Origin of the sequence: Sneathiella sp. HT1-7 (genome assembly GCF_020731145.1) — a bacterium.
Taxonomy (GTDB): domain Bacteria; phylum Pseudomonadota; class Alphaproteobacteria; order Sneathiellales; family Sneathiellaceae; genus Sneathiella.
The window spans coordinates 173015-914801 of sequence record NZ_JAJFZN010000002.1 but is presented as its reverse complement, the minus strand read 5'-3'; the positions used below and the strand labels follow the sequence as shown (position 1 = coordinate 914801).

Genomic DNA, 741787 nt, shown 5'->3' with positions numbered 1-741787 from the left:
CAACCCCGGACGAAGTGCGGTGACGACACGTGCCCCTTCCGGTAGACCATCGGTAATTTCAAGTCGGGAATCGAGAGTTCTCTGGCCGAAGACGACATCACGGCGGTGCAGCTCACCATCCTCGACAGTCCAGACCGTACCTTTGGTTCCGTCGAAATGTTCGACTGCGGCTTCCGGCACCAAAAGTGCCTTGTCGAGGGTGCCGGTTGTAATGAAGATCTCGGCCTGCTCGCCGAGATGAAAGCTTTCCGGGCAGAGATCACAAGCGATATAGACGCGGCGCTCTTCACTTACACGATCGCTTTCAATGTCAATGCGGGTTATATGGCCTTCGAACATCTGCCGGGGCAAGGAACGAAGGCGAACCTCGGCGGACTGGTTAATCCGCACATCTCCCGCACGCGCTTCATCAACATAAGCAAGCACCCAGACTGTTTCCGGAGCCACCAGCGTGAAAAGTGCGTCACCGGAGCTCAAGACCGAGCCGAGTTCTTTATGGCGTTCAACGACAATCGCATCATAGGGCGCCCTGAGCACATGATGATCCAAAAGAACTTTTTCCACATTGAATTGCGCTCGGGCGTCTTCAAGAGCAGCTCGTGCGACATCAACGTCGCTGATCGCCACTGCCAGTTCGGCGGCGGCCACGTCTTGCTCCATTTGAGCTTCCTCGGCGCTTTCGGCAGAGACCGTCTGCCGGGCAACTAACGCTTGTTTACGTTTGTTCGTTTGTTGCTTCTGAGCGAGAACGGCACGTGCTTTACCGACGGCGGCTTCCGCCATCTTTACCACCGCTTCCACGTTGACGATGCCAGCTTTCGCCTTGGCAACGCGGGCTTCCTGTTCGGCGCTGTGCAACCGCGCCAGGATATCGCCTTCTTTCACCCAGTCGCCTTGATCGGCATTCAACTCGACAAGCGCGGCACCGACTTCAAAACCGACTTTCGACAGGATGCGGGCCTCCACGGTGCCAAGTCCAAAGACCTGTATCGGCACATTTTCGGCAGGGTGCGCAATCTCCACCGGCAACGGACGCATGAAGATGAAAAGGAAAACAGCCGCAGCAACGGCGCCAATTGCCAGCAGGAGCAAAAGATACCGGAAAAGACGTGTTCTCATGATGCGTTCCTTTCTTCGCCAGTCCCCGCATTTCCATAAGCGAGGCCCTTTAGTTGAAGTTCAAGAAGGCGGTTTCCTTCGTCCGTCAGATCAAAGTTCCGGCCACTGATGGACCATCTCACAGCAAGCCCCTGCACTAATCCGATAATAAGATAGGCAGCATCGTCGGGATCGATATCTTCGTTCAGCTCACCCGCTGCACAGGCTTGTGCCACTAAATCAGCGATCACCTTGTGAAAGCGGCTCATAAGTCCAAAAAAGGCGGTGCGGAGCCCCTTGTTCTTGGTATGTAGTTCCCGCGAAAAAAGAATGGCGGGGATTGCAGGAGTGGATTGGATCAGCCGCAGTTGTGCGCCGATGAGCGCGCGTATCCTGTCTGTTGCAGGAGTATCGCCGCTCTCGGCTTTTTTCCAGCGCGTTTCCATCATTGCCCCAACGCGTGCGGCCACCGCCTCCCATAAATCCTGTTTCTTCGGGAAATGCCGGAATATTCCCGGCTGGGTGAGTCCCACGGCCTCCGCAATTGTCTCTGTTGTCAGCCGGTCAGGCCCAAGCTTGTCAGCCAGACGAAGGGTGGCGTCAATGATTTCAGACTTGCGGGTTTCGGCAGGTTTACGAACGCGCATTATACAGAATCCCATTTAGTTAGTTATTAATCACTAATTAATATGCCATCGGATATTTGTCAACTCTCTATCTGACAGAGCGACATTAAACTCGTTAGAAATAGGCCGATGATACAGGTATTCTGGTATTGTCGTCTATGTGGGGCAGCTTAATTGAAGCCTAATTGCTGTTCCGAGTTTGCGAATACCACGACGAGCAGTTCGCAGCAGGATCGCAATCAATGGCGTATCGGTACTTCGAAATCCACCTCGAAACCGTCTGCCCTCCCTGGCGCGGGAGAATATAGTATAAGCGTCGCCTGCGTTCCGTCAGCGATCGCCTGTACAATGGACAGACCCAGTCCGCCACCATCAGACAAGGAGTGCCCGCGCTCAAACCGCGCTGTGAGTTTCGCCAATGTCTCTGGTGGCACTACCGGACCGTCGTTTATCACACGCAGTAAACCATTCGCAGTCATTATCACCTGTATAGGAGTATCGCCAGTTCCGTGACGCAGCCCATTTTCAATCAAATTGCGCACGAGGATGGCAAAGGCGTCCGGATCGATATCAGACAGTACTGCCGTATCCGGCAAGTCAACCTCGATGCGCTCCGTCCCCGCGATCCGCTCGAATTCCGAAACTATCATGCGTAGCACAGGACGGATATCTGATGCAGTGTTACGACGGAGCTGTCCACCTTCCGCGCGGGCTAATTGCAATAATTTTTCCGAAAGCCGGTTCAGGCGTTTGAGCGAAGCTTCAATCTCCACCCCCCTTTGACTCACGACAGCATCAGAGGTTTCAGTCATCAACCGCTGGATTTGAGCCAGTGCGGCTGCCACAGGAGTGCGAAGCTCATGCGCCGCATTAGCAGTAAAACTACGCTCCGCTTCCATCGCGCGGCGTAGCCTATCAAGAAGCTGATTGACGGCCTCGGCCACCGGTGTGATTTCACTCGGAAGGTTGCCATTATCTACTGGCGACAGATCGTACTCATCGCGACTAGCCAGCTCGGCACTAAAACGTCGAACAGGGTCAAGGCTGCGCCAAACAATAACAACAACCCCAATCAAACTAAGTGGAATGACCATAATTAACGGGAAGGCGAGCCCCACCAAAGCTTCGCGCGCAACCTCGATGCGGTAGTTCAACGGTTCGGCGACCGCGATAGTAATCGTGCCTTGCAGGGCGGCATCGTAATAGAGCCTGTGTGTTGGCGTCTGGCGAAACCCCAAGCCTTCGAAGGGCGGAAAGACCGCGTCTTCGGCCCCGTGCGAACGCAACAGCACGCGTCCCTGATCGTCGCGCACGATATAGGTAAAGAATTCCTCGTGCTGGCGTAGAGTAGCGATGCGCTGACTGATACCGAGTTCTTCGCGATCAAGAATATCCAAAACCGCGAGCGGCAGGATACGTTGTGCCGTTTCTTCGAGCGTTGAATCGAAGACTTCGTTCATTTCCCCTTGCAACAGGGTGGCCGTGATCCATGCGGTGACGAGCCAAACGATGGCCAGCCCCAGACCCAATCCGAGCGCCAGGCGAGCTTGCAATGAACCTGGCCACCTCATGCAGCACCCAACCGGTAGCCCAGGCCGCGTACCGTCTCAATCCGCTCACGTCCCAGCTTCTTGCGTAACCGGCTGACATGAACCTCAATCGTATTGCTCTCGATTTCGGTGTCAAAAGAATAGAGTCGTTCTTCAAGCTGCGCCTTCGAAAAAAGCTGCCCCGGACGTTGCACGAACGCCTCAAACAATACCCATTCGCGTGCGGTCAGGACTATTGGACGCCCGCTGCGACGGACCGATTTAGCAGCCAGATCTATCTCCAGGTCGCCAAGTGTGACCAATGGGTTGGGGTTTCCGGAATAGCGTCGTGCAACGGCACCTACCCGCGCCGATAGTTCGGACAGGTCGAAAGGCTTGACCATGTAATCGTCAGCGCCTGCATTTAGTCCCTCGATCCGGTCGCTAATCTGATCAAGCGCGGTCAGGATGATTACCGGTGTTGCGTTGCCCCGCGCCCGAAGCGCGCGCAGAAACGGCTGGCCACGCCCATCAGGAAGCATCAGATCCAGCAGGATCAGGTCGTAGATAGCCACGTCTAAATATTCCCCCGCCGCATCAAGCCGCGTGGCCCAGTCGATGGAATGGCCGTCAGCGGTGATCTGGTCGCGCACCGCAGCACCCAGCACCCTATCATCCTCGATCAGCAAAACACGCATGTCTTCTCCGTCCCGTTCCGTTTGCTTCCCCTCTATCTCCCATGAAGCTGACACGTACCTGAAGCGGAAAGCCGGCACGCTTCAGGTCAACGTCAGGAAAGCGAGCAACAATAGTATATCACCAGAAATTTCAGGAGATAAGAAGATGAAGAAATATCTGATTGCCGCAACATTTGTAACTGGCCTAGCTGGTCTCGGTACGATGGGTATGGCCCTTGCCGATGATGATGACTGCCGTGTACCCATGGCCGATTGGCAACCACGCGAAGCCGTCCAGAATATGGCCGAAGCACAAGGCTGGACCGTACGCCGGATCAAGACCGACGACGGTTGCTATGAAATCAAGGGGCGCGATGCCCAGGGCCGCGAAATCGAGGTCAAGGTCGATCCCGGCACGCTGGCTATTGTGGAAATGGAATATGATGACGATGACGATGACGACGATGATCGTGGTGGCCGCGACATGAACCAGAAGCCGACTGGAACGAGCCAACCACCCGCCAACGGTCTGTTTGTCCCTGGCAGCAAGCCCGGCGCGGTGGTTCAATAATGACCTCTGTGACTAACGTCAAAGCTCCGACGTTACCACCAGCGCGGCGGAGCTATTCACGCCCGATAAAATCTTACAATAGGCTGAAGCGAATTCCTGTTTTTCGTCAGGAAGATGTCAGCCGAAACCATTAAACAGACCTCGGAACAATGTAATCCGGAGATATTCCATGAAAACCCTGTTATATGCCCTCGCCTTGTCCACTGCCCTGACTGTTCCGGCAATGGCTCGCCCCGTTACACTGACGACCAACATGAACTCTTATGGCGGTGACGGCGCCTATCTTGCGCTTTACGTCACCGACGCGCAAGGCGCCTATCAAGGGAGCCTGTGGATGGCCGGTGGCAAGTCGAAATATTACACCCATCTCAGCGACTGGTATCGCGCCACGCAAGGCAATCCGGCTGAAATCAATGGTATCACGGGCGCCAGCGTTGGCGCCGGTCGACAGTTAAAAATCACGCTCGATCTGGCCGATGCCCTGTTTGACGCGGGATATGAACTGCATATCGACGTCTCGGCCGAGGATATGCGCGACAGTCCGTCAGAAGTGGTCGTGTCGCTGACCACCCAAGGGGCGGGCCAGCCGGTTCCGGGCCGCCGCTACATCCGTGATTTCACCTACGATATGTAACTTGCAAAAAAGGAATTCGCTATGCTGCGTACGCTGCATAAGATCCCCGGCCTCATCGCGGCGTTGCTGATCGTCGTCATTGCGCTCAGTGGCACGTTTCTGTCCGTCTTTCCAGCGCTGGAAGTGGCGCAGGCTCCGGCACAGTCCGAAACAGATTTGACGGTGGCCACGCTGGCTGATCGTGTGGTCTTAGCCTATCCCGGCGTCGAACAAATCCGCCGCGCGCCGTCGGGGCAGATCACCGCGTTTTATTTTGACGGCGGGCGGCCCGGCGCGATGGTGATCGACCCCGCAACGGGACAGGGCGTGGAGAATTATGAACCTTCCGCTATCCAACGCTGGATGACTAACTTGCATCGCTCACTATTCCTGGACGATGCTGGCCGGTTGACGGCGGCGGCTGGGGCGGCCTCGCTTCTGGTGCTGTCGCTGTCGGGGCTGATGCTGACCGCGCGGCGGGTCGGCGGCTGGCGGCGTATCTTCTCGCGTCTGCGGGGCCCGCTTTTGGGGCGGTTGCATGTCGAGTTGGCTCGGCTGACAGTGGTCGGCTTACTACTGTCTTCTACCACCGCGTTGTTCATGACCGCCAGCACCTTTGGTCTCGTTCCCGAGGACGGCGACCCACCTGCATTTCCAACCGAGGTGAGCGGACAGACGGGGGCAGTACCCGGTGCCATTTCCTTACTGCGTGACACGCCGGTGGCGGCGTTGCGTGAGCTGACCTTTCCCTACCCCGTTGACTCGACGGATGTCTTCACGCTCAAGACCGCCAGTGGCGCAGGCTATCTCGATCAGGGAACCGGTGTCACTCTGGTCTGGATGAATCATGGTCTCTGGCAGCGCGTTACTGAGACGATCTACATGCTGCACACCGGACACGGAGCCGCCTGGCTGGGCATCCTCCTCGGATTGATGGCGCTTGGCGCACCGGTTATGGCGGGTACGGGCGTGATCCTCTGGGTACAGGCTCGCCGTACGCGACCACGGATCAAAAGCAATACGGCAGCCGGACAGGCCGACACGATCCTGCTGGTTGGCAGCGAAGGCGGCAGCACCTGGGGCTTCGCCGCGACGCTGCACTTGGCGTTGACACAGGCGGGCCAGAAGGTTCATACCGGCGCGATGTCACAGTTCACGCCCAGCCGCTATAAGCGTGCCCAACGGGTGATCGTCTTGGCCGCCACCTATGGCGAAGGTTCTGCGCCGGCTTCGGCCAACGGGTTCCTGGACCGACTGGCAGCCCTACCGCAAGCACCGGAGATACCGCTGGCTGTTTTGGGCTTTGGCGACCGGCAATTCCCGGAATTTTGCGGCTATGTCGCCGATGTTAAGCGCGTCGCAGATGAAAAGGGCTGGTCGCAACTGTTGCCGATGGCGACCGTTGACCGCCAGTCGCCGCAGGAATTTGCCCGTTGGGGACGCGACCTGGGTCAGGCGCTCAACCATCCGCTGGAGCTGTCACACAGCCCCGCGACCCCGCACAGCCATGTGCTGACCCTGATCTCTCGCCGCGATTACGGTGCGAAGGTGCAGGCCCCTGCAGCGATCCTGCGCTTTGCCATTCCGAATGCCGGACTTCTCGCGCGGTTAACAGGGCACGAGTTTTCGCGGTTCTCGGCAGGCGACTTGCTGGGCATCATCCCGGAAGGCTCGACCGTGCCACGCTTCTATTCTTTAGCTTCGGGGTATAGTGATGGCTTCGTGGAAATCTGCGTCAGCCGTCATCCCAGCGGTCTCTGTTCCGGTCAGCTTCTGGATCTAACCCCCGGCCAAAGCGTCCAGGGCTTCGTCCGCCGCAATTTCGATTTTCGAATCGCAAGTAACACCAAACCGGTGATCCTGATCGGCGCAGGGACCGGGATCGGGCCATTGGCAGGGTTTGCGCGCGGTAACCATCCCGGACGACCTATGCATCTCTATTTCGGGGCAAGGCATCCCAACAGTGACTTATTCTATGGCGAGGAATTGCAGAACTGGCAGGCCGACGGTCGGCTCACCTCGGTCACCACGGCCTTTTCCCGTACCAGTGCGCGCGCCTATGTACAGGATGCCTTGCGTGCCGATTCCGCGCGGGTTGTTCGCCTGATCGGTGAGGGCGCACAGGTGTTGGTCTGCGGCGGGCGTGATATGGCGGCGGGCGTCGTCGATACGCTGGCCGATATTCTGGCGCCCGCCGGACTCACACCCGACTTGTTGAAAACAGAAGGACGTTATGTTGAAGATACCTACTGATCTCACATGCCACAAACTGAATGGCCCAACGATGGGCACCCGCTGGTCGGCGCAATTTTATGCACCCGCCGTGACCGACCCCGATCCGATCCATGCGGCGCTGGTCGAAAGCGTGGATGTAGTGGACCGTCAAATGTCCACATGGAAAGCCGACAGCGATCTAATGCGGATTAACCGTGCCACTGTCGGCACATTGGTGCCGGTACCTGCAGAACTGATGGAGGTTCTGACACGCGCACTGGAGATAGGGCGACTCTCCAGCGGCGCGTTCGACATTGGAGTAGGCGATGTCGTCGCCGCATGGGGTTTCGGACCACATGAGGCGAATGAGAGTGCGATGCGGGCGGCCCTTGGCCATGCCCGCCCCATGGCGCATGAAATACTGGACCTTGACCGCGAGTCCCTCCATGTTCGCAAACAAACCCCGATTACGCTGGACTTGTCCGGTATCGCCAAAGGTTATGCTGTAGATCGGATGATGGCGGCGCTAAGCCATTTCGGGATTACAGATGCCCTGGTGGGCCTCGACGGAGAGATACGCGCACGAGGGCAGCGTCCCGACGGCAAACCCTGGACTATAGCGCTGGAGCGGCCGGATTTTGAGGCGCGCGCCGCGCTTTCCATTCTCGAATTGAAAGATTGCGCGGTCGCAACCTCGGGTGACTATCGACACTGGGTCGATGTTGGCGGCAAACGCCTCTCCCATACTATGGACCCGGCGCGGGGCGGACCGGTAATGGGATCACCAGCCTCCGTGACAGTTCTGGCAGAAAATTGCATGGACGCGGATGCCTGGGCGACAGCATTCATGATCCTCGGATCCCGGAATGGGAAAAATCTTGCGCAAAGACTTGGGTTAAGTGCGATTTTCATTGATCGTGACGGGGAAACCCTGCGCGAGAGTCGCGTTGGTTGGGTGGATAGACAAAAGCCTTCAGCAGAATCGTCATCTATTGATACCACGGGTATTCTCGGTCGCGCCTTAGACAATGAGACGCAAACAAGCTAATTTGAGCTGGATAGGGCTCTATGACGCGTCTTCATTCTGACACGCCGTCAGAGCCTGTCGATAACCTGTTTGAGCTTGTCACCAACAGTCTCAGCAATGTGTGCCAGTTCAGGGTTATCAACCGCCTGCATCGAGGCCGCCGGATCGACGGCAGCCACTTCGATGTCACCATTTTCAGTGGCTTGGACGATAACATTACATGGAAGCATCGTACCGATTTTATCCTCGGCCAGCAGCGCTTGATGCGCCAGCTGCGGGTTGCAGGCTCCAAGAATGCAATAATCCCGAAAATCCTCTCCGATCTTTTTCTTCATCGTCGCCCGCACATCGACCTCGGTCAGGATACCGAAGCCCGCGTCCTTCAAAGCGTCGGTCACCTGAACGATCACATCGTCGAAGTTCTTGCCGGAGACCGTTTTGGCAAAATAATAGGTCATAAGTTTATCCTCCTTCTGAGGTCCTTTAGAAAGTTGCTCATGCCTTCGTCCTTGCTTTCGGCGTCAGTCAGCGGCCCCGGCAGTGAAGGCACCGATAACACTGGGCAGCGCGCACATGGATTATCTAACGCTTGCGAGCGACAAGATCAATGAGGGCAGACATACCGGCATGTCCTGTTCCTTCGGCGATTTCGCGGTCATAGGATGCGAGACGAAGAATCTCCATGTCATCGAACGCCTCGCGCAAGTAGGCTTCGGTGTACATGTTTTCCCGGTGGGGCGGCCCTCCGGTACCATAATCGACTTGCGCAGGCCGGTAACCATGAAGCAGGAGGACGCCACCCGGCTTCAGCGCTCTCTTCATTCCAGCAAAAACCGCCTTGCGATCATCCGGAGATAAAAACTGGATGAAAATACCAACCACAAAATCATAGGTAGTAGCAGACCAGTCCCAGTCAAAAATGTCAGCTTTATGAAAATCAACAGAGACACCATGCGCGTCTGCGAGGGCACGTGCCTTCTCGACGGCCACCTCAGAGGCATCCATGGCAGTTACCTTAAGACCGCATTCAGCGAGAAAAACGGAGTTCCTCCCCTCACCATCAGCAACCGCCAGAGCCGTTGTATCCGGGACAAGATAATTCTTCTGTTCTACGAGAAATGCACTTGGCGCGGTTCCAAACAAGAAGCCGGGCGCGGCGTAGCGCTCATCCCATGTAGTCCGGCGCTCAGAAGATGTTCCGACAGCGCCACCAGTTTCCGTCCCGTCAATGCCATCGCTCATTTGTCCCGCCTCTCCTTTATCGCTAAAAAATGTCGCCCCCCGGTGCGGAGAGAATACAGACCGCTCCCTACAGATGTATACTATTAACGGCATATTGGTATCTTCTCATATTTGCAAGTAAGAGCTCCTAAAAAATGCGCAATGCCGACAGTGCCTTTGTCATTTTAGTACAATCCACAAAAACCGGATGTGTCAGAAGAGCGGCAAGGAAAAATGATTAGGTGGCTGAAATGTCTTTCTTGCAGCAAGCTAAGGAAAATGCGGCTTTGATGTTCAAAAGCGATGTAGCACCCATTCGAGTAAATGATTGATCTGAGTCAATGCCGTTTAAACCAAGGGGCGTAAAATATGGTTAATTTATCCTGAACTAGCACGAGAGCGGAATTAGTCATGCCCAAAAAACCACAAGACGCTGGCATTTCCTCGCAACCTTCCGGGTTTGATCCGGCTGCGATGTTGAATGCTTTTATGCCGAAAATGAACGAAGTCTCGGCGTCCGGCGGTAATCCCGTTGCGGTTTGGCTGGAGATGAACCAGCAATGGACGGCCTTTCTGACGAAGCGGTTCAAGAAAGACGCCGCATTACTGCAGCAACTCACGACTTGCACCAATCCGGCGGAATTGAATGCCGCCTACTCAGATTTCTTCAAGAAAACGGTTGAAGATTATCAGCGCGAGATTACTGAGATGGCTGAGCTCAGCCAAAAGGCTCTGGGTCAACAAGGGACTCCAGGCGAAGCGGAAGACGGTCAGAAGCAAGACCGGAAAGACTGAGGTTGCTGAAGTAATTCCCATACGCTGCATGAGCATCACAATCGTCAGCAAGTTACGGCTTCTGGCATTTCGAAGATTGTATATGAAAGTACTTGCGTGGATGCGAAAAGATCACTCGGGTACAGCCCGAAATCACGTAACGACAAGTCTTTACGAGAAGTATAATGGATTTAGATGGCAAGACGGATGTCATAGCGGGTTCTGCACGAGGACTGGGGCGGAAAATGGCGGAAGAAATAACGCGGCGTGGAGCCAATCTTGCCCTCGTCGACTTGGATAAAGACGTATTCAAGGTGACAGATGCCTGACAGTGGTGCTGTCAGACGAATGCGACCGCGTCTCCGCATGACGTAGAATGGCACTAAAGTGGCTCTTATTATGCCGCGCAGAGTTGCTGCCACTCGGCCAGTGCGGCATTTCTTTGAAGCTTGAATGTTTCTCTGTTGTTTAGGTGGCGCTCATGGTTGAAGTGATTATGAATTGAAGAATGGATTGAGACGAATTTCTGCAAACTTCGCAGGCGCCTGAATTGTAGCATCGCCTGCTCTCTTCGTCGAAATGGCAGGTGGGAGTTTTCACAACGATTGTTCTTCCAACGCCCAGTTTCCTGGATCTCTTTGTTCCCAATCAAAGTCATAGCGGCACGATAAGAACGTAATCTATCTGTGACAATGACACGAGGTTTTCCGCACCGTTTCATGATTTTCTTGAGGAATTTCAAAGCGGCTTTGCGATCGCGGCGTTTAGAAACAAAGGCCTCCAGCACTTCTCCCTCGTGGTCGACTGCACGCCATAGATAATGGGTTTCGCCATTGATCTTCACAAAGACCTCATCGAGATGCCATTTCCAGTTTGAATAATTTTGAGGTCGATTGATCCGTTTCTTACGTATTTCTCTAGCGAACAGTGGGCCAAATTTGTTCCACCAATAGCGAACTGTTTCATGACAGATATCGATGCCGCGTTCATGAAGAAGGTCTTCGACATTTCGTAAAGAAAGTGGAAACCGAATATACATCATCACCGCCAGCCGGATGATCTCAGGCGATGTCTTGAAATAGCGAAATGGATTCTGTTTTGTCATGCTCGGAAGCTAGTCGACGAGCAAAACCCCATCAAGCAGTTTTCTTCTGACAGTACCCTGACAAAGCCTGCTCGAAAGCTAATTGACGAACAAATTCCCATCAAGATAATTTCTTCTGACAGTACCCCTTTGGATCATGTTATAGATCGTCATATTCAAATATCGGATTGCTTTCGATTTCTCCTTCAATGGCGTCAATCGAAGCGCCAGATGCTGCGGCCTTAGTCAAAAAGGCGATATGAAACAAAGCATCCCCCTGGTTTACCAAAGGTATTGTCGCGGTGCCGATGATCAATCCATCTTTGGTCGCAAGCACCTTGGTTTCCCGATCGCCGAAAGGATCAGAAATCAAACCAAGTACATCACCTTCTTGGACAAAGTCACCGATATCGTGTCGCGTGCGCAAAAGGCCACCGTCCGCCGCCCGCAACCACCCACTCTTCGTCGCAATTGGTGTTTTTCTGGCTTTCTTTTTTTCGCTCCGAACAGCGCTTTTCGCGATCATATCCATTTGCCGTAAGACTTTCATAGTACCGGCAACGCCTACACGAACGGCGAACTCGCTATACCTCAGCGCCTCGCCTGCCTCAAAGAGCACAACGGGGACGCCAAGCTGACTAGCTGCGGCTCGCATGGATCCCTCTCTCAAGGATGAGTTTAGAATGAAAGGCGGTTCAAATGCTTCAGCCAAATTACGTGCCTTCTTGTCTTTTAGGTCGACACGAACTTGAGGCAGGTTGTTGCGATGTAACGCGGCCGTGTGCAAATCAATGCCGCAATCACTCCGTTGAACCACTTCGTTAAGAAATAGATGAGCAAGACGTGATGCCAACGACCCATTGATATTTCCGGGAAACGATCGGTTAAGATCACGACGATCAGGCAAATATCGGCTATGGCCAATAAAGCCGAAAGAGTTTACGATTGGCACCAGCAACAAGGTGCCTGAAATACGGCGCAGAGCCGCAAGTCGGCCTAGGCGGCGAATAATTTCGACACCAAGGACTTCGTCGCCATGAATTGCCGCACTAACAAAAATTGTCGGCCCATTGCGCTTTCCGTGAATAACCTGGACGGATAATGTTGCCGGGGTGTGGTCCGACATCATGCTGAGTGGGATATCAACAATCCGCCGCTGACCCGCGGGAATCGTTTCGCCGGCTATTTCGAAAGGTTCACGCAATCTTTGGGCTCCTTCGGATTTTTCTGCCTTTTGTCTGAGTTCGGCCGGCTTTGGCATTTTTTTCAATAAATTCGACAATCTTCGTTGCAACATCAATACCAGTGGCTTTCTCAACGCCCTCCAACCCAGGGGAAGAATTTACTTCCATCACGACTGGTCCATTGTTTGATCGCAACATATCAACGCCACATACGTTTAGTCCCATCGCCTTGGCCGATTTAAGGGCGGTTGATCTTTCAGCGGCTGTAATTTTGATCGCCTCTGCCGTACCACCACGATGCAAATTTGACCGGAAGTCGCCCTCCACACCACGCCGGATCATGGACGCCACAACCTTATCACCAACCACGATGCAGCGTATATCTTCACCATTAGCCTCTTTGACAAATTGCTGCACGAGGATATTAGTGTTCGTACCGCCAAATGCCTGGACAATACTTTCTGCGGCTTTCGGGGTTTCACCCAAAACAACGCCGATACCCTGAGTTCCTTCCAAAAGTTTGATAATGACCGGAGCCCCTCCCGCAAGCTTGAGCAACTCCGAGGCATCCGAGGTGCGGTGGGCAAAAACGGTTACCGGCAAACCGATATTCTCACGAGATAACAACTGCATACTGCGCAATTTGTCGCGCGATCGTGAAATGCCTACTGACTCGTTAACCGGATAGACGTCCATCATTTCGAACTGCCTTAGAACAGCAGTCCCAAAAAAAGTAACTGAGGCGCCAATACGGGGAATAACCGCATCATAGCCTTTAAGTGATTCCCCCTTGTAATGAATTTCAGGATCACCAGACGCAATGTCGATATAGCAACGCAGATGATTAATGACATCAACTTGATGGCCTCGCGCTTCAGCTGCTTCGATCAAGCGTTTATGTGAATACAGCTCAGCATTTCGACAAAGTAGAGCGATTTTCATAGATCTCACCTTTCGTTAGTGTATCTGGCTGCAATTCCAGAAGAATTACGGGTTGCGATGAACGAGCGGCTCGGATCGATCCAGAAACCACCCTTTAAAGCCTGGCGCCCAAGCAGCAATCGAAAGCCCATAAGCGCACGGTCGGCTAGCGTCACTTCAATTGGCCAGGTCGTGCCCCCCAAGCAAACGTCGATTTCAATGACATAACGTGGGTGGCGATGGCCGGTTGAACTCATTATTTCACGCTCGTCACGGACTTCCGCAATACATTTGACGGCTGGCTCCCGACGTCTCTGCACTGGATAAAGAACAAAGGAAACATGGGGCGCACCGCGTTCCGTGAAGGTTTGAATATCAACGGCATGAACCGCAGATGTCCTGGCCCCGCTATCTATCTTGGCTTTCACAGCTTCTTCCAGTAGGCCGGGGAAAGTGACCCACTCGCGCCACCCGATAACCATTTTATCATTGTGTGGTTTCAAGCTAGTCACCCGAAGCGTCCTGAGCAGAATTCTCAGATTCGTCTGACGTTTCATCCTCAAGCTCGCCGGATATCTCGCCTGCAAGCGCATCCTCGAGGGTCGCTATGCTGGCTTCGTTCAATCGCCGATAGCTGGAAAAAGTTCGCTGGTTAACGACAACAAAATAAGTTCCAAGATCGATCAAAATATGCCCGGTTTCATACAAACCGCGCCTTATCGCCTCGATTTGCTCCGGCCATAATCGCCGCTGGTTCACAATTCGGCACATCAATTTCATGGAAATGCGATAGCGGCCCCGCGGTTTTCCGCCAAATGAATGATCATAAAGTGAGACCAATCGATCAACAACATCCGCATTTGAATAATCCAAACTACCCGACACTAAACCCTCTCCCAGTCATATCAACTTGCTGTTCAAACTCTCTAGTCAGCATAAGCATAAAATAACAAATTGCAAAATTTTCTTTCCTTATAGGTAAAAAATATTTAGTTATATGGTATATTTTTATATAACAGGGGATTTTCAATTGAGCTCCATTGCCTATCAAGCCGCCGCCATTGTTGCGTTACTTGCTGCCAATGCCTTTTTCGTTGCGGCTGAGTTTGCGCTGGTCTCGGCGCGAAATTTTCGAATTGAGCCGAAAGCGCGCGCAGGCAACAAAACGGCCCGACTGACGCTTTTCATCAAAAGTGATATTGATGCGTATTTATCAGCCTGCCAACTCGGGATCACGATGGCCTCGCTCGGTTTGGGTTGGCTGGGAGAACCGGCCGTTGCCGCTCTTTTAACGCCTGTCCTTAATCCGTTGGATTTGTCCGCGGAAACTCTGCATACAATCTCCTTTGTGGTCGGATTTATAGTCTTTTCGTCACTACATATCGTTGTCGGTGAGCAGGTGCCAAAAACATATGCAATTCGAAAAGCCGAATCCATCGCTATGCTGCTGGCGTATCCGCTGCATTGGTTTTACCGAGTAATTTTCCCCTTGAGCTGGCTACTAAACTGGTCGTCACGCGCAATACTGCGATCAATGAATGTCCGTGAAGCAAGCCATGCGGATGTTCTGACAAGCGATGAATTGCGAGGATTAATCCATGTCTCCGCCGAGCATGGCGAAGTGGCAGCCGAACGCGCAGCAATGTTACATAATTTGTTCCAGTTTGATGAGCGCACCGTCGAGCGTGTGATGATTCCGCGTCTTGAAACCCAGGTGTTGCGACTGGACGCATCGGATGAACGCAACCTCAATGTAATTCGAAAGAGTCAATACTCCCGGTTTCCCGTCTTGAAAGGTGAGTTGGATGATCTTATCGGCGTTGTCTTGGTGCGCGATTTGATAAATGCCGTTATTGACGGAACACAAGCGCCTTGGCAGAATTTAGAGGCTTATTGTCGCGATCCGCTCGCCGTTCCGGAATCCCTCAAGGTTACAGAAATGTTTGACATGATGCGTGAGGAACGCTCGCACATGGCGTGCGTGATTGATGAATATGGCGCCTTTTCCGGCGTGGTAACACTGGAGGACTTGCTCGAAGAGATCGTTGGTGAGATTTCGGATGAGACTGACAAGGTTGAACCGGTATACCCCATTGTCTGGAAAAAAACGCATTGGGAAGCTCACGGTCTGGCACCTCTTGCAGATCTTGAACGGGAAACTAGTTTTCAAGTCGATGAGCTGATGACCATGAATACGATCTCCGGCCTGATTATGAGCGAGCTTTCCCGCCTGCCCGTCAACGGAGACACCGTCAATATTGGAGAGTTTAAGTTTACTGTATTGGCGATGAAAGACCGTCATGTCGAAAAAATCCGAATTGAGACGATGACGGAGGCGTTGGATTCTAGCGATCTGAATTCGGAAGCGAAATTACTGGAAATCGCTGACGCGAGTACAGGTGATCTCAAATCTAGCCCCCCGCCCCTTAAAGGAGGATAAACATATGGAAGACGCATCAAATTGGTTTGCGAATGTCAAGACCGCGAGTATGGAGTTGCTAAGTGATCTCATCACTGCGTTGCCCGGGCTTTTGGGGGCCATTATTTTGCTGGTGGCGGGATGGGCGGTCGCACGGGTCCTGCGTGCAACGTCAATAAAGATGAGTGACGGAATGAATCGGTTGTTCGAAACTATAATGCCCACCGGCCGCCTCGCTAGTTTTCGTTTATCTCCAAGGTCAGCCCAGATGATCGGAAATGTGGTTTATTGGCTGACCATCGTCTTTACGATCACACTTGCCGCCGATGTTGCTAACTTCGACACTTTTTCTTCGTGGCTGGCCGTCATCTTTGGGTATCTACCGCGTGTTCTTGGCGGTGTGTTGATTGTCATTGTTGGCTATCTGCTCGGTGCCGCCGTTCGTGATCTTGTCGCAACGACATTATCTTCCATGGCCGTTCATCAGGGGGAATTGATCGGTGCTTTTGCGCAATGGGCCATCCTCCTGACAGCCGGCATTATTGCCATAGAACAGGTTGGCATCGACGTCACCTTCTTGATTGTCATTATTGCCATATTCATGGCTGCGGTCATGGGCGGAATAGCACTTGCATTTGGTTTAGGTGCGCGCCCACTGGCAGCCAACCTGATAGGAGCTCGCTACCTGCAACAACAATATTCACCCGGCCAGGTTCTCGCAATCGGGGGTGATGAAGGTGAAGTTCTGGAATTCACGTCGACGGGAGTTGTCCTGGAAACGTCCGGGGGCCGATCGACTGTACCAGGCGAAGCGTATTTCCATAAAAAAATTACACTTAAAGCGGAGGATTTTGTTGATGTCTAACGCCCCTCCCTTAAGTGTTGCGTTCATCGAACGCAACCCCAGCGCTGCCGCCCGAGTCCTCGAAAATCTGTCGACAGATGATGCAAGTGCCCTGATTAACGTCCTGCCCGGCTATGCAAGCGCTCTGGCCTTGGGTCGCATGACGCCTTTTGCTGCCGCACAATGTGTCATCCAACTCGAAACGGATCGGGTTGTTCTTATCTTGCGCACCATGTCGTTTTTGGACGCAGCAAGTGTTCTGCGGATAATGAACGATGAAAATCGCAGCGCCGTTTTGGATGCCTTACCAGAAGATCTTGCGAGAGATTTCAAAAAATCGCTCAGACATCCCAGGGATTCCGTGGGGGCCTGGATGAACCAGCGTATATCACCTTTGCCGCAATCGCGCACGGTTGCGGATGCTTTAAAATATGCGAAACGGAAAACGCGTCCTGAAGGAGATGAATTATTCATTGTTGATGATGCACATCGTTTCGTTGGGGTAATTCGGATATCGCGGCTCATCCAGAATGATAGCAAAGCAGTATTGAAGGACCTGATTAAAACCGGTGCGCCGACGATATCCAACCGGGCCACTTTGGCCTCGATTATTGATTCTCCCTTTTGGGATGACCATGCAGGTCTCGCAGTTGTGGGCCGAAAAGGTAATTTTCTTGGAACATTGTCGCATAGCCTGGCCCGTCAGGGCATTGTCGCCGCGCAACGGAACTCTCCGGGCGTTAAGTCAGATTCAATTCTGACGCATCTCATCGGTGGATGTTTTGTTGCTTTTGTAGGACTGCTTGGTTTGATTTTAAACTCTGCCAAAATTCAAGAACCTATAACAGATTTGGAGACCAGTCATGACAGGTAATATAGATGCCGCCATCGAGCCACTGGAGCGTCGCTTCCTGCTTGATCATCCTTGGGATGCCGCACGTCTTCTTGAATCTTTGCCAGTTGAAGAGGCCGCGATTGCTCTAACACGACAGCGCGTCGAAGTCTTGGTTCCGGTTTGGCGCCGGTTAATAACACCAGTTGCTACCCGATTACTCAGCAAGCTTCCTGACAAACGTGCGACGGAACTGTTGTCTGAACTTTTACCCAATGAGGCCGCATTGTTGCTCGCGTCCCTGCCTGAATCCGATCGCGATCGGTATTTGTCGCAATTGGATGTCAGGGTTTCTGAAGATCTTAAAAAACTAATAAGCTATCCCGAGGGTAGCGCCGGTCGGTTGATGAACCCCCTCGATGCGACTTTTCGAATGACGACAACGGCATCAGAGGCCATTAATCAATTGCGAGAGCGTAGAACAAAGAACTCCCGAAGCCTGTTCTTGGTCGACGAAGAAAACCGTCTCACCGAAAAGGTTTCTATTCAAGACATAGCTATTGCCAACGCGGATGAGCGCCTGCAAGACTTGGCCCATCCGGTGACCGCCTATGTCAATCCTCTGTCATCGCAGGATGAGGTTGTCGAATTGCTTGAGCGGGATCGTCTTGCTGATCTGCCTGTCGTCGATCTGAACGGCGTTTTGATAGGTATTGTACAACACACAGCTTTGGTTGACACCATTCAAGAGGACGCTACGGCAGACATCCAGACAATGGTTGGCGCAAGTAAGGATGAGCGAGCGCTATCGAAACCGCTTTTTGCTGTACGTCGACGGTTACCGTGGTTGCAGATCAATCTGCTGACGGCTTTTATGGCCGCCGCTGTCGTTGGATTGTTTGAAAATACTATCGCCCAATTCACGGCTCTGGCGGTTCTCCTTCCTGTCGTCGCAGGTCAATCAGGTAACGCTGGCGCTCAAGCTCTGGCAGTGACCATGCGCGGCTTGGCGTTACGTGAGATTTCCACAAGCCAAGGATTGCGGGTTATGTTTAAGGAATTAAATGTAGGTTTAGTAAATGGATTGGCAGTGGCCGTTACATGCGGAATTGGGGTGTTTTTCTGGAGTGGTTCATTGGGGCTTGTTTTGGTCATAATGCTGTCTATGGTCTTGGCAATGGTCGCCGCAGGTTTTGCCGGGGCCGTTGTCCCGATTGTCTTGACCAAGTTGGGTCAGGACCCGGCAGTTGCTTCATCAATTGTATTGACAACCGTCACTGACATAGCAGGGTTCTTTTCCTTCCTTGGAATTGCGACCCTGTTATCATCGATGCTTTGACGATAAAATCAGTCAGCCGCTCCAATCATGCCGCACTAAGTTGCTGCCACTCGACCAATGCGGCATCTCTCTGAAGCTTGAATTCTTCTCGACTTGTTAGGTCGTGGTCCTGGTGGGGGCCTGTCAAAATCGCGACTAAGCTATTGATTTAGTTGGTTGCGGGGGTAGGATTTGAACCTACGACCTTCAGGTTATGAGCCTGACCGCCCTACGGCCTCTCCTCCCACCAGTCAGGCCAGTTGACCTTCCAGGGCGTCCGTGTTGCTTTCATAACGGTGCGCTGCTCCTCCCGGGTAAGACGCCGTTCGCCGAGGCGTTCGAGGGCGGCCTCGACAATCCAGGGCTCCAACGCCATGCGCGCTGTCTTTCGGTATTTGTCGAGTTTTTTCGCCACGCGCAATGGTTGCAAGGCGGTGTTGACACTTCCGGGAGAGACGAGTTCCACGACAATCCCGGTTAAATCATTGACGTCAACCAGCTGCGCATCCTTCCCCGCATCGATTGCTGCCATGGTGTAGCGCGCAGCTGATATATCCCCCTCCAGCCCGCGCTTGGCAAGCTGCAGCATGAATGCTTCCGCTGCTGTGACTTTCCGCTCAACGCCTTCCTCCCGGATCGTCACCAGCTGGCCCAGTACCGCCTGATAGGGCGCTTCCCTGTGACGGCCCCTCGGACGACCCTTTGGATTTCCGCTCTGGCCCTTCTTAAATCGCGTCGCGACAGGTGGCTTCTTATACCCCGCCTTACTATCATCGCAATCTCCATCACCGATCATTCTTCTATCCCTTTTGGCCAACGAAGACTATCCGGATCCCGTGTACAGCGACGGATATCGGCGACATCCTTTTCGGTTAGTTTCATACCTCCCCGGCGCCGGCTCAACGCTGCCTGCACCGACCAGGGCTCCAGCAGCATCTGAGGGCGATCACTCTTATAGTCCTGACGCCTCGGATCAAGGGCTGTAATTTCAAGGAGCAACAGGGCCTCATCCGCATTGGCGGGATCTGTTGTTATCCTTTGCGTCACCACTTGCGGAGATTTCCGCTGGTTCTCTGCTGCAAAGTATTTGTCTCGTTTTGCAATCCACTTCAGCACCTCGCGCTGCGCCGAGCGGTTCCCGTCAAGAGCCTGCTGGAGGGTCTGTTGCTGCAATGCCTCTTCCATGGTGATCTCTCGCGGCATTCCGTTTCGAGTGACTATCAGCGTCTTGTCCAGGATCACTTCCAGGGCGGACGTTTTGGGAGTCTCAGCTGTCGATTTCGGGCGGCCCTTGAGGTTCCCGCTCTGGCCCTTCTTGAACCGCCCCGAGACGGGCGGATTGCCTCTCGTTGGTTTGTCCGTCATTGCCCCTCTCTCACTTCAAGGCGTGGCTCCTTGCCTGTCAGGGCAGACCAACGCTCAAGGGCGACATCGACATAGGCCGGATCAATCTCGACACCGCGGAAGCGGCGCCCTGCCCGCTCGGCGGCCATCAGGGTCGTGCCCGATCCCAGAAATATATCAAGGACAAGATCGCCGTGCTTGGTCACATCCTTGATGGCGTCTGCCACCATCCCCGTCGGCTTGACGGTGGGATGCAGCGCCAGATCCTCCCGCCGGCTGCCCCGGAAGGAATTGACCGAGGCATAATCCCAGACATTGGTCCGGTTACGGCCATGTTTGCCAAGCTCCACCATATTGAGATGCGTCGCCTCCCCGACCCGATAGACAAAGACCAGTTCATGTTTGGAGCGGTACAGCGAGCCCATGCCGGCATTGGATTTGTTCCAGATGCAGAGATTAAGGAGGGCGCCATAAATATCATGAGCAACAGCGGTTACATCCTCCATATGCCGCCAGTCCATGCAGACAAAGTGAACGGCCCCATCCCGGGAGACAGTTTTGCAGGCACCCAGTGTCTCTTTAAGGAAAGTCCGGAATTCCGTCTCACTCATCTCGCCGGACGCCATGGCGAACTCCCGATGTCGATCGCTGGTGTTGGCATGTCCGCTAATCCGGACATTATAGGGCGGATCCAGGAAGGCTGCGTCAACTTGTGCATCTGTACCAACCACTCTTTTCAAGAAAGCGAGATCCCGGCCGTCCCCGCAGCCAATGCGGTGATCCCCCAATATCCAGATATCCCCTGCTTTGGTGCGCGGGGTTTCCGGAACGGCTGGAATAACCTCATCGTCGGGATCATCCTGCCCCTCCAGGATCACATCGATCTCGCCCGTTGAGAACCCGGTCAGGGTTGCATCTATATCGACATCTATTGTGGTGAGCTCAGTAAGTTCCTGTTTCAGGATCTCGAGATCCCAGCCGGCATTGAGGGCGATCTTGTTATCGGCCAGCCGGAGGGCGCGTATCTGGGTTTCGGTAAGACCCGTGAGGGTAATCACCGGCACTTCATTCAGGCCCATCGCCTTAACTGCAAGCAATCGTCCGTGCCCCGCAATCAGTTGACCTTCCGGATCGGCGAGGATCGGGTTGGTAAAGCCGAACGCCTCAATCGAGGCTCTGATCTGCTCGATCTGCTTTTTTGAATGGGTGCGCGCATTCCGGGGATCCGGCACCAGGTCACCGACCGGGCGATAGATCACGCTCAACGGGTTTTCAAGGGCTGACTCTTTGCTCATCTCGTATATCCAACGACGTAATTACACCATATGTAGTATTTTAGAGAAGAATCCAACTGCTGCCAACCTTTATAGCCCTCAACCGGGGAGAAAGTCTGGACTTCGCTGGTGAAAGGAGCGTCACTGTCGCTATGCCCGTTTGCCGGGCTGTTGTCGGTAGGAACGGAATATATCCGACCGACACCAGGAGGACAAACTATGACATCCCAAACGCCCAATTCATCCAACCGCAAACAGGGCAAAGCAAACAATCCAGCGGCTTGCAAAGCCAGAACAACCACACCGTCCAAACTTGACCGGATGATCTCTCATCTCCGACAGAAGGAGGGCGCCACTCTGGATGAGCTGTGCACCGCTACTGGCTGGCAGGCGCATTCAGTACGCGGTGCAATCGCGGGTACGCTGAAGAAGAAGGGACATGCGATAACGTCAGAGAAGATCGACGGCGTCCGCCGATACCGGATCGGAGATCCGCAATGAAAAGCGTTTCCGAACTTGATGCAGAGATCAGGTCATTGGAGGTGCTCGGATTACGTGATCTGCGTAAATTGTGGGCCGCGCGCGTCGGGCCACCGCCAAAGCTGCGTTCCGAGGAGCTACTCCGCCTGATGCTGGCCTGGCGCCTGCAGGCGGAAGCTCTGGGCGGCCTCTCGCCCGAGACACGCCGTTTGCTGCGCCGGCGCGGGGCCGTTGCGCCCGAAGGCCACGCGCTTGGTGACGGGGCCATCCTGCGGCGGGACTGGCAGGGCCGGCAGATCGAGGTTGTGGTCAAGGCGGATGGCTTTTGCTGGGACGGCATGACCTATCCAAGCCTCTCCGCCATTGCCCGCGCCGCGACCGGGACCCGCTGGAACGGGCCGCGCTTCTTCGGACTGCGGGAGAACGGACAATGAAGCCGCCCGTAAAACGCTGCGCCATTTATACCCGCAAGAGCTCCGAGGAAGGGCTCGAGCAAAGCTTCAACAGTCTCGATGCCCAGCATGAAGCCTGTGAGGCTTATATCAAGAGCCAGAACAGTGAAGGCTGGCGGCCCCTCCCCGGTCGCTATGACGATGGCGGCTATTCCGGTGGTACTATGGAACGTCCCGGGCTTCAAAAACTGCTCAGCGATATCTCAATAGGAAAGATCGACATTGTCGTCGTCTACAAGATAGACCGGTTGACCCGTTCACTTGCGGACTTTGCCCGCATGGTGGAGCTCTTCGAGCAACATGACGTCAGTTTTGTCAGTGTCACCCAATCCTTCAACACCACCTCCAGCATGGGACGGCTGACCCTCAATGTGCTGCTCTCTTTTGCCCAGTTTGAACGGGAAGTCACCGGGGAGCGGATCCGCGACAAGATTGCCGCCTCCAAGAAGAAGGGCATGTGGATGGGCGGCAGTCCGCCGCTCGGCTATGATCTGCCGGAAGCCGGCTCCCATAGCTTGCGGGTTAATGACGCAGAAGCCGACACTGTACACATGATCTTTGAGAGATATCTGCAGCTCAAATCCGTCCACGCCTTGGTAAGAGAGCTGGATGCCAAAGACATTCGATCAAAGACCCGGGTGACGCTGAAAGGAAGAACCATCGGAGGCCAGCCCTTCAGCCGTGGGGCGCTGTATCATCTGCTCCGCAGCCGTGTCTATCTAGGAGAGGTTCCTCATAAGGATCAATCTCATCCCGGGCTGCATGAGGCCATCATCGATACAGTGCTGTTCGAGGCGGTGCAGGCACAGCTGGATGAGAACGGCCGACGTCGCAAGGTAACTGGAAAGAGCGTTGCCAAGTCACCGCTTGCTGGCCGTATTTTTGATACGGACGGACAACCAATGTCCCCGACCTTCGCCTATGGGCGCAGCGGTAAGCTTTATCGCTATTATGTGTCCGCCTCTTTGCAGCGTGGGGCAAAGAAAGACCCGGGAGATGCTGCGCCGCGGCGTGTCTCGGCGGCAACGCTTGAACGTCGGTTGATCAAAACACTGACCCGTCTTCTTCCCGATCTGCAGGTGGAACCGTTTGAGCTTATAAGTTCCATCGAGATTCATATCAGATGCGTCGAACTTCTGATCCCGCTCAAATATCTTAACAAGATCAACGGCAACCTTGCGACTGGCGAGCGGGTGCGTCCGGATCCGGCAGAATCGAAATGCCTGCGGTTGACCCTGCCCTGGCGGATGCAGACGCGCGGGGGACGAACAGACATCCTCGCCGGCGACAGAAATACGCTACAGCCGGATCCCTCTTTGATCAGAGCGCTCCGAAACGCGCATGCAATACTGGATCGGGATTCAGGGAAAAGCCCCGTCCTGCAGACAGCCCCCACCTCCCCCTGGAAACGCAATCTGGTGCGTCTTGCGTTTCTCGCACCCGATATCCAGCAAATCATCCTCACCGGACGTCAGCCCGACCACCTTACACTGGCTCTATTGATGAAGAACGAGATCCCGCTCCTCTGGTCCGATCAGCGGCGCAAGTTCGGGGTTGTAAGCACGCTATAAAATCAGTTCCAGGTCCTAAAGGAAATTCCTTAAATCACCTGTTAACAGGCTTAAAACGCCCTGTTAATCGCAATAACAGGGCCTGTTATGGCCTAAAATCACCCTGTTATGGCGAATAACAGGAAAGTGGCGAAACTGACCTGTATGTCGCTGATTTTACGTCATAAAATATTTTCTTTTGCGCGAAGGAACTCTGATTTTACCCTGTTAGCCGCCGTTTTTATAAAAAATTCCCTGTTAACGGCATGTTCTTATAAAACTCACCCTACCATCAAACCGGCAGAGACGGGATGGCAATTGGCCACCGAATAACCGATATCTGACGGTCCGGAGACGATGCCAGGAAAGGGATTGGTGGCGAAATATCGCCCTGTTACAGGCGGTTACGCCGCCAGGCAAGAACAGAGACGAATTATCAGGGGTGGGTGGCGGTGAGCGAGGGATTCGAACCCTCGATGGAGCTATAAACCCCATACTCCCTTAGCAGGGGAGCGCCTTCAGCCACTCGGCCAGCTCACCGGAGGCGGCAATATGGCAGATTTTGGCTGTCTGTCAAAGAGTTTAGTTGCAATTTTTTACAGGTTTTTATGGATTGCCCGGCTATCGGCCCATGATCCATTCGCGCGCCATTTTCTGTGCCTTGGAAATTTCCTGTGCCGACATGTCGAGGGAAATCTCCGCGCGGATTTCACGGGCTTCTTCAATGCCATTCATCGCGGCCAGATTAAACCATTTATGTGCCGTCACCAGATCCTGTGGCACGCCATTTCCGGTCGAGAAAAGCAAGCCGGCTCGAAACTGTTCGTCAGGTATGCCCTCATCGGCACTTTTCAGGTTCTTCTCTATAAAATTTACATCACGCTTAGCCATCTTCATATCCCCATATTCAATTGATTAGCTAGATAAGTAATTACACTCACGAGAAGAATTAGCTTCTTCTCAAGTCGCATGATGTAGGGGATTTAGTTAATATTTTGTTTCCACCGGAAATTTTTTAACCATGTTCATTAAAGCTTCACAAATAGCGACGCGGCGTGAAGCTATCCGGTGGCGGCTAAAACGGTGGAAAACTGCCACAAACAGGTGTCAAAGCGCAGCGCTTCAATCAATCCTTGGGAAAATCAAGGCCCATCTCACGGTAACGTTCCGGATCGTCGAGCCATTTCTCACGAACCTTAATGAAGAGAAATAAATGAACCCGCCGTTCGAGCATTTCTTCCAGATCTTCACGGGCGAGCGCCCCAACTTTCTTAATCGTCTGCCCGCCCTTACCCAGCACAATCGGCTTGTGGTTGGCACGCGACACATAGACCACCTGCTGGATCTTGACGGAGCCGTCTTTTCTCTCCTCCCAACTTTCGGTTTCTACGGTCAGTGAATAGGGAAGCTCCTGATTGAGACGCATGAATAGCTTTTCGCGGGTAACCTCCGCTGCAAGCTGGCGCATCGGCGCGATGGCAAGCTGATCCTCCGGGTAGAGCCACGGACCTTCCGGCATTTCGGTTGCGAGAGCGGCCCGCAAATCGGCGACCCCGTCACCGGTCAGCGCGGAGAGCATATATATCTCATCGAAGATGCCCCGCTCGGACAGAGATTGCGCGAGCGCAAGCAGACTATCCCGTTTCAGGATATCAATTTTGTTGAGGATGACGTGTGCGCGGCGTCCGCTTTTCTCAAGGCCCGCGATAATGCGCTCCACATCCGCAGAAATTCCTTTCACGGCATCTATGATCAGGACGACCCGGTCTGCATCCTCCGCTCCGCTCCAGGCGGCATCAACCATTGCCTTTTCCAACCGGCGGGATGGTTTGAAGATACCGGGTGTATCAACAAAGATAATCTGGCTGTTCCCTTCCAGGGCGATTGCCGTGACACGGGAGCGAGTTGTCTGCACCTTTGGCGTGACGATAGCGATTTTAGCGCCTACCAACTGATTGAGCAGGGTCGATTTACCGGCATTCGGTGCACCGACAAGAGCGACATAGCCGCACCGTGTTGGTTCCTTGCCCGTCTGTTGTTCACTCACCTTTTAGTTCCTTTAGCATTTTCGCGGCGGCCTTTTGTTCGGCCGCCCGTTTTGATGAAGCCGATCCCATCGCTGGCGGGAAATTGGGAACCTCGACCTTCACCTTGAAGTGACGGTCATGATCTGGTCCCATTTCCTCGACAATCGAATAACACGGCAATGGCTTTCCGGTCTTGGCCAGCCATTCCTGAAGGGCTGATTTCGCATCTTTCTTTGACGCATCCTTATGATCGAAGCGCGGCCACCATTTAGATTTTATGAATTTCCGCGCTGCCTGAAACCCTCCGTCAAGATATAGCGCGGCAATCACAGCCTCCATCACATCTTCCAGAATGGACGGATTTTCCCGCCCACCTGAAGCGGCAAGATCCCCGGCCATATGGATATAGTCCTGAAGGCACATATCCAAGGCAATTTCCGCCAATGTCTCGCGGCGAACTTGCGCATTGTAACGGCGGGAAAGCTGCCCGGCCTCCGCCGTTTCAAAGCGACGGAAAAGCTCCTCACTGATGACCAGACCAAGAACACGATCACCGAGAAATTCAAGACGGTCGTAATCCTCGCCCTCGGCTTTCCTTCCTTTTCCCTTAATCAAGGATGAATGCGTCACTGCCGCCTTTAGAAGGCCTAAATCCTTAAACTCATGCCCCAGCAGGACCGACAGTTCCTCAGGGTTTTTTGCCGGGCAAGACATCAGCTTAGGGAATTGAAAATCCGGTTCCAGCGGATGGCAGAAGGATACTTCCATATCTCGTACCATTCGGCAGAACCATCAAGCGACATAAAGATGATCTCGGCCCGTCCAACCAGATTTTCTACCGGCACATAACCGACATGGGTCAAAAACCGGCTATCTGTGGAATTATCGCGGTTGTCACCCATGGCAAACAGATGGTTTTCCGGCACTGTATAGATGTCCGTATTATCCATAATGCCCTGCACCGTCTCATCCAGCGTGAAGTAAGTCCGTCCACTCGGCAAAGTTTCGCGATATTGGGCAATGCGCCGGACGTTGCCGAAACGATCCCGATCAACAAAATCCTCCACCCGCTCGCGCTTGACGGCCGTGCCATTGATATGAAGGACTCCGTTGATCATCTGCAATTGATCCCCCGGCAACCCCATAATCCGTTTGATATAATCAACCTGTTCACCAATTGGTTTCTTGAACACCGCAACATCGCCGCGTTTGGGCAATTCTTCAAAAATGCGACCGGAAATCGGCGCAAGACTGAACGGGAAGGAATGTCGACTATAACCATATGAGTATTTGGAGACGAACAGGTAATCGCCGATCATCAGAGTCGGCAACATTGATTCAGAAGGAATCTTGAACGGCTCATAAGCGAAGGTTCGGATTACGACTGCAATCAGGACCGCATAGATAACCGTGCGGATAGTCTCTCCGATTCCGCCTTTGGCCTTTACCGCTTCTTCCTTCATCAAAACTCTTCCAAACAAATTGCCAATAAAAAACATTCAATTGCACGATCAAGGCGCGCAGGCAACCGATTTCCCGCGCTATTCCCGTGTTTATCCCTATTCCTCTTCCGGTATCGCCGTAATCAGGACAATGGCCTGCGCCTGCGGCGGCTCATCGGTGATCGTCAAATGAATTTCCGTTCGCATCCCCGCCGGTGTAATCCGCATGAGCTGCGCAAGCGCACCGCCGGTGAGCGCAATTGTCGGCTTCCCAGAGGGCAGGTTCACGACCCCCATGTCTTTCCAGAACACACCACGACGAAATCCCGTACCAAGCGCCTTTGAGCAGGCCTCCTTCGCGGCGTATCTTTTCGCATATGATTCCGCTCGATTAAGCCGCCGTTCAGACTTTTTGATCTCCACCTCGGTATAGATGCGATTGATAAAGCGCTCCCCGAACCGGTCCAGCGTTTTTTCTATGCGCCGAATATCGATGATATCATTGCCAATGCCGATAATCCGGGACATATCCCCTACTCCGCCCTAGGCTACGGCCTGACGGGCATCGTCCATCAGTTTGCGCATCTTTAACATGGCTGGTTCCAGACCGGAAAAAATCGCCTCGCCAATAAGGAAATGTCCGATATTCAACTCGACAATTGTCGGGATCGCGGCGATGGGGCTAACAGTGCCATAGGTCAGGCCGTGACCGGCATGGCATTCCAGCCCATACTCCTCCGCAAGAGCTGCCGCCTTCTGAATGCGTTCAAACTCGGCCTGCCGCTGCGCCGGGTCTTCTGCGTCGCAATATGCCCCTGTATGAATTTCAACAATGTCCGCGCCGATCTTTTTCGCGGCTCCAATCTGTCGTGGGTCCGCTTCAATAAAGAGGGAAACGCGTATATCCGATCCCTTGAGGCTCTCGACATAATATTGAAGCGTATTATGCCCACCCGCAACATCCAGGCCGCCTTCAGTTGTTCGTTCTTCGCGCTTTTCCGGCACCAAACAGCTTGCATGTGGCTTATGACTGAGTGCGATTTTCAGCATCTCTTCAGTCGCGGCCATTTCAAAATTGAGCGGGATCGTCAGTTCTTTTGCAAGGCGGGTTATATCACCATCGCTGATATGGCGACGATCTTCGCGCAAATGCGCGGTAATTCCGTCCGCACCTGCGGCCTCCGCAATACGGGCTGCCCGCAACGGGTCGGGATGAACCCCGCCACGCGCATTGCGGATGGTTGCCACATGATCGATATTTACGCCTAATCTTAATTTTTTCATTTCTCTGTTACTCCCAGCTTCTTCCCGCGCGCAATCTGTTTGTTCGCCTTTCGGGCGCGTGCCTTCAAAATTAGTTGCGCCCGTTTTTCCTGAAATCTACGGATCAATGCCTGCAATGGATAGAAAAATATTATCCAGACTAATATGGATATTGGAAGGAAAGAAACCAGCATCGGGTGAATAACTTCATAGAAGACATGCGAAACATGGGCCCAATGACCCGCAAGAACGCCATCAAAAAATGCTTTGAAGCTGGCATCGGAAAGCTCCGCATTCCCCGGCGCGTCCCCTAAAACCCAGCGCCCCGTCTGATACAGCATTGTCCAAATAAATGGGAAGGTCCATGGATTGCCAACTGCTGTTCCGAGAGCGGAGGCCAAAATGCTGGCCCGGAATATCCACGCAAGAAGCGCACTCAGCACAAAATGCAATCCTACAAAGGGAGTAAAGGAAACTGCCGCCCCGAAGGCAAAGCCCGCCGCCAAGCTATAGGGAGAGCCATTGAGACGAACAAGTCGGTAGCCTACATATTTTGACGAGCGTCGAAATCCGATCGCCGGCCAAACAAAATCAGTCAGTTTTTTTAGTATTGTTGGCTTTTGGCGACGGAGAAACATTCAAACGGCACTCACTCTCGACTTACTTGAGGTTGCGGCTACCCGGTTTTACGGCTGGTGTCGCGGCAAGCTCCGGCGGCAATTCATCAGCCTCATAGGTTTTTACGTCCATTTTCACCAATGAAATCAGCGGAACGCCCACATCGGCACTTCCGTTGGAACGATCTATCAGGCAAGTCGCGCCAACCACTTCCCCGCCCGCCACGCGAATTGCCTCAATACATTCGCGGCTGGATTTACCTGTAGTGACAATATCCTCCGACATGATGACCCGTGCACCCGGCTCAAGATGAAATCCGCGGCGCAACGTAAAAACTCCATTTTCCCGTTCAGTGAAAATGCCGGGAACGCCGAGTTGCCGTGCCAGTTCATATCCGACGATTATGCCGCCCATGGCAGGCGCCACAACGATATCGGCGGCCTTCTCGCCAAGGGCCTCATCGACCTTATCCGCCAGCGCCCGGCAGAGCGCCTCAGCGCGATCCGGATACATCAACACCTTAGCGCATTGCAGGTAACGATCAGAATGCAAGCCCGAGCTCAACAGGAAATGTCCTTCCAGCAAGGCATTCGTTTCCCTGAAATGGGACAGGATTTCTTCCTCTTTCATACTTCCCTCTTCTTTTTAGGCCTGGTTATACTAACCAGCTGATCTTTCCACGGAGCTGATCACCGGATCAGCCCGCAGTGCCGCGATTATATTGGTCAGATGACGAACATCCTTGACCTGAATATCGATCAGCATTTCAAAAAAATCCTGACTACGATTGACGATAGATAAATTGTTTATGTTGCCGTTATTAGACGCAATCGTCGATGTAACCCCGGAAAGTGCACCGGGCTCGTTCGCCATAATAATCGAAATGCGCCCAACGGGAAGTGCGGCTTGTTGATTTTCTTCATCCCAACTGACGTCGAGCCAGCGCTCCGGCACCTCGACGAACTGTTCGAGCGTATCGCAATCGATGGTATGGATCGTCACCCCGCGCCCCGTACTCACGATCCCAACGATGCGGTCACCGGGGAGCGGATGGCAACACCCCGCAAGATGCATGGCCATGCCGGGGATCAGACCGCGAATGGGAATCGAATGTGACTTATTCTTCGTGGCTGATTTGGATTTCCTCTGTGTGAGCGGAACGACATTGTCTTCCTCGGGCTTACGGACCTCCCCGGGAAAGATGACATCAATTAACTGCCTGCCGGTGCGAGATCCGTCGCCCAGCATGGAATAGACATCGGCTGTACTTTCCTGATTCCATACTTTAACAGCGGTCTGCAATGCCTTCTCCGCAAACCGTTTTCCTTCAACGCGAAAAGCCTTTTCCGCAATAGCCTTACCAAGCTCGATATACTGGCCGCGCTGCTTCATCCGGGTGAACCGACGAATGGCTGATCGTGCCTTACCACTGACAACAAAGCTTTCCCATGTTGGCGACGGCGTCTGGTTTTTGGATCGCAGTATTTCGACCTGGTCGCCGTTTCTGAGTGGCGTCCTGAGCGGCACCTGACGGCTGTTGATCTTGGCACCGACGCAAGTGTTGCCAACATCTGTATGAACCGCATAGGCAAAATCGACGGGGCTGCTGCCTGAAGGCAAGGAAATCAGGTCGCCCTTAGGGGTGAAGCAGAACACCTGATCCTGAAACATGCTGAGTTTGGTATGCTCCAGAAACTCGTCCGGATCGACCGTATTTTCCAGAATTTCCAGCAATTCGCGAAGCCAGCGATACTGCTTGCCTTCCTTCACATTCTGGAGGTTTTCCTTGTATTGCCAATGCGCTGCAACGCCATACTCGTTCGTCTCATGCATTTCTCTTGTACGGATCTGTATCTCGATACGCTGTTTTTCCGGCCCAATAACTGTCGTATGGAGGGAACGGTAGTTATTGCGCTTCGGGATGGAGATGTAGTCCTTGAAGCGACCCGGGACCATGGAATATTTAGCATGCAAGATGCCAAGCACATGATAACAATCTTCTACCGTTTCCACGACGACGCGAAAGGCGATGATATCGGCCAACTGCTCGAAGGAGACATTGTTTTTCTCCATCTTGCGCCAGATCGAGTAAAACCGTTTTTCCCGGCCGTAGATTTCAGCTTCGACCCCCTCCGACTTGACGTCCTGTTCCAGAGTATCGACGATCCGCTCGACCAGATCTTCACCTTCCGCGCGCAGATATTCGAGCCGTCGCTTAATCGAATTCCGCGCCTCGCTATTGAGTTCAATAAAGGCGAGATCTTCCAGATCATCCCGAAAGCCTTGCATACCAATCCGCTCTGCGAGTGGGGCATAAATCTCCATCGTCTCGGTGGCAATACGCTTGCGCTTCTCCGGATTTTTAATGAAATGCAGGGTCCGCATGTTATGCAGCCGGTCCGCCAGCTTAACCAAAAGCACGCGGATATCGTTAGACATCGCCAGAAGTAGCTTACGGAAATTCTCTCCCTGCTTGGTCTGATCCGACTGCAGTTCGATTTGGGAGAGCTTGGTCACTCCGTCGACGAGACCGGCAATCTCGCTGCCAAACATCTCCTCGATCTGCTCTTTCGTAGCAACTGTATCCTCAATCGTGTCATGCAAAAGGGCTGTCACGATGGTGGCGGTATCAAGCTTCAACTCGGTCAGAATACCGGCAACTTCAATGGGATGGGAAAAGTAGGGATCGCCCGAGGCTCGCACCTGGCTCCCATGGGTTTTGATAGTGAAAATATATGCCCGATTGAGAAGATCCTCATCGGCTTGCGGATCATAACTTAAAACGCGATCAACAAGTTCAACCTGACGAAGCATCAGCGATTACAGGATCGGCAACTGCCGCTCCCCTCCTGCTGACAAATAATACTGAAAAATCCAGTGCAATCTGCTTTGATACTCAAACTCGCCGATCCCGGCATTTCCGTCTCATATGCGAGTTGTAAATGCCGGGTTTTACCTGTGTTGTAATCAGTTCTCAGCTTGGGGTTCATCGGCATTCGTTTCTGCTGCCGGCGCGTCCCCGTCCGTTGCCCCAACTTCATCGGCTGAAAATGTATCAACGGCAGTGTTTTCCTGAATAACACCGGCCCATTCGTTACTGGCGCTCATCAAAGCGGCCATGTTGTCTTCTTCGGGCTCATCAACCTCAACGCGGCGTTGCAGCGAATGCACAAGATTTTCTTTCAATTCGTCCAGATCAATCGTGCCATCCCCGATTTCACGAAGGGAAACGACAGGGTTCTTGTCATTGTCCCGATCAACGGTCAGCATCGAGCCCGCAGCGATTTCCCGTGCCCGACGGGCCGCCAGCAGAACGATCTCAAAACGGTTCGGAACTCTTTCAACGCAATCTTCAACAGTGACGCGTGCCATTTACAGTAACTCCAATTGTCTGTGATTTGTTTATTACATATGCGTTTGCGTCGCGGATAGCAAGTTAAACTGACATAAAAAGTCGCCAGAATATGCCACTTTCAGGCCATTTAGTCGCTTTTTCGCATCAGCGAGATTTATCCTCCACGCCAATGACGTCAAACGCCTGCCCAGAGGGGAGCCTTTCAAGCAATTCCGAAGCCAGAAAACCACTCACCGGATGCCGCCATTTAGGGGCAATTTCATCGATCGGCGCAAGAACAAATGCCCGCTCCTGCATATAGGGATGCGGCAGAACGGGACCGACCTTCTGAACCTGATTTTCTGTCACTCTGTCATGATAGGCAAGGAGATCGAGGTCGAGCACCCTCGCCTCCCACCGGTCGCGGCGAATGCGGCCAAAATCACGCTCTGTTTTGTGCAGAGTTTGTAACAGCTCATTTTCGGACATTTCTGTCTCAATGGCGAGCACGGCATTCACAAACCACGGTTGATCAGACATCGGAACGGGGGCAGAGCGATACCAGCTGGACTGATGCGTAACACAAAGGATTTTGCGAAGTCGGCACACCACCTCGGTCAGCGTATTTAGCGGATCGCCATAGTCCGGATGTGGCATATTTGCCCCTAAACCAATCAATATCACTGAAAATTTTCCTCAAAAACCATGAAAACACCTTGGTTTTCGCATTATTTCATCACAATCACCACGAAGACATGAAATTCTTATCTAGAGAATTTCAAATAATTTTGCTATTGATGAAAGATTAGGGAGCGAAAGCGAACACCCAAAGAATAATTTATAATACTAAATGCGGATCTGGTAATGCCTTTTTATTCTGAAGAGCGAATAGCTCTTTTCATCGATGGTTCCAACTTGTATGCGGCAGCCCGTGCACTCGGTTTTGACATCGATTATAAAAGATTACTCGGCGAATTCGCCACTCAAGGTCGTCTGGTCCGTGCTTTGTACTATACCGCGCTGATTGAAGATCAGGAATATTCTCCCATTCGTCCCCTCGTCGATTGGCTCGACTATAACGGTTATACCATGGTCACCAAACCGACGAAGGAGTTCACGGATTCGACAGGTCGACGCAAATACAAAGGCAATATGGATATCGAGCTGGCCATCGACATGATGGAACTGGCGAAGCATATCGACCATGCGGTGCTCTTCTCTGGTGATGGCGATTTCCGGCGTCTGGTTGAATCAATCCAGCGTCAAGGCGTTCGTGTTACCGTCGTCAGCACGGTCAAGTCACAGCCGCCAATGATCGCCGATGAACTCCGTCGGCAGGCGGATTTCTTTATTGAGTTGAAAGACTTGGAGAAAAAAGTCGGCCGCGCCGCCGGGCAGAAACCCGACCGCGACTATGAAGAGTATCCGGGCGATTTTGAACCCTATGAAGACGCCGAGGAAATCGCCTGACCGGCGACTCCCTCAATGCAATCAATCCACTACTGAGATTTTTTTCAACTCTTCAGCGACTTTTACAGAAATTTCCCTCACACCTGTTACGGCACTTTCCTGCCAGTCATCATCGCAAATAACGCATTTTTTCGTGGAACGAAGCACCAGAATACGTTTACAATATAGTCGGCACTTTGGGCAGGGAGTGCCGCTATCTAACCAGTAAATGTATGATTTTGTTATGAGCAATAGCTATCAAGCCGCCCGTGACACTCGTTATACTATAATTGTCTGCCAATAAAAGGTAAGCGTATGGCTCGAAAACTTGTGGTCTTGAGTGACGGCAGCTGGATTGCCCCGCAATTCAGGAGCAAGAACCGACGCGTTCCCGGCAACGCCACCCTTGCTTTCCACTCAATCGCAGAGACCCATGAGAGTGGAGATGAGCAAATACGCTATCTCCATGACCTGGAGGCAAAGCCCGGCGCATTCAAAAGACTGATGCAGCGCACGTTTGGCCTTGGCATGAAGGCGGAAATATTCAATAGCTACACCTTCCTCTCACATAATTATCGCGGTGAGGAGGACGAGATTTATCTTTTCGGTGCCGGTCTTGGTGCCTGCAACATCCGACGGCTGACAGACCTGCTGGAAAAAGTTGGCATATTGCCACCCGAGAAACTCGACCTCCTGCCGGAGGCGTATGAGTACAGCCAAATCCCGGTGGAGGCCCTTGCGTCCCCGGGGGCCAAATCTCTTGCCGAGCATCTCCCTTCTCAGCCGGCACGGATCCGCTTTCTTGGCTGTTGGGATACAGTTGGCAGCCACGGTCTACCCTTGCCCGGTCTGCACGGTATATCGCAAAGCTGGATGACCTTTCACGATCACAAGATCAACGCCAATGTGGATAGCGCATTCCAGGCCCTCGCGCTTGATGAACGGCGTAGCCGGTTCAAGCCAGGCCTCTGGACCGGGATCCATTCGCGGGCAACAACCGCCGTTGAGCAAGTCTGGTTCCCCGGCTCTCATGAAAATATTGTTGGTGGCCGCCGTGACAGCCGCCTGTCGGATATCGCACTGCGCTGGATGCTGGACCGGGCTGCCGAACAGGGCCTTCATATTGATCTTGAAAAGCTGGAAGAGATGAGTGCGCCTGATATTTTGGGAAATATTGCCATGTACCGACGGAAGGTCTTTGGTGTTCGCGTCCCCTTCAAGAAGATGTTCAATCGACCTATCGGGTTGTCTGGAAAAGATTTCCCGCCTGGATACGAACCGGAAAAACTCCATGAATCCGTGCTAAAACGGCGGGAGCTCGACAAGAAATACAGCCCCCGACAACTGGCAAGCCTGTCCGACAGCGATATGCCGGTTTATCGGGAACAAATGGGCCCCACAGCCAACAAGCGGCGGCACGCACGCACAAAAATAGACTGGCCGGGGCATATAATAACCAACGAGACAAAGATGAACGTCAGCCTCGTGGATTATAGTCGTTCCGGCGCGAAAGTCTGGTATCAGGGGAATGTGCCCAAAGGCACAGAGCTGGTCCTGCAATCTTCCCGCGCCTTTTCCGACGGGTTAAAAAGCCGGGTAGTCTGGGTGCAAGACAATTTTCTTGGGCTTGAATTCGTGAGCCCGCTCCCGGCGGAGGCAACAGCCTAAAAGAGTCAAACGCTGCTTTTCAGCAACCGCTGTTTTTCGCGTCCCCAGTCGCGATCACGCTCCGTCGCACGCTTGTCATGCTGCTTCTTGCCCGACGCAAGACCGACTTTCACCTTTGCAATGCCGCGATCATTGAAATACATCGACAACGGCACAAGCGTCTTACCCGCCTTTTGAATCTGGCCCGAAATCTTCCTTATTTCTTTTTTATGCATCAAAAGCTGGCGCGGCCGAAGCGGATCGTGATTATTACGGTTGCCATGGCCATATTCAGAAATATGCGCATTAATCAGATACAGGCCATCATTTTCAAAAGATGCATAGGCATCCTGAATGTTTGCCCGCCCGGCGCGGAGGCTCTTCACCTCCGTCCCGAGCAGGATCATGCCCGCCTCGAACTCTTCATGAATGAAGTAGTTGTAGCGGGCCTTCCGGTTTTCCGCGATCGTGCGGCCCATAGCTATATCTGCCTTTGTTAGTTCAGGATGCCCGCATGGCGCATCGCTGCCTCAATTTCCCGCTTGGTTTCATCTTTCACCACCGGGATGATCGGCATACGAACATCCGGTTTGCACTTCCCAAGCAGTGACAACGCATATTTGGTGGGTGCCGGGCTTGATTCAAGGAACAGGGCCCGATGCAAAGGCATCAAGCGATCCTGCAGCTCTATCGCTTTCGCATTATCACCTGCAAGACTCGCTTCCTGCATCTGGGACGCCAACTCCGGCGCAACATTCGCAGACACCGAGATACAACCATTCCCGCCGTGGGCGTTAAACCCGATGGCCGAGCCGTCTTCACCAGAGAGCTGATTAAACTCCGTCCCGCAGTGCAACCGTTGCAAAGAGACACGCGAAACGTCACCGGTTGCATCCTTGACCCCGACGATATTTTTAAGTTTTGCCAGGCGCCCCATGGTCTCCGGCGTCATGTCAACGATCGACCGTCCTGGAATATTGTAAATGTAAATCGGGATATCGACTGCATCATTGATGGCCTTGTAATGGGCATACATGCCTTCCTGCGTCGGCTTATTGTAATAGGGCATGGCGATCAACGCGGCATCGGCGCCGGCGGCTTTGGCATGCTTCGTCAGGCGGATCGCTTCCAGCGTATTGTTGGAGCCTGCCCCAGCCATCACCGGCACACGGCCTTTCGCGACCTCAACACAAAGTTCCACCACGCGATCATGCTCAGGGTGGCTCAACGTCGGGGATTCCCCTGTGGTGCCGACAGGCACAAGCGCCTTGGTTCCGGATTTTATTTGCCAGTCACAGAGGTCTTGAAACGATTTTTCGTCCAGACGCTCTCCATCAAAGGGAGTGACAAGCGCTGTAATCGATCCTCTAAACATGACAATAATCCTTAAGTAAGTTTCAGTAGTTGTATTCGCCTCGCATATCATTGCGCCCGTACCATTCGGGCATTCCTTTCATTATCGCGGCGAACCGCCTGATTTATAGGCATGATGCCCCCTAAGGCAAGCAGTAACTGCACTTCCGGTACGCTCGTATTCGCATTTTGACGATTTATCGCAACATTGCTTCATCATCGGCTCTTGATCAAAGTGATAAGGGGGTTATCTTAAATTCATTGTCTTTATTTCTGTAGAAGGTGTTCCCCTTGTCCAAACCTGCCTCTAAGCCCGCCACAATCTATCTTAAAGATTACAAGGAGCCGGACTTCCTGATCAAGACCGTCGATTTGACCGTCGAGCTAGGGGAGGATGATACTGTCATAACCTCGCGACTGGCGCTTCAGCGCAATGACAAGGACGCCACGAAACTCAGTCTGAATGGGGAGCATCTGGTCCTGCAATCCGTCAAAATGGACGGGCATATGCTGACGCCAGACGAATACAGCGTAACCGAGGAATGGCTTCACCTCCCGATTGCACCAGTAACTACCGATTTCACACTTGAAATCGTCAACCGGATCAAGCCGCAGGAAAATACCGCGTTGGAGGGGCTTTACAAATCCAGCGGAAATTTCTGCACCCAGTGCGAGGCAGAAGGTTTCCGCCGGATTACTTATTTCCTTGACCGGCCGGATGTTATGGCTGTCTTTTCCACCACCATCATCGGGGATGGGGACAAATACCCCGTCATGCTCTCCAACGGTAATCTGACAAACGAGAAAACGCTGTCCGACGGACGCAAGAGCGTCACCTGGGACGATCCGCATCCGAAACCCGCCTATCTCTTCGCGCTGGTTGCGGGCGATCTTGCGGTTGTGGAGGATAATTTCACAACCCTTTCGGGCCGTGACGTCAAACTGCAGATATTCGTCGAAAAGGGCAATGAGGATAAATGCGGCCACGCCATGACCTCATTAAAAAAATCCATGAAGTGGGATGAGGAGAAATACGGCCGCGAGTATGATCTCGATATCTTCATGATTGTTGCCGTCAGCGATTTCAACATGGGCGCGATGGAGAACAAGGGCCTCAACGTCTTCAACTCAAAATATGTACTGGCCTCGCCCGAGACGGCAACAGACGCTGATTTCGACGGTATTGAGAGCGTCATAGCCCATGAGTATTTCCACAACTGGACCGGCAATCGCATTACCTGCCGGGATTGGTTCCAGCTCACTCTGAAGGAAGGGCTCACCGTCTTCCGCGATCAACAGTTCTCCGCCGATATGAATTCCGCGTCGGTTCAGCGTATCAGCGATGTCCAGCGCCTGCGCGCAGCACAGTTCCCAGAGGATGGTGGCCCCCTCGCCCATCCCATACAGCCGCAAAGCTATGTGGAGATCAATAACTTCTATACCGCCACAGTCTATGAAAAGGGCGCGGAAGTCATCCGCATGATCCACACAATCCTGGGCGAAGAAAAATTCCGCAAAGGTATGGATCTATATTTCGAACGACATGACGGACAGGCGGTGACGACCGAGGAATTCGTCTCCGCACTTGAAGACGGTTCTGGCGTTGACCTCACACAGTTCCGCCGCTGGTACGTTACGCCAGGCACGCCGGAAATCAGCGTGGACGAACAATTCGATGCAAATACTGGTCAATACAAGCTGACGCTTGAACAGAAAAACGCTATAGCCGGGGAAGATTTTGAACCCCTGCATATCCCCCTTGAATTGGGCCTTCTAGATGAAGATGGCAAGCCAATTCCCTTTACCGATGGCCCCAGCAAGGGCAAGACGGAAGGTGTTTTTGACTTCACCAAGACACGCCAGAGCTTTGTTTTTCCTGGACTCACGAGCAAGCCGCAAGCGTCCCTGTTCAGGGGATTTTCCGCACCCGTTATAATCCGTCAGGATATGAGCGACGACGCCCTCGCCTTCTTCTTTGCAAAAGATGAAGACCTGTTTAATCGCTGGGACGCCGGGCAGCGACTCGCCAGCAATATTATCCTCAAAGAGATCGATGCTGATGGTGACGGCGGAACGCTGCCCGCGGCATACGTAAATGCCTATGCGGAAATTCTAGCTGACAAGAGCCTCGATCGCGCCTTTACCGCCTCAGCCCTCACCTTGCCGGGGGAGCAGGACATCGCACAGAAAATGCCGATCGTCGATGTGGATGCTATTCATAAGATCCGCGAGGCCGCAAGACAGCAAATCGGCCTTACCTTCGAGGATGATTGGCGCAAACTGTACAATGAGTGCGCAACTGCCCCGATACCTGCCAACCAACCTGAAAGCAGCTGCAGGAAACTCAAAAATACGGCGCTCAGCTACTTGATTGCTACAGGAAAGGAAGAATATATCACCCTCGCCGACACCCAGTACCGCAACAGCGCCAATATGACCGACAGCGTTGCGGCACTTGCTGGTCTTAAGGACATTACCAATCCGGTTCGTGATGCAATGTTTGCGGATTATTACCAGAAATGGCAAAAAGATGCCCTTATCGTCGATAAATGGTTCACATTGCAGGCGATGGCCGTGCGGGATAGCACAATTGACGATATCAAGGCTTTGATGGAGCATCCGGCCTTTACCTTGCGCAATCCGAACCGTCTACGCTCCCTGATCGGAGCGTTTGCATCGGGTAATCCTGTTTATTTCCATGAGAGATCTGGCGAAGGGTACCGGATTCTCTCCGGTGTCATTACGGCACTGAATAAAACAAATCCGCAAATTGCAGCGCGACTTGTCGCGCCATTGGGCCAATGGCGGCGTTACGATAAGGATCGGCAAAGCCTGATGATGGCAGAACTTGAGAAAATCCTGAAATTACCGGATTTATCTGATCATGTTTACGAAATGGCAAACAAAAGCCTGCATAATTAGTCAAATTATTCGAAAATCTGCTAATATGTCTTTATTGCCGTTACAGATTGAGGAGTTGCTTTTACATCGTCGTTTAAATGATCGGTTTGGGTAATGCGAAAAAAGTTCGCCCTTGTGGCGCTGATGACCAGTACAATGCTTATCCCGCTGCCTGTGATTGCCGCAGGCAAGGCGACGCTGGGCGGCATCCCCTCTACTCCTCACGTAACGACGAACGGCTCTCTCCCTGTTGGTACTTTGCCAGAGGGCGAATTCGTTCCCCTGCCCCGATCCAAGCCTGAAATCGGGCCTGTGGCGCTTCTCATGACCGACTTGCCACCGATCCCGTTCAAACGCCCGATTGGTATTGAGCTGCCCCCACACCCACTCACGACCGGACTGTTGAGCGCGCGAGATCTAAAAATTTACAAGGAAGCCTTTGCCGCCGCCGATAACAGACAATGGAACAGCGCGCTCGAAATCTCCCGGCGCGCAACATACAAATTACCTGCAGAAGTCATCGAATGGCGCTATTTCAGGGCCTACCGCAACCACGCCAGTTTTGATCAGATCTCCCGCTTTATTGACGATCATCCAGACTGGCCCGGCCAGCGCACCCTGCGCCGTCGCGCAGAACAGGCTCTGGATGAGACGGTAAGTCGGGCACGTATCCTGAAATGGTTCGCACATTATGAACCGGTGACTGGTATTGGCATGTACCGCTACGGCGATGCCCTGATAAGCATTGGCAAGCAAGCTGACGGAACAAACTGGGTCCGTAAAGCCTGGCTCCTTGGTGAATTTTCCAAGCAAACTGAAAGTGAAATTCTTAAAAAATATAACGGTCTCCTCACAACCTCGGATCATGAAAAACGCCTTGATCATCTCTTGTGGGAGCGGGAGACGGACGCCGCCGTTCGCCTCTTTCCTCTCCTCAGCGAGGATGCGAAAAAACTGGCAACTGCCCGCATACGCCTGATCCGGAACTCATGGAATGTGGACCAGGCCATCCGTGCCGTTCCTGCCGACCTCCAGAATGATCCGGGCCTGATTTTTGAGCGCGCGAAATGGCGGCGGCGCAAAGCCCTTGATGATGAATCCCGCGAGTTGCTACTTGAGATCGACGATACCGCCCCCCGTGCAGATATCTGGTGGCCCGAACGCCATCTCCATGCGCGCAAGCTGCTCTCCAAGGGTCATATTACAGAGGCCTACAATCTTGCGAGTCAGCATGGCCTCACCGACGGCGCAGACTTTGCTGCGGCAGAGTGGCTATCCGGCTGGATTATGCTTCGTTTTCTCAATGACGGGGAACAGGCGCTGCTACATTTCACCCGGCTTTACGAGAATGTGAGCTATCCCATCAGCCGGTCCCGTGGTGCCTATTGGATCGGCCGAGCGAAGGAAAATCTCGGCGAAAAAGTCATGGCCGAATATTGGTACAAAGTCGCCGCGCAATATTACACGACCTATTACGGTCAGATGGCCCTGCATGAATTGGGACAAAAAAAACTACCGGCCATTCCGCAGATCGCTTCCGCCAGAAAACTGATCAGCAATGAGGGCAGCAAAGACGAGCAAATCCTGATCGTCCGTCATCTCGCTGAAATCGGCGCGGCAAAATGGACAAAGCCGTTCCTGCTGGCGATGACAGAGAAAGCGCAAAACGAATCAGAATATATCGCCGTGGCCGACCTCGCGACCGCCATCGGCCGCCCGGATTATGCCATTGCGATTGCCAAGCGCGCCTCTCAATTAGGCACAGAGCTTACGGAAATCAACTGGCCGACCCCGTCGCTCGCCATTCAAAATCCGCCGATTGAGCCTGCGCTGATGCTGGCCATTACGCGGCAGGAAAGTGCCTTTGCCAGCGACGCCGTTTCATGGGCGGGTGCGCGCGGGTTAATGCAACTAATGCCCGGCACCGCCAAGCAGGTTTCGCGCAAGCTGAATGTCAACTATTCAAAGCCCCTTCTCACGGCAGACCCTTCTTATAATGCGATGCTCGGCAGCGCCTATCTCGCTAGCCTGATCGAGAAATTTAATGGCTCCTACGTGCTGGCGATTGCCTCCTATAACGCCGGGCCGGCAAATGTCAGCCGATGGTTGAAACAATGGGGCGATCCACGTTCCGGCGATATCGACATGGTTGACTGGATTGAACTTATTCCCTTTTCCGAGACCCGGAACTATGTCCAGCGAGTGATAGAAAATCTTCAGGTCTATCGTGAGCGATTAGCCGAGGAGGACGGCAGCGTCCTAAAAATTAGCTATGACATCAACCGGGGCATGGCGACTCACTAGCACCACAGAAATTCTTTACTTGCATTGACGCCCTACATCGCCAACATTGGCCGAGGCGCGCAATTGAGGAAGAATGACCCATGGCATCCCTTCACCTTAAAAATATCAGGGCTTGCGTTTTCGATGCTTACGGCACGCTATTTGATGTCAATGCAGCCGCCCGCGCGGAACAGGCCACTCTTGGTGATAAATGGCTGGAGATTGCCGATATCTGGCGATTGAAGCAGCTTCAATATACCTGGCTGCGCAGTTTACAGAAGCGTCATGCGGATTTCTGGCAGGTTACGGGAGAGGCTCTCGATTTCGCGTTGGCCAGCGTCGGCATGGAAGACCCGGAACTGCGGGAGCGGCTGATGAACCTCTATCTAACCCTCTCCGCTTATCCAGAGGTGAAACCGACATTGGAGCAATTGAAATCCGCCGGAATCAAATGTGCGATCCTGTCGAATGGCACACCAAAGATGCTTGCCGCTGCCGCAGATAATGCGGGCATTACCCCACTTCTTGACGGAATTTACTCGATCGAGGATGTCGGGATATACAAACCCGATCCGGCCACCTATCAAATGGCGGTTGATCGGCTTGACTTGACTTCCGCAGAAATTTCCTTCCAGTCGTCCAACGGCTGGGACGCTTATGGCGCAAAAGCCTTCGGATTTAATGTTGTCTGGTGTAACCGGTTCGGTCAGGCGGCTGAGCGGCTTCCCGGAACGCCGGATGGCCAGATAAAAACACTTGATGAACTCCCGGCCATTGTCGGTGCCAATTGATAGACAGGATATCTTTTACCTATGGCATTCAGTGAAAACTACTACCCGTCACAGGACGGCCTGAAATTACATTACAGGGAATACGGATCAGACGAGAGCGCTTGCCCGCTTATTTGCCTGTCCGGCCTGACCCGGTCATCCCTCGATTTTCACGACTTCGCAGAGCGGTATTCCAAGACGCGGAAAGTCTATACCCTCGACTATCGCGGGCGTGGCAAGTCCGCCTATGACACGGACTATAAAAACTATAATCCGCAAATATATCTTGGCGATATCTTTGCCTTCCTGACAGCAAAAGGCATTGAGAAGGCACTGTTTGTCGGAACATCCCTCGGCGGTTTGCTGACCATCGCCATGGCAGGCCTCGCCAAAAATTTCATCGCGGGCGCCATCCTGAACGACGTCGGACCGGAAGTCGATAAAGCTGGCAGCCGCCGTATCCTTGATTATGTTGGAAAAGATGTGCGATTTGCTTCCCTAGAAGAGGCCGCGGCCGAACAGAAAAGAATCTATGGCGGCGCTCTTCCGGACATCTCGGACAGTGATTGGTTGGGCCAGTCGAAGACGACCTTCATCTATGATGAGACGGCAAAGAACTATCGCTTCAACTATGACCTGAGCCTAGCCAAAGCGCTGGCTGAACAACTCAACTCCGATGAACAGGTCGATCTCTGGCCGTTCTTCAAGGAACTTGGTGATTTGCCTGTCCTCGCAATCCGCGGGGCGCTTTCGGATGTGTTAAGCGCAGAAGTTTTTGCGCGCATGAAGGCAGAAGATCCTGACATGGAAGCGGTGACCCTTGAAAACCGGGGACATGTGCCGCTCCTGAACGAACCGGAAGCCCTCGCAAAACTGGATGAGTTCATTGCTCGAATTCGATAAAACCCCGTCCTATCAGTCCGTCCGGGATGCAGCCGAGCATCTGCGCGGAATCGTCGTGCGAACACCACTTCTTGAATCAAAGGCGCTTAACGAGCGACTGGGCGCACGGTTGTTTCTCAAATGCGAAACATTGCAGCATACAGGCTCCTTCAAGTTCCGGGGGGCCTACAACACATTGAGCCGCCTCTCCTCGGCGCAGAAGTTAGCCGGAGTTATCGCCTATTCAAGCGGCAATCATGCGCAAGGCGTTGCCTTGTCGGCAAAAATGCTGAATATCCCCGCAACCATCCTGATGCCTGAAGACTCGCCCACCATCAAGCTAAACAATACCCGCAGCTATGGCGCGAAGGTTATCACCTATGACCGGTATCATCAGTCACGCGAGGAAATTGGCGAAAAAATTGCTAAAGACAACAACCTAACTCTCATCAAACCCTATGATAATTACTTTGTCATTTCCGGGCAAGGCACCACGGGAGTTGAAATTGCCGAGCAATTGAAAGAGCAGAATACTCAGGCTGATATCTGCGCGGCACCGGCGGGCGGCGGCGGGTTAATTGCGGGCACTTCCCTCGCCCTTCGGGAACTCAGCCCCAGAACCAACATCTACGCAGCAGAACCGGAAAACTTCGACGATACCAGCCGCTCTCTTTCTGCGGGGAAGCGCGTTCAGAATGACGCGGGCAACCATAGTATTTGCGATGCCATCGTGACACCTATGCCCGGCGACATCACCTTCGGGATTAACAAACGTACTCTCTCGGGCGGCTTGGTAGTGACGGACGATGAGACCCGCGCGGCCATGCGCACGGCCTTTCATTATTTCAAATGCGTTATTGAACCGGGGGGCGCAGTTGCCCTCGCTGCGTTTCTTGAAGGGAAAATCGATATTCAGGGCAAGACGGTTGTGGCAATCGCTTCCGGCGGCAATGTCGACCCGGCACTCTACTGTGATATCCTGAAGGAAACTGGCTAAAACGCGGCCCAGAATTCACCATTTTCAAGCTTTTCGCGATAGCCCGCCATAAAAGATTCCAACTGGCCAACTCTGGCGATAACTGTTGCCCGCTCCCGAAATTCTGTTTCTGACGGATCATTCTGCTCCGTGATAAGATCAAAGGCGGCCTGATCGGGCGTCCCTTCCATCAAGCTGGCGTATTTCTGCCGCAAATTTCGGATGCCGTTCTTATCGTTGGAAAGATTATGGGCAACGGCCATCTGCATGACCCGCTGCCGATCAAGCCGAGTGGAGTCTTCACCCTTGCTGTCGCCATTGCCGATCAGCTTTTCAATTGCCGGGATAGCCCGGGCCCATTTACGCGATTTCCAGTGAATTTCGGCGCGAAGTTCGTCAGCCTCAATGCTGCCGTCACTCGCGATCAACTGCAGTGCCTCATCATAATTCTGTAGTCCCGCCTGTGCCCGTGCTTCAATATGGATACGCTCTTTCTTCTCCTCGGGCGACAGCTGGCGCCAACGCGTATCATAGAGAACTCGCATGGCCTCTTGCGGTTTGCCGTTCCATAGATGAACAATCGCCAGCTTCGTGCCTGCCTGAGCCTTGGCTAGCCCTTTGAGCCGGAAATTGACCTGATGCTCGAGTAACTGCGCGGCCTGCTCCAGAAGGTCTACCCGTGTCAGACGATCCGCCAGTATCTGGATCATTTTATCTCCGCGATCTCCGACGGGCGTCAGTTCACGATACTGATAATAGATCGCAAGCGCCTTGATCGGCGGAAGCTCATCGGCGGCACCATCCAGGAACAGCTCCGCAAACAGGTTATTCATCTTGCGGCCCAGATCGCGCGAATAGGGCGACTTCGGGAAATGCTGGACAATCCGCTTATACGTTTCAAGCCCGTTGCCAATTTGGCCCGTTGCCACATAGAGATCCCCAAGACGTTTCTGCACCTCAACCTCTTGTGCATCCCCACGCCATGAAAAATCGAGTTTTTCAAATTCAGCAATGGCCTGCTCTGGCGTGATCAGCTTGGCCACCAGATCGACATTGATCTTGTTAAAGCGCGCCTTCTCCGACACGGGCCGGTAATTGAGTTTCACTGCCTCGGTAAATTTCGCCGACGCCGTAGGAAAATCGCTAAGTTGCAATGCAAGGACACCTTCCAGATAGGCCTTTTCAGCTTTTTGTTTTTTCTCCTCGGGCGACTTCACCAGATCAAGCGCCTGTTTCGCCTTATTTACATCCACATTCTCGAGTGCCGCGCGCGCCTGAAGCAAGCGAAAATGATCGCGCTGCTCTTTCTCATACACATCAAAAGCTGGCGCGGAATAGTTGAGTTCCTGCGCCGCCCGTTTCCAATTCCCGAGGCTTGCCGAAACCACTCCGCGCCAGGGAGCCACCTCTACATCACCTTCAAAATCTTCATGATATAAGTTACGCGCCGCCGCCTCATAGCGATGCATCCCAAGATCCGCCAGTCCGGTCAGAAGCCGGTACTCACGGTCTTTCTCAATTTTTGGATAACTCCGGAGCAGCTCCGCCAGCACACCAGACGCTTCGGCAAATTGGTTATGCGCGATGAAAAATTTTGCAAGCGTCATTTTAGCAGCACGCTTGTCCTTTTTCTCCGCCGCGGCCGCTGCGTTCTGCAGTTCCTGCTTCCTGATCGTGAAAAGAAGCGGGTTTACCTGCTGCCACTCCTTCAGGCGAACAAACTGCGCTTTCCCGATTTCCGGTGTCGGATAGATTTCTTCGCCCGGCTTTTTGGGAACTTCCTTCGGTACGAGAGGGGCCGCGAATTCATTGGAGACAGCCGTGACCGCCAGTCCGTTCTGTTCATGACCAATCCGGATCTCGGCGGCCGTAGAATTAAGCGCGATCCCCTGCACCGTAGACAGGACGGTAATACTGTTAAAAATTTGCTCCGCTGCGATCCCCCAGCCCGAACCCCGCAGCGGCATCACCACAAGCTCCTCTTTACTGTCAGGAATATTGAAACGGACTTCTTTGCCATTATTCACGGCTGGAATAAAGGCCCGAAATTCAGAAGCAGAGATCCCTTGCGTCTGGACACCGAGCGGATGGGTTATCACCGGCGGCGCATCAAGCTGGAAATCCACATACCATTCTTCGTTTACCTTATGAACCTTGGGTGCATATCCAGCACGGAAATTGAAACGGAGCACTGTCGCGCCGTCATGATCTATCTGGCGAGCACTGGGAACAAGGAATTTGTATGGTCCAGAAAGATTCTCAAAATTCGCCTTGGATTTTTTGTCAAAAACGACCCAATGCGCACCACCGGCTTCAAACATAGCCATTGCAGATGGCTTATCCCACGGAAAAATAAGGCGAAAGCCGTCCTTCAAATTAGCAATTTTAACTTTTAGGCCGCGCCCTTCAGGCTCAGCAAGTGGCTCCGAGACAACCAGCTTCGCTTCTACCTTCTTAACAGGTTCTTCTTTGACATCCTTGATGACAAGAGGCGCCGCTTTTGGCACGTCAGCTTTCGCGACGTCCACTTCCTTAACGACCGGATCTAGAATAATTGTCGGGCTGATGGCAACAATTGCTGAACCAGATCCCTTGCCAGAGGACGGAGAGACATTGTTTAGCGCCTCATCGCTCTCCAGTGTTTTTAGCTGAACCACATTAGAGCCGGCAATCGGTTTCGGCGCAGGCAGTTCTTGCGCCGTATCTTCTTTAAGCGCGACTTTTTCCAAAGCCTTTTTCGTCGGTGTCATCGTGGACACAGGAGCCGTTTTTACTTTTTTCGGTTCCAGATTGACTACTGGCAATTCTATGACCGGCGCTTTTTGGGCGGATTTTTCTTCTTGTGCAAGGTTTGTGGGTTTTACTGCCACCGTTGCGGCCTTGACAGGTTGCTCTTTCTTTACCGGGTCACTGACTTTCGCAGCTTGAACTTTCTCAGGCGCAGGCTTCGCCGTCACCTTCCCCTTTTTAATATCAAAAACGATGCTGTTCTCATTGCGGAAATTGGACGTGACGCTATCGGGAGACATCTGGACGGAAACTTCCGTCTTGCCATCCACATACGAAAGGGAGATAGATTTTGCAAAATCGAGCGGATCCTGGTTAAACGCTTTTACGTCCATCTTCGCCGGTGCATCGAAGGTAATGATCAAGCTATCTCCGATTGTGCGGCTGCTATAGCCGATTTTTGCTGTCGGCCAGTCAAACACGAGGCGGCTGAAATCTGCATGATCGCCGCTTCTCAGGCGAACAGCTGTGGTACCACTCTCGGTTTTCTTCTTTGCCGTCTCGGTGGTTTTCTTAAGTTCGACAATAATGGCGTTGGTTTCCTGCCGCGTGACAATGCTCAGAGCACCTTTGAGCGGAAAACGAAGCGACTGCTTTCCTTCCAGTATCTCCCCTTTGCCAACATACTGCGCAAGCGCAGCAGAGGCTGCAGAAAGATCCGTATCAAAAGGCTTCGTGAAGCGGATATAAAGATATCCCTCTTCCTGTTCTGTCGTGAATTCCGGCGCGGCCTCCCAGTTGAAAACAAGCCGACCGACATTTTCCTTATCTGCCGCCGTCACTGTCACCGGGGCGGCGGCCATGGCATCGCTCATCAGAAACGCGATAACCAGCGTAGCCAGTAACAATGATTGTCCCAGACGATGCTTAAATCCATGATTGATAACGCGGTTCATAATCTTACTTCCCTCGACCCTCAGCTTCACGCACAACGATGTCCACACGTCGCGCCAAAGCATATTTTTTAACCTTGTCGTCCACAAAAATTAGTTCACTAAAGCGGGAATCCGCCATGCCGTAAACCCGGATCGGATAATCATATCCGGAGCGTTCCAACTCATTTGCCACCGACAGCGCACGGGCCAGCGACAGCGCCCAGTTATTCGAATATTTTGCCGTCGGAGAAGTGATCGGGTCCGGATCCGTATGCCCATAAACCTCGACCTGATTATTAACGTGATGGAGCGTACTGCCGATCATGTCGATCACTTCAACAACCTCGCCGCCTTCCTTTTCGGTTCCCGGCTTGAAGAAATCCCAGCCGGCAAGAGAAATGACCAGACGATCGTCGGCACGAAAAATATCAACATTCGCGAGAAGCTCGCTCTGCTGCTTTTTACCGTTCAAAATATGCTCAAGATAGGCAAGATCAATAGCCTTGGGCTCATTGATCATCGACATGTTTTTTTCAGCTTCGCCTGTCTTGGTGACCAGATCAGTAACGTCGCTCATCTTGTTACCGAAAGTTTCGGTCAAGGTCTGCCAACGGTCGACCTTGATTTCACTCATCGAAAACATCAGCACGAAAAATGCGAGCAGCAGCGCCAACAAATCGGCGAGCGACGTCATCCAGGCCGTGCTGGTGGTCGGTGATTTTTCATAACTCAGGCCGATAATAGTCATGGTGCACCTTCCTCCGGCCGGAACTGAAAGGTAAGCGACGGCCGCAGAAAAAAGCTGAAATGAATTAGCCCTGCATCTCCTGCGGCCACACCAATCGATATATTGCGAGAGGGCACCCCCGCCTCCATCAAAACCTGAGAAAGATGGCTGACCCGCTGCGCGGCGATGTCATCGGAAACATTCGCAAGCTTCGGCAGATCAACGCCGGAGCCGATAAGAATTTCAAGATCAGTCGAAACGTTATTGTTACGTGCAATCAATGTCGCGGCAACATCATCGAGAAAAGAGCCAAGTGTGTCGCGCAACTCCAGACTGCGATAGCCAAACAGTTGACGAACGGGAACAGAGAATTGAAGCCGCGTGCCGCCCTTTGTAAAACGGGATTCAACAAGTGGGACCGCCGTTTCAAATACATTTTTGAGTTTTGCGTGAAAGTCTTGCGTGCCCTGTTCTTCGCCGGAAAGTTTCTTCTGCCGATCCGCCGGGGTATCACGGGACAAGCCTGCAAAGGCGATATTCACACTGCCAAGAACTGTCCGGACACGTTCTTCTTGCAGAACAGAGACGGAGTGCAGGAAAATGAAGAAGGCGAGCAACAGCAGATAGAGCGACACAAAGACGACGGCATTGGCGTTTTTCTCAATCGCCGGGCCTGTCATCGGCTCACCCATGTCGATTTCCACCGATATTTTATTGTCCGTTCCAGTCACCCGGTTTCCTGCCTATTCTTACGGCTGCGCATCATTAGCGCTTCAAGATAGGCAAATTTTACCCGGCAATGGTTAATCAGCGGTAAAGAGGAGAACTAATTCTCACGAATTTCAATAATGATAAAAAGTACTTAGCCGACGGATTAGCTCTTACCTTCTTCCTCCCCGGGAAGCTGGCGGCGGGTGGCCAGTTCAACGGTCAGCATATTCGCCCGTTTACTGTTCATCGCCGCAAGAATTGGCGCCATTTTTGATTCCTTGATGCTACTCGCAACATCGATGAGGATATCCATTTCAAGCTCGTTGAAAATGCGCGCTGCGTCTTTGGGCTTCATTTTCTCATAGATCTTGACCAGGCTCTCCATTTGGGCCTTTTCCTGCTCGTCATGCATTTGAAGAAGAGATTTAAGAGTTGTCTCCATCTCTTTCAATTCACTGATTTTTTCGTCAATGCGAGATTCTGTCGCCTTGAGCAGATTATCACGCATATCCAGTTCTTCACCGCGACGGTCCAACTCCGCCCGGCGGTCAACCAGACGCTCTAGAACCTCAATTTCACTCTTTGAAAACTGCTGTGAGCCGTTCGGGTCGGCTGAGGCAACCGTCGCCTCTTTCACAGGCTCGACGGTCGGTGCACTTTCTTCAGCCGCGTCCATTTTCTCATCTTCCACTGCGGCTGCTTCTTCTGGTTCAGCCTCCTCGGTCTTGTCACTGGCTTGAGCCGTTGCCACATCAACGTCGAAGAGAACGCCCTGCGCGCCCGTCCAGACAGCGCTCAGCTTGAGACCGAATATCAGAACCAGTGCAACGACTGTTATCGGCAATATGCGAATATGTTTCATCATGAAAAAACCCTGTCTCACTTCGACTTAGTCAGCATGTCAAAAAGCTCTTTTTCCGCCTCAGTGCGGAACTTCGCCGGTTCTTCTGCCGGACGCGCAGGCACGACATCTTCATCGTCGAAAAGACCGGCGGGATCATCGTCATAAATGCCGGTTATTTCCCGCTTGGACGAGGATTCCACGCCCTTCTGAAGACGGTCCGCAATACGCGTGCTGGACGCATTGATAAGTTGTAATTCTTCTATGAGTTCCTTGGCCTGCTTGATTTCGGCATTAAACTGTTTCCCGGTTGTCGCCGCCTGCAGTTTCAGCTCATCCACGCCGCTTTTCGATCGAACAAGCGCTTTGTCAAACTCTTCCGTCAATTGACGCAATTCCGAATGGGCATCACGCATATTGGACAATCGCTTGTTCAACATGGCGCAGTAAGCGATTGTCGCCAGCAGCAAGCCGACTAGAAACAAGTTAAGCAGAAAATCGAGGGGCATATTATCCATCATTATTCTAACCCATAGGTCTGAGTGACTTATCAACCTTAACGGCGATATTTTGGCCGGATCGACCCATCTTGCCTGAGACCATCGAAATGCCACCGCATCGTAGGGTCGTCGGGCTGTCTGGCGACGCATTAAACATGACCGTATCGCCAATACCGAGATTCAAAACCTCACTGAGAGACATCTTTTTCTCATCAAGAACAGCCTGGATATCTACCTCGGTTGACCAAAGCTCGGTGGCCAGATGGTTTTCCCAAATGCTGTCACGGCCGAATTTCTCCCCCATAAACATCTGCAGAAGCAACTCACGAACCGGTTCAAGTGTGGCATAGGGCAAAAGCATTTCAATGCGTCCGCCGCGATCTTCCATATCAATACGGAGCTTGATCAGGATCGCTGCATTCGCCGGGCGCGCAATCGTCGCGAAGCGTGGGTTGGTCTCAATCCGCTCATGACGGAAGGTTACTGGGCTTAGAGGTTCAAACGCGCCGGTCATGTCGTTAAGAACAACAGATATCATCCGCTCGACCAGGTTGCGCTCAATCGTCGTATAGGGGCGACCTTCAATCCGCATTGCCGCCGTACCGCGACGCCCGCCGAGCAGTACGTCAACGATTGAGTAAATCAGGGAGCTTTCGACCATGATCAGGCCAAAGTTATCCCACTCTTCGGCGCGGAAAACGCTCAAAATTGCGGGAAGCGGAATAGAGTTGAGATAATCACCAAACCGGATGGAGGTGATGTTATCAAGACTGACTTCCACGTTATCAGATGTAAAGTTGCGCAGCGACGTCGTCATCATCCGGACTAGACGATCAAACACAACCTCCAGCATGGGGAGACGTTCATAATTGACCAGCGCAGAGTTGATGATGGCCTTGATGCCAGAGTTTTCACCCCCCTCGCCGCCGTCCATGTCAAAGCCAAGCAGGCTGTCGATTTCGTCCTGGTTAAGAACACGTGTGCTGTGGCCACTCATTTCGGCAGCGGAGGACGCGTCGTCGCCTCCCTCCATCGCAGCGGCCATATCGTCATCACCGCCCATTGCCGCGGCCATATCCATTTCGCCGTCATCATCGGCGGCCATCGCGGCGGCCATGTCCATCTCACCGTCGTCTTCAGCGGCCATCGCAGCGGCCATATCCATTTCGTCGTCTTGATCAGACATAAATTTTCCTACTGCACCAGCATTTCTTTAAACAACACGTCGTTCACTTTGACTGGCGCGACCGAACTATTGATCCGCATCAGCAATTCTTCCTTCAGGCGGAATACGCCCTGAGAGCCGTTCAGGTCTTCTTTCCGGAGTTCACGCAGGTAAACCTGAAAATTATCCATGATCCGCGGAATCAAAAGTTCCAGATCCGGAATCGTGGTTTCATCTTCCAGTTCCAGCGAAACACCAAGCTTCAAAAAGCTGCTTGATGAATTAGCGGAGTTAAGATTGACAAGCATTTCTGGCAGATCGTAGAAAACCACTTTCTTGTTGACCTCAACGGCCTCTGCGGCGATTTCCTCTTCCGTTGGTTCCGGCGTATCGAATACACCTGCGAAATAGGCACCACCCGCGCCGCCACCGACGACCAGCAAGGGAAGCAGAACAAACAGAACCAGAACCTTACCGCTAAATTTCTTCTTTTTCTTCGGCTCGCCGTCTTCTTCCTGATCGGCGTCCAGCGCCTCTTCTTCTGTCTCGTCAACCATTGTTCGTTTTTACCCTCAACGAATTAGACCTTTAATAACAGGTCACAGAGTAGGCCGCTTTGGTTAACAAGAGGTTGAGATTAGCCAAATCTTTTACGGAAAATCGCAATTTATATGGGAAAATGCCAATCCGGTGTGCCTCAACCTTATTTAGGGGGAAAAAATTGCCGATGGTGGTCGTATTTACACCCCAGACTGCCTGCCAATACCGCCAAACTCAAACTCAACATATTGTTTTTATTAGTATTTTTTTCTGGCATGGGGTCTGCATATAACTGGGCAGATCAATTTGTGCCAGAAAGGCAGAGATATGGAAAACGCAGTTTTTATTGGATTGTCACAGCAGATGGCGCTGAAACGGCGCCTCGACATGACCGCAAACAACCTTGCAAACGTCAATACGACGGCCTTCAAGAGTGAACATCCCCTTTTTGAGGAGTTCCTTGTAGAGCGCGCGAACCAGGACGACGTCTCTTATGTTCAGGATTACGGCAGCTATCGTGATTTGCGCGAAGGCGAGTTCACACATACTGGACGGCCGCTTGATCTTGCCATCAGCGGCGAGGGATATTTCTCCATCGAAACAGCTGAAGGCATTCGCTATACACGCAATGGCAGCTTCCGCCTTGATCCCGACGGAAATGTTGTCACCATCAATAATGAGGCCCTGCTGGATGAGAACAATCGTAAAATCACCATAGACCTCCAATTCCAGGAAGTTTCCATCGCACCGGATGGTACGGTCACGACAGCCCCAGGACAGACAGCAAAGATCGGTCTGGTCAATTTCGAAAATCCGCAAATTCTGAAACAGGTCGGTAACGGCCTTTATGATGCGGAAGATTTCCGGCCTGAGGCCGCGGTTGATGTCAACATCATGCAGCGCACATTGGAAAAGTCGAACGTCCAGCCCATTCTGGAAATGACCGCGATGATCGACATCATGCGTGCCTATCAGTCGGCCCAACAACTGCTGGATTCTGAACATGACCTGCAGATGAAAACCATCGAAGAAATGCCAACACTACAGTAAAGAAGGAAGACGATAATGCGAGCACTCGGTATTGCCGCCACAGGTATGTTGGCCCAGCAGCTTAACGTGGATGTTATCTCCAATAACATCGCAAACATGACGACAACCGCCTTTAAGCGCCAACGCGCGGAATTTCAGGACCTACTCTATCAGGACATGGAACGTGCCGGCGCGGCATCCTCCGACGCAGGAACGATTGTTCCCGCCGGTATCCAGATCGGTGTTGGCGTGAAAACTGCGTCGGTCTACCGCATCACCGAACAGGGCGGCCTGGAATCAACGGGCAATACTTATGATCTTGCGGTTCAGGGCGAAGGTTACTTTCGTGTCCTACTCCCGAGCGGAGATGAAGCCTATAGTCGTGCGGGTTCCTTTCAGCTGAGCCCCACAGGTGAAATCGTGACGCAGGATGGCTTTTCCGTCATTCCCAGTGTCACTATCCCGCAAGACGCCACCAGCGTGACCATTAACCCAAGCGGTGAAGTGGAAGTGCAGATCGACGGTCAGGTAAACCTGCAGACCGTAGGGCAGCTTGATCTCGCCATCTTCTTCAACGAAGGCGGTCTGCAACCTCTTGGTGATAGCCTTTATCAGGAAAGCACGGCCTCCGGCGCGCCGACAATTGGTGTTCCTGGCTCCACCGGTTTTGGCACCCTGCGTCAGGGATATCTTGAAATGTCCAACGTAAACGCGGTGCAGGAAATCACCCAGCTCATCAGTGCGCAGCGTGCCTATGAGATGAACTCGAAAACCATTACTGCCGCCGATGAAATGATGTCGGTTACCAACCAGCTTGGTCGATAGAAACTTTCTAGAATGAAAGAAATCGCTATGAAATACATTGCACTCATACTTACCTTGACGATCGCACTCACTGCTCCGGCCGTTTCAGTTGCCGGAGAGACGATCACCCTCCGCCGCGACATCGCGGTTGAAGGGGAACAGATTACCCTTGGCGATCTTTTCCTCGGCACCGGCGAAAAGGCCGACCAAGTTATCGCGCCCGCACCTGCGCCCGGAAAATCAACGGTGTTCAAGGCTATCTCGGTTGCACGTTATGTTCATGCAGAAGGACTTGAATGGCGCCCGGCAAATCCGATCCGTCGAATAACTGTCCGCCGCGTCGGCTCCAGCATTCCGCAACAGGTCATTTCCGATCAAATTCGTGCTGCACTTGAGTATGAACTGGATCTGGATCTTTTCGAAATGAACCTGGCAACACAAAATCTGAATATCCAGATTGCGGCGGATGAACAGCAGACGGTCTCAGTTGAGAATCTTTTCATCAATCGCGATAGCGGTCAGTTCGTAGTCGAAATCCTCGCGCCCGCCCATTCCGAGAACGGTCAGCGTATCCGGTTGAGCGGACAGGTGCATGCACAGATGATGGTACCGGTCCTCAAGCGTTTCAAATCCGCAGGTGAAGAAATCCGCGAAAGCGACATCGACTATAAAGCAGAGCGCAGCAGCAAAATAGGCCGACAAATTGTTACCGATGCCGCGCTGCTGATCGGTAAGAGTCCTCGGCGCTCCGTTCGCTCTGGCCTGCCCATTAGCATGAGCAACCTAGGTGATCCGGTGCTCGTGGAAAAAGGCAAGTTGGTTGCCGTCATCCTGCAACAGGGAGGCATGTATCTCACCGTTACAGGTCGCACCCTGGAATCCGGCGGGGAAGAGGACGTGATCCGAGTTGAAAACATTAACAGCCGCAAGGTTATTCAGGCCCAGGTGATAAGCGCACAGGAAGTACGTATCATCACCCGCCAGCCGCAGTTGGCCTCCGCCAGCAGCATCAAGAACTAGAGGAACGTTCCATGACGAACTATATGACAACGATTATTCGCCTCCTTATAGTGGTTGGTCTTGGGGTCGCTCTTTCGGGCTGTAACTTCTTTACTCGCCTCGCAAATATCGGCAGCGAGCCGCCGCTTTCCCAAATCGAGAACCCAGTCACCCAGAAAGGCTATCAGCCGGTCTCTATGCCGATGCCTCGCCCAGAACCCGTGTTGCAACAGGCCAACTCCCTCTGGCGGCCCGGCTCAAAGGCCTTCTTCAAGGACCAGCGGGCAAACCAGGTCGGCGATATCGTGACCGTGCTTGTTGAGATTGAGGACAAGGCCACGCTAAATAATTCCACTGATACGACGCGGGCAAGCTCTGAGGAAGCTGGTTTTGCCGGATTTCTCGGGTTAGAATCACAGGTGACCAAAATTCTTCCTGAAGGAACCGACGCCAGCGCCCTGATCGATCTTGGCAGTGATCATAGCGTTAGTGGATCCGGCGCTGTCAACCGGAACGAAACCATCAATATGGAGATTGCCGCCATCGTCACCCAAATTCTCCCCAACGGGAATATGGTCATTGTTGGCCGTCAGGAAGTTCGTGTGAACTTCGAAAGCCGTGATCTATCTGTGACAGGCGTTGTCCGGCCGGAGGATATTACATCTTCCAACACGATTGAGTCGGCGAAGATTGCTGAAGCCCGTATTGCCTACGGTGGCCGTGGTCATCTGACCGATGTCCAGCAGGGACGTTATGGTCAGCAACTCTTTGACATCATCTTCCCCTTCTAAGGAAGACCCTGAAACAGAAAAAGCCGGTTCATATCGAACCGGCTTTTTTGTTGTCTTATCCTGGCTGAAGGAGGCTTAGTCGTCGCGATAACTTTTCTCACGGCGTTCATGCCGCTCCTGTGCTTCCAGGCTGAGTGTTGCAACCGGACGGGCTTCCAGCCGTTTGAGGGAGATCGGCTCACCCGTCTCCACGCAATAGCCATACTGACCTTCGTCAATCCGCCTCAGCGCTGAATCAATCTTGCCGATAAGTTTTCGCTGCCGGTCACGAGTGCGTAGTTCCAGCGTCCGTTCCGACTCCGTAGAGGCGCGATCTGCGATATCTGGCTCTTTCACAGTTTCTTCCTGCAAACTCAGGATTGTCTGGTTCGCATCAGCAAGTATTTCATTCCGCCATTTCAATAATTTGGCGCGAAAATACTCTTGCTGGCGAGAATTCATGAAGGGCTCGTCCTCGGACGGGCGATAGTCATCAGGAATTTGAACGTTCATTAAGCGACTCCAGTTCCCATATATCAAATGTCTCAACACGGACATCTAAAAAATTAACGGCAATAAATATAAGATCGCGGCTTTATTAGCAACAACCTATTCGATAGTGATAAAATATTTATGAAGGGCTTATGAAAATCAATGGGTTATCAAATAAAAATACATCATCCGACTTGAAAAAAACCTCAATAGCCGAATTTGGCGAGTTCAACCGCGGCCCGCACCTCGATATCCTTGACAATCTGCTGCAATGCCGGATCGGCATCGGAGACATTATAACCGGACAGGGTTTCCTGCAGCTGCTTGAGTTTGTCCGCAGATAAAGTCCCCATCAGCAGTCCATCGCGAATGGATTCCAGTTTTTCAAGAAGATCATGCCCCTTGTCCAGCGCTCTCTTGTTCCCTTTCGGCAATCTGTCATCAACCCCTTGCAGGGCGACCAATGCGTCAATTGAGCCAATAGGAGAAGATGAAGAGACACCACCGCCAACCGCAGCTTCCACCGCGTCACTTTCAACCGAAAATTTTTCGCCGGATTTTTGCGACGCCTTGCCGCCTTTGCTGCCGGATGCCGCAGTTGCCCGACCTGATCCGCCCACTTTCATATTAGAACCGTTACCCCGTCACTTCTGAAATGACAAATATTGCCGAATTCCATTCTCAAGGGACATTCTTTCCCGGTCAAGGGGAAGATATTGCCCCGTTTTCCCGACTTTGCAAGAGTATTGTAATTTTATCCATATAAATCAACATATTAATCAACAAAGAAACTGGCACGTTTTTCGCTTTACTAATCCTGAAATTAGAAAATTTTGGATATCGAAGAACGGAATTTATTGATGGCCTTGAAATTAGTCCAACATATCTCAGCTCAGTTGAAGGTAAAATCACGGCATTTGACGGCCGTTTTTGTCGCACTTAGCTGCCTATTCTGGTCGTTTGACGCGGCCAATGCCGCTTCGCGCGTAAAAGATATCGCCGAATTCGAAGGTATTCGAGACAACATCCTGGTTGGTTACGGTCTAGTTGTCGGGCTGAACGGAACAGGAGACTCTCTGTCCAACTCACCGTTTACCGAGCAAAGCCTAACCGCCATGCTGGAGCGCCTCGGCGTAAACACAAGTGGTGAAACGCTAAAGACGAAGAACGTTGCGGCGGTGGTTGTAACGGCCACCCTGCCCCCGTTTCAGCGTCAGGGTACGAAAATCGATATCGTTGTCAGCTCCTTGGGCGACGCCACAAACCTGATGGGCGGAACGCTGGTCGTAACACCTCTGATGGCAGCTGATGGTGAAGTTTATGCGGTCGCGCAAGGCACGCTGACCGTTGCCGGATTTGCCGCCGGTGGCGCAGCGGAAAGCATTACCCGTGGTGTCCCGACGACAGCCCGCGTTGTAAACGGGGCGATCGTTGAACGCGAACTCGGCTTTGATCTCGCGTCTCTGACAAGCCTGCGTATTTCTCTTCGTAATCCGGATCTGACCACCTCCCGCCGGATCGCCGGCGCGATTAATAAATATATTGGCAAGCCGGTCGCGGAACCAACTGATCCGTCAACGGTTGTCCTTAATCTTGCGGGCAGTGAGCGCGATAATATGGTCGATTTGCTGGCGGATATTGAACAATTGCAGGTCAACCCCGACCAGACCGCCCGTGTCGTCATTGACGAACAATCCGGCATTATCGTGATCGGCAGCGAGGTCAAGGTAGATACAGTCGCTATCGCCCAGGGGAACCTGACGGTGCGTATTACCGAGACACCGCAAGTCTCGCAACCGGCCCCCTTCTCTGAAACAGGCGAAACTGTTGTTGTCCCGCGGACCAATATCGAGGTGGATGATGACAGTGACAAAAAGCTAACCATCCTGAAAGAAGGTGTCCGCCTTCAGGATCTTGTTGACGGACTGAACGCACTCGGCATTGGTCCGCGAGATATGATCTCCATCCTTCAGGCAATCAAGGCCGCAGGTGCTCTGCAGGCTGATATCGAGTTAATGTAATGACCAATATTCAAGCTACGAATCCGAACTTTATCGTCGATACCGGCGCGAACGGCAAAAATGGCGGCGCAGGAGAAAACGAGAAGATAAGGCAAACCGCCATCGAGTTTGAGGCCTTCTTTCTTAGTCAGGTTCTGAACTCCATGTCCTCAGGACTGGAGGTAGACAAGACCTTTGGTGGCGGCGAATCCGAAAAGATGTTCCGTTCCATGCTCAACGATGAACATGCCAAGTCCATGAGCCGCAATAGCAGCGTCGGCATTGCCGATGCTGTTTATCGCGAAATGCTGGCACTGCAGGAGGTATAAAAGATGACCGTAGACACCCAAACCAGCGGCCCAATTCTGATGAGCCCCGAAGCATTGGCCCGCCTAATCGCGCGGCTGAGTGACATTCTTGAGCAAGAGAACAAGCTCCTCCATGAGAATAATCCGGATGGCTTCAAGGCAACACTGAATGAAAAAACCCGCCTAATCGCGATCTATAACCAGCAGATGTCTCTCGTGAAAAAGAACCCGGATGCCTTCAAGGCGTTTCCCAAGGCAGACATCGACCACCTCAAGCAGACGAGCGAAATCTTCTATGGCATTCTTGATCGCCATTTCAGGAAACTCTCTACCGCCAGAACAGTCACGGAAGGTCTGGTTAAGTCAGTCGCGGATGAGGTGGCAAAGAAAAAAGCGCCGCCAAGCGCCTATACGTCCCGCGCAAGCGTTGCCAATCCTTTATCGAACAGGAACGCGCGCACAATAAACGGCGCGATTGCCATCAATCAGGTTATTTGAGAGGGAAATGGGGCGGCTTTCAGACTTCGCTGTTAACGGCGAGACCCTGCAATTCGCGATAATAGGCAACGCGTCGCAGCACGTAATCACCGGGGAACTGCTTCAACACTTCGTCCGTATTGCGATCGATAAGACGATAAACATATCTGCCGCTTTCTTTGTCCTGATCAATCGAAAAGCGACCGGAAGGGTAATTCGAATCAGCGAAGAAACCGCCAATGGCCTCTTCCGCACGCTTTACGGGGTCCGTAACGTTAGCATCTGACGCCAGCGACAGAGACCTATCATCGCGCGTAGACTTGGCCAAAGTATTATGGTTCGCAGCGGAAGCACCGGTCTGCGGCGTGGAAAGTATCGCGTTTTGTTTTCCGAATGGGGTTACGTCCATAACGCAACTCCTCTCCTTCAGGGCTTAAATAAACTCAAATATTCTATTCACGGCGAACCGCAAGTCACAAAGCTAGCTGAAATTTCTTAACAAAAAGTTAACGCCCACCACCCATCCCACCTTAGGTAGTTCTAATAGGAGAAAAATCGGGCGTTAATCGGTATTAAAATGGGAAGAGATGAGGCTGCTACTGGGCGCCATACTGTATATAATCCGTCCAGATTCGCTCAATCTGCCGCAAATGCTTGCGGGTTTCGGCAATGTCGGGCGCCGGATTGGAACGCGCGAGAAGGTCCGACTGCTTCTGTTCCACCAAAGTTAGTTTTTCGACCATATCAAGCCCCTTTTCAGAGAGCTTAATCATTGTAGCGCGCCGGTCACGTTCCGATTTTTCCTGAAGAAGATAGCCCATTTCAACAAGCTTTTTCAGATTGTAGGACGCATTAGATCCCTGGTAATATCCGCGGGACATAAGCTCGCGGACATTGATTTCCTCATCGCCAATATTGGCAAGAAGCAGGGCCTGAACGGCGTTGATGTCCGTAATCTCCATAAGTGTCAGCTCTGTCCGTAAAACATCGAGAAAGCGGCGGTGGAGCCGCTCAATCAACCTGGTGAGCTCATGATATTCTTCAGTCACATTATTTCCTTAAATCAACGGGTATACGCATTATTGAAAAATTATGCTCTCGGAAATCTGGCTTATTCTGCCCTGACAATCTTAACGAATTGTAAAATGTTAAAAATTCTTGACGAACTAGAGGAGATATCGACATAAATCCTCCGAAAATCATCGTTTTTATGGTGATTTCAATCATTGCACAGCTTTCATCAATGCCAAAGTGAGATAGAATAATACTTCTGTTCACGGCAAAATTATGGAAACGTCACCACTTTTTGGCGGAATGGGTCGCGCAATTAACGGGAATTTAATGTCAATGCCGCATGTTGACACGTTAATATCGACTTGTACGGGCAAAAAAATCGTCCTGCCGGGTATGTCGGGCCTGCCTGAATTAACCCGTCTTGGACAAAACCGGTGATCACGATGGGCCGGTATCAAAAGATGGAAACGGAATTAACATGACTGAAGGTCACGATGATGAGCTCGCCAGATTGGTTGCTCTGTCGAAAGACAGTAGCAAGCGCGGCCGCCATCAGCTCTTCAATAACATCAGCGATCTGTTCATGCAGGACGAAGAGCGTTTGAGCGAGCAAGAACATGCGCTCATTGTCAGCATTCTGACAAAGCTTCTCACTGAGATTGAAACAACGCTGCGCCAGAATTTGGCAGAGGAACTGGCAGATCATGAGAATGTGCCCCATGGGTTGATTACGCTGCTAGCTAATGACGAAATTGAAGTTGCCCGCCCTATTCTGTTCAAGAGTCATCTCCTGGCGGAACCCGACCTGATCGAAATTATCCAGAACCGCGGGAAGGAGCATATGCTCGCCATTGCCGAGCGGGACGACCTGAACACGACGCTAAGCGATATGCTCATCAGCCACGGCGACGAGGATGTGATTTCTCATCTGATCGAAAATGGTGACGCCAAGATCTCCCGCGACAGCATGGAATATCTGGTCGAGGAATCCCGCCGTATTGACCGCTTTCAGGAACCGTTGATCGCGCGGCACGACATCCCCTCGGATCTTGCCCATAAGATGTTCTGGTGGGTATCGGCGGCGCTGCGCCGACATATCCTGGAGAATTTCGAGATTGACGAGTTGGAGCTCAATGAGAAGATCGTCGCGGCGGCGAAAACTGAATATCGCTATGATATCGATGAGAAAAGTTCCAACGCGGACAAACTGATTGCTGAACTATCGAAACGCAAAGAGCTGAACGAGAAATTTCTGGTGCAATCCTTGCGCGGTCGTCAGATACGGCTGTTTGTGATCGGCCTTGCAGAACTTTCCGGGCTGGATTACCGGAAAATCAGCCGATTTATCTATGATCCCAATGCCGAGGCTTTGATCGTCGTCCTCAAGGCGCTGGAGTTCAGCCGAAACTCTTTTTCCACTATTTACCTTCTAACCCGCAATATTTCCCACAATAAAACAATAAAAAAGTCAACACGACCGGAAGAAGTAGAGATTATTATGAAATTTTATGATAAAATTTCTACAAAGAACGCGAAAATGACGTTACGCTTCTGGCAGTTGGAGCGTGACTATACGGAAATTGTTGAACAACTCGATGCCGATCTTGATGACGACCGGGTTTACTTATGATTTTCGCGTGTGGTGTAAATGCGTACAAGGGAACATGTCGGATTGCATGTATTGAGTAAATGACGGAACGGGGGCAAGGAAGCGTTGTATCGCTTCATACCGATGCCAAAAACAACAACGGCTCAGATAACTCGTCGATGCAGGGTATTATCAGCCGGGAGTTTTTTGACGCTGTTTTCGAACAAGCCCCCCCGATGTATATGGCACGCCCGGATGGGACTGTTATATACGCCAACAGCGGATATCGTACACATTTTCGCCCCGGTGCCGCGCAGCGAGTAGAGGATAAAATCCTCCCGACCCTGCCGCAGGATCATCTCGACATCGTCATCCGTATCGCCGAGACGCATGAAACCGAAACCCGGCAGCTCGCGCTCATGACCGGGAAAGAACCTGAATATTTTCTTTCCCGTCATTTCCCGATTTTTGATGACGATGATCAATTGATCGCCATTTGCGGCAGCTTCATCAATTCCACCCGCCAGGTTAATGCGGAAGCCAAATTGAGAGAAGAAAAGCGACGGTTTCTTGACATTACCCGCGCGGCCTCTGACTGGATCTGGGAAACAAATGCGGATGGACAATTAACATTTGTTTCTGACCGGGCCGTACAGGCCGTGGGCCTGCCGCCGATGTTGCTGAAAGGCAAGAGCCTTGCCGATCTAGGCGTGTTCAAACCGGAGGCAGATGGTAGTAATCGGGCCGAGAGCGCCATGAAACAGCATGTGCCATTCCGCTCGATCCCGCTTGAAATTCAGGACACCAGCGGCGCTTACAAGATTTTCAATATGTCCGGTGTTCCCGTTTTCGATGACAAAGGTCGATTTGTCGGCTATCGCGGGACGAGCGACGATATCACTGCGCGCCTTCTCGCGGAGGACGAGGCTATGTCCTCGAAAGCCGACCTGGAACAGGCGATTAACGAAATTACCAAGAAAAACATGCAGTTGGAAGTAACTGCTAAGAAAGCACTAGAATCTGCAAAAGCCAAGGATACATTCCTTGCCAATATGAGTCATGAACTGCGCACGCCGCTCAACGCCATTATCGGTTTTGCCGAAGTCATTGGCCTTGAAACCTTTGGTCCGATCAGTGATAAATACCGGGAGTATGTCGGTGACATCCTGAATTCCGGTAAGCATCTGTTGAGCCTAATCGAAGACATTCTGGATATCGCCCGCATCGAGAGCGATAAAATCCCGATCGAGATTGTGCCTACCCCCCTCGCCGGCATGGTGGCCGACGCCTATGTTCTGATACAAAATCATGCGCAAGAGAAGAATCTCGAGATGATCGGCACTCGAATCACGGAGGACATCAAACTCGCGGTTGATCCGACCCGCTGCCTGCAAATTCTTGTCAATATTATCGGCAATGCGGTGAAATTTACGCCGCGCGGCGGTACAATTGGTATCGAATATGACATTATTGATGATGCCTTTGTGGACATAACAGTTTGGGATACTGGGCCGGGCATTGCCGAGGAAGATCAGGAAAAAATCTTCGAAGCCTTTAAGCAGGCTCATGAAGGCGTTTACAGCCGAGGCACAGACGGTGTCGGCCTCGGCCTGACGCTTTCGCTAAAACTCGCGCGGCTCATGGGCGGGAACATTTCAGTGAAGAGCAGCTTGTCAGACGGCAGCCGCTTCAAGGTTCGCCTGCCCCTCGCCCATTAAGCCCCTCTTTATCTGATTCATATGTCATCTTAGCTCTCTAATTAACAGAGTTTTAACAATAACTACTTATCCTAAGGTTGTAATATCCTAATCTTTGGACAAGTTTTTATGGCCGCTTCTGCTCAGGAAAAAATCGAAACGTTAAATATGCTTGTCGACCTAGCAGAGACAAGCTCACGGCAGAAGCGCGAATTCCTGTACAATCGGATCAGTGAATTCCTCATTGAAGATCATCTGAAATTTTCCGACTCTGAAAAAGACATCATGGCCGATATCATCTGTCGGATAACCAGTGATGTCGAAAAATCGATCCGCGCAAAATTTGCGAAAACATTGGCCCCTAGGGAGGACATCCCGAAAAGCCTTCTGGTGTTTCTGGCCAATGACGAGATAGAGGTTGCGCTCCCGATCCTTCAGGGGTGCGGCCTGCTGGCAGAGCGTGATCTTCTGGATATTGTCAAACATCGTTCCAATCAGCATCAGCTCGCCGTTGCTGCGCGGGACAATATTGGAGAAGATCTCTGCACAGCGCTTTGCGAGATAAATGATCCGGACATAACCGTCACCCTGCTCAAGAATCACAGCGCGCAGATGCCGCTCCTTACGCTCAGCTATCTGGGAGAACAGTCAGAATTTATACCAGAATATCAGCGTCCACTTCTGGAGCGACCTTTCTTGCCCAAACCAATCGCTGAGAAAATGTACCGTTGGGTCTCTATGTCCTTACGAGAGTATATTGCCGAGAATTTTGACGTGGATGTCCGTGCCCTTGAGATTAATATCGATGACCGCAACGATACCATCGACGCCATCTCCAAGGATAGCGATCCCTCCTATCGCCTCGTCGAAAAACTCCACAGGTCCGGCGATCTCTCTCCTCGCTTTATGATCAAGTCACTACATCAGGGGGAAATAGATCTATTTGAATTTTCCTTTGCAAAACTGCTTGGTTTGGAAGGTGAAAGCGATGATATCCGTAATATTATCTATGCAGACAATCCGGAGATCCTCGCCGTTGCCAGCCGCAGCCTGGACATTGACCGGGTCATTTTCAAATCAATTTACGACCTTACCGCCTCCATTCGCGAACAAAATGCCTCCATTCTTTCGCCTGCTAAATCGGTGTCGATGGATTTCTACGATCTGCTGACACAAGAGTCCGCCAAAGCCGCCCTTAAAAATGCAGACTTCATGTCTGGAAAAATCAGATACGCCGAGATATCCTAGTCGACATCGCTTCTTTTCCATGATTGCTTGCAAAACATATTTAAAAATATATTTTTAGATGAGAAGCTTCGCGTCTCTTCTTGACTGGAATATGAATGTGATTGATCCCTTTGGCAGAAAAATCGACTATCTCCGCGTATCGGTGACGGATCGGTGCGATTTCCGCTGCAAATACTGCATGTCGGAAAATATGACCTTCCTGCCAAAAAAGGACGTTCTCAGCCTGGAAGAACTGGAGATGGTCTCCGCCGCCTTTATCCGCAAAGGCGTGCGCAAAATCCGTATTACCGGCGGGGAGCCACTGGTCCGCAAGGGAATTATGGAGCTGTTCCGAAATTTGGGCCTCTATATTAAAAGTGGCGAATTGGATGAACTGACCCTCACCACCAACGGCAGCCAGCTTGGGAAGTATGCCGCGGAATTATATGATGCTGGCGTGCGGCGGCTGAATGTCTCACTCGACACCCTTAATCCCTATCAATTTCAGGATATCACCCGCTGGGGCAACTTTGAAAAGGTGATGGAAAGTATCCGCATCGCCAAGAATGCCGGGCTTAAAATCAAGATCAACACGGTCGCGCTCAAGGGATTTAATGACAATGAATTCAATGATATGATCCAATGGGTTGGCGATGAGGGCATGGATATCACCTTTATCGAGACCATGCCCATGGGGACTATCGACGGACAACGCTCAGATCAGTATCTCCCCCTCTCGCAAGTGAAAAAACAGCTCGCAGAGCGTTGGACCCTGACGCCATCCACCTACCGCACCGGCGGCCCGTCTGACTATGTCGATGTGGCGGAGACCGGTGGCCGGATCGGCTTTATCACGCCGCTCACCCATAACTTCTGCGAAAGCTGCAACCGGGTCCGTCTGACCTGCACTGGCATGCTCTATATGTGTCTCGGGCAGGAGGATAGCGCGAACCTGAAAACTGTCCTGCGCGGCGAAAACGGCCTTAAAGCTCTGGACGCCGCAATTGATGAAGCCATTGGTCGCAAGCCCAAGGGCCATGATTTCGTTATCGACCGGCAATCCGATGATCGCCCGGCGGTTCCCCGCCATATGAGCGTGACGGGCGGCTAACGGCAGATGAAAATACATTTTACTGCGAGCGAATCGGAAGATGCGCAAAGTGCCTGCGAAAGCCTGATAGCCCGCTATGGCGATATTCCTGCCAAAGATGCTGAAATTATTGTCGCTCTTGGCGGGGACGGGTTCATGTTGGAAACCATGCATGCGTTTATGGACTCCAATCTTGCCATCTACGGCATGAACAAGGGAACTGTCGGATTTCTACTCAATACCTACCGCGAAGAAGGCCTGATCGAACGGTTAAAGGCGGGTGAAATCACCAAGCTTCATCCCCTCCAAATGGTCGCTGTTGATATGCATGGGAAAGAGACACAAGCCCTTGCCATCAATGAAGTATCCCTGCTGCGAGAGAGCCGCCAGACTGCTAAGATACGCATATCAATCGATGGGCATGTCAAGGTCGCGGAGCTCACCTGTGACGGAGTGTTGGTGGCAACGCCAGCGGGCAGCACCGCCTATAACTATTCCGCCCATGGCCCGATCCTGCCGGTAAATGCCGGTGTTCTCGCCCTCACACCGATCAGCGCCTTTCGCCCCAGAAGGTGGCGCGGCGCCATTCTCCCGCGGGAAGCGCGGATTGAGTTGGAAGTTCTCGAAGCCGCAAAAAGACCGGTCAGTGCCGTTGCGGACGCCGTGGAGGTACGGGATGTTTCAACAGTTACCGTTGAGGAAAAGCGCGATATCACCATGCGTCTCCTGTTCGATCCGGAGCATAATCTGGAAAAGCGGATCCTCGACGAACAGTTCATTCTGTAACGGATAAGACGTGCGCCTTAACGCTTTATAAAATTTTACTAATTTTTGACTAAGATTTGGCGTAGTTCGTAAATCTTCCTTAATTTTTAATCGGTAATTTTTCTCCATGAGACAACAGCTGGAGCGAAAAACCGATTGTAAAAACCGGTTTCTTCCTCTCCAGTTTTAAAGAACCGTGCAGGAGAGTTCTGATGAAGGTTATTGCAGTTGCATCACAAAAGGGTGGTTCAGGTAAGACTACACTTGCCGGACATCTAGCTGTTCAGGCCGAAATGGCCGGCGGCGGCCCAGTGGCGCTTGTTGATACAGACCCCCAGGGTAGCCTGTCGGAATGGTGGAACGAACGCGAGGCGGAAACCCCGCTGTTCGCACGGACGACCGTAGAACGCCTTGAGGCGGATATTGGCCGGATGAAAAAGATGGGCATCAAATTGCTGTTTGTTGATACGCCGCCCGCCATCACCTCAACAATTGCCAATGTGATTGGGCTATCGGACTTGCTTATCATTCCAACCCGGCCCAGTCCGCATGACCTTCGGGCTGTCGGGGCGACAGTGGAACTGGCCGAAGGGCTGAATACCCCGTTGATTTTCGTCGTCAATGGCGCAACCCCACGCGCCCGGATCACCAGCGAGGCCGCAATTGCGCTTTCCCAGCATGGGACGCTTGCTCCGGCAATCATTCATCAGCGCGTCGATTTCGCCTCCAGCATGATCGATGGCCGAACGACCATGGAACTGAATCCCGGTTCGCGCTCAAGTGACGAGATCACCAAGCTCTGGGCCTATATCGATGAGCGTTTATCGCGCATGGAAACCAACCACGCGATGCCGACTGCACATCATATTTCCGCCTCTCCCGCTAGCAATCGTGCGGCATACAACTAATATCTGACGGCCATCTACAAGAAGAAGATTTGTCATGAAAGCTGCTTTTCTATCCAGTTCATTGATTGCCTCCAAGGGTAAGGCCGCCCCGGCTTCGCCGCGTCTGACGCCGAAAAACCTTCTCGACGACGACAAAAAAGACGGCAACAGCCATGTATCTCGCATCTATGACAGGGTGCGCGAGTATGCCGAACCGCATAATACAGAGCCAGAGCAGGAAGCATCGGATACACCGGAGCAGGACATCTCCGATACCATCACTGAGACACCCGAATTCGATTCTGACGATAGTGTCCCGGCCTTCATGACACGGGAAACCGCGACGCCGAAAAAGGCCGTGACAGACAGCAATGGCACGCCATCCTATCAACAGGCAAATATCTCCCGCCCCTCCACAAACGGAGTGTCTAGCCGTCGGGAAATCACGCCGATTGGGGATGAAAAGGTGCAGGAAATTGCTGCAGAAGTCTCAAAATTAAAGAAAGATGGCCTGGGCCGCATCCGGATTTCTGTTCGCATGACGCCCAAGGATCATTTGCAGCTCAAACTTATCGCGGCGCATACACAGATGTCTGCGCAGTCGATCTTTGAAACCGCTCTGGAAGAGTATGTCGCCAATCATGGAACGGCGATCCTCCCGCAATCCTGTAATTGTGTTTTGGACAAGTCGTCCCTCTGAGTGGAAGTATTCAGTCATGCGTGAAAATATTGATGAAAACAAGGAGCTGGAAATCGGCCTTAACGCAGCTTCACTGTCACGGATCAAGGTACGACGGTCTACAGATAAAGCTGCATCGCCACGCAAGGTGAAATCCGGCGATATTACTGACCGTTTGCAGGCACTTTCAGAGGAATTGGAGGCCAGCAAGCCCTCCCCATCCGCATCCGCATCCGAGGCTGTTTTCACGCAGAAAGTGGAAGAGGCCACCCCGCCGCCGTCTCGCAAAAAAGCAAAACCCCGCGCGACCTCCCCGAAAAAACAAGTAAAGGCGAAAAAGCCATCTCCTCCTGTAGCCGAGGAAGTCGTCGTTGAGCCCAAACCCGTTTCCGCCGTCCCGCCTCGTCGGGCGCATTGGGCCCGTCCCGCCGCCACCTCCGGATGGCAGAAGAAAAAGCCGGCCGCCCCGGATATTCTCTCTTATTGGATGGAGATACGCGACGGCAATCGATACCCAACCTGGCGGAAGCTGGACACAGCCAAGATCGGAAAATACTGGCCAAACTGTACCTTAGTTCATTGCGATCGGGTCGCCGGTCGTCTACAGCTGGAAAATGGTTTCGCAAGTGAAGTTCGGCAGGCTACGCAGGCAGAGAACCCACATCAGAAATACACCTCGGATATTGAGTTTACACCGATGGTGGTTGATTGGGTCCTAGGCCTTGCAAGGGATGTCGCCAATTCAGGCAAGCCAACCCACGGGACCGAACACTTCCCGTCCACCTTCGATGAAATTCCGCTCCGCGTGATCGCCCTGCCACTCAGTGAGAACCAGGTCGATGTCGATCATGTTCTTTGCTATGTACAAAAGTTGGATTAATCCACCCAGCTTTTCAGCGTTTCTTTCTCTGGCTCCTTGAAGCCGACCAGATATCGGCCGTTATCTGAAAAAATTGGTCGTTTCAGTAAGGTCGGTTGAGCGAGGATCGCCGTTGATGGATCATCACCTTCCAGTGCCGCTTTCGCCGCATCGTCAAGTTGACGATATGTCGTTCCGCGCTTGTTAATCAGGACATTGCGATCAATTGCGGCAAGCCACTGCGCCAGCTCATCCGGCGGCAGCCCATCAGCTCGCAAATCGTGAAACTTGCTGGCTATCCCCTCTTCCTGTAGCCATTTGAGCGCTTTTCTGCAGGTATCGCAGTTTTTAATCCCATACATAATCACGGTGCGCGTCTCCCTCAAAATCGATCTGGTCTCTTTGTAGCGTGCCACGGCAAAGCGGGGCAACCCTCCGGCGTGAATTCTTTTTCTTCGCCTAAAAAGCCACAAAAACAGGGATTTTCAGTCACAGGCCGCCATTCACTGTCGTCACAGCTAGGAAGGAGCGTTAAATGGGTCATTTCTCAAAAAATTCAGCAGCGGATGAGTCGCAGGATGGCGAAACGCCGGGGCAGACCCTCGCCTCAACCATCCTGCAGAAATCCCTCGTCGATTCCCAACTCTTGATGATGACGGCGGCTGAGCGTGGCATAGAGATTGATGAGGACGTGACCCGAACCATTCTGGAGACGAGCGACGCCTTCGACAAAGCCATTCTCACATCTGATGTTATCAATAGCTTCTGGCACGCCTACGAGACCCTCTCGCGCACGCTAAGTCCGATTACCATCGATAGTGTCCGCGCAACCCATGACATGCGCGGTTTGCGCTCAGGCATCTGGGGATATTTGCAAGGGCGTACATATGTGTCCTTTTCCAGAAAATCGGCCTTTCGCTACAAAATGCTATCGCTGACCACCTTGCTAAGCCTTATCGCGCTGCAGGTTTTCTGGGCCATCGGGAATACACTTGTCTTTGATATCAAATATCAGTCTGACCGGATCAATGAACTGGAATATCAACTATTCAATGAAAATGGCACTAATCGGTCGAGCAATCTCAACAGTCTTTCAAATAAGAACGAAATAGAGGCAGGAGGAAAGCCCCTGTCTGATAGTGATGCGGCAACTGGATCGACTGTAGGTATCACTGCGAAAACTTCGCCAAATCCCGTCGATATACAAACTCTCAATCGCCAGATCGACGAATATATCGCATGGCGCAGCGCAGAGATAATTGAGCTTAAGAACTGGAATCGTTTCTGGGGACGGATCATCTTTTTCAGCGCGCAAACATGGGAAAAGCCGGGCTATAGTGAATTGTCACCGGAATCAAAAATTCATGTTCATTATGTGTCCGCCCAATATGTGCTGCATGCCATTTCAGTTTACTTTTTGCCGATACTCTACGGCCTGCTGGGGGCGTCTTTCTATGTTCTGCGACAGTTGCCAAAGGATATCGAAAACCTGACTTTTTCGATGAATAGCCATATCGACTACAGCCTTCGGATTACGCAAGGCCCACTTGCCGGAATCATGGCCAGCTTCTTTTTTACCGAAGCACCCAGCAAGCTCTATTCCCTCACCTCTAACACCTCCGCCTTCGCGACGATCAAGCTCGGCTCGTCCAGCCTCGCAAATTTCAGTCCTCTCGCCATCGCTTTTCTTGCGGGCTATAGCGTAGAGCTTATTTTCTATGTGATTGATAAGATCATTTCCACAGTGACGACCTCCCGCTCGACCGCAACGGCCATCAAGCCACATCAGCCGATGAAGATGTCTTCTTCTTCGAAACCCGCCAAACCCACAGGCACTTAACGGTAGATTCCCGTAACAAGAATCGCCTCGTATATGTAGAAACTTCTTACCGATCACGCCGTTTCAGGGTGGCTTTCATCCTAAAAACGTCAAAAAAACAGCTAAATTGCATAAAAAATTGACGAAAATCGTCATCTTTGCGTCCATTTGTCCGGCTCGGTTACTTGTTAACGCAATGTTAAGAGTTCGAGGCGGATGATAAAGCTGTCCAAGGTTGATCGAAGCTATTTTTGCCGATTCCACCCCCTCCCCTCAAAGGCAGAGATGGCTTCGATTACCATCCTTCCCCGACGTATCAAAACTAGATCGGCTCGATATCGCCGGCCGCCTGCATGGCAAAGAAATCAAGCGCAAAATCCGCGAGAGCGCCTTCTTCAATTGCACCACGCATTCCGGCCATAACTTCTTGATAGTAATGCAGGTTATGCCAGGTGAGCAGCATAGATCCCAGCATCTCCTTCGCCTTGAACAAGTGATGGAGATATCCGCGGCTGTAATTCCGGCAAGCCGGGCAGCCGCAACGTTCATCCAGCGGGCGTGGATCATCCGCATGGCGGGCATTACGGATATTCACTGTGCCATAGCGCGTGAATCCTTGTGCGTTGCGCCCTGAGCGTGTTGGCAACACACAGTCAAACATATCAATCCCACGCATCACTGCCCCGACAAGATCATCAGGCTTGCCAACCCCCATAAGATATCGGGGCTTGTCCTGCGGCAGTGCTGGCGTCGTAAACTCCAGCGTGCGAAACATTTCCGCCTGCCCCTCGCCCACAGCCAAGCCGCCGACCGCGTATCCCTCAAACCCGATGCCGGTCAGCGCCGCAATGGATTCAAGGCGTAAGTCTTCATATGTCGAACCCTGCACAATGCCGAACAGGCCATAGCCGGACCGTTGCTCATAAGCCTCGCGGGAGCGTTCAGCCCAACGCATGGATCGGCGCATGGAACTTGCCGCCACATCCTCTGTCGCCGGATAAGGCGTGCATTCGTCGAAGGCCATGGTGATCGTAGCGTCGAGATCATTCTGGATCTGCATGGAACGTTCCGGCGTCAACTCGAACCGCTGCCCATCGATATGCGACTTGAAGGTTACGCCATTCTCGTCGATCTTGCGGAGTTCATTCAGAGACATCACCTGAAAGCCGCCGCTATCGGTCAGGATCGGCCGTTCCCAGTTCATGAATTTATGTAGGCCGCCGAGGCGCTTTACCCGTTCCGACCCCGGGCGCAGCATCAGGTGATAGGTGTTACCGAGCAGGATATCCGCCCCGGTCTCGCGCACCGCTTCGGGTGTCATCCCCTTCACCGTCGCCGCCGTCCCAACCGGCATGAAGGCCGGTGTGCGGATTTCCCCATGGGCGGTTTTCAGGGTCCCGCGCCGGGCTGCGCCATCGGTGGCGGAAATATTGAAGTCAAATGCGTTTGTCATGATTTCGGATATAGCAGCGAACAGTCGCCATAGGAATAAAAACGGTATTTTTCTGCGATCGCATGAGCATAGGCCCCCTGCATGGTCTCAAGGCCGGAAAAAGCCGAGACGAGCATAAACAACGTCGATTTCGGAAGATGGAAATTGGTGATCAGCAGATCAATCGCCTTGAAGCGATAGCCGGGCGTGATAAAGATATCCGTCTCCCCTTCAAAGGGATGTAGGACGCCTGCGTCATCTGCCGCGCTCTCAAGCAGGCGAAGGCTGGTTGTTCCGACCGCGACGATGCGGCCACCACGTCTACGTGTTTCATTTATTTTTTGAACTGTTTCCTCGTCCAGAAATCCGCGCTCTGCATGCATTTTATGATCATCGGTATCATCGACCTTAACGGGCAGAAAGGTTCCCGCTCCGACATGCAGGGTCGTTGTCACCATATCGATCTTTTTTGTGGCAAATTTCTTCAGAAGTGCTTCGGTGAAGTGAAGCCCCGCCGTTGGTGCCGCCACCGCGCCCTCGTCTTTCGCAAAGATTGTCTGGTAATCGCTCTTGTCCTGCTCATCAACAGCGCGCAGGCTGCTGATATAGGGCGGGAGTGGAATTTCCCCATGCTCCATAAGCTTTTCCATCAGCTGAGGACCAGAGGTAGAGAAGGCAAGTGCCACCTCCCCGCCATCAAATTTATCTGTCACCAGCGCCGTAAAACCATCGGCGAACTCTATGATATCGCTTGTCTTTAGCTTCTTCGCCGGTTTTGCAAAAGCATGCCAGCTATCGGCGGAAACATTCTTGTGCAGCGTCACCTCAATCTTTGCCGTGCGCCGCGTGCCCCGCAGACGCGCCGGGATCACCTTGGTGTCATTAAAGACAAGCAGATCCCCTTCGCGTAAGAGATCCGGCAGATCGGCGACAGTGAAATCGCTGAGCGTTTCCCCAACCACTAACAGCTTTGCCGCCTCACGCGGAACCGCCGGGCGATCGGCGATCAGCTCCGTCGGCAAGATAAAGTCAAATGCGTCAACTTTCATGATCTAAAACGCAAACGAACGACTTGGATACCCAAGCCGTTCGTGCCCAGAAATATTAAAATGTTACTCGACGTCAACCGCGACTTTAAGGCTGATGATCTTGTCCGGATCAGAAACAGAGCCATTGTCCATGCTGCTGCCCTTTTTTATCTTATGGACGGCATCCATGCCTTCGACTACCTGACCCCAGATAGAATATTGGCCATCCAGATGCGGCGCACGGTCGAACATAATGAAAAACTGGCTATCTGCACTATCGGGATGACCGGCGCGAGCCATTGAACATGTGCCTTCGATATGGTCTTCGTCGGAAAATTCGGATGAGAGATTCTGTCCCGATCCGCCCGTGCCAGTGCCTTGCGGACAGCCCGTCTGTGCCATGAAGCCATCAATCACCCGATGAAAGACAATGCCGTCATAAAAGCCTTCACGCGCCAGTTCCTTGATCCGTGCGACGTGGTTCGGCGCAAGATCGGGGCGCATCTCAATGATGACACGACCATCCTTTGTTTCAAGATAGAGGGTGTTTTCAAGGTCTCGTGCCATTATTTTCTCCTGTCTTCCGCGCACGAAGACGCACGCGGTTTAAAATTTCAACTATTTCGAATTTCTTTGAATAAGTTCGACCCGATCGACAATTTTCTGCGCCGTCGTCGCCGAAACAAATTTTGTGATATCACCATTCAGCAGGGCAATTTCCTTGACCAGGCTGGAGGCAATGAACTGATGCTGGTCAGAGGCCATCAGGAAAACCGTCTCAATCTCTGAATTCAGGCGCCGGTTCATACCAACCATCTGAAATTCATACTCAAAGTCGGATACCGCGCGCAGGCCACGGATAATGATGGCTGCGCCAACCTGCTCGGCGAAATGCATCAACAGGTTGTTGAAGGGTTTCACTACGAAATTGGTGCCTGGAAATTCCTCTGTCATTTTTTCAACCATCTCGACCCGTTCATCCACGGTAAAGAGAGGGTTTTTCCCGGGATTCATTGCCACACCGATCACCAATGTATCAACCAGCTTCGATGCGCGGCGGATAATGTCATAGTGACCCACCGTTATCGGATCAAAGGTCCCCGGATACAATCCTACGCGATTTTTGGACATGAATTTCCCTTTCTTTTCTTCGCTACTTCTATTTGTTAGCTTGATATTTTATGCGCACCGTTTTAGCCGTTCGCATCTTCATCTGTGGGCCCGGCATCATCCGCATTGTCATCAACTTCCCCATTCTCACCCTCGGACTTGTCATCGGCAAGCGCAGTCACAGAAACAACCTGCTCCCCTTTTGAGGTCTTGAAAAGGGTCACGCCCTGCGTATTCCGCCCGGCAATTCGGATATCTGTGACCGGTGTCCGGATGACCTTACCGCCATTGGTCACCAGCATGATCTGCTCATCTTCGGTGATTGGGAAAGTGGCAACCACATTGCCATTCCGATCGGAGGTTTCAATATTGATGATCCCTTGCCCACCACGATTGGTGACACGATATTCAAAGGCGTTCGTCCGCTTGCCATAGCCATTTTCGGTAATGGCAAGCAATACCTCCTCATCCTGCAGGAGAGCCTCATACTGTTCCGGCGAGAGAATGCCATATTCCGTGACGTTCCCGGCCTCATCGATGGATTTGCGCGCCCTGAGATACGCATCCCGGGTTTCCGTATCCGCCTCAACGGATTTGAGGATCGACATCCCAATAACACTGTCACCTTTGCCGAGCTTCATGCCACGGACACCGCTGGAATCCCGCCCCTTGAAGAGCCGCACATCGGTCGCGCGGAAGCGGATGCATTTACCGCCCTTGGCGGCCAGGAATACGTCAGAATCCGGCGTACAAATCCGGACATCGACAAGCTGATCATCCTCATCAAGCTTCATGGCGATCTTACCATTGGCCTTCACGTTAGAGAAATCACTGAGCAGGTTGCGGCGCACATTGCCCTTGGCTGTCGCGAACATTACTTCCAGTTCGGACCAGCTTTCCTCTTCCTCCGGCAGTGGCATCAGGGTGTAAATCACTTCCCCTTCTTCCAGTGGCAGAAGATTGATAATCGCCTTGCCGAGGCTTTGTGGTGACCCGAGCGGCAGACGATAGACCTTCATCTTATAAACCCGCCCAAAGGTCGAGAAGAACAGCACCGGTGTATGTGTATTCACGACAAATAGCTGCGTGACAAAATCCTCATCGCGGGTCTGCATGCCAGCACGTCCCTTACCGCCCCGGCGCTGTGGCTTGTAGGTCGAGAGCGGTACGCGCTTGATATAGCCCTTGTGACTGACCGTCAGCACCATATCCTCACGCTGGATCAAGTCCTCGATATCATGCTCGAACTCGCTTTCTTCGATCTGAGTCCGGCGCGGAACCGCATATTTTTCCTTCATCTCGAGAAGTTCGTCGCGGATGATGCTAATCAGGCGCGGACGGCTTGAAAGAATATCGAGATAATCGAGAATTTTCTCACCGAGATCTTTGAGTTCATCGCCGATTTCATTCTGGCCAAGCGCTGTCAGGCGTTGCAGACGAAGATCGAGGATCGCCCGGGCCTGTGCCTCCGAAAGGCGATAAGTGCCCTTCTCCGTAATTGCATATTCCGGATCATCCACCAGCCGGATCAGCGGTTCCACCGAGGAAGCATTCCAGTCACGCTCCATCAACTGGGCGCGCGCTGTCGCCGGATCTGGCGCGGCGCGGATCAGCTTGATCACTTCATCGATATTGGCGACCGCAATCGCTAGACCGATCAACACATGGGCCCGTTCGCGCGCCTTACTGAGCAGGAACTTGGTCCGCCGGGAGATCACTTCTTCGCGGAAATCCAGAAAGGCTTCCAGCAATTCCTTGACATTCAGAAGTTCTGGCTTGCCGCGATTAAGCGCCAGCATATTCACACCAAAGGACGTCTGAAGAGACGTGAAACGGAAAAGCTGGTTCAACACCACCTCCGCCATCGCATCACGCTTGATCTCGATAACGACACGCACCCCATGGCGATCAGATTCATCGCGAAGATCACCGATCCCCTCAATTTTCTTGGCGCGCACCAGATCGGCAATCTGCTCCACAAGGCGGGCCTTGTTAATCTGGTAGGGAATTTCGGTCACGATCAGCGCCTGCCGATCTTTGCGAATTTCCTCGATATCGACCTTGGCGCGCATAATGACCGAACCGCGCCCGGTGGTAAGGCCGCTGATCGAGCCGCTCCGACCGAGGATCGTGCCGCCTGTCGGGAAATCCGGTCCGGGAATAAAGTCGACCAGCTCTTCAACTGCCATTTCCGGCTTCTCAAGAAGCGCAAGCGCGCCATCAACTACTTCGCCGAGGTTATGCGGCGGGATATTAGTCGCCATGCCGACAGCAATACCACCGGCACCATTAACCAGAAGATTGGGATAACGCGCCGGCAAAACCGAAGGTTCGCGCTCGCTGTCATCATAGTTGTTAACAAAGTCGACGGTGTCCTTGTCGATATCATCGATCAGGCTCTCAGCGGCCTTTTGCAGACGCGCCTCGGTATAGCGCATGGCGGCAGCTTTATCGCCGTCCATGGACCCAAAGTTACCCTGCCCTTCCACCAGCTTGAGGCTCATAGAGAAATCCTGTGCGAGACGCACCATGGCGTCATAAATCGCGCTATCGCCATGGGGGTGATAACGACCCATCACATCACCGACGACGCGGGCAGATTTCCGGAAAGCCTTGTCCGAAGTATAGCCATTTTCATACATGGCATAAATGATACGCCGGTGTACCGGCTTGAGCCCATCACGGGCATCGGGAAGTGCGCGAGAGACAATCACGCTCATGGCATAGTCGAGATACGACCGCCGCATTTCCTCTTCGATAGTGACCGGTACGATATGGTTATCGGAAGGAGGTATTGTTACATCATTCAAGGCAGGGGTTCCTGAATAAACTTGAGTATGCCAGACATTGGTCGGGCACAGAAAAAACCATTAAACTCCCCTGCCGATATCAGCGACCGTCAAGGTTGGCCTGTTCTACAAGATATCCGCCTCATAAGCAACCTTTAGCGGGCCAAAAACCGCGCCTTTTTAGCCAAGAAGCGCCCCTAAAGCGCCGCACTGTCAAGGGCCTGGTGAGCTAGAGACGCGGACACCGGCTTCGTCACCCGCCCCGCCACCATCCGCCGATGCAACCTTGTTATGATCCGGCTTCCCGTTTTCTCGAACAAGAAAGGGAGAACAGCGTGAACCGTCGCACAGAATCCGGCAACGAAAAGCCAGAAGGCAAAGGAGCCGGACATTTCCATATGCTCGACATAACTTTCATTCACGGACGCGGGATGATCAGTAAACAGTTTCTGAATAGTCATGGTCTTTTTCCGTCATCTATCTAAACCCATAGCTTTAATATGGGATAATCATAACGGCAATTCCCGGAATATTTGCCTTTTATTAACCCATAATTCTCATATAATGAAACATATATTTCGATATTATCGTAAAATATGGGAAAAAATTCTATGGACGCCGTAGATCGAAAAATACTCGCCCATCTGCAGGAAGATAGTTCTATCGCCGTGGCGGAACTGGCTGAGAAAGTCGGCTGCTCCCGCACGGTCTGCTGGCGGCGCATCAAATCGCTAGAGGAGATAGGTGTCATCAGGGCACAGGTCACCCTGCTTGATCGGACCAAGCTCAACCTGCCGGTCACTGTTTTTGTCGCCATCAAGACCAGCCGCCATGATGCGGAATGGCTCCGCAAGTTTGCCGAGACAGTGGATAAATTCCCCGAGATCATGGAATTCTACCGGATGAGCGGTGATATCGATTATCTGCTGAAAGTGGTGGTCCCGGACGTCGCGGCCTATGACAAGTTCTATCATCGCCTGATCCGGGAGATTGACCTCTCCGATGTAAGTTCAAACTTCGCAATGGAGGAGATTAAATTCACCACCGCGCTGCCGCTGCAAATGCTTTAGCGGGTGATACGCGGTCGGCCGAAAGCGGTGGCCTCCAGAACGCTCTCAATAAACATCTCTCGCCCGCCGATATGAGCGACATTGTCCTGTCGGACGAATTTCGTGTGTACCTCCGCCGCGCCCGACTCCGTCGCGAGGGTCCGGGTCTCGCTTTTCAACAACTTTTCCGCTGCCGCCACCGCCGCGTCGATGCTCTCAAAATCCATCGGCTCCCCGCTGTGATAGAGGCGAAAGCCGTCATTATCTGTCGGCAGTATATTACCATGGGCACTCGTGCGAACCTGCCCCACCACCGCGCCCACCGCATTGGCGACGGCGGCATGATCGGGAATTATGGCAATGGTGCCGAGCTGCGTCGCGACATCCGGATAATAAATATGGGCGGAGGCACCAAGCCCGATCACCGGCAATTGAAGACCGATATCCAGCTTGATCAGCGGATGGGTGGCTTCTTGATGGGAAGCCCGAAGCATCGTCACCGCCTCCGCCGGGGTTAGAAGCGAGTCGTCCCCCAGCACCGCCGCGAGCAAGGTCTCACTGGAGATGTTAACCAGAGCGCTAAAAATCATCCGGCTCACCTCTTCTGCCGTATTGGACAGCGGCACACCGCGCGTATCCTTCTGCCGCCCAAAGAGAAGCGCCGCCTTTTCCGCCGCCTCTCTGTCCCAGCCCTCCTGTAACCCCAGAATATGTGCCGAGTCAGAGGGGGTCAGCCCGGCGATCATCACAAGACCGGTTGAGACCAATCTTTCGAGCGCCGAGAGTTGCCGCCGCCGCGTGATCAGTTTCTCCAACGGCTTTGGGCCGCTCTCCAACTCTGCGAAAAGTGCCGCCTCCAATTCGGACAGGGCCGCGAGATGCGCACTCTCCCGCCCAACGGCGAAAGCGAAGCGGCCAAAATTCTCCTGCCACCTGTCGCGCAACAACTGTGCATCCAGCGCGTCATGCACAAGGCCGGGATGCTCCGTGGCAAGCAGACTAACCGGCACCAGTCGTCGCGGCCCGAGCGTAAGTGCAAGACCGAAGCCGGATTTCACCGCCGCCACCTCGCTATCGCCGCCAAGGCCGACGGTATGGATTGCCACGGCCTCCACCATGGTGCGCCAACCGCCGACGGTTGCGCCATCCGCATCGAGACGCGGGCTGCCGTTTTCAAGTATCGCAATATCCGTTGTCGTGCCGCCAATATCCGAGACGATGGCATCTTCCTCACCACTTAGATACGCCGCGCCGACAAGACTTGCTGCCGGACCGGAGAGAATTGTCTCAATCGGTTTGAGTTTCGCAACCTCTGCCGAGATCAGCGCGCCATCTCCCTGCACGACCATGAGCGGCGCATCGATCTTCATATCCGCGAACAGCGCTTCACTGGAGGCAATCAGATGATGAATCAGGTTAATCAGCCGCGCATTGAGAACGGAGGTCAGCGCCCGGCGCGGCCCATCGAGCTTACTCGATAGTTCATGGCTGCAGGTCACACTGTTGTTTTCAGAGCGCGCGAGGATGATTTCCCGCGCGCGAAGTTCATGCTCCGGGTTGCGAATGGCGAAAAGGCCCGCGACGGCAAAGGCGGTGATAGTGCCTGCTGCATCTAACCCGGAATTGAGCGCCGCTTCATCGAGCGGAGCTTCCGCCTCCCCCTGCCCATTATGACCACCGGAGAGGAATATGACCGGATCACCCTTCAAGGCATCGCGCAGGCCATTGCGCTCCAGCGCTGTCTCGTCGAAGCCAATCAGGATCAGGCAGATACGCCCGCCCTGCCCTTCCACCAGCGCGTTGGTCGCAAGCGTCGTTGAAAGGGAGACAAGACCGATATCGGAAGTGGAAACTTCAGCCGAGCCGATCACGGAAGCAACCGACTTACCGATGCCAATGGCATAATCACGCCGTGTCGTGAGGGATTTGGCGCTCGCGATCACGCCCTTTTCTTCATCGAACAACACTGCGTCCGTGTAGGTCCCGCCGGTATCAATCCCCAACAGTAACGACATTAATTTCCCACGCCCACTGGTTATTCTGTTTTGGGAAAGGTCACGATTTCGACCTTGTTGCCATCCGGATCCTTGAAAAAGGCACCGAAGTATGTCGTGAGTGCCGCCTGCCGCGCCCCCGGCAAACCTGCATCTGTACCGCCATTCGCAAGCGCAGCCTGATAACATTCAAGAACCGTATCTTCACTTATGGCTCGGAGCGCGATATGAACGCCGGTATCGGCGGGCACCGGCGCCATGTCAGGACGCGCATTAATCCAGAATTCGGGAAATTTCTTGCCATACCCGACAGTTCCCGGGCGATCAGCAATCCGCGTCATACCCAAAAGCCCAAAGACAGCATCATAAAACTGCCCTGCTTTTTCAAGATCCTGTACAGCTATGGAAATGTGGTCTAGCGCCATTTTTCTTTCCTCCTCCGCCTTCAACCTCACTCCAATAAAAAAGGCCGCCCGCGACGGACAGCCTTTTTCTCATTTCACCGAGATGTTCACGCCCTTAGAAGGGAATGTCATCATCGAAATCGCCGCCCATGCCGCTTCCAGCCGGACCGCCATAACTGCGATCCCCACTCGGGGCACCGCCGCCGCCATAGTCATTGCCGCCCTTCTGTGTGCCACCGCCATAGCCACCGGCACCCTGTCCCTGACCACCGCCAGCACTATCAAGCATGGTGAGGGCAGAGTTAAAGCCCTGCAGCACGATTTCTGTTGAATATTTGGTGATGCCGTCCTGCTCATACTGGCGGGTCTGCAATTGACCCTCCAAATAAACCTTCGAGCCTTTCTTGAGAAACTGCTCGGCTATCTTGCAAAGTCCTTCATTGAAAATCACAACCCGGTGCCACTCCGTGCGCTCACGCCGCTCTCCGCTGTCCCGGTCCTTCCAGGATTCGCTCGTCGCTATACGCAGGTTGCAGACGGGCTTGCCATTATTCATATAGCGAACCTCAGGATCCGCGCCCAGATTTCCAACAAGAATGACTTTATTAACGCTGCCCGCCATGGTGTGTTCCGCTTTCGATTCTGTATTCTCTTAAAAAATTCTGGCCAGACAATAACGTGCAATAGCGCCTCTGGCCAGTGCTTTTCGACCATAATGTCGACCGTGAACAAAATGAAAACACTTTTTGCCGATAAGTCTGGCCTTTTCCCATATTAACCTATAAATTCCGGCACAGTTTTAAGCACATGTCAGGTATAATATCCGAATGCAGAAAATTCTCAGCATCCGCGGCGCCCGCGAACACAACTTGCAGAATGTTAATATCGATATCCCCCGCGATCAATTGGTGGTGATCACCGGTCTTTCCGGGTCCGGCAAGTCCTCGCTCGCCTTCGACACCATCTATGCGGAGGGGCAGCGTCGTTACGTCGAAAGCCTGTCGGCCTACGCGCGCCAATTCCTGGAAATGATGCAGAAGCCGGATGTGGACCATATCGACGGACTCAGCCCCGCCATCTCGATTGAACAGAAGACAACGTCGAAAAACCCGCGCTCCACAGTCGGTACGGTGACAGAAATCTATGACTATCTGCGTCTGCTCTATGCGCGTATCGGTGTGCCTTATTCTCCGGCAACAGGACTACCCATCGCCAGTCAGACTGTCAGCCAGATGGTCGATCAGGTGATGGCTAAGGGTGAAGGCAAGCGCCTTTATCTGCTCGCCCCCATTGTACGCGGCCGCAAGGGCGAATATCGCAAGGAATTTCTGGATCTGCGCAAGCGCGGCTTTCAACGGGTCAAGGTCGATGGCGAGATTTACGACATTGAGGACACCCCCGAACTCGACATGCAGATCAAGCATCATATCGACGTCGTCGTGGACCGCGTTGTATTGAATGAGGATATCCAGGGCCGCCTCGCTGATTCCATCGAGACCGCGCTCGACCTCGCCGACGGTTTGTTCGCTGTGGAAGATGCCGACACGCAGGAACGAACGATGTTTTCCTCCAAATTTGCCTGCCCTGTGTCGGGCTTCACGATTGAGGAAATCGAGCCGCGCATATTCTCCTTCAATAACCCTTACGGCGCCTGTACATCCTGCGGCGGATTGGGGACGGAAATGTTCTTTGATCCTGACCAGATTGTGCCCGATGTCACGCTATCCATGCGCGATGGCGCGATTGCCCCATGGTCCCGCTCCCAAACGCCAGCGCCATACTATATGCAGACGCTGGAAGCCCTCGCCAAGCATTACGGCTTTATGACGACGGAGCCTTGGGAGGAAATCGATGAGGAGGCGCAAAAGGCTGTCCTGTTCGGCACAGGAGAAACCAAAATCCAGATCACCTTCGATGATGGCTTGCGCACCTATAAGACCAACAAGCCGTTCGAAGGGGTTATTCCGAATATCGAGCGGCGCTGGCGCGAAACTGATAGCAGTTGGGTCCGCGAAGATCTGGAAAAATATCAGGATAAAACCGCCTGCAGTAAATGCGGGGGTCACCGGCTCAAGGAAGAAAGCCTCGCCATCCGCATCAATGGCCATCATATCGGCGAGGTCTGCGCAAAATCCATCCTCGATGCCCGCAAATGGTTCGAAGAACTTTCCGGAGCCCTGTCGAAAAAAGACAATTCCATCGCCGAGCGGGTTCTCAAGGAAATCAATGAACGGCTTGGCTTCCTTGTCGATGTCGGGCTTGAATATCTGACATTATCACGTGGCTCCGGCACGCTCTCCGGCGGGGAAAGCCAGCGTATCCGCCTCGCCTCCCAGATCGGCTCGGGCCTGACCGGTGTACTCTATGTGCTGGACGAGCCCTCCATCGGATTGCATCAACGGGACAACGCAAGGCTTCTTAAAACTCTCGTTAATCTGCGTGATCAGGGCAATTCCGTGATCGTGGTCGAGCATGACGAAGAAGCGATTATGACAGCCGATCATGTGGTCGATATGGGCCCGCGCGCCGGTCGCCATGGTGGTCGCCTGATCGCGCAAGGCTCTCCGGACGATATTATGAAGGAGCCGGAAAGCATCACCGGCAAGTATCTTTCCGGCGAAATGGAGGTTCCGCTTCCCAAGCAGCGCCGCCGTATCCAGGAATCGCGCCAGATTCATATCATCGGTGCGCGCCATAACAATCTGAAGCGTGTGAATGTCAACATCCCGCTTGGTACCTTTACCTGCGTGACCGGTGTTTCAGGTGGCGGCAAGTCGTCGTTAATTATCGAGACGCTGTACAAGGCCATCGCGAAGAAGCTCAACAACAACCGCAACCACCCGGGGCCGCATGACCGGATCGAGGGGATTGAGTGGCTCGACAAGATCGTCGATATCGACCAGTCTCCCATCGGGCGGACACCGCGGTCCAACCCCGCGACCTATACCGGCGCTTTCACGCCAATCCGCGAATGGTTTGCGGGCCTGCCTGAAGCGAAAGCCCGCGGCTATAAATCCGGGCGATTCTCCTTCAACGTCAAGGGCGGCCGTTGCGAGGCCTGCAAGGGCGACGGCGTCATTAAAATCGAGATGCATTTCCTGCCCGACGTCTATGTGCAATGCGACGTCTGCAAGGGGGAGCGTTATAACCGCGAGACGCTGGAGATTAAGTTCAAGGACAAATCCATCTCCGACGTGCTGAACATGACCGTCGATGATGCGGCGGTCTTCTTCAAGGCCGTGCCAAACGTCCGCGAGAAATTCGAAACCCTGCAACAGGTCGGTCTCGGCTATATCCATGTGGGACAGCAGGCGACGACCCTGTCGGGCGGTGAGGCGCAGCGCGTCAAGCTGGCGAAGGAACTCTCCCGCCGGGCGACGGGTCGCACGCTCTATATCCTCGACGAACCGACAACCGGCCTGCATTTCGAGGATGTGCGCAAATTGATGGAAGTGCTGCAGGCCCTTGTCGATGCGGGCAACAGCGTCCTCGTGATCGAGCATAACCTTGAGGTTATCAAGACGGCCGACTGGGTTGTCGATATGGGCCCAGATGGCGGCGATGCAGGCGGCTATCTGGTGGCCGAAGGGACACCGGAAGAGGTTGCCAAGGTACCGGAAAGCTATACCGGACGGTATCTGAAAGACATTCTCGCCAAACGACCCGCGGTCAAGCCGGCCGAAGGCACGGCGAAAAAGACCAAGAAAACGAAGGCTGCGTAATATCCATGAGTGCAGATCAAAAACCCGTACATATTATCGGCGGCGGTCTTGCCGGAAGCGAAGCCACCTGGCAGCTCGTTACGGCGGGTGTACCCGTCATCCTCCATGAAATGCGCCCCGTTCGCGGGACCGATGCGCATTTGACCGATGGTCTCGCGGAACTTGTCTGCTCCAACTCCTTCCGCTCTGATGATGCGGAAAATAATGCTGTTGGACTCCTTCATCGGGAAATGCGAGATATGGGCTCGCTGATCATGGAGAGTGCCGATATCAACCGGGTTCCGGCGGGTGGCGCACTTGCGGTCGACCGGGATGGTTTCTCCGCCTATGTACAGGATAAAATCGAGACTCATCCCCTGGTCACGCTGGAACGGGAAGAAGTCACGGACCTGCCCCCCGCCGACTGGGAACAGGTAATAATCGCCACGGGCCCCCTCACCTCCGGTGCGCTCGCCGAAAAAATCCATGCGGCAACTGGCGCCGATGCCCTCGCCTTTTTTGATGCGATTGCCCCGATTGTCTATAAAGACAGTATTAATTTTGATATCGCCTGGTTCCAGTCCCGCTATGACAAGGGCGACGGGTCGGATTATATCAACTGCCCGATGACCGAGACGCAGTACCGGGAGTTCATTCAAGCGCTGAATGAGGGCGGCAAGACGGAGTTCAAGGAATGGGAAAAGAACACTCCCTATTTCGATGGATGCCTGCCGATCGAAGTAATGGCGGAACGCGGACCGGAAACCCTGCGATTCGGGCCAATGAAACCCGTTGGCCTGACCAACCCGAATTCCGACGAGAAGCCCTACGCCGTTGTCCAGCTCCGGCAAGATAACAAGCTCGGCACGCTTTACAATATGGTCGGCTTCCAGACCAAGCTCACCTATGGCGAGCAGAAGCGGATTTTCCAGACCATCCCCGGGCTGGAGAAGGCTGAATTCGCCCGCCTTGGCGGTCTGCACCGAAATACCTTTATCAACAGCCCGGAAGTCCTGGACGAACAACTCCGCCTCAAGAATCATCCTCATATCCGCTTTGCGGGTCAGATAACCGGGGTCGAGGGATATGTGGAAAGCACCGCGATCGGGCTGATCGCCGGACGGTTCGCCGCCGCTGATGTCGCGGGGAGCGCTTTCGCCCTGCCGCCGGTCACCACGGCCATGGGTGCGATCCTGAGCCATATCACAGGCGGGGCCGACGCCAAGTCATTCCAGCCGATGAATGTCAACTTCGGCCTGTTCCCGCCCCCGGAAGGCCGGATCAAGAAAAAGGAGCGCAAACAGGCCTATACATCCCGCGCAGCGCAGGACTTCTCCGGCTGGCTTCAAAAGTCGCTACCTTAAAGAGCCGGAAAACTGCGTGATCTGGTAACCATTTGTATACGATGTTTATTTATTATCTGACGCAGGCATTTATTTTGACTGCCCCGATCTGCAACGATGACGGAAAATCGGGGGAACGGACAGGGTATATGCGGTTGGATCAGAATAACTTAATGCATAAGGTACAGCGGACATTTCTATGGAAGAAAAGCAGGATCCAAGCGTCTTTTTCGCATTTGACCATAAAATCTTCACCGTCGAGGGGGCTTATTTCAGCCTGACTCACGACACGAAAGAACCCTGTTTTTTTGTCAAAATTGGTGATGTTAAGGGTGCAATCCCAACGAAATCCCTTTGCCGGGAATTCGGTATCGATGACGAAAGCTCGGATTCTGATCTACTGTCCACCATTGGGCGTGCACTTAAATATGTCGAAGAAATCCGGCCTAATGATTCGATCCCGAAAGAACTGCTTGATGGTTCCGCTTCCTGGTCGATAGACGACTCGCACAAAGAAATCGCGCGCGGTCGTATTACGGCACAAATCATATCGTGGCTGCAAGGGGACGAGGAAATTGTCCTGAATATCAGCGAACTCGAAGCGATTGCCAATGACCCGGATACCAAGGAAAAAGTTCAGGAGGCTTTCCGCGAAATTGCTGAAAAGCTTGGTGTGCAGCGCGATGATGTGGTGGCAAAGATCGATGAAATTATTCGCGAACTCGCTTATATTGAAGCCTTGCGCGACCATTATTCAAAGATCAAGAAAATTAGCACTAATCTCGGTCGGATTGCCAATATTTACAAGCGTGATCGGGCGACATCCGAAGAAATAAACCGGATGCAGATTCTCATCGATCCTGTCATTCGAAGATTCGACAGGGAATTTATCGATATCGATGCCCAGACATGCGAAGTTATGGTCATCCTCAAAAATTTCCAGCCGACTGTCGATATTATCCGCAAAACACGGGACGAGTTGCATCAGCATTTCATGGTTTGGCGAAATATGGTGGAAAAATGGGATGGGATGATTATCGACGAAAGCTCCGAGATTGAACGGCTTTTACGGGATACATACCAGTTTCTTGCCCGCAATTATATGCAGTCACAAAGCTGGCGGTTGGGCGGCGTTTAGCCAACCCTCTTCAGCGCCCGAAGAAAAGCGCAGAAATTTTACGCAATCCCCCGATATCCATTTTCTCATGCGCCGGATCAAACCCCGACTTACGGAGCCGACTGAGGTAAAGCGTGCTAAGCGCGGAAAGGCGATAGACATTTTTTTCCGATTTAGGCCGACCTGTTATCAATTTTCGCGCGGCACTCTGTTCGCTCTCGGCAAGGTCCGTCAACTCTTGCATAAGTCCGAAAAATACTTCCCGGTTTTTTGACGTAAAGAGCGTATCAGCGTTAAGGCCATGCGCGTCAATCATCTCGGACGGAATACGCAACACATCTTGCGCAACGTGATAGGGCACGGCTCGAAGAATACCTACGAGCGCGTAGGCCTTGCCGACCTGACGTGCGGCGGCAAGACCGCCCGCATCTGTCACGCCCATTATTCGCATGAAAAGGCTGTTCAATATGCCTCCCGTCTGATCCGCATAGGAGAGCAGTTCTGATATGCGTTGAAACGGCTGTGGATCAAGATCATAAGCCCGGGCATCGATAATATTCTGAAAATCACCGACATCAAGACCATGAGCCGGGATAGTGTGCGCCAGCGCTTCCGCCACAGGATGGGCAGGCACTTTTCCGGCGGCAATCGAATTCAGCGCATCGCGCCACCATTGAAGGCGGATGTCACCGAGCATTGGCTCGCTCACCGTTTCGCGTATCCGCGCAATTTCCGCATGAAAGGCCAACAGGGCGAACACCCCGTCCCGAGCGGTGGGCGGCGCGAACAGAACCGTCAGCCAGCGATCATAGTCATACCGCTTCACTTCATCGGATAGATAGCTATTCTGGCCTTCTTCACTCACCAACTGTCTCAACTTTTATGTAGAATCATTATAAAAAACTGGAAGCGCACATAATTTGGTATATATCTGTATGCGTAGAGATATGCGAGTTCTTTCCCCGATCAGGGGCTTGAATTTTCACGGAATTAAGAACTGAAAAATTGACCACAAAAATGGCAAGAGGATAATTATGGCTTTTGAACTTCCCCCCCTTCCTTACGCAAAAGATGCTTTGGCCCCCCATATTTCGGAAAATACTCTCGATTTTCACTATGGAAAGCATCACAACGCCTATGTGACGAATTTGAATGGTCTCCTGGATGACGCCGACAGCCGCTCACTGGAAGAGATTATGAAAGATACTGCTGGCGACGCGAGCAAAGCCGGTGTTTTCAACAATGCCGCGCAGGTCTGGAACCACACTTTCTACTGGCACTCCATGAAGCCGAACGGCGGCGGCAAGCCAACAGGTGCCATTGCGGCAAAGATTGATGAAGACTTTGGCTCCTATGAGAAATTCGCCGAAGAATTCAAGACTGCCGGCGCAACCCAATTTGGCAGCGGCTGGGCCTGGCTGGTTCTCGACGGCGGCAAGCTGAAGGTCACAAAGACCCCTAACGCGGCCTGCCCGCTCACTGACGGCGCAAAGCCGATCCTGACCATGGATGTCTGGGAACACGCTTACTATCTCGACTATCAGAATGCGCGTCCAAAATATATGGAGACATTTCTGGCAAGCCTTGTGAACTGGGATTTCGCGAACGAAAATCTCGGCTAACGGCTACCATATACATCAAAAAAGGCGCTTCTTTCGGGAAGCGCCTTTTTTGTATCTAGAATAAATTCTGCGCCGAAACCATTGCGTAAAGCATTGGGAACGATAGCATCGTATTCGTCCGGGAAAAGAGCATTGCCGTCCGGGCCGACGCCGCCTTGGCTTCCGCATTCGCATCGACAATGCCGAGTGCTTTCTTCTGGTTGGGCCAGATCACGAACCATACATTGAACCACATAATGATGCCGAGCCACATGCCAATCCCGATGGCAAAGCTCTTGTCAACAGCGAAGCCCTCTTTCGCACCTAGGGTTAAGGCATCCACGATATAGCCGTTCATCCATGCCAACAGCAGGCCGGTAACGATGGTCGCCATTGCGGCCCAGCGGAACCACCAAAGCGCAGCGGGTGCAATCACCTTACCGATCGCAGGCTTCTGCTCATCCGGGATATTGGGCATGTTCGGAATTTGCACAAAGTTGAAATAATACAAAAGACCCACCCACATCACTCCGCTCAACACATGAAACCAGCGCATGACAAAACTGCTATAGGCATGACCGCCCATGTCGAAGCCGCCCCCGGTAACCGCGGTGACAATCACAACCATAATGATGGTCAGGACAATCCCGGCGATAACAGTATTTCTGAGATTTGATAAGATACTGGACATGACTTTCCCTCCCCTTGAGGATAATCCTGCCCGGCTCCGTTATGAGTTTTCTACGCCGGGAGGATATGTGCGCGAATCATAAAGCCGGAAAGCCATTCATGTAAAGTCTGTAATATATAAGGGTAGTTCAAATAGCGATCAGCGCCGCGGCGACCCGACGCCGCTCCAGCAGCAGGACATTATAGGTCCGGACCGCTGCGCCTGTGCCCATGGCGTCGATGACAATGCCTTTTTCTCTGAGAGCGTTACGGATATCATCCTCGATATAGGCCATCCCGTCGCCACATCCGATCAGCAGGATTTCAATCTCATCGCTCTTCTCAATCAGACTGGCGAGACTGTCGAGGCTGATCCCGTCGATATCCGCAAGAGACCAGTTCTCCGTCTTTTCAGGCAAGATCAGGACAGATCCTTCATACCACACACCGCTCACCCGGAAGCCGCCATCGCCGTAGCCATTGATGAGCTGCTGTCCTTCCTGGGGTAGGCCGGATATGTCCTGCATGACGTCTCCTGTTGTTGGATCGCGAAGCGTTAGCTTTTTTCTTCTGCATCCCCATCGGCACGTTCCGCGCCAGCGAAACCGTCTTCTTCCTCTTTCTGATGCGTCAGGCCGATATGAAGTAGAACCGGTGCGGCAACAAAGATCGACGAATAAGTACCGACAATGACACCAAAAATCATGGCCGTCGCGAAGCCGCGGATCACTTCGCCCCCGAAAATATAAAGGGCAACTAGGGCCAGTAACGTCGTGACCGAGGTCATGACCGTCCGGGTCAGGGTTTCGTTGATGGAAAGATTGATCAGCTCCGCGACCGACAGCTTCTTGTAACGGCGGAAGTTCTCGCGAATCCGGTCATAGACCACCACGGTATCGTTGATTGAATAGCCGACAATCGTCAGGATAGCCGCAACGGAGGCGAGATTAAACTCGATCCGTGTGATGGCGAACATGCCGATGGTCAGAATAACGTCATGGACCAGCGCGATAACTGCACCGACAGAATAATGCCACTCAAACCGCAGCCAGATATAAACCAGCATGGCCAGCACGGCGACGACGACCGCCTCCGTCGCGGCGATAACCAATTCTTCCGAGACCGTCGGCCCGACGAATTCCACGCGACGGTAGGAAATTTCATCACCGAAATCTGATGCCAACTGCTGTTTGATCACGGTCACCGCTTCCTGCTGGGCGGAGGCATCACCTTCCTGTCGCTGTACGCGGATCAGGATATCTGTATCGCTGCCGAAAGTCTGAAGCGCCACCTGGCCCAAGCCCAGCCCGCCGAGAGAGCCACGCATATCACCGAGATCCGGCGCGGTTTCCGTCCCGACCTCAATCAGGATACCACCTTCGAAATCGATACCCTTGTTAAACCCGATTGTCAGGAAGGCCCCGATTGATCCAAGGATCAACACCGCCGACAGAATAAAGGCGATCATCCGGTATTTCAGGAAGGGGATGGCGGTATTATCCGGCACAAGCTTGATTTTATACATGTTTCCGGTCCCCTAAATCTCGAGTGTCTTCGGGCGCTTGCGCTGCATCCAGAAGGAAATAAGCATGCGCGAGAGCATAATCGCCGTGAACATGGAACTGATAATCCCGATCAGCAGCGTCACCGCAAAGCCCTTGACCGGCCCGGAGCCCATCACGAACAGGATAACGGCGGCAATACCGGTGGTGACGTTGGCGTCGATAATCGTTGTAAAAGCCCGCGCAAATCCGGAATTAACCGCATTCAACGGCGTCTTACCCACTCTAATTTCTTCGCGGATACGCTCAAAAATCAGGACGTTAGCATCCACCGCCATACCGATGGTAAGAACGATACCCGCAATACCAGGCAGCGTCAGCGTTGCTCCCAGAACAGAAAGAACCGCCATGATCAGGAATATATTCATTGCCAGCGCCACATTGGCAAAAATGCCGAACAGGCCATAGCTTGCGATCATGAAGACCGCGACAGCGATAATACCGATAATACCGGCGATCTCACCGGCGGCAATACTGTCCGCGCCCAAGTCAGGCCCAACGGAACGTTCTTCCAGAATATCAAGCGGCGCCGGAAGCGCGCCCGCCCGGAGGAGCAACGCAAGGTCCTGCGCCCCCGCTACATTGAAACCACCGCTGATGACAGCGGAGCCACCCAAAATCGGCTCATTAATGCGCGGTGCACTGACGACCTTGTTATCGAGAACAATTGCGAAAGGCTTGCCGACATTGTCGGTCGTTGCCCGGCCAAACTGCTTCGCCCCCAGCCCGTCAAAACGGATAGAGACGACCGGCTGACCCTGCTGAAAAGTGGCCTGCGCATCTTCCAGATTCTCACCAGAGACCATGGTCCGGCTCTTGATAATGTATGTCCGACCATCTTCTTGAATCGACGGAAGCCGTTTGGAGCCCGGCGGCACCCGACCAGCCGCGCCAACATCGGAAGTCAGGTCAACTAGGTGAAAGGTAAGCTGCGCCGTTTCGCCCAGAAGGCGCTTAATCCGGTCCGGATCATCGATCCCCGGCAATTGCACCAGAATACGATCGGTTCCTTGTCGCTGGATTGCGGGCTCATTCACGCCCGTCTCATCGACACGGCGGCGGACAATCTCAATAGACTGATCAACAGCAGCACTGAGCCGCGCGGTAATCGCCGATTCACTTGGCGTCAGGGTAACGCGGCCTTCATCGGAGGCGATCACGACATCGCGCTGTCCGTTCGCCATGATATTCGATAAATCCGAAAGCCGTTCTCGCGCTTTTTCCTCATCCGCCGGATCCCGAAGGGTGAAGGACACCACTTCGCCGTCATGCCCAAGATCGCGATACCCGACATTATCGCCCTGTTGTCGCAAGCTGTCGCGCACGCCATCGACAAGGCTATCCATCATCTTGGTTTTTACGGTGTCGGCATCAATCTGCAACAGAAGGTGGGACCCCCCTTGCAGATCAAGCCCGAGATTAACCTGTTTCGTCGGCATCCAGTCCGGCAATCCACTGAGTGCCGATTTACCAACGAAATTAGGAAGCGTGTAGAGTATCCCGAAGGCGCAAACGATCGCCACAACGATAATCTTCCACGTGGGGAAGCGGTTCATGAGGGTTGGCCGTTATTTCTTGAAAAACTTGCTAACCGGATTGCCGCCCGCGGGCTTATCCCCTTCGGCCTTATCGTCACCACCATCTTTCGGCGCGGCAGGCGCAGGCTCACCCTTGGTCTTGACTTCCGTCAGGGTCGATTTCACAACATCGATGCGAACTTCCGGTGCAACTTCAATCTGGACGACATTATCGTCACGCACTTTGGTCACTTTACCCATGATGCCACCGGCGGTGACAACATTGTCGCCGCGGCGAACCGCCTCAATCATGGCGCGGTGTTCCTTTGCCCGTTTCTGCTGCGGACGAATAAGAAGAAAGTAAAACACGACACCGATCAGTACGAGCGGCAAAAGTTGGGTTAGTCCTTGGTCCATCGTAATAGGTCCTTTGGTACAATTCGTGACGAAGGGATGACAGCGCTCTGCCCTCCCCGTGGAAATACTGAACGACTTTTATATTGTTCCTGCCGCGCAATGCAAGCCGCAATCGGAAATCTCCGTTAATTGGAGGATCCTTGGGGCTGCCTGACGAACGGGCGCTTGAACATTCCGCCGTATGGTGGCATTTATGTTGCCTGTCCCGTAAATTGGGGTCTGCCCCTTCTGATTTCAATTGGTGAATATGAGTAACGATAAAATCCTCGCGCAGCTGACGCGCATCGCCGACAGCCTTGACCGTCTGGCGCCACCCGCAACGACTCCTGTTGATCTCGACAACGGCGACGCTTTTGTCTGGGAAGCCGAAAGCAATCACTTGCGTGTTATTCCAAAGGTCAACCATGTGGATATGTCGATCCTGCATGGGATCGACCGGGTCCGCGACATTCTCTATGACAACACCCTACGCTTCGCCAAGGGCCTGCCCGCCAATAACGCGCTGCTCTGGGGCGCGCGCGGCATGGGGAAAAGCTCCCTCGTCAAGGCATCCCACGCGCAAGTGAATGAGGAAATGGAGAACACGCTCGCATTGATCGAGATTCATCGGGAGGATATCCCTTCCCTCCCCACCCTGATGCAACAGCTTCAGAAAACAGATCGGCGCTCTGTCATCTTCTGCGATGATCTGTCATTCGACAGCGACGATTCCACTTATAAATCCCTCAAAACCGTGCTCGATGGTGGGCTGGAGGGTCGGCCCGCGAATGTGATCTTCTACGCCACATCAAACCGCCGCCATATGATGCGCAGGGACATGATCGAAAATGAGCGTTCCACCGCCATCATGCCGTCGGAAGCGATTGAGGAAAAAGTTTCGCTCTCTGATCGGTTCGGCCTCTGGCTCGGCTTCCATAGCTGTTCGCAGGATGAATATCTCGAGATGATTCGCAGATACCTCAAACATTACAACATCCCGATCAGCGAGGAAGAGTTCACGCGAGAGGCGATCGAATGGACCCGCACCCGCGGCAGCCGATCGGGCCGTGTCGCCTGGCAATATATTCAGGACGTCGCCGGACGAACCGGCACCGTCATCGAGTGATCGATAAAGTAATATAAAAAACGAAAGACGGCGATATGGAAGCAAGTTTCTGGCACGACAGATGGAACGCCAACGAAATCGGGTTTCACCAACCCAAACCCAATGCCCTGCTTGAAAGAAATTTCGCGGTGCTGGCTCTCCCAAAAGGAAGCCGTATTTTTCTGCCGCTCTGTGGCAAAACGCTTGATATCGGTTGGCTTCTTGCGAACGGATATCGGGTTGCCGGCGCAGAACTCAGCGAAAATGCCGTTAAACAGCTATTTGAAGAATTGGGCGTCACCCCTGACATTACGCCGACGGGCAAGCTCACCCGCTATAGCGCGCCGGATATCGATATCTTTGTTGGTGATATCTTTGAATTGTCTGCCGATCTGCTGGGTACGGTTGATGCAATTTATGACCGGGCTGCCCTGATCGCCCTGCCCGACGAGATGCGCAGACGATACGCGGGACATCTGCGGGAAATCACCGGCGCGGTCTCACAACTGCTAATCACAATCGAGTATGATCAGAGCAAAATGCCGGGTCCGCCCTTCTCTGTTGACGGCGAAACAGTGAAAAGCCTCTATAACGGCAGCTACCGCATTACCTCGCTTGAAGAGAAAGAAATACGCGGCGGGTTTAAAGGGCAGATCCCCGCGAGTGAGGTCGTTTGGCATCTCGACAAGGCCTGACCTTGTTCAGGCTGCTTTACCTCAGGCGTAATTGATTATCCTACGGGAGTGAGTCAGGATGGGGTTTCCTTTAATTTACAAGAAGCGCTCCGATGACGAAAACTGATCTTACCGCCTATATTCGTGACAGAATGCCCCTCTGTGCGACCCTCGGGATGAAAGCCGAGAAAATAGCCGCCGATGAAGTAATCCTGACCCTCGATTGGACGACGGGTCTTTGTACCAGTGCGGGCATCCTCCACGGTGGGGCCATAATGGCGCTCGCCGATAGTGCCGGTGGTGCGGCGGCCTTTGCCAACCTGCCCGAAGGCGCGAGCGGAACATCCACCATTGAATCGAAGACCAACTTTCTCGGTGCCGTGCGGGAGGGGCGCGTCACAGCGACAGCCAAACCACTCCATGTCGGTGGCTCGACAATTGTCATCGAGACGGAAGTCAGGAATTCGGATGGGAAGCTGATCGGCAAGGTCACCCAGACACAGACTGTGCTGCGCCCGAGAGGCTGATCAAATTATTGCAGCATCGCTACAGGATTGATCGCGCGGCCCTTTTTGCGAATTTCGAAATGCAACTGGCTGCGCGTCACGCTCCCCGAAGATCCGGCATAGGCGATGACCTCGCCCTTTTTAACCGCATCGCCCTTGGCAACCTCAGCCCGCTCCGTATGGCCATAGGCGGTGACATAGCCGTCCGCATGGGACACCAGGATGAGGTTCCCGAAGGAGCGCATTTCATTTCCAACATAGGAAACCACTCCATTTTCCGCCGCGCGGATGGGCGTCCCCTCCTTCACGGCGATATTGAGACCGTCATTGTGAAAACCGGTCTTCTTTTTGCCAAAGCCGGAAATAATCTGACCCTTCACTGGCCAGCTGAAGGATTTACCGCTCCGTTTGGGCGGCGCTTTCGTTGTATATTGGCGCGTCGGTACGGGCGGAATATCCAGCTTCGCCATCTGATAGCTGGGTTCAGACTTGGCCGGTGCCGGAGTTGCCTTCGGAACTGATTTAGGCGCTGCGGCCTTAGTCGTCATGACCGCCGGGGTCGCCTTTGGCGACGCTTGCGGGGCGGAAACGACCTGCGGCAGGGAATTGATCACGACCCGTTTCACGGGTTGCGTCGACGTATTTATAGCAGCAGGTTTTGGTGCGGGCCAAGCGGACATATCGGCGGAGGCAACCCGAACCTCCCCCTTTGTCTTCAGTGGAATTTTCAATTTCGTTCCCGGCATCAGCGTATAAGGCGCATCGAGAAAGTTAAAATGCGCCACTTCCGACATTTCCACATCATACACACGAGAGATTGCGTAAAGGGTTTCCCCCGGCCGCACAGAATGAGTATGGAACGCGGGCACTTTCAATTGCTGACCGGGGTAAATCAAGTATGGATCACGCATATTATTCATGGCGATCACCGATTTGACCGGCACATTGCTGCGCGCCGCCAGCTTAGAGAGCGTATCCCCGCCGCGCACGGTCACATACTGGTAGGAAAGATCCTGATAATAGGGCGAGAAATCAGCAGGCATAACGACTTTGGCGGTCACCAGCTGCGGTTTCGGCGCACGCACGATCTTGGCGCTTTTGTAGCGCGGAAGATAGTCGTCATAAAGGCAGCCCGCCAACATCGGGAGCAGCAGGCTTACGCAGGCAACGCGACTGAAAAAAGATACATACCTCGCCATAATGCTCCAATATTAAGCATATTTGGCTCCGAATCACAACAAATTTAACCACATACAAGATGTAGTGTTAATTTAAGATTATTCAGCAACCCCTTGAACCATGGGAACGAATCGAACAGGCAACATGACCTCTTCCGAGACATTGCCCTGCTGGTCCTTAATTAACCGCAAGATATGCTGGTTTGCGGAATCCCGTCCCACCGGGAGCACCATAACCCCATCTGGCCCGAGTTGATCAAGCAAGGCCTCGGGCACTTCTTCCGCTGCGGCGGTTACGATAATCCGATCAAAAGGCGCCTGCTCCGGCCAGCCCTTATATCCATCACCGAGCCGCGTGGTAATATTGGTGATTTTGAGTTCCTCGAATACAGCCTCCGCCTGCTCCAGCAGGTTTCGGTACCGTTCGATTGAATAGACACGACGGCACAGGCGGGCAAGGATCGCCGTCTGGTATCCGGATCCGGTCCCGATTTCCAGTACCTTGCGCCGTTTGTCGAGGTTAAGCAACTGGGTCATATAGGCAACCACATAGGGTTGACTGATAGTTTGGCCACTGGCGATGGGAAGGGCAATATTCTCATACGCCCGGTCCCGGAAGGTCTTCGGCACGAAAGCATCGCGCGATACCCGCTCAATCGCCGAGAGGACCTCCGTATTGCTGATCCCCTGCCGACGAAGTTCCATAATCAGGCGGATTTTCTGGGCAGGATTGTCAATCACGCAAATGCCTTCTTGATCTTGTCGGCAAGTGCAACTTTCGTCAGGTTCAGCTTGAGCGGTGTGACGGAAACTTTTTTGTTGATAACGGCCCATAGATCTGTGCCCTTCGGCGGGTCGCCGAGTGATGGCCGATAGCCAAGCCAAAAATATTCACGGCCGCGCGCATCGACCCGGTCATCAATGGAAAGATTGGATAAATCGCGTTTTCCTTGCCGCGTTACATCAATGCCCTCAACCTCTTCGGTTGTGATAGCGGGAAAGTTGATGTTGATCAGGACGTCCGGACCCCATTCCAACTTGATCAGCTTGCGAATAATATCAGGCGCAAGTTCGGCTGCCGTATCCCAATGGAAGATATCACTCCCGAGAATGCACTGGCTGATCGCGATAGAAGGAACACCCAGAAGGCACCCTTCACTTGCCGCCGCGACCGTGCCCGAATAGAGGACATCTTCGCCAAGATTGCCGCCCCGGTTGACGCCGGAAAGGATCAAGTCAGGGCGTTTATCCTTGAACAGATAATTCATCGCCATCATAACGCAGTCCGTCGGTGTCCCCTCTACCGAGTATTCCCGGTCACTGTATTTATTAATACGGATGGGGTCATGCAGGGTAAGAGACCGCGAGGCGCCGCTCTGTTCTTTTTCGGGGGCGACTACATAGATATCATCAGACAGTTCAGCCGCAATTCGCCGAAGGGTTTCCATTCCGGGTGCGTTATACCCGTCATCATTACTCAGTAAAATTCGCAAAATCTTTAATCCTTGTTCTTCTTGGTTTTAGGCCCGGATTTCCGTCACTCCGCCCATATAAGGCACGAGTACTTCCGGTATCTTGATTGATCCATCCGCCTGTTGATAGTTTTCCATCACCGCGATCAACGTCCGCCCAACAGCAAGGCCGGAGCCATTTAGCGTATGTACGAATTGCGTTCCCTTCTCTCCTTCGGGACGATAGCGTGCCTTCATACGGCGAGCCTGGAAATCGCCGCAGGTTGAGCAGCTTGAAATCTCCCGGTAGCTATCCTGCCCCGGCAGCCAGACTTCAATGTCATATGTCTTGCGCGCGCCGAAACCGGTATCGCCGCTACAGAGCATGACAACCCGGTACGGCAGGTCGAGGCGCTTGAGGATATCTTCTGCGCAAGCCGTCATACGCTCATGCTCGTCGTCAGACTGCTCCGGCGTGGTGATTGAGACCATTTCGACCTTCGCGAACTGATGCTGGCGCAGCATGCCGGCGGTATCCTTGCCCGCAGATCCCGCCTCGGACCGGAAGCAGAGTGTATGGGCGGTAAAACGCTTCGGCAGTTCATCTTCACTCAGGATGCTCTCGCGCACGAGGTTGGTCAACGGCACTTCCGAAGTCGGGATCATATATTGATCCTCCCCCGTCCTGTACGCATCTTCTGCAAACTTCGGGAGCTGCCCGGTGCCAAACATGGCATCTGCTCGCACCATCACCGGCGGGGAGACTTCAAGATAGCCTTTTTCCAGCGTATGCACATCAACCATAAAGGCCGCCAACGCCCGTTCCAGCCGGGCAATCTGGCCGCTGGTGACAACGAAGCGCGAGCCGGAGAGTTTCGCCGCCGTCTCGAAATCCATCATGCCAAGGGCTTCGCCAAGCTCGTAATGCTCTTTCGGCTCAAAATCAAAAGCCGAAATATCGCCGACACGGCGAAGCTCGACATTGTCGTCCTCACTCGCGCCATCCGGCACTTCGTCTTTCATGATATTGGGCAGACCAGCAAGCGCCGCATCAAGCTCCGCCTGCAGGTCGCGTTCCTGCGTCTCCAGATCCTGCGCAGCCCCCTTAAGATCGGCTACTTCACGGATCAGCGGTTCTGCATCTGCGCCGGACGCTTTCGCTTTGCCGATTTCCTTCGCGGCGGCATTGCGCCGGGCCTGAACTTCCTGAACTTCCGTTTGAATTTTCCGCTTGTCCGCGTCCAATTTTAGCAATTCACCGGACTGCGGTGGCAGGCCGCGCCGCTTCATAGCCGCGTCAAAAGCTTCCGGATTTTCCCTGATCCATTTTAAATCGAGCATTGATACGTCATTTCAGTTTCTGAAGGATGGATGTTCTGTGTATAAGGGCGTGGTCGCCCGACGTCCAGAGGGCTTTGCGCCGTCTTTCAAATTTATCTCAAAAATGTGGTGACCAGCCCACAGGCGACGATGAAAGATCAGTCTTCGTCTTCCAATGCTTCCCGTGCTTCGCGTTTTTTCTCGACCATACGGACGCTGACGATTGAAATTGCGTAGAGGACGATGATCGGGATGGCGAGGGTGATCTGGCTCAAGGGATCGGGCGGTGTCAGGATTGCCGCCGCGATAAAGGCAAAAACGATAGAATATTTGAATTTCGCCTTCAGCCCCGCAGAAGAGACAATGCCAACACGCCCAAGCAGCGTCAGCAAAACCGGAAGCTGGAAGCAAAGACCAAAGGCGAAGATCAGCTTCATGGAGAGGCTGAGATACTCGCTGACCCGCGTCTCCGACTGGATCGGCAGGGCCATCGGCTCGGACGGCGTGGGCAGGTAATTCACCATTGTCGGGTAATGCTCGACAATTGCGGCAACAGCCCGCGCATAGAGGCTGGCCTGGCCGTTACTTTCAAAGCTGAGCAGGAATTTCCACGCCAGTGGCATAACAATTTCATAGGCTAATGCGCCACCTAAGAAAAACAGGATCGGCGTCACCACAAGAAAGGGCAGAAACGCGCTCTTTTCATTCTTGTAAAGGCCTGGTGCCACAAAAATCCAGATCTGAGTTGCAATAATCGGGAAAGAGACAAACATCGCCGTGAAGAAGGCAATCTTGATATAAGTGAAGAAGGCCTCGTGCAGGCCGGTGAAAATCATCCGGCGGCCTTCGATATCATCGCCCATCGCCTCCACTAACGGTCGGACGAGAAAGGCAAACAGATCCTCCGCCACGACGTAGCAAAGGATAAACGCGACGAGAAGCGCAATGACCGAGTAAACCAGCCGATTGCGGAACTCGATCAGATGCTCCATCAGGGGAGCCTTGCTCTCGTCAATCTCCGTTTCGTTCACGACGCTTTGGTTTCCGATTTAGGCACTGGCGGAGCATCCGCTGTCTTGACAGGGGCAGGCTCAGCGGGTTTGGCGGGGGCGGGCTTCTCTGCGACCGATGGTGCGTCGGCCTTGGCGGGGCTTTGCGTCCCCTCCCCGCTTTTTACTGGAGGGGCAGAATAGTTATTGGCGCTGTCGCGCGGATCACGGATCTGCGGCTTGATATCGTTGAACATATTCTCTTTGGAACCGGTTGGGTCGACTGCATCCTCGATCTGCTTCTTGATATTGAAATCCGTCCCCTTCTGAATATCCTTCTTGATTTCATCCAGTTCCGTCTCCCGGGCAAGATCATCGATGCCGGACTGAAAGTCCCGCGCCATGGAGCGGGCCTTACGAACATATTTTCCGATGGTCGAGATTGCCTTTGGCAGGTCTTTTGGTCCGATGACCAGCACAGCGATCACCAGCACAAAGGCCATTTCTGTCCAGCCAATATCAAACATGGCTATTCACTTCGTCCAGGTTGAAGGGTTTCACGAATGAGGCCGCGTAAGGCTTAGCCTTGCGCCGCCTTGTCCTTGCTATCGGCCTTGTCATTATTGCTGGCGGATTCAAGCACTTCAGGCTTGCTCTCCTCAGCCTTCTCCGGCTTGTCGTCTTCGTTCATCCCGCTTTTGAAATTCTTGATGCCCTTTGCCAGATCACCGGCAACGCGCGGCAGCTTGCCGGCACCAAAAATAATGAGCACGATGACAAGAATTAGAATAATTTGCCACGGACCAATACTCATGTTCTATGCTCCTGTTCTCATCTCGAGAATATCTTAAATCTATATGACGACCGCAAACACCGAAAAGTTTCCAACCCTGGACTTTTTCAAGGAACTCTGCGGCTCTCCCTTCGTTTTATATAAAGGTCTATAGGCGTTTATACGACATTTAATTTGCGTTTGATATGTGTTTATCGACGTATGTGCCATTTCCAGGCTCCGGAAAAATGAAAACGCCGCCTAAATTTAGCGAGAAAGAGCAGCTTTCCCCCACCTTCGGCTGATACATCGACGCGACGCGCGCAGTCGCCCGAAAACCGCTCTCAAACTGGATGTCGATCAGACTATAGGCCCCAAGATTACGCGATAGCACCACTTTCCCCGTCGGCGCGTTAACGTCGACCACGGGCAGGAATCGGATCGCCTCCGGGCGGATCAGGATCTCGGCCGCCTTGTCACCTGTCGCAGCAGCAGTAATGGGTATCGGCCCGAGGTCAGTTTCGAAAAAATCACCATTCCGGCGCGCCGGAACCCGGTTCACATCGCCGAGGAAGGACGCTACAAACGCATCAACCGGACGATTATAAAGCTCACCGCCGGGACCTTGCTGCACGATTTTACCAGCGCGCATCAACACAATTTCGTCAGCCATGCGCAAAGCTTCTTCTGGATCATGGGTGACCATCAACACGGTCGTGCCCATTTCCTTCAAGAGGGCCAGCGTCTCATCCCGCACCCGATTACGCAAAACTGCGTCGAGGCCGGAGAATGGCTCATCCATCAGCATGATACGAGGGCTTGGGGCGAGTGCCCGGGCAAGCGCCACGCGCTGCTGCTCCCCACCGGAGAGCATATGCGGGTATTTCTGTGCCGAGGACGCCATGCCGACGGTCTTCAACATCGCATGCGCCCGCGCGCGCCTTTCCTCCCCGCTGAGGTACGAGAGGCCGAATGCAACATTATCCGCCACAGTCAGATGCGGAAACAGGGCGTAATCCTGAAACATCAGCCCGACGCGGCGATCCTCGGGCCCGACAAAGACGCGGTCATCGGCCATCACCTCGCCTTCAATGCTGATTTCACCGCTCATCGGGCTTTCAAGCCCCGCGGCAAGGCGTAACGTCGTCGATTTACCGCAGCCTGACGGCCCGAGCAGGCAGACAAGCTTGCCCGCCCCCACTTCCAGATGCTCGATATCGACGGAATTTACCCCGTCATACTGATGACGGACATTCCTGAAAACCAGATTACTCATCAAAAATCGTTTCTCGAAGCTGTATGCTGTCCCGGCCGGGATTTAGCGATTGCCCGGCTGAGGATAATAACCGGCAGGATACCGACAATAACTATGGCCAACGATGGTCCCGCCGCATCGGCAAGCCGCTCGTCACTCGCCATTTCATAAGCACGGATCGCCAATGTGTCAAAGCCAAAGGGCCGCAAAACGAGGGTCGCCGGTAACTCCTTCATCACATCAACAAAGACAAGCAGGACCGCCGTCATCAGGCTGCCCGAAATTATCGGGACATGCACCCGGATCATCTTTTTCAGTCCCGTAACACCGAGGGTTCGTGCGGCACGATCCATATTGGGCGTAACTGTATCCACCCCGGCCTCCACCGTATTGAGGGAAATTGCAAGGAACCGCACAATATAGGCAAACAAGAGCGCAACCATGGTGCCACTTAAAATCAACCCGGTCGAGATACCAAACGCGTCACGCATCCAGCTATCGACCGCGTTATCGACAAATCCGAAGGGGAGCATGATCCCGACGGCGAGCACAGGGCCTGGCACCGCGTAGCCCATTGAGGCAACGCGCAGCGCCCCCTGCTCCAGCCGGGACGGCGCACGGCTTTCCCGCCGCAGACCGTAGATCAAGAACAATGCGAGCAATAGCGACAGCCCCGCCGCGATCAGGGCCACGGTCACGCTGTTCAGCACCAACTGCGGAAAATGGGCGTTAAAGGCGCTGCTGGAATGCGATATACTGTCTTTCAGGAGCCATCCGGTCGGCAGTAGAAAGCCGAGAATAATCGGAAGCGCGCAGGCCAGCATGGCAAACCCTTGCCGCCCCTTGGGGAGAGAATAGCGGGTGATTTTCTGATATCGCCCGGTCGTGTGATGGAATTTCCGTTTTCCCCGATTAAATCGCTCGATCAGGATCAGGGTAAAGACAAAGAGCATCAGGATCGCCGCGAGTTGCGCCGCTGCCGCCGGCTCCCCCAGGCCAAACCAGGTCCGGTAGATGCCGGTGGTAAAGGTATCAACGGCGAAATACTCAACAGTGCCGAAATCACTCAACGTCTCCATCAGCGCCAACGCAAGGCCTGTGACAATGGCCGGACGGGCGAGCGGAAGCGCAATCGAGAAGAAACCGCGCCACGGCCCGCGCCCCAATGTCCGCCCCACTTCCAGCGCACAGATCGATTGCTCCAGAAAGGCTGCGCGGCTGACCAGATAGACATATGGATAGAGCACAAGACCGAGCATGGTGATGGCACCACCAAGGCTCCGGATCGACGGGAACCAGTAATCTGCCCGGCTCCAGCCAAACGTCTCACGGAGTGCTGTCTGGATAGGCCCCGCAAAATCGAACATGCCGGTATAAGTATAGGCAATGATATAGGCGGGCATGGCAAGCGGCAGGAACAGTGCCCATGAGAATATCCTTCGCCCTGGAAATTCACACATGGTGACCAGCCAAGCTGTCCCCACTCCGATCACTAACACCATGGCCGCAACGCCGAGCGTCAACAGGAGCGTGTTATAGAGATAGGTCGGCAGAACCGTACTGGCGAGATGAGCCCATATGTCCTGCGCGGGCACAAAGACATAGCCGAGGACAGCTAGTACCGGGATCGACAGGATGAGCGCAATCAGCAACACAAAGCCCGTCGCAAGGGACGCGCCCTTGCGCCGCCGCCCCTGCCGCGCAAGCGGTTGCTGATTTTCAAACTCCAGTACTGCCAATGATATCCCTCATTCCAGTTCACGCGAAGGGGCTTATCTAAGCCACCCGGCGCAATCGGTAAATAATAATCATTTGCAAGGGATAAGAAAAGGCGGATGTTAGCGGCAAATCGCCGCGTTTTGCCGTATCAGCCGACCGAAACGGGTCTGAACCTCAAATGTTCAACAGAATCTCGCCAAGTTCATCCGGCATTGAGGCAAAAGGCGAGTGACTGCTTTCGAGGGTATGGACGGTTGTTTTCGACCGCACGTTGGCATCAACGGCCTGGATCATAAACCGCTGCCGATAAATGGGAATCGCGTTATCTTCCAAACATTCAATGTAATGTCTCGGAACAGTTCCGAAATTCCCAGCCGTAATGGGTGACGGCTCTATCCGCACCCCTGCCGGTTCGTCGCAATGCAGGCTTTTACTCACTCTATCAAACGTCTCCTGATCGACATCGCCATAGAAACATTCCTTCATCCGCGCGCGATAGCCTTCGTCCTCACTTCTGGTATTCAGGCGCATCGCCCCAACAACAGACGGATTTGCACATATCAGGGACGGGAGCATTTCATCCGGTTTCGCGTCGCGTTTCGATACTTCCAGTGCGGACATTCCGTTCGGAAGCATCATGGCCGTTAAATAAACTACCGCTCCGATTTCCTCTGGAATTTCTTCTGCCACATGCGACACCGTCAAGCCGCCAAGCGAATGCCCAACCAGAATGGTCTTGCCGCCGGTTTGGCTATTGATGTCGCGAACCACCTTGATAACGGCATCTGTTCGTTCCCGTTGCGTGACATCTGCATTTGGAGAAGGTTCCGTTGCAAAAGCGTCGGCGTCGAAAGGTCGCCGTGTCAGCGAGGCCGGTTCGGACGCATTTGGCCCGGCCCCCGGTAAATCAACTGCCTGCACGAGATGCCCTTGCCTTTCAAGGCGAGGCTTTATTTCGGCCCATGTCTCACTGTTATGCCAAGCCCCATGAATAAAGACATATCCCTTGCGTGTTGACATCCCCACTCCCTCGTTTTGTCGCCTTGTGATGGCTTGTTCTTGTTATTCGTGATGGCGACGATGCCCGCCTAGAGTTCCTCTTCCTCCGGATCCTCAACTTCATCCAGTTCTTCGCCTGGGTGGGCAAGATCGTTGAAAATACCAGTGGGCTCCGTACTCAAAAGCCCCGCAGCTTTCATCTCGTCAAAGCCCGGAAGGTCCTTGATATCGTCAAGTCCGAAATGAATAAGAAAATCTTCTGTCACGCCGTAGGTGACCGGCCGCCCCGGCGTACGGCGGCGGCCACGCGGGCGTATCCAGCCCGCATCGAACAACACATCCATGGTGCCACGACTGAGGCCAACTCCGCGAATTTCCTCAATCTCGGCGCGGGTCGCTGGTTGATGATAGGCGATAATCGCCAATGTCTCCAACGCGGCGCGGCTGAGACGGCGGGTTGTCTCTCGTTCCTCCTCCAGCAACCAGGAAAGATCCGGTGCCGTCAAGAAAGTCCATTTCCCGGCGAGACGAGTGAGGTTAACGCCTTTATGGCGGTATTGCTCCTCAATTGTCGAAAGGATAGCCGGAATATCCGCGCCGTCGGGCAGACGTTCAGCCAGCGCTGCCTCGTCCAGCGGTTCTTTCGAAGCGAACAATAACGCCTCCGCCATTCTGACATGCTCGGGATCGAGACTCATTTCTCGCTCTTCCTCTTTTTCACCTGAATAGGGCCGAACGTTGCGCCCTGTCGCAACTCCAATTGCCCCTCTTTCGCCATCTGCAGACTTGCCAGCAAGGTCGAGGCCTGAGCCGAACGGCGACTGAAAGGATCTGAGATATTTTCTGGCAGATAGGCCATCAAATCCGTCCATTCCGGCAGCGTGCCGAGCATCTTTTCAAGCCGATCCAGCGCTTCCTCCACCGAGAAGACGGCGTCCCGCATCAGCCGGAGTGGGTTGATAATGCCCTTGCGTTCCTTCTGTGCAGCATAGGCCTGCAACAACTCACGCAGCGTACATTCATATTTCGAATGGCGGGTGATCCGGATGGCTTCCGGACGGCCCCGCTGCAACTGATCCCGCCCAACAACCGTGCCGTTCATCAGCTTTTCCGCCGCCTCTCGCATCGCCTCCAGCTTTTTCAATAGAAAGGCGAGCCGGTCGGCCAGTTCCTCCCCGCTTGGGCCATCATCCTCTTCCGCCGGGAGAAGCAGACGCGATTTCAGATAGGCTAGCCAGGCCGCCATGACCAGATAATCTGCCGCCACCTCAAGCCGTAGCGCGCGGGCCTGCTCGATAAAGGCGAGATATTGCTCGGCCAGTTGCAAAATGGAAATTTTAAGGAGATCGACCTTCTGGTCCCGCGCCAGCACAAGCAACACATCCAGCGGACCTTCGTAGCCGTCGAGATCGACTAGCAGCGCATGAGTGGGAAGCGGGATAACATCGGGGTTTTTCTGTCCCGCATCGTCGAAGGATCCCTTATCCACGGCGCGCCGCCTCTATTGCAAATTGTGAGCCTGTCAGCATTGCAAAAGCCTATCCCAGACCGGCCAGATTGGCAATCAGATTGACCACATAGCTGATGGGCCCGGTGAACAGCCAGTTCAGCAAATCGACCTCCATGCCGAGCTGACGCGTGATCATGGGAAGAAGAAAAATCACGCCGATCAGGATGAAGAAGCCATAGCGTTCCAGCCGGGCGAGTGGCAGGGCAAGACTATCCGGCAGGATTCCAACCGCGACCCGCCCGCCATCGAGCGGCGGCAGCGGAAGTAGGTTAAAAACGCCCAATACAACATTGAGAATAATACCATTTTTACAGTTATGTGCGAGCCATTGAGCGACTTCTCCCGGAAAAAGCGGCAGAAGATGAATCCCAAGTGCAAAGAGGAAGGCGAGCAGAAAATTCATCCCCGGCCCGGCCAGCGCCACCCAGATCATATCACGGCGTGGATTACCCAAGCGGCCGAAGTTCACCGGCACCGGCTTCGCATAACCAAACAGGAACGGAGCCTTGATCAACAACAGGAATCCCGGAATGATGATCGTTCCCATAAGATCGATATGTTTGAATGGATTGAAAGTCACCCGTCCCTGCCGCTTCGCCGTATCATCGCCGAGTTTCCAGGCAACAAAGCCATGCGCAGCCTCATGCAGAGTGATGGCGGTAAGCGCCGGGATAATCCAGACAGAAATCTGGTAGAGAATATTGCCAAAATCCATCAGGCGGCGTCCGTTTCAAAAAGTTTGTTTAGCTGTGCTAGGTCCGCCATTGCATCTAACTTGTCAGGTGCGTGATCGAACACACGGTTGCCAAGGGCAATGCGAGTTTGCGTTTCCTCCGTCAAAGGCGGGCAAACGGCCGCGACGTCCTGCATTTCCGCGAGTACGCCCGAACAATGCAGCACGATATCCACTCCGGCCTCCAGCGCGGCAGTAGCCCGTTCTGGCAGACTGCCCGACAGAGCCTCCATATTGAGGTCATCGGTTAGCAACAGGCCATTGAAACCTATCTCGCCCCGGATAATATCCTTGATAATCTTCGCTGACTGGGTCGCAGGATGGTCCGCGTCAATGGCCTCAAACACGATATGGCTGGTCATTCCCCACGGTAACACAGAGAGCGCCTTGAAAGGGAGGAAATCGGTTTCCTGCAAAGTCTCCGGTGCTGTCTCGACATGGGGTAGCGTGTGGTGACTATCCACCGTTGCGCGGCCATGGCCCGGCATATGCTTGATCACCGGAATGATCCCGGCGGTCAGCATTTCTTCCGCGACTACCGCACCGAGGCGGGCAACAACTTGCGGATCCTCCGCAAAAGCGCGGTTCCCGATAGCATCCACCGTTTCCGGCAGGGAAAGATCTAGACAAGGCGTGCAATCAACAGTGATCCCCGCATCTTGCAAGTCCGCCGCGATCAACCGCGTCGTAAGGCGCAGGGTCTCAATCGCCTTCTCCGGGTTGTTCTGATAGAGTTCGCCGAAATACCCAAAGGGCTTCGCCTCGAACCAGTGGGGGCCGCGCAAGCGCTGCACCCGCCCCCCTTCTTGATCGATCAGGACCGGCGCATCGGGTCGGCCAACCGCCGTACGCAGGGCTTTCACCAGTTTCCTGAGCTGTTTCGGCGTTTCCACATTGCGGGCAAAAAGGATAAATCCGAAAGGCTGCTCCGCCTTGAAAAATTTCTTCTCCGCCGCGGAAAGTTTAGTCCCCTCGCAGCCAAAAATGACAGAGCGGCATTTTGATAGATCAGCCGCTGACAACGAGACAATCCTGCTTTTGCGCCTTTAAATCATTACAGAGCTTGTTCGCACTATCCCGGCTGCCATAAGCCCCGAGTTGCAGACGGTAATATGTGCCTTTGTCCTTCACATCGACATCCTGCACCCGATAGCTAAGGCCGGAGAGAAGTGATTTATGCTTGGAAGAAAGCATTGACCATTGTTTCTCCGCCGCGTCGGCAGAGCGAAAAGAGCCAACCTGCACCCGATAGCGAGGGCCGCTTGCTTTAGGCTCCTCAACCTTTTTAGGAACCGGAGCGGCCACCACTTCGACCTTTTTCTCTTCCACTTCAGGGGCAACTTTCTCGACAACAACTTCCGGCTTTTTGACCGCAACTGTCGCGCTCTCGCTTGCTCCTGACGTGTTCGCCGCCTTCGATGCTGCCTCCGCTGCCGACGGAGCGTCTTTCGTCGCCTTCTCGATCAGGGTTTCAAGCTTACTGTCGTCGGCGGCCTTTTCCGCCGTACTCACCGCGGCATCGGCCGCTTGTTCGGCCACGTCATCCTTGATCGCGTCTTCCGGCGGCGGCATCAGCTTCTCCACCTTTTCCGGCGCATCGCCAGACTGGAGAACGCTGAAAACCTCTTTATCCTGATTGGGAATGTCCATCCCGCCCGGATCGTCGGGCTTGACCTTGACGGGCGATGTGTCGGCGCTAATGATAGGCGGGGCAAGTTGAACGCCTTTTTTTACGCCCTGATCATAGGCGTACCAAATACCGACACCGAAACCGCCGACAATCAGAATGGCTAGAATACCGCCGATCCATTTCTTGCGGCTGAAGCGGGGTTCGTCATCACCATCGTAGAAGTCGTCGTCCAGGTAGTCATCTTCGCCAGTCACTTAACCATACTCCCTTACTGTATCAACGCCGAGAAGCCCCACGCCGCCGCTTAAAATTCTGTCGAGCGCGCCCAACAAGCAATGCCGCGCCGATCCCTCCGCCTCCGCCATCAGATAGTTTGACGATATGGGATGCACTCGCTCTACAAGACGGAAAAATAGCAAGGAAAGCTCCTGGAGGAAAGAGGCGAGATAAAAAGCATCTCGCTTACCTAAAGCCTGTTCGAGCGCGAGTGGCCAGTCATTCAGCTGCCGCGCCAGCATCACTTCCTCCGGCAATACTAAAACTGACATATCCACCCCATCACTCACCCCGGTTTCCGCTGCCTCCGCCGTCGCGCCGAGCCGTTGCAGCATCAGGCGGGCGTAAGGTATCGCGAAAACAGGATTATCATAACGCCGGTCTATGGCCAAAATAGGGCTGAACGCGTCGATAAACCCGGGCGGATTGGCCAGAACGGCAAAGCGCGCCTTTGCCTCGGTGCATTTTGCTATTGCCGTGGTATGGGGAAATCCCTCAGCTTCCCGCGCAGGCCTGGTTTCTCGTTCAACATATGCGCCCACCGTTGTTGCGATCCGCGACAAGGCCTCGAAATTCACCTGCTGACGGTAACTCGCAAGATCGACAACTTCTTCCGGCGCTGGAAAAGTGTATTTTTTCGACGCCATCCCCCTAATACCAAATTCCGGCCCTTCTTCAAAAACCGGTATTATATTATTTAACCAGTAAATAATATTGTATTTAAGATTGAGATAGCCATTATCCTCCAGTCGGACATCGGCAATACCGTCCAATTTCTCAAAGGCGTCACGGAGTTTTTGTGAGAGTAAATTAAAGTCAATATTTTCTATTGATTTCAATAATATAAATGAATTTGATGATAAATCACCATAGGACTTTTCTTTCGGTGGTCGTAAGGTTATCTGCCGCCTCAACGCCGCATCGGGAAACTCAACCGTATCAAGGACGGCATTCAGCGCCGCGCGGGCCTGGGTTATATAACTCATGGACATAATACAGATTACTTTTCCGGACCGTCGATTGACAAACAAGCTTAGGATTAATACATCATTTGCTATATAGTCTCTATAACGAAGGCCAGTTGCCTTTGTAAGTTGGGAATTTAAGTACAATGTCTGTCATGGATAATATGGAGCCTCCCGTCAAGTTGTCGGAATCGGCGGCGGAGCGGATCAATGCCATTGTCGAGGAAATGAACTCCGACAAGAAAATGCTGCGTGTCGCAGTTAATGGCGGCGGCTGCTCCGGCTTTCAATACAGCTTCGATCTGGAGGATACGCAAAATCCGGACGATGTGGCGGTCATCAACAAGGGCGCGACCCTGTTGGTGGACCAAATGTCGCTGTTGTATCTCGCTGGATCAGAAATCGATTTCGTCGAGGATATGATCGGTGCGTCATTCCAGATCAAGAACCCCAACGCGACGGCGTCCTGCTCCTGCGGATCGTCATTTGCCATTTGATTGACTCCCTAAAAATGTTAGAAAAAGGGCCCGGCGGAATACCGGGCTTTTTTGTGGGGTAAGAGATGAAGATAGCCAGCTGGAATGTCAATTCGGTGAAAGCCCGCCTGCCGCGGCTTGTCGATTATCTCAAAAACTATGCCCCGGATGTACTCTGCCTGCAGGAATTGAAGGTCATTGACGATGCCTTCCCCCGGCTTGAGGTGGAGGACCTTGGCTATAATGTCGAGACCCATGGCCAGAAGACCTATAATGGAGTGGCGATCCTTTCCAAATCCCCGATCGAGGATGTGATGCGCGGCCTTCCGGGCGATGACGCGGACGAGCAGGCCCGCTATATCGAGGCAACTATCGAGAATGTCCGCATTGCCTCTATCTATCTGCCGAACGGAAATCCAACGGATACGGAGAAATTTCCCTATAAGCTTGGCTGGATGGACCGATTGATAACCCGTGCGAATTACCTCCTCACGCTGGAGGAACCCACTGTGCTTGGCGGTGACTATAACGTCATCCCACAGGATGAGGATTGCTACGATCCTAAAGCCTGGGAAGGCGACGCCCTCACCCGTCCGGAGAGCCGTAACCGCTTCCGCCAGATCCTCAATCTCGGCTACACCGACGCCTATCGCGCCTTTACGAGTGAGGTGAACTACACCTATTGGGACTATCAGCGCGGCGCGTGGCAGAAGGATAACGGCATCCGCATTGATCATCTCCTCCTCTCCCCACAGGCTGCCGACCGAATGACGGAGGTTGGCATCGACAAGGGCCCGCGCGGGCAGGAAAAACCTTCCGACCATACGCCGATCTGGGTCAATCTTGCGGACTAGATCAGAAAAATATTAAGGATTTCCGACTATGCTGCGCCTTTCGATGCCTGAAGAGGTGGGATTATGGGCCGGTATGCAAATATTGAACTGATCACCGAGGCAGAAGCGCGGCAAAACCCAGCGCTCTTGGCCGCAAAAATGTCCTGGAAAAGGCATTTCATCGTCGCGCTGTTCCTCTTGGGCTGGAGCATCGGATTTCCTGCATTCCTTGGGATCAACAGCCTCTTCAACATCGGGGGCTCGCTTTTCAGCCTCCTTTTCGGTGTCTTTATCTGGATCTTTTGCGGCCTCATTGTCCTGACCTGCGCCCTGGTCGGCCTTATCTTTCTTTTTTCCGCCTTCGCCGCCATGCGGCACAGCAACTGGACGCTCCGTGCCACGCCGGAGGGGCTCTATCTCAAGCTTCGCAATTACGGCGATTACCGCTTGAATGCCACCGATCCCATCGTCGCCTTTATTCCGAAGCGGGAGATCCGAGCGCTTCACTTCATGGGGCAGAAAACCCGCATGGTAACCGATCCAGACATCCCGGAGGATAAGCATCTTCACAAGGAAGAATGGCTTGAAATTGCGCTCTATGGGACCGATCTTACCCTGATCGACGACGCCCTTGGAAAAGAACGTACCCGCAAGGGTCCGACATGGATCAAGGGGGTGACCGCGAACGCCAAGGGCGCGGACATCAAGCTAATGGCGGAGACCGGCATCATCCGCGTCGACTGGAATACCCGCAAAACCCGCCTCACCCCTCCCTTGAAGGAGGCCGAAACTATTCTGGACGGGATTTACCTAACGGAAAAGGAGGAAGCCGCGGAGGAAGCCCCGCTCCTTACCCTCTCAAAGGAGCACCAGGAAGATCGCCTGCGCGAGATGGTCCGCCGCGGCGACGCCATCGGTGCCGCCGCGCTCGTGCGTGAAATCCATGGCTTTTCGCTCACCGAAGCGCATCAATATCTGAAGAGTTTGTGAGGGGTGGAAATCCCATCACTGGTTCAATGCCTTATGAAAGTTAGAAAATCTCTCAACCATTTTTTGCATTTCTAGGCAGTTTGCTATCTTGACCACAGCACCTGGCCTCTCGGGTTCACCCAGAAGGCCGTACGCGATCGCAAAGTCAGCATCCTCCCGATAGATGTCCTTATATAGCTTAAGTGCGGTTTCGCTTATGCCTGTATGATGATATTCATTGCATATCTCGCTATAGCGGACAGTCACACCATACATCCAAGCATCCGATTTCTCGTGTAACTTATTGGGCTGCAAGAGAAAAGGACGATTGCCCCTCGAGGGATCATAGAGGCTATCCAGAACCGCCCAGAAAACCTGATCTCCCTCTTCATTTTCAAGGACCAGATTTTCTTCAACCCATAGCGCTCCATAGCATCCGGATATCTCTTGGCTCTGACGATAAAGCTTCAGGCTACCACATATCCTGTCCGGCACCTCGGTCCACCATAACCCCTCACTCTTGCGCATCGTCATCCAGCTTTCGTCATAAAAGGTGGCTATTAGTTTCTTCCTTTCTCCCCCCTCTTCCGTCAGGGAAAAGACAACCCTCTGCCCGTCCCTCGTAACCCCGATAATATTGGCACCCTGGACGAATAGCTTTATTTGTTCCGCATGAAGGAACCGCCCCTCGAATTTGTTTTCCCGCAGGGAGGTCGCGATTTCCTTCAATTTTGCCGTGCTGACCTTATCTGAAATGCCATTCCTGTCCGTATGCTCCTCCCAGCAGGAAGCCAAAAGCGAGATCATCAGAAACACTAGGAAAAACTTCCAGCTGAAGAAATTGACTCTCAAGATATTCGGGCCTTTATCAATACAGCGGACGTATATCGCCCCTAACCAGCCGTGGCTTTTATTGCGCTATAAATTTTCTCAACACCTGCTTTCACTTCTTCGCAATTGTTCAAACCTGTCACAAAATCAAATCCCGTGAAATTGTCGAACTCGGCATAGCCGCGCTTGAAATCTGGATTAGTGGCAAACAGCTGCTTGATAGTGTTAATCATTTGTGGGTCAGCCCCGGACCCGCGAAATTCGCCGCAAATCTGAGTATAGCCGATCAGGCGGCCAATATGATATTCGCCAGGCTCCTTTTCATTGTCGTTCGAATTCTTGCTGGCGCTGTGCTGAGAGCTTGCTGACGGATCATAATCGCCAACCACGCGAAACCGGTAAACCTGCTCGCTCCTGCCATTGATCAAAGCAAATTCCTCATCTTGTTTCGTTACTGTAAAGCAATGGGACTTCGCATTATCAAAATTCTGCAAACGACCGCAAAGCTTGATCAAGCCGGCAATCCACCAGCTTCCCTTGTCGCGCCCGGTTTCCCGTCCGTGTTCGTCATAATAATACGAGAATAAATCGTGCGTATGTTTCCAGTTTGAAAGAGAGAATCCAATTCTTTCTCCTTCTCGAGTAACACCCCGAACGTTCTTCTTAGCTAACAAGGTATTTATTTGGTGCTTGTCTAGAATTTCGCCTCGGTCCATGTCCTGCTCCATCTGTGCAACCATCTTCTTGACCTCTGCATCACTAAAAACAGGGTCACTTTTCTGGGGCGTCTGGCAGGCTAACAAGGGAAAACTGCAAGAAGAATAAAAGAAAACCGCATGACAAATTCCATCACTAAAGCTCGTCAATATAGGAGGCGAATGGCACGCCCTCTTAACGACATTCTTCCTTTTAAGAGATCTGTCTGATATGTCTTAACCGTTACTACACAATTGGATTTTGCACCTTCAAGACGTTCCTGAGGACGTAGGAATTTGCTGGAAACAATTTCCTCTCCATCAATGGTAACTTTCGCATATTTCAGCCATTCTGAAGTCAGATCCTCGCTAATGCCGCTGCTCATGATGTAAAAGCCACAAATTTCAAGTTTTCCGCCATTTTGCAGCCTGCGCATATAGATATCTGTCTTTTCGTCCGCGAAAGTACCATTCGAAGTCAAGGTTATTCTTTGAAAGCCGGGATCATAAGGACGATAACTGATATCGCCGATGGTATCTTTGGTCTCGCATCCGGTCACAATGGCAGAGATAAATAGTATCAATAGACAACGCAGAATCATAATGCTCCCTGTCGAATTGCATAAAACGCGCAAAATTTGCGTCGTTTTACAACCATTAAAGGTGTCACCCCGCGTGAAGTCAAGGTAATTTGACACCAGCCTATGATAGAATATGATATTAACCATAAAAAATCCCGCCGGGTGAAGGGCGGGCTTTTTTATGGTTGAAGCTGGCTTAGCGCTTGAGCTGATCCACGTCGCGGACGGCGCCGCGCGCGGCGCTGGTGGTGAGCGCAGCATAGGCCCGTAGCGCGGTGGTAATCTTGCGGGCACGCGGTGCGGTCGGTGCCCATCCGGCATCGCCTTTCGCATCCATCTTGATCCGCCGGTCCGCCATTTCCTCATCGGAAATTCGCAGGTTTATGGTCCGGTTCGGGATGTCGATATCGATGATATCCCCTTCCTCCACCAAGCCGATCGCCCCGCCTTCCGCCGCTTCCGGAGAGACATGGCCGATAGAGAGGCCGGACGTGCCGCCGGAAAAACGTCCGTCGGTCAGCAACGCGCATTGCTTGCCGAGGCCCTTCGATTTGAGGTAGGAGGTCGGGTACAGCATTTCCTGCATACCTGGGCCGCCCTTCGGCCCTTCATAGACGATAACCACAACATCGCCCGCCTTGATCTCATCACCAAGGATGCCCTCAACCGCCGCGTCCTGACTTTCGAAAACACGGACCGGACCGGAGAAAACAAGACTGCCCTCATCAACACCCGCTGTCTTGACTATACAACCATCCAGCGCAATATTCCCGTAAAGAACGGCAAGCCCGCCATCCTGTGAATAGGCATGCTCCTTCGCACGGATACAACCATTTTCCCGGTCTACATCAAGGCTGGGATAGCGCTTAGACTGGCTGAACGCCTCCGTCGTGCGGACCCCGCCGGGGCCGGCGCGGTAAAACTCCTGCACTGTGTTACTGCGGGTTTTGACAACATCCCAAAGCTCAATCGCCTCCGCCATTGTCGGCGAATGCACCGTCGGCACATCGGTATGCAAAAGCTCTGCCCGGGACAGCTCCCCCAACAGGCCCATGATCCCGCCAGCGCGATGCACATCCTCCATATGATAGGTTTGGATACTTGGCGCGACTTTACATAGATGCGGCACACCACGGCTTAGGCGGTCAATATCCTCCATCTTGAAATCGACCTCCCCTTCCTGCGCGGCAGCAAGAAGATGAAGGACGGTATTGGTCGAACCGCCCATGGCGATATCCAGCGTCATTGCATTTTCGAACGCCTCGAAACTGGCGATTTCGCGCGGCAGCAAGCCCGGTTCATCCATTTCATAGTGGCGGCGCGTAATATCAACAATGGTCCGCGCCGCATCAAGAAAGAGCTGCTTGCGGTCCGCATGGGTCGCGAGCATGCTACCGTTCCCGGGAAGCGCAAGGCCAAGTGCTTCTGTCAGGCAGTTCATGGAGTTGGCAGTGAACATGCCCGAGCAGGACCCGCAGGTCGGACAGGCAGAGCGTTCTACTTCCGCAACTTCCGCATCGCTCACATTCGGATCCGCCGCCTGGATCATCGCATCAATGAGATCAAGGCCGATTTCCTTGCCGTCGGCCATTCCCTTCCCGGCCTCCATCGGGCCGCCGGAAACGAACACCACCGGGATATTCAGCCGCATCGCCGCCATTAACATACCGGGTGTGATCTTGTCACAGTTGGAAATGCAGACTAACGCATCGGCGCAATGGCCATTGACCATATATTCCACGGCATCGGCGATCACCTCCCGCGACGGCAGGCTGTAAAGCATTCCGTCATGGCCCATTGCGATCCCGTCATCGACAGCGATGGTGTTGAATTCCTTGGCAACACCACCGCATTTTTCGATTTCCCGCGCAACCATCTGGCCGAGGTCCTTCAGATGCACATGACCGGGCACAAACTGGGTGAAGCTGTTGGCAATCGCGATAATCGGCTTGTCGAAATCGCCGTCCGTCATGCCGGTGGCGCGCCAGAGCGCGCGGGCACCTGCCATGTTACGTCCCTGCGTGGTGGTCTTCGATCGATACTGGGGCATATTCTTCTCTTTCTTGAAATCTATTCCCTCTAGTTAATACGATCGGCGAGCAAGGACAAGCGCAAGCCCGGATTTACAAGGGTCACAAGGATATTTTTCACGCAAATACTCCTTATACTTGTTTATAATATTTTATTTACTATTTTTAAGATTATTTACTTCTTAAACCAAGAGGCGTTGAAACAATGCAATGCGAAGGAATAACGCGCGCCGGGCAGCGCTGTCGAAATAACGCCCTGGATGATGAAATCTTCTGCGAGATACATATGCGGGTCAACCGCACCTATAACCTCGCCCTGCTGGTCCCGTTTCTGACCACGCTGTTGCTCTGCTATTTCTTTGTCTTCGGGTTATTTTTTGAAACGCTGCACTACGGCGTGTTCGACATCCAGTATCTGAAGTTTGCAGGGCTTGATGATTTTTTCATCAGCGCACTCAGGAACGGCGGTGTGTTGACGGTTATTATCCTGAAATCCTGGATTTTTTATACGATTATTCTTGCCGTTATTTTCGGTATCTGGCTTTTGATCAAGGTCACTTTGTCCACCTCGCACAAGCATCTGAAACCCGTCCGGCGACTCAAAATCATCGGCCTCAGCCTCGGAATTTTCATCCTAAACGTCCTGCATATGTTCGTGTTCCTCCTGCCCAAGCGCAACCGCAAGAACCCGTCCCAAATTCTAATCGGGAGGGAGCATCTGGCACTTTCCCTTCATCGCCATAAGAAAGCGCTCCACCCGGCCGCCGGTCCCGAAGCGGTCAATACTGCGCGCACCGTCTATCGCCGGTTTCTGGCAGTGTGTACTTTCAACAATCACCGTTTCTTCGTGACCATCCTGCTTCTCGTACTGGCCTCCACCGGCTCAATCCTCTATGCTGGTCATCAGGCGCAGGATTTACGCGAATGTATCATCATGGTGGCCGACAAGAAGATCGTCCCTGCCGCAACAGAGACTGAAACTCTCTATCCGGCACTTAATATTTCAAACCTTTGTCATAGCGATTTGGCCGACTTACCCGAAGAGGTCGACGTGTCGAAAAAATTCCAACGCAGCCTGACCAATTTTTTCAGCTTCCCTGTCGTGCAGTTGAACCAGAAAGATAGCGCGGAGCCGGTTCTCTACCTTGGTTCGACCTCCCGGTTTGAGCTGTTCTTTAACGGCAGCACCCGCCTGCCCTTCGCCGTGCCGGTGCAAAATCTCGGGCCCCTCTATGAGCAGGACCGGGGCGAGAAAGAAATCAATTTTGCCGAAATTGAGAGCAAGATCGATACAGTCGAAAAGCTGGCGCGGGCAAACTCCGAAGATATCGCAACCCTCACCAAGTCAACACAGCAACGCGAACAGACTGACACTGCGAACCTCAAATTGAAACTCGACTCACTGGAACGGAGCGCCGCAAAATCCGAGATGGCGCTCAACACGCTTGAAAAAAGCCTCGGCCGGATCTCTTACGCGCTTAACGAAGTGGAACTCGATCACACTAAACGCATTGTGGCCACCATACCAGACTACTGCTGGAATCAATCTCCGCATATGGTGGTCACCTTCAAAATCGGCTCCACAGCCGTTTCCGGCGCGAAAACAAAAAAGCTGATCCGCGAACTCGCGGGTCGCTATCTTGACAGCGGTGCCCATTTCATTGTCATTTCGGGTCATTCAGACCCCAGCGGTTCAAGCTTTGATAATTATCGCCTGTCCCGCCAGCGCGCGGCAGCGGTAACCGACCTGATGACGGATGTCGGCCTCAACAAGACCGCGCTCTATATGATAGGCCGGGGCGAGGATACCAGTAATAACCTGCCCCAACGACGGGTGGAAATCAGGGATTGCTCACGTCGAGGGTAAAACCCTCGGCGGTCAACTCACCTGTTTTTCCTTGTCCGACCAATAGGGCTTGCGCAGCTCGGTTTTTAGGATTTTCCCAGCCCCGGAAAGAGGCAGCGGGTCTTCCACAAAACCGATGCTGCGCGGGCATTTAAAACCGGCGATCAGGGTATGACTGAACTCGATGATCTCGGCATCCGTCGCCTCCTGCCCCTCATGCAGGCGGACGATGGCATGGACCTGCTCACCCCAGGTTTCATGCGGGATGCCGATCACCGCGCATTCAGCGACCGCCGGATGCTGATAGACCGCATTTTCCACCTCAGCAGAATAGACATTCTCCCCGCCGGAGATGATCATGTCCTTCACCCGGTCAACAATATAGACAAAACCCTGCTCATCCATATAGCCACCGTCGCCGGAATGCATCCAGCCACCGCGAAGCGCTTCCGCTGTTTGTTCGGGCTTGTTCCAATATCCAAGCATGACATTGGCGCCGCGCACGCAAACCTGCCCGACGGTGCCATAGGGCACCTCTTCATCGTTGGCATCCAGGATCCGTACCTCGCTGGAATAGACCGCCCGGCCCGCCGATTTGAAGCGCCCCGCATTCGGCCCCTCCAGCACATGGAATTCAGGCCCGGTAAAAGTGACCAGCGGTGCACATTCGGTCTGGCCATAGGCATGGGTAAAGCCCGCGTCAGGCAAAACTTCCAGCGCCTTCTTGATGACCGCTTCCGGCATGGGCGACGCGCCATAAATAATATCTTTCAGGCTCGACATGTCATAGTTAGGAAGCGCCGGGTCATTGACCACCATATTGACCATTGTCGGTACCAGCAGCGTGTTGGTGATTTTGTATTTCTCCACTGCCTCCATTGTGCCCTGCGGCGTAAACCCCGGAATAAAGACATGCGTGCCCAGGCCCATGGTCGTCCCGAAGACCGCAGCGCCATCGGCGATATGAAACATCGGCGCCACATGCAGCCATCGGGCGTTTTCCTCGAAACTGAAGCAAGGCATTGCGTTCAACGTATTGACAACAAAGTTCGTGTGGCTCAGCATCACCCCCTTGGAGACGCCTGTCGTCCCGCCGGTATAGAAAAGCCCGGCAATGTCGTCGTAGCCTCGCCCCGCGTCCGCTACCGGTTCATGGCGCTCAATCAGGGCTTCGTAGTTAAGCATCCCTTCCGGCGTATCCCCATCACCGATATAGATAATTTCCCGCAGGCTCGCGACCCGCTTTTTCAGCTCTGGCACAGCCGGTGCAAAAGCATCATCGACGAGCAGCACTTCCGAGCCGGAATCATCCAGCCAGTAGGCAAATTCCGGCACCGCGAGGCGCGTATTGACCGGAACGAACACCCCCCCCGCCCATGGTGTCGCATAATAGAACTCCAGATATCGGTCGGAGTTATGGGCAAGAATGGCCACCCGCTCCCCCTTTGTAATCCCTAGTTCGCGTAGCGCACCTGCAAATTTCTGCACCCGCCCCCCAAATTCACTATAGGTCCTCTCCCGACCGGCGCAAATTGTGGCTAGGCAATCACCCTTGGTCTGGACGGCCCGTGACAATAACTGTGATATAAACATTCCCTGCTCCCTTTTTATTTTTCGAAGTATTAGAGAATTCGGGAGGAAGGTAAAGAGAAAGGATGCCATCGCAGGAAATGGGCGAATACATTGCATATTGCCCACCGCCGAAACTTGCGCCATTGTGGTTTTGGCAGAAATCTAACAATAAAGGGCCGCATGTCTGAAATCACCCTGACAGAAGCACGAGACTTCTTCGACAACAGCTTCGCCGACTGGATCAAGGATCTGGACATCACCATCACCGACATTACGAAGGACAGCGCAACGATGCGCATTCCGGCAACTGACAGGATCAATCGCCTCGGCGGAATGATCTGCGGTCAGGCGATCATGGCGCTTGCCGATACGGCAATGGTCTTTGCTGTCGCCGCCAATGCGGGATCATTTGTCTCCATGACCTCGGTCAATATGCAGACGACCTTCCTGCGTCCGGCGGAAGGGGAAGAACTTTACGCCGTGGCGCAAATCGTGAAATCTGGAAAGCGGCTCGTTTATGGGGATGTGAATTTACATATGGGAGATGCGGCAAAACCGGTCGCCCATGTGACGACCAGCGTCATGCTGCTATAACGCGTCGGTTATTTCTTCAGGAATGATCCCTGCCGATGATCATCGATCAATCGGTCGGATAGTTTCGGCGACGCCAGTCGGATCCGCTGTCTCTGCGGGGCTTCCCCGGTGTCATAAATATCTTCATTATCCTGAAAGCTTGGTGGAACGCGAACGAATTCTTCCGTATCCGCGCCGTAACTCTCCCGCGCCGGACGATAGCCCCGCGACAACAGAGAGTGATAATGCCAGGCGTTATAGACGAAAATAAAGACCGGCATGGAAAAGCCAAGCGTCGCCAAATTGACCAGCGACATGCCGACAAAGCCGAGAATATGGCCCCGGTACAGTGCCGGGAACGGCCCGAAAAACAAGCACGTCCAAGAGATCCCCGTATAGGCAATCGCCCGCTTACGGGTCTGCGACTCGATCATCGGAATGGCGTAGGCCATTTTTTGCCTCCAAAGCAGAAGTTCTGCCGTCACCCCGATCCATAATTGTCGCCCTGATCGGTGTGTTTCGGCGCTTTTCTCCTGCGACAAGAGGTAGCAAGAATTTCTTTACAAAGTCTTGCTATCTGTCTGCATTTTTACGAAAACTTTATCGTCCGGTCGCCCGGAAAATCATTTCTCGTTTAAATACAACATCTTATAAAAGCCCGTCGAAATTATGACATTTTCGGGGAGTTTTCGAGGATATGGCAGCCCCTGCCTATTCATAGCCGGGAGGTGGCGTAAAGCCGCCAAACGCCTCCTCAATCAGCTGACACAGCTTGAGGGAGGTTTTATCCTCACCATAGGCCGCGACAGCCTGCAACCCGACGGGAAGACCGGCTGGCGTAATTCCGGCCGGCACAACGGTGGAGGGCAGGTCGACCATATTCGGGTAGCCCGCCCAAAACATCTGATCCGTGCTCGGCTGCAGATTGCCATTGATATCAATCATCCGATCCTGCCGCTCTCCCTTCTGGTTTTGTGGGAAGGCGGGCCCGGCGGCGGCGGGGCAGATAAGGATATCCCATTCCTCAAAGAACGACGCCCATTTCCGCGCCATCAAATGCCGCTCGTTATTGATGCGTAACCATTCCTTATGCGGCAGTGTCCCCGCCCGCGCCATCAGGGTGAGATAGCTTTTATCGTCAGGATCGGCTTCGGCAACGATTTTACGGAACCGTTCCTGTTGCTCATCGGAAAGCGCGCCGGAGGTTGCCGCCCGCAGCAGCAGGATATAGGTCTCATAGGCCGCAGCAATCGGGATATCCGGCCGCGCGGTGCGGCTCACGCGGGCACCCGCCGCCTCCAGCTTGTCGGCAATGCCATTTAACGCCGCCTGATAGTCATTGTCCACATCGAAGCCCTCCGCACTTGTCATCACGGCAACGCGGAAGTCTTTAAGGTGCCGATGACGCGCGGGCTTCAGATCAAGGGCCCATGCCGAATTCTGCGGGCTTCCCGCCCCCGCCATCACATCAAGCGCGATCTCCAGGTCGAACGCGGAGCGAGCAAGTGGCCCTAGCACGGCTATATCGCTGTCGGCGACAATCCCCGGTGGCTTCTGGCCGTGCCCCGGAATAACGCCGTAGGTCGGCTTATGGCCACACACACCACAATAATGGGCGGGATTACGGATGGACGCACCAATGTCAGAGCCGGTCTCGATCCCGGAAAGCCCCGCTGCCAGCGCCGCCGCCGAGCCGCCCGAGGACCCCCCCGGTGTCAGGCTCATATCCCAAGGGTTGTTCGTTGTACCGTAGATATCGTTAAAGCTCTGCCAGTCGGCGAGCATGAAGGGCACATTGGTCTTGCCAAAGATATTCGCGCCCGAATCGAGGAGCCTCTGCACACTTAAGGCATTCTTCTCCGGGAAATGATCCTTCCACGCCGGATTGCCCCATGTGGATGGACTGCCGACAAGGTTATAGCTTTCCTTGATCGTCATCGGCACCCCATGCAGCGGGCCGAGCCGGTCGCCTCTGCTGCGCGCCGCGTCTGCGTCCCGCGCCCGTTTCCGCGCGCCCACCTCATCCATCCAGATCACGGCATTGAGATCGCCGTTATATTTTCCGATCCGCGCAAGATAGTGATCGAGCAACTCCTCCGCCCCGATTTCCCCTTGAGCGATTTTCGCCGCCTGTTCATGGGCGGACGCAAAATGAATATCTGTCATGGATATGTTCCCTCTTTGCTGACGCCGGGTATTCCCGGTTTTTCATTTCCTGAAATTATAAGTTGAAGTGTAAGTCCATTTTCCCTCCTGTCTCAACGACAAAGTGAAAAGCCTGCATTGACATGCGCATTTCCCTCGCTACAAAAAGCAGATAGTATGACGTTTTTGTTGCAATGCCAGAGTAAGATTGATCGCCATGTCCCCTTCTCCTTCTCCCGCGAAGACACCGCTGCGCAACCGCGTTGTCCTGATGATCGTCTGTACGCTGTTGGCCGTGCTCCTACTCGCGTCCAACTTGACTGAATTTTATAATGGCATCTGGAAAAGCCTTGATACGCGGGTATTCCGCAGCCTGAACAGCACGGTGACGCCAGATGGGTACCTCACCCAGTTCTGGGCCTGGACGAACAGCAAGACCTTCGATCAGGGAACCTTTGTCGCCATGCTGCTTATCTGTGTTTACATAGTGCTATCAACGGAGCGGAAAGACCGGATAGAGGTGATGGCCAAGATCGGATCGATCACCTTTCTGATACTGATTGCCTTGCTAGTGTCAAAAAAGGGGGTTGGCGAGTTTATTCACCCAAGCCCCGGTCTCGCCCTCACCCCGTTTAACAACATAAATGACTATATCACCGGCTATACGGTCAAAACTTCGACCGACAACTCCTTCCCCGGCGATCATGCCATGACCAGCGCATTGTTTGCGGGCGGGGTTATTATGCTGTTTCGGAATCGTCCCTATATCGCCACATTAAGCATTCTGCTGATGGTATTCGTCAGCGTCCCACGCCTCGCGGGTGGCGGACACTGGTTTACCGACGTGATCGTCGGTGGCGGTGCGGCCTGCCTGATCCTGCTGCCGTGGCTGAAAATCTGCCCGCTTGTCCGCTGGATAGACAGCCTTCTTAACTGGGGATGGAGAAAAGTCCCTGCCTTTATGCAGAGTTGGGCCGGACGCCCGTAAGCGTCCGATAAGCCCTAAAGTTCCGCGAGGCGGGCCGCCGCGTCATTCAACTTGGCGAGTTGGGTTTCAGCATCCGCAAGCTTCGCCTTCTCCCCCTCGACGACATCAGCCGGGGCATTGGCGACGAACTTCTCATTGCCGAGCTTCTTATTGAGGCCCGTCATATAGCCAGAAAGCTTGCCGATCTCTTTTTGAAGCCGTGCTTTTTCCGCATCCAGATCCATCGCGCCCGCGAGCGGGAGGATAACCGTCGCGCCCTTATGCACGAACTGGAGTGCGCCTTTCGGCACCTCGGCATCGGTCTCATAAGACTCCAGCCGCGCCATGCGAGCGATGATGTTCCAATGCTTTTCAAGCCGCGCCTTGTCGTCCGCGCTGCCGTCATTGAAGATGAGCGGGATTTTCGCGCCCGCCGGGACGTTCATTTCGCTGCGCACACCGCGGATGCCGGTGATCAGCTCCTGCACCCAGTCCATTTCCTCACTGGCTGACGCATTGACGGCGTCCGCCGGATAGACGGGCCAGTCGGCGACAATCAGGTCGCTGCTCCGCTCTGCGGCCACACTGCCCCAAAGTTCCTCGGTGACGAAGGGCATGAAGGGATGCAGGATTTTCAGGATCTGGTCGAACGCCCAGGCGGCCGTTGCCTGTGTCTCCGCCTTGTCATCCCCCTGGAAGGGCAGCTTCGCGAATTCGAGATACCAGTCGCAGAAGACATTCCAGGTGAAGGCATAGATGGCGTTGGACGCATCGTTAAAACGATAGCTTTCAAGCGCGGCACGCACTGCCGCCTCACATTTGACCGTCTCGCCGACAATCCATTGATTGATGGTTTCCTTGACCGTAAAGGGATCGAAGCCGTCCGGCACCTTGCACTCATTCATCTCGCAGAAGCGTGCCGCATTCCATAGCTTGGTCGCAAAATTGCGGTACCCCTCGACCCGCTGTTCGGAGAGGCGGACATCGCGGCCCTGCGCCGCACTGGTGGAGAGGAAGAACCGCAGCGCATCGGCGCCGTATTTATCCATCAGCTCCAGCGGATCGACCACATTGCCCTTGGATTTCGACATCTTCGCACCATGTTCGTCACGGACCAGCGCATGAATATAGACCGTGTGGAACGGCACCTCGTCCATGAAATGCAGGCCCATCATCATCATCCGGGCGACCCAGAAGAAGATGATATCGAAGCCGGTGACCAGCACATCCGTCGGATAGTATCGCGCAAGTTCCGGCGTCTTGTCGGGCCAGCCGAGAGTCGAGAACGGCCAGAGCGCGGAGGAGAACCAGGTGTCCAACACGTCCGTATCGCGGGTGATTTCCTCTTTCTTGCCGTAATGCGCTTCGGCGGCGGCAAAGGCCGCCTCTTCCGTTTCCTCAACGAAGATCATCCCGTCCGGGCCAAACCAGGCGGGAATACGATGGCCCCACCAGAGCTGACGCGAGATGCACCAGGGCTGGATATTGCGCATCCAGTCGTAATAGGTGTTCGTCCATTTCTCGGGCACAAATTTCGTCTTGCCGCTTTCCACCGCGCGAATGGCGGGCTGGGCCAGCGTTGCTGCATCGGCGAACCACTGATCGGTGAGCAAGGGCTCAATGATCACACCGGAGCGGTCGCCATAAGGCACCGTATGCGGATGATCATCGATCTTTTCGAGAAGCCCGAGGTTTTCCATCTCGGCGACGACTTTCTTGCGCGCCTCGAACCGTTCCATGCCCCGATAGGCTTCGGGCACCGTGTCGTTCAGATGCGCGTTCTCGTCCATGATATTGATGACATCGAGACCGGCTCGCTTGCCAACCTCAAAGTCGTTGAAATCATGGGCAGGCGTGATTTTCACCGCGCCGGACCCCTGTTCCGGGTCCGCATAGTCATCGGCGACAATCGGGATACGCCGCCCAACGATTGGCAGGATGGCAAACTTGCCGACAAGATCCTTGTAACGCTCATCCTCCGGGTGAACCGCAATGCCCGTATCGCCAAGCATGGTTTCGGGGCGTGTGGTCGCAACGGTGATAAAGCGCCCCTCTTCCCCCTCGACCGGATAGCGGAAGTGCCACATATGGCCGTTGACTTCCTTCTGCTCAACCTCAAGGTCGGAAATCGCCGTATGGAATTTCGGGTCCCAGTTGACCAGCCGCTTGTCGCGATAGATCAGGCCTTCCTTATAGAGCTGGACGAACACCTTGCGCACGGCCTTGGAGAGGCCTTCATCCATGGTGAAGCGTTCGCGATCCCAGTCACAGGTCGCGCCAAGGCGCTGAAGCTGTTCGAAAATCTGGCCCCCGGACTGGTCTTTCCATTCCCAGACCTTGTCGATGAATTTCTCGCGGCCGAGATCATGGCGGGTCATCCCCTGTTCGCCAAGCTGGCGCTCCACGACCATCTGGGTGGCGATACCGGCGTGGTCCATGCCCGGCTGCCAGAGCGTATCCTTGCCCCGCATCCGCTCGAACCGGATCAGCACATCCTGCAACGTGTTATTGAGCGCATGGCCCATATGCAGGCTGCCCGTCACGTTCGGCGGCGGGATCACAATCGTGTAGCTATCGTCGGATTTGGCGCGGCCGCAAGCAAACGCCCCTTGCTCCATCCATTTTGAATAGAGCTTTCCTTCGACCTCATCGGGTCGATAAGACTTGTCCAGCATTGCTGAACCTTTCTTTATTTATTCTTCGGCAAAAAATTCGGGAGTAATATAGTCGGCTCACATCCCGGGAGGAAGGACTTTATTCGTCGTCATCCGCCCGGTCCGCGAGCTTGCTCACTTCGCGCTCGACAATGCGCTGCACGATCTGAGGGAGGTTGTGATCGAGCCAGTCCTTCAATATCGGACGAAGCATATCTTTGACCATGTCTTCCAAAGTTGCATTTTTACCCATTTGCAATCCTCGTGATGAAGCAACAGCACCGGCCAGGCTGGCGAAGGCGGTCGTCGTTGCGGCGATGGTGGGGTCAGCCAACAGGCTGTTTGTTGTGATGGTGGGCGCTTCTTCCGCCACATCGTTTTCAGGTTCAGCTTCTTCCTCAGCCTCAAATGCGACTTCGGGTTCCGCCTCTTCTTCCACCTCAGCCTCTTCTTCGGCTTCAGCTTCCGGCTCATCAAAAGCCTCAACATCAAGTTCGACTTCTTCCTCGACTTCCTCGTCAAGGGTGAGAATGTCTTCTTCCTCGACCTCGTCCGTCAATTCCAAAAAATCATCCTCAGCGTCAGCTTCGGCTTCCGGCTCAGGTTCTGGTTCCGGTTCGGGCTCTGGATCAGCTTCGGCCATTGCTTCCGGTTCGGCTTCTGTCTCTGCGTCCGCAGCAGTATCAAGCTCGATGGCCTCTTCCCCTTCGTCAGCGCCAGCCTCGGCTGCGGCGGCGCCCTCCTCCTGGCCTTCTTCGTCTCCATCTTCGGAGATGATACGGCGGATGGAGGCAAGAATCTCTTCCATCGTCGGTTCTTGTTCTGTCGTTGGATCGCTCATAGTCAATTCACCATTGAATCCGGGGGCCTAGTTCACGACGAGCATGCACCTCATCGATATTCATCGCTCATTCAGTCAACTATGGCCGGTTTAATTTAATTATTTCTTAATCCAATCCACCATCTGTCCCGAACCACTTATTCCGAACCCTGTCGTAGTTCGTTGTCGGATCATAGTAGTCAACATCAAGATTTAGATCCCGCGCATTCAGCTTACCGATCGCGGAAAGGACCGTATAAATAGCCACATACTGGTCACGTCGCGCCGTTACAAGATCGACCTTGCTCTGGAGGAGCTCCTGCTCCGCGTTCAACACGTCCAGCGTGGTGCGGGATCCAACCTGGGCTTCCTGTTCAACACCTTCCAGCGCAATGGTGTTGGCACGAACCGCCTCTTCATTCGCGCCGATCCGTGACCGGGACGTTTCCAACAGCTCCCACGACTGAATAACAGATTCACGAACGAAACGAACTGTTTCTTCGATCTCCTGCATCCGCTGACTGTTTACCTGCCGGGCCTGACGGACCTGGCTGTAAACAGAGCCGGACTGATAAAGCGGCACGGTCAGAACGGCACCAACCCGGGCAGTATCCCCATTGGACCCTGAAAAAGATGTGTCCTTGCCCGACGTCAGGCTACCATTCACCTCAACAGACGGGAGCAGCTGTCCGGACGTTGCCCGGATGTCATAGCGGGAACTTTCCTCAAAAAATCTTGCGGCCTGGATATCCGGATGGTTATCAAGGGCGATCGCCAGTGCTGCCTCCTCCGACTCCGGGAAGTCGGCGGGTACCAAAGGGTCTTCAAGGCTCTCTGGCGGGCGACCGACAATCCTTTCAAAATTGGCCCGGGTGGACCGAAGGTTACCTTCGGCCTGAATCAGGTTTGAAATAGAGTCTGCCAGACGGGCTTCGGATTGCGCCACGTCCGTCCGGGTGATTTCACCAACCTGGAAGCGGTCATTCGCCGCCTCGAGCTGACGGCGCAGCACCACATTATTGTTGCGATTCAACTCGACCAGCGCCTCATCACGCAGGACGTTCATATAAGCCTCGACCGCGGACTGGAAGACGTTCTGCTCCGTCGAGAGCAATCCCGCCCGTGCGGCCAGCACACCGGCTTCCGCAGATTGCGTGGACGCAACAGTCTGCCCGCCCGTATATATGGGCTGAGATACGATTAAGGAAGCCTCGCGCGGATTGGAGTCCTTGTCGAGAGTTGAACTCATGGAATTTGACGACGTATGCTGTGCGGCGACTTCGCCGGTTGCATAGACTTCGGGGCGCCAGCCGGACAAAGCCTGCGGCACATTTTCATCAACCCCGCGCACATTGGCCCGCTCCGCCAGCAGGCTCGGATTATTCTGATAAGTTGATGCCAGTGCATCGCGCAGCGTTTCAGCATTCACCAGAGTGGCTGGCATCGTAACGGCTAATACGGATGCAACGGTCAAAGCTACTTTTTTCATCAAACTTGCCTCTCGAACCCAAAATCAGGCCGCTTATAAATTAACCATAGCCGAATTTAGTCCCGATACCGGTTTCAATCAACAATTTTAAGTAAATCGTTTAAATGAAACCTGATATATGGACCGATCAGCGTTGCGTCTATGCCACCGTTATTCCCGGTAAGCATGACAAAATTGTGGCCATGCCCTCTCGATCAAAACTCGAAGGAGGTGGCACTCATCAGATCCGGCAGGGCCGGAACCGACGCATCAAACGCCGCCCGCGGAAAAAACCTGTCTCCCTGACGACGGTATATAGTTGCAACACCCGGGTTTGAGCCGAGCACACAGACCAGCCTGCCACCTTCGGCGAGTTGGTCCAGCAAGCTTTGTGGCGCACTCGAAATCGCGCCATTGATATGAATGACGTTATAGGGCCCCTGCTTGGCGTTCCCATCGACCAGCGCCCCTTCAACAACAGCGACATTGTCACATTCCAGCCGACTCAGGGTTTCGCTAGCGGTTTCCACCAGTGCCGGATCACTCTCGATTGCGACCACAGCTTGCGCTAGAAACCCGAGAACGGCAGAAGAATATCCCGTGCCACACCCGATATCGAGCACGACATCCGTGGACTGAATATCGGCTTCCTGCAGGAGACGTCCGAAAACCCTCGGCTCAACAATAAATCGGCCCGGAGCAACTTCCAGATCTTCATCCAGATAGGCCACACCGCGCAGTTCTTTTGGCACGAACTCCTCGCGTGGGACCGTATCCATAGCCTCAGCCACCCGATCGTTTGTTACCCGGTTCGGCCGTAATTGACTGAGCACCATATGATGGCGCGCTTCCGCGAATTTTTCAGAGATCATGTTTTCCGATCACCCCCTAATGGAACTTTCCGTGGTTATACTGAATTACCGCCCTCTTGCGCAAGCCATAAGGTAACCACGGCAAGCTTCCTCATATTATTCGGCGCGCCTTAAAATTTTATTGATCCGGTCCGGAAAATTCAAAATTGGGCAAGGAACGGAACGCTTCCCGCAAGGCATCGCCCCACCCGGTGGAAATCTGGTTGAAATAGGGATCATCCAGCGGGATACGCCGTTCCTTCCCAATCTTGAAGCTATCATTCTCATAGACCTGAAGGTCGAGCGGCAGGCCAACCGAAAGATTGGCCTTTATGGTCGAATCAAAGGACACCAGCATCAGCTTGACCGCCTCTTCAAAACTCATGTCCGGATCATAGGCCCGGACGAGGATCGGTCGACCGTATTTGGTTTCGCCAATCTGGAAGAATGGAGTCTCGGCAGAGGCCTCGATAAAGTTACCTTCCGGGTAGATGAGAAACAGGCGTGGCTCGCTCCCCTTGATCTGCCCACCGAGGATCAGGGTTGCATTGAAAGCGGAATCCGCTTCCTGCCCTTCTATGGTAGCCCCGTGAATTTCCCCGCGAATGGTTTCACCGACCAGACGGGCGACCTGAAACATGGACGGCGCCTCCAATATTGACGGATTACGATCCTCCGGCGCCTTTGAGCGTTCGTCAAGCGTGCTGATGATGGCCTGTGTCGTCGCAAGATTGCCCGCGGTCATCATGGTAATAACGCGCTCTCCGGGGATGACCCAGCTATGCATTTTCTTGAAGACAGAAACATTATCGACACCCGCATTCGTGCGAGTGTCCGACATAAAAACGAGGCCCTTATTGAGCCTCAATCCAATACAATATGTCATTCTGGTTCTCTATTCCCTAACCCTGGAATCCCTTACTGTTGCACCTGTAAGGTTACGTCCATATGTTCACCGCCCGCGCCCATCCGCAAGCCTGAAATCGGCGCCGCGTCCTTGTAATCCAGCCCGGTCGCAACCCGAATATAGCGATCATCCGGCGAAATCCCGTTGGAGACATCAAACCCCACCCAGCCGAGATCGGGCAGATAGGCTTCAGCCCAGGCGTGGGTTGCGTCCTGCTCAATGCGATCATCCATCATCAGATAGCCGCTAACGTACCGGGCGGGAAATCCCATCTGCCGAACCGCCGTGACAAAGATATGTGCATGATCCTGGCACACGCCACTGGCGGAGGTCAGCGCTTCCTCGGCAGTGGTTTCAGAGTGGGTTTCGCCTGTCTGATAGGGCACCACCTCACCAATAAGGCGCGAGAGCGTATGCATCATGGTCACTTCTGTTTCATGATCCTTACCTAGCCGCTTGATCAAATTCTGTATCTGGCTTCCCGGCTGTGTCAGAGGTGTTGATCGGAGGAAAAACCACAGCGGCGCAAAGCCATTATTCTGCCCGATGACACCATGCAGATTGGTCGTATCGACCTCCCCTTCACAGAGGATGGAAACCTCTTTTTCACCAGGGTTGATATTGACGAGCATGACATTGTTATTGAACTGATCATCAAATTCCAGTTCCTTCACGCCACCATTCACCGTCACATCCCAATAGACCACATTCTGACCAACACCGGATTTCGGCAAAAGCCGGAGCTGCTGCAACGCATAATGCACAGGCTCCTCGAAATAGTATTTGGTAGAATGCGAAATTTTCAGAATCATATAGTCATCCGATAAAGCGATAATCCTGTTCAATCTGACTGCCCAGCGCCATGTTGTCCTGGATGAAAGCCGTGATAAATTCGTGCAATCCCTCATCAACGATGGAATTGATTGTGCTGCTTTTTAATCTGTCAAGTATAGGGGTCGCCATCTCGTGGCTTTGAAGCCGGAGGCCGTAATCATCGGCGAGATAGCCAAGATTATCAACTATTTTCGCATAGCAGAAGGTTAATGACCGAGGCAGCCGCCGGTCGAGAATGATAAATTCGGCAATGCTTATCGGGTTGATTTCCCCGGGGTTGAGCCAACGGAAGGCCCGCTGCGCGGAGACAGAACGCAGGATCGATTCCCACTGCACATTATCAAGTGAGGAACCGATGAAGGAGGCAGAGGGCAGCAAGACGTAATATTTCACGTCAAGGATTCGCGCCGTATTGTCCGCCCGCTCCAGAAAGGTGCCGAGACGGGCAAAGTTGAAAATATCATTACGCAGCATCGTCCCATGCAGCGCGCCGCGCACGAGCGCACTTTGCTGACGGATCGTGGCCAGCACTTCCGGCAAGTCTCGCTGTGACACTGGTTGGGCGAGAAGGTCCTTCAGCGTGATCCAGCATTCATTCGTCGCTTCCCACACCTCGCGGGTGAGCGCCGTGCGGACCATCCGGGCATTGTTGCGGGCGCCTTCAATAACAGACCAGACGCTGGATGAATTACTTTTGTCACGGAGCAGAAAATCGATCACATTGCTGGCGGTAAACTGGTCATACTTGGCCCTGTAAGCGTCTGTCACCCCTGTGGCGGCAACCACGGATGACCATTCATTTTCCGCCGCCGTGGATCGCGTCAGGGCAATATGAAACCCCGCGTCAAGCATCCGGGCCGTGTTCTCGCTGCGTTCGAGAAAGCGGAACATCCAGAACAGCCCCCCTGCGGTTTTGCCTAGCATTGCCCGATCACTCCTCCAACACCCATGTGTCTTTTGTACCGCCGCCCTGGCTTGAATTCACGACAAGCGACCCGGCCTTCAACGCCACACGCGTCAGGCCTCCGGGCGTGATATTCACGCTGCGCGGGGACACAAGAACGAAGGGGCGCAAATCCACATGCCTCGGCGCGAGACCTTTTTTGGTCAGGATCGGCACCGTGGAAAGGGCAAGAGTTGGCTGCGCAATATAATTTCCGGGCTTAGCTTTCAGTTTTCGGCGGAAAGCGGAAATTTCCCGCTTGCTCGCCGCCGGGCCGACCAGCATACCATAGCCACCGGAACCATGTACTTCCTTCACCACCAGCTCTTCCAGATTATCAAGGACGTAAGAGAGTGCCTCCGGCTCTGCGCAGCGCCATGTCGGCACATTCTTCAATATCGCGCTTTCGCCGGTGTAGAATTCAACAATCTCCGGAATATAGGAATAAATCGCCTTATCATCGGCAATGCCGGTGCCCGGCGCATTCGCAATCGTAATCCCGCCCGCCCGATAGACATCCATAATCCCGGCAACGCCTAGCTGTGATCCGGGATTGAAGTTCAATGGATCAAGATATTCGTCATCAACCCGGCGATATAGCACATCGATCGGGTCAAAGCCCTGCGTCGTTCGCATGGCAACACGCCCGTCAATTACGCGCAGATCATGACCTTCCACCAGCTCTGCGCCCATCTGATCGGCCAGAAACGAATGTTCGAAATAGGCGGAGTTATGAATGCCGGGAGTCAGCACAGCAATAACCGGTTTGCCGTCACAGGCCGGCGGCGCGCAGTCGCCAAGGGAGCGGCGCAGGTTTTTCGGGTAATTGCTAACCGACCGGACTCGCACCTGCGAGAACAGCTCGGGAAACATATGCAGCATCGTTTCGCGGTTTTCCAGCATATAGGACACGCCGGAGGGGGTGCGCGCGTTGTCCTCAAGGACGTAGAACTCATCCTCTCCCGTCCTGACAAGGTCGGTGCCGACGATATGCGTATAAACATTTCCTGGTGGCGAGACGCCAATCATTTGCGGAAGAAAAGCGTCATTATTGGCGATCAGCTCTTTCGGAATACGCCCTGCCCGGAGGATTTCCTGCCGGTGGTAGATATCATGGAGAAAGGCATTGATCGCCCGCACCCGCTGTTCTATGCCCCGCTCCAGCCGAGCCCATTCCCGCGCCGATATGACCCGGGGAATAACATCAAACGGGATCAGCCGTTCTGCGGCCTCTTCGCGTCCATAAACATTGAAGGTGATGCCGGTGCGGCGGAAGAATGTTTCTGCGTCGGTTGACTTTCGGCGGAGCCGTGCCGGGTCTTCACTCGACAGCCATTTCTGGTATTCTTCATAGGGATAGCGAACGTCGCCCGCCTCCCCATTCATTTCATCGAAAACAGTCTGGGTCTTCTCCATAAGAATAGAGTAGAGAATTTATGCTGCGGTGCAACTACAAAATGAAGGGACCTATGCTAATCTTCACAGAGAGGCAAAAGCTGTCCTAGTCATTCTCCTGATCAGATGGCCCCTCCGGCCCGCCGGTTGAAATTTGAGTCAGAACCTTTTGAAGCAGCGCCTCCGTCTTACGCCGCACTGTCGGGGTCATATTCTTCAAATCGATATCCAAACGAATATTTTGCAGTTCTTCAAGAGTGGTTACCCCCTCTCCTGACGCTGTATCACTTTCTGCCATCGCGACATAGGTGTTGATCGGAAGATGGAACCCCTTGACCGTGATTTCCTTCCGCTTGCCGCAAACGACATCATCCTTCACATTGGCATAGGTTTCATGGGAAATGCGGATTTCCCCCGTCGCCGCGGTCGATTCCAGGCGGGAGGCAAGATTGACGCCGTTGCCTATGGCCGTGTAATCCATCCGTTCGCTGCTGCCGAAATTGCCGACCGTGCAATAGCCGGTGTTGATCCCCACCCGGCATTGTAATGGTTTCTCGATGCCCATTTCAGACCAAAGCTCGTTCAACTCCTCCAACCTCTTTTTCATCGCCAGCGCCATCTTCACACAAGCGATGGCATCTTCCTTCACGCCCTTGCTTTCCGGATCGCCGAAAAAGATAACGATGGCGTCGCCGACGAATTTATCGATGGTCGCCCCGTATTCGAGTGCAATCTCCGACATCTCGGTCAGATACTGATTGAGGATGCGGGTCAGGTCCTCCGCCTCCATCTGCTCTGTTATTTCTGTAAAGCCGACAATATCGGAGAAAAATACCGTCAGCTTCTTACGCCGACTAGCAATGTCGCCGCTGTTGCGGCCCTCAAAAATAGAGGCATAAACCTGAGGCGAAAGATATTTCGCAAGCTGGTTGGAAAGCCGCTCCAGCGCCTGCGACTGCTCCGAGATTGCCTGCTCCTGCTGCTTGATCTGGGTGATATCGGAATAAACGGCAACGGTGCTGCCGTCCTCCGTCTTGCGTTCATTGATCAGGATCCAGCGATCATCGGCCCGCCGCTGCATATCTGTGTTGAGCCGCTTACGGTGATTTTGAAGGCGTTCACGCAGCCAGACCTCTTCCTGGTCCCACGCATCCTTGATCAGCCCCTGCTTCGTCGCCTGCCTCATAATTTCCTCGAAACCCTTGCCGATTTCGCTCTCGATAATCTTTTTCGGGAAGAACAGATCGCGATAAACGCTGTTGCAAACGACCAACTTGTCATTGGCATCATATAGTGAAAAACCTTCGGAGATATTCTCGATTGCGCTGATCAGGCGGCGACGACCCTCCTCTATCTCACGGTGATTAGACTCCTGTATCTCGATGGCCGTATCACGGAACACGGCGAGGGCATTGGCCATGTCCCCCACCTCGTCGTTCCGGCCACGATAGGGAATATCAACGCCAGTATCCCCTTCCGCCAGACTGGTCATCGCATCGGTTATATTTTCAAGCGGACGAATAATGCGCGGGCGGATATAAAACAGCATGACAAGGAGTGCGGTTGCGAGACTGGCTACCGCCACAAGCACCAAAAGATAGCGACCGAGCTCAATCACTTCGGCGGAATGCCCTTCAGCCGTGACACCGCGATCGCGCGCGGCGGCGACCAGTTTTGCGACCTCCGCCTGCAGACTTTCTGCATGTTCACGGCTGGCGGCCAGGGCCGACACGGCCCGCGCGCTGCTTTCCAGCTCCGCCTGATGTATTTCAAACAGGTTATTCTCCCCTGTCCCGATACTCAGCAAGCTCAGGGTAATATTCCGAAGTTCCGTCTTTTCCCGTGCGGTCCCGAGATCGGCCAGCATATCCTTGATCCGCGCCTCCGACGCCTCGAACCGCTCGGCAAAGGGGCCGATATTAGCAACATCCGGCACATTCGACATTTCTCCAAGAATGCTCGCCACCAGATTTCCCTCCGCCCGGAGCGACAACAGGAGATGCAGTGTGTTTGCGCCATCAAGAATAAGATCGCCAAGCTCGCTGCCCGACTGTCGGGTTTCACTCTGTGATCTTGTTTCAAGATTCTTCACCACATCGACCAGAGCATTTGAATAGACCGTGTGAAAGCTCTCATGGGCGAGCCTGAGGAGGTTTCCCTTCTGAACAAGCCTCGGTGAAAGCGTCGGACTTTGTCCCGGTGGCGTCTGCCAGAGTTCCTTCTCTTTCAGGATGAAAACATTATCGAGGCCCCGCCCAAAATCGAGGATATTCTGCGCAAGATCAACAAAGGCGGGCTCCCCCGTTTCCGCTGCCCATAGCGCGACATTTTCCTCAATCTCTGCCTCAAGCGCGCTGTAGCGTATCTGAAGAGGTCCGAAGCTGTCGAGATCGGGCGCCAGAATGACCGCCGATAGTACCCCTTCCAGTTCGTCTAGTGTCTCCCCGAACTTCAGAAACTCGCCAACCTTCTGGGTCGATTTTTCAATCAAATCCGCGATATAGACATTGCTCTTGGCAGAGAGCCATTCCCCTTGCATGACAAAATCAAACACCGCATCATCGATTAAAGGTTCCATCCGAAGCAGGAAAGTCTGGTGCAGGCGGGTGAGTTGCTCGGCACCCTCCTGCCGCTCCTCCCGCTCCGTCAGCCGGGTTTCCACTTCGTTTTTAAGGGTGCCAAGACTGAGCACAAGTTCATGCTCGATTTCCTTAAGCTTCCGCCAATTCTCCGACTCTCCAAAAACATCGCGCGATCGGTCGGTCAGTTCGGAGAGCCGAAAGGCCCGCTGGTTGAGCGCCTCGACGGTCTTTTTGTGATCATCCAGCGCTGTATTTGCCATCAAGTCCGGGGCAGAGGCGGCAATCTCTGCGCTGATCTGCGCGAGTTGCAACGCTACCTCAATCTCGGGGATGCTGCCGCGCGTAATTTTCTCGGTCGATTGCGACACATGATCGAAGGAATACCAGGCGATGACCCCGGCAACAACGCTCATCGCCGCGAGAAAGCCGAGCGCGAGGACTAGCTTGCCATTGATCTTAAGGCCGCGCACCTGATTGCTGTCTATACGTTGATCCGTCATTTTGTCATCCGATCAATGGCGCGGAAACTGCCATCACCGAGAATTTCGGTAAGAAACACTTTATCCAGTCCCTGATTATCGCCGGGACCGAAGATCAGTTCGAACCCATCGATATCGAAACGGCGGATTGATTTGACGGCGGCGAGAAATTTCTCCCGCGTCGGCTCCGGCCCGAGTTCCTCCAATACTGCCATCACAAACCGCCCGACCAGATATCCTTCCAACGAGACAAAACCGGGATCGAGTGCCGGATTATAGGCCGTCAGCGCCTTGCGATAGGCATCGACGACGGGAATAGTCCTGTCGTCAGGAAAAGGCACAACCTGTGTGACAAAAACGCCCCGGCCATCGCCATCAAGTTCCGCTGAGAGCGCTTTCGATCCAACAAAAGAGATATTCATGAAAATCACATTGAGGCCGAGATCACGCGCCAACCGGATAAAGGCCGCACTCGCCTTATAGGCGCCGATCATGGCAATGGCCTCCGGCTCACTGTCGCGGATCGAGAGTAGCGCCCGTTTCACCGCCGTGGTGTTGCGCATATAGCGCCCCTCCCCAACGATATCGAGACCCCGGCGCGCCAGCGCGTCCCGCACACCGGCGAGGCCCGCGCGGCCAAAGCTGTCATCCTGATAGAAGACCGCCACGCGTTTGATACCCAGATCCTCTGTCAGATGCTGGATCCATGCTTCCGTCTCCTGCTCGTAGGAAGCACGGAGATTGACCACATTAGACTGATCGGAATCCCGCAGGAATTTCGCGCCTGTGAACGGACCAATCAAGGGAACGTTCGCCGCCGCCGTAATCGGGGCAATGGCCTTGCTGGTGGGTGTTCCGACGCAGCCGACCAGCGCGAAAACCTTGTCATGACTGATCAGCCGATTGACATTCTCGATAGCCAAGGCGGGCTTGTATCCATCGTCATAGGAAAGCAGGCGGATCTTACGACCATGAATGCCCCCGTCACGATTTGCCTCCTCAAATGCGGCGAGGATGCCATCGCGCATCCCCTCTCCCAGTGCCGCTGATTGGCCCTCAAACGCAGCGCTCTGGCCAAACAGGATTTCGCCATTATGGATCCCCTCCGCAGCGCTAGCGGGCAGCAACGGTTGCAGTAATAAAAGAAGAACCAGGGAAAGGCGAAGGGTTGGAACTATACGAAGGAAGTTTGTCACCGGCACCAGATTTCCCCAGCGGGGTGCGCCCCCGACAGCACAAATTGAGTTTACAGGGCAAGGCCCCAACTTTGGCGGGCTATGCTACTCAATTCATGCGTCGAATAGAAGAAATTTCTGATTTATGTCTCTGCGAGCGCGGCAATATCCCCGATCACCCTCACCCGTGCGCGGATGGCATGGCCGGGAAGATAGGCGATGGGCAGGTCTTCCATCTCGATGGTTTTCAGCGTATCCGCTGCCGCGCCGGAGCTGATCGCCTTCTCCTCGGCGATCTTCAGGGCTTCCGCCAACGCCTCATCGCGGCTGAGCCCCTGAAACACTTGGTCCGCCTCGCCGCTGATCTGGGCGATGGCCGCCCCGACCGCATTGGCAACGGAGTAATTCTCGACATGATGCACCCGCGAAATACCCGGGATTTCGGTCGGGATCAGCGGTGCACCACCCCCTACCGCAATCAGCGGCACTTCCGTCGCCTCGGTCTTTATCCGGTCCACATTGCTGGCGATCCGCTCATGCACGATGGCGAGGATATCATCCACATAGCCGGCCTCGAGATCGGCAATTCTGGACGCGTCCCCGGCCTCCATCAACCCTTTGGAGACCGCCGCATCAGTGAGCGTCATCTGCGCGCCGCCAAAGACCCGCGCATCCTTCGTCAGGCGGAAGCCGACGCTATCCGGGCCGACATCCAGCGGATCGTCATGCACCCGCGTGCCGCCGCCGATGCCGATGGAAATAAGGTCCGGCATGCGAAACAGGGTACGGACCCCGCCGACGGTAACCGTGCTGTTGGCCTCCCGCGGGAAGCCGTTGACGAGGGAGCCGATATCCGTCGTTGTGCCGCCGACATCGCAGACGATGGCATTCTCGATTTTTGAGAGGAACGCTGCGCCGCGCATGCTGTTGGTCGCGCCCGACGCAAAGCAGTAGACCGGGAATTTCCGCGTCATTTCCGCGTTCGTCACCGTCCCGTCATTGAGCGCAATATAAAGCGGCGCAGTGATGCCAAGCTGCTCAAGCGCGTCCTGAAAGGCGCTGGTCGCCTCCTCCGCAAGATCCAGCAGTGCGGCATTGAGAAGCGTTGCATTTTCCCGTTCCAGCAGGCCAAGCCGACCAAGGCTGTGCGAGCAGGTCACCCGCACGCTGGGGCATTCAGCCTCAATAATTTCTCTTGCCCGTTCCTCGAACTCGGCATTGAGCGGCGAGAAAACCGCGCTGATCGCCACAGAAGTGATCCCCGCCTCCCGGATTTCACGGCCAACGCGCGCGAGTTCCTCCTCATCCAGCGGGACAATCTCCCGCCCGTCATATTCATGCCCGCCGCGCACCATGTAATAGCCACCGTTGGCGATCGCCGCCACATCCTCTGGCCAGTCGACAAAGGGCGGCAGGCTCGCCGACGCCGGCAAGGAAATCCGCACCGCGGCCACCTTGTTCAGTCGGCGCCGCTCGACCACGGCGTTCAGGAAATGCGTGGTCCCGACCGTCACCGAGCTCGCGTTCTTCGCCTCCGGCCCGACCAGCGAGATCAGGTCTTCCAGCGCCGTGGCGACACCCCCGGTCACGTCGCGTGTGGTCGGGGTCTTGACCGCGCCAACCACCTTGTCCTGATCGACCAGAACCGCGTCCGTATTGGTCCCACCAACATCAATGCCAATGCGTTGCATGAATTTAATTCCTTAAAATACTGATTTATAATCGAAATCGAACCCAAAGGCGCGCGGCCCAACAAGCTCAAGCCCACGCGGGGTCAGGAAGATATCCGGCGCGGGCAGCGCCAGAACCGTTACCCGCTGACCATAGCGAATGGTCTCTGTCGCGATCCCGTCCCCATTGACGCTGTCGACCACACAGATCAGGTCTGGCGTCATCACCACGGGCTCACCATTCTGCGATCCGACGGAAAATTCATTCTGGAAATCGAGGGTGAACTGCATGCCCTGATCCTCATCCATGCCTTCCAGCTCGGCCCGACCGCGCAGGAAGCCTTCCGTCGCGCGTCGCTCGATATCCGTAATCTTGCCCTTGAACAGCTTGAGCCCGGCGCAATTCTCGACGATCGCCGCCACTGGATCCGTATGATTTTTACGCGCCTCGAACACGGCGCGGCCGAGACTGATTGCCTTTGTTGTCGTGTGCAGCACGCCGAATTTCTTGACCTCGGCGCCGGAGCGCGGAGCCTTGCAGGTAGAGGCGGTAGATCCCATCTCGGTGCAGATCTTGCGACTGATCCGTTCCATCCATTTCCAGCTATCGGCCTTCTTGATCAGGATTTCATTGTCGCGCACATCCGCCATCGCCAGCGGGAAGCATTGCAACCCGGCTGCGGAGAAGCTGGTCATCTGGGCCTCCGGATAGGCCCGCCCCATGCTGTCTGCATCGATGGTCGGCAGGCCGGAAATGGCCGAGACCATGAGCGGCATCACGCCATTACCGCCGCCGATCTCCACCGGCATCACAGCGTCGAACTTGCGTCCGAGATAGTCTTCGAGAATGCGCAACGGCTTCAGGGAGTTTTCCGGATCGGCCAAGCGTTCCATGCCGACAACCGGCGCACCCTGTGTGGAAAGAACGGCGACCAGCGCGTCATCGGGCAAGGTCATCGGGTCTTTCAGGACAACTTTATGCCCCTGCTTGTACAGTTCCCGCACGTTCAGGAGGTTGAGGTAGGGCGAACCACCGCCGCCGGTCCCGAGGATCCAAGCGCCCAGCGCAAGCGCCTCGACTTCCTCGGCGGTGATATAGCGTTCTCCCGGCCCGAGCGGGCGTTCTTCGTCTTGCGCCCTGACGGCGGCACCTAACTGTTCAGCCATTTTCTTCTCACATGTTTCTTTCTGCATTGAGTGTTCAGCCTATCGCGAAGAAAACGTCGCTAAAATACGTACCGATACCTAGACTTGCCCACTCTCTTTAGGCTGGCGCAGGTCGATCAGCGCGATATAGTATGGCGGAAACGGTTGCGCCGCGCGAAAGAGGAAACCTGTTTGCAACGACTGACTTTTATTACGGCTGGGCAATCACCCCGGCAGGACATGATCGACGAAATCCTCGCCCATCTGCCCGAAGATGTCGAGATTGTCGAGCGGGGCGCGCTTGACGATCTTAGTCCCCCAGAAATCATGGAGTTGGAACCACGACCCGACGAAGCTGGAATTGCCACCACGCTCAGGGACGGGTCCATCGTCGCCATCTCCGAAAGCTGGCTGCGGCAGAAAATACTAGAGATGTGTGAAGGGCGCGGCAAGACGGTCAATGATCTCACCGTGATTGCCTCCACCGGAGTATTCGATCTTGGCACCACCAATCCGTATGTTATCCATGCACAGAACGCCCTCGATAAATTCACGGAATCGATCCTGATCGCAGGGCAGAAGGTCGGCCAGATACGCCCATTGAAAGGTCAACTCACCCGGGGCAAGGAAATCCGGGATTCCCGCGTCAAATCGGTCTACGCCCCCGCCTATAATCAGGACGCCCTGCTCCACGCGGCGAAGGAACTTCAGGATCAGGACATGATTGTCCTCAACTCCATGGGGTATGACCAGCAAGTGATTGATCTCGTCCGGGACGCCTCTGGCCGGCCCGTGGTGCAAATGAGGCGGATCATTGCTGGCACCGTCGCCAAGATGATCAAGCAAAGCCGCAATACCTCAAGCGGGGCAGACCTTCTGGAGGGAAGCGCGCTCAGCCTGCGCCTTGAAAAACTGACCAAGCGGGAGCATGAAGTGTTCGAGTTACTGATCAAGGGTTTCGCCAACAAGGAGATTGCGGCAGAACTCGGCATCAGCCCCCGCACGGTCGAAATCCATCGCGCCCGCATGCTCGCAAAAATGGGGGTATCCACGGGCGGCGAGTTGATGCGACTGATCGTCCGAAATATCTCGAACGCGCGGATTTAGGGAAGCTCAGGCCGTCTGGCGTTGTAAGTCCGGATCATACAGAACGCAGCGCACTTCTCGCCCGTTCTCCACGGTGAAATTCGGGACCGGTGCGACATCGCAGACCCCGGCTATCGCCTTTTCGCAGCGGTTGTTGAAAAAGCACCCTTTCGGCAGGTCGAGCGGGCTCGGGATATCGCCCACCAACGGCTTGCCCCGCCGGGGCTGGCCCGGTTCGGGCAGCGGCACCGCCTCCAGCAGGGCCTTTGTATAGGGATGCTTGGGGTTGTTGAAGATTTCCTCCGTCTCCCCCTGCTCCACGATCTGGCCCAAATACATCACCGCGATACGGTTGCAGACATAACGGATCACCGCGAGGTTATGGGAGATGAACAGATATGTGAGATCGAGTTCCTTCTGGATCGACTTCAGGAATTCGAGGATTTGCGCCTGCACCGACACGTCAAGCGCCGACGTCGGCTCGTCCAGCACCAGAAGCTCCGGGTTGAGCGCAATAGCGCGGGCGATGCAGACGCGCTGTTTCTGACCGCCGGAAAGCTCATGCGGATAGCGATAAAGGAACTGCTTTTGCAGGCCGACAATCTCCAAGAGCGAGCCGACTTTCTCCCGCAGAGGCGCACCGCGAAGTTTAGTATGCAGGATCAAGGGCTCCGCGACCGAGCGCATGATCGTCATGCGCGGGTTGAGCGCCGAATGAGGATCCTGAAACACCATCTGCGCCCGTCGGCGGAGGATTTTCTCATCCGCTGCTTTCAGATGCGTGATATCCTGTCCGTCGAGGATGACATTGCCGCCAGACGATTTGTTGAGATGCAGGATCGTCCGCCCCACAGTGGACTTGCCAGACCCGGATTCGCCCACCAAGCCCAGCGCATCGCCTTTCTCAATATGAAGATTAACGTGGTTTACCGCCGTCAAAAGGGCCTTCTTGCCACCGGATTTAACCGGAAAATTTACCGTAAGATCGCGGGTTTCAAGCATCCTCAAATCCTTCCTCATAGAGGTGGCAGAGCACAGTCCTGTCATGCGCCGCGTTGTTCCGGTCCGGGGGTGGCGTACCGCAGATATCCATCGCCTTCGTGCAGCGTTCCTGAAACCGGCAGCCCGCCGGCGGGGTCAGAAGGTTGGGCAGGAAACCCGGAATGCCGTAGAGTTCCTCCGGCGGTTTTCCCGGATGCGGAATGGATTTCAAAAGACCTTCCGTATAGGGATGCTTGGGCCGCCCGAACACCTCCTCGATCGTGCCATATTCGACCACCTGCCCCGCATACATCACCGCGACATTATCGCAGACTTTCGCGACCACACCGAGATCATGAGTAATGATGATGACGGAAAGGCCCATATCTTCCACCAGCTCGGCGATGAGATCGAGGATTTGCGCCTGGATCGTCACATCGAGCGCGGTCGTCGGCTCATCCGCGATCAGCAATTTTGGCGAGCCCGAGAGCGCCATGGCGATCAGCACGCGCTGCCGCATCCCGCCCGACAGCTCATGCGGATAACGGTCGATCTGACTTTCCGGGTTTGGCAGATGCACCTTGCGGAGCATCTCGATGGCATGGGCCCGGGCTTCCTTTTTGTTCTTGCGGGCGTGCCTGCCCAGCGCCTTCTGATGGGCAAGGATCACATCAATCATCTGTGTGCCAATGGTGAACACCGGGTTGAGATAGGTCATCGGATCCTGAAAGATCATCGCAATCTCGATCCCTCGGATTTTCCGCATCTCGGCCGGCGTGACCTTCAGCATATCCAAGCCGTTATAGAGGATCTCGCCAGAGATCACTTCGGCGGGCGGCGATGGCAACAGGCCGAGCACATTGCGCACCGTCACCGATTTGCCGCAGCCCGTCTCCCCCACGATGCCGAGGGACTGGCCCTTCCCGACCGCGAGATTAACCCCGTCGAGCGCATGATAAACGCCGTCAAACGTATTGAAATTCAAGCGATAATCGCGAATCTCCAAAACCGGAAGTTCCGTCATTATTCTCTCCCCTTTGGATCAAGGATATCGCGCAGGCCATCGCCCAGCAGGTTAAAGCCAAGCACCGTCAGAAAAATCGCAAGGCCCGGGAAGAAAGAATACCACCACCAATCTGGCAGATAGTTCCGCCCGACGCTGATCATCGCCCCCCATTCGGGAAATGGTGGCTGTGCGCCAAGGCCAAGGAAACCAAGGCTGGCCGCATAAAGAATGGCCATACCCATATCCATGCTGACCTTCACGATAATCGGCGACAGGCAGTTGGGCAGGATATGCACAAAAACAATCCGCATCTTGCTCGCCCCCATGGAGCGGGCAGCATCCACATAGATCGCGCTTTTTAACGAGAGTGTTTTCGCCTGCACCAACCGGACATAGCCTGGCCACCAGACCAGCGAGATGGCGAGCATGGCATTTCCGATCCCCGGCCCCAGCACGCCGACGATCGCAATGGCGAGGATCAGCCCGGGGATAGAGAGGAAAATATCGGTGATGCGCATGATACTTTCTTCGACCCAACCACCAACATAGCCCGCAATAATCCCGAGTGGCACGCCGATCAGCATCGAAATGCCGGTGATGATCAGACCGATTTGGAGCGAGACACGAGCGCCGACGACGACGCGGGTGAAGACGTCATTGCCGACCTCATCAGTACCGAACCAGTGTTTTTCGCTCGGCGGCTGTAGCTTTTGTTCGATATGCGTCGCGCCGAGGGCGTCTTCGGGATAGGGCACAATGGAGGGACCAAAAATCACCAGGAACATAAACCCGACAATAATGAACAGGCCGATCATTGCCGCGCCGTTATTGCGAAACGTCCGGGCATAGAGCCGCATTGTGCGAATGGAACTGGCGTGCCGTTCGCGGAACGTCGGCTCGGCGGGGTTTTCTAGAATATCTGTCATCTGCCCTGCCCCTATGCCCGGCCGCGTACGCGAGGGTCGAGTACACCGTAAATAATATCAATAAGAAAATTGGTCAGCATGAACCAGGCCCCAAGGATCAGCGTTACTGCCATCACCGGCTCAAAATCCGAGGCGGTGACCGCCTGCAGCGCATAAAGCCCGACGCCGGGCCAGTCAAAAACGCTTTCGATCAGGACCGTGCCGCCCAGCATCCAACCGAAACGCAGGCCGATAATCGCCAACGTCGGCAGCATCGCGTTTTTAAGCGCATAGACCGCGATCATGCGAAACTTCGAGATTCCTTGCGCGCGGGCGTTGGTCACATAATCGAGACTAAGTGTCTCTATCATCTCCGCGCGGTTGACCCGGACGATGGAGGCCAGCGCCGGAAAGCTCAAGGCAACCGCAGGCAACACAAGATAGTTCAGCGCCTCGAAGAAAACACCGAAGCGAAGCGTCAGCAGCGCGTCGATCGTATACATGCCGGTGATCGTCGTCGGCGGATCGGTCATCAGGTCCAGACGTCCCCCTAGAGGAAACCATCCGAGCTTAAGGCCGAAATATAATTGCAGCATCAGACCAAGCCAGAACATCGGCAACCCGACACCGGAGGAGGAAATAATACGAACAAGATTATCCACCCAGCCGTTCTGCTTGACAGCGGAGATGACACCCATGGGAATGCCAAGAACGATCGCGAACAGGATCGAATAGATCACCAGTTCCAGCGTCGCCGGGAAGTAAACCATCAAGTCCTGTGCCACCGGCCGCGTGGTATAGACGGAGCGGCCGAGGTTCCCCTCGAAAATGCCCCCAACATAGATAAAGAACTGTTCCACCAGCGGCTTGTCGAAGCCGTATTCTTCCCGGACCTGGTCGATCATCTCCTGCGTGGCATCCGGTCCAGCCGCAAGGGCAGCGGGATCACCGGGCGCTATATGGGAGATGGAGAAGGTGATCACCAGCAATCCCAACAGCATGCCCAGCATCAGGATACTGCGCTTGCCAATCATCTGCAGCATAACATCTCCTATGGATTGAAGGGTTCTGCCGGATCAGTATAGACCCGGCAGAACAGTTTCGACGTTATTTTCCGATACCGAGGCCGTAATAATCAACCTCAGACGTCATCCGGACCGGAGTATAGGAGAAACCCGTCACATAATCGCGGTAGGCGATGAGACGCTTACGCATCATGCCGAAGATTTCCGGCTGATCCTCAACGATCATTTTCTGGATTTCCGCATACATCGGGGCGCGTTCTTCCCAATCAGTGGTGTAGCGGGCCTTCTCGATCAGTTCCGTAACCTTCGGATTGTCGTAGAAATGCGAGCCATAGTATTTACCCCAGGATTCGGGGTGATACTGATAGGCCACTGCATCCGGGTCGGTAGAAACCGGCGTTGCAAAAATCGCCATCATGTCTGCCGATGTTTCCGGCTTCGATCCACGGGCAACCAGGTTCGGCCAGGTCAGCGGCACCATTTTCACGGTGATATTGAGCGGCTTCAGATTATCGATCAGCACGAGACCCATCAAACGCTCAATCTCGAGACCCTGAACATAGACGTATTCAAGTTCAATTCCGCCTTCAGGCCACTGGGATTTCGCCAGATATTCCTTGGCTTTTTCCATGTCATGGCGCGCAATGCCCGGCACCTCGATCTTGCCCTTGATATCATCGGTAAAGGGGCTCGTCTGCAGAACCGCCTTGCCGTTGAAGATAGCAATCAACGCATCATAATCGAAGGCATAGGCCACCGCTTTGCGCAGGTTTTTGTCGGACATATATTTGCCCTTGGTGTTGAACTTCAGGCCAAACGCAGTCAGGGCTGGCTCGGTCGAGGTTTTGATGCCCTTGGCTTTGGCCACCTGATCGAATTCATCAGGAGAAAGATCAAGCACGATATCCGCTTTGCCGGTCATCAGGGCCGCGCGCTGGGCGGAAGTTTCCCGCATCAGCTTGTAAACGATCCCCTCGATATTGGAACCGCCATCGCCTTTCCAGTAATCCTTGACCCGTTCCACCTCATAGAGCGTGCCCTGATCGAAGCGTTTCAGCTTGTAGGGGCCGCTTCCGGCTTCATTTTCGGTCATCCATTTCTGGCCATAGTCATCATCCTCAACATGAGCATTCACAACCGCCGGGTCCATGATGTACCACCAAGGCAGGAAGGACAGAAACGCCGCATAAGGCTTTTCAAGATTGAATTTTACAGTGTAGTCGTCAACCACCTCAATCCCTTCGGGCTTCAGGAAGTCGGACAGCATCCAGGCAGGACCCTTGTTAAGTTCCAGCGTCCGGGTGAAGCTGTATTTGATCGCTTCCGCGTTAACCGGATTACCGCTATGGAACTTGGCATCTTTGACCAGATTGAAGGTCCATGTCTTGCCATCTTCACTGGATTCCCAGCTCTCGGCGAGCCAGGGCTTCACCGTCGGCGGGGTGTCTTCATATTTTACCAGCGCATCATAAAGTGCCTGTTGCAGGCTGCGAATGGACGCGTTGTATTTAATGCTCGGGTCCAAGGTGGACACCGGCTGCCGACCGGCAATAACGAGAATCTTGCCCCCGTCCACGCGCTCAAAGGCAGTCGCCGGTTCCATCGCCGCGCCCAGGCTGGCAACGGCCAGTCCCGCAACGGCGCAGGCTTTCACCAGCCGGCCAAAACTACGTCTGCTTAAGTCTTTCATTCTTTCTTCCTCCAGGTTGAATTCTTGCACAGTATTCCCGTTATTATTATGGATCACGCGGGCGACGGCGTTCAGGCCGCAGCATCCTTCGATAGCGCCCGTTCGATATGCTTCATGAAAATCTGCCGAACGGTCAGCGTTGGCACGGCGGCGGCCTTTTCAACCTTCGCGGCCATCTCGCTGTCAAAGCCCATGCAGTTCATGATAATGACGTCGGTGTCGTTAAGCGCCTCGCCCACCGTCTCGAATTCACCGCCGCCATAGGGCGATACATGGGCGAAACGCGCCTCTTCAGGCTTGTCGAACAGGGACTCATTTTTCTCCATCTGCTCAGCCAGTGGGGAGATCATGCCTATCACGTCACCGCGCGCGCGGCTTTCGGCAATTTCGGTATTCAGTGTATCATAAGGTGAAAAGACGGGTAGCTTATGGCTCGCCTCAGTCAGCTTGCCCGAACACAGCATCAGGATTGCATCGAACTCATCCGCATCAATACGAGCGAACAGATCGGCAAGCCGAGCCTCAATCGCAGCGTGGGAGCAGACAACCTCCTCCCCATCGACCATACGACTTACCAGCCGTTCCTCCCCGTCCTTCGGGGCGAGCGCGGCCACTTCTTCCCGGGTCATGCCGTCAAGGGCGCCAAACTCGGTAATATCGTAAGTATCTTCGAAGCCGCGCATCATGTCCGGGGTAATATCAACCCGGGGCGCCTGTCCGATGGTTACCAGTGCCAGCCTTTTGCCTCGTATCTGTTCCATGCGTATTGACTCGCCCCCTGATTTTTCTGAAAATCGCTTTATCCAGTGTGAGAAGTTTGAACCTTGTGACAGTTTCGTTAAATACGTAAAAGCCCTTACACATGTTGGACGCCATGAATTCCGCGCGCCGGGGCGTATATAACAATGTTTTCCATGAAGGGTTAAAGATGGCACGGCTGCCGAGAATTGCTTTTGTCACCATCGGTCAGGCGCCGCGTCCGGACATCGTGCCACAGCTCATTCGGCAACTCGACACCCAGATCATTGTCGAGGAGTTCGGCGCCCTTGACGGGATCGACCCGGCCGAGTTTGACGGCCTTCCTCAGGCGCCCAACCAGATAACGCTGCATACGCGCTTCGCCAATGGGGAATACAAGATCGTCTCTGCGGATATTGTGGAGCGGCGGATTGCGGCACTCTGCGAGCGGCTGGACAAGGAAAATTACGATTTCATCGTTGTCGTCAGTACGGGCCTGCGCAATGAAATCACGACCAAGACCCCCTTGCTCAACGCGCAAACCATTGTAGAATCCTGGGTTCAATCCCTCACCATGGTGGGCTGCCGCGTCGGTATCATCTATTCCGTCGATCTGCAGGGAACCGAGAATATCTTCACCCATGGTTCAGCGATCCGCCAGTCGGTCAGCTATACCCTGCCCGGCCCGAGCGGGAATATCGACGACATAACGCGCAACCTCAAGAACTGCGACTTCATCGTCATGTACAGTATGGCCTATTCAGGGGAGATGGCCCGGAAAGTCAGCGCCCAGAGCGGAAAACCCGTTGCCACCGCACGCAATATCCTCAGTAGTTCCCTGCGGATGCAGCTCAACTCCATGACCGATACCCGTCCGCGCGAGAAGAAGAATCTCGCCGTGCGGATGGCGCAAGCCTATCCGCAGCTGACCCGCCGTGAACTTGAAGTTGCGGAGAATGTGGTCGCTGGCCTCTCCAACAAGGAAATCGCCCGTACCCTCGATATCAGCCATCGGACCGTGGAAATCCACCGCAGCCGGGTGATGAAAAAGCTCGGCGTTACCACAGTCTCAGGCCTCATCCGTCAGGTGCTGATGCTCTAGTCCACATTTCGCAGGTACGTAGTCACCCTCATATTCAACCTTCGCGCACGCGGTCTAAATTTCAGACTGGGATTTAGTAACAAAAAGAATATGAGACATGCTGAAACAAATCATTGATATTTTTGAACTTCTGGATGCACCATCGGCCAGTGGCGCTGTGGTGCGGGACTATCTCATAGAAACCGGGAAGGTCGAGTGCGAGATCAAGCGCGCCACTTCCGACAAGGGGGCGACGGACTTCATCCGCATTACTATCCCCGGCACAAACGGGCGCGCAGGCGGCGGAGATGCCCCGACATTCGGCATTATCGGTCGACTCGGCGGCATCGGCGCCCGCCCGGAACGGATCGGCTTTGTCTCTGACGGCGATGGTGCCCTCGCGGTGCTGGCAGCGGCAGCGAAACTTGGCAAGATGGCGGCGCAGGGCGATCGGGTGGCGGGCGATGTTATTATCACCACCCATATCTGCCCCAACGCCCCAACCCGACCGCACAAGCCGGTGCCATTTATGGATTCGCCCATCCCGATGGAAATCAAGAACGAGTGGGAAGTCTCCAAGGAGATGGACGCGATCCTCTCCGTTGATACGACCAAGGGCAACAAGATCCTCAATCACCGCGGCTTTGCAATCTCCCCGACCGTGAAGTCGGGCTATATCCTGAAGACCAGCGACGACCTGCTTGATCTCATGGCGCAGGTGACGGGCAAGATGCCGCATGTATTTGCACTCACCCAGCAGGACATCACCCCCTATGGGAACGGCCTCTATCACCTGAACAGCATTCTGCAGCCCTCCACCGCGACGGAAGCCCCGGTTGTTGGTGTCGCCATCACGACGGAAGTGCCGGTAGCAGGCTGTGCAACGGGTGCGACCCATCTCACCGATGTCGAGGCTGCGGCGCGCTTCACGCTGGAGGTTGCGAAAAGCTTCACCGAGGGCACGTGCGCCTTCTTCGACCAGGATGAATTCGCCGAAATCACAAAGCTTTATGGCCCGATGGATCATTTCCAAGGGAATGGAAAAGGTACCTCCTGAACCCCTGTTCCGCTGCAGCCAGCCGCGCCGATTGTTGCGCTTGACACTCCCTGCCGAAAGCCTTACAACGCCAAGGCTTTCGAGCAACACACCACATATTTAGAGGCCTGGTGGCGGAGTGGTGACGCAGCGGATTGCAAATCCGTGTACACCGGTTCGATTCCGGTCCAGGCCTCCAATTTTTCCCGAATTTTACGCTGAATATCTCACAGATGCGCGGCTTTCCGCGTCCTGATTGTGGTGCCGCCAGATGCGCTGCACCGCCGCAAGCCGAAGGCCGCCAAGCCCGGAAAATTACTACTTTCCCCGCCGCCTTCATTTGCCAAGCAGCACGATGTTGGGTAAGCTGCGCTGCAGTATTATTATTCAAGGGAGTTGTCATGAGACTGATTATCGCGCTTATCTTGCCGTTTCTGGTTTTCTTCACCATTGGCAAGCCGTTTCAGGGGATTATCTGTCTGATCCTGCAAATCACATTGATCGGCTGGATTCCCGCTGCGATCTGGGCTGTCTATGCGCTGAGCCAGTATAATACGGACAAGAAAATCTCCGCCGCGCACGGACAGGATTAACGCTGGCCTACTCTCAGACCGGATATAGGCAAATTTTTTGCCGATTTGGTAAATCAAGGCTTGGCAGGGGTAATCGCAATTGCTATAAGCCGCCAACCCGATATAATTCGGGCCCTGATCCCCGATAGCTCAGTTGGTAGAGCAGCTGACTGTTAATCAGCCTGTCGCAGGTTCGAGTCCTGCTCGGGGAGCCAATTCAAAAGCCTTCGGAAGAAATTCCGGAGGCTTTTTTTGTGTTGAGGCTGGCCGCCACCATCTCCAGCATAACCTCAGCGGCGGGAGTTAGCTGCCAGTTGCGGCGGGTGATAATTCCGACGGGACGCGGGATATTTGGTTTTGTAAGCGGGATCGCAACAAGGCCGTCCATCTGCACCGCAGTCAGGTAAGAGGAGAGAATAACGCCAAGCCCCGCCCCCGCCACGACCAGCGCCGCCGCCGTCTGCACGAGCGCCGGCTCCATAATCGGATTAAGCGTTATCCCGGTGCCCATAAGGGCGGCATCGATGCTCTGGCGAACACCCGTGTCCGCCGAGAGGACGACGATCTCTTCCCCGTCAATCTCCTGCCAGTGAAGGCTTTTCCTGCCTGCGAGCGGATGGTCCTTCTTGGCAAGCAGCATAATCTCGTCATCATAGATTTTCTGAAATGAGAGATTCTCCATCTCCGGTGGCTCGGACCCGACACCGAAATCGGCAATGCCGGCGCGCACTGTATCGACAACCGTTCCCCATATCCCATCGACAACCTGCACCTTCACCTTCGGATATTGCCGGTGGTATGCCACCAGGATCGGTGGAAGCTGGTTCGCCGCGACTGAGGGGAAGGCCGCGACGGTCACCTTACCCGCCTGAAGATCGGAGAGGTCCTTCATATGTCGGACGGCAGACTCAAGGTCACTCACCGCATTTTCGGCAAGCGGCAGAAAGGTCTTGCCCATCTCGGTCAGGGCGACCTGCCGTGTGCTGCGCGTGATCAACTTGACGTTCAGCCTTTCTTCCAACTGCCGGATCAGCAGCGAGAGCGACGGCTGGGTGATATGAATTTCCTCTGCCGCGCGGGTGAAATGCAGATGCCGCGCCACCGCGACAAAGGCCTGAAAATGCCGATACATCCCACCTCCTATATTTATACAGAATTCATATCAATAAGCATGAAATTATTATTTATCATATTAATAGAAGCGATGTAGTCTTTTTGTTGCAAGCGATATGAGGGAACTATGACAATAATAAAAAAAACAATGCTGCTTGCCGGGAAAGAGATGCAGGGAGCGGGAGGAATACTCGCTGTAACGAACCCGGCGGACGGTTCCCTCATTACCGAGATCAGGATGGCATCGACCGAACAGGTTGACCTTGCCGTCACTCAGGCGATGGCGGCACTTTCAAAAAATAACTGGTTTGCCCGCCCGCCCCATGAACGGGCCAGCGTCCTGTTCAAGGCCGCCGAGTTAATGCTGGAACGCAAAGAGACACTCGCCGGATTGCAGACATCCGAGAATGGCAAAACACTGAAAGAATCTCTAGGGCAGGTAAGCGCGGCGGCGGGGATTGTCCGTTATTTCGCCTCCGTCTGCGAAACGGTGGAGGCAGAGGCCCCGCCCCCCCGCGGCCCGTATCTCTCCGTTACGACCCATGAACCCTTGGGCGTCGTCGCGGCGATTACGCCGTGGAATTCCCCCCTCACTATGGCGGCGCAAAAAATTGCCCCGGCGCTGGCGGCCGGCAATGCCGTCATTCTGAAACCGTCGGAACTCACAACATTGGTTTCTATCGAGCTTGCCCGCGCCTTTATCGATGCAGGTCTGCCAGAGGGGCTTTTAAGCGTGCTCCCCGGTGATCACACGATTGGCGAAGCGATTATCAATCACCCCGATCTCGCCATGGTCTCCTTCACCGGTGGCACCAATGCGGGCCGCGCGATTGCCGAAGCAGTAGCGGGCCGCTTTATCCCGACCATATTGGAGCTTGGTGGCAAATCGCCGACCATTGTCTTCGCCGATGCCGATCTCGACAAGGCCGCTGCCGATGTTTCTTCGGCCATATTCGGCTCCGGCGGGCAGTCCTGCGTTGCCGGGTCCCGCCTCTTCGTCGAGCAAAGCATCTATGATGAGTTTATGGACCGTCTCGTCGCGGTCTCGAAAAAACTGAAAGTCGGGCCGCCGCTCGATGAGGAGAGCAATATCGGCCCCATGGCGTCAGACACGCAGCGATCGCGGATCGAAAGATATGTGGAGATAGCAAAAAAAGACGGCGGACGAGTTGTCCTGGGCGGCACGCGCCCTGATGGACCAGAATATAGCGACGGTGCCTATTACCTGCCAACAATCATTGATGGGTTGGATCATAGCTCCCCCGTTTGTCAGGAGGAAATCTTCGGCAGCGTCCTCGTCGTCCTGCCCTTCACGTCAGAAGAGAATCTCATTGAACAGGCGAACGATACAGTCTTCGGTCTCGCCTGCGGGATCTGGAGCCAGGATCTCACGAAAGCCTGGCGGGTGGCGGGTGAGATCAAGGCGGGAACTATCTGGATCAATACCTATAAGCAGCTCAGCATCGCTTCGCCCTTCGGTGGCTATAAAGAAAGTGGTCTTGGGCGAGAGAAAGGCATTCAAGGCCTCCGCGCCTATCAGCAGACCAAGAGCATCTATCTTGGTGGCCTCGGAACTTAAGACAAACACCCGACGATAAGGAAACAAGATGACGGACAACAACGCACTCGGATTTGTCGGCCTTGGGGTCATGGGCGAGCCCATGTGCCGCAATATGACGAAAGCAGACCTCGGCACCATGACCGTGTTCGATATCTCCGAGGGGCCTGTCGCGCGGCTGGAAGCAGATGGCGCAACCCGAGCGCCATCCTTGGCGGAGCTTGCGAAATCTGCCGATATCATTTTCCTCTCCCTCCCCGGCGGAACGGAGGTGGAAAAAATCATTCTGGGGCCAGACGGCCTTCTTGAGAATGGGAGCAAAGGCCAGATCATCGTCGATATGAGCACCTGCCCTGTTGCCATCGCGCGAAAGGTGGCGGCCGCCCTCGAAGAAAAGGGTATGATTTTTGCCGATGCACCGGTCGCCCGTACCCGGCAGGCCGCCATCGACGGCACCTTGAGCATTATGGTCGGCAGCGATGAGGATACCTTCGAGACAATCCAACCCTATCTCGCCACCGCCGCAACCGATATCACCCATTGCGGCGGTGTGGGGACGGGTCAGGTGGTCAAGCTCCTGAACAATATGCTGCTGATCCAGTCCGTCGTCGCGCTCGGCGAGGCGCTGACCATCGGGGAGCGCGCAGGAGTGGACCGCGAACTGCTGGTCGAGACGCTCTCGAAAGGATCTGCGGACAGCTTCGCGCTCCGCAACCATGTAAAGAAGGCGATGCTGCCGCGCACCTTCCCGGTTGGCGCGTTTGGCACGGATTATGCCACCAAGGATATTACCTATGCGCTTGAACTGGCGGCAGATGCAGGCATCAAATCACCCGCCGGAGAGCTTGCGAAAGAAATGCTGGAAAAAACAAGCGCGGCCGGATACGGCGCGGAATATTTCCCGGTGCTGCTGAAAATGATTGAAGGGGAAAGATAATGGCGGACAGCCAATATGATGTCGTGGTTGTGGGCGCGGGAAACGCCGCCCTTTGCGCCGCGCTAAGCGCCGAAGAAAACGGTGCACGCGTGCTCGTCCTGGAATGCGCTCCAGAGGACGTGAGCGGCGGCAACTCGCGCTTTACCGCCGGCGCAATCCGCTTCGCCTATAACGGCCTTGAGGATTTACAGGCCGTGATGCCAGACCTCACGGAAAACGAGATCGCCACCACCGATTTCGGCACCTATACCGAAGATCAGTTCTTCGATGATATGTTCCGCGTGACGCAGCACCGCACCGACCCGGACCTTTGCGAAACCCTTGTACGGCAAAGCTTTTCCACCATCCGCTGGATGCGCGAGAAGGGCGTGCGCTTCGTACCGATCTACGGGCGGCAGGCGTTCAAGGTGGACGGGAAGTTCAAATTCTGGGGCGGGCTTACCGTGGAGGCCTGGGGCGGCGGTCCTGGCCTGGTGGAGGCACTGATAAGCTCTGCAAAAAAACGCGGCATCGATGTCTGGTATGAGGCGCGCGCACTGGAACTGCTCACCGATGGCGCGGGCGTCACCGGCGTGAAAATACGCCGCAACGGCAAGATCGAGGAGGTTTCCGCAAAATCCGTTATCCTTGCCGCTGGTGGTTTTCAGGCGAATACCGAAATGCGCACGCGGTATCTCGGGCCGAACTGGGATCTCGCAAAAGTTCGCGGCACCCCCTATAACACCGGCGACGGCATTCGCATGGCAATGGACATCGGCGCCAGCAGCGCCGGCAACTGGTCCGGTTGTCATGCTGTCGGATGGGAACGGAACGCGCCGGAGTTTGGCGACCTTGCCGTCGGTGACGGATTCCAGAAACATTCCTACCCTTTTGGTATTATCGTGAATGCAAAGGGGGAGCGGTTCGTTGATGAGGGGGCGGATTTCCGCAACTACACTTACGCAAAATATGGCCGCGAAGTGCTGGCTCAGCCCGGTCATTTTGCCTGGCAGATTTTCGATCAGAAAACGCTCCATCTCCTGCGCGATGAATACCGCATTCGGGAGGTGACCAAAGTCACCGCCGACACAATTGAGGACCTTGCCCAAAAACTGGAAGGCGTTGACCCGGAAGGTTTTATTGCAACGGTGAAGGCCTATAACGACGCCGTCCAGACCGATATTCCCTTTAATCCAAATGTGAAAGATGGTCGCGCAACGAAAGGCCTCGCGCTGCCCAAAAGCAATTGGGCCAACCAGCTGACCGAGGGGCCATTCGAAGCCTATGCCATCACCTGCGGGATTACGTTCACCTTCGGCGGCCTCCGCATCGATACGGCGGCAAAGGTCCAGAGCACGGACTATCACCCCATTCCCGGCCTGTTCGCGGCAGGGGAACTTGTTGGCGGGATATTCTATAACAACTATCCCGGCGGCACCGGCCTGATGAACGGCGCCGTTTTCGGCAAGATCGCGGGCAAATCCGCAGCGGAATATGTGAGCGGGAAAGCGTGAGTTGACGGCGTCAAACGCCTGTGGTTGAGTGGCATAAACCATCGCATATGGAGAATGGAATGAAAGTCACTGTCGCTCTGCTCGGCCTCACCCTCCTCGCTGCCTGCACGATCAATGAGCCGCCGATAGATTATTCGAACCTGCGCGAGAGTGACAAAACAGCGAGCTGTCAGGATTTGAACGTTGAGTATACGGCGAATACGGACCGTGCGACGGAGCTTGCGGGAAAGACGGCCACCTCCGGTCAGGCCAACGATCTGATCGACCGGAATATCTCGGTGAAGGAGCTGGCGGAGCGTAAAGGCTGCAACACCGTGCTCTGGCCGGAGCAGCCGGAAAAGGCGTTTTAGGCGGGAAAATCTGATGGAATAATAAAGGGAGGCCGGTGAGAGCCTCCCTTTTCGTTTGGATCAGCCGTTCTTTTCAAGCGCGGCGTCGATAACACGGCGGAGGTCGCTCGCCTCCTCCCCCACATGGTTGAGGATGGCGTCAATTTCAGCTTGGCTAAGCTCGCCCTTTTGAGCGCGGAGGGCGGTGTTCACGAGGAACGCGCCGCCCTCGATCAGGGCAATGATGGAGGCGGATGTGATTTCCATGGGCTAACTCCTCTCCTCGATTTCAGTCTCGGCGGCAAGCCGCGCTTCCAGCAAAATCACCGATTGCGCCGCAAGACGGTTCAAGGCCGACATATAGTCAGTGTCGCGGGTGCAGCTTTGCTCGACAATCACCGAAGCCCCGCGAATATCTCGGAGCGTCCTCGGGTCATCAATCGTGCCATCAAGGATAAAATTCTTCACGATCCCCATGGTGGTGGCGAGGCCGTCACAGGTGACGAGCAGCTGATCGCGCGCTGAGAGCTGGCCCAGCGGAGCGGCGCAGGCCGCCAGCCCCAGCAGGAGCGCTGCAATGATTATCCGTCTCATTTGGTGGCCTCCGTTTTGATGGCGGCGCGGATGGTCATCGCAGTCAGCGCCGCGAAAATCGCCTCGATCATATCCTGCGTCGGAATTTCATCGAGCAGATAACTGCCCACCGCCGCGATAATGGCGAGGGCCGCCGTGACATAGGTTTTCTTACCCTGCAAATAGGTCTTCATGAGGTTATTCCTTCTGTTAAGGGATGGGCGCTTTCCAGGTATTTTTCCACCGTGCCACGCCCGAGCGCGGTGTTGTAATGGCACTTCCAATAGGCCGCCTGCCCCTCCAGATTATCGGGGATCGCGCCGGGTTTGCGCCAGTAATGGATGCGGCAGATCGCGGTCGCGAATTTGAGGTTCCAGACAAGCTGGGTAACTTTCGGCACCCCTTCCCCCGCCATGAGAAGCCGGAGCCGCCGAAGCAGCGCGGGGCGGCGCCCGAGATAGTGAAGGATATCGTCATAGGTCGCGGGTTCGCATTGATAGAAGCCGAGTGCGGGCCCGCGTATTTGCCGGAGATGCCTGAAGCCGCTCTCTACCAATCCGGTACCGAGGATGAGATTTTCGGCATTCACACCGCCCATATGAAGTGCGTTCAATGTCGGACGGACAATAAGCTCGCGTAAGTCCTGAATAATCATTACCTTGCTCCTTAGGGGCCGCAAACTGGCCTTGGGTATCAGAAAACCGATAAGGGTCCCGATGCGCACACCAACCCACCCAAAAGGCCCGTTCGCCCGCTTTATCCACGGCACGACGACGCCGCTCGCCTCCATCTTCGGAAGCGGGTTTTTGGTGATCATTTCACTTCTGGCGGATACGACAGGACCCTTTTCCCTGTTCGCGATGGCGGCGATCTGCGCGATCGCCTATGCGGTTGGCATGGTCATTCGCCACAATATCGCCAAGGCGGAACCGGCGTTGAAATCCGGGCGCGGCCCCCGGCTTCTCACCCTGTTCGAACGGGTGTCCGATATCGCCCTGATCCCGGCCTATATCATCTCGGTGACGCTTTATCTGCGGATACTCGCGTCCTACGGCCTTGGCTTTTTCGGGGTCAATACAGAGTATAACGAACGGATGATGACCACCGCGATCATCGCCTTTATCCTGTTTATCGGGTTCGCCAAGGGCCTCAAGATGCTGGAGGGGCTGGAGCGCTGGTCACTGATCACGACCATTGCCATCATCTTCCTGGTGATCGGCAGCTTCGCTTGGTATGACGCAGGCGTTATCTCCGCCGGACCGGTCACCCTGCCGCCCCTTCCCGATCATTCGGCCTGGGAGATTGTGACGGTCCTCGCGGGCACCCTGATCGTCGTCCAGGGGTTTGAGACAACCCGCTATCTCGGCGATGAGTTCGACGCTGAAACCCGCATTAAGGCCAGCCGGAATTCGCAACTTATCTCCACCGCGGTTTATATTCTGTTTGTCGCAGTCTCTCTGCCGCTAATGCATATTCTGGGCGGTGATGTCTCCGGCAATGCGCTGATCGAGCTCGCTCAGGAGGTCGCCTTCTGGCTTGCCCCGCCACTCGTACTCGCGGCCGTGTTCAGCCAGTTCAGCGCCGCCACCGCCGACGCCATCAGTGCGTCGGGCAATCTGCTGGAAATGACTGGGCACCGGCTCTCGGTCCGGCTTACCTATGTAATTATCTGCGGCTTCGCCATTCTGCTCACCTGGACGGCAGATACCTTCCAGATCCTCGCCCTTGCCTCGCGCGCCTTCGCCTTCTATTACTTCCTGCAATGCCTTGTCGGGCTGGAGGTCGCGGAAAAGACAGGCCACAGGGTCGCGCTCGCCCTGCTGGCGGCACTGCTTCTCTTTATCACGATTTTCGCGGTGCCCGTGGGTTAGGGATGGCCATCCTTATGCGCGAGCAGAAGTGCATAGGCCATGTCATGGATCGGGCTTTCAAGGCCGAGTTTCTTGCTCTCCCGGCAGACCCAGCCGACAATGCTTTCCAGCTCCAGCGGCTTGCCCCGCTCCAGATCCTCCAGCATCGACGCCTTGGTTTTCGGGTTGGCGGTGGTCTTAACGAAATGCACCTGTTTCTCGGCGATGGTATCGGGCACATCGGCGCCCTTGGCCCGGCCAAGCGCACAAATTTCCTTCATCGCGCGCAGGAAAAGATCCTGCATTTCCTCCGTCCCGATCCAGCCGCCAACCGGCAACCGGGTCAGGCATCCAATCAGATGAAAGGGCGCCAGAACGACATATTTCGTCCAGATTTCCTTCATCGGCTCTTTGAGAGCAATGGCATCGGTTCCGTGTTTTTGAAGTGCCGCGGCCAGTTCATCATGGATCTCCATGTCACGCGGATGGAGAGGACCGAAAACTGTCCGCGTCAGGCTGCCCGTTCGCAACACCTGCCCCGGTGCCTCAACCACCGCCGGAATATACGTAATGCCCGGCGAGAGCTGACCCTCATCATATTTAGCGGCCAGCCGCTCAATCCCGTAAAGGCCGTTTTGCAGGCTGATAATCTCGGTTTTGGGGCCGATCATGGGCCGCATATCCTCCGCCGCCTGATCTGTTGACTGCCCCTTTACCGTGAACAGTACCACATCGCAAACACCAAGCTCCGCCGGACTGTCAGAGACGGCCGCGAATTTCACAGTGAGAACGCCTTTTTCCGACGTAAGGGTAAGCCCGTCGCGCTCAAGCACCTCGCGGTTCTTTCCGCGCGCCAGCACCACAACCTCATATCCCGCCTCAACCAGCTGGGCCGCAAAATATCCGCCAATGGCACCTGCGCCGACAATTCCGATTTTCACTGTTTTTTTCCTTATTTTTTAATTGCGTGACGCCGGGCGAGCCTGTCCGCCGGCCAGACTTCCTTCATATCATAATAGACCCGGAACGCCGGTACATCTTCCGGCAGGGTGACCCAGGGAAGTTTGGAGCGTGTAAAAATATGAACATCCGGCGGAAGCTTCGCAGGATCATCCAGCGTACCGACGCGCAAAAATCGCATCCCGGCACGCCGTCCATAGTCACTCCAGAGGGCTGTCTGGCAGCGCACGCAATGATATATGTCATGCGGGCCCCCGCTGTTGGTGGGCACGGAAATAGCAACAAGCTCGCCGCTGAAATGATCAATCCGGTCCGTCTCAACCAAGGCATTGATGACAAAAGCGCTGCCCGAATGGGTCTGGCATTCGCGACAATGGCAGCAATGCACAAATAACGGCGGTATCTGCAGCTTGTAGCGAACATCGCCGCAAGCACATCCCCCCTCAATAATCTCGCTCATGATCATTTTCCTCTGCGTTACAGGAACGTTAGGAAAATTATCTTCCCTCGGCAAGCCTCAATAAGGAGCGCCGTAATTAATTGGCCGAATGCCGATAGTTTCCCGAAAGAGGATCGAAAGGAATGAGATAAATACAGCCATGATAAAGGGCATGATCAGGAAGCTGGACAGCACAAAGAATACAATTCCCGCCAGATCCGGCTTGTTCATCAGGATCAGCAGCAGCATCGGCATATATATCAGGACATAAAGCCCGATCACCGCCACCAGTCCCAGCAGTAACGTGCCGAGGAGCGGCAGGAACATATCGATTATCGTTCTGGCAAATTCTTTGAGCGCCAACGGCTGATCGAGAGCGATGGCCGGAAAGACGAACATCAGCGGCATAAAACAAAGACAGAGCAGCGCCACAAACAGCACGATCGACGCGCTGGAGGCATCCCCCCCGCTCACCACATAGAGGCGCGCCAGCAGGTAAGTAATGACCACATAGACCAGCATCGATCCGGCGAACTTAATTTCCCGAAGGCCGAAATGCAGCCCGAAGGACGGGTTGCGTCGCTCAAACTTGAATACTGTAAAGCGATGCCAATAGACAGCAAAGATCGCGTAGAAAATTTCATTTACAACCAGGCGAAAATATTCCGCAGCCGCCAGAATATTGGTTTCCAACCAGGCAATCAGCCCCGTCATCATCACCACCGGCACCGCCCGGAACAGGCAGGACCAGCGGTGCCCGATCACAAAACGGAACGCCTCAAGAAGACAAGTTGTTGGCTTAACTGTATGCGTCATTTCCATGCACGACAAACTAGCGGGGAGACCCTAATCAAAGCTTAAATTTCGCGTATTTCGTTGAAAAAGCCGGCAATTATTCAAGCCCATCGCCTAACCGCCTCACTCGGTCGAGGCTAGTTTCTGCGAAACCGCATCTTTCTTCGGCGGCCAAGAAAAGCGATGCCCGCAAGGGCGGCCATAAAAAGGATGAATGCTTCACCTGGCAAGCCGCTAGTGGAAACTCCGCTTTCCTCCGTGCCACTCACGCTTACAGATTTGATGCCATCGTTCGCCACTTTCGATTGCTGGGGCGGCAGGAGCCAAGCTGTTGAGGCCGCTTTCACAAATGTGGCGCCGGCCACTCCGTCCTCACATGATTGCACCTGTCCGGACAACACCTTGCCGCAGTCCACCGACGTGGTGGCCGCGCTCGCTTGCTCATTAGCACCAAGAAGTGATGATGTTGCCAAAACAACGATAAGACCCAGCGCAATAACGCTGAGCTTTATATTCAAATATTTGAATGTCATGGGCGGTCTCCATTCAAAATGAATTTTGTCCAATCAACTGACCGTCGGAAAAGCGACTGTTGAAAATACAACAAACTACAAATTTTTCGATGATTAATAGGCAAATTCTACCAATTTTTTGACTAAAATCCAGAAAATTCTCAAATATAGTTAATTATTCCAACATAAAACCAAAATTTCCCTCGTTATCCCCTTTTCCTTCCCTGATTACGGAATCGGTTGGGGACTATTTAACCCCGAAGCCATACTGAAACCCTGTGACAGCTTTATGAAAATGCGATTGTCCGCACCCTGATTTATGGTATTTTATGCAAATGGATTCGCTTTTAGCTCTCGTCCTGATCACCTTCGGCCTCGTCGCCATACCAGGACCGAATGTCGCGCTGACGGTCGCAAACTCCTTGCGGTATGGGGCATTATATGGCCTTTGCACGGTAGTCGGGACAACGGCTGGCGTCGGCATACAGTTATTGCTTGTCGTGTTTGGAATCGGCACTCTGCTGCAAATTGCCGCCGATATCCTGTTTTGGCTGAAATGGGTGGGTGTCGCCTATCTCCTCTGGCTTGGCATCAAAAGCTGGGTGACCCCGGTGGAGGATCTCTCCGCCGTTCGCGCCGTCCCGGCCCCAGTCTGGACGCTCTTCTGGCGCGGACTGTTGGTGGCGATACTGAACCCCAAAACCCTGGTCTTCAACGCGGCGCTGCTGCCGCAGTTTGTCGCACCGGAGGGAAACTATATAGCGCAACTCTCACTGGTCGCTTTCGTCTTTTTGTCGGTTGTCACCCTCGGTGATGCGCTCTGGGCGTTATTCGCGGGCGCGCTTCGGCCCTTGATGCTCCGCTATCAGAATATCCGCAACCGGATCACCGGCGGCTTCCTGTTTGCCGCCGGGATCGGCCTTGCACTCGCGGACCGGAAATAGCGCCCATGCGCTTCAGTTCTTAAATAGATGCGCTTCAATCGTCCGCCGCAACCTCGTCATCCAGAAAGCCACGCACGCGCCGCCGGTCATCAGAAAAATCAAGCTCCCGTCCACTGATCATTTCCTCTGCGTGGTCAGCAATACCCCCCTCTTCCTGCAGGCCGATACGCTGCTGTGAACTTTCCGTATCCCGCCAGATACAGCCCTGCAAAATCTCATGGTCAGGGAAGTTGTCGTTCGCTTCCTCTTCCTCGCCGGAATAATGAAGATAAGGGTCTTCGGCGTTCCGCTCGATCAGCAACTCTTCCTCTGTCTCCATTTGATCCATTTTATACTCCCTGCTCATTGAAATCATTCTTCGCTCCCTTCCTGTTATTGCTGGTTGAACACATATTTTCCGTGGCGCCGCATCCGGATGCCGGTGAGATAGGCATTGATCGAATGGCCGAGCCCCGGCAGGCGGACGGTCCGACCGACATGCCAGTATGACTCTCGCGTCAGTGGATCACTCCCTTGCACGTCACCGGAAAGCGGCAACCGGGCCAGCACATCGCAACGATTGACGAAGCGCGTCACCCGAATATCTCGCGAAAAGCCATCGGCGAAGGCGCGATTCCCGAGACGCGGGCAGGCAAAGGCATAAACCCGGTCAGCCTCCAGCAGCATCGCCGCCAGCGTCGCCAGTGCCGCACCCATCGAATGGCCAGTGAGAATGATCTCCCTATCACCCTTCAGTTCACGCCGGATCGCCGCGAGCAACTGCCAAAGCGCCTGATAATATCCTTCATGGACCAGACCGGCGCCCGCCCAGGGGATCATGTCGGTGGAAAGGTTACTGCGATAGCTTCGTTTCTCCCTCCCGAACAGAGCCGTCCCGCGAAAACCGACAATGGTGATCCCTCTCTTGCGGCCGATCCACGCAAAATGATCCCGTCCTGCGATCGGATGGAATGTATAGCCGAGCCGTGCGGCCCACTCCGGCCCTTTCGGGTCATAGGCAATCTTCGCGCATATGGCGGCTTCAAACGGGCTCATCTGTCGTCCGCATTTCGGTTATGACCGACATTGCCGGCGATCAGGTTGAGGATCTGAAACAACCGGTCGAGAGGTTTCGCGCGCCAGCGCGTCGGAGTCATTACGGTAACGACAGTCGTTAGAGTAACCAGAGAGGCCAATCCCAAAAATGCTAGCCAGAGGATCTGCAGCACGTCGCCGATTGTGACGAAAGCTCCCAATTCGCTCTCCTTCTTGATTTACAGATTAAACGGCCGGAAGGCCTGCCCGATCCAGGCGGCAAAGGTGGTTAACGCCGCGACGGCCGTCCCTGTGATGCCGATAACTTTTAGCGCGCCGCGCCCCATGCTGACCTGAAGCGTCAGGCTTTTGACGTCGTCGCGTAGTTCCACCATATCGAGATGGAGATTTTCGATGCGGACGCGCATGGCGCCCATTTCCTGTTCAAGGTTATTCATGGCGATGCTCTCTCAGCTGTCTTTGGAGGTAAATCGAACGCTGCCGGTTGTCGCGCCGCAGTGGGGCGCAGACCCAGCGAATTCCAGTATTCTCCCGCTGCAATCAGGCAGGCGCGACCGCTCGCGTCGGTTTCCGAGAGGGTCCAGCGGTCCCGCGATTTCGTGGTGAACACCTCGATCAATGCGCCGCGATTATTGAGCCCTTGCGCGATCAGCACTTCGCCGTAATTCTCCGCAAGATGCACGGCGAGCTCACTGCGTGGCAGACAGATTGGCGCGGCCCTTGCGACCATATTGGTCATAAAAAAAGCGGCCCCAAGGACCGCGGTAATTATCAGCTTTTTCATAGTACCTCCCTATTCAATGGCCTGAATGCTGAACCAGGTGGCGACATGACTTTCGATGTCCCGGCTGGCGCCGCTGTCCTGCCAGGCGACCATCTCGAAATAGTCCCCCGGCGTCACGGCCAGCACCGGCGAGACGAAGCTCTGCATGGTGCGGTCCGTCTGCGCCTCGATATGCTCGAACGGACGGCCATCGAAGCTATTCGACCCGTTCTTCTCTAATAAGATTTCGCGCGTGCCGGTCCCATTATTGTCCCACCGGACCTGCCCGCTCACGATCACCTTGGAGACCCCACTTGGCACGGTCAGGCGGCTGTTGTTGGTGGAGTTGTCGTGATAGCTGTCGGTATCGTAGCTTTCGCTCGCCCAGTTGAGCGTGATGTTGGTGTTATTGGCAATGCTCTGGTTGGCACTCATCTTGACCAGCGTCCCCGCGTGGGTTCCACCGCCCCCACCGCCCGAGGTGCTGTCCGTCAGGCCGATGACATCCGTCCCGTCGCAATAGAAGAGCCGGGTTTCCCCGTCCAGCACCTGCCCCGCCGAACCGGAGGCGGTCTTGACCGTTGCCGTCTCCCCGCTTCCGTTGGTGACCATGAAAGGGCGCTTGATCTCCGGTACGATAAAATTAAATCCCGCTGCCGGGGTACCCCCGATAACATGATGCCAGGTCTCGCGAAACTCGGCGTCGGTTAGCGTCACGTCGCCGGCTGTCGGATCATGGCTGGCAATTTCATCGCAGAGTGCGGATTCCAACTTTGCGTCCGCGTCGTTGGAGGTGACATAGGCGAGCGCCTGGCTCTCTGCGATCTGCGGTAAATCAAGTTCTGACATGCTAGATAATCTCCGTTGCCGGAAAGCCCCGGCCTATGGTTTCTGAGAGTTGATAGAGGGTGAACGAAAGTTCCGGTACGTCCGTTTCCGATAGACCGAAATCCGCATTAAAGTCGGCGATCGTATAAGTATATTCCGTGGCATCAGATACATATTTGGAGACGCTCTCCCCGCCATGGGTAAAGATCAGCTCATACCGCTCCGACGCTTCGGAGAGCGGGACGCCGCCGCTCAAACTGCCGCCGCCGATCCGCGTTCTCCGCTGCCAGCTGAGAGAGAGATCCCCGCCATCGCGCGTGCCCGTAATCTGGACCGGGGCATAGGGCCGCAGGTCATTGCCGGTCAGGGCCTTGATGGTGGGCGAAACCTCCTCAATCAGGCGGCCCGCCCCCACCGCTTTCCAGCGGCGCGGCACGTCGAGGGTGTTGAGGGCACTAAAGCCCCCCCCGATATCGCCGGAGCGAAGCAGGATCGCCCGCTCCCCAACCCTGTGCGAGCCGGTCGCCCCTTCTGTCCCGCGACGTCCCCGGAGCAGGGTCGAGAGACGGTAGCTGCCATCCGCATTCTCCGACACATCGGCGAACTGGATAATCTCTGCGCCCACCAGCAGGGCATTACCGCCGTTCAACAATGCGGATGTGTTAATGCTTTCGAGTTCGTCCCCGCCGCTCACAAAACGGATATCGAGGGTCGAGCTTTCATCCGTCTGGAACGGCGTTTCCGTATCGGCGAGCGCGGTTAATGTCACGCCCCAGACAGCCTCGTTGCTGATTGCCCCCTCCTCCTGATAGCTGTCCTCATCGAAGGCGGAATAGAGGGTGCCGCCCGTCCAGCCGGACTGGTAGCCATCCATGGCGAAATAGAAACGGCTGCCGTTCCCCGCCGTCGCATCCTGATCCCTGAGCAGCGGCAGATCGAGCAGGAACAGCTCCGCATAGGTCCCACGGCGGATCAGCACCTGCTCATAGCCCGAGCCCGCATCCCCGGTTTCGCCCGCGTCATAGCTCAAGGGCGAAAGGGTCACGGCCTCGGTCTCGATCGTCATATCCGCGCCGAAATGGGACTGCATCAGCCGGGCGCTGCTGGTTGCACCATTTATCTCAAGGCTCAGCACATCCGCCGGATCGAGGGCGAGATATTTGAGCGGCAAAGCCGCGCTCACCGTCTGTCGCTCGGCCCAGGCGGAATAGAGCGTTTTCGCCGCCGCCTGCCGCGCCAGGTCGGCGGTCAGGGCCATCGGCAGATCCCGCGCAATCTGGTTGCGCCCGAACATGGTGGCTATCGGACGGAATGCCCGCTTCTCCATCTGCGTACCGATCTGGTAGCCCGCATCGGACGCAAGATAGGAGAGCGATATCCTCTCCGGCAGCTCGCTTTCCTGCAACCGGCGCAAGGCGGGCGGCGCGATCATCTCCTCATCCGTGATAGTCACGCCGCTGTCGGCCTGGTTGCGCGGGAGGAACTTCAGCACATCGCCGCTTTCCACCGCATCAAAGAAGGCATAATCGCTGAGCGGGGTCAGCGCGTCGGCAATCGACATCGGACGGCTCACCAGATAGCCCGGTATGCTGCCCGAAAGGGCGGAGACATCGACATCCTCATCCGTCAGACGCCCACGCGCACAGAGGTCACTGACGATATCGGCAAGCTCGGCCCCCGCCCCGCTCGCGCGGCGCAAGAAAAGCCGTTTCACCCCGAAGGAACTGTTGAAAACGAACAGGCTGTCCGTCGCCACGTCATAGACGCCATTGACGGACGCCTCCACCCCGTCGAACTGATAAAGATCGACCCGCTCCAGCTCTTCGAGCGTCTCGGCGCTCAAATAAACCGCATAACGCCCGGCGCTGATAAAGACGATCTCGCTACCGTTATGCGTATGGACGAGGGAGAGGCTGCCGCTCAAATCGCTCACATCGCGACTGGCGGTGATGGCCTGCGTGACCGTCGACCATTTGAAAATACGGTAATCATTCTGGAACAGTAGCTCATCGCTCGCGGGCAGATAGGCGACCAGACGGGTGATATTGTTGGTTTCGCTCCCCGTCCCGCCAAGTGGCGTGAGATCGGCGGTGGCGATGGTAAAAATCTCACTCTCGACGGAATAGTCCGTGCCCGAAACACCCGGACTGCCAAAAACCGACACGCGGACGATCTCAAGGTCGCTGAACACCGGGCCGGTTGCCCAGCCGGACAGGACGACCCAGGCGACTTCCTCTGCGTCTGTCACCGCACCCGTGCAAACGCGTGCGGATGTTGTTATGGTATCGACCACCTCCAGCGCCTCATCGAAGATCACCACCTGATAGCTCTGCTGCGATCCGGCGACCTGGAACTGCGCCCCGGTAAGCGGGTTGATGATATCGGTCGAATGGGTCACCGCGCCGACGCCACTCGGCAGATCGGCGCTGTCGTTGAGTTGCATTGTCTCGCCGTTCACATGGTGGATTTGCCGCCCGGCGAGCAGGGCTGCGCCCGTGCCGATCCAGAAATTGCCCTTGCGATCCCGCGAAAACCCGATCGCCGCATCGGGCAGGCGCGGAAATTCCGTCTCCACCTCGGCTGTCGCGAGTTCCTCCAGCGTCAGGGCATCGATCTTGCGAACCGTATCGACACCGCCCACCACCTCATAGCTGTAGACAAGGCCCCGCTCCGCATCATAGGCAAAGCTGCCCGCATCGACGGAGGCAATTTCACTATCCGTGACCGGATAGGCGCCGATCCCGTCGGTGGTAACCAGCACCTCGATATTCGGGATGCGGTTGCCAAAGGCGCGCAGCGGCAGGTCGTCGAACACGAGATAGGAGAGCCCGCGATAGGCGGGCGTATTGTCCTCCCCTTCCGCCGCCTCGATAATGCTGTCGGGGAGCTGTTCCTCATCTCCGGGGTAGAAGCGGAACCGCACATCGGAGGCGATCACGTCCCCCTCCGCGCCCGCATCATAGATGACCTCCCCATCGGCCCAGATTTTAAGGAGGTTCGATACCTCTCCCTCGCAGATAGCGACAGCGAAACTGGTGTAATAATTGTAACCGGTTACCTGTGAGGAACCGCCCGCGCCGCCCTTGCCGCCGCCGCTGCTGCTGGTCACAGCCTCACTTCTAAGCTCGCCCGCCCAGATGATATTCCCGGCAAGGCGCATGGTGCCATACAAACGCGGGATCGCCGCGCCATAGCTCGCCCCGGTGACATTAAGGTCGGTGAGCCGCGTCGCAGAGGACGCGCCGCCCTTCTCGGGGAACATAACACGGCCCAGCGTGGTGCCGAGAAGCCAACCGGCCCCGGCGCCGACACCGGTTACCGCACCGATACCGGCGCCCGCGAGCCCAAGTGCTAAAGTCGCCATTAGAGAACCTCCGGAAATGAGAAAACGGCAAACGGAGTACCGTAAGGATCAAGCGCCTCCTCGATCACCTGCCTTCTCCGGGCATGGGCATGGATGACCGTCGACACTCCATCGCGTTCGCTTAAAAACCCGACATGGATGGGAAAAGCGCTTTCCTTGAAAACACCGATATTTCCTATTTTCCAGTCAGTTGATGGTTGCAACTCAAGTTGTTTGTGAAGATGACGTAGAAGCGCCCGGCCATCCTGCCGCCGCGCATATCCGGTCACATCCTCGGGCTTGAGACCGAGAGTGTGCGCCACCAGAACGACCAGCCCGACGCAATCGACGCCCGCCCGGCTTCGTCCCTGATGCCGCCAGGGCGTGCCGACCCAGCGCCGCGCCTCGGTGATGATATCCTCGCGCTCAAGCATCGCCGGTCTCCAGCAGGGCATCAGTGCCCGGAATATGCGGAAAACCCCGGAAATTGTGATGGTTCGAGAAGCTATCGCGGCAGGTCGCATAGCGCTTGTCGCAACCGGGAAAGAAGGAAACCTCATCCCCCGCCTGAACCTCGTACGGCATTTCCAGATAGAGGGTCAGCGTCTTACCCGTTTGCATCCAGTCACGGATTTCGCAAGAGAGCCCGGCGTTCGCACCGCTGGTAAAGGTCAGCACCCCGCCATTCAGTACATCATCCGCGCCGCTATAGTCGGTGAGCGTGAACTGATCGCGGGAAGTGACACTCGCCACCACGTCAGTTTCAGTCAGTACGTCCACATCGACGCCACAGCGACTATCTCCGAGGTCCGCGCCGCAGAGGGGGGAATAGACCTCCCCAACCTCATAAAGGAGCGCCTGGGCGAGGCCGCGCAGCTCCGCTGTGAAGGCGCCATCATGCGCCGAGACTTCCCCGATCCAGCCACGCCGCAACGGAATGGTGCCCTGGGAGAGATCCTGCCAGTTGACCATGAAAATCCGCACCTCGGCAAAGTCATAAAGGCCCGCGAAGAGATCCTCCTCCCGGATGACATCGCTGGTGAGATTGCCGATGATATCGAGGTTATCGACGCTGAAGCTGCTGGAATTCGCAATAGCCGAGCGGGAATAACCGCTGGCCGCCAGATAGATGTCGCCATCGATTTCCAGATCCTCATCGAAATCGGTGAAGAACATTTCCGTCCCGTCCTGCCGGGTCAGCGCCCAGCAGGTGGCGAGTGTGGTCACCTCCCCGGCGATATGGCTGTTCAGGGCCGCACTGAGAGACTTCATATCCGTATCTCCACCAGTTTAACGCTCTGCCAGTGATGGATGTCCGGCCCCGGAATGGCGGCCTGCATCAGGTCCGTATCGAAGCGGACCGGCACATCGAACTCGCAAGCCACCGCGATATCCGCGTCCGTCGCGGGCGCGCTATCAAAGCTGAGGATGCCGGTCGTTTCATCCACGCTCCAACCGCTCACCATGGGTGCGCCGCCGACGGAGACCTCGACCGTGCCGGAGACGATCTTCTTCAGCTCCCGGTCATAGGGCGGGGCCAGTTCATCATCGTCGATGTAGCGCTTGACAATCTGAAATTCTGTGGTGCTGTTATCGCCGGTGCCGATAGATTGTTCAGCCATTTCAAAATCTGAAAAATCCTTCAGGCGAAAGCCATAGGCCCGGCCGCGCCGCGCGTGAAAGAAATCAAGCACGGCGGTCCATTCCGCGCCCCGGCTCGGGCTGATATCGACGGTGTATTCACGCCGTGCCTGCGCCCAGTTGATATTGCGCTGCTCATACCCGGAGTTCAAAATCTGCACCGTGGTCGAGAAGCGGGGCCCGCCCACCGCGCCATAAGAGACACGGGTCGGGAATCTGACGTCATGAAAGCTCATGGTTTATCCGTTCCTTCTAAGACTGCGTTGCGCCTGACGGAGTGCTTCGCCCTGGATCTGCGTCTGGCTGAGGCGAAAGCTTGCTGCGTCGGGCGTCGAGATGTTGAACGCCATATTGATAACCGGCGTCGGACTGGCAGCGGCGTTATTTCCCCGCTGCTGCGCCGGGGTCTCGATCGTCACCCGTTCGCCCCGCGTCAGACGAAGGGGGACAAGATTCTGGTCCACCCCGGACGCGCCGCCGACGGTGAACTGCCCGCCGGTGGAGAAACCGGGGATCAGGCTGGCGAGCGACGAACCGCCACCGCCGAAAAACGCGCCCGCAAGTTCACCAAACAGTTCGCCGGAACCGCCAAGGCTCTGCCCCGCTGCCGAGGTGAATGTCTTTGTGCCGAGACGAATGAGATCGGCCTCCAGCCCTTTCAGAACCGACTTGAAATCCTTCCCCGAGATCAGCAGCTTCTCGAACGCGTTTTCAAAGGCATTTCCGATGCTTGCCGCCACCTTGCCGGAAATCTCCGCAAAGCCGTTCATTTCCTCCATCGCGGTGGCAAGCCCGGTATTCAAGTCATCGACGAAGCCGTTTCTGCCGGAGCCTGCAAGATCGCTTTTCAGCCCGTCGAATTGGCGGGTGAGAAGCTGTGCTTCCCTTTCTGCCTTACGGGTCTTGTCGCTGAGCGCATCGAGACCTTTGAGCGCCGTATCGATACCGCCAAAGGCGGATAAATCTGTATTTTTTACCATTATTCTTATCCTTGTTCTGCGTCTCTGGGCCGTAGCCGTCGCCAGAGAGTGAAGAGATCGAGGAGAAGCCCGACCTCAAACCCTGCGGGGCGGAGGCCGAAGCGCGCCTCGATATCCGCCGCAATCAGTGCCGGGCGCGACAGAGGCCCCTCTGCATAGAGCGGCAGAAGCACCAAAAACCAGCCCCAGACATGGGCGATGCAGGACGGTGGCGGCGCAGCCATTGCTATATCGGCGATTTCCCGGCCTGTTGTTTTTGCAAGCTGACGGTTGGCGGCGGCACGGGTGATACCCGGGCCCACCTCCTCCGACAGATGGAATTGATGCGCCGCCCAGTCTTTCAATCGGGCGGCGGTCAGGGCAAAAAATTGGCCCGGTCCTCCACGAAGGCGGCGACCTGCTCGCGGATCCAGAGATGCTCCCGATAGAGCCTCAAGATATTCTCCGGCGTGGTGTCGTAACTCACACCGTCGAATTCGATATTCTCGAACCGCAGCGTAATCGCGGTAAGCCGTTCGATCAGCCGTTCCTCCAGTTCTGCGGCGGTCAGTTCCAGCTTGCGTTCCATGATCTGCCGGTCGATCTGCGACCGGAGGCACTTGCGGTAATTCTCCGCATCCTCCCCCTGCAGCCAGATAACGGCGGGGAGGTCTTCGCCCGTCTTGGGATGACGGAGGGTGAGCGGCGCCCCCGCCTCCGACCGGGCCTTCAGGTCAAACGCTGCCACATCAAATACATTCTTAGGCATTTAACCCCTCCTATGCTGCGGTCCGGGTGATTTTCAGGTTGGTGGCTTCCGTCTCGTCATAGAGTGCGCTAAAGGGCAACGAGAGGGTGATCGGCCCTGCGCCCAGCGTCGGGTTCTCCGCCCCGGTGTAGACAATCCGCGGGAGATCGAACTCAAGACTGCCGCCGGCCCCGCTGCAGGTAAGCGTAAGGCTGCTTTCGGTGCGGGCGGCGAATTTGTTGAGCAGCGCCGCATCCTCGAAATAGGTGGTGATTTCCCCGGTAATACGCGATTGCCCGGCGAACAGGCTCGTCGCCTCGTCCTCCCCGATCACGAAGGCCTGCTCCAGGCCGTTATCGATATTCAGTTCCAGACCGACCACGATACCGATGCTGCTGCCCCCCTCTTCCAGTGATCCGGAGAAGCTGTCCATCGGGTCATTGGCGGCGGCAGCCGTCGGGCTCGCATCAAGGGAAGAGGAATTGATCGCGGAGGATTTGCCGACAAGACCAAATGTTCCCGCGATCAACCGATCCGGCCGGACATTGAGACGCAGTCGGTCGATCACGCAGCCGGTCAGCACCTGATACTGGCCAATGTCAGCGAAGCCCCGCTCAAAAGTGAAGCTCGGCTGGCTCGCGCCCGCTTTCAACACATTGGACGACCAACTTGATTGCATCACCGCCGCAAGCATGTCATCAAACGCGCCGTAAGAAAGCTCCATATCTATATTGCCCGAGACGGTCTTCTGCCCGTGCAGGAGATGGGCGATCTGGCGGTCGCTGCGGATTTCCGCCGTCTCCAGCGTCGTCTTGGAAAGACCGAGGCTGCAGGCCGTATGACGACATGACGTCATCTCCGGCGAGGCCGGCGTCGTGCCGAAGACACTTTCGGCGATATAGGTCAGCCCATGCTGGGCTCCGGTGGCAAAGGTCATTGATTGGCTCCTTAAAAATAGCTGCGCCAGGAAACGAGAAGCGGGATGGCGATTTTCTTGAGGTCGCCCTCTTTGGCGCCCACAGTCGCACCGTCGAGATGAACATCAACGCTCTCGAACGTCAGCACGCGACCCTTGTTGAAATGCGACCGCAGGGCATCGATGCGGCTCTGCGCGGAGGCCATATCCGCGTCATGGACGGTGATGCGATAGTCGCCCGTATGCAGCTCCACCGCGCCGGAGCCGAGGAATATCCCCTCCGCCGGGGCTGGCAGGAACTGAACCTCCAGATATGAGGTGCCATGGGCGGGATAATAAGGCGTTCCCGGGAAGGCCACATCGTCAGACTCATAAGCCTGAAGCCGCGCATCCAGCACCGCCTGTATTTTGCGATAGCTCATTGGTAGCTCACCTCATAAAGAATGCCCGCACCGGTATCGACCGCGACCACCTGCAACAGGGTGAAAGTCGAAGAGCCGATAATCAGGTCGTCATCGGCCTTCGGCGTCACGTCCTCGCACTCGATCAGCGCATGATGAAGCGGAGGATCAATCGGCGTGCCGTCCGCATTCGCCGTATCAACGAGCCTTTTCTCCGTCCGCACCAAGCGGATCGCGGTATCGCTTGTGGTCTCCACCGTGCCGGTGCCGGGATCGTAATCCCCTTGTGCTTTCTGGCGGAGCGTTGCGCTCACCGCCACCTCTCCGATGGTATCGAAGAGATCGCGCACCATTCGCCGGATAGTTTCGTTCCGCATGGTTCACCCCCTCACCATCTGGCTGTCCTGGGCGCGCGCGCCGATCTGCTGCAGCAGGCGAAAGACGAAGCTCATGCGCTTCCTTCCCTCCTCATACGTCACCTCGATGGGGCCGATCTTCTGTCGCGTCACCTGCCGCTCATCGAGGCCCTCGGAATCACGCAGAAAGATATCCGCAAGCTCCAGCGTCGCGGTGCGCAATGCATGGGGGATGCCCGTCATGGCCCGACCGTCCCTATCATAGGCGCCACTCCTCGGCCATTTCAGGCCCTGATCCCAGTCAAGAACCGTGCCGGGATAAAGATAGCTGTCGATATGCAGGGCCGACCGGATCAGCGCCTGTTCACGCTGCCCGTCCGTGGCGCTGGTCCAGTCGTCATTAGCGAGCGCAGTGAAATGGCTGTCCGCCTCGGCAAGCGACACGTAACTCGTCGCCCCGGTCACGCCGCTGCCGGTTTCGGTTATCAAGGTCATGGATTTTTTCCTGCTCAATCACATAAGAAAAAGGGGAGCGGTGATGTTTCGTACCGCTCCCCACTCCGGTCAGCCAGCGAGGCGGACCGCCAGCTCGGGCCGGACCAGCGCAACACCCCAAAGGATGTCAAACTCCCAGACGACCTGCTTATACTGGCGCGCCACCTCAAGGCGGAGCGAGATGCCGGTCATCGGATCGGTCATCGAAAGGATCTGGCTGCCGAGTCCCATGTCCTGGGTGCTGTGGGCCAGCGGACGGTTGGCGAAGGCAAAGGCATCACGATTGAACACCAGATTGACCACATGATCCGCGACAAAGGTCATCGCCGCGTTATCCGACGGCGCAGAACTAATCGCCGGGGCGATGGTCAGGGTCGAGTCCGTGCCCGACAGGTCCGTTGCGGCCTGCACGACATATTGCTGCGTGTCGCCATCAATGGTGAAGATATCGCCGACGGAGGGTTTGGTCGTAAAGCCATCGGCGATCAGGCTGGTGCCGGTCTGGGATCCGCCTTTCACCAGCGGCGTTCCCTCCGCGCCGGTCACATGGGTAGCGACATGGTCATCGCTATACCAGTCGATCCCGTATTTGCGGCCGATCTCGCCTTCGATCTTGGCGGAGCTGCTGCCCGCGCGGTCCGCATCAGCGAAGGCCGCGAGGTCTAGCGCGTTGGATTCCGCATCGAAATCGAGCACGCCATAGCGGAATTCTTTCGGGGCCTTTTGCTCCAGCAGCAGCTTTCTGGCTGCCGTCGCATCGCTGGCATCCGACGCAAAGGGCGTCGTGCCTGCCGTGCCGACCAGACCATAGATGCCGGTATATTTCGCATGGATCGACTGGTTGACGGCATTGGCAAGCGCACGGATGGCCGCGCTCGCCTGTACGGGCATGAAATTCTCCCGCGCCTCGACCTCCATCATCTCCTTGTCGGTGAGGTAGAAATCCGCCTTCTTCCAGTTGTTCAGCTCAATCTGCACCTTCTCCAATGTCGAGCTGGTCGGAGTCGGCGGCGTTGTGCCGGGCGTCACGTCATCCGCCGTCAGGTCGGACGGCAGGATCACATCGATGGTGTCGCCCTTCTCAGCCGCATCGGCACTGAAATCGCCATTCACGAGGCGGGGCATCACGGTCTGTTCGCGCAGGGCCATCAGGCCGCGCGCAAGGATCTTCGGCATGGCGGCCGAGATATCATTTGCCATTTTCTTTATCTCCAGAATAAGGGATTAAGGGGTTATTGCAGACCCGTCCCGGGCCCTGCCGCATCCCGCGGACTTGGTTCTCTACATCGAGACCGACACCTTCCCGGCGGCGATATCCTCGATCCGGGCGTTGAGCGCCCATTGGTTCTGTCCATTGATGGTGGCGCGATTGACGGGCACCCCGCTCGGGTCCATGCCGCTGCCCTTGCTGCCGGTCGGGTTGAAGGCGCGGGCAAAGACGGGGGAGCTCCGCATTTCCGCCACCAGATCCTCGACGGTCAGGGGCACCCCTTCCGCCTTCTCGCGGAAGGAGCCGTCGGTATCGATAACACGAAGGGAGGGAGCGCCCTCTTCCTCCACCAACGTGATCGCGGCGCGAATATGCGGCATCAACAGCTCGACGCTACCGCCGGCTTTCAAAAGCGCCTCCGTCGCGCGGGTGGTGATCAGGAACTCGGCGTTCAGCTCCTTCAGGCGGGTAATCTCCACGTCCTTCGCCTCGATAATCGCATCGAACTGTTCCGTGAATTCCGCGCTGAGCGCCTTTTGTTTATCGGCCCAGGCGGTTTCCGGATCGGGGCCGAGTGCCTGCCAAGCCTTCAGCTCCTTCTCGAAGCCCTGTGCATTGCCCCGCTCCTTTTCAAGCGCCGAGAGCAGACCGGACACATCCAGCTTTTCGGCGAGCAGGGGATCGAGGGTGAACCCCTCCTCCTCCGGCTGGTAGAGCCCGTGGTACTGCTCCGGCACCTCGCTTAAGTCGGTCACGTCAATGGGAAATTCAAACATGGAAAACCTCAATAAAAAAGCCCCGAAACGGGGCTCTGTGGGTAAATAATTAAATGTTGGATGGGTTAGTCAGCAGCAGCGTTCACCTTGAGACTGTCACTTAGAAGTCCGCGCGTCTTCGCTTCGCGGATCAGTTCCTCCCCGCTCACGTCACCGAGGCGTCGCGCTTCCAATAGGAAATCGAGATCGCGCTCATTATTTTGCGCCGCGCCCGATTTGGTGCTGACGCCGATACTGCCGATAAGCGGCATTTCCAGCCAGTCCGCGAACAGCGACAGCATGGCATTCAGGCTGTCTTCCAGGTTCATCGCCATGGCGGAAAGCGGCGAGAGAGCATCGGCGGCGTCCAGCGCCCGGCCCGTAGCCGTCTCCATCTGCTTTGGCGTCTCGAACTGCAGACCGAACATCAGCATGGCTTTTTCCAGCGCCTCCAACTCTCGCGCCCCCGCCTCCAGCGCCGCACCGGAACTCTCCACATAGTAATATTTGCCCTCGCTCTCGCTGGTGGTCAGCACCTTGTTGGGGCCCACCTCGATCGGGCCATCAATCTCCGGGTTGTAGCCGGAGGCCGCGAGGATCGGGAAGGACGCGACATTAAGCGCGTTCCGCTGATCGGAGCGGATCTGGTAATGCTCCAGATTGAGGAACGCGAGGTCTTCCAGCGGCGGCTCGGCCTGCAAAAATCCTGTCCGCGCGGTGTAAAGGGTGACAAGCGGGATACGGCCCAGGGTATTCTCCCCGGCGTCCGCCTCCTGCCAGATGCCCTTCTTGTCCTGCCGGTAGACACGCCAGCGATCCGGCTCGATCACGCGGATCTGTTCCTCCTCCCGCTCATCGAACCCGTGATAGCGCAACGCCTTCTCGCGAATGCGGATTTGCGTCAGCACCTTGTCACCGCTCCGGCTGTCCCATTGTGCGGCAATCAGCTGATCGGCGCGGACATGGACCGCATAGGGCCGCGCGCCCTGCTCCCGCTCCTCGGCAAGGGACTGCCCACCCGCCGACGCTGGGAAATCCACCAGCACATGAGAAAGACCGGAGACCAGCGCATCCTCGAACCAGTCGCGAGCGAAGACATTAAGGCCCCTCCCAACGAGATCGATATTGCGCAAAATCGCGACCAGTTCATCTGGCATATCCTCCGAGATGATGAGTGGTTCGGCAAAGATGCGACCAACGAGTTTGGTCACGGTGCGGCGGAAATGATTGCGCAACACTGATCGGCTCGCCCGCTCCGTATAGATGGCGCTATTCTCCGCCGGATGGCGCGGCAGATATCGTGTGCCCGCGGCCCGCATGGCCAGCGTGCCGCCCATCAGCGCCTTCGGCAGTGCCCAGCGCGTCGCCATTAAATCATATAGCTGGGAGGATGTGGAAGGATCGTTCATGAGTACATATCCTGTTGTGATTTCTGTGAAACTTGGGTGAGAGCGTGAAACGCCTCGCAGACCGCGTCGACCTGATCATCATGACGACCGGTCGGAAAATTCTCGAGTTCATTGAGGAAATCCGCGTTCCACGGTCCCGCCACAAGACGGACATTGCCCGCCTCGGCCTGCGACGAGAATGGCATGGCACGGACGACCTTGCTGCCGGTGACAGGCTGGCTTTTTATCCGGAAGCCCGCGAGCAGCCGGACGAGCGCCTGGACTTGCGCCTTTCCCGCCTGCCCCGGATCCTGCGGCAGGGCGATTTGCGTCTCCCGCCCGTCACTCATGGCAAGATTGCGGATGGCGCGCTCGACCTCATTCGGCGTGCCCCGCAGCCGCTCTATATGTTCTACATAGAACACCCCACTGGCGTCCCGGGCGAGTCGCGCCCCAACGGTCCAGTCGGGAGAGGTCCCCGGTTCCATATGGCTGGCCGCCAAGTCCCAGCCGCGCACCCGTCGCGCCTCAACTGGTGCCATCGGCACCACCGAAAACCAGCTTCGGCGAAAATAGGCGCCCGCAGCAGGGCGGATTTTCCAGTTTCCCTTTAACAGCCGCTCCCGATCGATTGAGGAGAGCGCGGCAAGATTGGCGCGATAGCCCGGATCCCGTTCCATCAGGATCCGGTTATCGTCAATGGAGGCAGCGATAAAGGTGACAGACTTGGCCACCTGTCCCGGATGCGCCAGCTCCAATGCGCGTTTATCATCGCCCCAGATAAGACTATCTTCATCACGAACAAACCAACGGAGTTGGCCCGACCGTCCCGGAACCGGGTAGCCCGTTTCCGGATCAATCCACCAGCGGATAAAATCGGCAACCCAACTATCCGCGTCCGGATTGCAGGTTCCCCGCACATAGGGCCGCGCTCGACCGGTGGAGCGATTGCGGCTCAACAGGTAAAAAAACTGGGTCTCGGTGAAATGGGTCAGTTCGTCAAAACCGATGAAGGCAAGTTCCGATCCCTGCCAGTCGTACTTGTTCTTCTCATGCTCCAGATGACCGAAGCTGATCGACGCTCCACTCGGAAACTTCCAAGACAGCTCGCTTTCCTTCGCCCGACCGCCAATGGTCCCGTAGAGCGCGGCGGACGCATCCCAAAGCCCGCCCTCATTCTTTACCTGTTTCGAGGTGCGGCGGAAAATAACGGCCTTGAACTCCCCTTGCGCCATGTGCCGGAGTGGCTCCATCAGCAGGGCAAAGCTCTTGCCGCCACCCGCCGCGCCGCCATAGATGGCGATGTCGGCGGGAGTGCCAAGGAACATCTCCTGCGGTCCCGGCTGCGGTTTAATCACGGCCATTTTCCGGCAGGTACAGGCGGGGTACGGGGAAGCTGCGCTTGCCCTTGTCATTCGCCGCGCCCTCGCCATATTGCGTCGGTGCGAAATGTGCCATCAGCCATTTCCGCGTATCGATCCGGAGCTTCGAGCGGGCAATATCCTCCCGTGCCTCTTTGTCTTCTCCGTTATCATTGACGCCGTCAGCGATTTCCAGAATTTCCCCGGCAAACACATCCGCGACAAAGCGGCGGACGGTCTCTTCCTCCTTCTTCAGAAAGACGGACCCCAATAGGGCAACGATATCATTGATCCTTCCTGCCTGCTTGATATCCTCTAGCAGTGGAAGGGCGACATTACGCCGCCATATCTTGTTATTCAGGGCAGATTTAATCAGCTCGATGGTCGACATTCCAGAAGCCTCAATTTATAGACAATAAGTATATTTACTACTATTTAGTGTTCACTCAAACCGTAATTATTCCGCCATGCGGCGTTCTCTGAGGAGGATAGATTTCCTCAGAGGGGCTATATTTTTAATTTGCTGGGTTTTTTATCGTTGTTTTTATTGATTTAATCTTCAATAAGAAAGGCCCACGGAAATTCTTCGATTTCCATGGGCCCAATTTCCGACTATGACAATCAGTATAAAGAAACGTTCCCCGATTGTCAATATTTTTCTATCATTAAGTGTTTTTATATGTTTTCATAAAGCGCCAAGGCATCATTCAACTGCGCCCGCGCATAGCCATTTCGCTTCTTTCGCGCTCGATCAACAGCCCGGCAACTCTTCCCAAATATAATGACATCAAGCACAGCAGAAAGCGACAAACCTGCTTCCTGTACCCGGACAGCCCAGAGCATAAATCGACGCATCAACTCAACCTGCCAATCCTCCGTATTCCCCGTTGATGAGGGTAATCGACTATAATTTTGCGTCCGCATACCGAGCCCCGCTGTACGCAAATGAAATCCGCGGGCAATTTTCTCCGCAATCCTTACCTGATCGTCCGTCAGCATGGAAAAGAGACGTGGCTCTCGCGCTTTCATATCTGTCTTTCTAAGTCTTCCCGAAGGATTAGCGCCGGGCCGGGATCGCAATTTTATGTTCCGGCCGCAGGCGGGTGATCTGACGCTGCGATCTGTCGTACGTGGCGCCAAAAGTGCTTCCCGCGCTGTGCGAGCGCCCGTCTGTTTGGATGTCATAGTTCCTCTCAATCATAGAATGTGATTTATTGCTTTGCTCATAATCCAGCTACGGAGGGCATTCTGCCGTTTCTGTAGGCCTTGGGAGTAGTCGGAAATATAAATGCGCACATTTTTTCGCATCGGAGGCCGACGCGTGCGCTTAAAAAAGAAGGGTAAAGTCGGTTGAGAAAAATGTTTAAAGTACAAACTCACACAACATTAAAATTATAAATGCAATTTTTTTGTAATATTAATAATATTTATATTATAACAACTTTCGACTTATTACGTCAAATGTTAGATTTCAAACATTATTTGCGTTGCACAAATAGACCCTGAAAATCAGTCGAAAATTTTATTCCTCCACAACGCTTGACGCTTCCGGGGTAAATCGCCAAATTAACATAAATACAATGGTAATAAGAAAGAACCACAGAGAATCCCATGGAAATTCGCAAAGACTTTATCGACAGCATCGGCAACACGCCGCTTATCCGCCTGACTGCCGCCTCGGAAGCTACGGGCTGCGATATATACGGCAAGGCCGAATTTCTCAATCCTGGTGGATCGGTGAAGGACCGCGCCGCCCTTGCCATCGTCAAGGATGCGGAGGCGAAGGGTCTGCTCAAGCCCGGCGGTCTGATCGTTGAAGGGACCGCGGGCAATACCGGCATCGGCCTCGCCCTTGTAGCGAACGCCAAGGGATACAAGACCGTCATCGTCATGCCTGAAACGCAGACGGATGAGAAGAAAGCGCTTCTAAGATATTGCGGTGCGGATCTCCGCCTTGTTCCGGCGAAACCCTATAAGGACGAGAATAATTACATCAAATATTCCGGCCGGCTGGCGGAGGAACTGGCGAAAACCCATCCGGGTGGCGCTATCTGGGCCAACCAGTTTGATAATGTCGCCAATCGTCAGGGACATATCGACACCACGGGCCCGGAAATCTGGAACCAGACCGACGGCAAGATCAACGGCTTTATCTGCGCGGTCGGTAGTGGTGGTACCCTCGCTGGCGTGGCGACGGCACTTCGGGCAAAAAACCCGAGCATCAAGATCGGCCTCGCCGATCCAATGGGCGCAGCGCTCTTTAATTACTACAAGAACGGCGAAATGAAGTCCGAAGGCAGTTCCATCACCGAAGGGATCGGCCAGGGCCGCATTACCGCCAACCTGGAGGGTCTCGATATCGACCTGCCGTTCCAGATCGACGATGTCGAGGCGCTCAACGTGCTTTATGACCTCAACATCCATGAGGGATTACAGATGGGCCTTTCCAGTGGCATCAATGTCGCCGGCGCCATCCGCATGGCGAAGGAAATGGGTCCCGGCCATACGATTGTCACGGTTCTTTGCGATACCGCGCAAAAATACTTTAGCAAATTGATGGACATTGATATGCTGAAAGAAAAGAACCTGCCGGTTGCTCCTTGGCTCTCCGGCGATAGCTGACCAACCGGAGAATATCATGACACTGTCCCTCTTTCGCGACGATGCCTATCTAACTCAAACGTCGGCGGTGGTGACAGGCGTGAATGAGCAGGGCGGCATCATTCTGGACCAGACAGTTTTCTATCCCACCGGCGGCGGCCAGCCGGGCGATAAGGGCAAGCTGATATTGGCCGACGGCACAAATATTGAAATCGCGACGGCTGTCAAAGGGAACACCCCCGACGAAATCGTCCATGTCCCGGCGGAGGGAAGCCCCCTCCCCGACATTGGCGCCACGATAACGGCCGAGATCGACTGGGATACGCGTCATCGCCTGATGCGCATGCATAGTTGCCTGCATCTTCTTTCCGCCGTGCTGCCCTACCCGGTGACCGGCGGACAGGTTTCCGACGGCAAGGGGCGGCTCGATTTCGATCTCCCTGAAGCAACCCTTGATAAGGAAGAAATCACAGTTGAGCTCAACCGGATTATCAATGAAAATCACGCGCTGACGAGTGACTGGATCAGCGAAGAAGAGCTCGACGCAAAGCCCGAACTGGTAAAAACCATGTCTGTCCAGCCGCCACGCGGTGCTGGTCGCATCCGCCTGATCAAGGTGGAAGGCGTGGATTTGCAGCCCTGCGGCGGCACCCATGTGCGTAATACTTCGGAGATCGGGGAAGTCAGGGTGAGAAAAATTGAAAAGAAGGGTCGGCAAAACCGGCGAGTATCGCTAGAATTTGTTGCGTGAAATCAAAGCCGGTACGACCGAATAAGGTGTAAGTAAAAATATGTCCTATGTAAATTCATCCTCGCTTGTTTCAACCGAATGGCTGACGGAGCATGCCGCCGCCCCTGATGTACGGATCGTCGATGCGTCTTGGCATATGCCCGCGACCGGGCGCAACCCACGCGCAGAATATGACGCGGAACATATTCCCGGCGCCGTCTTCTTCGATATTGACGAGATTGCCGACACTGATAACCCGCTCCCTCATATGGTGCCGAGCCCGGAAAAATTCTCAAGCCGGATGCGGAAACTTGGCCTCGGCGATGGGAACCGGATTGTTGTCTATGATACCATTGGGAATGTCAGCGCCGCACGTGCCTGGTGGCTGCTCCGCCTTTTCGGTCATCAGGATGTGGCCATTCTCGATGGCGGCCTGCCCAAATGGAAAGCAGAGGGACGCCCCGTCGATGATATGCCGGTAAAACCCGCCGAGCGGCATTTCACATCCCGCATCAACAGCTTCCTCCTGCGCGAAAAAGATCAGGTCGCGCGCAATATAAATCAGGGCCGCGAACAGGTGCTTGATGCCCGCTCCGCCGGTCGGTTTGAAGGGACGGAACCGGAACCCCGCGAAGGCTTGCGCAGCGGCCATATTCCCGGCGCAAAAAACCTGCCCTTCACAAATCTTCTAAAAGACGGTGATGGAACTTTCCGTCCTGCCGCTGAACTTTCTGCATCTTTTGAGAGTGCAGGAGTTGATTTAAAGAAACCGGTGATTACATCTTGTGGATCGGGAATAACCGCTTGCGTCCTGGCGTTCGGCCTGCATCTTCTGGGTCATCAACGTGTTGCCGTTTTTGACGGATCATGGACCGAATGGGCTCTCGATGAGGAATTGCCAGTCGAAACCGGAAAGTAAGAATGCCGATTAAACGCCCCCCGACACCGACCCACACGGGCAAATGGCCCGTTACCATCACTTTCCTTGAAATGACGGAACGGCAGAACGCCGCACCACCCCCGCCCCCGGCTATCCCCCACGCGATTATCCGCGCGGAGACGCCGACGGTATCCTTTTATCGTTATCTTTACAACACGGTCGGGCGAGACTGGGGATGGATTGATCGTCGTCTTGTCCCTGATGCGGAACTTGAAGAAATTCTTCAGGCGGAAACAACCGAAGTCTATGTGCTTTATATCAAAGGCGTGCCCGCGGGCTTTGTCGAACTGAACGCAGCCGAAATGCCCGATGCCGTCGATGTCGCCTATTTCGGGATCATGCCCGAATTTATCGGAATGCGGCTTGGCCCCTATTTTCTCAACTGGGCACTGGAAGAAGCCTGGGAAAAGGGACCGGAACGGGTAACCGTCAATACCTGCACGTTGGACCATCCGAAGGCGCTGCCGATGTATCAGCGCGCCGGGTTCGAACCGATCCGCCGCCGCGAGATCGAGATTGACCCCATAGAAGATATCTGATCGCCTGGAAGTGATCATCTCCGCGTTGACCGGTTAGGAATATAAGTTTATTCTGATGTATATGCCGGTTTCGTTACGCGCGGAGGTTTTCACATGGCGCCCCTGAACAAGAAACATCAGCCCTCCCTCTTTATTGCGGCTTCGCTGACCGCGGCCATAGCCGCCCTGCCAGCCCTTGCCGCACCACAGATCTTGGCCGTTGCGGCAACGGACCTGAAACTCCCCGTCACCTGCGAGGCCGGAGAATGCACGGTGGAGCTGACCACCATCTGCCTCCAGGAACATCGCGCCTCCCCTAATATTGGCGCGGGATACTATGTGCATGGAGAGACCTTCTTCGATCTTATGGGCCGGAACGCAGCGGGGCAAGAAATCTCCCTCGCCCATCTCCCGCTTGAGATTACCGCCGCGCGCGGCCATAACGCGGTGCGCCTCGCCTTTCAGGAAAGCCAGCTGACGAAATACGGCCCACTGGAGGTGAGCATTTCCGTGCCGAAAAATCTCTCCCTTGTCCCGCTGCCAATTGCCAATGACGTGAAGCCTCAGACGGAGGAGGATATCTTGCTCGCCACCGGACCGCTCCGGGCGGCGGCGACGCAGCTCGTCGATCTGGATGAGAACAAGCGCGACGCAGCAGAGCTTATCAATCAGGCGATCAACCGCCTGCCCTGGCGCGGCCGGGCCAGCGATGAAGATCGCGCCACCGTCCGCGCGAGCTATCAGGAAATCACCAAAAGCTCCGGCTTTGCGAGCGGTGCGAAGGACAATGCAAACGCTGTTGTTAAGGAATGCTATGACCGCACCATCGCCGGTAGCCTCAGCTTCCGTGGCTGCTTGGGCAGTTGGCACGACCGAATGATCGGCAAGCTCAATACCAAATACTGGAAATCCCTCGGCGCGGGGAGTTAAGTCCCTTTTCCCACAAAAAAGCCCGACAATTTATCGCCGGGCTTTTTCTTTCGATAGAATAGTTTATCAGCCGTTGTGCAGGATCTGGCTTAGGAAAAGCTGGGTCCGTTCGCTTTGCGGATTCTCGAAGAATTCCGTTGGTGGCGCCTGCTCGATAATCTCGCCGGCGTCCATGAAGATCACCCGATCGGCGACCGTCTTGGCGAAGCCCATTTCATGGGTCACACAGATCATGGTCATACCCTCTTCGGCGAGACTGATCATGGTGTCCAACACCTCTGAAATCATTTCCGGGTCAAGCGCCGATGTCGGCTCATCAAACAGCATGATGCGCGGGTTCATGCAGAGCGAGCGGGCAATCGCCACACGCTGCTGCTGTCCGCCCGAGAGTTGCCCCGGATATTTCAGCGCCTGTTCGGGGATTTTCACCCGTTCAAGGAACTTCATCGCCGTTTCCTCGGCCTCCGCCTTCGGGGTCTTGCGGACCCAAATCGGCGCGAGCGTGCAGTTTTCCAAAACCGTCAGATGCGGAAACAGATTAAAATGCTGGAAGACCATCCCCACCTCACGGCGGATTTCATCGATCTTCTTCACATCGTTTGTGAGTTCAATCCCGTCCACAATGATCTGGCCCTGCTGATGCTCCTCCAGTCGGTTAATGCAGCGGATCATCGTTGACTTGCCCGAGCCAGACGGCCCGCAGACAACGATTTTCTCTCCCCGCTCCACTGTGAGGTTGATGTCTTTCAGGACATGGAACTCACCATACCATTTATGCATCCCGATCAGTTGAATCGCGACATCCATATCAGTTTGTGTCATGGCAGCTTCACTCATATTTCCGCCCTCCTATCTTTTGTGACCGGTGTGGAGTTTGTTCTCCAACCAGATGCTATAACGCGACATACCGAAACAGAAGACCCAGAAGACGGCCGCAACGAAGACATAGCCTTCGGTCGCCATCCCGACCCATTCCTTATCGGTGGTTCCAGCTTTAACAATGCTGAGCAAGTCCAGCAACCCGATGATCAGCACCAGCGTCGTGTCCTTAAACAGACCGATGAAGGTGTTGACGATTGAGGGAATTGCAATCTTAAGCGCCTGAGGCAGTATTATAAGCCCCATTGCCTGCCAATATCCAAGGCCGAGGCTTTTCGCGGCCTCCATCTGGCCTTTGGGGATCGCCTGCAATCCACCGCGCACCACCTCGGCCATATAGGCCGCGGAGAAAAGCGACATGCCGACGAGCGCCCGGATAAGCTTGTCGAAGTTCATACCTTCTGGCAGGAACAACGGCAACATGACCGAGGCCATGAACAGGACTGTGATCAACGGCACCCCGCGAACAAACTCAATAAAGCCAACGCAGAGCATCCGCACAATCGGCATGCTTGATCGCCGTCCAAGCGCAAGGACAATACCGAGCGGCAGCGCGACAAAGATCGACACCGATGCCAGCACCAAGGTCAGGAACAACCCGCCCCACTGGGAAGTCTCTACGACTTCCAGACCGAAAGACCCTCCATAAAACAGGAAGTAACAAACGACCGGTACGAAGACGAACATATAGACCGCCGGCCATTTCTTGTTCTTGACCACGTCAGAGAGAACAAGGAACAGCCCGATTGCTGCAAGAACATACCCGATATCAACGCGCCAGCGTTCTTCAACCGGGTAAAAGCCGTACATGATCTGTCCGAACCGGGCCTTGATAAAGACCCAGCAGGCCCCTGTCCCGGTGCAATCTTCCCGGGTTTCCCCGACAAAATTAGCGTTGATGAAGGCGTAGGAGACTATTCCGCTCACTGCCCACCAGATCACATAGAGCGACACCACCGTTAGGAGTGCGTTCAACGGGCTGGAGAATAAATTCTCCCGCATCCATCCAATCACGCCGGTCTGGCTGGCGGGAGGTGGCAGATCTTCGTGGCGTTCTGTTTTAACTATTGCCATCTTATCTCTCCACCAATGCAATGCGTTTATTGTACCAGTTCATAAACATCGAAATCAGGAGGCTTATGGACAGGTAGAATATCATTGTGATCATAATGCACTCAATCGCCTGACCGGTCTGGTTAAGTGACGTTCCGGCAAAGAGGGCCGTAATGTCCGCATACCCAATGGCGGTGGCGAGCGACGAGTTCTTGACAAGGTTCAGATATTGACTCGTCAAGGGTGGAACGATGACACGGAGCGCCTGCGGCAAAACCACAAGTCGGGTCGTCTTGCCCGGGCTCAGGCCCAGGGAATGCGCTGCCTCTGTCTGGCCATGGCTCACCGCGTTGATGCCCGAGCGGACAATCTCGGCGATAAAGGCACCGGTATAGATCGATAATCCCAGCAACAGTGCGAGAAATTCCGGTTCTAGTGACCAGCCGCCAGTTATGCTGAACCGGCCATATTCAGGATAATTGATTTCGAACGGATTGCCCATAATCAGGGACGCGATCACCGGCAAAACGATAATCAGCCCGACGCTCGTCCAGAACACAGGGAAAATCTGTCCGGTCAGGTCCTGGCGTTTATGCGCCCAATTTTTGACGACAAAGCAAAGGACGATGGCCACGAGCAGCGCCACTGTAATAAGCCAGAATCCGCTTGCGGGGATAATAGCCGGGAAACTGACACCCCGGTTGTTGATCAGGAAATTATCGCCGATATGGATACTGTCTTTCACCAGCGGCAACACCGACAGAACCGCGAAATACCAGAACATCAGCTGCACCAGCAGCGGAATATTTCGGATCACCTCTATATAAACGGCGGCGATCTTGTTGACGACCCAGTTCTTGGAGAGCCGCAGGACACCGAAGATAAAACCGATGAGGGTTGCCAGGAAAATGCCTGAGATCGATACGGCGAGGGTATTGATAATACCGATGATCAGAACATCAAGATGAGTTGATGTCTGGCTGCTATAGTCCATCAAGAGGACAATACCGATGCCAAAGCCCGCAGGCTGGCTTAAGAAACCAAATCCGGACGCGATGCCGCGTTTTTCCAGATTTACAGCTGTATTATGTCCAACATACCAGACAAACAGAGCGATAAGCACGACAACGACAATCTGATAAAAAATCGCTCGGTATCGCGGGTCGCGAAACTTGTTGATCTTGGCAACTTCAAGATCTGCTGCTTCTGCCGTCATAAACTACACCTCCCCAGGGATTGTTAAGATTACGGCTGCCAAAAGGCAAAAGGAGCGCATGTCCGATCGAAACAGGCCACACGCTCCCTCTAATTACATAATCTAGACCCTTAGCGCAGTGGCGGAGCGTAGAGAATGCCTCCCTTGTTCCACTGAGCGTTTAGTCCGCGCGCAATGTTAAGGGCGGTTCCTTCACCAAGGTTGCGGGCAAAGCTTTCGCCGTAGTTGCCGACATTCTTGATAATGTTGTAAGCCCATTCGTTGGTGAGGCCGAGCTGCTGTCCGAGGTCACCTGAGGTGCCGAGGATACGCTGGATGCTCGGGTTCTTGGTGTCCGCTTTCAATGTATCAACATTGGCAGAGGAGATATTCAGCTCTTCTGCTTCGACCATGGCGTTCAATGTCCAGCGGGCAATATCACCCCACTGGTTGTCGCCGTGACGGACGAGCGGGCCGAGCGGCTCTTTCGAGATCACTTCCGGCAAAACGATATGTGCTTCAGGGTCGGCAATAACCGAACGCTGTGCATACAGGCCGGACTGGTCCGTCGTGTAAACGTCGCAGGTATCTTTCAGATACGCTTCACGAACTTCGTCTGCTGTGTCGAAAACGACTGAGTCGTATTTCATGCCATTGGCTGTGAAGTAGTCGGCAAGGTTCAGTTCGGTGGTTGTACCGGACTGCACGCAGATCCGGGCGCCATCAAGCTCAAGCGCGGATTTCACGCCGAGTGCCTTTTTGACCATGAAGCCCTGACCGTCATAATAGTTAACACCGACAAATTCGAATCCGAGGTTAACGTCGCGACTGAAGGTCCAGGTCGTGTTCCGGGCCAGCACGTCAATTTCGCCGGACTGCAGGGCGGTGAACCGCTCTTTTGCTGTCGTCGGCGTGTATTTGACTTTATCCGGAGTCCCGAAGACGGCGGCAGACATCGCGCGGCAGAAGTCCACGTCGAAGCCTTCCCATTTACCATCATTGTTAGGTGCGGCAAAACCTGCCAGACCCGTTGTTACGCCACATTGAATAAAGCCCTTTGCCTTGACATCATCCAGCGTCGCTGCGGTTGCCGCTGTCGCCATAAAAGTTGCTGCAGTAGCGACAGCAATAAAACTCGCTTTTCTCATGAAAATAACCTTCCTGTCCATTGATAAGTCTCAATATTCTCTCCGGTAAATCACATACTTCCATTAAGTACCGTACCCTTATCATGAGTACTTGAGTGAAATACGCGTGAAGATCATAATATATGTTATCATGACCCTCTAAGTCCTTGACGATAATATTTTTATAACATGCGTCAATGGAAAAATATGCTGCAAGTGCGAAATAATTTACTTTCCGTAGCGTCATTCCCGAAAAATTTTGCACTTTTAACTTAAGCGCCCATCCTATATGCAAATAGCAATTGCAAAAACAAATCAAAGGGCTGCTCCTTCCCATGAAAGATGAAACAAAAATTGTTACCGCCGGGCGCGATCCAGAATCCAATTTCGGCATCGTAAACGTACCAGTCTATCACGCTTCGACCGTTCTCTTTCCGTCATTGAAGGCGCGACAGGAAGCCCATGCCGCCCGTGCCGCAGGCGAACGGGTTGTCTCATACGGCCGTATTGGCACTCCAACAACCTGGTCGCTGGAAGATGCGGTTGCGGAACTGGAAGGCGGCTATCGCGCACAGGTTTTCCCCTCCGGCATGGCGGCTTGCGCCAACGCGATCCTTGCTTTCGTAGAGGCCGGGGACCACATCCTCATGCTCGACACTGTCTACAGCCCTGTCCGGTCTTTCTGCGACGGATATCTGAAGCGTTTTGGGGTAGAAACAACCTATTATGATCCGCATGTCGGCGCGGGTATTGCAGACCTCATACGCCCCAATACCCGGCTTGTTTATGTCGAGTCACCCGGCTCCCTCACCTTCGAGATGCAGGATATCCCGGCCATCGCGGACGTAGCGCATTCAAGGGATGCACTGGTCGTGATGGATAACACCTGGGCCTCTCCGCTCTTCTATAAACCGTTCGATCATGGTGTAGATGTCTCGGTTCAGGCCGGCACGAAATATATCGTCGGCCATAGCGATGTGATGATCGGTCTTGTCACAACAACGAAGGACTGCTGGCCAACCCTCCAGAAAGGCGCAAACTTGCTCGGCCAAACGACGGGGCCGGACGATGTCTACTTGGCGCAGCGTGGTATCCGCACTCTATCTGTGCGTCTGAAACAGCATATGGAAAACGGTATAGCAATTGCCGAATGGCTGAAGGGTCGCAAGGAAGTGGCAGAGGTTTTTCACCCTGCCCTGTCGGATGATCCAGGCCACGCCCTGTGGAAGCGTGATTTTCTTGGCGCTTCCGGACTGTTCTCTTTCCGACTTCATGAAATTTCGAACGATGCGCTCGCCGCTTTTCTCGATCATCTGGAACTTTTCGGCATGGGATCGTCCTGGGGCGGGTATGAAAGTCTGATCCTTCCCGCTGACCCGACGAGTGTGCGTACTGCCACGAAATGGGACAATAAAAATCCGCTGATCCGGGTTCATGTTGGGCTGGAGTCGGTCGATGACCTGATAGCAGATTTAAAGAGCGGCTTCGATCGGCTAAACGCGGCAAAATAGTATAATATGACGAATCGGAAAGTGATTCGATAAAATTGGATGCAAATTTTACATGGACAGCAACATACTTAACAATATTACCTTTGACGCGAATGGCCTGGTTCCCGCGATTGCGCAACAGCATGACACAGGCGAAGTCCTGATGATGGCCTGGATGAATCGCGATGCCGTTCAGGAAACCCTCGAAAAAGGACAGGTTTGCTACTGGTCACGTTCGCGCGGAAAGCTCTGGCGTAAGGGGGAATCTTCTGGCCATGTGCAACGACTTGTAGATTTCCGCATCGATTGTGACGGCGATACGCTTCTGTTGCTGGTCGAACAGACCGGGGTTGCCTGCCATACCGGGCGTCATAACTGCTTCTTCCAGAGCGTACGCGACGGGAAGATCGAGATTATCAGCGAGGTGGAGATTTCCCCCGAGGAGATCTACGGGGGCAAGACCCCCACAACATGAGTATCTCCCCGGCAGAGCTGGAGGTGATCTTGCTTTCCCTGAAAGTCGCGCTCTGGTGCGTCGGCATTTCATTGCTCCCCGCCCTTGTGATGGCGTGGCTGCTGGCGCGGCGGGAGTTTTACGGCAAGACGGCCCTTAACGTGCTGGTGCATCTCCCGATAGTTCTGCCGCCGGTGGTGGTTGGCTACTTCCTTTTGGTCCTGCTTGGCAATCGCGGACCGATCGGCGGCTGGCTGCTGGAGTATTTCGGCATTTCCCTGATTTTCAACTGGAAAGGTGTGGTCGCGGCCACTGCTGTGATGGCCTTTCCCTTCATCACCCGCGCCATCCGTCAGGCGATCGAGGCCGTGGACAGGACCCTTGAGGTTGCCGCCCTCACCCTCGGCCGGCCGCCCTTCATGGTTTTCCTAACCATCACACTGCCGCTTATTTTGCCGGGTATTCTGGCCGGGATAACCTTGGGCTTTGCGCGCGCGCTCGGGGAGTTTGGCGCGACCATTACTTTTGTTGCAAATATCCCGGGGGAGACACAGACCCTGCCACTCGCAATTTATACGCTCTTGCAGACCCCAAATGCGGAAACGGCAGTCTGGCGACTGGTCATTATATCTGTCGTGCTGGCCTTTGCCGCGATTGCCCTCTCCGAATGGCTGACCCGCCGTTCTGTCCGCCGGTTGGGTGGGGGAATCTGATGGCCTCTGATATCCGCCTTAAAAAATCCTTCGGCCGCTTTCACCTGAACGCAGAGTTCAACGCGGAAGATGGACTGACCGCCCTCTTCGGTCCATCGGGTGCAGGAAAAACCCTGCTCGCGCAGATGCTGGCTGGTCTGGTAACCCCCGATGAGGGTCATATCGAGATTGCCGGCCGCACGCTGTTCAGCAGCGCGAAGGGCATTAATGTCCCCGCGCATCAGCGACATATCGGCTTTGTTTTTCAAGAGCATCGCCTGTTCCCGCATTTTTCCGTGCGCGGCAACCTCACCTATGGCAGCGGTCGTCGCGCTGGAAAAGCCCCCCCTGTTTCCTTTGATAAAGTCGTCGATATTCTTGGTCTCACTGCCCTACTGGAGCGCAAGCCCGCCTCTCTTTCGGGGGGCGAACGTCAGCGGGTCGCCATCGGTCGGGCAATCCTCAGCAATCCGAAAATCCTGGTCATGGATGAGCCGCTTTCCAGTCTTGATGACGCGCGCAAGGCAGAAATTCTCCCGCTGATCGAGGATTTGAAATCAGAATTCAACCTCACCACCCTCTATATCTCCCACTCGATTGAGGAAATTGCCCGTCTTGCCGATACACTACTGCTGCTCGACAAGGGGGAGATGAAGGCCGTCGGTCCGATCAGCAACATCCTGAACCGGCTCGATCTTATTCCCTTCGCGGGGGGATATGATGCGGGCACCTTGATCGAGGCGACAGTCACCGTCTACGAGCCCGGCCATCATATGCTCACTCTGAAAACAGAGAGCGGCGGCAAGCTCTATATCACGGGCAGCGCGAAGGAGATAGGCAGTCCCGTGCGCCTGCGTATCCGTGCGCGTGATGTCGCTCTGTCCGAGACAGAGCCAAAATCCATCTCGATCCTCAATCGTTTCAAGGGCCGCGTGATCGATCATTGCAGTGGTGCACAAGGGATGGAAGAATTGCTTCTTGATGTCGGCTTCCCCCTGACCGCGCGGATCACCCGCAAATCATTTGAGGAAATGAAGCTCAAAAAGGACAGCCCCGTCTGGGCACTCGTGAAAGCGGTCACGATCAGCCGATCCTGATTTACGGGAAAGCTTAGCGGTTACTCTGGCTCGGCGTCATGGCGAGGGTCTTGATATAATCCTCAATCGCGCCGCGATCCTTCAGATAAAGCGTCTTCCCTTTTTTAAGGACCATCCCCTCATGGCCGAGTTGGCCGAGGACGCGCGCCACCGTCTCGCGCGTTGTCGAGACACGGCTGGCAATCACACTCTGGGTTGGCATCGGATAGATCAGCCAACTGTTCGGTGTCACCGGATCGGGCTCCGCCATGCGGAGCAGTTCCTGACAGACCCGCTGCACTGCGCCCAAGGTCGAAAGATCGAGGATACGATCGTCATTGATACGGATAATCCGCGCAAGCCGCTGCAGCACCGCCATCATGATTGCAGGGTTGCGCATCAAGAGATCACGAAACAGTTCCGGGCTGAGGCTCGCTAGCAGGCAGCGCGAACTTGCCACCACATTGGCCGAACGGGCGCGGCCGTCAATCGCCGACAGTTCACCGAAATACTGCCCCTCACCCACGGTGGCGTAAGTCACCTCCCGCCCGGAGACACCATAATTGACGATATTGACGCTTCCCGAGACGACGAAATACATATCGCGGCTGTCTGTTGACCGCTCCAGAATCTGTTCATTCGCGCCATAGGTCCGCCAGTTGCATTTCGCGGCAATGTCCATCCGTTCCTGAGGCGTGAGTTCGCTCAGCAGTTCTATCTTATCAAGATTTTGCATATCCCTGAAACAGAGCCCCTCTTGTCGCGTTGGATCGGAACAGACTATAAAGGATAATACGAAAAATAAAAACAGGAAGCTAAGGGCTAAAATTGGCGCATTCACGCGGGATCAGGGACCGGTATTATCATCCGGGCGGAAAGGGCAGTGCATGAACAAGCCTCTTGCCACCGATCCAATGATCACGCCGCTATTCAGCAAGCTCGATTTAAAGGCGAAATCTCTGCTCGTGACGGTCTGGGGCGACGCGGTTGCGCCGCATGGCGGCACGGTCTGGCTCGGTAGCTTGATCAATCTCGTCGCGCCGCTCGGCCTGAACGAGCGTGTGGTCCGCACTGCTGTCTTCCGTCTGCAGAAGGAAAGATTGCTCGCCTCCAACCAGATCGGACGGCGCAGCTTCTATCGCCTGACAAAGACCGGCGGCCATCGTTTTGCCGAGGCAACCCGCCGTATCTATGCATCGGGGGATATCTCATGGGACGGCAACTGGTTGTTCCTTTTCGCCCTCCGGCGGGAGCTTGCCGAGAAAGACCGCCGCAAGCTGGAGACGGAACTTGGCTGGCTCGGCTTTGGCAATCTCGGCGGCGGCATTTATGCCCATCCGACGGCAAGCGCCGAAAGCGTCGATAGTCTGCTCAGCGATCTTGATCTTGCGGGGAAAGTCACGGCCTTACGCGCGACCGGCACCGGGGCTGCGCCATTCGACGCGCCGGAAATCCTCGTAGCAAAGGGCTGGGCCCTCAAGGAGCTGGAGGCCGACTACGCCCGCTTTATCCATCATTTCGGCCGCTTCGCCGATGGTGAGGGACGGGCCCCAAGTCTTGACGAAAAAAAATGTTTTATCATTCGTAGCCTCTTGGTGCATGATTACCGTCGGGTGCTCTTGCGAGACCCGATGTTACCTGCGGAATTACTGCCGAAGGGATGGAACGGAAATCAGGCACGCAGCTTGTTTCGGACCATCTATGATCTGGTCTGGGAGGGAGCAGAGACATATTTGATGACGATACTTGAAAATGAGACAGGGAGACTACCGCCCGCCTCGGAAGAATTTTACCGGCGCTTTGGTGGATTGAAAAAACGCTAGTTCCGTATAACGATATTTCAAAAACAAGAATGAGCTTGGGAAAATGTCTGCAGGGAAATTGAAGATTTGTATCGTCGGCTCCGGTCCGGCGGGTATGTACACGGCGGGTGCCATCGTCAAGAAAAACCCCGAAAGCCAGATCGATATCATCGACAAGCTGGCCACGCCCTACGGGCTGGTGCGGGCCGGGGTCGCCCCGGATCACCAGACCACCAAGAATGTCACCCGCGCCTATGACAAGATCATGGAAAATGACAATGTCCGCTTCGTTGGCAATGTTGGCCTTTCCGCCGATATCCCGCTGGAAAAGCTGCGGGAGATTTATGACGTGGTGGTCATCGCAACCGGTACGCCGAAGGATCGCAATCTCGGCATCCCCGGTGAAGACAAGGAAGGCGTTTTCGGCGCGCAGACCTTCGTCTATTGGTACAATGGTCATCCGGAATATCGCGATGCGGTGCCCAACCTTGAAATCGAAACGGCGGTCGTGATCGGCAATGGCAACGTTGCCCTTGATGTCGCACGCATCCTGATGCGGACGGAGGATGAAATGGTTACCTCCGATCTCGCCGAACATGCCGCCAGCGAGATATTCAGAAGCCCGCTCAAACGGGTCCATGTGGTAGGACGACGAGCGCCGGAAAATGCGCAGTTCTCATCAAAGGAACTGGGCGAGTTTGCCGAGCTGACCTCCGCCAAAACCTATACGGACAAGACCGCCCTGCCCGAGGGGTTCACTTCCGAGGATAAAAAGGAAGAGAAAGTCGTCAACACCAATCTCGACCTCCTTCGTAGTTTCGAGCAGATCCGCCCAGGAATAGAAGGCCGCTCTATCCATCTCGATTTTCTGGCAAGCCCCGTCGAGATTCTGGGCGATGAGGCGATCACCGGTGTCCGTTTCGAACGGAATAAAATTGTCGATGGGAAGGCCGTCGGCACCGGCGAGACCTATGAGATAGACTGCCAGCTTCTCGTCTCCTGCATCGGCTATGAGATGGGTATTCTTGAAGGACTGCCCGTTGAAAAAGGCATCATCAAGAATGACGAAGGACGCGTCGCCGACGGTCTCTATGTGGTCGGCTGGGCGAAGCGCGGCCCATCTGGCACCATCGGCACCAACCGTATCGACAGTCAGAATGTGGTTGACCGAATGCTCGCCGATTTTGACGACGGCTGTGATCCCGCGAAGCCGGGTCCCGCAGGGCTGGATGCCTGGTGCCGGGAGAAAGATATCCACACTGTCTCTTTTGACGACTGGAAGAAAATAGACGAAGCAGAAGTGGCTCGCGGCGGCGGCACATCTCCGAGGAAGAAATTTGTCCGGACCCGTGATATGCTCTCTATTGTGAAGGAAGAAGGATAGGATATGCTGATTGCTCAACTCAGCGATTGCCATGTCGTGGTGCCGGAAGACGAGTTTAATGAACTCTATCATCCCGCCGATAAACTGATTGACGCCGCACGACACGTCAACAACAGTGTCAACCGCCCCGATATTGTCTTCCTCACCGGAGATTTGGTGAACACCGCCAAGCGGGAAGAATATGAAGTCCTGCGTGATATCCTTCCCACCTTCGAGATGCCGGTGTATCTCTTGCCCGGCAATCATGATGACTGCTCGCTTTTGCGGGAAATGTTCCCCGAGCATGATTACTTGCCGAAAGAGGGCAAGCTGAATTACGTGGTGGACGGCTGGCCGCTTAAATTTATCTGTCTCGACACCAATATCCACGGGAAACCACAAGGTCGCCTCGGCGAGGAGCAACTTGACTGGCTGGATCAGGAACTAAAGGCCGAAACCGCGCGGCCCGTGGTTATCATGCTCCATCACCCGCCGTTCAAGACCGGCCTTACCAGTATGGATGAGATGGGCCTTCTCGATATGGCGGAGTTTGCAGAAGTCGTTGCGCGTCATGATCATATCGAACGCGTCCTCTGTGGCCATCTGCATCGCGCTATCCAGAAGCTGGTCGGCGGTACGCTGGTGCAGACCTGCCCATCTACTTCACATCAGGTGCGGCTGCTACTGGGCGAAAATAACGCCCTCGGCACCACCTTCGAGCCGCCTGAATATCTGCTGCACTACTGGACGGAGGCTGGCGGCCTCGTCACCCATAGCGACTATGTAAAGGATTATGACGTCGCCTGGACCCTCGACGGCGAGATGTAATCAGGCGATTAGCACCCTACCCCGCATTAAGACCCATCTGCCAGAAGTCGGCCTCAAGCCGGGTGGCGGTGGCGAAGGTTTTGGAGAGATCGGCAAAGCGCGCCTTGGTAAAGCGCTTGGCGGCCAGCGTATCAATCTCCGCCATCATATCCACGACAAGCGCCTGATATTCATCGCCTGCATACATCTCGATCCAGGTGATATAGGGGTTCCCCTCGATCTTGGTCTCGCGTGATTTTGAAAGTCGCGCGCCAATCTCCCCATATCCGATGGCGCAAGGGCTGAGCGCGACCATCAGGTCAAGCAAATCACCGGCCATACCGCGTTCCAGCACGAAGCGGGTATAGGCGATATTCTCGGGCGCCTCCTCCAGCGTCTCCAATTCCGCCGCCGCGATGCCCCAGTCGGCGCAATAACCGACATGCAACTCCATCTCCATCTCGAGGATGGCCTTAACCCCGGCCAGTGCCGAGCGCATCTCGGTCAGGTTATCGGCCTTGTAAATGGCCAGCGCATAGGCGCGCGCAAACTGTATCAGGAAGAGATAATCCTGTTTCAGATAATGCTGAAAGGCAGCTTTGGGAAGGTCCCCGCTCTGCATGCCGGCGACAAAATCATGATGGGTATAGGCCTGCCAAGCCTCCGCGTTATCGCCCTTGAGCTGGTTAAAAAGAGCAAGGGTCATCAGATCATCATGTTGTTCGACCCGCCGGGCAGGCTCACCACGAGATCGTCAAGTTCCTCAGTGATTTCAATCTGGCAGCCGAGGCGCGAGGTGCGCGTGAGGCCGTAGGCGAGATCGAGCATATCTTCCTCATCCTCGGTCGGTTCGGGAAGTCGTTCGAAATCCTCCTCCGAGACGATGATATGGCAAGTCGAACAGGCAAGGCTCCCCTCACAGGCGCCTTCAAGATCGATGTTATTCTGATGGGCAATTTCCAGAATTGTCCTGCCAAGCGGCGCATCGACTTCCTGACGGGTGCCATCGGGCTTGATAAAGGTCATTTTCGGCATACGGGCGTAAACTCCTGAATACTCTTCCTATTTTACCTATCCTGCCCGTCGCCGCCTGTCCAGAGGTTAGGCTGCATATTTCGGCGATTTCCGGCGGTAGAGCTTTGTCCAGCTCTCGACCAGAGCGTCAATATCCGCCGCTGTCGTTAACCAGCCAAGACTGATGCGAATGGCAGATCCGGCCTCCTCGTCACTGGCGCCCATGGCGGTGAGCACATGGCTGGCCTTGACCTTGCCGGACGAACAGGCCGAACCCGCACTCACGGCAATACCATCGAGATCAAGGGACATGACCTGCAACTCCGACGCAACGCCCGGCATGGAAATCGTCGTCGTGTTGGGAATTCGCGGGGCCCCTTTTCCATAGACCTGGCTTTCTGGCGACATAACAAGCAGCCGTTCCTCCAAGGAATCGCGCAGATGAGCGACCGCCTGATAACTCTTAAGACCCTCCATCGCTGATCGTGCCGCTACGCCCATGCCGACGATCCCGGCGACATTCTCCGTGCCCGCACGCCGGCCCAGTTCCTGCCCGCCGCCTTTCAGCAGAGGCGGTACGGCAAGACCATCCCGCACAACAAGCGCGCCAATCCCCTGCGGCCCGCCGAATTTATGCGCGGAAACGGACATCATATCCGCGCCCAGCTCAGAAAAATAAAGGGGGATTTTACCGACAGCCTGAATCGCGTCGCAATGCAGGATGCCGCCTTTCTCATGAACGAGAGCGGCAATATCGGCAATCGGCTGGATCACCCCGGTCTCGTTATTGGCAAGCATGACGGAGACAAACGCCGGTTCGTCCGCCGCTTCCAAAAGATCGGCCAGCGCGGCCATTTCCAGCAGACCGTCACTGTTAAGCGGGAGAAACGTTGCTTCCCCTGCCGCAGCGAGGACCGAATCATGTTCCCCGGCAGAGATAAAAAGCGGCCGAGCCGGGAAAGCTGTAAGGGCGAAGTTATTTGCCTCTGTCCCTCCGGAAGTAAAGACAATCTCCGGCGGTTTGGATCCCAGAAGATCGGCAAGCGACGCCCGCGCCTCCTCCACCCGGTTTCTCGCTATACGGCCCGCCTGATGAACGGAGGATGGATTGCCCCCCGCCTCCATCATGGCAACCATAGCGGTCACCACCTCCGGCCGGATTGGGGCAGTCGCGTTAAAATCGAGATAAACGGTTTTCGCCATAAGCACAATCAGACCCGCCGGGGCGGTCATTCGTTGAGATCAAGTGTCCGTCTTCGCCTTGCTGGCGGCGCGGGTGGTGGGCTTCTTCTTGGGTTTCAGCGCAATCGGCGCATCGGCCTCTGCTCGGCGCTCATTTTCCAGCTCCTCCACGCGCATGGACAGCGACTGCACTTTATCAAGTAAGCCGTCCATCACCTTGAAGACCGGATCGGGCAAGTCATGATTCCCGACGCCATAGGCAGCGAATCTCTCATCCAGAGGTGTTTTCTTGCTGGCATTCACTGCGCGGGCCGGTACACCGACGACCGTGGTATTTTCCGGCACGTCCTTGAGGACGACCGAGTTTGCGCCAACGCGGGAGCATCTTCCGATGGTGATCGGGCCAATGATCTGCGCACCGGAGGCGATGATCACACCATCCCCTAACGTCGGATGACGCTTAACGCCGCGCTGTGCATCGGAATCAATCGACGGCGCGACACCGCCTAATGTTACATCATGGTAAAGGGTCACATTGTCGCCGATTTCTGACGTTTCCCCGACGACAACGCCCATGCCATGGTCGATAAAGAACTTGCGGCCAATCTTTGCACCGGGATGAATTTCGATGCCGGTGAGGAAGCGGCTGAACTGCGACAAGAGCCGTGCAAGCAAGCGCCATTTTCGCTCCCACAGCCAATTGGCAAGGCGATGCAGGACGATGGCGTGGAAGCCCTGATACAGCAGCGCAACCTCAAATCGGCTCCGTGCCGCGGGGTCGCGTTCCATCACGCAGCTAATTTCTTCGCTAATATGCTTGAACATTTGCCCTTACCTTCTGTATTGTGCCGCTCTTGTAGCGGAATTCACCTGAGGTTTAAAGCGCCCTTAATAAACAGATATATGCATATCGGGAGGACCGTCAAGGATACCATTCGTATTCCTTTGACAGGTCGTTCGCGGCGGCAGGCTGAAAAATGGGTCATATTCAGGTTTTTTTCGGCTCGATATTGAAGCTGTTGTAGGAATTAAAAAAGAAATGCCCGACGTTATTTTTAATGGACCCGAAGGACGCCTGGAAGGGCGCTATCACCATTCCGATGATCCGAACGCTCCGCTCGCCCTGATCCTCCATCCCCATCCTCAATATGGGGGCGCGATGAATAACAAGGTCGTCTATAACCTTTTTACCACCTTCAAAAAGCGCGGTTTCTCGGTTCTTCGCTTCAATTTCCGGGGCGTCGGCCGCAGCCAGGGCGATTATGATCATGGTGTGGGAGAGCTTTCCGATGCCGCCGCCGCGCTCGACTGGATGCAGACCCATAACCCGAATGCGCCCGCTGTCTGGATCGCCGGCTTTTCTTTCGGCGCCTGGATCTCGATGCAGCTTCTGATGCGCCGACCGGAAGTTGCCGGGTTTATTTCCGTCGCGCCGCCCGCGAATATGTATGACTTCTCCTTCCTTGCCCCCTGCCCGTCATCCGGCATTATCATTCATGGCGATCAGGATGTTCTGGTCCCGCGCAAAGATATCAAGAAGCTGGTTGAAAAGCTGAAGGCGCAGAAGGGCATCACGATCGATTATGATGAAATCGCCGACGCCGACCATTTCTTCGAAAACACCCTCGATAAACTGATGGTGTCCGTCGATGACTATCTCGACATGCGCCTTAATGGCGAAGATAAAGAAGAAGACTGACTTTAAGCCCTTACACGTTCCTTTGACGGCGCGGCGTAAAATCGCCCGCCCGTCATCGGTTCTGGCACGCCCGTCGTCGTTGGCAGGCTGAGCGGCAGTCCCCGCACAGACCGCACGGCGAGAAAGGCAAAGGCTTCGGCCTCCAGATCATCGCCGCGCCAACCAACCGCCTCCACCGGTTCCACCGGAACCTGGGTGACTATTTCAATCGCCTGCACTAGGGCCGGGTTCTTGCGGCCACCGCCTGTCAACAGCCACCGTGCGGGTTTTCCGGGCAAATGAGGCAGCGCGCGGCGGATGCTCTCACTCGTGAAATGCAGCAAGGTCGCCGCCCCTTCCTCAAGACCGAGGCCGTTGATGGCCGCCGCCACCGGAAATTCATCACGGTCGAGGCTTTTGGGTGGTTTCAGATCGAAATAGGGATTATCGAGCAGTTGTGCGAGAACTGCCTCATTCACCTGCCCCGTCGCCGCGATCTTGCCGCCCTCATCGAAGGGTTGGCCCGTATGGGTCAAAACCCAGTCATCAAGGAGCGCATTCGCCGGTCCGGTATCGAAGGCCAGCACTGTCTCCCCCTCGATATAGGTGACATTGCCAACCCCACCGAGATTAAGTACTGCGAGCGGGCCCTCAAGCTCCGTCGCCAGCGCCCGATGATAGAGCGGCGCAAACGGGGCCCCTTCCCCACCTGAGGCAACATCCGCATGACGGAATTCGGCGACCGTATCGATGCCGGTCAGCTCCGCCATCAACACACCATCGCCAATCTGCACAGTGAGACGGTTGGCGGGATCGTGAAAAATCGTCTGGCCGTGAAAGCCAATCAGGTCGATATCGGCGGGCGAAAGGTTATTCGCTTCCAGCAATGCAAGCACAAAATCCGCCTGCACCTTCGTAAATTCCACGATAAGTTCGGCGGGAGCCGACTCTTTCCCCAGAACCTCACGCAGGCGGGCGCGGAATGCCGGATCGTAAGGGGTGGAACGAACAGGACCATGATCGAAAACCTCAATGCCATCGGTTTCGATGATTGCCGCATCCACCCCGTCGAGCGACGTTCCACTCATCAGTCCAAGGGCACGAACCGGCGCGTTTTCACCGTGATTTTGCTTAATTGTCGTCATATGCTATCCCGCACTTTTAAAATGCGCACCATATGTGCTAAACGATGGCGCTCTTGATCCTCATTAGAACAGAATTACGTCCCATGACCGAATTACGCTCCGACTTCCTTAAAGTCTTCACTGAACGCGGCTACTTGCATCAATGTACAGATATTGACGCGCTGGATAAAGCCTTTGCTGACGAGATCGTCACGGCTTATATCGGGTTTGACTGCACAGCAAAGAGCCTCCATGCGGGCAGCCTGATGCAAATCATGATTTTGCGTCGTCTTCAGAAGGCCGGACACAAGCCAATCGTGCTGATGGGCGGCGGGACGACGAAAGTCGGTGACCCGACGGGGCGTGATGAAAGTCGCCCGCTGATCACCGACGAAGTGATCCAGGAAAATATGGATGGCATCAAGAAGGTATTCGAGAAATTTCTCACCTTCGGGGATGGTCCGACCGACGCGATCATGGTCAATAACGCCGACTGGCTCGATAATATCCAGTACATCCAGTTCCTGCGCGATTATGGCCCCCATTTCTCCATCAACCGGATGTTGTCGTTTGATAGCGTGAAGCTCCGGCTGGAACGCGAGGAATCCATGACCTTCCTCGAGTTCAACTACATGATCCTGCAAGCCTATGATTTCGTCGAACTCAAGAAGAAATACAATTGCAGCCTGCAGCTTGGCGGCTCAGATCAGTGGGGCAATATTGTTAATGGCGTCGAACTTGGCCGGCGAACGAATGGATTCTCCCTGTTCGGCCTGACTTCCCCGCTGCTCACCACCTCCTCTGGTGCGAAGATGGGCAAGACCGCGGGCGGTGCCGTCTGGCTTAACGAAGACATGTTGAGCGCCTATGATTACTGGCAGTTCTGGCGCAACACCGAAGACGCTGACGTCGGCAAGTTCCTCCGGCTGTTCACCGAAATCCCGATGGATGAAGTGGCGCGTCTGGAAAATCTCGACGGAGCGGAGCTGAACGAGGCGAAGAAAATCCTCGCCGATGCCTGCACCGAAATGGCCCATGGCAAGTCGGCCGCCGAGGCCGCAGCCGAAACCGCCCGGCAGACGTTCGAAATGGGACAGACCGCGGAAGGCCTTCCGACATTGGAAATCCCGAAAGCGGAGCTTGAAGAGGGTGTTCTCGCCGCCGCCTTATTTCAGCGGACAGGTCTCGCCAATTCCAACTCCGAGGCGCGGAAATTGATCAAGGGTGGAGGCGCCCGGCTGAATGATGAGAAAATCTCTGACGAGAAAGCGATCGTCAGTCTTGATAATCTTGATGCGGACGGCCGGATTAAGCTTTCGGCGGGCAAGAAGCGGCACTACCTGATCCAGCCGGTCTGACGCTCACTTAAGGGCTCGGGCGGTTGTCCGGCTTGTTGGTTGATGGCGGCTGAATATCATCCTGATCCCAAGGTTCGAAGAACATCCGGCGGAGGATGCCCGGTGCCAGCGCTGAAACGGCATTGACGTCAATATCCGGATCTTTCAGTCCGCCTGTTACCTTGTAGGAAAAGCCGAAGATCCCTTCTCCCTTCTTGCCAACAAGAAGAGTACCCAGGATTGGTATATTTCCCAGCATGGAATTCAGGGTATAGGATGGAATAACAGTTCCGAACATGTCGATCTTGTCGGCTGGCTGATCCACAGAACCAGTCAGGGTGATCCCGATAGAGCCGATAGCGCGAAAATCCTTCGTTTTGAAAATCCCGTTCTCATAGGTGAAGGGCCCCTCCACCGTGGCAAAGACCATCCCATCACCCCGCAGCAGGTCAACAATACCACCAAGGGAGCCGAGGGTCAGTATCTTGCCCAGCACCGGCGCGTTCACCACCCGCACATCCTTGATATTAATTGCTCCCGTAGCCGGGCGGGATGGCAGGCTATCGTCGATCTCGGCGGTCAGTTTCAGATTGCCGTCACGGAAATCGTCATAAAGGTCCAGCCCCCGAAAGAGAGACCCCGCATCGTCGGAAATGAAACTTACCTGCCGCCCCTTTGCAGAAGGCCTGATTGTGAATTCGAAGCTCTTGTCGCCCTCGAACTTGCCCTTGGCCATGCCCGTTGTAATCAGGTTTCCGTCAATGCGCATATCGGAGCTAACATTATCAAGAGTGAGATCCTGATCGAGCAACACCCGGTCGAAATCGACATGAATATCTATCTGGCGGCTCTTTTCCGGGCCGTCAATATCCACTTCGTTCAGGTCATAAGTCGCCACCACAAAGGGTTTCAGGTCGAACTGAGTCCCCCGCACCCTGATTTTCATGTCGCCCGCCGTCGCCTGGGTGAAGGAGACATTGAAGTCATTTTCGCCATAACGGACACTCGGCATTGTCAGGTCGGTCAGCAGGCCACCCGTCAGCTTCGCCGTACCTGCCGCCGTCAGGTCCCCGACCGCAACCGCGACATTGGAAAGCGTCGTCACATCCGCCGTATCAGAATTGATCTCTGCCGTAAATGTTCCGGCCACACCCGCCGCTTTTGACCAGTGAAGGGAATCCACATGGATTTCTGTCTCCGTGACATCCAGCTTGATCTCTCCGCTGGCGCTACCGTCAGGGATGGTTTCAAGGGTGATATCCGCCGTCATCGGGCCCGCAAGATAGGACGTCTCCAGATGGAGCGCCTTGCGATCCGCGTCATTGGGAGTGGCGGTCAAGACATAGCGGCGATGGCCTTTTTTCGCACCCGAGAACCAGCTTTCCGCCTTGATGTCAGCGGGCACATCGTTGAGCGCAGCCGATCCCGTTACCTGCACACCCTTCGGATCAACCGCGACTTTCAGCGCACCATCCGTGAGGGTCACATTCTCCGCCACGTCCGGGATGGTCGCATCGGTAAAATCGCCCTTCGCCCAATATTCGACCTTTTCAAGCGTCAAATCAAAGCGCAGCGGGAATTTAAACGACGCATCAACCGTTCCCGTCCCCGTCATGGCGGAAGGAACAATGCCGTAGGGCGACGCGAGGCCGAGTGGTTCCAGATCGAGGAAGGTAAAGATTTCCTGGCTGCTGCCCGTCACGCGGATGACGATATCGGCAAGCTGGTCATATTTATCAAATTCGTTAATGATCACCTTATCAGAGGTTACATCAAGGCTGCCAAGCTTACCGGTTAAGCCGGTAATTGTGACCCCGGTTTCCGTCAGCACCCCGCTGCCATCAATATCGGTCACCTTGGGAAGCGGCGCGTAATAATCGGCCGAACCGCCTTTCAAATCGAATTTAAGAACGACGGAATCTTTCGGGATATTCCCACTCGAAAGCGCGCCAGGCGGCAGGTCAATGGTAAAGCTCGCCTTCGGCACCGTGCCGTCGCGGATATTCTTCGTCACCCAGTCATAGCCATTGCTCGCCATGGAATAGGGCCAAAATCGCCCAAGGTCATTGACGGTCAAATTTGCCAGATCCCCTTTGATCGAGAGGCCCACCCCCTCTTCGGCAATATCAACGGCCCCCGTCATATCAACCTTCGCGCCTAGGGTTTCGGCCTTCACACTATCGATTGTGACCTTCGTGAAATCGCCTGTCACCTCCCCCGAAACCGAGACGGAATCAATTGGCAAAGGCTGTTTATACAAGTCCGGCAGATCGACGGCACCGGCGCCCGCCTTTACATCGAACCCTAACATATCGAAGCTGAATTTTTCATCGAGGTCGAGATTGACATGTCCAGACAAGATGAGATTAATGCCTTTCAGCATCTCCAGCTCTGCCACCTGCGCGCCAACCAGCGGGAGTGGCAGGTCATTAAACTGCCCATCAATCTGTGTGCGTTTGAGTTCCCGATCATAGTCACCGAACGCCACCACAGAGACATTCTCGCTCCCGACCTTGATGGTACCGCTGGCTTGGCCGCTCAGGCCCCGTTCTTCGCGCCATACAAAGACATCCGCACCAGTCACCCGCCAAAACCGGCCCAGTATCTCATCTTCGATAAAGACAGCGGAATCATAGAGCTCCAGCCGTTCGAGATAACCAGTCAGGCTCTCAGGGTCTGGCTCCTTACTGAGTTCCTTCAGGATATCAAGATAGCCTTCCTCCAGGGCGACTTCTTCCGAGTTCTCATCGGGGTTGGTTGTCTTTACTCCACTGGTGCCTGCTTCGGCCATCAGGCTATGCTCATAACCGAACTTGATCTCGCCATTCTTGTTGCGGGTAAGGCGTATTTTAAGTCCGGTAAATTCAAGTTCCGCCGGAGCAATCCGCCCGCGCAGGAGCGCCGCACCGCTGAACACCATCGTCACATCCGGGATGGAGACAACCCGGCGTTTCTCTTCCGCTATTTCCAGATTATCGATCGCCACCATCAGGTTTTTGTCACGACCGTTCCATTCCAGTTCAAGTTTACGGAAGGAAAAATCAACCTCTGGATACTGTGCCTCCAGAATCTGCACGACATAAGGTTCGATAAAGGATAGTGACATCGGCCCGCGCGACAGTCCCGCCACCAACGCGAGCGCCACGAGGAAGACAAGAACAACGGCCCCCATCAAGGTCCGGTACAATAATCTGGAAGTAGTTCTGACCAACTTAAAAATTCGCTTTTAATAGTGCTTGTATAAAAAAAGTCTGTCCCGATAATTGACGTTTGTATCGTAACGCATGCAACCCGGATTAGGAATGCAGGATATCGCAGAAATTAAAAAAATTCCGTTCCTCGATGTGATGGCGGAACTACCCTCTCCCGGCGATGCCGAATTGCTCGTGGTCGGGCTTGAAAGCTGGCAGGAGGTCACCGCCAATGACCCCGAGCTGGCGGCCTTCGCCGTACGTCTTGCCGAAACCGACGCCGGCCCGAAAATCCTTGCCAGTGTTTTTGGCAACAGCCCGTTTCTATCGAGCTGCCTGCTGGCGGAGCCATATCTCCTCCGGCATCTGGTCGAGGAAGGTGCCGACCGGACACATCAATGGATATATAATAAGCTTCACGCGGATTGCGAGTTGGACGCGGATCGTGACGCGGTAATGGCCGCGCTGCGTGTCGCGAAACGGCGCATTGCCTTGCTCACGGCGCTCTGCGATATGGGCGAAGTCTGGGAATTGATGAAGATCACCGGCGTTCTGTCCACCTTTGCCGACACGGCGGTGGAAATCTGCTGCCGACATCTTCTCAAATCCGCGAGCGACAAGGGCGAATTGACCCTGCCCTACCCGGACGATCCGACAAAGGACAGCGGCCTGATTATCATTGGCATGGGCAAGCTCGGTGCGGGGGAGCTTAATTATTCCTCCGATATCGATCTCATTATTCTCTTTGATGCGGCGAAGACTACCTATACCGGTCGCCGCTCGGTTCAGGACTGCTTCGTCCGCATCGCCCGCAACCTCGTCACCATGATGCAGGAACGCACCCGCGACGGCTATGTCTTCCGGACCGATCTGCGGCTCCGGCCCGATCCCGGCGCGACGCCCATCGCGCTTTCCATCGGCGCGGCCCATGTCTATTACGAAAGCCAGGGCCAGAACTGGGAACGTGCCGCCATGATCAAGGCCCGCGCCATCGCCGGAGACCTCACCGCCGGGCGGGAGTTTGTCTCATTTCTGACGCCCTTCATCTGGCGCAAATCGATGGATTTTGCCGCGATTGAGGATATTCAGGCAATCAAGTCGCAGATTCATACCCATAAGGGATTTTCGAAAATCTCGCTGGAAGGGCATAACATCAAGATCGGCCGGGGTGGCATTCGAGAGATCGAGTTTTTCTGCCAGACCCAGCAGCTGATCGAGGGCGGGCGCAACCCTCTCTTGCGCGAGGTGACGACGCTTGGCACCCTCTCCCAACTCGCCGCCGCGGGCAAGATCGGCACCAGCGTGCGCGAAGAATTGCAAGAGGCTTATGTTTATTTGCGCGAGTTGGAGCACCGCCTGCAGATGACCCATGACGAGCAAACCCAGCTCCTGCCCGACGACCCGGAAGATTTTCGCAAACTCGGTGTCTTCTTCGGCTTCGACGACGCGGAGGAATTTCGCAAGAGCCTCCGCGCCACGCTTGAAACCGTGCAGGGCCATTACGATGAGCTTTTCGCGTTTGAGGAGACGACAGACCGTAAAGCAGGCCGCCTTGTCTTCACCGGGGCGGACGATGATCCGGAAACGCTTGTCTCCCTCGGCGAACTTGGGTTTGAGAATACCAGCGCCATCTCTCAGAAAATCCGCGAATGGCACCATGGCCGATACCGTGCGACGCGCAATGTCCGCTCTCAGCAAATCCTGACCAGCCTGATGCCGAACATCCTTGAAGCCCTTGGTGATACCAGTAACCCGGACGCCGCCTTCACCCGTTTCGATGTGTTCTTGCAAAAGCTGCCCGCCGGGGTTCAGCTTTTCACCATGTTCAAGGCGCACCCGAGTTTGCTGAAATTGCTGGCGAAGGTGATGGGCATGGCGCCGGAACTTGCGGAAACCCTTTCCGGCAATCCGATGCTGCTCGATGGTGTGCTGGATAGTGAATTCATGGCGCCGCTGCCGCCGAAGGATTATCTCGCCGCCGATCTCGAATTAATCCTCTCCACCGCGCGGGATTTTCAGGATATCCTCGACTACACCCGCCGCTGGGCGAATGACCGCAAGTTTCGCCTGGGCGTGCAGATCCTCGATCATGAGGATCATGGCACCGGCCTCGGCGCGACCGTTGCTGCCGGTCCCGCCTTCTCCGATGTTGCGGACGTGATTCTGGAGGCGATGCTGATCAAGGTGCGCGACGAATTCGCCCGCACCCATGGCGTCGTGCCGGGCGGAGAGTTCGCCGTGATTGCCATGGGCAAGCTTGGCAGTCGACAGATGACCCCGGCCTCCGATGCGGACCTGATCTTCGTCTTTGACACACCGGAGGAAGATATGGTCACCGACGGCAAGAAGCCGATCTCTGCCGGTCTTTATTTTACCCGCTTCTGCCAACGCTATATTAATGCGCTTAGCGTCCACACCGGGGAGGGCCAGCTCTATGAGGTGGATATGCGCCTTCGTCCGCATGGTAAATCCGGCCCCATCGCTCTCCCCCTTGCCAGCATCCACAAATATTACGAGGACGAGGCATGGACGTGGGAGCATCTGGCCCTCACCCGTGCGCGGGTGGTGGCAGGCGATGCCGCGCTTTGCGAGAAAACCGAGAAAATGCTGCGCGAGATTGCGCTCACCAAGCGTGACGCGGAGAAAATCCGCGAAGATACCCTCAGTATGCGCGCGCGGGTGCTGAAACAGCATGGCAGCGACAACCCGCTCGCCATCAAACATGCGAAAGGTGGGCTGATGGACCTGGAATTCCTCTGCCAGTATCTTCGTCTCAAATACGGGCCGGAGCATCCGGACATCCTCCATCCCAATTCCATGGACAGCCTGAAAGAGATGAAGGCATCAGGGATCCTGCCAGAAGAAACAGCCGACAGGCTGATGGATATTCTCAAGCTCTATCTTAATATCAGCGGGCTCAAGCAGCTTTGCCTCGGCGGGCGGAAAATCGACGAGAGCATCCCTCTCGCCCTTAAAAATGCGCTCGCCAAAGCCGGAGAGGTTGATAATTTTGACGCGCTTGCTAAAAAGCTCAAAACCGCACAGGACGATATCGACCGGCTTCTGAATGACCATCTCGCCGGTGATTAACAAAGGAGAGACCCATGCCCGACGTTGGAGAGAAAGCCCCGGAATTTAATATGCCCACCGATGGCGGGGAGGATGTGAGCCTCGCTTCGCTGAAAGGCACGTCGTTCGTCATCTATTTCTACCCCAAGGACAACACACCGGGATGCACAACCGAGGCCATCGAATTTTCGGAAAAACTTGAAGAGTTCGACAAGCTCGGCGTGAAAATCATCGGGGTTTCGAAGGATTCTCTCAAAAAGCATGCAAATTTCCGCGAAAAGCACGGGCTCAAAGTGATCCTTGCCGCCGATGAAGACGGCGCGACGTGTGAGGCCTTCGGGGTCTGGGTCATGAAGAAAAATTACGGGCGCGAATATATGGGCATTGAGCGGTCCTCCTTTCTGATCGATGGCGACGGCGTTATCCGCAATGTCTGGCGCAAGGTGCGGGTGAAGGGCCATGTGGACGCGGTGCTGGAAGCTGCGGGCGACCTTTGACAACAACCCTCTCTGATCTTGCCGTTGCCATCCTGAATGAGCCGGACGCCGCGCAGAAGGCTGTCAAAAGCCGGAGCGCGGCGATCGCCTGGCGCGCATCGAACGGCATGATGGAAGTTGGCATCACCGCCCCGCCCGACCGGCCCGCAAGGCCCGCGCGGCCCGAACTTCTCCCCCCGGCGGAGATGCCGCGTCGGCGAGGTCAGTCCGATACGGCGCGGGCGACGTTACTCCATGCAGTACAGCATATCGAGCTGAACGCCATTGATCTCGCCTGGGACATGGTCGCGCGCTTCACGAATGAGAGCCTTCCCCGCGATTTCTATGATGACTGGGTGCGCGTCGGGGATGAAGAGGCAAAGCATTTCAATTTGCTCGCTGATCGGATTGCCGAACTTGGGTTTAGTTACGGAGACTTTCCCGCCCATGACGGGTTATGGGAAGCGGCAATGGCGACGCGCGAAAACCTCGCCGCCCGGCTTGCCGTCGTGCCGATGGTACTGGAGGCGCGAGGCCTGGATGTGACGCCGGCGATGATTACCCGATTCGGCAAAATCGGTGACGAAAAGAGCGTCAACGTCCTTAATGTTATCTTAAAAGACGAAATTGGTCACGTCGCGATCGGCAGCCGCTGGTTCCACCATTTTTGCGAAAAAAGTGGCCTTGATGCACAAAAGACATGGCAGGATCTTGTGCAGAAATTCTTTAAAGGCCTTTTAAAACCTCCGTTTAACGATACCGCACGCGAGATTGCAGGATTGCCCGCCAATTACTACCACCCCTTGTCTACACCTCTCCCTCAAAAACAGACAAAATAGGGCAAATTTTAGGCGCCTCTGACAGCGGTTGATGTTAACAGAAAAATCAGTATCTATTATCCATTATTCCCGTAATTATTGATACGAAACGAAGAAGCAGGATGAGCAAATGAGGCTGAAGGCCGTCATAGATAAACTCTTTACGGACCGTCAGGTGATCATCTCCACCCGGGGTGAGCTCAAATATCTCAAGCTTTCCGTTGCAGCGCAGGCGATGGGCTTTGCCGCCGCCGTCGGCTTTGGCGGTGTATTTACCTATCTTATGGTATCGGGGGCGCTGCAATACCGCGAAATAACAATACAACAAGCGACCCTCCTCTCCTTACAATCTGACTTCAACTCAGTCTCCTCCGATTTCGAATTGGCGCAATCGAAAATCATTGCGACCCAAAACGAGCTGGATCAGCAATATGCCCGTCTTGAGGATGTGCTGGCCGACCGTCAGATCGTTGAGCAGGCACTGGAATTTGCCTCAAGTAAAGCGGGCGACAAAACACAGAAGAAATCGCTGGAAGATCGCATCCGCACCCTCGGTGAGAGCCTGCACAGTACTAACGCCCGGCGCGAACAGCTTGAACTGGAGATCATGCAGCTGAACAAGGCGCTGTTCCAGACCGCCCGTCAGCGCGATGAGGCCGATACTGACCGCGAGAAGACCCATTCACGGATCGCCTCCCTCCGGGGGCTGGTCAATCTCTATGCCTCGACAAAGGACGAGATTTACAAGGAGCTGGAGCACACCCGCACTGAATTTGCCAGCCTGAAAAATGAATTCAACAGCCGCGTTCACTCCGAAGGTAAACTGAACGCCGAAGTGAGCGAGCTGCGCTCCCGCCTGACAAAAATTTCGAGCGAGAACAAGGACCTGATCGGCCGCATTCACGACCGCACGAATGAAAGCGTGATGGCACTGCGCGAGATTATTGTCCTCACGGGCCTTGACCCCGAAAAACTCCTCGGCCACAGCGATGCAGAGGCCGGACTAGGCGGGCCATTTGTGGCCGCTGTGCCCGGCGTCAAGCTACTGGAAACGGAGCAGGACTTCTACGCCCAGACCCAGAAGATGGAGGCGAGCCTCGCCCGCTGGGAATCCCTGCAGACTTTGCTCAAGCAACTCCCCCTCGCCCGGCCTGTGGATGTCGGCTATATCACATCGAGCTTCGGCAAGCGGCGGGATCCGATGACCAAGCGCACCGCCTTTCATTCCGGCGTTGATATCGCGGGGCCGAAAAATTCAAAAATTCTGGCCACCGCACCAGGTGTTGTCACCTTCGCGGGCAAGAACGGCGCCTATGGCACCATGGTCACCATCGACCACGGGCTCGGTTTCAAGACGCGCTATGGCCATTTGAAGAAGGCGCTCGTCAAGAAGGGCGACAAGATCGAATACCGAACCGAAATTGGCGTGATGGGATCAACCGGTCGAAGCACCGGCCGTCATGTCCATTATGAAGTCATCTATGAAGGCGAGCATCAGAACCCGGCAAACTTTATCAAGGCCGGTCGATATGCGTTCAAAGCAACGCCGAAGCTTGAGAAAGCCGCCGCCGACTAATTCTGCGAAAGAGGTTATTCCATGTTTTCCGGTAACAGCAAAACCGATACGAAATCCGCCAAATCCAACGCCATGCCCTCGATCATCGCGGAAAACCTCAATATTGAGGGGAACCTCCTTTCCGAAGGGGAAATCCAGATCGATGGACAGGTCAGTGGCAATGTGCAGGCAAAGACCCTGACCATCGGCCAGAATGCCGAGATTAACGGAGATATTAACGCAGGCACCCTGATCATTCGCGGTGCGGTGAATGGAAGCTTGCGCGGAGAGGAAATCACCGTGACCTCAACCGCGACAATCAGGGGCGACATCGTCCATGCCTCCCTCAGCATTGAGCCCGGCGCCAAGATCGATGGTCATTTAAAACATAGCGAAAACCCACGCGACCTGCCCGATACCGTCACCTTTCTCGATAAATCCGAGGTCGCCAGCGGCGAGAAATAACGGCCAGTATACAGACGCAAAAAAGGCCCGCTGATCAGCGGGCCTTTTCTTTGGAGTGGTGTCCGCTTATGCGTGGATTTCGGAGCCGGAGAAGAAATAGGAAATCTCAATCGCGGCGTTGGCCTGGCTGTCGGAGCCATGCACGGAGTTGGCTTCGATGCTTTCGGCGAATTCCTTGCGGATTGTGCCTTCATCCGCATCGGCGGGGTTCGTTGCACCCATGACTTCGCGGTTCTTCATGATGGCGTTTTCACCTTCCAGAACCTGAACAACAACCGGGCCGGACACCATGAAATCGCACAGCTCACCAAAAAACGGACGCTCTTTATGAACGCTGTAGAAAGTCTCGGCATTTTCGCGGGTCATGCGAATGCGCTTCTGCGCGACGATCTTAAGGCCGGCTTCTTCCAGCTTGGCGTTGATCTTGCCGGTCAGGTTGCGGCGGGTTGCATCGGGTTTAATGATGGAGAAAGTACGTTCAATAGCCATTGGGTCACTCACCTTAAATATAGGGGACGAAGGAATATTTCCGCGCCTTATAGCGCTCCCGCGCGCAGGCGGCAAGGCGTTTGATGGGTTTTGCCGTATTTTACCTGTCCGGTGGGGTCCAGTCGCTTTCCACGGATTTGCGTCGACTAAACCGCAGGGCCAGGCCGATGGAGACCCCGGCGCCAATGGCCACAGTCAAATCGACGACAACGGTCAGGATAAGGGTCAGAAACAAAAGAAAGATGTCACTCTTTCGCCCGCGCAAATACTCGCCCCATTTATGCGGCTCGGTCATGTTCCAGGCGGTAACGATCAAAAGCGCGGCAAGAGCTGGCATCGCAAGATAGCTTGCAAGCGGTGCCGCGAGTAGCATCACCAGCAATATGACGGCCGCATGGATGATCCCCGCCACTGGCGTTTTACCGCCCGCCTTGATATTCGTTGCCGTCCGCGCAATCGCGCCGGTTGCCGGAAGGCCCGTGAACAGCGCCGACGCAATATTGGCGGCACCCTGCGCGGAGAGCTCGGCATTCGGCCTGTGATGTCCCTCGATCATTTTGTCCGCAACCATGGCGGAGAGCAGCGATTCAACGGCCGCCAGAAAGGCAATGATAAAGGCAGAGGGAAGCAGTTCGATAATCCGCGAGACGGAAAAATCCGGTAATTCCGGCCAGGGCAACTGGCTTGGCAACTCCCCAAAGCGGGAGCCGAGCGTATCCACCGGTAAATTCATGAACACCACCAGAGCCGAGCCAACCCCCACGGCGACGATCAGCCCCGGAAAACGCGGTGCAACCCGGCGCAGAAAAACAATCAGAACAAGCGTCACGATCGCGACGGCAAAGGTCGCCAGACTGAATGTCTCCCGCACTTCCCAGAGTGCCGGGATTTTCTCCAGAAAGTCAGCCGGATCTTCTACCACCGACAAACCCAGGAAATCCTTGAGCTGGCTCGTAGCGATAATAACGCCGATCCCGATGGTAAAGCCGTTCACGACGGCCTCGGGCACGAACGCAATCAGGTTTCCGGCTCGAAAGTAACCCGCTATGAGCAGAATTATGCCCGCCATAAAGGTCGCCAGAACGAGGCCGTCATAACCATGCTCGGCAATCACCCCAAAAACTACAACGATAAAGGCACCTGTCGGCCCACCGATCTGCACCCGGCTCCCGCCCAGTAGAGATATCAGGAACCCCGCAACGATGGCGGTCACAATGCCCTTCGCCGGGTCCGCCCCGGATGCGATTGCAATCGCAAGGCTGAGCGGCAAGGCAACCATGGCAACGGTCGCGCCCGCAAGTAAATCGGATACAAATATGGACCAGCTATAGGACTGGATTGTCGTCAGGATCTTTGGTTGGCGCATCAGGAGAACTTATAGACGGAGTGAAATGATATGCTTTATTTATATACACAATTCCAGTCAGTCGTACAGTAAATAGAGAGAACCGGACGGAATTCCCTCTCCCGTCCGGCCCTGATTGCAGCGCTATGACGTCACCCAGTCGCCCAGCATCCGCCATTCCGCCATCTTCCCTCCGAGTTGAACCGCGCTGCGGTCCGGGAAGTTCAGGAGGGAACTGTGCCCCGTCCCGCTACCGCGTTGACAATGATGGCATTGGCAATGAAGTTCAAATACCGGGGCGCTGTCGGTTTCGTAGCGCACCGCCCCGCAGGCGCAGCCGCCGGAATAGTGTTTTTTCCGTCATGATATAATCCGTTCAGAATGACGGCCTTACGCCGCCGCACCGGTGGCGCAGGGCTCAGCGAAGACATCGATCGGCTCATCTGTTTCCAGATAGGACTTGAGGCTGGAGAGCACGAGCGGCCAGCCCTTGCTGATTCCGGCTGCCATGCCGCTGCCGGCTTCCAGTTCGTCATGGGTGACTGTCAGCTTCACCATATCCTCATACGGCACCAGGTCGAAGGTGACGCGGCTGTGTTTCTCCGGGAGGTCATATTCGGACGGGTCCGACCAGCTGATCACGAGGCGGTTGGGCGCGTCGACCTCAAGCACGTTGCCCGCAATATTGACCTTGCGCTCGTCATTGTCGCGGACATGCTCCCATTTCGAGCCGACCTTCCAGTCGGAGACATTCTCATGGCCCCAGTAGCGGGCGGCAATTTCGGGCCGGGTAATCGCCTCGAATATCTTTTCGGGCGTCGCGCGGATAAAAGTCACATATACAAAAGTCGTCTTTTCCTTAGTCATCAGTCTCTCCTTCCAGTTCCGTTTTCAGGTCATGCAGCAGGGCGAGGCGCTGCTGCTCGAATTTTCGTATCCAGCGTTCATAGATGGTCTGCAGCGGCACCGGGTTGAGGAAATGAAGCTTCTCCCGCCCCCGCTTTACCGTTGAGACAAGATTAGCCTCCTCCAGCAGCCCGATATGCTGCGTCACCGACTGGCGCCGCATATCCAGGTGCCCGCACAACTCCCCAAGCGTCTGCCCGTTCTTCTCGCAGAGCAGGTCCAGCAGTTTCCTGCGTGTCGGATCGCCCAGCGCCTTGAATGTCTTGTCGTCACTCATACTCTACTCCCTAGGCTGGATATCATGCAGGTATTTACCTGCATGTCAAGAAGAACGCTCCGAATTCGCGTCTATAGGCGATTTTCCGGCTTTCGGGCGGGCGCGCTTTCTGTTAGAGAGTGCCCCATGCTTCAAATCAAAGATCTGACATACCGCATCGCCGGACGTACACTGCTGGAAAATGCCTCGCTGCATATTCCGGTCGGGCATAAATTTGGCCTGATCGGGCGCAACGGCACCGGCAAGTCAACGCTGCTCAAGATGATCACCCATGAAATCCAGCAGGATGGCGGCACGATAGAGCTGCGCAATGGTGCGCGCCTTGGTGTCCTGCCGCAGGAAGCGCCGGGCGGTCCGGAAAGCCTGATCGAGGCCGTACTCGCCGCCGATGTCGAGCGGGCGCGCCTGATGAAGGAGGCGGAGACCGCCACCGATGGCATGCGCATTGCCGAGATCCACACCCGCCTTGCCGATATCGACGCCCACACGGCGGAGGCACGGGCGGCAAAAATCCTCGCTGGCCTTGGCTTCGATCATGAGGCGCAGCAGCGCTCCTGCTCCTCCTTCTCCGGCGGTTGGCGGACGCGTGTCGCGCTCGCGGGTACGCTGTTTGCGGAACCCGACCTGCTCCTCCTTGATGAGCCGAGCAACTATCTCGATCTGGAGGCGACGCTGTGGCTGGAGAATTTCCTCCGCGGGTATCAGCGCACCCTCGTCATCATCAGCCATGACAAGGACCTGCTGAATAACGTGGTGACGGAGATTGCCCATCTCGACCAGATGAAGCTCGTCAAATACACCGGTAACTACGATTTCTTCGAGAAAACCCGCCGCGAGCAGATGGAGCTTCTGGCCGGCATGGCCCGCAAGCAGGAAACGCAGCGCAAGCATCTGCAGAGCTTTGTCGATCGCTTCCGCGCCAAGGCGTCAAAGGCACGACAGGCGCAGAGCCGCGTGAAGATGCTGGAGAAGATGAAGCCCGTCGTCGGCATTGTCGATGAACATACGGCAAGCCTGACCTTCCACGCGCCTGAGCCGCTCTCCTCCCCCATTATCACAATGGAGCATTGCGCCGTCGGTTATGAGCCCGGAAAGCCAGTCCTGCGCGGCCTTGACCTGCGCATCGACATGGATGACCGCATCGCGCTGCTGGGCTCCAACGGCAACGGCAAGTCGACCTTCGCGAAATTGCTCGCCAACCGGCTGCAACCCGAAACCGGGAATATGCAGAAATCGAACAAGCTGAAAATCGGCTTCTTCGCGCAGCATCAGCTCGACGAAATGCATGAGAACGAAACCGCCTACCAGCATCTCGCCGCGAAGATGGAGAATGCGCAAGAGTCAAAGGTGCGCGCCCGTCTCGGCCAGTTCGGCTTCACCCGCCAGAAGACCGACACGCCCGTCAAGCAGCTTTCGGGCGGCGAGAAGGCGCGGCTCAACTTCTGCCTGATCGCGGAGGAAAAGCCGCATCTGCTGATCCTTGACGAGCCGACCAACCATCTCGATGTCGACAGTCGGGAGGCGCTGATCCAGGGCCTCAACGAATATGAGGGCGCGGTGCTGCTGATCAGCCATGATCCGCATCTCGTCTCCCTCGTCGCCGACCGGCTCTGGCTGGTCAAGGATGGCGGCGTGCATGCCTATGACGGCGATATCGAGGATTACAAGAAAGAGATTCTGGACGCCGGGCGCGGCGGCAATGGCCGCAAACCGGGCGCCGAGACAGGCGCGCCGAAGCTCTCCGGCAAGGAGGCCCGCAAGGCCCGCGCCGCCGCCCGCGCCGCCCTCGGTCCCAAGCGGCAGGAGGTGAAAAAGCTCGAGCAGCTGATGCAGGCCCTCGCCTCCCGGCAGGCCGCGCTGGAAACCGAACTCGCCGACCCCGCCACCTACGACAAGGGCACGGACTATCAGGCCAAACTCACCGGCCAGATCGGCCGCCTGAAAGCGGACCTCGCCGAGGCGGAAGAAAAATGGCTCGCGCTGACGGAAGAACTGGAAGAACTCGGCGCGGCTTAGAGCGGTTATTGTTGGCGGCGGAGCCGATGAGGCTGTCCTCCTCGCCAAAGGGCAGGAAGCTCGCATCCCAGACGATATTGCGATCCACATCCGTCATCTTCTGCGGCGCGCCCAGATGATCGGGATGGACGAAATTCATCTCCTCCCCGTCGTTGGAGACCAGCCTGATCGCGTCGGCAAAGACCGAGGGCAGATCGTCACTTAGTACATGTCATCCAAGATCATCCGGTAAAAAGCTTATCTATTAGGTCTTCGAATTTCTTTCCTTCCTCATTTACTTCATAGTTTTCGTCAAAACCAATTTCCGTTAAACGTTCTCCAACTATATCACGTAGTTCATCCGCCTGTTCATTTGAAATATTTCCACCATCTGGAATAGAAACCAAAATTTTACGTAAATCGGGTGTTAATTGAGGAATTCTCAGCATAATTTTTACATCATCGTGATTTATTTTTATCATTACTTACCTTCCATCTGTCGTAGCAAACGCGTCGCTTTCTTCGTCGAAGTTGGATTAACAGAAATCACCTTATTTGTGTTGGGATTAATTACCACTTCTGCTTTCTGCCCAACATACCGTTGACTAGGACGTCCCATAGAATCATATCTAATTGGCCCTTTAGTTAATGGATTTTTTAGCGCATCAAGCTCATCCACAGATTTGACGCCTCTGTTTATTTTTTGATTCAGACCATGCTTGGTAGGTTGAGGTATTTTATTTTTTAGCGGGTCGCTAACTTTTTCTGTCTTCTTCGCCGCTTTCCAAAGTGTTTTAGCGTATTTTACACCTTTAGCTGCCACAGGCAGCAGTAACCATGGCGCTTCTTCCTTAGCGAATTCGAATAAATTAACACATTTGGGCTCCCAATTATTTTCATGAAGCTCCAAGAGGTAGTCAATCCCCACACCAACGGCGGCCCCGGCCAAGGCAAGACAGACACCTCCACAAGCAAACTCGCCCGTCGGATCCACATAATTGACCGGATTGCCGCTGACATAGCCATAGGTATTAATGCCGCCCGCAAGGCCAATGGGGTCGCTCTGCAGGTAGCGGCCCGTGGTCGGGTCATAGTCGCGGAAATAGTTGTAGTGAAGGCCCGTCTCCGCCTCCAGCCGCTGGCCTCTACCCCCTTAACACCCCTAAATCTTATCCTCAATCCCCAGCGATGAGATCAGTTCGAAATAGGCGTAGAGGGCGACGAGGAAGAAGGCGAAGAGGATCAGTTCGTGCTTGAACTGGTGGGAGTGGAAGAACGTCCGGTCGCGGTGGCGGATCACGTCCATCCGCGCATGGCCGAAGCGACGGGGCGCGCCCCGCACATAAATTCTCCTCACGCCATTTTCTTCCAGCCCGCCTCCGTCTGCTGGTAGTAGCTGACCGGGATGTCGCCGTCTTTCAGTTCGCGCCAGCGCGCGCGGGCGGCGGTGAGGGAGGCCTCGTCCTCGCCGTCGAAGAGATAGAGGCAGCGGTCGAACGTCGCGAGGTCGGCGGCGGGGGCATCCTCGATCAGCACCAGCACCGCGGCGCCGTTCGCGTTCCCCTCCGTCGCCCGGGTCAACAGGACCGGCTGCGCCGCCGGATCGACGCCCTCCCCCGCCAGCGCATAGGGCAGGAAGCTGTCGGATGGCCGCAGAGCGAAAGTGCTTCCATCAGTGCCTGAGTTGACCTATGTTTGAATATTATTAGAAGAGCATATGAGAAATATCAGATTAGATGTAACTATATTTACGGGAGATACGGACGATGCAAAAGGTAGCGGCTGTCGCAATTGTGCTTTCCGGGTTGGCGGCGGGTCCGGCATCCGCTGCATGCCTATATCAGGGCGGGTATTACCCGCAGGGAACAACTATGTGCTTTGACGGGTGGCTGCAGGAATGCACGGTCGCCGACTATTGGAAAGCGATCGGCATGTGCCATGCTCCGGACGCCAAGGAACCGTTTGTAAAGTATCAGAAACCCGATGCTCAGACGCTGATGGCAGAGATTCTCGCCGGTAGTACGCGCCAGTTGCCCCATTCGGTACCGACGGACGATTGATCAGGCAATCATGATCCTGCCAAAGGCTGCCAGAAACGGCGCTTATTGGCAGGCTCAGAGTGAGTTCGTGCTTGAAATGACGGGAGTGGAATTTTTAAGCGGCTCTATCATGTCATCAATGCCCCCTCACGCCTTTTTCTCCCACCCCGCCTCTGTCTGCTGATAGTAGCTGACAGGAATGTCGCCCTCCTTGAAGGCTTTCCAGCGGGTGCGGGCCGCCGTTAGCGCGAACTCGTCATTGCCGTCGAACATATAGAGGCAACGCTCAAATTTTGTGAGGTCGTCCGCCGCGGCATCCTCGGTCAGGACGAGGACGGTGGCGGCATTGGCATTCCCCTCGCCCGAGAGGGTGAGCAGGATCGGCTGCGCCGCGGGATCGAGGCCGGACTCGTCGCGCGCATGGGGCAGGAAACTCTCGCCCCGGTAGGTCCAGAGCGCCTCATCCAGTATCTCCAGCCGTTCCTCCGTCACCCCGCGCACAATCACACGAAAGCCGCGCTCCGTCACCTTTTCGAGCAGACGCGGGAGCGCCCGCTCGATCGGGTCCGATTGCAGGTGATAGAAGCTGACCTCGGTCACGGAGCTCTATTTGCCCTCGTAATTATCCCGCACGAACTTGTCGAGCAGGCGGACGCCATAGCCCGTGCCGCCCTTTGGCACCGTCGGCTTGTCGGCCTTCGACCAGGCCATGCCGGCGATATCGAGATGGACCCACGGCACGTCGTTGACGAATTTTTGCAGGAACTCGGCGGCGACGATGGAGCCCGCGCCGCGCCCGCCGGTACCGATATTCTGCAAATCCGCAATCGGCGATTTCGTCTGTTTGGCATAGGCGTCGGATAGAGGAAAGCGCCAGACCCCCTCGCCCACGGCCTTGCCGGCCTCAAAAATCTGCTCGGAAAGCTCGTCACTGTTGGAGAACAACCCGGCGTTTTCATGGCCGAGCGCGATGATGATGGCGCCGGTCAGCGTCGCAAGATCAACCATGAATTCCGGCTTGAACCGGTCCTGCGTGTACCAGAGCGCATCGGCAAGCACGAGGCGGCCCTCCGCGTCGGTGTTCAAAATCTCGATCGTCTGCCCGGACATGGAGGTGACGATATCGCCCGGCCGCTGAGCATTGCCGTCTGGCATATTCTCGACGAGGCCGATGACACCGACCACGTTGACCTTGGCCTTACGACCCGCCAGCGCCTTCATCAGGCCGGTGACCGTGCCCGCGCCGCCCATATCCCACTTCATTTCTTCCATGCCGGGGCCGGGTTTCAGCGAGATGCCGCCAGTATCAAAGCAAACACCCTTGCCGACGAAGGCGAGCGGCTTGCGGTTGGCTTTCTTGCCGGTTGCGCCATTCCACTGCATGATGACCATGCGGCTGTCGCGGCGGGAGCCCTGCCCCACACCGAGCAGCGCGCCCATGCCGAGCCGCTCCATCTTCGCCTCATCGAGAATTTCCACATGAACGCCCATGTCGGTAAGCTCAAGGCAGCGATCTGCGAAGCTTTGCGGATAGAGCGTGTTCGCCGGCTCGCTCACCAGATCGCGGGTGAGAAAGACCCCCTCGACCAGCGCTTCCTGATCAGCGAAGGCTTTACGCGCGGTCGCCGAGCCCTTGCAGGACACAGTCATTCGCGTGAGTGTCGGCTCCTTCGCGTCATCGATATCGGTCTTGTATTTCTGAAACCGATAGGAGCCCATCATCGCGCCCGCCGCGACAGAGGCCGCCGCCTCGTTCGTCTTGATCTCATCGGCGTTCAACTCATCAAGGATGACCGTCACACTTCGTGCGCCGGACGTGTTCAGACGCTTCACCAGCGATCCGCCCAATGTTTCCATATCCGTCTGGCCCAGCTTTTCCACCTCGCCAAGGCCGAACAGGATCACGCGGGAAACTTCCAGACCGTTCGGTGCCATGATTTCCAGAAAGTCGCCTTTCTTGCCCTTGAACCGGCTGGTTTCCAGCGCCCGCGTGAGCGCGCCGCCTGTTTTCTTGTCCACATCCTCTGCCGTTGGGGAGAAGGCATTGTCGGCATAGATCGCGACGGCGAGTGACCCGCGTTTGGGGAGGGAGATTTCAGAAAATGCGAACTTCATGGAAAATTCCTATTGTTTTTAGAATTTGACTCAGCAATACCGAGCGTCATCAACTATGTATGCGTAATATTTTTCATAGCGCGTCCTTTCCTGACTGGCAACAAGCAAAACTATCGCTATACTCCCCCCCATGAAAAATATTAACCGTTATATTATGAAGCAATTGGCCGTTCCCATGCTCTTCATAACCTTTTCGTTGACCGGGGTGATCTGGCTGTCTCAGTCGCTCAAGTTCGTCGAAAAGCTGATTAACGGTTTGCCGGTTTCGACCTTTCTCTATCTCTCGCTGCTGCTGTTGCCGGAGATCCTCCGTTATACCTTGCTGCTCGGCCTTTTCTTCGGAACCCTGTTCGCCTTTAACAAGCTGTATTCGGACAGCGAATTGATCGTGATGTGGGCGGCGGGCCTCAGCAAATCGGCACTCATAAAGCCCGCGATTTATCTCGCGCTGATTGTTGCGCTGGTGATGTATTTTCTTGGGTTTATCCTTGTGCCCTACGGCAACCGGACAGTGACTGAACTGCGGGTTGCCTGGCAGGACAGCCTTGCCGCTGTGGTGCTGCGCGAGGGCGTGTTCAACACCCTCACCGATGGCGTAACCGTCTATATCCGTGAAAAAACACCTGCGGGCGAGATGCTGGGTATTCTGGTGCATGACGAGCGGGTACCGGAAAAACCCGTGACCTATATGGCCGAGCGCGGGGCCTTCGTGAAGACCGAGGAAGGTCCGCGTTTTATCATGAACGCCGGGAACTTGCAGGAAGTCTCGAAAGAGGATGCCAAGCTCAGCCTGCTCTATTTCGATCAATATACCCTCGATATCAGCCAGTTCGAGAAGAAGAGCGGCGCCCGCTGGCTCTCGCCGGAACATCGCTATATCTGGGAGCTGGTTAAACCGGAAGACAGTGAGCGAGTTACGCAGGAAATGCACAAGCTGACGGCGGAACTTAACCAGCGCATCGTGCTGCCACTCTATGCGGTGGCGCTTGTCATGATTGCGCTTGCCGGGGTGATGGGTGGGGAATTTACCCGCCGGGGCCGGGCGACACGCATGACCATTGCCGCCGCTGTCGGGGTGCTGCTGTTGATCGGGGCGATGGCGCTGTTCCGGGCGACTGTGCAGCCGGTACTGGTCACAACCACCCTCTATTTGCTCCCCGTTATTGTCTCGCTCGGGGCGGCCTATCTCGCCAGCGGCGGGCGGGTGCCATTCCTTGACAGCAAAGCGCCGCCGGATAGCTTGCCCAGTGGGGAGCCCGGTTGATGTTGTTACCTGAAACGCTTTCCATCTACCTTGCCAAGCAGTTCATCAAGAATGTCGCCGTTATTTTCGGCGTGCTGATGACTATTGTGTTCCTCGCCGATTTTATCGAGGCATTGCGCCGGGGCGGTGATCGCGGCGATATCACGATCTTCATCCTGCTGGAGATGGTGCTGCTGCGCATTCCGACATTGGCGCTGAAACTGCTGCCTTTTATCGCGCTGTTCGGAGGTATGCTGACCTTCTTCCGTCTGTCGAAATCCAGCGAACTCACCGTCATCCGCGCAACCGGGGTGTCGGTCTGGCAATTTCTTTTCCCCTCTCTCTTCATTGCCTTTATCGTCGGTTTGCTGGTCCTGACCGTGATCAATCCCATCGCCGCCGAGATGCAAGCCCGTAACGACCGGATGGAGGCGAAATATTTCGAGACGAAATCGAACCTGCTGACCCTCTCCACCAACGATCTCTGGCTCAGGCAGCTGGACGAGGACGGCTTGTCGGTCATTCATGCGCGCGGGGCCATCAACCGCGGTCTCGACCTGACGGACGTCATCATTTTCGAGTATGACCCCGAAGACCAGTTTACCGGCCGGATCGATGCCGATCAGGCACGGCTCCATCCGGGATACTGGGAACTCGATAATGTCGTGATCACCGGCCCCAACAAACCGGCGGAGCGGCGCGACAAACTGGAACTGCCGACAACACTTACGGTCCTGCAAATTCAGGAAAGCTTTGCCTCCCCGGCGACGCTCTCGTTCTGGGACCTCCCCGGTTTTATCGAGACATTGGAACTCGCCGGTTTTTCTGGTGATCGCCACCGTCTGCATTGGTACAGCCTGATGGCGGGACCGATCCTGATGCTGGCCATGGTGCTGGTCGCCGCGACCTTCTCGTTGCGTACCTTACGGCAGGGTCGCACCGTGTTGATGGTGCTCGGCGGCATTACCACCGGCTTTGTATTTTATTTCATGACGGATATTATCTATGCGTTGGGATTGTCGGGGAGTCTGCCAATCATTTTCTCCGCCTGGATTCCCGCCGTGGCCATCACCTTGTTCGGGCTGGCCATGATGTTTCATCTGGAGGATGGCTAGAAAATGCGGCGGATGATGCCTCTTTCCCTTGCAGCGCTTCTGCTGCTACCCGCCCCGATCAGCGTCGCCGTCGGGCAGGAAGCGCCGTCGGACGAGCTCGATCTTTCCAAGGAAGCCCTCCTCAGCGCGGATGAGGTGACGTATTTCAACGCCGAGCAACGGGTCGAAGCCACCGGCAACGTCGAGATTGTGCAGGGTGATCGCATTTTGAAATCCGACAGACTGATTTATGACATTGCCACTGATACGGTCCGGGCAGACGGGAATGTCGTTCTGGTGGACCCGACGGGCAACGTCCTGTTTGCGGATAATATGGAGCTTGAGAACGAACTCAAAACCGGGGCGATCCGGGATTTCAAGCTCCTCTTCACCGATAATTCCCGCCTCGCCGCCCATGACGCGGTGCGTGAGAATGAAAACCGAACAGTCATGACAAAGGCTGTTTTTACAAGCTGTGAGCCCTGCCGCGAGGATCCGGAGCGCGCGCCGATCTGGCAGATCAAATCCGAAAAGGTTATTCATGACCGGTCGGAAAAAACCATCACCTATCGCAACGCCTTTCTGGAATTCTTCGGCGTACCGATTGCCTATACCCCCTATTTCTCTCATCCCGACCCGACGGTCGATCGCGAGAGCGGCTTCCTCGCACCCACAGTGTTTGATTCATCCACCCTCGGCTATGGCATCAGCATTCCCTATTACTATGTCATTTCCGAAGACAAAGACCTGACCGTTACGCCGACACTGACCACCAAGGAAGGGTTGCAGATGGCGGCGGAATATCGTCAGGCGGTCGAGAGCGGCAACTTCAAGATTGACGGCTCCCTCACCTATGTCGAGGAAGTGGACGATAACAATATAGAGACCGGGGATGACGAGTTTCAGGGACATATTCGCGGCGACGGCCAGTTCAAAATTGATGACGGATGGATTTGGGGCTTCGATGTTTTCCGCACGACTAACGATACCTATCTCGATAAATACGACATCAGCGATGACGACACCTTGACCTCGACCGTCTATCTGCAAGGACAGCGGGGCCGAAATTTCTCGCTCCTTAGCGCCTATAGTTTTCAGGGGCTGACCGAAGAAGATGTCTCGGGCGAGACCCCGGTTGTGCCCGCCTGGTGGAACTATTCCTATGTTGGTGAGCCTAATTCCTTTGGTGGCCGGTTCAGCGCCGATGCCGATGCCCTTGCGATATACCGGACCGATGGGCAAGACACTGACCGCTTCTCGCTGGAGGGCGGATATCACGTTCCCTACACCACGGCGAACGGCCAGGTCATCACCTTCGATACGTCGCTCCGCGGTGATCTTTATTATGCTCATGATATCCTCGCCAATCCGGATGATCCCTCCAGCGCGACGGACCAGAATGACTTCTATGGCCGCGTTGTCCCCTCCGCCTCAATTGAATGGCGCTATCCCTTTGTCCGCCAGTCCGGCTCCATTCGCCAACTGGTCGAACCAATTGTCGAGGCTGTCTGGTCCGATGTAATTGGGGATAAAGACACCCCGAACGAGGACAGCCTCAGCTTTGAATTTGACGATACAAACCTGTTCGGCTCCAACCGTTATGCTGGTCTCGACGAAGTAGAAACCGGTGGCCGTGTTAACTACGGCATCAACATGGGGGTCTATGGGGCCTCCGGTGGGTACACCACCTTCCTGTTCGGGCAGAGCTATAATTTCAGCGACAACACCGGCTTTGCCAACGGCACCGGTCTGGAAGATCAGTTCTCAGATTATGTCGCCCGTCTTGAAATCCGCCCCGCCGATTATCTGCAATTCGTGAACCGTGTACGTCTCGATCATGACAGCCTCTATCTTGCCCGGAACGAGGTGACCATGGCGTTGGGCACAACGGACAACTGGTTCAACCTTGGCTATGTTTACCTGCGCGATGACCCCAATGGTCTGACACAGGACAAACGCGAGGAAATCTATGTCGAGGGCAAGACAAAAGTCGCCGATTTCTGGAGCGTTTATGGCAGCTATCGGCGCAATCTCGTCAACAGCGGTAATTCCATTGACGGGACACTCGGTTTTGAATATCTGGATGAATGTTTCGGGTTTGCACTGGAAGCAAAACGTTCTTTCACACGTGACCGGGATGTCGAGCCGGAAACCCGGGTCAGCGTCAAATTCAGACTGCTGCCTTTCAACTAGGGTCGGAACAGGTTATTCTATGTCCTAGCTGCATAAAGTGGCGGAATATTTTTGTAAGAACACGTAAAGATTTTTAAGAATGCTAATCCGTCAAATGTTGAAAAGCTCCCTGCTCGCAGGCATGGCTATGTTGTTTGTCATGACGACAGTTCTGGCGCAGGATGTGCAGAAAATTGTCGCTATCGTTAATGACGAGATCATTTCCGGCTATGACCTGAACCAGCGAATTGCGCTTACAATTTTGCTCTCCGGCTTTCCCGACACACAAGAAACCCGCCAGCAGCTCATCAACCCGACCGTGGCGCGGCTGATTGACGACCGGTTGAAGATGCAGGAAGCCGCGCGGTTCAATATTTCCGTTAGCGATGAACAGGTGTTTGAAGCGATTTCTTTCCTTGAGAAAAACAATGGCATGGAACCGGGCCAGATAGACCGGATGCTCCAGCAGGGCAATGTTGATATCGAGACCATTCTGGCGCAGGTTCGCGCCAACCTGACATGGAACCGGGTAATCCAGGAACGGATCATGACCCGCATTACCATTTCGGATGAGGAAGTGGAGTCCGTGCAACAGCGGCTGGAAAATAACAAGGGCAAGAGCGAATATCTGCTCAGCGAGATATATCTGCCTGTTGAGTCCAACACGCCCGAAACTCAGGTCCGCAATGCGGTTGCCGACCTTGTTTCTCAGCTTCGGTCCGGCGCCTCGTTTCAGCGCGCCGCTGCTCAGATCAGTCAGGGCGCAACAGCCGCCTCCGGGGGGTCGATCGGATGGGTGCTGGAAGATGAAGTCCCACCAGAAATTGCAGCTGTTCTTCCCAGCTTACGCCCGGGGGAAGTCTCTGATCCGATACGCACGACCGATGGATATTATATCCTGCTGGTACAGCAATCCCGCAAAATTCTGGATACCGACCCTGATGACGTGACCTTCGATATCACGCAAATCGTCGTTCCGGCTGGCAGCGGAGAAAATTCGGACGCCGCAACGCAGAAAAATCTCGCCTCCGCCATCAGCAACGTGATCGAAGGATGCGAGCAGCTCCCTGATCTGCTGACGGAATTGAACAGTTCTGATAGCGGGAATATCGGTCGCTTGCGCCTCGGTGACATGCCGGATCATATCAAGGAAATCCTGAAAGACATGGATACAGGGGATGTCAGTGAACCTTATCAGGACGAAGATCTTTATCGCATTTTCGTTGTTTGTGACCGCGATGATCCGCAGGCACGCAGCAACGACCCCAACGAGATCCGAAAGGAAATCCTGATCCGCCGGGCCGAGAACCGGGCACGCGGCTATCTGCAGGATATCCATAATGCCGCGACCATTGAGACCCGCTAGGCGCGCGACGGTGAGATCATGACCGATGTGCCTCTCCTTGCCGTCACCATGGGCGACCCCAACGGGATCGGCATCGAGGTTACGGCGAAAGCCTGGTCTCTCCGCAAGGAAGAACGGCTCTCGCCCTTTTTCCTGATCGGCGGACGGGAGGTTATCGCGGCGCAGCTTGAAACGTTCGAGCCTAAAGTGCCGCTGGCCGAGATCACATCACCGGAGGAAGCGCGCGGCGTTTTTTCGGGTGCACTCCCGCTCCTCCCGCTTGATCCGACACTCAATGACGCGGAGCAAACGATTGAGGCCATTCGCCTCGGCACCGAGCTTTGCAGGAACCGGCAAGTCCATGCCCTCGTCACCAACCCGATCCATAAAAAGCGACTGTATGAGGCAGGCTTTACCCATCCGGGCCATACGGAATATCTCGCCGCACTTGATGAGCGGCCGGGCCAGTCGGTGATGATGCTCGCCTGTCCGAAGCTGAAAGTCGTGCCCGCGACAGTCCATATCCCGATCCGGGAGGTGCCCGCGAAGCTAAGCGCCGATCTGCTCACCCGTGTGATCGAAACCACCCATGCGGACCTAAAAAGTCGTTTCGGGCTTGAAAATCCGCGCCTTGCGATTGCCGGGCTAAACCCCCATGCAGGGGAGGATGGCAGCATCGGAGACGAGGAGGAAATGCTTCTCCGCCCCCTGATAGATAAGCTCTGCACGAACGGGATGAATATTACCGGGCCTTATGCGGCGGACAGCATGTTCCATGCAGCAGCGAGGGAAAAATATGACGCGGCGATCTGCATGTATCATGATCAGGCGCTGATCCCGATCAAGACCCTCGATTTCGATGGCGGGGTCAATGTCACGCTTGGCCTGTCCTTCATCCGCACCTCGCCCGACCATGGCACCGCGGAGGATATCGCCGGCAAAGGCCTTGCAAATCCGGCAAGCCTGATCGCGGCAATGCATATGGCGGCGGCGATGACCGACAAAAATAATGACTGAGGGCGACGCCCTCCCCCCGCTGCGTGAAGTGATCGCGCGATATGGCCTCAATGCGGAGAAATCACTCGGGCAGAATTTCCTGCTCGACCTCAATCTCACCGGACGCATTGCCCGCTGCGCCGGGAAACTAGAGGGAAAGACGGTGATCGAGATTGGTCCCGGCCCCGGCGGCCTGACCCGCGCCATATTGGACGCGGGCGCAAAACGCCTCATCGCCATCGAGAAGGATACCCGCTGCCTCCCCGCCTTGGCCGATATCTCAAACGCCTATCCCGGCCGTCTGGAAGTGGTGAATGACGATGCATTGGAAATTGAAGAGACCGCACTGTTTGACGGCAAGGCGAAGATCATTGCCAACCTGCCCTATAATGTGGCGACGCCGCTGCTGATCAAATGGCTGGGAAAACGGGATCGGTTCTCAAGTCTCACCTTAATGTTCCAAAAGGAAGTCTCCGACCGTATCACGGCCGTGCCAAGTACAAAGGCCTATGGTCGCCTCAGCATCCTCTGCCAATGGCTGTGCGAGACAAAGCGGGAGTTTGATATCTCGCCGCGTGCCTTCACTCCACCTCCAAAGGTGACCAGCACCGTCGTCACCTTGCGCCCGCGTGACACGCCCGCCTTCCCCGCCGACCAGAAGATATTGGAGAGGGTGGTGGCCGCCGCCTTTGGTCAGCGTCGCAAGATGCTGCGCGCCAGCCTCAAACCCCTCGGCAAGCCGACGGAAGACATGCTGGAAAAAGCCGGGATCACCCCGACCCGCCGGGCTGAGGAACTCACCGTGGAGGAATTCTGCGCGCTGGCGCGGGTCTACGCCGATCAGTAACCCTCGCGCAGGCGACTGACGAAATCGATGAGGCCCGCCCGGCGCTGGGTGCGGAGCCGTTCCGCCTTCAAGATCGCCTTCACCTCGGCAAGGCATTGATCGACATCCTTATTGACGACCACATAGTCATACTCCCGCCAATGACTGATCTCTTCCGATGCCTTGGACATCCGCTGTGCAATCACTTCCGCAGAGTCCTGCGCCCGGGTCTTGAGCCGTTTTTCCAGCGCGGCGGTGGACGGCGGCAGGATGAAAATGCTCACCAGATCATCGCCTGATTTCTGGGCGAGCTGCTGCGTGCCCTGCCAGTCGATATCGAACAGGATGTCATGCCCCTCTGACAGAGCCTTCTCAACAGGAGCGCGCGGCGTGCCATAATAATGGTTAAACACCTTTGCGTATTCCAAGAGTTCGTCGCGATTAATCATCAGGTTGAAATCGACAGGCTCGACAAAATAATAGTCCCGGCCCTCATCTTCGCCGGGACGGCGCGCGCGAGTGGTCGCAGAGACGGACATAACCAGCCCCTCATCCTCTTCCAAGAGTGCGCGGGAAATTGTGGTTTTCCCTGCTCCCGATGGAGAGGACAGTACCAGCATCAACCCCCGCCGCGTCAGCGCCTCTGTCTCAACTTCAGGTGACATCTTTAACTCTTCCTACTCAATATTCTGAACCTGCTCGCGCATTTTATCCACCAGCACCTTGAGATCGAGACCGATCTGCGTGAGATCTTTGTCATGGGCCTTTGAACACAGAGTGTTGGCCTCGCGGTTGAATTCCTGGCAGATAAAGTCAAGCCGTCGCCCCACACTGCCTTTCGTGCTACCTTCCAGCAATTCGCGCGTTGCCGCGATATGGCCCGTAAGCCTGTCAATCTCCTCCGAGATGTCCGCTTTCGTCGTCAACAGCGCGAGTTCCTGTTCCAGCCGTCCCGCATCCAACTCCGCCGCCTCCAGGATCAGGGCCATCTGCGCCTTGATCTTGGCGCGGGCCCGCTCGGGCCAGCTTTTAGTGATCTCGCCTGCGCGACCGACCAGCGTCTCAATCTCATCGAGCTGCGCAAGCAGGACCGGGAAAAGCTGTGCCCCCTCTTCTCCGCGCGCAGCAGCCAGACTCTCCATCAGTTCCTCCGCCGAGGTGAGCAGCGACGCCGTGAAGGCATCGGTATCAACATCAGCGGCGGGATCCTCCTTCGGCTCGATCACACCGCGCAGCGCGAGCATGCCATCCATCCGGGGGCGACGCGCCTGATCATCATCGACATAATGCCCGGCGAGGGTGAGCAGCTCTTCGAGAAATCCCCGATTGACCTGATAAGCCACACCTGCCGTTCTGCTTTCAAGCTGGAGATGAACATTAATATTGCCGCGCTCAAATCGCGCTTTGACCAGCTTGCGTAGCTTGTCCTCAAGGTGGTCGAAGCCCGACGGTAAGCGGCAGCGTGCCTCAAGCCCCCGGCCATTGACGCTTTTCACTTCCCAAAGCCAGCCAACCCCGTCGAAGGAGCCGCTCGCCCGGGCAAAGCCGGTCATACTGTTTATGGTCAAATTGGCCTCATGCGCAAGGGACAGGATATGCGTTCCTGTATATCCGCTTCCGCGGGAGGCGACAAGCGCGCGGCGCTATTTTTTAACGATCTTGACGGGTGTCGCGGGTTCAATCCAGCCCGTGATGGCATTGATCATCCGTTGCAAGGCAACGAACAGGATCGCGGAAAGCATCCCACCCGCAAAGGCAATCGCATCAAGGGCGAAATCTGCCGTCGCGTCACTCATGGGGAGCCAAACCTCGGCGATCATGAACGCCACCGCCCCGATCAGCCCACCAAGAGCGCCGCGCAAGGCGGGTGATCTTCGCCCCCCGCCATCGAAGCGGCGGCGATACACCAACCGCGCGATATTAAGCGCGAGCAACGTAAGCGCCCCCACCACGCCCCAGAGAAAAGCGGCGGCAAGCCCGAAGGACCAGATGAGGTCGACGGCGAAATCATTGGTGAACATCTCCCCGATCAGATGCCGGGCGAGCAGCAAAAGCGGAAAGACGATAAGGATCAGGAGGGAAATTGCAAAAGGGATCGTCCAGAGGAGCGGTGCCCCCGCCGCGCTATCCTGCAGTGTTGTGCCACTTATGCCGGAGGCCGCAAAAGTTGCCGCCGATATCTTGCGATAGGCCGCCTGCAAAGTATGATAGCAGGCTTTCTTCTCCGCCGGGGTATTGGCCGCCTCACTCACCGTGATGGCGGCATCAAGCGCCCCCAGCTCCGCCGCAGGGAGTTTGGATGGGTGATCGAGCAAATAGTCCGATAAAGCCCGCGCCTTTTCCAACAACTCCGTTAGATCATCGTGATCCCCCTCTTCTTCCTTTGGCGGATCGTCGGGCACATCCGATTTTTCGGCCGACTCCTTTTTGGCCTCTTCTTTCGGGGCAGATTGCTGATCCTCATCCGTCGCCAGCTTCGGTGTAGCCTCAGGCTTCTTTTGTGGCGCGGCAGTTGGCGCCGTCAACACAGGCTCCTTGCGGGTCGGGGCCTCTGGCGATATCGTATTTTTTTCCAACGCGGGAGCCACCGTTCCGGTTTGTTGTTCAGGCTCAGACGGCGGTTCAGGCGTCTCCTTGGACGGAATTTCCGCGGCAGCAGGTTTGACTGCAAGCGAGGGCGCGGGCTGAGCCGCCACAGTCGGCGGGGCGGAGGTCTTTATATTCTTGTTCACCAGATCAAGGGAGGAGGCATCGAGAGTCGCAATCTCTTTACGCAAGTTAAGCAGGGCCTCCCGCAGGTCCTGACGCTGCCGGAGCAACGTCTGTATCGTATCCGTACTCACCGCCATGGGGCCCGCTCCTTACCTAATCATTTTCGGCAATGACGTCTGGCAGCGATTATTTGTGTCAAATCAGGCGGTGGAGAGGTTTTACTTGTTTTTGTTGAGCTTGCGCCATTTGCGGACATTGTCGTTATGCCCGTCCAACGTGGTGGAAAAAGCATGCCCGCCCGTCCCGTCAGCCACGAAATAGAGGAACTTCGTCTCTTCGGGCTGTAATACGGCGCTCAGGCTTTCAAGACCCGGATTGGCAATCGGCCCCTTGGGCAGCCCCATCATCTGATAGGTGTTATACTCAGTCGGGGTGGCGAGATCCTTCTTACTGAGCGGACGACCAAGATCGCGCTTGCCCAGCGTGACACCATAGACCACTGTTGGGTCCGATTGCAGCATCATCCCCTTACGCAATCGATTGAGAAACACCCCGGCGACGCGCGGCCGCTCTTCGGGAACTGCGGTTTCCTTCTCGACGATGGAGGCAAGTATGACCAGATCTTCCGGGGTTTTTATTTCCTTCGGAAGCGGTGTTGTCGCGATGACCGACGCAATCGCCCCTTGCATCGCCGCCGCCATGCGCCCAACCAGTTCATCCCGGCTATCCCCAAGGCGATATTGGTAAGTCTCAGGCAGGAACGCCCCTTCGGGCATCTCCCGCGTAATCTCCCCCTCAAGCCCAGGTGCGGCCTCAACCAGCGCTTTTATCTCGCGGCTTTGCAGGCCTTCGGGGATTGTCAGCCGTCGCTCGATCACCTTGCCCGAGACAAACAGCGCCATCAGGTCAATGCCGGAAATCGCGGCCGGAACAAGATATTCCCCAGCCTGAAGCCGCGCCGCATTTTCTTCAATTCTTACACCAAGAATGAACGACAATTCATTATTTATAATGGAATTTTTCTCAAGTTCCGTGGCCAGCGCACGAAGACCTGTTCCCTTTTTAAGGACATAGACGGTCTCCGTTTCCAGCGGCCCAGGCGACTTGAAAAGATGCCAGCCATAGCCCAGCGCCCCGCCGAGGGCGAGGCCCGCGCCAACGATAAGCGCAATCAGGGTATAAAGGACTGGCCTCATCGCATCCGCACCCGAGCCGGGTCAGACGCGCTTCATGACGAGGCAGGCGTTGGTGCCGCCAAATCCGAAGGAGTTGGAAAGAACCGCATCAACTTTACGTTCCTGCGCCTTGTTCGGCACAAGATCGATCTCGCAGTCTTCCGCCGGGTCGTTCAGGTTGATCGTCGGCGGGACAATCCCTTCATTCATCGCGAGGATGGAGAAGATCGCCTCAACACCACCCGCCGCACCGAGCAGATGGCCAATCGCAGATTTTGTGGAAGACATGGCGACATTCTTCGCACGCGCGCCGAGCAGGCGTTCCACCGCGCCGACTTCGATAAAGTCCGCCATGGTGGAGGTGCCATGCGCGTTGACATAATCGATATCTTCAACATTCAGGCCGGATTTGCGAAGAGCCATCTGCATTGCGCGATACCCGCCGTCGCCATCGGAGGATGGTGCGGTGATATGGTAAGCATCGCCGGAGAGGCCATAGCCCAGCACTTCGGCGTAGATTTTCGCGCCGCGCTTTTTGGCATGCTCATATTCTTCGACAACAACAACGCCCGCGCCCTCTCCCATCACGAAGCCGTCGCGGCTCTTGTCATAGGGGCGAGAGGCCGTTTCCGGCGTGTCATGGAAGGAACTGGAGAGCGCCTTGGCGGAGGCAAAACCGGAAATACCGAGGCGGCAGATCGCGCCTTCCGCACCGCCCGCCACCATGACGTCGGCATCGTCATCGGCAATCATCCGCGCCGCATCGCCAATGGCATGGGCACCGGTGGAACAGGCGGTAACAACCGCATGGTTCGGGCCTTTATAGCCATGACGGATAGAAACCTGACCAGAGACCAGATTGATCAGCGCGCCGGGAATAAAGAATGGTCCGATGCGCCGGGGTCCGCGTTCATGGAGGATGATGGCATTCGCCTCGATCGAAGGTAGACCGCCGATACCGGAACCGATGGTCACACCGGTGCGGCAGAATTCTTCTTCCGTTTGTGGCTTCCATCCGCTGTCCGCAATTGCCTCATCTGCGGCGGCAATTCCGAACTGGATAAAGCTGTCGACTTTCCGCTGCTCTTTCGGCGCCAGATAGTCGTCCGCGATAAAAGAATCCGGTTGATCGGGATCGATCGGCACTTCGCAGCCGTAGCGAACAGGCAAATCCGTCGTGTCGATCTTGGTGAGCATCGCTGCCCCAGATTCACCGGCTATCAGCTTCTTCCAAGTCGGCCTAACTCCGTTCGCCAGCGGGGTCACAAGCCCCAATCCGGTTACCACCACTCGTCGCATGCGTCACCCACTGTTAGTTTCAGGAAAAGAAGTTCGGGGCCATCGGCCCCGACCAGTTACGCAGCGTCGATATGCGTGATGGCGTCTTTTACTGTCAGAATTTTTTCAGCGGCATCGTCCGGAATTTCAATACCGAACTCTTCTTCAAACGCCATAACAAGTTCAACCGTATCCAGGCTGTCTGCGCCCAGATCGTCAATGAAGCTTGCTTCGTCTGTTACTTTGCCTTCATCTACTCCGAGATGCTCAACGACGATTTTTTTAACGCGCCCTGCGATATCACTCATATCTGTATCCTTAGAAAATCCGACAGTTCAAAAAGTATGTGCTCTTTCCTTACCCCCAAGGTACTAAAAATTCAAGCACCATTGGCGGTCAATTTGGTGCGGTTTCCTAACATACTTTGATCATCTTGCAAAGAAAACCTCACCGTGATTTGATTTTTATATGGGGGCCTTGCCACCGTAATCAAATCATTGCCATGCCGCCGTTCACATGCAGCGTCTGGCCGGTCATATAGGCCGCCTCGTCCGACGATAGATAAACCACGGCGGCCGAGATATCGGCGGGGTCACCCAGTTTTCCGGCGGGAACAGCCGTCAAAAGCGCCTCTTTCTGGGCATCGGGAAGCGCATCCGTCATTGCCGTCTCAATAAAGCCGGGGGCCACACAATTCACCGTGATACCACGCGTCGCCACTTCCTGCGCGAGGGACTTCGACATGCCGATCATCCCTGCTTTCGAGGCGGCGTAGTTCATCTGGCCCGGATTGCCCGTCACCCCGACGATGGAGGTAATGCCGATAATCCGCCCGAAGCGCCGCTTCATCATGCCGCGCAGGGCATTGCACGACAGCTTGAATGCCGCTTTCAGATTGACATCCATCACCAGATCCCAGTCCTCGTCCTTCATCCGCATGGCAAGGCCATCACGGGTAAGGCCTGCGTTATTAACCAGGATATCGACCTGGCCCATCGCCTCTTCGGCCTGCTTGATCAAGCCATCAACCGCCTCCATGTCGGAGAGATTGCACGGCAGCACATGAACGCGGTCTTTAAGCTGCGCCGCCACCACATTCAGCGCATCCTCCCGCGTGCCGGAAAGGGCCACTGTCGCACCCTGCGCATGCAGGTCCCGTGCGATTACCGCCCCAAGACCACCGGATGCGCCGGTGACCAGCGCACATTTTCCTGTAAGATCAAACATTCTTTTCTACTCCCGCTTCCCCTAGAGTTTCGCCAAAAAGGCGTCGATATCCGCTGGCGTTCCAACGGCAGAGCCGGTCATCTCGCGATTGATCCGCCGGACCATGCCGGTCAGGATCTTGCCTGCGCCAAGCTCCACCAGCTCGGAAACCCCCTGCTCACCCATATAAAGGACACTCTCGCGCCAGCGCACCCGCCCCGTCACCTGTTCCACCAGCAAACGGCGGATGGTATCGGGATCACTCACCTCGCTCGCGGTGACATTGGCAATCAGTGGGACACGCGGCGGCGCAATCACCACCTCTTTCAGACGTTCCGCCATCTCGTCGGCGGCGGGCTGCATCAGCGGACAATGGAATGGCGCACTCACGGGGAGCAGCATCGCCTTCTTCGCACCCTTTTCCTTTGCAATCTCGATGGCGACCTCGACCGCGCCCTTATGACCGGAGAGAACCACCTGCCCGTCCGCATTATCATTGGCGGCGGCGACAACCTCTCCGGGAGCCGCCTTTTCGCGCGCTTCCGCGACGACTTCCTCGACCGGCTCGATATTAAGACCAAGCAGCGCGGCCATCGCGCCAACGCCAACCGGCACCGCCTGCTGCATCGCCTGCCCGCGGGCTTTCAGCAATCGCGCTGCATCCGAGAGATCCAGCGCCCCCGCAGCCGTCAGGGCGGAATATTCACCCAGCGAATGGCCAGCGACATATTTGGCGGTTTTGGCGAAATCCATATTGCCGTCTTTTTCCAGGATGCGGACCACCGCCATGCTGACCGCCATCAGGGCGGGTTGTGCATTCTCAGTCAGGGTCAGCTCCTCGATCGGGCCTTCGAACATTAACCGGCTGAGATTCTGGCCCAGGGCCTCATCCACCTCTTCGAAGACTTCGCGGGCAGCGGCGTGGCTCTGCGCCAGCTCCTGCCCCATACCGACAGCCTGGCTGCCCTGGCCGGGAAATACAAATGCACGTGTCATGATTTTGGGTCCAATTCTGATCAAGTTACTGCCACAGTCATATTGCAGCAAAATTTCCTGTCAAGCCCACTTGCATATAGCGGTAAAATCTGTATAGTCCGCCGCCTCAATACTCCTTGCCGACGGAGGTCGGCTAAGTCTGTTCGGTTACATGTCGTAACTCCAGACACCCAAGAGCCATAAGGAGCTTTATATATGCCTCTCTATGAGACAGTTATTATTGCACGTCAGGATATCTCCACCCAGCAGGTGGAAACACTGACCGAAAATATGTCCAGCTTTATCACCGATGGTGGCGGAACCGTCGCCAAGGTCGAAAACTGGGGCCTTCGCAATCTTGCTTACAAAATCAAGAAAAACCGTAAGGGCCATTACGTTCTCCTCAACCTCGACACTCCGGTCGATGCCATGAAGGAAATGGAACGCAACCTGCTTCTGAATGAAGACGTGCTGCGCCACATGACCATCAAGGTCGAAGAGCTGGAAGAAGGCGACAGCGTGATGCTGCAGAGCCGCAGCGCCCGTCCGGAACGCCGTCGTGATTCTGATGATGATGCCGACAGCAAGCCTGCTGCAAAATCCTCTGATGAGGACGACGCCGCAGATAAAACTGAAGATAAAACTGACGAAGGGGAAGAATAATGGCTGACGCACAACGCCGCCCGTTTTTCCGCCGCCGCAAAACCTGCCCGTTCACGGGAGACGGCGCGCCGAAGATCGACTATAAAGATGTCAAACTTCTGCAGCGCTATGTTTCAGAGCGCGGAAAAATCATGCCAAGCCGGATCACCGCCGTTTCTGCAAAGAAACAGCGCGAACTGGCCACGGCCATCAAACGGGCAAGAAACCTCGCGCTATTGCCGTTTCTTGTAAAATAGAAAGCCGGGGACGGCGCGTTTTTGCCGACCCCGTATGATAGACAATGGTCAAGGAACTGGCAGTTGCCGTTGCGCTCGGCGTTCTGAACACGGCGCTCGTCATGCTTTCCATCGTTGGAAATGCGGGCGGCACCACGTTAGGGACGGCGCTGCAGACCCTGATCTTCTGGATATTGTCACTGGTCCCGCTGTTTGTGTCCGGGCTGGGATTTGGCGTTAGAAGCGCCGTTATCTCCGTCCTCACCAGTGTGGTGGTCGCCGCCTTTGCGATCAACATGGACTTTGCGCTTGCCTATGCGGCGGTTTCCGGAATTCCGGTGGTCCTGCTGGTTCGTCAGGCGCTGCTCTGGCAAGAGAGTGACGGCGTAAAATACTGGTACCCCGCCGACCGCCTGTTGATGTGGTGGGCGGGTATCTGCATCGGACTGACGTTGCTGGCCATGGGCCTGCTCCAATGGGACGATGCGCTGCGGCAGGGGCTGATCGAGGGGTTCGATCAGATGCTGGTGCAGATGACGGAAATACAAGGTGTCGCCCCGGCACTGACTGGCGTTGAATTTGTGGCGATGTTGCCGCAGTTTATGGGCCCGATGTGGGGAATGTTTATTCTGTTAAGCGGCTGTCTGGCCCAAGGGCTTCTGGTCCGCTTCAACAGGAACCTCCGGCCGACACCGGAACTGACGAAGATGGCGCTACCCAACTGGTTGGCGCTGGCCTTCATCGCAGCGACTGCGTTAAGCGTCATTCTCGACGCGAGCCTGCCGCTGCTGGGGGCCGTAGTGATCACGCTGGAGATACTGTTCTTCCTGCAGGGAATGGCAGTCATCCATGTGGTGTCACATAGATGGAACGGCCGCCCGTTTATTCTGGGCGCAATTTATGTGGCGACGGTTATGATGTTATGGCTGGCCCTGATAATCACAATATTGGGGCTGATGGAAAATTGGGTCGGGTTCAGGCGTCGCTTTGCGCCCGCCCCCCGCCAGGAGGAAGACTGATGGAAGTAGTATTACTGGAAAGAATTGAGAAACTCGGTCAGATGGGGGACGTCGTTTCGGTCAAAAACGGTTATGCCCGCAATTACCTGTTGCCGCAGAAAAAGGCGCTCCGGGCGAGCAAGGAAAATCTCTCGGTTTTCGAAGCACAGCGGGCCCAGCTCGAAGCGGACAATCTGAAACGCCGCGAAGAAGCGGAAAAAGTCGGCGAGAAGCTCAACGGCGAAGCCGTTGTCCTGATCCGGGCCGCCTCCGAATCCCAGCAGCTGTACGGCTCTGTCAGCACGCAGGATATCGCCAAGGCGGTCACCGAGGCTGGCTTCACCGTAACCCGCAAGCAGATCGAGCTGGACATGGTCCTGAAAACCCTCGGCCTGCACGACATCAAGGTGCGTCTGCATCCGGAAGTCGCTGTCTCGGTCACGGTCAACATTGCCCGCTCTGAAGAGGAAGCGGAAATTCAGGCCCGCGGCGAATCTGTTGAGGAAGCTGCCGAAGCCAAGCTCGATGGTCGCGACGAAGCGGTTGTCAATGTTTTCGAATCCACCGCTGATGTGGATGTTGAAGAACTTGAGCAGGTTGCTGCCGGCGTCGATGTTGATGCAGAAGAAACCAAGGACGACGCGTAACCCGCCTCCCCTTTTTACGACACTAGAAAAACGGTGCCATCGCGGCGCCGTTTTTTTTATCCCCGAAGTTCACAGGCTGTGAATAATCGTTATCCACATATTTTTTCCCCGGCGTCCGCTCTCTTTCCAGAATGCGATTGGATATAAAAAATCGCATGTGATAACATTGAAAAATGGAAACCGTATCGCTTAATGACGACCGTCCTGACGAGGATAAATCCGGCCCGGCCTACCGCGCGGCCCCGCATAATATTGAGGCGGAGCAGGATCTGCTCGGCGCGATCCTTGTCAATAACGATGCCGCCTCAAAAGTTTCCGGCTTCCTGAAGGCCGAGCATTTTGCCGAAGATGTACACCGGCGCATTTATGATGCCGCCACCTTGCTGATCGAGCGCGGGGAAATCGCCGATCCGGTCACGCTTAAATCCTATTTCGACCGCGACGAAGGCCTTGCCGATATTGGTGGGTCGCAGTATCTGGCCCGCCTCGCGGCCTCCGCCACCACCATCATCAATGCGGAAAACTATGGTCGGCTGATCTACGACCTGGCCATGCGGCGGGAATTGATCCTGCTGGGCGAAGAAATCGTCAACACTGCCTATGATTCGGATTTGGAAGAAACTTCCCAGTCGCAGATCGAGAATGCGGAGCAGAAACTCTTCTCCCTCGCGGAAAACGGTGCGCATGAAGGCGCCCTGATGCCCATCCGCCTGGCGGTGGACGAGGCCCTCAAATCCATCGAAGAGGCCTTCCAGCGCGAGGGTAATCTTGTTGGCGTGACGACGGGCCTGAAAGACATGGACGGCAAGCTCGGCGGTCTCCATAAGTCCGACCTTCTCATCCTTGCCGGACGTCCCTCCATGGGGAAAACGTCGCTGGCCACCAATATCGCCTATAACGCGGCGAAGGCCTATCACGCGAGTGGCGGCGAAGAGGGCGCGGTCGTCGGCTTCTTCTCTCTTGAAATGTCCGCCGAGCAGCTCGTCGGCCGTGTCCTTGCAGAAGCGACCGAGATCAGCTCCGAGAAACTCCGGCGCGGTGACCTGACTGATGAGGAGTTCGCCAACAGGCTGGTGCCGGAAACGGCGCGCCTCTCGGAACTGCCGCTTTATATTGACGATACGCCTGCCCTTTCCATCGCCGCACTCCGGACCCGGGCACGGCGGTTGAAGCGAAGCCACGGCCTCGGCCTGGTCGTGGTCGACTATTTACAGCTCATGAAAGGCTCCGGCCGCCGCTCCGATAACCGGGTGCAGGAAATATCCGAGGTGACGCAGGGCCTGAAAGCGATCGCCAAGGAACTCGATATTCCCGTGATCGCCTTGTCGCAGTTGTCTAGACAGGTCGAGAACCGCGATGACAAGCGCCCTCAGCTGTCGGATTTGCGCGAATCCGGCTCGATCGAGCAGGACGCCGACGTGGTCATGTTCGTCTATCGCGAAGGCTATTACGAGGAACGCAAGGCGCCGTCGGAAGGCACGCCCGAGCATGCCGACTGGCAGGAACGCATGTCCCGGCTGCACAACCTCGCAGAAGTCATCATCGGCAAGCAGCGTCATGGCCCAATCGGCATCATCAAGCTGCATTTCAAGCCCGAGTTCACCCGCTTTGGCGACTATGTCTCCGACGAGTATCTGCCGGAACATCATTAGGTGGGAGCGTAGCGTGTATGGAGCGTAAATTGGCGGGGGCGCATCTGACGATTAACCTGGGTGCCCTGAAAGAAAATTACCGATTGCTCGCGGATCAGGCCGCGCCCGCCGAATGTGCGGCGTCGGTCAAGGCAAATGCCTATGGTCTTGGGATCGAACAGGTCGGCCCGGCGCTCTATGCCGCGGGATGCCGCCGCTTTTTCGTCGCCCTGCCCGGCGAAGGCGTGACGCTCAGAAAACTGCTGCCCGACGCGACCATCCATATTCTTGGCGGCATACTGCCCGAGACCGAGGAAATATACCTGGAATATAACCTCGTTCCTGTCCTCAATTCCCTGCATGACATTCGGCAATGGGCGAACTTTGCGAAAACGCGCGGCGGTTTGCATGCCCTTCTCCATCTGGATACAGGGATGACGCGGCTCGGCTTGCTGGAAGCGGAAATCAGGGAGCTGGCGGCGACACCGGACCTCCTCGATCATATCAAGATTGACTTCGTTATGAGCCATCTTTCCTGTGGCGATGTCCCCAGCGATCCGATGAACCGCGAACAGCTTGAAAAGCTTCTCTTTTTCCGAACCATCCTGCCCAAAGCTTTGCGCGAGACGCCGGTCTCGTTCGCCAATTCCGCCGGGATATTTTTAGGGCCTGATTTCCATTTCGACATGGTCCGACCCGGCATCGCGCTTTTTGGCGGCAACCCCCATGCGGGCGGTCCCAATCCGATGCATGAAGTGGTGCGGTTACGCGGGCGCATCCTGCAGGTGCAGGACGTTGACAGCGAAATTCCCGTTGGCTATGGTGCGTCATTCCGAACTGAAGGATCAAGCCGGATTGCGACCGTTTCGGTGGGTTACGCAGACGGCTATTTCCGCGCCCTGGGTAATAAGGCTGAATGTGCGGTTAAGAATATCAAGGTTCCAGTAGTAGGGCGCGTTTCCATGGATATAATCACCGTCGATGTCAGTAAGGTTCCCGAGGGTGACTGTGCGCCCGGCGCCTTTGTCGATCTGATCGGCGGCGCGGTTCCGCTTGATGAAGTGGCCGCCCATGCGGAAACAATCCCGTACGAAATCCTGACCTCTCTCGGCAGCCGCTATTACCGTGAGTATCTGGACGCGGCGGTTTAGGGGATGGAAAAGAATTTTCTAGCCACAATCGGGCGGGTCTTTTTGTCCTTCATGGCGGCGGTCGGCCGGATCGCTATCTTCACCGCCCATAGCCTGCGTCATTGCATCGTGCCGCCCTATTATCTCCGCCTGCTCGGCAAGCAGATGATGGATATCGGCTATTACTCCCTCCCCGTTGTGGGGATGACGGCGCTGTTCACCGGGATGGTGCTGGCGCTGCAAATTTATGTTGGTTCCTCACGCTTCAATGCGGAGAGTGCCGTCGCGACCATCGTTGTCATCGGCCTGACCCGCGAACTGGCGCCGGTGCTGTCCGGCTTGATGATCGCGGGCCGTGTTGGCGCGGCCATCGCCGCCGAGATTGGCACCATGCGGGTAACGGAGCAGATCGACGCCCTTGTCACCCTCTCCACCAACCCGTTTAAATATCTCGTCGCGCCGCGGCTAATCGCCGGGCTGGTAACGCTCCCCTTCCTCGTGCTGATCGGCGATATCATCGGTGTCTCGGGCGGCTTTCTGGTGGCGACGGAAAAGCTCGGCTTCAATGCCAGCAACTATCTTAACAACACCTTTGAATTCCTCGAAATCCGCGACGTGGTGTCTGGCCTGATCAAGGCCAGCGTGTTCGGCTTTATCGTCACACTGATGGGCTGCTATCATGGCTTTAACTCCACTGGCGGCGCGCAAGGCGTGGGTAAAGCGACGACAAATGCGGTTGTCTCCTCCTTCGTGCTGATCTTGATCAGCGACTATTTCCTTACCGTCCTGCTGATCGATTGAGGTCATGAGCGAAACGCCGAAAATCGAGCTTCGCAACGTCTGCAAGTCCTTCGGTAAGAAGGTCATTCTCGATAACCTCAACCTCTCCGTTGCCAAAGGGGAATCGCTGGTGGTGATCGGCGGGTCCGGCACCGGGAAATCAGTCATGCTGAAATGCATTCTCGGGCTTTTGAAACCCGAAAGCGGCGAAATTCTCATCGATGGGGAGGACATCACCAATTCCAGCGGCCATAAGCGCGAGCAGATTTTGCTCAAAACCGGGATGCTGTTCCAGTATGCCGCCCTGTTCGACAGCCTGACCGTATGGGAGAATGTCGCCTTCGGCCTGATCCAGGCCCATGGCATGAAGCGCAAAGAGGCGAAGGTCATCGCGATCGAGAAGCTCGCCCTTGTGGGTCTCGGCCCCGATCTCGCGGACAAGACCCCGGCGGAACTTTCCGTTGGTATGCAAAAACGCGTCGGCCTCGCGCGGGCCATCGCGGCGGAACCGGAAATTATCTTCTTCGATGAACCGACGACCGGCCTCGATCCGATCATGGGCGATGTGATCGATAACCTGATCCGCGATTGTACGCAGGATCTCGGGGCGACGACACTCACCATTTCCCACGATATGGAGAGCGCGCAAAAAATTGCAGACCGCATCGCCCTCCTTTATAAGGGGAATGTGGTTTGGGCGGGTCTCGCCTCGGAGATTCATACCTGCGGCGACCCTTATGTGGAGCAATTTGTCCATGGCGATGTGGATGGACCGATCAAACTGGATATTTTAAAACCCTGACTTTCAGGGCAAGCCGCCATTTTTACGACGGCGACCGAAACAGATTTAAACGGAAAGCTGAATGGCGCGACCCAGCGAACAATTCACCTGTCAGAGCTGCGGCGAAACCTATCGCAAATGGCAGGGACGCTGCGATTCCTGCGGAGAATGGAATTCGCTGCTTCAAAGCACCGCCGATGTCGCGGTGCCGAGTGGGCTGACCACCGGCAAGGGGCGCGACCTCACCTTCACCGCGCTCAATGCGGATATCTCCGAATATAAACGCTCCATCAGCCATATCGGGGAGTTGGACCGGGTGCTGGGCGGCGGCTTCGTTCCGGGCTCCTCCATCCTGATCGGCGGCGATCCCGGTATCGGCAAATCAACGTTGCTGCTTCAGGCGGTCGCGAAGATGGCTATGGCGGGCGCGCCCTGTATTTACATCTCCGGGGAGGAGGCAACGCAGCAAATCTCCATGCGCGCCCAACGGCTCGGCCTTGCGGAGGCACCGGTGCAGCTTGCCTCCGCCAACTCGATCCGCGATATTATCACCAGCGTCGAAAAGACGAGCCCGGTGCCGAAACTTCTGGTCATCGATTCGATTCAGACCGTCTTTGCCGACAACCTGCCGAGTGCGCCGGGAACGGTGGCACAAGTCCGGGCCTCCGCACAGGAACTGATCCGGTTGGCGCGAAAAACCGGCACCAGCGTTATATTAGTTGGCCATGTCACCAAGGACGGACAGATCGCCGGCCCCCGCGTGCTGGAGCATATGGTTGATACGGTGCTTTACTTCGAAGGCGACCGCGGCCATCAGTTCCGGATTTTGCGCGCAGTGAAGAATCGCTTCGGCGCAACGGATGAAATTGGCGTGTTCGAAATGTCAGATGCGGGATTGAAGGAGGTAGCCAACCCTTCATCCCTCTTCATCAGCAGTCCTGACAAGACAATTAGCGGCGCCTCTGTCTTTGCCGGGATGGAAGGCACCCGCCCTCTCCTCGTTGAAATTCAAGGGCTGGTCGCCGCCACAGCGCAGGCCACCCCGCGCCGCGCCGTCGTCGGATGGGATAACGCCCGCCTCGCCATGATCCTCGCCGTGCTGGATACGCGCTGCGACCTTTCCTTTTCAGGCAGCGAGGTGTATCTCAATGTCGCCGGGGGGTTGCGGGTGCAGGAACCCGCGGCGGATCTGGCCGTCGCAGCGGCACTTGTCTCTTCCGTCTCCGATATTCCGGTGCCACCGGGCAGTCTCTTTCTGGGGGAAATCGGCCTTTCCGGGGAGGTAAGACCCGTCGGCCAGACTGATGCCCGGTTGAAGGAGGCCGCGAAACTCGGCTTCACCACCGCCATCATCCCGGCGGGCAGCAAGGTGAAAAGCGGGTCCATGAAGATTATTGAAATTGAGCATTTACGGGAAATCGTCTCGCTCTTCACGGAGACAAAGCCGATGACCCGGGCAGTATAGAGAGTAGGAGTACCCATGGAAAACATGCCCATCCAAGGCGCCGATGCCGTTATACTGGTGATCCTGCTGATCTCGGCAATCTTCGGTTTCGTCCGTGGTTTCGTAAAGGAAACGCTTTCGGTGGCGGGCTGGGTCGGCGCGGTTTTCCTTAGTCTTTACCTCTTCCCGCTGCTGCAACCGATCGCGCGGGAGTTCATTCTGAACCTCTTGATTGCAGATATTTTGACCGGGGCGGTGATTTTTATTCTCTCTCTCGTCATTTTGTCCTATATCAGCCATGCAATATCGGAAAAGGTCAAGGCGTCGAGCCTTGGAGCGCTGGATCGCTCGCTCGGTATTTTTTTCGGCATCGCACGCGGTGCCATACTGCTCGGGATAGCCTGGCTGATTTTTGTTCAGTTCATCCCCGAGAAGGACCGGCCCGACTGGGTATTGCAGGCGAGGATGCTGCCGATTATTGAGGGCAGCGGCGAGTTTATAGCCCGACTGTTGCCACCGGATATGCAGGAGAACCTGAATATTTCGAAGGAAAGCGACAAGGACACCATGGATCGCCTGAAAGAGAAATATGAAGAACTGCCCGACGGCGTAAAGGACGGGCTGAAAGACGGTGTCGATGGGGCCAAGAATCTCCTCGACAAGGGCTATGATGACAAGGCCAGACAGCAGATGGAAAACCTAACCAAGAGCTCACAGGAAAAACCCTAATGACTGAGACTTCCGCCGACCACGTTTCGTGCAATCCGTTTGACGATGACAAGCTGCATGAGGAATGCGGGGTATTCGGAATTTACGGCCATCCGGAGGCGGCGGCCCTTGCCGCCCTTGGCCTCCATGCGCTGCAACATCGCGGCCAGGAAGCCGCCGGGATTGTCAGCCATGACGGCAAGCATTTCCATTCCCACAAGGCGATGGGCAAGGTCGGCGATAATTTCTCGACCGAGGAAGTGATCAACAGCCTGAAGGGCAGCACCGCCCTCGGCCATAACCGCTACGCCACGACAGGCGGCACCGTCCTTCGCAACGTCCAGCCAATCTTCGCCGATCTCGCCAATGGCGGCCTCGCCGTGGCCCATAACGGCAACCTCACCAACGCCTCTACCCTGCATCGCCGCCTCGTCCTGGAGGGTAGTATCTTCCAGTCGACCATGGACACAGAAGTCATCATCCATCTCGTCGCCAACAGCAAGAAAACCCGCATTGTCGATTGCCTGGTCGATGCGATGTCGAAAATCACCGGCGCCTATTCCCTGGTCGCGCTGACCAGCAAGAAGATGATCGGCATGCGCGACCCCCACGGCGTGCGCCCGCTGGTCCTTGGCAAGCTCGAAAACGCCTATATCCTGACCTCGGAAAGTTGCGCCCTCGATATCATCGGCGCGGAATTCATCCGCGATGTGTCCCCCGGCGAGGTTGTTGTGGTGGATGACAGCGGGATCAGTTCCCACTTCCCCTTCTCCGCCCCGCCCAAGCGCTTCTGTATTTTCGAACATATCTATTTCTCCCGCCCCGATAGCGTGGTGGAGGGCCGCTCGGTCTATGACGTCCGTAAATCCATCGGCAGCCAGTTGGCCACGGAAAACCCGGTCGACGCCGATCTCGTGATCCCCGTGCCGGACAGTGGCACCCCCGCCGCCATCGGTTATTCCGAGAAATCGGGCATCCCCTTTGATCTTGGCATCATCCGCAACCATTATGTCGGCCGTACCTTTATCGAGCCGACGGACCAGATCCGCCATCTCGGCGTCAAGCTCAAGCATAACGCCAACCGCGCTCTGATCAACGGCAAGAAGGTTATTCTCGTCGATGACAGTATCGTCCGCGGCACTACCTCCACCAAGATCGTGCAGATGGTGAGGGAGGCCGGCGCGACGGAGGTGCATATGCGCATCGCCAGCCCGCCAACCACCCATAGCTGCTTTTATGGTGTGGATACGCCAAGCCGGGCGAAGCTGCTCGCCGCGCAGTATGAACTTGATGAGATGTGCGCCTTTATCGGCGCGGACAGCCTCAACTTCATCTCCCTCGACGGGCTCTATAAGGCGATGGGCGAAGATGGCCGCAACCCGAAACAGCCGCAATATTGCGATGCCTGCTTCACCGGCGACTACCCGATCGAGCTCGTGGATAACGAGAGCGGCGTGGATAAGGAACTCACCCTGCTCACCGAGCGTTACTAATATTTCAGGTTAAAGAAGGCTTTTATGTCCGGTAAACTACAAGATAAAGTGGCGCTGATCACCGGCGCCTCCAGTGGCATTGGCGCGGCAGTGGCGAAGAAATTTGCGCACCATGGCGCGCATGTTATCCTCGTCGCGCGCTCTGTCGGCGGGCTGGAGGAAGTGGATGACGAGATCCAGAACGCGGGCGGCAGCGCGACGCTCGTCCCCCTCGATTTGCTGGATACCGCCGCGATTGATGGCCTCGCCATGCCACTTTATGAACGCTGGAAAAAGCTCGATATTCTCATCGGCAACGCGGGCATGGTCGGCAAGCTGATGCCGACGCAGCAATATGTGCCGGAACTGTGGGACGATGTGTTCAAGCTCAATGTCCATGCGAACCAGCGGCTGCTCCGCGCTCTCGATCCGCTGCTCCGCCAGAGCGAGGCAGGCCGCGCGCTCTTTGTCACCTCCAGCATCGCCCATGAGAACAAGCAGTTCTGGAGCGCTTATGCCGCGAGTAAGGCCGCGCTTGAGACGATTGCCAAAACCTACGCCCACGAAGTCGCGAAAACGAACGTCAAAGTGAACCTGATCGACCCCGGCCCGACCCGCACCCGCCTCCGCGCCGTCGCCTACCCCGCCGAAAACCCCAAGGACCACCCCCTCCCCGAGACCAAGGCGCAGATGTTCCTCGACGCCGTGCTGAGTGAGGAAAATGGCGTGCTGTTTGGGGGGTAGTTTACTGGATGGTTAATTTGCACTGGACCCTGAACAACTATAAATAGTAGTTTCCTCTATAGCTATTGTAGAAATCAGCTTTAGGGAAAATAAGGCTATGGACGTAGTGAAGGGAAAGGTACCATCGCGTTATGTCGCTCACCTATTTCGATTTATGTCTCTTTTCGACATAAACAGATTTGCGATTCTGGGTACATCGAAGACCTCCATCATCGCAAAAGTTGGATGGGCGGACGACGGCTCACCCCATTATGACGAATCTGAAGAGGTTCAGGACATTATCTGGGACATTCAATATTTTAAGAATATTGAGGACGCACTCGAACTTGGCGAGTTCCTGAAAGACAATAAATTATTAAATGGCGACAGGATCACAATTGCCAAGGACGATCTAGCCAGCAATATTGGCTGGACTTCTCAAAAAATATATAATGCATTGAAAACATTATTGAATATCAAAGTGGATATGTTGGATGACGGAAAAAAATCTGATTATTTTTTCCTGCATTTCTAACCTATTGCGAAATAGTTTTCCAAGCCGAGGTATTTGGATATGAAAATGACTGTAGAGATCGGCAGTTATCGGGAGCCCGAAAGAGGTCGCCCGTGCGAGGTACAAATCTATTGTGATAGGGAAGGTTTGGCTTCTCTAATCACAAAGTTATCCAGACTCAAAGAAGCTGGCGACCACATACATTTAATGTCGTCGTCTTGGGGCCCGGGTGACCTCGATGAGGACAAATATGTTGCTGAAAATGATTTAGCACATCATCTTAGAATATCATTAATTTGACTTGCCTACCACGCTCCTCACCCCTTATCCACATAAGGATTCTTCCCCGTCCGCGGGAAAAGGCGGATGGGGACGGCAGGGAGTTTGAAGTCCTCCCGCAGGCCATTGATCAGATAGCGGATATAGCTTTCCGGCAGTTCGCCACGTGAGGACATAAACAGCGAGAAGGTCGGCGGGCGGGCCTTGACCTGCGTCATATAACGGATTTTAAGGCGGCGCCCCTTGGCCATGGGCGGCGGATGCTGTTCCAGCATAATCTCCAGCCAGCGATTGAGCCGCGCGGTCGAGATGCGCGTATTCCAGAGCTCATAGACCTCCAGCACCGCCGGGATCAACTTTTCCACCCCACGCCCCGAGAGCGCCGAGAGAGTCACCACCGGCACGCCCCGCACCTGTGGCAGCGAGATAGAGAGCCGGTCGCGGATGAGTTTCAGCGTGCCCTGCCGGTCCTTCACCGTGTCCCATTTATTGACCGCGATGACGAGGGCGCGCCCCTCCTCAATCACATGGGCGGCGATGGTGAGATCCTGCTTCTCGAAGGTTTCCTCCGCATCGACCATGAGGACAACCACCTCGGCCATGCGGATCACCCGGAGGCTGTCGGTAACGGAGAGCTTTTCAAGCTTTTTCTGCACCCGCGCCTTTTTGCGCAGGCCCGCCGTATCGACAAGCTTGATCGCGCGGCCTTCATAGTTCCACTCAACGGCGATGGCGTCGCGCGTGACTCCGGCCTCCGGCCCGGTCAGCATGCGTTCCTCTCCGATGAGATGATTGACGAGGGTTGATTTCCCGGCGTTCGGGCGGCCGACGATGGCGAGTTGCAAGGGCTTTTCGTCGTCGTCCTCGCCCGCCTCACCGCCTTGATCTTCGAACGGGAGCAGCACGTCGAACAGCTCCGCCAGCCCCTCGCCATGCTCGGCGGAGAGCGCGATCGGCTCCCCAAGTCCGAGTGAGAAACTCTCCATCAGGCCCGGCATCCCGGCCTTGCCCTCACATTTATTGGCAACGAGAATGACCGGCGTTTCCGACTTTCTGAGCCAGCCTGCGAAATGCTTGTCCAGCGGCGTGATCCCGGTGCGCGCATCGATCAGCATCAGCGCGACATCGGCTTCTTCGAGGGCGATTTCCGTCTGGCGGCGCATCCGCCCTTCCAGGCTGTCGTCGAACTTTTCTTCCAGCCCCGCCGTGTCGATCACGCGGAAATGCAGGTTGCTGATGCTGGCCTCACCTTCGCGACGGTCGCGGGTGACGCCGGGCGTGTCATCGACAAGCGCCAGCTTCTTGCCCACCAGACGGTTGAACAAGGTCGACTTGCCGACATTCGGACGGCCAATGATCGCAACGGTAAAGGACATAATCTATTCTTCGCTTGAGCCGCGCAACGCCACCAGATCGGCGTTGTCCGTCAGGATATAAAGGGTATTTCCGGCCACCACTGGTGGGATCGAGGCCTTGTCAGAGAGTTCAATCTGGCCAAGGATCTTCCCGTCATAGGGGGAGACCGAGACCGCCACCCCATAGTTCGAGACCAGAATCAGTCGGTCGCTTGCCAATATCGGGCCGGTCCAGATGATGAGATCGCGCTTTTCCTCCGGATCCTCATACTTCCCCAGCGGGCGGACCCAGCGGATCAGGCCATTGCGCCGCGACATGCAGACAAGATCGCCATCGGTCGTGACCACAAACAGGAAGTCGCCCGCGATCCATGGGGTCTGCAGCGTTGAAATCTCCTGATCCCAGAGCCGGTTGCCCGACCGGAGATCGACGGCGATCATGCGGCCGGAATAGCTGGCAGCATAGACGACGCCCCGGTCGATCACGGGGAAGGCGTTGATATCGGTGAGCGAGGTGAGCGAGCTGTAAAAACGGCGACGAACGAGCTGTTCACTCCAGGCCTGCTGCCCATTGGCGGCACGAAGGGCAAACACCTCCCCACTGGCGAAGGGAACAACGACGGTGCCACTTGCGAAAGCCGGGCTGGCCGCTCCCAGAAGGCCGGTGGTTTCCACGCCGCCCTCAAAGTTCCAGTTGATCTCCCCCGTCGCCGCGTCAAAGGCGAAAATCCGGCTATCGAAGGTAATGGCAAAAACCTGCATATCCGCAATGGTTGGCGCGGCCCGGAGCGGCACACCGAGGCTGGTTCTCCAGAGTTCCTCCCCGGTTTCCCCGTCCAAGGAAACAATATCACCATAAGACGTCGTGACAAAGACACGGCCATATTCGTAACTTACGCCGCCGCCAATGCTGCCCTCGTCTTCATCTTCGGGTGTGAGGTTTTTCTCCCACAGCTTTTTGCCGTCCTCCGCCGAATAGGCGGTGACGGTGGTGCTGCTGTCCATGGTATAAACCTTGCCGGCCGCAATCACGGGGGAGGAGAACATGCGGTTCTCATCATCCGACCCATCGCCAATGTCAACCCGCCAGATTTCCTTCAGGTTATCGCCAAGCTCAAGGTGATAGAGCGCGTGTGTCGGAATGCCGCCAGCCTGCGGCCAGTTGGCATTCTCATACGGCGCCGGAAGACGCACTTCCAGATCGGCGAGGCCCGCATCTGCCTCGAGCGTTTGTTCCAGCGAGAGGATGGAAATCCGGTCGCCGGGAAGCGGCGGCGGTTCATCATTGCCGAACCAGGAGCAGGCGGAGAGCGTTAGCAGCACCGAGCCTGCAAGGGCTGGCCGCGCAAATTGCCGGATCATGTCAAACTGCGGGCGCATCAGCATCCGATTACATACCCTCAATCGCGGCGAGAAGCTGGGTCACCCGAGCCTTGACATCTTCGGGCGCAGCGGCGTCATTCTGGACCAGGGCCAGAACCTCTTTCGCCTTCGCACTGTCGCCATCCTTAATATAGGAAAGCGCGAGTAATTCATTGGCAGACGCACTCCAAAGGCTGCCCGGTTCCGTCAGCGGGGCAATCCGTTCGCGGACCTGCTCCGTTGTTCCGGCATCAAGCAGATAATATCCTGCAAGCAGGTTGGCGAGAGATGAGAATTCCGCATCGACAGAACTATCGGCCGCAATCTGTTCATAAACGAGGAGAGCTTTCTCCCCCTCTCCTGCCGCGATCATCGCCTCGGCTTCGCGAAGGGCGGCGAGCGGACGATATCCGGCATTCCCCGATTCTGCGAGGCCCGCAAAGGCGGCGGCCCCTTCCCCAAGCTTTTCACTGGTCACCAGCGCAGCTGCAGCTTCAAACTCCGCGCCTTGGGTGCGGGACTGGCTTTGGGTGTAATTCTGCCAACCGACATAGGCCGCGGTACCCGCGACGATCAGGACCGCCAGGGCTATGACATAATTTCCATAGGTCTTCCACAGCGCCAGGGATTTATCCTTGCGGACATCCTCATCCACTTCGTTAAAAATATCGGCCACAAATAACTCCCGTTCCGCCGTCAAAATTCGGTGCAAAATAAACTGCCAGACGAATTTAAGCAAATGTTGTCTCGCGCACAGGCAAAAATTTGATATTTTGGCCGAATACGCCCGTAAAACAATATAGTATGGCGGGGTATATAACCATTCGGATACGGAATTGCATGAGCGAAGGGCAAATTTTACAACTGGTGGCGATGGTGGCGGTCCTTTTCTTGGTGCTGCCGGGCTTTCTTTACTACACGCGACGCGCCGGCAAAGCGGCATTATTGCGCAACATCGCGATCTGGCTCGCGCTGGCGCTGGTCATCGCTATCCTCTACAAGACCTTCGGCGGCGGATAGAGGCGCGAGGGGCCGGACGGTGCGGGGCTCTCCCCCTCCAGTGCATCCGGGTTATGGTTGAAGAAAAGACGCCGGTTCCCATCCGCATCAAGACGTAAGGCTCTGGCCGGGAGCCGGGCAATCTATCAATCGGAGAAGTCCCTGTCGGTGACACGCGGCGGACGATTGCACGCCGCCACTTGCGCCAAAAAGAAAGGCTGACAAACAGAGGTCGCGGCAAATTTCGTCCGAGGGGTCCCACCTGGGCGTCCAAGAAACTGACGGGGATACCGATAAGCAAATTCATGGTTTGAATAAGCGCCGGTCCTCGCCGCTCACGACGATATCAATTTTTATCCGGCACAGGACGTCCTATTTATCCGCAAGGCGCCATTCAAAAAAAGCGTCCCTTGAAATTCGTCCCAATTCCGGCGATACCAGTTCGCAGAGGGTCTCTTCTTCTTGGTATCATCGACATCGCTATATATCGGGGATTTGGTATCCAAACTGTCCTTAAACCTCCTTTAAAATTCCCCCGGAAAAAGGGGCGAAGTGGCAGTGAAATCCAATTCCTTCCAACAGATGAATTATATCACAATCACATTGCATATGCAATAACTCTAATAATTAAGTTTTGGCTTTTTCATGGTGCTTTCGCCTCTTTACCGTAATTTCATGATTTGGCCTTAATCTGTTCCTAAATGCAGCGTTCTTAAATGAAGAACCGGAGTTTAGAGTAGATGGCCAGTCAATCCCTCGACAAGCGCAAACGGGCAATTGCGCAGAACCTCATTGATACCTGCGGGTTACAGCGTGCCGTCCATGCGGCGAAGCAATATGGCTGGAACGATATCGCAGAGGAAATTGAAAGCGAGATCGAGAAGAGCAGCCAACTTGGCCGCCGCCGCACCGATCCCCCCTTCCACCACTAGGCCTTCGCGCCCTCCCCTTCTCCTCCGTTATTGACAATGCCGGCCCCGCGCGGGCATGGTTCTGGAAAAACACGGAAGGACGAGAGATGAAGATTTACTGGATACATGCACAGGCACCGCTGCGCGTTCTCGCGCTTATCAAGCATCTGGGTGTGGAGGCGGAGCTGATCCGCATCGATCCGGTAACCGGCGGCCTTCATACCCCCGAATATAAAGCGCTCAATCCCAACCGGAAGGCGCCGACGATGGTCGATGGCGACGTCACCCTCTTCGAATCCTCGGCAATCATGGCTCATATCTGTATCAAGGCGGGCTCCGATATGTGGCCGACGGAAAACCTCGCGGAGCAGGTCGAGGTGCTACGCTGGCTCACCTGGAACGAAGGGCATTGGGTCGGCGCCGTTGGCCCTTATTATATCGAGCATATCGTGAAGAAAACCTTCAACATGGGCCCGCCCGACGCGGCTGTGCTGGAGAAAAGCGCTAAGAACTTCGTGAAATACGCGAAAGTGCTGGAGGCGCATCTTGCGGACAAAGACTTCGTCGCAGCGGACCGCCTGACCATCGCCGACTTTTCGCTGGCCTCCATGGCGCGCTATTGGCGGGAGGCGGAAATGCCACTCGCGGATTTCCCGAACATCACCCGCTGGCTCGCCAGACTTGAGCAAGTCCCCGCCTGGAAGAACCCCTGGCCAGAAGAAGACGCGGCGTGACGGAAAGGGCTTATTCCGCCTTCTTCACATCATCAATCAGCTTGTAGCTTTTCGGCGGATCGGCGCAGACGGTGGGGCCGCATTCGATCAGGGTGCTCACCGCATTCCCCGCCGCCAGCAGCACCATCAGCGCAAAAGCCGCGATGGCGAGACGGCTGCCGCCGAATTTCTTCGCGGGCGCTGGCTTGGGCGATTTGCTGAACTGCCCCTCGAACAAAAGCATGAAAGCGGTGCCAAGAATGATCAGGAAGAAACAGATCCCCGCCCAGCTATAATAATGCAGCCCCCAGACCGGGGACCCATAATGCCCGGTGCCGGGCACGATATGCAGGAGTATCTGGCGGATAGAGACGCTGCCGCCGTAAACGGCCGCGATCAGCATGATACCGTAGTGATGCGGCTTTGGCCCCCGCACCAGATTGAGGCAGAGCCCATATCCCACCGCGACCAGCCCGACCCGCTGCAGCAGGCAAAGCGGACAGGGCAGTTCATCAAGGGTGAATTGCATCGCATAGGCCGCGATCAGCACACCGCAAATGGCAAAAAGGCCGATGGCGTTCAAATTGCGCGACGCGCGGGCATCTAACATCATCGCGCTGCCCCCTTATAGCTGAATGGTGAGCGGCGTAGTCGCATGGAACCTCAGCCAATAGATGCTGAGCCCCATGGTGACAGCAAAGAGGCCGTAGGATACCCCCCATTTATCCCGCCAGGCAGCCAGCATCGCCAGGGTAAGCAACAGAAACAGAAGTGCAATCATCTCCCCCTCCCCTTAATCAGATGAGATAGGTATAGAGCAACCAGAGGCTGGCGATCAGCAGGGCAAGAAAGGTGAACACCATACCGATTTTGCGGAACTGGAAGTTCGGCGGCGTGCGGCTGACCCCAACCGCATGCAGGCAGCGCCCGACGAACAGCAGAACACCCAGCACAATGATCACATAGATGCTGACCGCGCGCATCTCCAAAAACAGCATCATCAACAGGGTGATCGGCACATATTCGATGAAATTGGCATGGGCGCGGATCGCCTTCTGCAACGGCTCGTCCCCACCATCGCCGAGGGACACTTGCGCCTTGCGCCGGGCGTTGACAGTTCGGATGCTGAGAAAGACAAATATCAGCCCGAGCAGGGCTGCGAAAATAGGCGTTACCGTCACATGCATAGTTATTTTCTCCATTGATCCGCGCTCTTATCGCGGCGCATCCACATCATGCACCTATTCTGGGGCCTCAGACAAGCTTGAAGGAGGCATTGGCCCGCGCGATCAGCTTTTCTTCCCCGTCCTTTGTCGCCACCACCTTCATCTCGGTAAAGCCGATGGAGCGGCCAATTTTCAACACGCTCGCGCGGAACTCCAGCCAGTCACCGATTTGGGCGCTGTCGATATAGTCGGTGGTCATGCTGAGGGTCACGGCGCTTAACTTATCATTCGCGAATTTCTCCCGCGCCATCAGAACAAGGGACATGCCCATGGTGTTATCGGAAAGCGAGGCGATCAGCCCGCCATGGGCGAAGCCACGGCCATTGCAATGGGCCTCCCGCACCTCTATGCCAAGAATACCGCCCTCAGTTGCCATTTTTATATAGATCGGCTCCCACGGATCGGTGAGCGGACTCTTGCGCGGACTTTTCGTAAACCCCTCGGGTATGGTACTCATTTTTCTTATCCCGTTTTGTTTTTATTCTCCCCTGCTCAGGCGGCGTCAACCGGCTTGCGTTGCGGGGAGGCAGATATTCTTTCCGGCAGGTACGGCGTGATATTTTGCTGGGCGCGTTTGAGAAATCCGTCCTTCTCCCCCACCGGCGCAAAATAATAAAGCGCCGTTGAGGCCGTCTCGATCCCGTCCAGCATGGCGATGGTCCAGCCGGTGAGATAGGCGGAGCCGAGACAGCCGCCCGCCGTCGCCACATTGCCATGGGCGACAAGCGGCTGGTTCAGAACCTCGACCCCCGCCTCCCGCACCCATTCCTTGGTGGCGCTGTCCGTGCAGGCCGGCACACCACCGAGCAATCCGAGCTTTGCCGCCATCAAGGTGCCGGAGCATTGCGCGGCAATCACCTGACGCGCAGGGTTAAGTTTAATGCGGCTCATGATGCTCTCATCCTCGACAATCTGGCGTGTCATCGATCCGCTACCGATCATGACCGCGTCGGCGTCGCTCGCGTCCTCAAGGGCCGATTGGGCGCGGATGGTAAGACCGCCCATGGACGTCACCTCCGCCTCCGGGCAGCAGACGGTGATCTCCCAGTCCGGCTTTTGCAGCCAGTGCAGCATCCGGTAGGCAACAAGGGAATCAATTTCGTTAAAGCCCTGAAAGGTGAGGATCGCGATTTTCATCTGTTTGCTCCGCTTCAGCCAGAGGATCAATCTATCCCGAGGGGCGGAGAATGCGCAACCCAAAGCTGATGCGGGAACAGGCCGGAGCCTACTCTGCCAGGAAACTCAGCTGGGCAATTTTAACGGGATCGCCGAATAATGTGACGGAAACGATTAAAGCCGCCACTGCCACCAAAGATATATAAAACGGCTTGGGCGTAACGAGCTTGCGGTTTCGAAAAGGCTGTTCGATGCAGAAATAGGAAATTATCGCGAACAGGAACGACAGGATGATCCAGCCGACCTTGTCTAAATTCGTGGCATCCGGCTGGGTTATTTCAAAATAGGTATAAACGGGATAATGCCAGAGATAGAGGGAATAGGATATCAGCCCGATGCCGACGATCGGCTTAAAGCTCAAAATCCGCCCCACAAGATCCTCCTGGGAGGCGAAAGCGATGATGAGCACGGTTCCAAGCACTGGGACCAAGGTCGTCAGGCTTGGATGCTCCGGACCCGGATCGAACAGCAGGAGAAACCAGAGGATCGAGGCCATACCGACCACCGGCATCACCGCATTCAGAAGCGGGCGCCGGATTTTTCCATACTCCTGCTCCAAATGAGCAAGGAGCGCCCCCGCCAGCAGCTCCCAGAAGCGGGACGGCAGCATAAAATAGTTAAACTCACCATGTCTGTTTGTGTTGAACTCCGCAAAAAGCAGGCTGAGCGAGAACAGGACCAATAAAATCGATAGGGTAAATCTTTTAAAATACCTTGCGCACAGCAGCAGGATTACCGGGAAAACCAGATAGAACTGCTCCTCAATCGCCAGACTCCAAGTGTGGAGAAAGGGTTCAAAAAGATACTGCTCTTCTCCACCAAAACCAACGTGGTTCTGATAAAAGAAATAGTTCGAGACGAAGAAAACGATGTAGAGAAGGCTGTCCAGATAGGTCGCCAGATCGAGCGGCGGCAAAACATGGATCGCCACCGGAAAACTCGCCAGGATGATGAAAAACAACGCCGGCAATATACGCCGTGCCCGTCGTTCATAGAATTTCCGGAAACTGAAAGTTCCGGTTTCGCTCATTTCCTTTAGGATAATCTTCGTAATCAGATATCCGCTGATGACGAAAAAGATATCGACGCCGATATCTCCCGCGCCGAACAGGTCATGGCGACCAAAAACGCCAAATGCCGCGTGATACAGGAGGACAAGCATAACGGCAACGGCGCGCAGGCCATCTATTTCCGGCCGATATTTCACTCATGACCTCCTGATACGAATACTGATACTGATACTACAGGAAGTCTAGCGCGTTAACCTTAACGAATGCTGAAGGGTCCGCGCATATAATATTATTATCTAATTGACTACATTGATTAATTACTGATTTCCGCCCGCCATTGGCTTTTCTTGACGTGTGGCTATCCATTTTGAATACTATACTACTCCCACTCAATCGTTCCGGGTGGCTTGGAGGTGGTGTCGTAGACGACGCGGTTGATGCCCTTCACCTGATTGATGATGCGGGTTGAGACGCGGCCCAGAAACTCATGGGTGAAGGGGTAGTAATCCGCCGTCATGCCGTCGGTGGAGGTGACGGCCCGGAGCGCGCAGACATAGTCATAGGTGCGGTTATCGCCCATCACACCGACGGTCCGCACAGGCAGCAGCACCGCGAAGGCCTGCCAAATCTCGTTATAAAGGCCCGCTTTGCGGATCTCGTCGAGATAGATGGTATCGGCTTTACGCAATATTTCCAGCCGGTCGCGAGTAATCATGCCCGGAATGCGGATGGCGAGGCCCGGCCCCGGGAAGGGATGCCGATCGACCAGTTCTGGAGCCATGCCAAGCTCCCGTCCAAGATCACGAACCTCGTCCTTGAACAGCTCACGGAGCGGCTCGACAAGTTTCATATTCATCCGTTCAGGAAGCCCGCCAACATTATGATGCGACTTGATGGTGACGGATGGCCCGCCCGCAAACGACACACTCTCGATCACGTCCGGATAAAGCGTGCCTTGGGCGAGGAACTCCGCACCGCCGACCTTGCTCGCCTCCTCATCGAAGACATCAATAAAAATGCGGCCAATGGTTTTGCGCTTTGTTTCGGGATCATCGACACCCTCAAGTTCGCCGAGGAACAAATCGGACGCGTCGCGATGAATAAGCGGGATGTTGTATTTATCGCGGAACAGGCTCACCACCTGCTCCGATTCGCCCGCGCGCATCAGCCCGGTATCGACATAAACACAGGTGAGCTGATCGCCGATCGCCTCATGAATGAGGACAGCCACGACGGAGCTATCGACCCCGCCGGAAAGACCGCAGATGACTTTCCCGTCCCCAACCTGACGGCGGATCGCGTCAATCGCCTGATCCTTGAACGCGGCCATGGTCCAGTCGCCCGCGAGGCCGCAGATACGATGCACGAAATTGGAAAGGAGCGCCGCCCCGCGCGGTGTATGGACCACTTCGGGGTGGAACTGTACGCCGTAGAATTTCTTCTCGTCATTGGCGATGGCCGCAAAGGGCGCGCCCTCGGACGTTGCGGCAACGGAAAAGCCCTCGGGGATATGCACCACATGATCGCCATGGCTCATCCAGACCTGATCCTGTGCGCCCGCTTCCCACACGCCATTAAAAAGGTCGCAATCCGCGACCACATTAATATCGGCGCGACCAAATTCGCGATGGTCCGGTGCCTCGACCTTGCCGCCGAGCTGATCGACCATGGTCTGCTGCCCGTAACAGATGCCAAGGATGGGCACGCCCATCTCGAACACCGCGTCGGGCGCGCGCGGCGTCTCATCGCCGATGACAGAGGCCGGACCGCCCGAGAGAATAATCCCGGCGGGGTCAAAGTCGTTCAGCCGTTCGGCCGCAGAATTGAAAGGAATGATTTCGCTGTAAACCCCAGCCTCCCGGACGCGCCGCGCGATCAGCTGGGTGACCTGACTGCCAAAGTCAATGATCAGAATACTGTTTTTCATAAACGGGGTTTAGACAGTTTGGGGGTGCCTGTCCAGCCCGTTTATGCGGAGAAACGGCGTTTTTTCGCCACCTTAGCTCTGCTTGGCCTTATAGTCCTCTACCGCGCGTTTCAGCATGGTATATTCGGGGCACCCGAAGAAGCAGAGCGCATCCAGTTTCAGGAGATGCTCCTCCGCCATTTTAAGATTGCCCGTCTGCAAATAGGCCTCCCCGATATATTCATTCGCGCCCTTGTGGTCGGGGTTGATGGCGAGGGCATTGTTGTAGTTTTCAAAGGCCGCATCATAGTTTTTCAGTTTGCGGTTGGCATAGCCGAGATAGTTATAGGCATCGGCATTTTTGGGTTCGTCCGTGGTCACCTTGGTGAAGGCGGCAATGGCCGCTTCCCATTGCTCCGCGTCGATGGCGGCCTTACCGGCGGCGAAATCCGCACTCTTCGGCGCCTCAGCCTCGGTCGTGCTGCTACTGCTGCCAGCCGAGAAAACAATCTGCGCGGCCAGAAGCTGCGCCGCAAAGACGGTGAAAATTGCCAGAATAAATTTGCGAAATGTCATTGTCCCCATCCACTCCCATTCGTTTCCGCGCATTTTAAGAAGATACGCCCTGTCCGCGTCATTGGATCACTAGTATAACGCAACCGGACGGCAATTCCGTTCACGAGATGGTGATTATTTTCCAGTATATTTCAACTATGACTACTGTGCGCTTTTTTCAAGAACGGCGGTGAAGAAACCATCGCTTCCGCCCTCGGTCGGCGTCACCGCGAACATCTTGTCCGCCCAGCTGCCATCAAGGCCCACCGTCTCCCAAAGCTCACTCACGGGAAGAAGACTAAACTCCGGATGTGACGATAAGAAGGCATCGATCTGCGCGGCATTTTCCTCACGCAGGATCGAGCAGGTCGCGTAAATGAGACGACCGCCGGGCGCAACCAGCGGCGCGGCGCGGCTCAAAATTTCCGACTGCACCGCGGTGAGTTCCGCCAGCCGCTCCTCGGTCAGTTTCCATTTCTGGTCCGGTTGCCGCCGCCAGGTGCCGGACCCGGAACAGGGCGCATCGACAAACACCCGATCCATCTGACCGACGAGGGGGGCGAAAATTTCGTCATCGCTGTCATCCCCGGCAATTGCGAGCGGTTCAATCAGCGTAACCCCCGCCCGCTTGGCCCGGCCCCCGATATCGCGCATCCGCCGCGCATTGGTATCGAAGGCGTAGATCTTGCCCGCATAGTCCATGGTCGCGGCCATGGCGAGGGACTTGCCGCCCCCGCCTGCGCAGTAATCCACAACCGTCATGCCCGGGCGCGCATCGGCGAGACGGGAGGCAATTTGCGCCGCCTCGTCCTGCAACTCGATCCGGCCGTTTTCCAGAAGCGGATGACGGCTGAGGTTCAATCGCCCCTCAATGGTCAGCCCATCCGGGGACAACGCCGTCGGCGCGACATCGATCCCCTCATTTTTCAGGAAATACTGGATATCACTCCGTGTGCCTTTTTGCGCATTCACCCGGAGGGTCACCGGCGCGCGGGAGCCATAGGCGCGCATCACCTCGCCTGCCTGATCGCCATATTGCGCGGTGATCTTCTCGGTGAGCCATTCGGGGAAATTTCCGGCGGCCTCCGTCGGCATGGTGGAAAGATCAAGCGTGGCCGCCTTGACGAGCGCCGCTTCCTCCTCCGTTGTTAATTCGGAAAGACCATGCGGCCCGCCAAACCAACTCGCGGGCACATCCGCCGCCGCGACATTATCGAACAAGATCAGGCTTAGAAAAGAACGGATTCGGGGTGTTTGTTCAAGTCCAGCCTCAACCGCGGCCCAGTCCAACTCCCCCTGCCGACGCAGAGCACGATAAACAAATTCGGTGACCCATCGGCGGTCCTTCGACCCGGCATAGCGGCGGTTTCGAAAATAGGTTCCGATATGCTGCTCGGCGGGGGTTGTGGCCGCGCCGATCATCTCCAGCAGTTCAGCGGCGGCGGCGAGCCGGGCGGCCGGGGTCATCCGTTCTGCCGGTAATTCGGCGCCTCACGTGTGATGGAAACGTCATGCACATGGCTCTCGGTCAGGCCCGCGTTGGTGATGCGGACGAAGGAGGCCCGTTCCTGCAAGCTTTCAATCGTCTCCGATCCGGTATAGCCCATCGCCGCCTTCAACCCGCCGACGAGTTGATGAATAACCGCATTAGCCGGCCCGCGATGCGGCACCCGCCCCTCAATCCCCTCAGGCACGAGCTTGAGGTTATCGGAGACTTCCTGTTGAAAATACCGATCAGCGGAGCCCCGCGCCATCGCGCCCAGAGACCCCATCCCGCGATAGGATTTGAACGACCGCCCCTGATAGAGGAAGACTTCGCCGGGGCTTTCGTCGGTGCCCGCCAAGAGCGAGCCGATCATGGCGGAACTTGCTCCGCCCGCGAGCGCCTTTGCAAGGTCGCCCGATGTCTTGATACCGCCATCGGCAATCACAGGAACGCCGGTGCCTTTCGCCGCCCCGGCCGCATCCATAATCGCGGTCAATTGGGGTGTGCCGACACCGGCGACAATCCGTGTTGTACAGATAGAACCGGGGCCGATGCCAATTTTCACGGCGTCCACACCCGCATCGATCAACGCCTTTGTGCCGTCCGCGGTGGAGACATTGCCGCCGATCACCTGCGTCCGGTTACTCAGCTTCTTGATCCTTGTCACCGCCTCCAGCACCCGGCTGGAATGACCATGCGCCGTATCAACGATGATCACATCAACCTCGGCGGCGAGCAGTGCTTCGGCCCGGGCAAAGCCGTCATCGCCGATACCTACGGCGGCGGCGACACGTAAGCGTCCCTGCTCATCCTTCGAGGCGTTGGGGAAAAGGGTCGAGCGTTCGATATCCTTCACCGTGATCAGGCCGATACAACGATAATCATCATCAACAACCAGCAGCTTCTCGATCCGGTGCTTATGGAGAAGGCGTTTTGCTTCGTCCTGCGTCGCGACTTCCCGCACCGTCACCAGATTCTCGTGGGTCATCAATTCGCTGACCGGCTGGCGGCTGTCGGTGGCAAAGCGGACATCCCGGTTGGTGAGGATGCCGACCAGCTTGCCGCTGTTTCGCTCCGTCACCGGAATACCGGAAATCTTGTTCGCCTGCATCAGGAAGAGCGCCTCGGAGAGCGGCTCATCGGGGGCGATGGTGACCGGGTTCACGACCATGCCGGCCTCAAACTTCTTCACCCGGCGGACCTCGTTCGCCTGCTCCTCGATATCGAGATTTTTATGAACCACGCCGATGCCGCCGGCCTGCGCCATGGCGATGGCCATTGGCGCCTCGGTCACCGTATCCATCGCGCTGGAGATGAGCGGAATGCCAAGCGAGATCTCCCGGGTCAGCCGGGTTGTCGTATTGACCTGCGTGGGGAGGATTTCGGAGGCCGCCGGTTGCAGCAGCACATCGTCAAAGGTAAATGCTTCGCGGATATTCATGACAACTCCAGGCGCATAGACGCACTATATATGGTGGAGATCATTCCCTGCCGGTATAGATATATACAGCTACCGTCAGTTTGATCTATGGAATTGCCGCGCAATCATACAGGCAGTTTTCAAAATTCATAGGGCGAATTTTGCATAGCACCCATTTTTTATTCGCAGGGCAAAAGGAGGGCTATTCGTCCGCGTCCGCGTCGTCTTTTCCGCGAAAGCCGGTGGCAACGACATAGGCCTCCCGGGAATCGGCACGGCTGGCTTCAGGCTTGGCGTGGCGGACATGGGAGAAGTTCTTCTTCATCCGCTCCAGAAGCTCGTTTTCCGTGCCGCCCTTCAGGACCTTGGCGATAAACACCCCGCCGGGCGCCAGCACGTCAATGGCGAATTCGAGTGCGAGGTCGCACATCATGACAATGCGCAAGTGATCGGTCTGCTTATGACCTGTCGTCGGCGCGGCCATGTCGGAGATAACGGCATCCGCCGGACCGCCGAGCACGGCTTTTACTTTTTCGTCGGCGTCCTCTTCGGTGAAATCAAGCTGCATCACCTCCGCGCCGGAGATTGGTTCCATCTCCAGAATATCAACCGCAACGACCTTGCCCTTGCCCTTTTCGGCCCCGACACGCCCCACCGCCACCTGTGTCCAGCCGCCCGGCGCGGCGCCGAGATCAACGACGAAATCGCCGGATTTGAGGAGGTTATACCGCTCATCAAGCTGCATCAATTTGAACGCCGCACGAGAGCGCAGGCCCCTTGTTCGCGCCTCCGCCACGTAAGGGTCATTCAATTGGCGCTGCAACCAGTTGGTGGAGGAGGTTTTGCGCCCCCGTGCCGATTTCACCTTGGTATGGAGCAGCCGTCCAGTCATGCCGGTGGCGCTTTTGCCGCTCGGGCGTTTCGGTCCATTACTCATGTTGCTGCCTTCGGTTCAGTTGCCGCCTTCTGCTGTCGCCGCCGTGTGGCGGCCTCCTGCGCCTGTCGGCGGTCCCTTTTTGCGCCGCGCATCATCCCGAGCAGCATCCCCTCTCGCAGGCCCCGATCAGCAACACGCAGTTTCTTGACTGGCCAGCGGCTGTGCATCGCCTCGACAATCGCGCAGCCGGAAACAACAAGATCAGCCCGCTCCGCCCCGATGCATGGTTCATTCCGCCGTGTCTCATAATCACTGGCCGCGAGACGATGGCAAATATCCAGCATGGCATTGGTATTCAGCCAGGCCCCATCCACGCGGCGGCGACTATAGCGTTCCAACCCGAAATGCACGCCCGCGAGCGTCGTCACCGTACCGGAGGTGCCAAGCATCTGGACATTCCCCTCGCGGATCTGCCCGGCGATGCCGTGCTCCGCCTCAAACTCATCCACATGATGGCGGACATCGGTAATCATCGCGGCATAGGCCCCTTCGGAGACCTGCATCCCGCCATGCCGTTCGGTCAGGGTGACCACGCCGACGGGGATCGACATCCAGCCCAGAACCTCGCTCTGTTTGCGGCCGGAAAGACCGAGCCAGACCAGCTCCGTACTGCCGCCGCCAATATCGAAAACAAGTGCGTTCCGATGGCGGTAATCAATGAGCGGGGCGCAGCCTTCAGCGGCCAGCGCCGCCTCCTCTGCCGTGGTGATAATGTCGAGATTTATACCGCAATCGAGCCGCACCCGATCGAGGAAATCATCGCTGTTGTCCGCCTTGCGGCAGACTTCCGTCGCGACGCAGCGCATATGGGTGACCCCTGCGCGGCGCATTTTATCCGCACAAATGCCGAGCGCCTCGACCGTTCTCTCAATCGCATCCTCAGACAATTTGCCGGTCAGGCTGACGCCTTCGCCCAGCCGCACAATGCGCGAGAAGCTATCAATGACGCGAAATCCCTTGCCCTGCTGCTTCGCGATCAGCAGCCGGCAGTTGTTGGTCCCAAGATCAAGGGCGCCGAACACGTCGGGCGCATATCCCCTGTTGTTGTGAAGTTTGCGTCGATATCCTCTGCGGTCACTCTTGTCTGTTCTCCGGGGTTGTGATGTTGCCACCCAGGACTACCTCCAGGTAAAAGTTCTGCGGGTGCGACGATGAACGCCGCGATCCCTTTCCCCCATGCTAACAGTTTTCCGCGAAAGGTTCATATATATATTTTTGCGAGGGCGAGTGTTGAAGGAGCGTTGACAGGTCCTCGCGGAATTGCTAGTAAGCCGCCTGCCCCGCGCATCGCGGGCGCACCGCCTGCATGGTGGGGAATCGTCTAATGGTAGGACAGCGGACTCTGACTCCGTCAATCCTGGTTCGAGTCCAGGTTCCCCAGCCATCCGCCTTCGCTGATTTTGCCAAAGGCAAAATCTAGCTTCGGCGAGATTGGGTGAAACCCAATCAGCGACGGAGCGTGCGAAGCGGATGCCTCGCCGAAGTGGATGCGTCGCAGCGCAAGCGAAGACGAAGCAACGAAGGCGGGCTTTATGCATTACGTCTATATTCTTCAAAGCATCGATTATCCAGAACGGTTTTACGTCGGCCTTACGACAGACCTGAACAAACGTCTGGCGCAGCACAATAACGGCGAGTCAGTCCATACAAACAAGTTCAACCCATGGAAAATCCAGACGGTTATCCGATTTGAGGATGCATCAAAGGCGGAGGACTTCGAAAAATATCTAAAATCCGGTTCCGGCCGCGCCTTCGCAAAGAAACATTTTTAGTAACTAACCTTTGCTGATTTTCCAAAGATCATTAAGTGGAAGAATTTCTGAGCCATCAGCCGTTATCCTGACGATCTCGTTTCCGGCCTCGATAAAAATTGCATCAAAAGCGAAATCTGCATGCCATGTCTGGTGAATACGCGGTCTTAGATATTTAATACAAATATCCATTTCCGGCATCGGTAAGTATAGATTGTCGTATATCGAAAGCCATTTCTTATCGAGGTTCAAACAGGTGAAATTCTTAATCTTGGATCTCTTTTTCTCAATGAGATCTGCCATATAGAATGCCCAATCACACTCAACTTCATCACCACTATATCCCGGCGAAGGCGCAACATTCCCCGTACGCAAATTTCTTAAATATTCTCTGCCGTACTTCTGACCATAACGGAAACGTCCGCTTTCAATATATTCTTCTGGCTTATGCTCATTCAACCATGCATCGAGCTTAGCGTCATGCTCATCGACAGATTCAGTGACCTCAATACCTATTTCTTTCCCCTCCGCAGACAGTAGAAAATCTGGCTTATCATCATGAGTAATTTTCAACGGAAAACGGAAATGATTGGTTGCTGCCAAAGTGGATATGAGACGGCAAGCTGTATAAATCTCAACATGTTCCTTCTCCCGGCCCATGCCGCGTAAAGGAACTGTCATCTCCTGCCGCCGCAACAAGCCAAGCAATTCTTCAATAGAAAAGGCTTGAATAGGGTTCATTTTGGGATGCGCCAAGGCAGAACTCCAATTCGCTAGAGTTGAGAGTTAAGCTACCTTATGTTGAATATAAATACGCTTCAATCAACATTTGCAATATTTTTCCGCCCCGCTCCCTACAAATCCACATCACCTTTCAGCAGTCTCTGCGCGATGGTCTTGTTGAGGATTTCGTTGGAGCCGTCGGCGATATTGATGATGCGGAGGTACTGCCACGCCTCGGCGAGGCCGATCTCGTTGGTGAGGCCCATGGCGCCGTGGGCCTGCATCGCCTGGTCGACGGCCTTGAGCCCGACCTGCACCGAATAGGCCTTGGTCATGGAAAGTTCCTTGATCGCCGCCTCCCCCTGATCGAGGAGTTTCGTCGCGTTCAGCCCCATCAGATGGGCCGCATGCAGCTCCGTCGCGGCGGTGGCGAGCGGAAAGCTCACCCCCTGATATTCCGCAATCGGCTTGCCAAAGGCGATGCGTTGTTTGGCGTATTCAAGGGCCAGTTCCACCGACCAGCGGCCAAGCCCGACGGCGCGGGCCGAGTTGTAAATCCGCCCGAGCGACACCCCGTAGAGTGCCGCACCAAAGCCGTTATCCAGCTCGCCGACAACCTGCCAGGGCTCGACCCGGAGGTCTTCGAACACCAGCTCCGCCTCGTCCCCGCCGATATGGCCGAACAGCTTGACGACGCGCTGTACCTCGAATCCCGGCGCATCCGTCGGCACGAGGAAGGCGGAGATGCCGCCCTTTTTCGCGGCCGCCTTCTCGGCATCGGTGACCGCGAACAGCACGCAGTAATCGGCGATCGGCGCGTTGGAGGTCCAGATCTTGCGCCCGTCGATGACCCAGCCGTCCCCGTCCTTGCGGGCGCGTGTCTTGATCATGGAGGCGTCCGACCCCGCGCCCGGTTCGGAGAGGCCGAAGCACATGGATTTCTCCCCGCTCATGAGAGGGCCCAGAATCTCGTCCCGCGCGCGATCCGTCACCTTTTCAAGCAGCCGGCTTGGCCCGAAGGCCCAATGGGACAGCGCATAGAGCATCATCCAGTTGTGCGGCCCGCAGCTGTGGAACAGCTCCTCCCAGCAGACATAATAGGCCTGCATCCCGAAACCGCCACCGCCGAGCGCCTCCGGCACGCACATATGGTAATAGCCCGCCTCAGCCGAGGCCATGCGGATTTCCTTGATCAACGCCCGTACCGGCGCGGAAAGACGGCCATCCTCGTCATATTTGCGGCGCGGATCCTCCAGAAGGTCGCGATTTTTCTCATGGCGGGGGATCACCTCCTGCTCGGCGAAGGCGCGAATCCCGTCGCGTACCTGTTCAACTGTATCGGGGAGATCGAACGCAATGGCAGCCATTTTTCCTGCTCCTTCTTATGGGGATGTTATCCGGGCCCGGCCGCTATTCCCGCCGCCGGACATTCTTCTTAGTTATTGTTTTTTATCTCTTTTTGGGATCAGCCGCGCGGCAACCCAAGGCCGACCCGGCAAAATTCTGCACAATAAGGCGCCCCAAGTAAAGCGCGAACTGATAGCAGAAAGGCGCGCCCTATGTCCGGAGGGCGTCGCTTTCGTCTGTCGTCTCGCTCGGGGGGGCGAGGAGGGTTTGGCCGCGCGCGTTAAGGCGGGAGGGGAGCTGCAAAAGCTGCGTTGGCACGCGGATTTCTTTGGGCAGATACGACCAGAGAAGCAACGTCAGCAGCACAGTGAACGGGGAGAGCAACAGGCTCAGCATCGCCCAAGTGATCACCGCCGCGCCAAGACTGATAATATTCTCAGACCCTTCAAGCTGCGAAATCACAACGATCAGCACGGCAAAGGCATGGGGGAGATAAAGCCCGATGAAAAGCGCATCCATAAAGCGCCGTTCCTTCCGGCGGTGCCAGATGCGGTTATAAAGCCGGACGGAGACAAAGGTGAGCGGTGCAAAGAAGACGAGCAGCAGACCTGCCGTGCCGAGGAGCGAGAAAATCCACCCCAGCCCCGTCATGTCGCGCAGGAAGATATCCAGCAGCAGCGTCACTCCGGCAAAGAATAGCGCCGCCAGAAACGGCGCCGCAAATATTAACCGCTCCGTTCGGGAACTGGTCTTTGCGCGCTTGATCATGGCCTGCCGGAGCAGCGTCAGTTTTGCTTTAAGATCAGATAAATGCGGCATCTTCTACACAACAACATCTCTTGGGAACGCGACAGGGGCCGACCATCCGGGATATGTCCCCAGATGTACCACATCCCTCATATTTGCCAAGTCTGATTTTAGAGTGTGCCCCGCCGAAGCTGTGACGGGTTTGACGGCGTTAGCGCGGGCCGAGGCCAGTGATAATGCCGGAGATATCCTTGAATTCATGTGACAGTGCCTTAAGGGTTTTCGCCTGCTCCTGGCGGCTCGCCCCCTCCTGCTCAGTGTCCGTGGTCTCAAGTATCAGGTCCAGCGCGGCAAGGTTCGCACCATTGGCCCGGTCCGCGATCGATTTGCGGTTCAGCCGAGGCGCTTTGTCGAATTCGGACTTCAATCCCTCTACGAGGGAGGCGAGTTCCTGTTGCTGCATGACGGACCCTTTCCTGTTAATGACCCACCAAGAATAAAGCGAGAGGGTGAACGAAAGGTTAATAGATGACCTCCTAACGCCAGTTTATGGCGATTTATGGGCATTGCAAACGACTTCTTAACCAATCTTCACCAGACTGCGTCTTTAACACCGACGGAGCCGGTAACGCCAGCCCTCACCCTCAGGAGCAAAGATGACGACGACCACAGCAGAGAACCGCCGCGCGCATCGCCGCATTGTGATGGCCGGGGAAACAGAGGTTGCCCATGTCGGTGGCCGCCTGCCTGCGCGCATCCTGAATATTTCTCTTGGCGGGGCCGGATTGCAGATGGACATGCGCCTGCCGGACGCGACAGAAATCAGCGTCGAGATTGAGAATATTGGCCTCATCCCGGCACGCATCGTCCGCCAGATGGAGGACGGAGTCGGGATCAAGTTTGAATTTTCGGAAGAAAAAGAACAGGCCCTGATCCGGCAGATCGCCAATCTGGTGGCGAGAAAGCGCCGGGCACAGTTCTACGTGGTTAGTTAATCTCAGCCGGAGTTTTAGCCGCCCTGACGTCCGGCATGGAGCACTTGCTTGGCGTCTTTATGAAACATTTCCGCCAGTTCATATTCTTTACGCAAATCGAAAATTGATTTTTTCAGGTCGTCCGAGTTGAGGCCGCCATCGACCGAGAAGTCGACCAGCGCGCTTGCGCCCGAATTTGCCGCCAAATGAAATCCCATGCGCAAATAGGCTTCGCGACGGTTCCGCACCCAAACTTCCAACGCATCAACCTGTTCCTGGGTAACTTCAAACATTTCTTCTCGTCCTCGGCGTTGTTTCATCAATTAACGGCAGATAGCAACTAACTGTTAACCTTGTCTGTTTATAAAATCAGATAGCAGTTATTTACTGCCCCGAAGTATGTGAGATAAATGTTAATCTAGTCTTATCAAAACCAAGACAAGGTTCCGGCAAAGAGAGTACCGCATGACATCAATGACGCCGCAAGATATAATGGGAATGCTAGCCGAGCACGGAAAATGGCTGGTGAATCCTAAAAAAGGCGCCCAAGCAAACTTCAAACATGCCGACTTCACCGGGGCGAATTTCGCCGGGGCAAAGCTTCAGAAATCCTGCCTGTCGGGTTGCAAACTCTCGCGGAGCATCTTTCGCGGTGCCAATCTTATCTCCGCCGATCTGTATGCCGCCGACCTGACCAAAGCTGATTTGCGCGACAGCCTTCTTATCCGCGCGGATTTGCGCGGCGCAGAGCTGAAGGGCGCGAAACTCAATGGCGCGAACCTGCAGGAAGCAGACTTCCGGGGTGGTTCCCTCATCCTGTCGGGTGGCGAGACGGTCACCTTCCCCGCAAGCGATCTATCCAATGCCGAAATGGAAAAAGTTGTCGCGGAAAAAGCCAACCTGAACGGCGCCAACCTTTCTGGCGCGGCGCTCGGGAATGCGAATTTCGCTTTCTCCCAGCTGCGCGGGGCCAACCTTTCCAACGCGGATCTGCATGGCACGGGCTTTATGGGCTCCGATATGGCGGGCTGCGATCTGACAAATGCCGATCTTGCCGGCGCTGATCTTTCCAATGTTGATCTCACGGGTGCCAAAGTCGAAGGATGTAATTTCGAGAATGTGAAACTCGACGGGGCAAAAACGGAAAATGTCGATTTCTCCAAATCCAAGGCGGTCGCCGCGCATCTGGTTCCGGAGCAGGAAGAATCAACCCCGCTCCCACCGAACCTGCAGGCGCTATTGAAAACACATTTCCTCTGGGTGGAGACAAATGGCCTGAAGGGCGAGCGTGCTGATCTCTCTGGCATGGACCTCTCGGGCATGGATCTTTCCGGCTGCGCCATGAGCGGCGCAACGATGAAGGGCGCCAACCTAAAGGGTACCAACCTTCGTGGCGCACAGGCCGTGATGAGCGATTTGTCCCAATGCATCATGGAGGAAGTGGACCTCACCGATGCGATGATGGAGGGGGTCAATCTCTCCCGCTCCAACCTCAAGAATGCCAAGATGAAAGGCGCCATTCTCACCGCGGTGGACCTTAAGGGCCCGAACGGGGAGCCATTGGGCAAAAAATGGCCCGCCAACCTCTCTGCGGCGAGCTTTGCCGGTGCGGACCTTGAAGGCGCGGATATGACCGACGCCAATCTGATCGACGCGAATTTCAAAGGCGCAAAACTGAACGGCGCCATTTTCGACGGCGCAGATCTGGAAGACGCCCATTTCGACACCAAAGTCAGCGCCTGAGGCTCAGCCCTTCTTCCGATCAGTGATCGACTTAGTTGATTTTCCGGTCGCCGTCGCCGCTATTGACCTCATACACATGCACGAAATAGCCGGCCATCGGGTTGCGATCCAGATATTCGACGAGGTAATCGCGGGCAGCCTGGCTCGCATCCTCAATCACATACTGCCAGAGCGGTTCCATCGGGTTGGTGTTTGTATCATGGTGGGGAATACTGATCGTGCCCGCCCATTTCACATCGAACCCGCTCAGGTAATTCTCCGCGTAATGGCGAAAGACGGCGGCTTCGTCGATATTCACTCCGGCTTTATTCTCAAAACAAAGGCGCAAATTCATAAAATTCTCCCGTCGCTAGGCATTACGGCAATCGTCATGGATATATGTAGGGGAAAGAGATGGAAATTGAAAGAGATGGGAACACAGCCAGTAATCGCCGGTGGTATCCCCTAGGAGAATCGAACTCCTCTTTCCAGAATGAGAATCTGGCGTCCTAACCGATAGACGAAGGGGACGCATCGAGAAATGGCACCGGTATCAGGATGGTATCCCCTAGGAGAATCGAACTCCTCTTTCCAGAATGAAAATCTGGCGTCCTAACCGATAGACGAAGGGGACATATATCCTGTCGCAGGGGCAGGATTTACCTATTCTATCCCCACATATCAAGTAAAAAATGTGAAATATCTCAAATTCAGTACTTCTGTTGCCTATGCAAGGCGAAAGGCGTCCTCGATCATCAGCTGTGCGGAGACTTTTCCCTGCCAACTGTTCTTTCTCAGATGCCCGGCAATATGAAAACTACCGCCGTTATGGCCCAGTAGCGCATCACCAAGCGGCGTCTCCAGTGCGCGGAAGGCTATCCCTGCCAGACGCCCGCGCCCGGCCGTACCGGTGAGGATACAGCGCACATGATTTTCGCCGACAATGCTGGCCTGGACCAGTCGAACGTTGGGCAGCGCGAATCTCGGCTCCGGGTTGCCCGCCCCGTAAGGACCCGCCTGATCCATTAGCGAGATCAGCTCCGTTGTTGCACCATCCACCGACAGCGCGCCGTCCAGACCGAGGCTGGCCGTCTTTGCCGCCTCGCTCACATCTTTTGCGAGCCGGTCATTGAGAAAGGCGCGAAACTCATCGATCCGGTCGGTCGCGAGGGTCAACCCCGCCGCCATCATATGGCCACCGCCCGCGATGATCAGTTCCTTATGCCGAGCGGCGCCCACAGCCGCGCCCATATCCACACCGGGAACAGAACGGCCGGAGCCTTTTCCGGTGCCGCCTTCCAGGGCGATAACCACCGCCGGACGCTGATAGGCGTCCTTAATGCGGCTAGCGACGATGCCGATTACACCCGGATGCCATCCCTCCCCTGCGACGACAATTACCGAATCATTCTTGAGATCGCTTTTCTCCACCATCAGCATGGCTTCCGCCTGCACCCCGGCCTCAATCTCTTTGCGTTCCTTGTTATAACGATCGAGATAACCCGCCAGTTCCCGGCATTTTTCCGGGCTGTCGCTGGAGAGAAGCTCCGGGCCATATTCAGGGCGACCGACGCGACCGCCTGCATTGACCCGCGGCCCCAGCAGAAAACCAGCGTGATAGGTACCCGGCGTCTCGTCAAGGCCCGCCACATCGGCAAGCGCCGCAAGACCCGCATTGCCCCGCCGCGCCATGACTTTCAGCCCTTGCGCAACAAACGCACGATTAAGCCCGATCAACGGCACCACATCACAGACAGTGCCGAGTGCCACCAGATCAAGCCAATGACGCGGGTCCGGCTCCGGCCGGGACTCACTATACCAGCCCGCCTTGCGCAGCGCGCGGTTGATGGCGACCACCAGCAGGAAAGTTACCCCCACAGCGGCGAGATAGGTATAGTTCTGGCTCTCGTCATGGCGCTTGGGGTTGATGACGGCCACCGCCTCGGGCAGGCGTGTTTCCGCCTGATGATGATCAACAACAATCACCTCCAACCCGATCTCTTTCGCATGGGCCAGCACATCGAAGGAGACGATCCCGCAATCAACCGTAACGATCAGATCAATTCCCCGCGCCTTCAGCGTATCCATTGCCGCCGCATTCGGGCCATAACCCTCTTTCATGCGGTCGGGTATATAAATATCAAGGGGTTGCCGGATGGCATTAAAGAATCGCTTGAGCAGTCCCGAAGACGTTGCGCCATCCACGTCATAATCGCCAAAGACGGCAATTCGCTCCCCCGCCTCGATGGCGGCGGCAATGCGCATCGCGCCCGTATCCATATCCTTAAAGCTGGACGGATCAGGCAGCAAATGGCGAAGCTGCGGCGTGAGGTACTGTTCCGCCTCCTCCAGCGGAACACCGCGCCCGGCCATGACGCGACCGACGATTTCCGGCACATCAAGACGTTGCGCAATGGCAAGGCCGAGACGCTCATTTTCAGAACGCAACCGCCAGCGCCGGGCTGTCAGCGAATTTTCAACATCCAGAAAGGCCGGCGCTTGGGGCGCGTCCATCAATCAGATCCCGTTATTTGGCTTTGTGATCGCCCCGGATATAGCGCACAGTGCCGGAATAGGACCGCATCACGATGGTTTCCGTATAGACCCGGTCGCCTTTCTGGCGCACACCCTTCAGCATGGAACCGTCAGTGACACCTGACGCGGCGAAGATGACTTCCCCGGCGGCAAGTTCTTCAAGGTTATAGACGCGGTTTAGGTCAGTAATGCCCCATTTTGCGGCGCGTGCTTTCTCGTCATCATTGCGGAAGACAAGCCGTCCCTGCATCTGCCCGCCGATACAACGAAGCGCCGCAGCAGCCAGAACACCTTCCGGTGCCCCGCCCGTACCGATATACATGTCGATACCTGTATCGGGGTTTGCCGTTGCCATCACGCCGGCAACGTCACCGTCAGAGATAAGCTGGATACGGGCACCGGTTTTGCGAATATCGGCGATGATCTCCGCATGGCGCGGCCGATCAAGAACGCACGCCATGGTCTGACTGACCGGCACGCCCTTTGCTTTCGCGATCGCGCGGAGATTCTCACCCGCCCCCTTGTTAATATCGATAATCCCGTCCGGGTACCCGCCGCCAACGGCGATCTTTTCCATATAGGTGTCCGGCGCATTCAGGAATTTACCGGATTCAGCAAACGCGATCACGGCAAGCGCATTCGGCCCGCCCTTCGCGGTCAATGTCGTGCCTTCCAGCGGATCGAGCGCAATGTCGATCTTCGGGCCTTTGCCTGTGCCGACCTTTTCGCCGATATAAAGCATCGGTGCTTCGTCCCGCTCGCCCTCGCCGATGACGATCGTGCCATCGATATTGAGTAAATTCAGCGCGGTGCGCATGGCATCAACAGCGGCCTGATCAGCGGCCTTCTCATCGCCGAGACCCACGAGGTTACAGGCGGCGCGTGCGGCGGCTTCTGTCACACGAACAATTTCCAGAGTGAGATTTCTATCCAGCTTCGAGGATTTAGTCATGTTTTCTCTTCCATTACTTTAATAAAGCTTACTGTTTTTTAAAGCGAGACGATGCGAATCATACGCGGTTTCGCCACACTATGGGTGAATTTTTCGATTTTTCCAAGGGCGCGCAGCAGTGCCGCCTCCTGCACCTCATGGGTGACAAGGATAACGGAAACCGCCTCCTGTTTAGAGCGGCCGCGCTGTAACAGGCTCTCGATGGAAATATTCTCATCACGGAATACCGCCGAGACATCGGCGATGACGCCCGGCTGGTCATAGACCGTCAGGCAGACATAATAGGCGCCCACATGGTCCGCGACAGGAACTTTCGGGATATCCGTCATCTTCTCGACCGGAATACCAAAAGTCGGCGTATGACGGCCCAGCGCGATATCGACGATATCGGCAACCACAGCGGAGGCTGTTGGCCCCTCGCCTGCGCCGCGCCCGACGTAAGACGTCTCATCGACGAAATCACCATCAACGACGACCGCGTTAAAGACACCATTTACATTGGCGATGGTGGTATCACGGCGGACCATGCAGGGATGCACCCGCTGCTCGATTCCCGCATCTGTCCGCCGGGCAACGCCAAGAAGCTTGATGCGATACCCAAGCTCACTCGCAGCTTTGATATCGGCGGCGGTGACATTTCTAATCCCCTCGATATAGACACTGGCGAAATCGACAGGCGTGCCAAAGGCAACGCTGGTCAGAATGGCAAGCTTATGCGCCGCATCGACGCCATCAATATCAAAACCGGGGTCGGCCTCGGCATAACCAAGATCCTGCGCATCTTTCAGGATCGCATCGAATTCTCCGCCCGTCTCTTCCATCTCAGTCAGGATGTAGTTGCAGGTGCCGTTGAGAATGCCATAAACCCGGGAGATCGCGTTGCCCGCCAACCCCTCGCGGAGTGCCTTGACGATTGGAATGCCGCCGGCGACTGCCGCCTCATAGGCGAGCTGGGCATTATGTTCCTCGGCAAGCTTCGCAAGCGCGTTGCCATGCTCGGCCAGCAGGGCCTTGTTCGCGGTGACGACCGGCTTGCCGTTCAAGAGAGACTTCACACAAAGGTCCTTGGCCACGCCATCACTGCCGCCGATGAGTTCCAGCACGATATCCACTTCGGGATCATCGGCGAGCGCCCGCGCATCATCATACCAGGTCAGCCCATCGAGGGAGACGCCCCGGTCTTTGGTTTTATCGCGCCCGGAAACGGCCGTGACAGTCAGATGCGCGCCTGAGCGCGCCTCCAGCAGATCGCCATGTTCCCGGATAATCTTTAATACGCCCGCGCCGACAGTGCCCAGCCCGGCAATCCCTATTTTCACGTTGGTACTCACTTTCAGGAAGCCTCTTTCCGTCCAAGATGCGCATCTGCATTGGACATGAATTTCTTGATATTGCGGCTTGCCTGCCGGATCCGCTGTTCATTCTCAACCATGGCGACACGGACAAAGCTGTCCCCATGCTCTCCAAAACCAAGTCCCGGGGCAACAGCGACCTGCGCTTCCTGCAACAATAGCTTCGAAAACTCAAGACTGCCAAGATGCCTGAAGGGTTCCGGTATTGGTGCCCAGGCGAACATGGTCGCATCCGGTGAGGGCACGTCCCAGCCAGCCGCAGCAAAGCCGGAGATCAGCACATCACGCCGATGTTTATAAAGCTGGCGGAATTCCTCGACGCAGTCCTGCGGGCCGTTGAGCGCCGCCGTCGCCGCCACCTGAATGGGTGTAAAGGCGCCGTAATCGAGATAGGACTTGATCCGCGCCAGCGCGCCGATCAAACGCTTGTTGCCCGTTGCGAAGCCCATGCGCCAACCGGGCATGGAATAGGTTTTAGACAGAGACGTAAACTCGACCGCGATATCGCGCGCACCTTCGACCTGCAGGATCGAGGGCGGCTTCACATCGCCGAAGTAAATCTCCGCATAGGCCAGGTCCGAGAGAATATACATCTCGTGATCCTTGGCGAATTTCACAACTTCCTTATAGAAATCAAGATCGACCGTCATTGCCGTCGGGTTTGACGGAAAATTCAGGATCAGGCAAGTCGGCGTCGGAATACAATGGCGCACGGCGCGTTCCAGCCCCGCAAAGAAATCAATCCCCGGCCCGACTTCAAAATGCCGAACAACAGCGCCCGCAATAATAAAGCCGTAAGGGTGGATCGGGTAACTCGGGTTCGGCGAGAGGATCACATCGCCCGGCGTCGTAATCGCCATGGCAAGGTTAGCAAGCCCCTCCTTCGATCCCAGTGTTGCAATGGTTTCCGTCTCCGGGTCAATCTCGACATCGAAGCGGCGCGCATAATAGGCGGCGTTGGCGCGGCGCAGGCCCGGGATGCCCCGGCTTGTCGAATACCGATGGGTGCGGCCATCGCGGACCGTTTCCACCAATTTATCAACAATATGCTGCGGCGTCGGGCTGTCCGGATTACCCATGCCAAGATCGATGATATCCTCTCCGGCCGCTCGCGCTGCTGCTTTCATCCGATTGACTTCTTCGAAGACATAGGGTGGCAAGCGTTTTATGCGGTGAAAATCCGGGTCCATCGGCCTCTTCCAGTTAGTTGTAATAATGCGGTTCCCGGCGCGCGTGGACGGCGATCCGGGTTCCTGAGTTAAATTCTATGCGGGTATTTAAACGACTTTTAGTTAATTTAGAAGAAAGATTTCTGCGCGGCGGTTCACGGCTTCCGCACTCGGCATCGGCTCGGCGATCCGGGGTTCCGTATCGCTGACGGATTCAACCAGCAGATTGGAGGGTTCTACCCCCGCCTTGATGAAATATTCCGCAATCGCCGATGCTCGCGCTTGCGAGACATTCAGGTTGACGATCATATGCTTTTCTTCCGCCATCTGCCGCGTCCGGCTGGAGGCATGACCGACAATTTTGAGCGTGCCGCCCGCGGCCATCTGTGTGCGTGCAATACGGTCGAGTTTATCCTTGTCCGACCCGTTGATCCGGTGGGAGCCTTGCGCGAAATAAATCGTCTCGATCGGCGTCGTGCCATCGGATGCCGCATAGTTTGGAATGGTGCGCCCGCCATCATTGAGCGGCGGGGTCAGGGTCACCGATCCGCTGGAAGAGGCTGAGATAGTTGAAGACGAAGATACGGCAGGCGCAACAGATGAGGCTGACGTAGCAGTAGAACTATCGGAACTCATCGTGGTTGGCAGACGTGTGACACCGGACGCTGCGAGCTGCTGCTCAAACACGCTTTCAATAGCGGGTTTGGGTGCTGTCTCTCCGCTGATAATTTGCTCACGCATAGGTGCGGGTTCAGGCGCCGGTGTCTCCGGTGCGGAATCAACGACTGAGGGCGCGGGCAACGGGGTTTCTGTCACTTCCTCTTGCGCCACGGCAGCAACGACGGGCGCCGCCTCGACCGTCTTTTCTTCAACAACTTCCGTGACGGTCTCTTTCACCGTCTCGGAACCATCGGCTGTCACTGTTTCCGTTACTTCTGTAACAGTCTCGGTCTTGACCTCCTCGACCACCGGTTTCGGCGGTGCGGCCAGTGGCGGCTGCAAAGAAGTATCGGCACGCAGGGTCTCATCGGTATAGCGGGCATTCTCGCGGTCGGCGCGCAAGCCTTCCTCGATTTCCTCTGCCTCCGTCAATGTCGCAACGGTTTCCGGTTGTTCCGGCACCTTGTTCACATTCGGGTATTCCGCCGCGTCCTGTTCTTCCGTATTATCCGTAGAGCAGGCAGTGCCCGCCAACACAGCGAGCAGAAGGGCACCCCCCAGCAGAAGGCGCGAGGCACATAAAAAGCGATTTTCGAAAGTGTTTGGCGTCATGGTCATCGATGCGTCCGTCCTGCCAGTTCCTGCTGCGGCGGAGGGCCGCATTGAGATTGGCAAGTTTTTTGATATACTCTTAAAAAAACAAGGTTATCATAAAACATATGAGGGGAAAATTCGCAATGTTTTCTGACGACTTCAAGGCAGCGAGGAAATTTCATGTAGCCTGAAATATGTTGGTTTGCATAGAAGACAACAACTCTGGGAGAATGAGTCGATATGACAAGTAAAGAGCCGCTTGAAAGCAGCCAGGAAGCCCTTGAAGCTTCCAAGGAGTTCGCTGAGAATTTCGCCAAGATTGCCGCACAGAGTCAGGAGGTTGTTACCGAGTTCCTGAACAGTCAGCAGCCGACCCATATCGATCCGGACCCGGCGACCGTCAGCAAGACCTTTATGGAACTGATGAATAAGATGATGGCGGACCCGGCCAAAATCGTCGAGGCACAGGCCGCGCTCTGGAAGAATTACATGAACCTCTGGCAGAACGCTGCGATGCGCGCGAGCGGAGAGGAAACGCCGCCGCTGGTGACGCCGCAAGCGGGCGACAAGCGCTTCAAGTCCGACGAATGGAGCGAGAACCAGATCTTCGACTATATCAAGCAATCCTACCTGATGACCGCCAACTGGATTCAGGAGACCGTCTCCGAAGTTGAGGGGTTGGACAAGCAAACCAAGACAAAAGCAGATTTCTACACCAAGCTCTATACCGACGCCATGTCGCCGTCGAATTTCTTCTGGTCCAACCCGGACGTCCTGAAAAAGACCATAGAGAGCAAGGGCGAAAACCTCGTTCATGGCCTTGAAAATATGCTCGATGATCTCAAGCGGACCAAAGGGCAACTTATCCCGAAGATGACGGATGAAGATGCGTTCGAGGTCGGACGCAATATCGCGGTGACGCCCGGCAAGGTGATTTATGAAAATGACCTGATGCAGCTCATTCAGTATGCGCCGGCAACGAAAGAGGTGTATAAGCGCCCGCTGCTGATCACCCCGCCCTGGATCAACAAGTTTTATATTCTCGACCTGAAATCGGAAAATTCCTTCATCAAATGGTGCACCGAGCAGGGCTACACCGTTTTTGTGATCTCCTGGGTCAACCCCGACGAGCGGCATGTGGAGAAGACGTTCGAAAGCTATATGGCGGAAGGTATTCTTGCCGCGCTCGACGCGATCGAAACCTCCACCGGGGAAAGGGAAGTCACTACCATCGGCTATTGCATCGGCGGCACCCTGATGGCGACGACGCTGGCCTATCTCGCCGCGATTGGAGAGGAAGACCGGATCAAGGCCACCACCTTCTTCGCCGCCCAACTCGATTTTGAGGACGCGGGCGACCTCCTTGTCTTCACCGACGAGGATCATATACAGCTGGTCGAAAGCAAGATGAAGGGAGGTTATCTTGAAGGCAAGGAAATGGCGAACACCTTCAACCTTCTCCGTTCCAACGACCTGATCTGGTCCTTCGTGATTAATAACTACATGATGGGCAAGTCACCCTTTCCGTTCGACCTGCTCTACTGGAATACCGATGCGACAAACATGCCGCATCTGATGCACAGCTTCTATTTGCGTAATATGTATCAGAAAAACCTCCTTCGGCAGCCGGGCGCACTCACTTTCGGTGGGCAGCCCATTGATCTTTCGAAGGTGAAAACGCCAATCTTTATCCAGGCGAGTAAGGAAGACCATATCGCACCGTTCAAGTCGGTCTTCAAGAATACCCAGCTGTTCAGCGGCCCGACGGAATTGATGCTGGCGGGTTCAGGCCATATCGCCGGGGTGATCAACCATCCGGACGCAAATAAATATCAGTACTGGACCAACACGAAGAAGAAAAAGAAATACGAGACGGCCGAGGAATGGTTTGCCGATGCGAAAGAGCATCCCGGCTCCTGGTGGCCCTATTGGGACAAATGGCTATCCAAGAAATCTGGCCCCAAGGTCCCGGCGCGCGATCCGGCGAAAGGCAAACTAAAACCGATCGAGGATGCGCCCGGAAGCTATGTGAAGGTCAAGGCCAAGCCTTACACGGGAGACGGCGGCGGCGGCGAATAGCCAACCGCCGCTGCTCCTCAGGAGAAATTATTTTACGCGAAGCTCTTCTGGGAGGAAGAACAGGCTGTCCGTATCCTCCATGACCATGTGGCATTCGTAACAGAAGACCATATTCTCTGAGCCCTTGCCGTTGGTGACCCCGGCGACGGCGCCGTTCGGCAGGATCATGGAATATTTCCAGTCTCCGCTCGCCTCGTTAAAGCCAGCCGCCATTTTCTCCATCAGGAAGAGCGGCCCGACAGCGGCATGCCCGTCAGTTTGAACAACGAAGCTGTCTTTCGCTAGGATCGAACCGACCGGCATCTTGCCGACCTCCTCATATTTGCCATAGGCTTCCTTGGCCACGTCATTGGCGTAGTTCATGACATGCCGCCCGCCATGGGTGGCGGAAGCGTAAGGCGCACTTGAAAAGGCTTTCCAGTCAAGATAATGCGCGGCCTCGGGCACGCCAGATCCGGCATAGGCCGCCTTCATATCTGCGTTCAGGCACTCATAGGCGGCGGTGGCTTCGGCGGGCTCCAGTTCAACTTCCGCAACGCCTCCGGCACTGCAAGGATTGCACGGGTTACAGGGATTGCAGGGATTACTCGCCGCACATGGATTTTTCTTTGCGGCGCAAGGATTACAAGGGTTACAGGCCTTTTTCGCAGCGCATGGATTACAAGGGTTGCAGGCATTGGCAGGCTTCTTCGCCGCACAAGGATTACAGGCCGCCGCTTTTTGAACCGAGGGCACAACACAGCCGGAGGCAGTTGCCTTGGCCGCCGCGCAAGGATTACAGGGGTTACACGCCTTTTTTGCCGCGCAAGGATTGCTCGCAGCGCAGGGGTTTTTCTTGGCCGCGCATGGATTGCACGGGTTGCAGGCGTTAGCGGGCTTCTTCGCGGCGCACGGATTACAGGCTGCAGCCGCTGGCTTGACGGTTATGGCGGTGATCGGCACCGCCACCGTAGCGACAGCGACAACGCCGCCCACACCGATCAGGGCTGCCACGAAGGTGGATGACAGAAGTTTCGAATTTAGTGCGGACATATACTTTCTCCTGGTTTTTTGAATGCTTTGGGAGGAGCATATGTCGGTGTCAGCGAGAAATAATCTCAACTCTCATCACGATGGAGTGAATATTGCGCGGAGGAACCACCCGGCGCACGAGGGTTACTCGATCCGAATCGCCGAAAACTGTTCGGGCAGCATTTTCTTCAATAACCGGTCGATACGGCCTGCGTTCGGTTGGTAAAAAGGACGACGTGGATAAATACGATCATTCACCCAGTAACTCGACCAGCCACTGGTCATGTCGATACATTGCGTCAGAAAATCGTCATCCTCCGCAGCAGATTGATTGGACAACTCAATACAACCGCTCAGGAAAATATCGACATAGGACTGAATTATGGGAAATTTCTCGTCTGGCGGCCGTATATGCTCCGCCTCGAGCACATAAATCCATATGGTGCCGTCCTTAGGCGCAGCGGAATTATCGAGCGGATGTATCCGTTCCGAGGGAACAGGCACCCGACAATAGATGGATTCACGCGCATCGCCTGTCTTGAAGTCATTGAGATCTTCCACCCTGAACAGCGCGGCCATCATCTCTGCCCCCGCCGACGGAGTCACACCAAGAAAAGTCGTGCTGAAACCAATGTCAAGGCCGCGTGCTTTCCAGCCATGAGCATATCCCTCAACCCGCACCGGCACACTTGTGTTCGCATTTGGCCAAGCCCGAAGCCGGGATGCAGTCTCCATCAGGCTACCATAGCCGAGAACGTACTGCGCCTTGTCCGGCTCGAGCGCGGGATGGCAGGCTATGTCCGTACCCGCACGTGCCATGCCGTGTAAGGAAAAGAGAAGAACCAGAGCGCCAATCAGCGTCGGAAATAAGGAAAGTTTTCGCGAAAACCCCATGACCTCGACCACCCGTCTCTAACCCTGCTCCGCGCGATAGACTTGCGCCAGTTCCGCGTAATGGTGCGCCCCGCTCGTGAGGTCCGCTTTTTGCTCATCAGTCAGCTTCCGCAGGCATTTCGCAGGCGAGCCGCCCCAAAGTTCACCGCTGGGCACGCGCTTGCCCGGTGTGACCAGCGCGCCAGCCGCGACCATCGCGCCTGTCTCCACCACGGCGCCATCCAGTACAATCGCGCCCATCCCGACGAAGCTGCCGTTTTCCAGCGTGCAACCATGGATCAGGCAGTTATGGCCGACCAGCACATCATCACCGATTGTCGTCGAATGAGTGCCGCCCGAAACATGGATCACCGTGCCATCCTGGATATTGGTGCGCTTGCCGATACGGATTGAATGGACATCACCGCGCACCACGCAATTAAACCAAATGCTGGATCCCTCCCCGATCACCGTATCCCCAATGACAAAGGCGGAGGGCGCGATAAAGGCGTCCTTGGCAATGGTAGGAGAGGTCCCCTTGAAGGGAATAATATTTCTGAGCATGGTTTGTATCTCTTCTTCTTGTTGTATTTAAGGGAACAGGGGCGCCTGCTCCAGACCGAGGGTTTCTTCAAATCCGAACATCAGGTTCATATTCTGAACCGCCTGCCCGCTCGATCCCTTAACCAGATTATCGATCGCCGCGATCACAGTGGCCCGGCCGGGAATCCGGTCCTCGAACACATTGATCACACAGTTGTTAGAGCCCCGGACCATTTGAGTCTGCGGGATTGCGCCCTCTTTCAGCAGCCGGACAAAAGGCTCATCCTTGTAGGCTTTTGCAAATTCGTCCCGGAGGTCATCGACCGTCTTGCCCTCACTCAGCCGCACATGGGCGGTGATCAACTCGCCCCGGCTCATGGGGACAAGATGCGGTACAAAATTGACCCGCATGTCGGCGGGCGCCCGGCCGATGGCCTTGGCGATTTCCTGTTCGATCTCCGGCGCGTGCCGATGTTTCGAAATACTATAGGGGCTAAGACCCTCCCCTGCTTCGCTGAACAGGGTGTTCTGCTTCAACCCCCGGCCCGCACCGGTCACGCCCGATTTCGCATCGATCACCAGATCATCTGTATCGACCAAGCCTGCCGCAGCCAGTGGGACCAACGCGAGAAGCACCGCCGTCGGGTAACAGCCCGGACAGGCAACCAGCCGGGAAGAACTGATCTTTTCCCGGTTCAGTTCCGTCAGGCCGTAAGCCGCTTTTTTCTGCAGGTCCAGCGCCCGATGCTCATGGCCGTACCATTCGGCGTAGGTATCGGGGTCCTCAATCCGGAAGTCGGCGGAAAGATCGACCACCTTCACGTTTGCGGGCAGGGTGGCGATAATTTCCTGCGTTGTGCCATGCGGCAGCCCACAGAAAACGACGTCGACATCGTTCCAGTCAGCCTCCTCCACTGCGATCATATCGGGCAGACCATAGCCACCGAGATGGGGATAGACGTCCTCTACCGGCTGGCCCGCCTTACGGTCAGCGGTCAAGAGTTTGATCTCGACATTCGGATGCCGAAGAAGGAGCCGCATGGCCTCTGCCCCCGTATAGCCGCTGGCGCCGAGAATACCGGCGTTGATTTTATGTGTTGTGTTCGTCATGTTCTTATTCCGGGCGGGATCGCGCCGGACTCCTAAAAGCGTTATTTTGTCAAATAGCTCTGGTGCTCGCCCTTCAGGGCCTTATCCGCAAACCAGATCAAAATATTCAGATCAAAAGCCTCTTGGGCTTCCTCGCCTAATCGGAGCCGGCCTTTTTTCAGGCCTGCGAGAATATCCTTATTCGCTTTTCTCAGGAGAGCGCCACGCACTGAACTCCGAACATCGAGTTGGTCGCGCATTTCCGCCACGAGTTCCTCACCGGTCAGACGCTGGACATGGTCCTTCACCTTAATCGCAAAAGCGCCCTCTGCATCGAGAGGGATGCCGAGCGTTTCAATATCGATATCGTCCGCGTTTTTAATCGGATAGTTCATTCGCTTAAACCTTGTCGCCAGCAGTGGCGCGTATCAGCGGCGTTTTTTGCATGAAAATCCGTTATTTGCAACGGTTTCTCATCGAAACCTTTGTTTTTTAGCCACAAAAAAAGGCGGCAAACGCCGCCTTTTCTCTATCGTATCGGAACCTTTATCTCAGTCCAGCAGCACGAGTTCTTCAGCGGATGCTTTGCCGTTACGCCCTTCAACAAGCTCAAACTGAACTTTTGCGTTTTCCTGAAGGGTCGTCAAACCGGCTCGTTCAACAGCCGAAATATGCACGAAAGCGTCTGACCCGCCATCCTCTGGAGCAATGAAACCATATCCCTTGGTTGGGTTAAACCACTTTACTGTACCTTTTGCCATGTTTAGTCTCCTGGACACTCATTCTATATATCAGGTCGATAGCGCTGTCGAAGTGCCCAAATAGCAGCGACAGATCAACCTTGGAAGCAATGTCGCCAGCAGCAAATTAACCGAAAAACAAGGACTCCCGACGACTCGCGTAATTGATAATGAGAGTTTTTGCAAGAAAGATTTCAGTAAAATCAAATTTTTGTGACTCTCCATATGGAACAATGCAACAGAGTTAGGCAAAGCGCATATTTTCTAGGCAGAATCCAGGCAAAGCGCCGTTTGCCGCGAATTTTACGGGTATTTCATCCAACCACTCCGACGAGCCTTTTTAAAGGCTGACGCAACACATAAGCCGGGCTATTCTTTCGCGGCATAATTCAGATGAATCGAGGAAAGGCTCAAATATGGAGAATAAAGCCATTAAAACGGGTGGATGCCTTTGCGGCGCCGTTCGGTATGAAATCGACGGGCCTTTGCGCGATATTATTTCCTGCCATTGCGGTCAGTGCCAAAAGACCAGCGGCCATTATTTCGCGGCCACTGCTACGCCAAAGGAAAATTTCCATCTGGTCAAGGATGACGGCCTTAAATGGTACAGCTCATCTGACTGGGGCGAGCGAGGCTTCTGCGCGGAATGCGGCAGCACCCTCTTTTGGCGGCTGAAGGACGAAAGCCATCAAAGCATTCTCGCCGGCAGCCTCGATGGGGAAACCGGCCTTAAAACCAGCCATCATATTTATGTCGCCGACAAGAAGGATTATTACGAAATTACCGACGGCGTGCCCCAATATGATACCTATCCGGAAGAACTGAAAAACGGTTAAGCGTAACCGACCAGAAATTTTGCAGAGGAAGAGCATATGAAACTAGATGGGTCCTGTCATTGCGGCGCGGTGACTTTCTCACTCAACTCCACCCATCCCTACCCCTATAATTACTGCTTCTGTTCGATCTGTCGCAAGACGCAGGGCGGTGGCGGCTTCGCGATTAATCTTGGGGGGGACGCCAACAGCCTGAAAGTCGAAGGCGAAGAGAATATTTCCGTTTATCAAGCGAAACTTGAAGGCGAAGACGGATTAAGCCCTGCCCGGCGACATTTCTGTAAATCCTGCGGGAGCGCGCTTTGGGTCTATGATCCACGCTGGCCCGAACTGCTTCACCCCTTTGCCTCCGCCATCGATAGCGAGCTTCCCGCCGCACCAGAGCGGACCTATCTCATGGTCGGATCGAAGAAGGCATGGGTGCCGCTGGAGCCCGGACCGAATGACAAGGTTTTCGAGAAATATCCGGACGAATCCATCGCCGACTGGCACCGGAGACTTGGTGTTGAAAAATAAGGCCCCTAGACCCACTTTCTTGTCATACTATGTCCATGCGAGACTGATACATCGCGGATCTTCAGGGAAATGGGAAAGACAGATTCATGCGTAAACTGACCTTGCTTCGCCATGCCAAATCAAGTTGGTCCGACCGGGCCAAAGCCGATATTGACCGCCCCCTCTCTTCCCGCGGCCGTCGCGGGGCGCTGAAAATTGGCACTTACATCGAAAAGAACAAAATTTTTCCCGATCTCATCCTCTGCTCCCCTTCCCGGCGCACCCGTGAGACTCTCGCCCAGATCGACCCATTCCTGCCCGATGGAACCGAGGTGAAAATTGAGAAGTCCATCTATTCTGCCGGTACAGGTTCCGGTCTGATCGCCTATCTCAAAAGCTCGGCTATTGAGGAGGTGCATGTCATGATCATTGGCCATAACCCGACAATGCAGCAGATGGCCCTCGATCTTGCGGAGCGGACACCCGATAATGGCTATGACCGGATCGAGCGGAAATACCCCTCTGCCGCGCTCACGCAGATAAAATTTGATATTGATGACTGGCGCAATCTTGGCGAACGCGGCAAGCTGGCCCATTTCGTCACGCCTAAAATGTTGCCCGGGCCGGATGACGAGGATGAGGAATAAATATGAGCGAGACGGAGATCGACCTCGCGTCGTGGGATCGGCGGACTCATTACGAGATGTACCGTGCGAGTGAGTTACCACATTTCAGCCTCACCGCCTCCCTCACCGTCACCCGCCTGCTTGGTGCCGCACGGGATAGGAAACTCTCCCTCTTTAATGCGATGCTGTTCTGCGTCATGCAGGCCGCCAACGCGATTCCGGAGTTTCGCACTCGATTTCGCGGCCAGACAGTGGTCATGCATGACATCATCCATCCGTCCTTCACGGTGCCGATAGAGGGCGAACGCTTCGCTTTTTGTCACGCGGGCTATCATGAGGACTGGCTTACATTCGACGCCACTTGCCGCGCAGCGATTGAGACGGCATCAAAACAGGCCACGCTTGATAGCGAGACCGAGGGAGAGGATCAGTGGATTTACCTAAGCTGTCTCCCCTGGCTCGATTTTACATCCATGACCCATCCGCTTCAGGATAAGGATGACTGTATCCCCCGCATTGCCTGGGGGAAAATTGTCGAAGAAGAGGGCCGCGCGCGGGTTTCCGTCAATCTACAGGCGCATCACGCCATCATGGACGGCCTGCATGCGGCCCGTTTTTTTGAAGAATTACAGAAAAATATCGACGCGTTCTAATTGTCGAGCTGAATGAAAATGGTTTGCTCAGCCTCGAGGGACTTAATACGATCTTCTTCCGGCACTCGGAAGCTATCTTCATCAAATCCAGAGGAATAAAACACCAGGCGATTACAAGTATCGTCCTGATCTAGCAGGGGAAACCCAGCGGCCACGCTTGTTTCCACCCGCCCCTTATAAGAGACGCCGGTTAGTCTGGAAAACATCCCGCAGGGTCTGGAGACGCATTCATACATCGCGTCCGCCGCCTTTGCGCGCCGCTCACCTTCGAAGAAATCCAGAAAATTCTTTCCCGTCACTTCCATGCCGATCCGGTCGACCAGTTTGGTCCCCGCCAGGCGGTAGAGAATCTCGTCCCGTGACCTGACCTCATAGATCGCAATACCGTGCAGTAAAGGTGAAATCCGACCCGGATCGAAACTTTGCCGCCTCGGAATAACGCGATCGCGGTCGAGGCTGCGCCAATAATATGCAAACTCTTTTACGTCCGGCGTCACCCAGTCAATATTATCGAACTTTTCATAGGCCATACTTTCTTGGTTCCCCGTATCCCCGATTATTAATTGAGCCCGGTTCCGACAGAACGAACCACTTTATAGTATATACCTTTATCATCGGCGGCGGGAAATATACTCATTTATTTAGCGCATGCCAATACGCATTTTTCACGCACAGCGTTCTTTAAAAAGCACTAATAGCAAGTAAAAGTATAACCCGTTTATTTGCCGTCATTATTTAGATTTACTGCTATAGCTTACGCCCATGCCCGCACGAACATCATTCTGGATGCCATATTGCGCGATCGGATAGCGCAAGCCGTTCTTCGAGAGCGCCGCCAGCCCCGCGATCACCTTGGGCAGATAGGCGGGCGGAATGGCCATTAGGAGTTCATCTTCCAGCACGCCGCCATAGCGCCGCTCGGCAAAGCAGGGCAGCGACAGGCTCGGCTCCCCGGTGGACAGCGCCCGGCCCCAACTATCAGCGCAGGAGGATTCCCCCACGACCGAGAAATCAAGCTTCTTATAGCCCGCCCATTGTAGGCCATTGATGAAGATGATCATCTGCGCCGGCGTCGCGTAAATCAGACAGATATCCGGCGGATTAAGCCGTTTTGAACTCAGCGGAGAGACAGCCATCGCCGTGAACTGGCCCGACGGCACAACAGTCATGGCCGATTGATGATTGCGCGCATCCTCCGGCGTTTCATACCAGACACCGGCGTAGCGTTCGCCCTTTTGCCATTCCTCATCCTGCGGATGCAGCCCCATCACCGCGCCGCATTGCGCGCCGACAAAGTCGTCGGCCGTTACCCCAACGGTCCATCCAAGGCGAGCGGCCTGCCCGACGATCTGGTCCGCCGTATGGATTGAATCAGGACGGCGAATTTTTTCCACCGCCTCCATCTCCTCTTTCGTTTCGAACAGCTTCATGCCGATCGGCGTCGCGCGGATGCGAAGGTATCTATTCAGACCGTCGAGGATTGAGTCCCAATCATAATATTCGTCGAGTTTTGTCAATTTTCGTCTCCCGTTCTTTTTATCAAGCGTGACATGAAGGCCTGCTCTTGTCGTCCTGCCCGTCTTCTGCGGAAATATCTCCCCGACAATGACCACCGCTTTTTATTCATCTGCTTTGGCGTTCATCCGGGTTTCAGCTACCACAATACCGGCAAGGGCGGGAATGATCCAGATCAATAAATCAGGAAACAGGATCGCGCCGCCGTCCCGCGTGTGGTCAGCGAGTGAGGCGCTTTATATATTTGCGGTGAAAGGCGAGATAGCCCGTCTCGGTCACCTTCAAATGCGGCCGCGTCAGCATATGCATATTTTCGAGGGCGTGAAACGGCACCGCCGGAAAGGCATGATGCTCCGCATGAAAGGGCATGTTCCAGGCAAGCTTGCGGATGACAGGATTGGTGAGCGTCGTGCGGGTATTCTCAAAAATATTTGTTCCCGCCTCCGGGCAGAGCCCATGCTCCGCGAGCAGGAAGAGCCGCAAAAATGGCTGGCCCAGAACCGCCGGAATGATCCAGACATAAAGCAAAATCGCGGAGCCCGCCGCGACCGACCCGATAAACAGCACCGCATAGATCAGGAGCATTCCTTGCGCCTCCCGCTGGATCGCCACCCGGCCATGCTCCGGCACGAAGGGATCCTCAATCCGGCCCGTCGCGTTCTTGAGGATGGTCTTTACATGCGACACCCAGATCGGGAGGCCGGACACATGCCAGAGATATTGCGGCAGCGTCGTGATTTTCGGCGCGTGCAGCTCCGGGTCGCGCGTCGGGTCCTGCGTGAAGCGGTGATGCTCAATATGAAAATAGCGGAACCATTCCGCGGGCAGAACCGTCACAACGCCGCACATCGAACTCACCAGCTTGTTGAGCCAGAGGCTTTTAAATGCCGTGCGGTGGGAGGTTTCATGGAGCGCGGGGAACAGAAAGACAATCAAAATCCCCTGTGGCAGCATCAACAAGGGCCAGCCCGGCCCCTGCATCGCGATCAACGCGCCAATCAGCAGGATCAACCCCACATGCCCGGCCAGATGCAGGAGGCCCCGCGCGTCCGACCGGCGCGTCAACATCTCCCGCTGCCCCCGGGTCAGGGATTTGATAAACTCACGACTTTCCATGCGCAGAGTTTACGGGAGAAAGCTTCGCAATGAAATGCGGCATTTTGGGAGAACGTCAAATTTAACTTGGAGGATGAACCAAAAAATTTCTTATTTTAAAGAAACACTATTCCGGTATTGGCAAAGCTACATTAATTATTTCATAGCTTTTTAGTCTTCCGGTACGACTCTCAATCCTGTGAGCCTCGCAAACTATAAAGCCATTTCGTTCAAATCTGTCTGCGGCATTTAAACTAAGGCTTTGAGTAATTTTATTTATGTTCGAAGGGAATAGAGCACCTTCCTTTAAGATGAAGGGTATCGGCCTTCCTTCTTCCTTTACGTATATCCTGCCTTTATAGGTATTTATATTGTAACTAGATACACGGCCTTCGACATTTACAGGGTTTTTATCTTTAACAGTATAGCGCAGATATTCAAATGTATCCCTACTAAATTGTGATCGCAAAGGCTCAATATTCGGGCCACTCTGAAATGAAATTTTCCCATCCGTCGCTGTTTCAGAATAAATTATCGGCCTGTGCATCTCTTTTATTGCGGCCTCACATTTCTCTATCACAGAATCAAACCTGCTCTGTTCTAGTATTGGCAAAGCACTCTGCTCATCTTTCTTCAATCGATCATACTGCTCACCCAAAGTACTATTGTAATCAACATGAAAACCTAATGACTCGGAAACAACATAATCATACGCCGAATGCATCAAATGTCCGATAGGTGTGTCTTTCGGAACCGTGCCGAGCGCAAACAAACCACCAACAATGGTAGCTACGATCTTCCAGCTTCCCTCTTCAGCGGGAAAAGTAAGAATCTCTGCGTTTTTAAGAGATGGGGCTTGGGTAATTACTTGACCATTCAAAACTAAATGCGTGGTAATTGCTAGCGAGCGTTGAAAACCTAGCATTGCTTGGGCGGCATCGTACAAATCTAATGTATGCTCATCTGCGTTGCGCCCCTCAAATTTTAACGCAAAACTTACCATCTAATACCTACCTATATCTGACAAAAGATATTCCGAAAAAGAGTTAATCAAGCGATTACAACAAAGACCCCTTCTATAACACTTATTCGTCATACACCAATAATCTAAATAAATATCAAATTTTTCAACTATTAAATGATGAACCACAACAAAAAAGGGCCTGCCGAAGCGAGCCCTTTTCTTTGTCGTATGCTCTCGCGATTAACGCTTTGAGAACTGGAAGCTCCGGCGGGCTTTCGCGCGGCCGTATTTTTTCCGTTCCACAACGCGGCTGTCGCGGGTGAGGAAGCCTTCGGCCTTCAACGCCGGGCGCAGGGCCGGTTCGTAATAGGTCAACGCTTTCGAGATACCGTGGCGTACCGCACCGGCCTGGCCGGAGAGTCCCCCGCCCTTTACTGTGCAGATCACATCGAACTGGTCAACGCGGTCGGTCACTTCGAACGGCTGCAGCAGGATCATGCGGAGCACAGGGCGCGCAAAATAGACTTCCTGATCACGGCCATTGACGGTGAACTTGCCCGAACCGGGCTTGATCCAGACGCGGGCAATGGCGTTTTTCCGCTTACCGGTCGCGTAGGAACGACCGAGGCTGTCAATCACTGGATCGACATGGACAACTTCTATAACCTCGGCGGCCTCAATTAATTCAGCGCCTTCTTCAGCAGCCGGGGCATCCTTGGCGGCGCCTTCGGTCAGGTCTTTCAGATCCTCAAGGGAGTTTGCTTCATCGGCCATACTCAGGCGCTCCTTACGTTCTTAGCATTCATCGACGCAACATCGACCACTTCGGGGTTCTGCGCCGCATGCGGATGTTCGGAACCCGCATAGACGCGCAGGTTGCTGAACTGTTCGCGACCAAGGGCGCCGCGCGGGATCATCCGCTCAACTGCCTTCAGGATCAGCCGTTCCGGATGCGCGCTGGAGAGCGTTTTTTCCGCCGTCCGGCTCTTGATGCCGCCCGGATGTCCGGTGTGCCAGTAGAACACCTTGTCGGTCAGCTTCTTGCCGGTCAGGGCGACTTTTTCCGCATTGATGACAATGACGTTGTCGCCGCAATCGATATGGGGTGTGAACATGGGTTTATGCTTGCCGCGCAGGCGGGTCGCAATAATCGAGGCAAGACGACCGAGAACGAGCCCTTCAGCATCGATCAGCAGCCATTTCTTCTCCACCTCGGATGGTTTCGCAGAATAGGTTTTCATTTAACTCAAGCCTTCGCGTAAAGCGTGCCACAACAAAATAAAGGGAGCAATTGGCTCCCCGATCTGGTGGCGGGTATAATCTCACTTCAAATCCAAGTCAACCGAAATAGCGGTTTATTTTCATTAATTTACGTTTGTGGTATTATAATACCGCAAAATCAGCCGGATATATGCAGAACCGAAAAGATATCACCTTTTCGGCGGGATCGCATAGGTCGCAGTGACATGGGCAACCGGTTCATCCGGATCACCGGCAAAAAGGCTGAATTCCCCGGTGGCGAGGGTTTTCCCGAGTTTTAGAAGACGCCCCTTCGCGATTAGCTCCCCCGGCTCCGGTTTGCGCAGGAAATTGATATTAAGGCTGGTCGTCACCGCAAGCGCGACAGGGCCTATCTGTGCGAGCAGAAGAAGATACATCGCGGCATCGGCCAGTTCCATCATCGTCGGCCCCGAAACCGTCCCACCGGGACGCAAATGCCGCTCCCCGGTTTTCATGGTGACGGTAATGGAGTGATCGTCCACATGATCCACCTTCAGTCCGAGATGATCGACCTGGGGGAAATGCTCCCGATTGAAGGCTTCAAGGTCCTTGGCGGTCATCATGGGCATGGGCGGTTTCTCCTCTTTGTGATGCGGGCAAGATAATCGCCCTCCCCCGCCGCGGCAAGCCCTTCGCGCAACGAGCAGAAAATTACCGCTATAGCATTGATCCGCCGCCAGAAAGGATTATGGTATCTGTCAAAAGACGAATTTACGAGGAATACCCGAATGTCTAGCAGAGAAATAACGAACAAGGACAACGAGGACATCATCCGGTTCAACGTGGCTGATCACATCGCCACAATAACGCTCAACGATCCGACAAGCCGCAACTCCCTCTCGCGCAAGATGATGGGGCGGATGCAGGAGTTGCTGGATGAGATTGCGGCATCAACAGACATTCATGTCGTGATCATCGAGGCGACGGGTCCGGTTTTCAGTTCCGGGCATAATCTCAAGGAAGTCATCTCTGCGCATGAGGATGAGACGGTTGGCGATCTCTTAAAACAATGCTGTACCATGATGCAGGGTGTCGTCACCCTGCCGCAGCCGGTGATCGCCCGCATCGATGGCGCGGTGACGGCGGCGGGAACGCAGCTTGTTGCGTCCTGCGATTTGGCTTACGCGTCGGCAAATTCGAAATTCGCCACCTCGGGCGTTAATTTCGGGCTGTTCTGCTCCACCCCCATGGTCGCCCTCAGCCGCAATGTCGCGCCAAAACAGGCGATGGAAATGCTGGTCAGTGGTGACTTTATTGACGCCGGGCGCGCGATGGAAATTGGCCTGATCAATGCCGCCCTGCCCGAAGGCGAACTGGACGATCATCTACAGGCAATGGCGAAGAATATCGCATCGAAATCGCCGCTGGTCCTGAAACTCGGCAAATCGGCCTTTTACAAGCAGCTTAATATGCCCCTTGAGGAAGCCTACAAATTCACGTCCGGTGTTATGCAGGAAAACATCGCCTCCGAGGATGGGCAGGAAGGCATGACCGCTTTCAAGGAGAAGCGCGCACCTGTCTGGCGGGGAAAATAGGCTCCATGGATCACAACGCATACGCCGATGATTATATCGGCGGGATCCTCAACGAGGTGAAGACTGTTGCCGTGGTCGGCGCGAGCAGTAACCCCTCGCGACCGAGCTACTACGTCATGAAATATATGAAGCGCAAGGGATATCGCTGTATTCCGGTCAATCCGGGCCTCGCGGGACAGGAACTCTTAGGCGAGATGGCCTATGCGTCGCTGTCCGATATCCCTGATCCGATCGATATGGTTGATTGTTTTCGCAGCTCCGACGCCATTCCGCCCATAGTGGACGAGGCCATCAAGATCGGCGCGAAGGTCATCTGGATGCAGCTGGGTGTCCGCCATGACGAAGCGGCGAAGGTGGCGGAAGCCACAGGCCTTAGAGTCGTCATGAACCGCTGCCCCAAAATCGAATTCGGACGACTGTCCGGGGAAATCGCCTTTATGGGCGGCCGGTCCGACGTTATTTCATCAAAAAGATCAAAACTAGTAGGGAAAAAAACATCATGAGCACCCCAAAATTCGAGACCCTCTCCATCCATGCTGGCGCGACGCCGGACCCGACCACTGGCGCCCGCGTCACCCCGATCTATCAGACCTCCGGCTTTGTGTTTGACGATGCGGATCACGCGGCGGAACTGTTCAACCTTCAGGCCTTCGGCAATATCTATTCCCGCCTGACCAATCCGACCAATGCAGTGCTGGAGGAACGGGTGGCGACTCTGGAAGGCGGCGCGACCGGCCTTGCGGTCTCCTCCGGTCATGCCGCGCAGTTGATCGTCTTTCATACATTAATGCAGCCGGGCGATGAATTCCTCGCCTCCACCCGTTTATATGGCGGCTCCATCACCCAGTTCGGCCAGTCGTTCAAGAAATTCGACTGGAACGCCATCTTCGTAGACCCGAAAGACCCGGAAGATTTCAAGAAGGCCCTGACCCCAAAATGCAAGGCCATCTTTATCGAGAGCCTCGCCAACCCCGGCGGCGTGATGACCGATATCGACGCGATTGCCAAGATCGCCCATGACGCGGGCATCCCACTTATTGTCGATAATACGCTCGCCACGCCGTACCATTGCCGCCCGATTGAATGGGGTGCCGATATCGTCGTTCATTCAGCGACGAAATTCCTCTGCGGCCACGGCAATTCCATGGGCGGCATAATCGTCGATAGCGGCAAGTTCGACTGGAGCGCATCCGACAATTTCCCGACCCTGAGCCAGCCGAACGACTCTTACCACGGCCTCAAATTCCATGAGACTTTTGGTCAGCTTGGTTTCGGCATTGCCTGCCGGGCGCTGGGCCTGCGCGACCTCGGTCCTGCCCTCTCCCCGTTCAACGCCTTCATGATCCTGACCGGGATCGAGACCCTGCCCCTTCGCATGGAACGACACAGCGAAAATGCCTTGAAGGTTGCGGAATACTTACAAAAGCATGACAAGGTAAGCTGGGTTTCCTATGCCGGTCTGAAAGGCGATCCTTATTTTGAGCTTGGCCAGAAATATCTGAACGGCGGCGCGGGCGCCGTCCTCACCTTCGGGATCAAGGGCGGCTATGATGCAGGTGTGAAGGTCGTGGAATCGGTGGAGCTGTTCTCCCATCTTGCCAATATCGGCGATACCCGGAGCCTGATCATTCACCCAAGCTCCACCACCCATCGCCAGCTGACCGAGGAACAGCAGGTCGCGGCGGGTGCCGGGCCGGATGTCGTCCGTCTTTCCATCGGGATCGAGAATGTCGATGACATCATCGCCGATCTGGAACAGGCGATCAGCGCCAGCTAACCCTGTCCGTCATAGACGGATAGCTCTATCAGGTTGAGATCGGGGTCGCGCACGTAAATTGACGTGATCGACCCCTTCGCCCCTGTCCGGGCCACCGGCCCTTCGAGAATGGCAATCCCGGCCGCAACCAGCCGGGCCTGCATCTCCTCCAGCTCCCCCTCGATAATAAAGCAGAGATCCGCCGTGCCGGGTTTCGCCAGATGCGCCTTCGGCTCAAACTCATGACCGGCCAAATGCAGGTTGATTTTCGACGTCCCAAACTTCAGCGCGCGCCTCCCTTCCCCGAACTCTTCATAAGTCATTTCCAATAATTCACAATAAAAATACTTGGTTCTCTCAACATTCGAAACAGTTAAAACAATATGATCTATATTTTTAATCATTTTAATTACATATTATTATTGAAAAATATTTATTTACTATCATTTAAATAAATATCCATAGATAAAACAAAATAACCATGAAATATTTATTCATCATTTCGACAATATTCCTATCTATTTGTCCGACAATAGTCGCGGCCAAAGACGGCAGCATTTCCGCCGCAGAAGGCTGGAATAACAGTGCCGGTTTTCAATCATCTTATGACAAGCTGGTCAAGCTGACCACAGCTGAAGCCATTGAACGACAAAATGGTGGATATTACGACCAGTGGTCGCAAAACAATCTCTATGTTTCGAATGTTACCATTGGAGCCCAGACTGTTTTCTCAGAAAGCTCACTTGAAAACGTGCAGATCAATACCGGAAATTGTGGGGCGGTCGGCGGGTTGACCAACATTGAGTCTCCGGGGGAAACCAGGAACACAATTGATGGCGCCCCGTGCCAAGTTGAAAATTCCAATGCAACACAGAATTAGTTCCATATTATTGATCTCTCTTCTCTTGACCGGTTGCATTGGCTTCGGTGACAAAAACATTAGTCAGCCGAAAGGGCCGCCAGTTCAGTCACTGATCACGCCTTATGATCAGCTGATAGCTTGTGTCGCTGAAAACAACATAATGCCTGGCGTCTGGGCAGTCGGCGAAATCATAGACGCGACCGGAAAATTCAGCTCCGAATATGCAGGCACGGGTAAGTATGTCAGCCAGGGCGCAGGCGACATGATGCAAACCTCCCTGATGCAGGCGAAGGCGGAAACTGTCGTGAACCGGCGCGACCCGCGGCCCATCATTTCGGAAATCCAGCTTGGGATCCGGGATACGAAACAGTTCGTCCGGATGGATTATTATATTACCGGATCGATCAACACGCTGGACTTTATCCCAGGTGCCGCAGCGGAGGTGACCATTGCAGGGATCGGCCCGCGCTATCGGCAGAACCGCGCAATTATCGGGCTGGATTTGCATCTGACTGATGCGCGCACATCAAAGGTATTGGCGGCGGTCAATATATCCAAGCAGATTTTTGCCGACGAGGCTGGATTCGGGATCGGACGCTTCTTTGGCGACACGCTGGTCGATCTTGATGTCAATGTCCAGAACCGTGAGCCATTGCAGCTCTCTCTTCGCTCCATGCTGCAGTTCGGGCTCTATGAGATGCTGTCTGAGCGGAGCCCCGAATTACGGGATAGCTGTCAGCAAATCGTCGACTCTGTTGAGGGGGTCGAGGATACAACCACCGAAACCTTAAAAATATTTCATCCAACAGGTTAGCGTCATTTTTAATTTATTTTCGCGAAAGGAATTTATTATGAAAAAACTTATTATTGCGGCTTTTACTCTTTCACTCTTTGCCAGTCCCGCTATCGCAGGGAGTATTACTGGCGTAACTCCGCCCGTTAGCAGTGGCAGTGACGGGCAAATCGGCACATATGGCAACAGCGCTCTGGATATCAGCGTCACTGGCGCGACTGGAAACATCGTAAATAACGGGAACTATGCCGCTTTCTTTGGGTCTTCTAACACCGGCAGCATCGCTGGAACGGTCAATATCAATAATGCCAAACTGATGGCCCCGACTTTCCCGTCAAAAATTAATACCGGCAAAGGCGGCTTTAGCTATACAACTGTCAGCGGCGCCACAATCGGTGCCAATACCTACTATGAATCTAAAGCTGTACGTTTTGAAGCGCTGCAATATGAGGACGGCCTGATAAACCTGCTCGAATCCCTGGTAGATGATTAATCAAAGCTCGTTACAGAGCGACGTAACGACCTCACAGAGATAACTAGCCAGCCCTGGGGTCCCTGGGGCTGTTTTTGATTGCGCCAATACGGCGTCCAACGATTTTTTTATCCTAATTTTCTATCTGGAGTTTATTATGAATAATATATTTAACTTATTAATAGTATTTTCGCTTCTTTCCGGCCTTATGCTGGCCGGCTGTAGCTTCGATGGACCGTCCGGAGATCCACAGAACGATGACCGGAGAGATGGCGGTGACGTTACCAATGACACGCCCGACGACGGAGTAGGCGGCGAAGATACTACTGGCACGCAAGGCGGGTTAGATGAAGATGGAAATCCAACTTAACTCTGATGACGGCGAATAAAACGGCAATATATCGGCTGCGCACCCTATGCGATTTCCCGTAAGGGAAAGCTTTATACTATGTCCTCCGACCGGTCAGCATCCGCTGGCCGGTTTTGTTGTGCCCGCTCCGCCCGGATTTCATGCACCACGAAGAGCGCGGCGGCGAGCACCAGCATCCCGCCCGCCTGATGCGCCGCGCCGAGGGCGACCGGCACCACATGAAGCAGCGTCACAATCCCGAGGAACACCTGCGCGAAAACCAGGCTGACCAGCAGCGACACACCAAGGCGCAGCCGTGCGCTAATGCTTCCGCTCCGGCTCGTGAGATAGAGCCAGACGGCGACGAGCGCAATAACATAGGCAATCATACGGTGGACAAACTGGACCGTCCCCGGATTTTCGAGGAAGTTGTGATAGAGCGGCTGCATATAGAGGAAATCCTCGGGGATGAAGCTGCCGCCCATCAGCGGCCAGTCCGTATAGACAAAGCCCGCATTGAGCCCGGCGACGAACCCGCCGATCAATATCTGAAGCGCGATCAGGACCAGCAGGAAATACCCCGTCTGCCGAACCATAGCGCTCGCGGGCACGGCCCTTTCAATCACGGGCCGGGTGAGGTCGAAAATCGTCCACAGCAGCACGGAGAATATCAGGCTGGCGAGCGCGAGATGCGCAGTCAGGCGGTAATGGCTGACGTCCGGTTGATCGACCAGACCGCTTTTGACCATAAACCAGCCCATGCCGCCCTGCGCCGCGCCGAGTAGAAAGAGCAGCGCGAGCCGGGGCGCCATTTGTCTCGGAATTTTTCGGAACAACAATAGCAGGACGAACGGCACAAAAAACGCGAGGCCGATCACCCGGCCCAACACCCGATGCGCAAACTCGAAAGCGTAGATGCCCTGAAACTCGGAAAGGCTCATGCCCTTGTTGATTTTCTGGTATTCGGGGAACGCCTTGTAGCGTTCGAACTCCGCCATCCAGGCTTCATGGCTCAAGGGCGGCAGCCAGCCCGTCACCGGCTTCCAGTCGGTCATCGAGAGGCCCGAATTGGTCAGCCGCGTCACTCCGCCCAGCACGATCATCGCGAACACCAGCACCGCCACCAGCGTGAGCCAGCCAATCACCAGTTTGCGCCCGTCACGCGCGGGCGCGACCCTGTTTTCCTGTATATCCGTCGTCATGGCCGCAACATAGCCCAATCGCCGACAAAAGCAATATAGCGAAAAGGGGATTGCGACACCCCGCCGCAGGGGATGCGGAGGGGAGGGCGCGCTACGATATCTACACCCTCCTCGTCGAGGAGATCACTAAATGCATGGTCTGCGACAACCGTCGCAGCCGCTCGAAAAACTTCACGACCAAAGTCGCCAGCCCACCCGTCACACCGTTCGCCAAAGGGTATGAATATCCGGATTTTTCGAAGGATCGAAATTTAACCGGGAGAGCCTAGGTTTTCGCGTCGGTTTTTTTCTGAATCAATTGTTCTTCGAAGAAGAGATCGCAAAGGCAGGGATTTCATTTTCCCACTGTTCAGATCCAGCAGCCAGAAATGTTCAATGTCAGCCGCAAAATCTTCGGGCGATATCGGTTCCTGCGGCGGCAAAATCACGAGTTGATTGCCATCGGAGGAAATTGAGACTTGGCTCACCCTGTCAACGCCTAGGTCTGCGGCGGTCGTCAGCGTGCGAAACTTGCCCTTTTCCCAGAGATAAACGATGTCTTTCTTGCCGCTTAAGGCGGCAATCCGGGCGCCGTCAAATGAAGAGGATATCGAGCGAATCCGATACTGGCGATCTGCCGGGAACCGGGGATCGAAAGGCATATTGTCCTTGTCAAAAGCGACGGAAAGTTCATCACTTTCAATACTATAAAAAAAAGCGGACGGCTTGCGCGCTTCCAGTTCCTCATACCCCGGCCCCAACGCGACCGTGCCGCTGAAGATAAGACGGTTATCCCCTGAGCGGGACAATCGGCCATCACCCTTGAAAATGACGGCGTCATGATCATAAGCCAATACCGACTCATCGGACGCAATATGGGAACCGGTTGAATTTTCCAGATCAAGTTCATTCAGCCAGTAATCCGCGTTGAACTGCATCCAGAATACGATTGAGCCTTTAGCGCCCCCACTCATCACATGATAAATGCGGTTCCCATCAGATGAAAAAATTGGGTAACCACGCACAACAGAACGACCATATTTCGGCCAACTTGTTCGACGTAATCCTCTAGCAGATAGCAAATAATCCCAATTGTACGTCTTTTGCCGTGCGTCTGTGATCCAAGTGAATTTATTGGTGTCAAGCTCAAAAACACCAATCTGCGTTCCATATATTTCATCGGAACAATTTTCAGTGATGCAGACAGTAACCATCGTCAGTTTTTTACCGGTGGGATCGAAGCTCGGTGAATGCCATCCGAAACCCATTTCGGGATTCAATGGAGGTTTGAGAATATTGACAGCCTGACTTTTCAGGTCATAAATCCCGATCGCAAGACGGGATCGATTGGTGCGCTGATCGACAAATGAAAATTCGTAGAAATCGAAGGCAAAATATCGGCCATCTGGTGAGAAGGACGGATTATTGACCGACAGCCTCACTAGCGGTTTGCCGTCTGCTGTCGTTTCATCCATTGAAGCGCCCCGGAATTTGTAATCTGACGCTGAGCAGGAAATGCAGGCAAGAACCGCCAGCATCAAACTTACAAAAACTTTGCCGGAAATCATTATGACGGCTCCCTACATCAATACCAGAATCACCACCTTAACGATTTAACAGAAGAATTAAAATCTCTTTAAAATCACCACTAAAAAAAGCCCCGAAACCGTTAGGCTTCGAGGCTTTTAATTGGTCGGGCAGAGAGGATTCGAACCTCCGACCCCTTCGCCCCCAGCGAAGTGCGCTACCAGGCTGCGCTACTGCCCGCCAGATCCTGGCGACCGGGCCGTGTGTTACCGGCCCAAGGCTGGCGCACTATACTGACGCCCGCGCGCGATGGCAACGCCCGTTATGGCACCAAACCCACTTTTTTTAGGACCGCAAAAATCTCCCGCAAGAGCGCCTAGGCGAGCATCTCTTTCAGCTCTTTCAGATCGCTCAACACACCGCGGAGCTGCGCCTTCGCATCACCGGAAAGAGGATCACCGCTGCCGCCGTCACTGGCCGACTGGCTAAGCGCCGGATTCCCCTCCGCCCGCGCGGCGGAGACCATGGCATCGACATTATCGATGCGACCCCCCTGCTCTTTCAGGAGCTTCTGCGCCCCGCGAATCGTAAAGCCATGCTTATAGAGAAGGTCGCGAATGCCGCGGATCAGCTCCACATCGGAGGGGCGGTAGTACCGCCGACCGCCACCGCGTTTCAGCGGCTTGACGACCTTGAACTTGGTTTCCCAAAAACGCAGGACATGCTGCGGAACTTCCAGCTCCGCCGAGACTTCGCTGATGGTGCGGAAGGCATCGGGCGATTTTTGCAGTTTCTGTGCTTCTCTCGCCACCTTATGCGCCACCGTTGCCCTTATTGATCTTGTCCTTCAGGACATGCGACGCGCGAAAGACGAGTACCCGGCGCGGGTTAATCGGCACTTCCTCCCCCGTTTTCGGGTTACGGCCGATCCGTCCGGTTTTCTGCCGCACCTGCAGGCTGCCGAAGGAAGAAATCTTTACAGTCTCGCCGGCAACGAGCCGGTCCGAAATTTCTGACAGAATAGCCTCGACATGATCCGCGGATTCATTGCGGGACAGGCCGACCTGCTGATAAACAGCCTCTGCCAAATTTGCTCTGGTTAAAGTATTTTTCGTCATGTTATCACCCCATTAGACTTTACAGGATTATCAATGCGACGGGCCTCGTCAATCATAAAGGTGTAATTATCGGCTGTTACCCGCCGAAAAGCCCGGTTTTTGGCAAAAAGACACGATAACTGATTGAAATTGATCGCGGATTTGACGGCCTATAGAAGTTGCCGAAAAAGAGATTCGCGAGACGCGACTACCAGCGGACCAGCGCAGAGCCCCAAGTAAAGCCCCCGCCCATAGCCTCCAGCAGCAGCAGATCGCCGCGCTTGATGCGCCCATCCCGCACCGCCTCATCCAAGGCAAGCGGCACAGATGCGGCGGAAGTATTACCGTGTTTATCGACAGTTAAAACAACTTTCTTAGGATCAAGTTTAAGTTTTCGACCGGTCCCGTCGATGATCCGCTTGTTCGCCTGATGCGGCACCAGCCAGTCGATATCCTCTGTTGTCAGGCCCGTTGCCTCCATCGCCTCATGGACGACGCTGGCAAGGTTATTCACTGCATGTCGGAAAACCTCCCGCCCCTCCATCCGGAGGAAACCGGTCGTCTGGGTCGAGGACGGGCCGCCATCGACATAAAGAAGGTCATGCTTGTCGCCGTCTGAATGCAGATGGCTGGTGAGAATGCCGCGGTCATCCGATGTGCCTGCGCCGTCCTCCGCCTCCAGAATAACCGCGCCCGCGCCATCCGCAAAGAGAACGCAGGTCGTGCGGTCTTCCCAATCGAGAATGCGCGAGAATGTCTCCGCCCCTATAACCAGAGCGCGATTAACCTGACCGGATTTGACGAAATTATCCGCCGTCGCCAGCGCGAAGAGAAAACCTGTACAGACAGCCTGAACGTCGAAAGCAAAACCGCGCGTCATGCCGAGGTTCTTCTGCACCACCGTTGCAGACGCGGGGAATGTCTCATCAGGCGTCGCGGTGGCAAGGATTATCAGGTCGATGTCATCGGGCGTCAGCCCCGCCATCTCCAGCGCCGCTTTCGCCGCATGGGTTGCCAGATCGGAGGTTAGCTCGTCATCCGCTGCGATATGTCGCTGCTTGATGCCGGAACGGGCGACAATCCATTCGTCCGTCGTATCGACTCTCTTGGACAACTCGTCATTCGTGACAATACGTTTGGGAAGGTAGGATCCGGTGGCGGTAATAACTGAGCGACGCATGTACTTCCTGTTCTATCCGGCATCTTCTACGGTGCTGGAAGCTTTATTTGTGTTTTTGATGGGCCGGGATGCCGAAGCGGCAGATTGCTGTTCTTCCGCGTCTTCGTCAGGCGTGACAGCATTATTACTCATTTTCGCGGCCATATCAAAGGTCTCGAAATTATTCCGCATTTTATCGATCATGTCATCGGAAACCATCTCGATGGCAACCCCGATGGCATTGGCAAAACCCATCTCATCGGTCCCGCCATGGCTTTTCACGCAGAGACCATTGAGACCGAGAAGAACGCCGCCATTATACATACGCGGATCGAGCCGCTCTTTCAGGATGTTCAAGCCCCCCCGAGAGAAGACATAGCCTATTTTAGCGAAAATCGAGCTTTTGAAACCGGCCCGGAGGAAATCGGTAAAGAGCCGCACCACTCCTTCTGCGGTTTTCAGCGCGACATTACCGGTAAAGCCGTCGGTAACGATGACGTCAACAACGCCGCGGGTGATATCATCGCCCTCAACAAAACCCTGATATTCAAATGGCGGGTGCTCGATCGATTTAAGGCGCTCTCCCGCCTCCTTGATCGTATCGTTGCCCTTGAGTTCCTCAATCCCGACATTGAGAAGTGCGACGCGAGGCGGAACACGGCCCAACACTGCGCGCGCAAATTCGGCGCCCATAAAGGCAAACTGCACGAGGTTATCGGCATCACACTCGACATTGGCGCCGAGATCAAGCATCACCGTCTCTCCCCTTGGGGAGGGTAGGACTGAGGCAATCGCCGGCCGGTCAATCCCCGCCATCATTCGGAGCGAGACTTTCGCCATCGCCATCAGAGCTCCGGTATTACCGGCGGACACAATCGCCCCGGCCTCTCCTGAACGCACAGAATCGATCGCAAGACGCATACTGCTCTTACGCCCCTTCCGCAGCGCCTGGCTGGGCTTATCTTCTGATTTAACGGCCTCATCCGTGTGGCGCAGCTCACAAGCATCGCGCACCCCGGGATACGCTTTCAAGAGCGGCTCCAATCGCGCCTCATCGCCGAACAATAGGAAACGGGCCTTTGGAAATTGCACACGGACAATGTCGATGCCCTTAATCACGATGTCAGGAGCATCATCTCCTCCCATCGCATCAAGAGCAATGACAATATTCTCAGGCATATTTCTGTCCGGTTCCGGCCATCCTAATCAGCAATCGCCGATTAGAGGATGTCGCTCGTTTCCAGGATTTCGCGGTCGCCATAATGGCCACATGAACCGCAAATATGGTGGGCGCGCTTCATTTCGCCGCAATTCGGGCATTCCTGCGTCTGGGTGCCGACAAGCGCGTCATGCGACCGGCGCATGTTGCGTTTGGATTTGGTGGTCTTTCTCTTTGGTACTGCCATTTTTCCAGTCTCTCACTTCAGATGCCCTTCGCCAGGGCGATAATATAAATTACATTGATATGAGATAGCGTTACGCCTTCATATCACTTCTTGCTCATCAAGTCCTTCAAATTTGCAAAGGGTTGGTGTGTCCCCTGCTCCTTCTTGACCTGATCCAGGTCTAAATCTTCTTCTTCCACCGGCTCCGGCAGGTCCGCCCGTCGCGGATAAGGCTCCAGCGCCAGCGCGATCTGCTCCATCACCATGGTCAGCAGGTCGATCCGGTTATTTACGATCAACTCCGGCGGATCCGGCTCTTCCAGCCCCACCACCTTGTCCATATCCTCGACAACGAGATCTTCCGGATCAAAGGTGTATAACACCGTAAATTCTTCGTCAATCGCTTGTGCCACCGGGTCCAGCGACACGACACAGGCCTGAACCGCCGCAGCCTGCAAGCGCCCCGTCAGCAACACCTGACCGTTTGCTCCCTGACGAACCAACGATCCGCGCGCCGTTACATCGGAAAGACCAAGGATATCCAGCGACTTCGCCAGAGCCTCACATTCCTCTGTCGTCGCCTGAATATTGAACTTCAGGGGCTCTCGCCCAAGACGCTCGACATTGATCAACCGAGCGACATCACCCCCGGTATCTTTCATGGCGATAGTTCCTTCTAAATTCAGCACAAGCATAACCTGCCGGCGTCATTCCGTCGGGCACGCGATTCGAAGGCGCGAAAATACTGTTTTAGATGCCTGCGGTCAACGGATTTTGTCATTTCCCGCAAATGGCATCCCCCACCCCGTCAAACAAGGGTGAAATTTAGCAATTTCGCTGCCTGTCAGCATGCGCCAAACCCGCCGAAATCTGCATTTCCCTTCATCAGCATATCGACCCCCTGCCCCGCAAGCCGCTGATCCGCCGCCCGCAGATAACGCGCGAGTGACGCGACGGCCTCTTCCGGAACCTCATCGACCGTACCGTAATGGTTCCGCCGCAGCGCTTCTGCGAGAGATTCCTCGCCCTCCCCATCAAGGGCAGAATCATAGGCCGCGACGCGGCCATAAAAGGCCTTGGCCATTTTCTTGATGTGCTTGCCAATGCTGAGGTCGCCAATACCAATTTCGCGTAAGGATTGGTCCATATCAGCGAACATCTCATCGAACAGGGCCTGTGAAAGTTTTTGTGCCTTGTCCCCGCCGCCTTTCAGCTGCCGCATAATCAGGAAGGCATGCAGCGAAATCATTTCGAACCGGCCATCGACTGTGTCGGGGACCGCCGCGTCCTCGTAAAAAGCCGGAATGCGCGACTGACGGACGATTTCCGCATAAAGGTCGGCCGCCGGGCGTTCCAGCGGGTTGCGGCGAAATAAATCAGCTATTCCCACGCGATTTCCCCGTAAATCCGGCATCTATGCGGTTTTTCATCAACATCGGCGTCCTGTTTCCAAGAAAATTTGACAATTGCCAATAGGCAAGTCATTTAGTACCCTTGAGTTACGCATTTCGCGGCGGTTAGTCAACCGAAAGACACGCCGGAGCAAGGAACCATGAAACGATTGAAGACCGGGATTTCTATTGCCGTTCTTGGCCTCGCGCTCACCGCGTGTGATCCGATCAAGACGAACCAGGGTTATCGCCTGGACCCTGAGCAGCTTGCCCAGATCGAGGCGGGCGTCACCAATAAGGATTCGGTGCAGGCAATCATGGGCTCTCCTTCCAGCATTGCGACCTTCCAGACCGAAGGCGACGCCTGGTACTATATCAGCAGCAAGACGGAACATCTGGCCTTCTTCGCAAAGGAAGTGACCGAGCGCGATATTGTCATTGTCAAGTTTGACATCAATGACACAGTGGCCGAGATCCGGGACCTCAAGAAGGAAGACGGTCAGGAGATTGAGGTTGTCGAGCGGGAAACCCCGACCGGCGGACGCAAGCTTGGCCTGCTGGAGCAGCTGTTCGGAAACCTTGGCCGGTTTAACAGCGCAGGAGAAGGGCAATAATTCCTCCCCATTGTTTTCACGCAAGAAAAAAACCCCCGGCCAAAACCGGGGGTTTTCTTTTAGGCTTTGACTGCTTTGGCTTAATGCGCCATCGCCGCCAATAAGAGGAGTGCGATGATGTTCGTGATCTTGATCATCGGGTTCACGGCTGGACCAGCTGTATCCTTGTAAGGATCGCCAACCGTATCACCGGTCACCGCCGCCGCATGAGCATCTGTGCCCTTCCCGCCGTGGTTCCCATCCTCGATATACTTCTTGGCATTATCCCAGGCACCGCCGCCCGCCGTCATGGAGACAGCGACGAAGAGACCGGTGATAATCACACCCAGAAGCATGGCACCAAGGGTCGCGAAGGCGGCTGATTTATCCGCAATAAGCAATATCACGAAGAAGACGACGATCGGCGCCAACAAAGGCAGCAAAGACGGTATGATCATTTCCTTGATCGCCGCCTTGGTCAGCAAATCCACCGCACGCCCATAATCAGGCTTGCCAGTGCCTTCCATGATGCCGGGGATTTCCTTGAACTGCCGACGCACCTCACGCACAACGGAACCCGCCGCCCGGCCCACGGCCATCATGCCCATGGCCCCGAACAAATAAGGCAATAATCCACCCAAAATCAGGCCAACAACGATATACGGATTTTGCAGGCTGAAATCGAGGGTGACGCCCTGGAAGAACGGAAATTTGGTCGGGCTCGCCAGACTGATGAAATGCTTGAGATCCTCCGTATAGGCGGCAAACAGCACCAATGCCCCCAGCCCGGCAGAACCAATAGCATATCCCTTGGTGACGGCTTTCGTTGTATTCCCAACGGCATCGAGCGCATCCGTGGTTTTACGCACATCCTCATCCATCTCTGCCATTTCCGCGATACCACCTGCGTTATCCGTTACCGGACCATAGGCATCGAGGGCGACGATCATACCGGCCAGCGCCAACATCGTTGTCACCGCAATCGCGATGCCGAACAATGCCGCCAGATTATAGGACACGATAATACCGGCACAGATAATAATTGCCGGAACGGCTGTCGCTTCCATCGAGACCGCAAGGCCCTGAATAACATTGGTGCCGTGACCCGTTTCCGAGGCCGCGGCAATGCTGCGTACCGGACGATATTCAGTCGAGGTATAATATTCCGTGATCCAGATCAGCAGGCCCGTCACCACGAGACCAACAAGACCACAGAAGAACAGGCTCATCCCCGTGAATTCCTTATCGCCAATCGTATAGACCGTGTCCATGCCGATGGTAAAGGAAGTGACCGGCCAAAGCGCGATCGCAGAGAGGACTGTTGTCACGAGGAAGCCCTTATAAAGAGCGCCCATGATGCTGTTATTGGCGCCAAGTTTGACGAAAAACGTACCGATAATGGAGGTCAGGATACAAACTGCGCCGATCATCAGCGGATAGCTCATCAAGGCGGCATCATTCGCGAAATAGATGGAGCCCAGAACCATGGTCGCAACAACTGTCACTGCATAGGTTTCGAACAAGTCAGCGGCCATACCGGCGCAGTCACCGACATTGTCGCCCACGTTATCGGCGATAACCGCAGGGTTCCGAGGATCATCCTCAGGAATACCGGCTTCGACCTTACCGACGAGGTCAGCGCCAACATCAGCACCTTTGGTGAAGATACCGCCGCCAAGACGGGCGAAGATGGAAATAAGGGACGCGCCCAGGCTGAGAGCGACAAGGCTGTTGACCATATCCCGGCCATCAACGCCCGCGCTTGTCAGATAAGCGTAATAGCCGGCAACCGCCAGCAAGGCGAGACCGACAACCAACATACCCGTGATCGCGCCCGCCTTGAATGAAACGTCAAGACCGTCGCTCAGGCTCTTGGAGGCTGCGGCGGCTGTGCGCACATTAGCGCGGACAGACACATGCATGCCAATAAAGCCCGCCGCGCCGGACAGAACCGCGCCGATGAGGAAGCCAATGGCGACCTTGAGACCAAATATAAAGAACAGAATAACAAATATGACGATCCCAACGAGACCGATGGTCATATACTGGCGGTTCAGATAGGCAGATGCCCCTTCCTGAATTGCCGCCGAAATCTGCTGCATTTTTTCCGTTCCGGCATCACGCGAAAGAACCGACTTACCTGCATACACACCGTAGCCCAAGGCTATCAGTCCGCAGACAATCGGAATCCATAATTCTACTGACATTCTTTCATCCCCATCAAAGTTACAAGCTGGCCGTTACATGGCCATACGTTTTTTGTTGATTATTGTGCGAAGTATTCCCCCATAAATGTGAAACCGGGCTTTCTCAAGTACCGGTCGAATAGTAGAATGCCAGATTACCTTATTTTGCGCAAGGATTGGAAATACCTAATTTAGCCAGCCCTTTCCAAGCATTTTGTCATATGCTTTTTACTTGATTTTTTTTGATTAGCCGGTGGCAAAATCTTCCGGAACATGCTATCGCAGCGCCAGTATTTCCCAGGAGACAATGAGTCATGGATCTTTCAAAAATTCCGGCGGGCAAAGATGTACCGCGGGACGTCAATGTCGTGATCGAAATCCCTCTTGGCGGTGTCCCCGTCAAATATGAGGTGGATAAGGAAAGCGGCGCGATGTTTGTCGACCGGTTCCTGCATACGGCGATGTTCTATCCCTGCAACTACGGCTTCATTCCCCAAACCCTCGCCGATGATGGCGATCCGGTCGACGTTCTGGTGGCGGGCCCCATCCCGGTCATGCCCGGTGCCATCATCCGCGCACGTCCCGTTGGCGTATTAATCATGGAGGATGAGGCTGGTCAGGACGAGAAAATCCTGAGCGTACCGGTCGATGAGTTGCACCCCTATTATTCCAACATCGCCAACTATTCCGATCTGCGCGGCATCCTGCTCGACCAGATCTCCCACTTCTTTGAGCATTATAAAGATCTGGAAGAAAATAAATGGGTCCGGATCAAGCGCTGGGGCGATGCCGAGGAAGCCGGAGAAATGATCCGCAAGTCCCTCGTCTGAATTAACCAACTGAGGTATGAGGCGGGCTCAGGCCCGCCTGCCCAACTACTACTTAGCGGCGACGCGCCGACGCTGTCCGCGCATGCTCCAGAGTGCGAGCAGGATTACGAAGCCGAGCAATGGCAACGCCCCCAGATTGACGACTTCCCAGCCGAACCGCTCCTGCAGCTGACCGCTCATCAAGGATGCGGTCGCCACCGTACCAAACACCATAAAATCATTCAGCCCCTGGACTTTCGCAGTCTCTGACGGCCGATATGTTGTGGCGACCAGTGTCGTGCCTCCGATAAACATGAAGTTCCACGAGAGGCCGAGCAGGACCAGAGCAATATAGAAGTTCGCAAGTTCCAGTCCGATCAAAGAAACGATTACGCTTCCCAGACCCAGCAGGGCGCCCAGAATAATGATCCTGTATTCCCCATAGCGCGAAATCAGGGATCCCGTGAAAAAGCTGGGGCCGAACATGGCGACCACATGCCAACTAATGACATTGAAGGAATCACTCGGCGCGTGACCGCAACCGACCATAGCGAGCGGCGTCGCCGTCATTATCAGGCTCATTACACCATAACCAATCATGGCGCTTAAGACCGCAACGATGAAGGTCGGCTGCTTGACAATCTCCGAAAGTGGACGCTGGCTCGTTTCATGATCAGGGATAACCATTTTCGGTATCCTGACAAAGCTCAGTAATATGAGGGAGATAGCCCCCAAAATTATGATTGAGAGATAAGAGCCGAGATACATAAATGGCGCGAACAGGTCTTTGCTGTGGCTTGCGATCTGCGGCCCGAGAAAACCGGCGATCACCCCGCCCGCCAAGACATAAGAGACGGCCTTGCTACGGTTCTTGTTGCCAGCAATGTCGATCGCGGCGAAACGATAGTAGTTTCCGAATGCCGTCGACATGCCGACAAATATGGCCCCGAATGCGAACAGCCAGAAGCTGCTGATCCAAATGGCATAGCTGCAGATCGCCGCGCCTGTGATGCCGATCATCACGCCGAAGAGAAATCCGGGCTTGCGCCCGACCTTCCGCATAAAGAAAGAGGCCGGAATGGTTGCAATCGCCGTTCCCGTCACAACGGCCGTTACCGGCACGGTCGCAAGAGATTTGTCATCGCCGAGCAAAACAAGACTTGCGAGCGCCGCCGAGGAAATCATGATGGAGGTGGTGCTGTTCATCAGCGCCTGACACCCGGACATCAATAAAATACTTAACTTCGTCCGGCGGTCCATCATTTCCCGTCCTTCTCGTTTGCTTATAAAATACGCGCGCTAATTATGCAGCGCCCTGCATTTTCCGATAGCTTTCCAAAACCGCATAGTCACTGACGCAATCCGCCTTGACGGGCACGGCCTGCTCCCTCGATTGCCAAAGACTGTAGAGCCCCTTCTCCCAGCGATCCGGATCCAGCAGAACCATATGTGCAAAGAGCCCCGGTGTCTTCAGAAGACTTTGGTGATGCTCCTTCTCTGCCTGCATCAGCGCACCGACAGGACTGCCGGAAGGCACCTTGTCCACAGCACTACACATATATTTGGGGTCGCCCTTGGCCGGACCATAATCAAATGCAATCACTTGCCAGCTTCGAACGCGCGGGCGACCGAAAGTTTCAGTCACGCCATTAAACAGGTTGTTGAGAAGGAAGTCCTGGGCGAACTGGGCGTTCTCCCAAATATAGAAGGGCGCATAAACATGCTCTTCGGCATCATACAGATAAAATTTATGACGCAGCCCGGGGCATCCCTCGAACAGTTGACTTCTGGCCGCGACATGCTCTTGTATTTGCTTATCGTCAAAATCTTCCGGCAAGCGCACCGTGTATTGCATCGCCAGCATACATGTCTCCCGAATGTACATAAAAATCTCGTGAAATATGTCAAGATTAAGACAAAAGCACAACCCACACAAACGCATAGCTATTATGCATTATCGCTAAAGCAGTTCAAAAATGCTGCCATCCACGGGCGGAAAGCGACATCTCTGTCCCATCTTCCTCAGTCACACGAACCCCTTTTTCACCCTCTACCATCTCCCCGATGATGGTCAGCGGGACACCGCCTTTTTTTGCGAGTTTTACCAGATCATTCCGCCGCTCAACCGGAAAAGTAAAGGCAAGTTCATAGTCGTCACCGCCTGTAAGCACCTTCTCGATCAGGGAGTTATCAGATTGCACCGCCGACTCTGCGGCGTCAGAAAGAGGAACCTTCGTCCATTCAATGACGGCACCCACGCCGGATTCCTTCGTGATATGCCCGATATCGGCGATCAGACCATCGGAAATATCGATGCAACTTGTCGCCCGTTCGACCAGCGCCTGCCCGAGTGCCAATCGCGGATCCGGCAGATGATAGCGATCCATTAGATATTCCTGATGCGTGGTATCCAGATCGGGGAGCCTGTCCCCTGCAGCAAGAAGACCGAGTGCACCATCCCCAATCGTACCGGAGACAACGATCAGATCGCCTGCCGCGGCGCCATTGCGACGGAGGGCCTTCCCCTCTTCTACCTCACCGATTGCCGTGAGGGAGAGCGACAGCGGCCCCGCTGTGCGCACCGTATCGCCGCCCAGAAGCCCGACTTGGAATTCGTCCTGATCGAGAGACAGCCCCTCGGCAAAGCGCTCAATCCAGATATGCGGGAGATCCTCCGGCCAGAAAGTTGCGAGAAGATAGCCGACCGGCACCGCCCCCATTGCCGCGAGATCAGAAAGATTAACCCGCAGCAGCTTGCGCGCCACATCACCCGGCAGGTCGGACTCGCGAAAATGCACGCCAGCGACCATCGCATCCTTGGTCAACACGAGGTCTTTTCCCTTGGTCGGACTAAGAACCGCTGCATCGTCTGTCAGACCGAGCGACGCGGGTGTATTGGCAGCGAGAGGTTTCAACACCCTCTCGATCAGTGCGAATTCACCTTCCTCGGTATCTCGCGTATCGTCTGACATATCAGTCAAATTCGCCAGCGCGCAGCTCTTTTGCGATCTTGTCCAGAACACCATTGACCAGCGCTGGCTCCTTCCCCGTAAAGAAGGTCCGCGCAATGCCGATATACTCCTTGATCAGTACTTTCGCGGGCATATCGACGCGGGCAAGAAATTCATAGGTCGCAGCGCGAAGCAAGCAAAGCAACACGACTTCCAACCTGTCCGTCGTCCGGTCTTTCTCTAGACGATCACCGATCAGCTTGTCGATCTCTTCCTGCCGCGCATCTGTGTTGAGCACGATATCCTCAAACAGCGGCTTGTCGCTATCCTTGAATTGATCGCCATCCAACTCCGCACCAACACGATGCTGAAGAAATTCTTCCACCACCTCTTGCGCAGACTTGTTGTCATCATGCGCCAACTGGTAAAGAGCCTGCACCGCGTTCAGCCGGGCAAGGGTGCGGCGACTGTGCTTGTCGCCCCGTTTTTCACTGCGGGCGTTCATCGAGGGAACATTCCAAATTTTTCCTTGAGTTTAAGCATTTGAAGCGCCGCTTCCGCCGCGCCGCCGCCCTTGTTCTTTTCGTTTTTGCGGGCACGTGCCCAAGCCTGCTCATCATTTTCGCAAGTGATAATGCCATTGCCTATAGCAATACAATAATCTGTCGAGATATCCATCAGCGCCCGCGCGCTTTCCTCCGACACCGTGTCATAGTGAGAGGTTTCGCCGCGGACCACGCAGCCGAGCGCAACATAAGCATCATAACGCCTGCGGCCGCCCATGAACTCCATCGACTTGATGGCAAAGCGGATCGCGGCCGGAATTTCAAGACAACCCGGCACCTGCACGATTTCATAGGTTGCGCCCGCCGCGTCCAGCGTCTCTTTTGCGCCGTCAAGCAAGGCATCGGAAATATCGCGGTAAAAATCCGCTTCGACGATCAGCACATGTATATCATTGGTCATGGCTTACCCCTTTTGCTCGATCAGGCGCGTTTCCGTGATCGCAAGACCATAGCCATCGAGTCCGACAACCGTCCGCGTATGATTGGAGAGCAGGATCATGTTCTTGATTCCGAGATCAATGAGGATTTGCGCACCGATACCGTAGTCGCGCAGTTCATGCTGCTCTTTCAGCGGCTCGCCAAGCTTGCGCCGCACCCGATCGGAAAGCGCCATGGCGCGCGGCTCGCGAATAAGAACAACAACGCCCTTGCCCGCCGCATTAATCTGTTCCATCGCACTGTGCAGCGTATCAGGATTCTCATCCAATTCGCCAAGGACATCGCCGAGCAGATTCAGCGCATGCATACGCACCATCACCGGATCGTCGCCAGAAACTTCGCCTTTCACCAGCGCCACATGCTCCGCATATTCCGGGCGGTTGGAGAAGACGATCATTTTCCAGTCGCCGCCATATTTGCTGGAAATGTCGGCCTCGACCTCCCGTGTGATCAGGCTGTCATGGCGACGGCGATAGGCGATTAGATCGGCAATGGTGCCGACTTTCAGGCCATGGAACTGGGCAAATTTCACCAGATCGGGAAGGCGTGCCATGGTTCCGTCGTCATTCATGATCTCGCAGATGACCCCGGCGGGCTGTAGCCCCGCAAGACGGGAAATATCAACCGCCGCCTCCGTGTGGCCCGCGCGGCGCAAGACCCCCCCTTCGCGTGCAACCAGTGGAAAGACATGCCCCGGCGAAACGATATCCTGCGCATTCTTGGTCGGATCAATGGCAACAGCAATCGTACGGGCGCGGTCCGCGGCGGAAATGCCGGTAGTGACGCCTTCGCGCGCCTCGATCGAGACGGTGAAGTTGGTCGTCAGGCGGGAGGCGTTATCCTGCGCCATAAGCGGTAAACCAAGATGGTTGATCCTGTCCTCCGACATTGAAAGACAAATCAGCCCCCGGCCAAACTTTGCCATGAAGTTGATCACATCCGGGGTCGCCATCTGCGCCGGGATTACCAGATCGCCTTCATTTTCCCGGTCCTCCGCATCGACAAGCACGAACATCTTGCCATTGCGGGCATCCTCAATGATTTCCTCTGTTGAGGCGAGGTACTCTTTATAGCTCATTTTTTCTTATTTACCTCTGTCATGCGGGCGACATAGCGCGCCAGTACATCAATTTCGAAATTGATACGCCGCCCGACGGTCAGCGTGCCAAAAGTGGTATGTTCCTGCGTATGCGGAATGATATTGACGGTAAAATGATCGTCACCGACTTCATTCACGGTGAGGGAGACGCCATCAAGACAGATAGAGCCTTTCGCCGCGACCAGCCCCGCAAACTTTTCCGGCAGGGAGAAGACAAGCTTCGTTGAATCGCCCACAGTTTCCATAAGCAGCAGCGAGACCACCGCATCGACATGGCCGGTGACAACATGGCCGCCAAGTTCATCACCGATTTTAAGCGCCCGTTCGAGGTTAATCTTCGTGCCTTCTATCCAGTCGCCAAGGTTGGTGCAGGAAAGCGTCTCGTCCGACGCATCGACAGCGAACCACCCCTCCCCTTTCTCGATCACGGTGAGGCACGGGCCGGAGCAGGCGATTGACGCGCCGATATCGATTGTGTCCGTGTCAAAGGAGGTTTCGATTTCAAAGCGGGTATCGCCGGTTTTCTCAATGGCGCGGACCCGTCCGACATCTGTAATTATGCCTGTAAACATTCTGCTCAATTCCGAAGAAAATAACTTTCCAATAAATCATCACCCAGCCGACGTTCCTCGATCAGGTGAAGTTCCGGCGCCTCGCTGATCCGCTCCAGCCCGATGGATTCAAGGGCGGGAATACCATCCCCGCCAATAATACGGCCCGCACGGAACCACATCAAGCGATCCGCCAACTCATCTTTTATCAGCGTTGCCAGAAGATGGGAACCACCCTCGACAAGTATTCGCGTTATTCCACGCTTCGAGAGCGTCTCGAGACCAAGCGTCATGTCCGGCAGACCCGAGGCATTAGCGGTAACCTCAATAACTTGAACACCGAGATCCTCAAGCGCCTGCAACCGGTCTTTATCGTTGCCCGGCACGGTCAAAATCCAGAGTGGAATCTCTTTCGCCTTCGCCACCAACTTGGACGTAAGCGGCAACCGCAGGCGCGAATCCGCGACGATACGAATGGGGGAATGTTTCTCCAGCCCGTCAATGCGACAGGTCAGGTCCGGGTTATCGACCAACGCCGTGCCCACACCGATCATGATCGCATCATTCTCAGCCCGCAACATATGGCCGTAACGTCTCGCCGCCGGTCCTGTGATCCATTTGCTATCACCTGTGGTGGTGGCAATCCGCCCATCGAGGCTGGTCGCCATTTTAAGCGTGACCAGTGGTCGCCCATGCAACCGGGTGGTGAGAAAGCCCGCATTCAGTTCCGAGGCTTCGTTGGCGAGAAGGCCTTCGACAACCTCGATCCCGGCCTTCTGTAGAATTTCGATGCCACCACCATTGACCCGCTCATCCGGATCACGAAGCGCGACGACAACGCGCCCGACCCCAGTCTTAACAAGTGCCTCGGCGCAGGGGGGAGTCTGTCCATGATGCGCGCAAGGTTCCAGCGTGACATAGACAATGGCCCCCTTCGCCTGCGCACCTGCCATGTCGAGCGCCATGGTTTCCGCATGGGGACGACCGCCATCCTGGGTCCAGCCGCGCCCCACGACCTTCCCGCCCTGAACAACCACGCAGCCGACCGCTGGGTTGGGCGCGACCCGACCCAGACCACGCGCGGCAAGGCGCAAGGCCGCCCGCATATGAAATTCATCCCGTTGGGTGTTAAAGGCTGTCATAGGTTCCGGCGTTCCTGGAGACGGAGTTCAGCTTCAGCTCGTGACGTTGGTGCTGAGTTCGCCGATAAATTCTTCGAAATCCTTGGCTTCGCGGAAATCCCTGTAGACGGAGGCGAAGCGCACGTATGACACGCTATCAAGCGCGGCCAGTCCTTCCATCACCAACTCCCCGATTTTGTCGGAGGGAATTTCCTGATCGCCGCTGCTTTCAAGCTGACGAACAATGCCGTTGATCATGCGATCAATCCGGTCTGGATCGACCGGGCGCTTGCGGGTGGCGATACTGACGGACCGTTCCAATTTCTCGCGTTCGAACGGTGTTCTTTGTCCATCTTTCTTGACGACGGTCAACTCGCGTAGCTGCACTCGCTCAAAGGTGGTGAAGCGGGCGCCGCAGGTTGCGCAGGCCCGTCGCCGCCGGATAGCCGTGTTATCTTCAGTCGGACGGCTGTCCTTGACCTGTGTTTCGTCACTGCTACAAAATGGACAGCGCATCCAATCTTCCCCTTTTTATCATGTCATCTCCCCCGCTGCCCCTTTGTCGGTCATCCTGCCTACATGTTCGGGTAAAGAGGGAATGCGTCACAGAGTTTTTTGACTTCGCCGCGGACTTTTTCCTCAACAGCGCCGTTATCCTCCGGATTTGCGGCCAATCCGTCAAGGACTTCGGCGATCAGGTCGCCGACTTTCGTGAATTCTTCCGTCCCGAAGCCGCGCGTTGTCGCCGCAGGTGTACCCAGGCGCACGCCCGAAGTGACCATCGGTTTTTCCGGATCGAACGGAATGCCATTCTTGTTACAAGTGATATTGGCATTTTCAAGCGCGCGCTCTGCGAAATTACCGGTGAGCTTTTTCGGCCGAAGATCAACCAACATCAGATGCGTATCCGTACCGCCGGAGACAATATCAAGCCCGTGACCGACGAGCGTACTTGCCAGCACTTCCGCATTCTTGACGACCTGCGCCGCATATGTTTTGAACGCCGGAGTGAGCGCTTCACCAAAGGCAACCGCCTTCGCCGCAATCACATGCATCAACGGTCCGCCCTGCATTCCTGGAAAAATTGCAGAGTTTACCTTTTTGGCAACCGTCTCGTCATTTGTCAGGATCATGCCGCCCCGCGGGCCGCGCAATGTTTTATGGGTAGTCGTGGTTGCAATATGCGCATGGGGGAACGGGCTCGGGTGAACGCCCGCCGCAACGAGACCGGCAAAATGCGCCATGTCGACCATCAGATAGGCCCCGACTTCATCCGCAATCTGGCGGAAGGTCGCGAAATCGATATGCCGCGGATAGGCAGAACCACCCGCGATAATCATTTTGGGTTGATGCTCTTTCGCGAGCTGGCGGACTTCATCGAAGTCAATCTGGTGTGTTTCCCGATCGACACCATAATGAATGGCGTTGAACCATTTACCGGATTGGTTCGGCGCGGCACCATGAGTGAGATGACCACCAGCGGCCAGTGACAGGCCGAGAATAGTGTCGCCGGGCTTGATCAGCGCCATGAAAGCGCCCTGGTTCGCCTGTGATCCGGAGTTGGGCTGGACATTAGCGAAACCGCAGCCAAAAAGTTCCTTTGCGCGGTCAATCGCCAGTTCCTCAACAATATCGACATACTCACAACCGCCGTAATAGCGGCGGCCGGGGTAACCTTCCGCATATTTATTAGTGAGCACGGAGCCTTGAGCCGCCATGACAGCCGGGCTGACGATATTTTCAGATGCGATCAGTTCGATCTGATCCCGTTGCCGACCGAGTTCCAATCCAACCGCGCGAAAAACATCAGGATCATTCCGCTCAAGATCGGCTTTGAAAAAATTAGCCAGATCAGCACTTTGAATCGTCATCTATTGAACTCCTTTTCGGACCGGCCCAGCCTACCCCGGGTGAACCGTTTAAGACAGATAAAACACCTCTCCGCCTGACCTTGCAGGACCCATTCAATGGAGCCCAGCGCTTATCCTGAACGGCCGAAATTGACCGACGGAAGGGTAGTTGAATATGCGTATCCCGCGCACGCGCAAATACTGCGCCGGATGGATAGCACAGGTGACAGGGAGTTCCTAGAAAAACTCTGCCGTTATTGTTCTTTTTTTTCGCATGCAAATAGTCTTCGCGCCGCCCAAGAAAAGACTGACAAAATTAATACGAACAACTCAGTATTGAAAATAATTAAAAGGACTTATCTTCATAGATATCTAATCATATAGATGGTATATGATATCTAATGCTCACATTTACAGTATTTAATAATGATTACTAATGCGAATTTTCTAGATCTGGCTCCAGATCGCTTAACAAGACATTTCGGCATTATGATATATATAAGTCATTACTCAAAATTTGACGTAATTAAACTACTTTTATATGCGATTTTTTGTAATTTCGAATATTCGAATAGAGCCGTAGAATTAGAAATCAAAAAAAAAGCAATGATTTGACACAATTTTTAGATCAGGCATTTGCATTATTTATAGTTTGCTGGTACTTAGTCACGGCTTTGTCTGTTAATCGCCTCACGATGTATTGACATTCTTAGACACTTCGTAACAAGTAGAGAAATATTACAGTCCCCTTAAAACGAATGAAATAAAAGCAAATGACACAATCTTTTTCGAAAGAGGGTAACCCCCAAACTCAATCTGAACGTGAAGAATTGCTCCGCATGACGGCGGACATCACCGCAGCATATGTCAGCAATAACCAGATTGAAAACTCCGAATTGATCGAAGTGATCAAGTCAATTTATGGCTCACTGTCGTCGCTTGACATGGATACAGAGTCAGAACAGGCAGAGCTGAAACCCGCAGTTCCCATCAAACGCTCTATCCAGAACGACTATCTAATCTGTCTGGAAGATGGCAAACAGCTAAAAATGCTGAAGCGCTATCTACGGTCCAATTATGATATGACACCGGAAGAGTACCGCGCCAAATGGAACCTCCCGCCAGATTATCCCATGGTCGCGCCAGCTTATGCAAAACGGCGTTCGCAATTTGCGAAGGAATTCGGTCTCGGGCGTAAGAAAAAGACGGCATAGCTGAGGACATAACCGCCACATTTTTCGGAAAGACAATGCCAAAAACCTACATGGTTTCTGGCAGACGCGTCATAATGCCGCTAACGCAGTTCTTGTATAGCCCCCATATATCCGGTTAGTAGATACTTCAGGGTTCGTAGCCAATCGGCTGCGGACCTGACTCGGCCTTTTTGGCAATGTATCTATATCGCGGATGTCTCAGATTAATGAAACCACGTTTTGCTCTTAGCCCTGGCATTTTGCTATGGATCATATCCTTGTTCCTGCTGGCAACGGCAAACCTGCAGTATTTCGAACAAACCATTGCCGTCTACGGGATTGATCAATACCTTCCCTTTCTGATCTCCCAAGGGGTCGTTCTCCTCTGTGCGATCATGCTGGTAGCGACAGTTTTTTCATTCTTTCTGCCCGTTCGGATTGTTGCCGTGCTTTTCCTGATGATTGGCGCGGTGGTTGGCTTTTTCAGTGACAATCTCGGAATCCCTATCGATCAGGATATGATCCGCAATGTTTTCGCGACGGATATAAATGAAGCCGGTGATCTACTGAACTGGGGATTGGTTCTTCGAGTTGGCTTTCTTGGTCTTCTTCCCTCCATCCTCCTGTTCCTGATCCCCATTAAACCAGCCTCCTTGTTTACGCGACAAAGGCGCCTTGCCGGAGCCGCAGTCATCTCTGTTCTGGTCGCGGCGGTTTCCATGGCACCTTTCGGTAATTCCTACGCCAGCCTTTTTCGCGAACATAAACCACTTAGGTATTTCACGAATCCCGTTCATCCAATCTATTCCGCGATCAAGCTGGCCATCGATATCGGCGGCGGTACTGTTGATACAACGTTCCGACCTCGTATCAAAACAGCGATCATCCCGTCTGATGATGCGGAGCATGAACTAGTGATTGTTGTCGTTGGCGAGACGGCCCGCGCCGACCATTTCGGGCTGAATGGATACACACGGCAAACAACCCCGAAGCTTGCCAAGCGGGAAAATATTCTCTCCTTCACTGATATGCGATCTTGCGGCACATCGACCGCAGTTTCCCTGCCCTGCATGTTTTCTCTTGATAACCGATCAGATTTTGCCATCAATCAGGCGAGCTTCACGGAAAATACACTCGATGTTCTGGTAAAGGCTGGCGTGTCCGTTCTCTGGCGAGATAACAACACAGGTTCGCAAGGGGTGGCGAGCCGGGTCACCTACGAATACTTCCAGGACCCGGACATAAACCGTCAGTGTGACGCCGAAGAATGCCGCGACATCGGAATGCTGGATGGGTTGGAAGACTATGTCGCGCAGCAGGATGGCGATATCCTGATCGTCCTGCATCAGTTGGGAAGTCATGGTCCCGCCTATTTCAAACGCTATCCCGATGACTACGCTGTCTTTGAACCGGATTGTCAGTCAAAAGAGCTTGGCTCCTGCACCGAAGCCGAAATCATCAACGCCTATGACAATACTATTTTATATACCGACAACTTCCTGGATGCCGCTATTAACTTTCTCGAAAGCAAGCAGGGTCGATACGAAACATCACTGATCTATTTAAGCGATCACGGAGAATCTCTGGGTGAGATGGGCGTTTATCTGCATGGAATGCCCTATTTTGTTGCCCCGGAAACCCAGACACATGTGCCCTTTGTCATCTGGGCCAGTGACACATCGGATATCGACAAGAATCAGCTTCAAGCCCGCCTCAATGATCCCATGACCCATGATGATTTCAGCAAGCTACTTCTCGAGATGTTCGAAATTATTGTGGATGAGAACAAGATCGCCAACGGGTCGGGCATCCTGCCCATGAAACCAGAGAGTTACCACCAGTAAGCCGCCGGGTTAAACAATAATCCCCGGCTTCTTTGGTATATCCGGCGCGGAACTGTTTTCCGTGACAACGCGTCCGTCCTTCTTGTTCATTACATAGTGCAGTTTTTGAAGCGCGGTGCGTTTAAGTTCCTCCTGCCCGATGGAACTCGGCCCAACGATGGAAACCTCTGTCATCGTTACCGGATCAATCGCAGAAACCTTGACGGAAGCACCATGCTGCTGGAACTCAACGATATACTCGCCTTTTACATTGTCAGGTGCCATACCCATTTGCCTGAATATTTGAAAGCTACTGCGTTAAGCATATCATATATTGTTTTAAAGACTATGAAGCATATTGATGTTGCATCGCAAAACGGCTAAACAATCGACTATATGCCGCCTGCCCGGCCAAATAATATAATTATATAAACGGAGATATCCCTATGAGCAGCGCCTCTTCCAAACCCGTCTTTGATCCTGTCGACCCTTTCTTGCTGGATGATCAGCTGACCGAAGAAGAACGGCTGGTCCGCGATACAGCCCGCGATTACTGTCAGGAAAAACTGATGAGCCGGGTGCTGGAAGCGAACCGCCACGAAACATTCGATCGGGCGATCTTCACCGAGATGGGCGAACTGGGCCTCCTCGGCTCTACGATCGAAGGTTATGGCTGCGCCGGCCTCGGCTATGTCTCCTACGGTCTTGTCGCGCGCGAGGTTGAGCGGGTCGACAGCGGCTACCGCTCGATGATGAGCGTGCAGTCCAGCCTCGTCATGCATCCGATCAACGCCTATGGCACAGAAGAGCAGAAACAAAAATACCTGCCGAAACTTGCGACCGGCGAATGGATCGGCTGCTTTGGCCTGACCGAACCCGACCATGGCTCCGACCCCGGCTCCATGGTAACGCGGGCGAAATCCGTCGATGGCGGTTACCACCTGAACGGCGCGAAGATGTGGATCACCAACGCCCCGGTCGCCGATGTCTTTGTCGTCTGGGCAAAAACTGACGATGGCGTGATCCGCGGCTTTGTTCTTGAAAAAGGCATGGAAGGGCTTTCCGCGCCGAAGATCGAAGGGAAATTTTCCCTTCGCGCCTCCATCACCGGCGAAATCGTTATGGACAATGTCTTCGTGCCGGAAGAAAACCTGCTGCCAAACGTCCAGGGCCTTGGCGGACCGTTCGGCTGCCTCAACTCCGCCCGCTTCGGCATTGCCTGGGGTGCACTTGGCGCTGCGGAATTCTGCTGGCAGGCCGCGCTTAATTACACGTTAGAGCGCAAGCAGTTTGGCCGTCCCCTCGCCGCCAATCAGCTGATCCAGAAAAAGCTCGCCGATATGCAGACAGAAATCTCCCTCGGCCTGCAAAGCTGCCTGCGCGTTGGACGCCTGCGCGATGAAAACCGCGCCGCACCGGAAATGATCTCGCTGATCAAGCGCAACAGCTGCGGCAAGGCACTCGATATTGCGCGCATGGCCCGCGACATGCATGGCGGTAACGGCATCTCGGATGAATATCACGTCATCCGCCATGTCATGAATCTGGAGGCCGTCAATACCTATGAAGGCACCCATGACGTCCATGCGCTGATTCTGGGACGCGCGCAGACCGGCATTCAGTCCTTTACCGGCGCGTGAAATAACGCCACAATCAGCCCTATAAACCAATAAAACAGCATAAAGCTGCGGGAGGAAGAACATGAAAATAGCGGGCAAAAATGTTGTCATCACAGGCGGGGCAAGCGGCATCGGAAAGGCGCTTGCGGAACGCTTCCATGCGGAGGGGGCGAAGGGTATCACCGTTGCCGACCTGCAGGAAGGACCGCTGAAAGAGGTTGCGGCCTCTGTCAACGGTCTTGCGGTTCCCTGCAATGTGGGCAAGGAATCGGATATCCAGAATCTGGTCGCGAAGGCGGAGGAGGCTTATGGCCCCATCGATATCTTTGTCTCCAACGCCGGGCTCGCCCGCTATGGCTGGGAAGAAACGTCGGACGAAAACTGGCAGCTTAACTGGGATGTCCATGTGATGGCCCATGTTTATGCGGCCCGCGCGGTGGTCGATAAGATGATCGCCAATGGCGGCGGCTATCTGGTGAACACCGCCTCTGCCGCCGGCCTGCTGTCGCAGGTCGACAGCGCGACCTACGCCACCACGAAACATGCGGCCATCGCCTTTGCGGAGACCATGTCAATCCGCTACGGTGACAAGGGCGTGCGGGTTTCCGTCCTCTGCCCGCAGCAGGTCCGCACCGCGATGACGGAAAACCGTCTTGACGGGGTTGCCTCCGTCGATGGGACGATGGAACCGGAAGAACTCGCCGATTGCGTGGTCGAGACCATGGACAAGGAAGAATTCCTCATCCTCCCGCACAAACAGGTGCGCGAATATATGCTGCGCAAGGCGACCGACTATGACCGCTGGCTGAAAGGCATGCGCAAACTCCGCGACGCCTATGTGAAGTAAAACAGCGCCCCGCGCTATTGATCGGCGGCCAGCGCTTTGTCGAAAAAGCTGGTCGCCATTTTCATATCGCCATAACGGCCGAGGTTGTTATGCCCCGCGCCCTCAATCTTGATAAACTCGGTGCCTGCGAGCGCAAGGGCGGCGAGCTTCTTCCCCTCCTCAAACGGGATCACCTTGTCCTCTGTGCCATGAATGATCAGGATCGGGGCAGTTACCCCGCCAATCCGTTCGTCATTCCGGAACGGGTATTTCAGCATAAAATGAAACGGCGGTAGCGCGCGATATCGAGCAGCGACGTAAACGGGCTTTCCAGCACCACCGCGAAGACGGGCCGCGCCGCCGCGACCGGGATCGCCGCCCCGGTACCGAGCGAATGGGCAAGGATACCGATGGGGCCATCCGTCTCCCCCTCCAGAAAATCATAGGACGCGAGGCCGTCGGTGATCACCCCCGCCTCAGAGGGTTCGCCCGTGCTGCCGCCATAGCCGCGATACTCCGCGAGCAGGACACCGAACCCCACCTCGGCCAGCATCGATCCACGCGCGATCTGGTTGGCCGCTGTCTCCGCATTGCCATGAAAGACGAGAATGCTCGCCCCCCTCTCGCCCGGCGGATGATAGAAGGCGTTGAGCCGCTCCCCATCCGGCGTGGGGATCGTCACCGGCTCGAACCCGGCGGCCGGATTGACCGCCCCCGCCCCCTCCGGCACCGGAAAAACAAACGCCCCTTGCGCAAAATAAATCCCCGTAAAGGGGATCACGACAAAGAGCAGGATCAGGGCGAGAAGCCAGAGGAATATTTTACGGGATAAGGTCATGGGGGTTACTGTACTATTCCATTATTAAAATTACACGTATAATATGAAAATAACGATGTATATATACACTGAAAAGAAAGATGGAAACTGAAAGCGAAAAGGCAACAGAGCCAGTGACTATCAAAAAAATTCGCCGGATTTCAAATACTGGTGTCTGGAAGAATCACGAGCAAAAAGACGATAAAGCAAATTTTCTAAAAAAAACCCTAATATATGGGTTCAACGGAACCGGAAAAACAACTATTTCGAGAATATTTTCATCTATAATTGATGAAAAAATAGATGAAAACTTACCTAATTCATGTGAGTTTGTAATTGAACTGTCAGATGGCACTACTATTAACAGCACGGAAATTAAAAACCATTTAGGCGAAAATCTATTGGTATTTAATAGAGATTTCATAGATAGGAATGTCATTCGGGCTGATGGCACTGCAAGTCCGATATTTTATATAAGTGAAGAGAATGCTGACGCCGCACCAAAACTTGCGACAGTCAAAAGGCGTTTAGAAAAACTTGCTGGCGAGGAAACGCAGGCGGAAGAAAATAAAAAGCAGTCGGCGAAAGAATTTAAGGAATTTAAAACCAAAACAGCCGGGCAAGTCCGAGATATGGGCGGTGTATTTCGGACACAAACCTATAACGCTAGCCACTTGCAGAATGATTTCGAAAAACAGGAATATAAACAAGGAAAACTTCTCAAAGATGAAGAGGTTGAAATACATCGGAATATTGTAAGTTCAAACGCCCCATTGCCTAAAATTGAATATAGTCCAACTATTGATTTTGGACTGCAAGATCGCCTAGCAAAGCTTGTTAGAAAACTGGATGTAACAATTGGCAATACTATAGATACGATATTGCAAGAACATTCTGACATGGTTGGTTGGGTTCAGTCTGGCCACGAATATCATAAGAATAATGGGTTAGATCATTGCCTATTTTGTAAAAACCCAATTTCAGAAAGCCGTAAAATCAACCTCGACAAGTTGTTCGACGCTAGTTGGCTCAATATCCAAGCCGATCTAAACAAAGAACTCGACGGATTGAAGTTAGTTATCAAAAATCTTAAGGGATCGGTACAGACGCTACCGCGTTCCCACGACATTGATGTCAACAAACGCGCGTTGTTTGAAGAGACTAGACCAAAGTTTCGGGAAATCATTGTAAACGCAGAAACAGCAGTAGAACTCGCAGTATTGCTGCTATCTGAGAAGGCAGAGAAACCGTTTCAATCGGTTTCAATCCCAACAGAATTAAATGACTTTGTTGAATCGAGTTGGTCTGAAGACGTTGGGAAAACACTTTCGTCAATAATTGAGATTATTAAAGACCATAACGAAGCATTTGATGAACATGAAAAACGGCGGAAAATATCTGCGGACGCGCTTAAAAACCACATTTTGTTAAAAGAAGAAAAACAATACGAAAATCTATCGGAGCGCTGTAAACAAAATGATAATGAATTGGAAAGGATCGGAAATGAATTAAGGGAAGCCAATGTCGAGAAACTGGCTCTTTCCGAACAACTGAGCAAACATGGAGTTGCTTTGCCTTATCTCAACGCCCTTCTTCAAGATTATTTAGGACATAAAGACATTACTCTTCGTTCAAAAGATGAAGGGTACGAATTATTAAGAAGTGATGGTTCCGTAGCGACAACTCTTAGTGAAGGTGAAAAAACTGCAATTGGTTTTTGCTATTTCATAACTTTATTGAAGGCAGAAGGCAGAAATAACAAGGAACTTGTTATCGTTATTGATGACCCAATTTCCAGTTTAGACACCCAATCCATGACACACGCGTTCGCATTAATTAAACGTCGGACAAAAAAATGCGCACAGGTAATTGTGCTAACTCACAACATCCAGTTTCTCCATATGGTGAAACGGAATTTCAAAAATACATATAGCGGCCAGGTCGAACCCAATTCTCAATTTTTATATTTAAAATGCGAATGCTCAACAGACGACCTTACAAATCGTGAAACATCATTAACTTTGATGCCGGAATTAATTCGAGACTACGAGTCCGAATATCATTACCTATTCTATTTAACGTATACCGCAACTACTACTGATGAATTTTCCCAACTGTTTTTACTGCCTAACGCCATTCGGAAAATGCTTGAAATTTTCCTTGCATATGCCTCTCCAGGAACAGATAGTTTTTCAGCAGCAATAGCCGAAATTCAAGACAACAAAGAAATGACTAGAGAAGAAATCACAGCTTTGGAACGATTACTTCAAATTGAATCACATGGAGGCATTGTCGGAGCAACTTCACTCTCATCTCTTACTATAGAAGAAGCAAAACATGCTGCTTCTGCAGCAATGAAATACATTCGCAATAGAGATAAAAATCACTACAAACAAATGAGAAAGCTAATTTTGCCTTCTTAACCCCACTACCGCCCCTTAAATACCGGGTCGCGTTTTTCGAGGAAGGCCTGTATCCCCTCGGCGTGGTCTTCGGAGGTGATGGCGACGGTGTATTGGTCCATATCCATATAGCTGACGGCGTGGTTGAGGGCGTTGGCGGCGACGCTTGCGCCCTGCTTGATCATGCGGACGGGCAGCGGCGGCATGGCGGCGATTTTCTTTGCGAATTCCAGCGCGAGGTCGTAGGCGCCGCCCTCTTCCGCCACTTCCTCAATGAGGCCCCAGTCCCGCGCGGTCTCGGCGCTGATTTTGTCGGCGATGATACAGAGCTGCTTGGTGCGCGCCGGACCCATCAGGTTGACCATGCGCGGCACGGATTGCCAGCTCATATTCATGCCGTTGCGGATTTCCGGCACCCAGAAGATCGCGCCCTTTGACGCGATGCGCATATCGCAGGCGACCGAGAGCGCGACACCGCCGCCGATGCAGTAGCCATCCACGGCGACGAGGGTCATGGGCTCCAGATCCTCCCACGCCTTGCTCATCCGCGGGCCGACTTTCAGCATCTCCCGCCGCTCCATCACGCCGGCGTCGATCCGCGCTTTCACGGCGGGGTCTTTCAGATCGAACCCGACGGTGAAGTTCTTCCCGTTCCCGGTGAGGATGATCGCGCTTGTCTCCGTATCCCCCTCGAACGAGTGGGCGACCTCGGTCAGTTCCTTCATCGCGTCGATGGAGAGCGGGTTGACGTCATTGCCGCGATCGAAGCGGACGGTGGCGATGCGCCCCTCCCGTGTGACTGTTACATACTTGTAGCTCATGCCATTCCCCCTTATTGTTTTTATTAATTGGATCGCAGAAAAGGACCGTAAAATGCCCGCTTATATGATCGCCCGGATCGATGTCACCGACCCGGAGCAGTATGAAGTCTATAAATCCCTCGCGCCAATCGCCATCAAAAAATACGGCGGGCGCTATTTAACGCGCGGCGGACCGATGGAAACCCTTGAGGGGCCGGAGGAAACCCGGCGGGTGGTGATCGTCGAATATCCGGATATGGCGGCAGTCAAGGCCTTCTATGACAGCCCCGAATACAAGAAAGCGCGCGACGCCCGAAAGGATGCCGCCAAGGGGCAGTTTGTCATCCTCGAAGGGCTCGACAAACCGCTTTGGTAGGCGGCTAGAACAGTTCCCCGTCCGGCAACGGCTCGAAATAGGCCGCGATGTCCGCGTCGCTCACCTCGTCCAGCGTCGCCGGGGTCCATTTCGGGGACTGATCCTTGTCGATGACGGCGGCGCGGGTCCCCTCGTAGAAATCAACACCCTTGATCACGCGGTTGACCATGCGGAACTCCTGTCGCATGCAGTCATCGAAATCGAGCGTTTTACCGCGGCGAAGCTGTTCAAAGGTGAGCTTCATGCTGGTTGGTGACTTGGTGAGCAGGCTGTCCGCCGTCTTCGCCGCGAACGCATCGCCGTCGGACTGCAGGCTCTCGATAATCGCCGGGACCGAGCTTTTCGCGAAATGCCGGTTGATCGCGGGCAATGTCTCCGCAATCGGTGCATCGCCGGGATCGGCGGCGAACCCAGCCAAAAGCTTGCCCACCTCCGCACTGGCATCGCCCGCAAACTCATGCGCCGCGAGGGCGTCTTTCAACGCAGGCAGCTTCTCGGACGGGATATAACTCTGGGCGATCCCGGCAAAGACGGAATCCGCTGTTTTAAGCCGCGCGCCGGTCAGGCCGAGATACATGCCCAGCTCCCCCTCCAGACGCGGCAGGAAATACGTCCCGCCCACATCGGGGAAGAGGCCAATGCCGCTTTCGGGCATAGCGAACAAGGTGCGTTCGGTGGCGATGCGGTGGCTGCCATGAACCGAGACACCAACCCCGCCGCCCATGACGATCCCGTCGATCAGCGCAATATAGGGCTTCGGGAAATGCTTGATCCGGGCGTTGAGAAGATATTCATCGCGGTAGAAATGAAGCGGATAATCACCGCCAGCGCGTCCCTCATTATAAAGCTTGACGATATCACCGCCGGCGCAGAAGGCTCTCTCGCCTGCCCCTTCGATCAACACGGCACGCACGCTGTCGTCCGTTTCCCACACCTTCAACTTCGCATCCAATGCGAGGCACATTTCATGGGTGAGCGCGTTCAGCGCCTTTGGCCGGTTCAGCGTGACAAGGCCGAGCGCGCCTTCACGTGCAAACAGGATTTCTTCTTCCGAACTCATACCCTAACTTCTCCCCTGCCCTTCGCTCAGCTTGCGCGAGATGACAACGCGCATGATCTCGTTCGTGCCCTCCAGGATCTGGTGCACGCGGGTATCGCGCACGAAGCGTTCCAGCGGGAAATCACGGAGATAACCGTAGCCGCCATGAAGCTGCAGCGCCTCATTACAGACATTAAACCCAACATCAGTCGCGAATCTCTTGGCCATGGCGCAATAGAGCGTTGCCTCCGTGTCCTTCGCGTCCAGCTTGGCCGCCGCCTGCCGGATCATAAGGCGCGCCGCCTCCAGCTCTGTTGCCATATCCGCAAGCTTGAACTGCACAGCTTGAAAACTGCCGACGGGTTTGCCGAACTGCTTGCGATCGGCGGTGTAGCTTTGCGCAAGCTCAAGACAGGCCCGCGCCGCACCAATGGAGCACGCCCCTATATTAAGCCGCCCGCCATCGAGACCCATCATCGCAATTTTGAAGCCGTCACCTTCGTTGCCGATCAAATTTTCAACCGGTACGCGGCAGTCATCGAACAGGACCTGCGCCGTCGGCTGGGAGTTCCAGCCCATCTTGCGTTCCTGTGCGCCAAAGCTGATACCCGGCGCATCCGCGGGCACCGCAATACAGCTGATCCCTTTCGGGCCATCATCACCGGTGCGAACCATCGTGACATAGAGATCCGCCTTACCTCCGCCGGAGATAAAGGCCTTGCCGCCGTTGATGACATAATGATCGCCATCGCGCACCGCTTTCGTGCGAAGTGCTGCCGCATCGGAACCCGAGCCCGGCTCGGTCAGGCAATAGCTCGCGAATTCTTCCATGGTGGTGAGTTTCGGAAGATACTTGGCCCGCACCACATCAGAGCCAAAACGGTCGATCATCCAGCTCGCCATATTATGGATGGAGATGAAGGCTGCGGTCGAGGCACAGCCAGATGCCAGTTCCTCAAAAATGATCGCTGCATCGAGGCGGGTCAAGGCGGAGCCGCCATGCTCCTCCCCCACGTAAATGCCCGCAAAGCCAAGTTCGGCGGCTTTGCGCATTTCCATGACAGGGAATGTTCTTTCCTCGTCCCACTTTTCGGCGTTGGGCGCAAAAACCTCGGCAGCAAAACTTCGCGCCATATCACGAAAAGCCACCTGATCTTCAGATAAATTAAAGTCCATGGGTATCGACCTCTTTTTCTGCTTTGCCATGTTGATACGATCTTGCGCGATGGCTGTCAATAAATTACCAAACGACTGTTAGGTTTAGGATTGAGCCCCTAAACATTTGCGACCCGACGCGCATAAGGATATTATGCCGCGAAATACTATCATCTATGCGACAGAAGCAGGAATCCTTTCATGAAAACCCTTGCGCCCCATTTTCCCCGCACCCGCATGCGCCGGGTCCGCAGAACCGACTGGTCCCGTCGTCTAGTGGCGGAAAACGCCCTGACCCCCAATGATCTGATCTGGCCGGTCTTCGTGCATGAAGGTGAGGATCTTGCTATCGATATCCCGTCGATGCCGGGGGTAAAGCGGCTCAGCCTTGATCTTCTGAAAGTCGCCGCGAAGGAAGCCCATGACCTTGGCATCCCGGCAATCGCGCTTTTCCCGGCGATTGAACATGACCTGAAAACCGACGACGGGCGGGAGGCTCTGAACAAGGACAATATTATCTGCAAAGCGATCAAGGCGATCAAGGACGCGGTGCCGGAGATGGGCGTGCTTTGCGACGTTGCCCTCGATCCCTTCACGACCCATGGGCAAGACGGGCTTGTACAGGATGGATATGTCGTCAATGACCCGACCCTTGATGTGCTGGTCGGCCAGGCGCTCAATCAGGTGGAAGCCGGTTGCGACATCATCGCACCGTCTGACATGATGGACGGACGCATCGGCGCTATCCGGGATGCGCTGGAACAGGAAGGCCATCGCGATACGCTGATTATGTCTTACGCGGCGAAATATGCCTCCGGCTTTTACGGGCCCTTCCGTGATGCGGTGGGATCAACCGGTAATCTTGGTACCGGGGACAAACGCACCTATCAGATGAACGCGGCCAACAGCGACGAGGCGATCCGCGAAGTGGCCCTTGATATCAATGAGGGCGCGGATATGGTCATGGTTAAGCCGGGCATGCCCTATCTTGATATCTGTCGCCGGGTGAAGGACGAATTCGGCGTCCCGACCTATGCCTATCAGGTGTCAGGCGAATATGCGATGCTCGCAGGTGCGGGGCTGAACGGCTGGCTGGACCGTGAAAAAATCGTGATGGAGAGCCTGCTCTGCTTCAAGCGCGCGGGCTGCGACGGCATCCTCACCTATTTCGCGATCGAGGCTGCGAAGAACCTGCAGGGTTAGGCTTATCGCCCGCCGGACACGTCGATTAGGGAACCGGTGACATAGCTCGATTTATCAGACAATAACCAGAGGGTTGCGTCGGCAATTTCCTCCGCCGTCCCGCCGCGCTGCATCGGCACCATGGATTTCACCCGATCGACCCGACCCGGCTCCCCGCCGCTTGCATGGATATCGGTGTAGACAACGCCAGGGCGCACGGCATTTACGCGTATACCCTCTGCGGCGACTTCCTTCGCAAGACCTATCGTCATAGTATCAATTGCCGCCTTGGATGCGGCGTAATCCACATATTCGCCGGGACTGCCCAGCTTGGCCGCGACGGAAGAAATATTGACGATCCCGCCCCCCTTCCCGCCGTGGACTGTTGACATGCGTTTCACCGCTTCCCCCGCGCAGAGAAATGGACCGGTGATATTAGTGGTGAACATGCGTTCCAGCCGCTCAAGGCTCATCTCCGAGACCTTCGCCGCTTTATCGACAATCCCAGCGTTATTCACCAGCGCGCCGAGCGGCGCCAGTTCCTGATCGACAGTTTCGAACATCCGGAGGATATCAGCTTCTTTCGTCATATCGGCCTGCACCGGAATCGCCGTGCCACCTGCCGCCTCGATCAGGGAAATAACCTCCTCCGCCGCCTCTGCGTTGTGGGCATAATTGACGCAGACCTGATAGCCTTCCGTCGCCGCACCGAGAGCGATGGCGCGGCCGATTCCCCGGCTGCTGCCGGTCACAATGATTGATTTTTCCATTAGCTGTTCCTCCCCTCCAGTGCCTGTTCGATATCCGCAATCAGATCGTCGACATTCTCAATCCCGACAGAAAGTCGCAATAAATCCTTCGGGCAGGGCGTGCCCTCTCCCTCAATGCTGGCGCGATGCTCGACCAGGCTTTCGATCCCGCCGAGGGACGTTGCCCGCTTGAATATATTGAGCCGAGCCGCGACCGCCATCGCGGCCTCCTCTCCGCCATTGATACAAAGACTGAGCATCCCGCTAAAGCCGCCGCTCATCTGCTTCGCCGCGATGTCATGGCCGGGATGAGATTCAAGCCCCGGATAAAGCACCGCACGGATGCCTTTCGCGCCGTCGAAATGCCTAGCGATGGCCATGGCACTCGAACAGGCGCGTTCAACCCGCAAATGCAGAGTGCGCATCCCGCGCAGCAAGAGCCACGCCTCGAACGGGCCCATAACCGTGCCGTTGGTCCGGCGGTTGGTGATAATCCTGTCCCAGAAGTCATCTTCGGTCGCGGTAATCAGCGCGCCCGCCAGCACATCGGAGTGGCCATTCAGATATTTCGTTGCCGAATGCATGACAATATCCGCGCCGAGCTTCAAGGGGTTGGTGAGTAAGGGTGTTGCCACCGTGTTATCAACGGCAAGACGAGCTCCCGTCTTCTTGGCCACCGCGGCCCAGACGGCGATATCATCCACCTCCCATGTCGGGTTCGCGGGGGTTTCCATCCAGAGGAGTTTCGTCTTGCCCGGAATGACAGCTTTTTCCAACGCCGCAAGATCACCATTCGGAACGGTGGTAATCTCGATCCCCCAATCCTTGGCGAAGGACAGCATCCAAGCGCGCAGACCCCAATACATGACACGCGGAATAACCATATGATCACCGGATTTAAGCGCCTGCACCACCGCAACACCGGCGGACATGCCAGAGGAGAAAAGAAGTGCATCGCTCCCCCCTTCAAGCGTTTTTAGAAGTTGTTCCGGCTGCTCATAGTTCGGGTTATCCGGACGGCTATAGATGCGCCCTGAAGGATAGCTGCCGTTCCCTTCCCGCTCATAGGTGGTGGCAGGGTAAATACCGGGCGCGAGTGATTTATGCTCCGGCTCCATCCAGCCCAGTCCCTGCGCAATCAGGGTGTCGCGGTTTAGCGGTTTATTTTCGTCCGTCATGGTGGAAATTCCTCACAAAATGACCGGTAGTCACGTTCTGATAGTGATCATGCATATTTTTGGTTTTGACAACAGGGGAATTCCAATGAGCCTGATAACAGATGTCATCGACGGCCTGAATGCTGAACGCGGGAAGGTTAATCTTGCACCACTTATCCCAAACGACCTACTGATGCAAACCGCACAGCAGCATGCGGAATTCATGGACCGAAAACAAGCGCTCTCACATCTGGGCGCGGGCCAAACAACATTCGATCAGCGAATTCACAGCGTCGGTTATCGCTTCTCCACCGCCGCCGAGAATGTCGCCCTCGGCGCGGTGGATGCGGCTGGCGTGGTCAGAATGTGGATGGACAGCCCACCGCACCGCGCCAATATCCTGAATGACAAGGTCACAGATGTTGGCCTCGGCATCTCGCCCGCCACGCCGGAGACGCCAGAAATCGCGCGATACTGGTCTCTCTCCCTCGCCGCACCGCTTTAATCTATTTGTTCAGCTTGCGAAGTCGCGTGATCAGGCTGGACGTGTCCCAACGATTGCCGCCCATGTTCTGAACATCGCTATAATATTGATCGACGAGCGCGGTATTCGGTAGGCTCGCGCCAATCTGGTCACCGGTCTTGAGGCAAATCCCAAGATCTTTGCGCATCCAGTCCACGGCAAAACCATAATCGAATTTATCGGCGATCATTGTTTTGTAGCGGTTTTCCATTTGCCAGCTTTGCGCCGCACCCTTGGAGATCACCTCAATCACCTTCTCCGCATCCAGCCCCGCCTTTTCGGCAAAGTGAATCCCCTCCGAAAGACCCTGAACCACGCCGGCAATACATATCTGATTAACCATCTTGGTGAGCTGTCCCGCCCCCACGTCTCCGAGCAACTTGCAAGCTTGGGAATAGGCGTCGATCGGCTTGCTGGCACGGTCAAAATCTTCTTGGGAGCCGCCACACATGACAGTGAGCACTCCATTTTCCGCACCCGCTTGCCCGCCGGAGACTGGCGCATCGACAAAGCCTATGCCCTTTTCCTTGGCGAGGGCGCCAAGTTCACGCGCCACCTCAGATGAAGCAGTGGTGTGATCCACAAAAATCGATCCCGCCTTCATAGTGGAGAGAATACCAGTCTCGCCGAGAACAACGCTGCGCAGATCGTCATCATTGCCGACACAGACCATAACGAAATCAGCGCCTTCCGCTGCCTTCGCCGGGGTCTTCGCGAAGGAGCCACCATATTCCGCCACCCATTTTTCCGCCTTAGCGGTGGTGCGATTATAGACGGTCATCTCGTAGCCGGCCTTTTGCAAGAATCCCGCCATCGGATATCCCATAACGCCAAGCCCGATAAATGCTGCTTTTTCACCCATGTTCACCCGTCTCCTGATCCAATTATTCTGAGTCAGTTGTAGCGGGTCCCGGCCTTGGTTGAAAGACCCGAGAGGGAATTTTTCGATAGATGGAAATCTGAAGGTTCAGAGCGTGTGGTACTGTCCTTTATGAAAGAGGAGTGCCTCTTCCTTATCCGCCATGATGACATTCGTTACCTTGCAGATAAATACCGCATGATCTCCGGCCTCATGCACCGCATGTGTCTCACATTCAAAAACAGCGAGACTGCTTTCAAACACCGGGCTACCATTCTCCCCGACGAGATGATCAATCCCTTCAAATCGGTTATCACGGTTCATGGAAAAGCGATCAGAAAGATGGCGCTGATCCGGCGTGAGAATATTCACGGCAAACTTCCCGCTGGAAAGAAATTCCTGACAATGGCCGCCGACATGGGCAAGGCTGAACAGGACCAACGGCGGGTCGAGGGAGACGGAACTGAAAGAGTTTACCGTCACACCAAGGGGTTCGCCCGACGCGCCTTTCGACGTGACAACCGTTATCCCCGTGGCGAAACACCCCAGTGCATTTCTAAATTCTCTGGCGTCAAAGCTCATGCGCAACCGGCACCTATATTATAATCCGCGCTTGATTTGCGAGTGATTTGCAAACTGGCGGCACTTTCCCATAAATTGCATCCGAAATCACCCATTTTTTTACACCATCTTTTAGCGACGAATATTGACCAACTCTTTGTGCATACAGGGCTATCTTTAAAAACTTCCTAAAATTACACACTGTTTATTAACCATTCTCGGGGCAAAATCAGCATCCAACTCCTTGGAAGCCATCGTGTAAGGACATCTGTGTAAGAATGTTTTGGATTATTGGTATCGTAGTGACATTCGGCTCCGTCGCCGGTGGTTATGCCCCCCACGGCAGCTTTGCCGTGTTGTTTCAACCGCTAGAGTATTTGATTATTCTCGGCGCAGGTGTTGGCGCCTTCCTGCAGTCCAACCCGAAATGGGTGATTTTCGGATTTCTAAAGTCATTCGGCAAGCTGATGAAAGGTGCGCCTCATGACAAGAAATCCTATACCGAGCTGCTGACCCTTCTCTACGCCTTATTCAAGCTTTCCAAGACCAAAGGAATGATCGCGCTGGAACCGCATATCGAAAATCCGCATGAAAGTGAGCTTTTTCAACATTTTCCAGCCTTTTCCAAGAACCATCACGCAGTCGATTTTGTCTGCGACTATCTCCGGCTGATGACCATGGGGACTGAAAATCCACATGAACTGGAAGACCTGATGGATCAGGATATCGAAACCCATCATAACGAGGGACATGCCATTTCCGGTGCGGTAACTGCGCTGGGTGAAGCCCTTCCCGCCTTCGGTATCGTTGCGGCCGTGCTGGGTGTGATTATTACTATGGGTTCTATTGCTGAACCGCCGGAAGTGCTCGGCGGTCTTATTGCGGCAGCGCTTGTGGGTACTTTCTTTGGTATTTTCGTGGCCTACGGCCTGTTTTCTCCCATGGGTAAAAACCTTGAGCAATTCACTGATGCCGACAGCAAATATTTCGAATGCATCAAGCAGGGATTGCTCGCTCATCTACAGGGGTATGCCCCGGCTGTCTCGGTCGAGTTCGCCCGCAAGACCCTTTATAGTCATGAACGTCCGACCTTCATAGAGCTGGAAGAAGCCTGCAATGAAGCGCCAACTGTCTGATATTTTACGCCCAAAAGTAAGAGTGTCCTATGGCGGATGATCTCGCCCCAATTATCGTCAAGAAAATCAAGAAAGGCGGCCATGGCGCGCATGGCGGCGCCTGGAAAGTTGCCTATGCTGACTTCGTGACGGCGATGATGGCGTTCTTCTTGCTACTTTGGCTTTTGAACGTGACAACGACCGAACAGAAAGAAGGCCTGGCCGACTATTTTGCACCGACAACCGCCAGCCTGAGTCAGTCCGGCGCGGGCGGTGTTATGGGCGGAACCAGTATGCAGACCGAGGGGGCACAGATTTCAAATCTTGGTGTTCCGTCCGCTGTTTCCAGCATCAGCCCGCCGGACAACGGCCGCAAGGGCGAGAGTGAAGACGCCCGCAAAACCCGTGAAATGGAAGAAGCGGAACTTCTTGAAAAGCTGCGCAAGATTGAGGAGGCCAGCTTCGAGCAAGCTCGCGACCAGATCCGTCAGGCGATCAACAAGGACCCGGAGCTTTCCGGCCTAAAGGACAATATCATTATCGACATGACACCCGAGGGCTTGCGCATTCAGATTGTCGATCAATTCAACGAAAGTATGTTCGAAAGTGGCAGCTCCAACATCACACCGCGCATCCAAAGCCTGGTAGGAAAGATTGCCAAGTCGATTGAAGAACTGCCCAACAGTCTTTCTATAAGTGGACATACGGACAGTTCCTCCTTCAATGGTGGCGACTATTCAAACTGGGAACTATCGTCGGATCGTGCAAATGCCAGCCGCCGCGCCCTTCTGGATGCCGGACTGAAACCGGATCGGATTGAAAAAGTCGCCGGTCGGGCGGATACGGATCCGCTGATTGCCGACGACCCATCCAACCCCGGAAACCGCCGGATCAGTATTATTCTCCTGCGGGAGACACCGGTCCTTCCGCCTAACTTGAAATAAATTACATCTTCCAGATCAGCAATTTTGTCTGACGTCGGTCATCCACCTTGACCGTCCTATTGGGTTTATGGCCCGGCACCACAAAGCTGTTACTGATGAAAAGACTGCCGGGTTTCATTTCCTTTTTTGCTTTTTCGAACAAGTCCGGCATCGGCACCGGGGAGAGAAAGCAATAGACCACATCAAATTCGCTTAAATCAGCCTTGAAAATATCCTGAAAACGAAACTCCAGGTTCTTTATGCCGCTCAAGCGACCCAACAACCAGGAAAGTGCGAACGGCAGCGGTGCCGTTTCAAGCCCAGAAAACTGAGCATCCAGCCGATTTCTCGAAAGGTGACGAAGCGTACCGCCAAGCCCACTCCCAAGATCGGCCATATAAAATCCGTTCTTTTTCGGGAGCAACTTGAGAATTGCCTCTGATGTGGTGCGGTTGGTCAGGAACAGGGGCACCCGCCCCACTGCCACGTTCCAGAACACCAGAACCAGCAGAATAAGGATAACCGGGAAAATCCAGCTCGGCAGGTCGAGCGCGAGCGCAAACAATAAAAGCGGTGGTGCGATCACCTGCCCGATTACCCATGGGATGGAAAAACCAAATCCTCTTGTCACAATCCCGGCAATAAGGCCTTGCGCCAACACCAGCCAGAGCATCGGAACCGGCCTGTCTATCCCTTCCTCCACAACCGGACGCAGCAGGTAAAGCCCGACAAAAATCGCTGCCTGAATGGCAAGGGCCGCAAGGACCGGTGATATTTTCTTCCCCCGCAAGTTCCCGCTACCCTCGTCTAGCCACCAACCGCCTGGGCCGGACGAGTTGCCATCCCCTCCCGGATCGGCCAATGAATAAGCCCGGAAATAATGCCGAGGGCTACACTCATCCACCAGACAATATCGTAGGAGCCATATAAATCGAACGCTACACCCCCGATCCATGCTCCGAGAAACGCCCCAATCTGATGGCCGAAAAAGACGAACCCAAACAAAGTCGTCATATATTTAGGCCCGAACATCACCGCCACCAAACCGGAGGTGAGCGGCACGGTCGAGAGCCACAAAAGACCGAGCGCGCCTGCGAAGACGATAATCGTCAGCGGGCTGATCGGAATGAGGATAAAGGCAACAAACAGCGCGGCGCGGAGGAAATAAAGCGCACTCAGCAGGTATTTCTTGGAATATTTACCGCCGAGATAGCCGGACGCCAGCGAACCGATCACATTGAACAAACCGACCACGGAAAGGGCAATCGCACCATATTTCGGCGCAACATTCATATCCACGATATAGGCGGGCAGATGCACGGCCACAAAAGTCACATGGAAACCACACACGAAAAATCCGAAGAAAAGCAACCAGTAGCTGCCATTGCCCGCGGCCTCCCGCACGGCGGAGGAGAGATTGGCCGCGCCGGCGGCGGCGCTGTCTTCCGCCTTGCCCCTCACAAAGGCAGAGGCCGGGATCATCAACAGCGCGCAACAGCCAATCAGCACCAGCGCCATCGACCAACCATAGTTTGCCAGGAATGCCTGACCCAGCGGAACCATCAAAAACTGACCGAGACTACCCGACGCGCCAACAATCCCAAGCGCCATTGAACGTTTTTCCTCTGGTACCGCACGTCCGACAGAACCGATGACCACACCAAAGCCGGTCCCGGAGAGGCCAAGGCCAATCATTAGCCCGGCGGAGAGATGCAGTTCTGTCGCATTGCCTGTCTGCGACATCAGGAATAACCCTGCCGCATAGACAATTCCGGAGACGACCAGCGTGCGGCCCGAGCCGTATTTATCGGCAATGGCGGAGGCGAAGGGCTGGGACAATCCCCAGACGATATTCTGGATTGCAAGGGCGAGGCCGAAAACCTCCCGCCCCCAGCCGAAATCTGATGAAACAGGCTCCAGAAACAGGCCGAAGGCCGCGCGCGACCCCATGGCGATCAGGCTGATCAATCCGCCAGCCAGAATTAAGATAAGTATCGGCCGTGACTGCATTTTCTTTCCTTTTCATGCCATCCTGCCGCGCCCGGAAACAGCAATGGAGCATTGTATTTCAATCGACAAGTACCATTTACAAAAAAAATGCGATACCAATTGTTTCACATGCGAAAGGATTTCGCGCACTATGAAAAATCAGAACGGCCCGTTGATTGAGTTGTCGCCGCTGGAGGAAAATGGCCCCAGAAGCAAGCCCGCGAGCGGCACATTCAATCCCGATGATTATGAATCGATCCGCCTCCGCCGTGTCTTTGCATATGCGATCGACGTGCTTTGCATCGCGGTTATTTCCATTGCTGCGACCATTGCCGCAACGCTGATCGGGGTGATTACCTTTGGCGTGCTGACCCCGCTCCTCGTGCTTATTCTGGCGGCGATCCCGATTCTTTATCATACTCTTCTTGTCGGTGGACCCGGGAATGCAACGATCGGGATGCGGTTTATGAATGTCCGGATGGAGCGCATGAATGGCGACGCGCCGGATTACCTGATCGCGCTCATTCATGCGGCGTTATTCTATTTCACCATGGCTGCGACATCATCCCTGATCCTGCTGGTCTCGCTGTTTAACCCACGTGGACGGCTGCTCCATGACTATCTGGTCGACACGGTAATCCGGCGCGTGCCGATCCGTTCATAAGGCATCCCTCAATTCATAATAAAGCCGGGCGATGGAGAGCAGCGGCACGCGAAGTGCTGTTCCGCCCGGAAAAGCCTTGTGCGGAATGCGCGCAAATACGTCAAATCTGCCGGCATCCCCCTGGATTGCCTCGGCGATGAGGCGGCCAGCAATACCCGAAAGCGGCACTCCCTGCCCGGAATAACCTTGGGCGTAGTAAATATTGCCGTCCATCCGCCCCACATCGGGAAGAAGATTGCGCGTTACCGCGACTTTGCCACCCCAGATATAGTCAATCTTCACATCTTCCAATTCGGGGAAAGTCGCCAGCATATTTTCCCTAAGCGCCGCCCCCGCCATCGTTCGCTTGCTGATCAGCTTATCCTGCCCGCCATAGAGCAGTCGGTGGTCCGACGACATTCGGAAGTAGTCGAGATTGAAGTTGGTATCAGAAACGCAGATATTCGCTGGCATCAAAGCCTTCGCACGCACCTCCCCTAATGGTTCTGTCGCGATGATACAGGCATCGACAGGGATTATTTTCGCGGCGAGCGAGTGATCCAGATCGGCAAGATAGGCATTGCCCGCCAAAACCACATAACGCGCGGTGACCGAGCCTTCTTCCGTGGTGACAACAGCAGTTTTACCTTTCTTGACGTCCTCTACACGGGAGTCTTCGAAAATCTGCACTCCGGCGTCATGGGCCGCCCTACCAAGACCAAGTGCATAATTCAGCGGATGCAGATGCCCGCCGGATGAATCCAGCAGCCCACCGCAGAAGCGCTCGGAATTTATATAGTCGCCCAGCTCTTCCTGCTCCAACCAGCGGTAATCGCGATAGCCATAGTTTTTCTCGCAATGTTCCTGTTCTTCCAGCAACCAGTCGCGATGACGCGGTTTAACGGCGGCATAAAGCTCTCCCGCTTTCAAATCACAGGCAATATTATGATGCGCGATGCGTTCTTTCTGAAGCCGGATCGCCTCTGCCGAGAGATCCCAGAGACGGCGTGCGTCTTCCGGCCCGACCAACGCCTCCGTATCGATCATTCCCGGGGAGTAACCTGTCGCGATCTGGCCGCCATTTCGGCCCGACGCACCGAAGCCAATCCGCTCTGATTCCAGCACGATTACCGATAACCCGGCCGCAGCCAGATCCAGCGCTGCACACAGGCCGGTGTAGCCTGCGCCAACAATACATACATCAGCAGTTTGCGCACCCTTCAGTCGTGGATACCCGGCACGCGCCAACGCCGAGGCATCATAATATGAAATGTTCATCTTGGTTTTTCTTCAAAGGTTTATGGCCATTCGGCGATAACAACAGGCTTGCAAGATCAGAGACAATCCTCATGATGGAGGTGTCGGTATATCTGCCAACGCGAAGCTTTTACTCCGACTCGTAAAAACAGCAAGGAAATTATTGCGGCCAATGGAAATAGTTGGGTCAGTGTATCATATCTGGGCGGTTTTCGCCCTTATTGCCGTTGCGATTTTTGCCTTCGCCAATGAGCAGGTGGAGCTGGAAATCTCCTCAATCGGAGTAATCGCGGCCCTGCTTCTGCTGTTTCACTTCTATCCGCTGGTTGATGAATCGGGCAAGAATCTGCTCACCCCGACGCAAATTCTCGCCGGGATTGCCGATCCTGCGCTGATTACCGTTCTTTCCCTGCTCGTTGTCGGGCAAGGCATTGTGCGCACCGGCGCACTGGAACAACCGATCCGTCGTCTCGTGACCTTGCGCCGTCATCACCCGATCCTTGCCATTGCTGTCGTGCTTGCCTCCGTGCTGGTGATTAGCGCTTTTATGAACAACACGCCGGTCGTCGTGATCTTCATCCCTTTGATGACCGCACTGGCCGAACGAATGCACCGCTCCACCTCGACCCTGATGATCCCGTTGAGCTACGCCTCCATTCTCGGTGGCATGACCACGCTCATCGGTTCTTCCACTAATTTGCTTGTGATGGCCGCAGCGACGCAAGCGGGGCAGCCAAAAATTGGATTCTTTGATTTCACGATCCCCGGCGCGGTTCTAGCGTTTTTCGGGATGATTTATGCGCTTATAGTCATCCCGCGCATTCTGCCTAACCGGACATCGATGAAGGGGGAGGTTGTCGACATTTCGGGCAAGCAGTTCATCGTACAGATGGAAGTTGCCCCCGACAGCCCTCTCGTGGGAGAGGAAGCTGTCGCCGGTCAGTTCCCGAGCCTACGTAATATTACCATCCGCTTTATACAGCGCGGCGAGCATGTGCTGCTGCCACCATTTGACGGCATTACCCTGAAACCTGCCGACGCAGTGGTATTCGCCGGCACCCGTAAATCCATAACCGAAGCCTTTTCTGACAATCCACAAATATTGCAGGGATTTCTGGAGCCGGACAGCCCGAATGCGGAAGCAACAGAAGAGCTTGGGAATGTGCAGGAACAGACGCTGGCCGAGGCCGTCGTCGCCCCGGCGTCCCGCATGATCGGGCGGGCACTCTATCAGATCAGTTTCCATTATCGTACCCGCTGTGTTGTGGTGGGTATCCAGCGCCGCTCCCGCATGATTCGGACCAGCCGGATGACGGATATCCGCCTTGAGGCCGGTGATGTACTGCTCATCCTCGGGAATCGGTCGGATATAATGCGGCTCCGCAATAATCCGGATGTGCTTTTGATGGAATGGTCGACACGCGAGTTACCGGCGACGGCGCTTGCCTGGCAGGCGCGCATAATTTTTGGTGCCGTTGTTGTTTGCGCCGCGACCGGATTACTCCCCATCGTGGTGGCCGCCGTCTGCGGGGCGGTGGCAATGGTGGTAAGCGGCTGCCTCAATGTCTATCAGGCGAGCCGGTCGATAGACCGACGCATCCTGCTGCTGATCGGTGCGGCCCTAGGCCTGGGCGCAGCTATGCAGGCGACCGGCGGCGCGAGCTACCTCGCTCATGGGATACTCGGGATTATGGCCGGTGCTGGTCCGAGTGTTATTCTTTCGGCCTTCTTCCTGCTGGTTGCCGTCTTTACAAACATTCTCAGCAATAACGCGACGGCCGTCCTGTTCACCCCTATCGGGATCAGCATCGCGCAGGAGTTGGGCGTCGATCCAATGATCTTCGTCTTTGCTGTAATCTTTGCCGCGAACTGTTCTTTCGCCACACCGATGGGTTATCAAACGAATCTTCTCGTAATGGGCCCCGGGCACTATAAATTTGCTGATTTTTTCAAGGCGGGTGCGCCACTGGTGTTGCTGCTTTGGATCATATTCTCCCTTTTCGCGCCTTTTTATTATGGATTAATGTAAAATCGCGACATTTATTTGTGCGCGCTATTTGCGAACTCAGTAATTCGCGTTACCTTTATCATATGGGAAATAAAATGGGACATATGGCAAGATGAAACGCGTGGAAATCCCATCGCGGTTTTTCTTCTCGACCCCGCCCGCCCCCTGCCCGTATCTTGATGATCGGTTGGAGCGCAAGGTGGTAACCCTGCTTGCCGGGGATGACCCCGATGGATTGCATAACACGCTCAGCCATGCGGGCTTTCGGCGCAGTCAGGATCTTGCCTACCGGCCAGCATGTGACGGCTGCGACGCCTGCATTCCTATCCGTGTCAGAGCCGCTGATTTCCGGTTGAAAAAGTCATTTCGGCGTACCTGGAAGGCGAATGAGGATATTTCCGCAAAAATTCTCCCCTCAGAGGCTTCACGCGAACATTTTGAATTATTCCATCGCTATCTGTCTTCACGTCATTCTGAAGGCGGTATGGTGGATATGGATTTCTCCGACTATCAGGCAATGGTTGAGGAGAGTCCTGTCCGCTCCAAACTCGCAGAGTTCCGAAAGCCCGACGGTAGTCTGTTCGCCGTCTGCCTGATCGACGAGATGGAAGACGGTCTGTCGCTTGTCTACAGTTTCTTCGATCCAGATGAGGACCATCGCAGTCCGGGCAGCTATTTGATTCTCTGGCATATAGCCGAATCCGAGCGGCAGAACCTCCCTTACGTTTATCTTGGCTACTGGATCGATCAAAGCCCAAAGATGGCATACAAAAAGCGCTTCTATCCCTCTGAAATATTGACCCGCGACGGCTGGAAACTGTTGCCAAAATAGCAACGCCGGGTCCAACCAACCTTTCAACAGCACACACAAAAGCGGCGGGCTTTTCTGCCCGCCGCTTCGTCATTTTTCTATCCCATCATCAGATATCAGAAGTAATGGGACACATCCCGGTGGCCAGACTGACACGCTGCCACAAAGATCGCCTGATCCTTATCCAGCTTGCGTTGCTCCCTCAGCCCCACAGTATCGCGAATAACCAGTTCATACTTCTCCAATGTCGGCAACAAATTGGTTCCAGCCTGATTTCGCCAGCCAACCTGTTCCTCATATTTCGCGAGAACCTTATCCATCTCTTCCGTTGCCTTTTCGAAATCAGGCGTATTGGCTTTCAGGCTGCGCCGGACTTTCGACAGTCCGGAGGAAACATCAGATGCCCCCTCTACTTCACTGACACGGCTGCTCAGATCCTCAATCGATGCAATCAAGGCCGCGGGGTCCTCCCCGGCGAAATCGTCCTTAATCTGATCCAGATCCGCCTTTAGATCGAAATACCCGCTGTTGCTTTGCAAGATAGCAATCAGTTCCGCAACCGGCTTATAAGCTTCCCCCGCGGCACGATTGTACTTACTCCGAAGCAGTGTTTCTGCCTTCAGCAGCTTATGAAAGCTGTCATAGGTTTCTTTCCAGTCTGATGGAATTTCCGCGGCCAGCTTCGCCCGTTTTGTTTCCAAAACCGCGACCTGATCCTCTAATTTCTTCTTGGCATCAGCCAAATCTTCAGAATACATCCGGCCAATGTCGACTTTGAGATCCTTGATCTCCAGATCCACATCCGCGATCTCAGCCTCAATGCCACGAACGACTTGTTGAATAGGCTTGAACGCGCCAACATTCTCATTGATGACGCCATCGGCCTGCCAAGCCTCCGCCATCAATGCCGGAGCAGAAGACGCCGCGTCAAAGCTTTTTTCGAGGCTAGTCTTCAACCGCTTCGGCAGGTAATCGAGATTAAGCTGACGTGCCTCCGCAATCGAAGCATTGATCGCAGCACCATTGGTTTGGAACTGATCGGCGATATAGCGATCAACGCAGTAATTCAGGCGCGGGTTCCTAGGTGGAGGCGCCGTCTCCGACGTCAAGGAAGAACGGTTCGGCAAATAGTTCACCAACTGTGGATATAGCCCGACGATGAGCAAAGCAATCAGCTGCAGCGAAATAAAGGCGATCACACCTTTATACATATCAACTGTCTTAACGATCGCCGGTGCCACACCGCGCAGGTAAAAGAGTGCAAAACCAAAGGGCGGCGTCAAGAAAGATGTCTGGATATTCAGCCCGATCATCACCCCGAGCCAAACCGCGGTAATATTCGCCGATGGATCGGCCAGCAGGATCGGCGCCACGATCGGCACAACAACCACCGCAATCTCGATAAAGTCGAGGAAGAAGCCAAGCACGAAAATCACCGCCATGACGATGATGAATTTTGACCAAAAACCACCCGGCATGCTGTTAAGGAAGTCACGGACGAGTTCCTCACCGCCAAACGCGCGGAACGCCGCGGTCAGCATCGCCGCGCCAAGCAGAATGATAAACACGAGAGACGTCGTTTTCGCCGTCTCGATCATCACTTCCTGCAGGGTATTCTCGATCTTGAGCGCCCGCATACTGCTCCAGCCGATGGCGATAATCAGGCCCACAGTCCCGATGGCACCAAGCGCAATGCCAATCGCATCCTTGGTCGTTTCAATAGATTTGACGTTGGGCTGGAATATCATCAACACGCCCAGAATGAGAACGAGAGATGCCAAGCCGAGCAGAACCGGCGTATAGGCCCCTCTCTCTTCACTTTTCAGGCGATATCCGGCCATCATAATGGCACCCACGGCCCCAATGGCACCCGCCTGGTTCACCGTTGCAATACCCGCAAGGATCGATCCGAGGACGAGAAAAATAAGCCCGAGCGGCGGAAAGAGTGCCAACGCCAACTTGCCGAAAAACGCTCTGTCGAAGGTTCCGCCATGAACGGCCGGGGCCACCTTCGGATTGATCAGGGCGTAGATCAAGATAAACAGCATATAGATGGCGACAAGCAGCAAGCCCGGCACAAACGCCCCAAGGAACATTTCTCCCGCACTGGTTGACACCACATCGAAGGAGGAAGGCATGGACAGCTCCCCCGTCGCGGATTTGAATAGTGCCTTACGCGTCGTTCCCGCCTGATCGACCGCGCTCGCGAGCTGGTCGGCGAGAATGATGAGAACGATCGACGGCGGAATAATCTGGCCCAACGTGCCCGAGGCGGCAATCGTGCCCGTTGCCAATGATTTCGAATAGTTGTTGCGCAACATCGCCGGCAGTGAAATCAGTCCCATCGCGACAACGGTCGCGCCAACAATACCTGTCGTCGCCGCCAGAAGCGCGCCCACGAAGACAACGGAAATTCCAAGGCCACCCGGTACCGGGCCAAACAACTGCGCCATTGTAACCAGCAGATCCTCGGCAATTTTGGAGCGCTGCAGCATAATGCCCATGAAAATGAACAGCGGAATCGCGATGAGCGTATCACGCTCTACCTCCCAATAGACGCCGCGCAGGTTGGTCACACCGGCACTCAGCCATTGCCAGGGACCGCCATGCGAGAAATAAGCGTCCGGATTACCGGTTGCCGCATAGCCAACGATGGCCGCGAGGCTAACGGTGATAATCGCAGATCCGGGCAGCGCGAAGGCAACCGGATAGCCAGACCCAAGAGCCAGAGCCATCAGGAAGATAAGGAGAGCGAGAAAGACAAGTTCCATGATTTATACTCTATCCCGTCAATGACGCTTCATGGTCGTGATGACCCGGTTGCTCCAGATAATCGGCGACAGCCTCCATCAGGTAACTGACAAACTGGATTAACATGGTCACCGCAAATACGGCTAGAAATCCGGCCATGAGATATTTCACGTGCAGGCCGAACCCGGACTGGCTCACTTCAAAATTGGAGAGCGGGCTGTAGATAATGGACGCCTTGCTGCCCATACCGACAAACAAGATTGTCCAGCAGAGAGTAATCCCCATAAACAATGTGCCAACCGCATTCACAAAGCCCTTGGTCTTGTTGGTAAAGCCGGCATAGAACACATCGACGCGGACATGCCCCTCCTCTACCAGAGTATAGGCACTTGCAAACAGGAAAAGCGCGGCATACCAGAAACGCACCAGATCTCCCATGAACGCCTGTTCATAGGAGAAGATGAACCGGGAAAGAACAATCGCCAATTCGGCAAAAACGACCAGCAGTGCCAACCACTGAAAGCCCAGCGTGCGGGAGCGAAGCGCAATCAGGAGTGACAGGAATATCAGGGGAATATGGATATAGGGCCCGCGAAAATGGGCGCGCCCCATCTCGACATTTAACTCATCCCCAATCAGATGCTGCAATAGCCCCTCGATCCGGAGAAAAGAGAGAGACATATCAACAATGCCGACCAGAAATACTGCCCAGAATGCTGCGCGGACAAGATAGGTATTAAAACGGGTGATCATCGCCGCCTCATCCCGCAAATGGCGGGTAGATGTCCGGCGGACCAGGACAATGGCAAATACAAGCCCGAGAATATATAAACTGAACTGTATCCAGGATTCTGTTGAAACCTCACCATCGCCAAACATAGGCGCGATGCCCGGCCAGTCCTGAACAAAAATCAAATAGTTATTGAAAAAGTAGATTGGTAACCCAACCAACATGCACCAACCAAATACACGAACCGTCCACTGCAGCCCGCGGTTTGATGCATAAACATCCCCCGCCATCATCATCAGCGCCTCCCATAGGGGAAGGGGCGAGATTGTAATCCCGCCCCTGTCCGCATTAAATGCAACTTAAATACCCAGCACTCGGTTCCGCTGGTTAGAGAAGGCGACTTCCGCGATCTTCTGGTAACCGCCGATTTCCCGGAGGTTCATCTGGAAGGAATCGTCGATCTTCGTTGCAAGCGCACTATGAGCGCGTGTTTCTTCAAACACCGCTGCCGCAGCTTCGGCAAAGGCGTCATAGACATCGTCGTTGAATTCCTTCAAGACAACGCCATTTTCCGTGATCATCTTCTGAAGATACTCACCGTTAAGAGCCTGAGCTTCTTCGTACTGCGCAGCATGTTCTTCCATGCAGCAAGTCGTGATCAGTTCCTGCTCCCATTTGGTGAGGCTTTCCCACCATGCTTTGTTCATGCCGAAGGCAAGTCCCCCGCCCGGCTCATGCATGCCCGGATAGTAGTAATACTTGGCGGCTTCGTAGAATTTCAGGAAGTAGTCATTGTAAGGACCAACCCACTCCGTTGCGTCAATTGCGCCAGAAACGAGGTTTTCATAAATCTGACCGCCCGGAAGAGAAACAACGGATGCGCCAAGCTTGGCAATCACGTCACCGCCGAGGCCCGGCATACGGAATTTAAGGCCCTTGAAATCTTCAGCAGAATTCACTTCCTTGTTGAACCAACCACCCATCTGGGTACCGGTCGCGCCGCAAGGCAGTGCTTTCAGGCCGAATTCACCGGACATTTCGTCCCAGAGAGCCTGACCGCCCTTGAACTTGATCCAGGCATTCCATTCTACTGTGGTCATTCCGAGAGGCACGGACGTGAAGTACGCAAAACCCGGATGCTTGCCTTTCCAGTAATAGTCAGCGCCGATGTACGCCTGAGCGTTACCGGAGGCAACTTCGTCAAACGAGTCAAATGCACCAACACGTTCACCAGCAGCGAAATAGTTCACTGTAAGGCGACCTTCACTGACTTCGGTGATACGAGCGCAAAGACGCTGTGCACTGATTCCGAGACCCGGGAAATCCCGTGGCCAGGTAGAGACAACCGTCATTTCCTTGCGTTCCTGTGCAAGGGCCGGTGCAGCAAACGGTGCCGCGGCAACCCCTGCACCAGCAAGTGCTGCGCCTGTTAAAAACTTGCGTCGTTCCATAAAATGATCCTCCCATTTTAAAACTGAAAGACGGATTGATCCGTCCCTCAAAATAGCGTTCATGTAACAGATTATTCGCGGGATTTCGGTGACCTGCTTTGGCGCAGATTTCTTATTAGTCTGGCATCTATGGCCAGTTATTTGATTTCGCGAATTCTCCCTGTTGATTGCATTTTGCAGGAAGATAGGTCAAATACAAGGCAAATTTTCATATTCAAAAAAATGCATATTATTGCCGTATTCTAATATTTTAGATTAAATATAGTATATAATTATCTGTTTTTATTATATATATTATCAAATAAATCATATTTACAGACAGAGGTAATCTCGTCTTCATATTTTTTTGATGATGACTAGAAAAACAGTATAAATTATCGCGGTTTAGGGCAATTTCCTCCTTATTCAAGATGTAACTATTCGAATCCGTTCAAAATGCTGCATAGGGCGACCCCTAAAAATTCCCTTTAGTTGCCAAATTCCAGCCGCTCGCCTATAACGCCTTCAGTTCTGCTAGACAGGGGCGAAGACCCTGTAATATGGAAGAAATCTGCGTGACCCGCCTCACCTCACTTGCCGGATTACTTGATTCACTGAGCGCCACCGTCGGAAAATATATTTCCTGGCTCGCGCTGTTTATGGTGCTCACACAGTTTTTCCTCGTCCTCGCCCGCTATGTCTTTGGCATCGGCCTAATCGCAGTGCAGGAAAGCGTGATCTACAGTTTCGCCCTTTTGTTTATGCTTGGCGCCGCCGATACCCTGCGCCGCGACGGACATGTGCGCATCGATATTCTCTATGGCAAGCTCGGAGAAAAAGGCAAGGCCTTCATCAATCTTCTGGGTAACCTGTTCGTACTGATCCCGGTTTGCCTCGTGATCCTGATTATCAGCTGGCCCTATGTTGCCGGTTCCTGGACGATTATAGAAGGATCGCGCGAAAGCTCCGGCCTGCCGGTTCTCTTCTTTTTAAAATCTCTACTTTTGGCCTTTCCTGTCCTGATGATCCTGCAAGGGATCGCGAGCACCTGCCACGCGATTGTCCAAATTTTCGCGAAGGGACAGCCATGACGATCGCGGACACTTTCGCTTTTGCCTTATTCGCGGTTACCATCCTCAGTCTGATGGCGGGATACCCGGTGGCCTTCACGCTCGCGGGCAGCGCGCTTTTTGTGGGCGGCGTCGGCTGGCTGTTTGGTGTTTTTGAGCTTTCATTATTGGGTGCAATCCCGTCGCGCATCTTCGGCATCGCTATGTGGAATGAGACGCTGCTCGCCGTGCCGCTCTTTATCTTTATGGGAATCATGCTGGAAAAATCCCGCGTGGCGGAAGAACTGCTCGCCGCCATGGGCGCCCTATTCGGGAATTTGCGCGGTGGTCTTGGCATTTCCGTGATCGTTGTTGGCGCACTGCTTGCCGCCTCCACCGGCATTGTCGGCGCGGCCGTCGTCACCATGGGGCTCATGTCTTTGCCGACCATGCTGAACAAGGGGTATGATCCGCGCCTTGCCGCCGGATCAATCTGCGCCGCCGGTACCCTCGGACAAATAATCCCACCCTCTATCGTATTGATTATTTTAGCGGAACAGGTTTCGAATGCTTATGTCGCCGCCCAGTCGCTGCAGGGCAACTGGTCGCCGGAGCCTGTCTCGGTTGGTGATCTTTTTGCAGGAGCTCTGTTTCCGGGATTGATTCTCGTCGGGCTCTATATTTTCTATCAGTTCGCCATAGCCTGGCTGAAGCCAGAAAGCTCCCCGGCGGTCCCGATGGAGACCACAACAGGCTCCGGGATTAAACTGTTTCCACTCCTCCTCCGTTCACTTTTGCCGCCAGTTATCCTGATCATTGCGGTGCTGGGCTCGATCCTGCTCGGTATTGCCACCCCGACAGAGGCCGCGTCCGTCGGCGCTATTGGCGCGATCCTGCTCGCCTCCCTGCGTCGTGGGGGACGCGAGACTTGGCTGCTCTATGCCGCAGGGATCAGCGTATTTGCGTTACTCATACTCGCCAACTTCGTTGATTTGAAAGGCATCGCCACGGAGGGGATTGGCCTCGCCGCCGTCTTTGCATTTCTCCTCCTCACGCTAATAATCGCAGGGCTGATGCTCGCCCTTCTCCGGCTTTACCAAAGTCGCATCCTGAGCGAGGTGTGCCAGTCGACCATGGAAATGTCGGCTATGGTTTTTGTTATCCTGATCGGCGCAACAATTTTCAGTCTCGTCTTTCGGGGCCTCGGCGGGGATGACCTCGTCTACCGCCTGCTGAGCGATCTGCCGGGCGGACGTTTCGGCGCTTTGCTCGCCGTCATGATCGTGATATTCCTGCTCGGCTTTTTCCTCGATTTCGTAGAGATTACATTCGTTGTAGTCCCCGTGGTTGCGCCGGTGCTGCTGCTGATGGATATCAGCCCCATCTGGCTCGGCATCATGATCGCGATGAACCTGCAGACATCCTTCTTAACCCCGCCGTTCGGTTTTGCACTCTTTTATCTTCGCGGTGTTGCCCCGCCGGAAGTGACGACAGGCGTTATTTATCGCGGCGCAATTCCCTTTGTGTTGCTACAGCTTGCGGCGCTCGGCCTGCTTGCTGCTTTTCCCGCGCTTGCAACCTGGCTACCTCATTATTTGAACGGCGGGGGTTAACAAAAAACGGGCGGGACGCCTTTCAACGCCCCGCCCGCCTGTCGCATAAAATTCTGTGAATTATTTACGGATTTTACCGACCAGCTTCCATGCCATCGGCAGAACAGCAACCGCCAGCGCGATCTTGACTACTGCGCCGACGAGGAACGGATACATCCCGACAACCAACGCCTTTTCAACGCCAGTGAATGTGGAGAGCCAGGCAACGCCGCCCGCGAAGATCACCGCTGTACCAATCGTCATGGCCAGCGTTGTTTTCGTGAGGGAGCGACCCCAGCCCTTCTCGACCAATGCGCCAACGAGGGCGGCGGCGGCAACAAAGGAAACCAAATAACCCGCCGTCGGGCCAACAAGGGAGGCAACGCTACCCGCATTTGCAAAGACCGGCAGGCCCATGGCCCCTTCGGCGAGATAAAGCGCCACCGTGGCACCACCAAGACGCCAGCCATAGGCCGCCCCGATCAGGACAACGGCAAATGTCTGCATGGTCATGGGCACGGGCCACATGGGAACAGAAATCTGTGCGGAAATCGCGAGAAGCGCGGTTCCGGCGAAGGCAAGAACGGCAATCCGGAATAGTTTTTCCACACGGGAGGCGTCCGCATCCACGCTCCACAATGCGCCGATCAGGGTTGAAGAAGTCTCAGATGAAGCCATTTGGGTTCCTTTTACTAACTTGCCCGAACGGGCGTAGGATAAAAAGTAAATCTACCAAACGTCTGTTTGGCAATCAATATAAAATATACGTTAAGCGCTTAAATTTATTCAGAAATCTACTTGGACTTTTTCTTAATGCTCCGAAAATCAACCGCCCCTTCTTCTGCACGGGGATCGACGTCAGACCCGAAAATTCTGGTTTTCTGAATTTTCTGGGTGCCAGTTGTTGGCAGGTCCTCCAGAAACAGGATCCAGCCCGGCGTCTTGAAGTAAGCAAGTGCTTCATTCGAATAATCGAAAATCTTCCGTGCAGTCTCTTCCGAAGAAACGACCCCTTCCATCAGAACAATGCAGGCCATGACTTCTTCTTCACGGATTTCATCCTTCACCGCGATCACTGCAACTTTGGCCACATCGTCATGCGCCTGTAGCACAGCCTCCACTTCGGCGGCGGCAATATTCTCTCCGGAGCGGCGGATGATGTTCTTCTTGCGGTCGACGAAATAAAGCATCCCGCTCTCGTCCTGGCGCACTGTGTCACCGGTATGGAACCAGCCGCCTTGCCAGGCTTCCTCTGTCGCCTCTTCATTCTTGAGATAACCGGCAAAAAAGCCTCGCCGTGGATCTTCGCCAGCGCAGTTCACCAGCAATTCGCCTTCTGCCCCGACGGGAACATCCTGATCCTTCTCGTCAACAACTCGCGCCTGCATTTCGCCCGGGCGACCGAAGGCGCGGGTATGGATTTGCCGCGGTTCAATGCTATCGGCGAAGATACGGCCGGTTTCAGTCATGCCCCACACCTCGACCAACGGGAAGCCGAAGCGCTTCTCGAAGATTTCATGTAGCTCCGGCTCTACGCCTGCACCAAGCCCGAAGCGCACGTTATGCGCGGTGTCCAGATCACTTTTCGGCCGATTCAGGAGAAGCGGTGGAACAACACCGAGATAATGGATGCCAGTCGCGCGTGTCTCGGCGATTTCCTGCCACCAAGTTGAGGGATGAAACCGGTCGGGGATCACCAGACAGCCTCCGGAGAGAATCATACAGACGAAAGACACCGCACCTGCGTTCATGTGAAAGAGCGGTAGCGGATTATAAACCCGTTCCTGCCCCTCACGAATGGTGGCAACGCCACCCAGTTCCATATAGGTCCGCCCGGCGGTCAGGAAGTAATCATTGGTCAGGACGCAGCCCTTTGGTCGCCCGGTCGTGCCGGAGGTATAAAGAAGGCTGACCTCGCTCATCAGTTCTGGCTCTTTTCCTGCGTGTGGCGCCGGACGAGGGCGCGGCATAGGGCCGCCAAATTTCTCGAACAGAACAACAGGAAGTGGACGAACCCGCTCCGATGCGGCGGCCTGCACATCTTTTGCTCGTTCTTCGATCGTGACGACAAGATCGACTTCCGAATGATCGAGCAGATAGGACATCTCATCATGCAGGTAGTCCGGATTGACGGGCACGCAGGAAACGCCAAGGGAATTCGCCGCCAACAGATGCAGAAGGTAATCGGGACGATTCTCCAGTAGATAGGCAATCCGGTTGCCGTGGGAAAAGCCGTAACTCCGGTAAACTGACCTCAGTCGCTCAACCTCTTCCGCCGCTTCCGCATAGGTTATCTCGATACCGCCCGGATGATAGCTGCGCTTCGCGTAAGCAGGCACACAGAGAAATGGATTATCCGGATATTTCGCAAAGGTTGTGCGAAAAGCCTCATAAACAGTGTTCATTATCCCCTCGTTTCACTGACAATACTGGAATTAATCTAGCTGAATTTATTGCTCTTGTTGAAACCACGCGGCGGCAGACGACCTGCATTCCCGCGCCGTGTGTACCAACCGGTGAGGTCGGCCTCGGTCCGGGTGCGCTCCCCCGACTTCCAGGTGAGCCCTTCTTCCTTCGTAAAGGTTTTGATGTCCGATAGCCCGCCATCCTTATAGCGCTGCAACGTGACGCCGCGCCCGCGAGCCATTTCACCAAGTTCCTCAAGCGCGAAGCAGTTGAGCTTGCGGTTATCGCCGATCACAGCGACACTGTCGCCTTCTACATCGACACAGAAGGCCGCCTCGACATCGCCGGAAACATTCAGGACCTGTTTGCCGTTTCGGGTCTGGGCGATGACGCCATTTTCATCAATGACAAAACCGCGCCCGTCACTGGAAGCGACAAGCAATTTGCGGTCCGGCTTATGCACGAAGAGCGAAACTATATCCTGATCATTACCAAGATCAATCATCAGGCGCACCGGCTCTCCATGCCCGCGTCCGCGCGGAAGCTTGTCGCAGCCAATCGTGTAGAACCGTCCGTTGGTCGCAAACAGGACAAGCTTGTCCGTCGTCTCCGCCTTGATCCAGAACCGGCCCTTGTCTCCATCCTTGTATTTCTCGCTCCCGCCTTCATCAACATGGCCTTTCAGCGCACGGATCCAGCCCTTGTCGGAACAGATAACGGTAATCGGTTCTTTCTCAATCATCGCTTCAAGCGGGATATCGGGAAGCTCTTGTGCCTCGCCGATGCGGGTCCGCCGTTCGGAAATTGCGGGCACCTTTTGTAGGGCCTTCTTCATCTCGCGAATCTCGTCCGAGATGGCTTCCTTTCGGAGATCCTCGCTCTCCAGCAGGGCCTCAAGGCCAGCCTTTTCCGCGCTCAGAGTATCATGCTCGGTGCGCAGCTCCATTTCTTCCAGCTTGCGCAAAGACCGCAGCCGCATGTTGAGGATCGCTTCCGCCTGATTGTCTGTCAGCTTGAAGGTGTCGATCAGGCTTTGCTTAGGATGGTCCTCCTCGCGGATGATGCGGATCACCTCGTCAAGATTGAGGAAGACGATCAGATAGCCTTCCAGAACTTCCAGCCGTGCCTCAATCTTGCCAAGCCGGAATTTGGAGCGACGGACCAGTACCTCGAACCGGTGATCGAGGAAGGCAAGCAGCACATCTTTCAGGCTCATCACCCCGGGCGTCTGAGTTGCATCAAGCACATTCATATTGAGTGAGAAGCGTGTTTCCAGATCGCTGAGGCGGAAGAGACCCTGCATCAGCATCTCAGCCTCGACATTCTTGCTTCGTGGTTCCAGCACGAGCCGAACATCCTCCGCCGATTCATCGCGCACATCGGCGAGGAAGGGCAGCTTCCGGGTCTGGATCAGATCGGCAATCCGTTCGATCAGCTTGCTTTTCTGCACTTGATAAGGAATTTCCGTGACAACAATCTGATATGTGCCGCGCCCAAGGTCTTCCACTTCCCATGTCGCACGCTGACGGAAACTGCCGCGCCCTGTGAGATAGGCCTCGCGGATATTTTCCGGTTTCTCCACCAACTCCCCGCCAGTCGGGAAATCAGGACCCGGAATAAACTCCACCAGCTTGTCGATGCCGGCATTCGGATACTTGATCAAATGCAAAAGCGCATTCGCGAGTTCAATGGCGTTATGCGGCGGGATAGAGGTTGCCATACCGACAGCGATACCCGCTGAGCCATTGGCGAGCAGATTCGGAAAAGCCGCCGGGAGTACCATTGGCTCTTTATCTTCACCATCATAAGTCGGGCGAAAATCGACCGTGTCCTGATCGATATCACGAAGTAACATTTCGGCGATGATGGTAAGGCGCGCCTCCGTATAACGCATGGCAGCTGCGTTATCGCCATCGATATTCCCGAAATTTCCCTGCCCTTCCACCAGCGTATAACGCTGCGCAAATTCCTGCGCGAGACGGACCAGAGCGTCATAAACCGACTGGTCACCATGCGGGTGATATTTACCGATCACATCGCCGACAACACGGGCACATTTCTTGAAGCCCGACCCTGGATCGAGCTTGAGCAGCCGCATCGCATAAAGGAGACGCCGGTGAACCGGTTTCAGCCCGTCGCGCACATCGGGAAGAGAACGGGACATGATGGTGGACATCGCATAGGCGAGGTAACGCTCGCTTATGGCGTCTTTCAGCGAAGTAGGAACAATTTCGCCAGGTCTAATGGGGGAATGGTCACTCATGCCTCCTATATACCACCTGATTTTCGTTTGAGGAGGAAAAAATTAGGCCTCGTCATTTTCCGGTATTTTTTCCCCGGATTGAGGGGCGTGACGACGCCGGAGAGCACTCAGCATCCGCTCCCGCGCGGAGAGATGAACCCTCGGGTGATGCTCGCTGATAAATTTCCCGATGAAGTAGCCGGTAAGCTCCAGCCCGCCGAGAATATCTGCTGAAGGCGCCTCCTCTGCGGCGTCCGGATCTAGCGACCGGGCACCAAGAAAAGCCGGCAGGGGCAACAGTTTCTCCCGGTAGGGTGCGCCGGCGCCAGCACTGACAGCGCGCCCGGATTTGGGGGAAACATAGACAAGATCGCTCGTCACTCCCGTCGCGGCACAATGGGTCAAGTCAAGGCCGTAACCAATCTCAGTCAAGAGGCCGAGTTCCCAACGCGCCAGCAGAAGTGGCCATATTTCCGGCTGGTCGGCAAGTGCATCGAACAGTAAAAGCGTTGCATCAAAGAGCGCGCCATGCGCTTCCCGCTCGGGCAAGACAATATCCAGAAGCGCCAACGCGGAACTCGCGCCTGCGAGCGCATCCGGCATATCAAACAGGGCGCTTGCCCGGGATTTCTTAAGTTCGACTGTGAAAGACCCAAGTTGTTCGGAAAGGCGGCTCCGCCATTCAAGCTCAACTTCATTGCCCGGCTGCAAAATACCGCGTAATCGGCGGCCAACTCCGCCGCGCACCAGCCCGGAAGAACGCCCCTGCTTCCGGGTAAAGGCATGAATAATCACGCTATTTTCCCCGTGTTTGCGGACACTGAGGATAAGGCCACTATCGTTCCACTGCATTTAATGAGCCTACCAGATCATGCGGTTATTCCGAACAGAATTCGCACTCCTTTTTCTCACAAGGCGGAGCGGCTATGCGTCCCAAGGGGGACAAAAAAGGAAGGAAGAATGCCCTTGGAAACCCATATCGCCCTGATCAGCACTATCAACGATAAAAACCTCTACTATCAAAAGCTGGACACCGAGAGCGTGGAATGGCTGTCTCCCCCGCCGGAAATTCTCACCCCGTTCAAATATCACCGCTGCCGGTGCCGCGGGCCATCGTCTGGCTATCAGGTCGCATTGAAATATGACGGACTAATCTGCCGCATCGACGTGACAGCCTGGGGCGTTACCTACCGTAAATCAACGCCGACAAATCACGACATAGAGATTATCCAGATCACAAAGGACTCACCCTACCGGTTAGAAATTGTCTTGATCTAGCGACTTGCCGGAAAAATGTTGCGCTCGCGAAGTAAATCCGGCAAGCCATTGATTTAAATCAATGCTGCATATGCGAAACAACCACATTTTCTCGCACATAAGTTCAATTTCTTCATGTATTTCAAGGATAAATCATGTCTTCACGCAAAACCAAAGCCCGCAGTAAACGGCTCTCCAACCTCCGTGAAGTCGCCTATGTCTTGACCTTCCCGGCGTTAATGTTGATCTGGGCGGTGCAATCTTACGCATAAGATAAAGAAAATGCGGCTGCTCACGCGACCGCATTTTGTCTTTGCTATTTCGTCGAACTAACCGTCGAGTTTGGGTCGCAGGATTTCGGTGACAACGCCGGGGTTCGCCTTGCCCTGCGTCGCTTTCATCACCTGCCCCATGAAGAAGCCGAAAAGCTTGTCCTTGCCGCCGCGATATTCCGCAAGTTTATCGGGGTTAGCGGCAATCACTTCATCAATCGCAGCTTCAATTGCGCCGGTATCGGAAACCTGTTTCAGGCCTTTTTCCTCGACAATATCAGCCGCGGCCTTACCGGTATCGAACATCTCCTCAAAGACTTCCTTCGCGATACGGTTGGAGATCGTCCCATCTTTAATCAGGTCAATCAGTTCACCGAGCGCCTTCGCCTCGACCGGGCTGTCCGAAAGATCCTTCCCCGTCCGGTTGAGGTTGCCGAACAACTCGCCGATCACCCAGTTGGCGGCGAGCTTGGCATCGCGTCCCTCGGCCACCGCCTCGAAATAATCGGCGACTTCTTTTTCCGTAACCAGCACGCCCGCGTCATAAGCGGAAAGGCTAAGTTCACTGATAAAGCGCGCCTTTTTATCATCGGGTAATTCCGGCAGGGTTTCGCGAATGCGCTCGATAAACGCACCGTCGAATTCAAGCGGCAGCAAGTCCGGATCCGGGAAATAACGGTAGTCATGCGCCTCTTCCTTGGAGCGCATGGACCGGGTCTCGCCCTTGTCCGGATCGTAGAGCCGAGTTTCCTGATCGACCGTGCCGCCCGCCTCGATAATATCAACCTGGCGGTTGGCTTCATAGATGATCGCCTGCTGCATGAAACGGACGGAGTTGATATTCTTCATCTCGCAGCGCGTACCAAACTCATCACCCGGTTTGCGCACGGACACATTGACGTCGGCGCGCATGGAGCCCTCGTCCATATTGCCATCACATGTCCCAAGATAACGCACGATACTGCGTATTTTCTTCACATAGGCCGCCGCTTCCTCGGGCGAACGCATATCTGGCTCGGACACAATTTCCATCAACGGCACGCCGGAACGGTTAAGATCGACGAACGTTTGGCTCGGGTGCTGGTCATGCAGGCTTTTGCCCGCGTCCTGCTCCAGATGCAGGCGGGTAATCCCTATTTCCCGTGTCTCCCCGTCCTTCAGGTCGATGAGGATTTTTCCCTCTCCGACGATCGGCTGCAAGAACTGGCTAATCTGATAGCCCTGCGGCAGATCGGCGTAAAAATAGTTCTTCCGATCAAAGACAGAAAATTTATTTATCTTGGCATTGAGCCCGAGTCCCGTGCGCACCGCCTGCTCCACCGCCATCTCGTTGATCACGGGAAGCATGCCCGGCATCGCCGCGTCAACGAAGGAAACCTGGCTGTTCGGTTCTGCCCCATAGGCGGCGGATGCACCCGAAAAAAGCTTCGACTTGCTGGTGACCTGCGCATGGATTTCAAGGCCGATCACGACCTCCCAATCTCCGGTGGCACCCTGAATAATCATACCCATCGTTATCCCCTCCACCAGTCGGTCGGTGTGGCGGTAAAGCCGGCGGCCTCTTCGAGAACGCCGCCCACGCGGAAGACAGTTTCCTCATCGAACGGTTTGCCCAACAGTTGCAGGCCAAGCGGAAGACCTTCCTTGGAAAGACCTGCCGGAACCGAAATGCCGGGAAGACCGGCAAGGCTCGCCGGAACGGTAAAGACGTCATTGAGATACATCTCGAGCGGGTCATCCCCCTTCTCGCCGAAGCCAAAGGCGGCCGAGGGCGCCGTCGGGGTGAGGATTGCATCGACATTGAGATATGCCTGCTTGAAATCCTCGGCGATGCGGGCGCGGACTTTCTGCGCTTTCAGGTAATAGGCATCATAATAACCGGCGGACAGCGCATAGGTGCCAATCAGCAGGCGGCGCTTCACTTCCGCGCCGAAGCCTTCGGCGCGGGTGCTGGCATACATGTCGTTGAGGTCTTCCCCCTCAACCCGGAGGCCGAAGCGCACGCCGTCATAACGCGCGAGGTTGGAGGACGCCTCCGCCGGTGCGATAATGTAATAAGCCGGGAGTGCGTACTTTGTATGTGGCAAACTGATATCGACAATCTCCGCCCCGGCATCTTTCAGCCAGTCGATGCCCTGCTGCCAGAGCGCGTCAATTTCATCACTCAAGCCGTCAATGCGGTATTCCTTCGGGATACCGATTTTGAGACCCTTGATATCGCCGGTCATAGCGTCCTCGAAATTCGGCACTGACATATTCACACTTGTGCTGTCTTTCGCATCGAACCCGGCCATGGCCTCCAGCATGATCGCTGTATCGCGCACGCTGCGGGCCATAGGTCCCGGCTGATCGAGACTGGAGGCAAAGGCTACCACGCCCCAACGGGAGCAACGCCCGTAGGTTGGCTTCATGCCGACAATCCCGGTGAAGGCCGCAGGCTGGCGGATCGATCCGCCGGTATCCGTTCCCGTTGCGCCCATGGCGCTGAATGAGGCAACCGCACTGGCCGAACCACCGGACGAACCGCCCGGCACAAGCGCACTATCGTCGCCGTCGCGCCGCCAAGGATTGACTACATTGCCGTAATAGCTGGTCTCGTTGGAGGAGCCCATGGCGAATTCGTCAAGATTGACCTTGCCGAGCATCACCGCACCCGCATCCCAGAGATTGGCCGTGACGGTACTTTCATAATGTGGCGTGAACCCATCGAGAATATGGGAGGCTGCTGTGGTCAGCACGCCCTTGGTGCAAAAGAGGTCCTTGATGGCGATTGGAATACCCTCAAGCTTGCCCGCCTCCCCTTTCGCGCGGCGTGCATCCGACGCGGTTGCGGCATCGACCGCCTGCTCCGGCGTTTCGGTGATAAAGGCGTTCAGCGGTTTGGAGGCCGTCATCGCCGTGATATGGGCAGCTGTCAACTCACGCGAGGAAAAGTCGCCTTTCTCAAGGCCGCCTAACGCCTCTGCGATTGTCAGTTTTGTCAGATCACTCATTATTCGATCACTTTCGGTACGGCGAAATACCCGTCTTCACTGCTCGGCGCGTTCGCGACGACATCCTCAGCATAACCGCCGTCGGTTACCTCATCGGCGCGCCAGCGCAGACTCATCTCGGCAACCGAGGTCATCGGCTCCACATTATCGGTATTCACCTCGCCAAGCTGTTCAACCCAGCCCAGGATATTATTCAGTTCGGCCGCCATCGGTTCGAGGTCTTTTTCCTCGATCTTGATGCGGGCCAGGTTGGCTACTTTAGCCACAGTGGCTTTATCAAGCGACATCTGTCACCCTTTGCTATAAAAGAAGCTATCCGGAGGGTCGGCCCGGACTGTTTCCAACTTAAAACGAACGCCAAGCCGACATTGGCTGCAAATTAGCGTAACCAATGCTTCTCGACAACCCCACCCATTTGAAACATCTGTTGCCCATCGACAAGCGGCTACTCGGCATGGACCCCGGCACGAAAACCATCGGTCTGGCCATTTCCGACCCCGCCTTGAAAATAGGCACGCCTCTTATGACAATCAAGCGGACAAAGTTCAAGGTGGATGCGGAAGAAATCCGCAAAATTATCGAGAAATGGTCCATCGGCGGTTTCGTCATTGGTCTACCAGTCAATATGGACGGAAGCGAGGGGCCGCGCTGCCAGTCGATTCGCCAGTTTCAGAAAAATCTTGAGGAATATTTCGACCTGCCCATGTGTTTCTGGGATGAGCGCCTGTCCACCGTCGCCGTCACCCGCAGCATGATTGACGCCGACGCATCCCGCCAGAAACGGGCAAAAGCGGTCGATAAAATGGCCGCCGCCTTTATCCTTCAGGGCGCGCTCGATGCGATGAGATAAAAAAATCAACTTGCGCTTGTCGCTTTTTGGGAAGGCCGCTATACAGTTGGCTTTTAATGACAAACTCAGATCCCATACGATTTGCCCATCGGCATCTCCTTGATATCGCACGGCTGAATGCAACCGATATCAATCAAATCCTTTCTTTGGCCGAACATTACGCAGAGATCGCCCGCACGCCAGATAAAAAGCGTGATCTCCTGCGCGGCAAGACCCAGATCAACCTCTTCTTTGAAAACTCCACTCGGACCCGAACCTCGTTCGAGCTGGCGGGCAAGCGCCTCGGTGCGGATGTCATCAATATGTCGGTCGGATCGAGCTCGGTGAAAAAAGGCGAAACCCTGATCGACACGGCGATGACGCTAAACGCCATGCACCCAGATGTGCTGGTGATCCGCCATGGTGATTCGGGCGCGCCGCATCTCCTCGCCCAGAAAGTTGATTGCGCCGTCATCAACGGCGGTGATGGCAGTCATGAACATCCGACACAGGCGCTCCTTGATGCGCTTACTATCCGGCGCCGCAAAGGCCGACTGGAAGGGCTGATTGTTGCCATCTGCGGCGATATCCAGCATAGCCGCGTCGCCCGTTCCAACATTGCGCTTTTGAACATCATGGGCGCGCGGGTGCGGATCGTCGGGCCGACCACCCTGATCCCGTCCAACGCCGCGAAGATGGGTGTGGAGGTTTATAACAAAATGTCCGAAGGGCTGAAGGACGCCGATATTGTCATGATGCTGCGATTGCAGACCGAACGGATGCAAGGCTCCTTCGTGCCGTCGATCCGCGAATATTTCCATTTCTTTGGCTTGAATAAGGAAAAGCTATCCGTCGCCAAGAAGGACGCTTTGATCATGCATCCGGGGCCGATGAACCGGGGCGTCGAGATTGACTCCGAGATTGCCGATGATCTGAACATCAGTGCCATATCGGAACAGGTGGAAATGGGGGTCGCCGTGCGCATGGCTTGCCTTGACCTTCTATCGCGGGAGATAGTGGAATGAGCAAACCGATCCGTGCCCTTATCAATGCCCGCCTGCTGGACCCGGCAACAAACTCGGACACCCAAGGCGGAGTCCTGATTGAAAAGGGGAAAATTCTCGACTGGGGCACGCAAATCACCAAAGACACGTTGCCCGACGGCGCAAAAATAGAGGATTGCAACGGCTACTGCCTTGCCCCCGGCCTTGTCGACGCTCATGCCTATCTGTGCGAGCCCGGCAAGGAACACCGCGAAACCATGGCGACCGCCGGGATGGCCGCCGCCGCGGGCGGGGTGACCACCATCAATGCCTTTCCTGCCACTGAACCGGTCATCGATGATCCGGCACTGGTTGAAATGGTGCAGCGACGCGCGAAAAACTCCTGTGCGGTCAAGGTATGTATTACCGGCGCGCTGACGAAAGGCCTGCTCGGCGAGGAAATGGCCGAGATGGGCCTTCTCTCCGAGGCAGGTGTCGTCGCCGTCAGTGATGGCCAGTTCGCCATTCAGAATATTAACCTGATGCGCCGGGCGCTTGCCTATTCCACCATGTTCGACCTGCCCATCATTGTCCATGCGGAGGACCCCGCACTTGCGGCGGGCGGCGTGATAACCGGTGGACGCACGGCCACTTTCATGGGTCTCAAATCCGTACCCACCTGCGCCGAAGCCATTTTGGTGGAACGTGATATCCGGCTGGTCAAAATGACCGGTGCGCGATGGCACGCCGCGCATTTAAGCACAGGCGATGCCCTCGACACTATGCGCCGGGCGAAGAATGACGGCCTCAATGTCACGGCCGGCACCGCACCTCATTATCACGCGCTCAATGATCTGGAACTTGGCGAGTACCGTACCTTCGCCCGCGTCTCCCCGCCTCTTCGTGAGGAGGAGGAACGCCTCGCCGTGATCGAGGGGATCAAGGACGGCACCATCGATATTATCTCATCCCAGCATCTGCCGCAAAGCGCGGACAGCAAACGTGTGCCATTTGCACAGGCCAAGCCCGGCGTGATCGGACTGGAGACCATGCTGCCGGTCAGCCTGCGGCTCTATCACAACGGCGATGTTGACCTCCTCCGTCTGCTCCATACCATGACAGTCGCACCTGCAAAGCTGCTCGGGCTGGAGGCCGGGGCGATCAGAAAAGGCGCCGACGCGGATCTTTTCCTTTTCGACACGGAAAAACCCTGGCAGGTGGATGGCGACGCCCTGCTCTCCAAATCGAAAAACACCGCGTTCGATGGCCATCTGTTGCAAGGCCGCGTCCTTAAAACCTTTGTTCGCGGCAAAGCCGTTTTTGAGCTGTAGGAGGCCCGAATGCCTGATCCTTTAGGCGATTTCAGCTATACTTGGCCCTTTTATGCCGCCGCCGTCATCGGCTATTTGATTGGCTCCATCCCCTTCGGGCTGGTGCTCACAAAAATGGCCGGGCTTGGAGATGTGCGGAAAATTGGCTCTGGCAATATCGGTGCGACAAATGTTCTGCGCACTGGCAACAAGGGCCTCGCGCTTGCCACCTTGTTGCTTGACGGTGGCAAAGGGGCTCTTGTCGTCATTCTCGCCAATACATTCTTCACGCAGGATTATGCAGTGCTCGCGGGCGGTGGAGCTTTTCTCGGCCACCTCTACCCAATCTGGCTGAAATTCAAGGGTGGCAAGGGTGTCGCGACTTTTATCGGTGTGATGCTGGCGATAAGCTGGCCCGCCGGATTGGCCGTTGCGCTCACCTGGCTGGTGACCGCGCTGATTTTCCGGATTTCGTCGCTGTCGGCGCTGGTCGCAGCCGCGCTCGCCCCGCTTTACATCTATATCCTACAAGATCTCTCTCCGCTTGGCGGTACGTTTTATGGAGACACCCAACGGATTGAGTTCTCCGCGCTAATGGCCTTGCTGATATTTCTCCGTCACCGGGAAAATATCGGTCGCATAATGAAAGGTGAAGAGCCCCATATCGGCAAAAAGAAATCCTGATCATCGGTTGAACTATATTTTCTTTATACTTATTTAAAAGAGAATATTAACGCCTGAGAGATCAAGGACAAGCCGATGGAATCGGGTGCCACGCAGTTTATTGAGGATGCCAACGTCCTCCGCCTGCAACAATTGCAGGACGCGGCAGGGAATGCTTTTACGGCGCATGTCACGCGCCATAAAGCCGACATCGCCGAGCGTCACAGCTTTTTTCAGAATAAATTTGTCATCCTTCATAAAACGGTTCTGGATGATCAGCAAGAAGCACCATCGCCGACCATCGAAGAACCAGACACGCGCAGTTTTAGGGCCCCCGACCCAAAGGCAAAACGACGCGAGCTATGGCAGGATGACCGCCACCCCCGCAAGCTGAGGCGGCGACAGATGATCAAGCGAAATCCCCGGACTACCATGCAGACCCAATCCAATAAGAGATCGCCCGACGTTATGATGAAATCCCCAGTTCAACGACAGAAACTGCAGGACAACAACGTGGCGAAAGAAATGAAAGTTCTGGCGGAAATCGAAAAATTCGAGAATATGATGGAACGATTGGAAGCGGCGCCTGATCCCCTGATCATTCCCGCAGCAGAGCCATCGATAGGGTCTGTTTCCGCCAATCCACCACCAATTGAAGAAAGAAAATCGGACGCCTTGTCGTTTAAAAACCTTTTCAACATGTCGCCGCAGTTTCGCGACATAGAGACTGACGATGACAAGACCTAGGCAATATATAACGCGCATATGTCGTGGAAAAATTCAATTGACGCGATAATTGTTCTTCTGTCATCTTCCAAAAATGGAACAGCAAACAGAACTGTCAGCAGAAGAAAGACTGGCCTGGCTTCGCCTTATCCGGTCCGAGAATGTAGGCCCAATCACCTTTTTTCAGTTGCTGGGTCGTTTCGGCAGTGCGTCAAAAGCACTTGAGGCTCTCCCCGATCTCGCGCGAAAAGGGGGTCGCAAAAAACCGATCCGCGTCTGCCCAGCCGGGGAAGCCGCGCGGGAGATGGACGCCGTTTTGACCTTTGGCGGGCAAATGATCGCCGCATGCGAACCTGATTATCCGCATTCCCTGCGTATGATTGCCGATCCGCCGCCCGTCATTTCCATTCGCGGCCATGCCCATTTGTTAAATAGGGACATTCTGGCCGTTGTCGGCGCCCGCAACTCTTCCGCTGTCGCGCTGCGCCTGACTGGACAGATCGCTAGTGGCGTATCCGAGGCGAATATCATTATCGCGTCTGGCCTTGCGCGCGGCATCGATACGGCGGCGCATAAGGCTTCACTGGAGGGCGGAACCATCGCCGTGGTCGGTGGCGGCCTCGATTATCCGTATCCGCGCGAGAACAAGGCCCTGCAGGAGGAAATATACGAACGCGGCTGCGTCATCGCGGAGCAGCCCATGGGCATCGTCCCGCAAGCACGTCATTTTCCCCGCCGCAACCGGATTATTTCCGGCCTTGCACTTGGGGTACTGGTAATGGAGGCGTCTCCCCGCTCTGGCTCACTCATTACCGCGCGCATGGCTCTGGAACAGGGGCGCGAGGTGTTTGCTGTGCCGGGTTCCCCCATGGATCCGCGTGCAAAAGGAACAAACAACCTTATCCGGAACGGTGCTATGCTGATTGAAGAGGCAACAGATATCATCGATGCGTTGCAGAGCATTCGCCAGCGCCCCTTGAAAGAACCGGACCAACCGCTTCTACCATTCCTCGATCCTGTACAGCCAGCGGAACAGGAACTTGATCGGCTACGCCCGGATATTCTCTCTTATCTCAGCCCGACGCCGGTCGAAATCGATGAACTGATCCGCCTCACCGGACACTCCCCTGCAACGATTTTAACGATTTTACTTGAACTGGAACTGGCAGGCAGAATAGAACGCCATTTCGGAAACAGGGTTTCAATCGTCGAATAGCACCTTTATATATCACGGCATGACGTGCAAAAGAGAGACCTTGTATATAAGTAGAAAGTCTGCGGTATTGATATGAACGTTGTTGTTGTCGAATCCCCTGCAAAAGCCAAGACGATTAATAAGTATCTGGGCTCGGACTATACGGTTCTGGCATCCTACGGGCATATCCGCGACCTGCCGTCGAAGGATGGCTCAGTCGAGCCGGATCAGGATTTTGCCATGCATTATCAGAATGATGCGAAATCCGCAAAGCATATCAAGGCCATTGCCGATGCGCTTTCCGGCGCGGAAAATCTCTATCTCGCAACTGACCCGGATCGTGAAGGAGAGGCCATCGCCTGGCATGTGCTGAAGGTAATGGAAGAGAAGAAAAAACTGAAGGACGCGAAAGTCAGCCGCGTCGTCTTTAACGAGATCACCAAGCGCGCCGTGCTGGAGGGAATCGCTAATCCGCGTGAGCTGGATATGAACCTCGTGAATGCACAACAGGCGCGCCGAGCACTCGATTATCTTGTGGGTTTCACCCTATCGCCGGTTCTCTGGCGGAAATTGCCGGGCGCGAAATCTGCGGGCCGCGTTCAGTCCGTCGCGCTCCGCCTCATCTGCGAGCGGGAACTGGAGATCGAAGCCTTTACCGCAGAGGAATACTGGACGATCGATGCGGATTTCCTGACCGGCAAAAAGGACAAGATCACCGCACGGCTAACCCATCTTGCGAACAAGAAACTCGACAAATTTGCCCTGCCGAATGCAGAAACCGCGACGGCAGCCGCGGAAAAAGTCCGGGCTGGCAGCTTTTCAATTGCAGATGTCACGCAGAAACCCACAAAGCGTAACCCCTCCCCGCCCTTCACCACCTCGACCCTGCAGCAGGAAGCCTCTCGCAAGCTGGGTTATGGGGCGAAACGGACGATGATGGTCGCGCAAAAGCTTTATGAAGGCTTCAACCTCGGCGGTGAGACGCAGGGCCTGATTACCTATATGCGTACTGACGGTGTCAGCCTGGCGATGGAGGCTATGCATAGCGCCCGCGATGTGATCGCCAGCGAGTATGGCAAGGAATATGTGCCGGAGAAGCCGCGCTTCTATAAATCGAAATCCAAGAATGCGCAGGAGGCCCATGAGGCCATCCGCCCGACGGATCTGTCGCGCACGCCGGCAATGGTCGCTAAATATCTGGATCAGGAGCATTTGCGGCTCTATGAATTGATCTGGAAGCGGACAATTGCCAGCCAGATGGAAAGCGCGCAGCTTGAACGTACCACTATTGATTTCAGCGATGGCGAGGGCCAGATATTACGTGCCACCGGCAGCGTCGTCCGCTTTCCCGGCTTCCTCAAACTCTATGAAGAAGGCCGCGACGACGTGGCGGATGACGAAAATGGCAGCCGCCTGCCCGCTGTCAAGACCGGAGAAGATGTCGCAACGGACAAAGTCCGTGAGGACCAGCATTTCACCGAGCCGCCACCCCGCTATTCGGAGGCAAGCCTGGTCAAGAAGCTGGAAGAACTCGGCATCGGCCGACCATCAACCTATGCCTCTATCATTTCTGTTTTGCAGGATCGCGATTACGTCCGGATCGACCAGAAGCGCTTTATCCCCGAAGACAAGGGGCAGCTCGTCACAGCCTTTCTCTCGTCATTCTTCACGCGCTATGTGGAATATGATTTCACAGCGCAATTGGAAGAAAAGCTAGATGATGTGTCCGCCGCGAATATGGATTGGAAACAGGTTTTACGCGACTTCTGGTTTGACTTTAATACATTAGTAGAAGGCACTGCAGAACTTCGTGTTTCTGATGTTCTGGAGGAACTAAACCGGGTTCTAGCACCCCATGTTTTCCCCCCGACCGAGGATGGGAAAGATCCCCGTTCCTGTCCGAAATGCGACGATGGCCGCCTCAGCCTGAAGACCGGCCGTTTCGGGGCCTTTATTGGTTGTTCCAACTATCCAGACTGCCGCTTCACACGCAAGCTGGGCGAAAGTGCGGAAGACACGGACAGCACAGCGGACGATGGCCCGAAAGAAATTGGCGTCGATCCCGCAAGCGAGCTGATGATCACTCTGCGAAAAGGTCCCTACGGACCCTATCTGCAGCTTGGTGAGCCGGAACCCAAGAAAAAGCCAAAACGCGTTTCGATCCCGAAAGATATCCCTCTGGAATCCATCGATTTCGATCTTGCAGTCCAACTCATCGGCCTGCCGCGCGACATCGGCCCACATCCGGAAACCGGCAAGATGATCACCGCGGGGCTCGGCCGTTATGGCCCTTATGTGGAAAGCGAACGAAAATACGGCAAGCTTTCAAACAGTATGGAAGTGCTGACCGTTGGTATGAACCGTGCGGTCGAACTACTGGCCGCAGCAAAAACACGCGGTGGCGGTCGCACGACAGCGCCGCTTCGGGTTGTCGGGCAGCATCCGGCAGATGAGGCGGATATCAACGTGAAAGACGGGCGCTACGGGGCCTATGTCACTCATGGCGGTATCAATGCGACCATCCCGAAGGATGCCGACCCCATGACGATCACACTGGACGAAGCCGTCAAGCTGCTGGCCGAACGGGCGGAGAAGAGCGGTAAGAAGCCAAAGCTGGTCAAGAAAGCCGGCGCCACAAAGAAAAAGGCACCGGCGAAGAAAAAGGCGCCCGCAAAGAAGAAGGCAGCCCCTAAAAAGCCGGCGGCTGCGGCGGAATGAACTTATCGTTTAAAACAGAAAACCGGATATTTTGACGCCTAAAAAACCAACGCGCGACCATCTGCCGACCAAGGAACAGGTTCGCGCCTTTATCGATGAGAGTGAGACACCCGTCGGCAAACGGGAGATCGGCAGAGCCTTTAATATCAAGGGTGCCGACCGGATTTACCTGAAAAAAATCCTGAAGGAACTGGTCGAAGAAGGTCAACTGGAGCGTGGACGCAAACGGGAGCTTGCCCCGGCGGGCGCCTTGCCGTCTGTCACAGTGATCGAGGTGGATCGGATCGACAAGGACGGGGAGCCCATTGCCAAGCCCGTCAGTTGGCAAGAGGATAGCAAACCACCGCTTATTTATGTGCTGCATCCCGGACGAACACAGGCGCCGGGCGTAGGCGATCGCCTGCTTGCCCGTCTCGCGCGACAGAAAGACGGAACTTATGAAGCCCGCGTTATCCGCCGCCTGGAAGCCTCTGCAGGTCCCGTGCTCGGCGTTTATACCAAAATAGGCAAGGACGGCCGCGTACAGCCAACCAACCGCAAGCTCAAGAAAGAGGTTGTCGTCCGCGACGAAAACTCGATGGGAGCGCAAACAGGTGAAGTCGTGCTCTGCGATATCCTGCCGGGCAAAACCCACGCCCTGCCGGAAGGGAGGGTGACACAACGCGTTGGCCCCATGGGGGATGCGGCGTCCCTCAGCCTGATTGCAATCCACGCCCATGGCATCCCGGACAAGTTTAGTGACGATGCCATCAATGAAGCTCTGGCGGCGAAGCCGGTCACACTTGGTAAGCGCACCGATTTGCGCGGCCTGCCCCTGATCACAATCGATCCGGCGGATGCCCGCGATCGGGATGATGCGGTCTGGGCCGCACCGGATGACGACCCAAAGAACAAGGGCGGCTGGCAGGCGATTGTCGCCATTGCTGATGTCGCCCATTACGTGACCCATGGCTCCGCCCTCGACAGAACAGCGAAGGAGCGCGGCAACAGCGTCTATTTCCCGGACCGTGTGGTGCCGATGCTGCCGCACGAACTTTCCAGCGATCTCTGTTCCCTGCATGAGAACGTCGACCGACCGGTGATGGCAGTGCAAATGTGGTTCGATGCAGAGGGTAATAAGCTGCGGCATAAATTCATGCGCGGCCTGATCCGATCTGTTGCCTCCCTCACCTACCGACAAGCCCAGAACGCCCATGAGGGTGAATTCGACGACAAGACTGATATGCTCGCCGCCGAGGTGATTGAGCCGCTGTATGGGGCCTACGCTGCGCTTAAAAAAGCAAAGGCCCGGCGCCATCCCCTTAACCTTGACCTGCCTGAAAGGCAAATAGAGTTTGGCGATGACGGCTTTATCAAGGCCGTGCACAAGCGTGAACGGTTCGAGGCGCATATGCTGATCGAAGAATTCATGATCCAGGCCAATGTCTCGGCGGCGGAAACGCTGACTCAGATGAAGCGTCCTTGCATGTTCCGTGTGCATGAACCTCCGGCGACCGACAAAATGATCGGCCTGCATGAAACACTTGCGGAGATGAATATCAGCTTTGCGAAAGGGCAGGTTGTCACGACGGAAACATTCAATCGTATCCTCGCTCAAGCTGATAACGAGATCGACCGGGAACTGGTAAGCTCGTTGGTCCTGCGCAGCCAGTCGCAGGCGGTCTACAGCCCGGAGAACCTGCATCATTTTGGACTGCATCTCTCAAATTATGCACATTTCACCTCCCCCATCCGGCGCTATGCTGATTTGCTGGTTCACCGCAGCCTGATCGCGGCGCTCAAGCTCGGCGATGGCGGCCTGAAGGAAGAGGAAGCGCTGGAATTTACCGAGATCGGCACTTTGATTTCGGCAACCGAACGACGCGCCATGGTGGCTGAGCGTGAAACAACGGATCGGTTTACCGCCGTCTTCCTTGCCAACAAGGTGGGAGAGATTTTTCAAGCCAAAGTCTCCGGTGTTACCCGCGCCGGGCTGTTCCTATCTCTGGATGACACCGGCGCCGACGCACTGGCCCCCATATCGACCCTCGGCAGTGATTTTTTCAATTTCGACCCCGAAAAGCATATGCTGGTCGGCAAGCGAACGGGCCAAGTTTTCCGCCTCGCCGACCGTCTAGCCGTGCGCCTGCGCGAAGTGGATATCGCGACAGGCAGCATGATTGTCGAGATTGACGATGGACGAGAGGGCGCCCCCTCCCCTCGCCGCCGTCCGGTGACAGACCGTAAAACCAGAGGCGGGGGAAAACCACCCACCCGAAAACCGGTTAAAAAGAAAAAACGTACGCTCCCCAAGGGGAAAAAGCGGGCAAAACGCCGTCAACAAAGCGATTGACCGCTGCGGCAGAGTGTCGCAAAGCCCTTTTCATAATACATTTCAAGCATATCTGATGCTAGTATGCAGCGTATTAGAGTGAGAAAAGTAGGGAAAAGATGGAAATAATGTCAGCTTCAAGATCGGTATGGCAGGCCATGATGAATGGTCTACGACAACGCTGCCCGGATTGCGGCAAAGGTCATGTTTTCGGAAAATATATCAAGGTCAATCATACCTGCGACGCTTGCGGACTGGAATTACATCACCAGCGCGCCGACGATGCACCGCCTTATTTCACCATGCTCATCGTGCTCCATTTTGTCCTCTCTGGCATGCTGACAGTTGAACAGGTCTACAGCCCGGCAACATGGATACAGCTTACCATCTGGCTCCCTGTTTCCCTAGTCTCGGCGCTGTGGTTGCTGCCCAGGATCAAGGGCGCACTGATCGGTATTCAATGGGCCCGCCAGATGCATGGTTTTGGCGGCGATTTCACTTAAACTTTCTGGACTTGCCCGGCTGGCAGGTGCATAGTTGGACGAAAAATGGAAGTCCAACGATTATGAGTACTGAGAAAAAAAGAAGCGTCGCCGAAAGCCGTACCGACGGTAGTAAAGCCCCTCGCCCCAAAGATGCCGCCACCCTGATCCTGTATCGGCAAAGCAGCAAAAATGTTGAAATCCTGATGGGAGAGCGCAGCGGGCGACATAGCTTCATGCCCAACACTTACGTTTTCCCCGGTGGCCGCGTGGACGCCAGTGACAGCCGCATTCCCCCCGCCGAAGACCTGCGCGAGGATGTGATGGAACGGCTGCTGCGCGGCGGATGCACTCCGGCCCGCGCCCGTGCACTTGCCATTGCCGCCATTCGTGAAACATTTGAGGAAACGGGCCTTCGTCTTGCCGGAAATTATTCACGCCCAAGAAAATCCCGTGTGCAGGTTTGGAACGAGTTTGGCACGACCACTTGCGGGCCCGACTTATCAAAGCTCGACTATATCGCCCGCGCAGTGACGCCGCCGTCACGCAAGAAGCGCTTTAACACACGGTTTTTCGTGGCCGATGCAGAAACATTGGAAGGCGATATAAAGGGATCAGGTGAGTTGCTCGATATTCGCTGGGTAACGATCAAGGACGCATTAAATCTTGATATACCACTCATTACCGAAAATATTCTAGGATACGCCGAAAAATTCCTCAATGATCGTCCCCCGCAGGATCCAAAAGTGCCTGTTCCTATGTTCATGATGCGCCATGGCAAACGAATCTATGGTGAAGAATGACAAAATTCACCCGCCAACTGCAGCCGGTTAAGCCCCGGCATGCCGCCAGCCTTGTCATCTATGAACAGCGCGCCGATGATCTATATGTTCTGATGGGTCGTCGATCAAAGGCCCACAGGTTCCTGCCGGATGTTTATGTTTTTCCGGGGGGCCGCGTAGACAAGTCCGACGCAAGCATGACACCACTTGCCCCACTTGCGCCGGATATCGAGAAGATGCTTTCACAGCCCGCCGGCATGGCCCATGCGGTCGCAGCGGCGGCCGTACGCGAAACCCATGAGGAAACCGGCCTGATCATTGGTGATCTTCAGGGCGATCAACTCGTGCCGGACCTGTCACAGCTAGATTTTATCGCCCGCGCCATCACGCCACCAAAAAGCCCCATTCGTTTCAATACGCGATTTCTCACCGTTGATGCCAAGCATATAACCGGTGGCGACCTTGGTGGCTCGGGCGAGTTAGTCGATTTGCACTGGATTCCACTATCCGAGACCCATCGCGTCCCGCTGATCGACGTAACAGAATTCGTCCTCGACGAGATTGACCGGAAAATAAAACGGGCCGCAGCGCCGCTGCCCCGTCAATCTGGCAACGTTCCAATCTTCACTTATTACAAGGGCAAACCCTTTATCCGCAATCACGACAATGACTGATGCCGCGCTGGTGGATAACCGGCGCGCCCTAATTGCCGTGATTGCCGCTGTAACGGCGATGGCAGTCTCCCTTAGTCTTTCGATACCCCTCGTTTCCCTGCTCATGGAGAAGCGGGGCTATGGCAGCGATGTCATTGGCCTGATGGGAGCCATGCCTGCCCTTTCCTTCCTGCTGGCGTCCCCGGCGGTCCCGGCCTGCACACGCGTCGTCGGGTCAGGGAAGATGCTGTGGGGGGCACTGCTGATCTCCGCTGTCTCCATCTGGGCGCTATCCCTGTCGGACAACATCTATTTCTGGTTTTTCCTGCGGCTGATGATCGGTCTGTCGATGGCCATTCTGTTCCTGATCAGTGAAACATGGCTCAATAAAATCGCGCGGGAGAAAACCCGCGGGCGGACCATTGCGATTTATGTCTCCTCCATGACCTGCGGATTTGCCTTTGGCCCGGTGCTGATCAATTTTCTTGGCGCGGAGGGGAGCCTGCCCTTCATCGTCGCCAGCCTGATCGTCCTCAGCGCCGGATTCGCGTTTCTTATCGTCGGCGACCGGTTCCCGGACCTTGGGGAGAAAAGCAGCTATTCCATTTTCTCCTTTATAAAGATTGCGCCAATGATCAGCGCGGCAACTATACTCGTTGCCTTCTTCGACGGATCGGTGCTGACTTTGCTGCCCGTCTATGGCGTAAAGAACGGACAGGTTCTGGGAATTGCCGTGCTGATGACGAGCGCCCTGCTCGCCGGCAATATCCTGCTGCAGGTTCCCATCGGCTGGCTGGCGGACCGGTTTGACCGAACCCTGGTGATTCTCATCTGTGGTATCGTCGGGGTCCTTGGCGCCCTGATCCTCCCCCTTGTCATTTTAACTCCCTACCTGCTCTGGCCGCTCTTAATTGTCTGGGGCGGCGGGGTCGTCGGCACCTACACCATTGCCCTTGTTATCATGGGCCAGCAATTCAAGGGCGGTGATCTGGTCACCGCAACGGCGGCAGTCGGCATGCTCTGGGGCCTTGGCAGCCTGCTAGGTCCCGTTTTGGCAGGTGTGGCGATGGAGATAATCAAACCGCACGGCATGCCGTTGACTTTCGCCGCCGCCTGCCTGCTGTTCGTCCTTGTTGCCGCCAATCACCTGCGCCGGTCACGCAAGGCCTAAAAAAAGCGAATTTTCCAAGCATCCGCTTGACTTCGCCAATTAAATCCGTATTTTCCGGGCTTCGATTATTATTTTTGCCCGCCTTTCTGCGGGAACGACTGGAGTTTCGGACATGGCTAAGCCGACAACATTGAAAATAAGGCTGGTAAGCACAGCGGATACTGGTTTCTTTTATGTGACCAAGAAGAACCCGCGCACCTTGACGGAAAAAATGGTCGTACGCAAATACGATCCCGTTGTCCGCAAGCATGTGGAATTCAAGGAAGCCAAGATCAAATAGGCTTTCTCACGCTGAATGAAAACAGGCCGCAAATTGATGCGGCCTTTTTTGTTGGAAAAAACGCGCCTGTCAGCGCGCGACGACACCCGGCGCTCTATCAAAAGTCTCGACATTAGACGGGGCAACGACCACACGATTGCGGCCATCCCCTTTCGCCTTGTAGAGCGCTTCATCCGCCCGCTTAAGTAGACGGTCGGAGTTTTCCTCCTCTTTCGAGACGGTAACACCAATTGAACAGGTCAGGTCAAGCTCCAGAGCTCCTTTGCTCGCGGAGAACGGCTTTTCAGAAATCTGCCTGCGCAGGCGTTCGGAGACAGTCGAGGCAACGGAAAGGTCCGTGTCGGGCATAACCACGACAAATTCTTCTCCGCCATAGCGGCAGGCAAGATCAATACCGCGAACACTTGCGCCAATACGCTCGGAGAATTCGCGGATCACCTCATCGCCCACATCATGGCCGTGGGTATCATTAACCCGTTTAAAGAAATCAATGTCCATGATCATGACGCAGACAGGTTTATAATCCAGTTTCGCCCTCTGCAGCAATGCATCGAGATGATTTGACATATAGCGACGGTTATACAGACCGGTCAGGCTGTCTGTCACCGCCAGTTCCATGCTACGATGGAAATTGTGTCGCAACCGGTCCTGATACTGCTTGCGAAGGATTTGGGTCCGTGTCCGGACAATTAATTCATTCGCATCAATAGGGCGCATCACATAGTCATTAACGCCGATTTCCATGCCTTTGATAAGCTTGTCCCGGTCCGAATCATCTACCAGCGTCAGAATGGGTAATTGCCGCGTTTCCTCAAGACTCCGGATTTTAGAGCAGAGCCGCAGCGGATCGTAATTTGCAGAATCGAGGCTGACAACCGCAAGGTCATAGTCGCCACCACGGAGCAGCACCAGTGCCTCTTCCATATCCGGTTCAAGCGTAATATCGTAGGTTTCCGCGTAAATATCCTTCATCATGCGGACCGAATATTCGTTGTCGTCGATAACCAGTATTCGGGCCCGCTGAATGGCTTCTTCCTTGCGGTCGGACATACTGATCACGCCCAATTCCGAACTGGTCTCTTCGCGCAGGCGGAATTCATCCATCATCATTTTAAGGCGCAAAAGAGACTTTACCCGCGCAAACAGAGCGAGATCATCAACCGGTTTTGTCAAGAAATCATCTGCACCGGATTCCAGCCCTTGAACACGGTCCGCAGCTTCGCTGAGCGCCGTGACCATCACAACCGGGATATGCGCCGTGCGTTGGTCGGCCTTCAGACACCGACAGACTTCAAAGCCGTCCATCTGCGGCATCATAACATCGAGCAGGATAAGATCAGGCAGCTGTGACTGCGCGATCTCCAGTGCATCAGGGCCGTTGTATGCCGTTACCACGTCATAATATTCGACAGACAGTTTTGCCTCGAGTATTTTAACGTTCGGGATAACATCGTCGACGACCAGGATGCGTGCAGACATAATCTAGCTCAAAAATTCTTTAACTGTATTCAGGAAATTCTCGACGGAGATTGGTTTCGCGACATAGGCCTCACAGCCCCCCTCGCGGATTTTTTCTTCGTCCCCCTTCATTGCAAAAGCAGTGACGGCGATAACAGGAATTGACTTCAACGTCTCATCCTCTTTAATCCATTTCGTCACTTCCAGCCCGGAAACTTCCGGCAACTGAATATCCATCAGGATCAGATCCGGCATATGCTCCCGCGCGAGGCTCAAAGCTTCCATTCCATCTTTTGTCTGGATGGTGTTGTAACCATGCGCTTCCAGCAGATCGTGGAATAACTTCATATTTAAGTCGTTATCTTCGACAATCAACACTGTCTTCATTTTCAGTATGTCCAATTCACAAGTACAATCGCCAAAGTGAGACGGTTTACATAGACCCAGAGAGAGCTTTCGATTTCCTGCACATGGGGCTATCATTCATTCACAATAAACAGAAATATGTTTAATTTTCCCTTACCATACAGGGTTTCAAGCACAGAAAATTTTATGAATCACGAAAAATCCGAAATAATCGCGCTGCAGGCGCTCACTTTTATTGCAGAACAGGAAAAAACCATGAGCTGGATGCTCGCGGAAACCGGTATTGACACTGGCACTCTCGCCAGCTCAGCCGAAAATCCGGAGATTCTGGCCGGTGTACTTGATTTTTTGCTGATGCATGAGGATATCTTAATCGATTTTTGCGCAAGCGAGAAGCTGGATCCTACTGGCATCATTCGGGCGCGTCAGTTTTTACCCGGTGCGCCGGTAGAGGATTATTAAATATGTTTACCGGTATCCACGATGAAGTCCGCCCGCAGCTAGAGGAACTAACGATCGACCGCGACCGTCCGCTTATCATCACAGATGCGGATGAAGTCCTGTTTAACTTCATGATCGGGCTTGAAGATTTCCTCAAATCGCTTGATCTTTATTTCGACTGGTCGTCTTTTGCCCTCACCGGCAATATCCGTCGTATTGCCGATAAAGAACCGATTGACCAAACAGAGGTCGGTGTCCTTCTGTCCGACTTTTTCGATCAACGCTGCGCCGTTCTTCCCGCCGTCGATGGCGCGGCAGAGGGACTTGCCAGCCTCCAAGATCATGCGCAGATTGTCGTCCTCAGTAACGTCCCGCCCAAATATGCAGCCAAGCGACTGTTAGGCCTCAAGGACAAAGGGATGGATTTCCCTCTGATCGCCAATGTCGGCAGCAAGGGACAGGTTGTCCGTTTCCTGACAGAGGGGTTAAACGCTCCAGCCTATTTTATTGATGATATTCCGCATAATCATAGCTCCGTTAATGAGCATGCCGCGCATGTCCACCGTCTGCATTATATAGCCGATCCACGGCTATCCGATCTTCTGGGGCCCGCGGAACATAGCCACAGCCGCCTCTATAACTGGCCAGAGATCAGCGCACATATTATCCGCCATATCGAGACAGGCGAGTACTGACAGAGGCGCTATGGACAGCCTTTGCCGCAACTGCCTGACAATCCTGGAAGAAAATTCTGCGCGCGACGGCAAACGCTGCCCTGCCTGCCGGTCGCCGAAGCTCCTCCGCCATGCGGAATTGTTCGACCTTTCCATCGCCCATGTCGATTGCGATGCCTTTTATGCATCTGTGGAGAAACGCGATAACCCAGAGCTGAACGCCAAGCCGCTCATCATCTGCCATGACAGCCCACGCGCCGTTGTCTCCACCTGCTGCTATATCGCCCGGATGTCAGGGGTGCGGTCGGCCATGCCGCTGTTCAAGGCCAAAAAATTATGTCCCGATGCGGTCATTATCCCGCCGGATATGGCGAAATACGTCGTCGTCAGCAGAGAAATTCGCGCCCTGTTTGATATGCTGACACCGGATGTGGAGCCCCTCTCCCTTGATGAAGCGTTTCTTAATCTATCTGGCACCGAACGGCTGCACCATCGGAACGCAGCGCAATCTATGGCTTGGCTCGCGCGAGAGGTGGAGAAGAAAATCGGGATCACCGTCTCCGTCGGGCTTAGTTATAATAAATATCTCGCCAAGCTCGCCTCAGACATTGATAAGCCAAACGGATTTGCCGTCATCGGCCGAGCGGAGGCGATAGATTTTCTAAATCCCCGACCGGTCAGCGACATTTGGGGCGTCGGTAAAGCACTTAATCGTAAACTTGCGGCAGAAGGCATCAGCACCATCGGCCAATTGCAGCATCGCGAGAAAGCGGAACTGGTGGCGCGTTATGGAGTGATGGGAAGCCGCCTCTATCACCTTTCGCGCGGAGAGGATGAACGCCGCGTGAAAGCTGACCTCCGCGCCAAGAGCATCTCCGCAGAGACCACATTTGCCACGGATATTTCGGATATCGATATTTTGCTAGCTCGACTGTGGCCACTCTGCGAAAAAGTCTCCAAGCGCCTTAAAAAATCTAATAAAGCAGGTAAGACGATCACGCTGAAACTCAAAACCGGCAATTTCAAGACCCTGACCCGCAGCCATACCCTCACCCAACCTACGCAACTCGCGGAAACACTCTACCGGGAAGTGCGCCCGCTCCTCCAGAAGGCGGTGCCGGGCCATAACTTTCGGCTTATCGGGGTGGGTATCAGTAGTTTTGGCGAGCTTGATGACGCCGATAGACCCGACCTCTTAAGCGGCAATTCCGGGCACGACAAAGAGGTTGAGGCCGCAATTGACAAGCTGCGAGATAAATTTGGAGATGCAGTCATCACCAAAGGACGTGGCCTGACCGGCAAAAATTGACCGCCCCTGGATCAGGAACATTTCTCCGACGTCAGGAAAGTTAATTCCGCAATCTCTCCGCGCAGCGAAAAATCGCTGTAATCAAGATGCAAATCCGTAGCGACACCGTTGCCGAAGATTTTCATGGCAATTCTATAATCCGGTTCGGTTTGTTGCTGCCTCAGATCAAAGAAAGATATCTGTAGTGGCCAGAAAACCTGCCCCTTCAGTTCCTCCTCCGCTTCAGACGGTTCCAGGAGCGTCTGCCCCTTGCCGATCACAGCAAGAGTGTCAGAAAGCCCATCTTCCCCATTGCCGTCATAAACTTTCGCGGAAATCAGGTTCTTGCCGGCGGCGGCGGCTTTCAAAACCATTCGCGTATGCTCGCCTGGGAAAATGACATCGCTGGGTAGTTCCAGATCGGGCTGATCAGGATCGCCGAACTCGACAACCGTGCCATTCTCGCGATGCTCGGCAATACCGCTGTATTTCTCAATCAGTTGTCCGTTCAGCATATTCGACATGTCAAAGCGCATCATCCGGCCGTCATTATCTTCCCAAGTCGACTGGCTGTAATCAGAGACAATGACATTACCTTCAAAATTGATCATTTCCAGCAGCATACGCTGGTTCACAATCAGGCCATCACATTGCTGCTCAACCTTCATGACAATGCGCCCGCGAACGCCTTCAAGGCCACTGTTCTCACCAATATCTTCCATGTGGAGGTCATATACGGCCTGATGAGACGCCAGTTGCAGCGGTGCCGCGGAAGTAAATCCGGCAATACCGGTCAAGCCGATACCAACAAGCGTGAAAACAACTTTAGACCATTTCATTTCAACTATTAATCCATTTTAACTGAGCTGCGCAGGCCGCCTAAAATCCATAAAGGCCAGTAATATACCTCAATTTTGCGACTGTGAAGGCTTATCGTGGAAGATGGGAGTATTCTATCTATGTAGGTCAATTATTCCGATCTGAAAGGCATAAAATTCCCCACAATTTTGTCTAAAATATGAAGAAAATCTTTATTTTTTAGCTCAATGCATTGATTTTAAACGATTTTTATAAGCTCAAATATTGGCATGGTAGTTGCTTTTATTGGGGCAGTAGTTTACGCCGACCTGGATTATAAAAAGGCACAACCAATGTAGCTTCCAGAGCGGCTTTTGTGAGGAGACTAGAGTTATGTCATCGTCCATGACACATATATCGTCCGTTCAAACAGATCACCCACCGGGGTTTGAGGCGGAAATTGGCTCGCAACTGGAAGATCTTTCCACGGCCCTCCAGTCCAGCCTGAGACGACAGGCACCGGCCAAACACTGGCAGCTGATTAATCGGGTCATTGCCTATGCCGCAAGTGCTGAACAGCATATAACAGAGCAGCAGCATCGGATCCGGGAGTTGGAGGCCCTTTCCACCACGGACGAACTGACCGGTCTACATAATCGTCGGGGCTTGCAGGAATTCATGACCCGGGCTCTTGCCTCTGCGCAACGGCACGGTGAAGAAGGAGTTGTCGCCTTCCTAGATCTGAATGATTTCAAGGAAATCAATGACCGCTTCGGTCACGACACAGGCGATATTGCACTACAGAAATTCGCCGCGAATCTACAGCATAACCTTCGCAGTTCGGATTTTGTCGCCCGCATCGGCGGAGATGAGTTCGTTTTTGTCCTGACCCGGACAAACACCGAAAACGGCAAAGCTCGCGCCCTGGCCATTCAGCGTGAAATCAGCGCCACCTCCATTCCGGCGCGTGGACGGAAAATCTTTCTGAAAGCCAGTATGGGGGTTATTCCCTACACTGGCGACAAGTCATATTGCGACCTGATGAAAGCCGCGGACCACGCCATGTATGAGAATAAGAAGGCGAACAAGAAGGTAACGCGCGCCTCTTGATCGTCGCGTTACCTGACGTATCGAATTAGTCGCGGCAAAAAAGCTCTATCGGTTCGCGTACGCCGCGCAATTCGTGATATCCGCAGGACCGGAGTGGTAAGGATACGTTACTACAGGTCCGCATGAAATCGCCGGACGCGAGCAGGTTCGTCCCAAGTTTATCGCAGAGGGCCTCAATTCGGCTGACTTCATTCACCGCCGGTCCTATGACGGTAAAATCGAGCCGCGTTTCAGAACCTACATTGCCATACATCACCTCGCCAACATGTAAGGCGATATCGAGTTCCATTGTCGGTTTGCCAGCCTCTCGCCTATTTCGATTGAGAAGTTTAACGCCTTCCGCCATTGTCTCAGTCACGTCGAGAGCTGTCTTACATATATCCATTACCGCCTGATCATCCGCCGAGGTCAGATCAAAGCTTGCAAGAACACCGTCCCCCATGAATTTGAGGATCTCTCCGCCAGCCGCCTCAATCGGGCTGGCCATTTTGGCGAGATAGTGATCCAGCATTTCCACCAGATCGCCTTTTTCAATGGTATCGGAAAGTTTGGTGAAGCCTTTCAGGTCCGCATAAATAAGCACAGCATTGATACTGTCGACAGAGCCGCGCCGCACCTGACCAGAGAGAACCTTCCCCGCTGTGTCCCGCCCGATATAGGTTTCCAGCATCGATCTGGCTGTTCGGAACGATGCAATCCCCTTGATGGCAAGGCCGAATAAGGGGATCGCCTTACTAAGAATGGCAAATTCCTCCTCAGTAAAGCCGCCCGGTCGATCGCTCGCCCAGCTTGTAATCAGGCCAGCGGACGTTTCCAAATTCTGGTTCTCAAAACCCCAGCCGAAATCAAATATCTGGCAGAACCAGTCCGTTAGCCCCTCGTCCCGAAACTCGACAAGAACCGGAAAATCGAGCTCATTGTCCTTCGATAGCGGCCGGTGTAGAAAGGGAATATTGTTCGCCAGCATAAAGAAAAAGGGGCTGGAGAACCAACCTTCCCCGGGAATGTCCGAATGCAGGAAGTTTGTGTTTGTTACAAGCCCATCGCCACGCCGCCAGGTATACATGAACGCACTGACCTGCGGATGGATCGCACTCAGCGCGATATTCCCGCGCTTGAGCTGAACCCCCCGCGTATTCAACCGCTCACAAAATTCTGTAAAGACATCCCGGACACGTGTCCCCGTCAAACCGGCTTGGATGAGCCAAGCGAACAGTTCCCCATTCTCGTCATCGGCCTGAAAATGGCCACACCGATTCTCGCCATCCACATTATTCATAAGACCCATGAGTGCACCTGACTGCTTTGATTGGTCCCGTTGATATAGGCTTACTCTACATTTATAAAAGTCGAAATTGAAATTTTTACCGTCAGAGCCAGCCCGGGCTGGCTCTCGGCCTATCGCCGTGATAGAAATCGCAAAAATAGAAAGCAAAGAAGGCAAGCCATGAGCGAGATAAAAAAATTCTGGCAGAACTACATAAACGGTGAATGGGTAGACGCCATAGATGGCGGTCGTATCGAGATTGAAAACCCTGCAACAGGCCAGATTATCGCTGAGGTGGCGCAGGCGCGACAATCCGATGTAGACACGGCTGTCTCCGCGGCCCGCGCCTGTTTTGAGACCCGGGAGCTTTACAATATGCGCCCGACAAACCGCGGCGCGCTGATGTTTGAGATTGCCCGGCATATGACAGAAATGGCCGATGAGATTGCCCTTGCAGAATGTCTCGATAACGGAAAAACCCTCGCAGGTGGCAAGAATGAGGCATTGGCCGCGGCACGTTATTTCACCTATTACGGAGGCCTTGCCGATAAGCTGGAAGGACGGATGATCCCGCTCGGCGCAGATTATGTGGATTACACAATTCCCACTCCCTTCGGCGTCTCGGCACAGATCGTGCCTTGGAACTTCCCGCTGCAGATTGCCGCGCGGTCCGTTGCCTGCGCCCTTGCAACCGCAAACACTGTCGTTCTGAAGTCACCGGAACTCTCCCCCGTTTCCACCTATTTTATTGCCGAGGCATGTCATCGCGCCGGGGTGCCAAAAGGCGCAGTGAATATCCTCTGTGGCTATGGCCATGAGTGTGGCGCGGCGCTCGTCTCACATCCCGATATCGATCATATTGTCTTTACCGGTTCAGTCGCGACGGGCCAGTCGATCCTGCGTGCGGCGGCGGAGCGTGTCATCCCCTGCGTCATGGAACTCGGCGGTAAATCCGCGGGTGTCCTGTTCAAGGATGCTGACGTTGATCAGGCCATCAACTCCACCGCTAGCGGAATTTTCAGCCATGCTGGACAGGTTTGCTCCGCGCAATCGCGCCTGATCGTGCCAAAGTCCCTTCAGGCTGAAGTCGTTGAGAAAATGGCCGCAAAGGCGAAATCTCTCTCTATTGGTCCCGGCATCGATGGCCATGATCTCACACCAGTGATTTCAGCCGCGCAGGCTGACAAGATAGAGGGTATGTGCCTCGCCGCTTCTCAGGCTGGTGCAGAGGCTGTTTCCGGCGGACGGAAACATAACGAACTTCCCGGGCATTTTATCGAACCTACGGTCTTTGCTAATGTTGCGCCGAACATGACCATCGCGCGGGAAGAGGTTTTCGGCCCTGTGCTTTCCATCCTCACCTATGATGACCCGGAAGAGGCCCTCGCACTCGCAAATGGGACTGACTATGGCCTTTGCGCAGGCGTATACACCAAGGACCTCGCAACGGCGCATTGGGCGGCAGACCAACTGGTCGCCGGCCAGGTCTTTGTTAATGAATGGTTCGCCGGCGGGATTGAAACACCTTTCGGCGGCATGAAGCGGTCCGGCTACGGCCGGGAAAAAGGGCAGGAAGCGCTGCTCAACTATGTTCAAACGAAGAATGTCGGCATCCGGATCACCGCGGGCGGCGGTGGCCGTCCGGGGGGTTGATTTAACGCATAATTCAAAACAAGAGGTATAGAATGACTGGCAAGATTGACGCCCATTTGGCGGAGCTCGGTATCGAAATTCCGGGCGCAACAGCCCCAGCGGCAAATTACGTCCCGTTTGTGAAGACAGGAAATCTGGTTTTCGTTTCCGGACAGGTGCCTTTCGTTGACGGCAAGATCGCCTATCAGGGCAAGGTCGGCAAGGACTTCACAACAGAAGAAGGTATGGCCTGCGCCCGGGTGTGCGGCCTCAATATCCTCTCTCAGGTGAAAGAAGCCTGCGGCGGCAATCTCGACAAGGTGGTACGCTGCGTGAAGCTGAGCGGCTTCGTCAATTGCATCGACGGCTTTGGCGAACAGCCGAAGGTTGTAAATGGGGCCTCTGACCTGATGGTTGAGGTTTTCGGCGATAAGGGTCGCCACGCCCGCTTCGCCGTCGGCACCAATGCCCTGCCGATGAATGTCGCGGTCGAAATCGACGCGGTTTTCGAGATCAGCTAAGGGAAAAGGGGAGCGCGATAAACGCTCCCCCCTTAAATCAGCCATTAACGCATGAGCACAGCTCAAAAACACATTTGATGTATGAGTGCCATCGGAGCAATAACTTTGTTGCTTGATTTATTCCTAAACGTGCCAAAATTTTGAGCCCTTAGAGTGATCTTCATTTGACAAGTGTTTGGCTCACCTAACATGCCACGAGTGTTTTACCGTCCGTGCTTTTGCATAGGGAATTGTTCGCCCTGCTGACGATTATCCATCTTGCTACTTCCGGTTAGCTGTTCCATCAAGTTCCCGCCTTTAGGATTCGCGGCGGGTTTATCGAAATATATAACAAGAAACGCCGTGATAGCGGCGGCAACCGCACCGCCGAGTAGTGCGCTAATACCGACTTTTATCCAATCCATGTTCATCTCCAATTACGTCTGCCGGAGCAATCTCCGAGTAAATAATCTCCTCTCTTATACATATATAAGTTGTATTTTTTTCAAGTCATTAAACCAAAAGTATTTTCTGGGAAATTTTCTTGAATTCTTCCCGCAGCGAAAAAAGATATCTGTTACAGTAGCAAAGGGCGCTCCTATTTCAGTTTTCCGGGCCGTATGTCTGACACTCCTTTGATTAAAACCCTTCAATCCATTGCCGAGATACGGGAGGCCGATTGGAATGCCTGCCTGACAACGGATCATCCCTTCGTCACCCACCAGTTCCTGAAAGCACTGGAGGATAGCGGCTCCGTCTCCGCTGATAGTGGCTGGATGCCTTATCACCTCGCATTGGAACTGAATGGCACGATTGCCGGGATCGCCCCAATGTATGTGAAGGGACACAGCCAGGGGGAATATGTCTTCGATCATAGCTGGGCCCATGCCTACGAGCGCGCAGGCGGACGCTATTACCCGAAACTGCAGCTTTCGGTGCCCTTCTCCCCTGTGACGGGCCCTCGTCTTCTCGTGCCGGAGGGGCCGGAACGGTTGGTACATCAACGTCTCCTCCTGCAAGGGACAAAACAGGTGGCGGACAAACTCAACCTCTCCTCAGTTCATGCGACCTTTCTGGAACCTGAGGAACGCGAGTTGATGGAGCAGGAAGGCTTTCTCATCCGCACGGGCGAGCAGTTCCATTGGGTGAATGAAAATTACGAGACGTTTGACGATTTCCTTGCGCAGCTGTCCTCCCGCAAGCGAAAGGCCATCCGGAAAGAACGCAAGGGGGCAACGGAAAATGATCTGGAATTCGAAATTCTTACGGGGAATGACATTGGTGAGGCGCATTGGGACGCCTTTTATCATTTCTATATCGACACAGGAAATCGCAAATGGGGGACGCCCTATCTAAACCGCGAATTTTTTAGCCTGCTGGGGGAGCGCCTTGGCGAAGCGGTTGTGCTCTTTATGGTCAGCCGAGACGGACGCTACATTGCCGGCGCGCTAAACCTGAAAAGCAGTGATTGCCTCTATGGCCGCTATTGGGGCTGCACAGAGGATCACCGATTCCTGCATTTCGAAACCTGTTATTACCGCGCCATAGATTATGCGATTAAACATGGCATCAGACGGGTGGAGGCCGGGGCGCAAGGGCCGCACAAGCTCGCCCGCGGCTATTTACCAACGGAGACCTACTCCGCCCATTGGATGCGCGATCCGGGCTTTCATGATGCAGTCTCCGATTACCTGAAGGCGGAGACAAAACAGGTTGAGGCAGAGATCAATTATCTTGCCGAGCATTCCCCCTTTCGTAGCGAAAATTCCCGCTAGATTTTTTGACGAAGCCACTATCGTCCGAAATCTGTTGTTGAAAAATCCCTAAATTTGATGTATGTCATATTGACGTTTACGTAAACGTAAAGAGCAGCCGCGAAAGACGCTGCCGGCGAAAACAGGTGCAAGGGAGCCAACATGACCGACCATATTACGCACGATCCGATTTACGATACCGTGAACCGCGACGACTTTCCGGCAATGCTGGAAGTGGACCGTTATGGGACGCGTACAGATGCTTTCGATGGCATTATTTCAGCAACCCATGATCATTTCTGGGATCCCATGGATTCCACCTATCTCGATTTTTCGAGCCCCTTTGACATCAACGCCGAATATATCATGCCGCCCGAAACTATCCCGGAACTGCAAAGCGCCGTGGCCGATAAGCTGGATGAAGGTCAAAAAATCAAGCTCGCCAATGAAAGTACCCGTTGGAGCCTCTCTACTATCCTGCATGGTGAACAGGGTGCGCTTTCCTTAAGCGCCAGCCTTTGCCATATCATGGTCGATCCGGGGGCACAGGAATATGCCTCTAACCAGACCCGTGAAGAGGCCCGCCACGTCACTGCGTTCAGCCGCTATATCAGCACCCGCTGGGGTCGCCCCTATCAGATCGGCGAAGCTTTCGGCGTCCTTCTGAATGAACTTGTCGGCGCCGAAGAAGTTTACAAAAAGCTGGTCGGCATGCAAATGCTGGTCGAAGGCTTGGCCATGGGCGCGTTTGCGAATATCCATGCGAAGACGAACGACCCACTTCTGAAACGGCTGACCCAGCTGGTGATGACCGACGAGGCCTTCCACCATAAATTCGGCAAGATCTGGGCCGATAGAACCATCCCAAAATTGTCAAAAGAAGAGCAAGACCGGGTTGAAGATTGGGCTGCCCAATGTTTCGAGACCGTTCTCTTCAATCTGATCAATATCCGCCAAAAACGGGTCATTTATGATCAATTTGGGCTGGACTGGGAATGGGTGCGCGACGCCTGCCGCGAAGTATTCACGGATGAAGATCGCCGTGACACGCTAAAAGAATCCACAAACATCTTCCGCGTTCTGGTCAAGACCCTGCTGAAATCAGGGATCATCACTGAGCGGACCCGTCCGATCTACTCCCATTGGGTGGATATGGAGGAAATGGCCGGCGAGAACGAGGATATGGTTGGCTATGCTATCGCCGATGAAGGGATTGAACTTCTCAAGGGCCTCAATCAGGGCCGTAGGGTCATCGGCCAGAAATAACCAAAGACTGCATTAATAAAGGCGGGAAATTTTCCCGCCTTTATTGCGTTCTGGAACGGCAGATTACTTTTCAGCCAGTTCCTTATCTTTTTTGGGTCCCTTCTTCGCCACCTTCTTGTCCGCTTCCTCCTTGCGGCTCAACTCGGCGGCGCTTTCGACCCTAAAAGTAAGCTCCCCTGCCTTCACACCAACAGAGACATGTCCACCTTTCGCCAGCTTGCCAAAGAGCAGTTCTTCGGACAGCGGCTTCTTGATACTCTCCTGAATAACCCGGGCAAGTGGCCGGGCGCCATAATTGACGTCATAACCCTTCTTGGCGAGCCATGTCGCGGCGGTGTCAGACAGCGAAATCGTGACATTCCGATCCTGTAACTGTGTTTCAAGCTGCAGAACGAACTTTTCGACAACACGGGAGACAACTTCCGGCGGCAGCGGTGCAAAAGGAATGGTCGCATCGAGACGGTTGCGGAATTCCGGGGTGAAGAGACGTTTAATCGCTTCCTCATCCTCGCCCTCGCGCACATCATTGCCAAAACCAATGGCCTGCTTGGTCATTTCATGAGCGCCCGCATTGGTCGTCATGATCAGAACCACATTTCGGAAATCCACCTGTTTGCCGTTGTTATCCGTCAGCTTGCCATGATCCATGACCTGCAGAAGAATATTAAATAGATCCGGATGCGCCTTCTCGATCTCATCCAACAGAAGGACCGAATGCGGTTGCTGATCAATGGCGTCGGTCAAGAGACCACCCTGATCAAACCCGACATAGCCCGGGGGTGCGCCAATCAGGCGGCTGACCGTATGCCGCTCCATATACTCAGACATATCGAAGCGGATCAGGTTGAGTCCCATGATAGAGGCTAGCTGCCGTGCAACTTCAGTCTTACCAACACCGGTCGGACCGGAGAAGAGATAAGAACCGATAGGCTTTTCAGGTTCGCGCAAACCCGCGCGCGCCAGTTTGATGGAACTTGCCAGCGCATCAATCGCTGCATCCTGACCGAAGACAACGCGTTGTAAGTCAACATCGAGCTTGCGCAGGTTGACTGTGTCTTCCTTGGAGACCGATTTCGGCGGTATCCGTGCGATTTTGGCGACCACAGCCTCGACATCTTTCACACCGATGGTTTTCTTGCGCTTGCTTTCTGCTTTCAACATCTGCGCCGCACCCACCTCGTCGATCACATCGATCGCCTTGTCCGGTAACTTGCGGTCATTGATATAGCGCGCGGAGAGTTCCACGGCCGTGCGAATGGCCTCCGCCGTGTAGCGGATCTTGTGATACTCCTCGAAATAGGGTTTCAGTCCCTTCAGGATCTTGATGCTATCCTCGACCGTCGGTTCGCGAACATCAATCTTCTGGAACCGCCGCAACAGTGCCCGGTCTTTTTCGAAATGACTGCGGAATTCCTTATAAGTCGTCGACCCGATGCAGCGGATTTCCCCGCTGGCGAGTGCCGGCTTGAGAAGGTTGGAGGCATCCATCGCCCCACCACTTGTCGCACCTGCGCCAACAATAGTGTGGATTTCATCGATAAAGAGGATGGCATCGTCCAGCCCCTGAAGCTCAGAGATGACTGCCTTCAGCCGTTCCTCAAAATCACCGCGATAACGGGTACCCGCCAGCAGCGATCCCATATCGAGGGAATAGATGACGGCAGGCAACAGTACGCTTGGCACATCCCCATGAACAATCCGACGAGCAAGGCCTTCGGCAATGGCCGTCTTGCCAACACCGGGATCACCCACATAAAGCGGGTTGTTCTTGGACCGGCGGCAGAGAACCTGGATCGTCCGCTCCACCTCATCGGCGCGACCAATCAGCGGGTCAATCTTGCCCGCAGCCGCCTTCTCATTCAGATTAACGCAGTAAGCGTCCAGCGCTTCGAGGTTTTCAGCTTTTTCCTCTTGCGGTGGAGTTTCTTCCTTTTCGGCCTTATAATCTCCCTCTACTCCTCGAATAGCACGGGCCGATTCCTTGCCTGGTGCCTTGGCAACGCCATGGCTAATGTAGCTGATCGCGTCGAGGCGGGTCATCTCCTGCTTCTGCAGGAAGTAGGCCGCATGACTCTCCCGTTCAGAGAAGATCGCGACCAGAACGTTGGCGCCTGTCACCTCTTCCCGGCCAGAGCTTTCCACATTGATCAACGCGCGCTGAACCACCCGCTGGAAACTCAGCGTTGGGCGCGCCTCGACAAAGCCGTCCATGACCAAATCATCCAGTTCGTCGGTGATAAATGTCTCAAGGTCCCGACGCAGCAGATCAACATCCACATTGCACGCACGCATCACGGCGGCGGCGTCCTGGTCCTCGGTCAGGGAAAAAAGTAAATGCTCCAGCATCGCGAATTCATGTCGGCGAGATGTCGCCAATGCCATTGCACGATGTAGAGTTTCTTCAAGTGAGTTGGAAAATCCGGGCACTATTCTTTCTCCATCGTACATTGTAAGGGGTGTTGATTTTCGCGTGCATAATCAATGACCTGGGCAACCTTGGTCTCGGCAATTTCATACGGGAACACCCCGCAATTACCGACGCCCTTCTGATGAACATGTAGCATCACCTGAACAGCGGTTTGCTCATCCATATTGAAGAACTTCTGGAGCACAAAGACAACGAACTCCATCGGGGTGTAATCATCATTCAACAACAACACACGCCAAAGAGACGGTTTTTTGGTTTTAGGCTTTGTCTTGGTGACTAGGCCTGTTCCCGTACCCCGGTCGTCTTCGTCTTTTTTATCGTTGCCGCTCATCTTCATTTTTATCCAACCAGATATGATAATATTCTTTCGCTCCATCTTGCTACGCCAGTCTGGCTTTAACTATAACCCTACGCCCACTTATTTAAGTATATATCTTATCAGGAAATTCAAAAAATATTATTACCGAAGGCAAAATTTTATAAAAAAGTGACCAACTTTCGTTTGGGCACGAAAAAAGGCCCGGAAGAATCCGGGCCTTTTCAAGACGCTTGAAATGTCAGCTGGCGTTAAGCCGGCTTCGAAAACATATCAAGGCTGGCTGCATACTGTGCGCCAAATGGCTCAACAACTGATTTCGCAGCTTCCGCAATGAGAGAGTTCAGCTTGCCTACTTCAGACATGTAGCTCTGCATGGATGTGCGAGCGAATTCAGTCTGAATTTCGACAGCCTTGGCAACATCTTCTGTTTCAGCAATTGTTTTCGTGACGTTGAAAACTTCCTGCAGCTGACCTGTACCGAAGTCGATCATTTCCGCGCCGATTTTTTCGCTTTTCTCGACGGCTGCGTTGCTTGCCTTTACGAAAGCCTCTGAGCTGTTCTTGTCATAGAACTGCGAACCTTCAAGAGACTTGATAGCTTTTTCAAAACCGGTCTTACCTTCGGCAATTGCCTTTTCGTAATTGGTCTTGAATGTTTCGGTGTTGGACTTGAATGCTTTTTCAGCAGCTTCAGTTCCATTAATAAAGGCTTCCTGAAGCGACTTGCGGCCGGTTGCGACCATTTCTTCAATTTCCTTAGTAACGACAGCCGGGTCAACGGTTGCGTTTGTAGTGGCTTTCTTTGTCATTGACTTAACCTTTCTGATTAGCGTCTCAAAATTTCTTTTGCTGCACTGCAACAATGTCACCTGTATATAATAGGGTGCTGATAAATGTCAATGATTTTTTTGTGCAGTGCAACAAAGAATAGAAAGTATAATAATCTATTGATTTAATTATAATATTTTAAAAAATAACGCCTGATTTTTTTGAAAAACCCGCAAATGCAACAAAAATTTCACACCAAAATCTTGAAAAAGTCAGCCTCTTCAAAGATCCAAACCATTATCGCCAACCTGTAACGTGAAATATGTGCTGTCCCGCCCGCCATTGTAGTATCGCGATGACCGACCGAAAACCACAGGCACATAGGGTTCCTGAAATGGCACGCCGGTTTTATCCCCTTTCGACAGAACCTCGCGGAAAGGTAGGTTGGCTATGTCCGCATTGTCATCTGTCCAGGCATAATATTTAAAGTTGCCATCCCGGCAAACCATAGCAATCCAGTAGAACTCATCGGAATAGAGGATCTGCCCCTTGATGGCGGGTTGCTCAAATCCGGATTTGATCAGTGCCTGCTCAATAGCAATCAGATCCTTAAGGCTGATCACCTCCTTGCTTTCATGGGTCGCCTGCGGCCCACTAGTGCCTCCGGCCGCGAGCAGCCAATCCACATTGATACCGCCACGGAACGCGCGCGTTGTCTGGGTCGCGGATTCAGATGTCGTAATTTGGAGGATGTCATAGGTTCGCACCTGCTCATCATATATTGCGTTGTAGATCATCCGATAGCGGGCATTGCGCCCAGGTTCGCAGTTGGCGCGGATATCATCCCCATTGGCATAGGAAAACCATTGGAAAGGCCGGAAGATCGGGTTGTTCGTTCCCCCGTCCGAAGTACAGGAAGCGAGCAAAATGGACAGGCACAGAACCCGCAGACTTGTAGATACGACGTTCATCGGCCCTCTCCAGTCAATTAAATTAATAATGCTTACCAGATATTAACCATCCGCCTGTAAGATAAAAAGGATAAATCACAAAAATGCGATAATACACACACATCAAGAGGATAAGTTATTTTGTTGAGATACAGAGATAAAAAATTTATCGGGATTTTGATGGACATGATTCGCCGAATTTTTTACACTCCCTCAGGAACGGGAAATTCCGTGCGTAATCGTATTCGTATTCATAGTATTATAGGTAAGCCGTTGGTAAAGGTTTCAACAACAGCGACGTTCAGTGCCGGACAGGAAAATCTCCGGATAAAATTGCTTGCCATGGCAAAGGGACGAGTATTGTCTCAGCTGGTTGGTGGCATCTTGCTTCTCCTGACTGTGATGATGACTATACCGACTGCCGCAGAGGCCCGCTACGCCGCCGTTGTCATGGACAGCCGTACAGGCGAAGTGCTTTATTCACGCAATGCCGATGATCGGCTATACCCTGCATCCCTTACCAAAATCATGACCCTTTACATGACTTTCGATGCGCTTCAGCGTGGCAAACTCCGGCTGGATCAGAAACTGCCTGTCTCTGCCCGTGCGGCCGGTCAGGCGCCGACGAAGCTGGGACTGAAAAAGGGTCAGCAGATCACTGTGCGCGACGCAATGTTCGGCCTGATTACTAAATCTGCGAACGACGCCGCGACAGTTCTCGCCGAAAGCATGGCCAAGACGGAAGCCGCCTTTGCCCGTGACATGACGGCGAAAGCCAAAACACTCGGCATGAGACGGACGAGCTTTCGCAACGCCAGTGGCCTTCCCAACCGGCGACAAAAGAGCACAGCCCGCGACATGGCCATTTTGGGCGCTGCCCTGATTCATGATTTTCCGCAGTATTATCATTTCATGTCTCTGGAGAAATTTGACTACAAGGGCAAGGCCTTTAAAAATCACAACAACCTCCTGAAGAAGTACAAGGGTGCGGACGGTATCAAAACCGGCTATATTCGCGCGTCCGGCTTTAATCTGGTTGCCTCCGCCAAACGTGGCTCCAACCGGCTGGTCGGCGTCGTTTTTGGCGGACGCAGCGCGAAAAGCCGCGATATCCATATGGCCGCCCTCCTCGATAAAGGGTTCGGCCAGATTGAACAATTGCACCCGACCGTCGTCCCGCTGCCGATTGACAAACCATTACAAATTGCGCTTGGCACGCCTCATAGCGGAACCGCAGAAATCAAGGTTGCCAGCACCGCAGCCACTCCCCTGCCCGTCGTGAACAAAGCTTCCACGAGTTATTCACATGTTCGCAATGTTGACGCAGTGAAGAGCACCCGCGCACAGCCTTCCGCCTTCCAGCCACGGCCATTGGAGAATACTAACTGGGCCATCCAGATTGGCGCATACAGCCTGATGACCACCGCCCGCGATCAAGTCTATAAGGCCGCCGCTCAGGCTGGCGGTATTCTGGAAGGAAGGCGCGTTAATATTGAGAAAGCTATTTCTGACGGCAAGCCTTTCTACCGAGCGCAACTTATCGGCTTTGAAGAGGCGGAGGCTCGCAAAGCCTGCAGCAACCTGGCAGAGCGACGTTTCTCCTGTTTCGTCGTCGCACCGGATTTACGGCTTCCAAACTATATCGCACAGAACAGCAACTCCTGACCCGCTAAAGGGCATTTAACGGGACCTTCAGATAGGAAACGCCGTTTTCCTCGGCTTCGGGGAAATGCCCGGCACGCATATTGACCTGGATAGACGGCAAGATCAGCACCGGCATAGAAAGAGTCGCATCGCGTTCTGTTCGCATTTTCACGAACTCTTCTTCTGATATTCCGTCATGGATGTGGATATTGTTCGCGCGCTGCTCGGCAACCGATGTCTCCCACGCGTAATCCCGACCATTTGGCCCATAATCATGGCACATAAAGAGCCGCGTTTCCGGGGGATAGGAAAAAATCTTCTGGATAGAGCGATATAATGTCCGTGCATCTCCTCCCGGAAAATCACACCGAGCCGTACCAAAGTCAGGCATAAACAATGTATCCCCAACGAACACGGCATCGCCGATTTTATAAATGATACAGGCTGGTGTGTGGCCCGGCGTCGCCATCACTTCGATGGTCATACCGCCAACCTCAACGGTCTCACCATCCTGGAACAAATGCTGAAACTGTGATCCATCGTCCGCAACTTCGTCGCCGCAATTGAAGACCTTTTTAAAGGTCGACTGGACTTCCTTTACGACACCGCCGATTCCGATGATGCCCCCCAGCTTTTCCTGTAAATAAGGTGCAGCGGTCAGATGGTCTGCATGGACATGGGTTTCCAGTATCCATTCAACATCCAGTTCCTGCGCCTTTACAAAATCGATGACCTCATCGGCCGCTGTCGTCGCCGTCCGCCCGGATGCGTTATCGTAATCCAGTGCACTATCGATAATAATAGCCTTCCGGCTGTCCGGATCTGACACAACATAGCTGACAGTAAACGTTGGCTTGTGAAAGAATGCCTTTACATCTGGATTCATCATTCGCTCCTCTCCGGGTAAGTCGCAGGAAGTTACTTTGTAATTTTTCATCATGCTTGACAATATATTCATATATACGTAGATATACAAGCATGAAGATTAAAGATATGAAACATTCCGCCTCCCGTGCCAGCAACCTGATGAAGGCCTTGTCGAGTGAAACCCGGCTATTGCTGCTCTGCCGGATGAGTGAGGGAGAGATCTCAGTCAATGAATTGGCGGAGGCACTGGATATGCGCTCCTCTTCTGTATCACAACAACTTGCCCTGCTCCGAAAGGATGGGTTTGTACAGACCCGACGTGAGGGTCAAACAATTTTTTACTCTCTCGACGGAGACGAGGCCAGACAGGTCATTTCCGTTCTGTACGCGCTATATTGTAAGACAGACAGACAAGGACAATTCTGAAATGGAAAACTTTACGCCCTATAGTTCACTGATCGGAGGCATTATCCTCGGGATTGCCGCGACGTTACTGCTTATGGCGGGCCGGATTGCCGGAATCAGCGGAATTCTATCTAACCTAATTCCTCCTCAATCAAATGACGCTCTCTGGCGGATCCTGTTTATTGCCGGGCTCATCGTCGGAGCCGCCGCTTATCCTCTCTTCGGTGGTGATATGTCATTTCTGAACATCAATCCCTATCAACTTTCTGACAATGCTCATTATGCCCTTCTTGTCGTTGCAGGGCTTCTGGTCGGAGCTGGTACCTATGTCGGTGCGGGCTGCACCAGCGGGCATGGCATCTGCGGTCTCGGCCGTCTTTCGCTGCGATCCCTGACCGCTGTCATGATTTTCATGGCTGTCGCGGTTGTTACTGTTTTCATCATGCGCACCGTAGTGGGAGGCTAACCATGTTCAATATCATCAGTCTGATATCCGGCCTTCTATTCGGGTTTGGCCTCGCTCTCTCCGGCATGGTCAGCCCCGGCAAGGTCATTGGCTTTCTCGATCTGACAGGCAACTGGGACCCGAGTCTTGCCTTTGTAATGGGCGGCGGCGTTCTTGTCACCGTCATCACTTTCCGTTTCATCCTGAAGCAGCCCTCCCCTTTCTTTGGCAAGGAATTCAAGCTGCCCACTAAGACGGATCTGGATAAATATCTCATCTCTGGCGCCGTTCTTTTCGGTCTTGGCTGGGGTCTCGGCGGTCTGTGTCCCGGTCCGGCGCTCAGTTCTCTCGCCTATGGCAACCCGAAGATTTTTGTCTTTGTCGGGGCGATGATCGCGGGCATTGTTGTCGCCAAAGTCCTGACAGGGGCCTTTAAAAAGACAGCATAAGGGCGGGCTGGTATTTTCTCGTTTATGTCACGGCCAAACTTGGGTAATCTGTCGGCCGGATATAAATAAAAACAACGGGAAATATCATGTCACCATCCAATAAAGTTGCCATTGTTACCGGATCTGCCACAGGCGCAGGGGCCGCGATCGCCCTCGCGCTCGCGGACAAGGGCTATAATGTTGTGATCAACTATACAAAAAGCCTGAAGGAAGCCGAAGAAACTGAAGCAGCCTGCGCCGCCAAGGGCGTCGAGACGCTTTTGTTTCAGGGCGACGTTTCCAAGGACGACGACTGCCATGCCATGGCCAAGGCCGCGGCGGAAAAATGGGGTCGGCTCGACGTGCTGGTCAACAATGCGGGTAAGACGAAATTCGTCGCCCATAGCGATCTCGACGGGCTGAGCGCCGATGATTTCCATGATATCTACAGCGTCAACACCATCGGACCGTTCCAGATGTCCCGCGCCGTCGCTCCCTATATGAAGAAAACCGGCAAGGGCTCGATCGTCATGATATCCTCCGTCGCCGGAACAAACGGCATCGGCTCCAGCATCGCCTATGTCGCCTCTAAGGGGGCGCTTAACTCGATGACCAAGGCCCTCGCCCGGACGATGGGACCGGAAATCCGCGTCAATTCCATCTGCCCCGGCTTTATTGAAACCCGCTGGCTCTTGCAGGGTTATGGCGAGGATAAATATGACGCCTACAAAAAGAAGCTGGTCCGCGATGTACCGCTGAAAGCCGTCTGCCAGCCGGAGGATATTGCCGACGCTGTTCTTTGCTTTACCGAAGGTGGCCACATGATCACCGGCGAAATTGTCATCGTCGACGGCGGCATGCATCTGGGCGCCTAATCCGCGCTGGTGCCCCCTCTTCCCGACGATATCGCCCGCGCCCTCGGCTATCCCTATCCGAGGCCCGCGGGCTCCTTCCTCTTTTCCGGCGGCGCGGCACAAGACCTACCGCCGGAGACAGATTTTGGCGGGAGAATACCGGTGCTTGCTTGCGGCTCCAACGGATCGCCGGTACAGCTGCTCCGTAAATACGGCACGTCGCCAGATCTTCATATTCCGGTGACGGCGGCGAAACTCCATGACATCTGCTGCAGCTATTCGGCGCATTTTTCCGGATACGGATCGGTCGCCGCGGCCCTGCACGCCGCTCCGGGTGCTATCACAAATGCCCATATCACCTGGCTGAACGAGCAAGAACTCACCCGTATGCACGAAACCGAAGCCATTGGGCAGAACTACCGCTTCGTCAGGATGGATGGGATCGATATATCTTGTACGCAGCATGGAACCATCGACACCGTCCACGCTTATATCAGCCTCCATGGAAGCCTGCTTTTGGACGGGTCGCCAGTCATACTCGGCGGCATTGGTTGTGAGGGGGCACCCTTCCCGATTCTGGATCAACAGGCCCTTCAGTCCCATCTTCGCGATTCCCTCGCGCCCGGAATGGACCTTCATGATTTTATCCGGCAAAATATAACGGATGCAAACATCAGGGCGAAGAGAACCTCCCTCCTTGCCCAGCACGCCCAAGTATTTGACCATCTCGGCATGACAACACTCCTTGAACAGGTGTAACATAATGAACAATCTGACTGCAGACCGCCCAACCTTTGTTTCTCATCTTGAATGCAGCATGACCGGGAAGATCTACCCCGCTGACACGCTCCATAACCTGTCAGACGATGGCTGGCCACTTCTTGTGCGATATGACCTTGCAAAGCTGAAGGAAGCACTCACCAAGGAAACCCTCGCAACCCGCCCACAGGATATTTGGAGATACCGTGAATTTCTTCCCGTTCGGCGGACAGAAAATATTGTCTCTTTGGGAGAGATTACCACACCGCTGATATCCCTTTCCGGCGACGCGCCCCTCTATGTCAAAGATGAAAGCCGCCTGCCGACGGGTTCCTTCAAGGCCCGCGGCCTTGTTATGGCGGTCAGTATGGCCAAGGAACTCGGCGTCCGCAAAACGGCCATGCCGACGAATGGAAATGCCGGCGCTGCCCTAAGCGCATATGCCGCACGCGCAGGGATGGAAAGCTATATTTTCTGTCCGTCCGACACACCGGAAATCAATATGTCGGAAACAGGCCTTCAAGGAGCAAACCTGTTTCGCGTCAACGGGTTGATCAACGACTGCGGAAAGATTGTTGGGGAGGGAAAGGCTGCAACGGGGTGGTTTGATGTCTCCACCCTAAAGGAGCCATACCGCATTGAAGGCAAGAAAACCATGGGGCTGGAACTTGCAGAACAGTTTAATTGGGAATTGCCGGATGCCATTTTCTACCCCACCGGAGGCGGCACGGGATTGATCGGTATGTGGAAAGCCTTTGACGAGTTGGAGGCAATCGGCTGGATCGGCTCAAAAAGACCCAAGATGTTCGCTGTTCAGGCAGAAGGCTGCGCGCCGATCGTGCGGGCCTATGAAGAGGGCAAGGAACATGCCGAGCTGTGGGAGGATGCGCATACCGTGGCCGCGGGGATACGGGTTCCGGCGGCCATCGGCGACTTCCTGATACTGCGCGCCGTCCGGGCAAGTGGCGGCGCCGCGATTGCCGTGTCCGATGCCGCAATCGAAGATGCACGCGCCACCGTTGCCGGGAGAGACGGCCTTCTTCTCTGTCCGGAAGGAGCTGCAACCTATGCCGCCTATCAGCTTGCGCGCGCCAAAGGTCTTGTTTCGGATACCGACAATACCGTCCTGTTTAATTGTGCAACGGGATTGAAATATCCGATGCCGAAAGCCGGAACATCGCTCAACCGGAACAAAGCAATCGATTACAGCGCGATGGGGCAGAACTGACGTGAAACGTACTGCTACTGCACTCCTCATCGGCGGGATTGGCGGGGCCCTCTTTTTTATTGCCGATCTCCCGCTCGCCTGGATGCTGGGCTCGATGGTGTTCTCCACTATCGCGGCGCTGCGCGGTTTCAATCTCGCGGTAAATGGAACCTTACGTAAAATAATGACCGCAATCCTCGGCGTCATGCTTGGCAGTGGCTTTACAACAGAGACATTTACCACCATGGGCCGTTGGAGCGGCGGGCTCCTCCTCCTTGTAGTGAGCGTCGTGATATCGATGGCGCTGGTCTATATCTTCTATCGCCGTGTGGGTAAATTTGATCCCACCACTGCCTACTTCTCCGCGGCTCCCGGCGGTCTAAACGTCATGTATGAAGTTGGTGAGGCGAAGGGCGGCCATGGCCCGACAATCGCGCTGATTCATGCATCACGCATCCTGATCCTGGTGATGACTGTTCCGATGATCTTCCGCTATGGGGTCACATTGGAAGGGACGGCCCAGACCGTGTCACTGTTCGGCTCAATTCAGGATATTGCAGGGGACGGCTGGCTGCTCGTTGCGACGCTGATCGGCTATGGTGGCGGCTATCTATGCCGCCTGCCTGCCTATCACCTGATGGGACCTCTGTTGGCGACGGCAGCCTTTCAAATGGCCGGGATAACGGACGTTTCGCCCCCGATGATACTTGTCTATGCGTCGCAATTGGTGATTGGAACAGCGATTGGCGCGCGTTTTCTTGGCACCCGTTTTCGCGACATCCGGCATGTCATCGGGCTCAGCTTCGCCTCAACCACCTTGATGGTTCTGATTGCCGCCATCTTCGCCTATTTCTTTGCCGAGACCATCGGCGTTAGTATTCCTGGAATAATTCTCGCCCTCAGCCCCGGTGGCCTTGCGGAGATGTCACTGGTCGCCCTCGCCCTTGGGATTGACGTTGCCTTCGTCTCCACCATGCATGTTATCCGGATCAGCCTGATCATCGCGCTGGTGCCTATGGCATTCTCCGCAATCGAGCGGCGTCTGACCGGTCAGGCAAAGTAATAGCGCTCAGGCCCTCGCCCGCCGTTCCACGCGCGGATAGACGACGGCCAGCGTCACGGCCCGAACAACGAAGAACACGACCAGCGCCCCCCAGAGCCCCTGCGTCCCCCACTGCTCGCCAAAAACATGCATCGCCGCCATATAGGCAATGAAGGAAATGATCATGCCATTGCGCATCTCCTTCGACTGCACCGCGCCGATGAAAATACCGTCGATCTGATAGGACCAGATAGCAACCAGCGGCATGAAAATGAGCCAAGGAAGAAACTCATTCGCGCGCGCGCGCACATCATCAATGCCAGTAAGTAAATCGATAATCGCGGAACCAAACACCAGATAAACCAGCGCATAAAGGCAGGCAACGATCAGCGCCCAAAATCCGGTGACATAGACAATCTCCCGCAGCTTGTCAGGCCGCTTCGCCCCGATGGCCGTACCGATCATCCCCTCCGCCGCGAAAGCGAAGCCGTCCAGACCGAAGGCCATGAAATGGATGAAATTCATCAGCACCGCGACGGCCGCCAGCGTGACATCCCCCTCTTTCGCGGCTTGGGCGGTGAAATAGGCGAAGGCGAAGATCAACAGAATGGTGCGGATGAAAATATCAAGATTGACAGCCAGAAGCCGTCCCATCTTGGCAAGGGACAGGATCGCTGAGCGTTTCCATACACCACCAATCTGCGCAAGTTCCCGCCGGACGATATAGAGCCCCAGCAGAAGCGCCAGGGATTCTGAAATCGCCGTCGCCGCCGCGACACCGATGACATTCCAGCCAAAACCGATAACAAAGATCAAGTCGAGAATGATATTCAGGCCGTTCATGAATATCTGAACGGTGAGCGCCGCTTTCGTATTGCGGATGCCGATAAAGAACCCCATCAACGCATAATTGGCAAGAACCGCCGGCGCACCCCAGATTCGGACATAGAAATAATCCGCCGCCCCGCCCTCAACGAGGGGCGAACCTTCGATCATCAAAAGCGACAGCCACAGGACCAATCCCTGTATAAGCAGGACAACGACGGCGATGATCGTAGAAAGGATGATCGCCCGCGCGAGGACCGAGCGGATTTCCGTCGCATCCCCCTCACCGGAGGCCTGGGCAACAAATCCCGTCGTCCCCATACGGAGAAACCCGAACCCCCAATAGAGGAAGCTGAAAATAAGCGCGCCTATGGCGACCGAGCCAATATAATGGGCCTCGGGCAGATGGCCGACAACGGCGGTATCCACGGCCCCCAGCAGCGGAACGGAGGAATTGGACAGGATAATCGGCCAAACCAGACGCCATGTCTCGCGGTGGCTCGGCAGGGAGAAAAAAGCGGATACTGTCATCAGAAACCAAAATAATCGCGGACGCGGTAGCCCATCATGGCGACAGGCAGGAACCAGGGCCTGCCGTTATAATAGAAACGATCCTCCAGCGGCAAGCCGTCAAAGGCTGTCTCCCCGTCCGGATCACCGAGAATTTTAAGCGCAGCCTTATGTCCGAAATAACCCGACATCGCCACGCCCGAGCCGCAATAACCCATGGCGTAGAAAATACCTTCATGCTCCCCGATCGTCGGCATGGCGGCAAAGTCATAGGCGACATTACCGGACCAGACATGGCTGACCGCCGTCGACCGGAGCGCCGGAAATATCTGATCCAGCGCCTTTTTGAGGGAGCGGGCCTGCACCTCCGGAGTGGCGGGAAAGATGGTCGGACGCGCACCAAGCAGCACCCTGCGTCCATCTGGTGAGGGACGGTAGTAGCTCAGCATCTTGCGCGTATCCGTAATCATCCGTTTTGTCGGAAACAGGCTAGCGACCAGATTCTCGGAAAGTTCCTCGGTCGCGATCATGGTGCTCCCGACCGGGAAAACACGTTTCTGTATATAGGGAAGGAGCCCGCCGCCATAGCCATTGGTAGCGATCAGCAACGCCCGCGCCGCCAGTTCACCTCGCGCGGTGCGGACCGCAAAGCCTGTTGGTTTTTTTGTAACTTCTTCCGCCCGGAGCGGCGCAATGATCTGCGCCCCGGCCCGCATTGCGGCATTCGTCAGGCCCGTCACATATTTCGCCGGATGTAACCCGCCCGTATGATGCTGCCTAAGCCCGCCCTTATATCCGGCACTATCGACATCCTCTCCATAATCATTCGCCCCGACCATCTCTTCGGGAATATCGAGATATTTTTGCCGAACCTCAAAATCGTGGCTCATGCGGCGATAATGTTTCTCAAGCACGGCGGGGTAAAAGCGGCCGGTCAGTGCTAGATCGCAGTCGATCCCCTCCTCATTAATCCGCTCTGCAATAAAATCAACGGAAGCCAACGCTTCCTTATAAATGGCACAGCCTTTTTCCGCGCCATAGCTGTTGATCAGGCCGGAAAGCCCAGGTTTGAGTAAATTGCCGATCATGCCGCCATTGCGTCCGCTGGCACCATATCCCGGCATTTCCGCATCAAGAACCGTGACCTTCTGTCCCTTTTTGGCAAGAGTGAGCGCCGCCGACAGCCCCGTATAGCCGCCGCCGATGATCAGCACATCACTGACGCCGTCCGGCAACACTGTGCCGGTGGGTTCCGGCCTTGCGGCATCCCACCAGAAAGGGTCGGTTTTCATTGGCTGTCTCCGTATCAACTCACTTTTTTAATCATTCTTGTCCCGCGGTCCGCCGAAGAGCAAGCCTAATTGCCTTTGAATTGAATTTTTCTTCAAAAACACCTATCTAAGGGGTAAGGATCGGCAAATGGGGAAAGCTCGGCTTGGCCAAAAATATAGAGAAATCTGATAAAAAGTCCGGCAAGGATGACGTCACCGAGTTTTTGAAGAAAGTCGCGGCCGCCCCGGTGCGGGCACCGACAGGCAAGAACGGACGGCTGATATTCTCGATCGACGCCACGGCAAGCCGCCAACCAACCTGGGACAGAGCATCGCATCTACAACATGAAATGTTCGAAGAGGCCGGCTCAATCGGCGGGCTGGAACTTCAGATCGCCTTTTTTCGGGGCTTTGGCGAATTCAAGGCAACCAAATGGACGACCGACAGTCAGGCCCTAATCCGTCCGATGTCTCGCGTGTTCTGCCTTGGCGGCCATACACAGATCGAGAAAGTGCTGAAACATACCCTCCGCCAGACGAAAAAGGACCGCGTCAATGCCCTTGTCTATATAGGTGACTGCATGGAGGAAGATGCGGACCAGCTCTGCCATCTCGCCGGGCAGCTCGGGATGTTGAAGGTTCCGATATTCCTGTTTCAGGAAGGACATGACACGATCGCGGAAAATTGCTTCCGCCAGATGGCACGGCTTTCGGGCGGGGCCTATTGTCGTTTTGACAGTGCCAGCGCAGCTACACTCCGCAACTTGCTTCGGGCTGTTGCTGCCTATGCCGCCGGAGGGCGCAAGGCCCTCAGCGATTTCAGCAAGAAATCTGGCGGCGAGGCAAAGCTCCTCCTACAGCAGATAAAGTAACCCATGCTGGCCTATTTCATCATTGGTGTTTCGCTACTTCTGGCTGTGATGATCGGCAGCCAGGCTATTGCAACTGCCGATCCTAAAAAGCTTGTCAAGGCACTCAGAATTTCCGCTGTCATCATCTGCTCCGTTCTTGCCGGATTTTTTGTCCTGACGGGTCGCTTTGCCTATGCCCCACCGCTGGTCTTTGCCGCGTTGTTTTTCCTCAGAAGTAAACCCCTGTTTAGCTCCCGCCGTCCCTCTACCGGGCAACAATCAGATGTGGAGACAGATTGGCTGCAGGCCTCCCTTAACCACGACACCGGCGAGATGGATGCCATGATCTTGCGCGGACAATTCGAAGGGCGGCAACTCTCCTCCCTTAGCCGTGCGGAGCTTGGTGAGTTTCATCACGAATGCGCCGATGACGAGCAAACCATAGCGATTCTGGAAAGTTTCATCGCCCGTAATTTTGATGAAGATTTCGAGGCAGAAGGCGGTGAAAGCCAGTCAAAGGAAGAACGCACCCGGGCGACAAGTAGCGACGGACCAATGACCCGGCGGGAGGCATTTGAAATTCTTGAACTTGGCAGTGACGCCTCAATTTCGGACATCAAGGCAGCCCACCGCAGGTTGATGAAGAAATTTCACCCTGATCATAATGGATCCGATTACATGGCCGCTAAACTCAATGAAGCAAAGGAAGTTCTGCTCAAAACCTGAAAATCAGGGGTTGCCTTAGCGGCAGGCGAAATGCCATAAATTTTATAGTACAATCATCGGGTCAGATCAGCATGCCAAAAAAAGTTCGCAAAGCCGTGTTCCCTGTCGGGGGACTTGGAACAAGATTTCTTCCAGCAACGAAGGCCATGCCGAAGGAAATGCTCCCTGTCGTCGATAAGCCGCTTATCCAATATGCCGTTGAAGAAGCGCGGGATGCAGGCATCGAGGAGTTCATTTTTGTCACTGGACGCGGCAAGACCATCATCGAGGACCATTTCGACCGGTCCTATGAATTGGAAAGCGTCCTGAACGAGCGGCATAAACATGATGTTCTCCGGGAAATACAGGAAGGCGTGCCGAAAGCGGGCTCCATCGCCTATATCCGCCAGCAGGAACCGCTTGGTCTCGGCCATGCGGTCTGGTGCGCGAAACGCCTGGTGGGGGATGAACCGTTCGCCGTTATTCTCGCCGACGACCTGATATTGGCTGACACCCCCTGCCTTGCCCAGATGACTGAGGCGCGCGAAAAGATTGGCGGCGGCAATATGCTGGCGGTAATGGAAGTCCCTGAAGAACATACCTCCCGCTACGGTATTTTGGGTCCGGGCGCGGAAAATGGAAACCTGATCGAGATTAAGAGCCTCGTGGAAAAACCCGCCCCGGCGGACGCTCCTTCCAATCTTGCGGTCATTGGGCGCTATATTCTGGAGCCAAATATATTTGACCTCCTTGAAAACCAGGCCCGCGGTGCCGGCAATGAAATCCAACTCACTGATGCGCTCTCCACCATGCTCGGCGGCGATCCGTTCTTCGGCATGAAATTTGACGGCACCCGATATGACTGCGGCGATAAAATTGGATTTTTAGAGGCAAATATCGCCTTCGCGCTCCATCGCGAAGACATGAAGGTCGATTTAATGAACATTGTCAAAAAAATCGCCAATAAACTGTAGTATATCATCTCACGACTAATAGTACGGAGATTTTGCGATGCATATCGCTGTGATTGGGACAGGCTATGTCGGGCTGGTCTCTGGTACCTGCTTTTCGGAATTCGGGCATGATGTGATCTGTATCGATACGGATGCAGGGAAAATTGACAGCCTTAATGCTGGTGAGGTGCCAATATTCGAGCCCGGCCTGCAGGCGATGATCGAGAAGAACACCCGCTCGGGCTATCTCAAATTCGGGACGGACCTGAAAAGCGCTGTGGCCGGCGCGGATGCCGTCTTTATTGCCGTCGGCACGCCAAGCCGCCGCGGCGACGGGCAGGCTGATCTCACCTATGTCTATGCTGCGGCGAAAGAAATTGCCGCCGCCCTCTCCGGCTACACGGTGGTTGTTACCAAGTCCACGGTTCCCGTCGGGACCGGCAGGGAGGTAGAACGCATTCTGCATGAGACCAATCCGGACGCGGACTTTGATGTAGTTTCCAATCCCGAATTCTTGCGTGAAGGCGCCGCGATCGAGGATTTCATGAGACCCGACCGCGTGATCGTCGGCACGACGGAGCCCCGTGCGCAGGAGGTGATGTCGGCGATTTACCGACCGCTTTCTCTATTCCAGACACCTCTTGTCTTTACCAGTCTAGAAAGCTCCGAGCTTACGAAATATGCGGGTAATGCCTTCCTTGCGACCAAAATCACTTTCATCAATGAAATTGCGGACCTTTGCGAGAAAGTTGGCGCGAATGTCCATGATGTCGCGCGCGGCATTGGACTGGACGGGCGAATTGGCGCGAAATTCCTCCACCCCGGCCCCGGTTTTGGCGGCTCCTGCTTTCCCAAAGATACCCGCGCGCTTTACCAGACCTCGGTCGAGGCAGAGGCCCCAATGCGCATTGTCGATACCGTCATCGATATCAATGAAAAACGCAAAATGGACATGGCCGCACGAATAGTCGACGCCTGCGGAGGATCCGTATCAAGCAGAAAAATTGCCGTCCTCGGCCTCACTTTCAAGCCCAACACCGACGATATGCGCGAGAGCCCGAGCCTTGATATCATTCCGGCATTGGTCAAGGCCGGAGCCGTCGTCCGAGCCTATGATCCCGAGGGCATGGAAGAAGCGCGCAAGCTCCTCGACGACGTGGAATTCTGCGACAGCTCTTACGCCACAATTGAGGGGGCGGATGCCCTTGTCATCATCACCGAATGGAATGAATTTCGGGCATTGGACCTCAAGCGGGTCAAATCCATGATGAAGACGCCTGTCATGGTAGATTTACGGAATATTTATGATCCTCATGATATGGCTATCAAAGGGTTTACCTATCGCAGCATTGGGCGCCCGACGTAAGTTCAGGAAATCCGGGAAGTAACATTAAATGACCAAGCATGAGTTCAACCCAACCATTTTGCGCGAATATGATATCCGGGGGATCATCGATGAAACCCTATTTGATGAGGACGCCGAAGCCATCGGCCGCAGCTTTGGAACCCTTCTCAACCAAGGGGGATATGAGAATGTCGCCATTGGCTATGACGGGCGCAAAACATCCCCGAAGCTGAAGACAGCCCTGATCAAGGGTTTGACCTCAACAGGAATTGATGTTTTCGATATCGGTATGGGTCCGACCCCGATGCTCTATTACGCCACTTATGCCCTGAAATCTGGCGGCGGGATCATGATCACCGGCTCCCACAACCCACCAAGCCATAACGGCTTCAAGATGATGCTGGGCGGCAAATCTTTCTATGGCGAACAGATACAGGAACTTGGAAAATTAAGCGTCTCTGGCCCATTTGAAGAAGGTTCGGGACGCGTTATTGACCACCCCATTATGGAAGAGTATCTCGCCCGACTGTTGCAGGATTTCGTCGGCGGTCGCGACCTGAATGTCGTCTGGGATTGCGGCAATGGTGTCACCGGCGAGGGATTACGCAAGCTGGTCGCCAAGCTTCCCGGTAGCCATATGCTGCTTTTTGATGAAATCGACGGCAGCTTCCCAAATCATCACCCCGACCCAACGGTCGCTGAAAACCTCGAAGACCTGATCAACACTGTAAAGGGTGTGAACGCCGATCTCGGTATCGCCTTTGACGGCGACGGTGACCGCATCGGTGTTGTCGATGGACAGGGACGTATTCTCTGGGGCGATCAGTTGCTCGCCGTCCTTTCAAAGGAAATTCTCGCCAACAGCCCTGGCGCTCCGATTATTGCCGATGTGAAGGCGAGCCAGATCCTATTTGATACCATACGCGATCTCGGCGGAGAGCCGATCATGTGGCGGACCGGCCATTCACTGATCAAATCCAAAATGCAGGAAGTGAACGCCCCTCTCGCCGGGGAGATGAGCGGTCATATCTTTTACAATGACCGCTACTATGGCTATGACGATGCGCTCTATGTCGCGCTCCGTCTGCTCAATATTGTTGGAGCGAGCGCTCAGTCCCTGGATGAGATGCGTGATGAGCTCCCGGAAATGATCAATACGCCGGAACTGCGCTTTGCCTGTCCGGATGAAGAAAAATTCGGCGCCGTCACCCGCATTCAGGATGCCCTTGCGGCGGCTGGTGCCAATTATTCCGATATTGATGGCGTTCGGGTTAGTACGGAGGATGGCTGGTGGTTGCTGCGTGCGTCAAATACGCAGGCCGTTCTGGTCGCGCGCTGTGAAGCCAAGAATGATGAAGGGTTGTCCCGCCTCAAATCCCAGCTTCAACAAGCACTATTAAACGCGGAGGTGGATGCGCCCACTTTCTAGGCGTCAATCCTTCGCTTTATTTGGTGCGTAAAAGGCAAGCTTGTGCCCTTCCTGATCGCGGAAGTACCCGAAGAATAGTTGACCAGCGCCGCGCGGTCCCGGCGCACCTTCGTCCGTCGCACCAAGCTCAAGCGCTTTGGCGTGCATCTTTGACACCGTTTCAGGGCTATCCAGCAACAGCGCCGACATTGTCCCATTGCCAAATGTTGCTGGCTTCCCGTCATGCGGCTTGATAACGCCAAGCATGGGCTGGCCTCGCGCCACACTCCACATTTTCAGGTGATCTTCATTGACGACGCGCTTCGCCCCGATTTCACCGAGCAGTGCCTCATAAAACTCCGCGGCTTTATCAATGTCATTCGTTCCCAGGGTTATGTAACCGATCATCTATTTTTCCTTTTTATCTGATGTCCCGAAAATTACAGATGCAAGCTACGCGGATTTTGAAAATCTGTATAGCCCCCTATTATTGAACGAAAAAGGGCCGGATCAAACGATCCAGCCCTTTCCCATCCATATACATCACAAAGCCATACATGACGCTACGCGCTTTTAAATACGCATGTATATGCGACTAGCTAACCTTGCCCTTCTTGGGCTTTTTCATGCCTACCCAAGATTCACCCGACGCCATCACACAGGTTGCGCCATTCGGTTGCGTCAAAACAATTGTCCAGGTAACACCATCGGGGCTCGAAAACAGTTCAAGCACGCTTCCATTCGCAGCAAGGCCCGCCGCAACCGGTGCTTCTTCAAATTTGCCGCCCAAATGCTTCATTAGTGCGGTTCGCTCAAAGCACACATTCTGGGCTGTTGCGTCTGTCACTTGGAATGAAACCAACGTGGCTGCGATAAAGAGCACTGCAAGTCCAAAAGAAATGACAGAGCGCATGCCGACATTACGAATGAGAAAATGTCTGGTATGGTTAATAAAGCTTAACATACGCTCCTCCTTTTCCGCGAATTTGTCTCGTCATTAACCCCACGGAAAACAAGGAGACCTATCGCTATGGTGAAAAGCGTATAGATTAAAGGTTAATAATAAATTAGCCGGCCCCATTAAAAGGGCCGGCTATCATATTGTTGAGGTTCTCTGACGGATACGAGGTAGGGCCTTTGCCTTTCAGCACGCTATCTCCGGAGCATTGAATACCCCTTTTAGAGGGCTTTACTCAACAACTGCCAAGCGATACCGGTCACGACCGACCCTGAAATACCGAGGAAGAGATACAGACCGAACACAGGCTTCTTAACCAGGCCGAAAACCGCGATTGCCGCCGGAATAGAAGAAACTGCTCCAGCCGTCATAAAGGCCATCGCCGCACCCTGAGACATACCCAGATCGAGAAGACCACTGACCAGCGGAATGGCGGCGTATCCGTTCAGATAGCTTGGGATACCTACCAAAACAGCCAGAGGAATGGCGAAGAGATTATCCTGCCCGACAAACGCCTCGATAAAGCTGGTGGGGATATAGGTCACCATCAGACTCTCGATGAGGAAGGCAAGGATCAACCAGCGACCGATCAGCCAACCGTTGGACGCTGCCGCACTGGCGAACTGCCGCGTACGATCTGAATTTTGCCAGAACTTCCACTCAACCTCGACCGGACCGGTGAGCGATATTTTCTTGCGGCAGCCAGAAAGTTCCCCCTTCAACGGATCAAGTGCCCATCCCTTTCGTTGCAGGAGATATACAGAAGCCCCGGCAAACAGGCCGAGTAAAATGGCAATTACAGCTTTACCAACCGCGAACTCGAAGCCGATTCCGACGGAGGTCAGCACAAAAATTTCCGGGTCCATGATTGGTGACGCGATCCAGAAAGCCATCACCGGCGCGAGCGGAACTCCGGCGGTCAAAAGAGACGCGACAAGCGGGATAACCCCGCAGGAGCAAAAGGGAGAAAGCGCCCCAACCACCGACGCGGCGGCGATCGCCGTCATGGGTGATCCGGAGAAAGCCCGCGCGATCAGATTATCGGCTCCGGTTGCCGAAAAGTAGGCCGCAAGGCCGATGGCAAGGGCAAAGAAAGGCGCCATACCAACAACTGCGTCCCATAAAAATAGCAGACTGACGGGGAGATTGGCAGGATCGAAAACCGCCACCAGAAGGACTATAAAAAGTGCCGTAAGAATAACCCGGTCACTTAGCAGAGCCCATAAACGGGACTTACCGTGAGATAGATTTTGTAAAGCTTCATTAAGAGACATATTCATATTTCCAGATTAGTCGAATTAATAAACAGGTAACACCGACTCTGAAACTTTGCAAGAAGTTATTTCGATAATTGTCGAAATATAGGAATTTTGGCTTGATTAGCCTTCTTCGGCCAAAATCTCGGCCTTAGGGAGGTCAACGCCCATGCAGCATTTATCGGTTAGAAGCTCAACCAGCCCTTCCACCTTTTTATAATTGACGAAACAGCGCAAGGTGCGACTTTCTCGCTCCTGCCGGATCAGTCCGCCGCTGACAAGATGGGAAATATGATGGGACAAGGTTGATGCGGGAATATCCAGAAGTGCCTGTATCTCACCCACGGCCAATCCGGCCTCCCCTGCCTGCACCAGATACTGCATAATCCTCAACCGGACAGGATGACCAAGCTTCGCAAGCGCGACTGCGGCTTCTTCAGTCTCCATCATTTTGGATCTCTTTCACGCTCGACCGTGGCTATAGTTTTTCGACTTTGTCTTCAACGCCCGGCAAATTCAGCGACTTGATTAAATGGCGCAATTCATGGCGCGCCGCCACATGGCTCATGGACATCTTAACGCCAACGCCCTTCTTGTTCAAATCGAGCATTGTCAGGCCCTTGAGAAAAAGCTCGCGAAATACCACTCGTTCACCGAAACCGGGGGCCGCGCGAAAGGAAATGCGCGCCGCCAGTTTTTTCAGGATTTTCTCGATATGGCGCTTATTATGGGCATCCGTATGAGAAAGCCGGTTGCGCATCACCACCCAGTCAATCTTGTGATTATCGATCAATGCCCGACGTTTACGCTGTTCCCAGACCATTTCGCTATACCAGCTTGGTTTTTCAACCTCGAGGCTGGACCCATTAACCGTCGCTAGCAAATCAAGGTCGATAAAGCTGTCGTTCATCGGTGTCAGCAGGGTATCTGCAAAGGAATGGCCCAGTTTGGAAATGAAGCTGTCAGCACCCGGGCAATCGACGACAACGAAGTTATTTTCATAGACGAGTTCCTGTAGAGCCCCAACAAATCTTGCGCGCTCATCCGATTGTGCCTCGTCCATATTCTTCTTCGGGCTCGGCTCGATCACCTTAAGCGACGGCATCGGCAGTTGAAGATTTTTCTTCGTTATGAAGCTTTGCCGGTTCTCGATATATCGCCCAAGGGTTTTCTGCTTACCGTCAAGATCAATGGCCCCGACCTTGAAGCCCATCGTCAGCAAGGAAATGATGATATGCATGGCGGTTGTGGATTTCCCGGATCCGCCTTTTGCATTTCCCACCACAATTATATGCGCACGAGTGGGCTGCTGATCTTTTTCAGAATTTGAGTCGTCCAAAGTCACCGTCACGTTTGACACGTTTTATTCGCCCCCAGCAATTCTCACCGCCGCCAACTAGCTTCCAACATCTGATATGATGCGGTAATTTAGTAAACCAGCCACCGGTACAAGACAAGCATCATATCCAGATCGGATTTACAAAAAGTTGACGGAAGATGGAAATCTCGCTCATTCATGAACGATCGGCTGATCGGGGTGGAAGGCGTGATGAGCAAAGGCGAAATCGACGGTATAGACAATATCAATGTAACCCGTCTCCGTCTGACGACGAACCGTTACATTACCGATATCAACCCCCTCCCCGATAACTCCCGCATCAAGCGCAGAATTCTGCCCTTTCTCCCATTTTAGAAGGAGGCCGTTGGAAGTTTCAATCTGCTTTTCCTGCCGCAGGAAATCGAGCGCCCAGGCGCGCCCTTCGGCAACAACGACCCGCGAAAGCGCCGCAACATTTTCCGGCAAGTCCCCATTATACATGAAAGGTTGCCAGGCGCTGTCATATTGCTGATACGGATTTAGTCCGTAACGACGAAAATTTTCATCATTCGGAACAAGAATTTGACCATTTGGCATTCTTTCCCTGAACTTGGCGAAAGATTCGATTCTCACCGGCAGCATATCCAGCTCCATCCCGGTGAGTTCCCCGATAATCGCCTGGCCTACGAACTGCTGCCACCAACTTTCCGTCTGCCGATCGTACATGACTAGATCAGAATGGCGGAGTTTCCCGGTTGTCCCGAAATCGAGGATCATATCTCCCCTCGAAGGATGGGTTATGCGACGGTCAAAGACAAGTGACGCATTACAAAGCGGGCAAAAGGTCACTGCAATTGGAACACCGCCAATTTCATCATTCACAATTTCATGCCAGATAAGGACCTGAAGCGGATAGGCCTTTGCCTCCCCATTCACTACGACACCAATCACCGGTTCGGTCGATTTAAGATGGTCGGCCTCGGCAACCGGAATGAACGCCGGGTTATCGATTGCCGGAATGCCGTCCTTCGGGACACCGCCATTTCGAATTTCATCAAATGGCACGTCGCTTTTAGAAAAATCTGTGTCTGGCCAGAACTTCGCCCATAGCTCTGGATTTGCGGACGCGTCTACGGCGCCAAGGAGTGGTGCAAAAAAGCTTAGAAGAAGGAGAGCATAAATTCGTTGCATGCCTTATTCTAGGAATATTGACACAGATTTAAAAATCAACCCTTTGTGATTGAAGGGAAAACTGTTAGGGACGGCTATGTCTTTGGATGTTGAAAATATCGTAATTGGCGCCGGCGTTATCGGCCTCGCCATCGCCCGGACCCTTGCGGTAGCGGGCCGTGACGTGCTTGTTTTGGAAAGATCAGCGCATTTCGGGGAGGAAACGTCGTCGCGTAACAGCGAGGTTATCCACGCGGGTATCTACTATCCTAAAGACAGCCTGAAGGCGCGCTTTTGTGTCGAAGGGAAGAAGCGGCTTTATGACTATTGCGTAGCCCGCCATATCCCACATCAGCGATGCGGCAAGCTGATAGTCGCCACGTCGGAGGCGGAGCTGGAAACCCTCGATTCTCTGGCGGCGAAGGCGGCCGCCAATGACGTTGATGACATAGAATATCTTTCGCAGGATGCGGCCATAAAGATGGAACCTACGCTCAACTGCGCAGCCGCCCTTCTCTCCCCGTCCACCGGGATTATCGACAGTCACCAGCTCATGCTCGCCTATGTGGGGGAGATAGAGGATAACGGCAGCGCCATTGCCTATAACACGCCGTTCGAGACGGCCGAAAGAACGAAGGAAGGGTTCGCAGTCACTGCAGATGGGACAACTGTTCAATGCCGTAACCTGATTAATTCGGCGGGGCTCTCTGCGCAAGAGATCGCCGCGAGTATTTCAGGCCTTGCGCCGGCACATATTCCCACGCGCTATCTGACCAAGGGCAGCTATTTCACCATGACAGCGCGCGCGCCCTTCTCGCATCTCATATATCCGGTGCCAAATACGGCGAGCCTCGGTATTCATGTGACTCTTGATCTTGCAGGGCAAATCCGGTTTGGACCCGATCAGGAATGGATCGACCAAATCGACTATGAAGTTGATCCTGCCCGCTGCACAGATTTTTATGAAGCGATCCGCCGATATTTCCCGGCGCTGCCCGATGACAGCTTGATCCCAGCCTATTCCGGCATTCGCCCGAAAGTTCAGACCCCGGACGGCGCCGCCGCCGATTTTGTCTTATCTGGCGAGCAGAATCACAATATTCCGGGGCTGGTTAATCTCTTTGGAATGGAAAGTCCCGGACTAACCGCCAGCTTGCGAATTGGAGAGGCTGTAATGGAAATGCTCGATCAAACTGAGCGATTGTGAAGCGCCTGAATAGGCGATTTTGCGCCAAATCAGCGTTATCAGGGCAGATTATTTATTTCTTTTCCATGCTTCAGGTGGAAATTTTGCAAATCCTTTCCCGAATTTGGCGCAAGGATGCTGCGAACTTTCAATATGGGCAAAATTTGAATTGATTTCGTGCAAATTTAAGAAAATATCAAGCTTAGAACGCTATATTAGCTAAATATTTTTTGGGGCTTGTAATGACAGTATTTTCTGCGAAAGAGTTCGACAATCACGAAGATGTTCTGTTTTTCCATGATCAGAAGTCGGGGCTAAAGGCAATTATCGCCGTTCATGACACCACCCTCGGCCCAGCACTTGGCGGAACGCGCATGTGGGATTACAAAAGCGAGGAAGAGGCCATCGCCGATGTCCTCCGCCTCTCCCGCGGAATGACATATAAATCCTCCCTCGCCGGGGTTAATCTTGGCGGCGGCAAGTCGGTCATCATAGGCAACGCCCACACAGATAAGACACCAGAACTGTTTGAAGCCTTCGGTCGTGCCGTCGGTCAACTGGGCGGCACCTATATCGCGGCGGAAGATGTCGGCACCACCGTGCCAGATCTTGAAATCGCCCGCCGATCCACCCGACATATTGCTGGAATTACTGAAGGAAATAGTGGCGACCCCTCTCCCGCGACAGCTTGGGGTGTTTTCCATGGCCTGCGTGCAGCGGTTAAACTCGAACTGAACAAGAGTGACCTTTCCGGCGTTAAAGTCGCAGTGCAGGGTCTTGGCAATGTCGGATATGGGCTGTGCGAGCTGTTAAAGGAGGCCGACGCTGAACTGATTGTCACCGATCTTAATAAAGCCGCTGTCGAAAAAGCCGTGCAAAATCTCGGTGCGACCGCCGTCCCCCTCGATGCGATCTATGATCAGGAAGTTGATGTCTTCGCCCCATGCGCGCTTGGCGCCATTCTCAATGACGACACGATCCGCAGGTTGAAGGCCCGTGTTATTGCCGGGTCCGCCAATAATCAACTGGCAGAAGATCGTCACGCGAAAATGCTTATGGAAAACGGCATCCTCTATGCACCGGATTACGCAATCAACGCGGGCGGCATCATCATCATCAGCCATGAAGGACCGCAGTTTGACCGCGAGAAAGCAATGCAGCAGGTCGCAGGCATATATGACACATGCCTCAGTATTTTCGAGAGGGCAAAGCGTGAAAAGGTAACAACCGCCGAGATCGCCGATAAAATTGCATTAGAGCGGTTAGAACGTGTTCGCAATGAAAAGGCTGAGCTCGCTCTCGCAAGTTAAGAAGCAGTTCAGGACCAGCGGTTATGGACCCAGAACCAGTGGTCCGGCCGCTCGGTTATCCATTGCTCATACGTCTCATTGATCGCCTTCAAAAGCGCAAAGACATCCGCTTTCCGGTCGCCCATGCGCGATGTTTCAAGCGCGGGATAGATGGTCAGGCGGCGGCGCCCGCCCTCCAACCGTTCGGCACGCATTGGATAAACGGGCACATCCATCTTGCAGGCAATCTCAGCCACCGCTGGAGCGGTCATGGCTTCGTGCCCGAAGAAAGGCACCGCAACGCCGGTATTCAGCTTCTGATCATTGAGAAGGACAATCGCCCCGCCGTTCCGCGCCGCTTTTAAAATGGTGCGCGCGCCTTCATTCCCTTTCGGCACAAAACGATAACTTGGATCGGCGCGCATTTCCTGAAAATATTTTTCAACAAGCGGATTGTTAGCTGCGCGATAAATACCAGTCGCGCGCTTTCCGAACCGCCGCCCCACCAATGCAACAAGTTCCCAGGGGCCATAGTGGGCCGTCACAAAAAAGGCCGCCTTGCCATTTTCGACATGAGCGGTCAAATATTCCTCCCCGACAATCTCAACAGCTTCCGTATCATCAAGAATTTCCCGGTTAAACGGAATCTCCCCGACATTTCGGCCAAGATTGTCCCACATACTGAAAAGATTTTTCTCAACATCACGGTCTGTCATGCCAGGAAGAGCCATTTTCATATTCTCCCGTGCAAGACGGTGAACGTGCATGCGCGGACCTACTTTACGGGCCAGCCAGCCGCCAAAACGAGCGGCCCGATCCCGGCCCAGCAGTCGAAAAATAGCCATCATGATTCTAACGGCTATCCATTCCAGGCGATATTTGGTGGAAATTTTCTCCAAGTACTACCCTTTCTTCAGAACCGAAAGTAGAAGAGTTTTCAGTTTATCCGGCGCAGCAAAAGTCATATCAACATCAAAAACGGTAACCATCATCTTTGCCTCTAGCGACAGCCTGACATAGTCCTTTCGGGTCGTAACCAGAGCCGCATTTTCCGTCGCTGCCGCCTCAACCATACTCATAATTTCTTCTTTTTTATAAATATGATGATCGGCATAGCTAAAGTGATTTATTAATCCACATCCAGCGTCTTTAAGGCTCTGAAAAAATTTCTCAGGGCGGCCGATACCGGCAAAGGCAACCACCTTCTCTCCGCTGATCCCATCGATGGATTCACGCGGAACTAATCTAGACTTAAACACCGGTTTTATATTATTTAATTGGTTTTTTAAGTTATTATCTGGATTTTCGCCAACAAGGATAACTGCGTCGGCTCGACAAAGCCCCGCAGCAAGGGTTTCCCGAAGCGGCCCCGCAGGAATCAATCGCCCGTTCCCTACGCCATACTCTGCATCCAACACGAGGAGCGAGAAATCCTTTTCAAGCGTCGGGTTCTGAAAACCGTCATCCATGATAATCACATCCGCCCCTGCCTCCGCCGCGGCACGCGCACCAGCAACCCTGTCCTTAGCAACCCATGTCGGTGCTGTCTCGGCAAGGATCAAAGGCTCATCCCCCACCTCTTGAAATGTATGCACATCGAGCACAACACGGATAGGGCCCATCAGGCTTCCGCCATATCCCCGTGTCAGAAAGTGCGGTCTCTTCCCTTCAGCCAGAAACAGCCGAGCGACAGCGATGGCAACCGGTGTCTTTCCCGCGCCCCCGGCCACCACATTGCCGACACAGATTACCGGCGCGGAAACCTGTGCTGACTTTTGCGAAGCACGGTGACAACGGCTGATCCCTCCATATAGCCAGGCAACCGGCGTCAAAAGATCGGGAAGCAAACTTTTGCTATCGCGCTGCCAGAACTGGGGCGTTTTCATTGCATCCCTCCCGCGAGGAGATCTTCGATCCTGGCGAGCGTCTTCTGCAGTGTTTCAGTGCCGCCCGCGACAACCTTGCCCGCGCGGATTACCATCTCCGCCCGTAGCGCTGGATCGCCTAACAAATCGCCAACGGATTTTGCCAGTGTTTGAGCATCTGTGACAGTCAGGCTCGCATCATGCTTATCGAAACTCTGCATTACATCAGTGAAATTATCCATATGCGGCCCGTGCAGCAACGCACAATCAAGTCGCGCTGCCTCCAGCGGGTTCTGCCCGCCCGTCGGCACTAACGATCCACCGATAAAGACAATCGGTGCAATCCGATAAAAAAGGCCAAGCTCTCCAATGGTGTCCGCAATATAAACTTGAGTTCCAGCCTCAATTGTATTGCCATCGGACCGCTGCACCACCGCAATCCCCTGCTCCACCGCGAGCGCCGCCACTTCCGCGCCTCGTTCGGGATGGCGCGGGACAATCAAGGTTAGCAGGTGCGGATATGTCTCCAAAAGCCGACAATTTGCCGAGAGGATGAACGTTTCTTCCCCCCGGTGGGTACTAGCTGCAAGCCAAAGCGGTCTGGCTCCAACCGCGACCTCCATGCTTTCAATCGCCTCAGGATCAACCGGCAAGGGTTCAGCGGCAAATTTGAGGTTACCAAAACATTCCACAGAATTCGCCCCAAGATCGCGCAGCCACGCGGCGGTTTCTTCCGATTGGGCAGAACAAAAGCGAAAACAGCCGAGCAGTTTTCTCGAGAAGCCGAAAGATTTCCGCCAGGTTCGATAGGACTTTTCCGTGATCCGCGCATTTGCCATCATCATCGGAATCCCGCGACCGGCACTTTCAACGATCAGATTGGGCCAGATTTCCGACTCCATCCAGATTGCCATGTCCGGTCGCCAGTGATCAAGGAACCGTTGCACCGCGTCTTTCTTGTCAATCGGGACATACTGGTGAATGGCACGATCCGGCAGGCGGTTCGCCATAATCTCCGCCGAAGTGCGGGTGCCGGTCGTTACCAGAATATGCCGCTCAGGCGACCGCTTCAACAGCCCGTCAATCAGCGACAGAGCCGAAACCGACTCCCCAACGGACGCGGCATGTATCCAGATGAGCTGCCCTTCCGGTCGCGTGCGAGAAGCATTCCCCAAGCGTTCCGGGAACCGCTCCGGGTCTTCTTTGCCCACCGCGAGTCGCTTTTTCAAATGCCGGTTGAGGATCGGCGTGCCAATCCACAGCAGGCCATTATAGAGGGCCATCTGCATCAGAGTTCTGCTGTCTTCTTATGCGGCTTCACGGGCTTATCACGAGATTCCGGAGCGACTGGCTCCCGCCCGCAGGCCTTATCTGCAGCATGAGTAATTTCGTTGAGGCTGTTCTCAATTGCATCGCGCGCCTGCTGATAGGCACCGTTTTCATCTCTCCGTGGTACCTCGACCCCATCACCCCAGATAACAACGCCCCGGCTGAACGGCGCGGCGAGGAGAAAGCGATCCCAGCTACCAAGTATTCTACCCCGCGTGGTTGAGAAGCTAACCGGATAGACCGGCAAACCGGACATGGCCGCAAGACGAACGACTCCCTCCTGCGCGCGCATACGTGGCCCGCGCGGCCCGTCCGGAGTAATAACCGCCACCTCCCCCTTTTTCAGGATCTTCAGCATCTGCTTAACCGCAGCCGCCGCACCCTTTGTCGCGGACCCTCTTATACTCTCCTGTCCCCAATGCTTAATCGTGCGGGCGATAATCTCCCCATCGCCATGGTGGGAGATCATGACATGAACCGGCGTCTTGCGCTGAACGGAGATCGGCATCATCAACAGGCGACCATGCCAGAAGGCAAGGATAAAGGGTTTGCCTTCGCTCATCAGGGCGTGCGGTGCCTGCCCATTGATAACCTCCCAGTGACTGGTGCGGTGGACAAGCCAGATATAACCCGCCGCCAACAGGCTGATCACAGCCTTGGCGCCGTTGCTTTTCAGTATTTTCTTAAATAACTTCAAATATCTGTGCTTTCACCGGGTTATCCCACGCCCCGATATATCTTGCCCGACCCGCCAATTCCAGCCTATTCACCAAAAAATCACCTTTTTCATCGCCATGGATTGCAGCGCTTTCAATATCTCACTAATCTATCTGCCAACCATCGATCGCAAAAAACGCCTACCGCCAAAGCAAAAACTAAAGAAAAGCAGCCCATGACAAGCATTGCTCCAGAAATTCTCCCCTCCGCCTGTCCGCATGACTGCCCGTCCACATGCGCGTTGGAGATTGAACGGCTGGGACCGCAGCAAATCGGCCGGGTACGCGGCGCGGAAGACAACACATACACCGCCGGCGTAATCTGCGCGAAGGTCGCCCGCTATACAGAGCGGACCCATCATCCCGACCGTCTGATGCATCCCATGCGTCGGGTTGGCCCGAAAGGCAGCGGCGAATGGCAACAAATCAGCTGGGACGACGCCCTTGATGAAGTAGCAGATGCGTTCCTGAAACGCGAAGCCGAGTATGGCAGCGAAACCATTTGGCCCTACTATTATGCGGGAACAATGGGGCTTGTGCAACGGGACGGGATCAACCGGCTGCGCCATGTCAAAAAATATTCGCGGCAGCAGTCCACAATCTGCACCATGCTGGCCTGGACCGGCTGGAATGTTGGAACCGGATCGCTGCACGGGACCGATCCAAGAGAAATGGCAAAATCCGATCTTGTGGTCATCTGGGGGACTAATGCTGTTCACACCCAAGTCAATGTGATGACCCATGCGACCCGCGCCCGCAAAGAGAGAGGGGCGAAGATTGTCGTCATCGACCCCTATCGCAATCCGACGGCGGCAACCGCCGACATGCATCTCTGCCTCCGGCCCGGTACAGACGGCGCGCTTGCCTGTGCGGTCATGCATATCATGTTCGCGGAAGGCATGACTGATCGCGCCTATATGGAAAAATACACCAAAGGCGCGGCTGAGCTGGAAGAGCATCTTAAAACCCGGACACCGGAATGGGCCGCCGAGATAACAGGCCTCACGATTGAGGAGATATATGAATTTGCGAGGCTTTATGGCCAGACGAAGAAGTCCTTCCTCAGGCTCGGCTATGGCTTTTCGCGGAGCCGGAATGGTTCTGTCAACATGCATGCCGCAAGCTGCCTCGCCGCTGTAACCGGTTCCTGGCAATATGAAGGCGGCGGCGCTTTTCACAACAATGGTGCCATTTATCACTGGGATAAAACCCTTGTCGAAGGTTTGGATGCACGTGATCCATCCATCCGCAATCTCGATATGTCGCGTATTGGACCGGTACTCACCGGCGATAAGCGAGACCTTGGCGATGGGCCGCCGGTTACCGGATTGCTGATCCAGAATATGAACCCGATGGATGTCGCGCCGGATCTCACGAAAGTTCATGCCGGCTTCGCGCGCGACGATCTTTTCGTCTGCGTGCATGAACAGTTTATGACGGAAACCGCGAAAATGGCGGATATCCTGCTGCCCGCCACAACCTTTGTGGAGCATGATGATTTTTATCAAGGGGGCGGACAGAATCATATCATGATGGGCGGGAAGATTATCGAGCCACTTGGTGAATGCCGCTCCAACCATGAAGTTATCTCTGGGCTCGCAAAGCGCCTCGGTGCGAAACATCGCGGGTTCGAGATGACGGAAATGGAAATAATCGATGACACCCTGAAAATATCTGGCTGGCCCGACGCGGAAAACCTGACCGCCAGCAAATGGCATGACTGCCAGATTCCGTTTGAAGAGGCGCATTACCTGAACGGTTTTGCCCATTCCGACAAGAAGTTCCACTTCACACCTGACTGGTCACGCATGGGGCCAAATTTTGAGGGCATGCCGTCCCTGCCCGATCATTGGGAGGTGATTGACCAGACAGACGCAGAGCATCCCTTTCGTTTGGTGACAGCGCCAGCGCGGAATTTTCTCAACTCATCTTTCACCGCGACGCCTACCTCGCTAAAGCGGGAGAATCGACCGACAGTCAAGATCCATAGCAGCGACGCCGCCAGACTTGGCGCAGATGATGGAGCTGTTGTGCGTCTCGGCAACCGGTTGGGGTCGTTATTAATTCATGTAGAGGTTTTTGATGGCCAGCAGCCCGGCACCGTGATTTCTGAAGGGGTCTGGCCCGGAAAGCATTTTATCGAGAAAGTCGGGATCAATATCCTTATCAGTGCAGAGGCCGCTAAACCCAACGGTGGCGCAGTGTTTCACGATACCGCAATCTGGATCAAGCCGGAACCTGCCCCGTCAGATTAGGCCAAGGTTGCGAAGTTCCGCGGCCATTTCCTCGGACATCTCCCCTTCGCTATCTTCGTCGGCTTCACTTTCCTCTACCAGATCACGAAGGTCACGCGGGGCATCATCATCTTCCAGATAGCGCCATCCCTGATGCGGATTGCGCGAAAACAGTTCCGTCTCGATCAATTCGGGATCAAGGATCAGGCCGCATTTCTCGCCCTCAGAGTCAAAAAGCCGTTCAAGCTCCACGACCTTCTGGCGCGCCGCGATATGACCCTTGATAATCCAATATACGGAGCCCCCCTCTAGCAATTCTGCCTCACGGGCCGGACGTTGTTTCGTGACATGACAAAGCGGGCCCGCAATCAGCCGTCGTGACTGATTGGCGCGCAGCTGATCCACCGTCGTGATCCCGACGCTAACGATTAGAAGATGTACTGACATATCCTGAAGATACTCCGAAAGGGCCTTGCTTGTCCAGCTAACCCGGATTAATCGACCTTATTCTTCAAAGCCCTGGCAACACTACTCACCGGCGGACGTCCAAGATAATCAGATATAAACCATGCTGTCTTGACCAACTTCTTAAGATCGAGCCCACTATCAATCCCCATTCCGTCCAGCATATAAACAACATCTTCTGTCGCCACATTTCCCGTTGCACCCGGCGCATAGGGACAGCCGCCAAGCCCGGCAACGGAGCTGTCGAATTTCGAGATGCCCATTTCCAGCGCCGCGAAGTAGTTCGCCAGCGCCTGACCATAGGTATCATGAAAATGCACGCCCATAACATCAAGCGGGATAACATTGGCCACAGCTTCGATCACCTGCTTGGTGCGGGTCGGTGTACCGACCCCGATAGTATCGGCAATGGAAACTTCGTAAGCGCCCATATCATATAGATTTTTGGCGACATCGGCCACCGCTTCTGGGGCGACTTCCCCCTCAAACGGACAGCCAAGCGCACAGGAAATACTTGCACGGTAGGGAATGCCCGCCGCTTTGGCGGCGTCTGTAACCGGGACAAACCGTTCCAAGCTTTCAGCAATGGAACAATTAATGTTTTTCAGGTTGAACGCTTCTGACGCCGCACTGAAAATTTCGATTTCGTCAGCCTTGGCGGCAATCGCTCCTTCATACCCTTTCATATTCGGTGTCAGAACCGCATAGGTAACATCATCATAACGAGAAACCTTCGCCATCACATCGGCAGTATCCGCCATCTGTGGCACCCATTTCGGGGAGACAAAGCTTCCAGTTTCAATTGCAGTCGCGCCCGCCTCGACCAACCGCTCGATCAATTCAACCTTGATATCCGCCGGGACCATCTGCTTTTCATTCTGCAGGCCGTCCCGCGCACCGACTTCAAAAATACGCACCTTGGAGGGAAGCGTCATGATGTTTCCTCACTTTCAAGGCAGACAAGCACTGTGCCATCATCCACCTGGTCTCCGACGTCAAAAAATATCTCTTCAATAATGCCGTCCCGCGGGGCCGTTAATGTATGCTCCATTTTCATGGCCTCCAGAACAACAAGAGGATCGCCCTTCGTGACTGATGCACCCGATTCGATAAATACCTGAATAAGCTTTCCAGGCATGGGCGCCGTGATGGCACCAGCCCCCGCTTGCCCTCCGGCATCATCAAAATCATCAATGATCCGCGTCAGTTCAACCTGCCGCCCGGTTGTCATGACAATAATTTTGTTACCCTGGGTCACTGCCGCAGCGGACAGCTTATGTCCGGCGATATCCACAAGAAGACCACCATCCGCCGTCCTTTCCGCCTGCACTGGGAGCACGCCAGTCGGCAGATCGATCAGATAGCCTCCCCTTTCATAAACGACATGGGTGGTGACTTCCATCTCGTTTATCTCGAACTTGAAATCATCATGGCCAGTATCATTAGGTCGCCAGCCGGTAAGATCATCCCAGGGCGAATAAGGATCATTTGTCGCGGCACGAATCGCTTTATGAGCTTTCTCCCGCTCCAGCAGGAGATGCGCCACGGCAATCGCCATATCCTTATCCGACGGGGTCAGCGGGGCCGGCACCAGGTCATCCTTGAAACGGTCGATAAAACCAGTATCGAGATCCTTCGCCGCAAAAGATGGATGGTCAGCGATATTACCGAGGAATGCGAGGTTCGTCGCAACACCCGCCACCTGATATTCATCAAGGGCGGCACTCAATTTCTGAAGCGCCAAATCGCGCGTTTCATCCCAGACAATCAGCTTTGCGATCATCGGATCATAGAACGGCGTCACCGTGTCACCTTCCCGCACGCCGGTATCAATTCGCACTCCGTCCGATTCCCGAGGTGGGCGCAACCGGAGCAATTGCCCCGTCGCTGGCAGGAAATCATTCGCCGGGTCTTCGGCATAGAGCCGCACCTCGAACGCATGGCCGGAGATGGAGAGGTTTTCCTGCGCACAAGGGAGTTCACCCCCCGCAGCAACCTTCAACTGCCATTCCACCAAATCCTGCCCGGTGATCATTTCCGTCACCGGATGCTCCACTTGCAGGCGCGTGTTCATCTCCATGAAGTAAAAGGCATCTTCCTTCAACCCGTTGGAGACATCGGCGATAAATTCAATGGTGCCTGCCCCAACATACCCAATCGCTTTGGCCGCTGCGACGGCTGCGGCCCCCATGGCCTCTCGCATCGTCTCAGGCATATCCGGCGCCGGTGCTTCCTCGATCACCTTCTGATGCCGCCGTTGCAGGGAGCAATCGCGCTCGAACATATGCACCGCATTACCATGGGAATCAGCGAAAACCTGAATTTCGATATGGCGAGGCTTGGTGAGGAATTTCTCTATCAGTACACGATCATCGCCAAAGGCCGACTTTCCTTCGCGCTGCGCAGACGCCAAAGCCGCCGGAAATTCGCTTGCGGAACTCACGCTCCGCATTCCCTTGCCACCACCACCAGCGACCGCCTTAATCAGGACAGGATAGCCAATCTTTTCCGCTTCCTTCGCCAGCATATCGGAATCCTGCCCTTCCCCATGATAACCCGGTACCACCGGCACCCCGGCCTCGACCATCAGGGCCTTTGCTGCGTCTTTCAGTCCCATCGCGCGGATCGCATCCGCGGGTGGGCCGATAAAGACAACACCTGCCTCTGCGCATTTCTCCGCAAACCCCGCATTTTCAGAGAGGAAGCCATAGCCGGGATGGATCGCCTCGGCCCCGGTCCCGCGCGCAACCTCAAGCAGGGTATCCCCCTTCAGGTAACTCTCCGAGACTTCTGCCGGGCCGATCAGGACGGCTTCATCCGCCATCTCGACATGGCGGGCATTGGCATCTGCCTCGGAATAGACGGCAACCGTCCGGATGCCGAGCTTCGCCGCCGTGGCCATGACCCGGCAGGCAATCTCTCCGCGGTTCGCTATGAGTATTTTTTTAAACACCGGTTATATATCCTATTTAGGTTAAATAGTGTGCCAGACGGGCTTGCGCTTTTCAAGGAAGGCTTCGACCCCTTCCTTCCCCTCATCTGTTGCCCGACGGCTTGCTATGCGCTCCGCTGTTTCCTCAATCATATTCTGATCAATTGGACGATCCGCGACCGTATAGATCAGGTCTTTTGAATCCGCCATAGCGCCCGGCGCATTCTTCATAATCTGCTCCAGCAGTTGGTCCCGTGCTTCGGCAAGATGATGTACATCTTCAACTACTTCGTGCAACAGGCCAAGACGATGGGCTTCTACCGCATCAAATACTTCCGCTGTAAGGAAGTAACGGCGACAGGCGCGAATACCAATTGCCTCTACCACATAGGGCGAGATCACGGACGGAAGAAGACCAAGTTTCACTTCGGAAAGACAGAATTTAGCGGCTTTGACCCCGATGGCGATATCGCAGGCGGCGACGAGACCCAGTCCCCCGCCATAGGCCGCGCCCTGCACCAGCGCGATGGTTGGCTTCGGAATGGCATGAAGGTTTTTCAGCATTCTTCCCAAAGCAATGCTGTCCTCGCGGTTATCTTCATCCGTAAAATGAGCCGCCCGCTTCATCCAGTTTAGATCCGCACCTGCACAATAGCTCTTGCCTGCTGCCGCAACGACGACAGCACGCACACCTTCCTGATGACCGACATCCCCGAACATATCGCCAAGGCGTTCGATCAGTTCCTCATCAAAGGCATTGTGCACCTCTGGCCGGTTGAGGGTGATGGTTGCAATACCATCAGTGGAAAAATGCAATACGGCTGATTCTTCACTCATAAAACTCTCCTACATTCTGAACAGGCCGAACTTTGTCGGCTCAATTGGCGCGTTAAGGGCAGCGGAAATACCGAGCCCCAAGACCATCCGGCTCTCCGCCGGATCGACAATACCATCATCCCAGACACGGGCGCTCGCGAAATAGGGATGGCCTTCCTTTTCATATTGCGCTTCGATCGGCGCTTTAAAGGCGGCTTCTTCTTCCGCGCTCCAGCTCTCGCCGCGCGCCTCCATCCCGTCGCGCTTGACGGTGGCGAGAACCGAGGCAGCCTGCGGTCCGCCCATCACTGAGATACGGGCATTCGGCCACATCCAGAGAAGGCGCGGGCTATAGGCACGACCGCCCATACCATAGTTTCCAGCCCCGAACGAACCACCAAAAATCATCGTGAATTTGGGAACCTTCGCAGTTGCGACGGCGGTCACCAACTTGGCACCATCCTTGGCGATGCCGCCTGCCTCATATTTCTGGCCAACCATGAAACCCGTGATGTTCTGCATGAAAACAAGCGGGATATTCCGCTGGCAGCAGAGCTCAATGAAATGCGCGCCTTTTACAGAAGACTCGGAAAAGAGTATGCCATTGTTTGCGAGAATGCCAACGGGATAGCCATGGATATGGGCAAAACCGGTAACCAGCGTCGTGCCGTAATTCTTTTTGAATTCATCGAATTCGGAACCGTCGACGACGCGGGCAATAATCTCCCGCACATCGAAAGGCGTGCGCATATCCTTCGGGATCAGGCCGTAAATTTCCTTCGGATCATAGAGCGGTGGTCTGGGTTTACGCAGCTCAAGCTGCATCGCTTTCGGCTGGTTGAAGTTGGCAACGCAACGCCGCGCGATCTGCAAGGCATGTAAATCATTCTCGGCCATATGGTCGGTCACGCCGGAGGTGCGCGAATGCACCTCAGCCCCACCGAGGTCCTCAGCGGAGACGACTTCCCCCGTTGCTGCCTTCACAAGGGGCGGACCCGCGAGGAAGATAGTGCCTTGATTGCGCACAATAATGCTTTCATCACACATCGCCGGAACATAGGCCCCGCCCGCAGTACAGGATCCCATAACAACCGCAATCTGCGGGATGCCAAGGGCAGACATATTCGCCTGATTATAAAAGCTCCGACCAAAGTGATCGCGGTCGGGAAACACATCCTGCTGATTGGGAAGGTTCGCCCCGCCGGAATCGACAAGATAAATACATGGAAGCCGGTTTTCCAGTGCGACTTCCTGCGCCCGAAGTTGCTTCTTGACGGTCAGCGGATAATAAGTGCCACCCTTTACCGTCGCGTCATTGCAGATGATGATACATTCGCGCCCTTCAACCCGGCCAATTCCGGTGATGATCCCAGCAGAATGAATATCCCCGCCATACATATCCCACGCCGCCATCTGGCTGAATTCCAGAAAAGGAGAACCGGGATCGAGAAGCTTGCGCACCCGCTCACGCGGGAGAAGTTTTCCGCGGGAGAGATGCTTGTCGCGCGCACGCTCCCCACCGCCCTGCTTGATGGTTGCCACTTTTTCCTTCAAATCCTCGACGAGGCCCGCCATATGCGCCGCATTGGCCTTGAATTCGTCACTCCGGGTATTGAGGCTGCTTTTCAATACAGTCATCTAGGTCATTTTCCTTTTCAGCACGCGAAAATCGATTGCTTGGCGAAAGTCGCCCTATGTGTTACGGATTTGCCTCTACGCAAGAAACAATAAAGGAGCCATAAATGGCCTATAATCCATTTGATCTGACAGGTAAGGTCGCCCTCATCACTGGCGGAAACGGAGGCATTGGCCTTGGCATGGCGGACGCCATTGCGCAAGCAGGTGGCGACATCTGCATCTGGGGTACAAACGAAACCAAGAATGCCGCCGCCGTTGAAAGCCTCAAAGCTCACGGTACGAAGGTTTCCTCTCTCATCTGTAATGTTGCGAAAGAAGATGAGGTCAAGGGCTGCTTTGCCGAGACGCTGTCGCAATTTGGCCGTGTTGACGGCTGCTTTGCGAATGCGGGCGTAAGCTCGGGCAAGAAATCCTTCCTGGATATCGACGACGAAGAATGGCATCGCATCCTCGATATCAATCTCGATGGCGTCTTTTATACGTTCCAAGCCGCGACGAGACATATGGTGGAGCGCGCCGAGAATGGGGATCCGGGCGGACGCCTCATCGGCACAGCCAGTCTCGCTGCCATTTCTGGCGCTGCACGAAACGAGCATTACGCGGCGACAAAAGGCGGCGTCATCTCCATGATCCGCGCACTTGCTGTGGAATTCGCCGGCAAGGGCATCACTGCAAACGCGATCCTGCCCGGCTGGATCGAAACCGCGATGACGGAAAATGCCATCGCCTGGCAGAAATTCTCCGATGCCGTTAAACCGCGCATCCCGGCCAAGCGTTGGGGCCAGCCCGAAGATTTTGGCGGCATGGGCGTTTATCTGATGTCGGACGCCAGCGCCTACCACACGGGCGATACCATGCTGATCGACGGCGGCTATTTCCTCTTTTAAGTTCGCTACATCTTCCGGCTCCGCAAAGGCGGGGTCGGAAATCTGAAAATCTTGCGTCTCCAAATTCATTACCACCCCCCTGTCTCAAGCCATTCATCAAGCTGACCCACGCGATCCGCGCCCCAGAAGCGCTCTCCCTCAACAATGAAAAACGGTGCGCCGAAAACTTTCCTGTTGAACACGGTATCCTCAACCGAGGCCTTGAAGGCCGCCTTGATCGCGTCATTTTGCACAGCTTCCATAAAGGCGGCGCGATCAACGCTGGTCTCTTCCGCAATGTCGGCAACGATCTCGATATCGGAGATATCCTTGCCCGAGACGAAATAGGCGGCGAAGATTTTCTTCGCGAACTCGACGGCTTTTCCCGGATCCTCGCGCGAAATCCAAAGGAACCCACGGGAAGCACCCAGGGTCAACTTCGGAAAATCCGCCGGCATGGCAAAGGGGATTTTGTGATAGCGGGCGGTTCGCTCAAAATCCATCCGTGAATAGTCCCCTTTCAGGGGATATTGCGTCAGCGGGAAGGTTTTCTCCCCTTGCATGGCAACGCCGAGCATAAAGGGATGCCAATTGACCTCACGACTATGCTTTGCCGCAATCGGCTCGATCAGGCAACTGCCAAGATAAGCGTAAGGGGATGAGAAATCGAAATAAAAATCAATGGGTTTAGACATATTCTTAAACCACTACCCCATCGCCAGGTTGCGCGCAATCACCAGCTTTTGAATATCAGATGTGCCTTCATAAATCTGGCAAACCCGGACGTCGCGGTAAATTTTCTCGACCGGATAGTCGGCGATATAACCATTGCCGCCGAGGGTCTGAATCGCTCCAGAGCAGACCTCTTCCGCCATTTCTGACGCAAAGAGTTTCGCCATGCTTGCCTCGGTCAGGCAAGGCAGTCCCGCGTCTTTCAGGCTTGCCGCATGCAGCACCATCTGCCGTGCAACCTCCAGCTTGGTTGCCATATCCGCAAGGCGGAAGCCGACTGCCTGATGTTCGATGATTGTTTTGTCAAATGCCTTGCGCTCTTTTGCATAGGCCAACGCATGTGCCAGTGCCGCGCCGGCCATACCGACGCTCTGCGCGGCAATACCGATGCGCCCTGTTTCCAAATTGGCGAGTGCAATGCGATATCCCGCCCCCTCCGGCCCGAGCATATTCGCCGCGGGAATATGTATATCATCTAAGGCGATCTGGCAGGTGTCGGAGGCTTTCTGACCGAGTTTTTTCTCAACCGAGACGACGCGATACCCTTCGCTGATCGTCGGTACAATGAAGCAGCTAATTCCCTTCTTTCCGGCATCCGGATCCGTGACGGCAAAAACCAGAGCAATTCCGCCAATCTTGCCCGACGTGATGAATTGCTTGGTGCCGTTCAGGACGTAATGGTCCCCGTCCTTACGGGCTCGGGTCTTCAGCGCGGACGCATCAGAGCCCGCCTGCGGTTCGGTAAGACAGAAAGCGCCAATCTCTTCCCCCTTAGCAAGCTGTGGGAGGAAAGCCTCTTTCTGCGCCTCGGTTCCTTCCTGCAGAATCGCGGCACAGCAGGGTGAGTTATTAACGCTCATCACCGTAGAAACCGCTCCGTCACCGCCTGCAATTTCCATCAGCGCAAGCGCGTAGGAGACATAGTCAGCCGCCGCCCCGCCATAGCTTTCCGGCACCGTCATGCCCATCAGGCCGAGGGCTCCCATCTCGTTCAGAACGCTACGCGGGATGGCAGCAGCATCTTCCCATTCTACGGAATGAGGGGCCAAACGATTTTGCGCAAAGTCACGCGCCATGTCGCGGATCATGGTCTGCTCTTCGGTTAAAATCATCTAGCCTCCTCCATTTTGCGTGGGTCTCAGCGATTAATTGACAAGTTCAAGTGCCATCGCCGTCGCTTCCCCGCCGCCGATGCAGAGGGAGGCAACACCACGTGTCTTGCCGTATTTCTGCAGGGCAGAGAGAAGTGTTACGACAATCCGTGCACCGGATGCACCCACGGGATGGCCGAGCGCGCAGGCACCGCCATGCACATTGACTTTCTCATGATCAAGGCCAAGGTCTTTCATTGCCGCCATTGTGACGACGGCGAAGGCTTCGTTAATCTCGAACAGATCAACGTCGTCTTTCGTCCAGCCGACCTTGTCCATCACCTTCTGAATCGCGTCGATTGGTGCCATGGTGAATTCGGAAGGTTTACGGGCATGGGTCGAATGGGCGAGGAATTTCGCGATGGGCTTCAACCCACGCCTCTTCGCCTCGCTTTCCTTCATCAGGACCAGTGCCGCGCCGCCATCTGAGATAGAGGAGCTGTTTGCCGCCGTGACCGTGCCATCTTTCGCGAAGGCGGGTTTGAGCGTTGGAATTTTATCTGGCTGGCCCTTGAGCGGCTGCTCGTCTTTGTCGATCGTAACATCACCCTTTCGGGTCTTGAACGTGACCGGCGTAATTTCGGCGGCAAAAGTACCATCTTCCGTCGCCTGTTTCGCCCGGCGCAGCGATTCAATTGCGTATGAGTCCTGCGCTTCGCGGGTAAACTGATAGAGGCCAGCGGTTTCTTCCGCAAAGCTGCCCATCAGTCGGCCTTCCTCATAAGCGTCTTCAAGCCCATCGAGGAACATATGATCCTTCACATCGCCATGACCGAGCCGCAGTCCTGTACGCATTTTCGGCAGGATATACGGGGCATTCGTCATGCTTTCAAACCCGCCCGCGACAACAACATTGTTGCTGCCTGCCTTGAGGGCGTCATAACCATACATCGCAGCGCGCATGCCGGAGCCACACATCTTGTTCACGGTTGTACAGCCCACACTGTCGGGGATGCCCGCGCCGAAGGAGGCCTGACGCGCTGGCGCCTGACCGAGACCCGCCGGCAGGACACAGCCCATGATCACTTCGTCGACATCAGTTCCGGTCACACCAGCGCGGTCCATCGCCGCCTTAATCGCCGTAGCACCCAATGCCGGGGCTTTTACGTCGGAAAGATCGCCCTGAAATCCGCCCATTGGCGTCCGCGCCATACCAACGATGACAATTGGATCTTCACTCATTTTCTTCTCCATTTTCAACAGGTTATTTTATATTTTTATGATGTCTCGTTAAACAGTTCGCGCCCGATCAACATCCGCCGGACTTCGCTCGTGCCCGCACCAATCTCATAGAGCTTGGCATCGCGCAAAAGCCGTCCGGTTGGATAATCATTAATGTAGCCATTACCGCCCAGCGCCTGGATCGCCTCCAGCGCCATCCAAGTGGCTTTCTCCGCCGCATATAGAATTACTCCGGCCGCATCCTTTCGCGTCGTCTCTCCCCGGTCGCACGATTTAGCAACCGCATAGACGTAAGCCTTGCAGGCATTCATGGTCGAATACATATCTGCAACCTTGCCCTGCATCAGTTGAAACGTCCCGATAGGCTGGCCGAACTGTTCCCGATCATGAATATATGGGATCACCGCATCCATGCAGGCCTGCATGATGCCCAGCGGTCCGGCGGAAAGGACAACGCGTTCATAATCGAGCCCACTCATCAATACGCGCACACCTTCATTAAGCGGCCCCAGAATATTCTCCTCCGGCACCTCACAATCCTCGAACACCAGTTCACAGGTGTTGGAGCCGCGCATGCCAAGTTTATCGAGCTTCTGCGCCGTGGAAAACCCGGCAAAATGCTTCTCTATGAGGAAGGCCGTAATGCCCCGCGGGCCCGCGTCCGGCGCGGTCTTCGCATAGACGACAAGGACATCCGCATCAGGGCCGTTAGTGATCCAGAATTTATTGCCATTCAGGATATAACGATCACCCTTTTTCTCTGCTCTGAGCCGCATTGAGACCACATCGGAGCCCGCGCCCGGTTCACTCATAGCCAGCGCGCCGACATGTTCTCCGCTGATCAGTTTTGGTAGATACTTGGATTTTTGCGCCTCGGTCCCGTTACGAGATATCTGGTTCACACAGAGATTTGAGTGCGCGCCATAGGATAGCCCGACAGAGGCTGACGCTCGACTGATTTCCTCGACCGCAACACAATGCTCCAGATAGCCTAGACCAGCGCCGCCATAGGCTTCGTCTACGGTGATCCCGAGAAGCCCTATATCTCCCATCTTCCGCCACATATCCATGGGGAATTCGTTGGTGGCATCGATTTCCGCAGCTCTCGGGGCGAGTTCTTCGCTGACAAAGTTGGACACCGTATCGCGAATCATATCAGCCGTCTCACCAAGACCGAAATTGAGACCCGGAAAATGAATTGCTGACATCGTTATTCCCTACCTTCAAAAGATGATTAAATGATGGTTTAAAATACGCAAATGGCCTGACAAAACCTAATATGGCGCGTCATGCTACTCATGTCGATACTACTTCGCGGCCAAGGTTCAACGCGTCCGATTTCCCCATCAGACACATCATCGTAAACAAACCGGTCAGGCAGTGCTTTTCACCACTATCCCCGTCCGAATAGACATCCGCTTGGCACACAAATAATGTCTTGCCCGTCTTCAATACTCGCCCCCGCGCTCTCAATCGCGCCCCTTGAGAGGGATTGAGGAAGTTTACCTTGAACTCAGTCGTCAGAATCGTGCTGTTCTCGGGAAAGAGTGAATAGCAGGCATACCCCGCAGCGGAATCAGCAAGAGCCGCCACCAACCCGCCATGGAAAAAACCATGCTGCTGCGTTAGCCCCGGACGCAACCCTAGGGACAGCTCACATACACCCGGATCAATCAGATCAATCCGGGCACCGATATCCGCCATATAGGGCTGCCGAGAGAAACTATCACGGACAGCGCTATCATAATTCGGATTGCGTGGTTCGAATTCCGTCTGCATGCCTTATTCCCGAATTTGAGGACCGTTCCGGGGCGATAACCCGTCAATCCTTCCCAATTGCTTGGTGACAATATAAGCGTTTCCTTCCAATAGATAAAATCATTTGTTTCAATCATAGTTATTGATATTATCTATAGTATGGATCTTTATCAGCTCAGATATTTTCTGGCCATTGTCGAAACCAGCAATTTTTCACGCGCGGCAGAACGCGCCTTCGTGAGCCAGCCAACACTGTCCGCAGGAATTAAAAAGCTTGAAACGGAACTTGGCACTCCGCTTTTCAACCGCGGATCCAGGAAGATATCGTTGACCGAGGCTGGCCGCCGATTTCTCCCCCGCGCCCGCACCATAATATATGAATGTAACGCGGCAAAATCAGACATCACGCGAAAAAACCCGATCCGGCGTTTGCAGTTGGGCTTGCTTCGAAGTGCGCCTACGGGACGGATAGCAGCATTACTAAATGATTTCGGGAAAGCCCATCCGGATATTCAGATATCCATAAAGGATAGCACGCCAGTTCAGCTACAACGCTGGCTTGATGAAGGGCGGATCGATCTTGCGATCTCTACGCCCCCTGAAGAAGTCAGCAACGCTCAGTTTACTCGGCTTTATAACTGGAAATATATGCTTGCCGTCCCGAGCGGCCATTCCTTCGCCAACCGCAACGCGATCCCCTTGACGGAGTTGGACGGACTGGATTTCCTGCATCGGTCCCATTGCGAAGCGGAGACCGAAGTAACCCGGTCCTTCTCCAGCGCAGGTGTCAATCCGCATATTGTTTTCAGAACTGATCAGGATGAAAAAGCTCTTGCATATGTCGGCGCAGGCCTTGGGCTCTGTATGATGCCAGATACCTTAAACGCGCCCGGCGTTACACTTGTGCCGGTGGAAGGGATCAACATTGATCGCGTGATCGGGCTGGTCTGGCCAAAGGAAAAACAGAATGATCGAGTTCATTCATTTCATATGTTCGCGACCAGCCATGACTGGCATCCAGAGCGCGCCGCAGCGAAAAACCTCGATTGGGCGCGGTAATCAACATTTAGAGCAGGACAACCGTCGCCAGGCCGAGAAAGGCAACAAAGCCAACAATATCGGTCACGGTTGTCACAAAGACGCTGGAGGCAATGGCCGGGTCGATATTCATCCGGTCGAGCGTGACCGGCACGATCATCCCTGCGACAGCGGCGACTAGGATGTTCATGATCATCGCCAGCGCAATAATCAAGCCTATCTGCACATTATCGAACCAGGCCCAGGCGATCACGCCGATCAAAACCGCAAAAACACTGCCATTCAAAAACGCCACCATGGTCTCCTTACGCAGGATTCGGAGCATATTGGCTGCGGTCAACTCCTTCGTTGCGATGGCGCGCACTGCGACCGTCAGCGTCTGGGTACCCGCATTGCCTCCCATACTGGCAACAATGGGCATCAGAACGGCAAGCGCGATAATAGCCTCTAGCGTTGCGTCGAATAAACCAATCGCGATGGAGGCTGCAATGGCCGTCAATAAATTAACGAAAAGCCACAGGAAACGTGCCTTTGTTGTCGACATCACACTGCCGAACAGGTCATCTTCGGACACACCACCGAGGCGCAGGATATCCTCCTCCGCCTCTTCGCTGATAACATCGACGATGTCATCAACCGTAATCACACCGATCAGCGCACCATCATCGTTAACAACCGCCGCGGAGGTAAGGCGATATTGCTGGAACAAATAGGCGACTTCTTCCTGATCCATATCGACCGAGATAAGCTTCTGCTCCGTATCCATGATGTCGCGGACTTGAACAGGGCGCTTGCTTCGCATGGCGCGGTTGAGCGGAATAGTGCCAATGGGGTGATGCCGAGGATCAACCACAAAAATTTCGTAGAATTCTTCAGGTAGATCTTCGGTATCACGCATATAGTCGATGGTCTGGCCGATATCCCAATATTCCGGCACCGCAATCAGGTTACGCTGCATCAACCGGCCGGCACTATCCTCCCCGTAGGATAGACCTTCCTGCAGAATCCCCCGCTCATCGGCCGGGATTTCCTTCAGAACTTCGCGCTGCTCTTCTTCCTCAAAGCTCTCCAACACGTCAACTGCGTCGTCAAGCTCCAACTCATTGAGGAAAGCGGCAATCTCCGCTGGTTCCATATCATCGACCAGATGTTCACGCACATTCTCGTCGAGATCGGAATAAACATCCGGATCGACCCGGCCTTCCATGATGTTCAGCAGAGGCAGGCGCAGCTTCGGCTTCAACTGCTCGATCAAATCCGCCATATCAGCGGAATGCCAATCCTCGAGCTTGTCATGGATGAAAGACGCGTCGTCGCGCTCTATGGCGCCCTGTATTTCCTGAACAATTTCATCGCTCAGACCGTAAGAAGGCGCAGTGTTCTCCTCATCGAGGAGGTCGTCTTTATGTTCCTGCGCATCGGTCATGATTAACCTTCTTCTATCAGACGTTCTCTTCTCGCGACTGGTCCGGGCATCATTTTTCCAACCTTATGATCTTGCGCATCAACAGCGGCAATCGCCGTCATATTTACAAGTCCGCGTACGGTGATCGACGCCGCCGTCACATGCACGGACTTTGACATGCCGATCAGGATCGGTCCAACGGCTATGCCATGCCCGATGCTCTTCGCGATATTATAGCTGATATTTGCCGCATCCAGATTGGGCATAACCAGAAGATTTGCCGCGCCCTGCAGCCGGGAATTAGGGAAAATCGCCTCACGGATTGCAGGGATCAGTGCCGTATCAGCCTTCATTTCCCCCTCAACCTCCAATTCGGGAGCCAGCTTCTCTATTATCGCAAGGGCTTTACGCGCACGCCGTGCCGACGGCATATCTGTCGAGCCAAAGTTAGAATAGGATAAGAGCGCGGCCTTGGGTTCAATCCCGAATCGTCGCACTTCTTCCGCAGAGAGAATTGTCAGCTCAGCGAGCTCTTCCGCCGTATGTTCATGGCTGATTTGTGTATCGGTGAAAAACAAGGTGCGATCGGGCATGATCAGCAAATGCAGCGCTGACGCATCACGCACCCCTTCCCGGAACGGAATGATATCGGAGACGCGTCGGTAATGCTGATCATATTTACCATAGGTTCCGCAAATCATGGCATCCGCATGACCAAGATGAACCATCATCGCGCCAATGATCGTCGTGTTGGTGCGGATGCGGGCCTTTGCGGTTTCCACATCGACCCCAAACCGCTCCCGCAGTTTGTGATAGGCCTGCCAATATTCCCGGTAGCGCGGATCATCTTCAGGATCGACAATCTCAAAATCAACACCGGGACGGATACGAAGGCCAAGTTTCTCGATCCTGAATTCAATGACTTTGCTTCGCCCGATCAGGATAGGCCTTGCCAGCTCTTCATCGACGACCGTCTGAGCGGCTTGAAGGACACGCTCTTCCTCCCCTTCCGCATAGGCGACGCTCATAATTTCCTGACGCGCGCGATCGAACAACGGCTTCATGACAAAACCCGTACGATAAACAAAATGCGAAAGATGCTGGTGGTACTTCTCCAGATCTTCTATGGGGCGAGTCGCAACGCCGCTTTCCATTGCCGCCTTTGCAACGGCGAAGGAGACTTCCAGATAAAGACGCGGATCAAATGGCGTCGGGATAAGATATTCCGGGCCAAAACACGCCTGCGCGCCGCCATATGCTTTCGAGACGATATCCGATTGTTCCGCCATTGCGAGATTGGCGATGGCCTTGACCGCGGCGATTTTCATTTCCTCATTGATTTCCGTCGCGCCCACATCAAGGGCACCGCGAAAGAGATATGGAAAACAAACGACGTTATTGACCTGGTTCGGATAATCCGAGCGTCCCGTCGCGATAATAGCATCCGGCCGAACCGCCTTGGCCTCCTCGGGCAGGATTTCCGGTGTCGGATTGGCAAGTGCCAGAATGATCGGCTTCTCGGCCATAGTCTCCACCATCTCAGGCTTCAACGCACCGGGACCAGAACAGCCGAGGAATATATCTGCGCCATGCATGGCATCTGCCAAGGTTCGCTTGTTCGTATCCACGGCGAAGACAGATTTATATGGGTCCATCTCGACCGTACGCTCTTTATAAACAACACCATGAATATCGCAGACGGTAATATTTTCCTTTGGCAACCCCAGGCTGACCAGCAGGTTCAGGCAGGCAAGCGCTGCCGCCCCTGCCCCACAGGCCGTTAGCTTGACTTCGGCAATATCTTTCTCGACCACGCGCAGCGCATTATAAACGGCAGCTGCCACACAAATCGCCGTGCCATGCTGATCATCGTGAAAGACAGGGATGTTCATGCGCTCCCGGCAGAGCTTCTCAACGACAAAGCATTCCGGCGCCTTGATGTCTTCCAGATTAATACCGCCGAAAGTCGGCTCCATCGCCGAAATAATATCAACCAGTTTTTCAGGATCTGTCTCGGCCAATTCAATATCGAAGACGTCTATCCCGGCAAATTTCTTAAAAAGAACGGCCTTCCCTTCCATCACCGGCTTGGAGGCGAGCGGGCCAATCGCGCCAAGGCCAAGGACTGCCGTGCCATTGGTGACAACACCGACGAGATTGCCGCGCGCAGTTAGTTCCGCGGCCTGAGCGGGATCATCCGCGATGGCAAGACATGGATGCGCAACGCCCGGTGAATATGCCATAGCCAGATCAGTCTGAGTATCCATTGGCTTTGTCGGCGTAATGGTCAGTTTTCCGGGCTTAGGCAACCGGTGATAATCCATTGCCTTCTCAGAAATATCTTTCACCATGCTCTCCCAATCTCCCGAAAAAATCGATGCCCGCTGCAACCTGATGGCAATATATAACACCACCATAAATAAATTAGCAGCATCAATATATTAAGGAAATACGCGAACATCCCTATACCACGCCATCATAACGTAGTTGGGGAAAGTTTCATGAAATTGTTGTGGAAAACTTCTTCAGCCAGATATGGGCTATATGAGAAGTGGTGCGGTCGAGAAGACTCGAACTTCCACCCGTGTTACCGGACAGCGACCTCAACGCTGCGCGTCTACCAATTCCGCCACGACCGCACAATGGACGAGGGAAATAACAAATGTTTGTCCCTCACGCAACAACTGAATCACAAATTCGATGAATTAAAATTCCGGGAGATTTGTCTTGAAGCTATCGGTGATCGAAATACCGATGTTATCATCAACGATAATAATGCCCCCGTAGGCAATCGGTTTGTTGTTTGCAAGAACAACGGCATCGTCATCCGCACCGGCATCAAGTTCGATAACCGCGCCACGCCCCATTTTCAGAAGCTGGTGAATTGGCATGACTGCTTTTCCCAGAACTACCGAGAGTTCCACATCAACGCCTTCAATTGCCTTGTCTTCCTCGCTCATGCCCGTAAATTCCTGTAAACCGAAGATGGGCCATTATCAACCATCAGGGTTAACAGGATATTAAGATGAACAACCACCGCCAAATATTGCTGTTTCGCTGGAAAATGCTATATAGCGAGCATGCAGGAAATTGAATGGAAAATATCTGACGCGCCGATCCCCTATGAAGAGGCGCTTGCCGCAATGGAGGCCAGAGTTGCGGCCATCCGCGAGGGAACCGCGCGGGAGTTGGTCTGGTTGCTGGAGCATCCCCCGCTTTATACCGCAGGGACCAGCGCAGATGCCGCAGATCTTAAAGACCCGAACCGATTCCCCGTTTATAACGCAGGCCGCGGCGGACAATATACTTATCATGGCCCCGGACAGCGTATCGCCTATGTTCTGTTGGACTTAAAGAAGCGCAATGCGGATATCCGCGCCTATGTGCAGGATTTGGAAGACTGGGTTATCGAGTTACTCGCGCAGTATCAAATCAAGGGCGAAAAACGCTGTGAGCGGGTTGGCGTCTGGGTGGACAGGGGGTTTCGCGAAGACAAGATCGCGGCAATCGGCGTGCGTGTGCGTCGCTGGGTGAGTTTTCACGGGATCTCAATCAATGTCGATCCCGACCTCAGCCATTATGAAGGAATTGTCCCCTGCGGCATTGCCGAGCACGGGGTGACGTCCCTTGTCGATCTGGGAATTCCGGTCAGCATGGCGGAAGTCGACATGGAACTAAAGGCTGCCTTCAATCGGGTCTTTTTAGAGAACGGCGACCTCGGCACACTCGTGACCGAAGCCGCCTGATAGCTTATTCGAATTCCAGAATAACGTCGTCCACCGCCAGGACATCACCTGCGCCTGCTTTCACGGCGGAAATCACGCCATCCTGCTCGGCACGGAGAATATTCTCCATCTTCATCGCCTCGACCACAGCAAGTGCCTGACCGGCCTTTACTTCATCGCCTTCACTGACATTGACAGCGACGATTATCCCGGGCATCGGGCAGAGAAGATATTTCGACATATCCGGTGCAATCTTGACCGGCATTATTTCCGCAAGCGCCGCCGCATTTGGCGTCCGGACAGAGAGATCAACTTCTGCACCACCATGAGTCAATCGGATAGCCCCCCGGAAGAGTGAAAGCTGAGCAATCATCTTGACGCCATTGACCTTGGCCTTGATGCGCCGCTTGCCCGGTTCCCATTTGGAACGAACCACAATGACGCGACCCCCGATCTTCACCTCGATGCCGCCTTTCGCATCTTCTGCCGAAACCACTACGGACTTTTCCTTGCCTTCGCTCACGACCCATTTCGTGGCTGTCTTCTCAACCACATGCTTCAGTGATCGACTGACGGAGCGTAAATGGACAAGCGTAGCAATGGCGACAAGATTCTCATAGGTTTCATCGCTAAGCGGCGCACCGTGGAACCCTTCGGGATATTCCTCGGCAATAAAACCAGTCGTGAGATTACCCGCCTTGAAACGCGGGTGGTTACAAACCGCATTCAGGAAATTGATGTTATGGGCGATACCGCTCACTTCATAAGCATCAAGCGCCCGGCCCATTTCCTCAATCGCCTCATCACGATCCTTACCATAGGTGACCAGCTTGGCGATCATCGGATCATAGAACATGGTAATCTCGGAACCTTCGGTCACACCGGTATCAACCCGGACGTTATCCCCCTTCGGCACCTTGTAGCGGCTCAGGCGACCAATGGAGGGAAGGAAGCCCCGGTAGGGGTCCTCGGCATAGAGGCGGCTCTCCAGGGCCCAGCCAGTGAGCTTGATGTCCTTTTGCTTCAGGCTCAACTTCTCGCCATAGGCAACTCGGATCATCTGCTCGACGAGATCGATCCCTGTGATCAGTTCCGTCACCGGATGCTCCACCTGCAAGCGGGTGTTCATCTCCAGGAAATAGAAGCTCTTGTCGCTGCCGACGATGAACTCGACCGTTCCGGCAGAATGATAATCCACCACCTTGGCCAGCGCGACCGCCTGCTCCCCCATGGCTTTACGCAAATCTTCATCAACGAAGGGGCTTGGCGCCTCCTCGATTACCTTCTGGTGTCGCCGCTGGACGGAACATTCGCGTTCCCCCAGATAGAGACAGGTTCCATGCTTGTCCGCCAGCACCTGAATTTCGATATGGCGCGGATCGACGACGAATTTCTCGATAAAGATACGGTCATCGCCGAAGCTGCTGATCGCCTCATTCTTGGCTGACTGGAAACCTTCGCGTGCTTCCTCGTCATCATGGGCGATCCGCATACCCTTGCCGCCACCGCCAGCGGATGCCTTGATCATCACAGGATAACCGATCTCCTTGGAGATTTTGACGGCATGCTCCGCATCTTCGATCAAGTCCATATGGCCCGGCACGGTATTGACGCCGGCGTCCAGCGCCAGCTTTTTGGACGCAATCTTGTCACCCATAGAAGCGATGGCCTTCTTGCCCGGCCCTATAAAGGCAATCCCCGCCTCATCCAGCGCATCGGCGAAAGCCTGATTCTCAGACAGGAAGCCGTAACCCGGATGCACGGCTTCAGCGCCGGTTTCCTTACAGGCACTGATGATTTTCTCAATAATGAGATAGCTTTCGGCGGCGGCAGACGGTCCGATATGCACGGCCTCATCCGCCATCTGCATATGAACGGCGCCATCATCCGCGTCAGAATAAACAGCCACAGTCTTGATGCCCATCGCACGGGCGGAGCGGATAACACGGCAGGCGATTTCGCCACGGTTGGCTATCAGGATCTTTTTAAACATTGTTCTTTCCCTTTACCTTCGACCCTATAGCGGAATATTGCCGTGTTTTTTCCACGGATTTTCCATTTGTTTGTTTTTTAGCATACGCAGTGATGTGGTGACACGATGCCGGGTATTATTAGGCATGATCACGTCATCGATAAATCCGCGATGACCGGCGACGAACGGATTGGCAAAGCGAGCCTGATATTCATCGGTACGCTTTTGTATTTTTTCTTCATCACCAATCTCGGAGCGGAAAATAATCTCCACGGCACCCTTGGAGCCCATCACAGCAATTTCCGCCGATGGCCAGGCATAGTTGACGTCGCCGCGCAAATGCTTGGAGGCCATCACATCATAGGCCCCGCCATAGGCTTTGCGGGTAATCACAGTAACCTTCGGCACCGTCGCTTCGGCATAGGCATAGAGCAGCTTTGCACCATGCTTGATAATGCCGCCATATTCCTGCGACGTGCCGGGCAGGAAGCCGGGAACATCGACAAGGGTGACGATTGGAATATTGAAGCAGTCACAAAAACGAACAAACCGCGCCGCTTTCTTGGAGCTATCGATATCCAGGCAGCCAGCGAGAACCATCGGCTGGTTGGCTACGATGCCAACAGTCTGCCCTTCCATCCGGCCAAAGCCGGTAATGATGTTCTTCGCAAAATTCGGCTGAATTTCAAAAAAGTCGCCTTCATCGACCAGCTTCTCCACCAGTTCCATCATGTCATAGGGCTTGTTGGCATTGGCGGGAACCAGCGTGTTAAGTGATTTTTCCTTGCGATCCGGATCATCGAAGCTGTCCCGAACGGGCGAGGATTCCAGGTTGCTGGAGGGGAGAAAATCGACAAGACGGCGAACCTCCGTCAGGACTTCCATGTCATTGTCATAGGCGTTGTCGGCAACAGATGACTTGCTGGTATGTGTACTTGCGCCGCCAAGCTCTTCCGCTGTCACAGTCTCGTTCGTGACCGTCTTGACCACGTCCGGCCCCGTCACAAACATGTAGGAGCTGTCGCGGACCATGAAGATAAAGTCTGTCATCGCCGGGGAGTAAACTGCACCACCCGCGCATGGCCCCATGATGACCGAGATTTGCGGTACAACACCGGACGCCATCACGTTACGCTGGAACACCTCCGCGTAGCCCGCGAGACTGTCAATTCCTTCCTGAATGCGAGCGCCACCAGAATCATTGAGGCCGATGACCGGAGCACCGACCTGAACAGCTTTATCCATGATCTTGCAGATTTTCTTGGCGTGGTACTCAGAGAGGGAACCGCCGAATACGGTGAAGTCCTGACTGAATACAAACACCAGCTTGCCATTAATCGTGCCGTGGCCGGTAATAACACCATCGCCTGTGACAGTTTCTTCCTGCATGCCGAAATCGACGCAGCGATGCTCGACGAACATATCCCATTCCTCGAAGGATCCTTCGTCGAGAAGCAGGCTGATCCGTTCGCGCGCGGTAAGCTTACCCTTGCTATGTTGCGAGTCGATCCTTTTCTGACCGCCGCCGAGCCGCGCTCTGGCCCGCTTCTCTTCAAGCTGCTGAATGATGTCCTGCATGTCCCCTCCTCAGGTAATAATGCCGCTTAATTTCAGAAAGCGCTCGCTTGCTGCAAGGCTTTTCTTGTTATTGTTCCGCCGATTAACAGCTTCCGCATCTGACCCCCAGAATTCCATCATATGGGTTTCGTCAAGTTCGCTGATCTCAAACGCCTCTTCCGCCGTGATACGCCCATCCAGCAACGCGAGCGCGATCACCAGAGAGCCACACAATGAAGTTATATTATGAAGTGGCGCAAGCGTCATATCATTTTGTGCCGCCACGACATCCCGCATCCGCGCTAATGAGTCTTCCGGCTGCTGTATATGCATGATGCCTTCACAGGTTTTAAGTGAAACCTTGTGGCGCTGCTCGACCCATTCCAGCATCGGGTCCCAAGCCGCCAATTGCCGCTCCACCAGATTTTGCGGGTGTGTCGCGCGATAGCAGACGAGGTCGGTCCCGCCATAGTTTGCGATTTCCTCAATCACCTTATTGCGCTGCGGCGTGACCCGGTCTATGGCCGTGGCCGCCGCCTGCATAAGCGGCATTGTCGATGGATTGATTTCAGTTTCCTGCGCATCCCATTCTTCAGCAATGGCGGCAGCAAGTGCGTGGGTTGGCAGGCGCAAATGCGCCTTGGCCGGCGTTTTAATCACCCGCCCGTCAAGCTGAACGGAGTAAGCCCCACCCTCTTCTTCTGCCGTCACTTTTTTGTAAAAGCGTTTCATCCCTGTTCGCTTTCGCGCCTTTAACCTAACAGTCGTTTGGCTTATAGCGATTACGCAAGAAAAAGCAAGGTTAGACTTGGTTTTTTTGATGAACCTTCACGTTGCGCTCACAATTTCCGGCAGTTCATCAAACCGATTGATCAGCTTCTCCGCGCCACTTTCCAGCAGTTCGGCATCATCATGATAGCCCCAAGTCACGCCAATCCCGCGGCATCCGGCATTTTTCGCAAGCATCATATCAAAGCTGGTGTCACCAATCATAAATGTTCGCCCCGGCAACGCACCAGCGGCTGTCATTGCCTTCTCCAACATCTGCGGATGCGGCTTGCCGGGGTTATGATCGGGTGTCTGAAGAGAACCAAAATAACCATCGAGGCCATGCTGCTCAATCACCGCTTTCACACCGCGCATCGATTTCCCCGTGGCGACTGCCATGGCGATATTTCGGCTTGCGAGATATTCCAACACCTCACACACGCCATCAAACAACGGCTCGTGATGATCCGCTTCCAAACGCCGATGAAAGAACGCCTGTTTGTAGCCTTTGACAATTTTCTCCAGATGAGTATCACTCAAAGGGGTTTGCGCCAGATGGCGCACCGCCACATCCGGATTGAGACCGATAGTTCGGCGAATATCAAGGTCTGCTGGAGAAGGCAGGTCCGCATCTTCAAACGCCACGCGCATACAGGCGATAACATTATGTGCACTATCAACCAACGTGCCGTCGCAATCGAAGACCACGAGAATATCAGATGCATTTGTCATCTATACCTGCCGTAAAAAAGAGCCGATGAAAAAATCACCGGCCCTGATCAACTTACTGATTTTGCGAACGGTTTACCGCGCTTGTAATCGCCTTGAGAGAGGCCGTTACAATATTCGCATGACGGCCAACACCGAAGATCGGTTCACCCTTGTCATCGCGCATTTCAACATAGGCCACCGCCACCGCGTCAGAACCAAACCCGGTTGTATGCTCGCGATAATCATTGACCTTGAGGTCAAAGCCATAAGAGTCCTTAAGGGCCGACATATAGGCATCTATCGGACCGGTCCCAATACCCTCGACCGTGCGTTCCTTACCCTTCTCGCGGATGGTCGCGATCAGTTTGCGCCGCTCGGATGCGTGGGTATCCACTGTCGTCTGATGATCGACAAATTCAATATCACCCTTAGCGTTGAGATACTCATTTTCGAAAATTTCAAAGATCGTCGCAGAGGAAAGCTCCTTCCCTGTCTCATCGGTCACGCCCTGCACCACCTTGCTGAGTTCAACCTGTAACAGACGCGGAAGTTCAATCCCATAGTCTTCCTCCAGCAGATAGGCCACACCGCCCTTGCCCGATTGGCTGTTGACCCGGATCACCGCGTCATAGTTACGACCAAGGTCGGCGGGATCAATCGGCAGATAAGGGATCGCCCAAAGTGGATCGTTTGATTTTTTCATCGCGCCGAAGCCCTTCTTGATCGCGTCCTGATGCGATCCGGAGAAGGCCGTAAAAACCAGATCGCCGCCATAAGGATGACGCGGATGGACCGGCAGTTGGTTACAATATTCGACGGTGCGGACAACCTCATTAATGTCACTGAAATCGAGCTCGGGATCAACGCCCTGCGTGTACATATTCATGGCGATATTCACCACATCGACATTGCCGGTGCGCTCGCCATTGCCAAACAGGGTGCCTTCCACCCGGTCGGCGCCTGCCATGATGCCAAATTCAGCGGCAGCAACACCGGTGCCCCGGTCATTATGCGGATGCAGGCTCAACAGGACCTTGTCCCGATCAGGCAGATTGCGGTGCATCCATTCAATCTGGTCCGCATAGACATTAGCGCTCGCAACTTCGACAGTCGCAGGCAGGTTGATGATAATCTTGTTGTCGACCGTCGGCTTCCAGATATCCATGACGACCGAGCACACTTCGCAGGCATAGTCGAGTTCCGTCTGGGTAAAGCTTTCCGGAGAATATTCCATCTGCACCAAGGTTTCCGGCATTTCATCGGCAAGCTGTCGAACCAGTTTCGCACCTTCGATTGCGATTTGCTTGATGCCAACCTTATCGAGATCGAACACCACCCGGCGCTGCAAGGTAGAGGTTGAGTTATACAGATGCACAATCGCCTGCTTGGCACCTTTGATACTTTCGAAAGTGCGGCGGATCAGCTCTTCACGTGCCTGGGTCAGCACCTGAATTTTCACATCATCGGGAATTTCCCCTTCGTCGATCAGGAAGCGGACAAAATCGAAATCCGTCTGGGAAGCAGAGGGGAAGCCGACCTCGATTTCCTTGAAGCCAAGCTCCACCAGATGGCGGAACATGCGGAGTTTACGCTCATGCCCCATGGGTTCAATCAGCGCCTGGTTACCGTCGCGCAAATCCACGCTGCACCAAATCGGCGCCTTATCAATCACCTTGGTTGGCCATTGTCGATCTGGAATATTAATCGGCTCGAATGCCTTATATTTGTCGCCGGGTGTGAATGTCATTTTTAGAATTCCTCTTGTCTCGATTGGACGCCATGCGCCCCTTGTTTCTCATATACTCAGTTCAATGCAGCCTGCATACGGTCCCCGGACGCCGCGCGTATCCGAACGACCGCCTGGAAGTCGAGAGAGCCCCCCGGAGGAGTGAAGACACTCTTCCCGCCATGAACCGTTTAAATTTTCAGAGATGGTCGACCCAGAGGTCTTCATTACACACATTCGTTTATCCGACAATTTTGAGAATAGGACAGCTTTCGCTCCGGCACCAAGTTCAGAGTGCCGGGCCAATAAGTCGTAGGCTCAGTAGTCGGTTCGAATTCATCATGCGTGAAAATCTAGTCATTCCAAGCCATTAGTCAAGCCAAAAGCGGCAAAATCCGTGCCCATGAGCCTAAAACTCGATATCCAGGAACGGATCTTCATAGTCATTTTCCTGAAAACCGAACAGCTTCCAGCTCTCGGCCATATGTCGATCCAGCGGCGCAGATACCGTGACATCCCCCCCATCAGGATGCGAGATCGTTATCTCCCGCGCATGCAGATGCATTTTCTTGCTGACAATCCCGTCCAGGAAAGCTTCCGTGCCGCCATATTTGCCGTCGCCAACGATCGGCGTGCCCAGCCCCACCGCATGAACACGAAGCTGATGCGTGCGTCCGGTGAGTGGCTTGAAGGCGACCCAACAGGCCTTTTGTGCAGCGACCTCAACAACGGAATAATCCGTGACTGCCGTCTGCCCTTCCCGATCGACAACGACCTTCTCTCCGTTAGAGGTAACAATTTTGGCAAGGTTATAGCTGATTGTTCCTTCATGCGGTTTTGGCACACCGACAAGCAGGGCCCAGTAAATCTTGCGCGTTGTGCGGCGTTTGAATGCTTCCGCCAGATGCTTTGCCGCCTGCCTTGTCCGGCCCAGCACGAGGACGCCAGATGTATCTTTGTCCAGACGATGTACGAGACGTGGCTTTTCCGGATAGTCAAACCGCAACCCTTCCAGCAGACCGTCGATATGGCGGTTCTGACCACTACCGCCCTGAACCGGAAGACCGGCCGGCTTGTTGAGGACAATCACGGCATCATCCATATGCAGGACCATCTGCCGGATGTCGGCGATATCCCTATCGGAGAGTTTCTCGGCTTGCGTCACGCGCGGGCCTCTTGCTTGCACCGGTTTGTAGACATCATCCGCCAGAGGCGGTACCCGTACTGTCTGCCCTGCCTCAAGACGATCATTCGCCTTTGATCTTTTCTTGTCGACCCGGATATCCCCCTTACGAAGAAATTTTTCGAGTTGCCCGTGGGTAAGGCCCGGAAAATGTGCCTTGAACCAACGATCGAGCCGTTGATCCGCTTCGTCCTCGCTCACGATAAGATGTTGAACCCGGCTCATTACAATACCGCCCGCATTAAATGAAGCCCGGCGAACAGCCCGGCAATAGATAGAAAAACTGACATTAAAACATAACTCACCGCCGAGAGTGTCTCCCCCTTCTCCACCATCAACGCAACGTCGAGAGAGAAAGCAGAAAAAGTCGTAAAGCCGCCCAGAAAGCCTGTCACCAGCAAAACGCGCATTTCCGGAGAGGGAGACCAGCGCAGCGCAATCAGTTCGATCAACACCCCCATCAGGAAAGAGCCGACGATATTCACAAGTAAGGTTCCATAAGGGTAGCCCGGCCCTAGCTGTCGCAGCATGATTTGTGCGACGCCGTAACGCGCGCAGGCACCCAACGCGCCGCCGATTGCCACTGATAGGAACATATTCATTTTTTTGTCTTTCCGGCCTGCTTCTCCGCCCTCAGTCTCGCCCAATATTCAAGGCGCTTCTTTATGTCGCGCTCGAACCCGCGCTCAACCGGAGAATAATACTGCTCGCGCTTCATTTCATCGGGAAAATAGCTCTGCCCCGAAAATCCATCTTCCGCATCATGATCATAGGCGTAGTCTTTTCCATAGCCCAGATCCTTCATCATTCCCGTCGGCGCGTTCAGGATATGTTTGGGCGGCATGTGGGAACCATGCTTGCGTGCCGCCTTCTTGGATTGACTAAAGGCACGATAGGCGGCGTTGGATTTCGGCGCCGTGGCGAGATAGATCACCGATTGCGCAATCGCGAGATCGCCCTCCGGTGAGCCGAGGAATTGATAGGCGTCCTTTGCGGCATTAGCCTGCACTAACGCGTTGGGATCCGCCATGCCAATATCCTCTATCGCGAACCGAACGAGTCGCCGCGCGAGATAAAGCGGATCCTCCCCGCCATCCATCATACGCGAGAACCAATAGAGCGCCGCATCCACGTCGGAGCCGCGCAAGGATTTATGAAGTGCACTGATCAGGTTATAATGACCGTCACGGTCCTTGTCATAAGCTGGTGCGCGTTTGGAAATAACCTGAGATAGCGCCTCAGTGTCGAGCATCTCCTCGCCTGAATGAAAAACAGCCTCAACCATATTCAAGAAAAACCGTCCGTCCCCATCTGCAAGCTGCAGGAGTGCCGTCTTCGCCGCCTCATCAAGCGGGATGGGCCGACCTTCCAGTTCCTCCGCCCGTTCCATCAGGACACGAAGAGAATCCTCGTCATGGCGATTAAGGACCAACACCTGACAGCGTGAGAGCAAGGCGCCATTCAACTCGAACGACGGATTTTCCGTGGTCGCGCCCACCAGCGTGATCGTGCCATCCTCCACATAGGGCAGAAAGCCATCCTGCTGGGAGCGATTGAAGCGATGAATTTCATCGACGAACAGAAGAGTTCTTTTGCCATCCTGTCGCCGCATCTTTGCCGCCTCGAAAGCTTTGCGCAAATCCGCCACACCGGAAAAGACGGCGGAAATCTGCTCAAAATGCATATCCACTTCCTTGGCGAGCAGCCGTGCGATTGTCGTCTTGCCCGATCCCGGCGGACCCCAGAAGACAATCGACGCGAGCCAACCAGCATCCAGCATACGTTTGAGCGGCGCGTCCTTTTTCAAAAGATGGTCCTGCCCCACCACCTCCTCAAGACGGGAGGGGCGCAACCGGTCCGCCAGCGGCCGATGGGACACATCGTCGGGCAGACCCGCATCAAACAGGCTGGTCATAAACTAACCTTGAAAGACAATGTTCGCCCGTTCCGGCGAATCGCAATCTGCCAACTTCCTTGGGCGGATTCTAGCACGCGTTTTGCCTGTTCGATATCCGTGATTTTTTCCCCGTTGACCCGGAACAGAATATCCCTTGGCCGCAAACCATATCGTTCCGCAACACTTCCCTTCGTCGTTGCGGCAACAACAACGCCTTCCGAGAAAGCGGAGAGACCCAGCTCCAGCGCATAGGCCGGCGACAAATTTCCCACCACTGATCCTGACAAAGGGTGGCGACCGGTCAATGTTTCTATACTGCGCGGTGGGATTTCCGGTGCGGGCTGCAGGTTCATCTCCAGCGTCATCCGCTTCCCATCCCGATAAACAGCGAGCCGCGCAATCTTGCCGATAACACTGGACGCAACCCGAAAGGTAAGCGTTTCTGGACCGAGAATTTCCTTGTCATCGATGGAGACGATAACGTCTCCCACCCGGAGACCCGCCTGATAGGCAGCACCATAAGGATGGACACGGTTAATCAGCACTCCGCCCGGCTTTTCAAGGCCAAGACCATCGGCGACGTCGCCGGTAATCTCCTGCCCGCTCGCGCCGAGCCAGGGACGCACGACCTTCCCAGTTTCAAGACCGTTGATAAGAACGGCTTTCACCAGATTGGCGGGGATGGCAAACCCGATGCCGAGGGAACCACCGCTCTTACTGAAAATTGCCGAATTAATGCCCGCGATTTTCCCATCCATGGTCAGGAGTGCACCGCCGGAATTACCGGGGTTGATGGCGGCATCTGTCTGGATAAAAGACTGAATATCATTGGCAACTCCCGCGCTTCTGTCGAGCGCGGAAATAATGCCGCTCGTTACAGTTTGGCCGACGCCGAAAGGGTTACCAATGGCGATGACAAGATCGCCGATCTCAAGAGTGTCAGAATCGGAAAATTCCAGAAAAGGAAGCCTCTCTCCCTCCACATCAATTTTCAGGATCGCAAGGTCCGTCCGCTCATCCGAAACAATCAGGCGGGCATCAAACTCACGACGATCGGAAAGCGCCACGGTGATTTCATCGGCACCACTGACAACATGATAATTGGTTACAATAACCCCCTCACTATCCACCAGCACACCGGAACCCAATGAATTCTGGATTTGCTGGCGCTTTCGCTGTGGGCCAAAATTGTCACCAAAGAACCGTTTGAAGAAAGGATCATCGAACAAGCTCGGCCTGGTCTGGGTTACACGCGTCTTGGTGAAGATATTGACAACCGCCGGCACCGCCTTCTTCACCAACGGAGCAAAGGACAACATAATCTGTGCTTGGCTTTGCGGGACCGCATCCTCAGCCTGCACTGGGGCATTGAACCCAACAAAAACCAATAGAAAAATGCCGGATGCAATCTGCCGGATATATCTTTTCATGCCTGTAAAAACCGGTTCCATGAGAATTTCAATATGTCTTCGTATAAATGCCCATACTAACGCGTTTTTCAAGCTGTTGTCAGCTTGGCAGCGATCAGGGCGAAAAAAAAGGCAGCCCCGGGGACTGCCTTTTCCTTTTCTACGTGCGGGCTGTTTTAGGCTACGGCTTCCGCCTCTAATTCTTCTTCGTCGACAGCGTTCTGATCCGGGCCGGAATCCTGACCCTTTGCTTCCACGTCACGATCAACCAGTTCTATAACACCCATCGGCGCGGCATCCCCTGTGCGAAAACCCGCTTTCAGGACGCGTGTATAACCACCGCTGCGTTCTGCATAACGTTCACTCAGCGTGGAAAACAGCTTATCGACTGCAGATTTCTCATGCAATTCGGCCAGAGCTTGCCGACGTGCATGAAGATCGCCGCGTTTGCCAAGCGTAATAAGCTTTTCAACGATAGGCCGCAGATCCTTCGCCTTTGGCAAGGTCGTCTGAATTTGCTCATGCTTGATCAGGGATGCCGCCATATTGGCAAACATCGCCTTGCGATGAGAGGATGTTCTATTGAGCTTGCGCCCAGATTTACGATGCCGCATTTTTCTTACTCCACAGCGAGTGTTGCTGTTCTAAAAAGGTTCTTCCAGCCGTTTGGCCATATCTTCAATGTTTTCCGGCGGCCAGTTCGGCACTTCCATGCCAAGATGCAGACCCATTTGCGCCAGAACTTCCTTGATCTCGTTCAAGCTCTTACGGCCGAAGTTCGGCGTCCGCAGCATTTCCGCTTCGGTCTTCTGAATAAGATCGCCGATATACACAATGTTATCGTTCTTCAGGCAGTTTGCCGAGCGAACGGAGAGTTCAAGCTCGTCCACCTTGCGAAGCAGGTTCCTGTTGAATTCAGGCTCCTGGCTCTCTTCCTTGACGACAACTTCTTCTGGCTCATCGAAATTCACGAAGAGTTGGAACTGCTCTTGCAGGATGCGTGCGGCGAAAGCCACAGCATCTTCCGGTGAAACCGTACCGTTTGTTTCCACTTTCAGAGTCAGTTTGTCATAATCGAGCACCTGCCCTTCACGGGCGGCTTCAACTTTGTAAGTAACCTTGCGAACCGGACTATAGAGGCTGTCCATCGGAATCAAACCGATCGGAGCATCTTCCGGATGGTTGTTGACGCCAGGAACATAGCCCTTGCCGGTATCGACATTCATCTCCATGGAGATTGACGCACCGTCATCCAGGGTCATTAGAACCTGGTCATGGTCCATAATCTCGATGTCCGGTCCGGTTTCAATCATGCCGGATGTGACTTCACATGGACCTGAAGCTTTCAGTACCATACGCTTCGGTCCGTCCGAATGCGCCCGGATTGCCAGCGTCTTCAGGTTCAGAACGATATCCGTTACATCCTCGCGCACACCGGCGATCGAGGAGAATTCATGCAAAACATTATCGATTTGAATGGACGTAATGGCGGCGCCCTGTAGGCTCGACAAAAGAACGCGACGAAGTGCGTTGCCCAATGTCAAACCGAACCCTCTTTCCAAAGGTTCCGCAATAATCGTGGCTTCCCGATCGCTCTGCTCACCCGGCTCTACTGAGAGGTTCGCCTGGATCAGATCTTTCCAGTTTTGCTGAATCACGGTAATGACCTCATAGTTTTGCAGGCCCACCTTGGACCTGCGACGTCTAGACAAATAGCAATACAGGCCAAAAGCCCGTATCGATATGTAGTAATCCGTTAAACGCGGCGGCGTTTTGGCGGACGGCATCCATTGTGCGGAATGGGCGACACATCACGAATTGACGTGATATTGAACCCTACAGACTGCAATGCACGCAAAGCCGATTCGCGCCCGGAACCCGGTCCCTTGACTTCAACTTCAAGAGTTTTCATACCATGGTCCATGGCTTTTTTGCCCGCGTCCTCCGCTGCGATCTGCGCGGCGAACGGTGTGGATTTACGCGATCCCTTGAAGCCCTGCGAACCAGCGGACGACCAGGCAATTGCGTTGCCCTGTGCATCGGTAATCATAATCTTTGTATTATTAAAGGACGCGCTTACATGTGCGACACCTGAAATAATGTTTTTACGTTCGCGGCGTTTAACGCGTGTTTTTTCACGTGCCATATTACTTCTTCTTCCCAGCGATAGCTTTGGCCGGACCCTTGCGGGTGCGGGCGTTGGTATGGGTACGCTGACCACGGACAGGCAGGCCACGACGATGGCGCAGGCCACGGTAACAACCAAGGTCCATCAGACGCTTGATATTCATTGAGGTTTGACGGCGCAAATCACCTTCAACGATATGATCGCCGTCGATGGTTTCGCGGATTTTCACCACTTCGGAATCGCTCAACGCATTGACGCGAATTTCCGGAGCGAGGCCGACAGCCTCGCAAATTTCCTTGGCCTTTGCCGGGCCAATTCCATGAATATAGGTCAGTGCAATCAATACCCGCTTATTCGTCGGAATATTTACACCAGCAATACGAGCCACGCTAGTTTCTCCTCATCACCAAAACGGGTCGTCCTGACCCGGTTATCTCAAGCGCCTCCTGAGAAGCGCGCGATTATATAATTTTGTGTTACCTAGTCAACAGTTTAGATTGCCTGTAAAGCGGCTTCCATTTCTGCTGTCACTTCGTCAATCCCGGCCATGCCATCAACTTGCTTCAGGATATCTTTACTCCGGTAGTACGGAAGCAAAGGCGCCGTCTGGTCGTGATAGGCCTTAAGCCGTGACTTCACTGTCTCGGCATTATCATCACTACGTCGGCTAAACTCTGTCCCGCCGCATTTATCGCAAACACCTTCGACCTTCGGTTTCAGGAATATATCGTGGTAGCCCGCACCGCATTTTGCGCAAGTATAGCGACCCGTAATCCGCTCAACCAGTATATCGTCGTCGGTTTTCATCTCGATAACGGCATCAAGCTTGAGGCCCTTTTCCGCAAGCATCGCATCCAGCGCTTCCGCTTGCGCTTCGGTGCGCGGGAAGCCATCAAGAATAACGCCGTTTTTACAGTCGGGCTGATCCAGTCGATCAGAGATGATACCCGTCATTATGTCGTCGGAGACAAGTTCTCCTCGATCCATCACAGTCTTGGCTTTCTTGCCAACTTCTGTGCCTGCCGCTACGGCTGCGCGCAACATATCTCCAGTTGAGAGCTGCACCAGGCCATGCTTGTCTTGCAACCGCTGTGCCTGAGTTCCCTTCCCCGCGCCTGGCGGTCCCAGAAGAATCAAAATCATCTACGCCGTCCCCCCAGCTTTGATTTTTTGATCAGCCCTTCATATTGATGGGCAACAAGGTGGCTTTGGATTTGCGCCACCGTATCCATGGTGACCGACACTACGATCAGGAGGGATGTTCCGCCGAAGTAAAAAGGAACCGCCCATTGAGAGACGAGAATTTCCGGTAAAATACAGACCAAAGAAAGATACGCCGCGCCAACAACCGTCAATCGTGTCAGGACATAATCGAGATACTCCGACGTCCGTTTTCCGGGGCGAATGCCCGGTACGAAGCCGCCATGCTTCTTCAGGTTATCAGCTGTGTCATCCGGATTGAAGACAACTGCCGTATAGAAAAAGCAAAAGAAGACGATACCCGCAATATAGAGCATCAGATAAATCGGCTGCCCATGACCCAGCATCGCTGTCAGGCTGTTCAGCCAGTCCGGACCTGAACCTGCGCTGAAACTTGCGACCGTCGTCGGCATCAGCAACAGTGAAGAGGCAAAGATCGGCGGAATAACGCCAGCCGTGTTCAGCTTGAGCGGTAAATGTGAATTCTGGCCACCATAGGTCTTGTTACCGCGCTGTCGCTTTGGATACTGAATCAAAATCCGGCGCTGCGCCCGCTCCATAAAGACAATGAAAGCAATGACGGCTACTGCCATAACCAACAGCAGCAAGATAACGAAAGTAGAGAGAGCCCCTGTACGACCCAATTCCAGTGTGCCGACAAGCGCACTTGGCAATTCTGCGACAATACCGGCAAAAATGATCAACGAAATACCATTACCAACGCCACGCGCGGTTATCTGCTCACCCAGCCACATCAGGAAGACAGTACCTGCAACCAACGTCACCACTGTAAACAGGCGGAACTGCATGCCAGGGTCAATCACGGCAGACTGCCCGTTTGAAAGGGTCAGGCCTTCAATACCGGCGGCAATACCATAACCCTGCAACGCGGCCAGTAGAACTGTACCGTAGCGGGTATACTGGTTGATCTTCTTACGCCCGGCCTCGCCCTCTTTCTTGAGTTGGGCCATCTGCGGCGAGATCGAGGTCATCAACTGCATGATAATCGACGCCGAGATATAAGGCATGATATTGAGGGCGAAAATCGTCATACGACCGAGCGCGCCACCCGCAAAAACGTCAAACATTCCGAGGATACCCCCGGAATTCTGTGCGAAAACGTCAGCCAGAATTGTCGGATCGACACCCGGGATCGGTATATATGTCCCGATCCGGTAAACGATCAGGGCAAAGAGCGTGAACCATAAACGCTTCTTGAGTTCCGTTGCCTTCGAAAAGGCACCGAAACTCATGGAAGAAGCCATTTGCTCTGCTGCTGACGCCATTTAATATTTCTCCCGAAGGTACGGATTCAAACCGCCCCGCCGATGTATTTACTCGCTTTTTGCCGGGGCTGGCGTCAGAAGGGTGACTTTACCCCCGGCCTTCTCGACTGCTTCCAGTGCAGATTTAGATGCGCCGGCAACCTCGAAATTCACTTTGGTTTTGAGCTCACCCTTTGCAAGCAGACGAACGCCATCACCGATTTTACCGACAACACCTGCCTGCTGCAGCAGTTCCGCCGTAATCGTTGCCTTTGGGTCGAGCTTACCCGCGTCAATCGCAGCCTGTACCCGGCCGATGTTCGCCACAGCGAAGTTCTTGCTGAAAATGTTCTTGAAGCCGCGCTTCGGCAGACGACGATAGATCGACATCTGACCGCCTTCAAATCCCTTGATGGCGACGCCGGAACGTGATTTCTGACCCTTCTGGCCGGATCCGGAGGTTTTTCCCTTGCCGGAACCGATACCCCGACCAACACGCATCCGATTCTTGGTGCTGCCTTTGTTGTCGGCTAATTGATTTAAACGCATGTTCAATATTCCTTAAATCAGACCGGCGGAGTCCTATTTGGACTCTTCCACCTGTACCAGATGATTCACCTTGCGGATCATGCCGCGAACGGCGTCGGTGTCTTCGAGTTCCACCGTCCGGTGCATTTTATTCAGCCCCATACCAACCAGCGTTGCCCGCTGGTTCTTTGGGCGACCGATCGGGCTGCCCGTCTGGGTAACTTTGATCGTTGATTTAGCCATCGACCTTTTCCTTTGCTGCATCGGCACCACGGCGACCTACCACCTCAGAGACTTTCTTGCCGCGTTTTGCCGCAATCATTCTCGGGGAGTTCATCGCCTTCAAGGCTTCGAATGTTGCTTTGACCATGTTGTAGGGGTTGGAAGTTCCGATAGACTTCGTCACTACATCCTGTACGCCCAGTGTTTCGAAAACGGCACGCATTGGACCGCCTGCGATAATACCGGTACCAGCCGGAGCTGAGCGAAGAACCACACGGCCCGCGCCGAAGCGACCCTGGACATCGTGATGCAGTGTCCGGCCTTCACGAAGCGGTACACGCACCATGTTGCGCTTTGCAGCTTCCGTTGCCTTACGAATGGCTTCCGGGACCTCACGGGCTTTACCGTGACCATAGCCAACGCGGCCTTTCTGGTCACCAGCAACAACCAAAGCCGCAAAACCGAAACGACGGCCACCTTTTACAACTTTGGCCACACGGTTAATGTAAACCAGCTTGTCGACGAATTCTGAATCGCCTTTTTCGTTTTGATCAGGTCTCAACATCGTCAATTCCCCTAGAAGGACAGGCCGCCCTCACGGGCAGCGTCGGCAAGGGCTTTGACCCGGCCATGATATTTGTATCCGCCGCGATCAAACGCGACTTCCTTGACGCCGGCCTTGATGGCCCGCTCGGCAATCAGCTTGCCAATTGCCGCTGCAGCTTCCTTGTTACCGCCTTTCAGCTTGCTGCGCAGGTCTTTTTCAAGGCTGGAGGCAGACGCGATTGTCTTGCCTGCGGCATCGTCAATGACCTGAACATAAATCTGCTGAAGCGTACGGTGTACAGACAGCCGCGGACGACCAGAAGACACCTTGCGAAGCTGGGTCCGATTTCTCCGCCGACGGCGGTCGAACAATTCTTTTGAGTTTGCCATAATCGGTTCCTACTTCTTCTTGCCTTCTTTGCGGAAGATATACTCGTCCGCATATTTGACACCCTTGCCCTTGTAAGGCTCTGGCTTCCGGTAAGACCGGATAACCGCCGCAACCTGACCAACCTGCTGCTTGTCAGCACCGGAGATTTCAATCACCGTCGGCTGGGGGCATTTAATCTCAATACCTTCCGGGATCGGGAAGTCAACGTCGTGGCTGAACCCGAGGTTCAACTTCAATGTCTTTCCCTGTACCGCCGCACGGTAACCAACGCCGACAACTTCCAGTGTTTTGGTAAAGCCGTTCGAGACGCCTTCAACGAGGTTGCTCAGCAATGTACGCTGCAGCCCCCACATCTGACGGCCCCGAATATTATTCGTACGAGGCTTAACCGTTATTTGGTCATCTTCACGGCTCACGACGACGTCATCGACAAAGGTCATGCTCAACACGCCCTTGCTACCCTTGACGGTCACATCGCTACCGGAGAGCTGGACATCCACACCAGAAGGGATTGTCACCGGATGTTTTCCAATTCGAGACATAATAGCTCCTAGTACAACTTACACAGTACTTCGCCACCGACATGGGCATCGCGTGCCTCATTGTCTGACAAAACACCGCTCGGGGTGGATAGAATGGCAACGCCCAGACCATTACGTATGGTCGGCAAATCCTTCACGCCACTATAAACACGGCGACCAGGCTTTGAAATACGGCTGACATGTTCAATCACGCCCTTGCCCTGATAATATTTCAGTTCAATGGTGACTTCAGGCTTGCCCTTTTCAGGCTCAGCCACGTCATATCCGCGAATGAAGCCTTCACGCTTCAACGCTTCAAGCACATTCAGGCGCAATTTTGAAGACGGGCTCTTAACTGAACTTTTCATGGCTCGCTGACCGTTGCGAATACGGGTCAGCATATCGCCGAGGGGATCACTTAATGACATTTCTGTATCTCCCTACCAGCTCGATTTAACCATGCCCGGAATTTGGCCATTGGACGCCATGTCGCGCAGGCCAATACGGGATAGTTTCAATTTACGGTAAACACCGCGCGGACGACCGGTGAGTTCGCAGCGATTGCGAACACGTGTCTTGGACGAATTCCGCGGCAGTTCTGCCAATTTCAAACGCGCCGCAAAACGCTCTTCCTGCGGCAGCTCTTCATTCTTGCTCATCGCCTTCAGCTCAGCACGTTTGGTCTCAAATTTTTCAACCAAACGGCGGCGCTTCTGGTTTTTTTCGACAGCACTTTTCTTAGCCATTTTAATTAACTCCTAGGATCAATTAATCTTGAACGGCATGCTGAAACCACTCAGAAGCTCACGAGCCTCTTCGTCGGTTTTGGCAGTCGTGCAGATTACGATATCCATTCCCCGTACGTCCGTTACATCATCGTAATGAATTTCCGGGAAAACAATTTGTTCCTTCAGGCCCATGGCATAGTTGCCCCGGCCGTCGAAACTTTTCTCAGACACACCGCGGAAATCCCGAACACGCGGGAGTGCGATATTAATCAGCCGGTCAAGAAACTCATACATCTGGCTCTTGCGCAGCGTTACTTTTGCTCCGATTGGCATTCCTTCACGTAATTTGAAGGTAGCAACGGATTTCTTGGCAGTAGTGACAACCGGCTTCTGACCGGAAATCTTTGCAAGCTCGCTCTCAACCGATTTGATCTTTTTCGAATCGGCGACCGCTTCCCCGCACCCAACATTGATGACAATTTTTTCCAGCTTTGGAATCTGCATCTCGTTGGCGTAAGAAAATTTGCCCTGAAGCTGCTTCCGCAGTTCCTCGTTATATAATGTTTTAAGTCTTGGCGTCGTCATCGAACTGCCCTCTATATATCGATGACTTCACCGGAGCGCTTGGCGAAGCGAACTTTCCGGCCGTCATCAAGATTTTTGTAACCAACACGGGTCGCCTTGCCATCCTTCGGATCCTGCAATGCGATATTCGAGATATGGATTGCCGCTTCTTTTTCGACAATGCCACCCTGGTCTGCCTGGCTCGGTTTCGTATGGCGTTTCACCATATTGATACCGGACACGAATACGCGCCGGTCTTTGCGACGAACGCTCAGCACCTCGCCTGTACGGCCCTTATCCTTGCCTGTGAGCACAACGACCTTGTCGCCCTTTTTCACTGCGAATTTTTCAGCCATTAGAGAACCTCCGGCGCGAGGGAAATAATCTTCATGTAATTCTTGCTTCTGAGCTCACGCGTAACCGGGCCGAAAATACGGGTCCCAACCGGTTCACCCTGCTTGTTGATCAGCACGGCTGCGTTGCTATCAAAGCGAATTGCCGTTCCATCGGTCCGGCGAATTTCCTTTTTTGTGCGCACGATGACAGCTCTCTGAACGTCACCTTTTTTGACGCGGCCGCGCGGAATCGCCTCCTTCACGGAGACAACAATCACGTCCCCGATAGAAGCAGTTTTCCGTTTTGAACCACCCAAAACTTTAATGCACTGCACCTGCCTTGCGCCGGAGTTGTCGGCGACCTCCAGGTTGGTTTGCATCTGAATCATAGTCGTTTACCTTCGTTTGGTATCAACACTGTTTACTTAAGCGACGTTTAAAGAACTTCCCAACGCTTCAGTTTCGAGTAGGGAGCACATTCCTGAATACGGACTGTATCCCCTGTCTTAAACTGGTTTTTCGCGTCATGGGCGTGGTACTTTTTCGACTGGCCTATGTACTTCTTATATAGCCGATGCATCACTTGACGATCGACTTTAACAACGACGGTTTGATCATTCTTGTCGCTGACAACTGTTCCTTGCAGGATACGCTTTGGCATCGTTTTCTCTCCTAAGACGCAGCGCTAGCTGACATCACCGTTTTAATGCGGGCGATATCCCGCCGCACCTGGCGTTGGCGCGCCGTATTCTCCAATTGTCCACTGGCTTGCTGGAAGCGTAAATTGAACTGCTCCTTCTTCAGTTGAAGCAGTTCTGATTTAAGTTCATCAGCCGTTTTGCCCAGTAAATCCTGTGCTTTCATGGTCAATTTCCTTCACCAATGCGGGTCACGAAACGGGTTTTGATCGGCAATTTAGCCGCTCCCCTCTCGAACGCCTCACGGGCGATTTCGAGTGGAACACCGTCAAGTTCAAACATTACTTTTCCGGGCTGAATGCGGACCATCCAATATTCCGGTGAACCCTTACCCTTACCCATCCGGACTTCGGTGGGTTTTTTGGATACGGGCACATCCGGGAAGATACGGATCCAGACACGTCCAGCTCGCTTGATATGGCGTGTTACTGCACGTCGAGTCGCCTCGATCTGCCGTGCGGTAATACGTCCGGGCTCAACAGCTTTCAGGCCATATGCGCCGAAGTTCAGCGTTGTACCTGAAGTTGCTACTCCCTTCAAGCGCCCTTTATGCGCTTTACGAAATTTTGTGCGCTTCGGTTGAAGCATGACATCACCCCTTTACTTAATTCCGACGGGAGCCGGGACGACCCGCAGGACGGCCACCAGCCTGTTGTTTTTCCGCAATCTTGTCCTGAGCCATCGGATCATGCTCCAGAATCTCACCTTTGTAGATCCAGACCTTGATCCCAATGATCCCATAAGTCGTCAAGGACGAAGCGGTTCCATAATCAATATTCGCGCGCAGTGTATGCAGTGGTACACGACCTTCGCGATACCATTCCGTTCGCGCAATTTCCGCGCCGCCCAAGCGACCGGCACAGTTGATCCGGATACCTTCCGCGCCAAGACGCAGAGCCGACTGAACCGCCCGCTTCATCGCCCGACGATAGGAAACACGACGCGCCAACTGCTGACCAATATTCTCAGCAACCAACTTCGCATCAATTTCCGGCTTGCGGACTTCGACGATATTCAAATGCACTTCAGAGCTCGTCATTTTGGCAATTGCGGAACGAAGCTTTTCAATATCTGCGCCCTTCTTACCAATGATGACACCCGGGCGCGCCGAATAGATTGTGATCCGGGCCTTCTTGGCCGGACGTTCAATCACGATCTTACTGATGCCCGCCTGCTCCAGCTGCTTTTCCAGATATTCGCGAATGCGCACATCTTCATGCAACAGCTTGGCGTAGTTATCTTTGGCGTACCAGCGTGAATCCCAAGTCCGGTTGATACCGACCCGAAGGCCAATTGGATTTACTTTTTGACCCATTACTCTTGCTCCTCGCGCTCACGAACAATAATCGTGATATTGCTGAAAGGTTTCAGGATCGGGCTTGAACGCCCCCGTCCCCGTGGCCGCATGCGCTTCATCACCAGGGACTTGCTCACATAGGCTTCGGAAACATAGAGCTGATCTACGTCCAGCTGATGGTTGTTTTCCGCGTTCGCAATTGCGGACTGCAACACTTTGCGTACATCCGGTGCAATCCCGCGTTTGGAAAAACTGAGTTCGGTCAATGCCGCTTCAGCAGATTTTCCACGAATGAGGCTAGCCACCAGGTTCATTTTCTGTGGGCTTACGCGAATGCGATTGCCAACGGCGCGCGCTTCCGTGTCTTTAAGTTGCCGCGTGAGTGACGCTTTACCCATGATTAATTTCTCCGAGCCTTTTTATCAGCCGCATGGCCGTAATATGTCCGTGAGGGAGAAAATTCCCCAAACTTGTGACCCACCATGTCTTCATCCACCAGAACCGGTACAAACTTCTGGCCATTATAAACGCCAAAGGTAAGCCCCACGAACTGCGGGAGAATTGTCGACCGGCGAGACCAGATCTTGATTACTTGTTTTCTGCCGCTCTCGCGTGCAGCTTCCGCTTTCTTCAGCAGATAGCCGTCGACAAAAGGACCTTTCCATACAGAACGTGCCATGTTTGCGCTCCTACTTCTTCCGCTTCAGCGGACGGCGCCGCATGATCATTTTATCCGTGGACTTGTTTGAACGAGTCCGTTTACCCTTCGTCGGCACACCCCATGGGGAGACCGGATGACGACCACCGGAAGTCCGGCCTTCACCACCACCATGTGGATGATCCACCGGGTTCATGGCTACACCACGAACCGACGGGCGCTTACCAAGCCAGCGGGACCGTCCCGCCTTCGCAAGCTTGATGTTTTTCTGGTCCGGATTGGAAACCGCTCCAACCGTCGCCATACATTCACCGAGAACAATACGCTGCTCACCGGATGCCAGACGAAGCTGCGCGTAACCCGCATCCTTGCCGATAAGTTGAACATAGGTGCCCGCGGCACGTGCCATCTGGCCACCTTTTCCCGGTTTCATCTCCACATTATGGATGATGGTACCAACCGGCATGTTCTTCATCGGCATCGCGTTGCCCGGCTTGATGTCGACATTCTTGCCAGAAATCACCTTGTCACCCGCAGAAATTCGCTGCGGCGCCAAGATATACGCCTGCTCGCCATCTTCGTAGCGAATCAGCGCGATAAAGGCAGACCGGTTCGGGTCATACTCAAGCCGTTCCACCGTTGCCGGGACATCAAACTTGTTCCGCTTGAAATCCACGATACGGTAAGTCCGCTTATGCCCGCCACCGCGACGACGCGCGGTGATCCGGCCGTGGTTATTGCGACCACCATTTCCGGACAACCCTTCAGTCAGGGCTTTGACCGGCTTTCCCTTATGCAGGTCGGACCGATCAACAAGGATCAATCCCCTCTGAGAAGGTGTTGTCGGTTTATAATTCTTCAACGCCATAGTCTAAATCCCCGCCGTCACATCGATGGCCTGACCCTCAGCAAGGGTCACAATTGCCTTCTTGTAATCAGACCGTTTGCCAATATGGCCCCGGAAACGCTTAACCTTACCCTTGGTGCGGTTGGTGTTCACGTTCGTGACCTTGACATCGAAGAGTTTTTCAACTGCTTCTTTGATCTGAGGTTTCGTCGCATCCAGTGCGACACGGAATGTCACCTGATTAAACTCTGATCCCATTGTTGACTTTTCAGTCACAACCGGGCCCAGCAGGATGTCATATAGATTTTCCTGGTTCATTTCAGTCGAGCCTCCAGGCTTTCTACTGCGCTTTTCGTCAGCACAAGAGTGTCACGGCGAAGAATGTCATATACATTAGCGCCGCTTGACGTCAGCAAGTCCACTTTCGGCAGGTTGCGGGTGGAAAGAGCAAAGTTCTTTTCCATTTCCGCCCCATCCACGATCAGGATCGAATCCCAACCGAGCGCCTTGAACTTCCCGGCCATATCCTTGGTCTTGATGCCCTTGGCATTCAACTCGTCCACGACGACTAGCTTTCCTTCTGCCTGTTTGGCGGAAAGCGCTGTCTTCAGGGCCAGTTTACGAACCTTTTTCGGCAGGTCATGGGCGTGGCTGCGAACAACCGGGCCATGGGCTACACCACCACCGCGCTGAATCGGGTTACGCTTCTGACCCTGACGGGCACGACCAGTGCCTTTCTGGTTAAACGGCTTCTGACCGGTGCCGGAAACTTCCGCAACACCCTTTGTCTTATGGGTGCCAGACCGGCGCGACGCCAGCTGATAGCGAACCATGCGTTGCAGCAGGTCGGCGCGCGGCGCCAAGCCAAAGACCTCATCAGCCAGCTCAATATCACCGGCCTTTTTGTTGTCGAGGTTAATTACATTTACCTTCATCTGAGCCGTCCCTTATTCTTCCGTCGCCGTATCGGCGGCGGCAGTCTCTTCGGCAGGCGTATCAGCCTGAGCTGTTTCTTCAACTGGCTCTGGCTTTCCACCCTTTGCAACAAATGCGGCCGGATAAGGGGCATCGCTATGACGCGCCTTTTTCACGGCATCCGCGACAAAGACCCAGGATCCTTTGGAACCTGGAACGGCACCCCTGATAAGAACCAATCCGCGATCCTTATCCGTTGAGACCACTTTCAAATTCTGCGTCGTAACCCGTGCCGCACCCATGTGACCGGCCATCTTCTTACCCTTGAAGACCTTGCCCGGATCCTGACACTGACCAGTAGAACCATGCGCACGATGGGATACGGACACACCATGAGTGGCCCGCATGCCGCCGAAATTATGGCGCTTCATGGCTCCGGCAAAACCTTTACCGATACTGGTGCCCACAACATCAACAAACTGATCAGACACAAAATGATCCGCCGTGATTTCCGCACCAACATCGACGAAGCCATCACCCTCAATACGAAACTCAGCCAGTTTCATTTTCGGCTCAACTTCTGCCTTGGCAAAATGGCCGCGCAACGCCTTATTGACGTTCTTGACCTTTGCCTTGCCAACCCCGAGCTGCATGGCGTTATAACCATGAGTCTCAGTTGTCCGGTGAGCGACGACCTGACAGTTATCAACAGCAAGAACGGTTACCGGAATATGGGTCCCGTCTTCCGCGAAAACCCGGGTCATCCCCAGTTTCTTTGCGATCAATCCACTACGCATTTCGATCACCCCAACAATTTGATGGACACATCGACGCCTGCGGCGAGGTCCAGTTTCATCAGTGCGTCCACCGTCTGCGGTGTCGGCTCAACGATATCCAAAAGCCGCTTATGGGTCCGGATTTCGAACTGTTCCCGCGACTTCTTGTCAATATGCGGGCCGCGCAGGACCGTATATTTATCGATATGCGTCGGCAGCGGAATAGGTCCACGAACCTGAGCACCCGTGCGCTTGGCCGTATTTACAATTTCACCTGTCGAAGCATCGAGAACACGATGATCATACGCTTTCAGGCGGATGCGGATATTTTGGTTTTCCATTACTCTGGTCACTCCAGAAGAGAAACAAGACAGCCCCACAAGGGGCTGTCAAAATTAACTTATTCGGTTACGGATGCGACGACGCCAGCGCCGACGGTACGGCCGCCTTCGCGAATGGCGAAGCGCAGACCTTCATCCATGGCGATCGGAGCAATCAGCTCGACATCCATTGTCACATTGTCACCTGGCATCACCATCTCCGTCCCATCGGGAAGAGACACAACACCCGTCACGTCCGTCGTCCGGAAGTAGAACTGCGGACGATAGTTCGTGAAGAACGGTGTATGACGGCCGCCCTCTTCCTTCGTCAGGATGTAGGCTTCTGCCTTGAACTTCGTATGCGGGGTAATTGATCCCGGATGCGCCAGAACCTGGCCGCGCTCAACATCTTCACGCTTCGTACCACGCAGGAGAACACCCACGTTGTCGCCAGCCTGACCCTGATCCAGAAGCTTGCGGAACATCTCAACGCCCGTACAGGTCGTCTTCGTCGTCGGGCGAATGCCGACAATCTCGATTTCCTCACCAACCTTCACAATGCCGCTTTCAACACGACCGGTCACAACCGTACCACGACCCGAGATCGAGAACACATCCTCAATCGGCATCAGGAATGGCTTGTCAATCTCACGTTCCGGCTGCGGGATAGACGCGTCAACCGCTTCCATCAGCTTCAGGATCGCTTCCTTGCCGATTTCGTCATCCCGGCCTTCAAGAGCGGCAAGTGCAGAACCGCCAATGATCGGAATATCGTCGCCCGGGAAATCATACTCGGACAGAAGCTCGCGGATTTCCATTTCAACAAGTTCGATCAGCTCTTCATCATCGACAAGGTCAACCTTGTTCATGAAGACGACAAGCGCCGGAACACCAACCTGACGGGCCAGCAGGATATGCTCGCGTGTCTGGGGCATCGGGCCGTCGTTTGCAGACACAACCAGAATAGCGCCGTCCATCTGCGCCGCACCCGTGATCATGTTCTTCACATAGTCAGCATGGCCCGGGCAATCCACATGCGCATAGTGACGGTTCGCCGTCTCATATTCAACATGGGCTGTCGAAATCGTAATACCGCGCGCCTTCTCTTCCGGCGCCTTGTCAATTTCGTCAAACGCAAACGCAGCACCCCCGCTCTGCTCTGCCAGAACTTTCGTAATCGCCGCCGTCAGCGTCGTCTTACCATGGTCAACATGACCAATCGTTCCAATGTTTACATGCGGTTTACTACGATCAAATTTCTCTTTGGCCATTTTATCTCTCCGTTATTTCCGGCTGCCTCAGCTAATTGCGTTACGCCAACTTCGCCAGAACTTCGTCTGATACGTGTTGTGGCACTGGTTCATAGTGATCAAACACCATGGAAAAGGTAGCGCGACCCTGTGTCTGGGAGCGCAGGTTGTTCACATAGCCAAACATGTTGGCAAGTGGCACCATGGCATTAACGACTTGCGCGACACCGCGCGGTTCGGTTCCGGTCACCTGACCGCGGCGACTGTTCAAGTCGCCCATCACATCACCGATATACTCGTCCGGCGTCACAATCTCGACCTTCATCATCGGTTCCAGCAGGCGAAGGCCGGCTTTCGGGGCAATTTCACGCATTGCCGCCCGACCCGCAATTTCAAAGGCCATGACCGAGCTATCGACGTCATGATAGGCACCGTCAATAAGGGTGACATCCACATCGATGAGCGGGAAGCCTGCAAGCACACCGGTCTCAACAATATCGCGAATACCTTTTTCAACGCCTGGAATATATTCCTTCGGCACCGAACCACCGGTAATAGTATCGCTGAAAGTGAAACCCGCGCCCGGCTCGCCTGGCTTGGCCACAATCTTGATGCGAGCGAACTGACCAGAACCACCGGACTGCTTCTTATGAGTGTAGTCGAGCTCTGCTTCGCGCGTAATGCTTTCACGATACGCCACCTGAGGCGCACCAATGTTAGCTTCAACACCAAACTCGCGCTTCATGCGATCGACAATAATGTCGAGATGCAACTCACCCATTCCCTTAATAATCGTCTGACCGCTTTCTATGTCTGAAGAAACCCGGAAAGACGGATCTTCTTTAGCAAGACGATTAAGGGCAACACCCATTTTTTCCTGGTCGGTCTTGGTTTTCGGCTCAACCGCAATCTCGATCACAGGCTCCGGAAACTCCATCCGCTCCAGAATGACCGGCTTGGATGAGTCGCAAAGCGTATCACCTGTCGTCGTATCCTTCAGACCTGCAATGGCGACAATGTCACCAGCGCGAGCTTCTTTCACATCTTCTCGGCTGTTTGCATGCATCTGCAGCATACGGCCAACACGCTCGCGGCTGTTCTTGACAGAATTCAATGTTTGCGTACCCGCTTCAAGCACACCGGAATAAACACGAACGAATGTCAAAGAACCAACAAAGGGGTCGGTCATCACCTTAAACGCCAAACCAGCAAAAGGCTGATCGTCTGAGGGAAGACGCTCGATATCCTCTTCGGTTTTAACGTCAATACCGTGCGTACCACCGATGTCCGTCGGCGACGGCATGAATTCGATCACAGCGTCCAAGAGCGGCTGAACACCTTTGTTCTTAAACGCCGTTCCAGTCAGGACCGGCACGAAAGTCGCGGCCAGCGTACCTTTACGAATACAAGCGCGCAAAGTCTCCTCGCTCGGCTCCTCGCCCTCAAGATAAGCTTCAAGAACCGCTTCATCCATCTCAATGGCCGTCTCAACCATGACTTCGTGATACTCAGCGGCCTTATCGGCAAGTTCGGGGCGAATGTCGCGGTACTCGAAAGACGCGCCCATTTCTTCACCCGTCCAGACGACTTCCTGCATCTTGATCAGATCAACCACACCCTCGAATTCAGCTTCGGAGCCAATAGGGAGCTGCAACACGAGCGGTTTCGCACCCAAGCGGGTCTTGAACATTTCAACGCAACGGTAAAAGTCTGCACCGGTACGATCCATTTTGTTGACGAAACACATACGCGGCACGCGGTACTTATCAGCCTGACGCCAAACAGTCTCGGACTGCGGCTCAACACCAGCAACGCCATCAAATACGGCGACCGCACCATCGAGCACCCGCAAAGACCGCTCTACTTCAATTGTGAAGTCAACATGGCCGGGAGTATCAATGATGTTGATACGGTAATCTTTCCAGAAACAAGTCGTCGCAGCAGACGTAATCGTGATACCGCGCTCCTGCTCCTGCTCCATCCAGTCCATAGTCGCCGCACCATCATGCACCTCACCGATTTTGTGAGACACACCTGTGTAGTACAGAATACGTTCCGTGGTTGTCGTCTTACCCGCGTCAATATGGGCCATAATCCCAATGTTGCGGTATCTTTCGATGGGCGTTGTGCGTGCCATGTCTGAAATCCTAGATCAAGCTTGCGTCGTTAAATTCAATTACCAGCGGTAATGGGCGAACGCACGGTTCGCTTCCGCCATTTTATGTGTATCTTCACGTTTCTTGACGGCACCACCGCGTTCGTTTGATGCATCAAGAATTTCCCCGGAAAGACGATCCACCATCGTCACCTCAGAGCGCTTGCGAGCGCTTGAGATCAACCAACGGATGGCAAGAGCCTGACCGCGCTCCGAACGAACTTCGACAGGCACCTGATACGTAGCGCCACCCACACGGCGGGACCGCACTTCGATATCCGGCTTCACTTTGTCGAGCGCTTCATGGAAAACTTCCACGGGGCTTGAACCGGTCTTCTTTTCAATTACGTCAAAAGCACCATAGACAATGCCCTCGGCGGTAGATTTTTTCCCATCAAACATGAGGGAGTTCATGAACTTGGTCAGAACAACATCCCCAAATTTGGCGTCAGGGAGAACTTCGCGTTTTTCAGCTGCGTGACGACGTGACATATATTAAATTCCTTATTTCGGCTTCTTCGCGCCATATTTGGAGCGACGCTGGCGACGATCCGCAATCCCTTGCGTATCCAGCACACCACGAATGATATGATAACGAACACCCGGCAAATCCTTTACACGACCACCACGGATCAGAACAACTGAATGCTCCTGAAGGTTATGACCCTCACCCGGAATATAGCTCGTCACTTCGAATCCATTGGTCAGGCGCACACGTGCGACCTTACGCAAAGCGGAGTTCGGCTTTTTCGGAGTTGTCGTATAAACTCTCGTGCAAACACCACGTTTCTGCGGGCACGCCTCCATGGCGGGCACTTTATTGCGCGAAACCGGCGCCTTGCGGGGGTTTCTAATCAGCTGATTAATAGTAGGCATTCTTCTTCCTATCATGCGTTGCCGCAAACAGAACAGCCGCGTGCAGCTGCGGCTCTGCTCGCGGTCAGGTTTTTTGCGTCCACCCGAAGAGACTTAACACGTGTGTTTTTTTCAAAATCCTGACGACACACGGAAAATTTAGTACACGACTGCTGTCAGGAGCGCGCAATATATGGGCGAGGCCCTATGCAGTCAAGCAGAAAAGATTGCATTTTCGTTAATCTCTTAATGCCGCCAACTTAGACCTCCCCTCACCCTCAATTTGGAGGGAAATAGGGCGATTCCTTGATCATGTATATGATTTTGCCGCGGTAGATCGTTAAATATGTATCGGGTTAACAGAAAACGACGCCCGTTGAGAGGCGCCGCTTCCCTTTTTTCCGTCTTTATGGCGTGGCTCACCACATCAAAAAGACTGATTCTTTAGGCACTATTCCGCGACAGAGGCTTCTGCTGTTCCTGCCGACTCAAGCTTACTCGCCGCCGCTTCGGCGTTATCCTGAATTTCCTTGTCGCGTTTCGCTGCCACCATTTTCAGGCGGTTCATCTGGGAACCCGTACCCGCCGGGATCAGACGACCAACGATGACGTTCTCTTTGAGACCCATCAGCGTATCCTTCTTGCCGGCAACAGACGCTTCCGTCAGAACCCGTGTCGTTTCCTGGAAGGACGCGGCCGAGATGAAGGAATTTGTTTGCAGGCTGGCTTTCGTGATACCGAGCAGAATCGGGCTGCCTTCTGCCGGTGCTTTACCGGCCGCGACAAGTTTCTCATTCTGCCCTTCAAATTCTTCACGATCGATATGCTCGCCGATCAGGAAGGAGCTCTCGCCCTGCTTCTCAATCTCGATCTTCTGCAGCATTTGACGGCAGATCACTTCGATATGCTTATCGTTGATCTTCACGCCCTGCAGACGATAAACGTCCTGAATTTCATTAATCAAGAAGTTTGCAAGCGCCTCAACACCCAGAACTTTCAGAATGTCATGCGGCGCTGGATTCCCATCGAGGAGGTAATCGCCGACCCGAACATAGTCGCCCTCATTGACCGCAAGATGCTTGCCCTTTGGAATAAGATACTCGACCGGTTCCGCACCTTCCTCTTCAGGACGGATCGACACGCGACGTTTCGATTTGTAGTCCTTGCCGAATTCGACAAAGCCATCCGCCTCGGCGATAATCGCATGGTCCTTCGGACGACGAGCTTCGAAAAGCTCGGCCACCCGTGGCAGACCACCGGTAATATCTTTCGTCTTGGAACCTTCACGCGGAATACGCGCCAGAACGTCACCAGCCTGAACATCCGCCCCGTCTTCAACCGACAGAATAGCATCCACCGGAAGGAAGTAACGGGCCTCATGACCGCTCGGAAGAGTAAGAAGTTCGCCATCATCACCACGCAGGGTAATGCGCGGGCGAAGATCGCTGCCTTTCGGCTGGGACTTCCAGTCAACGACAATTTTCCGAGCAATACCCGTTGCTTCGTCAACCTGCTCGGCCATGGAAACACCGGAGACAAGGTCTTTATAGCTAACCTTACCCTCAAGCTCCGTGATCACAGGTGTGGTGAACGGATCCCACTGAGCAAGCTTGTCTCCTTGACTGACCTTCGCACCTTCGTCAACCATCAGTCGTGTACCATATGCAACCCGATGACGTGCTCTTTCACGATTGTTATCGTCGACCAGAACCAATTCCGAGTTCCGGCCCATGACAATCGGATTGCCGCTGCTGTTCACAACAACATTCCGGTTTTCAATCTTGATCGTACCTTCATGGGAAGCTTCGATGGAGGAGACTTCCGCCACCTGCGCCGTCCCCCCAATATGGAACGTCCGCATAGTAAGCTGGGTACCCGGCTCACCAATTGACTGGGCAGCGATAACACCCACGGCCTCGCCAATATTGACAGGCGTTCCGCGCGCAAGATCTCGGCCATAACAGCTACCGCAGATACCGCCCTTGGTCTCACATGTGAGAACCGAACGGATCAGAACCTGCTCAACGCCGGAGGTTTCCGCAAGAAGCGAGCTTGCTTCGTCGAACATCTCGCCGCCGCCGACAATCACTTCGCCGGTTGTCGGGTTGACAACATCAACAGCCGCCGTCCGCCCGAGCAGACGATCGCTCAATGTCGCGATAATATCGCTGCCTTCCACCACTTCGCGAACCGTCACACCATTTTCGGTCCCGCAATCTCTTTCGATCACGACACAGTCCTGGGCCACGTCCACCAACCGGCGGGTCAGATAACCGGAGTTTGCGGTCTTCAGCGCGGTATCCGCCAGACCCTTACGGGCACCATGGGTGGAGTTGAAATATTCAAGAACGCTCAACCCCTCCTTAAAGTTGGAGATAATTGGCGTCTCGATAATTTCACCAGACGGTTTCGCCATCAGGCCACGCATACCGGCAAGCTGTTTCATCTGGGCTGCGGAACCACGGGCACCAGAGTTGGCCATCATAAAGATAGAGTTAATGCCAACCTGACGATCATTTTCGTCCATTTCCACCGCTTCAATGACTTTCATCATCTCGTCAGCGACACGATCCGTACATTGTGACCAGGCATCGATTACCTTGTTGTACTTCTCACCCTGAGTGATCAGACCATCATAATACTGGCGTTCATACTCCTCGGCGAGTTTACGGGTATCCTCAACAAGCTTGTCCTTGGATTCGGGGATGCGCATATCATCCTTGCCGAAGGAGATACCGGCACGGCAGGCATGCGCAAAGCCGAGGCCCATGATCCTGTCGGCGAATATAACCGTCTCTTTCTGACCGCAATGACGATAAACCTCGTCAATCACCTGAGTGATTTCCTTCTTGGTCAGCAAGCGGTTGATCAGATCGAAACTTATTTTTGCATTTTTGGGCAAAATTTCTTCAATCAGCATCCGGCCCGGGGTCGTATCCACGACTTTGCGGACTTCCGTGCCATCTTCCTGTACGACTGTGATACGCGTTTTGATCTTGCTGTGCAGGGTCAGAATTTTGTTGTCGATCGCGTGCTGGGCTTCCGCTACATCGGCAATCACCATCCCCTCACCCGGATCATTGGCAATATCCATGGTCAAGTAATAGATGCCAAGAACAATGTCCTGGCTCGGCACGATGATCGGCTTGCCACTTGCCGGGCTCAGGATGTTGTTGGTTGACATCATGAGAACGCGGGCTTCAAGCTGTGCTTCGAGCGAGAGCGGCACATGAACCGCCATCTGGTCACCGTCAAAGTCGGCGTTAAAGGCCGTACAAACGAGCGGATGAAGCTGGATCGCCTTACCCTCGATAAGGACCGGCTCAAACGCCTGAATACCAAGACGGTGAAGCGTCGGCGCACGGTTAAGAAGAACCGGATGTTCCCGAATAACCTCTTCGAGGATATCCCAGACTTCCGGGCGTTCCTTCTCGACCAGCTTCTTCGCCATCTTGACGGTTGCCGCCATGCCCTTAAGTTCAAGCTTGGCATAGATAAAGGGCTTGAATAGCTCAAGCGCCATCTTTTTGGGCAAACCGCATTGATGGAGCTTCAGCTCCGGCCCCACCACAATCACGGAACGACCAGAATAGTCAACGCGCTTACCGAGCAGGTTCTGACGGAATCGGCCCTGCTTGCCTTTCAGCATGTCAGAGAGGGATTTCAACGGACGCTTGTTCGCACCTGTGATCACCCGACCGCGGCGGCCGTTATCAAACAGCGCATCAACAGATTCCTGAAGCATACGCTTTTCGTTCCGGACAATAATGTCCGGCGCGCGCAGCTCGATTAGCCGTTTCAAACGGTTGTTCCGGTTGATTACCCGGCGATAAAGATCGTTGAGGTCAGAGGTTGCGAACCGGCCGCCATCAAGTGGGACCAACGGGCGCAGTTCCGGCGGAATGACCGGAATGACCTGCAGGATCATCCATTCGGGACGATTGCCCGATTCCATGAATGCTTCAATGATCTTGAGACGCTTGGCGAGCTTGCGCGGCTTGGCTTCGGACGTTGTCGTCGCCATTTCCTCGCGGATTTCATCGCGGATCGATTCCAGATCAAGCGAAGAAAGAATATCGCGGATTGCTTCTGCGCCAATACTGGCAGTGAAAGCGTCTTCGCCATACTCATCCTGCGCGTCGAGAAACTCTTCTTCACTCAGCAGCTGGAACTGTTTAAGCGGGGACAAGCCCGGCTCGACAACCACATAGTTTTCGAAATAAAGAATGCGTTCCAGATCCTTCAATGTCATATCGAGCAAAAGACCGATACGGGAAGGAAGTGATTTCAGAAACCAGATATGCGCAACCGGCGATGCCAGTTCGATATGCGCCATGCGTTCGCGGCGAACCTTCGACAGGGTAACCTCTACGCCACATTTTTCGCAGGTAATCCCGCGGTATTTCATCCGCTTGTACTTACCGCACAGGCATTCATAATCCTTGATCGGACCAAATATCCGCGCGCAGAAAAGACCGTCTTTTTCTGGCTTGAAAGTTCGGTAATTGATGGTTTCGGGTTTTTTGATTTCACCGAACGACCAAGACCGGATCCGTTCCGGCGAGGCGATAGAAATTCGGATTTCATCAAAAGCCTGAGTGCCCTGTGGCTGACCAAAAAGGTTCATCAACTCATTCATGGACCATCTCTCCTTTTAAACCCCGGGGTCCCCGGGAGGCGCTCGATAAAGCGGCCTTAAAAAAATAACTGTCTGTGACCAACGTATCAATTGGTCCCGGAATGACCCGGGACCAACTTAATCAGTAACCAACCTGCGAAAGTTCCACATTCAGGCACAAGGATCGCATTTCCTTGACCAGAACGTTGAAGCTTTCCGGAATACCGGCTTCAAACGTATCGTCACCACGGACAATGGCTTCATAGACTTTCGTCCGGCCTGCCACGTCGTCCGACTTGACGGTCAGCATTTCCTGCAGGGTGTAGGCGGCGCCATAGGCCTGCAGGGCCCAAACTTCCATCTCACCGAAACGCTGTCCGCCGAACTGCGCCTTACCGCCTAGCGGCTGCTGAGTAACCAAGCTGTAGGGTCCAATTGACCGTGCATGGATCTTGTCATCGACCAGATGATGCAGTTTCAGCATATAGATATAGCCCACCGTCACCTTCCGATCAAAGGTCTCGCCCGTCCGACCGTCAACAAGTGTGACCTGACCGGAAGTATCAAGACCTGCGACCTCAAGAAGACGGTTAATATCATCTTCCTTGGCACCGTCAAAAACCGGAGTCGCCATCGGCACACCGTTGGTGAGGTTACCACCGAGTTCAAGGAATTGCTCATCGGACATGCCGGAGATTTTTTCCTCATACTCTTCGTCGCCATAGACCTCTTGTAGCTTGGACTTAAGTGGGTTCAAGTCAGTAGCGCCAAGGCGGATACGGGTCATGATCTCAGTAATCTGGGTGCCAATACCATGGCTGGCCCAACCGAGATGCGTTTCCAGAATCTGCCCAACGTTCATACGTGATGGCACGCCAAGTGGGTTCAGCACGATATCAACAGGCTTCCCGTCTTCAAGATACGGCATATCCTCTTCAGGCAAGATCCGGGAGATAACACCCTTGTTACCATGACGACCGGCCATCTTGTCACCAGGCTGAAGCTTGCGCTTCACAGCAACAAAGACTTTAACCATCTTCATCACCCCTGGTGGCAACTCATCACCGCGCTGTAGCTTGTCGACCTTGTTCTCAAAGCGAGCACGCAAGCCACCGATTGCTTCGTCATACTGCTTCTTGAGTTGCTCGATTTTCTCCATGGCGCCGTCGTCCTTGACACTGATCTGCCACCAGACACCTGGGTGCAGGTCCATCAGCTTCTCGGACGCGATTTCCTCGCCAGCCTTGAACTCGCTCGGGCCAGAGGCAACTTTCTGAGAGACAAGCAGACCTTTCAGGCGGTCATAAATTGTCCGTTCCAGAATGGCTTTTTCGTCATCGCGGTCTTTTGCCAGATGTTCGATCTCATCGCGTTCGATGGCGAGCGCACGCTCGTCCTTCTCAACGCCATGGCGGTTAAAGACGCGCACCTCAACGACCGTACCGGCAACACCCGGAGGCAATCGCAGGGAGGTATCACGAACATCGGATGCCTTTTCACCGAAGATGGCGCGCAAGAGTTTTTCTTCCGGCGTCATCGGGCTTTCACCCTTCGGCGTGATCTTGCCAACAAGAATATCACCAGGCTGGATTTCCGCACCAACATAAACGATACCGGCTTCGTCGAGGTTTTTAAGCCCCTCTTCACCGACGTTCGGAATATCGCGGGTAATTTCTTCCGGGCCAAGCTTCGTATCCCGTGCCATAACCTCGAATTCCTCGATATGGATCGAGGTGAAGACGTCATCCTTCACAATCCGTTCGGAGATGAGAATCGAGTCTTCGAAGTTATACCCATTCCACGGCATAAACGCGACCAGCACGTTCCTGCCAAGCGCCAATTCACCAAGATCCGTAGACGGTCCGTCACAGATAATATCGCCGGCGTCCACCTTGTCGCCGACCTTCACCAAAGGCCGCTGGGTGATACAGGTATTCTGGTTCGACCGCTGGAATTTCAGCAGGTTATAAATATCGACACCAGACTTGCTGAGGTCTTCTTCCTCTGTTGCACGAATGACGATACGGGTGGCGTCCACCTGATCGACAATACCGGCCCGTTTGGCGACCGTCGCAACACCGGAATCGCGCGCAACCCGCTCTTCCATACCAGTACCAACAAATGGAGCCTCGGCCCGCAGGAGCGGAACCGCCTGACGTTGCATGTTCGAACCCATAAGGGCGCGGTTCGCATCGTCGTTTTCAAGGAAAGGGATAAGCGCCGCACCGACGGACACCAGCTGTTTTGGCGACACGTCGATATAGGTGACATCTTCAGGCTTGGCGACGACATATTCGCCCTGCGCCCGGCAACGCACAAAATCCTCGGTAAACATACCGTTTTCATCCAGAGCCGCGTTGGCCTGAGAGATGGTATGCTTGCTTTCTTCCATCGCCGAGAGATATTTAACATCACCGGTCAGCTTGCCATTTTCCACACGCTGATACGGGCTTTCAATAAAGCCATACTTGTTCACTCGTGCAAAGGTCGCAAGCGAGTTGATCAGACCAATATTCGGCCCTTCCGGCGTTTCAATCGGGCAAATTCGACCATAATGGGTCGGATGCACGTCCCGAACTTCAAAGCCGGCCCGCTCGCGGGTCAGGCCGCCCGGGCCAAGCGCGGATAGACGACGCTTATGGGTAATTTCCGACAGCGGATTTGTTTGGTCCATAAACTGGCTGAGCTGGCTGGAGCCAAAGAATTCACGCACCGCAGCAGCCGCCGGTTTCGCATTGATCAAGTCATGCGGCATGACGGTGTCAATCTCAACCGAACTCATCCGTTCCCGAATGGCACGCTCCATGCGGAGCAGTCCAATACGGTACTGATTTTCCATCAACTCACCAACGGAGCGAACACGCCGGTTGCCGAGGTTATCGATATCGTCAGTTTCCCCGTGGCCGTCTTTCAGGCGGACCAGGGTTTTCACGACGGCAAGAATGTCTTCTTTACGCAGAACCCGCACGGTGTCTTCCGCATCGAGGTCAAGGCGAAGGTTCATCTTCACCCGGCCAACAGCAGATAGATCGTAGCGTTCCGAATCAAAGAAGAGGCCCTTGAACAAAGCTTCGGCCGTTTCCTCGGTCGGTGGCTCACCCGGGCGCATCACACGGTAGATATCAACCAACGCCTGATCACGGGTGCTGCTCTTGTCTACGGCAAGCGTATTACGGATGTATGGGCCAACATTCACATTATCGATATCGAGTGTCGGAATTTCCTTGAATCCGGAAGCTTCGAGTTGATCGATAAGAGCTTCTGTCAACTCTTCGCCAGCCTCAACCAGAACTTCACCAGTTTTTTCATTGACCAAGTCTTCCGCAATGAAGCGACCCACGAGATCAAGATGACCGACAAGCATGTCTTTCAGGCCTTCGTCCATCAATTTATTGGCGAGGCGCTGAGTAATTTTCGTGCCTGCTTCAGCGACGACTTTCTGGGTATCCGCGTCAACAAGATCACGGATCAGGCGACTGCCACGAACCCGATCCACGTTGAACGGTGTCCGCCAGCCCTTCTTTTCCAACTTATAATCTACGCGATCATAGAAATAGCTCAGAATATCCTCATGACTCATATCAAGCGCCTGCAGAAGCGCCGTAACCGGTAGCTTGCGACGACGGTCGATACGAACATGAACGATGTCTTTCGCGTCAAACTCGAAATCAAGCCATGAACCGCGGTAAGGAATTACGCGTGCCGCAAACAGGAGCTTGCCACTGGCATGGGTTTTACCCTTGTCATGGTCGAAGAACACGCCGGGGCTACGGTGCATCTGGGAAACGATCACACGCTCTGTGCCGTTAATAATGAATGTACCTTTATCCGTCATAAGCGGCATATCGCCCATGTAGACGCTCTGTTCCTTGATATCGAGGACAGATTTCGCTTCAGTATCCGGATCCACTTCAAAGACGATCAGGCGCAGCGTTGCTTTTAGCGGCGCGCCAAAGGTCATGCCACGCTGCTGACATTCTTCTTCGTCATACTTCGGAGTTTCAAATTCATAGGAAACAAATTCAAGGCTTGCCGTATCGGCAAAATCCTTGATTGGAAAAACGGATTTGAAAACGGATTGAAGACCTTCGTCGCCGCGCGCATCGGGCGGCGTGTCTTGCATTAAAAACGCATCGTAAGAGGTTTTCTGGACCTCAATCAAGTTCGGCATTTCTGTTGCCGCCTCAATGCTTCCAAAGTTTTTACGAACGCGCTTGCGACCGGTGAACGACTGCAATATGCCCATGCCAAATCCCCGTATGTTTCTTGGCCAACTAAAAAACAACCTTTGTTAAAAAGGCTGCGAGCCGGATTTTCCTGAAATCAGAGAAAATGATCTAATCTCTTGAAATTCCTGCAAATTCTTCTCCAAACTTAAGGCCGTTGGAGACGCCACGTGATTAAATTCCCGCCGGACAGCCGCTTGCCTGCTTAGAAAGCGGCTGCGGGGAAGGCAGCAAAAGCCGCCTTCCCCGTTGTAACCTTAGCTACCCAAAGGTCGCTACATCGCAACTGATTATTTGAGTTCAACAGTTGCGCCTGCGCCTTCGAGCTGTTCTTTAATTTTGTTAGCTTCGTCTTTTGGTGCGCCTTCCTTAACGGCTTTCGGTGCACCTTCAACGAGGTCTTTTGCTTCCTTAAGACCAAGACCCGTGATCGCACGAACCTCTTTAATGACGTTGATTTTCTTTTCGCCAGCAGCGGCAAGAATAACGTCAAATTCGTCTTTTTCTTCAGCAGCAGCGGCGTCGCCACCACCTGCGCCCGGAGCCGCAGCAGCTGCAACCGGTGCCGCAGCAGAAACGCCCCATTTTTCTTCCAGAAGTTTTGCAAGTTCTGCAGCTTCCAGCACTGTCAGGCTGGAAAGATCTTCGGCAATCTTTTCGAGATCGGCCATTGTACTATTCTCCTCAGGTAAACCTAGCGGTTTAGTTTCAATATTAACTGGCTATTACATCTAACCCTGTTCGGCTTTCGCCGCCAGGACACGGGCCAACTGACCAGCAGGAGCTTGTAGGACACCAGCGATTTTCGTCGCAGGCGCCTGCAGCAACCCGACCAGCTTTCCACGAAGTTCGTCCAATGACGGCAGGCTCGCAAGAGACTTGACCCCGGCAGGGTCGAGTTCCGTTGTGCCCATTGCACCGCCAATAACGACAAACTTCTCGTTTCCCTTTGCATAGTCCATAACAACTTTCGGCGCCGCGACGGGATCGCTTGAATAAGCGATGCCCACAGGACCCTTCAGTTTATCGGACAGGGAACTATAGTCCGTGCCATCAAGAGCGAGACGCGCAAGCCGATTTTTAGTCACTTTGAAGCTGGCACCGGCGTCCAGCATCTTTACGCGAAGCTCAGTCATTTGCGCCACAGTGAGACCACTGTATTCAGCGACAACAACCACAGCTGCCTCGTTAAAGACACCATTCAGTTCGGTAACCACCGCTTCTTTTTGCGATCGGTCCACTCGTCGTCTCCAGTCTTTGAAATACCTCAAACTCTTGAAGCATTCCGTTTACACTAGAACCCGGCCACGCCGGATCCGGTTAAACTGTCCCAGGTCCACCTGAATTGCTGACTAGCAGCGAATTATTTAGCTTCCCTGTCTATGCAGGCAACAAATTGCAATTAAATTCCCTTCTCAGAAGATCCGGGAACACCTGCAGTCTTGGACAGACGGACTGGCGAACCAGCCCGACATTTACCGCACCGAAATGCGGCAAATTTGTTAGGCAACGTTAGATTACGTCACCGATTTCAAGTTTCACGCCTGGTCCCATTGTGGAACTCACAGCAATCTTCTTGATAAATGTTCCTTTTGCGCCGCTCGGCTTGGATTTTGCCACTGCGCCCACAAAGGCCTTGATGTTTTCGCTCAAGGCTTCCTTGGTGAAACTCGATTTTCCAAGTCCGGCATGGATGATACCGCTTTTCTCTGCGCGGAATTCAACCTGTCCGCCCTTGGCGGCCTCAACAGCTTCAGCAACATTTGGTGTTACCGTGCCCAGCTTCGGATTTGGCATCAGACCGCGCGGGCCCAAAACTTTACCGAGGCGGCCAACCACAGCCATCATGTCAGGCGTTGCGATGCACCGGTCGAAATTCATTTCACCTGCCTGGATTTTCTCCATCAGGTCTTCCGCCCCGACGAGATCGGCGCCGGCTTTCGTTGCTTCCTCGGCCTTGTCACCACGAGCGAACACGGCGACGCGGACAGATTTACCTGTTCCGTTCGGCAACTGAATCACACCGCGAACCATCTGGTCCGAATGCCGTGGGTCAACTCCGAGGTTCATTGCAATTTCGATAGTTTCATCAAACTTCGATTTCGCGTGCGTTTTAATGATTTCAACAGCCTCGTCAAGCGCGTAAAACTTCTCGCGATCAATAACGTCAGCCGCAGCTTTTTGGTTTTTTGTCAGTTTTACCATGATCTTAACCCACCACTTCCAGGCCCATGGAACGGGCGGAGCCTTTGATAATGTTCATTGCTGCGTCGATATCGTTGGCGTTCAGGTCCACCATCTTCGCTTCCGCAATTTCACGAACCTGCGCTTCGGTCACGGTACCCGCAACTTCCTTACTTGGCGTGCTGCCGCCTTTTTTCAACTTGGCAGCCTTTTTCAGGAAATAAGATGCCGGAGGCGTCTTGGTAATGAAACTGAATGAACGGTCTGCATAAACAGTAATAACTGTTGGAATTGGCATGCCGCCTTCCATACTGCCCGTTGAGGCATTGAAGGCCTTGCAGAATTCCATAATATTCACACCCTGCTGGCCCAATGCCGGTCCGATAGGCGGTGATGGATTTGCCTGTCCCGCCGGGACCTGCAACTTGATATAACCTTTAATCTTCTTTGCCATTATCTTCCCTCTTCAAATTAAGGGGCCGTGGTACGACCATGGCAGGCCTCCCACAACGATCCGCACCATGCGGAAATTACGCTTTAACTTTTTTCAACCTGCGAATAATCAAGTTCAACAGGCGTCGAGCGGCCAAAGATCGATACCGAGACCTTCAGCTTTGCTTTTTCTTCATCTACTTCTTCAACCTGACCCATAAAGGTAGCGAACGGACCATCACTGACCCGAACTTCCTCACCCAGCTCAAACGTAACCGATGGTTTGGGCCGCTCGATCCCTTCCTGAACCTGATTGAGGACTGCCATTGCCTCCTTCTCGGAGATTGGCGTCGGTTTGTTTCCATTGCCCAAGAAACCCGTTACTTTTGGCAGGTTTTTGACCAGATGGTATGTTTCGTCGTTCATTTCCATATGCGCCAGCACATAGCCCGGGAAAAACTTCCGCTCTGCATTAACCTTCTGGCCACGCCGAACTTCTACTACTTCTTCGACCGGGACCAACACCTCTTCAAACAATTCGGCCATGCCCTTGATGATCGCCTGCTCCTTAACGGACTGCGCGACCTTTTTTTCGAAGCCCGAATAGGCATGAATGATATACCAGCGTTTGGCCATGTGATCAGGATCCCAGCGTCATAATTTGTTTGATAACGAACTGAATGCCGGAATCAACCAGGAAAAAGAACATGGAAGCCAGAAAAACCATGACAAATACCATCCCCGTCGTCACGAGCGTTTCCTTGCGGGTCGGCCATGTGACCTTCGAGGCTTCCTGCCGCACCTGGCGGATAAAAGCTCCTGGGTTTACCTTTGCCATAATTCTTCAAAAATCCTTCATCCGGTGAATGACCCGGCGGTATACAAGACTTTTACGTATAGATCAACCAGATTGGCAGGAGAGGAGGGACTCGAACCCACAACCCCCGGTTTTGGAGACCGGTGCTCTACCAATTGAGCTACACTCCTCCGGTCTGAACGGGCAATCCCGAGTCGCCGATTTTTTACGTCCGGCGCCCGGGACTGACCATCAATCTACATGTAAACTTTTCGCCATTTAAAACAAACAGCGGCCACTTTCTTTATTCGGTTACGGATGCGACGACGCCAGCGCCGACGGTACGGCCGCCTTCGCGAATGGCGAAGCGCAGACCTTCATCCATGGCGATCGGAGCAATCAGCTCGACATCCATTGTCACATTGTCACCTGGCATCACCATCTCCGTCCCATCGGGAAGAGACACAACACCCGTCACGTCCGTCGTCCGGAAGTAGAACTGCGGACGATAGTTCGTGAAGAACGGTGTATGACGGCCGCCCTCTTCCTTCGTCAGGATGTAGGCTTCTGCCTTGAACTTCGTATGCGGGGTAATTGATCCCGGATGCGCCAGAACCTGGCCGCGCTCAACATCTTCACGCTTCGTACCACGCAGGAGAACACCCACGTTGTCGCCAGCCTGACCCTGATCCAGAAGCTTGCGGAACATCTCAACGCCCGTACAGGTCGTCTTCGTCGTCGGGCGAATGCCGACAATCTCGATTTCCTCACCAACCTTCACAATGCCGCTTTCAACACGACCGGTCACAACCGTACCACGACCCGAGATCGAGAACACATCCTCAATCGGCATCAGGAATGGCTTGTCAATCTCACGTTCCGGCTGCGGGATAGACGCGTCAACCGCTTCCATCAGCTTCAGGATCGCTTCCTTGCCGATTTCGTCATCCCGGCCTTCAAGAGCGGCAAGTGCAGAACCGCCAATGATCGGAATATCGTCGCCCGGGAAATCATACTCGGACAGAAGCTCGCGGATTTCCATTTCAACAAGTTCGATCAGCTCTTCATCATCGACAAGGTCAACCTTGTTCATGAAGACGACAAGCGCCGGAACACCAACCTGACGGGCCAGCAGGATATGCTCGCGTGTCTGGGGCATCGGGCCGTCGTTTGCAGACACAACCAGAATAGCGCCGTCCATCTGCGCCGCACCCGTGATCATGTTCTTCACATAGTCAGCATGGCCCGGGCAATCCACATGCGCATAGTGACGGTTCGCCGTCTCATATTCAACATGGGCTGTCGAAATCGTAATACCGCGCGCCTTCTCTTCCGGCGCCTTGTCAATTTCGTCAAACGCAAACGCAGCACCCCCGCTCTGCTCTGCCAGAACTTTCGTAATCGCCGCCGTCAGCGTCGTCTTACCATGGTCAACATGACCAATCGTTCCAATGTTTACATGCGGTTTACTACGATCAAATTTCTCTTTGGCCATTTTCCGTCGTCCCGAAGCAATAAATTACACAGCCCAAAAACACCGAATGTCAGTCATTCGGCATCATCAATTCCATGGCCTATTTATAATGCGCTGACCAGCGCTTGGAGCGGGTGAAGGGAATCGAACCCTCGTATTCAGCTTGGAAGGCTGCTGCTCTACCATTGAGCTACACCCGCCTTGTTCGCATCAGTCGATGCCAGCTCCGTGACACCTTGTATATCAGCACGCACATGGTGGAGGGAGTTGGATTTGAACCAACGTAGGCATAGCCAACGGATTTACAGTCCGTCCCTTTTAACCACTCAGGCACCCCTCCGCACATGCATTAGGCCTCCGGCTTACACCAAAGGTGACCGGCACTATCGAAAATTCCCGAGCAAAGTCAACCGAAAAAGAGCAAATCATATCGATTTGTACATTTTTTTTCGGCCCACTCGAAAATGCTGACTTGTTGCATGATACGAAGCACAATATAAGCATCGCCATGATGAGAAGCAAGTCGGCAAATATCCGGGGACGCAAACCCCGCAGGGACGCGGAGAATTCCGCGAAAAAGGCATCGCACGGGCGCCACGGCGGAAAATCAGCCGCGGTATCTGATGGCTGGCTTTATGGCGACCATGCAGTTGTCGCCGCCCTCGCCAATCCGGCGCGTAAATTCCGCCGCCTTGTTCTGACAAAAAACAAGTTTGAGGCGCTGAGCGAGGACACGAAAGGCCGGATCGAAGAACAGCTCGCTCCGGAATTTGTCGATAAGGACGCCATTACGCGTCTCCTCCCTGAAAATGCCATTCATCAGGGGATTGCTCTCCTCCCCGCACCGCTTCCCGATCACGCGATAGAAGACCTGCTCGATAATCCGGACAAAGATGTTCAGGTGGTCGCTGTGCTGGATCAAGTGACTGATCCGCAAAATGTCGGTGCTATTTTGCGTTCGGCCGCGGCCTTTAATGTTGCGGCGGTTATCATGCCCGACCGCCATTCTCCGCCCATCACCGGCGTGCTCGCAAAAGCTGCCTCTGGCGCAGTGGAGACCGTTCCGATTATTCGGGTCGGCAACCTGTCGCGGGCGCTTGACCAGCTGGCGGAACGAGGCTTTTGGCGAATCGGCCTTGATGGTCAGGCAGAACAGGAATTGTCCCAAGCTGTGGCCACGCTTAAAAAGGTTGCCATCGTACTTGGAGCCGAAGGAAAAGGCCTTCGTCAACTGACAACGCAGAAATGCGATTTGCTCGCCAAATTGCCGATTAGCCCGAAAGTGGAAAGCCTGAATGTCTCCAACGCAGCGGCCATTACTTTCTATGAACTTGCCCGGCCCACGGATTAACGAGTTTATTTATTGCGATGAGCCATAACGATTTGGCGGCAATGTATCCTACAAAATTATGCAGTCAGAACTCTTATTGACAATTGGTGCTTTGTTATTTTGCGAAAAATATACTTCAGCAGCTTTTAGGTCAGATATTTTTTTGGCAGCAGCCTTATTCTCCCGCAATACAAAAACGATGGAGGGCGCCGTATCGGAATCAAATTCATCCTCCTCCAAATGAAAAAAGCGAAAGGTATCATTGAGGTTTTCTATAGTTTGAAAATATGCCTTATCTATCAATTTTTTGACGTAACTCGCGACGACTTCTTCAAACGCTATACCCACATCCTTTGCCCTGAACTGCCCATATGCAGATGACGGTACCTCATACTGTCGACCATCGGCATGAATGATTCCCGGGGGATGCCCTGGGTATGAAATCACATGGGATAGACCAGAGAAAATTACGTTATTTTTACCTAGTTTTTTACATAGAAAATTTAAATCAGATGCATAACCAAAATGCACTATTGGAAGATTTGTTGAGATCTTTTTATCGCTTTGACTCTCTTCCACATTGTCATCACCAATATTGGGACGGCCACCGATCAGATGTGCTTGGCCGCCACCGGAATAGACCAAATTTGCGATTTCCGCGGAAATATCAGATAATATAGCGATATCTGATTTCGCTTCTTTCTTACATCCACCAAGAAGAAGCTTTCGCTCCTTAGACGGCATTAGACACCGTGCTAGCGTCGAGTTTTCACAGAATTTCCTTTTGTTTGTACTCTGCTGATAGCCCAGAAGCTCCGTTTGGAGATTCTTGCTGAACCTGCTCTTATATTTGGATGGTAGCGGGCTCTCCAAGATCAGATGTAGGTTATTGGGCTGATCGCAACAGATTTGGTATAAAAGGAACAAGTCATCGACAATTTCATGATGATCCCCAACCCAAATGGAATCATGCTTTACCGCGTTTAAAAGGGACATTGCTGCCGCAGATACTTTTTTAATTTCTACCTCCTTTAAAAACCCACCAGACTTCCTGCGGACGCGTGCCTCACAAACAACCGCAGGCAATCTGTAAAATGGGAGAGATTAATAGGTCCTGAAGCAAATATATGTGACGCAATCAACGAATTACAATCCATAGTTTTATATTATTATTTTAATTTATGTTATGGTTGATTTATTCAACAAATGAGCGAGAAATCAATCTCTTACAACGCGGCCAATTAATGTCGCTGAAAACATACGAAAAATTCTGGACAGGCCGAGAGTTGCGCTATATAAGCTGGCTCCCAGTGGAAGGTTGAGACATCACTCAAAGCTGACACAATATTTTGCCGCTATAGCTCAGCTGGTAGAGCAGTTGATTTGTAATCATCAGGTCCCGCGTTCGAATCGTGGTGGCGGCACCACATAAGCCCTTGGAAACAAACCGTTTTCGAGGGCTTATCTGTTTTAAACCCCTTCCCTTTTCCCATTAGGTACAAATTTGGCGCGGAATAATCCTCGATCCTAGCAGGGCCCATGATAGGTTGGGGATCAACGCCAAAAGAGAACCTGCTTTAGCAGCAATTTTGAAAACGACAGGGGCAGTACAGGAACGAACAGTATCGAACTATCTATTCGGCTTCACTATTCCGTTATTATGAACCGTGTTGCAGAGTAGCCCTAATTTCTCTTGATACTAATTAACCAGACCAGGCACTTATTCGGAAAATTGAACGATCTTCCAGTAACCTTGCAATAGGTTGACAACATTCGAAAAGTTATCGCCAGCCTCTTCCTTTACAAAGTAACCCGCTACATTTTTAGTGTAGCTAGCCTGTATATCTTTTTCATCGCGGGAAGTCGTCAGCACAAAGACAATCGTGTTGGCTAGCTTCGGGTCACTTCTGAGCTCTTCCAGGAACGCCAAGCCATTCATGCGTGGCATTTGAATGTCCAATAGGACTACATACGGGTGGGCAACAGCTCCCCCCTTCAACATCTCCAGCCCCTCTACCCCGTCATGCGCACGGACTATAGGATTGGCGATACGATGCTTCTCAAAACTACGCTCAATTGTCTGCGCATCTACGTCGTCATCTTCAATCAAAAGTAACGTTACGTCTTCGGATACGCCCTTCATCAAAACCTCTCAAAGTATTTCTGATTAATCCTGCGTGATAGTGTCAAACTGTGTATTGAAAGGCCAACGAATAATAACACAAGTTCCTGTTACCCGACCTTTTTCAATCTCCAGGCTGCCGCCATGATGTTCAATAATTTTTTTGACCATTGCCAACCCCATACCGCTCCCTTCAACCTGATCTCGCGGACGCAGGGTTGAGAACATTTCGAGTGCTTTGACGTGCAAGTTATCTGGAATTCCTGGCCCATCATCCGAAACACGGAACAAGTATTCAGTTAAATTTTTCTCACATTCAATTGTTATCCGCCCCTTTTTCGAAGAGTGATGCTTTATTGAATTTGTAATCAGATTTCTGAGTACAATTTCAAAGGCCCGCCTCTGGATCACCAAGTTACAGTCAGTTATCTCACATGAAAAATCGGCTGCATGACCAAGAAGAAACATTATATCGTCGACTGTTTTCTTCAGAGAAATATTCTCTGTGTCATAAGCAAATCGATTTACCCGTGAATAATCGAGAAGATCATTGAGAAGTGTCATTGACCTAGCGCATCTTGCCTTGAGTAATTCGATATGCTTTTTGGATTTATCAGGAAGGATATCCTTACAGTCCTCCTCAATCCAGCTGATGATCTGCTTAATTGAATTCAGCGGCGCCTTCAAATCATGCGAGGCGACATAAGAGAATTGCTCCAGATCCTCATTTGATCGCTCCAAACGCGCTGACTTATCCTTCAACTCGCGCGTCATGCGTTCCGCATAACTCAATGCCATTCTATTCGCCCTTGTCATGAAGAGGAACAAAGCCAGCAGAAAGCCGTCTACAGTAAGGCCGCCTATGAGAATCCAATATGGTTGGTCACTTGATACTTCTTTTTGAAAGCGGGCTGTAGAGTGAGAGGAAAAAGTCCAGACCCGACCATACATCACGACATCTTGCACGTTAGAAAAATCGGACGGTTCGCTGTCATCAAGATCAACAAACTCATCTTCATAAAGCAAATTATTGCCGTCCGTTATTTCGATATGAATTTGTCTTTTTTGCCGCGACAGTGTTCCTTGCATGAGATTTCTCATGATGAACGGCGCATAAGTCACGCCAACTATTTTGTCACGCCTATCGGCGATGGTTTGCGGCTTTACACCCTTTTCATAAAAGGGCGCATACAACAGAAAGCCGGGCGTCCTTTTATCATCTTGTACCAACGATATAGGCCCGGTCACCTGCGCAATACCAGTGTCTCGAGATTTTATGACGGCCGCATACCGATTTGCTTCAAAGGTCATATCAAGACCGATAGCCTTGTTATTTAGGCCTGGAGGCTCAATATAAGTGATCGGCCAGTATTCAGGAAGGTTATGTTTAGGGTGAATACGAAAGCCCGGGCGATCTTCTCTTTGTGTTTTAAGAAAATCAATCATCTGGTCAGGCTTGATTTGAAATATAACGCCCATCCCGTTGATGCCTGGATAGACCTTATCAATTCGCAGGCTGTTAGCATAAGACCGCCATTGAGAGTAGGATATGTCCCCATTTTTAGAATCAATAAGAGCAACGCCCCCCCAAAGCGCATTCTCATATAGATGCATTCTCTCTTTTACGAGTTCAATAACTTGATCAGCCTGACGATTAAATTTTTCGAGGTTTCGTGTTGTTACTTGGACAACCGAGTAGTACCAGGCGCCGAAAGTAACCACGATTGAAAGGGCCACAATAAGCCAGTGGATCCAATGCATTTTTCCTGCATTAACGAGTTTTCTTTTTTCCGAAGCTCCCAATTCATCTGCATTACTCATTGCAAATCATTTCATGACGCATATCGGAGTTTTTGAGGAGGTAGGAGCTAAAATCAGGCGCATCCATTGCCTTTGAAAAGTAAAAGCCCTGCATACGTTCAAATTTTAACTTCTGACAGAAATGTTTTTGTGCCTTTGTTTCTATGCCCTCAACAACCGTTTTTATGTTCAAAACATCTGCTAACGCATTGATTGATTTTAAGAACATAGCAGCACTATCATTATCATCCTCAACATTTTGAACAAAGGATCGATCGATTTTCAGTATATTGAAAGGGTGTTTTTGCAAATATGAAAGCGAGGAGTGCCCAATCCCAAAATCATCCAAAGAGAGCTTTACGCCCAAGCGGGAAAGGTCCTGTAGAACAGACGCCGCCGTTTCCGAGTTTTCAATTAATGAGCTCTCAGTGACCTCTAACTCAAGGTTTTCAGGCCGCATACTATACTTGGCAAGAACCAACTTTGTATGATCGACAAATCGACTATCATCTAATTGAAGGGCCGACAAATTTACGGTTATTGCAAATGAGGGCTCTAGCTCGGGATGGGTAGCCTTCCATTCAGCATATTGAGCGCAGACAGTGTCAAGAATCCAATAACCAATTTTCCCAATCTCGCCAGTATCCTCCGCAATCGATAGGAAAGCATTTGGAAGAAGCAGCCCCCGCGTCGGGTGCCTCCATCTTACAAGTGCTTCTGCGCCTACAGTTTTCTCTGTCTCAACGTCAATCAGCGGCTGATAAAAGACTTCGATTTCTTTATTTTCTATTGCGCGGAACAATTCTTGCTCTAATTCCTGCCTTTTCATATTTTCATGGTGAACATCTTTTGAATAGAACTGAGCCTGATTTCGGCCCTTTTCCTTGGCCCGATACATAGCAATATCAGCACATTTCATAAGCTGAATTTTATCTTGGCCGCACTCAGGATAACTTGCGATTCCGATGCTCGTAGAAATGTTTAATTCTGTTCCCTCAATTTCAAAGGGCTCAGAAAGGGCGTCGATGATCCGTTGAGAAATAATCCGTAACTGTGACGTATCGTCCAAATGGTGGACGAGAATAGCAAACTCGTCACCACCTAGACGACATATCAAATCACCGCTCCGAACCGGTCCTTTAAGACGGTTAGCAACTTCAATCAATAGTTTGTCACCAACGGCATGACCGAGTGTATCATTGACATTCTTAAACTTATCCAGATCCAGCATAAGAAGCGCCAACCCCTCACCGTATCGAATGGCTCTGGCAATCGCCTCTTCAAGCTGTGTTTCAAAAATATACCTGTTCGCCAAGCCTGTCAGGGTGTCCCGTTCGGCCAGAAGGCGGAGTTGCTCTCCAATCCTGCTACGTTCTTTTGCATGCAGGAGAGCCCGGATTAATCTGGATGTCGTCACTTCACTTTTTAGAATGAAATCCTGCGCTCCAGCTTCGATACATTCTATTGCTATGTTGTCATCTTCCTGATTACTCAACATAACAACCGCAACATCCTGTTGATGGGAGCTTGTAAATACTTTCAGAAGTTCCAACCCTGACATCGATGGCAGTTGGTAATCTAGCAGTATGATGTCAAAATTGCCGTTCTTCTGATAGGCAAGCCCTTCTTCTACTGATCTAGCTTCCGTGACATTCAGTACGTATCCAGAACGTTCAAGCGCACGCGTTGTGTTCATTCTGTCTATGTCATCATCATCGATCATAAGCAGGTTCATAAAAGTTTTTCCTACACCTGAAAACTTGCATTTTCTCAAAATACTTGGTTAAATATTTTTAAGTATATTTATTTAACAAAATATTACCTTATGAATATTTCTGAATTCAAAATTAAAATATGTGTATTTAAGTAGAGCCAATAATATTTATCATGCTATTATTGATTGCAGTCTGGCGACATGTTTCCCGTTTCGCTAAATCGGCGCACCGCCAATTAAGTGATTTAACGACAAGGGCTTAACCACGGAGCGTCAAAAGAAGTAGACGTGAAAAGATTGTCCCCGACGGTGATTTCATATTGATATGATCAGGCAGAATTCTTTTTATTCTTCGGCAGGCCGCCCACAGCTTTAACGACAAAGCATGTCCACCTGGCAAGAAGATTGCCGGTTTTAGGCCACAGATCGGCATATCCGTTTATTGGATTACTGAATACCTCTCCGCCTTTAGCCCTTTTCGCTCAGGCGACAATAGCATCCGGTACAAACGCGGAAGTAGCATCGAACTTTTGTCCAGCACGCAAGCAAAACGCCGGCCTGATGAGTTGTTCTGCCACCACGCTTTCACCACTGTTATCGGATAGCTTGAAACGCCCGGTTTCAATTTTAAGGACAGAGATATCCGCTTCGCGCCCGACCGCAATGCTGCCAATCTCGTCCTCCATCCGCAATAGCTTCGCTGGATTGCAGGTGACCATTTCAATGACTTGTTCCAGCGGTACGCCGAGATGCAAGAGTTCCGACATGGCAATGGTCAGGTTAAACGGAGCAACGCCAGAAAAGGGGTTTGCTGCGCGTTCAGACGTATCCGTCGCGTCAGGAATTGTGACATTATAGCCATGCATATCCGCCCCGAGTGTAAACGGCATAATCCCCGCCTCCAGAATTCGCCGCGCAACGTCAAAACTAAAATGAGAGCCATGCCCGACATCAACCAGAATCTGCTTCTGTCTTACGGCTTCCAGCAATATAGGGTGAATCTCTCCTTCATCGGAAACAAAGCCACCAGGGTGCCGCGTGAATGGATGCGCGAGCACATCCCCCTCCTTCATGATTGGCAGCAACTCGCGAATGAGTTCGTCCGATGACGGAATAGGCGCACTGCTGCTCGTTGGCCATAACTGACCTAGATGAATATAGAGCGGGAGGTTCGTCGCCGTCGCGATTTCCTGCCCGATCTTGATGACATCCATTCCCCAACGCGACTGTCCGCCAATCTCCGCATGCGCCTTGATGCCTTTGACCAAATCTAGATTATCTTTTGCAACCGCAATTGTATGATCTGCGTTCACGCCATTGGGTCCGTAGAGTTCCGGGTACAAATGCCCTTCCAGCCCACCGACAAGATAGGCCGAAATAAAGGCAAGCACGCGGCTGGCCGACGGCTTCGAGATAAAGTTCCGGAAGCCGCCAATCGTCATGCAGCTCGGGCCGCCCTGATCAACCAATGTTGTCACACCGGAATAAACGCCGACGAGATCAGGTGATAATCCGAATTTACCAGTCACATGTTCATACACATGCGCGTGGGTATCGATCATTCCGGGAATGACATGATGGCCCGACACATCGATCCGTTCAATCGCTTCGACTGATTTGAGACTGTCACTCACTGCAGTGATGACACCATCCTGAACCCCGATATCGTATTTCCCGTTCAACCCTGTTGCAGGATCAATCAATGTTCCGTTTTCCAACACAACATCAAGAGGTTTCAAATTGCTCATCGTCGACTTCCTTTATCATTTTGACAGGCTTTAGAACAAATATATCCCGCAGCGCACAATGGGAAAAGGAAAAAGTTGTAATAGCTAAAATTATATCTACAATTATTTTTGAAAATCCATTATTGTACTATTGTGCAGCGCAATATTAGCAGGCTCAAAAAGCAATCCGGCGCCCCTTTAAGCAGGGATCTTTGCGCCAACGCCATCTCATCAAAGTTGGCGATTTTTCGAGCCGCAAGAGAAAGGTTGATATGAGTAACGATCAAGAAGCCAAAGAACGAGAGACGGGCATCGGCGCGCGGCTCATGCGAAAAGAAGATGATCGCTACTTAAATGGCAAGGGCCGTTACATAGCCGATATACGCATGCCCGGAATGCTGGAGCTGGCGTTTTTAAGAAGCCCACTTGCGCATGCTAGAATTATTTCCCAAATGAAACCGGAACAGTCGGATAAAAGGGTGTTTTTCGGTCGGGATCTGACCGGGGTGTCCGGTATTCGCGCTGTTTCCGGATTACCGGGCTTTCGCCCGTCCACCCAACCCATACTGGCAGATGAAAAAGTTCGTCATGTGGGGGAGCCAATAGCCGCATGCCTTGCCGATAGTCGAGCAAAAGCCGAAGACCTGACCGAGAAAATCGACATTGTCTTTGATGAATTGCCTGCAGTCCATGACATGACCAAAGCTCGCGACAAAGATAGCCCCTTGCTGCATGAAGATTGGGATGAGAATTCGTTCCTTGAAAGCAACGCCGATATCAATTTTGAGGCGGCGATTGCAGACGCTGACGTTGTTATCAAGCGCAGCTTCAAGACGGCACGGCAATGTATGGCGCCCATTGAAGGGCGCGGCCTTGTTGCGGTCTGGGACCGGAACCTGGAACTCCTCACCCTCTACTCTGCGACACAGATGCCGCATATTGTGCGCACGGGTCTGGCGGACTGTCTTAATATGGATCATGGGCAAATTCGGGTAATCGCGCCGGATGTCGGGGGCGGGTTCGGTTATAAAGGCATCCTGCTCGCCGAAGAAGTCTGCGCCTGCTTCCTTGCGATGAAGCTGGATCGCCCCATCCGATGGATTGAAGATCGGCGTGAGCATTTGATCGCGGGCGCCAACTGCCGGGAACATAGCTATGAAATTACAGGCTATGCGAAAGCAGACGGTGAATTGCTGGCGGTGGATTGTACTGCCATTGTCGATTCCGGAGCCTATTCCAGCTATCCTTTCTCCGCCTGCCTTGAGGCTGCACAGGTCGCCAGCATATTACCAGGACCCTATATTATGCGGGGTTATCGCTGCAAAACCTGGTCGGTCGCCACGAATAAGCCTCCTATTCTGCCCTTCCGCGGCGTCGCCAGAACCGGGGTTTGTTTCGCATTGGAAGTTTTGCTGGACGGTATTGCTAGAGAGTTAAAAATTACGCCAGAAGCCATTCGGGCGCGCAATCTTGTGCAGCCGGATCAGATGCCTTTTACCAACATCACGAACAAATTCTTTGATAGCGGTAACTATCCAGAAGCTCTTGAGCGTGCGGTCGCCGCGATCAACATGACGGGCATTCGCGCGGACCAGAAAAACCAGACAGGTCGCACCCGGATTGGGGTCGGTTTATCTATTTTCTGCGAGCAAGGAGCGCACGGCACATCTGTCTATCATGGATGGGGCATTCCTATGGTACCGGGGTTTGAGCAAGCAACTGCCCGCCTGACGCCTGACGGCGGCCTTGAATTGCGAGTTGGTGTACACAGCCATGGCCAAGGGCTGGAAACAACCCTCGCACAGATCGCCAACAGTGAAATTGGAATTGATCCGGAAAAGATCAAACTCGTCCATGGAGATACTGCCTATACGCCCTACTCCACCGGCACGTGGGGATCGCGATGTATCGTCATGGCCGGCGGCGCGGTAGGGACTGCCTGTGAATCGCTGGGGGAACGTATCCGTAAAATCGCGGGTCACTTGCTGCAAGCCGACCCTGCGGACATTACACTCGAAAACGGCATGGCCTCCGCTGGCAGTAGCACCATAAGTATCGAAGAAGTGGCGCGAACCTGGTACCTGAAACCGCAATTGCTGCCCGACGATGTGGACCCTAGAGGTCTGGATGTCGTCGCCGGTTATAAAACCACCAAGGATACGGGAACTTTTTCCTATGCCTGCCATGCGGTGAAGGTGGAGGTTGATATGGACCTTGGCCATGTCCGTTTGCTCGACTACGTCATTGTTGAGGATGCCGGTACGATGATCAACCCGATGATTGTGGATGGGCAGGTCTATGGCGGCGCGGCGCAGGGTATCGGAACTGCCCTGTTTGAGGAAATGCGCTTTGATGCCTCCGGTCAGCCACTGGCCTCAACTCTTGCGGATTATCATTTACCGCTCGCCTCCGATATGCCGAACATCAGAATTGAACATATGGAGACCCCTTCACCCTTGAGCCGTTTCGGCCAAAAGGGCATTGGGGAAAGCGGAGCTATTGGCCCGCCTGCAGCAATTGCAAATGCGGTTAATGATGCCCTTTCATTTATTGGCGCTGAAGTCACGGAAGTCCCGATGACGCCGGAGCGTGTGCTGTCGGCAATTGCGAGTGCCGAGCTTTCAAAACCTGCTAAGGGAGACTCAATATGAAGCCTGCCCTATTTGACTTTGCCGTTGCCCAATCTTTGACGGATGCCCAAAGCGCTCTTCGTGGCGAGCAAAACAAGCTGGTATCCGGCAATCAGTCTCTTGGGCCGATGCTGAATTTGCGGTTGACCCGCCCTGCCGGATTAATCGATGTTTCCTTGTTACCGGAATTGCGCGTTGTTGAGGAGCATGAGGACAATATTCGGTTCGGTGCCGCCATCACTCATGCAGAGGTCGAAGATGGAGCGGTCCCGGATCCAACCGGTCACTGGATGCGCGATGCGGCGGCCAATATTGCCTACCGTGCTGTGCGTAATCGCGGAACAATTGGCGGCAGTCTCGCCCATGCCGATCCCGCGGCGGACTGGGTTATCGTCATGACCGGACTTTGTGCGACAGCCCTTGTCCGCGGAGCTGAAACGAACGCGCCTTTACGCACCATACCCATGGAAGAATTCATCACCGGACCCTATAGCACGGCCCTCGGTCCGGAAGATATTCTAACGGCTGTAGAGGTTCCAAAACCAGGAGTAGGCGCGCGTTGGGCTTATTGGAAATACACACGACAGGTCGGGGAATTTGCCAAGGCAAGCGCCGCGATCCTGGTTGATCCATCAAAAAGCCGTACGCGCATCGCAATTGGGGCACTGGGCCGGCAACCCGCCCTTCTCCTCAACCCCGATGCCGTTCTTGATGGAACGCAATCCCCAATAGAGGCTTTGTCTGAGGCTATCCCGGACCAGCCCGCGACCGCGCTTCACCTCCATGCCGTTGCTCTGACCAGAGCCATCGAGCAGATAAAAGTAGCTAAGGAGTTTTCAGCATGACCGATACGACTGTCGATCTTGTCGTTAATGGCACGCCGGTTTCCGAAACGGCGGAGCCCCGCACGCATCTTGCTGATTTTCTGCGCGAAGACCTGCTGTTGACGGGAACGCATTTGGGATGTGAACAGGGTGTCTGTGGTGCCTGCACCGTGTTTGTCGATGGACGGCCGACGCGGTCCTGCATTACGCTGGCCGCGGCCTGCAAAGGCGCGGAAGTTCGCAGCGTCGAAGGATTTGATGATGATCCCCTGATGCTGGCGTTACGCGATGCCTTCAAGCGACACCACGGGCTTCAGTGTGGTTATTGCACACCTGGCATGCTGGTGACCGGTTACGATATTGTCCGGCGCCTTCCCAATGCAGATGCAGACCGTATCCGCAAAGAACTGTCCGGGAATTTGTGCCGCTGTACTGGCTATGCCGGGATAGTTGCGGCAATCGTTGATGTTCTGGAAAACAACCCACCCGCCGCAAAAATTCAACCACAGACGAGAGCACTGCAAAACTCCGGAACAAGTGCGGTTGAGCCGATTGAGGCCATTTCACAGACTACTTCCTCCGTCGCGGCTAAAACATCGGGCGCAACCAGTATTCCAACGAAGCAATCCCTTGCCGCCGCACCCACTCTTTCTCGAACCCTGGCCTTTGAAGCTTCGACGTCTGAGATTTGGGATATAATATCGGATCCTGAAAAGATTGCGTCTTGTATTCCGGGCGCCCGTATTGACAACATCACCGACGACAATCTGTTGCAAGGGCAATGTGCTATCGCCATGGGTCCGATCAAGGCCGCCTTTACCGGCACAGCAAAAATGGACCTGAATGAGGCTGAAAAATCCGGTCATGTAATTGGTCGTGGCAAGGATGGCCTGAGCCGCTCTCAACTCGATGGTATGCTTGATTTTCGTGTAACCGGTTTGCCGGAAGGTGGCACGGAACTCGCCCTTGAGATGATCTATAAATTGACGGGCCCGTTATCTCAGTTCAGCCGCCCCACTCTGGTGGCCGAGATTGCGGACCGTATTCTGGGTCAGGTCGCCGCCTCAATTGAGGCGCTTGCAAAGGGGCAAGAACCGGACCAGACAACACAAACCAATATAAATGGCTTGTCCCTATTGAGCGCCGCGCTCTGGGGTTGGATCAAAAGGGCCTTGAGGTTTTGATAACTTTGTTTCACTCTTAAAAGAAAAATTGATAATGACAATAGTTCAACGGCCGATTTCATGAAACAAGACGACTCCACTACCGCATCCTCTGGTCCATGGCGAAATGAATCCCTGACATTGCGTCCCGGCGTTCTGATCCGTCGTTTGCATCAAATTCATACTGCTCTGTTCGCCCTTGAATGCGGTGACCAGAACATTACGCCTGTGATGTATTCTGTCCTCTCGGCGCTTCAGCAAAGTGGAGCGGTGGATCAAACAACCCTCGCCAAGGCTGTGGCAATCGACAAAACCAATATGACGGATATTCTGGACCGGCTTAAAAGGCGCGGACTGATCAAGCGCCGGGTTTCTAGCAGTGACCGGCGCGTCCGCCTCACCTCCCTCACTGAGGAAGGGCGGAACATTCTCAATACTTTGGATGCAAAGGCACAACGCGCGCATGAACGCACTATTGAAAGCCTCTCGCCCGAAGATCGCCCGCGTCTGATAGAAATGATGACGCAGATAATTAACGCAAACACCCCGAATACAGACGAACAAATTCCATCCAATGTGCCCGCCGACAATGGTACCGCGAGTTTATCCCGCTCCTCAATAGCTACGCAGAAATCATATAACAATCTGATAGCGGTTGAGCCTGCCCTGACACGCATTGCGAAGCTCGAAGAGCTGATCCCGAACCTGCCCGGTCGCACCCTGCTGCATGCTGGCCCTCCCTTTTCTGATCAGGGAAATTTACCGCGGCCAATGCGCAATTCGCTGGTTGCGGCAGCTCAACTTGAAGGCTGGGCAGCCTCTGAAGAGGATGCTTTTACCCAGTTGAAAAATGGTGAGCTTAACCTCCGTCCCGCACAGGATTTTGGTGTGGTAACGCCGTTAGCTTTTATCGTCGGCCCCAGCGCGTATTGCCTGGAAGTTGAGGATATGGCGGCACCCGGCAATCGACGGTTTTCACCCTTGAATGACGGCCCCCTTCCCTACGCGCTGAGACTGGGTAATGGACATCCCGATGGACTGGCATTGTTACAACGGTTGTCGAAGCACATTGGTACAGTTCTCGCAAGAATGCTGACCGCGCCAATCCCCTTGCTACCAGTTTTAGATCATGGCCTTAAAAACGGAGATGACCTGCATGGTCAGGTCGCCGCGACGCAAGCAAAATTTCGAAGTTTGTTTTCAGCTCCAGACGACACTGAAACGGTGGCGTATCTAGCCTCTGCCGGTCAGTTTTCCCTGAACTTCATCATGGCATCTGCTGCGCTTATGATCGGTGCGGGGGCCAATATTGCCAAAAGCAACATGATCATTGCCTGCGGTGGCAATGGGCAGGACATCGGTTATAAACTGGCATCTGATCCGAATACATGGATTACACGTCCAGCCTTGCCTCCGGTAGGAATTAAATTTGAAGGTCAGGAAATGGCGGAAGCTTTGCCGGCAATTGGGGACAGTGCTGTAATTGATGCGCTCGGCTTCGGTGCCGCCTGTTTGAGAACTACACCCAGCTTGGCCGAAGGATATCGCGGACATATTCATCCCGATTTCTTCAGCCCTGCCGCACATGCACCGTTCATTGGGCCACATCCCGCTTTGTCGGATAGCGGCATCATGGTCGGACTGGACCTGACGCGCCCCCGGACATGTTTGGGTATTAACCTTGGAATGGTGGAGCGAACGGGGACGACAGGGTTGATTGGGCGCGGCGTTTCTCCCTGGCCGGAGGGTTAGGTAATTTCATTTTTACCCGGATATGATTGCCAAAGGGGCCGCCAGCGACACTACGCCCGCGTCTACCCGTACATGATACTGACGCAACGCGGGCAGTTGCCAACCAGGGCCGCATGTACCGTCATGAATATCGAAACATGCTCTATGTTGAGGGCAATGCAAGGAATCCTTTGAGATGCTTCCCAAAGACAATCTGGCGAATTGATGCGGACACAAACCCTGGTAAGCCTTAACGGCATCTCCCACCTTCAACAGGATGACAACGGTGTCCTCGACGATCACCTCCAATGGCTGACCAGTGGTAATATCTTCAACAGCGGCAACCTCTTGCCATTGATATATTTCTTTTTTCATATAACTGCCAGACCCTGAAAAGAGTTTCACTTATGACACATCAGCCACCGACATCCTCTGACTTTATCATGCCCACGACGAGTTTCTGGCAAGAGCTGATCCCCGCCGATGATCCAAGAGCATTGCAGGGTCCGCCCTATCAGTATGGCTACCCCGCTACTCTGCCAGACGGGAGAGCACTATTGCTGCCGTTGCGCAAGCTGCCAGAAGGCCCCCGCGCCGTCGCATCGCTAATTGCAAATCAGGCCAGCTTCTCCGTCATTAAATCCTTGTCTGCTGCAATGGTTCAAATCGCGAAAAGCACCAATCCTGATCATATTGTCGGGCTACCGACTTTAGGGTTGGCCTTTGCACCAATGGTCGCCGAAGGACTTGGTCATCAGAACTTTATCCCCTTGGGCTACTCCCGAAAATTCTGGTATTCGGACAATTTATCCGAGCCTGTTCATTCAATTACCAGCCCGGACCGAAGCAAAAAAATCTTCCTTGATCCCAATATGCTGCCGCGTCTGGAAAAGAAGCGTATCGTTATTGTCGATGACGCCATATCCAGTGGCTCGACAATTGTTTCCGCCCTCAACCTATTGCGTCGCCTCGATTGCGAGATCGTTGGCATCCTTGTTGCCATGCGTCAGGGCGTTCTATGGAAAACCACGCTGGAAAGCGAAATGCCCGGCATGTCAGCCCTGGTAAAAAGTGTTATTGCCGCACCGCTATTTGAACGTTCTCTTGACGGATGGGTGCCAATTGCGGAGACAATTGACACCGGCAGCCCTTAAATCCCCATATAGGCTTCCTTGATTTTCGGATTTTCGCCGAGCGCATCCGTCGTATCAGAAATTGAAACCCGGCCCGTTTCAATAACGAAGCCGTGCTGCGCAATTTCGAAGGCGGTCATTACATCCTGCTCAACCAGCAAAATGGTCAACCCGGCTTTATTAATTTCCAACAATGTTTCGCTCAATCGGTCGACAAGACGCGGCGCCAGGCCAAGGGAAAGTTCATCAATCATCAATACGCGGGGTTTTGACATAATGCCCCGCCCGATGGCGCACATCTGCTGTTCTCCACCGGACATTGTCGTAGCATCCTGCGTCGCCCGTTCTTTCAAGATCGGGAAGATATCATAGACAAACTCCAGATCCTGCTTGATCGCCTCGCGATCATCGCGCAAATAAGCCCCCAGCATCAAGTTATCCTGAACGGATAATCCTTTGAAGAGGCGGCGCCCTTCAGGGACATGGGCAATGCCGGCTTTCAAGACCCCATCGGGCAGCGTTCCGACAAGTTCCTGCCCGTCCAGTTTTATACTGCCTGCAGTTGGCTTGACGATGCCGGAAATAGTGTTGAGTAGCGTGGTCTTTCCCGCGCCGTTGGAGCCAACTATGCAGGCGATTTCCCCCTTGTTGACCGAGAGGGAAATATCCCACAGAACACGCACATCGCCATAACCGGCTTGAACATTACTAATTTCGAGAAACGACTCAGGCATGATGGGACTCCGCTTTAACGCGCGCTGCAAATTTAGAGCCCAAATAGGCCTCTACCACTTGGGGATCTTCAATAACCGTACGGGGATCGCCCTGTGCGATCAGCTCCCCATGATGCAACACCAGTATTCTTTGGGAAATTGAAAGCACCACCTTCATCAAATGCTCAATAATCAGAATTGTGACCCCCCGCGCCGCAATCTTGCGGATCAGATCAAGGGCGCCATCGATTTCTGAGGCGTTCAGACCGGCGTTCACCTCATCAAGAAGCAGGAATTTGGGACGCATGGCCAGGCTCTTGGCGAGTTCCAATCGTTTCCGGTTTGGCAATGCCAGCGATGACGCCGGTGTGTCCGCGACAGCGTCCAAGCCCACGAATTTCAACTCTTCATGCGCCAAATCCAAAGCATCTTCAACGGAACCAGTTCCGCCGCCGAACAAAGCCCCGGCGGCCACATTTTCCAGAACTGTCATTTTCGGAAATGGCTGGACGATCTGAAAGGTTCGCGCCAGCCCGCGCCTCGCGGCCTGAAATGCCTGCTGTCGACTTACATCCTCTCCAGCGAAAATCACCTTTCCCGCGGACAGGGGATGTACTCCGGTAATCAGATTGACCAGTGTCGTCTTGCCCGCACCATTTGGTCCGATCAATCCGATGATCTCTCCTTCTTCCAGGCTGAATGAAACGTCATTGACCGCACGGTTACCGCCAAAACTTTTACTCACATTTTCCAGTCTGAGAATTTCAGTCATGAACTTTTCTCCGCTTGCTTGGGGGCACTACGTAACTTTTGCACCAACGCCCCGTAGAGTGTGCGATACTGAATTTTCAGCAACCCATTTGGCAGGAAAAAGATCAAAAAGACGATAATACCGCCGAGAATGGCCCGGTTCCATTCAAGGAAATTAGCCCAGAACACTTCCTCCAGCATGACGAATACGCCCGCACCCAAAACCGGTCCAAGTAATGTGCCCGCACCGCCCAAGAGAACCATAACCGGCACTTTCAAAGTCAAGAGTATCGAAAAGCTGTCCGTCGGATCGATATAACCAACCCAGGATGCGTACACCGCCCCAACAGCACCGCAGAATACTGCGGACAAGGTATAGGCAACAATCTTAAAGGATGTCGTATTGACGCCCACCATATCCGCCGCGTCTTCATTCTGGCTGATACATTTGAGTCCAAAACCCAGCCGGGATCGGTCCACATAGATCGACGTCAGAAAAGCGACAATCAGGATCGCCAGCATAACATAGAGGACAAGCGCCGATACCTCTTGTGGGCTGCCCTGCAAAAGCGGGACATTCAATCCATCCCCGCCGCCGGTCAGGCTTCCCCATGACGATGTTATCAGGCGGGTCAGATCGACAATCGCGATTGAGCCAATCGCAAAGTAATGCCCCTTCAAGCGCAGGATAATGGCCCCGAGCATTGCGGCGAACACGGCGACAAACAATGTCGCGAATACCCATGCCATCACGAGGGGAATACCGTTACGCTGCGCGAGCGCGCCGGCATAGCACCCAAGCCCAAAAAAGGCCGCAGTCGAGAAAGAGGGATAACCGGTAAAGCCACCGATGAAATTCCAGGAAACCGCCATCGCCGAGAACATCGCAATCGAGATTGCAATCCGGATTGTGTAGTTATCGGCAAGTAAGGGAGTGGCCGCGATCAAGGCGACCCAAAGCGCAAAGGCGCCAAAATAAAGGAACTGCTTCATTACTCGTATCCCTTTACACCGACAAGACCTGTTGGTCGGACAATCAATAAAAACAACATGAGAACAAAACCAACTGTCGTCGCATTCTGGGGGCCAATCGTGTAGCCGGCAAAGCTTTCAATCAGCCCAAGTGCAATTCCGCCTATCAAGGCACCCGGTACACTGCCCAACCCGCCGATCACACAGATCACGAACGCTTTCCCCAGGAAGGTGCCCGTCAGGTTTGTTGTAATCGGGAAAACCATGGAAAAAATCACCCCGGCGGCACCGGCCATAAAGGCGCCAATACCAAATGTTATGGCGTAAACATTATTCACCCGAATGCCCATCAATGTGGCGGCCTGTCGATCCATGCGGACGGCGACAATGGCGCGGCCAATCTTTGATGCCCGCATCACCAGGAAAAGCAGTGCCGTCAGGAAAAGTGCCAACCCCATGCCCATCAAACGGTCAACCGGCAGATACATATCGCCGAGGTTTATCGTGCCGAGGTCCAGCGTCACACGCCTTGGCGTTGCGGTGAAAAAGACTGTCATCAAATTATAGAGGATCATGTCTAACCCGAACGTCAGGGTCAGGGTTGTCAGCACCGGTGACATGACGACTTTATTGATAAAGAAATATTGCAGAAGGTATCCCAGGCCAAATAATAAGGCCGCAATTATTGGGAGCAGAAAAACCGGATTTACGCCCGAATACTGCCACGCGAAAAACGCCAGATACCCTCCCAGAATAATGAAAGATCCATGCAGCATATTGATGATATTCAACACGCCCCATACCAGCGAGAAGCCGATCGCGATGCAGGCATAGAGTGATCCCAGTACAATGCCGTTTAGTAGTATTTGAATGATGTCCACTGTGATTGATTCCCAGAATTGCTCTCAGTTGGGCGTAATAAATTACTGTATGCCGGGAAAGATCGGGGGCGACATCTGTTGCCAGAATTGCCCCCAACCCGTCAGGCCCTACGCAAGGCTTATTTGATCATTTTCATTTCAGCATTGGCGATAGACGCCGGATAAAGGACCTTAATTTCCTCACCCTGTACCTGAATGATCGGCATTTCTCGGCCCTGGTTCATACCATTTTCGCCGAAATCAATCGGGCCGTAGAATGTCAAGATATCGGTTGCGGCCAAAGCGTCACGAACCGCCTGTTTATCCTTGGAACCTGCGACCTGCACAGCGTTCACCAGAACATCTGCCGCCGCCGCGCATGAGGCAGAGACATAATCAGGATCAGACTTATAGGCGGCCGTGAAATCCGCATAGAAATCTGCTGTTGTACTCCATGGCCCAACCGCATCGGTGTAGGCAGTGGAATGGTGCCACCAAGTTGAGCTTGTCACACCATCAGCCAAATCACCCAGACCTTCGGTATATTCGCGATAGGCAGGGCCGGTTACCATCGTCACGATAGGTGCTGTTACTCCCATATCCGCCAGCTGCTTGCGGCCCAGGATCAAATCCTGCGTATATCCCGTCATGTAAACCCAATCCGGATCTGCCGATTTAATCGCGGAAATGGCTGCGGAGTGATCCATGGTTCCAACGGCATAAAGTTCGTTATACACAACATCAAGGCCGCCGGTTTCAGCAGATTTTGACAATGCCGTTGCCATCGCTTTCGGAAACACGTCATCCCGACCATATACAGCCACCTTTTTGAGATCAGGTTTCTTCTCCTTGAAGAACTCGACCATGGATTCCGTCATGCCGGTATTCGGCGCGAGGGTTCCAAAAAGATACTTAAAGCCCTGATCATAGACGGAAACTGATGAGGCGACACAGGCCAGCATTGGTACCTGATAGCGCTCTGCGACAGCGGCAATAATCTTTGTATGCCCCGAACCGAATGGCGCCATAATCACATCAACACCATCATCATTAATCAGCTTTTCAGCCAACTGGCCAGCGCGTTTGCCATCTGTCTGGTAATCATACTCGACAAACTTGACCTGCATTTTCTTGCCCGCCACATCAATACCACCGGCGGCATTGATTTTGTCGAGCCAGAGTTTCCAGACATCCTGCTGCTTCTTGCCTTCATCCGCCAAGCCGCCCGTTAGCGCCAATGGAGCCCCTATGACCAGCACGTCATCATCCGCAGAGGCGAGCCCCACGCTTCCAGCCATTGTCATGGCCATTGCCGCAGCGGCAACCGTCAATCTTTTTTTGAGTGTTATTTTCATAACCATCCCTTTCTTCCAGTTCAATCAATCCCCGAACGGTCAAGCCCAAGGCAGCTTCTCGGAAGAAAACTAGCAAGAGATATGCCAAAGTCGTAACTATAACTATCGTAACAGATATTTTAAAATTACCGCTTTCAGGAGCCTTAAAATTGTATAATTTTTAACCATTTAATTCAGGCATGGTCATAAAATAGGCAGGAGAAAATTGTTAGTTGAAGCTGGCGTTGCATAAAAAAAGTGGATGGCCAGATTTTTCCGGAACCACCCACTTTTTCAGATTTTGAAATACACCTCAAAAGGGACATATCATTAATCTGAGCAATACCGCCCAGGTTTTCTATGCCTGCGATTTTTTTACAGCTTTCCGGCCTTTGCCGCTTGCTGAACTTCCTTACTCTGATATTGCGTCCACATATTCGTCAGAAAATCCAGGGTAAGCGGATCCATATCGTATCGAGGCAAGGGATCCTCGTCCCAATAATTGAATTCATCTTCACCGCGCACATGCAGCGCAGAGCGTCGCCCCAATGTCGAATTGACATGCGCACCGATATAGAAAAACGCCAACCCAATCCGGCGATCATCCGAGAAATTTCCAAGGCTGCCATGGGCTGTCTTTACATGATGGATAGAAAACTCGCCCGGCTCCAATTCGAGATATTTGGCATTGTTATCGTCAACGCCGCGAATTGTCTGACCCTTCGCAAGAAGGTTCTTTGGGTCATAGGTTTCATCATGCTCCATATTGTCCCCCATTTGCGATCCGGGCAACACACGCAAGCCTCCATTCCCCTTGTTACTTGGGGTAAAGGCAAGCCAGACCGTTACGGAGTCATTCGGCGTCAAGCCGTAATAGGCTGAATCCTGATGCCAGGACACAAACCGATCGCTCTGTGCCGCTTTTGCAAACATGGACGACCCGAAAAGCAAGATATTCGGCCCCAGAAGCGATTCCACCGCATCCAGGATTATCGGGTTACGCGCCAAGTCGACCATCCAGGGGGAGACAACATGCGCCTTGATCTTCATGCGCTTATTACAATCCTCCTGAAGGCTTTCTTCCATTGCCTCAAGTCGCTGACGACAGTCCAAGGCATGGGCTTCGGTAATGGCCCGCCTTTTCATGAAGTATCCATCGCGCTCGAAAGCCGCCACCTCCTCTGGCGTCAGGGATCCACTCATTATTATACTCCTTAGTTGAGAGCTATTAGTTCAAGCGCATTTCTACGGTTGCCATATCGGCGGGAGACAAAATTACCGGCTTGCCATCCTGAATTTGTATAATCGGCAGATTGCGATTGTCATTCAGGCCATCTTCGCGAAACTTGATCGGACCATAGAATGTCTCGATTTCAAGGGTCTTAAGCGCTTCACGTACGGCGTCTCGATCCAGAGATCCGGCTTTTTCAATCGCTTTTTGCAACGCAATCATAGCTGCGGCAGAAGAAGCGTGAACATAGTCTGGATCCTCACCAGAGGCTTTTTGAACCGCTTCAGTGAAGGCCTGCGTTGTCCCAAAAACATCATCTCCGGCATAGGCAGCAGAATAGTGCCACCAGGTTGCGCTGGTAACATTCTCAGCGAGCGGCCCAAGATTTTCGACAAATTCGCGATAAGCTGGCCCAGTAATCATTGTAATAATCGGTGCGTCGAGCCCCTGCTCCGCCATTTGCTTACGAACAAGAACCAGGTCTTCTGTATAGCCGGTTACATAAATCCAGTCCGGCGCGGCAGAGCGCATTCCTACTGTGGCGGTCGCATGATCAAGTGTTCCGACGGGATAGAGTTCTTCATAGACGACTTCAAGCCCACGGGCGCTAGCCCCCTTTGACATTAATGTCGCCATGATTTTTGGAAAAACATCGTCACGTCCATAGATAGCGATCTTTTTCATGTCTGGTTTCTTCGCCATAAACAAATCCAGCATACCGTCAATAAGGCCGCCGGACGGAGCGAGTGTACCAAACAGGTTTTTGAAGCCCTGATTATGAACTGGCTCGGATGACGCGACCGCGATAATAGGAACGCCATAACGCTCCGCGACACCGGCGGTGATCTTAGAATGACCGGATCCAAAAGGAGCGGTCAAAAAATCAACTTTATCATCAATAATCAGTTTTTCCGCCAGTTGGCTCGCGCGTTTTCCATCAGTCTGGTAGTCATAGGTGATCAATTCAACTGGCATCATGACCCCACCGACATTAATGCCGCCGGCCGCATTGATTCGCTCTAGCCATAGATCATAAGCCAGCTTTTGCTTTGCACCTTCCGCAGCGAGACCGCCGGAAAGTGCCAACGGAGCCCCGATCTTCACAACGCCATCCGCAGCTACAGCCTGACCTACCAACCCGAGAGCAGCAACACCCACCGCAGCGGTAGCCACCTTGAGCCGATTTAGAAATCCCTTCGCCATATTGCTCCATCCTTCCTGATTAAAACCTTCCAATGGTCGCCTCTTATCAGCTGACCGCCCAACGAACAGAGCAAGAAGCATGCCAAAGTCGTAAATACTACTATAGTAGTTACATTCTTATAGATTCTGATGGCTAAACCATTACAGATATGAATTTTTTGACCAAAAATTAGACTGGAATGCCCAGAAAAAATGCAATAAATCGTCTGCATATTTTTTACTCAGGTGATTACACACAATGGTCCGATCACCATATAATCCATGGTGAGGCTAGCCGCGCCTTTAGCAACAATGTCAGATTCCTCGGTCATGGACTCAGGCTGGAATGTGGCGAACGTTCAATCCGCTCAGTGTACAATAGGATGCTTCTGGAAGCCGTTGTAATGCTCCCGCTGGAGGCGGAATTGATATTTGCACCCGGCGATAAAATGATACATGAAGGGAAGATTGCGAAAACTGGAAATGTCGCACGCGTCATAAGTTATCGCGCAGCGCCTGAATTGCCTGAAATGGAATAAAGAACATGAATGTATCTTATAACTTTGAAGACATTGCACCGGGCGGCAGAATTGGTCTGGTAGCGCTGGCAACGGATTACAACAGCGAGACGGACCTCCGTCGCATGCTCCCCAAGGGTGTTGATCTCTTCACCAATCGTGTTCTCAACGCCAACCCGCTAACTATTGAGAATTTACGCGCGATGGCGGGCGACATTACCCGTGCGGCAAGCGGTTTGCTGCCCGGCATAGGCGTCGATGTCGTAATCTATGGCTGCACTTCCGGGACGGCAGCAATCGGCGGGTATGAACTGGAGCGGCTTATCCAGATTGCGCAACCGGGTGTTCCCTGTACGAACCCTATTCTCTCCGCTGGGAAAGCCCTACGAACATTCAGTGCCAAGAAAATATCTATCCTAACCCCCTATGACGACATGGTGAACGCAGCAGTCGCGGATAATTTTAAAACTGAAGGCTTTGATATCCTGAACATCGAAGGCTTCGGCCTCGATAACGATATCGAAATGACAGGCCTGCCCCCCGCTGCCATAGCAGAAGCCGCCATGCAAGTCTGCGATCCCGACGCGGATGCTCTCTTCATTTCCTGTACAGCGATCCGATCCTCTCTCGTGATTGAGGAGGTCGAACAGAAACTCGGCAAACCCGTTGTCACCAGTAATCAGGCACTGGCCTGGCATTGCCTGCAATTGATGAAAAACACATGCCAGGTCAACGGATTTGGGAAACTATTTGATAACGCGCTCTCCTCTTGAGGGTTATTCAAGAAACTAAGAGTGGCTTGCTTCCGCTACTTTCCGTCGGCTCAGGACAATTTCCCGCCATCCAAGTAACAAGGCTCCAGAGAGGATAATGGCAGCGCCAAGAACACTAATCCACCCCGGAATAACGCTAAATATCCAGAAATCATAGATCGTCGCGAATATTAGGGTGGAATATGAGAAAGGGAGCGCAAAGCTGGCATCCCCGCTCCGCATCGACTGGATATACAATGATTGTGCCGAGACCATCAACAGGCCGATAGACGCCAGTGCACCCCATTGCAACATCGTCGGTACTGACCAAAAAAAGCTGGCGGCGGAACAGGCGATCATAGCGCCAATACAATTGTTAATGATCAGAATTTGCAAAGGCGATTCACGCCCTGTCAGCATTTTGATCAGAATTACCTCTATGCCCATGCAGAAAGCAGCCAACAATGCAATATAAGCCGCTGGATCAAAAGCGGAGCCGCCTGGACGAAGCAAGATAATCGCCCCAACAAAGGCGATAGCGACCGCACTCCAACGCACAGGTCCAACACGCTCCCGAAGTAGTGGAATGGCCAGAAGCATCCCGAATATCGGATTAAGGAAGCTGATAGCCGTGGCGTCGGAAACCGGAATATGAACAACCGCCGTAAACATCAAGCTAACCCCGGCCCAGCCAAAAAATGATCGCCCAATATGAAGCCTGAATGCTGGCGCATGGAATTTCGGTCGAAGTATGAGAGATGCGCAGAAAAGCCCTACCAAGGCAAAGACAAACCGTCCTGCACTCACCTGCAAAGGATGCAGCGGTTCGCCAAGAAGGTCGGTTCCCAAAGCCTTTGCGAAGATCGTAGTTGCCGCAATGAGAGAACATGCAGCAAGCATCATCAACGCCGAACGAAGCGGATTTAACGTACCCGTGTTAATCATCCAGAGACGTGATTTCAGTACCTGTGACGATGCAAACACTAATCATTTCCCGGACACTCCCCTTAAAAAGAAAACTATAAGGACGGTAAACTCAGGCTTCAATGCAATGTTGCTTTATCTGCGCCAGCATAGTCACGTAATTGCACGACTTTACCCGACTTCGCAAAATTCGGTTCGGATTGTTTCATAACGCCCGGACGTGTCGGCAAAATAAGTCCGCAGTCCTTGAGACCTTGCGCCCATTCCAGTATTGATGATTGAGCAATTCGCACTGTAGCCGGCTCCATAAAGTGGGAAATTAGCGGTGCAATTTTCGGTTCTTGCCCATGCTGCGCGGCCACAAGAGATTGTAAAATACGCCACTCATCCTTGGAAATACCACTGCAACACAGGCACCGAATGTCGACCGGACGGCTATAGCCTGCAACCATAAGCGACAGAAAACTGTCCAAAGAGATCAAGACTCGCGGACATTTGGCTTTCCAATAAGCCTCCTGCAAGGTTGTGTAGGGCGAGAAACTCTGGCGCAGACCATCTGACCAATATCGCACACTCCACAACGTCAACTGCTCCGGGTACTTCAGGTCATTCAGACTATCGGGAATAATTTCAGGCGTGTGCATCGGTCCGTCTTTCAAGTTTTGATGTAGCGGAATTATTAATAATGATAATCATTCGCATAAATCAACCGCTTTTTTCCTTTTTCTTATTGTACCGCGCCTTTTCACCTCTCCTGATCGACGCCTTCTTGTACATTAGCAAAACCTTGACCATACATAGCCGTTGTCATAATATGTTCATATGAACATAAAAAAAGGTTCATATGAAAATTCTAACTTCTGAGCGTAACAAAGTGCAACGGAAGAAAAATGGACCTCTCGCCGCGTCAAACGCATATTATCACCCTTGTCCAGGAGATGGGGCACCAATCCGTTGAAGGCCTTGCCGATCAATTTGACGTAACGTCGCAGACCATACGTCGGGACGTTAATCGTCTGTGCGATCTTGGTTTGGTGCGCCGAGTGCATGGAGGTGTCGAACTACTCCCTAAACGTCAGAATCTGGACTATAGCGAACGCCAGATCCTCAATAGTCAGCAAAAATGGCGAATCGCAAAGGCGGTCGCGGCGCGCGTTCAGGACGGCACATCGATTGCGTTCAGCATCGGCACCACCCCGGAAGTCACGATGCAGGCCCTCGTGAACCATAATGAACTCCGCATTTTCACGAATAATCTCAATGTCGCGATGATTGCCTCTAGCAACCCATCCTTTGATGTGACAATCGTCGGCGGGCGTGTCCGTCATGGCGACCGGGATATCCTCGGGCCACAAACGGAACAGTTTTTTGACAATTACAAATTCGACGTCGGCATTTTTGGTGTTGGCGGTGTAGATGACGACGGTGTGCTGCTTGATTTCAATGAAGAGGAAGTTTCGGCCCGGCAGGCTATATCCCGCAATTGCCGTCAGACCTATCTAACTGTCGATGGCACAAAATTTGGGCGCACAGCTCATGTGCGCGGCGGCACATTGACGGATGTAAATGTCATTTTCACTGATGAGGCACTGCCCGATTGGGCCACCACTATTGTACGAAAATCCACGACCGAAATTATTGTCTGCGACGCCGAGGGAGCGGAACCTGATGAGTAGTTCCCGCCTTTTTAACGGCTCCGGTGAAGCCATCAGCCTCCAGAACCTGCAAAAAGGCTGGGGCGGCATACGCGCTGTCGATGGGATCGATCTGGAGATAGATGCGGGTAGCTTCACTGTGCTGCTGGGGCCGTCGGGCTGCGGCAAGTCAACGACGCTCAGGCTGATTGCCGGCCTTGATGAAGTTGACGGAGGACGCATACTTATTGGTGGTAAGGACGTGACTGATCAACCGGCCTCCTCCCGTGATCTTTCCATGGTATTCCAATCATACGCCCTCTTCCCGCATCTCTCTGTCGCGGAGAATATCATTTTTGGCCTGAAAGTCCGTCGCGTCGGGCGGGCAGAATGCGAACAGCGCCTGCAAGATACGGCGGATCTACTGGGGCTGTCGAACTTCCTCGATCGCCGACCAAGCCAGCTATCCGGCGGTCAGCAGCAGCGCGTTGCCCTTGGTCGCGCAATCATATCCGAACGGCCTATCTGCCTGATGGATGAGCCCTTATCCAATCTGGACGCCAAGCTGCGCCATGACATGCGGGTGGAACTAAGGGAACTGCAGACAAAGCTCGGCTTCACCATGGTCTATGTAACCCATGACCAGATCGAGGCAATTTCAATGGCAGACAAAGTTGTTTTGCTCAATGAAGGAAAGATCGAGGATGCAGCAACCGCACAGGAAATCTATGAACACCCGGCCAGCGTCTTCACCGCGAAATTCATGGGCACACCACCGATGAATATCATGCCGGCTGCGGAATTGCTCCGGGCGGCGCCGAATGCCCCTCTCCCTCCGTTCAGCGGTGAAACCCTTGTCGGCATTCGCCCGGAATCCATCCGTCTGGAGGACGGCGGTGTGAAAGCCAAAATCCACAACATTGAATATCTCGGCGCCGACACGCTCATTGACTGCCGAATTGGTGATACGGCTTGCCTTGTTCGTGTTTCCGGCGACATCCCTCCCTCTGGAGATGTGTTGTCGCTGACTTGGCCAATCGAGAAAGTACATCTGTTCGACGTCGCTTCGGGCAAACGGATTGATACCGCCTACGAGAAGGAATGAGACGCCAGTAAGGTGGGCGGAAAGTAAGCACAAGAAAAGTTGTCGTAATTTTATCAAAAAAACCAAAACCGAAAGGACAAGATGATGAAGGCACTATTCAGATCTCTTTGCGTTACGGCAGGGGCGGTCGCCCTCTCGGCCGGAACACTGGCATCGGCATACGCTGTCGATCTGCAATTCTATTTCCCGGTTGCTGTCGGTGGTAAGGCAGCCGAAACGATCCAGTCGCTGACTGATGAATATTCGGCACAGCATAAGGATGTGAATATCGATGCAATTTTCGCCGGCTCCTATCAGGATACGGTGACGAAAGCCCTGACTGCCGCACGCGGCGGCAAACCACCACAACTCTCTGTGATCCTCGCGGTCGATATGTTTACCCTGATCGACGAAGATGTCATCGTTCCATTTGACGATGCCGCCACAACAGATGAAGACAAAGCTTGGCTGAATTCCTTCTACCCGGCATTCATGAAAAACAGCCAGACGGGTGGCAAAACTTATGGCATCCCGTTCCAGCGCTCTACTCCAGTTCTTTACTACAATAAAGAAGCCTTTAAGGAAGCTGGTCTTGATCCAGAAAAAGGCCCCGCAACCTGGGAAGAAATGGTTGAGTTTGGTAAGAAGCTCGTTAAGAAAGACGCGAACGGCAATGTGACGAGGTGGGGCGTTCGCATCCCGTCATCGGGCTTTCCATATTGGCTTTTCCAGGGCCTTGCAGCCGCAAACGGCAAGGTTCTTGCTAATGAAGATGGTAATGTAACCTATTTCGACGATCCCGCCGTCATAGAAGCTCTTGAGTATCTTGTCAGCTTGAGCAAAGAGCATAACATCATGGCCCCCGGCATTATTGAATGGGGGGCAACACCAAAAGCCTTCTTTGAAGGTCAGACCGCGATGATGTGGACATCAACCGGCAACCTGACCAACGTCCGCACCAACGCACCGTTTGACTTCGGTGTCGCGATGTTGCCTGCGAAAGTTTCTCGCGGAGCGCCAACAGGTGGCGGCAACTTCTTCATTTTCAAGGACTCCAGTGACGAGCAAAAACGCGCCGCCCTTGATTTCGTGAAATGGATCACCGCCCCGAAGCAATCGGCTGAATGGACAATTGCAACCGGCTATGTGGCTCCGCGCCCCGAAACTTGGGAAACAGAAGAAATGAAGGCCTATACCGCCGACTTCCCCCCAGCGCTTGTCGCGCGAGATCAGTTGGAATTTGCCGTACCGGAACTGTCCACATATCAGAACCAGCGGGTTACGAAAATTCTCAACGATGCACTCTCTGCGGCAATTACTGGTCAAAAGGATGCTTCGACTGCCCTAAAGGAAGCCCAGGCAAAAGCTGACGCCATCCTTAAAGAGTATAGATAAGCGAAGCGGTCCCGCCGGTTTTTTCCGTTACTCCGGCGGGACTTTTTGTTTAGGTAGCCCAAATGAAATTCACGCGAACAACCGCACAGCTGAACTGGATCTACGCCTGGCTTCTCCTTAGCCCGGCGCTCATCATGTTGTTCGCCTTTACCCATTATCCAGCGATTGTCACCCTGATCAGCAGCTTCTTCTCGACACCCCGGGGGAAACGTCCGGCAAAGTTCATCGGCCTTGAAAATTATCAGGCCCTGATAAATGACGAAATCTTCTGGCATGTTATATGGAACAACCTGCTCTACGCGCTGGCGACCATTCCGATTTCAGTTGCAATCGCCCTTGTCATGGCGCTTTGGGTGAATGGCAAGCTGCGCGGACTTGGCTTTCTGCGCATGGCCTATTTCACCCCGACGGTGCTGCCGCTGATTGCTGTCGCCAATATCTGGCTATTTTTCTATACCCCCGGTTTCGGCCTGATCGATCAGATCCGCAATGGGCTTTTTGGACTACCAGACCAGAACCTCCTCGGCCAGACGGACACCGTACTCTGGGCAGTGATGGCCGTTGCCATATGGAAAGAGGCAGGCTTCTTCATGATCTTCTATCTTGCGGCGCTGCAGACCATCCCCCCTTCCTTGAAGGAGGCGGCGGATATTGAAGGGGCAAGCCGCTGGACCTTCTTTTGGCGGATCATATTCCCACTTCTTATGCCGACGACCCTTTTCGTCTCCGTTAATGCCGTGATTAATGCCTTCCGGCTGGTCGATCATATTTTTGTCATGACGGGTGGCGGTCCGGATAATGCCAGCACCTTGCTCCTGTTTTATATCTATGAACAGGCGTTCAAATATTGGCAGACAGGGTATGCCGCAACCCTGACGGTTGTGCTTCTGGCACTGCTCTCCATCCTTGCCATCGGGCAATTCTTCTTTTTCGACAGGAAGGTTCATTACCGATGAGCGAGCAAACCCTTCCCCACACAAAACCCTTCAAGTTCAGTTGGGACAAGACACTGAACACGACCGGTGCCTGGGTGCTGGCGCTGCTGTGGTTTCTGCCGCTCGCCTATGCGATCTGGACGGCGTTCCACCCCGCAATGTATGAGGTGCGTTTTGACCTGACCGCACCTCTGACGCTGGAAAACTTTACAAAGGCATGGGAGGCCGCGCCCTTTGGCCGCTATTTCCTGAACACAGTTCTCTTGGTGACGGGCATTCTGGCTGGGCAGTTCATACTCTGCACTCTGGCGGCATATGCCTTCGCCCGATTTGAATTTCCAGGAAAGTCTGTCCTTTTTACCCTTGTGCTGCTGCAGCTTCTGGTGATGCCGGACATTCTGATTGTGGAAAACTACAAGACCATGCGCCACTTGGGATTGGTTGATACAATCACGGCCATTGCCTTACCCTATCTCGCCTCCGGTTTCGGAATTTTCTTGCTGCGCCAGACCTTTATGACCATTCCGAAGGAATTGGAGGATGCGGCGCGGCTTGAGGGTTGCTCCATCCTTGGGGTGTTGTGGCGGGTGTATATCCCGCTCGCCAAACCGACTTATCTCGCTTACGGCCTCGTTTCGGTGAGCCACCACTGGAACAATTTCCTCTGGCCACTGATCATTACCAATTCGGTTGAAACCCGTCCGGTTACTGTCGGGTTGCAGGTCTTTGCCGCAGTTGATGGAGGGTTGGAATGGTCCGTGATCAATGCGGCAACCCTGCTCACCTCTGGCCCACTATTAATTGCCTTCCTCCTGTTTCAGCGGCAATTCGTCCAGAGCTTTATCCGTGCCGGAATCAAATAGTCCCAGCGATTACGGCCACCACGCTCAGGATTTTCGACTAATTTTATCGCCAGCTATGTTAAGGTCATATTATTGATTGGCCATGTAAACTTGCGGCCTTTCAGATATTCGATTGTCGGCTGCGTTTGGAGCAACGCCGAATGGGATAGGCGAAAATTTTATGGTTTGGCGTAACAACGGAGTATTTCATCGGCTTTTCTGGCTGATTGTGCTGACGGGGACAGTCCCTGCCGCCGTTTCGACGACGCTTCCGCCAACTCATTGGTGCCTCAATTTTTCCGATCTTTCTGCTCTGTTTGCGCTGCCTTCTGTTGGATGCTTCGGCGGCAGCAGTATTGCGCAGGACTATCTTGGTGCGCCCTTTAGCTGGTTCTACCTTGCCCTCTTTTGCGTTGGCCTTCTTGTTGCTGTGCTTCAGAGAAAGGTCGTTTTTGCAGCCGCCTTGTTGCCTCTCGTCCTCCTGTTCGCCAGTCCGGTATCGGAGCTTAGCGTTTATCCGGAAGAACAGCTTACTCCTGATTATTTCGAACCCAAGTCGCGGCAAACCACTACAACCATCAAGGCGACAGTAAAGGAGGTCCTACCGGATTATGACGGACAGACGGCGGAAAGCGATGCGCGATACGCCAATGTAGTGCGCTTCTTGAGCTCAGTAGAAAGTGATCTCACCGGCTACAACAACGCCCTCAAAAACATTTCCAGACTTGAAAAAAGGCTCGAAAACGCAAGGAAGGGAGCGTCCGAAGCGGGTGATTTTTTGAAGAAGGCGCAGGCCGCCGTCGACAAAATAAAGAGAATGGGCGGCTTTTTCAAAAAGACTCTTGAAAAAGCGCAGGAACTGTTGGATTTCGCCAAGAAAAACAATACAGACACCAAGAGCCGGGTAAAGCGGATCGAAAAGGAGATCACGCAGCTGACTGGCGAGAGTAAGATCTTATTCGCCAGTTATATTGCAAACCTGAACGATTTAAATACAGAGGTCACCCGTAGTCTGTCGATGGGGCCAAATCAGCATATCCGTTTCTGGACATTGCTGATCAGCGCGGCGTCTTTTCTATCTCTTCTCCTCTTTGCTTTCGGCAGCCGAATTCGTAGTCCGGAATTTGCGATTAGCTGCTTGTTCGTAATCCTGGTTGCGTTCAACCCGATGGCCAGGACGGCGGCCGGGATATCCTTCTCACAAGGATTATTCTCTCTCCTTCTTGCGTCCTATGCGTTGGTCTTGTTTATCGTGACTGCCATCAGCCTGCGCCTCTTCGCCCTTGCGATCTTGCAGAATATTCCGATTTTCGCCCAGTTCGACCGAAAGAAATCCGCCTCTTACGCGCTCTTTACGGCGCTGAGATGGATTCCGATCGGGATCTGTATCGTACTCGGCCTTTGGCTCTCACTTCAGATCGATACCCGCGCGCAGGATGCGGTCTATGGCGTTGAATGCACCAAAGAAGGAACGGGCATGTTCGAATGCGCAATCCCGACAACGGAAACACTGGTGGTCCGCGGTGAAAATCCAAATCTCGAACGTGACATCTATAATGCTGTGGATATTGCCTTCAGGAACCAGGAAATTCAGCTCGAAAGGATGCTTGCCGAGTATCGAAAGCTTGCAAAGACTTCGCCTAAACAGATTCCTGCCTTCGTGGATAAGGAATTCACCTCCGTCTATCCCGATGGCAACACACTGACAAAGAATGTTCCCAGCCTGAAGCCGCCGGAATGCAAGCTCCATCAGGTGGATTGCCATATCACACGGAAAGTCAAAATTTCTATCATTGATGCCTATGATTTTACCAGAGATCGGCAGCGGAACAGGCTAAATGAACTGACCTCTGATTTCGCGTCACTCACAGGCGAAAAAGCGGACAAACGCCTCCGCGAGATCGAGCTTTATCTTAGCACCACCCTCGATGCGACCAAGCGGAGTGTACGTAATATCATCGCCGATGTTTTCTGGACCGTCCGGAGTCTGAACTTGCTGGCCACTCTGATCCTGATTGTCGCTGCGGTGAAGAGTTTCGCCTATATCTTTTCCCGCGTCGCCTTCAAGAGCGAGTCCGGAAAGGCACTTCCCATCGAAAATCTCGGACTGGGGAAAGAGCAAGATGCCAGTTCTCCCCCGGATATCCTGAGCGGTTACGATCCGGAATATATCTTCCGACCCGACGACAACGGCAAATACTACATCAAACCCGCGCTGAGTCCCTCCGGCTCCTCCCAAGGCATTGCCTGGCCGCAGCCGCATAAAGCGATCCTCCGGCGGCTATTCTCCGGCACCTATAAGATGGTCAAGGTGAATCCGCATGAAGACCTAAGCGATATGATTTCTATCCAGACTTCACAGGGGCGGCAGTTCCTTGAATGGAACCTGAAACCGGGGGAGCGTGTCTATTTCTCGCAAGGCAATCTCGCAGCATTCAGCGAGACCATCCGCCTAGAAACCCATATTTCGCTCAGCCTGACAGCGATGGCTTTCGGGCGCATGTTTTTCTCCGTCGCGGAAGGCCCGGGGAAACTTGTCCTGCGCACTTTCGGAAAACCAGAAGTCTATACATCGAAGGACAATTCACGGGCGATCGATCCGCTCCGTTTTATCGGATGGAGCGATCAGGCGCATTTTCACATCAACTCATCCTCAAGCCTTGAGAATATCTATTTCCACTCGGCGCAGATCCGCTTTTCTCATGGCGGCGCAGCGATTGGTGATGTGTCAGAAAACGGCAAAAGAGGCGCGGGCGCCATCCGATTTATACCGCCCGTTTTCCTCCCCTTCTAGAGCTAAACTTCTTCGCGCCATTCGTCTCCAAGAAGTTCAGGGTCACTATAGTCATAAAAATCCTGAAGATGCTGGTCCGCGCCCTCATTAAAGAACCGCACAGCAAGTGCATTAACCAGCCTCTCCGCACCGATATTCACGCCTGGGATATCGCTGCTGACGGCGGCATGGCTTAAAGTCGTTGCCGCATTGAAAAGATGAATACGGTTGAGAAATGGCGCAATACCGTTCTCTTTTTCGAGAAATTCGAATGCGGGACCAAGATACGGGAAACGGCCTAATTCCTCATTTGCGACATCCGCTGGCGGCGTATAGCAATCCTGCCAAAGCAGGACTTTACCGGCATGATCCGCAAGTTCTGCCTGGCGCTTTATGTCAATCGCATATCCAGTTCCGAGAATAACAAAATCACCGGTAAATTCTTCTTTGTCTGTCTCAATCGTGATTTTCTGATCGTTAAACTTGACGTCTTTAACTCCTGAATCCGTATGGATATGGAAATTCGAATATTCCTTTAACCGCAACATCGACCGTCGGGGGGCGGCAACGCGAGCTTCTTGCCCATGATGGAGAAACCGCCAGCGCGTCTCGTCATCCAACGAATAATAGCCGCGCAAAAATCCGGCATACGCGATATTCTTGAATTTATTCAGTCTCGGAATACTCTCCGACCGCATCAAGAGACTAACTTTATTCGCACCATTTTCGAGTGCGACCGCCGCATTATCAACGGCCGACGCAGCACCTCCGATAACCAGGACATCTTTTCCCCGAAGCGCTGGGAAATCGATCATCTCTTCTGTATGGGCATAGAATTTCTTTGGTATATCTTTGAAGATACCCGGCACCCGAACCCCGCCGAAGGCAGAACGCCCGGTTGCCATCACCAGACGTCGGGTTAGAACTTCGAAATCCCCGTCTGACCCAAGAAACTGAAGTCGCAACAACTCCCCATCCGGAATTATTTTCTTAAGAGCATTATTGTTTTCAACAGGAATTTCGAGGATCTGGCGATACCACCGCAGATAGTTCATCCAAGTTTCACGCGGTATATGTTCCAGCTCGTCCCATGTCTCGTCATCCACTTGCGTGCGATACCAAGATTGAAACGTAAGAGACGGAAGGCCCATATGTGGCCCGGGCAGACGCTTGGGCGAACGGAGCGTTCTCATTCTGGCAGTTGTGGCCCAAGGCCCTTCAAACCCTTCATCCCCCGCGTCGAAAATCCGAAAATTCCTGATCCCTTCCTTTGTTAAACCAAAGGCGGCTGCCATGCCGCACATACCACCACCAATAATGGCCACATCGAGGGCTTCGCGTCCCACACTATCGTTGAGCGGCTTAACCCAGTTGTCTGTCGGATAATTCAAATATCCTAATTCACGTCGAATTTGTTCTTCCAGCGCTCTCAGACCATGCTCTTTAGTATTCATCATTTTTACTTTTTTATTTTTAGTCACGCTCAGCATACGGCATGATTTCATAAATTCATCCGAAATCTGTCGGCGGCGCAACCTTGACACTCACGCCTGATATTGAAATAAGACTTACCAACGGCGCGCCGCTTGCTTAGAGTAGAGCAAACACGGATGGAACAAGGGGATATCGTTGAAAGCAGTCATCTTAGCCGGTGGGCTCGGCACTCGTATTTCAGAAGAATCCCACCTCAAGCCAAAGCCCATGATCGAAATCGGCAATTATCCGATTTTGTGGCATATCATGAAGATCTATTCCCATTACGGTATACATGATTTCGTCATCTGCCTTGGCTACCGCAGCTATGTCATCAAGGAATATTTCGCCAACTATTTCTTGCATCGCTCGGATGTCACGTTCGATCTTGAAAGCAACCAGATCACCTATCACAAGGCAAAAGCGGAACCTTGGCGCGTGACGCTAGTGGAAACGGGCGAGGCGACAATGACCGGCGGCCGCCTGAAACGCGTCGCGAGCTACCTCGATCCGGATGAGACTTTTTGCATGACCTATGGCGACGGCGTGGCCGACGTCGATATCGCCAAGCTGACAGCCTTTCATAAGGCTGAGGGGCGCGAAGCTACATTAACGGCGGTGGCACCTCCGGGCCGGTTTGGCGCTACCGTCATTGAAAACGGCGCAGTGAAGGAATTTGTCGAGAAACCGGCGGGTGATAACGGGCTGATTAACGGCGGCTTTTTCGTATTGGAGCCATCTGTATTAGACCGAATTTCCGGCGATGATATGCCATGGGAAAATGATCCACTCACCGGCCTTGCGGCCGACGGGCAGCTTTCGGCGTTTCGCCATAAAGGTTTTTGGCAACCGATGGATACCCTGCGCGAGAAAAACTATCTTGAAAAATTATGGAACGACGGCAAAGCACCTTGGCGAGTCTGGGAATAGTGGAAGGATCGCAAAATGACGTCCGCCCCTGTTAATCCGGAATTTTGGAAAGGCCGCCGTGTCCTGCTGACTGGACACACGGGGTTCAAGGGCTCTTGGGCTGCGGCTTGGCTCTCAAAAATGGGTGCGAAAGTTACCGGTATTTCGCTTGCCGCAGAGGGCGACGTCTCCCTCTATAACAGCATCGCAAATCAACTTTCCATAACCTCCCATATTATCGATATTCGCGATGCGGAAGCACTCACCGCAGCCGTTCGGGACAGTAATCCGGAGATTGTCCTCCATATGGCGGCGCAAGCCCTCGTTCGACGCTCCTACCGTGAGTCGGTGTACACCTATGAAACCAATGTCATGGGCACCGTCAACCTGCTGCAAGCCCTACGGGAACTGGAAGAGCTCAAAGCTGCGCTGATCATTACCAGCGACAAGGTTTACCAGAACAACGAGGATGGCCGCGCCTTCAAGGAAAGCGACCCTCTCGGCGGCGATGACCCTTACTCCTCCTCCAAGGCCGCCTGTGAAATCGCGGCGGCTTCCTATGCAAAGAGCTTTTATCTTGAAAAAGGCATTCCAATTGCGACGGGACGCGCTGGCAATGTGATCGGTGGGGGGGATTTTTCCGAAGACCGCCTCATCCCCGACATTTGGCGTGCCGCGCGGGCTGGCGAGAGTGTAACACTTCGCTATCCTGGTGCCACACGCCCCTGGCAACACGTTCTTGAATCCGTTTCGGGCTATCTTGTCTATTTGCAAGCTTTGGCAGGGGGCAATGGCGCAGAGCTGCCCAAGGCGCTTAACTTTGGCCCCCGGGACGGCAAGGTCGTCACTGTCGGCGAAATTGCACGTGCGGTTCAACAGGCATTCGGCATTGAACGCGATTGGGCTCTCGTGAATGAGGAACAACCGCCTGAAAAATCGCATCTGGCGCTCGATACCTCGCTGGCGAAAGAAACGCTCGGCTGGCAGTCGAGATGGACATCCTCTGAAACGCTTACTAAAACAGTCGAATGGTATAAAGCCTTTGGCGAGACGACCGACATTTACGCCTTCACCCTCTCGCAAATTGACGAATATGAGGCCACTTCATGACAAGCCCCCTTACCTGCCGTTTCTGTCATCAAGAATTGTCCCGAACATTCGTGGATTTGGGCTCCACGCCACTCGCCAACAGCTATTTGCGCGAAGAGCGGGATATCGCGGCGGAAAAATCATATCCACTCCATGCCCGGGTTTGTGAGAACTGTTTTCTGGTTCAGGTGGAGGATGTTGTTCCTGCGGAAGATATTTTTTCCGATTACGCTTATTTTTCTTCCTTCTCCAGTAGTTGGGTGGAGCATGCGAAGGCTTATTCAGAAAAACTCATCGAAAAGCTCGGCCTTGGCAAAGACTCCCTCGTTGCGGAAATTGCCAGCAATGACGGCTATCTTCTGAAGCATTTCGTCGCGAAAGATATTCCTGTCCTGGGGATTGAGCCGGCCGCGAATGTCGCCAAGGCGGCGGAGAAGGTGGGCGTCAAGACGGAGGTTGCCTTTTTTGGCGTGGAGACGGCAACCCGTCTCGCGAAGAACGGCCTGCAGGCTGATTTGATGGCCGCCAATAACGTCATGGCCCATGTACCGGACATCAATGATTTTATTGGCGGTGTTCCCGTCCTGCTTGGCGAAGAGGGTGTTTTCACGATCGAATTCCCCCATCTCCTGAACCTGATCGAAAAAGTCCAGTTCGATACCATCTATCATGAACATTATTCCTATCTTTCGCTTCTGACGGTCGAGAAGATTTTAACTGCCCATGGGCTGAGAGTTTTTGATGTGGAAGAATTACCGACCCATGGCGGATCTCTCCGCGTCTTTGCCTGCCACAAGTCGACGCAAAAATATACAGATACGGCTGGATTAAATGCCCTCCGCAAGAAGGAAGCTACGGCAGGCCTTGACACAATTGGGGCCTATCAGAATTTCACCCCACGTGTAGAAAAAGTGCGCGATGACCTTCTTGCCTTCCTGAAAACGGCGAAGGCCGACGGGAAAAAAGTTGCGGGTTATGGTGCTGCGGCCAAGGGCAACACATTGCTTAACTATTGCGGTGTCGGCCCTGAACTCATCGATTTTGTTGTTGATCGCAATCCCGAGAAACAGGGCACCCTGCTCCCCGGTAGCCACATTCCAGTTTTCGCACCCGAAAAAATTGCAACCGAAAAGCCGGACTATGTCTTGATCCTCCCATGGAACCTGGCCGACGAGATTTCCAGCGAAATGGCGGAAGTCAAGGGCTGGGGCGGACAGTTTGTTATTCCCATACCGGAGCTTATGATCCTTTCATGATCTTTAACGAAACGGAAATCAAAGGGGCATATCTGATTGAACCGGAATTCATCAAGGATGAGCGTGGTTACTTCGCCCGGACCTTTTGTGAGAATGAATTCAAAGAGGCTGGCATCGATTTCCACCCCGTTCAAAGCAATGTTTCCAATAACAATCAAGCATATACATTGCGAGGAATGCATTTTCATGCTGCGCCTTATGAGGAAACAAAGCTCGTGCGGTGCAGCGCAGGGAGAGTTTTCGATGTCGTCGTCGATATCCGACCGGAGTCCCCCTCCTTCCGGAAGTGGCTGGGGATAGAACTAAGCCGTGAGAATGGCCGCGCCTTTTATATTCCAGCGGGTTGCGCCCATGGATTTCTTACATTAGAGGATGGCAGCGACGTCTTCTACCAAATGAGTCCGGCCTATACGCCCGGCCATGATAGAGGGTTCCGCTGGAACGACCCCACCATTGGTATTGACTGGCCCGGTGAGCCCAAAGTGATTTCCGCGCGAGATGCTAAGCTAGCCGCGCTTGATGAGGTTATCGGATGAAACGCTGCCTGATTACCGGCGCAACGGGCTTTATCGGATCCCATGCAGTCCGCCGGCTTCTTGACGAAGGATGGCAGGTCGTTTCAGTGTCGCGCGGCCTCGCCCCATCGCATTCGCAGCATCATAAACATATCCCGCTTGATCTACATGATCCAGCTGCCGTGGAAAAGATATTTGAACATCATCAGCCAACCCACCTGATCCATCTCGCATGGGAGGCAACGCCCGGTAAGTTTTGGCATTCAACCGAGAATTTCCGCTGGATCTCCTCAAGCGCCAATCTACTGGATGCCTTTGTGCGCCATGGTGGCGAAAAGGCGGTTCTGGCGGCTAGCTGCGCTGAGTATAAATGGGGAAATGCCCTACTTGATGAAGACACATCACCACTAAACGCGACGACCTATTATTCTGCGTCCAAACTTGCCTTTAAAGGCCTTGCCGAGGTTATCGCGAAAGATATTTCCCTAGTCTGGGCGCGGATTTTCTTCCCCTATGGACCCGATGAGGATGAGAACAAGCTGATCTCCTATATCTTCCGGGAAATCTCCAAAGACCGCCTACCTGCTATCCAGACTCCGGACCGTGCTGTTGACCTGATCCATGTCAAAGACGTCGCAGCCGCCTTTGAAAGGCTCGCCGCATCGGAGGCAAGCGGAACAATCAATATTTGCTCCGGCGAAGCTCATCTCCCGCATGAAATCGCCCATGAATTTGCCAAGCTTCTGGAAAAGCCTCAACTGGAGAAAAAACTACTTCAGAATATTGTAAGCCACCGCGCAAATGTAACGGTCTGCGGAAATAACGCAAAACTAGCGGCATTTCTAGGCGACGGACTCCCAAAATCTCTGCCGGAAGGCCTGCGCAGTTATCATAAGCCTATAGGCGTAGCGTAACCAATAGTATGAAGCAGGACTATCGAACTAAACTGTTTCTTGATAGAAACAAGCAACTGCAAAAATATTTGTGGTCATGAATAGGATTATTTTCTTTACGGCGGTCTCGTGAACAAACGGATACAGAAATTAAACAGGCGCATTGCGCTGCACCGGAATGTCCGCACGATGCGGTTTCCAACACTTACTCGGTTGTTCTTTGATACTCCGGGTCTACCCACGTATTTTGGAAAAAATAGCTACCCCTTCCAAGACCCCGTTTTAGAAAGAATTTGCAATGCTTTCAAGCTTGCCGACGAAGCCAGTGAACAAGAAGATATATGGACTGAACTGACAGCTAGCAACGCGGATTTCATTCAAGCCCTGCGGAACAAGGATTTTGAGTTTCTCAGAACGTCCTTTTCCAATCTTTTCCATGGCCCACTATTGTTCGGAATGGGCCATACGGATATTTTCTTAACAAAAAAAAGTCCATATGACCGGCAATACTTTTCTTTGAGATGTCGTGATGCGGTTCAGGCTCTCGGGGAAGCGCTTGCCATCAAACCCCTCTCGTCAAATCAGCAGACGTCCCTCGATGATTACATCGAATCAACGAATGCTGATCTGGAAGAACACATTGAAAAGATTGAAGAAACACTCGGGCATTCGATAGAGGTACCAAACGTTGGAAGGTCGCCTGCAGCCAAGATCGGGCGTTACCAAATTAGTCCGGATTCGGCCCGTCACGCCTATGTTATGTATAGGGTAAAACAACTTGGCTTCAACTCAGACGACGCTATTCTTGAGATCGGTGGCGGTTTCGGCAATGTGGCGCGCTACGCATTTCTGCAAGGCTTTCGAAACTATACAATTATCGATATCCCCTATGTAACTGCCATTCAAGCCGCATTCCTTGCTGCAACTATTGGTGAAGAGAATATTTCTCTGATGGGTGAAGACCCGGTCGGAGGAATTAAAATCTATCCCTCCACACAGAAAAGAAACCTGCCAGGGACAATCGACCTTGCAATCAACATGGATTCCCTGCCTGAGATCAACATGACTGAGTCCATAGAATATCTTCGATTCATCAACTCAAAAGGCCGGTATTTCTTGTCCATTAATCAGGAAGCACAGAAAACGCACAAAGGAAAAATAAAACAATATTGCGTGCCGGACCTCATTAACATGGTCGGAAATTTCAAACGCCTGCACCGGCATCCCTACTGGATGGAACAGGGTTACGCCGAGGAATATTACGCAGTTGAAATGGAAGACAACCAAACATGATCCGAGCCTCAAACTGGTGCAAACGAAAAATGTACAGGTGATAAATTGTCCCTGATTTCAATTGGCATGCCGCTCTATAATGCCGAGAAACATATCCGGCAGTCCTTGGACAGCCTGTTGCGTCAAACGCACACAGATTTCGAAATTATCATTTCGGATAATAATTCCACCGACGATACATTCGGGATAGTTCAGGACTATGCCGCGCGCGACAGTCGAATAAAGATCTTCCAGCAGCCGGAGAATATCGGTCCAATCCCGAACTTTCAGTTCGTCCTGCAGCAAGCCAGTGGCGACTATTTTATGTGGCGATCCTACGATGATTGGTCGGACGATAACTATCTCGAAGCGCTGGGGCAATTGCTGGATGCTGACAGTGGCATCGATCTCGCTGTGGCAAATGTCGTCAAGGTAAAAGACAGCGAAGAAAAACCGGTAGATATTAATATCGAAAGAGCAAAAGGCGTTAAGTCCTTTTCTAGTTCTCTTACAATGCTGAAATTATCGCATCCAGGTTGGATGTATGGCCTGTTCCGCCGGCAGGTGGCACTGGATGCCATAAATGACGTCGTTGAGAATTTTCCGCATGTCTGGGGCTGGGATCACCTGATCCTGTTTCCTACCGTCTCCCGAAATCGAGTTGGTGCATCGGGTGAGACACGGTTTTTCCAGCGAGAAACAGGCATTTCCAACAACCGTTACCGGCCCAAAATGCCTAAAGAACAAATTCGGTTGGCAAAAGATTTTTATCATATATGCCAGCGCAGTTACCAAAGCTCCAATGCTTCAGCCTTGGCAAAAATTGCCATGACCTTTTATCTACTGAGATATACAAGCTCGAAAACCGAGAAATTCACCCGTATCTTGCGGATCGCACTAAAGCTTCGTAAACCATGACTTTGAGTGCAAAAAGAAAGCTGATTGATTGCAAAGAACCCGGCGATTGTTTATAGAGAAAAAGCGAGTATTTTGAGCATTTCAGCTCTTCAACCAAACGGACGACTAAAGTGGATATTTCACGCGACCAAATCAAAGAAGCAGTTATTGCTGCTGGTTCAGACAATGAAGAATTTTTTCATTTTCCAGTCGTAGAGGACGGGCTCTATCTGCAACAGGATCCTGATGAGTATTCTAATTTCGTTCACTTTATGGCGACCGAATTGCCCCCATCAAAGTTCGCATTGGATATCGGAGTAGCTTCTGGCGGCCAGACGAAGTTCCTGCGCGATTACTATGATATTGAAAAAACAGTCGTCCTTGACATTGGACAGCATCCCAATTTCAAACATTGGGATCGTATCAAGAAGTCCGTGAATACGAATATTGTTCTTGAGCTGATTATGGATTCTCACTCGAAAGAGGCACGCAAAGCATTGCTTCCCTATCAGGGACAATTTGATTTTACCTTTATCGACGGGGATCATAGCTATAAAGGCCTGATGCAAGATATTGAACTTGCCAAGGAAGTCGTCAAGAAAGGCTGCATTTTCGTGTTTCATGATACCGGCGCGGTTCCGGATTGTGTGCGCGTGTTCAATGAACTGCAGAAAGACCCGGATTTCGAAATGCTTGCCAATTTTGATTCGCGTTTTGGCATTTCCGTCTTTCGCTATCTTGCAGTGAACGGCCCGAAAACAGGCTTGCGGAAGAAAATTTCCAAGCTTTTCTCATAGAAATAACATAGGAGATGGCAGGTTCTTCCATTGCTGTTGTGCATTTGGTTCGCAAATCAAATGGCATGACGCCTTTTAGGAACTTCCTCTCCTCCTACAAAGCGCATCACGAACCTCTCTGCCACGATCTCGTCCTGATTTTTAAGGATTTTGAGGAGAAGGAAAAAGCCCCCTATATGGAACTGTTAGCCGACACAGCGTTTGTTGCGCATGATTTTCCGGGTGATGGCGGCCTTGATCTTGGTCCCTATTTCGACGTCAGTCAAAAGCTCGATTATGAATATTTCTGCTTTCTGAATTCCTTCAGTGAAATCCAGTCCGATAACTGGCTCACCCATCTCTATAATTGCTTTATCAACAATCAGGATGCCGGAATTGTCGGTGCGACCGGCAGTTGGGAAAGCACAGGGGCCGACGACCCGCCTTTTCCCAATCCCCACATCCGTACAAACGGATTTATTATTGCGGCGGATATCATGCGGCACCTCGAATTTTTCGAGATTAAGACGAAGGATGATGCCCGACATATGGAATCCGGGCATAAAGGCATTACGCGGCAGGTCCAGAAAATGGGGAAACTGCCTTATATTGTGGACCGAAACGGCACTTGCTGGCCGGTTGAAAATTGGCCAGAAAGCGCGACCTTTCGAAGCGGCAACCAAAGGGCATTGCTCATTTCCGACAACAGGACTAGAGCATTTGACGAGGGGGACGACTGGGCGCAGGAATATCTTTTTGACCTCGCCTGGACGGGAAAACCTTCAAAAGCCAATCCCTTCAAACGCCATAAAATGCGTCATCGCCTACGTCGTTTTTTAGAAAAAAGGCGGTCGAAAACAGGCAATTCCTAATTATACACCGGCTTGCGTTCGCGGCTGGGGCTAACGCCGTAGTATTCGCGGTAACTTTTGGCGAAATGCGAATGGGTGGAGAAGCCGGAGGCGATATAAATCTCCGTAATCGACATGCTGGTCTGCAGCAGTAAAAGGCGAGCATGCTCAAGGCGCATTTCCATATAATATCGCGCCGGAGATCGGCCGGTATGCTGCCGGAACAATCGTTCCACCTGCCTGATCGAGATGCTGACCTTCGCCGCCAGTTCATCCGGCGATAAAGGCTCTTCAATATTCTGCTCCATGATTTCAACGATTGTCAGCAGTTTCTGTGACTTGGCGGCGAGCTGGAGTTTTCTCACCACCTGCTGCTTGTCGCTATGGCTTCTAATTCGATCATGCATGAACTGCAGGGAGATATCATAGGCGAGCTTATCCCCATGTTCCTTCCCGATAATATGCAGTAGAAGATCAATGGCGGAAGTACCGCCCGCGCAGGTATAACGGCTACGGTCTATCTCAAAAATGCTGCCTGTAAAAATGACTTCCGGATAGCTCTCTTTCAGGCTGATCGCGCCCTCCCAATGAATAGTGCAGCGATAGCCATTCAGGAGCCCGGCAGCGGCCAGTATAAAGGCGCCAGTGCTGAGCGCGCCGATCTCGGTGCCATGATGTACAATGCGGCGTAGCTCCGCAAGGAGATGCTCATCCTTGATTTTGTCCGTACCGATCCCGCCGCAAACAAAAAGAATATCTAGATCCGCGGCATCCGCGAGCATCATGTCAGGAAGAATGCTGATCCCGTTGCTGGCCTCGACGCGTTGACCGTTGGGCGTGAGGATATTCCAGTCATAAAGATGGCGACCGCTCATCCGATTTGCGGATCGTAATGGTTCTATGGCGCTACTGAAACAAATCATGCTCGATTGTTCGGTCAGGAGAAACCCAAATTTTTTGGCTTTTTCTGTCATATACTGCCTCTGGCGCCTCCCAAACAACCATAGCAACTCTGGGCAGAAGACCGCCAGTCTCATGCCGCTTACAGGACAGTAATTCAAAGAATACACATCGCAAAGCGAAATCAACGGAGACACATCACCCGGATAACGGCGCAAAAGTTTATTTGGCGTCGTGAAAAATAATACCAAGCGTGTAGCGCTGTCCGCTCAAGACATCACTCACCCCATGGCGCATAGTAACGCGCACAGATCCGGTTTTTCCCTGTATCGGTCGCTGATTAACGGCGAAGATAACTGCATCCCCCTTGCGCAAGGGAACAACTCTCGCCCGCGATTGCTGACGCGCACGTTGTTCGGAGAGAATAAATTCCCCGCCTGAAAAATCAGTGTCTGGATCGCTCAGTAGTATGGCCACCTGCAATGGGAAAAGATGCTCGCCATATAGGTCCTGATGCAGCCGATTATAATCGCCCGCATTATACTTTAAAATCAATGGGGTTGGCCTCATCTGACCCGCGGCATGGCAGCGCGCTGTATAATCGCCAAGCTTATCGGGGTATCTCTCCCCATTTGATAGACGCACGGCCCAATCATTAGCGATATGCGCAAGCGGTGGATAAAGCACCTCACGCAAATTGGCGACCAGATCAGGCAGCGGATAGGCGAAATATTTATAATCTCCCTGACCATAACCATGTTGCTGCATCACTATATGACTTCGATAAAGTGTCTCATCTTCAAAATCTGCAATCAGGGAGGCGCATTGCGCCGGCGTCAGCAGATTTGTAATCATCGCATAGCCATTCTGATCAATCTTCTGACCCAGGTTCTGCAAATCGGCGCCATCACGTTTCATCCGGTTCTCCTGTCACGTTGCGGGATTTCCAGTCTCCTATTTTTCAGCATACTGTCTTCCCAGAAATCGACGTTCATTTTAATGCGACGCGGAAATGAAAGTTTCCCTATAATTAAGGCGAATATATTTATGGAGATCCAGATGAACGACAAAGGCCTCGTTACGGTCACCGGAGCGTCCGGTTTTATCGCGCTTCACACTATCCGATATCTACTCGACCAAGGATACTCGGTGCGCGGTACGATACGGAATATGGACCGTGTAGATGGATTGGTAAAGTCACTCGTCAAATATTGCAATGTAACGAATTTGAGCTTTATCCAAGTCGACCTCAGTAACGATTCCGGATGGACAGAAGCAATGACAGGTGCGGACTATCTGTTACATATGGCCTCCCCCCTCCCAGCCGAAACACCAAAGGATGAAAACGAGCTTATTGTGCCAGCGCGGGATGGAGCCCTACGGGCCATTCGCGCGGCCGTCGATGCGGGCGTTAAGCGGATCGTGATGACATCCTCCATCGCGGCGGTGTCCGGTGGCCATGATAAATCCAAGACACTCAATGAAACTTACTGGAGCGATACCACAAAGGACATCGGCGCCTACCAGAAAAGCAAGACAATTGCGGAGCAATCTGCATGGGATTTGATACAGGCGCTGCCCGACGGAGAGAGGCCGGAATTCGCCGTTATCAATCCGGGCTTTGTGTTGGGCCCCATGATTGACGCGGACACCAGTGCCTCGCATGAGGTGGTGCGACGGCTGATGGCGCGCGAAGTGCCCGGCCTACCCAACATTGGCTTCAGCCTTGTGGATGTCCGGGATGTCGCGGGAGCCCATGTAACAGCCCTGACACATCCCGATGCACCGGGCAACCGCTACATCTGCGTTGCCGAATCCCTATCATTTCGGGAAATAGCCCGTCTGCTTCAATCGCACCTTGTGGCGCAAGGGTATAAAATCCCTCAGCGCTCAGTTCCGGATTGGCTGGTGCATTTCCTCGCACTGTTTAGCCCGACCTTCCGCCTTGTCGTCACCCGGCTCGGCCCCGCAACAAAGTTTGATACATCTCAAGTGCGTCAGCATTTCGGCTGGACACCAATGTCCATGGTGCAATCAATCACCGAGACTGCCGACAGCATGATCGCCCATAAAATCGTCTGACTTATAAAGAAAAGTGAGTAATGAAGGAAAAATCCCCTCACCTGTACGGCATTCTGATTACGGCGGCTGGCGTACTTCTCCTCACACCGGACGGGTTACTGGTGCGTCTTATCGGTGCGGACAGCGCGACAATCCTTTTCTGGCGCGGGCTGCTATTTGCAATTGGAATATTCGGCTTTTACCTGCTGCGCCGGGGTAGCACCACAATCGGTCTCATTAAGGCGATGGGTAGGCGCGGTGTGATTGCCGCACTGCTTTTTACATTTAGCACCTGTTTCTTTGTCCTTGCCCTCACACACACCAGCGCCGCAAACGCACTGGTCATTATTTCCACTGCCCCGTTGTTTGCCGCCCTTTTCTCCTGGCTCATCCTCAAAGAGACAATTCCGCTCTTCACCTGGGTCGCAATTGGCATCTGCATCGGCGGCATCAGTCTGATCTTCTTGGGAAGCGTCGGAGGGGGCAGTCGGCACGGTGATATTTATGCCCTCGTCTGCGCCTTTATGATTGCCGGTCAGATAACGACAGTGCGCCATGCCAAAAACATCGATATGGTCCCCTCACTCGGAATATCCGGACTGTTTACCGCCCTAATTGCCCTGCCCTTCAGTGCACCGCTCGCGATTACTGGCCTTGATTTCACCTATCTTTGTATTCTTGGACTGGTCGTCCTCCCCAGCGCATTCGGCCTGATCACAATTGGTCCGCGCTATATCTCCGCACCAGAGGTCAGCCTACTGATGCTGATGGAAAGTATACTGGGGCCGTTCTGGGTTTGGCTTGTTTTAGCTGAAGTGCCACGGCCAGAAACCATTCTCGGGGGAACCATCGTTATTACGACGCTGGTCATCCATACAGCTATTGCCTACCGCAAAAGCCGAACGATACCCGATGCAGGCTATATTGTTTCTTCGCGATAGAAAATGTGACTGCCGACCTGACCAAGTTTGCTCAGATGCGCACTCCATCTTGGGGAGACATAGGAGGCATGGTAGTGAGTGGCGCGCTTTGCGACGCCACTCCGCTCGCCTTTCATGACAAGGGCAACGACTTTAAGGGACTTCTCCCAAGCTGACGCGTTCTTGGGTCGGTCCGGCTGCCCGTCACAGGCAAAGGAGAACTGGCACCTATTTCGCAAATGCTGGTTCTGGAAAACGACGTTACAGGCCGAATCCGGATATCGTGAATCAACAATCCGATTGAGAATAACTTCGGCAATTGCCACCTGTCCGACAAGTGGCTCACTCCTCGCTTCAAAATAGACTGCCTGCGCGATGCACATTTCTTCCTGCGTAAAGGCCCGGCCGAAAAGATCAACGGACGCCAGAGAGTCATCAAGCTTGTCGCCGTTGGGCATATCCAGATTGGAAAGCGCGCCAAATGCTCTCGGAAGAGCAGGTAACTCCGCAAACTTCTTGTCCAATCGTGCAAGGTTGGCATGCTTAACAGCACCGGAGAAGGCAACATTCTCAATCGGCTTGGCCGATGCCCCGATTTGAAGAAGCAGGCTGAAGCCGATCACCATGGCGCCCAGAATGCTCATGGCGCCAAGGAACATACCAAATTCATGCGACTTTGCGTTCATCATCGAAACTATTTTGCTCAAGGGGCTCTGCATTGCCAGTTTTCCATTTTAGTATAATTTGTAATGCTGCACTTAACGCCATCTCAACCTTGTCAGAACTTTATCAACTCACTGCGCCTATCCTCATCCCCCTAATATGGGATAAGCCTCAGTTTATTTTACCTTCTATTAACCAATGCAAACGATTGATGGTTAATAAAATCTTACCAAGCACCTCTGTAAGCATTCGCCGAAACTCTGATTTAGTTTTACAAATCAATTAGTTAGAAAAATATCCGACATATTTTGGCGAATAGGTTCACTTACCCCTGATCCTATCCCCCAAATGGGGTATATGCCGAGACGTCGCATCAAGGACGCTGCGACAGATTAACAGCCCGAATGATTCACCAGAACCCTACTTTATCCGAGCGGCTGATTAGGTATCAGAGAATAACGTAATATACAAGAATTTGTAACTGACCGGCCTGCGACAAGTCGAAGAGAGCATAGAATCTTAAAATACCTAGCCACGCCAAAACACAAAAAACTCCGAAAAACGCAACAAAATCTGTGCATTACCTGCCTATAATTTGAGCGCGCTGCTCATAAATTAGAGTTTCACAAGTTTTTTTTGTTGTTTCATATTGTTTTCCTTGCATCAATCAATCTAGCTGTTATATCAGCTTATCAGAATTTTCAATTACAATAACAAAGTATATGGTTTTATTGATGAATATCACTTCTCTCCAAGATAAGGCGCATGACGCCAGCCGGTTTCTAAAGGCAATCTCCAACAAACATCGCCTCATGATTTTGTGCAATCTGGTCGAATCGGAACGTTCCGTCGGCGAGCTTGAGAAAATTGTTGGATTAAGCCAGTCGGCCCTTTCACAGCACCTCGCCCGTCTTCGTAAGGAAGAAGTTGTAAAGACACGGCGCGAGGCTCAGACGATATACTATTCCCTGCAGGACGAAAACATTGTCGATGTCCTTCGTTTGCTGGAAGGTATTTTTGTCGACGATTCCTCCAAGCTTGCAGAAGTTGCTTAAGCTTTAGCGGACAATAATAACGGGTGGCCATCCACTTGGCCCCCGTATTTTCTCAATTTAAATAATTTAATTGGTGGCCCTAATCTTCGATCAGGACGACCTGCTTGCCTGTCACATCCCGCCGTTCCATCGCGCGCAATGCGTCTGATATCTCTGCCAGAGCCCAGGTTCTTCCAATAATAGGCCGTAAATTCTCTGCCTCGGCAATTTTTCTAAGGCCAATGTTTACGCGCGCTCCCGCCGCCGGGTCTCGACGGCCGAACTCTCCAGCGCGCACACCAATAACGGAACAACCTTTGGCTGCCGTCAAGTCAGTCTTTAAAACACCGAATTCCCCACCGGCGAACCCCGCCACCAGCAATCGGCCAGACCAGGCGATACAATCCAGGCTCTTCTCAAAAAAAGTGCCGCCCACGGGATCGAGAATAACATCGGCACCCTTACCGTCCGTGATTTCATTCACCCGGTCCGGAAAGGAGTGGTCGTGATAATTGATAAGATGATCGGCACCGCTCTCTTTTGCGACCTTAAGTTTATCCTCGGAACTTGCGGCTGCTATAACAGTTGCCCCGAGCGCCTTACCCAAAGCAACGGTCGCCTGACCGACCCCGCCGCCAGCGCCCAACACCAGCAATACCTCCCCCGCTTTCAATCGTCCTCGCTCAATAAGGGAGACATATGCCGTCAGGAAGGTCACCGAGAAGGCTGCTGCCTCGGCATAGGAAAGGTGCTTTGGCATTGGTTCTATTTGGGAAGCCTCGACCGTGGCATAAGCTGCAAACGCCCCGGTTTTGCTCTTGTATAGAACGGCATCACCAATTTGATATTGCCCATCGGGATCCGTCGTTTCCTCAACAACTCCCACCGCCTCCATGCCGAGAGTAAAGGGAAGCTCCGGCTTGAACTGATATTTACCGTATGTCATCAAAAGATCCGGAAAATTGAGTGCAGCTGCCTTTAAGCGGATACGCAGCTGCCCCGGTGCAAGTGGTTCCAACTGTTGAGGTTCGAGCCTCACCCCATCGGGGCCGCTAAGGTCGTGGCATATCGTCGCGGTGGCAAATTTGTTGGTCATTATATGTTCTTTTTATTCTAGACCTCTTATTGCTACCTTATTCTGCCAATTGATATCCAGTTTAATTTACGATCTTGTGACTGGATCGTGACTGGCAAAAGAGGTAACTGTGGCGCTGTCCCGGATGGAACGAGGTTAAGTGGAATGGCAGGTTTGGAGATATCATATCTGGCGGCGGCCGGAGGCGGTCTCATCAGCTTCCTGAGCCCCTGCGTCCTGCCGCTTGTGCCCGCCTACCTCTGCCTTGTTGCTGGAACCAGTCTGGAAGAGCTTGCGGAGCCGGGTCAGGACGACAGCATCAAGGGAATCAACTGGCAGGTTGTTGCAACGGCAGTCATATTCGTTCTTGGCTTTTCAACAGTGTTTGTCCTGCTCGGCGCATCCGCCTCCTATATCAATCGGCTGCTTATCGAGCATCTGGAGCTATTGTCCAAGATTGCCGGTGGCGTGATCATCTTGTTCGGTATACATATGACTGGCTTGGTTCGTATTCCCCTGCTTTATCGGGAGGCTCGGTTTAATGATCTTGAAAAGCCGCAAAGCTGGTTCGGCGCCTATGTTATTGGCCTTGCTTTCGGCTTTGGATGGACCCCCTGTATCGGGCCTATGTTGGGTACGATCCTCGCAATCGCTGCGAGCGAAAGCTCACTTGGTTATGGGGTTAGTCTGCTTGGGGTATATTCCCTTGGACTGGGTATTCCCTTCATGATTGCCGCTTTGGCAATCAACCACTTCCTTGTCTTCATGCGGAAGTTCAAGCGCTATTTCAAATTGGTCGAAATGGGAACTGGTCTAATTCTTATTGCCACCGGTTTGCTGATATTTACTGGGCAGTTCCAGATACTGGCCTATTGGTTTCTGGAAACCTTTCCGGGCCTTGCCACTCTCGGCTAAGCGCATTTTATCTAGCCAAAAACTGATGCCAATCCCAATATACCAACGACCATAATGGCGATAAACCAGGTTGCTTTAACTTCATCCGACATCTTTACTATCCCTAATATGGACAGCTGCCTTCAACAGCCTGTCACATGGCAGATTTACTCATTTTTATTAAGTAATCTTTGTTATGCGAGCACATATACAGCGAGAGCAGCCGTATCAAGTATCGAGTAATGGAAATGCTGGATAAACCGCTGAAAACGTGGGAGTTTGTATCGATGATCACAAAGATACGAAAAGTTACAATCTTATTGCGGTGGGTTTGATGTGCGGCCGGTTCAGTTTAACTAGTCCGATTGAAGCAATACGGCGGGTATTCGCTTTTCCTGAACGGCCCAATCTCCCCGCGCGCTATAACATTGCTCCAACAACCAATATCGCTGCCATCCGGATATCTGGTGAAAAGACGAAAGAAAGACATCATTATTTCCCTGCGCATTGGGGATTAATCCCGTCCTGGGCAAAATCCACCGAGTTTGCCGCCAAGATGATCAATGCCAGAAGCGAGACAGTCGCGGAGAAACCTTCCTATCGCGATGCCTACAAAAGCCGTCGCTGCCTGATACCAGCGAACGGGTTTTATGAATGGGAAAAACTATCTAAAGGCACAAAGCAACCCTGGTTCATCAGCGTGGAAGATATGCCGATCATTGCGTTTGCCGGACTCTGGGAAAGCTGGACATCACCTGAGGGTGAAATAGTTGAAAGCTGTACGATTCTGACAACAACCGCGAGCACCAGCATTACCTTCATACATCCACGCATGCCAGTCATTCTCGACCCGTCGGAATATGATGCCTGGCTCAGATGTGAGGCGGGAGCTGAATTGCTGACGTCTTTCGATGCCGACAGGATGAGCTTTTACAAAGTCTCCAACCGGGTCGGCAATGTGCGAAACGATGATGCAGACTTGCTCAAACCTCACGACCCACCACCGACGCAGGCGCGCTTGCTTTAGGAGTGGCTTTGACGACCGGAGACTAGCTCCGGGTTACGGCTTGCCTCCCGGCTGATCCGGACGACGGAGCTCTGGAGCTTTTCAAACGCCTTATGCTCAATCTGACGCACCCGCTCCTTCGTAATACCAAGACGACCGCCCAGCACTTCAAGTGTGGTTTTGTCGTCCTGAAGACGCCGTTCGCGAATGATGATCTGCTCACGATCCGTCAATTCCCGAAGTGCCGACTCAAGCCATTTTGAGCGGACCGCGCCATCGATATTACGCATGGTGTTTTCTTCCGGTGTCGGATTTGTGTCCTCCAGGAAGTCTTCAATGCTGCCATCTCCGTCCTCACCAATCGGGGCGTTGAGGGACTGGTCACGGCTTGACAACCGATGTGCCATTTTTTCGACGTCCTTCAATCCAATCTTCAGCTTTTCGGAAATTTCGATCAATGTATCCGACGAGAAGGCCGTATCGTCCATTGTCTGAATTTTCGCCCGCAACCATCGCAGATTGAAAAACAGGGATTTTTGGGACGCGCTGGTGCCTGAGCGTACAATTGACCAGTTTCTGAGAACATAGTCCTGCATCGCCGACTTGATCCACCAACTCGCGTATGTAGAAAAGCGGATTTCCCGCTCCGGCTCAAACTTGAAAGCAGCCTGCATCAGGCCGATATTCCCTTCCTGAACCAGATCGCTCATCGAGAGGCCGTAATTCCGAAACTTGGATGCCATTGATACAACCAGGCGCATATAAGCAGATACAAGCTCGTGCAACGCCTTCTCATCTCCTTTTTGCCGCCAGAGATAAGCCAGTTCGAATTCTCTCTCCCGCGAGAGCAGCGGGATAGACATCGCAGCCGAGACGAAGGCGCGATTACGGTTTTGCGTAGTTGCTGTCTCTTGCTTGTTCATGTGATCTTCCTCCCACTAAGTAAAGCCGAATGTCGACGCGGTGGAACTAGGCGCACATTATAACGGTTCTAATTTAAGGTTTTTTGACCGGATTTGCAATATCTTTGCGAGTTCACTGACGAAATTGTGATCAGCCACATATACGTGTTCTGTCTTGGTCTTATAGAGAAAAACTGTGTTGGAATAATGACAGAGCGCTAAGAGGGTCGCGCATCTTTAAGGTCCGAAATCAACTCTGCTGGCCGATCGAGTTTTCCAAAGATCCTGCATAAATTATCAGTGCGGCAACCAGCAAGCCTGCAACAAACAGGAAGGAAAGCTCGTATCCATTTGCCCCATATGCAGAAAGAATCCAGCCAAAAAGCGACTGCATAAAACCAACGCCGGTAATACTGATCAGGTTAAGCGTCGAATTAGCGCGCCCGACGAGATGGTCTGGAAAAGAATTTCGGCAATGTGCCGCCAGTACGACATAATATTGCTGCACGAACGCGATATAGACAAAAAGACACGTCACCGCCCATAGCGGCAGATGGTCGACCAAGCCGAGAATACTAAAGGCCACCAGTTCCGTCAAAACAGCCGTAATGACGATTTTCTTACGGCTACTGAAGTATCGATCCAGCGGTCCAAAAAACAGGGCACCGATCGGCACAACGATTGTCATCAAAAGCAAAATCTGCCCACGTTCAAATCCGTCCAGCCCGTAAGTACTCTCTAGATATGGTCCGCCCCACATTCCAAGCACGGCAACTGCCGGACCGTAAGCGACAAACCCCATGGCCAGAAGATTGAAGAATTTCGGATGCAGTAAAACTTCGCCATAACCTCGAACACTCTGTCCCATAGTTCCCGGCGTCGCACGGTCATACTGATATCCGGGAGGCACGTCCCGAATAATATAAATGCCGATCAACAACATCATCAGGGTAATAACCGCAATGACAACGAACGGTGCGCGCCATCCGTAATGCTCGATAATATAGGCCAATGGACCAGATGACATTACACCCCCAATACTGGACGCCGCCAGCAGCCAGGAGGCCATAGTCGCAAACTTCGTCGGTGGGAACCACTTTGCGAACAAAACATAAGACGACATCATGATAGCCGAATAACCAACACCAATCAGGATGCGCGAGATCAGCACTTCATTAAGATCTGTCGCGGAAGCCAGCATAAATGACCCGACGACACCCAATATTGTGATGCTGGGAATAATGATACGTGGTCCGAAACGATCAAGAGCCATGCCGGTCGGTACCTGGACAAGAGCGGAAGCAAAAAACAGCGCCGCCGCCGCAATACCAAGGCTTTCAACAGCTATCCCGAGGTCGTTAGCCAAGGGAAGCATGACTACCCCACCGGAATAGCGGTGAAATTGCCCCAGACCAAACAGCACCGAAACTACGAGAAAGATATAGAGTGCGCGTCTTTTAACTGCGGGAGGTCTTGGTTCCGGAGGCATACAGATTTCTAACTATTATTCTTAATTTCCCTAACGCTCCGCCCAAACGGGTAGTTTGTCAAATCATTTAGCCGAAATTCTGCTCCCAACGATAATTCAATAAAGAGTTCCCCAGACCAGAATATATGTTAAATAGTCGCCTTTGCGCGGGTCATGGTGCACGAATCGCCGATAGTCATTATACAAGGATCGGATTGATGGAAGAATTCAAGAAAGTGTTTGAGAAGAATAAGGCCTGGGCGGCGAGTACAACCGCGTCGGACCCCGACTTTTTCTCCCGCCTCGCCCATCAACAAACCCCGGAACATCTCTGGATTGGATGTTCAGATAGCCGCGTCCCCGCAAACCAAATTATGGATTTACCGCCAGGCGAGGTGTTTGTTCACCGCAATATTGCAAATATTGTTGTACCGTCAGATCTCAATTGCCTATCTGTGCTGCAATACGCCATCGAGGTCTTGAAAGTCAGACATGTGATTGTCTGTGGTCATTACGGCTGCGGTGGTATCGCTGCGGCGATGTCCTCTCACAAAAACGGCATGATCGACAACTGGCTGAGGCACATCCGGACGACTGCTCGCATATATAAGGACCTGATTGATGTGGCACCAAATCAGGACGAGAAGAACGATCTCCTTTGCGAGTTGAATGTCATCGAGCAAGTCCAGAATGTCTGCGCGACGACAATCGTTCAAGACGCATGGGACAATGGGCAAAAATTTGCTGTCCATGGCATCATTTATTCAGTGAAGAATGGCCTATTGAAAGATCTCCTCCATTGTGAGGCCGGCAACAAGGTAACTCATGGAGAAGACTTTCCCTCAGTCCTCAAGTAGGATGGTATTTTGACGCTAGTTAATAATGACAATCTGTCAAATAGCTTGATCAAAACGCCTGCGGGGCTTATTTTCCAATCAATAGCGCCATAGCAATCAATAGAATTAAGAAAAAGAAATCGAGAACACGGCATGAAATTTAAAGGTACTGATACATATGTTGCAACGGAAGATCTGATGATCGCCGTCAACGCCGCCATGACCCTGCAGCGTCCCCTTTTGATCAAGGGGGAGCCCGGCACCGGTAAGACCGTGCTGGCTCAGGAAGTGGCGAAAGCACTCGGCAAGCAGTTTATTGAATGGAACATCAAGTCCACCACCAAGGCGCAGCAGGGCCTCTATGAGTATGACGCTGTCTCGCGCCTGCGCGATTCACAGCTTGGTGATGACAAGGTACATGACATTTCCAATTACATCCGCCCCGGCAAGATGTGGGAGGCTTTTACTGCCGACGAAAGCCCGATCCTGCTGATCGATGAGATAGATAAAGCGGATATCGAATTTCCGAACGATTTGCTGCAGGAACTCGATCGGATGGAGTTTTTCGTCTACGAAACACAGCAGACGATCAAGGCGGAACATCGGCCGCTGGTAATCATCACCTCGAATAATGAAAAGGAGCTGCCGGACGCCTTCTTGCGCCGCTGTTTCTTCCACTACATCAGCTTTCCTGATCAAGAAACGATGGAAAGAATCGTTGATGTTCATCATCCCGATGCAAAACAGGAGTTAGTGCGGGACGCACTCAAGATCTTTTTTGATGTCCGGGAAACGCCGGGCCTCAAGAAAAAGCCATCAACCAGCGAATTGCTCGACTGGCTGAAGTTATTGATGAGCGAAGAGCTGCCGGAAGAAGTGCTACGCTCGAAAGATCCATCGAAGCTCATTCCTCCGCTTCACGGTGCACTCCTTAAAAATGAGCAGGACGTGCATCTCTTTGAACGGCTCGCCTTCCTTTCCCGCCGCGAACAGAGATAGGGCGGAACGGGCATGTTCACGAAATTCTTCTTCACCCTGAAAGAAGCCTCGGTCCCCGTGACTTTACGGGAATACCTGACCCTGATCGAGGCCCTCAAAGCCGGCTGCGCCGAATATTCGGTGAATGATTTTTACTATCTCGCCCGGGCGACACTGGTAAAGGATGAGAAGAATCTCGACAAGTTCGATCAGGTATTCGGCCATTGCTTTAACGGTATCGAGTTCATATCCGATGGGGCGGAAGTTGAGATTCCGGAAGAATGGCTCAAGAAGCTGGCGGAGCTTTCCCTCACCGACGAGGAAAAGGCTGAGGTCGAAGCCATGGGCGGCTGGGAAAAGCTTATGGAGACACTTCAGGAACGTCTGAAAGAGCAGGAAAAACGTCATCAGGGCGGCAACAAATGGATCGGTACCGCCGGAAAGTCTCCTTTCGGTGCCTATGGCTATAATCCCGAAGGGGTACGCATCGGCCAGAAAGAAAGCCGGAACCGCAAGGCAGTGAAGGTCTGGGACAAGCGCGAGTACAAAAACCTCGACGATAACGTCGAACTTGGCACCCGGAACATCAAGGTCGCCATGAAGCGACTACGTCAGTTCGCCCGCGAAGGAGCGGCAGAGGAACTGGATCTTGACGATACAATCCGGTCGACAGCGCGAAACGCTGGTTTTCTGGATCTTAAAATGCGGCCCGAGCGTCATAACACCGTCAAGGTCCTGATCCTGTTTGATATCGGCGGATCAATGGACGATCACATCAAGGCTTGTGAGGAGCTATTCTCGGCAGCGCGCACCGAATTCAAACATCTTGAATTCTATTATTTTCATAACTGCGTCTATGAAAAGCTATGGAAGGAAAACAGCCGCCGCCACACATCGTTCATGCCGACATGGGATGTGCTGCATACTTACCCCGCTGATTACAAGCTGATCATTGTCGGGGATGCAACCATGAGCCCATATGAAATCGCCTATGCGGGTGGCAGTGTTGAGCATTGGAATGAAGAAGCTGGTCAGGCCTGGATGGAGCGAATGCTGAACATCTATCACAAGGCCGTCTGGCTAAATCCGGTGCCGGAAAAATACTGGGATTACACCCCGTCAGTTCAGATGATGAAGCAACTGATGACAGACCGGATGTATCCGCTCACCATTGGTGGTCTTGAAAGTGCAATGAAGGAATTAAGCCGGTAAACAAATTTTAACCGGTTAATTCCAGCAATCTAGTAACGTGCCGGACGGGCGAACACCATCCATTTTCCGCCAAACGCGTTGGATAGCTTGTCAAATTCCGGGCTTATTTCCAGCAGCTTATGATGCATCGGGTTATTGTAGAGGAAGTATATAGGCTCCCGCACATCCGCAAGATCAACTGAAATGCGATCAAGTACTCCCCGCAGGACTTCCGGGCCGAAGGCATTGAAAACATAAATGACATGAGGTACCGGCGGCAAAGTATAGCCGGCGGCATCGCCATGGATCGAGGTCAGGGCACCCGCACGGACCATATCCCGTTGTTTCATTTCCTCAATATTCTGAAGGGCAACCTGATGTAGGTCGCCACTCAGTTCTATGCCTGTTACAGACTGGAAAGGGTAGCGCGCAGCCGCTGCCAAGATCGCCCCCTTGCCTGAGCCGTAATCGACAAAGTTATAGGCAGAGCAATCGATATGAAGCTTTTCGAGGACATCGCGGAATTCGTAATCTGATGCCGCCTCGTACCGGCTGGCAGAAGATCGCAACTCTTCAGGTATATCCAAATCATCCAGTTCGACAATACCGTCGGTATCGAGACCGCTTTCACGTATATTCTGCCGGTAAAACCGATAATCTTGCAAATAAGGGATATTGGCTTTCGCACAGGCAATCGCCAGGAGACCTAGAATTGTCCGGCCGATCCCACGATATTTTAAATTAACGAAGAGGGTCCTTAAGCTTCGTCGAAACTGATTATGCTCAACCTCAAGCCCGGGGTAGCGGGCGGTCTTGGTAAATACGAAACGCAACAACGGACATTCCTACACTTTAAAAAGACTAGTTTACGAAACTTTCTGGCCGCAAATATGGCAGGTTGTGAAAGTATCGGAGAAAATTCTTAATTTTCTTTTAGTCTTCCTCTTCTTCGACAAACTTAACGGCATTCATCAGCGGTTGAAGACGGGAAGCAACCAACTTTTGCATCGCCAAAGAGATGATGAGGTAGTAAACCGCCGCATGCAGAACAAGGCCGGTATCAGCACGCGAAGCAAGATAGATCATCGCACCAATAACAAAGAGGCTACAAAACCAGAGCCTGCCAAGCTGGCGAAGCAATCCTGCCTTGCGGAGGAATTTATTGTCCGTCAGTTCATACTTGTACCAAAGCTCGAACGCCGTTGAAAGAAGGACGACGGGCAGCAAAATGGCAAGAACTGCAATCAACAAGGCAATCCCTCCCTGCCCACTCTTGAGAAGTGCGGCCATTCCGCTTAATAGCGAGAAACTTCCATTTAGACCGGCAAACCCGTCGCTTGTCATTATCGGTTGTGTAATCGCAAGCCCGAGTAGCGCTGCGGAGATGAGCAAGATAATCCCAAGATAGCGATCCCCATTTTTTGCATACTTTGCAATTGTCTGCCGGTCCGGCCGCCCTACCAGTATCCGTTCAACCACCCAATGCATGCCACACCCTCTTTTTTCCAGATATTTGAGATTTGCTTATACCTATTTGGAATGAAGGCGAGAAATCAAAATTTGAACTGGGGTACATGTTGTCCGGCTGCTTTTAGTTGACTGAGATTAGAATTGCGCCGCTGGCGATCAGGCCAACACCGAGCCACGCGGGTGCTGAGAGATTTTCACCGAGAAACAATGCCGCAATTATGGCGACGAAAACGACACTTAATTTATCGACAGGCGCAACCTGAGATGCCTTGCCAATTTGAAGGGCCCGAAAATAGCAAAGCCAGGATGCCCCGGTCGCAAGGCCAGAAAGGGTTAAAAATATCAATGATTTGTTGGGTATTTCGCCAACAGGCTGAAACTCACCGGTAAACAAAAGAAGCAAGGCCAACGCCACAACAACAACAACCGTTCGTAAGAAGGTCGCAAAATTGGGATTGACTTCACTCACCCCGACTTTGGCCAATATGGCTGTCAATGCCGCAAAAACGGCGGCCAACAATGCCCAAAATTGCCAGTATCCGGAATAATTCATAGCGTCTTTTCACCTCCGGTTTTGCTACCAAGGTAGTCTACCGTATTATTGACCTAGAGGTAGCGTCAGCTAATTTTTTTAAGCAAAGCCAGAAAGAGTTCCTGCTCATCCTCCGTGAGAGGTTCGAGCGTGTCGTCCGTAATATCAAAACCATAAGGAATGATATCCTCCGTCAGTTCAAGTCCAGCCTCCGTCAGCCGCAGAAGCATGCGACGGCGATCCGTTTCATCCGGTCGTATCTGAACAAGGCCGCGGTCGATCAGGCGACGGGTCACCCCCTGAATTGTCGCCGGGTCCATCGCGGTCAAACGACCCAGGTGATTTTGCGACAACTCCCCCTCATCTCTCAGCTTGGTGAGCGCCGCAAATTGTGTTGGGGTGATTTGCACATGCCCCATATAAGATTGGAATATAGAACTCGCGCGCTGATGCGCCCGGCGCAGCAGATGCCCGATCTGATCCTGAACCACATAGTCGTCAATAGGTCGATCATTCTCCACCCGAGGCTTTAACGATTTCATATTCGTCATATCGGCCAACATTTCTATATCTGTTAAATCAGGATCAAGCTGCCGAACCGCAAATGGCGGTCACTTTACAACTGTATCAGCTTCCTGACCTTTTTCAATGAGGCTCATCGTATCACCGGAAAGCTGAATTTTGGTGATCGAGCAATGATTAGGACGAAATACAACCACATCATCACTTTCTTCAATGGCACCAACAATCGCATTAATAACAACGAAATGGGTAACAAAAACCGCATCTTTAGTCTGATTTCGGGTGAAATCGAGAATAGTCGACCGCCATCCCTGCAAATGCTCCGACTGCTGCGACCACTTTCCTTCCAGCACGTTTGTCAGCCAAGCACGCCTATTTCCAAGATCCAAGCCTGCAGAGGGGACCTCAGAGAGTTCAGGGGTGATAATCGCCCCCTCCTGCCATAAGTCCGCGAGCGGGGATGCCGTCTCCTGAGTGCGGTTAAGAGGGCTGCTGTACAAATTTACAGGTGCAATCTCCCCATGTAGCCGTGCGGCCATTTCCTGAGCTTGAAGAACTCCTTTTTCACTCAAACCTGGATCTAAGGCTTGATCCCAAGATCCGGCAGCCTCGCCATGACGAACTAAATATACTATTGTACTCACATCCACTCCTTATTGTAGCAAAACGGCACCAACGTTATAGACTCGTTTGATTGGAAAGCAAAAAACTACATCATAAACGAGAAATGCGAAGGCAAGATGTCAGCCAACTGTGAAAACCACACCTAAAAACACCCTGTATTATTGTATTAAGAATTATTATTTCAATTGACAAGTGTTAACACATAACTTAATCGTCAGTTATACTTGTTCAATACTCCAGTGAGAGGCCTAAATGTGGAAAACCAAATCATGATGTAGACCGGGACTGCGACGATGAACCATGCACAGCTGAAAGCGTTTCACGCCGTGGCCGAAACAGGTGGATTTTCTTCCGCCGCGAAAATGCTGGGTCTCACACAACCGGCCGTCACACTTCAGGTTCAGGCGCTGGAGCAGAACTACAACACGAAGTTATTCCAGCGGCACGGGCGGAAGACGGAGATCACATCGTCAGGCAAAATGCTGTTGAAGCTGTCCAAACGGATCTTCAATCTGGAAGCAGAGGCACACACACTCCTTACCTCTCTAGACACTATGGAGGCTGGAAACCTGAACGTTATCGCCCCCTCCTCCCTTCAGGCCTTACCGTTTCTTTCCGTTTTTCATTCAAAATATCCGAAAATCCGTCTTTCCTTTTTGAGCTTTCCGCCCTCGCAAATAGAGAAAGAAATTACAGATTTTCGAGCCGATATCGCCATTCAACATTTGCCGCCAGAAGATAACCGACTGTTTACGCAAAAAATCGATGAAACGCCCCTGAAACTCGCTGTATCAAAAGATCATGCTTGGTCACAGAAGCAAACGGTAACCCTGAAAGAGCTCAAAGAGCTGACAGATCCGATAATCATCCCCCCTTCCGAACTGGAAGCCACAGGAAAATTACGAGGGCATTGGTCAACATACTTCAACTTTGGCGTCAAACAGACACTAATGCTACAAAGTAGGGAGATCGGGCGAGAAGCCGTGGCAAATAGTCTTGGAGTCGCGTTTTATACCGATGCAGATATCCGCTGGGACAAACGTATTCATGGGATTGAGATAGAAGATGAGCGCTTTAAAGAAGCGACATATATTACTTGCTTGAAAGAAGAACGCCAATCCCGCCTGATTGCCTCTTTCTTTGAGTCGACTATCAGTACTGACAATCCATAGCCTCAATCAATCACCGCGCGACGGAGATTTTATTCGAATAGCTTTCAGTCTTGATTTCTACCTTCATCCCCTCGCGAGCGACAAAGGCATTTGGCCAAGCGTTATAGGCGTCCTTGGCAACCTGATCCATGAATGTATCATCATGGGTTGGATCATGATGGAATATTGCCAATTGCCCAACATGCGCGGCCTTACACAAGCGTACCCCTTCCTGCCAGGTCGAATGTCCCCAGCCCTTAAACTGCGGATACTCCTCATCTGTATAGGTGGAATCATAAATAACCAGATCCGCACCCTCGATAAGATCAAGGATGTCCTGATCGGGATGGCCGATTACATGCTCAGTGTCGGTAATGTAGCAAATCGATTTGTCTTCAAATTCGATCCGATATCCCGTGCCGCCATCTGGATGCTTCATTGGCGCGGTTCGAATGAAAATGCCATCCCCCAAAGAGAAGGAATCGCCCGCTTTGAAGTCCTCAAAACTCAAATTCGCGGCAAGTTCGCTAAAAGGCACGGGAAACGTCGGTTGGCACATTTGCGAAGAAAGAACCTTCTTGATGCCTCCCAACTGGCTTAAATGCCCCGCCATGACCTTGATATTGACGTCATCACGATAGATCGGACAGAAAAAGGGAAAGCCATTGATATGGTCCCAATGGGTGTGTGATTGCAGGAAGAGGTAGTCTTTTAAGTTTCGGCGCATCAGGCATTCGCCAAGCAGTCGAACCCCTGTACCAGCATCAAGAATGATTGTGCGATCATTAACGTTCACCTCCACACAGGAGGTGTTTCCGCCATATTTCATATGATCAGGCGACGGTGTTGCGATTGAACCCCGAACGCCCCAAAATGTCACATTCATACTCATTAAAGTTTGCATCAATCCCAAATTATATAACATCGATGATAACTAATGTGATCTTACCGAACGATGAATTCCACCAAGTTTTCCATGCTTTTGTAACCGTGATCACGAAAAAGTGGTTAGAATCCTGCGAAACTTAAACATTGTTGCGGCTAAGTTGCGTCCTGGGTAAGAATCCGTTCCGTCAGCCGGGCCCAGTAACTCGCACCCAGTGGCAGGATTTCATCGTTGAAATCGTAATTCGGGTTATGCACATGGCAGCTTCCTTCCCCCGATCCATTGGCAATCATGAGGTAACAGCCCGGACGCTCCCGCAGCATCCATGAAAAATCTTCTGCGCCCATAACCGGAGTTACATTCTTATTGACCCCGGCATCCCCCACAAGTTCGACAGCGGCGGCAATAGCCTCATCGGTTTCATCCGAGGTGTTGATCGTCGGCGCATAGCGGCGGTCATAGTTAAACTCTGCTTTGGCACCATGAGCTTCAGCAATTCCGACAGCGATCTGCCGCATCCGGTTTTCAATCATATCCTGGACATCCGGGTCAAACGCGCGGGTCGTCCCTTTCAGGACCACATCCGCAGGAATAACATTCCCCGTATGTCCACCATTGATCTGGGCAACAGTTACGACAGCGGACTGAAGCGGGTCAACATTCCGGCTGACAATATTCTGCCAGGCCAACACAATCTCAGAGGCGATGACGACGGGGTCCGTCGCCAGATGCGGAAACGCACCATGCCCGCCGTTACCGATAATACGAGCTTCGAAGAAGTCCGCGGACGCCATAATCGGGCCTTTACAAACTGCAAAGCTCCCCACTTCATGCCCCGGCATATTATGCATGCCATAAACGCTATCCACAGGGAACATATCGAAGAGACCATCGCTGATCATTACCCGACCGCCTGCGACATTTTCCTCCGCCGGCTGAAAAATGAAGCGGACGGTGCCATCAAAATTTTTGGATTGCGCAAGATATTTTGCTGCCCCCAGCAACATAACTGTATGGCCATCATGACCACAGCCATGCATTTTGCCATCAATCTGTGACCGGTGCTCAAACTCATTCAGTTCCTGCAGATCAAGAGCATCCATATCCGCCCTCAGACCAATTGCCCGATTACCACTTCCCTGCGTCAACGTCCCGACAACGCCTGTCTTTGCCAATCCACGATGCACCTCAATGCCAAAGCTTTCCAGTTTTTCGGCAACAAAATCAGACGTCTTGTATTCCTCAAAAGCTGTTTCCGGATGCTTGTGGATTTTATGGCGCCATTCTGTAAGCTCTGCATGCATCTCATTGATTTCAGGAAGTATCTTCATTGTTATTTTCCTTATGCCTAATGCGCGGTGTTTGCAAAAAACACTATCACATATAAACTGCCTTCGACAATCAGGGTCGTAAATCTTCCCCAAGCAAAAATTCCCGATCATCGCGAAAGCGCTCATACAGGAAATCAAGAAGCGTGCGAATGCGTCCGGCGTTCACCAAATCGCGGTGGGTCAGCAGCCAGATATCAAATTTCAGATTGATTTCTGCCGATAACAAACGAACAACCCGGTCATCGCGTGGTACAAGATAATGAGGCGCGACGAATAGCCCAATTCCGCTTTGCACGGCGGCAATCTGCGCGGCAACGGTATCGCATCGAAACTTTATGTTGCCCGGCGGCGCAATCTTCTCCAAGGCGGCAGAAAACGGTAGACGATCCCGCCCTGATTGCCAGCCGATAAAATCATGGCTGACAAGGTCCGCCATTGCTGCCGGGCGGCCTCGCCTCTCAAGATAGGATTTCGCGCCATATAGACCGAAACCTGTGCGACCGACTTTACGGCCGATTAGATCGGATACGCGCGGATTAGCGAGCCGTAATGCGATATCTGCTTCGCGACGGCGCAAATCGACAACAGATATATCGAGCATTAAATCAAACTTGATACTGGGGTGGTATACCTGAAACTGACTGAGTTTCGGGGTTAGCCAATAGCTGCCAAACCCTTCCGTCGCTGAAATCCGGATCGTCCCTGAAAGGGATTTGTCCAACCCGCTGATTATCTGCTCAACACCGTCAAGGTCTGAGGCGACGGTCTTAATTCTCTCCCGTATTTGCTGCCCCGCTGACGTCAGTAAATAGCCATGGGACGCCCGCTCGAATAGCCGGGTTTCCAGCCTTTTTTCAAGTTCAGCAATCTGCCGTCCGACAGTCGGCTGGGAAACGGACAATTGGCGAGCGGCGGCAGACAAGCTGCCTGTTTCCGCAACGGCCAAAAAATATCGATAGTAATCCCAAGACATATTTATACATTTTTGAATAGAGTGTATTCAAAATTAGCATATTTTCGTTTTAAGAAAAAACCATATCTTTCAGGCAATAGATTACTGACATAAGGGATACCCATGATGAACGCCCTCGATAAAAAGAAAATGCTGGAACAGGCCCGCAAGGAAATGACGGGCATGGAGCAATTACAGTCCGTAATTGACGGCGGTGTCCAGCCACCAATTGGTCAGACCCTTGAATTTGAACTTTCTGAAATTTCGCCTGGTAAAGCTGTTTTTACGGGGCATCCGGGCGAGAAGCATTTAAATCCGATCGGCTCAGTACATGGCGGGTATGCCGCAACACTCCTCGATAGTGCCCTAGGCTGCGCCATCCACACAGTTTTAGAGCCTGGGGAGCGCTATACGACTGTCGATCTCAATATTAAGTATCTGCGAGCAATGCTGCCCGGCATGGGTAAGGTTACGGCAACAGCGGAAGTTGTTCACAAGGGCCGAAAAATAGCCACATCAGAAGCCCGGCTTGTCGGCGAAGATGGCAAGCTTTACGCCACCGGAAATACCACCTGCGCCATCTATTAAGCCTATATTGGACCGGGGGAGACGCCAAAGGCCAGCGGATGAAGGAGATACATCACCGCGAACAAGGCTACCCCGGCTAATACACGCCACCAAAGCGGTTTGATCGACAGCGACGCCCGACCCTGAATAATTGCCGCAAAGGGGATGTTCGATGTACGTGCCGTATACGGGGTCCAGCCCTCCCCCAACTGCCGTGCCTTCTTCGCATCAATTAAAAAAGTCCCGGCAAACGCAAGCAAGCCAAAGGTTCCGAAAAAGACGACCGATGTGATATCGCCATTATTGACGATATGCGCAATGGACCAGAGCGTGAAACTCCACATCATCGGATGGCGTGTAATTGCATTGATACCGCTATATGCGCTCTCTTTTCCAAGCATTTTGTCAGCCCCGACTGACGTCGGGTTCGGGCTTGTAATGGCGCTGAAAAATAGAATGAAGGCGATGAGCATGAGCAGCATCGCAAGATGCCGCCCGCCATTGCCCGCATCCCAAAGCATGTCCCCAAATGGCGCTGCACGATAGGCAATAATCAGCCAAATTAGGATTGCAATCGAAAGCAAGCTGAAGCCTGCCATATAGGCCTTTTCGCCAATACGGGAGACGACCCTTTCGCGCAAAACACTTGACGGAACAATATGAATTAGGAGGAAAGCCAGCGCGGCTAGAATAAGTTCACCAACGGTTCCGGTCATAGTTCTGCCCCATCATCTGATAATCGGATTTCGGAAGTTTGACACCAAATGCAGGATACCAAAAGTGTTTTCAGGGGGAAATTGTGCTTATGCGACACCCGTCACACTTCATATGAAGCCAAAATTAGTGGCGTGCGCCATATTTGTCGACCATCCTTATCCCTTCCGCTGTTAGTTTGCAGACGAGCCAGTCGGGCTTGATGGGATTGTCAAACCAAGTCTTCACCCAGCCCTTTTTCAGGCAACTTCTTATGACGGTCTTGCTGATCTGTTGTCCGTTCGGATCAAAAAGCGGCAGCTTACCCCCCGGCTGGAACCGGCCAAGCCGAAGATATTTAAGTTGTGCCGCACTCGGGGATCTTGATGCCATTAAGAAAACCTACTTCAATTCTGTTTTTGAAAAAAGACCTCACAAGAGGCTTTCGCGAAAAGGACGCTTTAAATCTTATCAAAGCCGGTTTAAAACATTCCAAACGTAAAATCGGGGGGACACCAATGTCGACTGACGCAGGCTATACGAAGTATTTTCCTGTTTCCTGGGAGGAATTGCACCGAAATGGCCGGGCGCTTGCATGGCGTTTGATGGAGAAGGCACCGTTTAAGGGCGTCATCGCAGTAACGCGTGGCGGTCTTGTTCCGGCAGCTATTGTCGCGCGGGAACTTGATGTCCGCCATATTGATACAGTCTGTATAGCCGCTTATCGCGATGATAAATCTATTGGCGAGGTGAATATCATCAAAGGTCTGGATTTACCCGACGGGGGTGAAGGTTGGGTCATTGTGGACGACCTTGTTGATAGCGGCATTACCGCACGTCATGTCCGCAAGATGGTCCCCAACGCCCATTTCGCGACGATTTATGGCAAACCCAAAGGGCTGGAGCAAGTCGATACCTTCATCACGGAAGTCAGCCAGGATACATGGATTCTCTTTCCGTGGGATCAGGCGCCGTCCTTCGTCAAACCGATTGTTGAAGAAAATCGCGAGAGGAAATAACGGCTTGTCCTTAAAATTCGCCGCCAACCTTAGCTTTCTCTATCAGGAAGTTCCGTTTCTGGATCGTTTTGACGCTGCCGCCCAAGATGGCTTCAGTGGCGTGGAGTATCTGTTCCCTTATGATTTTGATCCGGCGGAGATAAAAAAGCGCCTCGATGACAACGGCCTGACCCAGGCGCTTTTTAACTTGTCGGCAGGTAATTTCGAAAAAGGGGAGCGAGGCCTCGCCAGTCAGACCGGACGAGACGCTGAATTTCAGGCTAGCCTTGATCAGGCGATTGAATATGCCAACGCACTCGGCTGCACGCGGCTCCATGTTATGGCAGGCCTTCGGGATACTACGATTACCGAGAATACTCAGCTCGCCGTGTACCGCAACAACCTGCAAAAAGCCGCCGCCGCATGCGAACAGAGCGGCATTACTGCCTTGATTGAGCCAATAAACACACAGGATATGCCGGGCTATTTCCTCGATAGCGCGAGCAAGGCAGCAGAATTGATTGAGGAAATAGATCATCCGAACTTGCGTCTGCAGTTCGATATCTATCATGTCCAGCGCACGGATGGCGATATTGTTCGCCAGTATAAAAAATTCGCTCCATTGATCGGGCATCTACAGATTGCCAATCCACCGGACCGTTTTGAACCAGATAACGGCGAGATCAATTATCCCTATATTTTTGATCTGCTTGAGGCGGATGGATATGACGGATGGATCGGCTGCGAATATAAACCCTCATCAACCACCCGGGAAACGCTCGGCTGGGCACAAAAGTTTCTGAATTCGGCTTAATAATAGCCCCGAACTTATTGAAACTTTAAGACAATCAAGATACATCTGGTTGTCACGAATAATAAATTACTTAAAAAGACAAAAATATACTGGACGTATGGCTGACTATGGCCGTCTCTGAAAACTCCCGAACCGGGGAAAAAATACTCAACCCGCTTCTTACCGCGTCAAGCAGTACGCCGGTTAAACTCATTGCCTGCGCCATCGCGATTGGTCTTCTCGCTGGATATGGTGCTGTCGGGTTTCGTCTCGCCATCAGTGAAATTCAGACTTTGTTTTACGGCTTTGGAAGTCAGGAAATCCTCGCACAGGCAGAGAAACTTCCATGGTGGCAGATCATGGCCGCACCAGTCGTTGGCGGATTGATTGTCGGATTGTTCTGGAAATTTGTCCTCCCGAATTATCGCGCACAAGGCGTCGCGGACGTCATGGAGGCCGTGATTGTTAATCGCGGTAAAATGAAACTGGCGCCCGGAATTGGCGGCCTGTTCGTCAATGCCCTCACTCTCGGCTGCGGTGGATCCAGCGGCAGGGAGGGGCCAGTCGTTCACTTCTGCGCACTCATTGCCAGCCAACTCGGCCAACGCCTACGCCTGCCTTCAAAATACTACATGACGCTAATCGCCTGCGGTGTATCCTCCGGCGTTGCCGCGTCCTTTAACGCCCCCATTGCCGGTATGTTTTTCGCATTGGAAGTTGTTGTTGGCTCCCTCGCAACCCAGGCCTTCGCCCCGATTGTGATTGCCTCCGTCATCGGCACTGTGATCAGCCGGATATATGTTGGCGATTTTCCAGCTTTCATTATTCCCAATTACCAGATTGTCTCCCTCTGGGAATTTCCGGCAATTGCCCTTCTCGGTGTCGTCGCAGCAGCGGTCTCCCTACTCTTTATCTGGAGCATCGGCTTCTCGGAAAGAACAATTGACCGCTTTCGCATACCGGAGGTTTTCAGGCCTGCGGCAGGCGGCGTCGTCCTCGGTGCAATTGCCCTTTTCTTTCCGCAGATTATCGGTGTCGGGTACGAGGCGACGGACAGCGCACTGAAGGGGCAATACCCCCTCCTCTTGCTCCTCTTGCTAATCGTGGTGAAAACCATTGCTGTTGGCGTAACGTTCGGATCGCGATTCGGCGGCGGTTTTTTCTCACCCTCGCTCTTTATCGGTGCCATGACCGGCGGCGCCTTCGGACTCGTTGCGGCAATGGCCTTTCCTGAAATGGCGGCAAGCCACGGTCTTTATGCCATCATCGGCATGTCAGCCGTTGCCGCCTCTGTGCTCGGCGCACCAATCTCAACGATCTTGATCGTGTTCGAACTGACCGGCGACTATAAAATCTCCATCGCCGTGATGATCGCGGTCTCCGTCGCCACTCTGATCACAAAGCATATCTATGGACGCAGTATCTGGCAGACACAGCTTCTCAACCGAAATGTCGACGTAAATGAAAGCCGTGCACTCCGTCAACTCAGCTTCCTGCAGGTTCGGGGGATCATGGATCGGGAATTCATCGAGATTCCGAAACATACACCCATGAAGGAACTGCGCAAAATCGTCAGCAATACCAACCATGATAAATTTGTCGTGGTGGAGCCAGAAACCCATGAATTTATCGGCCGGATCGACTATAGCGATCTTAAGTCGGGTCTTTTTGGAGACGAACCACAGGAGAATGTTACCGCGCTGGATCTAGTACATGAAGGTAGTCCGGTTCTCTTCCCTGACACGAGCCTCAAATCCGCCATTGAGATTATTGAAAAAGCCGGGATTGATCATGTTCCCGTCATTAACCGGGCGAATGAACGGCGACTTATCGGCATTCTTCACCAGAAGGATTTGCTGCATACCTATAATGCCGCCCTGCTTTCGGCGCAGGACGATGCCCGCGACAAAGTTTTCAAATAAAGACGTAGATCGGCAGTAGCTTCAACCGTATCCATGGGCTATATCATTTAGCAATGGACGACAGGTTTGACATAAGCAATTTTGACGACGCAGGAAATCACGCGCCGACTCAAAACTTTAAATATCTCGATGGACTGAACGACGGGCAACGCGCGGCGGTTGAGGTGCTGGATGGGCCCGTATTGGTGCTCGCAGGTGCTGGCACCGGGAAAACCCGTGTGCTTATCTCGCGCCTCGCGCATATCCTTAATCTCCGCGATGTGCGCCCTTGGGAAATTCTCGCCGTCACCTTTACCAACAAGGCAGCCGCCGAAATGCAGGAAAGAACCGCCGGGATTATCGGCCCTGAAGCGGTTGAGATCAAACTCGGTACATTTCACTCGATTGGCGTCTGGCTCCTCCGACGTCATGCGGAGCTAATCGGGCTGGATAGAAATTTCAACATTCTTGATACCGATGATCAACTACGTCTCTTGAAACAGATCATGTCCGAAGAAGGCGTCGATCAAAAGCGTTGGCCGCCGCGCGGTCTTGCTGCCATCATAGACCGTTGGAAAGACAAGGGACTGCGGGCTGACCAGGTTCAAGGGGCCAACAGTTCTGAATTTGCCCATGGCAAAGCGGCTGCTTTATACGCTATTTATCAGGAACGGCTTGCCGCGCAAAATGCCTGTGATTTTGGCGATCTTCTCTTGCATGTACTAACGCTCTTTCAGAAAAACCCGGACATCCTCTCGCTCTACCAGAATCGCTTCAAATATATTTTGGTTGATGAGTATCAGGATACGAATGTGGCGCAGTACCTCTTGCTTCGTTTGCTCGCACAGAAACACCGCAATATCTGCTGCGTCGGCGATGATGACCAGTCGATCTATGGTTGGCGCGGGGCAGAAGTTGGTAATATCCTTAAATTCGAAGATGATTTCCCAGGCGCCAAAGTCGTCCGGCTGGAGCGAAACTACCGCTCCACCTCACATATTCTGGGCGCCGCCTCCGGCCTGATCGCTCATAATGAAGGTCGGCTCGGTAAAATTCTCTTTACAGAAGGAAACGACGGCGATCATGTCGTCTTGAACGGTCTCTGGGACGGCCCGAATGAGGCGCGCTGGATTGCCGATGAAATCGAGAACCTGGAACGCAAGGGTAAAAGCCTGCAGGACATGGCCATTTTGGTCCGCGCCAGTTTCCAGACCCGCGATTTTGAAGAATGCTTTTTGAGCATGGGGATCAAGTACCGCGTTATCGGCGGATTAAGGTTCTACGAGCGGCGGGAAATCCGCGACGTTCTGGCCTATCTTCGCGTAATCAATCAACCCGATGACGATCTGGCATTCGAACGTATCTATAATCTGCCAAAACGCGGCCTTGGCGCCAAAGCCCTTGAAAAGTTGCGTGAAATTGGTCGGGCAGAAAATATTTCCCTCTCCCGCGCCGCGAATATAGCTGCCGATAAGGGTGTCTTTAAGGGCAAGCCGCTTGCCGCCCTGAAGGACCTGATGACCTCTTTCGATAACTGGCGCGCGCAGAAAGACCTGATCCCGCCCGATGAACTGGTGGAAGCGGTTCTGGAAGAGAGCGGCTATTTTGATATGTGGCGGCAAGACAAATCACCAGAGGCGGAAGGCAAGCGTGAAAACCTAAAAGAACTGGTCCCGGCTATTGCAGAATACGAAAGCCTCGGTCAGTTTCTGGAGCATGTGTCGCTTGTCATGGACAATAACGCCGACAACACCAGCGAGATGGTCAGCCTGATGACGTTGCATTCGGCCAAAGGTCTCGAATATGATGTGGTGTTCCTTCCCGGATGGGAAGAAGGGCTCTTCCCGCATCAACGGGCGCTTGATGAAAACGGGTTAAAAGCGCTGGAGGAAGAGCGGCGGCTCGCCTATGTCGGAATAACCCGCGCGAAGGAACGTTGCTACATCAGTCATGCCAGTAACCGGCGTATCCATGGCCAATGGCAGTCGTCCCTGCCTAGTCGATTTATCGATGAACTCCCGCAGGATCATATTCAGGATCAATCAGAACAAGGGATTTATAACAGCTCACGTCAGAGTGAGGGTTTCTCCCATACGAGCTGGCGAAACCCTGAAAGCTCTCACCTAGCAGAAATTCTGGATAAACGCGCGCGCGCCAATCAAAATTTTGTCGACAACAGTACCAAACCGGTTAGCAAGTCTACTAAGGACGATGGATTCGCGATCGGCACCCGCATCTTTCATCAAAAATTCGGCTATGGACGTATTGTCCGAAAAGACGGGCCAAAGCTGGAAATCGCATTTGAAAAAGCCGGCGTCAAGAAAGTGATGGAAAATTTTGTCGAAGCTGCCTGAGTCCGCCTTTTGGCAACTCACTCTCACCCTGCCATTTGTTCAGGCTGGAGAAATCGCCGATATTTATGAGGAACACGCACTGACCGTTTCGATGGAGGAAGCGGTAAGTGATGATTCCCTCTGGCGCCTTGACATCCTCTTCTCCGACGAGCCACCAGCGTATCTTCTCGACCAGCTACCAGCCGGACTGTCCTTTGGACTGGGCCCTCTTGAACAGAAAGATTGGGTGAGTGAGAGTCAAAAAATGCTACCGCCCGTCGATGCCGGCCGCTTTTACATTCACGGGTCGCATGATGCACCGCATCCCGCGCGCGCTCGCCACAACCTGCTGATCGATGCCGGTGCGGCCTTCGGAACGGGCCTGCATGAAACGACCTATGGCTGCCTTGTCGCCTTGGATAACCTTCGAAAATTTCGGAATTTCAAAAACCCGCTCGACTTGGGGTGTGGTTCCGGCGTGCTTGCGCTAGCTATTGCAAAAGCCTGGAAAATCCCGGTGATCGCCAGCGATATAGATGCCGCAGCGGTTGCGGTTACCCGCAACAATGCCGCGAGGAATCGGCTTGCCCCGCTTATGACCGCTGTTCATGCAACAGGCCTGAACAGCCGGATATTAAACAGGCAAGCCCCGTATGATCTGATTGTCGCCAATATACTGGCCTGGCCACTGGTGAAATTGGGACCGGATATCGCAGCCGCCCTCAGCAAGAATGGCACACTGGTTCTTTCCGGACTTTTAGGCTCGCAGGAAGTAATGGTGAGAAGTGCCTATCGACTGCAGGGACTAACGCTAAAACGTCGCTATTCAATAGGTAGTTGGACCACGCTGGTCCTTGGTCGGTAAATCCCAACGATAAATTATGCAGCCGACCCGCCTCCAATATGGGGAGGCGAAGGCAGGTCGACTGCGAACGATCAACCTGCTTTGCGGTGATCGTTTGTGTTGCTCGGCCGGGCGAGGTTGTCGTTTGTACGGTTACCACTGACAGCCGCTTCGATTTCGCTGCGTGTCAGGCCAATGTCGGCAAGCTCGCGGGAGTTCATCGCCATCAGGTGAACATATGCTGCACGAGATGTCTGTGTTTCGACGAATTTGGTAACCAGATTAGAAAAGAAACCTTTTTTCCCGGTTGTTTCTGTCGCGACTCGTCCTTCAACGGCCCGGTCGATCTCGTTCCGGTTAATGCCGATGTCTTTCAATTCACGATCAGACATACCGTAAAGGGCATTCTTGGCCGCTGCGAGTTCACGATTTTGCATAATTTTGCCAATAGTTGCCTGATACAGGTTTGAAAGCACTTCGGCCATAAATTTGGCTCTCAGATTATGTGCTTTATTGATGTAAGTTTCTACATCGATGTAGTTACTGTTGGTGTTGACAGGCTCGATCAATGCGAGCGTCTCAATCTCTTTTTTGCCATAGCTAATCATTTTGCTACTCCTTCAAGTTTCAAAGCCCGACGGTGCGGACAAATTTTTATCGGTTGTTACTTTTAATCGTTGGGCGCAAGCAGTTTTCATTCACTGCTTCACCAGTAATTTCGTGGCCATTATTGACGGTCTTCCCAAAATAGCTTGAGGCTAAATCAACAACCGCCGTATTCTGTTCTGTGGCAAGGCGGATACGTTTTCGCAACGACTGCAGCAGCCCAGAAAGGCCGAAGTGCCTATTAACTGACATACTGTCAAACCGGGCACCTGTTGCCGGGCCATATGGCAATTGCAACGCATCACCGTATTTTTCGTTTCTTGCGAACATTTCACTTTCCTAACCAAGCATTCTTGATGGAGGATATATTGCACTGCATTCATTAAATAACAATGACTTACATCACATTTTTGCCCGCAAAGATCGAAATGGTGCCCTGCAAAAAATGCATAGCTCTCGTTGCACTTATGCTAAAAAAGCGCCATATTTCTAATTAGAACCTCTATATTTACAGGAGGTTGCCACATTTCAGGACATACCCCATGGAAACTGCCAAGTTAGAACATTCTGTCGCCGCACTGCTGCCCCAACAAGACAAAGAGGAGGCCGTTAATATTTTACGGGCCGCGGCAGCCGCGCCTGCGCGAGCCGATGAAAATATGCTGCTTGAACAGCTATTTCCGGAACTTGACAGCAGCACAGCGCAGGAGCTTGAAAAGATCAGAGAGAAACTGCGCAAAGAAATCAGTTCCATCGTTCTGAATCCCGGTGCCTCGAAAGAGCGATTGCAAAAGTTGCGTGCGGAGATGACAGCGGAACAGGTCGATGGTTTTATCATCCCGCTAAATGACGAATTTCATGGGGAGGCGGCCCCGGCGGCGGCGGAAAGACTAAAATGGCTGACCGGTTTTACGGGGTCGGCTGGCGTTGCGGCAGTCCTGAAGGACAAAGCCGCAATCTTTGTCGATGGCCGCTATACCCTTCAAGTGCAGAATGAGGTTGATACCTCCCTCTTTACGCCTCGCCACGTGAGTGAGGAGCCAATGAGTGCCTGGCTTGCCGAAAATATGAGCGCAGGCGAGACACTCGCCGTTGATCCCTGGCTGCACACAGAAAACAATATGGCGGCGCTGAAGAAAACCACCACAAGCATCGGCGTCGAGTTGACATCAGTGCCCGAAAACTTGATCGACCGGGTGTGGGAAGATCGCCCCCTCGCCCCCCTCGCGCTTGTACAGCCACAGGAGGAGCGCTTTTCCGGAGAAAGCTCTGCAAGCAAGCGCAACCGGATTGCGGCGAAACTTGCAGAGAAGAAAACTGATGCCATTATCCATACGCTCCCAGATGTTGTTGCGTGGCTATTAAACCTCCGCGGCGCGGATCTCCCCTGCACACCATTTGCGCTTGGTTTTGCCATCACCCATCAGGATGCCACCGTCGATCTATTCATGGATGAGATAAAATTCGCCCCGACTATGCGGGAGCATCTTGGAAATATGATTAGGCTCCATGCTCCGGAGGAGTTTGAGCAAGCGCTTCAATCCCTGTCAGGGAAAAAGGTTCAAATCGATCCCGCGGTCACCAGCCAGTATATTGTGGATCAACTGATCAAGGCAAAAGCGGAAATTAGCCGTGCGGAAGACCTCTGCCTGCTTCCAAAAGCAACAAAGAATGCAATCGAGGTAGAAGGATCGCGACGCGCACATATTCGTGACGGCGCAGCAGTTGCCAAATTTTTGCATTGGATGTCCGTAAACGCACCGGTTGGCACAGTCGACGAACTGTCGGCGGAAGCCAAGCTCCGCTCCTTTAGGGAAAGCGGGGAGAATTTTCGCGATCTTAGTTTTAACACCATTTCAGGTGCGGGGCCGAATGGTGCCATCGTCCATTACCGAGCAAGCGAGGCATCTAACCGACCGCTTGAACCTGGTTCACTCTATCTTGTCGACAGCGGCGCGCAATATCTTGACGGCACAACCGACATTACCCGGACGATTGCCATAGGGGAACCTAGTGCCGAGATGCGCAATCGTTTCACTCTGGTGCTAAAAGGGCATATCGCGCTCGCGACAGCTATCTTTCCGAAGGGAACGACAGGTAGTCAGCTTGATACCCTCGCACGGGCGCCCCTCTGGTCCGCAGGGCTTGATTACGATCATGGCACCGGTCATGGCGTTGGCAGCTATCTTTCCGTTCATGAAGGGCCACAGCGAATATCAAAAGCGCCAAGCGCCGTCGCGCTTGTCCCAGGCATGATTATTTCAAACGAGCCCGGTTACTATAAAACCGGCGCCTACGGGATCAGGATCGAAAATCTGGTGACGGTTCAGGAACGACCACAGCCGGAGGGAGCGGAGCGAGTGACCTACGGATTCGAAACATTGACCTTTGCCCCGATTGACAAAACCCTCATTGAGAAGAACCTGCTGACCGACAGCGAAATTGCCTGGCTAAACAGCTATCATTTTGAAGTCCGGGAAAAGCTCGAACCCCAAGTTGAAGGTGAGACCGCAGACTGGCTCCGTCAGGCAACGGCGCCGCTGTAGAACTGGCACCAATTTAGCCGCCAATCAAATCCAGCCATTCCTGTTCGGTTAGGACCGAGACGCCTAAATCTGCTGCTTTTTTAAGCTTCGATCCGGCGTTCGCGCCGGCGACAAGATAATCCGTCTTGGCAGAGATCGATCCGCTGACTTTCGCGCCAAGACTTTCTGCTTTTGCCTTCATTTCCTGACGGCTCATCAGTTCGAGGGTGCCAGTGAAAACAACTGTTTTGCCCGCAACGGCACTATCCTGCGCCGGTAGTTCAAAATCGACAATCGTAATTTCGCGTAGCAGATCATCGAGCATGTCTTGATTACGCTCTTCATGAAAAAATTCTGTCACCGCGTCGGCGACCGCGGCGCCAATACCATCGATATTCAATAGCTCACTATAGGCTTCCCCAGATGCGTCCCCCATTTCGCTGAGCCGCTCTCGCAAGTTCGCGAAACTCAGGTAATTTTTCGCCAGCAGTCGGGCATTTCCCTGTCCGATATGGCGAATTCCTAATGCATAGATAAAGCGATCCAACGATATTTCTCGCCGATCATCAATTGCATCGAATAAATTTCGTGTCGCTTTTTCTCCAAACCCTTCGCGGTTCTTAATCCGCTGTAAATTTCCGGGAGCCGCATCGCATTTTTCCAGCGTGAAGATATCGGCAGGGCTTTTAATCAGGTCATCCTCATAAAAAGTTTCGATCAGCTTCGTGCCAAGCCCCTCAATATCGAACGCATTGCGGGAGACAAAATGCTTAAGCCGCTCAACGGCCTGCGCCCGGCAAATCAGGCCGCCGGTACAGCGACGGACGGCGTCTTCCTTACCTGTGCTTTCATTTATTTCCTTAACGGCATGGCTGCCACAGATCGGGCACGTTTTCGGGAAGTCATAAGGTACACTGTCATCAGGGCGTTTATCGAGAACGACCTCAACCACCTGCGGGATCACATCTCCCGCGCGTTGAATAACCACCGTATCGCCCTTGCGAACATCTTTACGCTTGATTTCATCCTCGTTATGTAGTGTCGCATTAGAAACAACGACGCCGCCGACCGTCACCGGAAGAAGCCGCGCAACCGGTGTGAGGGCACCGGTTCGGCCAACCTGTATTTCGATATCTTCTACAAGGGTCGTCGCCTGTTCCGCCGGGAACTTATGGGCTATCGCCCAGCGCGGACTGCGGCTGACAAAGCCGAGGCGCTCCTGCCAATCCAGTCGGTTAACTTTGAAGACCACACCATCGATATCATAATCCAACGATGCGCGAAGCTCTTCTATTTTACGATAAGCATCGATTGCCTCTTCCATATTCGTACAGACCTTGGAAAGCGGATTAACAGAAAACCCCCAATCCTTGAATACAGTGAGGACTTCAGACTGTGTCACACCCGGGAGGCCGCTCACCTCTCCCCAGGCATAGGCGAAAAACCTTAATTTGCGGGACTTTGTAATCTCGTAGTCAAGCTGGCGGAGGCTGCCTGCAGCCGCGTTTCTCGGGTTCGCAAATATCTTCCCCCCTGCTTCTGCCTGCGCCGTATTGAGTGCAAGGAAGTCGGATTTCGACATATAGACTTCACCGCGAATCTCGAAGACATCCGGAACTTTTGTTTTTGCGCCAGATAGCTCTAGCGGCAGATCCGTGACACTGCGCAGGTTAGCGGTTATATCCTCCCCCTCCTGACCATCGCCACGCGTTGCGCCCTGCTGAAACTTTCCATTTTCATATCGCAAACTGGCGGAAAGCCCATCAATTTTGGGTTCCGCAAAAAAGGAGACATCTTCAGTTGCATCCAGACCAAGAAATCGGCGGATACGCCCTTCAAACTCCCGAAGATCATCACTGCTGAAAGCATTATCAAGCGACAGCATCGGGACCTTATGCCGGACTTTACCAAACCCCTTGGCCGGAGTGACCCCAACACTTTGCGACGGGCTGTCGGCTGTAATCAGTTCCGGGAACCGAGCCTCCAGCGCAAGAAGGTCCTGACGCTGGCGGTCATATTCTGCATCTGAGACGGCTGGCGCATCTTCAGCATAATAGGCGACATCATGGGCCTTGATCGTTTCGACCAGTCTATCATGTTCGGCTTTTGCGTCTTCTGCCGTCAGATTTTGCACATCCACAATGACTATCCTTCGATAAGGCTGAGAGCGGCCGCACGGGCTTCCTCAGTAATACTGGCCCCGGATAACATCCGTGCAATCTCTTCCGTCCTCTCCTCCTGATCGAGGCGGTCAACAGACGTAACCGTGGCATTATTTACTTCTGATTTCCGGATATTCCAATGCGCCTCGCCTGCGGCGGCTACCTGCGGCGAATGAGTGACGACCAGCACCTGCAAATCTTCCGCAAGGCGGCGCAACCGATCACCAACCGCATCTGCCGTCGCCCCACCAACGCCACGATCCACCTCATCAAAAATCAGAGTCGGGGCAGAACCAGCCTGAGCCAGCACGACTTTGAGTGCCAGCATAAAGCGTGACAGTTCCCCGCCGGAGGCAATCTTGATCAACGGCCCGGCCGCACTCCCCGGGTTGGTCGAAATGAGAAACGCCACTTTATCGAATCCATGAGAGCCCCAGTTCTCATCCGGCAACTCGCTTACATCGGTTGTGAATGTCGCTGCCCCAAGTTTTAGTGGTTCAAGTTCCGCCATCACGGCCCGGTCCATATCCAGCGCCGCGGCTTTTCGCTTTTGGCTCAAAGCGCTCGCTGCCGCTACATATTTTTTACGAGCCTCGGCGGCGGCGGCACGGAGACTTTCTATTTCGCGATCTCCCTCTTCCACAGCCTTTAATCGCGCCACAAAGCTTTCCAGCAACTTTGGCAAAGCTGACACTTCACATTTATGCTTGCGCGCTGCTGCCCGAAGCGCGAACAGCCTCTCCTCCACCACTTCAAGTCCGACCGGGTCCATATCAAGGTCTCCCGCGACAGAGTTGATAACCCCCTGTGCCTCTGCCATTTCAATGGCCGCACGCTCGAGACTTTCCAGTACCGGATCAAGCTTCCCTGACGCCTTTTCAATAACTCTCTCGACCGCGCGGGTCGCTGACCTAATCCGGTTTTCCACACCCCCATGCTCGGTCAACGCTTTTTCCGCATCGCGCAGCGCTTCCGCAATTTTCTCCGCATGCATCAGGTTGGATCGGTGCACTGCGAGGGCTTCTTCCTCCCCTTCCTCCGGCGCGAGTTCCGAAAGTTCCTCGACGATATGACGGAGATATTCTTCATCAACTCGCGCCTGTTCAATCTCTCGTACGGCCCGTTCAAGCTTCTCGTTTGCCTTCTGGAGTGTTTCATAATGGCGTCCAACGACAATGACTTCCTTTTCCAGACGCGCATACTGATCGAGTAGCGCACGATGCCCCCGCGCATCAAGCAAGCCGCGTTCCGCATTCTGACCATGTATTTCAACGAGCGTTTCGCCAACGTTGCGCAACAAGCCGGCACTCACTGCCTGATCATTAATACTTGCCCGGCTACGCCCGTCTGAACCGAGCATTCGCCGGAGTATTAAAGGCTCTCCCGGTTCGACATCTATATCGCCCAACGAAGAAAATACTGGATGCGACGGGATAAGGGAGAATTCTGCCGTGACCGAACCTTGATCCGTTCCTGCACGAACCAACCCCGCATCCGCGCGAACACCAAGCGCCAGCGCAAGGCTGTCGAGCAGAATTGATTTACCCGCCCCGGTCTCCCCCGTGAGGACGCAAAGCCCACGCTCAAAGGATAAATCCAGCTTGTCGATCAGAACGATATTGCGGATGGAGAGTTTTTCCAGCATGTCAGTCCGACGGCTAAAACACTGATTTCCAGGCCTTGACGATCCAGGAATCCTCATTTGCTTCCGGTTTCAGATAATTCTCGTCGAGAAGCGCGTAAGAATCCTGATACCATTCACTACCGGGAAAGTTATAGCCAAGGACAGCGGCGGCTGTTTGAGCCTCCTCCGTGATACCCAACGTCAAATAGGCCTCCGTCAATCGGTGAAGCGCCTCTGGGGCATGTGTCGTGGTCTGGTATTGCTCGACAACAGTTCGAAAGCGATTGATTGCCCCGATCATGTATTTTTGTCCTAGATAATAGCGGCCGATAGCCATTTCCTTGCCCGCAAGATGATCCCGGGTCAGGTCAATTTTGAGCCGAGCGTCGCGTGCATACTCAGTATTGGGAAACCGGCGCACAAGATTTTGCAAGGCGTCGAGAGCCTGACGCGTCACCTTCTGGTCCCGTTCCACTCCTGTGATCTGCTCATAATAAGAAATCGCAACAAGATAATAGGCGTACGCTACATCCTTATTGCCCGGATGCAATTCGATAAACCGCTCCGCAGCCAGAATCGCTTGGTCATACTCGTTACTCTGATAATAGGCGAAGGCAGACATAATCTGCGCCTTGGTCGACCAGACGGAATAAGGATGTTGTCGCTCCACCTCATCAAAGCCCTGCGCCGCTGCGAAGTAGTCTTCACTATTCAAATCTGCAAGAGCCTGATTATAAAGCTGCTCGACCGGCCGTTCCACATAGGCTTCGGGCTCATCTGAACTGCAACCGGCAACCAATATTAAAAGCAGGAAACCGCCCAGCACTCTGCCAATGCTTGAATAGAAATTATATTTCAACTTATCCCTCTTGGTTCATCGCCGAATATATCTCGGGTGCCGGGGCATTTTATCCAAACAGCGCGCCTAGGGGAAGTTATGGTTTCAGATTTCTTCCATGCCCCATACACAACCCTCGAAACACGATAATACGAATATTATATAATTAGCGATCTATCGATTTTATATTTTATATCAGTAATAAAAATAAATATCAGCTAACGATCGATAAAAAAAATTTATCTAATTATTGTTAGTTTTTATGTATTTTATTTTTATATTGGTATGTGATACATTACCTATAAGGGTGGAGCAGAGATTCGATTTTCTCCTATAAAAATATAATAACTTCGTTGAATCTGCGGTTTCGCCCTTGGTAGTAGCACAACTAGAAAAATAATTTGATCTCTAAGAAAGGTACCAAACAACAATGGGTAAAGTCGCGAAAAGAGTCGACGATCATGTCGGTGAGCGGATTCGTGAAAGAAGAACTATGATGGGTCTGACTCAGGAACATCTGGCAAAGGCGCTGGATATTTCATATCAACAAGTTCAGAAATACGAAACAGGCGCAAACCGTGTCAGCGCAGGCAGATTGTATGAGATAGCCAAACGGCTGGAAGTAGACGTTGCCTATTTCTTCGAGAATCTTGAGCCATCGACAACAAGCATCCCTCTGGAACATGGCGGCAAAAACCGCTCAACCATTGAGTTAGTGCGCAATTATGGCGATATTGATGAACCAGCAGTGAGATCGGCAGTCAGCGGCCTGATCAAAAGCTTGGCAGGCAAGGAAAGACGGCGTAAATCCGCCTGATTATACATGCAAAAACGAATATAGGCGCGGAATTCATATCCGCGCCTTTTTACTTCTAAATACTACAAAGTCCAGTATGTGAACATAACCGATCAAATCAGTCCGTAGCGGGTGCCGCTGCTTTCTGGGTTGGCCAGTGAGCCCCACCCACATTGCCAATGCGAACTGGCGCTTCCGTGGTATAGCACCAGGCATCCTTATCAGAAAGGAAGGCATGCAAAAGCTTGTTGTTCAATGCATGCCCTGACCGGAACCCATAAAACTCACCAATGATTGGCGCGCCAGCGAGGTATAGATCGCCAATAGCATCCAACGCCTTATGACGCACGAACTCGTCGTCATAGCGCAGGCCTTCTTCATTCAAAATATCAGGACCGCTGAGCACGATCGCGTTATCAAGGGATCCACCTTTTGCGAGGCCCAGCTTTTTGAGTTGCTCGAATTCGCTCAAAAAGCCGAAAGTCCGGGCACGTGCGAGTTCATTCTTGAACGTGCCATTACGCAAGCTGAAGCGACAATTCTGTTTGCCGATACGAGGATTTTCGAAATCAATCTCAAAGGAGACGGAAATATTATCAGCCGGAGAGAGACTGGCTTTTGCTGACCCGTCACTCACTTCCACTTCCTTCAACACCTTAATATAGCGTCGCGGGGCCTCCTGCTCGATCACATCGGCGCACTCAACAAGAAAGACGAAGGGTGCGGAAGAACCATCCATCACCGGAACTTCGGGACCGTCCAGCTCAACAACAACATTATCAACGCCGCATCCAGACAGGGCCGCCATCAAATGTTCGACAGTGGCGACTTTAGTGTGCGCATCATTTTCAACAGTGGTGCACATCATAAGATCAGTCACAGTATCATATTGCGCCGGAATTTCTGCAACGGCCGGATCAACGTCAGTTCGCCTGAAAACAACGCCGCTGTTCACCGGAGCCGGCGACAATTTCATATTGATCAACTTGCCACCATGCAATCCAACGCCGGTACAGCTGATACTATTACGCAATGTTTTCTGAAAAACGACCATTTTCCGCCACTTTAGTTACTGCTACAAATTCGCAGCCTGAATGTACGGAAGACCGCCTGCCCACTCAAATCAAACATTGTTACCAATTATTACTGCGCTGCACAAAATCATGGTAAACGAGAGTTGGTTACAATGTCCCATATAGCCTGTCTCCGGCATCACCAAGGCCTGGCACGATATAGGCCTTCTCATTCAGCTTTTCATCCAGCGCCGCCACATAGACCGTCACATCGGGGTGGTTTTCCAGCATGACCTGAACCCCTTCCGGGGCGGCAACCAGCGCCATGAAAAGGATATTCTTTGGATCGACCTTGTGATCCAGCAACACTTCGACGCCCGCCGCAGCGGAATAGCCGGTCGCCAGCATCGGGTCCACCAGGATAAACAACCTGTCTTCCGCCGTTGGCAGTTTCCTGAGATATTCGACGGGGCGTTTCGTTTCCGGATCTCGATACATACCAATATGCCCAACCCGCGCAGACGGCATCAGTTCCAGCAAGCCGTCCGCCATGCCAAGGCCAGCCCGCAAAATCGGCACTATGGCCGATTTCTTCCCCGCGAGAACCCGCGCATCCATTGAGCATATAGGCGTTTCAATCTTTTCATGGGTCGTCGGCAGGTGGCGCGTGATTTCATACCCCATTAGCAGTGCAATTTCCTTGAGCAACTGGCGAAAGGTTTTCGTCGATGTGTCCTTGTTCCGCATATGTGTAAGTTTATGGACGATAAGCGGGTGATCAAGGATGTGAAGATTCGGAAATCGCGGATCATAGGCCATGGGATAGCTGCCCTTCCCTATAGTGCAAACAGGTTAGCTACTGACAATATCCGACTTCATTTCTAAAATCACTACTTAGGCGACCAAAATAGCGATAAATTATGGCGATCCGAAAATTTACTTTCTATACTTTGCCGAATGCGACCCTAGAACTTGACCAGTCTGCCTGATTTGGATTTAAGGTCGCCCCCCTGTTTCTGAACACGGAACAGTCGGACTTTTAACTGGGAGAGATAACTATGATGAAAAAGATTGCCCTTGGGCTTCTTGCAACGGCAGCACTTACAGTGAGTGGGCTGGCGGTGGCTGATGATTTTAAACCCGCGATCGTCTTTGACATGGGCGGCAAGTCTGACAAATCCTTTAATGAGGCTGCCTTCAACGGTGCTGAGAAATTCAAGAAAGACGCAGGCATCGATTATCTGGAATGGGAAGTCACCAAGGTTTCAGAGCGGGAACAGGCAACTGAACGCATGGCGCGCAAAGGCGCGAACATAGTTGTAGCCGTCGGCTTTGCACAAGCCGCAGCCGTTGAAAAGGCGGCGAAGGCCCATCCAGACACGAAATTCACCATCATTGATATGGTTGTCGACCTACCCAACGTCCAATCCGTCGTCTTCCGCGAAGAACAAGGCTCCTTTCTGGTTGGCATGGCCGCAGCCATGGCCAGCAAAACCGGAAAAGTCGGCTTTATCGGCGGTATGGATATCCCTTTGATCCGAAAATTTGCTCTGGGCTACAAGGAAGGGGTTCTTTATGCAAACCCGAAGGCGGAAGTGATTGAAAACATGACAGGCACAACCCCGGCTGCCTGGAACGACCCGACAAAAGGCAGTGAGCTCGCAAAGAGTCAGTTTGACCGGGGGGCGGATGTTGTGTTTGCCGCCGCCGGAGGTACCGGGCTTGGCGTACTGCAATCCGCCGCCGATGAGAAGATGTTAGCGATCGGCGTCGATAGTAATCAAGACCACCTGCATCCGGGAACGATGCTGACATCCATGCTCAAGCGCGTTGATGTGGCCGTTTATAATGCGATGATGTCCGCAAAGGACGGAACCTGGCAACCCGGCATTCAGGTGCTGGGCCTTGCAGAAGATGGCGTTGGCTTTTCCGTTGATGAATGGAACAAGGGTGTCCTGACAGAAGACATGATTACCACCATGAACAAAGCAAAGGCGGACATCATTTCCGGCAAGATCAAGGTGACAAATTATATGGACAAATAAGCCTGACAGTCATGTCAGAACAAAGTCCGGCGCTGGAACTGCGCCGTATAAACAAAAGCTTCGGCCCGGTCCATGCAAACAAGAATATTTCCCTTTCGGTGGACCGGGGGAGCATCCACGGCATTGTCGGCGAAAATGGTGCTGGAAAATCGACTTTGATGAGCATCGTTTACGGCTTTTACCAAGCTGATAGCGGTGACATCTATGTCAACGGGCAAATCTGCCCAATTGAAAATCCGCAAAGTTCTATCGAAGCCGGAATCGGCATGGTGCATCAGCATTTCATGCTCGTTGATACCTTCACGGTTCTTGAAAATATAATCCTGGGGGTTGAGAACGGTTACCGTCTTGCGGGCGGCTTGGCGTCGGCCCGTAAAGAGCTAGTCCGCCTGGAACAGGAATATGCGCTTGAGGTCAATGTCGATGCAATTGTTGGCGATCTGCCCGTTGGCCTGCGGCAACGGGTTGAGATACTGAAGGCGTTGTATCGCGGCGCGGAGATTCTCATTCTCGATGAACCAACCGGCGTACTCACGCCGCAAGAAGCGGATCACCTCTTTCGTATTCTAGATACCCTCCGCGATCAGGGAAAGACGGTTATCCTGATTACCCACAAGCTCCGGGAAATTATGGCCATTACCGATAGTGTCTCAGTGATGCGGCGCGGGGAAATGGTTGCACATGTCAAAACGAGTGAAACCAGCCAGCCTGCACTCGCGGAGTTGATGGTCGGCCGTTCGGTTCTCCTGCAAGTGGAGAAAAAACTGGCTAACCCAAAAGACACTCTCGTTTCCATTCGCAATCTCAACTATGAAGACACAGACGGTGTTCCTCGCCTTAAAGATATTAATCTTGATCTAAAGGCGGGCGAAATTCTAGGGATCGCAGGCGTTTCCGGCAACGGACAATCGGAACTGCTGGAAGTCCTCGGCGGCATTCTTACACCCAAATCAGGCAGCATACGGTTTGAAGGACAAGAACTCGTGGATAGCAAAGCGTTCACCGCACGGAATTTGCGGAAAATCGGCTTTGGACATGTGCCGGAAGACAGGCAACGATCTGGACTGGTGCTATCTTTCAGCGCAAATGAATGCACCATTCTCGGCTATCACGACGAGCCTGAATATAATCGGGGTTTGTGCCTCGACCGCAAGGCCATGGTCGAGACCTGCCGGAACTACATCAAGAAATATGATGTACGACCGCCGGACCCATACCTCAAGGTTTCGGGGTTTTCAGGCGGCAATCAGCAGAAACTGGTTCTCGCGCGGGAGATGGAACAGAACCCGGATGTTCTGTTGGTCGGCCAACCAACGCGCGGCGTTGATATAGGTGCCATCGAGTTTATCCATAAGCAACTCATTATGATGCGTGATGCGGGAAAAGCCATCCTTGTCGTTTCCGTTGAAATCGATGAAGTCATGTCCCTCGCCGACCGGATTGCCGTCATGTTTGATGGAGGAATTGTCGGGGAGCTCTCTGCAGCGGAGGCAACAGAAACCAAACTCGGGCTGATGATGGCGGGCGTTAAGGATGCTCAATCTGAAACGAAGGCAGCAATCTGATGGCAGAGGAGCAAGTCAAATTCGGTGCGACCCTTAAAATTCCCGGATGGGTAAGCTATGCGTTGATCCCGTTCGTTAATCTGCTTGCGGCCCTTCTGATTTCAGGGATTGTGATTCTAATTATCGGGGACAACCCTCTCGAAGCGCTGAAAGTATTGATATATGGCGCATTCGGCTACCCGGAGGCGATTGGCTATACGCTCTATTATACGACCAATTTCATTTTTACCGGTCTGGCCGTAGCCATCGCCTTTCATTGCGGCCTCTTTAATATCGGCGCGGAAGGGCAGGCCGCCCTTGGCGGTATAGGGGTCAGTCTCGTCTGTCTATATTTTGACAATCTGCCGATCTGGATAATCATACCACTTGCAATGATTGCCGCGGCCATCTTCGGTGCGGCATGGGCTTATATCCCTGCGTATCTTCAGGCCAAGCGCGGAAGCCATATCGTGATCACGACGATCATGTTCAACTTTATTGCCGCTTCAATCCTGACCTATTTGCTGGTTGATATTCTCATCGATCCGAATGGCCAATCGCCGGAAAGCCGACCGTTCATCGAGACAACCTGGCTGCCCTATTTTCATGACTTCATTGCGATGCCGAACACACCGCTCAATATCTCTTTTATCTATGCGCTTGTGTTGAGTGCCGGTTTCTACTTTCTGGTCTGGCATACAAGGTGGGGTTATGAAATTCGCGTCGTCGGACAGAATGAGGCCGCCGCCCGTTACTCCGGTATATCCCCCTCGAAGAACATTATCATCGCCATGATGATTTCGGGCGGCCTTGCCGGCTTTGTCGGGATTAACGAACTTCAGGGAGTGCAACATCGTCTTATTCTGGATTTCACCGGGGGCTATGGCTTTGTCGGAATTGCCGTCGCGCTGATGGGGCGCAATCATCCCATTGGTATTTTCCTCGCAGCACTGCTTTTCGGGGCCCTGTATCAGGGCGGATCAGAACTGGCGTTTGAAATGAGATCAATAAATAAGGAAATGGTGATCGTCATTCAGGGACTGATTATCCTTTTTTCCGGTGCGCTTGAGCATATGTTCCGCCCGAAGATTGAGGCTGCCTATCGCCGATTTGCGCGAGTCCAGACGATGGGGGCAAGTTGATGGAAACATTCCAGACCATCATCCTTCTGCTAGATGCGACATTTCGGGTGGCCACCCCCCTCGTCCTCGCGGCCCTTGCCGGAATGTTTTCTGAACGCGCCGGTGTCGTCGATATCGGCCTTGAAGGCAAAATGCTGGGCGCGGCCTTCTCCGCCGCCGCCGTTGCCGCCGTATCGGGCTCCGCCTGGATTGGCCTTGGAGCTGGTATTCTGGCTTCGATTGCGCTCTCGCTGTTGCACGCCTATGCCTGTGTCACCCACAAGGGAAATCAGGTCGTGTCCGGCATGGCCATTAATATCGTCGTTGCCGGACTGACGCCAACACTTGGGTACGCCTGGTTCAGCATGGGCGGGCAGACGCCACATCTTGGCGGCGATGCGCGTTTCAAGCCAATCACCCTGCCCTTTGCGGAAGCGGCCCATGATATTCCGATTATCGGATATATCTATTCGGAGCTGATTTCGAACCATAATATCATTGTCTATCTGGCCGCTGCCTCCGTACCGATCTGCGCTTGGATCATGTATAAGACCCGCTTCGGCCTGCGTGTTCGCGCTGTTGGCGAAAACCCCCATGCAGTGGATACAGCGGGAATATCCGTTGACTGGCTGCGCTATAAAGCGCTGATCATGACCGGTTTTCTTTGCGGCATCGCAGGCACCTATCTTTCAACCGCCCATGGCGCCGGCTTTATTCGTGACATGACCGCCGGGAAAGGCTATCTCGCCCTCGCCGCGCTTATTTTTGGCAAATGGAGACCAGTCCCTACTTTATTTGCCTGCCTGCTTTTTGCCTTTACCGATGCGGTACAGGCCCGCCTGCAAGGGGTAGAATTGCCCATCGTTGGAGTTATTCCTGTTCAGTTTATCCAGGCGCTCCCCTATATACTCACTGTATTGCTGCTTGCGGGCTTTGTTGGAAAGGCTAACCCGCCGAAATCCATTGGTGTGCCCTATATTAAGGAAAAATAATGACGCTTGATCCGCATAAAGCCGCCGACTTCGTTCAGAATGCAGCGCCGGGATTTACTCCCCGAGTCGGCATTGTGCTCGGCTCCGGGCTGGGCGAACTGGCGGAAAAAATCGAGACGGTCGCCAGCATCGATTATGAGACGATCCCGGACTTTCCAATGTCCTCGGTAGAGGGGCATGCGGGACGGCTTATTCTTGGGCGTCTTGGCGGAATGCCCATCGCCTGTATGCAGGGCCGCGTTCATTATTATGAAGGCGTCAATCCACAAGACCTCGCGCTCCCCGTTCGAATGCTGAAACTTCTCGGTATTGATATCCTGCTGCTCACCAACGCGGCGGGCAGCTTTAAAAAGAAAATGGGGCCGGGTAGCCTGATGATGATCAGCGATCATATCAATGCTACGGGCCTCAATCCGCTGGTCGGGCCGAACGATGACGCCTTCGGTTCGCGTTTCTTCTCGATGGAAGATGCCTACGACCCGACCCTGCGTCAGCACCTCGCGGCCGTTGCGAAGGAACTCGGCATCACGCTGCATGAAGGCGTCTATCTGCATTATCTTGGCCCCAATTTCGAAACCCCGGCGGAGATCAGGGCTTTCAAGGCGCTTGGTCCCGATGCTGTTGGTATGTCCACCACACCGGAAGTGCTCGTCGCGCGACATTGTGGCCTGCGCGTTGCGGCAATCTCCAATATTACAAACCTTGCCGCCGGGATGAGCAAGACCCAGCTCAGCCATAAACAAACACTGGAAAGCGCGAAGATTGCCGCAGCGGACCTTGAAAGCCTAGTCATCGTCTTTTTGGAAACCCTGAAACGGGAGCTGTTGAAAGCTCATATTCGGAGTACGGAAAATGGCGTCCATTAGCCCGTTGAAACCGGCCGCAGAAGGCCATGCGCGCAATCCCGGCATGCCGCTCGATCTGGACGTGCTGGACAGAATTCGCGTGAATTTAAGCGCGGTGGAGCGCCGCGCCACCACCCTGCCCGGTCGGCGCACTGTTAAAAAAGACTATCAGGCCGCCTGGCTTTTGAAGGCCCTGACCTGCATCGACCTCACGACGTTGAGCGGAGATGACACACCCGGTCGCGTCAAGCGCCTCTGCGCCAAAGCGCGCCAGCCCGTCCGCGCGGATATTCTGAACGCCATGGGAATGGCGGATCGCAGTGTCACAACCGGTGCCGTTTGCGTCTATCACAGCATGGTCGAAACGGCGGTGGAGGCACTGAAGGGATCCAATATTCCGGTTGCCGCCGTCTCGACCGGATTTCCCGCAGGCCTCAGTCCGTTTGACCTCAGGGTCAAGGAGATTGAAGCTTCTGTCGCGGCGGGCGCGCAGGAAATTGATATCGTCATCACCCGCGGCCATGTGCTGACTGGCAACTGGCAGGCCCTTTATAATGAAGTGAAGACCTTCCGCGCAGCATCGGGGAAAGCACATATGAAGGCCATCCTAGGTACAGGCGATATTTCCACCCTTCGCAATGTTGCAAAAGCCAGCATGGTCGCAATGATGGCGGGAGCGGATTTCATCAAGACGTCGACGGGAAAAGAAACCGTGAATGCCACCCTTCCCGTCACCCTCGTTATGCTGCGGATGATCCGCGAATATCTTGACATGACGGGGCATAAGGTTGGCTATAAACCGGCGGGCGGAATCAGCACGGCAAAGGATGTGCTGAACTACCAGATCATGATGAAAGAAGAGCTGGGCACAGACTGGCTGGAGCCGGACCTCTTTCGCATCGGTGCCTCCAGCCTTTTAGGCGATATTGAGCGCCAGTTGGAGCATTTCGTCACCGGGCGCTATTCCGCCGATTTCCGCCATCCAATGGCCTGAGGGAAAACCATGAGCATTGCAGAAATATTCGACAAAATAGACTACGGGCCGGCGCCAGAAAGCAGCGAGACCGCGCTTCAATGGATTGCGGCGCGAAAGGGTAAGTTCGATCATTTTATCAACGGTGACTGGGTCAAGCCATCATCCAAGAAATGGTTCGAGAGCCGTAATCCGGCGACCGGTAAGCCACTCGCGAAAATAGCCGCTGGCAATGCGAAAGATATAGAGGCCGCCGTTTCTGCGGCCCGTGCAGCACAAAAAGGCTGGACCAACATTGGCGGACCCGCCCGCGCGCGCTATCTCTATGCCCTCGCCCGCGCACTCCAACGCAATTCCCGCCTGCTGGCTGTGCTTGAAACGCTTGATAATGGAAAGCCCGTTCGCGAAACCCGCGATATCGATATCCCGCTCGTCGCAAGACATTTCTATCACCATGCCGGATGGGCACAATTACAGGATCAGGAATTCGCTGAATTTGAGCCCATTGGCGTGATCGGGCAGATTATCCCATGGAACTTCCCGCTGCTCATGCTCGCCTGGAAAATTGCGCCGGCTATTGCGGCGGGCAATACGGTTATCCTGAAACCGGCGGAATATACGTCCCTTACCGCACTGTGCTTTGCCGAGATCTGTAAAGACGTCGGCCTTCCCGATGGCGTCGTCAATATCGTGACCGGCGATGGCGCAACCGGTGAAGCCCTCGTCAAACATCCCGATATCGACAAAATCGCCTTTACCGGGTCGACTGAGGTGGGCCGGCTGATCCGCGCCGCTACCGCCGGAAGCGGCAAGCATCTCACGCTGGAGCTTGGTGGAAAATCACCCTTTATCGTGTTCGAGGATGCGGATCTCGACAGTGCCGTTGAAGGTGTTGTTGATGCCATCTGGTTCAATCAGGGGCAGGTCTGCTGCGCCGGGTCGCGCCTGTTGTTGCAGGAAGGCATCGCCGAGAAAATGATCGCAAAGCTCCGGCAAAGGATGGAAACATTGCGCATTGGCGATCCGCTCGATAAATCCATCGATATGGGCGCGATTGTCGATCCAGCACAACTCGCGATCATCACAAAGCTCGTCAAAAAAGGCGAGAATGAAGGCAGCGTCTGGCAACCGAAATGCGATATGCCGAAAGACGGCAGCTTCTATCCTCCGACACTGATCAGTGATGTCGCTCCGGCCGCAACGGTTGCGCAAGAAGAAATATTCGGCCCCGTGATCGTCTCCATGACCTTCCGCACACCGGATGAGGCCGTCGCAATTGCCAATAACACACGCTACGGGCTCGCTGCTTCCGTCTGGAGCGAGAACATAAATCTCGCGCTTGATATTGCGCCAAAACTTGATTGCGGCGTTGTCTGGGTAAATTCAACAAACCAGTTTGATGCGGCCTGCGGCTTTGGCGGAAACCGGGAATCGGGTTATGGACGCGAAGGCGGCCACGAAGGCATGATGGAGGTATTGAAACCAAAGTTTCTCTCCAAACTGCCACTTTATAAGGAATTAAAATCTCCGACACCACAAGAAGACGAGAGCAACGCATCCCTCGCCAATCTTGACCGCACGCCAAAGCTCTATATCGGCGGCAAGCAGGCCCGGCCGGATTCGGGCTACAGCATGCCGGTCTTCTCCGCGAAGGGCGAGAAAATTGGCGAGGTCGGTGAAGGCAACCGCAAGGATATCCGTAATGCCGTCGAGGCCGCGCGCAAGGCGACCGGCTGGACCAAGGCGAGCAGTCATAACCGCGCACAGGTGCTCTACTATCTCGCGGAAAATCTCGACATTCGGAAATCGGAATTAGCGGACCGTCTCAAAGTCTTGACAGGCGTCAGCACGAAAAAGGCGCAAGCCGAAGTCGATGCCACGATCCAGCGGCTCTTTTCCTATGGTGCCTGGACAGATAAATATGAAAGTGCCGTTCATTCTCCGCCCATGCGCGGGGTGACCCTGGCCATGAAGGAACCCATCGGGACGATGGGCATCGTCTGCCCGGATGACAACCCGCTTCTCTCCATGGTTTCTCTTGCGGCCCCTGCCCTTGCCATGGGCAATCGCATCGTCCTGATCGCATCGGAACGGCATCCGCTCACGGCCACGGACTTCTATCAGGTACTGGAAACGTCCGACATGCCTGCGGGCGCGATGAATATCATCACGGGACCGCGCGATAGTCTTGCGAAAACGCTCGCAGAGCATGATGATGTGAAATCGGTCTGGTATTTCGGCCCGACAGATGGTAGCCGGCTTGTCGAAGCCGCCTCGATCGGAAATATGAAGCGCACCTGGGTCAATAATGGAAAGGCACGGGACTGGTTCGACATCGCGCAGGGTGAAGGCCGCGAGTTCCTGCGTCAGGCAACGCAAATCAAGAATATCTGGATCCCCTATGGCGAATAAAACGGCTGAATTTTTCCCGCAGGAGATTATCCGCCGGAAACGCGACGGCGCGCCCCTGAGCGAGGAGGAAATCATGTTCATGGTGCGGGGCCTCACGGATAGTTCCATTTCTGAAGGACAGATTGCGGCCTTCGCCATGGCCATTTTCTTTCAGGGCATGAGCATGGAAGAACGCGTTGCCCTCACCCGCGCCATGGTTCACTCCGGCCATGTGATGGACTGGTCGAAGGCCGATCTTGGTCGGCCTGTCGTTGACAAACATTCCACCGGGGGTGTCGGTGACAAGGTGAGCCTGATGCTTGCGCCAATTGTCGCGGCTTGCGGTGGTGCTGTTCCGATGATCTCCGGACGGGGCCTTGGCCATACGGGCGGAACCCTCGACAAACTCGATAGCGTGCCGGGCTACAATACTGCACCCGATCGGGACTTGCTGACCAAGATTGTCAAGAATATCGGCTGCGCCATCATCGGCCAAACAGATGATCTCGCCCCCGCCGACAAGCGGTTTTACGCGATCCGCGATGTTACAGCGACGGTGGAATCCATCCCGCTGATCACGGCGTCGATCCTGTCCAAGAAGCTCGCGGCAGGGCTGGATGCACTGGTGATGGATGTAAAATTCGGCTCCGGCGCGTTCAAGGAGGACTACGGCGATGCGACAGAGCTTGCCCGCAGCATTGTTGCGGTTGCAAACGGTGCCGGGCTTAGGACATCCGCCCTGCTGACCGATATGAATGAGGTACTTGGCAGAACGGCTGGAAACTCAATTGAGGTGAGGGAAACGATTGATTTCCTGATGGGTCGGAATGTTGATCAGCGTCTCCTCGATGTGGTGCTGGCACTAGCTGCGGAAATGCTGGTTATCGCGGGAATCGCCGATGAAGCGACGGCACCACATGCGGTCAGGGGTGCGTTGGGCAGCGGCACCGCCGCCGAAAAATTCGCCCAGATGATTGTCGCGCTTGGCGGACCGAAGGACTTGATGACAAATATGGAGGAACATCTCCCGCTCGCGCCGGTCCGACAAGACGTGATCGCACCGAAGCGCGGCTATCTCGGTGTCATGAATGTCCGGGAGATGGGGGTCGCCGTGATGGACCTTGGCGGTGGGCGGCATAAGGCTTCGGATAAAATTGACTATGGCGTCGGCCTTACCAATATTGTCGGCCTGGGTGCTAAACTTGGCCCACAAAACCCGATCGCGACGATTATCGCCCGGAATGATGCTGATGCGGCGCGGGCGGAGAAACGTATCCTCAACGCCATTACATTGGCAGAGGAGCCACCTGCGATCTCCCCCGCCGTGCGAACCCGCCTCACCAGGGAGGATATATAAATGCGCGCCATATTGATCGTACTGGATAGCTTTGGCCTCGGTGCCGCCCATGACGCGGAAGCTTTTGGCGATATCGGCGCGGATACTTTCGGTCATATCATCGAAGCCGCCGCGGCGGGCCGCGCAAATTCCACTGAGCGGTCGGGGCCCCTTCACTTGCCGAATTTGCGTAAACTCGGCTTGTTCGCCGCACATGATGACTATGTTGACACACCCAGCGGGACAAATAATTTCGAAGGCCTTCATGGTGTCGCGCAAGAAATGAGTAAGGGCAAGGATACACCGTCCGGGCATTGGGAAATGGCCGGCGTGCCGGTCTTTTTCGACTGGGGCTATTTCCCGAGAACCATCCCCTGTTTTCCGAACGACTTGACGAATGCCCTGATCGAACAAGGAAAACTACCCGGCATCCTTGGCAACTGCCATGCGTCTGGCACGGAGATCATTGCGGAACTCGGCGATGAACATATGAAAAGTGGCAAGCCCATTGTTTATACTTCCGCAGACAGCGTCTTTCAAATCGCTGCGCATGAAGAAACTTTCGGCCTCGATCGCCTCTACGCGCTTTGTGACATTGCCCGCGAGCTGGTTGATCCGCTGGAGATCGGCCGCGTAATCGCCCGACCCTTTGTCGGTGAAAATGGAAATTTCACGCGGACAGCGAACCGGAAAGACCTTGCCGTGCCCCCGCCTGAACCGACCCTTCTTGATAAACTGATAGAAACAGGTCGACAGGTTATATCCATCGGGAAAATTGGTGATATTTTTGCCCATCAAGGTACCGGTGAAATTGTCAAGGCAGCCGGGAATATGGCACTGATGGATGCAACGATTGACGCCATGGCGCGTGCCAAAGATGGCAGCCTTATTTTTACAAACCTTGTCGATTTTGACCAATCCTTTGGTCATCGACGGGATATTGCTGGTTATGCCCGCGCATTGGAGGAATTTGATGCCCGGTTACCGGAACTACACACAGCCCTTAAGGAGGGCGATATAGCGATCCTTACGGCTGATCATGGCTGCGATCCAACATGGCCGGGAACGGATCACACACGTGAGGCTGTCCCTATCATTGCCTTCGGAAAAGGCATTCAGGGACGATCTATTGGAGAGCGAGACAGCTTTTCCGATATCGGCCAATCGATCGCCCAGCATCTCGGTTTGCCTCCGCTTGCGCACGGCAAAAGCTTTCTGAACTAACCATGGTCAAGAAAGCAGAACTCCATGTTCATCTGGAAGGAACTATGCCCCCTGCGCTTGTCCGGCAGCTAGCGGCCAGGAATAGCGCGCAAATTGATCCGGCAACATTCAAGTCAGAGTCTGAATATGCCTGGGATGATTTTTGGCACTTCCTTGATTGTTATGACAAGGCAGCAGCGACGATCCTGACCAAGGACGATTATCGGATGGTTACCTATGACTATCTCGCAAGATGTGCGCAGGAAGACACGATCTATGTCGAGATGTTTTCCTCCCCCGATCATGCTGCCGAAGTCGGGATGAGCTATGCCGATCATCTGGAAGGCATTGCCGCCGGTATAGATGATGCACAGAGGGAATTCGACATTGTCGGGCGAATTATTGTGACCTGCGTGCGGCACTTAGGCGCCCAAAAAGCCCTCAAGGTAGCAGAGCGTTTTGTTGCAACCCCTCACCCCTATGTCGTCGGGTTCGGCATGGGTGGTGATGAGACACAATTTCACCCAAAGGACTTTGCACCAGCCTTTAATCTCGCCAATAAAGCCGGGTTTAAGACAACAACGCATGCTGGAGAATTCGGCGGGCCGGAAAGTATCCGCGCCAGTTTGGACAATCTGCCGATCAGTCGCATCGGACATGGAGTACGCGCCATTGAAGATATTGCGCTAATCGCGGAAATCGCGGATCGGAGAATTCCGCTTGAACTGAGTCCTGGAAGCAATGTCGCCACAGGCCTCTTTAGGGACAGAAGCAGCCATCCCTTCAAGGCCTTGATGGACGCCGGATGCGTTGTGACACTGAATTCGGATGACCCGCCGTTTTTCGCGACATCCATCGGTCATGAATATGACGAAGCTGCCCAGAGTTATCACTTATCGGAGAGCGACCTTAATCAGATCACCCGAAATGCAATTCTCGCGGCCTTCTGCGATGAGGCATTGAAGGAAGAATTACTTGCGAAGATCTAAGCTCAGTTCTTTTTAGCAGGTGCCGCACCCTCTTTCGTATCTTCCAGTTTGATATCAACCTTTGGATTGGCTTTATTAAACCGGGCTAATACTTCCTCGGTAATATCCATACTTGGATTAAAGAAAACGGTTTTAGCTCTGTCGATCCCGAGATTGACGCCTTTTTCCTTGCTGACATCTGCGGCGAGACGCACAATAATTTCACGAAAGCGCAAGCGAATACCGACCAGCACTTCGTTCATTTTGCCGTTAATGACCTGGAATTCGCGCTGCAGGTTTTGCCGCTGAACATTAAGCTCCGAAAGTTTCTTCTGGTAAGCATCCGGCGACAGAATGGCCCGCTGCTTATCAAGTGCCTCTTTCTCGGCAAGCAAGTCATCACCGCGTTTATTCAGTTCATCCACTTTGGTTTTCAATAGAGCCTTAACATCTTCTTCGGCTTTTTTAGAGGGCTCGGACACTTGCAAAACATGGGTAATGTCAACGATCGCAACAACAGCTTCCGGTATTTTTGATTGAGCATACGCGAGAGAGGACCCTTGCAAATTCTGCATCATAGCAACGGCGAAAATAGCAAGTCCGATAGCAAACGCTCGAAATTTTTTATTCAATGGTCTCTCCGGAAAATTGGGGATTTCATTTCAGCTTCATAACATTGCCCGTTAAATAAATCCACAACCGTCATAACAGCTTTCGACACTCAGATAACGATAAATAGGCATGGAATAAGGCAAAACCATGATTTTGCCTTATTCTTGGCTCTTAACGCACGATAAATCCGGCGCGCGGAAAATGGATAATTACCTCTCCCACAGTGTCATTATTATGACGGATCGCGATCTCCCGCCGATCGAGGGTAACAAGTTCACCAGATACGGGAACGCGACCGGTATCGTTTGGCATCACGGTCACCTGATCCCCAGCCGTTTTCTCCTCGTTCGCACCAATAGTGCCGCTGTAATCAGAGACATCATCATTTTTCGCGATTTCGAGGGCATCGGCTGCGCTGATCTCAGTGGAAGTACCTTCACCAAAGGCGGTAATTCTCTTTATCCAGGCCGATAGTTTCGGAAATTCCGCAAGAATTTCCTTCACCGCTGGTGCACGCCCCGCAAATCGTACTGTATAATAAAGATTGAAATCAACGAGGCTTGCCTCCGGCCCCAGAAAATAGTCCCGACCATCTGCAAGGCCTTGTTCCGCCCAGTCCATCATGGCGGCAAACTGCTGAAGTGAGAAAGGAAGTGCGGCTTTCATTTTCTCAACATTCAAGTTTCCACCAGAATATTCCGCCCGGTCTTTAACAAATTCCGGAGGCATCTGGTCGCCAAAAGTTCCGAAAACAATTGCCGCCGCCGTGCTGAAAAGCAGCTTGTCGGTCCAGAAACTCGTGCCCCAGCCCACAAACTGACTGTTGTCGGGAAATAATGTGGGAGTCGGATACCGCGCTTCGAGTTCACGAATAATGATTTGCGTATCGCAATAAATATGGGCGCCTGACTGCATAACCGGCGTTTTCCGATACCCGCCGGTAAGTGGCGTCAGTTCCGGCTTGGGCATCATGCGGGGTATTTGAACAGACTGCCAATTCACCCCCTTAAAGCCAAATATCATTCTGACTTTCTCAGCATAAGGTGATGCATCATAGTGATGAAACACAAGATCCGACATATTACTTCCCTTCCATTATTATACTGTCATTAACGCCCCGGTTTTCTGTCAAGCTTAGCCTTCCCAGATTTCCACATAGGGATCAATCGGCTCTTCCAGCAGGACCGGTGTCCTCTCGGTCGTTCCCAAATAGAGAAACCCGACAATCTGATCTGCATCCGATGCTCCGAGAGCAGCATTAACCTGTGGATCAAAACATGTTTTTCCGGTTCGCCATATGCCTGCATATCCCAGTGCATGCGCCGCGACCATAATATTCTGCGCGGCCGCTCCCGCGGAAAGGATCTGCTCCACCTCTGGCACCTTCGGATGCTCCTCTATCCGGGCGATAACAGCAATTATCATTGGTGCGCGCATGGGCTTGCCGCGCTCCTTTTGGAGCATGGCTTCAGTCGCATCCGGATCTCTTGCCTTCAGGGCTTCTTCAAAAATATGACCGAGCCTTTCCCTTGCCGCCCCTTCAAAGACGATGAAACGCCACGGGCGAAGGCGACAATGATCAGGGGCCCGAACGGCCGCCTGCATTATGAGCTTAAGATCGTCTTTTCCGGGGGCAGGTGTCGTTAGCATCGCCGAAGATTTACGCGTTACAAGTGCTTCGATAGCATCCATTTAACGAATTTCCTTTGTCTGGATATATGTTGTCGGCTGCCATTCATAACAGAGAACATCCAGACTGCCTATGCCGTAACAAATAACAGGTTGTTATCTAACTGAACTGTTCATAAGGTAACTATCGAATACAGTGTGTACAGGGAGGCGGCGCGCATTGTTGTTTGTCTCAAATCAATGCGGCTCACTAAAAGCTATCCATAATTAAGTGAAATTCGTTCAGGATTGTTGAAAGGGAAAGCGTAATGTCCATAAAAACCATATTGCTACATTTGAGTAACGATTCACGGCTGGAAGCCCGTATTGAGACGGCTCTTGGTCTCGCGGTTGAGCATGACGCATATGTAATCGGGTTATATACAATTGCGCAGGTAACTGTCCCCACTTCCTTTATGGGCTATGTCCCGCCGGAATTTATTGAGCAATCCCGGAAAGTTGAAGAAGAGAATGCTGCGGAAGCAAAAGCCAAGTTTGAAAGCCTTGCGGCAAAAGTAAGTCGTCCAGTCGAGGTAGTTGTAGAAGAAGGCTATGCTCCGGATCTGATTAATGAACATGCCCTTTCCGCTGACCTTGTGATCGTGGGTCAGGGCGACCCCGACGATGAGAATAATGCGCAAACGCGATATATCGCCGAAGAGATAGTCGTCAGTTCGCCCCGCCCTGTATTAATTATTCCTTCTGCGGGGAATTACAGCAATTTCGGAAGCCATGTGATCGTTGGGTGGAATAACACGCGCGAATCTTCCCGTGCTTTACATGAGTCATTACCCTTTCTCAAAAAAGCGGAAAAAGTCACCCTCCTCCGGGTCAATGCGACAGAGGACGAGACATATGAGACGGAGCATATACTTGCGCACCTCAAACGTCATGGCATTACAGCTAATTTCAAGTCCGGCCACTGGCCCGGCATCAGTGTTGGTGACGCCATTCTCGACGCACTCGTCGATTATAGCGGGAACATGCTGGTTCTCGGGGCATATGGCCATAGCCGCCTGCGGGAAATGATTCTGGGGGGTGCCACAAAGAATATTCTTGAGCATATGACGGCACCGGTCCTGTTCGCGCACTAAGCACGCGAAATTCGGACTAAAGCAAGATCAGAAAATATCCATTTTTTTTACGTCCTGCCATATCCCAGGTACAAGATCGGTGAGTGTAAGCTTGCCGATCTTTTTACGGATAAGACGTAAAGTCGGGTGACCAACAGATGCCGTCATCCGCCGAACCTGACGGTTTTTGCCTTCCGTCAGCGCTATTTCAATCCAGCATGTCGGAATAGACTTTCGAAAGCGCACCGGCGGATCGCGCGGTGCGATGTCGGGTTGAGGATCAAGTCGAGAAACTCGGCAAGGTTTCGATTTATATCCCTTGAAAACCACGCCGCCAGACAACTCTTCAAGAGCTGCTTTATTTGGCTCTCCCTCTATCTCCACCCAGTACACTCGTTCATGAGCATTATCCGGATTCAGCAGTTTCTTGATAAAGGGCCCGTCATCGCTTAGAAGAAGAAGTCCTTCGCTATCCTTATCGAGACGCCCCGCCGCATATACTTTCTCCGGCAGCGCAAAATCGGCAAGAGTTCTCTGGCCTTTTTCTCCGGTGAACTGACTGAGTACGCCATAGGGTTTATAAAAAGCAATATATCTTGGCATTTGAATTAGCTCATGGGATTAAATTGCTGTCAGATACACAGGAAATGTCAAAAAATTCAATTGCATCATTTTTGGCAGGTTATCAAAATTTTAGGTAATTTTAGCGATCCTAAATGTCGTAATTTTGGCGGTCATGTCAAGGAAACCGAATAAACAAGTCGGAAAACCATATTCAATGGACAAAAACTCTACTGCAACAGTTCACTTTATTGGACAAAAGGAAGAGGATGCCCAACAATTAGGTTGGTTGCTGTCCAATGCGTCGACGGCAAAGTTTTCGTTCGAACATATTGCTTCTGTCGACAGTTATGTGAAAGCCGGTCACGGTCAGCAGGGCGAAGTCATTATTCTTGATCTGACAGAAACTCAGGAAGACAGGATCAAAGCGGTATCGCTCCTTGGAGAAAAAACTCCCCACACACCGATTGTTGTGCTCACGGATGATAACGAAAATATCGGCCGTGAGGCTATTCGGTTGGGCGCGCAGGACTACCTCATCAAAAGTCAACTCTCGACAGATGGCATGTCGCGCTGCTTGCTCAACGCCATTCAGCGCCATCAGGGTCATCGGCAAAGCGCAGAATCGGCACCACTTCTTGATTCTGCGACGGCCGTACTGAACAGGCTTCCAATCGGGGTTATCCTGGTAACAGCTGATACGAAAATCCTTTTCTTCAATGGAAAGGCAAAACGCTATCTGGAAAAGGGTGACGGTCTGGTTGTTGGTACTGACCGGATATGCCGTGCAACACTGCCAGGTGAAAGCCGGGCACTCGCCAAGCTGTTGTCCGACACACTCTCCCCCGGCGGCGACAGCAAATCAGAAGGCGATTTCGCCATTTCCCTGACCCGGATGGAAAGTGACTATCCGTTGAATGTCATGGTCGCCCCTATCGGAACCGGGGCCGCCGGAAAGGGTGCCGTTCTATTTGTCTCTGACCCGGCTGAACCAGTTGAGCTTTCTGTAGAATCAATTTGTAAGCTATATGGCCTGACACCAGCGGAAGGGCGCTTGGCGCTTGGCCTGACCAATGGTCATAAGCTTGATGACCTCGCAGAGCAATGGGGGGTCAGCATGCACACAGTTCGCTCTCAACTGAGACAAGTCTTCCGCAAAACCGACACCAGCCGACAAAGCGAAGTGGTCAAGCTCATCCTGACTGGCCCGGCGGCCCTACAGGCCACAGGTCTCCTTTAAAGGAATTAGAGGAATTACCCTCCGCCCTCAGTAGAGTCTTTCTCTACATTCTCAGAGAAGTATTTCCAGCTCTCGCGGCCTCCCCGGTTCTCGAGATAATTGATCAGAGCGCTGACCATACGTCGGTCATACCGCGTATCGGCATCTTCTAAAAGATTCTTCACTGCCGCGCTGAAGCTTAGTGCGCTCCGGTAAGCGCGCGGGCTGACCATGCCGACAAAGGCATTGGCGACGGCAATAATCCGAGCTGGTTCACTGATCTCCATGCCGACCAGGCCGTTTGGTTGGCCACTGCCGTCAAAATTTTCCTGCAATTGGCGCAATGTGGCGGCAACCGGCAAATCAAAGTCAACTTCATCCAGGAGATCCGCACTGGCGACCAGACTGTTCCGAATGATTTCCATTTCCTTCTTAGTCAGGTTCTTCGTCTTAGTCAGAATTTCTGGCGAAACGAGAATCTTGCCGATATTCATCAGGTTACCCGCGATATCAACTGTCCGCACCAGTTCATCTGGCGCGCCCATTTCTTCAGCAATTGCCACCGCAACCTTCGCGACCCGACGGGATTGATCTGCGGAATAAGGGTCGCGGCGATCCACAAAAGCCACCAATGTTGAAACAAGTGTACGCAATACGGACTCGCGACGCTCCTGTGCAACTACAACATCAGAAATATCCTGAAATACAGTGAGAACTTCCTTGCTGTTCACCCGCGCTGATCGCAGGGGCACAAAATCTGACTTGATCACCCGATCCGCTGCACTTTCCTCCGACGCCTTTATACGGCTAATCAACGAACGAGGTTCATAGTCCTGACGCACGAGATTTGTCATCTCGATGATTTCCCGTGCCTGCTCAGGCCCAAGAACACTCGCGGCTTTCTTGCCAATCATTTCATCTTGCGATATCTCCACGTCTTCGGCGGCGACACTATTCGCAAATGTGTATTTATCCTCTGCATCGAAAACAGCAATAGACGTTGGCTGCTGATCGGTCACAATTTTCAGAAATTCGCTCCGCTCTCTCAACTGCTCCGCCATGCCCTTATAGCGCACCGCTAGCTCCGCCGCGCGAAGGGAGGTGCCATGCCGCCAGACGGCAACCACCGTTCCTGCGACTGCAAAAATCAGCAATATAAAGATGCCGAGCATCGTTGAAAGGCGCTGATCGGTTTCGGCCAACGCTTCCTGTTCCGAGACTGTTCGAACAAGGAACCAAGGCGCAGCCGTCAACGCACGCCCCGTTACGAGAACCTTGCTCCCGAGATAATTGGAGGCAAGTTCAAAACTTCCCGGATTTTCGATTACGAATGCCGCAGCCAGATCATTCTGTGCGCTTAGCTTGCGGGCAAGAGCGAGCGTGCCATCCGCCAGCGGAGAGATATATTGCACGAGCTTCCCATCCTTGCGGACAAGATAATTTTCTGCCGTCTGCAATGTATCACCCGGTTGGAACAATAGCGGAAATAGTGAGGTTTCCACCGTCCGAAGACCAACAACATATCCAATAATATCCTTTGGGCTCCCTTCATCCTGCACCGCATAAATCGGCCAGACAAAGCCCATGGTCGGATCGCCATTAATCCCCTCATAAAGATCGATCAGAGCAGGCTCACCATCCCCGGCTTTCGCCATGGCGGCCCGTATTGTCGGGTTCATTGGGGGCATATTTCCGCTGGAGACCAGAAGCTTTCCTGTTGCGTCCGTAAGCCCGATGCCTGCCCGACCGGGCCGCGCCACATTTGCACGGATTTGCGGCTCCTCCGGCTCCCAAAATCCGCTGATAACAGCCTGATTATTCAGTAGATTAATGAGATAACCCGCCTCCGGCACTTCAGCGATAGAGTTGCCATTCTCTGCCGTCTCAATAACCAACTGGGTTAGATACACCTGTAAAGACGCATTATTCGCGAGAGTGCCAATAGCCTGTTCCTGCTTGCGCAGCCAGTCATCGACGCTTGCCGCGCGGCTATCCGCGACAATACCAAGGCGAACCTCCCAGTTTCGGAGGTCGCGCGAACGCTGTTCCTCGACAAATTTGAAAGTGCCCCAAATGCCGGCAACGACGACAGCCATAAGCAGCAAAACGCCTAAGGAGAGCGCTTTGTAGGTGCTTTTCTTTTCCGTACCATCTAATTGATTATCCGACATAAATGCCCCGGTTATATATTTCACTGTACGGCAGAATGCCTTGAAACTCTTTAAGATAGGTAAATCACCGATCTAAATTACCCAAAAATTACTTAACGACGCAATGACATTAGATGTCCTGCTCAGTCTTTGTTAATGATTTGTTGCCCATAATGCGCCTGAACAGGAGGCTTTTTTAACCAGATGGCAGGAACCAACGCGGTGACAGGAACAAGACCCGGATTTGCCACGATATGCGCAGCACTTATTCTTGCCTGCTGCGTTATTGCAGCACCATCTCTCGCTGACGCAAAGGCAGGTGACCTGTTCGGTTATAAGGCAACCCCCTATTCCGGCCTCAAACCCTTTCCAAAATGGCGAAAGGTGCTCGCAACCTACAAGGATAGGCCTGGCGATTGCGTTTCAGGAAAATATAATCGCTGCGCCCATCAGAAATGGCGCGCCCTGATAGAGGAATGGCGGTCACTGCCGAAAGAAAAGCAGCTTGAAAAAATCAATCGGCACATGAATCTTTTTCGCTATATTCTTGATCCCATCAATTGGGGAGTGCGTGATTATTGGGAAATTCCTAAAGAATTCTTTGCCCGGTTCGGTGATTGCGAAGACTACGCGATCGTCAAGTATTTTACGCTGCGCGCCCTCGGGTGGTCAGCGAAGGACATGAAAATTGTCGTTCTGCAGGATGTTAATCTCGGCATCGCCCATGCAATTCTGGTTGTGAATTATAAAGGCAAAAATCTAGTGCTCGACAATCAAATCGGACAAGTCGTTGATGCCACTCGCATCCGACATTACCGACCGATATATTCTGTCAATGAGATTGGATGGTGGCGTCACAAGCCCTAGCGCCGCAGACATAAAAAAAGCCGCACATTACGTCTAAGCGCGGCTCTTGTTATAGACTTTCGATATTGTTAGCCTTTTTTCTCCATCGGCGTTGCTTCCGCGGGCAGGGTCACACCGAGTGTCGAGTTCAACCGGCCCATAGTGGCAAGCAACCGATATTTTGCAAACCTAACCGAATACTCCACCGTCACCAGCGACGTCCGGGAGTTAAACAGTTCATTATCCGCATCCAGCAGATCCAGCAGATCACGCTGCCCGATTTCAAATTCCTGTTTGTAAGTCGAGGCAACCTCAGTATTGGCAACAACAGCCGCTGCGAGAACTTCCGAACGCGCTTCCGAACGGGCGAGTGAACTCCAGCTGCGTCGAACTTCCTCTTCTACGAGGCGTTCATAACGGCGTTTGCGCTGCTCCGTCTCTGCTTTGCGTGCTAACGCTTCCTTCTCACGGCCTTCGTCGATCCCCCCTCTATAGAGGTTGTAGCGCAACCGAAGCATCGCCAATAAATCGTCGTTATGGCCTTCAACCCCATCGAGATTATTATCCGCAGAGCCTCCTACCTCCAGATTAACTGTCGGATAGTAGCTTGCCTGAGTCGCCCGAATTTCCGCATCAGACGTTTTGATATCTGAAGAAGCGAACATAATGTCCGGATTACCTTCCAGCGCAATCGCCACGATATCATCAATATTGTCGGGAAGAACGCTGTCGCTGAAGTCAGGAAGTTCGAGATTTACCGGCTGTACACCCACAACTCTCCGATAGGTAATTTCCGCATCGTCCTGCGCGCGCAAAGTTTCAACGAGAGTGTCTTCAGCTGCAGCAAGACGCGCCAGCGCCTGCTGGTCATCACCAATACCGCTTTGTCCGGCTCTCACCCTGTCCTGGATTTCATTCAGTGTCCGGCGATGTTTTTCGACATTTTCCTTCGCCAGTTCAACAATTTGTTGACTGCGAAGCGTATCAAGATAGGACCGCACCGCGTCAAGAGCGATGGCTTCGGCCCGTTCCCGGACCCGATACGCAGCACTATCGACACGATTTCCCTGCCGGTCTACTTCTGCGCTACGAAACCCACCATCGTAAAGGGTCTGCACGAGCAGAAGGCTCGATTCCGTGCGGCGCAAATCTTCGTTATCAATGGTAACTGTATCAGTCCACTCATAACCAATGCCCGCTTCAAGATCGAGCGACGGAAGATAAAGTCCTTCCGCCTGTCTTAATTCCTGATCAATCGCGCGGCGATTTGCCGAAGCCTCGGCGATTTCCGGATAGGTCGAAACCGTTTGCTGGACTGCATCCACCAATGTTTCGGATTGCGCGGCCCCCACCGCTATATAACTTCCGAAGACCGCCGTTAGAACACTGGCGGAAAGTACATTCATTGTCTTCCCCGCACGGTTTCTAAGCTTCATACCCCTCTCCCACTTTGTCTGTTTTGCTTAACGTCGAAGAAATTTTCGCTCGCCTGATGCGTAATGCCTGAGCAAAACATCCATCCAAAACTTAATTATAATACGACGGCAATCTACGCTTTCTTTCCGCCGTCGATCAACTCTATATAACGGCGAAGACCATATATTTAGTGGTCTTCGCAACAGCCTGTGGTAAAATTACAACAATCCATTCAAGCTGCCCTATCATAACAACTTCGCCATCCGACCCTGTCGCAAATACGCCTCTTGGCGCGTACGGAAAGGGCGCCACTTTTCAATGTCATTTAAATCACTACCAGTTATGGTTAATTTTTGTTGAAAAATAGGCGAAAACCCCGCAACTATACGTAATATATTGGCGTAGAAGCCTAAACGAGCGGCGTATTAATTCAAAGGACCGGCGCACATTCCATAATTTTAGAAAATACACTTTTGCCAATATGTTAACTGCATTTTCACCAAATAAGCGTTGAATGACCAACGTGGAAAAGTAGTCCGTTCCGCATAAAGGATTTTGTAAAAGCAGGATGGAAGCTGCGAGACAATACAAAGGGGAAGTTCGAACGGCCGCAATCATTTCTCCATCGCAACATGAAATCGCCGAAATTGTTATTGAGGACTGAGCGGGAAAGTAAGGGTATGGCAGGGCAAAGGAACCATGGAGAGTTCAATTCTCTCAAATCCCGAACGCGAGGCGGATCTGCTGGATATGCCGGCATGATTGGGTCGCGTGAAAGCCGGCGAAAAATGAGGGCATGCCGGTGAGCGAAAATTCACGCAAATCCGCGAGGCTCGATGTCAACACAACGGACGATCTATTCGTCACAAAAGCCGGAAACAAAAAGACAAGGGACACCAAATTGAAAACAGGTAAGCCGACTGCAGCAGCAAGTAAGCTAGAGACCACAGAGGCTGCCCTTCGGACAAAAATCAAAAGTAAGGGAAACTGGCAGGTCAACCTTTCCGAAATCACGCGCTCTGATCAGGATCCCCTGCTTGGCTGCCTCGCGGCTTTGACTAAGCTTTTCGATGATCCACGCACTCCGGATGCGCTAGCCTACGGCCTCCCACTTGAAGACAACAAATTAACACCGGCGCTATTTGTCCGGGCCGCGGAACGCGTCGGCATCAGTGCCCGCATCACCAATCGAAATCTCGATAAGATACCGGAAGCCGTTCTACCTTGCGTCGTCCTGCTCAATGACCGGCGCGCCTGTATCCTGCTCTCGCGGGAAGACAGGAAAGCCAAAGTTATCTTCCCGGAAACAGGGGAAGGCTCCGACAGCCTGCCGCTCACAGAACTGGACGCTGAATATGCCGGGTACGCTATTCTGACCCGACCAAGTTTCAAGTACCGCGTTGATAAGGATGAAAAGTTACAGGATAGGCCCGGCTCATGGTTTTGGGGGACCATGTGGCAATTCTGGCCGACATATATTCAGGTCATTATCGCCGCCTTTCTGATCAACAGCTTCGCCCTGGCAAGCCCCCTTTTTATTATGAATGTTTATGACAGGGTCGTTCCCAACCGGGCGATCGAAACATTATGGGTGCTGGCAATTGGTGTAATCACCGTGATCGGCTTCGATCTGTTACTTAAATCACTGAGGTCGTATTTTGTCGACAATGCCGGTAAACGGGCTGACATTCTGCTGTCCAGCCGAATATTCGAGCAAGTTCTCAACCTTCAGGTAAAGGCCCGTCCTGCGTCTGCTGGCGCGTTTGCCAATCACCTGCGAGAGTTTGAAACATTGCGGGATTTCTTCACGTCCGTTACCGTAACGGCGCTCGTCGATCTACCCTTCCTCGCGATTTTCCTGTTTATCATTTACCTGATCGGTGGCCCGCTTTTTATCATTCCCGCTGTTGCCGTCCCTGTTGTTCTGCTTATCGGGCTGTGTCTGCAATGGCCCATGCGCCGCGCCGTTTCCAAAACGTCGGAAGAAGCCGCCCAGAAGCATGGGGTTATCGTTGAAACAATCTCCGCCCTCGACACCGTTAAAAGCATGGGAATTGAAGGCCATATGCAGAAGGAATGGGAACGCTTCGTCGGGAAGACCGCTGAAACAAGCGTTGCCGCGCGCTTCTTCGCCGGCCTCGGCATCAATCTTTCCGCTGCTGCCATGCAACTTGTAACCGTCGGCGTGGTCGTCTATGGCGTCATGTTAATGGGAGAACCGGACTCGACTATTACAGTAGGCGCCTTGATCGCTTGCACCATTTTAACAGGGCGGACAATGGCACCGCTTGGCCAGATCGCCGGGCTGCTTACCCGCCTCAATCAAGCTATCGTCGCCTTGAAGGGACTTAATCATATTATGTCCCTCCCGGTTGAACGGGGCGCGGAAAAACGTCAACTCAGCCGCCCGAATATCCAGGGTGATATCGAATTCAAGGATGTAACTTTCAAATATCCGGGCACCGACATCCCTGCGCTCGACAATGTATCATTCAAGATACGGGCGGGTGAGAAAGTCGGAATTATCGGGCCCGTTGGATCAGGGAAGACAACGATTTCGCGCCTGCTAATCAATCTCTATGAGCCCGATGAAGGCGCCGTACTGATTGACGGCACGGATATCCGGCAAATCGACCCTTCCGATATCCGCCGGAGCATTGGCAGCGTCATGCAGGATATCACCCTGTTCCAGGCCTCTGTTAGGCAAAACATCATCCTGGGGCATCCGCGTGCCGACGATGAAATGATCCTGAATGCCGCGAAGCTTTCCGGTGTACATGATTTTATTTCTCGGCATCCACATGGCTATGACCTGCATGTTGGAGAAAAAGGCGCGACCATGTCCGGAGGGCAACGGCAAACAATTGGTCTTGCCCGCGCTTTCCTGCCCAATCCGCCTATCCTGATGCTCGATGAACCGACAAGTGCCATGGACATCAATTCAGAGCGACGGCTGATTAGCCGTCTTCAAGACTATATTCAAGGAAAGACCTTGCTTCTCGTGACGCATCGCACCTCCCTCTTCTCGCTGGTTGATCGGATCATTGTCCTTGGAAATGGCAAGATCGCGGCGGATGGCCCGCGCGATGAAATTCTGAAACTCGGTCAGAGTGGAAACTCAACCTCCAAAACTGTTTCGGCAACCGTGTCAAAACCACAGCGAAACGGACCGGAGGACTGACTATGGCAGACAATTTAAAATGGAATGACTCAGATTTCGCGTCGGACGTCGTAGCCGCGAGAGTACAAGGCCCGCATCCGCGTTCTTTCCTCCTGCTGTTTGGTGTAATCGCCTTTTTCGTTGTCGGGTTCATCTGGGCAAAAAATGCGGTTCTGGATGAAGTCACCCGCGGCGACGGCAAGGTCATCCCGTCCAGCCAAGTACAAATTATCCAGAATCTGGAAGGCGGCATCCTCAGAGAATTGCTGGTACATGAAGGCGATATCGTCGAAAAGGGCCAGATTCTTCTACGCATTGACGATACCGGCTTTTCCTCCCGCGCGGGAGAAATCGAATCCAATTATCTTAACCTGATGGGGCGTATCGCCCGTCTTGAAGCGGAGGCCACGGGTGAACCCCTTACCTTCCCTGCTGAACTTCTGGCGGAGCGTAAGGACATTTCCGTGCGCGAGCTAAATCTGTATAATGCGCGGCAGGCTGAACTCCAATCGCAAATACAAATCTTGCGGCAACAGGCGCAACAGCGAAACCAAGAAATTGCAGAGATTAATGGTCGCCTGAGACAGCTCCGTGCCAGCCTCGGACTCGCCAATGAAGAAATGGAAATTACGGCACCTCTCGTCAAGAAAGGGATTGTCCCAAAGGTGGAATCTCTCAAGCTACGCCGGGAAATTAACGACCTGAAAGGGCAGATTTCTGCATCCGAGCTTTCCAAGCCACGTGTTGAAGGCGCGCTTAAGGAAGCTAATCAGCGAATTGAGGAAAAAATTCTCAGTTTCAAAAGTACTGCATCACAAGAACTGAGCCAGACACGTGCGGAGTATGAGGCGGCTCGTCAGGCCATTCTCGGTGTCAAGGATCGTGTTGCACGGACGGATGTGCGCTCGTCTGTAACTGGTGAAGTAAAGGACGTTAAAATCCAGACCATTGGCGGCGTCGTCAAACCGGGTCAGGATATTATTGAAATAGTGCCAATCGACGATACGCTTTTGGTGGAAGCGAATATTCGCCCGGCCGACATCGCTTTTTTGCGGCCAGGACAAGAAGCCACAGTAAAGATCACGGCTTATGACTACTCAATTTATGGCGGATTGCCAGCCAAGCTTGAACGGATCAGTGCCGATACGATTGTTGATGAGAAATCCGGCGAAAGCTATTATCAGATCATCGTTCGTACAAACCAGAATTTCCTCAAACGCGGGGAAAACTCCTATCCAATTATTCCCGGCATGGTCGCCTCTGTCGATATCCTCACAGGCCATAAAACAGTGCTGGACTATATCCTGAAACCTATCCTGAAAACACGGGATACGGCATTGAGGGAACGGTGATGATACACAATAGAATGATAAAGCACGCCACCGCTTTTCTGCTAACGGGTCTTTTCCTTTTAGGCCCAGTGACCGGTGCGACCGCTCACGCGGACGTGACGGAAAAGGGCCTTTTCGGCTTAGTCGAAATTTCATCAGATAATCTGGCAGCCCTACCCCTCTGGCTCAAAGTTAAAGCGAGTTTTCCCCAGCTCGCAAATGCTGCCGCCAAATGCGATGCCCGCATCGAGGATTGTGAGTCGCAACAGATGACGTTGTGGCGCACGAAAATCGCAGAACTACAAAATTCTCCTAAGCGCATCCAGATGCAGGAACTGAACAGTTTTCTAAATGGCTGGAAATTTATTCCCGACGACGCAGGGGCATTATCTGACAGCCATTGGGCGTCGCCGCTTGAGTTTATTTCAAATGGCGGCGGATCAAGAGATTTCGCCATCATGAAATATGTCAGCCTTAAAGAGCTCGGTTTTGACCCCGATGCCATGCGTATTGTTATCGCCAACGATGTCCTGCGCAACAAGGCACATGCCGTATTAAGCGTCGAGCGCCGGGGCAAACGCTATGTTCTCGACAACCTGAACGATACCATACTGGAAGAACGCCTCGTCAACTATTACGTCCCGTTCTACTCCGTTAATGAAAATAGGAGATGGGCCCATATTCCCCTTGATTTCCTGACCGCGCAAGATGCCGCAGGGAGCAACCAAAATGACTGATGCAACAGCCAAGCTTGAACTAAATTCATTTCTTTCCGACCGTGCGCCAAGCGATAGCAACCTTTTTCGCAAAGCCCCCTGGAAGATTGCCGCGTTTTTTCTCATCGTCTTTGCGATCCTGGGATACTTTCTGTGTGACTACGCAATAGAGTCTCGCAAACAGGAATTAGTCGGGGAGCTTCAAAAACGCCTTGATGTGAGCGCGGCCGGCAAGGCACAAGTGATGGAAACCTGGCTTGCGGGTGAAGTCGAAGACGCCAACCGGATCGCAGAAAATGAACTTTTCAAGCTGTTTGCCACAGAAATTAATTTTGTGGGTGACGGCAAGCTCCCAAAATCACTGAATGATCAACTGCCTTACATGCAGAACGCGTTCTCAAATTTCGTCAATCAGGCGGAACTTATTGGAGCATACCTTATCGGTAAAGATGGCCGTGCTTATCTTGCTTCCGGAAATGCTCCGTCCCTAACGGACAATCAACGCTCAACCGCGCAAGCGCAGTATGAGAAAACAGAAGTAACTTTCCTACCTCTTCGTGCGAGCGATGCCGGGCTTGTTTTTGACTTCGTCCTGCCAATTCATGCGGCGCAACGCGAACCCAACAGCAGCGGTAATGATGTCATAGTCGGGGCTCTGCTACTCACCGTCCCGGCATCAAATGCGCTTTCAGAACTATTGAACGCACCGCTCTATAATAATCAGCCGGATGTGACTAAGCTTTATCAGGAAGCGGATGGAAAATATTATGAGCTGTTCCCGCTAAAACCTCCATTTATTGCACCTCAGGAAGATGCGCAGCTTGCGCCCGGCGCAACAAACTTTCAGGAAATAGCTCGAGAAAACAGCAACAGTGTCTTTTCCTCCGGGGCGCTGGTTCCGAACACTCACTTTGTGGTCTTTCAGCAGGTGTCCAGCGATAAAGCATTGGCGCCGCTTCGGACCTATGCGATGTTTGTCATTGGCCTCGCGTTCAGCTTCCTCATTATTGTCTTTACCGTTCTCGTCGTGATCTGGCTGACCCTAAAGGGACAAAGCGCCCGCGCACTCGCCCAACAGTACAAGGAATTTGCAGACCAGATAAACACACAACGACGGTTGCTGGGAAGTATCAACAACACAATAGATGAACTGATCGGCCTAACCGACCCGGAAGGGCGTTACATCTACGCGAATCCATCCCTCGCCAGGGTCGCTGATTACCCGCTTCGATCCATTCCCGGCAAAACGGATCGTGAGTTGTTTGGCGAAAAGGCCGCCCGAGATCTTGCTGAACATGATCGCAAGGCCATCGCGACGGAACAGACGGTCAACGCCTTTGTCGAAATTGAAAGGCGGGACGGAACGCGGATTCTGAGGATCGCTAAATCCCGCTTTCTCAATGAAGACGGAGCATTCCTTGGCATTGTCACAGTCAGCAGTGACATCACCGACTATGTGAAATTCCAGCGCCGGAAAGAGGAAATGGATCGCAAAGCCATTACTGTTCTTGCCCAGATGCTGGAAGCTAATGACCCTTATCTGTCAGATCATTCCATTCGAATGGCGCAGATTGCCAATCACATCTCAGTGGAGCTGGGGCTGTCTCCTGAAATGATCAAAATAATCAACACCGGTGCGCATCTTTCACAGATCGGTAAAATATCCATCCCGCGCGAGATTAGGGAAAAGGATGTACGGCTGAGTGAAAAAGAACAGAAAGTGATGCAGAAACATGTATTGATCGCCGAAAAGATTCTAAGTAACGCCGATGTGGAAAAAGAAGTCCTTGATGCCGTCACCCAAATTAACGAGCTTCTTGACGGGACCGGTTATCCAAAAGGCCTAACAAAGGATGAAATCGATATGCCGGCCCGCATTCTCGGGATGGCGGATATCCTGATTGCACGAATTTCACCGCGTTCTTACCGCGAGGCTATCAGTGTTGACGAGGCCCTTCGCGTGTTTAAACTCAATCCGGAAAAATACGACCCAGAAGTTGTTGATGCGATGATGCGCTTTTTCGAGACTGAAACCGGTGCCGACTTCAAGGCAAATATCGAGAAAAGCAAGAAGGGCTAAAAACTCAAGACTCGTCAGAAACGATATTACTTTTCAGAAGTAAATCCGTCGCATCCGGCAGGTCTTCAGAGGCGACATTGCCAAAATTTAATTCCGCGCCTGAAAGTGTCAGCGTACCTGTATCGCCATCACCGCTTTCGGCAAATTCCATGGAACTGCCGTTTTCTTCCGCCGCGATATTCAATGCATCAAACAAGGCATCCAGATCAACGGTTCCATTCTCATCCAACTCCAGGAAAGCAAGGTCCGCCGTTTCACTATTTTCAGATACAGCCTGATCATCTTCGATCAACTGATTTTGATCTGTTTGCTTATCACTCATAGTCGCCACTACCCCTGCGCACCCAAGGTAAGATAAAAAGGCCTTGGTTAATTCTTTATTACTTTATCCGTCGGGACATCGCATTTCATCCCCCATATGAGGTAGATCATAATAAATTTCGCCGTATTTGCCTAAAAATTTGTTCTTCTCATTATTTTTGCAGTTGTGACACACGGTTCCTGAACATGTCCAAGGACACCGCAATTCCATCGTTCATCCCCTTGGAATTCGACATTGTCGCAACATGAATTCCGATAAGTGAGTACGACTTTCCGTCATACAGAAAAAGAGGAGAGCCCGAATCGCCCTGCGTTGCATCACATTGGTGCCGCAACAGCAAGCCGGATTTACTTTGCTGGATACTGCTGATCTCGCAATCTTTATCTGCGGTCAACATATGTGCAATATCCCGGCTATAGCCAGCCTGAACAACAACAGCTCCGCTGGCGAGAACATCTTTTAATTCGCGAAGATTAAAAGCGGCTACAGGCGCAAAGCCGAATTCCTCCCCAAGTGGGTTTTTTAATGTTGCAATTGCCCAATCATTTTCCAGCGTCGACTTTTTATCAAGAGAAGTAGGTTGCCGCCCATCCGGCAATTCAAACCGCTCGATCCTGGAATGTGCCTTCACGTCCCCCTTCTCATAGCCAAGCACGAAATGAAACGCGCTTGGCACCGACCATTGTTGACGCCGATTATCCCAAAAACAATGGGCCGCTGTCAGTACCGATACCGGCCCCACGAGGATACCCGTGCAATGACTGCCGCTTCGGTTTAGTCGTCCGATCATACGCCAGGGATAATCCGAGATCTTGACACGCACCCGATTATCATCGCCTTTAATTCCCGGAACCTTAAGCACCTTATCCGGGACAGACATTTCGGCGCGAACGAACTCCGGAACCAGGACGAACGCGATAGAGAAGATGAGGCAAATGCAAACCGCGTTTTTAAGGCTTGCATAAACAGATCGGGCATTTTGCCTCATGGACGCGGGCTTAGACAGAAAGTCCAATCCTCTTGCGGAGTGTCTCGTCACGGATCGATAGTTCCTGACCGGCCAGATCACTGGCCGCGTCACTGCACAACCAGGCAATGGCCTTCGCAGGTTCATCAGCCGGTGCAAGATTCTCGCGCGGAATTTGACTGACCGAATTGATACCCGAGGCGCGGATCACCCCCTGCATGTCCGTATCGACGATTCCCGGGGCAAACCCATATACACGAACACCCTTTTCGCCAGCCTCCAACGCTGTTGCACGGGTCATCATATAAACGCCGGCCTTTCCTGAACAGTATGCACTCCATCCGTCCATCGGACCATGCGCCGCGCCGGAACTGATGTTGATAATCACCCCAGAACTCTGTTTCAAGAAATGCGGAAGAACAGCGCGTATCCCGTTATAGACACCCACGAGATTAACCGAAATATTTTGCGCCCATTCGTCAGGATCGCTCGTCGCGATCGCACCAATCGGGTCGACGATGCCAGCGTTATTGACCAAGGCATCGATCCGACCAAAGCGATCCATCGTTTCCGCCGTCATTTTTTCAACAGCTGCATAGTCGGACACATCACAACTCGCGGCGAACGCCTCACCGCCCGAATTCTTGATCTGCTCAAGGACACCGCTGCAAGAGCTGGCGGAGCGCGCACTCAGACAGAGTTTCGCACCATTTGCAGCAAGCTCCAAAGCCGCAGCGGCACCTATACCCCGACTGGCACCTGTTAAAATAATAACCTGATCTGATAACTGACCCATGTATTTTTCCCGTTCGTTATATTAAGACGTTTATCTAAAAGGAAGAATTAGGCTCTTTTAAGAAAGCCTCTTCTTCTTCGGTGTTTTGCCGTCCCAACTGCTCATTCCGGTGCGGGAATCGGCCGAACTTTTCAATAATGACATAATGCCGCTCTGCATAATCTACCAGTTCATCCGAACCAAGTTTTTTAAACAACTGCATCGAAAGCTTCTGATCCTCAAGATCCTCGCTATGCTCAAACGGAAGGGTTGCAAACTGCTTTTGCACAGCACCAAGTTCATCATAGTACCCGCGAGAGAGCATATGGCGCGCAATCTCCCTCGCCTTGCCATCAGCATCGAAAGCACGCGGCGAGTCCCGAAACATATTCCGCGTAAACTGATCGAACAACAAGATTAGCGCGAGAGAACCGCGAGCGCTTTCCGTCCAGTCGAGATACGCACCGGATTCCGCTTTTTCGAAATCATCAAGGAAGTGTTCTCGAATTTCCGCGTCAAAATCTTCATCTTTTTTGAACCATGCCTCGCGCGGTTTGCCGTATTCCGCATGGCCTTCTGGTAAAAACCAGAAGTCGAGAATTTCCTGAATTCGGTCCATGGGCTGCCTCTTTATGTTCATGTCAACCGATCATGCTGAGTGTTGGTTCTGTTTGGGCGAAATCTATAGATCACAGCATAACGTGACAAGACGCGATACTAATTCTTGTCTTTTTGATCGCTGCCCCGCTCATCTTCCAGAATTGCCTGATAGGATGCAGCATCTTCACTCTGGATGATGATTTCCGATCCTTCCGCGCGGGAAGGCGACGCCACTTCTCCGGCATCCGTTTGGGCCGCGGTCTGCGCCTGCGACGACGTTCCGCCTGTTAATGAGCCGAGATATCCTATCGTTGCCCTGAAAATGCGAACTACTGCCAAGGTCTCCTTACCGTAAGCCTTATTCCAGAAGACCTGGAAATTGCTGGCCTGACCGGCTGCAACGCTCTGCGCGCGCCGGGCCGTCAGAAGCCAGAGCGGGCTGATCATCAGACTGAGCGCAATCACCGTAATCATCAACTGAGAGATATCACGCGACACATAGCCGCTTGCGCTCCCCGTTGCCATAAGAAGAAAAGAGAATTCCCCTACCTGGCCCAATGCGGTCCCAGCGATAAAGGCGGAACGCCAGTCAACGCCCGTTACCCTCAAAATGACGATATTGATGGCCGTTTTTCCGACAATCACCAGCAGCAGCATCAACAGGACAAGGCCAATATTCTGCCAGATATAGGTGACATCTATCAGCAGGCCGATGGAAAGAAAAAAGATCATTAGCAAAATCGACTGGATCGGCTGCGTTGCTTCGACGATACCTTTTCGTTCCTGGCTGTTCCCAATGATAAGGCCGGCAAGAAACGCCCCAAACGCAGGAGACATACCGAAAAGGCCGCTAATCGCCGCAAGCCCGAGACAGAAAACAATCCCGAACAAGGGCGTAAGGTCCGCATGACCGGAAATGGCTTTCAAGAATGGCAGGTGAATGCGTTCCCTGCGGCTCAGGAAGAGAATAAGACCTATCAGGAAGGCCACCGCCAGTCCGAGTGTCAAGAGGAGTACGGGTACATTCAACGCCTCACCTGAGAGGCTGCCAACGATAAGCAGCATCGGCACCACCGCAAGATCCTGTGCGATGAGAAGACCCACCGCGATATTACCGGTCCTCTGGTGAAGTTCCCCTATGTCTTCGAGAATTTTAACTGCAACGGCGGTCGAACTGATCGACAGGCTGAAGGCCAGAAGTAAGGTCAATTCCCACGGCCAATCCAGAAAAAGTGCAATCAGTCCGACGACAACATAAGAGACCGCAACCTGAAGAAAAACGCCGCCAATTGCCGTTTTCCAGATGCGCATAAAGGACTTCAGGTTGAGTTCCATCCCGATCAGATAGAGCAGCAGCAACACCCCAAGCTCGGCTAGAATTTCAACATTTTCACGATCTTCAACAAACCCGAAAACCGAACGCCCCAGCACCATTCCGGTTAGCAAGTAACCGACAATTGCCGGCTGCCTAAGCCGTGTCATGATCATCCCGAACATCAGGGCTATCGTGGCAATGATGGCAATATCCGTAAGTTGGTGCATTGTGCGCTGCGAAACCTGCAAGAAAAGCGGTTAAAAAATAAGGGTACGATTACGGATAAAAAAGCGCAAGGCACGCATCGCTCAACGGCATGTTTTCTGCATCATTTCCATCTTTTAGCCCTGAAAATTCCAGAAATTGCTGATTTCGTCTGCCGTTATCCGAAAAATATCATCAACGCCCAGGCGATAATTGCGCGCGAGCTTGGTCAACAGGGCAAGTTCATTCAAATATGCATCCTCGCATCTGAATTGATCGCATATTTCCCGATCACTCATCAATTGAAGTGCACGCAACTCCATGGCAATCCGTTGCCGGTTCGCCGCTCTTGACTGATCCGCTGATTTCCCAGCTAGACATATGAATTTATCGCTTGCCTCGATGAGTTTTTCCGCCGGATAGAAGAACACGCAACTGCGCACAAACTGCCTACACAGCTTTTCGACAAAGGGCGTATTAGGAAGAGAACTCTGTTCAAGGTATGACCGCACCACCATCCGTCTGCAATAAATCAGCTTTTTTGGCATGATATGCGAGAGGTTCAGAAAAGACGGCGCATAAGTCACGAGCTGTCTGAACAACAGCAGTTTTTCAAGAAATCTATACTCAGCGATCCAGAAGCGTTGCTTAACTGAAGACAGCCGCGCGAGTTCCCCTTCAACGGAATCCCGAAGGAGTGTTCGCTCCCTTCTTTCCTGTGTTAATACTGACGTGCAATGCGTCCGTGTAACCGCGTTATCTATTATAAAGGGGCGCACCCAGCGGGTCAGAGCCTGCTCTTCTTTGCGCCACGGCAGATTGTCCCGTGGCGTCAATAAATCTGAAGCTGTCAGGCTGTCACTTTTGCCATCATTCATGGAAACCACGCTAATTTGACTCGCTAACAAAGCCCAAACTAGACGCTTTCAGGATGTTTTACGTGATCACCAAATAACGGAAATTCAGGCTGAAACAGTCGAAACCGACATCTGAATTGGTCCATCTTTTCGCTTATTCCAGAACTGCGACACATATGGATCATCCGTATGCCCCGCTTCACGGACGTCGCCCGTCCAGACAACGCGTCCCTCATGCAGCATGGCGATGCGGTCGGAAATAATACGTGCTGTCAGCAAGTTACTGGTTATCGCCATAACTGTACTGCCGAGTTCACGAACGTTATTGAAAATCTGATCATTGATGACATTGCTCATTATCGGATCGAGCCCGGCAGTTGGCTCATCCAGAAACAGGATCGGAGGATCCCCGGCTATTGCACGGGCGAACCCAACACGTTTCTGCATACCGCCGGAGAGTTCCGACGGGAATAAGTCAGCTACATCCGCCGACAGTCCGACAGAGCGCAGCTTCTTGATGGCCATTGCCTTGACATCCTGCTTGTTCACACCGGATTGCTGATTCAGGCGAAAGCCGATGTTCTCCCAGACCCGAAGGCCGTCGAACAATCCCGAACGCTGAAACAGAATACCGAATTTTCGGAAAAATTCCATCCGGTCCTTCTCCGGCATATCGCTAACTTCTTTCCCGTCGAGGAGGATCGAGCCACTGTCGGGTTTGATCAATCCGAGAATGCATTTCAGCGTCAACGTCTTGCCAGCGCCTGACGGCCCAATCAAAGTTAGAATCTCGCCAGCTTTCACCTCAAGATTTATGCCGTTCAAAACCTGAACGCCATCAAAGCTCTTATACAGGTCCTTGACGACAATTTTATTTTTCGCTGTTTCCGCCATGGCAAAGAAACTACAGGATAAATTTGCGAAAACAAACTGCATTCTGCAATCACGAAGCAGTTTAAGGGATGCCGAGTTCGAATAATTACGCCATTTCCAATACTAAATGAGATGGATCTCAATATCGTTGGCAGGACTGATGATTTCTGTCTCGCAGAATCACCGGGGGCTCTGTTTTGGACTACTCTGAACGGAAGCCGGTCGAGGGGGCATCCTAAAAAAGCCCGGACCATTGGGCAAATCGATAAAAGCACCGTCAATGGATTGACAGGCAACGCTTTCCGCCGTAGCGTCCGCTCCGATGGTTCCCAATCAGGGATTATAAGGGAATGCGGTGCGATCCATGGGTCAATGCCGCGGCTGTCCCCGCAACTGTATGCGACTAGCCTGCACAAAAAACCACTGAGACAATCGGGAAGGTAAGTGCCGGTGCCATTCGCAAGCCAGGAGACCTGCCATCAACTGTATCAATTTCTGCTGCATGACGGAGGATCATGATGAGCGTAATGACATTGCGAAATCCGCACCCTAATTCCAAACGCCCCTGCCCGGCCAACCCTTTGGCCTGCGCGACATTTTCCCCCGGAGTAATGATATGAGTGAGAAAATACCGGCAACCGTTATCACCGGTTTCCTTGGCGCGGGCAAGACCAGCCTGATCCGCCACCTAATCGAAAATTCGGAGGGCCGAAAATTGGCACTTATCATCAATGAGTTCGGCGACCTTGGCGTCGACGGGGACCTCCTCAAGGGATGCGGCAATGAAAACTGCACGGAAGAAGACATTGTCGAGCTTGCCAACGGCTGTATTTGTTGCACGGTTGCCGATGATTTCCTCCCCACCATACAGAAAATACTAAGCCGCGAAGATCGCCCCGATCATATTATTGTCGAAACCTCTGGCCTTGCACTTCCAAAACCGCTTGTCCGGGCCTTTGGATGGCCCGAAGTGCGCACGCAAGTAACAGTCGACGGAGTGGTTACCGTGATTGATGGCCCGGCCTATCGTGATGGGTTGTTTGCCGCTAACCCCGACGCCGTGCAGGCCCAGCGGGAAGCTGACGAAATGCTGGATCATGACAGCCCGCTGGAAGAGCTGTTCGATGATCAGATCAATTGCGCCGACATGATCATTTTCAACAAGGCGGACATGCTTGCAGATGAGGAACTCTCCTCGGCCACCGCCGGACTAAAGGATCGTCTCCGTCCACAGGTGAAAATGCTCCAGACGAGCCATGGTAAGCTGGACGCTCGGGTTCTGCTGGGTCTTGGTGCGGCGGCAGAGGATGATCTAGACGCGCGCCCGTCGGTTCATGATGATGCCGATGACCATGAGCATGACGACTTTGACAGTTTTGTTCTGGAGGTCGGGGAGATCACATCTCCAGAAACACTGATTGCCAAGCTGGAAAAGGCCATCGCCGCGGAAGATATTTTGAGGGTGAAAGGTTTCCTTACCGTGAAGGACAAGGATATGCGGCTCGTTCTGCAGGGCGTCGGCAGTCGGTTACAGCACTATTATGATCGGGAATGGGCCGCCGATGAGAAACGTATCAGCAAGCTCGTGATAATTGGCGAGCACGATATGGATCAGTCCACCATCACCAAAATAATAAAGGGCTAACATGCATCTTCTGGCGGCCATACCCGGCGGCATTGCTGATGGATCGGAAGCGGTTGATCTCGAACAGGTGCCGGGTGATATCATTTTTCTGTCCGCGGCGGATACGGAGCTGTCAAGCCTGGCACTGAGCCAGAAGGCGTGTGAACGCGCGCCATCCCTCCGGCTTGCCAATACAATGCAGCTGTCCCACAATCTTTCCGTCGATATCTATGTTGAGGATATGATTGCCAACGCAAAGCTGGTGGTTGTCCGCCTGTTGGGCGGAATCGGCTACTGGCCCTATGCGGTGGAAAAAATCACCGAATGCTGTCGCGCAAAAGGAATTATGCTTGCTTTCCTGCCGGGGGATGATCAACCGGATGAAGAACTCGCCGCCCTCAATACCGTTCCGCATGGGACAGCCCATCGGCTCTGGCGGTATCTTGTTGAAGGCGGTGAAGAGAATTACTCAGGTTTTCTGGATTATAGTGCGTATCTACTGGATCATGAAACCGATTGGCGCGAACCCAAGCCGCTGTTAAAGGCTGGATTGTACTGGCCGAATGAGACACAACTGAGCATGGCGGATATTCGGCGGCACTGGAAGGAAGATACACCAGTTACCGGCATTATTTTTTACCGTGCGCTGTATCAAGCGAATAGTCTAGCCCCGGTGGATGCCCTGATCGAAGCCCTTTCAAGCCGTGGACTAAACCCGCTTCCCATTTTCGTCTCCAGCCTGAAGGATCCAGTTTCGGCGGAGATTGTCGAACATCTACTAGCCGAAGCACCGCCGTCTGTGTTGTTGAATGCCACTGGCTTCGCTATTTCCAGCCCCGGTGGAGCGAGAAAATCCACTCCCTTTGACGCCGCTGATTGCCCAATTCTGCAGGTGATTTTTTCTGGCGGCAATGAAGACCATTGGAAGGAAGGTGTCACCGGCCTTTCCTCCCGCGATATAGCCATGAATGTCGCCTTACCCGAAGTAGATGGACGAATTCTCTCGCGTGCCGTTTCGTTTAAGGCCGACGGTGGATATGACGAGGCGACACAAACGAATATTATCACCTATAAACCTGTGCAGGACCGAGTGGATTTCGTTGCCGATCTTGCGGCAAACTGGACGCGGCTGCGCAACACGCAGCGGACGAACCGGAAAATCGCACTGATCCTTGCGAACTATCCCAACAAGAACGGCCGGATCGGAAATGGCGTTGGCCTTGATACGCCCGCGAGTTCCATCGAAGTCCTGAATGCGTTGCAATCCGAAGGATACTCGGTCTCAAGCATTCCCGAGAATGGGAATGCCCTGATAAAGGGTTTGCTGGACGGGCCGACGAATGACCGAGACAAGAAGGCAAAAAGGGAAAACGGCATTGCCTATCCCCTCTCCCGCTATCGCGAATACTTCAGGACCTTACCAGAAAAGCTGCAAAACGAAATCATCGAAAGATGGGGCGACCCGGAAAGTGATCCGTTCATCGAAGGGGAGCAGTTTCTCCTCGCAGCCCGTCGACTCGGCAATGTGATCGTCGGCATCCAGCCCGCACGCGGCTATAATATCGACCCGACAGCGAGCTATCATGACCCGGACCTCGTTCCCCCGCACGGATATCTCGCCTTCTATGCCTGGCTTCGAGAGGAAGAACAGGTTCACGCCGTTGTCCATATGGGGAAACACGGCAACTTGGAATGGCTGCCGGGCAAATCCGTTGCGCTTTCCCGTGAGTGCTACCCCGAGGCTGTTTTTGGCCCGACAGTGCATCTCTATCCCTTCATCGTGAATGATCCTGGCGAGGGAACGCAGGCGAAGCGTCGCGCCAGTGCCGTCATTATCGACCATTTGACGCCGCCCATGACCCGTGCGGAAAGCTATGGCCCGCTTGCTGATCTGGAACGACTTGTCGATGAATATTATGAAGCCGCCGGCGTCGATCCCCGGCGCATCGCCCTGCTGCGGGAGCAAATTCTTGAACTGACAGAGATGTCGGGCATCAATATTGACTGTGGAATTGCTCCTGACGAGCCAGAAGATGAACGACTTACCAAGCTCGATAATTATCTGTGCGAATTGAAGGAGCTGCAAATCCGCGATGGCCTTCATATTTTCGGAAAATCTCCGTCCGGTCGACAGCTCACCGATCTGCTGGTCGCGCTCCTACGCATTCCACGCGGAGATGGCGACGGCGCGAATGCCTCCCTTATCCGCAGCATCGCGCTGGATCTTAATTTGCTGGAGGATTTCGATCCTCTCGATTGCGAGATGGGCGCAGAATGGGATGGCGCCCGCCCTGAAGCTCTAGACTTTGAGGGAACCTGGCGATCCAACGGCGATACTGTGGAACGGATCGAACAGCTTGCCGCCGCTCTTGTATCTGGTGAGACGTCTCCCGAAGAAGGTTGGCATCGGACAAAGACGGTGCTGAATGGCCTTGAGAATCATCTGCGGCCGACCGTCAAAACCAGCGGCAAGGCGGAGTTAGCCGGCCTTCTTAAAGGGTTGAACGGACAGTTTGTTGAGCCCGGACCTTCCGGTGCGCCCACGCGTGGCCGGAATGATGTGCTTCCGACGGGGAAAAACTTCTATTCCGTCGATAGTCGCGCAGTCCCGACCCCGACAGCCTGGTTGCTGGGCTGGAAGTCCGCAGGACTTCTTGTTGATCGCTTTCGGCAGGAAAATGGTGCATGGCCAAAGACGATGATCCTAAGTGCATGGGGTACGTCCAACATGAGAACCGGCGGGGATGATATTGCTCAGGCTCTTGCACTGATGGGCGTTCGACCAACATGGGATAAGGCATCCAACAGGGTCACTGGATTTGAGATCATGTCCACGGAGTTGCTGGATCGGCCCCGCGTTGACGTAACGCTGCGCATTTCCGGCTTTTTCCGCGATGCCTTCCCGCAGCAGATGGCACTTTTTGATAGTGCCGTTAGGGCCGTCGCTGCATTGGATGAAGACGAAAAAACCAACCCCCTCGCCGCGCATGTCCGTGCTGATAAAGATAAACTCGTGAAAGCGGGCATTTCCGAAGAAATTGCTGAAAAGCGAGCGGGCTATCGCCTTTTTGGCAGTAAGCCGGGCGCCTATGGTGCAGGATTACAGGCTTTAATCGATGAAAAAGGCTGGACGGACTCCGGTGATCTTGCGCGCGCATATATCGCCTGGGGTGGTTATGCCTATGGTGCTGGCGAAGAAGGTAAGGCAGAGCAATCCTTGTTCGAACAGCGGCTCGGCAATGTTGAGGCCGTTATCCATAACCAAGACAATCGTGAGCATGACTTGCTGGACAGTGACGATTATTATCAGTTTGAAGGTGGTGTAACGGCCGCCGTCCGGCATATCAAGGGCACGCAACCGACTGTCTATCATAATGACCATTCACGTCCTGAAAGCCCGAAAATCAGGACACTGGAGGAAGAAGTGGGCCGCGTCGTCCGGGCCCGCGCCGCCAATCCGAAATGGATCGAGGGCGTGATGCGCCACGGCTACAAGGGTGCGTTCGAAATGGCCGTCACCGTCGACTATCTTTTCGCGTTCGCCGCCACGGCACAGGCCGTAAAGGATCATCATTTTGATGCGGTTTTTGACGCCTATCTGATGGACGGACGGGTCCGTGACTTCCTGAAAGAGAATAACCCTGACGCCCTGAGCGAAATGGCTGACCGGTTTCAGGAAGCGCTTGACCGCGACCTTTGGCGTCCCCGACGCAACACTATTCACGATGACCTTGCAATGCTGAAACGGGAGGGAACCCGATGACCACCAAGCTGACCCCGGAAGAAATCGCCCGCGCCAATGAAAAGGCGGCAAAGAAAAAAGCAGCTCGCGACAAGATGCTGGCAAAAAAAACAATTGAGAAAGGCCTGCTGATTGTTCATACCGGCAAAGGCAAGGGCAAGTCGACGGCGGCCTTCGGGCTCGCCGCGCGCGCGATCGGTAACGATATGAAAGTCGGCGTCGTGCAATATGTGAAGGGAAAATGGGAAACGGGAGAGCGCAAAGTTCTGGAAGCTTTTCCTGACCAGATCGAAATTCACACCATGGGCGAAGGGTTTACCTGGGAAACCCAGGACCGGGAGCGAGACATCCGCGCCGCCGAGAATGCGTGGAAGAAATCGAAAGAAATGATCGAGGCGAGCCGCGGGGACAATCCCGCCTATGATATGGTGATCCTTGATGAACTAAATATCGTGCTCCGATACGATAGCCTCCCGCTTGGTGAAGTGATCGAGTTCCTTAAGAACAAGCCGGAAAAATTGCATGTTGTCGTTACGGGGCGGAACGCCAAGGACGAGCTGATCAAGATTGCTGATCTCGTAACCGAGATGACGCAGATCAAGCATCCCTTCCGCTCGGGCGTCAAGGCACAGGTCGGGATCGAATTCTAATGACAGCCACCCTCATGCTGCAAGGAACGGGTTCGGATGTTGGCAAGTCTTTGCTTGTCGCTGGCCTCGCCCGTGCCTACAGCAATCGAGGGATGAAAGTCATGCCGTTCAAGCCGCAGAACATGTCGAACAATGCGGCCGTCACGATTGAAGGGGGCGAAATTGGACGCGCGCAGGCACTTCAGGCGCAGGCCGCAAGAACACCCCTTCTCAATGACATGAACCCGGTGCTTTTGAAGCCACAGAGCGATATCGGCGCACAGGTGATTGTGCAGGGGAAAATGTACGGCACGGCGGTCGCCCGCGATTATCAAAAGATGAAACCGGAGCTGCTCTCGAAGGTGCTGGAAAGCTTCCACCGGATCGGGGAGGGTGCTGACTTGGTGCTTGTTGAGGGCGCAGGCAGCCCCGCGGAAGTCAATCTCCGCGCCAATGACATCGCCAATATGGGGTTTGCCGAAGCCGCCGATATACCGGTTGCTCTGATCGGGGATATCGACCGGGGTGGCGTTATCGCGCAGATTGTCGGCACGCACATGCTGCTCTCACCGTCGGAGCAACGGAGAACAAAAGGCTACCTTATCAACAAGTTTCGCGGCGATATTTCTCTCTTTGATGACGGACTTAGCATTATGAGTGAGAAGACTGGTCTTAAAAGCTTCGGTGTGCTCCCTTTCTTCCCCGAGGCTCATTACTTGCCACCGGAAGATGCCTTCGCGATCACATCGCAGGCCCCGCGTGAGGGCACGGTCAATATTGCTGTCCCTGTCTTTTCACGCATCGCCAATTTCGATGATCTTGTTCCGTTGCTTGCGGAGCCCGGCGTAACGGTTCATATGGTGCGGCCTGGCAGTGCCATTCCCGCCGGAATGGATGTAATTTTGCTACCCGGCTCAAAAGCCACGCTGGCCGATATGGATTTCATACGATCTCAAGGATGGGATATCGATATACAGGCCCATGTCAGACAGGATGGAACGGTCATTGGTCTTTGTGCGGGTTATCAGATGCTGGGCCGAAAGCTCTCTGATCCGGACGGCATTGAGGGACCTGCGCGAACCATCGACGGACTTGGTCTTCTCGATTTCGAAACCATCCTCACGGCGGAAAAGAAACTGATAGAGGAGGATGGATCGGAGCATCTGACTGGCACCAAGATACGCGGGTATCATATGCATGTGGGCCGAAGTACTGGCCCGGCTCTCGATCGACCATTTGTTACGCTTGCCTCTGGCTCAGACGGAGCAATTTCAGCGAATAGCCGAATTATGGGGGGCTATTTACACGGGTTGTTCGCGAGCGATGAGTTTCGATATAATTTTATTAACCGGTTTAAGTTTCGAAATGAAAAAATTGATAACTTTGAATATCTTGTGGAGAGTACTTTAGATAAACTTGCAAGTCATATGGAGCATAATTTGGACCTAAACGGCCTGCTGGAGGTTGCAAATGGGATCAGTTAAAGCTGTATATGACAAGTGCGAGGCCAAGAAGCAGCGCCATAGTCAAACCGCCCGCCACCCGGTAGAGCATGAGCGCGCGCAAGATATGTTCCGGCCCAGCATCACGCGCGCCGTTCTCGTTCATCCAACGGTCCGGAACTTCAACTCCACCATAAACTCGCGGACCAGCAAGAGTGATACCGAGAGCTCCCGCCATAGCTGCCTCCGGCCAACCCGCGTTAAAACTGCGGTGATAGCGCGCGTCGTTGAATATGGCTCGAAGGGCGACCTTCGCGTTCGCCCCTTTCACCAGACAGGCCGCGACAACAATCAAGAGCGCGGTCAATCGCGCTGGAATATAATTCGCGGCATCATCGATCCGCGCTGCAGCTTTACCAAAATATTCATATCGCTCGTTGCGATGCCCAATCATGCTATCGAGGGTATTGATGGCCTTATAGGCACAAAGCCCGGGAAGTCCCAACAAGACAAACCAAAAGAGAGGTGCAACCGTGCCGTCGGAAAAATTCTCCGAGAGCGATTCGATAGCTGCGCGCGAAACGGCGCTCTCATCCAGACCTTCTGGATCGCGCCCGACGACATGGGAGATCGCCTCTCGTCCCTCGTCAAGGCTGACATCCAGACCAATCATCACATCCTGAACATGAGTGTAAAGGCTCCGCCATGCGATCAAACTGCTCGCCAATATTGCCAGCAAGATCATCCCAGCGGCAAAGCTCTGGCAAAGTATCGCGACGACATATCCAGCTACGGTCGCAATACCAATGATGGCTACACAGGTTTGCACACCGGCCAGAAACTGCTGCCAGTCGCTGTTTCCGGATTTGTTGGTATTCTTCTCCAACATTGCGGTCAGGTTGCCCAGCAAAACAACCGGATGCGGTATAGTTCGGTAAAGCCACTTCGGGTCCCCCGCCAGCGCATCGATAATCAGCGCCAACAGGATAATCAACGGTGGTGTGAAAAAAGCAGAGCTAGACGTGAACAGTATGTTGGACATCGACGCAACATGATATGGGCTTGCAGGCACGTCAATCCTGAAGTTGTTGACCCCGGACAAGGCTGCCCCCTAAAACTAACCACGGCGCAGTACATACGCGCAGAAACTGGAGCTTGATATGACGGAAAAATATGGCGTGATGGTCTGCGGCCACGGTAGCCGCGACAAGGGAGCGGTTAGTGAGTTTGCTTCCGTTGCGGAAGGAATTGCCGCACGCCTGCCCCAGTACCATGTTGAATCGGGCTTCCTTGAATTTGCCACACCCATCATTCGTGATGGTCTGGATAAGCTCCGGGAGAGTGGCCATAATCATATCCTTGCCGTTCCGGGCATGCTATTTGCCGCCGGACATGCTAAGAATGATATCCCCTCCGTCCTAAATCGGTATGCTACCGAGCACGGCGGTCTGACGATTTCCTACGGGCGGGAACTTGGCATCGATCCAAAAATGATCCGCGCGGCGGGAGAGCGCATTAAGGAGGCGCTTGCAAGCGCCCAGGATAACGTGCCACTGCATGAAACCATGCTGGTCGTCGTCGGGCGTGGTGCGTCGGACCCGGACGCCAACTCCAACGTCACGAAGGTTATGCGCCTCCTGTGGGAAGGGCTTGGTTTTGGCTGGGGAGAGACGGTGTATTCGGGCGTCACCTTCCCGCTGGTGGAGCCGGGGTTGGAGCATGCAGCTCGGCTTGGCTATAAGCGGATCGTTGTGTTTCCTTATTTCCTCTTTACCGGTGTTCTCGTCAATCGAATCTACGACTATACGGATAAGGTTGCCGCGGCCCATCCGGACATCGAATTCATCAAGGCTCCCTATCTCAATGATCATCCGCTTGTGCTCGACTGTTTCGCAGACCGGGTTGAGGAAATTCTAAACGGGCAAAACAACATGAACTGTGGCATGTGCAAGTATCGTGAACAGGCCCTCGGGTTTGAGGATGAAGTCGGTCTAAAACAGGAAAGCCACCACCATCATGTGGAAGGGATTGGCACTGGCGATCATAGCCATGATCACAAGCATGACCATAGTCATCAACATGAGCATCATGGACATGGCGACCATGCGCATGATCATGCGCATCATCCCTATCCCCACGCCGATCACCCGTTGGGGCCGGTTAGTATGAAGAAGAGCGGCAACTGACGCCATGTATGACTATTTGCGCGATCCGGCGGCAATCTATGAGGAATCCTTCGCGGCAATAAAGCGCGAAGCTGATTTCTCTGGCATGAGTGCCGACATGCAGACGGTGGCTACGCGCATAATTCACGCCTGCGGTATGCCGGAGATTTTACCGGACCTTGCCTATCACCCCGATATCGCCAGCGCGGCTGTTTCGGCGCTTCGGGAGGGTGCCCCAATATTTTGTGACTGCGAAATGGTGACCCATGGCATTATTCGCCGGTTCTTGCCCGCTGGAAATGAGGTTATTTGCAGTTTGAATAACCCGAATACACCGCAAATGGCCGCAAAGAGAAAGACAACCCGGTCTGCCGCGGCGGTTGATCTCTGGCTTGACCGGATTGAGAACGCTGTGGCTGTCTTTGGCAATGCGCCGACGGCGCTTTTCCACCTCCTTGAGCAAATAGAGAATGGGGCACCGAAACCCGCCGCTATTCTTGCTTTTCCTGTAGGTTTTGTGGGTGCTGCAGAGTCAAAGCAGGCCATGGTAGAGAGCCATCTCGGCGTTCCTTTTATTACCTTACGCGGCCGAAAAGGCGGAAGCGCAATGGCCGCTGCCGCCCTAAATGCTTTTGCCAGTCTCGCTCAGGAGCGCATATGACAGCTTGGCTCAGCATTGTCGGAATTGGTGAAGACGGGGTGGAAAATATTTCTCCCGCAGCACGGCGCGCAATTGAGCAAGCCGCCCTGCTGGTCGGCGGAGATCGACACCTCGCCATGCTTCCCGATGACGGACGGGAGCGAAAAACTTGGCCAAGCCCGCTTATGATACTAGTAGAAGAAATCATGGCGCGGCGTGGGGACAATATCTGCATTCTCGCAACGGGCAATCCCATGCATTACGGCATCGGCGTGACCTTTGCGAAAAGACTGCCGGCGGAGGAGCTGGCAATATTCCCTGCCCTCTCCGCGTTCAGCCTCGCCGCTGCCCGTCTTGGTTGGGATCTATCCCGAACCGAACAGATCACTCTCCATGGCCGACCGCTGGAACTACTCATCCCCTATCTTGCGCCAAACAGTCGAATTCTTGCCCTTTCCGATAACGGCAAGACACCATCCGATGTCGCTCTTCTTCTCAAATCATTTGGCATGGAAAAAACGGAGATGTCCGTACTGGAGCATATGGGCGGCGCTGCGGAAAAAATCCATCATGGAACCGCCCAAGACTTCGGCACCCAAACCTTTCGCGATCTGAACACGATCGCCCTTCAATGCCCTTCTGATGCAGCCGCGCAACTCTATTCAAAAACCCCCGGCCTTCCCGACAATGCGTTCGATCATGATGGCCAAATCACAAAGCAGGAAATCCGCGCCGCAACGCTATCCGCCCTTGCGCCGTTTCCGGGAGAGCTTCTCTGGGACGTTGGTGCCGGCTCAGGCTCCATCGCCATAGAATGGGTGCGGTGCCACCCGGCGAACCGCGCATTTGCAATCGAGCCCCGGGAAGATCGCCAATCCCTGATCGAGGCAAACTGCCGGAAACTGGGCGTGCCGCAGGTGAAACTGATCAAGGGAACAGCGCCAGACGCCCTATCTAACCTCAGCGCTCCGGACGCAATCTTTGTCGGTGGCGGCCTCAGCCATGAAGGCGTTTTCGACTCTTGCTGGTCGTCCCTCAAACAGGGCGGCCGATTGGTATGCAATGCCGTCACCATTGAAGGCGAACAACACCTCTTTGAAATCCATAACCGCTTCGGCGGGACATTGACACGGCATAACATTTCACGTGCGGAAAAAATTGGTAGGTTCACAAGCTGGAAACCCTTCCGCCAGGTAACCCAAATACGATTGGTAAAAGAATGACAGGCACCCTCTACGGTCTCGGGATCGGCCCGGGCGATCCGGACCTTATCACCCTGAAAGCGCTTAAGCTGCTGCAGGCAACGAAAGTGCTTGCCTATCCGGCGCTTGAAGATGGTGACAGCCTGGCGCGGGCAATCATTGCACCGCATTTGACAGAGCCGAAAACAGAAATTGCCGTACGCATCCCGATGACTATCAAACGTGCCCCCGCCCAGGCCGCATATGATGATGCGGCCGAAGAGCTGGGCAAGTATCTTGCAAAAGGAGAGGACGTCGTCGTCCTTTGTGAGGGGGATCCCTTTTTCTATGGCTCCTTCATGTATCTATTTGGACGAATTGCCGAGAAATATCCAGTCGAAGTGGTTCCGGGTGTCTCCTCCCTAACCGCCTGCGCCACTGCCCTGCAATCGCCGCTTTCGGCACGGAATGATATCCTGACTGTGCTGCCCGCACCACTCTCTTCCGAAGTATTGCGGGACCGGCTCCGCGATACCGACAGCGCCGCGATCATGAAGGTTGGCCGACATTTCGCCCGTGTCCGTGATATAATCCTCGAACTTGGACTTGCGGAAAATGCTCGGTATATCGAGCGGGCAACAATGGAGACAGAGAAAATTCTACCCCTCTCCGATGTACCAGAGAACGCCGCCCCTTATTTCTCAATGATCCTTATTCACAAGCGGGGACAGGCATGGAAATGACACCCCCAATTGCCGTCATCCTCCTGAATGAAAGTGGCCGGGAGACAGCGGCACGAATTCAAAAATCCTATCCGGAAGCCCTCATACATGGACTTGCCGGGAGGACGTCGGAAACCGACTTAACTTTTACACAAACGGCGTCCCATTTGCAGGAACTATTCCGCGCAGGCACGCCTATAGTTGGTATTTGCGCCGCCGCCATTCTAATCCGCTGCCTCGCCCCAATCCTGCGGAACAAGCTGACCGAGCCTCCGGTAGTTGCTATCGCAGATGATGGGAGCAATATCGTGCCACTTCTCGGCGGTCATCACGGCGCCAACGGATTGGCCCGGGAAATAGCGGAGAAGCTGAATGCCCATGCGGCAATCACGACGGCCAGTGATATTCATTTCGACATCGCATTGGACGCACCGCCAAGTGACCTCACCCTTGCCAACCCGCAACATGTTAAGGAGTTTATGGCGCGAATCCTGAGCGGCGAAAAAATACGATTGGAAGGCGTCCATGGCTGGTTAAGCACATCCAACCTGCCCTTTGCCGAGGATGGGACGCTGACGATTGAAATCACCCACAAAGCCGGAAATGGAAGTAGCGAGAAGCTCTATTACCACCCGAAAATACTGGCCATCGGCGTAGGCTGCGAGAGAAACACCCCGCCCGCCGATCTGATTGAACTGGTGAAAGAGACACTCTCTACTTCGGAGATAAGTCCACTTGCCGTGGGCGCCGTCTGTTCGATTGACCTGAAATCAGACGAACCCGCCGTACATGCAGTAGCTGCTCATTTTGGGTTGCAGGCACGTTTTTTCACGGCCGCAAAGTTGGCTGAGGAAACCCCTCGCCTTGCAACGCCGTCGGACGTCGTCTTCAAGGAAGTCGGCTGTTATGGCGTGAGCGAGGGCGCCGCGCTTGCCGCGGCCGGACCGGAAGGAAGTCTGATCATCCCAAAAGAAAAGTCACAAAGAGCGACGTGCGCTGTCGTGCTATCCCCGGCATTCATCGACGCAACCAACATAGGACGAATGCAAGGCAAGCTTTCTGTCATCGGAATTGGACCGGGGCAGAAACCCTGGCGCACACCGGAGGCAAGCCGTCTGATTGAAGAAGCAACCGATCTTGTCGCTTATGGCCTCTATCTTGACCTTTTGGGACATAGTATCGATGGCAAGCGGCGCCATAACTTTGGTCTCGGAGAAGAGGAAAAACGTGTTCGCGCGGCACTTGATCTCGCCGCGGAAGGGAAAAATGTCGCCCTCATTTCTTCCGGCGATATCGGCATCTATGCCATGGCAACCCTCGTTTTTGAACTTATCGACCGAGAAGAAAATTCAGAATGGAACCGCCTTGATATTGAGGTTACGCCCGGTATTTCTGCGTTGCAGGCTGCTGCGGCACGGGCAGGAGCGCCGCTTGGACATGATTTTTGCACAATCTCGCTATCCGATCTGCTCACCCCCTGGGAGGTGATTGAAAAGCGAATTACGGCTGCAGCGGAAGGCGATTTCGTCATTTCATTTTATAACCCCGTTTCCATGAAAAGACGGACACAGCTTCATGCCGCGAAAAAAATTCTGCTTCAGCATCGTCCCATGAATACACCCGTAATTATTGCACGCAATCTGGGCCGGGAAACGGAAGATGTCTCATTCGCAACCTTAAGCGATCTTGATCCAGAGATGATTGATATGCTCACGCTCGTCATGGTTGGCTCCAGCGAGAGCCGCATTACTACCACGAATTCGGCAACAAAAAGCTGGGTTTACACCCCCCGCGGATATAGCGGAAAATCAGCAGATAAACAGGCGAAAACAGGAACAGATACATGACCGTTCATTTTATTGGCGCCGGACCGGGAGCTGCGGACCTCATTACCTTGCGTGGTCGCGATTTGATTGCGAACTGCCCGGTCTGTCTTTACGCAGGATCGCTAGTGCCGGAGGAAATCCTGACCCATGCTCCTGATAACGCGCATATCATTGATACTGCCCCCCTCACCCTTGACAAGATCATCGATGAAATGATCAAGGCGAACGACCAGGGGCTCGATATTGCGCGCGTGCATTCGGGCGACCCCAGTCTGTACGGCGCAATTGGCGAACAGATGCGCCGCCTTGATGACCTCGAAATCGAATACACGATCACACCCGGCGTGCCTGCTTTTGCAGCCGCGGCTGCTGCCCTAAAAACTGAATTTACCCTGCCCGAAGTAAGTCAAACTGTTATCCTGACCCGCACGTCCATGAAGGCAACGGCCATGCCAAATCGGGAGGATTTGGCGACCCTTGGGACGTCCGGCGCCACACTTGCCATTCATCTTTCTGTTCGAAATCTCCGTAATGTGACGGCGGAACTTATTCCTCATTATGGAGAGGATTGTCCGGTCGCTGTAGTCTTCCGAGCAAGCTGGCCGGATGAGCAAATCATTCGCGGGACACTTGCGGATATCCAAGGGAAAGTCCGCACCTCAAAAATCACCCGCACCGCCCTGATCATTGTCGGTCGCGTGCTGGAGGCAAAGGGTTATCGGGACAGCGCCCTCTATCATGCGGATCATGTGCATGTCCTTCGGCCGAAACGAAAAGCATAAAATTTCGGCCTATAAACCAACCGCAGTAAGTAGCGCACCCATATCCGAAAAGCTGGTGCAATCAGGCAAGACCGGACGTGCTATCATGGTAACGGGTATATTGAGTTCCCGAGCAGCCGCAATTTTCGCGTAGGTCGCTGTGCCGCCGCTATTTTTGCTGATAATCAGATCGATCCGATATTCGCAAAGCAATCTGACTTCATCTTCTTTCGAAAATGGCCCTCGTGTCCGGATGAATTTAACTTCGCTTTGCTGCGGCGCAAAATCAGCCTTTTCAATGCTTCGTACCAGAAAGAATTTACCCGAAATTCCCTCAAACGGTAAGAGTTCTTGACGCCCAACTGTGAGAAAAATTCGATTGAAATCGCACGCCTTCTTTGCGGCCCCCTCTACGCTGGAAACAGAAATCCAACAATCCCCCGGCTCCTGTTTCCATTCAGGGCGTTGAAACCGTAGATAGGCGATACCGCATTCCGCACATGCGGCGCAGGCATTTTGGGTGATTTTTCCAGCAAACGGATGGCTCGCATCAATGACAAGTTCAATTTGATTGTCGGCGATGAAGTTTACTAACCCCTCTTCTCCGCCGAACCCGCCGACAACCGTTTTCCCGGACAGCAACGTCGGATTGCGCGTACGTCCAGCAAGGGAGGTGATCAAGTCAACGTCGGACCTTCGCGCTAGGGTTTCGTTTAGTTCGACTGCTTCGCTCGTCCCGCCAAGGAGGAGAATTTTCTTATTCTTAGTCATCACTCCGGCCCACCAAATTTCCGGATCGATCAAAAATAAGTACATTTAGGATAATACCATCACCCACAATCTTCGACGCAACTTCTCGCGCCTTTTGTGCGACATAATCCGCTAAAGGGAGACCCGTTGCCTCGGCGGATTGAAGGACCTGCATCGCCGTATTTGCCTCTGCAGTCATAGCAACTAAATCCGCATCCGCTCCGAGGGTCGCCAATTGATTGGCCAACCAGTTAAAGTCAACATGGCTACGCCCAGAATGAAGATCCATATGCCCCAACGCAAGCTTGGTAATCTTGGCAAATCCGCCGGCAATTGTGAGGCGTGGCACAGGATGCTTTCTAAGGTATTTCAACACACCGCCCGCGAAATCTCCCATATCCAGCAGAGCGGTTTCCGGCAGATCATAAATCGCCGCCACGGCCTTTTCGGATGTTGACCCCGTGCTTGCAGCTAGATGAGCGAGGTTATTCGCCCGCGCAACGTCAATGCCACGGTGGATTGACGCAATCCAGGAAGCGCAGGAATAGGGCACGACAATACCGGTCGTCCCCAGAATTGAGAGGCCACCAACAATGCCAAGGCGCCTGTTCATTGTGTGACGCGCGAGTTCCTCGCCATTCTCAACACTGATCTCGATATCAATATCCTGTGGTTCCTTAAAACTACCGGCTACCTCGGCAACGACCTCCTGCATCATCTGTCGCGGCACGGGATTAATCGCCGCGTTACCAACGGAAATGGGCAACCCGTCCTTTGTGACAGTCCCTACACCGTTACCCGCAAGGAAACGAATACCTGCACCGGCCTTACCTCGCCTGACGGTCGAAATAATCCGCGCAAGATGAGTAACATCCGGATCATCGCCCGCATCTTTAATGACGCTGACGCGAACAAAGTCCTGGCCTTTTTCCTCTGTTGCCAAGGCAAAAGCAGGATTCTGACCGCGTGGCAGGGTAATTGTCACCGGGTCCGGAAAGTCGCCACCAAATAACGCCGTCAATGCCGCCTTCGTTGCGGCGGTTGCGCAAGCGCCAGTGGTCCATCCATATCGCAGTTCCTTTGCGGATTTCTCTGTCATAGTTACATTTATAGGCCCCGGCCTCACTGATGGCTAGGCGTCTTGAGAATAGATGTGTAAAAGAAGGTTATGGAAGAAATTTTGAGTAAACTACCCGCGTTCGATCCGGGCTCCGTCTGGCTGGTTGGCGCCGGTCCCGGTGACGCGGGACTGCTAACTTTGTACGGCTATGAAGCGTTACGGCAAGCGGACGTACTGGTTTATGATGCGCTGGTCGGTCAGGACATTCTTAGCCTGACCGGGCCAGATACTATTCTCGAATATGCCGGCAAGCGCGGCGGCAAGCCTTCGCCGAAACAGACGGATATCACAGAGCGGCTGATCGCCCTCGCCCGTGAAGGGAAAAAAGTGCTTCGCCTCAAGGGTGGAGACCCTTACATCTTTGGCCGTGGCGGTGAAGAAGCATTAATGCTCGCTGCCCACAATATCCCTTTTCGGGTCATTCCCGGCATTTCCTCAGGTGTTGGCGGTCTGGCCTATGCGGGCATTCCCCTCACTCATCGGGAAACCAATTCTGCTGTTACCTTCCTGACCGGCCATGACGCGAGTGGCGAAGTGCCGAACGTCGATTGGGAGCATATTGCCAAGGGCTCGCCGGTAATTGTTATCTATATGGGACTGAAGCATATCGCGACGATCACAGAACGATTAATTGGCTTTGGCCGCCCGAAAGAAGAGCCCGTCGCGGTCATCTTCAAGGCTACAACGGAAGAACAGGAAGTTATTGTATCGACGCTGGAGAATGCCGCAATAGATGTCGAGACAAGTGGCCTGAAGCCTCCGGCCCTAATTGTTGTTGGGGAAGTTGTGAACCTTCGACCGCATCTTGACTGGTACAGCCGCTATTCCGCTGGAATTGACGGGATCTGACATGGCATCCGCGAATGCCCCTACTCTGATTATTGCTGCGCCCGCGTCTGGCTCAGGGAAAACGACAATCACGCTGGCTCTGCTGCGGGCATTCCGCCGAAAGGGCATCGACATAGGCTCCTTCAAAATCGGTCCAGATTATATCGACCCGGTATTTCATAGCTATGCGAGCGGCAATCCCTGTCTCAATCTCGATCCTTGGGCAATGCGACCGGAAAGCCAAAACACCATTCTAGAGCACGTCAGGCGAAACAAAGACCTAGTTATCGGCGAAGGCGTGATGGGGCTGTTCGATGGCGCGCGGGACGGGACAGGCTCAACGGCTGATGTTGCAGCCGATTGGCAAATTCCGATCATTCTTGTGGTGGACGCCAAAGGTCAAGGGGCGAGCGTTATGGCTCTCCTGCAAGGCTTTGAAAACCATAGGGAGGATACCTCTCTCGCAGGTGTGATTTTCAACAAAGTCGGCGGGCCGGGCCACGTCGATCTTCTCAAAAGCGCCGCGGCAGATGCAGGTATTCCGGCACTTGGATTTATACCAAAATCAGAGAGCCTTACACTCAATCATCGACATCTGGGGCTGGTCCAGGCTCGCGAGAAACCGGACCTTGAGGTATTTCTGGAAACGGCCGCAGATATTGTTGAAACCAACTGCGATCTGATATTTTTGCGAAAAATCGCAAAACCGAATGCGCCAATGAAAGAAACCCCAAATTCGTTCATTCCACCACTGGCACAGCGGATCGCCATAGCCGAGGACGATGCCTTTGCATTTACGTATCCACATATTCTTGCAGGATGGCAACAATCTGGAGCGGAAATTACTTTTTTCTCTCCCCTTGCAGATGAGGCGCCGGATCAAACCTCCGACGCTGTCTTTTTACCCGGCGGATATCCAGAGCTCTATGGTGACACTCTTGCCGCATCTGAAACATTCAAGGCGGGTGTCCGCGCCATTGCGTCGAAAAACAAACCGGTATATGGCGAATGCGGGGGCTTTATGGTCCTCGGCGAAGAGCTCACTGACAGGCAAGGTGCGGGCCACAAGATGCTGGGGTTGCTACCCATTGAAACAACTTTCGCGGAACCGAAACTCTATCTCGGATATCGCAATGCGCGCCTCACGTCAAAGTGCATTCTTGGGAATTCAAATGACGCTTTAGCGGCCCATGAATTCCATTATGCAACGCTTACCAAATCAGGAGAAGTGCCGCCCCTGTTCAACATATCAGACGCAACGGGCAAAGACCTTGGGTCCGCTGGAGCAGTGGTCGGGTCTGTTGCCGGATCATTCATTCATCTAATTGATCGGAGGTAAAATGGGCGGCAAAATCACTCTTGTCCTTGGTGGTGCTCGATCCGGCAAAAGCCGTTGTGCAGAAAATCTGGCGATTGAAAGCGGTTTGTCCCGCCTTTATTTGGCGACGGCCCAAGCCTTTGATAGCGAAATGGAAAACCGTATTGCCCGCCACCAGGAAGACCGGGGAAGCGGTTGGAAAACAGTTGAAGAACCCCTTGATCTGTCAGGTGCAATAATTACTCATTCTGCGAAGGGGCGGATCATTCTAGTGGATTGTCTTACCCTCTGGCTCAGTAATCTGATGGCAAGTAACCGACCCATTAAAGAAGAGTTCGAACAACTGATTGATACGATAAAGGCCCTTCCGGGACCGCTAGTCCTTGTCTCGAACGAAGTCGGTCAAGGCATCGTTCCCGATAATGCGTTATCGCGGGCCTTTCGGGATCATGCGGGTCGGCTTCATCAACAGATAGCGGAAATCGCCGATGAGGTATATTTTATAACCGCCGGGCTTCCACAGAAACTTAAATAGGCTGACATGACCGATCCTCAATCCAAAAACCATATGGCTTACAAAGGCGGCTGGGTGCAGGACTTCATGGTGGCGCTTGTCTTTCTGACACGCCTGCCAATCCAGCCGGGGTTTACCTTTGACGTGTCCGCCCTTAAGACCGCCTGTCGGGCCTTCGCACTGATCGGCTTGATTGTTGGAGGTGTATCAGGAACAGTTTATATCCTTGCTGCGTATTTGGGATTGCCTCTCTATGTCTCTGCTATCCTCGCGGTGGGCGCACAGATCATCGTCACTGGCGCATTGCATGAAGATGCGATCGGAGACGTTGCGGATGGTTTCGGCGGCGGAGCAGATAAAGAGAAAAAGCTGGCGATCATGCGGGACAGTCGCGTCGGCACCTATGCCGTTGTGGCTCTTATCCTTTTTATCGGCCTGAAAATTGCTGTTCTTGGCGGCATGCCCGATCCGCTCTTTGGCTTTTCCTTATTAATAGTGGCCGCTGCGCTTAGTCGGGGTCTGATGACATGGGCACTTTATCTTATGCCCGCCGCGCGAGAGGATGGGCTTGGACATGGCGTAGGAAGGCCAGATATGAAGGCACCGCTGGTCAGCACAATTATCTGTATCCTTATTGCTATTTTTATTCTCGGGCCGCAACTCGGAGCTATTGCCCTCATGGCCGGGATTATCGGTGCCAGCTTGATGGGTATGATAGCAAAACGCCAGATCGGTGGGCAAACAGGAGATGTAGTGGGTGCCATTCAGCAGGTGGCGGAAATCTTTATATTGATCGCCTGCCTCGCGGCCATCTGATCAGAATATCAAACTATGCTTTGCGCGGCTTTGCGCGATGGGTTGCTTCGGCCTGCATCGGATCATCGGGCCAGTAGTGTTTAGGATATCGGCCTTTCAAATCCTTTTTCACCTCCAAATAGGTTTTTTGCCAGAAGCTTGCCAGATCCTGCGTAATCTGAACCGGCCGTCGCGCTGGGGACAGTAAATGAACGGACACCGCAACACGTCCCTCCGCCAGCTTTGGAACATCGCTCAGGCCAAAAACCTCCTGCAGGCGCACGGCAAGAACCGGCGTATCTGGATTCGAATAATCAAGGCGAATATCAGAGCCGCTCGGCACCCTGATCGTTGCGGGGGCGAAATTTTCCAGATGCGTCAGCTGTTCCCAGCTTAAATAGTTTTTGAGTATCTCCAGCAGGTTTAACTGCTTTATATCTGCAAGGGATGTTAGCCCGGCAAGATAGGGTAAGAGCCATATATCTAGCGTTTCCTCCAGCTCCTCTGGGGATAAATCCGGCCAGCCGCCCTCCGGATCATGATGCCGTGCGAAATTGACACGGTCGATAAAGGATTTGCTTTCAGAACTCCACGGGAGGACCTTCAACCCCCTTCCAAGTATGGCATTCAGTAGAGCCGTAGATATTTCTTCCGGCGCAGGATTCTTGATACGCTGGCTTTCCAACATCAAAGCCCCTAGCTTTCGCTCTTCAACGGCGATAACCCGCTCTTTCTTTTCGTCCCAGTAAACCCGGCGCACGGATACAATCTGATCCGCGAAATTGTCCTCGATTTCCTCGGACGTAATCGGCGCGGCAAGATCAACTCGCGCATCTCTTCCCCTCCCATCCAACTCAGCGATGACTATGTAGGGCTCTCCTTTAAGACTGTCATTCTCTGCGAGGCGCGCGCCGCGCCCTCCGCTAAGGCGATATTGCACTTCACTCCCCTCTCGCAATTCACCAATGCGGTCAGGATAGGCGAAAGCAAGCAATTGTCCGGCAAGTCCGATTTCTCTTCCAGCATCTTTGATAGAAAGTCTTCGGGTCAGATCCTTACTCACGCGCAAAACCTGCTGAGAAGAACCAAAACTTCCTTTTTTTGCATTGCCTCTCCTTACCTCTTCGAGAATTTCCAGACGCGCGCGAATGTCGGAATTAGGGAATTCACGATCACGCTGCATAATATCTCTTTCCGAAAGGAGTGCCGCGATATCGGCAGCGAGAGCCTCAGCGTTAATATCCTGAGCGCACAAAAGCATACCAGCAAGCCGAGGGTGGAGTGGTAACTTAACGATTTCCTGCCCCAGTGCAGTGATCTTCCCCTCCTCATCAAGGGCGCCAAGTGCACGAAGCAGATCCTGACCCTGCGCCCAAGGCCCGGGCGGCGGAGCATCCATCCAATATAGCTCCGTAACGTCCTTTACACCCCAATTAGCAAGCTCCAGAACAAGTGAGCTCAAATCCGCATTCATGATCTCGGGGGAGGTAAAATCAATCAGCCCCCGATCCTCCGCCGCCGTCCAGAGGCGATAGCATATTCCCGGTCCCAACCGGCCGGCACGACCCCGGCGCTGATCCGCCGATGCGCGGCTGACGCGCCGGGTTACCAGCGCCGTCATTCCGCTATTTGGATCAAACATGGGATTACGGGCCAAACCCGCGTCGATAACAATTTTCACCCCTTCAATAGTGAGGCTTGTTTCCGTAATATCCGTCGATAGAACTATTTTTCGTCTTCCCTCCGGGTCAGGCTGAATGGCTCGGTCCTGTTCCCGGGCGGGCAAATTGCCATAAAGCGGCATAACCAGCGAGTCTTTCAGCTTGGCTGATCCTGCTAACAACTTCTCTGTTCGTTTGATCTCCCCAGCGCCGGGCAGGAAGACAAGAATATCGCCTTCATCTTGCTGCGTTGCATCTTCAATGACCGCCGCTACAGTTTGCTCAACTCGTTTGGTAGAAGGCCGCTCCAAAAACCTTGTTTCAACCGGAAACTGACGGCCTTCGCTCTTGATCACAGGTGCGCCACTCAAGGCATTGGATAGACGCTCACCTTCAATCGTGGCGGACATCAAGAGTAACTTCAGATCGTCGCGCAAAACTTCCTGAACCTGTCGCGCCAGAGCGAGACCCAGATCAGTCTGCAGGCTGCGTTCATGGAACTCATCGAAAATAATCAGCCCAACGCCCGCGAGTTCCGGATCAGATTGCAGGCGCCGGGTCAATATCCCTTCCGTCACCACCTCGATCCGTGTCTGGTGGCTGACCTTGCTATCGAGTCGCACGCGATAACCAACCGTCTTCCCAACGTCTTCACCTAGAAGGTCCGCCATTCGGCGCGCCGCTGCGCGGGCCGCGAGACGGCGCGGTTCCAGCATGATAACTTTTTGACTGCCGACTAATCCCTTTTGCAGCAAATAGAGCGGCACCAGCGTCGTCTTACCCGCACCGGGCGCAGCCTCCAGAATGGCCGACGGAGAATTTTCCAACGCCGATGCGACATCCTCCAGAATATCGACAACCGGCAAACCGGTTTTTGTAAAATCAATGCTCATTCAACTCTCGTTCCTCTAGTGAGAAATCTCGCCAACAATGGGAAAAGAGTGAGAGTTGCCGCCCCTGCGAAAAGAGCGCCCAAAACAATCTCGCCGCCGAACCGAACGGTCGGCGGAAAAGCTGAGATTGAAAAGATCAGGAAACCAATCGCAATGATACCGCTGGACGTCACAATGCCCACTGATTGTTCCTGTAGTGCTCGCGTGATCGCCGCCGCACCTTTTCCGGGAAACCCATCTCGCCGAAGTGCCAAGGCCAGATGGATCAACGCATCCACAGCAATGCCGAAGCAGACACTAACTGCGGGAGCGGAAATAACATCCACCGGCACGTTAAACCAACCCGCGCTGCCCAGCACTGTCAAGGGGATGAGCGCGGCCGTCAGGATCATCGCGAGCGCCACCTGCCAACTCCGGCTAACTATCCAGGCAATCAGCCCAAACAACAAAAGCAACATGGATGTTCCGGTAATAAGGCTCCGCGTCACAAGATCGGAGAGGCGTCCCTGTAGTGCATAGACCCCTCCGGTCAAGGCCGATTCAAACCCCGCCGCCGCAACAATTTCCTGAAGACGCTGTGTAACCGTATTGCGAGACTCGTTCCGTGACGTTTCTTTCATTCTAAGTAGATATAATGTCTGGTTCCGGTCATCATTCAGGAAATTATCCGCTACGTTATCATTAATGCCAAGGGACAAAAGGCTCACGATTTCCCGCCATGGCAGCAAAAAGGCCAACGGATGTGAGTTGGCCTCCGCCAATAGCGCCGGAAGGGAAATGACAGTGCCGACATTTTTCTCCGCCAGCAAGTCGTTATGCAAGTTCCACATGGCCTCATAACCTGCTTCGGTGTCGAGCCTGCCGCCATCTTTCAGACGAACAACGAGCTTCAGCGGACTACTCCCCCCGTTTCGATCAACAAAAGCCAACCCTTCAAAAAGGTCGGAATCTTTCTCAAAATAGTTTAGAAGGCTCGGATCGGTATTCAACCGAAAAAGACCCGGCACAGAGGCAACTGCAATCAATATCAAACAGGCGCCAATTCCGTATCGAATGACAACTATTGGTTTTCTATTTGCAATGTCGCTCGCAGCATGTTTTTCCGTCGATCGCCTGACCGCGAAGAGTAAGAATGCGGGATAGATCAGATAGCAACACAGAAGCGCCGCAAAAGAGCCAACGATGCCCCCAGCTCCAAGCTGGCTCAATGGCTCCGCTGCTACATTGAGGAGGGCGGCAAAGCCCAGAAGCGTCGTCACCATACACCAGAAGGACGCACGGAAAGTCTGCGAAACGGCATACCTTACTGCATCAAGCTCCCCCAGATCACTTACTTGCCGCCAATTAGCCGTCAAATAAATCGCCTGGGACTGAACCAGCACAAAAACAATAATGGCGAGATTTGCCGTCAGAATACCGATGGACTGACCGAGCAATTGCAAGATCAACAGAGTCAGAAATATAGCAGTAATACCGCTCACACAGCCCCCCAGCGCAATCACCGGTGAGCGGAAAACGATCAACAGGATGAAGACAAAAATAACTAGTGATGCTGTGCTGAAAACTTGCAGATCATATATCAAGCTTCGACGTATTTGCTCGACAATGTAGGGCATCCCGGACAAACGAATATGAAACGCGTCTCCGTCGTTGAAGAGCGCTGATGCTGCCTCAATCTCGCCAATCAGACCATTAGGGGAATTTGTACCGACAAAGGCAATAATCAATGTAGCACTGTTATCTTCGCCGATTAGAAGCGGTCGCCAAAAGGGGCTTTCGCTTGCCGCCTTGACGTCCTCTGGGCCTGTGGCAACGCTTATCAGGCGAGTTATTCCATGGATCTTGGCAAGATCCTCCGACAAATTTATTAGCCGCGCATAATATCGAGGAGAAAAAATATCTCGTCCAGCAACGCTGATAATCAGGAATTCATCAGAAGGAAAGAGATCATGAATGGCTGCAGACTGAGCAAGCTCTGGATCATTTGAGCTAAAGAAGAAATCTGGCGACACCTCGGGGCGCAGATCAACGAACCGCAAAAACAATACTGTGATCAAGATCATTCCCAGCACACACGTCGCCATCAGGCGAACTTTCAGCGGCTTGAAAAAAGAACTCATGGGCAGACCAATGCTCCTGTGGCAGTATGGGTAACTATTCTGGGTCCTCTCAGGAATACCAACTCAAATAAACTTTATGGCGTCTTATGTTACATCGGATTGCTGAAATAGAAGCCCATTCCCTTTCCGCCATCCCGGCGCTCAAAACCGAAATCTATGACGGTTGGCACTTGCGGTTTGCGCGAAACCATACACGTCGCGCCAATTCGGTCAATGTTGTATCGCAAGGGGAGCTACCGCTGATCGAAAAAATAGATCACTGCGAAGCGGCCTATGCAAAAGAAGAACAACCCTGCCATTTTCGCCTGACTCCGCTCGCCAATGAAGGGTTAGATGATATGCTAGCGGCGCGGGACTATGGCTCCTTCGGTGAGACAGAGGTGCGCATGCAGACACTTGAGAATGATATTCACGCTGACACTGGCGAGGATCTCATCATATATGACTCCAACTCGGCAGTCTGGTTGAATGGCGTTGCCGCGCTAACGGGGCAGGATATGGCGAAACAGGACATTTTTTGCGAAATGCTGTCCTTGATTAATTTCGACATTCAGGCCATCGCCATTCTGCGCGGGAAAGAAATCGTCGCCTGCGGTATGGGGGTTCAATCCAAGAACTATCTTGGCCTTTTCGAGTTTGCGACCCACCCAAGTTTTCGCCGACGGGGTTTTGCCGCGCGCATTGCGCGGCATATGCTCCATACGGCTAAAAAGTCAGGTGTCACAATGGCGTATCTTCAAGTTGTGACAGAAAATAAAGCTGCACGGGAATTCTGGAGCCGTATCGGTTTTCGTGAAGTGCTCTACCGCTATCACTATCGGAGCAAGCTATAAAGCAAGGATCAGGTTTGGATTTTCAAAATAGATCTCATCGCAATTGGCGCCGTCTCCACCCCGGTCGATCACCAGAAAATCACTGACCTCCTCTAGTGCCATGACCGGATGATGCCACGTACCAGCGCGATAATTGACCCCCTGATACCCCTCCGCTCGAAATAGCCGCAAGTCATCCGGTCGAACTTGCTCCCCTTTCGGAGCAACCAGAACGAGATAGGGCCGATTGTTGAGCGGAATAAAAGCCTGACTTCCTCTCGGGTGCCGCTCTACCAAACGAATGTTCAGCGGATATTCAAGCGGGGCTGCGCGAAAGATATTTACCAGAACGTGCCCGCCGGTATCAGTCTCTATTTTCGCGAGGTCGTGAAAGCGGGTCGTTGATCCATTATTGATTGTAAAATTTTCCGCACCATCAGTCTCGATCACATCACCGAAAGGCGCAAAAGCCTCCCTCGTCAACGGTTCTATCTTGATGGTCATTTTACGTCCCGGCTAATATGCCCATAAAGCCTCAGACGGCTGACCCCGCCATCGGGAATAATGTTAAGCCGGACATGACTCACAGGGCCAATATCTGCCACCTCTTTTTCAAAGCTGTGGATTGCATCCATTTCAAGCTTCTGTTCTGGCAGCAGCGTCTTCCAGAACATGCTTTGCGTGACGAGTGATTGGTCCGTTCCGCCTGATACCAACGCCGCCTGAATTGAGCATCGATCAGGATAATTTCCCTTAAAATGTGCCGTATCGACTTCGATTTTCGAAATAACCCCGGGATGACCTAAAGCAATCAACGCCCAGTCATTGCCGGGCTCTCGCCGTCGACGTGTCTCCCAACCATCGCCCATATTGATCCCGCGCCCTGGTGCGAGAATTTGCGATGGTGTGCCATAATGTTCATCGCTTGCGGCAATGCCGCGCCCGCCATTGATCAGCGCCGCAAGATCAATCATCTCATCCGGATCACGCTGATCCCAATTACATTGGACCTGCCCATAGACGCGAAGTCGGGCGACACCGCCATCAGGGTATATGTTGAGTCGCAAATGGCTCCAGGTTCGGGAATTCGAAACCGCATGCGCATGATGGCTATCGCCTTCCAAACCGACGGCGGGGAGGATTTCCGTCCATTCCGTATCAGAACCTGGCTCCCCCACCACTAGACAAGCATCGATGGACGCAGAGGGCGGAAAATTTCCCGTAAAGTGGCTGGTGTCAATATCGACACCATAAATCACACCCGGCAGGCCAAGACGAACAATGCAGTGATCATATCCCTCCCCACGTTTGCGGCGGCTTTCCCAGCCATCCATCCACTTGCCGTTTTCATCATATTTATCGGCGATAAATACCGGCGCCGCCGGATCGATCAGCCGGGATTTATCCGCAAAAAAATCATCCGTTGCAAAGATCACTTCCGCCCCAAGACGCGACGAGGCAAGGTCGATATACTTCTGGATGAAGCTGGCAACATCATCGGTTGGTAAACTCATTTATTTCTCCATATGCGATCCGAAGACCCCAATTCTATAGCTCGGCCAGACGAAATCGGGCAATCTTGTCTATTTCCGCAAGGGCAGTGGCAAACTCTTCTTCTTGCGAATTTTGAAGCCGCGCTTTAAATCCGGCAATGATTTTATGGCGATTGCTATTCTTCACCGCCATGATAAAGGGAAAGCCAAATTTTTTCTTATAGGCCGCATTATAATTCTGAATTGCCTCGAATTCCTCGGGTGAGCAATTATCCAACCCGGCCCCTGCCTGTTCAGACGTGGAGGCCGCTGTTAATTCCCCTTGCACAGCAGCCTTACCTGCGAGATCCGGATGCGCGTGAATGAGCGCGCGTTTCTCTTCCTCGCTTGCCGCCGCGACAATTGCTGCCATCAGGCGGGCCATTTCTTCAATTTCATCATGCTTGTCGGAAATACCTGCGGCCCAGGCACGTTCCGCCACCCATGGGGAATGCTCATAAACCCCACCAAAAATTTCAATAAATTGAACGCAGTTCATTTTTCTGGGCAATGATCGAAATTTGGTCACAGCTGATTTTTTTCCTGGGATGGCGAATGATGTTCATGCCAGTGCCGAGCGATGTCAATACGGCGACAGAACCAGACCGCGTCATGCCCGCGGGCGTATTCGATAAACCGCTTCAGCGCCGCAATCCGCCCTGGCCGCCCGACAATACGGCAATGCAAGCCGATTGACATCATCTTAGGGCTCGCCTCCCCTTCCTCATATAAAGTATCAAAACTATCTTTTAGATAGGCATAGAATTGATCCCCACTGTTAAAGCCCTGCGGAGATGCAAAGCGCATGTCGTTCGCATCAAGCGTATAGGGGATTACCAATTGATGACGCCCGGCCTCATAATTCCAGTAGGGCAAATCATCGTCATAGGCATCGGCATCATAAAGAAAGCCACCTTCTTCCGCGACAAGACGGCTGGTGTTCGGACTTGTGCGCCCCGTATACCACCCAAGAGGACGCTCTCCGGTCATGCGTTCAATAATCTCAATTGCTTTTTGCATATGCACGCGCTCTACCGCTTCCGGCACATCCTGATAATTAATCCAACGATAACCATGGCTGCAAATCTCATGACCGAGATCGACGAATGCGCGGGTCACATTCGGGTTTCGTTCCAGCGCCATGGCAACGCCAAATATGGTCAATGGCACGTCATACTTTTCGAACAGTTTCAGTATCCGCCAAACGCCCGCACGACTGCCGTATTCATAGAGCGATTCCATACTGACGTGGCGTTTTCCGGGCAAGGGATCAGCACCGATAATTTCGGATAAAAATGATTCGGACGCATCATCCCCGTGCAAAATGCAGTTCTCCCCGCCTTCCTCGTAATTCAGGACAAATTGAACGGCAACGCGGGCATTTCCCGGCCACTTCGGATCAGGTGGAGTTCGCCCGTATCCTATCAAATCACGAGGATATTCCTGCGCCTCATTCACATTGCACCCCGTGATTTTCCGCCTGTTTTAACGGGTTTTGAAAAAATTGAATAGAGATCCGCCTTTGTATCATTTTCACGAAGATTTAGTTGATCTTCACAGGCCTGCAAATGCGCATTCATAAGCGCAATCGCGCGATCTTCATCCTGCGCGGCGATGGCCTTGATTATTTCCGCATGCTCATCGCAGCTACAAGGTGAAAGCGTACCCTTTTGATATTGGACAATAATAAGGGAGGTACGTGAAACAAGCTCTCTTAAAAATGCCGACAGCGTTTGATTGCCCGCAATCTCCGCCAGCTTCAAATGGAAGTCACCAGACAAACGAACCCAGGCCTCATGATCTCCCGTCTCAAGACTGAGACGTTCTTCGGCAATGGCACACTTAAGGTCCTTTATATCCGCCGGAGATTGTTTACGAACGGCCGCACGAATAATCCCCTCCTCGATCAAGCGTCGCGCCTGCAAAACTTCTCTTGCTTCTTCCGGAGACGGCTCCGAAACAAAGGCTCCCCGATTAGGCTGAATTCGAACAATACGCTCATGAGAGAGGCGCTGCAAAACGGTGCGGATCACCGTCCGGCTGACACCGAATATTTCGCCCAAAGTATCTTCGGAGAGCTTGGTGCCGGGAGCAAGGCGTTGCTCCAGAATGGCGTCTAGCATCTCCTCATAAATATGATCATTTTGAGAGGTTTTGCGAGAGTCACTATTGCTTTCGGTCAAAGCGGCTGTTGGGGCAGTCCGGCTCATTTGTTTTCCTTAAATCTTTTAAATTCCCTCCCCATATTTATACAATATAGAAAATTATTGTATACAAAAATAATAAATTATGTGGACAATCGAGATTGTGTAATGCAAAGTTTTGACTGTTCTGCGGAGGAGCAGGGCAGAAGCCATTCTTTAAGGACAGCTATGGGCAAACTGACAACGCATGTTCTCGATACTGCCGCCGGAACCCCCGGGGAGGGAATTAGGGTTGAGCTTTATCGGCAAGCTGGCAATGAGTGGAAGCTGATCAAAACAACTCATACGAACGCCGATGGGCGGTGCGATGCCCCCCTTATCGAAGGAGACTCCTTTTCTAAAGGGGAGTTTGAGCTTCATTTCCATGCCGGGGATTACTTTGACCGCCAAGACATTGCCCTACCAGAACCAAAGTTTCTTAATGAGGTGGTTCTCCGGTTTGGCATAGCCGACACGGAGGCGCATTATCACGTTCCTCTGCTTATCTCCCCCTATGGTTACTCCACCTATCGGGGAAGTTAAAGGCGATGGGAAGAAATGATATGATGGCAAAACGCACGATTGGACATCTCCCATGCGCCAAAAAGTAAGATATGTTCACCGGGGTGAAATTGTCGAGTTGGAGAATATCGATCCGACGAAAACGGTACTGAACTATCTTCGGTATGAGAAAGCACTGACCGGCACGAAAGAGGGCTGCGCCGAAGGGGACTGCGGAGCCTGCACTGTCGTTCTCGGTGAATTGGTTAATGGAAAACTTAAATATCAGGCCGTCAATGCCTGCATTCAGTTCCTCCCTACCCTTGATGGCAAGGAACTCATCACTGTTGAAGATCTGAAGGAAAAAGACGGCGCCCTGCATCCGGTACAAAAGGCGCTGGTGGATGCCAATGGAACACAATGCGGCTTCTGCACGCCCGGCTTTATCATGTCCCTCTTTGCCGAAATGCATTCGACCCCGAAAACCGACAGATCCCATATCAATGATGTTTTGGCGGGCAATCTCTGTCGTTGCACTGGCTACGGAACAATCGTTGATGCCGCAGTTGCGGTTGCTCAATCGAGCGAAAAGGACAGGTTCCATACTGAGATGACAGCAACCTCCGCGCTGCTTGCGGCACTAAAAAAAGATTCCGGACTTCACCTGACATGGCTTGATCGTCATTACTTTGCACCGAAGACGGTTGACGAATTAATCGATGTTCTTGCCCGTTATCCGGATGCAATCCTTCTATCCGGGGCAACGGATGTCGGCCTCTGGATCACGAAACAACACCGGGAATTGACGACGGTTATCTATCTTGGGCAGATTCAAGAACTGAAAGAAATTGAGACGCAGGAAGGTGGTCTGAAACTCGGCGCAAGCGTAACCTATAGTGATGCATGGGCCCCACTTGCAGAGCTTTACCCCGACTTTGGGGAGTTGATCCGCCGCATTGCGTCAACCCAAATCCGCAACAGCGGCACCATTGGCGGCAACATTGCCAATGGCTCACCCATCGGAGATACGCCACCCGCCTTGATCGTGTTGAATGCAAGGCTTCATTTGCGCTCCAAAGATGGCCCGCGCGATATTCCGATTGAAGACTTCTTTATCGACTATGGCAATCAGGATTTGAAACCCGGAGAATTTGTCGAGGCGGTTACCGTCCCTCTCCCGAAGGTAGATGCGAAATTTGCAACTTATAAAATCTCCAAGCGGTTTGATCAGGATATCTCAGCCGTTTGCGCGGCCTTTCATCTCACTCTTAAGGGAGATACTGTCGAAGATATTCGAATTTGCTATGGTGGCATGGCTGGCATCCCGAAGCGTGCGCATCTCACGGAAAAGGCAATTATCGGTCAGACTTGGAACGAAACTACGATTTCAGACACCTTGCCTCTAATGGAGGAGGACTATCAGCCGCTCTCCGATATGCGGGCCAGCAATCAATATCGGATGCTCGCCGCACAAAATCTGCTTCGCAAATTCTATGTTGAAACATCGACGCCTGAGGTTCCCACGCGACTGCTTGGAGAAGGAGGGTTCGCCTGTGCGTAACCCGCCACTCAGCCGGAATGTAATCAGGGGCACGGTTCATGCGCCCAGACACCACGATAGCGCCGCGAAGCAGGTCGCCGGCGAGGCTCTCTATATTGATGACATTGCCGAGCCAAAAGACCTCTTGAACCTTTATATTGCCCAAAGCGAGAAGGCCCATGCAAAAATCCTGAAGTTGGATGTTTCGGCTGTGCGACGAGCACCGGGTGTCGTTGTCGTGCTAACGGCGGATGATGTGCCGGGGATCAATGATGCCTCCCCCATTGCGGGTGATGATCCGGTATTCGCGGAAGAAATTGTCGAGTATGCTGGGCAATCTCTTTTTGCCGTGGCGGCCGAAACGCTCGATCAAGCGCGAGCGGCGGCAAAGCTCGCCATTATTGAGTATGAAGAACTGCCCGCGATTGTCACTGTTGAACAGGCGATGGCCGCCAACTCCTTCGTTCTGCCAACGCGGGAAATCCGGCGCGGTGATGCGTCCGCATCGATAAAGGCGGCAAAACACCGCCTTACGCAGCGATTTGAAATCGGCGGTCAGGACCATTTTTATCTGGAGGGTCACGTTGCCCTGGCCCTGCCGGGAGAGGACGGTGATATTTTCATTTATTCCTCAACTCAACATCCGACAGAAGTACAGCATAATGTCGCAAAATTCCTGAACTTGTCAGATCACGCCGTCACCGTCGAGGTTCGGCGCGTGGGGGGCGGCTTTGGCGGTAAGGAAACTCAAGGTGCCTGGTTTGCGGCCATTGCTGGCCTCACGACAAAGCTGACGGGGCGTCCCGCGAAAATTCGCCTAGACCGGGACGACGACATGATTATGACCGGCAAGCGGCATGATTTTGTCGTGACTGTTGAAATGGGCTTTGATGATAACGGGCGCGTCAGCGGCGCAGAGTTTATCTTTGCCTCCCGTTGTGGACGGTCCGCAGATTTATCAGCCTCTATCAATGATCGTGCGATGTTCCATGCGGATAATTGTTATTATTTTGAAAATGTGACGATAATCTCCCACCGCTGCAAAACCCACACGGTTTCCAACACCGCGTTCCGTGGTTTCGGCGGCCCGCAAGGAATGCTCGCACCGGAGCGGATGATGGACGCAATCGCCTGCTACCTTGGCAAGGACCCAATTGACGTTCGAAAAGCTAACCTCTATGGCAAAAAATCGCGCAATGTCACGCCCTATCAAATGACTGTTGAAGATAACATCGCGCCGGAGATAATTGCCGAGCTTGAAAAGAGCTCTGACTACGCCGCACGCCGCGAAGCAATCCGTGCCTTTAACAAAGCCAGTCCTTATCTCAAAAAGGGGATTTCTCTCACCCCAGTGAAATTCGGCATTTCCTTCACCGCCACTCATTTAAATCAGGCTGGCGCATTGCTACATGTCTACACGGACGGCAGCGTGATGATCAATCATGGCGGCATAGAAATGGGGCAAGGTCTCTATATCAAGGTCGCGCAGGTGGTTGCGGAAGTTCTCCAGATTGATATTGAGCGGGTAAAAATAACGGCAACACGTACCGATAAAGTGCCGAATACATCCGCAACCGCCGCTTCCTCCGGCGCGGATATTAACGGAAAGGCCGCAGAAGCCGCCGCCATTGCGATCAAGGAACGGTTGGCAAAATTCGCGGCTGAGTATTATGGCGTGAAGCTTTCAGAAATTACATTCCTACCGAACCGCATTCGTATAGGAAAGCATGTTGTTTCCTTCCGAGATCTGGTGCAACTTGCTTATATGAGCCGTATATCACTCTCCTCTACTGGCTTTTATAGCACTCCAAAAATTCACTACGACGCGGAAACATTAAGTGGGCGCCCCTTCTATTATTTCGCCTATGGCGCCGCCGTATCAGAGGTGATCATTGATACACTGACAGGGGAAAACAAAGTTGTTGCGGTCGATATCCTTCATGATGCGGGCAAGAGCCTCAATCCGGCGATTGATCTTGGTCAGATTGAGGGCGGCTATATTCAGGGGATGGGCTGGCTGACGACGGAGGAGCTTTATTATGATGACAAGGGCATCTTGAAAACCCATGCCCCGTCGACCTACAAAATCCCCGCATGCAGTGACCGCCCCGCTATCTTTAATATGAAGATATTTGAACAGGGCGAGAATGTCGAAGAAACGATTTTCCGCTCAAAAGCAGTGGGAGAACCACCGCTAATGCTCGCCATCTCCGCCTTTAATGCGATTGCCGATGCGATATCCAGTGTCACGGATTACCGCTTCTATCCGGAGTTGAATGCACCAGCGACGCCGGAAAGGGTCTTGATGGCAGTCCAGAATATTTCAGAAACCGCAAAGACGCATAAACTGACGGAAGCGGCTCAATGAGCAACTGGTCAGAAATAGCTGAAGCTTATTGTCCGGATCGTGACGGCGCCGCTGTTCTGGTTACTGTCGGACGGATCAAAGGATCAACACCACGCGATACTGGTGCGAATATGCTGATCACCACAACAAGATGTATCGGTACTATTGGTGGCGGGAGACTTGAGTATACTGCCATTGAAAAGGCCCGCGACCTCCTAAGTAATGAAACCAAATCTTCCGAAATACATGAGCTGCCGCTTGGGCCGGAACTTGCGCAATGCTGCGGCGGCTATGTTGAGTTGCTACTGTACAAGCTTCAGGAAAATGACGCATTAATATTAATTAACCAGTTAAATGAAAATAAAGAGAAATCGACCATTTTGCTTTACTGGTCAGAGACTGAATGCCGCCATCAGATTGTTAGTGAAAGCGACAGTCTGATATACCTGAATAAGCCATTGCAGGCCGCGATTGAACGGCAGCTCAATTCGCCGGGGACAGAAATTGTTGAAAACCGGCAATCCCACAATACCGACTTTACACTCGTTCAGTCACTTCATGATGCAGAATTTAACGTCACGGTATTCGGTGCCGGTCATGTCGGCCGGGCGTTAATTACCGCACTCACTCCCCTTCCCTGCCAGATTAAATGGATCGATTCACGTGCATCAGAGTTTCCGGCGGAAATTCCGAAAAACATCCTTAAAGTCGTTACGGAAAGTGAAGCCAGTGCAATAGCCGACTGTCCGGCAGGAAGTTATTTCCTCGTCATGACACATAGCCACCAGCTCGATCTTGAAATCTGCGAAAAATTACTGTCGACTAAAGAGGATGCCGCTTTTATCGGTTTGATCGGATCAAAAACCAAAAAGTCCAAGTTTGAAAAACGATTGGCTGTGCGGGGGTTTGATCGCATAGCGATTTCCCGCATAACATGCCCGATCGGGATCGAGGAACTCGGCGGAAAACGCCCGGTGGAAATTGCCCTTAGTATTGCGACAGATCTTTTACGGCGCCATCAGCAAACACGGGCGCGTATATCGCCACGCAATCGGAACGAGGCAAACAGCTCATCTTGAAAAAGCTTTACCAGATAGAAACAACGACGGAAGATACGGCAAATATGAGGGAGCCTACAATTTCGGGGATAGTAAAATGAGTGGAAACGAGGGGGTAACGCCGCAGCTTGAATTGCGCGGCATAACTAAGGCCTATCCCGGATGCCTTGCCAATGATCATATCGATCTTAAAATCATGCCGGGCGAAATTCATGCGCTGCTCGGGGAGAATGGCGCGGGGAAAAGCACACTTGTCAAAATTATATACGGTGTTCTTCAGGCAGATGAAGGTGACATTATCTGGGCTGGTGCTCCCGTCTCCATAGCCAACCCCCATAGCGCCCGCAAAACCGGTATCGGAATGGTTTTTCAGCACTTTTCTTTGTTCGAGGCCATGACTGTCACCGAGAATATTGCTCTGGGTATGTCTGGTCGTCAAAACATGAAGGCTCTCGAACAAAATATTATCGAAGTCTCCAACAGCTATGGGCTACCGCTTGAGCCAAACCGCCAAGTCCATACGCTTTCGGTCGGTGAGAAGCAGCGCATTGAAATTGTCCGCTGCTTGTTGCAAAAACCAAAACTCCTGATTATGGATGAGCCGACCTCTGTCCTTACTCCGCAGGAGGCCGAGAAGATGTTTGAAACTCTTCGCCGACTGTCTGAAGAGGGCGTCTCCATTCTCTATATCAGTCACAAGCTCGATGAAATAAAGGCGCTCTGCCACAAGGCAACTATCCTCCGCGGCGGCAAATATATCAGCGAATGCGATCCAACCCAGGAAACCGCAAAAAGCCTTGCAGAGATGATGATCGGCACGAACCTTCAAGCGCCTGAACATCATGAAACATCGAAGAAGGGTCCAATCCGGCTGAAGGTCCGCAATCTTTCAATTGACGCAGATGTGGAATTTGGGATCAACCTTAGCGCCATTAACTTCGATGTTCGCGGTGGCGAAATTCTGGGCATCGCGGGTGTTGCCGGAAATGGTCAGATTGAACTTCTCGCGGCCTTAAGCGGAGAAACCACATGCCGTGATGCGGAAACCATTGCATTAGATGATAAGGCAGTCGGTCAACTCGGTCCGAACTCGCGGCGCGATCTCGGCCTCGCTTTCGTCCCCGAAGATCGGCTGGGTCATGGCTCGGTGCCTGAAATGATGTTGACAGAAAACGCCTTTTTAAGCGGATTTCGTCGCATGTCTCTGTTGAATGGCGGCTTTATTAATAATGGGGGCACATCCGATTATGCCTCGGATATCGTGCAGAAATTTGATGTCCGAACTCCTGGAATCTATCATACAGCCAACAGCCTTTCAGGTGGAAATCTACAGAAATTCATTGTCGGACGTGAAGTCCTGCAACAACCGAATGTTATCATTGTCGCCCACCCGACCTGGGGTGTTGACGCCGGGGCTGCGGCCTTCATCCATCAGACGCTTATTGATCTTGCCGAGAATGGCGCGGCCGTGCTTGTGGTCAGTCAGGATTTAGATGAGCTCTTCGCGATTAGCGACAGAATTGCCGTCATCGCGGAAGGCCGTCTGTCCGTCGGGCGGGAATTGAGCGAAATAACAATTGAGGAAATCGGGCTCCTGATGGGGGGCACCCATGGCATGGGTGAAACTGAGGGGGTCTCCGATGTTGCTTAAAATTGAAAAAAGGGCCGAATACTCGAAGTCGATGGTCTATTTGACCCCGATTATTGCCCTTGTTCTGACGGTGCTGACCAGTATCGTGCTGTTTGAATCGCTTGGGGTCAATCCGATCGAGGCGCTGTACCAATTCTTCATTGCTCCACTTGATACGCAATATGAATTCTCCGAGTTATTCGTTAAAGCAACACCGCTGATATTATGCGCAATCGGATTGTCAGTCGGCTTTCGCGCAAATGTCTGGAATATCGGCGCGGAAGGACAACTCACGATGGGAGCAATCGTGGGCAGTAGCCTTTTTATCTATTTTCCTGAAACCGACAGCGTTTTTCTACTTCCTGCGATGATTATCATGGGAGCCTTGGGGGGCGCCGCCTGGGCCGCGATCCCCGCGTTCTTTAAAACCCGCTTTAACGCTAATGAAATTCTGACCAGCCTGATGCTGGTCTATGTAGCACTTCTGCTTCTATCTCTGTTGATCCACGGGCCATGGCGAGACCCGGCAGGCTTCAACTTTCCTGAATCCCAAACTTTCAGTGAAAGTGCGGACATGCCCATTCTGATATCAGGCACGAGAATGCACTTCGGCACCCTTTTGGCACTGTTCGCTGTTTTCGGTGCATGGATCATGATGGCGCGCACCCTTATTGGCTTTCAGATAAAGGTCATCGGGGAGGCACCGCGCGCCGGTGGATATGCCGGTTTCAGCCAGAAGAAAATTATCTGGTTCACGCTTCTTTTTGCCGGCGCCCTCTCAGGCATTGCCGGACTGTCGGAGGTAAGCGGCCCAATCGATCAGGTTGTTCCTTCCATCTCGCCGGGATATGGCTTCACGGCGATTATCGTGGCCTTCCTCGGTCGGCTTCACCCTGTCGGCATTTTCTTCGCGGGCCTGCTGATGGCACTCACCTATCTCGGTGGCGAGACCGCGCAGATTAATCTCGGCTTACCGGTTGCCGTCACTGGTGTGTTTCAGGGAATGGTGCTCTTCTTCCTGCTTGCCTGCGATGTGCTCGTCCACTATCGGTTCCGTCTGAATATTGCAAGAAAGGCCACGTCATAATGAGCGGATTTGATTGGATAGTGCCGGTTATCCTTACCGTTATTACGGCAGCGACCCCACTTGTTTTCGCCGGGATCGGCGAACTCGTGACGGAAAAATCAGGGGTACTCAATCTTGGCGTTGAAGGGATGATGCTGGTTGGCGCCGTCAGCGGATTTATCACCGCCCTCGTGACAGGGAATTACTTTCTGGCTGTCTGTGCGGCGGCTTTCGCCGGTGCGGTGATGGCATTCCTTTTCGGCGTTCTCACCCTCTCGCTCATGGCGAACCAGGTGGCAACCGGCCTCGCCCTTACCCTTTTCGGCGTTGGCCTCAGTGCATTGATGGGTCAGGAATTCGTTGGTGAACCTATCTCCGCACTGAACAAGCTCAACATTGCCGGTTTGTCCGACCTGCCGTTCATCGGGCCCATCTTATTTGCGCAGGATGCCTTGGTATATCTCTCTTTTGCCATGGTCGCGATTGTCAGCTGGTTTCTGTATAAGACAAAGGCCGGCCTTGTCTTGCGTGCCGTTGGCGATTCTCATGATGCGGCGCACTCAATTGGATATCCGGTCATCGCAATCCGCTATCTGGCGGTTATGTTCGGCGGTGCAATGTCGGGGATCGGCGGCGCTTATCTGTCACTCGCCTACACACCGATGTGGGCGGAGAACATGACAGCGGGGCGAGGTTGGATCGCGCTTGCGCTTATCGTCTTTGCAACCTGGAAACCCGGGCTGGTACTGGTTGGCGCCTATATGTTTGGCGGCATTACCATTTTGCAGTTGCACGCACAAGCCGCCGGACTTAACGTACCCTCACAAGTCCTTTCGATGCTGCCGTATCTCGCGACCATAATAGTTCTCGTCCTGATATCGAAAGATGAATCCCGAATTCGAAAACATGCGCCGGCTTGCATAGGCAAGATTTTTCATCCGGCGGCATGAAGCTAAAATTTTCAGTTTAAGAAGGAGAAAGTAATGACACGAAAACAACTCTCAGGCCTGGTTAGCGCTGTCGCACTGGCTGGCGGATTACTAATGGGCGGAACGGCCGCCGCAGAAGATAAAATCGGTTTCATCTATGTCGGGCCAATCGGCGATCACGGCTGGACCTATCGCCATGAACTGGGTCGGCAGGCCGTTCAAAATGAATTTGGTGACAAAGTCAAAACGACCTATGTCGAAAGCGTCAAGGAATCAAGCAGCGAACCGGTCATCCGGCAGATGGCTGCAGATGGCTATAAACTGATTTACACAACCTCCTTTGGCTTCATGAACCCAACCCTGAAAGTCGCCAAGCAGTTCCCGGATGTAAAGTTTGAGCATGCAACAGGCTATAAACGGGCAGACAACGTCAGCACCTATTCCTCTCGGTTCTATGAAGGTCGCTATGTCGTCGGGAAGATTGCCGGGAAAATGACGAAATCAAACGTCATCGGATATATCGGGTCGTTTCCGATCCCGGAAGTGGTTCGCGGTATCAATGCGATGACCCTTGCCGCCCGCAGCGTTAACCCCGATGTCACGGTAAAGGTTGCGTGGGTAAATACCTGGTATGACCCGGGCAAGGAAGGTGATGCCGCAAAGGCCCTCATTGATCAGGGCGCAGATATCATCCTGCAACACACGGATAGTCCCGCCCCTCTTCAGGTTGCTGAAAATCGCGGTGTCTGGGCCGTGGGTCAGGCTTCAGATATGACAAAGTTCGCTCCCAAGGCACAGCTTACCGCTATTATCGACAATTGGGATGGGTACTATGTCGCGCGGACAAAAGCGGTACTTGATGGAAGCTGGAAGTCTGAAGACACTTGGGGTGGCCTCAAATCAGGAATGGTCGAACTCGCCCCCTATAACGACGCTATACCTGCTGACGTAGTTGCACTTGCGGAAGAAACCAGAAAAGGAATCGAAGCTGGCACGATCATGCCCTTTGCCGGACCCATTACCAAACAGGATGGCTCTGTCGGCGCGAAAGAAGGCGAGTCACTTGATGATGGCGTCCTTCTTGGCATGAACTGGTACGTAGAAGGCGTCGAAGGACAGCTACCAAAATAAATTGGTTCAGCGAGCACATATCTCCGCCGGAATTGACACCCTCGGCGGAGATATATTTTCACTAGATGATTTGAATGGATCCATCCATGGATGACCTAAAAAAATTCATTTGGAACATGCCGAAAGCAGAGTTGCATCTACATATAGAGGGCAGTCTGGAACCGGAATTGATGTTCGCGCTTGCCCGGCGTAATAAAGTTGAAATTCCATTCGCAACGGTGGAGGAAGTCCGGGATGCCTACCAATTCTCGAACTTGCAGGATTTTCTGGATATTTATTATCAGGGTATGAGTGTCCTGCTGGAAGAGCAGGATTTTTACGACCTGACATTTGCTTATCTCACCAAGATGCACGAGCAGAATGTCATCCATGTAGAGATTTTTTTCGACCCGCAAGGTCACACAGACCGAGGTATTACTTTCGCAACGGTCATCGCGGGCATCACCCGGGCGCTGAGCGATGGGCTTGAAAAATACGGTATTACCTCCAATCTCATTATGAGCTTTCTCCGGCACCTAAGCGAAGACGCCGCTTTTGCCACCCTTGCCGAGGCACTTCCCTATCGCGACCGGATCATTGCCGTTGGTCTTGATTCTTCGGAAATGGGTCATCCCCCTTCCAAATTTGCACGCGTTTTCGAAAAGGCAAAGGCAGAAGGATTTCTTGCCGTTGCTCATGCCGGTGAGGAAGGACCGCCGGAATATGTTTGTGAAGCCCTCGACCTGCTCAAGGTTGATCGGCTGGACCATGGCAACCGGGCGCTTGAAGATGCTGCGCTGGTGATGCGGCTGGCAGAAAGCCAAATTGCCCTTACAGTCTGTCCACTTTCCAACTACAAGCTCGCGGGGGTCACCGACATGCGTGCGCACCCCATAAAGAAAATGCTGGAGCTTGGGTTGAAGGCGACTGTTAATTCTGATGATCCCGCCTATTTCGGGGGCTATATGAACGAAAATTTCGAGGCAATCACCGAAAGCCTCAACCTTACAAAAGAGGAAATTCTCAACCTCGCCAGAAACGGTTTTGAAGCAAGCTTCTGCAGCGACACGGAGAAGCAGGCGATGATTTCCCGGCTTGAGGCGTATGGGGCCTGAGCCATGCGCAGCCCAACAACAGAGCACCGCCAAATAACCTTCGCAGGGGAAATCCTGACACTCCCCATTTATCTGGATTACCAGGCGTCGACACCGCTCGACCCTCAGGTGGAAAAAGCAATGGCAGACTGTCAGAAATACTTACCCGGCAATCCGCACAGCAATACACATAGTTTTGGCCATAAGGCCCGCCGCAAAATTGAAGAGGCCCAAGGTCATATTGCGGGGCTGATCAATGCGCAGCCACATGAAATCATCTTCACCTCTGGCGCGACAGAAGCCAACAATCTTGCGCTACTCGGCATTGCCAACGCCCTAAGCAGTCCGCGCCATATCATCTCCGTTCGAACAGAGCATGAATCCATCCTGCAACCACTCGAATATCTTGCTGCATACGAAGATATCGATGTCACAGTTCTGTCGGTCGATAAAAACGGCTTGATAGATATTGATGCTCTCACATCGACCATACGACCCGAGACAATTCTGGTTTCGGTCATGGCCGCCAATAACGAGACCGGTATCTGTCAGGACATCTCCGCCATTGGTCGGATTTGCGCGGAACGTGATATTCTTTTTCATACGGACACAGTACAGGCGCTCGCGACAGAAAAAATTGACGTGATCGCGCAAGACATATCCCTCCTCAGCCTGTCAGGTCACAAGCTATACGGCCCAATGGGCATTGGCGCCCTTTATGTGCGGGAAAGAACAGACATTGCCCCACTCTTCTACGGTGGGGCACAGCAACGATCCATTCGCCCAGGAACCCTTCCCACGGCTGCTTGCGTTGGGCTTGGAGAAGCCTGCCGGATAATCGCCGAAAACAGATCAAGTGATCATAATCATCTCCAACGGCTGCGCTCAATCATTACGCATCACCTAACTACTGAGCTGGTAAATGCGGTTGAGATAAATGGGGAGGAAGTACCTCATATACCCGGATGTCTCAGTCTCAGCTTTGCTGACATGGACGCGGAAAACCTCCTATACGAGCTTCCAGACCTTGCCGTCAGCACGGGATCGGCCTGCAGCACAATGGCTGGGGAACCGTCACATGTCTTGAAAGCGATGGGAAGGAGCGCTGTCGAAACCGCGGCAACATTCCGGCTGGGGATTGGGCGCACAACAACTGAGGCCGAGGCAAGATATGCTGCCGCACAAATCATCACCGCATACCGCCGTCTCACCGCCGGCAATGAGACAGCCGAAATTCTGGGAAAAACCATCCAGCATAACAGGGTGTCATAGGGGAAGTTGATGGAATTTGAATTGATGGAATGGTTTCAACTCGCTGTCCGCTGGATCCATATGATCACCGGCATTGCCTGGATCGGGGCATCCTTTTACTTTGTCTGGCTCGATATGAACCTTACACCGCCGGAGAAAGAAGGATGCAAAGACAAAGCAGGTGTTGGTGGGGAACTATGGGCCGTGCATGGCGGTGGATTTTATGAAGTTCAAAAATATCGCCTGGCCCCGCCCGCAATTCCACAAACGCTCCATTGGTTCAAGTATGAGGCCTATTTCACATGGATCAGCGGGTTTATTCTGCTGACGATCCTCTATTATTTCGGCGCAGACATCTATCTCATCGATAGGAGTATTGCAGATATTTCCACTGATGCCGCCATCCTGATCGGTCTGGGTTCCATCATTGGTGGCTGGATCATCTATGATCTCCTTTGCAAGTCCCCCCTGATTAACAATCAAATGATCTTCGGCCTTGTCCTGTTTACCTTGCTCACTCTGGCGTCATTCGGGCTATCGCAGGTATTCAGCGGCCGCGGCGCCTATATTCACGTCGGGGCAATCATGGGAACGATCATGGTCGCGAACGTTTTGATGATCATCATTCCGGGGCAGGTCGCGCTTGTTTCCGCTGCAAAAAAGGGCGAGCCCCCCGATCCGGTTTATGGTCTCCGGGCAAAGCAAAGATCGCTGCATAACAATTATTTCACCCTGCCGGTTTTGTTCATCATGATCAGCAACCATTATCCCATGACCTACGGCAACCCATACGGTTGGTTGCTGCTGGCAGGCATCTCCCTTGTTGGAGTATTGGTCAGGCATTTTTTCAATATGAAAAATCAGGGGCGTGCGAAGCAAGGGTTTATTCTGCTACCCATCGCCTTTGTCCTTTTCTTCGCCATTGCCTATGCGGCCGCCCCTAAGTCCGAGGATGCGCCCACCGAGAAGATTTCTTTTGCGACGGTTGAGACCATCATCCATGAACGCTGCACAAGCTGTCATGCCGCCAAGCCGACGAATACGGATTTTGAGACCCCTCCCAAAGGTGTCAGACTGGAAACATCTGCGCAAATCGCCCGTGAGAAGACCCGCATCAAGCAACAAACCGTCGATACGAAAACCATGCCACTTGGCAACCTCACCCAGATGACGGATGAGGAGCGAAAGATTATCCGCTGGTGGATTTCACAGGGTGCGTCAACGGATTAAGAATAAATCTGAACCGGATTTCCCGTTGCCACAGGGGCAGGCACCTTTTCCTTTTCCCGTCTGTCCCGCGAAAAATGACGGATATATTTGTTCGTTACATTTTCCGTTTCCACGATAACGCACACATCAATGGTATTGAATTGATGGTCAATAACGGCACCGTCTCCGATATACCCGCCAAGGCGTAAATAACCTTTTAGAAGCGGAGGCAATTCACGCTGTGCAAGCTCGATATCCACTTCCTTGCGTTTCATCATTTTCATCGGGATATAATGTTTGTCGAGGGCGCGCGGACGCAGATGTCCCGGCGCCTTATGGAAATGATGCAGATAGGAAAGTACTCGCGCCTGCTCTTTCAGATCCGTGCCATGAATACTGCCACAGCCGAACATAATCTGAACGTCATGAATATGGATATAGGACGCAATACCACGCCATAAAAGCTGCATCGCACCGCGTCGGCGATAGGCCGCGTCGATGCAAGAACGGCCCAACTCCATGATTTCGCCCGGAAAGATCGTCAGATTACAAAGATCAAATTCTGATTGTGAATAAAAGCCGCCATGCTTCTGAGCAACGCTACTCCGAAGGAAACGATAGGTTCCGACAACGCAAGGCGCCGCCTCCGTGCCTTTTTCAAGATCAATGACGAGTAGATGATCGCAAAACGCGTCATACCGATCCACATCACGAGATTTTTCCTGACAAAGAACCGACGGTTTCGCCCCCATTTCTTCATAGAAAATGCGATAGCGCAAAGACTGCGCCGCATCCAGATCTGCGGCACTGTTTGCCAGACGAAGTTCCAGATTATTAAATCGTAACGGTTCCAAGACATACTCCTAATTACTCTTTCGAGAGATTTAGGGAGAACATCTCAAATGATTGTTGCAGCTAAATGTCCGATCCGTGACGCAAAATTTGCTATTTCATGTCAGTTTTACGACACCCCGCCATCAATCCATTATTGCTTGATAAACCAGCGCGCGCAGTTCCTTCCGTAATGGATAATGGCTGCTCGGAATGAATTGGGTCAGGAAAACAACAGTCATGTCCTCTATCGGATCAACCCAGAATACTGTGCTTGCCATACCGCCCCATCCAAAATCACCGGGAGAGCCCATCATCTGTGACAGCGCCGGATCTATCATGACCCATCCACCGAGTCCAAAACCGACACCCACGAATGACACCTCGGAGAAAACCGCCTGACCATATTGAGCAAGGTCGCCATCCAGATGATTTTCCATCATGAAATCGACAGTACGTGGTCCCAAAAGCTGGCCACCCTCATAGGCACCCTTGCAACGTAGCATCTCCGCGAACTTAAGGTAATCGGACGCCGTTGAAATCAGTCCGCCACCGCCGGAATAGCAGGCGACTTTCTCCATTCGAAACGCGCTTTTCGCCGCGGAATCCAGCACCGTCATAGCACCGGTATCATCCGCACCATATGCGGTAGCGTAACGATCTATTTTCTCTTCCGGTATCCCGAAATCGGTGTCCACCATTCCAAGCGGTTTGAAAATATGCTCATGAAAATATGATTTGAGATCCTGACCTGAAATAATCTCAACCAGTCGACCGACAACATCAGTCGATACGCCATAGTTCCAGCGGCTACCCGGATTGAATTGCAGCGGCATCTCCGACAGTTGCTGGATTTGGCCTTCCAGGCTACCCCGCGTCGTTCCGAAATCCATCTTATTGGCATTATAATATTTGCCGAGAACACCTTCATTAAACCCGTAAGTCATACCAGACATGTGGGTCAGCAGGTTATGCACCGTGATTTTACTGGTTGCCGGCTCGGTATCGTCAATACTGCGGGCCTGAGGCCTGAGAACCTGCATGTCCTTGAAGGCCGGAATAAATTCCTCCAGCGGATCATCCAGATGAAACAATCCCTTTTCATACAGCATCATCAAGGCAACAGATGTGATCGGCTTGGTCATGGAATAGAACCGCGCCATGGTATCGTCAGTCCATGGATTATTATTTTCTCGATCTGCTTGGCCAACAGATTTCGAATAAGCGATTTTGCCGCTTCGGGCGATTAGCGTTTGCGCCCCCGCGAGCTTTCCGCCGTCGACATATCTATTCATCCAGTCGGTAATATACTCAAGACGCTTGGGTTCAAAGCCAAGACTTTCGGGTTGATGAACGGGTTTCACGACATGCGTTCCTTTTCCTGGGTCTAAATTATTTATGCTTGAACGGTTTTCTGCTGCTGTACGCCAAGGCCTTCTACACCCAGCTTCATTTCCTGTCCGGGTTTGAGGAATACAGGACTTGGCTTCTTTCCCATGCCAACACCAGGAGGCGTGCCGGTGGAAATGACGTCCCCAACATTCAGAGTCATAAATTGACTGAGATAGGAAATAATCTTGGCGACACCAAATATCATGGTTGCCGTCGTGCCATCTTGCTGCCGAACCCCATCCACGTCGAGCCAGAGGTTAAGCGCCTGCGGGTCCGGAACTTCGTCGCGCGTCACCAACCACGGACCGAGAGGGCCGAAAGTATCGTGGCTCTTGCCCTTGGTCCAATTGCCACCACGCTCGGACTGAAACTCCCGCTCGGACACATCATTGGCCACACAATATCCGGCGACATGGTCGAGGGCTTCCTCCTCCGTCACATATTTAGCACGCTTGCCGATGACGACTGCAAGCTCAACCTCCCAGTCCGTTTTCTTTGAGGCACGAGGGATTTCCACATCATCATTCGGCCCGCAAACGGCCGATGTTGCCTTCATAAAGAGAATGGGCTCACTTGGGACTGGCTGTCCCGCTTCCGCGGCGTGGTCAGAATAGTTAAGTCCGATACAAGCGAACTTTCCTATATTTCCAACGCAAGCACCAATTCGCGGCTCTCCCTCTACTTTTGGTAGGGCACCAAAATCCAAAGCTTTCAATTTAGCAAGCCCTTCATCTGAGAGGACATCTCCTGAAATATCCGGAACAATGCCGGTCAGATCCCTTATGTTCCCCTGTTCGTCAATAATTCCGGGCTTTTCCGCACCAAATTCGCCATATCTAACTAATTTCATAATTTTCTCCTGTTACGTTCTATGCGCACTTAAATAGTGACAACAATCTTGCCAAAATGGCCGGCCTTTTCCATCATCCTGTAAGCCTCTTTCGCATCTGTGAAGTCAACGGTCGCATCGATGACAGGATGAATTTTACTTTGCTGAAGGGCCGCATTCATTCGCGCAAACATATCTCGCGGGCCGACATAAATCCCCTGAAGCGTGATAGATTTTCGCATGATGGACGTCGGATCCATCTGGCCACCTGTGAGGATACCCACAAGCGAAATCCGCCCGCCAACCCGAACGGAAGCAATTGATTTTTCCAATGTTCCAGCGCCACCAACCTCGACCACAAGATCAACGCCTTGACCGTCGGTCGCCTCCATCACTTTCTCTTCCCAATTCGGATGATCCCGATAGTTAATCAGCACGTCAGCACCAAGCGTCTTGGCACGTGCCAGTTTATCATCACTGCTGGAAGTCAGGATCGTCCGGATGCCGGAGGCTTTGGCAATCTGTTGTGCAAAAATTGACACGCCACCCGTGCCCAGCAATAAAGCCGTCTGCCCGGCCTGCGCCTTGCCGCCGTCTATTAGGCAATGCCATGCGGTAAGGCCCGCGCAAGGCAGTGTTGCCGCCTCTTCAAAGGAAAGATGCTCCGGAATGGGGAGTGCGCCTGTTTCCTTCAACAGAGCATATTCGCACAGCAGCCCGTCGATAGGACCGCCCAGTGCACTCGGCATAACATCGTCATGAATTCCGCCGCTGAGCCAGTTCTGGAAAAAGGTGCCAACAACGCGATCACCTGTTTTAAAGGCTGTCACACCCGATCCGACCTCCTCAACAATACCGGCACCATCGGAATTCGGAATTCGCTCTCCCGTGATGCCGCGTGCACCAGCATTCTTTATAGTGGACAGATCGCGGTAGTTGATGGAATTTGCCTTCAGGCGCACCAGAATTTCTCCGGGATCGGGCTTTGGGATATCCCGCTCGATCATCTGCAGGCCGTCGATACCGCCCTCTCCACTAATTACCCAAGCTTTCAAGATTTTTTCTCCGAGTTAGATATTATATCGCCATCAACTAAATAAAGTGGTTGGCGGCGATGTGTTTTTATGGTCCATAGTTTTCTGAGACTGTCAGGGTCGATTTCCACCCTGACTGGATTTTTTTGTTCTGAATGCGGCCCTTGCCATGATCACTCAATATCTTCCGGATTTCAATCTTTTCCATTTGCTCGTGGTATGTATTGCCTTTGCGCTAGGCGGTGTTGTTAAAGGTATCTCTGCCTTCGGCCTGCCGACAATCGCGGTCCCCATCATCGTCTTTTTTATGAACCTTCCCTCCGCAGTTGCCATAATGACCTTACCGATGGTTATCACTAATTTTGTTCAGATGGTCATTTCCGGTCAGATCAAGTCCTCGATCGCCCGGCACTGGCTACTGCTACTCGGGCTGTTTATTGGGCTGCCGATCGGCGTGTTCATGCTCTCTACTGTAGACACGAAGTATCTTCTCATCGCGGTTGGTAGTTTTCTCATCCTTATTTCCGGATTGGAATATTTCGGTGTTTCCTTTTCCTTCCTCAGCTCACATGAAAAAATTTCCGGCCCAACAGTTGGCCTTGCCGCTGGCATTATCGGAGGGATAACAACGCTGTTCGGAACACTCCCCGTCTTCTTCTTTATTGCTCTTGGTCTGGATAAGGAAAAATTCGTCGCGGCGGTCAGTGTCATGCTTTTTGGCGGCAGTATTTTCCTGCTACTCAGTCTGCAAAGCATGAACTTTCTGAAACCTACGGAAGCAGTTTACAGTTTGATCGGCCTGGGTCCGCTCTTCGCGGGAATGTGGGTCGGAACCAAGGTGCGCCACCTCATTGATCAAAAGACTTTTAAGAAATTTGTACTGGGACTGGTCGTGCTGATTGGCTTTATCATGATCTACAGAGCTTTCAGTTGATATCTTCTATTCAGCCGAAAGTCTGACATCCTGTCGATCCGCGCGTGGGACAGTAAAGGCAAAAATAGCCCCGCTCTTCTCCTTATTTGCAACCCATATGTGACCACCAAGAAAAGACACAATCTCGCGGCAGATTGCCAATCCGAGGCCGGACCCTTGCGGTTTATCTTCATCACGACCAATCGACTGATGGAATTTTTCAAATATCAGCTCCATCATATCAACAGGAATCCCTTTGCCATTGTCTGCAACGCTGACTTCCAGCATGTCATCTCGTACAGAAACCGTAAGATCAATACGCCCCTTTTCCTTGTCACAGAACTTGATGGCGTTTGACACCAGATTGATAACCACCTGAATGAGCTGGTCCCGGTCCGCCCGCACCATCGGCAGGTTTTCCGGAATTCGCACCTCCACTTCGACTTCATTTTCCTGGATAAGGCCGGCAAGCGTTGCCATTGCCTCGCGTATTGTGGCCGCAATGTCTACTGTATCCAGAGACCAGTCCATCTGTCCCGCTTCCATGCGAGCAAGATCAAGAAGCTGATCGATGAGACGGGTCAGACGTGAGCTTTCCTTGATAATGACATTCAAAAAGCGCTCCCGTTCTTCAGGTGACACCTCCGGGTTATCGATCAGAATTTCCCCGAAAGCACGAAGTGATGTCAATGGTGTACGGAGCTCATGGCTGACCATAGAAAGGAAATGATCCTTCAGGGAATCCAGTTCTTTCAGCCGCTCATTGGCATTGCGAAGCTGAGCTGTTGCCTGTTCGAGCTCGGCAGATTTTTGTTCCAGCCGATGGCTGTACTCAATTACCTGACTGGTTTCATCGAGAATACGGTACACCTCTTCAAGGCCGACAATCTCCCCCTTGACCACGGATCCTACCATCACCCGCGCGGTTGCAGATCCAATAGCGCCCGCCAACATCTTCTCGGCAAAGTCGAGCAGGGCCGCATCGGCCGATTGGATCTTACGAAGGTTTATATCTCGTTCCGCAGCGAAATCAGAGAAAGCCTGCGCTGCTCGTTGTACGCCCACAAACCGACCCACAAGCTGCTGCAAATCCGCAACCGTCGCGGAGCCGCGCCAGTACCGACTATCACGGTCATCATCCGTGTGCCCGAATACATCAACAAACAATGTCCCCTGAATACGCTCAATAGCGGTCTGATGCGAAAGCAACGAAACGATCCAGTAAGCACCGATATTCGCCAGCATGCTCCAGAACAGGGCGTGCGTGAGGCGATCAAACCCGTCCATACCGAACAGCGCATAGGGTTTGAGAAGTGTCGCGCCATAAGGCCCATTTTCGATAAAGCTGATTGGTAGCCATCCAGATTGAGCAAACGACGGGAGAAGTAAAGTATAAAGCCAGACGATGAAGCCTAGCGCTAAGCCCGTCATTGCCCCTCGATACGATGCCCCTTTCCAGAAAATTCCGCCAATAATGGCCGGGGTGAATTGCGCTGCCGCCGCAAAAGAGACAAGACCAATGGTCACAAGGGAATATGACTCGCTCGCGATGAGATAATAAACATACCCTAGGATCAGGATCAGAAGAATACTCACCCGTCGAATTGTGAGCAGCAGCCCGGTCAGGTCGTCATTCTTGTTGATATTCAGACCGCGCCAACGGAGCAGGAGCGGCATGATGAGATCGTTACAGACCATGGTCGCCAATGCAATGGAAGCAACGATAACCATTGACGTAGCTGCCGATAATCCACCGATGAAGGCGATAAGTGCCAAAAAAGCCTGATCATGAAACAGCGGCACTGTCAGCATGAACATATCCGCATCGGCAGAGGCTCCCCCAAAGGACATGCGGCCCGCGAGCGCGATCGGCAAGACAAAAATGTTGATCACCAGAAGATAGAGCGGAAACAACCAGGTTGCCTTTCGCAAAAATGACTCGTCCGGGTTTTCCACTGCTGTCATATAAAACTGCCGTGGCAGACAAATGATGGCCGCCATGGACAGGATCGTCATTGTCATCCAGAGGCTGTAGTCATTATCGCTGGAAACGGTAAAAAGTGCATCCAGCCCACTGTCTGCGGCGGTGGAAAAAAGATCGCCGAATCCGTTGTAAAGTCCGAATGTCACGAAGAACCCAACGGCAAGAAACGTAACCAGCTTCACCACCGATTCAAAGGCGATAGCCGCGACCAATCCCTCATGATGCTCACTCGCGTCGATGTGGCGCGTTCCGAAAAGGATAGCGAATAGTGCCAGCGCAATGGCCACAATCAAAGTCGTATCGATGAAGAAAATAGGCTCATTCGGGGCATGCAAAAGGGCTGTTTCAGAAGAGCTGACAAGAATCCGGAAACTGGTTGCAATGGATTTAAGCTGCAACGAAATATACGGCATCGTACCGACCACCGCGATTATCGTGACGAGCCCGCCCAACCGCGCCTGCTTGCCGTATCGCGAGGCAATAAAGTCCGCAATCGACGTGATCCGGTGCACTTTGCAAATGCGGATAATTTTAACCCAGACGATTGACCAGAGAATAAAAACCAGTGTGGGGCCAAGATAAATCGGCAGAAAATTAAGACCTTGTGTGGCAGCCAGCCCAACACTGCCATAAAATGTCCAGGACGTACAAAACACACCGATTGATAACGTATAGATAAAGGGATTTCTGGTAAGTTGACGACCCTTCGCGGATTGCAGATCGACAAATTGTGCGATGGCAAACAAAAGGCCCAGATATAAAATGGAAACAGTCAGTACCAGCCCGCCTGACATTACTGCTTTCCTCGGACAGAGTCGGCTGCATTGGCGATGCCCCTTTCGGCCTCGGGGGGACCAATGGACTTCTCCGGACCTCGTCGAGCGCCCACCGCTGTCATTGCAATTGCAAAGGCCCAAACCCCAAATATGAACAGAAAGATGAGAGGAATGTCGAACACAAGCAGCGGAATATCAAAGAGCGAAATAACCGGCGGCATCAGACTGACAAAACAGACGACAAACAGAAGAATTGACCATTCTTTTTTCCGTCCTGTTCTTATCATCCAGCTATACCCGTCTTATCGCCTACATTCACTGTTAGCGCTTACTTAGCGTGCAATGACGAACTCGCAGGGGCGACAATTTCCTTTACCATTTTACCCAACGCGCGCGTGGAGAAGGGTTTTGTAACAAACTCATCAGCGCCAAGCGCAATGGCTCGCTCTTTGTCTGCTTCCCGGCTTTTCGCCGATAGCATGATTATTTTTACATTGGCACAGGCAGCGTTGGCACGAATGGCTTCGCATACGGAAAATCCGTCCTGCTTGGGCAACATAATATCCAGTATCACCAGATCGGGCACATAGTCCTCTATTGCCCGCAACGCCTGATCCCCATCGCGTGCAACCCGCACGGTGAAACCCGCCTGCCTTAAGATAAACTGTAAGGACAAAACTATATTCGGCTCGTCCTCCACTACAAGCACTGTATGCGTCATGCTGCGGTATGCTCCCTCGATTTTCCCGAGAATTTATGATGGCTCGCGACTTTTTCCGGCTTCTGATGAAGCTCTCTCATATCGGAGCCGATATTCTTCGGTTCCTGCTAGTTAAAGATACCCCATTTGTTAGGATATTGTCATCGGTCAATCTTGCAGGATTCTTGCAGACAAGCAGACGCTTACTTATTCATCCTATTATCAATCAATTCCTCAACAACCGTGGGTTCAGCCAATGTCGATGTATCGCCGAGGCTGCCGTAGTCATTCTCTGCCACTTTACGCAAGATACGCCGCATAATCTTGCCTGAACGGGTTTTTGGTAATCCTGGCGCCCATTGGATCAGATCCGGAGTGGCGATAGGGCCAATTTCATGACGAACCCATTTGACAAGTTCAGAACGCAAATCCTCCGACGGTGCGACACCCGCCGTCAAGGTAACATAGGCATATATCCCCTGCCCTTTGATATCATGCGGATACCCTACGACTGCGGCTTCTGCGACAAGCTCGTGTGCCACAAGAGCGCTTTCCACCTCCGCGGTTCCCATTCTGTGGCCGGATACATTGATCACATCGTCAACGCGTCCGGTGATCCAATAGTATCCATCTTCATCCCGCCTCGCGCCATCGCCTGTAAAATAGAGGCCATCAAAATGAGAGAAGTAGGTCTGAATAAACCGCTCATGGTCACCGTATACTGTTCGCATCTGGCCGGGCCAACTATCCTTGATACAGAGCATGCCTTCACAGGCCCCCTTCAGAACAACACCGTCGTTATCGACCATAACCGGTTCTACGCCAAAGAACGGAAGTGTTGCAGACCCCGGTTTCAAATCGGTTGCCCCCGGCAGAGGCGAGATCAAAATGCCCCCCGTTTCCGTCTGCCACCAGGTATCAACAATCGGGCATCTCCCCTCGCCGACAACGTCATTATACCAACGCCAGGCTTCCGGGTTGATAGGCTCCCCTACTGATCCCAACAGACGAAGCGACTTCCGTGAGGTTTTCTTGACTGGCTCATCTCCGTCGCGCATCAGCGCACGGATCGCCGTTGGTGCCGTATAAAAAATATTGACCTTATGCTTGTCGCATACTTCCCAAAAACGCGAGACCGTAGGATAGTTCGGCACACCCTCGAACATCAAGGTCGTCGCACCATTGGCAAGCGGCCCGTAAACGATATAACTATGTCCCGTTACCCAGCCGACATCCGCCGTACACCAGTAAATGTCGCCATCATGATAGTCAAATACATAGCGATGGGTCATCGCCGCGTAAACGATATAGCCGCCAGTGGTATGTAGCACACCCTTTGGCTGGCCTGTCGAACCGGAGGTGTACAGAATGAACAAGGGATCTTCCGCGTTCATTTCCGCAGGCGGGCAGTCTGCATCAACCTTGTCCATTTCCTCGTGATACCAAACATCCCGACCTTCAACCCACTCAACGTCTCCGCCGGTGCGCTTGACAACAATACAGGTTGTGCAATCTGGACATTCCGCCAGCGCTTCATCTGTATTAGCTTTCAGGGGAATTGGACGCCCCCCTCGAACTCCTTCGTCGGCAGTAATCACACAATTTGATTTACAATCCCGAATTCGTCCTGCGAGCGCATCTGGAGAGAACCCGCCAAACACAATGGAATGAACCGCTCCTATGCGCGTGCAGGCCAACATCGCCACCGCCGCCTCGACGATCATCGGCATATAGAGCGTAACGCGATCCCCTTTCTTGATGCCCTGAGCCTTAAGCACGTTCGAGAATTTACATACCTCAGCATGTAATTCGCGATAAGTCAGGGTCTTGTCGTCATTCGGATCGTCCCCTTCCCAGATAATGGCAGGGCTGTCGCCGCGTTTTTCCAGATGACGGTCGAGACAGTTGTAACTGACGTTTAACGTCCCGTCATAGAACCATTTGATATGCAAGTCGTCCTTGGCAAAGGAGACATCTTTTACTTTTGTATACGGCTTGATCCAGTCAATCCGTTTTCCATGCTCACCCCAGAAGGCATCGGGATCTTCAACCGATGCGCGGTACATCGCCTGGTAACTCGTTTTATCGGCCCAAGCTGTTTTCGCAAGTTCCTCAGGTACGGGATATAGATCCTTTGCTGACATCCTTCTAAGTCCTTTCACCCAACATACAGTTTTTCAACGTCAAAGTATCGGCGGTAATCGACAGGATATTTATGCGGTCGTCTCCACCTAAATACAACCTAAATGTCAGAAAATTCTGAAACTCTCTCGTTCAGATCGCAAGATATTCATGCCGTAACTCTTGGTCGTCCAAAACCTGCTGCGCCGTTCCACGAAACGCAATCTGCCCCATATCCAGAATAAGCGCCTTGTCAGCAAGCTGCAATGCCGCAACTGCGTTCTGTTCGACGATAATCGTGGTAATACCCAGCTTTTTGACTTCGAGCAGAATTTTCTCAATTTCCTGAACAATAACCGGGGCGAGGCCCTCATATGGTTCATCCAGGAACAACAATTTCACATCCCGCGCGAGCGCCCTCGCAACGGCCAGCATTTGCTGCTCCCCACCAGACATCGTTATCGCATCCTGATTTCGCCGTTCACCGAGCCGCGGGAAATGATCATAGATACGCTCTATTTCCCATCCCTTAGGTTCTGCCACCTGCGAAAGCTCTAAATTCTCTTCTACAGTCAGCCCGCCAATGATACGACGATCTTCTGGCACAAGCTGGATACCGGCGCGTGCGGCCTGATAGGCCTTGAGAGGGTGAATTGCCTCACCATTGAGATAGATCTCCCCCCGCTTCAAGGCCGGGCTGTCAACCCGGGCAAGCGCTCGTAAAGTGGACGTTTTTCCGGCACCGTTCCGGCCAAGCAAAGCGACGATGTCCCCTTCCTCAACATCAAAGGAAACACCTTGCACGATATAGGATTCGCCATAGTAAGCATGGATATCTTTCACACTAAAATAGGGCATTTTTTCCGATGTCTCAGACATTAATTTGCCCCTCCCAAATACGCTTCCTTGACCTTCGGATCCTCGCGTACGCTCTGAGGATCGCCACCAGCAATGATCTGTCCCCTCGCCAGAACACTCACCTTATCCGCCAGACTAAAAACAACATGCATGTCATGCTCGATAATGACTTTTGTCATGCCACGTGACTTAATCTTCTTTAAAAGTTCTATTGTTTGGTTTGTATCATGGCGCGCCATGCCCGCAGTCGGCTCGTCGAGAAGTAAAAGCCGTGGCCGCAATATCAGACACATGCCAAGCTCCAGCCGACGTTTATCTCCGCGACTGAGGCTTCCGGCTTCAGTCCTCATCATGTCTTTTAGTCCCACATCTTCTAGAATATGCTCCGCCTCATCACGGAGTTCCCCTTGCCGGCTCAATAATTCGGCGGCATTTAACCGGAACGCGCCATCGCGATGAGAAAGGGCCGGGATCATGACATTCTCAATCAGTGTCATTTCCTGAAAAATCTCTGGTGTCTGAAAAACCCGGGCAACACCAAGTTGGGCGATTTCATGGGGCTGCTTGCCCGTCAAAACCTCGCCTCCGAAAGTCACAGCCCCGGTATCGGGCTTTAATCGACCTATACAAACATTCAGTAGCGTCGATTTTCCCGCGCCATTCGGGCCAATAATGGCATGCGTCGTCCCTTCCTCCACATGCAAATTGACATCAGAAAGCGCACTAAGTCCGCCAAAGCTTTTATTGATATTTTCCAGATGAAGAACGAGATCGCCCATGATTTACCCTTTTACTCGCCAGCCTGATTATGCGCTTCTACGGACTGCGGCTTCGTTTTCCCGCCAGACCTGAAATAATTGACGATACGGCGGAAACCTTCCACCAGCCCGCCGGGCAGGAAAATCACAATGATCATAAACAATAATCCCAATGTCAGATGCCAACCACTGCCAACGAAAAGGCCGACGACCGGCACCACAAACTCAACAACGCTGTCAGGAAGGAAGGAGAAGGCCTGCGTCAGCACATTATCATCGAAGGAGGAAAAGATATTTTCAAAATACTTTATCAAACCCGCACCGAGCATCGGTCCGACAAGTGTTCCGGCACCGCCAAGGATGGTCATCAGGACAACTTCGCCCGAAGCTGTCCACTGCATTCTCTCCGCACCGGCCAGTGGATCAGTTACTGCGAGCAGGCTACCTGCCAATCCGGCATACATGCCGGAAATGATAAACGCCGTCAGCATATAGGGCCGCGTGTTTAATCCCGTATATTTCATCCGGTTCTGGTTAGACTTGATCCCTTTCAGCATCAATCCGAAAGGAGACCGGAAAATACGCAAGGAAATATAAAAACAGATAATCAGCAGAACGGCGCAGAAATAAAAGCCGGGATAGCCACTCATCGTTTCACCGAAGAGATCCGTACTCGGAAGTCCCGCTCCTACCGAACCATCTGAGAACAGACTATCAAGGATGCGTGGATCGGAACGGGCCAATTGCAATCCTGTTTCCCCGTTTGTTATCGGCGTGAGCACCGAATAAGCGAGGTTGTAGGACATCTGCGCAAAGGCCAGCGTAAGGATCGAGAAGTAAATCCCCGTCCGGCGCAAACTCAGAAAGCCGATGATTGCAGCAAGTATCCCTGCAAACAAAACCCCGAAAACCACTGCCGGAAGGACATTCATGGTCAACAGCTTGAACGACCATACGGCGGCATATGAACCAACACCGAGAAATGCTGCGTGACCGAAAGATAGATAGCCGGTCAAGCCAAAAAGGATGTTAAATCCAATGGCAAAAATTCCATAAATAGCAAATTTCTGCAGCAGATCCGGATAATTGCCGCCAATCGGATCAAGCCAGATCGGCATCGCCAAGATGGCGGCGGCAAAAATGATTACGACAAACGCATCATTAAGAAGCGGCTTCTTGGTATTAGTCATCCATCACTCCAGCCCGGCCCATAAGACCGCGTGGTAAGACCAGCAAAATTACAACGGCGACGAGATATAGAATAATCTGGTCGATCCCAGGGAATATCTCCTTAACTTCATTCATCGAGGCGAAAGATTGTACAATCCCCAACAGGAACCCGGCGAGCACCGCGCCACCAAGAGACCCCATGCCACCCACAACAACAACAACGAAGGAAAGCACCAGAAAATCCATACCGAGATGGTAATCAGGCGGCAGGATCGGCGTATACATCACGCCCGCAACACCCGCAACGACAGCCGCAATGGCAAACACAATAGTGAAGCGCCGCTCGATATTAATACCGAGAAGCCCAACAGTCTCCCGATCACGCATACCTGCGCGCACGACCATGCCGTAAGTCGTAAATTGCAAAAAGGCGAACACGGAAAATATAATTAATCCGGAAAAACAAAGGTAGATAAGGCGCCACCATGGATAGACAAGATTGTTGCCAAGCCCGACCCAAGCCCCAACATTCGCGCTACCCGCCAGGATTTCCGGTGCGGGCTGCGGTATCGGGTTAGCCCCGAAATACGCCTTGATAATTTCCTGAATAACGATCGCAAGGCCGAAGGTGACCAAAATCTGCTCTGCATGGGGGCGTTTGTAGAAATGCTTGATCAAGCCTCGTTCCATGACATAGCCGACCAGCAGCATAAACGGAATGGCCAACAGAATTGAGAGTGGCACAGAATAATCAATGATAATCCGGCCCGTGTCGCCAAACCATGTTTCGAGATAGGGTTGTTCCTTATAGGCAACGAATGCAGTTACCCCCTCATCCCGAACCTTAACTGATATGGTGACAAGTTTCTGAAAGGTAACAGCGCAAAACGCCCCGAGCATGAACAAGGCTCCATGAGCAAAGTTCACAATTCCCAACGTCCCAAACACCAATGTCAGGCCAAGTGCAATCAGGGCATACGCCGCCCCCTTATCCAGACCATTCAATATTTGAATAAATATGGCATCCATGAAATCTACCCCAAACAACCGCGCAAACTGTGTTGCCGGCTAATCCGCTTCGATGATACACGGGTTGGCGCCATCTCGGCAAACGCCAACCCGCGTGATGTCTCAGATTTTACATCTTAACTTCGTACGGACCAAGCTCGCCGCCGAAGATGGTCCAGTCATACTCAACCTGGGCCCGTGGCGTAACGTCAACCACCTTTAGGAGATCGAACTGGCTTGACGGGTTGTCATTACCGCGCACCACAAGGACATCTTTGAAGCATTGGTGATCTTCTGCGCGATACAGTGTCGGGCCATTGCCCATACCGTCGAAGTTGAAACCCTCAAGCTGCTTGATGACCTCTGGCGGATAGAATGTACCGGCCATTTCGCAGGCATTCGCATACAGCAATGTCTGAACATAACAGGTGTGCGCAGCCATGGAAGGCGGTGCGCCATATTCCGCACCGAAGGACTGAACAAAAGCTTTCGATCCTTCATCCTGCAACGACCAGTTCCAGTTCGTCGTGCCAAGAATTCCCTTGATCGCATCACCAGCACCCTGCGCCATCAGACGCGAGAAGAGCGGCACCACAATCTCGAAGTTCTTGCCGTTGACCTGCTTGTCTCGCAGACCGAATTGGACAGCCTGACTAAGTGAGTTAATCATATCCTTGCCATAATGGTTGAGGATAAGAACATCTGCACCTGAGTTTAGAACCGGCGTGATATACTGCGAGAAGTCACCTGCACCAACCGGGGTCTTGACCGCATTGACTGTCTCCCAACCAAGGGCCTCAGTCGAGTTTTTGATAGATTCTTCCTGCGTCCAGCCCCAAGTATAATCCGCCGTCAAATGGTATGCCCGACGGTCAGAGCCATATTCCTTATTCAACACAGGCGCCAGTGCCGCACCGGACATATAGGCATTGAAGAAGTGCCGGAAGCCATAGCGACGCTTGTCTTTACCCGTTGTATCATTGGAATGGGTCAGGCCTGCCATAAAGATGATACCCTGTTCCTGACAGAGCGACTGCACCGCGACAGCAACACCGGAAGAAGAACCGCCAGTAACCATCAGCACGCCATCTTTTTCGATCATGCGTTTGGCTGATGCGCGCGCAGCATCAGATTTCGTCTGCGTATCGCCAGTTGAATAAGTAACTTTCTTGCCGAGAACGCCATTCCCGGTCAGCATGGATGGCTTGAAAGTGTTCAGCATACCGCCGTCACCTTCACCATTCAGATGCTTCACAGCCAGCTTATAAGCGCGGAGTTCATCCGCTCCCTCGTCCGCATAAGGACCTGATTGCGGTACGTTGAAGCCAAGCTTCAACTCCCCTGAATTTTCCGGATTATTACGGAATTCTTCCGCCCAGGCATTCTTTATAAAGATGCTTGGAGTAGCGGCGACCAGGCCGCCAACAGCGCCAGCCTTGAGAAGGCCGCGACGCGACACGCCTGATTTCTTGATATCGCTCATGAATTGTCTCCCATATTCTAGTGGATCATCCCCGGGCAAGATGTCTGTGTTATATTTTTCAACGCAAACTTCTCCCTGCCATGTAAAAATTTCACATTTTCGCTATTTTTCCCATCAAAACCTTGTAAAACATCGGTTTTTTATGTAAACAATTACTAATCTAATTTGTAAATTTGTAAATCTTTGTAAAGTTTCGGATAGGAAGATGGCCAAATCACCCCTACTTGGCAATCGTTTACGGCGATTGCGCAAGGAGAAAAAACTGACTCAGGTAGATTTAGCTGATCGCCTCGGCATCTCAGCCAGCTATCTTAATTTACTTGAGCATAACAGGCGTAGCATCACGGTTCCATTGCTGCTGCATCTCAGCAAGATCCTAAAAGTCGATCCACAGGTTTTCTCACCACAAGAAGAAGGCTATCTAATCGGTGAAATTACAGACGCCCTAAAAGATCCGCTTTTTACGGACGATAATTTTACTGACGAAGAAATTGCGGAAATGGCGGCAGATGCACCCGCTCTCAGCTCAGCTTTCAAGAAAGCATATGATGCGTTTAAAACCGCCCAAACGGATTTACAATTATTGAGCGAGCGGCTCTCACAGGATTTTCTTTTCGCAGGCTCCTCCTTTCGGCTGCGTACTCTCGTAACATCTATTATGTCGTCGACCGAAATCGTACATGACAATGATGACCTTGGCCCAAAGGAACGCAGAGAATTCCTTCAAATCGCGCTTAAGGACAGCGAGGCTCTTAATGATACAGTGAACGAAATGCTCGGTGTTGTCGGCGACGGCAGCCTGACAGGCAAAGCCTGGGCGCCATCACCGAATGAAGCGGTATCGGATTTTATTCAGGCCCGAAATAATTATTTTGACCCGATAGAACAGGCGGCAGCGGAGTTTCGCGCCTCCTTCAATGATCACGATCTCCTGTCGACCCCTATCATGATGGATTACCTGCAGGAGAAACACGGCATTCAGATCGAGTTTGCCTCTCGGGAAAGTCATAATACCGAGGCGACCCTGTATGATGAAAAGGACCACACGCTCGTACTTTCAAAATCACTACCGCAGTCGAGCGTCAAATTCCACCTTGCGCTTCTTTGCGGGCAACTTAAATATACAGACCTCTTTCAGGAGCTTGTGAATGCTCCTGAACTTCCGACTGAGGCGGCGAAACAAAAGGGCGTTTCGGCGCTTGCAAATTACTTCGCGGGAGCCTTTCTGTTCCCCTATGAGGTTTTCTTTCAATCAGCAGAAGATCTGCGGTATGATATTGAATTGCTACAGCAGCAGTTTGATGCAAGTTTTGAACAGATTTGCCATCGCCTGACCACCTTAGTGCGGCCAGGTAGCAGCGGCGTTCCTTTCCATTTGATCCGTAGTGACATTGCCGGAAATATCTCAAAACGATACAGTGCGTCGGGTTTGCGCATTCCACGTTATGGCAACTCTTGTCCGCGCTGGGTTCTTCATGCAGCCTTTCTAACCCCCGGCACGCTTTGCCCACAAATTTCTGAAATGCCTGATGGGCAGCGGTTCTTCTCTATCGCGCGCACCGTAACCAAACCGAGTTTAGGCTATGCCCAACCGAAGCGGCATTATGCCATCAGCATTGGCTGTGACATTGCAGAAGCAAACCGAGTGATTTACGCCGATGGCCTCAATCTGGCCGCCCCTAAGACAGTCATGCCTGTCGGCATAACTTGCCGCCTTTGCGAACGGGCAAACTGTGCACAGCGCGCTGCACCACCACCATCGCAAACCCGTCAGATTACGCCACAAAAACGCAATATTTCGCCAGGCATTGGAGATTTCTAAATCAGCGCCAGTGCTTAGTAATTGTTGAGGATCAGCCGGCCCTTCGCGGTTCGCCGTATTGCACCATCACGAATTGCCGTGAAATCAAGCTCCATATTTACACCAGTCAGGGTACGTTTATAGACTTGCATGTCATAGTCACCGGCATCGCTGATTGCCATGACATAAACAGTTAAGGTCTGCTTTTTCAATCGCGCCCAGGAAATGCTTTCACCCGCGTAGGCATCACCGCCCTTGCTGTCCTTCCAGACATTCGGGCTATCTGTTTTGACAAAAGTAAGAGTGGTTTCCTTCAAGGACTCCTTCGGGCTTTCCGGCGCGCCCTTCTGGCGCAAAAGCGTCCGCCATGTAATGGTAAAATTACCACTCTCGTCCGGCTTGATGCTCACGTCGATATCGCGGCTCGTGATCGCAAAATTGACGCTGACGTTACTTTCAGAAATGGCATTACCCCGCCAATCCCCCTTGAACGCGGCAATGGACAAATCCTTCGCGTTCGCGATGATGGGCGCTGCTATCATAACAGCCATAACAATCAGAAAATAATTTACTCTGGTCAATATACTACCCCTGTTTCACCCGAGCAAATCCCGCATCGGCAGAGGTATAGTAAGGCAAGCCATCCAAGGCTTCCAGTCATTTAACCTGTTTCACAAAAGAAAAAGGCCGCAAAAATGCGGCCCTTTCCCTCCTGTCAGCAACGAACTAACTTTCGTCGACGACTATCTTTCCATTTGTAATATCGGCGTTGTTAAGCGATGCATTTTCCACAACAATCGAGAATCCGGCGATTTCCGCATCTGCTGCATCCGTAACGGTAATCGTTGTGTTACCACCCACTTCTGCGAAGTTAACATGTCCCGCCCGATCAGCTGCCGCAATGCCAAGTTCATCGAACAATGCCGTCAGATCGATGATATCTGCGTCTCCGTTGACACCAAAGTCTGTAATTGTATCAATCCCGTCGGTACCCACATTCTGATAAACAAATCGATCATCACCATCTCCACCAGAAAGCGTGTCGTCTCCACCAGCTCCGATGATGTAGTCATTGCTAGAGCCACCCTCGATTACCTCTGCCGCCGCAGTTCCTGTAAACGTATCCTCAGGAACAATGGAAAAGGTAAGGTCGGCAGAACTGGTTGAACCGTCATTGTCTGAAATGGTGTAAGAAAACACTTCAGTCTCGGTATTAGCAACATCTGACTGAACCAAATAAGCATATTCACCAGTTTCAAAGTCCAGCTCAAAAACACCAAATTCCGTATCAATAGCTATAAATGTGCCATCAACAAAAACGGTTGGCCCTGAGGGGGTCGACAAATCATACGTCACCCCATTGTAGATGAAGGAGATGATAGGGACATCCGCCAGTGGATCAGTTCCAGGAATGTCATTTTCAAGGACATTACCCGTCACCCAGGCATCACTTGGCTGAATACTCGCCGAAAGATCTTCCGGATCTTCCACATAAAGATACGGATCACCTGCAGCTGGATCGAGATTATTATCATCGGGAGTATTGTCTATCTGGCCTAGGAATGCGCTGTTATCAGCATCTCCACCCAAGCCGACGGCGTACACCTTGGCGCCGCTCAGGTCATTCGTCACCCAATTATTGAAATCGTCAATACCGGTCTGAGTGTCTCCTATGGTTGGCTGACCATCGGAAATGAAATAGATCTCCTGATCGTACCCCGGAACAAAATCTACAGTACTCGCAAGATTGAGTGCATCCTCGTAGTTTGTGTTCCCTCCGCTCCAGGCGTCTAGGGGCTCCAATGCCACCAAAATGGAGTCCAGCGTTGTGAAAGTTCCATCTCCTATAAACCGCGCCGTTTCATCAAAATCTATCAGAGTAATCACCGTGCCATCCGGGTTTTGCTCGAACAGTGTCGACGCCAAATTTATCAGTGCCTCTTTCATCAAGCCCAACTCAGTCGCATTCATACTTCCCGATGTATCAATTACGAGAACAGCATGAACATCCGCTGGCTCCACCTTAATTACCGGACCATCATCAACCGCCGTCGGACCGTCATCACCCGGAGGAACATCATTTACCGTTACGTCAATGGTGAAGCTGCTGCTTGCCGTGTTATTCGCTTCTGTCAACTCACCGCCATCAGCAACTGTTGCAGTCTCAGTGGCAACCGCAGTTACCGTTAAAGAGAAATCCGCATCGTCATCCGTTGGCGGAGTGATGGTCAGCGCGGCCAGATCCCATCCGGAAACATCTACGTCTGAACCATCGCCCGTAAAACTGTTCACCCCATCAGTGAGCGTAGCACCAACGGGAACGCCGCCAATCGACACGGCCAGAGTTTCTGACTCATCCGTGTCTTGAAGCGCGGCCGTGATTTCAGGGATAGAAATTGCTGTATTTTCATCGCCGCTGGCATCTCCACCCGCGAGCGTGGGAGCGTCGGCAGCCGCGTCGATTACGGCCGTTCCCGAAACTTCCGAAGCTCCGACTTCACCACCACCATTCACATAGTTTGCGAGGACATTAAGCGTGATATCTGCGTCGCTGTTTGCCGGCGGCAAAACATACATGGTCGGCAATACACCCGCTGCCGCCACGACAGCAAAACTCCCGCCAGTCACATCCACTTCATCGCCCGGCGTTGCGCCGCCAACGAAGAAACGCGTACCGTCTGGAAAGCCGGAAATATCTATGGACGTCAATTCTTCGTCCGTTTCGGGAGCAAAATCAACAAGCATCTGCATCGGGAATTCAGTCGTATCCCCAACATTCTGATTAGGCTGCCAATCTTCGTACCCTCCGGCTGCCGGAGCGGCTGCCCCTAAGGGTGTAGAGAAAGTCAGAGTAACAATGCCGCCTGGATCATCCGTCAGCGTTGATGTTGAAGGAAAATTCTCATTCTCTCCGATGATTTCTTCAATTTCATCGCGTCCAAACGCAAGCTCGGTTCCAGCGAGCAACCCGGAAATGTCGAGTGGATCACCTATATCGCCTTCGGTAAAGGGTCGGAAGTTCGCACCGCCACCATCACTGTTATCATCACCAGCCTCTGGATTTATGTCCGCAATCGAAAAGCCTTGAACAAGCGGCGTAATTTCTCCGATTTCGACGACTTCACCATTCTCCAGCTCAATCTGAGGAGGGTTTTCAGTGGCACCAAATGTCAGGAAGTCTTGCAGCAAATAGGTATCTCCACCATCAATCGGCACGACAAGTAGATTTCCTGCATCCTGAACAAACTGAATATTTGCCAGTGACTCAACAGGTAACTTGATTGTTTTTCCCGGAGTTGCCTCGATAATTATTTCGGGCCCCATTACTTTTCCGGAACCGCTACCGTTGCTGCCGTTAGACGTCGCCATTTTGCCTTACTCCACTCACTTTACCATACTGTGGCCAAGCTAATTTAGCTAACCCGTTAAAAAAATAGCCAGATTCGATCAATCTGTCTTTATTTTTCTCAATTATGGAGCAAACCTACTATGACGGAAGAGAACCCCACATCCCCTAAACGAGGGATAAAGGTGAAAAAGTTAGGAAAATTTTAATTAACTCGGCAGGAAATCTGCGCGCGGCATTAGCAATACGTGGTATGCTAAGGGTCTATTTGATGAAAAACGCTAATTTGGCAAGAAAGGCAGAAATAAAAGTAATTATGACTGAGGCTATGATAATGGCTTCAAGAGATATTGACGCATCAAGAGCCCACCCCATAAACACTGGCCCGAGCGCAGAGCCAAATACCATAACAACTGTCGCCACTGAACGGATGGCACCAAGATGGCGTGTTCCGTATATTTCCGGCCAAAGAGACGACAGCACAGGATTTGTACCGCCGGACCCAATCCCCAGAAAAAACATTACAAGAAGGGCGTAGGTCTGCGTATGCGCATATGCGAACAGAAGAATTCCTAGAGACATCGGAAGTAGAACATATGGGACTAACCGCCTTGCTCGATACATGTCCACGAGAAACCCTGAGATTACCCCGCCAAACAACGACGCAAAAGCGAAAACAATAAAGGAAAAGCTCCAAAACTCGAAACTCCAGCCTTTCATTTCGACTAAATAAACCTGATGGAAAAAAAGGCCGGTGACTATCGCGGCAGGCGCCATTGCGGTCGGAACCAAAAAATAGAATTTCTTATCACGGAGCATTTCCGCCCGAGTCCAGTGTTTTGCATCTTCATCAGCCGCCTGCAGAACCGTTGCACCGGCACCGTCCTGATGGCTGGTATGGCGGATTAGAAACGGCTCCACTGGTAGCAAGGTAAAAGCCGCAAGAATACCCATAGCTGGCCAAACCAATCGCCAGTCAACAAACCCGAGCGCCAATACGATTAGCGGGGGGAACAATGCCTGTCCAAGCGGGAAGCCCAGTCCGGCGACAGCAACCGCGCGGCCACGTTCCGCTTCATACCGGCGCGCCATGGAAGTCAGCGCAATATGCGTCATCATTCCTTGCCCCATAAAGCGAATTGCAATAATGCCAAAGAAAAGCGTGATGGGCCATTGGACAAACCCGAACGCCATAGTCGCCGCAACCATCAGAAGGCTAACTTTCACAACAAAGCTTTTTAGAGGTAGCCGGTCGACAAGCGGCCCCGCCTTCCACAAAATTGCTGCGCAAACAAGCGTAGCCACTGTGTAAATCGTACCAAACTCACCATTGCTAAGGTTAAAGTCAGACCGGATATCTCCACCGATGACCGAAATGACATAGGTCTGGCCCGGGCCGGACCAGAAGGCCAAGAGCATACCGAAGAGGAGGAACCGCCATTCCTGACGAACAAAAGGCAAGGTGCCTTGGAGACGCAACATAAACTTGACCGGCGTTGGCAAAAAGTAACGCCAGTCATTGCGTCACGTCTCGATAATGAAGTCAACCAATCAAACTAACCGTTGAAGCTTTTCTCGATACGATCCAGCGTTTCCATCGCCGAAAGGCATTGCGCCACTGAGCTATTGGGCTCGCGTCCTTCCTTGATTGCCGAGAAGAATTCCCGGTCAATTAATTCAATACCGTTATTTGAAACCGCAACATCCGACAGATCGATCGGATTTTCATAACCATCCACCAGATCATCATATCGCGCGATATAAGTACCCTTATCGCAAATATAGCGAAAGAAGGTGCCCAGCGGCCCGTCGTTGTTAAACGAGAGAGATAAGGTGCAGAGCGCACCGGATGGCGCCTTCATTCCAATACTCATATCAAGGGCAATGCCAAGCTCCGGATGGTGCGGCCCCTCCAACCCATAGACTTGCGCCGCCGCGGCTCCGGTTTGGTACTGGAAAAGATCGACAGTATGGCAGGCATGATGCCAAAGAAGATGATCTGTCCAACTTCTTGGTTTCCCAAGCGCGTTGGTATTAGTCCGGCGGAAAAAGTATGTTTGCACATCAAGTTGCTGCAAAGAGAGTTCGCCCGCATTGATCTTGTTATGAATCCATTGATGGCTAGGGTTAAAACGGCGGACATGCCCGGCCATTGCGATCAGACCAGTTTCCTGTTGAGACGCAACCAACCGATGGGAATCTGCAAGGTTGTCCGCCATGGGGATCTCGACAAGAACGTGTTTTCCGGCTTGCAGGCACTGGATAGCTTGATCCGCATGCATTTGCGTAGGTGTCGATAAAATCACGCAATCCACATCATCCCGCGCGAGGCTCTCGGAGAGATCAAGTGTCCAATGCCCAATGCTGCGTGCTTTTGCCGCCTCTTGTGTACTCTTATCTTCCCGGCCAACGATTGAAGTTACCTCTACACCGTCGATCTTGCTGATGGCATCCAGATGTTTTTGCCCAAAGGCTCCCGCAGCGCCCGCAACACAAACTCTCATTCTTCCGTCTCCATTTTTTCAGTATTCTTATTGAACCGCGCCAGCAATTCATCTGCCCGGCTCTGATAGTTATCTTTACCCACCGTCATACCAAGATTACCAATGCGCGACTGCCAGTTCACGGTCGCTTGCGCCATATCATTGGGAAGACCCAATTCCTCAATGGTGAGGGCGACCTCTTTCATTTCTTCAGATCGGCGCTTACCGTGAGCCGTCATCCGCTCAAAGCTATAAGCGGCGCGATCCTTGAAGTTAAAGCCAGGATAAGTCACATCAAGAGATGCCATAACCTCTTCGTCAACGCCTGCCTGACGGCCTGCCAGAACGCATTCCGCAAAAAGCGCCTCAAGCCCCTTCATCATGATGCTTCTAACCATTTTGACCGAAGACGCCCCGCCGATATTCCCTGCCATAATTTTTACGTCCATCTGGAGCATCTCCAGAACTTTTTTGGCGGCCTGTGTGTGCGGCCCGGAAATCAAAAGCGGTGTTTTATGGAGTTTCGGATAGACCGGCGACATAACGGCCACATCAACATACCGGCCTCCCGCTCCTTCAATACATTTCGCAGAGCGACGTTTCGTTCCCGGCGCACAGGAGTTACAATCCAGAAAGAGACATCCTTTTTCAATATGGGGCGTCACAGCCCGTGCCGCCGCATGTGCCTGATCCGCCGTGACGAGAGAGAATACAACGGACGCCCCTTTTAACGCGTCGGCAAGGCTTTCCACGCCTTCAACCTGATGGTGCACAAAGTCTTCAAGCTTTGCAGAGGCGATACAATTATCTGAATCCTGCGTCTTGATATCAAAGGCACGCAGAAGCAACTCATCACCATCCAGCCATCCCTTAGTAAAGGCCATAGCGGCCTCTCCAAATCCAACGAGGGCGATCCGATTGTCTTTCTGCATTGTGAATGTTCCAATCATTTACTGAGCACTTTGCACTTCCTACCCGTCCGTAACGGTTGCAGGAAATTAAAAAGTCAGCTCCTTCATTCAATTATTGAATAACGGACACTCAAGCTCTTACGTCAACTTGCAGCCGGCCATCCGAAGAGCTTCGACTAGTTCCGCCTGTGTGGTCGTTGGATGCCAATCCAATCTGGTGGTCAGCCCTATGGGCCGCCGGGTATCGCCAATATCAAAGGGAAGCGGCACCAACAATCCTTGTTCCCGTTCGTGTCTGGTCTGATGCGCGGAGAGAATTGTAATCCGATCGCTGTCCATCAGCAGGCCTCTGATTAAAATAAGGGAGCTCGCTTCTATCAGACCCTCGGGCAAAGGTTGCTTTTGCTTTGAAAAGAGTTCCTCAAACCTGTTGCGAGTTGGCGACCCTTCACGCGGCGTAATCCATGGATAGGCGGCAAGTTCCTCAATCGTGATCGTTTTCTTCTTTGTGAGCGGATGATCGGCCCGTACGAACAACGCAAGTTCATCCTCGAACACAGCCTCTTCCACCACGTCATCAATTGGTGCAGGATTTCGCAGCGCGCCAATAAGTATATCTATTTCGCTATACCGCAATCCATGGAGCAAGTCCTCATACCGGCCATCAATAACGCTGATCTGAACACCGGGACGTTTCTCCAGCACCCGGTTTATGGCCGTCGGCAAAATATAGGTCCGGGCGAGCGGCATCGTACCGATTACGATACGCCCACTATCAATTCCCTTATATTCCTCAATTTCCATATAACCTTGCATAAGTTCGGCAAAGGCGAGCTTCGCATATCGCGCACATACTTCCGCCGCAGGCGTCAGTTCAATCCCCTGACCGGTTTTGCGAAACAAGGTCATATCTGAAAGACGCTCAAGATCTCGCGCCGCGCGATAAAGAGAGGGTTGGGAAATCCCGACGCGCTTGGCGGCAAGACTGAAATTACCGGTCTTCGCAATTGCGATCAGGGCCCGCAGTTGAACACCGGAAACAAGCTGATCCAAGTTGTCAAAGCCGCTACCAGCTTTAACCTGGGCAATGCGCCGTGCTTCCTCAATTCCGGTCCGGATAAATTCCTGCGCGCGCGTCGCTCGAGCCAGGAACAGCTTGCCCACTTCGGTAATGAAAACCCCATCGGTACGCCGAGTGAAAAGCTCCACATCAAGCGCCATCTCGATCTTTGCAATCGCCTGAGTGATCGCAGGTTGAGACAGGAATACTTCTTCCGACGCACGGCTGATACTCTGATGTGCGGCCACCACGCAGAAGGCGCGTAAGTGCCGCAGATTTGGAGCCATTTTGTCCATGTCGCTGTAATGTTTCCCTCATGACGCGCCGGGCTATAGGAAAAAATTATACCACGAATGCGAATTTGAAATAGAAAATTCGCACTAACAGGAAGATGGTACGAATAGAATGAATACAAGGATCGCACAAACGGTTCGCAAACGAGGAACGGAGAATGTCAGAAAATAAAACTGCCCTTGTCATCAGTGCTCACGCCGCTGACTTTGTCTGGCGATGCGCAGGTGCTATCGCCCTACATGAGGAAAAGGGATATGACGTGACAATTGCCTGCCTCTCTTTTGGTGAACGCGGGGAAAGCGCGAAACTATGGAAACAGGAAGGCGGCGCCACACTTGAAGAGGTGAAGAAGGCACGTCGGATTGAGGCCGAAAATGCCGCCACGGCGTTAGATGCCCACGACATCGTATTTTTCGATCTTGGGGATTATCCGCTGGAAGTAACGCGCGATGATAAATTCAAGCTTGTCGACCTAATCCGCAAGGTTCAACCGAATTTCATGATGAGCCATTCGCAATATGATCCTTATAATACTGACCACAGCTTTGCGACACGGCTCACCATGGAATGCCGCATGATTGCACAGGCCTGGGGCCATAATCCGGGGGAGAAAGTTCTGGGCGCGCCGCAACTATACCTGTTCGAACCGCACCAAACAGAGCAGATGGGATGGAAGCCAGATGTCTTTCTCGATATCACTTCGGTCTGGGACAAGAAGCGCGCCGCCATCGAATGTATGCAGGGGCAAGAGCATCTCTGGGATTTTTATACAAATGTTGCAGAAAACCGTGGCAACCATTTCCGGCGCAATTCCGGAGGTCAGGCGGGCGGCAGATCCGCACGATACGCCGAAGGATTCCAATCAATCTATCCTCGCACTGTGGACGAACTCTGATGGGTATCGTTGTTCAAAATATTGAGCGTGCTGATGCCGGTGTTATCGCACGTCTTGCGAAATGCGGCGTTGCCACCGTTCATGAAGCACAAGGAAGAAAAGGATTGCTCGCCTCCAATATGCGGCCAATATATTCCGGCGCATCCATTGCCGCTTCCGCTGTGACAATCTCCGCTCCGCCCGCTGACAACTGGATGGTTCATGTCGCAATAGAGCAGGTGAAACAGGGCGATATTTTGGTTCTCGCGCCCACATCCCCATCAGATGCCGGTTATTTTGGCGACCTGCTAGCAACATCAATGCAGGCAAGAGGTGGCGTCGGCCTAATTATCGATGCGGGTGTTCGGGATATTCGCGACCTGACAGCAATGAATTTCCCTGTCTGGTCAAAAGCGATTTGTGCGCAAGGAACCGTGAAAGAAACCTTGGGGTCAGTCAATATCCCCATCGTTTGTGCGGATGAACTGGTCAATCCTGGCGATATAATAGTCGCGGATGATGACGGAGTTTGCGTTGTACGTCGGGAAGAAGCCGCCGAGGTTGCGGACAATGCGGAGGCCCGGATAGCCAACGAAGAAGAGAAGCGCAAGCGACTGGCGGCTGGTGAATTGGGCCTTGATATGTACAAGATGCGCGAACGGCTTGCCGAGAAGGGCCTGAAGTATGTCTAGTGCCCCCTGCATGTGGATGCGCGGCGGCACATCCAAGGGGGGATATTTTCTTGAAAGTGATTTACCCTCTGATGGTACAGCACGGGATACCTTTCTGTTAGGGGTCATGGGCTCCCCCGATCCACGACAAATTGATGGCATGGGCGGCGCAGACCCCCTGACGTCCAAAGTCGCTGTTGTCCGCCCGTCATCGCGTGAAGCTATTGATGTCGATTATCTTTTTTTGCAAGTTGTCGTCGATCAGCCGATTGTTACGGACGCTCAGAATTGCGGCAATATCCTCGCCGGGGTCGGTCCTTTCGCGATTGAGCGAGGCCTTGTGCCGGTTGCAGGTGAAGAAACAGATGTAACCATCTACATGGAAAATACAGGCCAGACGGCCATTGCCCGCGTCCCTACACCAAATGGCGCTGTTTCTTATGCAGGAGGCGCGACGATTGACGGCGTTCCGGGCAGCGCCGCACCGATCCCGATTACTTTTACGGAGACGGCTGGCTCCACCTGCGGCGCGTTGTTGCCGACCGGAAATACCTGCGACATGGTCGATGGCGTCGAGGTGACGATGATTGATAACGGCATGCCCTCGGTGATAATGCGTGCCTCTGATATGGGAATTACCGGCCGTGAATCGCGTGAGGAGCTAGAGGCGAACAAACCTCTTAAAGAGCGGCTGGAGGCCATTCGCCTGCAAGCGGGACCGATAATGAATTTGGGCGATGTTACGAATAAGACGGTTCCGAAAATGTGTATGGTCAGTATACCGTTTTCTGGAGGCGCGATTTCTACCCGCACCTTTATTCCGCATCGCTGCCATGCCTCCATCGGGGTGCTGGGCGCGGTGACAGTGGCGACAGCCGCAGCGCTTGAAGGCTCCCCCGCCGCCGAACTTGCGATCATACCAGAAGGGAAGCGCAAAGAACTAAAGATCGAACATCCCATTGGCGAGACAACTGTGGTTCTGGAGATGGATGAAAAGGGTGCTGTTGAACGCGCCGGCATTCTGCGCACTGCGCGAAAGCTATTTGATGGTATGATTTTTGTCCAATAAGGAAGAGATAATGGACCCCGACTACCTTCCCTTTCATCCCAACCCGTCAAAGCCTAAATTCAAGGCACCAAATGGCGCGGTCGACGCCCATTGCCATGTATTTGGCCCCGCCGACAGCTTTCCCTACGCACCGGAGCGGAAATATACACCCTGTGATGCCCCTAAAGAAAAACTGTTTGAACTTCGCGACTATCTTGGCTTTTCACGCAATGTAATTGTCCAAGCGTCTTGTCACGGCAGAAATAACGATGCCCTTGTTGATGCGCTGAAATCATCAAACGGGCTTGCGCGTGGTGTCGCTGTGATTAAACCGGATGTGACCGATGCAGAGCTTAAGGAAATGGATGACGCGGGCGTCCGCGCTGTCCGCTTCAATTTTGTAAAGCGGCTGGTTGATGCCACACCGAAAGACGTTTTTCTCAAGATTGCAAATCGTATCGCCAAGCTTGGCTGGCATATCGTAGTCTATTTCGAAGCACCGGACCTTGAAGAACTGATCCCCTTCCTGAAACAGCTTCCCACCACTGTCGTTGTTGATCACATGGGACGACCGGACGTGACCAAGGGAGTCGACCACCCTGATTTTCAATGCTTCGTAAATTTGCTCAAGGAAAATGAAAATTTCTGGACCAAAGTAAGCTGCCCAGAGCGGTTGACAGTCGCCGGCCCACCCTATGATGATGTCACTCCATTCGGAAAATATCTTGTGGAGCGATTTCCGGATCGTGTCCTTTGGGGAACGGACTGGCCGCACCCGAACATGAAGTCCCATGTTCCCGATGAAGGTGTTCTCGTCGACGTTATCCCCCGCATCGCGGTAACCACAGAGGCACAACAAAAACTACTTGTCGATAATCCAATGCGGCTCTATTGGCCAAACGAAACGAACCCATCTTGAAGAGAGAAATTGAATGAAAAGCTTGGCAGGCAAAGAGCCCATTCCCGGCACCACAATTTTTGAAGGTCGCATGGCGATGAAGGGGTATGAGCTCAATAAAATGTGCTTTTCCTTCAACAAAGCGGAAAACCGGGAAGCTTTCATGGCGAACGAAGATGCTTACTGCGCGAGGTACGGACTCACCGAAGCACAACGCACCGCCGTCAAAAGTCGCGACGTACTGGCCTTACTGAGCCTTGGCGGGAATATCTATTATCTCGCAAAATTGACCGGTATGTTCGGCCTCAATATGCAGGATATCGGCGCGCAACAGGCGGGCATCAGCCTGGAAGAATTCAAAGCGAGGCTACTCGCCGCAGGGGAGACGAAAAATGGCTAGACTAATCGGGGGTGTCGGTAGTTCTCATGTCCCGGCAATTGGCAATGCACTGGAGCAAGGCCTGCAATCTGATCCCTATTGGAAGCCATTTTTCGATGGGTACAAGCCCGTCTGGAACTGGATGGAGGATAAAAAGCCCGACGTAGCAATCCTCGTTTACAATGACCATGGCCTGAACTTCTTTCTTGATACCATGCCAACGTTCGCCATTGGAGCAGCGTCAGAATACCAAAATGCGGATGAGGGGTGGGGCCTGAAACCACTCGATCCATTTCAAGGGGATCCTGAATTTTCATGGCATTTAATCGACAGTCTTGTGCATGACGAGTTCGATATCACCATGTGTCAGGAAATGCTAGTGGATCACGGCTTCACCGTGCCCATGTCTCTGATGTGGCCCAACCAAAAAGCTCGTGATCAAGTTAAGGTCATCCCGCTTTGTGTGAATGTCGTGCAATACCCCTTCCCCACAGCGCGGCGCTGCCTCAAGCTTGGCGAAGCAATTGGTAAGGCGGTAGCCTCATTCGATAAAGACCTGGATGTTGTAATCCTTGGAACAGGTGGCCTTTCCCATCAACTTGATGGGGAGCGAGCTGGCCATACCAACCGGGCATTCGATACAGAATTTCTTGAAAAACTGAAAAGTGAGCCGGAATGGCTGCTCAAATATTCAAACTATGAACTGGCGGAAATTGTCGGACCGCAGGGCGTGGAAATGATCATGTGGCTGATCATGCGCGGGGCACTCGGGAACGATATCCAGGAACTATCGCGCAACTATCATATCCCGATATCCAACACCGCGGCCGGTGTCATACTGTTTGAAAATGATGCCATCTGAAGGCTCCGGTTAAAACAGGCTGGCGTATCCCGTTCTCTCATGCCAATATTCCGCGGCAGGGAACAAGAAACTATCTGACGAACGGGCAACGAAATGACAGGGTATATCCTCGCCATTGATCAAGGCACGACATCAAGCCGGGCTATTCTCTTCGATAAAAATTACCAACCTGTTACCGTTGGTCAGCAGGAATTCACTCAATACTTCCCGACCTCGGGCTGGGTTGAGCACGATCCTGAAGAAATCTGGACTACAACCGTCGCAACGGCAAAGGAAGCTTTGGCGAAAGCGGGTACAACGATCAGCGACGTCGCCGGTATCGGCATCACCAATCAGCGGGAAACAACTGTTATCTGGGACAGGGAGACCGGCAAGCCCATCCACAACGCTATTGTCTGGCAGGATCGGCGGACGGCCGATTTGTGCAGCAAACTTAAGCAAGCTGGTCTGGAGCAGACGTTCTCTGGAAAAACCGGATTGCTGCTCGATCCCTATTTTTCCGGCACTAAAATTGCGTGGCTTCTTGATAATATTGAGGGTGCACGCGCCTCAGCGGAGAAGGGCAAACTTGCCTTCGGGACCATTGACAGTTTCCTGCTCTGGCGACTGACAGATGGCAAGATTCATGCAACCGACGCAACAAACGCCAGCCGAACACTGATTTACGATATCCACCGCGGGGAATGGTCCGATGACCTTCTGGATATCCTGAGAATTCCTAAATCACTGCTGCCTGAAGTACGCGATTGCGCCGCTGATTACGGCGCGTTGGATCCAGGTATTCTAGGCGGCTCCACCAAAATTGCTGCGATCGCCGGGGACCAGCAGGCAGCAACCGTCGGACAAGCCTGTTTCCAGCCTGGAATGATGAAATCCACCTATGGAACTGGCTGCTTTGCTCTTCTGAACACGGGACACGATCCGGTCAAATCCCAGAACAAACTTCTCACAACAATTGCTTATCAGTTGAATGGCAAACCAACCTATGCTTTGGAAGGCTCTATTTTCGTTGCTGGCGCGGCCGTCCAATGGCTTCGCGATGGCCTTGGCATAATTGAACATGCGGCGCAGTCGGGCGAGCTTGCGGAACTGGCAGACCAGGGTCAGAATGTCATCATGGTTCCCGCCTTCGTTGGGATTGGCGCCCCTTATTGGGATACAGATTGCCGGGGGGCTATCTTCGGCCTAACCCGCGCCACCGGACCAAAAGAACTTGCGCGCGCCGCGTTGGAGAGTGTTTGCTTTCAAACGCGCGACCTCCTCACCGCCATGCAAGCCGATTTCACAGACGGTCATGAAACAGTTTTGCGTGTTGATGGCGGAATGGTTGCCTCCGAATGGACGATGCAACGGCTTGCCGATATTCTGGGCGCGCCTGTCGATCGCCCCGCTTCAGCGGAAACCACGGCGCTTGGCGCTGCCTATCTCGCGGGCCTGCAGACAGGATTTTACCCCAGTATTGACGAATTCTCTGAAAGCTGGCACCGCGACAAACGTTTTTCCCCGGCCATCACTGCGACGGAACGGGACACAGCTTATGCCAACTGGCAAGATGCCGTTCGGCGTACTTTAACAAGTTACCCGTAGAACGAAGAAAGATTAAAACATCATGGCGACAATTGAATATTTTTACGCTGGCTATTCCGCTTACGCCTACCTAGGACATGCCGAATTATTGCGGATTGCAAAAGCCGCGAGACGAGAGATTGATCACCGTCCGTTCGATTTACGCAAACTGATAGAGGCGACCGGAACAACCGCATTCGGGAATCGGTCACAGGCGCACAAAGACTATTTCTTCGGGCGAGAGATTGCCCGCTGGGCGGAGTACAGGAATATCCCTGTCCTAGATCACACTCCGACCTATCACCATCATGATATCACTCTGTCTAATTGCATGCTCATCGCCGGATTGCTCCAGGGATTCAACATTGACAGGCTTTCTCATGAAATGCTGCGTGCGCATTGGGCCGAAGACTTCGATCTGGATAAAGCCGACGACCTAAGAACAATCGGAGAGCGGGCCAGCGTTGATCCTGAACCTCTCCTGACTGCAGCCGCATCGGAAGAAGTGCGAAAAATTTATGCCCAAAATACCGAGGAAGCCATCAAGCTTTCCCTGTTTGGCTCCCCCACTTATTTTATCGATGGCGATATGTTTTACGGGCAGGACCATCTTGAAGTGATGGCCCATATTCTTGGGGTCTAGCTGTCGCTATCCAGCACACCAGCGTTGGGCGTAAAGAGCTTTTCTCCTGCGATTTCATAGTCACCAATTATTTTTTGTGCTTTTGGGCTGACCAACCATTTTTCCAGCTTTGCCGACAGGTCCTTTTTGACGTGCGAGTGTTTCGCCGGATTGACAGGCAGGTATGCATATTGATTAAAAAGGATAGGGTCGCCCGAAAAGAGCAGACCGAGGTCTCCCTTGTTCTTGAAGTTGAGCCAGCTTGCCCGGTCCGCGAAAACATAACCATTCATACCACTTGCCGTATTAAGCGTAGCGCCCATGCCCGATCCGCTCGCCCGGTACCAGTTCCCTTCGAATTTTTCAGGATCCAATCCGGCTAACGTCCAGAGTGCTAATTCCTTGCGATGAGTGCCACTATCATCACCGCGACTGACAAAAATCGCTTTCGTTTCTGCAATCGCCTTAAGTGCATCTGCCGCTGTTTTGGCATTTGCGATGCCAGCCTCATCCGGTTTCGGGCCAATCAGCACGAAATCATTATACATGATCTCCCGTCGATGAGTGCCATATCCCTCTTCCACGAATTTTTCCTCTGCTTTGCGCGAGTGAACAAGAATTGCATCCACATCCCCTGCGCGCCCGAGCTTAAGTGCCTGCCCGGTCCCGACAACGAGAAGATAGACATCAATTCCGGTATCTTCCTTGATCCGTGGGATCAGGATGTCGGATAGACCGGAGTTATGGAAAGATGTTGTCACCGCCATTTTCATATCATCGGCAAGGGCATTTACATTCATCAGCAGCAACAGGGTGAAGGCCGCGAGAATTGACCGGGATTTCATAGCAAAATATCTCCTCTTATAAATTTTTGTGCTTCTTCCGTTTGTGGATCTCCGAAGAAGTCATCCGTCGCCGCTCGCTCATGTATTTTTCCCCGATACATGAACAGAATTTCATCAGCGAGACGCTTCGCCTGACCAAAATCATGTGTAGCCATGATGATGCGCGTTCCCGCCTCTCTTGCAGAGAGGATCAGCCTTTCGACGTCCAAAGTCGACGCACCGTCGAGGTTGGCCGTAGGCTCATCAAGAAACAACACTTCCGGTTTCGTGATGAGCGCCCGCGCCATCGCCAGCTTCTGTTTCTCTCCGCCGGAAAGCACATGGGCATCGTAATGCCCAACATCACTTAGGCCAATTCTATCAATCCATTTTGTCGCCTCTGCGCGCGCGGCTCTCTTGGCGACGCCGCGGACAAAGAGCGGATAGGCTATATTCTCAATACCGGAGCGACGAAGAACGACCGGGGACTGAAAAACAAACGATTGGCGATTGTAAATCTCGCTCTTTTTGGCTGCCCATTTGACGGTACCGCTGTTTGGCCGCTCCAGCCCGTGCAATAACCGGAGAAATGTCGTTTTTCCGGCGCCATTGGGCCCGATCAGAATACTACAACCTGTCGCACCGAATGAGAGGTCAAGTGGACCAACGATGTTTTTCGTGCCCTTGCGCACGATTGCACCCTTAAGATCAACGGGCAGTATCGTATCTACCATGTTCCCTCCCGCTCCGTTCGTGAAAGGATATGGATCGCGAGATTAATCAGGATCGCCATAGAAATCAGGACTATACCCAGACCAAGAGCCAGCGGAAAATCACCCTTCCCCACCTCCAGCGCGATTGCCGTTGTCAGAACACGAGTAAGATGGTCAATATTCCCACCGACAATCATGATTGCTCCTATCTCCCCGATACCCCGGCCGAACCCGGTAAGGGTCGCGGTCAGAAGGCTGCGCCGACCATCCCAAAGCAATATCTTCATACGCTGCCATTTCGTTGTTTTGATGGATATCAGCAGGTCGTGATAGAGGAACCAGAGATCGCGCATCGACTGTTGAGAAATAGAGGCAATGATTGGTGTTATAATAATCACCTGCGCAATAATCATTGCTGTCGGTGTAAACAGAAGATCAAGCACACCGAACGGACCCGACCGCGACAGCAGAATGTAAACGAATAGCCCGACTACAACAGGTGGAAGTCCCATTAAAGCGTTCAACAAGACAATCGCAAACCGCCGATATCGAAATCGTGTGACCGAGAGCCAGGCGCCAAAAGGTAAACCGATGGCAGCGGAGATCAACACCGCCGATATGGTTACCTGCAACGACCGCAAGGATATCTCAACTAGATCGTGATCTAGATGAATGATCAACCCGAATGCCGACTGCAACCCCGCCAGAAGATCATTCATATCGCTTTAGTTCAATCCGATCTGGAAATTTTATTATCACCTTATAATTCTCCCCAACGTCCGATCATTGACTCGTTCATATACGACATCTTGAAGGATGAATACGCCACTCGCCAAAGCTGAGCAACAGTCCTGCGACGCACAAACCAATTCCATACTTTTCCAGGATTATTTCTTTCCTATTCGCGCGCCAATGTCAGTATACTCAACCGAAAACAGGAGGATAATCAATGCATTTGACCGCCCGTCAGACCGAAATCGTCGAGCTTGCGAAAACACAGGGTCGTGTGCAGGTCGATGAGCTGGCGGCGCATTTCGATATTACTCCTCAGACAATCCGAATGGACCTGAACAGCCTTTGTTCCAATAAGGTCTTGATCCGATTTCACGGCGGCGCATTTTTTCCAGAGGCACGTGAGAATGTCGAGTATGAAGCAAGACGACAAATTGCGTCAGAAGAAAAGGCCACCATCGGCGAGGAAACGGCCAAGCTTATCCCTGATCATTCCTCCCTTTTTATGAATATTGGCACCACGACCGAGGCCGTTGGGCAAGCCCTAATCAATCATCAAGGATTAATGGTTGTGACAAATAATATCAATGTCGCAAATAAGTTGCGGCTTTATCCCTCATTTGAGGTCGCCATAGCCGGCGGCGTTGTCCGTCCATCCGATGGTGGTATTGTTGGTGAAGCTGCCATTGATTTCATCAATCAGTTCAGGGTTGACTATGCTGTCATTGGTGCCTCGGCTATTGATCCGGATGGCTCCCTTCTGGACTTTGATTTCCGCGAAGTTAAAGTCGCGCAGGCAATTATCTCCAAAGCCCGGCATGTCATTCTTGTTGCGGATTCCACCAAGTTTGAACGCCGGGCGCCGGTGGTGATCGCGCAAATGGCGCAGGTCGATACCCTAGTAACCGATCACATTAGCAAACCTTCTATCCGACGCATATGCGCCGAGGGAGATGTCCGGATCATAGAGACATCGTCCTAGCTCCGATATAACGAAAATATATCTAGGATAATATTTTCCTTTTGTTTTCATTTTTGCGATATAAATCTTCGTTATTCACAGCAATTCAATTTCGGAAAACTAGGAATTATGACGGCAGATTTTGATATTTTTGTAATCGGGGGCGGAATAAACGGGTGCGGTGTGGCGCGCGATGCCGCTGGCCGCGGATATTCCGTTGCTCTCTGTGAAATGAATGATCTTGCCAGTGGCACCTCTTCGGGTTCGACTAAACTCATCCATGGTGGCCTTCGCTATCTTGAGCATTATGAATTCCGACTTGTGCGAAAAGCCCTTCAGGAAAGGGAAATTCTCTGGGCCAATGCACCACATATAATCTGGCCTTTGCGGTTCGTGCTCCCGCATCACAAGGGATTGAGACCTGCGTGGCTTCTAAGGCTTGGATTATTTCTTTATGATCACCTCGGGGGCCGAAAGAAGCTCCCCGCATCTAAATCTCTCAATCTACATGACGACGTTCTAGGTAGACCATTAAAAAAGGAATTCACAGCCGGCTTCGAATATTCGGATTGCTGGGTAAATGACTCACGTTTGGTTGTCCTTAATGCGATGGATGCCGCGGCGCGCGGGGCGCTTATTGAAACGCGCACGAAATGTATTGCCGCTGAACAAAAAGCCGGGCTTTGGCACATCACCACACAGGACACAGTCAGCAAAGAAACCGTGACCAGAACGGCGCGAATGATCGTGAATGCAGTTGGACCTTGGGTCGATAAGATTATTCAGGTGGCGTCAAACTCATCTACGTCCCCGACCGTTCGCCTCGTTCAGGGAAGCCATATTGTTGTGCCAAAGCTTTATGAGCATGACAGATGCTACATCTTCCAAAATGCGGATGAACGGATCATCTTCGCCATTCCCTATGAGCAGAACTACACCTTGATCGGGACTACGGATCAGGATTACAGCGGCGATCCGGAGAACGTCGCGATTAGTGATACTGAGATTTCCTATCTTTGTAACGCCGCGAGCGAGTATTTTGACACGCCCGTGCGAGAAGGAGACGTTATCTGGACTTACTCCGCCGTTCGACCGCTTTTTGATGACGGCGCAACCAAGGCACAGGAAGCCACCCGCGACTATGTTTTAAAATGGCAATCCGATGAAGACACCCCGCCATTTCTGAATATTTTCGGTGGCAAGATCACCACCTACCGCCGCCTTGCAGAAGCTGTCCTGGAAATGGTAGAGCAAAAACTCGGCAGCAAAGCGCGCGCATGGACAATCAGTGCCGCACTTCCGGGCGGTGATTTCCCGATGGAAGGCTTCACAGATTTGCTCAAAAAAGTTCGCGACACATACCCGTTTCTGGATCTCCAGCAGTCTGAACGTATGCTACGCGCATACGGCACGCGCCTGTTTGAGCTGATGGGTGATTCCGCAAGTAAATCCGATCTTGGCATCGAATTCGGCAACGGATTGTTCGAGAGAGAAGTCCAATACCTTATGGATCATGAATGGGCGCAAACAGCCGATGATATCCTCTGGCGGAGGAGCAAAATCGGAATCGGGATGCGCGAGGAACAAACCTCTGCCCTAAACAATTGGATGTCGTTAAAAGAAACGTCAGTCTGAGCGCGTCAGCTTCACGCCTATCAACACAATAGCAGCACCAAATATCTGAATGGGAGTGATCACCTCATCGAGCAGTATGACCGAGCTCAGGATGGCAACAACAGGGATTAAGAAACTATAGACCATACCTTTGGTAACGCCCAGACGAGCAATGCCTGCGCAATACCAGACGAAGGCGAGAGCGGCCCCGAAGATCGCAGTAGATGCCCAGCTCAACCAGCCAAGTGTCGGAATAGTCGCCCAATTTTGCTCGATAAGGCTTGGAATACCGATCAGGGTTAATGTTATCGAGCCGAATAATGTCGCCCAAGCGGTTACGAGAAGAGGACCGCGCCGCGCAACTAATGGCCCAGAAACATAAGTATAAAGCGCCCACATCATCGACGCCCCCACGATCAGCAAATCCCCGACGATCGAACCGGCATTGAATGTAATTTCCGTCAAGCTATTGTTAATAACGACGGCAACACCCAAGAAAGAAACAAGAATACCGACCCACGCCTTGGCACCCGGACGGTTTCCCATTATGGCGGATATCAGGGCCCCAAAAATGGGAGAGGTTGTTATCAGGACCGAAGCTTTCGATGCGGACGTCAAGCTAAGGCCATAGGCCCACCCGCCCTGAAACAGGGTAACACTCAACAGGCCAATAATGACCAACATTCCTGCCTCTCTGACGGATATTCCAATGCCCGTATTTTTGACTAGAAGAATACCAAAAAGAAGAATGCTTGCCGCCAAATACCGCGTCGCAGAGAAGGTAACCGGATCCATAAAATCCAGCGCGTACTTCGCAATTGGAAAGTTAATACCCCATGCAAGGACGGCACCAATTAAGAAAAGATCCCCACCCGACATCCGTCCACTCTTCTGACCAACGGAAATTTGTCTCATGGCGGTTTCTCCGTCCTATCGTTTTTTTTTGCAATGCTGCTATATTGAAGGGGCCCGTAATAGATAGATAGTCTAAAATATTAATTGCGCAGGTTTCAGGTTTCGAAGAATTTGTTCTTAGCACGGATTATCAATCACGCGAAATGGCGCATATAGCGTGAAAAAAAGCGTTTTTCATGACTGCTTACTCTGGCAAGTAAACAGAAAATTTAGCATTTATGGTTTATGATAAGCTTAAGTAGAAAAATTCAACAGTTTATACTCTGAGTACAAGGCCGTGAAATTGTCAGATCACAACATCAAAATGCCATTTGTCGAGAACAAACGGCCGGACATGGTTTATGTTGCAAAGCTCTTTGAGCAGTGCGTGGAAACCAATATGTGGGCAAATCGTGGCCCGCTTTATCACTTGCTTGCAGAGAAGTACGAAAAGCATTTCAACCTATCCGCCGAACGTGCTGTTACACCCTGTGCAAATGGCGGCATCGGCCTAGAGGCTCTGGCAAGATTTCTTGAGATAAAATTCGATAGCCCAATCCGCTGGGTTGGCAGCTCCTTCAGTTTCAACAATCTCGGGCGCGGATATTTCAACGATATGCATTTCGTCGATTGCACTGAGCAGGGTATCCTGAGCTTGACGGCGCTCGAAGAATTCGGGCTTGGCAATTTTGATGGCTTCGTTGTAACTAACCCGTTTGGACCTTGGTATGATTTCGAGCCTTTTATCGAATTTGCCAAAAAACATAATAAATTCATGTTGATAGACAATGCGGCTGGCCTCAATGAAAAGTTGCCGGATTGGCCCTATCAAAGCTTCAGCCTGCATCACACGAAACCGTATGGTGCCGGAGAGGGCGGGCTCATTCTGTCGCCAAGAGAAGAAATGGAGTCAATTTACAATCTTTTGAACTATGGTCCCGTAAAGGCCGCGGAAAAGAAACATTGGATCAATAACGGTAAAGTTTCCGATATCGCCTGCGCCTTCCAAATTGACCGGCTTGACCGCGTCGAAGAATGGAAACCTCTCTATCTGGAACAAGCGGCGAGAGTGACAAAAATCGCGTCGAAAGTCGGATTACGACCACTTTACCCGTTCAACGGCAGCACACCGGCAACCAGTCTTCCATTTTGTGCGGATACCCCCATCCGGCAGGATGACATTGATGATGCTGAACATCTGGTGCTCACAAAATATTATCTACCTCTTGCCGAGACTTCAAACTGCGTGGATATCTATCACCGTCTTGTTAACATCCCTTGTCATCCGGATGTGGCGTATCTGAAAGAAGAAAAATTGCTGGAAGATTTCACGCGACTATCAAAAATACACAATGCGCGCGCAGAAAGCTAGCTATCTACATAACGATCATCGCTCAATTGTAACGTCCCTTCCTAACCAGAGATAAGATCTCAGTCTCGCGAAATGAAAGAGCGCCCTTTGTAGTTCGCCATTATGCCCTGCGCTCCGTCCTAGATAACAATCAGATTACAACGCTTGCGCTTGGCCATATAAATGTTGCGATTAGAGTTTGCGCGACCTATCCTTTTTCCAAAACATCATTCTAATTAAGAAATAACAAAAAAAGGGAGGAGCGCAGTATGTATCCAGGGAAATTTGCGACTGAAAACCCCAATAGGCCAGCCTTTATCATGGCCTCTTCCGGGGAAACTGTTTCTTATCGCGAGTATGAGGAAAGGGCGAATAAACTCGCTCATTTTCTTCAAAGTAAGGGGCTCTCACAAGAGGATCACTATGCAATCTTCATGGAGAATAATGCCTGGTATTTTGAAAGCTGCGGATCCGGGGAACGCGCTGGCCTTTATTACACTTGCATCAACTCCTACCTGACTGCCGAAGAGCTTGCGTATATTGTCAACAACAGTGAAGCGAAGATTCTCATTACATCGGATGCAAAACGGGAAGTTGCGCGCGAAGCTTTAAAATCATGCCCAAATGTAATCTTAGGGATTGTCGTCGATGGCGAAACCGATGATCAATTCGTAAATCTTCAGGAGGCAACCAGAGACTGCCCGTCGACGCCACTTGAGAATGAGCGGCTTGGCTTATCCATGCTCTATTCGTCCGGCACAACAGGGCAACCAAAAGGCATTCTCCGCCCTATGCCAGACAGTCACCCTCTTGACCAGATTCCTCTTTATCTCTTTCTCCAGAAGCTCTGGCAATATCGCGAAGATATGGTGTATTTGTCGCCAGCGCCGCTCTATCACTCTGCCCCGCAGGCTGCCTGCAATTTCGCGATCCGTTTCGGCGGAACCGTTATCATCATGGAAAAATTTGATCCGGAGCAGTATCTCCAGTTGGTCGAGAAGTATAATGTCACGCACACTCAGCTCGTCCCCACCATGTTTTCCCGGATGCTTAAACTCCCTGAGGAGAGACGCAAGAGCGCTGACCTCTCATCTCTGGAAATTGCAATTCATGCCGCGGCCCCCTGCCCGGTTCAGGTAAAGCAGGACATGATCAAATGGTGGGGCCCAATTATTCATGAATATTATGGTGCGACAGAAGGGCTTGGTTTTACCGCAAGCAATAGTGAAGAATGGCTTGCCCATCCAGGCTCGGTCGGAAAGGTGCTTCTTGGTGATCTTCATATTCTGGACGAGGAAATGAAGCCTTGCCCGATTGAAACACCCGGCACGGTCTGGTTCAAAACGGCAACTCAATTTGAGTATTTCAACGACCCGAACCGCACGAAAGAGGCGATGTCACCGGATGGTACGATGAGTACTGTTGGCGACATGGGGTACATTGATGGGGACGGATTTCTTTATCTCACTGACCGGGCGACTTTCATGATCGTCTCCGGCGGTGTGAATATCTACCCACAGGAATGCGAAAACTTACTTATTACCCATCCGAAAGTAGAGGACGCGGCAGTTTTTGGTGTTCCTAATGAAGATTTCGGAGAAGAGGTGAAAGCCGTCATTCAACCTATGCCCGGCATTCATCCGGGCGAAGAATTGGCAGAGGAGCTTAACGCCTTTTGCCATGAGCACCTTTCGGCGCAGAAGTGCCCGCGCTCCTTTGACTTTGAAGAGCAGCTTCCGCGGCTTCCTACCGGAAAACTATACAAACGCTTGCTCAGGGATCGCTACTGGGGCGACAAAAAGAGCCGTATCGTATAGAAATGAGCCTTCTTAGATATTTCACGCCGCATTGAATTCTTGATGTTCAAGACTTGCCCATAAAGTAAACTCCACTATTATGGCACGTCATGAGCAAAGATTCACAAGTCAGAGCAGCCAAGTTCGCGATTGGACAAATCGTCAAACATCGGGTTTATCCGTTTCGCGGCGTGATTTACGATGTCGACCCCACCTTTGGTAATAGCGAAGAATGGTGGGAATCTATCCCGGAAGAGGTTCGACCGAAGAAAGATCAGCCGTTTTATCATCTCTTCGCGGAGAATGCCGAAACAACTTATGAGGCTTACGTGTCTGAGCAAAATCTCCTGATTGACGAAAGCGGGAAACCGGTGTCGCATCCGTCAGTCAAAGACTTCTTCTCTGAGCTTCGTGACGGACGCTATCTTTTCAGCAATCGACTGCAATCATAGGGTCGGCGAACTTGCGCGATTTCCGGCCACAGAAATTCTGGCGGTCACGCATGAAACGAGCTAGCATATTTTCTCCAATTAAAAACAAATAAACGGGGAGAATTACCATGCATTGTCAGCAGATCATCCAGTTTGGCAAACCACTCGAAGCGCGAGACTACCCAACACCAGAACCCAAAGGAACCGAAGTACTCCTGAATGTCACAGCCTGTGGTGTTTGTCATAGTGATTTGCATATTTGGGAAGGCTTCTTCGATCTTGGTGGAGGCCAAAAGATGGACCTCTTACAACGGATGAAGCTTCCCTTCACGCTCGGGCATGAGGTCGTTGGTGAGGTTGCCGCGATTGGTCCAGATGCAGAAGGGGTTGAAATTGGCGACAAACGTATTGTTTTTCCCTGGATAGGCTGTGGAAAATGCAATGTCTGCCTCGCTGGGGACGAGCTTCTTTGCATGGCGCCGCAAACAGTCGGCACTCGGTATAACGGTGGGTATGCGAACGAAGTTATTGCGCCCCACCCGAAATATCTTATTCCCTATGACGGTGTTCCGACAGAACTTGCCTGCACATATGCATGCTCCGGCCTCACAGCCTACAGCGCTCTAAAGAAACTTTCCCATCTGCGTGAAGACGATCATATTGTGATCATAGGAGCGGGAGGGGTTGGGCTCTCCGCGGTGCATTTCGCTTCAAGTGTTGTGAAGGCAAAAATCATTGTCGCCGATATTGATGATACGAAGCGGTCAATCGCTCGCCAATCAGGCGCGCATGAAACCATCGACAACAGCGATCCTGAAGCCGCACTCGCTCAACTTCAGGAAATCACGAACGGAGGCGCGGCCGGCTCCATCGATTTTGTGGGTGCGCCGGCAACTGCATCCTTTGGTTTTAACGGATTGAGGAAGGGCGGCCATATGGTGACAGTTGGATTGTTCGGAGATTCCATGCCTCTGTCGATTGCGATGCTGCCACTCATGATGAGAACGATCCAGGGCTCCTATGTTGGAAGCCTTGAGGAGATGCACGAGTTAATGGAACTCGTTCGGGGTGGCAAGGTAGCGCCAATTCCTTACGAAGTCCGCCCCCTAGACGAGGTGAATAGTGCCCTCACGGACCTGCAGGCCGGAAACGTCAAAGGCCGCATTGTCCTCAGCCCGCAAAAATAGGTATATAAAAAAAGGGCAGAGGATTTTCATCCCCTGCCCTTTCTTTTTTAGATCAGATATCTGATTAATTTACAGATACAACTTTGCCCAGTGAGTTAAATTTCTCACCGTTAAATTCAACCGGCATCATTGCTTCAATCGGGAAGAAGTCATTCGGGCCTGTCTGAATTTTAATGCCTGGCAGCATCATATCCAGTTCCAGATCCAGATTGGCAGCTTCCTTCATGATGTTTTCGCGTGTCAGGTTGTCTCCAGCCTGTTTCAACACCTGCTCCATCGTCTGGCCAACGAGATATCCATATGCTGTGAAGGCGCTGGTTTTATCTCCATCAGGATAGTATTCATCCATGAATTTTGACCATTTTTTGTACCCTTCAGTCTCGAAATTCCCAGGGTCCGTGATATCCATATAGTACATCAGCGAAATGATACCCTTGGAGTTATCCAGTCCTGCAGGTTTGTAAACAGAGCCTACGGAGTTAGAAACTGAATTGTTCAGGAAAACCGCATCCCAGTTCAATTCGCGGAATTTCTTAATAGCCTGAGCCGCAAATTTCGGTGTCGTCACGTTGAAAAAGACGTTCGCACCGCTGTCTTTTAGCTTGATCATCTGCGAGTTGATTGTCGGATCTGTAACTTCGTAGCTTTCTTCAGCAACGATAACGGAATCAGCCTTATCACCGAGATATTCTTTCAAGCCATGGACATAGTCTTTACCATAATCATCGTTCTGGTAAAGGATAGCCACTTTCGGATCCTTCACATTTTCCATGATATAGGCACCAAACAGCGCGCCCTCAGTCTGGTAGCTAGGCTGCCAACCCATTGTCCAAGGGAAGTTTTCAGGATCGCCCCATTTCGTCGCGCCAGTTGCAACAAACAGCTGAGGAATCTTCTTCTTGTTCATATAGTTATGGATAGCCGAGTTTGTCGGAGTACCCAGGCTTTCGAATATGAGCAGCACTTCATCCTGTTCAACAAGCTTACGAACCTGTTCCTTTGTTTTAGGCGGGCTGTAGCCGTCATCCAGCGAAATAAACTCAATCTTCCGACCGTTTACGCCGCCATTTTCCTTATTGATCTTGTCAAAATAGGCAGCCGTGGACTTACCAATCTGACCGTAGGCAGCCGCAGGGCCGCTATAAGGCATGGTATTGCCAAGCTTGATGGAATCATCGGTCACACCCGGACCATACATCTTGTCAGCTAAAGCCGACGTCGCGGCCATTCCCATTGTGGCAACGGCAGCGAAGGTAATCGCTAATTTTCTCCCGGTATTCATTAGTACCTCCTGTTTATTATTTTTCGCATCTACAATGACGCGACTCTTCTTCACGCTTTCAACTGAGAGCTCAAAGTATTTTCTTTATTCGGACTCTCAGCAGATTTACCAGCCCTGCAAAACCTGAGGGCATGACATAAATAACCAATATAAGGATAATGCCAAAAATGGCATAGGAAAGGCCAGTTGAAATTTCTTCTGCAAAATTCGGCACTGTCAGTATGAAAAATCCGCCGAACACGGCTCCCCAAATAGAGCCTGTTCCACCAACCACCATTCCGATAAACAGCAATATAGAGAGCTGGAATGTAAAGCTATCTGGCGCAACAAACTCAATAACAATGGCAGCAATCGCACCGGCAACACCCGTATAGAACGCGCTGACACCGAAGGTAAGAGATTTGTACATAGATGCATTCACACCCATCGATCTCGCGGCGATTGGATTATCACGTATCGCCATCATGGCACGGCCTGTCCGGCTATTGATCAGGTTCCAAGCAATCCAGAACATAAAAAGCAACACCACGAACACAATCATATACCACCATTGGTCCATCGTGATGCCGAAGTTATCAACCAGAATGGCTGGAACGTCCGGGCGGAATACATCCAAACCTTGCACCCCTCCGGTCAATCCTTCCAGATGAGATGATTTCAGGACCTGCGGTATCGAGACACCCAAAGCAAAGGTGGCCAAGGCGAGATAAAGCCCCTCAAGTCGTAGCGCAGGCAAGCCAAATAGGAAACCTGCGATGAAACAGACCACGCCTCCAACGGGAATGGCCGCATAGACTGGCCAATCGAGATGATACACAAGAATGGCGGCTGTATAGGCCCCGATAGCATAAAAGGCGCTATGCCCAAGTGAGAATTGCCCATTAAACCCCGTCAACAAGTTTAAGCCGAGGATTGCTATGGCATAGATCATTATCAACGTGCCCTGGAAGGTCGCATACCCTCCAAGAATAAAGGGCAAGACTGCGCCAATCACTATGAAGGGAATGACCCACTTAAAAGGGATTTTTGCGCCGGCATTCAGTTTAGTATCTATACGCGTTTCTACATCGGTTGCCATATTATTATACCCTGGTCACAATGGTTTTGCCGAACAACCCGTTAGGCTTGAACAACAGAACGGTCACGATCAAAATCAGAGCAACCGTCAGTTTCAATTCACTACCAATGGCTGGGATATATGTCCCGGCCATGTTTTCAATAATACCGACCAGGAAACCACCGGCGACGGCTCCTCCCGGACTTGATATACCTCCGACAATCGCAGCCGCAAAGCCATAGAGAAGAATGCCTAGCATCATGTTCGGTTCCAAAAAGACAATTGGGGCAATCATCATTCCTGCAACAGCACCGATTGCAGCGGCCAAGCCCCAGCCCAGCGCCAGCATCCAGCCGACCCGAATGCCCACAAGGCCTGCGGAATCTGGATTAGCAGCTGCTGCCTGCATCGCCATTCCGACACGTGTAAAGCGGAAAAAGCAGAATATTGCGAAAAGTAAAAGCAGGGTCACGAAGAACATGCCGACTTCATGCAATCCGATCAGGCCCCCAAAAGACCCTTCAGGGAAAGGAGACGGAAATGTCTTGATATTATGGTCCCATATTGCGCCAGCGAAGCTGTTGAATATGGCGACAAGGCCGATAAAGACAACGATATGGCTAAGAACCGGCGCATTATGGAGCGGCTTGAAGATAATTCGCTCAATTGCCAAGCCACCAATGAAGGAGACAACAATAGTCGCGAAAAACGCGATCCAGTAGGGCACTCCGCCCGCAATCATTGCCCAACAGATATAGGTGCTGAACATCGCCATTTCGCCTTGTGCAAAATTGAAATGATCGATGGCCTGATAAATCATAACGACCGCAAGTGCCAGGCACGCGTAAATCGCGCCATTTGCAAGACCGGTTAGTAATTGCTGTAAAAAAAGATCCATGGGAACGTCCTAATACCCTAAGTAGGACCGACGAACGGTCTCATTTTCAAGAATTGATTCCGAAGTGCCGGAGATGACGATATTTCCCGTTTCCAGCAAATAGGCATGATCGGCCAACTCAAGAGCCAGAGACGCGTTTTGCTCGACTAGCAACATACTCACCCCTTCTTCAGCGTTGATTCTCTTCAGAATTTCAAAAAGCTCTTGAACAATTAGCGGTGCAAGGCCGAAAGAAGGCTCATCAAGCAGCAACAACCGCGGCCGTAACATTAAGGCCCGACCAACAGCCAACATCTGCGCTTCACCGCCACTTAACGTGCCTGCTTGCTGGTTTCGACGCTGTTTGAGGATGGGGAAATAGCCGTAAACCCGTTCAACATCTTCCGCGATACCCGCTTTGTCGCTCCGGCTATAGGCTCCAAGACGTAAATTGTCTTCAGCCGACATTCTCACGAATGTACCGCGCCCCTCCGGAACATGGGCGATGCCCTTCCGCGTGATATCTGCTGTTTGCAGAGCGGCAAGTTCCGTGCCTTCCAGCTGTATCGTTCCTTTTCGGGTAACCATCCCGCTGATTGCGCGAAGGGTCGTTGTTTTACCGGCACCATTCGCGCCGAGAATTGTTGTAACGCCACCGTGTTCGAGGCTGAAATCCAGCCCATGCAGAACCTTCGTCGGGCCATATGACGCTTCAAGCCCTTTTACATCAAGCAATTGACTCATTTCTTGCCCGTCCCCAGATACGCTTCGATAACATCAGGATGTTGCTGAATTTCAGCAGGCGGGCCTTCAGCAAGTTTTCGGCCAAAGTTGAGTGCAACAACTTTCTCGGAAACCTCCATGACCACGCCCATATGGTGTTCCACCAAAAGAACCGTCGTGCCAAACTCATCGCGAATTCGCCGGATCGTATCCACAAGAAGCGATAACTCATTGTGGTTAAGCCCGCCCGCAGGTTCATCCATCAGCAATAGCTTGGGCTTGCTCATAATCGCGCGTGCAATCTCAAGCCGTTTTTGGATGCCGAAAGAGAGTCCGCCGATCCGCTGCAGCGCTGTATCTTCAAGTTCCATGAACTTGAGCATTTCCAACGCGCGGCTTCGAAGCTCTTTCTCCTCCCGCTTTATCCAGGGCAAATGCAGCGCATTGCTGATGTAATCAGATTTTGCGGTCGCATGCCCACCAATCATGATGTTATCAAGAACGCTTAGATTGGAGAAAAGGGCGAGATTTTGGAATGTCCGTCCAAGTCCGATTTCACTCATCCTGTGTACAGGACTTTTAAGGATGGAGTTTCCACGAAAGATGATATCACCCCAATTCACGTCATAGAGGCGACTGATACAGTTAAAAAGGGTTGTTTTACCTGCCCCGTTTGGCCCGATCAGACCGACAATTTGACCTGAAGGAATGTCAAATGACACACCGTCCAACGCGACGATGCCGCCGAAATGAACACTTACATCCCGGACGCTTAACAATGCATCCGTCGATGAAACGTCTGCAGACGCTATACTATCTGTGTTTTTGTTCACTCATAACTAATGGTTGCACAAGCTACCAGATGCATCTTCAAAATTATTATGAATACGCTTCCGGACGCCTTGGCGTCCACCTCCCAGTTTAAAACGTTATTCTTTATTTGTTGTTCGATAACTGTGACTCAAAGAAACCGTTTTGACCAGAAAAAAATATATTGTTTTTTACGGAGTAAGTCTAAGGGATGGCTATACTTTTTGGTTTAATCAATTATTGCGAGAGAACATTAGAAAAACAAAAGGCGGCAGTTACTTCAGGGTATTTCGCCCGTAACTGCCGCCTTAGTTGGGTATTTCTATAACTAGCTTGCGCGAATTTGCGCAAGGAACCCTTCTACCTGCTGATCTAATTCTGTTACTTCCTTTGTAAGCCCGTTCGAGATTTCTTCAACTTCCTGCGCCGATTTACCCGTCGATTCTGCTGCACTTCTCACGGATTGAATATTTTCGGAGACATCTTGCGATCCCTCAGCGGCTTGCTGAACGCTCCGGCTGATTTCACCAGTCGCAGCGCCCTGCTCTTCCACGGCGGCAGATATAGAGGTCGCAATCTCGTTGATCTTGCCAATGGTTGTTGTGATATCACCAATTGCACCAACGGCATTCCCAGTCTCTTCCTGGACCGCCTTGATCTGCTCAGAAATTTCCTCTGTTGCCTTCGCTGTCTGTGCGGCCAAATTCTTCACCTCACTCGCGACGACAGCAAACCCCTTACCGGCATCACCGGCCCGGGCTGCTTCAATGGTCGCATTCAGGGCGAGCAGATTAGTCTGCCCAGCAATGTCGTTAATCAGACCGACAACATCACCAATTTTGGATGCTGCCTCATTCAGCGAGGTGACCATTATGTTGGTCCGCTCAGCTTCAGTGACGGCTTCCCCTGCGATGCTGGCCGCCTGACTAACCTGACGGCTGATCTCATTGATGGAAGAAGAAAGTTCTTCTGTTGCGGCCGCGACTGAATTGACGCTGGATGTCGCAAGATCAGATGCCGAAGCGACAGTCGCAGAGCGCTGTGTTGTATCTTCGGCGGACTTCGTCATCGATTGTGACCTTCCCGTCATTTCTGAAGCAGCAGCGGCAAATTTTTCGACCAGATGCTTCACGCTGCCTTCGAATGTATCGGCGAGTTGGTTCCGCTCCTTGGTTTTCGTTTCTGCCAGTTCGCGTTCGAGTCGCTCACGCTCTTCCAAAGCAGCTTTTTCTGCATTCCGCTGTTCTGCTTCACGCTTGGCTTTCTCTTCATCACGTTTCTGGCGCTCAGCTTCTGCTTCCGCACGCGCGGCTTCAGCTTCACGGGCAGTATCGCGGAATCCAACGAGAGCATGTCCCATCCGGGCAATTTCATCAGTCCCGTCGCGGTAAATGCTTGACGTAAGGTCTCCTTCGGAAAGATGCTGGGCAGAGCTCACGAGAAGCATCAAGCGACGAATGATATTACGGCGAACATAAAGCCATCCAATAGCGATTGTAATCAACAATGCCACCAAAGCGCAGATCAACAATGTCATCTTTGTCGTATTCGCGAGGGCGGTGTTTTGTTGAGCCGCAGCCCCCAAAGACTCTTCAATTTCTGCGGTAAATGCGTTCACATTATTTACAAGGATTGCAGCAAGGAACCGGCTTTCACTTACGGTTGCCTCTGCTGCCTTGGCAGCTTCCAACTCTTGAATACGGGTTTTGAAGATATTGACTGAGCTGAAGTTACTCTCTTCTACGCCCATCGCGAGAAAGTCACCGAACAATTCAGAGAGTTCCTGCGTCTGGCCTTTCGATGTCTGCTTTTCTATCTCGTCCAATGGCGTCCCCAGCGATGCAATCGATGACAAGAAGGTGGATTCCAAGTCTTTCACAGCGTCAATATCACCTGTCTGCAAGCCTTCTGTAAGCAGGCTCAGCATTTGATATCCGTTGCTCTTGAAAGAGAAAACCTCTTCCTGAAAGCGGAGAATTTGAAGTATTTCCTGTGAAAATTTAGAGGTGTCATTTTCAGGACGCACTCCCGCAAGTGCCTTATCTATGGACTGCGTGAGCAATTCATTCCATTTTTCGGAATTTTCAATAACCTGCATTCTCAAAGGAAGAAGGAATGGGCTCAATCCCGTATCAAGTATATCGCGAGCGACCGAAAGGCCCGGAGACGTCGTATTCAGTTGTTTAGAATGCTCGATGCGATTCTGAACATGCCCATTCAGCCGTTCCAAGCTTTCCAGCATTTTATTCAGGCCATCTTCGATTTTTGGGAGAAATTCATTGCCCGCCATGAACTCACGCAGTGAACTTAACTGCGCGGAGGCCTTTTTGCCCGTATCCTCGATAGCTTTAATGCTCATAAGCCGCTCAGATTCTGTTTTTGCCGTGCTGAGCTGCGGCGCTGCTGCCGCGAGAGCTGTCGTCTCATTCGCAAGCTTCAGGGCCAGAGAGATTGACGGAACTTTCTTATTTATAAGATCTTCTTGCGCGGTTGTAATTGTTCCCAGGCTGACCCAGCTGATTGCCGAAATGGCGATTGTCAAAACCGCAACGACAGAAAATGCCGCAATTAGCCGAGGTCCAATGCCAAATTTTGAATATTTAACTTCGCCTCCCGTTGCTTTCGGGCTGCTCTTCTTTTTTAAAAGCTTTAGTAATTTTTTCATCATCCGTTCAATTAGCCCGCTCGGCTCCTCATAAATTACAACGACTTAAATATGACTACCGTAAAAACATTAACATCGCGTTAGACATTGCCCGATAAAAGAGAATTGTTCATAAATCAAAAAATCCGCTACACTTGAACCTCAGAATAAATAAAAATTTATGTATTCCGGTTGTGTACGCAGCTTTCAGATGAATAGCATAACCCGGAAGCTTGACACGGGAGATTAGAATGAGCTTGGCTAAACTACAGAAATCATCACGACGCGAACAATTCAGTGCCACCGAATGGGAAATCCGGACCGACCTTGCTGCTGCCTATCGTTTGGTCGCGCTATTTGGCTGGGATGATTTGATTTTTACTCATATCTCTGCGCGTCTACCGGGTGATGACAACCATTTTCTCATTAACCCCTATGGTATGACATTCGATGAAATTACTGCCTCGTCCCTGGTCAAAATTGACCTGAGCGGCGAAATAGTCGGTGAAAGTGACTATCCGGTGAATCCTGCTGGCTTCACGATACACTCCGCAGTTCATGAAGTGCGGCACGATGCAGGCTGCGTCATGCATCTGCATACAGCGGCCGGCACTGCCGTCGCGACACAGGAAGAAGGGTTATTGCCCCTCAACCAGACAGCTCTCCTCGTCCGAGAGCAACTTGCATATCACGAGTATGAAGGTGTCGCGCTTAATCATGACGAACGGCCGCGCCTGCAAAAGGATCTCGGTGACAAGGATTTGATGCTGCTTTGGAACCACGGCACGCTCGCGCTCGGCCCAACAGTCCGCGATGCGTTTTTGAGTATGTACTTCCTGGAGCGCGCCTGCGAAATGCAGGTTGCCAGCCTCGCAGGGGGCCGCAAGCTTCACTATCCATCCGATAGCGTTGTGGAAGTAACGGCAAAGCAGGGCGAGAAAGGCCTGACCGCTGTTTCCGGGATTGCCTGGACAGCCCTCCTGCGTAAGCTTGACCGTCAATTGCCGGGCTATGCAGAATAAAGTTCAATGTTCTAAAAAAATAAATAAAAGCAGGGATAAAGAACAATGGCGTATAAAAAAATCTCAGTTGAGCCTTTAACGGGAACAGTCGGTGCGGAAATTTTCGACGTTGATCTCACCAACCTTGACGCAGAAACAGTGGCAGAAATTCGTGCGGCCTTCCTCGAGCATGTAGTTGTTTTTTTTCGGGATCAGCCGCTTGATATCAAAGATCTAAAGAACTTCACCTCCCAATTTGGGCCATTTGGCATTGAACCATATGTCAAGACAATGGGAGAGCATCCGGAGGTAATTGCCGTCGTCAAAGAAGCAGACGAAGTAAAGACCATAAATTTCGGCGGCCATTGGCATTCGGACTGGTCCTTTCAGGAAAATCCGCCGATGGCGACCATTTTGTTTGGGGATGATATCCCGCCCTATGGCGGTGATACAATGTTTGCCAATATGTACCTTGCATATGAAACCCTGTCGGACGGTATGAAGACGCTCATCGATCCGCTGGTGGCGATTCACTCCGCGCGTCGCTCTTACGGCACAGGCAAAAGCATTCTTGGCACCAAGAAGCGGAAGTCGATGACGATCATCCAGTCTGAAGAAGCACATGATGAAATCGAGCATCCCGTTGTCAGAATTCATCCGGAAACAGGGCGTAAAGCGCTATTCATCAACCCTGTTTACACAATCCGGTTTAAGGATATGTCCGAACGAGATAGTCGGGAGCTTTTGGAAAAGCTCTATCGTCATTCGGTCAGCGAGATTTTTACCTGCAGGTTCCGGTGGCGGAAAAACTCTCTTGCCATGTGGGATAATCGGGCGGCGATGCATCTTGCGCTCAACGACTATGATGGTTATCGACGAGCGCTTTACCGGACAACAGTCGCGGGAGACCGTCCATTCGGTCCGGCCATGCCGAAAAACGAAAAAGCGGCCTGAACTCACCCGATCCGCTGACTTTTTTGTGATATCAACTTTCTGCGAGATGCTCTGGTAATCCCAACGTAATTAGCCCACTTAGTCGACCAGTGTTTAGTTACGTCGTGAAGCGGAGATTCGTTAATGCAGAAGATTTATACGCCCATTAAAAGAGTTATGTTGGCATTCGCCATTGTCATGAGCGGGGCTGTCGGCATCGCATCTCAAGCTGCTGCAGCTGAGGAAACAGCCATTGTCGCAGGCGGGTGTTTCTGGTGTGTGGAGTCAGATTTTGATCATGTCCCTGGCGTGCTGAAGACGACCTCAGGCTATATCGGGGGAGAATCACCCAATCCGACATATAAGTCTGTCTCGGCGGGCGGTAGCGGATATTTGGAAGCCGTCGAAATCATCTTTGATCCAGACAAGATTTCATATGCAAGTATACTGGATATTTTCTGGCGGAGTGTCGATCCAACCGATGACGGCGGCCAGTTTTGCGACCGCGGCGAAAGTTACAAGACGGCTATTTTCACGACCAGCGATACCCAAAAAACAACCGCCGAAAATTCCAAAGCTGAGCTTAATGCCTCGGGGCTATTGAATGATCCTGTTGTTACTCCCATCCGAAGTGCTATGACATTTTACCCTGCAGAGGACTATCACCAAAACTATGCTGAGATAAACCCAATAAGATATAGCTTTTACCGCTTCAATTGCGGTCGGGATGCCAAGGTAGAAGAGCTTTGGGGCGATCAGGCTCACCGCGGCATAATGGAACATTAATTGACCCAAAACGAGGATTTGGATTTCTGAAATTCTACCATCAAGTTTACCGCTATCCGAAATAAAGTAGTCAAAAGCTGTCGCGCGTCTTAAAATGAATCTTGGCGCGACAGCTTTGCTTGAACAACTTTGTGCAGACGCCGCAATAAAAATAAAAAGGCCAGCGCATGTCAGTATCCAGTTCCCTGAAAAACAGCACGACCCTGCAAGGGATCGCCTGGATGATCCTGACGAGTTTTCTCTTTGTCGGCATGACGGGGATTGTTCGCCATCTTGGCTCTGATATGCCCGCGATTGAGGCCGCGTTTATTCGCTATTGTTTGGGGTCACTGATTATTCTCCCCATGGTTATTAGACATTGGCCGGGCATGCCAAATAGGCGGGACACCCAGCTGTTTATTTCACGAGGTCTCGTCCATGGGGTCGGTGTTATGCTCTGGTTCTACGCCATGGCCCGCATTCCGATTGCAGAAGTAACCGCAATTGGTTACGTCGCTCCGATTTTTGTCACTATTGGTGCGGCGATCTTTCTGGGCGAGAGACTTCAGTTTCGGCGAATTGGCGGCGTCATTGCGGGGTTTATCGGCGCGCTTATTATTTTGCGGCCCGGTTTTCAGGAGATTCAGCTTGGCCAGCTTGCACAACTCTGCGCGGCCCCGCTCTTTGCTGTTTCGTTTCTTATTGCGAAAAAGCTCACCGGAAACCAGAGTTCATCCATGATCGTCGGCATGCTTTCCTTGGGATGTACTGTCACCCTATTGCCGGGCGCAATCATACAATGGCGCGCTCCGACGACACATGAACTCGCCTGGCTTTCTCTGGCCGCCATTATTGCGACGGCGGGTCATTACACCCTGACCCGTGCCTTTCAGGCTGCGCCCATAACAGTGACCCAACCACTCGGTTTTCTACAACTCGTCTGGGCCTCAATATTGGGTTTACTGGTATTTGGCGAACCGCTAGACCCCTACGTCATGATCGGTGGTGCTGTCATCATTGGGGCGGCGACCTATATTTCCCACCGGGAATTGCAGGTCAGCCGCAAGGCGCAAACACCCTCAGCCATTGAGACAAAGATATAGAGGCTATCGGGGAAGAGCCTCTACTCCATCAGATAAATGGATTGCTTGGGCGAGGCCATGACCCGGCGTACCATCGGTTCAAAATATTCTAATGGCGCTGACTCAAAATTTTTGTCAAACGCAGCCTGATCATAGGCGGCACAGAAATGCGCACAATCCTCGAAATACTTATGACCGCGGTGCTGTTCGCGCATGTCCCGGTCCAAGCCAATATGGTGGAAAAAATAATAGCCCTGGAAAATACCATGTTTTTCGAGGATCCAGTGGATCTTCTCCGACACGAAAGGCTTCAACATTGCCGCGCCAATATCCGCATGATTGAAAGTGCCCAGCGTATCACCTATGTCGTGCAGCAGCGCCGCAACAACATATTCCTCATCCTGACCGTCCTGATGGGCAAGTGTGGCGCTTTGCAGGGAATGCTCAAGTCTATCCACAGAAAAGCCACCAAAATCACCTTCCAATAGCTTCAAGTGATTCAGAACCCTGTTCGGCAATTCCTTGGAAAAAACTTTGAAATTGTCAGAAATGATCTTGTAGTCGGCCGCTGTGCCGTCTGTCATCTGGCTGAACTTTGCTCTCTCATTGGAGATTTCATTCATTTTACCGCTCCCGTCGATATTATTATTGTTTATGTCTGAGTAGCATAAGACAACTCTTGTCTCTTGTCGCCTCCCGGTTCAGACTGCAGTTTACCACGGCAACAAAAAACAAAAAAGGAATCATCGGATGACGATAAATGTCGAACTTCACTATGATTTTGGCAGCCCAAATTGCTACTTTGTGCATAAAGCCATTCCCGAGATTGAGAAAAGAACCGGGGTAAAGTTCACCTATTTCCCGATATTGCTGGGCGGCGTCTTCAAGATGACTAACAATAAATCACCCATGCAGCAATTTGCAGATATTCCTCTCAAAATGGACTACGCGCGTCTAGAAACAATGCGCTTTATCAAGGAACATAAACTCACAAAATTCAAGATGAACCCTCATTTTCCCGTTAACACCGTTCAGATGATGCGCGGGGCAATCGTTGCCGAAGAGGAAGGCTATTCTGCGCAATATACAGACGCGATGTTCATGGCCATGTGGGAAGATGAAAAGAAGATGGATGACCCGGAAGTGATCACCACCACTTTAAACGCCGTCGACCTTGATGGCACACATATTCTTGGTCGTATTCAGGAACAATCCATCAAAGAAGTCCTTATCCAAAATACGAGCGCATCCGTCGAGCGCGGTTGCTTTGGCGCACCGATGGTATTTGTTGGCGACGAAATGTTCTTCGGCAAGGACCGGTTGGAGGCCGTCGAAAGAGAGATTATGCGTCAACAGTAGCCGGGCCTCACAACCAGCCCTTACCCGGACTATTCAGTTTGTTCGGGCACTGTGGCTTTGCCCTCACCACCAAACTTCGTCGCGAAATACCCAATGATTAACCCGATAACTGCACCTTCCAGAATAAACCAGAAAGGCGACAAGAAAGGAAAGTCAGGTCCGAAAATATAGAGCATCATTTGCTGAAACGTATCATACGCAAAGAGGGTAAGGACGAAGTTCATCCAGCCGCCAATCCAGGGCGCGCGGAACCACCAAGGCAGCGGCATACGGAGTATGGGGTGCCAGTCCATCACGCCGAAAACGCCAATAAATGCACCAACTGTGATGTACCAAAACAATACACCAAGCCGCAGCAACATATCACCTTCGGGCCAGATATATGGCATTACGAAAAAGCCGATCAAGCCGAAAAACAGACCAATAAACTTGCCAATCGCAATGCGCGTTATCAATGACGGATTACCGAACATACGCCTTTCCCCCCTTTGAATGAACTTCAAACCTACTAATATCTGCCTGAAGCCGCATTGACCGCAATCAAATTTCCTTTTTAAAATTTTAACCGGTTATTTTGTATTTACACTTTCCATTGCTGAGGCGGTTCGTTCTTCATTTTCGAGATAAGCCGTAATCGCTTCTTTCCCAGTCATGTCTGGATTCGCGCCTTTGCCCTCCGCGATCCGGATGATATTGAGGCAAAACCAGCCGAGTGCGCCTTTTGACGGTTTAATAGTCTGTTCGTAGGCAATCGTGCTGGCATCCGGCGACGCGAGCAATTGGTTCGGCGCATCCGTGTCGACGCACATCGGGCGTGCGATCCCGATTACATCCACATTCCCCTCCGCAAGTGCCGCGTCCATTGCCGCACGGCTTCTAAACCCGCCGGTGATCATCAAGGGAACGTTCGTTGCGTCGCGAATGCTTTTGGCATATCCCATAAAATAGGCTTCACGAGTGATGGTCGAATTGCGAATTTCATCCGCGCCGCGTGCACCAATCATCATGGCGGGATTCTCATAGTTGCCGCCAGAAATTTCAAGGAGATCGACCGTGTCCTCCTCCAGCCATTTCACAACCTGCAGGCAGTCCTCATGACTAAAACCGCCATTTTGAAAATCCGACGAATTCAGTTTAACGGAAATCGGATACTCCGGACCTACTGCCGTCCGAATACCCTGCACAACGGCGCGTAAAAGACGGGCGCGGTTTTCAAGGCTGCCACCCCATTGATCTGTCCTCTGGTTGGCGAGGGGCGAGAGAAATTCGGAAATCAGATAGCCATGCGCACCATGAACCTGAACACCGGAAAATCCTGTTTCCTTGGCTACAGTCGCTACATGGATAAACCGTTTGATCACATCCTCCACCTCTTCGGATGTGAGTGCGCGCGGGGCGCCGAAGGCACTATCAGGCAGTGTCATTGAAATTTCTGACGGAGCGACCGGCCGGGGGTTCACACGGCGCGGTGTCTGCCGCCCTGCATGACCGATCTGCATAAACAGAAGAGTATCATTCAACGTCCCCGCAGCAGCAAATGCGCGAAGTTCCTCCAGCCCGCCATTCTGATCAATGACAACGTTCCCCGGCCTCTCCAGATATCGGCGGTCCACCTGAACATTACCCGTCACTAGAATACCTGCGCCGCCTTCGGCCCATTTTTTATAAAGCGTGACATGGCGTCCCGTCGCACGGTTCATCGGGTCAGCCAGCCCTTCCGTCATCGGGGCCTTGGCAATCCGGTTTTTAACCGAAACACCGCACGGGAGAGTAATCGGGGAAGAAATGTCTACTGTCATTGGCGCAAGTCCTTTTTCGTCATTCTCTATGGAGACAATTAAGCCGGGGAAAATCCTAACGGCCTTTCCCCGGTCAATCAAGCAAGGTTAGAAGTTGCCTGTCTGGAAATCCCGAACAGCCTGCTGTATTTCATCAAAGCTGTTCATCACAAACGGGCCATAGCGTGCCACAGGCTCTCCAATAGGTCGCCCGGCGACCAAAATGGCCCGACCACCAACTTCACTCGAAAGTTCAACCGTCCCCCCATCCGAAAGGATCGCGAGATGATGCTGGATTACCTCTTGGCCGCTGACATCAACGGTGCCATCAAATACATAGGCAAACGCCGTATGTCCCTCTGGCACCGCATGGCGATATCGACCACCTGCCTCCAGCGAGACATCTATGTAGATGGGATCTGTCACAACACCCGTCACTGGCCCCATAACAGGTCCGTCAGGACCATCTACCTCGCCCGCAAGCACCCGAAGTGTCACATTATCAAGCACCACCTCCGGTACATCGTCAGGATCAATGTTCTGATACCGCGGCGTGCACATCTTGTTCTTCGCGGGCAAATTGACCCAGAGCTGAAACCCACTCATCCGACCCTCACGTTGTTCCGGCATTTCGGAATGCACAATCCCGCGCCCGGCAGTCATCCACTGGACACTACCCGGACCGAGCACGCCTTCCGCACCGGTCGAATCCTTGTGCCGCATCTGACCGTCAATCATATAGGTCACGGTCTCAAAACCGCGATGGGGATGAGAAGGAAAGCCTGCGATATAATCATCCGGGTTTTCAGTGCCGAAGTTATCGAGCAGCAGAAACGGGTCTAGCTCCGATATCAATTCCGATCCGATTGAGCGGCGCAGCTTTACACCGGCCCCGTCGGAAGCTTCAACAGAATGAATAACTCGGTTCACTTTTCGCAAGTTGGACATAATACACCTGACTTTCCTTCTCAAATATATTGGAACGATCGGTTAGATATATGTATGAAATCTCAAATTGAAAGTCTCGCATTACCCGCGGCCGATAAAAGGCATTTTCGTTGCCATAATCGTCATGAACTGAACATTCGCCTCCAAGCTCAGACTATCCATATAAAGGACAGCGGAGGCAACATTTTCAACATCCATGACAGGCTCTGGCGCAATCGAGAGATTGGCCTGCGGGACACCTTTTTTAATAACTGCTGTCATCGGGGTTTCCGCATTGCCGATGTCAATCTGCCCGCACGCGATGTCGAAAGCACGTCCATCCAGCGACAGGCATTTTGTGAGCCCGGTAATGGCATGCTTCGTTGAGGTATAGGCAATGCTATTCGGGCGGGGTACATGTGCCGAAATCGACCCGTTATTGATGATCCGGCCCCCCATCGGACTTTGCTCTCGCATAAGGCCAAATGCCGCCCGGGCGCAATAAAAGGAGCCATTAAGGTTCGTGTTCACCACATTCTGCCAGAGATCAACGGCCAACTCGTCCGGTGTTACGGGTGGCGCGCCAATACCGGCATTGTTAAAAAGAAGATCAAGTCGTCCGAATTCCTCCCGGAGCCTATTAAACAAGGTTTCAACCGACGCCGGATCGCTTACATCAGTTGGGATCACCAACCCGTTGGCAGACGCCGAACCTGCAAGGTCCAGCGTATCCTGAAGGGTTTCGCGTTTTCGCCCTGCCAGTACGACATGATAACCGTTCTTCATAAGTGCAAGAGATACGGCCCTGCCAATCCCTGCCCCCGCACCCGTGACAAGTGCGATCCTGCTTTTCCCCGTCATGTCTTTAATCCACTACGTTTGAAATTCATGTTTAGTTTACAGTCGCTCTTGCTGCACGTTTTTGCGCCTGCCCGGCAACCAGTCGCCGTTTTCGTGGCGCTGCCAGCCAGACTGACATGATTGACAATATCGACATGCCAATAATGACATAAAAGGCAAGATGATAGTTTCCGGCCTCATCATAGAAAAGCCCTGTAAGCCAAGGCCCTACGGCACCGCCAACCAGTGCGAGCGTGCTAATCGTTCCAAAAATAATGCCGTAGCCCCGTCCCTGGAACAGGTCGGCAGGCATGGACCCATAGACAGTTGCTACACCATACCCGAGACCGCCTTGCAAGATGACCATGGCATACATCATCGCTGCACTTGGTACATGCTCCATAATCAATAGCAAGACACAGCTAAGCAGAAAACCCGCTGTTGAGATGGTCCACACCCATTCCCGACCAATACGGTCAGAAAGATTACCAAGATATATCTGTCCCAGCACTCCGGCAAAACCAACAAGGCCCAAAGCTGACGCGGCTTCCAGATCGGAGAAGCCAATCTCAATCAGGTATTTCGTTTGATGCACTTGCACCGCATACCAGACATAAAGCGCCGTCGAACACGCAAGGGACAGCCACCAGAACGTCCCTGTTTTTATCGCCTTTTTTATCGTCCAGTCCGTATTAACCCAAGCATGATCCACCACAGGATCGGCCGCAGCCTGCTGACCACGTGTTTGTTCCTGATCCGGTGCGGCATCGCCATCAGGATAAAGACCGATATCAGAAGGTTGCTTACGCTGAAAAAAGAAATTGAGTGGTAGAATGACAACCAGCAACAGCCACGCCATCAGCCAACAAGCGTCCCGCCAGCCCTCTGCTGAAATTGTTTCCTGGATAAGGGGCATCAGAATCATGGAGCCTATTCCAACCCCTGAAAAAGCAATTCCTACCGCAAGGCCGCGGCGACGCTGAAACCAGTTCGGCAAAAACATCGACTGTCCGACATAGGTCAAGACTATTCCGGTTCCCACCATCAGCACGCCAAGAGTGAGGTAAAAATGCCAAGGCTGAGTGGCAAATGTGGAAGTTATCAGGCCGATACTCACTGTGACAGCAGACACCGAGAGAAGATATCGTGGCGCAACAAATTCCAGAAGCTTGCCCACGATCGGTGCCAGAATTGCCGCAAGCGCAAAGCCGATCGAAAAGGCGGCGGCGGTTGTCGCCCGATCCCAGCCAAACTCGTTCAGAATAGAAGGAAATAGCAATGAAAAAGAGGTTCGGACATTTACACCGATCCCCATTGTGATAAAGACAATGGCGACAACCGCCCATCCATAGAAAAATGGAGTGCGTGCGAGCGTCGCATCCATCCCATGCAACTGTGTCTTACTTTTCATTTGGGTCATGCTGCTTCCTTATTATTGGTTTTGCAACGTGGAACTCCCGTCAGCATAACGCGAAGCTTAACCCACTAAGTCAGACAAGCGAAACGGAAAAATACCCGTGTCAGTATTATCAAGAATTGACTCGCAATAAACTATGCCTATATTGGCCGCAGGTTCTCAGGTGCGCCTGCCCGCTCAAGATGACATCACCCTGAAACAACTTCAGATACCGACATGTTTTATACTTACAAGTTTGGCTTCGCGGGACGCCGATAAAACTTTGGAGTTATGATATGTCTATTTCCGAAAACAAGCCCATTGCCTGCCGTTCACTCGCGGAACTAAAAATCCGCAGCCGTATTCTGCTGAAGGCCGCCGCTCAGGAAAAGCCGGAAGCCCTGAAAACGTTAAGCAAATTTGGCAAGCAAGAACCTCCTTTCCAGCATAAAGACGCGCTGAAAGCTGTATCCCGTCTAGCCGGATTTAAAAGTTGGCAGCATGCCAGCCATATTCTCGGTGGATCTGCCCATATTGGCGATGATATGGGCGTGCTTTGGTACAATAACAAATGCACAGGGTTACTGAATATCTGGTGCCGAAATTATGAGGAAGCGCAAGAGCAATTCAGTCAGCGCAAGGGAAGCTTCCTCTTTCCGTATAAAACGCAATTCGTAATTACAGACGATGAGTATGTACGTGCGTTAGGCATAGATACCGACCAGTCCATACTGCTAGGACCAAACCGTAATTTTGCCGAAAATTATGGTTCCGCAACATGGGATGACCTGACATTTCAACGATTGCAGCACGCGATGGGTAGCACCATCGGGCACTAAATGAACGTTAAAAGATGTTTGATCAAAAACAGTCTGTTCAGCCTAAAATAAAATAGACTATAGTGGGGTATCATCGAGCGGAAGGTGACACTCCACTAGAGAGCCTGCAGCTTCCAGCTTTATCCCGAACACTGTTATAAGACAGGAGCATCAGCTCACCAATGTCCGCGCCGTCAAAAAAACTTGGGTTTGTTGAGCAGGTCATCCTGCTCGCGCTGATGATTTCCATGGTTGCCCTCACAATTGATATGATGCTGCCGGCCCTATTCGATATTAGTCAGGATCTACATGCTGAAGATCCGAACGACAGACAGTACATCATTGCAACCATTTTTCTGGGTCTTGCCATCGGCCAACTGTTTTACGGCCCCATATCCGACACTACCGGACGAAAGATCGCCATTTATATGGGCTTCGGGCTATTCCTTGCTGGCTGTCTTTTATCCATTTTTGCCACCAATTTCACCGTTATGCTCATCGGTCGGCTCCTGCAAGGCTTAGGCGTGGCATCACCGCGCATTGTCTCCCTTGCCCTTATCCGTGACCAATATGAAGGGCGGGAAATGGCAAAGTTTGTTTCTCTCGTGATGACCGTGTTTATCTTGGTTCCCGTGCTCGCACCTGCCCTTGGCCAATTCATTCTGTTTTTTGCGGAATGGCGCATTATTTTTGTTACTTTATTCGCTCTCGGGCTGGCAACACTCATATGGTTCGGCCTTCGTCAGGAAGAAACGCTTGAGGTGGAGCGGCGCGTGCCTCTCTCTCTCAAACGTATCTGGAGAGCATCCAAGGAAGTGATCTATACCCGTGCGGCATTTGGGTTTACAATGGTTGGCGGATTCATTTTCAGTGCTTTTCTTGGTTACCTCACCATGTCACAGCAAATATTTCAGGATCAGTATGGCGTAGGCGACATGTTCGCGGTATATTTCGGTGCGCTGGCGCTGGCGCTGGGGGCCGCTTCTTTCATAAATGCTCGCTTGGTTATGCGCTTTGGTATGCGCAAACTTTCCTATTATGCGCTCGTCGCGCTGACCATTTTGTCCGTCCTGTTTATGATTTATACCTACATGTGGGAAGGGCATCCTCCGCTCTGGGCGCTGGTTTCCTTCTTTATGGTTATTTTCTTTTGCATCGGTATCCTGTTCGGTAATTTCAACGCCATGGCGATGGAGCCGCTTGGACATATAGCTGGGGTCGCGGCGGCGGTTATCGGCTCCATTACGACATTCGTTTCCATGGGCCTCGGCACCCTAATTGCTCAGCTCTATGATGGCACGGTTTTCCCGCTTGTCGCCAGCTTCGCCGTGCTTGGCGCATTGTCACTCGCGGCGATGATCTGGACTGTGCGAACATCAAAAACCGATCCCGGATCCGGCTTATGATATGGGGTTCGATTAAGTCCGTTGCCTCCCTCCTGTCCAGCTATGGTCTGTTAATGGTTGCGAATGCCATGTTCGGTACTCTGCTTGGACTCCGCAGTAAGCTCGAAGGGTTCTCGACGGAAGTCACGGGCATCATCATGGCCGGATTTTTTATTGGAATGCTTCTGGGTGCATTTTACGCCGTTCGCGTCGTGGCAAGCGCGGGACATATCCGAAGTTTTGCCGCCTTTGCTTCAGTCATGTCAGTGGCGGTCTTAGCGCATGTGCTGCTCATCGACCCAGTTGCCTGGTTCTTCCTCCGTGCAGTCACAGGGTTTTGCATGGCCGGCATGGTGATGATCGTTGAAAGCTGGCTGAACGAACGCTCCACGAATGCCACGCGGGGACGCGTCCTCTCGCTCTATATGATCACAAACTATCTTGGTGCCGGGTCCGGCCAGTTTCTGATCACAGTTGCAAACCCGGATAGTTTTCAACTCTTCTCCGTGGCGTCCATTATTTTCTCCATCGCACTTGTTCCCATCCTCCTGACCCGGGCGACAGCACCAAAACCTTCGGCCCCTGAAAGGATGAAGTTCCGCGAGCTTCTCAGAATTTCTCCAGTTGGCGTCGCAGGAACCCTTGTGGCTGGCCTGACCAATTCCGCCATCAATAGCATGGGCCCCATCTTCGCAGCCACCATCGGCCTTAGCCTCGGGCAGATATCAACCTTTATGGCAACCATTCTTCTGGGCGGCATGCTGCTGCAATTTCCTGTAGGTCGTCTATCCGATCTTTTTGACCGACGCTCAATACTTATCATATCTGCCCTAGCAACAGCTCTGGTCAGTGTGGGTATAATATGGGCCGCAGAAGAGCATTACATCCTGTCGTTATTTGCCTTCTGTATCATCTATGGTGGATTTTGCTACACAATTTATCCCATGTCTTCCGCGCAGGTGAATGATCTCGCCGATCAGGATCGTCTTGTCCAGGTTTCGGCCGGCCTCCTCCTTGCTTATGGCACTGGCGCGAGCATCGGACCAATCGTAGCCTCACAAATTATGGGTCGGGTCGGCCCGAATGGTCTGTTTTACTATGTAATCGGCTGCACCCTGTTTCTGGCAATATTGACAATCATTCGTGTCATTCAACGGCCATCCGGCAAGAAAAAGGCGGAGTTCCTGCCACTGGGCAGTCTCGGCTCTTCAAGCAAGCAACTCTATAGTTCCGTTGCCAGGGAATCCTACGAGCAGGAGGATAAGGGAAATGAAGAATGACACAGCGGACAGATTACCATTGCCCTCTGCACAAAAGCGAATACACTTTTCTAACTATTTGAATACCTATTACGGGAAACTACCAATATGAGCGTCAAAAACGGCCGCCAATTTTTGAGCATTCCTGGTCCAACAACTGTTCCAGATGAAGTTCTGGCGGCGATGCACCGCCCAGCGGTGGATATTCGTAAAGGCGAACTTGTTGATGTGACAGCACGCCTTAAAGATGATCTGCGCATGATAACGAAATCAAAGGGTACTCCCTTTATTTACATTGCAAACGGTCATGGTGCCTGGGAAGCCGCGCTGAGTAACGTTCTCTGCCGCGATGACAAAGTGCTTGTACTGGAAAGCGGATCATTTGCCAGCGGATGGGGTCAGACGGGCGGTACGATTGGCCTTGATGTGGAGGTTCTTCCCGGAAGCTGGCGGAAGACTGTCGACCCGAACGCTATAGAGACTCGTCTAAAGGCGGATAAGAGCAGCGACATTAAGGCTGTCCTTGTCGTGCAGGTTGATACAGCCTCCAGCGTTCAGAATGATATCCCGGCAATTCGCCGTGCGATAGATAACGCTGGACATGATGCCTTACTAATGGTGGATACGATCGCTTCTCTTGGAACGATGGATTATCGGATGGATGAATGGGGGGTCGATGTGACCGTCGCCGCTTGCCAAAAAGGGCTGATGATGTCACCTGGAGTAAGCTTCACCGTCGCAAATGAAAAAGCCATGGCACGCCACCAGAAAGCAAACCTCCGAACTGCCTATTGGGACTGGACGAGCCGTCAAGGCCCTGAACATTACCAGAATTACGCAGGTACTCCGCCAGTACATATGCTTTTTGGGCTGCAAAAGGCATTTGAGCTTATTCGCAATGAAGGCTTAGACAATATATTCGAACGACATCGTTTGCTTGCCAGTGCAACTCGCGTGGCAGTTGGAAAATGGGCGGAAGAAGATGAGTTCGCGTTTAACATTATTAATCCTAATGAGCGCGCGAACTCCGTAACGACAGTTCTAGTGACGAATGCACAGCATCTTGAAGCTATTCATGATTATTGCATCGAAAAATGCGGGGTTGTTGTTGGTGTGGGCATTGCAGCACTCTCCGGCAAAGCGCTTCGGATAGCGCATATGGGGCATATCAACGCGCCCATGCTCCTCGGCACGCTAGGCTCGATTGAAATGAGCCTGAAAGCCCTAAACATTCCTCATGGTGCAGGCGGTGTCGAAGCAGCAATTGATTTTCTCGCCACCAACGTCCCACGATAATTATCTTTTGTGACGCAGGACACGGATAGGGAATCTTTTCTTTGCTAATATTCAATAGATTGTAGAGGGAGATTTCCGTGTTTAAACCTGATCATGCAGGAGTAAAAATTCCGCCGCCGATTTGTTTCTTTGCCTTCCTTTTGGTAGGCATACTTTTGGATTCAGCTTGGATCGGTGGACATTTTGCGGCGACTAACCTGACTGCTATTGGCAGTGTAATTGCACTCACATCCCTTATTTGTCTTGTTCTCGCCGCGCAAAAGCACAAAAATGCCGGCACAAATATCGAGCCTTGGAAGCCGACAACAAAAATCATTTCTGACGGTGCGTACAAATACTCTCGCAATCCTATCTATGTCGCAATGGCGGCTGTATATGTGGGGCTTGCTGTCGCCGCGGACAGTTGGGTGGCTCTCCTTCTTCTCCCTATCTGCCTCCTCGTAATTCGCTTTCACGTTATCACCCGAGAGGAAGCCTACCTTGAAGATAAGTTCGGGAAGGAATATCTAGACTATAAGGCAAGGGTTCGACGCTGGCTGTAAGTAGCCTGAAATAGTCGCGGTTTCCCGCCATAACATATTGACCATCTCAAGGGGTGCAACCAATGACAGATGATGTAAAAAAGCATGTTAAGTCGACGACGACATGGACGAGATTAATATATTTGATCCTGTATGCGATCATTTTCCGGGTCGCCAGTATCGTCCTGTTTGCGATCACGATCATACAATTCATCAAAGCACTGCTGACGGGTACTCCTTTTGCGGAGTTGCAATCTTTCGGCGGCGCACTTGCGGAATACAATAAGCAACTCGTTGCGTATTTGTCCTATCAGAGCGACGAGAAACCCTTTCCTGTCGGCCCGTGGCCGCCACAAACGCCGACTGCGAGTAAAAGCGAAACAAGCGATGATGTGATCATTGTAGCGGAAGAGCAGCCGAAAAAGCCAAAGCCGCCTGGAAAGCCCCAAAGTAGTCCAACACCTAAGCCCGAAGATGCGGATGATGACAAAGGCACGAATACCGCCTAATCTCTGCATGGCCTTTGTATAGGACATAAATATGGTCAATAAACTTCAAGAACTTCTGGATAGTAAACCCTTCTTGCTGGCTGACGGTGCGGTTGGAACGAACCTCTTTGCTGTCGGTCTGCAGTCGGGCGACGCGCCGGAGCTATGGAACATTGATGCGCCGGAAAAAATTCACGATTTGCATCGGGGTTTCGTCGATGCTGGCTCGGATATCATCTTGACCAACAGCTTTGGTGGGACGAGTTACCGGCTTAAACTTCACAATGCCCAAAATCGGGTTCGGGAACTTAACATTGCTGCCGCAAAGATTGCCCGTGCGGAGTCAGATCGCGTGGACCGCACGGTTATTGTGGCGGGATCCATGGGGCCGACGGGCGAGTTGATGGAGCCGATGGGCACCCTCACTCACGAGAAGGCCGTTGAAGCCTTCAAGGCACAAGCGAATGCACTGGTTGAGGGTGGCGTTGACGTGCTCTGGATTGAAACTATGTCCTCAAAAGAGGAAGTAGCTGCTGCGGTTGAGGCTGCGAAGGCAACTGGACATCCTTTTGTCTGCACCATGTCATTCGATACCAATCGGCGTACAATGATGGGCATTAAACCTGCCGATTTCACTGAATTTTGCCATGATCTGCCTGCGCCCCCCGTTGGCTGGGGCGCTAATTGCGGCGTCGGTGCGGGTGAGTTACTGGAAACTGTTTTAGGCCTTAAATCCACGGCGAAAGAAGGCGACATTATCGTTGCCAAAGCCAACTGCGGTATTCCCGAATTCAAGGATGGCAAGCTGATTTACAGCGGGACGCTGGAGGTGATGGCCGATTACGCACGACTTGCGGCCGATGCGGGTGCCCGGATCATTGGAGGATGTTGCGGTACAAGTCACGCGCATCTGAAAGCGATGGCGGAAGCCCTCGACGGATATACACCCAAAAAGGACATCGGTATCTCGGAAATCGAAGCACGCTTTGGCCCCGTTTGGCAGGTTAAGTTACCGGCAGAGGCGTCTCATGGGGCGTCACCTGAGACTGGCCGCGGCAATCGTCGTAATCGCCGCCGCCAGAGTTAAGGTAAGTTCTTTTAAGCGTCTGCACTTGGGCGGGCTGAGATTGCCGCATGCCAGCGGTTGAGATTATCAAGCCCTTCCGGCATCTCGATCTTCGCCATTTTGGTTGCGAAATCCACCACCACCAATGCACCGATGTCTGCAACAGAATAGCTGTTTCCGGCCATAAATTCCTGATTTTCAAGCTGTTTGTTCATGTCTTCAAAAAAGTAAACAACACGCTGTCGTCCACGTTCCGCGAGCTCAGCAATCTGTTCAACATTTCGCGGTCCGGTAATAGCCCTGTGAGCAAGCCTCGGCGCAGAGTTGCGGAGAGCTTCAGCAACCGCCATAAACCCATTCACATTTATATAATGGCAACAGTCATTGATATGCGCCCGCTCTTCCGGAGAGCTGCCGAATAGTGGCGGTTCAGGAAATTTCTCCTCCAGGTAACGGTTTATTGCATCAATCGACGAGATCCGGCTTCCATCATCGAGTTCCAGTACTGGCACTGTGCAGTTCGGGTTAATTTCCCTGAACTCGTCGTTAAATTGCTCTCCCTCCCGGATATTGACGATCACTTTTTCAATATCTAGTCCCTTTTCCGCCAGAAATATCCTGACACGGCGCGGGCTCGGCGGCCCGGGACAGTCATATAGCTTCATTTTTATTTTACCTCATCCAGTATTGCGCCCCGGATTAGTTACTTCACTGTAATTTGGCGCAGAAATCATTATTTCTGCACAGTTTCCTGAGATTTTATCAGAATGTCATTAGACTTTTAGCCAATACTCCCCGGTATTTTTCTTTTTAAGACGTCCCGCTGTCGGGGTCGCAAAATGGGTGCCGATAATGAGTGTATCTGTATTACCGTATTTCTCCAAAAACGCATGCCGGGTTGACTGTGCTGCGGCGGCATCCGCATCCACCGCGCTTGACCATTCAGGATGCGCGATCTGACAAGGGTGATGCATACTGTCACCAGTAATGATCGCTTCTTCGCCTGCAGAACGGATTTGAACGCAAACATGCCCCGGCGTATGGCCTGGGGAGGGGAACAAGCTCACCTCGTCGCATATCTGATGATCCATCGCCACAAGATCGGCAAGACCCGCATCGATGATGGGCGTAACCGAATCGCCGATGACATCACCAAATTCGTCCTGCGCCGTCGCCCGCCAGTAATCCCATTCCGTCGCTCCGATCAGGTAGCGCGCGTTCGGAAAAGTCGGCATCCATTCCCCATCCACCAACATCGTATTCCAGCCCACATGGTCAACATGAAGATGTGTACAAAGCACGGTGTCAAAGCTCTCACGCGGGTATCCAGCCGCTTCGAGATCAGCAAGGAAGGTTGTTTGCAGCATATTCCAAGCGGGAATTTCACGTTTTTTATCGTTGCCGAGACAGGTATCAACAATAATCCGCCGCGAACCCGTATCAATAATGAGCGCGTGAATGCTCATGATCAGCTTGCCTTCTGCTGTGGCGAAATGCGGGACGAGCCAGTCAATCGGCTGCACCGCATCCGGAGTTGCCTGCGGGAGGATAAAGCGAGTGCCGCCAGTTGCCTCTACCTCAACAACACGGGTAATCTTTACGTTGCCGATTTGCCAATCGCTCATTCGGGGTCCTCCGTCATTATTTTTATTATTTTTATGTACTACGGAAAGAGTATAGCGGTTCCGGCTGACCAAACAATGGTGATCAGTGGCTTTTACCGAATGTCAGCCAAGCAGCATAAATGCGTGTAATGGTGGTTACCCAGCACATGCTACCGAAGACAAGTGCGACTATCATGAAATAGTTTGGAAAAATACACATCAGCAGCATCGCGGCAATCGTCTCTCCGCCTTCGGCAAGTCCACCGAGATAGTAAAGCGACTTGCGACCTTGAATATCCGTCGATATCCCGTGTTTTTCCGCCATAATTGCGTAAGTTAGAAAGGTCGACGCGGTTCCCATAAAGCTGAAAATCAGAAAAGCGGCATAGAGCGCATTTTCAGAGCTGGCCAGCGCGAAGCCAAAAACAACTGCCGAATAAAAAATAAAGTCGCAGATAATATCAAGATATCCACCGAAATCAGTGAGCAACGAGTGTCGCGCAACGGCTCCGTCCAGACCATCGAACAGGCGGTTCATAAGAATAAGTATAAGGGCCGCGCCATATTGCTCTATTGCAATCAAGGGAACAGCCAATAGGCCAAGCAAAAAGCCAAAGACAGTCACCGCATTCGCGGATACACCAATCGCTGCGATCCGGGTACCAATCGCATTGAGTGGCGGGTCGATGATATTTCGCAGCGCTGCATCAAACATTTTTTATTCGAAATACCCTTTTGATCTGCCTAAATAGCCTTAGGATTGTCAGTAAAAAAATTACATAGTAGCATTCTTTGAACAAGGCAAAGTGATATCGCTTCTGCTCCCGATATTGTGAAATGACGTGACAAGGATAAAAGATGGTTCATAAGCATGAATTCGTTGCTCATATCGACTGGAAAGGTGCGAGCAATGGTCCGACAATGGACTATAAGAATTACTCTCGCGACTATGATATTTCAATTGAGGGTCGACCGATTATCAAAGGTTCGGCAGATCCTGTATTTTTAGGGACGGACGACCGATACAATCCAGAAGACTTATTGGTAGCGTCACTGTCGGCCTGTCATTTACTAAGCTACCTTGCTCTTTGCGCGCGGAAAAGTGTCGCCGTCACCTCCTATAAAGATGACGCTTGGGGGAAAATGGAAATGAAGGACGGAAAACTTCGATTTACAGAAGTTATTTTGCGTCCTGTTGTCACCATTTCAGCGACAAGCAACCTTGAAAAAGCAGTACGTCTTCATCATGACGCACATGAAACCTGCTTTATTGCCAATTCAGTGAATTTTCCAGTTTTGAATGACGCAATCGTTAAGCATGACAAATAACCTTTTGTTAATCTCAAAATGCAAAAATCCGGAAATAGAAATTATAGACGAGACCGGAAATGCAGCTGAAATTTGAAGCGGCTATTTTTAATGAAGAAGTTCTTGTTGCGCTCCAAGAAGGCGAGCATCACAAGGATCTCGCGGATAGCTGGGCAGAAACGCACTATTTGGACTTTTATGCGGAAAATCTCGAGCAAGCTTGGGAAAAAATGCGCCGCAAATATAGCGCAGAACGCGGGTTCGTGATCAAAGCTATCGACACCGCCGATTAAGCGTCGCAATCAATATCCCACATAATAGGGATTTGCACCGCCTGCGTGATCCGTCACGTCCAAAACCCGTTCAATTACCGGAACAGCGGATTTGATTTCAACTTCCACTCCCTGTTTCAGCGTAGCATCGGCCATACCACAGCCCTGACATCCGCCGGCCATCTCAACAAAGGCGGTATTATCCTTAATGTCAATTAAGGTGATATATCCACCATGCGCCGCAATTGCAGGGTTGATCCGCGTTTCAAGAAGAACGCGAATTTGTTCCGCCTCATCACTTTGCAGGCCGGGCCGATCACTCGCAACCTCAGTTTCTTCTTCGACCATACGTTCAAATCGCACTCGGTGAATTTCCGGCACAAAATGCTTCAGTGTATTTTCGATTTTAATCTGCGTGCCAAATGCCGGGGTTGACAGGCCGGTGCTGTCCATCGCCAACACAACAACACCATCCGCTGGATCATATGATTTAAAACCAACGTCACCGCCATCCTCTTGAAGCTGCGGTTGAACCCGCGTTTCGATCAGCTCAATAATGGAATCAACTATCTTTTGCTCTTTTTCAGAATAACTGGCGCTTGCCAACTGTGGCTCTCCGTTCAAAACGGGCATACCGCTCATGTAATGGTCCATGATCGCGGCGAGAACCATTGGTTTCAGCTGTATCCACAGGGTTTTATGTTCTTCATCCGTCCGTTTGACGATTGTTACATAATCCTCCCCGAGTTCAACCGAGCGAACCCCCGGAATATCAAAAAGGCGCGCCGCTAGTGGGGACTGCTTTCGTCCCTCTTCCTCATTTTCGAACAGCACGGAGCCTTCCGCCAGAACCTGACGGCCAGGCAAAAATTTCATCCTGTCTTCATTTTCATGCGGCAAGGTCTGAATAAACATGGGAAAACTCCAATGCCCTTAAGCGGGAAATATAATCACGGTCGTCAGCTAGCAGAATAAATTTGCATGGGCAAGCCACAAGCCTAACATAATGCACCCACTCATGTATGCAATAGCCGTAGCCGCCCTAAAATACTAGACGGTGGCTACCGGATTGGCGGGAGAGCCGACTGCACCCGGTAGACGGATCGGCGGCGCTGTCAACATGAACCGTGACCGGCTATTTTCTTTGAGCCAATTGTTCAGCGGCGTCAGATACCACAACTCCCCAAGATGTATACCAAGCTTGAACAGACAATGTTCATGGATGGGCAAGAAAGCACAGCTTCCCTCTCCGGGCACAGATGGATGGGCCTCAACCGCATAATTATCGGCAATCAGCAAGGATAGACCAGAATCAGTAATCCAGTTAAGAAGCTTGGGATCGCGTCCGTTGAGCGCGGCGCAGGAACCATGCAACTTGTCTTTATCAGGATTACCGTCCATCTCAACAATCATTTGTGCAAAACCGGTGTGGAGACAAACCATATCTCCTTCCTCAACGGTGACATCGTCCTTTTCCATGACACGCATCAGATCGTCATAGCCGACAATCGTCTGGGCGCGACCGAACTCTCCTTCCAGATCGATCATAACGCCACGTCCCTGCACTCCGGCGGCGGCCATATTTTCAATCCCAAGCGCCAACGCACGCGGGCCGCCTTCGTCTTCCGGTCCCTGAATATGCTCCCCGCCGCGATAGCCGTTGTAATAAACAATTTCGGCCACGCCATCATCATCGGCATCAAATTCCTGCCCCACATGGGCCAGACTATCCCATTGCGAGGAATACTGCGTATGCAGAACAACTAAATCGTCACAGATCACATCAATCATGTTTGGATTATCCTGCGACAGATTGTAATTCATGTTCGGCCTGTCACCGGACCTTAAGGTCGGGGATATTTTGGGTGGGTGACGACGGGGATTCAGGAGATTCCCTCCCGGCAAATCGAGCGGCAGGCTAAGACAGAAGCGCTCCCCGCTTTTTATTTCCGCCGCAGCGGCAAGAATTTTTTCCGGCGTGATAAGATTCAGACGGCCTATCTGATCATTTTCGCCAAAGTCGCCCCAGTTTGACCCTTCTGGCCGTTTCTTCCATCTGGACATATTTGTATTTTCCTATGTTATTATTTTTTTTGCCAGCTTAACCGCAAGATGATCCCCTGAAAAGCCCTACTTCGGCACGAATTGACCTCGGGAGCACAACCTGATAGCTCTTATAAAAATATGTACGAGCGCAATAAAAATGAAAAAAGAAACGGCGACTGCCTTCAAGATCATCACGACATTGTCGATTGTTTATGTCGCGAGTAATTTTTATCGTTCTTCCATTGCTGTAATTGCGCCCAACATGATGGATGAAATCGGGCTCACCCATGAACAACTTGGCGTTGTTGGCGGTACTTTCTTTATAGCTTTTGCCCTTTTCCAGGTCCCCGTTGGTATTTTTCTGGATCGCTATGGCCCCCGAAAAACGATCTGTGGATTGATGATGTTTGCAGTGCTGGGATCGGCTGGTTTTGCTGTAGCGTCGGATTTTCTTGAGCTAACTTCGGCCCGGTTCTTTATGGGCGTTGGCTGCGCTCCTGTTTTGATGGGATCCCTCGTCATTATATCTCGCTGGCTCTCCGCGGAAAAGTTCGCATTTTATATGTCCCTTATCGTAGGCATGGGCGGATTCGGAAATATCCTTGCAACGACACCTACAGCAATTCTGGCCGATATGATCGGCTGGCGGGATGTTTTCTGGATCGCAAGTCTTTTCAGTGCGGTATCCATCGTCTTTGGATATTTTATCATTAAAGACGCCCCCGAAGGCCATGCTTTCCACTCCAGAAAAATCGAGAGCATGTCGGAGACATTGGGAGGCGTCATCGGCATTATCAAGGATCGCCAGTTTCAGCTTGTATTCGCCATCAATCTCGTCATCTACGGAACTATCATGTCTATTGTCGCTCTATGGGGCGGAAATTTCCTGCGAGATGTCTATGGTCTCGACCTCACAGAACGTGGCGATATTATTTTCTGGATGACTGTTGCGGTTATCGGCGGCGCGTTTTTTTATGGGTATTTGGATGGTATTGCCAAGTCACGCAAAAAACTGGTTGCGACCGCCGCTATCACTACCATAATTCTACTGGTCATACTCGGCTCAATGCCCGTGGTGTCCGTCTGGCAAATATCTGCACTTTTGATTCTGTTCAGCTTTTTTGGGAACTATGGTGTCCTGATCATGTCCCAAGGTCGTTCGATATTTCCGGAAAGGCTTTTGGGCCGTGGGATCGCAACACTGAACACTGCCGTATTTTTGGGTGTATTCCTGCTCCAGTCCATGGGCGGATTCATAATAGGCAACTTCGTTGAAGAAGACGGGACGGCGCCGCTTTTGGCCTATCGGGTGCTCTTTTTCAGTCTTGCGGCAATTGTTGCGGTCGCCTTGCTGATTTACAGCCGGTCGAAGGAATCAAAGTTACCTAAAGAAATGGCGCGGGAACCTGCTTGAATAAACAGATTCCTGCGCCAAATATTTTAATTTAAAATTTCCCAGATCAGTCGCGGTAGTTTGATCCCTTGCGATCAAGAAGGCGCAACAGGCCCGGCCATTCAAGGCCCGACTGAGACGCACTGATTTTAAATTGATTGGCCGCATGTTCGCAAACCTCGCGAGAGGGAAGAATTAGCTCGGAATCCCCTGCAAGCGCTTTGATCTGTGATTCACAGGATTTCTCAAGATAGAAAATCCGACGGAATGCTTCTGACGCCGTGGCCCCGACGGTGAGCAAACCGTGATTACGGAGGATCATCGCAATGTTGTCCCCCATATCGCGCACCAGACGCTCACGCTCATCCAGATCCAATGCAATTCCTTCATATCCATGATAGGCCAAACGACCATAGAACATCATCGAATGCTGGCTGATTGGCAACAATCCCTGTTTCTGCGCGGCGACCGCCATACCGGCCGTCGTATGCGTATGAAGAACGCAGCCAACATCTTCACGCGCGCCGTGGATAGCGCTGTGAATTGTATATCCCGCAGGATTGATAATGAATGGCGTGTCACTTAGAACATTCCCGTCAATGTCCACCTTGACTAAGCTTGAAGCCGTAATTTCATCAAAGAAGAGGCCATAGGGATTGATCAGGAAGTGATGATCACTGCCCGGCACGCGCGCCGAAATATGGGTGAAGACAAGATCGCTCATACCATAATGAGCAATCAGATGATAACAGGCCGCGAGATTTACGCGTGTTTCCCATTCTTCATCGCTGACCTTGCCCTCCAAGCTGGGCACCATCTTGTTTATTATATCAACACCCATATCAATTTTTCCTTTTTCAGTTTTTTAGTTCGTATGAGACTTCAGCATATTACGTGCGATGACAAGCTGCTGAATTTGCGTCGTTCCTTCATAAAGGCGCAGTAACCGCACATCGCGGTAGAAGCGTTCAACTTTATATTCCGCCATATAGCCCGCGCCACCGTGGATCTGTACCGCCCGGTCCGCGATTTTCCCCGCAGCTTCGGTTGTAAACATCTTGCAGCAGGCCGCCAGCATCGGGATATCTTCATTATTATCATACTTCTGCGCAGCATCCAATGTCATTGCCTTACCGGCGAAAAGTTCTGCCTGACTATCGGCAAGCAGGGCCTGTACCAGTTGGAATTCTCCAATCACAGTACCGAACTGCTTGCGCTCGGCTGCATAGTTAAGTGCTTCTTGCAAAATTCGCTCTGAAATACCGGTCGATACGGAACTCAAATGCAGCCGCCCGCGGTCCAGCACCTTCATGGCCGTGTAGAACCCTTTACCTTCAACGCCGCCCATCAAAGCAGACGCAGGAATGCGGGCATCCTCAAAAATAACATCACTGGTTTTCGTGCCCCGCTGACCCATTTTCTCGTCCGCCTTGGCAATCGTAACACCCGGGATATTTGGATCAACGAGAAAGGCCGAAATACCCGAGGCCCCCTTTTTTGATGAGTCGGTACGTGCCATAACCGTCAACATCCCTGCGCGCAGAGCGTTGGTGATGTAACGTTTTGTTCCGTTCAAGACATAATCATCCCCATCCCGGACGGCGACAGTGCGCAGAGACGCAGCATCAGAACCCGCTTCCGGTTCGGTAAGACAAAAAGAGGACATGATCTCACCAGAAGCGAGCCGCGGCAGATACTGTTGTTTCTGGGCATCCGTTCCCGTCATGACAAGGCCCTGGCTGCCAATACCAACCGTTGTCCCGATTACTGACCGAAACGCCAGCGATGCCTTGCAAAGCTCGTGTATAATCTGGCATTCTTGTGCCATACTAAGACCCAGTCCACCATATTCCTCCGGGATTGAGAGGCCGAACAAGCCCAATTCCCGCATTTCCTGAATAATTTCTTCTGGCACATCATTCGTCTCTTCAACTGTATCTTCAGCAGGGACGAGTTTTTCGCTCACGAATCGAGCGACTGCATCTTTCATTAATTCGAACGTCTCGGCATCCAGAGCCATCTTCTATCCTTCTACTTTCTTGTTATTATATAGATCTAATCTCAGTTCATCCCGCACATTGCCTCAACACTTCGCGAGAGGCCTACGAGACGGGGACCAACATCTTCCCGCAAGGCTGCTTCTGTTACCAGATATGCAGAGCCTCCGCAATTAAAGGCGACGATATCACCAGTTGAATTATCAAGAGCTGCCGCACCGACGGCATTAAAGCTCGCCCGCCAATCTCCTATTGATAGGCAATATCCAAAGTCTGCAAAATCTTTCTCCGCCTGCTCAAATCCCTTTTTTACCTTCGGCCATTCTTCAGCAAATTTTCTCCGGACATGATCCAGAAGAAAATTTTTCTCTCCCTCCGGCAGCTTACAAAGAAAGGCCCGACCAACCGAGGTGGTTGCGATTGGTAGAAACGAGCCAACCTCAAGCCGAAGTGTGCTTTCATCTCCACCGCGAACGGTTTCGACATACATCATGTTTAGTTTTACGCGTGTCGCGAGGGCGACGCCCAGACCCACCTGCTTTGCAAGATCATGCATCAGGGGGCGGGACAGCAATCGGAGTTTGTTATTGGCAAGATAGGTATATCCGAGGGAAAGAACCGCCGGGGAGGGTTCATACTTTCCGGCACTCTTTCGATATGTCAGGAAGCCGAGTTGCAGCAGGGTACTGGTCAGGCGCGATACAGTGGATCTTGGGAGTTTCGTTCTCTTGGCAAGCTCATTATTCCCAAGAGGCCCCTCACCCGGTCGAAAAGCTTGCAATAGCTCAAGGCCGCGCGCTAACGATGTAACGAAGTGTCGGCTGTTATCAGGAGTCGATATACCCCCAACGAATGTTTTATCTTCTCGCATTTTCTAACTATGGTATAAAAAGGATTAATTAGGAAAAAAACTTGCAGAATTCCATTCCACTATGCAGAATGCGGTCCTATTAGAAAACAAAAAAATCCAACTCAAGTTTTCTTTAGGGAGACAATAATGAAAATAGGTACAAGCTTATGCGCTGTGGCAGCAGCGTTTGCTTTTTCGACCGCAGCATTTGCTGATGACGTAAAGCTTCCGGGCACACTGGCATGGAGTGCTTATAACACGGGTACTACCGGTTATAACCAGTCCGTCGCAATTGGTAAGGCGCTAAAAGATAAGTACGGCGTCGATCTTCGGGTTGTTCCGGGTAAGAACGATATTTCACGTATGGGTCCATTGCGGTCCGATAAAGTTCAGTTCGTTGCAAACGGCGCAGGCACTTTCTACGCCTCTGAAGGTGTTTTTAACTTTGCAACTCCAAACTGGGGTCCGCAAAAAGTCCAGCTTCTGATGTCGGCCACTTCTGATGCAAACCTTTCGGTTGGTGTCGCGGCAGATACAGGCGTTAAAACTTTTCAGGACCTTAAGGGCAAACGCGTCGGCGTGGTTCGCAGCTCCCCTGCACTCACGATCGGTACACAGGCGATCATCGCCTTTGGTGGTTTGACTTTTGACGATGTTGAAGTAGTCGAGTTTGGTGGTTATGGCGCAATGTGGAAAGGCATGCTTTCGAATCAGATCGATGCAGCGTTTGCTTCCACCGTGTCTGGACCAACCAAGCAGGTTGAAGCGTCACCTCGTGGCATTTACTGGCCTCCGACGCCTGCTGCTGACAAAGAAGGCTGGGCTCGCATTCAGAGTATCGCACCTTATTTCGTACCGCACACAGCGATCTTGGGCACGGGTAACATTTCCAAGGAAACGCCGCATGACGGCGCAGCTTACCCTTATCCAATCCTGATTACCCGCGCGGACCAGGATCCTGACCTTGTCTATTCGATGGTGAAAGCTGTTCACTCTGAATATGATAACTACAAGGACGCCTTGCCGGCCATGACAGGTTGGGCAGTTGAAAACCAGACTTTTGAATGGGCAGTTCCCTATCATAAGTCGGCGGTAAAATACTGGAAAGAAGTCGGCGTCTGGACAGACGACATGGAAGCCAACAACAACAAGATGATTGAGCGTCAGGATGTACTTGCTAACGCTTGGGCTACCATGAAAGACAAAGACCTTGATGGCGATGCTTTCAAGGAAGAATGGATGAAAGTCCGTGCAGCTGCTCTTAAAGCTGCCGACATGAACCCAATTTTCTAATTAGTTCTTATTTGTAGAATTCTTAATGGAAAATCAAAAACAAGAGGACGGAGCGGTGGCGCAGCCAGAGTTGGCGCGCCACCGTAATCTTTCTTTAGGATGGCGTGTGATCGTTATTGCGATCACAGCCATTGTCACCCTGCTTGCTGTCAATCAGCTATTCAACGCTGGTTTTCTAGTAGGGCATACTTGGCTCGATAACGAGTATCAGTATGCGTTGTTCGGATTACTGGTACCAGTTGTGTTCCTGATTTTTCCGGCGACGAGTAAATCCTCCAGAGATCATGTTCCATGGTACGACATCCTGTTTGCGGTGGTCACCTTTGGACTGCTGGTGTTTTTCTTCATGAACGCCGAAGCAATTGTCGACAATGGTTGGGAAATGGGCGCTCCAGACTACATTGTCACACTTGGCTTGGTGCTCTGGCTTCTGGTCCTTGAAGGGACGAGACGCGCCGGTGGCACAGCCTTGTTCACGATTGTGCTTATAATTTCACTTTATCCGCTTTATGCCGATGTTATGCCGGGTCCGATATCCGGCCTTGGCAGCACGCTCGCGGATACGACAGCCTATCACGTCTTAAGTGCGGAGAGTATGCTCGGCATACCAATGCAGGCGCTCGCCAATCTGGTGATCGGCTTCCTGATCTTCGGCGTTGCCCTCACCCAGACCGGTGGCGGGAAGTTCTTTATTGACCTTGCTTTTGCGGCCCTTGGACATGTACGTGGCGGTCCGGCGAAAGTTGCCATTTTCTCATCCGGCCTTATGGGCTCAATGAGCGGCAGCGTGATTTCAAACGTTATCACAACCGGCGTCATGACCATTCCCGCGATGCGCAAAACCGGATTTCGGAAATCATATGCCGCTGGTGTAGAAGCATGTGCCTCGACGGGCGGTGTTCTCATGCCGCCGATTATGGGCTCAACCGCCTTCATCATGGCGGTGTTTCTGAACATTCCGTACATCACAATTGCCGTTGCCGCGATTGTACCGTCTGTGCTCTACTATCTTGCATTGTTCATCCAGATTGACGCCTATGCGGCACGAAACAACATGCCGGGTCTACCTCGGGATCAATTACCGAAACTGGGGGAAACATTCCGCAAGGGCTGGCATTTTATCGCAGTATTTGTTCTGCTCATTGTTATGCTTGTTTACCTGAAGCAGGAAGTGCTCGCACCGTTCTATGCGACAGCATTGCTTCTCGTGATCAATCAACTGTTCTCCTCCAATCGATGGGGAATGGCAGAATTCTGGGAATTCCTTCTGGCAACCGGTAAACTTCTTGCAGAGATTGCAGGTATTCTGGTTGGTGTTGGCTTGATCGTAGGCGCTCTGTCCATTACAGGAATGGCGGGTACGCTGGTCAATGACCTGATCTTTATGGCAGGCGGTAATATTCTCGTTCTTCTACTGATGGGCGCGATTACCAGTTTTATCATGGGTATCGGCATGACAGTAACGGCCGCTTACATCTTCCTCGCCATTGTTCTGGCGCCCGCCCTTATTCAAGGCGGACTGGATCCGATGGCAGTGCATCTGTTCATCCTGTACTGGGGCATGGTGTCCTTCATTACGCCACCTGTTGCTCTGGGTGCCTTTGCTGCGGCATCGATTGCAGGCGCCAATCCAATGCGCACTGGGTTCGAGGCCATGCGGTTGGGATCGATCATCTATTTCGTTCCCTTCTTCTTCGTTCTCGATCCGGCCTTTATTTTCCGCGGAGAATTGAGCCAGACAGCCATTCTGTTCGTTTCGGCAGTGGCTGGCGTTATTCTGATCGCCAGTTCGTTACAAGGATATCTCATCTGGATCGGCAACCTGCACCGTCATCCTGTGTTGGGCTGGCCTATCAGAGCGCTTATCCTTATCGGCGGCCTCGCTTTGGCAACACCGGGCGGGAGTGCCCTCATTCCATTTAGTAATCTGGAATTGGCTCTCTTCGCGCTGGTCACGGCAGGGCCTGCAGCTATGCTCGCCTTCATGATTGATCGGCGTGCAAAGGCAGCCGCTGCGATCTAGGGAATACTTTACGCAATAAAAACGCCCGTCTGGATTTTCTAGGCGGGCGTTTTTTATTGTTACCCTGCATATATCATCAAAGACCTCTTGCGCTTGCGATGCCTTATTGGTCATCGTATGGTGCAGCCGAAAAATAATCTCGCAGAAACGGTGACATATATGAGACGTGGATTAACAATCGTTATGATCGGGATCGTCATACTTTTCTGCGTGGCAATCGTCACCGTCTATCTTTCAATTGGATCCGTTATTACATCGACAATTGAAAACTATGGTACCGCCATCACACAAACTAAAGTCACTTTACGGGAAACGGAATTCTCCCCAACGACGGGAGAGGCCGAATTACTTGATTTGAAGATCGCAAACCCTGCGCCATACAAGGCTCAACCGGCATTCCTGACACCACGGATCAAGATGCAAATCGATCCGCAAACCGTCAACAGCGAAACCATCATAATAAAACGCATAGAAATCGAAGCGCCTGAGATTACCTATGAAATTACCAATTCTGGCGATAACCTACGCACCATTCGATTCTACATCAAAGAAGCAATTGCCGTTGAAGCACGCGGTCCTATCCTTGTCGATCACGCCGGTCCGACGAAAAAATTTATCATCAATGACCTATATATAACGAACGCTGTTGTCATTGTTGAAGCGGAGGAACTTATGGGCAAAAAAGCAACGGCCGTATTGGATAACCTCCACCTTGAAGATCTTGGCCAAAGTGAAAACGGGCTCTATCCAGCCGCGCTGATCGAAGCGATATATAGGCCACTCCTTCAGGCGACTACCCTTGCGGCCCTATCGACCGACCTTAACCTTTCTGACCAGGCTCTTAATATCCTTCGCGGCGCAGGTGATGAAACTGAAGAAGTGATTGATCAGATACGGGGTCTCCTCGAAAAATAAAGTTGCCGCCTATCGTTGAAGCGGGCATAACAGGCATTATAACAACTGTTTGTTAGGACCAGCCCGTGACTGAAAAAACACGCGCCCGCGAGGAAGGTCTCCATCGGAGCGATAACCGCCGACAGGAATTGATGGCGGCGGCGGCGCATCTGTTTAATCAACGCGGATATGATGCCACCTCGATGCGGGATATCGCCCGCGAAGCCGGGATGCTGGCCGGGTCGATGTATTATCATTTTTCCTCCAAAGAGGACCTGATCGTCGCAACCTATGAAGAGGGAAAGCGCCTGATCAGCACGGCCGTTCTGGAAGCCATAGACGGAGTGGAGGATCCATGGGAACGACTGACCCAGGCGGCGGTCGCCCATATGAATACTTTGTTCGGAGGTAATAACTTCTCCATCCTGCTATGCGCAGACATCTCCCGAACAGCTCCCACCCTGCGGAGCCGGCTTATCGAAATACGGGACAGCTATGATAAACTCTTCATGGATCTGATTGAGGATTTGCCGCTTGCCGAAGATATGGACAAAGGATTACTGCGGTTGAACCTGCTTGGATCGCTCAACTGGTCCACCAGCTGGTATCGCCCGGGAGGACAGACTCCGGCGCAAATCGGCGCCTTTTTCGTAAAAGTCATGAGAGACGGCTTATCATGAGATCGGAAATCATATTCACACTATAATTTTGTAAATAAATAATTTTACATCTAAAATGAGAAAATACTGTTGCGTTCTATTTAAAATCCCTTATATCTAACGCTAACAAGATAGCTATCATGAACGAAAAAGAACTATAGTCTTGATAGTGACAAATTAACGTCCAACAAATTGTTGTTGTTACAGCAAATGATAATATAGGCCGTTGATTGCTGGTTCGAAATATGGCTAAACTAAAGGCATTGATAGGGTTTAGAGCCAAGGCCTCCCCTCTTATGCTTAACGCGGGTAAGAAAGTTGAACGAATTAAAAATTAAGACGGACCCGGCGCCACGGAAAGAAGTTTCTTCTGTCGTCATTCGGTTCGCAGGCGATTCTGGTGATGGAATACAGATTACTGGCAGCCGATTTACCGACACGACCGCTTTGGCCGGAAATGACCTCGCCACATTTCCTGACTTTCCGGCGGAAATTAGAGCGCCTGTCGGCACGACCTTCGGTGTCTCAGCATTTCAGATCAATTTCGGCTCGCGGAGGATTGAAACAGCTGGAGACGATCCTGATGTTCTGGTCGCCCTGAACCCTGCCGCCCTGATGGTGAACATTGCCCGGCTGAAGCCAGGCGGAATGATCATCGTTGACAGCGGCGCCTTTAATGACCGGAACCTTAAAAAGGCCGGATATCTTGAGAACCCCCTCGAAGATGCCTCACTTGAGGCCTATACGGTACTGGATATCAATATTACCAAGCTGGTGTTAGAGGCGGTTAAGGAATTCGGCCTCTCACAAAAGGAAGGGCTCCGTTGTAAGAATTTCTGGGTGCTTGGCCTGGTATACTGGATTTATGGCCGCGACCGGAGCGATACAGTTGATTGGCTAAGACGTAAGTTCGCAAAGCGCCCGGATATCGCCGATGCTAATATTGCTGCCCTGAATGCCGGGAATATTTATGCTGAAGCATCGGAAATTGGCGGCCTCACGCAACTATACTCAATTCCGGCGGCCGCAATGCCTCATGGGCTTTACCGCACCGTCACGGGCGGCGAAGCGCTCGCATGGGGGCTGGTCGCAGGCGCAGAGCTTGCAAATTTAAAAATATTTTTTGGGTCCTATCCGATCACACCTGCCTCCCCTGTCCTACATTCTTTAGCAAAGATGAAACAGTTCGGCGTGAAGACATTTCAGGCCGAGGATGAAATTGCCGCTATATGTTCAGCGATCGGTGCGTCCTATGCCGGCTCTCTCGGTATTACCTCTTCGTCGGGCCCAGGCATTGCCCTGAAAGGTGAAGCAATCGGCCTTGCCATTTCGACAGAACTTCCGCTGATCATCGTGAATTCGCAGCGCGCGGGACCGTCAACTGGCCTGCCGACAAAAACGGAACAATCTGACCTATATCAGGCCGTATACGGTCGCAATGGCGACTCTCCGCTTGTCGTGTTGGCAACACATGGTCCGTCGGACTGCTTCGAGGTTGCCATCGAGGCCTGCCGCCTTGCCACAAAGTATATGACCCCTGTTATGCTGCTCACTGACGGATATATCGGCAATGCGGCGGAGCCTTGGCTGATCCCCAATGTGGCGGATCGGGAAGCATTTCCAAAAACGTTTGAGACAAATGCGGAAGGCTTCAAGCCATTCAATCGCGATCCGGATACATTAGCCCGGCATTGGGCCATTCCCGGAACGCCGGGGCTTGAGCATCGTATCGGTGGGATCGAGAAGGAAGACGGATCGGGCAATATTTCCTATGAACCGGCAAACCATCAGCGAATGACTGATCTCCGGCGCGACAAGATCCTGAATATAGCGAATGATATCCCGGAACAGGGAGTCGAGAATGGTAAAACGGACGGTAAGCTGGCCATTATCGGTTGGGGGTCGACCTATGGGCCCATTAGCCGCGCCGTAGAAAACAAGCTGGCGGACGGCAAGGACGTTTCCCACATACATCTGCGTCATATCTGGCCGCTTCCACGCAACCTTGGCGACCTACTTCGCGGATTTGACAAGGTAATTGTTCCGGAAATGAACGATGGGCAATTGAAAACTGTCCTTCGTGATCAATATCTGATTGATGCGCAACCGCTCACCAAAGTGACCGGGCAGCCTTTCAAGATTTCCGAAATTGAACGCGCCATCGACGCAGCATTGGAGAACTGACATGAATGTTGCCGTTACTAAAGACAAGTTGAAACCCGCCGATTTTGCCTCAGATCAGGAAGTACGCTGGTGTCCGGGCTGTGGTGATTATGCGATCCTGAAGGCTGTACAAAGAACCCTGCCCGATATTGACACACCGAAAGAAAACTATGTGTTTGTGTCCGGGATCGGCTGTTCATCGCGCTTCCCTTATTATATGTCGACCTATGGATTTCACACGATCCATGGCCGGGCCCCGGCATTTGCGACGGGAATCAAGATCGCTAATCCAGAACTCGATGTCTGGATGGTGACCGGCGACGGTGATGGTTTCAGTATCGGCGGAAATCACATGCTCCACGTGCTGCGCCGAAACGTTAATATGCAAATCCTGCTCTGCAATAACGAGATCTATGGCTTGACCAAGGGGCAGTATTCTCCAACATCGGAAGTTGGACTACGTACGCCTTCTTCCCCGGATGGATCAGTTGATACGCCGTTGAAGCCACTTGTGTTCACACTCGGCGCTGGCGCGAGATTTGCTGCCCGTGCCTATGATACGCAAAAGACGCTTCCCGATATCCTAAAACGTGCCCATGCACACAAGGGAACGTCGATGGTGGAAATCCTACAAAATTGCATTGTCTATAACGACGCAGTTTTCGATAATGTTCTCGCTCGCGATGTCGCCTCCGAAAAGCAGCTACATGTAGAACATGGCCAGCCCATGATCTTTGGCGCTGAAAAGAACAAGGGCATTCGCTTGAATACGCAGTCTTTAACACTAGAAGCCGTGACGATCGGAGAAAATGGGATCACGGAAGCGGATATTCTGGTTCATGACGAGACGAACCGATCCCTTGCAACCTTGATCGCGGCAATGGATGGCCAAGATCTCCCTGCAGCTTTTGGTGTCATCTATTGCAACCCGACAGCCACCTATGAAGATGGCATTACCGAAAAGTTGGATGCAGCAGAAGCCAACGGCAAACCTTCCTTAGACGCGCTCCTTCGACAAGGGCATACTTGGGAAGCGTAAGGGCGAGGAACAGCAGTTTGGAAGGGCCGGCTGGAAATGACCGGCCTTTTCTTTGCATCAACCTTTAGATTGTCGTAGCCTGAACCTATGACAAAGACTGATCCGAGAAAAGTACTTCTTGCCCGCCGGGAAGAATTGCTGTCAGTGATGAAGGCCAGCACTGAAGGCAGCCGCCCTGTGGAACTTGACCAGACCCGTGTGGGTCGTCTTTCTCGCATGGATGCATTGCAAGGACAGGCAATGGCCCAAGAGACAGAGCGACGGCGGAAGAATGAACTGCAACGGATTGATGCCGCCCTTGCCCGTGTTGATACAAGAAACTATGGGTATTGCGTCAATTGCGATGAGGAAATTTCAGTAAAACGTCTTTCTCTGGACCCCAGCACCCCGCTTTGCATCGACTGTGCAAGCGGCTAACCGCCAGAAACCTAGTCCTCGTTTTTAGAAGAGGACGACATACTCCGACGGCTTTTCCGCTGCAGATAGTTCAGGCCAGCAACAATTGCCCAGATAGGAATGACAATAACCGCACCAAGCAGAATATAGTCCGCCGCCCAGGTTATTGTACTTAGCGCGGTAGAGTAAATCTGACCAATCGTTCCACTCAGATCCTTTAAGAGATCAAGCGGCGTGATATCAAACAGGGTCAGAGCCCAGCCGACAATAAAAGAAAAAATAACCAATTTTATAATCAGTGAGCCGATATTTCTTGGCATTCAATATCCTCTAGAATAAGGCGGTTGCACCCATAAAGATGCGCGCACCAGCATGTGCAATCATATAGGCCACCCCAAGGTCATGGCCAGAATTTATTTACTTTCTGCCCAGAAGGGCTCTAAAAGCCGATTATCGCCCTTCAGAATACAATCCTATTTTGCACAATTTGTGACTATTGTTATAGTAGACGGTGTGGTCCCTATCTGGAGACGAGTTTCATGTCGTTAAAGTTTCGTATTCCCGCCGGTGAGAAAATTGTTGTCAACGGTGCCGTTCTTACAAATACAAGCAACAAAGCAATGCATTTCTCGCTAGAGAATGATGCGTCAATCATGCGCGAGCGAGACATTCTGTTGCCAGAAGACGTTAAAACGCCTTTAGAAAATGTCTATCTCTATATCCAGCTGATGTATATAGATCCGGACAGTCACGATGCGCATCACAAAAGCTTTCAGGACGCAGCGCAGATCGCGTTTCTTTCAACCGCTGACAACGATGAACGAAACCGCGTGTTTGAAATTGTCGGTCTTGTTGGCGAGAAAAACTATTACGCAGCGCTTAAGTTAATTCAGAAATATTTTAAGTCCGCTGAAACGGAAGAATAAGAATCATCGGAATCATGGTGGTTATCTCCCGCATTTAACAGATTGATTCAGTCATTTTTACCGCTTATGGCGGCGATGAATGGTGTCTATTTCGATAGATTTTGCTTTTTTCCTTAAAAATACACACCCTCTGAGAAAATCTGAAAACATCAGTTTTCTGCGCATTTTTGCGTTGCGCCGCGCATATCCTGGCCAATTTCTCCCAGCTGAATTGACCAAAGAAGCACCTGTTAATCTTTTGTTAGGAAATCACAGAGATAGTCAGGGCACGGTTTCGAAGTGGACCGGGGCTCAAACGAGCTATTTCGTCGCAGATGCGACAACTCTAGAATGAGGATTTTATATTATGGCTTCAATTAATACTAATGCGAATGCAATGTCTGGTCTGCGTATGCTTAACATGACGCAGAGCCAACTCTCCAAAACTCAGAACTCACTTGAAACTGGTCTCCGCGTGAGCAGCGCTAAAGATGCGCCTGCTACTTTCGTTATCGCGCAGGGTATGCGTTCTGATATTGGCGCTCTTGGCGCTATTAGTGAAGGTATTGCTTTCGGTGAAGCAACAATTGGTGTTGCAATGGCTGGTGCCACTTCCATTTTGGAACAGCTCTCTGAACTCGAAACTCTTGCCACGCAGGCTCAGAACGGTGGTCTTGATGACGCCATTCTAACCGCTCAGGCTGATGAAGTTTTGGCTCAGATTACAGCTATTACCGCTGGTTCAGAGTTTAACGGTGTTAATCTGATTAACAACGCCGGTACGGACGTATTGACCGTTCCAACTGATCTGGCCGGTAGCACGATGACGTATACTGCTACAAACCTCGATGCTGCCACACTTGCCCTGACGACTGACTTTTCGTCCGGCGCCAACATCACGACTGCCTTGGCTAACATTGCTGCCGCACAGACAACTGTCGGTAACGCATTGACGGCGATTGGTACATTCTCAAGTCGTTTGGAAAGCCAGGGTGAATTTACCCAGCTTCTGACTGATACGATGAAAGAAGGTCTTGGTGCTCTGGTTGATGCAGATATGGCTGCTGTTGCGGCCGAACTGACTGCATTGCAGACCAAGGAACAGCTGAACATTCAGTCCCTGAGTATCGCCAACCAGGCGCCTCAGACGATTATGGCTCTGTTCCGTTAAGAGCCCTCCTATCAAAGAAAGGCGGCCTTCGTGGTCGCCTTTTTTTGTTAACATCTTATTTACGATTAGCACGCTATAGTTACGCTGATAAGATTTTTAACCAGGTTTAGATATGCAAGTATCTGCAAACAATAATCCGCTGCTATGGTATAAGCTGGCTTACGAGCTGGAAGACGCCCATATGAAGGCGTTTGAGGCGCAGCCAACTGTTGCCCGGGACCTGGTAACCTTCAGCGAAGATATTACAAACATTAAGTCCGTCGACGACCTGATGAAGAACCGCACCGTCCTGACCATGGTTCTCTCCGCTTTTCAGCTGGAAAGTGAAATCGATAAACCGGCGATGGTCAAAAAAATACTCACCGAACCACCGACTGAAAGCGAAAGTCTCGTCAATCGGCTGGCCGAACCCCGCTGGACGAAACTCGCCAGCGCTATGTACGGCCTTAACAGTGATCCTGACTTTTTTCAGAAGCAGGAAAATGTTGACGCTATTTTGACGGGCTATCGGACCAACGAGTATGAGAAATTTGAAGGCGAGAATGCAGACGGCGTACGAGAAGCCATGTATTTCAAACGCCTTGCCGGCGGAATTGAGACGATTGAACAGGTTATTGCCGACACGGCGATTATGCATGTTGTTCGCGTCAGCCTCGGCCTTCCTGAAAGCTTTCAAGCGCTGTCTTATGACCAGCAAAGGGAACGTCTGGGAGATATGTTCGATCCGTCAGAACTGCAGGAACCCGGAAAAATTGACGAGATTATCAATCGCTTCCTTGTTTTTACGCAGGTCAATAACAACGATCCAACGGCCAATCCGATGCTCTCGCTTTTCCAGCCTATTGGCACCGGAGAATACGTAGGCCCACAGCCGATCCAAATAGACCTGTTCGTCTAAATCTGCGGTTACCCGGCTCGGGCAAGGCCCTTATATGCCGGGCATTTTCTTCATAGCTGAGAAATTTATTCCTATTTTCGGCAGTAACTGAGCCGCTTTTTCCCTGCTCTAGTATCCACAAATTGGCCCAAAAACCCCAGTTTTCCAAGGGTTTTTCAAACTGGCACGCCCTTTGCTTATGTAGCCCTGAGTGAATTCGCGTTTTTGGTAACGCAGGAAACTACAGGAGAAGACAAAATGGCTGCATTTTCTATTAACACTAACTCAACGGCGATGGCAGCGCTTCGCACATTGTCCTTGACACAAACGGCCCTGAGCCAGACTCAGCGTCAGGTCGAAACAGGTCTTAAAGTCGCGGAGCCTAAAGATAACCCGGCTTCCTTTACGATTGCCCAGACAATGCGCGGGGACATCTCTGCCTTGGATGCAATTGAGGAAGGCCTTACCTTCGGTCAGGCAACTGTAAGCATGGCGAACGCAGGTGCCTTGCAGATTTCAAATATTCTTATCGACATCAACCAGAAAGTCACCCAGGCCTTTAATGACGGCCTCGATGTAACGGTTCTTCAGGAAGAAGTCGACGCCCTACTTGCCGAGATTACTTCAGTTGTCGGAACAACCGTCTTCAATGGTGTGAACCTGATTGATGGTGTCAGTGCTGACCTAGATGTTTTGACCGGTCTGGGCGGTGTTACACAAACAGTTGCCGCGCAAGACTTGCGCCTGGTTACCTTGGGACTGGTCGGCCTTGATCTGACAGATCCTGCCACTTCCCTCGCAGCTGTAGACACTGCTGAAGCTTTGGTTGGCGACGTAATCACTACGTTGGGTACAGCCGCAAACCGGCTTGATAGCCAGGCAGAATTTACCCAGCTGTTGACTGACAAGCTTAAAGAAGGTCTTGGCATTCTTGTAGACGCCAACCTTGCAGAAGCAAGCGCTGAACTGCAGGCACTGCAGACCAAGGAACAGCTTGGCATTCAGTCCCTGTCAATCGCCAACGCGCGACCACAGTCAATTCTTCAGCTTTTCCAGTAATTGGTAAGAGTATCGTAAGAAATTTCGTAAATAGTAGATTTTACTATCGGAAATGGATGAGAAGAAGAAATGTCTGTAGCTGCTTACCAAAAAGCTAACCAGAATGCCGAAAACCCCCGACAAACCGAATACCGGGCTTTCGCGCTATTCACTCGTGCCATGGAAGACGCTGACAAGGAAGAAAATGCAATGGAACGCATCCGTGCTGTCGCAAACAATCGGCGGCTATGGCTTACCATGCAAATGGATCTTCTGTCAGAGGATAATGCTCTCCCTGACGACTTAAAAGGTCGGCTTCTTTCCATCGCATTCTGGGTTGGTCGCTATAGTTTACAAGCCATGAAAGGCGAAGCATCAGTTGCGCCACTCATTGCGGTCAATAAGCAGATTATGGAAGGCATGAGGCCCAAGGATCCTAAGAAGATCGAAGAAGCAACTCTGCCACAGGCCGGGCTTGAGACAAAACTAACCCTCTAAGCCGACTAGCCGACTCCTCACAAGAGGCACCTACTCCGGTATACCTCGGGATATGCAGATAGCCACCCTTTCGTCTATAGACCGAAGCGATTGGCTACTGATTTGTGCAATGGCGCACGTCCGCTATTTCACCATCCTGAAACCTATCTCAATGCGATGGCAATGGTTATACTCCGTGACTAATTTAAGTTACGGGGAGATCGGAACCTATGAGCTGGGAAAAAGAAGCCGAAGAAATAAGAAAAATGCGCATCGCGGCACAGGCCCAAGGCGGTGTTAAAGCCATTGAGGCCCAGCATGCCAAAGGCCGCCTGACCATCCGCGAAAGAATCGATAGCCTTCTGGATCCGGACAGCTTTCAGGAACAAGGCCGCATCGCCGGATCAGTAGTACGAGACGATCAAGGAAATATCAAAGAGTTCTCCCCTGCAAACTATGTGACCGGACTTGGCTCCATCAATGGACGTCATGTTGCCGTCGGCGGAGAAGATTTCACGTTAAAGGGTGGCTCACCCAATGCCGCAGGTCTGCGAAAAAGCGTCTTCGCAGAGGAACTAGCGTCCCAATATCGCGTGCCCTTAATCCGGATGCTGGAAGGTGGCGGTGGCAGCGTAGCAAAGGGTAAAGGCAGCGGCACTGTTGGCAGTCCGGCTTATGAAAAACCGAGGTTTCTCTCCATCGCAAAATTGATGGGCGAAGTCCCGGTTGCCTCCGCCGCGCTTGGACCTGTTGCCGGGTTTCCGGCGGCGCGTTTTGCCGCCTCCCATTTCTCCGTGATGACACGTGACACCGCGCAGCTTCTTATCGCAGGCCCAGCGTTAGTGGAACGGGCCCTGAACATCAATATGACGAAGGAAGAGCTGGGCGGCGCTGCAGTCCATAGCCGAAATGCCGTTGCCGCCAATATTGCGGAGGATGAGGCCGATGCCTTCAAGCAGATTCGTGCTTTCCTAAGTTATCTTCCCAATAACGTCTGGGAACTGCCTGCACACTTCGAGACAAGCGACCCCACAGAACGCACGGAAGAAGACCTGCTCAGTATCGTTCCAAAAAACCGACGCCTTCCCTTTCACATGCGAAAGCTGATCCAGTTGGTGGTAGACCTCGATAGCTTCTTTGAAATGAGCAAGCACTATGGTCGCAGCCTGATTACCGGCTTTGCCCGCCTCAACGGCCAGCCCGTTGGCGTGATCGCGAATGATTGCCGGATTTATGCAGGTGCCATGGGGGCAGATGCCGCCCAGAAGGTGCGACGCTTCATTGAACTCTGCGACACCTTTCACCTTCCCATCGTCAATTTCACAGACGAACCTGGGTTTATGATTGGACCGGATTCAGAAAAGGATGGTACCATTAAATATGGCACCTCCGCAGTTGCCGCCGCCGTCATGTCCGTTGTCCCATGGGCTACCGTCATTGTGAAGAAAGCCTTCGGCGTTGCCGCGGCCGCTCATTTTAGTGAAAACGGCTATGTCCTTGCCTGGCCCAGCGCAGAAATGGGGCCGCTCCCCGTTGAGGGCGGGGTGGCCGTCGCCTACCGCCGACAGATTGCAGAAGCAGAAAACCCTGAAAAGCTGAGAGCTGAACTGGAAGAACAGCTTGCTGCCCAGCAATCACCCTTCCCCCGTGCAGAAAGTTTCAGTGTTCATGACATTATTGATCCGCGGGAGACCCGGCCTGCACTGTGTCAGTGGGTTGACTGGATACAGCCGCAGCTTGATAGCTTAAAAGGGCCGGTTAGCTTCGCCTTCCGACCCTAGACCATTTACCTGCGTTGACGGCTTTGTTAAAATCGTGTGCCTATTAAAAACAGAATGAGGGATGACATACCATGACGGCAGCATTGAAGGTGAAAATCGACGGTTGGGAAAATGGCGGGACAATCCCGGGTAAATTCGCCTTCGGTGTTCCTGCCGATGAAGGTCATGTCGCCCTTAGTGATAACAAAAGCCCTGCAATTAGCTGGTCTGACGCACCAGAAGGAACAAAATCCTTCGCCATTATCTGTCATGATCCCGATGTTCCCTCCTCAGGAGAAGATGTCAACCAGGAAGGAAAGACAGTTCCAGCCGATTTGCCGCGTGTTGATTTCTATCACTGGGTTCAGGTTGATATTCCTATCGAGTACGCAAGCCTCGCCGAGGGAGAGGTCAGCGATGGCATTACGCCCAAGGGTAAGGCACCGAGCAAGCGCGCCTACGGCATCACCGGCATTAATAACTATACCGACTGGTTTGCGGGCGATCCCGATATGGCCGGTGATTATGGTGGATATGATGGTCCCTGCCCTCCCTGGAATGACAGCATCCTTCATCATTATCATTTTACTGTATATGCTCTGGATATAGAGAGCCTTGGGCTTTCAGGCAATTTCGGAGGGCCGGAGGCACTCTCTGCGATGGAAGGACATATCCTTGCGAGTGGTTCATACGTCGGGACATATAGCCTCAACCCGGAGGTTGCGACGTAGCGCATAATATTTCTGGAGATAACACCCAAGCAAGTGCATTCCCTTGTATTTCCGGCGGCATTTCCTATTTAGATCAAAACAGGTAGAGGTTTTCGCCGCCGTGAACATACGATCCGTAACTGATATTGCCTCTGATACTCCCAGCTTCGATCTGGCTGTGCGTCAAATTGAAAAGTGGCTTGTCCAGCGCATGCTTGACAATATTGACTTTACGGAAACTCTCTCTGAACTCAGCCGGAAAATAGATCAAACCTTGTTTCCACTCCTGCGCACGCATGTCACGATGCGACAAATGCATCCCTTTATTGATCATACTGATTACACTTGGCATAGGGCCGGCGAATTACACACCAATTCTCGCCCGCGCGCACTGGCTGTGGAGCCAAATTGGGCACAAAGCCCTCTCTTTTACATGCTGGACAATATTGTAACTGAATATCGTTGCGACCTGCGCGATGATGAAGTTGTTCAAAGATATTCAATTTTTTCAGAGTTCAAGGAGGGTGGTGGAACTGATTATCTCGCGATCCTGGCACCCTTTGGGGATCAGGAAACAGCCCTCAAAACACAGGATGGCGTCATCTCATCATGGCTTACGGACCACCCGAGCGGATTTTCCGACAGGGAAATTCAAGCCCTGAAACATCTGATCAATCTATTCCATGCCACCGCGCGCATTTTTAAGCGGGAGCAAACTTTGCAGGATGTGCTGGGCGCCTATCTCGGCCCCGCCGCGGCACGGCAGGTGATGGAAGGTAAAAATCAGCGCGGCGACGGCGACGTTATTCAAGCGGTTATCTGGATTTGCGACCTGCGCGGATCCAGCGCACTTGCCGACCAGATGGAAATGCCTGCCTATCTAACACTGCTGAACCAGTTTTTCGAGACCATGTCTGAGGCCGTGATGGAAGAAGGGGGAGAAGTGCTCAAATTCATGGGTGACGGTTTCCTCGCAATTTTCCCAAACTCGGATAATGCCGGAATATCGGATGCCGCGCAAAAGGCGGTAAATGCCGCGCGCAAAGGAACGGAGGCACTGGCCCATCATTCCTCCGATGCGTCAAAATTGAAGTTTGGCATTGGCATTCATCATGGCGATGTCATGTTCGGCAATATCGGGGCAAGAGAACGTCTCGATTTTTCTATCATTGGGCCCGCGGTCAACATGGCCAGCCGACTGCAGGACTTGACCAAGACACTCGACGCAAGCCTTTTGGTGTCCTCTGCAATCGCGGAACATCTCCAAATCGACTTGCGGTGTTTCCCTAAACAAACTGTCCCCGGCCTCAAAGACCAGATAGACGTATATACACCAGCCTAAGGATGCTGTTTCTGCCTAGTAGTCCGTAATCGTCCATTCTTCCTTCTCAGCCGCCACACGCCATTCCACAAATTCCGGCAACGCCCAAAGGGTGCCGAAATACTCCTGACAAACGTCATCAAGGGGTACAGAATGGCTGTACAGACGGACAAGAACCGGTGCGAAAAAGACATCGGCAATCGAAATTTCACCGAACAGATAAGGTCCTCTTCCTGAGTATTTCGTCCGGCATTCACGCCAGATCTCACATATGCGGGCAATATCCGCCTCAACATCCTCCGGCAAAGCTCCATAAGGCAGCTTCTTCGATAGATCCATCGGAACATGTTCGCGAAGCGCTTGAAAGCTGGAATGCATTTCCGCGACCACTGATCTCGCATGTGCTCGAATAAATGTGTCTTCCGGCCAGAGGTGTGCGTCCGGATATTGTTCTGCAAGGAATTCACAGATCGCGAGTGTATCCCAGACGGCCGCATCTCCTATTTTAAGCGAAGGCACTTTTGGCGGCGCCGCAGGGTTCACCTCTTTCAATTTTTCATGGCAGCCGGGTCGATACAGAGGCACCAACACTTCCTCAAACTCCATGCCTGAGAGTTTAGCCGCGAGCCATCCCCGCAAACTCCAGGATGAGTATCTCTTATTTCCGATAACCAGCACATTCTCAGCCATTTTTATTCTCTCACAATTTCGAACAAAACCACCGTTAAGGATCAAAAATATTTATGCGCGCTCCGTCAGAGCAAGACGAATGGCCAGTCCGATAAAGATAGCACCGGAAATCCTTGAAACCCATTTAGCAGTCCCCGGCCGTTGTAGCAAAAGCCGCCCCGCACCGCCGGAAAAGAGACCGACGCCGCCATTACAAAGTAAACCAGTCAGATTAAACAGAATCCCCAAAATCAATATTTGCAATGCAATGGACCCCGCATCGATGGAAACAAACTGCGGTAAAAAAGCTATAAAGAAGAGAGCTACCTTTGGATTAAAAATATTGGTAAGCATTCCGCGGCGAAAGACAACGAACATCTCGGCCGACTTTACATGCGGCCGGCTAAGATCCCCACTGCGTGTCGAAAAGCTACGGATACCAATCCACAGAAGATAACCTGCACCGGCAAATCGAAGAATATCAAACGCAAGTTCGGATGTTTTAAAAATCGCGGTAACGCCAATAATCGCCAACAGGATATGAACAAGGGAGCCCGCAGAAATACCAAGCGCCGCAACGACGCCGGCACGCGGCCCCTGCTTAAGACCGCTCGCCGTTGTAAATAACATGTCCGGCCCCGGTGTCAGGTTAAGCGCCAGAGCAGAGAGAATAAAAAGCCCCAGCGCACCCGGCTCAATCAACATCTCACGTGCCTCTCAAAACATCTGGCCTGACGACGGCCTGCGCAACCAGCATGCGGTTTGTATTGGGATCAAACGTTGCTGAGGGAGAACCATAAAGCACATAGCCTTCCGCAAGAGCCTTGCTTACCCTCACGCAGAAATCATGCGTATCTTCGCCCGTCAACAATCGGTAGTCAGGTTTTTCTTCAGCCATTCGTCGCCTCACACCTCAATAACTAAATGGTCTTTCTTCGTTCCCTTATCAGGAGAAGAACGCCAAGGCCAAAACATACAACACCAGCAATCAGATAGGGAATTCTCAGGGGCTCTACATTTCGTCGCAGGGAAATCGCCCCGCTAATAACCTTGGCCTTATCCGGTGTAATCCGCCAATCCAACACATAATCGTCGGGCGCGGGAACCGCAAATGTTTTAAGAACCTGTTCCGAATTTTTTGTCGCATATTCCGGGGTGTTGTCTTCACGTTTATCCCGTTGCTGCCCCTCTGCTGTGAACGCAGTAAGGCCGCCCGGTCCGGTCAACATTATGGAATAATCGAATGCGGTCGCACTGCCAGCCAAAAGCTCGATTTCATACGTTACACTCAACAGCGCCCGCATCGAATTCAAGGAGGGCTCAAGACTAATGAGATCCGTACTTCCCGACTCACCTGTCAGTTCAAACCGGGCGATCTCCTCCCCGCTGGTGGAGTAGTCATACCCAACCCAGCCGGTCAGACCCAACCCGAGGAGGATAAGTAAAATGAGAAATTTACGCACGAGGGTTTAGCGTCTTTCATGAAAGGAATGATTTTCCTCAATCTACTTAAACCATCGGGGGGAGAGCAAGAAAATAACACGCCCCCTAAACCCTCGATAGCACCCCTAGCGCCGTTTCGTAAATCCTTGCACATACGCACTTACAGCGCGCTTCTCCGGGACCTTGGCTGGCATTCGTATTCTCATATTGTTGAACGGCATTTCCAGATACCGGTAACTTAAATGCGCCAGGAAAACTGTAAGAAACATGCCTAATAGCAACAACGCGGTACCTAACATTGGGTCCACCAGCAAAAATGGATTACCTGTTTCTGGATCTTCGACCATTTTGTACATGAATATTTTTTCCATTACGAGCGCAATGGCATAATATACGGCCGCATGGATCATATATATTCCATAACTTACAGTGCCGAGAAATACCAGTTTTGGTGCGCTCAAAATCCTCTTTATTATCGAGTCGCCCGACCACAATAACGATAGAAAAATAAAGGAATATGTAAATGGCGTCAGTAAGCTCGAAACAAAATTTCCATAATACCAACATGTAAACATTAAGATAAAACTTAAATAAACATATATTGGCGCCACTTTTATTTTGAAATTACTGTAAACATAAAAAAGCAAAACACCCAAGTAATAGGAATACATACATCTGAATATTGCAGTTTGGGTTTCCGGATAAACGCTATTTGTAATATACAGCGTTATTCCCGACGCAATAACCAGCACTATGCTCGTAATAATTCTCAACGACTTGGACGCAAAAAGGAAGAACACCAGTGCAAAAGTGGCATAGGTATAAAACTCGATAGACACTGACCAGCTAGGATAGTTATAGCTAAGGCATTTGTCGAGAATACCGTTAGTTAGAAGTATATTGTTGATAAATTCAGATGCATCAAAGCTGGTAAAACTATGGCTCAGACATACTTTTGCTTCTTCATTGAATGAAAAAAGCTCGGTCCAAACGCCAGAAAAGTCAAACTTAGAAAACGCCGACTGACCTTCTGTATTCCCGACGAATAAGTCCTTGATAAACTTAATCAACGGAAATCCGACCGCAAAAACTAAAAATGTTACGATATGGAGTGGGTAAACTCTCAGTAACCTGTTGAACTGAAATACGGCGGCAGAGGAAAAACTATGGATGCGGTCAGCATAGTTGTAGGCAATTACGAATCCGCTCAATTGAAAAAACAGGTCAATTAGCATCCTGCTGTTTTCAAAGAACATGCCTCCCAACAAGAAAGACGTGTGTCCGACAACGTCACCATGAACGAAAACAACTACAAGCGCAAAAATGCCTCGTAAGGGCTCTAGGAATAGAAACTTCTCTTTAGACGCCATAAAAATCTCTTAACACGCGAACGCGGCTCTTCTTGCGGGCACCTCCACCCAGGTTGCAGTAAATGTTATCATAACAAATACATACGATAATCTTAAAAAAAAATTTACGATGGGGGAAATTATAGCGACCGGATTCTGGGCGAATGGTGCCGCCGGGTGGATTTGAACCACCGGCCTCTCCCTTACCAAGGGAGTGCTCTACCCCTGAGCTACGGCGGCAATATAGGTGAGAACGCGGCGGAATATATAGGGATTTCCTGCCATGTCAAAGAGTTTCAACCGCAGGAACAAAAAAGCCCTTCAAAACCAGGATACAACGCCGGTTCTCGCAGTTTGCCATCTTTCATGCTTCTGACATAAAACTGAAATCCGCCATCTATAAGTTACGCCCGAGTGTATTCCCAGCCGCCGAATGCAAAATGAAATTTAACTTCTCAGGAGCCAGAAATGTCCGCACCAATACCCGATGAAATATCGTTCGATGAGTTTGATGATATCCGCACTCCAAAAAATGAAGCCTCGGATTTTGAGAAAATTTCCCAAACCGTGCTTTCCCGCCGCAGCTTTCTGGGTAAAGGCGTTGCCTTTGGTGCCACGGCTTTCGTCATGGGCACGACAGCCCTCTCCCCCGCCCCGGCAAGCGCCGCAAGCAGTCGCCTGAAATTTGAGCCCGTCGCCGCTAACGAACTTGATACGATTACTGTGCCGAATGAGTTTGACTGGCACATCGTGACAACCTGGGGTGAGCCGCTCTGGTCTAAAGGTGTCCCCTTCGATCAGGAAACTCGCGGGACCGCCGCCAGCCAGGAACTTGCCGTTGGTGATAACGCCGACGGCATGTCACTGTTCCAGGATGGCGATAAAAACATTCTCGTATCCAACAACGAGTATGTTAACCGGTCTATCATTTATGGAAATCGCGAGAGTAAAAAGCCGGAAACGGCGGACGACGTAAATAAAGGCATGGCCGGACACGGTATTACCGTTGCGGAAATCACCCAAAAAGACGGCAAATGGGGCGTTGTCATCGATAGCCCCTACAATCGCCGCATCACGGCCAATACACCAATCGAAATTTCGGGCCCCGCCCGTGGCCACGCCATGATGAAAACAGCGGCAGATCCTGAAGGTGTACTCGCACTTGGCACATGGAATAACTGCGGTAACGGCCGGACACCATGGGGCACATATCTCACATGTGAGGAAAACTTCAATGGTTACTTCTCCTCCAGTGATGAAAACTACAAGCCTAAACCCGAAATGAAACGCTATGGTATTGGAAATAAGGACTGGGGCTATGCTTGGGCCACTGTCGACGACCGCTTTGACATCAGCAAGAATCCAAACGAACCAAACCGTTTTGGCTATATTGTCGAGTTCGATCCACTTAACCCGAAATCGACTCTCAAAAAGCGCACCGCCCTTGGCCGTTTCAAACATGAAAATGCAGAACTAGTTGTTGCCGACAATGGCCAGGTCGTCGTTTACCTCGGCGATGATGAGCGCGGTGAAT

General features: G+C 53.2%; 742 protein-coding genes, 13 tRNA genes, 2 pseudogenes and 1 riboswitch (1 of these 758 only partly in view). Of the genes and pseudogenes, 312 read left to right on the top strand and 445 right to left on the bottom strand.

Annotated elements, in window-relative coordinates; genetic code table 11:
* The 4 genes from LKE13_RS09805 to LKE13_RS09790 all read right to left on the bottom strand — a co-directional run.
* Positions 1-1119, bottom strand: a 1119-nt coding sequence (locus tag LKE13_RS09805; protein WP_227950722.1) for an efflux RND transporter periplasmic adaptor subunit, incomplete at its 3' end; no start/stop codon positions are given.
* The gene (locus tag LKE13_RS09800; protein WP_227950720.1) at positions 1116-1745 is read right to left on the bottom strand and encodes a TetR/AcrR family transcriptional regulator; all 630 of its coding nucleotides are present in this window, start codon (positions 1743-1745) and stop codon (positions 1116-1118) included. The genes LKE13_RS09800 and LKE13_RS09805, both read right to left, overlap by 4 nt.
* 218 nt (positions 1746-1963) lie before the next feature.
* Positions 1964-3295 (bottom strand): ATP-binding protein, encoded by a 1332-nt coding sequence (locus tag LKE13_RS09795; protein ID WP_415776509.1) that lies wholly within the window; start codon positions 3293-3295, stop codon positions 1964-1966.
* Entirely contained in the window at positions 3292-3951 is a 660-nt protein-coding gene (locus tag LKE13_RS09790; RefSeq protein WP_227950716.1) for a response regulator transcription factor, read from the bottom strand. Before LKE13_RS09790 ends, LKE13_RS09795 begins: the two co-directional genes overlap by 4 nt.
* 145 nt (positions 3952-4096) lie before the next feature.
* Between LKE13_RS09790 and LKE13_RS09785 the strand changes: the two genes are divergently transcribed.
* The 4 genes from LKE13_RS09785 (at position 4097) to LKE13_RS09770 (ending at position 8376) form a co-directional block, all read left to right on the top strand.
* The gene (locus LKE13_RS09785) at positions 4097-4501 is read left to right on the top strand and encodes a PepSY domain-containing protein (RefSeq protein WP_227950713.1); all 405 of its coding nucleotides are present in this window, start codon (positions 4097-4099) and stop codon (positions 4499-4501) included.
* Between the two features lie 169 nt (positions 4502-4670).
* Positions 4671-5135 carry a DUF2271 domain-containing protein gene (locus LKE13_RS09780; RefSeq protein WP_227950711.1) on the top strand — a complete coding sequence of 155 codons (465 nt, stop codon included), beginning with the start codon at positions 4671-4673 and terminating at the stop codon, positions 5133-5135.
* A gap of 21 nt (positions 5136-5156) precedes the next feature.
* A complete protein-coding gene (locus LKE13_RS09775) occupies positions 5157-7367 on the top strand; it encodes a PepSY domain-containing protein (protein ID WP_227950709.1) in 2211 nt (736 codons plus the stop codon).
* Positions 7348-8376: an FAD:protein FMN transferase gene (locus LKE13_RS09770; protein WP_227950706.1), complete on the top strand. Its 1029-nt coding sequence runs from the start codon at positions 7348-7350 to the stop codon at positions 8374-8376. Before LKE13_RS09775 ends, LKE13_RS09770 begins: the two co-directional genes overlap by 20 nt.
* A 47-nt stretch (positions 8377-8423) precedes the next feature.
* Here the strand turns inward: LKE13_RS09770 and LKE13_RS09765 are convergent, their stop codons facing one another.
* Positions 8424-8813 carry a DUF302 domain-containing protein gene (locus LKE13_RS09765; protein ID WP_227950704.1) on the bottom strand — a complete coding sequence of 130 codons (390 nt, stop codon included), beginning with the start codon at positions 8811-8813 and terminating at the stop codon, positions 8424-8426.
* Positions 8814-8937: 124 nt separating this feature from the next.
* Positions 8938-9597, bottom strand: coding sequence for a class I SAM-dependent methyltransferase (locus tag LKE13_RS09760; RefSeq protein ID WP_227950702.1), 660 nt, complete (start codon positions 9595-9597; stop codon positions 8938-8940).
* Positions 9598-9987: 390 nt separating this feature from the next.
* Between LKE13_RS09760 and LKE13_RS09755 the strand changes: the two genes are divergently transcribed.
* Together LKE13_RS09755 and LKE13_RS09750 are read left to right on the top strand one after the other, a co-directional pair.
* Positions 9988-10371, top strand: a complete 384-nt coding sequence (locus LKE13_RS09755) for a phasin family protein (protein ID WP_227950700.1) — start codon at positions 9988-9990, stop codon at positions 10369-10371.
* Positions 10372-10535: 164 nt separating this feature from the next.
* Positions 10536-10679 (top strand): hypothetical protein, encoded by a 144-nt coding sequence (locus LKE13_RS09750; RefSeq protein ID WP_227950698.1) that lies wholly within the window; start codon positions 10536-10538, stop codon positions 10677-10679.
* 68 nt (positions 10680-10747) lie between these two features.
* On the opposite strand, the gene LKE13_RS09745 is transcribed toward LKE13_RS09750, so the two are convergent.
* From LKE13_RS09745 to LKE13_RS09725, 5 genes are all read right to left on the bottom strand, one after another.
* A complete protein-coding gene (locus LKE13_RS09745) occupies positions 10748-11455 on the bottom strand; it encodes an IS6 family transposase (RefSeq protein WP_227950695.1) in 708 nt (235 codons plus the stop codon).
* Between the two features lie 139 nt (positions 11456-11594).
* Positions 11595-12638 (bottom strand): succinylglutamate desuccinylase/aspartoacylase family protein, encoded by a 1044-nt coding sequence (locus LKE13_RS09740; RefSeq protein WP_227950693.1) that lies wholly within the window; start codon positions 12636-12638, stop codon positions 11595-11597.
* Positions 12631-13560 carry a 30S ribosomal protein S6--L-glutamate ligase gene (gene rimK / locus LKE13_RS09735; RefSeq protein WP_227950691.1) on the bottom strand — a complete coding sequence of 310 codons (930 nt, stop codon included), beginning with the start codon at positions 13558-13560 and terminating at the stop codon, positions 12631-12633. The genes LKE13_RS09740 and rimK overlap by 8 nt, the downstream gene beginning before the upstream one ends.
* Positions 13561-13565: 5 nt before the next feature.
* Positions 13566-14051, bottom strand: coding sequence for an ATP-dependent zinc protease (locus tag LKE13_RS09730; protein ID WP_227950689.1), 486 nt, complete (start codon positions 14049-14051; stop codon positions 13566-13568).
* The gene (locus LKE13_RS09725) at positions 14044-14424 is read right to left on the bottom strand and encodes a hypothetical protein (protein WP_227950687.1); all 381 of its coding nucleotides are present in this window, start codon (positions 14422-14424) and stop codon (positions 14044-14046) included. Before LKE13_RS09725 ends, LKE13_RS09730 begins: the two co-directional genes overlap by 8 nt.
* A gap of 145 nt (positions 14425-14569) precedes the next feature.
* Here LKE13_RS09725 and LKE13_RS09720 point away from each other — a divergent pair, with 145 nt between their 5' ends.
* From LKE13_RS09720 to mgtE (LKE13_RS09705), 4 genes are read left to right on the top strand one after another with little or no spacing between them, the layout of a single operon-like run.
* Positions 14570-15979 (top strand): hemolysin family protein, encoded by a 1410-nt coding sequence (locus LKE13_RS09720; RefSeq protein WP_227950685.1) that lies wholly within the window; start codon positions 14570-14572, stop codon positions 15977-15979.
* 4 nt (positions 15980-15983) lie between these two features.
* Positions 15984-16823 carry a mechanosensitive ion channel family protein gene (locus LKE13_RS09715; RefSeq protein ID WP_227950683.1) on the top strand — a complete coding sequence of 280 codons (840 nt, stop codon included), beginning with the start codon at positions 15984-15986 and terminating at the stop codon, positions 16821-16823.
* A complete protein-coding gene (locus tag LKE13_RS09710) occupies positions 16816-17676 on the top strand; it encodes a magnesium transporter MgtE N-terminal domain-containing protein (protein WP_227950747.1) in 861 nt (286 codons plus the stop codon). The genes LKE13_RS09715 and LKE13_RS09710 overlap by 8 nt, the downstream gene beginning before the upstream one ends.
* Positions 17666-18973 carry a magnesium transporter gene (mgtE, locus tag LKE13_RS09705; RefSeq protein WP_227950680.1) on the top strand — a complete coding sequence of 436 codons (1308 nt, stop codon included), beginning with the start codon at positions 17666-17668 and terminating at the stop codon, positions 18971-18973. The genes LKE13_RS09710 and mgtE (LKE13_RS09705) overlap by 11 nt, the downstream gene beginning before the upstream one ends.
* A 208-nt stretch (positions 18974-19181) precedes the next feature.
* On the opposite strand, the gene LKE13_RS09700 is transcribed toward mgtE (LKE13_RS09705), so the two are convergent.
* The 3 genes from LKE13_RS09700 to LKE13_RS09690 are packed head-to-tail and all read right to left on the bottom strand — an operon-like array spanning position 19182 to position 21591.
* Positions 19182-19748 carry a DUF5681 domain-containing protein gene (locus tag LKE13_RS09700; protein WP_227950677.1) on the bottom strand — a complete coding sequence of 189 codons (567 nt, stop codon included), beginning with the start codon at positions 19746-19748 and terminating at the stop codon, positions 19182-19184.
* Positions 19745-20317: a DUF5681 domain-containing protein gene (locus LKE13_RS09695; protein ID WP_227950675.1), complete on the bottom strand. Its 573-nt coding sequence runs from the start codon at positions 20315-20317 to the stop codon at positions 19745-19747. The genes LKE13_RS09700 and LKE13_RS09695 overlap by 4 nt, the downstream gene beginning before the upstream one ends.
* Positions 20314-21591 (bottom strand): site-specific DNA-methyltransferase, encoded by a 1278-nt coding sequence (locus LKE13_RS09690; protein WP_227950673.1) that lies wholly within the window; start codon positions 21589-21591, stop codon positions 20314-20316. Before LKE13_RS09690 ends, LKE13_RS09695 begins: the two co-directional genes overlap by 4 nt.
* A gap of 198 nt (positions 21592-21789) precedes the next feature.
* Between LKE13_RS09690 and LKE13_RS18890 the strand changes: the two genes are divergently transcribed.
* From LKE13_RS18890 to LKE13_RS09675, 3 genes are read left to right on the top strand one after another with little or no spacing between them, the layout of a single operon-like run.
* A complete protein-coding gene (locus LKE13_RS18890; RefSeq protein WP_227950671.1) occupies positions 21790-22071 on the top strand; it encodes a DUF3489 domain-containing protein in 282 nt (93 codons plus the stop codon).
* Entirely contained in the window at positions 22068-22484 is a 417-nt protein-coding gene (locus LKE13_RS09680) for a DUF2924 domain-containing protein (protein WP_227950745.1), read from the top strand. The genes LKE13_RS18890 and LKE13_RS09680 overlap by 4 nt, the downstream gene beginning before the upstream one ends.
* Positions 22481-24073, top strand: a complete 1593-nt coding sequence (locus LKE13_RS09675) for a recombinase family protein (protein WP_227950669.1) — start codon at positions 22481-22483, stop codon at positions 24071-24073. The genes LKE13_RS09680 and LKE13_RS09675 overlap by 4 nt, the downstream gene beginning before the upstream one ends.
* 426 nt (positions 24074-24499) lie before the next feature.
* On the opposite strand, the gene LKE13_RS09670 is transcribed toward LKE13_RS09675, so the two are convergent.
* The 12 genes from LKE13_RS09670 to folK all read right to left on the bottom strand — a co-directional run bounded on the left by LKE13_RS09670 (position 24500) and on the right by folK (position 33420).
* Positions 24500-24592: transfer RNA gene (locus LKE13_RS09670), tRNA-Ser, on the bottom strand.
* 81 nt (positions 24593-24673) lie between these two features.
* The gene (locus tag LKE13_RS09665; RefSeq protein ID WP_227950667.1) at positions 24674-24943 is read right to left on the bottom strand and encodes a hypothetical protein; all 270 of its coding nucleotides are present in this window, start codon (positions 24941-24943) and stop codon (positions 24674-24676) included.
* Positions 24944-25178: 235 nt separating this feature from the next.
* A complete protein-coding gene (gene era, locus LKE13_RS09660) occupies positions 25179-26099 on the bottom strand; it encodes a GTPase Era (protein ID WP_227950665.1) in 921 nt (306 codons plus the stop codon).
* Positions 26092-26859, bottom strand: coding sequence for a ribonuclease III (gene rnc, locus LKE13_RS09655; protein ID WP_227950663.1), 768 nt, complete (start codon positions 26857-26859; stop codon positions 26092-26094). The genes era and rnc overlap by 8 nt, the downstream gene beginning before the upstream one ends.
* Complete coding sequence (gene lepB / locus LKE13_RS09650) at positions 26793-27542, bottom strand: signal peptidase I (RefSeq protein WP_227950661.1); 750 nt, start codon at positions 27540-27542, stop codon at positions 26793-26795. The genes rnc and lepB overlap by 67 nt, the downstream gene beginning before the upstream one ends.
* Before the next feature lie 96 nt (positions 27543-27638).
* The gene (gene acpS / locus LKE13_RS09645) at positions 27639-28049 is read right to left on the bottom strand and encodes a holo-ACP synthase (protein WP_227950658.1); all 411 of its coding nucleotides are present in this window, start codon (positions 28047-28049) and stop codon (positions 27639-27641) included.
* Positions 28050-28064: 15 nt separating this feature from the next.
* Positions 28065-28805: a pyridoxine 5'-phosphate synthase gene (locus tag LKE13_RS09640; RefSeq protein WP_227950655.1), complete on the bottom strand. Its 741-nt coding sequence runs from the start codon at positions 28803-28805 to the stop codon at positions 28065-28067.
* Complete coding sequence (locus tag LKE13_RS09635; protein ID WP_227950653.1) at positions 28802-29422, bottom strand: DUF2062 domain-containing protein; 621 nt, start codon at positions 29420-29422, stop codon at positions 28802-28804. Before LKE13_RS09635 ends, LKE13_RS09640 begins: the two co-directional genes overlap by 4 nt.
* A 22-nt stretch (positions 29423-29444) precedes the next feature.
* The gene (pyrE, locus tag LKE13_RS09630) at positions 29445-30032 is read right to left on the bottom strand and encodes an orotate phosphoribosyltransferase (RefSeq protein WP_227950650.1); all 588 of its coding nucleotides are present in this window, start codon (positions 30030-30032) and stop codon (positions 29445-29447) included.
* Between the two features lie 30 nt (positions 30033-30062).
* Complete coding sequence (locus LKE13_RS09625) at positions 30063-32216, bottom strand: RelA/SpoT family protein (RefSeq protein ID WP_227950648.1); 2154 nt, start codon at positions 32214-32216, stop codon at positions 30063-30065.
* Between the two features lie 153 nt (positions 32217-32369).
* A complete protein-coding gene (gene rpoZ / locus LKE13_RS09620; protein ID WP_321576136.1) occupies positions 32370-32774 on the bottom strand; it encodes a DNA-directed RNA polymerase subunit omega in 405 nt (134 codons plus the stop codon).
* 127 nt (positions 32775-32901) lie between these two features.
* Positions 32902-33420: a 2-amino-4-hydroxy-6-hydroxymethyldihydropteridine diphosphokinase gene (gene folK / locus LKE13_RS09615; RefSeq protein WP_227950646.1), complete on the bottom strand. Its 519-nt coding sequence runs from the start codon at positions 33418-33420 to the stop codon at positions 32902-32904.
* Positions 33421-33600: 180 nt separating this feature from the next.
* Between folK and LKE13_RS09610 the strand changes: the two genes are divergently transcribed.
* On the top strand, positions 33601-34206 hold the full coding sequence (locus tag LKE13_RS09610; protein WP_227950644.1) for an NYN domain-containing protein: 606 nt from the start codon (positions 33601-33603) through the stop codon (positions 34204-34206).
* 294 nt (positions 34207-34500) lie between these two features.
* Positions 34501-35853, top strand: coding sequence for a phospholipase effector Tle1 domain-containing protein (locus LKE13_RS09605; RefSeq protein ID WP_227950641.1), 1353 nt, complete (start codon positions 34501-34503; stop codon positions 35851-35853).
* Between the two features lie 5 nt (positions 35854-35858).
* Here the strand turns inward: LKE13_RS09605 and smpB are convergent, their stop codons facing one another.
* Positions 35859-36311: an SsrA-binding protein SmpB gene (gene smpB / locus LKE13_RS09600; protein WP_227950639.1), complete on the bottom strand. Its 453-nt coding sequence runs from the start codon at positions 36309-36311 to the stop codon at positions 35859-35861.
* A 17-nt stretch (positions 36312-36328) separates the two neighbouring features.
* Positions 36329-37207, bottom strand: coding sequence for a 4-hydroxy-tetrahydrodipicolinate synthase (gene dapA / locus LKE13_RS09595; RefSeq protein ID WP_227950637.1), 879 nt, complete (start codon positions 37205-37207; stop codon positions 36329-36331).
* 260 nt (positions 37208-37467) lie between these two features.
* Here dapA and pepN point away from each other — a divergent pair, with 260 nt between their 5' ends.
* The 5 genes from pepN to LKE13_RS09570 all read left to right on the top strand — a co-directional run bounded on the left by pepN (position 37468) and on the right by LKE13_RS09570 (position 45018).
* The gene (pepN, locus tag LKE13_RS09590) at positions 37468-40107 is read left to right on the top strand and encodes an aminopeptidase N (protein ID WP_415776508.1); all 2640 of its coding nucleotides are present in this window, start codon (positions 37468-37470) and stop codon (positions 40105-40107) included.
* Between the two features lie 93 nt (positions 40108-40200).
* Positions 40201-42390 (top strand): lytic transglycosylase domain-containing protein, encoded by a 2190-nt coding sequence (locus LKE13_RS09585; protein ID WP_227950633.1) that lies wholly within the window; start codon positions 40201-40203, stop codon positions 42388-42390.
* A gap of 80 nt (positions 42391-42470) precedes the next feature.
* Positions 42471-43160 carry a haloacid dehalogenase type II gene (locus tag LKE13_RS09580; protein WP_227950631.1) on the top strand — a complete coding sequence of 230 codons (690 nt, stop codon included), beginning with the start codon at positions 42471-42473 and terminating at the stop codon, positions 43158-43160.
* A 21-nt stretch (positions 43161-43181) separates the two neighbouring features.
* Positions 43182-44042 carry an alpha/beta fold hydrolase gene (locus LKE13_RS09575; RefSeq protein WP_227950629.1) on the top strand — a complete coding sequence of 287 codons (861 nt, stop codon included), beginning with the start codon at positions 43182-43184 and terminating at the stop codon, positions 44040-44042.
* A complete protein-coding gene (locus tag LKE13_RS09570; RefSeq protein ID WP_227950627.1) occupies positions 44017-45018 on the top strand; it encodes a threonine/serine dehydratase in 1002 nt (333 codons plus the stop codon). The genes LKE13_RS09575 and LKE13_RS09570 overlap by 26 nt, the downstream gene beginning before the upstream one ends.
* On the opposite strand, the gene LKE13_RS09565 is transcribed toward LKE13_RS09570, so the two are convergent.
* The 7 genes from LKE13_RS09565 to LKE13_RS09535 all read right to left on the bottom strand — a co-directional run bounded on the left by LKE13_RS09565 (position 45015) and on the right by LKE13_RS09535 (position 53160).
* Positions 45015-48680, bottom strand: coding sequence for a tetratricopeptide repeat protein (locus tag LKE13_RS09565; RefSeq protein WP_227950625.1), 3666 nt, complete (start codon positions 48678-48680; stop codon positions 45015-45017). The two genes, LKE13_RS09570 and LKE13_RS09565, sit on opposite strands and share 4 nt — an antisense overlap.
* 4 nt (positions 48681-48684) lie before the next feature.
* The gene (locus tag LKE13_RS09560; RefSeq protein ID WP_227950623.1) at positions 48685-49407 is read right to left on the bottom strand and encodes a flagellar motor protein MotB; all 723 of its coding nucleotides are present in this window, start codon (positions 49405-49407) and stop codon (positions 48685-48687) included.
* Positions 49404-50117: a hypothetical protein gene (locus LKE13_RS09555; RefSeq protein WP_227950621.1), complete on the bottom strand. Its 714-nt coding sequence runs from the start codon at positions 50115-50117 to the stop codon at positions 49404-49406. The genes LKE13_RS09560 and LKE13_RS09555 overlap by 4 nt, the downstream gene beginning before the upstream one ends.
* 143 nt (positions 50118-50260) lie before the next feature.
* Entirely contained in the window at positions 50261-50962 is a 702-nt protein-coding gene (locus LKE13_RS09550) for a MotE family protein (RefSeq protein WP_227950619.1), read from the bottom strand.
* 14 nt (positions 50963-50976) lie between these two features.
* Positions 50977-51459, bottom strand: coding sequence for a DUF6468 domain-containing protein (locus tag LKE13_RS09545; protein WP_227950617.1), 483 nt, complete (start codon positions 51457-51459; stop codon positions 50977-50979).
* Positions 51460-51463: 4 nt separating this feature from the next.
* A complete protein-coding gene (gene fliM / locus LKE13_RS09540) occupies positions 51464-52624 on the bottom strand; it encodes a flagellar motor switch protein FliM (protein ID WP_227950615.1) in 1161 nt (386 codons plus the stop codon).
* 8 nt (positions 52625-52632) lie between these two features.
* On the bottom strand, positions 52633-53160 hold the full coding sequence (locus LKE13_RS09535; RefSeq protein ID WP_227950613.1) for a flagellar basal body-associated FliL family protein: 528 nt from the start codon (positions 53158-53160) through the stop codon (positions 52633-52635).
* A gap of 310 nt (positions 53161-53470) precedes the next feature.
* Here LKE13_RS09535 and flgF point away from each other — a divergent pair, with 310 nt between their 5' ends.
* Genes flgF through flgH form a run of 4 tightly spaced genes read left to right on the top strand, consistent with a single transcriptional unit; the run spans position 53471 to position 56766 of the window.
* A complete protein-coding gene (gene flgF / locus LKE13_RS09530; RefSeq protein WP_227950611.1) occupies positions 53471-54193 on the top strand; it encodes a flagellar basal-body rod protein FlgF in 723 nt (240 codons plus the stop codon).
* 15 nt (positions 54194-54208) lie between these two features.
* Entirely contained in the window at positions 54209-54997 is a 789-nt protein-coding gene (gene flgG, locus LKE13_RS09525) for a flagellar basal-body rod protein FlgG (protein WP_227950609.1), read from the top strand.
* Between the two features lie 27 nt (positions 54998-55024).
* Positions 55025-55996, top strand: a complete 972-nt coding sequence (gene flgA / locus LKE13_RS09520; protein WP_227950607.1) for a flagellar basal body P-ring formation chaperone FlgA — start codon at positions 55025-55027, stop codon at positions 55994-55996.
* Positions 55997-56007: 11 nt separating this feature from the next.
* Positions 56008-56766: a flagellar basal body L-ring protein FlgH gene (flgH, locus tag LKE13_RS09515; RefSeq protein WP_227950605.1), complete on the top strand. Its 759-nt coding sequence runs from the start codon at positions 56008-56010 to the stop codon at positions 56764-56766.
* 75 nt (positions 56767-56841) lie between these two features.
* Here flgH and dksA read toward each other — a convergent pair whose 3' ends face one another.
* Entirely contained in the window at positions 56842-57258 is a 417-nt protein-coding gene (gene dksA / locus LKE13_RS09510; protein ID WP_227950603.1) for an RNA polymerase-binding protein DksA, read from the bottom strand.
* Positions 57259-57443: 185 nt separating this feature from the next.
* A complete protein-coding gene (locus LKE13_RS09505) occupies positions 57444-57863 on the bottom strand; it encodes a flagellar assembly protein FliX (protein ID WP_227950601.1) in 420 nt (139 codons plus the stop codon).
* A 234-nt stretch (positions 57864-58097) separates the two neighbouring features.
* Between LKE13_RS09505 and LKE13_RS09500 the strand changes: the two genes are divergently transcribed.
* The 3 genes from LKE13_RS09500 to LKE13_RS09490 are packed head-to-tail and all read left to right on the top strand — an operon-like array spanning position 58098 to position 60043.
* Complete coding sequence (locus LKE13_RS09500; RefSeq protein ID WP_227950599.1) at positions 58098-59258, top strand: flagellar basal body P-ring protein FlgI; 1161 nt, start codon at positions 58098-58100, stop codon at positions 59256-59258.
* A complete protein-coding gene (locus LKE13_RS09495; RefSeq protein WP_227950597.1) occupies positions 59258-59566 on the top strand; it encodes a rod-binding protein in 309 nt (102 codons plus the stop codon). The genes LKE13_RS09500 and LKE13_RS09495 overlap by 1 nt, the downstream gene beginning before the upstream one ends.
* A gap of 3 nt (positions 59567-59569) precedes the next feature.
* Positions 59570-60043, top strand: a complete 474-nt coding sequence (locus LKE13_RS09490) for a hypothetical protein (protein WP_227950595.1) — start codon at positions 59570-59572, stop codon at positions 60041-60043.
* A gap of 19 nt (positions 60044-60062) precedes the next feature.
* Here the strand turns inward: LKE13_RS09490 and LKE13_RS09485 are convergent, their stop codons facing one another.
* A complete protein-coding gene (locus tag LKE13_RS09485; RefSeq protein ID WP_227950591.1) occupies positions 60063-60431 on the bottom strand; it encodes a flagellar protein FlaG in 369 nt (122 codons plus the stop codon).
* Between the two features lie 187 nt (positions 60432-60618).
* Positions 60619-61071, bottom strand: a complete 453-nt coding sequence (locus LKE13_RS09480) for a MarR family winged helix-turn-helix transcriptional regulator (protein WP_227950589.1) — start codon at positions 61069-61071, stop codon at positions 60619-60621.
* Between the two features lie 443 nt (positions 61072-61514).
* Between LKE13_RS09480 and LKE13_RS09475 the strand changes: the two genes are divergently transcribed.
* The 8 genes from LKE13_RS09475 to LKE13_RS09440 all read left to right on the top strand — a co-directional run bounded on the left by LKE13_RS09475 (position 61515) and on the right by LKE13_RS09440 (position 69849).
* Positions 61515-62666 carry a DUF2336 domain-containing protein gene (locus LKE13_RS09475; protein ID WP_227950587.1) on the top strand — a complete coding sequence of 384 codons (1152 nt, stop codon included), beginning with the start codon at positions 61515-61517 and terminating at the stop codon, positions 62664-62666.
* 59 nt (positions 62667-62725) lie between these two features.
* Positions 62726-64342, top strand: coding sequence for a PAS domain-containing hybrid sensor histidine kinase/response regulator (locus LKE13_RS09470; protein WP_227950585.1), 1617 nt, complete (start codon positions 62726-62728; stop codon positions 64340-64342).
* A 108-nt stretch (positions 64343-64450) separates the two neighbouring features.
* A complete protein-coding gene (locus LKE13_RS09465) occupies positions 64451-65569 on the top strand; it encodes a DUF2336 domain-containing protein (RefSeq protein WP_227950583.1) in 1119 nt (372 codons plus the stop codon).
* 58 nt (positions 65570-65627) lie between these two features.
* Positions 65628-66659: a GTP 3',8-cyclase MoaA gene (moaA, locus tag LKE13_RS09460; RefSeq protein WP_227950581.1), complete on the top strand. Its 1032-nt coding sequence runs from the start codon at positions 65628-65630 to the stop codon at positions 66657-66659.
* 6 nt (positions 66660-66665) lie between these two features.
* On the top strand, positions 66666-67424 hold the full coding sequence (locus tag LKE13_RS09455) for an NAD kinase (RefSeq protein WP_227950579.1): 759 nt from the start codon (positions 66666-66668) through the stop codon (positions 67422-67424).
* A gap of 191 nt (positions 67425-67615) precedes the next feature.
* The gene (locus LKE13_RS09450; protein WP_227950576.1) at positions 67616-68311 is read left to right on the top strand and encodes a ParA family protein; all 696 of its coding nucleotides are present in this window, start codon (positions 67616-67618) and stop codon (positions 68309-68311) included.
* 34 nt (positions 68312-68345) lie between these two features.
* Complete coding sequence (locus LKE13_RS09445; protein ID WP_227950574.1) at positions 68346-68990, top strand: hypothetical protein; 645 nt, start codon at positions 68346-68348, stop codon at positions 68988-68990.
* Positions 68991-69006: 16 nt separating this feature from the next.
* Positions 69007-69849 (top strand): hypothetical protein, encoded by an 843-nt coding sequence (locus LKE13_RS09440; RefSeq protein WP_227950572.1) that lies wholly within the window; start codon positions 69007-69009, stop codon positions 69847-69849.
* On the opposite strand, the gene LKE13_RS09435 is transcribed toward LKE13_RS09440, so the two are convergent.
* Complete coding sequence (locus LKE13_RS09435) at positions 69846-70190, bottom strand: Spx/MgsR family RNA polymerase-binding regulatory protein (protein ID WP_227950570.1); 345 nt, start codon at positions 70188-70190, stop codon at positions 69846-69848. The two genes, LKE13_RS09440 and LKE13_RS09435, sit on opposite strands and share 4 nt — an antisense overlap.
* A gap of 173 nt (positions 70191-70363) precedes the next feature.
* On the opposite strand from LKE13_RS09435, the gene LKE13_RS09430 reads away from it, so the two are divergent.
* Positions 70364-71668, top strand: coding sequence for a hypothetical protein (locus LKE13_RS09430; protein ID WP_227950568.1), 1305 nt, complete (start codon positions 70364-70366; stop codon positions 71666-71668).
* 301 nt (positions 71669-71969) lie between these two features.
* On the opposite strand, the gene tgt is transcribed toward LKE13_RS09430, so the two are convergent.
* The 6 genes from tgt to LKE13_RS09400 form a co-directional block, all read right to left on the bottom strand.
* Entirely contained in the window at positions 71970-73100 is a 1131-nt protein-coding gene (gene tgt / locus LKE13_RS09425; RefSeq protein ID WP_227950565.1) for a tRNA guanosine(34) transglycosylase Tgt, read from the bottom strand.
* Complete coding sequence (gene queA, locus LKE13_RS09420) at positions 73097-74128, bottom strand: tRNA preQ1(34) S-adenosylmethionine ribosyltransferase-isomerase QueA (protein ID WP_227950563.1); 1032 nt, start codon at positions 74126-74128, stop codon at positions 73097-73099. Before queA ends, tgt begins: the two co-directional genes overlap by 4 nt.
* Before the next feature lie 63 nt (positions 74129-74191).
* Positions 74192-74674, bottom strand: a complete 483-nt coding sequence (locus LKE13_RS09415) for a peptidylprolyl isomerase (RefSeq protein ID WP_227950561.1) — start codon at positions 74672-74674, stop codon at positions 74192-74194.
* A 51-nt stretch (positions 74675-74725) separates the two neighbouring features.
* Positions 74726-75238 carry a pantetheine-phosphate adenylyltransferase gene (gene coaD, locus LKE13_RS09410; protein ID WP_227950559.1) on the bottom strand — a complete coding sequence of 171 codons (513 nt, stop codon included), beginning with the start codon at positions 75236-75238 and terminating at the stop codon, positions 74726-74728.
* Positions 75239-75300: 62 nt separating this feature from the next.
* Entirely contained in the window at positions 75301-78027 is a 2727-nt protein-coding gene (gene gyrA, locus LKE13_RS09405; protein ID WP_227950556.1) for a DNA gyrase subunit A, read from the bottom strand.
* Between the two features lie 176 nt (positions 78028-78203).
* Positions 78204-78467, bottom strand: a complete 264-nt coding sequence (locus LKE13_RS09400) for a DUF6356 family protein (RefSeq protein WP_227950554.1) — start codon at positions 78465-78467, stop codon at positions 78204-78206.
* 150 nt (positions 78468-78617) lie between these two features.
* On the opposite strand from LKE13_RS09400, the gene LKE13_RS09395 reads away from it, so the two are divergent.
* Positions 78618-79076, top strand: a complete 459-nt coding sequence (locus LKE13_RS09395) for an Lrp/AsnC family transcriptional regulator (protein WP_227950552.1) — start codon at positions 78618-78620, stop codon at positions 79074-79076.
* Here LKE13_RS09395 and LKE13_RS09390 read toward each other — a convergent pair.
* The 3 genes from LKE13_RS09390 to ssb all read right to left on the bottom strand — a co-directional run bounded on the left by LKE13_RS09390 (position 79073) and on the right by ssb (position 82075).
* A complete protein-coding gene (locus tag LKE13_RS09390; protein ID WP_227950550.1) occupies positions 79073-81070 on the bottom strand; it encodes a hydantoinase/oxoprolinase family protein in 1998 nt (665 codons plus the stop codon). The two genes, LKE13_RS09395 and LKE13_RS09390, sit on opposite strands and share 4 nt — an antisense overlap.
* A 20-nt stretch (positions 81071-81090) precedes the next feature.
* Positions 81091-81474, bottom strand: a complete 384-nt coding sequence (locus LKE13_RS09385) for a VOC family protein (RefSeq protein ID WP_227950548.1) — start codon at positions 81472-81474, stop codon at positions 81091-81093.
* Positions 81475-81568: 94 nt separating this feature from the next.
* Positions 81569-82075 (bottom strand): single-stranded DNA-binding protein, encoded by a 507-nt coding sequence (ssb, locus tag LKE13_RS09380; protein WP_227950545.1) that lies wholly within the window; start codon positions 82073-82075, stop codon positions 81569-81571.
* 205 nt (positions 82076-82280) lie between these two features.
* On the opposite strand from ssb, the gene uvrA reads away from it, so the two are divergent.
* From uvrA to LKE13_RS09365, 3 genes are all read left to right on the top strand, one after another.
* Positions 82281-85175 (top strand): excinuclease ABC subunit UvrA, encoded by a 2895-nt coding sequence (uvrA, locus tag LKE13_RS09375; RefSeq protein WP_227950543.1) that lies wholly within the window; start codon positions 82281-82283, stop codon positions 85173-85175.
* A 5-nt stretch (positions 85176-85180) separates the two neighbouring features.
* Positions 85181-86518 carry a methylenetetrahydrofolate--tRNA-(uracil(54)-C(5))-methyltransferase (FADH(2)-oxidizing) TrmFO gene (gene trmFO / locus LKE13_RS09370; protein WP_227950541.1) on the top strand — a complete coding sequence of 446 codons (1338 nt, stop codon included), beginning with the start codon at positions 85181-85183 and terminating at the stop codon, positions 86516-86518.
* A 178-nt stretch (positions 86519-86696) separates the two neighbouring features.
* Positions 86697-87635 (top strand): hypothetical protein, encoded by a 939-nt coding sequence (locus tag LKE13_RS09365; RefSeq protein WP_227950538.1) that lies wholly within the window; start codon positions 86697-86699, stop codon positions 87633-87635.
* 10 nt (positions 87636-87645) lie between these two features.
* Here the strand turns inward: LKE13_RS09365 and LKE13_RS09360 are convergent, their stop codons facing one another.
* Positions 87646-88479 (bottom strand): phytoene/squalene synthase family protein, encoded by an 834-nt coding sequence (locus LKE13_RS09360; RefSeq protein WP_227950536.1) that lies wholly within the window; start codon positions 88477-88479, stop codon positions 87646-87648.
* Between the two features lie 169 nt (positions 88480-88648).
* Between LKE13_RS09360 and LKE13_RS09355 the strand changes: the two genes are divergently transcribed.
* Positions 88649-89236 (top strand): superoxide dismutase, encoded by a 588-nt coding sequence (locus LKE13_RS09355; protein ID WP_227950534.1) that lies wholly within the window; start codon positions 88649-88651, stop codon positions 89234-89236.
* A 55-nt stretch (positions 89237-89291) separates the two neighbouring features.
* Here the strand turns inward: LKE13_RS09355 and LKE13_RS09350 are convergent, their stop codons facing one another.
* The 5 genes from LKE13_RS09350 to yajC form a co-directional block, all read right to left on the bottom strand.
* Positions 89292-89906: a urate hydroxylase PuuD gene (locus tag LKE13_RS09350; protein ID WP_227950532.1), complete on the bottom strand. Its 615-nt coding sequence runs from the start codon at positions 89904-89906 to the stop codon at positions 89292-89294.
* Between the two features lie 127 nt (positions 89907-90033).
* Positions 90034-90411, bottom strand: coding sequence for an Mth938-like domain-containing protein (locus LKE13_RS09345; protein WP_227950529.1), 378 nt, complete (start codon positions 90409-90411; stop codon positions 90034-90036).
* Positions 90412-90440: 29 nt separating this feature from the next.
* Positions 90441-91409 carry a protein translocase subunit SecF gene (gene secF, locus LKE13_RS09340; RefSeq protein WP_227950527.1) on the bottom strand — a complete coding sequence of 323 codons (969 nt, stop codon included), beginning with the start codon at positions 91407-91409 and terminating at the stop codon, positions 90441-90443.
* Between the two features lie 12 nt (positions 91410-91421).
* A complete protein-coding gene (secD, locus tag LKE13_RS09335; protein WP_227950524.1) occupies positions 91422-93002 on the bottom strand; it encodes a protein translocase subunit SecD in 1581 nt (526 codons plus the stop codon).
* A 12-nt stretch (positions 93003-93014) separates the two neighbouring features.
* A complete protein-coding gene (gene yajC / locus LKE13_RS09330) occupies positions 93015-93380 on the bottom strand; it encodes a preprotein translocase subunit YajC (protein WP_227950522.1) in 366 nt (121 codons plus the stop codon).
* Positions 93381-93627: 247 nt separating this feature from the next.
* Here yajC and LKE13_RS09325 point away from each other — a divergent pair, with 247 nt between their 5' ends.
* The 3 genes from LKE13_RS09325 to LKE13_RS09315 all read left to right on the top strand — a co-directional run bounded on the left by LKE13_RS09325 (position 93628) and on the right by LKE13_RS09315 (position 95665).
* Positions 93628-94485 carry an ATP-binding protein gene (locus LKE13_RS09325; RefSeq protein ID WP_227950520.1) on the top strand — a complete coding sequence of 286 codons (858 nt, stop codon included), beginning with the start codon at positions 93628-93630 and terminating at the stop codon, positions 94483-94485.
* Between the two features lie 35 nt (positions 94486-94520).
* Positions 94521-95159: a thiopurine S-methyltransferase gene (gene tmpT / locus LKE13_RS09320; protein WP_227950518.1), complete on the top strand. Its 639-nt coding sequence runs from the start codon at positions 94521-94523 to the stop codon at positions 95157-95159.
* A 92-nt stretch (positions 95160-95251) separates the two neighbouring features.
* Positions 95252-95665 carry a PaaI family thioesterase gene (locus LKE13_RS09315; RefSeq protein WP_227950516.1) on the top strand — a complete coding sequence of 138 codons (414 nt, stop codon included), beginning with the start codon at positions 95252-95254 and terminating at the stop codon, positions 95663-95665.
* Between the two features lie 5 nt (positions 95666-95670).
* Here LKE13_RS09315 and LKE13_RS09310 read toward each other — a convergent pair whose 3' ends face one another.
* The 16 genes from LKE13_RS09310 to LKE13_RS09235 all read right to left on the bottom strand — a co-directional run bounded on the left by LKE13_RS09310 (position 95671) and on the right by LKE13_RS09235 (position 110462).
* Positions 95671-96843, bottom strand: coding sequence for a LysM peptidoglycan-binding domain-containing M23 family metallopeptidase (locus tag LKE13_RS09310; RefSeq protein ID WP_227950514.1), 1173 nt, complete (start codon positions 96841-96843; stop codon positions 95671-95673).
* Between the two features lie 78 nt (positions 96844-96921).
* Positions 96922-97560 (bottom strand): protein-L-isoaspartate(D-aspartate) O-methyltransferase, encoded by a 639-nt coding sequence (locus LKE13_RS09305; RefSeq protein WP_415776522.1) that lies wholly within the window; start codon positions 97558-97560, stop codon positions 96922-96924.
* Complete coding sequence (gene surE / locus LKE13_RS09300) at positions 97560-98315, bottom strand: 5'/3'-nucleotidase SurE (RefSeq protein WP_227950509.1); 756 nt, start codon at positions 98313-98315, stop codon at positions 97560-97562. Before surE ends, LKE13_RS09305 begins: the two co-directional genes overlap by 1 nt.
* 27 nt (positions 98316-98342) lie before the next feature.
* Positions 98343-99614 (bottom strand): serine--tRNA ligase, encoded by a 1272-nt coding sequence (serS, locus tag LKE13_RS09295; protein ID WP_227950507.1) that lies wholly within the window; start codon positions 99612-99614, stop codon positions 98343-98345.
* A gap of 137 nt (positions 99615-99751) precedes the next feature.
* The gene (gene tatC / locus LKE13_RS09290) at positions 99752-100624 is read right to left on the bottom strand and encodes a twin-arginine translocase subunit TatC (protein ID WP_227950505.1); all 873 of its coding nucleotides are present in this window, start codon (positions 100622-100624) and stop codon (positions 99752-99754) included.
* Positions 100621-101109 carry a Sec-independent protein translocase protein TatB gene (gene tatB / locus LKE13_RS09285; RefSeq protein WP_227950503.1) on the bottom strand — a complete coding sequence of 163 codons (489 nt, stop codon included), beginning with the start codon at positions 101107-101109 and terminating at the stop codon, positions 100621-100623. Before tatB ends, tatC begins: the two co-directional genes overlap by 4 nt.
* Before the next feature lie 53 nt (positions 101110-101162).
* The gene (tatA, locus tag LKE13_RS09280; protein WP_227950500.1) at positions 101163-101396 is read right to left on the bottom strand and encodes a twin-arginine translocase TatA/TatE family subunit; all 234 of its coding nucleotides are present in this window, start codon (positions 101394-101396) and stop codon (positions 101163-101165) included.
* Between the two features lie 148 nt (positions 101397-101544).
* On the bottom strand, positions 101545-102630 hold the full coding sequence (locus LKE13_RS09275) for an ABC transporter ATP-binding protein (protein ID WP_227950498.1): 1086 nt from the start codon (positions 102628-102630) through the stop codon (positions 101545-101547).
* Entirely contained in the window at positions 102630-104264 is a 1635-nt protein-coding gene (locus LKE13_RS09270; protein WP_415776521.1) for an ABC transporter permease, read from the bottom strand. The genes LKE13_RS09275 and LKE13_RS09270 overlap by 1 nt, the downstream gene beginning before the upstream one ends.
* A 238-nt stretch (positions 104265-104502) precedes the next feature.
* Entirely contained in the window at positions 104503-105348 is an 846-nt protein-coding gene (locus tag LKE13_RS09265; protein ID WP_227950494.1) for an alpha/beta fold hydrolase, read from the bottom strand.
* A gap of 68 nt (positions 105349-105416) precedes the next feature.
* Positions 105417-106025, bottom strand: coding sequence for an SMC-Scp complex subunit ScpB (gene scpB / locus LKE13_RS09260; protein WP_227950492.1), 609 nt, complete (start codon positions 106023-106025; stop codon positions 105417-105419).
* Positions 106022-106816, bottom strand: coding sequence for a segregation and condensation protein A (locus tag LKE13_RS09255; protein ID WP_227950490.1), 795 nt, complete (start codon positions 106814-106816; stop codon positions 106022-106024). The genes scpB and LKE13_RS09255 overlap by 4 nt, the downstream gene beginning before the upstream one ends.
* A 49-nt stretch (positions 106817-106865) precedes the next feature.
* Entirely contained in the window at positions 106866-107552 is a 687-nt protein-coding gene (locus tag LKE13_RS09250; protein ID WP_227950487.1) for a site-2 protease family protein, read from the bottom strand.
* The gene (nagZ, locus tag LKE13_RS09245) at positions 107552-108592 is read right to left on the bottom strand and encodes a beta-N-acetylhexosaminidase (RefSeq protein WP_227950485.1); all 1041 of its coding nucleotides are present in this window, start codon (positions 108590-108592) and stop codon (positions 107552-107554) included. The genes LKE13_RS09250 and nagZ overlap by 1 nt, the downstream gene beginning before the upstream one ends.
* The gene (locus tag LKE13_RS18765) at positions 108579-109454 is read right to left on the bottom strand and encodes an SPOR domain-containing protein (protein WP_227950483.1); all 876 of its coding nucleotides are present in this window, start codon (positions 109452-109454) and stop codon (positions 108579-108581) included. The genes nagZ and LKE13_RS18765 overlap by 14 nt, the downstream gene beginning before the upstream one ends.
* Positions 109455-110462, bottom strand: a complete 1008-nt coding sequence (locus tag LKE13_RS09235; RefSeq protein ID WP_227950481.1) for a DALR anticodon-binding domain-containing protein — start codon at positions 110460-110462, stop codon at positions 109455-109457. It lies immediately after the preceding gene.
* Between the two features lie 125 nt (positions 110463-110587).
* On the opposite strand from LKE13_RS09235, the gene erpA reads away from it, so the two are divergent.
* The 3 genes from erpA to LKE13_RS09220 all read left to right on the top strand — a co-directional run bounded on the left by erpA (position 110588) and on the right by LKE13_RS09220 (position 112740).
* Complete coding sequence (erpA, locus tag LKE13_RS09230; protein WP_227950478.1) at positions 110588-110938, top strand: iron-sulfur cluster insertion protein ErpA; 351 nt, start codon at positions 110588-110590, stop codon at positions 110936-110938.
* Between the two features lie 65 nt (positions 110939-111003).
* Complete coding sequence (gene xth / locus LKE13_RS09225) at positions 111004-111771, top strand: exodeoxyribonuclease III (RefSeq protein WP_227950469.1); 768 nt, start codon at positions 111004-111006, stop codon at positions 111769-111771.
* Positions 111772-111834: 63 nt separating this feature from the next.
* Positions 111835-112740 carry a hypothetical protein gene (locus LKE13_RS09220; protein WP_227950467.1) on the top strand — a complete coding sequence of 302 codons (906 nt, stop codon included), beginning with the start codon at positions 111835-111837 and terminating at the stop codon, positions 112738-112740.
* A gap of 15 nt (positions 112741-112755) precedes the next feature.
* Here LKE13_RS09220 and LKE13_RS09215 read toward each other — a convergent pair whose 3' ends face one another.
* From LKE13_RS09215 to ilvD, 4 genes are all read right to left on the bottom strand, one after another.
* Positions 112756-113535, bottom strand: coding sequence for a hypothetical protein (locus LKE13_RS09215; RefSeq protein WP_227950465.1), 780 nt, complete (start codon positions 113533-113535; stop codon positions 112756-112758).
* Between the two features lie 77 nt (positions 113536-113612).
* Complete coding sequence (locus tag LKE13_RS09210) at positions 113613-114290, bottom strand: hypothetical protein (protein WP_227950463.1); 678 nt, start codon at positions 114288-114290, stop codon at positions 113613-113615.
* Positions 114291-114412: 122 nt separating this feature from the next.
* Positions 114413-114847 (bottom strand): hypothetical protein, encoded by a 435-nt coding sequence (locus tag LKE13_RS09205; protein WP_227950461.1) that lies wholly within the window; start codon positions 114845-114847, stop codon positions 114413-114415.
* A 175-nt stretch (positions 114848-115022) separates the two neighbouring features.
* Positions 115023-116876 carry a dihydroxy-acid dehydratase gene (ilvD, locus tag LKE13_RS09200; RefSeq protein WP_227950459.1) on the bottom strand — a complete coding sequence of 618 codons (1854 nt, stop codon included), beginning with the start codon at positions 116874-116876 and terminating at the stop codon, positions 115023-115025.
* A 185-nt stretch (positions 116877-117061) separates the two neighbouring features.
* On the opposite strand from ilvD, the gene LKE13_RS09195 reads away from it, so the two are divergent.
* Positions 117062-118723, top strand: a complete 1662-nt coding sequence (locus LKE13_RS09195) for an OmpA family protein (RefSeq protein ID WP_227950457.1) — start codon at positions 117062-117064, stop codon at positions 118721-118723.
* 12 nt (positions 118724-118735) lie between these two features.
* Here the strand turns inward: LKE13_RS09195 and LKE13_RS09190 are convergent, their stop codons facing one another.
* The gene (locus LKE13_RS09190; protein WP_227950455.1) at positions 118736-120295 is read right to left on the bottom strand and encodes a long-chain-fatty-acid--CoA ligase; all 1560 of its coding nucleotides are present in this window, start codon (positions 120293-120295) and stop codon (positions 118736-118738) included.
* A 159-nt stretch (positions 120296-120454) separates the two neighbouring features.
* Here LKE13_RS09190 and LKE13_RS09185 point away from each other — a divergent pair, with 159 nt between their 5' ends.
* The gene (locus tag LKE13_RS09185) at positions 120455-120868 is read left to right on the top strand and encodes a PaaI family thioesterase (protein ID WP_227950453.1); all 414 of its coding nucleotides are present in this window, start codon (positions 120455-120457) and stop codon (positions 120866-120868) included.
* An 8-nt stretch (positions 120869-120876) separates the two neighbouring features.
* Here LKE13_RS09185 and LKE13_RS09180 read toward each other — a convergent pair whose 3' ends face one another.
* Together LKE13_RS09180 and LKE13_RS09175 are read right to left on the bottom strand one after the other, a co-directional pair.
* A complete protein-coding gene (locus LKE13_RS09180; protein WP_227950451.1) occupies positions 120877-121299 on the bottom strand; it encodes a hypothetical protein in 423 nt (140 codons plus the stop codon).
* Positions 121300-121558: 259 nt separating this feature from the next.
* Entirely contained in the window at positions 121559-123013 is a 1455-nt protein-coding gene (locus LKE13_RS09175) for an amidase (protein WP_227950449.1), read from the bottom strand.
* Between the two features lie 196 nt (positions 123014-123209).
* Between LKE13_RS09175 and LKE13_RS09170 the strand changes: the two genes are divergently transcribed.
* Complete coding sequence (locus tag LKE13_RS09170; RefSeq protein WP_227950447.1) at positions 123210-123980, top strand: phosphatase PAP2 family protein; 771 nt, start codon at positions 123210-123212, stop codon at positions 123978-123980.
* Positions 123981-123994: 14 nt separating this feature from the next.
* On the opposite strand, the gene LKE13_RS09165 is transcribed toward LKE13_RS09170, so the two are convergent.
* The 13 genes and pseudogenes from LKE13_RS09165 to LKE13_RS09110 all read right to left on the bottom strand — a co-directional run bounded on the left by LKE13_RS09165 (position 123995) and on the right by LKE13_RS09110 (position 140904).
* Positions 123995-126634, bottom strand: a complete 2640-nt coding sequence (locus tag LKE13_RS09165; RefSeq protein ID WP_227950445.1) for a valine--tRNA ligase — start codon at positions 126632-126634, stop codon at positions 123995-123997.
* A gap of 79 nt (positions 126635-126713) precedes the next feature.
* The gene (locus LKE13_RS09160; RefSeq protein WP_415776520.1) at positions 126714-127256 is read right to left on the bottom strand and encodes a DUF2497 domain-containing protein; all 543 of its coding nucleotides are present in this window, start codon (positions 127254-127256) and stop codon (positions 126714-126716) included.
* A gap of 120 nt (positions 127257-127376) precedes the next feature.
* Positions 127377-127454: pseudogene (locus LKE13_RS18885) on the bottom strand (DUF2497 domain-containing protein); the annotation flags it as partial.
* A 106-nt stretch (positions 127455-127560) separates the two neighbouring features.
* Positions 127561-128922: a TolC family outer membrane protein gene (locus tag LKE13_RS09155; RefSeq protein ID WP_227950440.1), complete on the bottom strand. Its 1362-nt coding sequence runs from the start codon at positions 128920-128922 to the stop codon at positions 127561-127563.
* A gap of 194 nt (positions 128923-129116) precedes the next feature.
* Entirely contained in the window at positions 129117-129773 is a 657-nt protein-coding gene (locus LKE13_RS09150; RefSeq protein WP_227950438.1) for a protein-L-isoaspartate O-methyltransferase family protein, read from the bottom strand.
* Between the two features lie 118 nt (positions 129774-129891).
* On the bottom strand, positions 129892-130638 hold the full coding sequence (locus tag LKE13_RS09145) for a proteasome-type protease (protein WP_227950436.1): 747 nt from the start codon (positions 130636-130638) through the stop codon (positions 129892-129894).
* Between the two features lie 32 nt (positions 130639-130670).
* Positions 130671-131471: a transglutaminase family protein gene (locus LKE13_RS09140; RefSeq protein ID WP_227950434.1), complete on the bottom strand. Its 801-nt coding sequence runs from the start codon at positions 131469-131471 to the stop codon at positions 130671-130673.
* A gap of 4 nt (positions 131472-131475) precedes the next feature.
* Positions 131476-132417 carry an alpha-E domain-containing protein gene (locus LKE13_RS09135; RefSeq protein WP_227950432.1) on the bottom strand — a complete coding sequence of 314 codons (942 nt, stop codon included), beginning with the start codon at positions 132415-132417 and terminating at the stop codon, positions 131476-131478.
* A 7-nt stretch (positions 132418-132424) separates the two neighbouring features.
* Positions 132425-133852, bottom strand: a complete 1428-nt coding sequence (locus LKE13_RS09130) for a circularly permuted type 2 ATP-grasp protein (RefSeq protein WP_227950430.1) — start codon at positions 133850-133852, stop codon at positions 132425-132427.
* Positions 133853-133937: 85 nt separating this feature from the next.
* Positions 133938-136913 (bottom strand): adenylate/guanylate cyclase domain-containing protein, encoded by a 2976-nt coding sequence (locus LKE13_RS09125; RefSeq protein WP_227950428.1) that lies wholly within the window; start codon positions 136911-136913, stop codon positions 133938-133940.
* Positions 136910-138088 (bottom strand): ABC transporter substrate-binding protein, encoded by a 1179-nt coding sequence (locus tag LKE13_RS09120; protein ID WP_227950426.1) that lies wholly within the window; start codon positions 138086-138088, stop codon positions 136910-136912. Before LKE13_RS09120 ends, LKE13_RS09125 begins: the two co-directional genes overlap by 4 nt.
* Before the next feature lie 122 nt (positions 138089-138210).
* On the bottom strand, positions 138211-139758 hold the full coding sequence (locus tag LKE13_RS09115; RefSeq protein ID WP_227950424.1) for a hydantoinase/oxoprolinase family protein: 1548 nt from the start codon (positions 139756-139758) through the stop codon (positions 138211-138213).
* A 12-nt stretch (positions 139759-139770) separates the two neighbouring features.
* Positions 139771-140904 (bottom strand): DUF917 domain-containing protein, encoded by a 1134-nt coding sequence (locus tag LKE13_RS09110; RefSeq protein WP_227950422.1) that lies wholly within the window; start codon positions 140902-140904, stop codon positions 139771-139773.
* 171 nt (positions 140905-141075) lie between these two features.
* Between LKE13_RS09110 and LKE13_RS09105 the strand changes: the two genes are divergently transcribed.
* Positions 141076-141990, top strand: coding sequence for an AroM family protein (locus LKE13_RS09105; protein ID WP_227950419.1), 915 nt, complete (start codon positions 141076-141078; stop codon positions 141988-141990).
* Positions 141991-141996: 6 nt separating this feature from the next.
* On the opposite strand, the gene LKE13_RS09100 is transcribed toward LKE13_RS09105, so the two are convergent.
* The 6 genes from LKE13_RS09100 to LKE13_RS09075 all read right to left on the bottom strand — a co-directional run bounded on the left by LKE13_RS09100 (position 141997) and on the right by LKE13_RS09075 (position 148337).
* A complete protein-coding gene (locus tag LKE13_RS09100; protein WP_227950417.1) occupies positions 141997-142971 on the bottom strand; it encodes an ABC transporter ATP-binding protein in 975 nt (324 codons plus the stop codon).
* Positions 142964-143974 carry an ABC transporter ATP-binding protein gene (locus tag LKE13_RS09095; RefSeq protein WP_227950415.1) on the bottom strand — a complete coding sequence of 337 codons (1011 nt, stop codon included), beginning with the start codon at positions 143972-143974 and terminating at the stop codon, positions 142964-142966. The genes LKE13_RS09100 and LKE13_RS09095 overlap by 8 nt, the downstream gene beginning before the upstream one ends.
* Positions 143974-144882 carry a nickel transporter permease gene (gene nikC, locus LKE13_RS09090; RefSeq protein WP_227950412.1) on the bottom strand — a complete coding sequence of 303 codons (909 nt, stop codon included), beginning with the start codon at positions 144880-144882 and terminating at the stop codon, positions 143974-143976. Before nikC ends, LKE13_RS09095 begins: the two co-directional genes overlap by 1 nt.
* An 11-nt stretch (positions 144883-144893) precedes the next feature.
* The gene (locus LKE13_RS09085) at positions 144894-145904 is read right to left on the bottom strand and encodes an ABC transporter permease (RefSeq protein WP_227950410.1); all 1011 of its coding nucleotides are present in this window, start codon (positions 145902-145904) and stop codon (positions 144894-144896) included.
* 64 nt (positions 145905-145968) lie between these two features.
* Positions 145969-147576, bottom strand: a complete 1608-nt coding sequence (locus LKE13_RS09080) for an ABC transporter substrate-binding protein (protein WP_227950408.1) — start codon at positions 147574-147576, stop codon at positions 145969-145971.
* A 71-nt stretch (positions 147577-147647) separates the two neighbouring features.
* Entirely contained in the window at positions 147648-148337 is a 690-nt protein-coding gene (locus tag LKE13_RS09075) for an AroM family protein (RefSeq protein WP_227950406.1), read from the bottom strand.
* A 167-nt stretch (positions 148338-148504) separates the two neighbouring features.
* Here LKE13_RS09075 and LKE13_RS09070 point away from each other — a divergent pair, with 167 nt between their 5' ends.
* From LKE13_RS09070 to LKE13_RS09050, 5 genes are all read left to right on the top strand, one after another.
* A complete protein-coding gene (locus LKE13_RS09070) occupies positions 148505-149416 on the top strand; it encodes an AroM family protein (RefSeq protein WP_227950404.1) in 912 nt (303 codons plus the stop codon).
* Positions 149417-149513: 97 nt separating this feature from the next.
* On the top strand, positions 149514-150452 hold the full coding sequence (locus tag LKE13_RS09065) for a DUF1177 domain-containing protein (RefSeq protein WP_227950402.1): 939 nt from the start codon (positions 149514-149516) through the stop codon (positions 150450-150452).
* Between the two features lie 104 nt (positions 150453-150556).
* A tRNA-Cys gene (locus tag LKE13_RS09060) sits at positions 150557-150630 on the top strand.
* 202 nt (positions 150631-150832) lie between these two features.
* Entirely contained in the window at positions 150833-151024 is a 192-nt protein-coding gene (locus LKE13_RS18625) for a YqaE/Pmp3 family membrane protein (protein ID WP_265334821.1), read from the top strand.
* A 118-nt stretch (positions 151025-151142) separates the two neighbouring features.
* Positions 151143-151218, top strand: a tRNA-Asn gene (locus LKE13_RS09050).
* A 2-nt stretch (positions 151219-151220) separates the two neighbouring features.
* Here LKE13_RS09050 and LKE13_RS09045 read toward each other — a convergent pair.
* Positions 151221-152135, bottom strand: a complete 915-nt coding sequence (locus tag LKE13_RS09045; RefSeq protein WP_227950398.1) for a LysR family transcriptional regulator — start codon at positions 152133-152135, stop codon at positions 151221-151223.
* A 108-nt stretch (positions 152136-152243) separates the two neighbouring features.
* Here LKE13_RS09045 and LKE13_RS09040 point away from each other — a divergent pair, with 108 nt between their 5' ends.
* From LKE13_RS09040 to LKE13_RS09025, 4 genes are read left to right on the top strand one after another with little or no spacing between them, the layout of a single operon-like run.
* Positions 152244-153695, top strand: a complete 1452-nt coding sequence (locus tag LKE13_RS09040) for an aldehyde dehydrogenase (protein WP_227950395.1) — start codon at positions 152244-152246, stop codon at positions 153693-153695.
* 28 nt (positions 153696-153723) lie between these two features.
* Positions 153724-154611, top strand: coding sequence for an NAD(P)-dependent oxidoreductase (locus LKE13_RS09035; RefSeq protein ID WP_227950393.1), 888 nt, complete (start codon positions 153724-153726; stop codon positions 154609-154611).
* Complete coding sequence (tcuA, locus tag LKE13_RS09030; RefSeq protein WP_227950391.1) at positions 154611-156104, top strand: FAD-dependent tricarballylate dehydrogenase TcuA; 1494 nt, start codon at positions 154611-154613, stop codon at positions 156102-156104. Before LKE13_RS09035 ends, tcuA begins: the two co-directional genes overlap by 1 nt.
* 59 nt (positions 156105-156163) lie before the next feature.
* Positions 156164-156454: a hypothetical protein gene (locus LKE13_RS09025; protein WP_227950389.1), complete on the top strand. Its 291-nt coding sequence runs from the start codon at positions 156164-156166 to the stop codon at positions 156452-156454.
* A gap of 60 nt (positions 156455-156514) precedes the next feature.
* On the opposite strand, the gene LKE13_RS09020 is transcribed toward LKE13_RS09025, so the two are convergent.
* Genes LKE13_RS09020 through LKE13_RS09005 form a run of 4 tightly spaced genes read right to left on the bottom strand, consistent with a single transcriptional unit; the run spans position 156515 to position 157661 of the window.
* Entirely contained in the window at positions 156515-156700 is a 186-nt protein-coding gene (locus tag LKE13_RS09020) for a hypothetical protein (protein ID WP_227950387.1), read from the bottom strand.
* A gap of 3 nt (positions 156701-156703) precedes the next feature.
* Positions 156704-157027 (bottom strand): hypothetical protein, encoded by a 324-nt coding sequence (locus tag LKE13_RS09015; RefSeq protein ID WP_227950385.1) that lies wholly within the window; start codon positions 157025-157027, stop codon positions 156704-156706.
* On the bottom strand, positions 157024-157200 hold the full coding sequence (locus LKE13_RS09010; RefSeq protein ID WP_227950383.1) for a hypothetical protein: 177 nt from the start codon (positions 157198-157200) through the stop codon (positions 157024-157026). The genes LKE13_RS09015 and LKE13_RS09010 overlap by 4 nt, the downstream gene beginning before the upstream one ends.
* Positions 157197-157661: a hypothetical protein gene (locus tag LKE13_RS09005; protein ID WP_227950381.1), complete on the bottom strand. Its 465-nt coding sequence runs from the start codon at positions 157659-157661 to the stop codon at positions 157197-157199. The genes LKE13_RS09010 and LKE13_RS09005 overlap by 4 nt, the downstream gene beginning before the upstream one ends.
* A 61-nt stretch (positions 157662-157722) precedes the next feature.
* On the opposite strand from LKE13_RS09005, the gene LKE13_RS09000 reads away from it, so the two are divergent.
* A complete protein-coding gene (locus tag LKE13_RS09000) occupies positions 157723-158877 on the top strand; it encodes a hypothetical protein (RefSeq protein WP_227950378.1) in 1155 nt (384 codons plus the stop codon).
* Here LKE13_RS09000 and LKE13_RS08995 read toward each other — a convergent pair.
* From LKE13_RS08995 to LKE13_RS08980, 4 genes are all read right to left on the bottom strand, one after another.
* A complete protein-coding gene (locus LKE13_RS08995; RefSeq protein ID WP_227950376.1) occupies positions 158874-159797 on the bottom strand; it encodes a ketopantoate reductase family protein in 924 nt (307 codons plus the stop codon). The genes LKE13_RS09000 and LKE13_RS08995 overlap by 4 nt on opposite strands.
* An 11-nt stretch (positions 159798-159808) precedes the next feature.
* Positions 159809-160276: a GFA family protein gene (locus LKE13_RS08990; RefSeq protein WP_227950374.1), complete on the bottom strand. Its 468-nt coding sequence runs from the start codon at positions 160274-160276 to the stop codon at positions 159809-159811.
* 57 nt (positions 160277-160333) lie between these two features.
* Positions 160334-161071: a hypothetical protein gene (locus LKE13_RS08985; RefSeq protein ID WP_227950372.1), complete on the bottom strand. Its 738-nt coding sequence runs from the start codon at positions 161069-161071 to the stop codon at positions 160334-160336.
* 116 nt (positions 161072-161187) lie between these two features.
* Positions 161188-161583, bottom strand: coding sequence for a hypothetical protein (locus LKE13_RS08980; RefSeq protein ID WP_227950370.1), 396 nt, complete (start codon positions 161581-161583; stop codon positions 161188-161190).
* A 314-nt stretch (positions 161584-161897) separates the two neighbouring features.
* On the opposite strand from LKE13_RS08980, the gene LKE13_RS08975 reads away from it, so the two are divergent.
* Positions 161898-162506 carry a LysE family translocator gene (locus LKE13_RS08975; protein WP_227950368.1) on the top strand — a complete coding sequence of 203 codons (609 nt, stop codon included), beginning with the start codon at positions 161898-161900 and terminating at the stop codon, positions 162504-162506.
* A gap of 34 nt (positions 162507-162540) precedes the next feature.
* On the opposite strand, the gene LKE13_RS08970 is transcribed toward LKE13_RS08975, so the two are convergent.
* The 23 genes from LKE13_RS08970 to LKE13_RS08860 form a co-directional block, all read right to left on the bottom strand.
* Complete coding sequence (locus LKE13_RS08970) at positions 162541-162834, bottom strand: hypothetical protein (protein WP_227950366.1); 294 nt, start codon at positions 162832-162834, stop codon at positions 162541-162543.
* A gap of 44 nt (positions 162835-162878) precedes the next feature.
* Positions 162879-163541, bottom strand: a complete 663-nt coding sequence (locus LKE13_RS08965) for a lipase family protein (RefSeq protein ID WP_227950364.1) — start codon at positions 163539-163541, stop codon at positions 162879-162881.
* The gene (locus tag LKE13_RS08960) at positions 163538-163741 is read right to left on the bottom strand and encodes a hypothetical protein (protein WP_227950362.1); all 204 of its coding nucleotides are present in this window, start codon (positions 163739-163741) and stop codon (positions 163538-163540) included. The genes LKE13_RS08965 and LKE13_RS08960 overlap by 4 nt, the downstream gene beginning before the upstream one ends.
* An 18-nt stretch (positions 163742-163759) precedes the next feature.
* Entirely contained in the window at positions 163760-163978 is a 219-nt protein-coding gene (locus LKE13_RS08955) for a hypothetical protein (protein ID WP_227950359.1), read from the bottom strand.
* On the bottom strand, positions 163975-164325 hold the full coding sequence (locus LKE13_RS08950; RefSeq protein WP_227950357.1) for a hypothetical protein: 351 nt from the start codon (positions 164323-164325) through the stop codon (positions 163975-163977). Before LKE13_RS08950 ends, LKE13_RS08955 begins: the two co-directional genes overlap by 4 nt.
* A 9-nt stretch (positions 164326-164334) precedes the next feature.
* Entirely contained in the window at positions 164335-165153 is an 819-nt protein-coding gene (locus LKE13_RS08945) for a hypothetical protein (RefSeq protein WP_227950355.1), read from the bottom strand.
* A gap of 1 nt (position 165154) precedes the next feature.
* Entirely contained in the window at positions 165155-168496 is a 3342-nt protein-coding gene (locus LKE13_RS08940) for a phage tail protein (protein ID WP_227950353.1), read from the bottom strand.
* Positions 168496-168909 (bottom strand): C40 family peptidase, encoded by a 414-nt coding sequence (locus LKE13_RS08935; protein WP_227950350.1) that lies wholly within the window; start codon positions 168907-168909, stop codon positions 168496-168498. Before LKE13_RS08935 ends, LKE13_RS08940 begins: the two co-directional genes overlap by 1 nt.
* A complete protein-coding gene (locus LKE13_RS08930; protein WP_227950348.1) occupies positions 168902-169747 on the bottom strand; it encodes a DUF2163 domain-containing protein in 846 nt (281 codons plus the stop codon). Before LKE13_RS08930 ends, LKE13_RS08935 begins: the two co-directional genes overlap by 8 nt.
* Entirely contained in the window at positions 169744-170352 is a 609-nt protein-coding gene (locus LKE13_RS08925; RefSeq protein WP_227950346.1) for a DUF2460 domain-containing protein, read from the bottom strand. The genes LKE13_RS08930 and LKE13_RS08925 overlap by 4 nt, the downstream gene beginning before the upstream one ends.
* Positions 170353-170355: 3 nt before the next feature.
* Complete coding sequence (locus tag LKE13_RS08920; RefSeq protein ID WP_227950344.1) at positions 170356-171096, bottom strand: hypothetical protein; 741 nt, start codon at positions 171094-171096, stop codon at positions 170356-170358.
* A 5-nt stretch (positions 171097-171101) separates the two neighbouring features.
* A complete protein-coding gene (locus LKE13_RS08915) occupies positions 171102-171440 on the bottom strand; it encodes a hypothetical protein (RefSeq protein ID WP_227950342.1) in 339 nt (112 codons plus the stop codon).
* 11 nt (positions 171441-171451) lie between these two features.
* Entirely contained in the window at positions 171452-171844 is a 393-nt protein-coding gene (locus LKE13_RS08910; RefSeq protein WP_227950339.1) for a hypothetical protein, read from the bottom strand.
* A 10-nt stretch (positions 171845-171854) separates the two neighbouring features.
* Positions 171855-172760 (bottom strand): phage tail tube protein, encoded by a 906-nt coding sequence (locus LKE13_RS08905; RefSeq protein WP_227950337.1) that lies wholly within the window; start codon positions 172758-172760, stop codon positions 171855-171857.
* 11 nt (positions 172761-172771) lie between these two features.
* Positions 172772-173161, bottom strand: coding sequence for a phage tail terminator-like protein (locus LKE13_RS08900; RefSeq protein ID WP_227950334.1), 390 nt, complete (start codon positions 173159-173161; stop codon positions 172772-172774).
* Positions 173158-173517 carry a hypothetical protein gene (locus LKE13_RS08895; protein ID WP_227950332.1) on the bottom strand — a complete coding sequence of 120 codons (360 nt, stop codon included), beginning with the start codon at positions 173515-173517 and terminating at the stop codon, positions 173158-173160. The genes LKE13_RS08900 and LKE13_RS08895 overlap by 4 nt, the downstream gene beginning before the upstream one ends.
* Positions 173518-173520: 3 nt before the next feature.
* Positions 173521-173991, bottom strand: coding sequence for a DnaT-like ssDNA-binding protein (locus LKE13_RS08890; protein WP_227950330.1), 471 nt, complete (start codon positions 173989-173991; stop codon positions 173521-173523).
* A gap of 69 nt (positions 173992-174060) precedes the next feature.
* Positions 174061-175191 carry a P22 phage major capsid protein family protein gene (locus LKE13_RS08885; RefSeq protein WP_227950327.1) on the bottom strand — a complete coding sequence of 377 codons (1131 nt, stop codon included), beginning with the start codon at positions 175189-175191 and terminating at the stop codon, positions 174061-174063.
* Positions 175192-175272: 81 nt separating this feature from the next.
* A complete protein-coding gene (locus LKE13_RS08880; protein WP_227950325.1) occupies positions 175273-175977 on the bottom strand; it encodes a hypothetical protein in 705 nt (234 codons plus the stop codon).
* 65 nt (positions 175978-176042) lie between these two features.
* A complete protein-coding gene (locus LKE13_RS08875) occupies positions 176043-177365 on the bottom strand; it encodes a DUF4055 domain-containing protein (RefSeq protein ID WP_227950322.1) in 1323 nt (440 codons plus the stop codon).
* Positions 177362-178702 carry a phage terminase large subunit gene (gene terL, locus LKE13_RS08870; protein ID WP_227950320.1) on the bottom strand — a complete coding sequence of 447 codons (1341 nt, stop codon included), beginning with the start codon at positions 178700-178702 and terminating at the stop codon, positions 177362-177364. The genes LKE13_RS08875 and terL overlap by 4 nt, the downstream gene beginning before the upstream one ends.
* Positions 178695-179096 (bottom strand): hypothetical protein, encoded by a 402-nt coding sequence (locus tag LKE13_RS08865; protein WP_227950318.1) that lies wholly within the window; start codon positions 179094-179096, stop codon positions 178695-178697. The genes terL and LKE13_RS08865 overlap by 8 nt, the downstream gene beginning before the upstream one ends.
* A gap of 284 nt (positions 179097-179380) precedes the next feature.
* Positions 179381-179890 (bottom strand): hypothetical protein, encoded by a 510-nt coding sequence (locus LKE13_RS08860; protein ID WP_227950316.1) that lies wholly within the window; start codon positions 179888-179890, stop codon positions 179381-179383.
* A gap of 426 nt (positions 179891-180316) precedes the next feature.
* On the opposite strand from LKE13_RS08860, the gene LKE13_RS08855 reads away from it, so the two are divergent.
* The 5 genes from LKE13_RS08855 to LKE13_RS08835 all read left to right on the top strand — a co-directional run bounded on the left by LKE13_RS08855 (position 180317) and on the right by LKE13_RS08835 (position 184424).
* Positions 180317-181327, top strand: coding sequence for a cysteine synthase A (locus tag LKE13_RS08855; RefSeq protein ID WP_227950313.1), 1011 nt, complete (start codon positions 180317-180319; stop codon positions 181325-181327).
* A 16-nt stretch (positions 181328-181343) separates the two neighbouring features.
* On the top strand, positions 181344-182057 hold the full coding sequence (locus tag LKE13_RS08850; protein WP_227950311.1) for an alanyl-tRNA editing protein: 714 nt from the start codon (positions 181344-181346) through the stop codon (positions 182055-182057).
* Between the two features lie 40 nt (positions 182058-182097).
* A complete protein-coding gene (gene sseA / locus LKE13_RS08845) occupies positions 182098-182955 on the top strand; it encodes a 3-mercaptopyruvate sulfurtransferase (protein ID WP_227950309.1) in 858 nt (285 codons plus the stop codon).
* A 2-nt stretch (positions 182956-182957) separates the two neighbouring features.
* Positions 182958-183515 carry a GNAT family N-acetyltransferase gene (locus tag LKE13_RS08840; protein WP_227950307.1) on the top strand — a complete coding sequence of 186 codons (558 nt, stop codon included), beginning with the start codon at positions 182958-182960 and terminating at the stop codon, positions 183513-183515.
* Positions 183516-183608: 93 nt separating this feature from the next.
* Positions 183609-184424, top strand: a complete 816-nt coding sequence (locus LKE13_RS08835; RefSeq protein WP_227950305.1) for a hypothetical protein — start codon at positions 183609-183611, stop codon at positions 184422-184424.
* Between the two features lie 66 nt (positions 184425-184490).
* On the opposite strand, the gene LKE13_RS08830 is transcribed toward LKE13_RS08835, so the two are convergent.
* The 4 genes from LKE13_RS08830 to LKE13_RS08815 form a co-directional block, all read right to left on the bottom strand.
* Positions 184491-185261, bottom strand: a complete 771-nt coding sequence (locus LKE13_RS08830; protein ID WP_321576135.1) for an amino acid ABC transporter ATP-binding protein — start codon at positions 185259-185261, stop codon at positions 184491-184493.
* A gap of 12 nt (positions 185262-185273) precedes the next feature.
* The gene (locus LKE13_RS08825; protein ID WP_227950303.1) at positions 185274-186377 is read right to left on the bottom strand and encodes an amino acid ABC transporter permease; all 1104 of its coding nucleotides are present in this window, start codon (positions 186375-186377) and stop codon (positions 185274-185276) included.
* A 1-nt stretch (position 186378) separates the two neighbouring features.
* On the bottom strand, positions 186379-187572 hold the full coding sequence (locus LKE13_RS08820; protein WP_227950301.1) for an amino acid ABC transporter permease: 1194 nt from the start codon (positions 187570-187572) through the stop codon (positions 186379-186381).
* 110 nt (positions 187573-187682) lie between these two features.
* Complete coding sequence (locus LKE13_RS08815) at positions 187683-188699, bottom strand: amino acid ABC transporter substrate-binding protein (RefSeq protein ID WP_227950299.1); 1017 nt, start codon at positions 188697-188699, stop codon at positions 187683-187685.
* 314 nt (positions 188700-189013) lie between these two features.
* Between LKE13_RS08815 and metC the strand changes: the two genes are divergently transcribed.
* The 4 genes from metC to modC are packed head-to-tail and all read left to right on the top strand — an operon-like array spanning position 189014 to position 192411.
* Positions 189014-190189, top strand: a complete 1176-nt coding sequence (metC, locus tag LKE13_RS08810) for a cystathionine beta-lyase (RefSeq protein WP_227950297.1) — start codon at positions 189014-189016, stop codon at positions 190187-190189.
* Between the two features lie 52 nt (positions 190190-190241).
* Positions 190242-190643 (top strand): phosphoribosyl-AMP cyclohydrolase, encoded by a 402-nt coding sequence (hisI, locus tag LKE13_RS08805; RefSeq protein WP_227950295.1) that lies wholly within the window; start codon positions 190242-190244, stop codon positions 190641-190643.
* Entirely contained in the window at positions 190640-191335 is a 696-nt protein-coding gene (gene modB / locus LKE13_RS08800; RefSeq protein WP_227950292.1) for a molybdate ABC transporter permease subunit, read from the top strand. The genes hisI and modB overlap by 4 nt, the downstream gene beginning before the upstream one ends.
* Complete coding sequence (gene modC / locus LKE13_RS08795; protein ID WP_227950289.1) at positions 191335-192411, top strand: molybdenum ABC transporter ATP-binding protein; 1077 nt, start codon at positions 191335-191337, stop codon at positions 192409-192411. Before modB ends, modC begins: the two co-directional genes overlap by 1 nt.
* Positions 192412-192424: 13 nt before the next feature.
* On the opposite strand, the gene LKE13_RS08790 is transcribed toward modC, so the two are convergent.
* On the bottom strand, positions 192425-193126 hold the full coding sequence (locus LKE13_RS08790; RefSeq protein WP_227950287.1) for a Crp/Fnr family transcriptional regulator: 702 nt from the start codon (positions 193124-193126) through the stop codon (positions 192425-192427).
* Between the two features lie 151 nt (positions 193127-193277).
* Here LKE13_RS08790 and paaX point away from each other — a divergent pair, with 151 nt between their 5' ends.
* Genes paaX through LKE13_RS08775 form a run of 3 tightly spaced genes read left to right on the top strand, consistent with a single transcriptional unit; the run spans position 193278 to position 196383 of the window.
* On the top strand, positions 193278-194213 hold the full coding sequence (gene paaX, locus LKE13_RS08785) for a phenylacetic acid degradation operon negative regulatory protein PaaX (protein ID WP_227950285.1): 936 nt from the start codon (positions 193278-193280) through the stop codon (positions 194211-194213).
* Between the two features lie 43 nt (positions 194214-194256).
* On the top strand, positions 194257-195576 hold the full coding sequence (locus LKE13_RS08780; RefSeq protein WP_227950283.1) for an FAD-dependent oxidoreductase: 1320 nt from the start codon (positions 194257-194259) through the stop codon (positions 195574-195576).
* Positions 195577-195579: 3 nt separating this feature from the next.
* On the top strand, positions 195580-196383 hold the full coding sequence (locus LKE13_RS08775) for a phosphodiesterase (protein ID WP_227950281.1): 804 nt from the start codon (positions 195580-195582) through the stop codon (positions 196381-196383).
* 16 nt (positions 196384-196399) lie between these two features.
* Here LKE13_RS08775 and tenA read toward each other — a convergent pair whose 3' ends face one another.
* From tenA to epsC, 4 genes are all read right to left on the bottom strand, one after another.
* A complete protein-coding gene (gene tenA, locus LKE13_RS08770) occupies positions 196400-197068 on the bottom strand; it encodes a thiaminase II (protein WP_227950279.1) in 669 nt (222 codons plus the stop codon).
* Positions 197068-197397, bottom strand: a complete 330-nt coding sequence (locus LKE13_RS08765; protein ID WP_227950277.1) for a ferredoxin family 2Fe-2S iron-sulfur cluster binding protein — start codon at positions 197395-197397, stop codon at positions 197068-197070. The genes tenA and LKE13_RS08765 overlap by 1 nt, the downstream gene beginning before the upstream one ends.
* Positions 197398-197463: 66 nt before the next feature.
* Entirely contained in the window at positions 197464-198609 is a 1146-nt protein-coding gene (locus tag LKE13_RS08760) for a cysteine desulfurase family protein (protein WP_227950275.1), read from the bottom strand.
* A 9-nt stretch (positions 198610-198618) separates the two neighbouring features.
* Entirely contained in the window at positions 198619-199383 is a 765-nt protein-coding gene (epsC, locus tag LKE13_RS08755; protein WP_227950272.1) for a serine O-acetyltransferase EpsC, read from the bottom strand.
* A gap of 214 nt (positions 199384-199597) precedes the next feature.
* On the opposite strand from epsC, the gene LKE13_RS08750 reads away from it, so the two are divergent.
* Entirely contained in the window at positions 199598-200257 is a 660-nt protein-coding gene (locus LKE13_RS08750; RefSeq protein ID WP_227950270.1) for an alpha/beta hydrolase, read from the top strand.
* A 2-nt stretch (positions 200258-200259) separates the two neighbouring features.
* Here LKE13_RS08750 and LKE13_RS08745 read toward each other — a convergent pair whose 3' ends face one another.
* The gene (locus LKE13_RS08745) at positions 200260-201381 is read right to left on the bottom strand and encodes an anhydro-N-acetylmuramic acid kinase (RefSeq protein ID WP_227950267.1); all 1122 of its coding nucleotides are present in this window, start codon (positions 201379-201381) and stop codon (positions 200260-200262) included.
* 83 nt (positions 201382-201464) lie between these two features.
* Between LKE13_RS08745 and tyrS the strand changes: the two genes are divergently transcribed.
* On the top strand, positions 201465-202718 hold the full coding sequence (gene tyrS / locus LKE13_RS08740) for a tyrosine--tRNA ligase (protein ID WP_227950265.1): 1254 nt from the start codon (positions 201465-201467) through the stop codon (positions 202716-202718).
* 7 nt (positions 202719-202725) lie between these two features.
* Here tyrS and LKE13_RS08735 read toward each other — a convergent pair whose 3' ends face one another.
* On the bottom strand, positions 202726-205869 hold the full coding sequence (locus LKE13_RS08735; protein ID WP_227950263.1) for an AsmA-like C-terminal domain-containing protein: 3144 nt from the start codon (positions 205867-205869) through the stop codon (positions 202726-202728).
* A 130-nt stretch (positions 205870-205999) separates the two neighbouring features.
* Here LKE13_RS08735 and LKE13_RS08730 point away from each other — a divergent pair, with 130 nt between their 5' ends.
* From LKE13_RS08730 to LKE13_RS08710, 5 genes are all read left to right on the top strand, one after another.
* A complete protein-coding gene (locus LKE13_RS08730) occupies positions 206000-208978 on the top strand; it encodes a bifunctional [glutamine synthetase] adenylyltransferase/[glutamine synthetase]-adenylyl-L-tyrosine phosphorylase (RefSeq protein WP_227950260.1) in 2979 nt (992 codons plus the stop codon).
* Positions 208979-208992: 14 nt separating this feature from the next.
* A complete protein-coding gene (gene bcp, locus LKE13_RS08725; protein WP_227950258.1) occupies positions 208993-209454 on the top strand; it encodes a thioredoxin-dependent thiol peroxidase in 462 nt (153 codons plus the stop codon).
* Positions 209451-210272 carry a ferritin-like domain-containing protein gene (locus tag LKE13_RS08720; protein ID WP_227950256.1) on the top strand — a complete coding sequence of 274 codons (822 nt, stop codon included), beginning with the start codon at positions 209451-209453 and terminating at the stop codon, positions 210270-210272. Before bcp ends, LKE13_RS08720 begins: the two co-directional genes overlap by 4 nt.
* Positions 210273-210381: 109 nt before the next feature.
* Positions 210382-211827 (top strand): M23 family metallopeptidase, encoded by a 1446-nt coding sequence (locus tag LKE13_RS08715; protein ID WP_227950254.1) that lies wholly within the window; start codon positions 210382-210384, stop codon positions 211825-211827.
* Positions 211828-211848: 21 nt separating this feature from the next.
* On the top strand, positions 211849-212271 hold the full coding sequence (locus LKE13_RS08710; protein ID WP_227950252.1) for a bactofilin family protein: 423 nt from the start codon (positions 211849-211851) through the stop codon (positions 212269-212271).
* A gap of 66 nt (positions 212272-212337) precedes the next feature.
* Here the strand turns inward: LKE13_RS08710 and ndk are convergent, their stop codons facing one another.
* The 5 genes from ndk to LKE13_RS08685 all read right to left on the bottom strand — a co-directional run bounded on the left by ndk (position 212338) and on the right by LKE13_RS08685 (position 215288).
* On the bottom strand, positions 212338-212760 hold the full coding sequence (ndk, locus tag LKE13_RS08705; RefSeq protein WP_227950250.1) for a nucleoside-diphosphate kinase: 423 nt from the start codon (positions 212758-212760) through the stop codon (positions 212338-212340).
* Positions 212761-212860: 100 nt separating this feature from the next.
* Positions 212861-214126, bottom strand: a complete 1266-nt coding sequence (locus tag LKE13_RS08700) for a SulP family inorganic anion transporter (RefSeq protein WP_227950249.1) — start codon at positions 214124-214126, stop codon at positions 212861-212863.
* A 123-nt stretch (positions 214127-214249) separates the two neighbouring features.
* Complete coding sequence (locus LKE13_RS08695) at positions 214250-214426, bottom strand: GFA family protein (RefSeq protein WP_227950248.1); 177 nt, start codon at positions 214424-214426, stop codon at positions 214250-214252.
* A 69-nt stretch (positions 214427-214495) separates the two neighbouring features.
* Entirely contained in the window at positions 214496-214972 is a 477-nt protein-coding gene (locus LKE13_RS08690; RefSeq protein ID WP_227950247.1) for an SRPBCC family protein, read from the bottom strand.
* Positions 214965-215288, bottom strand: a complete 324-nt coding sequence (locus tag LKE13_RS08685; RefSeq protein WP_227950246.1) for an ArsR/SmtB family transcription factor — start codon at positions 215286-215288, stop codon at positions 214965-214967. The genes LKE13_RS08690 and LKE13_RS08685 overlap by 8 nt, the downstream gene beginning before the upstream one ends.
* A 126-nt stretch (positions 215289-215414) precedes the next feature.
* On the opposite strand from LKE13_RS08685, the gene LKE13_RS08680 reads away from it, so the two are divergent.
* Positions 215415-217304 (top strand): ABC-F family ATP-binding cassette domain-containing protein, encoded by a 1890-nt coding sequence (locus LKE13_RS08680; protein ID WP_227950245.1) that lies wholly within the window; start codon positions 215415-215417, stop codon positions 217302-217304.
* Here the strand turns inward: LKE13_RS08680 and LKE13_RS18880 are convergent.
* The 5 genes and pseudogenes from LKE13_RS18880 to LKE13_RS08655 form a co-directional block, all read right to left on the bottom strand.
* Positions 217207-217443, bottom strand: coding sequence for an RHS domain-containing protein (locus LKE13_RS18880; RefSeq protein WP_227950244.1), 237 nt, complete (start codon positions 217441-217443; stop codon positions 217207-217209). The genes LKE13_RS08680 and LKE13_RS18880 overlap by 98 nt on opposite strands.
* Before the next feature lie 82 nt (positions 217444-217525).
* On the bottom strand, positions 217526-217765 hold the full coding sequence (locus LKE13_RS08670) for a hypothetical protein (protein WP_227950242.1): 240 nt from the start codon (positions 217763-217765) through the stop codon (positions 217526-217528).
* A 482-nt stretch (positions 217766-218247) separates the two neighbouring features.
* A pseudogene (locus LKE13_RS18875) lies at positions 218248-218427 on the bottom strand (RHS repeat-associated core domain-containing protein); the annotation flags it as partial.
* An 18-nt stretch (positions 218428-218445) separates the two neighbouring features.
* A complete protein-coding gene (locus tag LKE13_RS08660; protein WP_227950240.1) occupies positions 218446-218625 on the bottom strand; it encodes a hypothetical protein in 180 nt (59 codons plus the stop codon).
* Between the two features lie 11 nt (positions 218626-218636).
* Positions 218637-218939, bottom strand: a complete 303-nt coding sequence (locus LKE13_RS08655; RefSeq protein ID WP_265334851.1) for a DNA polymerase III subunit chi — start codon at positions 218937-218939, stop codon at positions 218637-218639.
* Between the two features lie 110 nt (positions 218940-219049).
* Here LKE13_RS08655 and LKE13_RS08650 point away from each other — a divergent pair, with 110 nt between their 5' ends.
* Positions 219050-219343, top strand: coding sequence for a hypothetical protein (locus tag LKE13_RS08650; RefSeq protein ID WP_227950238.1), 294 nt, complete (start codon positions 219050-219052; stop codon positions 219341-219343).
* A 126-nt stretch (positions 219344-219469) separates the two neighbouring features.
* Here the strand turns inward: LKE13_RS08650 and LKE13_RS08645 are convergent, their stop codons facing one another.
* Together LKE13_RS08645 and LKE13_RS08640 are read right to left on the bottom strand one after the other, a co-directional pair.
* Positions 219470-219922, bottom strand: coding sequence for a DNA polymerase III subunit chi (locus LKE13_RS08645; RefSeq protein WP_227950236.1), 453 nt, complete (start codon positions 219920-219922; stop codon positions 219470-219472).
* 6 nt (positions 219923-219928) lie between these two features.
* A complete protein-coding gene (locus LKE13_RS08640; RefSeq protein ID WP_227950234.1) occupies positions 219929-221437 on the bottom strand; it encodes a leucyl aminopeptidase in 1509 nt (502 codons plus the stop codon).
* 130 nt (positions 221438-221567) lie between these two features.
* Between LKE13_RS08640 and lptF the strand changes: the two genes are divergently transcribed.
* From lptF to rsmA, 6 genes are all read left to right on the top strand, one after another.
* On the top strand, positions 221568-222701 hold the full coding sequence (gene lptF / locus LKE13_RS08635; protein ID WP_227950232.1) for an LPS export ABC transporter permease LptF: 1134 nt from the start codon (positions 221568-221570) through the stop codon (positions 222699-222701).
* Positions 222701-223795 carry an LPS export ABC transporter permease LptG gene (gene lptG / locus LKE13_RS08630; RefSeq protein ID WP_227950230.1) on the top strand — a complete coding sequence of 365 codons (1095 nt, stop codon included), beginning with the start codon at positions 222701-222703 and terminating at the stop codon, positions 223793-223795. The genes lptF and lptG overlap by 1 nt, the downstream gene beginning before the upstream one ends.
* A gap of 3 nt (positions 223796-223798) precedes the next feature.
* Positions 223799-225967 (top strand): LPS-assembly protein LptD, encoded by a 2169-nt coding sequence (locus LKE13_RS08625; RefSeq protein WP_227950229.1) that lies wholly within the window; start codon positions 223799-223801, stop codon positions 225965-225967.
* Positions 225968-226046: 79 nt separating this feature from the next.
* Positions 226047-227312, top strand: a complete 1266-nt coding sequence (locus LKE13_RS08620) for a peptidylprolyl isomerase (protein ID WP_227950228.1) — start codon at positions 226047-226049, stop codon at positions 227310-227312.
* A gap of 18 nt (positions 227313-227330) precedes the next feature.
* Positions 227331-228308, top strand: a complete 978-nt coding sequence (gene pdxA / locus LKE13_RS08615; protein ID WP_227950227.1) for a 4-hydroxythreonine-4-phosphate dehydrogenase PdxA — start codon at positions 227331-227333, stop codon at positions 228306-228308.
* Positions 228301-229134 (top strand): 16S rRNA (adenine(1518)-N(6)/adenine(1519)-N(6))-dimethyltransferase RsmA, encoded by an 834-nt coding sequence (gene rsmA, locus LKE13_RS08610; RefSeq protein WP_227950226.1) that lies wholly within the window; start codon positions 228301-228303, stop codon positions 229132-229134. Before pdxA ends, rsmA begins: the two co-directional genes overlap by 8 nt.
* On the opposite strand, the gene gmk is transcribed toward rsmA, so the two are convergent.
* The 8 genes from gmk to fabD form a co-directional block, all read right to left on the bottom strand.
* The gene (gene gmk / locus LKE13_RS08605) at positions 229128-229778 is read right to left on the bottom strand and encodes a guanylate kinase (RefSeq protein ID WP_227950225.1); all 651 of its coding nucleotides are present in this window, start codon (positions 229776-229778) and stop codon (positions 229128-229130) included. The two genes, rsmA and gmk, sit on opposite strands and share 7 nt — an antisense overlap.
* 12 nt (positions 229779-229790) lie before the next feature.
* Positions 229791-230681, bottom strand: a complete 891-nt coding sequence (locus LKE13_RS08600; protein WP_227950224.1) for a YicC/YloC family endoribonuclease — start codon at positions 230679-230681, stop codon at positions 229791-229793.
* Between the two features lie 75 nt (positions 230682-230756).
* Positions 230757-231962, bottom strand: coding sequence for a hypothetical protein (locus LKE13_RS08595; RefSeq protein WP_227950222.1), 1206 nt, complete (start codon positions 231960-231962; stop codon positions 230757-230759).
* Positions 231963-232043: 81 nt separating this feature from the next.
* A complete protein-coding gene (gene mltG / locus LKE13_RS08590) occupies positions 232044-233021 on the bottom strand; it encodes an endolytic transglycosylase MltG (protein WP_227950220.1) in 978 nt (325 codons plus the stop codon).
* A gap of 21 nt (positions 233022-233042) precedes the next feature.
* Positions 233043-234299 (bottom strand): beta-ketoacyl-ACP synthase II, encoded by a 1257-nt coding sequence (gene fabF / locus LKE13_RS08585; protein ID WP_227950218.1) that lies wholly within the window; start codon positions 234297-234299, stop codon positions 233043-233045.
* A 56-nt stretch (positions 234300-234355) separates the two neighbouring features.
* The gene (locus LKE13_RS08580) at positions 234356-234586 is read right to left on the bottom strand and encodes an acyl carrier protein (RefSeq protein ID WP_227950215.1); all 231 of its coding nucleotides are present in this window, start codon (positions 234584-234586) and stop codon (positions 234356-234358) included.
* Between the two features lie 181 nt (positions 234587-234767).
* Positions 234768-235505 carry a 3-oxoacyl-[acyl-carrier-protein] reductase gene (gene fabG / locus LKE13_RS08575; protein WP_227950213.1) on the bottom strand — a complete coding sequence of 246 codons (738 nt, stop codon included), beginning with the start codon at positions 235503-235505 and terminating at the stop codon, positions 234768-234770.
* A 21-nt stretch (positions 235506-235526) separates the two neighbouring features.
* Entirely contained in the window at positions 235527-236480 is a 954-nt protein-coding gene (gene fabD / locus LKE13_RS08570; protein ID WP_227950210.1) for an ACP S-malonyltransferase, read from the bottom strand.
* Between the two features lie 195 nt (positions 236481-236675).
* On the opposite strand from fabD, the gene rpsF reads away from it, so the two are divergent.
* From rpsF to LKE13_RS18870, 14 genes are all read left to right on the top strand, one after another.
* Positions 236676-237122, top strand: a complete 447-nt coding sequence (rpsF, locus tag LKE13_RS08565) for a 30S ribosomal protein S6 (protein WP_227950208.1) — start codon at positions 236676-236678, stop codon at positions 237120-237122.
* On the top strand, positions 237122-237358 hold the full coding sequence (gene rpsR / locus LKE13_RS08560; RefSeq protein WP_161315505.1) for a 30S ribosomal protein S18: 237 nt from the start codon (positions 237122-237124) through the stop codon (positions 237356-237358). Before rpsF ends, rpsR begins: the two co-directional genes overlap by 1 nt.
* 44 nt (positions 237359-237402) lie before the next feature.
* Complete coding sequence (locus tag LKE13_RS08555) at positions 237403-238356, top strand: DUF2232 domain-containing protein (protein ID WP_227950206.1); 954 nt, start codon at positions 237403-237405, stop codon at positions 238354-238356.
* Positions 238356-238982, top strand: a complete 627-nt coding sequence (gene rplI / locus LKE13_RS08550) for a 50S ribosomal protein L9 (RefSeq protein ID WP_227950205.1) — start codon at positions 238356-238358, stop codon at positions 238980-238982. Before LKE13_RS08555 ends, rplI begins: the two co-directional genes overlap by 1 nt.
* A 173-nt stretch (positions 238983-239155) precedes the next feature.
* The gene (locus LKE13_RS08545; protein WP_227950204.1) at positions 239156-240634 is read left to right on the top strand and encodes a replicative DNA helicase; all 1479 of its coding nucleotides are present in this window, start codon (positions 239156-239158) and stop codon (positions 240632-240634) included.
* Positions 240635-240651: 17 nt separating this feature from the next.
* On the top strand, positions 240652-241764 hold the full coding sequence (gene alr, locus LKE13_RS08540; RefSeq protein WP_227950203.1) for an alanine racemase: 1113 nt from the start codon (positions 240652-240654) through the stop codon (positions 241762-241764).
* Between the two features lie 3 nt (positions 241765-241767).
* Positions 241768-242544: an MlaE family ABC transporter permease gene (locus tag LKE13_RS08535; RefSeq protein ID WP_227950202.1), complete on the top strand. Its 777-nt coding sequence runs from the start codon at positions 241768-241770 to the stop codon at positions 242542-242544.
* Positions 242545-242548: 4 nt separating this feature from the next.
* A complete protein-coding gene (locus tag LKE13_RS08530) occupies positions 242549-243325 on the top strand; it encodes an ABC transporter ATP-binding protein (RefSeq protein WP_227950201.1) in 777 nt (258 codons plus the stop codon).
* Between the two features lie 61 nt (positions 243326-243386).
* Positions 243387-244769, top strand: a complete 1383-nt coding sequence (radA, locus tag LKE13_RS08525) for a DNA repair protein RadA (protein ID WP_227950200.1) — start codon at positions 243387-243389, stop codon at positions 244767-244769.
* 15 nt (positions 244770-244784) lie between these two features.
* Positions 244785-245477: a CvpA family protein gene (locus tag LKE13_RS08520; RefSeq protein ID WP_227950199.1), complete on the top strand. Its 693-nt coding sequence runs from the start codon at positions 244785-244787 to the stop codon at positions 245475-245477.
* Positions 245477-246949 carry an amidophosphoribosyltransferase gene (gene purF / locus LKE13_RS08515; RefSeq protein ID WP_227950197.1) on the top strand — a complete coding sequence of 491 codons (1473 nt, stop codon included), beginning with the start codon at positions 245477-245479 and terminating at the stop codon, positions 246947-246949. The genes LKE13_RS08520 and purF overlap by 1 nt, the downstream gene beginning before the upstream one ends.
* A 24-nt stretch (positions 246950-246973) precedes the next feature.
* Entirely contained in the window at positions 246974-247672 is a 699-nt protein-coding gene (locus tag LKE13_RS08510; protein WP_227950195.1) for an SDR family NAD(P)-dependent oxidoreductase, read from the top strand.
* 97 nt (positions 247673-247769) lie between these two features.
* Entirely contained in the window at positions 247770-248186 is a 417-nt protein-coding gene (locus tag LKE13_RS08505; protein WP_227950193.1) for a hypothetical protein, read from the top strand.
* Positions 248187-248225: 39 nt separating this feature from the next.
* The gene (locus LKE13_RS18870) at positions 248226-248465 is read left to right on the top strand and encodes an Imm32 family immunity protein (RefSeq protein ID WP_415776507.1); all 240 of its coding nucleotides are present in this window, start codon (positions 248226-248228) and stop codon (positions 248463-248465) included.
* Positions 248466-248482: 17 nt separating this feature from the next.
* Here LKE13_RS18870 and der read toward each other — a convergent pair whose 3' ends face one another.
* Genes der through LKE13_RS08485 form a run of 3 tightly spaced genes read right to left on the bottom strand, consistent with a single transcriptional unit; the run spans position 248483 to position 251837 of the window.
* On the bottom strand, positions 248483-249820 hold the full coding sequence (gene der / locus LKE13_RS08495; protein ID WP_227950188.1) for a ribosome biogenesis GTPase Der: 1338 nt from the start codon (positions 249818-249820) through the stop codon (positions 248483-248485).
* A gap of 3 nt (positions 249821-249823) precedes the next feature.
* Positions 249824-251185 carry a PQQ-binding-like beta-propeller repeat protein gene (locus LKE13_RS08490; RefSeq protein ID WP_227950186.1) on the bottom strand — a complete coding sequence of 454 codons (1362 nt, stop codon included), beginning with the start codon at positions 251183-251185 and terminating at the stop codon, positions 249824-249826.
* A 4-nt stretch (positions 251186-251189) separates the two neighbouring features.
* On the bottom strand, positions 251190-251837 hold the full coding sequence (locus LKE13_RS08485) for a tetratricopeptide repeat protein (protein WP_227950184.1): 648 nt from the start codon (positions 251835-251837) through the stop codon (positions 251190-251192).
* 164 nt (positions 251838-252001) lie between these two features.
* On the opposite strand from LKE13_RS08485, the gene LKE13_RS08480 reads away from it, so the two are divergent.
* The 3 genes from LKE13_RS08480 (at position 252002) to LKE13_RS08470 (ending at position 253805) form a co-directional block, all read left to right on the top strand.
* A complete protein-coding gene (locus tag LKE13_RS08480) occupies positions 252002-252181 on the top strand; it encodes a hypothetical protein (protein ID WP_227950182.1) in 180 nt (59 codons plus the stop codon).
* A gap of 719 nt (positions 252182-252900) precedes the next feature.
* Positions 252901-253092: a hypothetical protein gene (locus tag LKE13_RS08475; RefSeq protein ID WP_227950179.1), complete on the top strand. Its 192-nt coding sequence runs from the start codon at positions 252901-252903 to the stop codon at positions 253090-253092.
* An 86-nt stretch (positions 253093-253178) separates the two neighbouring features.
* Positions 253179-253805 carry a glutathione S-transferase family protein gene (locus LKE13_RS08470; protein ID WP_227950177.1) on the top strand — a complete coding sequence of 209 codons (627 nt, stop codon included), beginning with the start codon at positions 253179-253181 and terminating at the stop codon, positions 253803-253805.
* 10 nt (positions 253806-253815) lie between these two features.
* Here LKE13_RS08470 and LKE13_RS08465 read toward each other — a convergent pair whose 3' ends face one another.
* From LKE13_RS08465 to LKE13_RS08410, 12 genes are all read right to left on the bottom strand, one after another.
* Positions 253816-254397 (bottom strand): disulfide bond formation protein B, encoded by a 582-nt coding sequence (locus LKE13_RS08465; RefSeq protein WP_227950175.1) that lies wholly within the window; start codon positions 254395-254397, stop codon positions 253816-253818.
* 12 nt (positions 254398-254409) lie between these two features.
* On the bottom strand, positions 254410-254565 hold the full coding sequence (locus LKE13_RS08460) for a DUF5993 family protein (protein ID WP_227950173.1): 156 nt from the start codon (positions 254563-254565) through the stop codon (positions 254410-254412).
* A gap of 16 nt (positions 254566-254581) precedes the next feature.
* Positions 254582-254986, bottom strand: a complete 405-nt coding sequence (locus tag LKE13_RS08455; RefSeq protein ID WP_227950171.1) for an MAPEG family protein — start codon at positions 254984-254986, stop codon at positions 254582-254584.
* Between the two features lie 52 nt (positions 254987-255038).
* A complete protein-coding gene (locus LKE13_RS08450) occupies positions 255039-255467 on the bottom strand; it encodes a PaaI family thioesterase (protein ID WP_227950169.1) in 429 nt (142 codons plus the stop codon).
* Positions 255468-255502: 35 nt separating this feature from the next.
* Positions 255503-256147 (bottom strand): DJ-1/PfpI family protein, encoded by a 645-nt coding sequence (locus LKE13_RS08445; RefSeq protein ID WP_227950167.1) that lies wholly within the window; start codon positions 256145-256147, stop codon positions 255503-255505.
* An 88-nt stretch (positions 256148-256235) separates the two neighbouring features.
* Positions 256236-257393: an acyltransferase family protein gene (locus tag LKE13_RS08440; RefSeq protein ID WP_227950164.1), complete on the bottom strand. Its 1158-nt coding sequence runs from the start codon at positions 257391-257393 to the stop codon at positions 256236-256238.
* A gap of 182 nt (positions 257394-257575) precedes the next feature.
* On the bottom strand, positions 257576-259123 hold the full coding sequence (gene guaA / locus LKE13_RS08435) for a glutamine-hydrolyzing GMP synthase (protein ID WP_227950162.1): 1548 nt from the start codon (positions 259121-259123) through the stop codon (positions 257576-257578).
* 72 nt (positions 259124-259195) lie between these two features.
* Positions 259196-259678 carry a tetratricopeptide repeat protein gene (locus LKE13_RS08430; protein ID WP_227950160.1) on the bottom strand — a complete coding sequence of 161 codons (483 nt, stop codon included), beginning with the start codon at positions 259676-259678 and terminating at the stop codon, positions 259196-259198.
* Between the two features lie 141 nt (positions 259679-259819).
* Complete coding sequence (locus tag LKE13_RS08425) at positions 259820-261124, bottom strand: RsmB/NOP family class I SAM-dependent RNA methyltransferase (protein ID WP_227950158.1); 1305 nt, start codon at positions 261122-261124, stop codon at positions 259820-259822.
* Complete coding sequence (gene guaB / locus LKE13_RS08420) at positions 261121-262584, bottom strand: IMP dehydrogenase (protein ID WP_227950155.1); 1464 nt, start codon at positions 262582-262584, stop codon at positions 261121-261123. Before guaB ends, LKE13_RS08425 begins: the two co-directional genes overlap by 4 nt.
* Positions 262585-262765: 181 nt before the next feature.
* Positions 262766-263500, bottom strand: a complete 735-nt coding sequence (locus tag LKE13_RS08415) for an RlmE family RNA methyltransferase (protein ID WP_227950153.1) — start codon at positions 263498-263500, stop codon at positions 262766-262768.
* Positions 263497-264612 carry a Ppx/GppA phosphatase family protein gene (locus LKE13_RS08410; protein WP_227950151.1) on the bottom strand — a complete coding sequence of 372 codons (1116 nt, stop codon included), beginning with the start codon at positions 264610-264612 and terminating at the stop codon, positions 263497-263499. Before LKE13_RS08410 ends, LKE13_RS08415 begins: the two co-directional genes overlap by 4 nt.
* Before the next feature lie 198 nt (positions 264613-264810).
* On the opposite strand from LKE13_RS08410, the gene LKE13_RS08405 reads away from it, so the two are divergent.
* Together LKE13_RS08405 and LKE13_RS08400 are read left to right on the top strand one after the other, a co-directional pair.
* Positions 264811-264884: transfer RNA gene (locus tag LKE13_RS08405), tRNA-Gln, on the top strand.
* Between the two features lie 148 nt (positions 264885-265032).
* Positions 265033-265272 (top strand): GIY-YIG nuclease family protein, encoded by a 240-nt coding sequence (locus tag LKE13_RS08400; protein ID WP_415776519.1) that lies wholly within the window; start codon positions 265033-265035, stop codon positions 265270-265272.
* Positions 265273-265275: 3 nt separating this feature from the next.
* Here LKE13_RS08400 and LKE13_RS08395 read toward each other — a convergent pair whose 3' ends face one another.
* The 4 genes from LKE13_RS08395 to LKE13_RS08380 all read right to left on the bottom strand — a co-directional run bounded on the left by LKE13_RS08395 (position 265276) and on the right by LKE13_RS08380 (position 268531).
* Complete coding sequence (locus tag LKE13_RS08395; RefSeq protein ID WP_227950146.1) at positions 265276-266007, bottom strand: hypothetical protein; 732 nt, start codon at positions 266005-266007, stop codon at positions 265276-265278.
* Positions 266008-266105: 98 nt separating this feature from the next.
* Complete coding sequence (locus LKE13_RS08390) at positions 266106-267341, bottom strand: acyl-CoA dehydrogenase family protein (protein ID WP_227950144.1); 1236 nt, start codon at positions 267339-267341, stop codon at positions 266106-266108.
* A gap of 190 nt (positions 267342-267531) precedes the next feature.
* Complete coding sequence (locus tag LKE13_RS08385) at positions 267532-268140, bottom strand: hypothetical protein (RefSeq protein WP_227950142.1); 609 nt, start codon at positions 268138-268140, stop codon at positions 267532-267534.
* 139 nt (positions 268141-268279) lie between these two features.
* Positions 268280-268531, bottom strand: a complete 252-nt coding sequence (locus tag LKE13_RS08380) for a hypothetical protein (RefSeq protein ID WP_227950140.1) — start codon at positions 268529-268531, stop codon at positions 268280-268282.
* Positions 268532-268724: 193 nt separating this feature from the next.
* Here LKE13_RS08380 and LKE13_RS08375 point away from each other — a divergent pair, with 193 nt between their 5' ends.
* Entirely contained in the window at positions 268725-269063 is a 339-nt protein-coding gene (locus LKE13_RS08375; protein ID WP_227950137.1) for a PilZ domain-containing protein, read from the top strand.
* 14 nt (positions 269064-269077) lie between these two features.
* Here the strand turns inward: LKE13_RS08375 and LKE13_RS08370 are convergent, their stop codons facing one another.
* Positions 269078-269335: a hypothetical protein gene (locus tag LKE13_RS08370; RefSeq protein ID WP_227950135.1), complete on the bottom strand. Its 258-nt coding sequence runs from the start codon at positions 269333-269335 to the stop codon at positions 269078-269080.
* 172 nt (positions 269336-269507) lie between these two features.
* Here LKE13_RS08370 and LKE13_RS08365 point away from each other — a divergent pair, with 172 nt between their 5' ends.
* Positions 269508-270785: a pentapeptide repeat-containing protein gene (locus LKE13_RS08365; protein WP_227950133.1), complete on the top strand. Its 1278-nt coding sequence runs from the start codon at positions 269508-269510 to the stop codon at positions 270783-270785.
* Positions 270786-270816: 31 nt separating this feature from the next.
* Here LKE13_RS08365 and LKE13_RS08360 read toward each other — a convergent pair whose 3' ends face one another.
* The 8 genes from LKE13_RS08360 to LKE13_RS08325 all read right to left on the bottom strand — a co-directional run bounded on the left by LKE13_RS08360 (position 270817) and on the right by LKE13_RS08325 (position 278050).
* Positions 270817-271119 carry a hypothetical protein gene (locus LKE13_RS08360; protein WP_227950131.1) on the bottom strand — a complete coding sequence of 101 codons (303 nt, stop codon included), beginning with the start codon at positions 271117-271119 and terminating at the stop codon, positions 270817-270819.
* Positions 271120-271220: 101 nt separating this feature from the next.
* Positions 271221-271295 (bottom strand) — tRNA-Glu (locus tag LKE13_RS08355).
* A 28-nt stretch (positions 271296-271323) separates the two neighbouring features.
* Positions 271324-271398: transfer RNA gene (locus tag LKE13_RS08350), tRNA-Glu, on the bottom strand.
* A 92-nt stretch (positions 271399-271490) separates the two neighbouring features.
* Positions 271491-273278 (bottom strand): single-stranded-DNA-specific exonuclease RecJ, encoded by a 1788-nt coding sequence (gene recJ, locus LKE13_RS08345; protein WP_227950129.1) that lies wholly within the window; start codon positions 273276-273278, stop codon positions 271491-271493.
* A 13-nt stretch (positions 273279-273291) separates the two neighbouring features.
* On the bottom strand, positions 273292-274251 hold the full coding sequence (gene glpX / locus LKE13_RS08340; RefSeq protein ID WP_265334820.1) for a class II fructose-bisphosphatase: 960 nt from the start codon (positions 274249-274251) through the stop codon (positions 273292-273294).
* Between the two features lie 38 nt (positions 274252-274289).
* Complete coding sequence (locus LKE13_RS08335) at positions 274290-275582, bottom strand: homoserine dehydrogenase (RefSeq protein ID WP_227950127.1); 1293 nt, start codon at positions 275580-275582, stop codon at positions 274290-274292.
* A 2-nt stretch (positions 275583-275584) separates the two neighbouring features.
* Positions 275585-276793: an LL-diaminopimelate aminotransferase gene (locus LKE13_RS08330; RefSeq protein ID WP_227950125.1), complete on the bottom strand. Its 1209-nt coding sequence runs from the start codon at positions 276791-276793 to the stop codon at positions 275585-275587.
* Positions 276794-276895: 102 nt separating this feature from the next.
* On the bottom strand, positions 276896-278050 hold the full coding sequence (locus tag LKE13_RS08325; RefSeq protein WP_227950123.1) for an OmpA family protein: 1155 nt from the start codon (positions 278048-278050) through the stop codon (positions 276896-276898).
* A 216-nt stretch (positions 278051-278266) separates the two neighbouring features.
* On the opposite strand from LKE13_RS08325, the gene phaC reads away from it, so the two are divergent.
* The gene (gene phaC / locus LKE13_RS08320; RefSeq protein ID WP_227950121.1) at positions 278267-280105 is read left to right on the top strand and encodes a class I poly(R)-hydroxyalkanoic acid synthase; all 1839 of its coding nucleotides are present in this window, start codon (positions 278267-278269) and stop codon (positions 280103-280105) included.
* 27 nt (positions 280106-280132) lie between these two features.
* Here phaC and LKE13_RS08315 read toward each other — a convergent pair whose 3' ends face one another.
* The 6 genes from LKE13_RS08315 to LKE13_RS08290 form a co-directional block, all read right to left on the bottom strand.
* Positions 280133-281137: a cytochrome P460 family protein gene (locus LKE13_RS08315; protein WP_227950119.1), complete on the bottom strand. Its 1005-nt coding sequence runs from the start codon at positions 281135-281137 to the stop codon at positions 280133-280135.
* 123 nt (positions 281138-281260) lie between these two features.
* The gene (locus LKE13_RS08310) at positions 281261-282010 is read right to left on the bottom strand and encodes a gamma-glutamylcyclotransferase family protein (RefSeq protein WP_227950117.1); all 750 of its coding nucleotides are present in this window, start codon (positions 282008-282010) and stop codon (positions 281261-281263) included.
* A gap of 18 nt (positions 282011-282028) precedes the next feature.
* Complete coding sequence (locus tag LKE13_RS08305; RefSeq protein WP_227950115.1) at positions 282029-282553, bottom strand: gamma carbonic anhydrase family protein; 525 nt, start codon at positions 282551-282553, stop codon at positions 282029-282031.
* A gap of 27 nt (positions 282554-282580) precedes the next feature.
* Positions 282581-283642 carry an N-acetyl-gamma-glutamyl-phosphate reductase gene (gene argC / locus LKE13_RS08300; protein ID WP_227950113.1) on the bottom strand — a complete coding sequence of 354 codons (1062 nt, stop codon included), beginning with the start codon at positions 283640-283642 and terminating at the stop codon, positions 282581-282583.
* 41 nt (positions 283643-283683) lie between these two features.
* A complete protein-coding gene (locus tag LKE13_RS08295) occupies positions 283684-284016 on the bottom strand; it encodes a hypothetical protein (protein ID WP_227950111.1) in 333 nt (110 codons plus the stop codon).
* Positions 284017-284172: 156 nt separating this feature from the next.
* Positions 284173-284382: a cold-shock protein gene (locus LKE13_RS08290; protein ID WP_227950108.1), complete on the bottom strand. Its 210-nt coding sequence runs from the start codon at positions 284380-284382 to the stop codon at positions 284173-284175.
* Between the two features lie 395 nt (positions 284383-284777).
* Between LKE13_RS08290 and LKE13_RS08285 the strand changes: the two genes are divergently transcribed.
* From LKE13_RS08285 to LKE13_RS08270, 4 genes are all read left to right on the top strand, one after another.
* The gene (locus tag LKE13_RS08285) at positions 284778-285197 is read left to right on the top strand and encodes a GFA family protein (RefSeq protein WP_227950106.1); all 420 of its coding nucleotides are present in this window, start codon (positions 284778-284780) and stop codon (positions 285195-285197) included.
* A gap of 36 nt (positions 285198-285233) precedes the next feature.
* Entirely contained in the window at positions 285234-285710 is a 477-nt protein-coding gene (locus LKE13_RS08280; RefSeq protein WP_227950104.1) for a GFA family protein, read from the top strand.
* An 86-nt stretch (positions 285711-285796) separates the two neighbouring features.
* Positions 285797-286336, top strand: coding sequence for a SixA phosphatase family protein (locus LKE13_RS08275; RefSeq protein WP_227950101.1), 540 nt, complete (start codon positions 285797-285799; stop codon positions 286334-286336).
* Between the two features lie 2 nt (positions 286337-286338).
* Positions 286339-286968 carry a chloramphenicol acetyltransferase gene (locus LKE13_RS08270; protein ID WP_227950099.1) on the top strand — a complete coding sequence of 210 codons (630 nt, stop codon included), beginning with the start codon at positions 286339-286341 and terminating at the stop codon, positions 286966-286968.
* Here LKE13_RS08270 and LKE13_RS08265 read toward each other — a convergent pair.
* The 7 genes from LKE13_RS08265 to LKE13_RS08235 form a co-directional block, all read right to left on the bottom strand.
* Positions 286965-287498, bottom strand: a complete 534-nt coding sequence (locus LKE13_RS08265; protein WP_227950097.1) for a PAS domain-containing protein — start codon at positions 287496-287498, stop codon at positions 286965-286967. The genes LKE13_RS08270 and LKE13_RS08265 overlap by 4 nt on opposite strands.
* A 201-nt stretch (positions 287499-287699) precedes the next feature.
* Positions 287700-288485: a DUF169 domain-containing protein gene (locus LKE13_RS08260; protein ID WP_227950095.1), complete on the bottom strand. Its 786-nt coding sequence runs from the start codon at positions 288483-288485 to the stop codon at positions 287700-287702.
* A gap of 217 nt (positions 288486-288702) precedes the next feature.
* Positions 288703-289599 carry a fatty acid desaturase gene (locus LKE13_RS08255; RefSeq protein ID WP_227950093.1) on the bottom strand — a complete coding sequence of 299 codons (897 nt, stop codon included), beginning with the start codon at positions 289597-289599 and terminating at the stop codon, positions 288703-288705.
* 106 nt (positions 289600-289705) lie between these two features.
* On the bottom strand, positions 289706-290581 hold the full coding sequence (locus LKE13_RS08250) for a hypothetical protein (protein ID WP_227950090.1): 876 nt from the start codon (positions 290579-290581) through the stop codon (positions 289706-289708).
* 201 nt (positions 290582-290782) lie between these two features.
* Positions 290783-291316 (bottom strand): 30S ribosomal protein S9, encoded by a 534-nt coding sequence (gene rpsI, locus LKE13_RS08245; protein ID WP_415776506.1) that lies wholly within the window; start codon positions 291314-291316, stop codon positions 290783-290785.
* Between the two features lie 2 nt (positions 291317-291318).
* Positions 291319-291783, bottom strand: coding sequence for a 50S ribosomal protein L13 (rplM, locus tag LKE13_RS08240; protein ID WP_227950088.1), 465 nt, complete (start codon positions 291781-291783; stop codon positions 291319-291321).
* Positions 291784-291972: 189 nt separating this feature from the next.
* Positions 291973-292392, bottom strand: a complete 420-nt coding sequence (locus tag LKE13_RS08235; RefSeq protein WP_227950086.1) for a PaaI family thioesterase — start codon at positions 292390-292392, stop codon at positions 291973-291975.
* 159 nt (positions 292393-292551) lie between these two features.
* Here LKE13_RS08235 and LKE13_RS08230 point away from each other — a divergent pair, with 159 nt between their 5' ends.
* The 3 genes from LKE13_RS08230 to LKE13_RS08220 are packed head-to-tail and all read left to right on the top strand — an operon-like array spanning position 292552 to position 295135.
* Positions 292552-293358: an enoyl-CoA hydratase gene (locus LKE13_RS08230; RefSeq protein WP_227950084.1), complete on the top strand. Its 807-nt coding sequence runs from the start codon at positions 292552-292554 to the stop codon at positions 293356-293358.
* Positions 293359-293363: 5 nt separating this feature from the next.
* Positions 293364-293861, top strand: coding sequence for a CoA-binding protein (locus LKE13_RS08225; protein WP_227950082.1), 498 nt, complete (start codon positions 293364-293366; stop codon positions 293859-293861).
* Positions 293858-295135: an O-acetylhomoserine aminocarboxypropyltransferase gene (locus LKE13_RS08220; protein WP_227950080.1), complete on the top strand. Its 1278-nt coding sequence runs from the start codon at positions 293858-293860 to the stop codon at positions 295133-295135. Before LKE13_RS08225 ends, LKE13_RS08220 begins: the two co-directional genes overlap by 4 nt.
* Here LKE13_RS08220 and LKE13_RS08215 read toward each other — a convergent pair.
* Positions 295132-295518 carry a VOC family protein gene (locus tag LKE13_RS08215; RefSeq protein ID WP_227950078.1) on the bottom strand — a complete coding sequence of 129 codons (387 nt, stop codon included), beginning with the start codon at positions 295516-295518 and terminating at the stop codon, positions 295132-295134. The two genes, LKE13_RS08220 and LKE13_RS08215, sit on opposite strands and share 4 nt — an antisense overlap.
* Before the next feature lie 77 nt (positions 295519-295595).
* On the opposite strand from LKE13_RS08215, the gene LKE13_RS08210 reads away from it, so the two are divergent.
* The 4 genes from LKE13_RS08210 to LKE13_RS08195 all read left to right on the top strand — a co-directional run bounded on the left by LKE13_RS08210 (position 295596) and on the right by LKE13_RS08195 (position 297611).
* Positions 295596-295994, top strand: a complete 399-nt coding sequence (locus LKE13_RS08210; RefSeq protein ID WP_227950076.1) for a hypothetical protein — start codon at positions 295596-295598, stop codon at positions 295992-295994.
* The gene (locus LKE13_RS08205) at positions 295978-296790 is read left to right on the top strand and encodes a CsgG/HfaB family protein (protein WP_227950074.1); all 813 of its coding nucleotides are present in this window, start codon (positions 295978-295980) and stop codon (positions 296788-296790) included. Before LKE13_RS08210 ends, LKE13_RS08205 begins: the two co-directional genes overlap by 17 nt.
* Positions 296791-296827: 37 nt before the next feature.
* Positions 296828-297262 carry a hypothetical protein gene (locus LKE13_RS08200; protein WP_227950072.1) on the top strand — a complete coding sequence of 145 codons (435 nt, stop codon included), beginning with the start codon at positions 296828-296830 and terminating at the stop codon, positions 297260-297262.
* 136 nt (positions 297263-297398) lie between these two features.
* Positions 297399-297611, top strand: a complete 213-nt coding sequence (locus LKE13_RS08195; RefSeq protein WP_227950070.1) for a hypothetical protein — start codon at positions 297399-297401, stop codon at positions 297609-297611.
* A 71-nt stretch (positions 297612-297682) separates the two neighbouring features.
* On the opposite strand, the gene LKE13_RS08190 is transcribed toward LKE13_RS08195, so the two are convergent.
* Positions 297683-298792, bottom strand: coding sequence for a COX15/CtaA family protein (locus LKE13_RS08190; protein WP_227950068.1), 1110 nt, complete (start codon positions 298790-298792; stop codon positions 297683-297685).
* 50 nt (positions 298793-298842) lie between these two features.
* On the opposite strand from LKE13_RS08190, the gene LKE13_RS08185 reads away from it, so the two are divergent.
* A complete protein-coding gene (locus LKE13_RS08185; protein ID WP_227950066.1) occupies positions 298843-299061 on the top strand; it encodes a hypothetical protein in 219 nt (72 codons plus the stop codon).
* Here LKE13_RS08185 and LKE13_RS08180 read toward each other — a convergent pair.
* The 9 genes from LKE13_RS08180 to LKE13_RS08140 all read right to left on the bottom strand — a co-directional run bounded on the left by LKE13_RS08180 (position 299044) and on the right by LKE13_RS08140 (position 305329).
* On the bottom strand, positions 299044-300339 hold the full coding sequence (locus tag LKE13_RS08180; RefSeq protein WP_227950063.1) for a hypothetical protein: 1296 nt from the start codon (positions 300337-300339) through the stop codon (positions 299044-299046). The genes LKE13_RS08185 and LKE13_RS08180 overlap by 18 nt on opposite strands.
* A gap of 122 nt (positions 300340-300461) precedes the next feature.
* Positions 300462-300538: transfer RNA gene (locus LKE13_RS08175), tRNA-Pro, on the bottom strand.
* Positions 300539-300674: 136 nt separating this feature from the next.
* Positions 300675-301109: a MerR family transcriptional regulator gene (locus tag LKE13_RS08170; protein WP_227950061.1), complete on the bottom strand. Its 435-nt coding sequence runs from the start codon at positions 301107-301109 to the stop codon at positions 300675-300677.
* A 1-nt stretch (position 301110) separates the two neighbouring features.
* Positions 301111-301416 carry an integration host factor subunit alpha gene (locus LKE13_RS08165; protein ID WP_227950059.1) on the bottom strand — a complete coding sequence of 102 codons (306 nt, stop codon included), beginning with the start codon at positions 301414-301416 and terminating at the stop codon, positions 301111-301113.
* Between the two features lie 187 nt (positions 301417-301603).
* Entirely contained in the window at positions 301604-302575 is a 972-nt protein-coding gene (locus tag LKE13_RS08160) for a beta-ketoacyl-ACP synthase III (RefSeq protein ID WP_227950057.1), read from the bottom strand.
* A gap of 12 nt (positions 302576-302587) precedes the next feature.
* On the bottom strand, positions 302588-303733 hold the full coding sequence (gene plsX / locus LKE13_RS08155) for a phosphate acyltransferase PlsX (protein WP_227950055.1): 1146 nt from the start codon (positions 303731-303733) through the stop codon (positions 302588-302590).
* 41 nt (positions 303734-303774) lie between these two features.
* A complete protein-coding gene (gene rpmF / locus LKE13_RS08150) occupies positions 303775-303960 on the bottom strand; it encodes a 50S ribosomal protein L32 (RefSeq protein WP_227950053.1) in 186 nt (61 codons plus the stop codon).
* 83 nt (positions 303961-304043) lie between these two features.
* A complete protein-coding gene (locus LKE13_RS08145; RefSeq protein WP_227950051.1) occupies positions 304044-304601 on the bottom strand; it encodes a YceD family protein in 558 nt (185 codons plus the stop codon).
* Between the two features lie 182 nt (positions 304602-304783).
* Positions 304784-305329 (bottom strand): ubiquinol-cytochrome C chaperone family protein, encoded by a 546-nt coding sequence (locus LKE13_RS08140; protein WP_227950049.1) that lies wholly within the window; start codon positions 305327-305329, stop codon positions 304784-304786.
* Between the two features lie 162 nt (positions 305330-305491).
* Here LKE13_RS08140 and LKE13_RS08135 point away from each other — a divergent pair, with 162 nt between their 5' ends.
* Positions 305492-305944, top strand: coding sequence for an outer membrane protein assembly factor BamE (locus LKE13_RS08135; protein WP_227950047.1), 453 nt, complete (start codon positions 305492-305494; stop codon positions 305942-305944).
* A gap of 80 nt (positions 305945-306024) precedes the next feature.
* On the opposite strand, the gene LKE13_RS08130 is transcribed toward LKE13_RS08135, so the two are convergent.
* A complete protein-coding gene (locus tag LKE13_RS08130; protein WP_227950045.1) occupies positions 306025-308130 on the bottom strand; it encodes a sodium-translocating pyrophosphatase in 2106 nt (701 codons plus the stop codon).
* 293 nt (positions 308131-308423) lie between these two features.
* Here LKE13_RS08130 and ppa point away from each other — a divergent pair, with 293 nt between their 5' ends.
* A complete protein-coding gene (gene ppa, locus LKE13_RS08125) occupies positions 308424-308939 on the top strand; it encodes an inorganic diphosphatase (protein ID WP_227950043.1) in 516 nt (171 codons plus the stop codon).
* 48 nt (positions 308940-308987) lie between these two features.
* Here the strand turns inward: ppa and LKE13_RS08120 are convergent, their stop codons facing one another.
* The 10 genes from LKE13_RS08120 to glyA form a co-directional block, all read right to left on the bottom strand.
* Entirely contained in the window at positions 308988-310181 is a 1194-nt protein-coding gene (locus LKE13_RS08120; protein ID WP_265334818.1) for an MFS transporter, read from the bottom strand.
* A gap of 40 nt (positions 310182-310221) precedes the next feature.
* Complete coding sequence (locus tag LKE13_RS08115; RefSeq protein ID WP_227950041.1) at positions 310222-310782, bottom strand: DUF4865 family protein; 561 nt, start codon at positions 310780-310782, stop codon at positions 310222-310224.
* A 106-nt stretch (positions 310783-310888) separates the two neighbouring features.
* A complete protein-coding gene (thiL, locus tag LKE13_RS08110) occupies positions 310889-311890 on the bottom strand; it encodes a thiamine-phosphate kinase (protein ID WP_227950039.1) in 1002 nt (333 codons plus the stop codon).
* A 1-nt stretch (position 311891) separates the two neighbouring features.
* Positions 311892-312374: a transcription antitermination factor NusB gene (gene nusB, locus LKE13_RS08105; RefSeq protein WP_227950037.1), complete on the bottom strand. Its 483-nt coding sequence runs from the start codon at positions 312372-312374 to the stop codon at positions 311892-311894.
* Positions 312371-312835: a 6,7-dimethyl-8-ribityllumazine synthase gene (locus LKE13_RS08100; RefSeq protein ID WP_227950035.1), complete on the bottom strand. Its 465-nt coding sequence runs from the start codon at positions 312833-312835 to the stop codon at positions 312371-312373. The genes nusB and LKE13_RS08100 overlap by 4 nt, the downstream gene beginning before the upstream one ends.
* Positions 312836-312838: 3 nt before the next feature.
* Positions 312839-313951, bottom strand: coding sequence for a 3,4-dihydroxy-2-butanone-4-phosphate synthase (gene ribB / locus LKE13_RS08095; protein ID WP_227950033.1), 1113 nt, complete (start codon positions 313949-313951; stop codon positions 312839-312841).
* Positions 313948-314544 (bottom strand): riboflavin synthase, encoded by a 597-nt coding sequence (locus LKE13_RS08090; RefSeq protein ID WP_227950030.1) that lies wholly within the window; start codon positions 314542-314544, stop codon positions 313948-313950. The genes ribB and LKE13_RS08090 overlap by 4 nt, the downstream gene beginning before the upstream one ends.
* Before the next feature lie 5 nt (positions 314545-314549).
* Positions 314550-315665 carry a bifunctional diaminohydroxyphosphoribosylaminopyrimidine deaminase/5-amino-6-(5-phosphoribosylamino)uracil reductase RibD gene (gene ribD / locus LKE13_RS08085; protein ID WP_227950028.1) on the bottom strand — a complete coding sequence of 372 codons (1116 nt, stop codon included), beginning with the start codon at positions 315663-315665 and terminating at the stop codon, positions 314550-314552.
* A gap of 33 nt (positions 315666-315698) precedes the next feature.
* Positions 315699-316160 carry a transcriptional regulator NrdR gene (gene nrdR / locus LKE13_RS08080; RefSeq protein WP_227950026.1) on the bottom strand — a complete coding sequence of 154 codons (462 nt, stop codon included), beginning with the start codon at positions 316158-316160 and terminating at the stop codon, positions 315699-315701.
* A gap of 59 nt (positions 316161-316219) precedes the next feature.
* Positions 316220-317515, bottom strand: coding sequence for a serine hydroxymethyltransferase (gene glyA / locus LKE13_RS08075; RefSeq protein WP_227950024.1), 1296 nt, complete (start codon positions 317513-317515; stop codon positions 316220-316222).
* A 752-nt stretch (positions 317516-318267) separates the two neighbouring features.
* Here glyA and LKE13_RS08070 point away from each other — a divergent pair.
* Both LKE13_RS08070 and LKE13_RS08065 read left to right on the top strand, forming a co-directional pair.
* The gene (locus LKE13_RS08070; protein ID WP_227950022.1) at positions 318268-318708 is read left to right on the top strand and encodes a MucR family transcriptional regulator; all 441 of its coding nucleotides are present in this window, start codon (positions 318268-318270) and stop codon (positions 318706-318708) included.
* A gap of 206 nt (positions 318709-318914) precedes the next feature.
* The gene (locus LKE13_RS08065; RefSeq protein ID WP_227950019.1) at positions 318915-320531 is read left to right on the top strand and encodes a phosphoethanolamine transferase; all 1617 of its coding nucleotides are present in this window, start codon (positions 318915-318917) and stop codon (positions 320529-320531) included.
* A 9-nt stretch (positions 320532-320540) separates the two neighbouring features.
* On the opposite strand, the gene LKE13_RS08060 is transcribed toward LKE13_RS08065, so the two are convergent.
* Positions 320541-320795: a DUF6898 family protein gene (locus tag LKE13_RS08060; protein WP_227950017.1), complete on the bottom strand. Its 255-nt coding sequence runs from the start codon at positions 320793-320795 to the stop codon at positions 320541-320543.
* Between the two features lie 161 nt (positions 320796-320956).
* Here LKE13_RS08060 and LKE13_RS08055 point away from each other — a divergent pair, with 161 nt between their 5' ends.
* Together LKE13_RS08055 and LKE13_RS08050 are read left to right on the top strand one after the other, a co-directional pair.
* Positions 320957-322150, top strand: coding sequence for an acyl-CoA dehydrogenase (locus tag LKE13_RS08055; protein ID WP_227950016.1), 1194 nt, complete (start codon positions 320957-320959; stop codon positions 322148-322150).
* A gap of 61 nt (positions 322151-322211) precedes the next feature.
* The gene (locus tag LKE13_RS08050; RefSeq protein WP_227950015.1) at positions 322212-322976 is read left to right on the top strand and encodes an SDR family oxidoreductase; all 765 of its coding nucleotides are present in this window, start codon (positions 322212-322214) and stop codon (positions 322974-322976) included.
* A gap of 14 nt (positions 322977-322990) precedes the next feature.
* On the opposite strand, the gene LKE13_RS08045 is transcribed toward LKE13_RS08050, so the two are convergent.
* Complete coding sequence (locus LKE13_RS08045) at positions 322991-323233, bottom strand: alpha/beta hydrolase (protein ID WP_227950014.1); 243 nt, start codon at positions 323231-323233, stop codon at positions 322991-322993.
* Positions 323227-323793, bottom strand: coding sequence for an alpha/beta hydrolase (locus tag LKE13_RS08040; RefSeq protein ID WP_227950013.1), 567 nt, complete (start codon positions 323791-323793; stop codon positions 323227-323229). Before LKE13_RS08040 ends, LKE13_RS08045 begins: the two co-directional genes overlap by 7 nt.
* 80 nt (positions 323794-323873) lie before the next feature.
* Here LKE13_RS08040 and LKE13_RS08035 point away from each other — a divergent pair, with 80 nt between their 5' ends.
* Entirely contained in the window at positions 323874-326195 is a 2322-nt protein-coding gene (locus LKE13_RS08035) for an AAA family ATPase (RefSeq protein WP_227950012.1), read from the top strand.
* A 5-nt stretch (positions 326196-326200) separates the two neighbouring features.
* Here LKE13_RS08035 and LKE13_RS08030 read toward each other — a convergent pair whose 3' ends face one another.
* Positions 326201-326995: an enoyl-CoA hydratase/isomerase family protein gene (locus LKE13_RS08030; protein ID WP_227950011.1), complete on the bottom strand. Its 795-nt coding sequence runs from the start codon at positions 326993-326995 to the stop codon at positions 326201-326203.
* Between the two features lie 52 nt (positions 326996-327047).
* Between LKE13_RS08030 and LKE13_RS08025 the strand changes: the two genes are divergently transcribed.
* Positions 327048-327350: a DUF1330 domain-containing protein gene (locus LKE13_RS08025; protein WP_227950010.1), complete on the top strand. Its 303-nt coding sequence runs from the start codon at positions 327048-327050 to the stop codon at positions 327348-327350.
* A gap of 4 nt (positions 327351-327354) precedes the next feature.
* On the opposite strand, the gene LKE13_RS08020 is transcribed toward LKE13_RS08025, so the two are convergent.
* Positions 327355-328410, bottom strand: a complete 1056-nt coding sequence (locus LKE13_RS08020) for an enoyl-CoA hydratase/isomerase family protein (RefSeq protein ID WP_227950007.1) — start codon at positions 328408-328410, stop codon at positions 327355-327357.
* Positions 328411-328413: 3 nt separating this feature from the next.
* On the bottom strand, positions 328414-329565 hold the full coding sequence (locus LKE13_RS08015; RefSeq protein WP_227950005.1) for an acyl-CoA dehydrogenase family protein: 1152 nt from the start codon (positions 329563-329565) through the stop codon (positions 328414-328416).
* Between the two features lie 180 nt (positions 329566-329745).
* Here LKE13_RS08015 and hemB point away from each other — a divergent pair, with 180 nt between their 5' ends.
* Positions 329746-330747 (top strand): porphobilinogen synthase, encoded by a 1002-nt coding sequence (gene hemB, locus LKE13_RS08010; protein ID WP_227950003.1) that lies wholly within the window; start codon positions 329746-329748, stop codon positions 330745-330747.
* A gap of 2 nt (positions 330748-330749) precedes the next feature.
* On the opposite strand, the gene LKE13_RS08005 is transcribed toward hemB, so the two are convergent.
* Both LKE13_RS08005 and LKE13_RS08000 read right to left on the bottom strand, forming a co-directional pair.
* Positions 330750-331496: an SDR family oxidoreductase gene (locus tag LKE13_RS08005; protein WP_227950001.1), complete on the bottom strand. Its 747-nt coding sequence runs from the start codon at positions 331494-331496 to the stop codon at positions 330750-330752.
* Positions 331496-332653, bottom strand: a complete 1158-nt coding sequence (locus tag LKE13_RS08000) for a trans-sulfuration enzyme family protein (RefSeq protein WP_227949998.1) — start codon at positions 332651-332653, stop codon at positions 331496-331498. The genes LKE13_RS08005 and LKE13_RS08000 overlap by 1 nt, the downstream gene beginning before the upstream one ends.
* A gap of 85 nt (positions 332654-332738) precedes the next feature.
* On the opposite strand from LKE13_RS08000, the gene LKE13_RS07995 reads away from it, so the two are divergent.
* Positions 332739-333137 (top strand): CAP domain-containing protein, encoded by a 399-nt coding sequence (locus tag LKE13_RS07995; RefSeq protein WP_227949996.1) that lies wholly within the window; start codon positions 332739-332741, stop codon positions 333135-333137.
* Position 333138: 1 nt separating this feature from the next.
* Here LKE13_RS07995 and LKE13_RS07990 read toward each other — a convergent pair whose 3' ends face one another.
* Both LKE13_RS07990 and LKE13_RS07985 read right to left on the bottom strand, forming a co-directional pair.
* Complete coding sequence (locus LKE13_RS07990) at positions 333139-334035, bottom strand: NAD(P)-dependent oxidoreductase (RefSeq protein ID WP_415776518.1); 897 nt, start codon at positions 334033-334035, stop codon at positions 333139-333141.
* Positions 334036-334122: 87 nt separating this feature from the next.
* Positions 334123-334596, bottom strand: coding sequence for a flavin reductase family protein (locus LKE13_RS07985; protein WP_227949992.1), 474 nt, complete (start codon positions 334594-334596; stop codon positions 334123-334125).
* 257 nt (positions 334597-334853) lie between these two features.
* Between LKE13_RS07985 and motA the strand changes: the two genes are divergently transcribed.
* Together motA and motB are read left to right on the top strand one after the other, a co-directional pair.
* A complete protein-coding gene (gene motA, locus LKE13_RS07980; protein WP_227949990.1) occupies positions 334854-335711 on the top strand; it encodes a flagellar motor stator protein MotA in 858 nt (285 codons plus the stop codon).
* A 29-nt stretch (positions 335712-335740) separates the two neighbouring features.
* Entirely contained in the window at positions 335741-336634 is an 894-nt protein-coding gene (motB, locus tag LKE13_RS07975) for a flagellar motor protein MotB (protein WP_227949988.1), read from the top strand.
* Between the two features lies 1 nt (position 336635).
* On the opposite strand, the gene LKE13_RS07970 is transcribed toward motB, so the two are convergent.
* On the bottom strand, positions 336636-337475 hold the full coding sequence (locus LKE13_RS07970) for a hypothetical protein (RefSeq protein ID WP_227949986.1): 840 nt from the start codon (positions 337473-337475) through the stop codon (positions 336636-336638).
* Positions 337421-338623 (bottom strand): MFS transporter, encoded by a 1203-nt coding sequence (locus LKE13_RS07965; RefSeq protein ID WP_227949984.1) that lies wholly within the window; start codon positions 338621-338623, stop codon positions 337421-337423. Before LKE13_RS07965 ends, LKE13_RS07970 begins: the two co-directional genes overlap by 55 nt.
* A gap of 130 nt (positions 338624-338753) precedes the next feature.
* Here LKE13_RS07965 and LKE13_RS07960 point away from each other — a divergent pair, with 130 nt between their 5' ends.
* Positions 338754-339266, top strand: a complete 513-nt coding sequence (locus LKE13_RS07960) for an RDD family protein (RefSeq protein WP_227949981.1) — start codon at positions 338754-338756, stop codon at positions 339264-339266.
* Here LKE13_RS07960 and LKE13_RS07955 read toward each other — a convergent pair.
* Positions 339261-340523 (bottom strand): NAD(P)/FAD-dependent oxidoreductase, encoded by a 1263-nt coding sequence (locus LKE13_RS07955; protein WP_227949979.1) that lies wholly within the window; start codon positions 340521-340523, stop codon positions 339261-339263. The two genes, LKE13_RS07960 and LKE13_RS07955, sit on opposite strands and share 6 nt — an antisense overlap.
* Before the next feature lie 151 nt (positions 340524-340674).
* Here LKE13_RS07955 and LKE13_RS07950 point away from each other — a divergent pair, with 151 nt between their 5' ends.
* Together LKE13_RS07950 and LKE13_RS07945 are read left to right on the top strand one after the other, a co-directional pair.
* The gene (locus tag LKE13_RS07950) at positions 340675-342531 is read left to right on the top strand and encodes an SLC13 family permease (protein ID WP_227949977.1); all 1857 of its coding nucleotides are present in this window, start codon (positions 340675-340677) and stop codon (positions 342529-342531) included.
* 91 nt (positions 342532-342622) lie between these two features.
* Positions 342623-343342: an arginyltransferase gene (locus LKE13_RS07945; RefSeq protein WP_227949975.1), complete on the top strand. Its 720-nt coding sequence runs from the start codon at positions 342623-342625 to the stop codon at positions 343340-343342.
* 95 nt (positions 343343-343437) lie between these two features.
* Here LKE13_RS07945 and LKE13_RS07940 read toward each other — a convergent pair whose 3' ends face one another.
* The 3 genes from LKE13_RS07940 to LKE13_RS07930 form a co-directional block, all read right to left on the bottom strand.
* A complete protein-coding gene (locus tag LKE13_RS07940; protein WP_227949974.1) occupies positions 343438-346092 on the bottom strand; it encodes a TRAP transporter large permease subunit in 2655 nt (884 codons plus the stop codon).
* Positions 346093-346102: 10 nt separating this feature from the next.
* On the bottom strand, positions 346103-347098 hold the full coding sequence (locus LKE13_RS07935; protein WP_227949972.1) for a TRAP transporter small permease subunit: 996 nt from the start codon (positions 347096-347098) through the stop codon (positions 346103-346105).
* Positions 347099-347161: 63 nt separating this feature from the next.
* The gene (locus LKE13_RS07930; RefSeq protein WP_227949970.1) at positions 347162-348253 is read right to left on the bottom strand and encodes a TRAP transporter substrate-binding protein; all 1092 of its coding nucleotides are present in this window, start codon (positions 348251-348253) and stop codon (positions 347162-347164) included.
* Positions 348254-348792: 539 nt separating this feature from the next.
* Between LKE13_RS07930 and LKE13_RS07925 the strand changes: the two genes are divergently transcribed.
* A complete protein-coding gene (locus tag LKE13_RS07925; RefSeq protein WP_227949967.1) occupies positions 348793-349323 on the top strand; it encodes a TRAP transporter small permease subunit in 531 nt (176 codons plus the stop codon).
* Complete coding sequence (locus tag LKE13_RS07920) at positions 349320-350894, top strand: TRAP transporter large permease (RefSeq protein WP_227949965.1); 1575 nt, start codon at positions 349320-349322, stop codon at positions 350892-350894. The genes LKE13_RS07925 and LKE13_RS07920 overlap by 4 nt, the downstream gene beginning before the upstream one ends.
* Before the next feature lie 60 nt (positions 350895-350954).
* Here LKE13_RS07920 and LKE13_RS07915 read toward each other — a convergent pair whose 3' ends face one another.
* The 4 genes from LKE13_RS07915 to recO all read right to left on the bottom strand — a co-directional run bounded on the left by LKE13_RS07915 (position 350955) and on the right by recO (position 356373).
* The gene (locus LKE13_RS07915) at positions 350955-351551 is read right to left on the bottom strand and encodes a biotin transporter BioY (RefSeq protein WP_227949963.1); all 597 of its coding nucleotides are present in this window, start codon (positions 351549-351551) and stop codon (positions 350955-350957) included.
* 116 nt (positions 351552-351667) lie between these two features.
* Entirely contained in the window at positions 351668-353278 is a 1611-nt protein-coding gene (locus LKE13_RS07910) for an AMP-binding protein (RefSeq protein WP_227949961.1), read from the bottom strand.
* A gap of 35 nt (positions 353279-353313) precedes the next feature.
* On the bottom strand, positions 353314-355542 hold the full coding sequence (gene parC, locus LKE13_RS07905; protein ID WP_227949959.1) for a DNA topoisomerase IV subunit A: 2229 nt from the start codon (positions 355540-355542) through the stop codon (positions 353314-353316).
* Between the two features lie 42 nt (positions 355543-355584).
* Positions 355585-356373 (bottom strand): DNA repair protein RecO, encoded by a 789-nt coding sequence (recO, locus tag LKE13_RS07900; protein WP_227949957.1) that lies wholly within the window; start codon positions 356371-356373, stop codon positions 355585-355587.
* Positions 356374-356481: 108 nt separating this feature from the next.
* On the opposite strand from recO, the gene LKE13_RS07895 reads away from it, so the two are divergent.
* On the top strand, positions 356482-356799 hold the full coding sequence (locus tag LKE13_RS07895; RefSeq protein WP_227949955.1) for a hypothetical protein: 318 nt from the start codon (positions 356482-356484) through the stop codon (positions 356797-356799).
* Between the two features lie 308 nt (positions 356800-357107).
* Here LKE13_RS07895 and gatB read toward each other — a convergent pair whose 3' ends face one another.
* The 3 genes from gatB to gatC are packed head-to-tail and all read right to left on the bottom strand — an operon-like array spanning position 357108 to position 360330.
* Positions 357108-358562: an Asp-tRNA(Asn)/Glu-tRNA(Gln) amidotransferase subunit GatB gene (gene gatB / locus LKE13_RS07890; RefSeq protein ID WP_227949953.1), complete on the bottom strand. Its 1455-nt coding sequence runs from the start codon at positions 358560-358562 to the stop codon at positions 357108-357110.
* 2 nt (positions 358563-358564) lie between these two features.
* Positions 358565-360043: an Asp-tRNA(Asn)/Glu-tRNA(Gln) amidotransferase subunit GatA gene (gene gatA / locus LKE13_RS07885; RefSeq protein WP_227949951.1), complete on the bottom strand. Its 1479-nt coding sequence runs from the start codon at positions 360041-360043 to the stop codon at positions 358565-358567.
* Entirely contained in the window at positions 360043-360330 is a 288-nt protein-coding gene (gene gatC, locus LKE13_RS07880) for an Asp-tRNA(Asn)/Glu-tRNA(Gln) amidotransferase subunit GatC (RefSeq protein WP_227949949.1), read from the bottom strand. The genes gatA and gatC overlap by 1 nt, the downstream gene beginning before the upstream one ends.
* A gap of 104 nt (positions 360331-360434) precedes the next feature.
* On the opposite strand from gatC, the gene ruvX reads away from it, so the two are divergent.
* The 13 genes from ruvX (at position 360435) to rpmG (ending at position 374146) form a co-directional block, all read left to right on the top strand.
* A complete protein-coding gene (gene ruvX, locus LKE13_RS07875; protein ID WP_227949947.1) occupies positions 360435-360893 on the top strand; it encodes a Holliday junction resolvase RuvX in 459 nt (152 codons plus the stop codon).
* Positions 360894-360949: 56 nt separating this feature from the next.
* A complete protein-coding gene (locus LKE13_RS07870; protein ID WP_227949944.1) occupies positions 360950-361897 on the top strand; it encodes an aspartate carbamoyltransferase catalytic subunit in 948 nt (315 codons plus the stop codon).
* Positions 361894-363186, top strand: a complete 1293-nt coding sequence (gene pyrC, locus LKE13_RS07865) for a dihydroorotase (RefSeq protein ID WP_227949942.1) — start codon at positions 361894-361896, stop codon at positions 363184-363186. Before LKE13_RS07870 ends, pyrC begins: the two co-directional genes overlap by 4 nt.
* Before the next feature lie 9 nt (positions 363187-363195).
* Positions 363196-363849: a glycerol-3-phosphate 1-O-acyltransferase PlsY gene (gene plsY, locus LKE13_RS07860; protein ID WP_227949940.1), complete on the top strand. Its 654-nt coding sequence runs from the start codon at positions 363196-363198 to the stop codon at positions 363847-363849.
* A 75-nt stretch (positions 363850-363924) separates the two neighbouring features.
* Positions 363925-364575 carry a hypothetical protein gene (locus tag LKE13_RS07855; protein WP_227949937.1) on the top strand — a complete coding sequence of 217 codons (651 nt, stop codon included), beginning with the start codon at positions 363925-363927 and terminating at the stop codon, positions 364573-364575.
* A gap of 73 nt (positions 364576-364648) precedes the next feature.
* Positions 364649-365770 carry a DNA-processing protein DprA gene (gene dprA / locus LKE13_RS07850; protein ID WP_227949935.1) on the top strand — a complete coding sequence of 374 codons (1122 nt, stop codon included), beginning with the start codon at positions 364649-364651 and terminating at the stop codon, positions 365768-365770.
* Between the two features lie 72 nt (positions 365771-365842).
* On the top strand, positions 365843-368467 hold the full coding sequence (gene topA, locus LKE13_RS07845; protein ID WP_227949932.1) for a type I DNA topoisomerase: 2625 nt from the start codon (positions 365843-365845) through the stop codon (positions 368465-368467).
* Between the two features lie 31 nt (positions 368468-368498).
* A complete protein-coding gene (gene rnr / locus LKE13_RS07840; RefSeq protein ID WP_227949930.1) occupies positions 368499-370799 on the top strand; it encodes a ribonuclease R in 2301 nt (766 codons plus the stop codon).
* 107 nt (positions 370800-370906) lie between these two features.
* A complete protein-coding gene (locus LKE13_RS07835) occupies positions 370907-371281 on the top strand; it encodes a DUF983 domain-containing protein (protein WP_227949928.1) in 375 nt (124 codons plus the stop codon).
* A 62-nt stretch (positions 371282-371343) separates the two neighbouring features.
* The gene (locus LKE13_RS07830; RefSeq protein ID WP_227949926.1) at positions 371344-372063 is read left to right on the top strand and encodes an NUDIX hydrolase; all 720 of its coding nucleotides are present in this window, start codon (positions 371344-371346) and stop codon (positions 372061-372063) included.
* Positions 372060-372716 (top strand): NUDIX hydrolase, encoded by a 657-nt coding sequence (locus LKE13_RS07825; RefSeq protein WP_227949924.1) that lies wholly within the window; start codon positions 372060-372062, stop codon positions 372714-372716. The genes LKE13_RS07830 and LKE13_RS07825 overlap by 4 nt, the downstream gene beginning before the upstream one ends.
* Positions 372709-373866, top strand: a complete 1158-nt coding sequence (locus LKE13_RS07820) for an MFS transporter (protein ID WP_227949921.1) — start codon at positions 372709-372711, stop codon at positions 373864-373866. Before LKE13_RS07825 ends, LKE13_RS07820 begins: the two co-directional genes overlap by 8 nt.
* Positions 373867-373978: 112 nt before the next feature.
* Positions 373979-374146 carry a 50S ribosomal protein L33 gene (rpmG, locus tag LKE13_RS07815; RefSeq protein WP_161315630.1) on the top strand — a complete coding sequence of 56 codons (168 nt, stop codon included), beginning with the start codon at positions 373979-373981 and terminating at the stop codon, positions 374144-374146.
* Between the two features lie 69 nt (positions 374147-374215).
* Here the strand turns inward: rpmG and LKE13_RS07810 are convergent, their stop codons facing one another.
* Together LKE13_RS07810 and LKE13_RS07805 are read right to left on the bottom strand one after the other, a co-directional pair.
* Positions 374216-375625, bottom strand: a complete 1410-nt coding sequence (locus LKE13_RS07810) for a PleD family two-component system response regulator (protein ID WP_227949919.1) — start codon at positions 375623-375625, stop codon at positions 374216-374218.
* A 3-nt stretch (positions 375626-375628) separates the two neighbouring features.
* Entirely contained in the window at positions 375629-375991 is a 363-nt protein-coding gene (locus tag LKE13_RS07805; RefSeq protein WP_227949917.1) for a response regulator, read from the bottom strand.
* A gap of 165 nt (positions 375992-376156) precedes the next feature.
* Here LKE13_RS07805 and LKE13_RS07800 point away from each other — a divergent pair, with 165 nt between their 5' ends.
* Genes LKE13_RS07800 through LKE13_RS07790 form a run of 3 tightly spaced genes read left to right on the top strand, consistent with a single transcriptional unit; the run spans position 376157 to position 378394 of the window.
* Complete coding sequence (locus tag LKE13_RS07800; protein WP_227949915.1) at positions 376157-376432, top strand: DUF3572 domain-containing protein; 276 nt, start codon at positions 376157-376159, stop codon at positions 376430-376432.
* Positions 376433-376434: 2 nt separating this feature from the next.
* A complete protein-coding gene (locus LKE13_RS07795) occupies positions 376435-377106 on the top strand; it encodes a hypothetical protein (protein WP_227949913.1) in 672 nt (223 codons plus the stop codon).
* Between the two features lie 10 nt (positions 377107-377116).
* Positions 377117-378394 carry a DNA polymerase IV gene (locus LKE13_RS07790; RefSeq protein WP_227949911.1) on the top strand — a complete coding sequence of 426 codons (1278 nt, stop codon included), beginning with the start codon at positions 377117-377119 and terminating at the stop codon, positions 378392-378394.
* Positions 378395-378405: 11 nt separating this feature from the next.
* On the opposite strand, the gene LKE13_RS07785 is transcribed toward LKE13_RS07790, so the two are convergent.
* The gene (locus LKE13_RS07785; protein WP_227949909.1) at positions 378406-379212 is read right to left on the bottom strand and encodes an EipB family protein; all 807 of its coding nucleotides are present in this window, start codon (positions 379210-379212) and stop codon (positions 378406-378408) included.
* A gap of 352 nt (positions 379213-379564) precedes the next feature.
* On the opposite strand from LKE13_RS07785, the gene LKE13_RS07780 reads away from it, so the two are divergent.
* Complete coding sequence (locus LKE13_RS07780) at positions 379565-380281, top strand: GGDEF domain-containing protein (protein ID WP_227949907.1); 717 nt, start codon at positions 379565-379567, stop codon at positions 380279-380281.
* Positions 380282-380306: 25 nt separating this feature from the next.
* Here the strand turns inward: LKE13_RS07780 and LKE13_RS07775 are convergent, their stop codons facing one another.
* Positions 380307-381569 (bottom strand): adenylate/guanylate cyclase domain-containing protein, encoded by a 1263-nt coding sequence (locus LKE13_RS07775; RefSeq protein WP_227949905.1) that lies wholly within the window; start codon positions 381567-381569, stop codon positions 380307-380309.
* Positions 381570-381728: 159 nt separating this feature from the next.
* Between LKE13_RS07775 and LKE13_RS07770 the strand changes: the two genes are divergently transcribed.
* Together LKE13_RS07770 and LKE13_RS07765 are read left to right on the top strand one after the other, a co-directional pair.
* Entirely contained in the window at positions 381729-383201 is a 1473-nt protein-coding gene (locus LKE13_RS07770) for an aldehyde dehydrogenase family protein (protein WP_227949903.1), read from the top strand.
* A gap of 32 nt (positions 383202-383233) precedes the next feature.
* Entirely contained in the window at positions 383234-383701 is a 468-nt protein-coding gene (locus LKE13_RS07765; protein ID WP_227949901.1) for a RidA family protein, read from the top strand.
* Between the two features lie 203 nt (positions 383702-383904).
* On the opposite strand, the gene LKE13_RS07760 is transcribed toward LKE13_RS07765, so the two are convergent.
* Entirely contained in the window at positions 383905-384105 is a 201-nt protein-coding gene (locus tag LKE13_RS07760; protein ID WP_227949899.1) for a hypothetical protein, read from the bottom strand.
* Positions 384106-384300: 195 nt separating this feature from the next.
* On the opposite strand from LKE13_RS07760, the gene LKE13_RS07755 reads away from it, so the two are divergent.
* Both LKE13_RS07755 and LKE13_RS07750 read left to right on the top strand, forming a co-directional pair.
* A complete protein-coding gene (locus tag LKE13_RS07755) occupies positions 384301-385455 on the top strand; it encodes a GNAT family N-acetyltransferase (protein WP_227949897.1) in 1155 nt (384 codons plus the stop codon).
* Between the two features lie 141 nt (positions 385456-385596).
* Positions 385597-386700 carry a ferritin-like domain-containing protein gene (locus tag LKE13_RS07750; protein ID WP_227949895.1) on the top strand — a complete coding sequence of 368 codons (1104 nt, stop codon included), beginning with the start codon at positions 385597-385599 and terminating at the stop codon, positions 386698-386700.
* Between the two features lie 63 nt (positions 386701-386763).
* On the opposite strand, the gene clpA is transcribed toward LKE13_RS07750, so the two are convergent.
* From clpA to LKE13_RS07730, 4 genes are all read right to left on the bottom strand, one after another.
* Complete coding sequence (clpA, locus tag LKE13_RS07745) at positions 386764-389127, bottom strand: ATP-dependent Clp protease ATP-binding subunit ClpA (protein WP_227949893.1); 2364 nt, start codon at positions 389125-389127, stop codon at positions 386764-386766.
* Positions 389127-389459 (bottom strand): ATP-dependent Clp protease adapter ClpS, encoded by a 333-nt coding sequence (clpS, locus tag LKE13_RS07740; RefSeq protein WP_265334816.1) that lies wholly within the window; start codon positions 389457-389459, stop codon positions 389127-389129. The genes clpA and clpS overlap by 1 nt, the downstream gene beginning before the upstream one ends.
* Before the next feature lie 236 nt (positions 389460-389695).
* On the bottom strand, positions 389696-390256 hold the full coding sequence (locus tag LKE13_RS07735; RefSeq protein WP_227949891.1) for a phasin family protein: 561 nt from the start codon (positions 390254-390256) through the stop codon (positions 389696-389698).
* 240 nt (positions 390257-390496) lie between these two features.
* Entirely contained in the window at positions 390497-391186 is a 690-nt protein-coding gene (locus LKE13_RS07730) for a hypothetical protein (RefSeq protein WP_227949889.1), read from the bottom strand.
* Between the two features lie 210 nt (positions 391187-391396).
* Here LKE13_RS07730 and LKE13_RS07725 point away from each other — a divergent pair, with 210 nt between their 5' ends.
* Positions 391397-392830, top strand: a complete 1434-nt coding sequence (locus LKE13_RS07725; RefSeq protein WP_227949887.1) for a serine hydrolase — start codon at positions 391397-391399, stop codon at positions 392828-392830.
* A gap of 4 nt (positions 392831-392834) precedes the next feature.
* On the opposite strand, the gene LKE13_RS07720 is transcribed toward LKE13_RS07725, so the two are convergent.
* Positions 392835-393695 carry an MBL fold metallo-hydrolase gene (locus LKE13_RS07720; protein ID WP_415776517.1) on the bottom strand — a complete coding sequence of 287 codons (861 nt, stop codon included), beginning with the start codon at positions 393693-393695 and terminating at the stop codon, positions 392835-392837.
* 92 nt (positions 393696-393787) lie between these two features.
* Between LKE13_RS07720 and LKE13_RS07715 the strand changes: the two genes are divergently transcribed.
* From LKE13_RS07715 to LKE13_RS07685, 7 genes are all read left to right on the top strand, one after another.
* Entirely contained in the window at positions 393788-394102 is a 315-nt protein-coding gene (locus LKE13_RS07715) for an ArsR/SmtB family transcription factor (protein WP_227949883.1), read from the top strand.
* Position 394103: 1 nt separating this feature from the next.
* Entirely contained in the window at positions 394104-394547 is a 444-nt protein-coding gene (locus LKE13_RS07710; protein ID WP_227949881.1) for a YeeE/YedE family protein, read from the top strand.
* Positions 394548-394549: 2 nt separating this feature from the next.
* On the top strand, positions 394550-394975 hold the full coding sequence (locus LKE13_RS07705; protein ID WP_227949879.1) for a DUF6691 family protein: 426 nt from the start codon (positions 394550-394552) through the stop codon (positions 394973-394975).
* Positions 394976-395061: 86 nt separating this feature from the next.
* Complete coding sequence (locus tag LKE13_RS07700; RefSeq protein ID WP_227949876.1) at positions 395062-395829, top strand: SDR family NAD(P)-dependent oxidoreductase; 768 nt, start codon at positions 395062-395064, stop codon at positions 395827-395829.
* A 9-nt stretch (positions 395830-395838) separates the two neighbouring features.
* Positions 395839-396567 (top strand): hypothetical protein, encoded by a 729-nt coding sequence (locus LKE13_RS07695; RefSeq protein ID WP_227949874.1) that lies wholly within the window; start codon positions 395839-395841, stop codon positions 396565-396567.
* A gap of 4 nt (positions 396568-396571) precedes the next feature.
* Positions 396572-397795, top strand: a complete 1224-nt coding sequence (locus LKE13_RS07690; RefSeq protein WP_227949872.1) for a threonine synthase — start codon at positions 396572-396574, stop codon at positions 397793-397795.
* Between the two features lies 1 nt (position 397796).
* Positions 397797-398837 carry an AbrB family transcriptional regulator gene (locus LKE13_RS07685; RefSeq protein WP_227949870.1) on the top strand — a complete coding sequence of 347 codons (1041 nt, stop codon included), beginning with the start codon at positions 397797-397799 and terminating at the stop codon, positions 398835-398837.
* Between the two features lie 6 nt (positions 398838-398843).
* Here the strand turns inward: LKE13_RS07685 and LKE13_RS07680 are convergent, their stop codons facing one another.
* The gene (locus tag LKE13_RS07680) at positions 398844-400172 is read right to left on the bottom strand and encodes an MATE family efflux transporter (protein WP_227949868.1); all 1329 of its coding nucleotides are present in this window, start codon (positions 400170-400172) and stop codon (positions 398844-398846) included.
* The gene (locus tag LKE13_RS07675) at positions 400172-401443 is read right to left on the bottom strand and encodes an NAD(P)/FAD-dependent oxidoreductase (protein ID WP_227949866.1); all 1272 of its coding nucleotides are present in this window, start codon (positions 401441-401443) and stop codon (positions 400172-400174) included. The genes LKE13_RS07680 and LKE13_RS07675 overlap by 1 nt, the downstream gene beginning before the upstream one ends.
* 143 nt (positions 401444-401586) lie before the next feature.
* On the opposite strand from LKE13_RS07675, the gene LKE13_RS07670 reads away from it, so the two are divergent.
* The 5 genes from LKE13_RS07670 to pgmG all read left to right on the top strand — a co-directional run bounded on the left by LKE13_RS07670 (position 401587) and on the right by pgmG (position 406705).
* The gene (locus LKE13_RS07670; RefSeq protein ID WP_227949864.1) at positions 401587-402294 is read left to right on the top strand and encodes a hypothetical protein; all 708 of its coding nucleotides are present in this window, start codon (positions 401587-401589) and stop codon (positions 402292-402294) included.
* A gap of 3 nt (positions 402295-402297) precedes the next feature.
* Positions 402298-402999, top strand: a complete 702-nt coding sequence (locus LKE13_RS07665) for a DnaJ domain-containing protein (RefSeq protein WP_227949862.1) — start codon at positions 402298-402300, stop codon at positions 402997-402999.
* 71 nt (positions 403000-403070) lie between these two features.
* Entirely contained in the window at positions 403071-403952 is an 882-nt protein-coding gene (galU, locus tag LKE13_RS07660; RefSeq protein WP_227949860.1) for a UTP--glucose-1-phosphate uridylyltransferase GalU, read from the top strand.
* A 37-nt stretch (positions 403953-403989) separates the two neighbouring features.
* Positions 403990-405297, top strand: a complete 1308-nt coding sequence (locus LKE13_RS07655; protein WP_227949858.1) for a UDP-glucose dehydrogenase family protein — start codon at positions 403990-403992, stop codon at positions 405295-405297.
* Positions 405298-405325: 28 nt separating this feature from the next.
* Complete coding sequence (gene pgmG / locus LKE13_RS07650) at positions 405326-406705, top strand: phosphoglucomutase/phosphomannomutase PgmG (RefSeq protein ID WP_227949856.1); 1380 nt, start codon at positions 405326-405328, stop codon at positions 406703-406705.
* A gap of 3 nt (positions 406706-406708) precedes the next feature.
* Here pgmG and LKE13_RS07645 read toward each other — a convergent pair whose 3' ends face one another.
* The 6 genes from LKE13_RS07645 to LKE13_RS07620 all read right to left on the bottom strand — a co-directional run bounded on the left by LKE13_RS07645 (position 406709) and on the right by LKE13_RS07620 (position 411407).
* Positions 406709-407092, bottom strand: a complete 384-nt coding sequence (locus LKE13_RS07645; RefSeq protein WP_227949854.1) for a VOC family protein — start codon at positions 407090-407092, stop codon at positions 406709-406711.
* Between the two features lie 187 nt (positions 407093-407279).
* A complete protein-coding gene (locus LKE13_RS07640) occupies positions 407280-407648 on the bottom strand; it encodes a hypothetical protein (protein WP_227949851.1) in 369 nt (122 codons plus the stop codon).
* 215 nt (positions 407649-407863) lie between these two features.
* The gene (locus LKE13_RS07635; RefSeq protein WP_227949849.1) at positions 407864-408916 is read right to left on the bottom strand and encodes a permease; all 1053 of its coding nucleotides are present in this window, start codon (positions 408914-408916) and stop codon (positions 407864-407866) included.
* A gap of 105 nt (positions 408917-409021) precedes the next feature.
* Positions 409022-409345: an ArsR/SmtB family transcription factor gene (locus LKE13_RS07630; RefSeq protein ID WP_415776516.1), complete on the bottom strand. Its 324-nt coding sequence runs from the start codon at positions 409343-409345 to the stop codon at positions 409022-409024.
* A gap of 31 nt (positions 409346-409376) precedes the next feature.
* Positions 409377-410258, bottom strand: a complete 882-nt coding sequence (locus LKE13_RS07625) for a division plane positioning ATPase MipZ (protein ID WP_227949845.1) — start codon at positions 410256-410258, stop codon at positions 409377-409379.
* A gap of 150 nt (positions 410259-410408) precedes the next feature.
* Positions 410409-411407: a DUF3179 domain-containing protein gene (locus tag LKE13_RS07620; RefSeq protein WP_227949843.1), complete on the bottom strand. Its 999-nt coding sequence runs from the start codon at positions 411405-411407 to the stop codon at positions 410409-410411.
* Positions 411408-411483: 76 nt separating this feature from the next.
* On the opposite strand from LKE13_RS07620, the gene LKE13_RS07615 reads away from it, so the two are divergent.
* Together LKE13_RS07615 and LKE13_RS07610 are read left to right on the top strand one after the other, a co-directional pair.
* Positions 411484-412593, top strand: a complete 1110-nt coding sequence (locus LKE13_RS07615) for an NAD(P)/FAD-dependent oxidoreductase (RefSeq protein ID WP_227949841.1) — start codon at positions 411484-411486, stop codon at positions 412591-412593.
* Between the two features lie 221 nt (positions 412594-412814).
* Positions 412815-413882 (top strand): Leu/Phe/Val dehydrogenase, encoded by a 1068-nt coding sequence (locus LKE13_RS07610; protein WP_227949839.1) that lies wholly within the window; start codon positions 412815-412817, stop codon positions 413880-413882.
* Positions 413883-413890: 8 nt separating this feature from the next.
* Here the strand turns inward: LKE13_RS07610 and LKE13_RS07605 are convergent, their stop codons facing one another.
* The 4 genes from LKE13_RS07605 to LKE13_RS07590 are packed head-to-tail and all read right to left on the bottom strand — an operon-like array spanning position 413891 to position 417752.
* On the bottom strand, positions 413891-414760 hold the full coding sequence (locus tag LKE13_RS07605) for a lysophospholipid acyltransferase family protein (RefSeq protein WP_227949837.1): 870 nt from the start codon (positions 414758-414760) through the stop codon (positions 413891-413893).
* A gap of 3 nt (positions 414761-414763) precedes the next feature.
* Positions 414764-415747, bottom strand: a complete 984-nt coding sequence (lpxK, locus tag LKE13_RS07600) for a tetraacyldisaccharide 4'-kinase (protein ID WP_227949835.1) — start codon at positions 415745-415747, stop codon at positions 414764-414766.
* Entirely contained in the window at positions 415744-417015 is a 1272-nt protein-coding gene (locus tag LKE13_RS07595) for a 3-deoxy-D-manno-octulosonic acid transferase (RefSeq protein WP_227949832.1), read from the bottom strand. The genes lpxK and LKE13_RS07595 overlap by 4 nt, the downstream gene beginning before the upstream one ends.
* A complete protein-coding gene (locus tag LKE13_RS07590) occupies positions 417015-417752 on the bottom strand; it encodes a lysophospholipid acyltransferase family protein (protein WP_227949830.1) in 738 nt (245 codons plus the stop codon). The genes LKE13_RS07595 and LKE13_RS07590 overlap by 1 nt, the downstream gene beginning before the upstream one ends.
* 195 nt (positions 417753-417947) lie before the next feature.
* Here LKE13_RS07590 and LKE13_RS07585 point away from each other — a divergent pair, with 195 nt between their 5' ends.
* Positions 417948-420026, top strand: coding sequence for a molybdopterin oxidoreductase family protein (locus LKE13_RS07585; protein ID WP_227949828.1), 2079 nt, complete (start codon positions 417948-417950; stop codon positions 420024-420026).
* On the opposite strand, the gene LKE13_RS07580 is transcribed toward LKE13_RS07585, so the two are convergent.
* The 5 genes from LKE13_RS07580 to LKE13_RS07560 are packed head-to-tail and all read right to left on the bottom strand — an operon-like array spanning position 420018 to position 425856.
* Positions 420018-420452 (bottom strand): DUF1489 family protein, encoded by a 435-nt coding sequence (locus LKE13_RS07580; RefSeq protein ID WP_227949826.1) that lies wholly within the window; start codon positions 420450-420452, stop codon positions 420018-420020. The genes LKE13_RS07585 and LKE13_RS07580 overlap by 9 nt on opposite strands.
* A gap of 47 nt (positions 420453-420499) precedes the next feature.
* On the bottom strand, positions 420500-421405 hold the full coding sequence (locus tag LKE13_RS07575; protein WP_227949824.1) for a hydroxymethylglutaryl-CoA lyase: 906 nt from the start codon (positions 421403-421405) through the stop codon (positions 420500-420502).
* Positions 421402-423423 (bottom strand): acetyl/propionyl/methylcrotonyl-CoA carboxylase subunit alpha, encoded by a 2022-nt coding sequence (locus LKE13_RS07570; RefSeq protein ID WP_227949822.1) that lies wholly within the window; start codon positions 423421-423423, stop codon positions 421402-421404. The genes LKE13_RS07575 and LKE13_RS07570 overlap by 4 nt, the downstream gene beginning before the upstream one ends.
* A 21-nt stretch (positions 423424-423444) precedes the next feature.
* Complete coding sequence (locus LKE13_RS07565; protein WP_227949820.1) at positions 423445-424239, bottom strand: enoyl-CoA hydratase-related protein; 795 nt, start codon at positions 424237-424239, stop codon at positions 423445-423447.
* Between the two features lie 9 nt (positions 424240-424248).
* The gene (locus LKE13_RS07560; protein WP_227949818.1) at positions 424249-425856 is read right to left on the bottom strand and encodes a carboxyl transferase domain-containing protein; all 1608 of its coding nucleotides are present in this window, start codon (positions 425854-425856) and stop codon (positions 424249-424251) included.
* A 104-nt stretch (positions 425857-425960) separates the two neighbouring features.
* Between LKE13_RS07560 and LKE13_RS07555 the strand changes: the two genes are divergently transcribed.
* Complete coding sequence (locus tag LKE13_RS07555; RefSeq protein WP_227949816.1) at positions 425961-426743, top strand: SDR family NAD(P)-dependent oxidoreductase; 783 nt, start codon at positions 425961-425963, stop codon at positions 426741-426743.
* A gap of 68 nt (positions 426744-426811) precedes the next feature.
* Here the strand turns inward: LKE13_RS07555 and LKE13_RS07550 are convergent, their stop codons facing one another.
* The 5 genes from LKE13_RS07550 to LKE13_RS07530 form a co-directional block, all read right to left on the bottom strand.
* On the bottom strand, positions 426812-427417 hold the full coding sequence (locus tag LKE13_RS07550) for a 2-hydroxychromene-2-carboxylate isomerase (RefSeq protein ID WP_227949814.1): 606 nt from the start codon (positions 427415-427417) through the stop codon (positions 426812-426814).
* Positions 427418-427429: 12 nt separating this feature from the next.
* Positions 427430-428566, bottom strand: coding sequence for an acyl-CoA dehydrogenase family protein (locus LKE13_RS07545; RefSeq protein WP_227949811.1), 1137 nt, complete (start codon positions 428564-428566; stop codon positions 427430-427432).
* 33 nt (positions 428567-428599) lie between these two features.
* The gene (locus tag LKE13_RS07540) at positions 428600-429787 is read right to left on the bottom strand and encodes an acetyl-CoA C-acyltransferase (protein WP_227949809.1); all 1188 of its coding nucleotides are present in this window, start codon (positions 429785-429787) and stop codon (positions 428600-428602) included.
* Between the two features lie 35 nt (positions 429788-429822).
* Positions 429823-430995, bottom strand: a complete 1173-nt coding sequence (locus tag LKE13_RS07535) for an isovaleryl-CoA dehydrogenase (RefSeq protein WP_265334815.1) — start codon at positions 430993-430995, stop codon at positions 429823-429825.
* Between the two features lie 88 nt (positions 430996-431083).
* Positions 431084-431566, bottom strand: coding sequence for a PaaI family thioesterase (locus tag LKE13_RS07530; RefSeq protein WP_227949807.1), 483 nt, complete (start codon positions 431564-431566; stop codon positions 431084-431086).
* A gap of 138 nt (positions 431567-431704) precedes the next feature.
* Between LKE13_RS07530 and LKE13_RS07525 the strand changes: the two genes are divergently transcribed.
* Positions 431705-432604: a LysR family transcriptional regulator gene (locus LKE13_RS07525; protein WP_227949805.1), complete on the top strand. Its 900-nt coding sequence runs from the start codon at positions 431705-431707 to the stop codon at positions 432602-432604.
* A gap of 7 nt (positions 432605-432611) precedes the next feature.
* Here the strand turns inward: LKE13_RS07525 and mgtE (LKE13_RS07520) are convergent, their stop codons facing one another.
* From mgtE (LKE13_RS07520) to LKE13_RS07505, 4 genes are all read right to left on the bottom strand, one after another.
* Positions 432612-434009, bottom strand: a complete 1398-nt coding sequence (mgtE, locus tag LKE13_RS07520) for a magnesium transporter (RefSeq protein WP_227949803.1) — start codon at positions 434007-434009, stop codon at positions 432612-432614.
* Positions 434010-434011: 2 nt separating this feature from the next.
* Entirely contained in the window at positions 434012-436339 is a 2328-nt protein-coding gene (locus LKE13_RS07515) for an NADP-dependent malic enzyme (protein ID WP_227949801.1), read from the bottom strand.
* 201 nt (positions 436340-436540) lie between these two features.
* Positions 436541-436627, bottom strand: a tRNA-Leu gene (locus LKE13_RS07510).
* Between the two features lie 66 nt (positions 436628-436693).
* Entirely contained in the window at positions 436694-436948 is a 255-nt protein-coding gene (locus tag LKE13_RS07505) for a FliM/FliN family flagellar motor switch protein (protein WP_227949798.1), read from the bottom strand.
* 120 nt (positions 436949-437068) lie between these two features.
* Here LKE13_RS07505 and lipB point away from each other — a divergent pair, with 120 nt between their 5' ends.
* Positions 437069-437734 (top strand): lipoyl(octanoyl) transferase LipB, encoded by a 666-nt coding sequence (lipB, locus tag LKE13_RS07500; RefSeq protein ID WP_227949795.1) that lies wholly within the window; start codon positions 437069-437071, stop codon positions 437732-437734.
* A gap of 4 nt (positions 437735-437738) precedes the next feature.
* Here lipB and LKE13_RS07490 read toward each other — a convergent pair whose 3' ends face one another.
* The 52 genes from LKE13_RS07490 to LKE13_RS07235 all read right to left on the bottom strand — a co-directional run bounded on the left by LKE13_RS07490 (position 437739) and on the right by LKE13_RS07235 (position 481205).
* Positions 437739-439706 (bottom strand): acetyl/propionyl/methylcrotonyl-CoA carboxylase subunit alpha, encoded by a 1968-nt coding sequence (locus LKE13_RS07490; protein WP_265334814.1) that lies wholly within the window; start codon positions 439704-439706, stop codon positions 437739-437741.
* Positions 439707-439730: 24 nt separating this feature from the next.
* Positions 439731-441263, bottom strand: coding sequence for an acyl-CoA carboxylase subunit beta (locus LKE13_RS07485; RefSeq protein WP_227949793.1), 1533 nt, complete (start codon positions 441261-441263; stop codon positions 439731-439733).
* Positions 441264-441272: 9 nt separating this feature from the next.
* Entirely contained in the window at positions 441273-441974 is a 702-nt protein-coding gene (locus LKE13_RS07480; RefSeq protein ID WP_227949791.1) for an ATP12 family chaperone protein, read from the bottom strand.
* Between the two features lie 96 nt (positions 441975-442070).
* Entirely contained in the window at positions 442071-442742 is a 672-nt protein-coding gene (locus LKE13_RS07475) for an HAD-IA family hydrolase (protein ID WP_227949789.1), read from the bottom strand.
* Positions 442743-442794: 52 nt separating this feature from the next.
* Entirely contained in the window at positions 442795-444468 is a 1674-nt protein-coding gene (gene leuA, locus LKE13_RS07470; protein ID WP_227949786.1) for a 2-isopropylmalate synthase, read from the bottom strand.
* A 388-nt stretch (positions 444469-444856) separates the two neighbouring features.
* Positions 444857-445855, bottom strand: coding sequence for an RluA family pseudouridine synthase (locus tag LKE13_RS07465; protein ID WP_227949784.1), 999 nt, complete (start codon positions 445853-445855; stop codon positions 444857-444859).
* On the bottom strand, positions 445855-446232 hold the full coding sequence (gene crcB / locus LKE13_RS07460; RefSeq protein WP_227949782.1) for a fluoride efflux transporter CrcB: 378 nt from the start codon (positions 446230-446232) through the stop codon (positions 445855-445857). Before crcB ends, LKE13_RS07465 begins: the two co-directional genes overlap by 1 nt.
* Positions 446229-447545 (bottom strand): replication-associated recombination protein A, encoded by a 1317-nt coding sequence (locus LKE13_RS07455; protein WP_227949780.1) that lies wholly within the window; start codon positions 447543-447545, stop codon positions 446229-446231. Before LKE13_RS07455 ends, crcB begins: the two co-directional genes overlap by 4 nt.
* Positions 447542-448978 carry a Do family serine endopeptidase gene (locus tag LKE13_RS07450; RefSeq protein WP_227949778.1) on the bottom strand — a complete coding sequence of 479 codons (1437 nt, stop codon included), beginning with the start codon at positions 448976-448978 and terminating at the stop codon, positions 447542-447544. Before LKE13_RS07450 ends, LKE13_RS07455 begins: the two co-directional genes overlap by 4 nt.
* Positions 448979-449112: 134 nt before the next feature.
* Complete coding sequence (gene rplQ / locus LKE13_RS07445; protein WP_227949776.1) at positions 449113-449550, bottom strand: 50S ribosomal protein L17; 438 nt, start codon at positions 449548-449550, stop codon at positions 449113-449115.
* A 30-nt stretch (positions 449551-449580) separates the two neighbouring features.
* Positions 449581-450594 carry a DNA-directed RNA polymerase subunit alpha gene (locus LKE13_RS07440; RefSeq protein ID WP_227949774.1) on the bottom strand — a complete coding sequence of 338 codons (1014 nt, stop codon included), beginning with the start codon at positions 450592-450594 and terminating at the stop codon, positions 449581-449583.
* Between the two features lie 98 nt (positions 450595-450692).
* Positions 450693-451082, bottom strand: coding sequence for a 30S ribosomal protein S11 (gene rpsK, locus LKE13_RS07435; RefSeq protein WP_207045960.1), 390 nt, complete (start codon positions 451080-451082; stop codon positions 450693-450695).
* A 1-nt stretch (position 451083) separates the two neighbouring features.
* Positions 451084-451452, bottom strand: coding sequence for a 30S ribosomal protein S13 (gene rpsM / locus LKE13_RS07430; RefSeq protein WP_227949772.1), 369 nt, complete (start codon positions 451450-451452; stop codon positions 451084-451086).
* Positions 451453-451556: 104 nt separating this feature from the next.
* Positions 451557-452207, bottom strand: coding sequence for an adenylate kinase (locus LKE13_RS07425; RefSeq protein WP_227949770.1), 651 nt, complete (start codon positions 452205-452207; stop codon positions 451557-451559).
* Positions 452204-453550: a preprotein translocase subunit SecY gene (secY, locus tag LKE13_RS07420; protein WP_415776505.1), complete on the bottom strand. Its 1347-nt coding sequence runs from the start codon at positions 453548-453550 to the stop codon at positions 452204-452206. The genes LKE13_RS07425 and secY overlap by 4 nt, the downstream gene beginning before the upstream one ends.
* Before the next feature lie 48 nt (positions 453551-453598).
* Positions 453599-454078, bottom strand: a complete 480-nt coding sequence (rplO, locus tag LKE13_RS07415; protein WP_227949767.1) for a 50S ribosomal protein L15 — start codon at positions 454076-454078, stop codon at positions 453599-453601.
* A 33-nt stretch (positions 454079-454111) separates the two neighbouring features.
* Entirely contained in the window at positions 454112-454300 is a 189-nt protein-coding gene (rpmD, locus tag LKE13_RS07410; protein ID WP_227949765.1) for a 50S ribosomal protein L30, read from the bottom strand.
* Positions 454293-454844, bottom strand: coding sequence for a 30S ribosomal protein S5 (rpsE, locus tag LKE13_RS07405; protein WP_227949763.1), 552 nt, complete (start codon positions 454842-454844; stop codon positions 454293-454295). The genes rpmD and rpsE overlap by 8 nt, the downstream gene beginning before the upstream one ends.
* Positions 454845-454855: 11 nt before the next feature.
* Positions 454856-455215 (bottom strand): 50S ribosomal protein L18, encoded by a 360-nt coding sequence (rplR, locus tag LKE13_RS07400; protein ID WP_227949760.1) that lies wholly within the window; start codon positions 455213-455215, stop codon positions 454856-454858.
* 9 nt (positions 455216-455224) lie between these two features.
* Entirely contained in the window at positions 455225-455758 is a 534-nt protein-coding gene (gene rplF, locus LKE13_RS07395) for a 50S ribosomal protein L6 (protein ID WP_227949758.1), read from the bottom strand.
* A gap of 8 nt (positions 455759-455766) precedes the next feature.
* Entirely contained in the window at positions 455767-456165 is a 399-nt protein-coding gene (rpsH, locus tag LKE13_RS07390) for a 30S ribosomal protein S8 (RefSeq protein WP_227949756.1), read from the bottom strand.
* 12 nt (positions 456166-456177) lie between these two features.
* Positions 456178-456483, bottom strand: a complete 306-nt coding sequence (rpsN, locus tag LKE13_RS07385; RefSeq protein WP_227949753.1) for a 30S ribosomal protein S14 — start codon at positions 456481-456483, stop codon at positions 456178-456180.
* An 18-nt stretch (positions 456484-456501) separates the two neighbouring features.
* Complete coding sequence (rplE, locus tag LKE13_RS07380) at positions 456502-457050, bottom strand: 50S ribosomal protein L5 (RefSeq protein ID WP_227949751.1); 549 nt, start codon at positions 457048-457050, stop codon at positions 456502-456504.
* A gap of 11 nt (positions 457051-457061) precedes the next feature.
* Positions 457062-457385: a 50S ribosomal protein L24 gene (gene rplX / locus LKE13_RS07375; protein ID WP_227949749.1), complete on the bottom strand. Its 324-nt coding sequence runs from the start codon at positions 457383-457385 to the stop codon at positions 457062-457064.
* Positions 457385-457753: a 50S ribosomal protein L14 gene (gene rplN / locus LKE13_RS07370; RefSeq protein WP_227949747.1), complete on the bottom strand. Its 369-nt coding sequence runs from the start codon at positions 457751-457753 to the stop codon at positions 457385-457387. The genes rplX and rplN overlap by 1 nt, the downstream gene beginning before the upstream one ends.
* 47 nt (positions 457754-457800) lie before the next feature.
* Positions 457801-458025: a 30S ribosomal protein S17 gene (rpsQ, locus tag LKE13_RS07365; protein ID WP_227949745.1), complete on the bottom strand. Its 225-nt coding sequence runs from the start codon at positions 458023-458025 to the stop codon at positions 457801-457803.
* Positions 458026-458036: 11 nt separating this feature from the next.
* Positions 458037-458228, bottom strand: a complete 192-nt coding sequence (rpmC, locus tag LKE13_RS07360; RefSeq protein ID WP_227949743.1) for a 50S ribosomal protein L29 — start codon at positions 458226-458228, stop codon at positions 458037-458039.
* A 2-nt stretch (positions 458229-458230) separates the two neighbouring features.
* The gene (gene rplP / locus LKE13_RS07355) at positions 458231-458650 is read right to left on the bottom strand and encodes a 50S ribosomal protein L16 (RefSeq protein WP_227949741.1); all 420 of its coding nucleotides are present in this window, start codon (positions 458648-458650) and stop codon (positions 458231-458233) included.
* Positions 458651-458666: 16 nt separating this feature from the next.
* Positions 458667-459377: a 30S ribosomal protein S3 gene (gene rpsC, locus LKE13_RS07350; RefSeq protein ID WP_227949739.1), complete on the bottom strand. Its 711-nt coding sequence runs from the start codon at positions 459375-459377 to the stop codon at positions 458667-458669.
* Positions 459377-459757 (bottom strand): 50S ribosomal protein L22, encoded by a 381-nt coding sequence (gene rplV, locus LKE13_RS07345; RefSeq protein ID WP_227949736.1) that lies wholly within the window; start codon positions 459755-459757, stop codon positions 459377-459379. The genes rpsC and rplV overlap by 1 nt, the downstream gene beginning before the upstream one ends.
* A gap of 2 nt (positions 459758-459759) precedes the next feature.
* A complete protein-coding gene (gene rpsS / locus LKE13_RS07340; protein ID WP_227949734.1) occupies positions 459760-460038 on the bottom strand; it encodes a 30S ribosomal protein S19 in 279 nt (92 codons plus the stop codon).
* A 10-nt stretch (positions 460039-460048) separates the two neighbouring features.
* Positions 460049-460885: a 50S ribosomal protein L2 gene (rplB, locus tag LKE13_RS07335; protein WP_227949732.1), complete on the bottom strand. Its 837-nt coding sequence runs from the start codon at positions 460883-460885 to the stop codon at positions 460049-460051.
* 3 nt (positions 460886-460888) lie between these two features.
* Positions 460889-461182 carry a 50S ribosomal protein L23 gene (locus LKE13_RS07330; protein ID WP_227949730.1) on the bottom strand — a complete coding sequence of 98 codons (294 nt, stop codon included), beginning with the start codon at positions 461180-461182 and terminating at the stop codon, positions 460889-460891.
* Entirely contained in the window at positions 461179-461799 is a 621-nt protein-coding gene (gene rplD / locus LKE13_RS07325; RefSeq protein WP_227949727.1) for a 50S ribosomal protein L4, read from the bottom strand. The genes LKE13_RS07330 and rplD overlap by 4 nt, the downstream gene beginning before the upstream one ends.
* Positions 461800-461811: 12 nt before the next feature.
* Positions 461812-462576, bottom strand: coding sequence for a 50S ribosomal protein L3 (rplC, locus tag LKE13_RS07320; protein WP_415776504.1), 765 nt, complete (start codon positions 462574-462576; stop codon positions 461812-461814).
* A 5-nt stretch (positions 462577-462581) separates the two neighbouring features.
* A complete protein-coding gene (gene rpsJ / locus LKE13_RS07315; protein WP_161315724.1) occupies positions 462582-462896 on the bottom strand; it encodes a 30S ribosomal protein S10 in 315 nt (104 codons plus the stop codon).
* 59 nt (positions 462897-462955) lie between these two features.
* Positions 462956-464146 (bottom strand): elongation factor Tu, encoded by a 1191-nt coding sequence (gene tuf / locus LKE13_RS07310; RefSeq protein WP_227949701.1) that lies wholly within the window; start codon positions 464144-464146, stop codon positions 462956-462958.
* A gap of 40 nt (positions 464147-464186) precedes the next feature.
* Positions 464187-466262 (bottom strand): elongation factor G, encoded by a 2076-nt coding sequence (gene fusA, locus LKE13_RS07305; protein ID WP_227949725.1) that lies wholly within the window; start codon positions 466260-466262, stop codon positions 464187-464189.
* A 39-nt stretch (positions 466263-466301) separates the two neighbouring features.
* Positions 466302-466772, bottom strand: coding sequence for a 30S ribosomal protein S7 (gene rpsG / locus LKE13_RS07300; RefSeq protein ID WP_227949722.1), 471 nt, complete (start codon positions 466770-466772; stop codon positions 466302-466304).
* A gap of 12 nt (positions 466773-466784) precedes the next feature.
* The gene (gene rpsL / locus LKE13_RS07295; protein ID WP_161316330.1) at positions 466785-467156 is read right to left on the bottom strand and encodes a 30S ribosomal protein S12; all 372 of its coding nucleotides are present in this window, start codon (positions 467154-467156) and stop codon (positions 466785-466787) included.
* 430 nt (positions 467157-467586) lie between these two features.
* A complete protein-coding gene (rpoC, locus tag LKE13_RS07290) occupies positions 467587-471774 on the bottom strand; it encodes a DNA-directed RNA polymerase subunit beta' (RefSeq protein WP_227949720.1) in 4188 nt (1395 codons plus the stop codon).
* A 121-nt stretch (positions 471775-471895) separates the two neighbouring features.
* Entirely contained in the window at positions 471896-475999 is a 4104-nt protein-coding gene (rpoB, locus tag LKE13_RS07285; RefSeq protein ID WP_227949717.1) for a DNA-directed RNA polymerase subunit beta, read from the bottom strand.
* Between the two features lie 270 nt (positions 476000-476269).
* Complete coding sequence (gene rplL, locus LKE13_RS07280) at positions 476270-476650, bottom strand: 50S ribosomal protein L7/L12 (RefSeq protein WP_227949715.1); 381 nt, start codon at positions 476648-476650, stop codon at positions 476270-476272.
* Positions 476651-476710: 60 nt separating this feature from the next.
* The gene (rplJ, locus tag LKE13_RS07275; RefSeq protein WP_227949713.1) at positions 476711-477220 is read right to left on the bottom strand and encodes a 50S ribosomal protein L10; all 510 of its coding nucleotides are present in this window, start codon (positions 477218-477220) and stop codon (positions 476711-476713) included.
* A gap of 271 nt (positions 477221-477491) precedes the next feature.
* The gene (rplA, locus tag LKE13_RS07270) at positions 477492-478184 is read right to left on the bottom strand and encodes a 50S ribosomal protein L1 (RefSeq protein WP_227949710.1); all 693 of its coding nucleotides are present in this window, start codon (positions 478182-478184) and stop codon (positions 477492-477494) included.
* Between the two features lie 4 nt (positions 478185-478188).
* Positions 478189-478617: a 50S ribosomal protein L11 gene (gene rplK, locus LKE13_RS07265; protein WP_227949708.1), complete on the bottom strand. Its 429-nt coding sequence runs from the start codon at positions 478615-478617 to the stop codon at positions 478189-478191.
* Between the two features lie 83 nt (positions 478618-478700).
* Positions 478701-479231, bottom strand: coding sequence for a transcription termination/antitermination protein NusG (gene nusG, locus LKE13_RS07260; protein ID WP_227949705.1), 531 nt, complete (start codon positions 479229-479231; stop codon positions 478701-478703).
* 4 nt (positions 479232-479235) lie between these two features.
* Positions 479236-479433, bottom strand: a complete 198-nt coding sequence (gene secE / locus LKE13_RS07255; RefSeq protein ID WP_227949703.1) for a preprotein translocase subunit SecE — start codon at positions 479431-479433, stop codon at positions 479236-479238.
* A 73-nt stretch (positions 479434-479506) separates the two neighbouring features.
* Positions 479507-479582, bottom strand: a tRNA-Trp gene (locus LKE13_RS07250).
* Positions 479583-479695: 113 nt separating this feature from the next.
* Positions 479696-480886 carry an elongation factor Tu gene (gene tuf / locus LKE13_RS07245; RefSeq protein ID WP_227949701.1) on the bottom strand — a complete coding sequence of 397 codons (1191 nt, stop codon included), beginning with the start codon at positions 480884-480886 and terminating at the stop codon, positions 479696-479698.
* A gap of 105 nt (positions 480887-480991) precedes the next feature.
* Positions 480992-481065 (bottom strand) — tRNA-Gly (locus LKE13_RS07240).
* 55 nt (positions 481066-481120) lie between these two features.
* Positions 481121-481205 (bottom strand) — tRNA-Tyr (locus LKE13_RS07235).
* A 171-nt stretch (positions 481206-481376) separates the two neighbouring features.
* Here LKE13_RS07235 and rlmB point away from each other — a divergent pair.
* Positions 481377-482216, top strand: coding sequence for a 23S rRNA (guanosine(2251)-2'-O)-methyltransferase RlmB (gene rlmB, locus LKE13_RS07230; RefSeq protein ID WP_415776515.1), 840 nt, complete (start codon positions 481377-481379; stop codon positions 482214-482216).
* Positions 482217-482264: 48 nt separating this feature from the next.
* Here rlmB and LKE13_RS07225 read toward each other — a convergent pair whose 3' ends face one another.
* A complete protein-coding gene (locus LKE13_RS07225; protein ID WP_227949697.1) occupies positions 482265-482939 on the bottom strand; it encodes a hypothetical protein in 675 nt (224 codons plus the stop codon).
* Positions 482940-483546: 607 nt separating this feature from the next.
* On the opposite strand from LKE13_RS07225, the gene LKE13_RS07220 reads away from it, so the two are divergent.
* Positions 483547-483622, top strand: a tRNA-Thr gene (locus LKE13_RS07220).
* A 293-nt stretch (positions 483623-483915) separates the two neighbouring features.
* On the opposite strand, the gene LKE13_RS07215 is transcribed toward LKE13_RS07220, so the two are convergent.
* The 4 genes from LKE13_RS07215 to LKE13_RS07200 all read right to left on the bottom strand — a co-directional run bounded on the left by LKE13_RS07215 (position 483916) and on the right by LKE13_RS07200 (position 489579).
* Positions 483916-484338, bottom strand: coding sequence for a response regulator (locus LKE13_RS07215; RefSeq protein WP_227949695.1), 423 nt, complete (start codon positions 484336-484338; stop codon positions 483916-483918).
* 24 nt (positions 484339-484362) lie between these two features.
* The gene (locus tag LKE13_RS07210; RefSeq protein ID WP_227949693.1) at positions 484363-486138 is read right to left on the bottom strand and encodes a CHASE domain-containing protein; all 1776 of its coding nucleotides are present in this window, start codon (positions 486136-486138) and stop codon (positions 484363-484365) included.
* Positions 486131-487852, bottom strand: coding sequence for a GGDEF domain-containing response regulator (locus LKE13_RS07205; protein WP_227949691.1), 1722 nt, complete (start codon positions 487850-487852; stop codon positions 486131-486133). Before LKE13_RS07205 ends, LKE13_RS07210 begins: the two co-directional genes overlap by 8 nt.
* A gap of 461 nt (positions 487853-488313) precedes the next feature.
* Entirely contained in the window at positions 488314-489579 is a 1266-nt protein-coding gene (locus LKE13_RS07200; RefSeq protein WP_227949690.1) for an amidohydrolase/deacetylase family metallohydrolase, read from the bottom strand.
* Between the two features lie 251 nt (positions 489580-489830).
* Between LKE13_RS07200 and LKE13_RS07195 the strand changes: the two genes are divergently transcribed.
* Genes LKE13_RS07195 through LKE13_RS07180 form a run of 4 tightly spaced genes read left to right on the top strand, consistent with a single transcriptional unit; the run spans position 489831 to position 495927 of the window.
* The gene (locus LKE13_RS07195) at positions 489831-492209 is read left to right on the top strand and encodes a xanthine dehydrogenase family protein molybdopterin-binding subunit (RefSeq protein WP_227949689.1); all 2379 of its coding nucleotides are present in this window, start codon (positions 489831-489833) and stop codon (positions 492207-492209) included.
* Positions 492206-493033 carry an FAD binding domain-containing protein gene (locus LKE13_RS07190; RefSeq protein WP_227949688.1) on the top strand — a complete coding sequence of 276 codons (828 nt, stop codon included), beginning with the start codon at positions 492206-492208 and terminating at the stop codon, positions 493031-493033. The genes LKE13_RS07195 and LKE13_RS07190 overlap by 4 nt, the downstream gene beginning before the upstream one ends.
* Positions 493030-494196, top strand: coding sequence for a 2Fe-2S iron-sulfur cluster-binding protein (locus LKE13_RS07185; protein ID WP_227949687.1), 1167 nt, complete (start codon positions 493030-493032; stop codon positions 494194-494196). The genes LKE13_RS07190 and LKE13_RS07185 overlap by 4 nt, the downstream gene beginning before the upstream one ends.
* Positions 494197-494256: 60 nt before the next feature.
* Positions 494257-495927 carry a DUF1116 domain-containing protein gene (locus LKE13_RS07180; RefSeq protein WP_227949686.1) on the top strand — a complete coding sequence of 557 codons (1671 nt, stop codon included), beginning with the start codon at positions 494257-494259 and terminating at the stop codon, positions 495925-495927.
* Between the two features lie 12 nt (positions 495928-495939).
* On the opposite strand, the gene LKE13_RS07175 is transcribed toward LKE13_RS07180, so the two are convergent.
* A complete protein-coding gene (locus LKE13_RS07175; protein WP_227949684.1) occupies positions 495940-496281 on the bottom strand; it encodes a Rieske (2Fe-2S) protein in 342 nt (113 codons plus the stop codon).
* Between the two features lie 32 nt (positions 496282-496313).
* On the opposite strand from LKE13_RS07175, the gene LKE13_RS07170 reads away from it, so the two are divergent.
* Positions 496314-497060: a phosphoribosyltransferase gene (locus tag LKE13_RS07170; protein ID WP_227949681.1), complete on the top strand. Its 747-nt coding sequence runs from the start codon at positions 496314-496316 to the stop codon at positions 497058-497060.
* Here LKE13_RS07170 and LKE13_RS07165 read toward each other — a convergent pair.
* The 7 genes from LKE13_RS07165 to LKE13_RS07135 all read right to left on the bottom strand — a co-directional run bounded on the left by LKE13_RS07165 (position 497057) and on the right by LKE13_RS07135 (position 504102).
* Positions 497057-497773, bottom strand: coding sequence for an ABC transporter ATP-binding protein (locus tag LKE13_RS07165; RefSeq protein WP_227949679.1), 717 nt, complete (start codon positions 497771-497773; stop codon positions 497057-497059). The genes LKE13_RS07170 and LKE13_RS07165 overlap by 4 nt on opposite strands.
* Positions 497766-498524 (bottom strand): ABC transporter ATP-binding protein, encoded by a 759-nt coding sequence (locus tag LKE13_RS07160; RefSeq protein WP_227949677.1) that lies wholly within the window; start codon positions 498522-498524, stop codon positions 497766-497768. The genes LKE13_RS07165 and LKE13_RS07160 overlap by 8 nt, the downstream gene beginning before the upstream one ends.
* A complete protein-coding gene (locus LKE13_RS07155; protein ID WP_227949675.1) occupies positions 498521-499495 on the bottom strand; it encodes a branched-chain amino acid ABC transporter permease in 975 nt (324 codons plus the stop codon). The genes LKE13_RS07160 and LKE13_RS07155 overlap by 4 nt, the downstream gene beginning before the upstream one ends.
* Positions 499495-500355: a branched-chain amino acid ABC transporter permease gene (locus LKE13_RS07150; RefSeq protein ID WP_227949673.1), complete on the bottom strand. Its 861-nt coding sequence runs from the start codon at positions 500353-500355 to the stop codon at positions 499495-499497. Before LKE13_RS07150 ends, LKE13_RS07155 begins: the two co-directional genes overlap by 1 nt.
* A gap of 119 nt (positions 500356-500474) precedes the next feature.
* Positions 500475-501689 (bottom strand): amino acid ABC transporter substrate-binding protein, encoded by a 1215-nt coding sequence (locus LKE13_RS07145; RefSeq protein ID WP_227949671.1) that lies wholly within the window; start codon positions 501687-501689, stop codon positions 500475-500477.
* 354 nt (positions 501690-502043) lie between these two features.
* Entirely contained in the window at positions 502044-502871 is an 828-nt protein-coding gene (locus LKE13_RS07140; RefSeq protein ID WP_227949668.1) for a phytanoyl-CoA dioxygenase family protein, read from the bottom strand.
* Between the two features lie 25 nt (positions 502872-502896).
* Positions 502897-504102: an amino acid ABC transporter substrate-binding protein gene (locus LKE13_RS07135; protein WP_227949666.1), complete on the bottom strand. Its 1206-nt coding sequence runs from the start codon at positions 504100-504102 to the stop codon at positions 502897-502899.
* Between the two features lie 523 nt (positions 504103-504625).
* Between LKE13_RS07135 and LKE13_RS07130 the strand changes: the two genes are divergently transcribed.
* Positions 504626-505372 carry a hypothetical protein gene (locus LKE13_RS07130; protein WP_227949664.1) on the top strand — a complete coding sequence of 249 codons (747 nt, stop codon included), beginning with the start codon at positions 504626-504628 and terminating at the stop codon, positions 505370-505372.
* 15 nt (positions 505373-505387) lie between these two features.
* Here the strand turns inward: LKE13_RS07130 and LKE13_RS07125 are convergent, their stop codons facing one another.
* Both LKE13_RS07125 and LKE13_RS07120 read right to left on the bottom strand, forming a co-directional pair.
* Positions 505388-506335 (bottom strand): DMT family transporter, encoded by a 948-nt coding sequence (locus LKE13_RS07125; protein WP_227949662.1) that lies wholly within the window; start codon positions 506333-506335, stop codon positions 505388-505390.
* 59 nt (positions 506336-506394) lie between these two features.
* Entirely contained in the window at positions 506395-506919 is a 525-nt protein-coding gene (locus tag LKE13_RS07120; RefSeq protein ID WP_227949660.1) for a hypothetical protein, read from the bottom strand.
* Positions 506920-507165: 246 nt separating this feature from the next.
* On the opposite strand from LKE13_RS07120, the gene LKE13_RS07115 reads away from it, so the two are divergent.
* The 6 genes from LKE13_RS07115 (at position 507166) to LKE13_RS07090 (ending at position 514959) form a co-directional block, all read left to right on the top strand.
* Positions 507166-507951, top strand: coding sequence for a DeoR/GlpR family DNA-binding transcription regulator (locus LKE13_RS07115; protein ID WP_227949658.1), 786 nt, complete (start codon positions 507166-507168; stop codon positions 507949-507951).
* Positions 507944-509014, top strand: coding sequence for an ABC transporter ATP-binding protein (locus tag LKE13_RS07110; RefSeq protein WP_227949655.1), 1071 nt, complete (start codon positions 507944-507946; stop codon positions 509012-509014). The genes LKE13_RS07115 and LKE13_RS07110 overlap by 8 nt, the downstream gene beginning before the upstream one ends.
* 84 nt (positions 509015-509098) lie before the next feature.
* On the top strand, positions 509099-510388 hold the full coding sequence (locus LKE13_RS07105; RefSeq protein ID WP_227949653.1) for an ABC transporter substrate-binding protein: 1290 nt from the start codon (positions 509099-509101) through the stop codon (positions 510386-510388).
* 62 nt (positions 510389-510450) lie between these two features.
* Complete coding sequence (locus tag LKE13_RS07100; RefSeq protein ID WP_227949651.1) at positions 510451-511344, top strand: carbohydrate ABC transporter permease; 894 nt, start codon at positions 510451-510453, stop codon at positions 511342-511344.
* A complete protein-coding gene (locus LKE13_RS07095) occupies positions 511341-512186 on the top strand; it encodes a carbohydrate ABC transporter permease (protein ID WP_227949649.1) in 846 nt (281 codons plus the stop codon). Before LKE13_RS07100 ends, LKE13_RS07095 begins: the two co-directional genes overlap by 4 nt.
* 160 nt (positions 512187-512346) lie before the next feature.
* The gene (locus LKE13_RS07090; RefSeq protein WP_227949647.1) at positions 512347-514959 is read left to right on the top strand and encodes an AIM24 family protein; all 2613 of its coding nucleotides are present in this window, start codon (positions 512347-512349) and stop codon (positions 514957-514959) included.
* A 2-nt stretch (positions 514960-514961) separates the two neighbouring features.
* On the opposite strand, the gene LKE13_RS07085 is transcribed toward LKE13_RS07090, so the two are convergent.
* The gene (locus LKE13_RS07085; protein WP_227949645.1) at positions 514962-516395 is read right to left on the bottom strand and encodes an NAD(P)-binding domain-containing protein; all 1434 of its coding nucleotides are present in this window, start codon (positions 516393-516395) and stop codon (positions 514962-514964) included.
* A gap of 172 nt (positions 516396-516567) precedes the next feature.
* Here LKE13_RS07085 and rfbF point away from each other — a divergent pair, with 172 nt between their 5' ends.
* The 9 genes from rfbF to LKE13_RS07040 all read left to right on the top strand — a co-directional run bounded on the left by rfbF (position 516568) and on the right by LKE13_RS07040 (position 524890).
* A complete protein-coding gene (rfbF, locus tag LKE13_RS07080; protein ID WP_227949643.1) occupies positions 516568-517341 on the top strand; it encodes a glucose-1-phosphate cytidylyltransferase in 774 nt (257 codons plus the stop codon).
* A gap of 15 nt (positions 517342-517356) precedes the next feature.
* Positions 517357-518430: a CDP-glucose 4,6-dehydratase gene (gene rfbG / locus LKE13_RS07075; protein WP_227949642.1), complete on the top strand. Its 1074-nt coding sequence runs from the start codon at positions 517357-517359 to the stop codon at positions 518428-518430.
* Positions 518427-519665 carry a class I SAM-dependent methyltransferase gene (locus LKE13_RS07070; RefSeq protein ID WP_227949641.1) on the top strand — a complete coding sequence of 413 codons (1239 nt, stop codon included), beginning with the start codon at positions 518427-518429 and terminating at the stop codon, positions 519663-519665. Before rfbG ends, LKE13_RS07070 begins: the two co-directional genes overlap by 4 nt.
* The gene (rfbC, locus tag LKE13_RS07065; protein WP_227949640.1) at positions 519662-520201 is read left to right on the top strand and encodes a dTDP-4-dehydrorhamnose 3,5-epimerase; all 540 of its coding nucleotides are present in this window, start codon (positions 519662-519664) and stop codon (positions 520199-520201) included. The genes LKE13_RS07070 and rfbC overlap by 4 nt, the downstream gene beginning before the upstream one ends.
* Entirely contained in the window at positions 520198-521094 is an 897-nt protein-coding gene (locus LKE13_RS07060) for an NAD-dependent epimerase/dehydratase family protein (protein ID WP_227949639.1), read from the top strand. Before rfbC ends, LKE13_RS07060 begins: the two co-directional genes overlap by 4 nt.
* A 108-nt stretch (positions 521095-521202) precedes the next feature.
* The gene (locus LKE13_RS07055; RefSeq protein ID WP_227949638.1) at positions 521203-522366 is read left to right on the top strand and encodes a hypothetical protein; all 1164 of its coding nucleotides are present in this window, start codon (positions 521203-521205) and stop codon (positions 522364-522366) included.
* Between the two features lie 45 nt (positions 522367-522411).
* Positions 522412-523263: a glycosyltransferase family 2 protein gene (locus LKE13_RS07050; protein ID WP_227949637.1), complete on the top strand. Its 852-nt coding sequence runs from the start codon at positions 522412-522414 to the stop codon at positions 523261-523263.
* A 110-nt stretch (positions 523264-523373) separates the two neighbouring features.
* Positions 523374-524039 (top strand): class I SAM-dependent methyltransferase, encoded by a 666-nt coding sequence (locus LKE13_RS07045; RefSeq protein WP_227949635.1) that lies wholly within the window; start codon positions 523374-523376, stop codon positions 524037-524039.
* Positions 524040-524053: 14 nt separating this feature from the next.
* Positions 524054-524890: a hypothetical protein gene (locus tag LKE13_RS07040; protein ID WP_227949632.1), complete on the top strand. Its 837-nt coding sequence runs from the start codon at positions 524054-524056 to the stop codon at positions 524888-524890.
* Here LKE13_RS07040 and LKE13_RS07035 read toward each other — a convergent pair.
* The gene (locus LKE13_RS07035) at positions 524887-525843 is read right to left on the bottom strand and encodes a GlxA family transcriptional regulator (RefSeq protein WP_227949630.1); all 957 of its coding nucleotides are present in this window, start codon (positions 525841-525843) and stop codon (positions 524887-524889) included. The genes LKE13_RS07040 and LKE13_RS07035 overlap by 4 nt on opposite strands.
* 148 nt (positions 525844-525991) lie before the next feature.
* Positions 525992-526687: a 2OG-Fe(II) oxygenase gene (locus LKE13_RS07030; protein ID WP_227949627.1), complete on the bottom strand. Its 696-nt coding sequence runs from the start codon at positions 526685-526687 to the stop codon at positions 525992-525994.
* A 141-nt stretch (positions 526688-526828) separates the two neighbouring features.
* On the opposite strand from LKE13_RS07030, the gene LKE13_RS07025 reads away from it, so the two are divergent.
* Together LKE13_RS07025 and LKE13_RS07020 are read left to right on the top strand one after the other, a co-directional pair.
* Positions 526829-527851: an SDR family oxidoreductase gene (locus tag LKE13_RS07025; RefSeq protein ID WP_227949625.1), complete on the top strand. Its 1023-nt coding sequence runs from the start codon at positions 526829-526831 to the stop codon at positions 527849-527851.
* A gap of 20 nt (positions 527852-527871) precedes the next feature.
* Positions 527872-528771, top strand: coding sequence for a DMT family transporter (locus LKE13_RS07020; RefSeq protein ID WP_227949623.1), 900 nt, complete (start codon positions 527872-527874; stop codon positions 528769-528771).
* Here LKE13_RS07020 and LKE13_RS07015 read toward each other — a convergent pair.
* A complete protein-coding gene (locus LKE13_RS07015) occupies positions 528750-529469 on the bottom strand; it encodes a cell wall hydrolase (protein WP_227949621.1) in 720 nt (239 codons plus the stop codon). The genes LKE13_RS07020 and LKE13_RS07015 overlap by 22 nt on opposite strands.
* A gap of 678 nt (positions 529470-530147) precedes the next feature.
* Between LKE13_RS07015 and LKE13_RS07010 the strand changes: the two genes are divergently transcribed.
* A complete protein-coding gene (locus LKE13_RS07010; RefSeq protein ID WP_227949618.1) occupies positions 530148-530468 on the top strand; it encodes an ArsR/SmtB family transcription factor in 321 nt (106 codons plus the stop codon).
* Between the two features lie 79 nt (positions 530469-530547).
* Here LKE13_RS07010 and LKE13_RS07005 read toward each other — a convergent pair whose 3' ends face one another.
* Positions 530548-531543, bottom strand: a complete 996-nt coding sequence (locus LKE13_RS07005) for an NADPH:quinone oxidoreductase family protein (RefSeq protein WP_227949615.1) — start codon at positions 531541-531543, stop codon at positions 530548-530550.
* 144 nt (positions 531544-531687) lie between these two features.
* Between LKE13_RS07005 and LKE13_RS07000 the strand changes: the two genes are divergently transcribed.
* Both LKE13_RS07000 and LKE13_RS06995 read left to right on the top strand, forming a co-directional pair.
* Positions 531688-532437 (top strand): cytochrome c biogenesis CcdA family protein, encoded by a 750-nt coding sequence (locus tag LKE13_RS07000; RefSeq protein WP_227949613.1) that lies wholly within the window; start codon positions 531688-531690, stop codon positions 532435-532437.
* Positions 532438-532750: 313 nt separating this feature from the next.
* Positions 532751-533443 (top strand): SOS response-associated peptidase, encoded by a 693-nt coding sequence (locus LKE13_RS06995; protein ID WP_227949611.1) that lies wholly within the window; start codon positions 532751-532753, stop codon positions 533441-533443.
* Here LKE13_RS06995 and LKE13_RS06990 read toward each other — a convergent pair.
* Both LKE13_RS06990 and LKE13_RS06985 read right to left on the bottom strand, forming a co-directional pair.
* Positions 533440-534345 carry an RNA polymerase factor sigma-32 gene (locus LKE13_RS06990; protein WP_227949609.1) on the bottom strand — a complete coding sequence of 302 codons (906 nt, stop codon included), beginning with the start codon at positions 534343-534345 and terminating at the stop codon, positions 533440-533442. The genes LKE13_RS06995 and LKE13_RS06990 overlap by 4 nt on opposite strands.
* A 229-nt stretch (positions 534346-534574) precedes the next feature.
* Positions 534575-535813, bottom strand: coding sequence for an MFS transporter (locus tag LKE13_RS06985; RefSeq protein WP_227949607.1), 1239 nt, complete (start codon positions 535811-535813; stop codon positions 534575-534577).
* A 197-nt stretch (positions 535814-536010) separates the two neighbouring features.
* On the opposite strand from LKE13_RS06985, the gene LKE13_RS06980 reads away from it, so the two are divergent.
* The 3 genes from LKE13_RS06980 (at position 536011) to LKE13_RS06970 (ending at position 538818) form a co-directional block, all read left to right on the top strand.
* Positions 536011-536649 carry a carbonic anhydrase gene (locus LKE13_RS06980; RefSeq protein ID WP_227949605.1) on the top strand — a complete coding sequence of 213 codons (639 nt, stop codon included), beginning with the start codon at positions 536011-536013 and terminating at the stop codon, positions 536647-536649.
* A gap of 132 nt (positions 536650-536781) precedes the next feature.
* Positions 536782-537627 (top strand): AAA family ATPase, encoded by an 846-nt coding sequence (locus tag LKE13_RS06975; RefSeq protein ID WP_227949603.1) that lies wholly within the window; start codon positions 536782-536784, stop codon positions 537625-537627.
* A gap of 12 nt (positions 537628-537639) precedes the next feature.
* A complete protein-coding gene (locus tag LKE13_RS06970) occupies positions 537640-538818 on the top strand; it encodes a vWA domain-containing protein (RefSeq protein WP_227949601.1) in 1179 nt (392 codons plus the stop codon).
* Between the two features lie 29 nt (positions 538819-538847).
* Here the strand turns inward: LKE13_RS06970 and LKE13_RS06965 are convergent, their stop codons facing one another.
* The 5 genes from LKE13_RS06965 to LKE13_RS06945 all read right to left on the bottom strand — a co-directional run bounded on the left by LKE13_RS06965 (position 538848) and on the right by LKE13_RS06945 (position 541965).
* On the bottom strand, positions 538848-539630 hold the full coding sequence (locus LKE13_RS06965; protein WP_227949598.1) for a class I SAM-dependent methyltransferase: 783 nt from the start codon (positions 539628-539630) through the stop codon (positions 538848-538850).
* A gap of 100 nt (positions 539631-539730) precedes the next feature.
* Complete coding sequence (locus LKE13_RS06960; RefSeq protein ID WP_227949596.1) at positions 539731-540285, bottom strand: paraquat-inducible protein A; 555 nt, start codon at positions 540283-540285, stop codon at positions 539731-539733.
* Between the two features lie 103 nt (positions 540286-540388).
* Positions 540389-540820, bottom strand: coding sequence for an EamA family transporter (locus tag LKE13_RS06955; RefSeq protein ID WP_227949594.1), 432 nt, complete (start codon positions 540818-540820; stop codon positions 540389-540391).
* Positions 540821-540885: 65 nt separating this feature from the next.
* The gene (locus LKE13_RS06950) at positions 540886-541341 is read right to left on the bottom strand and encodes a MarR family winged helix-turn-helix transcriptional regulator (protein ID WP_227949592.1); all 456 of its coding nucleotides are present in this window, start codon (positions 541339-541341) and stop codon (positions 540886-540888) included.
* Between the two features lie 69 nt (positions 541342-541410).
* Entirely contained in the window at positions 541411-541965 is a 555-nt protein-coding gene (locus tag LKE13_RS06945; RefSeq protein WP_227949589.1) for a histidine phosphatase family protein, read from the bottom strand.
* A gap of 273 nt (positions 541966-542238) precedes the next feature.
* On the opposite strand from LKE13_RS06945, the gene LKE13_RS06940 reads away from it, so the two are divergent.
* A complete protein-coding gene (locus LKE13_RS06940; protein WP_227949587.1) occupies positions 542239-543117 on the top strand; it encodes a LysR substrate-binding domain-containing protein in 879 nt (292 codons plus the stop codon).
* Between the two features lie 10 nt (positions 543118-543127).
* Here the strand turns inward: LKE13_RS06940 and LKE13_RS06935 are convergent, their stop codons facing one another.
* From LKE13_RS06935 to LKE13_RS06925, 3 genes are all read right to left on the bottom strand, one after another.
* The gene (locus LKE13_RS06935; RefSeq protein ID WP_415776514.1) at positions 543128-543982 is read right to left on the bottom strand and encodes an MBL fold metallo-hydrolase; all 855 of its coding nucleotides are present in this window, start codon (positions 543980-543982) and stop codon (positions 543128-543130) included.
* 155 nt (positions 543983-544137) lie between these two features.
* Positions 544138-545313, bottom strand: a complete 1176-nt coding sequence (locus tag LKE13_RS06930; RefSeq protein ID WP_227949583.1) for a M20 aminoacylase family protein — start codon at positions 545311-545313, stop codon at positions 544138-544140.
* A 70-nt stretch (positions 545314-545383) separates the two neighbouring features.
* Complete coding sequence (locus tag LKE13_RS06925) at positions 545384-546286, bottom strand: LysR family transcriptional regulator (RefSeq protein WP_227949580.1); 903 nt, start codon at positions 546284-546286, stop codon at positions 545384-545386.
* A gap of 102 nt (positions 546287-546388) precedes the next feature.
* Between LKE13_RS06925 and LKE13_RS06920 the strand changes: the two genes are divergently transcribed.
* Positions 546389-546853 (top strand): PaaI family thioesterase, encoded by a 465-nt coding sequence (locus tag LKE13_RS06920; RefSeq protein ID WP_227949578.1) that lies wholly within the window; start codon positions 546389-546391, stop codon positions 546851-546853.
* A gap of 2 nt (positions 546854-546855) precedes the next feature.
* Here the strand turns inward: LKE13_RS06920 and LKE13_RS06915 are convergent, their stop codons facing one another.
* Entirely contained in the window at positions 546856-547548 is a 693-nt protein-coding gene (locus tag LKE13_RS06915; protein ID WP_227949576.1) for an NnrU family protein, read from the bottom strand.
* Between the two features lie 124 nt (positions 547549-547672).
* Positions 547673-547918: a hypothetical protein gene (locus LKE13_RS06910; protein ID WP_227949574.1), complete on the bottom strand. Its 246-nt coding sequence runs from the start codon at positions 547916-547918 to the stop codon at positions 547673-547675.
* Between the two features lie 125 nt (positions 547919-548043).
* Between LKE13_RS06910 and gpt the strand changes: the two genes are divergently transcribed.
* From gpt to LKE13_RS06885, 5 genes are all read left to right on the top strand, one after another.
* Positions 548044-548544 carry a xanthine phosphoribosyltransferase gene (gene gpt, locus LKE13_RS06905; RefSeq protein ID WP_227949572.1) on the top strand — a complete coding sequence of 167 codons (501 nt, stop codon included), beginning with the start codon at positions 548044-548046 and terminating at the stop codon, positions 548542-548544.
* 4 nt (positions 548545-548548) lie between these two features.
* Positions 548549-549337: a 2-oxo-tetronate isomerase gene (gene otnI / locus LKE13_RS06900; protein ID WP_227949569.1), complete on the top strand. Its 789-nt coding sequence runs from the start codon at positions 548549-548551 to the stop codon at positions 549335-549337.
* Positions 549338-549444: 107 nt separating this feature from the next.
* Entirely contained in the window at positions 549445-551238 is a 1794-nt protein-coding gene (locus LKE13_RS06895; RefSeq protein ID WP_227949567.1) for a chloride channel protein, read from the top strand.
* Between the two features lie 53 nt (positions 551239-551291).
* A complete protein-coding gene (locus LKE13_RS06890; RefSeq protein WP_227949565.1) occupies positions 551292-553571 on the top strand; it encodes an ATP-dependent helicase in 2280 nt (759 codons plus the stop codon).
* Positions 553555-554415 (top strand): 50S ribosomal protein L11 methyltransferase, encoded by an 861-nt coding sequence (locus LKE13_RS06885; RefSeq protein ID WP_227949563.1) that lies wholly within the window; start codon positions 553555-553557, stop codon positions 554413-554415. Before LKE13_RS06890 ends, LKE13_RS06885 begins: the two co-directional genes overlap by 17 nt.
* 71 nt (positions 554416-554486) lie before the next feature.
* Here LKE13_RS06885 and LKE13_RS06880 read toward each other — a convergent pair whose 3' ends face one another.
* Both LKE13_RS06880 and LKE13_RS06875 read right to left on the bottom strand, forming a co-directional pair.
* Entirely contained in the window at positions 554487-555002 is a 516-nt protein-coding gene (locus tag LKE13_RS06880; RefSeq protein ID WP_227949561.1) for a DUF1127 domain-containing protein, read from the bottom strand.
* 46 nt (positions 555003-555048) lie between these two features.
* Complete coding sequence (locus LKE13_RS06875; protein ID WP_227949559.1) at positions 555049-555330, bottom strand: hypothetical protein; 282 nt, start codon at positions 555328-555330, stop codon at positions 555049-555051.
* A 212-nt stretch (positions 555331-555542) separates the two neighbouring features.
* On the opposite strand from LKE13_RS06875, the gene LKE13_RS06870 reads away from it, so the two are divergent.
* Positions 555543-557546, top strand: a complete 2004-nt coding sequence (locus tag LKE13_RS06870; RefSeq protein ID WP_227949557.1) for an aminopeptidase P family protein — start codon at positions 555543-555545, stop codon at positions 557544-557546.
* 13 nt (positions 557547-557559) lie between these two features.
* Here the strand turns inward: LKE13_RS06870 and ligA are convergent, their stop codons facing one another.
* Genes ligA through LKE13_RS06855 form a run of 3 tightly spaced genes read right to left on the bottom strand, consistent with a single transcriptional unit; the run spans position 557560 to position 562170 of the window.
* Positions 557560-559665: an NAD-dependent DNA ligase LigA gene (gene ligA, locus LKE13_RS06865; protein WP_227949555.1), complete on the bottom strand. Its 2106-nt coding sequence runs from the start codon at positions 559663-559665 to the stop codon at positions 557560-557562.
* 5 nt (positions 559666-559670) lie between these two features.
* Positions 559671-561332, bottom strand: coding sequence for a DNA repair protein RecN (gene recN, locus LKE13_RS06860; RefSeq protein WP_227949553.1), 1662 nt, complete (start codon positions 561330-561332; stop codon positions 559671-559673).
* Between the two features lie 13 nt (positions 561333-561345).
* The gene (locus LKE13_RS06855) at positions 561346-562170 is read right to left on the bottom strand and encodes an outer membrane protein assembly factor BamD (RefSeq protein WP_227949551.1); all 825 of its coding nucleotides are present in this window, start codon (positions 562168-562170) and stop codon (positions 561346-561348) included.
* A 409-nt stretch (positions 562171-562579) separates the two neighbouring features.
* Between LKE13_RS06855 and LKE13_RS06850 the strand changes: the two genes are divergently transcribed.
* Positions 562580-562966, top strand: a complete 387-nt coding sequence (locus LKE13_RS06850; RefSeq protein ID WP_227949548.1) for a helix-turn-helix domain-containing protein — start codon at positions 562580-562582, stop codon at positions 562964-562966.
* A 97-nt stretch (positions 562967-563063) separates the two neighbouring features.
* Here LKE13_RS06850 and lpxC read toward each other — a convergent pair whose 3' ends face one another.
* Both lpxC and upp read right to left on the bottom strand, forming a co-directional pair.
* Positions 563064-563999, bottom strand: a complete 936-nt coding sequence (lpxC, locus tag LKE13_RS06845) for a UDP-3-O-acyl-N-acetylglucosamine deacetylase (RefSeq protein ID WP_227949546.1) — start codon at positions 563997-563999, stop codon at positions 563064-563066.
* Between the two features lie 127 nt (positions 564000-564126).
* Positions 564127-564777 carry a uracil phosphoribosyltransferase gene (gene upp, locus LKE13_RS06840; protein ID WP_227949544.1) on the bottom strand — a complete coding sequence of 217 codons (651 nt, stop codon included), beginning with the start codon at positions 564775-564777 and terminating at the stop codon, positions 564127-564129.
* Between the two features lie 239 nt (positions 564778-565016).
* On the opposite strand from upp, the gene LKE13_RS06835 reads away from it, so the two are divergent.
* The 10 genes from LKE13_RS06835 to add are packed head-to-tail and all read left to right on the top strand — an operon-like array spanning position 565017 to position 577397.
* On the top strand, positions 565017-566003 hold the full coding sequence (locus LKE13_RS06835) for a BMP family lipoprotein (protein ID WP_227949542.1): 987 nt from the start codon (positions 565017-565019) through the stop codon (positions 566001-566003).
* A gap of 11 nt (positions 566004-566014) precedes the next feature.
* Complete coding sequence (locus LKE13_RS06830) at positions 566015-567568, top strand: ABC transporter ATP-binding protein (RefSeq protein ID WP_227949540.1); 1554 nt, start codon at positions 566015-566017, stop codon at positions 567566-567568.
* Complete coding sequence (locus tag LKE13_RS06825) at positions 567568-568689, top strand: ABC transporter permease (protein WP_227949538.1); 1122 nt, start codon at positions 567568-567570, stop codon at positions 568687-568689. The genes LKE13_RS06830 and LKE13_RS06825 overlap by 1 nt, the downstream gene beginning before the upstream one ends.
* Entirely contained in the window at positions 568689-569660 is a 972-nt protein-coding gene (locus LKE13_RS06820) for an ABC transporter permease (RefSeq protein ID WP_227949536.1), read from the top strand. The genes LKE13_RS06825 and LKE13_RS06820 overlap by 1 nt, the downstream gene beginning before the upstream one ends.
* Complete coding sequence (locus LKE13_RS06815) at positions 569660-570526, top strand: purine-nucleoside phosphorylase (RefSeq protein WP_227949533.1); 867 nt, start codon at positions 569660-569662, stop codon at positions 570524-570526. The genes LKE13_RS06820 and LKE13_RS06815 overlap by 1 nt, the downstream gene beginning before the upstream one ends.
* A complete protein-coding gene (gene deoC, locus LKE13_RS06810) occupies positions 570513-571499 on the top strand; it encodes a deoxyribose-phosphate aldolase (protein ID WP_227949531.1) in 987 nt (328 codons plus the stop codon). Before LKE13_RS06815 ends, deoC begins: the two co-directional genes overlap by 14 nt.
* Before the next feature lie 9 nt (positions 571500-571508).
* Positions 571509-573890 (top strand): aldehyde dehydrogenase family protein, encoded by a 2382-nt coding sequence (locus LKE13_RS06805; protein ID WP_227949528.1) that lies wholly within the window; start codon positions 571509-571511, stop codon positions 573888-573890.
* Positions 573880-575226 carry a thymidine phosphorylase gene (gene deoA / locus LKE13_RS06800; protein WP_227949526.1) on the top strand — a complete coding sequence of 449 codons (1347 nt, stop codon included), beginning with the start codon at positions 573880-573882 and terminating at the stop codon, positions 575224-575226. Before LKE13_RS06805 ends, deoA begins: the two co-directional genes overlap by 11 nt.
* Positions 575227-576429, top strand: a complete 1203-nt coding sequence (locus LKE13_RS06795) for a phosphopentomutase (protein ID WP_227949524.1) — start codon at positions 575227-575229, stop codon at positions 576427-576429. It abuts the gene before it with no gap.
* A 2-nt stretch (positions 576430-576431) separates the two neighbouring features.
* Positions 576432-577397 (top strand): adenosine deaminase, encoded by a 966-nt coding sequence (gene add, locus LKE13_RS06790; protein ID WP_227949522.1) that lies wholly within the window; start codon positions 576432-576434, stop codon positions 577395-577397.
* A 2-nt stretch (positions 577398-577399) separates the two neighbouring features.
* Here add and LKE13_RS06785 read toward each other — a convergent pair whose 3' ends face one another.
* The 3 genes from LKE13_RS06785 to LKE13_RS06775 form a co-directional block, all read right to left on the bottom strand.
* Positions 577400-578008 (bottom strand): OmpH family outer membrane protein, encoded by a 609-nt coding sequence (locus tag LKE13_RS06785; RefSeq protein WP_227949520.1) that lies wholly within the window; start codon positions 578006-578008, stop codon positions 577400-577402.
* Positions 578009-578159: 151 nt separating this feature from the next.
* Positions 578160-579068, bottom strand: coding sequence for a glutathione S-transferase family protein (locus LKE13_RS06780; RefSeq protein WP_227949518.1), 909 nt, complete (start codon positions 579066-579068; stop codon positions 578160-578162).
* Positions 579069-579122: 54 nt separating this feature from the next.
* Positions 579123-579680 (bottom strand): nitroreductase, encoded by a 558-nt coding sequence (locus tag LKE13_RS06775; RefSeq protein ID WP_227949516.1) that lies wholly within the window; start codon positions 579678-579680, stop codon positions 579123-579125.
* Positions 579681-579925: 245 nt separating this feature from the next.
* Here LKE13_RS06775 and LKE13_RS06770 point away from each other — a divergent pair, with 245 nt between their 5' ends.
* Positions 579926-580750: a universal stress protein gene (locus tag LKE13_RS06770; protein ID WP_227949514.1), complete on the top strand. Its 825-nt coding sequence runs from the start codon at positions 579926-579928 to the stop codon at positions 580748-580750.
* A gap of 27 nt (positions 580751-580777) precedes the next feature.
* Here the strand turns inward: LKE13_RS06770 and LKE13_RS06765 are convergent, their stop codons facing one another.
* Entirely contained in the window at positions 580778-581332 is a 555-nt protein-coding gene (locus LKE13_RS06765; protein WP_227949511.1) for a pseudouridine synthase, read from the bottom strand.
* Positions 581333-581507: 175 nt separating this feature from the next.
* Here LKE13_RS06765 and LKE13_RS06760 point away from each other — a divergent pair, with 175 nt between their 5' ends.
* Positions 581508-582530 (top strand): hypothetical protein, encoded by a 1023-nt coding sequence (locus tag LKE13_RS06760; protein WP_227949509.1) that lies wholly within the window; start codon positions 581508-581510, stop codon positions 582528-582530.
* A 14-nt stretch (positions 582531-582544) separates the two neighbouring features.
* On the opposite strand, the gene LKE13_RS06755 is transcribed toward LKE13_RS06760, so the two are convergent.
* On the bottom strand, positions 582545-584680 hold the full coding sequence (locus LKE13_RS06755) for an HD domain-containing phosphohydrolase (protein ID WP_227949507.1): 2136 nt from the start codon (positions 584678-584680) through the stop codon (positions 582545-582547).
* 183 nt (positions 584681-584863) lie between these two features.
* Here LKE13_RS06755 and LKE13_RS06750 point away from each other — a divergent pair, with 183 nt between their 5' ends.
* Positions 584864-585526: a transglutaminase-like cysteine peptidase gene (locus tag LKE13_RS06750; protein WP_227949505.1), complete on the top strand. Its 663-nt coding sequence runs from the start codon at positions 584864-584866 to the stop codon at positions 585524-585526.
* A 68-nt stretch (positions 585527-585594) separates the two neighbouring features.
* Here the strand turns inward: LKE13_RS06750 and LKE13_RS06745 are convergent, their stop codons facing one another.
* Positions 585595-586941: a TolC family outer membrane protein gene (locus LKE13_RS06745; RefSeq protein WP_227949503.1), complete on the bottom strand. Its 1347-nt coding sequence runs from the start codon at positions 586939-586941 to the stop codon at positions 585595-585597.
* A 782-nt stretch (positions 586942-587723) separates the two neighbouring features.
* On the opposite strand from LKE13_RS06745, the gene LKE13_RS06740 reads away from it, so the two are divergent.
* From LKE13_RS06740 to LKE13_RS06725, 4 genes are all read left to right on the top strand, one after another.
* Positions 587724-590102, top strand: coding sequence for a type I secretion system permease/ATPase (locus LKE13_RS06740; protein WP_227949501.1), 2379 nt, complete (start codon positions 587724-587726; stop codon positions 590100-590102).
* Positions 590103-590104: 2 nt separating this feature from the next.
* Positions 590105-591433: an HlyD family type I secretion periplasmic adaptor subunit gene (locus tag LKE13_RS06735; protein WP_227949499.1), complete on the top strand. Its 1329-nt coding sequence runs from the start codon at positions 590105-590107 to the stop codon at positions 591431-591433.
* 68 nt (positions 591434-591501) lie between these two features.
* A complete protein-coding gene (locus LKE13_RS06730) occupies positions 591502-592149 on the top strand; it encodes a transglutaminase-like cysteine peptidase (protein ID WP_227949497.1) in 648 nt (215 codons plus the stop codon).
* Positions 592142-594208: an HD-GYP domain-containing protein gene (locus LKE13_RS06725; RefSeq protein ID WP_227949495.1), complete on the top strand. Its 2067-nt coding sequence runs from the start codon at positions 592142-592144 to the stop codon at positions 594206-594208. Before LKE13_RS06730 ends, LKE13_RS06725 begins: the two co-directional genes overlap by 8 nt.
* A 4-nt stretch (positions 594209-594212) precedes the next feature.
* Here LKE13_RS06725 and LKE13_RS06720 read toward each other — a convergent pair whose 3' ends face one another.
* The 7 genes from LKE13_RS06720 to LKE13_RS06690 form a co-directional block, all read right to left on the bottom strand.
* A complete protein-coding gene (locus LKE13_RS06720) occupies positions 594213-594530 on the bottom strand; it encodes a hypothetical protein (protein WP_227949493.1) in 318 nt (105 codons plus the stop codon).
* 151 nt (positions 594531-594681) lie between these two features.
* The gene (locus LKE13_RS06715) at positions 594682-595410 is read right to left on the bottom strand and encodes a trypsin-like serine peptidase (RefSeq protein WP_227949491.1); all 729 of its coding nucleotides are present in this window, start codon (positions 595408-595410) and stop codon (positions 594682-594684) included.
* Positions 595411-595528: 118 nt separating this feature from the next.
* On the bottom strand, positions 595529-596293 hold the full coding sequence (locus tag LKE13_RS06710) for an SDR family NAD(P)-dependent oxidoreductase (protein WP_227949489.1): 765 nt from the start codon (positions 596291-596293) through the stop codon (positions 595529-595531).
* 34 nt (positions 596294-596327) lie between these two features.
* The gene (locus LKE13_RS06705) at positions 596328-596891 is read right to left on the bottom strand and encodes a DUF924 family protein (protein WP_227949487.1); all 564 of its coding nucleotides are present in this window, start codon (positions 596889-596891) and stop codon (positions 596328-596330) included.
* 98 nt (positions 596892-596989) lie between these two features.
* Positions 596990-598414, bottom strand: a complete 1425-nt coding sequence (locus LKE13_RS06700) for a cation:proton antiporter (RefSeq protein ID WP_227949485.1) — start codon at positions 598412-598414, stop codon at positions 596990-596992.
* Between the two features lie 114 nt (positions 598415-598528).
* Positions 598529-599269, bottom strand: a complete 741-nt coding sequence (locus LKE13_RS06695; protein ID WP_227949483.1) for a hypothetical protein — start codon at positions 599267-599269, stop codon at positions 598529-598531.
* Between the two features lie 84 nt (positions 599270-599353).
* Entirely contained in the window at positions 599354-600184 is an 831-nt protein-coding gene (locus tag LKE13_RS06690) for an ABC transporter ATP-binding protein (RefSeq protein ID WP_227949481.1), read from the bottom strand.
* Positions 600185-600427: 243 nt separating this feature from the next.
* A riboswitch (cobalamin riboswitch) is annotated at positions 600428-600617 on the top strand.
* A gap of 120 nt (positions 600618-600737) precedes the next feature.
* Between LKE13_RS06690 and cobW the strand changes: the two genes are divergently transcribed.
* Genes cobW through LKE13_RS06670 form a run of 4 tightly spaced genes read left to right on the top strand, consistent with a single transcriptional unit; the run spans position 600738 to position 607600 of the window.
* Positions 600738-601766, top strand: coding sequence for a cobalamin biosynthesis protein CobW (gene cobW / locus LKE13_RS06685; RefSeq protein WP_227949479.1), 1029 nt, complete (start codon positions 600738-600740; stop codon positions 601764-601766).
* Between the two features lies 1 nt (position 601767).
* A complete protein-coding gene (gene cobN / locus LKE13_RS06680; protein ID WP_227949477.1) occupies positions 601768-605508 on the top strand; it encodes a cobaltochelatase subunit CobN in 3741 nt (1246 codons plus the stop codon).
* The gene (gene cobO, locus LKE13_RS06675) at positions 605505-606137 is read left to right on the top strand and encodes a cob(I)yrinic acid a,c-diamide adenosyltransferase (RefSeq protein ID WP_227949475.1); all 633 of its coding nucleotides are present in this window, start codon (positions 605505-605507) and stop codon (positions 606135-606137) included. Before cobN ends, cobO begins: the two co-directional genes overlap by 4 nt.
* Complete coding sequence (locus tag LKE13_RS06670) at positions 606137-607600, top strand: cobyric acid synthase (protein WP_227949473.1); 1464 nt, start codon at positions 606137-606139, stop codon at positions 607598-607600. The genes cobO and LKE13_RS06670 overlap by 1 nt, the downstream gene beginning before the upstream one ends.
* Here the strand turns inward: LKE13_RS06670 and cbiB are convergent.
* Positions 607593-608660, bottom strand: coding sequence for an adenosylcobinamide-phosphate synthase CbiB (gene cbiB, locus LKE13_RS06665; protein WP_227949470.1), 1068 nt, complete (start codon positions 608658-608660; stop codon positions 607593-607595). The two genes, LKE13_RS06670 and cbiB, sit on opposite strands and share 8 nt — an antisense overlap.
* 58 nt (positions 608661-608718) lie before the next feature.
* On the opposite strand from cbiB, the gene LKE13_RS06660 reads away from it, so the two are divergent.
* The 6 genes from LKE13_RS06660 to cobM are packed head-to-tail and all read left to right on the top strand — an operon-like array spanning position 608719 to position 614874.
* Entirely contained in the window at positions 608719-609744 is a 1026-nt protein-coding gene (locus tag LKE13_RS06660) for a sirohydrochlorin chelatase (RefSeq protein WP_227949467.1), read from the top strand.
* Positions 609745-609748: 4 nt separating this feature from the next.
* Positions 609749-610384, top strand: coding sequence for a precorrin-8X methylmutase (locus LKE13_RS06655; RefSeq protein WP_227949465.1), 636 nt, complete (start codon positions 609749-609751; stop codon positions 610382-610384).
* Complete coding sequence (gene cbiE, locus LKE13_RS06650; RefSeq protein ID WP_227949463.1) at positions 610381-611586, top strand: precorrin-6y C5,15-methyltransferase (decarboxylating) subunit CbiE; 1206 nt, start codon at positions 610381-610383, stop codon at positions 611584-611586. The genes LKE13_RS06655 and cbiE overlap by 4 nt, the downstream gene beginning before the upstream one ends.
* On the top strand, positions 611583-612287 hold the full coding sequence (gene cobI / locus LKE13_RS06645) for a precorrin-2 C(20)-methyltransferase (protein WP_227949461.1): 705 nt from the start codon (positions 611583-611585) through the stop codon (positions 612285-612287). The genes cbiE and cobI overlap by 4 nt, the downstream gene beginning before the upstream one ends.
* Positions 612278-614113 carry a precorrin-3B C(17)-methyltransferase gene (gene cobJ, locus LKE13_RS06640; RefSeq protein ID WP_227949459.1) on the top strand — a complete coding sequence of 612 codons (1836 nt, stop codon included), beginning with the start codon at positions 612278-612280 and terminating at the stop codon, positions 614111-614113. The genes cobI and cobJ overlap by 10 nt, the downstream gene beginning before the upstream one ends.
* On the top strand, positions 614110-614874 hold the full coding sequence (cobM, locus tag LKE13_RS06635; protein ID WP_227949457.1) for a precorrin-4 C(11)-methyltransferase: 765 nt from the start codon (positions 614110-614112) through the stop codon (positions 614872-614874). The genes cobJ and cobM overlap by 4 nt, the downstream gene beginning before the upstream one ends.
* A 9-nt stretch (positions 614875-614883) precedes the next feature.
* Here the strand turns inward: cobM and LKE13_RS06630 are convergent, their stop codons facing one another.
* Positions 614884-615624: a cobalt-precorrin-6A reductase gene (locus LKE13_RS06630; RefSeq protein WP_227949455.1), complete on the bottom strand. Its 741-nt coding sequence runs from the start codon at positions 615622-615624 to the stop codon at positions 614884-614886.
* Positions 615617-616702, bottom strand: a complete 1086-nt coding sequence (locus tag LKE13_RS06625) for a cobalt-precorrin-5B (C(1))-methyltransferase (RefSeq protein ID WP_227949453.1) — start codon at positions 616700-616702, stop codon at positions 615617-615619. Before LKE13_RS06625 ends, LKE13_RS06630 begins: the two co-directional genes overlap by 8 nt.
* 69 nt (positions 616703-616771) lie before the next feature.
* Between LKE13_RS06625 and cobA the strand changes: the two genes are divergently transcribed.
* From cobA to cobS, 4 genes are read left to right on the top strand one after another with little or no spacing between them, the layout of a single operon-like run.
* Entirely contained in the window at positions 616772-617572 is an 801-nt protein-coding gene (gene cobA, locus LKE13_RS06620) for a uroporphyrinogen-III C-methyltransferase (RefSeq protein ID WP_415776503.1), read from the top strand.
* A 1-nt stretch (position 617573) separates the two neighbouring features.
* Positions 617574-618890 carry a cobyrinate a,c-diamide synthase gene (locus LKE13_RS06615; RefSeq protein WP_227949449.1) on the top strand — a complete coding sequence of 439 codons (1317 nt, stop codon included), beginning with the start codon at positions 617574-617576 and terminating at the stop codon, positions 618888-618890.
* Between the two features lies 1 nt (position 618891).
* On the top strand, positions 618892-619404 hold the full coding sequence (gene cobU, locus LKE13_RS06610; protein ID WP_227949447.1) for a bifunctional adenosylcobinamide kinase/adenosylcobinamide-phosphate guanylyltransferase: 513 nt from the start codon (positions 618892-618894) through the stop codon (positions 619402-619404).
* Between the two features lie 6 nt (positions 619405-619410).
* On the top strand, positions 619411-620199 hold the full coding sequence (gene cobS / locus LKE13_RS06605) for an adenosylcobinamide-GDP ribazoletransferase (protein ID WP_227949444.1): 789 nt from the start codon (positions 619411-619413) through the stop codon (positions 620197-620199).
* 13 nt (positions 620200-620212) lie between these two features.
* Here the strand turns inward: cobS and hrpB are convergent, their stop codons facing one another.
* On the bottom strand, positions 620213-622732 hold the full coding sequence (gene hrpB / locus LKE13_RS06600) for an ATP-dependent helicase HrpB (protein ID WP_227949442.1): 2520 nt from the start codon (positions 622730-622732) through the stop codon (positions 620213-620215).
* Positions 622729-624852, bottom strand: coding sequence for an efflux RND transporter permease subunit (locus tag LKE13_RS06595; RefSeq protein ID WP_227949440.1), 2124 nt, complete (start codon positions 624850-624852; stop codon positions 622729-622731). The genes hrpB and LKE13_RS06595 overlap by 4 nt, the downstream gene beginning before the upstream one ends.
* Before the next feature lie 86 nt (positions 624853-624938).
* Between LKE13_RS06595 and LKE13_RS06590 the strand changes: the two genes are divergently transcribed.
* Positions 624939-625685 (top strand): GNAT family N-acetyltransferase, encoded by a 747-nt coding sequence (locus LKE13_RS06590; protein WP_227949438.1) that lies wholly within the window; start codon positions 624939-624941, stop codon positions 625683-625685.
* Here LKE13_RS06590 and LKE13_RS06585 read toward each other — a convergent pair.
* Genes LKE13_RS06585 through LKE13_RS06565 form a run of 5 tightly spaced genes read right to left on the bottom strand, consistent with a single transcriptional unit; the run spans position 625680 to position 629406 of the window.
* A complete protein-coding gene (locus tag LKE13_RS06585; RefSeq protein WP_227949435.1) occupies positions 625680-626168 on the bottom strand; it encodes an ureidoglycolate lyase in 489 nt (162 codons plus the stop codon). The two genes, LKE13_RS06590 and LKE13_RS06585, sit on opposite strands and share 6 nt — an antisense overlap.
* Positions 626165-627178 (bottom strand): allantoicase, encoded by a 1014-nt coding sequence (alc, locus tag LKE13_RS06580; protein ID WP_227949433.1) that lies wholly within the window; start codon positions 627176-627178, stop codon positions 626165-626167. The genes LKE13_RS06585 and alc overlap by 4 nt, the downstream gene beginning before the upstream one ends.
* A 34-nt stretch (positions 627179-627212) precedes the next feature.
* Positions 627213-627725 carry a 2-oxo-4-hydroxy-4-carboxy-5-ureidoimidazoline decarboxylase gene (uraD, locus tag LKE13_RS06575; protein WP_227949431.1) on the bottom strand — a complete coding sequence of 171 codons (513 nt, stop codon included), beginning with the start codon at positions 627723-627725 and terminating at the stop codon, positions 627213-627215.
* A complete protein-coding gene (puuE, locus tag LKE13_RS06570) occupies positions 627722-628654 on the bottom strand; it encodes an allantoinase PuuE (protein ID WP_227949429.1) in 933 nt (310 codons plus the stop codon). The genes uraD and puuE overlap by 4 nt, the downstream gene beginning before the upstream one ends.
* On the bottom strand, positions 628651-629406 hold the full coding sequence (locus LKE13_RS06565; protein WP_227949427.1) for a GntR family transcriptional regulator: 756 nt from the start codon (positions 629404-629406) through the stop codon (positions 628651-628653). Before LKE13_RS06565 ends, puuE begins: the two co-directional genes overlap by 4 nt.
* A gap of 162 nt (positions 629407-629568) precedes the next feature.
* On the opposite strand from LKE13_RS06565, the gene uraH reads away from it, so the two are divergent.
* The 11 genes from uraH (at position 629569) to LKE13_RS06510 (ending at position 643135) form a co-directional block, all read left to right on the top strand.
* Positions 629569-629922 (top strand): hydroxyisourate hydrolase, encoded by a 354-nt coding sequence (gene uraH / locus LKE13_RS06560; RefSeq protein ID WP_227949424.1) that lies wholly within the window; start codon positions 629569-629571, stop codon positions 629920-629922.
* A gap of 52 nt (positions 629923-629974) precedes the next feature.
* Entirely contained in the window at positions 629975-631441 is a 1467-nt protein-coding gene (gene xdhA / locus LKE13_RS06555) for a xanthine dehydrogenase small subunit (protein WP_227949422.1), read from the top strand.
* Positions 631374-633788 carry a xanthine dehydrogenase molybdopterin binding subunit gene (gene xdhB, locus LKE13_RS06550; protein ID WP_265334810.1) on the top strand — a complete coding sequence of 805 codons (2415 nt, stop codon included), beginning with the start codon at positions 631374-631376 and terminating at the stop codon, positions 633786-633788. The genes xdhA and xdhB overlap by 68 nt, the downstream gene beginning before the upstream one ends.
* Positions 633785-634846 carry a xanthine dehydrogenase accessory protein XdhC gene (gene xdhC, locus LKE13_RS06545; protein ID WP_227949418.1) on the top strand — a complete coding sequence of 354 codons (1062 nt, stop codon included), beginning with the start codon at positions 633785-633787 and terminating at the stop codon, positions 634844-634846. The genes xdhB and xdhC overlap by 4 nt, the downstream gene beginning before the upstream one ends.
* A 76-nt stretch (positions 634847-634922) precedes the next feature.
* The gene (locus tag LKE13_RS06540) at positions 634923-636476 is read left to right on the top strand and encodes an ABC transporter ATP-binding protein (protein WP_227949415.1); all 1554 of its coding nucleotides are present in this window, start codon (positions 634923-634925) and stop codon (positions 636474-636476) included.
* A complete protein-coding gene (locus LKE13_RS06535) occupies positions 636466-637542 on the top strand; it encodes an ABC transporter permease (RefSeq protein ID WP_227949413.1) in 1077 nt (358 codons plus the stop codon). Before LKE13_RS06540 ends, LKE13_RS06535 begins: the two co-directional genes overlap by 11 nt.
* Complete coding sequence (locus LKE13_RS06530) at positions 637542-638471, top strand: ABC transporter permease (protein ID WP_227949411.1); 930 nt, start codon at positions 637542-637544, stop codon at positions 638469-638471. Before LKE13_RS06535 ends, LKE13_RS06530 begins: the two co-directional genes overlap by 1 nt.
* 33 nt (positions 638472-638504) lie before the next feature.
* Positions 638505-639581: a BMP family ABC transporter substrate-binding protein gene (locus LKE13_RS06525; RefSeq protein ID WP_227949409.1), complete on the top strand. Its 1077-nt coding sequence runs from the start codon at positions 638505-638507 to the stop codon at positions 639579-639581.
* 86 nt (positions 639582-639667) lie between these two features.
* On the top strand, positions 639668-640675 hold the full coding sequence (locus LKE13_RS06520; RefSeq protein WP_227949407.1) for an adenosine deaminase: 1008 nt from the start codon (positions 639668-639670) through the stop codon (positions 640673-640675).
* Positions 640676-640678: 3 nt separating this feature from the next.
* Positions 640679-641926: a cysteine desulfurase family protein gene (locus LKE13_RS06515; protein WP_227949404.1), complete on the top strand. Its 1248-nt coding sequence runs from the start codon at positions 640679-640681 to the stop codon at positions 641924-641926.
* 9 nt (positions 641927-641935) lie between these two features.
* Positions 641936-643135, top strand: a complete 1200-nt coding sequence (locus tag LKE13_RS06510; RefSeq protein ID WP_227949402.1) for a urate hydroxylase PuuD — start codon at positions 641936-641938, stop codon at positions 643133-643135.
* Here the strand turns inward: LKE13_RS06510 and LKE13_RS06505 are convergent.
* From LKE13_RS06505 to LKE13_RS06490, 4 genes are all read right to left on the bottom strand, one after another.
* Positions 643132-643968: a GNAT family N-acetyltransferase gene (locus LKE13_RS06505; RefSeq protein WP_227949400.1), complete on the bottom strand. Its 837-nt coding sequence runs from the start codon at positions 643966-643968 to the stop codon at positions 643132-643134. The genes LKE13_RS06510 and LKE13_RS06505 overlap by 4 nt on opposite strands.
* A gap of 123 nt (positions 643969-644091) precedes the next feature.
* On the bottom strand, positions 644092-645309 hold the full coding sequence (locus LKE13_RS06500) for a serine hydrolase domain-containing protein (protein WP_227949398.1): 1218 nt from the start codon (positions 645307-645309) through the stop codon (positions 644092-644094).
* Positions 645310-645341: 32 nt separating this feature from the next.
* The gene (locus tag LKE13_RS06495; protein ID WP_227949396.1) at positions 645342-646187 is read right to left on the bottom strand and encodes a fumarylacetoacetate hydrolase family protein; all 846 of its coding nucleotides are present in this window, start codon (positions 646185-646187) and stop codon (positions 645342-645344) included.
* A 29-nt stretch (positions 646188-646216) separates the two neighbouring features.
* Positions 646217-647221: a zinc-dependent alcohol dehydrogenase family protein gene (locus tag LKE13_RS06490; RefSeq protein ID WP_227949393.1), complete on the bottom strand. Its 1005-nt coding sequence runs from the start codon at positions 647219-647221 to the stop codon at positions 646217-646219.
* A gap of 148 nt (positions 647222-647369) precedes the next feature.
* On the opposite strand from LKE13_RS06490, the gene LKE13_RS06485 reads away from it, so the two are divergent.
* Positions 647370-648134 carry a sulfite exporter TauE/SafE family protein gene (locus LKE13_RS06485; protein ID WP_227949391.1) on the top strand — a complete coding sequence of 255 codons (765 nt, stop codon included), beginning with the start codon at positions 647370-647372 and terminating at the stop codon, positions 648132-648134.
* 6 nt (positions 648135-648140) lie between these two features.
* Here LKE13_RS06485 and LKE13_RS06480 read toward each other — a convergent pair whose 3' ends face one another.
* From LKE13_RS06480 to LKE13_RS06445, 8 genes are all read right to left on the bottom strand, one after another.
* Positions 648141-650891, bottom strand: coding sequence for a sensor histidine kinase (locus LKE13_RS06480; RefSeq protein ID WP_227949389.1), 2751 nt, complete (start codon positions 650889-650891; stop codon positions 648141-648143).
* 310 nt (positions 650892-651201) lie between these two features.
* Positions 651202-651594, bottom strand: a complete 393-nt coding sequence (locus LKE13_RS06475) for a response regulator transcription factor (RefSeq protein ID WP_227949387.1) — start codon at positions 651592-651594, stop codon at positions 651202-651204.
* Between the two features lie 182 nt (positions 651595-651776).
* Positions 651777-653717: an acetate--CoA ligase gene (acs, locus tag LKE13_RS06470; protein ID WP_227949384.1), complete on the bottom strand. Its 1941-nt coding sequence runs from the start codon at positions 653715-653717 to the stop codon at positions 651777-651779.
* Positions 653718-653847: 130 nt separating this feature from the next.
* Positions 653848-654573, bottom strand: coding sequence for an ABC transporter ATP-binding protein (locus tag LKE13_RS06465; RefSeq protein ID WP_227949382.1), 726 nt, complete (start codon positions 654571-654573; stop codon positions 653848-653850).
* The gene (locus tag LKE13_RS06460; RefSeq protein ID WP_227949380.1) at positions 654573-655331 is read right to left on the bottom strand and encodes an ABC transporter ATP-binding protein; all 759 of its coding nucleotides are present in this window, start codon (positions 655329-655331) and stop codon (positions 654573-654575) included. The genes LKE13_RS06465 and LKE13_RS06460 overlap by 1 nt, the downstream gene beginning before the upstream one ends.
* 11 nt (positions 655332-655342) lie before the next feature.
* Entirely contained in the window at positions 655343-656500 is a 1158-nt protein-coding gene (locus LKE13_RS06455; RefSeq protein ID WP_227949378.1) for a branched-chain amino acid ABC transporter permease, read from the bottom strand.
* Positions 656493-657509, bottom strand: coding sequence for a branched-chain amino acid ABC transporter permease (locus tag LKE13_RS06450; RefSeq protein WP_227949376.1), 1017 nt, complete (start codon positions 657507-657509; stop codon positions 656493-656495). Before LKE13_RS06450 ends, LKE13_RS06455 begins: the two co-directional genes overlap by 8 nt.
* Before the next feature lie 109 nt (positions 657510-657618).
* On the bottom strand, positions 657619-658971 hold the full coding sequence (locus LKE13_RS06445; protein ID WP_227949373.1) for an ABC transporter substrate-binding protein: 1353 nt from the start codon (positions 658969-658971) through the stop codon (positions 657619-657621).
* 205 nt (positions 658972-659176) lie between these two features.
* On the opposite strand from LKE13_RS06445, the gene LKE13_RS06440 reads away from it, so the two are divergent.
* On the top strand, positions 659177-660793 hold the full coding sequence (locus LKE13_RS06440) for a helix-turn-helix transcriptional regulator (RefSeq protein ID WP_227949371.1): 1617 nt from the start codon (positions 659177-659179) through the stop codon (positions 660791-660793).
* A 14-nt stretch (positions 660794-660807) separates the two neighbouring features.
* Here LKE13_RS06440 and LKE13_RS06435 read toward each other — a convergent pair whose 3' ends face one another.
* The 6 genes from LKE13_RS06435 to LKE13_RS06410 form a co-directional block, all read right to left on the bottom strand.
* Positions 660808-661353 carry a hypothetical protein gene (locus LKE13_RS06435; protein ID WP_227949369.1) on the bottom strand — a complete coding sequence of 182 codons (546 nt, stop codon included), beginning with the start codon at positions 661351-661353 and terminating at the stop codon, positions 660808-660810.
* Positions 661354-661498: 145 nt separating this feature from the next.
* Positions 661499-664141 (bottom strand): VWA domain-containing protein, encoded by a 2643-nt coding sequence (locus LKE13_RS06430; RefSeq protein ID WP_227949367.1) that lies wholly within the window; start codon positions 664139-664141, stop codon positions 661499-661501.
* A gap of 241 nt (positions 664142-664382) precedes the next feature.
* Complete coding sequence (locus tag LKE13_RS06425; protein ID WP_227949364.1) at positions 664383-665600, bottom strand: MFS transporter; 1218 nt, start codon at positions 665598-665600, stop codon at positions 664383-664385.
* A 74-nt stretch (positions 665601-665674) separates the two neighbouring features.
* On the bottom strand, positions 665675-666622 hold the full coding sequence (locus tag LKE13_RS06420) for a Gfo/Idh/MocA family oxidoreductase (protein ID WP_227949362.1): 948 nt from the start codon (positions 666620-666622) through the stop codon (positions 665675-665677).
* Complete coding sequence (locus tag LKE13_RS06415) at positions 666619-667533, bottom strand: NAD(P)-dependent oxidoreductase (RefSeq protein ID WP_227949360.1); 915 nt, start codon at positions 667531-667533, stop codon at positions 666619-666621. The genes LKE13_RS06420 and LKE13_RS06415 overlap by 4 nt, the downstream gene beginning before the upstream one ends.
* Before the next feature lie 117 nt (positions 667534-667650).
* Complete coding sequence (locus LKE13_RS06410; protein ID WP_227949358.1) at positions 667651-668868, bottom strand: LysR family transcriptional regulator; 1218 nt, start codon at positions 668866-668868, stop codon at positions 667651-667653.
* A 155-nt stretch (positions 668869-669023) separates the two neighbouring features.
* On the opposite strand from LKE13_RS06410, the gene LKE13_RS06405 reads away from it, so the two are divergent.
* The 8 genes from LKE13_RS06405 to LKE13_RS06370 all read left to right on the top strand — a co-directional run bounded on the left by LKE13_RS06405 (position 669024) and on the right by LKE13_RS06370 (position 675807).
* The gene (locus tag LKE13_RS06405) at positions 669024-669761 is read left to right on the top strand and encodes a PIG-L deacetylase family protein (protein ID WP_227949356.1); all 738 of its coding nucleotides are present in this window, start codon (positions 669024-669026) and stop codon (positions 669759-669761) included.
* A complete protein-coding gene (locus LKE13_RS06400) occupies positions 669761-670432 on the top strand; it encodes a 4-carboxy-4-hydroxy-2-oxoadipate aldolase/oxaloacetate decarboxylase (RefSeq protein ID WP_227949354.1) in 672 nt (223 codons plus the stop codon). Before LKE13_RS06405 ends, LKE13_RS06400 begins: the two co-directional genes overlap by 1 nt.
* The gene (locus tag LKE13_RS06395; protein ID WP_227949352.1) at positions 670425-671480 is read left to right on the top strand and encodes a 4-oxalomesaconate tautomerase; all 1056 of its coding nucleotides are present in this window, start codon (positions 670425-670427) and stop codon (positions 671478-671480) included. Before LKE13_RS06400 ends, LKE13_RS06395 begins: the two co-directional genes overlap by 8 nt.
* Before the next feature lie 10 nt (positions 671481-671490).
* Positions 671491-672378 (top strand): amidohydrolase family protein, encoded by an 888-nt coding sequence (locus tag LKE13_RS06390; RefSeq protein ID WP_227949349.1) that lies wholly within the window; start codon positions 671491-671493, stop codon positions 672376-672378.
* 13 nt (positions 672379-672391) lie between these two features.
* Positions 672392-672757 (top strand): protocatechuate 4,5-dioxygenase subunit alpha, encoded by a 366-nt coding sequence (locus LKE13_RS06385; RefSeq protein ID WP_227949347.1) that lies wholly within the window; start codon positions 672392-672394, stop codon positions 672755-672757.
* On the top strand, positions 672750-673598 hold the full coding sequence (locus LKE13_RS06380; RefSeq protein ID WP_227949345.1) for a class III extradiol dioxygenase family protein: 849 nt from the start codon (positions 672750-672752) through the stop codon (positions 673596-673598). The genes LKE13_RS06385 and LKE13_RS06380 overlap by 8 nt, the downstream gene beginning before the upstream one ends.
* A 93-nt stretch (positions 673599-673691) precedes the next feature.
* Positions 673692-675185, top strand: coding sequence for a glycerol kinase GlpK (glpK, locus tag LKE13_RS06375; RefSeq protein WP_227949343.1), 1494 nt, complete (start codon positions 673692-673694; stop codon positions 675183-675185).
* Positions 675186-675207: 22 nt separating this feature from the next.
* Positions 675208-675807 carry a 2-hydroxychromene-2-carboxylate isomerase gene (locus LKE13_RS06370; protein ID WP_227949341.1) on the top strand — a complete coding sequence of 200 codons (600 nt, stop codon included), beginning with the start codon at positions 675208-675210 and terminating at the stop codon, positions 675805-675807.
* Here the strand turns inward: LKE13_RS06370 and LKE13_RS06365 are convergent.
* From LKE13_RS06365 to LKE13_RS06355, 3 genes are read right to left on the bottom strand one after another with little or no spacing between them, the layout of a single operon-like run.
* Positions 675804-676631, bottom strand: coding sequence for a substrate-binding domain-containing protein (locus LKE13_RS06365; protein ID WP_227949339.1), 828 nt, complete (start codon positions 676629-676631; stop codon positions 675804-675806). The genes LKE13_RS06370 and LKE13_RS06365 overlap by 4 nt on opposite strands.
* The gene (locus LKE13_RS06360; protein ID WP_227949336.1) at positions 676628-677344 is read right to left on the bottom strand and encodes an ATP-binding cassette domain-containing protein; all 717 of its coding nucleotides are present in this window, start codon (positions 677342-677344) and stop codon (positions 676628-676630) included. Before LKE13_RS06360 ends, LKE13_RS06365 begins: the two co-directional genes overlap by 4 nt.
* Positions 677338-678042, bottom strand: a complete 705-nt coding sequence (locus tag LKE13_RS06355) for an ABC transporter permease (protein ID WP_227949334.1) — start codon at positions 678040-678042, stop codon at positions 677338-677340. The genes LKE13_RS06360 and LKE13_RS06355 overlap by 7 nt, the downstream gene beginning before the upstream one ends.
* A 230-nt stretch (positions 678043-678272) precedes the next feature.
* Between LKE13_RS06355 and LKE13_RS06350 the strand changes: the two genes are divergently transcribed.
* Both LKE13_RS06350 and glpD read left to right on the top strand, forming a co-directional pair.
* Positions 678273-679037, top strand: coding sequence for a DeoR/GlpR family DNA-binding transcription regulator (locus LKE13_RS06350; RefSeq protein ID WP_227949332.1), 765 nt, complete (start codon positions 678273-678275; stop codon positions 679035-679037).
* Between the two features lie 108 nt (positions 679038-679145).
* A complete protein-coding gene (gene glpD / locus LKE13_RS06345; protein WP_227949330.1) occupies positions 679146-680651 on the top strand; it encodes a glycerol-3-phosphate dehydrogenase in 1506 nt (501 codons plus the stop codon).
* On the opposite strand, the gene LKE13_RS06340 is transcribed toward glpD, so the two are convergent.
* The gene (locus tag LKE13_RS06340) at positions 680643-681545 is read right to left on the bottom strand and encodes a DMT family transporter (protein ID WP_227949329.1); all 903 of its coding nucleotides are present in this window, start codon (positions 681543-681545) and stop codon (positions 680643-680645) included. The genes glpD and LKE13_RS06340 overlap by 9 nt on opposite strands.
* Before the next feature lie 283 nt (positions 681546-681828).
* Between LKE13_RS06340 and LKE13_RS06335 the strand changes: the two genes are divergently transcribed.
* From LKE13_RS06335 to LKE13_RS06320, 4 genes are all read left to right on the top strand, one after another.
* Positions 681829-682896: a DegT/DnrJ/EryC1/StrS family aminotransferase gene (locus tag LKE13_RS06335; protein WP_227949328.1), complete on the top strand. Its 1068-nt coding sequence runs from the start codon at positions 681829-681831 to the stop codon at positions 682894-682896.
* 248 nt (positions 682897-683144) lie between these two features.
* Positions 683145-684692 carry an AMP-binding protein gene (locus LKE13_RS06330; protein ID WP_227949327.1) on the top strand — a complete coding sequence of 516 codons (1548 nt, stop codon included), beginning with the start codon at positions 683145-683147 and terminating at the stop codon, positions 684690-684692.
* 89 nt (positions 684693-684781) lie between these two features.
* The gene (gene hspQ, locus LKE13_RS06325; RefSeq protein WP_227949326.1) at positions 684782-685123 is read left to right on the top strand and encodes a heat shock protein HspQ; all 342 of its coding nucleotides are present in this window, start codon (positions 684782-684784) and stop codon (positions 685121-685123) included.
* Between the two features lie 107 nt (positions 685124-685230).
* Positions 685231-686289: an alcohol dehydrogenase gene (locus tag LKE13_RS06320; protein ID WP_227949325.1), complete on the top strand. Its 1059-nt coding sequence runs from the start codon at positions 685231-685233 to the stop codon at positions 686287-686289.
* A 64-nt stretch (positions 686290-686353) separates the two neighbouring features.
* On the opposite strand, the gene LKE13_RS06315 is transcribed toward LKE13_RS06320, so the two are convergent.
* The 6 genes from LKE13_RS06315 to LKE13_RS06290 form a co-directional block, all read right to left on the bottom strand.
* Positions 686354-687571: an ABC transporter substrate-binding protein gene (locus LKE13_RS06315; protein WP_227949323.1), complete on the bottom strand. Its 1218-nt coding sequence runs from the start codon at positions 687569-687571 to the stop codon at positions 686354-686356.
* 70 nt (positions 687572-687641) lie between these two features.
* The gene (locus tag LKE13_RS06310; RefSeq protein ID WP_227949321.1) at positions 687642-688649 is read right to left on the bottom strand and encodes a branched-chain amino acid ABC transporter permease; all 1008 of its coding nucleotides are present in this window, start codon (positions 688647-688649) and stop codon (positions 687642-687644) included.
* A 4-nt stretch (positions 688650-688653) separates the two neighbouring features.
* Positions 688654-689526 carry a branched-chain amino acid ABC transporter permease gene (locus tag LKE13_RS06305; RefSeq protein ID WP_227949319.1) on the bottom strand — a complete coding sequence of 291 codons (873 nt, stop codon included), beginning with the start codon at positions 689524-689526 and terminating at the stop codon, positions 688654-688656.
* Between the two features lie 9 nt (positions 689527-689535).
* Positions 689536-690249 (bottom strand): ABC transporter ATP-binding protein, encoded by a 714-nt coding sequence (locus LKE13_RS06300; protein WP_227949316.1) that lies wholly within the window; start codon positions 690247-690249, stop codon positions 689536-689538.
* Positions 690246-691040, bottom strand: coding sequence for an ABC transporter ATP-binding protein (locus LKE13_RS06295; RefSeq protein WP_415776513.1), 795 nt, complete (start codon positions 691038-691040; stop codon positions 690246-690248). The genes LKE13_RS06300 and LKE13_RS06295 overlap by 4 nt, the downstream gene beginning before the upstream one ends.
* A 326-nt stretch (positions 691041-691366) precedes the next feature.
* Positions 691367-693706, bottom strand: coding sequence for a methyl-accepting chemotaxis protein (locus LKE13_RS06290; RefSeq protein WP_227949312.1), 2340 nt, complete (start codon positions 693704-693706; stop codon positions 691367-691369).
* Positions 693707-693933: 227 nt separating this feature from the next.
* Between LKE13_RS06290 and LKE13_RS06285 the strand changes: the two genes are divergently transcribed.
* The 4 genes from LKE13_RS06285 (at position 693934) to LKE13_RS06270 (ending at position 697484) form a co-directional block, all read left to right on the top strand.
* Positions 693934-694704 (top strand): class II aldolase/adducin family protein, encoded by a 771-nt coding sequence (locus LKE13_RS06285; RefSeq protein ID WP_227949310.1) that lies wholly within the window; start codon positions 693934-693936, stop codon positions 694702-694704.
* Between the two features lie 45 nt (positions 694705-694749).
* On the top strand, positions 694750-695637 hold the full coding sequence (locus LKE13_RS06280) for a TauD/TfdA dioxygenase family protein (protein ID WP_227949308.1): 888 nt from the start codon (positions 694750-694752) through the stop codon (positions 695635-695637).
* 123 nt (positions 695638-695760) lie between these two features.
* The gene (gene msrA, locus LKE13_RS06275) at positions 695761-696402 is read left to right on the top strand and encodes a peptide-methionine (S)-S-oxide reductase MsrA (RefSeq protein WP_227949305.1); all 642 of its coding nucleotides are present in this window, start codon (positions 695761-695763) and stop codon (positions 696400-696402) included.
* Positions 696403-696569: 167 nt separating this feature from the next.
* Positions 696570-697484, top strand: a complete 915-nt coding sequence (locus LKE13_RS06270; protein WP_227949303.1) for a DMT family transporter — start codon at positions 696570-696572, stop codon at positions 697482-697484.
* Positions 697485-697504: 20 nt separating this feature from the next.
* Here LKE13_RS06270 and LKE13_RS06265 read toward each other — a convergent pair whose 3' ends face one another.
* Complete coding sequence (locus LKE13_RS06265; RefSeq protein WP_227949301.1) at positions 697505-698086, bottom strand: HD domain-containing protein; 582 nt, start codon at positions 698084-698086, stop codon at positions 697505-697507.
* A 127-nt stretch (positions 698087-698213) separates the two neighbouring features.
* On the opposite strand from LKE13_RS06265, the gene LKE13_RS06260 reads away from it, so the two are divergent.
* Positions 698214-698822: a 2-hydroxychromene-2-carboxylate isomerase gene (locus tag LKE13_RS06260; RefSeq protein WP_227949299.1), complete on the top strand. Its 609-nt coding sequence runs from the start codon at positions 698214-698216 to the stop codon at positions 698820-698822.
* A 29-nt stretch (positions 698823-698851) separates the two neighbouring features.
* On the opposite strand, the gene LKE13_RS06255 is transcribed toward LKE13_RS06260, so the two are convergent.
* The 5 genes from LKE13_RS06255 to LKE13_RS06235 form a co-directional block, all read right to left on the bottom strand.
* Positions 698852-699295 carry a hypothetical protein gene (locus tag LKE13_RS06255; RefSeq protein ID WP_227949296.1) on the bottom strand — a complete coding sequence of 148 codons (444 nt, stop codon included), beginning with the start codon at positions 699293-699295 and terminating at the stop codon, positions 698852-698854.
* A 96-nt stretch (positions 699296-699391) separates the two neighbouring features.
* A complete protein-coding gene (locus LKE13_RS06250) occupies positions 699392-700621 on the bottom strand; it encodes an NADH:flavin oxidoreductase/NADH oxidase family protein (protein WP_227949294.1) in 1230 nt (409 codons plus the stop codon).
* Between the two features lie 87 nt (positions 700622-700708).
* Positions 700709-701548: a pirin family protein gene (locus LKE13_RS06245; RefSeq protein WP_227949291.1), complete on the bottom strand. Its 840-nt coding sequence runs from the start codon at positions 701546-701548 to the stop codon at positions 700709-700711.
* Between the two features lie 81 nt (positions 701549-701629).
* Complete coding sequence (locus tag LKE13_RS06240) at positions 701630-702388, bottom strand: SDR family oxidoreductase (RefSeq protein WP_227949289.1); 759 nt, start codon at positions 702386-702388, stop codon at positions 701630-701632.
* A 31-nt stretch (positions 702389-702419) separates the two neighbouring features.
* Complete coding sequence (locus LKE13_RS06235; protein ID WP_227949286.1) at positions 702420-703787, bottom strand: MFS transporter; 1368 nt, start codon at positions 703785-703787, stop codon at positions 702420-702422.
* A gap of 272 nt (positions 703788-704059) precedes the next feature.
* On the opposite strand from LKE13_RS06235, the gene LKE13_RS06230 reads away from it, so the two are divergent.
* From LKE13_RS06230 to bmt, 7 genes are all read left to right on the top strand, one after another.
* Positions 704060-704602 carry a hypothetical protein gene (locus tag LKE13_RS06230; RefSeq protein ID WP_227949284.1) on the top strand — a complete coding sequence of 181 codons (543 nt, stop codon included), beginning with the start codon at positions 704060-704062 and terminating at the stop codon, positions 704600-704602.
* A 161-nt stretch (positions 704603-704763) separates the two neighbouring features.
* The gene (locus LKE13_RS06225) at positions 704764-705987 is read left to right on the top strand and encodes a multidrug effflux MFS transporter (protein WP_227949281.1); all 1224 of its coding nucleotides are present in this window, start codon (positions 704764-704766) and stop codon (positions 705985-705987) included.
* Positions 705984-707246, top strand: a complete 1263-nt coding sequence (locus tag LKE13_RS06220) for an MFS transporter (protein ID WP_227949279.1) — start codon at positions 705984-705986, stop codon at positions 707244-707246. Before LKE13_RS06225 ends, LKE13_RS06220 begins: the two co-directional genes overlap by 4 nt.
* Positions 707247-707333: 87 nt before the next feature.
* Positions 707334-708521: a pyridoxal-phosphate-dependent aminotransferase family protein gene (locus LKE13_RS06215; RefSeq protein ID WP_227949277.1), complete on the top strand. Its 1188-nt coding sequence runs from the start codon at positions 707334-707336 to the stop codon at positions 708519-708521.
* Positions 708522-708598: 77 nt separating this feature from the next.
* Entirely contained in the window at positions 708599-709063 is a 465-nt protein-coding gene (locus LKE13_RS06210) for a methyltransferase family protein (RefSeq protein ID WP_227949275.1), read from the top strand.
* Positions 709064-709125: 62 nt separating this feature from the next.
* On the top strand, positions 709126-709551 hold the full coding sequence (locus LKE13_RS06205) for a DUF4389 domain-containing protein (RefSeq protein ID WP_227949273.1): 426 nt from the start codon (positions 709126-709128) through the stop codon (positions 709549-709551).
* A gap of 31 nt (positions 709552-709582) precedes the next feature.
* Positions 709583-710617, top strand: a complete 1035-nt coding sequence (gene bmt, locus LKE13_RS06200) for a betaine--homocysteine S-methyltransferase (protein WP_227949270.1) — start codon at positions 709583-709585, stop codon at positions 710615-710617.
* An 11-nt stretch (positions 710618-710628) separates the two neighbouring features.
* On the opposite strand, the gene LKE13_RS06195 is transcribed toward bmt, so the two are convergent.
* From LKE13_RS06195 to LKE13_RS06185, 3 genes are all read right to left on the bottom strand, one after another.
* The gene (locus LKE13_RS06195) at positions 710629-711261 is read right to left on the bottom strand and encodes a glutathione S-transferase family protein (protein ID WP_227949267.1); all 633 of its coding nucleotides are present in this window, start codon (positions 711259-711261) and stop codon (positions 710629-710631) included.
* A 108-nt stretch (positions 711262-711369) separates the two neighbouring features.
* Complete coding sequence (locus LKE13_RS06190) at positions 711370-712221, bottom strand: MBL fold metallo-hydrolase (RefSeq protein WP_227949265.1); 852 nt, start codon at positions 712219-712221, stop codon at positions 711370-711372.
* An 82-nt stretch (positions 712222-712303) separates the two neighbouring features.
* On the bottom strand, positions 712304-712915 hold the full coding sequence (locus LKE13_RS06185; RefSeq protein ID WP_227949263.1) for a CDP-alcohol phosphatidyltransferase family protein: 612 nt from the start codon (positions 712913-712915) through the stop codon (positions 712304-712306).
* Between the two features lie 143 nt (positions 712916-713058).
* Here LKE13_RS06185 and LKE13_RS06180 point away from each other — a divergent pair, with 143 nt between their 5' ends.
* Positions 713059-713529 carry an OsmC family protein gene (locus LKE13_RS06180; protein ID WP_227949261.1) on the top strand — a complete coding sequence of 157 codons (471 nt, stop codon included), beginning with the start codon at positions 713059-713061 and terminating at the stop codon, positions 713527-713529.
* Between the two features lie 59 nt (positions 713530-713588).
* Positions 713589-713801, top strand: coding sequence for a hypothetical protein (locus LKE13_RS06175; RefSeq protein WP_227949259.1), 213 nt, complete (start codon positions 713589-713591; stop codon positions 713799-713801).
* Between the two features lie 9 nt (positions 713802-713810).
* Here the strand turns inward: LKE13_RS06175 and LKE13_RS06170 are convergent, their stop codons facing one another.
* Both LKE13_RS06170 and LKE13_RS06165 read right to left on the bottom strand, forming a co-directional pair.
* Complete coding sequence (locus LKE13_RS06170; protein ID WP_227949257.1) at positions 713811-714695, bottom strand: NifU family protein; 885 nt, start codon at positions 714693-714695, stop codon at positions 713811-713813.
* A 135-nt stretch (positions 714696-714830) separates the two neighbouring features.
* Positions 714831-715844 (bottom strand): cyclase family protein, encoded by a 1014-nt coding sequence (locus LKE13_RS06165; RefSeq protein WP_227949255.1) that lies wholly within the window; start codon positions 715842-715844, stop codon positions 714831-714833.
* Positions 715845-715983: 139 nt separating this feature from the next.
* Here LKE13_RS06165 and LKE13_RS06160 point away from each other — a divergent pair, with 139 nt between their 5' ends.
* Positions 715984-717240 (top strand): MFS transporter, encoded by a 1257-nt coding sequence (locus tag LKE13_RS06160; RefSeq protein WP_227949253.1) that lies wholly within the window; start codon positions 715984-715986, stop codon positions 717238-717240.
* 46 nt (positions 717241-717286) lie between these two features.
* Here the strand turns inward: LKE13_RS06160 and LKE13_RS06155 are convergent, their stop codons facing one another.
* The 3 genes from LKE13_RS06155 to LKE13_RS06145 are packed head-to-tail and all read right to left on the bottom strand — an operon-like array spanning position 717287 to position 720087.
* On the bottom strand, positions 717287-718060 hold the full coding sequence (locus LKE13_RS06155; protein ID WP_227949251.1) for a class II aldolase/adducin family protein: 774 nt from the start codon (positions 718058-718060) through the stop codon (positions 717287-717289).
* 24 nt (positions 718061-718084) lie between these two features.
* A complete protein-coding gene (locus LKE13_RS06150; RefSeq protein ID WP_227949249.1) occupies positions 718085-719239 on the bottom strand; it encodes an acyl-CoA dehydrogenase family protein in 1155 nt (384 codons plus the stop codon).
* 41 nt (positions 719240-719280) lie between these two features.
* On the bottom strand, positions 719281-720087 hold the full coding sequence (locus LKE13_RS06145) for an IclR family transcriptional regulator (RefSeq protein ID WP_227949246.1): 807 nt from the start codon (positions 720085-720087) through the stop codon (positions 719281-719283).
* A 126-nt stretch (positions 720088-720213) separates the two neighbouring features.
* Here LKE13_RS06145 and LKE13_RS06140 point away from each other — a divergent pair, with 126 nt between their 5' ends.
* The 7 genes from LKE13_RS06140 to LKE13_RS06110 all read left to right on the top strand — a co-directional run bounded on the left by LKE13_RS06140 (position 720214) and on the right by LKE13_RS06110 (position 728554).
* A complete protein-coding gene (locus LKE13_RS06140; RefSeq protein WP_227949244.1) occupies positions 720214-721359 on the top strand; it encodes a TAXI family TRAP transporter solute-binding subunit in 1146 nt (381 codons plus the stop codon).
* 25 nt (positions 721360-721384) lie between these two features.
* Positions 721385-723382, top strand: coding sequence for a TRAP transporter permease (locus tag LKE13_RS06135; RefSeq protein ID WP_227949242.1), 1998 nt, complete (start codon positions 721385-721387; stop codon positions 723380-723382).
* A 159-nt stretch (positions 723383-723541) separates the two neighbouring features.
* Positions 723542-724297 (top strand): hypothetical protein, encoded by a 756-nt coding sequence (locus LKE13_RS06130; protein WP_227949240.1) that lies wholly within the window; start codon positions 723542-723544, stop codon positions 724295-724297.
* 65 nt (positions 724298-724362) lie between these two features.
* Positions 724363-724956, top strand: coding sequence for a TetR/AcrR family transcriptional regulator (locus LKE13_RS06125; RefSeq protein WP_227949238.1), 594 nt, complete (start codon positions 724363-724365; stop codon positions 724954-724956).
* A gap of 297 nt (positions 724957-725253) precedes the next feature.
* Complete coding sequence (locus LKE13_RS06120) at positions 725254-727119, top strand: 2-oxoacid:acceptor oxidoreductase subunit alpha (protein WP_227949236.1); 1866 nt, start codon at positions 725254-725256, stop codon at positions 727117-727119.
* A 1-nt stretch (position 727120) separates the two neighbouring features.
* Positions 727121-728137: a 2-oxoacid:ferredoxin oxidoreductase subunit beta gene (locus LKE13_RS06115; RefSeq protein ID WP_227949234.1), complete on the top strand. Its 1017-nt coding sequence runs from the start codon at positions 727121-727123 to the stop codon at positions 728135-728137.
* Between the two features lie 87 nt (positions 728138-728224).
* Positions 728225-728554, top strand: a complete 330-nt coding sequence (locus LKE13_RS06110) for a TraR/DksA family transcriptional regulator (protein ID WP_227949232.1) — start codon at positions 728225-728227, stop codon at positions 728552-728554.
* Between the two features lie 11 nt (positions 728555-728565).
* Here the strand turns inward: LKE13_RS06110 and LKE13_RS06105 are convergent, their stop codons facing one another.
* Positions 728566-728853 (bottom strand): DUF6460 domain-containing protein, encoded by a 288-nt coding sequence (locus LKE13_RS06105; protein ID WP_227949230.1) that lies wholly within the window; start codon positions 728851-728853, stop codon positions 728566-728568.
* A gap of 219 nt (positions 728854-729072) precedes the next feature.
* Between LKE13_RS06105 and LKE13_RS06100 the strand changes: the two genes are divergently transcribed.
* The 9 genes from LKE13_RS06100 (at position 729073) to LKE13_RS18760 (ending at position 736813) form a co-directional block, all read left to right on the top strand.
* Positions 729073-729459 carry a flagellar biosynthesis repressor FlbT gene (locus tag LKE13_RS06100; protein WP_227949228.1) on the top strand — a complete coding sequence of 129 codons (387 nt, stop codon included), beginning with the start codon at positions 729073-729075 and terminating at the stop codon, positions 729457-729459.
* Between the two features lie 79 nt (positions 729460-729538).
* The gene (locus LKE13_RS06095; RefSeq protein WP_227949226.1) at positions 729539-729793 is read left to right on the top strand and encodes a hypothetical protein; all 255 of its coding nucleotides are present in this window, start codon (positions 729539-729541) and stop codon (positions 729791-729793) included.
* 12 nt (positions 729794-729805) lie between these two features.
* Entirely contained in the window at positions 729806-730609 is an 804-nt protein-coding gene (locus LKE13_RS06090) for a flagellin (protein ID WP_227949223.1), read from the top strand.
* 112 nt (positions 730610-730721) lie between these two features.
* The gene (locus LKE13_RS06085) at positions 730722-731507 is read left to right on the top strand and encodes a DUF1217 domain-containing protein (RefSeq protein WP_227949221.1); all 786 of its coding nucleotides are present in this window, start codon (positions 730722-730724) and stop codon (positions 731505-731507) included.
* Positions 731508-731744: 237 nt separating this feature from the next.
* Positions 731745-732545, top strand: a complete 801-nt coding sequence (locus LKE13_RS06080) for a flagellin (protein WP_227949219.1) — start codon at positions 731745-731747, stop codon at positions 732543-732545.
* A gap of 69 nt (positions 732546-732614) precedes the next feature.
* Positions 732615-733022: a flagellar biosynthesis regulator FlaF gene (gene flaF / locus LKE13_RS06075; protein ID WP_227949216.1), complete on the top strand. Its 408-nt coding sequence runs from the start codon at positions 732615-732617 to the stop codon at positions 733020-733022.
* Between the two features lie 209 nt (positions 733023-733231).
* Positions 733232-734782 (top strand): acyl-CoA carboxylase subunit beta, encoded by a 1551-nt coding sequence (locus LKE13_RS06070; RefSeq protein WP_227949214.1) that lies wholly within the window; start codon positions 733232-733234, stop codon positions 734780-734782.
* 83 nt (positions 734783-734865) lie between these two features.
* Positions 734866-735492, top strand: coding sequence for a YbhB/YbcL family Raf kinase inhibitor-like protein (locus LKE13_RS06065; RefSeq protein WP_415776512.1), 627 nt, complete (start codon positions 734866-734868; stop codon positions 735490-735492).
* A gap of 100 nt (positions 735493-735592) precedes the next feature.
* The gene (locus LKE13_RS18760; protein WP_227949209.1) at positions 735593-736813 is read left to right on the top strand and encodes an adenylate/guanylate cyclase domain-containing protein; all 1221 of its coding nucleotides are present in this window, start codon (positions 735593-735595) and stop codon (positions 736811-736813) included.
* Positions 736814-736828: 15 nt separating this feature from the next.
* Here the strand turns inward: LKE13_RS18760 and LKE13_RS06055 are convergent, their stop codons facing one another.
* The 6 genes from LKE13_RS06055 to LKE13_RS06030 form a co-directional block, all read right to left on the bottom strand.
* Positions 736829-737482, bottom strand: coding sequence for a glutathione S-transferase family protein (locus LKE13_RS06055; RefSeq protein ID WP_227949206.1), 654 nt, complete (start codon positions 737480-737482; stop codon positions 736829-736831).
* Between the two features lie 51 nt (positions 737483-737533).
* A complete protein-coding gene (locus LKE13_RS06050) occupies positions 737534-738166 on the bottom strand; it encodes a LysE family translocator (protein WP_227949204.1) in 633 nt (210 codons plus the stop codon).
* Between the two features lies 1 nt (position 738167).
* Positions 738168-738359: a DUF1737 domain-containing protein gene (locus LKE13_RS06045; protein WP_227949202.1), complete on the bottom strand. Its 192-nt coding sequence runs from the start codon at positions 738357-738359 to the stop codon at positions 738168-738170.
* A gap of 22 nt (positions 738360-738381) precedes the next feature.
* Positions 738382-738924 (bottom strand): hypothetical protein, encoded by a 543-nt coding sequence (locus tag LKE13_RS06040; RefSeq protein WP_227949200.1) that lies wholly within the window; start codon positions 738922-738924, stop codon positions 738382-738384.
* 105 nt (positions 738925-739029) lie between these two features.
* Positions 739030-740274, bottom strand: a complete 1245-nt coding sequence (locus tag LKE13_RS06035) for an acyltransferase family protein (protein WP_227949198.1) — start codon at positions 740272-740274, stop codon at positions 739030-739032.
* Positions 740275-740418: 144 nt separating this feature from the next.
* A tRNA-Thr gene (locus LKE13_RS06030) sits at positions 740419-740493 on the bottom strand.
* A 228-nt stretch (positions 740494-740721) separates the two neighbouring features.
* Here LKE13_RS06030 and LKE13_RS06025 point away from each other — a divergent pair.
* Positions 740722-741787, top strand: the 5' portion of a protein-coding gene (locus LKE13_RS06025; RefSeq protein WP_227949196.1) for a PhoX family protein. It continues 830 nt past the right edge of the window; 1066 of the gene's 1896 nt are visible here — the first part of the coding sequence; the start codon lies at positions 740722-740724; its stop codon lies off the right edge, out of view.

Excerpts from the sequence above, each read along its gene's own strand:
- LKE13_RS09800 (WP_227950720.1), bottom strand. The coding sequence starts at position 1,745 with ATGCGCGTTCGTAAACCTGCCGAAACCCGCAAGTCTGAAATCATTGAC.
- LKE13_RS09795 (WP_415776509.1), bottom strand. The coding sequence starts at position 3,295 with ATGAGGTGGCCAGGTTCATTGCAAGCTCGCCTGGCGCTCGGATTGGGT.
- LKE13_RS09790 (WP_227950716.1), bottom strand. The coding sequence starts at position 3,951 with ATGCGTGTTTTGCTGATCGAGGATGATAGGGTGCTGGGTGCTGCGGTG.
- LKE13_RS09785 (WP_227950713.1), top strand. The coding sequence starts at position 4,097 with ATGAAGAAATATCTGATTGCCGCAACATTTGTAACTGGCCTAGCTGGT.
- LKE13_RS09780 (WP_227950711.1), top strand. The coding sequence starts at position 4,671 with ATGAAAACCCTGTTATATGCCCTCGCCTTGTCCACTGCCCTGACTGTT.
- LKE13_RS09775 (WP_227950709.1), top strand. The coding sequence starts at position 5,157 with ATGCTGCGTACGCTGCATAAGATCCCCGGCCTCATCGCGGCGTTGCTG.
- LKE13_RS09770 (WP_227950706.1), top strand. The coding sequence starts at position 7,348 with ATGTTGAAGATACCTACTGATCTCACATGCCACAAACTGAATGGCCCA.
- LKE13_RS09765 (WP_227950704.1), bottom strand. The coding sequence starts at position 8,813 with ATGACCTATTATTTTGCCAAAACGGTCTCCGGCAAGAACTTCGACGAT.
- LKE13_RS09760 (WP_227950702.1), bottom strand. The coding sequence starts at position 9,597 with ATGAGCGATGGCATTGACGGGACGGAAACTGGTGGCGCTGTCGGAACA.
- LKE13_RS09755 (WP_227950700.1), top strand. The coding sequence starts at position 9,988 with ATGCCCAAAAAACCACAAGACGCTGGCATTTCCTCGCAACCTTCCGGG.
- LKE13_RS09750 (WP_227950698.1), top strand. The coding sequence starts at position 10,536 with ATGGATTTAGATGGCAAGACGGATGTCATAGCGGGTTCTGCACGAGGA.
- LKE13_RS09745 (WP_227950695.1), bottom strand. The coding sequence starts at position 11,455 with ATGACAAAACAGAATCCATTTCGCTATTTCAAGACATCGCCTGAGATC.
- rimK (WP_227950691.1), bottom strand. The coding sequence starts at position 13,560 with ATGAAAATCGCTCTACTTTGTCGAAATGCTGAGCTGTATTCACATAAA.
- LKE13_RS09715 (WP_227950683.1), top strand. The coding sequence starts at position 15,984 with ATGGAAGACGCATCAAATTGGTTTGCGAATGTCAAGACCGCGAGTATG.
- LKE13_RS09710 (WP_227950747.1), top strand. The coding sequence starts at position 16,816 with ATGTCTAACGCCCCTCCCTTAAGTGTTGCGTTCATCGAACGCAACCCC.
- mgtE (WP_227950680.1), top strand. The coding sequence starts at position 17,666 with ATGACAGGTAATATAGATGCCGCCATCGAGCCACTGGAGCGTCGCTTC.
- LKE13_RS09700 (WP_227950677.1), bottom strand. The coding sequence starts at position 19,748 with ATGATCGGTGATGGAGATTGCGATGATAGTAAGGCGGGGTATAAGAAG.
- LKE13_RS09695 (WP_227950675.1), bottom strand. The coding sequence starts at position 20,317 with ATGACGGACAAACCAACGAGAGGCAATCCGCCCGTCTCGGGGCGGTTC.
- LKE13_RS09690 (WP_227950673.1), bottom strand. The coding sequence starts at position 21,591 with ATGAGCAAAGAGTCAGCCCTTGAAAACCCGTTGAGCGTGATCTATCGC.
- LKE13_RS18890 (WP_227950671.1), top strand. The coding sequence starts at position 21,790 with ATGACATCCCAAACGCCCAATTCATCCAACCGCAAACAGGGCAAAGCA.
- LKE13_RS09680 (WP_227950745.1), top strand. The coding sequence starts at position 22,068 with ATGAAAAGCGTTTCCGAACTTGATGCAGAGATCAGGTCATTGGAGGTG.
- LKE13_RS09675 (WP_227950669.1), top strand. The coding sequence starts at position 22,481 with ATGAAGCCGCCCGTAAAACGCTGCGCCATTTATACCCGCAAGAGCTCC.
- LKE13_RS09665 (WP_227950667.1), bottom strand. The coding sequence starts at position 24,943 with ATGGCTAAGCGTGATGTAAATTTTATAGAGAAGAACCTGAAAAGTGCC.
- rnc (WP_227950663.1), bottom strand. The coding sequence starts at position 26,859 with ATGGTACGAGATATGGAAGTATCCTTCTGCCATCCGCTGGAACCGGAT.
- lepB (WP_227950661.1), bottom strand. The coding sequence starts at position 27,542 with ATGAAGGAAGAAGCGGTAAAGGCCAAAGGCGGAATCGGAGAGACTATC.
- acpS (WP_227950658.1), bottom strand. The coding sequence starts at position 28,049 with ATGTCCCGGATTATCGGCATTGGCAATGATATCATCGATATTCGGCGC.
- LKE13_RS09640 (WP_227950655.1), bottom strand. The coding sequence starts at position 28,805 with ATGAAAAAATTAAGATTAGGCGTAAATATCGATCATGTGGCAACCATC.
- LKE13_RS09635 (WP_227950653.1), bottom strand. The coding sequence starts at position 29,422 with ATGTTTCTCCGTCGCCAAAAGCCAACAATACTAAAAAAACTGACTGAT.
- pyrE (WP_227950650.1), bottom strand. The coding sequence starts at position 30,032 with ATGAAAGAGGAAGAAATCCTGTCCCATTTCAGGGAAACGAATGCCTTG.
- LKE13_RS09625 (WP_227950648.1), bottom strand. The coding sequence starts at position 32,216 with ATGCTTCGTCAGGTTGAACTTGTTGATCGCGTTTTAAGTTATGATCCG.
- rpoZ (WP_321576136.1), bottom strand. The coding sequence starts at position 32,774 with ATGGCACGCGTCACTGTTGAAGATTGCGTTGAAAGAGTTCCGAACCGT.
- LKE13_RS09610 (WP_227950644.1), top strand. The coding sequence starts at position 33,601 with ATGCCTTTTTATTCTGAAGAGCGAATAGCTCTTTTCATCGATGGTTCC.
- LKE13_RS09605 (WP_227950641.1), top strand. The coding sequence starts at position 34,501 with ATGGCTCGAAAACTTGTGGTCTTGAGTGACGGCAGCTGGATTGCCCCG.
- smpB (WP_227950639.1), bottom strand. The coding sequence starts at position 36,311 with ATGGGCCGCACGATCGCGGAAAACCGGAAGGCCCGCTACAACTACTTC.
- dapA (WP_227950637.1), bottom strand. The coding sequence starts at position 37,207 with ATGTTTAGAGGATCGATTACAGCGCTTGTCACTCCCTTTGATGGAGAG.
- LKE13_RS09585 (WP_227950633.1), top strand. The coding sequence starts at position 40,201 with ATGCGAAAAAAGTTCGCCCTTGTGGCGCTGATGACCAGTACAATGCTT.
- LKE13_RS09580 (WP_227950631.1), top strand. The coding sequence starts at position 42,471 with ATGGCATCCCTTCACCTTAAAAATATCAGGGCTTGCGTTTTCGATGCT.
- LKE13_RS09575 (WP_227950629.1), top strand. The coding sequence starts at position 43,182 with ATGGCATTCAGTGAAAACTACTACCCGTCACAGGACGGCCTGAAATTA.
- LKE13_RS09570 (WP_227950627.1), top strand. The coding sequence starts at position 44,017 with ATGAGTTCATTGCTCGAATTCGATAAAACCCCGTCCTATCAGTCCGTC.
- LKE13_RS09565 (WP_227950625.1), bottom strand. The coding sequence starts at position 48,680 with ATGAACCGCGTTATCAATCATGGATTTAAGCATCGTCTGGGACAATCA.
- LKE13_RS09560 (WP_227950623.1), bottom strand. The coding sequence starts at position 49,407 with ATGACTATTATCGGCCTGAGTTATGAAAAATCACCGACCACCAGCACG.
- LKE13_RS09550 (WP_227950619.1), bottom strand. The coding sequence starts at position 50,962 with ATGATGAAACATATTCGCATATTGCCGATAACAGTCGTTGCACTGGTT.
- LKE13_RS09545 (WP_227950617.1), bottom strand. The coding sequence starts at position 51,459 with ATGATGGATAATATGCCCCTCGATTTTCTGCTTAACTTGTTTCTAGTC.
- fliM (WP_227950615.1), bottom strand. The coding sequence starts at position 52,624 with ATGTCTGATCAAGACGACGAAATGGATATGGCCGCTGCGATGGCCGCT.
- LKE13_RS09535 (WP_227950613.1), bottom strand. The coding sequence starts at position 53,160 with ATGGTTGACGAGACAGAAGAAGAGGCGCTGGACGCCGATCAGGAAGAA.
- flgF (WP_227950611.1), top strand. The coding sequence starts at position 53,471 with ATGGAAAACGCAGTTTTTATTGGATTGTCACAGCAGATGGCGCTGAAA.
- flgG (WP_227950609.1), top strand. The coding sequence starts at position 54,209 with ATGCGAGCACTCGGTATTGCCGCCACAGGTATGTTGGCCCAGCAGCTT.
- flgA (WP_227950607.1), top strand. The coding sequence starts at position 55,025 with ATGAAATACATTGCACTCATACTTACCTTGACGATCGCACTCACTGCT.
- flgH (WP_227950605.1), top strand. The coding sequence starts at position 56,008 with ATGACGAACTATATGACAACGATTATTCGCCTCCTTATAGTGGTTGGT.
- dksA (WP_227950603.1), bottom strand. The coding sequence starts at position 57,258 with ATGAACGTTCAAATTCCTGATGACTATCGCCCGTCCGAGGACGAGCCC.
- LKE13_RS09505 (WP_227950601.1), bottom strand. The coding sequence starts at position 57,863 with ATGAAAGTGGGCGGATCAGGTCGGGCAACTGCGGCATCCGGCAGCAAA.
- LKE13_RS09500 (WP_227950599.1), top strand. The coding sequence starts at position 58,098 with ATGGCCTTGAAATTAGTCCAACATATCTCAGCTCAGTTGAAGGTAAAA.
- LKE13_RS09495 (WP_227950597.1), top strand. The coding sequence starts at position 59,258 with ATGACCAATATTCAAGCTACGAATCCGAACTTTATCGTCGATACCGGC.
- LKE13_RS09490 (WP_227950595.1), top strand. The coding sequence starts at position 59,570 with ATGACCGTAGACACCCAAACCAGCGGCCCAATTCTGATGAGCCCCGAA.
- LKE13_RS09485 (WP_227950591.1), bottom strand. The coding sequence starts at position 60,431 with ATGGACGTAACCCCATTCGGAAAACAAAACGCGATACTTTCCACGCCG.
- LKE13_RS09475 (WP_227950587.1), top strand. The coding sequence starts at position 61,515 with ATGACTGAAGGTCACGATGATGAGCTCGCCAGATTGGTTGCTCTGTCG.
- LKE13_RS09470 (WP_227950585.1), top strand. The coding sequence starts at position 62,726 with ATGACGGAACGGGGGCAAGGAAGCGTTGTATCGCTTCATACCGATGCC.
- LKE13_RS09465 (WP_227950583.1), top strand. The coding sequence starts at position 64,451 with ATGGCCGCTTCTGCTCAGGAAAAAATCGAAACGTTAAATATGCTTGTC.
- moaA (WP_227950581.1), top strand. The coding sequence starts at position 65,628 with ATGAGAAGCTTCGCGTCTCTTCTTGACTGGAATATGAATGTGATTGAT.
- LKE13_RS09455 (WP_227950579.1), top strand. The coding sequence starts at position 66,666 with ATGAAAATACATTTTACTGCGAGCGAATCGGAAGATGCGCAAAGTGCC.
- LKE13_RS09450 (WP_227950576.1), top strand. The coding sequence starts at position 67,616 with ATGAAGGTTATTGCAGTTGCATCACAAAAGGGTGGTTCAGGTAAGACT.
- LKE13_RS09445 (WP_227950574.1), top strand. The coding sequence starts at position 68,346 with ATGAAAGCTGCTTTTCTATCCAGTTCATTGATTGCCTCCAAGGGTAAG.
- LKE13_RS09440 (WP_227950572.1), top strand. The coding sequence starts at position 69,007 with ATGCGTGAAAATATTGATGAAAACAAGGAGCTGGAAATCGGCCTTAAC.
- LKE13_RS09435 (WP_227950570.1), bottom strand. The coding sequence starts at position 70,190 with ATGTATGGGATTAAAAACTGCGATACCTGCAGAAAAGCGCTCAAATGG.
- LKE13_RS09430 (WP_227950568.1), top strand. The coding sequence starts at position 70,364 with ATGGGTCATTTCTCAAAAAATTCAGCAGCGGATGAGTCGCAGGATGGC.
- tgt (WP_227950565.1), bottom strand. The coding sequence starts at position 73,100 with ATGACAAACGCATTTGACTTCAATATTTCCGCCACCGATGGCGCAGCC.
- queA (WP_227950563.1), bottom strand. The coding sequence starts at position 74,128 with ATGAAAGTTGACGCATTTGACTTTATCTTGCCGACGGAGCTGATCGCC.
- LKE13_RS09415 (WP_227950561.1), bottom strand. The coding sequence starts at position 74,674 with ATGGCACGAGACCTTGAAAACACCCTCTATCTTGAAACAAAGGATGGT.
- coaD (WP_227950559.1), bottom strand. The coding sequence starts at position 75,238 with ATGTCCAAAAATCGCGTAGGATTGTATCCGGGGACCTTTGATCCGATA.
- LKE13_RS09400 (WP_227950554.1), bottom strand. The coding sequence starts at position 78,467 with ATGACTATTCAGAAACTGTTTACTGATCATCCCGCGTCCGTGAATGAA.
- LKE13_RS09395 (WP_227950552.1), top strand. The coding sequence starts at position 78,618 with ATGGACGCCGTAGATCGAAAAATACTCGCCCATCTGCAGGAAGATAGT.
- LKE13_RS09390 (WP_227950550.1), bottom strand. The coding sequence starts at position 81,070 with ATGTCGTTACTGTTGGGGATTGATACCGGCGGGACCTACACGGACGCA.
- LKE13_RS09385 (WP_227950548.1), bottom strand. The coding sequence starts at position 81,474 with ATGGCGCTAGACCACATTTCCATAGCTGTACAGGATCTTGAAAAAGCA.
- ssb (WP_227950545.1), bottom strand. The coding sequence starts at position 82,075 with ATGGCGGGCAGCGTTAATAAAGTCATTCTTGTTGGAAATCTGGGCGCG.
- uvrA (WP_227950543.1), top strand. The coding sequence starts at position 82,281 with ATGCAGAAAATTCTCAGCATCCGCGGCGCCCGCGAACACAACTTGCAG.
- trmFO (WP_227950541.1), top strand. The coding sequence starts at position 85,181 with ATGAGTGCAGATCAAAAACCCGTACATATTATCGGCGGCGGTCTTGCC.
- LKE13_RS09365 (WP_227950538.1), top strand. The coding sequence starts at position 86,697 with ATGGAAGAAAAGCAGGATCCAAGCGTCTTTTTCGCATTTGACCATAAA.
- LKE13_RS09355 (WP_227950534.1), top strand. The coding sequence starts at position 88,649 with ATGGCTTTTGAACTTCCCCCCCTTCCTTACGCAAAAGATGCTTTGGCC.
- LKE13_RS09350 (WP_227950532.1), bottom strand. The coding sequence starts at position 89,906 with ATGTCCAGTATCTTATCAAATCTCAGAAATACTGTTATCGCCGGGATT.
- LKE13_RS09345 (WP_227950529.1), bottom strand. The coding sequence starts at position 90,411 with ATGCAGGACATATCCGGCCTACCCCAGGAAGGACAGCAGCTCATCAAT.
- secF (WP_227950527.1), bottom strand. The coding sequence starts at position 91,409 with ATGTATAAAATCAAGCTTGTGCCGGATAATACCGCCATCCCCTTCCTG.
- secD (WP_227950524.1), bottom strand. The coding sequence starts at position 93,002 with ATGAACCGCTTCCCCACGTGGAAGATTATCGTTGTGGCGATCGTTTGC.
- yajC (WP_227950522.1), bottom strand. The coding sequence starts at position 93,380 with ATGGACCAAGGACTAACCCAACTTTTGCCGCTCGTACTGATCGGTGTC.
- LKE13_RS09325 (WP_227950520.1), top strand. The coding sequence starts at position 93,628 with ATGAGTAACGATAAAATCCTCGCGCAGCTGACGCGCATCGCCGACAGC.
- tmpT (WP_227950518.1), top strand. The coding sequence starts at position 94,521 with ATGGAAGCAAGTTTCTGGCACGACAGATGGAACGCCAACGAAATCGGG.
- LKE13_RS09315 (WP_227950516.1), top strand. The coding sequence starts at position 95,252 with ATGACGAAAACTGATCTTACCGCCTATATTCGTGACAGAATGCCCCTC.
- LKE13_RS09310 (WP_227950514.1), bottom strand. The coding sequence starts at position 96,843 with ATGGCGAGGTATGTATCTTTTTTCAGTCGCGTTGCCTGCGTAAGCCTG.
- serS (WP_227950507.1), bottom strand. The coding sequence starts at position 99,614 with ATGCTCGATTTAAAATGGATCAGGGAAAATCCGGAAGCTTTTGACGCG.
- tatB (WP_227950503.1), bottom strand. The coding sequence starts at position 101,109 with ATGTTTGATATTGGCTGGACAGAAATGGCCTTTGTGCTGGTGATCGCT.
- tatA (WP_227950500.1), bottom strand. The coding sequence starts at position 101,396 with ATGAGTATTGGTCCGTGGCAAATTATTCTAATTCTTGTCATCGTGCTC.
- LKE13_RS09275 (WP_227950498.1), bottom strand. The coding sequence starts at position 102,630 with ATGAGTAATCTGGTTTTCAGGAATGTCCGTCATCAGTATGACGGGGTA.
- LKE13_RS09265 (WP_227950494.1), bottom strand. The coding sequence starts at position 105,348 with ATGTCAACACGCAAGGGATATGTCTTTATTCATGGGGCTTGGCATAAC.
- scpB (WP_227950492.1), bottom strand. The coding sequence starts at position 106,025 with ATGAGTCTCGATCCCGAGCATGTCAGAATGGCGGAGGCGTTATTGTTC.
- LKE13_RS09250 (WP_227950487.1), bottom strand. The coding sequence starts at position 107,552 with ATGGATTTTGGCAATATTCTCTACCAGATTTCTGTCTGGATTATCCCG.
- LKE13_RS09235 (WP_227950481.1), bottom strand. The coding sequence starts at position 110,462 with ATGAGTTATATAACCCAGGCCCGCGCGGCGCTGAATGCCGTCCTTGAT.
- erpA (WP_227950478.1), top strand. The coding sequence starts at position 110,588 with ATGTCTGTCATGGATAATATGGAGCCTCCCGTCAAGTTGTCGGAATCG.
- xth (WP_227950469.1), top strand. The coding sequence starts at position 111,004 with ATGAAGATAGCCAGCTGGAATGTCAATTCGGTGAAAGCCCGCCTGCCG.
- LKE13_RS09220 (WP_227950467.1), top strand. The coding sequence starts at position 111,835 with ATGGGCCGGTATGCAAATATTGAACTGATCACCGAGGCAGAAGCGCGG.
- LKE13_RS09210 (WP_227950463.1), bottom strand. The coding sequence starts at position 114,290 with ATGGTTGCACAGATGGAGCAGGACATGGACCGAGGCGAAATTCTAGAC.
- LKE13_RS09205 (WP_227950461.1), bottom strand. The coding sequence starts at position 114,847 with ATGATTCTGCGTTGTCTATTGATACTATTTATCTCTGCCATTGTGACC.
- ilvD (WP_227950459.1), bottom strand. The coding sequence starts at position 116,876 with ATGCCCCAGTATCGATCGAAGACCACCACGCAGGGACGTAACATGGCA.
- LKE13_RS09195 (WP_227950457.1), top strand. The coding sequence starts at position 117,062 with ATGCAATGCGAAGGAATAACGCGCGCCGGGCAGCGCTGTCGAAATAAC.
- LKE13_RS09190 (WP_227950455.1), bottom strand. The coding sequence starts at position 120,295 with ATGTTTATATCACAGTTATTGTCACGGGCCGTCCAGACCAAGGGTGAT.
- LKE13_RS09185 (WP_227950453.1), top strand. The coding sequence starts at position 120,455 with ATGTCTGAAATCACCCTGACAGAAGCACGAGACTTCTTCGACAACAGC.
- LKE13_RS09180 (WP_227950451.1), bottom strand. The coding sequence starts at position 121,299 with ATGGCCTACGCCATTCCGATGATCGAGTCGCAGACCCGTAAGCGGGCG.
- LKE13_RS09175 (WP_227950449.1), bottom strand. The coding sequence starts at position 123,013 with ATGACAGATATTCATTTTGCGTCCGCCCATGAACAGGCGGCGAAAATC.
- LKE13_RS09170 (WP_227950447.1), top strand. The coding sequence starts at position 123,210 with ATGTCCCCTTCTCCTTCTCCCGCGAAGACACCGCTGCGCAACCGCGTT.
- LKE13_RS09165 (WP_227950445.1), bottom strand. The coding sequence starts at position 126,634 with ATGCTGGACAAGTCTTATCGACCCGATGAGGTCGAAGGAAAGCTCTAT.
- LKE13_RS09160 (WP_415776520.1), bottom strand. The coding sequence starts at position 127,256 with ATGGCCGAAGCTGATCCAGAGCCCGAACCGGAACCAGAACCTGAGCCG.
- LKE13_RS09155 (WP_227950440.1), bottom strand. The coding sequence starts at position 128,922 with ATGAAAAAAGTAGCTTTGACCGTTGCATCCGTATTAGCCGTTACGATG.
- LKE13_RS09150 (WP_227950438.1), bottom strand. The coding sequence starts at position 129,773 with ATGATCTCTGAAAAATTCGCGGAAGCGCGCCATCATATGGTGCTCAGT.
- LKE13_RS09145 (WP_227950436.1), bottom strand. The coding sequence starts at position 130,638 with ATGACATATTGTATTGGATTGAGGCTCAATAAGGGCCTCGTTTTTATG.
- LKE13_RS09140 (WP_227950434.1), bottom strand. The coding sequence starts at position 131,471 with ATGATTCTGAAAATTTCGCATTCTACCAAATACTATTTCGAGGAGCCT.
- LKE13_RS09135 (WP_227950432.1), bottom strand. The coding sequence starts at position 132,417 with ATGCTAGGCAAAACCGCAGGGGGGCTGTTCTGGATGTTCCGCTTTCTC.
- LKE13_RS09130 (WP_227950430.1), bottom strand. The coding sequence starts at position 133,852 with ATGGAGAAGACCCAGACTGTTTTCGATGAAATGAATGGGGAGGCGGGC.
- LKE13_RS09125 (WP_227950428.1), bottom strand. The coding sequence starts at position 136,913 with ATGACGGATCAACGTATAGACAGCAATCAGGTGCGCGGCCTTAAGATC.
- LKE13_RS09115 (WP_227950424.1), bottom strand. The coding sequence starts at position 139,758 with ATGCAACGCATTGGCATTGATGTTGGTGGGACCAATACGGACGCGGTT.
- LKE13_RS09110 (WP_227950422.1), bottom strand. The coding sequence starts at position 140,904 with ATGGCTGAACAGTTAGGTGCCGCCGTCAGGGCGCAAGACGAAGAACGC.
- LKE13_RS09100 (WP_227950417.1), bottom strand. The coding sequence starts at position 142,971 with ATGCTTGAAACCCGCGATCTTACGGTAAATTTTCCGGTTAAATCCGGT.
- LKE13_RS09095 (WP_227950415.1), bottom strand. The coding sequence starts at position 143,974 with ATGACGGAACTTCCGGTTTTGGAGATTCGCGATTATCGCTTGAATTTC.
- nikC (WP_227950412.1), bottom strand. The coding sequence starts at position 144,882 with ATGACAGATATTCTAGAAAACCCCGCCGAGCCGACGTTCCGCGAACGG.
- LKE13_RS09085 (WP_227950410.1), bottom strand. The coding sequence starts at position 145,904 with ATGCTGCAGATGATTGGCAAGCGCAGTATCCTGATGCTGGGCATGCTG.
- LKE13_RS09080 (WP_227950408.1), bottom strand. The coding sequence starts at position 147,576 with ATGAAAGACTTAAGCAGACGTAGTTTTGGCCGGCTGGTGAAAGCCTGC.
- LKE13_RS09075 (WP_227950406.1), bottom strand. The coding sequence starts at position 148,337 with ATGGAACAGATACGAGGCAAAAGGCTGGCACTGGTAACCATCGGACAG.
- LKE13_RS09070 (WP_227950404.1), top strand. The coding sequence starts at position 148,505 with ATGGCACGGCTGCCGAGAATTGCTTTTGTCACCATCGGTCAGGCGCCG.
- LKE13_RS09065 (WP_227950402.1), top strand. The coding sequence starts at position 149,514 with ATGCTGAAACAAATCATTGATATTTTTGAACTTCTGGATGCACCATCG.
- LKE13_RS18625 (WP_265334821.1), top strand. The coding sequence starts at position 150,833 with ATGAGACTGATTATCGCGCTTATCTTGCCGTTTCTGGTTTTCTTCACC.
- LKE13_RS09045 (WP_227950398.1), bottom strand. The coding sequence starts at position 152,135 with ATGTATCGGCATTTTCAGGCCTTTGTCGCGGTGGCGCGGCATCTGCAT.
- LKE13_RS09040 (WP_227950395.1), top strand. The coding sequence starts at position 152,244 with ATGACAATAATAAAAAAAACAATGCTGCTTGCCGGGAAAGAGATGCAG.
- LKE13_RS09035 (WP_227950393.1), top strand. The coding sequence starts at position 153,724 with ATGACGGACAACAACGCACTCGGATTTGTCGGCCTTGGGGTCATGGGC.
- tcuA (WP_227950391.1), top strand. The coding sequence starts at position 154,611 with ATGGCGGACAGCCAATATGATGTCGTGGTTGTGGGCGCGGGAAACGCC.
- LKE13_RS09025 (WP_227950389.1), top strand. The coding sequence starts at position 156,164 with ATGAAAGTCACTGTCGCTCTGCTCGGCCTCACCCTCCTCGCTGCCTGC.
- LKE13_RS09020 (WP_227950387.1), bottom strand. The coding sequence starts at position 156,700 with ATGGAAATCACATCCGCCTCCATCATTGCCCTGATCGAGGGCGGCGCG.
- LKE13_RS09015 (WP_227950385.1), bottom strand. The coding sequence starts at position 157,027 with ATGAGACGGATAATCATTGCAGCGCTCCTGCTGGGGCTGGCGGCCTGC.
- LKE13_RS09010 (WP_227950383.1), bottom strand. The coding sequence starts at position 157,200 with ATGAAGACCTATTTGCAGGGTAAGAAAACCTATGTCACGGCGGCCCTC.
- LKE13_RS09005 (WP_227950381.1), bottom strand. The coding sequence starts at position 157,661 with ATGATTATTCAGGACTTACGCGAGCTTATTGTCCGTCCGACATTGAAC.
- LKE13_RS09000 (WP_227950378.1), top strand. The coding sequence starts at position 157,723 with ATGCGCACACCAACCCACCCAAAAGGCCCGTTCGCCCGCTTTATCCAC.
- LKE13_RS08990 (WP_227950374.1), bottom strand. The coding sequence starts at position 160,276 with ATGAGCGAGATTATTGAGGGGGGATGTGCTTGCGGCGATGTTCGCTAC.
- LKE13_RS08985 (WP_227950372.1), bottom strand. The coding sequence starts at position 161,071 with ATGACGCATACAGTTAAGCCAACAACTTGTCTTCTTGAGGCGTTCCGT.
- LKE13_RS08980 (WP_227950370.1), bottom strand. The coding sequence starts at position 161,583 with ATGACATTCAAATATTTGAATATAAAGCTCAGCGTTATTGCGCTGGGT.
- LKE13_RS08975 (WP_227950368.1), top strand. The coding sequence starts at position 161,898 with ATGGATTCGCTTTTAGCTCTCGTCCTGATCACCTTCGGCCTCGTCGCC.
- LKE13_RS08970 (WP_227950366.1), bottom strand. The coding sequence starts at position 162,834 with ATGGATCAAATGGAGACAGAGGAAGAGTTGCTGATCGAGCGGAACGCC.
- LKE13_RS08965 (WP_227950364.1), bottom strand. The coding sequence starts at position 163,541 with ATGAGCCCGTTTGAAGCCGCCATATGCGCGAAGATTGCCTATGACCCG.
- LKE13_RS08955 (WP_227950359.1), bottom strand. The coding sequence starts at position 163,978 with ATGAATAACCTTGAACAGGAAATGGGCGCCATGCGCGTCCGCATCGAA.
- LKE13_RS08950 (WP_227950357.1), bottom strand. The coding sequence starts at position 164,325 with ATGAAAAAGCTGATAATTACCGCGGTCCTTGGGGCCGCTTTTTTTATG.
- LKE13_RS08945 (WP_227950355.1), bottom strand. The coding sequence starts at position 165,153 with ATGTCAGAACTTGATTTACCGCAGATCGCAGAGAGCCAGGCGCTCGCC.
- LKE13_RS08940 (WP_227950353.1), bottom strand. The coding sequence starts at position 168,496 with ATGGCGACTTTAGCACTTGGGCTCGCGGGCGCCGGTATCGGTGCGGTA.
- LKE13_RS08935 (WP_227950350.1), bottom strand. The coding sequence starts at position 168,909 with ATGCTTGAGCGCGAGGATATCATCACCGAGGCGCGGCGCTGGGTCGGC.
- LKE13_RS08930 (WP_227950348.1), bottom strand. The coding sequence starts at position 169,747 with ATGAAGTCTCTCAGTGCGGCCCTGAACAGCCATATCGCCGGGGAGGTG.
- LKE13_RS08925 (WP_227950346.1), bottom strand. The coding sequence starts at position 170,352 with ATGAGCTTTCATGACGTCAGATTCCCGACCCGTGTCTCTTATGGCGCG.
- LKE13_RS08920 (WP_227950344.1), bottom strand. The coding sequence starts at position 171,096 with ATGGTAAAAAATACAGATTTATCCGCCTTTGGCGGTATCGATACGGCG.
- LKE13_RS08910 (WP_227950339.1), bottom strand. The coding sequence starts at position 171,844 with ATGCCTAAGAATGTATTTGATGTGGCAGCGTTTGACCTGAAGGCCCGG.
- LKE13_RS08905 (WP_227950337.1), bottom strand. The coding sequence starts at position 172,760 with ATGACCTTTGCCACCGGAGCCCAGCATGGGCTGACCTATATCGCCGAA.
- LKE13_RS08900 (WP_227950334.1), bottom strand. The coding sequence starts at position 173,161 with ATGAGCTATCGCAAAATACAGGCGGTGCTGGATGCGCGGCTTCAGGCT.
- LKE13_RS08895 (WP_227950332.1), bottom strand. The coding sequence starts at position 173,517 with ATGCGGAACGAAACTATCCGGCGAATGGTGCGCGATCTCTTCGATACC.
- LKE13_RS08890 (WP_227950330.1), bottom strand. The coding sequence starts at position 173,991 with ATGACCTTGATAACCGAAACCGGCAGCGGCGTGACCGGGGCGACGAGT.
- LKE13_RS08885 (WP_227950327.1), bottom strand. The coding sequence starts at position 175,191 with ATGGCAAATGATATCTCGGCCGCCATGCCGAAGATCCTTGCGCGCGGC.
- LKE13_RS08880 (WP_227950325.1), bottom strand. The coding sequence starts at position 175,977 with ATGTTTGAATTTCCCATTGACGTGACCGACTTAAGCGAGGTGCCGGAG.
- LKE13_RS08875 (WP_227950322.1), bottom strand. The coding sequence starts at position 177,365 with ATGAACGATCCTTCCACATCCTCCCAGCTATATGATTTAATGGCGACG.
- LKE13_RS08865 (WP_227950318.1), bottom strand. The coding sequence starts at position 179,096 with ATGTCGACCATCGAGCTGATTAAATCTGCCCTGAATAACAAGATATGG.
- LKE13_RS08860 (WP_227950316.1), bottom strand. The coding sequence starts at position 179,890 with ATGACATCCAAACAGACGGGCGCTCGCACAGCGCGGGAAGCACTTTTG.
- LKE13_RS08855 (WP_227950313.1), top strand. The coding sequence starts at position 180,317 with ATGGAAATTCGCAAAGACTTTATCGACAGCATCGGCAACACGCCGCTT.
- LKE13_RS08850 (WP_227950311.1), top strand. The coding sequence starts at position 181,344 with ATGACACTGTCCCTCTTTCGCGACGATGCCTATCTAACTCAAACGTCG.
- sseA (WP_227950309.1), top strand. The coding sequence starts at position 182,098 with ATGTCCTATGTAAATTCATCCTCGCTTGTTTCAACCGAATGGCTGACG.
- LKE13_RS08840 (WP_227950307.1), top strand. The coding sequence starts at position 182,958 with ATGCCGATTAAACGCCCCCCGACACCGACCCACACGGGCAAATGGCCC.
- LKE13_RS08835 (WP_227950305.1), top strand. The coding sequence starts at position 183,609 with ATGGCGCCCCTGAACAAGAAACATCAGCCCTCCCTCTTTATTGCGGCT.
- LKE13_RS08830 (WP_321576135.1), bottom strand. The coding sequence starts at position 185,261 with ATGAGTGAAGCTGCCATGACACAAACTGATATGGATGTCGCGATTCAA.
- LKE13_RS08825 (WP_227950303.1), bottom strand. The coding sequence starts at position 186,377 with ATGGCAATAGTTAAAACAGAACGCCACGAAGATCTGCCACCTCCCGCC.
- LKE13_RS08820 (WP_227950301.1), bottom strand. The coding sequence starts at position 187,572 with ATGACGGCAGAAGCAGCAGATCTTGAAGTTGCCAAGATCAACAAGTTT.
- LKE13_RS08815 (WP_227950299.1), bottom strand. The coding sequence starts at position 188,699 with ATGAGAAAAGCGAGTTTTATTGCTGTCGCTACTGCAGCAACTTTTATG.
- metC (WP_227950297.1), top strand. The coding sequence starts at position 189,014 with ATGAAAGATGAAACAAAAATTGTTACCGCCGGGCGCGATCCAGAATCC.
- hisI (WP_227950295.1), top strand. The coding sequence starts at position 190,242 with ATGGACAGCAACATACTTAACAATATTACCTTTGACGCGAATGGCCTG.
- modB (WP_227950292.1), top strand. The coding sequence starts at position 190,640 with ATGAGTATCTCCCCGGCAGAGCTGGAGGTGATCTTGCTTTCCCTGAAA.
- modC (WP_227950289.1), top strand. The coding sequence starts at position 191,335 with ATGGCCTCTGATATCCGCCTTAAAAAATCCTTCGGCCGCTTTCACCTG.
- LKE13_RS08790 (WP_227950287.1), bottom strand. The coding sequence starts at position 193,126 with ATGCAAAATCTTGATAAGATAGAACTGCTGAGCGAACTCACGCCTCAG.
- paaX (WP_227950285.1), top strand. The coding sequence starts at position 193,278 with ATGAACAAGCCTCTTGCCACCGATCCAATGATCACGCCGCTATTCAGC.
- LKE13_RS08780 (WP_227950283.1), top strand. The coding sequence starts at position 194,257 with ATGTCTGCAGGGAAATTGAAGATTTGTATCGTCGGCTCCGGTCCGGCG.
- LKE13_RS08775 (WP_227950281.1), top strand. The coding sequence starts at position 195,580 with ATGCTGATTGCTCAACTCAGCGATTGCCATGTCGTGGTGCCGGAAGAC.
- tenA (WP_227950279.1), bottom strand. The coding sequence starts at position 197,068 with ATGACCCTTGCTCTTTTTAACCAGCTCAAGGGCGATAACGCGGAGGCT.
- LKE13_RS08765 (WP_227950277.1), bottom strand. The coding sequence starts at position 197,397 with ATGCCGAAAATGACCTTTATCAAGCCCGATGGCACCCGTCAGGAAGTC.
- LKE13_RS08760 (WP_227950275.1), bottom strand. The coding sequence starts at position 198,609 with ATGACCGCCCCGGCGGGTCTGATTGTGCTTATGGCGAAAACCGTTTAT.
- epsC (WP_227950272.1), bottom strand. The coding sequence starts at position 199,383 with ATGTTCAAGCATATTAGCGAAGAAATTAGCTGCGTGATGGAACGCGAC.
- LKE13_RS08750 (WP_227950270.1), top strand. The coding sequence starts at position 199,598 with ATGCCCGACGTTATTTTTAATGGACCCGAAGGACGCCTGGAAGGGCGC.
- LKE13_RS08745 (WP_227950267.1), bottom strand. The coding sequence starts at position 201,381 with ATGACGACAATTAAGCAAAATCACGGTGAAAACGCGCCGGTTCGTGCC.
- tyrS (WP_227950265.1), top strand. The coding sequence starts at position 201,465 with ATGACCGAATTACGCTCCGACTTCCTTAAAGTCTTCACTGAACGCGGC.
- LKE13_RS08735 (WP_227950263.1), bottom strand. The coding sequence starts at position 205,869 with ATGGGGGCCGTTGTTCTTGTCTTCCTCGTGGCGCTCGCGTTGGTGGCG.
- LKE13_RS08730 (WP_227950260.1), top strand. The coding sequence starts at position 206,000 with ATGCAGGATATCGCAGAAATTAAAAAAATTCCGTTCCTCGATGTGATG.
- bcp (WP_227950258.1), top strand. The coding sequence starts at position 208,993 with ATGCCCGACGTTGGAGAGAAAGCCCCGGAATTTAATATGCCCACCGAT.
- LKE13_RS08715 (WP_227950254.1), top strand. The coding sequence starts at position 210,382 with ATGAGGCTGAAGGCCGTCATAGATAAACTCTTTACGGACCGTCAGGTG.
- LKE13_RS08710 (WP_227950252.1), top strand. The coding sequence starts at position 211,849 with ATGTTTTCCGGTAACAGCAAAACCGATACGAAATCCGCCAAATCCAAC.
- ndk (WP_227950250.1), bottom strand. The coding sequence starts at position 212,760 with ATGGCTATTGAACGTACTTTCTCCATCATTAAACCCGATGCAACCCGC.
- LKE13_RS08700 (WP_227950249.1), bottom strand. The coding sequence starts at position 214,126 with ATGCGCCAACCAAAGATCCTGACGACAATCCAGTCCTATAGCTGGTCC.
- LKE13_RS08690 (WP_227950247.1), bottom strand. The coding sequence starts at position 214,972 with ATGACTAAGGAAAAGACGACTTTTGTATATGTGACTTTTATCCGCGCG.
- LKE13_RS08685 (WP_227950246.1), bottom strand. The coding sequence starts at position 215,288 with ATGAGTGACGACAAGACATTCAAGGCGCTGGGCGATCCGACACGCAGG.
- LKE13_RS08680 (WP_227950245.1), top strand. The coding sequence starts at position 215,415 with ATGCTTCAAATCAAAGATCTGACATACCGCATCGCCGGACGTACACTG.
- LKE13_RS18880 (WP_227950244.1), bottom strand. The coding sequence starts at position 217,443 with ATGAATTTCGTCCATCCCGATCATCTGGGCGCGCCGCAGAAGATGACG.
- LKE13_RS08670 (WP_227950242.1), bottom strand. The coding sequence starts at position 217,765 with ATGATAAAAATAAATCACGATGATGTAAAAATTATGCTGAGAATTCCT.
- LKE13_RS08650 (WP_227950238.1), top strand. The coding sequence starts at position 219,050 with ATGCAAAAGGTAGCGGCTGTCGCAATTGTGCTTTCCGGGTTGGCGGCG.
- LKE13_RS08640 (WP_227950234.1), bottom strand. The coding sequence starts at position 221,437 with ATGAAGTTCGCATTTTCTGAAATCTCCCTCCCCAAACGCGGGTCACTC.
- lptF (WP_227950232.1), top strand. The coding sequence starts at position 221,568 with ATGAAAAATATTAACCGTTATATTATGAAGCAATTGGCCGTTCCCATG.
- lptG (WP_227950230.1), top strand. The coding sequence starts at position 222,701 with ATGTTGTTACCTGAAACGCTTTCCATCTACCTTGCCAAGCAGTTCATC.
- LKE13_RS08625 (WP_227950229.1), top strand. The coding sequence starts at position 223,799 with ATGCGGCGGATGATGCCTCTTTCCCTTGCAGCGCTTCTGCTGCTACCC.
- LKE13_RS08620 (WP_227950228.1), top strand. The coding sequence starts at position 226,047 with ATGCTAATCCGTCAAATGTTGAAAAGCTCCCTGCTCGCAGGCATGGCT.
- pdxA (WP_227950227.1), top strand. The coding sequence starts at position 227,331 with ATGACCGATGTGCCTCTCCTTGCCGTCACCATGGGCGACCCCAACGGG.
- rsmA (WP_227950226.1), top strand. The coding sequence starts at position 228,301 with ATGACTGAGGGCGACGCCCTCCCCCCGCTGCGTGAAGTGATCGCGCGA.
- gmk (WP_227950225.1), bottom strand. The coding sequence starts at position 229,778 with ATGTCACCTGAAGTTGAGACAGAGGCGCTGACGCGGCGGGGGTTGATG.
- LKE13_RS08595 (WP_227950222.1), bottom strand. The coding sequence starts at position 231,962 with ATGGCGGTGAGTACGGATACGATACAGACGTTGCTCCGGCAGCGTCAG.
- mltG (WP_227950220.1), bottom strand. The coding sequence starts at position 233,021 with ATGAGGCCAGTCCTTTATACCCTGATTGCGCTTATCGTTGGCGCGGGC.
- fabF (WP_227950218.1), bottom strand. The coding sequence starts at position 234,299 with ATGCGACGAGTGGTGGTAACCGGATTGGGGCTTGTGACCCCGCTGGCG.
- LKE13_RS08580 (WP_227950215.1), bottom strand. The coding sequence starts at position 234,586 with ATGAGTGATATCGCAGGGCGCGTTAAAAAAATCGTCGTTGAGCATCTC.
- fabG (WP_227950213.1), bottom strand. The coding sequence starts at position 235,505 with ATGTTTGATCTTACAGGAAAATGTGCGCTGGTCACCGGCGCATCCGGT.
- fabD (WP_227950210.1), bottom strand. The coding sequence starts at position 236,480 with ATGACACGTGCATTTGTATTTCCCGGCCAGGGCAGCCAGGCTGTCGGT.
- rpsF (WP_227950208.1), top strand. The coding sequence starts at position 236,676 with ATGCCTCTCTATGAGACAGTTATTATTGCACGTCAGGATATCTCCACC.
- rpsR (WP_161315505.1), top strand. The coding sequence starts at position 237,122 with ATGGCTGACGCACAACGCCGCCCGTTTTTCCGCCGCCGCAAAACCTGC.
- LKE13_RS08555 (WP_227950206.1), top strand. The coding sequence starts at position 237,403 with ATGGTCAAGGAACTGGCAGTTGCCGTTGCGCTCGGCGTTCTGAACACG.
- rplI (WP_227950205.1), top strand. The coding sequence starts at position 238,356 with ATGGAAGTAGTATTACTGGAAAGAATTGAGAAACTCGGTCAGATGGGG.
- LKE13_RS08545 (WP_227950204.1), top strand. The coding sequence starts at position 239,156 with ATGGAAACCGTATCGCTTAATGACGACCGTCCTGACGAGGATAAATCC.
- alr (WP_227950203.1), top strand. The coding sequence starts at position 240,652 with ATGGAGCGTAAATTGGCGGGGGCGCATCTGACGATTAACCTGGGTGCC.
- LKE13_RS08535 (WP_227950202.1), top strand. The coding sequence starts at position 241,768 with ATGGAAAAGAATTTTCTAGCCACAATCGGGCGGGTCTTTTTGTCCTTC.
- LKE13_RS08530 (WP_227950201.1), top strand. The coding sequence starts at position 242,549 with ATGAGCGAAACGCCGAAAATCGAGCTTCGCAACGTCTGCAAGTCCTTC.
- radA (WP_227950200.1), top strand. The coding sequence starts at position 243,387 with ATGGCGCGACCCAGCGAACAATTCACCTGTCAGAGCTGCGGCGAAACC.
- LKE13_RS08520 (WP_227950199.1), top strand. The coding sequence starts at position 244,785 with ATGGAAAACATGCCCATCCAAGGCGCCGATGCCGTTATACTGGTGATC.
- purF (WP_227950197.1), top strand. The coding sequence starts at position 245,477 with ATGACTGAGACTTCCGCCGACCACGTTTCGTGCAATCCGTTTGACGAT.
- LKE13_RS08510 (WP_227950195.1), top strand. The coding sequence starts at position 246,974 with ATGTCCGGTAAACTACAAGATAAAGTGGCGCTGATCACCGGCGCCTCC.
- LKE13_RS08505 (WP_227950193.1), top strand. The coding sequence starts at position 247,770 with ATGGACGTAGTGAAGGGAAAGGTACCATCGCGTTATGTCGCTCACCTA.
- LKE13_RS18870 (WP_415776507.1), top strand. The coding sequence starts at position 248,226 with ATGAAAATGACTGTAGAGATCGGCAGTTATCGGGAGCCCGAAAGAGGT.
- der (WP_227950188.1), bottom strand. The coding sequence starts at position 249,820 with ATGTCCTTTACCGTTGCGATCATTGGCCGTCCGAATGTCGGCAAGTCG.
- LKE13_RS08490 (WP_227950186.1), bottom strand. The coding sequence starts at position 251,185 with ATGCTGATGCGCCCGCAGTTTGACATGATCCGGCAATTTGCGCGGCCA.
- LKE13_RS08480 (WP_227950182.1), top strand. The coding sequence starts at position 252,002 with ATGAGCGAAGGGCAAATTTTACAACTGGTGGCGATGGTGGCGGTCCTT.
- LKE13_RS08475 (WP_227950179.1), top strand. The coding sequence starts at position 252,901 with ATGGCCAGTCAATCCCTCGACAAGCGCAAACGGGCAATTGCGCAGAAC.
- LKE13_RS08470 (WP_227950177.1), top strand. The coding sequence starts at position 253,179 with ATGAAGATTTACTGGATACATGCACAGGCACCGCTGCGCGTTCTCGCG.
- LKE13_RS08465 (WP_227950175.1), bottom strand. The coding sequence starts at position 254,397 with ATGATGTTAGATGCCCGCGCGTCGCGCAATTTGAACGCCATCGGCCTT.
- LKE13_RS08460 (WP_227950173.1), bottom strand. The coding sequence starts at position 254,565 with ATGATTGCACTTCTGTTTCTGTTGCTTACCCTGGCGATGCTGGCTGCC.
- LKE13_RS08455 (WP_227950171.1), bottom strand. The coding sequence starts at position 254,986 with ATGGAGAAAATAACTATGCATGTGACGGTAACGCCTATTTTCGCAGCC.
- LKE13_RS08450 (WP_227950169.1), bottom strand. The coding sequence starts at position 255,467 with ATGAGTACCATACCCGAGGGGTTTACGAAAAGTCCGCGCAAGAGTCCG.
- LKE13_RS08445 (WP_227950167.1), bottom strand. The coding sequence starts at position 256,147 with ATGAAAATCGCGATCCTCACCTTTCAGGGCTTTAACGAAATTGATTCC.
- guaA (WP_227950162.1), bottom strand. The coding sequence starts at position 259,123 with ATGAAAAACAGTATTCTGATCATTGACTTTGGCAGTCAGGTCACCCAG.
- LKE13_RS08430 (WP_227950160.1), bottom strand. The coding sequence starts at position 259,678 with ATGACATTTCGCAAATTTATTCTGGCAATTTTCACCGTCTTTGCGGCG.
- LKE13_RS08425 (WP_227950158.1), bottom strand. The coding sequence starts at position 261,124 with ATGACCCCGGCCGCCCGGCTCGCCGCCGCCGCTGAACTGCTGGAGATG.
- guaB (WP_227950155.1), bottom strand. The coding sequence starts at position 262,584 with ATGAATATCCGCGAAGCATTTACCTTTGACGATGTGCTGCTGCAACCG.
- LKE13_RS08415 (WP_227950153.1), bottom strand. The coding sequence starts at position 263,500 with ATGAGTAATGGACCGAAACGCCCGAGCGGCAAAAGCGCCACCGGCATG.
- LKE13_RS08400 (WP_415776519.1), top strand. The coding sequence starts at position 265,033 with ATGCATTACGTCTATATTCTTCAAAGCATCGATTATCCAGAACGGTTT.
- LKE13_RS08390 (WP_227950144.1), bottom strand. The coding sequence starts at position 267,341 with ATGGCTGCCATTGCGTTCGATCTCCCCGATACAGTTGAACAGGTACGC.
- LKE13_RS08385 (WP_227950142.1), bottom strand. The coding sequence starts at position 268,140 with ATGCCGCATTTATCTGATCTTAAAGCAAAACTGACGCTGCTCCGGCAG.
- LKE13_RS08380 (WP_227950140.1), bottom strand. The coding sequence starts at position 268,531 with ATGCAGCAACAGGAACTCGCCTCCCTCGTAGAGGGATTGAAGTCCGAA.
- LKE13_RS08375 (WP_227950137.1), top strand. The coding sequence starts at position 268,725 with ATGACGACGACCACAGCAGAGAACCGCCGCGCGCATCGCCGCATTGTG.
- LKE13_RS08370 (WP_227950135.1), bottom strand. The coding sequence starts at position 269,335 with ATGTTTGAAGTTACCCAGGAACAGGTTGATGCGTTGGAAGTTTGGGTG.
- LKE13_RS08365 (WP_227950133.1), top strand. The coding sequence starts at position 269,508 with ATGACATCAATGACGCCGCAAGATATAATGGGAATGCTAGCCGAGCAC.
- LKE13_RS08360 (WP_227950131.1), bottom strand. The coding sequence starts at position 271,119 with ATGAATTTGCGCCTTTGTTTTGAGAATAAAGCCGGAGTGAATATCGAC.
- recJ (WP_227950129.1), bottom strand. The coding sequence starts at position 273,278 with ATGGACGCGCCCCAAGCGCCGGCCTTTCTGGATGTTGAAAATTCGCTG.
- glpX (WP_265334820.1), bottom strand. The coding sequence starts at position 274,251 with ATGACTAAATCCTCGAAGCTGGATAGAAATCTCACTCTGGAAATTGTT.
- LKE13_RS08330 (WP_227950125.1), bottom strand. The coding sequence starts at position 276,793 with ATGGACCCGGATTTTCACCGCATAAAACGCTTGCCACCCTATGTCTTC.
- LKE13_RS08325 (WP_227950123.1), bottom strand. The coding sequence starts at position 278,050 with ATGACCATGACGCCAAACACTTTCGAAAATCGCTTTTTATGTGCCTCG.
- phaC (WP_227950121.1), top strand. The coding sequence starts at position 278,267 with ATGACAAGTAAAGAGCCGCTTGAAAGCAGCCAGGAAGCCCTTGAAGCT.
- LKE13_RS08315 (WP_227950119.1), bottom strand. The coding sequence starts at position 281,137 with ATGTCCGCACTAAATTCGAAACTTCTGTCATCCACCTTCGTGGCAGCC.
- LKE13_RS08310 (WP_227950117.1), bottom strand. The coding sequence starts at position 282,010 with ATGGGGTTTTCGCGAAAACTTTCCTTATTTCCGACGCTGATTGGCGCT.
- LKE13_RS08305 (WP_227950115.1), bottom strand. The coding sequence starts at position 282,553 with ATGCTCAGAAATATTATTCCCTTCAAGGGGACCTCTCCTACCATTGCC.
- argC (WP_227950113.1), bottom strand. The coding sequence starts at position 283,642 with ATGACGAACACAACACATAAAATCAACGCCGGTATTCTCGGCGCCAGC.
- LKE13_RS08295 (WP_227950111.1), bottom strand. The coding sequence starts at position 284,016 with ATGAACTATCCGATTAAAAACGCGGACGATATCGATATTGAAACGCTC.
- LKE13_RS08290 (WP_227950108.1), bottom strand. The coding sequence starts at position 284,382 with ATGGCAAAAGGTACAGTAAAGTGGTTTAACCCAACCAAGGGATATGGT.
- LKE13_RS08285 (WP_227950106.1), top strand. The coding sequence starts at position 284,778 with ATGGAGAATAAAGCCATTAAAACGGGTGGATGCCTTTGCGGCGCCGTT.
- LKE13_RS08280 (WP_227950104.1), top strand. The coding sequence starts at position 285,234 with ATGAAACTAGATGGGTCCTGTCATTGCGGCGCGGTGACTTTCTCACTC.
- LKE13_RS08275 (WP_227950101.1), top strand. The coding sequence starts at position 285,797 with ATGCGTAAACTGACCTTGCTTCGCCATGCCAAATCAAGTTGGTCCGAC.
- LKE13_RS08270 (WP_227950099.1), top strand. The coding sequence starts at position 286,339 with ATGAGCGAGACGGAGATCGACCTCGCGTCGTGGGATCGGCGGACTCAT.
- LKE13_RS08265 (WP_227950097.1), bottom strand. The coding sequence starts at position 287,498 with ATGGCCTATGAAAAGTTCGATAATATTGACTGGGTGACGCCGGACGTA.
- LKE13_RS08255 (WP_227950093.1), bottom strand. The coding sequence starts at position 289,599 with ATGGAAAGTCGTGAGTTTATCAAATCCCTGACCCGGGGGCAGCGGGAG.
- LKE13_RS08250 (WP_227950090.1), bottom strand. The coding sequence starts at position 290,581 with ATGGTAAGTTTTGCGTTAAAATTTGAGGGGCGCAACGCAGATGAGCAT.
- rpsI (WP_415776506.1), bottom strand. The coding sequence starts at position 291,316 with ATGGCCGATGAAGCAAACTCCCTTGAGGATCTGAAAGACCTGACCGAA.
- rplM (WP_227950088.1), bottom strand. The coding sequence starts at position 291,783 with ATGAAAACCTATTCTGCGAAACCATCCGAGGTGGAGAAGAAATGGCTG.
- LKE13_RS08235 (WP_227950086.1), bottom strand. The coding sequence starts at position 292,392 with ATGCCCATGATGACCGCCAAGGACCTTGAAGCCTTCAATCGGGAGCAT.
- LKE13_RS08230 (WP_227950084.1), top strand. The coding sequence starts at position 292,552 with ATGTCTAGCAGAGAAATAACGAACAAGGACAACGAGGACATCATCCGG.
- LKE13_RS08225 (WP_227950082.1), top strand. The coding sequence starts at position 293,364 with ATGGATCACAACGCATACGCCGATGATTATATCGGCGGGATCCTCAAC.
- LKE13_RS08220 (WP_227950080.1), top strand. The coding sequence starts at position 293,858 with ATGAGCACCCCAAAATTCGAGACCCTCTCCATCCATGCTGGCGCGACG.
- LKE13_RS08215 (WP_227950078.1), bottom strand. The coding sequence starts at position 295,518 with ATGATTAAAAATATAGATCATATTGTTTTAACTGTTTCGAATGTTGAG.
- LKE13_RS08210 (WP_227950076.1), top strand. The coding sequence starts at position 295,596 with ATGAAATATTTATTCATCATTTCGACAATATTCCTATCTATTTGTCCG.
- LKE13_RS08205 (WP_227950074.1), top strand. The coding sequence starts at position 295,978 with ATGCAACACAGAATTAGTTCCATATTATTGATCTCTCTTCTCTTGACC.
- LKE13_RS08200 (WP_227950072.1), top strand. The coding sequence starts at position 296,828 with ATGAAAAAACTTATTATTGCGGCTTTTACTCTTTCACTCTTTGCCAGT.
- LKE13_RS08195 (WP_227950070.1), top strand. The coding sequence starts at position 297,399 with ATGAATAATATATTTAACTTATTAATAGTATTTTCGCTTCTTTCCGGC.
- LKE13_RS08190 (WP_227950068.1), bottom strand. The coding sequence starts at position 298,792 with ATGACGACGGATATACAGGAAAACAGGGTCGCGCCCGCGCGTGACGGG.
- LKE13_RS08180 (WP_227950063.1), bottom strand. The coding sequence starts at position 300,339 with ATGATTTCCGGCAAAGTTTTTGTAAGTTTGATGCTGGCGGTTCTTGCC.
- LKE13_RS08165 (WP_227950059.1), bottom strand. The coding sequence starts at position 301,416 with ATGACGAAAAATACTTTAACCAGAGCAAATTTGGCAGAGGCTGTTTAT.
- LKE13_RS08160 (WP_227950057.1), bottom strand. The coding sequence starts at position 302,575 with ATGCGTCGCTCAGTTATTACCGCCACCGGATCCTACCTTCCCAAACGT.
- plsX (WP_227950055.1), bottom strand. The coding sequence starts at position 303,733 with ATGCCTGAGAATATTGTCATTGCTCTTGATGCGATGGGAGGAGATGAT.
- rpmF (WP_227950053.1), bottom strand. The coding sequence starts at position 303,960 with ATGGCAGTACCAAAGAGAAAGACCACCAAATCCAAACGCAACATGCGC.
- LKE13_RS08145 (WP_227950051.1), bottom strand. The coding sequence starts at position 304,601 with ATGAAAGATACCGGGGGTGATGTCGCTCGGTTGATCAATGTCGAGCGT.
- LKE13_RS08135 (WP_227950047.1), top strand. The coding sequence starts at position 305,492 with ATGAAACGATTGAAGACCGGGATTTCTATTGCCGTTCTTGGCCTCGCG.
- LKE13_RS08130 (WP_227950045.1), bottom strand. The coding sequence starts at position 308,130 with ATGTCAGTAGAATTATGGATTCCGATTGTCTGCGGACTGATAGCCTTG.
- ppa (WP_227950043.1), top strand. The coding sequence starts at position 308,424 with ATGGATCTTTCAAAAATTCCGGCGGGCAAAGATGTACCGCGGGACGTC.
- LKE13_RS08120 (WP_265334818.1), bottom strand. The coding sequence starts at position 310,181 with ATGATGGACCGCCGGACGAAGTTAAGTATTTTATTGATGTCCGGGTGT.
- LKE13_RS08115 (WP_227950041.1), bottom strand. The coding sequence starts at position 310,782 with ATGCTGGCGATGCAATACACGGTGCGCTTGCCGGAAGATTTTGACGAT.
- thiL (WP_227950039.1), bottom strand. The coding sequence starts at position 311,890 with ATGTCAGACGATACGCGAGATACCGAGGAAGGTGAATTCGCACTGATC.
- nusB (WP_227950037.1), bottom strand. The coding sequence starts at position 312,374 with ATGAACGCCCGCAGTGAAAAACGGGGCGACAAGCACAGTCGCCGCACC.
- LKE13_RS08100 (WP_227950035.1), bottom strand. The coding sequence starts at position 312,835 with ATGACCAATGATATACATGTGCTGATCGTCGAAGCGGATTTTTACCGC.
- ribB (WP_227950033.1), bottom strand. The coding sequence starts at position 313,951 with ATGAGCTATAAAGAGTACCTCGCCTCAACAGAGGAAATCATTGAGGAT.
- LKE13_RS08090 (WP_227950030.1), bottom strand. The coding sequence starts at position 314,544 with ATGTTTACAGGCATAATTACAGATGTCGGACGGGTCCGCGCCATTGAG.
- ribD (WP_227950028.1), bottom strand. The coding sequence starts at position 315,665 with ATGACAGCCTTTAACACCCAACGGGATGAATTTCATATGCGGGCGGCC.
- nrdR (WP_227950026.1), bottom strand. The coding sequence starts at position 316,160 with ATGCGCTGTCCATTTTGTAGCAGTGACGAAACACAGGTCAAGGACAGC.
- glyA (WP_227950024.1), bottom strand. The coding sequence starts at position 317,515 with ATGACGATTCAAAGTGCTGATCTGGCTAATTTTTTCAAAGCCGATCTT.
- LKE13_RS08070 (WP_227950022.1), top strand. The coding sequence starts at position 318,268 with ATGACACAATCTTTTTCGAAAGAGGGTAACCCCCAAACTCAATCTGAA.
- LKE13_RS08065 (WP_227950019.1), top strand. The coding sequence starts at position 318,915 with ATGAAACCACGTTTTGCTCTTAGCCCTGGCATTTTGCTATGGATCATA.
- LKE13_RS08060 (WP_227950017.1), bottom strand. The coding sequence starts at position 320,795 with ATGGCACCTGACAATGTAAAAGGCGAGTATATCGTTGAGTTCCAGCAG.
- LKE13_RS08055 (WP_227950016.1), top strand. The coding sequence starts at position 320,957 with ATGAGCAGCGCCTCTTCCAAACCCGTCTTTGATCCTGTCGACCCTTTC.
- LKE13_RS08050 (WP_227950015.1), top strand. The coding sequence starts at position 322,212 with ATGAAAATAGCGGGCAAAAATGTTGTCATCACAGGCGGGGCAAGCGGC.
- LKE13_RS08045 (WP_227950014.1), bottom strand. The coding sequence starts at position 323,233 with ATGCTGAAATACCCGTTCCGGAATGACGAACGGATTGGCGGGGTAACT.
- LKE13_RS08040 (WP_227950013.1), bottom strand. The coding sequence starts at position 323,793 with ATGACCTTATCCCGTAAAATATTCCTCTGGCTTCTCGCCCTGATCCTG.
- LKE13_RS08035 (WP_227950012.1), top strand. The coding sequence starts at position 323,874 with ATGGAAACTGAAAGCGAAAAGGCAACAGAGCCAGTGACTATCAAAAAA.
- LKE13_RS08030 (WP_227950011.1), bottom strand. The coding sequence starts at position 326,995 with ATGAGCTACAAGTATGTAACAGTCACACGGGAGGGGCGCATCGCCACC.
- LKE13_RS08025 (WP_227950010.1), top strand. The coding sequence starts at position 327,048 with ATGCCCGCTTATATGATCGCCCGGATCGATGTCACCGACCCGGAGCAG.
- LKE13_RS08020 (WP_227950007.1), bottom strand. The coding sequence starts at position 328,410 with ATGAGTTCGGAAGAAGAAATCCTGTTTGCACGTGAAGGCGCGCTCGGC.
- LKE13_RS08015 (WP_227950005.1), bottom strand. The coding sequence starts at position 329,565 with ATGGACTTTAATTTATCTGAAGATCAGGTGGCTTTTCGTGATATGGCG.
- hemB (WP_227950003.1), top strand. The coding sequence starts at position 329,746 with ATGAAAACCCTTGCGCCCCATTTTCCCCGCACCCGCATGCGCCGGGTC.
- LKE13_RS08005 (WP_227950001.1), bottom strand. The coding sequence starts at position 331,496 with ATGGAAAAATCAATCATTGTGACCGGCAGCAGCCGGGGAATCGGCCGC.
- LKE13_RS08000 (WP_227949998.1), bottom strand. The coding sequence starts at position 332,653 with ATGACGGACGAAAATAAACCGCTAAACCGCGACACCCTGATTGCGCAG.
- LKE13_RS07995 (WP_227949996.1), top strand. The coding sequence starts at position 332,739 with ATGAGCCTGATAACAGATGTCATCGACGGCCTGAATGCTGAACGCGGG.
- LKE13_RS07985 (WP_227949992.1), bottom strand. The coding sequence starts at position 334,596 with ATGAGCTTTGACGCCAGAGAATTTAGAAATGCACTGGGGTGTTTCGCC.
- motA (WP_227949990.1), top strand. The coding sequence starts at position 334,854 with ATGTTTTGGATTATTGGTATCGTAGTGACATTCGGCTCCGTCGCCGGT.
- motB (WP_227949988.1), top strand. The coding sequence starts at position 335,741 with ATGGCGGATGATCTCGCCCCAATTATCGTCAAGAAAATCAAGAAAGGC.
- LKE13_RS07965 (WP_227949984.1), bottom strand. The coding sequence starts at position 338,623 with ATGCAGTCACGGCCGATACTTATCTTAATTCTGGCTGGCGGATTGATC.
- LKE13_RS07960 (WP_227949981.1), top strand. The coding sequence starts at position 338,754 with ATGAAAAATCAGAACGGCCCGTTGATTGAGTTGTCGCCGCTGGAGGAA.
- LKE13_RS07955 (WP_227949979.1), bottom strand. The coding sequence starts at position 340,523 with ATGAACATTTCATATTATGATGCCTCGGCGTTGGCGCGTGCCGGGTAT.
- LKE13_RS07950 (WP_227949977.1), top strand. The coding sequence starts at position 340,675 with ATGGAAATAGTTGGGTCAGTGTATCATATCTGGGCGGTTTTCGCCCTT.
- LKE13_RS07945 (WP_227949975.1), top strand. The coding sequence starts at position 342,623 with ATGAAACGCGTGGAAATCCCATCGCGGTTTTTCTTCTCGACCCCGCCC.
- LKE13_RS07940 (WP_227949974.1), bottom strand. The coding sequence starts at position 346,092 with ATGGAACTTGTCTTTCTCGCTCTCCTTATCTTCCTGATGGCTCTGGCT.
- LKE13_RS07935 (WP_227949972.1), bottom strand. The coding sequence starts at position 347,098 with ATGATGATGGCGGGGGATGTTTATGCATCAAACCGCGGGCTGCAGTGG.
- LKE13_RS07930 (WP_227949970.1), bottom strand. The coding sequence starts at position 348,253 with ATGGAACGACGCAAGTTTTTAACAGGCGCAGCACTTGCTGGTGCAGGG.
- LKE13_RS07925 (WP_227949967.1), top strand. The coding sequence starts at position 348,793 with ATGGAAGAAATCTGCGTGACCCGCCTCACCTCACTTGCCGGATTACTT.
- LKE13_RS07920 (WP_227949965.1), top strand. The coding sequence starts at position 349,320 with ATGACGATCGCGGACACTTTCGCTTTTGCCTTATTCGCGGTTACCATC.
- LKE13_RS07915 (WP_227949963.1), bottom strand. The coding sequence starts at position 351,551 with ATGGCTTCATCTGAGACTTCTTCAACCCTGATCGGCGCATTGTGGAGC.
- LKE13_RS07910 (WP_227949961.1), bottom strand. The coding sequence starts at position 353,278 with ATGAACACTGTTTATGAGGCTTTTCGCACAACCTTTGCGAAATATCCG.
- parC (WP_227949959.1), bottom strand. The coding sequence starts at position 355,542 with ATGAGTGACCATTCCCCCATTAGACCTGGCGAAATTGTTCCTACTTCG.
- recO (WP_227949957.1), bottom strand. The coding sequence starts at position 356,373 with ATGCAGTGGAACGATAGTGGCCTTATCCTCAGTGTCCGCAAACACGGG.
- LKE13_RS07895 (WP_227949955.1), top strand. The coding sequence starts at position 356,482 with ATGCCCTTGGAAACCCATATCGCCCTGATCAGCACTATCAACGATAAA.
- gatB (WP_227949953.1), bottom strand. The coding sequence starts at position 358,562 with ATGGGTATGATTATTCAGGGTGCCACCGGAGATTGGGAGGTCGTGATC.
- gatA (WP_227949951.1), bottom strand. The coding sequence starts at position 360,043 with ATGAGTGATCTGACAAAACTGACAATCGCAGAGGCGTTAGGCGGCCTT.
- gatC (WP_227949949.1), bottom strand. The coding sequence starts at position 360,330 with ATGTCGCTTGATAAAGCCACTGTGGCTAAAGTAGCCAACCTGGCCCGC.
- ruvX (WP_227949947.1), top strand. The coding sequence starts at position 360,435 with ATGCTTCTCGACAACCCCACCCATTTGAAACATCTGTTGCCCATCGAC.
- LKE13_RS07870 (WP_227949944.1), top strand. The coding sequence starts at position 360,950 with ATGACAAACTCAGATCCCATACGATTTGCCCATCGGCATCTCCTTGAT.
- pyrC (WP_227949942.1), top strand. The coding sequence starts at position 361,894 with ATGAGCAAACCGATCCGTGCCCTTATCAATGCCCGCCTGCTGGACCCG.
- plsY (WP_227949940.1), top strand. The coding sequence starts at position 363,196 with ATGCCTGATCCTTTAGGCGATTTCAGCTATACTTGGCCCTTTTATGCC.
- LKE13_RS07855 (WP_227949937.1), top strand. The coding sequence starts at position 363,925 with ATGGAATCGGGTGCCACGCAGTTTATTGAGGATGCCAACGTCCTCCGC.
- dprA (WP_227949935.1), top strand. The coding sequence starts at position 364,649 with ATGGAACAGCAAACAGAACTGTCAGCAGAAGAAAGACTGGCCTGGCTT.
- topA (WP_227949932.1), top strand. The coding sequence starts at position 365,843 with ATGAACGTTGTTGTTGTCGAATCCCCTGCAAAAGCCAAGACGATTAAT.
- LKE13_RS07835 (WP_227949928.1), top strand. The coding sequence starts at position 370,907 with ATGTCAGCTTCAAGATCGGTATGGCAGGCCATGATGAATGGTCTACGA.
- LKE13_RS07830 (WP_227949926.1), top strand. The coding sequence starts at position 371,344 with ATGAGTACTGAGAAAAAAAGAAGCGTCGCCGAAAGCCGTACCGACGGT.
- LKE13_RS07825 (WP_227949924.1), top strand. The coding sequence starts at position 372,060 with ATGACAAAATTCACCCGCCAACTGCAGCCGGTTAAGCCCCGGCATGCC.
- LKE13_RS07820 (WP_227949921.1), top strand. The coding sequence starts at position 372,709 with ATGACTGATGCCGCGCTGGTGGATAACCGGCGCGCCCTAATTGCCGTG.
- rpmG (WP_161315630.1), top strand. The coding sequence starts at position 373,979 with ATGGCTAAGCCGACAACATTGAAAATAAGGCTGGTAAGCACAGCGGAT.
- LKE13_RS07810 (WP_227949919.1), bottom strand. The coding sequence starts at position 375,625 with ATGTCTGCACGCATCCTGGTCGTCGACGATGTTATCCCGAACGTTAAA.
- LKE13_RS07805 (WP_227949917.1), bottom strand. The coding sequence starts at position 375,991 with ATGAAGACAGTGTTGATTGTCGAAGATAACGACTTAAATATGAAGTTA.
- LKE13_RS07800 (WP_227949915.1), top strand. The coding sequence starts at position 376,157 with ATGAATCACGAAAAATCCGAAATAATCGCGCTGCAGGCGCTCACTTTT.
- LKE13_RS07795 (WP_227949913.1), top strand. The coding sequence starts at position 376,435 with ATGTTTACCGGTATCCACGATGAAGTCCGCCCGCAGCTAGAGGAACTA.
- LKE13_RS07790 (WP_227949911.1), top strand. The coding sequence starts at position 377,117 with ATGGACAGCCTTTGCCGCAACTGCCTGACAATCCTGGAAGAAAATTCT.
- LKE13_RS07785 (WP_227949909.1), bottom strand. The coding sequence starts at position 379,212 with ATGAAATGGTCTAAAGTTGTTTTCACGCTTGTTGGTATCGGCTTGACC.
- LKE13_RS07780 (WP_227949907.1), top strand. The coding sequence starts at position 379,565 with ATGTCATCGTCCATGACACATATATCGTCCGTTCAAACAGATCACCCA.
- LKE13_RS07775 (WP_227949905.1), bottom strand. The coding sequence starts at position 381,569 with ATGGGTCTTATGAATAATGTGGATGGCGAGAATCGGTGTGGCCATTTT.
- LKE13_RS07770 (WP_227949903.1), top strand. The coding sequence starts at position 381,729 with ATGAGCGAGATAAAAAAATTCTGGCAGAACTACATAAACGGTGAATGG.
- LKE13_RS07765 (WP_227949901.1), top strand. The coding sequence starts at position 383,234 with ATGACTGGCAAGATTGACGCCCATTTGGCGGAGCTCGGTATCGAAATT.
- LKE13_RS07760 (WP_227949899.1), bottom strand. The coding sequence starts at position 384,105 with ATGGATTGGATAAAAGTCGGTATTAGCGCACTACTCGGCGGTGCGGTT.
- LKE13_RS07755 (WP_227949897.1), top strand. The coding sequence starts at position 384,301 with ATGTCTGACACTCCTTTGATTAAAACCCTTCAATCCATTGCCGAGATA.
- LKE13_RS07750 (WP_227949895.1), top strand. The coding sequence starts at position 385,597 with ATGACCGACCATATTACGCACGATCCGATTTACGATACCGTGAACCGC.
- clpS (WP_265334816.1), bottom strand. The coding sequence starts at position 389,459 with ATGAGCGGCAACGATAAAAAAGACGAAGACGACCGGGGTACGGGAACA.
- LKE13_RS07735 (WP_227949891.1), bottom strand. The coding sequence starts at position 390,256 with ATGACAAAGAAAGCCACTACAAACGCAACCGTTGACCCGGCTGTCGTT.
- LKE13_RS07730 (WP_227949889.1), bottom strand. The coding sequence starts at position 391,186 with ATGAACGTCGTATCTACAAGTCTGCGGGTTCTGTGCCTGTCCATTTTG.
- LKE13_RS07720 (WP_415776517.1), bottom strand. The coding sequence starts at position 393,695 with ATGAATCCAGATGTAAAGGCATTCTTTCACAAGCCAACGTTTACTGTC.
- LKE13_RS07715 (WP_227949883.1), top strand. The coding sequence starts at position 393,788 with ATGAAGATTAAAGATATGAAACATTCCGCCTCCCGTGCCAGCAACCTG.
- LKE13_RS07710 (WP_227949881.1), top strand. The coding sequence starts at position 394,104 with ATGGAAAACTTTACGCCCTATAGTTCACTGATCGGAGGCATTATCCTC.
- LKE13_RS07705 (WP_227949879.1), top strand. The coding sequence starts at position 394,550 with ATGTTCAATATCATCAGTCTGATATCCGGCCTTCTATTCGGGTTTGGC.
- LKE13_RS07700 (WP_227949876.1), top strand. The coding sequence starts at position 395,062 with ATGTCACCATCCAATAAAGTTGCCATTGTTACCGGATCTGCCACAGGC.
- LKE13_RS07690 (WP_227949872.1), top strand. The coding sequence starts at position 396,572 with ATGAACAATCTGACTGCAGACCGCCCAACCTTTGTTTCTCATCTTGAA.
- LKE13_RS07680 (WP_227949868.1), bottom strand. The coding sequence starts at position 400,172 with ATGACAGTATCCGCTTTTTTCTCCCTGCCGAGCCACCGCGAGACATGG.
- LKE13_RS07675 (WP_227949866.1), bottom strand. The coding sequence starts at position 401,443 with ATGAAAACCGACCCTTTCTGGTGGGATGCCGCAAGGCCGGAACCCACC.
- LKE13_RS07665 (WP_227949862.1), top strand. The coding sequence starts at position 402,298 with ATGCTGGCCTATTTCATCATTGGTGTTTCGCTACTTCTGGCTGTGATG.
- galU (WP_227949860.1), top strand. The coding sequence starts at position 403,071 with ATGCCAAAAAAAGTTCGCAAAGCCGTGTTCCCTGTCGGGGGACTTGGA.
- LKE13_RS07655 (WP_227949858.1), top strand. The coding sequence starts at position 403,990 with ATGCATATCGCTGTGATTGGGACAGGCTATGTCGGGCTGGTCTCTGGT.
- pgmG (WP_227949856.1), top strand. The coding sequence starts at position 405,326 with ATGACCAAGCATGAGTTCAACCCAACCATTTTGCGCGAATATGATATC.
- LKE13_RS07645 (WP_227949854.1), bottom strand. The coding sequence starts at position 407,092 with ATGATCGGTTACATAACCCTGGGAACGAATGACATTGATAAAGCCGCG.
- LKE13_RS07640 (WP_227949851.1), bottom strand. The coding sequence starts at position 407,648 with ATGTTAAGCTTTATTAACCATACCAGACATTTTCTCATTCGTAATGTC.
- LKE13_RS07635 (WP_227949849.1), bottom strand. The coding sequence starts at position 408,916 with ATGTCTCTTAATGAAGCTTTACAAAATCTATCTCACGGTAAGTCCCGT.
- LKE13_RS07630 (WP_415776516.1), bottom strand. The coding sequence starts at position 409,345 with ATGGAGACTGAAGAAGCCGCAGTCGCGCTTGCGAAGCTTGGTCATCCT.
- LKE13_RS07620 (WP_227949843.1), bottom strand. The coding sequence starts at position 411,407 with ATGCAACGAATTTATGCTCTCCTTCTTCTAAGCTTTTTTGCACCACTC.
- LKE13_RS07615 (WP_227949841.1), top strand. The coding sequence starts at position 411,484 with ATGTCTTTGGATGTTGAAAATATCGTAATTGGCGCCGGCGTTATCGGC.
- LKE13_RS07610 (WP_227949839.1), top strand. The coding sequence starts at position 412,815 with ATGACAGTATTTTCTGCGAAAGAGTTCGACAATCACGAAGATGTTCTG.
- lpxK (WP_227949835.1), bottom strand. The coding sequence starts at position 415,747 with ATGAAAACGCCCCAGTTCTGGCAGCGCGATAGCAAAAGTTTGCTTCCC.
- LKE13_RS07595 (WP_227949832.1), bottom strand. The coding sequence starts at position 417,015 with ATGCAGATGGCCCTCTATAATGGCCTGCTGTGGATTGGCACGCCGATC.
- LKE13_RS07585 (WP_227949828.1), top strand. The coding sequence starts at position 417,948 with ATGACAAGCATTGCTCCAGAAATTCTCCCCTCCGCCTGTCCGCATGAC.
- LKE13_RS07580 (WP_227949826.1), bottom strand. The coding sequence starts at position 420,452 with ATGTCAGTACATCTTCTAATCGTTAGCGTCGGGATCACGACGGTGGAT.
- LKE13_RS07575 (WP_227949824.1), bottom strand. The coding sequence starts at position 421,405 with ATGACGCTTCCCTCCAAGGTGCGTATTTTTGAAGTCGGTGCGCGGGAC.
- LKE13_RS07565 (WP_227949820.1), bottom strand. The coding sequence starts at position 424,239 with ATGAGTGAAGAATCAGCCGTATTGCATTTTTCCACTGATGGTATTGCA.
- LKE13_RS07560 (WP_227949818.1), bottom strand. The coding sequence starts at position 425,856 with ATGACTGTATTGAAAAGCAGCCTCAATACCCGGAGTGACGAATTCAAG.
- LKE13_RS07555 (WP_227949816.1), top strand. The coding sequence starts at position 425,961 with ATGGCCTATAATCCATTTGATCTGACAGGTAAGGTCGCCCTCATCACT.
- LKE13_RS07550 (WP_227949814.1), bottom strand. The coding sequence starts at position 427,417 with ATGTCTAAACCCATTGATTTTTATTTCGATTTCTCATCCCCTTACGCT.
- LKE13_RS07545 (WP_227949811.1), bottom strand. The coding sequence starts at position 428,566 with ATGATTTTAACCGAAGAGCAGACCATGATCCGCGACATGGCGCGTGAC.
- LKE13_RS07540 (WP_227949809.1), bottom strand. The coding sequence starts at position 429,787 with ATGAGTGAAGATCCAATTGTCATCGTTGGTATGGCGCGGACGCCAATG.
- LKE13_RS07535 (WP_265334815.1), bottom strand. The coding sequence starts at position 430,995 with ATGTCAGCAATTCATTTTCCGGGTCTCAATTTCGGTCTTGGTGAGACG.
- LKE13_RS07530 (WP_227949807.1), bottom strand. The coding sequence starts at position 431,566 with ATGCAGACGGAATTCGAACCACGCAATCCGAATTATGATAGCGCTGTC.
- LKE13_RS07525 (WP_227949805.1), top strand. The coding sequence starts at position 431,705 with ATGGATCTTTATCAGCTCAGATATTTTCTGGCCATTGTCGAAACCAGC.
- mgtE (WP_227949803.1), bottom strand. The coding sequence starts at position 434,009 with ATGACCGATGCGCAGGAACATAAAGACGACCTCCTCGATGAGGAGAAC.
- LKE13_RS07515 (WP_227949801.1), bottom strand. The coding sequence starts at position 436,339 with ATGGTGAAAGATATTTCTGAGAAGGCAATGGATTATCACCGGTTGCCT.
- LKE13_RS07505 (WP_227949798.1), bottom strand. The coding sequence starts at position 436,948 with ATGAGCGAGGAAGACAAGGCAATTGAAGGCGTTGATGTGGAACTCTCG.
- lipB (WP_227949795.1), top strand. The coding sequence starts at position 437,069 with ATGCAGGAAATTGAATGGAAAATATCTGACGCGCCGATCCCCTATGAA.
- LKE13_RS07490 (WP_265334814.1), bottom strand. The coding sequence starts at position 439,706 with ATGTTTAAAAAGATCCTGATAGCCAACCGTGGCGAAATCGCCTGCCGT.
- LKE13_RS07485 (WP_227949793.1), bottom strand. The coding sequence starts at position 441,263 with ATGCAGGACATCATTCAGCAGCTTGAAGAGAAGCGGGCCAGAGCGCGG.
- LKE13_RS07480 (WP_227949791.1), bottom strand. The coding sequence starts at position 441,974 with ATGAAACGCTTTTACAAAAAAGTGACGGCAGAAGAAGAGGGTGGGGCT.
- LKE13_RS07475 (WP_227949789.1), bottom strand. The coding sequence starts at position 442,742 with ATGACAAATGCATCTGATATTCTCGTGGTCTTCGATTGCGACGGCACG.
- leuA (WP_227949786.1), bottom strand. The coding sequence starts at position 444,468 with ATGACATTCACACCCGGCGACAAATATAAGGCATTCGAGCCGATTAAT.
- LKE13_RS07465 (WP_227949784.1), bottom strand. The coding sequence starts at position 445,855 with ATGAGCCGGGTTCAACATCTTATCGTGAGCGAGGACGAAGCGGATCAA.
- crcB (WP_227949782.1), bottom strand. The coding sequence starts at position 446,232 with ATGAATATGTTCCTATCAGTGGCAATCGGCGGCGCGTTGGGTGCCTGC.
- LKE13_RS07455 (WP_227949780.1), bottom strand. The coding sequence starts at position 447,545 with ATGACCAGCCTGTTTGATGCGGGTCTGCCCGACGATGTGTCCCATCGG.
- LKE13_RS07450 (WP_227949778.1), bottom strand. The coding sequence starts at position 448,978 with ATGGAACCGGTTTTTACAGGCATGAAAAGATATATCCGGCAGATTGCA.
- rplQ (WP_227949776.1), bottom strand. The coding sequence starts at position 449,550 with ATGCGGCATCGTAAATCTGGGCGCAAGCTCAATAGAACATCCTCTCAT.
- rpsK (WP_207045960.1), bottom strand. The coding sequence starts at position 451,082 with ATGGCACGTGAAAAAACACGCGTTAAACGCCGCGAACGTAAAAACATT.
- LKE13_RS07425 (WP_227949770.1), bottom strand. The coding sequence starts at position 452,207 with ATGATTTTGATTCTTCTGGGACCGCCAGGCGCGGGGAAGGGAACTCAG.
- secY (WP_415776505.1), bottom strand. The coding sequence starts at position 453,550 with ATGGCGTCAGCAGCAGAGCAAATGGCTTCTTCCATGAGTTTCGGTGCC.
- rplO (WP_227949767.1), bottom strand. The coding sequence starts at position 454,078 with ATGCGTTTAAATCAATTAGCCGACAACAAAGGCAGCACCAAGAATCGG.
- rpmD (WP_227949765.1), bottom strand. The coding sequence starts at position 454,300 with ATGGCTAAATCAACGATCAAAGTTACCCAGACGGGCAGCCCGATCGGT.
- rpsE (WP_227949763.1), bottom strand. The coding sequence starts at position 454,844 with ATGTTGAGACCTGATCAAAACGAAAAAGGCGATTCAGAATTCGTCGAC.
- rplR (WP_227949760.1), bottom strand. The coding sequence starts at position 455,215 with ATGGCAAACTCAAAAGAATTGTTCGACCGCCGTCGGCGGAGAAATCGG.
- rplF (WP_227949758.1), bottom strand. The coding sequence starts at position 455,758 with ATGTCTCGAATTGGAAAACATCCGGTGACAATCCCTTCTGGTGTGGAT.
- rpsH (WP_227949756.1), bottom strand. The coding sequence starts at position 456,165 with ATGTCATTAAGTGATCCCCTCGGCGATATGCTGACCCGTATTCGCAAC.
- rpsN (WP_227949753.1), bottom strand. The coding sequence starts at position 456,483 with ATGGCTAAGAAAAGTGCTGTCGAAAAAAACCAGAAGCGCCGCCGTTTG.
- rplE (WP_227949751.1), bottom strand. The coding sequence starts at position 457,050 with ATGACGACGCCAAGACTTAAAACATTATATAACGAGGAACTGCGGAAG.
- rplX (WP_227949749.1), bottom strand. The coding sequence starts at position 457,385 with ATGGCTGAAAAATTCGCAGTGAAAAAGGGCGACAAGGTCGTTGTGCTC.
- rplN (WP_227949747.1), bottom strand. The coding sequence starts at position 457,753 with ATGATTCAGATGCAAACCAACCTGGAGGTCGCCGACAACTCCGGCGCA.
- rpsQ (WP_227949745.1), bottom strand. The coding sequence starts at position 458,025 with ATGCCAAAGCGTATCCTGCAAGGAACAGTTGTCAGCGACAAGAATGAT.
- rpmC (WP_227949743.1), bottom strand. The coding sequence starts at position 458,228 with ATGAAAGCACAGGATTTACTGGGCAAAACGGCTGATGAACTTAAATCA.
- rplP (WP_227949741.1), bottom strand. The coding sequence starts at position 458,650 with ATGCTTCAACCGAAGCGCACAAAATTTCGTAAAGCGCATAAAGGGCGC.
- rpsC (WP_227949739.1), bottom strand. The coding sequence starts at position 459,377 with ATGGGTCAAAAAGTAAATCCAATTGGCCTTCGGGTCGGTATCAACCGG.
- rplV (WP_227949736.1), bottom strand. The coding sequence starts at position 459,757 with ATGGGTAAAGCGTCACTCACGCGGCAACTTAAAGACACGGAAGCGCGC.
- rpsS (WP_227949734.1), bottom strand. The coding sequence starts at position 460,038 with ATGGCACGTTCTGTATGGAAAGGTCCTTTTGTCGACGGCTATCTGCTG.
- rplB (WP_227949732.1), bottom strand. The coding sequence starts at position 460,885 with ATGGCGTTGAAGAATTATAAACCGACAACACCTTCTCAGAGGGGATTG.
- LKE13_RS07330 (WP_227949730.1), bottom strand. The coding sequence starts at position 461,182 with ATGAACCAGGAAAATCTATATGACATCCTGCTGGGCCCGGTTGTGACT.
- rplD (WP_227949727.1), bottom strand. The coding sequence starts at position 461,799 with ATGAAGGTAAATGTAATTAACCTCGACAACAAAAAGGCCGGTGATATT.
- rplC (WP_415776504.1), bottom strand. The coding sequence starts at position 462,576 with ATGCGTAGTGGATTGATCGCAAAGAAACTGGGGATGACCCGGGTTTTC.
- rpsJ (WP_161315724.1), bottom strand. The coding sequence starts at position 462,896 with ATGGAAAACCAAAATATCCGCATCCGCCTGAAAGCGTATGATCATCGT.
- tuf (WP_227949701.1), bottom strand. The coding sequence starts at position 464,146 with ATGGCCAAAGAGAAATTTGATCGTAGTAAACCGCATGTAAACATTGGA.
- fusA (WP_227949725.1), bottom strand. The coding sequence starts at position 466,262 with ATGGCACGCACAACGCCCATCGAAAGATACCGCAACATTGGGATTATG.
- rpsG (WP_227949722.1), bottom strand. The coding sequence starts at position 466,772 with ATGTCACGTCGTCACGCAGCTGAAAAACGCGAAGTTCTCCCTGACGCC.
- rpsL (WP_161316330.1), bottom strand. The coding sequence starts at position 467,156 with ATGCCTACTATTAATCAGCTGATTAGAAACCCCCGCAAGGCGCCGGTT.
- rpoC (WP_227949720.1), bottom strand. The coding sequence starts at position 471,774 with ATGAATGAGTTGATGAACCTTTTTGGTCAGCCACAGGGCACTCAGGCT.
- rpoB (WP_227949717.1), bottom strand. The coding sequence starts at position 475,999 with ATGGGCATATTGCAGTCGTTCACCGGTCGCAAGCGCGTTCGTAAAAAC.
- rplL (WP_227949715.1), bottom strand. The coding sequence starts at position 476,650 with ATGGCCGATCTCGAAAAGATTGCCGAAGATCTTTCCAGCCTGACAGTG.
- rplA (WP_227949710.1), bottom strand. The coding sequence starts at position 478,184 with ATGGTAAAACTGACAAAAAACCAAAAAGCTGCGGCTGACGTTATTGAT.
- rplK (WP_227949708.1), bottom strand. The coding sequence starts at position 478,617 with ATGGCAAAGAAGATTAAAGGTTATATCAAGTTGCAGGTCCCGGCGGGA.
- nusG (WP_227949705.1), bottom strand. The coding sequence starts at position 479,231 with ATGGCCAAACGCTGGTATATCATTCATGCCTATTCGGGCTTCGAAAAA.
- secE (WP_227949703.1), bottom strand. The coding sequence starts at position 479,433 with ATGGCAAAGGTAAACCCAGGAGCTTTTATCCGCCAGGTGCGGCAGGAA.
- tuf (WP_227949701.1), bottom strand. The coding sequence starts at position 480,886 with ATGGCCAAAGAGAAATTTGATCGTAGTAAACCGCATGTAAACATTGGA.
- rlmB (WP_415776515.1), top strand. The coding sequence starts at position 481,377 with ATGAGAAGCAAGTCGGCAAATATCCGGGGACGCAAACCCCGCAGGGAC.
- LKE13_RS07225 (WP_227949697.1), bottom strand. The coding sequence starts at position 482,939 with ATGCCGTCTAAGGAGCGAAAGCTTCTTCTTGGTGGATGTAAGAAAGAA.
- LKE13_RS07215 (WP_227949695.1), bottom strand. The coding sequence starts at position 484,338 with ATGAAGGGCGTATCCGAAGACGTAACGTTACTTTTGATTGAAGATGAC.
- LKE13_RS07210 (WP_227949693.1), bottom strand. The coding sequence starts at position 486,138 with ATGAGTAATGCAGATGAATTGGGAGCTTCGGAAAAAAGAAAACTCGTT.
- LKE13_RS07205 (WP_227949691.1), bottom strand. The coding sequence starts at position 487,852 with ATGAACCTGCTTATGATCGATGATGATGACATAGACAGAATGAACACA.
- LKE13_RS07200 (WP_227949690.1), bottom strand. The coding sequence starts at position 489,579 with ATGAGCAATTTGAAACCTCTTGATGTTGTGTTGGAAAACGGAACATTG.
- LKE13_RS07195 (WP_227949689.1), top strand. The coding sequence starts at position 489,831 with ATGAGTAACGATCAAGAAGCCAAAGAACGAGAGACGGGCATCGGCGCG.
- LKE13_RS07190 (WP_227949688.1), top strand. The coding sequence starts at position 492,206 with ATGAAGCCTGCCCTATTTGACTTTGCCGTTGCCCAATCTTTGACGGAT.
- LKE13_RS07185 (WP_227949687.1), top strand. The coding sequence starts at position 493,030 with ATGACCGATACGACTGTCGATCTTGTCGTTAATGGCACGCCGGTTTCC.
- LKE13_RS07180 (WP_227949686.1), top strand. The coding sequence starts at position 494,257 with ATGAAACAAGACGACTCCACTACCGCATCCTCTGGTCCATGGCGAAAT.
- LKE13_RS07175 (WP_227949684.1), bottom strand. The coding sequence starts at position 496,281 with ATGAAAAAAGAAATATATCAATGGCAAGAGGTTGCCGCTGTTGAAGAT.
- LKE13_RS07170 (WP_227949681.1), top strand. The coding sequence starts at position 496,314 with ATGACACATCAGCCACCGACATCCTCTGACTTTATCATGCCCACGACG.
- LKE13_RS07165 (WP_227949679.1), bottom strand. The coding sequence starts at position 497,773 with ATGCCTGAGTCGTTTCTCGAAATTAGTAATGTTCAAGCCGGTTATGGC.
- LKE13_RS07160 (WP_227949677.1), bottom strand. The coding sequence starts at position 498,524 with ATGACTGAAATTCTCAGACTGGAAAATGTGAGTAAAAGTTTTGGCGGT.
- LKE13_RS07155 (WP_227949675.1), bottom strand. The coding sequence starts at position 499,495 with ATGAAGCAGTTCCTTTATTTTGGCGCCTTTGCGCTTTGGGTCGCCTTG.
- LKE13_RS07145 (WP_227949671.1), bottom strand. The coding sequence starts at position 501,689 with ATGAAAATAACACTCAAAAAAAGATTGACGGTTGCCGCTGCGGCAATG.
- LKE13_RS07140 (WP_227949668.1), bottom strand. The coding sequence starts at position 502,871 with ATGAGTGGATCCCTGACGCCAGAGGAGGTGGCGGCTTTCGAGCGCGAT.
- LKE13_RS07135 (WP_227949666.1), bottom strand. The coding sequence starts at position 504,102 with ATGGCGAAGGGATTTCTAAATCGGCTCAAGGTGGCTACCGCTGCGGTG.
- LKE13_RS07130 (WP_227949664.1), top strand. The coding sequence starts at position 504,626 with ATGAATGTATCTTATAACTTTGAAGACATTGCACCGGGCGGCAGAATT.
- LKE13_RS07120 (WP_227949660.1), bottom strand. The coding sequence starts at position 506,919 with ATGCACACGCCTGAAATTATTCCCGATAGTCTGAATGACCTGAAGTAC.
- LKE13_RS07115 (WP_227949658.1), top strand. The coding sequence starts at position 507,166 with ATGGACCTCTCGCCGCGTCAAACGCATATTATCACCCTTGTCCAGGAG.
- LKE13_RS07110 (WP_227949655.1), top strand. The coding sequence starts at position 507,944 with ATGAGTAGTTCCCGCCTTTTTAACGGCTCCGGTGAAGCCATCAGCCTC.
- LKE13_RS07105 (WP_227949653.1), top strand. The coding sequence starts at position 509,099 with ATGAAGGCACTATTCAGATCTCTTTGCGTTACGGCAGGGGCGGTCGCC.
- LKE13_RS07100 (WP_227949651.1), top strand. The coding sequence starts at position 510,451 with ATGAAATTCACGCGAACAACCGCACAGCTGAACTGGATCTACGCCTGG.
- LKE13_RS07095 (WP_227949649.1), top strand. The coding sequence starts at position 511,341 with ATGAGCGAGCAAACCCTTCCCCACACAAAACCCTTCAAGTTCAGTTGG.
- LKE13_RS07090 (WP_227949647.1), top strand. The coding sequence starts at position 512,347 with ATGGTTTGGCGTAACAACGGAGTATTTCATCGGCTTTTCTGGCTGATT.
- LKE13_RS07085 (WP_227949645.1), bottom strand. The coding sequence starts at position 516,395 with ATGATGAATACTAAAGAGCATGGTCTGAGAGCGCTGGAAGAACAAATT.
- rfbG (WP_227949642.1), top strand. The coding sequence starts at position 517,357 with ATGACGTCCGCCCCTGTTAATCCGGAATTTTGGAAAGGCCGCCGTGTC.
- LKE13_RS07070 (WP_227949641.1), top strand. The coding sequence starts at position 518,427 with ATGACAAGCCCCCTTACCTGCCGTTTCTGTCATCAAGAATTGTCCCGA.
- rfbC (WP_227949640.1), top strand. The coding sequence starts at position 519,662 with ATGATCTTTAACGAAACGGAAATCAAAGGGGCATATCTGATTGAACCG.
- LKE13_RS07060 (WP_227949639.1), top strand. The coding sequence starts at position 520,198 with ATGAAACGCTGCCTGATTACCGGCGCAACGGGCTTTATCGGATCCCAT.
- LKE13_RS07040 (WP_227949632.1), top strand. The coding sequence starts at position 524,054 with ATGGCAGGTTCTTCCATTGCTGTTGTGCATTTGGTTCGCAAATCAAAT.
- LKE13_RS07035 (WP_227949630.1), bottom strand. The coding sequence starts at position 525,843 with ATGACAGAAAAAGCCAAAAAATTTGGGTTTCTCCTGACCGAACAATCG.
- LKE13_RS07030 (WP_227949627.1), bottom strand. The coding sequence starts at position 526,687 with ATGAAACGTGATGGCGCCGATTTGCAGAACCTGGGTCAGAAGATTGAT.
- LKE13_RS07025 (WP_227949625.1), top strand. The coding sequence starts at position 526,829 with ATGAACGACAAAGGCCTCGTTACGGTCACCGGAGCGTCCGGTTTTATC.
- LKE13_RS07020 (WP_227949623.1), top strand. The coding sequence starts at position 527,872 with ATGAAGGAAAAATCCCCTCACCTGTACGGCATTCTGATTACGGCGGCT.
- LKE13_RS07015 (WP_227949621.1), bottom strand. The coding sequence starts at position 529,469 with ATGCAGAGCCCCTTGAGCAAAATAGTTTCGATGATGAACGCAAAGTCG.
- LKE13_RS07010 (WP_227949618.1), top strand. The coding sequence starts at position 530,148 with ATGAATATCACTTCTCTCCAAGATAAGGCGCATGACGCCAGCCGGTTT.
- LKE13_RS07005 (WP_227949615.1), bottom strand. The coding sequence starts at position 531,543 with ATGACCAACAAATTTGCCACCGCGACGATATGCCACGACCTTAGCGGC.
- LKE13_RS07000 (WP_227949613.1), top strand. The coding sequence starts at position 531,688 with ATGGCAGGTTTGGAGATATCATATCTGGCGGCGGCCGGAGGCGGTCTC.
- LKE13_RS06995 (WP_227949611.1), top strand. The coding sequence starts at position 532,751 with ATGTGCGGCCGGTTCAGTTTAACTAGTCCGATTGAAGCAATACGGCGG.
- LKE13_RS06990 (WP_227949609.1), bottom strand. The coding sequence starts at position 534,345 with ATGAACAAGCAAGAGACAGCAACTACGCAAAACCGTAATCGCGCCTTC.
- LKE13_RS06985 (WP_227949607.1), bottom strand. The coding sequence starts at position 535,813 with ATGCCTCCGGAACCAAGACCTCCCGCAGTTAAAAGACGCGCACTCTAT.
- LKE13_RS06980 (WP_227949605.1), top strand. The coding sequence starts at position 536,011 with ATGGAAGAATTCAAGAAAGTGTTTGAGAAGAATAAGGCCTGGGCGGCG.
- LKE13_RS06975 (WP_227949603.1), top strand. The coding sequence starts at position 536,782 with ATGAAATTTAAAGGTACTGATACATATGTTGCAACGGAAGATCTGATG.
- LKE13_RS06970 (WP_227949601.1), top strand. The coding sequence starts at position 537,640 with ATGTTCACGAAATTCTTCTTCACCCTGAAAGAAGCCTCGGTCCCCGTG.
- LKE13_RS06960 (WP_227949596.1), bottom strand. The coding sequence starts at position 540,285 with ATGCATTGGGTGGTTGAACGGATACTGGTAGGGCGGCCGGACCGGCAG.
- LKE13_RS06955 (WP_227949594.1), bottom strand. The coding sequence starts at position 540,820 with ATGAATTATTCCGGATACTGGCAATTTTGGGCATTGTTGGCCGCCGTT.
- LKE13_RS06950 (WP_227949592.1), bottom strand. The coding sequence starts at position 541,341 with ATGAAATCGTTAAAGCCTCGGGTGGAGAATGATCGACCTATTGACGAC.
- LKE13_RS06940 (WP_227949587.1), top strand. The coding sequence starts at position 542,239 with ATGAACCATGCACAGCTGAAAGCGTTTCACGCCGTGGCCGAAACAGGT.
- LKE13_RS06935 (WP_415776514.1), bottom strand. The coding sequence starts at position 543,982 with ATGAATGTGACATTTTGGGGCGTTCGGGGTTCAATCGCAACACCGTCG.
- LKE13_RS06930 (WP_227949583.1), bottom strand. The coding sequence starts at position 545,313 with ATGAAGATACTTCCTGAAATCAATGAGATGCATGCAGAGCTTACAGAA.
- LKE13_RS06925 (WP_227949580.1), bottom strand. The coding sequence starts at position 546,286 with ATGTCTTGGGATTACTATCGATATTTTTTGGCCGTTGCGGAAACAGGC.
- LKE13_RS06920 (WP_227949578.1), top strand. The coding sequence starts at position 546,389 with ATGATGAACGCCCTCGATAAAAAGAAAATGCTGGAACAGGCCCGCAAG.
- LKE13_RS06915 (WP_227949576.1), bottom strand. The coding sequence starts at position 547,548 with ATGACCGGAACCGTTGGTGAACTTATTCTAGCCGCGCTGGCTTTCCTC.
- LKE13_RS06910 (WP_227949574.1), bottom strand. The coding sequence starts at position 547,918 with ATGGCATCAAGATCCCCGAGTGCGGCACAACTTAAATATCTTCGGCTT.
- gpt (WP_227949572.1), top strand. The coding sequence starts at position 548,044 with ATGTCGACTGACGCAGGCTATACGAAGTATTTTCCTGTTTCCTGGGAG.
- LKE13_RS06895 (WP_227949567.1), top strand. The coding sequence starts at position 549,445 with ATGGCCGTCTCTGAAAACTCCCGAACCGGGGAAAAAATACTCAACCCG.
- LKE13_RS06890 (WP_227949565.1), top strand. The coding sequence starts at position 551,292 with ATGGACGACAGGTTTGACATAAGCAATTTTGACGACGCAGGAAATCAC.
- LKE13_RS06880 (WP_227949561.1), bottom strand. The coding sequence starts at position 555,002 with ATGATTAGCTATGGCAAAAAAGAGATTGAGACGCTCGCATTGATCGAG.
- LKE13_RS06875 (WP_227949559.1), bottom strand. The coding sequence starts at position 555,330 with ATGTTCGCAAGAAACGAAAAATACGGTGATGCGTTGCAATTGCCATAT.
- LKE13_RS06870 (WP_227949557.1), top strand. The coding sequence starts at position 555,543 with ATGGAAACTGCCAAGTTAGAACATTCTGTCGCCGCACTGCTGCCCCAA.
- recN (WP_227949553.1), bottom strand. The coding sequence starts at position 561,332 with ATGCTGGAAAAACTCTCCATCCGCAATATCGTTCTGATCGACAAGCTG.
- LKE13_RS06850 (WP_227949548.1), top strand. The coding sequence starts at position 562,580 with ATGGGTAAAGTCGCGAAAAGAGTCGACGATCATGTCGGTGAGCGGATT.
- lpxC (WP_227949546.1), bottom strand. The coding sequence starts at position 563,999 with ATGGTCGTTTTTCAGAAAACATTGCGTAATAGTATCAGCTGTACCGGC.
- upp (WP_227949544.1), bottom strand. The coding sequence starts at position 564,777 with ATGGCCTATGATCCGCGATTTCCGAATCTTCACATCCTTGATCACCCG.
- LKE13_RS06835 (WP_227949542.1), top strand. The coding sequence starts at position 565,017 with ATGATGAAAAAGATTGCCCTTGGGCTTCTTGCAACGGCAGCACTTACA.
- LKE13_RS06830 (WP_227949540.1), top strand. The coding sequence starts at position 566,015 with ATGTCAGAACAAAGTCCGGCGCTGGAACTGCGCCGTATAAACAAAAGC.
- LKE13_RS06825 (WP_227949538.1), top strand. The coding sequence starts at position 567,568 with ATGGCAGAGGAGCAAGTCAAATTCGGTGCGACCCTTAAAATTCCCGGA.
- LKE13_RS06820 (WP_227949536.1), top strand. The coding sequence starts at position 568,689 with ATGGAAACATTCCAGACCATCATCCTTCTGCTAGATGCGACATTTCGG.
- LKE13_RS06815 (WP_227949533.1), top strand. The coding sequence starts at position 569,660 with ATGACGCTTGATCCGCATAAAGCCGCCGACTTCGTTCAGAATGCAGCG.
- deoC (WP_227949531.1), top strand. The coding sequence starts at position 570,513 with ATGGCGTCCATTAGCCCGTTGAAACCGGCCGCAGAAGGCCATGCGCGC.
- LKE13_RS06805 (WP_227949528.1), top strand. The coding sequence starts at position 571,509 with ATGAGCATTGCAGAAATATTCGACAAAATAGACTACGGGCCGGCGCCA.
- deoA (WP_227949526.1), top strand. The coding sequence starts at position 573,880 with ATGGCGAATAAAACGGCTGAATTTTTCCCGCAGGAGATTATCCGCCGG.
- LKE13_RS06795 (WP_227949524.1), top strand. The coding sequence starts at position 575,227 with ATGCGCGCCATATTGATCGTACTGGATAGCTTTGGCCTCGGTGCCGCC.
- add (WP_227949522.1), top strand. The coding sequence starts at position 576,432 with ATGGTCAAGAAAGCAGAACTCCATGTTCATCTGGAAGGAACTATGCCC.
- LKE13_RS06780 (WP_227949518.1), bottom strand. The coding sequence starts at position 579,068 with ATGTCGGATCTTGTGTTTCATCACTATGATGCATCACCTTATGCTGAG.
- LKE13_RS06775 (WP_227949516.1), bottom strand. The coding sequence starts at position 579,680 with ATGGATGCTATCGAAGCACTTGTAACGCGTAAATCTTCGGCGATGCTA.
- LKE13_RS06770 (WP_227949514.1), top strand. The coding sequence starts at position 579,926 with ATGTCCATAAAAACCATATTGCTACATTTGAGTAACGATTCACGGCTG.
- LKE13_RS06765 (WP_227949511.1), bottom strand. The coding sequence starts at position 581,332 with ATGCCAAGATATATTGCTTTTTATAAACCCTATGGCGTACTCAGTCAG.
- LKE13_RS06760 (WP_227949509.1), top strand. The coding sequence starts at position 581,508 with ATGGACAAAAACTCTACTGCAACAGTTCACTTTATTGGACAAAAGGAA.
- LKE13_RS06755 (WP_227949507.1), bottom strand. The coding sequence starts at position 584,680 with ATGTCGGATAATCAATTAGATGGTACGGAAAAGAAAAGCACCTACAAA.
- LKE13_RS06750 (WP_227949505.1), top strand. The coding sequence starts at position 584,864 with ATGGCAGGAACCAACGCGGTGACAGGAACAAGACCCGGATTTGCCACG.
- LKE13_RS06745 (WP_227949503.1), bottom strand. The coding sequence starts at position 586,941 with ATGAAGCTTAGAAACCGTGCGGGGAAGACAATGAATGTACTTTCCGCC.
- LKE13_RS06735 (WP_227949499.1), top strand. The coding sequence starts at position 590,105 with ATGGCAGACAATTTAAAATGGAATGACTCAGATTTCGCGTCGGACGTC.
- LKE13_RS06725 (WP_227949495.1), top strand. The coding sequence starts at position 592,142 with ATGACTGATGCAACAGCCAAGCTTGAACTAAATTCATTTCTTTCCGAC.
- LKE13_RS06720 (WP_227949493.1), bottom strand. The coding sequence starts at position 594,530 with ATGAGTGATAAGCAAACAGATCAAAATCAGTTGATCGAAGATGATCAG.
- LKE13_RS06715 (WP_227949491.1), bottom strand. The coding sequence starts at position 595,410 with ATGTCTGTCCCGGATAAGGTGCTTAAGGTTCCGGGAATTAAAGGCGAT.
- LKE13_RS06710 (WP_227949489.1), bottom strand. The coding sequence starts at position 596,293 with ATGGGTCAGTTATCAGATCAGGTTATTATTTTAACAGGTGCCAGTCGG.
- LKE13_RS06705 (WP_227949487.1), bottom strand. The coding sequence starts at position 596,891 with ATGGACCGAATTCAGGAAATTCTCGACTTCTGGTTTTTACCAGAAGGC.
- LKE13_RS06700 (WP_227949485.1), bottom strand. The coding sequence starts at position 598,414 with ATGCACCAACTTACGGATATTGCCATCATTGCCACGATAGCCCTGATG.
- LKE13_RS06695 (WP_227949483.1), bottom strand. The coding sequence starts at position 599,269 with ATGAATGATGGCAAAAGTGACAGCCTGACAGCTTCAGATTTATTGACG.
- LKE13_RS06690 (WP_227949481.1), bottom strand. The coding sequence starts at position 600,184 with ATGCAGTTTGTTTTCGCAAATTTATCCTGTAGTTTCTTTGCCATGGCG.
- cobW (WP_227949479.1), top strand. The coding sequence starts at position 600,738 with ATGAGTGAGAAAATACCGGCAACCGTTATCACCGGTTTCCTTGGCGCG.
- cobN (WP_227949477.1), top strand. The coding sequence starts at position 601,768 with ATGCATCTTCTGGCGGCCATACCCGGCGGCATTGCTGATGGATCGGAA.
- cobO (WP_227949475.1), top strand. The coding sequence starts at position 605,505 with ATGACCACCAAGCTGACCCCGGAAGAAATCGCCCGCGCCAATGAAAAG.
- LKE13_RS06670 (WP_227949473.1), top strand. The coding sequence starts at position 606,137 with ATGACAGCCACCCTCATGCTGCAAGGAACGGGTTCGGATGTTGGCAAG.
- LKE13_RS06660 (WP_227949467.1), top strand. The coding sequence starts at position 608,719 with ATGACGGAAAAATATGGCGTGATGGTCTGCGGCCACGGTAGCCGCGAC.
- LKE13_RS06655 (WP_227949465.1), top strand. The coding sequence starts at position 609,749 with ATGTATGACTATTTGCGCGATCCGGCGGCAATCTATGAGGAATCCTTC.
- cbiE (WP_227949463.1), top strand. The coding sequence starts at position 610,381 with ATGACAGCTTGGCTCAGCATTGTCGGAATTGGTGAAGACGGGGTGGAA.
- cobI (WP_227949461.1), top strand. The coding sequence starts at position 611,583 with ATGACAGGCACCCTCTACGGTCTCGGGATCGGCCCGGGCGATCCGGAC.
- cobJ (WP_227949459.1), top strand. The coding sequence starts at position 612,278 with ATGGAAATGACACCCCCAATTGCCGTCATCCTCCTGAATGAAAGTGGC.
- cobM (WP_227949457.1), top strand. The coding sequence starts at position 614,110 with ATGACCGTTCATTTTATTGGCGCCGGACCGGGAGCTGCGGACCTCATT.
- LKE13_RS06630 (WP_227949455.1), bottom strand. The coding sequence starts at position 615,624 with ATGACTAAGAATAAGAAAATTCTCCTCCTTGGCGGGACGAGCGAAGCA.
- LKE13_RS06625 (WP_227949453.1), bottom strand. The coding sequence starts at position 616,702 with ATGACAGAGAAATCCGCAAAGGAACTGCGATATGGATGGACCACTGGC.
- cobA (WP_415776503.1), top strand. The coding sequence starts at position 616,772 with ATGGAAGAAATTTTGAGTAAACTACCCGCGTTCGATCCGGGCTCCGTC.
- LKE13_RS06615 (WP_227949449.1), top strand. The coding sequence starts at position 617,574 with ATGGCATCCGCGAATGCCCCTACTCTGATTATTGCTGCGCCCGCGTCT.
- cobU (WP_227949447.1), top strand. The coding sequence starts at position 618,892 with ATGGGCGGCAAAATCACTCTTGTCCTTGGTGGTGCTCGATCCGGCAAA.
- cobS (WP_227949444.1), top strand. The coding sequence starts at position 619,411 with ATGACCGATCCTCAATCCAAAAACCATATGGCTTACAAAGGCGGCTGG.
- hrpB (WP_227949442.1), bottom strand. The coding sequence starts at position 622,732 with ATGAGCATTGATTTTACAAAAACCGGTTTGCCGGTTGTCGATATTCTG.
- LKE13_RS06595 (WP_227949440.1), bottom strand. The coding sequence starts at position 624,852 with ATGAGTTCTTTTTTCAAGCCGCTGAAAGTTCGCCTGATGGCGACGTGT.
- LKE13_RS06590 (WP_227949438.1), top strand. The coding sequence starts at position 624,939 with ATGTTACATCGGATTGCTGAAATAGAAGCCCATTCCCTTTCCGCCATC.
- LKE13_RS06585 (WP_227949435.1), bottom strand. The coding sequence starts at position 626,168 with ATGACCATCAAGATAGAACCGTTGACGAGGGAGGCTTTTGCGCCTTTC.
- alc (WP_227949433.1), bottom strand. The coding sequence starts at position 627,178 with ATGAGTTTACCAACCGATGATGTTGCCAGCTTCATCCAGAAGTATATC.
- LKE13_RS06565 (WP_227949427.1), bottom strand. The coding sequence starts at position 629,406 with ATGAGCCGGACTGCCCCAACAGCCGCTTTGACCGAAAGCAATAGTGAC.
- uraH (WP_227949424.1), top strand. The coding sequence starts at position 629,569 with ATGGGCAAACTGACAACGCATGTTCTCGATACTGCCGCCGGAACCCCC.
- xdhA (WP_227949422.1), top strand. The coding sequence starts at position 629,975 with ATGCGCCAAAAAGTAAGATATGTTCACCGGGGTGAAATTGTCGAGTTG.
- xdhB (WP_265334810.1), top strand. The coding sequence starts at position 631,374 with ATGTTGAAACATCGACGCCTGAGGTTCCCACGCGACTGCTTGGAGAAG.
- xdhC (WP_227949418.1), top strand. The coding sequence starts at position 633,785 with ATGAGCAACTGGTCAGAAATAGCTGAAGCTTATTGTCCGGATCGTGAC.
- LKE13_RS06540 (WP_227949415.1), top strand. The coding sequence starts at position 634,923 with ATGAGTGGAAACGAGGGGGTAACGCCGCAGCTTGAATTGCGCGGCATA.
- LKE13_RS06535 (WP_227949413.1), top strand. The coding sequence starts at position 636,466 with ATGTTGCTTAAAATTGAAAAAAGGGCCGAATACTCGAAGTCGATGGTC.
- LKE13_RS06530 (WP_227949411.1), top strand. The coding sequence starts at position 637,542 with ATGAGCGGATTTGATTGGATAGTGCCGGTTATCCTTACCGTTATTACG.
- LKE13_RS06525 (WP_227949409.1), top strand. The coding sequence starts at position 638,505 with ATGACACGAAAACAACTCTCAGGCCTGGTTAGCGCTGTCGCACTGGCT.
- LKE13_RS06520 (WP_227949407.1), top strand. The coding sequence starts at position 639,668 with ATGGATGACCTAAAAAAATTCATTTGGAACATGCCGAAAGCAGAGTTG.
- LKE13_RS06515 (WP_227949404.1), top strand. The coding sequence starts at position 640,679 with ATGCGCAGCCCAACAACAGAGCACCGCCAAATAACCTTCGCAGGGGAA.
- LKE13_RS06510 (WP_227949402.1), top strand. The coding sequence starts at position 641,936 with ATGGAATTTGAATTGATGGAATGGTTTCAACTCGCTGTCCGCTGGATC.
- LKE13_RS06495 (WP_227949396.1), bottom strand. The coding sequence starts at position 646,187 with ATGAAATTAGTTAGATATGGCGAATTTGGTGCGGAAAAGCCCGGAATT.
- LKE13_RS06485 (WP_227949391.1), top strand. The coding sequence starts at position 647,370 with ATGATCACTCAATATCTTCCGGATTTCAATCTTTTCCATTTGCTCGTG.
- LKE13_RS06480 (WP_227949389.1), bottom strand. The coding sequence starts at position 650,891 with ATGTCAGGCGGGCTGGTACTGACTGTTTCCATTTTATATCTGGGCCTT.
- LKE13_RS06475 (WP_227949387.1), bottom strand. The coding sequence starts at position 651,594 with ATGACGCATACAGTGCTTGTAGTGGAGGACGAGCCGAATATAGTTTTG.
- acs (WP_227949384.1), bottom strand. The coding sequence starts at position 653,717 with ATGTCAGCAAAGGATCTATATCCCGTACCTGAGGAACTTGCGAAAACA.
- LKE13_RS06465 (WP_227949382.1), bottom strand. The coding sequence starts at position 654,573 with ATGTCTGAGACATCGGAAAAAATGCCCTATTTTAGTGTGAAAGATATC.
- LKE13_RS06460 (WP_227949380.1), bottom strand. The coding sequence starts at position 655,331 with ATGGGCGATCTCGTTCTTCATCTGGAAAATATCAATAAAAGCTTTGGC.
- LKE13_RS06455 (WP_227949378.1), bottom strand. The coding sequence starts at position 656,500 with ATGACTAATACCAAGAAGCCGCTTCTTAATGATGCGTTTGTCGTAATC.
- LKE13_RS06450 (WP_227949376.1), bottom strand. The coding sequence starts at position 657,509 with ATGGATGCCATATTTATTCAAATATTGAATGGTCTGGATAAGGGGGCG.
- LKE13_RS06445 (WP_227949373.1), bottom strand. The coding sequence starts at position 658,971 with ATGAGCGATATCAAGAAATCAGGCGTGTCGCGTCGCGGCCTTCTCAAG.
- LKE13_RS06440 (WP_227949371.1), top strand. The coding sequence starts at position 659,177 with ATGGCCAAATCACCCCTACTTGGCAATCGTTTACGGCGATTGCGCAAG.
- LKE13_RS06430 (WP_227949367.1), bottom strand. The coding sequence starts at position 664,141 with ATGGCGACGTCTAACGGCAGCAACGGTAGCGGTTCCGGAAAAGTAATG.
- LKE13_RS06425 (WP_227949364.1), bottom strand. The coding sequence starts at position 665,600 with ATGTTGCGTCTCCAAGGCACCTTGCCTTTTGTTCGTCAGGAATGGCGG.
- LKE13_RS06420 (WP_227949362.1), bottom strand. The coding sequence starts at position 666,622 with ATGAGAGTTTGTGTTGCGGGCGCTGCGGGAGCCTTTGGGCAAAAACAT.
- LKE13_RS06415 (WP_227949360.1), bottom strand. The coding sequence starts at position 667,533 with ATGCAGAAAGACAATCGGATCGCCCTCGTTGGATTTGGAGAGGCCGCT.
- LKE13_RS06410 (WP_227949358.1), bottom strand. The coding sequence starts at position 668,868 with ATGGACAAAATGGCTCCAAATCTGCGGCACTTACGCGCCTTCTGCGTG.
- LKE13_RS06405 (WP_227949356.1), top strand. The coding sequence starts at position 669,024 with ATGTCAGAAAATAAAACTGCCCTTGTCATCAGTGCTCACGCCGCTGAC.
- LKE13_RS06400 (WP_227949354.1), top strand. The coding sequence starts at position 669,761 with ATGGGTATCGTTGTTCAAAATATTGAGCGTGCTGATGCCGGTGTTATC.
- LKE13_RS06395 (WP_227949352.1), top strand. The coding sequence starts at position 670,425 with ATGTCTAGTGCCCCCTGCATGTGGATGCGCGGCGGCACATCCAAGGGG.
- LKE13_RS06390 (WP_227949349.1), top strand. The coding sequence starts at position 671,491 with ATGGACCCCGACTACCTTCCCTTTCATCCCAACCCGTCAAAGCCTAAA.
- LKE13_RS06385 (WP_227949347.1), top strand. The coding sequence starts at position 672,392 with ATGAAAAGCTTGGCAGGCAAAGAGCCCATTCCCGGCACCACAATTTTT.
- LKE13_RS06380 (WP_227949345.1), top strand. The coding sequence starts at position 672,750 with ATGGCTAGACTAATCGGGGGTGTCGGTAGTTCTCATGTCCCGGCAATT.
- glpK (WP_227949343.1), top strand. The coding sequence starts at position 673,692 with ATGACAGGGTATATCCTCGCCATTGATCAAGGCACGACATCAAGCCGG.
- LKE13_RS06370 (WP_227949341.1), top strand. The coding sequence starts at position 675,208 with ATGGCGACAATTGAATATTTTTACGCTGGCTATTCCGCTTACGCCTAC.
- LKE13_RS06365 (WP_227949339.1), bottom strand. The coding sequence starts at position 676,631 with ATGAAATCCCGGTCAATTCTCGCGGCCTTCACCCTGTTGCTGCTGATG.
- LKE13_RS06360 (WP_227949336.1), bottom strand. The coding sequence starts at position 677,344 with ATGGTAGATACGATACTGCCCGTTGATCTTAAGGGTGCAATCGTGCGC.
- LKE13_RS06355 (WP_227949334.1), bottom strand. The coding sequence starts at position 678,042 with ATGAATGATCTTCTGGCGGGGTTGCAGTCGGCATTCGGGTTGATCATT.
- LKE13_RS06350 (WP_227949332.1), top strand. The coding sequence starts at position 678,273 with ATGCATTTGACCGCCCGTCAGACCGAAATCGTCGAGCTTGCGAAAACA.
- glpD (WP_227949330.1), top strand. The coding sequence starts at position 679,146 with ATGACGGCAGATTTTGATATTTTTGTAATCGGGGGCGGAATAAACGGG.
- LKE13_RS06340 (WP_227949329.1), bottom strand. The coding sequence starts at position 681,545 with ATGAGACAAATTTCCGTTGGTCAGAAGAGTGGACGGATGTCGGGTGGG.
- LKE13_RS06330 (WP_227949327.1), top strand. The coding sequence starts at position 683,145 with ATGTATCCAGGGAAATTTGCGACTGAAAACCCCAATAGGCCAGCCTTT.
- hspQ (WP_227949326.1), top strand. The coding sequence starts at position 684,782 with ATGAGCAAAGATTCACAAGTCAGAGCAGCCAAGTTCGCGATTGGACAA.
- LKE13_RS06320 (WP_227949325.1), top strand. The coding sequence starts at position 685,231 with ATGCATTGTCAGCAGATCATCCAGTTTGGCAAACCACTCGAAGCGCGA.
- LKE13_RS06315 (WP_227949323.1), bottom strand. The coding sequence starts at position 687,571 with ATGAATACCGGGAGAAAATTAGCGATTACCTTCGCTGCCGTTGCCACA.
- LKE13_RS06310 (WP_227949321.1), bottom strand. The coding sequence starts at position 688,649 with ATGGCAACCGATGTAGAAACGCGTATAGATACTAAACTGAATGCCGGC.
- LKE13_RS06305 (WP_227949319.1), bottom strand. The coding sequence starts at position 689,526 with ATGGATCTTTTTTTACAGCAATTACTAACCGGTCTTGCAAATGGCGCG.
- LKE13_RS06300 (WP_227949316.1), bottom strand. The coding sequence starts at position 690,249 with ATGAGTCAATTGCTTGATGTAAAAGGGCTTGAAGCGTCATATGGCCCG.
- LKE13_RS06290 (WP_227949312.1), bottom strand. The coding sequence starts at position 693,706 with ATGATGAAAAAATTACTAAAGCTTTTAAAAAAGAAGAGCAGCCCGAAA.
- LKE13_RS06285 (WP_227949310.1), top strand. The coding sequence starts at position 693,934 with ATGAGCTTGGCTAAACTACAGAAATCATCACGACGCGAACAATTCAGT.
- LKE13_RS06280 (WP_227949308.1), top strand. The coding sequence starts at position 694,750 with ATGGCGTATAAAAAAATCTCAGTTGAGCCTTTAACGGGAACAGTCGGT.
- msrA (WP_227949305.1), top strand. The coding sequence starts at position 695,761 with ATGCAGAAGATTTATACGCCCATTAAAAGAGTTATGTTGGCATTCGCC.
- LKE13_RS06270 (WP_227949303.1), top strand. The coding sequence starts at position 696,570 with ATGTCAGTATCCAGTTCCCTGAAAAACAGCACGACCCTGCAAGGGATC.
- LKE13_RS06265 (WP_227949301.1), bottom strand. The coding sequence starts at position 698,086 with ATGAATGAAATCTCCAATGAGAGAGCAAAGTTCAGCCAGATGACAGAC.
- LKE13_RS06260 (WP_227949299.1), top strand. The coding sequence starts at position 698,214 with ATGACGATAAATGTCGAACTTCACTATGATTTTGGCAGCCCAAATTGC.
- LKE13_RS06255 (WP_227949296.1), bottom strand. The coding sequence starts at position 699,295 with ATGTTCGGTAATCCGTCATTGATAACGCGCATTGCGATTGGCAAGTTT.
- LKE13_RS06250 (WP_227949294.1), bottom strand. The coding sequence starts at position 700,621 with ATGACAGTAGACATTTCTTCCCCGATTACTCTCCCGTGCGGTGTTTCG.
- LKE13_RS06245 (WP_227949291.1), bottom strand. The coding sequence starts at position 701,548 with ATGTCCAACTTGCGAAAAGTGAACCGAGTTATTCATTCTGTTGAAGCT.
- LKE13_RS06240 (WP_227949289.1), bottom strand. The coding sequence starts at position 702,388 with ATGACGGGGAAAAGCAGGATCGCACTTGTCACGGGTGCGGGGGCAGGG.
- LKE13_RS06235 (WP_227949286.1), bottom strand. The coding sequence starts at position 703,787 with ATGACCCAAATGAAAAGTAAGACACAGTTGCATGGGATGGATGCGACG.
- LKE13_RS06230 (WP_227949284.1), top strand. The coding sequence starts at position 704,060 with ATGTCTATTTCCGAAAACAAGCCCATTGCCTGCCGTTCACTCGCGGAA.
- LKE13_RS06225 (WP_227949281.1), top strand. The coding sequence starts at position 704,764 with ATGTCCGCGCCGTCAAAAAAACTTGGGTTTGTTGAGCAGGTCATCCTG.
- LKE13_RS06220 (WP_227949279.1), top strand. The coding sequence starts at position 705,984 with ATGATATGGGGTTCGATTAAGTCCGTTGCCTCCCTCCTGTCCAGCTAT.
- LKE13_RS06215 (WP_227949277.1), top strand. The coding sequence starts at position 707,334 with ATGAGCGTCAAAAACGGCCGCCAATTTTTGAGCATTCCTGGTCCAACA.
- LKE13_RS06205 (WP_227949273.1), top strand. The coding sequence starts at position 709,126 with ATGACAGATGATGTAAAAAAGCATGTTAAGTCGACGACGACATGGACG.
- bmt (WP_227949270.1), top strand. The coding sequence starts at position 709,583 with ATGGTCAATAAACTTCAAGAACTTCTGGATAGTAAACCCTTCTTGCTG.
- LKE13_RS06195 (WP_227949267.1), bottom strand. The coding sequence starts at position 711,261 with ATGAAGCTATATGACTGTCCCGGGCCGCCGAGCCCGCGCCGTGTCAGG.
- LKE13_RS06190 (WP_227949265.1), bottom strand. The coding sequence starts at position 712,221 with ATGAGCGATTGGCAAATCGGCAACGTAAAGATTACCCGTGTTGTTGAG.
- LKE13_RS06185 (WP_227949263.1), bottom strand. The coding sequence starts at position 712,915 with ATGTTTGATGCAGCGCTGCGAAATATCATCGACCCGCCACTCAATGCG.
- LKE13_RS06180 (WP_227949261.1), top strand. The coding sequence starts at position 713,059 with ATGGTTCATAAGCATGAATTCGTTGCTCATATCGACTGGAAAGGTGCG.
- LKE13_RS06175 (WP_227949259.1), top strand. The coding sequence starts at position 713,589 with ATGCAGCTGAAATTTGAAGCGGCTATTTTTAATGAAGAAGTTCTTGTT.
- LKE13_RS06170 (WP_227949257.1), bottom strand. The coding sequence starts at position 714,695 with ATGTTTATTCAGACCTTGCCGCATGAAAATGAAGACAGGATGAAATTT.
- LKE13_RS06165 (WP_227949255.1), bottom strand. The coding sequence starts at position 715,844 with ATGTCCAGATGGAAGAAACGGCCAGAAGGGTCAAACTGGGGCGACTTT.
- LKE13_RS06160 (WP_227949253.1), top strand. The coding sequence starts at position 715,984 with ATGAAAAAAGAAACGGCGACTGCCTTCAAGATCATCACGACATTGTCG.
- LKE13_RS06155 (WP_227949251.1), bottom strand. The coding sequence starts at position 718,060 with ATGGGTGTTGATATAATAAACAAGATGGTGCCCAGCTTGGAGGGCAAG.
- LKE13_RS06150 (WP_227949249.1), bottom strand. The coding sequence starts at position 719,239 with ATGGCTCTGGATGCCGAGACGTTCGAATTAATGAAAGATGCAGTCGCT.
- LKE13_RS06145 (WP_227949246.1), bottom strand. The coding sequence starts at position 720,087 with ATGCGAGAAGATAAAACATTCGTTGGGGGTATATCGACTCCTGATAAC.
- LKE13_RS06140 (WP_227949244.1), top strand. The coding sequence starts at position 720,214 with ATGAAAATAGGTACAAGCTTATGCGCTGTGGCAGCAGCGTTTGCTTTT.
- LKE13_RS06135 (WP_227949242.1), top strand. The coding sequence starts at position 721,385 with ATGGAAAATCAAAAACAAGAGGACGGAGCGGTGGCGCAGCCAGAGTTG.
- LKE13_RS06130 (WP_227949240.1), top strand. The coding sequence starts at position 723,542 with ATGAGACGTGGATTAACAATCGTTATGATCGGGATCGTCATACTTTTC.
- LKE13_RS06115 (WP_227949234.1), top strand. The coding sequence starts at position 727,121 with ATGAATGTTGCCGTTACTAAAGACAAGTTGAAACCCGCCGATTTTGCC.
- LKE13_RS06110 (WP_227949232.1), top strand. The coding sequence starts at position 728,225 with ATGACAAAGACTGATCCGAGAAAAGTACTTCTTGCCCGCCGGGAAGAA.
- LKE13_RS06105 (WP_227949230.1), bottom strand. The coding sequence starts at position 728,853 with ATGCCAAGAAATATCGGCTCACTGATTATAAAATTGGTTATTTTTTCT.
- LKE13_RS06100 (WP_227949228.1), top strand. The coding sequence starts at position 729,073 with ATGTCGTTAAAGTTTCGTATTCCCGCCGGTGAGAAAATTGTTGTCAAC.
- LKE13_RS06095 (WP_227949226.1), top strand. The coding sequence starts at position 729,539 with ATGGTGTCTATTTCGATAGATTTTGCTTTTTTCCTTAAAAATACACAC.
- LKE13_RS06090 (WP_227949223.1), top strand. The coding sequence starts at position 729,806 with ATGGCTTCAATTAATACTAATGCGAATGCAATGTCTGGTCTGCGTATG.
- LKE13_RS06085 (WP_227949221.1), top strand. The coding sequence starts at position 730,722 with ATGCAAGTATCTGCAAACAATAATCCGCTGCTATGGTATAAGCTGGCT.
- LKE13_RS06080 (WP_227949219.1), top strand. The coding sequence starts at position 731,745 with ATGGCTGCATTTTCTATTAACACTAACTCAACGGCGATGGCAGCGCTT.
- flaF (WP_227949216.1), top strand. The coding sequence starts at position 732,615 with ATGTCTGTAGCTGCTTACCAAAAAGCTAACCAGAATGCCGAAAACCCC.
- LKE13_RS06070 (WP_227949214.1), top strand. The coding sequence starts at position 733,232 with ATGAGCTGGGAAAAAGAAGCCGAAGAAATAAGAAAAATGCGCATCGCG.
- LKE13_RS06055 (WP_227949206.1), bottom strand. The coding sequence starts at position 737,482 with ATGGCTGAGAATGTGCTGGTTATCGGAAATAAGAGATACTCATCCTGG.
- LKE13_RS06050 (WP_227949204.1), bottom strand. The coding sequence starts at position 738,166 with ATGTTGATTGAGCCGGGTGCGCTGGGGCTTTTTATTCTCTCTGCTCTG.
- LKE13_RS06045 (WP_227949202.1), bottom strand. The coding sequence starts at position 738,359 with ATGGCTGAAGAAAAACCTGACTACCGATTGTTGACGGGCGAAGATACG.
- LKE13_RS06035 (WP_227949198.1), bottom strand. The coding sequence starts at position 740,274 with ATGGCGTCTAAAGAGAAGTTTCTATTCCTAGAGCCCTTACGAGGCATT.